Source organism: Streptomyces sp. SL06 (assembly GCF_058244745.1).
Map to the genome: position 1 here is coordinate 622,733 of NZ_JBSYOT010000002.1, position 922,746 is coordinate 1,545,478.

Below are 922,746 nucleotides of genomic sequence, written 5' to 3' on the forward strand. Positions count from 1 at the left end.
ACCTTGAGGTCAGGCGCGGCGTTGGCGACGCCCTTGGCGAGCAGGTCCAGATAGGCGGGGACGCGGGCGATGCCGTGGGACTCGACGCCGCGCTGCGCCGCCCAGACGAAGACGTCGGCGGTGGTGCGGGCGTGTTCGGCGCTCAGGCCGCCCTTCTCCAGGAGGGCGGCGGCGAAGGCGCGCAGGTCGTCGGCGGGGACGCGGACCTTCCCCGGCTTCGGGGTGGCGGTGTCGGTCATGGTGCGGGTCTCCTGGGTCAGCGGGTGACGAGGACGTCGACGACGGCGGTGGTGCCCTCCGCCACGGCCTTCAGCGCACGCTCCAGGGCGGGCGCGAGGGCGTCGGTGGTGTCGACGGTCTCGGTGTGCATGCCGAACGGCTCGGCGAAGGCCGCGAGGCGGGGCAGCCGGCGCAGGTCGGTGCCGAGCCACTCGCCGGTGTCGGCCGCCGCGCCCTCGGGGTAGAAGCGGCGGTGGTTGAGGTTCATCGACTTGTAGACGCGGTTGTTGAAGACCACGATCAGCAGCGGCAGATCGTAGGACCTGGCCGCGTCGTACGAGGGGATCACCGGGTTGTAGGTGAAGGCACCGTCGCCGATGGTGAGGACCACCGGGCGCTGTCTCGCGGCCAGTTTGACGCCGAGCGCGACCGCCATGCCCTGTCCGAGGCCGCCCTGGACGTAGAAGTACGAGTCGGGGGTGGCCGTCTTGAGGTGGCGCTTGACGACGCGGCTGTGCGTGATGGTCTCGTCGACGACGATGCCGTCCTGGCCGGCCAGCAGTGCGCGCAGTGTCGCGGCGACCAGTACCGGGTCGACGCCCTCGGACTGTCCGGCCTTCGCCTCGGCGGCGGCGATGGCCGTCTCCTCGGCGAGGTGGCGTTCCTCCTGTGCCGCCCGGCGGACGGCGACGGCGGCCTCGTCCAGGTCCTTCGCCCGCTTGGCGAGCTGGCGCAGGGTGTTGGCGACGTTGCCCTCCAGGTACACGTCCGCGAAGAGGGCCTGGTAGACGATGTGCGGGCGCTGCGGCACCTGGTCGATGACGACGATCTTCGCCTTCGACGGCTTCCGGCTCGGCGGATAGAAGGGGGCGCGGCAGTTGACCAGGAGGATCAGGTCGGCCTCGTCCATCCAGGGGCCGATGTCGCCGCCGGCGTGCAGCGGATGGGTGCGCGGGAAGTTGCCGCACACCGCCGAGTCGGGCTCGACGACCGGGATGTTCCAGGCCTCGGCGAAGGCGACCAGGGCCTCGAAGCCGCCGGCCTCGCGGCCCGCGGTCTCGGTGACGACGACCGGGTTCTTCGCCTCGCGGATCATCTGGGCGACCGGGTCGACCTCCTCGGGCGAGGAGTGCATCGAGCCCGGCGCCACGATGGGCTTGGCCTCGCGGCCGTCCCACTCCGCCAGGAGGGTCTCCACCGGGATGTTCAGATAGGCGGGGCCGCCCGGAGCCCGCCAGGCCAGTTCCGCGGACCGCGTGATCATCGTGGGCAGGGTGCTGATGTCGGCGGCCTCGTTGGCCCACTTGGTGAACGGCTGGGCCACGTGGTGCGGCCCGCCCACGATGGAGAGGTTGCGGTACCACTGGCCGCCCGGGTCCTGACCGGGGCCGTCGCCGTACGTGGTCGACTCCGAGGAGGCGACCAGCATCGGGACGCCGGCGAGGAGGGCGCCGTGCACCGCCATGGAGCCCTGGAGCAGGCCGGGCGCGGCGTGCAGGAGTACGCCCTGCGGGCGGCGCCTGACCAGTCCGTACCCGGTGGCCATGCCGACCGCCACCGTCTCGTGGGTGAGGTCCAGGTACTTCGGCGCGGGTTCCTGGTCGCGGTGGCGCCGGGCCAGGGATTCCCACACCGGGGCCCACTCGGACCCCGATGAGCAGAAGAGGTAGTCGGCGCCGACGGCATTGAGGGCGGAGACGACGGCGTCACCGCCGTCGGCGCCCCGCTGGTTCTTGCTGTCCGTCATCTCGTGTGTTTCCTCAGCCCTCGATCGGCCAGTTCAGGACCTCGGAGATACCGCGGCCCATGATCCATTCAAGCTCCTCGGGCGTGAAGTCCCAGTGCTTGGTGAACTGCTCGATCGTGTCGGTGTACGTGATGCCGTGGCCCAGCAGGCGGGTGATGTCGGTGCCGTAGAAGCAGCGCTGCGGCCCCATCTTGTCGACCATCTCGCGCACGTACTTCTGGATGTTGTTGTTCGGGAAGGGCTGCGTGGAGTAGCCGGGCAGCGCCGACACCTTCACGTAGATGTTCGGGTGGGCGGCCAGGTCGGCGGTCTCGGACACCCAGTAGCCGATGGCGTCGTCGACGCAGCGGGCCATGATGCCCATGTGGTCGATGATGATCTTCAGCTCGGGGTGCTTGGCGGCGATCTCGCCCAGCTCGCGCTTCCAGATCGGCGCGTGGACCATGGTGGGGATGCCGAGCTGCTCGGCGATCGGCCAGTACCAGTCGTTGGTGCCGTCGATCATCCAGTTGCGGTCCTGCGGGCGGTGGAAGGTGAGCCGGGTGCCCTTGATGTGCGGGTTCTGGGCGAAGTCCTTCAGCATCGCGGTGCCCTCGGCCTCGTTGTCCTGCGGGACGCGGGCCATGATGCCGAAGCGGTCCGGGTGGGCCTCGCAGGCCTCCAGGGCGTAGTCGATGCGGTTGCCCTCCCAGGACGGCGGAAGGATCAGCGCGCGGTTGACGCCGGCCTCGTCCATCAGCTCCAGGGCCTCCTCGTAGGAGAAGGGGTCCTCGCGGTGACCGTTGAGGCGGATGCGCTCGCGGGCGCCCGGGACCCAGGGGCGGTCCGGGGTCTCTTCCTTCCAGATGTGGATCTGGGTGTCGACGACGAACATGTCGTGGCCTCGCTCTCTCATGTGCTTCTGGAACGTTCCCGAAGAGGGGTGGTGAGGTGGTGCGACAAGAACGCTAGGCGGGCGCCGTGGCCTTGCCGAGACCCTGGGATGCAAGCTGTTGTTGCGCGGAAGTTCGCTCTGAACAGGGCGTTCTCGGCATGCGTCAGAGGTCGCCGAACACCTCGCCGACGATGTGCTCGGCGATCGCCATGGAGGCCGTGGCGGCCGGCGAGGGCGCGTTGCGCACGGCGGTGATCCGGCCCACCCGGTGGACGCGGAAGTCGTCCACGAGGGTGCCGTCCCGGTCCAGGGCCTGGGCGCGCACGCCCGCTCCGCCGCGCACCACGTCCCCGGCGCCGACGCCGGGCACATAGAGCCCCGCGTCCTTCATGAAGGCCGTCCTGGACAGGGCGCCGCGGTACTCCTTGATGCCGGTCCGCCAGTGCTGGGCCGCCATCTTCCAGGAGCCGGGGTAGGCGGCGAGGCCGAGCAGGTCGCGCGGGGAGATCCGGCCGAGTGTGTAGCCCTCCCTGGCCAGGGCCAGTACGGCGTTGGGGCCGACCTCCACCAAGCCGTCGACGCGGGGCGTGAAGTGGACGCCGAGGAACGGGTAGCGCGGGTCCGGCACGGGGTAGATCAGGCCGCGGACCAGATGCGTGCGGTCCGGCTTGAGCAGCATGTACTCGCCCCGGAACGGGATGATCCGCGGCTCGGTCCCGTCCTTGGCGAGCTTCGCGACCGAGTCGGAGTGGAGGCCGGCGCACAGGATCAGCCGGTCCACCTTCACGCGGTCCTGCCCGGACGCCACCTCGACGCCGCCGGGCACGGTGGTGATGCCGGTGACGGCGAAGCCGAGTCTGACCTCGCCGCCCGAGTCGGTGACGTCCTTGGCGAAGGCGCGGGCGATCGCCGGGTAGTCGGTGATCGCGGTGCGCGGGGAGTGCAGGGCGGCGATGCCGCCCGCGTGGGGCTCCAGTTCCCTGATCTCGTCCCCGGAGACCTTGCGCAGGTCGGGCACGTGGTTGTTCCTCGCCCGCTCGTAGAGGCTCTCCATGCGGCCCAGCTCGTCCTGCCGGACCGCCGTCACCAGCTTGCCGATCTCCCGGTAGGGCAGCTCGCGGTCCTGGCAGTACTCGCGCAGCAGCGACACCCCGCGCACACACAGGTCGGCCTTGAGGCTGCCCGGGGTGTAGTAGATGCCGGCGTGGACGACGCCCGAGTTGTGGCCGGTCTGGTGCAGCGAGACCCGCTGCTCCTTCTCGAAGACCACGACCCGGGTGCCGGGGCGCCCGAGCGCGATCTCGCGGGCCGTGGCCAGGCCCACGATGCCGGCGCCGACGATGCCGATCGTCTCGTCAGCCATCGGCGTCCTCCTTCCTGTTCTCGCCGCTCCCCCGCGTGCTCACGCGCCGAAGTGGACGGCGACGGTCTTGACGCGGGTGGAGAACCGCAGGACCTCGTCGCCCTGTTCCTTGTAGGCCGTGCCGGAGTCGCGGAAGCCGCCGAAGGGCAGGTGGACGTCCCAGCCGGTGGTGGTGGTGTTGACGGCGATCTGGCCGCACTCGGCCTCGTCGGCGAAACGGTAGGCGCGGGCGAGGTCGCGGGTGAACACGGCGGCGGCGAGCCCGAAGTCGGAGTCGTTGACCGCGTCGACGGCGGCGGTGAAGTCGTCCACGGCGCGCAGCGCGAGCACCGGGCCGAAGACCTCCTCGCGCCACAGGGCCGTCTCGGGCGTCACGTCGGCGAGGACGGTGGGCCGCACATAGCAGCCGTGCTCCCGCTCGCCCTCGGTGTCGGCCCGGCCGCCGGTCAGCACGGTGGCGCCCTGCTCGACGGCCCTGTCCACGTCGGCGAGGACGCTGTCGCGCTGCCGCGGGCTGGAGAGCGGGCACAGGGTGGTGGCGGGGTCGGTGCCGGGGCCGACCGTGAGGGTCTCGACCTCGGTGACCAGGAGGCGGGCGAACTCCTCGTACACCGGCCGCTCGACGACGACCCGGCTGGTGGCGGTGCAGCGCTGGCCGGCCTGGCCGAAGGAGGCGGCGACGACGCTCTTGGCGGCGGCGGCGAGGTCGGCGTCCCTCAGCACGACGGAGGCGTTCTTGCCGCCCAGCTCGCCCTGGAAGCGGACGTTGCGGTCGGCGAGGCGGCGGCGGATGCGGTTGCCGACGGCGTTGGAGCCGGTGAAGGTGATGCCGGTGATCCGGGGGTCGTCGAGGAGGGCCTCCTCCAGCTCGGCGGTGCGGCCGGTGACGACGTTCAGGACACCGGCGGGCAGGCCGGCGTCGTGCAGGGCGCGGGCGAGGTGCAGGCCCGACGCCGGGGTCTCGGTGGCCGGCTTGAAGACGGCCGCGTTGCCGGTCGCGAGCAGCGGGGCGAGCTTGCGGGCCGGGGTGATCAGCGGGTCGTTCCAGGGGCTGATCACCAGGATGACGCCGATGGGCTCGCGCTGGGTGTGCGTACGGGTGTCGGGGCGGGCGTCGTGCAGGAGGGTGCCGTAGCCCTGGCGGGCGAGTCCGGCGTAGTAGTCGAGGAAGTCGGCGGCCTTGCCGGCCTCGCCGCGCGCCTCGGCCAGGGTCTTGCCGTTCTCGGCGGTGACGTCGGCGGCGATCGTGTCGAGCCGCTCGCGGATCAGCCGGGCGGCGTCGGTGAAGACCCGGGCGCGCTCGAAGGGGCTGGTGCGCTTCCAGAGGGCGAAGCCCCGCTCGGCGTGGTCGTAGGCCCGGGTGACGTCCTTGGCCGACAGGGCCGGGACGCGGGCCACGGGGGTGCGGACGTCGGCCGGGTCGTGGACGTCGATCCACTCGCCGGTCGTCACCCACTCTCCGCCCAGGAGCGTTTCCAGAGTGCGCATCAGATCACTTCTTCCTTCGTCGCACCGCGGTGCGAATGACCGCGGCGCGGATGACCGTGGTCCCAGCAGTTCGGCCGTACGGGGCCGATGCGACAACACACCATGCGGGGGTCGGTTCACCAGCCCCGCGAAGGCAGGCAATGCTTGCACCGCGCGCAGGTCGGCGGGCGGTTGATCCATGCTGGAATCGGCGGGCGGACGGTGTGCACGACGCCGCCGGGAACCGAGGAGAGTCGAGACATGGCCTACGCAGTCGTCGCCCACTACCGCTGCGCCCCCGCCGACGAGGCCGCGGTGCGCGCCGCGCTGCTCGCGGCGCGGGAGGCGACCCGCGCGGAACCGGCGAACCAGCAGTACGAGGTGCACGCGGTGGCGCAGGAGCCCGGGGGCTTTCTGCTGTACGAGCGCTACGACGACGCCGCCGGGTTCGCGGCGCACAAGGCGGCGCCGCACTTCAAGGAGCAGATCGTCGAGACGGTGTGGCCGCGGCTGACGGAGCGGTCGGTGACGTTCGCCGAGGCGCTGTGAGCAGAGGGGGCCGGGGTGTCGCCCCGGCCCCCTCTCGTGTTCTCGTGCTCAGAACTCGTTGCCCCAGCAGTAGCGGGCGACCGTCTCGACCAGGACCAGCTTCCTGCGCTGGTCCTCGGCGCTCAGCAGCGGCCGGCTCGCGATGTCGGCGAAGCCGCGGGACGGGGCGACGGCGGCGTCCTCGATGTCCTTGAACTCGGCGACGGCGTCGACGCGGCTCATCACCGTGTCGATGTCCTCCGGCTCGGCCACGGTGGCGTCCACGACGCCCAGGCACACGTCGCGGTCCTCGGGCAGCGCCCGTACGAGGTCCAGTTCGGCGTCGGTGCCCTGGTCGAAGGGCAGCACCCAGCGGTCCGCCGCGATGGTGGTGTACAGGCGCTCGGCCCGCGCCCGGTCGACGGCGGCCGGGGCCCTCCAGCCGGGTGCCACGCCGAGGCGCACGCCCTCGGGGCGCTCGTCGAGGCGTACCGCCGCGGCGTCGACCGCGAGGGCGTCCTCGAAGGACAGCGCGCCCGCGGTGGCCGGTTCGGCGGCCACCTGGTCGAGCAGGAGCGGGTTGACGAGCTGGATGAGCCGTACGCCCTGGGAGACGAGCAGCGCGATCTCCGCCTGGACGATCTCGGCGAGGGCCTCGCCGAGTTCGCGGGCGGAGGCCGGCCCGAGACCGGCCTCGAAGGTGGTCGCGGCGAGATAGGCCGGGGACGGCAGCGTGGCCTTCGGGGCGATCACCGTCAGGCCGGTGAGCCGGGTGCCGTAGTCGGGCAGCAGCGGGCCGTTCGTCTTCGGCAGTGCCTCGGCGACCCAGCGGACCAGGCCGTCGGGGCCGCTCTCGCCGGTGCGCCGGAAGCCGGAGACGGTGTCGAGGACCGCGCCGCGGAAGTCCTCGCGGGGGAAGTCGCCGTCGGTGACGACGGTGGAGCGCAGCTTGCGCTGGAACACCACCGCTTCCTCGACGGCCTCGGTCGTGGCCTTGCGGAGCGCCTCGGGGTCGCCGGCGGCGCGGGCGGCGGTGAGTTCGGCGGGGCGGACGAGGCTGCCGTGGTGGTCGATGCGGTAGTTGAACGTATCCGCCATGGGTCAGTCCTTTCCGGAGTCGGAGCCGGACGGAGCGGGCGTGCCCGCGACACCCCAGGCGGCGAACTCCAGTTCGTAGCCGAGGGACGCGAGGACCTCGTCGGCGATCACCTGGTCCTCGTCGGCGGTGCCGCCGGCGATGCCGAGGCCGCCGATGATCTCGCCGTCCTTCTTGATGGTGACGCTGCCGTCGGCGGCCAGGATGGGCATCGAGGCGCCGGGCAGCTGGGAGAGCTGGGAGAAGAAGACGGGCTGGCTCTCCTGCCACTTCTTCAGCATCCTGCCGGGGCGCTGCATCACGGCGGCGGTGTACGCCTTGGCGCGGGCGATGTCGGGGGTGAGCGGGCGGGCGCCGTCCGGGCGCCGGACGGCGACGACGAAGCCGCCCGTGTCGACGACGGCGACGCTCACGGCCTTGCCGATCGACTGGGCGCGTTTGTGCGCGGCGGCGATGATCTCCTCGGCGGCGTCGAGGGTGATGTTGCTCATGCGGCTTCCTTCGGGGCGGTGAGGGTGCGGCGCAGGCGGGCGACGGCCGCGTTGTAGGGCTCGGGCGTCTCCCAGTACATGGAGTGCGGGGCGCCGGGGACGATCTCCAGGTGCGAGCCCGGCAGCAGTTCGTGGGCGCGGGTGACGGTCTTGACGCTCAGCACGGCGTCCTTCTCGCCGGCCAGGAAGGCGACCTTGACGCCGGAGGCCTGGATCTCCTCCAGGGAAGGGCCGTTGGTGTCGAGGTTGCGCAGGTCCTGCATCCTGGCGACGTTGAAGGTGCCCATCTGCTGGAACAGGAAGGTGAGGTCCGCGCGCTGGGTCTGGAAGGGCTTGGTCAGCAGGCGGTCGATGACCGGCAGCTTGACGGCCTCGGCGCGGTCGGCGGCGGCCAGTTCCGTCAGTTCGGGGTGGCTGATGCCGCCGAGGGAGTGGCCGAGGACGACGGAACTCACCCGCTCGGGCCGGGCCAGTCCGGCGCGCAGGGCGGCGACGGAGCCGATGGACTGGCCGACCAGCATGACGTCGGTGAGGTCCTCGGCCTCCAGGACCGCGACGACGTCGCCGGGGAAGTCCTGGCCGTCGAACTCGGGCATGGACGAGTCCGACTTGCCGAAGCCGCGCAGGTCGAGCGTGACGACGGTGAACTCGTCGCGCAGGGCGGCGACCTGCTGCCACCAGGCGGCGTGGTGTCCGCCGCTGCCGTGCACGAACAGGATCGCCGGGCCGCTGCCGTGGCGCTCGTAGTAGAGGGAGATGCCGTCGGAGTCGGCGAAGGGCATGGGGTGAACTCCTGAACTCCTGTGCGTGGCGGTCTAGTTGGGTCGCTTGGCGTGGTAGACCAGCTCGATCATGGTGTGGTCGGGGTCGTGGATGTAGCAGAACTTGGACTGGTTCTCGGGCCGCTGGATGGGCCGGGTGTGCCGGATGCCCAGCTCCCCCAGGTGGGCGAGGAAGTCGTCCCAGTCGTCGACCTCGACGGCGAAGTGGTAGGGCGCCATGCGCTCCATCTCCTCGACCGGTGTGAAGTGCAGGTCGAAGTTGCCCCGGGTCATCAGCACCACACGGGTGTTGGACTTGGGCATGATCCGCTTCATCCCGAAGACCTTGGTGTACCACTCGGCGGTCCGGTCGGGGTCGGTGGTGGGGAAGTTGACGTGGTGGATGTAGCGGGGTTCCGCGCTCATGACTGATTCCCTTCCAGAAGTACGGGGTTGGACAGCACACCGATGCCGCCGATCTCGACGTCCACGGTGTCGCCGGGTTCGAGCGCGCAGGTGGACTCGGCGCCCATCCAGAGCACGTCGCCGGGGTGCATGGTGATGTGCTTGGTGATCTCGACGATGTAGGCGTAGGGGTCGAAGACCATGTCGCCGGTCGGGAACTCGGCGCGCTTCTCGCCGTTGACCCTCAGCGTGGTCGTCTGGGCGAGGGCGTCAACGTCGGTCTCGATCCAGGGGCCCATCGGCTTGAACGTGTCGCTGTTCTTGCTGCGCCAGAAGGTGCGGTCCTGGTGCTGCCAGGTGCGGGCGCTGATGTCGTTGCCGATGGTCCAGCCGAAGACGGCCTTGCGGGCGTCGTCGTGGGTGGCGTGCCGCAGGGTGCGGCCGATGACGGCGACGAGTTCGGGCTCGGCCTCGAAGCGTCCGGTGACCTCGGCCGGTTTGACGACGGGCGAGAGGTGGCCGGTGAGGGCGTTGTTGGCGCGGTAGCCGACCTCGGGGCGCTCGGGTGTCTCGGCCCCCGCGTGGGCGATGTGGCGGGGGTAGTTCATGCCGACGGCGTAGAAGACGGGCGGGACGACGGGCGGCAGCCAGTGGGCGCCGGCCCGCGGGATCGCGCCGACGACATCGGGGCCGTCGGCTTCGAGCGGGGAGTGGGAGAGCAGTTCGATCTCCTCCTGCCCCACCCGGCCCCAGACGGCCCGGCCGCCGATCGAGATGCGCGCGTACCTCATGGCGCCAGCAGGTGGGAGACGCGCTTGGTGATCAGGTAGGCGTCCAGCGCCTCGGGGCCGCCCTCGCGGCCGTATCCGCTGTCCTTGACCCCGCCGGAGGGGGCCTCGTGGACGGAGCCGCCGCAGTGGTTCAGGGAGAGGATGCCGGCCTCCAGTTCGGCCGAAAGCCTCTCCGCGGTCGCGGCGGACGCGGTGAAGCCGTAGGCGGCCAGTCCGTAGGGCAGCGCGTTCGCGGTGGCGAGCGCCTCGTCGAGGTCGCCGAAGGGCACGATCGGCGCGAGCGGTCCGAAGGGTTCCTCGAAGAGGAGTTCCGCGTCCTCGGGTACGTCGGTCAGGACGGTCGGCGCGAAGAAGTAGCCCGGCCGGTCGAGGCGTTCGCCGCCGGTGAGGATCTTGGCGCCGCGGCCGGCGGCGTCGGCGGTGAGGCGCTCCATGGCCTTCAGCCGGCGTTCGTTGGCGAGCGGGCCCATGGTGGTGCCCTCGGCCAGTCCGTCGCCGACCGTCACCGCCTCGGCCGCCCTGACGAACTCGGCGGTGAACTCGTCCACGATCGACTCGTGGACGAGGAAGCGGCTCGGCGAGGTGCACACCTGGCCGGCGTTGGCCCACTTGGCCTGGGCCGCCCTGCGGGCCGCCGGCACGGGGTCGGCGTCGGCACAGACGATCACCGGGGCGTGGCCGCCCAGCTCCATCAGGGAGGGCTTCATGACCTCACCGGCCCTGGCCGCGAGGAGCTTGCCGACCGGCACGGAGCCGGTGAAGGCGACCAGGCGGACGGCCGGGGAGGAGATCAGGTGCTCGGAGACCTGGGCGGGCTCGCCGAAGACGAGGTTGAGGACACCGGCGGGCAGACCCGCGTCCGCGTAGCAGCGGACCAGTTCCATCGCGGTGGCCGGGGTCTCCTCGGAGGCCTTGATGACCAGGGAGCAGCCGGCCGAGAGCGCCGAGGAGATCTTGCGGTTGGGGCCGCCCACGGGGAAGTTCCAGGGGACGAAGGCGGCGACGGGGCCGACGGGTTCGCGGCGGACGGTCAGCACGGTGCCGGGGGCGGAGGGGATGATGCGGCCGTAGGCGCGGCGGGCGTCGTCGGCGTGCCAGCGCAGGGTCTCGGCGGTGCGCCGGGCCTCGCCGGTCGACTCGCGCAGGGGCTTGCCCTGCTCGCGGGTCATGACGCGGCCGATGTCGGCGGCGCGCTCCTCGATCAGGTCGGCGGCGGCGTGCAGGACGCGGGTGCGTTCGGCGACGGGGGTCGCGCGCCACACCTTGAAGCCCTCCGTGGCGGCGTCGAGCGCGCGGTCCAGGTCGGCGGGGGTGGCCAGGGTACCTCCCCGATCACCTTCTCGGTGGCCGGGTCGACGACGGGGGCGGTGTCTTTGGCGCCGCCCTGGCACCACTGGCCCGCGATGTACATGCGGACGGCGGGGTAGCCGTGATCGGTGGTCATGGGTGTATGCCCTCTCAGGTCAGGACGAGGCGGGGGCGTCCTGGTCGCGGTTGGTGCGCAGGGCCCAGATGTGGTGCGGCGGGGTGGTCTCGTGCACGCGGGTCTCGTAGCTGTCGTCGACCCGGTCCATGTCGGCGGCGTACTCGACGCGTCCGCCGCAGGGGGCGTGCAGGAAGCGGAAGACGTTGGAGCCGACGGTGTGGCGGCCGAGCCTGCGGGCCTCCCGCCAGCCCCGCTCGATCATGAAGTTGCCGCCCTCGATCACGTCGTCGAAGCCGGGGACCTCGTACGCGACGTGGTTGACGCCGACCTTGTCCGGGCGGTGGCACAGCAGCATGGTGTGCTGGTCGTCGTCGCCGGGGGCCTGCATGAAGACGCCCATCGGCTCGACCACGTCGGTGGGCCGGAAGCCGAGGCGGCCGGTGTAGAAGGCGACGGCCTCGTCCTTGCCGGCCTTGGCGATGTTGAGGGCGACGTGGCACATGCGCAGGGGGTGGGCGCGGGTGATCGGGTCCAGGGCGCGGTTCCAGCGGTCGACGCTGCCCAGGGTGTTGGCGGGGCGGGGTTCGACGGCCGCCGGCCTGGGCCGGGCGAGGGTGAGTCCGACGCCGAAGCCGCTCAGGTCGACGGTGTGGTGGACGCCGTCGGCGCTCTCCCGGACCTCGCGGTCACGGCCGGCCTCGGCCACCAGTCGCTCCAGTTCCTCGGCGGTGTCGACGCCCCAGACGACCTCGCGCAGGGTGGGCCCGCTCTCCACGGGGGGCGGCAGCAGCGGGCCTGGTGCGGTGTCGAGGTGGAGTGTCTGGCCGGTGAGCGTCTCGAACACGGCGTGTTCCTCGGTCCGCTCCACCTGGAAAAGACCGAAGTCCTCGAAGAACCGCACGCATGTGTCGAGGTCGTCGATGCCGTAGGTGACCGATTCGATTCTCTGGATTCCCATGGATTCCTCGTTTCCGTCTCGCCTGGTGAGCGTAGGTATACGAGTGCGGGCACCTCAATGGGCGGAGGTCCCCGGGGTTCGCAATCGTTTCTTGCGCCGTCGTCCCGCGGTCACCCGCGGCTGCCGGGCATCGGATTCTGGGCGAACCAGCCGGCGAGGAAGTCCAGGAAGACACTGACCTTGCGCGGGGTGTCCTGGCCGGGGCCGTAGATGGCGTACAGGGGCCGGTCCGGCACGGCAAGCTCCGGCAGGAGCACCTGGAGGGCCCCGGAGACGAGGTCGTCGTAGGCGGGGCGCTGGGGCAGCAGGGCGATGCCCCGGCCGTACAGGGCGGCCTTCTGCAGGGCGATGTAGGAGTTCGACGAGAAGGCGATGTTGCGGATCTTGTGCAGGGTGCTCGCGTGTCCGTGGCCGATCCGCCACACCGGGTCGTTGACGTGCACCAGGCAGTCGTGGGCGGCGAGGTCGTTGGGGTGGGAGAGGGCGCCGTGCTGCTTGACGTACTCCTCCGAGGCGCACAGCACGAAGGGCAGGGAGGAAATCTTCTTCAGCCGCACGCTGGAGTCCCGGAGGTCCCGGGTGTGGAAGGCGACGTCGAATCCGCTGTCCAGGAAATCGTAGGTACGGTCCGACATTCCGCCCAGTTCGAAACGGATCTGGATTTTCGGATGGGCGGCGGAAAACGCGGCGATGGCGTCGCCGAGATCGAGGCTGCCTATCCATTTGGGACAGATGACGCTGAGTGTGCCTTCGGCCCGGTCGTGGAGCTGGGCTATGCCGGCGTCCTCGGCCGCGATCTCGTCCAGGATGCGGGCGGCGAATTCCGCGTAGCGCTGGCCCGGCTCGGTCAGGCTCACCGAGCGGGCGGTGCGGTTTACCAGCCGGACACCCACCTGGCGTTCCAGTTCGGCGACGTGCCGGGACACCAGGGAGCCCGACGATCCCAGCTTCTTCGCGGCTCCGCTGAAGCTGCCGACCTGGGCGACGGTGACGAAGCTGTGCATGAGGAGCAAGCGGTCCATGTTTTCCTCCGAAGGCCGCCTCCCGCCCGACCGGCGTCGGTGGCGGGGAGGCAAGGGCCCCGCCGTGAGACGCGACCGTGTCCCGGCAGTGGCTCTGCCGGGGCACGGCCGGTGGTACGGCGGGATGTGCGGCTCGGACGCGGTGAGCCGGGCGCCGGTTCCCGGTGGGGGCCCTACTTCGGGCAGTACTGGGGAGCCTCGCTCAGGTTGTCCTTGGTGACCAAGACAAGAGGTATGTCGGAGATCTTGTCAACACCCTTCTTGTCGTCCAGCAGCGAGACCGTGTTCTTGACCGCGGTCTGGCCGATGGTCTCCGCCGAGTTCGCCACCGTGGCGGACAGCCGGCCCTCCTTGACCGCGGCGACGCCCTCCTCGGTGCCGTTGACGGTCACGATCTTGACGTCCTTGGCGCCGGCCGCGTCGAACGCCTTGCGCACGGCGAAGGCCATCTCCTCGTTGGCGACGAAGGCGTAGTCCAGGTCGGGGTGCGCCTGGATCATGTTCTCGGCCACGTCCTGGGCCTTGGCCGGGTTGAACATGCCGGGCTGGTTGGCGACCACCTTTGCGGTCTTCGGCAGGGCGTCCTTGAAGCCGCCGACCAGCAGGTCGGAGGCGGCGCCCGGGGCACCGGCGACGATGCCGACGCTCACGTTCTTGTCGGCCGCGTCCTTGGCGATCCACTCGGCGTCCAGGGCGCCGACCTTCTTGAGGTCGACCACGGCGGCGCCGAGCACGTCGTCCATGTCGGAGGTCGCCACGGAGGTGAGGTAGATGGGGATGCCGGCGTTCTTGGCCTTGGCTATGTCCCCCTCCAGCGCGTCGACGTTCACGGTCTGGACGATCAGGGCGTCCACGTTCCGGGCGATCATGTCCTCGATGTTGGACAGCTCGGTGCCGGCGTCCTGCTTGGAGTTGGCCGAGTAGACCTTGGCGTCCTGCGCCTTGGCCTCCTGCTCGACGGCGCGCAGCAGACAGGTGTGGAAGTGCGTGTTGGAGCCGTTGACGAAGCCGAGGGAGACGGAGCCGCCGGCGGCGCCACCGCTGTCGTTCTCGGAGCCGCATCCGGCGAGGACGAGGCCGGCCACGCCGACGAGTGCGGCCGCGGCGGTGCGACGGCGGGAACTGGCGATGGGCTTCATGGGGTCGGGCCTTTCCTGCATCGTTGAAGAGAAGGTGCTTGCGTGGGGGACGCGCGGCGAGGGGGGATGCGCGAAGGCGGGGGTGCGTGTGCTCGCGTGGCCCGCTAATGGCCCGGCGAGGACTTGCGCTGGAACTCGTTGATGATCGCCGCGACCAGCAGTACGCCGCCGGTGACGACGAGCTGGTAGTTGCTGTTGACCTGGAGCAGGTTCAGCGCGTTGGCGACCACCCCGAGCAGGATCACTCCGAAGACGGTCCCGATGATCGTGCCGCGGCCGCCGGCGAGCGACGTACCGCCGATGACCACCGCGGCGACGGCGGTCAACTGGGTCTGCAGGCCCGCGGTGTTGGGCGCGGCGGCGCCGAGCCGGGAGAGCAGCATCAGACCGGCGAGGCCGGCCAGCACCCCGGCGAGCGCGTACAGGGCGAGCTTGCGGGCGTTGACGTTGATGCCGCTGAGCCGGGCGACGTGCTCGTTGCCGCCCATCGCGAACGCGTCGCGGCCGAAGGTGGTGAAGCGCATGGTCACGCCGATCAGCGCGAGTACCAGCACCGCCACCACCGTCAGATACGGCACGCCGCCGAACTCGTCGTTGCCGAGCGAGGACATCTTGTCGCCGATGGTGACGCTCATGCCGTCGAGAACCAGCAGGGCGACGCCGTCAAGGAGCATCGCCGAGGCCAGGGTCGCGACGAACGGCGCGACCCGCGTGTATGTCACCACCAGCCCGTTGACCAGCCCGATCAGCGTGGCGAGGGCCAGACAGACGACCACGACGGCGGGCGTGGACCAGCCGCTGTGGAGCAGTTGGGCGCCGACGCACAGGGTGACGGCCGCGTTGCTGCCCATGGAGAAGTCCATGCCGCCCGCGGTCATCAGCAGGGTCAGGCCGGCCGCGATGACGGCGTTCACGCTGACCTGGCGCAGCACGTTGAGCAGGTTCTGCGAGGAGGTGAAGGCGTCGGCCTGGACGGCGGTGAACACGCACACCAGGATCAGGACGAGGACCAGTCCGCCGTGCGGGATGTGCAGCAGCCGCCCGGACCGGGAGGGTGCGCGGTGCTCGGACGGGCCGGTCGCGACGTCCGGGGAGGCGGAGGGGGTTTTGAGGCTCACTTCGGTTGACCTCCGAGTGCGGTCGCGACCAGCTCGTCGCGGGTAATGGTGGTGATGTCGTGCTCGGCGACCGTGCGGCCGGCGCTCACGACGACGACGCGGTCGGCCAGCCGCATGACCTCCTCGGCGGAGGAGGAGGCCAGCAGGACGGCGACACCGCGTGCGGCGAGGTCGTCGACGAGGGTGTGGATGTCGGCCATGGCGGCCACGTCCACGCCGTTGGTGGGGTCCTCCAGGAAGCAGGCGACCGGCTCGGTCTCCAGCCACTTGCCGAGCAGCACCTTCTGCTGGTTGCCGCCGGACAGGAGGCCGACCGGCGGGTTGCCGCTGAGGGCGACGACTCCGTAGGCGTCGCGCACGGGGGCCGCACGGCGGGCGAGGTCGGCGGCGCGGTGCAGCCTGCGCCGGGCGAAGCGGTCGCCCGCCAGCATCAGGTTCTCGTCCACGGTCATGTCCTGGACCAGGCCGAGGGAGCGGCGGTCCCCGGTGACGCAGCGCAGCCCGCCGGCGAGCGCGGCCGGTACCCGGCCGGGGGGTATCGGCCTGCCGTCGACCCGGACCTCGCCCGCGTCGGGGCGCTGCCGTCCGGAGAGCAGGTCGAAGAGCTGGGACTGCGCGTCTCCGGCGGGTCCGAGGACGGCGACGATCTCGCCCTTGCGCACCTCGACGGTGAAGTCGCGGATGGCGCGGCCGTGGCTCAGCCCGCGCACGACGAGTCCGTGCTCGTCCGCGGGCGCGGGGCGCTTCGGGCGCCGCGAGACGACGTCCCGGCCGACCATGTCGCGCACCAGCGAGGCCCGGTCCATGTCGGCGGCGGGGGCGCTGCGGACCAGGCCGCCGTCGCGCAGCACCGTGACGTGGTCGGCGATGGCCATGACCTCGTCGATGTAGTGCGAGATGTAGACGACGGCGACGCCCTCGTCGCGCAGCCGGCGCACCAGGGCGCGGACCTGGTCGGCGTCCCTGGCGCTCAGACAGGCGGTCGGCTCGTCGAGGATCAGCACCTTGCCGCCGCGGCGTACCTCCCGCGCCACCTCGACCATGGTCTGCTCGGCGACGGTGAGCGCGCCCGCGACCCGCTCGAACGTCGATGTCGATGCCGAGGCCGGACAGTGCCGCGCGGGCCTGGGCCCGTACGGCCTTCCAGTCGACGGCGCCGAAGCCCCGGGTCGGCAGGTCGCCCAGCATGACGTTCTCGGCGACGGTGAGGCCCATGGCCAGTTCGCGGCGCTGCGGCACCGAGCAGATGCCGAGTCTGCGGGCCTTGCGCACGTTCAGTCCGGCGTGCCGGTGCCCGCCCACCTCGATGGTGCCGGAGTCGGGCTGGTGCACCCCGCTCAGCACCTGGACGAGGGTGGACTTGCCCGCGCCGTTCATGCCCATCAGGGCGTGGATCTCGCCGGGGTACAGATCGAGGTCGACGCCTTTGAGCGCGGCCGCTCCGCCGAAGCTCTTGACGACGCCGTGCACGCGGACCACCGCCTCGGTGGCCTTGCCCGCCGATGTCACCGCTGTCCTGGGGCTCACCGCCGTACCTCCCTCGGGGGCCGGTTCCGTCAGGGAACTCACGGCCGTGGTCCGTCGGTCTCGGGGACGACCCGGCCGTAGCCGCGGATGTCGGGGAACGGGGGCTCCTTGTCGGCCTGGAGGTCCACCTGGAAGGTGTTCAGGCACATGCCGAGCATGGTGAAGTTGCCGAGCGCGCCGATGGTGTCGACCAGGCCCTTGGAGCCGAAGTGCTCCAGCGCGGCGGCGAAGGTCTCGTCCGAGACGAAGTGCTCCTCAAGGACCTCGCGGCAGAACCGGTAGAACGCCTGGTCCGCCGCGTCGTCGAAGACGGCCTCGCGCTTCTCGGCGATGGCCTTGACGGCGGACTCGGGGACGCCGGCCTCGATCGCCTGGTGCACGTGCGCGTTCCACGAGTACTGCGCGTCCCAGTTGCGGGCCGCCATCAGCAGCGTCAGCTCGCGCAGGTGCTTGGGCAGGCTGCAGTCGAACCGCGCGAACGCGCCGAGGGACTCGGCCCGCTCGCACATCTCCGCGCTGTGCAGCCACACCCGGAAGGGGCCGCGGACCGCACCGCGGCGGCCGGCGATGCGAGCGGCCAGTTCCTGCTGCCGCTGGTCCATTTCCTCTTCGGTGAGAACGGGGAGCCTCATCTGGCCGATACCTGCCTTTTCTTTCCGGCGTGTTTCCGCAACGAGACGAGAGCCGTGCGGTGACAGGTGACGGTACAGCCGGGCGGAAGATGCTCACCCCTCTCGGTCTGCAACGTAAACCTGCACACCGGAGGGCACCGTTCGACCGCGGGGCGACCTAACGTCGGTTCTCGCGACACGTTGGACTGGAGAGGAACCCCGGGATGACCACCATCATCAAGACCGCGTCCGTGCCCCTGCTGGACCGCGGCGGCGCCGTCATCTCGACGCCGCTGATCACCACGTCGGCGGCGGGCGGGGAGAACCGCATCACGAGCGGTATGAGCGTGTACCCGGTGGGCTCCGGGGCGCCGTTGCACTCGCACAACTGCGACGAGCACGTGACCATCCTCGAGGGCGAGGCGGAGGTGTGGGTGGACGGCGAGGTGACGAAGCTGGAGCAGTACGACACGACGTACGTGCCCTCCCCCGTCCCGCATCTGTTCCGCAATGTCGGCGACACCCCGCTGCGCATCCTGTGGGTGTACTCCTCCGGCTACGTGACGAGGACCTTCACCGAGACCGGCAAGACGGTGGAGCACCTGTCCGACGAGGACCAGATGGGCCGCGACTGACCCGACCCGGGGGCAGGGCCCCCGGTCACCGCCGCGAGCCGTCCCGATGATCACATCGCGAGACGGCTTTGCGTCGTGCCCTCCACCAGGCGTTGTCTCGCACGGTGCGAACAGAACGACCCCAAGAACTCAGCAACGACGCCACCGGCGACCGCTCCGCGCGACGCGCCGTGACCGTCTTCCCGATCCTCGTCCTCGTGGCCGGCGCCCTCGGCCTCCTGCTCCCCGGCCCCTTCTCCGGCCGGAGCGAGGCGGTGCCCTATCTGCTGGGCATCGTGATGTTCTGCATGGGCGTCACCATGACCCCCGAGGACTTCCGGGGGGTCGCGAAACGCCCCTGGGCGGTGGCCCTCGGGCTGGTCGCGCACTACGTCATCATGCCGGGGCTCGGCTGGGCCGTCGCCCACCTGCTCGGCCTCCCCCCGCAGCTCGCCGCCGGCGTGATCCTGGTCGGCTGCGCACCCAGCGGCACCGCCTCCAACGTGGTGACCTATCTGGCGCGGGGCGATGTCGCCCTGTCCGTCTCCGTCGCGACCGTCTCGACGCTGGTCGCTCCGCTGGTCACCCCGCCGCTGACGCTGCTGCTGGCCGGCGAGTACCTGCCGGTGGACGCGGGTTCCATGGTCACCGACATCCTCAAGACGGTGCTGCTGCCGGTCCTCGCGGGCCTCGTCGTACGGCTCGTCGCGGGCCGGCACGTGCAGCGGGCGCTGCCGGCGCTGCCCTGGCTGTCCGCGCTGACGATCTCCGTGATCGTGGCCGTCGTGGTGGCGGGCAGCGCGGACGCCATCAAGTCGGCCGCCGCCCTCGTGTTCGTCGCCGTCGTGCTGCACAACGGTCTCGGGCTGGCGCTCGGCTACGGCGCCGGACGGCTCGGCCGGCTCGGCGAGCCCGGCAGCCGTGCCATGGCCTTCGAGGTCGGCATGCAGAACTCCGGCCTCGCGGCCTCCCTGGCCACCGCCCACTTCAGCCCCCTGGCGGCACTGCCGGCCGCGGTCTTCTCCGTCTGGCACAACATCTCCGGCGCCCTGGTCGCCGCCTGGCTGTCCCGCCGGGGGCGGTGACGCGCGGGCGGGGGCCGGGCGAGGATCGGCCCCCGTCCGGCCCCCGCCCGGCCGCTGCGCCGTCCGTGTCGCGGCTTTGTCCTGTCAAACAGTTGACAGGCCGCGGCCCTCCGCCCAGGGTGTCCTGGACAGATCACGGACAGGTCCGAAGAGGTGCTCTCATGGTCGACGCACTCGGTGTCGCCGTCGTCGGTTTCGGCTGGATGGGCCGGGTGCACACCCAGGCGTACGCCCGCGTCCGGCATCACTATCCGCGCCTCGCGCTGCGCCCGGAGCTGGTGGCGGTCGCGGAGGAGGTGCCGGGGCGGGCCGAGGAGGCCGCCGAGCAGTTCGGGTTCGCCTCGACGACCCGGGACTGGCGCGAGGTGGCCGCCGATCCGCGCGTGCGGGCGGTCAGCATCACCGCGCCGAACTTCCTGCACCGCGAGATCGCCGTCGCGATGGCCGAGGCGGGCAAGCACATCTGGATCGAGAAGCCGGTCGGCCTGGGCGTCGAGGACGCGCGCACGGTCGCGGACGCGGTCGCCAAGGCCGGTGTGCACAGCGCGGTCGGCTTCAACTACCGCAACGCGCCCGCCGTCGAGGCCGCCCGCGACCTGATCGCAGGCGGCGGGATCGGCACCGTCACCCATGTCCGCATCCGCCTCTTCAGCGACTACGCCGCCCATCCCGAGTCCGCGCTGACCTGGCGCTACGAACGGGAACGCGGCGGCAGCGGGGTGCTCGGCGACCTGGCCTCGCACGGCGCCGACCTGGCCCGCTTCCTGCTCGGGGACATCGCGTCCCTGACCGCCGACACGGCGATCTTCCTGCCCGAGCGGGCCCGCCCCACCGCGGCCACGGCGGGACACGCACGGGCCGCGGGCGGCGAGCCAGGCGCCGTCGAGAACGAGGACTACGTCGGCTGCCTGCTCCGTTTCGCCTCCGGTGCCCGCGGTGTCCTGGAGGCCTGCCGGGTCTCGGTCGGGGAGCAGAACAACTACGGCTTCGAGGTGCACGGCACCAGGGGCGCGGTGCTCTGGGACTTCCGCCGCATGAACGAACTGGGCGTCAGCCGTGGCACGCAGTACCAGGACCAGCCGGTCAGCACGGTCTACGTCGGCCCCGGGCACGGCGAGTTCGCCGCCTTCCAGCCCGGTGCCGCCAACGCCATGGGCTACGACGACCTGAAGGTGGTGGAGGCCTACCGCTTTCTGCGCTCGATCGCGGAGGACACCCCGCACGGCGCCACCCTGGCGGACGCCGTGCGCAGCGCGGCCGTACTGGACGCGATGGCGCGCTCCGCGCAGAGCGGCGCCTGGGTCACCGTGGCGGGGGCGTAGCCGCCACGGGCGGGTCGCGGGGCGCGACCGGGCCCGCGTCAGGCCGCCGATGCCGGGCAGGGGCGGCCCATGACCGCCCGCCGGTTGTCCGCGGCGTTTGTCAGGACAACAATGACAGCGTCGCGTCGCCCCTCCCTGTCCCCGGAAAGGACGAGATGTCCGCCACTCCCGCCCCCGCCGCGTCCCGCCCTGCCCCGCCGTCCGAGGGGGACTGCGATCTCGACGCGTTCCGCGCCCTCGTCGAGCGGCCCACCGACCTCGCCGGCCACCCGCGGGCCGCCGCCGTCGAGCAGAACGTCCTCGTCTACGACGCCGGCCGGCTGCACGACGACCGCGAGACGGCGGCCGAACTGGTCCGTGCCCTCGCCGACGGCCCCGGCATCGTCGTCCTCAAGGGCGCCTTCCCCGACCCGGCGGTCGTCGACCGGACCACCGCGGTGTTCGACGCCCTGATCGCCGAGCAGCGCGCCTCCGGGGCCGGCGCCGGCGACCACTTCGCCGCGCCCGGCGCCAACGACCGGGTGTGGAACGCCCTGGAGAAGGCGGCCCTGCGCGATCCCGGGGCGTTCGCCGAGTACTACGCCAACGAGACGCTGGCCCTGGTCGCTCGGGCCTGGCTCGGCCCCGGCTACCAGGTCACCTCCCAGGTCAACGTGGTCAATCCGGGCGGCGCCGCCCAGACCGTCCACCGCGACTACCACCTCGGCTTCCTCTCCAACGAGGCCGCCGCTGCCTATCCGGCGCATGTGCACCGCCTCTCCCCCGTGCTCACGCTCCAGGGCGCGGTCGCGCACTGCGACATGCCCGTGGAGTCCGGGCCGACGATGTACCTGCCGCACTCCCAGAAGTACGAGCCGGGCTATCTCGCCTGGCGACTTCCGCGGTTCCAGGCCTACTTCGAGTCGCACCACGTCCAACTGCCGCTCGCCAAGGGCGACGCCGTGTTCTTCAACCCCGCGCTGTTCCACGCGGCCGGCGCCAACCGCTCCGCGGACATCCGCCGCATGGCCAACCTGTTGCAGATCTCCTCCCCGTTCGGCCGCGCCATGGAGACCGTGGACCGGGAGGCGGTGGCCAACGCCGTCTACCCGGTGCTGCTGAAGCGCCGGGCCGAGGGAGCGGACGAGCGCCGGCTCGACCATGTGATCGCCGCGAGCGCCGAGGGGTACCCCTTCCCCACCAACCTCGACAGCGACCCTCCGGTCGACGGGCCGGCCCCGCCCTCGCAGGCGGACCTCGTACGGCGCGCGCTGCGCGAGGAGTGGACGCCGAAGGCCCTGCGCGAGGCGCTGCGGGCCGGCCGCGAACGCCGGGAGAGCTGAGAGAAAAGCGGGCCCGGCGCGCAACGGCGCCGCACCCACCGCACCGCACCACATCGTCACCAAGGAGCAAGACCCGTATGCGTATCGGAATCCTCGGCCTCGGCCGCATCGGCGCCTTCCACGCCGAGACCCTCTTCGGACTCGACGCCGTCGACTCGCTGGTCTTCACCGATCCGTTCGCGGACGCGGCGAAGACCGCCGCCGAACGGTTCGGCGCCGAGGTCGCCGACTCGCCCGAGGCGGTGCTGTCCGCGGGGGTGGACGGCGTGGTGGTCGCGGCGGCGACCGACGCCCACCCGGACCTGATCCTGGCCGCCGTCGACGCCGGCGTGCCCGTCTTCTGCGAGAAGCCCGTCGCCCGCACCATGGCGGAGGGCGTCGCGGTGCTCAAGGCGGTCGCGGACCGTGACGTGCCGATCCAGATCGGCTACAACCGCCGCTTCGACGCCGGGTTCGCCGCAGCGCGGGCGGCCGTGCGCGGCGGCGAGCTGGGCAAGCTGCACACCGTACGGTCCACCACGCTGGACCCGGCGCCGCCGCCCGCCGCGTACGTCGCCGCGTCCGGGGGCATCTTCCGGGACTGCTCGGTGCACGACTTCGACATCATCCGCTGGGTGACCGGCCGCGAGGTGAGCGAGGTGTACGCCGTCGGCGGCAACCGGGGCGCCGACTACATCGAGGAGGCGGGCGACGCCGACACCACCGGCGCGCTCCTCACCCTGGACGACGGCACCATCGCCGTGGTCTCCAACAGCCGCCACAACGCGCGCGGTCACGACGTGCGCATGGAGCTGCACGGCTTCGCGGACTCCATCGCCGTCGGCCTGGAGGACAGGCTGCCGCTGCGTTCGGTCGAGCCGGGCGCGGTCTTTCCGGCCGGCACTCCGCACGACTTCTTCATGGACCGCTTCGCCGCCGCCTACCGCGCCGAACTCACCGCGTTCACCGAGGTGGTGGCCGGCACCCGGCCGTCTCCCTGCACGGTCGAGGACGCGCTGGAGGCGGGCTGGATCGCCGAGGCGTGCACCCTGTCGCTGCACGAGCACCGGCCGGTGACGCTCGCGGAGGTGCGGCGGGGGTGAACCCGCGGTGCGGGCCGGCGGGCCGCGCGGTCGGTCCGCCGGCCCGCCGCCGCGTGGCCGTGGTCCCCGGTCGTGCCCCGGCGGGGCGCCGAGGGTCCGGTCAGGCCCCGCAGGAGCGCAGGAACGCGCGGGTGCGTACCGCGATGGGCAGGGGCGTGTCCGGCTCGCAGGGGTACATGTCCTGCTCGACGATGGCGAACAGGTCGACGCCCAGCTTCTGGGCCGCCGTGAGAACCGGGCCCAACTCCGGTACGCCGCCCGGTGGTTCGCACATCACGCCGCGCTGCACGGCCGGCCCGAAGGGCACTTCGTCCGCCCGTACCCCGGCGAGGATCTCCGGGTCGACCTGCTTGAGGTGGAGGTAGCCGATGCGCTCGCCGTAGGTCTCGATCAGCTTGACGCTGTCGCCGCCGCAGTAGGCGTAGTGGCCGGTGTCCAGGCAGAGGTTGACGAGGTCGGAGTCGGTGGCGTCGAGGAAGCGCTCGACGTGCTCCTCGGTGTCGATGTGGGTGTCGGCGTGCGGGTGGACGACGATGTCCAGGCCGTAGGTCTCCCGCACCTCGCGGCCGAGCCGTTCCATGCCCCGGACCAGGTGGGCCCACTGCTCGCCGGTCAGCTCGGGCGGCTCCAGGATCTCGGCGGTCTTGTCGTCGCGCCAGAAGGACGGGATGACGACGAGGTGCTTCGCGTCCATGGCCCGGGTCAGGGCCGCCACGCGGCCGACCTGCTCCCAGGTGGCGTCCCACTCGGCGGGGCCGCGGTGCAGCCCGCAGAAGATGGTGCCCGCGGAGACCTTGAGGCCGCGCCGGGTCACCTCGTCGGTGAGCCGGGCCGGGTCGGTGGGGAGGTAGCCGTAGGGGCCCAGTTCGATCCAGTCGTAGCCGGACTCCGCGACCTCGTCCAGGAACCGTTCCCACGGCACCTGCCGGGGGTCGTCCGGGAACCAGACGCCCCAGGAGTCGGGGGCCGAGCCGACGCGGATGCGGTCCAGGGCGAAGGGCATGTCAGGTCTTCCCCTCGACGGATCCGGACGCGGCGGTGGCGGGTGCGGGGGACTTCGGCTCCTCGTCCGGGAGCGCCTCGACGTCGACCCCGCCGACCTGGGCCAGTTCGTGCTTGAGGGCGGTGAGTTCGGCGCCGCCCGCCATGTGGTTGGTGAGTTCCTCCAGGGTGATGTCGGCGCGGGCCGCGCTGAGTTCGAGGGTGCCCAGACGCAGCACGCTGAAGTGGTCGCCGACCATGTAGGCGTGGTGGGGGTTGTGGGTGATGAAGACGACGCCGAGGCCGCGTTCGCGGGCGGCGGCGACGTACTTGAGGACCACGCCGGACTGCTTGACGCCGAGGGCGGCGGTGGGCTCGTCCAGGATCAGGACGCGGGCGCCGAAGTAGACGGCGCGGGCGATGGCGACGCACTGGCGCTGGCCGCCGGAGAGGGTGCCGATGGGCTGTTCCAGGTCGTCCAGGACGATGCCCATGTTGCGCAGTTCCTCGTCGGCGGTCCGCTTCATGCGGGCGATGTCGAGGCGGCGCAGGGGCCAGGAGCCCTTGGTCATCTCGGAGCCGAGGAAGAAGTTGCGCCACACCGGCATCAGGGGCACGGTGGCGAGATCCTGGTAGACGGTGGCGATGCCGCGGGCCAGCGCGTCGCGCGGGGTGGTGAAGCGCACGGACTCGCCGTCGACGAGGAACTCGCCCTCGGTGTGCTGGTGCAGCCCGGAGATGATCTTGATGAGGGTGGACTTGCCCGCGCCGTTGTCGCCGAGCACGCAGGTCACCCGGCCGGGGTGGATGGCGAGGTCGACGCCGTGCAGGGCGCGGATGTTGCCGTAGGCCTTGCCCGCGCCGCGGAGTTGGACGATCGCCCGGTCCTGCTCCGGCTCGGTGTCCGGGAGGACGGCCCCGTGGGTGCCCGTTGTCTTGCCGGTCATTTCCGGGTCACCTCCGGGTCGCCGCGCGGCGCACGTACAGGTTGATGAGGACGGCGCCGAGGAGCATCACGCCGAGGAACGCCTTGAACCAGTCGGGGTTCCAGCCGGCGAAGACGATGCCCTGGTTCACCATGCCGAACATGAAGGCGCCGAACACCGGGCCGATGGCGGAGCCGTAGCCGCCGGTGAGCAGACAGCCGCCGATCACCGCCGCGGCGATGTAGATCAGCTCCTGGCCGACGCCCTCGCCCGACTGCACGGTGTTGTACGAGAACAGCTGGTGCATGCCGACGAACCAGGCGCCGAAGCCGACCAGCATGAACAGCGTGATCTTGGTGAAGGCGACGGGGACGCCGACCGCGCGGGCGGACTCCCGGCTGCCGCCGACCGCGAAGATCCAGTTGCCGTACTTGGTGCGCAGCAGCACCCAGGTGGCGAGGGCGGCGAAGACCAGCCACCACAGGACCGTGACCTTCACCTGGACGCCGCCGATGTCGAAGGACGAGGCGAACAGCGCGTGGGCCTGGTCGAAGCCGTCCATGTCGCTGATGTCGTCGGTGGCGACGTTGCCGGTGACCAGCTTGGTGACCGCGAGGTTGACGCCCTGGAGGATCAGGAAGGTGCCGAGCGTCACGAGGAAGCTGGGCAGACCGGTCTTCATCAGCACCCAGCCGTTGAACGCGCCGACGGCGAGGGAGACGACGAGGGCGACGACCACGCCCATCCAGACGTTCATGGTGAGCTGGTAGCTGAGCATGCCGGCGGTGAGCGCCGAGGTGATCACGGCGACGCCGGCCGACAGGTCGAACTCGCCGCCGATCATCAGCAGAGCCACCGGCAGCGCCATGATGCCGATGGTGGACGACTGGTACAGGACCGTCGCCATGGAGCCGCCGTCGCGCAGCGAGGGGGCGGCGATGAGGAAGAAGACGAACACGGCGACGGCGCCGAGGAAGACCCCGACCTCGGGGCGGGCGAGCAGCCGCAGCGTCAGGGAGCGCTCGCGGGTCCGCCCGTCGGACTGTTCCGGGCCGGGGGCCGGCGGTGTGGTCACCGCCGGCTCGGCCTGTTGGGTCGTGCTCATCACCGGGTGCCCTTCGAGGCGAACTCGGCGACGGCCTTCACGTTGGACTTGTCGACGAAGGCCGGGCCGGTCAGCACCGGCTGCTCGCCGCCGCCGCTGTAGTTGCCGTTGTTCTTGTAGAGCCACAGGCCGTCGACGGCGAGGTAGCCCTGGAGGTAGGGCTGCTGGTCGACGGCGAACTCGATGTCGCCCTTGTCGATGGCGCCGGTCAGTTCCTTGTTGAGGTCGAAGGTGGCGATCTTGACCTTGCCGCCGCCCTCGCCGACCGACTGCACCGCGGTCATGGCGAACGGGGCGCCGAGCGTGACGAGATGGTCGATGCCGCTGTCCTGCTTCAGCTTGGCGGTGATGGTCGACTTCACCGAGGGCATGTCGGTGCCGTTGACGTAGAGGTTCTCGACGGACCCCTCGAAGGTCTTCTTCATGCCGTCGCAGCGCTGCGTCAGGCCGACGTTGCCCTGCTCGTGGATCACGCAGACGACCTTCTTGGCGCCGTCCTCGTTGAGCCGGTTGCCGAGCGCCTCGCCGGCCACCGACTCGTCCTGGCCGAAGAACTCCATCAGGCCGAGCTTCTTCCAGTCCGCGAGGCCGGAGTTGAGCCCGACGACCGGTACGCCGGCCTTCTCGGCCTTGCCGAGGACGCTCCGCAGGGCGTCCGGCTTGGCGAGGGTGACGGCTATGCCGTCGACCTTCTGGTCGATCGCATTCTGCACCAGGTTGGCCTGGTTGCCGGCGTTCGGGTCGGCGGAGTAGACGAGCTTGATGTTGTCCTTGGCGGCGGCTGCCTCCGCGCCCTTGCGGACGATGTCCCAGAAGGTGTCGCCGGGCCCCTGGTGGGTGACCAGGGCGACGGTCATGCGGGGCGTGCTCGCCTTGCCCGCGGAGGCACCCGAGTCACCCTGTTCGTCGGCCTTCTTCCCGCCCGAGCTGCTGGAGCAGCCGGCGAGAGTCAGGGCCGCGGCGGCGGCGAGAGCCACGGCGGGGGCGAATCTGCGGGAGCGGGCGTGCGAAGAGCGGTCCATCTTTCCTGCACCTCACTGTGCGACTGTGCGACGGGGAAGCCGTGTGCCAGACCGGATGAGAACGGCTGTTGCGCTGGGACCGGAATACAAGTCCTTGCGGCGCCTGCTGTCAATACTTTGTTAAGACATCATTTCACTCGCAGGTCCGAATGTAAGTACAAACTATTGACACGGTCGCCTCGGAGTCATACACCTGGGAGGCGGCAGGCCCCCGCCCCAGCCCGAGGAGCGTCGCACATGGCAGAGCCAGTCCAGCATTTCGATCTGATCACGATGGGCCGCATCGGGGTCGATCTCTATCCCCTTCAGACGGGCGTGCCCCTGGCGGAGGTTGAGACCTTCGGCAAGTTTCTCGGCGGTTCGGCCTCCAACGTGGCGGTCGCGGCCGCCCGTCTCGGCCGTGCCACGGCCGTCGTCACGCGCACGGGCGACGACCCGTTCGGCGGCTATCTGCACCAGGCGCTCAAGGAGTTCGGCGTCGACGACCGCTGGGTCACGCCGGTCGCCGCCTACCCGACCCCCGTCACGTTCTGCGAGATCTTCCCGCCGGACGACTTCCCGCTGTACTTCTACCGCCGGCCCAAGGCGCCCGACCTGGAGATCCACCCGGACGAGCTGGACCTCGACGCGATCCGCGCGGCCTCGATCTTCTGGATGACCGGCACCGGACTGAGCGAGGAGCCGAGCCGTTCGGCGACGCTGGCCGCCCTCGCACACCGCGCCGGGTCCGGCACCACGGTCTTCGACCTGGACTGGCGCCCGATGTTCTGGACCGACCCCGACGAGGCCCGCCCGTACTACGCCGAGGCGCTGCGGCACACGACCGTCGCCGTCGGCAACCTCGACGAGTGCGAGATCGCCACGGGCGTGCGCGAACCGCGCGCCTGCGCCGAGGCGCTGCTGGCGGCCGGCGTGGAACTGGCGGTCGTCAAACAGGGCCCGAAGGGCGTCCTCGCCGTGCACCGCGACGGCCGGACGGCCGAGGTGGCACCGGTGCCGGTCGAGGTGGTCAACGGCCTCGGCGCGGGTGACGCGTTCGGCGGTTCCCTGTGCCACGGTCTGCTCGCCGGCTGGGAGCTGGAGCGGATCATGCGGTACGCCAACGCGGCCGGCGCCCTCGTCGCCTCCCGTCTCGCCTGTTCCTCCGCGATGCCCACCGAGGCGGAGGTCGACGACCTTCTCGCGCGAGCCACTCCCTGAACGGAGCTTCGTCTTGTCCCTCAGCATTCCCGACCTCACCGCGGTCCGAGCGCGCCGTCCGGAGGCCGTCGCGGAGGCCGCGGCCCGCCGCGCACGCCGGCCGTTGATCGGCGACTCCGGCCGTCTGATGATCGTGGCCGCCGACCATCCCGCGCGCGGCTCGCTCGGCGTCGGCGACCGCCGGCTCGCCATGGCCAACCGGGCCGACCTGCTGGAACGTCTGTGCACCGCGCTTTCCCGGCCCGGCGTCGACGGAGTTCTCGCCACCGCCGACATACTAGAGGACCTGCTGCTGCTGGGGGTGCTGGAGAACAAGGTCGTCATGGGTTCGATGAACCGCGGAGGTCTCGCGGGCGCCGCCTTCGAGATGGACGACCGCTTCACCGGCCACCGCGCCGAGGACATCGACCGGCTGCGCTTCGACGCGGGCAAGCTGCTGCTGCGCGTCGACTACGACGACCCCGGCTCCCTGACCACCCTGGAGGCGTGCGCCCGCGCGGTCGACGCCATGGCGGAGCGCAGGCTGCCGCTGTTCGTGGAGCCGTTCATCTCCCGCCGGGTCGAGGGCCGGGTCCGCAACGACCTGTCCGCCGAGGCGGTCACCCGGTCCATCGCCATCGCCTCGGGTCTCGGCGGCACCTCCGCCTACACATGGCTGAAACTGCCCGTCACCCAGGACCCGGACGACATGGGCGAGGTCCTGGAGACCTCCACGCTGCCCGCCGTCCTGCTCGGCGGCGACATAGGGGGCTCCCCCGCGGACCAGGCCGCCGCCTACGAGCGCTGGCGCAAGGCGCTCAGGCTGCCCACCGTGCAGGGCATGGTCGTCGGCCGCTCGCTGCTCTACCCGGCCGAGGGCAGCGTGGAACAGGCGGTGGACACGGCCGTCGGGCTGCTGTGAGCGCGGGAAGCGGAACCGAGGAGAGGAAGAGGACCCGGAGATGACGTATCACCTTCCCGCGGGCGAGGCGGCGAGCGGCCCGTACGTCGTGGACGTGACCCCGAAGAGCGCCGGCTGGGGCTTCTCCGGCCTGCGTGTGCTCCATCTGCCGCCCGGCGGCGCCCACACCTTCGACAGCGGCGACAGCGAGTGGATCGTGCTGCCGCTCAGCGGCGGCTGCACGGTCGCCATCGCCGACGACTTCGGTCAGGACACCTTCGAACTCACCGGCCGCGACAGTGTGTTCAGCGGCGTCAGCGACTTCGCGTATGTGCCGCGGGACGCCCGTACGACCGTGACGTCCACCGATGGTGGCCGGTTCGCGCTCACCGGCGCGCGCTGCACCCGCCGTCTGCCCAGCCGTTACGGCCCGGCGTCGGCGGTACCGGTGGAGCTGCGCGGTACGGGGAACTGCTCGCGGCAGGTCAACAACTTCGGTGCCGCCGGGGTGTTCGAGTGCGACCGGCTGATCGCGGTCGAGGTGATCACCCCGGGCGGCAACTGGTCCTCCTTCCCGCCGCACAAGCACGACGAGCACCTGCCGGGCGAGGAGTCGGTGCTGGAGGAGATCTACTACTTCGAGTTCACCGGCCACGAGGGCACCCCCGGCCTCGGCTACCAGCGGGTCTCGCCCTCCGGGCAGGGGCAGGGCACCGATGTGCTGGCCGAAGTGCGTGACGGGGACGTGGTGTTGATCCCGGACGGCTGGCACGGGCCGTCGATGGCGGTGCCCGGCCACCACATGTACTACCTCAACGTCATGGCGGGCCCGGAGACCGAACGCGCCTGGCTGATCCGCGACCACCCCGACCACGCCTGGATCCGGGACACCTGGACGGACCGGCCCATCGATGCCCGACTCCCCCTCTACACCGCACCGGAGAGGTCCGTATGAGCGCCGCCACCCGCCGGCTGACCACCGCCCAGGCACTGGTGCGCTTCCTGGCCGCGCAGTACTCGGAACGCGACGGCGTGCGCCACCGCCTGATCGCCGGCACCTGGGGCATCTTCGGCCACGGCAACGTCGCGGGCCTGGGCCAGGCGCTCGTCGAGTACGCCGACGCCATGCCGTACCACCAGGGGCGCAACGAACAGGCCATGGTGCACGCGGCCGTCGGGCACGCCCGCCAGCTCAACCGCCTGTCCGCGCAGGCGGTGACGACATCCATCGGTCCCGGCGCCACCAACCTGGTCACCGGCGCCGCCCTCGCCACGATCAACCGGCTGCCCGTCCTGCTGCTCCCCGGCGACTACTTCGCCTCGCACGCCGCGGACCCGCTGCTCCAGCAGTTGGAACACCCGGTCGAGGCCGACGTGTCCGTCAACGACACGCTGCGGCCCGTGTCCCGGTACTTCGACCGGATCACCCGCCCCGAGGCCCTGCTCGCCTCCGCGCTCCAGGCGATGCGCGTGCTCACCGACCCGGCCGAGACCGGCGCGGTAACCCTCGCGCTGCCCCAGGACGTGCAGGCGGAGGCGTACGACTGGCCCGAGGAGTTCTTCGCCGACCGCGTGTGGCGGGTAAGGCGTCCGGCGCCCGACCCGCTGGAACTGGCCGAGGCGGTCAGGGCGGTCCGCGCCGCCGGGCGCCCCCTGATCGTCGCGGGCGGCGGCATTCACCACAGCGAGGCCGAAGAGGCGCTGAAGGCGCTCGTGGACGCCACCGGCATCCCCGTCGCCTCCACCCAGGCCGGCAAGGGCGCGCTGCGCCACGACCACCCGGCCGACCTCGGCGGCATCGGCCACACCGGCACCGCGGTCAGCGACGATCTCGCCCGCACGGCCGACCTGGTGATCGGGGTCGGCACCCGCTACTCGGACTTCACCACCGCCTCCGGCACCCTCTTCCAGCACCCGGAACGTCCGCTTCCTGAACCTCAACATCACCGCCTTCGACGCCCACAAGCTCGCCGCCCGCACCCTGGTGTGCGACGCGCGGGCGGGGCTGACGGCGCTGGCGCAGGCACTGTCCGGGCACCGCGTGGACACGTCGTACGAGAGCGAGTACCGGGCCGGCAGGGCCCGTTGGGAGAAGACGGTCGAGGCCGCCTACCGCGCCGACGACGACAGTGCCGTGCCGACCCAGACGCAGGTGCTCGGCGCGCTGGACGCGGTCGTCGGGGACACGGACGTGGTGATCAACGCAGCCGGTTCGCTCCCGGGCGACCTGCACAAGCTGTGGCGGGCCCGCTCCCCCCGCCAGTACCACCTGGAGTACGGCTACTCCTGCATGGGCTACGAGATCCCGGCCGCGCTCGGCGTGCAGCAGGCCGCGCCCGGCACCGGCGTGTGGGCCCTGGTCGGCGACGGCACCTATCTGATGAACCCGACCGAGATCGTCACCGCCGTCCAGGAGAACCTGCCGGTCAGACTGGTCCTGATCCAGAACCACGGCTACGCCTCCATCGGCGGCCTCTCCGAGTCGGTGGGCGCCGAGCGCTTCGGCACCGACTACCGCCACCGCGCCGCCGACGGCACCTTCACCGGCGCCCCGCTCCCCGTCGACCTCGCCGCCAACGCGGCCAGCCTCGGCATGGACGTGCTGCGCGCCAAGACGGTGCGCGAGCTGCGCGAGGCGCTGACCACGGCCCGCGCGGCGACCCGCCCGACCTGCGTGTACGTCGAGACCGCCCCCGCGCGGGCCGTGCTCCCGGCCGAGGCCTGGTGGGACGTGCCGGTGGCCGAGGTGTCCGCGCGCGAGGCCGCCACCGAGGCCCGCGCCCAGTACGAACGCTCGGTCGCCGACCGGCGCCGCCACCTCTGACACACCGTCACCTACCGAACGGAGGCACGTCCATGGCGAAGTCCGGCGACCCCGCACGGGCCGAGACCGCCGCCGCGCTCAGCACCGTGGACTTCGCCCTGGACCGGAGCAGTCCGGTGCCGCTGTACTACCAGTTGGCCCGGCAGCTGGAGACGGCGATCGAACACGGTGTCCTCGCCCCGGGAAACCTCCTGGGCAACGAGGTCGACCTCTCCGTCCGCCTCGGTCTGTCCCGGCCGACCGTCCGCCAGGCCATCCAGTCCCTGGTCGACAAGGGGCTGCTGGTCCGGCGGCGCGGGGTCGGCACCCAGGTGGTGCACAGCCAGGTCAAGCGCCCGCTGGAGCTGAGCAGTCTCTACGACGACCTGGAGGCGGCCGGGCAGGGACCCTCCACCCGAGTGGTGCGCAACGAGGCGGTGCCGGCCCCCGCGGAGGTGGCGGCGGCCCTCGGCGTGGCGGAGGGCGTCGAGGTCGCGGTCCTGGAGCGGCTGCGCCTCACCCACGGGCAGCCGGTGGCGCTGCTGTGCAACTACCTGCCGGCCACCCTGCTGGACCTCGACAGCGCCCGGCTGGAGTCGACCGGCCTGTACCGGCTGATGCGCGCGTGCGGCATCACCCTGCACAGCGCCCGGCAGAGCGTCGGCGCCCGCATCGCATCCGGCGAGGAGGCCGCGCGCCTCGACGAGCAGGAGGGCGCCGCACTGCTGACCATGCAGCGCACGGCGTACGACGACACCGGGCGGCCGGTCGAGTACGGGACGCACCTCTACCGCGCGTCCCGGTACGCGTTCGACTTCCAGTTGCTGGTCAGGCCGTGACACCGGTCGGCGGGCCCGGTCCGGGCCCGCTCACAACGGCGTGCCGGGCAGCGTGCGGTAGGTCCGTGCGAGCCGGCTCAGGACGGGGTGGCCGGCGGGGAACTCCCGGTGGTCGATCCGGGTGACGGGCCGGACACCGGTGACGGCGTTGGTGGCGAACGCCGCCTCGCAGTCGTCGAGTTCGTCGACGGAGACCAGGTCGGTGGGGTCCGTTCCGGCGCGCCGTATCAGCTCCCTGGTGGTTCCGGCGAGGATGTCGCCGCCGGGCCACACCACCTCCCCGTCGCGCACCAGGCCGAGGTTCCAGGTGGCGCCCTCCAGGATCTCGCCGTCGGGTCCGGTGAGCAGCACGTCGTCCCAGCCTCCGCGTTGGGCGCCGCGCCGCAGGGCGAGAACGGCGGACAGGCCGACGGACTTCACCTCGGGCAGGCTCCTGCGGTGCACCACGGTCCGCACCCGCAGGGGGCCGGGGTCCGCGGCCGGGGCGGGCCGCGAGGTGACCAGGATCCGCGGTCTGGCGTCCCGGGCCAGGGCGCCGAGGTGCAGCGCGGGGTCGAACACCGTGACGCGGACGGTCCCGCGGCCCCGCTCCGGGGCGGCACGCCGGGCCAGGGCGCGTACCCGGGCGGGGTCGAGGGGGGCGTCGAAGAGTGTCCGGCAGTCGCGGATCAGCCGTTCCAGGTGGAGTTCGAGCCCCCTGACCCGGCCGTCCTCGACCAACAGGGTGGTGAAGTGGCCGTAGTTGGTCAGGGCGAGGGACATCAGGTCGTCGACACCCACCGGCTCTCCGTCCAGCTCGGCCGTGGCCGCGCCGGGAGGGGTGTCGTCGGAAGGGGTGTCGTACGTCGTGGTGCGCGCCCCGGGGAGCGGGGGGACGTGGCGCGGTGGTGCGGCGCCCGGATCTTCGGCGGACGGCGGGTAGGGGCAGCTCATTTGATGAAGTCCTCGACGACCTTCGGCGGCCAGGTGCCGACCTTGAGGACGCCCATCGAGTAGGCGCGGGAGACGAGCGCCGCGCGGTTGGGGACCTTCAGGGCGCGCAGCAGTCCGGTGACGTGGTATTCGACGCCCTGACGGCTGAGGTAGAGGCGCGAGGCGAGCGGGATGGTGGAGACGCCGGCGGCTATGCCCTCCAGGATGCGGGCGTCGATCTCGCTGAGGATCTTCTTGCGCGGTACGACGGCGGCGGCGCCCTCGGCCTTCTCGTCGGCGGCGGACATCATCACGAGGATGGCGGCCACCTCGGGGGTGTGGCTGTCGCGGACCGCCATGGCGCTGAGCGGGAGTATGGCGGCGTCTCCCGCCCGGCCGGTGGTGATCACCTCGGTGGCGAAGCGGTTCCGCTTGCCTTCCAGCATGCGTGCGAACTGCTGGCGCAGGGGCTGCTGGACGCTGGGGTGGACCAGGTCGCAGAAATCCCTGCCGCACAGACCGGCGGACGGACCTCCGAAGCGGCGGTCGAACTCCTGGTTGACCTGCTGGATCGTGAGGGTGGGATCGAGGCAGGCGACATACGCGTCGGGGCGGTCGAATCCGTCGGCGAGAGCGACGGATTCGGCCGGGGACCCGACGGGTACATCGGTCTGAGTGCGATCCATGAGCGTGGAGTGGGGGGTCGACCTCAAGGAACTCGGAACCCTTCTGCAATAGCACATACGGGAGGCGGGGATCGAACGTGCGTGGTAGCCCGTGCCTTGGCCTCATCGAAAGACGCGGCGGGGAAGCAGATGTTTCGGATGCTACGAACACGGTCTGCGGCCGGTCAACGCGAAAGCCCTCTGACCAGCCAATACTGTGGTATCCCCTACGGTGGGTTCGGTCCCGTACCGAAAGGGTTCGGTAGGGAGGGGTTCGGTCCTTCGAACCGCACCCCGCGCCCCGTCACCCCGGAAGAAACCCTCCTGGTCTCGGCGAAACCACCCATCGGCCCCTGTGGGAAAACGCTTGCGGTCGGCGAGAGCGGCGGGCCCCGAGGGAAAGAGCGGAAGAGGTCCGGGCATTCACGCTCCGGCGGGCACCGCACAGCGGTCGGCAGACGGGCCGTCACACATGGCGGAAGGACAAACAAAAACACCCGGGCAGCTCACCGAATATGCGTCGGACAACGCCCGGGTGTCGTGTTCGGGTACTACCGGGGGGACTTTCCGATTTCGGTGTCGGAGAGCATCAGTACGAGTTCCCGCCGACCGCCGATGGCCAGCTTCCGGTACATATGGGTGAGGTGTTTCTCCACGGCCCGGGAACTCACGCCGAGTTCGTCCGCGATCTCCTGATTGGTCAGTCCCCGGCACGCCAGTGCGGCCACCCTGCGTTCGCCCGAGGTGAGTACGTCCTCCGGCCGTCCCCCGGGCACGCCACGGCCCCGGGTGCCGCCCACGGCCCGTTCGGCGAGCAGCGGCGCCCCGCACGCGGTCGCCAGCGTCGCGGCCTCACGTCCCAGCGCGTCCGACTCCGGCCCGTCGCCCAGCCGTTCGGCGAGCGACAGCAGTGCGCGGGCCAGCTCCAGCTGGTTGGCCGAGCGCCGCAGCACGGCGACCGACTCGCGCAGCAGGGCGATGCCCCGGCCCCCGTCCTCCAGCCGGCCGAGCAGTCTCAGGGCCCGGCCGACCCCGACCGGCGCGCCCCACTGCTCGGCCCAGGTCAGCTCCTCCTCGGCGAGGGCGCGGGCGCTGCGGGTGTCGCCGAGGCGGCGGTGGACGCCGACCGCCCAGGAACGCCACGGGAAGAGCACCGGGTTGTGCCAGCCCGCCGCCTCCAGTTGGCGGCCGCAGGACCGCAGGGAGTCCAGGGCGGCGGTGTGGTCGCCCGCGGCTATCTCCCGGGTCGCCTCGAGCAGCCGGAGGATTCCGGTGAGGGTGAGCCCCTGCGGGCGGATCCGGCCGGCCCGGCGCAGCACGCGCTCGGCCAGCACGGGATCGCGTGACTCCAGGGCGACGATGGCGTGGGTCATCGCCGCCACGGTGCCCAGGGTGTGGTGGTCGGACTCGGTCATGCCCAGTGCCGTCTCGGAGCGTTCACGGGCCTGTGCCAGGCGACCGCGGCCCAGGTGGACCAGGGCCTGTTCGATGTGGGCCAGGGCGCCGACGGGCTCGGTGCGCGCCGTGTTGGCCCGGTGCTCCACGGCGAGCCAGGAGTCCACGGCCTCCACCGAGTCGGCGGCGATCATCGTGATGATCACCAGGGGCAGCGTGGAGTGCACCCGGGCGGAGGTGGCGGGTTCACGGTCGAGGACCTGCCCGGCGATCCTGACGACCTCGGCCGCGGGCTTCCGGCAGGCGAGGGTGACCGCGCTCAGCAGCGCGATGGTCAGTTCCCGCTCCGCCGCGGTGTCCAGCGGGGGTTTCGGGCCGAGTTCCTCAAGCCGGTCGGCGGCGGCGGCCAGCACCAGCGGATCCTCGTGGCCGCAGTGGCACAGCCGCGCCTCCAGGCACAGCGCGAGGTCCCGGTCGGCGCCGGCCAGCAGCGGGGCGGGGCCGAGTTCGTCGACGGCCTGGCGCAGCAGGTCCACGACTGTCGGCAGGACGGGACCGAGCGGTGTGGGTGAGATCCGCAGCGCGGCGACGGCCCGGTCCCGGGGTTCGGGCAGCAGGGTCATGGCCTGGGCGATGTGGCGTTCACAGGCGAGCGGGTCGAATCCCCGTTCCGCGGTGGCGAGTTCGACGAGCAGCCGGGCCCGGTCGACGCCGTCGGCCGGACTGCCGAGCAGCGCGCGCCGCAGGTAGCGTGCCGCGGCGTCGGGGGCCCCGCGGCGCAGTGCCGTGTCGGCGGCGGCCCGCAGGACGTCGGCGGCCCAGGGCTGGTGCCGGGTGACCACGGCCATCAGCTGGGCGGCGACCTGTTCCGCGGGCGCGCCCGCCGCGGACAGCAGGGCGGCGGCCTCCTCGTGCATCCGCTCGCGCCGCGCCATGGTGAGGCTGGACTCCGCGGCGTCGTTGACGGCGCGGTGCACGAAGCGTGGCTCGTCCGCGCCGGTGAGCATGCCGAGCGCGCCGAGGGCGCGCAGGGCGCCGGTGTAGCCGATGGAGTCGAGTCCGGCCAGCCGGGCCAGGGTCCGGGCGTCGCCCTGTTCGCCGAGGACGGCGATGGCGGCGGCCAGGTCGCGGACCGGCTCGGGCTGGGTGCGCAGGATGCCGGCGACCCGTTCGCGCAATTGCGGCGGGCACAACTGGCGTGCGATGTCGGAGTGTTCGGCGAACGGGCGGTGGTCGAGGATGCCGGTGCCGACGAGTGTCGACATCAGGAACAGCGGGTTGCCGCCGGAGACTTCGTGGCAGGCGGTGACGAACTCCTCGTCGCCGGGCTCGCCGAAGTGTTCCCGCACCAGGGTGTGGGCGGCGGACCGGCTCAGGGAGGCGGGCCGCAGGGTCTGGGTGGCGGCCTCCCTGATCTCGCGGATCAGGGTGTGCTGGGTGCGCGGGTCGCCGTCGCGCAGGGCGCAGACGATGACGGCCCGCAGGCCGTGCAGCCGCTTGGCCAGATAGGTGAGCCAGCGCAGGGAGGGTACGTCGGCCCACTGGAGGTCGTCGACGAGGATGAGCAGTCGGTTCTCCGTGCTCACGTTGGCGATCAGTGAGAACAGCCCGTACAGGACGGCCTCGGTGGCGGCGATGGCCTGGTCGGCGCCGGGCGAGACCGCGTCGTCGGCCAGCACGCTGCGGGCGAGGGAGGCGTGCGCGTCCATCCAGCGGCTCCGCGTGTCCGCGGGCGCGTCGCTCAGCAGCGTCTCGAAGAGCTGCCGTACGACCCCGAAGGCGAAGTCCTGCTCCATGGGGGCCGCGTTGGCGCGCAGCACGCGGATGTCGTCGTGTTCTTCGGCGTCGTCGGCGAGTGCGGACAGGCGTTGCAGCAGGGCCGAGCGGCCGATGCCGAACGGACCGGTGAGCAGGATCAGTGAGGACCGTCCGTCCGTCGCGGCGCCGAGCGCGGCGTCGACCAGAGCGATCTCGGTGTTGCGCTCCAGCAGCATGCGGTCAGCTGCCCTCCGTTTCTTGGGCCAGTGCGCGCAGTTCTTCCCGCCCCTGGATGTGGAGTTTGCGGTAGGCGCTGCTCAGACGCAGTTCGACGGTGCGGGTCGTCACCGAGAGGAGTTCGGCGATCTCCCGGTTGCCGAGGCCGCGGGCGGCGAGGTTCGCCGCCGCGCGTTCGGCCTCGTTCAGGGCCTGCCACACGCCCCGGGCCGGGGGGTTCGGACCGGGCTCGCGGTGCCCGGGTGGCTTGGCGCGGGGCGGGATCGGCTGCCCGGGGAGGTCGGCGAGCGGGGCCGGCGGGAGGTCGCCGTGGACGACCGTCCCCCGGAGACGAGGGTGACGACGGACCTGCGTTCGACCTCTTCCCGTTCGGCGGAGGCCAGTTCGAGCACGGCGCGGGTGTAGACGGTGCGGGCGGCGGCCTCGCTGAGGGTGGCGACGGCGGCGCGGAGGTGGTCGATGCGGTTCTCCGGTACGACCATGGCGAGGCCGAGTTCGGCGCGGCCCAGGGCGCTGACGGCGCCCCAGCGGTGGGCCAGGGCGAGTTCCTCGCGGGCCAGTCGCCGGGCCTCCTCGGCATCTCCGAGAGCGTGCGCGGACTCGGCGGCGAGGGAACGCCAGGGCAGTTCGGAGGGGTTGACGCAGCCGAAGCGCAGCAGCCAGCGTCCGGCGGCCCGGAAGTACTCCCGGGCCCGGTACGGGTCGTCCTCGACGCGGGCCAGGACTCCCTGGGCGAACAGCAGGTGGGCGGTGCTGGCGCACTCCTGGGCGAGGCGCGGCAGGGGGCGGGCGGCGGACTGCCGGGCCCGCGCGACCCGGCCGTTCTGCAGGTCGGTGACGATGCTGAGCGAGGTCCAGTAGGGCAGGAAGAGCGGGTGCCGGCAGGCGTGGGGCAGTTCCGCCTCGGCGGCGGCCAGGTCGCGGGCGGCGGCGTCGGGGCGGCCGCGCCGCAGGTTCAGGTCGGCGCGGACGGCGAGGACGTGGGCTGCGGCGATGGCGGAGCGCTCGCGGTGGGCCTCGGTGAGCATCGCCGCGAGGTACGTCTCGGCCTCGTCCGCGTCGTCGGTGACCAGCAGGGTGCGGCAGGCGAGCAGCCGGGGCGCGACGAGCGGGGGCCTGCCGTCGGGGTCGGGGGCGAGGCCGGACCGGGCGAACCGGCGGGCCTCGTCGATACGGGCGCCGGCGGCGGCGTACTCCCATCCGCGCAGGGCGGCGACCACGGGGCTGCGGGAGTGCTCTGGCAGGGCGGGCACAGGAAGTACGTCGAGTTCGGTCCCGTCGTGCCGCAGAAGATCGGCGATCCGCAACAACACGGTCAGCTCATGCCCCTCGGCAACACCGGCCCCCACACCACTCCCGGGTCCGCCGACCCCGCTCCCGGGTTCACCCGCCCGGATCCGGGGGTCACCCCGCCCGGCACCGAGAACGCCAGGACCGTCCCCGGGGTCGCCCGATCCGCCCCTGGACACACCCGAACCCTCCCCAGACACACCCAACCCGTCCCCGGGATCGCCCGATCCGGCGCCAAAGCCGCCCCGCCCAGCCTCGGACCCGCCCACTCCGGCCGCGGAAGCGGCCGATCCGGCGCCAACACCACCCGTGCCCATCCCGGAATCCCCCAACCCGGCGCCAAAGCCGCCCCGCCCGGCCCTGGGGCCACCCCGTCCAGCCCCGGATTCGCCCCGCCCCCCGGCCCTGGAGTCGCCCCGCTTGGCCCCCGGATCGCCCGGTCCAGCCCCGAAGTCGCCCGGCCCGCCCCCGGGATCACCCGATCCGACCCCCAAACCACCCCACCCAATCCCAGAACCACCCACTCCAGCCCCGGAGTCACCCCGTCCAGCCCCAAAATCGCCCCGCCCCACCCCGGAGCCGTCCCGCCCGGCGTCGGAATCCCCCCGCCCAGCCCTCGGGCCAGACGGCGGCGCGTGCGGTATGGGTGGGGTGGTGGCGGGTGGCTCCAAGGGTGTCGGTGGTTCGCCGTGGGCGGGATCGCAGGGGGTGAGGCGGACGGATCGGGTGAAGCCGCCGAGGAGGCACAGGTCGATGGCGCGGGTGCGCAGGCCGCCGGAGGACCTGATGAGGCCGTACAGCCGGCGCTCGGCGGCCGCGGGCACCGTGACCATCTCCACCGCGGCCAGTTGGAATTCGACGCGGGCCCGCTCCTCGGGGCCCAGGGGCTCGTCGAGGGCGCGTACGAGGAAGGCGATGGCACGTTCCCGGTCGCCGGTGCGAAACGCCTCGGTGAAGCTGCGGCACAGCGTCGCGACGACCCAGGCCTCGCCGACCGGGCGGGCCCGCAGCAGCAGATCCGCGATGCCCTGGTCGTCGGCCGCGACCAGTTGGGCCAGCCGGGCGGCGCGGGTGTACAGGTCGGCCCGTTCGGCGGCGGGCATCTCCTCCAGGACGCGGGCCGCGACCACGCTGTCGCGAATGGTGGGCCGGCCGTCGCGCAGGACGGTGAGGCCGGTGGCCCGGAGGTCGGCGCGCAGCCGCGCCTCGGGCACCGTGTGGGGGCCGACGAGCCCGCAGACCAGGGGGAATTCCAGCAGGTCCCCGCAGACGGCGAGGGCCCGCAGGGCGTCCACGGTCGCCGGGTGGCGCAGCTCGCTCAGTGCCTTGGCCGCGTGGTCGCCGACGACCTCGTCGGTGAGCGCGCGCAGCCGGTCGATCCGGTCGGCGCGGGGTTCGTGCCCGGCGCGGGTGAACCGTTCCAGCACGTCCTGGATCAGGCTCGGGACGCCTCGGGTGGCCTCGGCGAGGACCTCGGTGAACGCGGGGTCGCCCGGGGTGCCACAGACCGCGCGCACCGCCTCGGCGGCGCCGCTCACGGTGAGCGGCGGCAGCGCCAGCTCGACGGCTCCGACGACCCCGGACAGGGGGGTGCCGACGCTCCAGTCGGGCCGGGTGATCATGGTGCCGGTGCCGCCGGTGAGCAGGGCGAGCGGTATCTGGGGCAGTCGCCGGACGAGGGCCTCCAGCCAGCGCAGGGAGGCGGTGTCGAGCCACTGGACGTCGTGCACCACGAGCAGGGTGGGCCGGTCGCGGGCGGCGCCGACCAGCCCGCTCAAGCCGGGCAGGCCGCCGAACTCGCCCTGCCCGAGGAAGAGGCGCGGGGCGAGGTCCCGGTCCTCGGCGGCGAGGAGCTGGGCGACGACGCCGTAGCGCAGCTCGTGCTCGGCGGGGGTGGCGCGCGCCGTGAGGACCCGCAGTCCCGCCTCCGTGGCCCGAGCCGTGGCCCAGTGCAGGAGGGCGCTCTGTCCGAGGCCCGGTTCTCCCGTGACCGTGACGACGGAAGGGCGCGCGGACCGCAGCTCACCGATCATGGCCGAGAGCACAGCCTGTTCACGGTCGCGCTCCAGGAGCGGAAACTCGGGAGACGACATGGGGCGATCCTATATTTACGCCGTTGCGCGGGTGACGCATGTAACCGGATGTTCCCTTCGTCGGCTTTTGGGTTTCGCCTCGCCGGCCCGGCGTCGGCCGTCCGCGTCGTCAGCCGCCCGCGCGGGGCGGCACCGGGGGCGGCGGCCCGCCCGCGCGCAGCGCCTCCGTCAACTCGGCGCGCCGGGCGACCCCGAGCTTGCGGTAGACGCTGGTCAGGTGCAGTTCGATGGTGCGGACGGTCACGAACAGGGACTCGGCGACCTCGCGGTTGCCGGCCCCGCAGGCGACCAGCCCGGCGACGGTGCGCTCAGTGCCCGTCAGCATGTCCAGCGGGGACACGGTGATCTCCCGCATCCGCCCGCCGGCCGCGACCAGGTCCTGCCGGGCCTGCCGGGCAAGCGCCACGCAGCCGCAGCGCCGGGCGAGTTCGACGGCGGCGCGCAGATGCTCCCTGGCCTCCCGCACGGATCCGCCGGCCACAACGGCCCGCCCCAGCAGCAGCCGGGCCCGCGCCCGGTGGGCGCGGGCGGGCGAGTCGTCCAGCAGGGCGACCGCCTCCCGCAACAGGTCCGTCCCCGCGGGTCCCGGTGTCGCGGCGCCGCGTGCCAGGGCCACGTACCCGTGGGCGCGCGGGGTGCCCCAGCGCCCGGCCTGCCGCGCACCGTGCTCGGCGGCCTCGCGGGCCTCGTCGGTGCGGCCGAGTTCACCGAGCAGGCAGGCGCTCTCCAGCCACCAGGGGGCGAAGACGGGGTTGCGGAGCCCGGCCTCGGCGACTGAGTCGCCGCAGTCCCGGTAGATCTCCAGGGCGCCGCCGGTGTCGCCGCGGGCCGCCGCGACCCGGGCCCGCGCCATCAGGAACCAGTGGTACTCCCAGACGAAGCGGTCCGGACGCGGGCGTTCGACCGCGGCGAGCGCCTCCTGCGCCCGCGCCACCTCACCGCGTTCGACGAGGGCCGACGCGTAGGCGGTGTGGGCCATCGTGGTGTTGTCCGCCCCGCCTTCCTGGCCGAGGATCTCCAGCGCCGTCTGCGCGTCCGCGAAGGCGTCCGCGATCTCGCCGTTCTCCAGACGGAACAGCGATCTGCTGGACAGGGCGAGGACGTACGTCCACACCGCGGCGGTCTCGCCGCTGCCGCGCAGTACCGTCTCCAGGGCCTGCTGCGCGGCATCGTTGTCATCGGCCATCGACAGGGCGAGCGAGGCGGGCAGCAGCGACCACTCGCCCAGCGGGACTCCGGGGGCGCGCAGGGCGCGGTGGGCGTGCCGCACGGTGTCGGCGGCGGATCCGCCGCTGACCGCCGTGAGCACGCTCAGCATGGCGAGTTGCTGCCGCTGGGCGGGGGTGTCGCCGGGTGGCGGGGTGAGCCGGGCCGCCCGTTCGAGGGCCTGGGGCATGGTGGACTTCTCGTCGGCGCCGACGATCAGCAGGGCCGACTCGGCGAGGGTGCGCAGCTCGCGGTCGGCGGGCTCGGGGTCGGTCCCGAGCGCGGCGTCGAGGTCGCGCAGCGCCGCGGTCAGCACCCCGGTGCCCTCGGGCGCCCGCTGCACGCGCAGGCAGTTCAGGGCGAGTTGGACGGCCGTGGCGGCACGCTCCCGGACGTCGGTGGTGAGGGTGTACGCCCTGTGCAGCAGCTCGGTCGAGCGCTGCGGGTCGGCCGTCGTGAGGGCCTTGCCGAGCCGGATGAGCACGGAGGGGTCGTCGGGCTCGGCCTCCTGGACGCGTTCCAGGTAGCGGGCGGCGGCCTCGGGGGCCCTGCGCTGCTCGGCCTGGGCGGCGGCGGACCGCAGGACGGAGGTGGTCCAGGCGTCCGCGGGGCCGGGCACCAGCAGCAGGTGCGCGGCGATCTCCTCGGGGGGCCGCCCCACGTCGCTGAGCAGCCGGGCGGCCCGGATCCGCAGGTCGGCCACGCCGTCCGGGCCGAGCGTGTCGAGGACCGCGGCGCGGACCAGGTCGTGGACGGGTTCGCGGCGGCCGGTCTGGACGAGCCCGGCCTCGCGCAGCGTCTCCAGGGCCTTCTCGACGTGCAGGACGGACAGTCCGGCGAGGGCGGCGAGGTAGGCGGTGTCCTCGTCGCCGAGGACGGCCACGGCCTGGAGCACCTCCCCGACCCAGTCGGGCCGGCCGGCCAGCGCCCGCTGCACCGAGGCGGCGACGATCCGGCCCCCGGCCTCCTCGATCAGGCGGGTTCCCGCCTCGTTCGGGCCGGCCCCGGCGGCGCGCAGGTCGCGCAGCAGCCGTACGACTTCCAGCGGGCTTCCTCCGGTGACGGAGACCAGGCGGGCCACGAAGGACGGCAGGGGGTGCTGTCCCGGCAGGACCCGGCCGACCAGTTCGGTGACCTCGGCGGTGTCCAGCGGGCCGAGGCTCAGCAGTACCGGCAGATGGTGGGCGGCCAGGTCGGCGAGCGCGTCGCCCGCGGCCGGTCCGGTTCCGGTGCGGTGGGCGGCCACCACCAGCAGCGGCAGTCCGTCGGCCCGGCGCAGCAGGAAGTCCAGCCAGCGCAGGGACCGTTCGTCGCACCAGTGGGCGTCGTCGAGGACCAGCACGAGGGGGCCCCGCACCATGAGGTTGACGGCGAGCCAGTACAGGCCCTGGAGGACCGAGAAGGTGCCGTCGGGGGTGTCGTCCAGCTCGCCCGGGTCGGCGGCGAGGGCGGGCAGCGCACGCCGGGCACCGCCCTCCAGGAAGCGCGAGGCACGGCCCTTGCGGTGGGTGAGGCCGAGCCGGGCGCACAGGGCGCGCACCCCGCTGTAGCCGGTGCGGGCGTCGACGGCGCGGCACGCCCCGTGCAGCACGGTCATGCCCTCGAAGGGCCCGCCGTCGGCACAGGCCGCGCGGAGCAGGGCGGTCTTGCCGGCGCCGGAGGGGCCGCCGAGGAGCACCAGTCCGGCCCGGCCCGCGCGCGCCTCGGCGGCGTGCCGGGCCAGGACGCCCAGGTGGTGGGCCCGCCCGACCAGGGGCAGTGCGGAGGTCGTGGCGCGGGCCCGGTCGGTCACTTGCTCTCCCTCGCTTCGTACGGGGCCGGCGGCCCGGCGGCTCGCGGGGCACGCGTGGTGTGCGCGCCGATCACCGGCGCGTCCGCACGTCTGCCCCGCGGGTTCCACATCTACGCACACCGCCGGGGCTTTGCCGAGGGAACCGGCGGATGTCTAAGGAATTCCCCGGTCGCCGCCGTGAGATCAAGTGGTGGTGCGGTCGGCACCACCCGTGTCCGGCGCGGCCGGCGATCCGTGCCCGGCCCGGCCGAACAGGCCGCACACGGCACGAACTCCGCGTCCGGCCGCACCCCTGCGGCGGACCGCGGCGACCAACGGCAGTCACTTCGTGAAAGGGCCCCCATGGACTCCGCCGCCCGGCCGATCCTCTTCGTCAGCCTCCCCGAGAGTGGTCTGCTCAACCCCCTGCTGGTCCTCGCCGGCGAGCTGGCCCGCCGCGGCGTGCCCGGCCTGTGGTTCGCCACCGACGAGCACCGGCGGGCGGACGTGGAGGCGCTGGGCGCGGCGTCGCCGGTGTCGTTCGCCTCGCTGGGCGAGGTGGTCTCCGAGCTGTCCGCCGTGACCTGGGGCGACGACGTGTACCGGGAGGTCACCCAGTCGTCCCGGTTCAGGGCGCACCGCGCGGTGGTGCGGCAGTCGTACAAACCGGCCCTCCAGGCGCGCAAGTTCCGGGAGCTGGAGAAGGTCGTCGACGAGGTGCGGCCGGCGCTGATGGTGGTGGACTGCGTGGCCGGGTTCGCCGTGGACCTGGCACTGGCGCGGGGCATCCCGTACGTGCTCAATGTGCCGTTCGTGCCGAGCAATGTGCTCACCTCCCACAACCCCTTCGGCCGCTCGTACACCCCGAAGGACTTCCCGGTGCCCAACTCGGGCCTGCCCAGGGCGATGACCGGGCGGCAGAAGCTGGAGAACACGCTGTTCAAGTGGCGGACGCTCGCCATGTTCCTGGGCCCGGGGATGGGCCGGGCGCTGCGGGAGGACGCGGCGATCCGCAAGGAGCTGGGCATCGCGCCGCCCAACGCGCTGACCCGGGTCGACGAGGCCGCCGCCGTGGTGTGCTCCTCGATCGCCGAGCTGGACTACCCCTTCGACGTGCCGGAGAAGCTGACCCTGGTGGGGGCGGTGCTGCCGCCGCTGCCGGAGGCACCCGGGGACACCTCGGTGTCCGGGTGGCTCGACGGGCAGTCCTCGGTGGTCTACATGGGCTTCGGCACCATCACCCGGCTCACCCGCGAGGAGGTCGCGGCCCTGGTGGAGGTGGCCCGGCGGATGTCGGACACCCACCAGTTCCTGTGGAAGCTGCCGGCGGAGCAGCAGCATCTGCTGCCGCCCGCCGAGTCGCTGCCCGGCAATCTGCGGGTGGAGAGCTGGGTGCCCTCCCAACTGGACGTGCTGGCCCACCCGAAGGTGTCGGCGTTCTTCTCGCACGGCGGCGGCAACGCCTATCACGAGGGCGTCTACTTCGGAAAGCCGCAGGTCGTCAGGCCGTTGTGGGTGGACTGCTTCGACCAGGCGGTCCGCGGCCGGGACTTCGGCATCAGTCTGACCCTCGACCGGCCGCACACCGTCGACCCGGACGACGTGGTCGACAAACTGACCCGGGTCACCTCCGACCCGTCCTTCCGCGAGCGGGCCGAGCGGCTGGGCGACCTCCAGCGGGCGGCCGGGGGCCGCAAGGCCGCCGCCGACCTCGTACTCGGTCTGCTGCCGGCGGTGTGAACTCCGGCCCGCAGCCCCCCGGCACCTTCCCGCCTTTCCCGCCTTTCCCGCCACAGCCAAGCGACAGCAGCGAGGACCCCATGGCCTTCACCCACCCCGTCTCCCGGCCCTGTCTGGAGGGGCGGGAACTGGAGTACGTCACGGACGCCGTGTCCGGTGGCTGGATCTCCTCCCAGGGACCGTACGTCCGCCGGTTCGAGGAGGCGTTCGCCCGGTGGAACGGCGTGGAGCACGCCGTCGCCTGCTCCTCGGGCACCGCCGCCCTCACCCTAGCCCTGCGTGCGCTGGGCATCGGTCCGGGCGACGAGGTGATCGTGCCCGAGTTCACGATGGTGGCGTCCGCGTGGGCGGTCACCTACACCGGGGCCACCCCGGTCTTCGTGGACTGCGGCGACGACCTGAACATCAACGTCGGCCTGATCGAGGAGAAGATCACCCCGCGCACCAGGGCGATCATGCCGGTGCACATCTACGGGCGGCGCTGCGACATGGACGCGGTGATGGACCTCGCCCTCCAGTACAACCTCCGGGTGGTGGAGGACTCGGCGGAGGCGCACGGGGTGCGTCCGGTCGGGGACATCGCCTGCTTCTCGCTCTTCGCCAACAAGATCATCACGGCCGGTGAGGGCGGCGTCTGCCTCACCCGGGACCCCCGGCTCGCCGAGCAGCTGGCCCATCTGCGGGCCATGGCGTTCACCCGCGACCACAGCTTCCTGCACAAGAAGCTCGCCTACAACTACCGCATGACGGCCATGCAGGCCGCGGTGGCGCTGGCCCAGGTGGAGCGGCTGGACGACATCCTGACCGCGCGCCGGGAGATCGAGGCCCGTTACGACGCCGCGCTCAAGGACCTCCCCGGGATCACCCTGATGCCGCCGCGGGACGTGCTGTGGATGTACGACATCAGGGCGCGGCGGCGCGAGGAGCTGCGGGACCATCTGGCGGCGCGCGGGATCGAGACCCGGCTGTTCTTCAAGCCGATGAGCCGGCAGCCGGGCTATCTGGACCCGGTGTGGCCGACGCTCAGGGCCCACCGGTTCAGCGAGGACGGACTGTACCTGCCCACCCACACCGGTCTGACGCCCGCCGAACAGGACCACATCACCGACGCCGTGCGGGAGTTCTGCACCGCGTCGTGACCGGCGGGGCCCCCGTCCGGGCCCGGCGCGCCGACCGCAGGCAGACAACCGCAGGCAGAGAAATGAGGAGCGGACATGACGACCAGCACCGGCCCCACGGTGGTCGACTTCCCGCGGCGCACGCCCGAGGAGCCGCTGCCGCTGTCCCAGTACGCCCGGCACCGCGAACAGAACGGCCTGGTGCAGACGTACCTGCCGAACGGGCGGCCGGTCTGGCTGGTCACCCGGCACGAGGACGTGCGCACGGTGCTCACCCACCCGGGGATCAGCGCCAATCCCGACAACGAGGGCTTCCCCAACGTCGGCGAGACCATGGGCGTGCCCAAGCAGGACCAGATACCGGGCTGGTTCGTCGGCCTGGACTCCCCCGAGCACGACCGGTTCCGCAAGGTTCTCATCCCCGAGTTCACGGTGCGCCGGATCCGGGAGCTGCGCCCGGCGATCGAACGGACCGTGGACGAGCGGATCGACGCCATGCTGGCCCGAGGCAACACCGCCGACCTCATCGACGACTTCGCGCTGCCGGTGCCGTCCCTGGTCATCTCCTCCCTGCTCGGGGTGCCCTCCGCGGACCGCGACTTCTTCGAGTCCCGCACCCGCACCCTGGTCGCCATCCGCTCCTCCACCGACGAGGACCGCGCCGAGGCCACCCGGCAACTCCTGCGGTACATCAACCGGCTCGTCGTCGTGAAGAAGAAGTGGCGCGGCGAGGACCTGATCAGCAGGCTCCTGTCGACGGGGGAGCTGAGCGACGAGGAACTGTCGGGCGTGCTGCTGCTCCTGCTGATCGCGGGGCACGAGACGACCGCGAACAACATCGGCCTCGGCGTGGTGACCCTGCTCTCGCACCGCGAGTGGATCGGCAACGCCCGGCTGGTGGAGGAGCTGCTGCGGCTGCACTCGGTGGCCGACATGGTGGCGCTGCGGGTCGCCGTGGACGACGTGGAGATCGCCGGGCAGACCATCCGCAAGGGCGAGGGCATCGTGCCGCTGCTGGCCGCCGCCAACCACGACGCCCAGGCGTTCTCCTGCCCGCACGCCTTCGACCCGGACCGCTCCGAGCGGCGGCACATGGCCTTCGGGTACGGCATCCACCAGTGCCTGGGGCAGAACCTGGTCCGGGTCGAGATGGAGGTCGCCTACAGCAGACTGTTCGAACGCATCCCGACGCTGGAGCTGGCCGTTCCCGAGGACCGGCTCGCCTTCAAGTACGAGGGGATCCTGTTCGGACTCCATGAGCTGCCGGTGCGCTGGTAGCCACCGGCACGGGGTGCCGCCGGACGGTCCCGGCGGCACCCCTCACCCGCCCGCGGTCCCACCCCATCGAGGAGCCATCATGCGAGTCACCGTCGACACCGGGCAGTGCGTCGGAGCGGGCCAGTGCGTGCTGAACGCGCCGGACGTGTTCGACCAGGAGGAGGACGGCGTCGTCGTCCTGCTGCGCGAGGAGCCCGACGCGGGGGACCGGGACGCGGTGCGCGCCGCGGGCGACCTGTGCCCTTCGGGCTCGGTCACCGTCCACGAGGACTGACCGTGCGCGGTGCCGCGCCGCGCACACGAGCGTCCGTGCCGCCCGCCGGGTGTCACGGACCGGGTACGGCGGTGCTCCGGGCCTCCGCGACCGGCCCGGCCCCCGTATCTCGCACCGGGCGGGCCGCGGGGGGCCGTCCGGTGCGGGCCGCACCGGTCCCGCACGGCCCGCGGCGGGCGCCGACCACGCCCGCCGTACGGCCGTATCCGCCGTCTCACCACCCGCCGATCACCACCGAAGGGACACCCACCGTGACCACCGCCGACGAATCCGGGGCTCTCTGGCTGCGGCGCTACCACCCGGCCGACCCCGACGCGGTCCGGCTGGTGTGCTTCCCGCACGCCGGCGGTTCCGCGAGCTTCTACCACCCGGTCTCCGCACGCTTCGCGCCGGGCACCGAGGTGGTGTCGTTGCAGTACCCCGGGCGCCAGGACCGCCGCAAGGAGCCCTGCGTGGGCGACCTCGGCACGCTGGCCGACCTGATCACCGAGCAGTTGCTCGCCCTGGACGAGCGGCCCACCGTCTTCTTCGGGCACAGCATGGGCGCCGCGCTCGCCTTCGAGACGGCCTGGCGGCTGGAGCAGAAGGACGCCGGTCCGCGCACGGTGATCGCCTCCGGGCGGCGGGCGCCCTCCACGACCCGCTCCGAGGAGGTCCATCTGCGGGACGACGACGGCATCGTCGCGGAGATGAAGCGGCTGAACGGCACCGCCGCCGGGGTGCTCGGCGACGAGGAGATCCTGCGCATGGCGCTGCCCGCGCTGCGCGGCGACTACCGGGCCATCGAGACGTACACGTGCCCGGCCGACCGCCGGGTGCGCTGCGGCATCACCGTCCACACCGGTGAGGACGACCCGCTGACCACGGTCGCGGAGGCGGAGCGCTGGGCGGACCACACCACGGGGCCGTTCCGGCTGCGGGTGTTCGGGGGCGGCCACTTCTTCCTCACCCAGCACCTCCAGGCGGTCAACGGCGAGATCGAGGACGCCCTCCGCGCCGCCCGGACCGCACCCGCCGCCTGAGCGTCCGGCCCGGGTGGCGCACCGGCCGCCACCCGGGCAGGCGCTGGATCCCCGGCCGCGGCCCCGCCCTTCGCGGGGCGCCGTGGCCGGCACACCACCGGAGAGCCCGCACAGGCCGGACGCCGACCCCGTCCGTCGCCCCCCACGTCACTTTCCGCTCACGCGCCTTCTGGACAGGACACCATGCGCACACTTCTCGTCGACAACTACGACTCCTTCACCTACAACCTGTTCCACTATCTGTCACGGGTCAACGGCCAAAAGCCGGAGGTGATCCGCAACGACGACCCCGGCTGGCGTCCCGGCCTGCTGGACGCCTTCGACAACGTGGTGCTCTCCCCCGGCCCGGGGACCCCGCACCGGCCCGCCGACTTCGGGCTCTGCGCGCAGATAGCCGCGCAGGCGCCGCTGCCGGTGCTCGGGGTCTGCCTCGGCCACCAGGGCATGGCGCTCGCGCACGGGGCGCGGGTGGGCCGGGCCCCGGAGCCGCGGCACGGCCGCACCTCCGCCGTACGGCACGACGGCACCGGGCTGTTCGAAGGGCTGCCGCTCCCCCTGGAGGTGGTCCGCTACCACTCGCTCGCGGTCACCGACCTGCCGCCGGAGCTGGAGGCCACGGCGTGGTCGCCGGAGGGCGTGGTGATGGCTCTGCGCCACCGCACGCTGCCGCTGTGGGGCGTGCAGTTCCATCCCGAGTCGATCGGCACCCAGGAGGGGCACCGGCTGCTGGAGAACTTCCGCCGGCTCACCGAACGGCACCACGCCGCCCTCCGGTCCAGCGCGGGCGCAACGTCCGCGCAAGCGGTACGGGTTCCGGCGACGGCCGGTGCGGCGGACCGGGCCGGCGCCGTCGTCGGGGGCACCGGCGCCCGGGAGGTGTCCGGAGAGGTGCGGCGGCTGCGGGTGCTGTCCCGGCCGCTGCCCGTCGCCTGGGACCCCGAGGTCGCCTTCGACACCCTCTTCCGCACCGGCGACCATCCCTTCTGGCTGGACAGCAGCCGCCCCGGCGGACGGCTGGGCCGGCTGTCCGTGATGGGCGACGCCTCCGGCCCGCTGGCCCGCGTCGCCAAGGCCGATGTCCAGGCCGGTACCGTCACCGTCACCGACGCCTCGGGCAGCCGTACCGTCGAGAGCCCGTTCCTGGCGTGGCTGGAGGACGACCTGGCCCGGCTGCGCACCGAAGTGCCCGAGCTGCCCTTCGAGTTCGCCCTCGGCTGGGTCGGCTGCCTGGGCTATGAACTCAAGGCGGAGTGCGACGGCGACGCCGCCCACCGCTCCCCCGACCCGGACGCCGTGCTGGTCTTCACCGACCGGGCCCTGGTCGTGGACCACCGCACCGGCACCGGCCATCTGCTCGCCCTCGCCGAGGACGGCGACGAGCGCGCCGCCCTGGACTGGCTCGACCGGGCCGCCGCCGCGCTGGACGCGGTCGCGGGGCGGGAGCCGGCGCCCTGCCCACCGGTGCCCGAGGGCGTCACCCGGCCCGTGGAGCTGCGCCACGACCGCGACGCCTACCTGAAGCTGATCGACGTGTGCCAGCAGGAGATCGCCGCGGGCGAGAGCTACGAGGTGTGCCTGACCAACATGGCCGAGGCCGAGACCGACCTCGACCCGTGGCAGGCCTACCGGTCGCTGCGGCGGGTGAGCGCCGCGCCGTTCGCCGCGTTCCTGGACTTCGGCGAGATGGCGGTGCTCAGCAGCTCGCCCGAGCGGTTCCTGCGGATCGACCGGCACGGACGGATGGAGTCCAAGCCGATCAAGGGCACCCGGCCGCGCGGCGCCACCCCCGAGCAGGACGCGCGGCTCGCGCACTCCCTGGCGACCTGCGAGAAGGACCGGGCCGAGAACCTGATGATCGTCGACCTGGTCCGTCACGACCTGGGCCGCTGCGCCGAGGTCGGGTCGGTCGTCGCCGACCCGGTGTTCCAGGTGGAGACGTACGCGAGCGTGCACCAGCTGGTCAGCACCGTGCGGGCCCGGCTGCGCGCGGACAGCAGCCCGGTCGCCGCGGTGCGGGCCGCGTTCCCGGGCGGGTCGATGACCGGCGCCCCGAAGATCCGCACCATGCAGATCATCGACCGGCTGGAGGGCGGCCCGCGCGGCGTCTACTCGGGCGCCATCGGCTACTTCTCGCTGACCGGCGCGGTGGACCTGTCCATCGTGATCCGCACGGTCGTGCTCAGCGGCGGCCGGCTGCGCTACGGCGTCGGCGGCGCGATCATCGCCCTGTCCGACCCGGCCGCGGAGTTCGAGGAGACGGCGGTCAAGGCGACCCCGCTGCTGCGGCTGTTGGGCACCACCTTCCCGGGCCGTGCTGCGCCCGGCGACCAGGGGGACGCGCGGCCCGGGGACCTGTCGGAGGTGCCGCTGCCGGGCTGACCGGCACCCGCCACGGCTGTCCGGGGCCTCGTCGGCGGCGGGCGCCGGCGGGGCACCGGTCTCCCCCGCTGCGGCGGGTCCGATCTCTAGGGAAAACCCGGCCCGAGCGGCAAGAGCCTGGAGCGGTCCCCGTACGGCGGCGACGCTCGACTTCCCGGGAGTGATGGTGCCCGTCCACGCACACGACTACCTGACCGATCCGCCCGGCGCCACCGGCCGGTCCCTGGACGGGCTCACCCTGCCCGCGGTGTTCGCCGAGGCCGTACGGCGCGGCGGGGACGCCGTCGCCCTGGTCGAAGGGGACCACTCACTGACCTGGCACGAGTGGCGCGCCGAGGTGGACGCGCTGGCCCGCGGCCTCCAGGAGGCCGGCGTGGTCCCGGGCGACGTGGTGGCCCTCCATCTGCCCAACAGCCGCGCCTGTCTGAGCCTGCATCTGGCGGCGGCCACCGTCGGAGCGGTCACGATGCCCGTGCACCAGGGCAACGCCGCCTCCGACGTGAGGGCCCTCCTCGATCGGATCGGGCCGGCCGCCGTCGCGCTGCCCGCCCGCACCCAGGACGGCGAAGGCCCCCTCGGCGAAACGGCGTTGCGTGCGGCCCTGCCCGCACTGCGCGCGGTCCTGGTCACCGGGGACACCGCCGCCGGCACGGAGACCGTGGACGGGCTGCTCCAACGCTGGGCCGGGCGGCGCCCGGAGCCGGTGGACGTGCGGCCCGACTCCCCGTTCGTGCTGCTGCCGTCGTCGGGGACGACCTCCGCACGGCCCAAGGTCTGCCTGCACTCGCACGAGGGGCTGCTCACCAACTCCCGTGCCGCGTCACAGGACTCGGCCGGCGCCTTCGCCGGCACCGTGATCACGGCCTGTCCGCTGACGCACTGCTTCGGGTTGCAGTCGGCGTACTCGGCGCTGTTTAGGGCGGGCCGCCAAGTGCTGTTGTCCGGCTGGGACGTCGACCGGTTCCTGGAGCTGGCCCGGCGGGAGCGTCCGGACGTGGTCGTCGCGGTCCCCGCCCAACTGCACGACGTCGTCGCCCGGGTACGGGAGACGGGCGGCGCCGGGTTCCGTCCCGCGCGCGTGCTCACGGCCGGGGCCGCGCTGCCGCCGGCGCTGGTGCGCGAGGTGCGGGAGGCGCTGCGGACCACGCTGGTGGTGGTGTGGGGCATGTCGGAGGCCGGCAACGGCACGAGCAGCCTCGCCGCGGACCCGCACGAGGCGGTCTCCCGCACGGTGGGCCGCCCGACCCGGGACGCCGAGATGCGCGTCCTGGACGAGGAGGGCCGGCCCTGCCCGACCGGGGTGCCGGGCGAGCTGTACTACCGCAGCCCGAGCATGTTCCGCGGCTACTACGGGGAACCGGAGCTGACCCGGTCGGTGGTGTCCGAGGACGGCTGGCTGCGCACCGGGGACCTGGCGGCGGTCGACGCGGACGGGCGGATCGTCTTCCACGGCCGGTCCGCCGAGCTGATCAACGTGGGCGGCCGCAAGTTCAACGCGGTGGAGATCCAGGCCCTGTTGGCGGATCTGCCGGGTGTCGGACCGCTGGCCGTGGTCGCCAAGCCGGACCCGCGGCTCGGCGAGTTTCCGGTGCTGGTGGTCACCGAGCGGGGCGCCGACGCCCCCGCCGGGAGCGGCGCCGGGCGCGGCACGGTGAGCCTCGCGGAGGCCACCGCGTTCCTGCGCGGGCTGGGCACGGCCGAGTACAAGATCCCGCTGGAGCTTGTGGTGCTGCCCGCGCTGCCCCGTACCCCCGCCGGGAAGATCAACCGGCGTGCCCTGGAGGCCCTGCTCGCCGAGGACGCCGAGCGCCCCGTCGCCGTCCCCGAGGGAACTCCCCGGCCCGGACTCGCGGCCGCCCTGGAACTGGTGGTGGCATCGGTCGCCGAGGTCCTGACGGCGGTCGGCGACCGGGACGGGGCGGGGGCACGGGGAGCGGGCACGCAGGGGGCGGGGGCAGGTGGAGCAGGGACGGGCGGCGGCACGGAGACGGATGGCACCGGGGCGGAAGCCGGTCACGCGGGCGACGCCGAGACCAGCCTCGCCCCGGCGGGTACCCCCGGGACGGGCGGCGTCGTGGAGCCGATCGGACCGGACACCACGTTCCGCGCCCACGGGCTGGACTCCGTGGCCTCCGTGCGGTTGCGCAATCTGCTCGCCGAGGCGACCGGGTTGCCGCTGCCCGCCGGGGTGGCGTTCGACTTCCCCACCCCGTCCGCCCTGGCCCGTGAACTGGCCGGACTGAACCAGCCGTACGAGGAGCCCGGACCGGCATCCGCGGCGGCCGTGGACGGGGAGCCCGTGGCGATCGTGTCGATGGCCTGCCGGCTGCCGGGCGGCGCCGCCTCCCCCGAGGCCCTGTGGGAGCTGCTGCGCGAGGGCGTGGACGCCGTGGGCGCCTTCCCCGAGGACCGCGGCTGGGACCTGGACGCGCTGTTCGGCGACGACCCCGACGCGCCCGGCACCTCCGTGGCCCGCGAGGGCGGCTTCCTGCGGGGCGCCGCCCACTTCGACGCCGGGTTCTTCGGCATGTCCGCGCGGGAGGCCCTGGCCACGGACCCCCAGCAACGGTTGCTCCTGGAGGTCGCCTGGGAGGCCGTGGAGCGCGCCCGCGTCGATCCCGGCAGCCTCGCGGGCAGCCGCACCGGGGTGTTCACCGGCGCGATGTACCACGACTACGCGGCGGGCGCCTGCGACCCGTCCGGCGAGCTGGAGGGCCTGCTGCCGGTGGGCACCGCGGGCGGCGCGCTCTCCGGCCGGATCGCCTACACCCTCGGCCTGAGCGGCCCCGCGCTCACCGTCGACACCGCGTGCTCCTCCTCGCTGGTCGCCCTGCACCTGGCCTGCCGTTCCCTGCGGTCCGGCGAGTCGGACCTGGCGCTCGCGGGCGGGGTCGCCGTGATGTCCACCCCGGCCGCCTTCACGGGTTTCTCCCGGCTGCGGGGCCTGTCCCCCGACGGCCGCTGCAAGTCGTTCGGGGAGGGCGCCGACGGCGCCGCCTGGTCGGAGGGCGCGGGTCTGCTCGTACTGGAGCGGCTGTCCGACGCCCGTCGCCACGGTCACCCCGTCCTCGCGGTGATCCGCGGCTCGGCCGTCAACCAGGACGGCGCCTCCAACGGGCTGACCGCCCCCAACGGCCGCGCGCAGCGCCGGGTCGTGCGGCAGGCCCTCGCCGACGCCGGGATCGCCGCGTCGGAGGTCGACGTGGTGGAGGCGCACGGCACCGGGACCGCGCTCGGCGACCCCATCGAGGCCGAGGCGCTGCTCGACAGCTATGGACGGGACCGGCCGGAGGGCCGGCCGCTGTGGCTCGGCTCGGTGAAGTCGAACCTGGGCCACATCCAGGCCGCCGCCGGGGCCGCCGCCATGATCAAGACGGTGCTTGCGCTGGAGCACGGCCTGCTGCCGCGGACCCTGCACGCGGACACCCCGACCTCCCGGGTCGACTGGTCGGCGGGCACCGTGCGGCTGCTCACCGAGGCGCGGCCCTGGCCCCGTGAGGAGGGCCGCCCGCGCCGCGCCGGGGTCTCGTCGTTCGGCATCAGCGGCACCAACGCCCACCTGGTGCTGGAGGAGGCCCCGGCCGAGGACACCGCCCCGCGCCCCACCGCGGAGTCCGGCGCCCCCGTGCCCTGGCTGGTGTCCGCCCGCGACGACGACGCCCTGCGCGGTCAGGCCCGGCGGCTGGCCGCGCACGCGGCGGCGCATCCCGGGCTCTGCGCCCGCGACCTCGCGTACTCCCTGCTCACCACCCGCGCCCTGCACCCGCGTACGGCGGTGCTGACCGGCGGCGACCGGGACGCGCTGTGCGCGGCGGCCGAGGCGTTCGCCCGCGGGGAGAGCCCAGGCGCCGCCGGGCGCGGCCCGGTCGCGGCCGTCACCGGCCCGGCGTTCGTGTTCACCGGGCAGGGCAGCCAGCACCCGGGGATGGGCCGGGGCCTGGCCGCCGCCTTCCCGGTGTTCGACACCGCGCTGGGGGAGGTGTGCGCGGCCCTCGACCCGCTGCTGGAGCGGTCCCTGACCGAGGTCATGTGGGCCGCGGCCGGCAGCGACACGGCCGCTCTGCTCGACGGCACCGGGTACGCGCAGCCCGCGCTGTTCGCGTTCGAGGTGGCCCTGTACCGGCTGCTGGAGTCCTGGGGTGTCGTCCCCGCCCGTCTGGTGGGGCACTCGGTGGGCGAGATCGCCGCCGCCCATGTGGCGGGCGTGCTGTCGCTCGCCGACGCCTGCTCGCTGGTCGCCGCGCGCGGCCGGCTGATGCAGGCGTTGCCGCCCGGGGGCGCGATGGTCGCGGTCCGCTGCTCCGAGGCGGAGGTACTGCCGCTGCTCGCGGAGCACGCCGGCGCCGTCGAGGTGGCGGCCGTCAACGGGCCGCGCTCGGTGGTCCTCTCGGGTTCCGCGGAGCCGCTGGAGGCGCTCACCGCACGGCTGTCGGCCGCCGGGCACCGGACCCGCCGGCTCGCGGTCAGCCACGCCTTCCACTCGCCGCTGATGGAGCCGATGCTCGCGCAGTTCCGGGCCACGGTCGCCACCCTCGCGTTCGGGGCGCCCGCAATCGAGCTGGTCTCCGCGGTGACCGGCAGGCCCCTGACCGCGGAGCAGGCCGCCGACCCCGACCACTGGGTGCGGCACGCCAGGCACGCCGTGCGGTTCGCCGAGGCGGTCGGCCATCTGGCCGCCGAACAGACCGCCGTCTACGTGGAGTTGGGCCCGCAGGCGGCGCTCACCCCGATGGTCGAGGAGTGCGTGGGCGAGCCGGTGACGGGCACCGCGCCCGCCGTGGAACCGGTACTGCGCGGCGAGGACGACGAGGAGCGGGCGGCGCTCGCGGCGGCCGTACGGCTGCACGCGCGGGGTCTGCCGGTGGACTGGGCGGCGGTGCTGCCGGGGGCACGCGCGGTGCCGCTGCCGACGTACGCGTTCCGGCACGAGAGCTACTGGCTGGCCTCGGTGCCGACGGCGGCCGTGTCCGCCGGGCCCGCCGCCTCGGGCGCCGAACCCGACCGGGACGCGGGGCAGCGGCTCGCCCGGCGGCTGGCCGAACTGTCCGAGGACGAGGCGAAGGCCCTGGTCACCGAGTTGGTGCGGACGGAACTGGCGGCGGTGGCCGGGGCCGCGCTGCCGGCGGACGCCGCCGCCGACCTGTCGTTCACCGAACTCGGCGTCACCTCGGTCACCGCGGTCGAGCTGCGCAACCGGCTGACCGCCGCCACCGGGGTGCGGCTGCCCCCGACCCTGGTCTTCGACCATCCCTCCCCGGCCGCCGTGGCCCGGCTGGTGTGCGACACCCTGCGCGGCCTCGGCCCCGCGCGCCGCGCGGACGCCGCGTCCCTGGTGGACGAGCTGGAGGAGCTGCTGCTCGCCGGGGCCGCCGTCGACGCGGACACCGGAGCCCGGCTGCGCGCCCTGGCAGGCCGCTGGGCCCCGGCCGGCGGCGACGCCGCTTCCGGTGCCGTACCGCTGAACGTGGACGCCGCGTCCGACGAGGACCTGTTCCGTCTCCTGGACGGCGCCGACGGCGGCGCCCGGTGACCGCGGCGGCGGCCGTCGTGCCCGGCGCGGGCATCCGTCCGCGCCGCCCCCGTGCCGTCGTCCGGCGTTCCGGGCGGCACCCGTCGCCCGTCCCGGCCCCCCGCAACGCCCGTACCGCGGGCACCGGACGGGCCGTCCACCCCACGCAGACCCACCAGCGGGAGTACATCTGATGAGCGGGCTCGTCCTGCCCCCACTCGCCGAGCCGGACCCGGTGTCCGGCGCGTCCAGCGGCGACCCGATGATCGAGGCGCACGCCGTCACCAAGGCGTTCGGCCAGGTCCCCGCCCTGGACTCGGTGAGCCTGACCGTGCCGCGCGGCACGGTCCTGGGCCTCCTCGGGCACAACGGCGCCGGGAAGACCACCCTGGTCAACATCCTGACCACGGCGCTGCCACCGACCTCCGGACAGGCCCGGGTCGCCGGGTACGACGTGATGCGCGATCCCGTCGAGATCCGCCGCCGGATCGGGCTGACCGGACAGTTCGCGTCGGTCGACGGGCAGCTCAGCGGTCGCGAGAACATGATGCTGATCGCCCGGCTGCTGGGCGCGGGGCGCCGGTCCGCCCGGCGGCGCGCCGACGAACTGCTGGAGCTGTTCCGGCTGACGGATGTCGCCGACCGGCGGGCGAGCACCTACTCGGGCGGGCTCCGGCGCCGGCTCGACCTGGCGGTGTCGCTGGTCGGCACACCCGAGGTGATCTTCCTGGACGAGCCGACGACCGGGCTCGACCCGTCCAGCCGGCTCAACCTGTGGGAGATCGTCGAGGGGCTGGTCGCACAGGGCACGACCGTGCTGCTGACGACGCAGTACTTGGAGGAGGCCGACCGGCTGGCGGACTCCATCGTGCTGCTCTCCTCGGGCCGGGTGGTGGCCGCGGGGACCGCCGACGAGCTGAAGGCGACCGTCGGCCGCCGCACGGTCACGCTGACCCTGGCCGGCGCCGAGGACCGGGAGCGGGCGGGTGCGGCCCTGCGGACCGCGGGACTCGCCCCGGTGACCGGCGAGACCGCGACGGCGGACGGCCCCGGGCCGGGCGGGCGGGCGTGGACCCTCGTGGTGCCCATCGACGCCACCCGGCAGATCGCCGACGTCATCCGCGCCCTGGACCAGGTGGGGGTCGAGGCCACCGAGCTGACGTTCGGCGAACCCACCCTCGACGACGTGTATCTGACGCTCGCCGAGCAGTCCGCGTCCCGGACCTCCGCGTGAGGGTCCCGGACCGCACCGGGCCGGGAGCCCCGAGCACCGGCCGAACGTCTCTCCTGGAGGAACCCGTGACCACTCAGCTCACTCCTGCGCCCCGTCCGGCGGCGCCCCTCGCCGGGGCCGGCCGGGCGCCCGCGTTCGGGGGGAGTTCGCTGCTCACCCAGGTGCGGGTGCTGACCGGCCGGTCGCTGCGGGCCATGGTGACCGATCCGGGCATCGTGCTCTTCGGTCTGATCCAGCCGGTGGTCATCCTGTTCGTGCTGACCCAGGTGTTCAGCAAGATGGGCATGCCGCCGCACTTCCCCGACGGGGTCAGCTATCTGGACTACGTACTGCCCGCCGTCCTGGTGGACAACGCCGCCCAGTCGGCGATGCAGTCCGGGGTCGGTCTGGTCGAGGACCAGAAGAACGGCATGGTGGCCCGGCTGCGGTCGCTGCCGGTGCACCCGGGGGCGCTGCTGGCCGCCCGCAGCCTGGTCGGTCTGGTGCGCAGCGCCGTCCAAGTGCTGGTGATCATGGTGCTGGCGATGACCGTGCTCGGCTACTCGCCCAACGGCGGCCTGGCCGAACTGGCGCTGTCCGCGGGGCTGACGCTGTTCATCAGCTTCTCGCTCGGCTGGGCGTTCATCGCGGCCGGCGCCTGGCTGCGGCGGGCGGAGCCGCTGCAGAACCTCGCGCTGATCGTGATCTTCCCGCTGATGTTCGCCTCCAGCGCGTATGTCCCGGTCGAGGACCTGCCTGCCTGGCTGGCGGCGGTCGCGAGCGTCAATCCGCTGACGTACGCGATCGACGCGACGCGGGCGCTGGCGCTGGACGTGCCCGGCCTCGACCACGCGATCCCGGCCGTGGCGATCTGTGCGGTGATCGCCGTCGGCGGTGCCGTCGCCGCCCTGCGCGGCTTCCGCCGCCCCCTCTGACTCCCCGCACGACCACTCCCCCCAGAGTGCGGGGGGGGGACGAGGCCCGCGGACGCCCCACCCCGGCGTCCGCGGGCCCTTCCGTTTCCATGGCCTGTTCTACGGTCCGTGGTCTGTTTCTCCGGTCCGTTTCTGCGGTCCCGTTTCTGCGGTCCCGTTTCTGCGGTCCGTTTCTGGGGGCGGTGCCCGTCGCGGGCCGGTGCGTGGGGCGCGGGGGCGCGGGGCGGGGGCGGCGCGGCAGGGGCGTGGGCGGTTTCCGGTGTTCTGCGCGCGTAGCGGCCGGGCAGCGGCGCGTGGGGAAACGGGCACGGCAACCGCACGGCACCGCGCGGTGAGCGTACGGCGCGACGGCCGGCCCCGTGCGGTACGGGGCCGGCCGTCGCGACGGCCGTCGTCCGGCGGGAGGCAGTGGACCTCTCCTCGCCGGGCCGGGGGTCAGGACAGGCCCAGCTCGTTGTCGAGCAGGTCGAACATGTCCTCGTCGGAGGCGGAGTCGAAGTCGAAGGACTCCTTCTCGTCCTTCTTCGCGGCGTCGGAGTCGGCCCGCGTCTCCTGCCACTTGCCGCGCAGCACCTCCAGTCGGCCCGCGACCTGCTCGAACAGCTCAGGCCCGGCCTCGACCCCGGCCAACGCCCGTTCCAGCCTGTCCAGTTCGGCGAGGACTGCGGCGGGACCGCCGGCCGGCGCGGGCGCCACCCGGGTGTGCAGGTGGGCGACGAGTTCGCTGGGGGTCGGGTAGTCGAACAGCAGGGTGGCCGGCAGCCGGACGCCGGTGAGGGCGCCGAGCCGGTTGCGCAGTTCGACGGAGGTCAGCGAGTCGAAGCCGAGGTCCTGGAAGGCGCGGGTCGGTTCCACGTCGGCCAGGCCGGCATGGCCGAGCACGGTGGCGATCTGACCCCGCACCAGGTCGAGCAGGACCTCCTGGCCCTCGGCCGGGGTGAGTCCGCCGAGCCGCTGCGCGAGTCCGGCGGCAGCGGCGGCGCCCTGGGCCGTGGCGGACCGCCGGGCGGCCGGGGTCCGGATCAGTGACCGGAACAGCGGCGGCACCTCGCCCAGGGCACGCAGCGCGCCGAGGTCGAGCCGCACCGGCAGGACGGCCGGGGCGGTGTCGGGCGCCGCGGTCAGGGCGTCGAACAGCGCAAGGCCCTGTTCGGGCGCCATCGGGGGCATGCCCGCGCGGGTCATCCGGGCGATCTCCGCGTCGGTGAGTTCGCCGGTCATGCCGCTCCCTCGGGTCCATGGGCCCCAGGCCATCGACACCGCGGGCAGTCCGCGGTCCCCGCGGTGGCGGGCGAGGGCGTCGAGGAAGGCGTTGCCCGCCGCGTAGTTGGCCTGTCCGGCGCTGCCGAGGGTGCCCGCCACGGAGGAGAACAGCACGAACGCGTCGAGGTCCGCCTCGGCGGTGGCCTCGTGCAGATGCCAGGCGGCGTCCGCCTTGGGCCGCAGCACGCGGGCGAGCCGTTCCGGGGTGAGCGAGGGGAGCGTCCCGTCGTCCAGGACACCGGCCGCGTGGATCACGGCACGCAGCGGACGGTCGGCCGGCACGTCGGCGAGCAGGGCGTCGAGGGCCGCGCGGTCGCCCACGTCGCAGGCGGCGACGGTGACGGTGGCGCCCGCCTCCTCCAGGGCCGCGGCGAGGTCGCCGGCCCCCTCGGCGGCCGGACCGCGCCGGCTGACCAGGAGCAGGTTCCGTACACCGCGGTCGGTGACGAGGTGGCGTGCCACGGCGGCGCCGAGACCGCCGGTGCCGCCGGTGACCAGGACGGTGCCCCGCGGGTCCCAGCCGGCCGGTTCGTCGACGGCCGGCGGGGCCGTCCGGGTCAGCCGGGGCGCGAGCAGCCGTCCCTCGCGCACCGCGAGCTGCGGTTCGTCGCAGGCCAGGGCCTCCCGCGCCGGGGCGGCGTCCAGGGTGCCGGTCCCGGCCGCCAGGTCGAGCAGGACGAACCGGCCGGGGCTCTCGGCCTGGGCGGCCCGCACCAGGCCCCAGACCGCCGCGGCGGCGGGGTCGGCTCCGTCGGTGGCGCCGCGGGTGACGACGACCAGCCGGGAGTCGGCGTACCGTTCTTCGGCCGACCAGGCCCGCAAGGTCTCCAGGACCCGGGCGGTCACCGTGTGCGCGGCGGCCGCCCGGTCGCCGCCGTCGCCGGTGGCCACCGGAAGCAGCACCACGGGCGGGGCGGTGTCGCCCAGATCGGCGAGGCCGGGCGCGTGCGCGGCGTCGAGGTCCCCGACGTGGGCGGTGTCGGGACCGAGCACGGTGACCGGACCGCTCTGTGTGCCGCCCCGCGCGGCGCCGGCCGGGGCGGGCGTCCACTCCAGGGCGAAGAGCGCGTCGCTTCCGGCGGCGCCGGCCCGGCCGAGCTGTCCGGCGGCCAGCGGCCGGGTCACCAGGGAGCGGACCTCGGCGACGGGCGCCCCGGCGGTGTCGGCGACGGCGATCGCGAGGGTGCCGTCGTCGGCGCGGGACAGCCGCAGCCGTACCGCGGAGGCGCCCACGGCGTGCACGGACACCCCGTTCCAGGAGAACGGCACCTCGCCCGCCCCGGAGCCGTCCCCGTCGCCGCCCAGCGCGGTGGCGTGCAGGCCGGCGTCGAACAGGGCCGGGTGCAGGGTGAACGGGGCGCCGTCGGTGCCGTCGGGCAGGGCGGCCTCGGCGAAGATCTCGCCGTCGCGGCTCCAGGCGGCGCGCAGTCCGCGGAAGACGGGCCCGTAGGCGAACCCGGCGTCCTCGAAGCGCTCGTAGAGGCCGTCAACGTCGAGGGGTTCGGCGTTCCGCGGCGGCCACACCGTGGCGTCGAAGCCTGCGGTGGGGCTGTCCGCCGGGCCGGACGCCAGGAGGCCTTCGGCGTGGGTGGTCCAGGGGGCGCCGGAGTCGTCGGCGGGCCGGGAGTGGACGGCCAGGGTCCGCCGTCCGGACTCGTCGGCGGCGCCCACGCCGACCTGCACCTGTACGGTGCCCCGCTCGGGCAGGACCAGCGGTGCGGCGAGGGTCAGTTCCTCGACCCGGTCGCAGCCGAGGGCCGTACCGGCGTGGACGGCGAGTTCCAGCAGGGCGGTGCCGGGCACCAGGACGGCGCCCATGACCCGGTGGTCGGCGATCCAGCGGTGGGTGCCCTGGGAGAGGCGGCCGGTGAACAGGTGCCCGTCGGTGCCGGCGAGTTCCACCGCGCCGCCGAGCAGCGGGTGGTCGGCGGGGGCGAGCCCGGCGGCCTCGGCCCCGGCGCCGAGCGTCACCATGCCGTCGGGCCAGAAGCGGCGCCGCTGGAAGGCGTAGGTGGGGAGGTCGACGCGGTGGGCGCCGAGTCCGGCGAAGAACGCGGCCCAGTCGACGGCGACGCCGTGGCCGTGGAGCCGGGCGAGCGCGTCGACCAGTGTGTCCTCCCCGGCGGCGGTGCGGCGTTGGGCGGCGACGGTGACCGCGTCCTCGGGAAGGCTCTCGCGTGCCATGGCGCAGGCGACGCCGTCCGGGCCGAGTTCGAGGAAGCGGGTGGCCCCGGCCTCGTGCAGGGTGCGTACGCCGTCGGCGAAGCGGACGGCCTCGCGGACGTGGCGGACCCAGTAGTCGGCGGAGCACAGTTCCTCGGCGCTCGCGGTGGCCCCGGTGAGGTTGGAGACGACCGGGAGGGCGGGCGGCTGCGGGGAGAGGCCGGCGACGACCTTCCGGAACTCCTCCAGCATCGGTTCCATCAGCGGCGAGTGAAAGGCGTGCGACACGCGCAGGGCAGTCGTACGGCGGCCGAGACCGCGCAGGGCGTCGGTCGCCTTCTCGACGGCCTCGGCGGTGCCGGACACCACCACGGAATCGGGTCCGTTGACGGCGGCCACCGCGGCATCCTCCGTGAGGTGGGTCAGCACCTCCTCCTCGGTGGCCCGGACGGCGGCCATGGCGCCGCCCTCGGGCAGGGCCTGCATCAGCCGGCCGCGCGCGGCGACCAGGGCGCAGGCGTCGTCGAGGGAGAACACCCCGGCGACATGCGCGGCGGCGATCTCGCCGATCGAGTGCCCGGCCACCAGGTCGGGGACGACACCCCACGAGGCCAGCAGCCGGTGCAGGGCCACGCCCAGCGCGAAGAGCGCCGCCTGGGCGTACGCGGTGGCGTTCAGGGCGTCCTCGTCGTCGCCCCACATCACCTCGCGCAGCGGCCGTTCCAGGTGTTCGTCCAGTCCGGCGCACACCGCGTCGAAGGCCTCGGCGAACACCGGGAACCGGTGGTACAGGTCGCGGCCCATGCCGAGCCGCTGCGAGCCCTGGCCCGGGAACAGCACGGCGAGCAGGCCCTCGCCCGCCGTCGTCGCGGGCTCCTCGCCGCGGGCGACGGCGCCGAGCGCGGCGAGCAGTCCTGCGCGGTCCGTGCCGGTGACCGCGACGCGGTGCTCGAAGGCCGTGCGGGCGGTGGCGAGGGTGTACGCGGTGTCCAGGACCCGGGCGTCGGGGGTGGCCTCCAGGTGGGCGAGGAGGCGGGCGGCCTGGGCGCGCAGGGCGTCGTGGTCGCGGGCCGACAGCAGCCACGGGACGACGGGGGCCGAGTCCCCGGTACCGCCTGTGGCGCCGGTGGCCGGCTGCGCCGGTGCGGCCGGTGGGGCGGAGGCGGGCGCCTGCTCGACGATGACGTGCGCGTTGGTGCCGCTGAGCCCGAAGGAGGAGACACCGGCACGGCGGGGGCGGCCCGTGTCGTGCCAGGGGCGGGCCTCGGTGAGCAGTTCCACCGAGCCGGTGGTCCAGTCGACCTGGTCGCTGGGCGCGTCCACGTTGAGGGTGGCGGGCAGCAGCCCGTTGCGCAGGGCCATCACCATCTTGATGACGCCGGCGACACCGGCGGCGGCCTGGGTGTGTCCGATGTTCGACTTGACGGAGCCGAGCAGGAGCGGCCGTCCGGGCTCGCGGTCCCTGCCGTACGTCGCCAGCAACGCCTGTGCCTCGATGGGGTCGCCGAGCGTGGTTCCGGTGCCGTGTGCCTCGACCGCGTCGATCTGGTCGGCGGCGAGGCGGGCGTTGGCGAGGGCCTGCCGGATGACCCGGCGCTGGGAGGGGCCGTTGGGCGCGGTGAGGCCGTTGCTGGCGCCGTCCTGGTTGACGGCGGAGCCCCGGACCACGGCGAGGACCTCATGCCCGTTGCGCAGGGCGTCGGAGAGCCGTTCGACGACGAGGAAGCCGGCGCCCTCGGAGAAGCCGGTGCCGTCCGCCGCGGCGGCGAACGACTTGCAGCGGCCGTCGGGGGCGAGACCGCCCTGGCGTCCGAACTCGGCGAACACGGCGGGCGTCGACAGCACGGTGACACCGCCGGTGACCGCGAGCGAGCAGTCGCCCTGCCGGAGCGCCTGCACCGCGAGGTGCAGGGCGACGAGCGAGGAGGAGCAGGCGGTGTCGACGGAGACCGCGGGGCCCTCAAGTCCGAGCTTGTAGGCGACCCGTCCGGTGACGACGCTGCCGTTGCCGTCGCTGCCCGGGTAGTCGTGGTACATCACGCCGGCGAACACGCCGGTGCGGCTGCCCTTGAGGGACGTGGGGTCGATGCCCGCACGTTCCAGGGCCTCCCAGGAGGTCTCCAGCGCGAGGCGCTGCTGCGGGTCCATGCCGAGGGCCTCGCGCGGCGAGATGCCGAAGAAGCCGGGGTCGAAGTCGGCCGCCCCTTCGAGGAAGCCGCCCTCCCTGGCGTACAGGCCGTCGGGGTCGCGGTGTTCGGGGTCGCGCAGGATCGACAGGTCCCAGCCGCGGTCCTCGGGGAACGGCACGATGGCGTCCTGGCCGGAGGTGACCAGGCGCCACAGGTCCTCGGGCGAGCTGACCCCGCCCGGGTAGCGGCAGGCCATGCCGACGATGGCGATCGGCTCGTGCCGGGCCGCGGTGAGCCTGCGGTTGTCGCGGCGCAGCCGGGCGGTCTCGGCACGGGCGGCGGGTCCGGCGCCGTCGGGGAGGTCGTCTTCGAGGTCGGGTGCGTCCTGGTCGAGGGAGTCGAGGAGGGCGTCCCGGTCCGCGTCGCCGAACTCGCCGTTCTCTCCGGCGAGTTCGAGCAGGGTGTCCATCAGTCCGGCGTCGCGCAGCCGCCTGGCCGGGATCGAGGACAGGGCACGGCGTACGCCGTCCTCGGCGCCGTCGGCGCTGCCGTCCGCCCCGGCTTGCGGGAACGCGGCGGCGAGTTCCTCCTCGATGACCTCGGTGACGGCGAGGGCGTTGGGGTGGTCGAAGACGAGGGTGGCGGGGAGCCGCAGCCCGGTGAGGGTGTTGAGGTGGTTGCGCAGTTCGGTCGCGGCCAGCGAGTCGAAGCCCAACTCCTGGAACGCCCGGTCCGCACCGATCGCCTCCGCAGACCCATGCCCCAGCACCGCCGCGACCTGCGACCGCACCAGATGCAGGACGGTCCGGTGCCGCTCCGCCTCCGAAAGAGCGGCCAGCCGTTGCGCGGGCGACTCGTCCGAGGAGCCCCCGGTGACGGTTCCGGCGACGGCCGCGGTACGACGGGCCGGCGCCAGGGCGCGCAGCAGAGCGGGGATGTCGTCGGTGCGGGTGCGCAGGGCGGTGGTGTCGACCCGCAGGGGAACCACCGTCGCCTCCGACCGGTCCAACCCCGCCGCGAACAACGCCAGTCCCGCATCGCGCGACAACAACGGAAGACCCTGCGACGCCATCCGACGCCGGTCCACCTCCGACAAGAACTCACCCAACCCCCCACCCACATCCCAGAACCCGAACGCCATCGACGTACCCACCAGACCCTCGGCCCGACGACGCGCCGCCACCGCATCCAAAAACACATTCGCCGCCGCATAGTTGCCCTGACCAGCCGTCAGAACCAGACCACCCGCCGACGACACCAACACAAACGCCGCCAACTCCACACCCACCGTCGCCTCATGCAACCACCACGCCGCATCCGCCTTCGCACCCAACACCGAATCCAACCGCTCCCCCGACAACGCACCCACCAGAGCGTTGTCACCCACACCCGCCGCATGCACCACCCCCAACAGACCACGACCCGACACCAACGAACCCACCAACCCCACCAACGCCCCACGATCCGACACATCACACGCCACCACCTCCACCGCAGCACCCCACCCACGCAACTCCGCCACCAACGCCTCCGCACCCGGAGCACCCACACCCCGACGCGACACCAACACCAGATCACGCACACCACGCTCCACCACCAGATACCGCGCCATCACCGCACCCAGACCACCCGTACCACCCGTCACCAACACCGCACCCTCACCATCCAACGACGGCACCTCAACCCGCTCCCCCCCAAGACGACTCAGACGCGGGACCAACACCTCCCCCTCACGCACCGCGACCTCGGACTCACCCGAAACCACCACCGCCACCGCACGCCCCACCGCATCCACACCCGCACCCACCGCAACATCCGCCAACCCGAACCGACCCGGATTCTCCGCCAACGCCGCACGCACCAACCCCCACACAGGAGCCGACACCACATCACCCACACCACCACCCACCGGCACCGCACCCCGCGTCACCACCACCAGACGCGACGAACCAAACCGCTCATCACCCAACCACTCCTGCACCACCCCAAGAACACGCCCCAGAACCGACCGCACCCCCACCGGAACATCCACCCCAACCGGCGCCTCCACCTCCAGCACCACCACACCCGGCACCACACCCGAACCCGAAGCCGACACATCGGCCCACGAGGCCATGTCCACAACGGCGGTGGTGTCCACCGACACCGGCATCCAGTCGATGCCGTAGAGTGCGCCCGCGTCCGGAGACGCGGAGCCCAACTGGTCGGCGGAGACCGGGCGGCCGACCATGGAGCCCACGGTCAGGACAGGCGCCCCGGTCACATCGGCGACGCGGATGTCCATGCCGCCGTCCTCGGCGGTGGCGATCCGGACGCGGACCGCGGCGGCGCCCACGGCGTGCAGGGTGACTCGGTTCCAGGCGAAGGGGATCACCGTGTCGCCGTCACCCTGGTCCTGGACGTCGCCGGTGCTGTCGTTGAGGATCGCGGCGTGCATGGAGGCGTCCAGCAGCGCGGGGTGCAGTCCGTAGCGGCCCGCCTCCTCGGCGGCCTCCTCGGGCAGCGCGACTTCCGCGAACAGTTCCGCGCCCCTGCGCCAGGCCTTGTGAAGCCCCTGGAACACCGGCCCGTAGCCGTAACCACGGTCACGGAAGACGTCGTAGGCGTGCTCGACGGGCACCACCTCGGCGCCCGCCGGAGGCCACTGCGCCAGAGCGGTCCCCACCGCCGCGGGCCCGTCCGTGAGGAAGCCGGTGGCGTGGGTGGCCCAGTCCTGTTCGGTGCCCTCGGGGCGGGAGTAGACGGCGACGGTACGACGTTCCGAGGTGCGCGGTCCGACGACGACGCGGACCTGGGCGCCGCCCCGCTCGGGCAGTACCAGCGGCGCGGCGAGGGTCAGCTCGTCCAGTGTCGGGCAGTCCACGGACTCCCCGGCGGCGAGGGCGAGTTCGACGAGGACGGCGCCGGGCAGCAGTACGCGTCCGAGGACCACGTGGTCGGCCAGCCACGGCTGTGCCTCCACCGACAGCCGGCCCGTCAGTACCGCGCCGCCGGAGTCGGGCAGCGTCACCGCGGCGGCCAGCAGCGGATGGTCGAAGGTGTCGAGTCCGGCGCTTGCCGCGGCGGGGCCGCCGTCGGTCGCGGTCAGCCAGTAGCGCTGCCGCTGGAAGGCGTACGTCGGCAGCTCGACGGCACGTGCGCCGCTCCCGGTGAAGAAACCGGCCCAGTCGACCGTCGTGCCGGCGGTGTGCAGGTGGGCGAGGGCGCCGAGGACCGCCTCGGTCTCGGGGCGGTTCTTGCGGGCGGTCGGGACCAGCAGGACGGCGGTGTCCGCCTGGTCGTCCAGGCAGGTGCGGGCCATGCCGGTGAGGACGGCCTCGGGGCCGATCTCGACGCAGCGGTCCACGCCGGCGGTGCGCAGGGCGCGTATGCCGTCGGCGAAGCGGACGGCCTCGCGGACATGGGTCACCCAGTAGGCGGGGTCGGTCAGTTCGCCGGCCTCGGCGACACGGCCGGTCACGTTCGACACGACCGGCAGCCGGGGCGCACCGTAGGACAGCCGGTCGGCTGCCTCACGGAACTCGGCGAGCATGGGTTCCATCAGCGGGGAGTGGAACGCGTGCGAGACCCGGAGTGCGCTCACCCTCCGTCCCTGCGCACGGAAGTGGTCGGCGACAGCTCGGACCGCGTCCTCTCGTCCCGAGAGCACCACCGACGTGGGGCCGTTGACGGCGGCGAGGGACAACTCGTCGGTGAGGTGCGGCAGCAGTTCGTCCTCGGTGGCCTCGACGGCCGTCATCGCGCCACCCTCGGGCAACGCCTGCATCAGCCGGCCGCGCGCCGCCACCAGCGCGCAGGCGTCGGCGAGGGAGAACACCCCGGCGACATGCGCGGCAGCCACCTCGCCGATCGAGTGACCGGCCACCAGGTCGGGGACGACACCCCATGAGGTGAGCAGCCGGTGCAGGGCCACCTCGAAGGCGAACAGGGCGGGTTGGGCGTACGCGGTGGCGTTCAGGGCGTCCTCGTCGTCGCCCCACATCACCTCGCGCAGTGGCCGTTCCAGGTGCTCGTCGAGTCCGGCGCAGACCGCGTCGAAGGCCTCGGCGAACGCGGGGAAGGCGTCGTACAGGCTTCGGCCCATGCCGAGGCGCTGCGCGCCCTGTCCGGTGAAGAGGAACGCGGTGGTGCCCGTGGACCGGGCGGTGCCGGTCGTCACGGCGGGGCTCCGGTCGCCGGTGGCGAGGGCGCGCAGTCCGCCGAGGAGTTCCTGCCGGTCGGCGCCGAGCACGACCGCGCGGGACTCCAGCGCCGTACGGGCGGTGGCGAGGGTGTACGCCGTGTCCAGGGCGTTCGTGCCGGGCGCGGTCTCCAGGTGGGCCAGGAGGCGGGCGGCCTGGGCGCGCAGGGCCTCCGGGGTCGCGCCGCCGACCGTCCACGGCAGCAGCGCGGGCGCGCGGTCGGCCGGGGCGGGGCGCGGGGCGTCCTCGGCCGGGGCCGCGGGGCCCTGTTCCAGGACCACGTGCGCGTTGGTGCCGCTGAGGCCGAACGCCGAGACGCTGGCGCGGCGCGGATGGTCGGTGACCGGCCACGGGCGGTCCTCGGTGACCAGTTCGGCGCGGCCCTCGGTCCAGTCCACGTGTGGCGACGGACGGTCCACGTGAAGGGTGCGCGGCACCACGCCGTGCTCCATCGCCATGACCATCTTGATGACGCCGGCGACACCGGCGGCGGCCTGCGCGTGCCCGATGTTCGACTTGATCGAGCCGAGCAGGAGCGGCCGGTCCTCGGGCCGGTCCTGGCCGTAGGTGGCGAGGAGCGCCTGTGCCTCGATCGGGTCTCCCAGGCTGGTGCCGGTGCCGTGCGCCTCGACCACGTCGACCTCGGGTGCGGCGATCCCGGCGCCCTGGAGCGCCTGCCGGATGACCCGCTGCTGCGAGGGGCCGTTGGGCGCCGTGAAGCCGTTGGAGGCGCCGTCCTGGTTGACGGCCGTCCCCTTGACGACGGCGAGCACGCGGTGTCCGTTGCGTACGGCGTCCGACAGCCGCTCGACGAGGAGCACACCGACGCCCTCGGACCAGCCGACGCCGTCCGCGGCGCCCGCGAAGGCCTTGCAGCGGCCGTCGGCGGACAGCCCGCGCTGGCGGCTGAACTCGACGAACATGCCGGGCGTCGACATCACGGTGGCACCGCCGGCCACGGCGAGCGAGCACTCTCCGGAACGCAGCGCCTGCACCGCGAGGTGCAGCGCCACCAGGGAGGAGGAGCAGGCCGTGTCCACGGTGACGGCGGGGCCCTCCCAGCCGTAGGTGTAGGACAGCCGGCCGGAGACCACGCTGCCGCCCGCGGTGCCGGAGGGCGAGACGTTCAGTGCGTAGTCGTGGTACATCACGCCGGCGAACACTCCGGTGCGGCTGCCCTTGAGGGAGGTCGGGTCGATGCCCGCGCGCTCCAGGGCCTCCCAGGAGGTCTCCAGCAGCAACCGCTGTTGGGGGTCCATGTAGAGGGCCTCGCGGGGAGAAATCCCGAAGAAGCCGGGGTCGAACTGGGCGGCGTCGTGCAGGAAGCTGCCGCGCCGCGTGTAGCTCTTGCCCTCCTTGCCGGGCTCGGGGTCGTAGAGGTTCTCCACGTCCCAGCCGCGGTCGTCCGGGAGGTCGGAGACGGTGTCCACGCCGTCCATGACCAGGCGCCACAGGTCCTCGGGCGAGGTGACTCCGCCCGGGTAGCGGCAGGCCATGCCGACGATCGCGATCGGCTCGTCGTCGACGGCGGTCCCGCCGCCGGTGACGGGTGCGTCGGTCCGGTCGGTGCCGCCGCCGAGCCGCTTCACGATGTGTTCGGTGACGGCGAGGGCGTTGGGGTGGTCGAAGACGAGGGTGGCGGGGAGCCGCAGCCCGGTGAGGGTGTTCAGATGGTTGCGCAGTTCGGTCGCGGCCAACGAGTCGAAGCCCAACTCCTGGAACGCCCGGTCCGCACCGATCGCCTCCGCAGAGCCATGCCCCAGCACCGCCGCGACCTGCGACCGCACCAGATGCAGCACGGTCCGGTGCCGCTCCGCCTCCGGAAGAGCGGCCAGCCGGTCGGCAGTCGAGCCCTCGGTGTGCGCCGCCGTGACCACGGCCGCCGCCGAACGGCGCGTCGGGGCCAGCCCCTTCAGCAGCGCCGGCAGAGCATCGGTGCGGGTGCGCAGGGCGGTGGTGTCGACCCGCAGGGGAACCACCGTCGCCTCCGGCCGGTCCAACCCCGCCGCGAACAACGCCAGTCCCGCATCGCGCGACAACAACGGAAGACCCTGCGACGCCATCCGACGCCGGTCCACCTCCGACAAGAACTCACCCAACCCCCCACCCACATCCCAGAACCCGAACGCCATCGACGTACCCACCAGGCCCCCGGCCCGACGACGCGCCGCCACCGCATCCAAAAACACATTCGCCGCCGCATAGTTGCCCTGACCAGCCGTCAGAACCAGACCACCCGCCGACGACACCAGCACAAACGCCGCCAACTCCACACCAGCAGTCGCCTCATGCAACCACCACGCCGCATCCGCCTTCGCACCCAACACCGAATCCAACCGCTCCCCCGACAACGCACCCACCAGAGCGTTGTCACCCACACCCGCCGCATGCACCACCCCCAACAGACCACGACCCGACACCAACGAACCCACCAACCCCACCAACGCCCCACGATCCGACACATCACACGCCACCACCTCCACCGCAGCACCCCACCCACGCAACTCCGCCACCAACGCCTCCGCACCCGGAGCACCCACACCCCGACGCGACACCAACACCAGATCACGCACACCACGCTCCACCACCAGATACCGCGCCATCACCGCACCCAGACCACCCGTACCACCCGTCACCAACACCGCACCCTCACCATCCAACGACGGCACCTCAACCCGCTCCCCCCCAAGACGACTCAGACGGGGCACAAATACAACATCCTCACGCACCGCGACCTCGGACTCACCCGAAACCACCACCGCCACCGCACGCCCCACCGCATCCACACCCGCGCCCACCGCAACATCCGCCAACCCGAACCGACCCGGATTCTCCGCCAACGCCGCACGCACCAACCCCCACACAGGAGCCGACACCACATCACCAACACCACCCACCGGCACCGCACCCCGCGTCACCACCACCAGACGCGACGAACCAAACCGCTCATCACCCAACCACTCCTGCACCACCCCAAGAACACGCCCCAGAACCGACCGCACCCCCACCGGAACATCCACCCCAGCCGGCGCCTCCACCTCCAGCACCACCACACCAGGCACCACACCCGAACCCGACACCTCACCCCAGAAGGCCCAGGGCGTCGGGTCCGAAGCGGCAGAGGCCTCCACCGACACCGGCGTCCAGTCGATGCCGTAGAGCGCGCCCGCGTCCGGGGACGCGGAGCCCAACTGGTCGGCGGAGAGCGGCCGGCTCGCGATGGAGCCGACGGTCAGGACAGGCGCCCCGGTCACATCGGCGAGGGTGAGGGAGACGGCACGGCCGTCGAGGCGGCTGATCCGGACGCGGACCGCGGCGGCACCGACGGCGTGCAGGGTCACGTCGTTCCAGGCGAACGGGACGACCGTCTCGCCCTCCACCTCATTGAGGATGCCCGTGTGCATGGCTGCGTCGAGGATCGCCGGGTGCAGTCCGTAGCGGCCCGCCTCGCCGGCGGCGTCCTCGGGCAGCGCGACTTCCGCGAACAGTTCCTCGCCCCTGCGCCAGGCCTTGTGAAGCCCCTGGAACACCGGCCCGTAGCCGTAACCACGGTCACGGAAGACATCGTAGGCGTGCTCGACGGGCACCACCTCGGCGCCCGCCGGAGGCCACTGCGCCAGAGCGGTCCCCACCGCCGCGGGCCCGTCCGCGAGGAAGCCGGTGGCGTGGGTGGTCCACGGGGCGTCGCCCGCGTTCTCGGGACGGGAGTAGACGGTGACCGTACGGTGACCGTCCGCGTCCGGGCCCGCGACAACGCGGATCTGGACCGCGCCGTCCTCGGGCAGCACCAGGGGCGCGGCAAGGGTCAGTTCCTCCAGCGTGGCCGAGCCGACCGTCTCACCGGCGGCGAGGGCCAGCTCGACCAGGCCCGTGCCCGGGAGCAGTACGCGTCCGAGGACCACGTGGTCGGCAAGCCACGGCTGAGCGTCCACCGACAGCCGGCCCGTCAGTACCGCACCGTCGGAGTCGGGCAGCGTCACCACGGCGCCCAGCAGCGGATGGTCGGCCGCGTCGACGCCGGCGGACCGGGGGTCGGACGCGGCACGGACGGTGCCCTCGGGCCAGTAGCGCTGCCGCTGGAAGGCGTACGTCGGCAGCTCGACGGCACGTGCGCCGGTCCCGGCGAAGAATCCGGCCCAGTCGATGTCCACGCCCACGGTGTGGAGTCGGCCGAGCGCGGTGAACGCCGCCGCCACCTCCTCGCGGTCCTTGCGCAGCACCGGGACCAGGACCGCGTCCTCGCCCGCGCTCTCCCGCGCCATGCCACTCAGCACACCGTCGGGACCCAGCTCCACGAACCGCGACACACCCTCCGCGGCCAGAGCACGCACACCGTCGTCGAAACGCACCGCCTCACGGACATGCGTCACCCAGTAGTCCGGAGTGGCCAGTTCGCCCGCCCCGGCGATACGACCGGTCACATTCGATACCACCGGCACAACCGGCTCCGCGAACGACAACCCACCAAGGGCCGCACGGAAGTCGTCGAGCATGGGTTCCATCAGCGGGGAGTGGAACGCGTGCGAGACGCGGAGTGCGCTCACCCTCCGTCCCTGCGCACGGAAGTGGTCGGCGACGGCTCGGACCGCGTCCTCTCGTCCCGAGAGCACCACCGACGTGGGGCCATTGACGGCGGCGAGGGACAACTCGTCGGTGAGGTGCGGCAGCAGTTCGTCCTCGGTGGCCTCGACGGCCGTCATCGCGCCACCCTCGGGCAACGCCTGCATCAGCCGGCCACGCGCCGCCACCAGCGCGCAGGCGTCCTCAAGGGAGAACACCCCGGCGACATGCGCGGCAGCCACTTCGCCAATGGAGTGCCCGGCCACGAACTCAGGCCGCACACCCCACGACTCCACCAGCCGGAACAGCGCCACCTCCACAGCGAACAGCCCCGCCTGCGCGAACACCGTCCGGTTCAACAGCCCGGCGTCCTCACCCCACACCACATCCCGCACCGAACCATCCAGATGAGCATCCAACCCGGCACACACGGCGTCGAAGGACTCCGCGAACACCGGGAACCGGGCATACAACTCCCGCCCCATACCAAGCCGCTGAGACCCCTGACCGGAGAACAGGAACGCCGTACGACCGCCGGTAACCACACCCTCCACAACCCGGGCATCCGGCACACCCGACGCCAACGCACCAAGCGCCGCCAGCCGGTCACCACCACCCAGCACCACCGCACGATGATCGAAGGACGTACGACCCGACACCAACGAATACGCCACATCCAGCACACTCACCGAACCACCAGCCACAAACTCCCGCAGCCGCTCCGCCTGCCCCCGCAACGCCTCCCACGACCGACCCGACACAACCCACGGCACATCCCCCACCGACGACTCAACACGCCCCACCTCAGCAACCGGCTCGGCCTGTTCAAGAATCACGTGCGCATTGGTCCCACTGATACCGAAGGACGACACACCCGCCCGACGGACACGCCCCTCCCCCGGCCACGCCTGCTCACCGGTCAGCAACTCCACCGCACCCGCCGACCAGTCCACATGCGAACTGGGCGCATCCACGTGCAGAGTCCGCGGGAGTACACCGTGCCGCATCGCCATCACCATCTTGATGACACCCGCCACACCCGCAGCCGCCTGCGTATGCCCCAGATTCGACTTCACCGAACCCAGCCACAACGGACTCTCCACATCCCGGTCCCGGCCATACGTCGCCAGCAACGCCTGAGCCTCGATCGGATCACCCAGCGTCGTCCCCGTACCATGCGCCTCGACCACATCCACATCCCCGGCCGACAACCCACCACTCGCCAACGCCTGACGAATCACCCGCTGCTGCGACGGACCATTCGGCGCCGTCAACCCATTCGACGCACCATCCTGATTCACCGCCGAACCCCGCACCACCGCCAACACCCGATGCCCCAACCGACGAGCATCCGACAACCGCTCCAAGACGACCATGCCCACACCCTCCGACCAGCCGGCGCCGTCGGCGGAGTCGGAGAACGCCTTGCAGCGGCTGTCCGGGGAGAGGGCGCCCTGGCGGGAGAACTCGATGAAGGCGGTGGGCGTGGCCATGACGGTCACGCCACCGGCGACGGCGAGGGAGCACTCGCGCGACCGCAACGCCTGCGCCGCCCAGTGCATGGCGACGAGCGACGACGAGCACGCCGTGTCCACCGTCACCGCGGGACCCTCGAACCCGAACGTGTAGGAGACACGGCCGGACGCGATGCTGCCCGCGCTGCCGTTGCCTCGATAGCCCTCGTACTGCTCGTCGGCGAGGATGCTGCCGTAGTCGTTGTACATGACGCCGGCGAAGACGCCGGTCTGGCTGCCGCGCAGGGAGACCGGGTCCACACCCGCCCGCTCGATCGCCTCCCACGTCGTCTCCAACAGCAACCGCTGCTGCGCGTCCGTCGCCACCGCCTCACGCGGACTCATCCCGAAGAACTCCGGATCAAAACCCGCAGCCTCGTACAAGAACCCACCCGAACGCGTATACGTCGTACCCGGCACACCCCGGTCCTCGCTGTACAACGCATCCACATCCCAGCCACGGTCCGCCGGGAAATCACCCACCGCGTCCACACCCTCGGACACCACACGCCACAGGTCCTCCGGCGAAGACACCCCACCCGGATACCGGCACGCCATGCCGACGATCACCACCGGATCGTCCGCCACCGACGGCAACGACGCCACCGGTACGAGGGCGGCGGCCTCGGTGCCGAGGACGCTGTCGAGGAGGTGACCGGCGAGGAGGTCGGCGGTCGGGTAGTCGAAGACGACCGTGGCGGGCAGGCGCAGGCCGGTCGCCTTGCCGAGGCGGTTGCGCAGTTCCACCGCCGTCAGCGAGTCGAAGCCCAAGTCCTGGAAGGCGCGGTGGGGGTTCACGGTCTGGGCACCGGAGTGGCCCAGGACAACCGCGATCTGGCCGCGTACGAGGTCGAGCACGGTCTCGCGGCGTTCGGTCTCCGCGAGGCCGGCGAGACGCGCGGCGAGCCCGGCCGCGGTGGCGGAACCCGCCGCCGCGGCGGTGCGGCGCACCGGGGTACGGATCAGTCCGCTGAGCAGCGGGGGCACCTCGCCCTGGGCGCGCAGCGACGCGAGGTCGAGGTGGACGGGCAGGACGACGGGTTCACCGGAGGCGAGGGCCGCGTCGAACAGAGCCGTCCCCTGCTCCGCCGTCACCGGCGGCAGCCCCGAACGCGCGATACGACGACGATCCGTCTCCGACAGACCCTCCGTCATCCCTGCATCCTGAGCCCACGGACCCCACACCAACGACACAGCAGCAAGACCCAGACCCCGCCGATACTCCACCAACGCGTCCAGGAACACATTCCCCGCCGCATAAGCGGACTGCCCGGCACTCCCGAACACCCCCGCCACCGACGAGAAGACCACAAACGCCGCCAGATCCACACCCAACGTCGCCCGGTGCAGATTCCACGCCGCGTCCACCTTCGGACGCAACACACCCGACACCCGCTCACCCGACAACGACTCCAACAACCCGTCGTCCAACACACCCGCCGCATGCACCACCGCACACACCCCGTGCAGAGCGACCAGGTCGGCCACCGCGTCCGCGTCTGTCACGTCGCAGGCCTCGACGGACACCCGTGCGCCCGACTCCGACAGTTCGGCGACCAGTTCCGCCGCTCCCTCGGCGGCAGGACCGCGCCGGCTCACCAGCAGCAGGTCACGCACACCGTGCTCGAACACCAGATGCCGGGCCAGCACACGCCCGAGACCACCCGTCCCACCCGTCACCAGCACCGGGCCGGCGAGGTCGTCCCAGCTCGGCCCTGCGGCAGCCTCACCCGTGGTCACGCGGGCAAGCCGCGGCACCCGCACCTCGCCGTCGCGTACCGCCGCCTCCGGCTCGCCCGAGGCGAGGGCGGCCAGGACGACCGCAGCGTCGGCGTCGGCAGGGAGTTCCAGCAGGCCGAAACGGCCCGGGTGTTCAGAGATCGCGGACCTCACCAGGCCCCGGACGGGGGCGGCGGCGAGCCCCTCGGCCCCCTCGGCCGGGCGGGTGACGAACACCAGACGGGAGCCGGCGAACCGCTCCACGGCCAGCCACGACCGCACCAGGCCCAGGGCCCAGGAGGCGGCGGAGTGCGCGCTGTCCACCAGTTCGGCGTCGTCACCGGGCTCCGGGACGGCCACCAACACCGTGGTCGGCACCTCGTCCGCCACCGCCAGTTCCTCCAGCGTCGACAGGCCCACGGACCCGTCGCCGTCCGAATCCGACAGGCCCGCGATTCCGTGTCCGTCGCCGAGGTCCAGGGCGGTCACCGCTCCCGGCTCTACGGCGCCCTCCACGGTCCGCGCCGGTACCCATTCGACCTGGAACAGGGTGTCCCGCGCGGGGGTGTTGAGCTGCGCGGCCGTCAACGGCCGTACGGTCAGGGAGCGTACGGTCGCCACCGGCTCACCCGCCGGGTCGGCCAGGTCGAGGGCCATGGTGCCGTCGGTGTCGCGGGTGAGCCTGGCCCGCAGGGCGGACGCCCCGGAGGCGTGCAGACCGACTCCTCCCCAGGAGAACGGGACTCCGCCATGGCCCTCGTCGTCGAGCGCGAAGGCGTGCAGCGCGGCGTCGAAGAGTGCCGGGTGCAGGCCGAAGGCGCTGCCGTCGGTCCCGTCGTCCAGAGCGATCTCGGCGAACAGTTCGTCACCGCGCCGCCAGGCCGCGCGCAGCCCCCGGAAGGCGGGGCCGTAGCCGAATCCGGCCTCGGCGAGGCGGTCGTAGCAGTCGGACACGTCGACCGCGACGGCGTCCGCCGGCGGCCACTCGACGGCCCGGAAGTCGCTGGGGGCGACGGGCTCGGCGACGAGCGTGCCGGTGGCGTGAACCGTCCACGAGGCGCGGGTGTCGTCCTCGTCGCGCGTGTGCACGGCCAGGGAGCAGCGACCGTCCTCGTCGGCGGCGCCGACCCGCACCTGGACCTGCACGGCGCCCCGTTCGGGCAGCGTCAGCGGCGCGGACAGGGTCAGCTCCTCGACCTGGCCGCAGCCCACTTCGTCGGCGGCGCGGAGTGCCAGCTCCAGCAGCGCCGTTCCGGGCACCAGAACGACGCCCTGGACGGCGTGGTCGGCAAGCCAGGGGTGCGACTGGGTGGAGAGGCGTCCGGTGAACAACAGGCCGTCGGAACCGGCCAGTTCGACGGCCGCCCCGAGCAGCGGGTGCCCGGCGGCACCGAGTCCGGCGAAGCGCACGTCACCTGCGCGGGTGAGGGTGCCCTCGGGCCAGTAGCGTTGCCGCTGGAAGGCGTACGTCGGCAACTCGACGGCACGTGCGCCGGTCCCGGCGAGGAAGCCGGCCCAGTCGATGTCCACGCCCACGGTGTGGAGTCGGCCGAGCGCGGTGAACGCCGCCGCCACCTCCTCGCGGTCCTTGCGCAGCACCGGGACCAGGACCGCGTCCTCGCCCGCGCTCTCCCGCGCCATGCCGCTCAGCACACCGTCGGGACCCAGCTCCACGAACCGCGACACACCCTCCGCGGCCAGAGCACGCACACCGTCGTCGAACCGCACCGCCTCACGGACATGCCTCACCCAGTACTCGGGCTCCTCCACCTGTCCGGGCTCCGCGAGTGCGCCGCTGACGTTGGAGATCAGCGGAATCCGGGGCGCCTGGAAGGCCAGCCCCTCGACTACCTCGCGGAAGTCGCCGAGCATCGGCTCCATCAGCGGGGAGTGGAACGCGTGCGACACGCGGAGCCTGCTCACCCGACGCCCACGCTCACGGAAGGCATCGTCGATGGACTCGACGGTCTCCTCCAGCCCGGAAACCACCACTGAGGAAGGCCCGTTGACCGCAGCGATGGACACGTCGTCGGTGAGGTGCGGCAGCACCTCCCCCTCCGTCGCCTCCACCGCCACCATCGCGCCGCCCTCGGGAAGCGCCTGCATCAGCCGGCCACGCGCCGCGACCAGGGCACACGCGTCCTCAAGGGAGAACACCCCCGCGACATACGCGGCAGCCACCTCGCCAATGGAGTGACCGGCCACGAACTCAGGCCGCACACCCCACGACTCCACAAGCCGGAACAGCGCCACCTCCACCGCGAACAGCCCCGCCTGCGCGAACACCGTCCGGTTCAACAGCCCGGCGTCCTCACCCCACACCACATCCCGCACCGAACCATCCAGATGAGCATCCAACCCGGCACACACGGCGTCGAAGGACTCCGCGAACACCGGGAACCGGGCATACAACTCCCGCCCCATACCAAGCCGCTGAGACCCCTGACCGGAGAACAGGAACGCCGTACGACCGCCGGTAACCACACCCTCCACAACCCGGGCATCCGGCACACCCGACGCCAACGCACCAAGCGCCGCCAGCCGGTCACCACCACCCAGCACCACCGCACGATGATCGAAGGACGTACGACCCGACACCAACGAATACGCCACATCCAGCACACTCACCGAACCACCAGCCACAAACTCCCGCAGCCGCTCCGCCTGCCCCCGCAACGCCTCCCACGACCGACCCGACACAACCCACGGCACATCCCCCACCGACGACTCAACACGCCCCACCTCAGCAACCGGCTCGGCCTGTTCAAGAATCACGTGCGCATTGGTGCCGCTGATACCGAAGGACGACACACCCGCCCGACGGACACGCCCCTCCCCCGGCCACACCTGCTCCCCGGTCAGCAGCTCCACCGCACCCGCCGACCAGTCCACATGCGAACTGGGCGCATCCACGTGCAGAGTCCGCGGGAGTACACCGTGCCGCATCGCCATCACCATCTTGATGACACCCGCCACACCCGCAGCCGCCTGCGTATGCCCCAGATTCGACTTCACCGAACCCAGCCACAACGGACTCTCCACATCCCGGTCCCGGCCATACGTCGCCAGCAACGCCTGAGCCTCGATCGGATCACCCAGCGTCGTCCCCGTACCATGCGCCTCGACCACATCCACATCCCCGGCCGACAACCCACCACTCGCCAACGCCTGACGAATCACCCGCTGCTGCGACGGACCATTCGGCGCCGTCAACCCATTCGACGCACCATCCTGATTCACCGCCGAACCCCGCACCACCGCCAACACCCGATGCCCCAACCGACGAGCATCCGACAACCGCTCCAACACCACCACACCCACACCCTCGGACCAGCCCACCCCATCAGCCGCATCCGCGAACGAACGGCACCGCCCGTCCGACGACAGCCCACCCTGCCGCGAGAACTCCACAAACGTCGTCGGCGTCGACATCACCGTCACACCACCTGCGACGGCGAGGGAGCACTCACCCGACCGCAATGCCTGCGCCGCCCAGTGCAACGCCACCAACGACGACGAACACGCCGTGTCCACCGTCACCGCGGGACCCTCGAACCCGAACGTGTAGGACACCCGTCCCGAAGCCACGCTTCCGGCGCTGCCGCTGCCCTGGTAGCCCTCGTGCTCGGGGCCGGCCAGCAGGTTGGCGTAGTCGTGGTACATGACGCCGGCGAAGACGCCGGTCTGGCTGCCGCGCAGGGAGACCGGGTCCACACCCGCCCGCTCGATCGCCTCCCACGTCGTCTCCAACAGCAACCGCTGCTGCGCGTCCGTCGCCACCGCCTCACGCGGACTCATCCCGAAGAACTCCGGATCAAAACCCGCAGCCTCATACAAGAACCCACCCGAACGCGTATACGTCGTACCCGGCACACCCCGGTCCTCGCTGTACAACGCATCCACATCCCAGCCACGGTCCGCCGGGAAATCACCCACCGCGTCCACACCCTCGGACACCACACGCCACAGGTCCTCCGGCGAGGACACCCCACCCGGATACCGGCACGCCATGCCGACGATCACCACCGGATCGTCCGCCACCGACGGCAACGACGCGGCCGGAACCACCTCGGCCGACTCCACGACACCGAACAGCTCGTCCAGCAGATAACCCACCAGCGCGTGCGCCGTCGGATAGTCGAAAACAACCGTGGCAGGCAGCCGCAGACCCGTCGCCTTGCCCAGACGATTGCGCAGCTCCACCGCCGTCAGCGAATCGAAACCCAAGTCCTGGAATGCCCGCGCCGGATCCACCGTCTGCGCACCCGCATGACCCAACACCACAGCGATCTGCCCACGCACCAGATCGAGCAGCATCTCCCGCCGCTCCTCCACACCCAGCGAACCCAACCGCTGCACCAGACCCGCCGTCGCCGCCGAACCACCCGCAACCGAACGGCGCTTGCGTGTGCCGGTCAGGCCGCGGAGCAGGTTCGGGATGTCCTGTCGGCCGCGCAGCGACGCGAGGTCGAGGCGGACGGGCAGGACGACGGGTTCACCGGAGGCGAGGGCCGCGTCGAACAGAGCCGTCCCCTGCTCCGCCGTCACCGGCGGCAGCCCCGAACGCGCGATACGACGACGATCCGTCTCCGACAGACCCTCCGCCATCCCCGCATCCTGAGCCCACGGACCCCACACCAACGACACAGCAGCAAGACCCAGACCCCGCCGATACTCCACCAACGCGTCCAGGAACACATTCCCCGCCGCATAAGCGGACTGCCCGGCACTCCCGAACACCCCCGCCACCGACGAGAAGACCACAAACGCCGCCAGATCCACACCCAACGTCGCCCGGTGCAGATTCCACGCCGCATCCACCTTCGGACGCAACACACCCGACACCCGCTCACCCGACAACGACTCCAACAACCCGTCGTCCAACACACCCGCCGCATGCACCACCGCACGCAGTGGACGGTCGGTCGGTACTCCGGCGAGCAGGACGTCCACGGCGGTGCGGTCGGCCAGGTCGCAGGCGGCGATCGAGACGCGTGCCCCGGTCTGTGCCAGCTCCTCGACCAGTTCCTCGGCGCCCTCGGCCGCAGGGCCGCGCCGGCTCACCAGCAGCAGGTCACGCACACCGTGCTCGAACACCAGATGCCGGGCCAGCACACGCCCGAGACCACCCGTCCCACCCGTCACCAGGACGGTGCCCTCGTCCAGGCCGGAAAGGCCAGACAGGCCGGACAGGCCGGTGCGGGTCCCGTCGGCGTGAGTCGCGGCGCCCGCCGTCCGGGTCAGTCGCGGCGCCCACGCGCCGCCCTCGCGGACGGCGTACTCGGTCTCGTCCAGCGCGAGAGCCGCACGGAGGGCGGTGGCGTCCGCGCCGTCCTGCCGGTGCAGCAGTCCGAAGCGTCCGGGGTGCTCCAGTGCGGCGGAGCGCACCAGGCCCGTCACGGGCGCGGACGTGAGTCCGTCGGCGCCGCCCGTCACGAACACGAGCCGGGAGTCGGCGAATTGCTCCTCGGCCAGCCATGCCTGTGCGAGTTCCAGGGCCCAGACGGCGGCGAAGTGCGCGGAGTCCACGACCTCCGCGCTGTCGCCCACGTCCGGGACACCCACGAGCACCACGGACGGCACCTCGTCGGCGGCGGCCAGCTCCTCAAGCCCCGGGAAGGCCAGGAACCCGTCACCCGCGAGGGCCGGGGTTCCGAAGTCCTCGCCGGGAGCCAGCACCGCCACCGGACCGACCTCGTCGGCACCGTCCACCGCGCGCGCCCGGACCCAGTCCACCCGGTAGAGCGGCTCGGCCGCGGGCACGTCGCGCGCCCCGTCGGTGGCGGCGCGGACGGTCAGGCACTCGACCGAGGCGACCGGCGCTCCGGTGGGGTCGGCCAGTTGTACGGCCAGGGTGTCGTCGCCGGTCCGGGTCAGACGAACGCGCAGGGCGGAGGCACCGGAGGCGTGCAGCGAGACCCCCTCCCAGACGAACGGTACGCCCACCGGAGCGTCGCCGTCGCCGTAGGCGAAGGAGGAGTGCAGGGCCGCGTCGAAGAGCGCCGGGTGCAGGACGAACGCCGTACCGTCCACGCCGTCGGGCAGGGCGACCTCGGCGAACACGTCGTCGCCGCGCCGCCAGGCGGACCGCATGCCCTGGAAGACGGGGCCGTAGTGGAGTCCGGCCTCGGCGAGGCGGTCGTAGCAGTCGGACACGTCGACCGCGACGGCGTCCCGCGGCGGCCATTGCGCGACCTCGAAGTCGGAGGCCGTGGCGCCCGGGGCGAGGACGCCCTCCGCGTGCGGGGTCCACGGCCGGCCTTCTTCGGCGGCGTCGTCCCGCGAGTGCACGGCGACGGTACGCCGGCCCGCGTCGTCGGGTGCGCCGACGCTCACCTGGATGCGTACCGCGCCCCGCTCGGGCAGCACGAGGGGTGTGGCCAGGGTGAGTTGCTCGACGGTGTCGCAGCCCGCCTCGTCGGCGGCGCGGACGGCGAGTTCCAGCAGGGCCGTGCCGGGGACCAGGACGAGGCCCTGGACGGCGTGGTCGGCAAGCCAGGGGTGCGACTGGAGGGAGAGGCGGCCGGTGAACAACAGGCCGTCGGAACCGGCCAGTTCGACGGCTGCCCCGAGCAGCGGGTGTCCGGCAGCGCCCAGTCCGGCCTGTCGCATGTCACCGGTGCCCGCGACCGTCCCGGTGGGCCAGAAGTACTCGTGCTGGAAGGCGTACGTCGGCAGGTCCACCGGCTGGGCGCCCGTGCCGTCGAGCACGGTTGCCCAGTCGGCGGTCACACCGCGGACATGCAGTTGCGCCAACGCGGTGAGGACGACGGTGACTTCCTCGCGGTCCTTGCGGAGCAGCGGGACCAGGACCGCGTCCTCGCCCGCGCTCTCCCGCGCCATGCCGCTCAGCACACCGTCGGGACCCAGCTCCACAAACCGCGACACACCCTCGGCAGCCAGAGCACGCACACCGTCGTCGAACCGCACCGCCTCACGGACATGCCTCACCCAGTACTCCGGAGCGGCCAGTTCACCCGCCCCGGCGATACGACCGGACACATTCGACACCACCGGCACAACCGGCTCCGCAAACGACAACCCACCAAGGGCCTCACGGAAGTCGTCGAGCATCGGCTCCATCAACGGCGAATGGAACGCGTGCGACACACTCAGCCGAGACGTACGCCGTCCCAGCCCACGGAACACCTCCGCGACCGCCTCAACAGCCTCCGCCACACCCGAAACCACCACCGACGACGGCCCGTTGACCGCAGCGATGGACACCCCGCCGGAGAGATGCGGCAGCACCTCCGCCTCCGCCGCCTCCACCGCCACCATCGCGCCACCCTCCGGCAACGCCTGCATCAGCCGGCCACGCGCCGCAACCAGAGCACACGCATCCCCAAGGGAGAACACCCCCGCCACATGCGCGGCAGCCACCTCACCGATCGAGTGACCAGCCACGAACTCCGGCCGCACACCCCACGACTCCACCAGCCGGAACAGCGCCACCTCAACCGCGAACAGCCCCGCCTGCGCGAACACCGTCCGGTTCAACAGCCCGGCGTCCTCACCCCACACCACATCCCGCACCGAACCATCCAGATGAGCATCCAACCCGGCACACACGGCGTCGAAGGACTCCGCGAACACCGGGAACCGGGCATACAACTCCCGCCCCATACCAAGCCGCTGAGACCCCTGACCGGAGAACAGGAACGCCGTACGACCGCCGGCCTCCCTCTCGCCGACGACGGCGGCCGGGTCGGGTTCGCCGACGCATACGGCGGCAAGGCCCCGGACCGCGGTCGCGCGGTCGTCGGTCAGGACGACGGCACGGTGGTCGAACAGGGCACGCTGGGTGGCGAGGGAGAGCCCGATGTCCACGGGGCTCAGACCGGGGTCGGCCTCGACGAGGGCCAGCAGTCGGGCGGCCTGGGCGTGCAGCGACTCCTCCGTCCGGCCCGACAGGACCCATGGCACGACACCCGGGGCCAGGGAGGCGACTCCGTCTCCGGACGGCTCCGCCTCGGCGACGGGTTCGGCCTGTTCGAGGATGACGTGGGCGTTGGTGCCGCTGATGCCGAAGGACGACACACCCGCCCGACGGACACGCCCCTCCCCCGGCCACACCCGCTCCCCGGTCAGCAGCTCCACCGCACCCGCCGACCAGTCCACATGCGAACTGGGCGCATCCACATGCAACGTACGCGGGAGTACACCATGCCGCATCGCCATCACCATCTTGATGACACCGGCCACGCCCGCAGCCGCCTGCGTATGCCCGAGGTTCGACTTCACCGAACCCAGCCACAGCGGACCGTCCGCGTCCCGGTCCCGGTCCCGGCCATAGGTCGCCAGCAAGGCCTGAGCCTCGATCGGATCACCCAGCGTCGTCCCCGTACCATGCGCCTCGACCACATCCACATCCCCGGCCGACAACCCACCACTCGCCAACGCCTGACGAATCACCCGCTGCTGCGACGGACCATTCGGCGCCGTCAACCCATTCGACGCACCATCCTGATTCACCGCCGAACCCCGCACCACCGCCAACACCCGATGCCCCAACCGACGAGCATCCGACAGCCGCTCCAAGACGAGCATGCCCACGCCCTCGGACCAGCCCACCCCATCAGCCGCATCCGCGAACGAACGGCACCGCCCGTCCGACGACAGCCCACCCTGCCGCGAGAACTCCACAAACGTCGTCGGCGTCGACATCACCGTCACACCACCGGCGACGGCGAGGGAGCACTCACCCGACCGCAAAGCCTGCGCCGCCCAGTGCATGGCGACGAGCGACGACGAGCACGCCGTGTCCACCGTCACCGCGGGACCCTCGAACCCGAACGTGTAGGAGACACGGCCGGACGCGATGCTGGGGGCGCTGCCGTTGCTGCGGAAGCCTTCGTACTGCTCGTCGGCGAGCATGTTGCCGTAGTCGTTGTACATGACTCCGGCGAAGACGCCGGTCTGGCTGCCGCGCAGGGAGACCGGGTCCACACCCGCCCGCTCGATCGCCTCCCACGTCGTCTCCAACAGCAACCGCTGCTGCGCGTCCGTCGCCACCGCCTCACGCGGACTCATCCCGAAGAACTCGGCGTCGAAGGCGCCCGCTTCGTGGAGGAAGCCGCCGGCCTTGGTGTAGGTGGTGCCGGTGGCCTCGCGGTCGGGGTTGTAGAGGCCGTCGACGTCCCAGCCGCGGTTGGTGGGGAACTCCGAGACGGCGTCGACGCCTTCGGACACGACACGCCACAGGTCCTCGGGCGAGGACACCCCACCCGGATACCGGCACGCCATGCCGACGATCACCACCGGATCGTCCGCCACCGACGGCAGCACCGCGGCCGGAACCACCTCGGCCGACTCCACGACACCGAACAACTCGTCCAGCAGATAACCCACCAGCGCGTGCGCCGTCGGATAGTCGAAAACAACCGTGGCAGGCAGCCGCAGACCCGTCGCCTTGCCCAGACGATTGCGCAGCTCCACCGCCGTCAGCGAATCGAAACCCAAGTCCTGGAACGCCCGCGCCGGATCCACCGTCTGCGCACCCGCATGACCCAACACCACAGCGATCTGCCCACGCACCAGATCGAGCAGCATCTCCCGCCGCTCCTCCACACCCAGCGAACCCAACCGCTGCACCAGACCCGCCGTCGCCGCCGAACCACCCGCAGCCGAACGGCGGGTACGGCGTCGGACGAGCCCGTGCATCATCGGGTGGAGGTCGCCCTGCTCGCGAAGTGCGGTCGGGTCGAGGCGGACGGGGAGGACAAGGGGCGCGGCGGTGGTCAGCGCGGCGTCGAAGAGGGCGGTGCCCTGCTCGGCGGTCAGTTCGGGCATTCCGGCGCGGGCGATGCGCTGGACGGAGGTGTCGGAGAGGGCGCCGGTCATGCCGGTGTCCTGGGTCCACGGTCCCCAGGCGAGGGAGGTGGCGGGGAGTCCCTGGGCGCGGCGGTGGGCGGCGAGGGCGTCGAGGAAGGTGTTGCCCGCGGCGTAGTTGGCCTGGCCGGGTCCGCCGAGGATGCCGGACATGGAGGAGAAGACGACGAAGGCGGCGAGGTCGAGGTCCCGGGTGGCCCGGTGCAGGTGCCAGGCGGCGTCCGCCTTGGCCCGCAGCACGCGCGAGACGCGCTCCGGGGTCAGTGCTTCGACTGTGCCGTCGTCCAGCACGCCGGCCGAGTGGACCACTGCCCGTACCTCGTGCCGGGCGATCAGGGCGGCCACCGCGTCCACGTCGGACACGTCGCAGGCCTCGACGGTGATCCGGGCGCCCGACTCCGACAGTTCGGCGACCAGTTCCGCCGCTCCCTCGGCGGCCGTGCCGCGTCGGCTCACGAGGAGGAGGTCCCGTACGCCGTGCTCGGTCACCAGGTGCCGGGCGAGGGCCCGGCCCAGTCCGCTGGTCCCTCCGGTCACCAGTACCGGACCGGTGAGAGTGTCCCACTGCGGGCCCTCGGCCTCGCCCGTTGTCGCACGGGTCAGGCGCGGCACCCGTACCTTTCCGTCCCGGACGGCCGTCTCGGCCTCACCGGTGGCGAGGGCGGCGAGGACGGTGTTCTGGTCGGCGCCCGGTTCGATGTCCAACAGGCCGAAGCGGCCGGGGTGTTCGGACACGGCGGACCGGACAAGGCCCCATACGGCGGAGGCGGGCAGGTTCTCGCCGTTCGGGGCGCCGGAAGTGACGAACACCAGGCGCGAGTCGGCGGCCCGTTCCTCCGCCAGCCAGGCCTGGACCAGATCGAGCGCGTGTGCGGCGGCGGAGTGCGTGGACTCCACGAGGCCGGACTCCACGGAGTCGGCGCCGTCCGCGTGGGGCATGCCCACCAGGACCGTGGGGGGCACTTCGGCGGCGGAGGCCAGCTCCTCCAGCGTGGAGTACGTGGCGAACTTGTTCCCGGCCGGGAGGGCGAGGTCGCCGAGCGCCACCGGAGTGGTCCGGTCGGTGTCGTCCCCGGCGGGTGCCGGGGTCCACTCCACCTGGAAGAGGGCGTCGCGGGTGAGGGTGTCGGCGCCCGTGACCCCGGGGGCGACCGCGCGCAGTACCAGGTTCTCGATAGTGGCGACGGGGTCTCCGGCGGGGTCGACGACGGCGACCGTGGCGGACTCGTCACCGGTGCGGGTCAGGCGGACCCGGACTTCGCGGGCTCCGGAGGCGTGCAGGCAGACCCCCTCCCACGAGAAGGGGACGACGCCGTGGGCGAGGCCGCCGAGGGCGGAGATGTGCAGGGAGGCGTCGAGCAGCGCGGGGTGCAGGCCGTACTCGGCGCCGTCCACTCCGTCGGGCAGGGCGACTTCGGCGAACACGTCGTTGCCGCGCCGCCAGGCGGACCGCAGGCCTTGGAAGAGCGGCCCGTAGTGGTAACCGCCGTCGGCCATGCGCTCGTAGAGGCCGGTGAGGTCGAGTCGTTCGGCGTCGGCGGGCGGCCAGACCGTCGTGTCGAAGTCGGCGGTGCGCTCACCGGGGGCGAGGACGCCGGTGGCGTGCTCCGTCCAGGGCGTGCCCTCTGCGCCCTCGGCGCGGGAGCGGGCGGTGAGCGTACGGCGGCCTGCGGCGTCGGGCGGGCCGACGTGCAGGTGGAGTTGGATGCCGCCCTGGGCGGGGACGACGAGGGGGGCGGCGAGGGTCAGTTCCTCGACGCGTTCGCAGTCGACCTCGTCGCCTGCCCGGACGGCGAGTTCGACAAAGGCGGTGCCGGGCAGCAGGGCGTTGCCCATGACGACGTGTTCGCCGAGCCAGGGGTGGGTGCGCAGGGAGAGCCGGGTGGTGAGCAGCAGGCCGCCGGAGTCGGAGAGTTCGACGGCGGCGCTGAGCAGGGGGTGCCCGGCGGCGCGGAGGCCCGCGGACTCGACGTCCCCGGCGGTGGTGGGGCTGGGCTCGGGCCAGTAGCGCTCGTGCTGGAAGGCGTAGGTGGGCAGGTCGGTCAGCCGGGCGCCGGTGCCGTCGAGGACTGCGGCCCAGTCGACGGTCACGCCCACGGTGTGGAGTCGGCCGAGCGCGGCGAGGGCGGTGGTCTCCTCCTCGCGGTCCTTGCGCAGCAGCGGGACCAGGACCGCGTCCTCGCCCGCGCTCTCCCGCGCCATGCCGCTCAGCACACCGTCGGGACCCAGCTCCACAAACCGCGACACACCCTCCGCGGCCAGAGCACGCACACCGTCGTCGAAACGCACCGCCTCACGGACATGCCTCACCCAGTACTCCGGAGCGGCCAGTTCACCCGCCCCGGCGATACGACCGGACACATTCGACACCACCGGCACAACCGGCTCCGCAAACGACAACCCACCAAGAACCCCACGGAAATCGTCGAGCATCGGCTCCATCAACGGCGAATGGAACGCGTGCGACACACTCAGACGAGACGTACGCCGCCCCAGCCCACGGAACACCTCCGCGACCGCCTCAACAGCCTCCGCCACACCCGAAACCACCACCGACGACGGCCCGTTGACCGCAGCAATGGACACGTCGTCGGTGAGATTCGGCAGCACCTCCGCCTCCGCCGCCTCCACCGCCACCATCGCGCCACCCTCCGGCAACGCCTGCATCAGCCGGCCACGCGCCGCAACCAGAGCACAGGCGTCCTCAAGGGAGAACACCCCGGCAACATGCGCGGCAGCCACCTCGCCAATGGAGTGACCGGCCACGAACTCAGGCCGCACACCCCACGACTCCACAAGCCGAAACAGCGCCACCTCCACAGCGAACAGCCCCGCCTGCGCGAACACCGTCCGGTTCAACAGCCCGGCGTCCTCACCCCACACCACATCCCGCACCGAACCATCCAGATGAGCATCCAACCCCGCGCACACCGCGTCGAACGACTCCGCGAACACCGGGAACCGGGCATACAACTCCCGCCCCATACCAAGCCGCTGAGACCCCTGACCGGAGAACAGGAACGCGGTGAAGCCTTCGCGGGCGGTGTCCTCGTGGAGGTCGGGGTGGGGTGTGCCGGCGGCCAGGGCGGTGAGGGCGGCCTCGGTGGTGGCGGGGTCGGTGGCGAGGACGACCGCGCGGTGCGGGAGGGCGGCGCGGCTGGTGGCCAGGGAGAGGGCGATGTCGCGGGCTCGGTCGTCGGTGGCCGTGAGGTGGGTCAGGAGGCGGCCCGCCTGGGCGCGCAGGGCGTTCTCGGAGCGGGCGGAGAGCGGCCAGGGGGTGACGGCCGGATCGAGCGGGGCCGGGAGCCCGGCGGCGGTGTCGGGCACGGCCGGGGTGCCGGAGTCCGTGGGCTCGGCGGGTTCGGGCGTGGCCTGTTCCAGCAGGATGTGGGCGTTGGTGCCGCTGATGCCGAAGGCGGAGACACCGGCGCGGCGGGGGCGGTCGGCGGTGGGCCAGTCGACGGCCTCGGTGAGGAGGGCGACCGAACCGGTGGTCCAGTCGACGTGGGACGTGGGAGCGTCGACGTGGAGGGTGGCGGGCAGCACGCCGTGGCGCATCGCCATGACCGTCTTGATGACGCCGGCGACGCCCGCGGCGGCCTGGGCGTGGCCGATGTTCGACTTGACGGCGCCGAGGAACAGGGGCCGGCCGTCGGGGCGGTGCTGTCCGTAGGTGGCGAGGAGGGCCTGGGCCTCGATGGGGTCGCCGAGGGTGGTACCGGTGCCGTGCGCCTCGACGGCGTCGACCTGGTCGGGGGTGAGGCGGGCGTCGGCGAGGGCGGCGCGGATGACGCGCCGCTGGGAGGGGCCGTTGGGGGCGGTGAGGCGGCTGCTGGCGCCGTCCTGGTTGACGGCGGAGCCGCGGACCACGGCGAGGACGGGGTGGTTGTTGCGGCGGGCGTCGGAGAGCCGCTCGACGAGGAGGACGCCGACGCCCTCGCCCCAGGAGGTGCCGTCGGCGGCCTCGGCGAAGGGCTTGCAGCGGCCGTCGGCGGCGAGGCCGCGCTGCCGGGAGAACTCGGTGAAGAGTTCGGTGGTGGGCATCATGGCGACGCCGCCGGTCAGGGCGAGGGAGCATTCGCCGGCGCGCAGGGCGCGGACCGCGAGGTGCAGGGCGACGAGGGAGGAGGAGCAGGCCGTGTCGACGGTGACGGCGGGGCCCTCCAGGCCGAGGGTGTAGGAGATGCGGCCGGACAGGACGCTCATGGCGCCGCCGGTGAGGTTGTGTCCCTCGGTCTCCTCGGTGGTGCGGGCGAGGGAGCCGTAGTTGGTGTCGGCGCCGCCGACGAAGACGCCGGTGTCGGTGTTGCGCAGGGAGGCGGGGCTGATGCGGGCGCGTTCGACGGCCTCCCAGGCGGTCTCCAGCAGAAGGCGCTGCTGGGGGTCCATGGCGAGGGCCTCGCGGGGTGCGATGCCGAAGAGGTCGGCGTCGAAGTCGGCGGCGCCCTGGAGGAAGCCGCCCTCGCGGACGTAGCTCTTGCCGGGGGTGCCGGGGTCGGGGTCGTAGAGGTCGTCCACGTCCCAGCCGCGGTCGTCGGGGAGGGGGCCGACCGCGTCGGTGCCGTCGGCGACCAGCCGCCACAGGTCCTCCGGGGAACGGACCCCGCCGGGGAAGCGGCACGCCATGCCGATGACGGCGATGGGCTCGCTGTCCCGGGACTCGACAGACTCCAGCCGCAGCCGGGTGCGGCGCAGGTCGGCGGTGACCTTCTTGAGGTAGTCGCGGAGCTTGGCTTCGGAGCTTGCCATGGGGTGGTTCCTCTGAGGGGTCGAGAAGGACGCGGTGGCCGGGGCGGGGCGGGCGCGGTGCCCGTCGGCGTGCTCGTGGTCACACCGGCGGGCACCGCGGTCAGGCGAGCCCCAGCTCGTTGTCGATGAGGTCGAACATCTCGTCGTCCGTGGAGGTGTCGAGGTCGGAGTCGTCGCCGTCGCCGTCCTGGGTGGCGTCGAGCTTCCACTGGAGGGCCTTGAGGCGCTGGGCGAGGTGGGCGCGGTCCTGGTCGTCGAGGGCGGCGCCGCCGACGGCGGCTTCGAGATCGGCCAGTTCGGCGAAGACGGGCTGGTCCGGTTCCGCGGTGTGCGTGCCGAGTTCGGCGTGCAGGTGGCGTACGAGGGCGGCCGGGTCGGGGTGGTCGAAGATCAGGGTGGTGGGGAGGGTGAGTCCCGTGTCGGCGTTGAGCCGGTTGCGGAGTTCGACCGCGGTCAGGGAGGACATGCCGAGGTCGAGGAAGCCGCGGCCGGCGTCGAGGGAGTCGGCGGAGGCGTGGCCGAGGACGGCGGCGACGTGGCCGAGGACGGTTCGGTGCAGGAGCGCCCGCTGCTGGGGTGCGCTGAGGGCGGCGAGGCGTTCCCGGAAGTCCGCGGGGGTGCCGTGGTCCGGGTTGGTGGTGGCGGTGCGGCGGGTGGCCGGGCGGGCCAGGGCCCGCAGCAGCGGGGGTGCCTCGTCGGCGCGCAGGGCGCGGGTGTCGAGCCGTACGGGGACGAGGTGGGCGGTGTCGAGGAGGGTGGCGGCGTCGAGGAGGCCGAGTCCCTGGTCGGCGGTGAGGGGGCGGATGCCGTGGCGTTCCAGGCGGGCCAGGTCGGCGCGGTCGAGTTCGCCGGTGAGGTCGCTGCGGTCCTCCCAGAAGCCCCAGGCGAGGGAGTGCGCGGTGAGGCCGCGGGCGCGGCGGTGGGCGGCGAGGGCGTCGAGGAAGGCGTTGGCGGCGGCGTAGTTGGCCTGGCCGGGGGCGCCGGCGACGCCCGCGTAGGACGAGAACAGCACGAAGGCGGAGAGCTTGGTGTCGCGGGTGAGATCGTGCAGGTGCCAGGCGGCGTCGGCCTTGGGCCGCAGGACGTGGTCGAGGCGGTCGGGGGTGAGGCCGTCCAGCAGGGCGTCGTCGAGGACGCCGGCCGCGTGGACGACGGCGGTCAGGGGGTGTTCGTCGGGTATGGCGGCCAGGACCCGGGCCAGTCGGTCGCGGTCGGCGGCGTCGCAGGCCGCGAGGGTGACTTCGGCGCCCAGTCCGGTGAGTTCGGCGGCGAGTTCGCGGGCGCCGGGGGCGTCGGGTCCGCGGCGGCCGGTGAGCAGCAGGTGGCGTACGCCGTGCCGGGTGACGAGGTGGCGGGCGACGAGGGCGCCGAGGGCGCCGGTGCCGCCGGTGATCAGGACGGTGCCCGAGCCGGTTCCGTCGCCCCAGGGGGCGGTGACGGCGGGTGCGGGGGTGTGTTCGGGGTGGTCGGTGCGGACCAGGCGGGGCACGGTGACGGTGCCCGCGCGGACGGCGAACTGGTGCTCGCCGGTGCGTGCGGCGGTGGCCGCGGCGGTGAGGAGGGCGTCGGCGGAGTCGTCGGGTCCGTCGTCGGGTGCCGGGTCGAGGTCGGCGAGGAGGACGCGGCCGGGGTGTTCGTTCTGCGCGGAGCGCAGCAGGCCCCAGGCGGTGGCTTCGGGAAGGCCGGGCACGGTGTCCTCGGGTCCCGCGGCGACGGCGCCCTGCGTGACCACGAGGAGGCGGCTGCCGGTGAGGTGGGGTTCGCGGAGCCACTCGGTCGCCAGGGCGAGGGCCCGGTGGGCGCAGGTGTGGGCGGCGTCGGCGGGGTCGGTGCCGGTGGTGTGGCCGTGGTGGGCGACGACCACGGCGGGGGGTTCGTGGGTTTCGTCGGCGAGGGCGGCGGCGAGGGCGGCCGGGTCGGCGTAGTGCCGGACGGGGAGGCCGCGGCGTTCCAGGGCGGCGGTGAGTCGTCCGGGGGTGCCGAGTACCGCCCAAGTGCCGGTGTCGGGCGTGGTGGTGGCGGCCGGGTCGGTCAACGGGGTCCACACCAGGTGGTGCAGGGGGTGCGGGCCGGTGGCGGCGGGCAGCCGGTCGGGGCCTGCGGGGCGGGTCTCGGCGGTGCCGGTGAGGACGGGGGCGCCGCCGTCGTCGTGGGCGTCGATCCTCCAGGTGCCGTCCGTGGTGCGGGTGAGGCGGACGCGGAGGCGGGTGGCGCCGGTGGCGTGGACGGTGACGTGGTGCCAGGCGGTGGGCAGGTGGGGCAGCGGGTCGTGTTCGGTGGTCGCGGCGAGGGCGAGGGCGCCCTGGAGGAGCGCCGGGTGGAGGCGGAAGCGGGCGGCGTCGGCGTGGGCGGACTCGGGGAGCGCCACGTCGGCGAGGACGGTGTCGCCACAGCGCCGCAGGGACCGTACGGCGTGGAAGGGTCCGGTCAGGTCGAGTCCGTTGGCGTGCAGGCGGTCGTGTGCCTCGCCGGTGTCGACGGTCGTGTCCGCGGGGGCGGCGTCGGCCGGGGCGGCGGGGGCGGGTTCGGTGGTCGGGGTGGTGAGGGTGCCGGTGGCGTTGCGGGTCCAGAGTGCCGGGTCGTCGGCGGTGCCTGCGGGGCGGGAGTGGATGGTGAAGGGGCGTCCGTCGGGGCCGGGTTCGGCGGCGACGGTGAGCTGGATCTCGACGCGTCCCTCGTCGGGGACGGTGATCGGGAGGTGTTCGTCGAGGGCGGCCACCGTGGGCAGGCCGGTCTCGTCGCCGGCCCGGACCGCCCAGTCGAGGAGGGCGGTGGCGGGCACGAGGGCGATGCCGTGGGCGCGGTGGGCGTCGAGCCAGGGCTGTGCGGCGAGGGAGAGGGTGCCGCCGAGGACGGCTCCGCCGTCGGCGAGGGTGACGGCGGTGTCGAGGCCGGCGGGGTCGCCGTGGCCGGTGCCGGCCTCCAGCCAGTAGCGGTCGCGCTGGAAGGCGTACGTGGGCAGGTCGACGGGCCGGCCGTGGGAGACGGCGGGCCGCCAGTCGACGGGGACGCCGGCGACGTGGGCGGCGGCGAGCGCGGTCAGGACGCGGGCGGTGCCGCCGTCGTCGCGGCGCAGCGAGCCGAGGGCGACGGCGTCGGTGCCGGCGAGGGTGTCCTCGACGGGGACGGTGAGGACGGGGTGCGGGCTGCACTCGACGAACACGTCGTGGCCGTGGTCGGCGAGGGCGCGCAGGGACTCCTCCAGGCGGACGGTTCCGCGCAGGTTGCGGTGCCAGTAGGTGGCGTCGAGGCCGCTGCCCGGCTGCCAGTCGGCGGTGACGGTGGAGAAGAACGGGATGTCGCCTTCGCGGGGTTCGATGCCGTCGAGGGCGGCGGGCAGGGTCTCGGCGAGGCGGTCGACGTGCGCCGAGTGGGAGGCGTAGTCGACGGGGATGCGGCGGGCGCGCAGTCCGCGTTCCTTGCAGGCGGCGAGGAACGCGTCGAGGCCGTCGGTGGCGCCCGAGACGACCACGGAGGAGGGCCCGTTGACGGCGGCGACCGAGAACGTCGGGCAGGCCGTCGAGGAGGGTCGAGACCTCGTCGTGGGAGGCGGCGACGGCGGCCATGCCGCCGTCGCCGGAGAGTTCGCGGGCGATGGCCCGGCTGCGTACGGCGACGACGCGGGCGGCGTCGGCGAGGGAGAGGGCGCCGCTGACGGCGGCGGCGGCGATCTCGCCCTGGGAGTGGCCGAGTACGGCGGCGGGCCGCAGGCCGTGGGCGCGCCACACCTCGGCGAGGCAGACCATGACGGCCCAGGTGGCGGGCTGGACGACGTTGACGCGTTCGAGGTCGGGGGCGCCCTCCTGGCGGCGGAGCACGGCGGTGAGGGACCAGTCGACGTGGGGGGCGAGGGCCTCCTCGCAGGCGGCCATGCGATCGGCGAAGACCGGGGAGGTGTCGAGGAGTTCGGCGCCCATGCCGGCCCACTGCGAGCCCTGGCCGGGGAAGACGAGGACGGTCCTGCGGTCGCGTCCGGCGCCGCGTCCGCCGCTGGTGACGGCGGCGGAGGGGCTGCCGTCGGCGAGGGCGGCGAGGGCCGCGCGGAAGTCGCCGGCGGTCGTGCCGACGAGGACGGCCCGCTTCTCCAGCAGGGCCCTGCTGGTCACCAGGGAGTGGGCGATGTCGGCGGGGGCGGTGTCCGGGTGGGCGTCGAGGTGGGCGAGGAGCGCCTTGGCCTGGCCGCGCAGGGCGGCGTCGCCGCGGGCGGAGAGGATCCAGGGCAGCGGGCCGGCCTGGGTGTCGGGGGCGGGGGCGTCCTCGGTGGGGAGGGTGTCGGCGGGGGCCTGTTCCAGGATCACGTGGGCGTTGGTGCCGCTGATGCCGAAGGAGGACACGGCGGCGCGGCGGGGCCGTGGGGCGGAGGGTTCGGGCCAGGCGGTGTTCTCGGTGAGCAGGCGTACTCCGTCGCTCTCCCAGTCGACGTGCGGGGTGGGCGCGTCGATGTGGAGGCTCTTGGGCAGGAGGCCGTGGCGCAGCGCGAGGACCGTCTTCATCACACCGGCGACTCCGGCGGCGGCCTGGGTGTGGCCGAGGTTGGACTTCACGGAGCCGAGGAGCAGCGGGTGGCCGCCGTCGCGTTCGCGGCCGTAGGTGGCGAGGAGGGCCTGTGCCTCGATGGGGTCGCCGAGCCGGGTACCGGTGCCGTGCGCCTCCACGGCGTCGACCTCGGCGGGGGTGAGGCCCGCGTCGGCGAGGGCGGCGCGGATGACGCGTTGCTGTGCGGGCCCGTTGGGGGCGCTGAGGCCGTTGGAGGCGCCGTCCTGGTTGACGGCGGAGCCGCGGACCACGGCGAGGACCTGGTGACCGGAGCGGCGGGCGTCGCAGAGGCGCTCGACGAGGATCAGGCCGACGCCCTCGGCGAATCCTGTGCCGTCGGCGGCGGCGGCGAAGGGCTTGCAGCGGCCGTCGGCGGCCAGTCCGCGCTGCCGGGAGAAGTCGACGATGATCTCGGGCGAGGACATCACGGTGACGCCGCCCGCCAGGGCCATGGTGCACTCGCCGCGGCGCAGCGCCTGGAGCGCCATGTGCAGGGCGACCAGGGAGGAGGAGCAGGCGGTGTCGACGGTGACCGCGGGGCCTTCGAGTCCGAGGGTGTAGGCGACGCGGCCGGACAGGACGCTGTTGGCGTTGCCGTTGTTGACGTAGCCGACGATCTCCTCGGGGACGTGGGCGACCCGCTTGAGGTAGTCGCTGGAGGAGAGTCCGGCGAAGACGCCGGTGCGGCTGCCGCGCACGGAGCGGGGGTCGATGCCGGCGCGTTCGAAGGTCTCCCAGGCGGTCTCCAGCAGGAGGCGCTGCTGCGGGTCCATGGCGAGGGCCTCGCGGGGGGAGATCCCGAAGAAGTCGGCGTCGAAGTCGGCGACGCCGTGCAGGAAGCCGCCCTCGCGGGTGCGGGAGCTGCCCTGGTGTTCGGGTACGGCGTCGTAGAGGGAGTCGAGGTCCCAGCCGCGGTCGGCGGGGAAGGGGCCCACGGCGTCGGTGCCGTCGGCGAGCAGCCGCCACAGGTCCTGCGGGGAGCGGACCCCGCCGGGCAGCCGGCAGGCCATGCCGACGACGGCGAACAGTTCGTCGGCGCCGTGCGCGGCGGGTTCCGGGGCGGGTGCGGCGGGCTGCGGGGTGCCGTCGTCGAAGAGTTCGGCGTCGAGGAGGGCGGCGAGTTCGGCGACGGTCGGGTGGTCGAAGACGAGGGTGGCGGGCAGTCGCAGTCCGGTGGCGCCGCTCAGCCGGTTGCGCAGTTCGACGGCGGTCAGGGAGTCGAAGCCGAGGTCGCGGAAGGCGCGTTGGCCGTGCAGCCGGTCGGGTTCGGCATGGCCGAGTACGGCTGCCGCGTGGGTGACGACGAGGTCGCGCAGGGCGGCGAGGCGTTCCTCGGCGGAGAGCGTGGCCAGCCGCAGTCGCAGCCCGTCGGTGCCGTTCGCGGTGCCCGTGTCGGCGCTGCGGCGCACCGGGCCCCGGTACAGGGCGCGCAGCAGGTGCGGCACCTCGCCGCCGGTGGCGCGCAGTTGCCCGGTGTCGATGCGGATGGGGACGAGGTGGGGGCGCTGTTCGGCGAGCGCGGCGTCGAAGAGGGCCATGCCGTCGGCGGCGGACAGCGGCAGCACGCCGGAGCGGCGGACGCGGGCGAGGCCGGTGTCGTCGAGGGTGCCGGTGAGCGCGCTGGTGTCGGCCCACAGGCCCCAGGACAGTGAGGTGGTGGGCAGGCCTTCGGCGCGGCGGCGGTGGGCGAGGGCGTCGAGGTAGGTGTTGGCGGCGGCGTAGTTGGCCTGTCCGGCGTTGCCGAAGACGCCGGCGCCCGCGGAGAACAGCACCAGGTCGGCGAGGTCGAGGTCGCGGGTGAGGCGGTCGAGGTGGCGGGCGGCGTCGGCCTTGGGGGCAAGGACGGTGCGCAGCCGTTCGGGGGTGAGGGATTCGAGCGCGCCGTCGTCGGTGACGCCCGCGGCGTGCACGACCGCGGTGAGGGGGTGTTCGGCGGGTACGGCGGCAAGGGTCGCGGCGAGCGCTTCGGCGTCGGCCGCGTCGCAGGCGGCGAAGGTGACCTCGGCACCCGACTCATTGAGTTCGGCCGCGAGTTCGGCGGCGCCGGGGGTGTCGGGTCCGCGGCGGCCGGTGAGCAGCAGGTGGCGTATGCCGTGCCGGGCGACGAGGTGCCGGGCGAGCAGGGAGCCGAGGACGCCGGCGCCGCCGGTGATCAGGACGGTGCCGTCCGGGTCCCAGGCGCGCGGCAGGGTGAGGACGATCTTGCCGTAGTGCTTGGCCTGCGCCATGTGGCGGAAGGCCTCGCGGGCGTGGCGGATGTCCCAGGTGACGGTGGGCAGGGGCCGCAGGGCGCCGGTGGCGAAGAGTTCCCCGAGGTCGCGGAACATCTCCTGGATGCGGTCCTCGCCGGCCTCGCGCAGTTCGTACGCCTGGTAGAGGGCGACGCCCGGGTGGTCGTGGCGGACCTGCTCGGGGTCGCGGACATCTGTCTTGCCCATCTCGACGAGGCGTCCGCCGGGGGCGAGCAGGCGCAGGGAGGCGTCGACGAAGTCGCCGGCGAGGGAGTTGAGGACGACGTCCACGCCGCGTCCGCCGCTGGTGGCGCGGAAGGTGTCCTCGAAACCGGTGGTGCGGGAGGAGGCGAGGTGGTCGCCGTCGAAGCCGTCGGCGCGCAGCAGGGTGCGCTTGTGGTCGCCGGCGGTGCCGTAGACCTCGGCGCCCCAGTGCCGGGCGAGTTGGACGGCGGCCATGCCGACTCCGCCGGCGGCGGCGTGCACCAGGACCGATTCGCCCTCTCCGAGGTGGGCGAGGTCGCGCAGCCCGTAGTAGGCGGTGAGGAAGGCGACGGGCACGGAGGCGGCCTGGGTCCAGGTCCAGCCCTCGGGCACGGGGGCGACCATACGGGCGTCGGCGACGGCGTGGGTGGCGAAGCCGCCGGAGACCAGGCCCATGACACGGTCGCCGGGGGCGAATCCGGTGACATCCGCGGCGACGGCGGTGACGACGCCCGCGGCCTCGGCGCCGAGCAGGACGGCGGGGCCGGGGTACATGCCGAGGGTGTTGAGGACATCGCGGAAGTTGAGTCCGGCGGCGCGGACCTCGATCCGCAGGTGTCCGGCGGGGAGTTCGCCGGTGGCCTCGGGGGCGGGCACGAGGTCGAGCCGGTCGACGGAGCCCTTCTCGGGGATGTCCAGCCGCCAGGCGTCGGTGTCCTCGGGAGCGTTGAGGCGGTCGGCGGGGCGGGTGCGGGCCAGCCGCGGGGCGTGCAGGGTGCCCTGGCGGATCGCGGTCTGCGGTTCGCCGGTGGCGAGCGCGGCGGGCAGGGCCTGCCAGGAGTCGTCGTGGACGTCGAGGTCGACGAGGACGAGACGGCCGGGGTGCTGGGACTGGGCGGACCCGACCAGGCCCCGGACGGCGGCGCCGGTGAGGTCGGTGACGGGGTCGCCGGGTCCGGTGGCGGCGGCGCCGCGGGTGACGACGACGAGCGGAGCCGTGCCGGTGCGGTCGTCGGCGAGCCAGGCCTGCACGGTGGCGAGGGTGGCGTCCAGCACCGCGTCGGGCACGTCGGGGGTCGTGGCGGGGGCCGGGTCTGTGCCCGTGCTTGGGGCTGCGTCGGCCTCGGTGGTGAGGTCGGGCGGGGTGCCGGGGGCCGCGGCCGCTCCGGCGAACAGCAGCGTGGCCGCGGGTGTCCGTCCGGTGGCGTCGATGTGCTCGCCCAGCGCGGCCAGGTCGGGGAGGACCGGCAGGGCGGTGCCGTCGAGGGTGACGGTGTCGCCGGACGCGGCGGCCGGGGCGCCCAGGACGGCCCAGCCGGTCGCGGGCGGTACGGCGGCGGGCGGGGTGACGGTGGTCCAGTCGAGGTGGAACAGCCAGTCGCGGGCGGCCCGCGCGGACGGGTCGAGGGTCTCGGCGGCGACCTCGCGCACGGTGAGCGCCTCGATGACGGCGACGGGCGCACCGGTCGGGTCGGTCATGTGGACGGTGACGGTGTCCTGTCCGGTCCGGGTGACCCGGACGCGCAGCGCGGTGGCGCCGGTGGCGTGCAGGCGGACCCCGGTCCAGGCGAAGGGCACGACGGTACGGGCGTCGCTGCCGGGCACCAGGTTGGCGGCGTGCAGGGCGGCGTCGAGGAGCGCCGGGTGGATGCCGAAGCGGCCGGCGTCGCCGCGGACCTGTTCGGGCAGGCGGACCTCGGCGAACATGTCCTCGCCGCGGCTCCAGACGGCGCGTACGCCCTGGAAGACGGGCCCGAACTCGTAGCCGCGGCCGGCGAGTAGGTCGTAGAAGCCCTCGGCGGCGACGGGGGTGGCGCCGCGCGGCGGCCAGATCACGAAGTCCTCGGGCCCGTCCACCGAGGGGGCGCCGGGCTCGGTGAGGGTGCCCTGGGCGCGTGGTGTCCAGCCGTCCTCGGTGGCGCCGTCGGGGCCGGTGGCCCGGGTGTGGACGGTGACGGGGCGGCGTCCGGTCGGGTCGGGTTCGCCGAGTGCGATCTGTACCTGTACTTCGCCGCGTTCCTGGAGGACGACGGGCGCCTGGAGGGTGAGTTCGTCGATCTGGCCGCAGCCGAGGGCGTCACCGGCGCGGATGACGGACTCGACGAGCGCGGTGCCGGGCACGATGACGGTGCCGGAGACGGCGTGGTCGGCGAGCCAGGGGTGGGTGCGCAGGGACCAGCGTGCGGTGGCCACGAGGCCGTCGCCGGTGGCGAGTTCGACGGAGGCGCCGAGCAGCGGGTGCTCGGGCGAGTCGAGTCCGGCGGAGGTGACGTCGCCGCCGAGGTCGGCGAACCGCGGCCAGTAGCGCTGCCGTTGGAAGGGGTAGGTGGGGAGGTCGACGCGGGTGGGGCGGGTGCCCTCGTAGTACGCCGCCCAGTCCACCGCGCCGCCCAGCGCCCACACCTCACCCAGCGACAGCGTGAAACGCTCCACACCACCCTCGTCACGCCGCAGCGTGCCCACCACACCGGCCCGCACCCCCGCATCCTCAATGGTCTCCCGCACCCCCGTCGCCACCACCGGATGCGCACTCACCTCCACAAACACCCGGAACCCGTCATCCAGCAGAGCACGCGTACCCGCCTCGAACTCCACCGTCGACCGCAGATTCCGATACCAATACCCCCCGTCCAGCTCCGCCGTGTCCAACACCCCACCCGTCACCGTCGAATAGAACGGCACCTGCGCCGGCCGGCCCACCACCGACCCCAACAACCCACCCAACTCCTCCTCAATCCGCTCCACATGCACCGAATGCGACGCATAATCCACCGCCACCCGACGCGCCCGCACCCCCAACCCCTCACACCGCACCAACAACTCGTCCAACGCACCCACATCACCCGACACCACCACCGACGACGGCCCATTCACCGCCGCCACCCCCACCCGGCCCCCAAAACCATCCAACAAACCCCGCACCTCACCCACACCACACGAAACAGACACCATCCCACCCAGCCCCGACAACCCACGCAACGCCCGCGACCTCAACGCCACCACCCGCGCCCCGTCCTCCAACGACAAACCCCCCGCAACCACCGCCGCAGCAATCTCCCCCTGCGAATGACCCACCACCGCAGCCGGCACCACACCCCGCGAACGCCACACCTCCGCCAACGACACCATCACCGCCCACAACACCGGCTGCACCACATCCACCCGCTCCAACGAAGCAGCACCCTCCACACCCCCCACCACATCCAGCAAAGACCAGTCCGTAAACGGCTCCAACACCGCCGCACACTCAGCCATCCGCGACGCGAACACCCCCGACTCCGCCAACAACTCCACCGCCATACCCACCCACTGCGACCCCTGACCCGGGAAGACGAAGACGACTTCGCCGGAGCACTCGGCCGCGGTGCCCTCGATCAGTCGGGCGGAGGCCTCACCGGCGGCGAGCGCGTCGAGTCCGGCGAGGAAGTCCTCGGGGTCGCGGCCGACGACGACGGCACGCTCGTCCATCGCCACCCGCGACACAGCCAGAGAGTGCGCCACATCCAGCGCACCCGCACCGGAGGACCGGACGAACGCGGCCAGACGCGCCGCCTGCTCCCCCACCGCCACCCGCGACTTCCCCGACACCACCCACGGCAACCACCCCGCGTCGACGACCGAACCCTCGTCCGACACCTCCGACGGCTCGTCCGCCTCCGTGGGCTCCTCCACCGGGGCCTCTTCGAGGACGAGGTGGCCGTTGGTGCCGCTGATGCCGAAGGAGGAGACGCCGGCGCGACGGGGCCGGCCGGTCTCCGGCCAGGGCATGGCCTCGGTGACCAGGCGGACGGCGCCGCTGGACCAGTCGACGACGGAGGTCGGCCGCGTGATGTGCAGGCTGCGGGGGAGGACGCCGTGGCGCATCGCCAGGATCATCTTCATCATCCCGGCGACGCCCGCGGCGGCCTGGGTGTGGCCGATGTTGGACTTCAGGGAGCCGAGGAGCAGTGGCCGGTCGGCGGGGCGGTCCTGGCCGTAGGTGGCGAGGAGGGCCTGCGCCTCGATGGGGTCGCCGAGCGGGGTTCCGGTGCCGTGCGCCTCGACGGCGTCGACCTCGGCGGGGGTGAGGCCCGCGTTGGCGAGGGCCTGGCGGATGACGCGTTGCTGGGAGGGGCCGTTGGGCGCGGTGAGGCCGTTGGAGGCGCCGTCCTGGTTGAGCGCCGAGCCACGGACGACGGCGAGGACGGGGTGGCCGTTGCGGCGGGCGTCGGAGAGCCGCTCCAGCAGCACCAGGCCGACGCCCTCGGCGAAGCCCATGCCGTCGGCGCCGTCGGCGAAGGCCTTGCAGCGGCCGTCGGGGGCGAGTCCCCGCTGCCGGGAGAACTCGACGTAGGGCTCGGGGGTGGACATGACGGTGACACCGCCCGCGAGGGCCATGGTGCTCTCGCCGGTGCGCAGCGACTGGAGCGCCAGGTGCAGGGCGACCATGGACGAGGAGCAGCCGGTGTCCATGGTGACGGCGGGGCCCTCGAAGCCGTACGTGTAGGAGAGGCGGCCGGAGGCGATGCTGGAGGCGTTGCCGGTCATCAGGTGGCCGGCGAGCTGCTCCTGTGCGGCGGCGCCGCCCAGGCGGATCTGGTAGTCGGTGGTGATGCTGCCGACGTAGACGCCGGTGGCGGTGTTGCGCAGGGTCTCGGGGTCGATGCCGGCGCGTTCGAAGGTCTCCCAGGAGGTTTCCAGGAGCAGGCGCTGCTGCGGGTCCATGGCCAGGGCCTCGCGCGGGGAGATCCCGAAGAACGCGGGGTCGAAGCCGGCGGCGTCCTGGATGAAGCCGCCTTCCCGGCTGTACGTGGTGCCGTGCCGCTCGGGGTCGGGGTCGTACATCGAGTCGAGGTCCCAGCCGCGGTCCTCGGGCGCGGTGGAGACGGCGTCGACCTCTGCCGCCATCAGGTCCCACAGTGCCTCGGGGGTGGTGACGCCGCCGGGGAAGCGGCAGGCCATGGCGACGACGGCGATCGGTTCGTCGGTGACACCGGCGGCTACCACGACGGGAGCGGCGGCGGTCCTGTCCTCGCCGAGCAGTTCGGTGCGCAGACGGGCGGCGACGGCGGCGGTGTTGGGGTGGTCGAACAGGAGGGTGCTGGGCAGGCTGACGTCGGTGGCGGCGGCGATCCGGTTGCGCACCTCGACGGCGGTCAGCGAGTCGAAGCCGAGGTCCTTGAAGGCGCGGTTGACGTTGACGGCGTCGGGCGAGGAGTGCCGCAGGGCGGTGGCGACCTCGGCGCGGACCAGGTCGCTGAGTACGCGGTCCTGCTCGGCCGGGGTGAGGGAGCGCAGCCGGTCGCGCAGGGCATGGGTGTCGGGTGCCGCGGCGGCGGCCGTCTCCAGGGCGCGGCGCACCTCGGGCAGGTCGCCGAGGAAGGGGCTGGGCCGGGCGGCGGTCAGTACGGGGGCGTAGGCCTGCCAGTCCACGTCGAGGACGGCGGCGTGCGCGACGCCTTCGGCGACGGCGGCGCGCAGCGCGGTGACGGCGGTGGCCGGGTCCATGGGGGTGAGTCCGTCGTGGCTCATCCGGTCGGTGAGCACGTCGGCGGTGGCCATGCCCGCGTCGGCCCACGGTCCCCAGGCGACGCAGGTGACGGGCAGGCCCTCGGCACGGCGCCGCTCGGCGACGGCGTCCAGGTAGGCGTTGGCGGCGGCGTAGTTGGCCTGTCCGGCGTTGCCGAGGACGCCGACGATCGAGGAGAACAGCACGAACATGCGCGGCGCGTGAGGGCGCGTCAGTTCGTCGAGGTGGGCGGTGCCGAGGGTCTTCGGGCGCAGGACGGCCTCGAAGCGGTCCGGGGTGAGGGCGTCCAGGACGCCGTCGTCGAGGACGCCCGCGGCGTGCACCACGCCGGTGAGGGGGAGGTCGGCGGGGAGGGTGTCCAGGAGGTGGGCGAGCCGGTCGCGGTCGGCCACGTCGCAGTCGACGACGGTGACCTCGGCGCCCGAGTCACGGAGTTCGGCGGTGAGTTCGGCGACGCCCGGGGTGTGCGTTCCGCGCCGGCCGGTGAGGACCAGGTGGCGGGCGCCGGAGGCGGCGAGCGAGCGAGCGACCTGGGCGCCGAGGGCGCCGGTGCCGCCGGTGATCAGGACGGTGTCGTGGTCGCCCCAGCCGCCGAGCCCGTCGTCGTCGACGGCGGGGCGGGCCCCGGCCGTTCCGGTGCGGTCGGCCGGGTCCTCGGCGGGGGCGGGCTCGGGGAGCGGCAGGCGGGCCAGTCGGCGGGCGTACGCTCCCGAGGACCGTACGGCGAGCTGGTCCTCGGTGCCGTCGAGGAAGCCGGCGAGCCGGGCGAGGGCGCGGCCGTCGGGTTCGGCCGGCAGGTCGACGAGTCCGCCCCAGGCGTCGGGCAGTTCGAGGGCGACGGCGCGGCCGAAGCCCCAGGTCTCGGACTGGAGGGGCGCGGTGAGCCGGTCACGGCAGTCGACGGTGACGGCGCCGCGGGTCAGCGCCCAGACGCGGGCGCCGGTCCCGGTCAGGGCGTGGACGAGGTTCTTGGCCGCGGTGATCGCGCGCGGTACGGCCGGGTGGTCCGGGTGGGGGGTCTCGTCGAGGGCGAGCAGCGACAGGACGCCGACGATGTCCTGCGGCGCGCCGGTGCCGCCGGAGGCGGAGCCGGCCGTGCCGGTGCCGTCGGCGGTACCGACCGCGGCGGAGCCGGCCGGGGCGGAGCTGCCCGTGCCGGTGCCGGCCGCGGCGGAGCCGCCGGTGCCAGTACCGGCCATGGCGGAGCCGCCCGCACCAGTACCGCCCTCGTCAATGCCCCCCGCGGCGATCCCGTCCGTGCCGGTGAGGAGTGCCGTGAGTGCTGCGGTGTCCTCGTCGCCGTTGAGGTCGTGGCGTTCGACGCGCAGGCCGCGGGCGGTGAGTGCGCCGAGGACGGCCTCGACCCATGGGTCGTCGGTGTGTCCGGCCGGGACGAGGACGGGCCAGCGTCCGTCCGGGGTGGCGCCGTCGGCTCCGGTGAGGGGGGTCCAGGTGACGCGGTAACGCCAGGTGTCGAGGGTGGCGCGCAGGGTGCGGCGGCGGCGCCAGGAGGCGAGGGCGGGCAGCAGGGTGCCGAAGGCGTCGATGTCGTCGCCTGTGACCTCCAGGACGGAGGAGAGCCGGGTGATGTCGCCGCTCTCGACGGCCGACCAGAAGTCGCCGTCGGCGGCGTCGCCGGTGACCGCGGCGGCGGCCGACTCGGCGGGTGTCAGCCAGTACTGGTCACGGCGGAAGGGGTAGGTGGGGAGGTCGACGCGGGTGGGGCGGGTCCCGTCGTAGTACGCCGTCCAGTCCACCGCGCCGCCCAGCGCCCACACCTCACCCAGCGACAGCGTGAAACGCTCCACACCACCCTCGTCACGCCGCAGCGTGCCCACCACACCGGCCCGCACCCCCGCATCCTCAATGGTCTCCCGCACCCCCGTCGCCACCACCGGATGCGCACTCACCTCCACAAACACCCGGAACCCGTCATCCAGCAGAGCACGCGTACCCGCCTCGAACTCCACCGTCGACCGCAGATTCCGATACCAATACCCCCCGTCCAGCTCCGCCGTGTCCAACACCCCACCCGTCACCGTCGAATAGAACGGCACCTGCGCCGGCCGGCCCACCACCGACCCCAACAACCCACCCAACTCCTCCTCAATCCGCTCCACATGCACCGAATGCGACGCATAATCCACCGCCACCCGACGCGCCCGCACCCCCAACCCCTCACACCGCACCAACAACTCGTCCAACGCATCCACATCACCCGACACCACCACCGACGACGGCCCATTCACCGCCGCCACCCCCACCCGGCCCCCAAAACCATCCAACAAACCCCGTACCTCACCCACACCACACGAAACAGACACCATCCCACCCAGCCCCGACAACCCACGCAACGCCCGCGACCGCAACGCCACCACCCGCGCCCCATCCTCCAACGACAAACCCCCCGCAACCACCGCCGCAGCAATCTCCCCCTGCGAATGACCCACCACCGCAGCCGGCACCACACCCCGCGAACGCCACACCTCCGCCAACGACACCATCACCGCCCACAACACCGGCTGCACCACATCCACCCGCTCCAACGAAGCAGCACCCTCCACACCCCCCACCACATCCAGCAAAGACCAGTCCGTAAACGGCTCCAACACCGCCGCACACTCAGCCATCCGCGACGCGAACACCCCCGACTCCGCCAACAACTCCACCGCCATACCCACCCACTGCGACCCCTGACCCGGAAACACGAACACCGGACCGCTCACGCCGTCACCGGCGACACCCTGGACGACGTGCGGGTGGGGCCGCCCCGCGGCCAACGCGTCCAGCCCGGCCAGCAGTTCACCGGTGTCGCGGCCGACGACGACGGCACGCTCGTCCATCGCCACCCGCGACACAGCCAGAGAGTGCGCCACATCCAGCGCACCCGCACCGGAGGACCGCACCGACGCGGCCAGACGCCCCGCCTGCTCCCCCACCGCCACCCGCGACTTCCCCGACACCACCCACGGCAACCACCCCGCATCGACGACCGAACCCTCGTCCGACACCTCCGACGGCTCCTCCATCGGGGCCTGTTCCAGGACCAGGTGGGCGTTGGTGCCGCTCACGCCGAAGGAGGAGACGGCGGCGCGGCGCGGACGCCCGGTCTCCGGCCAGGGGGTGTTCTCGGTGAGGAGTTCGACTCCGCCGTCCGACCAGTCGGCGTGCGGGGTGGGCGCATCGATGTGGAGGCTCTTGGGCAGGACGCCGTGGCGCATGGCCTGCACCATCTTGATGACGCCGGCGACACCGGAGGCGGCCTGGGTGTGGCCGGTGTTCGACTTCAGGGAGCCGAGCAGCAGCGGGTGGGCGTCGCCGCGGTCCTTGCCGTAGGTGTTGAGGAGGGCCTGCGCCTCGATGGGGTCGCCGAGCGTGGTTCCGGTGCCGTGCGCCTCTACGGCGTCGACCTCGGTGGAGGTGAGGCCGGAGTCGATGAGGGCCTGGCGGATCAGACGTTGCTGAGAGGGGCCGTTGGGCGCGGTGAGGCCGTTGGAGGCGCCGTCCTGGTTGATGGCGGAACCGCGGATCACGGCGAGGACCTGGTGGCCGCTGCGGCGGGCGTCGGACAGCCGCTCCAGCAGGATCAGGCCGACGCCCTCGGCCCACCCGGTGCCGTCGGCGCCCTCGGCGAAGGCCTTGCAGCGGCCGTCGGCGGCGAGCCCCCGCTGCCGGGAGAACTCGGTGAACATCTTCGGCGTCGACATGACGGTGGCGCCGCCGGCCAGGGCGAGGGAGCACTCGCCCTGCCGCAGCGACCGTACGGCCAGGTGCAGCGCGACCAGGGACGACGAGCAGGCGGTGTCGACGGTGACGGCGGGGCCCTCGAAGCCGTACGTGTAGGAGAGGCGGCCGGAGGCGACGGCGACGGTGTTGCCGGTGAGCAGGTGCCCTGCGACCTCTTCCTGGCGGCCCCGGGAGGCGCCGTCGTAGTCGCCGTGGCCGGTGCCGACGAAGACGCCGGTGGCGCTGCCGGTGAGGGTGTCGGGGACGATGCCGGCGCGTTCCAGGGCCTCCCAGGAGGTTTCCAGGAGCAGGCGCTGCTGCGGGTCCATGGCCAGGGCCTCGCGCGGGGAGATCCCGAAGAACGCGGGGTCGAACTCGCCCGCCTCGTGCAGGAATCCGCCCTCGCGGGTGTACGTGGTGCCGTGGCGGTCGGGGTCGGGGTGGAAGAGGTGGTCGAGGTCCCAGCCGCGGTTGGCGGGGAACGCGGAGATGGCGTCCACGCCGTCGCGGGCCAGCTCCCACAGGTCGTCCGGGGTACGCACGCCGCCGGGGTAGCGGCAGGCCATGGAGACGACCGCGATCGGCTCGTGGTCGCGGTTCTCCGCCTCGCTGAGCTGCTGCCGTGCCTCCTGGAGGTCGGTGACGGCCCGCTTGAGGTACGCGCGGAGCTTGTCCTCGTTCGACATCAGGTGCCCACCTCTCACTCAGACTCCGGAAATCGCCGTGAGCGGCGAATTCCGAATTCCACGCCCCGACCCTGTTCGCTGTCCCGGCGGGAGTAAGCGCCCGGCACGGGAAAGGGGACCGGTGCCGTATGGCGGGTGCCGGTCCGGAAGCCAGTGTGGGCCGTCTTGGACTGCAGGTTTCCCTAGAGCATGGGGCGGTCGTGGGAGGTGGGGGCCTGTCGGTGAGGGGTCGGCGGGCAGATTACTGGGGAATTCCCTCGACCGTTTCCGATATCCGTGCGGTCGCCGTCGCCGGGTTTTCGCGGACACCTCGCGGGAGGTGTTTCCGACAGGTATTGCGTCGAGGGGCACAGGACCCGTGTCGCCCGGTGTGCGGCCCGGCGGTGCGAGAGCCCCGGTCCCGTGGGGCGGCCACGGGACCGGGGCTCGGGCCGGCGGGGAGCCCCGCCCGCGAGAGGGGGGCCGCCCGCCGGTGCGGGCTACCGCCGGGGCGCGGCGGTGGCGCCCTCCAGGGTGGTGAGCCAGTCCTCCATCAGGTCGGCCGCGGGCCCGGAGTCCTCGCGGATGAGGGACAGATGGTCGGAGTCCAGGGGCCGTACGGCCGCGTTGGGCACGACCGGGATCGGCAGCCGCTCGGGGTCGGGGGCGGGCATGCCCTCCATGAGGGCCCGCGTGCACTTGATCTCCAGGACGGGGGCGGTGGTGTGCTGTACGTCGAGCGCGTTGAGCAGCACCATCCAGCGGCCCATGGCGGACAGGCGGGAGTTGGTGAGGCGGACCGGGGAGTCGTCGACGGCAGTGAAGTTGAACCGCATCATGCCGTTGTAGTCGACGCCTTCGTCGCTGTTGTGCTGGATGCTGAGGGTGTCCAGGAGGACGACGGCCTCGGGCCTGATGCCCCAGGTGTGCTCCAGGACGCCGGCCGCCGCGTAGGCGAGGGAGCCGCCGGAGGAGTGCCCGACGAGTACGAAGGGCTTGCCGTCGGCGGCCTGGAGGGTGCAGTCGGCGATGATCCGGGCCGCGGCGTCGGGGTGGGCGGGCAGGGCCTCACCGGTGTTGAAGCCGATCAGCGGCAGGGCGGTGACGTCGCGTCGGCCGCGGAAGTGCCCGGAGAGGGTGGCGTACTGGTGGACTCCGCCGTTGGCGGTGGGGGCGCTGACGCAGATCAGCCGGGAGGGCGCGGGGCCTTCGGCGAGCGTCACCGGCCAGGGCAGGTCCTCCAGTTCGGCGGTCACCTCGAAGGAGGGGCGCAGTGCGGCGACGGTGGCGAGCATGCGCTGTGCCTCGCGGAGCTTGCCCTGGGAGAGGCCGTCGAGGAAGAGGCGTTCCATGGAGTCGTTCTCGGCGGGGCCCGCGGGTCCGGTCTGCGCGGCGGCGCCCTGGGCGCCGAGTTCGGTGCGTAGCCAGGCGGTGAGGCCGACCGGGGAGCCGCTGTCGTAGACGATGCTGGCGGGGAGCTGGAGGCCGGTGACCTCGCTGAGCCTGCGGCGCAGTTCGATGCCGATCAGCGAGTCGAAGCCGAGTTCGAGGAAGTCGCGTTCGGGGTCGACCTCGGAGGGGTCGGCGTGGCCGAGGAGTTCACCGGAGCAGGCGACGACCAGGTCAAGCAGGGCCTTCTCCTGCTCGGCGGCGCCGAGGGCGGCGAAGGTCTCGCGGAAGTTCGCCCGGTCCAGGACGGCGGCCGGGGCGGTGCCGGCCGCTGCGGCGGTGCGGCGCGGTCCGCGGACCAGGCCGCGCATGAGGTGCGGCACATCGCCGGTGCGGCTGGGCGGGGGCGCGGTCAGGGTGGTGGCGACGACCAGGGGTTCGCCGAGGGCGAGGGCGGTGTCCAGGAGGTCCAGGGCACGGTCGCCCGCGAGGGTGTCGATGCCACCGGTGCGGATGCGTTGCCGTCCGGCGTCGGTGAGGAGGTCGCCTGCCATGCCCTCGTCGAGGTCCCACGCGCCCCAGGCGACGGACAGGGCGGGCAGGCCCTGGGCGGCGCGGTGCTGGGCGAGGGTGTCGAGGACGAGGTTGGCGGCGACGTAGTTGGCCTGGCCGGCGCGGGCGGTGACGCCGGAGATGGAGGAGTAGAGGACGAACGCGTCGAGGTCGAGGTCGCGGGTCAGCTCGTGCAGGTGGAGGGCGCCGTCCGCCTTGGGCCGCAGGACGGCGGCGAGCCGTTGCGGGGTGAGGGAGGCGAGGACGGTGTCGTCGAGGGTTCCGGCGGCGTGCACGACGCCGGTGAGCGGGTGCTCGGCTGGGATGTCCGCGAGCAGCCGGGCCAGGGCCTCGCGGTCGGCAACGTCGCAGGCGGCGACGGTGACCTGGGCGCCGAGCCCTTCGAGTTCGGCCTTCAGTCCGGCGGCTCCGGGCGCGTCGGGGCCGCGGCGGCCGACCAGGAGCAGCCGCTCGACGCCGTGCCGGGTGACCAGGTGGCGGGCGGTGCGGGCGCCGAGGGTGCCGGTGCCACCGGTGACGAGGACCGTGCCGCCGCGGGCGCCGCCGAAGGCGTCCGGGCGGGCGGGGCCGTCCTGCTCGGCGGGGAGCGGGGGCAGTTGGGCGAGCCGGCCGACGAGGAGCCGGCCGTCCCGCACGGCGAGCTGCGGCTCGTCGGCGGCGAGGATCTCGGACAGGGGCAGTGGGGTGCCGGGTTCGAGGTCGACGAGGGTGACGGCGCCGGGGTGCTCGGCCTGTGCGGTGCGGGCCAGTCCCCGGACGGCGGCGCCGGCGAGGTCGGACACGGTGTCGCCGGAGCGGGCGGCGACCGCGCCCCGCGTGACGAGGACGAGGCGGGTGTCGGCGGGCCGGGGCGTGTCGAACCATTCGTGCAGCAGGGCGAGGGCGGCGCGGGTGGCCTCGTGGAGGGCGCCGGCAGACCCGTCGCCGCCGGTCACGGGGACGACGACCGCGGTGCCGGGCTCGGTGACCTCGTCGAGCGAGGTGATCGCGGTGCCGGTACCGAACGGGTCGGTGCCGAGGGAGACCAGGGGCCCCGCGACGGCGGGCGTGGCGGGGCCCGCGTCGATGGTGTCGGCGGGCACCCAGTCGAGCCGGAGCAGGGAGGCCCGGTCGGCGGTACCGGGGCCGAGGAGCCGGGCCGCGGAAGAGGGCCGCAGGGCGAGGGAGCCGACGGACAGCACGGGGCGCCCGGCGGTGTCGACGGCGGCCAGGGAGACGGTGTCCTCACCCTCCTTGGTGACACGGACCCGCAGCCGGGCCGCGCCGGAGGCGTGCAGGGTGACCCTGGCCCAGGAGAACGGCAGCAACCCCTGGTCGGCGTCCTTGAGGTCGACGTACTCAAGGGCCTGGAGGGCTGCCGTCAGGAGTGCGGGGTGCAGCCCGAAGAGGGCGGCGTCGTCGGCGCGGGCGGGCAGCTCCAGTTCGGCGAAGACGTGGTCGCCGCGGGTCCACACGGTGCGCAGGCCCTGGAAGACGGGACCGTACTCGGTGGGGTCGTAGAAGCCGGTGAGGTCGACGGGCCGCGCGTCGGCGGGCGGCCAGGTCTGTTCGGCGAACGGGACGTGCTGCTCGCCGGGGGTGAGGACACCGGTCGCGTGCTGGGTCCAGGGCTCGTCCTCTGCGGCGTCGGCGGGCCGTGAGTGGATGGTGAGTTCCCGGCCGCCGGAGGGGTCGGGGCCGCCGACGGCGACCTGGAGGTCGACGGCGCCTCTCGGGTCGAGGGCGAGGGGTGTGGTCAGGAGGAGTTCCTGCACCTGTCCGCAGCCGACCTGGTCACCGGCCCGGACCGCCAGTTCCAGGAAGGCGGTGGCGGGGAAGAGGAGCATGCCGCCCATGACATGGTCGGCGAGCCACGGATGGGTGCGCGGTCCGACCCGCCCGGTGAGGAGCACGTTCTCCCCACCGGCGAGGAAGACGGCGGCACCGAGCAGCGGATGCTCGGCCGGGACGAGTCCTGCGCCCGGGATGTCGGCGGCGTGGGCGAGCGGCCGGGGCCAGTAACGGCGGTGCTGCCAGGCGTAGGTGGGCAGTTCGACGCGGTGTGCGCCGGTGCCTTCGAATCCGGCGGCCCAGTCGACACCGACACCGGCGACATGGAGTTGGGCGAGCCCGGTCAGCAGGGCCGTCTCCTCGTCCCGGCCCCTGCGCAACGCCGGAACGACCACCGCCTCGGCCGGATCCAGGACTTCCTGGGCGAGGGCGGCCAACACACCGCCGGGCCCGACCTCCAGGAACGCGTTCGCACCCGCGGCGGCCAGGGCAGCCACTCCATCGGCGAAACGCACGGTCTCCCGCACATGCCGCACCCAGTACCCCGGGTCCGTCAACAGGCCCGGCTCCGCCACCGATCCGGTCACGTTCGAGACCACTGGGACACGCGGCTCGGCGTAGGCCAGCCCCTCGGCAACCCGCCGGAACTCATCCAGCATCGGCTCCATCAACGCCGAATGGAAGGCATGACTGACGGAAAGACGCCGGGCCTTACGCCCCTCAGCCACGAACTCGGTGGCGAGAGCGTCGACTTCACTCTCCCCACCGGCGACCACCACCGACTCCGGCCCGTTCACGGCGGCCAGCGACAACCCCTCCGTCAGACGCCCGGCAACCTCAGCCTCCGTCGCCTGCACCGCCACCATCGCACCACCAGCAGGAAGCTCCTGCATCAACCGGGCACGAGCAGCCACCAGCGCACACGCATCCTCCAGCGAGAACACCCCCGCCACATGCGCGGCAACAACCTCACCGATGGAGTGACCCGCCACGAACTCCGCCGTCACACCCCACGACTCGACAAGACGATAAAGAGCCACCTCCACCGCGAACAGCGCAGGCTGCGTAAACCCGGTGGCATCCAGACGCCCCGACTCCCCGTCCTCGAACAACACCTCACGCAGGACCGGCTCAAAACGCGCAAGGACGGCGTCCAAGGCCTCCGCGAACACCGGGAAACGACCGTACAGTTCACGGCCCATCCCCACCCGCTGCGAACCCTGACCCGAGAACAGCACCGCGGTCGAGCGCTCCCCCGCACGCCCCCGGGCCACCTCCACCGGCCCGCCCCCACCACCGGCCAGCAACACCGCACGATGCTCGAACACCGCACGACCCGACACCAACGAGAAACCCACATCCAGCGCCGAGGCATCCACGGAGGCGACACGGGCGAGCTGCGCGTCCAGCGCCTCCGGAGACTTCGCGGAGACCGGCCACGGCACCACGGACGGGGTGACCCTCGGCTCGGGCACCTGCTCGGCCGAGGTCTCGGACTCCTCGGCCTCGGGGGCCTGTTCGACGACGATGTGGGCGTTGGTGCCGCTGATCCCGAAGGAGGAGACGCCGGCGCGGCGGGGGCGGCCGGTCTCGGGCCAGGGGGTGTTCTCGGTGAGGAGGCGGACGTTGCCGGAGTCCCAGTCGACGTGCGTGGACGGCTGGTCGATGTGGAGGGACTTGGGCAGGATGCCGTGGCGCAGGGCGAGTACGGTCTTGATGACGCCCGCGACGCCCGCGGCGGCCTGGGAGTGGCCGATGTTGGACTTCACGGAGCCGAGCAGCAGGGGGCGGTCCTCGGGGCGGTCCTGGCCGTAGGTGTTGAGGATGGCCTGTGCCTCGATGGGGTCGCCGAGGGGTGTGCCGGTGCCGTGCGCCTCGACGGCGTCCACGTCGGCGCTGGACAGACCCGCGCCCGCGAGGGCCTGGCGGATCACCCGCTGCTGGGAGGGGCCGTTGGGCGCGGTGAGGCCGTTGCTCGCGCCGTCCTGGTTGACGGCCGAGCCGCGGATCACGGCGAGGATCTCGTGGCCGTTGCGGCGGGCGTCGGAGAGCCGCTCCAGGACGAGGGCGCCGGCGCCCTCGGACCAGCCGGTGCCGTCGGCGGAGTCCGCGAAGGCCTTGCAGCGACCGCTGGTGGAGATGCCGCCCTGCCGAGTGAAGCCGGAGAAGCCCATGGGGGTGGACATCACGGTGACGCCGCCGGCGAGGGCGAGACCGCACTCGCCGTTGCGCAGTGCCTGGGCGGCGAGGTGGATGGCGACGAGGGAGGAGGAGCAGGCGGTGTCGACGGTGACGGCCGGTCCCGCGAGGTCGAAGGCGTAGCTGAGGCGGCCGGAGACGACGCTGGCGGTGAGGCCGGTGGTGGCGTGGCCCTCGGCGTCCTCGCGGGAGTTCATGACGACGCCGACGTAGTCGACGCCCGCGGTGCCGACGAAGACGCCGGTGCGGCTGCCGCGCAGTGACACGGGGTCGATACCGGCGCGTTCGACGGCCTCCCAGGTGGTTTCCAGGAGCAGGCGTTGCTGGGGGTCCATGGCGACGGCCTCGCGGGGCGAGATGCCGAAGAACCCGGCGTCGAAGGCGGCGGCGTCGACGAACCCGCCCTCGGCCGCGGCGCTGCTGCCGGCGCCCTCGCCGCCCAGGGCGTCGAGGTCCCAGCCCCGGTCGGCGGGGAAGGGCGCGATGCCGTCGCGGCCCTCTTCGAGCAGCCGCCAGTAGTCCTCCGGGGTGTCGACCCCGCCGGGCAGCCGGCAGGCCATGCCGACGACGGCGACGGGTTCGGTGCGGCGGGACTCGGCCTCCTCCAGGCGGCGACGGGTCTTGTGGAGATCGGCCGTGACCCACTTGAGGTAGTCGACGAGCTTCTTGTCATCGGGCATGACGGGGAACCTTCCTGTGGTGGATCAAGCTCGTCTCAGTGGTCGCCGTTGCGGCCCAGCTCGTTGTCGATGAAGGCGAAGATGTCGTCGGTGCTGGCCGACTCGAAGCCTTCGTCGACGGCGGTGCCGGTCGTTTCGGGGGTGGTGCCGCGCACCGTGTCGAGCATCTGGCCGAGGCGGAGGGCGAGGCCTGCCCGGGTGATCTCATCGGGGGCGCCGGTGGCGAGGAGGGCTTCCAGCCGGTCGAGTTCGGCGAGGAGCGACGGTCCCTGCGGGGTGTCGTCGTCGCCGACCAGTTCGGAGACGAAGTGTTCGGCGAGCGCTGTGGGGGTCGGATAGTCGAAGACCAGGGTGGCCGGGAGGCGCAGGCCGGTCGCGGTGGACAGGTGGTTGCGCAGTTCGAGGGCGGTCAGGGAGTCGAAGCCCAGTTCGCGGAACTCTCGGGTGATGTCGACGGACTTCGGGGAGGCGTGGCCGAGTACTCGGGCGGCCTGTTCGCGGACCAGGTCGGTGACGTGCCGGGTGCGTTCGGCGGCGTCGAGTTCGGCGAGCTTGGCGCCGAGTGCGGCGGAGGCGCCGGCCGCGTCGGTTGCGGCGGCGGTGCGGCGGCCGCCGCGGACCATGGAGCGGAACAGCGGCGGCAGGTCCTCGGGGGCGGCGCCGCGCATCGCGCCGGGGGCGAGGCCGACCAGGACGAGGAAGGTCTCGTCGGAGCCGCGGGCGATGTCGAAGAGTTCCAGGCCTTGTTCGACGGCGAGCGGCGGCAGGCCGCCGGACTGCATGCGGCGCATGTCCGTGTCGGAGAGGGTGCTGGTCATGCCGCCGTCGTGGGCCCAGGGGCCCCAGGCCAGCGAGGTGCCGGCGAGGCCGAGTTCGCGGCGGTGCCGGGTGAGGGCGTCCAGGAACGAGTTGGCGGCGGCGTAGTTGCCCTGGCCGGGGCTGCCCATGACTCCCGCGATGGAGGAGAAGGGCAGGAAGGCGGCGAGGTCGAGGTCGCGGGTCAGTTCGTGCAGGTGCCAGGCGGCGTCGACCTTGGGCCGCAGTACGGCGGCGAGCCGTTCGGGGCTGAGCGAGGCGATCACGCCGTCGTCGAGGACACCGGCGGTGTGGACGACGGCGGTGAGCGGGTGCTCGGCCGGTACGGCGCCGATGAGGGCGGCGGTGGCGTCGCGGTCGGCGGTGTCGCAGGCGGCGAGGGTGACCTCGGCGCCCAGTTCCCGCAGTTCGGCGGCGAGTTCGGTGGCGCCGGGGGCGTCCGGGCCGCGCCTGCTGGTGAGGAGCAGGTGGCGCATGCCGGCGGCGGCGAAGCGGCGGGCGAGGTGTCCGCCGAGGGCGCCGGTGCCGCCGGTGATGAGGACGGTGCCGTCGGGGTTCCAGCGGGGCGGCATGGTCAGCACGATCTTGCCGATGTGCTTGGCCTGGCTCATGTACCGGAACGCCTCTCGGGCCCGGCGGACGTCCCAGGTGCGCACCGGGAGGGGCTTGAGGGCGCCGTCGGCGAACAGTTCGAGGAGTTCGCCGAGCAGGGCCCGGTTCCGCTCGGGTCCGGCTTCGCCGAGGTCGAAGGCGCGGTAGTGGACATCGCCCGTCGAGCGCGGGTCACGGATGTCGGTCTTGCCCATCTCCAGGAACCGGCCACCCGACGCCGTGATCCGCAACGACGCGTCCACGAACTCACCCGCGAGCGCGTTCAGCACCACATCCATCCCACGCCCGCCCGTGACCGAACGGAACTTCTCCTCGAACCCCAGATCACGCGACGACGCAATGTGATCGTCGTCCAGACCAAGACCCCGCAACGCCTCCCACTTGCCCTCACTCGCCGTCGCGAACACCTCGGCACCCAGATACCGCGCCAACTGAACGGCCGCCATACCCACACCACCCGCACCCGCGTGGATCAGCACCCGCTCCCCCGCCGACAGACCGGCCAGATCACGGAAGGCGTACAGCGCGGTCAGGAACACCAGCGGCACCGACGCCGCGTCCTGCTGGGTCCAGCCGTCGGGGACGCGGGCGACGTAGTGCTGGTCGGCGACGACGACGGGTCCGAAGCCGCCGGGGACGGTGCCGAGGACGCGGTCGCCGACCGCGAGTCCGGTGACGGCCTCGCCGACCGCGGTGATCACACCGGCGGCCTCGGTGCCCATCGGCCCGGACTCGCCGGGGTACATGCCGAGGGCGTTGAGCACGTCGCGGAAGTTGAGGCCGGCGGCGTCGACGTCGATGCGTACCTGGTCGGGGGCGAGCGGCTGGAGGACTTCGGGGCAGGGGGCGAGGACGAGGTTGTCGAGGCTGCCCTTGCCTGTGGTGTCCAGGCGCCAGGGCGCGCCGGCCGGCGCGGCGAGGCCGGGCGCGGTGGCGAGCCGTTCGAGGCGGCCGACCAGCGGGGTGCCCTGGCGGACCGCGAACTGGGCGTCGCCGGTGGCGAGCAGGGCGGGCAGGCCGGGCAGCAGGGCCCGCAGGGTGTCACCGGCGGTCCGGTCGTCGGTGGCACGGTCGTCGCCGGCCGGGGCGTCCAGGTCGAGCAGGACGAACCGGTCGGGGTTCTCCGACTGCGCGGAGCGCACCAGGCCCCAGGCGGCGCCGGCGGCGAGGTCGTGGACGGTCTCGGTGTCGGTGGCGGCGACCGCGCCGCGGGTGACGAACACCAGGCGGGTGCGGTCGAGCCGGTCCGCGGCCAGCCATCGCTGGACGAGGTCAAGGGTGTGGGTGGTCAGGGCGTGGACCGCGCCCGGTACGTCGGCTCCGGGGCCGTATGGATCGCCGTCGGCCGTGCCGTACGCCCCGGTGAGCGGGACGCAGACGAAGTCGGGCAGGTCGGCGGCGGGGTCGGCGAGTTCGGTGAGGCCGGTCAGGGCGCGGCCGGTGCCGAACACGTCCTCCCCGAGGGCGGCGAGGGTCAGGCCCTCGACGGGCTTGACCTCGGGTGCCGCGGTCCAGTCGAGGCGGAACACCGGTTCCTGACCGCCGGTCGGGGCGGCGGGGCGGGGCACGCTCGGGGCGCGCAGGACGAGGGACTCGGCGGAGAGGACGGGGGCGCCCTCGGCGTCGACGGCGGTGAGCCGGACCGACTCGTCGCCGAGCCGCACGATCCGGGCCCGCAGGGTGGTGGCGCCGGCGGCGTGCAGGGACACGCCGTTCCAGGTGAACGGCAGCAGCGGGTTGTCCTCGCTGCCGACGCCGAGGTAGCCGTTGGCGTGCTGGACGGCGTCCAGGAGGGCGGGGTGCAGCCCGAAGTACTGGGCGTCGCCCGCGATGTCCTCGGGGAGGGCGACCTCGGCGAACGCCTCCTCGCCGCGCACCCACACCTGGCGCAGTCCTTGGAAGGAGGGGCCGTACTCGGTGCGGCTGTAGTCGCCGTCGAAGTCGACGGAGACGGCGTCCGCCGGCGGCCACTGCGGGGTGTCGAAGGTGCTGGTGTGCTCCTCCTCGGCGATGAGGCCGTCGGCGTTGCGTGCCCAGGGGCCGTCCACGGCGTCGGAGGGCCGGGACCAGAAGGTGATGGTGCGGGTGCCGTGTTCGTCGGGGGCGCCGATGGCGACCTGGACCGAGGTGGGGGTGCGTTCGTCGAGGACCATCGGCGCGGTGAGGACGAGTTCCTCGACGCGGCCGCAGCCGACCTGGTCCGCGGCGCGCACGGCCATCTCCAGGTAGCCGGTGCCCGGCATGATGACGGTGCCGCCCACCTTGTGGTCCAGCAGCCAGGGGTGGACCTGGAGGGAGATCTGGCTGGTGAACAGGGCGCCCTCGGAGTCGGCCAGCGGGACGGCGGCGCCGAGCAGCGGGTGGTCGGCGGAGATCAGTCCGGCCGTGCTGATGTCGCCGGTGAGGGCGGCGGGGCGCGGCCAGTACCGCTCGCGCTGGAAGACGTAGGTGGGCAGGTCGACGCGGCGGGCGCCGGTGCCGGCGAACCAGGCGGTCCAGTCCACGCGGACGCCGTTGACGTGGAGTGCGGCGAGCGCGGTGAGCAGGGCCGTCTCCTCGTCGCGGTCCTTGCGCAGGGCGGGCAGGACGACGGCCTCGTCCCGGCCTTCGGCGTCGAGGGTCTGCTGGGCGAGCGCGGTGAGGACACCGCCGGGTCCGATCTCCAGGAAGGCGTTGGCCCCGGCGTCGGCCAGGGCGGTGACCCCGGCGGCGAAGCGGACGGTGCCCCGCACGTGCCGTACCCAGTACTCGGGGTCCGTCAGCTCGCCGGGACCGGCGACCGATCCGGTGACGTTGGAGACGACCGGGATACGGGGCTCGGTGTAGGCCAGGCCCGCGGCGACCGTGCGGAAGTCGTCCAGCATGGGTTCCATCAGCGCCGAGTGGAAGGCGTGACTGACCGAGAGGCGCTGGGTCTTGCGGCCTTCGGCGGCGAACTCGTCGGCCAGGGCGAGTACTTCGGTCTCGGCGCCGGCGAGGACGACGGACCGGGGTCCGTTGACGGCGGCGAGGGCGACGCCCTCGGTGAGGCGCGCGGTGATCTCGTCCTCGGTGGCCTGGACGGACACCATGGCGCCGCCGGACGGGAGTTCCTGCATGAGGCGGGCGCGGGCGGCGACCAGGGCGCAGGCGTCGTCCAGGGAGAACACCCCGGCGACATGCGCGGCGGCGATCTCCCCGACGGAGTGTCCCGCCACCTGGTCGGGCCGCACTCCCCAGGACTCGACGAGCCGGTACAGGGCGACCTCGACCGCGAACAGGGCGGGCTGGGTGAACCCGGTGGCGTCGAGCCGCCGCGTGTCGCCGTCCTCGAAGAGCACGTCCCGCAGGGCCGGTTCGAGGCGCGCGAGTACGGCGTCCAGGGCGTCGGCGAACACCGGGAAGCGGCCGTACAGTTCGCGGCCCATTCCGGCGCGCTGGCTGCCCTGCCCGGAGAACAGCACCGCCAGGGAGCGGTGGGCGGCGCGACCGCGCGCCACCTCGGCCGGGGCGGCGCCGGGTCCGGCCAGGAGCACGGCGCGGTGGTCGAAGCGGGCCCGGCCGGTGGCCAGGGAGTGGCCTACGTCGAGCGGGTCGGCGCCGGTGAGCGCGACCACCTGGGCGGCCTGTGCGTCGAGGGCCTGTTCCGACTTGGCGGAGACCGGCCAGGGCACGACGGACGGGGTGGCCTTCGGCCGGGCGGCCGGCTCCGGCTCGGCGGGGACCTCCGGGGCCTGCTCGATGATGGTGTGGGCGTTGGTGCCGCTGATGCCGAAGGAGGAGATGCCCGCGCGCCAGGGGCGTCCGGTCTCGGGCCAGGCGGTCTCTTCGGTGAGGAGCCGGACGGCACCCGTCTCCCAGTCGACGTGAGTGCTCGGCCGGTCCACGTGCAGGGTGCGCGGCAGGACGCCGTGGCGCATCGCCATGACGGTCTTGATGATGCCGGCGACACCGGCGGCGGCCTGGGTGTGGCCGATGTTCGACTTGATGGAGCCGAGCAGCAGCGGCCGGTCGGCGGGCCGCTCCCGGCCGTAGGTGGCCAGGAGCGCCTGGGCCTCGATGGGGTCGCCGAGCGGAGTGCCGGTGCCGTGGCCCTCGACGGCGTCCACGTCGGCGGGGGTGAGTCCGGCGCCGGCGAGGGCCTGCCGGATCACCCGCTGCTGGGAGGGGCCGTTGGGCGCGGTGAGGCCGTTGCTCGCGCCGTCCTGGTTGACGGCGGAGCCTCGGACCACGGCGAGGATCTCGTGCCCGTTGCGGCGGGCGTCGGAGAGGCGTTCGACGACGATCAGACCCACGCCCTCGGACCAGCCGGTGCCGTCGGCGGCGTCCGCGTACGCCTTGCACCGGCCGTCGGTGGCCAGGCCGTTCTGCAGGGTGAAACCGGAGAAGGCCGACGGGGTGCTCATCATGGTGACGCCGCCCGCGACGGCGAGGTCGCACTCCCCGGCGCGCAGTGCCTGCATCGCCCAGTGCAGGGCGACCAGGGACGACGAGCAGGCCGTGTCGACGGTGACCGCGGGGCCCTCAAGGCCGAACGTGTAGGCGAGGCGGCCGGAGACGACGCTGGCGGCGAGCCCGGTCCCGGCGTGCCCCTCCAGGTCCTCGCGGGAGTTCATGACGAGGGTGGAGTAGTCCTGGCCGTTGGTGCCGACGAAGACGCCGGTGCGGCTGCCGCGCAGCCCGTCGGGGTCGATGCCGGAGCGTTCGAACGCCTCCCAGGTGGTCTCCAGCAGAAGCCGCTGCTGCGGGTCCATGGCGAGGGCCTCGCGCGGAGAGATCCCGAAGAACGCGGCGTCGAACTCGGCGGCGCCGGGCACGAACCCGCCGCGCAAAGTGGCGCTGCGGCCACGGCCGTCGGCGCCGCCGGACATCAGGGTGGCGAGGTCCCAGCCGCGGTCCTCGGGGAAGGCCTCGATCCCGTCGCGGCCCTCGCTGAGCATCGTCCACAGGTCCTGCGGGGAGCGCACCCCGCCGGGCAGCCGGCAGGCCATGCCGACGATGACGACCGGATCCTCGGCCAGGGCGGCGACGGCGGCCGGGCCGGGGCCGTGGCTGTCCTGCTCGCCCAGCAGCGCGGTGACGATGTGCGCGGCGAGGGCCTGCGCGGTCGGGTAGTCGTACACCGTGGTGGCCGGCATGCGCAGGCCGGTGGCGACGGCGAGCCGGTTGGGCAGTTCGATCGCGGTGAGCGAGTCGAAGCCCAGATCGCGGAAGGCACGGTCGGGCGCCACCGCCTCCGGCCCGGGGTGGCCGAGGACGGCCGCCGCGTGGGTGCGCACGAGGTCGGTCACCAGCGCGATCCGCTCGTCGGCGGGGAGCGCGCGCAGCCGTCCGGTGAGCCCCGACGCGGCGCTGCGGGTCCGGTCGAGGGTGTCCTCGGCGTCGGCGAGTGCCTGCCGGGCCTCCGGCAGGTCGCGCAGCAGGGCGTTGCCGCGCAGGCCGATCAGACCGTCCAGTATGTGCGGCTGGCGGGGGTCGAACAGGACGGGCGCGGGTTCGGGCCGGGTGACCGCCTGCCGGAGCGCGGCAAGAGCCAGGTCGGGGTGGACGGCGGGGTGGGCGACGCCGGTGGGGCGCGGGCCGGTACCCGTGCCGGCGCCGCCGCCGTCGTCGCCGGTCCAGGCGCCCCAGGCGATCGAGACGCCGGGCAGCCCGTCGGCGTGGCGGCCCCGGGCCAGCGCGTCCAGCACCGCGGTGGCGGCGGCCAGGTTGGCGCGGCCCGCGGTGCCGACGGTGCCGGCGACGGAGGAGCACAGGACGAACGCGTCCAGGTCCAGGCCGCGGGTCAGTGCGTCGAGGTGGACGGCGGGCACCGTGCGGGCGTGGTGGAGGGCGGCGAACCGCTCGGGCGTGAGGTCGTCCAGTACCCCGTCGTCGACGACCGCGGCGGCGTGCACCACCGCGGAGAGCGGTGCGTCGGCCGGTACCGCGTCGAGGACGGCGGCCAGGGCCTCCCGGTCCGCCGCGTCGCAGGCGACCAGGGTGACCCGGGCGCCGAGGTCCTCCAGTTCGGCGCGCAGGTCGTCGGCGCCGGGGGCGTCGGGCCCGCGGCGGCCGAGCAGCACCAGGTGCTCGGCGCCCGCTCCGGCCAGCCAGCGCGCCACATGGGCGCCCCGGCCGCCGGTGCCGCCGGTGACGAGGACGGTACCGCGCGGCTGCCAGCCCGCGTCCGGTGCCGCCTCGGGGGCGGCCGTCAGACGGCGGCCGAAGGCGGCGGAGGAGCGTACGGCGGTCTGGTCCTCCCCGTTGTGTCCGGCGAGGACGGCGGCGAACCGGCGTGCGGCCCGCTCGTCCAGTTCGGCGGGCAGGTCGACGAGGCCGCCCCAGGCGTCGGGGTGTTCCAAGGCGGCGACCCGGCCGATGCCCCAGACCGCGGCCTGCGCGGGCGCGGTGACCGCCTCGGTGCCCGCCACGGCGACGGCACCTCGGGTCACACACCACAGCGGGGCGTTCACCCCGGCGTCCAGCAGCGCTTGGAAGAGCGTCGCGGACGACACGCCGGCGGACTCCGGGGAGTCGGCGAGCGCCAGCAGCGACACCACCCCGGCGAGCACGGCGCCGCCGTCGGCGAGGGCCCGCAACCGGGCGGCGAGGTCGTCCCGGCGGACGGAGTCCACGGTGAGGCGTACGACATCGGTGCCGAGGGCGTCGAGCACGGAAGACGGCCACGGGTCGTGGGCGTGCTCGGCGGGCAGTACGGCAAGCCAGGTGCCGGACGGGGTGGGGGCGCCCGCGGGCAGGGCGAGCGGCTTCCATGTCTCGTGATGCCGGTTGGAGTCGACCATCGCCTGGTCGAGCCGCCTGCGCCGCCAGTTGGAGAGCGCGGGCAGTACGGCGCCCAACGCCTCGGTGTCCACGGACAGATCGGCGGCGAGACTGGTCACGTCCTCGCCCTCGACCGCGCTCCAGAAGGCCGTGTCGAGCGGGTCGGTCCCACCGCCACGACCGGCAGGACGCCGGGTGTCGGGCCAGTAACGGGACCGCTGGAAGGCGTAGGTGGGCAGTTCGACGCGTCGGGCGCCGGTGCCTTCGAATCCGGCGGCCCAGTCGACACCGACTCCGGCGACATGGAGTTGGGCGAGCCCGCTCAGCAGGGCCGTCTCCTCGTCCCGGCCCTTGCGGAGAGCGGGGACGACGACCGCCTCGGCCGGGTCCAGGACTTGCTGGGCGAGGGCGGCCAGCACACCGCCGGGCCCGATCTCCAGGAACGCGTTCGCACCCGCGGCGGCCAGGGCAGCCACTCCATCGGCGAAACGCACGGTCTCCCGCACATGCCGCACCCAGTACTCCGGGTCCGTCAACAAGCCCGGCTCGGCAAGCGATCCGGTCACGTTCGAGACAATTGGGATGCGCGGCTCGGCGTAGGCCAGCCCCTCGGCAACCCGCCGGAAGTCGTCCAGCATCGGCTCCATCAGCGCCGAATGGAAGGCGTGACTGACGGAAAGACGCCGGGCCTTACGCCCCTCGGACGCCAACTCATCTGCGAAGGCGTCGACTTCGCTCTCGGCACCGGCGACCACCACAGAGTCCGGACCGTTCACGGCGGCCAGCGACAGCCCCTCCGTCAGACGCCCGGCAACCTCAGCCTCCGTCGCCTGCACCGCCACCATCGCACCACCAGCAGGAAGTTCCTGCATCAACCGGGCACGGGCAGCCACCAGCGCACACGCATCCTCCAGCGAGAACACCCCCGCCACATGCGCGGCGGCGATCTCACCGATCGAGTGACCCGCCACGAACTCCGCCGTCACACCCCACGACTCGACAAGACGATAAAGAGCCACCTCCACCGCGAACAACGCAGGCTGCGTAAACCCGGTGGCATCCAGACGCCCCGACTCCCCGTCCTCGAACAACACCTCACGCAGGACCGGCTCGAACCGCGCAAGGACGGCATCCAAGGCCTCCGCGAACACCGGGAAACGGCCGTACAGTTCACGGCCCATCCCCACCCGCTGCGAACCCTGACCCGAGAACAGCACCGCAGTCGAGCGCTCCCCCGCACGCCCCCGAGCCACCTCCACCGGCCCGCCCCCACCACCGGCCAGCAACACCGCACGATGCTCGAACACCGCACGACCCGACACCAACGAGAAACCCACATCCAGCGCCGAGGCATCCACGGAGGCGACACGGGCGAGCTGCGCGCCCAGCGCCTCCGGAGACTTCGCGGAGACCGGCCACGGCACCACGGACGGGGCGGCCTTCGGCTCGGGCACCTGCTCGGCCGAGGTCTCGGGGGCCTGCTCGATGATGGTGTGGGCGTTGGTGCCGCTGATGCCGAAGGACGACACGGCGGCGCGGCGCGGGCGCCCGGTCTCGGGCCAGTCCGTGGTCTCCGTCAGGAGGCGTACGTCGCCCTCGGCCCAGTCGACGTGCGTGGACGGCCGGTCGATGTGGAGGGACCTGGGCAGGACCCCGTGCCGAAGGGCCATGACGGTCTTGATGACACCGGCGACTCCGGCGGCGGCCTGCGCGTGACCGATGTTGGACTTGATGGAGCCCAGCAGCAACGGCCGCTCCGGGTCCCGGTCCTGGCCGTAGGTGGCGAGGAGGGCCTGCGCCTCGATCGGGTCGCCGAGGGTCGTACCGGTGCCGTGCGCCTCGACGGCGTCCACATCGGCGGTGGACAGACCGGCGCCCGCGAGGGCCTGCCGGATCACCCGCTGCTGGGACGGACCGTTGGGCGCGGTGAGCCCGTTGGAGGCGCCGTCCTGGTTGACTGCCGAGCCGCGCAGTACCGCAAGGACGGGGTGACCGTGGCGGCGGGCGTCGGAGAGCCGCTCGACGACGAGCATGCCCACGCCCTCGGACCAGCCGGTGCCGTCGGCGGAGTCCGCGAAGGCCTTGCAGCGCCCGTCGGAGGCCAGCCCGCCCTGCCGGGTGAAGCCGGCGTAGCCCATGGCGGTGGACATCACCGTGACACCGCCGGCGAGCGCCAGGTCGGCCTCGCCCGAGCGCAGCGCGTGCGCCGCCCAGTGCAGGGCGACCAGCGAGGAGGAGCAGGCGGTGTCGATGGTGACCGCGGGGCCCTCAAGTCCGAAGGTGTAGGAGAGCCGGCCCGAGATGACGCTCGTGGCGAGGCCGGTGGGGGCGTGGCCCTCGGCGTCCTCGCGGGAGTTCATGACGAGTGTGGTGTAGTCCTGGCCGCTGGTCCCGACGAACACCCCGGTACGGCTGCCCCGCATGGTCGCGGGGTCGATGCCGGCGCGCTCGAACGCCTCCCAGGAGGTCTCCAGGAGCAACCGCTGCTGCGGGTCCATCGCCAGGGCCTCGCGCGGGGAGATCCCGAAGAACCCGGCGTCGAAGTCGGCGACATCGTAGAGGAAGCCGCCCTCGGTGGTGGCGCTGCGGCCGTGACCGCCCTCGCCGCCTCGCTGGAGGGTGTCCAGGTCCCAGCCGCGGTCGGTCGGGAAGGCGGAGATGCCCTCGCCGCCGTCCAGGACGAGTTGCCACAGCTCCTCGGGGGAGCTGACGCCGCCGGGCATCCGGCAGGCCATGCCGACGATGACGACCGGGTCGTCGGCGAGCGCCGGGGTGACGGTCGTGGGGGTGGCGTCGCCGGTGGCGCGCCGCTCGTCGAGCAGGGCGGCGACCAGGTGGTCGGCGAGGACGGTGGGGGTCGGGTAGTCGAAGACCAGGGTGGCCGGGAGCCGCAGGCCGGTGGCCGCGGTGAGGCGGTTGCGGAGTTCGACGGCGGTCAGGGAGTCGAAGCCCAGGTCGTGGAAGTCGCGTTCGGCGTCGATGGCCTTGGCCGAGGAGTGGCCGAGGACCGAGGCGGCCTCGGTGCGGATCAGGTTGACGGCGAAGCGTCCGCGCTCTTCCTCGCGCAGGTCGAGGAGGCGGCGGGTGAGTTCGGCGGCGGTGCTCGCGCCACCGACGGCGGTCGCGGCGGCGCGCCGGGTGCCGCGTACGAGGTTGCGCAGCAGCGGCGGGACGACGCCGGGCATCCGGGTGTTGCCGGAGGCTCCGATGGGCACGAGGTACGGCTCGTCGGAGACCGTGGCGGCGTCCCACAGGGCGAGGCCCTGCTCGACGGTGAGCGGCGGGGCTGCGGAGGCCGCCATACGGCGCATGCCGGCTTCGGTGAGGGCGGCGGTCATGCCCCCGCTCTGCTCCCACGCGCCCCACGCGAGCGACTGGCCCACGAGCCCCTCGGCCGCACGCCGTTGCGCGAGCGCATCCATGAACACGTTCGCCGCCGCGTAGTTCGCCTGCCCCGCACTGCCCATCACCCCGGACACCGACGAGAACATCACAAACGCGGCCAGACCCAGATCCCGCGTCAACTCATGCAAATACCACGCCGCATCCACCTTCGGACGCAACACCGACGCCAGACGCTCCCCCGTCAACGACGTCACCACACCGTCATCCACCACACCCGCCGCATGCACCACCGCCGTCAACGGAGCCTCCACCGGCACCGACGCCAGCAGACCCGCCACCTCCGCACGCACCGTCACATCACAAGCCCGCACCACCACATCAGCACCCAACCCCTCCAACTCCCCGACAAACTCACCCACACCCTCCGCCCCAGCACCCCGACGCGACACCAACAACAACCGCCGCACACCACGCACCGCCACCAGATGACGAGCCACCTCACGACCCAGACCACCCGTACCACCCGTCACCAACACCGTGCCCGAACCCGACCACCGCACCGGCAACCGCAACACAATCTTCCCCACATGCAACGCCCGGCTCATGAACCGGAACGCCTCACGCGCACGACGCACATCCCAGACACGCACCGGCAACGGCCGCAGCACACCCTCCGCGAACAGCACCAGGAGTTCGGCCAGCATCTCCGCCGTCCGGTCGGGCCCCGCCTCGCCGAGGTCGAAGGCGCGGTAGTGGACATCGCCCGTCGAGCGCGGGTCACGGATGTCGGTCTTGCCCATCTCCAGGAACCGGCCACCCGGAGCCGTGATCCGCAACGACGCGTCCACGAACTCACCCGCGAGCGCGTTCAGCACCACATCCACACCACGCCCGCCCGTGACCGAACGGAACTTCTCCTCGAACCCCAGATCACGCGACGACGCAATGTGATCGTCGTCCAGACCAAGACCCCGCAACGCCTCCCACTTGCCCTCACCCGCCGTCGCGAACACCTCGGCACCCAGATACCGCGCCAACTGAGCGGCCGCCATACCCACACCACCCGCACCGGCATGGATCAGCACCCGCTCCCCCGCCGACAGACCGGCGAGTTCGGTGAGGCCGTAGTAGGCGGTGAGGAAGACCAGCGGTACGGAGGCCGCGTCCTCGTCGCTCCAGCCGTCGGGGACGCGGGCCAGGAAGCGTTCGTCGATCAGAACGTCGGTGGCGAGGCCGCCGGGGACCATGCCCATCACACGGTCGCCCACGGCGAGCCCCGTGACCTCCGGACCGACGGCGGTGACAACGCCCGCCGCCTCGGCGCCGAGCAGTCCGGCCTCGCCGGGGTACATGCCGAGCGCGTTGAGCACGTCACGGAAGTTCAGACCGGCGGCACGGACCTCGATACGGACCTGCCGGGCCTGCGGCTCCTCCAGTTCCTCGGGGCAGGGGCGCAGGGTGAGTGCGTCCAGGCTGCCGCGGGCGGTGGAGTCCAGGCGCCAGGGGCCGTCGGCGGGCGGCAGCAGGGACGGTCCGCTCACGGCCCGGTCGAGTCGGCCGACCAGGACCGCGCCGTCGCGGACGACGAACTGGGCGTCGCCGTCCGCGATCGGACCGGCGAGCCGGGGCAGGATGTCGGCGGCGACGGCGGTGTCTTCCAGGTCGAGCAGGGCGAACCGGGTCGGGTTCTCCGACTGGGCGGCGCGGACGAGACCCCAGACCGCGGCGGCCGGCAGGTCGTCGACCCGCTCGCCGGGGCGGGCGGCGAGCGCACCTCGGGTGACGAACAGCAGCCGGGCGTCGGCGAATCGCTCGTCGGCCAGCCACTCCTGCGTCAGGGCGAGGGCCTGCGCGGCCCTCTCATGGGTGGCGGCGGGCACGTCGGCGCCGTCGGCGAGGGCGGGTACCGGGACCAGCACCACGTCCTCCTCGCCGGTCAGTCCGGCGAGGGTTGCGACGGCACCGTCCGCGCCCAGGGGGCCGGCGGTGGCGTGCCGGACGGCGGGCGCGTCGCCCGTCTCGGGGGCGGCGGTCCACTCCAGGCGCAGCAGCGAGTCCAGCTCGGTACGGCGGGCGGTGGGAGCCTGCACTCCGGCGGGGACCCGCAGTACCAGCGACTCGGCGGAGAGCACCGGGGCGCCCTCGACGTCTACGGCGGCGATGGACACCGAGTCGTCGCCGGTGCGGGCGACGCGGAAGCGCACCATGGAGGCGCCCCCCGCGTGCAGCGACACGCCGGCCCACAGGAAGGGCAGCAGCTTGTGCTCGTCGTCCAGGCCCGCGAAGCCGACCGACTGGACGGCGGCGTCGAGCAGCGCGGGGTGCATGCCGTAGTACGCGGCGTCGTCGGCCTGGGACGGCAGCGCCGCCTCCACGAAGGCCTCGTCGCCGCGCTTCCACACGGCGCGGATGGTGCGGAAGACGGGGCCGTACTCGGTGCGGTCGTAGAAGTCCTCAAGGTCCACGGCGACGGCGCCCTTGGGGGGCCAGGCCGAGGTGTCGAGGGGGAGGGCGACGGCGCCCATGGTCAGGGTGCCGGAGGCGTGCTCGGTCCAGGCCTCGTCCGGCGCGTCGGCCGGCCTGGAGTACAGGCTGACCGTGCGCGAGCCGTTCTCGTCGGGCGATCCGACCCACACCTGGACGACTACGGCGGCGCCCTCGGGCAGCAGCAGCGGGGTCGCGAGGGTGAACTCCTCGACCCGGTCGCAGCCCACCTCGTCGGCGGCGCGGACTGCCAGCTCCAGGAAGCCGGTCGCGGGGAAGAGCACCATGCCGCCGCCCACGGTGTGGTCGGCGAGCCACGGGTGCGTGGTGAGGGAGAGGCGGCCGGTGAACAGCACCCCCTCGGAGGCGGCGAGCGCGGTCGCGGCGCCGAGCAGCGGATGCTCGGCCGGCCGGAGTCCGGCCCCGGTGACATCCCCGGTGTGGGTGGCGGGGCGCGGCCAGTACCGCTCGTGGTGGAAAGCGTAGGTGGGCAGTTCGAGGCGTCGGGCGCCGGTGCCTTCGAATCCGGCGGCCCAGTCGACACCGACTCCGGCGACATGGAGTTGGGCGAGCCCGGTCAGCAGGGCCGTCTCCTCGTCCCGGCCCCTGCGCAACGCCGGGACGACCACCGCCTCGGCCGGATCCAGGACTTGCTGGGCGAGGGCGGCCAGCACACCGCCGGGCCCGACCTCCAGGAAGGCGTTCGCACCCGCGGCGGCCAGGGCAGCCACTCCATCGGCGAAACGCACGGTCTCCCGCACATGCCGCACCCAGTACTCCGGGCTCGTCAACAGGCCTGGTTCCGCCACCGATCCGGTCACGTTGGAGACCACCGGGACACGCGGCTCGGCGTAGGCCAGCCCCTCGGCAACCCGCCGGAAGTCGTCCAGCATCGGCTCCATCAGCGCCGAATGGAAGGCATGACTGACGGAAAGACGCCGGGCCTTACGCCCCTCAGCGACGAACTCGGCAGCGAGAGCGTCAACTTCACTCTCCCCACCGGCGACCACCACCGACTCCGGCCCGTTCACGGCGGCCAGCGACAACCCTTCCGTCAGACGCCCGGCAACCTCAGCCTCCGTCGCCTGCACCGCCACCATCGCACCACCGGCAGGAAGTTCCTGCATCAACCGGGCACGGGCAGCCACCAGCGCGCACGCGTCCTCCAGCGAGAACACCCCGGCCACATGCGCGGCAGCAACCTCACCGATCGAGTGACCCGCCACGAACTCCGGCGTCACACCCCACGACTCGACAAGACGATAAAGCGCCACCTCCACCGCGAACAACGCGGGCTGCGTGAACCCGGTGGCATCCAGACGCCCCGACTCCCCGTCCTCGAACAACACCTCACGCAGGGCCGGCTCGAACCGCGCAAGGACGGCATCCAATGCCTCCGCGAACACCGGGAAACGGCCGTACAGTTCACGGCCCATCCCCACCCGCTGCGAACCCTGACCCGAGAACAGCACCGCGGTCGAGCGCTCCCCCGCACGCCCCCGAGCCACCTCCACCGGCCCGCCCCCACCACCGGCCAGCAACACCGCACGATGCTCGAACACCGCACGACCCGACACCAACGAGAAACCCACATCCAGCGCCGAGGCGTCCAGGGAAGTGACGCGTTCGAGCTGGCCCGGGAGTGCTTCTTCGGTGCGGGCGGAGACCGGCCACGGCACGACGGACGGGGTGATCGCCGGCTCCGCCGGTTCCCGCTCGGTCGTGTCGTCCTCGGCGGCCGGTTCGGGCTGTTCCAGGATGACGTGCGCGTTGGTGCCGCTGAGGCCGAACGAGGAGACACCGGCCCGCCAGGGGCGCCCGGTCTCGGGCCAGGCGGTCTCCTCGGTGAGGAGGCGGACCGCTCCGGCCGCCCAGTCGACGTGCGTGGACGGCTGGTCGATGTGGAGGGACCTGGGCAGGACGCCGTGGCGCAGGGCGAGCACCATCTTGATGACGCCCGCGACTCCGGCGGCGGCCTGGGTGTGGCCGATGTTGGACTTGATGGAGCCGAGCCACAGCGGTCGCTCCGGGTCGCGGTCGCGGCCGTAGGTGGCGAGGAGGGCCTGCGCCTCGATCGGGTCGCCGAGGGTCGTGCCGGTGCCGTGCGCCTCGACGGCGTCCACGTCGGCGGTGGACAGACCGGCACCCGCGAGGGCCTGCCGGATCACCCGCTGCTGGGAGGGGCCGTTGGGCGCGGTGAGGCCGTTGGAGGCGCCGTCCTGGTTGATGGCCGAGCCTCGGACGACGGCGAGGATCTCGTGGCCGTTGCGGCGGGCGTCGGACAGCCGCTCAAGGACGAGCATGCCCACGCCCTCGGACCAGCCGGTGCCGTCGGCGGCGTCCGCGAAGGCCTTGCACAGTCCGTCGCCCGCGAGGCCGCCCTGCCGGGTGAAGCCGGAGAAGTTCATCGGGGTCGACAGCACGGTCACCCCGCCCGCGAGGGCGAGGGAGCTTTCCCCGCTGCGTAGGGACTGGGCGGCGAGGTGCAGGGCGACCAGCGAGGAGGAACAGGCGGTGTCGACAGTGAGGGCCGGGCCCTCAAGGCCGAGGCTGTAGGAGACCCGGCCGGAGATGACACTGGTGGCCAGGCCCGTACTCGCGTGTCCCTCGACATCCTCGCGGGAGGTCATGACGAGGTTGGCGTAGTCCTGACCGGTGGTGCCTACGAACACGCCGGTGGCGCTGCCGCGCAGCCCGGTGGGGTCGATGCCGGCGCGTTCGAACGCCTCCCAGGAGGTCTCCAGGAGCAACCGCTGCTGCGGGTCCATCGCCAGGGCCTCGCGCGGGGAGATCCCGAAGAAGCCCGCGTCGAAACCGCCGACATCGTGCAGGAAGCCGCCCCGGCGGGTGGCGCTGACGCCGCGGTTGTCCTGCCCGCCGCCGAAGAGGGCGTCGAGGTCCCAGCCGCGGTCGGTCGGGAAGCCGGTGATGCGGTCCTCGCCGTCGGCGAGCATCCGCCACAGGGCGTCCGGGGTGTCGACGCCGCCGGGCATCCGGCAGGCCATGCCGACGATGACCACCGGGTCGTCGGCGACGTCGGCGGCCACGACGGGCAGGCCCAGGTCGCCGTGCTCGTCGAGGAGTTCGGCCACCAGGTGCTCGGCGAGGCCCTGCGGGGTCGGGTAGTCGAAGACGAGGGTGGCGGTCAGGCGGAGGCCGGTGACCGTGGTCAGGCGGTTGCGCAGTTCGACGGCGGTCAGTGAGTCGAAGCCGAGTTCGCGGAACTCGCGGCCGGTCTCGACGGCCTTGGCCGAGGAGTGGCCGAGGACGGCGGCGGCCTCGGTGCGGACGAGTTCGACGACGTGCCGGACCCGGTCCTCCGCGGGTAGGGCGAGCAGGTGCCGGGTGAGTTCGGCGGCGGTGCTCGCGCCGCCGATCGCGGTCGCGGCGGCGCGCCGGGTGCCGCGTACGAGGTTGCGCAGCAGCGGCGGTACGACGCCGAGGACGCGGGGGTCGCCGGTGGCGGAGCCGATGGGCACGACGAGGGGTTCGTCGGAGCCGGTGGCGAGGTCGAAGAGGGTGAGACCCTGCTGAACGGTGAGGGGGGTCGCGCCGGAGGCGGCGATGCGCTTCATGTCGGCTTCGGTGAGGGCGGCGGTCATGCCCCCGCTCTGCTCCCACGCGCCCCACGCGAGCGACTGGCCCACGAGCCCCTCGGCCGCACGCCGTTGCGCGAGCGCATCCATGAACACGTTCGCCGCCGCGTAGTTCGCCTGCCCCGCACTGCCCATCACCCCGGACACCGACGAGAACATCACAAACGCGGCCAGACCCAGATCCCGCGTCAACTCATGCAAATACCACGCCGCATCCACCTTCGGACGCAACACCGACGCCAGACGCTCCCCCGTCAACAACGTCACCACACCGTCATCCACCACACCCGCCGCATGCACCACCGCCGTCAACGGAGCCTCCACCGGCACCGACGCCAGCAGACCCGCCACCTCCGCACGCACCGTCACATCACAAGCCCGCACCACCACATCAGCACCCAACCCCTCCAACTCCCCGACAAACTCACCCACACCCTCCGCCCCAGCACCCCGACGCGACACCAACAACAACCGCCGCACACCACGCACCGCCACCAGATGACGAGCCACCTCACGACCCAGACCACCCGTACCACCCGTCACCAACACCGTGCCCGAACCCGACCACCGCACCGGCAACCGCAACACAATCTTCCCCACATGCAACGCCCGGCTCATGAACCGGAACGCCTCACGCGCACGACGCACATCCCAGACACGCACCGGCAACGGCCGCAGCACACCCTCCGCGAACAGCGCCAGGAGTTCACGGAGAAGGGACTGGATGCGCTCGGGTGCGGCTTCGCCGAGGTCGAAGGCGCGGTAGTGGACATCGCCCGTCGAGCGCGGGTCACGGATGTCGGTCTTGCCCATCTCCAGGAACCGGCCACCCGGAGCCGTGATCCGCAACGACGCGTCCACGAACTCACCCGCGAGCGCGTTCAGCACCACATCCATCCCGCGCCCGCCCGTGACCGAACGGAACTTCTCCTCGAACCCCAGATCACGCGACGACGCAATGTGATCGTCGTCCAGACCAAGACCCCGCAACGCCTCCCACTTGCCCTCACCCGCCGTCGCGAACACCTCGGCACCCAGATACCGCGCCAACTGAACGGCCGCCATACCCACACCACCCGCACCCGCGTGGATCAGCACCCGCTCCCCCGCCGACAGACCGGCCAGATCACGGAAGGCGTACAGCGCGGTCAGGAACACCAGCGGCACCGACGCCGCGTCCTCGGTGCTCCAGTCCTGGGGGACGGTGACGAGGTAGCGCTCGTCGACGAGCACGGTGTCGGCGAGGCCGCCGGGGACCATGCCCATCACACGGTCGCCCACGGCGAAGGCGGTGGCCTCCGGACCGACGGCGGTCACGACACCCGCCGCCTCCGAGCCGAGCAGTCCGGCCTCGCCGGGATACATGCCGAGCGCGTTGAGCACGTCACGGAAGTTCAGACCGGCGGCGCCGACCTCGATACGGACCTGCCGGCCCTGCGGCTCCTCCAGCGCCTCCGGTGCGGGGACGAGGGCGAGTGCGTCGATGCTGCCGGGCGCGGTGGAGTCCAGGCGCCAGGGCAGGCCGGGTACGGGCAGCAGGCCCGCACCGCTGGTGAGCCGGGCCAGGCGCGCCACCAGAAGGCTGTCGTCGCGCACGGTGAACTGGGTGTCGCCTGCGGCGAGGAGCGCGGGCAGCCGGGACAGGATCTCGCGGGAGGGAACCTCGGTTGCGGCGTCCAGGTCGAGCAGGGCGAACCGGCCGGGGTTCTCGGCCTCGGCGCTGCGGACCAGACCGTGCGCGGCGGCAGCGGCGAGGTCGGGCGCCGCCTCGTCGGTGCCGGTGGCGACGGCGCCTCGGGTGACGAACACGAGGCGGCCGGCGGAGCTGTCGAGGTCGAGCCACTCCCGTACCAGCCGGAGGGTGCGCGCGGTGAGGTCGTGGACGGCGGCGGGCGTGTCGCCGTCCGGGGTCGCCAGCGGGACCAGGACCAGGTCGGCGGCCGGGTCCACCGCGGCGGCAGCGGCGAGGTCGGCCACGGAGGCGGGCCAGGGCGCGGTGCCGCCTGCGGTGACCGCGTGGACCGGTGCGGTGCCGCTGTCGGGGGCGGCGACCCACTCCAGCCTGAGCAGGCCTTCCTGTTCGCGCTGGTGCAGGGCGGGCGCCCGGAGGGCGGAGGGGGCCCGCAGGACCAGGGACTCGGCGGAGAGCACCGGCTCGCCCTCAACGTCGACGGCGGCGATGGAGACGCAGTCCTCGCCGATACGGGCGACGCGGACGCGGACGACGGCGGCGCCGCCCGCGTGCAGGGACACCCCGGACCAGGAGAACGGGACGAGCTTCTTGCCGTCGCCGAGCCCGGCGAAGCCGACGGACTGCACGGCCGCGTCGAGCAGGGCGGGGTGCATGCCGTACGAGGCGGCGTCGTCGGCCTGGGGCGGCAGGGCGACCTCGACGAACGCCTCGTCGTCGCGGGTCCACACGGCGCGCAGTCCTTGGAAGACCGGGCCGTACTCGGTGCGTTCGTAGAATCCCTCCAGGTCGGCGGCGACGGCGCCGCGCGGCGGCCAGACGGAGGCGTCGAAGGCGGCGGTGCGTTCGCCGGTGGTGAGCAGGCCGGTGGCGTGCTCGGTCCAGCGCTGCTCGGGGTCGTCCACGGCCTGGGAGTAGACGGTGACGGGGCGGGCCCCGCTGTCGTCGGGGGCACCGATGGCGACCTGGACGACGGCGGCGGAGTCCCGGTCGAGGATGAGCGGCTTGGAGAGGGTGAGTTCCTCGACGCGGTCGCAGCCGACCTGGTCGCCTGAGCGGACGGCCAGCTCCAGGAACCCGGTGGCGGGGAAGGCGGCCATGCCGCCGACGGTGTGGTCCATCAGCCACGGGTGGGTCTGGGCGGAGAGGCGTCCGGTGAACAGGACGCCGTCGGTGCCGGCCAGGGAGACGGCGGCGCCGAGCAGGGGGTGCTCGGCGGAGACGAGTCCGGCGGCGCTCACGTCCCCGGCGGCGGCCATCAGGGTGGGCCAGTACCGCTTGTGCTGCCAGGCGTAGGTCGGCAGGTCGGTGCGCCGGGCGCCGGTACCGTCGAAGCAGACGGTCCAGTCGACATCGACGCCGGCGACGTGCAGCCGGGCCAGGGCGGTGAGCAGGGCGCGTTCCTCGGCGCGGTCCTTGCGGAGCGCGGCGACGGCGACGGCGGTGTCCGTGGTGACGCTCTGCTGGGCGAGGGCGGTGAGTACGCCGTCGGGGCCGAGTTCGAGGAAGGCGTCGGCGCCCGCTTCGGTGAGGGCGCGGATCCCGTCGGCGAAGCGGACGGTGGCGCGGACGTGGTCCACCCAGTAGTCGGGGGTGGTCAGGAGGTGGTCGTCGGCGAGGGCGCCGGTGACGTTGGAGACGACGGGGATCAGCGGTTCGTGGTAGGTCAGGTTCTCGGCGACGCGGCGGAACTCGGCGAGCATCGGTTCCATGAGCGGCGAGTGGAAGGCGTGACTGACCGAGAGGCGCTGGGTCTTGCGGCCCTCGGCGGCGAACGCGGCGGCGAGGGCGAGGACTTCGGTGGCGTCGCCGGACAGGACCACGGAGTCGGGGCCGTTGACGGCGGCGAGGGAGATCCCGGCGGTGAGCCGGGGGGCGGTCTCGGCCTCGGTGGCCTGGACGGCCACCATGGCGCCGCCCGTGGGGAGTTGGCTCATCAGGCGGGCGCGGGCGGCGACCAGGGCGCAGGCGTCGGCCAGGGAGAGGATTCCGGCGACGTGGGCGGCGGCGATCTCGCCGACGGAGTGGCCGCCGACGAACTCCGGGACGACGCCCCAGGATTCGACGAGCCGGTACAGGGCCACTTCGAGGGCGAAGAGGGCGGGCTGGGTCCAGCCGGTGGTGTCGAGGAGGTCGGCCTCGGGGGTGCGGCGCCCGGCGAAGACGATGTCGCGCAGGGGGCGCTCGAGGTGCGGGTCGAGCAGGGCGCACGTCTCGTCGAAGGCGGCGGCGAACACCGGGAAGCGGGCGTGCAGTTCCCGGCCCATGCCGGCGCGCTGGGAGCCCTGGCCGGAGAAGAGGACGGCGAGTGGGCGTTCGGTGGCCCGGCCGCGGGCGACTTCGGTGGGGACGCCGTCGAGGCCGGACAGGAGGACGGCTCGGTGTTCGAAGAGGGAGCGTCCGGTGGCCAGGGAGTAACCGATGTCGAGGCCGTCGGCGCCGGTGCGGGCGGTGACGCGGGTGATCTGCTCGTCGAGGGCGCCGTCGGTGCGGGCGGAGACGGGCCAGGGCACGACCGTGGGGACGGTCTTGGGCTGCGGGGCGGGCTCGGGCATGGTGGGCTCGGCCTGTTCCAGGACGACGTGGGCGTTGGTGCCGCTGATGCCGAAGGAGGAGACGCCGGCGCGGCGGGGTCGTCCGGTCTCCGGCCAGGTGGTGGGCTCGGTGAGCAGGCGGACGGCGCCGGAGGACCAGTCGACGTGCCGGGAGGGCGGGTCGGCGTGCAGGGTCGGCGGGAGGGTGCCGTGGCGCATCGCCATGACCATCTTGATGACGCCGGCGACACCGGCGGCGGCCTGGGCGTGACCGATGTTCGACTTGATGGAGCCGAGCAGGAGCGGCTGGTCGGCGGGGCGTTCCTGGCCGTAGGTGGCGAGGAGGGCCTGCGCCTCGATGGGGTCGCCCAGGGGGGTGCCGGTGCCGTGCGCCTCGACGGCGTCGACCTCGGCGGGGGTGAGTCCTGCGGTGCCGAGGGCCTGGTGGATGACGCGTTGCTGGGAGGGGCCGTTGGGGGCGGTGAAGCCGTTGGAGGCGCCGTCCTGGTTGACGGCGGAGCCGCGGATGACGGCGAGGACGGGGTGTCCGTTGCGGCGGGCGTCGGAGAGGCGTTCGAGCAGGAGCAGGCCGACGCCCTCGGACCAGCCGGTGCCGTCGGCGGTGTCGGAGAAGGCCTTGCAGCGGCCGTCGGAGGCGAGTCCGCCGGCCCGGGAGAACTCGATGAGGGAACCGGGCGCGGACATGACGTTGACGCCGCCGGCGAGGGCGAGGGTGCACTCCCCGGCGCGCAGGGCGTGGGCTGCGGCGTGCAGGGCGACGAGGGACGAGGAGCAGGCGGTGTCGACGGTGACGGCGGGGCCCTCTAGGCCGAGGCTGTAGGAGAGGCGGCCGGAGGTGGCGCTGGCGGCGATGCCGGTGCCTATGTCGCCGGTGGCGTCGGACAGGGAGCGGACCAGGAGGTAGGCGTAGTCCTGGCCGTTGGTGCCGACGAAGACGCCGGTGCGGCTGCCGCGCAGACTGCGGGGGTCGATGCCGGCGCGTTCGACGGCCTCCCAGGAGGTTTCCAGCAGGAGCCGCTGCTGCGGGTCCATGGAGACGGCCTCGCGCGGGGAGACGCCGAAGAAGGCGGCGTCGAAGTCGGCGACGGAGTCGAGGAAGCCGCCCTGCCGGCTGACGGAGTGGCCGCGGGCGTCGACCCCGGCGTCCTGGAGGGCGCCGAGGTCCCAGCCGCGGTCGGTGGGGAAGCCGGAGACGGCGTCGGCGCCGGAGGCGACGAGGTCCCACAGGTCCTCGGGCGAGGTGACGCCTCCGGGGTAGCGGCAGCTCATCGCGACGACGGCGACGGGTTCCGAGGCCGCGGCGGCGAGTTCGCGGTTGTGCCGCCGCAGACGCTCGGTCTCCTTGAGCGAGGCCCGGAGAGCTTCGACAACTTTTTCGCTGGGCGTGGTCATGATTGCTCCGTCAGTCCCGCTCTTCGTCAGGGTTGGCGTTGAGTGCCGTCCGCACCAGGTCGTCGAGGTCCATGGCGTCGATGGAGGCGTCGGTCGCCCCGTCGGCGCCCTCGGTGGCGGCGTCGGCCGCCGCGTCGGTGGCGGCCGTGGTGCCCGGGGCCGGGCCGGCCGGGTCGTGCCCGGCGAGGTCGAGCAGTTGGTCCAGGAGTCCGCTGTCGCGCAGGCGGTCCAGGGGGACGGCGGCGAGGGCGGCGCGCAGGGCGCTTTCCTCGTCGCCGACGGCTCCGGTGCCCGCTTCGTTGCCGGCGGGCAGGAGTTGTCCGAGGACGTGGGCGGCGAGGGCGGCGGGGGTGGGGTGGTCGAACACGAGGGTCGCGGACAGGGTGAGTCCAGTGGCGGTGCCGAGCTGGTTGCGCAGTTCGACGGCGCCGAGGGAGTCGAAGCCGAGGTCGCGGAAGGCCCGGTCGGGTCCGACCCGGTCGGGTCCGTCGAGGCCGAGCACGTCGGCGGCGCGTTCCCTGACCAGGGCGAGGACGGTCTGTGCGCGGCGGTTCTCGGGGAGCCGGGCGAGCCGGTCGCGCAGGTCGTGCCCGGAGCGTGCGGTCGCGCGCGGGTCCGCGGCGGCCGTGAGGACGGCGTGGGCGGGCATCTCGGCGAGGAGCGGGCTGGGCCGTATGCCGGTGAAGGCGCGGACGAACCGCTCGGGGTCCACGTCGGCGACCACGGCGACCGGATCGGTGCCGGTGACGACCTGGCGCAGGGCCAGGACGGCGAGGTCGGGGTCGAGGGGCCGGATGCCGGTGCGCCGGGCGAGGGCGGCGGCGCGGTCGCCGCCGGCCATGCCGTCGCCGCCCCAGGCGCCGTAGGCGACGGACGTGGCGGGCAGTCCCTCGCAGCGGCGCCGCTCGGCGAGGGCGTCGAGGACGGCGTTGGCGGCGGCGTAGGTGCCCTGGCCGGGGTTGCCGACGGCGGCGGACGCCGAGGAGAACAGGGCGAACACCTCCAGGTCCAGGTCGCGGGTCAGCTCGTCGAGGTGGAGCGCGGTGGTGACCTTGGCGTGGAACACGGTGGCGAACCGGTCGGTGGTGAGGCCGTCGAGGACACCGTCGTCGAGTACGCCCGCGGTGTGCACGACGCCGGTGAGCGGCGCGTCCTCGGGGATGGCGGCGAGGACGGCGGCGAGGGCGTCCCGGTCGGCGGTGTCGCAGGCGGTGATGACGGGTTCGGTGCCCAGCGAGCGCAGGTCCGCGGCGAGTTCGGCGGCGCCGGGGGCGTCGGGTCCGCGGCGGCTGAGGAGGACCAGGCGGCGGGCTCCGGCGCCGGCGAGGCGGCGGGCGGTGCGGGCGCCGAGGGCGCCGGTGCCGCCGGTGATCAGGACGGTGCCGGTGGGCTGCCAGTCGCGGCGGGCCTCGGGGCGTACGGCGGCGAGGCGCCGGCCGAAGACCGCGCCGGGCCGTACGGCGAGCTGGTCCTCGCCCTCGGGGTCGGCGAGGACGGCGGCGAGGCGCTGCGCGGTCCCCTCGTCGAGGGCGACGGGCAGATCGACGATGCCGCCCCAGCGCTGCGGGTGTTCCAGCGCGGCGACCCGGCCGAGTCCGTGCACGGCGGCCTGGAGCGGGGCGGTGACGGTCTCGGCGGGCGAGACGGCGACGGCGCCGCGGGTGAGGCACCACAGCGGGGCGTCGCAGTGGGCGTCGCCGAGGGCCTGGACGAGGAGGGTGGTCAGGGCGGCCCCGGCGGGTACCGCGTCGGTGAGGGCGGTGCCGTCCTGGTCGGCGAGGGCGAGCAGGGAGACCACGCCGGTGAACGGGCCGCCGTCGCGCAGTCGTTCGCGCAGGCCGGCGGCGAGGGCCGTGCGGTCCTGGCCGGTGACCTGGAGGACGTGCGCGCCGCTGCCGAGGGCACCGAGGACGGCGGCCGTCCAGGGGTGGTCGCCGTGGGTGGCGGGCACGACGGCGAGCCAGGTGCCGGCGGGGCGTGCGGAGCCGGTCCGGTTCAGGGGGCGCCAGGCGATGCGCTGGCGCCAGCCGTCGACGGTGGCCTGGTCGCCCTGGCGGCGCCGCCAGTCGCGCAGGGCGGGCAGGACCCGCTCCAGGGCGCTGCCGTCGACGCCGAGTTGACCGGCGAGGGAGTCGAACTCCTCGTCCTGGACGGCGCTCCAGAAGGCGGCGTCCCCGCTGTCCGTGCCGGTGTCCGCGGCGCCGGTGGCAGGGGCCTCGTCGGGCCAGAAGCGGCGGGTGCGGAAGGCGTAGGTGGGCAGGTCGACGCGGCGGGCGCCGGTGCCGTCGAGGAGTGCCGGCCAGTCGACGATCTGGCCGGCGGCGTGCAGCCGGGCCAGGGCGGTGATCACGGAGCGTTCCTCGTCGCGTCCGGTGCGCAGGGCGGGGGCGACGGCGGGGGCGGGGCGGTTGTCGTCGGCGAGGGTGTCGAGGGTGTCCTGGGCGAGGCCGCAGAGCACGCCGTCGGGGCCGAGTTCGAGGTAGCGGGTCGCGCCGCGGGCGGCGAGGGCGCGGACGCCGTCGCCGAAGCGGACGGCGCCGCGGACGTGCTCGACCCAGTACCCGGGGTCGCACACCTGCTCGTCGGTGACCGGTTCCCCGGTGAGGTTCGACACCAGGGGCAGCTTCGGCGGGGTGTACGACACGCTCCGGGTGACCTGTGCGAAGTCGTGAAGCATGGCGTCCATGTGCAGTGAGTGAAACGCATGGCTCACCCGCAAACGCCTAGTCTTGCGGCCGAGTGCGGCGAACTCGTCGGCGAGCGCGGTGACCGCGTCCTCGTCGCCGGAGACGACGACGGCCTCGGGTCCGTTGACGGCGGCGATGCAGACGGCGCCGGTCAGGTGCGGGGCGACGTTGTCCTCGGCGGCCTGGACGGCGAGCATGGCGCCGCCGGCCGGGAGTGCCTGCATGAGGCGGGCGCGGGCGGCGACGATCCGGCAGGCGTCGGCCAGGGAGAACACCCCGGCGACGTGGGCGGCGGCGATCTCGCCGACGGAGTGCCCGGCGAGCAGGTCGGGCCGCACGCCCCAGGACTCGAAGAGGCGGTGCAGGGCGACGCCGAGCGCGAACAGGGCGGGCTGGGTCCAGCCGGTGAGGTCGAGGAGGTCGGCCTCGGGGGTGCCCTCGGCGGCGAACATCACCTCGCGCAGCGGGCGTTCGAGTTCCTGGTCGAAGTGGGCGAGTACGTCGTCCAGGGCGCGGGCGAACACGGGGAAGCGCGCGTACAGGGCGCGGCCCGCCCCGGCCCGCTGGGAGCCCTGGCCGGGGAAGAGGAACGCGGTCCTGCCCCCGGGCGCGGCCCGGCCGCGCAGCACGGCGGGCCCGGAGCGGCCCTCGGCGAGGGCGGTGAGCGCGTCGAGGAGTTCGTCGCGTCCGGCGACGGCGAGGACGGCCCGGTGCTCGAAGGCGGAGCGCGTGGTGCCCAGGGACAGCGCCAGGTCGGCGACGGTGGGCCGGGTGGTGTCCGGGTCCGCGGCGACGAGCCGGTCGCGCAGGCGGGCGGCCTGGTCGGCGAGAGCGTCCGCGTCGGCCGCGGACAGCGGCACGGGCAGCGGTCGTACGAGGCCGGCGGCGGGGTCGGGACCGAGGGCCGGGCCGGACGCGGTCCCGGGGGCGGCGGGGGCCTGTTCGAGGATGACGTGGGCGTTGGTGCCGCTGGCGCCGAAGGCGGACACGGCGGCCCGGCGCGGCCGTCCGGTCTCGGGCCAGTCGGCCGCCTCGGTCAGCGGGCGTACGGCGTCGGGGTCCCAGGCGACGTGCCGGGACGGCTCGTCGAGGTGGAGGGTCCTCGGCAGGACGCCGTGGCGCATGGCGAGGACCATCTTGATGACGCCGGCGACTCCGGAAGCCGCCTGGGTGTGCCCGAGGTTGGACTTGACGGCGCCGACGAGCAGCGGCCGTCCCGCCTCGCGGTCCCGGCCGTAGGTGGCCAGGAGCGCCTGGGCCTCGATGGGGTCGCCCAGGGTGGTGCCGGTGCCGTGCGCCTCGACGGCGTCCACGTCGCGGGCGGTGAGCCCGGCGGCGGCCAGCGCCTTGCGGATGACGCGCTGCTGGGAGGGGCCGTTGGGGGCGGTGAGGCCGTTGGAGGCGCCGTCCTGGTTGATGGCGGAGCCGCGCAGTACGGCGAGGACCTCGTGCCCGTGGCGGCGGGCCGCGGAGAGGCGTTCCACGACGAGCATGCCCACGCCCTCGGACCAGGCGGTGCCGTTCGCGGCGTCCGAGAAGGGTTTGCAGCGGCCGTCCGGGGAGAGCGCGCCCATCTCGCCGAACTCGACGAACCCGACGGGCGTCGACATCACGGTGACGCCGCCGGCGAGGGCGAGGGAGCACTCGCCGGAGCGGATGGCCTGCGCCGCGAGGTGCAGGGCCGTCAGGGAGGAGGAGCAGGCGGTGTCGACGCTGACGGAGGGGCCTTCGAGGCCGAGGGTGTAGGAGAGCCGGCCGGAGAGCAGGCTCGCGGACTGGGCGGTCTCGACGTGGCCGGTCTGGCCGATCGCGGGCCGGTAGTCGCCGCTGCCGCCGCCGACGAAGACGCCGGTGTCGCCGCCGCGCAGGGCGGCGGGGTCGATGCCGGCCCGCTCCAGGGCCTCCCAGGCGGCCTGGAGGACGATCCGCTGCTGCGGGTCGATGACCAGGGCCTCGCGCGGGGAGATCCCGAAGAAGGCGGGGTCGAAGTCGGCGACGTCGTAGAGGAATCCGCCCTCGCGGGTGACGCTGCGGCCGCGGCCGTCGCGGTCGCCGTGCAGGAGCCGCTGGAGGTCCCAGCCGCGGTCGGTGGGGAAGCCGCCGATGGCGTCGGTGCCGGCGCCGAGCAGCTCCCACAGGTCCTCCGGGGAGCGGACCTCGCCGGGGTAGCGGCAGCTCATGCCGACGATGACGATCGGGTCGTCGGCGTCGGCGACACCGCCGGCCGGTCCGGCGGGAGCGGCGGCCGTGTCCTCACCACCGGGTCCGGCGAGTTCACCGAGGAGTTCGCCGAGGAGCGACGCGGCGAGCGCGGTGGGCGTCGGATGGTCGAACACCAGGGTCGCGGGCAGCGAGAGCCCGGTGACGCCGGCGAGCCGGTTGCGCAGGTCGACCGCCGTCAGCGAGTCGAACCCGAGGTCCTTGAAGGCGTGTTCGGCCGGTACGCCCGTGGCGTCGGCGTGGCCCAGCACCCCGGCGACCTCGGCGCACACCAGGTCGAGCAGGGCGCGGTCGCGCTCGGGCGGGTCGAGGGCGCGCAGCCGGTCGCGCAGTCCGGCCGCGGTGCCGGTGTCGCCGCCGGTGCCGTGGGCGGTGCGCAGGGCCTCGCGGGCCTCGGGCACCGCGGTGAACAGCCGGCCGGGGCGGGACCGGGTGAACGCGGGGGCGAACCGGTCCCACAGAACGTCGGCGACGGTCGCGCAGGCGGTGGCCGCCGGGTCGGCGGCGGCCTCGGCGACCACCGTGGCGAGCGCGGCGAGCGCCCGGCCGGGTGCCATGGGGGGCAGGCCGTTGGCGCGCAGATGGGCGGTGAGCCCCTCGGGTCCGGCGTCCTGCCAGGCGCTCCAGGCGACGTGGACGGCGGGGGTGCCGTGGGCGCGCTGCCGCTGCACGAGGGCGTCCAGGCAGGCGCCCGCGGCGGCGCCCTCGCCCTGTCCGGCGACTCCCCAGACGGCGGAGATGGAGCCGAAGACGACGAACGCCTCCAAAGTGCGGTCGCCGACGGCGCTCACCAGCGCCTCGTGCGCGGCACGGGCCCCTTCCGGGCCGTCGGCGGCGCCGGTGTCGCCGGTGTGGACGACGGCGAACGGCGAAGGGCCGTCGTCGTGCGCCGCCAGGGCCGCCGCGAGGGGCGCGGGGTCGGCGGGGTCCGGGTGGTGTACGGCGGTGAGGGCGGCGCCCGCCGCCTCGGCGTCGGCGCGCAGCGCGGTCATCGCCCCGGCGTCGGTGTCGGCGGGCCCGGCGAGCAGCACGTCGCGGGCGCCGTTGGCGGCGAGCCAGCGCACGACGTGCCCGCCGAAGCCCTCGGGGCGACCGGTGACCAGGACGGTGCCGGTGGGACGCCAAGTGGCGTCGGGGCGAGGGGATTCGACGCGGGCGAGGCGTCGGCCGAAGGCGCCGGAGGCGCGCAGTGCCACCTGGTCCTCGGCGGGCTCGGCGGCCGTGCCGGCGGCGGTCAGGACCGCGCGCAACCGTTCGGCGGTACGGGCGTCGGCGACGTGGTCGACATCGACGAGTCCGCCCCACCGGGCCGGCTCCTCCAGCGCGAGGACCCGGCCGAGCCCCCACAGGGCGGCCCGGTCGGGGTCGGCCGGGGTGTCGGCGCGCCCCACCCGGACCGCGCCCCGGGTGACGCACCACAGCGGGGCGTCGATCCCGGCGGCGCCCAGCCGGGCGAGCAGCACGTCGGGCCGCGGGGAGTCCGCGTCGGTGAGGGCGAGCACACCCGCGAACGCGCTGCCGTCCGCGGCCTCGGCGAGGGCGGCGGCGCAGGCCTCGGCGTCGTCGACCGCGGTCAGCCGTACGGCGTCCGTTCCGAGGGCACCGGCGAGGGCCTCGGCCCACGGGTCGCCGTCGAGGGCGGCCGGGGTCAGCACCAGCCAGGTGCCGGTGGTGGCGTCGGCGCGCGCGGTGCCAGTGAGGGGCTGCCAGGTCTCGCGGTAGCGCCACCCCTCCAGCAGGGAGCGCTCGGACCGGCCCCGGCGCCAGGCGGACAGGGCGGGCAGCACGCCCGACAGGACCGTGTCGTCGAGGTCGAGGGTGCCGGCGAGGGCCTCCAGGTCCTCCCGCTCGACGGCGGCCCAGAACGCGGCGTCCACCGGATCCGGGCCGGCGCCCGCGGCAGGCCCGGAGGCGGGCTCGGGCCAGTAGTGCTCGCGCTGGAAGGCGTACGTCGGCAGATCGACGCGGCGGGCGCCGGTGCCGTCGTACCAGGCGGCCCAGTCGACCTCCGCGCCGGCCGTGTGCAGCCGTGCCAGCGCCAGCAGCAGGGCCGTCTCCTCGTCGCGGTCCTTGCGCAGCGCGGGAACGACCACCGCCTCGGCCGGATCCAGGACTTGCTGGGCGAGGGCGGCCAGCACACCGCCGGGCCCGATCTCCAGGAAGGCGTTCGCACCCGCGGCGGCCAGGGCGGCGATCCCGTCGGCGAAGCGCACGGTCTCCCGCACATGCCGCACCCAGTACTCCGGGTCCGTCAACAGGCCTGGTTCCGCCACCGATCCGGTCACGTTGGAGACGACCGGGATGCGCGGCTCGGCGTAGGTCAGACTCTCGGCGACCGTGCGGAAGTCGTCCAGCATCGGTTCCATCAGCGCCGAGTGGAAGGCGTGACTGACGGAAAGACGCCGGGTTTTGCGGCCCTCGGACGCCAACTCATCTGCGAAGGCGTCGACTTCGCTCTCGGCACCGGCGACCACCACCGACTCCGGCCCGTTCACGGCGGCCAGCGACAGCCCCTCCGTCAGACGCCCGGCAACCTCAGCCTCCGTCGCCTGTACGGCCACCATCGCACCACCGGCAGGAAGTTCCTGCATCAGCCGGGCACGGGCGCTGACCAGAGCGCACGCGTCGTCCAGGGAGAACACCCCGGCCACATGCGCGGCGGCAATCTCACCGATGGAGTGACCCGCCACGGACTCCGGCGTCACACCCCACGACTCGACAAGACGGCAAAGCGCCACTTCCACCGCGAACAGCGCGGGCTGCGTAAACCCGGTGGCATCCAGACGCCCCGACTCCCCGTCCTCGAACAACACTTCACGCAACGACGGCTCGAACCGCGCGAGCACCGCGTCCAGGGCATCGGCGAACGCCGGGAAACGGCCGTACAGTTCACGGCCCATCCCCGCCCGCTGCGAACCCTGACCGGAGAAGAGGAAGGCGGTCCGGCGGTCGATGGCGTGGGCGCGGACGGTTTCCCGGGGCTCGCCGTCGGGGTTCACGAGCAGGACCGCGCGGTGCGCGAAGGTGCCGCGGCCGGTGGCGAGGCTGTAGGCCGTGTCGAGGGCGGAGGTCCCGGGGTGGGCGGCGGTGAACGCGGTCAGCCGCTCGGCCTGCGCGGTCAGCGCGGCCTCGGTGCGGGCGGAGACGAGCCACGGCAGGACCGCCGGGGCGGCCTCGGGCCCGGCAGGGGACGGCTCGGGGTCCGGCAGCGGCTCGGGCTGCTCCAGGATGACGTGGGCGTTGGTGCCGCTGACGCCGAAGGCGGAGACACCGGCGCGGCGCGGACGGCCCGTCTCGGGCCAGGCCCGGTGCTCGCGCAGCAGTTCCACCGTGCCGTCGGACCAGTCGACGTGGCGGGAGGGCTCGTCCACGTGCAGGGTGCGCGGCAGTTCACCGCGGCCGAGGGCGAGGACGGTCTTGATGACTCCGGCGGCGCCGGCGGCGGCCTGGGTGTGGCCCAGGTTGGACTTGACCGTGCCGAGCAGCAGTGGGCGCTCGGGGGTGCGGCCGTCGCCGTAGGTGGCGATCAGGGCGTGGGCCTCGATCGGGTCGCCGAGGGTCGTGCCGGTGCCGTGCGCCTCGACGGCGTCCACGTCGGCCGGGGTGAGCCTGGCGTCGGCGAGGGCCTGGCGGATGACGCGCTGCTGGGCGCGGCCGTTGGGGGCGGTGAGGCCGTTGCTCGCGCCGTCCTGGTTGACGGCGGAGCCGCGCAGGACCGCGCGGACGGGGTGGCCGTGGCGGCGGGCGTCGGACAGTCGCTCAAGGACGAGGACTCCGGCGCCCTCGGACCAGGCCGTGCCGTCGGCGGAGTCCGCGAAGGCCTTGCAGCGGCCGTCGCCCGCCAGGCCGCCCTGGGCGGTGAACTCCACGAAGGCGTCGGGGCTGGACATCACCGACACGCCGCCCGCGAGGACCAGGGAGCACTCCCCGGAGCGCAGGGCGCCCGCGGCCATGTGCAGGGCGACCAGCGCGGAGGAGCAGGCGGTGTCGACGGTGACGGCGGGACCCTCGATGCCGAGGGTGTAGGAGAGCCGGCCGGACATCACGCTGGCGGTGGTGCCGGTGGCGGCGTGGCCCTGTACGTCGGTGGTGCCGCGGCGCAGCATGGTGGCGTAGTCCTGGCCGTTGGTGCCGACGAAGACGCCGGTGGCGCTGCCGCGCAGGCCGGTGGGGTCGATGCCGGCGCGTTCCAGGGCCTCCCAGGAGGTCTCCAGGAGCAGGCGCTGCTGCGGGTCCATCGCCAGGGCCTCGCGCGGGGAGATCCCGAAGAAGGCGGCGTCGAACATGCCTGCGCCGTCGAGGAAGCCGCCCTCCAGGGTGGCGGATCCGCCGCGGGCGAGCGTGTCGAGGTCCCAGCCGCGGTCGGCGGGGAAGCCGGTGATGGCGTCGCGGCCCTCGTCGAGCAGGTGCCACAGGTCCTCGGGGCTCTCGACGCCGCCGGGGAAGCGGCAGCCCATGCCGACCACGACCACGGGGTCGTCGTCGGTGGCGCGGTTGGTGGAGTCGGCGGGGCCGTGCGCGGTCGCCGCGGCGGGCAGGTCGCCCAGGATCTCGGTGAGGAGGTGGGCGGCGAGGTCGCGGGTGGTCGGGTGGTCGTAGACGAGGGTGGCGGGCAGCCGCAGTCCGGTGGTGGCGTTGAGGGTGTTGCGCAGTTCGACCGTGGTGAGGGAGTCGAAGCCGAGGTCGGTGAAGGCGCGGTCGGCCTCCACGGCGTCCGGGTCGGGGTGGCCGAGGACGCCGGCGACCTGGGCGCGTACGAAGTCCAGTACGTACCGGTCGCGGGCCGGGCCGGTGAGGGCGGCGACCTGGCGGCGCAGGGCCGGTTCGGTGTCGCGGGCGGCGGGGGTTCCGGGGTCGAGGTCGTGGAGTTCGGGCAGGTCGGCGACGAGGGTCCGGTGGGGGGTGAACACGGTGGCCCAGCGCCGCCAGTCGATGTCGGCGACGAGGAGGGTGGTGTCGCCGTGGCCGACGGCGGTGTCGAGGGCGGTGAGGGCGTCCTCGGGGCTGGTCGGGGTGTAGCCGCCGCGGCGCACCCGGTCCTCGACTCCGGTGGCGTCGCCGGCCATGCCGGTGCCCGACCAGGGGCCCCAGGCCACGGAGAGGGCGGGCAGGTCCAGGTCGCGGCGGTGTTCGGCGAGGGCGTCGAGGTAGGCGTTGGCGGCGGCGTAGTTGGCCTGGCCGGCGGAGCCGAGGGCGCCGGCGGTCGAGGAGAACAGCACGAAGTCGGTGAGGCCGAGGTCGCGGGTCAGCTCGTGCAGGTGGGCGGCGGAGCGGGCCTTGGCGTCGAGTACGGCGGCGAACCGCTCGGGGGTGAGGGTGTCGAGGAGTCCGTCGTCGAGGACGCCGGCGGCGTGCACCACGGCGGTGAGCGGGTGCTGCTCGGGTATGGCGGCCAGGAGTGCGGCGAGGGCGTCCCGGTCGGCGGTGTCGCAGGCGGCCAGGGTCACCTCGGCGCCCAGTTCGCGCAGTTCGGCGGCGAGTTCGGCGGCGCCCGGGGCGTCAGGGCCGCGCCGGCCGGCGAGGAGCAGGTGGGGGGTGCCGCGTCCGGCGAGGCGGCGGGCGACGTGGGCGCCGAGGGCGCCGGTGCCGCCGGTGATCAGGACGGTGCCCTCGGGGGCGAAGGGGCGCGGATCGGAGGTGCCGGGGGCGGGGTGGTGGGCCAGGCGGCGGGCGTAGGTGGCGGAGGCGCGGACGGCGAGCTGGTTCTCGGTGCCGGGTGCGGCGAGGAGGTGGGCGAGGCGGCGGACGGTGCGCTCGTCGGTGTGCTCGGGCAGGTCGACGAGGGTGAGGCGGCGCTCGGGGTGTTCGAGGGCGGCGGTGCGGCCGAGGCCCCACAGGGCGGCCTGTCCGGGGTGTGCGAGGCGGTCGGCGCGTCCGGTGCTGACGGCCTGCCGGGTGAGGATCCACACGGGCGCGGTGATCCCGGCGTCGTCGAGGGCGCCGAGCGCGGCGGCGGTGGGCGCGACGGTGTTGGTGCCCGCCGGGTCGTCGCCGTCGCCGGGGGCGAGGGCGAGCAGGGCGAGGACGCCGGTGAACCCGGTTTCCGGGCGGGGCAGTTCGCGCAGGGCGTCGGCGAGGGCGGCGCGCTCCGCGGTGTCGGCGGTGAGGTGGGCGGTGTCCGGGCCGAGGGTGTCCAGGACGGCGGCGGTCGCGGGCGCGAGGGGGCCGGCCGGGCGCAGGACGAGCCAGGTTCCGTCGGGGCGTGCGGTGGGGGCGCCGTCGAGGGGCTTCCACACGGCGCGGTGTCGTCGGGCGTCGGCGGCGGCGCGTTCGGTGCGGCGGCGACGCCAGGAGGACAGGGCCGGTACGAGGGCGGACAGGGTGGTGTCGTCGAGGCCGAGGTCGGCGCCGAGCGCGGGCAGGTCGGCGCGCTCGACGGCGGCCCAGAACGCGGCGTCGGAGCCGGTGTCGGCGGCCGGTCCCGCGGGGGCGGCCGGCGGGAAGGTGGTGTCGGGCCAGTAGCGGCTGCGCTGGAAGGCGTAGGTGGGCAGGTCGATCCGGCGGGCGCCGGTGCCCTTGAGGCAGGCGGTCCAGTCGACGGGGACGCCGTGCACGTGGAGGCGGGCGAGGGCGGTGGCCAGGGACGCCGTCTCGTCGCGGTCGCGGCGCAGCGCGGGCACGGTGACGGCGGCGGGGGCGGCCGGAGTGGCGTCGGTGTCGTCCTGCGGGTCGAGGACGGCGCGGGCGGCGGCGCTGAGGGTGCCGTCGGGGCCGAGTTCGAGGCAGGTGGTGACGCCCTGGCGGGACAGGGTGCGCACCGCGTCGGCGAACCGGACGGTGGCGCGGACCTGGTGGACCCAGTAGTCGGGCGAGCGCAGTTCGTCGGCGGTGGCGAGGTCTCCGGTGACGGTGGAGACCAGCGGCAGTCGCGGTGTCTCGTAGGTGAGGCCGCGGGCGACGCGGGCGAAGTCGTCGAGCATGGCGTCCATGCGCGGTGAGTGGAAGGCGTGGCTGACCTTGAGGACGCGGGTGCGGCGGCCGTCCTCGGCGAGCCGGGCGGCGACGGCGGCGACGGGTTCCTCGTCGCCGGCGATCACGACGGCGCGGGGGCCGTTGACCGCGGCGACGGAGACCCGGTCCTCCAGTCCTTCGAGCAGCGGGAGCACCTCGTCCTCGCGGGCTTCGACGGCCACCATGGCGCCGCCGGTGGGGAGTTGCCCCATGAGTCGGCCGCGGGCGGCCACGAGGGCGCAGGCGTCGTCCAGGCAGAGCACGCCGGCGACGTGGGCGGCGGCGATCTCGCCGATGGAGTGTCCGGCGACGGTGTCGGGGTGGACGCCGAAGGACTCCACGAGCCGGAACAGGGCGACTTCGAGGGCGAACAGGGCGGGCTGGGTGAAGGCGGTGTCGTCGAGGAGGGCGGCCTCGGGGGTGCCCTCGTCGGCGAACAGGACCTCGCGCAGCGGCCGTTCGAGTTCCCGGTCGAAGCGGGTGAGTACGGCGTCCAGGGCGTCGGCGAACGCCGGGTGCCGCTCGTACAGTTCGCGGCCCATGGCGGCGCGCTGGCTGCCCTGGCCGGTGAAGAGGAAGGCGAGCCTGCCGCGGGCGGGGGCGCCGGTGAGCAGGGCGCCGTCGGGGGTGCCGTCGCGCAGCGCGGTGAGGGCGCGCAGCAGTCCGTCGCGGTCGGTGGTGAGGACGGCGGCGCGGTGTTCCAGGGCGCCGCGGGTGGCGGCCAGGGAGTGGGCGAGGTCCACGAGCGGCTGCTCGGGGTGGTGGGTGATGTGGTCGGCGAGCCGGGCGGCCTGGTCGCGCAGGGCGGGCGCGGTGCGCGCGGACAGGACCACGGGGACCCCGGCGGGCAGGGTGTCGGGTTCGGTGGAGGGACGGGCGGGTTCGGCGAGGTCGGCGGGGGCCTGCTCGACGATGGTGTGGACGTTGGTTCCGGACAGGCCGAAGGAGGACACGGCGGCCCGGTGGGGGCGGCCGGTCTCGGGCCACGGCACGGTCTCGGTGACCAGTTCGATGGCGCCGGAGGTCCAGTCGACGTGGCTGGAGGGCGTGTCGACGTGCAGGGTGCGCGGTACGGTGCCGTGCCGCATCGCCAGGACGGCCTTCATGACGCCGGCGATGCCGGAGGCCATCTGGGTGTGGCCGATGTTGGACTTCACCGAGCCGAGCAGCAGCGGCCGGTCGGCGGGCCGGTCCTGGCCGTAGGTGGCGAGCAGGGCCTGCGCCTCGATCGGGTCGCCGAGTGCGGTACCGGTGCCGTGGCCCTCGACCACGTCGATGTCGGCGGCGGTGAGTCCGGTGACCGCGAGCGCCTGGCGGATGACGCGGACCTGGGAGGGTCCGTTGGGCGCGGTGAGGCCGTTGGAGGCGCCGTCCTGGTTGATGGCGGAGCCGCGGATCACGGCGAGGACGGGGTGTCCGTTGCGGCGGGCGTCGGACAGCCGCTCGACGAGTACGAGGCCGACGCCCTCGGCGAGGCTCATTCCGTCGGCGCCCTCGGCGTAGGCCTTGCAGCGGCCGTCGGGGGCCATGGCGCGCTGGCGGCTGAAGCCGGTGAATGCCTGCGGGGTGGCCATGACGCTGACGCCGCCGGCGAGGGCGAGGGTGGACTCACCGTTGCGCAGGGACTGGCAGGCCAGGTGCAGGGCGACCAGGGAGGAGGAGCAGGCGGTGTCGAGGGTGACGGCCGGGCCCTCCAGGCCGAAGGTGTAGGCGAGCCGGCCGGACATGACGCTGGAGATGGTGCCGGTGATGAGGTGGCCCTCGGCGCCCTCGGTGGAGCCGCCGCCCGCGGTGTAGTCCTGGTAGCTGGCGCCGATGAAGGTGCCGGTGAGGCTGCCGCGCAGGGTGGCCGGGTCGATCCCGGCGCGTTCCATGGCCTCCCAGCCGGTCTCCAGCAGGAGCCGCTGCTGCGGGTCCATGGCGAGGGCCTCGCGCGGGGAGATCCCGAAGAAGGCGGCGTCGAAGTCGGCGACGTCGTGGAGGAATCCGCCCTGGGTGGAGTAGGTGGTGCCGGGGCGGTCCGGGTCGGGGTCGTAGAGGGCGTCGGCGTCCCAGCCGCGGTCGGCGGGGAAGCCGGTGATGGCGTCGCCGCCGGCCGCCATGAGGTCCCACAGGGCCTCGGGCGAGGTGACGCCGCCGGGGTAGCGGCAGCTCATGGCGACGACGGCGATCGGCTCGTCGGAGACGGCCGCGGCGGCGGGTACGGGTTCGCCGGACTCCGTGGCGGGGCCGCCGACCAGGCCGCGCAGATGACCGACGAGGGCGAGCGGGTCGGGGTGGTCGAAGACCAGGGTGCTGGGCAGGGTGAGGCCGGTGACGGCGGCCAGCCGGTTGCGCAGGTCGACGGCGGTGAGCGAGTCGAAGCCGATGTCGCGGAAGGCGCGCCGCTCGGAGAGCACCTCCGGGGAGGCGTGGCCGAGGACGGTGGCGGCCTCGGAGCGCACCAGGTCGAGCAGGAGGCGGTCCCGCTCGCCCGCGGGCAGGGCGCGCAGGCGGGCGGTGAACTCGCCGCCCTCGGCGGCGCGGGCCGCGTTCTCCTCGGTGATCCGGCGGACTTCGGGGACCTCCTCGAAGAGGTCGGTGGGCCGGGAGGAGGTGAACACCGGGTGGTAGCGGTCCCAGTCGACGTGGGCGACGGCGAGGGCGCCCTCGTCGCCGTCGAGGACCTGCCGGAGCCCGGCGAGGGCCGGCGCGGGGGCCATGAACTCCAGGCCGCTGCGGCGGATCTGGCCGGGGTCGACGCGGCCGAGCTTCTGGTCGTCGGCCCAGATGCCCCAGGAGACGGCGGTGCCGTGGGCGCCGCGGGCACGCCGGTGCTCGGCGAGTGCGTTGAGGTGGGCGTTGGCGGCGACGTAGGCGGCGTGCCGGCCGCTGCCCCACATGCCGGCGGTGGAGGAGTACAGCACGAACGCGTCGAGTTGCTCGTCGTCGAGGAGTTCGTCGAGGTGGCGCGCTCCCGCGGTCTTGGCGTGCACGACCTTGGCGAACGCGTCGAAGCTGGTCTCGTCGAGGGACTGCAGCTCGATGACGGCGGCGGTGTGGAAGACGCTGCGGACGGTGCGGCCCTCGGCGGCGAGGCCGTCGAGGAGGGCGGCGACGGCCTCGCGGTCGGCCACGTCGCAGGCGGCGACGGTGACCCGGCAGCCGCGGTCGGCGAGTTCGGCGGTGAGGTCGGCGGCGCCGGGGGCGTCCGGGCCGCGGCGGCTGGTGAGGACGAGGTCGCGGGCGCCCTGGTCGGCGAGCCAGCGTGCCAGGTGCGGGCCGAGGGTGCCGGTGCCTCCGGTGACCAGGACGGTGCCGCGCGGGGTCCAGGCGGAGGAGCCGGTCGGGGCGGGGGCGGGGGCGATCCGGCGGGCGAGGACGCCGGAGGCGCGCACGGCGAGCTGGTCCTCGCCGGTGTCGCCGGCGAGGACGGCGGCGAGCCGTCCGGCGGCGCGGTGGTCCAGGGTGTCGGGCAGGTCGACGGTGCCGCCCCAGCGTTCGGGGTGCTCCAGGGCCGCGGTCCAGCCCATGCCGTGGACCATGGCCTGGAGGGGCCGGGTGAGGTGGTCGGCGCGGCCGGTGGAGACGGCGCCGCGGGTCAGTGCCCACAGGGGGGCGGCGAACCCGGCGTCGCCGAGGGCCTGGACGAGGGTGACGCTCAGAGCGAGGCCGGTGGTGAGGACCGGGTGGGCGGTGCCGGTGTCCTCGGCGTCGGCGAGCAGGGAGACCACGCCCTGCGGCTGGGGCAGGGCGCGCAGCCGGTCAGTGAGGGCGGCGCGGTCGGTGTCGGCGGCGGTGAGGACGAGCGGCAGGGTCTCGGCGCCGTGCGTGGTGAGGGCGTCGGTGACGGCGGCGGTGTGGGCCGGGTCGGTGCCGTCGGCGGTGACGAGGAGCCAGGTGCCGTGCAGGGTGGCGGTGGGCAGGGCGGCCAGCGGCTTCCAGGTGGCGCGGTAGCGCCAGGAGCCGACGGTGGAGCGGTCGCGGTGCCCGCGGCGCCAGGTGGACAGGGCGGGCAGCAGCGGGGCGATGGCCTCGCGGTCGAGGTGGAGGCGGACGGCGAGGGAGTCGGCGTCCTCCTGTTCGACCTCGGACCAGAACTCGGCGTCGGCGGGGTCGCCGTCGGCGGCGCCCTGGGCGCGGGCGGCGATGGCCCAGAGGTGTTCGCGCTGGAAGGCGTAGGTGGGCAGGGGGGTCTTGCGGGCGCCGGTGCCGGCGTAGACGCTCGGCCAGTCGGCGCGGCCGCCGCGGACCCACTGTTCGGCCAGCGAGGTCAGGAAGCGGTCGGTGCCGCCCTGGTCGCGGCGCAGGGTGCCGACGGCGGCGACCGGGCGGCCGGTGGCCTCGGCGGTGGCCTGGACGGCCATGGTGAGCACGGGGTGCGGGCTGATCTCGACGAACACGGTGTGCTCGGAGTCGAGCAGCGCGCGCACGGTCTCCTCGAAGCGGACGGCCTGGCGCAGGTTGCGGTACCAGTACGCGGCGTCCGTGCCGGTGGCGTCCAGGGGCGCGGCGGTGACCGTGGAGTGGAAGGGGACGCGGGGGGCGCGCGGGGTCACCGGGGCGAGTACGTCGAGGAGTTCGGCCTCGATGCGTTCGACCTGCGGGGAGTGGGAGGCGTAGTCCACGGCGACGCGGCGGGCGCGGATGTCGCGGGCGGTGAACTCGGCGTGCAGGGCGTCCAGGGCCTCGGGCGTACCGGCGAGGACCACGGAGTGCGGGCCGTTGACGGCGGCGACGCAGACGGCGCCGTCGTGGGGGGCGAGGTGTTCCTCGGCCTCGGCGGCGGACATCTGTACGGACATCATGCCGCCCGCGCCGGCGAGGACGCGCCCGATGGCCTGCGAGCGCAGGGCGACGACGCGGGCGCCGTCGTCGAGGGAGAGCGCGCCGCAGACCACGGCGGCGGCGATCTCGCCCTGGGAGTGGCCGATCACGGCGTCGGGGGTGACGCCGTGCGCGCGCCACAGCTCGGCAAGGGAGACCATCACGGCCCAGGTGGCGGGCTGGACCACGTCGACGCGGTCCAGGGTGGGGGCGCCGTCGGTCCGGCGGAGCACGTCGAGGAGGTTCCAGTCGGTGTACGCGGCCAGCGCGGCGGCGCACTCGTGCAGGCGCTCGGCGAACACCGGTGAGGTGTCGAGGAGTTCGGCGCCCATGCCGGCCCACTGGGAGCCCTGGCCGGGGAAGACGAACACCGTGCGGCCGTCGGTGTCGGCGGTGCCGTGGACGACCCGGCTGGTGGACCGGCCCTCGCCGAACGCGCCGAGGGCCTCGGCGAGTTCGACGCCGCCGGTGCCGAGGGCGACGGCCCGGTACTCCAGTACGGAGCGGCCGGTGACCAGGGTGTGGCCGATGTCGGCGGGGTGGACCGCGGGTGCCTCGGTGACGTGGGCGGCGAGCCGGGTGGCCTGCTCGCGCAGGGCGGCGGGGGCGGCGGCGGACAGGATCCAGGGCAGGGTGGTGCCGGCGGGCAGCACGGGCGCGGGTGCCTCGGCCGGCGTGTCGGCGGGGGCCTGCTCCAGGACGGCGTGCGCGTTGGTGCCGCTGATGCCGAAGGAGGACACGGCGCAGCGCAGCGGACGCTCCTCGCGCCGCCAGGGGGTGTTCTCGGTGAGGAGGCGGACGGTGCCGTCGGACCAGTCGACGTGGCTGGAGGGTTCGTCGGTGTGCAGGGTGCGCGGGAGTTCGCCGTGGCGCATGGCCTGGACCATCTTGATGATGCCGGCGACGCCCGCGGCGGACTGGGTGTGGCCGATGTTCGACTTCACCGAGCCGAGCAGCAGGGGGCGTTCGGGGTCCCGGTCCTGGCCGTAGGTGGCGAGGAGCGCCTGCGCCTCGATGGGGTCGCCGAGGGCGGTGCCGGTGCCGTGCGCCTCCACGGCGTCGATGTCGTCGGTGGTGAGGCCGGAGGCGGCGAGGGCCTGGCGGATGACGCGGATCTGGGAGGGGCCGTTGGGGGCGGTGAGGCCGTTGCTGGCGCCGTCCTGGTTGATGGCGGAGCCGCGGACGACGGCGAGGACCTCGTGGCCGTTGCGGCGGGCGTCGCCGAGCCGTTCGAGTACGAGGATGCCGACGCCCTCGGCGAGGGTCATGCCGTCGGCGCCCTCGGCGAACGCCTTGCAGCGGCCGTCCCGGGCGAGGGCGCGCTGCCGGGAGAAGGCGATGAAGGGCATCGGGTTGGTCATGACGGTGGCGCCGCCTGCGAGGGCGAGGGTGGACTCGCCGTTGCGCAGGGACTGGCAGGCCAGGTGCAGGGCGACCAGGGAGGAGGAGCAGGCGGTGTCGACGGTGACCGCGGGCCCCTCCAGGCCGAAGGAGTAGGCGAGGCGGCCGGACAGGACGCTGGGGCTCGATCCGGTGACGACGTGGCCGGCGGAGCCGTCGGCCATGCCGACGCCGTAGTCCTGGTAGGTGGAGCCGATGAAGGTGCCGGTGGGCGTGGAGTGCACGGCGGCCGGGTCGATGCCGGCGTGCTCGAACGCCTCCCAGGTGGTCTCCAGCAGGAGCCGCTGCTGCGGGTCCATCGCGAGGGCCTCGCGCGGGGAGATCCCGAAGAACGCGGCGTCGAACTCACCCGCGTCGTGCAGGAATCCGCCCTGGGTGGAGTAGGTGGTGCCGGGGCGGTCCGGGTCGGGGTCGTAGAGGGCGTCGGCGTCCCAGCCGCGGTTGACGGGGAAGTCGGAGATGGTGTCGGTGTTGTCGGCGACGAGCCGCCAGAAGTCGTCGGCGGAGCGGGCGCCGCCGGGGAAGCGGCAGCTCATGCCGATGATGGCGATCGGTTCGTCGGCGGCGGCCACCGCGCCCGGCAGGGCGGCGTCCCGGCCGGTGCCGAGGAGTTCGTCGCGCAGATGGCGGGCGAGGGCGAGGGGGCTCGGGTAGTCGAAGACGAGGGTGGTGGGCAGGGCGAGGCCGGTCAGCGCGGCCAGCCGCCTGCGCAGGTCGACGGCGGTCAGCGAGTCGAACCCGGCGTCGCGGAAGGCCCGCTTGGCGGGGACGCCCTCGGCGGAGGTGTGGCCGAGGACGACGGCGGCCTCGGAGCGCACCAGGTCCAGCAGGAGGCGTTCCTGCTCGGCGGGGGTGAGGCCGGCGAGCCGCCCGGCGAGTTCCCCGGCGGTGCCGGAGGTGCCGGGGGCGGTGAGCGCGGCGACGGTGTCGACGGCGTCGAAGAGCCGGCCGGCGCGGGCGGCGGTGAAGACCGGGTGGTACTGCTCCCAGTCGACGTCGGCGACGGTGACGGTGCTCTCGCCGCGGACGACGGCGCGGCGCAGTTCGGTCATGGCGAGGGCCGGGTCAAGCAGCCGCAGGCCGGTGCGTTCGAAGCCCTCGGCGATGGAGCGGTGGGCGTCGGCCATGCCGGTGCCGGCCCAGGGGCCCCAGGCCACGGAGGTGGCGGCGAGGCCGCGGTCGCGCCGCTGCTCGGCGAGCGCGTCGAGGTAGGCGTTGGCGGCGGCGTAGGCGCTCTGGCCCGCGCTGCCCCAGGTGCCGGCGACGGAGGAGACCAGGACGAGGAAGTCGAGGTCGTAACCGTCGAGGAGGTCGTCGAGGTGGGCGGCGCCGAGGAGCTTGGCGGCCATGGTGGAGGCGATGTCGGCGAGGGGGGTGTCGGCGAGCGCGCTGGCCTGTCCGACGCCCGCGGCGTGCACGACACCGGTCAGGGGGGCGTCCTCGGGGACGCCGGCGAGGACGGCGGCCAGTGCGCCGCGGTCGGCGGCGTCGCAGGAGACGACGGTGACCCGGGCGCCGTACTCCTCCAGTTCGGTGCGGAGTTCGGCGGCGCCGGGGGCGTCGGGGCCGCGCCGGCCGGCGAGGATCAGGTGGTCGGCGCCGGCGCGGGCGAGCCAGCGGGCGGCCTCGGCGCCGAGGCCGCTGGTGCCGCCGGTGACCAGGACGGTGCCGGAGGCGGTGAAGGCGTCCTCGCGGGGCAGTTCGTCGCCGGGGTGGCGCACCACCCGGCGGGCGAGGGTGCCGCCGGCGCGGACGGCGAGCTGGTCCTCGCCGCCGCGTCCGGCCAGTACCCCGACCAGGCGCTGGACCGCGGGGGCGTCCAGCGTCGCGGGCAGGTCGACCAGACCGCTGAACTGCTCGGGGCGTTCCAGGGCGGTGACCCGGCCCAGGCCCCAGGCGGTGGCGCGGGCGGGGTGGGTGAGGGGGTCCCCGGGGCCGGTGGAGACGGCTCCGCGGGTGACGGTCCACAGGGGCGCGGTGACGGCGGCGTCGCCGAGGGCCTGGGCGAGGACGACCCCGAGGGCGAAGCCGGTGGGGAGCCCCGCGGTCGCGTCGTCGGCCGGGGCCGCGGTGGGCCGGGCGCCGTCGGCCAGCGGCAGCAGGGAGAGCACGCCGGTGACGCCGGGTCCGTCGGCGGCGGCGTCGGTGAGGGCGGCGCGCAGGGTGTCGGCGAGCCGGTCGCGGTCGAGGTGGGTGGTGTCCAGGGGGACGGGCAGCAGGACGGCGCCGTGGCCGCGCAGCGCGTCGAGGATCTCGGCGCCCGCCGCGCCGTCCGCGGTGGTGACGGCGAGCCAGGTTCCGTCCAGGACGGGCGCGTTCTCGGGGTCGGCGGGGTGCCAGGCGGTCCGGTAGCGGGCCGCGTCCAGGGCGGCGCGCTGGTGCCGGGCGCGGCGCCAGGAGGACAGCGAGGGCAGCAGGGTGTAGAGGGAGGCGTGCTCCTCGTCGCGCAGGCCGAGGAGGTCGGCGAGCAGGGCGGCGTCGCCGCTTTCGACGGCGGTCCACAGTTCGGCGTCGGCGGGGTCGGCGGAGCCGGCCGCGGTGCGGCGAGCGGTGGGCGCGGTGGTGTCCGGCCAGTACGTCTCGTGCTGGAAGGCGTAGGTGGGCAGTTCGACCGGGCGGGCGCCGGTGCCCCGGTGGACGGCGCTCCAGTCGACGCGGACGCCCCGCACGTGCAGCCGGGCCAGCGCGGTCAGGACGGACTCGTTCTCGGCGCGGTCGGTGCGCAGCAGCGGTACGGCGTCGGTGTCGCCGTCGGTGGTGGCCTCGGCGAGGGTGTCCTGGGCGGCGGCGGCCAGGGTTCCGCCGGGGCCGAGTTCGAGGTAGGTGGCGGCGCCTGCCGTGCGGGCGGCGCGTACCGCGTCGGCGAAGCGGACGGTGGAGCGGACGTGCCGCACCCAGTAGTCGGCGGTGCGCAGGTCGTCGCCCCCGGCGAGACGGCCGGTGAGGTCGGACACCACGGGCACGGTCGGCTCGTGGTAGGTCAGGCCCTCGGCGACCTCGCGGAAGGCGTCGAGCATGGCGTCCGTGCGGGGCGAGTGGAAGGCGTGGCTCACCCGCAGCCGGCGGGTGGTCCTGCCGAGGCCGGCGAAGTGGTCGGCGATCCGCCCGGCGGCCTCCTCGTCGCCGGAGACGACGACGGAGCCGGGGGTGTTGACGGCGGCCAGGCCGACCTGGTCCTCGACGCCCGCCAGGAGCGGGAGCACCTCGTCCTCGGATGCCTGCACCGACCACATGGCGCCGCCCTCGGGGAGGGCCTGCATCAGGCGGGCGCGGGCGGCGACCAGGGCGCAGGCGTCGTCCAGGGAGAGGACGCCCGCGGCGTGCGCGGCGCTGATCCCGCCGATGGAGTGGCCGAGGAGCACGCCGGGGCGTACTCCCCAGGAGCGGACGAGCCGGTAAAGGGCGGTCTCCAGGGCGAACAGCGCGGGCTGGGTCCAGCCGGTCTCGTACAGGGCGGCGGCGCCGGGTGTGCCGTCGGCGGCGAACAGCACGTCCCGCAGGGAGCCGTGGGGGGTGCCGGGGTGGGTGTCGAGGAGCAGCGGGTCGAGGCGGGCGATCACCTCGTCGAGCGCCTCGGCGAACACCGGGTGGCGCGCGTGGAGTTCGCGGCCGGTGCCGGGGCGCTGGCTGCCCTGGCCGGTGAAGATCAGGGCGGTGCGGCCCGCGCCGCCGGTCTCGCCGACCACGAGTGCCGGGTCGGACCGGTCGGCGGCGAGGGCGGCGAGGGCCCGTCGGGCGTCGTCGGCGGTGCCGACGACGACGGCGCGCTGTTCGAAGGCCGGGCGGGTGGTGGCCAGGGACAGGGTGAGGTCGGCGGGGGCGTCGTCCGGGTGGGTGCCGAGGTGGGTGAGCAGGCGGGCCGCCTGGGCGCGCAGGGCGCCACGGGTGCGGCCGGAGAGGGTCCAGGGCAGTACGGCGGGCGTGCCGTCGGCGGGCTCCTCGTGGGCGGGGGTGGGTTCGCCCTGTTCCAGGACGATGTGGGCGTTGGTGCCGCTGATGCCGAAGGAGGAGACGGCGGCGCGGCGGGGGCGGCCGGTCTCGGGCCAGGCGGTGTGCTCGTGGAGGAGGCGGACGTCGCCGCTCTCCCAGTCGACGTGCCGCGAGGGCCGGCCGGCGTGCAGGGTGGGCGGGAGTTCGCCGTGGCGCATCGCCTGGACCATCTTGATGACGCCCGCGACTCCGGCGGCGGCCTGGGTGTGGCCGATGTTGGACTTCACCGAGCCGAGCAGCAGCGGGCGTTCGGGGTCCCGGTCCTGGCCGTAGGTGGCGAGCAGGGCCTGCGCCTCGATGGGATCGCCGAGCGCGGTACCGGTGCCGTGCGCCTCCACGGCGTCGATGTCGTCGGTGGTGAGGCCGGAGGCGGCGAGGGCCTGGCGGATCACCCGCTGCTGGGAGGGGCCGTTGGGCGCGGTGAGCCCGTTGCTCGCGCCGTCCTGGTTGACGGCGGAGCCGCGCACCACGGCGAGGACGCGGTGGCCGTTGCGGCGGGCGTCGGAGAGCCGCTCAAGGACGACCACGCCGACGCCCTCGGACCAGCCCACTCCGTCGGCGTCGTCGGAGAACGCCTTGCAGCGGCCGTCGGGCGACAGACCGCGCTGGCGGGAGAACTCCACCAGGGAGGTCGGGGTGGACATCACGGTGACGCCGCCGGCCAGGGCGAGGGAGCACTCCCCCGCGCGCAGGGCCTGCATGGCCCAGTGCATGGCGACGAGGGAGGAGGAGCAGGCGGTGTCGACGGTGACCGCGGGCCCCTCCAGGCCGAGGGCGTAGGAGACGCGGCCGGAGGCGATGCTCGGGGCGGTGCCGCTGCCCTGGTGGCCCTCGAAGCGCTCGTCGGCGAGGGTGGCGGAGTAGTCGCTGTACATGACGCCTGCGAAGACGCCGGTCTGGCTGCCGCGCAGGGCCAGCGGGTCGATCCCGGCGTGTTCGACGGCGGTCCAGGACGCCTCCAGCAGCAGGCGTTGCTGGGAGTCGGTGGCGAGTGCCTCGCGGGGGCTCATGCCGAAGAAGCCGGCGTCGAACTCGCCCGCGTCGTGCAGGAATCCGCCGTGGCGGGTGTAGGAGGTGCCGGGGTGGTCCGGGTCGGGGTGGTAGAGGCGGTCGAGGTCCCAGCCGCGGTTGACGGGGAGTCCGCCGACCGCGTCGGTGCCCTCGGTGACCAGGCGCCACAGTTCGTCGGGCGAGGTGACGCCGCCGGGGTAGCGGCAGCTCATGCCGACGACGACGATCGGGTCGTCGGCGTCGACGGCGCGGGTGCGGGGGGCGGCGGGCGCGGCGGTGTCCGGGGTGTCGCCGAGTTCGTCGAGGAGGTGGGCGGCGAGGGCGGTGACGGTCGGGTAGTCGAAGATGACGGTCGCGGAGGTGCGCAGACCGGTGGCGGCGGCGAGCCGGTTGCGCAGCTCGACGGCGGTCAGCGAGTCGAACCCGAGATCCTGGAAGGGCCGTTCGGGGTCGATGTCGCCGGCGGAGGTGTGCCCGAGGACGCCGGCGACCTGGCCGCGCACCAGGTCGACGAGGGTCTCGGTACGGGCCTCCGCGTCGAGCCGGGACAGCCGTTGGGCGAGGCCGAGGGCGGCCTCGGAGCCGGTGCGCACGGTGCGCTGGGTCCGGCCGCGGACCAGGGAGCGCATGAGGTGCGGCACCTCGCCCCGGCCGCGCAGGACGGCGAGGTCGAGGCGGACGGGCAGGACGGCGGCGTCGGGCAGGGCGAGCGTGGCGTCGAAGAGGGCGAGGCCCTGTTCGACGGTGAGCGGGGGTGTGCCGGAGCGGGACATGCGCTCCAGGTCGCGGTCGCCGAGGCCGCCGGTCATGCCGCCGGTGGGCGCCCAGGGGCCCCAGCCGAGGGAGAGTGCGGGCAGTCCCGCGTCCCGGCGTACCCGGGCGACGGCGTCGAGTACGGCGTTGGCGGCGGCGTAGTTGGCCTGGCCGGGCGCGCCGGTGGTGCCGGCGAGGGAGGAGAAGACGACGAACGCGGCGAGGTCGAGGTCGCGGGTGGCGCGGTGCAGGTGCCACACCGCGTCGGCCTTGGGCCGCAGTACGGCGGCGAGGCGCTCCTCGCTGAGGGACTCCACGAGCCCGTCGTCGAGGACGCCCGCGGTGTGCACGACGGCGGTGACGGGGCGGTCGGCGGGGATGTCCGCGAAGAGGCGGTCGACGGCGCCGGCGTCGGACACGTCGCAGGCGGCGAGGGTGACCTCGGCGCCCGACTCGCGCAGTGCGCCGGCGAGTTCGGCGGCGCCGGGCGCGTCAGGGCCGCGCCGCCCGGCGAGCAGCAGGTGCCGTACGCCGTGCTCGGTGACGAGGTGGCGGGCGAGGACGGCGCCGAGGCCGCCGGTGCCGCCGGTGACGACGACGGTGCCTTCGGGGTTCCAGGGGGCGGCCGTACGGTCCTGGTCGGGGCGGACGCGGGTGAGGCGTGCGGTGCGCACGGCGCCGTCGCGCAGCGCGGTCTGCGGCTCGTCGTCGGCGAGGGCGGCGGCGAGGGCGTCCGGGTCGATGCCGGTCGCGGGGTCGAGGTCGAGCAGGGCGAAGCGGCCGGGGTGTTCGGCCTGGGCGGCGCGGACCAGGCCCCAGACGGCGGCGGCGGCCGGGTCGGTGAGGGTGCCGTCCCCGGTGGCGACGGCGCCGCGGGTGACGAACACCAGGCGGGAGTCGTGCGGGGTGCCGTCGGTGAGCCATCCGTGGATCTGGGCGAGGACCCGGGCGGTGGCCGTGTGGACGGCCGCGGGCAGTGCGTCGCCGCCGGTGCCGTTGACGGGGGCGAGCACCAGTGGGGGCGCGTCGGTGAGGTCGGTGACGGCGGTGGGGGTGGTCCCGGCGGCGGTGAGGGCGGCGCCGAGGCCGTAGGGGTCGTCGCCGAGGACGCCGGCCGCGGCGGGCGGGGCGGTGTCCGCCGGGGTGGCCGCCGGGGTCCAGGTGAGGGCGAACAGCGCGTCGCGTGCGGGGGCGGCGGGGCGGGCGTCGGGCGCGGAGCGCAGCACGAGGGAGCCGACGGAGGCGACGGGCGTGCCGGTGGTGTCGGCGACGGCGAGGGTGACCGCGTCGTCGCCGTGGGGGGTGATGCGGACGCGGGCCTCGGTGGCGCCGCTCGCGTGCAGGGTGACGTCCTGCCAGGCGAAGGGCAGCCCGCCGCGGGCGTCGTCGCCGAGCGGGGCGAGCGCGGTGGCGTGCAGGGCGGCGTCGAGCAGCGCGGGGTGCAGGCCGAAGGAGGCGGCGTTCTGGGCGGGCCCGGCGTCGAGGGCGACCTCGGCGAAGGTGTCCTCGCCGCGGCGCCAGAGGGCGCGCAGGCCCCGGAAGGCGGGGCCGTAGGCGAATCCGGCGGTGGCGAGGCCGTCGTAGAAGCCGTCGAGGCCGACGGGCTCGGCACCGTCGGGCGGCCAGACGGCGGCGTCGAAGTCGTCGGCGGGGCGGGCGGCGCCGGGGGCGAGGGTGCCGGCGGCGTGCCGGGTCCAGGGGGTGTCGTCGTCGCCGTCGGGGCGGGCGTACAGGCTCAGCGGGCGGCGGCCGGTCTCGTCGGGGCTGCCGATCCACACCTGGACCTGGACTCCGCCGTCCTCGGGCAGTGCGAGCGGCGCGGCGAGGGTGAGGTCCTCGACGCGCTCGCAGCCGACCTCGTCTCCCGCGCGGACGGCGAGTTCGAGGAAGGCGGTGCCCGCGAGGAGGACGGTGCCGCCGACGGCGTGGTCGGCGAGCCAGGGGTGGGTGCGCGTCGAGAGGCGGCCGGTGAGGAGGTGGCCGTCGGAGTTGGCGAGGCGGACGGCGGCGGCCAGCAGCGGGTGGTGGGCGGCGCCGAGCCCGGCGGAGCGCATGTCGCCGGTGAGCCCGGTGACGGCCCTGGGCCAGAACCGGCGGTGCTGGAAGGCGTAGGTGGGCAGGTCGGCGCGGCGGGCGCCGGTGCCCTCGAACCAGGCCTGCCAGCGCAGGGCGACGCCCCGCAGGTGGAGTCCGGTGGCGGTCTCGGTGAGGGTGGCGGTCTCGGGGCGGTCCTTGCGCAGGGCGGGCAGCACGGCGGCGCCGTCGTGTCCGCCGGCGTCGAGGACGGTACGGGTGAGGGCGGCGAGGGTGGCGTCGGGGCCCAGTTCGAGGAACAGTCCGGTGCCGTGGCCGGCGAGCCAGGAGACCGCGTCGGCGAAGCGCACGGCGCGGCGCACGTGGTCGGTCCAGTAGTCGGCGGAGGTCAACTGCTCGACGGTGGCGGGCGCGCCGGTGAGGTTGGAGATCACGGGCAGGGTGGGCGCCTGCGGGGAGAGCGCGGCGACGACGGCCCGGAACTCGTCGAGCATCGGCTCCATGAGCGGCGAGTGGAAGGCGTGCGAGACCCGCAGCCGCCGGGTGCGGCGGCCCAGTTCACCGACGCGGGCGGCGACGGACTCGACCGCGTCCGCCTCGCCCGCGACGACCACGGCGGACGGGCCGTTGACGGCGGCGACGGACACGCGTCCGGCGTGCTCGGCGACGAGCGGTGCCACCTCGTCCTCGGTCGCCTCCAGGGAGAACATCGCGCCGCCCTCGGGCAGCGCCTGCATGAGCCGGCCGCGGGCCAGCACCAGGGCGCAGGCGTCGGCGAGGGTGAACACGCCGGCCACGTGGGCGGCGGTGATCTCCCCGACGGAGTGGCCGGTGACGTGGTCCGGGGCGACGCCCCAGGACTCCACGAGCCGGTACAGGGCCACCTCAAGGGCGAACAGGGCGGGCTGCGCGTACCCGGTGCCGTCGAGCAGCGCGGCCTCGGCGCTGTCCGGGTCGGCGAACATCAGGGGCCGCAGCGGCCGGTCGAGTCCGGCGTCGAGATGCTCGACGACCTCGTCGAGGGCGCGCGCGAACACCGGGAAGCGCTCGTACAGTTCGCGGCCCATGCCGGGGCGCTGGGAGCCCTGGCCGGAGAAGAGCACGGCGAGCCTGGTACGGCCGCGCAGCTGGTGGGTGGTGAGGCCGGGGGCGTCCTCGCCCGCGGCGAGCGCGGTGAGGGCGGCGACAGCGGTGTCCCGGTCCGCGGCGGTCAGCGCGGCGCGGTGCTCCAGGGCGGAGCGGGTGGTGGCCAGGGCGTGGGACACGTCGAGGGCGGGCAGCGCGGGGTGGGCGGCCAGGTGGTCGAGGAGCCGGGCGGCCTGGGCGCGCAATGCCTCGGGGGTACGGCCGGACAGCAGCCAGGGCAGGGCGCCGGGCGCGACGGCGGGCGGGGCCGTGCCGGTGTCGTCGGCGCTGTGGGCGGGGGCCTCTTCGATGATGGTGTGCGCGTTGGTGCCGGACAGGCCGAAGGAGGAGACGCCGGCGCGGCGCGGGGCGCCGGCGCGGCGGGGCCAGGCGACGGGTTCGGTGAGGAGGCGGACGGCGCCCTCGCTCCAGTCGACGTGGCTGGAGGGCCGGTCCACGTGCAGGGTGCGGGGCAGCAGGTCGTGGCGCATCGCCATGACCATCTTGATGATGCCGGCGACGCCCGCGGCGGCCTGGGTGTGGCTGATGTTGGACTTCACCGAGCCGAGCAGCAGCGGGCGTTCGGGGTCGCGGCCCTGGCCGTAGGTGGCGAGCAGCGCCTGCGCCTCGACGGGGTCGCCGAGGGTCGTGCCGGTGCCGTGCGCCTCGACGGCGTCCACGTCGGCTGCGGTGAGGCGGGCGTTGACCAGCGCGGACTCGATGACACGTTGCTGGGAGGGGCCGTTGGGCGCGGTGAGCCCGTTGCTCGCGCCGTCCTGGTTGACGGCGGAGCCGCGGACCACGGCGAGGACCTCGTGCCCGTTGCGGCGGGCGTCCGAGAGGCGTTCCAGGACGAGGACGCCGACGCCCTCGGACCAGCCGGTGCCGTCGGCGGCGTCCGCGAAGGACTTGCAGCGGCCGTCGCCGGCCAGGCCGCCCTGCCGGGCGAACTCGACGAAGGTGGTGGGCGAGGCCATCACGGTGACGCCCGCGGCCAGGGCGAGGGAGCACTCCCCCGCGCGCAGCGACTGGGCGGCCAGGTGCAGCGCGACCAGGGAGGAGGAGCAGGCGGTGTCGACGGTGACGGCCGGGCCGACGGCGCCGAAGAAGTAGGAGAGCCGGCCGGACAGGATGCTGGTGGCGTTGCCGGTGAGCTGGAAGCCCTGGACGTCGTCGTCGGGGCCGACCCGGTAGTCCTGGGGCATGGCGCCGACGAACATGCCGGTACGGCTGCCGCGGATCCCGGCGGGGTCGACGCCGGCCCGCTCGAACGCCTCCCAGCCGGTCTCCAGCAGCAGGCGCTGCTGCGGGTCCATGGACAGCGCCTCGCGGGGCGAGATGCCGAAGAAGTCCGGGTCGAAGGCCGGTGCGTCGTGCAGGAAGCCGCCGGCGAAGTCCGCGGGGCCGTCGCCGAGGGCGGCCTCCCAGCCGCGGTCCCCGGGCATGCCGGTGATGCCGTCCTCACCGGCGACGAGCATCCGCCACAGGTCCTCCGGGCTGCCGACCCCGCCGGGGTAGCGGCAGCTCATGCCGACGATCGCGATGGGCTCGCCGGCCGCGGCCTCCAGTTCGCTCACCCGCTGCCGGGAACGCTTCAGGTCGGCGCTCGCCCGCTTGAGGTAGTCCCGAAGCTTCTGTTCCTTGTCCATATCAACGCAACCCATCTGGAAGACCGGAGGACGGCGGGCGGTCCGGTGTGGACACCGGGTGTCGGGGGCGGCCGCGGGGGATCCGGGCGGCTGCCGGGTCCGGGGCGGGCGGGCTCGGCCGGGCTCCATGTCCGCTGCCGCCGCGGCGGGCGGGGCGGGCCTCGGCCGCCCCGTCGGGGCACACCCCGCGGGCGCCCGCCGTGCACCCGATTCCGCAGATCATGGGCTCAGTGTGGTGCGGCCCGCTGCCGGAAATCCCTAGTGTGTGACGGCTTTGCGGCCCGCCCGGCGGGGGCGTGGACGAAGCCCGCGCGCGACGGCGCGCGGGCTTCACCCGGGGCGGTTCTCCGGCGCCCGCGACCGCCCCCGCGTTCGGGGCCCGCCGGCCGCCGGGCCCTCTCTCCCTACCAGGCGGCGCTGGAGAGCAGCCGGCTGTAGTCGCGCTCGCGGGAGGCCTGGCGCAGGTCCGACTCGACCATCATCCGCATCAGTTGGCCGAAGTCGACCTCGGGCTCCCAGCCCAGTTCCGCACGGGCCTTGGAGGAGTCGGCGCACAGCGTCTCGACCTCGGCGGGCCGCACCAGGCCGGGGTCGACCACCACGTGCTCCTCCCAGTCGAGTCCGACGTGCTCGAAGGCGATGCGGGCGGCGTCACGGACCTGGTGCATGGCGCCGGTGCCCACCACGTAGTCGCCGGGTGTCTCCTGCTGGAGCATCAGGTGCATGGCGCGCACATAGTCGCCGGCGAAGCCCCAGTCGCGCTCGGCGTCGAGGTTGCCGAGGCTGAGCTTGTCCATCATGCCGAGTTTGATCTGCGCGACGGCCAGGGAGATCTTGCGGGTCACGAACTCGGCGCCGCGGCGCGGGGACTCGTGGTTGAACAGGATCCCGGACACGGCGTACATGCCGTAGGACTCGCGGTAGTTGCGGGTCATGTAGTGCCCGAAGGCCTTGGCGACGCCGTACGGGCTGCGCGGGTGCAGGTAGGTGTTCTCCCGCTGCGGGCTCTCCGCGACCTTGCCGAACATCTCCGAGGAGGATGCCTGGTAGAGGCGGATCTGTCCGCCGGCCGCACCGCCGGAGGACTTGCTGAGACCGGAGACGATCCGGACCGCCTCCAGCATGCGCAGCACGCCGGTGCCGTTGATCTCGGTGACCAGCTCGGGCTGCTGCCAGGACATGGGCACGAAGGAGACGGCGCCCAGGTTGTAGACCTCGTCGGGCTGGACCAGGTCCACGGCCGACACCAGGCTGCCCTGGTCCATGAGGTCGCCGTCGACGAACGACAGCTCGGGGATCAGCTTGGCGATCCGGTCCTTACGGGGGTTGGCCTGGCCGCGGCAGAGCCCCCACACCTGGTAGCCCAGGCCGATGAGGTGTTCCGCCAGGTATGAGCCGTCCTGCCCGGTGATTCCGGTGATGAGTGCACGCTTGGACATCTTCCCTCTTTCCACCGCGACGGTGAGGACCGGTCGGGCGGAAGCCCGCACCTCACGGGGCGGACCGGTCGGTCCCCGGCGCGTGTCGTCACGACGCCTGGCTGCGCTCACGAGCCGTCCTCGTCGCGGCCATGCAAGCACGCGCAAAGCTAAGGAATTTGCGAGTCTTCGCGGCCTCGCGGATCCGGCGATCAATACTTGGCCGGCCACATGACGGAGGTCGACGCCCCCTCGAAGGAGACAGCAGGTCCGGGCCGTCGGGGTGAACCAGGCGGTGAGATCGCCGGCGTCGTCGACGAACTGGGCGAAGGGACCGAGGGTCTGAAGGCGGGTGACGAGGTTCCTACGCCCAGTACGCGCCGGCTTCGGCACCATCGCGGTACAACTCGCCGTCGCGCGCGGCGCCCGCCGGCCAGGAGTACGTCACCTCGCTCGGCGCCACGGCGCCGCTCTACGGCGACAACCTGGCCGAACGGGTGGCGGCACTCGCGCCGAACGGAATCGACACCGTGCTGGACACCGCCGGCAAGGGCCCATTGGAGGACTCGATCACCCTGCACGGCGACACGGCCCGGACCGTCACCACCGAGAGGACCCGCCCGTCACCCGACGGGCAGGGCCACCTGCTCACGCCCGGCATTCACAGCCCCGGGCAAGTCACCGGCCGACGCCGTACACACCGCCGGCGGACGCGTCGTCGTACAGCCGATGCACACGGGGCGTGTCGTCCACCCCGACAACACCCCGCAGCCGTCGCCGACGAGATCGGCGCCGGGCGCACCGGCACCGGCTGTCCCCGGGCACCCCTGCAACGACATCCGCGCGCCCGCCCCGCCGGACCTCGCCCACCTGCGTCTGGTCCACGCCGCCGACGAGCAACTCCTCACGGGGCTAAGGTCGTTGAGGCCAAGCACGCTGATCCTGAACCACCCGCGCCCGACCGGCCGCCTTCCACGGAGGTGGCACCGCCGGCAACACCGACCACCCCGTCCGAGGAGCAGCGATGACCGACCCCGCGCCGACGCCTCCGAGCACAGCGCGCGACGGCCGCCTCAGTTACGCCGTCTTCCTGCTCGCCCGTGCCCACCGCGGCCACGCGGCGGACATGCTGCGCGACATGAACCTGCACCCGGGGCAGGAACTCCTGCTGATGCGGCTCCTCGACCGCGACGGCCAGACCCAGTCCGAACTGCTGGAACCGGTCGGCCTCGACCACTCGACGGTGTCCAAGTCGCTGCGCCGCATGCAGGAGGCCGGACTGCTCACCCGCGAACCCGCCCCGCACGACCGACGCGTCATGATCGTCCGCCTCACCGACAGGGGCCGCGCCCTGCGAGAACCCATCGCGGCCATGTGGCGCACCCTGGAGCGCATCTCCGTACAACACCTGACGGCGGACCAGATCGAGGCCTTCACCACGACCGCGTACACCATCGAGCGGACGCTCAAGAGCGACGGCGAGTGACGTCTCATGCGTCCGCGGCGCCGGTCCGCAGAGGACGGGGCGGACGCCGGGGCCCGGTCAGCGGACGAACGCCCGCGCATCCAGTCCGTTGATGGTGGTGTTGCCCTGCTGGAACCCGACCATGTCGTTGATCAGGTTGTAGGGGTAGTCCAATGTCGGCTCGGTCAGCGCGTCCAGCTCACCTGTCTGCTTCTCGGAGAGCGTCACGTCGAGGGAGGCGAGGTTGGCGAGAAGCTGTTCGCGGGTGCGGGCGCCGACCAGGGTGGAGGTGACCTCGGAGCGCTGCCGGACCCAGGCCAGGGCCACCGCGGCGACCGTGGTCCCGAGTTCCTCCGCGATGCGGCCCAGGGCGTCGAGGAGCACGAAGGTGGACTCGGTCAGGTGCGGGGCGGCGTAGGCAGTACGGCCCGAACCGGCCACCTCGGTGACGGTGCGGGAGTACTTACCCGACAGCGCCCCGCTCGCCAGCGGACTCCAGGGGGTGATGCCCAGGCCGAACTGCCGGGCCACGCCGAAGATCTCACCCTCCACGCCGCGGGCCAGCAGGGAGTACTCGACCTGGAGCGCCGCGACCGGCTCGAAGTCGCGCAGTGCGGCGAGTGTGGCCGCCTGGGCGACCCACCAGGCGGGGACGTTGGACAGGCCGATGGCGTGGATCTTCCCGGCCCTCACCAGATCGGTGAGAGTGGAGAGGGTCTCCTCCACGGGGGTGTGCCGGTCCCACTGGTGCATCCAGTACAGGTCGATGAAGTCGGTCTGCAGCCTGCGCAGGGACGCGTCGAGCTGGGCCCGGATCGCCTTGCGGCCCGCGCCACCGGAGTTGGGGTCCTCGGGGGCCATGTTGCCGCCGAACTTGGTGGCCAGTACGACGCTGTCCCGGCGTCCGGGGCGCTGGGCGAAGTAGCGGCCCAGGGTCGCCTCGGAGGTGCCGCCGTTGTACATGTTGGCGGTGTCGATGAAGTTGCCGCCGGCGTCGAGGTAGTGGTCCAGCAGGGCGAACGAGGTGTCGGGTCCGGAGCCCCAGCTTCCGTCGTCGAAGTTCATGGCGCCGAACGCCAGCGGGCTCACGCGCAGACCCGAGCGGCCGAGGGTGCGGTAGGAGGTCAGGGACACGATGGTGATCCTTGGTCGTGGAGGGTGTTCAGGGGCGTACGGACAACGATGCCGGAGTACGCGCCGGACAGGGAGGCTGTGCGAGAGGGGGTGCGCCGCACCCAGGAACGCGGCGTTCCGGCCCGGGTACCGCACAGCCGGAAGCGCTCGGCAGGGGCACAGGGATCAAGGGCTGACCGCGGTGCGGCCGATCCGCTCGCACAGGGTCTCGACGGCGGTCGCACTGGCGCTGCCCGGTTCGGGCATGCCCACCAGGAGCTGCTGGCCCGGCGCGTCATGGACGTCGAAGCTCTGGTACGTCAGCTCGACGCGGCCCACCTCGGGCAGCACGAAGACCTTGTGCGCCCGCGCCAGGTTCCGCACCGTCCGGTCCTGCCACATGCTGACGAAGTCCGGGGAAACCTCGGCCAGTTCGCTCACCACGGATCTGATGCCGGGGTCGTCGGGGAAGCGGCCCGCGTGCAGCCGCAGCGCGTCCACGGTCGCCCGGGTCACGGCGTCCCACTCGGCGAAGACCTCGCGGGCGCGGGGGTGCCGGAACAGCACGCGCACCATGTTCGACATGCCCTCGAAAGGGGCGAGCAGGGCGGTGGCGGCGGTGTTCTTCGCCAGGACGTCGAACGACGGGCTGAGGACGTACGCGGCGGCCGAGGGAAAGGCATCCAGCATCCGCAGCAGGGACGGGTGGACCCGCTCATCACTGCCCGCCGAGGTCAGCGCCGGGTGCAGACCGGCCAGCCGGAAGAGATGCGTGCGCTCGTCGAGGGACAACCGCATCGCGCGCCCCACCGCGTCCACGACCTGCGACGAGGGGTTGCGCTCCCGCCCTTGCTCCAGGCGCGCGTAGTAGTCGGCGCTCACGCCCGCCAGGACGGCGATCTCCTCCCGGCGCAGCCCCTTCACCCGCCGGTTGCCCCCGCCGGCGGGAAAGCCCACATCGGCCGGTTCGGTGCGGGAGCGGTGGGCCCGCAGGAAGGCGCCGAACTCGTTCTGCGACTGCTGTGACTGCTCCTGCATGGGGGCACCGGCTCTCTGGCGGGAGGAACGACGGTCGGGTGACCGGGGCGGACGCGTCGTGGAACGCCAGTGTGTCCCGCAGGACATCCGCCACCGTGACGGCCGACAGGGAGCGGCACAGGGCCTCGGTCGCCTCCCGGTACACCTCCGACAAGATGTGCCGGATGCCGAAGCCGACGTAACACTCCGCGTCGGGGTAGGAGGCGTGCAGACCGAAGACCGGCTCCTCCGGGCCTGCGGGCACCCAGATATGTGAAACTGTAACAGTTACAGCGCAAATGGGTGTCCGCACAGCCGGCCGGACGGGCTGCTCCAGGTCGGCGGTCGACGCCCTTCCGGGAAGTGGCGCACCCAGGAAGCCGGTCCCTTCCCCGCCCGTCGCGCCCAGCGCGTCCTGGGCGAGTCCCGCCCCCCTCGTACAGGAGCGCAAACCTCGATGACCGAGGCCCTCGAAGTGACCACGCTGCGCCCCGCGCCGGGCCGCCGAGGACTTCGTCAAGGCGAACGCCGACATCGACGCCTACGACAGTCCCGCGCACGCCCGGGGCGGCGCCGCCGGGATCATGGGGGAGATGGCGGACTCGCCCGTGCACGGCACGATCGGCCACGAGTCGGTGGACCGGCAGATCACCACCATGCTCCACCGGCCCCGGCCGATCGGTTCGGCAGTCGTGCCGTCCGCCGAGGAACCGATCGGCCGGGGCCGCCGCGTGCCCCTGCCCCGCGCGCGAGGCAAGACGTGCTACGACAATCAGGACCGACCCTTCCATCCCGTCCCCCGCAGGAGCACCCCATGCTGGACCAGGGTCCGGCCGGCCCGGCCCGCGAGACCCGTTCCGCCTTCCCGGCCGCCCGGAGAGCCGAGGCGCCGCACGGGCCGAAGCGGTGGCCGCAGTACCCCGGCTGCCGCTACGCGGCATGATCGCCACCTCCGGCCGGCTGCTGCGGCTGCTGACCCTGCTGTCGAGCCGGCCCACCTGGTCCAACGCGGAGCTGGCACGCCGGCTGGAGGTCACCGAGCGCACCGTCCGCCGGGACGTTCGACCGGCTGCGCGAGCTGGGGTACGGCGTGGAGTCCGCCCCCGGTCCCGGCGGCGGCTACCGGCTGAGCGCCGGGACCCGGGTGCCGCCGCTGAGCCTGGACGACGACGAGGCGTTCGCGGTGGCCGTCGCCCTGCGCGAGGCGGCCCACGGCACCGTGCTCGGCGGCGACCATGCCTCCCTGTCGGCCCTGCTGAAGCTCCAACGGCTGCTGCCCAGACGGATGGCCGCGCGCCTGGCGGACCTCGACGCCGCGGTCGAGCACACACCTCGCGCACCGTCCCCCGAAGCCTCCCCGGCCGTACTGCTCACGCTCGCCTCGGTCTGCCGCGCGACCGAACGGACGGAGCTGACGTACCAGGACATGCACGGCCGGACCACCGTGCGGGAAGTGGACCCGCACCGCCTGGTCCACACCGGCGACCACTGGTACCTCGTCGCCCGTGACGTGGTCCGCGACGCGTGGCGCACCTTCCGGGCCGACCGGGTCACGGAGGCCCGGCCCACCGGCCGCACGGTCGAACTCGCCGATCCCCCCGACGCGGCCCGGCTCGTCGCCGACGTCATCACCCGCACCGGATACCCCTTCTACGCCCGCGTCCGGCTGCCCCTTCCCCCGGCGGACGCCCTGCGGCTGGTACCGCCGATCGTGGCGACCCACGAGCCCGAAGGACCGCGTTCCACGATCATCACCATCGGCGGCTCCGACCCCGGGGCGACCGCCGACTACCTGCTCGGCCTGCGGATCCCCGTGCAGGTCCTCTCCCCGGCCGAGGTCCGCGACGCGCTGCTCAGCCGCCTCGACGCGCTGTACCGCGCCAACGCGGACGACCGTACGCCGACGGTGTGACCGCGCCACCACCCCGGCGAGACCAGGACAGATCCCGTCCGGATCTGCTCCTAGCGTGGATCACGACCCGCAGGCCCCACCCGGGGCTGCCCTCTCCCCGCCTCCCACGGAGTACGCCATGACAGACCGCCGCCGCCTGCTGATATACGGGGCCACCGGTTACACGGGCCGCCTGGTCGCCGAGCACGCCCGGAACCTGGGCCTCGACCTCATGGTGGCCGGACGCGACCGGCGGCGCGTGGACGCCCTGGCCAAGGAGCTGGAAGTGGAAGGCCGCGTCTTCCCGGTCGACGACCCGGTGTCGCTGCGCAGGGGACTGGCCGGCGTCGCGGCCGTCCTGAACGTCGCCGGCCCCTTCCGGCTGACGGCCGAACCCCTCATGGACGCCTGCGTCGCGCAGGGGGTGCACTACCTCGACACCACCGCCGAGTACGGCGTCTTCGCCGCCGCCCGTACCCGTGACGCCGCCGCCCGTGACGCGGGGGTCATGATCATGTCCGGCACGGGGTGGGACGTCGTCCCCAGTGACTGCGTCGCCGCCCATGCCGCCGCCCGGGTCACCGATCCGGTCCGGCTGCGGATCGCCCTCAAACTGCTGAGCGCCTCACCGCAGGAGGCCGCCGGACTGAACCCCTTCTCCCGCGGCTCCGTGGCCAGCGCGACGGAGGGCCTCGGGCACGGCGTGGGCGCGCTGATACGGGCCGACGGCGAGATCGTGGCGCTCCCCGAGCCGAAGAGCGCCCGGTTCGACTTCGGCGACGACGGCCCGGAGGAGTGCGTGTCCGCCCCGATGGGCGACCTGATCACCAGCCACGTCTCCACGGGCGCGCCCTCCATCGAGGTGTACGTGCAGACCGGCCTGCCGCTCCCGATCGGCCTGGACCTCGACGCCCTGCCCGACGGACCCACGGCAGCGGAGCGCGAGGTGGGCCGCGGCAAGGTCGTCGCCGAGGCCGTGGGCCGCGACGGCACGGTGGCCCGCGCCCTCGTCGACACACCGACCGGCTACCGGTTCACCCAGCTCTCCGCCGTCGAGATCGCCCGCCGCGTCCTGTCGGGCGCGCACACCCCCGGCTTCCGGTCCCCGGCCTCCGCCTACGGCCCCGAACTCGCCCTGTCCATCGCCGACAGCCGCATCACGGACCTGTAACCCCCCACCCACTCCCCGGAGTTGTCATGACTAAGCAGAACGCCGCACCCGAGCCGACCCCGCTCGACACCGCACAGGCCCGCGCACTGCGGGTCCGCGCCCTGTACGAGCAGGTCGAGGAGCGGGTGCTCGGCCGGACCTGGACCCTGCCCGAACTGGCGCTCGGCTTCACCAACGACGCCGCCTACGTGGGCCGGCTGGTCCTGGCGGCCGAGGGCACGTGGGACATCGAGGGCGACAAGGACGCCGAACTCGAACACAAGCTGGCCGAATGCCTCTGGTGGAGCTTCGTACTCGCCGACCGGCTCGGCATCGACGCCCCGCACGCCTTCGAGAACACCATGGACCGGATCGAGACCGGGCTGACGCAGACCCTGCGCGGGATCGACACCTGACGGCCCGCCGGCACCCGACCTGCGCCCCGGGCCGAGGAGGGTCTGATCCGTTCCCTTCACACCTCGTCGAGGTGTGGGGGACGGGGAGCACCTTCGGTCCGCGATTTCGCACCGAGGGGAGGGCCGCCTCGGCAAGGTGCGCCGTGCCCGCGTGTCGGCCATGGCGTCGGCATGCTCGCCCTCAGCCCGCAGTGCGGATTCGCCTCGACGAGCCAGGGCAACCTGCTGACCGTCGACGACCAGCGCCGCAAACTGGAGCTGGTGGCCGAGACCGCCCGCCTCGTGTGGGGCTGACCGGCCTCACCGGACGGTGCCGGGTACCGACGGTGCGCGGTCCTCGGCCGTGCTCCGCGGGGAGCACGGCCCCGCCGTGGCCGGTCCGTTGGAGGCGATGGCCAGCAACCGGGCGGCCTTGAGTTCGGTCTCCTCCCACTCCCGCTCCGGGTCCGAACCCCAGGTGATGCCGGCGCCGGCCCCGAAGCTGAGTCGCCGCTCGTCCCGGTCCAGCCAGAAGGTGCGGATGCCGACGGCCAGTTCCCCCAGTGCGCGATCCGCGTCGACCCATCCGACACCGCCGCAGTACGGTCCGCGGGACACGGTCTCCAGGGCGCGGATGAGGCCGAGCGCGCGCTCCTTGGGCGCGCCGGTGACGGAGCCGGGCGGGAACGCGGCGGCCAGCAGTTCCGCCCAGCCGGTGCCGTCCGGCAGCTCTCCGCGGACGGTGGACACCAGGTGCACCAGGCCCGGGTGCTTCTCGACGGCGCACAGGTCCGGGACGGTGACGCTGCCGGTCGCGCAGACCCGGCCGAGGTCGTTGCGGACCAGGTCGACGATCATTACGTTCTCGGCGTAGTCCTTGTCGAGCAGATCCCGCTCGGTGCGTCCGGTGCCCTTGATGGGGCCGGACTCGACGACCCGGCCGGTGCGGCGCAGGAACAGTTCGGGCGAGGCCGAGACGACTTCCACGCCGTGGGCCGGCAGTCGGACCATGCCGGCGTACGGGGCACGGTGGTGGTCGGCCAGCCGGTCGGCCAGCGCCTCCATGTCCGGGTCGGCCGTCACCGGGGCGGACAGGACGCGGCACAGGTTGGCCTGGTAGACCTCGCCGGCGGCGATGCGCTCGCGGATGTGCCGTACACCGGCGGTGTAGGCGGCGCGGTCGAGTGACGTGCTCCACTGGTGCCGTCCCGGCCCGGCCCACCGGCGACCGCTGCCACGACGCCTCGGGAGCGGACGGACCTCGCGGAAACGTGCGCAGGTCAGCCGCCCCTCGAAGTCGGCCACGACGGCCCAGAAGCCCGATGAGTCGAGAGCCTCCGGGTCGTCGGTGACATCGAGCAGACCAGTGGCATGACGGTCGGCGAACCGGGCCGACGCGGAGAAGTCCTTCATGTCCGGCGCCTTTCCTCGGCACGGAATACGGACGGTGTCCGCAGGACATGGGCGGGGTGTCGCCCGGCGCCACCGGGCACCACGCGGGTACCCGGCGCCCCCGCTAGACGGGGACGGACTCGTGCTCGTCTGTCCACTCGGCGGCGCGGAGGGTGTTGACCAGGAGCATGGCGATGGTCATCGGGCCCACACCGCCGGGTACGGGGGTGATGCGACCGGCGACGCCGTCGAGTTCCGCGGCGCGGACATCACCGGTCAGGCCGTCGGAGGTGCGGTGGATGCCTACGTCGATGACGGTGGCCCCGGGTTTGATGTGTTCGGGGCCGATGAGGCCGCGGACGCCGGTGGCGACCACGACGACATCGGCCGGCCGGGTGACGGCGGCGAGGTCGGCGGTGAACTCGTGCGCAACCGTCACCGTCGCTCCCCGGCGCAGCAGGAGCTGGGTCAGGGGACGGCCGACGAGTTCTCCCCAGCCGACGACGGCGACGCACGTTCCTCTCAGTTCGATCCCTTCGGCGTCGAGGAGCTCGATGACACCGCTGGGTGTGCAGGGACGCAGTCCCCGTTCGTCACGGGAGAGACGGCCCGCGCTCGCGGTGGTCAGGCCGTCGAACGTCCTTGGTGACGGGGATGCGGTCGATCAGCGGAGCGGCGGCGAGCTGCGGCGGCAGCGGCAGTTGCAGCAGGATGCCGGAGACGGCCGGATCGGCGGCCAGTTCGTCGATGACCGCGGCGACCTCCGACCGCGTGGCGTGCTGGGGCAGCCGGCGATGGATGTCGCGCATGCCCGCCTCCCGGATGGCGCGGCGTTTGGCGGCGACGTACACGGCACTGGCCGGGTCATCGCCCACCAGGATGGTCGCCAACCCCGGCACCCGTCCGAACTGTGCTGCTTGGGCGACCCGTTCGGCGACCCGGGCCCGGATGTGCCGGGCGATCCGAGTGCCGTCGATCGTGGTGGTCATGGTGGCGAACCGCTTTCTGTGTCGATGAACGACCACCCGGGAAGAGGACTGCGTACGGGGCACGGCCTCGCGCGACCGCGGTGTGCGGCGTCGGGGACCGGGGCGGCGGCGATGGGCGGAGCGGACCGCGCGGTGTCCGCCGCGTCCGCCACCCCGGTGGGCCTGTTCGGCCTGTTCCGGCGCGTGACAAGACCACCGGTCCCTGTTCCGGGCGGCTTCCCTGTCGGGGTGGGGGCTGAACCGTTGACTCAGGCGAAGACGATGGTGTGGTTGCCGTTGCGGACGACCCGGTCCTCGGCGTGCCACAGCACCGCGCGGGAGAGGACGGCGCGTTCGACATCGGCGCCGCGGCGGGTGAGGTCGGCGGCGGTGTCGGCGTGGCTGACGCGGACAACGTCCTGCTCGATGATCGGGCCCTCGTCGAGGTCCTCGGTGACGTAGTGGGCGGTGGCGCCGACCAGTTTCACGCCGCGTTCCTTGGCCTTGGCGTAGGGACCGGCGCCGATGAAGGCGGGCAGGAAGGAGTGGTGGATGTTGATGACCGGGACGCCGACCCGCTCGATGAAGTCGCCGGTGAGGATCTGCATGTAGCGGGCGAGGACGATGAAGTCGACGTTGTCCTTCAGCAGCTTGAGGTGCTCGGCCTCGGCGGCGGACTTGTCGGCGCCCATGGACGGGACATGGAAGAACGGGATGCCGAAGTTCCGTACCTCCTCGGCGACATCGGGGTGGTTGGAGATCACCATCGGGATGCTGACCGGCAGTTGGCCCCGCCGGTGGCGCCAGAGCAGGTCGAGCAGGCAGTGGTCCGACTTGGAGGCGAAGACCGCCATCCGCTTCGGCACCGCCATGTCCCGCAGCGTGTACGTCAGGCCGTATTTCTCCACCAGAGCCGTGTCGAGGTCGGCACGCACCGCGGGCAGCGCGGCTTGGAGGCCGTCGAGTCCGAAGACGGTGCGCTGGAAGAAGGAGCCGCCCTGCGGGTCGTCCGAGTACTGGTCGAGCGAGACGATGTTCGCACCGTGGTCGCTCAGCACCGAGGTGACTGCCGCGACGATGCCGGTGGCGTCGGCGCCCTGGACGATCAGCGAGGCCTGGTGATCGGGTCCCTTGTTCTTCTTGGCGGCGGTGGGTGCGGCCTGGGTGACCGTCATGCGCGGGCTTCCTTCCTGAACTGGGCGATCCATTCGGAGGTGGCCTTGAGGCCGCCGAACGTATAGAAGTGGACCTTCACTTCTCCGTGCCGTTCCCGGTCGTAGCCCTGCGTGAGAGCGTGCAGGAACTTGTCCGGGCCGGCCGTGCCCATCAGGTTGGTGATGGACAGGCCGTACTTCTTGGCGATGGAGGCGCTGGTGCCCACGCCGAACCGGGCCGCGTACGACATCAGCCGCCGCACGCCGGCCGGGCCGGGGACGCCTATGCGGATCGGCAGCGTGACACCGTGTCCGCGTACCTGCTCGATCCAGGCGAGGACCGGGTCGACGTCGAAACCGAACTGGGTGATGACGCCGCCGTCCATGCCCTGGGCGGCGATGGCGGCGCTCTTGTCGCGCAGCGCGGCCCACAGTGCCTCGCCCGCGATGTCGGGGTGGCCCTCCGGGTAGCCGCTGATGCCGACGTGCCGGACGCCGTACTCCTCCAGCAGTCCCGACTCGATCAGGGCGAGGGAGTCCTCGTACGGCCCCTCGGGGCGGGCCGGGTCGCCGCCGACGGTGAAGACCTCCGCGCCGGTGCCGTCGCCCCGCAGCCCGGCGAGGAACTGCTCGAAGTCCGCCCGGGAACCGAGGCGTCGGGCCGAGATGTGCGGTACGGGGACGAAGCCGAGGCGCTTGACGGCGCGGGCGGCGTCCAGGCGCATCCGCAGGTCCTCGTTGCCGAGGAAGGTGACGTTGATACGGGTGCCCCGCGGGATGAGGCCGGCGGCCTCCTCCAGCTTGGGCACGTCCTTGCCGGTCATCTCCAGGGAGAAGTCCTCCAGCAGTGATGTGCTCACCGCCGGGGAGGATGTGCTGAGGGGGTTCATGATGCCTCCTGGGGAAGGGATCGCGACGGGGCCGGCCGGGGGCGGCGTCCGGCCGGCCCCGGACACCTGCTGCCGGTTCCGGTCAGGCGTCGCGGCGGTAGTCGGTGCGGGCGTGCCGGTCGAACGGGCTGGGCCGGACGGTGGCGCGGATGCGGGGGAACCCGAGGTCGGCCTCGGGGTCAGTACCTCGGCCGGGGTGCTCACCCCAGACCACGCTCACCTCGGTGCCGGGCGCGGCGTGCGCGGCGTCGATCAGGGTCAGGGACAGCACGGTGCCGACCGGGTCGATGGCCGCGGTCTGCATGGTGACGCCGGCCAGACCGGCGGAGGTCTCCACCCGGTGGCGGGCGTAGCTGAGGACGAAGCCGGGGTCCGCTCCCCCGCCGATCACCCGGCGCACGTCGTCCGCGTCGAAGACGAGGGTGACCTTCTTGCGCAGGTTCCCGCTTTCCTTGGCCGCGAGCAGGGCGTCCCGGCCGTGGAACTCGTGCCCGAAGTGGATCATCTTCCCGTAGCCCAGCTCGAACGGAGAGACGTAGTAGTCCTCGATGTTCTCGGAGTAGTAGCTGCCGTTGAGCGGGCGCTTGCCCTCGATGCCGAACAGCGGGAGCCAGGCGCGGTACTCGGCCAGCTCCGGGTCGGTGTAGACGCCGGGGACCGGCGAGGGAATCCAGCCGCTCTCCACGCTCGGCGTCGCGTAGGCCAGCGCGCCGACCTGAATCAGGCCGAGCGGCTCCCCGGCCTTCACGAACGCCTCGTGCACGTACGCGGCGTGCTCCCAGGGGCCGATGAACTCGTAGCCGGCCTGGCCCGCCATGCCGTGCCGCAGTGCCTTGAAGGCGCGGCCGTCCAGGGTGACCGGCGTGGAGTGGAAGAACTTGGTCTGCGGGATCGGACCGCCGAAGACCTTCGCTATGAGTTCCAGGGCGAGCGGTCCCTGGATCTGGTAGCGGAACAGCTTGGGGTCACCGCCGCCGGGCCGGAACGCGGAGGACGGGTCGGTGGCGAAGGAGACGTCGTAGCCGGCCTTCTCCGCGTGGTACTGCACCCAGTGCTGGGACGCCGGAACACCGCTGAGTACATAGGCGTTCTCGGCCTCCCGGGAAAGGATGCCGTCGGTGACGATGTGACCGTGGCGGGTCACCGGTACGTACTGCTTGGCCTGGCCGACGGCGAACTTCTCGAAGTTGTTGGCGCCGTACTCGGCCAACACCCGGGTGGCGTCCGGGCCTTCGATCCACAGGTCGAACATGTGGTGGGAGAGGTTCAGCAGCGCGACACCCTCGTGCCAGGCGCGCTGCTCCGTGCGCCAGCCCACGAACTCACGGTCCACCACCTCGGGCGTCCACGGTTCGGCACCGGGCTGCCACAGCAGATCGATGGGCGAGCCGGCCTTGTCAATGCCGTCCTGAAGGCTGGGGGTTGTCATGCGACTCCTACTTTCAAGGTGGTCAAGTCCCGGTTGGCTGCGACTCGGGGACTGCTTCGGCCCAGTGGCCACTTGCTCCGGCCCTCGCCCTCCGGACGAAGCCGGGGCGTGGGTCTCTCCTGGGCTAGAACGATCTAGCGCAAGCTAACAGAAGGGTGTAACCGCTGACCAGACTCGTGCGCCGACTACCGTGTTGAGGCGTCGGCGCTCACTTCGGGCGCCGCGGGGACGAGGCCCACACCGGTCCATGCCGCCGCCATGAGGACGGCGTGCAGGCTGGACCGGACGTCGTGCACCCGCACGCACACCGCCCCGGCCGCCGCCGCGAGCGCGGACACCGCGGCCGTCGCGGCGTCCCGACCGCCGGGCGCCGGGGGGCTGTTCGACCAGCCGCTCAGGGCGGCCCCGATGAAACGCTTCCTGGACGCGCCCACCAGCACCGGGAAGCCCGCCGACCGCACGGTGTGCAGACGGGCGAGGAGCTGCCAGTCGTGTTCGGCGTGCTTGGCGAAGCCGAGGCCCGGGTCGAGAACGATGCGCGAGGGATCGATCCCGGCAGCGGTGAGAACCGCCACCCGGTCCAGGAGTTCGGCGGTGACCTCGCCGGCCACGTCCCGGTAGACGGCGTGCCGTTCCATCTCACGGCTGGGCGCACGCCAGTGCGTGACGACATAGGGGACGCCGGCCGCGGCGACGGTGGCCGCCATCCCGGGGTCGGCCAGGCCACCGCTGACATCGTTGACCAGGCACGCCCCCGCTTCGACCGCGGCCTGCGCGACCTCGGCGTGCATGGTGTCGACACTGACGGGCACCCCCGCGCCCGCCAGTTCCCGCACCACGGGTACAACCCTGGCCAACTCCTCCCCGACGCCGACCGGTTCGGCTCCCGGCCGAGTGGATTCGCCACCCACGTCGACGAGGTCGGCACCTTCCGCCGCCATCCGCAGACCGTGCCGGACGGCATGGCCGGGGTCGGAGTACCGGCCGCCGTCGGAGAAGGAGTCGGGTGTCACGTTGAGAATGCCCATCACCAGGCATCGGCCGGGCTGCGGGAGACCGTCGGGCAATCGCGGGAACGGCCGCACGACGGCCGGGGAAACCGTGTCGATCATGGCGCGAGAGACCCCCTCCGCCCGCAGGCCACGGGCCGGCGCGCTGGGAAAGCTAAATCGATGTGGCAGACACGTTACAACGCCATGCTAAATCGTTCTAGTCCTCGCCGTCATCTCTTCGCGGGCCGCCAGGGAGGTGGTGCCGCGGACGTGCCGCCGTCGGTCGAACGTACGCCGTGCGGTGGCCGGTGCACCGGGCGCGGCCGGGGATCCTAGAATGGCGGTGCGTCGGCCCGCAGGGGCGGACGGTGCGCCGACCGCATCGGAGCAGGGGTGATGGGCAGTTCCGGAAGAGTCACGCTGAATGACGTGGCAGCGGCCAGCGGTGTGTCCCGCGCCACGGTGAGCTTCGTCCTGAACGACGACCCCCACCAGACGATCTCCGCCGCGACCCGGGACCGGGTCAAGCAGACCGCCCGGGAACTGGGCTACGTACCGCACGGAGTCGCCCGCGCCCTGCGCGAGGGCTCCTCCCGTGTCGTCGTGCTGAACATCAACGTCGGCATGGAGGGCCACTACTCCCGAAGCTACATCCAGGGCCTGGACGCCGAACTCGCCGCCCACGACCATGTGCTGCTCGTCCGGCACGGCCGGCACACCCCGCAGTCCACCCAGCAGGTCCTGGACGTCATAGCGCCCCGCGCGGTCATCCGCTTCGGCGAGACCTACCTCACCGGCCGCGAGCTGGACGACCTCGGCGGCGGCTGGCGCGACGGCCTCGCCGCCCACGCGGCGATGCAGCTGCGCCACCTGGTGGAGCACGGTCACACCGTCGTCGCCATGGCCCTGCCCGACACCGAGTCCCCGCTGGCCGCGACCCGGCTGAAGTTCACCGGGCACGCCGCACACAATCTCGGCATCCAGGTCCCCCGGACCTTCGTCACACCGCCTGAGCGCTCCGCCTGCGCCGAAGCCGTCCAGGCGTTCCTGACCGGCGCTCCCGAGGTGACCGCCATCGCCGGCTTCAACGACAACGTCGCCCTGCGCATCCTCCTGGCCCTGCTCGACCTCGGCCACCGCGTGCCGGACGACGTGGCCGTCATCGGCTTCGACGACAATGGCTACGGCGCCTACACGACCCCCGGACTGACCACCGTCCACGTCGACGCCGAGGCCCACGGCCGGCTCAGCGCCCGCCTCTCCCTGAACCTCGACACGGACGGCCTGCGCCCGCCGCCCGCGCGGGTGGTCGTCCGCGAATCGGTCTGACCGGTTCCTTCACCGCGCGTCGCCGTCCCGGTGACCGCTGTTCCCGGTACGCGTTCCGGTTCCGCGGCCACGTCCGTCCGCCGGGCGGCGTCGAGCAGCGCTTGTGCGGCGACGGCCGCGGGTTCGCGGCGCAGCACGGCCCGCATCCCCGGCGGCACCCCGAACACATACGGCCAGGCGTGTGGCACCGCACTGGCGAAGTGCCCCTGTCCTGACGTGGGCGAACAGGGAGGCCACGGAGTCGGTCTCCACCCGGGGCCGCACCGGATCGCCCACCCGCTCGAACACCGCGTCCAGCTCGTAGGCCCGCAGCCGGGCAGGATGTCGGTGGTCCGGAGGTCGGCGGGGACCTCCGCGCTCGCCAAGGGATTCTCCGCGCAGAACGCGTGGGTGAGCAGCGAGACGGCGGTGGCCCCCCTCGGCACCGGGCCGAGCCGCAGTCGCCCGGTCATGCCGCTGCGCAGCGCGCGCACCTCGTCCCGCATCGCCTCGCGGTCGGCGAGGACGCGCCTGGCCCACTGACCGGGGCCGGCCACCGGGGGGTGGCGCTACGGGCAGTAGGGCGGCGCCTCGTCTAGGAGACCACCGGGCCGCCGCCGAACAGTACGCGCTGGCCGCCACGGCCCGCCCCGCAGACACCTACGCGCGGATCGTCGCCCTGGACCTGGTCGCGGGCGCGGAGATGCACCTCAAGCGCGGCAGCATCGAGCAGGCGTGCGCCACCTGGCACCGAGCCATCGACCACATGGACGGTGTCCGCTCCGTCCGCACCCGCAAGGCGGTCTCCCGCATGCGCGGCGACCTCGCACGCTTCCGGGCCCGCAGCCTGCGGTGCGTGGCCGACCTCGACGAACGGGGACGCGATTTCCTCGCCGGGGCCTGACCTCAGCGGCACCCGGCGAAGCGGCGAACGATCGGTTCCAGATAGTCCGCGTGCGGCCCCGTCAGAGCGGCCAGTTCGTCCGGTGAACGCACCAGGACGATGTCGTCGAGCTCAGGTACACGTCCCTGAACACGCTCGGCTGCCGATACGGCGGTGAAGTCCGCACGCAACGTCGCTTCGGGAAGAGCCGGGGCGAGGTAGGTCAGGCCGACACTGCCGTTCTCGCCACGGGTGACGGCCCACAGCCTCAGCTCCTCCGCAGCCGCGCTGATCCCCAGCTCCTCGGCAAGCTCCCGCGCGGCCTGGCCGGCCAGCGCCGACTCGTCCAGCACCGCCCCGTCCTCGGGCTGCTCCACAGATCCCCCCGGCAGCTGCCAGCGGCCCGGGGCGGCCTTCAGACGGTGAGACGTGTCCACTTCGGAGGTCATGCCGCACACCAGGCCTTCGGCCTCGGCCTCCCGCTGACCCTGATCAACAGCGTTTGTGAGAAATTGTGAGACGGCGCCTCCGGAAACGATCGAGAGGGGCCCCGAAGGACCCCTCTGATCTGCGACGTTTCCGTCGGGACGACAGGATTTGAACCTGCGACCCCTTGACCCCCAGTCAAGTGCGCTACCAAGCTGCGCCACGTCCCGATGTGCTCACACGCGGTGAACCGCGCGATCACGCGGAACGTACTTTACCCCACACACCGGGCCACGCCTAAGCGGGCACGGGCGAGGGACAATCGGGCCCATGGACACCCCTGCCGACAGCCCCCTGGACAGCACCGCCCCGGACGGCCCGGTGGACGCGCGGGACCGTGACGACGAGGGGCGGGCGCGCAACGCCCGGCCCCGGGACGGGCTCGGGCGCCCGTTGCCGTACGGCGCCGACGGCGTCCCCCGCCAGCCGGAGGGGGTCGTGCGGGCGCCCGAGGCGACGGTCGTCGAGGCGCAACGGCTGCTGGACGAGGGGAAGCCGTTCCACGCGCACGAGGTCTTCGAGGACGCCTGGAAGTCGGGCCCCGAGGAGGAGCGGCAGCTGTGGCGGGGCATGGCCCAGCTGGCCGTGGGGCTCACGCACGCGGCCCGCGGCAATGCCACCGGCGGGGCCAGGCTGCTGCGGCGCGGGGCGGGGGCCGTGACGGAGTGGGCGGCGTCGCAGGCGGGGCGGGGGCGGCCGTACGGGATGGATCTCCGCTCGGTCGCCGGGTGGGCCGGGGAGCTGGCGGCGGACGTGGCGGGCGGCGCCTCCGTGGACGCGGGGGCGCGGGCGCCGCGGCTGCGCGGCTGAGCCCGCGGGCCGCGAAGGGCCCGGCCGGGGCGTTGTCAGTGGCGTACGGCAGACTCGTGGTGTGCGGACAATTCATGTGATCGGTATCGGCGCGGGCGACCCCGAGCAGCTGACCCTGCAAGCGGTCCGGGCGCTGCGGAGCACGGACGTGTTCTTCGTCCTGGACAAGGGCGAGGCGAAGGCCGACCTGGTGCGGCTGCGCCGGGACATGCTGGAGACGCACATACCGCGGGGGACGTACCGGATCGTGGCGGCGCGGGACCCCGAGCGGGACCGGAGCGCGGGCGGCGCCGCCTACTCCCCCGCCGTCGGGGACTGGCGCAGCGCCCGAGCCGGCGTCTACGAGCGGCTGATCGCCGAGGAGCTGGGCGAGGACGAGAGCGGCGCGTTCCTGGTGTGGGGCGACCCCGCGTTGTACGACAGCACGCTGGGCATCCTGGAGGAGATCCTGGAGCGCGGCGAGGTGCTCTTCGAGTACGACGTCGTGCCGGGCATCAGCAGCGTCTCCTCACTCGTCGCCCGGCACCGGACCGGGCTGAACCGGGTGGCGCGGCCCGTGCAGATCACCACCGGGCGGCGGCTCGCCGAGGGCTTCCCCGAGGGCGTGGACGACGTGGTGGTGATGCTCGACGCCCACCAGGCCTTCTCGCGGTACGCCGACCAGGACATCGACATCTACTGGGGCGCCTACCTGGGCACCCCGGACGAGATCCTCGCCTCCGGGCCGATAGCCGAGGCCGCGCCCCGCATCGAGCGGCTGCGTGCCGAGGCCCGGGAGCGCAAGGGCTGGATCATGGACACGTACCTGCTGCGCCGCAACCCCGGCGACGCCTAGCCTGACGCCCGCCCCAGGCGGACCGCCCCCGCATGCGTGGCGTCTGCGCCGGTGTGATCGTGACCGGGTGACAGTCGCCGAGGAAGCGCCACGGACCGCCGCCGCCCAGCCGCCCGTGCTGGACCGGCGGCGCCGCAACGTCGTCTTCGTCACGATCATGCTCGGGATGCTGCTGGCGGCCCTCGACCAGACGATCGTCGGCACCGCGCTGCCGACGATCGTGTCGGACCTGGGCGGCGGCGAGCACATGTCCTGGGTGGTGACCTCGTACCTGCTCGCGGAGACCGTGGCGACGGTGCTGGTCGGCAAGTTCGGCGACCTCTTCGGCCGCAAGGTGGTCTTCCAGGTCTCGGCGGTCGTGTTCATCACGGGGTCGTTCCTGTGCGGTCTGGCGACGAACATGCCGTTGCTGATCACCTGGCGGGCGATGCAGGGCGTCGGCGCGGGCGGCCTGATGGTGACCGCCATGGCGCTCATCGCCGATGTCATCCCCCTGCGGGAGCGCGGCAAGTACCAGGGCGCCATCGGCGCGGTGTTCGGGGTGTCGACGGTCGTCGGACCGCTGCTGGGCGGGCTGTTCACCGACCATCTGTCCTGGCGCTGGGCGTTCTACGTCAACGTGCCCATCGCGATCGTCGTCGTGATCGCCGCCGCCCGCACCATCCCGGTGGTGAAGCCGGCCGTCCGGCCCGTCATCGACTACCTGGGCATCGCGCTGGTCACGGTGGGCGCCGGCGCGCTGATCCTGGCGACCAGTTGGGGCGGCAACCAGTACGCGTGGGGCTCGGCCGTGATCATCGGCCTGTTCGCGGGCGGGCTGGTCGCGCTCGCCCTGTTCTGCCGGGTGGAGATCCGGGCGGCCGAACCGATGCTGCCGATGCGGCTGTTCGCCAACCCGGTGTTCACGGTCTGCTCCGTCCTCAGCTTCATCGTCGGCTTCGCGATGCTCGGCGCGCTGACGTACCTGCCGACCTATCTGCAGTACGTCGACGGCGACTCGGCCACCGTCTCCGGCGTGCGGATGCTGCCGATGGTGGCCGGACTGCTGATCGCCTCCGTCTTCAGCGGCAACGTGGTCAGCAAGACCGGCCGGTACCGGCTGTTCCCGATCGCGGGCACGCTGGTGATGGGCGTCGGCCTGTATCTGATGTCCCTGATGGATCCGGCCACCGGCGCCGGCCTTGAGTCGCTGTACATGTTCGTGCTGGGCACGGGCATCGGGCTGTCCATGCAGGTGCTCACCATCGCCGTGCAGAACACCGTCGACTACTCCGACCTGGGCACCGCGACCTCCGGCGTGACCTTCTTCCGCACCCTGGGCAGCGCCTTCGGAACCGCCGTGTTCGGCACCATCTACGCCAACGCCCTCGGTCCCCACCTGCGCGACGGCATCGCCGCCGCCTCGGCGACCGGCGCCGCCGACCCGTCGGTCATCGGCAGGGCGGCGACCAGTCCGGAGGGCCTGCACCGGCTGCCGCCGGACGCGGCGGCGCCGATCGTCGGCGCGTACGCGGACACCATCCAGACGGTGTTCCTGTGGACGGTGCCGGTCGCGGTCCTCGGCTTCCTCGTCGCCCTGTTCCTCAAGCAGGTCCAACTGCGCGACAGCGCCCGCGCGGGCTCCACCGACATGGGCGAGGGCTTCGCCTCGCCGCACGACGCCAGCAGCAGGCGGACACTGGAGGCCACCCTCGGAAAGATCATCGGCAGTACGGAGCTGGACACCGCCCGCCGGATCATCACGGACAGCGACACCCGGCTCGATGTCGCCGGCGCGTGGGCCGTCATGCAGGTCGAGCTGTTCACGCGGCTGGTCGGACACGCCGGCCTCGGACTGATCGCCGCCCGCCGCCGGTTGCCGCCGGAGGTGCTGCTGCCGGTGTTCGACCGCATGGTCGAGGAAGGGTTCCTGACCCGCCACGGCTCCCTGCTCACCCACACCGACGCGGGCGCCCGCGAGGCGACGGTGATCGGCCGGGCCTGGGCGTCCTGGCTGGAGGACCGGGTGGAGCGGGACATCGGCCGCCCCTCGGACGCGGACCTGCGCGCCGCCCTCGACTCCATCGCCAGGCGTCTGCTGGTGGAGGACCTGAGCAACGGCCTCCCCGACCACGTACGGCAGCCGGTCACGGACCGCTGAACCCCAGCCGTTCCAGGACCGCCGCCACCTCGGACACCACGTCCACGCCCTGCGGGAGCGCAGGCCTGCGGACCACCACGACCGGCAGGCTCAGCTCCCGGGCCGCCGTGAGCTTGGCGGCGGTGGCCGCGCCCCCGCTGTCCTTGGTGACCAGTACGTCGATGCGGTGGTCGCGCAGCAGGGTCCTCTCGTCGTCCGCCGTGAAGGGGCCGCGCGCCGTCAGGACATGGGTGTCCGGCGGGAGGGGCGGCTCGGGTGGTTCCACCGAGCGGGCCACGAAGTGCAGGCCGGACAGGTGGGCGAAGGCCGCCAGGCCCAGCCGGCCGGTGGTCAGGAACACCCGGCGGCCGAGGCCCGGCAGCAGGTCGGCCGCCTCGGCGAGGGAGGCGACCGGGTGCCACCGGTCGCCGGGGCCGGGCCGCCAGCCGGGGCGGCGCAGGATCACCGCCGGGATACCGGTGGCCGCGGTGGCGCGGGCCGCGTTCGCGGTGATCGTCGCGGCAAAGGGGTGGGTCGCGTCGACGAGGGCGTCCACGCGCTGCTCGCGCAGCCAGGCGGCCAGCCCCTCGGGCCCGCCGAAGCCGCCGGTGCGTACCCGCCCGGCGAGGGTGCCCGGCCGGGTCACGCGTCCCGCGAGGGAGGTGGTGACGCGGACGCCGGGTCGGGCCGCCAGGTCGGCGGCCAGGCGGCGGGCCTCGGTGGTGCCGCCGAGGATCAGCACGTGCGGGGACATGAGGTCGACCCTACGGACAGGCAGCGGTCGGCGGTCGGGGCGGTCAGGCCACGAGGAGCTGGAGGGCGCCCACCACCGTCGCCGCGATCACCAGGCGCTCGAACAGCAGTTGGTCGATCCGGTTCACGGCCCATCTGCCGATGAACGCCCCGGGCACCACGAACACCACGAGCGCGGCGTCGAGGAGCAGCGAGCGGCCGTCGATCAGTCCGAGGCCGGCGCTGAAGGGCAGCTTGGAGACGTTGACGATCAGGAAGAAGAAGGCCGAGGTGCCCAGGAAGCCGAGCTTGCGAAAGCCCGCCGAGAGCAGGTACATCGACATCACCGGGCCGCCCGCGTTGGCGACCATCGTGGTGAAGCCGCCGAGGACGCCGTAGGAACGGGCCTTCATGCGGCCGGTGCGCGAGGCGACCCCCTCCGGCTGCTCGGCCGCGTCGGGCCGGCGCCGGCGCCACACCGTCACCCCGGCCATGAGCAGCAGGATCGCGCCGATCAACGTCCGGACGACGGCGTCGTCCGCCCACACCAGGAACAGGGTGCCCGCGACCACGCCCACGCCGACCGCCGGGAACAGCCGCCACAGCGTGGGCCAGTGCGCGTGGCGCCGGTAGGTGAGGACGGCCAGGACGTCGCCGGCGATCAGGACCGGCAGCAGGATCCCGGTGGAGGCGCGGGCGGGCAGGACCGCCGCGAAGACCGCGAGGCTGACCGTGTTGGCCCCGCTCACCGCGGTCTTGGAGAAGCCGACGAGGAGGGCGGCGAAGGCGAGCGCGGAGAATTCCCAGCCGGTGAGGTGCCAGAGTGTCATGGTGTCCATTGCGGACACCGATGCTATGCGCACCCACCGGTACCCGTAAGCACCGTCTCGCCAGATGGTCCTGAGCGGCCGGGCGGTTCCTCAGCGGTCGGTGTACCGGCCCCGCAGCTCCCGCTCGGACCACTCGGTGACCCCGGCGGCGTCCGGCGCGCGGCGACCACGGCGCACACCTCCTCGCCGTGCAACTCGTCCGGGAGGCCGACGAGGGCGACATGCGCGATGCCGGGGTGGCGCATCAGCACCTCCGTAGGTCACGGCGGAAGCAGGAGCCCGCCCCGTCTCCGCGGCCCCGACCGGAGACGCTGACCTCGGCCTGGACTGCGAGCCGAAAGGTGTCGTCGAGCAGCGTGTACGTACGCTTTTCGCTGTCGAAGGCGGCAAACGCGTGCGCTTCGACCAGGCCCCAGGGACGGGGGCGTGAGGGATACGCGGGTCGCCGCGTGCGCCCTCCATGGCCCACGGGCTCAATCGGCCCGGCCTCCCACTCGCGGGTCGACCGGTGTGAGAACTCCGAGCCGGTCCTCGATCGCCTGGGCCGCGTCCAGGCACAGGTCCTCCCGGAACGCGCGCCCGACGATCTGTACTCCGCAGGGGAGCCCGTCGGCCATCCCGGTCGGTATGGCCACACCGGGTACGCCCACGAAGCTGGTCACGGTGCACAGGCGCATTCCCGACCCGACACGGTCCCTGCCCGACCTGTCACGCGACTCCAGCCCCGGCTCGACCGGTGGCTCGGTGAAGACCGGGCCGAGCAACAGGGGGTATTCGTCGAGGAATTCGGCCCATGAGCGGCGGATGTTCATCCAGGTGCCCGTCAAGTTCATGAACTCCTCCACGCCTACGGGCGGGGTCTGCTCCATCGCCATCTCGACATAGCGGTCCCCGCCCTTGCCGAGCAGCCCGCGCACCACCGGCCAGGTCGGGGCGAACTCGGTCACGGTGATCCGGCCGTACGCCTCAAGGGCCTCGTCCATCCGCGGTACGTCCTGCTCCTCGCGCACGTCGTATCCGGCGTCGCGGAGCGCGTCGGCCGCGGACGCGACGGCTCCGCGAATCGTGGGGTGGACGCCGTGCCCACCGGGGTCCGCCACGACCGCGACCTTCACGCGTCCGGGGAGCGGTTCGCCGTAGGCGGGCACCGGCACGGCCCGCGGGTCTCGCGGATCGGTCCCGGCCAGCACCTCGAAAGCCAGCCGCAGGTCGCCCACGCTCCGGGCCAACGGGCCGTCGGTGACCAGCATCTGGGACGCCGGCCCCGGGTCGTCCGGGCCGAGAACCCGGTGGTCGGCGGGGAACCGGCCCGTGGACGGCTTCAGCCCGGCCACACCGCAGAACTGGGCCGGGATGCGCACCGACCCGCCGGAATCGTTGCCGAGCCCGAGCGCTGCCATGCCCGTGGCAACGGCCACCGCGTCGCCTCCGCTGGAGCCGCCCGGGGTCCGGCTGCTGTCCCACGGGTTGACCGTGTCGCCGAACAGCTCGCTGCGCGTGTGCATCCCCGCCAGGATCAGGGTGGGGATGTTGCTGTGCCCGATGGGGATGGCTCCGGCCGCGCGCAGACGTGCCACCGGGAGTGCGTCGGCCGACGCCACCAGATCGCGGAAGCGCTCCGTGCCGAACGTAGTCGGCACGCCTTCGACGGCCGTGCTCTCCTTCACCGTGAAGGGCACCCCCGCGAGGGGCCCCAGCACTTCACCGGCGGCCCGCCGACGGTCCGTCTGTGCCGCGGCCTCACGTGCCCGCTCCGCCAGGAGCTGCGTGACCGCGTTCACCCGCGGGTTGACCTCGGCGATGCGATCCAGGTGGCTGTCGACCAGTTCGACGGCCGAGACCGCCGCGCCGCGCACAGCCTCCGCCTGCGCGGCGGCCGGCATCTTCCACAGGGCGTCCTGCATGGCTCCACCTTCCTCATCCACGTACCAATGCGCTTGCATCGGAACGGTACCCGGGAACCGATACGTACGCATCGAATAAACTGCGGTGGAAAGCGGAGCGCTGTGGGATTGAGAGGCGATCGGACATGCCCAGGCAGGTGGATCACGTGAGCAGACGCCGCCTCATCGCCGAGGCCGTATGCCACCTCGCCGACGAACGCGGACTGGAGGGCGTGACCCTTCGCGATGTCGCCGCCCGCGCGCAGGTGTCGATGGGCGCGGTTCAGCGGTGCTTCCGCAACAAGGAAGAGATGCTCGTGTTCGCTCTCGGGCACATCGGCGAGCGGGTCGGCGAGCGCGTACAGGCCCGCCTTCTCAGGAGCCCGGCCCAGTCGGCCGGCACCGCCCTGGGCCACGCGGCCACCGAGATCTCACTGCTCCGGGAAGAGCAGCGCGCCGAGGCCAGGGTCTGGCTCGCCTTCGTCGCGCAGGCGGCTGTGAACAAGGCGCTCGCCAGGACGCTGACCGCGAACTACGCGACCTTGCAGGAGGCGTTCACCCGCCTGATCTCGGAGGCCGGCGAGGGCGCCGACCGCGCCGAGCGCCTCGATCCGCAACTTGAGGCCCGCACCCTCCTCGCCCTCGCGGACGGCCTCACCGCGCACGTCCTCGTCGGCCACCTCACCCCGCTCGAAGCACACGACGCCCTCCACGCGCACCTGGCCCGCCTCTGGGAGCAACCGGTCACACGCACCCCCTTCCCGGACTCCCCACTTCCATGAACCGGACCAGGTGAGGCGGGAAGCGACAGGCGGATGGGGCTGGATGTCGTCGGCGTCGCGGGTGACGTACGAGGCAGGGCTCGGCGTCCGCGGCGAGCGTGCCGAACCCGTCGCCGGGCGTTCCCGGCGAGGACGGCGGCGACGTGACGGGCGGGCGGGCTAGCGTTCGACGAGCACCGCGCTGCCCTGTCCCACGCCGACGCACATCGTGGCGAGCCCGCGGGCCGCTCCCGTGCGGCGCATGCGGTGCAGCAGGGTGGTGAGGATGCGGGCGCCGGAGCAGCCGAGCGGGTGGCCCAGCGCGATGGCGCCGCCGGTGGGGTTGACCAGGGCGGGGTCGATGCCTAGGAGGTCCACGCAGGCGAGGGCCTGGGCGGCGAACGCCTCGTTGAACTCGGCCGTCGCGAGGTCGTCCACGCTCCAGCCGGCGCGGGCGAGGACCTTGCGGGTGGCGGGGACCGGGCCGATGCCCATGACGTTCCGGGTGGACGCCGGCCGAGCCGCCGGCGACGTAGCGGCCGAGGGACTTGAGGCCGAGGTCGTCCAGGGCCTCCTCGCTGACCAGCAGGAGTCCGGCGGCGCCGTCGTTCATCGGGGAGGCGTTGCCCGCGGTGACCGTGCCGCCGGGGCGGAAGACCGGCTTGAGACGGGCCAGCTTCTCGACGGAGGTGTCCTCGCGGACGCACTCGTCGGTGTCGACGACCACGCCGTCGGGCCGCTCGACGGGGAGCAGTTCGTCGTCGAAGTGGCCGTTCTTGCGGGCCTCGGCGGCGAGGCGGTGGCTGCGCAGGGCGAACTCGTCCTGGCGTTCGCGCGGGACGCCGTACCGCTCGGCGACCTCCTCGGCAGTCTCACCCATGGCCAGCAGGCCGTGCAGGTCCTTCATCGCGGGGTTGACCAGGCGCCAGCCGAGCCGGGTGTCGGCGGTCTCGATGCGGTGGGGCAGGGCCTCGTCGGGGCGGGGCAGTACGAAGGGGGCGCGGCTCATCGACTCCGAGCCGCCCGCGAGCACGATGTCGGCCTCGCCCGCGGCGATGGTGCGGGCCGCGCCGGTGACGGCTTCGAGGCCGGAGGCGCACAGCCGGTTCACGGTGGCGCCGGGCACGGTCTCGGGGAGGCCGGCGAGCAGGGCGGCCATGCGGGCGACGTTGCGGTTGTCCTCGCCCGCCTGGTTGGCGGCGCCCCAGTACACGTCGTCGACGCGGGCGGGGTCGAGCGCGGGCACGCCGGCGACCAGGCCCCGGATCACGGTGGCGGCGAGGTCGTCGGGCCGTACGGCGGACAGCGCGCCGCGGAGCCTGCCGATCGGGGTGCGGCGGGCGGCCGCGAAGTGGACGGGACGCACGAGGGGACTCCTGACCGTGGCCGCCCGGTCGCCGGGCGGCACACCGCCGTCGGCCGACCGCCACGGACCCTGACGCCGCGGCTGCGAGCGGACACTTTAATTAGCACTGCTAGTTTTGGACTATAGACCGCCGGGCGACTCCCTGGGAAGATCCCCGGTGACCTTCACCGAAGCAGCCGGAGGAGACGCGTGGCCGAGGCCCGCGAGCATGTCCTGAACGGCACCCGGGGACGGATCGCCGGGCGCGAGTGGCCCGCCGGGCGGCCCCGCTGCGTGGCCCTGCTGGTGCACGGCTACGGCGAGCACATCGGCCGCTACGAGGAGGTGGCCGGCGTCCTGGCCGGGCACGGCGCGGCCGTGTACGGCGACGACCACACCGGGCACGGGCGTTCGGACGGCGAGCGGGTGCTGATCGAGGACTTCGAGGACGTGGTCACCGACCTGCGCACGACGGCCGAGCTGGCCGGGACCGCCCACCCGGGCCTGCCGGTCGTGATGATCGGCCACTCCATGGGCGGCCTCGTCGCCGCCCGCTACGCCCAGCGCCACCCCGGCGAACTGGCCGCGCTGGTACTGTCCGGGCCGGTCATCGGCGACTGGGAGCTGCCGGGCCGGCTGCTCGCCCTGGAGGAGATCCCCGACACCCCGATCAGCCCGGCCGCGCTCTCCCGGGACCCCGCGGTCGGCGCGGCGTACGCGGCGGATCCGCTGGTGTGGCACGGCCCCATGAAGCGGCCGACCCTGGAGGCGTTCGCAGTGACGCCGGCGGCGGTGGCCGAGGGCGGCGACGTGGGCCGGCTCCCGTTGCTGTGGGTGCACGGCGGCGACGACCGGCTGGTGCCGCTGCCCGGCAGCCGGGTCGGCGTCGAGCGGCTGAGCGGCGGCGAGCCGACCGAGCGGATCCACCCCGGCGCCCGGCACGAGCTGTTCAACGAGACCCACCGGACGCAGGTGTTCGCGCAGGTCACGGGCTTCCTGGACGACGTGCTCGGCCGCTGAGGCGCCCGGCGTTTGCCCCGGAGCCCCACGGGCACCCGCGCCCCCATGGAGTGGTCGCGCCGCCTTGCTCCGTCCGACCAGGCCACATGCACGTACGCACGACGAAATGAGGGACACCTCATGGCCGACGCCCTCGAACTCGACCCGCTGTGGGAGGACTTCCACCGCGTGGTGAACATGACCTCCGCGGAACTCGCGGACTGGCTGCGGGTACGCGACTCCGGTGAGCTGACCGAGCCGCTGCCGGACGACGCCGGCTCGCCACTGGGCCGCCGCGTCCTGTCGATCCTGCAGAAACGGCGCACGGACCTGACGGAGGACGACCTGCGGGCGATGCGCAAGGTCGTGGACACCGTGACCTCGCAGACCGACGTGGAGAACGAGCCCCAGGCCGACGACATGCGGCTCAGGCACCGGCTGATGACCGTCGGCCACGACCCGCTGAAGCCGTGAGCCGCGACCAGCGGCGCGTCGTGCACGCGCTCGTCGACGCGCACGGGCAGACGTACGCCGAGGAGGCGGGCATCCGGCTGAGGGACACCCCGCAGCCGCTGTACCGGCTGCTGGTCCTCGCCCATCTGCTGAGCGCCCGCATCCGGGGCTCGATCGCCGTGGCCACCTCCCGCGCCCTGCACGAGGCGGGGCTCCGGAGCCCCCGCCGCATGGCCGGCGCAGGCTGGCAGGAGCGGGTGGACGCGCTCGGCCGGGGCGGTTACCGGCGCTACGACGAGCGCACCGCCACGCAGCTCGGCCAGGCGGCGGAGCTGCTGACCGAGCGGTGGGGCGGGGATCTGCGCCGGCTGCGGAAGGAGGCGGACGGCGATGTCGGCGAACTGCGCCGGCTGCTCCAGGAGTTCCCCGGGATGGGCCCGGCCGGCGCGGACATCTTCCTGCGCGAGGTCCAGCGCGTCTGGCCCGAGGCGGCACCCCGCCTCGACCGCAAGGCCCTCCAGGGCGCCGGGCACCTCGGCCTGCCGGAGAACCCGGACCGGCTGCTCGACCTCGCCGGGCCGACGGAACCGGCCGTCCTCGCGGCCGCGCTGGTGCGCGCGGCGGTGGACAAGGAGGTCGCCCGGGACACCCTGGACCGCGCCGCGTGAGCCGTCCCCGGCGGGGCCGGTCACCCGAACGGTCCCGTGCGCTGGTGCGCGCGCGGGTGCGGTGATGCGCTGAGGACACTGTCACGTCCCAGGAGGCACCGCGATGAGCCGTCGTCCCTTCCGTCCCGCCCGTGTCATGGCCTGTGCCCTGGCGGCGGGCGCGCTGCTGACCACCGCGGCCTGCTCGGACGAGGGCGGGTCCTCGGCGGCCTCGGACACCGCCGCCGAACAGGCTCGGGCCGCCGAGCAGGAGGCGGTGGAGCAGACGCCCACGGGATCGCCCACCGGGTCTCCCACAGGTTCGCCCAGCGCCTCCCCCTCCGCGCTCACCGAGTCCGGCGCGCAGGCCGCCCTGCTCACGGAGGCCGACCTGGAGGGCGACTGGAAGCAGGTCCAGGACGCGGACAAGTGGCGCGACCGGCTGGTGGTCGGCAAGGTCGACGTGGCCGACTTCCTCACCATCAAGGCCGACGCCGCCGACTGCCAGCACCTGCTCGACACGCTCTACCGGGACGACCTGCTGGCCAAGCCGTCCGGACCGTCGGCGCTCACCGGCTTCGAGCAGGGCCGCTCCCGCCTCTTCGAACAGGTCGCCGGCTACGACCGCGCCGGCCTGGACGACCGCATGAAGTGGCTGAACTCCCTGCCGGACGCGTGCGACCAGTTCACCGCGACCGACTCCGAGGGCGGCAAGCGCACGGTCCAGGTGGTCAGGGCGCCGATGCCCGACGTGGGCGACGCCCGGCAGGGGCTGCACGTGACCGTGCGGGGCACCGCCGGCGGCGACGCCACGACGCTCACCCTGGACCTCGCCGCCGTACGCGTCGGCACCTCCGCCGTCACCGTCATGGGCGGCGGCCTGGACGGCGGCGTGACCGACACCGTGGAGCGGGCGGCACGGCTGGGCACCGAGCGCCTGCAAACCGTCCTGTCCGGCGGGACCCCTTCGGCGCAGCCCAGCACCCTGGACTGACCGACCGCCGCCCTCCGCGTCCGACCCGGGACAGCGGCTCTTCGCGCGCACATCCGGCGAAACCCGGACAGCGTGATCACCGAACGGCACAATGGTGCCCGACGGACGGCGTACGCGTGAAGGAGCCGACGGGGACGGGCGCGTTCCCCGGGCCGGCCGGGGCCGCTTGAACACGGCGTGGGACCCGTCACAGTCCCGGAGCGGCCCTCCGAAAGCAGGAACGGCTGAAAGTATGATCAAGCGATGTCTGACATGACCGAAACCACGCCGGGCTGGCTGACGACCGACGAACTCGAGATGGCACGCGCCCGCATGCCGATCCTGTACGTCGAGGCGGTGCCCGTGCGCGTCGACGACAGCGGCGAAGTCACCAGCGTCGGCCTGCTCCTGCGCATAGGACCCGACGGGACGGTCAGCCGGACGCTGGTCTCCGGCCGGGTGCTGCACCACGAGCGGGTCCGGGACGCCCTGCTGCGTCACCTGGAGAAGGACCTCGGCCCGGTGGCGCTGCCCCGGGTCCCGTCCTCGCTCCAGCCGTTCACGGTGGCCGAGTACTTCCCCACGCACGGTGTCACCCCGTACCACGATCCCCGTCAGCACGCGGTCTCCCTCGCCTACGTCGTGCCGGTGACGGGTGACTGCCGCCCCCGGCAGGACGCCCTGGACCTGGTCTGGTTCAGTCCGCGGGAGGCCCTGTCACCGGCGGTGCAGAGCGAGATGCCGGGCGGGCACGGGGTACTGCTGAAGCAGGCGCTGGCGCATGTGGGCTGCGTGGTCTGAGGACGCCCGCGCGCGCGAGCCGGTGCCCCGGCTCAGTCGTTCCAGTGTTTGCGTACGACCGCGGCCGGTCCGGTCACCAGGGTGTTGGGGGGAACGTCCTTGGTGACGACGGCTCCCGCGCCGACCACGGCACCGTGTCCGATCGTGACACCGGGAAGAACCGTCACCGTGGCGCCGAGCCATGCGTTGGCCTCGATGGTGATGGGTGCCCGGGTGATGAATTCGCTGCGTTCGGAGGCCGGGAGGGGGTGGTCGGAGGAGATGAGGTTGGTCTTCGGACCGATCAGGACGCCGTCGCCCAGGCGGATGCCGCCCTGGTCCAGGAAAGTGCAGCCCTGGTTGACGAATACGTGCTCGCCGAACTCTATGCCGAGTCCGTGGTCGGTGTAGAAGGGCGGACAGAGGGTGACGGAGTCGGGGACGGGCCTGCCGATGATCTCCGACAGCAGATCCGCGCGGGCGGCCTTGTCGTCGAAGGGCAGGACGTTGAGCCGTGACGTCAGCGTGGTGACGTACTCGATCCGCTCGGCCACCCGCGCGAATTCGGCGGTGCGAACGTAGAGACGGTCTCGATCAGGCATGAGGATTCCTCACGATCGATACGACATCGATCAACGAGAGGTTGACATGAGGTTGGCCTCAACCATCAAAGCGAACCGAGCACGCGGTTATCAAACAACGGCCGGGGCAGTCGAGATCAACCTCCGGTTGTCTGCCTAGGATGCGTGCATGGACGTCATGGCCATGCGCACCTTCGTCGCCGTCGCGGACGCGGGACAGTTCCAGGAGGCCGCCGCCGGTCTGTCGATCACGCCGCAGGCCGTGTCCAAACGCGTCGCGGCGCTGGAGAAGGAGCTTGGCGTCCAGCTCTTCACCCGCGATGCCCGCGGGGCCCGGCTCACCATCGACGGGCAGGCGTTCCTGCCCCACGCCAGGACCTTCCTGCACTCAGCCGAGCGCGCCGTCGCATCCGTGCGGCCGGGCCGGCGGGCGCTGCGGGTCGACGTGATCGGCCGCCAGCTCTCCCTGACCGGGCTGCTGCGCGGCTTCCACCGCGCCCATCCCGGGATCGAGCTGGACGTGGTGACGTTGTTCGACTACGACGCCGCCATCGCCGCCGTCCGGGACGGGACCATCGACGCGACGTTCCGTGCCGTGACCATGCCGGGGCGGCAACTGCCCTGCGGGGTGGAGGCCAGTCCCGTATTCGACGAACCGCTGCACGTGTTCACCGGACCGCGTCACGAGTTCGCGGACGCGCCCGCGCTCACTCCCGCCCAGCTCGTCGGAGAACGGATCTGGATGCCCGGCAACCTGCCCGGCACCGAGTGGACCGCCTACTACGACGAACTCGCCGCCGCCTTCGGCCTCACCATCGACTCGCTCGGCCCGGACTTCGGCATCGAGCCCCTGCTCGACACCATCGCCGGCTCCGCGACGCTGACCACCTTCGTCAGCGAACAGACCCCGCTGGTGTGGCCCGCCGGCTACGACCTGCGCCGCATCCCCCTTGAGGACCCGACCCCCCTCTACCCCCACTCCCTGATCCGGCGCACCGACAACCCCCACCCCGCCCTGGCCTCGCTGCACCGCCACCTCGCCGCCGCGTACCCCGGCCGCCCCGCCGCCGGCACCTGGACACCGGTGTGGAGCCGACCCGGGCAGCAGCGGGAACCCGCCTGACGGCACACCGGGGAAAGACCCCTCTCACCGGAAGGCCGTCGCACCACGCGCCGGACGGGCGAAGGCGGTCGGCCCGCTGGTGTGCGGGCCGACCGCCGGGACGCGGAGGGGTGGGCCGACCGGGGGGGATGTCCGCCGCCGGCCGACCGTGTTCCGATGCCGTCAGGCCCTGGCCGCGGCCTCGATCTTGGCACCGTCGCCTTCGCCGCTCGACTCCTCGCCGATGGACGAGGGGCGGACCGCCGGAATGAAGGCGGCGATCAGCGCGGCGACGAGGGCGACACCACAGCCGATCATGAGGGCGGCGCGGAAGCCGCTCTCCGACGTGATGGCGAAGCCGCCCATCGTGGTGGTCATCTGGGCGAGCACCACGCCGACCACCGCCGAGCCGATCGACGTGCCCAGCGAACGCATGAGGGTGTTGAAGGCATTGGCCGAGCCGGTCTCGGACCTGGGCACGGAACTCATGATCAGCGCGGGCATCGCGCCGTACGCCAGGCCCACGCCACTGTTGATGACCATGCTGACGAGCATGCAGCCCCAGGCCTCGGACATCAGCCCCAGGGACAGGCCGTAGCCCAGCGCGATCACCAGGACACCGGAGATCAGGGTGAACTTGGGTCCGCGGGCATTGGTGAGCTTCCCGCCGAGGGGAGAGACGATCATCATCATGATGCCGCCCGGCGCCATCCACATACCCGCGGCCAGCATCGACTGGCCGAGTCCGTAGCCGGTCTCCTCGGGGAACTGCAGCAACTGCGGAAGGACCAGCATGCCGGCGTACATGCCGAAGCCCACGAAGATGGAGGCCAGGTTCGTGACCAGTACGCGGGGCCGTGCCGTGGTCCGCAGGTCGACCAGCGGGTCCTTCGTACGGGTCTCCCAGTAGCCCCACAGCACCAGCAGGACGACGGCGGTCGTCAGCAACCCGAGCGTGGTTCCGGAACCCCAGCCCCAGTCGGCCCCCTTGGACACCCCGAGGAGCAGGCAGACGAGGCCCGCGGCGAATCCCAACGCGCCGGGCAGGTCGAACCGCTGGTGAGGAGCGTCGGCGGGGGTGTCGGGCACAAGGATCCAGATCAGAACCGCGATGACGAGCGCCAGGGCCGCGGAGCCCCAGAACAGCGCCCGCCACGAGGCGTACTGGGCGACCGCCGAGGCGATCGGCAGCCCCAGGCCACCGCCGATACCCATGGACGCGCTGACCAGGGCGATGGAAGAGCTGAGCTTCTCCTTCGGCACCACGTCACGGAGCAGTGCGACCCCCAGCGGGACCATGCCCATGCCCATGCCCTGCATGCCCCGTCCGATGATCATGGGGATCACCGAGGTGGCCAGCGCACACACCACCGAACCCGCGATGAGGGGAAGGGTGCAGATGAGGATCATGCGGCGCTTGCCGACCATGTCGCCGAGCCGGCCGATGACCGGCGTACACACGGCCGCCACCAGCAGCGTCACGGTGATGACCCACGCCGCGTTCGACGACGAGGTGTGCAGGAGTTGCGGCAACTCCGCGATCAGGGGCGTCACGAGCGTCTGCATGATCGCCGCCACTGTGCCGGCGAAGGCCAGCACGGCGACCACGCCGCCTGTGCGGCTCACCGGCTTGGGGTTTTCCATCCGAAGACTCCTAGATCAGATTTCTATGCATCATACACATTCTATGTATCAGGCATTCGACATGTACGATGCACCCATGTGGCCTGACGCACATAGCGGGAGGATCTTGCGCAAACCGGACGCCGGACTCCACCAGGCCACCGAAGGAGGTGTCCCCCGCAGATGAGCGGGCCCACGTACAACGTTGAGTACGAGCAGATGCTGCTCAGCCGTCACGGTCTACGCCGTCGGGGCGGACGCCGTCAAGGCGGACTTCTGGAGTTCAGCGCCTACATCATCCTCAGCCGGCTCCAAGTCCAGGGACCCATGTCGATCGGGGAACTGAGCGACGCGTTCGGCCTCGACACCTCGACGCTCAACCGTCAGACCGCCTCCGCACTTCGGGCGGGACTCGTCGAGCGGATTCCCGACCCGGACGGCGGCATGGCCCGCAAGTTCCGGCTCACCGACATGGGTGCACAACTCCTCGACGAGGAGCGGGAGTCGATCGTCGGTTCCCTTGAGCAGATCATGGAGAACTGGACGGCTTCGGACATCGCCGCGTTCGCCGCGTATCTGAGGCGCTTCAACACGGACATCGAGCGGCTCGACGGACGCCCCTGGCCGCGCGAGCGTCCGTCCGACCAGACGCTCGACTCCCGGTCGCCCGTCTCCTGACGAGGCCGGCACGGCACGGGAAGCCGGGCCCGGCGGGAGCGGAAGACGCTCCACGGCCGGGCCCGGCCGGGCGCCGCTCCCCCGTCCCCACGGGGTGCGACGCGGTCGGAGCCGCCACCGCTCGTCGCGGCCCCGACCGGCGGGCCGTCACCATGCCAGGAACGGCCCACCGTCTTCGGTCCGCGATGTCAGCGGAGTGGGACGGGCTCCCGAGCGGGGTCCGCGGGGACCGATTCGGGTGTGGGTACCTTCTGGCTGAGCTTCTCTCCCTCGATGTCGATCCTGGGCAGGATTCGATCGAGCCAGCCGGGCAGTCGCCATCCCCTGTCTCCGAGGAGGGAGAGCGCGGCCGGCACGAGGCCCATGCGCACGACGAACGCGTCGAAGAACACGGCGATCGCCAGTCCGAAGCCGATCATCTTGACCATGGACTCCCCCGCGCCGATGAAGCCGGAGAAGACCGCCATCATGATCGCGGCAGCGGCCACGACAACTCTGGCGCTGTGGCGGAAGCCGGACACGACCGCCTCTCGCGGGCCGTCGCCGTGCACGTACGCCTCGCGGATCCTGGAGACCAGGAACACCTCGTAATCCATGGCCAGGCCGAAGACGATGCCCACCAGGAAGATCGGCATCATGCTCATGATCGGCCCGGTCTGCTCCACCCCGAGGAGATCGGCGGCATGTCCCTCCTGGAAGACGAGGACGACGGAGCCGAGGGCGGCCAGTACGGACAGGAGGAAGCCGACGGCCGCCTTGACCGGTACCAGCAGCGACCGGAACACCAGGAGCAGGAGCACGAACGCCAGGCCGACCACGACGACGAGGTAGGGAACCAGAGCCGCCTGGACCTTCTCGGCGACGTTGATGTTGAGGGCCGTAGTGCCGGTGACCTCGAAGCTCACCCCTTCGGCCTCGGCCTCGATGTCCGCGCGTTCGCCGCGGATCGTCCTGACGAGTTCCTTCGTCTTCTCGTCGGTGGGACTGCTCGACGGGACGGCCGAGAGCAGGGCGGTGTCGCCCGATTCGTTGAAGCGGGGCGGCGACACGGAAACCACGCCCGGCGTGCCCTCGACCTCTCGCGCGACGGTGGCCACGGCCTCGTCCGGGTCTTCGGCCTTCGTCGCGTCCACCACCACCGTAAGCGGACCGTTGAAGCCGGGTCCGAATCCCTCGGCCAGGGCGTCGTACGCCCGGCGCTCGGTCGTGGAGGTGGACTTCGCCTCGTCGCCGGGCATACCCAGTTGCAGGTTCAGGGCCGGGACGGCGATCGCGCCGAGACCGACCACGCCGAGGAGCAGCACGGGCAGCGGATGCCGTACGACGACGCCGGCCCACCGACTGCCTCCGTTGTGCTTCGCGCGTTGCCTGCGCCTGGCGCGCTCGGAGCCCTTGCGTACTCCCCTCGGCAGTACGGCGTTGGGCCAGAAGCCGAGCAGCGCGGGCACCGCCGTGAGGCATATGAGCACGGCGATGAGCACGCCTCCGGCCGCCGCGAGGCCCATCTTGGTCAGGGTGGGAATGCCCACGACCGAAAGGCCGGCCAGTGCGATGACGACCGTGAGGCCGGCGAAGACCACGGACGATCCGGCCGTACCGACCGCCAGCCCGGCGGCCTCCCGCGGTACGTGGCCCTTCGTCCGTTCTTCCCGGTACCGCGAGACCACGAAGAGCGCGTAGTCGATGCCGCAGGCCAGGCCGAGCATGGTGGCCAGCGTGCCGGTCGTGCTGGTGAGCCCGAAGGCACTCGACAGCGCGGTGATCGCCGTCATGCTGATGCCGACCCCGAGGATCGCGGTGAGCAGCGGCAGCCCGGCCGCCGCCATCGACCCGAAGGTGATCAGCAGCACGACGGCCGCTATCGCGATGCCGATGACCTCGGCCGAGCCGCCGGCTTCGGTGGGGGTGGCCAGAGCGTCCCCGCCGACCTCGACGCTCAGGCCCGCGTTCTGGGCCTGCTCGATGGCGTCTCGCAGGTGGTCCTTGCTCGTGTCACTGAGGTCGTCCGCCTTCACCGTGAAACCGACCGTCGCGTACGCGGTGGTCACGTCCTCGCTCACGGCCTTCGCCTGGAAGGGATCGACGACGCCGGCGACCTGCGCCCCGTCGGCGGCCTCGTCGACCAGCGATTCGACGGCCGCCTTGTTCTGCACAGCCGTGATCTTCTCGCCACCGGGTGCCACGAAGACGATACGCGCGGTGGCGCCGTCTGCCGCGGTCCCCGGAAAGCGCTGCTCCATCAGGTCGAAGGCTCTCTGGGACTCGATGCCCGGCATCGTGAAGCCGTCGTCTCCCGCCGCGGGGGCCTTGGTCGCGGCGAACCCGACGACACCCAGTACGGCCACCCAGAAGAGGGCGAAGAACCAGCGCCACCGGAAGGCCACTCGGCCCAGGTGATACAGGACAGTTGCCATGGCGGAAGAAGCCTCCACGAGGTGCGAGGAAAGGGGGTCGGAGACGGCCGCTTTCGCGGAGGCCCTGGGGCCCGCACGGCGTTTCTGTCTCTGCCCCAAACGATCCCGTCATCCGTCCGCGGGCACGAGGGAGCGTTCTCCCGAACCCATGGTGTAGCGGGCTACACCATGACGGTTCCGCTGCACTCGCCGGCACCGGACATCGCGTGCCTCAAAGGGGCGGCTGCCCCGCACGGGCCGGCTCAGGACCAGGTGCAGGGCAGTTCCACGGTGATCGACGTGGGTCCGCCCACGGGGCTGTCCACGGTCACCGACCCGTCCAGGGCCGCGACCCGCCGTCGGATCCCCATCAGCCCCGATCCGCCGCCCTCGTCGACGCCGCCCCGGCCCTCGTCGCGCACGACGGCCCGGAGTCCGGTGGGTGGACGCTCCAGGATCACCGTCGCCCGATTCGCGCCGCTGTGTTTGGTCACGTTGGTCAATGCCTCGGCCACGGCGAAATAGGCGGCTGCCTCGATGGCGGCAGGCGCCCGGAGTCCGTCGTCGATGCCTTCCGCGTCCACCATGGCGTCCAGGCCGCTGCTCGCCGCGAGGGCCCGCACCGCGCCGGCGAGACCGCGGTCCGTGAGAATGGGCGGGTGGATGCCGCGCACCACGTGCCGCAGATCGGTGAGCGCCTCCTCGGCTTGTCCCTGGGCGTCGGCCAGAAGCCTGCGCGCCGCCTCGGGATCACGGTCGTAGGCGCGCATCGCCAGCCCAAGACGCATGGAGAGCGCCACCAGATGAGCCTGCGCGCCGTCGTGCAAGTCACGCTCGATGCGCCTCAGTTCGGCGCCATGAGCCGTCACCGCGTCGGCACGGGTCTCCGTGAGCTGCGCCACCCGCACCGCGAGCAGGGCTTCCGGGGCCGGGCGCAGCATGGCTGCCGACCAGGCGGCCTCGCGGTCGGCGAGCCGGGTGATGACGGGCAGGACGACAGGACGGCGGCGCAGCGCACCGCTCCAGAGCCCGTCGACCACCAGTGCCGGCAGCCACAGTACGAGCGCCGCCAGTGGCAGCAGCGCGCCGTACGCGAAGTGGGTGACGAGCCATCGCAGGTCACGGTATGTGCCGGGGTCCCTGATCACTGAGCGCACCCGTGCTCGTACGGGACCCCGCAGGGGTGCGTAGGCCTCGGGCACGGCCTCGCCCGTCCATGCCGCCACCTGCTGCCGTTTCGCCCCCGCCACCCGGCGCAGCAGCAGCGTCGCCTCCGGCAGCAAACCGGCGGCCACCACGGTGAGGAGCGCGACGACCGCGATGATGACGACGGTGCTGAAGAGGTACGTGGCGAAAGTGAAGACGGCCGTCACGATCAGATGGCGCGTGGCGCGGACCGCTTCTTTCAGCGCGTGTCTCATGTCGTGTCCGAGTGCTCTTCTGTTGCGGCGCGCCGAGGCACGCGACCGTCGGTTCTTGACACTTGCGTCCCTCGATTCCGGGGTGCGGCCCGGGACTGCGGTGGTGTCCGCCCCGAGGGCTCAGACACGGGACAGGTGCCTGGCACGCGAGTCGGGTGACTCGTCCGCGTCGAGGCCCGCGCCCGCCGGGTCATCACGCTTCCGGCGCTTCCAGAGGAGTCCGATCCCAGCCTTGACGGCAACCAGCCCCATTCCGATCGTGGCCACGACTCCCTGCGAGCCTTCCACAACAAAGGGGATGATCACGGCAACCACCGCGTTGAACAGGAACAGGAACCACAGAACCGGCCCGGACAGCAGAAATGCATTCATGAAAATCTACCCGCTCTCGTCATCCGACTGGAAATCTCGTCACATCGAGCTTTCCGGGAGAGACCGGTCGGAGGCGATGGACTCTGCTCCCCGGCCGGGGTGTAGCCGGCTACACCCCGGCCGGGGTCACAGCGGCCCCGTGCGAAGATGATCGAGTCCGAGCCCGTCCGTCGACCGTGCCGGGTCCCAGAGCGCCCTTGAAAGCAGTGGAGCTGTCGTGCGAGTGGTGATCGCCGAGGACAACGCCCTCCTCAGAGAGGGCCTGGTCCTGCTGCTGACGTCCGCCGGAAACGAGGTCGCGGCCGTGGCCGACAGTGGGCCGGAGATCCTTCCCGCACTGCTGGAACACCGCCCTGACGTGGCGGTCCTGGACGTGCGGATGCCGCCCACCTTCCGTGACGAGGGCCTGCGTGCCGCGTTGGAGGCCCGCGCGAGGATCCCCCGGCTGCCCGTACTCGTGCTGTCCCAGTACGTGGAGGAGTCCTACGCCACGGAGCTTCTCGGTGTCGGGGCGAGCGGCGTCGGCTACCTCCTCAAGGACCGGATCGGCAGGGTGGACGAGTTCCTCGACGCGCTGCAACGGGTCGCCGGCGGAGGCACGGCCCTGGACCCGGAAGTGGTCACGCAGCTCATGACCCGACGCCGGGACTCACCGCTGGACACCCTGACGCCGCGCGAACGTGAAGTCCTCAAACTGATGGCCGAGGGGCACGACAACGCGACCATCGCACAGACGCTCTTCGTCACGGAACGGTCCGTCAGCAAGCACATCGGCAACGTCTTCCTGAAACTGGACCTGCCTCCCAGCGACAGCGGCCATCGTCGCGTACTGGCGGTACTCGCCTATCTGAACCGCCAACAGCGGCCACACCACGGGTGACATGGCGTCCGCCGATGCCGAGTAGATGTCGTTGCCCGATTCTGCGCCGAGCAGCCGGTCGACACCCCACTCATCATCGCGCCGCACCGCCAGTAGTGTCGGATCTGTCCGCGATATTACGCTGAATCAAGTCGGTGATGCGGCCGCTCGGCTCGATTTGAATATCCAGTCGCATTGGCATCAGAACTGAACCATTCCAGCGGCGCCAGCTCACCAGCCATCCGATATTGGTATTCTGGTCAAGAGCGGTGACAGTCACCTTTGAGCTGCTCAGGGCCCAAGCGGCGTGACGCTCCGCGTAGGCGGTTGCTATGTCGAGCGCCTGCTGTTCCGTGTCCGCTTTTCCTGCCGTGCCGGGCACAGCGAGGGAAAGCCCACTCTCAATTCTGCTGGGCACCAGGTTCACGGTGAACTGCTCCTTGTCCGGCCAGTTCAGTTCGGCTGCGCCTGCCCCCTTGCCCTGGTGCGATTTCAGCGACGCCATGCCTGATCCCCGTCCGCCCTCGCCAGGAGTGAACCTGACCGAATCAACCGAGTACTCCGTGCCGAGGGCCTCACGCACAGCGTCAGTGACAGCCCGACGCTGCACAGACGAGGCGGCCGTATCGCTTACGGTGCGTTCCACGACGCGTGGAGTGATCCATCCTATCCATGGCACACAGATGAGCAGTCCGCCGACCAGCGCCGCGGCGCGCATTCGTCGACTACCGGCTGCCGATAGGGGGTTCGGTGCGGATGTCCAGCGCGCGATGACCATCCCCAGGCCTACGCCGACTGCTACGCCCAGGGAGTTGGCGGCGAGATCCGAGGTGTCACAGATCCGGGACACAACAGATGTCAGGCTCTGTACCGTTTCAACGCCTGCCGAAAGGAGAAACCCCAACGTCAAGACGAGGAGGGGACGCCGCATAGCCATGACACCAAGAAGGCCGAACGGCACGAACATCCCGGCATTCAGCCTCCCTTGCACCGTTCCAAAAGGTTCTAGGACATCCTTGTTGACCACGCACTCGATACCTTTGTCGCCGGCCCCTCCGTGCGACCACATGGTCAGTACGACAATGGCCAGGGCGGCAGACACCCATGCGGCGTATATGCCCGGGTTAGGGACTCGTCCGCGCCCTATTCGCCAGGCTGCGAACCAGGCGGAAGCCACTAGAGTCACGGCCAGGGCCACGAATCCTGAGTGCCCGTTGAAAACCGCCTCAAGCACAGAGGGAACCTTTCTCACAGGTAGGGGGCAAGTGTCGCCACCGCTGGTTTTGAGCTTTCCGGTCACCGGAGAACTGGTCGGCTCACGCCTTCGCTTTCTCGCCGCCCGTATCCGCGAAGGCCAACAGGTCGTGAATCGCTCGCAGGCCAGGCCCCGGACCCTGGTCGAACCCGTCGTCGCCGCGTTCAAGACCTGGCGGCTCCTGCGTAAGCTCCGGTGCTCGACCACCACCCAGCGACGCCCGCACCCCGGCGCAACAAGATAAGGGCGCCGGTTCCCAACTGGTCCCCAAGAATGATCAAGGGCCGGTCTCGGATGGCTCCGATACCGGCCCTGGACTACGACTGCTTCCAGTCGGGACGACAGGATTTGAACCTGCGACCCCTTGACCCCCAGTCAAGTGCGCTACCAAGCTGCGCCACGTCCCGTTGCCCGTCTGACCTGGGGTTTCCCCCGGTTGAACGTGCAGGGAAACCATACCGCACTCGGGCCTGTGGTCGCGCATCGCTTTTCGGGGGCGTGGCGGCCGGTCAGCGCTCATGGGCGCCGGAAGGGGCCGGTGCGGTCGTCGGCCGTGCCGAGGCGGCCGTGGTCGCGTCGACCCGTACCAGTCCGCGTACCGCCGGTATCAGGAGCAGGGCGGCGCACACCGCGAAGCTCGTCGCCCCGGCGACGAACAGCACGTGGTCGGCGCCGAGGGCCGAGGCGGCCGGTCCGGCGAGGGCCTGGCCGACGGGCATCATCGCGAGCGAGCCCGCCACGTCGTAGGCGTGGATGCGGTTGAGGACGTCGGGCGGGACCTGGGTCTGCACGCTGGTCGCCCACATCACGCCCCAGAAGGACATCCCGGCCCCGGCGACGGCGGCTCCGGTCGCCATGGCCGGTACCCCGAGCCCGGCCCCGACGCTCAAGGGGAAGGCGGCGAAGCCGACGAGGGCGATGGCGCCGGCCCGGAGCATACGGCGGGGCCGCAGCCGCAGCGCGAGGAGTCCGCCGACGACGGTGCCGGCGCCCAGTGCCGAGTTGACCAGGCCGTAGGCGCGCGGACCGTGCCCCTGCACGACCTCGGTGGCCACCAGCGGGACCGTCGGACCCCAGACGGCGATCATGTAGACGCACCAGACGGCGATCACGCTCCACAGCCACCGTCTGGAACGGAACTCCCGCCACCCCACGACCAGGTCGGCGCGGAAGGCCTTCGTGCCCCGGCCGGTCACCGCCCGGCTCCCCGGCGCGAGCGGGGGCAGCCGGAGCAGCAGCAGGCACGCCGCGCTGACCCCGTACGTCGCGGCGTGGGCGGCGAACACCCCGCCGGGCGAGGCGAGGCCGACCAGGAGGCCGGCCACGGCGGGGCCCGCGAGCTGGGCGGCGGACTCGGCGACGCGTATCGCGCCGTTCGCGCCCTGGATGTCGGAGGCGAGCCGGGGCACGGTGCTGGCGACGCCGGGCTGGAAGACGGCACTCGCGACGCCGTTGACGAACCCGATCGCGCAGATCTGCCAGAGCACGACATGGCCGGAGAAGAAGAGCGCGGCGGCCAGCGCCTGGGTGCCGAGCCGCACCAGGTCGGCGCCGATCATCAGCCCGCGGGTGCTGAAGCGGTCGGCGAGGACGCCGCCGAAGACGACCAGGCCGGCGAAGGCGGCGGCCGTCGCGGCCATGGCGAGGCCGACCGCGCCCGCCCCGTACCCGTGCTGGAGCAGGCCGGCGGCGAGCGCCACGGGCAGCATGGTGTCGCCCAGCCGGGCGACGGACCGGGCGGCGAAGAACAGGGCGAAGTCCCGCGACCAGACGGCACGCGGCGCCCGCGCACCCGCCGTCTCCCCGTGTGCGGTCTGCGACGACGCCGTCCCGGCCATGACGCGCTCCCCCTCCCCCGAACCGGCCCCCGCCGGCCCTCCCCATCCGCTGCCGTCCCCTTGCCATTCCCTGCTCAGCTGTGCGTCTGGCAGCCGGAGCCCCCCTCCGGCCCCGGCTGCCACGCTTGTCTCCGGATCATGCCACGGGCCACTGACAACGCCCGAGGAGTTTCACCCCCGGGCCGGCAACCCCAGCCGGGGATACGCCTCCAGCAGCCTGGTCGGGGCCGCCTGGCGCCAGGAGTCGGCGAGGATGTCGCGCAGCTCCTCCTCGCCCTCCAGGGCGGCGAGCCTGACCCGCACCCAGGCGAACAGCGCCTCGTGCCCGGCGATCCAGAACTTCTCCGGCTCGGCGAGCACCAACTCGTCGCGCTCCTCCTTCGGGCAGCGCACCGCGATGGAGGTCTCCTCCTCGGGCAGCGTGGCGAACATCTTCCCCGCGACCCGGAACGTGGGCATGCTCCAGGCGGTCTTCTCCGTCGTGTCCGGCAGTGACAGGGCGACACGGCGTACGTCTTCTGCGTCCGGCATGTCAGGCACCGTAGCGTCCGCCACTGACAATCGCCGGTGAAGGACCGGTGGCCGACGCCTCACGCCCGTGCGGCCTCGCCGAGTGCGTCGAGCACCGGACGGATCAGTGGATGCCCCTCGGCCCCCCGGCGTACGGCCGCGAAGACGCGTCGGGTGGGCGCCACCCCGTCGACCGGGCGGACGACCACGCCCGTGAGGTCGGTGCCGTGCAGCGCCGAGCGCGGGACGAGCGCCACGCCTGCGTCGGCCGCGGCGAGCGAGACGACGGCGCGGAAGTCGTCAGACGAGTGCTCCAGGCGGGGCTGGAAGCCGGCGTTCTCGCAGGCCAGTACCACCACGTCGTGGCAGGGATTGCCCGGGTAGGGGCCGATCCACGCGTCCTTGGCCAGCTCCGCGAGCGGCACCTCGTCGGCGTCGGCGAGCCGGTGGGTGACCGGGACGACCGCGTCGAAGGGCTCGGCGTACAGCGGGACATGGGTCAGGCGCGGGTCGTCGGAGGGCGGCGCCCCCCGGTACTCGACGGCGACGGCCACGTCGACCTGCCGGTCGAGGACCATCGGCAGGCTGGCGTCGCCCTCGGCGTCCTGGACGCGCAGGCGGATACCGGGCGCGGAGGCGGCGAGGCGGGCCACGGCGGGCGCGACGACGAGGGCGATGCCGGTCGCGAAGGCGGCGACCGTGACGGTGCCCGCCTCGCCCGAGCTGTACGCGGCGAGTTCCGCCTCGGCCCGCTCCAACTGGGCGAGGACGGCGTTGGTGTGGCTGAGCAGGATCTCGCCTGCCGGGGTCAGCCGTACGCCCCTGGCGCCGCGCTCGACCAGGCGGTGGCCGGTCTCCTGCTCCAGGGCGGCGAGTTGCTGGGAGACCGCGGACGGCGTGAGGTAGAGCGCGGCGGCGGCAGCCGTCACGGTGCGGTGGTCCGCCACCGCCCGGAGGATGTGCAGCCGCCGCGCTTCGATCACGGCGTCGATTCTCTCACCCGAAGGAGCAGGTCAGGCGGCCAGCTCCGCCCGCGCAGCCACGAAGGCGTCCACCGCGCGGTCCACGTCCTGGGTGGAGTGGGCGGCGGACAGCTGGACGCGGATACGGGCCTGGTCCTGCGGGACGACCGGGTAGGAGAAGCCGATCACGTACACGCCGCGCTCCAGCAGCAGCTCGGCCATGCGGCCCGCCCTCGACGCGTCGCCGATCATCACCGGCGCGATGGCGTGGTCGCCGGGGAGGATGTCGAAGCCCTCCTCGGTCATCCGGCGGCGGAAGCGGGCGGTGTTCTCGGCGAGCCGGACGCGCAGGTCGTCGGCGGACTCCAGCAGGTCGAGCACCTTGAGGGAGGCGGCGGCGATCACCGGGGCCAGCGTGTTGGAGAACAGGTACGGCCGGGACCGCTGGCGCAGCAGGGCGACGATCTCGGCGCGGGCGGCGACGTAGCCGCCGGAGGCGCCGCCGAGGGCCTTGCCGAGGGTGCCGGTGACGATGTCGACGCGGTCCATGACGCCGTGCAGTTCGGGGGTGCCGCGTCCGCCGGGGCCGACGAAGCCGACGGCGTGCGAGTCGTCGACCATGACCATGGCGCCGTGGCGGTCGGCGAGGTCGCAGATCTCGCGGAGCGGGGCGACGTAGCCGTCCATGGAGAAGACGCCGTCGGTGACGATCAGCTTGCGGCGGGCGTCGCCCGCGGCCTTGAGCCGTGTCTCCAGGTCGGCCATGTCGCGGTTGGCGTAGCGCAGGCGCCTGGCCTTGGAGAGGCGGATGCCGTCGATGATCGAGGCGTGGTTGAGGGCGTCGGAGATCACCGCGTCCTCGGGGCCGAGGAGGGTCTCGAAGACTCCTCCGTTGGCGTCGAAGCAGGAGGAGTAGAGGATCGTGTCCTGCTGGCCGAGGAACGCGGAGAGCCGGGCCTCGAGTTGCTTGTGCACCTCCTGGGTGCCGCAGATGAAGCGGACGGAGGCCATGCCGTAGCCCCAGCGGTCCAGCGCCTCGTGGGCGGCGGCGACGACCTCGGGGTGGTCGGCGAGACCGAGGTAGTTGTTGGCGCAGAAGTTGAGGACCTCGCCGGGCCGGCCGCCGGCGGTGACCTCGACGGTCGCGGACTGCGGGGTGCCGATGACGCGCTCGGGCTTGTGCAGGCCGGCGGCGCGGATCTCGTCGAGGGTGGCGCGCAGGTCGTCGCGCACGGAGTCGAACATCTCACAAGCTCCTGGAGAAGGGCGGTTGGCTTACGCGGTCCAGTCGAGGATGACCTTGCCGCCCCTGCCGCCGGCCGCGTCGGCGAACGCGGCCTCGAAGTCGCGGTGGGAGTACCGGCCGGTGATCACGGGGGTGAGGTCGAGGCCGCCTTCGAGCAGCACCGACATGGCGTACCAGGTCTCGAACATCTCCCGGCCGTAGATGCCCTTGACGGTGAGCATCGAGGTGACGATCCGGGCCCAGTCGACCGGGAACTCCTCGGCGGGCAGGCCGAGCATGGCGATCCGGCCGCCGTGCGTCATGTTGGCGATCATGTCGCGCAGGGCCTCGGGGCGGCCGGACATCTCCAGGCCGATGTCGAAGCCCTCGCGCAGGCCGAGTTCGCGCTGTCCGTCGGCGATGGTGGCCTTCGAGACGTTCAGGGCGAGGCTCACGCCGACCTTGAGCGCCAGGTCCAGACGGTCTTCGCTCACGTCGGTGATCACGACGTTGCGCGCCCCGGCGTGCCGGGCGACCGCGGCGGCCATCAGGCCGATCGGCCCGGCGCCGGTGACGAGGACGTCCTCGCCGACCAGCGGGAAGGACAGGGCGGTGTGCACGGCGTTGCCGAACGGGTCGAAGATCGCGGCGACATCGAGGTCGACGGGGACGCGGTGCACCCAGACGTTGCCTGCGGGCAGGGCGACGTACTCGGCGAACGCCCCGTCCCGGCCCACCCCGAGGCCGACCGTGGCGCGGCACAGGTGGCGCCGTCCGGCCAGGCAGTTGCGGCACTTGCCGCACACCAGGTGCCCTTCGCCGCCGACCCGGTCGCCGGTCTTGATGTCGGTGACCTCCCGGCCGGTGTCGACGACCTCGCCGACGAACTCGTGCCCGAGGACCAGCGGGGTGCGGACGGCCTGCCGCGCCCAGCCGTCCCAGGCCCGGATGTGCAGGTCGGTGCCGCAGATGCCGGTGCGCAGCACCTTGATCAGTACGTCACCGGGTCCCACATCGGGCTCGGGGACGTCCGCGAGCCGGAGTCCTGGCTCCGCCTTCTCCTTGACCAGCGCCTTCAACGCAACGGCTCCTGACGGGTGGGCCCCGGCGCCAGGCATGCCGAGGCGGCCCGCTTCCGGGGAGGGCGGTGGAATCGCACTGAAATCTGCCGTACGACACCGCCCCGGGTCCATCGAGCCTTTCTTAAGCCCCGCCGCAGCTTTCCTTCACGCCCCGCGCGCCGGCGTCCGGCCGCTCACAGCGGGAGCCCGTCCTCCGCGCTGCGCTCGATGCGCCGTACGAGGTCGGCCGCCGTCGACTTGATCGTCGCCAGGCCCTCCGTGCCCCAGGTCCGGGGCCGTACGTCGGCGGCGGCGACCGTGCCGAGCACTGTTCCCGTGCTGTCGATGAGGGGGGCACCGAGGTAGGAGCGGATGCCGAACCCGTCGACGACCGGGTTGCCGGCGAAGCGTGGGTAGTCGCGCACGTCCTCCAGGACCAGGGCCTTGCGCCGGACCACCACATGGGGGCAGAAGCCGTGGTCGCGGGGCTGGACCCGGCCGAACTCCGGGCCGGTGCCGTCCGCGCGCGTCACCGGCGGGCTCTCGGGGACCCGCAGGCCCGCGAAGAACTGCCCGCCCTCGACCAGGAAGTTGACCATCGCGTACGGCGCCTCGACGAGACGTGCGAGGTGCGCGGCAAAGGCGTCCAGGGCCGGATCGGGCCGCTGCGCCAGACCGAGCCGGCGCAGCCGTCGTACCCGGGCGGGGGCCTCCCGGTCCTCGGGGGTGAGCAGCAGACGTCCGGCCGGGCGCGGCGGGTCGTAGCTCATGGGCGGGCTCCGGCGCCGAACTCCGTGGCGGGGGCCGGGGTATGGGCGATGAGGTGGCGTACGAGGGTGAGCAGGGTCTGTACGCCGGAACTGGAGATCCGGGCGTCGCAGCGCACGATGGGGATCCCGGGGTGGAGGTCCATGGCGGCGCGCACCTCCTCGGGGTCGTAGCGGTGGGCGCCGTCGAACTCGTTGATCGCGACGACGAATCCGAGTCCGCGCTCCTCGAAGAAGTCGACGGCTGCGAAGGATTCCTCCAGGCGGCGGGTGTCGGCGATGATCACCGCTCCGAGGGCGCCCTCGCACAACTCGTCCCACATGAACCAGAAGCGTTCCTGGCCGGGTGTTCCGAACAGGTACAGGACGTGTTCGGCGTCGAGGGTGAGGCGGCCGAAGTCCATGGCCACGGTTGTTTCGAGTTTGTTCTCGATTCCGTCGAGGTTGTCGGTCGCGGCGCTGACCGTGGTGAGCAGTTCCTCCGTGCTCAGCGGCGCGATCTCGCTGACCGCCCCGACGAAGGTCGTCTTGCCGACGCCGAATCCGCCCGCCACGAGGATCTTCAGGGCGGTGGGGAACGGGTCGGCGCCTTCGCCGTGGCCGTAGTCAGAGCTGTCGTCGTAGTCCATCGAGCACTGCCTCCAGAAGGGCCCGGTCCGTGGGGTGGTGGTGGAACGCGGCGGGGGGTTTGGTGGTCAGCGCGCCGCAGTCGACGAGGTCCGAGAGCAGCACTTTGGTGACCGCCACCGGAAGCCGCAGGTGGGCGGCGAGTTCGGCGACCGGGAGGGGCGCCCGGCACAGGCCGAGTGCCTGTGTGTGCTCGGGTCCGAGGTAGCCGAGGGGGGTCGACCCCGTGGCCATCACCTGGGACATCAGGTCGAGCGCGACGGTGGGCCGGGTACGGCCGTTGCTGACGGTGAAGGGGCGCACCAGCCGTCCGGCGGCGTCGTCGAGCCAGGGCCCGTCGCCGGCCGCGGCCACCCTCAAGGCCTCATCGCCGGGGGTTCGACGGCGTGCTGCCTGGGCGCGGTGACCAGGTAGGGGCGGACGCTCTTGACCAGCATCGCCATCTCGTAGCCGAGCACGGCCGCGTCGGCCTCGCGGCCGGCCAGCACGGCGAGGCAGGTGCCGGATCCTGCGGTGGTGACGAACAGCAGGGTCGAGTCGAGTTCGACGACGACCTGTCTCACGTCCCCGCCGTCGCCGAAGCGGACGCCGGTGCTGCGGCCGAGGGAGTACAGCCCGGAGGCCAGCGCCGCCATGTGGTCGGCGCTGTCGGCGTCCAGGCCGTGGACGGACTTCACCAGTCCGTCGCAGGACAGCAGCACCGCGCTGCTCGTGTGCGGTACGCGCTGCACGAGGCCGCTCATCAGCCAGTCGAGGTCGGAAACTTGGCCGGTCGGCGCATCGCTCGCCATGGTGGATCGACTCCTTGGGGTACGAAGGTCTGCGGGAGCGCGGGTCGTGACGGTGGGGGTGGGTGTGTGGGGGAAGTCGGGGGTGGCGGGGGCGGTCATCCGGCCGGGTCCCCGAGGGTCGGCTCCACCGGCACCGGCTCCATGGGCGTCGGCTCAACGGGCGCCGGTTCCACGGGTGTCGAGTCCCTGTGCTGCTGGGCCTGTGCGAGTCCGATGCCGCGTTGGAAGGCCGCCATCAGGCCGGGGTCGTGGCCGACGTGCTGCTCCGGTTCCTGACGGGGCGCGGGGCCGCCGCGCAGTTGGGGCACGATGTGCTCCTGGGCACGGCGGCGGGGCAGTTGGGGTCTGTCCATGGTGCCGCGCACCGCGCTGTGCCGTGGGACGGGCGGGATGGCCGCGTGTTCGGCGAGGACGCCCCGGTCGTCGGGCCGTACACCGGGCACGGCCGCGGCCGGGTTGGGCCGCTTGCGGTGCGTGCCGCGCACGGGCAACGGCACGGGTTCGCCGTCGGCCCCGCGCAGGCGGGCCGGGGTGGGTGCGGCCCCGTCGGGAACCGGAGCGGACACGGGGGGCGCCGGGGCGGCCGGAGCCGGTGCGCCGGGCGGCGGTGCGGCCGAGGCGGGCGATACGTAAGTCGGCGTGGCGTCAGCCGGGTTGACCGGTGCAGGCTCGGGGGAGACCGGTTCGGCGGGGGCCGGGGCCGCCGTGAGTCGCGGCTGCTGCCGGGGCGGCGGTACGGGCACCGGCTCGGCCCCGCCGACCACCGCCGGACGGTCCGCTCCCCCGGGCAGCGCGGCCGGTTCCATGCCCAACAGGGCTTGCGGTACGACCAGTACGGCCTGGACGCCCCCGTAGATGTTGCTCTGCAGCCGGACGGTGATGCCATGCCGCTTGGCGAGCTGGGAGACGACGAACAGCCCGATGCGGCCGTCCGCGAGCAGGCGGGCGACGTTCACCTGGTCGGGGTCGGCGAGCAGGGCGTTCATCCGGCTCTGTTCGCCGGCGGGCATGCCGAGGCCGCGGTCCTCGACCTCCACGGCCAGGCCCGAGGTGACGAGGCCGGCCCGCATCAGCACTTGGGTCTGCGGGGCGGAGAACAGGGTGGCGTTCTCGACGAGTTCGGCCAGCAGGTGGATGACGTCGGCGACGGCGTGGCCGCGCAGGGTGCCGTCGATCGGCGGGACCAGCCGGACCCGGGAGTACTGCTCGACCTCGGCGATGGCGGAGCGGAGCACCTCGGTCATGTCCACCGGGTTGCTCCACTGCCGGCGGGAGACGGCGCCGCCGAGCACGGCGAGGTTCTCGGCGTGGCGGCGGATGCGGGTGGCGAGGTGGTCGACGTGGAAGAGGCCCTTGAGGAGGTCGGGATCCTCGATCTCGTTCTCCAGCTCGTCCAGGATGGAGATCTCGCGGTGCACCAACGACTGAAGGCGCCGGGCGAGGTTGACGAAGACCTCCAGCTTCTGTTCGCTGCCGGCCTGGCTGGAGAGCTGGGCGGCCCGGACGACGGCGGCGACGGCGCCGTCGTGGGCGCGGGACAGGTCGGCGGCGAGCAGTTCGAAGTCGTCGGCGTCGGCGGGCGGTCCGCCGCGCGGTTTGCGCGGGGCCGGGGTCTCGCCGCGGCGCAACGCCTCGACCACGGCGCGCAGTTCGCCTTCTCCGCGCGCGGTGCTGCGGCGCAGGGCGCCGACGCGGTCGTACACGGACCGCGCGGCACGGTCGGCCGCGACGGCGGCGATGACGAGGGCGGCGAGCGCCACCGAGGACGCCCCGGCGAGCACCGCCCACAGGGCGGGGCCGGGCCGGGCGCCGGTGGACCGGACGGTGAACAGGACGACCGCGCAGGCGCTGAGGGCGACCGCGACCGGCGGCAGCACGGCGAGACGCAGAAGCTGAGGCCGTATGTGGGTCTCGGGCAGTGCGGGGCCGGTGCGTGGGGTCGGCCGGCCGTGCCGCCCGCCCTCACGGCGGTCTGCTCGCGCGGACGGGGCGCGGAGGTGAGACATCGGTGTCCTCGTACTGGTCCGTCGGTCGTGGGGCTCGCGCGTGGTGGCGGAGGGCCACGCGGACACGCGACGCCACGCGGGCACGCGCCATCGCGGTGTCGACCGAGCGGACCGGGGGATCCGGCCCTGCGTCGCCCGACGGACACTGACAGTAGTCGCCTGCCGCTCATGTGCGGTGGGCAGTTGGCAAAGTACCCCGGGCAACGTCCTGCTCTGGTATGAGGCCTCGTACGACAGACCGATAAGCCGGTGAAGCACCCGTTCCCGAAGGGTCGGGACCGGTCGGATCCGATCAAAAACGGTCACCGTCGGTGACCGTTGACCTCGGTCGGCTCGTCAGTTCGTCAGCTCCATGAGCCGCCCCATGAGGTTCCGCTCCTCCTCGGCGGCCTCGTGCACCACCTTCGCCGCGCCGTGCAGGCATTCCCGCGACGACGCGGCCTCCGCCTCGTGCAGCAGCCCGGCCACCTCGGTCCACTTCCGCGACACCTCGCGATAGGCGTCCGACACCTCCCGCAACCCGCCGGTCCCGGTGAGGTCGGCGGCCTCCGCCAGGAACTCCGCCCACATCGTGCGGAACAGTCCCCCGCCGGTTCCCGCGTCTTCCATGATCGTGCCGATCTCGGGGAGAGCGACCGCGGGCGACTCCAGGTCGTCGAGCCACCGCGGCATCAGGTCCGCGACCTTGTGCATGCCCCGGAACCCGAAGTTGGAGATCGGCGGGTTCAGAAATCGCTCCGCCGCCGCTCTGATGCCTTCGCGAGCGGCCTCCCCCAGATCGGGAAGGCCGTCCTTCGGGCCGTCGAGGGTGAAGGCGCGGTTGCGTGAACTCATGGGGCCGCGCGCGTTCCGCGCGGTCGCGAGGGATTCGCCGGAGGCCCATCGCAGACCGAGCGGCCGGGTTTCCACCAGGGCGAAACGATCGTCGTCATACCCGACGCAGGCGACATAGTGGGCCGCGAACCGGAAGTCGTCGGTGGAGTAGTCGAGGAAGTAGCGGTCGAGCTTGAGCCCGACGACGGCCCCGGAATCAAGCTCTTCCAGCAGGTATTCCCTGGCCCGTTTCACCGAGGACGTTCTCGTGGACGGAAAGCCGCAGGCCCAGCGCGCTCGCCAGGTTCTCGGACAGCAGATCCGGCTTGACACGGCCCCCGACGAACGGCGTCGGCATCTGCTTCGTCCGCCAGTAGATGAACGAAAGACCACCGGCGAGCCCGAAGACGAGCGACTCCGACAAGTCGATCTCTCTTCGCCGCAGCAGATTCACGAGGGTGGTCGACTCGCAGTGATGACCGACGAACGGGTCCGTCTCCAAGAGCGGCACTTTTCCCCTCTCCCTTCCTTCGCCCAGAGCGTAGCGCAACCGTCGGAAGTTCCCTTGCGGGCACCCGAATCGGAAAGGCGTTCACTCACTCACATCGCGACACCAGGAAGTTTCCGAGAAACAGATGATCCATCTCCGTCTTGAGGAAGCAGGACAGGGCGTCCACGGGTGAGCAGACGATGGGTTCACCGGCGACATTGAACGAGGTATTGATCAGGCAGGGGACCCCGGTCAGCTCCGTGAACCGGTGCAGCAGCTCGGCGAGCAGCGGATTGCTCTGCTCGGTGACCGTCTGGATCCGCGAGGTGCCGTCGACGTGGCAGGCGCCCTGGATCAGGTCCTGGTACTCGGGTCGCACCGGAACCACGAAGGTCATGTACGGCGAGGACTTCTTCTTGCCCAGTTCGAAGACTTCGGGCGCGAGACGTTCGAGGACCACGGGCGCGAAGGGCCGGAACTGCTCGCGGTGCTTGATGCGCTCGTTGATGATGTCCTTGATGTCGGGGAACCGCGGATTGGCCAGGATGCTGCGATTGCCCAGGGCGCGCGGCCCGTATTCGAGATGCCCCTGGAACCACCCGATGACGCAGCGCTCCCTCATCAGGGTCGCGGCCTCCAGCGGCACGTCCGCGGGGTCCAGTTCCCGCCAGGTGACCCGGTCGGTGTACTGGTGGAGGGCCGCCTGGACCTCCTGGCGGTCGTAGCCGGGGCCCAGGTACGGCGACCCGCTCACCCGGGGCGGCGCTCCGGCCTGCCGACTGGCGAACAGAGCCGCCCCGATGGCCACGCCCACGTCGCTGGCGCCGAAGCTGACGTCCATCTCGGTGAAGCGTGAACGCTCCAGCAGTTTGCTGTTGTTGACGCAGTTCAGGGCGAGTCCGCCCTCGAAAATCACGCGGGGAAGGTCGCTGCGGGCCTCCAGTGTGCGCATCTGTTCCGCGGTCACCGTCTCGAGCATGTGCTGTGCCGCACTGGCCACACGTACCCGGTAGTCGAAGTCCTCCCGGCATTTCGCGTCACCGTCGAAGATGCGGTCGAAGAGTTCGTAGTAGGCGGGTACGGCGTTCGCCGGATAGGGAATCCGGTAGGTGCCGTCGGGGCACATTTCGATCACGTGCGCGAGGAAAGGGTTCGGATCCGGTGGCGGGCCATAGCCGGCCAGTCCCATCACCTTGTACTCGTCGTTGTTCGGGACGAATCCGAGGTAGCGCGTCACCACGGAGAAGAGCATCGCCAGGGAGTTCCGCGAGTCGATGGTGACGTCGTCGAAGATCTTCACCTCGCCCTGGCGCACCTCTCCCATGATCGACGACAGCCATTCGGCACGGCCGTCGCTGACCAGGAATGCCGCGTCTTTGCCGCCCGACAGGTGGTATCCCGTCATCAGGTGCGCGATGTGGTGCGGAATGCGGGCCAGTTGCTGCGGGCCCAGCCGGTGCCCCGTGTACTCGAGGAAGTCGGACCGGGTCGCCTCCTCGCTGAACATCGCCGCATGGGTTTCCGCCAGGCGCTCCAGACGGGCGAACTTCTGCTCGACAGTCGCCGCTCCGTCCTCGGTGATCTCGGCGATCATCCTGTTCACCACGTCCTGGGAGAACTGCCAGGAGAAGGCGAAGGTGTCGACGTCGTCGAAGGTGATCCCGGCCGATTCCAGGCACCAGCGCATCGCGTTGAGCGGGAAACGCGAAGTCTTCTTCTCCCGGTTGAGCCGCTCCTCCTCGACGGCTGCGACCAGCCTGCCGTCGATGACCAGGGCTGCGGACGAGTCGTGCCCGTACAGCAGGTGACGGTCGATACCGGTGGCGCGGAAAAGGCGCCCGAAGATTTCCGCGGACTTGCCGAATCCGTTGTAGCCCAGAACGATCATGAGGGACTCCTTTCGCTAGGGCCAGATCGTGAGGTAGTCCGAGATCACGGTCGATCGCCGGAAGCTCGCGTCCAGCACCGCGCCGGTGAGGTCGGCTCCACTGAGGTCCGCGCCTTCCAGGTTGGCGGCCACGAGCCGGCAGTCGTTCAGCTCGGCCAGGATGAGGTACGCCTCGCGCAGGTTGGCGCCTTCGAGATCCGCGCCGCGCAGGTCGGCGGAGATCAGGTACGACTCGGTCAGCACGGCGTCGGTGAGGTCCGCGCCGGCGAGTTCGGCACCCTGCAGATCGGCGCCGTGCAGCACCGCCTTGCGCAGGTCGGGCCGGAACGGGCCCTGCGCGCGGCGCCGACGGGCGTGCTCGTTCCAGCGTTCGGGGCCCTGGAGCAGTACGGACTCGTCCTCGGTGGGCATGTCTCGACCTCGCGTCTACACGGTGGTGAGCGCGGTGAGCGCCCGCTTCTCAACGTCCATCGCGGACCGCGCCGTGTCGGCCACGGCGTCCACGAGCGTCTTGAGATCGTCACGTGTCGTGGCGGTTGCCCCGACTCCCAGCAGTGCGGATCCCAGTTCCGACCACAGCCGGCCGCTGGCGTGGAACTGCTCGGCCGTGTCGGCGTAGCGCGTGTCGCCGGTACTGTCGGCCATCCTGGTCAGATAGCGGCCGATCATCGGGCGGAACAGCCCGCCGCCGGTACCGAAGGACTCGATCTGCCGTCCCAGGTGCAGCAGTTGACTCGCCAGCGCGTCGGTGCGCATCACGTGACCGGCCAGGTCCACGTCCTCGACCTCGCCCTGCTTGGACCGCGGCCAGGACGCCGCCGTCCTGGCCAGCAGCTTCATTCCGGGGATGCCCAGGTTCCGGCTGCCCGGTCTGAGGACCTCTCGGCACAGATTCCGGACGGCCACCGGACCGACACGGTTCAACTGCGGCGTTCTGCGCGGCGCGCCGAAGACGTAGGCCTTCCAGTCCGGGTTCAGCGGCGGCGAGTTGCGGCTGGACCGGGCCGCCTGCAGCTCGGCCGCGCTCACGGACACGGGTTCGTCGAACGCCGGATCAGACACCTCGAAGGCATCGGCCCCGAGTGGGCGGACCACGTTGACGAAGTACCCGCCGAAGGAGGAACGCCCGTCCAGACCCCAGTACGGAAGCAGTCCGAGGTCCACCCGGGTCATGACGGCCGGCGCCGACTTGAGCAGCTTGGCCAGGCCCGCGGCGGACTTCGGCGTGTGCGTGGCGACCTCGACGCCCATCAGCCGGGCTGCCCGCAGCGGCATGACCGCCTGCTTGCCGACGGCGATGTCCGGCGCGTTGCCGTTCGCCGGAAAGAACGAGAAGCCGAAGCCTCCGTCCAGTCCGAACACCGTCTCCTCGTCCACCTCGTATCGGCCTGCGGCGAGGAGGGCGGTCTGGCAGGCCGACTCGCAGTGGACGCCCCGCCGGTGGACGTAGCGGCCGGTCCCGTTCATCGCGTCACCCCTGTCCCAGTGCCATCAGGGACCGCCTCAGCCGCGGGTCCAACTTCTCCACCGCGTACCGGAACGTGTCGCGGGGCATCTCGGTGTGCCAGGTGCGCAGGAACTCGGCCACCTCGTCGGGATGGACCTCGGCGGTGACCTTGAGCAGCCAGCCGCTGCCCTTCTGCACGTAGACGTGGTCGTCGTGCATCAGCCGGACGCAGTTGTCGAAGACGTGCGACAGCGGCAGCTCGAAGACCGTCCGGCCCACCTTGCGCCGGACGAACTTCACGACTGCCACGTTGGCGGCACGCCTGGCCCACGGGGAGGTGGACTCGATCCAACGGCGTGTCCGGGGGATCAGCTCCAGATGCCCGAGGAAGAACGGGTACAGCAGCTTCAGGCACATGTCGTCGCACTGCGCCCAGTTGGACACGTACGTCTCCAGCCAGTGCTCGCAGCGGTCCAGCAGCTCGTCACCGAGCCCGGTCCTGGCGACCTTGTGCAGGACCGCGAAGCCGAGGAGTACCTCCTCGTGGTACTCGGCACGGGCCAGCACTGCCTCCGCCAGCAGCAGCCGCGTCGGCGCGTCGATGTCGCGCCGGTCGCGGAAGTAGTCCATGGCGATCGAGGCGACTGCCGCATTGCCGACGCCGAGTGCCCGGATCTCGTGTGGGAAGTACCGCTGCATTCTCTTCGCGAAGTCCGGATCCGCGCGGGCCGCAAGCGTCTTCAGCAGTTCGTCGGCGGCCGCTGGAACGCTCATCGGACGGTACCGGCGGTGAGCGTGAGCGGCTGTGCGGTCACCGGCCTCGGTGCGCGTTCCAGGCGTGGCTTGTCCTGCATGACGTACTCGTACTCCTGTTGCATCTCGACCACGGCCCGGATGGTGTCCTTCGAGCGGTCTGCCAGGTTCTGTCCGCCCAGGCCCCACCAGAGGTACCAGTTCTTGTGGCTCAGATAGGCATCGCGGACGAAGTCGAGCGTGTCCCGGTCGGCGAGGATCGCCGGCTCCACGTAGAAGGCGGGGACGAAGGTGCCCTGCCCCTCACGCAGGATCCCGGCCTTGACGGCCTGGCGCTGCAGCTTGGTGCCGCTGAGGATCCGGATGCCCAGATTGGCGTAGATCTGGGCCGGGTTCAGGAACCGCTCGGTGAACCGGATCGACTCCCTCAGCGCATGCGGGGTCTCCCCCGGCCCGCCGAGGAAGATGCAGTGGGTGTGCTCGATCGGGCTGGCCGTGAAGAGCCGGTCGATCTCGAGGACCCGCGCCATGTCGAAGCCCTTCATCAGGTCCGACAGGGCCTCGTCGGTGAGCGCGTCGGTGCCGAGGTCCACCCGGATGCAGCCGGCCGCGTGCAGCAGTTTCACGAACTCCGGCGTGACCGCGTTCGGCGTCAGCTGGCAGTACCACGGCACGTCGAGCTTGGCGCGGATCATCTCCTCGCACACCTCGGCCGCGTACTCCATCGGGTAGTTGAAGGTCGCGTCGACGATCTCGAACTCCCGCACGGCCGGGTTCTCCCTCATGGCCCGCTGGATCTCGCCGACGACCTCGGCCGGATCCTTGAACCGGTCGCCCTTGCCCTCGGTCTTGCGGATGATGCAGTACGAACAGAACAGCTTGCAGCCCCGCTTGGTCTGCAGGGTCTCGATGGCCGGCTGGTGATCGCGGGTGAGGTCGGAGGCCGCCGAGACGCCCTCCTCGAAGTAGCGGGGGTCGTAGACGGACCGGTCGGGCTCCAGAGTGCCGAGGTCGAAGGCGGAGTTCGACTGGTTCTGGTGGAACTTCCCGTTCTCGTCGAGGTAGCAGAGCCCCGAGATCGACTCCAGTCGCCCGCCGGACTGGAGGTGGTCGAGCAGTTGGACGATGCCGGCCTCGCCCTCACCGGCGATGCCGTAGTCCGGCTGGGCGTACTCGAAGAACGACAGCGGCTCGACCGAGAAGCCGGACCCGCCGAGTACGACCGTGGCGGTGGTGTACTTGCGTACGCACTGGACGATCTTCTCGGTCATCGGGCCGAAGAAGACCGGGTCGATGAACGTCAGGTTGTCCAGGTTCCGCACGGCGACGCCGACCACGTCGTAGGTGCCGGCCGTCAGCTTCTCCCGGACCGCCTTGAGTTCCCGTGACTCCCAGAGCAGATCCAGGACGTCGACCTCGTGTCCGGCGTGCTTGAGCGCGGCACTGATGTAGGCCATGCCGATCGGCAGCGCCGGCCGCGGCACCCTGATCTTGTTGGTGGAGATGAGCAGAACTCGCATGGGCCTTCACTCTCGTTCGAGCTGCCAGTACGTCGTCGGCTGCAGGTCGCCGCGCAGGGTGGCCTTCGTGCGGTAGCGGCGCATCCGGTCCAGGTCGATTTCCACGACGCCGACCCCCGCCTCCTTGCCGAGGTCCACCATCCGTTCGTCGCCGTCGACGAAGTCGAATCGTTCGGCTTCGAGGAACAGCGGGTCCGCCAGGATCTGGCTGCACCCCATGTAGCCGAAGCCCGCGTACAGATTGGTGCCGATCCCGGACGCGAACGCCACGACGCACTCGGCGTCCACCGCCCGGACCGGCAGTCGCATGTTCGCCACGTACGCGAACATCTCGGGCACCAGCGCGGAGCACACAATGAGGTCGACTCCACGGCGGCAGTACTCCCGCGCGACCTCGGGGAAGTTGATGTCGTAGCCCTGCATCAGACCGACGCGCCCGAACTCGACGTCGAAGACCGGGTACTCCGATCCGCTGGAGAGGTAGCGGGCCTCCAGTTCGTGGCAGTGCACGCGCCGGTACCGGCCGAGCAGGGTTCCCTCCGGGCCGCACAGCACCGATGTGCTGTAGTACCTGCCGTCGTCGCCGCGCTCCAGCAATCCGGCCACGATGTGGATGCCGGCCCGCTTCGCCTGCTCGCAGAGGAAGTCGGTCTCCGGTCCCGGTACGGGCACCGACACGTCGGCGACCTCGAGGATGTTGCCGGAGGTGGAGAAGGCCTCGGGCAGGCAGACCAGGTTCGCCTTCTGCTCGACGGCCTGCTGGATGTATCGCTCGGCCCGGCGCAGGTTCTGGGCCGGCTTGCCGAGTTTCGACTCCATCTGGACGACGGCGATCGATGTACCGGCCATCAGTTGCTCACCGGCTCGATCGGACGCGAGGAGATCACAAGGCCGAGATCCTCCTCGACCACCTGCCAGTCCGTCAGACCGGCCTCCCGGAGCAGCTCGACCGCCTCCTCCCGGGTGTACGCGGCCTGCAACGACCGCATGAACTCGTCACCGCCCTCCTTCACGAACTGCAGGATGAAGGTGATGTGACCCTCCTCGGCGTACCTGTTCATGTCCTCGATGATCACGACACCGTCGGGTTTGCAGATGCGGGCACACTCCTTCAGCGTCTCGACCGGCCGGCGCCAGCGGTGCAGCGAGGAGAACGAGAACACGATGTCCGCGGAAGCGTCCGGGAAGGGCATCCGGTTCAGCTTGGCCATCTCCAGCTCAACGTCGCCCGCGGTGTTCGCCCACACGGCCAGCGTCAGGTTGTCCTCGGCGACATCGACGAGATTCTGGTTCTCCTCCACCCCGGAGACGGCCAGGTCCGGCAGTCGGCCGGCCACGTGCAGCGACAGCAGGCCGGTGTTGAAGCCGACCTCGACGAGGTCGGTCATCCCGTCGCGGACGTTGGCCAGGATGCGGTCGCTCGGCCGCTTGTACGCCATCAGCGCGGATCGGCGCATGCCGAGGTCGTAGGAGCGCACCTTCTCGATGTCGTCGTGGGGTGACGGCTGCGGCACGCGGTCGGTCAGGTTGAGCAGTCGGGTCTCAGTGGTCATGACCGACCTCCTCGGCCTTCGGCCGGGGGGTGATCTGGACGGGAACCGGCTGCTGCGAGATGAAGTTGGAGATGTCCGCCCCCAGATGCTGCGGGTAGCGCCGGTACTCCGGCGAGTAGAACGCCTTGGAGACGTTGTCCAGGTAGTACCAGCCCTTCGGGCCGGTCACCTCGATGCCGTCTTCATTGGCGGTGACCAGGCCCTTGTGGACCAGGTCGTCGATCTCGGCGCGGAACATCTCCATGAAGTCGACGCCGTGGATCCGGCGGAAACGGTCCCGGTCGACCCGCCCGGCCTTGACGCCGAGGACCATCGACCGCCGGATCGCCTCCGACCTGGTGATGTGCTTGCCCATGGAGATCGGCAGCCGGCCCTCCATCACCGTCTGGATGTAGCGGCCGATGTCGGGCTCGTTGAAGTACCAGTGGTCGCGCAGGTGCCCGGTCGCGGTGGGGCCGAGCGGGATGATGGGGACATCCTCGCTCCACGAGGTCTCGCCGTACTTCGGCTGGTAGCCGGGCTTGGCGAAGCAGTCACCGTAGTAGCCCAGGAAGCCGCTCCTGGTGAGCTTTTCCGCGGCGAACAGGAACATGTCGTCGACCACAGCCTTCTCCGGGACCGGCGGCAGCTTCCTGCGCTTGGTGGAGATCTGCGCGAACTCCATGTACGTGTAGAACGAGATGCAGGTGACACCCAGTTCGATGGCGACGTCGAGGCTGTGTTCCCAGCTCTCCATCGTCTGCCCGTTGATGCCGTGCATCAGGTCAATGTTGATGTTCTCGAACCCGCACCGGCGCAGCAGCCGGATGCTCTCCTTGAGCATCTCCGGGTCGTTCGGACGGCCGATGTCCCTCAGTTCGTCCGCCACGAAGGTCTGCACGCCGAGGCTGATGCGCCGCACTTCCCGTTCCAGCAGGACGGTGGCCTTGCGCTCGGTGATGTCGACCGGGGTGGTCTCGATGGAGAAGTCCGCGCCCTCGTCGACGTTCAGGCTGCCGAACAGATGGCCCAGCAGGTCGTCGAGCTGCGGGGCGGTCAGCGCGGTCGGGGTTCCGCCGCCGATGTAGCCGAGGGTAATGACGTGGTCCTGGACGTACGGCCGGTCGGCGTAGTTGGTGATCTCCGTCTTCAGCGCTTCCAGGTAGGTGCGGGTCAAGTCCCGGTCGGTCTGGTGCTTGATGTACGGGCAGCTGAAGCAGAGCCGGTTGCAGAACGGGATGTGGACGTACACTCCCATCGGTTTGCGGGCGAACACCTCCTCCTCGTTCACCGGCACGTGCTTCGTGGGGTATTGCCGCACCCACTCGCTGTCGCGCTCCGGGTACTCCTTCCAGAACGGCATGCTCGTGGTCGTGGTGCTGATGCTCATGCGAGGTCCTCCGGTTCGACTGGGTCGACGATGGAACGGACGACGTCCGCCAGGGTGGGCTGGAAGTAGGACGCGGAGCGCAGTGCGAGACCGGCGGCGTGGGCACGGGCGACCAGCTCGGCCAGCGTGCCTCGGTGATCACCGTCGGACAGGTTGAGCCTCACGCCGTGATCGACGTCGTGGACGGAACGGATCAGGCCGCAGGTCGTCGCCTGCCGGCCCCAGGAGCGCAGTTGCTCGAGTTGCGCGTCGGTGAAGGCCTCCAGGATCAGACTGGACCGCTCACCCCACCGGGTGACGGCCTGGAGCGAGGCGTCCTTGACCTGGCGGCCCTGGTGCAGGACCACGACCGAGTCGGCCAGCGCGACCAGTTCGTCGCGGTGATGACTGGCGAACAGCACGCCGACGCCGTCCTTCTTCAGGTTCCGCAGCAGCTCCAGCAGCGTCTCGCGTGCCGTGGGGTCGAGGCCCGTGGTCGGCTCGTCGAGAATCAGCAGGTCGGGCCGGTGCGCGACGGCGCAGATGACGTGCAGCTTGCGCTGGCTGCCGCCGGAGAGACTGCGGACGTACCGGTGGCGGTACTGCTCGATGTCCGCCAGTGCGATCAGTTCCTCGTACCGGCCGGGGTTCGCCCGCCGCAGCTTGAGCTGATGCTTGACGTACGTCTCCACGGAGACGCCGTCCGGCAGGTCCTTGGCCTGCTGGACGTACCCGATGTGGCGGCCGGCCTGCCCCCAGCGGCGGGGCGGGGTGCCGCAGACTCGCACGACGCCGGCCGCCGGCCGCAGCAGGCCGGCGACGATCCGGATCAGCGTGGTCTTCCCGGCGCCGTTGGTGCCGATGACGGCCACGCCCTCGCCGGCCTGCACCGAGAACTCGATGGAGCGCAGGGCGAAATCGCGGCTCACCCGGTGGTCGAGCCGGGAGACCGACAGCACCGGCGTTGCGGTGTCCGTGGTGTCAGCCATGGCCGACCCTCCTGCGGAAGGCCCATGACGCAAGGCCGACGGCCAGGATCGAGTAGGCCACCACGAGGGCCGACGACACCCCGGAGGCCGAGAAGTCCGGCGAGGTCGCGGCGCGGAACAGCTCGACGTGCACCGCGAGCGGGAGCTTGTCGAAGACATCGCCCAGCGTCCCGAGGTTGTCGAGGGGGAAGAAGATCCCGGCGAAGTACATGAGCGGGATGACGACGATGTTCACGACCGCGGGGAAGGAGATCTCTCCGGTGTACGTCGCGACGAGGATCCCCAGCCCGGCGAAGGCCGTGCACGCGGTGAAGAAGCCCAGCACGAGCAGCGGCACCGACTCGATGCGGGCACCGAAGGCGCCGACGCCGAGCACGAGCACCAGGATGAACTGGAACAGGCACTTGAGCACGACGCCGACGATCCGGGCGAGCAGGAACCCCGAGTACGACAGGGGCGACAGGATCAGGTCCTCGATGGTCCGGCGGTTGCGGTCGACGATGACCGTGTAGCCGACGGTGTAGGTGCAGCTGAACATGATGCCGGCGCCGATGATGCCGGGGAAGACGAACCCGAAATAGCTGGCGGCCGTCGGTGCGGGGCTCACCATCTGATCGGTCGCCGCCCCGAAGGCGAGCACCATCGACACCAACGTCAGCAGCGTCGAGACCGCGAACAGCCGGTTGTCGAAGAACTGCCGCATGTCGATGGCGACAAGCCCGAGCACGTCGCCGAGCCAACCGGATTCGGGCCGCGCACGCATGGTCTTCATCAGCTGCCGCTCTCGTGGATCGTGGTCCAGGTCGAGCGCAGGTCGTCGTGGAACGGCAGGCCGGCGCGGGCCTTCCGCCGCTGCCGCCAGTGCAGCTGCGCGTCGATCACCGTTTCGCGGGGCCCCCATGCCGCCTCGGCGAGGACGTCCGCCTCCGGGTCCTCCCGGGCGTCCTGCACCAGACCGTCGACGATCATGCTGCGCCCGAGGTAGCTCATGTTCGCGAAGCGGTTCTCCCCGACCCCGCTGGCGAACAGCAGCACGCACTCGTTGTCGGCGGCCCGCGCGCGGCAGATGGAGCGCAGCGGGTGCGAGAACGGTCCGAAGAGGTTCGCCACGCAGACGATGAGGTCGGCGTCCTGGTCCAGGTAGTGCCGGCTCGCCTCCGGGAACCGCAGGTCGTAGCTGACCAGCAGGCCGATCCGGCCGACCGGTGTATCGATCGCCTCGCCCGGCGAGCCGGTGGACACGTACGCGGACTCGCCGGCCCACACGCAGGCGCGGCGGTACCAGCCGAGAGGGTCGCCGCCGGGGCCGACGAGCACGGCGGCGTCGAAGACGTCACGCCCGGCCGACAGCAGCACGCCCGCGGCGATGTGCATGCCGAGGGTACGGGCCTGCTCGGCGAGGAACTGGACGACCGGACCGTCCTCGGCGGTCGCGTCGGTGCGCAGCGTGGGGAAGTTCAGGCCGGTGGCGAACGTCGCCGGCAGGCAGGCCAGGTCGGCCTCGCGTTCTCGTGCGGTGGACAGCAGCTTGGCGGCCCGCGCCAGGTTCTCGTCCCGCTCCCCGGGCTCGGTCCGCATCTGCACGGCGGCGAGCCGGGTAGCGGGGCCACGGAAGAGGCTCATCGCAGCGCCACCTCGGCCGTGACTTCCCGACATGCCCGTTCCAGCACCGGAAGGAACTCGTCCACCATCTCGGCCGTCACGTGCCGGGCGACCACCAGCCGGAGAGTCTCGCCGAATCGCTTCGAGGTGGAGACGACCCAGCCCCAGGATTCCAGCAGCTGGGAGATCCGGGCCGCGTGCTCCATCCTGACCACCACGATGTTCAGCTGCGGCTCGGCGAACAACTCGTGCCCGGCCGCGCGCAATCCGGCCACCAGGTGCTTCGTCACTTCGAAGTTGGTCCGGGTGACGGCCAGGAAGCCGTCGCGCCCGAGGTGCTCCATGACCGCGTAGGTCGACACCGCGGCGGAGCCGGGGCGGGTGCCGAGGAGTGTGTTGTGCACCGGTGTGTCGATGAAGAACGAGTCGAACGCGAAGCGTCCGGCGTCCTGCGCGCCCCGGAACAGGATCGCGCCGGCCGGGACGTTGGCCAGTCCGTACTTGTGCGGGTCGATGGTGATCGAGTCGACGCCGTCGACGGTGAAGTCGAACTGGGGCAGGTCGTGGCCGAGTTCGCGGGCGAACGGGATGACGAAGCCGCCGGTGGCCGCGTCCACGTGCAGGTGTACGTCCCGTCCGGCGACCGCGGGGCCGATCTCGTCGACCGCGTCGACCACCCCGAACTCGCTGCTGCCGGCGGTCGCGACGATCGCGACGGTGTGCTCACCGATGTGCCGGGCCACCTCGTCGGCCGGCAGTCGCAGGGAGGCGTCGATCGGCACGACGACCGGGGTCAGCCCCAGCAACCCGAAGATCTTGGTGAAGGAGAAGTGCACGGTGCTGCTGACGACGACTTCGGGCCGGTCGGTCAGCCGTCCCCGGGCGCGCGCCGACTCGCGGGCCACCAGCATCGCGATCAGGTTCGCCTCGGTCCCTCCGGACACCAGGTTCCCCGACCCGCCGGGATTGCCCAGCAGATCGAGCAGCAGTTGGACGACTCTGCGCTCGATCCGCTTGGTGCCGCGGAAGATGCGCACGTCGCCGAGGTTGGTGTGCGCCGCGGCGGCCGCCGTCTCCACACCCAGCGGATGCGGTTCGGTGCAGATGGAGTTGAGTACGCGCTGCCACGGCACGTCGTCTGCTCGTTCGGCCGCGATCCGTCGTCGGACGTCGGAGGCGGGAACGCCGGTGCTCCGCATCTCAGCCCACCCGCGCAGTCAGATCGGTGTACAGCTCCGTGCGGCGCGCCCACAGCCCGAACCAGAGCGTCTGCTGGAAGCGCAGATCGGGTTGGCGCAGATGCCTGATCCTCTCGGCGTCCCAGGCCGCCTCGACAACGTCCTCCCGGTCGCCCGCCTCGGCGACGAATCCCTCGGGCATCGCCACGGCGCTGCCCCCGCCGCGGTGCTCGCCCAGCGAACCGGCGAAGGCGACCGCGACGGTGTTGAGGGTCGCGATGCCCCACACCGCAGCGCGCTGTGCGGCCTGCTGCGTGCCGTCGAGGGAGCCGGCCACCAGCAGCAGTTCCGCGCCGGCCAGGCATGCGATGCGCGGCGGTTCGATCAGCCAGAAGTCGGGGCCGAGGAGCACCCCGACGTGGCCGAAGGGCGTCTCGACGACCGGGAAGTCGCCGCCGGTTCCGGTGGTGCCGTCGGGCAGGACGGCCCGCTCCACCTGGGCGCACACCGACCCGCCGGGGTCAAGGAGCCGGGTCACCTGTGTCAGCCCGCCGCCCGGCCGTTCCTCCGGCCAGGAGCCGGTGAGTACATAGGCCCCACGGGTCCGCGCCAGTGTCGCCAGGCGGTCCAGGCACCGCTCGCGCAGCCGCCGGGGCAGCGCCGAGACGTCGTCGCCGGTGGTGAACACATTCTCGGGGAGGACGACGAACGACGCCTCGTGGGGCACCCGGCTGTCGAGGTCGTCGAGCACGGCGGCGGCGGTCGCCTCGGGGTTCGCCCGGCGGGTGTGCTGCGCTACGAAGATGGTCACGGCCGGTTCCCTTCACTGGCACTGGTCGCGGCGGCGGGTCGGTCCCGGTCCGGGCCGCCGCCCCCGGTCAGGCTCGCGCGCAGTTCGGCGGCCAGATCGCGGTCGGCTCCGACGTACGGGGTGAGCAGCGCCCGGTAGTCGTCGGGCCTGCGCAGTTGCTGCCAGCGGCGGCCGTCACCGGCCGGCGGCTCGTCGAGGTCGACGACGAGCGCCTCCGGTTTGTCGCTGCCGGCCTGCGCGATCACGCCCTCGGGGCGGGCGACCAGGCTGGTGCCGGCGAAGTGGATCTCCACAAGCCGGTCCCCGCGTTTGCCGCGGACCACGCCGACCGAACTCGCATAGACGATGTTGACGTCGTTCAGGTACGCCGCCGTGCGCAACGCGTTCACCATCAGCGGCTGGTTCTGTCCCAGCGTCCCGCCCGGCACGAAGATGGTTCGCGCGCCGGCCAGCGCGAGCAGCCGGATGACCTCCGGGATCCAGAAGTCCGAGCACACGGCGATGCCGATCCGACCGAACTCGGTCGACATGACGCCGAGCGAGTCCGCCTGGCGGCACACCACCATCTCGTTGCCGAAGGCGTGCGCCTTGACGGCCCGCCCGGTGATGGCGCCCTGCCGGCCGATCAGCAGGGACGTGTTGCGGTACATGCCGTCCTGCATGTCCTCAACAATCGAACCCAGCAGGATGTGTGTGCCGAGCTTGCGGGCCAGAGACTGGAAGCCCTCGACAACCGGCCCCGGGATCGGTGTGTCGGTCCGCCCTTTCAGGCCGTCCTGTCCCGGCATGTACCACGGCGGGCCGAGCAGGAACTCGGGAAAGCACACCAGGTCGACGTCGCCGTCCGCGCAGACTTCCTCGATCGCCCCGTGCGCGTTGCGCAGGCCGTCCTCGTGATCGTCGACCCACTGGGTCTGTACTACCGCTACCCTCATACGTCTCGTCTCCTCGAGAAGCCACCGGTGAACCGGCCCGGCGACTGCTCGCCGCGGCCGGGGTGCAGGTCATGACGTGGCGGTACTCCAGTCCTTCGCGTCGACGACCGTGACCTCGGCCCCGACCCCGAGCGCGTCGGCGATGCCGCTGCGGATCAGCCCCCGCAGCGCGCCGTCGGCAGCGAACTCCGGGTCGGCCACGGCACAGGTCACACGGAAGGCGCCGTCCCGGACGTCGCAGGCGAAGTGCGGGGCGAGCCCGGCGTGGCGGAGCACGATCCGCTCCACGTCCACCGTCGAGATCAGGCCGGCGGGGCCGGGCACCGCAGCGGCCACGCTTCCGAGCGGAACCAGAATCCGGTTCACGGCACCGCAGTCGCATCCGCGGTCCGGCGGCCACAGCTCGACGAGTTCGCCGGTCGGTGAACCGTCCAGGAGCAGCTCACCGCGAGGACCGTCGGGGACCTCCGCCCGCAGCCGGTGGTCGCACAGGTGCAGTGCGCCGTACTCGCAGGCGACGGCCACGGTCGGTGTCGCCTGCGTCCCGTAGACCGCGCAGGCCGACGCCGCCCAGGCCGCGCCGATGCGATCGAGGCGTTCGGGGGAACAGGCCTGCGCGACGCAGATGATCGTCCGGATCGTCGAATCCTGCGGTCGTCGCCCGAGCGAGGCCGAGAGGCTCGCCAGCTCCGCGGCGAAGTCGGGCGAGCACACCAGGGCCGTCGCCTCGTACTGCTCGATCAGCCCGAGCAGCCGCGGCATCGGGCAGATGGTGTTGCTCCTCCCGACACTGATCACCGAGGCGCCCACCATCTCGATCGCGCGGTCCGTCTGGGCGCCGACGAACGACAGTTCGTACGGCACGGCCGCGACCACAACGTCGTCCTCGGTCAGCAGCCGGCCCAGCGCCGTCGTCAGGTCGATCTGGTTCAGGATCCACTCGTCGCGGGTCATCACGATCGGCCGCGATCCGCCGGAGGAGTCGAGCTGCTCGCCGTAACGCGCGCCGGTCGTGTCGCGGCCAACGGCCGTGTCACCGTTGTCCCGGGTCAGCAGTTCGAGGAACTGCTCGTAGTGCGTCGCCATGGACGTGGTCGTCGTCACCTGGCCTCCGTTTCCCGGGCGAACCGGCGCCACCCGTAGTCGTCCAGGGCGCCGTCGCGCCGCTCGGCCCGCAGCAGCGGCCGGCGATCGGTGCCGGACTCGATGTCGACGTGGTCGGCCGTCCCCAGGACGAACTGGTGGTCGCCGATCGGGTAGGTCGCCTTCAGAGTGCAGTCGATGGTGCCGACGGCACCGGAGAGCCGGGGGCAGCCGTTGGCGGACGGCGTCCAGGAGAGGGCGTCGAAGCGGCTGTCCGGCCTGCCCTGCGAGAACGCGTCCGACACGTCATTCTGGTCCTCGCCGAGGATGTTGACGCAGAACCGGCCGGTGTCCGCGATGGCGCCCCAGCTGGTGCTGCGTGAACGCACCAGAAAGCCGATCAGGGCGAGTTCGTCCGATACGACGGTGAGCGAGCCGATGACGAGTCCGTACGGTGTCGGCCCGTTCCGTTCGGACTGCCGCGCCGTGCCGGCGACCACCGTGACGGCGCGCGGCAGGAGTTCGCCGATGATGCCGAGGTCCAACGACGTACTCGCCTGTCCGTTCCCGGCGGGTTCGGGCACGGGCGTGCTCGCGCCCGGTTCGTCGCGGACTCGGCGGACGAACCGGCCGGTCACGCTGGCGGGGTTGTCTGCGAGTGCCTCCGGGGTTCCGCTGTGCACCACCCGGCCACCGTCGCGGCCGGGACCGGGCCCGAGGTCGATCACCCAGTCGGCGATGGCGATCACCTTCACGTTGTGCTCGATGACCACGACGGTGTTGCCGGTGGAGATCAACCGCTCGAACAGGGCCAGGAGGTGGCGGATGTCGGCGGTGTGCAGGCCGCGCGTCGGCTCGTCGAAGATGAACAATGTGCGGTTCCGGCGCTGCTTGAGCAGTTCGCCGGCCAGGTTGAGCCGCTGCGCCTCACCACCGGAGAGGGTGGTCGTCGAGCAGCCGAGCTGCAGGTAGCCCAGTCCGAACTCGTTCAGTACGCCGAGCGCCTGGGCGACCTTGGGGTGGCCCTTCGCGTCGAACCACTGGAGTGCGTCCTCGACGGTCATCGACAGCACGTCGTGGATGTTCTCGCCGTCCAGCCTCACCTCCAGGACATGCTCCTGGAACCGCCGTCCGTCGCACTCCGGGCAGACGATGAACTCGCTCTTGAACAGGGTCATCCCGATCTCGGCCAGCCCGAGTCCCTTGCAGGACTCACACCGCCCGCCGGCGACGTTCGGACTGAACTCGGCGCGGCCGAGGCCGCGTTCGACGGCGTCGGCGCCGGCCGCGAAGGCGTCGCGGATGTGGTCGCTGATGCCGATGTAGGTGACGAGTGTGCTCCGGCTCGACCGGCCGATCGGGCGCTGCTCGACGTGGATGACATCGTCCAGGGCTTCGGCTCCCTCGACACCGGTGCTTTCGGCCGCCGTGCCCGTCGACCGCTGGGCAAGGGCCCGGGAGACCGCGGCGTGGATGCCCGACACCAGTGAACTCTTGCCCGCGCCGGACACGCCGGAGACACAGGTCAGTGCGCCGAGCGGGAGCTTCGCGGTCTGGTCCACGACGTTGTTGCGGGTGATGCCGCCTACTTCGAGCCAGCGTGCACCAGTGAGATCGGTCTTCGTCCTCGACGGCCCGGCCGACAGCAGCGCGGCGGCCGTCGGCGAGTCGCCGGAGTTCAGCAGGTCGGCGAACCGGCCCTCGAACACGACTTCGCCACCGCGGGACCCTGCTCCGGGACCCAGCTCCACGATCCAGTCGGCGGCGCGGATCACCGACTCGTCGTGCTCGACGACGATGACCGTGTTTCCGAGATCGCGCAGCCTTCGCAGCGAGTTGAGGATCTTCCCGGTGTCGGCCTCGTGCAGTCCTGTGGTCGGTTCGTCCAGGACGTACATCACCCCGGTCAGATCACTGGCCAGGTGCTGCGCCAGCAGCAGCCGTTGCAGCTCGCCACCGGAGAGGGTGGTGACCGGCCGCCGCAGTCGCAGGTGCCCGAGGCCGACCTCCTCGATGTTCGTGCTCTGCTTGACGATCGCGGAGGCGAGTTCGCGCACCTGCGCCGGCACGTCACCGGACGAGAGTCCGTCGCGCAATCGGAGGATCGAACGCGAGAGTTCATCGCTCTGGAAATCGTGGAAGGTGTGCCCGGCCACCGTCGCCCTGAGCGACTCGGGGCGCAGCCGCCCTCCGTCGCACGCGGGGCAGACCTCTCGTCCGAGGTAGTTGGTGAACGCGTTCTTGCGGGCGGCCGACGACGCGTTCTTGTACGCGCGTTCGAGGAAGCCCAGGATGCCCTCGAAGCGGAAGTCGTTGGTGACCTTTCGGATCTTGAGTGTGTAGATCGTGTCCGAGCCGTGCAGCACCCGCTCGGTCTGCTCCGGGCTCAGTTTCTCGAACGGCAGGCCGAGGTCCAGGCCGATGTCCGCGGCCATGGCTTCGAAGGCCTTGCGCACGTTGGGGACGGCGAACGTTCCGGGGTCGGCGCCGTCCCAGATCTCGGTGAGCGTCCTCGACCGGTTCGGGATGATTCTGTCCAGCGAGAAGCCGACGAGTTCGCCGATGCCGTCGCACCGGAGGCACTTGCCCTCCTTGCGGTTCGGACTGAAGTGCTTCGCGGAGTGCGGCTCGGCGAAGCAGCCGCACTCGTCGCAGAACAGGTCGGGACCGGTCGGGCCGAGGCAGGCCGGACAGACCGGCCGCGCGCCGGCGCCGAACAGCAGCCGGTACAGGCCGTCGAGTCCGGTGAGGGTCCCCACGGTCGAGCGGGGGTTGGAGGAGCCGCCGTCGCGCTGGCGCAGTGCCACCGGCGGCTGTGTCCCCGCGATCCGGTCGAAGTGGTAGTCGCCGTCGCCCATGTCGAGGGACTTGCTGGACAGGGCCCCCAGGTAGAGGGTCTTCGAGTGTTCGAAGAGGGTGTCGATGACCAGGGACGACTTGCCCGAGCCCGAGACGCCCGCGGCGACGACCAGCTTGCCCTTGGGGAAGGAGACGTCGACCGATCTGAGATTGTGGGTCGTGACTCCCTCTAGTCGAATGCTGTCGAGACTCATGTGTTGTCGTCCCGCCCTTCAGCCAGCTTTCGGGCCTGGGCCTCGCAGCGCCCCAGGTCGGGATACCGGGCGTAGAGCATCGAGCGGACCCGGGCGGGATCACCGCGGTTCCACGTCTCGTACAGCTCCTGGCGCATCCCGAAGCGGTCGACGGCCAGATCGGCGGCGAGCCGGAAGAGCCTGGCCTTCACGTCCACACGCGTCTCGCGCCCGCACATGTAGGTGTCCAGCACCACGCGCAGCTCGGGCGTTCCCAGGTCGGCGTCCGAGGGCTGCATGATCAGACCCGACGCGCCTATCTGCCGGATGATCTCCGAGGCCCGCGTCGAGAAGCGTCCGGCGACGGCGTCGAGCGCGGCCGTCGAACCGGGGGCGAGCAGGCCCGAGGCGGTGGGCCGGCACTCGGCGTCGATCGCGGCCAGGCCGAGCCGCACGATCTCGACGTACGAGGTGAGTTCGCCGAGCATGTCTGTGACCTGGCGGAATTTGTCGACACCGATCGACTGGGCGAGCAGGGACGCGACACCGAGCATGGTGCGCAGCCGGTGGTAGTAGCGCAGTTGTCCGGTGTAGAGCGACCACTTGTTCAGCTCGCCGAATCCGCGGACGGAGGCTTGGGAGTCGTCGAGCAGGAAGACCCGCTCCATCGGGACGAACACATTGTCGAAGACGAGCATGGCGTCCTGCTCGTCGTAGCGAGCGGACAGGCCGCCGGAGCCGTCGGCGTACGGCCCCCGGCACAGAACGCGAAGGCCCGGCGTCGCCAGTGGAGCGGCGAACCAGCAGACGTAGCTGGGGTCCTCGCGCAGGTAGTTCGCGGGCGAGAGGTAGATGAGCACCTCGTGGGCGTACGGTGCCAGGGTGGCGATCTGTTTGGCTCCCCTCACGACGATGCCGTCGGTACCGCGCCGCACCACCCTCAGTCCCAGTTCCGGCCGGTCGGTGGGGGTCGAGGAACGGTCGATCTGCGGGTCGCCCAGGCCATGGGTCAGCGTGAGGTCGTTCTCGCGGCAGTAGTGGTAGTAGTTTTCCGCGTTGCGCCCGAACTCCGGGTCGACCTCGGCCAGTTGGTACCGGTAGTCGTACAGGCCGACCACGACGTTCGACATGAAGTCGGGCACACGGGAGAGCTGGCCGTAGGAGGCCTCCGCCCATCGGTGGGTGTTGGCCCACTTGCGGCTGAGGTCGTCCCGGTCGGTCGGCGCCAGGTACGAGAGGCTGACCATGTTGCCGGAGGTGTCCGAACGGTAGAGCATCTCGTCCGCCCGGCCGGGCAGATGCTGGGCGTCGTAGAGGCCGGCGAGCGTGGACAGCATCGGCCGGAAGTCCGGGTCACCGGTCACGTCGACCCGGCGCCCGTCGCACCAGACTTCCCGGTCGTCCTTGATGCTGGCCACGTACTCGGACCCTCGCCAGGCCCCGCCGGACGAGCCCGGCAGAAGGGCGATCTCGTCAGTGGGCCTGGTGCTGTCGGAGGAAGGGGGTTCTGCGGTGGTCACCGTCCGCGCTCCTACGGGTTCCGCTCAGCCGCACCGGAACGGAACGGCTGATAACTCTGCTCTTGCACCTGGGGGAAGTACTCGCGTGTCGCCTCGCCCACGAGCCGCATCAGCTCGGAGTCGAGCGAACTGGGATCGGTGCTGAGCTTGGCCAGTGGTGAGTCCGGCACGGCATTCGTCAGGCTCGTCCGGCGGGCCCGGTGGATCGCCGCCAGTGAGTGCTGTGCGTTGGCCGCGTCCCGCATCTTGTAGACCGCCTGGGGACCGTCCGGAATGCCGATCATGGACTTGGTGCCGCCACTGCCCAGGCAGTTGCGGGGCATGTGCAGATGCTCGTGCCGCCACTGCTGGTAGGCGCAGTGCAACCGGAACGCCTGGTCAAGCAGGGTGTGCCGCAGCCAGGCCGCCGGGTCCTCGTGCCGGCGCGCGTCGATGTCCCGGACGGTCTCCTCGAGCGACGCCCCGCCCAGCGAGCACAACCAGGTCTCGAGGTCGTTCCACATGTGCTTGAACAGGTCCCGGAACATGTGCTGCTTGATCGACAGCGAGTGCGTACCGCTCGCGGGACCCAGGTTGGTCCGGAACTCGTGGTACTCGCCGGTCGCCAGGTTCTCGGCCATCACCCGCTGCGCCTCGACGACCGGATCGAGCAGTCCCCGGCAGACCGTCAGGTGCTGCGCGGCCCGGCTCAGAGCCGAGGCCCGGAGCGCCCGGATGGCGGCTTCGAGGTGGTCGTTCGCCTCGGCGCAGAGGATCTCCGGGACCTGGTGCAGGGCGACGAACTCGCCGTGGAGGGTCTCCGGGTTCAGCTCGGTCGCGGCGACCGCACGGGCCAGCGTCTCGGCGGAGATCAGTTCGTCGGTGCTCCGGCACACCCCGACGGGTACGGCGGTGAGGTCGCTCTCCCACTTGGTCGCGTCGTGGCAGCCGAGCCGGATGCCGTGCAGCACGCGATACAGCGGGTTGTCGATGCTCTTGGTGGCGATGGTGGAGCGGGTCACCCCGGCCGCGCCGGCCAGCAGCGAGCCCTTGGCCGCGTCCTCCAGTCCCCGGAGCGCGTCGACGTAGGACGCGTAGCCGGCGGACTCGGAGACGCTCAGGGCCGTGGTCTCGGCGGAGGCACCCGTACCGAAGGTGCTGCGGACGTCGAACACCAGCGTGCCGAGCTTGCGCAGCAACCGGTGGAAGCCCATGGCCCACTGCACGTGGCGGGAGGCGGCCGGGATGTCGTCGGCCAGCACGCGCACCTGCGTCTTGCGTGCCAGCCGGGCCAGGTTGAGCAGGCACACCTCCGACGCCTGGAAGACCGCGCACACCGTCGAGTCGTAGGTGCCCTCCGGCACCGCGCGTGCGGTCCTCGCCTCGCCCAGCAGGTCGATGCGGTGGAGTTGGTCGTAGCTCTCGGCCACCGGGCCCAGTTCGGTCGTCTGCCGCGAGCCGGCGCAGGTGTCGGCCGTTGCCGGATCGTCCAGGCTTGACATTGCGCCATCACTCCTCAGTAGGCCCGGCCGAGTAGCGGATCGATTCGGTGGGGCAGGATTCGAACGCGTCGAGGACCCGCTCGAGTTCATCGGGTGTCTGGGGCTGTTTGCACACGTAGTGGACGTCGTTGTCCAGGTCCGCCTCGAAGTTCTCGGGCGCCAGGTCGTTGCAGAGCTTGCAGTCGATGCACGTGTCGTCGATCTCGAAGCGCCCGTCGATCGGAATGCGTGTGGGAAGCGGCAGTTCGATCCTCATCGCGGGCCCCTCCCTCCCCCGTAGGCACTGAAGTTGCGCATCGTCGGTTTGGCCGAGGTGCGCAGCGCCGTCTCGAACCGGTCGGTGTCCAGTCGGCGGTATCTTGTGGACGCGCCGAGGCGGTCGCGGACGCGTGCCGCGATCGATGCCCGGGTCACGTCGTCGGCGCTCGACGGCGGCAGGGCGATCTCCAGCGCGTCCCCGTCGATGTCGAAGGCGAAGTAATAGGGCGCGGTGGTCATGGCGCTCAGGACGATGTCCTCGATCTCCAACTGGGAGGTCCAGCGTTCGCCCACCGGGATCCGGTCACCGATGCGGCCGCGATGCTGCAGCCGGCGCAACGGGGAGCCGCAGCCGCACGGCGCCGCCTCGATCCGGCAAACGTCACCGGTCCGGTAGCGCAGCAGCGGCATGGCCCGGCTCGCCAGGGTCGTCACGGCCAGCTCGCCGACGGAGCCGTCCGGCAGCCGCTCACCTGATCCCGGGTCCACCACCTCGAAGAACGATCGTGTCTCCACCAGGTGCAGCTCGCGGTCGGGGCAGAACATGGCCAGCGTGTTGGTCTCGGTCATGCCGAACATCGAGTAGGTGACGGCGTCCCACTGATCGGCCAAGCGCCGCTTCTTGGCCGGTGACGCTCCCTCGCCCGCCATGAGGATCTTCGAGACCGCGAGGTCGCGGCGCGGGTCGATGCCGCGGCGGCGAGCGATCTCGCCGAGGAACAGAGCGCGCGTTCCGGAGCACACCAGCGTGGTCGCGCCCGAACGCAGCAGGGCGTCGACCATCCGGTCCGGAGTGCAGGAAGGGGAGGCCGCGCCGAGCGGCACGATGGTGCATCCGAGGATCTCGATGGCGCGGTCGAGGTCCTGGCCCACCCCGGCCAGCTCGTAGGGGACGGCGATGGCCGCGACGTCCCGCCGGTCCAGCACCGCGGCGAGCAGGCCGGCGACGGTGAGGTTGTTCTCCAGCCAGTCCGCCATCGTGAAGAACGCCGCGATCGGGCGCCCGTTGCCGGTGCCGGAACTCTCGTCGAATCGGATGACCTCACGCCGCGGCACGGCGAGCATGCCCAGCGGGTAGGCTGCGGAGAGATGTTCGCGGGTCGTGAAGGGGATGGCCTCGAACGCGTGCGGACGGCCCCGCGCTGCCGCTCCGGCGACCTCGGCCGGAACGAAGCCGGTGTAGAACGGTGAGTTGCGACAGGCGTGCTCGACGGTCGCGGTGAGCGCCTCAGCCGCCCAGGCGTCGAGTGCCTGTCGGTCCAGTGACGTCACCGCGGCGACCTTCCGTGCGATGTCGATGCGGGTGACGAGGGTGTCGTGCAGTCGGCTGCGCGGGTCGTGGCCGGTCTGCCGGGCGAGCGTGGTCATCGGGACGCCTCCTCCAGCCGCTTCATCGCCGTACGCTCGTCGTCCGCGAGAGCTGCCACGATCGACGCCGCCTCGTCGAGTGACCGCCGGTCACCGGCGTCGTCGGCGTGGCGCAGCAGGTCAGCCGCTTGCGTCCAGCGCTTGGAGATCCGCCGGTACTCGACCGCCAACTCGTCGTAGGCCTCGATGCCGGTCAGCTCGTGGGCCTCTTCCAGGAATTGGGCCCACAGCGTGCGGAAGAGCCCGCCGCCCGTGCCGCCTTCCTCCATGCTGGTGCCGACGGCTCTCATCGCCTCGACGGGACGGTCGAGCCGGTCGTGCCATCCGCGCATGAGCGAACCGGCCTTCGCGATCCCCTTGAACCCCATGTTGGTGATCGGCGGGCTCAGGAACTCCTGCGCGGTGGCGAGGACGGCGGACTGACAGGCCTTCGCGAGGACGGTCTCGTCGTACCCGCGCGGGTCCACTCGGACCGACAGGCTGCGCGAGGACATCGGCCCCCTGGCCGAACGGGCCCGGGTCAGGCTCTCCCGCGATGTCGACTGAACGCCGAGCGATCGGGTCTCGACGAGGACGAACCTGTCGTCCTCGTAGCCGATGCAGGCGACGTAGTGCGCGGCGAAGTGGTGGTTCTCGTGCGCGTAGTCGAGGTGGTAGCGGTCGAGCTTGAGCCCGACCACGTCGCCCTCGTCGAGAGCCCCGAGCAGGGTCGCCTCGGCCTTCGCCGGGGACGATGTCTCCTGCGCAAGGAGTTCGAGGTGGAGGGCGTCCGCCGCGTTGCGTATGAGCTGGTCCGGCTTGACCCGGCCGGCGAGGAACGGGTTCGGCATCTGCTTGGAGTGCCAGTACAGGAACGACAGGCCCTGCCCCAGCCCGAAGATCAGCGGTTCGCTCAGCTCGACATCGTGGTTGCGGAGCATGTTGAGCAGCGCGGTGGATTCGCAGTGGTCACCGGAGTACGGCGAGATCTCAATGACTGCCATCGCCGTGCCCCGTCCGGCCGCGCGGCGCCTCGTACACGATCTCCAGCACACTGCTGCTGTTGTTGTTGCGCAGGTGCCCGTAGGTGTGACCGAGTTCGTCCGCCTCGGTGAACGCGATGTTCTCGAGGTGGTCGACGTTGCGGTCGAGGGCCTCCAGGACGTAGCGGACGTCGGCGTCGGTGTGTACGTCGATGGCGACGTGCGACATGAGCCGTCCCCGCTCTTCTGCGGAGCGGTCCGCCCAGGGCCCGAATCGCCGGCACGCGAACATCTCGATGGCACGTCCGTCGGAGAGGACGATCGAGTTCCACCATCCCGGCGTGCCGTACTGCCGGGGCGAGATGTACGACGGGCCCATCTCGATGCCGGCGATCCGACCGGATGCCCGGAGGTCGTTCAGGAAGGCGTTCCAGCCGAACACCTCGTCGTCGCTGTCGTAGTCACCCATGTAGATGCCGACATGGTTGACCCCGGCGAACTTCTCGACGACGTGGTCCGGCGCGTATCCGCCCCAGGCCGACAGGTACGTCCGGCAGTCGAGGTCCTGCCACGTGTTCGAACGTCTCGAGGATCTCCTCCCAGGACCGCCTGAAGTCCGGGCGGTCGGGAAAGCGCCCCGCACGAGTGGCGGTAATGGCCGGCGGGCTTCCCGCGAGTGCGTTCATGCCATGTCCTTCCTGCCCGTGATGACGATTCCCATCTGCACTTGCGTCACGACGGCCGTCTCGAGTGGGGTGCCTTTGAGGAGTTCCTCGACCTCGCCCCTGGTGTACGAGGACTGGATCGAGGTCCGGAAGCCCGGACGCATGTCGGCCGCGATGTTCGCCTTCATGAACTGAAAGGTCGTCCGGTCGATGTCTCTGCGCAGATCGGAGACGCAGTACCGTCCGCCCGGCCGCAGCACGCGGCGCATTTCCAACAGGGCGGTCACCGGGTCCGCCCATTCGTGCAGCGAGGACGCGCTAATTGCGTGATCGAAGCGGTGGTCCTCGAAGGGCAGGGCCAGCACGGTGCCGCACTGGTAGCCGCATCGTCCGCCGACGCCGTACCCGTCCGCGTTGGCGCTCGCCCGTCGCAGCATCGCCGGTGAGATGTCCAGGCCGACGAGCCGGGCGGAGCCGTCGGCCCGGGTGATCCACTCCAGGCCCAGGAGACCGGGACCGCAGCCGAGTTCCAGGACCTCCCCGGAGTCGATCCCCGCCTTCAGGATGTCGTCAATCTTCTCCTGGAGCCAGCCGTTGTCCCGAATGTGCCGTTGCATCTCGTCGTACTTGAGCGCCAGTTCGTCGCCCTGAAGGCCTTCGTCGGTTTCCGGCACGCGGGCGGCGACGGTGGCTCGCGCCCTAGTCACGGCCGGGCCCCAGCCGCCGGATGCCCACTGCTACGCCTCTCATCGTCGCGCTCCCCATATGCACGTCGGAACGATCGTTGTTGGTCACGAGATTGACCGAGGATCTGAGCGACTCGTCGACCGAGGATTCGCCCGGATACCACCAGAGGGCATCCGCCACTACGACATTCGGTGCGACGGAATCGGAGATCTTGACCGCCATGCGCACACCGCGCGCGCCCGGTCGCGAAACGAGTTCCACTTCTTCGCCGTCCGCCAGCCCCTCCCGCTCCGCGGTGCTCGGACTGACGGTCACCCGCGCCGTCTTCTGACCGCGCGAGGTGGTCGGCAGCTGGTGGAACTCGCTGTTGTAGAACTGGCGCGGGTGGGCGCTGGTCATGATGTACGGCAGCTCCGGGTCGGCCTCCGGCGGAGGCCGGAAGGCGGGAAACGGCTCGTAGCCCATCGCACGCAGTCCGTTGTTCATCAGGTTGACGAGCCCGGACCTGGTGCAAAATCCGCCGTCGCGATACTTGCGGTACCGCTTCTCGTTCCGGATGTAGCCGATCTTCTTGAACTGTTCCCAGGTGAGTTCCATGCCTGCCAGCTTGGCGTCTAGGGCGGCCTCCAGAGAGGGGAAGAAGTGCCGGCTGAGCCCGAGCCGCTCGGCGAGGCCGAGGATGATCTCCTCGTCCGAGCGGCAGCCGTCGACCGTGGCGATCTTCTGCCGGGCCGCAATGTAGGAGTTGAACTCGACGATCTGGTCCCGCTCGAGCCAGCTCGAGGTCGGCAGAACGACATCGGCGTGCCTGGCGGTCGGCGTCATGAACAGGTCGCACACGACGAGCAGGTCCAGCTTGGCGATCGCTTCGCGGACCAACTCGGTGTTCTCGTGCGAGGCCAGGATGTTGCTGCCGAAGATCACCATGGAGGTGATCGGGTACGGCGACCCGCTCACAACGGCCTCGTGCAGGTCTCCCGGCGCAACCCAGCCGGACATCGAAAGGATCTTGTGCTTGTCTCCGCCGATCCTCTTCTTCGCCTGCTCCTCGGAGAGCAGGTCCGAGCGTGGAAAGGCACGTCGGCCCTCGATCGGCATCGGATCCCAGATCACGTCGCCGCCGGGAACGTCGATGTTTCCGCAGATCGCGGCGAGGATGGCGATCGCCCGGTGTGTGTCGAAGGAGTTCTCGTTCTGCGACAGACCGGTTCCCGCCTCTGTGCACGCACGTGCCGCGAGGGCGTAGGAGCGGGTCGCGTCACGGATGAGCCGTGGCGCGAGGCCGGTGATCCGCGCGACGCGCTCGATGTCGTACGCCCGCACGTGCTCGGCGAGTTCGTCGAACCCGACGGTGTGCGCGGCGACGAAATCGCGGTCGTACCAGCCCTCGTCGATGACGATCTTGATCATGCCGAGTGCCAGTGCGCAGTCGGTTCCCGGCTGGACCGCGAGATGCAGGCTCGACCGGGCCGCGGTCTGGGTCCGTCGCGGATCGACGGTGATGACACGGCTGCCCCGCTCCATGGCGCGCAGCAGCTTGACCCCGATCACGCCGTCGGAGTGGGTGCTCGGCTTGTTGCTGCCCCAGAGCAGGACCACCTCGGGATCGCCGTCGTAGTCGCAGAAGGTGAATCCGCCGTACGTCATGATCGAGGCCATGACCCGCGGATAGAAGCACACGTGGGCCGGGCCGACCACGTTCGGCGTCCCGATCGCGTTCGCGAGCCGGAACACCCATTCCTGGTAGTTGCGGTCGGTCCCCTGGCCGAGGACGACCGACTCGGGTCCGTGCCGCTGGATGGTCTCGGTCAGCTCGCCGCCGATCCGGTCCAGGGCGGCTTCCCAGCCGACCGGCTCGAACATTCCCGAACCGCGCGGACCGGTCCGGACCAGCGGGGTAGTCAGCCGGTCCGGGCTGCGCAGCAGGTCGAGTGAGGCCTTGCCCTTGATGCAGAAGTAGCCCTCGCTCGTCGGGTTGTCCGGGTCCCCGTGGATGTCGGTGGGGACCCCGTCCACGAGTTCGACGATGGCGCCGCATCCGCCGTGGCACATGCGGCAGACGGACTTCATCCGGGTAGTGGTCAAGCCGGCTCCCCCGCCCGTTCGGTCGCTGCCACGAGCAGCCTTTCGAAGACGGACTGTTCGGCGTCGGCGATCGCGTTCAGCCGGGCCGCGACGGCTTCCAGCCGGCCGCGTCCGTCGTCCGCGCCGCGATAGCCCATCAGCATGTCGATCGCCTGGTCCCACTGCCGCTGCACGTCGCAGAGGTCGTCGACGAACGGGTCGAGTCCCGGGTCGCCGTACCGCTGCCGCGCCTCGATCAGGAACTCGCGGTAGAGCTTGCGGAAATTCGCTCCCCCGGTTCCCGCGTAGCGCCAGAAGCGGCCGACACCCGGCACCGCCTCGTCCGCGCAGGCGAGTGTGTCGCTCCATTCGGCGATCTCGGACGCGGCACGCCGCAGTGCCCCGATGCCGAACCGCGGCCCTCGCTCGGCGGTCATCCTCTGTGCGGTCAGCCCGATGGCCCTCCAGATCTGCTCGCGCAGGACCGCGTCGGTGTCGGTGATCAGCCGCGTCGGCAGCCGCTCCACGTACATCTGCAGATTCGGCGACGGCATGAACCCTTCGTCGGAACCGCGGGCACGGCGCAGCGACTCCTCCGGGAGCGTCTGCGCCCCGCCCTGCTGATCGGTGTCGACCACGTGGGCCGTGGAGTCGTCGAGCCCGTACAGCGCGATGTAGTGCGACGCGAAGTGGCTTCGGGACGAGAAGTAGTCGAGGTAGAAGATGTCGACGGACATTCCCACCACATGCCCCGCGTCCAGCAGCTCCGCCGCGGCGGCACGGGCCGACTCCGAGTCGGGGGCTCGCGATTCGCTCAGCTCCACACCCAGCGCCGAGCAGGCGTTGCGGGACAGCAGGGCAGGCCCGATCCGGCCGGTGAGCATCGGTGTGCCACGACCGGGCGCGGGGGCGTCCCAGTACTGGAAGTCGATCCCCTGGCCGAGGCCGAACAGCATGGGTTCGGATATGCCGGCACCGGCGTGGTGGATCATGTTCCGAAGGGTGGTCGTCTCGCAGTGAACGCCGAACTGGGGCTGAAATGTCGCCAAGCGCATGTGGCTTCCCAATCGCACGGTGCGAAGATGCCGATGAACGGTGCCGCGGCTATGCGTCGAGCAGAACTTCGTCGTAGCCCCGCAGGTCGAGGAAACCGGAGCCGCTGGCCAGGATCACGACCACCGGTTCGAGGTGCTCCGCGTCGGCCTTGGCCACGACGTCCAGGGCCGCGGCGACCGCGTGGCCCGCCTCGGGGGCGAGCAGCAGCCCCTCGGTCTGCAGCAGCGTCCGGCCTGCTTCGAGCGCCGTCCGCTGGTCGAAGGCGACGGCGTCGAGCACTCCCTCGTGTCGCAGCAGGCTGACCAGGGCGGAGCTGTGATGGTTGCGCAGGCCGCCGACGTGGTTGGGCGCCGGGACGAAGCTCTCCCCCATCGTGTAGCCCAGTACCTCGGGCGTGAATCCGCCAAGGTCGGTGCGGCCGTACGCGTAGACACCCCGGGTCAGCCGGGGCGCCGCGGTGGATTCCGCGGCGAGGAGGCGGAGGTCGGCTCCGTCGGCCCTGGCCCGCAGGTGAGGTCCGATGAGACCGCAGAGGTTGCTTCCGCCCCCCGCGCACGCGATGAGGTGATCGCCGCGTCCGTCGACACCGAGTTCCTCGCCGTGTACCGCCTCGAGTTGCGCCGCAACCTCGAGGCCGAGCAGCGTCTGGTGGAGGTAGACGTGGGGCATCCCGCTGCCGGCGAGATACGCGGCGGACGGGTCGCCGAGAGCATGCTCGATGGCGTCACTGATCGCGGTGCCGAGGCTGCCGGGGTGGTCCGGTGCCTCCTTGAGGATCTTCCGTCCGATCGCCGTGTGGACCGACGGCGACGGCCGCACCCTGGCTCCCAGGAGTTCCATGTAGTGACGCCGGTAGGGCTTCTGTTCGAGCGAGCAGCCGACCATGAAGATCTCGGCCCGCAGACCGAACATCTTCGCCGCCAGCGCGACGCTCATACCCCATTGGCCGGCCCCGGTCTCGGTGACGAGGGTGGTTCGCCCCTCCTCCGCCGCGTAGTAGGCCTGGGCTATCGCGGTGTTCAGCTTGAAGCTGCCGCTGGGAAGGACGTCTTCACGCTTGAGATAGATTTTCGCGCCCGTACCGAGATGTTTCTCGAGCCGGTGCGCGCGGTGCAGCGGTGTCGGCCGACCGCATTGCCGCAGCCGCTCCGCGACCGGTTCGGGAATCGCGATCCATTGCTCGCTCGAACCATTCTGTTCAATGAGGACCCGCGGCCGGACTTTCGCGGAAATCTCCGCGGCGGTGGGGCTTCCGGAGTCCCGCACCTCGGGCATGGGGCCGGGCAGGTCTGCCAGGAAGTTGTACCAGTGTGTGGGCATCCCCGGTAACGGCGGACCGTTACGAGTAGTGGGTCGAGGCGCGGGCGATTTCTCATGCCGAACCTCGCTCGGGCTGTACGCAGTCACGTTCCCCCGCTTCGAAATCGTGAAAGTCACCGCACAAGTCGCCAATGAGAACTTCTGGCGATCAACCGAAATTCTATGCGCCAGTCTCTCGGGAATTGATCCGCCTCGTCAATGATTCCGCCAGGAGCTGCCAGCTCTCGGCGTGATGCCGCGCCAGCTCGGCGATCATCGGCGCGCAGTGCATGGGTAGGCTGCTCGCCATCGCCGCCCAGTCGTGCGGCTGCGTGACCGAGGGATCCAGTGTCCGCAGCAGCTTCCGGCCTACCTCGGTGAACCGGAGCGAGGGGTCGGCCCGCAACCGCTGCACCGCCTGTGCCAGATCCGCGCAGCCCGGGTGCGCCCCGGGGCGCTTCACGATCGCGGGGTGGCCGGCTCCACCTCCCGGGGCCGGCCCGTCGTGCGGCCGTTCCGCCGGCGGCGGTTCGCCCTGGACGGCGTGGGCCCGCTTCCGCGCCTCCTTCGCCGAGGTGAGCGAGATGCCCGCGGCGCGTGCCACCTCCCTCGGGGACGCGTCGGGATGCTCGGCGAGGTACGCAAGCGCGCGGCTGCGGCCTTCGGCCGCAGCGACCGGATAGGCCACCCCGTCGCGCCCGAGTCGCACGGTGGTCGGGTGCGGAAGTTCCGCACCCGACCGCCGCCTGAGCGCCGCGACGGTCTTGTCCGACAGGCCGGCCACCCCCGCCAGCCTTCGGTTGGACCACTCCGGGAAATCGGCAAGCATGTGCAGGGCCGCGGCCTTGCGGTCGGCCAAGGAGAGCGGCAGTCCGTGGTTGCTGTTCAGCTTGACCGCGAGCACGAAGGCTTCTCGCTCGTCACCGTTGAAGAACAGCGCGCTGATGTGCGTGGCGCCGTTCTTCTCCACCGCCCTGAGCCGGTGCACACCGTCGACGACGGTCATCGTCTTCCGGTGGATCACGATCGGCGGCAGTTCGGAGAATACTTCGGCGAGCGCGTTGATGTGCTGCGGGTCTTCCCCGCCCCTGCGGGGTGAACTCGCGACCCGGATGCGGCAAACCGGTACCCGGGTGATCTCCGACAGGAGTCCACCGAGGTAGGGATCCGGACAATGAAAGTGGTGTTGTACGGACTTCTCTGCGGATGGAGAGATGTGCTCCATCACTCTCCCTCCCTGGCATTCTTCCAGCGGACCCGCGGCTGTCGGACGACGCATCCGGTTGCGGATGCGGTCATGCAGCGCGGCGGACCACGGAACAAGGAGGGGAAGAGCTGTCGCGGGTAATCGAAAAGGCGTAGAACATCGGGTCTCCCCCATGACGCAATGTCTAGAACCGGCTCCAAACACTGCCAGGGGGATCGAGCCGATGCAAGGCCTCCGTCTTGCATTCCTGCCGAGAAATTCGGTCACATCTTGATCGCCTGTCCGGGGCAGGCCCAAGTGAAAAGATCACCACAGGGGAAAAGAATACCGCCGTCACCCACTCGCCTCACTTCGGCCACGGGAATCATCCCCCACCGGATCCAGGCGACGCGTCGTCTTCTGCGCGATCTCGGGTACGGGCCACTCGTGGGGGTCGCGGGCGCGTTGGGCCACGTCGCGCCACCAGGGGTGCGCGGGCAGGTCTCCGGCCGGCTCGAAGGGCTGTCCGGGGGTGGGCAGGGCGAGGGCCTGTCCCACGGCCTCGGCGGCGGCCGTCGTCCACTCCCCGGGCTCGTCCCAGGCGTGCGGGGCAAGGTTGAAGGTGCCCCAGTGGATCGGCAGCAGCGCACCGCCAGGACCGCCCTGCTGGAGGTCGAGGTGGGCCCGTACCCCCTCCTCGGGGGTCATGTGGATGTCCGGCCAGAATTCGGCGTACGCGCCGAGCTGGATCATCGTGGCGTCGAACGGACCGTGTACGGCGCCGATGTCGCGGAAGCCGTCGAAGTAGCCCGTGTCCCCGCTGTGGTAGACGCGGTGCTCCTCACCGGCGACGACCCAGGACGCCCAGAGGGTGTGCTGGGTGTTGCGCAGGCCGCGTCCGCAGAAGTGCCGGGCCGGGGTCGCGGTCAGCAGAAGGCCGCCGACGCGCGTCGACTCGTGCCAGTCCAGCTCGCGCAGCCGGTCGGCGGACACGCCCCAGCGTTCGAGGTGGCCACCCACCCCGAGCGGCACGGCGAACAGGGTGTCCGTGTCGGCCAGTGCCTTGATCGTGGGCATGTCCAGGTGGTCGTAGTGGTCGTGGGAGATGACGACGACGTCGACGCGGCCAAGGGCCGCCAGGGGCAGCGGCACCGGATGCAGCCGCTTGGGGCCGGCGAAGGGGAACGGGGAGCAGCGCTCGCCCCACACCGGGTCGAAGAGCACCCTCTGCCCGTCGATCTCGGCGAGCACGCTGGAGTGCCCCATCCAGGTCAGCCGCAGCCCGGTGGCGGGCGGCCGGGCGAGGTCGGCGAGCGTGGTCGCGTGCACCGGGACCGTACCGCGCGGGGCCCGGCGCAGCCGCGACTCCTTGTCGAAGTAGATCTTCGCGAACTCGCGGACGGATCCGGAGGGCCTGGTCCGGGCGGTCCCCCCGGGGTTCTGGAAGACACCGTCGCGGAAGTGCGGCGACCTGCGGATGCGCGCCATGCGCTCACCGCTCGGGTCCGCGCCGAAGGCCGCGGGCCTCATCGCGCGAAGCCCGGACCTCGGGGAAGGGGAACCGGCCACGGTACCTCCAGGTGGAATAGGCGAGGCTCCGACGGTGGTCGCCTCGGTCAACATCATCTCGAACGACCGATGTCACATCCGCGTTCCCTCGATCCGTCGTACCGAAAGAGGGCACTCCGACCGGAGCGCCCGCAACGAAACGGCACGACCGACGGACAGGAAGGTGGCCGCCATGGCCCGCGTATCCCTCACCCCGCCCCGGACGTTTTTCCTGCGTGCGATGGAGTGGTACTCCCGCCGCGTCTACGGCAAGGTCCTCGACCCCGGCAAGGCGCTCGCGCACAACCCGCGCGTGCTCCGGGGCTACCTGCGGTTCGAGCGTTCGGTGGCCGGGTGGAACCGGCTGGACTCCGAGCTGAAGGCGCTCGCCGTGATGGCCTCGGCGGCCTCGATCGGCTGCTCCTGGTGCATGGACTTCGGCTACTGGGAGAGCGCCGAGCGCGGCATGGACCCGCGCAGGCTCCGTGACGTGCCGGTGTGGCGGGAGAGCGACGTCTACACGCCGCTGGAGCGGGACGTCATGGAGTACGCCGAGGCGATGACGGCGACTCCGCCCACCGTGGGCGACGATCTCGCCGAACGGCTGCGTGCCCGGCTCGGCGAGCCCGCGTTCGTGGAGCTGACGGCCATGGTCGCCGTGGAGAACCTGCGCTCCCGCATGAACTCGGCGCTCGGCCTGACCAGCCAGGGCTTCAAGGACTCCTGCGACCTGCCCGCGGCGGGGCGCGCGGGCGCGGCCGGCGCCACGACGGACTGAGCCGCGCCCGCCACCGGTGTTCCGCACCCCGCGTCCCGCGGCGGCCGTCAGGCCACCGCCTCGATCCGGGTCCTGATGTCGTCCGGCGACAGCGTCCCCTTGGCGATCACATGGTCGCCCGAGGACTCGCCGCGCAGCCGGCGTCCGATCCACGGCACCAGGTACTCGCGTGCCCAGTGCACGTCGTCGCGCCGCACGTCCAGCGTGCCGCGGGGCGGCAGGGGCGGCCAGGGCTGGTCCGGGTCGGCCGGGACGCGCAGGCCGAGGGCCTGGCCGGCGCGCAGCGCCACGCGCGTGTGGCCCTCCGGCGACAGGTGCAGCCGGTCGGCGTCCCACGCCCTGCGGTCCTGGACGCTCCTGAGCGACCACAGGTCGAGCACCGGGCAGCCGTAGCGGTCGGCGATCGCGCGGACATGCCCGTTGTACGTGGCGATCTTGCCGCGCAGACGCTTGAGGACGGGCACTCCGCGGGTGTCGAACCCGGTCGTCACGAGGACCGTGCCGGCGGCGGAGTCCAGCGCGGCCACCGCCCGTTCGAACCGCTCGGCCACTTCGTCGGGGTCGGTGCCGGGGCGCAGGATGTCGTTGCCGCCGGCGGCGAAGGAGACCAGGTCCGGCGCGAGTTCGGCGACCCGCGGGATCTGTTCCGTCACGATCTGGTCGAGGAGCCTGCCGCGCACGGCGAGGTTCGTGTAGGTGAAATCGCCCTCGGGGCGCCGGTCCGCGAGCAGTACGGCGAACCGGTCGGCCCAGCCGACGTACGCCCCGTCGGGTCCGGGGTCGCCGACGCCTTCGGTGAAGCTGTCCCCCACCGCCACGTACGACCCGATCACTGCTCTGCTGCCACTCTTCGAATCGTCTGCCACATCGGCCCATGATTCACCCTGGAATGTGACCTACGCGACCGTAGGAAGGGATTGACGTGCGGTGATAAAGGCCACTCCTAAAGTGTTCGTCAATTCAGGAATAACGCCGAAGGCCGGACCCGGGGATCGGGGTCCGGCCTTCGGTGGTGCGCGGGCGGCGCCGCGATCTCCGTCAGACGGAGACGCCGTGCGAGCGCAGGTAGGCCAGCGGGTCCACGTCCGAGCCGTAGTTCGGCGTGGTGCGGATCTCGAAGTGCAGGTGCGGGCCGGTCACGTTGCCGGTGGCACCCGAGAGGCCGACCTGCTGGCCCACCGTCACCGTCTGGCCGGCCGAGACGGAGAGCGAGGAGAGGTGGGCGTACTGGGCGTAGTAGCCGTCGGCGAGCTGGATGACGACCTGGTTGCCGTACGCGCCGCCCCAGCCCGCGGAGACGACCGTGCCCGCGCCGACGGCCTTCAGCGAGGTGCCGGTCGGGACGACGAAGTCCGTGCCGGTGTGGTAGCCGCTGGACCACATGCTGCCGGACTGGTGGTAGGGGGTACCGACGCTGCCGCTGACCACGGGCTTGGTGTAGCCGCTGGTGGTGGCGGCGGACTGGGCGGTCGTGTTGGAGGACTCGGACGACTCGGACGCCTTGGACGACTTGGATGTCTCGGACGTTCTCGGAGGCGGGCTTCTCCTCCTCGGCCGGCTTCGCGGTCGCCGGCTTCTGCGACGTGGCGGCCCCGCCGTCGATCGAGAGCTTCAGGCCCGGGTGGATCAGCGAGGGGTCCGATCCGACGGCCTCGCGGTTGTCCGAGTAGAGCTTCTTCCAGCCGCCGTCGACATGCTGCTCGTTGGCTATCTTCGCAAGGTAGTCACCGCTGCGCACGGTGTACGTGCGTGCGGCGGACTTCTTCTCGGCGCTGTTCGCGGCGGCCTGCTTCGCCGTCGTCGGAGCCGTCGTCGAAATGGACCGCGCGGCCTGCTCGGAAACCGAGTGGGCGGGAGCGGCGTGGGCACCGGCGGCGCCCATCAGCGGAAGAGCGAGCGCGGCGCCACCGGTTCCGGCGACGGCGATGGTGCGGGTCAGGCGCATGGCCCTGGTACGGCGGTGCTTACCCTTCGCGGGCATGGTGAATTCCTCTCCGGCGCCTGCGAGGTGAGCTGTCGGGTGCGAGCTGGAGATGCCCGGCCGCGCCGAAACGCGGCTTTACCCCAAGCCGTTCCGGGAACCGGAACAGGCAGTTGTACCTGTGGGTCCCCCGCTCCTGCCGTATACGGGTGGTGGACGAGTAGATGCTCCGGTCGGCGGCAGGATTAGGCGTCCGTCCGGATCGGTGGTGAACGTAAGCGACCAGGACGCACAGGGACAAGCGAAAGGTTCCACGGGCGGCTGTTCCGGTTGATCCTTTATGGGAATCGCCGGTCACACTCCGTCGATTCGGGGAATGGCGTTTCATGTGAACAGCCTTGAAAACCGGCAGAATTACGTGAGCATGACGGGCAACGCACGGTCACGGATATGACGCTGCTCACGCGCTGCTTCCCCACCCCCTCTCATTCCAGGGCCAGTTATCACTAAAGCGCCAATTCGGGCAGAAGTCCGCTTACCCTCCCCAATGCCCTGTGGACAACCGGCTGCCGGGCACAGCCCATGCCGTATCGTCGGGTGGTGCCCGTCGGCGAACAGCGCTGGTGGGGCTGAGTGGGAGGAGTCCCCGTGACGCAGCAGGTCCCGTCGACCGAACCCGAGCTGGCCGGGGTGCGCAACTTCCGCGATGTGGGCGGACTGCCGACCGTGGACGGGCGGCGGGTGCGCGAAGGGGTGCTGTTCCGCAGCGGTCACCTGGCGCACGCCACGGGAGAGGACGCCGCGTTCCTGTCCTCGCTGGGCCTGCACACGATCTTCGACTTCCGCAACGCGGCCGACCAGAAGCTGGAGGGCCCGGACGTCGGGCTGCGGGGCGTGCGCAATGTGAACCTGCCGCTGAGCGACCCGGCCGACGGCGCGGAGTTCTGGAAGATGGTCCGCGACGGCGACCTCGACCAGCTGCGCGAGATCCTGGCGGGCAGCAAGGGTGCCGACCGGATGATCGGCTCCTACCGCACGATCATCAAGGAGCGTACGGCGGAGCACTCCCTGGTGCTGCACTCGCTCGCCGAGGACAGCGTCCCCGCGCTGATGCACTGCGCGGCCGGCAAGGACCGCGCGGGCCTGTCGATCGCCATCACCCTGCTTGCCCTGGGCGTCGAGCGCGATGCGGTCGTCGACGACTACCTGAAGTCGAACGCCACGCACCGCCGCTACAAGGTGCGCCGCAGCGGCTCCGCCGCCTCCGCCTACTCCCCCGAGGTCATGGAGCTGCTCAGTCCGCTGTTCGACGCGCGCGCCGAGTACCTGACGGCGGCCCTCGACACCGTCGAGGAGACCTGGGGCGGGGTGGACGCCTACCTGGAGCGGGGTCTGCGGCTCGCACCGCAGACCCGGGAGCGGCTGCGCGAGCGGCTGCTCGACTGAACCACCCGCTGGCGGGCGGCCGCTATTTGGCCCCGACCTCGAACAGCAGGTAGAGGAAGGCGCCGAAGACGTGCCCCAGGGCGATGTAGACGATGAGGCGCACCCACAGGGCGCGTGGGAACTTCTCCTGCATGGCGCTCATGGCATCTCTCCGGCGGTGAGGTGGTTCGGCGTGGTGGCGGGTCCCAGACACAGGGCCGCCGTCGGGCTCTGCAGCAGGGTGTGGACGAAGAGAAGCTGGACCCCGTCGGCGTCCTGGGCGGCGATCCGGTGCGGGGTCAGCGAGTCGAAGTGCGCGCTGTCACCCGGATCCAGCCGGTGCACGGTGTCCCCGAGCCGGAGCCGCAGCCGGCCCCGCAGCACGTGGAGCCACTCCTCACCGGGGTGCACCCGCACGATGTCGCCCTGGGAGCCGTGCGGTACGTGGACGCGCAGGGCCTGCATCCCGCGGCCGGCCCCGCCGGCCTGCCAGTACGTCCAGCCGCCCGCGACCGTCGGCTCCATGGCACCGGCACGCACCACGGCGTCCCCGCCCCCGGCCGTCTCGCCGAGCAGCTCCGAGACCGTCGTACCGTAGACCCGGGCGAGGGAGAGCAGCACCGGAAGCGAGGGCTGGCGCTGCCCGGTCTCCAGCCGGGAGAGGTGGGCGGGCGACAGCCCGACGGCACGGGCCGCCGCCTCCAGGGTGAGGGCGGCCCTGCGCCGCAGGGCACGCAGCCGCGGTGCCACGGCGGACACCGCGCCCGCCGCCGCGTCCGGCGGCGGCGGTTCGGCTTCGTGGGAGGTCATGCCTCCATTCAGCCCGAAACTTGCCCGTGAGGCAATTTTCTTACCTCAGAGGCAAAAGGGTCAGCGGTGGGCCACCGCCTGCCTGACCAGGGTCTTGCCGAAGTCCCACATCAGGCCGCCGCCGTTGTGCGCGTCCTCCATCACCTCGGTGAAGGCGTCCACGAACCGGTCCGCGTCCTCCATGTCGACGATCAGCGGGGGAATCAGCTTGATCACCTCCAGGTGGTCGCCGGAGACCTGGGTGAGCACCCGGTGCCGTTGCAGCAGGGGCACCACCACCATCTGCGCGAACAGTCCCTTGCGCGCGGCCTGGAGCATCGTCCAGCGGCTGCGCAGTTTGAGCGAGGTGGGCCGGCCGAACTCGATGCCGATCATCAGCCCCCGGCCCCGCACGTCGGCGAGCAGCTCGTAGCGGTCCACCAGTTCCGTCAGCCGGGACTTCAGCCGCTCGCCCACCGCGGCGGCGTTCGCCACGATCTCCTCGTTCTCCATCACCGAGAGCACGGCGAGCCCGGCCGCCATGGCCTGCGCGTTGGCACCGAAGCTCGCCGAGTGGACCAGCACCCGGTCCATCGAGGAGTACACCTTCTTGAAGATCCAGTCCCGGCCGAGCGTGGCCCCCACCGGCACATATCCGCCGGACAGCGCCTTGGCCACGCACACCAGGTCGGGCTCGACACCGTCCTCGTGCTGGAAGGCGTAGAACTTCCCGGTCCGGCCCAGGCCCGTCTGCACCTCGTCGGCGATCAGCAGTGCCTTGTGCCGGCGCAGCAGTTCCTGCGCGCCGCGCAGATAGCCGGGCGGGGCCTCGTGCACGCCCTTGCCCTGGATCGGCTCCACGATGAGGGCGGCCACGTCACCCCGTTTCAGCTCCCGCTCCAGGGCGGCCAGGTCGCCCAGCGGGACGGCGGTGTCGGGCAGCAGCGGGGCGAAGCCGTCGCGGAAGCCGTCCTCGCCGTTGACGGAGAGCGATCCGGTGGTCAGCCCGTGGAAGGAGTGCGAGCAGTACAGGATCCTCGGCCTGCCGGTCGCGTAGCGGGCGAACTTCAGCGCGGTCTCGACCGCCTCCGTGCCGCTGTTGCCGAAGAAGACGCGGTCCAGGTGGGGGCTGTAGGAGAGCAGCTTCTCGGCCAGCAGTCCGGGCAGCGGCGGGCAGTCGAAACGGGTCAGGTCGGGCAGCGAGGCGTCGAGTACGTCGTGCAGCGCCTTGCGGACGACGGGGTGGTGGCGCCCGAGGCCCATCACCCCGAATCCGGCGAGCATGTCCAGGTAGTCGTTGCCGTCCGCGTCCCAGAAGTGCGCGCCCTCGGCCCGCTCGTAGACCTTGTCGAAGCCGATGGTACGCAGCATGCGCGGCAGTTGGTGGTTGAGGTGCCTGGCGTGCAGCTCGTACCGCTCGGCTCCGCGCTCGGCCAACAGCGCGGTGAGGTCGAACTCCTTGGTCATTCAGTTCTCTCCTTGCACTGGCATGGCGACCCGTCCGTCCTCGGACTGTGCCACGGTCTGCTCTCCGACGGCCAGGCTCGCGCTGATCCGGCCCGCGATCTCGACCGGCGTGAGGCCGATGTCGGCGAGCACCTCGGCCCGTTTGGCGTGCGCGAGGAACTGCTCGGGGATGCCGAAGCGGCGTACCGGTACGTCGATGTCGGCGTCGCCCAGCGCCAGCGCCACCGCGGAACCGACCCCGGCCGCGCGGCTGTTGTCCTCGACGACGGCCACCAGGCGGTGCCGTGCGGCCAGCGGCGGGAGCGCCGGGTCGACGGGTTTGACCCAGCGCGGGTCGACGACGGTGCACGCGATGCCGCGCGCCTCCAGCAGCTCGGCGGCCCGCAGGCAGACCGGGGCCATCACGCCGACGGCCACGAGCAGCACCTCGGGCCGGCCGGCGGCGTGCAGGACGTCCATGCCGCCGACCCGGTCGACGGCCGGGACGGACTCTCCGACGGACTCCTTGGGGAAGCGCAGCAGAGTCGGCGCGTCGTCGACGGCGACCGCCTCGCGCAGTTGGACCCGCAGTTGGTCGGCGTCGCGGGGTGCCCCGATGCGCAGGCCCGGGACGACCTGGAGGACGGACATGTCCCACATGCCGTTGTGCGAGGGCCCGTCGACGCCGGTGACGCCGGCCCGGTCAAGCACGAAGGTGACCCCGCAGCGGTGCAGGGCCACGTCCATCAGAAGCTGGTCGAAGGCACGGTTGAGGAAGGTGGCGTAGACGGCGACGACCGGGTGGAGGCCGCCGGTCGCCAGGCCGGCCGCGGACACGGCGGCGTGCTGTTCGGCGATGCCAACGTCCCAGACCCGGTCGGGGAACCGCTCGGCGAAGGCGGCGAGGCCGACCGGGTGGAGCATGGCCGCGGTGATCGCCACCACGTCGTCGCGCTCCTCACCGATCCGGACGATCTCCTCGCCGAACACGGAGGTCCAGGACGGCCCGTTCGAGGGGCTGAGCGGCGCGCAGGTGAGCGGGTCCATCACGCCGACGGTGTGGAAGTGGTCCTCCTCGTCGCGCAGGGCCGGTTCGTAGCCCCGGCCCTTCTCGGTGAGGCAGTGCACCAGCACCGGTCCGTGGAAGCGTTTCGCGCGTCTGAGCGCCGACTCGACGGCCCCGATGTCGTGCCCGTCGATCGGCCCGAGGTACTTCAGTCCCAGGTCCTCGAAGAGCCCCTGCGGGGCGAAGGCGTCCTTGAAGCCCTTCTTGGCGCCGTGCAGGGCCTCGTAGACGGTGTTCCCGACCACGGGCGTGCGCTGGAGGAACTCCTTGCCCCAGGCCAGCATCCGCTCGTAGCCGTCGGTCGTACGGAGCGCCGCGAGGTGGTTGGCGAGCCCGCCTATGGTGGGCGCGTACGAGCGTTCGTTGTCGTTGACGACGATGATCAGCGGCCGGTCCCTGGCCGCCGCGATGTTGTTGAGCGCCTCCCAGGCCATGCCGCCGGTGAGCGCGCCGTCACCGATGACGGCGACGACATGGCTGCGTTCCCCCTGCACCTGACGGGCCTTGGCGAGCCCGTCGGCCCAGCCGAGCACGGTGGAGGCGTGGCTGTTCTCGATCACGTCGTGCTCGGACTCCGCGCGCGACGGATAGCCCGACAGCCCTCCCTTGCCGCGCAGTTTGGAGAAGTCCTGACGGCCTGTCAGGAGTTTGTGCACATAGCTCTGGTGGCCGGTGTCCCACAGGATGCGGTCGGCCGGTGACTCGAAGACCCGGTGCAGGGCGACGGTGAGTTCCACCACGCCGAGGTTGGGTCCCAGGTGTCCTCCGGTGCGGGCGACCGCGTGCACCAGGAAGTCACGTATCTCGCCGGACAGTTCACCGAGTTCCGCCTCGGTCAGCGCCTTCAGGTCGCGTGGTCCCCGGATGCTCTCCAGAATCGTCACGCTCGGGCCCCCTTCGGTCCGTGGTGTTCAGCTCACGGTGACGGCGGGCTCCCCCGACGCGCCGTCCTTCTCCATCTGCTCGGCGATCTTCATGGCCTCGTCGATGAGGGTCTCCACGATCTTCGACTCGGGGACGGTCTTGATGACCTCGCCCTTGACGAAGATCTGGCCCTTGCCGTTGCCGGAGGCCACACCGAGGTCGGCCTCGCGGGCCTCGCCGGGACCGTTGACCACACAGCCCATGACGGCGACGCGCAACGGCACCTCCATGCCCTCAAGCCCCGCCGTGACCTCCTCGGCCAGCTTGTAGACATCGACCTGGGCGCGCCCGCAGGACGGGCAGGAGACGATCTCCAGCCTGCGTTCCCTGAGCCCCAGCGACTGGAGGATCTGGATGCCGACCTTGATCTCCTCGACCGGCGGAGCCGACAGGGAGACCCGGATGGTGTCGCCGATGCCCTGGGAGAGCAGCGCGCCGAAGGCGACGGCCGACTTGACCGTGCCCTGGAACGCGGGACCGGCCTCGGTGACCCCGAGGTGCAGCGGATAGTCGCACTGGGCGGCGAGCTGCCGGTAGGCCTCGACCATCACCACCGGATCGTTGTGCTTCACCGAGATCTTGATGTCCCGGAAACCGTGCTCCTCGAACAGCGACGCCTCCCACAACGCCGACTCCGCCAGCGCCTCGGGCGTCGCCTTCCCGTACTTCTGCAGCAGCCGCCGGTCCAGCGAACCCGCGTTCACACCGATACGGACCGGCGTCCCGTGGTCACGCGCCGCCCCGGCGATCTCCCTGACCTTGTCGTCGAACTGCTTGATGTTGCCCGGATTCACCCGGACCGCCGCACACCCCGCCTCGATCGCCGCGAACACATACTTCGGCTGGAAATGAATGTCCGCGATCACCGGAATCTGCGACTTCTTCGCGATCACCGCCAGCGCGTCCGCGTCGTCCTGCGTCGGACACGCCACCCGCACAATCTGGCAGCCCGACGCCGTCAGCTCCGCGATCTGCTGAAGCGTCGCCCCGATGTCGGACGTACGCGTCGTCGTCATGGACTGCACCGACACCGGGGCCCCGCCCCCGACGGGCACCGGCCCGACCTGGATCCGCCGCGACTCACGTCGCTCGGCGATCGGCCGGACCGGTACCTCGGGGACGCCCAGGGAGATGGCCGTCACGATGTCACTCCCGGTTTCCCGAGACCGTCTCCCGCATGGCGCGCAGGGACTCCTTGAGGGAACCCATGGTGGCCAGGACGGCGGTGGGCTCGTAGCCGCAGTGCGCCATGCAGTTGGCGCAGCGCGGGTCCTTGCCGCGGCCGTACTTGTCCCAGTCGGTCTCCTCGATCAGCTCCCGGTACGTGGGCACGTATCCGTCGCTCATCAGGTAGCAGGGGCGCTGCCAGCCGAAGAGGGAGTAGTTCGGGATCGCCCAGGCCGTGCAGGGGAAGTCGACCTTGCCCTCCAGGAAGTCGAGGAACAGCGGCGAGTGGTTGAGCCGCCACCGGAGGCGGTTGCCGCCCGAGAAGGCCTTCTTGAACAGCTCGCGGGTCTGCTCCACGCCCAGGAAGTGCTCCTGGTCGGGTGCCTTCTCGTAGGCGTAGGCGGGCGAGATCATCATCTCGTCGACCTTGAGGTCGTCGTTGAGGAAGTTGAGGACCTCGACGATGGTCTGCGGGGTGTCGGTGTTGAAGAAGGTCGAGTTGGTGGTGACCCGGAAGCCGCGCCGCTTGGCCTCCTTGATGGCCGCCACGGCCTCGTCGAACACGCCCTCCTTCGCCACGGACTCGTCGTGCCGCTCGCGCAGCCCGTCGATGTGGACCGCGAAGGCGAAGTACGGCGAAGGCGTGAACTTCTCCATCTTCTTGCGCATGAGCATGGCGTTGGTGCACAGGAAGACGTACTTCCGCTTGGCCACCAACTGGCGCACGATCTCATCGATCTGCGGGTGCATCAGCGGCTCGCCGCCGGCGATGGAGACCATCGGCGCGCCCGATTCGAGCACCGCCCCGACGGCCTGCGCGACCGGCATGCGCTGCTTGAGCACCCCGGCCGGGTGCTGGATTTTGCCGCACCCCTCGCATTTCAGGTTGCAGGCGAAGAGCGGCTCGAGCTCGACGATGAGCGGGAACTTGTCCCGTCGGCGAATCTTCTGTTCGGCCAGGTATGTAGCGACCTTGATGGACTGGCGCAGCGGCATGGCCATCTGGGCTCACCTCCGGGGAAGCATCAAAGAACGGTGCCATTCGAAAAATGCGGGAAGAACGGATCGAAGAACGCGGAAAGCCGATATTCCACCGCGCACGGTGCCGATCCGGACGAGTTCGTGCTCTGGAGCGTCCACGACCACACGGACGGCCGCAACCGGGCGCTCGCCCGCCCCTACGGCGCTCAGGAGCGTGGCCGCGGATTCCATGTCGACGGCGATCGCGCCGGTTGCGAGCAGATCGGCGCGTTCGAGACCGCGGACGACATGGTCCGAGCCGGTCAGCGGCCCGGTGTGGACGGTGCGCCCGGGGACGGCTCGCGAGAGTTCCTTGACGAGCCGCTGGGTCCCGACGCACGCGACGGTGCCGCGCCGCTCCCGGGTCTCCTCGGCGACGACCAGGTCGCCGGGGTGCATGCCGGGGGCGAGTCCCGCGCAGAAGCCGGTGGCGAGCACGGCGGCGCCGGCGAGCGCCGGGTCGGCCAGGACCCGGGTGACCGAGCGCTCGGCCGCCTTGGGACCCATGCCGGTGCGCAGGACGGTGACCGGCCCGCCGGCGCCACCGCGGTCGCCGGTGCGCAGGGCGAGGTGCTCGATGCCGAGCGCGCAGGCGATCAGCAGCGAGGACGGGCCGGTCCGCGGGTTCATCAGTTGCCTCTCACCTCGGCCGCGGGCCGGTCGGCCGGCGGCTGTCCGGCGGAGGTCTGCTCCGCGCGGGAGGTGCCGGCGAAGGGTTCTCCGTGGACGTACCGGCCGAGCGCGGTGAGGGGGAAGACCTGCCGGTACAGGTGGTAGTTGATGGAGAAGTCCCAGGGGAAGCCGGTCCCGGTGAAGTAGGGCTCGTCCCAGGAGCCGTCCTCGCGCTGGGTGGCGGCGAGCCACTCGACGCCGCGCTCCACGGCCTTGGACTCCCGCTCCCCCGCCGCCAGCAGGGCCATCAGCGCCCAGCCGGTCTGCGAGGCGGTCGAGGCGCCGCGGCCGCTCCACTCCTTGGCGTACCGGTAGGAGCGCAGGTCCTCGCCCCAGCCGCCGTCCTCGTTCTGGACGGACTCCAGCCAGCGCACCGCGCGGCGGACGGCCGGGTGCGAGACGGGCAGTCCGGCGGCGGTCAGGGCGGGGATCACCGACCCGGTGCCGTAGATGTAGTTGACGCCCCAGCGGCCGAACCACGAGCCGTCCGCCTCCTGTTCGTCCAGCAGCCACTGGATGCCGCGCCGGGTGCGCGGGTCGTCGGCGAGGCCCTCGACGGCGAGCATCTCGACGACGTGCGCGGTCACGTCGGCCGACGGCGGGTCGACGACCTCGCCGAAGTCGCAGAACGGCAGCCGGTTGGGGAAGGGGCTGGTGTTGTCGACGTCGAACGCGCCCCAGGCGCCGTTCTTCGACTGCATGCCGAGGTTCCAGCGCACCCCGCGGCCGATCGCCCTCTCCAGCCGCTCCGGGTCGTGGTGCCGGACCCGGCGCAGCGCGAGGACCACCTCGGCGGTGTCGTCGATGTCCGGGTAGTTGTCGTTGTGGAACTCGAACGCCCAGCCGCCGGGCGGGAGTCCGGGCCGCTTCACGGACCAGTCGCCGGGGCGCACGATCTGCTCGCCGAGCATCCAGTCCGCGGCCTTCACCAGTTGCGGGTGGTCCTCGGGGACTCCGGCGTCGGCGAGCGCGATGGTGGCCAGGCAGGTGTCCCACACCGGGGACTGGCAGGCCTCGATCATCCGGGCCCCGTCCTCGCGCCAGACGGCGAAGCGGTCCAGCGACTCCAGTCCGGCCCGCATCACGGGGTGTTCGAGGTCGTAGCCGATCAGGTACAGCGCAATGACCGAGTACACGGCCGGCGGCTGGATGCCGCCCCAGCAGCCGTCGTTCTCCTGCCGTTCGATGATCCAGCGGGCGGCGCTGTTCACCGCGGCCCGGCGCAGCCGGCGCGGGGCGATCTTGCGGTAGGCGTGCAGGGCCTTGTCGATGCGCTGGAAGGCACCGTCCCAGCTCGCCGCCGGTGCCAGGGGTCTCGGCGGGTTGGGCCGGGCCGGGTCGGTGTGCAGTTCGTCCAGCGGGAAGGGCGCGGGGCGCACCGGCCGCTTCGCCGAGACGATGGTCAGCGGCACGATGGTCTGCCGGGCCCAGCAGCCGAAGTCGTAGATGTTGAGAGGTGCCCAGGTGGGGAAGTAGATGAGTTCCGGTGGGAGTTCGGGCAGGTCGTCCCACTTCCACCAGCCGAACAGGGCGAGCCAGATCCGGGTGAAGACGCGGGAGGCCGCGATGCCGCCCCGGGAGCGGATCCACTCCGAGGCCCGCGCCATGTGCGGGGCGTCGGGCGTGTCACCGGCCAGGCGGAGGGCGACGTAGGCCTCGATGGTCGTGGACAGCTCGCCGGGACCGCCGTAGAAGGTGGCCCAGGTGCCGTCCTCGCGCTGCTCGCCGCGGATGAACAGAGCGGCGGCCCGCGTGGTCTCCTCGTCCTGGATGCCGAGGAACTGACGCAGGAGCAGGTCTTCGGCGTCCATCGTGACGTTGGTCTCGAGGTCGCCCTTCCACCAGCCCTGGGCATCCTGCCGGGAGAGCAGGAACTCGGTGGCGCGCCGGGTGGCGCGTACGGCGGCTTCTGGTACCCCGGCCGCCGCGGCGGGGATCGTGATGTCGGTGTCGCTGGCCGCGGCTGCCAGGGGCCGCAGGGTGGCCCCGGTGCTTCCGTCGGTCGTCGCTGTCATGGCTTCCCCTTCGTGCAGTGTGCATACGGTGCTCTGCTGTGGGTCCGCCGTCGGCCGGTGCTCGTCCACCTGGAGTCCCGCTCGATCGGAGTCGAGAGCGGGAAGGCACCGGCCGGCGACTACGCGAGGGCTATTCGACCGATAATGATCATCTCTTTCGTACGACGACGAAGTCCGCGAGCGCCGTGAACCGGTCCCGCACCCGGTCGGGCATGTCGACGGCGTCGAGAGCTTCGATGGCGATGGTGTGCTGGCGGCGCGCCTCGTCGGCGGTCCACTCCCGGCCGCCCGCTTCCTCGATGAGGGCGGCGCGGGCCGCGAACTCCTCCTCGGAGAAGTTCGCGAAGTCACTGGTCTTGGCGTCGGCGGTGAGGATCTCGCCGAGCCGCTCGGAGGCGGGACCGCCCTCGGCGAGGGCGGCCACGACCGGGAGGGACTTCTTGCGCTGGCGCAGGTCGCTCCAGGTCTGCTTGCCGGTGGCCCCGGGATCGCCCCAGATGCCGAGGAGGTCGTCGACGGCCTGGAAGGCCAGGCCGAGGTGGTAGCCGTACTTCTCCAGCGTGTCCGCGGTGTGCTCGTCGGCGCCGCCGAGCACGGCGCCGACGGAGCTGGCGGTGGCGAGCAGGGCGCCGGTCTTGTTGCCCTCCATCTCCAGGCACTCCTCGACGCTGACCCGGTCGCGGTGCTCGTAGGAGATGTCCTGGGCCTGACCGTCGATCAGGGCCCGGGTGGCGTTGGTCAGCCGGCGGGTGGCGCGGCCGGCCTCGACGGTGTCCAGCTCCAGGAGCACCTCGTTGGCCAGCGCGAACAGGGCGTCGCCGACGAGGATGGCCTGGGCGGGGCCGTGCACCTTCCAGACGGTGTCGCGGTGGCGGCGCTGCTCGTCCCCGTCCATCAGGTCGTCGTGCAGGAGGGAGAAGTTGTGCACCAGTTCCACGGCCACCGCGCCGGGCACGCCGACCTCGGGCGCGGCACCGGTGACCTCGGCGGAGAGCACGGCGAGCGCGGGGCGGACGGCCTTGCCGCCGTCGCCGTCGGCCGGCCTGCCATGGGCGTCGATCCAGCCGAAGTGGTAGGCGGCGACGGTGTCCATGGGAGGTGCCAGGCGGTCGACGGCCGCCCGCAGCACCGGCGTGGCCAGGGTCCGGCCGCGCTCGAGAAGCGCGGTCACGTCCACCGTGGTCCGTCGGTCGGCCTTCGGGGCCGGGGGCACAGTGGGCACAGTCTCTCCTCCAGTTGCGGTACCGGGAGTGCGGGAGTCGCTTCCCCGCGGATCGGCTTTCACGCCGCCTCCTCGAAGAAGTCGGGAAGGAGGCCGCGGGACCGGCCCGGGGCGCCGAGCGCGGCGCCCGCCGCCCCGACACCGCTGCGAACCGCACTCTCCATGGTCGCGGGCCACCCGGTGGCGGTCCACGCTCCGGCCAGGTAGAGGCCGGGTGCCTTGGTGCGGGCGCCGGGCCGCAGCCGGCCGACGCCGGGAGCGGGAACGAACGTCGCGGTGCGCTCCCTGGTCACGAAGAAGTCCTTCACCTCGGCACCCCTGGTGCGGGGCAGCAGCCGCTCCAGTTCGGGCAGGTACCGCTCGCGCAGCGCGGACACGGGTTCGTCGATCTCGTCCTGCGCGGTCGACTGGGACAGCGCCAGGTACTGCCCCTCCTTCAGCCCGGAGGCCTCGGTACGGTCGAACACCCACTGCACCGGGGTGCCGAGCGCGGCGAGGAACGGCGCGGCGAGCACCTTGCGGTCGTAGAGCACATGGATGTTGAGGATCGGCGCGGTGCCGATCTCCAGAAGATGTCCGGGGGCGTCGAGGGCGCCGGCGGGCAGCAGGTCGTGCGCCTCGCGCTGGGGTACGGCGAGGACGACCGCGTCGGCTTCGAGCGTCTCGTCGGGAACCTGAACGCTCCAGCCGCCGTTCTCGTTAACACAGACGGAGGTGACGCGTGTACGGACCTCGGTACGGACGCCCGCGGAGTCGAGCGCCTTGCGGGCCAGCCTGTCGTGCAGTTCGCCCAGCGGGACGCGGGCCCAGCCGATGTCGGCCGCGCCCGGGTCGGACAGCAGACCGGTCTTGAACACCATCGCGGCGAGCCCGAGGGAGGCGTCGCCCGCGACCGCGTTGAGGGTGGCGACCCCGACCAGGTCCCACAGGGCCTCGACGGCACGCGCCGACTGACCGTGCGCGGTCAGCCAGCTGCCGAAGTCCTGGGTGTCCAGGGTCGGATCGGCGAGGTCGAGCCCCTTGAGCGCGAGCGCGGCCCGCCCGACCGCGGCACGCTCGGCGAGGGACAGGTGCGGGTACGTCGCCAGACTGCGCCCCAGATGCAGGGGCACGGGCAGCGCGTCGCGCCGCAGTCTGCCGAGCCGCCGCCCCTTCGGCCGGTCCAGGTCGAGGACGGGCACGTCGAGACGGTCCTGCACCGGGGCGAGTGCCGTCCCGCCGATCCGGTCGAGGAACCAGCGGTAGGCGGTGCAGCAGCGCAGGTACACGTGCTGGCCGTTGTCGACGGTGAGGTCGCCGCGCTGGAAGGAGAAGGCGAGCCCGCCCAGCCGCGGCCTTCCTTCGAGCAGGGTGACGCGCACCCCGGCGTCGGCAAGCGCGAGCGCGGCGGTGACACCGGCGAGTCCGCCGCCGACCACGACGGCGTGTCCGCCGGGGCGCAGGGCGGACACGTCCGCGAGCCGCCCACCGCCACCCGTGGCGTTGCCGTGCGTCATGCTGCGCCTTTCTCTGTCCGGTCACCGTGCTGTGTGAACGGCGTACGGCCGACCGTCTCAGTCAGGGACGCCGACCGCGGGCCGAGGGTTGCCCGCCGTTCTTCGCCGGTGCTCCGCTCCCGGTCCGGTGTGTCGAGTTTGCCGGGTGTATCCATCAGGCGCGCCTCCTGACGGCCCGCCGGGTGACATGCCGGGCGTCCAGCCCGGACAGACCGCGCACGGCGACGTACGCCTTCTCGCGTCCTGGCAGCGAGACCCGGCCGCGCAGCACGGCCTGCGGGTCGCGCTCGATGCGGTCCAGGAGGCGTCGGTAGATGCCGGCCATGGCGGCCACGCAGGCACCGCTGCGCCGGTCCAGCATGGGCAGGAGCCGGTAGCCCTCGGCGAAAAGGGCACGGGCCCGGCGCACTTCGAAGTGCACGAGGCCCGCGAAGTCGGAGCCCTCGGGTGGTGTCGGCCCGTTGAACCCGGCCGAGCAGCCGAACTTGGCGAGGTCGTCGGCGGGCAGGTAGGTCCGCCCGTCCTCGGCGTCCTCGCGGACGTCCCGCAGGATGTTGGTGAGCTGGAGCGCGAGCCCGAGCGTGTCGGCGTACTCGGCGGCGCGCTCGGCGCCGCGCGCTCCCGGTTCCGTGCCGAACACGCCGAGCGAGAGGCGTCCGATGGCGCCCGCCACGCAGCGGCAGTAGGTCTTCAGGTCGTCCCAGGTCTCGTAGGTCTCGCCGCGCACGTCCATCTGGACGCCGTCGATCAGCTCGTCGAGGCCGTCGAGCGGGATGGGAAACCGCCGGGCCGCGTGGGCGAGGGCGACGGCGACCGGGTCGGTGTCGTCCTCGTCGACCGCGCCCTCGTGGATCCGGGTGAGCAGTCCCCGGGTCTCCTCCAGCCGCGCGACCTTGACGTCGTCCGGCAGTCCCCCGTCGCCGATGTCGTCGACGCGGCGCGAGAACGCGTACAGCGCCGACATCGCCCGGCGCTTGGGCGTCGGCAGAAGCCGGATGCCGTAGGCGAAGTTACGTGCTTGCTGACCGGTGACGGCCTCGCAGTAGCTGTAGGCGGCGAGCACCGGCGCCGGCATGTTCGCTGACGACTCCACGGTCCCGATCACCCCTCTCCTCGAAGGATCACGCCCACCTCGCGCAGCAACTGCGGCTTGCCGGGCTTGGGCGGGCCGGGAAGTACGTCGTGATCCGCGGCGGCGATCGCCCGGACCGCCGCCCTCCCTCCTCCCACGAACCCCGCGAGCAGCAGGCGCAGTCTGCCGTGGACGCTACCCACCAGAGGGGCGCCTTCACTCAGCAGGTCGCGGGCGCGTTGCGCCTCGTACGCGATCAGGGCGCGCACCGAGGCGTTCGCGGTGGGGGCGGCGAGGTCCGTCTCCCGGACGTGGAAGCGCGACATGTCCTCGGCGGGCAGATACACGCGGTCCCGGCCCAGGTCCTCGGTGACGTCCTGGAGGTGCTCGACGATCTGGAGGGCGGTGCAGACCGCGTCGGAGCGGCGGATCCGTTCGGGTGTCGCGGTGCCGGTGACGGCGAGGACGAGGCGGCCGACCGGGTTGGCCGAAAGCTCGCAGTAGGCGAGGAGGTCGTCGTAGGTCTCGTACCGCCGCACGAGTTGGTCCTGGCGGTTGGCGGCGATCAGTGCGAGGAAGGGCTCGGGGGTCAGCGAGCGGCGGCGCACGGTGGGTTTCAGACGGCGCAGCAGCGGGTGGCGGGGCGTGCCGTCGAAGACCCTGCGCAGGTCCTCCTCGAAGGCGTCCAGCATCACCAGCCGGTCCTCGGCCCGGTCGTCGGGGACGCCGAGGAGGCGGGCGTCGGCGCCGCCTGGGGCCAGGTCGCCGTCGCCGATGTCGTCGACGAGGCGGGCAAAGCCGTACACGGCCATGAGGTCGGCGCGCCAGGCGCGGGGCAGGAAGAAGGGAGCCACGGGGAAGTTCTCGCCCGCGGCCTTGGCGAGGGTGCCGCGCTCCGCGTCGGCGGCGTGCGCCGAGTCGGTGACCGTCATCGCGGGCTGCCCTGGCCGGGGACGGCGCACGCTTGGCGGAGCCGGGGAGTTTCCGTAGCCATTGCCGTCACATCTCCCGTTCTACACTGCCGACCCAACACACACTATTTCGGACACGCCGCCCGGCCGTCCGCACGGCAGGCCCGCCCAGGGGTGCCGGGCATTATCGCCCCATGTGCCGCGTTCAGGACCGGTACAGCTTACGTTGTACAACTCACAGAAGTCCGTCGGGGTGCACAGCGCATCACAAGAACACACCGATTCACTTCAAGATTCCTGAGTAGGCCAGGAGTTGACGCTTCCTTTGCACACGCGGGGCCCCGCCGGAACAGTTTCGGCGAGGCCGTGGCGTGTCGGGCTACTTGCCTGTGAACTTCTCGTACTCCCTGAGTACCTCGTCGGTGGGGCCGTCCATGCGCAGTTCGCCGCGCTCCAGCCACAGGACGCGGTCGCAGGTGTCCCGGATGGACTTGTTGTTGTGGCTGACCAGGAAGACGGTGCCGGCCTCCTTGCGCAGTTCCCGGATGCGCGCCTCGGAACGTGTCTGGAACTTGCGGTCGCCGGTGGCCAGTGCCTCGTCGATCATCAGCACGTCGTGGTCCTTGGCGGCGGCGATGGAGAACCGCAGCCGGGCTGCCATGCCGGAGGAGTAGGTGCGCATCGGCAGGGTGATGAAGTCGCCCTTCTCGTTTATGCCGGAGAAGTCGACGATGTCCTGGTAGCGCTCCTTGATCTGTTCGCGGGACATCCCCATGGCCAGGCCGCCGAGGATGACGTTCCGTTCGCCGGTCAGGTCGTTCATCAGGGCCGCGTTCACCCCGAGCAGGGAGGGCTGGCCGTCGGTGTAGACCTTGCCGCGCTCGGCGGGCAGCAGGCCGGCGACGGCCCGCAGCAGGGTGGACTTGCCGGATCCGTTGGACCCGATCAGGCCGATGGCCTCGCCCCGGTAGGCGATGAAGGAGACGCCCCGCACCGCGTGCACCTTGCGCACGCCCCGTGCCGTGTCGTCGGAGCCGCGCCCGATCATGCGGCTCAGGGCCGCCGTCGCGCTGCCCTTGCCGGTCTTGGCGCCGTTGACGCGGTAGACGATGTGCAGCTCGTCCGCGATGACCGTCGGCACCCGCTCGTCCTGCAGTCGCTCAGCCACGGCCGTACCTCTCCTCCGCCTTCCAGAAGTACACGAAGCCGCCGGTGGCCAGGAGCACCGCCCAGCCGAGCGCGACCGCCCACACGTGCGGGGGCAGGTTCTGCGAGCCGTAGCCGTCGATCAGCGCGAAGCGGATCAGGTCCATGTAGACGGCGGCCGGGTTCCACTGGAGCACGTCCGCGAGCCAGCCCGGCTTGTCCTTCAGCATGATCGGGATGGAGAACATGACGCCCGACGCGTACATCCAGGTCCGCATGACGAACGGCATCAGCTGGGCCAGGTCCGGCGTCTTCGCGCCCATCCGGGCCACGATCAGCGCCAGACCCACGTTGAAGAGGAACTGCAGGAGGAGCGCCGGGACGACCAGCAGCCAGGACAGGCCGGGGAAGCTGCCGAAGCCCATCACCACCGCGAACATCACGATCATCGAGGCCAGCAACTGCTGGAGCTGCTGGAGCGCGAACGAGATCGGGAGCGAGGCGCGCGGGAAGTGCAGCGCCCGCACCAGCCCGAGGTTGCCGGCGATCGCGCGCACGCCCGCCATCACCGAGGACTGGGTGAAGGTGAACACGAACACGCCCGTCACCAGGAACGGGATGTACACGTCCTTCGGCATGCCGCGGCCGGCGTTGAGGATCAGGCCGAAGATCAGGAAGTAGACGAGCGCGTTCAGCAGCGGCGTGGCCACCTGCCACACCTGGCCGAGTTTGGCCTGGCTGTACTGGGCGGTCAGCTTCGCCTGGGAGAAGGCGAGGATGAAGTGCCGCCGTCCCCACAGCTGACGGACGTACTCCGAGAGGGACGGCCGGGCCCCGCTCACGGACAGTCCGTACTTGGCGGCGAGCCGGGCCGGTGTGAGGCCCTCGTCGGGCGACACGGGCTTGGCCATGGCGACCGTGCCGTCGTGCGTTGTCTCACTCACTGGTGGAAACTTTCGTCTTCGGAATGCTCGGCCGCGCGGGCCTGGCATGGACCTGGTCGCCCCGGACGGGCCGGGACGCTCTCGGGGGACGAGCTTGTCAGATCACGGGAGGCCGGCCCAGCCGGGTCAGCCGCCACACCGTACGCCACCTCATGGGCCGTCGGGGACCGCAGGCGGTGGACCAGCCCTCGCGGAAGCCGCCGAACCAGGCCTTCAGTGCCGGTCGCGAGGGGCGGCGCAGCAGGGTGAGCAGCATCCACACGCCGAGGTAGACGGGGATCAGGAGCGCGGGAAGGTTGCGGCGGGCGAGCCAGACCCGGTTGCGGGCGACCATGCGGTGGTAGACCGCGTGCCGCGAGGGCGCGGTCGTGGGGTGGTTCAGCACCATGTCGGCGCGGTAGTCGATCATCCAGCCCGCGTCGAGGGCCCGCCAGGCCAGGTCGGTCTCCTCGTGGGCGTAGAAGAAGGCGTCGGGCAGTCCGCCGACCTCGGCCAGGACGCGGGTGCGCACGGCGTTGGCGCCGCCGAGGAAGGTGGTCACCCGGGAGGAGCGCATCGGGTCGGAGGCCCGCAGCCGCGGTACGTGCCGGCGCTGGGTCTCGCCGGTGTCCGGGTCGGCGATGCGGAAGCTGATGATGCCGAGCCGGTCGTCGGCCGCGAAGGCCTCGCGGCACAGTTCGGCGGTGTCGTTGCGGGCGAGCAGGCCGTCGTCGTCGAGGAAGAGCAGAATGTCGAACGTCCTGGCCGCTGGGCCCGAAGGCCTCGATGCCGACATTGCGGCCGCCAGGGATGCCCAGGTTCTCCGGCAGCTCGACGGTGCGCACGCCGTCGGGCACCTCCGGGACGGGCGAGCCGTTGCCGACGACGACCACCTCTACCGGGTCGCCGTCCTGCTTCGCGACCGAGTCGAGCAGGGCGCGCAGTTCCTCGGGGCGGTTGCCCATGGTGATGACGACCGCGCCGACCTTCGTGGCCCCGCTCATCGCAGCCTGCTGGAGGCGAGGATGGACACCAGGTGCAGCAGGGTCTGCACCAGAGCGATGCCGGCGAGTACGGCGGTGCCGAGGCGGGTGAAGAAGAGGTCGCCGCGGCTCGCGTCCACGATGGCGAGGAGGAGGATCAGCAGGGACGCTTCTATGCCGAGGATCAGCCGGTGGAATCTGAGCGCCCCGGCGGCGCGGCGGGCCAGCGCCATGCCGGAGGAGCGCGGCTCGGACGCGGCCTCCTCGACCGGCGCCTTGCCGGTCTGGTGCCGGGCGACGCCCACGAGGTCGGTCTCGGCCTTGATCAGGATGGCGCCGAGGGCGGCCAGGGTGCCGAGGAAGGCCCACAGCCAGTCGATCCGCCCGGTGCCGAACACGTCGGCCGCGCGCAGGCCGAGGCCGACCAGGACCGCGGCGTCGGTGAGGTAGGCACCGACCCGGTCGAGGTAGACGCCGCCGAGCGAGTACTGCTTCTTCCAGCGCGCGACCTCGCCGTCGACGCAGTCGAGCAGCAGGTACAGCTGGACCGCCACGACCCCGAGCACGGCGCCCGTGATGCCCGGCACCAGCAGGGCCGGGGCCGCGAGCACGCCGCAGACGGTCATCAGGTACGTGAGCTGGTTGGGCGTGATCCTGGTGTTCACCAGGTAGCGGTCGATCCGCAGCGAGACCTCGCGCATGTAGAGGCGTCCCGCCCAGTGTTCGCCGCTGCGCCGGTCCTTGACGCCCGCGGGGTGGACGACCGGACGTAGTTCAGCTACCGATGGCCTTGACATAGTCGGCGTACATGTCCTTGATCTGGTCGGTTTTGAGGTCGAGGTGCTCGAGGATCGTGTAGCGGCCGGGCCGCGTGCGGGGGGCGAACTCCACGACGCGGAAGAACTCCTGCGGCGTGAACCCGATCTCCTCCGGCAGTACCGGCAGTCCGTGCCGGCGCAGTACCCGGGCCATGTGGGCGGACTCCTCGTGGGCTCCGCGCAGATACATCGCGAAGGCCGCGCCCAGCCCGCACTGCTCGCCGTGGGCCGCCGCGCGCTGGGGGAAGAGCAGGTCGAAGGCGTGGTTGATCTCGTGGCAGGCGCCGGAGGCGGGCCGCGAGTCGCCGGAGACCGACATGGCGATGCCGGTCAGGACCAGGCCCTCGGCGAGCACCTGGAGGAAGTCGTTGTCGCCGACGCCGCCGGGGTGCCGGAGCACGGCCTCACCGGCCTGGCGGGCCATGGCGGCGGCCAGGCCGTCGATCCGCTCGCCCTTGACGCGGTTGGCCAGCTCCCAGTCCGCGATCGCGGAGACGTTGGAGACGGCGTCGCCGATGCCGGCGCGCACGAACCGCACCGGGGCCTGGCGGATGACGTCCAGGTCGATGACGACGGCGATCGGGTTCGGGACGCCGTAGGAGCCGCGGCCCGCGTCGTTGTCGAGGGTGGCGACCGGCGAGCACAGTCCGTCGTGCGCGAGGTTCGTGGGCACGGCGACCAGCGGCAGGCCGATGCGCGCCGCGGCGAACTTGGCACAGTCGATGATCTTGCCGCCGCCGAGGCCGACGACCGCGTCGTAGTGGCCGCCCTTCATGGCGCCGGCCAGCTTGATCGCGGCGTCCAGGGTGCCGCCGCCGACCTCGAACCAGTCGGCGCCGGGCAGCGAGGGGGCGACGCGCTCGCGCAGCCGGGCACCGGAGCCGCCGCTGACGGCGACGGCGAGCTTGCCCGAGTGGGAGATGCGCTCGTCGGCGAGCACACATCCCAGGTCGTCGAGGGCACCCGCGCGGATGTCCACGACGACCGGCGACGGGATGAGCCTCGTCAGTACTGGCACGCGATCTCCCTGCCCCTGGCGAGATCCTCGTGGTTGTCGATCTCGACCCACTTGACGTCGCCGATCGGCTCCACGTCGACCTTGAAGCCGCGGTTGACCAGCTCCTGGTAGCCGTCCTCGTAGTAGAGCTGCGGGTCGCGCTCGAAGGTGGTGCGCAAGGCGTCGGCGAGGTCTGCGGCGGCCTCGCCCTCGATGAGGGTGACGCCGATGTACTCGCCGGTCGCCTCGGCCGGGTCCATCAGCTTGGTGATGCGCCGCACGCCCTTGCCGGGGTCGACGACGACCTTCATCTCCTCCTCGGCGAGCTTCTTCACCGCGTCGAGCGCGAGGATGATCTTCTTGCCGTCGCCGCGGGCGGCGAGCAGGGTCCGCTCGACGGAGACCGGGTGCACGGTGTCGCCGTTGGCGAGGATCACGCCGTCCTTGAGGGCGTCGCGGCCGCACCACAGGGAGTAGGCGTTGTTCCACTCCTCGGCCTTGTCGTTGTCGATGAGGGTGAGCTTGACGCCGTACTTCCGCTCCAGCGCCTCCCGGCGCTCGTACACGGCCTCCTTGCGGTAGCCGACGATGATCCCGGCCTCGGTCAGGCCGACCTCGGCGAAGTTCGCCAGCGTGAGGTCCAGGACCGTGATGCCGTCCTCCGCGCCCTCGGGGCCGACCGGGACCAGTGCCTTGGGCAGGGTGTCGGTGTAGGGGCGCAGACGGCGTCCGGCGCCGGCCGCCAGCACGAGGCCGATCATGCGGGTTCTCCTTCGTCGTGTATGGCGGGTGCGTCGCCCAGGTGGGCGGCGACCCAGAAGCGGGTGCTCTCCACGAGCACCACGAGAGCCACGGCCACGGCGAGGACCGTGAGCGCGACCTTGAACTGTGCGGCGGTGAGCAGCACGGCCAGCACGGTGATCAACAGCGTGCGCCCCTCGTGGCCCCCGGCCGTCCGTACCAGCCACCGCGGTGGCGCGCCCACGCCGCCGCGGATGCGGTAGACCGTGTCGTAGTGATGGTAGGCGACCGCGGCAACCAGCCCGAAGCCCGCCGGAAGTGCCCCGTTCACCCCGGCTTTCGTCGCCAGTACCAGGACGGTGCCGTACTCGGCGGCCCGCAGGACGGGCGGGACCAGCCAGTCGAGGACGCCCTTGAGGGGGCGGGCGACGGCGAGGCCGGACGTGAACACGTAGAGGATCGCGGCGACGGCCGGCCCGGGGCCGCCGAAGCCGGTGAGCGTGGCCGTCGCGACGAGGGCGAGGCCGCCGAGAAGAGCGACGGCGGGCGCGGCGGGGCCGGGCAGTCCGCGGGCCCTCTCCCCGAGCCGGCCGGCGGCGGCCTCGGCGAGCGGCCCCGAGTCGGTGAGGTCGGCCAGGGCCTTCGCCGCCCGGTCGGTGCGCGGCGCCCTGCGGGTGAGTGAGCGCAGGATCCGGCCGGCGGTGGTGTAGGCCCCGGCGAACGCGCAGCCGATGAGCAGCGCGTACAGGGTGATCCGGGGCGTGGTGAACGCGGTCAGCAGGGCGATCATGGCCCAGCGTTCGCCGATGGGCAGGATGATCATGCGACGGGCCCAGACCGTCCAGCCCACGCTGTCGAGCCGGTCGGAGAGGGTGGGGGCGGGGCCGGGGGCGGCGACGGCGTCGTGGGTGGCCTCGTTGAAGGAGAAGTCCACGAGGTGCCGGCAGGTCTGCAGGATCATCGCGCCGAGGGCGAGGGCCCATACGTCGTCGCCGCCACGGGCGGCTCCGACGGCGAGGCCCGCGTAGTACGCGTACTCCTTGACCCGGTCGAAGGTGGCGTCCAGCCAGGCGCCGAGCGTGGAGTAGCGCAGGGTGTAGCGGGCGAGCTGTCCGTCGGTGCAGTCGAGGACGAAGGACGCGACGAGCAGCAGGCCGGCGGCGACGAAGCCGCCGCGGGTGCCGGTGGCCGCGCAGCCCGCCGCCACCAGCGCGGTGAGCAGCGAGGCGGTGGTGACCTGGTTGGGGGTCAGTCCGCGCCCGGCGCACCAGCGGGCGAGGTAGCGGGAGTAGGGGCTGACGCAGAAGGTGGTGAAGAAGCCGTCGCGGGCCTTGACCACCGACTTCAGGCGTACGGCCTCGTCGTCGACGGCGGCGACGGCCTGCCGTGCCTCGTTGCGGGCCTGCGGGTCGGTGGGGACGGCGGCGACCAGGCTGCCCAGCTCGGGGCGGTGCACGTCGGCGCCGTCGGCGTCGAGGGCGGCGGCGATCCGGTCGGCGAGGCTGTCGACGGCCACCGCCGTACCGCCGCCGGCGGAGTTCTGGCGGGCCATCGCGCGGGTCAGGGCCTGGCGCGCGGCCGGCTGGGCGGTGACGGCGCCGGGGATCGCGGCGAGCGGGAAGCGGGGGTCGGTGAGTGCGAGGCGCAGGGCGTGCGGGTGGCCCACGAAACGGGCGTCGACCACGGCGACCCGCTCACCGGCCGGCACCCGGGCCAGCAGGGTCTCGGTCTCGTCCGTGCCGGAGGCGGGGCGGACGTCGAAGCCCAGGGACCGCAGTTCGCTCTCGACCGAGGAACCGGGGACCGGCTGACCGGTGAGGATGGCGGTCGACAACCGAACTCACTCCCTGGTGCCGGCGCCTGGGCGCCGGCCTGTGCATGGTGGGACACCCGTGCCTGCGGCACCCGGGCGACATGTCGGCAGAGGTTATCGGATGCTGGGAACGCCGTGTTCACCGACCGTTTCACAGTCGGTCGGCGTCGCGTGCGCCCGCCTTTGCCGCGATCATCATCGTGGATTCGGGGCCCGCCCCACAAACCGCGCTCCCAGAGCGGACATCGCGGACACCGAGCGCGGCGGGCAGGGGTTCGCGAGGAGCCGGGGCCGGCCCTCGCCCGTCCGGTCGCCGTCCGGGGGGCCAGCTGCCCGCAGGCCCTCGCAGCGCTCTGACCTGCATAGCGTTTCCGCAGGTCAGAGCATATGACAACGGTGTTCAGTGCCGCGTTGCCGGATACCCCCTACCCGTAGTTGACTGTGACCCGGACGCCGGGCGCCGGACGCCGGACACGCAGGGAGGCGGCTTTCTCATGGGGGCTGGGCACGATCACGGGCACGCGCACGGGGCGCACGCCGGTGGGACGGCGACCGCCGCGTACCGTGGCAGGCTTCGGGTGGCACTGGGGATCACCCTCGCCGTCATGGTCGTCGAGATCGTCGGTGGTGTGCTCGCCGACTCGCTCGCGCTGATCGCGGACGCGGCGCACATGGCGACGGACGCGCTGGGGCTCGGCATGGCGCTGCTGGCCGTCCGCTTCGCGAACCTGCCGCCGAGCGACCGGCGCACGTTCGGCTACGCCCGCGCCGAGATCCTCGCCGCCCTGGCCAACTGCCTGCTGCTGCTCGGGGTCGGCGGTTATGTGCTGTACGAGGCGGTCGAGCGGTTCGTCACCCCCGCGGACACCGCGGGCGGGACGACGGTCGTCTTCGGCGCGATCGGCCTGGTGGCGAACATGGTGTCGCTGACGCTGCTGATGCGGGGGCAGCGGGAGAGCCTGAACGTGCGGGGCGCCTTCCTGGAGGTGGCGGCGGACGCGCTGGGCTCCCTCGCGGTGATCGTGTCGGCGCTGGTGATCCTGGCCACGGGCTGGCAGCCGGCCGACCCGATCGCCTCGCTGGTCATCGGTCTGATGATCGTGCCCCGCACCTGGCGGCTGCTGCGCGAGACCCTGGAGGTGCTGCTTGAGGCGGCGCCCAAGGGTGTGGACATCGCCGAGGTGCGCGCCCATCTGCTGGCGCTGGACGGGGTCAAGGACGTGCATGATCTGCACGCCTGGACGATCACCTCGGGGATGCCGGTGCTGTCGGCGCACGTGGTGGTGAACGGCGAGGCGTTGAGCGCGATCGGCCACGAGAAGATGCTGCACGAGTTGCAGGGCTGCCTGGGCGACCACTTCGACGTGGAGCACTGCACCTTCCAGTTGGAGCCGAGCGGTCACGCGGAGCACGAGGCGCGGTTGTGCCGCTGACCGCCGCGCCGCGCCGGGCCGGCGAACCGTCCCGAGGGGGCGCGCAGGCACGGGAGGGCGCCGTGGGGCGCGGCCGTCCGCCGCGCGTCCGCGTCCCGCGCCCGGCGGCACTCCCCGCGGTGGCGCCCCGGACGGTTCCCGGGCCGCGGCGCCGGGCACGATCATCAATCGGACCCCTCCTCGGTGTCCGACCGGCGACGACCGCCGCCCGCGCCGGGGCGTGGGACATGCGGGCGCGCCGGGAAGTGCCGAGAGTGCCGGATTCGTACGGCACACTTGGGGCGCGAGGACCGATGTGAAGGATGGGTATGCCGATCACTCCTGCCACCGCGACGCACAGTTCGTCGAACGGCACCGCAGACGCCATTTTGCTGGAACTGGTCGACGAGAACGGCGTGACGATCGGCACCGCGGAGAAGCTCTCCGCGCATCAGCCGCCGGGGCGGCTGCACCGCGCCTTCTCGGTGTTCCTCTTCGACGAGCGCGGCCGGCTGCTGATCCAGCAGCGGGCGCTGGGCAAGTACCACTCCCCCGGTGTGTGGTCCAACACCTGCTGCGGCCACCCCTACCCCGGCGAGGCCCCCTTCGCGGCGGCGGCCCGGCGGACGTACGAGGAGCTGGGCGTGTCCCCGTCGCTGCTCGCCGAGGCGGGCACGGTGCGCTACAACCACCCCGACCCGGCCTCGGGGCTGGTCGAGCAGGAGTACAACCACCTGTTCGTCGGCCTGGTGCAGGCCGAGCCGCGGCCCGACCCGGAGGAAGTGGCCGCGACGGCCTACGTGTCCCCGGCCGAGCTGACCGAGCGGCACGGGAAGGACACCTTCTCGGCGTGGTTCATGACGGTGCTGGACTCGGCCAGGCCGGCCGTCCGCGAGCTGACGGGCCCGTCCGCCGGCTGGTGAGCGGCCGGCCTAGCGCGGGGTGAGCTTGAGCGGCAGGGCGGCCCAGATCACCTTGCCGCCGCTCGTCGTGTGGGCCACGTCGCAGGCCCCGCCCGCCTCCCGGGTGGTCTCCCGGACCAGGAGCAGCCCGCGCCCGCCCGTCCGCCCGTGGTCGGTCTCCAGGGCGGTCGGGCGGTAGGGGTGGCTGTCCTCCACGGACACCCGCACCCACTCGGGCCCGACGGCGACCTCCACGGCGAGCACCGGCGAGAGCACCGCCGCGTGCCGGACCGCGTTCGTGACCAGCTCCGAGACGATCAGCAGCAGGGACTGCGTCACGTCGTCGCAGACCGGTACGCCCTGGCGCACCAGCAGGTCCCGCACGGCGTGCCGGGCCTGCGGTACCGACGCGTCCACGGCGGGGGCGGTGAACCGCCAGACGCCTTCGTACGGCAGCGGCCCGGCGGTCCCGCTCTCGTCCATCGTCCGGTCGCCATCCTTGGGCTCGATTGTCACCACACCCCTGAGTGTTGGTAACGCATCGCTCCCCTCCGGAGGACTGAACACAAGTCAGCGGATATCGAGCGGTTCTGATCGTTGGCGTATGACACGGTCGGTTGTGGGACCACTCCTGTCCTGCCTGCCCGGTCCGCGCGACCCCATCATCGGCCGATAACATCCGCCGCATGGAGCCGCAGCTGCTGCACCGGGTCGCCGACTCGGTCGCCACCGTCGTCGTCCACCACCCGGCCAAGCGCAACGCCATGACGGCAGGGATGTGGCGGGCGCTGCCCCGGCTGCTCGACGAGCTGGCCCGGGACCCGGCGGTACGGGCCCTGGTGCTCACCGGTGAGGGCGGGACGTTCTGCGCCGGGGCCGACATCTCGACGCTGCGGGACTCGGCCGACCAGGCGCAGCGGCTCGCCGTCCGTGCCGAGGAGGCGCTCGCCGCGTTCCCCAAGCCGACGCTCGCGGCGGTCCGCGGGCACTGCGTGGGCGGCGGGGCGCAACTGGCGGCCGCCTGCGACCTGCGGTTCGCCGAGGCGTCGGCGCTGTTCGGGGTGACCCCGGCCCGGCTTGGGGTGGTGTATCCGGCGTCCGCGACCCGGCGGCTGGTGGCGCTGACCGGGCCGGCCACCACGAAGTACCTGCTGTTCAGCGGGGAGCTGATCGACGCCGAACGGGCGCTGCGCACCGGCCTGGTCGACGAGGTGCTGCCGGACGGCGAACTCGGCAAGCGGGTCGCGGAGTTCACCCGGGTACTGGCGTGCCGCTCGCAGCTGACGCAGGCCGCGGCGAAGGAGTACGCCAACGGACGCACCGACCGGGACGGCCACTGGGCGGCGCAGGCACGCGGCAGCGACGACACCGCGGAGGGGGTCGCCGCCTTCCTGGAGCGCAGGCAGCCGCGCTTCACCTGGAGCGTGCCCACGCCGGGATGAACCGGCGGCCGCGGGCCGTGCTCCTTGCCTCCGGGTCGGTCCCGACCTGCCCGGAGGGCGGCCTGATCCCCGATTGTCGGCGCCACCTGCCACAATTGCCGCGCAACCTCTGTGAGAAGGCGGTACGGGATCGTGACCACACCCGGGTCCAGCGCGTCCGGCGCGCTTTTCGACGTAGGGTCCATCGAAGGAAGGATCGCCGAGGAACTCGGCGTGCGGGAGCGGCAGGTGAAGGCCGCGGTCGAGCTGCTCGACGGCGGCTCGACGGTTCCCTTCATCGCCCGCTACCGCAAGGAAGCGACCGAGATGCTCGACGACGCGCAACTGCGCACGCTCGAGGAACGGCTGCGCTATCTGCGGGAGCTGGAGGAGCGGCGTACGGCGATCCTCGACTCGGTGCGCGAGCAGGGCAGGCTCACCGAGGAACTAGAGGCGCGCATCCGCACCGCGCAGACCAAGGCGCGCCTGGAGGACATCTACCTGCCGTTCAAGCCCAAGCGGCGCACGAAGGCGCAGATCGCGCGCGAGGCGGGTCTGGAGCCGCTGGCCGAGGGCCTGCTCGGCGACCCGTCGGTCGATCCGCACGCCGCGGCCGCCGCGTTCGTCGACGCCGGCAAGGGGGTGGCGGACACCCAGGCCGCCCTGGACGGAGCGCGGTCGATCCTCACGGAGAAGTTCTCGGAGGACGCCGACCTGATCGGTGAGCTGCGGGAGCGGATGTGGGTGCGCGGGCGGCTCGCCGCCAGGGTGAAGGAGGGCAAGGAGGAGGCCGGCGCGAAGTTCGCCGACTACTTCGACTTCGCCGAGCCGTTCACCGAGCTGCCCTCGCACCGGATCCTCGCGATGCTGCGCGGCGAGAAGGAGGACGTGCTCGACCTCGTCCTGGAGCCCGAGGAGGCCACCGAGGGGCCCTCGTCGTACGAGGGGATCGTGGCGAGCCGGTTCGGGATCGCCGACCGCGGCCGGCCCGGGGACAAGTGGCTGGGCGACACCGTCCGCTGGGCCTGGCGCACCCGCATCCTGGTGCACCTCGGCATCGACCTGCGGCTGCGGCTGCGCACGGCCGCCGAGGACGAGGCGGTGAACGTGTTCGCGGCGAACCTGCGCGACCTGCTGCTGGCCGCCCCGGCGGGCACCCGCGCGACGCTCGGCCTGGACCCGGGCTTCCGTACGGGCGTGAAGGTCGCCGTGGTCGACGCGACCGGCAAGGTCGTGGCCACGGACGTGATCCACCCGCACGTCCCGGCCAACCGGTGGGACGAGGCAATCGCCAAGCTGGCGCGGCTCGCCAAGGAGCACGCGGTCGAACTGATCGCGATCGGCAATGGCACGGCCTCCCGCGAGACCGACAAGCTCGCCGGGGAACTCATCGCCAAGCAACCGGAGTTGAAGCTGACCAAGGTGATGGTGTCCGAGGCGGGCGCCTCCGTGTACTCCGCCTCCGCCTTCGCCTCCCAGGAACTCCCGGACATGGACGTTCTCGTTGCGCGGCGCGGTGTCGATCGCCCGTCGGCTCCAGGACCCGCTGGCCGAGCTGGTGAAGATCGACCCGAAGTCGATCGGCGTCGGCCAGTACCAGCACGACCTGTCCGAGCTGAAGCTGTCGCGCTCGCTGGACGCGGTGGTCGAGGACTGTGTGAACGGCGTGGGCGTGGACGTCAACACCGCGTCGGCGCCGCTGCTTTCGCGCGTGTCCGGCATCACCTCCGGACTCGCCGAGAACATCGTCGCGCACCGTGACTCGAACGGGCCGTTCACGTCCCGGACCGAGCTGAAGAAGGTGTCGCGGCTCGGACCCAAGGCGTACGAGCAGTGCGCGGGCTTCCTGCGGATCCGGGGCGGCAGCGACCCGCTGGACGCGTCCAGCGTGCACCCCGAGGCGTATCCGGTGGTGCGCCGGATGGTGAAGACCACCGGGCAGGAGGTGGCCGGTCTGATCGGCAACACCTCGGTGCTGCGGTCGTTGAGGCCGACGGACTTCGTGGACGAGACGTTCGGTCTGCCGACGGTCGGCGACATCCTGAAGGAGCTGGAGAAACCCGGGCGCGACCCGCGGCCCGCGTTCAGGACGGCCACCTTCAAGGAGGGCGTGGAGAAGATCTCCGACCTGTCCTCCGGGATGGTTCTGGAGGGCGTCGTCACGAACGTCGCCGCCTTCGGGGCGTTCGTCGATGTCGGTGTGCATCAGGACGGGCTGGTGCATGTGTCGGCGATGTCGAAGACGTTCGTGAAGGATCCGCGGGATGTGGTGAAGCCCGGGGACATCGTGAAGGTCAAGGTGATGGACGTCGACATTCCGCGGAAGCGGATCTCGTTGACGCTGCGGCTGGACGACGAGGCCGCGCCGCGCGGCGCGCAGGGGGAGCAGAAGCGGGAGCGGGGCGGGAAGCCGCCTCGGCAGCGCCAGCAGCGGCAGGGCGGCGGAAAGGGGCGGTCCTCGGCGGCCGCCGCTCCGTCGAACGGGGCGATGGCCGACGCGCTGCGGCGGGCCGGGCTGGCGTAGGCGCGGGGCGCTGGGGCCGGCCTGGGTGGGTGCGCGAACCGGCGCTTGCCGGGTGCCGCCGCGCCCGCCCGTGCCGGCCCGGCGGCCCGACTGCCCGCAGCCGGGCGGCGGTCATGACGCCTCCGTCACCCTGCCGTCCGTCACCTCCAGGCGGCGGGTCACCCTGACCGCGTCCAGCATGCGGCGGTCGTGGGTGATCAGGAGGAGTGTGCCCTCGTAGGCGTCCAGGGCCGATTCGAGTTGCTCGATGGCCGGCAGGTCGAGGTGGTTGGTCGGCTCGTCCAGGACGAGGAGGTTGACGCCCCTGCCCTGGAGGAGGGCGAGGGCGGCCCTCGTGCGTTCGCCCGGGGAGAGGGTCGACGCCGGGCGCACGACGTGCTCCGCCTTGAGGCCGAACTTGGCCAGCAGGGTGCGGATCTCCGCCGGTTCCGTCTCCGGGACGGCGGCGTGGAAGGCGTCCAGCAGGGCCTCGGAGCCGTAGAACAACCGCCGGGCCTGGTCGACCTCGCCCAGCAGGACGCCGGAGCCGAGCGCCGCGTGCCCGGTGTCGAGCGGGACCCGGCCGAGGAGGGCGCCGAGCAGCGTCGACTTGCCCGCGCCGTTGGCTCCCGTCACCGCCACCCGGTCCGCCCAGTCGATCTGGAGGGACACCGGGCCGAGCACGAAGTCACCGCGCCGGACCTCGGCGTCGCGCAGGGTGGCGACGACCGCGCCCGAGCGTGGCGCCGAGGCGATCTCCATGCGCAGGTCCCACTCCTTGCGCGGTTCCTCGACGACCTCCAGGCGTTCGATCATGCGCTGGGTCTGGCGGGCCTTGGCGGCCTGCTTCTCGCTTGCCTCGCTGCGGAACTTGCGGCCGATCTTGTCGTTGTCGTTGCCCGCCTTGCGCCGGGCGTTCTTGACGCCCTTGTCCATCCAGGAGCGCTGCGTCTGGGCCCGGTCCTGGAGGGACGCCCGCCTGCCGGCGTACTCCTCGTACTCGTCGCGGGCGTGCCTGCGGGCCACCTCACGTTCCTCCAGGTACGCCGCGTAGCCACCGCCGTAGAGGTTGATCCGCCGCTGGGCGAGGTCGAGTTCGAGGACCTTGGTGACGGTGCGGGTGAGGAACTCGCGGTCGTGGCTGACGACGACGGTGCCGGCGCGCAGGCCGGTCACGAAGCGTTCCAGGCGCTCCAGGCCGTCCAGGTCGAGGTCGTTGGTCGGCTCGTCGAGCAGGAAGACGTCGTAGCGGGACAGGAGCAGCGAGGCGAGTCCGGCCCGCGCGGCCTGGCCGCCGGACAGGGAGGTCATCGGCTGGTCCAGGTCCACGGTCAGGCCCAGTGCGCCGGCACTCTCCCCGGCGCGGTCGTCGAGGTCGGCGCCGCCGAGGGAGAGCCAGCGCTCCAGGGCCGTCGCGTAGGCGTCGTCGGCACCCGGGGCGCCGTCGACCAGGGCCTGGGTGGCCTCGTCCATGGCGCGCTGGGCCTCGGTGACGCCGGTGCGGCGGGCCAGGAAGGCCCGGACGGTCTCGCCGGGCCTGCGCTCCGGCTCCTGCGGGAGGTGTCCGACGGTGGCGGTCGGCGGGGACAGGCGCAGCTCGCCCTCCTCCGCGGCGCTCAGCCCGGCGAGCATCCGCAGGAGGGTGGACTTGCCCGCGCCGTTGGCCCCGACGAGCCCGATCACGTCGCCGGGCGCGACGACGAGGTCGAGCCCGGAGTACAGGGAGCGGTCGCCGTGGCCGGCGGCGAGGTTCTTGGCGACGAGGGTGGCAGTCATCAGACCGTCGATCCTAACGGCGCCGCGCCGCCCGTTCAGCCGGATACCGTCCGCGCCACCGCCGTCACCAGCACGCTTCCCGACGCCCGCGCCACCACGAAGGACTCGCCCCTCACCGCCCCCGCGTCCAGGGCGACGCGGTGGCCGCCCGCTTCGAGGACGCCGTCGAAGGCCTCGTGCGCGTGGACGCGGCGCAGGCGGTCGAGGCGGTACACGGTGAGCCGTACCCGGCAGGGCGAGGTGACCTCGATGTCCGCCCGGGGGCCGGCCGCGGTGAGGCGGGTCAGCCGGCGCCGTTCGGCCGGGCCGCGGTCCAGGGCGTGTTCGATCTGGGCGACGAGCAGCGGGACGATCGGGGCGAGGCCGTCGACGTGGGCCACCTCCACCCCGGCGTCCGCGAAGGCGCGGCGTACGGCCGCCCGCTCCTCCTCGGTGACCGCGCGGCCGAAGGCGACGGCGCCGTAGGACCGCAGTTCGTCGGCCGGCACGGCACCGGCGTCCTGGGTGATGTCGGCGCCGATGCCGATGGTGCGCAGCGCGGCGGCGAGCCTGGCGAGCAGGGCGACGCGGGCGCCGATCAGCAGGACCCGGTGGCGGGGGTGCGCCGTGCCGTCGAGCAGGGGGGCGAGGGCCGTGCGGTACTCGGCGCCGGAGAAGCGGTACGGGCCGATGCCGCGGTAGGCGTTGAACTCCAGGTCCGCGTGTTGGCCGGTCTGCCAGGCGAAGTCCCGCCAGACGAAGTCGTCGCCCTCGCGCCGGATCACGGCGGTCACCGCGCCGCAGGCCAGGTCCTCGCACTCGGGGCAGCCGTAGATGACGTACCGGCCGCCGGGCAGGGGCGCGTCGGTCTCCAGGAGCAGGCTGCGGACCTGCGCGGCGAAGATCGCGGGCGGCACGTCGGAGGCGAGCGGGGAGACGGCGTCCAGGTCGCAGAGGCGGAACAGCAGGGGTCGTCCGTCGACGATGAAGTCCAGGAAGTCGCGGTGGACCTGGAAGTCACCGTCGGCGCGGACACCACCGGCGCGCATCGCCGGTGCCAGACCGAAGGTCGCGTACTCGGCAGCCATGCGCCGAGTATTCCCGGGGCGGGACGGCTCGGAGAACGGCCCGGGGCGCTCCGCTACGGTTCTGGTGTGGAAACCGAACTGGAAAACGATGTCGTCGTGGTCGGCGGCGGGGTGATCGGGCTGACGACGGCCGTCGTTCTCGCCGAGGCCGGCAGGCGGGTGCGGCTGTGGACGCGGGAGCCCGTCGAGCGGACCACCTCGGTGGTCGCGGGTGGACTGTGGTGGCCGTACCGCATCGAGCCGGTCGTGCTGGCGCGTACGTGGGCGCTGCGTTCGCTCGACGTGTACGAGGATCTGGCGACGCGGCCCGAGGAGAGCGGCGTACGCATGGTCGAAGGGGTGCTCGGCGAGACCGGACTGGACGAGGTGGGCGGGTGGGCGGCCACCAGGCTGCCGGGGCTGCGCGCGTCCACCGCCGCGGAGTACGCCGGGTCGGGGCTGTGGGCGCGGCTGCCGCTCATCGACATGTCGACTCATCTGCCGTGGCTGCGGGATCGGCTGCTGGCGGCGGGCGGGGTGGTGGAGACGCGCGCCGTGGCCGATCTGGCCGAGGTCCGGGCACCGGTCGTGGTCAACTGCACGGGGCTGGGCGCCCGGGACCTGGTGCCGGACGCGGCGGTGGGTCCGGTGCGCGGGCAACTGGTCGTCGTGGAGAACCCCGGCATCCGCGACTGGCTGGTCTCCACCGATCCCGTCTCCGGGGAGGTGACGTACTTCCTCCCGCAGCCCGGCCGGCTGCTGCTGGGCGGGACGGCCGAGGAGGACGCCTGGTCCACCGAGCCGGACCCGAAGACCGCGGAGGCGATCCTGCGGCGGTGTACGGCGCTGCGGCCCGAGATCGCCGGAGCGCGCGTGCTCGCGCACCTGGTGGGCCTGCGGCCGGCGCGGGACGCGGTACGGCTGGAGCGCGAGACGCTGCCGGACGGACGGCTGCTCGTGCACAACTACGGGCACGGCGGTGCGGGCGTGACGGTGGCCTGGGGCTGCGCCCAGGAGGCGGCCGGCCTCGCCGCACCCTGACGGGGACGCCGGCCCGGCGGGAGTGCCGGGCCGGCGCGCCGGTCAGTCGTGCTTGCCGATCGGGTCGCCCTCCACCTCCGTGCCGGCGCCCGGTCCGATGCGGATCTCGAACTCGCCCTCGTACTGCTTGTGCCCCTCGATGACGGCCAGTCCGACGGCTTCGGAGGCCATCTCGCCGCGCACGATGAGGGGGTCGCGGCGCAGATCCCGCATGAGGGCGACGCACATGAAGACCATCACGACGACGAAGGGCGCCGCCGCGAGGATCGTGAGGTTCTGCAGACCGGTGAGCGCGTCCGCCTTCCCGCTGCCGATCAGGAGCATGACGGCGCCGACCGCGCCGGTCACCACGCCCCAGAACACCACCACCCAGCGGCTGGGTTCGAGCGCGCCCTTCTGCGAGAGGGTGCCCATCACGATGGAGGCCGCGTCGGCGCCGGAGACGAAGAAGATGCCGACGAGGATCATCACCAGCAGGCTGGTGGCGGTGGCGATCGGGAACTCCTGGAGCACGGCGAAGAGCCGGCCCTCGGGGGTGGTGTCGTCGCCCAGGCGGCCCTGCTCCTGGAGCCTCATCGCCGAGCCGCCGAAGATCGCGAACCAGATCAGGCTGACCGTGCTCGGGACCAGGATGACGCCGCCGATGAACTGGCGGATGGTCCGGCCCCGGCTGATGCGGGCGATGAACATGCCGACGAAGGGCGTCCAGGAGATCCACCACGCCCAGTAGAAGACGGTCCAGCTGCTCAGCCAGTCCGCGACGCCCTCGCCGCCGCTGATCTCGGTGCGGCCGGCCAGTTCGGGCAGGTCGCCGAGGTAGCCGAAGACCGAGGTCGGCAGCAGGTCGAGCATGAGGATGGTCGGGCCCGCCACGAACACGAACACGACGAGGAGCAGGGCCAGCACCATGTTGGTGTTGGACAGCCACTGGATGCCCTTTTCGACGCCGGAGACCGCGGAGGCCACGAACGCCACGGTCAGCACCGCGATGATGCCGACCAGCAGCCCGGTACTGACCTTGTCCATCCAGTCGAGCTTCTCCACGCCCGAGCCGATCTGCAGGGCGCCGAGGCCGAGCGAGGCCGCGGACCCGAAGATCGTCGCGATGATGGCGAGGATGTCGATGACCCGGCCGCTGACGCCGTTGGCGTGCTTCTCGCCGATGAGCGGGGTGAACACCGCGCTCATGGTCTGCCGGCGGCGCCTGCGGAAGGTGCTGTAGGCGATACCGAGGCCGACCACCGCGTAGATCGCCCACGGGTGGAGCGTCCAGTGGAACAAGGTGGTGGCCATGGCCGTCTCCATGCGGTCGCCGGAGTCGGCCGGGTTGGTGCCCGGCGGGGGCGTGGTGTAGTGCGCCAGCGGCTCGCTCACGCCCCAGAACATCAGACCGATGCCCATGCCCGCGCTGAACATCATGGCGACCCAGGACACCGTGCGGAACTCGGGTTTCTCGCCCTCGACGCCGAGGTGGATACGGCCGTAGCGGCTCGCCGCCAGCCAGAGGGCGAAGACCACGAACCCGGAGGCGGCCAGGGTGAAGGCCCAGCCGCCGTTGTGCATGAGCCCGCCGAGCAGGGTGTTGGAGGCGTCCTCCAGCGAGTCGGTGGCGACGGCGCCCCAGACGACGAAGGCGACGGTCAGCGCGGCCGTGACACCGAACACGACGCGGTCGGTGCGAGGCTTCGTCTCCTGTCCGGTCAGGCCCGCTTCCGAACCCGGCAGCGTGCCCCTTTCGTGGTGTTCGCTCTCGCTTGGTCGATCCTGCGTCACAGGCGGCACCTTTCACGTCGGTCGGGCCGAAAACAGTGCTCCGCCGCGCCTTTGCCGCACGCGGCGCGGAACCCGCCCCTCAGCAGCGGGTGTCGGGCTCGCCCACCGCCAGGTGGTGCGTCGCGCGCTCGTCCAGGAGCAACGGCACCAGCGCGCGCAGTGGCTGGCGCAGTGGTACGTAGGCGCCCTCCCCGGTCCGGCGGACCTCTACACCGTGCAGGGCCAGTTCGTCGCCGATCTCCGTGTACTGGGCGGAGGTGAGCCGGTAGCCGCAGGGCGGGTCCTGGATCACCTCGGAGGGCTCGGCCGGGTCGTCGTCCGCGCCGCCGAGGTACACCGGCCCGCTGTCGGTCAGGCCCGCCCGGCGGGCGGCGGCGGTGGCCGCCTCGATCGGTCCGCGCCGTCGGTCGGCGAAGCCGAACAGGCCGTGCAGGGCGGCGAGCTGGGAGTTCACCCGGCGCCGGTTGTTCAGGGCCGGGTCCCGCCGCTCGGCGTCCGTGCGGGGGTCGATGCGGGTTTCGACGAGCAGGCCGACCGCGTGTTTCACGCCGGACATGTTCCGCAGGATGCGTTCCTGGCCGGTTCCGGCGATCCGTCCGACCGGCTCGCCGGTGGCGGGGTCGGTCGGGATGCCGTAGGTGCCGGTCGAGTAGCCGGCCCGCTCGGCGGCGGGGCGGACGTACGCCCCGGACAGGGTCCGGGCCTCGTCGTGGATCCGCGGGTGCGTGTTGAGGTTGCGGGGCCAGAGGTCGAACAGGTCCCTGTCGTAGTACGGGGGTTCGGCGGCGTACTCGTGCAGGTCGTAGATGACGCCGGGATGCCGGTCGCGGATGACGGCGGCCAGGGCGCGTGCCTCGGCCGTGCGCAGGGCGAGGTGGTCGCGGTTGACGTCCACGCCGTCGCCGTTTCCGCGGGTGCCCGCGGCCCTGCCGTCGGGGTTGGCGGTGGGGACGACCAGCACGGTGGTGCGGTCGAGGAAGCGCCGGGTGCGGGGGTCCGTGGTGTACGCCAGGTCGCGGACGGTGGACAGGCAGGCCTCGCGGCCGGAGGGCTCGTCGCCGTGCTGGCCGCACACGAGGAGCACCTTGTCCGGGGCGGAGCGCCTGCCGATCGTCACGAGCCGCAGCGGGCGGTGCCGCTTCGTGGTGCCGACGCGCTCGACGGTGACGTGGCCGCTCGCCCGGTCGGCGGCGGCCAGGAGTGCCCGCTCCTCGGACTGGGTGGTCCAGCGGGCGCCGTGCGTCTTCTCGAAGCCGGTGCGGGGCGGCGGTGCGGCGGCGGAGTGGGCCGGTGCGACGAGGAGGGAGGCGGCGAGGGCCGCGGTGGTCACGGCGAGGGTGCGCGGGCTGTTCATCGGCCTCCCTTCGGGACACGGCGGGTCGTGCGCGGCGCGGCGGTACCGCCGACGAACGGTACGCGCGGTGGAGTTCGGAAGCGGCCCACGTCCGGTGTCGGCGTGTCGGCGGGCGGACCGACGAGGTGCCCGCCGGCCCGGCGGGGGGCGGGTCCGGGCCGCCGCGGCCCGGGGTTCGCCGTCGCGACGGGGGAGGTTGCCGTGGGGGCGGGCGTGGCCGCGAGCGGTCCGCGGGTCCTGGCGCGCGTGCGGGTCGGCATGGGCGGGACGGTACAGGGGCGGGCTGCCGGGCGGAAACGGCAACGGGGGCCGCGTGACGGCCGAATGGCGATCGTGTGACAGGAGGGGTCACGCGCACGACCGCTCGCACAAGGACTGCCTAGGCTCCGAACAGACTTCGTGCCCCTACGACTTGGAGCTCTCGTGCACCGCAGAATCCTCGTGCCGGGCGCGCTGGGCGCCGCCTGCCTCATGCTGGCGGTCCCGGCGTCGGCGGCCACCCACTCCCCCGGCGCCCCGGGCATCGGCGACCCCTACTACCCGGCGTACGGCAACGGCGGATACGACGTCTCCCACTACGACCTGCGCCTGAAGTACCAGCCGGCCACGGACCTGCTGGAGGGGACGGCGACGATCCTGGCCCGCACCACCGAGGACCTGTCGCGGTTCAACCTGGACTTCCTGCTGGACGTCGAGGAGGTACGGGTGAACGGCGCCCCGGCGTCGTACAGCACCTCGGGCGAGCACGAGCTGGAGATCACCCCGAGGAGCCCGCTCGACAAGGGCACACCCGTCACCGTCGTCGTCCGCTACAGCGGCGTACCGTCCTCGAAGCAGGCGTACGGCTTCACCAGTTGGCACCGCACCCCGGACGGCGGCGTGGGCGCGAACGAGCCCGAGGCCGCGGCCTGGTGGTTCCCCAGCAACGACCACCCGCTCGACAAGGCCACCTACGACGTGTCGGTGCAGGTGCCCGACGGTACCCAGGCCATCTCCAACGGCACGCTCCAGTCCACGAGTTCGCGGCTCGGCTGGACCCGGTACAACTGGCGGTCGGAGCAGCCGCAGGCCACCTACCTCGCCACGCTCGCGGTGGGCAGGTTCGACCTCACGACCGGCACGACCGAGAGCGGCATTCCGGTGATCAACGCCTACAGCAGGGACCTGGGCGCGAACGACGGTGCCGCCCGAGCCGGCGTGGAGCGCACCGGTGAGATCGCCGACTGGCTCAGTGAGTACTTCGGGCCCTACCCCTACGACGCGCTCGGCGGGTACGTGCCGAACACCGACACCGGGTACGCGCTGGAGACGCAGACCCGGCCGTTCTACAGCCCGCGGCAGTTCGCGAACGGCTCGAACGTGTCCGTCGTCGTCCACGAGCTGGCCCACCAGTGGTACGGCGACCTGGTCTCCGTGCGCGGCTGGAAGGACATCTGGATCAACGAGGGCTTCGCGCGCTACGCCCAGTGGCTGTGGTCCGAGCACGAGGGCGAGGGCACGGCGCGGGAACTGGCCGACTACACGTACGCCTCGTATCCGGCGGACGACCCCTTCTGGACGGTGCGGCCGGGTGACCCCGGGCCGGAGAACCAGTTCGACGCCGCGGTCTACGACCGGGGCGCGCTGGCCGTGCAGGCGCTGCGGAACGAGATCGGGGACGCGGACTTCTTCACCGTCCTGAAGGGCTGGCCGCAGAGGTACGCCCACGGCAACGCGTCCGTCGCCGACTTCCGGCGGTACGCCGAGGAGGTCTCCAGCAGGCCGCTGGCCGCGCTGTTCGACACCTGGCTGTTCCAGCCGTCGAAGCCGGACGCGCCTGCGGCCCGCGCCGGGTCGCCCGCGAAGGCCTCGGGCGCGCCCGCGCAGCCCCGGTCGTGGCGGAAGATCGCCGCGACGAACGACGTGCACGAGCACTGAGCGTGACTCCACACAGGGTCCTTCGGCCGTCTCCACCCGGTGCCCGGGAGGTTTCACAGCACTGGTGAGACAGCGATACTGCTTCGCATGACGACGACCGACACCGAGGAGCCGGGCCTCACGATCGACGAGCTGGCCGCGCGGGCCGGTGTCACGGTGCGCACGGTCCGCTTCTACGGCACCAGGGGACTGCTGCCGCCGCCCGTGATCGGCCCGCGCCGGGTGGGGCACTACGGCCGGGTGCATCTGGCCCGGCTGGCGCTGATCGAGGAGTTGCGGCACCAGGGCATGACGCTGGCCGCGATCGAGCGCCATCTCGGGCGGTTGCCGCGGGATCTGAGCGCCCACGACCTCGCGCTGCACCGGGCGGTGGTGGCCTCCTGGGCGCCGGAGACGGTGGAGAGCGTGACGCGCGAGGAGCTGGACCGGCGCGCGGGCCGGGCGCTGACCGACGCGGAGGTGGAGCGGCTGACGGCGATGGACATCGTCGTCAGGGACGCGGACGCCCCGGAAGGCGACGCCCACCGCGTCGACACCGGGCTGCTCGGGCTCGGCGTCGAGCTGCTCGACGTGCCCTTCTCCCCCGAGACGCTCCGCGCCGCCCGCACGGCCCTCCTGGAGCACTCCCGCGCCGCCGCGCGCGACCTGTCGCGGCTGCTGCGTGACGCGGTCGCCGAGCGCGACGCGCGGGACGTGCGCTCCCTGTCCGCCCATATGCATCCCCTCGTGGTGCAGGCGCTGCTGACCACGTTCCAGCGGTCGTTGCGCGAGGAGTTGCGGGAATGGCTCGACAAGGACCCTGCCGAGGGAACCGGGTGATCCGGGTGAACCGACGGCTCAGCGGGCGTCGGTGAAGACCTCCCCCCTGTCCGCCTTCTCCACCAGCGGCGCGGGCGGCGTGAAGCGCTCGCCGTAGCGGTCGGCCAGCTCGCGCGCGCGGGCGACGAAGCCCGGCAGGCCCCCCTCGTAGCCGTTGATGTACTGAAGGACGCCGCCGGTCCAGCCCGGGAAGCCGATGCCGAGGAGCGAGCCGATGTTGGCGTCGGCGACGGAGGTGAGCACCCCCTCGTCCAGCAGCCTGACGGTGTCCAGGGCCTCGGAGAAGAGCATCCGCTCCTGCATGTCCCGGAACGGGATCTCGTGGCCGGGCCCGGTGCTGTCCCGGCCCGGGGTGCCGCTCCCGGAACCCCCGAAGTGCTCGCGCAGCCCCGGCCACAGACCGGCCCGCCTGCCGTCCTGCCCGTACTCGTAGAACCCGGCGCCACCGCTGCGCCCGGGGCGGCCGAACTCGTCCACCATCCGGTCGACGACGGCGTCGGCGGGGTGCTCGGTCCAGGTGCCGCCCGCCTCCCGCACGGCCCGCCTCGTCTCGTCGCGGATCTTCCGCGGGAGCGTGAGCGTCAGCTCGTCCATCAGGGCGAGCACCTTGGCCGGGTAGCCCGCCTGGGCCGCCGCCTGTTCGACGGACGCGGGCTCGACGCCCTCGCCGACCATCGCCACGCCCTCGTTGATGAAGTGGCCGATGACCCGGGAGGTGAAGAAGCCGCGCGAGTCGTTGACGACGATCGGCGTCTTGTTGATCTGCCGGACCAGGTCGAAGGCGCGGGCCAGCGCCTCGTCGCCGGTCCGCTCGCCCTTGATGATCTCGACGAGCGGCATCTTGTCGACCGGTGAGAAGAAGTGCAGCCCGATGAAGTCGGACTGGCGCTCGACGCCCTCGGCCAGCGCGGTGATGGGCAGCGTGGAGGTGTTGGAGCACAGCAGCGCGTCGGGGGCGACGACGTGCTGCACCTCCTGGAAGACCTTGTGCTTGAGGGAGGTGTCCTCGAAGACGGCCTCGATCACCGCGTCGCAGCCCGCGAGGTCGGCGGTCTCGGCGGTCGGCGTGATGCGGGCGAGCAGGGCGTCGGCCTTGTCCTGGGTCGTACGGCCCTTGGCGACGGCCTTGGCGCACAGCTTCTCGGAGTAGCCCTTGCCCTTGAGCGCCGACTCCAGGGAGATGTCCTTGAGGACGACGTCGATGCCCGCGCGGGCGCACGAGTAGGCGATGCCGGCGCCCATCATGCCGGCGCCGAGGACGGCGACCTTGGCGACCCGGCGCGGCTCGATGTCCTTCGGGCGGTTGGCGCCGGAGTTGACGGCCTGGAGGTCGAAGAAGAACGCCTGGATCATGTTCTTCGAGATCTGCCCGGCGGCCAGCTCGACGAAGTAGCGGGCCTCGATGACCTGGGCGGTCTCGAAGTCGACCTGCGAGCCCTCGACGGCGGCGGCCATGATGTTGCGCGGCGCCGGGTAGGGGGCGCCGTTCGTCTGCTTGCGCAGGCCCGCGGGGAAGGCGGGCAGGTTGGCGGCGAACTTGGGGTGGGCGGGGGTGCCGCCGGGGATGCGGTAGCCCGGCCTGTCCCAGGGCTGGGCGGAGCGCGGGTTGGCGTCGATGAAGGCGCGGGCCCTGGCGAGCATGTCCTCGCGGGTGTCGGCGACCTCGTCGACCAGGCCGTTGTCCAGGGCGCGGCGCGGGTTGTACTGGGTGCCCTGGAGGAGCACCTTCAGCAGCGCGTCGGTGATGCCGAGCAGCCGGACGGTGCGGACGACGCCGCCGCCTCCGGGGAGCAGGCCGAGGGTGACCTCGGGGCAGCCGATCTTGGAGCCGGGCGCGTCGAGGGCCACGCGGTGGTGGCAGGCGAGGGCGATCTCGTAACCGCCGCCGAGGGCCGCGCCGTTGAGCGCGGCGACGACGGGCTTGCCGAGGGTCTCGATGCGGCGCAGGTCGCGCTTGATCGCCATGCCGCCGTCGAAGAGGTCCTGGGCGGTCTCGGGGGTGACGCGGATGAGGTCGCGCAGGTCGCCGCCGGCGAAGAAGGTCTTCTTGGCCGAGGTGACGACGACGCCGCGGATCGAGTCCTTCTCGGCCTCCAGGCGGTCGGTGACCGCGGCGAGGGACGCGCGGAACGCCTGGTTCATGGTGTTCGCGGACTGGTCGGGGTCGTCGAGCACGAGGGTGACGATCCCGGTGTCGTCCTGTTCCCAGCGGATGGTGGTGGGCTCGGTGGTCATGAGGGTGTGCTCCTGGTGATCCGTCGGGAGGGAGGTCAGACGCGCTCGACGATGGTGGCGATGCCCATGCCGCCGCCCACGCACAGGGTGGCGAGTCCGTAGCGCTTGTCCTGGCGCTCCAGTTCGTCGACGAGGGTGCCGAGGATCATCGCGCCGGTGGCGCCGAGGGGGTGGCCGAGCGCGATCGCGCCGCCGTTGACGTTGACCTTGTCCAGGGACAGGCCCATGTCCCTGGCGAAGCGCAGGACGACGGCGGCGAACGCCTCGTTGATCTCGACGAGGTCGATGTCGTCGATGGTCAGCCCGGCCTTGGCGAGCGCCTTGCGGGTGGCCGGGGCGGGCCCTGTGAGCATGATGGTGGGCTCGGAGCCGGACACGGCGGCGGAGACGATCCGGGCGCGCGGGGTGAGGCCGTGGCGCTCGCCGACCTCCCTGGATCCGATGGCGACCAGGGCTGCGCCGTCCACGATGCCCGAGGAGTTGCCCGCGTGGTGGACGTGGTCGATCTTCTCGACCCAGTGGTACTTCTGCAGCGCCACGGCGTCGAAGCCGCCCAGCTCGCCGATGTCGGCGAAGGACGGCTTGAGGCCCGCGAGTGAGTCGGCGGTGGTGCCGGGGCGCGGGTGCTCGTCGTGGTCGAGGACGGTGAGGCCGGCGCGGTCCCTGACGGGTACGACGGAGCGCTCGAAGCGGTTCTGCTTCCAGGCGGTGGCCGCGCGCTCCTGGGAGAGGGCCGCGTACTCGTCGACGTCCCGGCGCGAGAAGCCCTCGATGGTGGCGATCAGGTCGGCGCCGATGCCCTGCGGGACGAAGTTGGTGGCGAGGTTGGTCATCGGGTCGTTGAACCAGGCGCCGCCGTCCGAGGCCATCGGCACCCGGGACATGGACTCGACGCCGCCGGCGAGGACCAGGTCCTCCCAGCCGGAACGCACCTTGGCGGCGGCCAGGTTCACGGCCTCGAGGCCCGAGGCGCAGAAGCGGTTCTCCTGGACGCCCGCCACGGTGTCCGGCAGTCCGGCCGCGATGGCGGCGATGCGGGCGATGTCGGAGCCCTGGTCGCCGACGGGGCCGACGACGCCGAGCACGATGTCGTCGACGGCGGCCGGGTCCAGGCCGGGGAAGCGGGCGCGGATCTCGTGGATGAGGCCGACGACCAGGTCGACGGGCTTCGTGCCGTGCAGGGCGCCGTTCGCCTTGCCGCGTCCGCGCGGGGTGCGGATCGCGTCGTACACGTACGCTTCGGTGGTCACTGGCAGGCCTTTCACTGAGGGTTGTTCACGGAGGCGTTCGGCTCGGGGCCGTCCGGCCGAGTGGTCTTCACGGGGCCGTCCGGCAGGGGGTCGCGGGGCAGGTCCCAGTCGCGGGTCACGGCCTCGGAGCCGGCGCCCGGGAGGGCGGGCCCGGTGCGGACGGCGGTGGGGGTCGCGGAGAAGCGGGGCGCGGGGGCGGGCTGGGTGATGCCGCCGTGGTCGGTGAAGGTGCCGCGGGCGGCGAGGTGCGGGTGGTGCGGGGCCTCGCGGAGCGAGAGCACGGGGGCCACACAGGCGTCGGAGTCCGCGAACACGGCCGTCCACTCGTCCCGGGTACGGGACTTGAAGCGGGCGGCGATGGCCTCGCGCAGCTCGGTCCAGCGGGCCGGGTCGTCGCGGGCGGACGCCCGGTCGGGGATGCCGAGCAGGTCCGTGAACTCGGCGTAGAACCGGGGTTCCAGGGCCCCGACCGCCATGTACCGGCCGTCGGCGGTCTCGTAGGAGCCGTAGAACGGGCAGCCGCCGTCGAGGAGGTTGGCGCCGCGGCGGTCCTGCCAGCCGCCGGCGGCGAGCATGCCGTGGATCATCGTGGAGAGGTGGGCGGTGCCGTCGACGATGGCGGCGTCGACGACCTGTCCGGTGCCGGTGGCGCGGGCGTGGTGCAGGGCGGCGAGGAGGCCGACGACCAGGTACAGGGAGCCGCCCGCGTAGTCGCCGACCAGGTTGGCGGGGACGGCCGGCGGGCCGTCGGGGGCGCCGATCATGCCGAGGGTGCCGGTGAGCGCGATGTATCCGATGTCGTGTCCGGCGCGCCGGGCGAGGGGTCCGTCCTGGCCCCAGCCGGTCATGCGGCCGTAGACGAGGCGCGGGTTGCGGGCGTGGCAGGGGCCGGGGCCGACGCCGAGCCGTTCGGCGACGCCGGGGCGGTAGCCCTCGATCAGGAGGTCGGCGCGTTCGGCGAGGTCGAGGACGCGGGCCGGGCCGTCGGACGCCTTCAGGTCGACGATCACGGAACGCTTGTTGCGGTTGGTGATGTCGTGGGCGGGGTCGATCGCGGGGCCGGAGCCGCCGGGACGGTCGACGCGGACGACATCGGCGCCCAGGTCGGCCAGGAGCATGGCGGCGAAGGGCCCGGGGCCGATACCGGCCAGTTCGACCACGCGCACGCCGGCGAGCGGGCCCTGAGCCGGCGTCTTCGTCTGCGGCATCGCATCCCCAAGCTCTGTGACACAACTGCTGTAACACCAGTGATGCTAAGAACGTGTTCCACTCGGCACAAGCCCCGGGCGAGCAAGCGCTTAGCCCATTGTGGCGCACTCCCGGCTCCGGGCGACGCGTTCCTCACGCTAGCCTCAGCCACCGGCAACGGCGCGTGCTGCGGACCCAGGGGTTGCCGGAGGGTGACGGAGGGATGTCATGAACGGGCTGAAGAGGGCCGATCGGCCGTACGACATCGTGCTCTTCGGGGCGACGGGTTTCGTCGGCGAACTCACCGCGCAGCACCTCGCCGCACACGCGCCCCGGGGGCTGCGCTGGGCGATCGCCGGGCGCGACGAGGAGAAGCTGCGGCGGCTGCGCGAGCGGCTGCCCGGCGCGGCGGATGTCGGCGTGCTGCGCGCGGACGTGTCCGACCCGGCCTCGCTGCGCGAACTCGCCGAGCAGGCGCGCGTGGTGGCGACGACGGTCGGCCCGTACGTCCGCCACGGCGACGCGCTCGCCGCCGCCTGCGCCGACTCCGGCGCGGACTGTCTCGACCTCTGCGGCGAGCCCGAGTTCGTGGACCTGACGTACGTCCGTCATGACGCACGCGCGCGGGAGACCGGTGCGCGACTGGTGCACGCCTGCGGTTTCGAGTCCCTGCCTGCGGATCTCGGCGTGTACTTCACGGTGCGCCGGCTGCCGCGGGGCGTGCCGCTGACCGTGGACGGCTTCGTCAGCGCCGACGCCACCTTCTCGGGCGGTACGTTCGCCTCCGCGCTCGGTCAGTTCGCGCGCGGCCGGCAGCAGCGGGCCGCGGCGCTGGAACGCCGGCGGCACGAGCCGCGGCTGGTGGGCCGCCGGGTGGTGACGCCGCTGGGCGGGCCGCGGTTCGCCGGGGAGGTGGGGGCCTGGGCGCTGCCGCTGCCGACCGTCGACGCGCGGGTCGTGGGGCGCTCCGCGAAGGCCCTGGACCGCTACGGCCCCGACTTCCGCTACCGCCACTACGCGGCCGTGCGGCGGCTGCCCGTCGCGGTGGGCGGGGTGGCGGCCGCGGGCGCGCTGGTGGCGGCGGCCCAGGTGCCGCCCGTGCGGCGCCGGCTGTCCGAGCGGCTGAGGCCGGGTGACGGGCCGGGGCCCGAGCGGCGGGCGAGGAGCTGGTTCTCGGTGCGCTTCGTGGGCGAGGGCGGTGGCCGGAAGGTGTTCACCGAGGTCGCGGGCGGCGACCCCGGTTACGGGGAGACGGCGAAGATGTTCGCCGAGGCGGCGCTGTGTCTCGCCCTCGACGATCTGCCGGCGACGGCCGGACAGGTCACGCCGGCCGTGGCGATGGGCGACGCGCTGATCGAGCGGCTGCGGGCGGTGGGCATCCGCTTCCGGGTGGCCGCGACCCGCTGACGGACCCGCCGCCGACCCGCCCTACCCCGACCACACGGCGATCGTGTAGATCATCCCGCCGATCCAGGCCAGCCCCGCCCCCACGGCGAGCACCAGCCCCGCGACCACCGCCCGCTCGACGGGCCGGGTGGAGCGGGCGGGGCGGCGGGGCGCGCGGCGTGAGGTCATGGGGCCAGCCTGCCGCCGCCGGCGGTGGGGCACATCCGCTCGGACACTCAGATGATCCGAACGGTCCCGCCCTTGGAGACTTCCACCGCCTCCCACGTCCCACCACCAGGGCTCCAGCGCGCGGAGGTACGGCAAAGTCCCAAGGGGAAGTTCAGTGAAACCCTTGAGGGTATGAAGTTCCTTCTCGAAGTCACCATGGACGAGGGCGCACTCGCCGAGGACCCCACGGCCGAGTTGCAGCGGATCCTGCGCTACTGGGGCGGCAACCTGCACCACTACGCGCTGCGCCCCGGCGACGGTTCGACGGTCTACGACTCGGCGTACCGGGAGGTGGGGCGCTGGAGCGTCGAGGTGTAGGTACGCGGTCTCCGAACCGCCCGCCGCGCCGAGCACGCCCCGTTGGGCACGCGCGGCCGGCGGTCTATTCTCCGCGCCCGGCGACGAACTGCGTGGCGGCGGTGAACACGGCGAGGATCACCGCGGAGATCGCCAGCATGACGCCGGCGGGGGCGAGCAGTTGCGCGGCGTCGGGGGTCGAGGCCATCAGGGTGAACAGGCGGTTGACCGGAGGCATGCCCTTGGCGAAGAGGGCTCCCGTCACCAGCGCGAGGGCGGCGACCAGCGCGTACCCCTGCCGTTTGAAGACCAGCCGCGAGCACAGCACGCCGATGGCGATGCCGGCGAGGGCGCAGGTGAGCTGTGCCTCGATGCCCAGCAGAAGATCGGCCGCGGTGACCACGTGGTCGCCCATCCACAACGGGAAGAGCAGCCCGAAGACCATCAGGACGAGACAGCTCAGCAGGGCCGTGCCGATCGCCGCGAGCAGCACCGTGAGCGAGCGGCCGCCCGCGGTGACGACGACGATCGCCCGCTGCGGCGGGTCGTCCAGGCTCATCAGGGCGATGGTCAGCCAGGTCGAGCAGACGAACAGCGCGCCGGCGCAGGAGGCGTAGGCGGGTGGCAGCGGGCCGCCGCCGTTGACGGTCAGCACGCCCATCAGGCCCATGAACAGGAGCAGCGGGGCGAGATAGCGCTGGGTGTGCAGCACGGTGGCGAAGGTGTAGCGGACGAGCGCGATCACCGCACGTCTGCGTTCATCGCGGCGTCCGGCGTCCGGTGGTGGTCCGTGGTCGTCCCGGTGACGCGCTCGACGGACCAGCCGTGCCGGAGCGCGGTGCACAGCAGGGCGTCGGTGGACTCGCGTGCCACGCGCATCCTGATGCCCGTGGCGTCCCGGTCCACCGTGAGTACGCCGTCCAGTTGCTCCCAGGCGACGTCCTGCGGTGCGCGGCCGTCCCGGAGCGCGGTCAGGACGACGTCGGACGCGGGTCGCCGCTCGGTGGCCCGCGGCTCCGGTCCCCGCAACGACACGCGGCCCTCGCCGACCGTGTAGGTCCGGGTGGCGCGGGCCCGGGTGACCGACTCGCGGTGGTCGGTGAACAGGACGGTGCCGCCAAAGGCCGCGACCTCGGTCATGATCTCGGCGAGCACGTCATGGGCGTCGGCGTCCAGGCCGGACCACGGCTCGTCCAGGACGAGCAGCCCGGGTTCCACCAGGAGGGCCTGGGCCAGTGCGACCTTCTGCGCGTTGCCCTTCGACAGGCTCCGCAGGGGGGCGTGCCTGCCGCCCACCAGGGCGAGTCGGTCCAGCAGCCGGCCGGCCCGCTCCGAGGCGACCGGGGTGGTCAGCCCGCGGACGCGGCCCATGTGCGTCAGGTAGGCCGCGGCCGACATGCGTTCGTTGGGTGAGAACCGGTCCGGTACGTACCCGACGACGGGCGGCCGGGCGGCCACCGTGCCGCAGGTCGGCCGGGACAGGCCCACCGCGATCCGCAGCAGCGTCGACTTCCCCGATCCGTTCCCGCCCGCGAATGCCACGACCTCACCGGCCGGGGCCTGCACATCCACGTCTCTCAGGATCCAGTCGCCACGGCCATAGCGCTTGCCCACTGCTCGAAGACGTAGCAACCGTTCTCCTTCGTCCGGTACGACACCTCCCAGATACTCGCAGATCACGGGGGCGGCGCGAACCGGCACGAGGGTCAGGCCGGGCGGGTGGCCCGTCGCAGGGTCGTGCGGCACAGGGCGTCGGCCCTGCGGGTGGTTTCCGGCTGTCGGTGGGCGGGGGTCAGTGCCAGGGTGTGGGCGCAGGCGTTGTCGAGGCTCACTCGGTGGCCGACCGAGACGAAGACCGGCTTCACGGCGTCGCGTGTGCGGACGGCGCGCCCGACCTCCTCGGCGCCGGCGAGCAGCGGTGACGTACTGCCGCGCGGGGTGTCCGGGGCCTCGTAGGCGAAGGTGAACGGGTTCTTGGCCACGCCGATGGTGGGCAGGCCGGTGAGTACGCCGAGGTGGGCGGCGAGGCCGAAGCGGCGGGGGTGGGCCAGTCCGTAGCCGTCGCAGACGACCAGGCCGGGCGGGCAGGGCAGGGCGTCCAGGGCGGCGAGGACGGTCGGGATCTCCCGGAAGGCGAGCAGGCCGGGCACGTAGGGGAAGGAGATCCGTCCCACGGCCGTGGCCTCGGCGACGACGGCGAGGGTCGCGGCGTCGAGCACGACGGCCGCCGCCGCGACCACGTCGCGCTCGTCGTCGTAGGCGACGTCCACTCCGGTCACCCGGCCCGTGCCGGGCGGCGGGCCCGTCTCGTCGAGCACCACGCGCGTGCGCAGTTCGTCCTGGACGGCGCGGGCCCGCTCCTCGGTCGCGGGCCAGTCGGCGGGAATCTGCGCGGTCACGGTCGTCATGGTGACCGCAAGCCTACGGGGGCGTACGCGGGGGCCGGTCAGGGGCTCCGAACGGCTCACTTGCCGAGGGCGCGCCGCAGCTCGTCCTTGTTCATGCCCGAACGGCCGCTGACATGACGGCGCTTGGCCTCCTGGTACAGCTGGTCGTAGGTGGGCCCCTGCGGGCCCTGCCGCTTCCCGGCCCGCTGTCCGCCGCGCCTGGCCGGCGACATGTCCCGAGTCGACGTGCGGCTGGCGGTCTCCGACTCGCCGGACCGGGCGCGTTCCTTGTTCACCGTCCGCGCGGCGATCTCCTCGGCGCGGCCGGTGCTCTCGCCGCGGTTCCTGGCGCTGTCCTTAATGTGCTCGTACTGCCGCTCCCGTTTGGGGCTCGACCCGCTCGGCATGATCCGCTCACTTCCTCTCGCGTCCGGCGGACGGGTACCCACGTCGCGGAGGAACACCCACGTGCCGCGCGAGGCCCCAAGTGCCTTGTGGAGCGCGCGGGGAGAGCCGTGTCACTCCCGTGCATGAACGCGGTGACAGAGGTCACTCGGTCCTCGTGTGCACGGATCAGCTGATTCCAACGTCTCTTCCAGTGCCCGGCCCCGCACCATCCCCAGAGCCCGTCCTGCCGTCACGAGGGAGCAAGGCGTTGTCCACCGTCATTGAGCAGCCCGTCGAGGCGCGCCTCGTCGCCGCCGCACCGCGCATGCCGAGCATTCCCGCCACCCTGCGCTACGACCGCGACGACCCCTTCGCCGTGCGCATGACCTTCCCCGCCCCCGCCACCCTCGAAGGCGTGGAGGTCTGCTGGACCTTCTCCCGCGAGCTGCTCATCGCCGGTATGCGGGAGCCGGACGGCCGCGGCGACGTGCGGGTGCGCCCGTACGGATACGACCGCACCGTCCTGGAGTTCCACGCGCCCGAGGGCACCGCGGTCATCCATGTGCGCTCGGGCGAGCTGCGCCGGTTCCTGCACGCCGCCGGCGAGCTGGTGCCCGTCGGCCTGGAGCACCTCCAGCTGGACCTCGACCACGACCTGGCGGAGCTGATGCGCGGAAGCCACTGACCCCTGCGGCTCCGCCCCCGGCGCCGACGCGTCGCCTCAGCCGCCCGGGGACGCCACGGCCCGCGCGGTCTCGTCACTCACCGCGCCCCGCAGCTCCGCGACAACCCTCCGCAGCCCGGGGGCCGCCGCCCCGACGCGCCCGGTCAGCTCCGCGATCCGCCGCTCCCGACGCGCCCGGTCCCCCGCGCCGTCACCCGCCCGCGTGCCCGGTTCCGCGGCGGCCGCGAGCACGGCCACGGCCGCGTCCCGCTCGCAGACCTCCCCGGCCGGTACCGGACCCTCCAGGACCTCCCGCGTCTCCTCGCGCAGCGCCCGCGCCACGGCGGGCCGCGCCAGGACGTACTCCACGGAGGTGAACACTGCGAGGACACGCTTTCTGTCGGCACGCAGATGTCCCTCGGCGACCAGTTGCTCCCGTACGGCGTCGTAGGTGACCCGCGCGTGCAGGCGCACCCACGTCCGCCACGGGTGCGGCAGCGACTCTCGGACGAGGTCCAGCAGCCCGTCGAGGACGGCGTCCCCGGTGCGGGAGTCCAGGTCGACGGGGGTGGCGATGCCGCCGTCGTCGGTGAGCAGGCCGCGCTGGGCCAGCTCGGTGAGCGCGCCGGCCCGCACCAGGTGGTGGACCCGGGCGGTGTCGGCGGTCCCGGGCCGCGCGGGGGCCCAGGCCAGCAGGCAGAGCCGGGCCGGCAGTGAGAGCGGGCCGTTGGGCACGGGGCCTCCTCGGGGCCGTGGGACCGGGGCCGCGTTAATCCGTTGACAGCCCACCCGGTCCCTCCTAGCGTTTACGGCGTATCTGCTGCCGCCGATCGGAGAAGGACGTTGCTCGTCTGAGGTTCTGAGACACCGCGTCACACACCACACGTGTGTGTACGCCGCGTGCGACCTCGGCGTTCGAGCCGTCCTTGCGGAGCAGGGCTCTTCTCAGGCCTGGCCCCTGCGTGCGGCTCCTCCTTCCCCGCCGGACGACGCTCGCCGCCCCGGTGTCTCGATACGCGTGTGCCCCCGACCGCATCGAGCAACCGCGGAGATCCCGTATGTCCAGTACGTCTACTTCCCTCACCTGTACATCACTGTCCTTCGCCTGGCCCGACGGCACCTCCGTCTTCGAAGGGCTCGACACCACCTTCGGCCCCGGCAGGACCGGCCTCGTCGGTGTCAACGGAGCCGGGAAATCCACCCTGTTGAAGCTGCTCGCCGGACTGCTCACCCCGTCCGGCGGCACTGTCCGCGTGACCGGCGAGGTCGGCCATCTGCCGCAGAACATCACGCTCGACACCGCGCTGCGGGTCGACGGCGCACTCGGCATCGCCGCCCGGCGGGCCGCGCTGCACGCCATCGAGGCGGGCGACGCGGCCGAGGAGCACTTCGAGACCCTCGGCGACGACTGGGACGTGGAGGAGCGCGCCCTCGCCACGCTCGGCGAACTCGGTCTCGGCCACATCGGGCTCGACCGCACCGTCGGCGAGGTCTCGGGCGGCGAGTCGGTGCTGCTGCGGCTGGCCGCGCTGCTGCTGCGGCGGCCCGACGTACTGCTCCTCGACGAGCCCACCAACAACCTCGACCTGTACGCGCGCAGGCGGCTGTACGCGGCGGTCGAGTCCTGGCCCGGCGTGATGGTCGTGGTCAGCCACGACCGCGAGCTGCTGGAACGGGTCGACCAGATCGCCGACCTGCGCTCCGGCGGGATCACCTGGTACGGCGGCAATCTCTCGGCGTACGAGGAGGCGCTCGCCGTCGAGCAGGAGGCCGCCGAACGCATGGTGCGGGTCGCCGAGTCGGACCTGCGCAAGCAGAAGCGCGAACTGGCCGACGCCCAGGTCAAGCTGGCCCGCCGCAAGCGGTACGGCCAGAAGATGTGGGACCAGAAGCGCGAGCCGAAGATCGTCATGGGGGCGCGCAAGCGGGCGGCGCAGGAGTCCGCGGGCAAGCACCGCATCATGCACGAGGAGAGACTCGCCGAGGCCAAGGAGCGGCTCGACGACGCGGTGGTGGCCGTGCGGGACGACGACGAGATCCGGGTCGACCTGCCGTTCACGGCCGTGCCGCCGGGCCGGGCCGTGCTCACACTGCGCGCGCTGGAACTGGTGTACGGCGCCCGGGTGGAGGGCGGCCTCGACCTGCACGGCCCCGAGCGGATCGCCCTCATCGGGCGCAACGGCGCGGGCAAGACCACGCTGCTGCGCACGATCGCCGGGGAGCTGGAACCGGTGGCCGGCGAGGCGACGGCGCATGTGCCGCTGCGGTTCCTGCCGCAGCGCCTCGACGTACTCGACGACGAGCTGAGCGTCGCCGAGAACGTGGCCCGGTTCGCGCCGGGCGCCACCAACAACCGGATCCGGGCGCGGCTCGCGCGCTTCCTGTTCCGCGGCGCCCGCGCCGACCAGCGGGTGGCGACGCTGTCCGGCGGCGAACGCTTCCGGGCGGCGCTGGCCGCCCTGATGCTGGCCGAGCCCGCGCCGCAACTGCTGATGCTGGACGAGCCGACGAACAACCTGGACATGGCCAGCGTGCGCCGGCTCACCAGCGCGCTGGACTCCTACGAGGGGGCGCTGATCGTGGCCGGCCACGACGTGCCGTTCCTGGAGTCGCTCGGCATCACGCGGTGGCTGCTGATGGAGGAGGGAGAGCTGAGGGAGACCACGCCGGAAGCCGTCGGGAATCCCGCGTAGCGTGCCGGCCTCCCGCGGCGGAGCGTCTCAGGAGGGCCACGAGGGGCCGACGGGGCTTCCGCCCACCCGTGTCCCCGCTGCATGATGGCGGACCGGCGTCGCGCCACGGGCGCCGGACAGCCCAGCGCCCATACGAAAGGCCCGTCGTGCCCAGCAAGAAGGCCCTCGTCCGCCGCCCCAGTCCCCGGCTCGCCGAGGGGCTGGTGACCCACATCGAACGGGAGAGTGTCGATCACGCCCTCGCGGTCGAGCAGTGGGACGCCTACGTCGAGGCCATGCGGGCGCACGGCTGGGAGACGCTGGAGGTGGACCCGGCCGCCGACTGCCCCGACTCGGTCTTCGTCGAGGACACGGTCGTCGTGTACCGGAACGTCGCGCTGATCACGCGGCCCGGCGCCGAGTCCCGGCGCGCGGAGACGGCCGGCGTCGAGGAGGCCGTGGCGCGGCTGGGCTGCTCGGTCAACTGGGTCTGGGAGCCGGGCACCCTGGACGGCGGCGACGTTCTGAAGATCGGTGACACGATCTACGTCGGGCGCGGCGGGCGGACCAACGCGGCCGGCATCCAGCAGTTGCGGGCGGCCTTCGAACCGCTGGGCGCCCGGATCGTCGCGGTGCCCGTGAGCAAGGTGCTGCACCTGAAGTCGGCGGTCACGGCGCTGCCGGACGGGACGGTGATCGGGCACATCCCGCAGACGGACGTGCCGTCGCTGTTCCCCCGTTTCCTTCCGGTGCCGGAGGAGTCCGGGGCGCATGTGGTGCTGCTCGGCGGCGACAAGCTGCTGATGGCGGCGAGCGCGCCCAAGACGGCGGAGCTGCTCGCCGATCTCGGCCACGAGCCGGTGGTCGTCGACATCGGCGAGTTCGAGAAGCTGGAGGGCTGTGTGACGTGCCTCTCGGTGCGGCTGCGGGAGCTGTACACCTGAGCCCTCGCGCCCTTCACCCTTTCGGCCCCGGGACCTGCGTGTCCCGGGGCCTCGGCGTTTCCCGGGCGACCGCGGCTGATCAGCGGCCTTTACGGCACGCTTAACCTACGGTCTCGTAACCTACGGTTTCGTAGCTTACGATTCCGTAGGTTCCCGGCACCGCTCGCCGGGCCGCTTTCCGCTCTGTCGCACGTCCCCTGGAGTTCTCTGTGACGACCGTCTCCCCGCCCCTTGGAAGTTCCGCCGACTGGACCGACGCCCGACTGCTGTACGCGCTGGAGGAAGTGGTCGAGAAAGAACTCAACCGGCATCTCAAGGTCGCCAAGGACTGGATGCCGCACGAGTACGTGCCGTGGACCGACGGCCGGAACTTCCCGGGGATCTTCGAGGACGGCGAGGCCTGGGAGAAGGACCAGTCCAAGGTCACCGAGATCGGCCGGATCGCCCTGGTGGTGAACCTGCTGACCGAGGACAACCTCCCCAGCTACCACCACGAGATCGCGAGCCTCTTCGGCCGCGACGGCGCCTGGGGCACCTGGGTGCACCGCTGGACCGCGGAGGAGGGCCGGCACGGCATCGTGATGCGCGACTACCTGCTCGCCTCGCGCGCGGTCGACCCGGACAAGCTGGAGCAGTTCCGCATGGCCCACATGAGCGAGGGCTTCGAGTCGGACAACCGGCACTCGATGCTGCACTCGGTGGCCTACGTCGCCTTCCAGGAGCTGGCCACCCGCATCTCGCACCGCAACACGGGCCACCAGTCGGGCGACCCCGTCTGCGACCGCATGCTGGCCCGCATCGCGACCGACGAGAACCTGCACATGATCTTCTACCGGAACCTGCTCAAGGCGGCCTTCGAGCTGGCGCCCGACCTGACGATGCGGGCGGTGCGGGACGTGGTCGTGAACTTCCGGATGCCCGGTCACGGCATGCCCGGCTTCGAGCGGGCCGCCGCGCAGATGGCGATCGGCGAGGTCTACAACCTGCGTATCCACCACGACGACGTGATCCAGCCCGTGCTGCGCTACCTGAAGATCATGGAAATCGGCGGACTCGGTCCCGAGGGGCAGGCGGCCCAGGAGGAACTGGGGCTCTACATGGGCGGACTGGACTCCGAGGCCGCCAAGTTCGACGAGAAGCTCGCGGCACGCAAGGCCCGGATGGCGGCCCGAGCAGCGGGCTGACCTCTCGCTCCGGGGCCTCGGCCGGCGTCACTCGTGGGCCGTCGTCTCCTGCAGCGCCGCGTCGCGCACGTCCGGTACCGGGTGGCGGCGGATGCGGGCGGCGAGGGCCCGCGGGCCGTCCTCAGTGCGTGGTGCGTCGCAGGGCCAGCCGTTCCTTCTCCGACAGCCCGCCCCAGACGCCGAAGCGCTCGTCGTTGCTCAGCGCGTACTCCAGGCAGGCCGAGCGGATCGGGCACAGGGCGCAGATCCGCTTCGCTTCCCGTACGGAACTGCCGGGCTCGGGGAAGAAGAAGTCTCCCCCGGTCTGTGCGCACAACGCCTCCTCCTGCCAGGCGAGGTCGGGCGTCGGGATCGTCTCGGTGTGCATGGTCAGGAGCGTGCCGGAGCACGAAAAACGTTCGATCAACGCGGGATCAACGCAAGGGTGCGGGCCGGGCCCGCGGCCGACCCGATGGTCCCCCGCCGCGCGCGGTACCGCACGGCGGCGCGCGGAGGCGACCGCCGGCGGTGCGGGCACCGGGGCCCCTTCCGAGGCGGGCGATCACGCCCACCCCTGCCGCCGGCGGATCCGGGCGCACGGGGCAGGTCCTCGCCGACCCGCTCGGGACGCCGTTCGGCATCCAGCAGCGTGCGCGGCGGGGACGTTCCGCTCGCCGACGGCCCGACGGGGACGGACGCCGTGGTCGACCGGGCCCGGGAGTTGGGCGGCGCGGTGGGGATGCCCGCGACGGACATCGGGGGCGTCGGGCGCGTGGTCCGGCTCGCCGGTCCGTGCGGTGCGCGGTGTCCAGGCCGCTGCCCCGTCAGGTGCGGGGCCGCGTCCGCGGTCAGGCGGTGGCGCGGCGTACCAGGGTGGTCGGCAGGACCACGCCGGAGGGTGTGTCCGCCGCGGCCCGCGGTTCCCCGGCGTCGGTCGGCGGGCCGTCGTCGGCGGGGCCCCGTTCCAGGCCGCGCAGCAGCAGACGGGCCATCAACCGGCCCATCTCCTCGATGTCCTGGCGGACCGTGGTCAGCGGCGGGTCGGTCTGCTCGGCGACGGGCAGCATGTCGTCGAAGCCCACCACGGCCACGTCGTCCGGCACCCGGCGCCCGCGCTCGCGCAGCACCCGCAGCGCCCCGGCCGCGGTGAGGTCGTTGGCCGCGAACACGGCGTCCAGGTCGGGGCACCGGTCGAGCAGTTCCCGCATCGCCCGCTCCCCGCCGCCCGAGGTGAAGTCCCCGTGCGCGACCAGCCCCGCCCCGGCGTCCGCCCGGAACGTCGTGGAAGCCCGCGAGCCGGTCGGCCGCGGAGGTCTGGTCGAGCGGTCCTGCGATGTGTGCCACGCGGGTGCGGCCGAGGCCGGCCAGGTGGCGGACGGCCTCGCGGGCGCCGCCTCGGTTGTCGCTGTCGACGTAGACCACGTCGTCGAGGCCGTCGTCCCAGTCGGGGCGCCCGCCGAACACGGTCGGCACACCCGCGCGGCGTACCAGGCCGGGCAGCGGGTCGTCGAGGTGCAGGGAGAAGACGAGGGCTCCGTCGACATGCCCACCGGCCAGATAGCGGCCGACCCGGGCGTGGTCCTCGCGGCCCTCGGTGAGCAGCAGCACGAGCTGGCTGTCGTGGGCGGTCAGCTCCTTGCTGATGCCGCGGAGCTGCTGGGCGAAGTAGGGGTCGGCGAAGACCCGGGTCTCCGGTTCGGCGGCGACGACGGCGACGGCGTCATGGCGTCTGGTCACCAGACTGCGGGCGGCCTGGTTGGGCACGTATCCGAGTTCCTCCACCGCGCGCCGCACTCGCTCGGCGAGCGCGTCCCGTACCCCGTGGGCCCCGTTGACCACCCGGGACACGGTGGCCCGCGAGACCCCGGCGCGTTCGGCCACGGCCTCCAACGTGGGGCGCGGGGCTGGCTCGCTCACTTCGGGACTCCTCGTCGGCGTGGTGCCGATCAGGATAGACCCGGGGTGGCGCGGAGATTGAGAGCGCTCCCGCCGGGCGGTGAACGCCGGTACGGCGCGGCCCCCACGCTCCGGCGCGTGAGCCGTCCGGCGCCTGGGCCGTCCGGCGCCTGGGCCGTCCGACGCGTGAGCCGTCCGGTCAAGCGCGCGTCAGTGCTCGTGCCCGGCGGCCTCCCCGGCGTCCTCGCCGGTCCCCGCGCCGTGGGCGTGCTCGTGCGGGTCGTAGCCGGGAATCGTGCCGTCCGGCTTCTTCACCAGGAACAGGCCCACCATCCCCATGTCGGAGTGGCTCTGGACGTGGCAGTGGTACATCCACGCCCCGGCGCCCACCCCCTCCCCCGCGATGATCTGGAAGCCGAAGGAGTCCGCCGGGCCGGTGATCTTGTTGTCGACGACCCGGCTCGGGTCGTCGGGGCCGGTGAGCATGCCGGTGCGGTTGTCCGCCCAGCGGTGACCGTGCATGTGGAAGGTGTGGTAGTACTCGCCGTGCGTGATCATGACAATCTCGACGCGGTCGCCGACGGTGGCCTCGAAGTCGGGGCCCGTGTGCGGCGCCCGGTTGTTGATGAGCATGTCGTTGAAGACGATCGTGTGCGTGGCGTCCGGCAGCACGTCGCCCTTGCGGCGCACGATCACGGGACCGTACAGGCCCTTGCGGATGCCGCCGGTGCCGTGCTCGGTGCCGACGACGTGGTCGTGGTAGTGCCAGTAACCCGCGCTGCCCGCCTGCCAGGTGCCGTCCGCCCGGCGGCCGGGCGCATGGGTGCGCCAGGTGTAGGTGCGGGTGCCGCCGGGTTCGACCGCGCTGCGGTTCATGGCGGTGCCGTCGCTGGAGATCTCGTAGTCGAGGCCGTGGACGTGCAGGCTCGCGGTCACGTCCATGGTGTTCTCGAACTCGATGTGCAGCGTGTCGCCCTCGTTGATCTCGATCAGCGGGCCGGGGACGGACGCCTTGCCCTTCTCGAAGCCGTAGCCCATCTGACCGTCGGGCAGTTGCTCGGCGTACATCTTGAGGTGTCTCACCTCGCCCCCGGCCGGTGCCGTCCTCGCGGCGACCCCCTTCGCCGCGGCGCCGGCGTTCTCCGGAGCGATGGACAACGATGTCGCGACGGCCGCGCCGCCCAGCAGTACCCGCCGGTTGAAGCCTCGCCTGTCCATGCCGAACTCCCCACGCTGGTACGGAATTTGCGGAGACGTAGCCGATATCGGCCGTGCTGAACCTGTGGGACCGTACCGGTTGCCGCTCGGTTTATCCACACTCAGGACAAAGTTCGTTCCATCCCGGTCATACCTATTGGCGAACCACGCAAAGAGGTCTAGCTTCCTTGGCGCTGCTGCCGCGACCGAGGAGGGGTGGGTGACCACGTGCGGTTCACCTCGCATCACAAGCCCATGGACTTACGAGGGTTGAGCGCCAAGGGCACCAGGAGACGCGTCTGGGCGGCGTCCCTGACCGCCGGTTTCGTCGCCGCGGGCCTGCTGTCGGGCCCCGCCGCCAGCGCGCGCCCGGCGCCGGACCCGTCTGTGACAACGATGTCGATCACGTCGCCTCCCGGCGGCTCGAACGTACGAGTGCTGATCTTCTACGGTTCCGCCGCGGCCGGGGAGGAGTCGCCGGTCGTCAACGCCGGGATCGCGGCCATCGAGCGCATCGGGCTGTCCGGCCCGGAGAACGAGCGCTTCGCCGTCGAGGCCACGGGCAACGCCTCGGTCTTCACCGACGAGGAGCGACTGAGCCGCTTCAACGCGATCGTGTTCCTGACCGGCGGGGGCGATGTCCTCGATCCGGCGCAGGAGGCGGGTCTCGAGGCGTACATGGAGGCCGGCGGCGGGTTCCTCGGCATCCACGACGCGGCCCGTGCGGAGCCGTACTCGGACTGGTTCACCGGTCTGGTCGGCGCCCGGCCTGCCGCCAACAGCCCGACGCAGGCCCAGCGGGCCACCGTCGAGGTCGGCGACCGGCGCCATCCGGCGACCAAGGACCTCCCGGCAGAGTGGAAGCACCTCGACCAGTGGCCCAACTGGCAGCAGAACCCGTCCGGCGACGTGCACACCGTGGCCCGGGTGCGCGAGTCGACGTACCAGCCCGGAGCAAGCGCCAACGGCTGGGACCACCCGGTCAGTTGGTGCCGGGACTACGACGGCGGCCGGTCCTTCTACACCGCCATGGGCGGCACGGTGTCCTCGTACGACGAGACCGACTTCCGGGCCCATCTGCGCGGCGCCCTGATGTGGACGACGCGGCTGGCGCGGGCCGACTGCAAGGCGACCATCACCGGCAACTACAAGGCCGAGCGGCTCACCGAGCCCAACCAGCCCGGCCTTAACGACCAGATCGGCGAACCGCACGGCCTGGTCACCGCGCCCGACGGCCGCGTGTTCTACATCGGCCGGGGCGGCACCGACTCCTCGCTGCCCGTGGTCACCGACTGGGACGACCCGGACATCGGCAAGGGCACGGGCGAGATCCACGTCTACGACCCGAAGACAGGGAAGGCCACCCTCGCCGGTGCGCTGACCGTCTTCGGCAACAAGGGCGGCGGCGAGGAACTGGTCAAGGTCGAGGAGGGCTTGCTCGGCATCGAGCTGGACCCGGGGTTCGAGCGGAACGGCTGGGTGTACCTGCACTACACGCCGCACTCCGGGATCGACCGCGACACGCACATGGCCGAGCGCCGCGTCTCGCGCTTCACCTTCGACCAGGCGACCGACAAGCTCGACCTGGCCAGCGAGAAGGTGCTGCTGAAGTGGCCGGTGCAGATCCACAGTTGCTGCCACGCGGGCGGCGGGCTGGCCTGGGACTCCAAGGACAACCTGTACATCGCGACCGGTGACAACAACTCCAGTGGCTTCAGCGACGGTTACTCGGGCAACAACCCGCAGCCCAACTTCAAGGGCGTCTCCTTCGCCGACGCGCGCCGCACCGCCGGCAACACCAACAACCTCAACGGCAAGATCCTGCGCATCCACCCGGAGCCGGACGGCACGTACACCCTGCCCGAGGGCAACCTGTTCACCGGCAAGGAGACCGCCGAGGGCGGCGGCAAGACGCGCGGCGAGATCTATGTGATGGGCGTGCGCAATCCGGCGCGCATCTCCGTCGACAAGGCGACCGACACCCTGTATGCGGGCTGGGTCGGCCCGGACGCCGGCGCTCCGTCGACGACGTGGGGTCCGGCCAAGTACGACACCTTCGCCGCGATCACCGAGGCGGGCAACCGGGGCTGGCCGTACTGCATGGGCAACAAGCAGCCGTACCGGGACCGGAACCTGCCGGACCCGACGAAGCCGCTGGGCTGGTACGACTGCGACCACCCGAAGAACGAGTCGCCGAACAACGACGGCCTGGTCAACCTGCCGCCGGTGACCGGCAACAACATCTGGTACTCGCCGCAGGGCGGCGGACCCGACTTCCCGCGCGACGAGAACGGCGTCCCGTCCTACAAGCAGGACGAGTCCGTCTACCGGCTGCCCTGGCTCAAGGGCGGCGGCCAGGCCGCGATGAACGGCCCGGTCTACCGCTACGACGCCGACAACGCCAGCGAGACCAAGTGGCCGGCGTACTGGGACGGCAAGTGGTTCGTCGGCGACTTCTACGACGCCGACCAGCCGCGCAACGCGGTGCTGATGGATCCGAGGACACAGGGCGACGGCGGACTGCCGGTGCACTCGGAGTCCCTGAAGAAGATCGTGCCGATCGGCGACGACGGCATCAAGAACCTGATGGGCTGGACCTTCGGCCCGGACGGCGCGCTGTACGTCCTCGACTACGGCCGCGGCTTCTTCACCTCGGACTCCAAGTCGGCCCTGTGGCGGGTCACCTACGAGGGCGGTGGGCCGACGCCGGCCGCCGGGCAACTGGCGAGGGGGACACAGTGACACGGCAACGAAGAATGTGGGCCGCCCTGTTGGCCGGCCTGCTGATGGTGCTCGGTCTGCAGGCGACCTCCGCCTCCGGGCAGCCCACCGTCGCGGCCGAGGCCGACCAGGTGCTGACCTGGACCGCGGGCGACGACATCACCAAGTACACGTCGGCGCCGGAGACGGCGGTGGCGGGTCCGGCCACGATCGTCTTCGAGAACAGCGCGGCGACCGGCAACACCACCGGCATGCCGCACACGTTGACGTTCATGACCGGCGACCCCGAGTACAACAACGACGTCCAGCTGAACATCCTGGCCAATCCGGGCGACGACCAGGGCGGCAAGCACACCGCCGAGGTCACCCTCTCCCCCGGCCGGTACATGTACCACTGCACGATCCCCGGCCACGCGGAGATGAAGGGCGTCCTCGTGGTGACCGAGGGCGGCGGTGGCGAGGACACCACGGCGCCCGAGACCTCGGCCGAGGTGGGCGGTACGCAGAACTCCGACGGCGCGTACGTCGGTTCCGCGACCGTGACGATCGGCGCCACCGACGAGGGCGGCTCCGGTGTGGACCGCGTCGAGTACGCCCTCGGCGCCGACGGTGCCTGGCAGCCGTACACCACGCCGGTCGTCGTCGACCAGGTCGGCGAACACACGCTGCGCTACCGGGCGTTCGACAAGGCGGGCAACGCCGCCGAGGAGAAGAGCATCACGTTCACCGTCGCCGCCCCGGACACCGACGACACGACCCCGCCGGAGACCTCGGCGACGGTCAGCGGTGAACAGAACCCGGACGGTGCCTACATCGACATGGCGACGGTGACCGTCACCGCCTCCGACACCGGTTCCGGGGTCAACACCATCGAGTACGCGGTCGGCGACGGCGCCTGGCAGGCGTACACGGCGCCGGTGATGGTGCACGAGGTCGGCGAGCACACCGTGCGCTACCGGGCCACCGACAAGGCGGGCAACGTCGCGGCGGAGAAGAGCGTCGCCTTCACCGTCGTCGCCGCTCCTCCGCAGGACACCACCCCGCCGGTGACCGGCGCCACCGTGGAGGGCACGAAGAACTCCGACGGCGCCTACGTCGGCAGCGCCAAGGTGACGGTCAACGCCACCGACGAGGGCGGCTCAGGCGTGGCGGGCGTGGAGTACTCGATCGACGCCGGTCCCTACCTGGCGTACACGGACCCCGTGGTCGTGGACCGCGTGGGCCGGCACACCGTGGCCTACCGGGCGAGCGACCGGGCGGGCAACACCTCCGAGCCGCTGACGGTGAGCTTCACGGTGGTGGCGGGCGGGGTTCCGGCGCCGCCCTGCCCGGAGTACGACGAACGGCTGACGGTGATCGTCGGCACGGTCGACACGGGTGTGCCGAACCGGATCACCAACAGCCGTTGCCGGATCAACGAGTTGATCGAGGACGAGAAGGAGTGGTCGTCCCAGGCCCTGTTCCTCAAGCACGTACGGGAGGTCACGGACCGGCTCCTGACCGAGGGCGTCGTCGACGAGCGGGAGAACCGGGCGATCAACGAGGCCGCCCGCCAGTCGGAGATCGGCAGGCCCGGACAGACCGAGGGCTACCGCGCGATCCTCGACGGCACCCCGGAGTCGTTCGCGCGGTGGGAGCAGGTGGGCGGCGGTTCGTTCGGGCTGAACCCGGACGGGTCGATCACCTCCGGCACCACGAGGGACGGCCTGGGCATGCTGTGGTTCCCGGAGCGCAAGTACGGCGACTTCTCGCTGAAGCTCCAGTGGCGTGACGACGCACCGGGCACCGCGAACACCAACGGCGGCGTCTTCGTGCGCTTCCCGCAGATCCACGACCACCCGGAGGAACCCCGGCCGGAGTGGGCGGCCATCAAGTACGGGCACGAGATACAGGTGTTCGACAGCCCGACCGGCGACATGTACAAGTCCGGTTCCGTGTACGGCTTCGACCGGGTCGGCCTCGCCGGGGCCGGTGTCACGGAGAAGGGCACCTGGAACGACTACGAGATCCGGGTGGTGGACCAGCACTACTCGGTCTTCCGCAACGGCGTGCTGATCAACGAGTTCGACAACATCGGCGGCCAGGACTTCTACCCCGAGCGCTCGGACGACCCGGGCACCGACGGGCGGCGGTTCGCCTCCGGCTACATCGGACTCCAGGTACACAGCACGGCGGACGTGGTCTCGTACCGGGACGTCCGGATCAAGGAGTTGTAGCTCACCGGGCCCCGGGGCCCGGCCTCCTGGCGCGGCTCGGCTGTACCCGACTGGGTTCCCCCGGCATCTTCGGATACTCGGGCGGGTACGGCAGATCACCGAGCCCGTGGTCGTGCTCGTCCCTCGTCGCCAGTTCGAGCAGGGCGTCGAGGGAGTGCCTACGGTCGTCCATGCCCGCGTGCACGTCGCCGAGTTCGGCGAAGCGCGCGGGCATGGTCGTGATGTCGAAGTCCCGCGGGTGTGCGACGCCCACCTCGTCCCAGGTCAGCGGTGCGGAGACGGGGGCGTTCGGGCGGGGGCGCACGGAGTAGGCGGAGGCGATGGTGCGGTCGCGGGCGGTCTGGTTGTAGTCGACGAAGATGCGCTCGCCGCGCTCCTCCTTCCACCACTTGATGGTCACGTGCTCGGGCATCCGCCGTTCCATCTCGCGTCCGACGGCGATGGCCGCGCGGCGCACCTGGGTGAAGGTCCAGCGCGGCTCGATCGGCACGAAGACGTGGATGCCGCGCCCGCCGGAGGTCTTGGGCCAGCCCCGCAGCCCGCCGAACTCCTCCAGGACCGCCCGTAGTTCGTGGGCGGCGCGGGCGGCGGCCCGATAGTCGGTGCCGGGCTGCGGGTCGAGGTCGAGGCGCAGTTCGTCGGGGTGGTCGACATCCTCGCGGCGGACCGGCCAGGGGTGGAAGGTGAGGGTGCTGTGCTGGGCCGCCCACAGGACGGCAGCCTCCTCGGTGGGGCACATCTCGTCGGCGCTGCGTCCGCTCGGGAAGGTGATGTGCGCGGTCGGGATCCAGTCGGGCATCCCCTTGGGTGCGCGCTTCTGGTAGAACCACTCGCCGGTGACGCCGTCCGGGTAGCGCTGCAAGGTGGTGGGCCGGTCGCGCAGCGCACGCAGGATGCCGGGCGCGACCGCCTGGTAGTACCGGGCCACGTCGAGCTTGGTATAGCCGTACTCCGGAAAGAACACCTTCCCCGGACTGGACAACCGCACCGCCCGCCCACCCACCTCCAACTCCACCGCTTCCGCCATGCGAGCCACGGTAGGCGCAGCGGGCGTTCTTCGCATATCAGGCGTTCGGTACGGATGCCCTCGCGGAGCGTGCGTAGGATCACCGGCATGCCGCTGCGACCCGTCCTCGTGAACATGAAGGCCCTCGACGACTCGGCGGTCGGCCGGTTCTGGGGGGAGGCCCTCGGCTGGCGCGTCTCCAGCGTGCAGCCCGGCACGACCACCGTCAGCCCCACCGGCTTCGACTGGCTGGACCCGGCCGGCGTCTGCGTGGATGTCATCGCGGTGCCGGAGCCCAAGACGGCGAGGAAGAACCGTGTGCGCCTCGATCTCGCGACGACCTCCGCGGCCCATCAGTCCGAGTTGGTCGCACACCTGCGGTCCCTCGGCGCGACGCCCGCCCACGTGGGCCAGGGCGACGTGCCCTGGACGGTCCTCGCCGACCCAAACACACGTGACTACCAGTTCTGTGCAGCATAGCCGCAGGTCAGCGGCATCGACAGATGCCCTGCCCGGCACTTGGCCAAACGGCGCGTTTTGCTGTCTGCGGGGCCACTACGGGGCGCGTAGCTCGTCCTCGGGGGTCGGGCCCGCACCGAGCGCCACGGCGTGACTCGGGCAGGCGTACAGGGTCACCCCGGGGCCGCTCGCGCGCTCGATGTACCGGATCGGGATCGGAGCCTACGTCCATACCGGCAGATTGCTGCCGACCTGATCGCGGGGATTGGGCGAGGCGACTTGGCCCCAGGAAAGCCACGCCCGTCCGAGAAAGAGCTAACGGAGCGGTACGGGGTCGCGCGCAATACGGGCCGGTCGGCGCTTGGTGTGCTGCGGGAACGCGGGCTCGTCTACACCGTTCCGGGCCGTGGGACCCATGTAGCGAAACCGGAGCCCGCCGGCGAGGGCGAGAGCGCCGAATCGAGAGGGTCAGCGGTCATTCCCGATCATGGTTAGCCGACCGACTGTCTGTATAGGCACCCCAAGACGCGCCTTAGCCTGGTGACACCCTGTCAGGCTCGGAGAGTTGGTCACCGTGGTTCAGTACCTCGTCGGCTCGCGCGCAAGCAATCTTGCCAAAGCCCAAGTGCGGGAATATCTGCGCCCGCTCCGCGAGCGTTTCCCGGACACCACGTTCACGCATCGCGTGATCTTGGAAGGGGGCGACAGGGACCGTAAGTCGCTCTTGTCGAACGTGTCCGCGGTCAGTGGCGGGTCGGCGTTCAGCAGCGAGCAGGAAGCAGCGTTGTCCCGCGGCGACGTGGACGTTGTTGTCCACTCCCTGAAAGACCTTCCTACGTCTAACCCGACCGGCCTTACGCTGCTGCCCCCGCCCGGTCGCGAGGACGTGCGGGATGCGTTGTGCGGCTCGACCCTCGCCGGACTGCGGAAGGGCGCACGAGTCGGGACGGGGGCCCCTCGGCGGATCGCGCAGCTACTCGCGGTGCGTCCCGATCTTGAAATCGTCCCGATCCGAGGGAACGTCCCGCCCCGATTGAAGAAGATCGAGGCCGAGGGACTTGACGCGGTGGTCCTTGCTGCCGCGGGACTGTACCGACTCGGCCTAGACGACGCAATCGGCGAACTGCTGCCGCTCGACCAGTTCCCGCCGAGCCCCGGTCAGGGCGCGTTGGGGATTCAGGTCCGGACGGACGAGTCCTCGGCCCCCTTGCGCGAGATCCTTTCCACGGTTGGCGACGTTGCCGTTGATGCGGAGATCAGGGCGGAACGCGCGCTACTCGCCGAACTACACGGCGGGTGCAGTGTGCCCATGGGCGCGTACGGCGAGACCCTGCCGGACGGGGAACTCAGGCTGTTCGGTCAGGTCAGTTCACTGGACGGTACCGAGCAGATTTCGGGGACGCTGACCGGGCGGTCCGCGGAGCCGGAAAAGCTCGGTGCGGCCCTGGCCGCGTCGCTCATTGACCAAGGCGCGCATTCGATCCTTGACGCCGTACGGGCCGCTCTCGCGGCTAGGTGAGCTGCCGGGCAATGTCGAGCGCCGCGTACGTGACGCTGCCGCTCGCCCCCGCCCTCTTGAGCATCGTGAACAGCTCGACCAGTAGACGCACGTCGCGCCGTCCCGAGTCGGGGTCCATCCGGGTCAGTGACGTGTACTCGCCGGACACCGAGAACGGGAACAGGGGCGCTCGGGTGACCCCCCGGAGCGTGGTGAGCACGTCCGCCGTGAACTGCGCGGGCTCCAACAGGATCATGTCGGCGCCCGCAGCTTCCATCCGTAAGGCCGTTTCAACAAACTGGTCGGCCTTCCCGGGGTTGATCTGAAACTCACGGTTGATGCCCGCTTTCGGGGTGGCGCCCATCGTGAGCCGGAATCCGTCGTACAGGCTCGACCAGAAGATGACGTGCGGCATGACGGACACCCCCTCATGACCCGACTGGTCGAGTGCCTTCCGGGCGCCCCCGACCGTACCGAGCACCATGGAAGCGGGGCCCACGATGTCCGCGCCCGCTTCCGCGTGAGCGACAGCCTGACGGGACGTGACCTCGATGGTGCCCCGTACGTCGGGCTTCCCGTCGTGGTTGGTCAGGTAGCAGGCGCCATCGGCGGTGTACGAGCACAGGCACGTTTCCGTCATGACCGCGAGATCCGGCGCGGCGTTCTTGCACTCGCTGACAACGCGAGCCATGAGCGAATCGGGGTACACCGAGACTTCCCCCGTGGCGTCCCGTTCGGCCGATTCGGCGAACAGCTTCACGGAGGGGACACCGAGCCGTACGGCCTCGCGAGCCACCGCGGGAATCTCGGCGAGCGTCACCGTGGGCATGGGGCGGTCGGCGGACTCCTCGGTGACGAGCAGCGCCATGGACAGATCAGCAGGTGTGAGCGTCTGCGGTTCCAGCAGCCGTCGGACCGCCGGTCGGCTCCGGAGTGGACTCGTCGCCCTGGTCGTCGTTCGTGGGCGGTGCTCGGTGGTAACGGTCAAGGGTCGTCCCTCGTTTCAAGTGGTCGCGGCATGAACGGACCCGAGCGGTGGGGCGTGCTGGTCATCGCTCGGGGCCGCTGGTGCTGGTGCTGCTCCTCACCGTCCTAGCGGCATCCCGTCGGAGCGGGCGGGGCGGGGCTCGCGTCGTTTTCTGTGCACGTCCGCCGCAGAGTCGAGCGAGCGGGCGTGATCCCCGCCGGGGACACTGGTCACACGGTTCGGTGCACTCCGAATTGCCCGAACAACCTGCCGCGGGGAAAGGGTTATCCGGCTGCTGTTCTACGCGGCGAGCAGCGAGTACGCGCCGAGCGGTTCGGCGTCGTCGTCCGTCCTGCCCTCGTCCGGGCTGGTCGGCTCGTCGGGCTCGGTGGTCTCGGCGTCACTCCCGATGGTCTCGGGCTCGTCCGTGGTCAGCTCGGTGGTCGCGGGCATTCCGCGCCCCCCCCTTTCTCTCTGGTGACCCCGGCCCGGTTGGGCTCGGGGTGCTCGACTCCGCCCATGCAGTCACGCGGAGTCGTGCGGTCCGTTCTCGGTTGGGCTACCGGCCGTGATGGGTTCTACGGGGAACCCACGACGGTTACGCCTCGCAACTCGCGCCAGAGACGGGACGCAAGCATTCCCCGTTGCTGCGGCAGGCTGTACGAGCGGAGCGTGTCAACCTCGCGAGCGATCCACCCTTGATCCGTGTACTGATACAGCGTTCCCGACACGCCCCACAGATTGGCCTTACGTGCTCGCACGATGACGTGTTCGCTGTCGCGCAGGAACGGACAGAGCTTCACCGCGAGCCGTGCACACCCCGTGCACAGCGGAGGTTGGGAGATCACGGATCGCTCGGGCCACGTCGCGGGCGACCCCGGCCGTCGCCAGTCGATGAACAACCAGCCCTGCTTGTTGCGGTCCGCAGGCTCTCGGCAGACCTGACACAGCATCTGCCCCATACATTCGCGCTGCCGGTCCGAGTGCATCGAGTCGAACTGAACTTGCGCCGACCCCGGAGCGGTGTAGACGCGAACCCACAGGTTCCCGTGTTTGTCCCGGTCTTCCGGGCGGGTGTCCTTGTACGCGATACGGGGTCCACCAGACATAAACTCAACCGTTAGCTCTGACTCGCGCGGGCCCACGTCATTGCTGCGGCTGGTGATGTAGGGGACGACGGTAGGCACGGCTCAAACTCCTTGTGCGTTGGGGCTGTTGGCGTCGTCGGGCCACAGGTGGCCCCCCGCGTGCGTGGCGAACAACAGGCAGAGGTCACCCGAAGACGCGTCCCGTTCCGGGCACGGGTCCATGAGCTGTACGCAGGACTCTGCCTCGCGCCAGAACACCCACACCGCGCGTCCGGTCGAGTCCTCGGCGAACAGCACGTGTGCCGCGTGGTCGCCGTCCATGTGCTCGTCTAGCTCACAGTGCGTGAACTGCTCCACTTCATCGGCGGTGGCGCTGTTCGATACACGTTCGACAGCGGTAGCTATGAGCCCCGGCGGAACGAACAGGGGCGCGCTGCAACGGATCATCGGGGGCGTCCTCGCTCGGTCGGCTCCCCGCCCTGGTCACAAAAAGGGGATGCGCCCACCCGCCTTGCGGCGGGTCTTCCTGTGGCTCGTCTGACCAGGGCCGGAGTAGGGGGTTGTCCGTCGTCGACGAGCAGCACGGCGCGGGCTCGGGGGGAGGTACGGCCACGGGCCAGACACTCAGGGTGTAGCGGCACCCGTTGTCAGCAATCACGACAGACAGGGGTGCGCCTTCCCGGAGCTGGTCACAAGCGGCCCGGTACTCCTCGGCGCCCCCGGCCCAGACGCGCAGTTCCGCGGGGCAGTCGGGAACGGGCACTGCCCTCGTGCGCATCGTCCGTTGCACCCACGGGGAACGCTCCGGGTCCGGGTCGAGCTGTTCCGCGATGTGCCGAGCCTGCCCCTGTAACCATCGCAGCCCGAGCCGGATGGACGGAGCCGGATAGGTGCCGAGAACGTATGCGACTGTTTCGCCCGTGCCGTACACCTCTCCTTCCGCGAGCACTTCGCACCAGTACACCCGGACGGGCTCGGTCGCGGACTCAGGGCGGGCGGGGGTCACAGTCGGTGCGCCCGCCGCGCGGCGTTCTCCTCGGCAGTTCGGGCGCGTACGTGGTCGTACGTGCCCGCCGGCCCGACCCGATCGGGGGAGACTTCCCACTCGGTCCCGCCACCCGGAGGGCGGAGCGTCCAGCGGTTGCCAGCCTCGCCGCGGAACTCGCCCACGCGGTCAGACTCGGTGTCGTGCAACAGGGTGCCCACAACGGGCGTCGGGTCCGTGCCATGGGTGGACATTCGCCGCCCCCTTTCGCTCGGTGAGTTGCTTGACAAGCCAACTGCCAACCGAGGTATCCGGGTAGCTTGATGGGGGGTGGCAAACCCTGGCACTTCAACCCACGTCGAGAGGACGGGCGGGATGCGAGCACCGAACCACCAGTTGGCGGACCATCTCGCCCGGTCGCTCATGAGTCAGGGCGAGTTGGCGCGACGCGTCCATGCCCGAGCAACGAGCGTCGGGCACCCGCACATTTGCCCGGATGCTACGGCGGTTCGCCGATGGTTGGGCGGGCAGGAACCGCGCCCCCGTTGCCGGGGCTCATCGCTGATGTGTTCTCGGCGCACTTTGGCAGACGCGTGACAACGTACGACCTAGGTCTAGGGGAAGAACCCGACCTTGACCGGCCGCTGACCTACAGCTCATCTTGGGCCGTGACGGTCGAGTCAGTGACCGAGCTTGGGAGAGCGGACATGGATCGCAGGAAATTCCTGGCGGCGGCCCCCTTCGCCGCTGCTGCGGGAATCGGCCCCTCGCGGGACTGGCTACTCAACACCCTTGATCAAGAACCGGACCCGGGCCCCCGCGTGCGGCTCGAAGACGTCGTGCACGTGCGGAACATGTTCAGTGCCTTTCAGGACACTGACGTGATGCAGGGGGGCGGTACGGGCCGACTGCTCCTGACGCAGTACATGAACGAACACGTCTATCCGCTGTTGCGGCGTACGTACTCAGACACCGTGCGGCGGGCGCTGTGCGCCGCATCGGCTGAACAGACGTACCTGTTGGGTTGGATGGCGTACGACGATGGCGAGCACGGGACCGCCCAACGGTTCCTGATTCAAGCCCTGCGGCTCGCCGAGGAATCGAAAGACGCTGCCCTCGGCGCTCACGTTCTGGCGGGCATGGCTGATCAAGCCACGCTGACAGGAAGCCCCGAGGAAGGGCGCCGACTCGCACAGGCGGGGCGGCACGGCCTCGCGAGGGTGGATTCCCCCGCGTGCCTGGCAGACCTTTGGGCACTGGAAGCGCGAGCCCTCGCGGTGCTCGGAGACAAGACCGCCACGGCTCACGCGGTCGTACAGTCCGAATTGGCATTCGGCCGTGTGGATCACGCCAACGAACCGGCATGGGCCAAGTTCATTGATGCGGCCTACTTGCACGGCGAACACGCGAACGCCTTCCGGGACTTGGGGCAGGCAGACAACGCGGCGGAGCACGCCCGGCAGTCCATCCAGCACGCACGCGACCAAAACAGGGCGCGTCGTGGCGCTATGTCGCAAGCGGCACTTGCGGTGTCCCACTTGCAGAATCGGGACCTTGAAGCGGCCCACTCGGCGAGCGTCCGAACGCTCGATCTTGCCCGCCGAGTCAAGTCGTCTCGCGCCGTCGAAGCGGTGCAAGACGTACAACGGCGCATGATCCCGTTCGGGGCTCACCCCCTGGTCGCCGACTTCAACGAGCGGGCCCGCGTCCTGGTCGCCGCGTAGAACGTGACCGCCCGAGCCCCGTCACTCCCCCGGGAGCGGCGGGGTTCTCGCGTGTCGGGCCGCGAGCCCGATCGGGCCGTGCTGCGCTCCGCCAAAGGGGTCGGCCCGTGTCTCGAGTTCGTCCGCAAGGGTGTCAAGACGGTGCCCGACCGCGTCCATCTCGACCTGGTGCCGGGCCCCGGTGACGACAAGGCGGCGGAGGTCGCCCGGTTGCGGACCCTCGGCGCCACCGACCTCGACATCGGCCAGGGCGACGTCCCGTGGACCTGCCTGACCGATCCGAAGGGCAACAGGGGACGCCGATCATACAGAAACAGCACGGCGCTACGTAGAATCTAACAATCCACCCCCTCGGAAGGTCGCTATGAGCGGTGAGGAACTCGGCGCGGAACGGATCCGCGAAATCGTTGGTTTCGTCGACATCGAGGCATCACCGCCTCGGGATGAACCAACCGCTCACTTCATCTTCGGGACGAACCAGAATCAGCCGGCCGAAATCGCGGCAGAGCGATACCATAAAGGGCTGGCGCCACTGATCATCGTAAGCGGCGGAATCAATCGCCACACCGGCATTGTAGAAGCGCATGAGTTCCGCAAGCTTCTTGTTGAGCGCGGCGTTCCTGATTCTGCAATTCGTTGGGAGGATCAGGCTGCCAACACGTGGCAGAACGTGGAGTTCTCTCTTCCATATTTGCGGGAAGCCGTGGAATCCGGATTGAGGGTCACGGCCATCAGCAAGTGGTACCATCGCCGTACTCTTCACTGCCTGGCAACTCTGGTTCCAGAAATCGGCCCATTTTACGCTACCTCCTGGGAACCTGTATATGCAGGAAAAGCGGTCAGCCGTATCGACTGGCCCTATATTTCAGATGGAAGACGTTGAGTGATCCGAGAATGGGAAGAAGTGCGCAGACGGGTCAAAGGGGGAAGCTTCAAAAACGTGAACCTTGTTGATGGTGTTTGGCGAATCTGATTTGAGTTCCCGTCGCCTACTTGCACCCATCGAAAGCATCACGCCGTCCAGGAGTCGTCCCGAGAGCGCATTGCAGCGCATGTCGCTCTTCAGATGCCTACCTCACAGACTGATGGCAGCGATGCCAGCCAGGACAAGCAACGCCCCGGTGATCCGGCAGGATGCCGGGGGCGAGAAACACGCTTGAGCCAGGAGAGTTCCGGCGCCGACGACAACCAGCTGGGCCAGGCGGCTTCCCGCAGCTGCCCTCTGCGTCCTCAGAGCTGCTCCTCACCGTGGCGACGGAACACGCCGACACCGGTACCGTGCTGCGTCAGCGGAGCCTGGGCGCGCGTTCGAGCGCGTGGCGCGAAGTATCGTCGGCCGGTGTGTACACGGTGATCCGGACATCGGAGTCCTTGGTGATCCACAGCGGGATGCTGTCGAACGTCAGCGGCCCCGCCTCGGGATGAAGGTATCTCTTGACCAGCCCGGTACGGGGTTCCACGTCGTGGCGTGCCCACAGCTCGTCAAACAACGGGATGCCTTCCAGCCGGCTGATGAGATCCTTCCACGCAGGCTCGCCGACGTGTCGGGCGTAGGCGGCACGGAAGTTCGCGACCGTCGTGGCGATCGTGTCCATCTCGGGGTCGATCCTTGCCTGCCAGTCCGGGTTCGTGAAGCGCAGCAGCAGGGCGTTGTGGTCCTGCTGGGGGTAGAGGTCCATGCCCATCAGCCACCGGTAGGCCTTGTTGAACGCGAGGATGTCCAGGCGGGCGTTGTAGACCGCAGCCGGAAGCGGATTGAGCTCGCGCAGGACAGTCTCGACAGTGTGCGGGAGTTCTATTCGTGATCCGGTCTCCCCGGGTGGGAGTCGGCCGGCGAGGGTGAACAGGTAGTCGAGCTCGTGGTGATCGAGCATCAGGGCGCGTCCGACGGCGAGCAGCACCTGTTCGGAGACGTTGATGTCCCGGCCCTGCTCAAGCCAGGTGTACCAGGTCGTGCTCACCCCGGCGAGGTCGGCGACCTCCTCCCGCCGCAGGCCCGGCGACCGGCGGCGCTTACGGATCACCAGCCCCCACTGCTCAGGGTTGATCCGTGCCCGCCGCTCCCGAAGGAACTCGCCAAGCTCACGATGACGATCCGTGTTCCTGCTGTGTGTCGCTTCACCCACTACCGGGCTCCCTCGTGAACCGGGTGCTTCGAGTACTGGCACAACTGCCGCCAGCCTCAAAGCTAGTACCACCTTCGTGCATGACCAATACTAGTGTGCGTAGGCATTCAGCCTGGATTGTCCAGGAAGGGAGCACAGCATGTTGATCTGGTTCATCACGGGAGCCTCGCGCGGGTTCGGCCGCGTCTGGGCAGAGGCGGCGCTCGATCGCGGCGACCGGGTCGCGGCGACGGCCCGCGACACTTCGGCGTTGTCCGCGCTTGTCGACACCTATGGCGACGCGGTACTGCCGGTTCGGCTCGACGTGACCGACCGCGACGCGGCGTTCGCTGCCGTCAACACTGCGCACGAGCATTTCGGTCGCCTCGATGTGGTCGTCAACAATGCCGGGTACGGACACTTCGGCTTCGTCGAAGAACTCACCGAGACCGAGGTCCGCGGCCAGTTGGAGACAAATCTCTTCGGTGCGCTCTGGGTGACCCAGGCGGCGCTGCCGCACCTGCGGGAGCAGGGATCGGGGCACATCCTGCAAGTTTCCTCGATGGGTGGGGTCACCGTGTACCCGCGCCTCGGTGCTTACCATGCGTCGAAGTGGGCGCTGGAGGGGCTGAGCCAGACACTGGCGGACGAAGTCGCCGACTTCGGGATCAAGGTCACGCTCGTCGAGCCCGGACCCTTCGGCACCGACTGGAGCGGACCCTCCGCGGTCCACTCCAAGGACCTCGACGCATACGACGAGGTCCGTGACAAGGTCCAGCGAGCACGTGCCGCACGTACGAGTGTCGTATCCGCTCCGCCGGAGACGACGACGGAGGCGATCCTGACGCTCGTCGACTCGCCGGAACCGCCGCTGCGCCTCTTCCTCGGCAAGACCCCGTTCCCCGCCGCGGTCGCCGACTACGGCAAGCGTCTGCAGGAATGGGCAACCTGGCAGCCGGTCGCGGATACTGCCCGCCTTTGATTCGGCTGATCAGCGCGGCGTGAATCCGAACGTCGACGGCAGATGCCGCCGGGCACGGCCGCCGGTCAGCACGTACACCACTGCGGTGACCACGGTCCGGCCGATCCGGCGGCCTGCTCGATACACGGCCCGTGTGGGCGTCCCGCTCGGCAGGCGGGTGTCGTTGGGCGCTCATAGGGTCGGCTTCATGGATCTTCCCGTCATGCCGCCCGTCAAGCCGATGCTCGCCAAGTCCGTGGCGCGGATTCCGCCGGGTATGCACTACGAGGCGAAGTGGGACGGGTTTCGGGCGATCGTGTTCCGGGACGGGGACGAGGTCGAGCTGGGGAGTCGCACGGGGAAGCCGCTGACCAGGTACTTTCCGGAGTTGGTGGCGGCCGTGCGGGAGCGGTTGCCGAAGCGGTGCGTGGTGGACGGGGAGATCGTGATCGCGCGGGAGGGGCATCTGGACTTCGACGCGCTCACCGAGCGGATCCATCCGGCGGACTCCCGGGTGCGGATGCTGGCCGGGCGGACCCCGTCCTCGCTGGTGGTCTTCGACCTGCTGGCGCTGGGCGACGAGTCCCTGCTCGGCGTGGAGCTGGCCGACCGGCGGGCGCTGCTGGTCCGGGCGCTGGCCGGGGCCGGCGCACCGGTGCACGTGGCTCCGGCGACGGACGACATCGAGGTGGCCCGGCGGTGGTTCGAGCAGTACGAGGGTGCGGGGCTCGACGGTGTCGTCGCCAAGCCGCTCGACCTGCGCTACCGGCCGGACGAGCGGGCCATGTACAAGATCAAGCACGAGCGTACGGCGGACGTGGTCGTCGCCGGTTACCGCCTCCACAAGAGCGGTCCCGTGATCGGCTCGCTGCTGCTCGGCCTCTACGACGACCGGGGGGTCCTTCAGCACGTGGGGGTGAGCGCCGCCTTCACGATGAAGCGGCGGGCCGAACTGGTGGCGGAGCTGGCGCCGCTGCGGATGGACGACGTGAGCGGCCATCCGTGGGCCGCCTGGGCCGAGGAGTCGGCCCACGAGTCGGCCCGGCTGCCCGGCGCCCCCAGCCGCTGGTCGGGCAAGAAGGATCTGTCCTGGGTGCCGCTCAGACCCGAGCTGGTCGCCGAGGTGGCGTACGACCACCTGGAGAACGGGGCGCGTTTTCGGCACACGGCCCGCTTCCGCCGGTGGCGTCCCGACCGGACGCCGCAGAGCTGCAACTTCGCCCAGCTGGAGGAGCCGGTCCGCTACGACCTGGCGGAGATCCTCGGCGGGCCGTGACGCCCGCCCGGAGGGCTACGGCTTCATCAGCACCTTGACCGCGCCGTCCTGCTTCCGCTGGAACATCTCGTACGCGTGCGGCGCGTCCATGAGCGGCACCCGGTGGGTGGCGAAGGCGTCCACGCCGAGGGGGTCCTCGTCGGTCAGATACGGGATGATCTCGTCGCTCCAGCGGCGCACGTTGGCCTGGCCCATCCGCAACTGGACCTGCTTGTCGAACAGGGTCAGCATCGGCATCGGGTCGGCCATGCCGCCGTACACGCCGGACAGCGAGATCGTGCCGCCGCGGCGCACCAGGTCGACGGCGGTGTACAGGGCGGCGAGCCGGTCGATGCCGAACCGCTCCGCCAGGGGTCCGCCGACGGCCCGGGGCATCACCGCGGCGGTCTGCTGGACCAGCTTGGCCACGATCCCGCCGTGCGCCTCGGTGCCGACCGCGTCGATCACGGCGTCGGGACCGCGACCGCCGGTCCGGTCCTGGATCGCGGCGACGAGTTCCTTCTCGTTGCCGAAGGCCCGCAGGTCGTACGTGTCCACGCCCTGTTCGCGGGCCCGCCGCAGCCGCTCCGGCACGAGGTCCACGCCGAACACCTGCTCGACCCCCTTGGCCCGTGCGATCCGGCAGGCCATGTCGCCGATCGGACCGAGGCCGAGCACGGCGACGCTGCCGCCCCGCGGGACGGCGGCGTACTCGACCGCCTGCCAGGCGGTGGGCAGGACGTCGGAGAGGTAGACGAACCGGTCGTCGGGCGGCCCCTCGGGCACCTTGATCGGGCCGTACTGCGCCTGCGGCACGCGCAGGTACTCGGCCTGGCCGCCGGGCACCGCGCCGTACAGCCGGGTGTATCCGAACAGCTGGGCGCCCATGCCCTCGCCGGTGACCTGGGTGGTCTCGCACTGGGTCGGCAGTCCGTGACCGCACATGTAACAGTGCCCGCACGCGATCTGGAAGGGCACCACGACCCGGTCACCCGGTTCGAGGCCGGTCACCTCCGGGCCGACCTCCTCCACGATGCCCATCGGCTCGTGGCCGAGGGTGTCGCCCGGCGTCATGAACGGCGTGAGCACCTCGTAGAGATGCAGGTCGGAGCCGCACAGCCCGGAGGAGGTGACGCGGACGACCGCGTCCGTCGGCTCCTCGATCCTCGGGTCCGGCACCTCCTCGACCCGCACGTCCCGCTTGCCCTGCCAGGTCACTGCCTTCATCGCCCCGCGCTCCCTCCGCCGCCGTGCGGGTCGGTCCCGTGCGGCGGCCGGGTACCCGGGGCCGTCGCCACCGAACCGTCCACCGGTTTCGGCTGAACAGCGGATTATGTGACGCATTCAGCCGCGCTCCGTGTGCCGTATCACATTCAATCAGCTATGGCGCTAAATGCTATTAGAAGCACACAATCATTGACATGAACTGAGTGGACGGGTGGTCGGAATGCGACGAGGGACGCACAGGCGGCGCGCCGGCGCGCTGCTGACCGCGGCGGTGGCGGTCTCGCTGGCCGCGGGCTGCACGGCGGGGTCCGGCGGGACGAACGACGGGCGTGCGCCGGAACCGGAGCCGTCGCACAGCGCGGCGCCCGCCTCCGGACCGGTGCTCGCCGTGAAGGTCGACAACGTGCCCGCGGCCCGGCCGCAGACGGGCCTGGAGGCCGCGGACATCGTCTACGCGGAGCCGGTGGAGGGCGGGCTGAGCCGCCTGATGGCGATCTACGCGACCAAGCTGCCCGAGGCGGTGGGTCCGGTGCGCAGCGCCCGGGAATCCGACCTGGAGCTGCTGCGCCAGTTCGACCGGCCGACGCTGGCGTTCTCCGGCGCGCAGAGCAAGCTGCTGCCGCTCATCGACGAGGCGCCCCTGCGCGCGGCGGATCCGGGCGACGCGTCCGAGGCCTACGTCCGTGACGACGGCCGGAGCGCCCCGCACAACCTCTATCTGCGGCCCGGCCGCCTGCTGCCGAAGCCCGCCGGCGACGCCGCGCTGACCACGGGCTTCCACTACGGCAAGGCCCCGGAGGGCGGCCGGGCGGAGTCCTCCCGCACGGTGCGCCATCCCTCGTCCAGCTTCACCTTCACCTGGTCCCAGAGCCGGCACCGGTGGCTGGTCTCGATGGACGGCTCGCCGGCCCGCACGGCCGACGGCGGCCGGCTGGCACCGGCCACGGTCGTCGTGCAGCACGTGCACGTGCGCGAGTCCGCCTTCCACGACTTCCGGGGCAGCAACTCGCCCTATGTCGAGTCGGTGGGCTCCGGGCGGGCGGAGGTGCTGCGCGACGGCCGGGCGTACGACGCGGCCTGGAAGCGCGGCGCGGCCTCGGACGGCACGGCCTTCACCACCGGGGACGGCGCCGCGCTGAACTTCGCCGAGGGCCAGGTGTGGGTGGTCTTCGCCGAGGACTCCTGAGCCACCGTTGGCGCCGGACCGGCAGGACCGGCGTTCCCCGGCCGCCCCGCGCCGGCGCCCCGCGCTCAGCCCGGTGCCACCGTCGGCTCGGCCGGGTTGCGCAGCCCCTCCGCGGCGTCCGAGACCCGGCGGATGAGGTCGAAGAACACGGCCTGCTCGGCCGCGGAGAGCGGGGCGAGGAAGACCTGGTTCATACGGGCGGTGCGCACGCTCAGCTTGCGGTGGGCGCGCAGCCCCTCGTCGGTCAGGTGCAGCAGGAAGCGGCGGCCGTCCTGCGGGTCGCGGACCTTGTCCAGCAGTCCGCGGCGGCCGAGCCGGCTGATCACCTCCGCGATGGTGGACCGGTCGAGGCCGACCCGCTCCCCCACCGTGCGCTGGTCCAGGCCCGGCTCGGCGACGAGGGCGTTCAGGACCGCGAACTGCGGCGAGGTGGTCTCCTCGGAGACCATCGTGTGCCACAGCAGGTAGTGCGCCTGCTGGAGCCGCCGGGCCAGGTGTCCGGGATGGGTGGTCAGGTCGACCGCTGCCATGCGCGCTCCTGTGGTCACTTTCGTAGGTGTACTGACGATACATCGGGGGACGGCCTTCTCACTCGCCACCATGTCAAGGGATCCACCTCGTACTTTGGCGGGTCTTGACGGCCCGGCCCGCCGATGGCAGCGTGTGGGACATCTCGCCGAAATACTCAGTGCCCTGACTATCTCGTGATCGGTTCACCTTCACCCGATCCGCGCTCCGGGGCCGCATGGAAGAGATGGGGCTTCTTCGATGGACAAGGTGGTGGCCACGGCCGCCGAGGCAGTGGCCGACGTGCCGGACGGCGCGTCGCTCGCGGTGGGCGGTTTCGGGCTGAGCGGTGTGCCGAACGTGCTGATCCGGGCGCTGTACGAGCGCGGGACCGGCGGCCTGTCGGTGGTCTCCAACAACTGCGGGGCGATGGACTCGGGGCTGGCCGTCCTGCTGGCCGCCGGCCGCATCGCCCGCGTGACCGGGTCCTACATCGGCGCGAACAAGGAGTTTGCGCGGCAGTATCTGGGCGGGGAGCTGGAGGTGGAGCTGATCCCGCAGGGCACCCTGGCCGAACGGCTGCGGGCCGGCGGCGCCGGGATCCCCGCCTTCTACACCCCCGCCGGGGTCGGCACCCAGGTCGCCGAGGGCGGGCTGCCGTGGCGCTACGACGGCTCCGGCGGGGTCGCGCTGGCCTCGCCGCCGAAGGAGGTCCGCGAGTTCGACGGGACGAAGTACGTGCTGGAGCACGGCATCCGCACCGACTTCGCGCTGGTCAGGGCCGCGAAGGGGGACCGGCACGGGAATCTGGTGTTCGCCAAGTCCGCCCGCAACTTCAACCCGCTCGCCGCGACGGCCGGCCGCGTGACGGTCGCCGAGGTGGAGCAACTGGTCGAGCCGGGCGAGATCGACCCGGACGCGGTGCACCTGCCGGGGATCTTCGTGCAGCGGGTGGTGGCGCTGACCCCGGAGCAGGCGGCCGACAAGAGGATCGAGCAGCGGACGGTGAGTTCCTGATGGCCTGGACACGTGAAGAGATGGCCGCGCGGGCGGCCCGGGAACTGGAGGACGGCCAGTACGTCAACCTCGGCATCGGTCTGCCGACGCTGATCCCCAACCACCTCCCCGAGGGTGTCGAGGTCGTCCTGGAGTCGGAGAACGGCATCCTGGGCACCGGCCGGTATCCCACCGAGGCCGAGGTGGACCCCGACCTGATCAACGCCGGCAAGGAGACCGTCACCGTCCTGCCCGGCGCCTCCTTCTTCGACTCCGCCCTGTCCTTCGGCATGATCCGCGGCGGACACATCGACGTGGCCGTCCTCGGCGCCATGCAGGTGTCGGCGCGCGGCGACCTCGCCAACTGGGCCGTCCCCGGCAAGATGATCACCGGGATCGGCGGTGCGATGGACCTCGTCCACGGCGCCCGTACCGTCATCGTGGTCATGGCCCACACCGCCAAGGACGGTTCCCCCAAGATCCGCGAGGAGTGCACGCTGCCGCTCACCGGCAAGGCATGCGTGAACCGGATCATCACCGACCTCGGGGTTCTCGACATCACCGACGACGGTCTGGCCCTGGTGGAGACCGCACCGGGCGTGAGCGTCGACGAGATCACCGCGAAGACCGACGCGAAGCTCGTCGGCACGGAGGCACACGCATGAAGGACGTTCTACGTCGTCGACGCGGTCCGCACCCCGTTCGGCAAGTACAACGGCTCCCTGGCGGGCGTACGCCCCGACGACCTGGCCGCCCACGCGATCCGCGGCCTCCTCGACCGCACCCCCGCCCTTGACCCGTCCCGCGTCGAGGACGTGTACTTCGGCAACGCCAACGGCGCCGGCGAGGAGAACCGCAACGTCGCCCGCATGGCCGCCCTGCTCGCGGGCCTGCCCACCACCGTCCCCGGCGTCACGGTGAACCGGCTGTGCGCCTCCGGCCTGGAGGCGGTGATCCAGGCCGCCCGTGCCATCGCCGTGGGCGACGCGTCGATCGCGCTCGCGGGCGGCGTGGAGTCGATGACCCGGGCACCGTACGTGCTGCCCAAGTCGGAGCGGCCCTTCCCGGCCGGGCACACCGAGCTGTACTCCACCACCCTGGGCTGGCGCATGGTCAACCCGAGGATGGACCCGCAGTGGACCGTCCCCCTCGGGGAGTCGGCCGAACTGATCGCCGACAAGCACGGAATCGACCGGGAGCGGCAGGACGAGTTCGCCCTCGCCTCGCACCACAGGGCCGCGCGGGCCCAGGCGGACGGCCTGTTCGACGCCGAACTCGTCCCCGTCCCGGTGCCGCGGCGCAAGGACGGACCCGTCGACTTCGCCGCCGACGAGTGCGTACGGCCGACCACCTCGACCGAGGCGCTGGCAAGGCTCAGGCCGTCCTTCCGGACCACCGGCGGCACGGTCACCGCGGGCAACGCCTCACCGCTCAACGACGGCGCCGCGGCCCTCCTCCTCGTCGACGAGGAGGGCCTGAAGGCCACCGGCCGTGAGCCGCTCGCCCGGATCTCCGCCACCGGCGTCTCGGCGACCGACCCGCACTACTTCGGCCTCGCCCCCGTCGAGGCGGTGCACCGCGCCCTCGCCAAGGCCGGCAGGACCTTCGCCGACCTCGACGTCCTCGAACTCAACGAGGCCTTCGCCGCCCAAGTCCTGGGCTGCGTCGCCGAGTGGCCCGAGTTCGACCCCGCGATCCTCAACCCGCAGGGCGGGGCCATCGCCCTCGGCCACCCGCTCGGCGCCTCCGGCGCCCGACTCGCCGGCACCGTCGCCCACCAGCTCGCCCGCAAGGGCGGCGGCACCGGCGTCGCCACCCTCTGCATCGGCGTCGGCCAGGGCCTCGCCCTGGTCCTCGACCGCTAGTCACCCACGGGAACTCCCATGACTCTCACGCAAGCCGACATCGACGCGGAGATCGCCGCCGAACACGCCGCCTACGAGAAGCGGGTCGCCGACGGCGCGCCCGTCGAGCACCATCCGCGCCGCGACTACGCCCCGTACCGCTCCTCGCTGCTGCGCCACCCGAAGCAGCCGCCGGTCCCCATCGACGTGACCAAGGACCCGGAGCTGGTGGAGCTGTCCTCGCCCGCCTTCGGGGAACGGGACATCACCGAGATCGACAACGACCTGACCCGGCAGCACACCGGAGAGCCGATCGGGGAGCGCATCACCGTCTCGGGACGGCTGCTCGACCGGAACGGGAAACCCGTGCGCGGGCAGCTCGTGGAGATCTGGCAGGCCAACTCGGCCGGGCGGTACGCGCATCAGCGCGAGCAGCACGACGCGCCGCTGGACCCGAACTTCACCGGCGTGGGCCGCGCCCTCTCCGACGACGAGGGCTTCTACCGCTTCACCACCGTCCAGCCGGGCCCGTACCCGTGGCGCAACCACCTCAACGCCTGGCGCCCGGCCCACATCCACTTCTCCCTGTTCGGCTCGGCGTTCACGCAGCGGCTCGTGACGCAGATGTACTTCCCGAACGACCCGCTGTTCCCGTACGACCCGATCCTGCAGTCCGTGACCGACGACGCGGCCCGGCAGCGGCTGGTCGCGACGTACGACCACAGCCTGTCCGTGCCGGAGTTCTCGCTCGGCTACCACTGGGACATCGTGCTCGACGGCCCGCATGCCACCTGGATCGAAGAAGGACGCTGACCCCGCCATGACGAAGACCGACACCAGCAGGCCGGAGAACGTGCTGCCCACGCCGTCGCACACGGTCGGCCCGTTCTACGGGTACGCGCTGCCCTTCCGCGGCGGCGAGGACATAGCGCCCGCCGGGCATCCGGACACGATCACCGTGCACGGGTACGTGTACGACGGCGAGGGCCGTCCGCTGCCGGACGCGCTCCTGGAGCTGTGGGGACCGGACACCGAGGGCAACCTGGCGACGGCCGACGGCTCGATGCGCCGCGACCCGGCCTCCGGCGACTTCCTCGGCCGCAACGGCGTGGAGTTCACCGGCTTCGGCCGCATCCAGACCGACGCGAACGGCCACTGGTACGCGCGGACGCTGCGCCCCGGGGCCCGCGGGCGGAACGCCCCGTACGTCAGTGTGTGCGTGTTCGCGCGCGGGCTGCTCGTGCACCTGTTCACCCGGATCTACCTGCCCGACGACCCGGCCGTGCTCGCCGCCGATCCGCTGCTGTCCCGGGTGGACACGGAGCGCCGCGACACGCTGATCGCCGAGGACGAGGGCAGGGGGACGTACCGTTTCGACATCCGCCTTCAGGGCGAGGGCGAGACGGTCTTCCTGGAGTTCCAGTGACATCACCTGCCGACGCCGACGCCGACGCCGATACGAGCCTGCTCGCCCCCGGTTGGGCGGGCTCGCCTGCCGCGTCCGCGACCGGTGACCGCGCCTGGCTGCGGGCCCTGCTCGACGCGGAGGCGGCGCTGACCCGGGCCCAGGCCGGGCTGGGGCTGGCCCCCGCCGGGGCGGCGGCAGCGGTGACCGAGGCAGCCGACCCGGACCGTTTCGACCCGCGTTCCCTGGCCGAGCGCGCCCGCGGCGGCGGGAATCCGGTGATCCCACTGGTGGCCGACCTGACGAGGGCGGTCGGCGAGGAGTACGGGCCGTACGTGCACCGGGGGGCGACCAGCCAGGACATCATGGACACGGCGTCGATGCTGGTGGCCGTCCGCACCCTGGACCTGCTGCTCGCCGATCTGGCCCGTACGCAGCGGGCGCTGGCCCTGCTGGCCGCCGAGCACCGGGACACGGCGATGCCGGGCCGGACCCTCACCCAGCACGCCGTGCCGACGACCTTCGGGCTCAAGGCGGCCGGCTGGCGCTCGCTGGTGCTCGACGCGCGCGACCGGGTCATCGCCGTACGCGACACGCTGCCCGCCCAACTCGGCGGCGCGGCGGGCACCCTGGCCGCCTTCGGGGCCTGGGGCGCGACGGACCCCACCGAACTGCCGGCGGCGTATGCCCGTGAACTGGGGCTGCGGGAGCCGGTGTTGCCCTGGCACACGCTGCGCACTCCGGTCGCCGACCTGGCCGGCTGCCTCGCCCTCACCGCCGGGGCGCTCGGCAAGCTCGCCGCGGACGTGCTGACGCTGTCGCGCACCGAGATCGCCGAGGTCGCCGAGGGCAGCGGCGGCGGCTCCTCGGCGATGCCGCACAAGGCCAATCCCGTACGGTCCACGCTGATCGCGGCGGCCGCCCTGCGCGCGCCGCAGCTCGCGGCCACCCTGTACGGCTCGCTGGTCGCGCAGGACGAGCGGCCGGCCGGGGCCTGGCACGCCGAGTGGGAACCGCTGCGGGACCTGCTGCGGCTGACCGCCGGCGCGGCGCGTGACGCCGCCGGACTGGCCGAGGGGCTGCGGGTGCGTCCGGAGGCGATGCGCGCGCACCTCGGCCTCACCCACGGGCTGATCGTGTCCGAGCGGCTCTCCGTGGAACTGGCGCCGGTGCTCGGGCGGGCCCGCGCCGGGGCGCTGCTCACCGAACTGGCGGAGCGCGCCTACGCCGAGGACCGGAGTCTTCGCGAACTGCTGGCCGAAGTACCGGAGTTGCGTGATGTCGACCTCGGTCCGCCCACCGACCCGGCCCGCTACACCGGCTCCGCGGGAGCCCTGACCGACCGAGCCCTGGAGCGACCTTGACCATCCTCAACCACCTGACCGAAGGCCCCGGCTCCGCTCCCCCGCTGCTGCTCGGGCCCTCGCTGGGCACCTCGTACGCCCTGTGGGACCCGGTGGCGCCCGAACTGTCCATCGGGCACCGGGTGATCCGCTGGGACCTGCCGGGGCACGGCGGTTCGGCGGCGGAACTCGTCGGGCCTGGCGCCACCGTCGCCGATCTCGCCGGCCTGGTGCTCGGGCTCGCCGACTACCTCGGGGTGGAGCGGTTCGCCTACGCCGGGGTGTCGCTGGGCGGCGCGGTGGGCCTGCATCTGGCCGTGCACCATCCGCGGCGGGTGTCGTCCCTGGCCGTCATCTGCTCGTCGGCGCACTTCGACGGTGCGGGGCCCTGGGAGCAACGGGCGGCGCTGGTACGGGCGGAGGGGCTGGCGACGCTGGCCGAGAGCGCCGACGAGCGCTGGTTCACACCGGGGTTCACCGTGCCCCGGCTGGTCCGGGACCACCGGGAGGCCGATCCCGGTGCGTACGCGGCCTGTTGCGACGCCCTCGCCGCCTTCGACCTGCGGGACCGGCTCGGCGGGATCTCCGTGCCGACACTCCTGATCGCCGGTCGCGAGGATCCGGCGACGCCTCCCGCGCATCTGCGGGAGATCGCCGACGCGGTGCCGGGCTCGACGCTGACCGAGATCCCGGGTGCGTCGCATCTGGCGCCGGCCGAGCGCCCGGAGGCGGTGCTGACGGCTCTGCGGGCGCACTTCGACGGGGGCGCCAAGCGGGGCATGGCGGTGCGGCGCGAGGTGCTGGGCGACGCGCACGTGGACCGGGCGCAGGGGCGGCAGTCCCCGTTCACCGCCCGGTTCCAGGACTTCATCTCGCGCTACGCGTGGGGCGAGATCTGGACCGACGAGACGCTCTCGCGCCGCGAGCGCAGCATGGTCACGCTGACGGCGCTGGTCGCGCACGGCCACTACGAGGAGTTGGCCATGCATGTGCGGGCGGCGCGGCGCAACGGGCTGACGCCGGACGAGATCGGCGCCGTACTGCTGCAGACGGCCGTGTACTTGGGGGTGCCAGCGGCCAACTCGGCGTTCGCGGCGGCCCAGCGGGTGCTGGCCGAGGAGGACGGCACCGCGGGGTGAGCGGGCTGCGGCGGGCCGGGGCGGTCTCAGCCCAGGTGTCCCACCGCCAGTGCCTCGCGGGCGCGGGCCACCAGTCCGTCGGCGCCGCACGAGTCGGCCAGCGCCAGGCCCCGGTTCAGCTCGGCCGCCGAGCGGGCCGCGATGCCGTACTCCACACGGGCGGCGGCGTGTTCGTACTGGCAGGGTGAGGCCTCCAGATAGGCGACGGCCTGGGCGGCGAGCCGGACCGCGCGCTGGCCGGTCTCCAGCGCGGCGGCGCAGCGCAGGGCCTCTCCTATCGCCGTGTCCGTGCCGAAGCGCTCGGCCTGGCGGCGGGCGTCGGAGGCGAGTCGCGCGGCGCGGCCGGGGTCCTCGCCTGCGAGGGCACGGGCGAGGTCGGTCGCGCAGGGCACCACCACCGGGTTGTGCCGGCCCCGCGCGGCCGCTGCCTTCTCGGCGGCCTCCAGCTCGTTGACGCCCTCCTTGGTGCGGCCGGTCGCGAGCAGCAACCGCCCGCGTACGGAGCGGGGGTCGGGCAGCACGATCGTCGACGGGTAGGGCGGGGCGAAGCCGTACTGGTCGGCGAGGCGACGGGCTTCCTCGGCGTGGCCGCGGGCGAGCAGGGTGTCGATCAGATTGCAGGTCGCGGACCAGTACAGCGGAAGTCCGCGGCCGACGCGCTCGGCGATGCGCAGTGACTCACGCAGGGACTCCTCGGCCTCCCTGAGCCGACCCCGCCTGCGGTGGCCGAGACCGACGTAGGCGTGCGCGAGGGCGAGGTGGCCGCCGTTCCAGCCCGCGGTCTCGTAGGCGCGCAGGGCCTCGGTGAACAGTGCCTCCGCGCGGTCGAGCCGGTCGGTGTAGGCGTAGGAACTGGCCAGCATCATCGGCAGTTCCAGGCCCCACTCGGTGTCGGTCCAGCCGAGTCCCGGTGCGAGGCGGCCGTTGACGAGGGCCCGGTCGCACAGCTCGACGACCTCCTCGGCGCTCTCGCCGTGGGTCATGGCGTCGAAGCCGCGCAGGATGAGCAGGGCGCGCTCGGCGTTGTCGCGGCCGGTGCAGGTGCGGGCGAGTTCGGCGAGGCGCGCGGAGCGGCGGGGCGAGGAGGTCTCGCCGGCGTGGATGCCCTCCCACATGTACTGGGCGGCCTGGAGCCGCAGCCGCGCGGACGGCTCCGGGTTCCGTGCGGCCTCCGCCTCGACGGTGCGCACGGCCTCTTCCAACTGGTCGTTGTGGAGCAGTGCCTGGGAGAGCCGGAAGACGGCGTCGACGCGCTGCTCGCCGTCCAGGCCCGGCATGACGAGCGCGGTGCGCAGATGGCCGATGGTCGTGGCGGGCGCGGTCAGGAGGGTGGCGCAGCCCAGCTCGAACAGCACCCGCGCGTGGGTGTCGGGCAACGGCGGTTCCTGGAGCGCGCGTTCGAGGCAGCGGCGGGCGGCGTCCGGGGCTCCGACGGCGAGGTGCTCGCGGGCCGCCTCGCGCAGTTGGTCCACGACCTCCTGGTCGTCGTCGGGATAGACCCGGAGCAGATGGCGGGAGGCCGCCGCGGCGCCGAGTCCGGAGTCGGTGACCAGTTGGGCCGCTATGCCGTGCATCGCCGTGCGCAGCGCGTCGGGGATGGAGTTGTACACGGCGGTGGCGATCAGCGGGTGCACGAACTCGAAGTCGTCCCGGGCCGGTTGCCCGGCCGGGAGGTCGGGCGCGGAGAGGATGCGGGCGTTGCACAGCAACTCGGCGCAGCGGGCGGCGTCGTCGCGGTCGAGGGTGGCGAGCCGGGCCACCATGTCGACGGTGATGCCGCCGCCGAGGATGGCGGCGGCCCAGGCGAACCGGGTGGAGTCCACGCCGAGTTGCTCCAGGCGGGCGACGAGGCCGCCGCCGCGGGCCGAGCGGTTCAGCGCGCGTAGTTCGGCGGCCTGCGACTCGACCGGTTCCAGCTCGCTGTCCTGGACCCTGGCGAGGAGTTCGACGGTCTCGTAGGGGTTGCCGCCGGTGACGGCCCACACCTCGCGGCAGAACGGGGCGTCGGCGTGGCCGCCCAGCGTGGCGCGGGTGAGCCCGGCCGTCGCGTCGGGGCTGAGGGCCTTGAGCGGGGCGAGGGGCCGGCCCACGGCGGCGGCCGCGTCCAGGTGGCGGGCGCTGTCGCCGCTGATGTCGCCGGGGCGGCGGGCGATCACGACCAGGACGGAGGTCTCATCGAGGCGTTCGGCGAGCGCGGCGAGCCAGCGCAGGGTCTCCTGGTCGGCCCAGTGCGCGTCGTCGATCAGCAGCACCAGCGGCCATTCCCGGCGGGCGAGCCTGCGCACGGCGGCGACCAGGCCGTCGCACACGCCCTGCGGGTCGGCCTGCCGTTCGCCGGGGTCCGCGATGCCGAGGGCGGGGCCCGCGATGCCGTACCAGTCGCCGAGGTACTCGCGGGCCTCCTCCGGGAGCATGGACACCAGTGCCGGCTGGAGGAGTTGGCGTACGACGTTGAAGGGAACGGAGCGCAGGGTCTCGCCGCCGCGGGCCGACCAGACGGTGCAGCCCCGGGCCTCGGCGATGCGGCGGGTCTCGGCGAGCAGGGCGGTCTTGCCGACTCCGGCCTCGCCGCGGGCCTCCAGCAGGCTGCCGGGGGACGAGCGGTCGGCGCACAGGGTGTCGACCGCCCGTGTGATGGTGGCGACTTCCTCGTCACGCTCCCAGAGGGAGGCCGAGGCGGCGGCCGTCCGCCGTACCTCCGTCATCCCGCTACCTCCCCAAGTCGCCCGAATGACGTACAGGTGTTGAGCCTAGCCCTCCGGTCCCGAGAGTGGTGTGCGGTCCGCCGAGCAGTTGCCGTGGCGGGTGACATGCGGTAAAACGCGGATCGACGCGGCGGATCCGTCGGCGGCGGTGGCGTCGGCCGGTGCCCGCCGGTTCGTCGTGCCCGCGGGCCGTCCGGGTGGGCGCGTTCCGGCCAGGCCTCTCATCCGGCTTTCACCGAGGCCTCATACGGTGGGCACATGACGCAGGCGACTCCTCCCGGGTGGTACCCGGACCCCGGACAGAAGAATGACGGTCCCGCCACCGAGCGCTGGTGGGACGGCGGGACATGGACGGACCAGGTCCGCTCCGCGGGGCCGGCCGCCGCGTGGGGTCCTCCCGCGCAGCCGCCGGCGTACGACGCCGCGCCCGGGGCGTATCCCGTGCACCCGGGTTATCCGGGGCTTCCCGGCGATCCGCCGTCCGCGCGGCGGCGCCGGCTGCGTACCGGCATAGCCGTGGCGGCGGCCGTGGCCGTGCTGGCCGGCATAGGTGTCGGCGTGTACGTGCTGGCCGACGACGGCTCGGGCGGCGACAGCGCGGGCGCCTCGCAGCAGGACCGGCGCTCTCCCGGCGGGCAGAGCGACCCCTTCGGCGCGCCGGGCGGCGGCGAGGGCGGCGAGTCGCCGGCACCGGACGCGCCGGACTCCCCGGGCGAGTCGGAACCGCCCACGATCGACAGCGGATCGGTGCCGGACCCCGTCGCCGGGATCAGCCTGCCCATCCCGGACGGCTGGTCCGGGCAGCAGTTGACGATCGGCGCCTCGGTGACCTCCGACGACACCTACAAGTGTCCGGGCGACACCTCCAAGTCCTGCACCAAGGGCGGCGCGTACTCGGCGCCCGCGGTGGTGCTGGGCACCAGGGGCGACACCGCCGAGGAGGTCGCGAAGGCCGACATCGGGGCGAACGCCGAGGAGTCGTACGGCGGCGAGGCCTACGGCGAGATCAGCTCGCACGAGGAACTGGCCTCCAAGGCGGTCACCGTCGCCGGGCAGAAGGGCTATCTGGTCCGCTGGAAGGCGGTCACCGCCGAGGGTTCCGACGGCTATGTCGAGTCGCTCGCCTTCCCGTCGCCCGCGGATCCCGAGCAGATCGTCGTCGTCCGCTTCGGCGTCGACGCCGACCAGCGGCAGTCGGTGATAGACGAGATCACCGAGGGCATCGAGGTGAGTTCCGGCGGGGGCGGCAGCGGGCAGGACGTTCTGAGCGGCCCGGACAGCAGTCGGCCGGATGAGGCGCCCTTCCGCTCAAAGGGTGCCCCACCCGGCCGGTGGTGCGCGCCGCCCCCGTCCCCACGGTGCGGCGCGGGCAGGCCACCGTCCAGTCATCCCGTGGACGGCGGCCTGAGTCTCAGGGGAGGCCGAGGGCCGGCAGCACGACGGCCTCCACGAACCGGACGAGGTACTCCGCGTCGGCGTACTCGCCCTCGACGACGGGCCGCATCCGCAGCACGCCGAACATCTGCGCCGGTACGTACTCCAGCGCCGGATGGTCCTCGGCGACCTCGCCGCGCTCGACGCCGCGGCGCAGGATCTCGCGCAGCGCGGCGATCTCCGGGTCGACGAGCGCCTCGCGCAACGCGCCCTGGAGTTCCGGGTCCTGCATGACCGCGTGTCCGAGCGCCTGGAGCAGGGTGTCCTTGCCGGACCACTCCCCCGCTATCCGGGCCGCCTGGCGCAGGTCCTCGGCGAGCGAGCCGGAGTCGATGCCGGAGAACCGCACCCGGCGGTGGGAGCGCAGGGCCGCGGCCACGAACTGCGGCTTGGTCTTCCACTGCCGGTAGAGCGTGGACTTGCTGCACCTGGTGCTGGCGGCGATGCCCTCCATGGTGACGGCGTCGTATCCGCAGGCCCGGATCTGTTCGAGCACGGCGTCGAAGAACTCCTGCTCACGCTCGGGCGTGATCTTGGAGCGGCGCGGGGTGCCGACCGGTTCCGGTCGGTCCGCGGCCTGCAACGTCATCGGCTCCGCTCTCCTTCTGCTCGTCCCCATGGGGTCCGGGGTGGGGTGCGGGCATTCGCTCGGTCCCGCACCACCAGTGTGGCGTATGTCTATCGATACGGCAGTGTACCGGTACTCAAGCGTATCGGTACACTGCCGTATCGGAACGAGGCCGTATCGATGACAACCGTCACACGCCCCCGTACCTGTGAGCCGCACGCACCACTTTCAGCGAAGGGGCCGGGGGATGAATGCCCGCAGCGAGCCTGCACCACATGCGCGAGCGAGGCCCGACACGCCCGCGCGCCCACCGCTCGTCCGTGAGCTGCTGCTCGTGGCCGGACTGTTCCTCGTCTACAAGTTCGGCCGGCAACTGGCGACGGGGCACACCGCCGAGGCATTCCGCAACGCCCACCACGTGTGGGACTGGGAGCGCGGGCTCCGGCTGCCCGACGAGGGCTCGGTGCAGTCCCTGCTCCTGCACGGCGACACGCTGATACACGTGGCGAACACCTACTACGCCACCGTCCACTTCCCGGCCACCCTGGCCTTCCTGGCCTGGCTCTACCTGCGCCGCCCGGCGCACTACGTCTGGGCCCGCCGGGTGCTGGCGGCGGTCACCGGCGCCGCGCTGGTACTGCACCTGCTCTATCCGCTCGCCCCGCCGCGCATGCTGGGCGGCACCGGCCTGATCGACACGGCCCGCGTGTTCGGCCCCTCGGTGTACGGACCGCCGCGCACCGACCAGTTGTCCAACCAGTTCGCGGCGATGCCCTCCCTGCACTTCGGCTGGGCCCTGATGCTGGCGATCGGCCTGATCGTCGCGACCCGGTCGCGCCTGCGGTGGCTGTGGCTGCTGCATCCGCTCGCGACGCTGCTGGTGATCGTCGGCACCGCCAACCACTACTGGCTGGACGTGATCGTGGCCGCGGCCCTGCTCGGCCTCGCCCTCGCGGTGATCCGCCCGCCGCACGGGCCGCGGTGCGCCGTGGTCCGGCGCCGGCCGGACCTCCGGCGGCGGGCGGCGGCGGAGCGGCACGCGCTGGTCGGGGCGGGCCGGTGAGCGCCGCCCTCGTCGCCGTCCTGCTCTCCCTGGTCTCCGCCTGCGCGTACGCCGCCGCGGCCGTCGCCCAGGAACGGCTGGCCGCCCGGCGTTCCGGCGCGAGCGCGCTGCGGCTGCTGGCCGCCGGCGCCTGGTGGGGGTCGGTCGCGCTCAACGCCTCGGCCGCGCTGCTGCACGTCGTCGCCCTCAAGTACGGTCCGCTCACCCTGGTCCAGCCGCTCGGCGCGTTCACCCTCGTCGCGGCGGTGCCCCTGGGGGCGCGGCTGGCGGGCCGGCGGGTGAGCGCGGTGGAGTGGCGGGGCACCGGTCTGACGCTGCTGGGGCTGGGCGCGCTGCTCCTCACCGCGTCCGGGCCCGCGCCCGACGACGTGCTGAGCGTGCCCGAGGCGCTGGCGGTGTCCGGCGCGACGGCGGCGCTGATCGGCATGCTGTCGTGGCCCGGCGCCCGGCCGGGGCTGCGGCACGCGACGGCGTCCGGCATCGCCTCCGGGGTCGCCTCGGCGCTCACCCAGACCGTCACGGTCGCCGCCACGGACCGCTCGGGCCCGCTGCTCAGCGCCCAGGTGATCGGGGTGGCCGTGCTGGTGGCGGCCTTCGCGGCGGGCGGGCTGCTGCTGTCGCAGACGGCCTACCGAGGCGGTCTCGGCGCCCCGCTCGCGGTGGTCACGCTGGCCAATCCGGTGGCCGCGGCGCTGATAGGGCTCTCCCTGCTCGGCGAACGCCTGCGGGGCGGCCCGTCCGGCGTCCTCCTCGCCCTCCTCGGCGCGGCACTGGCCGCCTGGGGCGTGATCCAACTCAGCCGCCAAACACCGCGGCCCCCGGCCCCGGAAGCGGGGTCGCAGGGCAGGACGGGCCCGTTACTTGCTCCGGAGCAGCCGGGGCGGGGGCAGCTCACACGGCTGTAGACGCGGCGGGGCGACCGCACCGTGCGGGAAAACTCCTCGCGCCGCTCAAGTGGCGTCCCTACGCCGGCCGGAGCGGGACCGCGCGGTACCCGAGGCTGCGGGGCCGTGGCAGAGCGGCCCCTTGCGACCGGCGTGGGCGAGGCCCCGTCCACGCCGGCTGACGGGAACCGGGCGGGCCCTGCCCCTCCTGTCCACGGCTTCGAATCCCGTCGGCCCCGCCGCCGCCCGAGGTCTGCGACGCTCACTCGGCGGTGGGGACCACCCGCAGGTGGGAGTGGGCGGTGCGGAGTGGTGCAACGACCGGCGCGGATCCAGTGCGGCGGGCCCTGGGCACCGGTAACAGCGACCCCGCTTCTCCTCCGTCATGTCCGGGAGTCAGGCCCGCCGCGCCCCGACGGCGCTCGTGTAGGTCTCGCGTGTCAAATCCTCCGGGGCGATCCCGAGGTCGGCGAACAGCGACCGGACATCGCTCAGGGCCGCGTCCACGTCGGCCTCATCAACGAGGGTCTCGATCTCCAGGAAGGTGCCGTCGATCTCCGGGACTCGAACGAGGGTGGCGAGCATCCGTCGGCCGCGCGCCTCGAACTCGTAGTTGCGGCACCGCTTCTCGAACGCGATCACTTTGACGTGGCCGAGCCCCTGAATGATCGCGTGCGCCGCCTGCGCGTCGGCGACGGCCGTCTCGTACTCCGGCTTCGACCCGGACGCCTCGTCGACCGCCGCGTCCTTGTACGTCAACAGCGTGCGGGTGCTGTCCGCGCCGTGCACCGTACGGATGCGCAACTCCTGGCCCGCCTCGTCCAGCCCGCGGTCCGGCCGGTCGTAGTACGTGTCCTGATACACCTCGACACGGGCGGTCGCCCGCTCACCGAGCCGCCGCACGACCTCCTCGGGCGCGTGCACCCGAGCCTTCAGCTCCGCCTCGATCACGCCGTTCCCTTCCCTTTCAGACCGTGCGCTCGGCCTCGTCGGCGATCGCGTCGAACATGCGCCTGAACCCTCTGAAGAGGGGCCCGTGCGGCGTCTCCATCACCTTGTAGGTGGCGGACTCGTGCCCCTCCCATCCGGCGTCGAACGCGCTGACGAACAAGGTGGAGTCCATGCGGATCAAGCGCCAGGTGGGCAGCATCCTGTACCGGTACACGCTGACGGCGCAGGTGCTGGCCAATTCCCTCAGCCGTGCCTCGGCCAGGCGGATACCGCTTGCGAGGGACTCCGCGGATTCTCCGATTTCGGCTGCGCGGTGGGCGAGTGCCGACGAGTCGGGGTCCAGCAGCAGAACTCTCACGTGCAGCCCTTTGCCACCCCGCTCACGCGGGAGGCATGCCCGCAGGAGACTGTCGTTGAGGCCGATCAGCCCGAGCCCCCGCACGGCCAGCACGTCCAGTTCGCGGGCCTCGCGCGCCTGCTGCTTGATCTCCTCTGCTGCCGCCCGCTGGGCGGCGTACACCCGCACCACCTCGGGGAAGGCCGCGAGGTCGAAGGCCGGGCCGCCGGAGCGCTTCTCCCGGGACGCCACCAGACCGAGCAGATGCCTGGCATCGTCGGGCATGCGCAGGCCATCGGCGATCCGCTCGTACACATCGAGCCGGGAGACTTCACGGCGACCATTGATGATTTCGTTGACCCGGGCCTGGGTCATTCCGGCGGCCGTGGCGATACGGGCCTGGCTGGCGCCGGCGTACTGCTGGACGTGGCGGAACACCGCTCCCATGTCTCGCGCTCGCAGGGCCCGGCGCACCTCGGCGCGTTCCCAGGCCCAGTCGGGAAGGTCGATCGGTAACAACGCGGTCGACGACATGGCGCATCCCCCGGCATCACGACGAGATGGGAAATCATCCCACCGTGAGATTACCGCTGGGGGATCGTACGAAAGGGCTCGACGCAGGAAGCTGGCTTGATCATGAAAACCCCGGCGACCGCGCGAGCGCCCCGGGGCGTGGCCACCGCTGACAGGAGCGTCGACATGGCAAACGCCACAACTCCGGCCGCAGCCCGGACGGGGAGATCGTCTGCCCCGCCGGACATCGCCACGGTGCGCGCCACGGCCCGCCGGCTCCTCGCCACCGGCACCCAACCGCCCGCGCGCGAGGAACTCGCGGCAATGACCGCAACGCTGCGCGAGACCATCGCCGGCCTCATTCCTGCCGTGGAGGCCCTCGCCGAGACGCTGCCCGTGAACGACGTGCCCCGGGCGTGCGCGCCGGCGTGCCTCGGTGAGGCCCGGATGAGGCTCCGCCTCGGCGACGGGGACACCGACGTCCTGCGCCTGTCCGTCGCCGTCCGCATGGCCCGCACCGCGAACGCCCTCGCGGACCACCACCAGGCTCTCAGGAGGACCCCGTGACGATCTGTGCACGCTGCGATGAGCCCATCGAGGGCAAGCCCGAGCGGGTGGTGCCCGACTCACCGACGGGCGCGGGCGAGGTTCTCATCCATCCCGGCTACTGCAAAACGTCCCCGAGGCAGACGTACCCGGCGGGGAGCGAGGACTGAGGCTCCCCGCCGGTGCGGGGTTTGGAGACGTTGCGCACCCGTGGGCGGGCGACCGCCCACACCGGACGGGTCACCGGCGTGTGCTGTTCGCCGATCGGGCCGGTGGCTCGCGGTCGGCCGCCACGTTCCGTACGCCGTCGTGAGGCAGGTCTCGCATCCGACACGCGGTGAAGTGATCAAGGTCTGGCGACCTCGCGTCCCGGGCTCGTCGGCGCAGGTCGCGCGGCACCCCTGGTCACATCGGGGATGCCGCTCCGCGGTGGCCCCGCGGTCCCAACCGCTCGCGGCCGACGCTCACTCGGCGGTGGGGACCACCCGCAGGTGGGAGTGGGCGTGCCGGGCGCGGGGTGGGCGGTGCGGGGGGCGGCGCGGTTCGCGCAGGACCAGTGTCAGGCGTGTGTAGCCCAGTTCCTCCAGCGCCCTCGGGGTTTCCACGACGACCCGGCACTCGGTGGTGCCCCGGCGCGGGTCGGGGTGGTGCAACGACCGTACGGCACCGTCGTGTTCGACGGCTCGGACGCCGACGGCGCGGATCCAGTGCGGCAGGCCCTGGCGGTAGGCGGCCTCCATGATCGGGTCCTGGGCGATGTCACGGCGGACGGCCTGCAGTCCTGGATCGTGACCGGCCCGCTCCAGGGCCGCGGCGAAGTGCGCCAGCATGGGCAGGCACCAGCTCGACTCGTGCTCCCCGAGGACGGCGGACGCGTCCGGGTGGAACAGGACGAAGCGCAGGAAGTTGTCGTCCGGCATGGCGGTCGGATGGGGACCTGCGCCCCGGAAGAGCGTCCGGAAGGCGGCGTTGGCCAGCACCACGTCCCAGCGGTGGTCGACGACGAGAGAGGGAAAGGGGACTGCCTCCAGGAGCGCGGTGTAGTCCTGGAGATACGCCTGGGCCTCGGGGGTCGCGGGGGCGGGCCGCGGCACCGGCCGCCGCCCTCCTGCCTGAAATGCCATCGGGAGGTCACCCCTCTTGCCCTATGCGGCCTTCTCGCGGCGTCCCGATCCTGGTGCCCCGACGCGAGGTGTGTCAACTATCGTGGCATTTCGTGCCTGTTGACGGCTGAAATAGGCCACAGTTGTGGCGAGACCTGGATGTGAGTTCGAGCGGCAGGCTACTCTCCGGGAAGTTCACGGCGACCGCTTGTGAGAAGCCTGTGAGGCCTGTGAGAGACGTAGGAGAGCTTTCGGTGACGGGTGGCTTCGAGGATCCGGGTGCCATGCCGAACGCCGTGCTGCCCGCCGTCGTCGCCCGGGTGACCGCCCTCGCGGACCGGCTCGACGTGCCGCACTGCGAGGTCTTCGACGTGTGCCGTCTGTCCGCCGCCTCCGGCGTCCCCGAGTCCGTCGTCGGGGCCCTGCTGGGCGGCCGGCCGGCGGGTGAGCCCGATGTGCAGAACCGGTTCGTGCAACGCCTCGACCTGCTGCGCCGCACCCGGCTGAAGCCGAACGGCCGCAAGTACACCCAGCAGGAGATCGCCGACGGCGCCGGCATGTCGCGGCAGCAGGCGGGCGCCCTCATCAACGGCGACCGGCGGCCCACCATGGAGCACTGCGACGCCATCCAGCGCTTCTTCCGGGTGCACGCCGGATTCCTCACCGCGGAGGACTCCGAGGCCCTCGCGGGCGCTCTGCAGCACACCGAGCAGGAGTTGCTCCAGCAGCTCGCCGACCGGGAGCGGGCCGCGGCGGCGCCCGCCGACGACCCGCTGGAGCGGCTGCTGCAGGACCACGGCGTGCGCGGCATCGCCTGGCGTGCCGCTCAACTCCCCACCGACCAGCACCGCGACAAGGTCGCCGAGTGGCTGGACATGCTCCTGGAAGGCGTCAAACGGCCCGAGTCGTGACGCGGCTCGGCCGGATTGTCAGTGGTGGGCGGCAAGCTGGGAAGGTGCCGCCGCCGTGCGGGGGCGCGTGACCGCTGACGTCGTTGTGGGGAGAGCCGACCGATGACCACCGCCGTGCTGACCGATCACGAGCGCACCGCCGTTCAGGCCTATCTGCGGCTCCTGCACACCGTGCGGGCCGGTTTCGACACCGCGCCCGACGCCGCTCGCCCGCCCGTCGTCCCGCCCTCCGTCCTGGCCGAGGCGGACCGGGCGCTGGAGACCGCGGGCCTCGCGGGGAACGAGGAGGTCTTCTTCCGGATGCTGGGAAGCCGGTCCCCACGTCCGTGAGGCCGTGGGGCCCTGCCGGGTGTCAGGTCCGGTGTCAGGAGCGTGGCACTGTGAAGGCCGTGGTGACCAGGCCCTTCTGGGCGGTCCAGTGGCCCTCGAAGTGGGTCACGCGCCTGCCGCCCACCGTCGGGCCCGGCACCAGCAGGGCGGCGTGCAGGGTGCCGCGGCGGGGGTCGCCCGGGTCCACGGAGACCTGGATGTCCGCCTCCATGAAGTCGAGCCACTTTCCGGTGAGGGGGAACCATGCCTTGTAGACCGACTCCTTCGCGCTGAACAGCAGCCGGTCCCAGTGGACGCCGGGCCACTGCCCTGCCAGCCGGCGCAGCCGCTCCGCCTCGGCGGGCAGGGACACGCTGGGCAGGACACCGTCCGGCAGCGGTCCGTCGGGTTCGGCGTCGATGCCGAGGGAGGCCAGGTCGGTGAGCCGGACCAGGGCGGCGGCGCAGTAGCCGTCGCAGTGGGTCATGCTGCCCGCCAGCCCTGCCGGCCAGCGCGGCGCCCCGCGCTCGCCGGTCAGCACGGGCTGCGCGGACACGCCGAGTTTCTCCATGGCCCGGCGGGCGCAGGACCGTACGACGGTGAACTCCCGGCGGCGCTTGGCGACCGCCCGCGCCACGAGTGCCTCCTCCTCGGGGTAGAGCGGCAGGTGTCCGGCGTCGTCGTGGCCGTGTGCCTCCACGGCGGCGACGGTGTCGGGCAGCAGTTCCTCGATCAACGGGCCACCTTCTCGCGCGAGGCCGACGGCAGGATGCGGCGCAGTTGTCCCGGCGGCCCGGTCCGCTTGCGCCACTCACGGGGATAGCCCACCGACACCTCCTCGAAACGCACTCCCTCGTGCCAGGTGGTCCGCGGGATGTGCAGATGCCCGTAGACCATGGTGTCGACCCGGAACCTGCGGTGCCAGTCCGCGGTCAGGCGGGTGCCGCACCACATGGCGAACTCGGGGTACCACAGGACGTCGGTGGGGTGCCGGTCCAGGGGGTAGTGGTTGACGAGGATCGTCGGCAGGTCCGCCGGGAGCGCGGCGAGCCTGCGCTCGGTCTCGGCGACCCGCGCCCGGCACCAGTCCTCGCGGCTCGGGTAGGGGTCGGGGTGCAGCAGGAACTCGTCGTTGCACACGACGCCGGTGCCGTGCGCGTACGTCAGCCCCTCGTCCTTGGTCGCGCAGCCGGCCGGCAGGAACGAGTAGTCGTAGAGCAGGAACAGCGGTGCGACGACCGCCGGGCCGCCCGCTCCCTCCCACACCGGGTAGGGGTCCTCGGGTGTCGTCACGCCCAGCTCGCGGCACATCTCGACGAGGTGCTCGTAGCGGGCGGCCCCGCGGAGGGTGACCTCGTCCTTGGGGTGTGTCCACAGTTCGTGGTTGCCGGGGGTCCAGACGACCTTCCGGAAGCGGCCCGCGAGCAGGCCGAGGGCCCAGCGGATGTCGGAGACGGTCTCCGCCACGTCACCGGCCACCAGGAGCCAGTCGTCCTCGGACTCGGGGTGTGTCTTCTCGATCAGGGCGCGGTTCTCCGCGTATCCGATGTGCAAGTCGCTGATGGCCCACAGCTGCCCCCGAGTACCGGCCGTCGAACGTCATTCTCCACCTCTTCCGGACACGCGTCCGCCGCCACGAGATCACATCCCCGCCCCGGTCTCAAGGGCGCTCCGGCACCGCCTGACCAGCATGCCGGGGCCACACCGGCGCCGTCCCCGCGGATCCGTAACGTGCTCGTTGCACTCGGAGGCGCGGGTACCCCTATGATCGCCCCAACACCACCGCCACGATTCTCCCTTCGCGCAGAGCGGCCAGGTGTCCCTCGATCCCCCTGGCCGGGCACGGCCCGCTCCGCCCTGCCCGCGAACCCCGAAAGGCGGCTTGCATGGTGTCTCCCGTACGCGTCTGGCTCAACCGCACGTACGCGGAGAACGTCTTCTTCATGGATCAGCTGCGGAGGAATCCCGCGGACCGGGCCGTGGAGATCCATGCCACGCACGGCGACCCGGACTCCCCCGTGCTGGCCGCCGCGGACACCGCCGACCTGGAACCGGAGGGCCTGTCACCGGCCGGTTACGTCGAGTACGCCCTGGACCAGTGCGTGCGGCGCGGCATCGACGTGTTCGTGCCCCGGCTGTACCAGGCGGCGATCGTGGCCCACCGCGCGGAGTTCGAGGCGGTGGGTACGGCGCTGCTCGCACCGCCGCCGGAGGCGGTGGCCGTCTTCCACGACAAGGTGATCGCCTACGAGGCGGTACGGGCGATCGGGGTGCCGGTGCCGCCGTGGTGGCGGGTCCGCACGGCCGACGAACTCGTCCTCGCGGTCGAGGAGTTGGAGGCGAACGGACACCGGGCGTGCTTCAAGCCGGCGTCCGGTGCGGGTGGCGTGGGCTTCCGGATGGTCACCCGGGACCCCTTCTCGCTCGCGCACCTGAGCGGCTTTCCGAGCCCCTCCGTGCCGCTGCCCCTGGTCGTCGACGCGCTGCGGGCGGCCGAGGAGCCGGTCGACTGGCTGGTGATGCCGCGCCTTGAGCAGCCGGAGGTGTCGGTGGACTGCCTCACCGGGCCGGACAACCGGGTGCGGCTGGCCGTGGGCCGCACCAAGCACGGCCGGCGCCGGGGCTTCACGCTCCACGAGCAGTGGCTCGCGCCGGCGCGGCGGATCGCCGAGGCCTTCGGGCTGCACCACCTGTCCAACGTGCAGTTCCGGATGTACGGCGACCGGCCCGTCCTGATGGACGTGAACACCCGCCCGGCCGGCGGCCTGCACCAGCTGGCGCTGTGCGGGCTCAACATGCCGTGGGCGGCCGTCCGGCTGGCCCTCGGCGACGACCCGGGCGAGCTGGAGCCGCCGTTCCTGGGGCAGGACTACACGGTGGTGTCGGGCCCGCGTCCCCTGCGACCGGTGCCCCTGCCCCACCAGCGCACGGACCTCGCCCCGATGCCGACGCCGCCCGCGTCCCTGCCTGCGTCCCCGGCGTCCCCTTCTGCGTGCCCGTCCCCGTCCCCGGCCATGTCCCCGGCGGGCCCGCTCACCGCGTCGGCCGTCCGTCCGCTGGGCGTCCCCGCACCCGACCCGGCCACGGGGGCTCCCGCGTAGGGCGGCCGCGGGCCTACCTCAGATAGGCCAGGCCCGGGTGGACCGCCGTATAGCCGTCGACGAGGCGCTGGGCGACATGGACCGAGTCGACGAGAGGGTGCAGGGCGAAGGCGCGCACCGCACTCGCGCGGGAGCCCGTCCCGGCCGCCGCCAGTACCTCCCGCTCGACGGCCTTGACCGCGCAGACCAGGCCGGTCGCGTGCCCCGGCAGCGGGTCCACGGACACCGGGTGGGCGCCGTCCGCGTCGACCAGGCACGGGACCTCGATCACGGCGTCGGCGTCGAGGACCGACAGCATGCCGCGGTTGCGGACGTTGAGGATCAGGGTGGTGCGTTCGTTGCGCGCGACGGCCCGCATCAGCGCCAGCGCCACCTTCTCGTACCCGCCGGACAGATCCTCGGCCTCGCGTTCGCCCGCGCCCGCGCTCTCCCGGTTCTCGGCCATGTAGGTGGCCTCGCGTTCGGTACGGGTACGGTCCCAGGCCGCCAGCGCCGGCGCGTCGGGGCTGCGCAGCTCCTCGTAGAAGCGGGCCTGCTGGTCGCGCAGGAACGCGCCGCGGGTCCGGTCGGCCTCCTGGTGGGCGCGGACCGTCTCCCGGTTGAAGTAGTAGTAGTGCAGGTACTCGTTGGGGATCGCGCCCAGCATGCGCAGCCACTCGGGGCCGAAGAGCCGGCCCTCCTCGAAGGAACCGAGCAGCGCCGGGTCGGCGAGCAGCCGCGGAAGCTCGTCGCGGCCGGCCACGCGCAGGCCGCGGACCCAGCCGAGGTGGTTGAGGCCCACGTAGTCGACCCAGGCCCGGTCCGGGTCGGCGCCCAGCACGCGCGCGATGCGGCGGCCGAGGCCGACCGGCGAGTCGCAGATGCCGATGACGCGGTCGCCGAGGTGCCGGGACATGGCCTCGGTGACCAGGCCCGCCGGGTTGGTGAAGTTGATGACCCAGGCGTCCGGCGCCAGTCGGGCCGCACGGCGCGCGATGTCGACGGCGACCGGGACCGTCCGCAGTCCGTACGCGATGCCGCCAGCTCCGACCGTCTCCTGCCCGAGGACGCCCTCGGCGAGCGCCACCCGTTCGTCGTCGGCCCGCCCCTCCAGGCCGCCGACGCGGATCGCGGAGAACACGAAGTCGGCGCCGCGCAGCGCCTCGTCCAGATCGGTCGTCGCGGTCACCTCGGGGGCGTCCGGCACCCCGGCGGCCTGCTCGGCCAGCACCCGGGTCACCGCCGACAGCCGGGCCGCATCCAGGTCGTGGAGCACGACGTGGGTCACGCGTCCCTCGGCGCGGTCCCCGAGGAGCGCCCCGTACACGAGCGGCACCCGGAACCCGCCGCCGCCCAGAATCGTCAGCCTCACGCCCACACCCTTCCCTCGCCCGGCCGCACCCCCGCCTCCCGCCGATCATGACACGCCCGCCACGGCGACTCACCGAACACCTCACCGGCCGGCTGCCGCCGCGCCGGGCGCAGCCACGCGGTGGCGAGTGGCCGAAGGACCGGCGGCTCATGACCCCGTGACGGCCGCACACTTCGGCACATTCGCATCCTTCGCGGGGTGAACTCCCTTGTGACGCAAGGAGTTTCTCGGCTTCACCTCTTGACGGCCGGTGCGTCCGGGAGCACATTGGCCGCATTCTGAGAGCGCTCTCAGAGACGTGACCACGCTTCCCACCCCCGCATTCGAGAGGCGACCCCACATGAGAGAGACCTCCGGCAACCCGCCCAGACGCCGGCCGCTGCGCCGGGCCCTGGTGGCCGTCGTCGGCACGCTCGGCCTCGCCGCCGCCGCGGCCGTGACCGGGCCGTCCGCGAACGCCACCGTTCCCCCGCCCCCCTCCGGCTGGACGCAGGTCTTCGCCGACGACTTCGACGGGCCGGCCGGATCCGGGGTGAACACCTCCAACTGGCAGTACGCGACCGGTACTTCGTACCCCGGCGGACCTGCCAACTGGGGCACGGGCGAGATCGAGACGATGACGTCGTCCACCAACAACGTCTCGCTCGACGGCAGCGGCAACCTCCGCATCACCCCGCAGCGCGACGGCGCCGGCAACTGGACGTCGGGCCGCATCGAGACCAGGCGCGCCGACTTCGAGCCCCCGGCCGGCGGCAAGCTGCGCGTGGAGGCCCGCGTCCAGGCTCCGAACGTCACCGGGGCCGCGGCCAAGGGCTACTGGCCGGCGTTCTGGATGCTCGGCTCCCCCTACCGCGGCAACTACTGGAACTGGCCCGGTGTCGGCGAGATCGACATCATGGAGAACACCCAGGGCCTCAACACCGTCTGGGCCACGATGCACTGCGGCACCTCGCCGGGCGGCCCCTGCAACGAGACCAGCGGCATCGGCGGCAGCACCGCGTGTCCCGGTGCCACCTGCCAGGCGGGCTTCCACACCTACGGGGTGGAGTGGGACCGCTCGACGAGCGTCGAGGAGATCCGCTTCTACGTCGACGGCAACAACTTCCACACCGTGCGGGCCAACCAGGTCGACGCGGCGACGTGGGCGAACGCCACCAACCACGGTTACTTCATCATCCTCAACGTGGCGATGGGCGGCGGCTTCCCGGACGCCTTCGGCGGCGGCCCGGACGGCGGCACCCAGCCCGGCCACTCGATGCTCGTGGACTACGTCCAGGTGCTGACCGCCGGTGGGAGCGGTACCACACCGCCGCCGGCCGGCGGCAACCGCGACGCGTACGGCGTCATCGAGGCCGAGTCGTACGACGCCCAGTCCGGCACCGTCACCGAGGCCACCTCCGACTCGGGCGGCGGCCAGAACCTCGGCGCCGTCGGGAACGGCGACTGGGCCCAGTACAAGGGCGTGAACTTCGGTTCGAGCCCTGCGACGCAGTTCAGTGCCCGGGTGGCCAGCGGTGCGCCCACCGGCGTCAGCGGTCTGGTGGAAGTACGCCTGGACAGCCGCGGCGCCACGCCGGTCGGCAGCTTCGCCGTGGGCAACACGGGCGGCTGGCAGTCGTGGCGCACGATCCCGGCGAACATCGGCCAGGTCACGGGCACCCACGACGTGTACCTGACCTTCAGCAGCGGCCAGCCGGCCGACTTCGTGAACGTGAACTGGTTCAGCTTCGGCCGCTGAGCGGCAACCGGCCCCCCGCAGGAGGGCGAAAGGGGTCCCACTCACACGTGTGGGGCCCCTTCGTCATGGCCTCGTCGCAGCGGAGCGGAAACGGCAGGTCGCAGCGGTGGGGGTGGGTGGCCTCCACGGTGGCGCGGGGCCGGAAGCCGGGCCGCATGGCCCGCACCGTTCCGCGGTACTCGCTCTGCGGCGGGAAGCGGTGGACCTGTCCGGGGCGGATCCACGGCAGATCGCCGGCCGTCGCCCCGTACCCGGCGCTCGCCGGGGCCGGCAGAAAGCGAAGATGATCACAGTGACCGAAGCAACCGAGACCGCGGCAGCACTCCGGCGCCCGACCGCGCCGGGCGGGGCCCGCACCGCTCCCCCGCGCCCCGGTGGGCGTCCGCCCGGGGTGAAGGACTCGGCATTCCGCGACACCCTGTACATGGAGGACCTGGACGCCGCCGCCGATCACGGCGGTGCGCGGGGCGGCACGCTCACCGGCGGGTACGCGCCGACCCGGGCCGGCCCCGCGGCCGTGGAGCCGCTCGGCGCCGTGACGAAGTCCCTCGACAGCAAGGGAGTTGACGGGGAATGAGCGAGGAGCTTCCCACTACGACGGTCTACGAGACCAAGGCGACGAAGGAAGCCAAGGAGGCCCGCACGGCCCAGGAGGCCGCGGGACCGCTGCACGCCGAGCAGGCCGAGGAGGCCCGCGCGGCGCGGGTGGCAGGGGCGGCCGGGGCGTCGGAGGCCCCCCGGGCCGCGGGGACGACCGGGACGGCCGGCGCCGCCGAGGGGACGCAGGCCGAGGGCTCGGGCGGACCGGCCGTCGAGCCGGCGGCACCGCTCGACTGGAGCAACCCCCTGCGCGATCCGCAGGACCGCCGCCTGCCCCGGATCGCGGGCCCCTCCGGGCTGGTCATCTTCGGCGTCACCGGCGACCTCTCCCGCAAGAAGCTGATGCCCGCCGTGTACGACCTGGCCAACCGCGGCATGCTGCCGCCGGGCTTCTCACTGGTCGGCTTCGCCCGCCGGGACTGGGAGGACCAGGACTTCGCCGAGGTCGTGCACGACGCGGTCGAGGAGTACGCCCGTACGCCGTTCCGCGAGGAGGTCTGGCAGCAGCTCTCCGAGGGCATGCGGTTCGTCCCGGGCGACTTCGACGACGACACCGCTTTCGAGCACCTGCGCAAGGCCGTGGAGGAGCTGGACGCCTCCCGCGGCACCAGCGGAAACTACGCCTTCTATCTCTCCGTACCGCCGAAGTTCTTCCCGAAGGTCGTCCGGCAGCTCAAGAGGCACGGGCTGACCGACCCGCCCGACGGCTCCTGGCGCCGTGCGGTGATCGAGAAGCCGTTCGGCCGCGACCTGGACAGCGCCCGCGAGCTGAACGCGCTGGTGCACGAGGTCTTCGCCCCCGATCAGGTCTTCCGCATCGACCACTACCTGGGCAAGGAGACCGTCCAGAACATCCTGGCGCTGCGCTTCGCCAACCAGATGTACGAGCCGATCTGGAACCGCTCCTACGTCGACCATGTGCAGATCACCATGGCCGAGGACATCGGCATCGGCGGCCGGGCCGGCTACTACGACGGCATCGGTGCCGCCCGTGACGTCATCCAGAACCACCTGCTCCAGCTGATGGCCCTGACCGCCATGGAGGAGCCCGCCTCCTTCGACGCGGCGTCGCTGCTCACCGAGAAGCTGAAGGTGCTGCGGGCGGTGCGGCTGCCCGACGACCTCGGCCGGCACACCGTGCGCGGCCAGTACGCGGACGGCTGGCAGGGCGGCGCGCGGGTGCCCGGCTACCTGGAGGAGGAGGGCATCGACCCGGTCTCCACCACCGACACCTACGCGGCGGTCAAGCTGTGCGTCGACAACCGCCGCTGGGCGGGCGTCCCCTTCTACCTGCGCACCGGCAAGCGGCTGGGCCGCCGGGTCACCGAGATCGCGGTCGTCTTCCAGCGGGCCCCGCACTCCCCCTTCGACTGCACCGCGGCGGAGGAACTGGGCGAGAACGCGATCGTCATCCGCGTCCAGCCCGACGAGGGCATGACGGTGCGGTTCGGCTCCAAGGTACCGGGCACCTCGATGGAGATCCGGGACGTGTCCATGGACTTCGCGTACGGCGAGTCCTTCACGGAGTCCAGCCCGGAGGCGTACGAACGGCTGATCCTGGACGTCCTTCTGGGCGACGCCAACCTGTTCCCGCGCCACCAGGAGGTGGAGGAGTCCTGGCGGATCCTCGACCCGATCGAACAGTACTGGGCCACGCACGGGAGGCCCACGCGGTACGCCTCGGGCGGCTGGGGACCGCGGGAAGCCGACGAGATGCTCGCACAAGACGGACGGAGCTGGCGCAGGCCATGAGGATCGATCTGACCGACACCACGGCAAGCGAGGTCAACAAGGCGCTGGTGCGGGGCCGCCACGCCATCGGGACCCCGGCCGTGGGCATGGTCCTGACGATGGTGATCGTCACGGACGAGGAGAACGCCTACGACGCGACCAAGGCGGCCGAGGACGCCTCGCACGAGCACCCCTCGCGCACCCTGGTCGTCATCAAGCGGCACGCCCGCAATCTGCGCGACCGCACCGGCACGCACCTCGACGCCGAGGTCCGCGTCGGCTCCGAGGCCGGCACCGGCGAGACGGTCGTGCTGCGCATGTACGGCGAGGTGTCCGAGCACGCCGACTCGGTCGTGCTGCCGCTGCTGCTGGCGGACGCGCCGGTCGTCGTGTGGTGGCCGGTGGAGGCGCCCGACAACCCCGCGAAGGACCCGCTGGGCACGCTGGCCCAGCGCAGGATCACCGACCTGTACTCGGTCGAGCGGCCGATGGAGGCCCTGGAGCGCCGGGTCCACACCTACGCGCCGGGCGACACCGATCTCGCCTGGACCCGGCTGACGCTGTGGCGCTCCATGCTGGCCGCGGCGCTGGACCAGGCCCGGGTGCCGGTGACCTCGGCGGCCGTGGAGGCCGAGGCGGACAACCCGTCGGCGGAGCTGCTGGCCCGCTGGCTGGAGGCCCGCCTGGACGTCCGGGTCGACCGCCTGGTCAGCGACGGTCCTGTCGTCACGGCCGTCCGCCTGGGCACCGCGGCCGGCGAGATCGTCATCGCCCGGCCGGACGGTCCGCTCGCCACGATGTCCCTGCCCGGTCAGCCCCCGCGCTCCCTCGCGCTGATGGTGCGCCCCACCTCCGAACTGATCGCCGAGGAGCTGCGGCGCCTGGACGCGGACGAGATGTACGCCGTCGCCCTGCGCGGCGCGGCCGTCAAGGAGACCCCTGTTCATGTCTGACTCCCCGAGGCTCACCCGGCGGCCCGAGTGGACCGCGCTGGCCGACTACCGCAAGGACACGCTGCCGCGGCCGGACCTGCGCGAGCTGTTCGCCGCGGACCCCGGCCGGGCGGAGCGGTATGTCGTGCGCGTCGGCGATCTGCGCATCGACTACTCCAAGAACCTGGTCACCGAGGAGACGCTGGCCCTGCTGCGTGAACTGGCCGTCGCCACCGGCGTGTTCGACCTGCGCGACGCCATGTTCCGCGGCGAGCGGATCAACACCACCGAGGACCGCGCCGTGCTGCACACCGCGCTGCGCGCCCCGCGGGACGCGGTGATCGAGGTCGACGGCGAGAACGTCGTGCCCCAGGTGCACGCCGTGCTCGACAGGATGGCCGGCTTCGCCGACCGGATCCGCTCCGGCGAGTGGACCGGCCACACCGGCAAGCGCATCCGCAATGTCGTCAACATCGGCATCGGCGGCTCCGACCTCGGCCCCGCCATGGCCTACGAGGCACTGCGCGCCTTCACCGACCGCGAGCTGACCGTCCGCTTCGTCTCCAACGTCGACGGCGCCGACCTGCACGAGGCCACCCGCGACCTGGACCCGGCCGAGACGCTGTTCGTCATCGCCTCCAAGACGTTCACCACCATCGAGACGGTCACCAACGCCACCTCCGCCCGTACCTGGCTGCTGCACGCGCTCGGTGACGAGAGCGCCGTGGCCAAGCACTTCGTCGCGCTGTCGACGAACGCCGGCAAGGTCGCGGAGTTCGGCATCGACACGGCCAACATGTTCGAGTTCTGGGACTGGGTCGGCGGCCGGTACTCCTACGACTCGGCGATCGGCCTCTCCCTGATGATCGCCATCGGCCCGGACCGCTTCCGGGAGATGCTCGACGGCTTCCGCATCGTCGACGAGCACTTCCGCAACGCCGAGGCCCCGGCCAACGCCCCGCTGATCCTCGGTCTGCTGGGTGTCTGGTACGGCGACTTCCTCGACGCGCAGTCGCACGCGGTACTGCCGTACAGCCACTACCTGTCGAAGTTCACGGCCTACCTCCAGCAGCTCGACATGGAGTCCAACGGCAAGTCCGTCGACCGCGCGGGGAACCCCGTGGAGTGGCAGACGGGGCCCGTGGTCTGGGGCACGCCGGGCACCAACGGGCAGCACGCGTACTACCAGTTGCTCCACCAGGGCACCAAGCTGATCCCGGCGGACTTCATCGGCTTCGCCCGGCCCGTGGCCGAACTGAGCGACGGGCTGAAGGCCCAGCACGACCTGCTGATGGCCAACTTCTTCGCACAGACCCAGGCGCTCGCCTTCGGCAGGACGCCGGACGAGGTGCGGGCCGAGGGCGTGCCGGAGGAACTGGTCCCGCACAAGACGTTCCGCGGCAACCGTCCCACCACGACCGTCCTCGCCACTGAGCTGACCCCCTCCGTACTCGGCCAACTCGTCGCGCTCTACGAGCACAAGGTGTTCGTCCAGGGCGCGATCTGGGACATCGACTCCTTCGACCAGTGGGGCGTCGAACTCGGCAAGGTGCTCGCCAAGCGCGTCGAACCCGCCCTCTCCGAAGGCGCCGACGTGCCCGGCCTCGATCCGTCCACGGCCGCGCTGGTGGCCGCCTACCGTGAACTGAAGGAAGTGCACTGACATGCAGATCGGTCTTGTGGGTCTCGGCAAGATGGGCGGCAACATGCGCGCGCGCCTGCGCAACGCCGGTCACACCGTCGTCGGATACGACACCAATCCCGAGCGGGCCGACGTCGGCAGCCTGGTCGACCTCGTGGAGAGCCTGGAACGGCCGCGCGCGGTCTGGGTGATGGTCCCGGCCGGCGGCACCACCCAGTACGTCATCGACCAGTTGGCGACGCTGCTCAAGCCCGGCGACACCGTCGTCGACGGCGGCAACTCCCGCTGGACGGACGACGAGAGGCACGCCGAGGAGCTGGGCAAGCGCGGCATCAACTTCGTCGACGCGGGTGTCTCCGGCGGTGTGTGGGGACTTGAGAACGGCTACGCCCTGATGGTCGGCGGCGAGCAGGAGACCGTCGAGGACCTCAAGCCGATCTTCGACGCCCTCAAGCCCGACGGCCCGTACGGCTTCGTCCACGCGGGGAAGGTCGGCGCCGGGCACTTCTCCAAGATGGTCCACAACGGCATCGAGTACGCCATGATGCAGGCGTACGCCGAGGGTTGGGAGCTGCTGGAGAAGGTCGACTCCGTGGAGAACGTCCGCGAGGTCTTCCGGTCCTGGCAGGAGGGCACCGTCATCCGCTCCTGGCTCCTCGACCTGGCCGTCCACGCCCTCGACGACGACCACCACCTGGAGAAGCTGCGCGGGTACGCGGAGGACTCCGGCGAGGGCCGCTGGACCGTCGAGGCGGCCGTCGACAACGCCGTGCCGCTGCCCACGATCACCGCCTCGCTCTTCGCCCGGTTCGCGTCCCGGCAGGACGACTCGCCGCAGATGAAGATGGTCGCCGCGCTGCGCAGCCAGTTCGGCGGGCACGCGGTGGAGGCCGCGAAGAAGTAGGCGGCCCGGCCCGGGTTGACCTTGACACGTTGGCAAGGTCTTCACTGTGGCCGAGGAGGTGGTCCCGATGACCATGCCGAAGGACGACCCGAACACACCGCGTGTTCTCCGGGCCCTGGAGGACGACAGCGCGTCGGTCCGGCTGCGGGCGGCGCTGGCGGCCGGTACCGCGCCGGACCCCGGGCACCTCGGCGAACTCGTCGAGCGATGCGCGGTCGAACCCGATTTCTCCGTGCGCGAGATGCTGACCTGGGCACTCACCCGCCACGCGGCGTCGTCGGCGGTACCGCTCCTGGTGGACGAGGTCCGCTCCGGGCGTGCGCGGGCGCGGAGCCAGGCGTTGCACACACTGTCCAAGATCGGGGACCGGCGGGCGTGGCCGGCGATCACACCGGCACTGCTGTCCGATCCCGACGACGAGGTGGCCCGGAGCGCCTGGCGGGCAGCGGTCGTCCTGGTGCCCGAGGCCGAGAAGCACGGGCTGGCCGTAGTGTTGGCGACACAGCTCGGGCGCGGCGGGCACGAGACGCGGCTGAGCCTGAGCCGGGCGCTGATCGCGCTCGGGGAGGCGATGTCGCCGGCCCTGGACGCCGCTGCGACGGATCCCGACCCCGGGGTGCGCGCCCACGCGATCGCCACGGAACGGCTGTGGCGCGACCCCGAGGCCGGATTCGGGTTCGCGATCGAGGAGGCGAAGCGCGTCGTGGCCCTGGGCGGGGCCGGCCGGGAGGGACGGTAGGCGGTGTTGATCGGCGATGTCGCGCGACGGTCCGGGGTCAGCGCCCGCATGCTCAGGCATTACGAGTCGCTCGGCCTGGTGCGGCCGACCGGCCGTACCGGCTCCGGCTACCGGGAGTACTCCGGCGAGAACATCCGGCGGATCTTCCACATCGAGAGCCTGCGGTCTCTGGGACTGTCGCTGCACGATGTCGGGCGGGCGCTCGACGACCCCGGCTTCGCGCCCGCGGAACTCGTCGACGACCTGGTCCGCCGGACCCGGGAGCGCATCGCCGCGGAGACGGAGCTGCTGACGCGGCTGCGCCGGATCGGTGCCGCGGAACCCTCCGACTGGGAGGGTGTCCTGCGGACGGTCGCGCTCCTGCACGCCCTGGGTTCGAAGAACGCGGGGGCGCGGCAGCGCGCGGCCCTGTCGGCGGTCGAGGATGTCCCCCTTCCGGTGGAGGCGCTGGTCGAGGCCGTGCTGCGGGAGCGGGACCCGAATGTCGCCGGAGCCCTCCGCTGGGCCCTGGCGCAGTCCGGCGAGGAGGCGTCGGCGCTGCTGGCGGAGGGCCTCGGCTCCCCCGCCGCCGAGGTGCGCGAGCGTGCCGTACGCTCCCTCGCCGAGATTCCGGGCGACGCGGCGACCGCGCTGCTGCGGGGCGCCCTCGCGGACCATCGCGACGACGTGGTCCGCGGGTGCGCGGCCCTGGCGCTCGGGGAGCGAGGCGTGGCCGACGCGGTCCCGACGCTCGTCGACATGATCGTCGAGGAGCGGAACGACGCCGACGCGGCCGACGCCCTGAGCGCGCTGGCCGGCGATCCCGTCTCGGCGGACCGGATCGCCGCCGGGCTCGTCGGCCGCCTCGCCGACGGCGCCGCCGGACCCGCCGTACGCCGGCGGCTGGCCCAGGCGCTCGCGGACATCCCGGGGCCCGCGGCGTCACATGCCCTGGTGGATCTGTCCCACGACGAGGACCGCGGCGTCGCGCTGACCGCGGCGTACATCCTCAAGCTGCGCGACGCCCGCCGGCTGTACTGACCCGTGGCGAGCCGGCTGGTCCCTTGCGTGTGCGGCCTGCCGGGCGGCCATCTTCTTGCCGATACGGAAAGATGTCGTGCCGTTCGCGCATGACCGTTCTAGCGTGGCCTTATGACCCACGCACCCACGCACACCGTTCCCGACGGGGCACACCGCGGCCCCGAGCACGTCGTCGACTCCGCCGGGCAGGCGGAGATCCTGGACCTGGACGCGGAAGTCCTCGCCGAGCACACCGCCGCCATCACCGCGTGGCTGCCCGTCGGGGCGGCCCCGCGCAGGATCGTGGACCTGGGCAGCGGGCCGGGCGCGGGCACCTTCGCCCTCCTCGACCGCTTCCCCGAGGCGCACGTCACCGCCGTCGACTCCTCGGACGAGCACCTGCGCCGCCTGCGCGAGAAGGCGTGCGCCAAGGGAGTGCTGGAGCGGGTGCGCACCGTGCGGGCCGACCTCGACGCGGCCCACTGGCCCGACCTCGGCACACCCGACCTGGTGTGGGCCTCCGCCTCGATGCACCACATGGCCGACCCCGGCCACGCGCTGCGCTCGGTCCACGGCCTGCTCGCGCCCGGCGGGCTGTTCGCCGTCGTCGAACTGGCCGGCTTCCCCCGCTTCCTGCCCGAGGACGCTCCGGAGGACCGGCCCGGCCTGGAGGAACGCTGCCACGCCGCGAGCGAGCGCCACCACGCCGAACACGTGTCCCACCGCGGCGCCGACTGGGGCCCCATGCTGACCGCGGCCGGCTTCACGATCGAGGGCGAGCGCACCGTCGGCGTCGACATCGCGGGCTCCGGCAACGCCACGGTCGGCCGCTACGCGGTCGGTGTGCTGCGCCGCATGCGCCCCACCGCGGTCGACGCGCTGTCGCCCGACGACGTGGCCGCGCTGGACCGGCTGCTGGACACCGACGGGCCGCACAGCATCCTGCGCCGCGACGACCTCGCGGTCCGCACCGAACGCACCGTCTGGGCCGCACGCCCCCAAAGCTGAACCACCGGTGTGTTTCCGCACGCTTCCCAGGCCTGAGTGCGCGTACGCGGGGTAGGCCGGACCCACCTCGATGAACGACCAAGGAGGGCGATGGGGATGGCACCGCTGCGACAGGAGGTCGACGCGGAAGCGGCCGGGCTGGACGTGAAGGCGTTGGACCGGCTCGACCGGCACTTCATCCAGGAGGTCGACGAAGGGCGGCTGCCGGGGTTCCTGGTGTCCGTCGCCCGCGGCGGACGCGTCGCCCATCTGACCGCGCACGGCCGGCGGGACATGGCCGCGGGACTGCCGGTGACCCCCGACACGCTGTGGCGGATCTACTCCATGACCAAGCCGGTCACCTCCGTGGCCGCGCTGATGCTGGCGGAGGAGGGGCTGCTGTCGCTCGGGGACCCGGTGGACCGGTATCTGCCGGCCTTCGCCGAGCCTCGGGTGTATGTCGAGGGGGCCGCGGACGGCGTCGTGACCCGGCCGGCCGACGGTCCGGTCCTGGTCCGGCATCTGCTGACCCACACCGCCGGTCTGACCTTCGGTTTCTACCACTCCCACCCCGTCGACGGGCTGTACCGCGCGGCGGGGCTCGATTCGTCCGCGCCACCGGACGCGGACCTGGCCGAGACGGTCGACCTGTACGCGAGTCTGCCCCTGCAGTTCGAGCCCGGCACACGGTGGAACTACTCGGTGGCCACCAACGTGCTCGGCCGGCTCGTGGAGGTGGTGTCCGGGCAGCCGCTCGACGTGTTCTGCGCCGAGCGGATCTTCCGGCCCCTCGGCATGACGGACACCGGCTTCCAGGTCACCGACGAACAGGCCGCCCGGCTGGCCGAGTTGTACGGCGAGACGGACGACGGCGGCATCGAGCCGGTCCCCGGGCTGCCGTTGCGGGGCAGGCCGCGGTTCCTCTCGGGCAGCGGCGGCCTGGTCTCGTCCGCGTACGACATGCACCGCTTCGCGGAACTGCTGCGGCTGCGCGGCGAACTCGACGGAGTCCGCCTGCTCGCCCCCGGGACGGTGGACCTCATGACCCGCAACCACCTGCCCGGCGACGCCGACTTGCGCGCCTTCGGCAGCCGCCCGGCACACGACGGGCCCTGCAACGACGGCATCGGCTTCGGCCTCGGCGTCTCCGTGGTGATCGACCCGAGCCGGACGCGGTCGCCCTCCGGGCTCGGCGCATACGGCTGGAGCGGAGTGGCGACGACCACCTTCTGGGTGGACCCGGGCCGTGATCTGACGGTGCAGTTCATGACCCAGGTGCGCCCCAGGTCCTCGCACACGGTCTACCCGGACCTCAAGCGGCTCGTGCACGAGGCCCTGACGGGCTGAGCGAGGACCGTCCCGGACCGGTCCGGGACGCTCACGACGTCAGGTGCGCCAGCGCGTCCAGGTGGGGCAGGTGGTGGTCCAGCCGCTCCCGCTTGGTCCGCAGATAGGTGATGTTGCTCTCGCACGGCGGTATCAGCAGCGGCACCTGCTCGGCGACCTGGATGCCGTGCCGTACCAACGCCTCCCGTTTGCGCGGGTTGTTGGACATCAGGCGCACCGACCGCACCCCGAGATCCTCCAGGATGCGGGCGGCCACACCGTAGTCCCGGGCGTCCACCGGCAGGCCGAGGGCGAGGTTCGCCTCCACCGTGTCCAGGCCCTCCGCCTGCAAGGCCATCGCGCGCAGCTTGGCGAGCAGCCCGATGCCGCGCCCCTCGTGCCCGCGAAGATAGACGACCACGCCGCTGCCCGCGGCGACCACCGACCGCAGAGCGGAGGCCAGTTGGTCGCCGCACTCGCAGTGCTGGGAGCCGAAGGCGTCGCCCGTCAGGCACTCCGAGTGCAGCCGGGTGAGCACGCCTTCGGCGCCCAGATCGCCGTGCACGAGCGCCACTTGCTCGTCACCGCGTTCGTGGTCGAGATAGCCGTACGCCCGGAATTCCCCGTACACGGTGGGCAGGGGCGTCACCACGACGCGTTCCACGTCCGTGCGCTGCGATGCTTTCTTGCCGAGTACACCGATATTTTCTGTCATGATTCTCGCGTTCCTCAACAGATCCCTCGACGGATCCCTGTGCGGATCCCTCAACCGATTGCTCAACCGAGACGAAAGGCCGTGCGGGAATGGACGTTTCACTTGTGCCGGCGGACACCACGCAGGATGTGCGCGAGCGGGGCGCCGGAGTTCCGCGACAGGTCGCGGTGCTGCCGGTCGGCAGTTTCGAGCAGCACGGCGCGTATCTGCCGCTGGCGACCGACACGCTCGTCGCCTGCGCCATCGCCGCGGAGTTGGCCGCCGCGTACCCGGTGCACCGGCTCCCGCCGGTGACGATCGGCTGCTCGCACGAGCACGCGGACTGGCCGGGGACCGTCAGCATCTCCTCGGTGACCCTTCACGCCGTGATACGGGACATCGCCGACTCGCTGCGCCGCTCGGGCGTGGACGCCCTGGTGGTGGTCAACGGGCACGGCGGAAACTACGTACTGGGCAACGTCGTTCAGGAGTCCTCCGCGCGCGGTGAGCGGATGGCGCTGTTCCCGGCCGCGGAGGACTGGGAGACGGCGCGGGAACGGGCGGGGGTGGCCACCTCGTTGCTCACCGACATGCACGCGGGGGAAATCGAGACCTCCATTCTTCTGCACACGCGTCCCGAATCGGTCCGGCCCGGTTACGAGGCCGCCGATTTCGTCGCTGACGACCGGCGTCATCTGCTCTCCCTCGGTATGTCCGCCTATACCGATTCCGGTGTCATCGGGCGTCCTTCGCTGGCTTCGGCGGAAAAGGGGAAGGAACTGCTGGCGAGTCTCGTGGATTCCTTCGGGGCGTATTTCGCACTGCTGACGCCGGAGACGGCCACGGTGCGCGACGGCGAGGACGGATAGGGTCCGCGCGGCGCGTGCCGCGGCTCCGGACCCGGTACGGCGGCGCGCTCGGCGGTGCCCTCGGCCGTCCCGGGGCCGGCGCGCAGACCCGCGTACCAGCGGACGACGAGCACGACGACGCCGGGCAGGCTCGCCACGAAGCTGAGCACCCCGTACACCACGGCCACGCCGAGCCCGGTGCCCGCGCCCAGTCCGGCCGCGCCGAACGCCCAGGCGGTGACGCCCTCCCGGGGGCCCCAGCCGCCCACGTTCAGCGGCAGGCCCATGGCGAGCAGCGCCAGTACGGCCAGCGGCGTCAGCGCGGCGAGGGAGGCGCCGCTGCCGGCCACCCGGGCGGCAAGGACGAACATCGCGAGATGTCCGGCGAGCACGACGGCCGAGGACACCGCGACTCCGGGCCAGTTCCGCCGGGACAGCAGCCCCTCGCGCGCCTCGCCGAGCGTCGTGCGCAGCGCCCGCGCCGCCCGGCCCCGGCGTGCGGGTGCCCGGTTCATGCGCAGGGCGAGGACGACGGCGAGCGCGCCCAGTACGGCCAGGACCACGAGCGGGGTGACGCGCCGGGTCTCGGCCAGCACCGGGGACGGCATCGTGAACAGCACCACGGCTCCGGCGCCGATCAGCACGAGCTGTCCCGCGGCCCGTTCGAGGACGACGGTCCGCACGCCCCGCCCCAGGTCGCCGGTGCTGCGCCCGTGCCGTACCGCGCGGTGCACGTCGCCCAGGACGCCGCCGGGCAGGGCCGCGTTGAGGAACAGGGCGCGGTAGTAGTCGGCGACGGCCGGCCCGAGGGGCAGCCGGATGCGCAGTCCCCGGGCCACCAGGGCCCAACGCCAGGCGCTGCACACCGTGGTGACGAGCCCGATCCCGAGCGCCACCAGCAACGCGGGTCCGTCGATCCGCCGCAGCCCGTCCAGGAAGACACCGGTGCCCATCCGCCACAGGAGCACGGCGAGGATGGCGGTGCCGGCGAGGGTGCCGAGGTGGGTACGCAGGGCGCGGCGGGGGCGCGGGCCGGCGGCGGCCGGGGGGTCCTGGGGTACGGCTGTCGGCAGGTCCCCCGCCGCCGGTGCGCTCACGAGACCCCGCCCGTCGGCCGGCACAGGGCCAGCAGGTCGGTGTGGTGCACGACGACGCGCAACTCCCCGGCCGAGCAGGCCGCGAGACGCTCCTCCAGATACCGGTCGGCGCGCTCGCGCAGCTCCGGGCGCTGTTCGACGGCCGCGCCGACCCAGCCCGGCAGCCACTGGGCGGTGAGTTCGGCCTCGTCGGGGCCGAGCCGCCAGGAGCTGGGGTGCGCCCGTACGGTGGCGCCGTGCTCCGCGAAGGCCTCGGCCGCGGCGGTGACCGCGTCCGGACCGAGCATGCCGCTACGCCGCTGGTGGTCGTTGAACGCCTCGGAGATCTCCGGGTCCAGCGGGTGCGCGGGGGTGAGGTCGACGCGCCCGGCGACGGAGAGGGTCAGCAGGGCCGGGCAGCCGGCCGTGGCACAGGCGGCGGCGAGGGTGCCTATCTCCTCGGTGGTGAGGACGTCGAGCAGCGCGGACGCGGTTACGAGCGCGGCGCCGGTCAGCGCGTCGGGGGTGAGCCGGGCGAGGTCTCCGCGGCGGGTCTCGACGGTGACACGGCTGCCGTCGGCGGCCGAGCGCGGGGCGGCGACGGCGGCGAAGTGCAGGAGATAGGGGTCGCGGTCGTGCAGCACCCAGTGCTGGGCTCCGTCGAGCAGCGGAGCGAGCCAGCGCCCCATGGAACCGGTGCCGCAGCCCACGTCGTGCACGACCAGTCCGCCGCCGCGCCGCGGCAGGTTGGCGAGGCGGATCCGCAGCGGGTCGAGCAGGTCGTGGGCCCGCGCGGCGGCGTCGGCGCTCTCGCGCAGCCGCAGCCACTCGGGCGCGTAGCGCGGCGGGGCGTCGGGCTGGCCCTGCTCCTGGTCCTGGCCCTGTCCCGGGGCCTCACGGAGGCGCAGGGTGGCCCGCTCGGCGATCTGCCCCGCGAGTCCCTCCGGCCGCCCGTCCTGACGCGGGTCCAGGCGGTGGTCGTAAGGGCGCTCACCGGGCCGGCCGACCGGACCCGCGCCGGGTATCACGGCGTTCGCGGCCCCGGGGGCGTCCCGCGGGCCGGGCTGGGCCGGGATGACCGCTTCGGTGGGTGTCGGGGTCTTCCTCATACCGCCCTCCCGGGTTCGCTCGGCAGCCGGTGCAGTACCCCGGCCAGGCTCTGGGCCGTGCTCGCCCAGCCGTTCAGGGCGGCGCGCCGCCCGCGTGCCGCGGCCTTCAGCCGGCGTCGTACGTCCGCCTCGCCGAACCAGCCGCGCAGCTCGGCCGCGAGTGCCGCGGGGGCCTCCGGCGGGACGAGGATGCCGGGCACCCCGCCGTCGGGCGCGCGCCCGACCGCCTCGGGGACCCCGCCGACATCCGTGGCCAGCACGGGGATGCCGCGCGCGAGGGCCTCGGTCACCGCCATGCCGTACGTCTCGGCGTACGAGGTGAGGACCATCAGGTCGGCGGTGGAGTAGGTGGCGTCCAGCTCGGCGCCGGCCCGCGGTCCCGCCAGCACCAGCCGGTCCTCAAGACCGTGCCGCGCGATCAGCGCGCGCAGCCGCTCGACGTACACGGGATCCTGGCCGAGCCCGCCCACGCACACGCAGCTCCACGGCAGTTCGGTGACCGCGGCCAGCGCCTCCACCAGCCGGTGCTGGCCCTTGCGCGGGGTGACGGCGGCGACGCACACCAGCCGGGAGACGCCGTCGGTGCCGGGCGCGAGGGGCGCGATGTCGGCGCCGGGGACGGCGACATGGACGCGGGCCGGGTCGAGTCCGTGGTGGGAGACGAGGCGGCGGACCGCCCAGTCACTGGTGGCGACGACGGCCGGGACCGCCCGCAGCACCGCGCGTTCACGGGCGTCCAGTTCGGCGGCCACGGCGGGGTCGAGGCCGGTCTCGTCGCCGAGCGGGAGGTGCACGAGGACGGCCATGCGCAGCCGCTCGGCCTCCGGTACGACGATCTCGGGCACCCCGCAGGCGACAAGACCGTCGAGGAGGACGACCGCGCCGTCCGGCAACCGCCGCAGGGCGCGGGCGAGTTCGGCGCGGGCGGTGTCGTCGGGCCGGGGCCAGTCGCCGGCCACGGGCAGACTCCGCACCCGCCAGCCGAAGCCGGGCAGGTCCAGCCGTACCCGGCGGTCGTAGGCGTTGCCGCCGCTCGGCGCGGCCGGGTCGTCGACCGCGCCGGGCATGACGAAGTGCACGGAGCGCAGGGACATGGGGATGATCCCCTCGTTCCTCGGGGCCGAGGCCTTCGCGGAGGTCTGCGCGGGGACGTAGGCGAGGCGGGTGCGCGCGGCCGTCGTTTCGATGGAGGTGTCGGTCACAGCGCACGCTCGTAACTCGCCCAGGCGACGTGGGACTCGTGCAGGGTCACGGTGAGGCCGGCCAGGCCCTTGGCGCCCTCGCCGAGCGCGCCCTTGTGCACGCGCTCGGCGAGCCGGTCGGCGATGACCTTGGCCAGGAACTCCGTGGAGGTGTTGACACCGGCGAAGTCGGGCTCGTTGTCGAGGTTGCGATAGTTCAGCTCACTGACGACGGCCCCCAGTTCCTGGGTGGCGAGGCCGATGTCGACGACGATGTTGTCCTGGTCCAGCTGCTCGCGCCGGAAGGTGGCGTCCACCAGGAACGTCGCTCCGTGCAGGCGCTGCGCGGGCCCGAAGACGTCGCCGCGGAAGCTGTGGGCGATCATGATGTGATCGCGGACGGTGATGCTGAACAACGGACGACCCTCCAGGTGTGGCACGTCTGATCCCCCGCCGATCGCTGCGCGGGGTGCCGTCTATTACGGGTGGTTGCCTTCCCTTGTTCAGCGGCCCGTACGTCTTTTCGCAAGGTCAGGCGCCGGTGTTCTGCCGGTCGTACCGGATCCGGTGGCACAGTGCGGGGATCTCGCCACCGGCCAGCCCCGGCAGCACGTCCGGCAGTTCGTCGAAGGCGGACTCGCCGGTGACGAGCGCGTCGAGCGCCGGGTCGGCGAGCAGGTCGAGGGCGAGGGCGAGCCGGTCGGCGTAGCCGCGGGTGGCGGCGCGTGCCGGGGAGACGGTGCCGACCTGGCTGCTGCGCAGGGTCAGGCGCCGCGAGTGGAAGGCCTCGCCGAGCGGGAGGGCGACGCGGCGGTCTCCGTACCAGCTCAGTTCGAGGACCGTGCCCTCGGGGCGGAGCAGTTCCAGTGACCGGGCGAGCCCTTGTTCCGTTGCACTGGCATGGACGACGAGGTCGCGCTCGCCGAGGGCGTCGGCGGGGGACGCGAAGCCGACGCCGAGTGCCTCGGCCACCTTCGCGCGGGCCGGGTCGGCGTCGACCAACTGGACACGGACGCCCGGGAAGCGGGCCAGCAGGGCGGCCACGGAGCAGCCGACCATGCCGCCGCCGACCACGGCGATCCGGTCGCCGAGCAGTGGCGCCGCGTCCCACAGGGCGTTGACGGCGGTCTCCACTGTGCCGGCGAGCACGGCCCGTTCGGCGGGGACCCCGGGGGGCACCGGGGTGACGGCGGCGGCCGGGACGACGTAGCGGGTCTGGTGCGGGTAGAGGCAGAAGACGGTACGCCCCACCAGGTCCCGCGGGCCCTCCTCGACCAGGCCGACGTTGAGGTAGCCGTACTTCACCGGGCCGGGGAACTCGCCCTCCTGGAACGGCGCGCGCATGGCGGCGTACTGGTTCTCGGGCACCCGGCCGCAAAAGACGAGGGTCTCGGTGCCGCGGCTCACGCCGGTGTGGAGCGTCCGCACGAGCACCTCGTCCGCCCCGGGTTCGGGCAGCTCCACGTCCCGGATCGTGCCCCGGCCCGGGGAGTCGATCCAGAAGGCGCGTGCGGTGCGCCTCGTCTCCGCCGTCCGCGTCGTCCGCGTCGTCCGCGTCATCGATGTCCTCCTGAACGATCGGGAAGCCGCCCACGTACCGAGGGATGCACAGGCCGCGCACAAGGTAGCGGCGTTGATCGACTCTGTCACACGGCCGGAGGGTGTTCGGTGGCCCTGAACAACACGTACGACGCGTACGACGCGAGGCCCGTTCAGCAGGAGACGGCGGTGGGAGCGGGTGCGCAGATCCTGCTTCTGTCACTGCTCGGCACGCTGATCGGCATGGGCACGGCGGGCTGGCTGACCGGCCTCGCCTTCGCGTTCGCGACCTGGGCGGTGCTCTCCCGGGCCCTGCACCGCTCCAGGCCGGCGTCGTTCGGCCCGGCCAACCGGGTCACCCTCGGCCGGGCCGTCCTGGTCGGCGGGGTCACCGCGCTGGTCGCGGACTCCTTCCGCAGCGCGCCGCCCGCCTCCCTCCTCGTCGGGCTGACGGCCGTGGCCCTGATCCTGGACGGGGTGGACGGCAAGGTCGCCCGCCGCACCGGTACGTCCTCGCCGCTGGGCGCCCGCTTCGACATGGAGGTCGACGCGTTCCTCATCCTGGTGCTCAGCGTGTATGTCGCGATGGACCTGGGACCGTGGGTCCTGCTGATCGGCGGCATGCGGTACGTGTTCGTCGCCGCGGCCCGGGTGTGGCCGTGGCTGACCGCCCCGCTGCCGCCGAGCACGGCCCGCAAGACGGTGGCCGCGCTCCAGGGCGTGTTGCTCCTGCTGGCGGGCGCGGGCCTGTTGCCGCACGCGGCGAACGCCGGGGTGGCACTGCTCGCGCTGGGGCTGCTGGTGTGGTCGTTCGGACGGGACGTGCTGTGGCTGTGGCGGACGTTGCGGGTGCGGGAGACCCCGGGCACGGTGGTGCGGGAACTGGTCGCCCAGTGAGCCGCGCCGGTGGAGTCCGGTCGGGTTCGTTCGGGTTCTGTTCGGGCTAGGCCGCCGCCGTCGTGGCTTCCGCTCCCGAGGACCGCTCCGAGACCCGTCCGCTGAGCAGGACGGCACGCCGGCGGGTGAAGAGGCGGGGCAGGCCCACCATGAGCGCGTTCAGCCGGCCCGACTGCACGCTCGGCCGCCGGCCGCGGTCGAGGACGCGCATCGCGGTCGCGACCACCTGCTCGGGGGTCTGGTAACTGCCCCGGTAGGCCCCGCCGTTCAGGCCGTCGAAGAACTCGGTGCGGGTCAGGCCCGGGGCGAGCGAGAGCACCCGCAGGCCGGTGCCGCGCGACTCGTACCAGAGCGCCTCGGTGAAGCTGAGGACGAAGGCCTTGCAGGCGCCGTAGACCGCCATCGCGGGGCTGGGTGTGTAGGCCGCCGCGCTCGCGACGTTGACGAGGATGCCCCGGCCGGAGTCGCGGAGCGGTTCGATGAACGCGCGGGTGAGGTCGACCAGGTTGGCCACGTCCACGTTGATCTCATCGGTGAGACGGTCGGGATCCTCCTGGTGGAAGGCGCCGTTGGTGCCGAATCCGGCGTTGTTCACCAGGCCGTCGGCCCGGATGCCCCGATGGTCCAGATCGGCGGCCAGCCGCCGGCCGGCGCCCGGCTCGCTCAGGTCGAGCGGCACTGCCGTGGCCCGTACGCCGTGCCGCGCCCGCAGTTCGGAGGCGAGCGCCTCCAGGCGGTCGAGCCGCCGTGCGACGAGGACCACGTCGGAGCCGCGGCGGGCCAGTTCACGGGCGAACGCGGTACCGATGCCGGAGCTGGCGCCGGTGACGATGGTGGTCTGTCCGGAGTAGTCGATCGGTGTCATACCTGCACTGTAGGCAGCATCTTGCACTCGGTGCAATGTGTGCACTCGGCCCGCCGTGCTGCTCTCGATGCACGATGTGCGCTCGATACGAAGTTATAGGCTGGGTGCATGGCCGACACCCCCACGCTCCGAGAGCGCGCACGCCGCGCGGCCCGCGAGGAGATCGCCGCCACCGCCATACAGCTCTTCGCGGAGAAGGGCTTCGAGGCGACGACCGTCGACCAGATCACCAGCGCCGTCGGCATCTCGCGCCGCTCCTTCTTCCACTACTTCGGCAGCAAGGAGGACCTGGTCCTCGGCGACACCGAGGCCCTGGGCGAGTCGGTACGGGCCGCGCTGGAGGCCCGCCCGGACGACGAGTCGGCCTGGACGGCCGTCCGGGCGGCCTTTCTGACCCTCCGGCCGGCCGGGTCGACCCCGGAGGAGCAGTTCACCCTCGCCCGCATCCACCACGAGGCACCCTCCCTGCGCGCCCGCCACCTGGAGAAGCACCTGCGCTGGCAGACCCTGCTGGCCCCCGGCGTCCAGCGCCGCCTCGGCCTCCCGCCGACCCCGGACCCCGATCCACGGGCCCTGGCGTTCGTCGCCGCCGCGCTGGCCTGCTTCGACGCGGCCGTCGACGCGTGGTACCGCTCCGGTGGCACCGACGATCCCGTACGCCTCTTCGACGAGGCGGTCGCGACGCTGCGCGGCTGACGACCGCCGGGCGCCGGCCCGAGGCGACAGATGTCAGGCCGGCTTGAGGTCGGTGCGCGGGTCGATGACCCAGTGGTTGCTCCGCGGGACGCGGTCCGCGAACGTGACGTTCTGCTCGGCGACGAGGCGGAATCCGAGGGACCGGCAGATGCCGTTCGAGGCGGCGTTGCCCGTCGCCGGGAACGCGTGGACGATGCCCCGGCGGTCCTCGTCCCGGGCCTGTTCGAGAAGGCTCCGGGCCGCACGTCTGCCGAGGCCGCGGCCCTGGAACCGCGGCAGGATCATCCACCCGATCTCCGAGACGGGTCCTTCGCCGGTGTCATGGGACCATAGGGTCACCGACCCGGCCACCACGTCGGGCGCGGCCGGATCGGGGATGATCATCTTGATCCAGTGGACGTCCTCCGCCGCCGCGACGGCGTCCCGGCGCACCTTGTCGGACATGCCCTCACGCGGCAGCGGCCCGCCGAGGTCGGCCGTCATGACGGGGTCGCACCGCATCCGGACGTAGGCGTCGACATCGCCGGGTGTGACGTTGCGCAACCGCACGCAGACCTCCTCGTACTGGGCATGGTCACATGATCGGAGGCGCGGATCGTCGGCGGTCCGGATCCCGTTGCCCCGGCCCGAACCGCGCCTTCCGCCGGCGACAGGCAACAGACGCGCAAGGCTGCCGCCCACCGGCTACCGCCCCGCAGGACTCAGTGCCGCCGGGGCAGCAGACCCGCCGCCGCCAGTGGTACGGCCGCCAGGACCAGCCACGGCACGGCGGCCGGCAGTCCGCTGTCCAGCAGCAGGCCGGTCGCGGAGCTGCCGGCCAGCACGACGAGCCCGGACACCGAGGACAGCGCCCCGGTGTACAGCCCGAGCCGCCCGTCCTCGGCGAGGTCCGGCACCCAGGCGCGGGCGACGGGCGCGACGAGCATCTGCCCGAGGGTGAGCAGTACGACGAACCCGGCGGCGGGCACCAGCCCACCCGCCCCGGTCCACCCGGCGGGCCGCGCGAGCGCGACGACGGCGAACCCGGCCGCGATCAGAGCGAGCCCCGCCACCATCGACCGGCGCGGCGCCAGCCGCTCCCCCGCCCACCGGGTCACCGGCAACTGCGCGGCCACCACCAGCAGCGAGGACAGCGCGAACAGCCAGGCCAGCGGCGCCTGCGAACCGGCGGCCCGCTCGACCTCGGCGGGCAGGGCCAGGTAGAGCTGGTTGTAGGCGAGCAGATAGGCGCCGTACGCGCAACACAGCGCGAGGAAGCGGCGGTTGCGCAGGGCCAGCCGCGCCCCGCCGCCGACCCGGACGCGGGTCCGCCCGGGGATGTGCTGCGGCAGCAGCCACCCGTGCCCGGCGAGGACGAGGACGAAGACACCGGCCCCCGCGAGACACGCCGTACGGAAGTCGACGGCCAGCAGAAGGGCGCCGAGCAGCGGCCCGACGAACGCCCCGGCCTGCCCGGCGACGGTGAAGAGCGCGAGCACCCGCGTCCGGTCCCCGCCACCGTCCGCCTCCCGGGCGACCGCCTGCCGGGCGACCTCGGACTCCACCGCCGGGGAGAACAGCGCGGCGGCGAAGCCGATGAGCAGGACGGCACCGACGACCGCCCAGGTCCGCTCGGCGAACCCGAGCCACCCGAACCCGGCGATCCGCAGCACGCACCCGGCGAGCACGACGGGCCGGACGCCGTACCGGTCGGTCAGCGCACCGCCGACCACGAACAGCCCCTGCTGGCTGAAGGTCCGCAGCCCGAGCACGAACCCGACCAGCCACCCCGCCATGCCGATGGACTGCCCCAGATGCTGGGAGAGGAAGGGCAGGACGGCGAAGAAGCCGATGTTGAAGGCGAGTTGGGTGAGGATGAGCAGCCGGAGCAGCGGGGAGAGCGGGGCGCCGCGGCCGGGAGCCCTGGTGAGCCGGCGGGTCGAGGTGGAGGTCATCGGGCCGCGGCCGGTTCCTTCGCCGCGGCGGGCCGCCGGTCGGCCGCCGCAGAGACGCGCGGTGTCCGCCGCCGGGGCCGGCGCAGTCCGCCCGCGGCGGTGACCGCCAGCGCGCCGAGCAGGGCGAGTACGGCGGCGGGTGCGAGTACGGCCCAGGGGGCGCGTTCGGCGTAGGGCTGGTTCTCGGCGAGGAGCAGGCCCCACTCGGGGGACGGCGGCTGGGCGCCCAGTCCGAGGAAGCCGAGCGCGGCGAGCGCGAGGGCGACGCCGGGCAGCCGCAGCAGGGCGTGCCGGAGGACGGGCGGCAGGACCGCGGGCAGCAGTTCACGGCGCAGCAGGTACCGGCGTCCGGCGCCCAGGCCCCGGGTGGCGGTGATGTGGAGGGTGGCGCGTTCCTGGCGCAGCAGCGAGGAGGTGTGCGCGGCGAGCGGCGCCCAGGCGACGGCGCCCACGGCGAGGGCGGGGGTGGCCGCACCGCTCCCCGCGACGGCGGTGACGAGGAGGGCGACGAGTACGGGCGGTACGGCGTTGACGGTGTCGACGAGCGGCGCGGACACCCGGGGTACGAGACCGAGGAGTACGCCCGTGAGCAGCGCGGCGACGCTGATGGCGGCGGCGAGGAGCAGCGTGTCCAGCGCCCCGTGGCCGACGCGGGCGAGCAGGTCACGGCCGAGGGCGTCGGTGCCGAAGGGGTGCTCGGGGGAGGGTGCCCGCAACCGCTGCCCGGTGTCGAGGGCGAGCGGGTCACGGGCCAGCCCGAGCCCGACAACGGCGAGCAGGACGGCGCCGTAGAGGAGGGGCGGCAGCGTACGGGCGGGCGGCGCGGGCCGGTGCAGGGAGGACAGGGCGCCGTCCCGCAGCGCGGGCCCGGTCAGCAGGCGGGCCGCGAGTCGTGCGGCACCGGTGGCGAGCGCGGCGAGGAGGACGAGGGCGAGGGTGCCGGCCTGGAGGACGGGCAAATCCTGGGCGAGGGCGGCCTGGAGGGTGAGGCGGCCGAGACCGGGGATGTCGAAGACCTGCTCGACGGCGACGGCCCCGCCGGTCAGTCCCACGACGAACAGCCCGAGGTTGGGCAGCAGGGCGGGCACGCAGCGCCGTACGGCCTGCTGTGCGACGCGCCGCCCGGTCAGCCCGCGCGCCGCGGCGGCGAGGGCCCACGGCTCACCGAACGCGCCGGGCAGCAGATCGTCGAGCAGCCGCCCGAGCACGGCCCCGGCGGGCAGCCCGAGGGCGAGCGCGGGCAGCACGGTCCACTGGGGCCCGTACCAGCCGAGCGCGGGCAGCCACCCCAGCTGCACCCCGACGACGGTGGCGAGCACGGAGGCGACGAGGAACTCGGGCAGGGCGGCGACCACGGCGGAGGCGCTGCCGCTCGGGCGCCGTCCGCCGAGCCGCCGCCGGGCGCCGAGCCGGAGCGTACGGGCGCAGACGAGCGCGGCGGTGACGGCGGCGACGAGGAGCGCGACCGCCATGAGCAGCAGGGAGACACCGAGCGCGCGGAGCAGGTCGGGCAGGACGTTGGCGCCGGAGATCCAGGACTCGCCCGCGTCCGCGCGTACCAGGCGCCCGAGCCATCGGCCGAGGACGTGCGAGGGTCCTCCGTCGATCCCGAGCTGTTCGCGGATGTCGGCGAGCACCTCGGGCGTCGGCTCCCGCTCGGCGGAGCGCGCCTTGAGGACGGTGTGGGCCGGGTCGGTGTGCGTGAGCCACGGCAGCAGCCCGATCCCGCAGACGAGCCCGCCCGCGAGAACGACCCGCCACACCATGGTGGCCACCCGCTGCCACATGGTTCAGCGCCGGGTGCCGGTGCCGACGAGGGTGCGCTCGTACGGGTCGAGGACGACGCCCTGCACGGAGTCGGCGACGCCGGTGATGATCCGCTGGTGCACGAGCGGTACGACGGCGTCGGTGCCGAGGACGCGGGCCTCGGCGGCCATGGCGGCGTCCTGCCGCTTCGCGGTGTCGGCGCTCTTCTCGGCCTCGGCGACGGCGCGGTCGACGCCCTTGTCGCAGAGCTGGGCGATGTTGTAACCGCCGTCGCAGCTGTAGTCACTTGCCAGGACGGCGACGGGGTCGCCGGTGTCGAGCAGGGTGTTCCTGGCCAGCACGAAGGCGTCGAACTTCCCGTCGAGGGCGTCCTCTTCGAGCCGCGAGTACTCGCGCACGGTGAGCTTGACCTTGAAACCGGCCTTCTCCAACTGCTGTTTGACGACCTGGGCGACCTCGGGCAGCTCGGGCCGGTTGTCGTAGGTGGCGAGGCTGATGGTGTCGCCGCCGGGCTTCGTGGCCGCCGCACGTCCGACGGGCGCGGTCCGCTTCCCCTCGGCCCAGGTGACGGCGGGCCCGTAGACCCCCGCTCCGGGATCGGCGTACCCCTCGTACACGTCCTTGGCGAACACGGAGGTGTCGACGGCGGCGCGGGCGGCGGCCCGCAGCCCGGCGTCCTCGAAGGTTCCGGCCGAGGCGTTGAGGAGGAGGCTGGTGGTGCGGGTGGTGGCGGTGTCGCGCCGCGTGTCCTTGTCGAGGGTCGCGGCCTGGGCGACGGGAACGGCCTCGGCCACGTCCAGTTCGCCGGTCCGCAGGGCGTTGGCGCGGGCGGTGCCGTCGGCGATGAAGCGGGCGTCGATGCCGGAGGCCTGGGCGCGGCCGCCCCAGTAGTCGTCGTACCGGTCGAGGGAGGCGGAGGTGGCGCCGTTGACCTTGGTCAGCGCGAAGGGCCCGGTGGCGTGACCGGTGGGGTCGACGCGGCCGCTCTTGCCGTAGGCCGCCTTGGACAGGATGGCGAGGCTGGGGCTGGAGAGCCGCAGCGGCAGTACGGGGTCGGGCTCGGCGGTGGTGATACGGACGACCCGGTCGCCGCTCGGCCTGGCGGTGAGGGTGACACCGGCGAGGGCGGCGGGGGCGGGCTTGGCGCCGGTGGCGTGGCCGAGGGAGTCGGCGACGGCGGCGGGCGTGACATCGGCGCCGTCCTGGAAGGTGGCGTCGCGGAGGGTGAACTCCCAGGCCTTGTCGCCGTCTTGCCGCCAGGACTCGGCGAGCGCGGGGGCGGCGGAGCCGTTGGCGTCGAGCGCGGTGAGGCCCTCGGTGACGCCGAGACGGCTGAGGAGGGTGGCGTCGGCGCCGTACGGGGAGAGGCTCTCGGCGGGCGGGAAGGCGAGGGCGACGCGGAGCCGGGAGCCGCCCCCGTCCTTGCCGTCACCGTCGCCGGAGCCGCCGCCTCCGGAGGCGAAGCAGCCGGCTGTCAGCGGGAGGAGCAGAAGCGGGGCGAGCAGCCGGGGGCGGCGGTGGGAGCGCATGGTCCTCGGATCGATCAGAGGGGGCGGGGGAACGCGACAGGGGAGGGCAGCCGGAGGCAGGAGGAGGCGGACATCAGCGACGCGGAGCCTACATGAAAACGATTTTCACGCGAACCTCGCCCCGGCCCCGGTCAGTCCGTCCAGGGGAACACCGAAGTGCACGATTCCCTGCCCCCCGCCCACATCCTCCCGCTCATCGTGCACGACCTTGGCGAGCGACCGCCAGAACGGCTCGGCACCGGTGACGGCGGGGTCGGTGTGCAGATACACGGCCCGATATCCCCCGTCGGCGACGGCGAACGCCAGCAGCTCGCCGACGAGCCGCCGGGCGATCCCCCGCCTCCGGTGCGCGGGCCGCACGTAGACGCGCCGCAACTGCGCGGTGACACCGGAGGGATACCGCTCGGCGACATGCCGGGGGTTCGGGGGATGCGCGGGCCCCCGGGAGTCGAGAGCACCGGTGGCGACGACCTCGCCGCCCCCGTCTACCGCGACGAGCAGAGTGTGCCGCGCGGGAGCCAGATACGCACCGTCCAGATCGACGACATCACCGTGCCAGCGCGGCACGTACCCCGTGCCGAAGTCCCGGTAGACGGTGTCGAGCATGACGGCTCGGGCGCCGTCCAGGTCGGCGGGGGTTGCGGGTCTGATGCTGTAGTTGTTGGTGCGCACTTGCACATGGTACGCATTAGGGGGTCCCGCCCTGGTGCGGGCCCACCCGCACCAGGGGAAGGCCTCAGCCCGTCTGCCGGTCCGTCCCGCCGTCCTGCCCGCGCCTCACACGGGCAGCGCGTGCAACTTCCTGCCGTGCAGGGCGAAGAGGTGCTTGCCGTCGGTTGCGACCAGCCAGGCGTGGTAGTCGCCGCTCCCGTCGTTGAACGTCCAGCGCACCTCGCCGGTCTTCGCGTCCATGGCGATGACGCCGCCGTCCTGGTCCAGGTCCGTGGCGCCGTAGAGGGTGTCGGCCACCTTGACGTACTGCCGCGGCACCTGGAGCCCCGCGTCCGCGAGGGCGTTGGACGTCCAGAGCTGCTTGCCGGTCTGGAGGTCGACGGCCCGCAACGTGCTGGCGCTGTCGGCCGTTCGCCGCACCCCCGTGATTCGTCGGTGCAAGAACATGATCAGGAGGGACTCGTGCGCGGTCGGCACCGGATCGAGCGAGGTGCGGGCACGAGTGACCGGGCCTCCGCCAAGCAGCGAGCGCGTACAGCACGGCCACGAAGTGTGGCTCACCGGAACCGAACGAGCCGTGCGGGTAGGCCGCCTTGGAGCGGTGCCCGTCGAGCGGGGACTTGACGAGCTAGCACCCGTGCTCCCGTCGCCCCGACCGGTGCGCGTCCAAAAGTTGCCGACCCGCGACCGTGAAGGGGTGCTCCGGGCCCAGGCCTCGTTCCCGTCGTGCGACGACGTCGGCCATCAGCTCGACCGCCTCCTCCACGTGTCCGAGCGCGGCCCGCGTCCGGGAGAGGAGCTGCCGGGCGGCGAGCACGAGCGGGTGCTCGGGCCCGAAGCGCCGCGCATACGTCTCGGCGACCCGCCGGATCTCCCGGTCGGCCTCGTCGTATCGGCCCAGGAGGTACAGCGCCCACGCGTGGTTGTGCCGGGCGCCCAGTGTCACGGTGTGGTCGGGGCCGAGGAACCGGTCGCATTCCGACGGCAGCGTGAGCAGGGTGCCGCCCTCCTCGGTGACCACTTCGGCGGCGGGGAGCATCTCCAGCAGGCTGGCACGGGCCCGCAGGGTCAGCGGATGCGTGGGGCCCAGTGCCGAGCGGCGTCCGGCGACGGTGTCGCGGAGCAGTGCGACGGATTCCTCGCGTCTGCCGAGGTTCGCCAGCACGAGCTGGAGGCCGTAGCCGCTGTCCGTGGTGTCGGGGTCGTCGGCGCCGAACAGGCGCTCCTGCGCGTCCCGGACCGCGCGGAGCGCCTCCTCCGCTTCGGCGTACCTGCCCAGCCGGAACAGTGCCCGTCCCGCCCTGGAGCGGGCGGCAAGGACCATGCGGTGGTCCGCGCCGAGGAGTCTCCGTGCGAGGTCCGCCGCGGTGTGGGCGGTCTCCCGGGCGGAGAGGTAGTCACCGGTCCGGTGCAGGGCGACCGACAGGCGCGTCGCGACGGCCAGGGCGTCGGCGGCGGACGGCTCGCCGACGTGCCTGAGCAGGGCCAGCGCGTGCGGCACCAGCAGGCGCAGTCGCGGATCGTACGGACCCGCGTCGGGTGCGCCGGGCACCGCCGCGTCGAGCAGCCGGACGGCCGTCGTGTCGAGGGCGGGCACCAGGTCCGCGGGGGTCGCCGCCGAGACGCTGTCGAGCAGGATTCCGTGACTCTGTACGCAGCGCGCGCCGGCGGCGTCGACCAGTTCGGACAGCGACTGGTCGAGAAGGGCTCTGAGCGCCGTCTCGGTTCGGGCACGCGGCAGTACGGCCGCGATGTCGGCGTGGTTGAGCAGGGCCAGCGGCAGCGGCTCGGCGGCGAACCGGGCCAGCAGCCTGAGCAGGGCCGCGGCTTCGGGCAGCCCACGCGCCTCGAACGCGTCGAGGGTCAACTGCCAGGTCAGGCCGACGAGGTGCCGAGGGTCCGCTTCGGACAGCACGTCGGCTCCCCGGTCGATCAACTGGACCCGTTCGTCCCCGTCGAGCTGGTCGCCGTAGGCGTCCATCGTCCAGGGGTCGATGACCTGGTGGGAGAGGAAGCCGCCCGCCAGGGTGAGGGCGAGGGGCAGCCGCCCGAGCCGGTCCGCGACCCGCGCCGCCTGCTCCGTCGTACCGCTGTGCGGGGCGAGATCGCGCAGCACGAGCGCGGCGTCCTCGCGGGGCAGTACACCGATGTACTGCAACTCGGCGCCCGGCCACCACCGGGCCGCCGCTCGCCGTGTGGTCACCAGGACCGTGCCGCGCGGGCTGGTGCGCAGCCAGTCGCCGTCCCGCAGGATCTCCGGCTCGTCGGTGTTGTCCAGGACCAGTAACCAGGGTTCGGCGGAACGGTCGAGATATGTCCAGACGAGATCGGCGGCGGGTCTGAGGCCGTTGCGCGCGGCGAGCAGCTCGTCGTCGCCCGCCCCTCGGTCGGCGGCTACGGCGAGCATGCCGGCACGCAGGCTCGCTCGGTCGGAGGCGTTGACCCACAGACCCACCCGGCCCTGTTCTCCGGTGATCTCCTGGAAGAGGGCGCAGGCGACGACCGTCTTGCCCGAGCCGCCCATGCCGTACAGCACGTAGACCTGGCCGCCGTGCTCCGCCTCGACGCTCGCCCGCAGGCGTTGCATCACCTCGCCGCGGTCGCGCAGCGCGACAGGGGGCCGACCGACCGCCGGGCGGCGCACCGAGTCGGGTCCGCCGTGCTCCGGCCCGTCGCCGCCGTAGTGGTGGTGTTCGGTGATGTGCTGGTCGCCCCGCGACTGGTAGACACGTCCGTGGTCCTCGGCGCGGCCGTCCGTCCCGCCCGTCATCGCTCGGCGACGCTCTGGTCACGTCCCGCTCGGTATATCCGGGCCTGGGCTGACGCGATGGCGTGCCGGGCCACGCACAGCCGCCGCGCCGGCCCCTGCCACTGGATGCGTTGTTCGTCCAAGGTCTCCCGGCCGTCCGCCGCCACGGCGGACGGCACGTCCTCGCGGCCGGTCTCCCGCTCGGCGATGGCGGGCTCAGTCCGTAAGGTCGCTTCTGGGTCCACAGCCACCCCTCCGTTCACCCGATTATCCGACAGCACAGATGGAAAGTGCCACCAGTCGGGCGTCTGGCATGATTTTCTTTCCGGTCAATATCATTCCATCCATGAGCGACACGGGACAAGGAGGAATCAATCCTCGCCATTGTCTCTGCGGGCGGGCCCGACACATGGCCGGGCAGGCGAGATGCACGCTACAGTGGGACATCCCGTTTGATCGAGGGGGCGAGGGAAATGGCCAGGCCATGGGAAGCAGATCCGAGCACGAGTTTCAAACAGCGACTGGGAAAATCACCCCAGGAACTCGGAAACACAACCGGAACTCCTGACTGCCCGGACATCTGGGAACTCACCAACGGCGACATCGCTGTCATCGGCCGGGACCTCACCCGGTCACTCGGCGGGAATCTGCCCGACGGGGTCTCGATCGGGTCGGACGAACGCCTCGTGGTCATCCCCAGGAACATGCTCATCGCAGCGAAGCCGGACATCCCCAGTGTTTGATTCCTTCCCGCACGGCACCTCCGAACGCCTGGACCGCCCCACCTACCACGCGGACTTGGGCCGGATCTACACGAGCGGGATCGGCTTCCTCAACAAGCTCGAGCGCGGCCAGCACTTCAAGGAGCGCGGCTTCCCGAGCTGGGAGGCCTTCGCCGACGGCGACTGGGATCGGGCCCTGTCCCTGGCCGACGAGAGACGCGCTGACTACGCCGAGGAACTCGGCCGGGCATCGCGACTGGGCGTCAGACATCGCCGCCTTCGCGTCGTGGAATTTCCGGTGACGCCGTATGTGCAGTGGGAGTTGTTCGTCTTACGCGTACGCGTGGACGCGGGCGACGACATCAAGGTTCTCGACGCTCGCGATATTTCGAACATCGAGCGGACTCGCCCGGTTCCGGAAGTGGTAATTCTCGGTGATCTGGTCATGTATGAGGTCGTTTACGACAAGGACGGAAACGCGGACGGAGCCAACCGCTATACCGACGGCTCACTGATCCGGGAAACGAACGCCGGGTTCGATGCGCTGTATGAGCACAGTGAGGCATTCCCCGACTTCTTCGACCGGGAGATCGCCCCCCTGGCCCCGCCGCGGGTGTCCGGCACTCCGACGGGCCTTCGCGGGTCACGGTGACTCTGCGAGGCGGAGTGACGAGCGAACCCTCATGCCAACGGATCACCGCCCCAGTGGCGATGACGAGAACGCCCGCTGCGCCGGTCGCCGCTCTCGCGGTGTCAGGACTGAGGTGCCTCCAGCTTGACGGCAGTGACGCCCGCGCCCCGCTGTCCATCGTGCGCTGCGGCGAAAGGCTCGTGGTCTTCGACTACTTCGCCTTCCACGACTTCCCCGCCCGTCAATCGGCCTGACGGGCTCGCCAGCGGCAGGCTGGAGAGGTGCTTCTTGAGCCTCTTGGCCATCGGAAGGTAGGTCGCAAGCGTGAGCCCGCCAGAGACAGCAGCTCCCACGAGAGGGATGGCCTTCGAGACGCTCTTCGCGAAGGACTGCTTTGTCATCTCGACGCCGAGGTAAGTCGCGACCTTTTTCACTATCGGGTAGATGACACCCTTGGTGAGTGCCTTCTGGGGCAACTTCTTGGCGACCTGCTTCGACATCATCCCGGCGACCTTCCCCACGGCGGCGTTCGCCGACTGGGTTCCGAACATCACGCCGAAGAACAGCGTGAGCACCCCCATGGTCGCGTCGTCAACGTCGTCGCCCTCGTCGGAGAACAGATCGGGCCAGCTGTAGAGGTACGCGAGCTTCTGCGCGATACGCACCATGTGGCCGAAGTACTGGGCCACATCGGCCGGCACCGTGGCGGGAAGGGCGAAGATGCCGGGAACACCGGCAGCGGCGGAGAGAGCGCTGACTTTGGCGGTTTCGTAGCGGATTGAGTCGTTGGCCGCCTTGTCGAGAACGTCGACAGGGATGCCCGCGGCTGCGGGGTTCTCCTCTACCGCTCTTCGGATCTCGCCCTCGGAGCAATGACGAGACAGCGCACTTCGAAGGTAGGCCTCCCTGTTGATACGCACGCCCGGAAGCTTCGCCGCGCTCACCAGCACCGCAGAGAAGCGCGACTCGGGGTTCTCGACCCCTTTACCCTGTTTCATGGCAGGAACCTACAGTAGTTCCGACCGCCAAGGGCCGTGTTGTGTCAGCTCCTCACGATGTCGATCGTCATCCGAGAAGGCGACCGCCGTCGCGAACCGAGCATCTCTGGACGAACGTTGATCGCCATGGCAGCGTGCGCCGGCGAGCAGGGCGCGAGGTCTGGTGAAGGTGCTCTGCGAAGACGGAGACGCGCGGGGCCTTCCGGCAAGCACATGCCTGCCGGAAGGCCCTGCGATCGGTGCCACATCAGTCAGGCTGCCGCGAACTCGACGAACGCAGCCCACACCGTGGGTTCTACGGTGAGTGCGGCGCGAGCTGGTGGCGACCTCGACACATTCGTCACCAACCCCGCTGCCGTAACTGCTCCTGAACCAGGCCGGAGTGAGCGCTTGGGGCCGGCCCGAAAGAGTCGGTACTGCTCCTCGGTCCCCCGAACTGACTTCCGCGCCGTATAGAGCCTCGTCGGCGACCCTCTTCTGCCGGCCGCGCAGGATGAACACCGTGTCCTCCCCACGGGAGCGGATCATGGCATCGAGCAGGGGCGTCTTGCGCAGGCCCATGTTCTGCAGCAGCAGCTCGGCTGCGGAAGCTCCCCCTTCGGGGGCGAAGTACTGACGGTGCCGGAGTTTGACCACCGACCAGCGCTTCAGCTCGACCAACCGAACGGATACGCATCCTACTTCGGGGTGATGACCCACGAGCACGACGTCAATGAGGCGAGGGTCTCCCGGCCGGTCGGCATCGTCGACGGTGGCCGCGCACTCGACGATCATCTCCACGTTTCCGCGACCGGCGGCGACAAGATCCGGGGCAAGGCTGACGAGACTCTCGGCCCACGCGGAACGTTCCGACAACGATGCGTCGGCACCTCAGAACTGCCGCCGCCTGGCGGCGAGGTGGGGCACCACACGGTACCTTGAGTTCAAGGTCAGCAGATCCTGCGCTGCCAACGTCAGCAGGCGCCAGCCGGATCCGGCGCCGGTTCGAGGGCCCTCCCCAGGAGACTCACCAGGTGCACCAGCTCCTCCTCCGACAAGTGGGCGAAAGGGCTCAGGGCCAGCGTCGTCTCGATGACCGCGGATCGCACCCTGCGGCCCTCCTCCGTCAGTGCCGCGACGCGTGAACGGCGGTCCGACGGGTCGGGGGAGCGTTCGACGAGGCCCCGGTCGGTGAGCTGGTTCATGACGAAGCTGAGGTTGGGGGCGTTGCAGTACAGGCGGGCGGCCAGTTCCTTCATCGAGGGGGGCGCCGTGGCCGGGTCGATCGCCCAGAGTGCGTGAGCGGTGGCCTGGGTCAGGCCGTGTTCGGCCAGGACGGTCTCTATCCGGTCGTTGGTCCGCATGAACAGCTCGTGGTTCGCCACCACCGCCGCCTCGAGGGTGCTTCGCGTCATGGCCTCATCCTAGCCTTTTTACTTCGAGCCTCGAAGTGTATATTTGATTCGAGACTCGAAGCATCGGGTCGCGTCGCCGATCCGTTCCCGCCGCGGGCCGCCCGGGGCCGCCGATGCCTGCCCGCCGCGACGCGGCCCGGCCCCCGGCTCCGGTCGCCGAACAGGAAGCACTCACTCATGTACGACTACACGAACACCACCGCCCTGGTCACCGGCGCCTCGAAGGGCCTGGGCAAGGACTACGCACGGGAACTCGCCTCCCGAGGCGCCCACTTGATACTCGTCGCGCGCTCGGCCGACGCACTCCACACCCTTGCCGGGCAGATCCGGACGACGCATTCCGTCCGGGTCGACGTGATCGCCACTGACCTCTCCGACCGGCGCTCCCCGGAGACGGTGGTCGAGAGGATCGACGAACTCGGCCTGGACGTGGACCTCTTGGTCAACAACGCCGGGCTGGGCGCCGTGGGACCCTTCCTCGGCCGACCCCTCGAACCCAACCTCCGGTCCATCGACGTGAACGTCACCACGCTGATCGGCCTCGTCCATCTGCTGGGCGCCCGCATGGTCGAGCGCGGCCACGGCGGCATCATCAACGTCGGCTCCACCGCGGCCTTCCAGCCCATGCCGTACCAGGCCGGTTACGCCGCGACCAAGGCGTTCGTGCTCTCGTTCACCGAGGCGCTCGCCGAGGAGGTCCGAGGTACCGGCGTACGTGTGATGGCGGCCCACCCGGGAGCCACCGACACCGGGTTCTTCGACGGTACGACCGCGTCCATGGACCCGAAGGCCACGGACTCCCCCGCCGACGTGGCCGCCAAGACCCTCGACGACTTCGCACGCGGCCGGGCCCGCTCCTTCCCGGGGCGTGCCTCCCAGCGCGCCGGAGCCCTGGTACCGCGCCTGCTGACCCGCACCGCGGTCACCCGGCTCACCGGCAGCCTCAACCGCAAGGCCGGATTCGACCATGTCAGCGACCTCAAGCCCACCGGGGAGAAGCGATGACCGCGCTGAGCGAGCCGCTGCGCCTCGGCAGCGGTGCCGTGCTGCCCAACAGGATCGCGAAGGCCGCGATGGAGGAGTTGCTCGCCGCGCCGGGGCAACTGCCCGGTGACGCCCTCCTCACGCTCTACCGCCGATGGGCCGCGGGCGGCGCCGGACTCCTGATCACCGGACATGTCATGATCGACCGCAGGGCGGTCGCCCAGCCCGGCGATGTCGTCCTGGAGCAGGACACCCCGCTGGAACCCTTCCGGCGCTGGGCGGCGGCCGGCCGATCGGCGGGCGGGCGGGTCTGGATGCAGATCAACCACCCCGGACGCGTCGTTCCCAAGGACCTCGCCCACACCACCTGGGCCCCATCCGCGGTACCGATCGACATCGGCGGCCTGTCCGGCATGTATCCGACTCCCCGGCCGATGACCGCCCGGGACATCGAGGAGACGGTGGAGCGCTTCGCGGTGACCGCGCAGCGGGCCCGGGAGGCCGGCTTCGACGGAGTCGAGATCCACGCCGCCCACGGCTATCTCCTCTCCCAGTTCCTCTCGCCCCTGGTGAACCGGCGCGAGGACCGCTGGGGCGGCAGCCTGCCCGACCGCGCCCGTCTGCTGCTCGATGTCGTGGGCGCGGTCCGCGAGCGCGTCGGTACGGGTTTCGCCGTGGGGGTGAAGCTGAACTCGGCCGATTTCCAGCGCGGCGGTTTCGACACCGACGACGCACGGGACGTCATCAAGATGCTCGCCGATGTGGGGGCGGACCTGGTCGAGTTGTCCGGCGGCAGCATCGAGAGCCTGGCCACGGCCGGCTCCCCCGCCGACGGCCGCACCCTCGCCCGCGAGGCGTACTTCCTCGCGCTCGCGGGGCAACTCGTCGCCACCTCGCCGCTGCCACTGCTGCTGACCGGAGGGATCCGGCGACGCGCCGTCGCCCAGCAGGTGATCGACTCCGGAGTCGCGATGGCGGGCATGGCCACGGCGCTGGCGGTCGACCCCACGCTGCCGGGGCAATGGCTCGCCGGCAGTGAGGCGCGGGTCGACCCACCCCGCACCCGGTTCCGGAACAAGACGCTGGCCGCCGCGGCCGTCCAGTCCGTCACCTCGCGCCAGCTCTCCCGCCTCGGCAGGGGCAAGCCGTCCAGGACGCCCTACTCCCCCGCCGTCGCCCTCCTCCTCGAACGGCTCGTCCGCGCCCGGCGCCGACGCGGCTATCTGAAATGGCGTACGCCGGCATGAGGTTGGAACGGATCGGGCCCGTCCGGACGGCGGGGTGCGGGTGTTGACCTCAAGTCCGGTTGAGTTTCTAGGCTCGGGTGCGCCGATGTCGACGTACCGGAGAGGAACGGCCATGAAGACGCTCGTGCTGGGAAGGCTGCCCGCCAGGGTGACGGAGGTGCTGAACACGCTGCACGCGGACGGTTTCGAGGCGGAAGGGGTGAGCACCGACGAGGCGGCCCGGAAACTGTTGGAGACCAAGGAGTTCGGTGTGCTGATCATCGGCGGGGGTGTGGAGCCGGACTCACGCGCGGCCATCACGGGGTTCGCGGCGGAGCAGGGGGTGCGGCGGGTGATCGACGGGGCGCTGACGGAGCCGTTCGACGCCTACGTACGGAGGGAGTTCGAGCCGCTGATCCGGGAGGCCGCGCGCGAGGGGTGACGGCCGCGGCACATCCCGGACCGGGTACCGGCTTCAGTCACCGACCCCCAACGCCTCCAGCAGCATCGGCAACGACGCGTGCAACTCCCGTTGCCAGTAGGGCCAGCTGTGCGTCCCCGGGCCGTAGAAGTTGGTGGTCACGTGTCTCGCGCCCACGCGGTGGAGCTGCGCGGCCAGGGCGTGGTTCTGGCGGTTGAAGTCGGTCTCGACGGCGCTGGTGGCGCCGGGTTGGTCCAGGGGGCCGGTGGTGCCGTCGCCGCAGGACAGGTAGACGGGGAGGGACCGGAGGCGGTTGGCGAGGTGGAAGGGGTCATGGGCCTGCCAGACCCGGCGTTGGGCGACCGGATCGCCCCAGACCCGGAGGGGGTCGTCGCCCTGGCCGGCGAAGTAGCCCAAAATGCGCTCTGCCGACTCGTCGTTGAGGAGGGGGTGGACCGAACCCGAGTACGCGGCCACCGCCTTGAACATTCCGGGATGTCTGGCGGCGTAGAGGAGGGCCCCCTGGCCGCCCATCGACAGGCCGGCCACGACGCGGTTGGCGCCGGCGCCCCAGTCGCGTTCCAGGAGTTGGCGCAACTCCACCGTGTGGAAGGTCTCCCAGGCCGGGTCGCCGCCCCGGCCGTGGTTCCACCAGTCGCTGTACCAGCCGTTCCAGCCGGCCTCCGGCATGACGACGAGGAGGTCGCGCAGGCTGTCGGTGTCCGCGACATCGGTCATGGCCGTCCACGCGGTGTAGTCGCCGCAGCAGCCGTGCAGCAGCCACAGGGTGGGCCAGTGCTGCCGGTGCCGTCGGTCGTGCGGGTTCCAGCCGTCCGGGGTGAGGAGGCGGACCTTGGCCGTCCTGCCGCCCAGGGCCGCCGAGCGCACCGACAGGTCGACCTGGCGGTCGGCGACCTGCGTGACATCGACGACCTGCGCGCCGCCCGTCGACGAGGCCCGCGAGGTCGTCTCCGCCGGCTCGCTCGGACCGGTCGCCGCGGCCCCGGTCGGGGCGGTCGGGACGAAGAGGGCGAGGAGTACGGCGAGGAGGAGCAGGACGCGGGCTCTGCGGGTCAGGACGGTGGTCGTGGTCGCGATCACGGCGGCTCCCTGTGGGGCGGTTTGTCGCTGTGGCTCGGCCGGCCGGCCGTTAGGTGGGCCGGGCCGACGTTACGGCTTCCGGGGCAGGATCAACAGAGCGTCTCCGACGGGGCGTTCACCCGCCGCGTCGGAGGGGGCGTTGATCACGTCGCCCTGCGCCACCATCGTCGTGGAGCCGCCGCCGTCGAGGTTGACCGCGTCGCGCAGGCCCAGTGACCTGGCGACGGCCGCGCTCTCGGCGATGCTGAGTCCGAGGGCCTCGGTGCTGCGTCCGTCGGCGGTGACGAGCACCGTGCGGCCCGCCGCGTCGACTCCGGCCAGCGTGCGCGGATTGCGCTTGTGCGCCCAGCCGTAGTAGAAGCTCGGGTCGTCCGGGTGCACCATGCCGTCGGTGGCGGGGGTGACGTGGAGCCGTCCGTCGCGGACGAGTTCGGGGCCGGCGTTGACGATGCCCGTTCCGGCGGCGGGCGTGACTCGCTCTCCGCGGTCGTTCAGCAGGGTGGTCGTGAGCCGCAGGCGCTCGCCGGCTTGTGCCAGGGAGGTCAGTTCGGCGACGTGGGTGCCGGTCGCCTGGAGGGAGCTGCCGCCGGCCGGCAGTGCGCCACCGCGCGGGGTGCGCAGTTCGACGACTCGCCCCTGGGCGTCCAGTACGGCCTCCACGCCCTCGCCCCGTGGTGTGTTCCGGCCGTACTCGGGTGTGAAGGCGACCAGTTGGTCGGGGTTGGTGCAGGTCACGTCGTGCAGGGGCAGGGCGGTCGGGCTGTCGCCCTCGCCGCCGCCGCAGTTCCTGATCAGGCCCGGTACCCGGTTGACGCCGTTCAGGTCGAGGGAGGTGTGCCCGCCGGTCACCCGTCCCTGCCAGGTGAGGCGGGTGACTTCCGTCCGGCGGGCGTTGTCGTGGACGACCAGGCCGGGGCGTGCGCCGACCGGTTCGCTCAGCAGGCGTCCGTCGTACATGCCCACGCCGGCCGGGTCCCCGGGCGCGCCCGAGTTGGGGTCGAGGACGAAGAAGCCCGCGTTGACCGCGGCGACGGCGCCGGCCGCGCTCGACAGCTCGCTGGTCGTCTCGCGCCGCTCCAGGTCCGGGCCGTACGACGCCGCCAGCTCCCCGCGGAATGTGCGCGGGTCGACGGTGAGTACGTCGACGCGCCACGGGCCGCGGTCCGTGGTTTCGCCGTCCCAGCCGGTGTAGGTGACCGAGCCCGTGAATCCGGCCGCCGTGAGCCGTGTGCGCTGTGCCGTCGCGGCGGACTGGGCGTCGAAGGAGCCGATGCGGACCCGCCAACCCAGCGTGCCGCCCGCGTAGTCGGCCGTACTCGGCGTCGCCACCGCTTCCACCCGGGCCTGGAAACCGGCGCCTTGCAACTCGGCGGCCAGTTCGTCGGCGCTCGCCCTGTCCTTCAGGGCCGTGGGCGGTGCGTCGGGGTCAGGTGAGGTCTCGCCGCCGGGGATGGTCGCCTCCACGGTCCAGTGCTGCGCCGGGTCCTGTGCACCGCGCACGATGCGGGTGAGTGTCACGCCCGGCTGCAGGGTCCGCGTCGTGCGGGTCTCGATCAGGTCGGACGGGCCGAGCGGCAGGGCGGGCCTGCCGGGCCAGGGTTCGGCGGAAGCGTGGGGCGGCAGTCCGGTCACCGCCAGGACGACGCCGAGGACAGCACCCGCACCGCACAGTCTCTTCTTCATCTGCACCGCCTGGTGGGAAGGGCATCAGGGTGCGGCCCCGGGGCGCGTCACAGGGCGTGACGTCTCCGGGGCCGGAAGGCACCGGCGGTCCCCGCCCCTCGCTCACGCGCGTCGAGCCTGCTCGCGGCGCTCACGAAACGAAGTCCTGGTGCGAACATCTGTCACTCTCTCGCCTCGTGCTGACATAGCTACGAACAGTTACTTAACGCACGCTGGACAAGTATCGACCGGTTCTGACACTCGTCAAGATTGCCGAGCGGTGACGGGGCTGGTACGCGGGGGTCCGGCCGCACGCCCCTCGGCATGCCAAGATGATGTTCCGACAGTCACTCGCCACGGATGTGCCGTGGGTGGCCCGCGAGTTGAGGACGGAGTCAGGCAGCATGACCTCCCTGAGCGACGGCGAGAACGCCGCCCACCCGAACAGGATCGACACCAGCAGGCCCCACCCGGCCCGTATGTACGACTACTTCCTCGGCGGGAAGGACAACTACGAGGTCGACCAGCAGGCCGCCGAGCGGTTCATGAAGGCGGCGCCCGAGGTGCGGGCCGGGGTCCTCGCCAACCGGCACTTCATGCACCGCGCCGTCCGGCACGTGGTGGCCGAGGGCGGCGTCCGCCAGATACTCGACGTGGGCACGGGCCTGCCCACCGAACCCAACGTGCACCAGATCGCGCGGTCCGTCGCCCCGGAGACCCGGGTCGCCTACGTCGACAACGACCCCATCGTCAGCACCCATTCCAGGGCCCTGTCGGACGACGCGGACACCGCCGTCGTCCTGGCCGACCTGCGCGAGCCGCAGGCGATCCTCGACCATCCCGAGGTGCGCGAGGTCATCGACTTCGACCGGCCGGTGGCGGTACTGCTGGTGGCCGTCCTGCACTTCGTCTCCGACGCGGAGGACCCGGCGGGCGTCGTCGCCACCCTGCGCGACGCGCTGCCCGCCGGCTCGTACCTCGTGCTGTCGCACGCGACCGGCGATGTCCACGCGGACCGGCGCGCGGACGCGGCGGCCGTCTACAACAGCGCCACCGCGTCCATGAACCTGCGCTCGCACGACAGAGTCCTCGACTTCTTCGGCGACTTCGCGATGGTCGAGCCGGGCCTGGTCCGGGTCACCGACTGGCGCCCCGACGAGCCGCCCCGCCGCGACACCCCGCCGATCGGCATCTACGGCGGAGTGGCCCGCAAGGACGCCTGACGCGGGAGGAGAGGGCGAGGGGGCGGCCGTGGAGTGCACGCCGCCCGGTGCGAGGTCGAGGATCACGTACGGGTCGTGGACTCCACCGCCCCCGTGCGCCACTCGCCGGCGCGGCCGCCTCCGGAGTGCGCCTGGCGCTCCCCCGCCCGCTCCCGTGCCTCGCGGATGATGTCCGCGTACCGCCGTCCGCTGCCCTTGACGGTGCGGGCCTGCGTCGCGTAGTCGACGTGGACCAGGCCGAAGCGCTTGTCGTAGCCGTACGCCCACTCGAAGTTGTCCAGCAGCGACCAGGCGAAGTAGCCCGCCAGCGGGGCGCCTCGGCGGGCCGCGGAGGCGCAGGCCGCGAGGTGGGCCGTCAGGTACTCCTGGCGCTCCGGGTCGTCGATCGTGCCGTCGGGGCGGACGGTGTCGGGGAAGGCCGAGCCGTTCTCCGTGACGTACAGCCTGCGCGCCCCGTAGTCGTCGGTCAGGCGCAGCAGCAGCTCCTCGATGCCGCCGGCGTCGATCTCCCAGTCCATGCCGGTGCGCGGTACGCCGACGCGGCGGACGGTGCGGACCCGGGGGGCCGGTCCCGTGGGGTCGGCGGCGACGGTCTGGGGGAAGTAGTAGTTCAGGCCCAGCCAGTCCAGTTGACCGCCGATCAGCTCCATGTCGCCGGGCCGCTCGGGGAGTTCGACGCCGTAGACCTCGCGCATGTCCTGCGGGAAGCCCCGGCCGTGGATCGGGTCCAGCCACCAGCGGTTGGTGTGGCCGTCCATGCGGCGGGCGGCGGCCAGGTCCTCCTCGCGGTCGGTGGCGGCGTGGATGGTGGAGAGGTTGTTGACGATGCCCACCTGGGCGTTCGGGGCTGCCGCGCGGATGGCCCGCATCGCCAGGCCGTGGCCGAGGAGCAGGTGGTAGGAGGCGCGGACGGCGGCCGTCAGGTCGGTCCAGCCGGGGGCCATCTTGCCCTCCAGGTGTCCGATCCACGCCGAGCACAGCGGCTCGTTGAGGGTGGCCCAGTGGCCGACGCGGTCGCCGAGGCGTTCGGCGACGACGGAGGCGTACGACGCGAAGTGCTCGGCGGTCGCCCGCTCGGGCCAGCCGCCCCGGTCCTGGAGCACCTGCGGCAGGTCCCAGTGGTAGAGGGTGACGGAGGGGGTGATGCCCGCCTCCAGCAGCTCGTCGACCAGCCTGTCGTAGAAGGCCAGGCCCTTCTCGTTGACGGGTCCATCGCCGCCCGGCAGGACGCGCGGCCAGGCAATGGAGAGGCGGTAGGCGTTGGTGCCGAGGCGCCGCATCAGCTCGATGTCCTCGCGCGTGCGGTGGTAGTGGTCGCAGGCGACGTCGCCGTGGTCGTTGTTGTCGATCTTCCCGGGGGTGTGCGAGAAGGTGTCCCAGATCGACGGCGAACGTCCGTCCTCCGCCACGGCCCCTTCGATCTGGTACGCCGATGTGGCCGTGCCCCACAGGAAGTCGTCCGGGAGTGCGGCGAAGTCGATGGTCACGAAGGTCCTTTCGGGTTGGGGGGTGCCGGTCACTTGACGGCTCCGGCGGTCAGGCCCGCCACGAGGTAGCGCTGGAGGAGCAGGAAGCCCGCGACCACGGGGATGCTCACCACCAGTGAGGCGGCCATGATCTGGTTCCAGTACACGTCGTTCTGCGTGGAGTAGCCCTGGAGTCCGACCGCGAGGGTGCGGGTGGCGTCGTTGGTCATGACGGAGGCGAACAGCACCTCGCCCCAGGCGGTCATGAAGGCGTAGACGGCGACCGCGACGATGCCGGGGATCGCGGCGGGCACCACGACCTGGAACAGGGCGCGCAGTGGTCCGCAGCCGTCCACGAGGGCCGCCTCGTCCAGGTCGCGCGGCACCGAGTCGAAGTAGCCGATCAGCATCCAGATGGAGAAGGGCAGGGAGAAGGTCAGATAGGTGAGGATGAGGCCGCCGCGGGAGCCGAACAGGGCGATGCCGGTGGCGTTGCCGATGTTCACGTAGATCAGGAACAGGGGCAGCAGGAAGAGGATGCCGGGGAACATCTGCGTCGACAGGACGGTCACCGAGAAGACGCGCCTGCCGCGGAACTCGTAGCGGCTGACCGCGTAGGCGGCGAAGACCGCGATCACGACGGAGCAGACGGTCGCCGCGCCCGCCACGATCAGCGAGTTCATGAAGTACTTCGCCAGCGGGACCGTGGACCAGATGTCGATGTACGGGCGGATGGTCAGGTCGCTGGGCAGCCAGCGGAACCGGCTCGAGACGTCCTGAAGCGGTTTCAGCGAGCTGGAGACCATGACGTACACCGGCAGCAGGACGAAGCCGGTGAGCAGGGTGAGGAAGACGCGGCGGGTCCACAGGAAGGAGCGCGGCGTCGCCATCGGGGACCGGGGCGCCGGGGGCGCGGACAGCGGGGGCCTAGACATGGGCGGACCTCCGTCGCCGCGAGGTCAGGAACAGGTACAGGCCCGTCACCAGGAGCAGGAAGAGCAGCAGCAGGACCGACATGGCGGAGCCGGCGCCGAAGTTCCAGGTGACGAACGACGACTGGTAGATGTGGATGGAGATCAGGTCGGCGGCCTCCGGTGCCGCCTTGCCGAACAGCACGAACGGTGTGTTGAAGTCGTTGAACGTCCACAGGAAGAGCACCAGGACGAGCACCTGGTTGACCGGGCGCAGCGACGGCAGGGTGATGCGGCGGATCTGCTGCCAGACGCCGGCGCCGTCCAGTGCGGCGGCCTCGTACAGCTCCTTGGGGATGTTCTGCAGGCCTGCCATGACGATGAGGAAGGCGAACGGCCAGCCCTTCCACACCGACACGACGAGCAGCGCGACGAAGCTGTTGTCGCCGATCAGCCAGAAGGAGGGCTTGTCGGTGAGGCCGAGCTGGTCGTGCAGGACGTGGTTCACCAGGCCGTTGTCGTGCTGGAACATGAACGCCCAGGTGATGACGGCCGCGTAGACCGGCAGGGCGTAGGGGACCAGGAAGACGGCGCGGAGCAGGCCCCGGCCGCGGAAGGTGTCCTGCATGCAGATGGCCGCCGCGGTGCCGAGGAACCAGCACAGGCTGACGGAGAGGACCGTGAAGGCGCAGGTGACCAGGAAGGAGTGGAGCAGGGCCTCGCCGACGGGGGCGTCGAAGTCCACCGACAGGCTGTAGTTGTCGAGGCCGGTCCACGGGGCGACGGTCCAGTCGCGGATGTAGAACTGGGTGAGTTCCTTGAAGCTCATCATGATGCCGATGACCATCGGCACCAGGTGGACGAGGAGTTCGAGGAGCAGGGCCGGCAGGAGCAGCAGGTAGGGCAGGCCGATGCGGCGGATCCGCCCGGGACGGCGGCGGGGTCCGCGCGCCGTCCCGGGGGAACTTTTGCCGACCGTCCGCTCGCCGGGCTGCGCCGAGGCGGTCGTGGTGGTCATGGCGAGGTCCGTGTCCGTGTCGGAGTCGGTGGGGGTGGCGTCGGGGCCGGGGTGCTCACTTGTTCGGCATCTGCTGCTGGGCCTTGGCGAGCTTCGCCTTCACGGACTCGGTGGTCACCGCCCGGCCGGCCGCGGCGTCGGCGAACAGTTCCTTGACGGCGGTGCCGACGGCGGTCTCGAACTGCGACTCGTCGGGCACCTGGGGCAGCGCGGCGGCGCTGGAGGCGAGGGTCTCGCGCAGGACGGTGGTGTCCTGGGTGTTGAAGGCGGGGTCGGACTGGGCGGCCTTGACCGGCGGGATGGAGCCATACGCCTCGTTGAGGATCTTCTGCTCGGCGTCGCTGGTCATGAAGTTCACGAACTTGGTGGCGCCGTCGATGTTGTCGGTGTTCTTGAAGACGGCCATGTTGATGCCGGCCACCATGGAGTTGGTGGCGGTTCCGGTGCCGGGCTTGCCGGAGGGGACGGGCGCGGGAGCGACGCCCCACTCGCCGTCCTTCATGCCCATGGTCTTGAAGGTGGCGGTGGCGGTCTGCCACAGGACCATCGCCGTCCTGCCCTTGGCGAAGTCGCTGAGGGACTGGTTCTGCGCGTACTCGGCGTTGCCGGGGGCGACGACCTTGTCCTTGGCCATCAGGTCGACGTACTGCTTGACGGCCGCGACGGCGCCCTCGGAGGTGAAGTCGGGCTTGCCGTCCTCGGTGAAGAAGTCGGCGCCGTGCTGCTTGCCGAGGACGAAGACCTGGTGGATGTTGTTCGACAGGTTGGAACCCTCGGCGCCCAGGCCCCACTTGCCGTCCTTGGAGATCTTCTTGCCGGTCGCCACCAACTCGTCCCAGGTGGCCGGGGGCTCGGTGATGCCCGCGTCGGCGAACATCTGCTTGTTGTAGTAGAGCGCGTACGCCATCGAGTACAGCGGCACCGCGGCCGGGTCCTGTCCCTGGACGCCGGTCGAGCCCAGCGCGGAGTCGACGAAGCGGTCCCTGCCGCCGATCCTGTCGAAATTCTTCGCGTCCCAGGGCAGCAGCGCGCCGGTGGCCTGGAGCGAGGCGCTCCAGGTGTTGCCGATGTTCAGGACGTTCGGGGCCCTGACCGGAGGTGGTGGCGGTGAGGATCCGGTTGAGCAGGTCGGACCAGGGCACGACCTCCAACTTCACCTTGATGCCGGTCTCCTTCTCGAACTTGTCGAGTTCGGGCTGGAGGACCTTCTTGTCGACCTCGATGCTGGCGCCCTGGTTGGAGGCCCAGTAGGTCAGTTCCTTCGGCGAGTCGTTGGATCCGCCGCCCGACGAGGAGCCCCCTCCGCAGGCCGAGGCGGCGAGAGCGAGAGAGATGGTGACGGCGCCTACGGCCGCGGCTCGGATGCTGCGCATGGCTCCTGGGTCCTTCCGGGAGTCGGTCGGGAAGTCCCGACGGCGGCTTCGGCTGTGTCCCCTCCGAAGCCCCTCATGGCTTAATTTAGGACGTGAGTTAAACCCCGAGAGAAAGACTCGTCAAGGTCTCGCGCACGGTCGACCGGTGAGCGAGGGCGCCTAGGGAAGGAGCCTGATGGCCAGGAAGAGCGGGCGGACGGTGCGTGACCTGCGGCGGGAGAGCCGCACCAGCGTTCTGCAACGGTTGTATTTCGACGGGCCGATGAGCCGGCTCGCGCTGGGCTCCGCGGCCGGGTTGAGTTCGGGCTCCGTCAGCAATGTCGTCGCCGAACTGATGGCCGACGGACTCGTGGAGGAGGCGGGCAGCCTCGGCGCGGACGGCGGCCGGCCGCGCACCCTCGTCCGTGTCGCGGCGGACCGGGGACGCCTCGTCGGGGTCGACGTCGGCGAGACCCGGGTCCGCGTCGAGCTGTTCGACCTGTCGATGACCGAACTGGCGCGGGCGGAGCGGGCGTTGCCCGGACACCGAACACGGTCCTACGAGGTCGGCGTCGCCGCCGGGCACATCCTCGACGGCATCGCGGAGGTCCTCGCCGCCGACGGTCCCGCGCAGGGGCCCGGCGAGCTGCTTGGCGTCGGCGTCGGTGTCCCCGGCATCGTCGAGCACACCGCCGACGGCACCCTCGTGCACGGCCAGACCATCGGCTGGGACGCGGTGCCGCTGGAGGCCCTGCTGCGCGGCTCGGGCCGACTGCCCGTCGGCGTACCGCTGTTCATCGACAACGGCGCCAAGACGCTGGGGCAGGCGGAGATGTGGTTCGGCGGCGGACGCGGGGCGCACAACGCCGTGGTCGTCCTCTTCGGCTCCGGGGTCGGCGCGTGCGTCGTCACCGACGAGGTGGAGCACGGCCGCGCCGTGGAGTGGGGGCATCTGACGGTACGGGTGCGGGGGCGGCGGTGCCGGTGCGGGGCCCGGGGGTGCCTGGAGGCGTACGCCGGTGCGGAGGCGTTGCTCGAGCGCTGGCGCGAGGCGGGCGGGCAGCCGCCGCCGGACGCCGGCGAGGAGGCCGCGCTGACCGCCCTGCTGTCCGCCGCGCGCCCCGAGGACGGTGGCACACCGGATCCGGTGGCGGTGGAGGTGCTGGCCGAGACCGCCGAGTACCTGGGCGCGGGACTGTCCGACCTGATCAATCTCTTCCAGCCCGAGCGCGTCCTCGTGGGCGGCTGGGCCGGGCTCCAACTCGGCGCGGAGTTCCTGGAGTCGGTGCGCACACACGCGCTGGCCCACGCCCTGCGGCACCCCGCGGGGCGGGTCGGCATCGCCCTCGGCAGGCTCGGCCCGGACGCGGTGACCGTCGGCGCGGCCGTCCTCCCGCTCGCGGCGTTCTTCGCCCGCGGCGGCCACCGCGCCCCGGTCGACTCCCCCGCCCCGGTGCCCGCGTGGCGGGCGTCGCTGGGGGGCCGGCTGGCGGGGTCCGCGGGACAGCGGGGCGAGGAGTGACCCCGGCCGGGGGCGGGTCTCCGGACGTCCGGAGACCAAGGGCGGCTACGCGGAGTCCCGTATCACCAGTTCCGGGGCGAAGATCACCGAAGTCGGTTCCGTGCGGGCGCCCTTGATGTGCTCGTCGAGGAGCCGGGCCATGGTCGCCGCCATCTCCTCCACCGGCTGCCGGACGGTGGTCAGCCGGGGGCGGCAGGTGACGGCCACACTGGAGTCGTCGAAGCCGATGACCGCCACGTCCTGCGGGACCCGGCGCCCGTGGTCGCGCAATACCTGGACGGCACCCTGGGCCATCAGGTCGTTCGCGGTGAACACGCCATCCAGGTCGGGGTGTTCGGCGAGCAGCCCGGCCATCGCGGCCATGCCGCTGTCGACCGTGAAGCCGCCCTCGGCCACCGGGACGTGGGGGTGACCGTGGCGGGCCAGGGTGTCCCGGAACCCGGCCAGGCGCTCCTGGCTCGCCGCGACGGCCAACGGGCCCGAGACGGTGGCGATCCGCCGGCAGCCCCGTTCCAGCAGGCGCTCGGCCGCGAGCCGGCCGCCGTCGCGGTGGGCGAGGTCGACGTGGCTGAGCGGTACCGGGCGTCCGGGCCGGGCGAACAGCACCGCCGGCAGCCCGGCGCCGGCGAGCAGCGCGGGCAGCGGGTCGTCGGGGTGGGTGGACACGACGAGCGCGCCGTCCGCGCCGCCCTGTCTGAGGTATGCCACGACCTCCTGGCGGGCCTGGGGTGTCTCGGCGAACATGAGCACCGGATGCATCGAGCGCGGTCGCAGATGCCCCACGACGCCACCGACGACGCGGCCGAAGAACGGGTCGGCGAACACGCGTGTGGCGAAGGCGTTCTGCTCCGAGTCCGAGGCGTCGCCGGCGCCCGAGACGACCAGGGCGACGGTCGTGGTGCGCCGGGTGACCAGTTGTCTGGCGGCCTGGTTGGGCGCGTACCCGGTGCGTTCTATGGCCAGGCGGACCAGGTCCTGGATGGCCGGGTCCACATTGCGGACGCCGTTGACGACCCGCGAGACGGTGGCCCGGGAGACGCCGGCCTCCCGGGCCACGTCCTCCAGGGTCGGGGCCTGTCTGCTCATGCCCGCACCTTAACCGGCGGGGTCGGGCGCGTGGTAGAGCGCTCTCCTGCGCCGTCAGACCGGGTCCGGGTGGACGACCTCCAGGTCCGCGACCAGCGGCACCTCCCCCGCCGAGCGCCCCGCCAGCACCCGCCAGTGCCCCGCCTCCGTACGCCAGGCGTGCTCCTGCTCCGACCAGTGGCGCAGCGCCCTCGCCGGAACCCGTACCGTCGCCGTCACCGACTCGCCCGGCCGGGCGTGGACGGCCGCGTACCCGGCGAGCCACCGCACGGGCCGGTCGACCGCCGACCGGGGCCGGGCGAGGTACACCTGCACGACCTCCCGGCCCGCACGCGCCCCGGTGTTGCGCACCCGCACGCGCACGGCGAGGCCGTCCCCCGCCCGTGTCACCGGCGGGACGGCCAACTCCTCGTACGCCCAGGTGGTGTACCCCAGTCCGTGGCCGAACCAGTAGGCGGGCATGCGGTGTTCGCGCAGCCAGCCCCGGTGGCCGATGTGCAGGCCCTCCTCGTAGTCGAGGCGGCCGTCGGTCGGGCGGGTGCAAGTGACCGGGGCGTCGGCGAGCACGGCCGGCCAGGTGGTGGGCAGCCGTCCGCCGGGCTCGGCACGCCCGAAGAGCACGTCGGCCAGCCCTCCGCCGCCCTCCTGGCCGGGGAACCAGGCAAGGAGCACGGCGCCCGCCTCGTCGCGCCAGGGCAGTTCCACCGGGCCGCCGCTGTTGACCACGGCCACGGTGCGCGGGTTGGCGGCGGTGACGGCCCGGACCAGTGCGTCCTGGGTGCCGCCGAGCGCCAGACTCGTACGGTCGTAGCCCTCCGACTCGCCGTGCTCGGTGGTCCCCACGACCACGATCGCCGCGTCCGCCGCACCGGCGGCGCGGGCCGCTTCGGCGAGTGACGCGGCGATGTCCGGGGCCGGCGGCGCCGCGCTGACGACGGTCGCCCGGCCGGTACCGGGGGCCAGTTCGCGGCGGGCCACCAGCAGGGCGTCCTGTCCGACGGCGAGTTCGGCCGTGGCGTACCGGGCGGGCGGATTGACGTGGACCACCGCGGGATCGTCGGTCGTCGGCGGGAAGTCGCCGTCGAGCAGGGTCCGTTCGTCCAGGCGCAGACTCATCCGGCCGAAGCCGGCCACGCCCAGGGTCCAGCGGCCCGCGGTACGGGGGCGCAGCCGGGCGCCGATCTCGACGGTGTGCGCGCCGGGCACCAGGCGGGGCTCCAACAGGCGTGCGCCGCGCCGCCGTTCGGCGTACAGCTCGCGGCCGTCCGCGTCGAGCATCCGCAGCAGGACACCGGGCAGTCCCGAGCGGGGGTCGGTGCACGCGTCCTGGTCGAGCGGGGGTGCCGGGCCGTCCGGGCGAGGGCCGGGGACGTGGACGACGCGGGCCCGGCCGCGCAGGGCGGACCGGATGCCGTCCAGGACGGACACCTCGTCCTGGGGGAAGACGCCCGCGCTGCCGCCGCCCTGGGTACGGGTCCGCGATGCGTGGGCGCCGATCACGGCGACGGTCCCGAGGCGGTCGGGGTCGAGCGGCAGGACATCCCGGTTGGCCAGCAGCACGCTGCCGGCGGCCACCGCACGGCGTGCCAGGGCACGGACGGCGCGGGTGCGCAGAGGTGGCGGGGCGGGCGGGTGCTGCTCGGCCCCCACAACCCCCGCAGACCACCCGTGCCCCCCGAATCCCCCGTACCCCCCACGCATCCCCCGCTCCCCCAACGCCCCCACCCACGCCGCGAGCCGCAGCAGGCGCCGTGTCTTGTCGTCGACGGCCGGCTCGGGTACGTCGCCGTCGGTCACCGCCCGTGCCAGCGCCTCGCCCCAGGGGCCGTCGGGGCCGGGCATGGCGAGGTCGAGACCGGCGCACGCGGTGGACACGGTGTCGCGCACCGCGCCCCAGTCGGAGACGACCACGCCGTCGAAGCCCCACTCGCTCTTCAGCGGGTCGGTGAGCAGACCGCTCGCGGTCATGGTGGTGCCGTTGACCGCGTTGTACCCCGCCATGACGAGCCGGACCCCGGCGGCCACCGCCGCCTCGAAGGGCGCGAGGTAGACCTCCCGCAGCGCCCGCTCGCCCACGCGTACGTCGACGGTGAGGCGCTCGGTCTCGGAGTCGTTGGCCACGTAGTGCTTGGCGGTGGCGGCCACCCCGTGGGCCTGGACGCCCCGGACGAGCGCGGCGCCGATCCGGCCGGTCAGCTCGGGGTCCTCGGAGAAGCACTCGAAGTGGCGGCCGCCGAGCGGGCTGCGGTGCAGGTTGAGGTTGGGGGCGAGGAGGATGTCCACGCCCTTGCGCCGGGCCTCGGCGGCGAGGAGGCCGCCGAGGCGTTCGACGAGCGGTTCGTCCCAGGTGGCGGCGAGTGCCGAGGCCGAGGGCAGCAGGACGGCGGTGTTCCGCTCGTCCCACGACTGTCCACGGACCCCCGCCGGGCCGTCCGACATCACCAACTCCCGTAGTCCCACGGCTGGTTCCGCCCGGGTGCGCCAGGTCGTGGCGCCGCCGGGCAGCAGTGCGCGGGCGCGCGGTGTCAACTTGCCGAGCAGCCGGCCGATCTCTTCGTCACTCGTCCCCACCCGGATCTCCCCTCCCCTGTGTGCGCCGCCGCGGCGTCAGCTGTAGACGCCGAACTCGTACAGCGAGTAGCCGTATCCGGTGCCGCGCTCGGTGCCGTTGACCCGGACGTAGCGGCCGGTGCCGGTCACGTCGAGGGTGTCGACGCCGCCGTTGCCGTCGGTCACCGTGTGCACGGTCTGCCAGTTCTCCCCGTCCTCGGAGGTCTGCACGGTGTAGGCCTTGGCGTAGGAGGCCTCCCAGTACAGCTGCACGTGGTGGAAGGTGGTACTCGCGCCGAGGTCCACCCGGAGCCACTGCGGATCGCTCCAGTCGCTGGCCCAACGGGAGTTCGGGTCGCCGTCCACGGCGTTGGCCGCGGGGCACGGGCAGTCGCCGTAGCTGGGCTGGAACGAGGAGGCGGAGGCCGGCCTGCCGAGGGCGACGTTGGTGCCGTCCACGGCCGGCGGCACGACACGCACCGAGAGGGTCTCGACGCCGACATTGCCCTTGCCGTCGGTGGCCTTGACGTACAGCTTCCAGACGCCGGGCCGGTCGGGTGCGGTGACCTTCAGTCGCCCGCCGCCGAGGTCGGTGGCGGGAAGCGGGACCAACTGCTTGTTCTCGTCGATGTAGTTGCTGTTGGACAGCACCTCGTACGCGATCGGGTCGCCGTCTGGGTCGGTGGCGCTGACGGTCAGTTCGAGGTCCTTGCCCGCCTGCACGCTGCCCGCGTCGCCCTCGACGCCGAAGCCGGAGATGACGGGCGGGGTGTTGTCCCCGGAGGTGTCACCCCCGTAGGCCCGCTTCACCGCGTAGTACGACAGCCGCTTCTCACCGGCGGGCAGCAGGTTGAACCAGATGCCGCCGAAGTCGTACTCGGTGCCGTAGTGGAACAGGGTGGCGCCCAGGGCGACCCCGCGGTGCCCGGTGACGCAGTCCCAGGCCTTGGTGTAACCCTCCGCCTTGGCCTGGTCGGTGGGTTCCCTCGGTACGCCGTTGGCGTCGTCCGGGACCTCCCACTCGCCGGCCGGACCGGACTCGGTGACGATGTACGGCTTGGTGTAACCGCCCTGCTCCCAGGCGGCCCTGACGTCGCACACGGCGTCGTAGGAGTTGACGGCGTACAGGTCCAGGTCGGGGGCGTTCTTCTGGTAGTACGGCCAGGCGCCGACCCAGGCGTCGGTGGAGGTGACCGGGTGGTTCGGGTCGATGTCGTGGATCTTCTTCGCGACATCGTTGACAAAGGTGGTGTAGGCGTCGCGCTGACGCTCCAACTCGTCGCCGCCGTAGCAGTTCTGGAGGCCGAGCACCGACTCGTTGCCGACGTTCCACATCAGGACGCCCGGGTGGTCCTTGTACTCCTGGACCCAGCGGGGGAACTCGGCCAGCATCTGGTCCTTGTACCCGGTGTCGGTCAGGTAGTCGACGCAGCCGCCGCTGCCGGGGCCGCCGCCGGGCTGGAGCCAGAAGCCGGCGATGACCTTGACACCGTGCGCGGCGGCGGAGTCGAGCAGGGGTCTGCTGCTCGCGTCGGTGCCCCAGGTGCGGATCGTGTTGACGCCCATGGACTTGACGTCGGGCAGGTAGCGGTCGGCGTCGGCGACGGAGGGGCCCCAGGTCAGTCCCTTGACCTGGTACGGGCTGCCGTCGACGGTCAGTTGCCAGTCGCCCTGCCCTCCGGTGACCTCGACGACGCTCCCGGCGGCGTGCGCCGGTGCCGCGGGCAGTGCGGTGAGGGCTCCGACGGCGAGCAGGCCGGCGGTGAGCGGGGCGGTGAGCCTGCGGACCGGGGGCAGTCCGCGGGCCTGGGCGAGTCTGCGGGCGGGAGTGAGTCCGCGGGCGGGTGTGCGGGGTCGGCTCATGGTGGTGGGTCTCCGGTCTACGGGGTGGGGGGGCGGCCCGGCCGTCGCGGGGCGTGGACGGCCGGGCCGGTCTCGCGGGTCGGGTCAGGGCAGCTCGTACTGGTCGTTCAGCGCCGCTCCGGCCTCCGGGTGGGTCTGGTCGTAACCGCGCGCGTCGCACTGAAGGCCGCCGACGATGCAGTGGCCGACCAGCGCGTCGAGGGTCGGCTCGTCCCACGCGTTGAAGAAGTCGTAGTGGAACGAGTAGCTCGCGCCGCTGGCCAGTCGTACCCGGGAGAGGTCACCGTTGACCGGGAAGGCCATCTTGAACTCGATCATCGGCAGGGCGACCGGGTGGTCGGCCGGGCAGACGTTGTTGTTGGTCCCCGGGTTGACCACCGGATAGGCCATGTGGCTCTTGTGGTCCGGCGTGTCCAGGTTCGCCCCGTCCCAGCAACTCGGGGCCTGGAAGCGAATGTTGACCTGGACGTCCGGGCGGTCGGGGCAGTCGGTCGGGAAGTCGACGTTGAAGAAGCTGTCGCCGCACTCCCAGCCCTCGACGAAGCCGGGGTGGTCGCGGAACTCCTGGGCGCTCTGCATCGGGTTGGCGACGACGTAGCGCAGCCCCTTCGGGAAGGGACGCACACTGGTGTAGTCGGTGACGCCGGCCTTGTAGTAGATGGTCTGCGGACCGACCGGCAGCACCGGCTCGTCGCCGTCGTACATGGTCGGCACCCAGTACCCGGAGCGGTCGCCGGGTGCGAGACAGGTGGTGCTCCCGGCGTCGAGCGAGGCCGTGGTGCTGTTCGCGTTGGTCGTCGTGTTGCCCATGAACGTGTGGTCGTGGGACATGCCGGGCTGCTGCGGATAGACGATCGGGTCGTCGGGGGCGGTGTGGGTGACCGAGCAGTTGGCCTGGAACTCGTGGAAGTAGCGGTGCGGCGGCTCGTCCATGGACGGACCGACGCCGGTGACCGGCGGGTTCGCGGGGATGTACCCGTCGCCGTCCGGGTCCTCGGGTGAGAAGGCGGTCGAGGCCGCCATGGTGTGTCCGGCGTGCGCGGCAGGGGTCGCGGCGCCCGCGTTCGCGGCGAGGGTGCCGACGCCGATCGAGGTCAGCAGCAGCGCACTTGCGACGAGGGTGCCGGACAGGACTTTCGATCTCCGTGGCATGGAGACCTCCTGAGAAGGTCGGGGGGAAATTCTCGGAGAGCGCTCTCCCACGTCGGAGTGTTGGGCCGCGGCAAGAAGGTGTCAAGGGATCGGACAGAAGGACCAACGCGCTGAATGCCCCCACTTGTTGAACGCTGCGCACAAGAAGCGGTCGCAACTCTTGACGTGTCGTGGAGGACGGATGAAGCATGCACATCCAGAGAGCGCTCCCCCACCCCCACATCGTTCACTTTCCGAACAAGGAGAGCCGCCCCCCATGCCCTCTTCCCCCACCCACTCCTCTTCCCCCGGGCCCTCCGGCGTGCGGCGACGCGCCCTGCTCGGAGCGGCCGCCGCGGCGCCCGTCCTGGCCGGACTGGCCGGCAACGCGTCGGCGGCGCCGTCCACTTCCGCCGCCACGGCCGCCGGTTCGCGCAACAGCCCCCGCGCCCTCCCGGGCGGCGGTGACCTGGGGCCGAACGTCATCGTCTTCGACCCGTCCAGCGCCGACATCCAGGGCCGGCTGGACGAGATATTCCGGCAGCAGGAGTCGGCGCAGTTCGGCACCGGCCGCTACGCGCTGCTGTTCAAGCCCGGTACGTACAACGGCCTCAACGCCCAGCTCGGCTTCTACACCTCCATCGCGGGCCTCGGCCTGTCGCCCGACGACACCACCATCAACGGCGATGTCACGGTGGACGCCGGCTGGTTCGACGGCAACGCCACACAGAACTTCTGGCGTTCGGCGGAGAACCTCGCCCTGGTCCCGGTCAGCGGCACCAACCGTTGGGCGGTGTCCCAGGCGGCGCCCTTCAGGCGCATGCACATCCGCGGCGGCCTCAACCTCGCCCCGGACGGCTACGGTTGGGCGAGCGGCGGCTACATCGCCGACACCCGGGTGGACGGCGAGGTCGGTCCGTACTCGCAGCAGCAGTGGTACACCCGGGACAGCTCGGTCGGCGGCTGGCTCAACGCCGTGTGGAACATGGTGTTCTCCGGCGTGGAGGGCGCGCCGGGGCAGAGCTTCCCCGACCCGCCGTACACCACGCTGGACACGACGCCCGTCTCCCGGGAGAAGCCCTTCCTGTATCTCGAGGGCGACGAGTACCGGGTGTTCCTGCCGGAGAAGCGCACCGACGCCCGCGGCGTCTCCTGGGGCAACGGCACCCCGCGCGGCACCTCGCTGCCGCTGTCGCAGTTCTACGTCGCCAGGCCCGACGACTCGGCGGCCACGCTCAACCAGGCGTTGGAGGAGGGCCTCCACCTGCTGCTGACGCCGGGGATCTACCACCTGGACGCGACCGTCAACGTCGACCGCGCGGGCACGGTCGTGCTGGGCCTCGGCTATGCCACGCTCATCCCCGACAACGGGGTCACCGCGCTGAAGGTCGCCGACGTCGACGGCGTACGGCTGGCCGGGTTCCTCCTGGACGCCGGCACCGTCAACTCCCCGACGCTGCTTGAGGTCGGGCCCGAGGGCGCGTCGCAGGACCACTCGGCCAACCCGATCACCGTGCAGGACGTGTTCATCCGGATCGGCGGGGCGGGCCCCGGCAAGGCCACCACCAGCATCGTGGTCAACAGCCGGCACACCATCGTGGACCACACGTGGGTGTGGCGCGCCGACCACGGCGAAGGCGTCGGCTGGGAGACCAACCGGGCCGACTACGGCGTGGTGGTGAACGGCGACGACGTGCTGATCACCGGCCTGTTCGTGGAGCACTTCAACAAGTACGACGTGCAGTGGAACGGCGAGCGGGGCCGCACGATCTTCTACCAGAACGAGAAGGCGTACGACGCCCCCGACCAGGCCGCCATCCAGAACGGTCCGCTCAAGGGCTACGCCGCCTACAAGGTCGGCGACGACGTCACCGACCACGAGGGCTGGGGCCTGGGCAGCTACTGCTACTTCAACGTCGACCCGTCCATCGTGCAGCACCACGGCTTCGCCGCGCCGGAGCGGTCCGGGGTGCGCTTCCACGGGCTGCTCGTCGTGTCGCTGGGCGGCCAGGGGCAGTACGAGTGCGTCATCAACGACACGGGCTCGCCCACGTCGGGGACGGACACCGTGCCGTCGACGGTGGTCTCCTACCCCTGACCGGGAGGCCGTCACGGCGCGTACGGGCCGCCCCCTCCCAGGCTCGGGAGGGGGCGGCCCGGCATGTCACCGCGCCGGTGTCGCGGCCGGTGCCGGAGCGTAGCCGGTGGGCCGGGCGGTGAAGGTGCCGCGGCCCTGGGTGCGGCTGCGCAACCGGGTCGCGTAGCCGAAGAGTTCGGCCAGCGGCACGGTGGCCGTGACGACCGCCGCGCCGCCCCGCGTGTCGGAGCCGGTGACCCGGCCGCGGCGGGCGGCCAGGTCACCGAGTACGCCGCCGACCGCGTCCTCGGGCACGGTCACCGTGACCTCCACGACCGGTTCCAGCAGGACCATCGCGGAGGCGCGCAGGGCGTCCCGGAGGCCGAGCCGGCCCGCGGTGCGGAAGGCCGTGTCCGAAGAGTCCTTCACATGGGTCTGCCCGTCGGTGAGCGTGACCCTCAGACCGGTCACCGGATGCCCGCCGAGCGGTCCCTCGGCCAGCGCGTCCCGGCAGCCCGCCTCGACGGCGCGGACGAACTCCTGCGGCACGCGCCCGCCGACGACGGCGGAACGGAACACGAAGCCGCCGTCCCGCCCGTCCTCCTCCCAGGGCTCCACGTCGAGGACGACATGCGCGAACTGGCCCGCGCCGCCGTCCTGTTTGACGTGCCGGAAGACGAAGCCGGTGACACCCTCGCCGACGGTCTCGCGGTACGCCACGCCCGGACGGCCGACGGCGACCTCGATGCCGTGCTCGCGCCGGACGCGCTCCACCGCGACCTCCAGGTGCAGTTCGCCCATACCCGACAGGAGGGTCTGCCCGGTCTCCGGGTCGGTCCGCACGGCCAGCGAGGGGTCCTCCTCGGTCAGCCGGGCGAGCGCGCCGGCCAGCCGGTCGGTGTCGGTGGAGCGGCGGGCCTCCACGGCCACGTGCACGACCGGTTCGGCCACGCCCGGAGGCTCCAGGACCAGCGGGGCACCGGGCGTGCACAGGGTCGAGCCGGCGCGGGCCGACTTCAGTCCGACCACGGCGACGATGTCCCCGGCGACGGCCCGGTCCAGCGGGTCGTGGCGGTCGGCCCGTACCCGCAGGATGCGGCCGACGCGCTCGGTGCGGCGCGTGCCTGCGTCCCACACGGTGTCTCCCTTCTCGATCGTGCCCGAGTACACCCGCAGGTAGGTAAGCCGTCCCGTCGGGGTGGCGTTCACCTTGAACGCCAGTGCCGCCATCGGTGCCGCCGGGTCGGCGGGCCGCTCCCGCTCGGCGCCGTCGTGGGTGCCGCGTACCGGGGGTACGTCCAGCGGCGAGGGCAGGTAGGCCACCACGGCGTCCAGCAGCGGTTCGACACCGCGGTTGCGGTAGGCCGAGCCGCACAGCACCACCACGCCGTCGCCGGTGCGGGTCAGGTCGCGCAGCGCGCCGGCGAGGGTGGCGGCGGTGAGTGTCTCCCGGTCACAGAACTCCTCCAGCGCGGCCGGGTGGCGTTCCGCGACGGCCTCCTCCAGCAGCCGCCGCCGGTGTGCCGCCTCCTCGCGCAGGGCGTCCGGCACCGGCCGTTCCTCGGCCCGGTCCGCGCCGTCCGCCCACACCAGGGCGCGCATGCGCAGCAGGTCGACTACGCCGGTGAAGCCGTCCTCCGCGCCGATGGGCAACTGCACCACCAGCGGCACCGGGTGGAGCCGCTCGCGGATCGAGGCGACGGCCGTGTCGAGGTCGGCGCCCGCCCGGTCCATCTTGTTGACGAAGGCGATCCTCGGCACGCCGTGCCGGTCGGCCTGCCGCCACACGGACTCGCTCTGCGGTTCCACGCCCGCGACCGCGTCGAACACGGCGACGGCGCCGTCCAGCACCCGCAGGGAGCGCTCGACCTCGTCGGCGAAGTCGATGTGCCCCGGGGTGTCGATCAGATTGATCCGGTGGCCGTCCCAGGAGCAACTGACGGCCGCGGCGAAGATGGTGATGCCGCGATCGCGCTCCTGCGGGTCGAAGTCGGTGACGGTCGTGCCGTCGTGCACCTCGCCCCGCTTGTAGGTGGTACCGGTGGTGTAGAGGATCCGCTCGGTGACGGTGGTCTTTCCGGCGTCGACGTGGGCGAGGATGCCCAGGTTTCGGACGGTGGTGAGCGGGTTGGTGTTGCTGCGCACGGCCGGTGGCCTTTCGCTGGTCTGCGAACGGGGGCGGCGCGATTGCCGGGACGAGGTCGCAACGGCCCACCGTGGGACGGCGGGCGGTGCGGACTGCTCAGATGCTCGTCCCGGGCATCCGGTACCGGCCGCGCAGCGGGCACCGGACGGCCGAAGACACCAGGATCACCTCGTACCGGGAGGGGGCAACGACGGCAGCGGTACGGATACGCACGGCCCTGCTCCCCTCACTCGGTGTCGGTGTTGTGGTGAGTGTAGGGAAGCGGGGCCTACGACGCACGGCATTTTGTACGCCCCGTGCGCGTACGGAACTGCCCCGCCCCACCGGCAACGCCGGCGGACCCGACTGTGCCGACGACGACTGCCCGAACGTCTCCGGGCCAAGAGCGGTTCGATCAACGTCCAGAGCGACGTGTCCGACGCGTTCCCCCCCCCCCCTTCCGGCGAGGGACTGCTGCCCAGAAATACGCCCTGTTCCGGTTGAGTGGCCTCCGCCTAGCACTGCTGCCAAAGGGCCGGTGTAGCGGATGGCGGACGCCCAGGGCGGCGGCGCGATCCTCAAACGCGACGAGCCGACCCATCCCCTTGATCACGGCTCCCGAGTGGGGCCGTCCTGGGTGCCCACCCCACCGCCGGGCCGACAGCGGCTGCTTCTTGCGGGCCCCTGTGCCCGTAACAGGCGCCGTGAGAACATGCCGACGTGATGGCGGCAGGCAGCAAGAGCAGCTATGACGGTGCCGCCCTCGTGCTTTGGAATGTGGACCACACCCTCGTCAACGCCGGGGGCGTCGGCCGGATCTTCTACGCCCGTGCCTTTGAGGGCGTGACGGGGCGAGCACTTACCGAAATTGCGCGATGACCGGTCGCACAGAACGGGCCATCATCACCGACACCTTGAAACTCAACGGGATCAGCGACCCCGACACGTTGTTCGACAATTTCTATAGCGCCCTCGGCGTTGCGGCCGAGGGCGCTATAGATCAGATTCGCGAATACGGCCGAGCCCTACCAGGCGCGGCCGAGGCTATGGCCTCTTTTGACGGCGGTCACGCGGTTCAGTCACGAGGCCGATGTAGCCATAGTCCCCGTGGGACGGGTGAATAGTGCGAGTGTCCGAGGGGGGACTTGAACTCTCCACTCGGGCACCAGCCTATTAGTTCGCTGACCTGCGAAAAAGCGCCCTTCTGAGTCCCTTCGAGGCTGTGGGCGTTGGTCATGCTTACCTGCTGTTTCTGTCCGTTCCCGGCCGCCTTTGGTCATGCGTTGGTCACGTGACCAACCCGCTGCGGCACCCTGCCACCCCCGCCGCTTCGCATGGCCGATAGTCGCCCCTCCTAGCACGTATGACCATCCGCTCACCCTTGACGCTGATGAGCCGTCGCGGCGAAGCTCGTGCAAGTTGGCGTAAGCCCCTCGACACCGAAGGCAGGCACGGCGCTACGGTTCATCGGGATTGATCCAGACAGCAGGGCAGCAGGGCTCTCCCACCATCTGGGTGGACGAGGAGAAACAAGAACTGGTGCTCCAAGGCTGGAAGCCAGACGAGGAGCTACGCGCGGAGTGCGCAGCGTTCGAGGCACCCGGACACGCGCCGGGGATCCCTGCGCATGAGGTTGTAGTCCGGATTCCGGCCCGCATGGTGCCGATGCTCAGGGAGGCGTGCGATGTCGCAGAACGAACCGGGTTTTAACGAGCTGCTGGCGGCGGCCAGGCACTCGGCCGTGCACCTGGAGATGCGCGATTCGTACGGCGTGGGGGACGAAGCCGAGGACTTCGAGCACTGGAAGCGCACGGCAGAACGCGACGTGGACCCCAGCTCTGCTTACTGGACACCTTGGGTTGAATTGATTCGTGGCACCGTCGCCCGGGGTGTTGTCGTGCGTCGCGCCCGTATCGTCTCCGAGCCTGTCACCGACTACATCCGGTACGAGCACGCGGGGACGGTCGTCAACATCCACGCAGGGGAACAGGTCCGTTGGCTGCCGAGGCGCGAGGCGTCCGACATCGCGCTTCCCGGTAACGACCGCTGGGTGTTCGACAATGAGACGGTGCTCTTCAACCACTTCTCTGGGGCCGGTGACTGGTCCGAGCCCGGCTGGGAAGTACGCACCGAACCGGCCGTAGCGCGGCTGGCATCGTCAGCGTTCGAGGTTGTCTGGGAGCGTGGCATCCCGCACGAGAAGTACACGGTCTGATCCAGCGAAACACCGAAGAGCCAACTCATGCCTGCGTCTCCCTCCTCAAGCGCTCAGGCCGCCCGCGAAGTCATCGCCGCTCGACTCGGGGAGCTACGCAAAGACGCGGAGCTGACTGGTCATGAGCTGGCGCTTCGGTGTGGCTGGAGTCCCGCGAAGTCGTCGCGCATCGAACGCGCCAAGACACCTGCCTCTGATGCCGATATCCGTGCATGGTGCAAGGCATGCGGCGCGGAAGGTCAGACGGCTGATCTGATCGCCGCGAACCGTCAAGCCGATCAAATGTACGTGCACTGGAAGAAGCTGCACAGGCACGGAATGCGCCGGGCGCAAGAGGAAGTCGTCCCCCTGTACGAGGGCACGCGACACTTCCGCGTCTACTGCTCCAACGTGATTCCCGGCATGCTTCAGACGGAGGCTTACGCAACTGCGCTGCTCTCCACGATCGCCACCTTCCAAGGCACCCCGGATGACTCGCCCGAGGCCGCAGCATCGCGGGTCGAGCGCTCGCACGTGCTCCATGAAGGCGGCCACTGCTTCGCGTTGCTCATGGAAGAGACCGTGCTCCGGTACCGCATTGGAGACGCGGACACGATGGCCGGCCAGCTCGGCTACCTGCTGGCAGTGATGGCACTCCCGAACGTCAGCCTCGGCGTCATCCCGTTCACTGCTGAGCGGCGCGTGTGGCCCCTGGAAGCGTTCTATTTGTTCGACGACCACCGCGCGAGCGTCGAACTGCTGACAGCCGCCGTGAACGTGTCCGCACCCAGTGAGATCGCTGTCTACGCCAAGGCGTTCGCCCAACTGGCAGAAATGGCCGTCTATGGCTCGGACGCCCGCGCCCTCATCACGGAAGCGATTAGCTCGCTCGGGTAATCCGTATGCAAGCTCGTGCAAGAACGTGGACCAGCACCTTTCCGCCTCCCTACCGTCCTTGACATAGCGGAGTCACCGGAGAGGGTGGGCCATGGCGAGCGACAGCAGAGCGCACGGGACCGAATCGGCTGATCATCTGGGCAGCAGCGAAGCCCGACAGTTCCTCTCCCGTCTCTCCGGAGCGTTCGGCATAGACGGCGTGCTCATGGTGCAGAGGACCAGCCCTGGCCCCGAAGGGGCGGACCTTGCGCCCAACTCGGCCTTGCGCTGGCCCCGCTGCGAGTGCGGCAGCCCGAAGTGTCCTGACTACAACGCCCCGCCGCCGACCGGGGATTTGAGCAGCAGGGTTTCTGAGGCCAACGCGCGGAGCCGCAGGGGCGGGCTGTGAGCGTTCAGACAGCAACACGTCCGGCCCGGAAGTGTGAACGCAGGACTTCACCGAAGCCAGCGGTCGAAGCACCGACGCCCCCGCAGACCTACTGCGGAGTGTGCATCGGTCACCGCTCAATCTGGTGTCCCGACTGCTGCGGGTTCGCTGGCTGTCTCACCTGCCATCACACGTTCAAGGTCCCCTGCCCGGTCTGTGCTGGCGGGGAGCTGGAACCGATCAGGTGGTGACCTGACCCGCATGTTCCGTCCCTGCCGGATGTGGCCGAACTGGACTCCCCCCGTGTCCAATCGGGATTCCCGGCAGGGGCGGCGTAAGCCCCCGCCCGGTTGCTTAGCCAACCCCGTGAAGAAGGACAGGTAGGCAGCCGGGCGGGTCGTAAGTGCAGTGCACCACTCCCACAGAGAGAGGCACCCGCATGACCGCAGCCCCCGCGTTCGAGTTCCGCACGTCCAGTGCGTGCCAGTACAACAACAACGACCCCCGCTGTGTCGAGGTCGCTACCAACATCCCCGGCAAGGTGGCGGTCCGTAGCACCGTGTCCGGCCAGGTGGTCGAGTTCACGGCCGACGAGTGGACCGACTTCCTGAGCGGTGCCAAGCTGGGTGAGTTCGACGTAGCCGCATAGGGGAGCCACCATGCAGCAGTGTCCACAGTGCGGCGGCAGTGCGCAGTCCGACCCGGAACACTCCGGCGTGATGCGCTGCATGGCGTGCTGGGAAGTGTGGACGCTGCCGACTGAGCGGAACTGTCCCGGTTTCCGGCCGACGTACATGTCTGCACTGCGGGTGCTGGACTCATACCGGGAACTGCGACGCTGACCAAGCAAACGAACGCCCCCACCGATTCCTTGAGTTCTAGTGGTCGTTGCAACACCCCAGCTCAGGGGATGCAATGGACTTCGAGATCCGGGAGAACCGGAGGCCCGGAGGCGGGCGAAGGATGACCCGCGAGCGGGCCGCATACTTCCAGCTCATGGAGCAGGGGTACAGCACGCGGGAAGCCGCCCGGATAGTTGGTATCAACCTGCGCACCGGCAAGCGGTGGCGCAACGGCTGGCACTCACCGCCAGGCGGCCGGAAGGCAGTTCCTCCGATCTACCCGGTCCCGGGGCAGGTCCAGGCAGCGGGCTCGGAGGAACTGCCTCCCGCGCCGTCGCGGTATCTCCAGGAGCGCGACCGCATCCACATCGCCGACCGGCTGCGCGAGAAGGCGTCCGTCCGGCAGATCGCCGCCGAGCTGGGCCGCAGCCCCTCCACCATCAGCCGCGAGATACGCCGCAACCGGCGGCCCATGCCCAAGGGCGGCTTCACCTACCAGCCCTTCCACGCCCACCGCCGGGCCGAATGTCGCCGCCCCCGGCCCAAGGTGGGCAAGATCGGCCAGAACCCCGAACTGCGCGACTTCATCCAGGAACATCTGGCGATGCGCTGGAGCCCCGAGCAGATCTGCCACGCTCTGCGGGCACGCTTCCCCGACCGGCCGGAGACGCACGTGACCCACGAGACGATCTACCAGGCGCTCTACGTCCAAGGCCGCGGAGAGCTCCGCCGGGAACTGACCCGCTCGCTACGGACCGGCCGCGCCATGCGCCGCCCGCACCGCCACGCCTACAAGCGCCAGCCGGGCCCCATCAAGAACATGGTCATGATCAGCCAGCGGCCCGCCGAGGCGGCCGACCGAGCCGTCCCGGGCCACTGGGAGGGCGACCTGATCATCGGCAAGAACGGCAAGTCGGCGATCGGCACCCTGGTCGAACGCTCCACCCGCTACCTGATGCTCGTCCACCTGCCCACCGGTCACAGCTCCATGGCCACCCGCAACGCGCTCGCAGCGAGCATCGAGTCCCTCCCGCGCCACCTCTGGCGGTCCCTGACCTGGGATCAGGGCTCCGAGATGACCGCGCACCGGTCCTTCAGCGTCGCCACGGGCATCCCGGTCTTCTTCTGCGATCCGGCCAGTCCCTGGCAGCGCGGCTCCAACGAGAACACGAACGGGCTGCTGCGGCAGTACTTCCCCAAGGGCACCGATCTGGCCGCACACACCGCCCAGGACCTCGCGGCCGTCGCCGCCGAACTGAACAGCCGGCCACGCAAAACGCTCGGCTGGGAAACCCCAGCCGAGCGTCTCGCTAGGCTCCTGGCCACAGCCAGTTGATCACTGTGTTGCAACGACCCCTGGAATTCGCCTTCGGTGGGGGCGTTCTTGGGTTTGTGGCGGCACAGCAAGGTCACGAACGATCTGGAGGCCGGGGGGAACCCCGTAGAGGTCTCCGCCAACGTCCGGCACCACTCGCCGGGCTACACGATGGCCCGGTACGGCCACTCTCGTAAGGACGGAGCGCGCCGACTGGCCGCCTCCGGTGCGGGCCGACTCGGCCTGTCATCCCTGGTCTGACCTGGGAAGTCTCCAGGCTGTTGGTCACGTGGTTGGTCACGCCACAGCCGGAGAAACAGAAAAACCCCAGATGAACTGGGGTCTCTGCTGGTGTCCGAGGGGGGACTTGAACCCCCACGCCCGATAAAGGGCACTAGCACCTCAAGCTAGCGCGTCTGCCATTCCGCCACCCGGACGAGGTGTCTGTCGCGGTGCGGGGGTGTCCCCCGCAGCGACATGAACCACCATACCAAGGTTTCGCAGTGCCTTTCACCTGCGTTTCCTTCCCCTGAGCGGCAGTCCGGGACGGGCAGCGACGCACCACTGGTGACTTGACGGTTACCCGGAGTCCGCTTCCGCGGCGCCGGGCCGGGCGGCCGTTGCCGGGCGCGTCCCGGGAACGGCCGCCGGGCCGGGGGTGCGTCGTCCTAGCGGCGCCGCTCGCGCAGGGCCGCCAGGTTGTCGTAGCTGATCTTGGCCTCCCGCAGCGACTGCGACGGGTCGGTGTCGCTGGGCGAGTTGTCGTCCTCGATCATCGGGTGGTGGTAGTCGCGCTGCCCCACCCGGGAGAAGAACGTCGTGTAGTCGATGACACCGGTACCGAAGGGCACCATGTCGTAGCCCATGCCGTTGGTGGTGCTGACGACGCCGTCCTTGGCGTGGAACAGCGGGTAGCGCCTGTTGTGGCGGACGACCAGGCCGGCCGGGTCGAAGACGTTCTTCCGGCTGGAGCCGTCGTGGGCGGTGTACGTGTGGAACTTGTACTGGGCGACGTGCGCCCAGAAGATGTCCATCTCCAGCCAGACCACCCTCGGGTCGGTGACCTTGAGGAAGTACTCCAGCTTCCGGATGCCCGAGCTGCGGGTCGGCCGGCCCTGGTCGTCCAGGGGGCCGCCGTCGAGCAGGAAGTCGTAGGCGCCGTCGTGGTTGTGGGTGTAGAGCTTGATGCCCTCGCGGTGGGCGATGGCTCCAAGCGCGTTCCACTTGTCGGCGGCCACGTCCCAGTCGGCGCGGTAGGAGCTGCCGGTGGGGTCGCCGCCGGTGCCCATGTGGTCCATGCCGAGGATGTTGGCGATCTCCAGGTGCTTCTTGAAGGTGTCCTTGTCCTCGGCGGTCAGCGGCCAGGAGGCCGGTATGAAGCCGTGGCTGCCCTGGGCGCGCAGGCCGTAGTCGTCGAGCCAGGAGCGCAGCAGCCGGGCGCCCTCGACGGACTCCAGACTCGCGCCGCCGGGTGCGTTGGCGTGCTGGTTGTAGCCGGCGAACTCCACCTGGCGGTAGCCGTGGCGGGCGAGCTGCTTGAACACCTCGCGGAAGCCGGAGGGCAGGTCGGAGGCGAGGGGGTCGCGGGCGGTGGCGTCGCGGACGGTGTAGAGGATGATGCCGCGCTTGTCGGCCGGGACGAGGAGCTGCCCGCCGTGGCCGTGTCCGTGCCCGTGTCCCTTTCCGTGGCCGTGGTCTCTGCCCTGGTCGTGGGCGAGGGCGGGGGACGCTCCGAAGACGGGGGCGGCGACGGCCGCGGCCGTCACGGCGGTGCAGGTGCTGAGGAAACGGCGCCGTCCCACACCGAGGCTGCGGCGCAGGCTCTCGTCCGGGCCGTCGGCGGCCGGGTCCGTGCCGGTGTCGGTGTGCGAGGGGTCGGTGAACGGGGTCACGGGTGCCTGCCTTCCGGGTCGTGGCCTGCCCCGATGCGGCTCGGGCGGGCCATTGTCAGTGCTGTGTGTTTCACTCTCGGTAGCTGGAATTCGGCGGTCGTAGCGGTGGTGCGTCAGCCGAGTCCGGCGAGCCGGAGCAGGAGTTGTTTCACATCGGTGGCCGCGACGCGGTCTCCGACGGCACGGGGGGTGGAGCAGATGAGGAGCGGACCGTCGTCGTCGCTCGCGGGGAGGCGGCCGTGGCTGCCTCGAATAGGTGAGGGGTCCAGGGGCACGACCGCCATGCGGTAGCGCATGCCGAGCTTCTTGCGGGCCAGGGCGGTGGCGGCCTTCACCTTGACGTAGGGGTCGAGCGGGTCCATGAACAGCTCGACCGGGTCGTAGCCGGGTTTGCGGTGGATCTCGACGAGCTGTGCGAAGTCGGGCGCGCGGTCGTCGTCGAGCCAGTAGTAGTACGTGAACCAGGCGTCCGGCTCCGCGACGGCGACGAGTTCACCGGCGCGCGGGTGGTCGAGGTGCTGGGCCTTCTTGCCCTCGTCGTCGAGGAGCCGCTCGATGCCGGGCAGTCCTTCGAGGGCGGTGCGGGCGGCGTCGAGGTCCTCCGGGCGGCGGACGTACACGTGGGCGATCTGGTGGTCGGCGACCGCGAAGGCGCGGGAGGCCATCGGGTCGAGGTACTCCATGCCGTCCTGGGTGTGCACCTCCAGCAGTCCGGCGCGGCGCAGGGCGCGGTTGATGTCCACGGGCCGGTTCACGGGGGTGATGCCGTACTCGGACAGCGCGACGACGGTACGGCCCTCGGCGCGGGCGTCGTCGAGCAGCGGGGCCAGCGCCGTGTCCAGGTCGGTGGCGGCCTTCAGGGAGCGTGGGTCGTCGGGGCCGAAGCGCTGGAGGTCGTAGTCGAGGTGAGGGAGGTAGCACAGCGTCAGGTCGGGATGCCGGGTGGCCGTGATGTGCCGGGTGGCGTCGATGATCCACTGGCTGGAGACCAGGTCCGCGCCGGGGCCCCAGAAGTGGAAGAGCGGGAAGGTGCCGAGTCTGTCGGTGAGTTCGTCGTGCAGGGCCGGGGGCCGGGTGTAGCAGTCGGGTTCCTTGCGGCCGTCGGCGTAGTAGACGGGACGGGGGGTGACGGTGATGTCGGTGTCGGCGCCCATGGCGTACCACCAGCAGATGTTGGCGACGGTGTAGCCGGGGTGCGCGCGGCGGGCGGCGTCCCAGAGCTTGTCGCCTGCGACGAGTCCGTTGTGCTGGCGCCACAGCAGGACGTCGCCGAGTTCGCGGAAGTACCAGCCGTTGCCCACGATGCCGTGCTCGGACGGGTGGGCGCCGGTGAGGAAGGTGGACTGGGCGGCGCAGGTGACGGCGGGCAGCACGGTGCCGAGCGGGGCAAGGGAGCCGGACCGGCCGAGCTTCTTGAGGTGGGGCATGTGGTCGAGAAGACGGGGGGTGAGACCGACAACGTCCAGGACGAGGAGGGGGGTCGGTCCGTCGGAGCGGGTGGGCCGGGTCATGGCAGTTCCTTGAGGCCGAGGTCCGTCAACAGGTCGCGGGCGAGGGTCAGCTCGGCGGCGATGCCGTCGGTGAGCTGGGCGCGGGCGCGGGGCCGCAGCTCGGGCGGGAGGGCCTGCCAGGTGTAGGTCTCGACCTCCAGATGGCGGGTGAGGGGGTGCGGGCCGCCGACGAGCCGGGTCAGTGCGGCCTTCAGTACGGAGAGCGTGGAGGTGAGGGGCGCGGCGGGGGCCGCGTGCAGGGGGACGTGGAAGTGGGCGCGCCAGGGCGCGGTGTCGGGCAGAAGTCCGCCGTCCGCGAGTGCCTCGTCGAGGTCGTCGGTGCCATGCAGGCCGGCGGTCGCGGTGGTGGTGCGGGTCTGGTGCAGGAAGCGGGGTTCGGCGAAGGCGGCGAGCGCTTCGCGGACCGCCGGGTCACGGGGGTGTTCGGCGTGCAGGGCGGCGGAGAGCTGGGACTTGACGACGGGGACACGGGCGGCGGTGAGGGCGTCCAGCGCGGTGTGCGGATCTTCGAAGGAGGTGGCAAGGTGGCAGGTGTCGACGCAGATGCCGATGCGTTCGTGGGCGATCGCGGTCAGCGGGGCGATGGCGTCGTGGGTGGTCTCGACGACGCAGCCGGGTTCCGGTTCCAGTCCGATGCGGATGGAGCGGCCGGTCAGTTCGTGGAGCGCGTCGAGGCGTTCGGCGAGGGTGACAAGTGCGGTGCGCGCCTTGTCGGCGCGGGTCTCGTCGTAGGCGGTGCGCCAGGCGAGCGGCAGGGTGGAGATGGTGCCGTCCGTGACGTCGTCGGGCAGCAGTCCGGCGAGGAGGCGGGCCAGGGAGGTGGTGTGGTCCAGGCGTTCGGGGTCGGCCCAGTCCGGTTTGTAGACGCGGTACTTGACCTCCTCGGCGCCGAAGCCCTCGTAGGGGAAGCCGTTGAGGGTGACGACCTCGAGGCCGCGCCGGTCGAGTTCGCCGCGCAGCCCGCGCAGCGCGGCGGGGTCGGTGACGAGGGCGTGGGCGGCGTCCCGGGCGAGCCACAGCCCGATGCCGAGGCGGTCGCGGCCCAGCCGCCGGCGGACCGGCTCGCAGTGGTCGCGGAGTTGGGCGAGGACGCCGTCGAGGGTCTCGGCCGGGTGGACGTTGGTGCAGTAGGCGAGGTGGACGGTGGAGCCGTCGGGATGCCGGAAGCGCATGGCTCACTCCCCGCCGCGCAGGATGGAGTTGCCCTCGTGCGTGGCGTCGGACTCGGTCACGTCGAGGTCCAGCCGCCCGCTGAGCCCGTAGAAGGCGACGGGGTTGCGCCACAGGACCCGGTCCACGTCGTCCTCCGTGAAGCCCTCGGCGAGCATCAGATCGCCCACCTTGCGGGTCTTGAGGGGATCACTTCTGCCCCAGTCGGCGGCGGAGTTGACCAGGATCTGTTCCGGGCCGTACTCGCGCAGGAGGGCGACCATGCGGGTCTCGTCCATCTTGGTGTCCGGATAGACGGAGAAGCCGAGCCAGGCGCCGCTGTCCTTGGCCTCCTTGACGGTGGTCTCGTTGAGATGGTCGACGAGCACCCGCTCGGTCTCCAGCGCGGACTCGCGGACCACGTCCAGGGTGCGGCGCAGCCCGGCGAGCTTGTCGCGGTGCGGGGTGTGCACGAGGGCGGGCAGTCCGTGGTCGGCGGCGAGCTGGAGCTGGGTGGACAGGGCCGTGTCCTCGGCGGGCGTCATCGAGTCGTAGCCGATCTCGCCGACGGCCACCACCCGGTCCTTGACGAGATAGCGGGGCAGTTCGTCGAGGACGGGCAGGCACCGGGGGTCGTTCGCCTCCTTGGGGTTGAGGGCGATCGTGCAGTGGTGGGCGATGCCGTACTGGGCGGCGCGGAAGGGCTCCCAGCCGAGCAGGGCGTCGAAGTAGTCGCGGAAGGAGGTGGGAGAGGTGCGGGGCTGGCCGAGCCAGAAGGAGGGCTCGACGACGGCGCGGACGCCGGAGGCGTGCATGGCCTCGTAGTCGTCGGTGGTCCGGGAGGTCATGTGGATGTGGGGGTCGAAGATGCGCATCAGGACTCCTTGCCGTGGGGGTCGGCCGTGCCGGGCGCGCAGGGCTCGGACTCGGTCAGGGCCAGGACGCGGTGGAGGTCTTCGGGGACGGTGCGGCCCGCGGCGGTGCGTTCGGCGGCGTAGTCGGCGAGCATGCGGGCGAGTTCGCCGTCGCCGCCGGCCCGGCGGGCGAGGTCCGCCACGCGGTCGACGGGGACGCCGGTGAACAGGCACTTGAGCACGGCGTGCCGCCACTGGTGGGCGTCGAGGTGCCGGCCGGCGTACGGGCCGAGGGCGGCGGCCACCAGCCGGGTGTCGTTGGTGCGCAGGGCGTCCTCGACGAGCGGGAGGGCGTGCGGGCCGGGCACGAGGTGGGGCAGCGCGTGCAGGACGGCGCGGCGTTCGTCGGCGGTGCCCTGGGAGTAGACCCGGGTCAGCGCGTCCGTGTCGGCGCGGGCGGCGTGCAGGACGAGGACGCGGGCGGCGTCGGCGTGGGCGGGGCCGCAGCGGCGGCCGGCCTCGGCGAGGCGCAGCTCCCACACGGAGATGGGGCCGTGGGTGCCGGGGTGGGCGGCGGCCTCGTCCAGGGCCTGGTCCAGCCAGGCGCGGGCGGCTCCGCCGAGTCGGGCGGTGAGGGCGGCGCGCAGTTCGGCGGGCGGGACGTGGGCGGGGGTGGTGCCCTGGGCGTCCTGCCCGGCGGGGGTGCCGTCCACGTCCTGGGGGTCGGGGGTGACGTGGGTGGCGGATGGCTGCGTCATGGGTGGCTCCCTTCAACGGGTGGCGCAGGGCTCGCCCGAGCGGTTCGTGAGGGGGGACGTTGCCGCGGCCCGGCGCAGGAAGGGGAGGGAGTGTGCGGCGAAGTGGGGGCCCGCGTGGGAGTGGCGGGGCAGTTCGACGACGGCCAGGCCCTGGTAGCCGGTGGCGGCGAGGGCCTTGAGGACGGGCGGGAAGTCGATCTCGCCGTCACCGAAGGGGAGGTGTTCGTGGACGCCGCGGCGCATGTCCTCGATCTGTACGTGGCGCAGCCAGGGGGCGGCGGCGCGTACGCAGTCGGCGGGAGGGAGGGGTTCGAGGCACTGGCAGTGGCCGATGTCCAGGGTGAGGCCGAGGTTGTCGGGGTCGCCGAGGGCACGGCGCAGGGTGTGGAAGTCGGCGAGGGTGGCGAGGAGGTGCCCGGGTTCGGGTTCCACGGCGAGGGGGACACCCGCGGTGGCGGCGGCCTCCAGGACCGGGGCGAGGGACTCGGCCAGCCGCTTCCAGGCCGTGTCCTCGTCCGTGCCCGCGGGGGTGATGCCGCTGAAGCAGTGCACGGCGTGGGCGCCCAGGTCCCCGGCGACGCGCACGGCGCGGACCAGGAGGTCGGCGCGGCGGGCGCGGTCCCGGGGGTCCGGGTCGAGCAGGGAGGGGCCGTGCTTGCGGCGCGGGTCGAGCACATAGCGGGCCCCCGTCTCCACCGTGACGCCCAGACCGAGCGCTGCCAGCCGGTGCGCGACCCGGCGGGTGCGGGCGGCCAGGTCGTCGGCGAGGGGGTCGAGGTGCATGTGGTCGAGGGTCAGCCCGACGCCGTCGTAGCCCAGGTCGGCGAGGAGGGCGAGGGCGTCGTCGAGACGGAGGTCGGCGAGGCCGTTGGTGCCGTAGCCGAAGCGGAGGGGGACGGGGGGCGGTGTCTGGGGGGTCATGTGATGCTCACCTTCCTCGCGAACTTCCGGCCCAGCGGGGCGAGGGCCGCGATCAGCACGGCGGTGGCCGGGCCGCCGGCACGGGCGGTGAGGGCGGCCTGTAGGGGGATGGTGGCGCGGATGCCGCCGCCGACGGCGCGTTGGGTGAGCGGGGGTGAGGGGTTGAGGGCGGCGTGGAGGTAGGGGCGGCCGGCGGTGGCGGCGTAGGCCGCGGCGAGGGCGGCCGTGAGTGCCGCGGTGGTCCGGTCGGGCGTGGGTCGGTGGGCCGCTCCGGGGAGCCCGTGTCCGGAAGCCTTCCGGGGGGCGGCGGTGGGGCCCGGCAGGGCGGGGGTGGCTGCTTCCCCCCGGCCTGCCGGGAGTCGGGTGGGGATGCGGAGCGCCTGGCGGGCCAGGAGGGCGGTCGTGGCGAGGGCCGCCAGGGGGGCCAGGGACGAGCCGCCCCGGGTCTCCTCGCGGGAGACGGCGGTGACCGCGAGGGTGTGGGTGCCGAGCAGCGCAGCGGACGGCACCGCCGCGCGGAGGTCGCCGCCGGTCGCCGCGGCACCCAGCAGCAGGTCGAGGCCTCGGGCGGCGGCCATCGCCGGGGGCCCGGCGGGCGTGTGCTTCAGGGTGAGGTCGTACGCCCATACGGTCGCCGCCAGCGGTACGGCGACGGCCACGGCGGGGCGTCCGGCGCGGGCCGCGAGGGCAAGGCCGGCCGCGGTCAGCCCGCAGGCCGCGGCGAGGGCGGCGGCCGGGCGGACGCGGCCGGACGGGATGGGCCGGTGCGGGCGTTCGGCGGCGTCCTCCGCGCGGTCCGCCCAGTCGTTGAGCGCCATACCGGCCTCGTACAGGCAGACGGAGGAACCGACGGCGAACAGCGCGCCGGGCCCGGCCCGTCCCCCGGCCACCGCCGCACCGGCGAGAACGTCGCCGGGGACGGTGAACAGGGCGGGCAGCCGGAGGAGTTCGCCCCAGGCACCGACGCGGGCGCGGATACGCGGACGACGCCCGCCCGCGCGGCAACCGTCCCGGTCCCGGGCCTCCACGTCCCCGTCCCGGGCTTCTCTGTCTGCGGACCGGCCCTCCACGTCCCGGTCTCGGCCCTCGCTGCCCCTGGACCAGGCCTCAGCGCCCCGGTCCAATGTCTCCACGTCCCCGTCCCGGGCCACCTCGCCCCGAGGCCGGCTCTCCCTGTCCCGGTCGCGGACCTTCGCGCCCCCGTCGAGCGCCTCCACGTCCCCGTCCCGGGCCTCTGCGCCTCGATCCTCCGCGCCCCGGTCCCTGGCCTCCGCCTCCCGGGACCCCGAGGCGGCGGACCCGGGCATGGCCGGACGGGGCGGTGGGGGCGTGTTCGGTGGGCGGTTCATGGGTGGGTCCCGGGGGTGGGGGTGGACGCTTGGTGGTCGGTTCGGGTGTCGGGCTTCGGGTGGGGTGCCGGGGCCGAGCCCCGCAGTTCCTCGGCGAAGCGCAGCAGTTCCGTGTGCTGTTCCGTGAGGCCCGACGGGCCGTCTCCCACCGGGTCCTTGAAGTAGAAGCCCAGTTCGCGCAGTGGGCCGGACCGGCCCGTCTCGTGGGCGCGGGCGGTCAGGCGGGCCAGGTCGAGCACGAGGGGCGCGGCGAGGGCGGAGTCGCAGCCCTGCCAGGTGGTCTGGAGGTACATCCGGGCGCCGAGGAAGCCGTCGAAGGCGATGTGGTCCCAGGCGGTCTTCCAGTCGCCGAGGGCGGGCACGTCGTCGATGTGGACCTCGCCCTCGACGGGCGCGCCGAGGGTGTCGGCGAGGACGCGTTCCTTGCCGGCGTTCTTCGCCGCCGCCGCGGCCGGGTCGGCGAGGGCGGCGCCGTCGCCGCCGCCCAGGAGGTTCGTCCCCGACCAGGCCCGCACCGCCAGCGCCCGCTGCGTGAACATCGGGCCCAGCACGGAGCGCAGCAGCGTCTGGCCGGTCTTGCCGTCGCGGCCGGCGTAGGGGAGGCCGCTCCGCGCGGCCCGTGCGGCCAGTGCCGGGTGGTGCAGACCGGTGGACGGGGTGAAGTTGACGTAGGGGCACCCGGCGCGCAGGGCCGCGGCCGCGTACAGCGAGCTGGCCGGGAGGGTGCGGCCGGTCGGCGCGGGCTCGGTGGAGGCCACGTTCACCACCACGGCCCGGTCGGCTCCCGAGCGCCGTACGAAGTCGGTGATGTCCGCGGCGAAGGCGGCGATCAGCTCCTCCTCGTCGCGGGTGTCGCCGGGCAGTGGGCCGCCGGGGCGGATCTCGCGGTCGGCGGCGGCCAGTTCGGCGTGCACGGCGGAGGGCAGGCCGGGCGGCAGCACGCCGCCCGCGGCCAGGGCCTCGGCCCGCTTGGGCAGGGGGCAGTCCACGGTGTCGTGGCCGCCGAAGACGAGGGACGACAGAGCGGGCAGGCCGGTGCCGGCGAAGTCGGGGGTCTCGGTGGCCATGCCGGTCGGCGGGTGCAGCCCCGCCGTCATGGCGGCGCAGCCCGCCACCACCGTGGTGGCGACGGAGCCGCGGGCTCCGATCAGCCAGACGCCGGTGCGCGGGCCATGGGAACCAGAGGGGGACGCGGACATGGGCAGCCTCCTTGTCGAGCGCGTCGAACACACACAAGCAGTCGTGCGTACAGCGGTCGTGCGTACAGCGGTCGTGCGTGCAGCAGCCCGCGCACGGCGGCCGTGCGCTCAGCAGTCGCGCACGGCAGCCGCACCCAAGCGGTCGAACTGCCGGAGGGGTTGGTGCGAGGTGACGGCGGGCGGAGGTCCGGCGTCCTCCGCCCGCCGCCGTTCTGGTCGCCCTAGGAGGGCAGTTCCTTGAGCTGGATGTTGCGGAAGGAGACATGGTCGTCGGGGCCGTGGTTCTGGAGACCGATGTGACCGTCGGTCAGGCTCCGCTCGGGGTCCCGGTTGGTGAAGTCGTTGATCTTGACTCCGTTGAGGAACACCTGGAGGCGTTCGCCCTGGACCTTGATCTCGTAGGAGTTCCACTGGCCGGGCGGACGCAGGACCTGGTCACGGGCCTTGATGTTCGCCGCCTGGAACGTGTAGATCGAACCCGTGGTACGGTCCGCCGCGTCGGTGGCGTCGATCTGGACCTCGTAGCCCCTGTCCACCGCGGACCAGGGGTCGTCGGAGGCCGGGAAGCCCACGAAGACACCGGAGTTGTCGTCGCCCCGCATCTTCCAGTCGAGCTTGAGGGAGTACGACTTCAGCTCCTTGGCCTGGTACCAGAGCAGGCCCATGCCGCCCTGGGTCTCCAGGGTGCCGTCCTTGATGTCGAACCCGCCGGGGCCGGCCTGCTTCCAGCCCTCAAGGGTCCGGCCGTTGAAGATGTCCCGGTAGCCCTTGGCCGGCTTGCAGTCCGCCTTGACCTGGCCGGTGGCGTACTGCATGCCGCCGAGCAGATGGCCGCGGAAGGCCTCGTCGGCGTAGGACTCCTTGGTGTGGCCGAGGCCCGTGTAGAAGGAGCGTCCGCCCTCGTAGGTCTGGCACCAGGCGATCGGGTGGTCGCCCTTCATGGTGCCGCCCTCGTAGGTGGTCTCGTCGAGGGTGGCGAGGACCTTGGCCTGCTCGCGCGGGTTGGTGCGGTAGTTGTACAGCTCGTCGGTGTGCTCCCAGGCGTCGTCGAGGTGCGCGGTGGCCGGGTGCTCGTGGTCCTCGACGCGCACGGTGGCCTTCTGGATGTCCGGGTGCGAGTCGAAGTAGGCGCCGACGAGGCCGCCGTAGAACTCCCAGTCGTACTCGGTGTCGGCGGCGGCGTGGATTCCCATGTAGCCGCCGCCGTTCTTGACGTAGTTCTCGAACGCCTGCTGCTGGTCGGTGTTGAGGACGTCACCGGTGGTGGACAGGAAGGCCACCGCGTCGTACTTGGCGAGGTTGGTGGTGGTGAACTGTCCGGCCTCCTCGGTGGCGTCGACGCTGATGCCGGCCGGGGCGCCCAGTTCCTTGAGGGCGGCGATGCCCTCCGGTATGGAGTCGTGCCGGAAGCCGGCCGTCTTGGAGAAGACCAGGACGCGCTTGCCGGCCTTGAACGGCTCGCTGGAGAACTCGAAGTCGTCCACGTCGTACAGCGCGCCCTCGCCGCCCCTGAAGACCAGGTAGATGTCGGTGGTCTTCTTCGGCAGCGCCCGCAGCGGCACGTCGACGTTCTGGAACGTCTCCCAGCTGCCGGTCGGCGGGATGTACGCCGAGCCGTGCAGTGTGCCGTCGGGCGAGCCGGTGCGCAGCTCGATGTAGCCGCCGGCGCCGCCGGAGGAGGCCCGCACCGTCAGCTTCTTCTGGCCGTCGAACCGGTAGGGGCTGAAGGAGATCCAGTCGCCGTCCTCGATGTCGCCGACGGTCTTGCCGCCGTTGGCGCCGTCCTTGTCGTACGTCTTCACGCCCGACTGGGTGGTGAAGTGCTCGGCCTGGCGGTGCAGCGGCTGGAGAACGGTGCGCGCGGTACCGGTCAGGGCCTCCTGTCCGTTGGCCCCGCCGTCGGTGTAACTGGCTCCGACGACACCGTAGATGTTGGCGTTGGGGTCGTGACCGCCGTCCCCGGCGGGCGGCTTGAGGGTGCCCTCACAGCCGGTCTCGCTGGTCAGCTCGTGGGCGTGGGAGTCGTGGCCGAGGCTGTAGACGACCTTGACCCTGGAGCAGTCGACGCTCTCCTCGGGGTCGGTGACGGTCACCTTGAACGGCACGGGTTCGCCGAAGGCGGCCAGGGTGCCGTTGCCCGGGACGTCGATCTTCACCGTGGGCTCGGTGTTGCCGACGACGATCCGGACACTGGCGTTGCCGGTGTTGCCCTCGGGGTCCGTCGCGGTGAAGGTCGCGGTGTAGGTGCCGATCTTCTTGTACTGGTGGGTGGGGGTGAGGCCCTCGCCCGTGGTGCCGTCGCCGAAGTCCCAGGCGTAGGTGAGGTCCGGGGAGTCGGCGTCCTTGGCGGAGCCGGTGAAGGCGACCTTCAGACCGGCCGCGCCGGATGTCTTGTCCGCGCTCACTCCGACGATCGGGGAGAAGCCGTCCTGGGCGTTCTCGATCCGGTACAGCCCGGAGTTCTCGTCGCCCTGGAACCAGGACAGGCCGTAGTCGAGGACGTAGAGCGCGCCGTCGGGGCCGAACTCCATGTCCATGATCTGGGTGCCGGTCCACGGGAATTCGTTGATCTTCGTGACCGCCCCGTCCTCGGTCTGCTCGATCCGCTTGATCCACTGGCGGCCGAACTCGCCGGCGAAGAAGTCGCCGTCGTACTCCTCGGGGAACTTCACCTTGGAGTCGAGGTCGGGGTCGTAGCGGTAGACCGGGCCGCCCATCGGGGACTCGGAGCCGCTGCCGAACTCCGGTACGGAGCCGCCGTCGTAGGGGATCCAGGCGGGCTGGGCGGGCGGCAGGTCGGTGAGTCCGGTGTTGTGCCGGGACGTGTTCTTCGGGGCGTCGCAGTCGAAGGTCTCGCCGGAGGCACCGGTGGCGAAGTCGTAGTCGACGTACGGGTCGTTGTCGCCGGTGCAGAACGGCCAGCCGAAGTTGCCGGCCTCGGTGACCCTGGCGAACTCGACCTGTCCGGCCGGGCCCCGCTTCGGGTCGGCGGCGCCGGCGTCGGGGCCGTAGTCGCCGACGTAGACGATGCCGGTCTGCTGGTCGACGCTGATGCGGAAGGGGTTGCGGAAGCCCATCGCGTAGATCTCGGGACGGGTCTTGTCGGTGCCGGGCTCGAAGAGGTTGCCCTCGGGGATGGTGTACGAGCCGTCCTCGGCGACCTTGATGCGCAGGATCTTGCCGCGCAGGTCGTTGGTGTTGCCGGAGCTGCGGCGGGCGTCGAAGGCCGGGTTGCGGTCCGGGCGTTCGTCGATCGGCGTGTAGCCGTCGGAGGCGAAGGGGTTGGAGTCGTCGCCGGTGGAGAGGTAGAGGTTGCCCTCGGCGTCGAAGGCGATGTCGCCGCCGACGTGGCAGCAGGTGCCGCGGGAGGCCGCGACGTCCAGGACCTTCTTCTCGCTGGCCGTGTCCAGCGTGCCGTCGGTGCCCAGGACGAAGCGGGAGAGCCGGTTGACGCCGTCGAACTCGGCGAAGTCCTCGGCGGTGCCGTTCTCCGGGGCGTCGCCCGCGGGGGTGTCGAGCGGCGGGGCGTAGTAGAGGTAGATCGCCCGGTTGTTCTCGAAGTCCGGGTCGATGCCGACGCCCTGGAGGCCCTCCTCGTCGTGGTTGTAGACGGGGATGCGGCCGGCGACCTTGGTGACGCCGCCCTCGTCGGTGAGGCGCAGTGTGCCGTCGCGTGCGGTGTGCAGGACGCTGCGGTCCGGGAGGACGGCGAGGGACATCGGCTCGCCGGTCTCGGGCTCGCCCTTGGCGAGCGGTACCTGCTGGAACTGCCCTTCGGCCGCGGCCGGTGCGTCGTCGTGCTCCGGGTGGCCGGGGTGGGCGCCGGCGACGGTCGCCGGGGTGCCCACGGCCAGCATCAGGCCGGTGAACAGGGCGAGGGCGGTGCGAATTCTGGGACGCCTCGTGGTGCCGGTGCTCTTGAGTCTGGTTCTGTGCACGAGTCCCTCCGGGAACGGGGATGGGCCGTACTTGGGTGGGTGCGAAGACGTGCGGTGCGGGCGCCGGGGTGCGCCGTCACCCCGGAGGCGTGAGTGTCCTGAACACTTCAGGGACGGTAACTGCGTTCTTCCTGGACCAACACCCCTTGCGTCAGGATTTGTTGAACTTCTTCCCAACTCGGGACAAAGCGGGATTCGGGCAGGCCGGACCGGGGACCGGCAAAGGTTCCGGTCCCCGTTCCGGCCTGCGGCCGGGTGCGCGGGTCAGCTGTTGAACGCGGCGTCGAAGGACGCGGTGGGCGGCTCGAAGTCGAAGGCCTTGAGCCGGGTGAGGGCCTCGGGGGCGCCTTGCAGCCGGTCCATTCCGGCGTCCTCCCACTCGACGGAGACGGGCCCCTGGTAGTCGATGGAGCGCAGCATGCGGAAGACGTCCTCCCAGGGGACGTCGCCGTGGCCGGCCGACACGAAGTCCCAGCCGCGGCGCGGGTCGCCCCACGGAAGGTGGGAGCCGAGCCGCCCGTTGCGTCCGTCGAGGCGCTTGCGGGCCTCCTTGCAGTCGACGTGGTAGATCCGCTCGCGGAAGTCCCACAGGAAGCCGACCGGGTCGAGGTCCTGCCACACGAAGTGCGAGGGGTCGAAGTTCAGGCCGAAGGCGGGCCGGTGTCCGACCGCCTCCAGGGCGCGCCGGGTGGTCCAGTAGTCGTAGGCGATCTCGCTGGGGTGGACCTCGTGGGCGAACCGGACGCCCTCGGCGTCGAAGACGTCGAGGATCGGGTTCCAGCGGTCGGCGAAGTCCTGGTAGCCGCGCTCGATCATCGACTCGGGGGCGGGCGGGAACATGGCGACCAGGTGCCAGATGGCCGACCCGGTGAAGCCGACGACGGTGTCGACGCCGAGCCGGGCCGCGGCCCGTGCGGTGTCCTCGATCTCGGCCGCGGCGCGCTGCCTCACGCCCTCGGGGTCGCCGTCCTGCCAGATGCGGGCGGGCAGGATCGCCTCGTGGCGTTCGTCGATGATGGCGTCGCAGACCGCCTGGCCGACCAGGTGGTTGGAGATGGCCCAGCACTTGAGGCCGTACTTGTCGAGCAGTTGGTGGCGGGAGTCCACGTAGGAGGGGTCGGCGAGGGCCTTGTCGACCTCGAAGTGGTCGCCCCAGCAGGCGAGTTCGAGGCCGTCGTAGCCGAAGTCGCGGGCGAGGCGGCAGACCTCCTCCAGCGGCAGGTCCGCCCACTGGCCGGTGAAGAGCGTGAAGTTGCGCGGCATGTCGCTGCCAGCCTCCTCGTCAGGGGGTGATCGGGGTGTAGACGGAGTTCTTCTCGGCGCTCTCCTCCACCGCCGCCAGGACGCGCTGCACCTGCAGTCCGTCGGCGAAGGAGGGGTCGGGCACGGTGCCCTCGGCCACGGCGTGGACGAGGTCGCGCGCCTGGTGCACGAAGGTGTGCTCGTAGCCCAGTCCGTGGCCCGGCGGCCACCATGCCTCCAGGTAGGGGTGTTCGGGTTCGGTGACGAGGATCCGCCGGAAGCCGGCGTGCTCCCCCGGCTCCGTGGCGTCGTGGTACGACAGCTCGTTGAGCCGCTCCAGGTCGAAGGCGAGCGAGCCGCGCTCGCCGTTGAGTTCGATGCGCAGGGCGTTCTTGCGGCCGGTGGCGTACCGGGTGGCCTCGAAGGAGACCAGGGCGCCGGAGGCGAGGCGGCCGGTGAACACGGCGGCGTCGTCCACGGTGACCCGGCCGGTGACGCCGTCCGCCGAGTCCGCGGAAAGGCCCCGGGGGGCACCGGCGGGCAGCGGTCGTTCGCGTACGAAGGTCTCGGTGAGGGCGCAGACGCCCGCGATCCGCTCCCCCGTCAGGTACTGCGCGAGGTCGACGATGTGCGCGCCGAGGTCGCCGAGGGCTCCGGAGCCGGCCAGTTCCCTGCGCAGCCGCCAGGTCAGCGGGGCCTTCGGGTCCGCGAGCCAGTCCTGGAGGTAGGTCACGCGCACGTGCCGCAGCCGGCCGACCCGGCCCTCGGCGACCATGCGCCGGGCCAGCGCGGTGGCCGGCACCCGGCGGTAGTTGAACCCGACCATCGCCAACTGGCCGCGCTCCGCCGCTTCTTCGGCGGCCCGGGTCATCGCCTCCGCCTCTTCGACGGTGTTGGCGAGGGGCTTCTCGCACAGGACGTGCTTGCCCGCGGCGAGCGCGGCCAGGGCGATCTCGGCATGGCTGTCGCCGGGCGTGCAGACGTCGACGAGGTCGATGTCGTCCCGTTCGACCAGGGCCCGCCAGTCGGTCTCGGTGCTCGCCCAGCCGTGCCGGTCGGCCGCGGCCCGGACGGCGTCGGCGTCGCGGCCGCAGATCGCGGCCAGTACCGGGTTGAGCGGCAGGTCGAAGACCCGGCCGGCGGTGCGCCAGCCCTGGGAGTGTGCGGCACCCATGAAGGCGTAGCCGACCATGCCGACGCGCAGTGGCTCTCTGGTCGCGGATGCCCCCGTCGCCCCGGTCCCGGCGGCTGTCTCCCCGGCCCCGGACCCGGCGTCCCCGGCCTCCCCGGGCTGCTGCGGCTGTCCCATGCGGATGTCCTCCTCGTCGTGGTGGCGCGGTGGGGTCGGGCCCCGCCCCGGCCCGGCTGGTCAGGCCGTTCGCGGGGCGAGGGCCCTCACTTGAAGCCCGTGGACATGTACTGGTCGACGTTCTCCCTGTCGACCACGGCCGAGTAGCAGGTGACGGTCGAGGGGATCTCGAACTCGGCGAGCCCGGCGATGCCCTTGCCCTGGCCGAGGGCGCGGGCCAGGTCGATCGCGGAGGCGGCCATGGTCGGCGGGTAGAGCACGGTCGCCTTCAGTACGCCGCTGTCCGCCTTGATGGCCTGGAAGGCGGAGAGCGCGCCCGCGCCGCCGACCATCAGGAAGTCGTCGCGCCCGGCCTGCTCGATGGCGCGCAGGGCGCCCACGCCCTGGTCGTCGTCGTGGTTCCACAGGGCGTCGAAGTTCGACTGGGCCTGGAGCAGTTGGGCCATCTTGGCCTGGCCGGACTCGACCGTGAACTCGGCGGCCTGGCGGGCCACCTTCTTGATGTTCGGGTAGTTCTTCAGGCCGTCGTCGAAGCCCTGGCTGCGCTGCTTGGTCAGTTCGAGGTTGTCGAGGCCGGCCAGCTCGATGACCCGGGCGTCGGGCTTGTCCTTGAGCTTCTCGCCGATGTAGTGGGCGGCGTTGAGGCCCATGCCGTAGTTGTCGCCGCCGACCCAGCAGCGGTAGGCCTGCGGGCTGTTGAAGATGCGGTCGAGGTTGACGACCGGGATGCCGGCCCGCATCGCCTTCAGGCCGACCTGGGTGAGCGCCTTGCCGTCGGCGGGCAGCACCACGAGGACGTCGACCTTCTTGTTGATGAGGGTCTCGATCTGGCCGATCTGCTGCGCGGTGTCGTTGGAGCCCTCGGTGACCTCCAGGGTGACGTTCCGAGTACTTCTCGGCGCGCTTCTTGGCGTTGTCGTTGATGGCGTTGAGCCAGCCGTGGTCGGCCTGCGGGCCGGCGTAGCCGACGGTGACCTGCTTGCCGGGCTTGTCGTCGGCGACCGGCCGGTCGTTCGCGGCGGCCTTGTCCTCGCCGTCGTCGGAGTCGTTGCTCGTGCATCCCGTGAGGACGGCACCGGCGGACACGGCGGCGGCTCCGAAGAGCAGCCCTCTGCGACTCGTGAGCTTCGTCATGACGGTGAACCCTTTCCTCAGTGCGTGCTTGCGGTACGGCGCTGGACCAGCACGGCGGCGACGATGATCGCGCCCTTGGCGATCTGCTGGACGTCGCTCTGCAGGTTGTTGAGGGCGAAGATGTTGGTGATGGTGGTGAAGATCAGGACGCCGAGCACGGAGCCGAGGATGTGGCCCCGGCCGCCGGTCAGCAGGGTGCCGCCGATGATCGCGGCGGCGATGGCGTCGAGTTCGTAGAGGTTGCCGTTGGTGTTCTGGCCGGAGCCGGCCAGGACGATCAGCAGGAAGGCGGCGATGCCGCAGCACAGCCCGGACAGCAGGTAGAGGTAGAGGCGTTGGCGGCGTACGTCGATGCCGGCCAGCCGGGCGGCCTCCGCGTTGCCGCCGACGGCGACGGTGCGGCGTCCGAAGGTGGTCCGGTTGAGCACCAGCCAGCCGATGACGGTGACGGCCGCGAACACCAGGACCAGCGGCGGGATGCCGAGGAGGTAGGAGTCGCGCTCGCCGAGGTCCAGGACGCTGGGGATGGTGACGACCTGGGTCCGGCCGTCGGTGATCTGGAGCGCGAGGCCGCGCGCCGAGGCCAGCATGGCGAGGGTGGCGATGAACGGGACCATCCCGCCGAACGCGATGAGCACCCCGTTGACCAGTCCGCAGCCCACCCCGACCACGATCGCCGTGAAGAGGATGCCCAGGAAGCCGTACTCCTGGGTGGCGACCGTGGTCGCCCACACCGAGGCCAGGGCGACGATGGCGCCGACGGACAGGTCGATGCCGCCGGAGACGATGACGAAGGTCATGCCGACGGTGACGACGCCGATCACCGAGGCCTGGGTGAGCACCAGTTGGAGGTTGCGGGTGTCGAGGAACGCGTCGGGCTGGGTGATGCCGCCGATGAGGACCAGCACGGCGAGCACGCCGAGCAGGGTGAGGGTGCGGACGTCGGCTCGGGCGGTCAGGCTCCGCCAGGCGGGCGGTTCCTCGACCGGTGCCGCCTTGCCGGTGCCGCCCCGTGGCGGGGACACGTGCTGCGTCATGACGCCGGGCTTCCTTCCATCACGAGGTCGAGTACGCGGTGTTCGTCGAGGTCGCGGGCGGGGGCCTCGTGCACGACGCGGCCCTCGCGCAGCACCAGCACGCGGTCGGCGAGGCCCAGTACCTCGGGCACCTCGCTGGAGACCAGCAGGACGGCGAGGCCCTCGTCGGCGAGGCGGCGGATGACCGCGTACAACTCGGCGCGGGCGCCCACGTCGACGCCGCGGGTGGGTTCGTCGAGCAGCAGGACCCGGCAGCCGCGCAGCAGCCAGCGGGCCAGGACCGCCTTTTGCTGGTTGCCGCCGGAGAGGGTGCGCACCGGCACGGAGGGGTTGTCGGGCCGCAGCGAGAGTTCGCGGGTCGCCGCGCGGGCGGCACCCAGTTCGGCGCCGCGGTCGATCCAGCCTCCGCGTGAGAAGCGGGACATGGCGGAGACCGACACATTGCGGGTGACGGACTCCAGCATCAGCAGGGCCTGCGCCTTGCGCTCCTCGGGGGCGAGTCCGAGCCCGGCGCGCACGGCGGCGCGCACACTGCCCGGCCTCAGTGGGCGCCCGTCGACGAGGACCTGGCCACCGGTCGCCTTGCGGGCGCCGTAGACCGTCTCCAGGATCTCGGAGCGGCCGGAGCCGACGAGACCGGCGAGCCCGACGATCTCCCCGGGGCGGATCTCCAGGTCCAGGGAGGCGAACTCGCCCTCCCTGCTGAGTCCTTGGACGCTCAGCACGGGCTGGCCCGCAGGCGGTGCGGCCGGCCGGTCCGGGAAGACGTACTCGACGTTGCGGCCGGTCATCAGCGCCACCACCTCGCGGGTCGGCGTCGACTCGGCGGGCAGCCCGCCGGCGACGGCCCGGCCGTCCTTGAGGACGGTGACCCGGTCGCCGATGCGGCGGATCTCCTCCAGGCGGTGCGAGATGTAGACGACGGCGACACCGTCGGCGGTGAGGTCGGCGACGATGCGGAAGAGGTTGTCGACCTCGTCCGGGTCGAGCGCGGCGGACGGCTCGTCCATCACGATCAGCCGTACGTCGTGCGAGAGCGCCCGCGCCATGGACACGATCTGCTGCTGCGCCGCCGAGAGGTCCCCGACCAGCCGTCCGGGATGGACCTCGGGATGCCCGAGTCGCTTGAGCAGCCGGGCCGTCGACGCTCGCGCCGCCCTGCCCCGTACGACGAAGCCGGCGGCGGTCGGTTCGTGGCCCAGGTGGACGTTCTCGGCGACCGACAGGTGCTCGACGAGGTCGAGTTCCTGGTAGATGGTGGCGATGCCGAGGCGCATGGCGGCAATGGGCGAGCGCAGGGTGACCTCCTCGCCGCGCCAGCGGATGGTGCCGGTGTCGGGCTGGTGGGCGCCGGCCAGCACCTTGATGAGGGTGGACTTCCCGGCTCCGTTCTGGCCGAGCAGGCAGTGCACCTCGCCGGCCTGGACGTCGAGGTCGACGCCGTCCAGGGCCCGGACTCCGGGGAACGACTTGGTGATGCCGGACATACTGAGCAGCGGTGGTTCTGGTGCCATGTGAGGTCCCCTCGGCGGGCGGGCGGGCCGGTGTCAGGGCAGAGCGGGGCAGGGCGCCGTACTTGTGAGGCCGGAACCGGGTGGTTCCTACGCGGGTGAGAACAGGTGGTCGCTGATCAGCCGGGCCGCGCCGATGACTCCGGCGGTGGGACCCAACTCCCCCAGGACGATGGGCAGGTTGCCGGTCGCCAGCGGCAGCGACTGGCGGTAGACCTGGGTACGGATCGCGGCGAGCAGGTTGTGGCCGAGGCCGGTCACCCCGCCGCCGATCACCACCAGGCCCGGGTTGAAGAAGCTGACCAGGCCGGCGATGACCTGGCCGGTGCTGCGGCCGCCCTCCCGGATCAGGTCGAGCGCGGTGGCGTCGCCCGCGGCGGCCGCGGCGGCGACATCGGCGGCGCTGAGGCCCCCGTTCGCCTCCAGCCGGTTCGCGAGTTCGGCCGACAGGCCCTGCTGGGCGGCCTCGGTGGCGTCGCGGGCCAGGGCCGCGCCGCTGAAGTGGGCTTCAAGGCAGCCCCGGTTGCCGCAGGCGCACGGGCGGCCGTCGGGCACGGCCTGGATGTGTCCGATGTCGCCCGCGCTGCCGGTGGTGCCGCGGTAGACGTCACCGCCGACGACGATGCCGCAGCCGATGCCGGTGCCGATCTTGACGACGAGAAAGTCGTGCTGGGTGCGGGCGACGCCCGCGTGCTGCTCCCCCAGCGCCATCAGGTTCACGTCGTTGTCGACCATGACCGGGCAGCCGAGTTCCTGGCTGAGCGCCTCCCGTACGGGGAAGCCGTCCCAGCCCGGCATGATCGGCGGAGCCACCGGCACACCCTCCGGGAAGCGGACCGGCCCCGGGACGCCGATGCCGGCGCCGTCGAAGCCCTCCGCGAGCCCCGAGGCCCGCAACTTGGCGGCCATGGACAGTACTTGCTCGAAGACCGCGACCGGTCCCTCACGTACGTCCATGGGCTGGTTGATGTGCCCGAGGATCTCCAGCTCGGCGTTGGTGACGGCGACGTCGACCGAGGTCGCGCCGATGTCGACGCCGAGGAAGCGCAGTTCGGGGTTGAGGCGGATGTTGTGGCTGCGGCGTCCGCCGCGCGAGGCGGCGAGCCCGTCGGCCACGACAAGGCCCGTCTCCAGCAGCCGGTCCACCTCCACGGCCAGTTTGGACCGGGAGAGGTCGACCTGGTCGCCGAGCTGAGCACGGGAGTTGGGCCCTGCGTCACGCAACAGCCGGAGCAGTCGCGCCTGGTGGGCGTTGGCGGGGCGCGCGGTCATGCGTCTCACGAACCCCTCCCCGCCTCAATCGGCCTTGAGTGTGCCGGTTTCCGGCCACGTCCCTGGCTTGCTTTCGGAGGGAACGTAGCAGTGGGCGCCGGGTGTGGGAAGAAGTCACGCATGAATTGCTGCGAACTTTCTCCACTGAGTGGACAAAGAAGCGCACGGCGTTCGCGGGACCGGGACGCGACGAGGCCGCCCGGCCGTGGCGCCGGGCGGCCTCTGGACCCGCCTTTGACCTTACGATTCTTACGATTCCTCGCGCTCGTGGCAGCAGTGGCGGGTGTGCTCGGTGCTCTCGTGCATCAGCCGCGCCGGCTGCCTGGACACCCCGGGGTGACCGGCGAGTTCGCTCTCGGCGGGCCGCGTCACATCGCGGGGTGGGCCGGGGCGTTCAGGGGCAGCGGACGACCTGTCCGGCGTAGGAGAGGTTGCCGCCGAAGCCGAAGAGCAGCACCGGGTCGCCGGTGGCGATCTCGCCCCGCTCCACCAGCTTGGACAGGGCCAGGGGGATGCTCGCCGCGGAGGTGTTGCCGGACTCGACGACATCGCGGGCGACGACGGCGTTGACGGCGCCGATCTTCGCGGCGAGGGGTTCGATGATGCGCAGGTTCGCCTGGTGCAGGACGACCGCGGCGAGGTCGGCCGGTTCCAGCCCGGAGCGCTCGCAGGCCTGGCGCGCGATGGCGGGCAGCCGCGTGGTCGCCCAGCGGTAGACGCTCTGCCCCTCCTGCGCGAACCTCGGCGGCGTGCCCTCGATGCGGACCGCGTTGCCCATCTCGGGCACCGAGCCCCACAGCACGGGCCCGATGCCCGCCTCCTCGCCCGGCGCGCAGGCCTCCACGACGGCGGCCCCCGCCCCGTCGCCGACCAGCACGCAGGTGGTGCGGTCGGTCCAGTCGGTGACCTCGGACATCTTGTCCGCGCCGATGACCAGTGCCCGGCCCGACGAGCCGGCCCGCACGGCGTGGTCGGCGGTGGCCAGGGCGTGGGTGAAGCCCGCGCAGACGACGTTGACGTCCAGTGCGGCGGGTCCGGGGATGCCGAGGCGGGCCGCGACGCGGGCGGCGGTGTTCGGGGAGCGGTCGATCGCGGTGGAGGTGGCGACCAGCACCAGGTCCACGTCGGCGGGTGTCAGCCCGGCCGCCGCGAGCGCCTTGGCGGCGGCGTGGCCGGCCAGCTCGTCGACCGGCTCGTCGGGGCCGGCGATCCGGCGGGACCGGATGCCCACCCGGCTCCTGATCCACTCGTCGCTGGTGTCGACCATGCCGGCCAGGTCCTCGTTGGTGAGAGTCCCGGCGGGCTGGTAGTGGCCGACGGCGGTGATGCGGGAACCGTGCATGGGTGGAGTCCTCGCTGCCTCGGGTACGGGATCCACCAGTGTGATCAGTGACCGACGGGTACGACGGCAGGTGATGTGACAGGAAACGGGCGCCCGCCTTGTCGGCTTCGGTCAGCACCGGGCGCCCGCCCCCTCCCTCGTCCCTCAGCCGGTGAAGAGCTGGGTCGCCTTGCGGACGAGTTCGTACAGCCCGTAGGCGAGCGGTGCGCCCACCCAGAGCCAGGTGAAGGCGATCAGTGGCCGCCGGTCGGGCGAGTCAGGCGGACTCTGGCTGCTGTCGTCGGACATCGTTGCCCTCCTTCGGTGCGGGGGCCGCGGGAATGTGGTGGCGGTCGTGGACGGGACGGATGAGTTCGTTGGCGACGAAGCCGACCACGAGCAGCCCGATCATGATGAGGAAGGACGTGCCGTACAGGGCCGAGCCGTGCCGTCCGGCCTCCTCCTGCCGGTCGGCGATCCAGTTCACGATCAGCGGCCCGAGGACGCCGGCGAGGGACCAGGCGGTGAGCAGCCGCCCGTGGATCGCGCCGACCTGGTAGGTGCCGAAGAGGTCCTTGAGGTAGGCGGGCGCCGTGGCGAAACCGCCGCCGTAGAAGGACAGGACGACCAGGGCGCACAGGACGAACAACGGTTTGGAGGAGTCGCCGAACAGGGCGATCAGCGTGTACATCACCGCGCCGACGCCGAGGTAGACGCGGTAGATGTTCTTGCGTCCGATCAGGTCGGAGGTGGAGGACCAGCCGATCCGGCCCGCCATGTTGGCCGCCGACAGCAGGGCGACGAAGCCCGCGGCGGCGGTCACCGACACCGGCGTGGAGGTGTCGGCGAAGAAGTCCGTGATCATCGGCGCGGCCTTCTCCAGGATGCCGATGCCGGCCGTGACGTTCATGCAGAGCACGATCCACAGCAGCCAGAACTGCGGGGTGCGCAGGGCGCCGCGCGCCGAGACCTGGACGCCTTCGAGGGGCACGGGTCTGCCGTCCGCCCGTTCCCTGGGGCGGGGCACCCGCACGAGCAGCACGCCCAGCAGCATGAAGACGGCGTACGTCAGCCCGTGCACGAGGAAGGCGAGCGCGATCCCCGAGTTGTCGGTGCCGAAGGACTCCAGCATCTGGGCCGACCAGGGCGAGGCGATGAGCGCGCCGCCGCCGAAACCCATGATGGCGATTCCGGTGGCCATGCCCGGCCGGTCCGGGAACCACTTGATCAGTGTGGAGACGGGCGAGATGTAGCCGATGCCGAGGCCGATCCCGCCGACGAAGCCGTAGCCGAAGACGATCAGCCAGTACTGCTCCACGGCGGCGCCGAGCGCGGAGAGCAGGAAGCCGGACGAGAAGCAGATGAGGGCGACGGTCATCGCCCAGCGCGGCCCGTGCCGTTCCACGAGCGTGCCGCCGAACGCGGCCGACAGCCCGAGCATGACGATGCCGAGCTGGAAGGGGAGCGCGCTCTGCGTGCCGCTGAGGCCGAGCGCGGACTCGAGGGGCGGTTTGAACACGGACCAGGCGTAGGCCTGGCCGATGGAGAGGTGGACCGAGAGTGCGGCCGGGGGAACGAGCCAGCGGCTCCAGCCCGGGGGTGCGACGGGGGGACTCATGGGTCCCCAACCGTAGGGATCAGGACAGCGCTTGAGAAGACTGTTGAGCAGACAACTACGGGCGTCGCACAAAGCCTTACCGCCTGCGAGCCCGGCCGCGGGGTCCCGGCACGGTGTCCGGGGCTCGGCGAGGCGGTGCGGTCGGGCGGTGCGGCGGGACCTCGGGCGCGGTGGGCCGGGGCCTCGTGCTCCGCGTGCGGGACAATGGGGGCGGCCACCGGTACGTACAGGACGGGACGGACATGGGACGAGTCACGGAACGACGCAAGGTGATCCGCGTACGGGACGGCGCGGTCTCCACCCGCCCGGACACGCTCGTCGCCGAGGAGCCGCTGGAGATCCGGCTGAACGGCAAGCCGCTCGCGATCACGATGCGCACCCCGGGCGACGACTTCGCGCTGGCGGCCGGTTTCCTGGTCAGCGAGGGGGTGCTCGCCGAGGGGACAGACCTCCAGAGCATCGTGTACTGCGCCGGCGCCACCGTCGACGGCTCCAACTCCTACAACGTGGTCGACGTGCGGACCGCCCCCGGCGTGCGGATCCCGGACATCACCCTGGAGCGGAACGTCTACACCACCTCGTCCTGCGGCCTGTGCGGCAAGGCGAGCCTGGACGCGGTGCGTACGACGGCCCGCTGGCCCATCGCCGACACTCCCCCGGTCCGGGTCGCCCCGGAGCTGCTGGCAGTCCTGCCCGACCGGCTGCGCGCCGCCCAGCGGGTCTTCGACCGCACCGGCGGCCTGCACGCGGCGGCGCTGTTCACCGAGGACGGCGAGCTGGTCGACGTACGGGAGGACGTGGGCCGGCACAACGCGGTCGACAAGCTGGTGGGCCGCGCCGTGCAGCAGGGGAACCTGCCGCTGTCCCGGTCCGTCCTGCTGGTGTCGGGCCGGGCCTCCTTCGAGCTGGCGCAGAAGGCCGTGATGGCGGGCATTCCGGTGCTGGCCGCGGTGTCGGCGCCGTCCTCCCTCGCGGTGGACCTGGCCGCCGAGACCGGGCTGACGCTGGTGGGCTTCCTGCGCGGCAGCTCCATGAACGTGTACGCGGGCGAGGACCGCGTCGCCCTGCGCGCCCCGGCCACCCGGGGCTGACCCGCCCTCCCGGGGCACGGCGGCGGGTCCCGCCCGGGGCTCAGCCGGCGCGCGGCGCGGTGCGGGCGGCCGTGTGTGGCGTGGCGGCCGGTTCGGGCGGCCCGGGGTCGTGGGCCCGGCGTTTGGCGATGACCGCGCAGACCATGAGCTGCATCTGGTGGAAGAGCATCAGCGGCAGCACGGCCAGCGAGGCGTGGGCGCCGAACAGGACGCTCGCCATCGGCAGTCCGGCGGCCAGGGACTTCTTCGACCCGGCGAACTGGATCGCGATCCGGTCCTCCCGGCCGAAGCCGAGGCCCTTGGCCCCGTACCAGGTCAGCAGCAGCATCACGGCGAGCAGCACGGCCTCCACGGCCAGCAGGCCGGCCAGCCGCAGCGGGCCGACCTGGTGCCAGATGCCCCGCACCATGCCCTCGCTGAACGCGGTGTAGACGACGAGGAGGATCGAGCCGCGGTCGACGAGCCCGAGCACCTTCCTGTGCCGGACGAGGAACCCTCCGATCCAGCGGCGCAACACCTGCCCGGCGACGAACGGCACCAGCAGTTGCAGCACGATCTTCAGCACCGAGTCGGCGGAGAAGCCGCCCCCGCTGTTGCCCAGCAGGGCGGCGCCCAGCAGCGGTGTGACGACGATCCCCACCAGTGAGGAGAAGGAGCCGGCGCAGATCGCGGCGGGCACGTTGCCGCGGGCGATGGAGGTGAAGGCGATCGAGGACTGGATGGTCGAGGGGACCAGGGTGAGGAAGAGCAGCCCTTGGTAGAGCGGGTCGGTCAGCAGGACCGGGACGAGTCCGCGCGACGCCAGCCCGAGCAGCGGGAAGGCAACGAAGGTGCAGGCCAGCACGGTGACATGGAGCCGCCAGTGGCGCAGTCCGTCCATCGCCTCCCGGGTGGAGAGCCGGGCGCCGTAAAGGAAGAAGAGGAACGCGATCGCGGTGGTGGAGGCGCCGGAGGCGATGTCCGCGCCCGTGCCGCGGGCCGGCAGCAGCGCCGCGAGGCCCACCGTCCCGAGCAGCAGCAGGATGTACGGATCGATCGGTGTCCGGCGCGGCCGTCGCAGGCGTTTCACGGTGCTCCACATGCTCGTTCACTCTTGAGGGGACACGGTTCCCGGCTCCATGCTGCTCCCTGACCGAGCGATCGGGAATCCGGTATACCGCTCTGACTGTCATCACGTTTCGTGATGGAACCGGGTAGCGTGGGGCGCGTGTACGACCCCTCTCATCTGCGTACGTTCCTGTCGGTGGCCCAGACGCTCAGCTTCACGCAGGCCGCCCGGCGCCTCGGGCTGCGCCAGTCGACGGTGAGCCAGCACGTGCGGCGCCTGGAGGACGCCACCGGACGGCAGCTGTTCAGCCGCGACACGCACTCCGTGCAGCTGACCGAGGACGGGGAGGCCATGCTCGGGTTCGCGCGCCGGATCCTGGAGGTGCACGAGCAGGCCACGGCCTTCTTCGCCGGCACCCGGCTGCGCGGGCGGCTGCGGTTCGGGGCGTCCGAGGACTTCGTGCTGACCCGGCTGCCGGAGATCCTGGAGGGTTTCCGGCACGACCATCCCGAGGTCGACCTGGAGCTGACGGTGGAGCTTTCGGGCACCCTGCACGAGCAGTTGGCCGCCGGGAAGCTCGACCTGGTGCTGGCCAAGCGGCGGCCGCAGGACCCGCGGGGCGAGCCGGTGTGGCGCGACCGGCTGGTGTGGATCGGCGCGGAGCGGCTGCGTGTCGAGCCGGACCGTCCGGTGCCGCTCATCGTCTACCCGCCCCCGGGCATCAGCCGTGCGCTGGCGCTGGACGCCTTGCAGCGGCAGGGCCGCGAGTGGCGCATCGCGTGCACCAGCGGCAGCCTCAACGGTCTGATCGCCGCCGCCCGCGCGGGCCTGGGCGTGATGGCGCACTCACGGGGACTCGTCCCGCCCGGCCTGGTACGGGTGCCGGACCGGGCCGGGCTGCCCGAGCTGGGCCGGGTCGACTTCGTGCTGGTGCACGGCCGGCGCCACCCCGGCGCGCAGGGCGCCGCGGACGCGCTGGCCTCGGCGATCCTGGCGGGCGGCGACCGGCTGCACCGGCCTCAGCGCACGGGCGTCGGATAGGCGGGCTGCTCGACCCCGCGCGGGAACGGGGACATCTCCACGTGCCGGACACCCTCCGGCCGGCCGGACCGAACGCTCCGGGACGCCCGGACCGAAGGCGGACACGACGGCTCCGACCACCGCGTACCGGCGGTAAGCGGGTCGTACAGATTCGGTGGAGATTACGCCACCGAACCTTGCCCAACCCTCGGGAAACTGTCCGACCCTGCCCCATGTGAGCGCATTTCCTCTCGCTGACCAGCGCGAACACACACGCCGCGCGCTCTTGGCGCCGCTGCCGTCCCCGCTCTGGGTGGGGTAGCTTTCACCGCGCTGTACGGGGGTGTCATCGGAAGCGGGGAGCGGGGTTTGCGCGAGTTCACCAGTCCTCCGTTGGCGTCGGCACCCCCGGTGGGCGGTCTGGCCGACGTGGTCTTCCAGCACGCCCAGGACGATCCGCGGCACATCGCACTCGGCCGCAAGGACGACGCCGGTCAGTGGCGGGACGTCACCGCGGGCGCCTTCCGCGACGAGGTGCTGGCCCTCGCCAAGGGGCTGCTGGCCCAGGGCGTCCGCTTCGGCGACCGGGTCGCCGTCATGTCCCGCACCCGCTACGAGTGGACGCTCTTCGACTTCGCCCTGTGGACGATCGGCGCCCAGGTGGTGCCCGTCTACCCGACCTCCTCGGCCGAGCAGTGCCTGTGGATGCTGTACGACGCCGAGGTGAGCGCCGCGGTCGTCGAGCACGAGGACCACGCGATGACGATCGCCACCGTCATCGACCGGCTGCCGCACCTGCGCGGCCTGTGGCAGCTCGACTCCGGCGCCGTACAGGAGCTGTACGAAGCGGGCGCCCACCTCGACGACGAGGTGGTGCACCGGCACCGCGAGGCGGTCACGCCCGACTCGGTCGCCACGATCATCTACACCTCGGGCACCACGGGACGGCCCAAGGGCTGCGTGCTGACGCACGGCAACTTCATGTACGAGGCGGACACCGTCATCGAGCGCTGGGAGCCGGTGTTCCACTCCAAGCGGGGCGACGAGGCGGCGACCCTGCTGTTCCTGCCGCTGGCGCACGTCTTCGGCCGGATGGTGGAGGTCGCGGCGATCCGCGGCCGGGTCCGCTTCGGCCACCAGCCGCAGCTGAACGCCGGCGCGCTGCTGCCCGATCTGGCCGCCTTCCGGCCGACGTTCATCCTGGCCGTGCCGTACATCTTCGAGAAGGTGTTCAACGCGGCCCGGCGCAAGGCCGAGAAGGAGGGCAAGGCCGGTCCCTTCGAAAAGGCCGTCGACCTGGCCGTGAAGTACGCGGAGGCGGGAGAGGCGAAGGCCTGGGGCATCGGGCCCGGCCCGTCGGCGGCGCTGCGCATGCAGCACCAGTTCTTCGACAAGGTCGTCTACGCCAAGGTGCGGGCCGCGATGGGCGGGCGCATCCGCAACGCCATGTCGGGCGGCTCCGCGATGGACCGGCGGCTGGGGCTGTTCTTCGCGGGCGCGGGCGTGCAGATCTACGAGGGCTACGGACTGACCGAGTCCACGGCGGCGGCCACCGCCAATCCGCCCGAGCACACCCGCTACGGCACCGTGGGCCGGCCCGTGCCGGGCGTCACCGTGCACATCGCGGACGACGGCGAGATCTGGCTGAAGGGCGACAACGTCTTCCAGGGCTACCTCAACAACCCCAAGGCGACCGACGAGACCCTGCACGACGGCTGGCTGGCCACCGGCGACCTGGGCGCGCTGGACGAGGACGGCTACCTCACCATCACCGGCCGCAAGAAGGAGATCCTGGTCACCTCCGGCGGCAAGAGCGTCTCCCCGGGGCTCCTGGAGGAGCGCGTGCGCGACCATCCGCTGGTCAACCAGTGCATCGTCGTCGGCAACGACCGCCCCTACGTCGCCGCGCTCATCACCCTCGACCAGGAGGCGGTCGAGCACTGGCTGACGATGCGCGACAAGCCGCGGATGCCCTCGGCCCAACTGGTGCACGACGCCGATCTGGAGACGGAGGTGCGGCGCGCGGTCGTCGCGGCCAACACGCTCGTCTCGCAGGCCGAGTCGATCCGGACCTTCCGCATCCTGGCCCAGCCGTTCACCGAGGAGCACGGGCTGCTCACGCCCTCGCTGAAACTGAAGCGCAAGGCCATAGAGAACGCCTACGGTACTGAGGTCGCCGCGCTGTACACGGCGTGAGTTCGACGGTCAGGAATGCAAGACGGCTCGTGATCGTTGACGATATGCGTACCACCTGACCACAACCGAAGGATCACAAGCTCGTGAGCAGCAAGGTCCCCCCGATCATCCTGAACAACGGCGTCGAGATGCCCCAGCTGGGCTTCGGCGTCTGGCAGGTGCCGGACGACGAGGCCGCCACGGCCGTCGGCCAGGCACTGGAGGCCGGGTACCGCAGCATCGACACAGCGGCGATCTACGGCAATGAAGAGGGCACCGGCAGGGCGCTCGCCGCATCCGGCGTGCCCCGCGAGGAACTCTTCGTCACCACCAAGCTCTGGAACCGGGACCAGGGGTACGACTCGACCCTCCGCGCCTTCGACACCTCGCTGGCGAAGCTGGGCCTTGAGTACCTGGACCTCTACCTGATCCACTGGCCCATGCCGGCCAAGGAGCGGTATGTCGACACGTACAGGGCGTTCGAGAAGCTGTACGCCGACGGCCGGGTCCGGGCGATCGGTGTGTCCAACTTCCTGCCGGAGCACCTGGAGCGGCTGATCGCCGAGACCTCGGTGATCCCGGCCGTCAACCAGATCGAGCTGCACCCGCACCTTCAGCAGCTCGCCGCCCGCGAATACCACGCGGAGCAGGGCATCGCCACCGAGGCCTGGTCCCCGCTCGGCTCCGGCAAGGGCATCCTGGAGATCCCGGCGATCGTCGCGATTGCCCAGAAGCACGGGCGCACCCCGGCCCAGGTCGTGCTGCGCTGGCACCTCCAGCTGGGCAACGTGGTGATCCCGAAGTCCGTGACGCCGTCCCGGATCGAGGAGAACATCGACGTGTTCGGCTTCGCCCTGGACATCGAGGACCTCGCGGCGATCAGCGCGCTGAACGAGGACCGGCGGCTGGGGTCCGACCCCGCCGAGGTCAACAGCGAGTGACACGCCGTTGGCGTGCGGGGCCCGGTCGGCAGGCCGGGCCCCGACGGCGTCACCGACGCGGAATCCCGCTCACGACAGCGGCGGGTAGGCGTTCCTCATCAGCTCCTGGAACTGGGCGGAGAACCAGTGCCCGGACACCGGGGCGTTGGCCAGGGCGCCCGAAGGGCTGTTGCCGTTGCGCGCGTTGCCCTCGTAGGTGGGGTCGCACATCCGGTCGAAGCCCTTGCCCTCGTCGTTGTCGATCGCCTCGCTCGCCCCGTCGGACTCGCCCGGCGGCTTCATCCACACGTAGGCGTCGATCCCCGCGGCGGGGCCGGCCTGCGGACGCTCGCCGAGGCCGGCTCCCGACTGGTTGCACCAGTTGCCGAGGTGGATACGGCGGTCGTAGCGTCCGCCGTCCACGTAGGCGTCGACGCTGGTCTGCGGGCCGGGACCGGCGGGCCGTGCCGTGCCGCCCCAGCCGTTGCGGGAGGTGTCGATCAGCATGCCGATGCCCGGGTCGAAGCCCTTGGCGACCAGCTCGCCGCGGAAGGCCTGGGCGAAGGACAGCTCGTCCACGTACCGGTTCCAGTCGACCCACTTCGACTGGCGCACGGACGTGCCGTTGACATTGTCGTCGATGCCGAAGTTGTTCTCCTTGAGGGCGCTGTAGTTGGCGGTGTTGGTGATGAAGCCCTGCACGTCGCCGACGGTGGCGCCCTCGGCGGTCGCGGCCTGCTTGATCACGTCGGCGCTGGCGCCGAAGTTGTCGTCCCAGCCGATCCAGCCGTGGTGGCCGGCGTCGACGTAGTTGTAGACGTTGGGCACGTCGCCCAGTTGGCCCAGGGCGTAGCCGACGCCCTTCACGTAGTTGCCGTTGGCCTTCATCGTGTCGCACTCGGGGGTGGCCGTCTCACGGCTGCCGGTGTTGGTGACGAGGTTGGGCAGCGAGTCGATCTCGATGGTGGTGACGATCCGCAGCGAGGCGTACTTGGAGTCGCCGAGGATCTCCTTGATCGGGTCGATGTACTCGGTCTTGTACCGGTCGATCTCCGTCGGGCCCAGTTCGCCGTTGGAGGCGAGGGCGGAGCAGTCGCGTCCGGGCAGGTTGTAGACGACGAGCTGGATCACCATCTCGCCGGAGCCCTTCTGGGCCAGCGCCGCGTCCAGGTGGTCGCGCAGGCCCATGCCGCCGTTGACGCCCTCGATGGCGGCGGTCCGGTCGAGCCACACACCGGTGGGCTGGTCGGCGATGCGTGCGCCGCCGGGCTCGGCGGCGGCCCTCGCGGACCACTCGGGGTTCACGTAGACCTTGGCGCCGTCGTAGGGGTTGTCCACCCGGGCGGTGGGCCCGGTGGGGTCGTTCGGCTCCGTCGGGTCGGTGGGGTCGGTGGGGCCGCCGTCGACGTTGCAGGTCACGCCGTTGAGGGTGAAGGCGGCCGGGATCGCGTTGGTGCCGCTGTAGGTGGCCTGGAAGCCGAAGCTCGCCGAACCGCCCGTGGACAGGGTGCCGTTGTGCGACTCGTTGGCCGCGGTGACGGCGGCACCGCTCTGGGTGATCCGGGCGTTCCAGCCGCCGGTGACCTTCTGGTCGCCGGCGTACGTCCAGCCGAGCGACCACACGGAGGTGGCCGCCGCGTTGTTGGTGACGGTCACGGCCGCGGTGAATCCGCTGCCCCAGTCGTTCTGCACCTCGTAGTCGACGGTGCAGGGGGCGGCCGCCGCGCCGGCGTCCGCGGACGGGGCGGCGAAGGCCGTGCCGGAGGCCCCGGCGACCAGTGCCAGGGCGGCGAGCATCGCGATTCTGCTACGGGTCATGAGTGCGGGTTCCTTCTTTCGTGGGGGTGCGGGTGCTGTCGTCCGGGGCCGCGCCCATCGGGTGCGGCCCGCTGCCGGACGGCATGGGGGTGCCGTCCGTACGGAGGTCAGGAACGGCCCGCGGGCACGGGGGAATCACCCGGGGGAGGTGCGGACCGGCACGCCGGCCGACGACGCGTCGGACGGGCCGCGACTGCGGCCGGGAGTCCTGAACGCGGAAGGTGGAGCGGGGGGTGTCGCATGAGCGACTCCTTGCAGTCCGGGCGCGTCGCGAGGGACACGCCGACTGATGGAACCGCTCCCACTGGTCCAGCGAAAGTAGCGCCAAGTGACCGAGAAGAACAGAGGAGTTACCGACTTTCCTCCGGCTCGCACTGTCGAATCTTTTCGACTCTTCACACATCTTGACCGCCCCGGACCCGCTCTCCACTATGGGAGCGCTCCCACTGGTTCAAGGCTTGCCGCCCCTCCCCCACACCTCCCCGAGCCGCAAGGAGTCCCCGCAGGTGGTCCACTTCCGACCGAAGTCCCCGGCGCCGTGATATCCGGCGACCCGGCCGACACGCGAGGCGCATAGAATCCGGTCCCATGTCGAAGCCTGACGAGCTGATCGTTGACATCGCCGCCCTTGTGGAGTCCGGGCGGAGCAGTCAGATGTCCCTGACCGTGGTCACCGGAGGTGCGGTCATCACCGGCCGCCTGGCTCCCGAAGCCGTGTGGCGGCAGCGGGTGTCGGAGGTACTGACGGGTTCCTCCCGCCTCGGGGAGTTCTCCGCCGTCTTCAACACCCCCGACTCCGCGCTCTCCGACGGGAACGAGCCCGAGAAGCCCGAGAAGCCCGAGAAGCAGGACGGCCCGCCCACGCATCTGCACTTCCATGTCGCCCGCATCCTGCAAGGTCCGGTGGGGATCCCGGAGACGGGGGGCATGTACCGCGTGGCGATCGAGGACGTGAGCGCCTGGACCGTGGGCGACTTCAGCTACTCCGACCACTGACCCGCTGCCGCGCCGGGATGCCCTGCGGCACCCCGGCGCGGCTGCGGCCGTTCCGGACGGTCCGGCGGTCAGCGGCTCACGGTGTGTAGACCGTCGGCCTCGGTGCCGTCGCCATGCCGCCACCGAGGAAGAAGCTCGGGTGCGGCGGCTGGTTGTAGGCGGTGTTCTGCCAGGCCAGGGCCGTGCGGTACTGGGTGTCGTGCAGGAGGGTCGTGATGCGGGTGTCCGTGTCGTACGGGGTGGAGTAGATCCGCAGGGCCGTGTTGTTGGTGGTGCGCCAGACGACCTCCTCGCGCCAGTCGCCGAGGATGTCGCCCGCCAGGACCGGAGTGGCCTTGGTGCCGTTGTTGGAGGCGACGCCCGAGCCGGTGAGCAGGCGGGTGTCGCCGGAGGTGCCGTACTTGTCGATGTGGGTGTCGTCGAGGAGTTCGCGGACCGGGTCGCCGTCCCACCAGGACAGGAAGTTGGCGCTTGAGGGCTTGCGGGCGGCGACGACCGTGCCCCTGGGGTCGCGGATGCCGCTGTCGGCCGACGACCAGGACTCGGCGCCCGCGCTGCCCGCCCAGATGTCGCCGGAGACGCCCCGGCCGTTGTCGCCGTTCGCGGGGGTGGACCAGATGATCTGGCCCGTGCGCGCGTCCGCCATCCACGACGAGGGCTTGGAGCCGTCCTCGTCGACCTTGAACTCCTCCAGACCCGCGCGGGACAGGTCGAGGTCGCCGACGTGCATGGCGTCGCCGTGGCCGTTCCTCGTGGTCCACAGGGCGTTGCCGTTGTCGTCGACGGCCATCGCACCGTAGACGATCTCGTCCCTGCCGTCGCCGTCGACGTCCGCGACGGAGAGCTGGTGGTTGCCCTGGCCGTCGTAGCCCCTGCCGGTGTTGGTGGAGGAGTTGGTGTCGAAGGTCCACCGGTGGGTGAAGGCGCCGCCCCGCCAGTCCCAGGCGGCGATCACCGTACGGGTGTAGTAGCCGCGCGCCATGATCAGGGAGGGGCGTGAGCCGTCCAGGTACGCCGTGCCCGCCAGGAAGCGGTCGACGCGGTTGCCGTAGGAGTCGCCCCAGGAGGAGACCGTGCCCCGGGCGGGGACGTAGTCGACGGTGCCCATCGCCCTGCCGGTCCGGCCGTTGAACATCGTCAGGTACTCGGGGCCGGACAGCACGTAGCCGGAGGGGTCTCGGTAGTCGGCCGAGGAGCTGCCGATCACCGCGCCGGTGCCGTCCGTGCTGCCGTCGGCGGTCTTCATGGCGACCTCGGCCCTGCCGTCGCCGTCGTAGTCGTACACCTGGAACTGCGTGTAGTGGGCGCCCGAGCGGATGTTGCGGCCCAGGTCGACGCGCCACAGCCGGGTGCCGTCGAGCCTGACGCCGTCGACGATCGTGTTGCCCGTGTATCCGGACTGCGCGTTGTCCTTGGCGTTGGTGGGCTGCCACTTGAGGACGATGTCGAGGGCGCCGTCGCCGTCGAGGTCGCCGACGGAGGCGTCGTTGGCCTCGTAGGTGTAGGAGACGCCGTCGGGTGTGGTGCCGCCGGACGGCGGGCTGACGGGCACGTCCTTGTAGCCGGCCCGGAACTGGATCGCGTGGACCGAGTCGCCCTGCTCGGTGCCGGCCACGACCGCGCGGACGGTGTAGTCGGCCGTGGCCGGTGCGTCGGAGTGGAAGTAGGTGGTGGAGCCGGTGACGGGACTGGCGTTGACCTTGGTGCCGGCCCGGTAGACGTTGAACGAGACGTTGTCCGGGTCGGTGCCCAGCCAGCGCCAGCTGACCAGGTTGCCGTCGTCGGTGTGGACGCTGACCACGCCCCGGTCGAGGGCCTCGGCCTGCCGTGTGGTGGCGGCCTCGGCGGTGTCGGGTGCGAGCGTCGTCAGACCCGCGCCGACCAGGGCCGCGGCGGCGAGGGTGGCGGCCAGGACGAGCGGGCGTCTGCGGTGCGTGCGGGGATGCCTCACGGGACGAACCTCCTGGAGGACGGATGGGTTCCGCCCCTCAGTCGCCGCCCGGGACGGGCGGGTTGCCGCCCCCGGCCCGCTGCTTCGTGAACGCCCGCAGGGAGAAGACGGGGTCGGGCCGGGGCCGGTCCTGGTCCGGCAGTGCCATGAGCCGGGTGGCGAAGTGGTCCGCGCGCGGGTCGCCGGGCGGCAGCGCGGCGAACCAGCCGCGTCGCAGGTCGGCGACGGTGCGGCGAGGGCTGCGGCCCTGGCCGTGGCCGGTGAAGCGGGCCCGGCCCGCCGGGACCAGGCCGTGCGCGCGGGCGTAGGACTCGACGAGGTCGGCGGTGTCGTGGACGGTGCTGGGCGGCCGGGAGGCGAGCACGGCGTCGATGTCGCTGCCCACATTGTGCGAGGCGCCCTTGTCGACCGTGGTCACATACACCCCGCCGGGCCGCAGCACGCGGGCGCACTCGCCGACGATCGCCCGCGCGGTCTCCGCGCTGCCCGCCAGATGCAGCAGCCAGACACTGCTGACGGCGTCGAACTCCCCGTCCCGGAAAGGCAGTCGGCGGCTGTCGGCGAGCACGACCGCGCCGGGCAGCCGGGCGACGGCGCGCCGTGCCATGCCGGGGGACAGGTCGACGCCGGTCACGCGCAGGCCGTCCCGCGCGGCGGCGAGCCGCCTGGTGACGATGCCGGTGCCGCAGGCGACGTCGAGCAGGCTGCCCGTCCGCGGGGGGACGAGGCTCAGCACGGCCTGTGCGGCGGCGACGGCCCGGGGCTCGCCGCCGCGGTGTGCGTCGTACCCTTCCGCTTCCCTGTCGTAGTCGAGCACCCTTTCAGTGTGCCCCGTGACCGGCGGCCAGATCCTCCACTCTGCGGGCCAGTTCGAAGTCCTTCTCGGTGACGGCACCGCCGGCGCTGTGGGTGTGCACGGCCAGGGAGACCGTGTCGTACCCGAGGGTGAGGTCCGAGTGGTGGCCGAGTTCCTCCTGCACCTGGGCGATGTGCACGACCATCGCGGTCGCCGCGAAGTGCGAGCCGAGCCGGTAGGAGCGGGTGAGGCGGCCGGCGTCCAGGGACCAGCCGGGCAGCTCGGTCAGCCGTTCCTCGCTCTCCTGGTGCGGCAGCGGTTCGACGGGCATGGGCGGCGCTCCTTCGCTGGGCGTCGGGTATCTCCTCAGCCTGCCACGGCGCGGCCGGCGCGGGCCTTCGTCGACTACCGTTCGGCGTATGACCGCACTCATGTCCGCCACCGCCTCCAGTGCCCCGGGCGTGGGCCCGCTGCTGCGGGCCTGGCGGGAGCGGCGGCGGGTCAGCCAGCTGGAGCTGGCGCTGCGCGCCGACTCCTCCGCCCGGCACATCAGCTTCGTCGAGACGGGCCGCTCCCGGCCGAGCGAGGAGATGGTGCTGCGCCTCGCCGAGCACCTGGACATCCCCGTACGGGAGCGCAACGCGCTGCTGCTCGCGGCCGGTTACGCCCCGCGCTACCCACAGACCCCGCTGGACGACCCCGCGCTGGAGGCCGTGCGCGAGGGCGTGGAGCGGCTGATCCGGGGCTACGAGCCCTATCCGGCGCTCGTCGTCGACGCGTCGTACCAGGTGCTGGCGGCCAACCGGGGCATCACGACGCTGCTGGACGGCCTCCCGGCGCGTCTGCTCGCCCCACCCCTGAACGCGATGCGGCTGACCCTGCACCCGGAGGGCCTGGCGCCGCGCATCCGCAATCTGCGCGAGTGGCGCGGGCACCTGCTGGCGCAGATGGAACGGCAGATCGCCCTGCACCGCTCGGAGCCGCTGCGGGCGCTGTACGAGGAGGTCGCGGCCTATCCCGCGCCGGACACCGCGCCGCACGAGGAGCCGGACGAACCGGTGCCGCACTTCGCGCTGCCGATGCGGATCGAGCACGGGGGCCGGACCCTGTCGTTCGTCTCGTCCATCTCCACCTTCAACACACCGATGGACGTGACCGTCGCCGAGCTGGCCATCGAGACGCTGCTCCCGGCCGATCCCGCCACGGCCGAGCATCTGCACACACTGCTGTCCTGACGCCAGATCGATTCCGGCCGAACGGGTGGCTGATGAGGTTGATCCACGACCACCCCTGTGAGACTGACAGAGGAACATGACAGACTGCGGTGTGACTTGGGCGCGTTGGGGAGGCGTGGCGTGAGCGAGCGGCGGGCCGCACCCACCGTGGGCCAGGTGGTCCTCGGCAGGCGGTTGCAGGAATTGCGGGAGCGGGCGGGCCTCAGACGCGAGGAGGCCGCCAAGGTGCTGCGGGTGGCCCCGGCGACCGTGCGGCGCATGGAGACGGCCGAGGTCGCGTTGAAGATCCCGTACGTCCAGATCCTGCTGACGACGTACGGGGTCGCCTCGGACGAGGTCTCGGCGTTCGTCGCGCTCGCCGAGGAGGCGAACCAGCCGGGCTGGTGGCAGCGGTACCACGACGTGCTGCCGGACTGGTTCAGCATGTACGTGAGCCTGGAGGGCGCCGCGCGCATCGTCCGCTCCTACGAGCCGCACTTCGTCCCCGGGCTGTTGCAGACCGAGGACTACGCGCGCTCGGTCCTGGCGGCCGGGACGATCGGGAACGCCGGTCAGGACGCGGTCGAGCGCCATGTCTCCCTGCGCATGGAGCGCCAGCGGCTGCTGGAGCGCCCTGACCCGCCCCATCTGTGGGTGGTGATGGACGAGACGGTGCTGCGCCGCCCGGTGAGCATCCACGGCCGGGTGATGCGCGAACAGCTCGACAAGCTGCTGGAGTTCGCGTCCCGGGACCGGGTGACGTTGCAGGTCGCCGAGTTCGAGGACGGGCCGCATCCCGGGACGTACGCGCCCTTCACGCTGTTCCGGTTCGCGGAGCCCGAGCTGCCCGACATGGTCTTCACGGAGTATCTGACGGGTGCCTTGTACCTGGACTCCCGTGAGGAGGTCTCCGCGCACCTGGAGGTCCTGGACCACATGACGGCGCGTGCCGCCTCGACCCAGCGCACCGAGAAGGTCCTGCGCGAGTACCGCGAGAACTACTGATCCGGCGGCGGTGCGGGCGGGGCAGCCCTGTGTCCTGACCCGTACGGGCGCGGCGAGCGGGTGCGTTCCCGTGCCCGCGCCTGGGTTCGAAGGCCGGGGCGAGCAAGGGAGCGCACGTGACCGGCACGCGGACACCCGCGGGCCGTCCGATGCGGGTCCTCGAGAACTTCCGCGTCCCGCGCCGCCGACGAGAGGGAGGCCTGATCCCATGCCCGGGTTCGAGGTGCTGTACCAGGCGGCGGCGCTCTGTCTGACCTACCCCGACGAGGACTTCCGCGCCCGGCTGCCGCTGCTGCGCGAGGCGGCGCCGCAGTTGCGTCCCTTCACCGACCACGCGGCCGTGACCCGTCAGGACGCACTCCAGGCGCACTACGTGGAGGTCTTCGACCGCGGGAACCGGCACAGCCTGTACCTGAGCCGGTGGAGCGACGGCGACACCAGCGACCGCGGGATGTCGCCGGCCCGCTTCGGGGAGCTGTACCGCGCGCACGGCCTGGAGTTCACCGGCGAGGAGGTGCCGGACTTCCTGCCTGCGGTGCTGGAGTTCGCCTCGCGCACCGGGGAGACCGGCATGCTCACCGAGCACCGCGACGCCCTCGGCCGGCTCCGCTCCCGGCTCACCGCCTTCGGCACGCCCTACGCGGGCGTCCTGGACGCGGTGTGCGCGACCCTGCCGCCCGCGCCCTCGGGAACCCGCCGCTGACCGTCGCGCGCGGGCTCCCGAGCAGGCGCGGCCCTAGCCCGCGAGCTTCGCCGTCAGGGTGATGCTGGTGCCGGAGAGCGCCTGGCTGACCGGGCAGTTCTTCTTGGCGTCCTCGGCGGCGGCGGTGAACGCGTCCTCGTCGAGGCCGGGGACGGTGCCCTCCACGGTGAGGTGGATGCCCTTGATGCCCTCACCGGGCTGGAAGGTGACGTCGGCGGAGGTGACGAGCTTGGTGGGCGGGGTGCCGGCGCCGGTGAGGCCGTGCGACAGCGCCATGGAGAAGCAGCTGGAGTGGGCGGCGGCGATCAGCTCCTCCGGGCTGGTCCTGCCGTTCGCCTCCTCGGCGCGCGACGGCCACGACACGGGCTGCTCGCCGATGCCGGACGAGTCGAAGGTGACGACACCGTTGCCCTTGAGCAGGTTGCCTTCCCAGACGGTGTGTGCGGAGCGCGTGGTTGCCACGGCGAATCCTTTCGAATTCTCTTGCTGTACTGGGGCGGTGGGAGTCCGTGTCCGGGTTCCCGCCCCCCATCCGATCACACTCCGGCTCAGCTCACCCGGAAGACCGGCCCCCGGGCGGTGAACGGCAGCCGTGCGCCCGGCGGGATCAGATAGGCGTGCTCGCGCCGCACCCGCAGTACGTCGCACCAGCCGTCGGTGATGACCAGGACCGGCGCGGCGGGCGGGAAGTCGTCGGCGCGCAGCAGCAGATCGACACCGGGCTGCAGGGCGGTGCCGCCGCGGCCGTGCACCCGCACCCGGCCGGCGATGTCCGTCACCGGCAGGTAGCCGGCGTCGTGCGCCGCCGCGTCGCAGAAGACGACGCGGGCGGCGGGCACGTCGCGGGCCTCGGCGTAGGAGGCGATCGCACCGAGGGCCTTGCCGAGCAGGGTGCTGTCCATGGAGCCGGAGGTGTCCAGGACGACGCCGAAGGTGCAGCGGGCGACCTCCTCGGGCGGGAAGTACCGCCCGGCGCGCGGGATCTCGGGGGTGGCCGCCTGGCGCCGGGAGGGACGCGCGTAGGACCGTACGGGCTCGGGGCGGGGCACGAACTCGTCGAACCAGCGGGCGAGCCGGGCGTCCCAGGGCAGCGGTGGATGGCTGAGGGTGCGGATCTCCTGGACGAGGCCGCCGGGCAGATGGCCGCGCTCCTGGCGCCGGTGCAGGTCGAGGCCCTGCACGAGGCTCCGGCGGTAGAAGCCGTCGAGGTCGGCGTGGTCGCAGGGCGGGCCGAGCGGGCCGCCGAGGACGTCGCCGACGCCCTTGCCACGCGGGGTGGACAGGCGGCGCACGCGGCGCGGGTCGGCGGCGATGCGGTCGTAGACCTCCTCGGCGGACAGAGCGGCCAGCCCCGGGTCGTACAGCAGTCCCTCGGGCATGGTGCCGACGTCCATCTCGACGAGCCAGCCGTTGATGACGTAGTCGCAGGCGACGTTGAAGAGGTACGGGTCGCGGGTGCCGCGGCGCTCGCCGTGGCGCAGGGCGGCGTGCAGCATCTCGTGGGCCAGGATGAAACGCCATTCCTCGTCGTCGAAGCGGCGCAGCGGGTTGACGTAGATCTCGCCGGCCTCGGGGTTGACGGCGGCGACGGAGATGCCGTGGGCGCGGGCCAGTTCGGCGTCGGCGACGAGGGTGATGCCGGAGGCGACAGCGCCGAGGAGCGGGTAGGAGGAGACGAACCAGCTGAGGGCCTGCTGCCAGGGGCGCAGACGGGTGGGGCCGCCGTGCATGCCGTCGCGCCGGCCGCCCGCGAGGTCGAGCGCGGTGGACATGGTGCGGGTCAGCGCGGTGGCGAAGGCGAGCTGCCAGTCGGGGGCCTGTCCGTTCCAGCGGTCCCAGGGCACGAGGAGCTGGTCGGGCTCGCCGCCGGCGGTGCCGCAGTGCTCGTACGCGGTCGGGATGCCGCCCGCGCGGCGCCAGGCGGCGGCGATCTGCTCCTCGTCGCCGTCCGGGTAGGCCGGCGGCAGGCCGTCGGGGGTGCGGCCGACGGGGAAGGTCTGCAAGAAGCGGTTGACGACGACGCAGCGGGCGGCGAGGTCGTACCGGTCGGGCTGGACGCGCTCACCGGTCGCGGCGGGTACGTGGCCGAAGCCGAGGTGGATGAGGGCGTGCGCGACGGCCCAGGCCCATTCGACGGGCTCGGCGTGGCGGGTGGGGTGCAGATGGATCCCGCCGTCGGAGGTGACGCGGACGAGTCCCTGCCGGGGCGCGACCGCGCACTCCTCCTCCCGGCACGGCCTGACCTCCATGGCGGCGAGCGCCGGGTTGGCCCAGGCCAGCCGCACGCCCTCGGCGCAGTCCTCGGCGGCCGGGTCCTTCTTGCGCTGTCTCTTGTGCTGCTGTCCGCGGGCGCGGCTCATCGGCGGGCCTCCACCAGCCGGGGCATGTCGCGGGCGGCCTCGACGAGGAACCAGGCGGGCAGCACCGGATTGCCGTCGTCGTCGGAGGCGATGACGCTCTGGGCGACCTCGACGGATATCTCGGCGAGCTGTACGAGCAGCGACTTGGCGCGGTAGGCGGTCTGGCGGCCGTTCGCCGACATGTGCTCCTTGCTCGCGGGCAGTTCCTTGACCAGCCGGCCGCGGAAGGACTCGGCGAGGTAGTAGAGCAGGTCGCGGTCCTGGAGGCGGTGGGGCCAGCGGGCCTCTCCCTTGAGGATCGCCTCGATGCCGAACCGGCTGCGGACGATCTTGACGTAGCCGCAGAAGGCGGTGGCGTGCGCGGGGGTCAGCGTGCCGTGCGCGAGGACGTCCAGGGTCTTCTCGTCGAGGTCCTGCCCGAAGGAGTGCAGGGCGTCGGAGAGCATGTGCCAGGAGCGCGGGGTGGAGAAGGGCTCCTCGGTCTTGGGCGGCTTGGACCACAGGTGGTCGGGGCGGTCGGTGAGGTGGTCCGTGATCCAGGGGTGGATGCCGTTCTCCCCGGCCCAGACCAGCCAGTCCTTCGCGGAGGCGTCCAGGTGGACGTGGGTGAGGCGGTTGACCAGCGCGGAGGCGATGGGGCGGGCGAGGGCGTTGTCGGTGGCGCGGTTGCCGGCGCCGATGACGATGGAGCCCTCGGGCAGCTCGTAGTTGCCGATGCGGCGGTCCAGGATGAGCGAGTAGAACGCCTTCTGCACGTCCGGGGTGGCCGCGTTCAGCTCGTCGAGGAACAGGCAGTACGGCTCGTCGCGGGCGATGGCCTCGGGCGGGCAGAACACCGAGCGCCCGTCGCGGATCTGCGGTACGCCGATCAGGTCCTCGGGCGCCAGCTGGGTGCCGAGCAGGCTCACACACTCCAGGCCCAGCGAGTCGGCGAACTTCCTGACCAGGGAGGACTTGCCGATGCCGGGTGCGCCCCACAGGAAGACCGGCCGCACGGTGGCGAGGCCGAGCAGCAGTTCCGGGAGGCGGGCGGGAGTGACGGTGACGGCTGCCTGCACGCAGGGGCTCCTTGGGAGGTTCTCAGGAGGTGGCTGGCCCCAGTGTGGGCGCCCCGGTCCCGGCGCGCAGCCGAATTTCGGTGCGGCCGGCCGGGGGTCAGGCGGTCTTGTCCGGTACGAACCCGTCCGCCACCGGAAGGGGCACGCTGTCGGCGACGCCGGGCCGGGCGTCTTCCACGGGTACCTGCGGGCCGTTCGACTCGCGCAGCCAGCGGCGCAGCACCCGGTGGACGTGTTCGGCGCCGACGATCTCCGCGTTCTCCGCGGCCGGCGCGGACAGGACCACCGGTGACAGCAGGAAGGCGCGCGACTGGGCGCCGCCGAGTCCGCCGTGGGAGCCGATCTGCTCCTCGAAGGCGAGGACCTCGCCGTCGGCCGGGTCGTGGAAGGAGTTGACCATGATGTCGGCGGTGTGCGGGAAGGAGTGTGTGCGGCGGACCGCGTCGGCGGCGCCCGGTCCGAAGGGCGCGAGCGGTCCGGGATCCTCGTCGAGCCGGTCCAGGGGCACCTCGGCGCCGCGCGCTCCGAGCACGACTCCGCCGTGCTTCTCGCTGCGGACCAGCAGGAAGCCGATGCCGGGGTGGTTGGCCAGGGTCGGCAGCAGGGCGGGGTGGCGGGCGTCGATCTCCTCCCTGGTCATCCGGTGCGGAACGTTCGGGAAGGAGACCAGGCCCAGGTTGCCGGAGGCCAGCACGATCGGCTCGGAGCGGCGGCCGGTGGGGGTGTCGGCGGGCCGCTGCTGCTCGGCGCCCTCCTCGACGGGGCGGTGCAGGGCGGCGCGTACGGCGTTGCGGGCCTCGGCGCCGCTGCGGGTGTGCCGCGCCCGGCGCGGCACGGGCAGTCCGCAGCCGGCCCGCACCAGGTCGCCGAGGGTGAGGCCGTAGCGGGTGCGGAAGGTCTCGCCGGGGCTCTGGCCGTGGTCGGACAGGAGGACGATCCGGTACTTGCGGGGGGCGTGCTCGGCGATCTTCTCGATCAGCGCGAGGGACCGGTCGAGCCGCCGGAGCACCTTCGCGGCGTCCCGGCCGCCCGGCCCGGAGTGGTGCGCCACCTCGTCGTACGCCACCAGGTCGGCGTAGACGGCGGTGCGTCCGGCGAGCATGTCGCCCATCACGGCGGAGACCACCACGTCGCGTTCGACGACGGTCGCGAAGGCGCGGACGAAGGGGTAGAGGCCGCCGCGGGAGACGCGCGGGCGGACCTTGTGGACGCGGGCGCGGGTGGACTGGCCGATCTCCCGGCACACCTCGGCGACGAAGGACATGGCGGTGCGGACGGCGTTGGCCGGGTCGGAGAAGTAGGCGAAGTAGCCGGCCCGCGACCGGGTCTCCCGGCTGCGGCGGCGGGCGGCGATGGACAGGACGAGGGCCTGTTCGTCGGCGCCGCCGCCGAAGAGGTTGCCGCGGCTGGCGCCGTCGAGGCTGAGCAGTCCGCCGTCGCCGGTGCGCCGCACGGCGCGGTTCTGGAGTTCGGCGGCGCTGGTGGGGCGGTTGCAGACCATGACCTCGCCGCTGTCCTTCTCGTACCAGCGGAAGGCGGGGACGTCGTAGTTGCTGCCGTGCAGGATGCCGAGCTGGCTGGCGCCGGTCTGGCTGGACCAGTCGGTGCGCCACAGGACGAGCCGGTGGGTCGCGCAGGCGCCGTCGCGGCCGAGCCAGCGGGCGACGGTGGGCATGGCGCCGCGGTCGACGGCGTCCACGAGCACGTCGTGGCCCACGCCGTCCAGTTGCAGGAAGACGGTGCCGGGGCCGGCCGGGCAGAGCGGGCCGGATCTGCGGCGGCGGTCGGCGAGGCGGTAGAGCCTGCGCCGGTAGGCGTCGTCGTCGCGCACGGCCAGGGCACCGCCGGTGGCGGAGGCGACGGCGGACATGACGGCGGCCACCACGACCGCGGTCTCCGGAGCGACCCCGCCGCGCCCGGCCGGGTTCACATCGATCGCGAGCAGCAGCAGACCGCCGTTGAGGAAGAAGACGAGGATCCCGAGGACGAGCGCCGGGACCAGCAGGAGCAGACGGACGAGCAGCGGCCACACCAGCGCGGACAGCACTCCGAAGGCGCCGGCGCCGAACGCGGCGGTGACGGCGATGTCGGTGGCACTGTCACCGTCGGGCGACTGGAGCCGGAAGTCCGGCAGGATGCCGGCGAGCACCAGCATGGTCACGGTGGAGACGGCCCACACCGTGACACTCCGCCCGATCTGACTGGCGACCCGGCGCCAACGGCCTCCACCCACGCTCCGCACACCTCACGTCCCGGCCCGTCGTCCGCGCGGGCCCTCCCACCCTGCCACAACGGTCGGGAGCGCCTGTTTGTCCCCCCGGGTCCGGTTCCACCCCCGGCGGCGGTCAGCGGCCGTCGTACCCGGCCGTCGGCATCGACAGTCTGCGGTGCACGCACGCCTTCATCCGGGCGTCGTAGGAGGGCTCCGCGTGCCCGACCGTCTCGACGCGGACCCCGCGCCGCGCGCACTCCGCGGTGAACTCCGCCACGGAGGACAGCGCGCTCTCCAGCACCCGGCGGCTGGGCGCCACGAACAGGTCGTGCCCCGGGCGGACGCCGTCCCACAGCGCGGCGTGGTCGGGTCGCAGACCGCGCACCAGCAGTTCCCGGGCGACGACGTAGCCGTGCTCCGCGGCCCAGCGGGCGCACATGGCGTGCTGACTGCGGGAGTCCACCAGGAAGGGATCGTCGTCCAGCCGCTCCAGCGGTGTCAGACTCGCGATCGCCGTCACCCTCACCGGCCCCATGGTGTCCCCCTCACCTCCCGTTTCGCCGCCGACCCTACTCCTGGACGTAGGCTTCGGGGAGTCGCGCGAAGGAGGCAAAGGGGTGCCGGTGGAGCTCACGTGGTGGGGTCACGCCACCTGCACGGTCGAGGACTCGGACATCCGTGTGCTCACCGATCCCCTGTTCGCCCGCAGGCTCGCCCACCTGCGCCGCAGGCGGGGCGCGGTGCCGCCGCCGGACGCCTGGCGCGCGGACGTGGCGCTGGTGTCCCATCTGCACGCCGACCATCTGCATGTGCCGTCGCTCGCGCGGCTCGCGCCGGGCACGCGCCTGCTCGTGCCCCGGGGCGCGCACGGGGCGGTGCCCGGACTGCGCCGGCTCGGGCACCTGGAGGTGACCGAGATGGCGCCCGGCGACGAGACGAGCGTCGGTGACCTGCGGATCCGGGCGGTGCCCGCGCGGCACGACGGGCGGCGGCTGCCGGTGGGACGGCACCGCTCCCCCGCGCTCGGCTTTGTCGTCGAGGGCGAGGCACGGACGTACTTCGCCGGGGACACCGGCCTGTTCGACGGCATGGAGAAGGAGGTCGGGCCGGTCGACGCGGCGCTGTTGCCGGTGGGCGGCTGGGGGCCGTACCTGGGATCCGAGCACCTGGACGCGGGGCGCGCGGCCGAGGCGCTGGCCCGGCTGGCACCGCACACGGCGGTACCGGTGCACTACGGCACGTACTGGCCCATCGGGATGGACGCCGTGCGCCCCCACGAGTTCCACACGCCGGGCGACGAGTTCGTGCGCCTGTCGGCGCTGCGCGCGCCGGGGGTGGCGGTGCACCGGCTGGGGCACGGCGAGGCCGTTCGGGTGGAGGTCGCGCGGTGAGCTGGCTGGCTGCCGTCACGACGAGCATTCCGGCCGAGCCGGCCCAGCAGGCGTTCGGCTATCCGTCGCTGTTCCTGCTGGTGCTGATCGGGGCGCTGGTGCCGGTGGTGCCGACGGGGGCGCTGGTGAGTTCGGCGGCCGTGGTGGCGATGCACCAGGCGTTGCCGTTCGCCATGCTGATGGTCTTCGCGACGGCGTCGCTGGCGGCGTTCTGCGGGGACATGGCGCTGTACTGGCTGGGCCGGCGCGGGGTCGGTTCGAAGAACGGCTCGCGCTGGCTGGAGACGATCCGGTCCCGGGCGCCCGAGGACCGGCTGGAGCAGGCGCAGGGCAAGCTCGCCGAGCACGATGTCGCGGTGCTGGTGCTGTCCCGGCTGGTGCCGGCCGGACGCATACCCGTGATGCTGGCCTGCCTGCTGGCCGCGTGGCCAATGCGCCGGTTCGCCCGGGGCAATCTGCCGGCCTGTCTGGCCTGGGCGGTGACGTACCAGCTGATCGGGATCCTGAGCGGCGCGCTGTTCAGCAAGCCGTGGGAGGGCGTGGTCGCGGCGATCGCCCTGACCGTACTCATCAGCACGGCACCCGGAGTGTGGCGCCGGGTCCGACGACCGGCGAAGGCGTAGGCCTCCGGCGGGGCGCGGGTCGGGGGGCGGCGCTGTGGCGGGCCTTGCCGGGAAGATGGCGAGTTCCGCCGGGAAAGCAGCGGGCGGCGAGACCCGCCGGACGGGCGGCACGGGTCGGATCCCGCCCAGGGGGACACCATGGCGGTGGGGCCCGCCGAGAAGGCAACACCGAAGCGAACCTCGCCGAAAAGGCAGCGCGGTGACGGTTCCCGCCGGACGGGCGGCAAGGGTCGGCTTCCGCCAGGGAGACGGCACGGCAGCGAACCCCACCGAGGAAGCAGCGGGGCGGCGAGACCCGCCGGACGGACGGCAAGAGTCGGATCCCGCCGGGAAGACACCACAGCAGCGCCCCCGGGAGAGCAGCACCGCGGCGAGACCCGCCGAGGAAGCAGCGGGGTGGCACGTCCCGCCGGACGGGCAGCAGGAGTCGGATCCCCGCGGGAAGCCTCCACGGCGGCGGACCCCGCCGGGGAGGGCGGCACGGCGGTGGACCCCGCCGGAAGGGCAGCACCGCGGCGAACCCCGTCGGACGGGCTGCGTCGTTGCGGGCCTCGGTGGGAAAGCGCGGGGAGGGGTGGGGGTGGTTATTCCAGTACGCGGGAGGCGCCGATCGGGAGGTCCCAGAGGTGTTCCCGGGGCAGGCCCGCGCTCTGCCAGGCTGCGCGTACGCGGGTGAGCGGTTCCAGTACCGGTTCGGCGGAGAGCAGGAACGTGCCCCAGTGCATCGGCGCCATCCGGCGGGCGCCGACGTCCTGGGCGGCCCGCACCGCCTCCTCCGGGTCGCAGTGCACGTCGCTGAGCCACCAGCGGGGGTCGTAGGCGCCGATGGGGAGCAGGGCCAGGTCGATGCCGGGGTAGCGGCGGCCGATGCGGGCGAACCAGTGGCCGTACCCCGTGTCGCCCGCGAAGTACACGCGCCGGCCCTCGGGGTCGGTGAGGACCCAGCCGCCCCACAGGCTGCGGCACGTGTCGGTGAGGCTGCGCTTGGACCAGTGGTGGGCCGGTACGAAGTCGAACCGGACGCCCTTCAGCTCGGTCGCCTCCCACCAGTCCAGCTCGGTGACACGGGTGAAGCGCCGGCGGTGGAACCAGCGGCCGAGCCCGGCGGGGACGAAGACCGGGGTGTCGCGCGGGAGCCTGCGCAGGGTGGGGGCGTCCAGGTGGTCGTAGTGGTTGTGGCTGATGACCACCGCGTCGACGGGGGGCAGCGCGCTCCAGGGGACGCCGACGGGGGTGACACGGGGCGGAGTGCCGAGGATGCGGCGGGACCAGACCGGGTCGGTGAGCACGGTGAGGCCGCCGGTCCGCACCACCCAGCTGGCGTGTCCCGCCCAGGTGACGGCGATGGTGCGGGCGTCCACCCGGGGCAGCGGGGCGGGGGCGTGGGGCAGCCGGGGGATGTCGGCGAGACCCGCGGGGCCGGGTCTGACCGCGCCCTCCCGGGCGAATCTGGCGAGGGCCCGCAGACCGGGCAGCGGCGCGGTCAGCCGGTCGTGGAACGCCCTCGGCCACACCCGGTGCTCGGCCGGCGGCCGGGGATCGGCGAGCGGCGGATACGCGGGGACCGCGGAGGACGAGGACGTGGCCGGCGGCGCGTCGGTGGACATCGGGGTGCTCGTGGTCGACCGGGGCTGCTGCGTCATCGAGGAGGCTCCCATCGCTGAGCGTCGCGGAGATCGTCGAAGACCGACTTCAGACCGATCAACGCGCGTTGCACGTGCGGCAGTTCCAACGGGTCGGAGGACGTCAGGCATTCCGCGCGCCGCTCGTCGGTGCCCGTGCCGAGCAGGGGGCCGGTGGCGAGCCTGACACGCAGGGCGGGCAGGTCGTCGCCGAAGCGGTGGCCGCCGGGGGCGGGCATGCCGAGCCGGGCGGTGAGGAAGTCCTCCAGTTCCTGGGCGTCGCCCACGCCCTCGGCGCCGAGGGCGTCGCGCAGCGGGCCGAGGTCGGCGTACAGGTGGCGGCCGGCCTGCGGGGGCCGGGCGGTGGCGCCCGCGGCGACGACGGTCGCGTGCGCGGCGGCGGCCACGCGCGCGTGCAGCCGTACGGCGGCCGAGCGGCGGGCGGTGACGGGCTCGGGTTCGTCGAGCGCGTACCCGGCCGCGGCGGCGACGGGGGCGGCGATGTCCGCGCCGAGGGCGGTGAGCACGTCGAGCACGCGCGCGTGCAGGCCGGTTCCGGCGGCGGAGGCGGGGAAGCGGGCGACGGCTGCGGGCCAGCCCGGCGGCAGCAGCGAACCGGCCAGGTCGGTGACGACGGTGACCTGCTCGGGCAGCATCTCGGCGGGACTGAGCAGCACGGTGGCGTGCGGGTCGTGCAGGGTGTCGCGCCAGGTCTCGTCGCTGACCAGGTGCAGTCCCTCGGCGGCGGCGGCCTCGACGGTCTCGTGCAGCAGTTCCGGCGGCGCGACGGTGCCGGTGGGGTCGTCGGCGACGGACAGCACGAGCAGCCGGGGGTCGCCGCCCTCGGCGCGGACCCGGCGGACGGTTTCCAGGAGGGCGTACGAGTCGGGGACGCCGCCGGACTCGGCCGGCGTCGGGACGTGGAAGACGGGTCTGCCCAGCAGCCGTGCGTACGGTGCCCACCAGGCGGCGCAGGGGCGCGGCACCAGGACGTCACCGCCGAGCGCGGCGGTCAGCGCGAGCAGCAGGGCGTTGGCGCCGGGCGCGGCGGCCAGGTGACCGGGCTCGGTGGGCAGGCCGCGCCGGTCCCAGTAACCGCTCGCGGCCTCCAGCAGGGCGGGCGCGCCCCCGACCGGCCCACCGTGCGCCCGCCCCGCGGCGGCGGCGAGCACGGCGACCAACTCGGGCAGCACCGGCAGCCCGTCACCGGGAAGCAACGGCCCGTAACGCACGGGACCGTGTCCTACGGGATCACGCCCCGGGGAGGGCCGCCCTTCGGGACCAAGTCGCGGGGAGCCCTGCCCTGCGGGACCCGGCCCCGGAGGGCCCTGCCTTGCGGGACCTCGCTCCGGAGGGCCCTGCCTCACGGACACCTGACCCACGGGACCCTGCCCAACGGGCCCCTCACCGGGAGAACCGCGCCCTGCGGAGGTCCGCCCCGCAGAACCATCCCCAGCAGGACCCACCCCGGGAGAACCACGCCCCACGGGACTTCGCTCGGAAGAGCCGTAGCCCCCGGGACCCTGCGCCGCGGCATCACTCCCAACAGGACCCACCCCCGCCGAACCGCACCCCACGGGGGCCTGCCCCACACAACCGTCCCCAACAGAACCCGTGCCCGAAGAGCCGCGCCCCGCGGAACCCTGCACCGCAGAGCCGTGCACCACAGAGCCGCGTCCCGCGGAACCCTGCGTCGCAGAGCCGCAGCCCCCGAACCCCTGCCCTACAGGCCCCGCCCCGGGATGGCCGCGGTCCACGGACCCCGCGGAGCCGAGGCCCGCGGAGGTGTGGTCTTCGGGGTCCGTGCGTCGCATGCGTACCTCCGCGCGGTCCGTGGTGTCGTGCTCGCCGTCGGTCCGGGTGCCCCTGCCCCGGTCCTTGATCCCAGTACCCACCGTGGCGCCCCGCCATGGCTCCGGACCGGGTCAGCGCTCCCCGTCCGCCCCGCGCAGCCGCAGCCGCAGCCGGTGCGCGGCCGCGCCGCACGCGCCCGCGATGAGGACACCGCCGGCGACCAGGGCGGGCACCGAGTCGCTGAAGGCTCCGCCCGTACCGGCCCGCACCCCGTGCTCCGCCGTCGCACCGTCGCAGGGCTTCCCGTGCCCGGCGGGCTCGGGGCAGGGCGGCTTGCTCGGGCAGGACGTACCGTGCGGGTCGGCGTGTTCGGGGCACGCGGGCTTGGTGGCGCAGGAGGAACCGCGTCCCTGGCTCCCGCCGCGCTCCTTGCACGCCGGCTCGTGGGCGGCGCAGGGCTCACCCGGCGCGGCGGGCTCGGGACACGAGGGTTTGGCGGTGCCGCCTCCCCCTGGCCCGGTCATCGTCGCGCTCCACCGGTCGCCCTCCTCGCCGGAGGCGGTCGGACAGGCGCCGTCGACGCTCCAGTCCTCCCCGGCGCCCTCCGTGTCCGGGTCGTCCTCGAATTCCTCGGCGGCGGCTATCCGGGCGGTTCCCCGGTACGTCCCCGCGTCGCCCGTCACCCTGCGCAGCACGACGGTGCCCTTGTCGAAGGCCGGTGAGGTGGCGTCGAGCGTCGCGGGCGCGGAACCGTCGGCCGGGTCGCAGGAGACCGAGACGGTGACGGTGCCGCCCGGAACGACATCGGCCGGGCTCACCTCGGCGGCGGGTCCGGCGGCAGACGGCGGCGCGGGCTCCCCGGCACCTGCGGGCGGCGGAGGTACGCCCGGGTCGGCCGCGCCGGGGCCCGCGAAGACGCCGAGGGCGGCGCCGGCCAGAACGGCGACGGACAGGACGTGGGCGGTGCGGCGCATGGGGCGGGCTCCTTCGAGCGACGGCTGCGGGGGCACGGCACTCGCGCCCCTCGGCCATCACAGCCCGCCCGGCACGGGCACGCGCGCCACCGTGCGCCGTTCGCAGGAACGCGCCGCCCGAGCGGGTGAGCCCCGGTTTCCGCCCCGCTCCCCCGGACTTGAGTCCGCAGAACCCCCACTCACGGGCCCTGGGCCCGCGAAGCAGGACGCCCCCTCAACCCCCCGCGTCCCGCAACACCTGCTCCCGCACCTGGTTGCAGCACCGGCTGATCAGGCGGGAGACGTGCATCTGGGAGATGCCGAGTTGTTCGGCGATGTTGCTCTGGGTCATGTCGTCGAAGAAGCGCATGTAGAGGATGGCGCGTTCCCGTGCGGGCAGCGCGGCCAGGCGGTCCTTGACGGCCTCCCGGTCGACGACGGTGTCGAGCGCCGGGTCGGTGGCGCCGAGGGCGTCGCCGAGCGAGTAGCCGTCCTCGCTGCCGGGGAGTTCGGCGTCCAGGGACAGGGCCGTGAAGCTCTCCAGGGCCTCCAGCCCCACCCGGACGTCCTCCTCGCTCAGGTCGGCGTGCTCGGCGATCTCGGCGACGGTGGGCCGGCGGCCCGGGATGGTCTGGGACAGGTCCTGGCCTGCGAAGCGCACGCGATTGCGCAGTTCCTGGACCCGGCGCGGCACGTGCAGGGTCCACATGTGGTCGCGGAAGTGGCGCTTGACCTCGCCGGTGATGGTCGGCACGGCGTAGCTCTCGAAGGCGTTGCCGCGCTCGGGGTCGTACCGGTCGACGGCCTTGACCAGGCCGAGGGCGGCGACCTGGCGCAGGTCCTCGTAGCTCTCGCCGCGGCTGCGGAAACGTCCCGCGAGCCGTTCGGCCATGGGCAGCCAGGCCTCGACGATCCGGTCGCGGACCGCGTCGCGTTCCGGGCCGTCGGCGAGGGTGGCCAGCCGGCGGAAGGCGTCGGCGGTGTCGGGGGCGTCGTCGTGCGGGTGCTTCACACTGGCGTGGATCGGCATGGTGCGTCGCAACTCCCTCGGAGTGCGGGATCCTGTCGTCGCACCGGGCGGCAACCCGGCGAACGCGGCCGGTCACGGACGGCGGCCGGGGCTCCGTGGAACCTCCGGCGCGCGAGGGGCACCGCCGGTACGACGACACGGCCCTGGGTTCGGGCGGTCACCGTGGGAGGGCGTCCAGCCCGGACGGACGCATCCGTGGCGGCACGGCGCCGCTCCCACGGACGTGCCTCCTGTCCGAAGCACTGCATTGCACCTGCCCCCTGCTCCCCACGGTAAACACCCGCGTGTTTTCCCGCCGGTCCGTGGTGACCGCCACCCGGGCGACGGCATCAACGGGCCGCTCGCCGCCTGGGGCCGCACCGACGACCACCCGCGTCTCGTGCAGTCGCGGCACGAGGAGATGTCCGCGTTCCAGGCCGTCGGGTACGCCAGGTTCAGCGGCCGGCTCGGCGTGTGCGCCGCGACCTCGGGGCCCGGCGCGATCCACCTGCTCAACGGGCTGTACGACGCCAAGCTCGACCACGTCCCGGTGCCGGCGATCGTCGGGCAGACCCACCGGAGCGCGATGGGCGGCTCGTACCAGCAGGAGGTGGACCTGCATTCGCCGTACAAGGACGTGGCCTCCGAGTTCGTGGAGACGGTGACGGTCCCGGAGCAGTTGCCCCGGCGACGTGCAGGAGCTCGAATACTCGCCGCCCACGCACGGGTTCAAGATGGTGCCGGAGGTGCTCAACTCGGGTGACAAGGCGGCGATCTTGGTCGGTCAGGGCGCGTGCGTCGTACGAGCTGATGCGGGACTGCGACACCCTGCCGACCATCGGGTCGTCGTTCCCCTACTCGCAGTTCCTGCCGGAGTTCGGCAGGGCGCGGGGTGTGCAGATCGACATCGACCCGCACATGATCGGGATGCGCCACCCGTACGAGGTGACTCTCCTATGGAGGGCGCGCCGTCCTTCCTGCCCTCGCAGTCGCTCCCGGACGTGCGCTACGCCGACTTCGCCCGCTCGCTGGGCCTGACCGGGATCCGGGTGGAGAAGCCGCAGGAGGTCGAGCCGGCCTGGCGGGCGGGGCTCGCGGCGGAGGGTCCCGCGGTGCTGAAGGGCGACGCGGACCGGGGGTCCGTGGTCAGGCGGGGTCTCGAGGCGGAGATGCAGGAGTTCCTGCCGGGCCGGGGAAGGGACCGGGGAGGGGACCGGGAGAGGGAATAGCGGTGCTCGAAGGTGGCGCCGATGTCGTCGACGGCGATGAGGCACCGCGAGAGCGTGATGTCCGTGTCCGTCACGCCACGGGCGGCGGCGTGGGTCCGGCCTCTCCGTTCCTGACCGGCCTGGTGTGGATCTTGGCGACGCAGGCCGGGATGGCGGCGCCCGCCGCGTGGTCGCGTTCGCGGTACGCGCTCGGGCTCTCGCCGACCAGTTCGGTGAACCGCGAGCTGAAGGATCCCAGCGAGGTGCAGCCGACCGCGAAGCAGACCTCGGTGACGGTCAGGTCGCCCCTTCGCAGCAGCGCCTTGGCGCGCTCGATCCGGCGCGTCATCAGATAGCTGTACGGCGTCTCCCCGTAGGCGGCGCGGAAGCTGCGGGAGAAGTGGCCCGCCGACATGTGGGCGACGCGCGCCAGCGCCGGGACGTCGAGCGGCTCGGCGTACTCGCGGTCCATCAGGTCGCGGACCCGGCGCAGCCGGGCCAGGTCCTCAAGCGTCGTCACCCCGTCACGATCCCACAGCGCCGGGCCCGCCCGGTACCGGTGGCGGCGCCGTGGGAGCCGGGCCGCGCTCAGGCGCCGGCGTACGCCGCGAGGTGCTCGCCGGTCGGGGTGGAGCGGTCGGCGACGAGGTCGGCCGGGGTGCCCTCGAAGACGACGCGGCCACCGTCGTATCCCGCGCCGGGGCCGAGGTCGATGATCCAGTCGGCGTGTGCCATGACGGCCTGGTGGTGCTCGACGACGATGACGGACTTGCCGGCGTCGACGAGGCGGTCGAGCAGGCCGAGCAACTGCTCGACATCGGCGAGGTGCAGGCCGGTGGTGGGCTCGTCGAGTACGTACACGCCGCCCTTCTCCCCCAGGTGGGTGGCCAGCTTGAGCCGCTGCCGTTCGCCGCCGGAGAGTGTGGTGAGCGGCCGGCCGAGGGTGAGGTAGCCGAGGCCGACTTCGGTGCGCCGCTGGAGAATCCTGTGCGCGGCCGGAGTGCGTGCCTCGCCGCCGGCGAAGAACTCCTCGGCCTGGGCGACCGGCATCGCGAGCACCTCGCTGATGTCCCGGCCGCCGAAGCGGTACTCCAGGACCGCGGGCTGGAACCGCTTGCCCTCGCAGTCCTCGCTGGGGATGGCGACGCCGGCCATCACGGCCAGGTCGGTGTAGACGACACCGGCGCCGCCGCAGGTGGGGCAGGCGCCCTCGGAGTTGGCGCTGAACAGGGCCGGCTTCACGCCGTTGGCCTTGGCGAAGGCCTTGCGGATCGGGTCGAGCAGCCCGGTGTACGTCGCCGGGTTGCTGCGGCGCGAGCCCTTGATGGGGCTCTGAACACCAGGGAACTCTTGCCCGAGCCGGAGACACCGGTGAAGACCGTCAGCCGGCGCTTGGGGATCTCGATGCCGATGTCCTTGAGGTTGTTCTCGCGGGCGCCGTGCACGCGGATCAAGTCGTGGCCGTCGGCGGCGTGGGGCTCGGACGCCCGCCGGTCCCCCCTCTTGGCGCTGCTCATCGTCTCTCCATCCGGCCGGGTGCTCGGGTGCGGGGTGATGTCCCTGGTCACGACACGCTGGACCGCGCGTGGCGACCCGGGCTTCTCGATTACTGATCGGTCCGGCCGGCTTGTACCGCGCCGGCCCGTCCCGAAAAAACGGAACAGACCCATTCGGGTGAATCCGTGTCGGTCCGCGGTGTCCGGGTACGCGGTCGGCACCCCGAAGGTCTGGAGGGAGACATGCAGCGAGGCAGCGACCGGATGAGTGTCCACCGCGACGACGAGATGAAGCATGAACTGCAGGGTCTGCTCCGGTCCGGGCACTCCACCCGCACCGAGGAGTGGAACGACCCGGAACCGGCCGCCGAGGACGATCCGGATGTCGCCCAAGGACCGGTGACGCCGGGCCGCGGACCGACGTACATGGAGACTCTCCGGCTCGAACTGGCCCGGAACCTGACCCGGGGCGCCTTCCCCGCGGGTCCGCGTGAGCTGACCCGCGCACTGCGCCGCGGCAACGCGCCGGACGCCCTCGTCGAGGGACTGGACCGGCTGCCGAACAAGGCGCGCTACGACAACGTCCAGGAACTCGCGGTGGCCCTGAGCGAGGACGGCGGGTCGGGACCGGCCGAGCCGCAGGGCGCGTAGCCGCAGGGAAGGACGGGACCTCGATGGCCGAGTACGTGAGGGACGTGATGACCCCGGGTGTGGCCGCCGTCCGGCCGGGGGCCTCTCTTGTCGAGGCGGCGCAGATGATGCGGACGCAGAACATCGGCGACGTGGTGGTCGCGGACGGGCAGGACGTGGTGGGGCTGCTCACCGACCGTGACATCACGGTGCGGGCGGTGGCCCAGGGGCTGGACCCGATGGCCGTGAGTGTCGAGGCGGTCTGCAGCCACGAACCGCTGCTGGTCTCCCCGCACGATCCGGTGACGGACGTGGTGGCGCTGATGCGCGAGCACGCGGTGCGCCGGGTGCCGGTCGTGGAGGACGGACTGCCGGTCGGGCTGGTGAGCCTCGGCGATCTGGCCGAGGCCCAGGACCCCTCTTCGGCGCTGGCCGACATCAGCCGCGCGGAACCGGATACCCGGGACGGCGGCTGAGCCGAACGACACACGCGCGCCGGGCGGCGACACCGGCCGGCGCGCCAGGAAAGGAATCCGATCCTCATGCGCATCGCATTTCTGACCGCGCCCGAGGGCGTGGAACAGGTCGAGCTGACCGAGCCCTGGAAGGCGGCGAAGGACGCGGGCCACGAACCCGTGCTCGTCTCCACCTCCTCCGGGCGGGTCCAGGGCTTCGACCACCTCGACAGGGCGGACACGTTCCCGGTGGACGAGGTGGTCGGTGACACCTCGGCCGACTCGTTCGACGGGCTGGTCCTGCCCGGGGGCGTGGCCAATCCCGACTACCTGCGCACCGACGGGAAGGCCGTGGCGTTCGTCGGGGACTTCTTCGCGCAGGGCCGGCCGGTGGCCGCCATCTGTCACGCGCCGTGGACGCTCATCGAGGCGGACGTGGTACGCGACCGGGTGGTGACCTCCTGGCCCAGCCTGCGGACCGATCTGCGCAACGCCGGCGCCACCTGGGTGGACGAACAGGTGAAGGTCTGCGACCACGGCGACAACGTCCTGATCACCAGCCGCAAGCCGGACGACCTCAAGGCGTTCTGCGAGACCTTCCTCGCGGAATTCGCCGAGGCCGGCCGCTGAGCCGCGGCCCGCGCGTGCCCGCCGGGCCGCGCGGGTCGTCCGGGCAGGACGCCACGCCCGTCAGGTGCCGGGCGTGGCGTCCTGCCCGGAGCCGCGTTCCCGGGCACCCGCGCGGGTGCGGCCCGCGGTGACACTGCGCCGCGGATTGCGGCGCAGCCACTCGCCCTCGAGCCGCGCCATGCGGTCGTTGTGGGCCCGCAGGGCGTCGTTCGACCCGTGCAGGAGGGTGTCGTGGCGCGTGCGGTGGATGGTCTCCAGCTCCTTCATGAGCTGTTGGTCGTCCAGGCGGCCCGGGTCCACTCCGGTCATGGTGTCGTCCCGCCTCTCGTGTTCGTTCATGCGGTCCGGGTACCCGCCCCCGGAGCACTACCACCCCCGAGCGGCACCCCGGGAGCAAGCCATGGATCTCGCGTTTCTGCATCCTCTCTACGAACATCAGGGGCCCTGGGCCTCCGTCTACCTCGATCTCTCCCGGAACACGGAGGACACCCCCCACGAACGTGAGCTGACGGCCGCCGCGGTGGCCCGGGAGCTGGCGGAGCAGGGCGCGGACGACGCGACCTGCCGGGCCGTGCGGGAGGCGGTGGAGGCGCTGCGCCACGCCACCGACCCGCACGGCCGGGCGCTGTTCGCGTGTGCCGGTCGGGTGGTCCTCGATCCGCCGCTGGCCCGCCCCCCGTACGGCGGGACCACCGCCGACTGGGCCCCGCTGCCGCATGTCTCGCCGCTGCTGGAGCTGGCCGGGGAGGATCCGGTGTGCGTGGTGGCGTACGTCGACCGCAAGGGCGCCGACTTCGAGCTGCGCAGCGCGCTGGGCAGCTCGGACGCGGGTGGTGTGACCGGCCGGCAGTGGCCGATGCACCGCACGAGCAGCGCCGACTGGTCGGCGCGCCACTTCCAGTTGCGGGTGGAGAACACCTGGGAGCACAACGCGGCCGAGATCGCGGACGCGCTCGCGGTGTGCCGAGCAGGAGACGGGCGCCGATCTGCTGATCCTGGTGGGTGACGACCGGGAGCGGCGGTCCGTGCACGAGCGGCTGCCCAAGCGGCTCCAGGAGCGGATCGCCGAGTCCTCGCGCGGCGCGGGCAGCCGGCTGCTGGACGACGAGGTGGAGCGGCTGCGCGACGACCATGTGCGCGCGTGCGCGCGCAACGACCTGGACCGGTTCCTGGCCGCCCGCTCCGCGGACGACGAGGGCCGGGCGGGCGCGGCCGAGGGGGTGCCCGCGCTGGTCGAGGCCGCCCGGGAGCACCGTATCGACGAGCTGCTGATCATCCCGGACGGTCCCGACACCCACCGCGAGGTGTGGATCGGCGAGGACGCCGACCAGCTGGCGGTGCGCCGTACGGAGCTGAAGACGCTCGGCGAGCAGAACTCCTGGTCGGCACGGGCGGACGACGCCCTGCTGCGTTCGGCGGTGATGACCGACGCCCCGGCGGTCTCGGTGACGCCGGCGCTGCCCTCGGAGGCCGCCGACAAGGCGCCGGTGGGCGGTCTGGGGGCGCTGCTGCGCTGGAGGTGACGCGCCTGTGCCGGTCCTCCGTCCCCTAGCGGGCCCGCTCCACCCGCCGTTCGTCCCAGACCGGCTCCGGACTCTCGCGGACGCGTCCGTCGCTGCCGAAGACGAGGTAGCGGTCGAAGGAGCGGGCGAACCAGCGGTCGTGGGTGACCGCGACGACGGTGCCCTCGAAGCCCTCCAGGCCTTCCTGGAGGGCTTCGGCCGATTCCAGGTCGAGGTTGTCGGTCGGCTCGTCGAGCAGCAGGGCGGTGACGCCCCGGAGTTCCAGCAACAGGATCTGGAAGCGGGCCTGCTGGCCGCCGGAGAGCCGGTCGAAGGGCTGCTCGGCCTGCTGGGTCAGCTCGTAGCGGCGCAGTCGGGACATGGCGGCGCCCCGGTCCTGGGAGTGCTCGGTCCACAGGATGTCCAGGAGCGCGCGGCCCAGGAGTTCGGGGTGGGCGTGGGTCTGCGCGAAGTGTCCGGGCACCACGCGCGCGCCGAGTTTCCAGTTCCCGGTGTGCGTCACGTCGTCACCGGCGAGCAGCCGCAGGAAGTGCGACTTGCCGGAGCCGTTGGAGCCGAGGACCGCGACCCGTTCGCCGTAGAAGACCTCCAGGTCGAAGGGTTTCATCAGGCCGGTCAGTTCCAGTTGTTGGCAGGTGACGGCGCGGACGCCGGTGCGGCCTCCCTTCAGGCGCATCCTGATGTCCTGCTCGCGCGGCGGCTCGGGCGGCGGTCCGGCCTCCTCGAACTTGCGCAGGCGGGTCTGGGCGGCGGCGTAGCGGGAGGCCATGTCGTGCGAGACGGCGGCGGCCTGACGCAGCGTCAGTACCAGCTTCCGCAACTGCGCGTGCTTCTCGTCCCAGCGGCGGCGCAGCTCCTCGAAGCGGGCGAAGCGCTCCCGCCGGGCCGTGTGGAAGGTGGCGAAGCCGGCGCCGTGCACCCAGGCGTCGGCGCCCGCGGGGCCGGGCTCCAGGGAGACGATCTTCTGGGCGGCGCGGGCCAGGAGTTCCCGGTCGTGGGAGACGAACAGCACGGTCTTGCGGGTCTCGGCGAGCCGCTCCTCCAGCCAGCGCTTGCCGGGCACGTCGAGGTAGTTGTCCGGCTCGTCGAGCAGCAGCACCTCGTCGGGGCCGCGCAGCAGCGCCTCCAGGACGAGGCGTTTCTGCTCACCGCCGGACAGGGTGCCCACCTGCCGCCACTGGGCGCGCTCGTAGGGGACGCCGAGCGCGGCCGTGGTGCAGATGTCCCACAGGGTCTCGGCCTCGTAGCCCTGCGCCTCGGCCCAGTCGGCGAGGGCCTGCGCATAGCGCATCTGGGCGGCCTCGTCGTCGACGGTCATGATCGCGTGCTCGGCGGTGTCGACGGCGCGCGCGGCCTCACGGATCCGGGGCGGCGCCACGGACACGAGCAGGTCGCGCACAGTCGTCTCGTCCCGGACCGAGCCCACGAACTGGCGCATCACCCCGAGGCCGCCGCCGACGGTGACGGTCCCGCCGTGCGGTCTCAGCTCACCGGCCAGCAGGCGGAGCAGGGTGGTCTTGCCCGCGCCGTTCGGTCCGACGAGGGCCACGACGGCGCCCTCCCCCACCCGGAAGGAGGCGTCGCCGAGCAGCGCCCTCCCGTCGGGGAGGTAGTACTCCAGGTGCGCGGCTTCGAGATGACCCATGGGACCGGATTCTCCTGCTCGGCACGCGCCCCGGGCAAACCCTTTGTCCCCCGCCGCCGACGGTGCGCCCGCACACACGGCGCGCCGCCCGCAGGAAACGGCGCCCGCCGGGTAGGCGGAAGCCATGAGCCCCGACGTAGACCTCACCGCCCCGACGCCCGGCCCGCATCCTGTCCGCGACGGTTTCCTGCGACTCGACCAGCGTGTGTTCGAGGCCGTCGCCGCCCGTACCTGGCCCGGCGCCGATCCGCTGCTGCCCCGGTTGAGCCGCGGCGCCAACCACGGTGTGCTGTGGTTCGCGGCGGGCGCCGCGCTGGCCGCGTCCCGCACGCCGAGGGCGCGGCGGGCCGCCGTGCGCGGTCTCGCCTCGCTGGGTCTGGCCTCGCTGACGATCAACACCCTGGGCAAGCGCTCGGTCCGCCGTCCCCGTCCCGCCCTCGACCCGGTGCCGCTGATCCGGCGGCTGAAGCGACAGCCGATCACCACGTCCTTCCCCTCGGGGCATGCCGCGTCGGCCGCCGCGTTCGCGACCGGTGTGGCGCTGGAGTCCCCGGCGTGGGGCGCGGCGGTGGCCCCGGTGGCCGCCGCGGTCGTCCTCTCCCGGGTCTACACGGGCGTCCACTTCCCGAGCGACGTGCTGGCCGGTGCGGCGCTCGGGGCGGGGGCCGCGTTCGCCGTGCGGGGCATGGTGCCGACGCGCGCCCAGCTCACCCCGCCGGCCCGGCCGCGCGCCGACGTGCCCGCGCTGCCCGGGGGCGAGGGGCTCGTCATGGTGGCCAACATCGGCTCGGGCACCTCGGACCGGGTGCGGGCGCTGTGCGACGCGCTGCCCGCGGCCGAGGTCGTCGAGTGCGAGCCGGCCGAGGTCCGCGCGGAACTGGAGAAGGCCGCGGACCACGCCCGGGTGCTCGGCGTGTGCGGCGGCGACGGCACCGTGAACGCCGGGGCCGAGACAGCGCTCCGCCACGGGCTCCCGCTCGCGGTACTGCCCGGCGGCACGCTCAACCACTTCGCCTACGACCTGGGCGTGGAGGACGTACGGGATCTGTGCGGGGCACTGGAGCGTGGCGAGGGGGTGCGGGTGGACGTGGGCCGGTTCGCCTCCGGCGGGCGGCACGGCGTCTTCCTGAACACCTTCAGCCTGGGGGTGTACCCGGAGCTGGTGCGCGAGCGGGAGCGCTGGTCGTCCCGGATCGGCGGGTGGCCGGCCGGGGTGGTGGCCGCCGTGCGGGTGCTGCGCGCCGACCGGCATCCGCTGGAGGCCGAGGTCGGGGGCCGCCGGCGCCCGCTGTGGATGCTGTTCGCGGGCAACGGCACGTACCACCGCAGGGGCCTCGCCTCGGGCCGCCGGCTCGACCTGGCGGACGGGCAGTTGGACGTGCGGGTGGTGCACGGTGGCCGCCGGCCGGCCCTGCGGCTGCTGTCCGCGGCCCTCGCGGGTCCCCTGACCCGCTCCCCCGCCCACGCGGCGGTGCAGGTGCCCCGGCTGCGTCTGTCGGGTGTCGCGCCGGGGACGCTGATGGCCTACGACGGCGAACTGACCGAGACCGAGGGCGATCTGACGCTGGAGAAGCTGCCCGAGGCGCTCACGGTCTACCGGCCGCTGCCCGGTGACGGTCTGCTCCCCGCGCGCCTGTCGAAACCCTGAACCGACAGCCCGTCAGTCCGCATCTTGAAACGCGAGTCTCACGATACGGCGGTCGAGCGTACGGTGATCCCACGGTCGGGAGCCGTCGGGAACTGCCGGGAACTTGTCGGGAGAGGGAATCCACCATGCCGAAGCCGCGTGAGACCGCCGTCTACACCCACGGGCACCACGAGTCCGTACTCCGCTCGCACACCTGGCGCACCGCCGCCAACTCCGCCGCCTACCTGCTCGACTCCCTGCGGCCCGACATGCGGATCCTGGACATCGGCTGCGGTCCCGGCACCATCACCGCCGACCTGGCCGAACTGGTCCCCGACGGCCATGTCACCGGCGTGGACCGGGCGCCGGAGATCGTGGAGCGGGCCCGCGCGGCGGCGGCCGGACGCGGGCTTGGCAACACCGACTTCGCGGTCGCGGACGTGCACGCGCTGGACTTCCCCGACGACACGTTCTGCATGGTCCACGCCCACCAGGTGCTCCAGCACGTGGGCGACCCCGTGCAGGCGCTGCGCGAGATGAGTCGGGTCGCGCGGCCGGGCGGGATCGTCGCCGTCCGGGACGCGGACTACGGCGCCATGACCTGGTACCCCGCCTCCCCGGGGCTGGACGACTGGCTGGACCTGTACCGCCGGGTGGCCCGCGCCAACGGCGGTGAGCCGGACGCCGGACGCCGGCTGAAGGCCTGGGCGCTGGAGGCGGGGTTCACCGACATCACGGCAACCTCCGCCACCTGGACCTTCGCCGCCCCCGAGGAGCGGGAGTGGTGGAGCGGCCTGTGGGCCGACCGCACCCTCGCCCCGTCGTACGCCGAGCGCGCCACCGGGGGCGGCCATGCGACGCAGGAGCGGCTGCGGGCCGTCTCGGCGGCCTGGCGGGAGTGGGGGAAGCGGCCGGAGAGCTGGTTCGGCGTCCTGCACGGAGAGATTCTCTGCCGAAAGGATGCCTGAAGGACGCCTGTTCCGCGGATTCCGGGCAACCAGTACGTCAGGAGGTTCTACATTATGGTTCCGCTTTTGCTCGTACTGCTTCTCGCAATCATCCTTTTCGGCGCGGGATTCGCCGTGAAGATTCTGTGGTGGATCGCTCTGGTGGTCCTGGTCCTGTGGGTGCTTGGATTCCTGGCCCGCGGGACGACGGCCGGTGGCGGCAGGGGCCGCTGGTACAGGTGGTGAACCGCAGACGGTGACCGCGGGCGGGGTACCTCCCGCGGTTGACCGGCGGCGACGAGGCCGCTGCCCCGGGAGGCTCACTCCCGGGGCAGCGGCGGCTCTTCGGCGCCCGCCGTTTCCCCGCCCGCGAAGGAATAGGCGGCCCAGGGTCCGGTGAGTTCCACGCGAATTCCCGGGGCGTCGCCCTTCGCGCGGTCCACGATTTCCACGAATTCCTCGGAGGCGTCGCGCCGCACCAAATAGGCGGCATTGAACACGTTCCGTCCGGTGGCACCGGAAAGGCGGGGATTTCGCGGGGCGCGCGGTCGCGCGTCGTCCGCGCGTGAGGACAGCCTCGTGTGCAGGCCCGTCGCGAACTTCTCGGCCCCGGTCCGCGGGTCCTCGCCGGCCTGCTCGGGCTCCGTCCCGGCGTACACCTCGACGCCCCACTCCACGCGGCCCTCCAACCGGTCGAGCGTGCGCCGCAAGGACGCGCCGCGCTCCTCCATCATCTGGCGTACGCCGCTGTCGTCCCGGAAGACGGTGGCCGGCCGCAGCGGCAGCGGGCTGGTGACGGCGGTGAGCGCGTCGACGACCCGCCGATGCGCGCGGGTGATGCCGGCCGGCCAGCGGGGGTCCTCCAGATGGGCGCGCAGCGCCTCCTCGCAGAAGTTGTCCTCGGGCACATGGCTGACGACGGCGACCAGATCGCCGTGGGCCAGCATCCGGGGCGGGTCGCCCGCCACCCCCGCGAGCTGCATCTGAAGGGCCGCGTCGAAGGGGCGGCAGACGGCGTAGACGTACCGCAGTCCGGTCACAATGCCTCCCTCCGTACGCGGCCCGGCTCAGGGACGCAGGGCGTTCAGCCGCCGCCGGGCGGGGCCCAGGGCCCTGGGACGGCTCATGATTCCGTCCCAGGGCCGGGTGCGCGCCTGCTCCACGGCGTCCACGATCGTCCAGCGGCGGGCGTGCAGGGCGGGGTCCTTCAGCTGGTCCCAGGTGACGGGGGTGGCCACGGGCGCGCCGGGCCGGGCGCGGACGGTGAAGGGGGCCACCGCGGTCTGCGCGTAGGCGTTGCGCTGGATGTCCAGGTAGAGCCGGTCGCCCCGGTCCTTCTTGCGGGCCGCGGTGGTCAGCCGGTCGGGATGGCCGGCGGCCAGTACCTCGGCGACATCCCGCGCGAACTCCCGTACCTCGTCGAAGTCCTGACGGGGAATCAGCGGTACGACCACGTGCACGCCCCGGGACCCGGTGGTCATCGGCGCCGAGGGCAGCCGCAGTTCGTCGAGCAGCTCGCCCAGCAGCCGGGCCGCATCACGGACCGACTCGAAGTCGCCGTCGGCCGGGTCGAGGTCGAAGACCAGCCGGTCCGGCCGGTCGACCTGTCCGACCCGGGACAGCCAGCGGTGCAGGGTCAAGGTCGCCTGGTCGGCGAGGTAGACGAGGGTGGCGGTGTCGTCGCAGACGGTGTGACGGACGGTGCCGCCCTCCTTGCCGACCTCCACACGGCGGATCCAGTCCGGGTAGTACTCCGGGGTGTTCTTCTGCATGAACCGCGGCCCGTCCACGCCGTCCGGGTGCCGCTCCAGCATCAGGGGGCGCCCCCGCAGGTGGGGCAGCATGAACGGGGCGACGGCCCGGTGGTAGTCGACGAGATCGCCCTTGGTGTACTCCGCCGCGCCGCCGTCGCCCTTGGGGAACAGCACCTTGTCGGGCCGGTGGACCTCCACCGTGTGCCGGCCGGCCCGCACGGTGCGCACGCCGTCGCCGCTCACGGCACGATCGCCTGCTCCACCAGCATGCGCCCGGCCGCCTCGATGGACTCGGCGTCGATCCCCGCGCCGTGCAGCTCCTCCTCCGGGGTGGCGGAGCCGGGCATCGTCCCGACGGCGAGCCGGACCAGGCGCGGCACGGGCCGCCCGTCGGTGAACGCGTCGAGGACGGCGTCGCCGATGCCGCCCTCCCGGCGGTGGTCCTCCACGGTCAGCAGGCAGCCGGTGTCCTCGGCGGCCTGTCGCAGGGTGGCCCGGTCGACGGGCTTGACCGAGTACAGGTCGATCACCCGGACCGGAATGCCGTCCCGGCCGAGGGCGTCGGCCGCGGCGAGCGCCTCGTACAGGGTGACGCCGGCCGCGACGACGGTGAGCCGGTCGCTGTCGGAGGAGCGCAGCACCTTGCTGCCGCCGACGGGGAACTCCTCGTCGGGGCCGTAGATGACCTCGCTCTCGCCGCGCGAGGTGCGCAGGTAGCGGATGCCCTCAAGGCCGGCCGTCTCGGCGACCAGGCGCGCGGTCTGGTTGGCGTCGCACGGATACAGCACGGTCGAGCCGTGGATGGCCCGCATCATCGCGAGGTCCTCCAGACCCATCTGGCTGGGACCGTCCTGGCCGATGGCCACGCCCGCGTGGGAGCCGACCAGGTTGACGCCGGAACCGCTGACCGCGGCCATGCGCACGAAGTCGTGGGCCCGGGTCAGGAAGGCGGCGAACGTGGTGGCGTACGGCACCCAGCCGCGGGCCGCCATGCCGACCGCGGCGGCGACCATCTGCTGCTCGGCGATGTAGCACTCGAAGTAGCGCTCGGGGTGCGCCTTGGCGAAGAACTCGGCGCGCGTGGAGTCTCCGACCTCGCCGTCGAGGGCGACGACATCGCCGCGGGCGGTGCCGAGCGCGGCGAGCGCCTCGCCGAAGGCGTTGCGGGTGGCGACCTCCTCGCCCTTGTCGTAGCGGGGCGGTTCGGCATGTCCGATGCCGGCGGTGCGCGGCGCGCGGGCCGGCTCGGGTTCCCGTACCTGGATGTGGAGGTCGCGCGGACCGCCGAGTTCGGCGACGGCCTCCTCCGTGTCGGGCAGCGGCTTGCCGTGCTGCCCCTCGCGGTCCTCCACGGCCTTGACGCCCTTGCCCTTGAGGGTGCGGGCGATGATCACCGTGGGCTCGCCCTTGGTGGACGCGGCCTCGCCGTAGGCGCGGTCGATGGCGTCCACGTCGTGGCCGTCGATCTCGATGGTGTGCCAGTCGAAGGCCCGGAAGCGGCGGGCGTACGCGTCGAGGTCGTGGCCGTGCCGGGTGGGGCCGCGCTGGCCGAGCCGGTTGACGTCGACGATCACGGTGAGGTTGTCGAGGTGCTCGTGGCCGGCGTGCTCGGCGGCCTCCCACACCGAGCCCTCGGCCATCTCGCTGTCGCCGCACAGCACCCATACGCGGTAGTCGTTGTGGTCCAGCCGTTTGCCGGACAGCGCGATGCCGACGCCGACGGGCAGGCCCTGGCCGAGCGAACCGGTGGCCGTCTCGACCCACGGCAGGCGCTGCGGGGTGGGGTGCCCCTCCAGGCGGCTGCCCTGCTTGCGGAAGGTGAGCAGTTCTTCGTCGTCGATGGCGCCGGCCGCCTTGAAGGCGGAGTACAGCAGGGGCGAGGCGTGCCCCTTGGAGAGGACGAAGCGGTCGTTGCCGGGGTGGGCGGGGCGCTCGAAGTCGTAGCGGAGGTGGTTGGCCAGCAGTACGGCCATCAGGTCCGCGGCGGACATCGAGGACGTTGGGTGCCCGGAGCCCGCGGCGGCGGACGCCCGCACGCTGTCCACGCGCAACTGCTGTCCGAGGTCGATGAGTTCACCGGTGTTCATGAGTCTCCTTCCACGGCACGACCGTCGGAGCGCTTGACGGGGCCGGGGGCGATGTGGGATCCGGGCCTGGGCCTTGCGGCTGGGCCGGGACCGGGCTTGTTGGGGCCGTCCGGGGTGGGAGGGTCCTCGTCGGGGCGGTCCCCGGTGGGTTCTCGTCGTGGGGCGGCGCCCCCCGGTATCCGGGCCAGCTCGGGTGACGACGACTCCAGGGGTACGGACCAGGACCGTACGAGGCCCAGTTGGACGGCCTGGCGGGGCAGCACCGCGTCCAGCAGCCAGTCCGCGGCCACCCGGACGCGGTTGCCGGGCATCGCCGCGAGGTGGTAGCCGCGGGTGACCGCGCCCGCGACCGGTCCCGACATCGGCAGGCCGAACGGATTGGCGGCGGCCTTGGCGCCGCCCAGGTCCACGACGAACCCCATGTCACGGTGGCGGTAGGCCCGCCGCTCGCCGATGCCGAGCGAGGCGGCGACGTTCTGGGCGCAGACCTTGCCGTGCCCCCAGGCGTGCTGCGCGGTCATCGGCGTGAACCGGCCGGGCTGGTTCACGTCGGGCACCGCGGCCACGTCACCGCAGGCGAACAGCTCGGGCCGCCCCGGCACCCGGAGGCAGGGGTCGACGAGCAGCCGGCCGCGTTCCAGGGGCAGCTCCAGGGACTCGACCAGCGGGTCGGGCCGTACCCCCACGCACCACACCAGCGTGCGCGTGTCGACGGTCGTGCCGTCGGTCAGCAGGACCCCGTCGTGCGTGGCCTCCTTCACGGAGATCCCCATCCGCACGTCGACGCCCCGCTGCCGCAGCACCCGCTCGGCGGTGCGGGAGAGCCGTTCGTCCATCTCGGGCAGCACCCGCGGCGCCACGTCGAGCAGCATCCAGCGGGGCCGCATGCCGGTGCGCATCGGGTGCCTGCGGACCTGCGCGTCGGTGTACATCTGGCCGTGCGCGGCGACCTCGGTGCCGGTGTATCCCGCGCCGACCACGACGAACGTGCAGCGTGCGGCGCACTCCGCGCGGTCGTCGGCCGCGGCGGCCAGCTCCACCTGCCGGGTCACGTGGTCGCGCAGGTACAGCGCCTCCGGCAGCCCCCGGAAGCCGTGCGCGTGCTCGGCGACGCCGGGGATGGGCAGCAGCTTGTTGACGCTGCCCGCGGCGAGCACCAGCCGGTCGAAGCCCAGGGTGCCCTCGCCGCCCTCCGGGCCGGTGTAGCGCACGGTGCGCCCGTCGAGGTCGACGCCGTCGGCCTCGCCCAGCACCAGCCGTACGTGCGGCAGCGTGCCCGACAGGGACACGCTGACCCGGCGCGGTTCCAGGATCCCGGCGGCGACCTGGGGCAGCAGCGGCAGATAGAGGAAGTAGTCGGTCGGATTGAGCAGGGTGATGTCGGCCTGGTGCCGGGTGAGCCTGGACAGGGTGCGGGCCGTCCGGTACCCGGCGAAGCCGGCACCGACGATCACGATGCGGGGTCGGCTCACGGTTCGCCTCCGGGCTGTCGCGTACCTCGTGAGCCTTCCGCGTCCCCTTGAGCAGGGCGGCCAAACGTCCGCGAGGAAGCCGCCGGGCAGCCGGTTTTCCCCCGTATGTCCGGGTACCCGGCCCCGGACCCACCCGCTCCCTGTCCGGAGGCAACCTCCCATGCCCGAATACGGATACTTCCTGTCGAGCGAGCAGTACGGTCCCGCGGAGCTGATCGAGCAGGCGCGGATGGCCGAGCAGGCCGGTTTCCAGGCCCTGTGGATCTCGGACCACTACCACCCCTGGAACGGCGAACAGGGACAGAGCCCCTTCGTGTGGTCGGTGATCGGCGCGCTCTCCGACGCGGTGTCCCTGCCGATCCAGACCGCGGTGACCTGCCCGACCCTGCGCATCCACCCGGCGGTGGTGGCCCAGGCCGCGGCGACCAGCGCGGTGATGACCAACGGCCGCTTCCGGCTCGGCGTCGGCACCGGCGAGGCGCTGAACGAGCACATCTTCGGCGACGCCTGGCCCGCCGCGCACATCCGTCTGGAGATGCTGGAGGAGGCCGTCCTGATCATGCGCCAGCTGTTCACCGGCAAGGAGGTCAATCACTACGGCACGCACTACACGGTGGAGAACGCCCGTCTGTACACCGTCCCGGACGAGCCCGTCCTGATCGACATCTCCGGCTTCGGCCCGACGGCGACCAGCCTGGCGGCCCGGGTGGGCGACGGCTACATCACGGTGATGCCGGACGCCTCGATGGTGGAGCAGTACCGCAAGGGCGGGGGCGGGGGAAAGCTGGTCAGCGGGGGCACCAAGGTCTGCTACGACGTGGACCGGGACGAGGCGGTACGGACCGTGCACCGGCTGTGGGCGAACGAGCAACTGCCGGGCGAGCTGAGTCAGGTGCTGCCCTCGCCGAAGCACTTCGAGCAGGCGCAGGCCCTGGTCACCGAGGACATGGTCCGGGACAACCGGGTGTGCGGCGACGACGTGGACGAGCACGTCGCGGAGCTGAAGCAGTTCGCCGACGCCGGCTTCGACCGCGTCTACGTCAGCCAGATCGGCCCCGACCTGCGCGGCTTCTTCGACTTCTACCGCACGAAGGTGCTGCCGCAGTTGGAGCAGAGCGCCTGACCCACGCGGTTCGGGCACTCGTCGGCAGAACTTCCGCGGCCGACGGGCGAGTCCGCGCGCGCCCGACCCAACTAGGCTCGTCCGCATGGACATTCTGGGAGCCACACTGCGTATCTACGTCGACGACCTGGACAAGGCGATCCCCTTCTACGAAGGTCTGGCCGGCGGCCAGGCCCTGCGTTTCGAGCGCGGCGGAGTCGAGGTCGCCGCGGTCGGCTGCTTCCTGCTGATGAGCGGGCCCGAGTCCCAGCTCGAGGTGTTGCGCAAGGTCACCGCGACGATCGCCGTGACGGACGTGGAGGAGACCCATCGGGTCCTCACCTCATTGGGCGCCAACGTCATCGCCGGACCGGTCCCGACGCCCGCCGGGCGCAATCTGATCGCCCGGCACCCGGACGGGGTGATCTACGAGTACGTGGACCGGCGGGCATAGCGGCGGGCCGGGCGGGGTCACTCCCCGTCCGGCCGCATCCGGAAGTCGTAGCGGGCCGGGAGCGGTTCGGCGCCGAGCCGCGCCCACAGCAGGCCGATGCCCTCCGCGCCCTCCCTGAGATCGGCGACCTCGAAGCCCTCGTCGAAGACGGCCCGCGCCTCCTCGCGCCGCCCCTCGGCGGCCAGCAACTCCGCCTCGGCCAGCCGGAACCGGCCGCGGGCCCGGGTCGCGGGAGCCAGCCGCTCCCACACGCCACGGGCGTCCGCGGTGCGTCCGGCCGCGAGCAGCGCCCCGATCGCCTCCCGGCCGAGCGCGGCGGCGACGGCCGTCCACCCCTCCCGCCGGTCCGGACCGTCGGCCGAGCACAGGTCGTCGAAGGCCTCGGCGTACCGGTCGGCGGCCCGCTCGTGGTGGCCGTCCTCCTGGTCGGCGACGGCGAGGCAGCGCAGCAGCGGCCAGCGTTCGGCCGCGCTCATCAGGCCGCGTTCCCAACTGCGCACCGCCTGGGCCCGGTCGTCGCCGTGCCACTGGGCGACACCGAGGTGGTACTCGGCGATCGGTGTGGCGGCCGTGGTCTCCAGCATGTCCCGCCAGGGCCGGGCGACCAGCGTGCCGCCGGGCGGTTCGCGGTGCTCCGGCTCGGGGAGGGTGCCGGTCCGCAACAGGTGCAGCCAGGGCCGCTGTTCGTCGCCGAGGGTGTGCTCGTCGAAGGGCGTGCCGGGCAGCTTCCAGCCCGCGCGAAGCACTTCGAGCGCGCCCCAGCCCGAGCCGGTGGCCAGGCGCTCGCCGGGTTCGACGTCGGCGTACGGCTGCCAGGCCGCGTACGCCGCGTCCACGTCGGCGCGCGGCAGGGCGCTCTCCAGCCGGTCCTCCGCCTCGCGCAGCACGGTGTGCCACTCGCCCTCGGGCGGGGCGTCGAGCGGCCCGTAGGCCTCCAGCCAGGAGAACTCGCTCTCCGCCGCCAGTTCGACGTGTTCCAACTGGGTGCGGACGAGGCCGGCCTGGATCTCGCAGTAGCCGCCGGTGCCGGGCTCGGTGAGCCACTCCTGCCAGCGCCGGCCGCCGGGTCCCGTGCCCCACACGAAGAGCTTGCGGCCGCGCAGCAGGTCGGTCGAGGTCTGCACCAGTCCGTGGCCGTGCTCGTCGAGCGCGGCGATCCAGCGGCGCCGGGCGTCGGGCAGCTCGTAGAAGTAGTCGGCGGCGTATGTGCTGTTGAGCGGGTAGGTGCGGTCGGCGCCGTCGTACGCCGGGACGGGGACGCGGCGCAGCCGGCGCTCGTAGCCGAAGTGCCAGGCCTCGTCGGCGGGGACGAGGACGCGGCGCTCCTCGGGGACGGCGATGTTGGACCACCAGTACGTCGGCACGGGCCGCTCGTGCGGGTTGCGTATCCGGACGCCGACGTACAGGAAGTCCGAGTCCTCGGGCAGCCACAGGTCGACCTGGAAGGGCAGGTCGCGCAGCCGCTCCCACTCCCAAAGGCGCAGCATCTCCCCGCCGTCGGGGGCGGGGACGCGGGCGGAGTGCAGGGGTGAGCAGGAGAGGGTGGTGTGGCCGGTGGCGCCGATGTTCCACTCGACGCCGCCGGAGAACCAGGCCCCGTTGAGGGCGAAGTTGGCGGGCTGGAGGACGGGGTTGACGTAGAGGAGTTCGCGGTCGGTCGGTTTGTGGTGCAGGGAGGCGATCCGGCCGCCGAGGCCGGGCAGGACGGTGGCCCTGAGCCGGTCGTTCTCGATGACCAGGGCGTCGACCCGCCGGGCCTCGCGGGTCCGGTCGTAGCCGTCGCGGACCCCAGCGGGCAGCAGGCTGCGCAGTGGCTCGTAGTCGACCTGGCGGGCCATGTCGCGCGGCAGGTCCGCCCGGTCCCGGTCGTCGATGCGGTGGGCCTCGTCCAGGGGGCGCAGCGGCGGCAGCGGGTTGTCGGGTCCCAGTGGGGCCGCGGGCAGGGTCAGTACCTCACGTCGGATCGTCGTCACGGTTCCCCATGGAAGCCGCTGGGCGGCGCGGTGAACAGGGGCGCCGCCGGTCGCGTTCGCGCGATGTCGCTCACGTTTGAAACGGCGGGGTGCCGTGCGGGCACCGGAGGGGGGCGGGCGCGCGGTTCAGCGCGGAGGGCCGGAGGTCACCGTCTCGGCGGTGATCGCCCAGCGCTGGTGGTCGCGCCAGGCGCCGTCGATGTGGAGCATCCTCGGCGAGAAGCCCTCCAGGTGGAAGCCGCAGGCGCGGGCCAGCGCGATCGAGGCGGTGTTGCCCGGCTGCACGTTGATCTCCAGGCGGTGCAGCCGCATCGGTCCGAAGGCGTAGCGCACCACGAGGTCCAGCCCTTCGCGCATCAGCCCGCGGCCCGCCGCGTGCGCGAAGGCGCCGTAGCCGAGCGCGCCGCTGAGGAAGGCGCCCTCGACGATGTTGTTGATGTTGACGAAGCCGGCGATGGAGCCGCCGTCCGCCTGGTCCGCGGCCTTCTCGCACACCAGGAACCCGGCCTTGGTGGGGTCCTCGATGAGCCGGGACGCGTAGGCCTCGTACGCGCGGGCGTTGTCCGGCGGGAAGAGCCAGGGATGGTGCAGGTCCTTGCTCTGCCGGGCGCGGGCGGTGAACTCCGCGCCGTCCTGCCGGGTGAAGTGCCGTAGCCCCACGCGAGGGCCCTCGGTGAGATGACGGGACGGGGTGTGCGGCATGGGGCCAGCCTACGACGCGTCGGCGCCGCACGCGGGGACGGTCAGCGCAGTGCGGGCCGGTCGAGCGTCAAGGTGCCCGCGTCCGCGTCGAGTTGCGCCGTCACGCCGAACGGCATGGTCAGCGCCCCCGCGCAGTGCCCGAACCCGAAGTCCTCGACGACCGGTACGCCGAGGCCGCCGAGCCGGTCGGCCAGCATGGGCCGCAGCCGCTCGTAGGGCTCGCACTGGTGCCAGGACCCGAGCAGTACGCCGCCCACCCCGTCGAGCCACCCGGCGCGCAGGAGTTGGGTGAGGTAGCGGTCGAGGCGGTACGTCTCCTCCCCCACGTCCTCCAGGCACAGCAGGCCGCCGCGGGCGCCGGCGCGGGCGTGCGGGGTGCCCAGTTCGGCGGCGAGCAGGGCGAGGCAGCCGCCGAGGGTGACGCCCCGCGCCCGGCCGGGCACCAGCGGCGTGCCGCGGGAGGCGATCACGCGGACCGTCTCCCGGGCGAACAGGGTGGCCCGCAGGTGTTCCTGCGCCCGCGTGTTCTTGACGAAGTCGATCCCCGCGGCCATCGGCCCGTGCAGGGTGACCAGGCCGAGCCGGGTGGCGAACGCCTCGTGCAGCGCGGTCAAGTCGCTGAACCCGACGAACACCTTCGGCCCGGCCGCGCGCATCGCCGCCCAGTCGAGCAGGTCGGTCATGCGCTGGACGCCGTACCCGCCGCGTGCGCACAGCACCGCGTCCACGGACGGGTCGCACCAGGCGGCCTGGAGGTCGGCGGCCCGGTCGGCGTCGGTGCCCGCGAGGTAGTCGAAGGTGCCGTGCCGGTCCAGGACGTGCGGTGCCACGACCGGGTCGAGGTCCCAGCCGCGCAGCACGTCCAGGCCCGCCCGGAGCCGCTCCTCGGGCACGGGGCCGCTGGGTGCGACGACGGCCACCCGGGCGCCGGGGGCGAGCCGGGCCGGCCGGGTCCGCTCTCTCACCCGGTCAGCTCCAGGGTCGCCACGCCGTGCCGGTCCAGTCCGAAGACCTGTGCGTAGAGGGAGAGTTCGGACTCCAGGGCGCGCACCATGGTCTCCGCCCGGCGGAATCCGTGGCCCTCGCCCTCGAAGGTGAGATAGGCGTGCGGCACTCCCCGGCCCGCCATGCGGGCGAGGAACCGTTCGCACTGCACGGGCGGGCAGATCACGTCGTCGAGTCCCTGGAGCAGCAGGAACGGCACGGTGACGCGGTCGGCGTGCGTGGTGGGCGACCGCTCGGCGTAGCGGGCGGGCACCTCGGCGTACGGGCCGATCAGGCTCTCCAGGTACCGCGACTCGAAGTCGTGGGTCTCGCCCGTGCCCCAGCCGGTCAGGTCGAGGATCGGGTAGATCACCGTGCCGCAGGCGTAGACATCGGTGCCGGCCAGCGAGGCGGCGGCGGTCCAGCCGCCCGCGCTGCCGCCGCGGACGGCGAGCCGCTCCCGGTCGGCGGTGCCCTCCTCGGCCAGGGCGAGGGCGACGGCCGCGCAGTCCTCGACGTCGACCACGCCCCACTGTTCGCGCAGCCGGTTGCGGTACTCCCGGCCGTATCCGCTGGAGCCGCCGTAGTTGACCTCCGCGACACCGATGCCGCGGGAGGTGAAGTAGGCGATCTCCAGGTCGAGGACCAGCGGGGAGCGGTTGGTGGGGCCGCCGTGCGCCCAGATCACGTACGGCGCACGCTCGCCGTCCGGCGCGACGCAGCCGGGGTTGTGCGGAGGGTAGAGGTGGGCGTGGATCTCGCGTCCGTCCGGTCCCGTGAAGGTGCGGATCCGCGGCCTCGGGTAGTACGCCGGGTCCACGGCGTCCTCGTGCGGGGCGCCGATCACCCGGGCGCGGCCGGTCCCGGCGTCCAGCTCGACGACCTCGTAGCCGCCGACCGGTCCGGCGCCGACGCCCACCACCCGGTCGCCGTGGACGGCGAGGGTGGCCGCGAACTCGGTCCAGGGGCCGGGCGCGTCGACGACCTCGCCGCTCGCGGGGTCGAGGATCCCGAGGGCGGTGGCGCCACGGCCGTGCACGACCGCGATCAGGCCGCTGTCGAGCGGGGCGAACCAGCGCTGTCCGAGCTTCCACAGCGGCCCGCCGAACTCCTCCTCGCGGGCGCACAACGGCTGCCCCTCGCGGTAGAGGTTCCACCAGCCGGTGCGGTCGGAGGCGTACAGCAGGGCGCCGTCGGGTGCCCAGTCGGCCTGCGCGATCGACTCCTCGGGTCCGCCGGCGACCGTCCGGGCGTCCCCGAGCGTGCCCTCGGGCCCGACCTCGGCGACGACCAGCTCGGTGCCGTCCCAGGGCATGCGCGGGTGGTCCCAGGCGAGCCAGGCCGCGCGCCGCCCGTCCGGCGAGATCCGCGGTCCGGTGACGAACCGGTGCCGGTCGTCGGTGAGTTCGCGCACCGCGTCCCGGTCGTCGGCCGCCGAGCCGTCCAGCGGCACCGCGGCGACGACCCGGCGCACGTCGGTGGGTCCTTCGCCGGTGAACTCCTCCAGGACGCACCACACTTCGCCGCGTTCGGGACGCGGCTGCGGCTCGGCCCAGCGCAGCCCGCCGCCCACCGGGGAGAGCGGCGTGAGCGGACGCGGCTCCCCGTCGCCCGGCCGGTGGACGTAGAGCCGCTGGTCGGCGAAGTCCACGAAGAACACCAGCGGCCCGGCGTCGGTCATGAGCCCGGCCCAGGGCCGGCCGCCGTACTCCATGACGCGGCTGCGCACGTTCCACGGCGCGGGCAGCAGCGGCTCCTCGGTGCCGTCGGGGCGGCGCCGCACCAGCGTGCGCCGGCCGGCCTCGGTGGGCCGGGGCGCGGTCCACCACACCTCGTCCCCGACGAAGCCCACGTCCTCGGGGCGTCCGTCGTGCGCGGCGGCCAGGGCCGCGTCGACGGGCGAGGGCCACGATCCGTACGCAAGGGTCCGCACTGACTCCCCCAATTCTCCTTCTCCTCCAGCTCCGTGTCGGGCAGGTCGGCCTAGGCCGTACGCAGGAATCGGTCGAGGACGCGGACGCCGAAGTGCAGCGCCTCGACGGGGACGCGTTCGTCGACGCCGTGGAAGAGGGCCTGGTAGTCGAAGCCCTCGGGCAGCTTCAGCGGTGCGAAGCCGTAGCCGGTGATGCCGAGCCGCGAGAACTGCTTGGCGTCCGTGCCGCCGGACATGCAGTACGGCACCACGTGCCCCTCGGGGGCGAACTCCTCGACGGCGGCGCGCATCCGGGCGTACGTCGGCGAGTCGACCGGCGCCTGGAGGGCGACCTCGTGATGGGCGAACTCCCAGTCCACGTCAGGTCCGGTGAGCAGGTCGAGGGTGTCGCGGAACTCGTCCTCGCCGCCCGGCAGGAAGCGCCCGTCGACATAGGCGACGGCCTGGCCGGGGATGACGTTGACCTTGTAACCGGCGTCCAGCATGGTCGGGTTGCTGCTGTTGCGGACGGTGGCCTCGACGAGCTTGGCGGCGGGGCCCAGCTTCTCCAGCAGCGCGTCGAACGTCGTCCAGGTCGGCCTCGATGCCGTAGACGGCGGCGATCTCGGTCAGGGCGGCACGCACGGTCGGGGTGGGGCGCAGCGGCCACTGGTGATCGCCTATCCGGGTGATCGCCGCCGCGAGCCGGGTGACCGCGTTCTCCGGGTTGACCTTGGAGCCGTGTCCCGCCCGCCCGCGCGCGGTGAGCCTGAGCCAGCCGGTGCCGCGCTCGCCCGCCGCGATCGGGTAGAACTGGCGGCCGAACCCGTCGTGGAAGGTGTACGCGCCGGACTCGCTGACGCCCTCGGTGCACCCCTCGAACAGCGCGGCGTGCCGGTCGGCGAGGAATCCCGAGCCGTCCGCGGCGCTGTCCTCCTCGTCCGCGGTGAAGGCGATCACGATGTCCCGCCGGGGCCGTACTCCCCGCCGGGCCCAGTCGCGGGCGACGGCCAGGATCATCGCGTCCATGTTCTTCATGTCGACCGCGCCGCGCCCCCAGACGACTCCGTCCCGGATCTCCCCGGAGAACGGGTGCACGCTCCAGTCGGCGGCCTCGGCGGGCACCACGTCCAGGTGGCCGTGCACGAGCAGCGCGTCGGCCGAGGGGTCGGTGCCCGCGACGCGGGCGACGACGTTGGTCCGGCCCTCGGTCCGCTCCAGCAGCGTGGGCTCGATCCCGGCCTCGGCGAGCCGTGCCGCGGCGTACTCGGCGGCCGGGCGCTCCAGGCAGTCGCCGCCGCCCCGGTTGGTGGTGTCGATCCGGATCAGCTCGGAGGTGAACCGGACCACCTCGTCGAGCGCCTGGGGGCCGGTCGTCGGGTGCTCAGCCATACTGCTCCTCCACCGCGGCCGAGGCGATCGTGGTGACCGCCTTGAAGGTGCGGATCGCCTCGAACATCGTGTCGTGGGTGTACGCCACCTTCCGCTCCCCGGTCCGGGCGACGCCCGGCACCACGGTGGAGGCCGCCGCCAGGTGTTCGGCGTCGAACTCGACGGCCACGGTGAACGGCCCGCCGCGCACCGGCTCGTACCGCACCGCGAGCGCCGCCGCCTCCCGGGCCGCCGCCCGGATGTCGGCGGCGGTCCTGGCCGGCGTACGGCACACGGCCGCGTAGCGCGACACATGGTCCTTGACCGCGACCTTCAGCGCCTCGGGCGCGTATCCGAGGGCGTCCTCGCAGGCCACGTCGTCCCCGGTGACCAGCACCACCGGTACGCCGTACTCGGCGACGACGTGCGCGTTGAGCAGACCCTCGCTGGCCCGTGCGTCGTTGAGCCACACACCGGTGATCTGGTTGGCGAGGTAGGTGTGCGCGAGGACGCCCTCCATGCCGGCGCCCGCGTGGTATCCGACGAAGGCGATGCCGTCCACGTCCCCGTGCTGGACGCCCTCCACCATGGACAGCGCCTTGTGCCGCCCGGTGAGCATCTGGGTGCGCTCGTCGAGCCGCTCCAGGAGGAGGTTGCGCATCGTCCAGTGGGCCTCGTTGACGAGGACCTCGTCGGCGCCGCCGTCGAGGAAGCCGAGCACGGCGGCGTTCACGTCCGAGGTGAACATCGACCGGCACCGCTCCCACTGCGGCGTACCCGGCAGCACGTCGGCAGGCCAGGTCACACCGGTGGCGCCCTCCATGTCGGCGCTGATGAGGATCTTCATACGGACGACGCTACATGCCGCCGATCACGCCTGCCAGGGGCGTCCCATCAGCCACAGGTCCATACCACTGACACCGTGTCCTTCTCGTCCTCCTCCGCCGCCGTCACGCGTCCCGTCCCGCCACCACCCACGTCGCGGGCAGCTCGATCCGGGTGCCCCGCGGGGTGTACTCCGTGGTGACGAGCGGGAGTTCGCCGCTCGCCAGGACGGTGAGTCCGGCGGTGCGCAGATACTCCGGCACCGCCTCGTCGGGGACCGGCCCGGGGGCCAGGCCGTGGCGGAGGACGGGGGCGAGCTTCGGGGACGGCCCCTCGGGGCCCTCGGACAGGGTCGCGAGGACGGCCCCGGCGGCCTGGGAGGGCTCCACGAGGAAGGCGCGGCCGGTCTCGCCGAGCAGTGCGGCGAGGGCGTCGGCCAGCGGCTGCCGGTCGTCGGGCGCGCTCTGGTGCAGGACGCCGCGCACATAGACGTTGGCGTCGCCCAGCTCCGCGTGCAGCGTCTGCGCCTCGGCGGGGTCGGCGGCGTCCAGTTGCCGGTAGACGGCCTGCCCGGCGGGGTCGGCGTGCCGGGCGTGGTCGAGGGCGGCGTCGGACAGGTCGGCGCCGACGACGTGCGGGAAGCGGTCGGCCAGGTAGCGGGTCTGGGTGCCGTTGCCGCAGCCGAGGTCGATCAGCGGCAGGGCGGGGTCGGTCAGGTGCGGCTCGAAGTGGGCGAGGTGACGGCCGGCGGTCAGCATCGGCTCCGCGTCCCAGAACACCGCCCCCTGATCCTCCGGCGCCTCGCTCCAGAAGCTCTCCCAGGCGTCCCGGTACCGATTCGTCACGCTCATGCCCGTCTCCCCAGGTGCGATGACGTACGGCCCGCCGAAGGCGACGGGTCCGTACGGTGTATCGCGCCCCGCGCACGCTCACAAGCGCCCGGCGCATTCCTTCACCAGACGTGCGAAGAGCGCGCGCCCCCCGGGCTGCGAGGCGGCTCGGGGGGCGCCGGCGCGCCGGTGACCGGTCGTCTCAGTCCTCGTGGCCGAGCTGGAGGTCGCGTTCCGTACGGCCGCCGCCGGCCACCTGGAGCACGGTGGCGACGGGCGGGTAACCGGCCGCGATCACGGTGTACTCGCCGGACGACAGGTCGACGAACCGGAAGGTGCCGTCCGGCCCGGTGGTGAGGGTGTCCACCACGTTGCCCGCCGCGTCGAGCAGGGTCACCCGCGCGTCCTCCACGATCCGTCCGCCGCCGGCCCGCACCGTGCCGCGCAGCACGGCGCCCCCGGCCAGTTCCACGTCCTGCCGGGTCTCCCGGGCCGCCTGGACGCTGACCGGCAGGGCCGCCGGGCGGAAGGCGGGGGCGCTGGCGGCGAGGGTGTACTCGCCGGCCACCAGCTCGGTGATGACGTAGCCGCCCTCCCGGCCGCTGCGGGTGGTGGCGACGACCTCGCCGTGGACGTTGGTGAGGGTGACGGTCGCGTCGCGTACGGGGCTGCCGTCGGCGGTGAGCACACTGCCGGCGAGGCGCCCTGCGCCGCCGAGCACCACGTCCAGTTCCACCGGGCGTTCGCCGACGGTCACGGAGACCGCCTGCGGCTGGTGGCCGCCGGCCGCGGCGATCAGGACGTACGAACCGGCGCCGGGCGTGGCCAGCGCGTACCGTCCGTCGCCGCCGCTGGCACCGCGGCCGATCTGCTGTCCGCCGACGTTGATGAGGGTGAGCGCGGCGCGGGGCACGACGGTGCCGTCGGGGTGCTGCACCGTGCCGCAGACCGGGATGCCGGCGGCGTACGGCGAGCGGGCCTGCGGGACCTGGGCGGTGGGCTGCGCGGTCTCGGGCTCGGTGACGGGGACGTTGTGGGACACCAGTGGTTTCTCCTTGAGGAAGAGGGCGATGAGCAGCCCGAGGACGAGCACCGGCACCAGGTAGAGGAAGATCCGCGGCATGGCGTCGGCGTATGCCCCGATGTAGGCGTCGCGCAGCGCCGGGGGCAGGGAGTGGACGAGCTGGGGGGTGATGGCCTCGGCGTCGGGCACCTCGGCGCCGGCCTCGGCGGGGAGCCGGTCGGCCAGGGCGTCGGTGAGCCGGCCGGCGAAGAGGGTGCCGAAGATCGCCGCGCCGACGCTGCCGCCGATCTGCCGGAAGTAGTTGTTGGCGCTGGTGGCGGTGCCCAGGTCGGCGGGGCGTACGGAGTTCTGCACGGCGAGGACGAGGACGGGCATCACCATGCCGATGCCGGCGCCGAGGACGGCCATCCAGATGCTGTAGTGCAGCCGGGGCGTGTCGACGTCGAGTCGGGAGAGCAGCCACATGCCGGCGACGGACAGCGCCCCGCCGAGGATCGGGTGGACGCGGTAGCGCCCGGTGCGGCTGATGAGCTGCCCGGAGATGATCGAGGCGCCGACGATGCCGCCCATCATCGGCAGCATCAGCAGGCCGGACTCGGTGGCGGTGGCGCCGTCGACCATCTGCAGGAAGGTCGGCAGATAGCTGGCGGCGCCGAACAGGGCGACGCCGATGACCAGGCCGACCAGGGCGGTGACGTTGAAGACGGAGTCCCGGAACAGCCGCAGCGGGATCAGGGGTTCGGGCGCGAAGTGCTCGGCGACGAGGAAGAGGACGGTGGCTCCGGCCGCGCCGGCGCCGAGGCCGAGGATGACCTCCGAGTCCCAGGCGTACTCGGTGCCGCCCCAGCTGGTGAGCAGTACCAGGCAGGTGGAGGCGGCGGCCAGCAGCAGGGCGCCGGGGATGTCGAGGCGCGCCTTGGTCCGCGGCCTGGGCAGCTTCAGGACGACGGCGACGACGGCCATGGTGAGCAGGCCGAAGGGCACGTTGATGTAGAAGCACCAGCGCCAGGTGAGGTGGTCGGTGAAGTAGCCGCCCAGCAGGGGGCCCGCGACGGAGGCGAGTCCGAAGGCGGCGCCGATCAGGCCCATGAAGCGACCGCGCTCGCGGGGCGGCACGATGTCCGCGATGATCGCCTGCACGCCGATCATCAGGCCGCCCGCGCCGACGCCCTGCACGGCGCGGAAGGCGATGAGCTGGTCCATGGTCTGCGCCCGGCCGGCCAGCGCCGAGCCGACGACGAAGACCAGGATGGCGAACTGGAAGACGCCCTTGCGGCCGAAGAGGTCGCCGAGCTTGCCGTAGATCGGCAGGCCGACGGTGGAGGTGAGCAGGTAGGCGGTGATCGCCCAGGACATCTTGTCCAGGCCGTGCAGCTCGCCGACGATCTTCGGGAGCGCCGTGGCGACGATCATCTGCTCCAGGGCGGCGAGCAGCAGCGCCAGCATCAGTCCGACGAAGACCAGCCGCACCCGGCGCGGGCTCAGCCCGGCGCCCGGCCCGGGTTCGGGAGCGGGGGGCTCGGGGGGCGCCTGGGGTGCGGTGACCGGTTCGTCCCGCACCGGATCCTGCACCAGGGTGATCCCGCCCATGTACCGCTCCTCTCGTCACACCTGCTCACAATTGCCACCTGGGGCGACAACTGCGAACAGATGCGAAGAGTTACGGCGAACAGCGGTGATTCGTGTAGATCACTCGAACCGGTGAGGCGGCCAACGACCGCCCCCGGCTTGCCCTTTGACTACTTCTCGACCTCGGCGGCGAGCTTGGTGAGCATCGCGTCGTAGATCCGGGCGAGCCCCTTGGGCGCGAAGGTCTTCTCGAAGAAGCCGCCGACGCCGCCGGCGCCCTGCCACGTGGTGACGACGACCACCCGGGCCTTGCCCTCCCCGGCCGGGGTGACCCGCCAGGTGGTGACCATGGAGGAGTTGCGGTCCTTCTCGACCAGTTCGCCGTCGGTCGGCTCGGTGACCTCCAGCAGGCAGTCCCGGACGCGCTTGCTGGTGGCCTGGAGCTTCCAGTGCACGAGGGTGCCCTCGCCGTCGCCGCCCTCGCGGACCTCGTACTCGCTGAAGTGCTCGGGGAGCAGCTTCTCTCGGGTGCCGCTGTAGTCGGCGAGGGTGTCGAACACCGTCTCCGCGTCCGCTGCGACGATCCGCTCCGCCGTCGCCTCGACCTGCGCCATCGGGTTCCTCCAGGGCCTGGTTCTCGAATTGGGGGCAAGCCAACCACCCCGCCGCCCGGCCACCAAATCGGGGGGCGTGAAGCGGCCCCGCGCGACTCACCCGCACGATCAAGGGAACAAGTGTTCTATTGTGTGGGCCGCAGCACTACCGAGGAGGCGCCATGCGCTGGGAGAACCTCACGGACTCCGACCACGCCCGAGCCGCCGACCCCGCGCTGTTCGGCGCGGACGCGGTCACCACCCGCACCTTCGACACGCCCGAGTTCCGCGGCATCACCTTCCACGAGGTGCGCGCCCGCTCGATCCTCAACCGGGTGCCGGGGGCCTCGCGCATGCCGTTCGAGTGGACGGTGAACCCGTACCGGGGCTGCACGCACGCGTGCGTGTACTGCTTCGCCCGCAAGACGCACAGCTATCTGGACCTCGACACCGGACTCGGCTTCGACTCCCAGATCGTCGTCAAGGTGAACGCGCCCGAGGTGCTGCGCCGCCAGCTGGCCTCGCGCCGCTGGCAGGGCGAGCACGTCGCGATGGGCACCAACGTCGACTGCTATCAGCGCGCCGAGGGCCGCTACCGGCTGATGCCGGGCATCATCTCGGCACTCGCCGACCGGGCGAACCCCTTCTCCATCCTCACCAAGGGCACGCTCGTCCTGCGCGACCTGGACCTGCTGACGCGGGCCGCGCGGGTGACGGACGTGGGCATCTCGGTCTCGGTCGGCTTCACCGACCCGGAGCTGTGGCGCACCGTGGAGCCGGGCACCCCCGCACCGGAACGCCGCCTGGAGGTCGTACGGACCCTCGGCGCGCACGGCATCGGCTGCGGTGTGCTCATGGCGCCGGTCATCCCCTTCCTGAGCGACGAGCCCGCCCAGCTCCGGGCCACCGTCCGCGCCATCGCCGCCGCGGGCGCCACCTCGGTGACTCCCCTGGTCCTGCACCTGCGGCCGGGCGCCCGGGAGTGGTTCATGGCCTGGCTCGCCCGGCACCACCCCCACCTGGTCCGCCGCTACGAACGGCTGTACGCGGACGGCGCCTACGCCCCCAAGTGGTACCAGCGCCGGATCACCCGCCAGGTGCACGACCTGGCCCGGGAGTACGGCATCGGCCCCACGCGCGCGGGCATGCCCCGAAGGACCGGGGCACCGGAGCCGGCCGCGCCGGCCGGACCGACGCCGACCGATCCGGTTCAGCTTTCGCTGCTCTGACCCGCCGCGCGGCGACCCGCGCTGGCCGATGGGTGTCCCCGGCTCGCCGAACCGCAGTGTCTCCTGGAAGCGGACCGTTGCGGACTTGGCGGCGGTGAGACGGAGTCGGCAGTTGTCACCGGGTGCGCCGCCGATGTCGATCCGCAGGTTGCGGGAGCCGCCGATCGGGACCGCCTGCCGCACCGAGCCGGTCCGTGCGACGCTGCCGTCCGCCGCGAGCAGGGTCCAGTCGACGGTGATCTCTTCGGAGTCGTCGTCGAGATCACTGTTGAAGAGGTGGAGCAGGCGCGAACTGTTGTATGCGTACGTCAGGTTGTCGCGCTTCATGGCGTAGTCCACCCAGCCCTTGTCGAAGACGGCCACGGGTGCGTACGTCTGCTTCCACAGGTCCATCGGGGTCGGGGAGAACTCGGTGATCGCGTTGTCCGTCGCCGGCCGGGTGTACGGGTTCATGATGCCGCGCCACATGTGGTCGGCGTGGTATCCGGGTCCGGCGATCTCGTCGGCGGTCCAGGGCAGGTCGACCGTCTCCGCCTGGGCGGGGTTCGCCTGGGCGGGCAGGGCGAACACCTTCTGGAAGCTGTAGAAGGCCAGTTGCACCTTGGCGTCGTGGTCCAGGCTCATCCGCTGCTGCCTGAAGATCCGCATCGATTTGATCACCGAGTGGTACCGGTCGATGTTCTCCGGCTGGATGCAGGAGGCGTTCTCCTCGCAGGTGAACCAGGTCTTCACGGTGGGGTTGTTGATGTACGTGCCCATGTAGCCGCGTGAGCAGACCGTGTCGTCTCCGCGTTCGTGGAGACGAGCTGGATGTCGGGGTTGACCGCCGGGTGTCCGGCGTAGCCGGACTTCATGCCGGTGGTCAGGTCGTCGTTGTAGACGGGGTTCTCGTTGGAGATCGACCACAAACGATCGAGGGGTGGTTGCGGTAGGCGCGGGCGATGCCGAGGACCTTCGCCACCCCGTTCTCCCAGTGCTCGCCGGTCAGCGGATACTCCCAGGTGCTGATCACGACCGGGTTCTCGGCCATCAGCATCATGCCCTTCTCGTCGCAGATCTCGACGAGTTCCTTGCTCAGGCCCCAACCGCGGTGGATGCGGAAGATGTTGATGTTCATCGACTTGGCGACGTCGATGACGTGCGAGAAGTACGAACGGGTCAGCGCCCAGTGGCCGTTGAAGGTCAGCCCGTCCGCCGAGACGTTGTCGACCCCCTGCCCCGCTATGTTGTACTCGATCGACTCGCCCCGCAGGCCGGTGCGGACGCCGTTGAGGTGGATGCCGCGGACATCGGGGGCGTCGTCGGCGACCGCGCGCACGTCGCGCACCCCGAAGCGTTCGACATGGGTGTCGAGCGTGTTCCCGGAGCCGTCGAGCAGCGAGCTGTTCAGGTTGTACAGGACCGGGTTGTCCGGCCACCACAGGTCGTAGCCGTCTCGTCCAGGGACATCACTCCGCCGTCGCAGCGCATCACCATCAGCGGTGCGGTGATCCCCGCCGCGTCGATGCTGGACTGCACGAGGTCCACGGTCTCGAACATCCTCGGCAGGATGACCGCGTTCAGGACGGCGGTACGGGTGCGCTTGTTCAGGCCGTACCGCCCGGTGATCTCGTGTGTCGCGGTGACCAGGAAGCCCCGTGCCCGCGCCGCTTCGGCGATGCGCGCCTCCCCCAGGTCGTCGTCGACCGAGAGCGGTTCGCTGACCACGACGGACCGGATGCCCGCCGCCGCGAACCGGTCGAGGATCCGGTCCAGCCCGGCGTCGTCGGTGGGCTCGCGCAGGTGCTCGTACCGGATCGGGATGCGCTTGCCGTCGGTGATCTCGATCTTCCCCAGGCCGCGCAGCCGCTTGACGAAGAAGCCGGACAGGACCTTCCTCCGGCCGCACGCGCGGAACGCCCGGTACGGAGAGCAACGGCCAGCATTCGAGGGCACCTACCGGCCCAATCGGGTCAAGTATCGACAGAACGTGTTCTTCCGACGGCGCTCCCCGGGACGATGCGGCGAGGACCGCGGCTCGCGCGGGCCGTCGCCTCTTCGTCCTGGGAGTCCTGGGAGGACGCCATGAGACAACGCGCAGCCGTGCTGTGCTCAGCCGCCGTCATCGTCGCCGGGAGTGTCGCGGCCGGCCCCGCCGGGGCGAGCGCGGCGGGGCCCGCGCCCGTCGCCCCCGCCGCCGACCTGCACTGGACGAAGTGCGGCACGGACGACTACCCGACGCTCCAGTGCGCCTCGCTCCAGGTGCCGCTCGACCACGCGCGTCCGCAGGGGAGGCGGATCACGCTGGCGCTGTCCCGCGTGCCGCACACCTCCGCGACGTATCAGGGTCCGCTGCTGGTCAACCCCGGTGGTCCCGGCGGCAGCGGGCTGAGGCTCGCCGGGTTCGTGGCGTCCTCGCTGCCCGCGGAGGTGGCCGCCCAGTACGACGTCATCGGCTTCGACCCGCGCGGGGTGGGAAGGAGCAGCCCCGCGCTGGACTGCCGTCCGGGGCACTTCGACCCGGTGCGCCCCGACTCCCTGCCGGCCACCCCGGCCGTCGAGAAGGCCAACCTCGCACGCGCGAAGTCCTTCGCCGACGCCTGCGGCGAGAAGTACGCGGACGTACTGCCGTACATCGACACGGTCGGCGCCGCGCGGGACATGGACCTGATCCGGGCGGCGCTCGGCTCGGAGAAGATCAACTACTTCGGGTACTCGTACGGCACCTACCTGGGCGCCGTCTACGCCAAGCTCCACCCGGACCGGGTGCGCCGGCTGGTCCTCGACTCCGTCGTCGACCCGACCGGCGTCTGGTACGACGCCAACCTCAACCAGGACCTCGCCTTCAACGACCGCCACCGGGCGTTCCTGGCCTGGGTCGCCGAGCACGACGCGGCGTACCGGCTGGGCACCGACCCGGAGCGGGTGGAGGCCGCCTGGTACGCCATGCGGGCCGAGGTGGCGAAGCAGCCGGCGGGCGGGCGGGTCGGCGCCTCGGAGCTGGAGGACACCTTCCTGCCCGGCGGCTACTACAACGGTTACTGGCCCCGCCTCGCGAAGGCGTTCGCCGCGTACGTGAACGACCGGGACACCGCGCCGCTCGTCGAGGCGTACGAGGACTTCGGGGCCGAGGACGCCTCCGGCGACAACGGTTACAGCGTCTACACCGCGGTGGAGTGCCGCGACGCCGGCTGGCCGCGCGACTGGGACGAGTGGCGCGAGGACAACTGGGACGTGTACGAGAAGGCGCCCTTCATGGCATGGAACAACGCCTGGTACAACGCACCCTGCGCGTTCTGGCCCACGGACTCCCGGCGGCCGGTCGACATCGGCAACCGCGAACTGCCCCCGGCGCTGCTGTTCCAGGCGACCGGTGACGCGGCCACCCCGTACGAGGGCGGCGTCACCGTGCACCGTGCGCTGCGCGGCTCCGGCCTGGTGGTCGAGGAGGGCGGCGGGAACCACGGCATCACGCTGAGCGGAAACGCCTGTCTGGACCGGCATCTGACGGCGTATCTGACCGACGGCACCGTGCCGCGCGGCACCGGCGAGGCGGACGCGGTGTGCCCGGCGCTGCCCGACCCGAAGCCGCCGGCGTCCAAGGCGGCGTCGGCCTCCTCACCCGGCTCGGCCCTGCACGGGCTGCTCGGCTTCCGCGGCTGACCGGCGCGAGGCGTTGTCAGTGCCGTGGTCCAGGATGGACGCATGAGTGAGCTGACGAGGATTGCCGCCCCGGAGGGTGTCGCGCCCGCCCCCCAGTACACCCATGTCGTGCTCGGCACCGGACGGTTCGTGGCCGTCGCCGGACAGCTCGCGCTGGACGAGGACGGCGGGCTCGTGGGCGAGGGGGACGCCGGGGCGCAGGCCCGCCAGGTCTTCGAGAATCTGCGGCGCTGTCTGGCCGCGGCCGGCGCGACCTTCGACGACGTGGTGAAACTGACGTTCTTCGTCACGGACATGGCGCACATGGCCGCGATCCGCGCGGCGCGCGCCGAGCACATACCCGACGACCGGCTGCCGGCCGCCTCGGCGGTGCAGGTGGCCGCCCTGGTCCGGCCGGAGTTCCTCATGGAGATCGAGGCCTTCGCGGTCGTGGCCCCGTGACCGGCTCCCGGGTACGGGAGATGACACTCGCCGACTGCGCCCGGGTCGCCGAGATCCGCGTCCACGGCTGGCAGACCGCCTACCGGGGCCTGGTCCCGCAGACGTATCTCGACGCGATGGACATCGCCGACGACGCCGAGCGGCGCCGCGCCCACTTCACCCGGGCCCCGGCCGGTGTGGTGAACCTGGTCGCCGAGGACGGCGGCGGCGAGGTCGTCGGCTGGTCCTGCCACGGCCCCTGCCGGGACGGCGGACCTCACGCCGGCGACGCCGAGTTGTACGCCCTCTACGTCGACACCGGGCGTCTCGGGACCGGTGTCGGGCGGGCCCTGGTCCGGGAGTCGGCGCGCCGGTGCGCGGGCGCCGGGCACGCGCGCATGCTCCTGTGGGTGCTGAAGGGCAACGCCCGCGCCCGGCGTTTCTACGAACGGGCGGGATTTCACGCGGACGGTGCCGAGGAGCCCTTCGAGGTGGCAGGGGTCGCGGTGCCCGAGGTGCGGTACGCGGCGGAGTTGGCCGCCTGACCCTGCGGAGCCACGGGGTTCACCGCTGCCCGGGGATGCGTGCCAGCGCCCGTACGGCCGCCTGCGCGAGCGCCGGATGGGCCAGGGCGTCGTTCAGCACGGGGCCTGCCCGGTCGTCGCCGAGTGCGCCCAGGCCCTCCACGCAGGCGAGCGCCACGCGCCGGTACGGGTCGAGCGGGCGCAGCCGCCGCTCCAGGGTGGTGATCAGCGCGGGCACGGCCTCGGGCGCCCGCAGCTCGACCAGCAGCCGCACCGGGTGCAGGGCGTAGGCGACCCGCCGTTCGTTGGTGGCGAGGGTGGCGGCGGCGCGGGCGGTGCGGGGGTCGCCGAGCCGGGCGAGGGCGTGGGCGGCGGAGGCGCAGCGCGGCGGGTCGCGGTGGTTCAGCAGCAGTACGAGGGACTCGAAGGCCCGCCGGTCCCCCGCCATGCCGAGCCGGAAGGCGGCCAGTTCCCGGGCCCAGAGCGGGTGTCCGGGCTCGGTGAGCACGGCGGCCAGCTCGTCGTGGTCCTCGGTCGCCACGAGACGGTCGTACTCCGCCGGGGCCTCGGGCGCGTTCGACGCACTGGCCTCCGCCCGTAAGCGCTCCGTGAGCGATCGCAACTCTTCGTTCATGTCACCGAGGTTAGAGGCGCCGTCCGCCGCGTGGGACGTACATCACGAACACGGGGGGCTGGCGCGCTCGTTACCCGCGAGTTAGTCTCAAACGAGCGAGTCACCCACTCGTAGCAACCCTCACGGCGGTCTGGTGACGCGGCCACCGTGGGAGCAGAGCAGTCCGTTCGGTGCCTCGGGTACCGCAGTACGGCTCGGCCTCGGGACAGGGCCGGTCGGAGACCGCCGCCCGGCGGGCGTGTGCACGCCCTCCGCGACGGCACCGGGCGTGTGCGCCGGTCGGCCCGGCAACACCCGCACTCCTTCCTCACGCACCCGGTACGCCTCTTCGGCGACCGGACGTGTTCCCGTCGTCACCCTCATTCCTGGAGTCCCGCGATGGCCGCTCCCCTGTCCGACACCCCTCTGTCCCCGCTCCGGACCGTCGCCGTGGTCGGCCTCGGCACGATGGGCACCGGCATCGCCGAGGTCCTCGCCGGGGCCGGCCGCGATGTCGTCGGCATCGACATCAGCGAGGCGCAGGCCGCGAAGGCCCTCGCCGCGCTGGAGTCCTCCACCGCCCGCGCCGTCGAGCGCGGCCGCCTCACCGGGCAGGAGCGCGCCGGCGTTCTCGCCCGCGTCCGCGTCTCCACCGACCTGTCCGATGCGGCCGGCGCCGACCTGGTGATCGAGGTCGTCCCGGAGTCGTACGAGATCAAGCAGCGGGTCTTCCGCGAGCTGGACGGGATCGTGCGTGCGGAGGCGGTCCTGGCGACCGGCACCAACGCGCTGTCCGTCACGCGGCTGGCCGCCGACTCGGCCCGCCCCGAGCGGGTGCTCGGCCTGCACTTCTTCAACCCGGCCCCCGCGATGAAGCTGGTGGAGGTCGTCTCCTCGGTGCTGACGGCACCGGCCGCCGTCACGGCGGTCACCGACCTCGCCCTGGACCTCGGCAAGGAGCCCGTCGCGGTCGGCGACCGGCCCGGGTTCGTCGCGGACGGGCTGCTGTTCGGCTACCTCAACCAGGCCGCGGCGATGTACGAGGCGAACTACGCCTCCCGCGAGGACATCGACGCCGCCATGCGGCTCGGCTGCGGGCTGCCGATGGGCCCGCTGGCCCTGCTCGACCTGGTCGGCGTGGACACGGCGCGTACGGTCCTGGAAGCCATGTACGCCGCCTCCCGCGACCGTCTGCACGCCCCCGCCCCGATCCTCCGGCAGCTCAGCGAGGCCGGTCTGACCGGCCGCAAGGCGGGGCGCGGCTTCTACACCTACGAGGCGCCCGGCAGCGCGGTCGTCGTGCCGGACGCCCTGACCCCGCGGGAGAGCGGGGCGCCGGTCGCCGGCCGTCCGGTGCGCGCGGCGGGTGTGGCCGGTTCGGGCACCATGGCGTCCGGCATCGCCGAGGTGTTCGCCAAGGCCGGGTACGAGGTGGTGCTCGCCGCCCGCAGCGCGGAGAAGGCGCAGGCCGCCAAGGCCCGGGTCGGCAAGTCGCTGGCGCGCGGCGTCGACAGGGGCAGGCTGACCGCCGAGGCGGCGGCGCTGGCCCTGGAGCGGATCACCCCGACGGGCACCTACGACGACCTCGCCGGCGTGGATCTGGCCGTGGAGGCGGTCGCCGAGGACCTGGAGGTCAAGCGGCAGTTGTTCGCCACGCTGGACAAGGTCTGCAGGCCCGGCGCGGTGCTGGCCACCACCACGTCCTCCCTGCCCGTCGTCGCCTGCGCCCGCGCCACCTCGCGCCCGCAGGACGTGATCGGCATGCACTTCTTCAACCCGGCCCCCGCGATGAAGCTGGTCGAGGTGGTCCGCACGGTGCTGACGGCGGACGACGTGCACGCCACCGTCCGCGAGGTCTGCGCCAAGGTGCGCAAGCACGCCGTGGACTGCGGTGACCGGGCCGGGTTCATCGTGAACGCGCTGCTGTTCCCGTATCTGAACAACGCGGTCAAGATGGTGCAGGAGCACTACGCGACGCTCGACGACATCGACGCGGCGATGAAGCTGGGCGGCGGGTATCCGATGGGTCCGTTCGAGCTGCTGGACGTGGTCGGGCTGGATGTCTCGCTGGCCATCGAGAAGGTGCTGCACCGCGAGTTCCGGGACCCGGGGCTGGCCCCTGCGCCGTTGCTGGAGCATCTGGTGGCCGCGGGCTGCCTCGGCCGCAAGACGGGCCGCGGTTTTCGCGAACATGCCCGCCGCTGAGCGACCGGGCGGCCGTCCCCGGCCCGGGGAGGACCGGCGCGACCCTCCGCCGCCCTCCCCGGCCGGGGCACCCCACGGATCTTCTCCGCCCGCGCCGGGCGGAGGAATCCCCGGTCACGCGCATCGGTCCGGGCGGATGCAGTACGTTCGGGTCATGTCCCAGCCCGCCAGGTCCTCACGTACACCAGCCACGCCCGACGCGCCGGAGAGCGCGGCCGGCGGCCGGGCCGCCGCCCAGCGGCTCAAAATGCGCCGGGAACTGGCGGCGGCGGCCATGGAACTGTTCGCGGCCAAGGGGTACGAGGCGACCACCGTCGACGAGATCGCGGCCCAGGCGGGGGTGGCCCGGCGCACCTTCTTCCGGCACTTCCGCTCCAAGGAAGAGGCGATCTTCCCGGACCACGACGACACCCTGGTGCGCGCCGAGGCGGTGCTCAACGCGGCGCCCGCGCACGAGTATCCGCTGGACACGGTGTGCCGGGGCATCAAGGAAGTCATGAAGATGTACGCGGCCCAGCCGGAGATCTCGGTCGCCCGCTACAAGCTGACGCGCGAGGTGCCGACCCTGCGCGAGGCGGAGATCGCGTCGGTGGCCCGCTACGAGCGCCTGTTCACCCGCTATCTGCTCGGCCACTTCGACGAGCACGCGCACAACGGCGACAACGACGACCCGCTGCTGGCCGAGGTCGCCGCGTCCGCCGTGGTCACCGCGCACAACCACGTGCTGCGGCGCTGGCTGCGGGCGGACGGGCAGGGCGACGTGGAGGCGCAGCTCGACCGCGCCTTCGCGATCGTGCGCAAGACGTTCGGCACGGGCATCGGCGCCGGGCGCGCCACGTCCCCCGCCGCACCGCCGGCCGCGTCCTCGGCCGCCGTGCGGGGCGAGGTGCTGGTGACCCTCGCGCGTACCGACGCGCCGCTGCACGAGGTCATGCGCACCATCGAGCAGGCCCTCAAGGAGCGCTGAACCGCCCGGTCCGCCCGGTGCGAACGGCCACCCCCCGGGTGGCCGTTTTTGCATGTCAGTGCCCCTTTTCAACCACTCACTCACCCCCATTCGATCGATCATCGCTCATTTGTTACGTAAAGATTTCATCTGAGAGCATTTTCTGGCACTCAGTGCCTTGCGGGGTGACACGCGGTGTCATACGTTGAAGGTGTTCGGGCTGTCCCCGCACCCATCCCCCGCGCGCCCCGAACGCCTGCGTCACAGGCACTTTCACCATCCCTCTGCAGCACCGACGCAACCATCGGCGCTCCTCCCCCGGGGCGCTCACCGCCGGAGGCAACACCGTGACCGTGAAGGACATCCTGGACGCGATCCAGTCACCCGAATCCACGCCTGCCGACATCGCCGCGCTGCCGCTCCCCGAGTCGTACCGCGCGATCACCGTGCACAAGGACGAGACGGAGATGTTCGCGGGCATGACGACCCGCGAGAAGGACCCGCGCAAGTCGCTCCACCTGGACGAGGTGCCGGTGCCCGAGCTGGGACCCGGCGAGGCCCTGGTGGCCGTCATGGCCTCCTCGGTCAACTACAACTCGGTGTGGACGTCGATCTTCGAGCCGCTGTCGACCTTCGGCTTCCTGGAGCGCTACGGCAGGGTCAGCGAACTCACCCGGCGCCACGACCTGCCCTACCACGTCATCGGCTCCGACCTTGCGGGCGTCGTCCTGCGCACCGGCCCGGGGGTCAACGCCTGGCGGCCCGGCGACGAGGTGGTCGCGCACTGCCTCTCCGTCGAGCTGGAGTCCTCCGACGGCCACAACGACACGATGCTCGACCCCGAGCAGCGCATCTGGGGCTTCGAGACCAACTTCGGCGGCCTCGCCCAGATCGCCCTCGTCAAGTCCAACCAGCTGATGCCCAAGCCGGGCCACCTCAGCTGGGAGGAGGCCGCCGCCCCCGGCCTGGTCAACTCCACCGCGTACCGCCAGCTCGTCTCCCGCAACGGCGCCCAGATGAAACAGGGCGACAACGTGCTCGTCTGGGGCGCGAGCGGCGGCCTCGGCTCGTACGCGACCCAGTTCGCGCTGGCCGGCGGCGCCACCCCGGTCTGCGTCGTCTCCAGCGAGCGGAAGGCCGAGATCTGCCGGCGCATGGGTGCCGAACACATCATCGACCGCAGCGCCGAGGACTACCGGTTCTGGAAGGACGAGCACACCCAGGACCCCAAGGAGTGGAAGCGCTTCGGCAAGCGCATCCGCGAACTCACCGGCGGCGAGGACGTCGACATCGTCTTCGAGCACCCGGGCCGCGAGACCTTCGGCGCCTCCGTCTACGTCACGCGCAAGGGCGGCACGATCGCCACCTGCGCCTCCACCTCCGGGTACGACCACAGTTACGACAACCGCTACCTGTGGATGTCCCTGAAGCGGATCATCGGCTCGCACTTCGCCAACTACCGTGAGGCCTGGGAGGCCAACCGGCTCATCGCCAAGGGGAAGATCCACCCGACGCTGTCGAAGGTCTACTCCCTGGAGGAGACCGGCCAGGCCGCCCACGACGTGCACCGCAACCTCCACCAGGGCAAGGTCGGAGTGCTGTGCCTGGCGCCCGAGGAGGGCCTGGGCGTGCGCGACGAGGAGATGCGCGCCGAGCACATCGACGCCATCAACCGCTTCCGGAACGTCTGAGGGGCGCCGTATGACCGATCGTCACAAGGACCGGCCGTGGTTGATGCGGACCTATGCCGGTCACTCCACGGCCGAGGCGTCCAACGAGCTGTACCGGCGCAACCTCGCCAAGGGCCAGACGGGTCTGTCGGTCGCCTTCGACCTGCCGACCCAGACCGGCTACGACTCGGACCACGTCCTCGCCCGCGGCGAGGTGGGCCGGGTCGGGGTGCCCGTCGCACACGTCGGTGACATGCGCCGGCTGTTCCAGGACATCCCCCTGGAGCAGACGAACACCTCGATGACCATCAACGCCACGGCCATGTGGCTGCTGGCGCTCTACCAGGTGGTCGCCGAGGAGCAGGGCGCGGAACGTCACCAGGCTCCAGGGCACGACGCAGAACGACATCGTCAAGGAGTACCTGTCCCGGGGCACCCACGTCTTCCCGCCGGGACCCTCGCTCCGCCTGACGACCGACATGATCGCCTACACGGTCTCCCACCTCCCCAGGTGGAACCCGATCAACATCTGCAGCTACCACCTCCAGGAGGCGGGCGCCACTCCGGTGCAGGAGATCGCGTACGCGATGTCCACCGCGGTCGCCGTGCTGGACGCCGTGCGCGACGGCGGCCAGGTGCCGCGGGAGCGCATGGGCGACGTGGTCGGCCGCATCTCCTTCTTCGTCAACGCGGGCGTCCGCTTCGTCGAGGAGATGTGCAAGATGCGCGCGTTCGGCCGCATCTGGGACCGCGTCACCCGCGAGCGGTACGGCATCGAGAACCCCAAGCACCGCCGCTTCCGCTACGGCGTCCAGGTCAACTCCCTCGGCCTGACCGAGGCGCAGCCGGAGAACAACGTCCAGCGGATCGTCCTGGAGATGCTGGCCGTCACCCTCTCCAAGGACGCCCGCGCGCGTGCCGTGCAACTGCCCGCCTGGAACGAGGCGCTGGGCCTGCCCAGGCCGTGGGACCAGCAGTGGTCGCTGCGCATCCAGCAGGTGCTGGCCTACGAGAGCGACCTGCTGGAGTACGGCGACCTCTTCGAGGGCTCGAAGGTGGTCGAGGCGAAGGTGGACGAGCTGGTCGCCGAGTCCCTCGCCGAGATGGGGCGCATCGAGGAGATGGGCGGCGCGATGGCCGCCGTCGAGTCCGGCTACCTCAAGTCGCAACTGGTCGCCTCGCACGCCGAGCGCCGGGCCAGGATCGAGTCGGGCGAGGAGAAGATCATCGGTGTCAACGCCTTCGAGGGCACCGAGCCCAACCCGCTGACCGCCGACCTGGACACCGCGATCCAGACGGTCGACCCGGCGGTGGAGGCCCGCGTCGTCGCCTCGCTGGAGAACTGGCGGGACACCCGCTACCAGCCGCCCTTCAACCACCCCCGCCCCTGCAAGGCGCTGGAGAGGCTGAAGGAGGCCGCCAAGAGCACCGACAACCTCATGGAGGCCACCCTGGAGTGCGCCCGCGCCGGTGTCACGACCGGGGAGTGGGCCGGGGCGCTGCGCGAGGTGTTCGGCGAGTTCCGCGCGCCGACCGGCGTGTCGTCGGCGCCGGTGGCGGTCGCGGCCGAGGCGGGTTCGGCACTCGGCGAGGTCCGCCGCAGGGTCGACGCGACGGCGAAGGAACTCGGGGTCGGCAAGCTGCGCTTCCTGGTCGGCAAGCCCGGTCTTGACGGCCACTCCAACGGCGCCGAGCAGATCGCGGTGCGGGCCCGCGACGCCGGGTTCGAGGTGGTCTACCAGGGCATCCGGCTCACCCCGGAGCAGATCGTGGACGCCGCCCTCGCCGAGGACGTGCACGCGGTGGGCCTGTCCATCCTCTCCGGATCGCACGCCCAACTGGTGCCTGACGTGCTGGAACGGCTGCATGTGGCCGGTGCCACAGATATACCCGTGATCGCCGGTGGCATCATCCCCAAGGGTGACGCCGAACAACTGCGGGCAGCCGGAGTGGCCGCGGTCTTCACCCCGAAGGATTTCGACATCACCGGAATCATCGGCCGCATCGTCGACGAGATCCGGCACGCGAACAAGCTCGACCCCCTGGAGGTCCCCGCATGACGACAGTCAACCGCCTTCGCCCCCGGCGCTCCTGCCTCGCGGTGCCGGGTTCGAACCCACGGTTCCTGGAGAAGGCCCAGGGCCTCCCGGCGGACCAGGTCTTCCTCGACCTGGAGGACGCCTGCGCACCGCTCGCCAAGCCGGAGGCACGGCACACCGTCGTCAAGTTCCTCAACGAGGGCGACTGGACCGGCAAGACCCGCGTGGTGCGCGTGAACGACTGGACGACCGAGTGGACGTACCGCAACGTCGTGACGGTCGTCGAGGGCGCCGGGCCGAACCTTGACTGCATCATGCTGCCGAAGGTCCAGGACGCGCAGCAGATCGCCGCGCTCGACCTGCTGCTCACCCAGATCGAGAAGACGATGGGATTCGAGGTCGGCCGGATCGGCATCGAGGCGCAGATCGAGAACGCGCGGGGCCTGAACAACGTCAACGAGATCGCGCAGGCCTCCCCGCGTGTCGAGACCATCATCTTCGGCCCGGCCGACTTCATGGCCTCCATCAACATGAAGACCCTCGTCGTGGGCGAGCAGCCGCCCGGCTACCCGGCGGACGCCTACCACTACATCCTGATGAGGATCCTGATGGCCGCCCGCGCCAACGACCTCCAGGCGATCGACGGACCCTACCTCCAGATCCGCAACGTCGACGGCTACCGCGAGGTCGCGCGGCGCGCCGCCGCCCTCGGTTTCGACGGCAAGTGGGTGCTGCACCCCGGCCAGGTCGAGGCGTCCAACGAGATCTTCTCGCCGTCGCAGGAGGACTACGACCACGCCGAGCTGATCCTGGACGCGTACGACTACTACACCTCCGAGGCGGGTGGCAAGAAGGGCTCCGCGATGCTCGGCGACGAGATGATCGACGAGGCCAGCCGCAAGATGGCCCTGGTCGTCTCCGGCAAGGGGCGCGCCGCCGGCCTGCGCCGCACCAGCGAGTTCGAGATCCCGGAGGGCTGAGGGCGATGCAGTTCGGACGCACCTACGAGGAGTTCGAGGTCGGGGCGACGTACAAGCACTGGCCCGGGAAGACGGTCACCGAGTACGACGACCACCTGTTCTGTCTGCTCACCATGAACCACCACCCGCTCCACATGGACGCCAACTACGCGGAGAAGACAACCGACTTCGGCAAGAACGTCGTCGTGGGGAACTACGTCTACTCGCTCCTGCTCGGCATGTCCGTCCCGGACGTCTCCGGCAAGGCGATCGCCAACCTGGAGATCGAGTCGCTCAGGCACGTGGCGCCGACCTTCCACGGCGACACGGTCTACGGCCAGACGACGGTGCTGGACAAGTGGCCCTCCAAGTCGAAGAACGACCGGGGCATCGTGCACGTCGAGACCAAGGGCTACAAGCAGGACGGCACGCTCGTGTGCGTCTTCCGCCGCAAGGTGATGGTGCCGACCGAGACGTACATCAAGGAGCGCGGCGGCGAGCAGCCGGGCCGGCCCGAGCCGAAGGAACAGGGGAAGTAGATGAGCCGTCTCGCCCAGACCCACGGCCTCACGGACGTCCAGCGGGAGATCCTCTCCACCGTCCGGGACTTCGTGGACAAGGAGATCATCCCGGTCGCCACCGAACTGGAGCACCGGGACGAGTACCCGCAGGACATCGTCGACGGGCTGAAGGAGCTGGGCCTGTTCGGCCTGATGATTCCCGAGGAGTACGGAGGGCTGGGCGAGTCGCTCCTGACGTACGCCCTGTGCGTGGAGGAGATCGCGCGCGGCTGGATGTCGGTGTCCGGCATCATCAACACGCACTTCATCGTGGCGTACATGCTCAAGCAGCACGGCACGCGGGACCAGAAGGACCACTTCCTGCCCCGGATGGCCGCGGGCGACATCCGGGGCGCCTTCTCGATGTCCGAGCCGGCCCTGGGCTCCGACGTGTCCGCCATCTCCTCGAAGGCGGTGCAGGACGGCGAGGAGTACGTCCTGAACGGGCAGAAGATGTGGCTGACCAACGGCGGCACGGCGTCGCTGGTGGCCGTGCTGGTCAAGAGTGACGAGGGTCACCCCGAGGGGACCGCTCCGCACAAGTCGATGACGACCTTCCTGGTGGAGAAGGAGCCCGGGTTCGGCGAGGTCCGCCCCGGACTGACCATCCCCGGCAAGATCGACAAGATGGGCTACAAGGGCGTCGACACCACCGAGCTGATCATGGACGGCCTGCGCATTCCGGCCAATCGGGTGCTCGGGGGCGTCACCGGCCGAGGTTTTTACCAAATGATGGACGGTGTCGAGGTCGGCCGCGTCAACGTGGCGGCCCGCGGTTGCGGTGTCGCTCGGCGCGCCTTCGAACTCGGCGTCCAGTACGCCCAGCAGCGCCACACCTTCGGCAAGCAGATCGCCCAGCACCAGGCCATTCAGTTCAAGCTCGCGGAGATGGCTACCAAGGTGGAGGCGGCGCATGCGATGATGGTGAACGCTGCACGCAAAAAGGACTCGGGCGAACGAAACGACCTGGAAGCGGGGATGGCCAAGTATCTGGCCTCCGAGTACTGCAAGGAGGTCGTGGAGGACGCCTTCCGGATCCACGGCGGGTACGGCTTCTCCAAGGAGTACGAGATCGAGCGCCTCTACCGCGAGGCCCCGATGCTGCTCATCGGCGAAGGCACCGCCGAGATCCAGAAAATGATCATCGGCCGCCGGCTGCTCGAAGAGTATCGATTCCAGGGTTAGATGTCCGGATACGGGGTGTTTTCTTGGAGAAGAAGGTCACACCCCGTAGGCAGTGTTCGGCCGCCGACTCGGCTTCCTGGCTTACCCAGTTGTGGCGGAGAGCCGCTACGATCGCCGGAAAGCCGCCGTCCCCCGTCAGAGCGCGGCATCATCCGCTACGAAGGTCATCCATGCCCCACAGCCAAACCTCTGCATCTCGCGACAGCCTGGCCGGCGTACGCCTCGCGCGCGGAGCATCGCCGTGGCTTCTGCCGACCGTCGCCACCGCAGCCGTCAGCCTTCTCCGTGCCCGCCGCTCCGGTGCCGCCAAGGCCGTGGCCGTCCCCGCCACCGCGCTCGCGGCGGGGATGCTGTGGTTCTTCCGCGACCCCGAGCGCGAGATCACCCGGGGCCGGGTCATCTCGCCCGCCGACGGTGTGGTGCAGAGCATCATGCCGTGGAAGGACGGCCGTACCCGCGTCGCGATCTTCATGAGCCCGCTCAACGTCCACGTGAACCGGGCCCCGCTCTCCGGCACGGTGACGTCGGTCGAGCACGTCCCCGGTGGTTTCGTTCCCGCCTTCAACAAGGAGAGCGAGAACAACGAGCGGGTGGTGTGGCACTTCGACACCGAGCTGGGCGACATCGAGATGATCCAGATCGCCGGCGCCGTGGCCCGCCGCATCGTTCCCTACGTGCCCAGCGGCACGAAGGTCGAGCAGGGCGAGCGGGTCGGTCTGATCCGCTTCGGCTCGCGCGTCGACCTGTACCTGCCGGAGGGCGTCGAGATCGCGGTCGAGGTGGGTCAGAAGACGGTGGCTGGGGTGACTCGAATTGACCGTGATTGATCCACAGACCCAGACCGGGTGGGTGCCCGAGGCGGACGAGATGGACGAGATGGACGAGGAGATGCCCCTCTCGCTCCGCCTCTCGATAGCGGACACACTCACCCTCGGCAACGCCACGTGCGGCTTCATGGCGGTGTACTTCACCACCACGGGCATCCTCATCCCGCACCTCATGGGCAGCGACGAGTCGGGCATGGCCCGGCACAGCGCGGCCACCGCGGTCATCCTGATGCTGTGCGCGGCGATCTTCGACCTGTTCGACGGCCTGGTGGCGCGCAAGCTGCGCAGCTCACCCATGGGCGCCGAGCTGGACAACCTCTCCGACCTGATCAGCTTCGGGCTGGCACCGGCGTACTTCGTCCTCGTCTACGGCATGGTCGCGGACGACGCGCACCAGCGGGTGGCGGCGGTGGGGGCGATCGTGGTCCTGCTGGCGGTGGTGCTGCGGCTCGCGCGGTTCTCCTGCGTCACCGTCAAGGACGGCACGTTCCAGGGCATGCCCTCGCCGTTCGGCGCGCTGACGGTGGTGTCGATCGTGCTGCTCGAACTGCCCTTCGTGGCGACGCTCCTCGCGATCATCGGCACGGCCTGGCTGATGGTGAGCCGGGTGGAGTACCCGAAGCCGCGGGGGCGCCTGGCGGTGGCGATGCTGTCGTGGATCGTCCTGTCGATGGGTCTGCTGGCCGGCTGGGCCTTCGACGCGCCGAGCGCGCAGTTGCTCCTTCAGACGGGGTGCGCGCTTCAGCTGGTGATGGGGGCGGTGATCCCCCTGTTCGCCACCGCTCGCAGGGTGAACAACTTCCGTGACAATCGGCGGGAGGCGCGGGCGGCTCAGTTGCCGTAGCGCTCCGCTGGGTGGGGCCCCGGACCCGGGTGGGTTCGGGGCCCTTCGCTTTCCGGGGGGGGCCGGGGTTTGTGCGGGCCCCACTGGGGGCTCCGCCCCCAGACCCCCGGCCTTGCCCACCCACCGGCCGACTCGGTGGGCTTGAAAGGGGCCGCAGGGCCGTTCAGGCCGAAGCGAGGCTCTGAGGACCCGGGGCTCAGAGCAGGAAGTCCCGGGCGATGCCCTCGGCCACCCGTTCCAGGATCGGCCCCGCCTCCGCGACGCACCTCGCCACGTCCGGCTCGGCATCCGTCAGCGGATACGCCCGCCGGATCCCCGCCCGCCCCAGCGCCGCCGGCGGCAGCGCCAGCCGCCCGCACACCGCGACGACCTCCTTGCCCGCGGCCCGCGCCGCCGCGGCGACCCCCGCCGGGGCCTTGCCGTGCAGGGTCTGCTCGTCCAGCGAGCCCTCCCCCGTGATCACCAGGTCCGCCCGCTCCAGCGCCGGCGCGAAGCCGAGCACGTCCAGCATGACCTCGATGCCGGGCCGGAACCGCGCCCCGAGCAGCAGCGCGCCGTACCCGATGCCGCCCGCCGCACCGGCCCCCGGCGACGCGGCGAACCGGGCGGCCCGCGGGCCCACGCTCTCCTCCAGCACCTTCGCGAAGTGCGCGAGGGCCGCGTCGAGGCTCGTCACGTCGTCCGGTGAGGCGCCCTTCTGCGGCCCGTAGACCGCGGCGGCGCCCTTCGGACCGGTCAGGGGATTGTCGACGTCGCTCGCGAGCACCAGCTCGACGCCGGACAGCCGCGGGTCCAGGCCCGACAGATCGGCCGAGGCCAGCCCGGCGAGGCCGCCGCCGCCCGGCCCGACCGGAGTGCCGTCCTCGTCCAGAAACCGCGCGCCCAGCGCGGCCAGCATCCCCGCGCCGCCGTCGGTGGTGGCGCTGCCGCCGACCCCGAACACGATCGTCCGCGCCCCCGCGTCCAGCGCGGCCCGCAGCAGCTCGCCCGAGCCGTACGTGGACGCGGTCAGCGGTGCGAGGACACCGGCCGGCAGCCGCTGCAACCCGCTGGCCTCGGCCATCTCCACGACCGCGGTGCCCTCGCGCAGCGCGAACGCGGCCGTCACCTCGTCGCCGAGGGGCCCGGCGACCCGTATCTCCCGGCGCTCGAACCCGGCCGCGACCGCCGCGGCCACGGTGCCGTCGCCGCCGTCGGCCACGGGCAGCGCCTCGACCCGGACGTCCGGCACGGCGCGGCGCAGTCCGGCCGTCACGCGCTCGGCGACCTCGACGGCCGTCAGCGATCCCTTGAACTTGTCCGCGGCGACGAGTACCCGCCGGCCCCCGCGCACTTCAGCGTCAGCCACCTTGATCTCCTCTTGCTCATCGAGCCTTGCGCACGTCAAGGCAGTCGCGCCGCTGCGACCCTAACCGGAGGAGGCGCACGTCGTCATGCCCCTCCCACAGGGTGGAACCGGCGGGGCGTACGGGATGGTTACGCTTTCGGGATGACCACCTCTGACTACGCCACCTACATCGCCGGTCTCCCTCGCGTCCTCGCCGGTGCCGCCGCGCTCTTCCGGGACGCCGAGGGGCGGGTGCTGCTCGTCGAGCCCAACTACCGCGAGGGGTGGGCGCTGCCCGGCGGAACGATCGAGTCCGACGCCGGGGAGACCCCGCGCCAGGGCGCCTGGCGGGAGACCGTCGAGGAGATCGGGCTGGACGTACGGCTCGGCCGGCTGCTCGCGGTGGACTGGGTGCAGGGGCCGGGCCGGCCGCCGATCGTGGCGTACCTGTACGACGGCGGGATCCTGTCCGAGGACGACCTCAAGGCGATCCGGCTGCAGGAGGAGGAGCTGCTGTCCTGGCGGCTGGTGCCGCGCGAGGAACTGGGCACTCACCTCCTCGGCGCGCTGCACGGCCGGGTCCTGTCCGCGCTCGACGTACTGGCCGGGGGCTCGGGAACGGCGGAGCTGGAGAACGGCGTCCGGGTCGACCGATAACCGTTCGCCGGGCGCGCACCCGCGCCCCTACCCTCGACCGCATGACCAGCAAGCCCCTCGTCGCCATCCTGAGCGGGGCCGGCGTCTCGACCGACTCCGGCATCCCGGACTACCGCGGCCCCGACGGGCTGTGGCGACGCGACCCGGAGGCCGAGAAGCTCGTCACCCACGAGTACTACATGGGCGATCCGGAGATCCGGCGCCGCTCCTGGCTGATGCGGCGCGACACCGCGAGGCTGGGGGCCGAACCGAACGCGGCGCACCGCGCGGTCGCCGAGCTGGAGCGGTCGGGGGTACCGGTCCGGGTGATCACGCAGAATGTGGACGGCCTGCACCAGCTCGCCGGGCTGGCCGCCCGCAAGGTCCTCGAACTGCACGGCACCGCCCGCAGCTATGTGTGCACCCGCTGCCACGTCCGGGGGCCGATGGAGGACGCGCTCGCCCGGGTCGCGGCCGGCGAGGACGACCCGCCGTGCCTGGAGTGCGGCGGCATCCTGAAGTCGGCGACCGTGATGTTCGGCGAGCGCCTCGACCCGGTGGTACTGAGCGAGGCGACCGCCATCAGCAGGGCGTGCCAGGTGTTCATCGCCGTCGGCACCAGCCTCCAGGTGCAGCCCGCCGCCGGGCTGGCCGGCGTGGCCGCCGACCACGGCGCCCGCCTCGTCGTCGTCAACGCCGAACCGACCCCGTACGACGACCTGGCCGACGAGGTGGTCCGGGAGCCGATCGGCACCGCCCTGCCCGCACTGCTGCGGCGGCTGGCGGCGGGGAGTCACCCGGCGGGCGCCTGATCGCCGGGGAGCGGTCAGCCGCCCGGGAGCGGTCGGAAGAGCGCCGCTCCCCGTTCGAAGTCCAGCAGCCGCCGCTTGCGTTCCAGGCCGCCGCCGTAGCCGGTGAGGCCGCCGCTCGCGCCGATGACGCGGTGGCAGGGGACGATGATGCCGATCGGGTTGCGGCCGTTGGCGAGGCCGACGGCGCGCGAGGCGGTGGGGTTGCCGAGCGCGTCGGCGAGTTCGCCGTAGGTGCGGGTCTCGCCGTACGGGATCTCGCGGAGCCGGTCCCAGACCGCGCGCTGGAACGGGGTGCCGTTCAGGCGCAGTTCGAGGGTGAACTCCTTCAGGTCGCCGGCGAAGTAGGCCGCCAGTTGCTCCTCGGCCCCGGCGAAGGGCTGCTCGTCGGGGTCGCCGAAGGTCTCCTGCGGCGGGCGGTGGCGCTGGTCGGTCATGTAGAGGCCGCACAGGGTGCCGTCCTCGGCGACCAGGGTGAGCGGGCCGTACGGGCTGTCGACGACGGTGTGCTGTTTCACGGGTCTCCTCCGGCGGGCGTGCACGGGCTCATACGGGCAGGAAGTTGATCGGGTGGCTGTCGGTCGCCCACAAGTACTGGACCGCGTACGCCCGCCAGGGCCGCCAGGCCGCCGCGCGGGCGGTGAGGGCGGCCGGGGTCGAGGGCAGGCCCAGTGCGCCGGCGGCGCGGCGGACGCCGAGGTCGGTGGGGAGGAAGGCGTCGGGGTCGCCGAGGGCGCGCATCGCGATCACGTCGGCGGTCCAGGGGCCGAAGCCGGGCAGGGCGAGGAGCCGGGCGCGGGTCTCGGTCCAGTCGCACTCGACGCCCAGGCTGAGCGAGCCGTCGGCCAGGTGCGCCACGAGGGTCGTCAGGGTCGTGCGGCGGGTGCGGGGCATCGCGAGGGTGTGCGGGTCCACCGCCGCGAGGGCGGTCGCCGTGGGGAACAGGTGGGTCAGCCCGCCCCCGGGGTCGTCGACCGGGTCGCCGTGCGCGGTGACCAGGCGTGCCGCGTGGGTACGGGCGGCGGCGGTGGACACCTGCTGGCCGAGTACGGCCCGCACCGCGAACTCGGCCTCGTCCACCGTGCGCGGTACGCGTCGGCCGGGCGCCTTGTCGACGAGCGGCGCGAGCAGCGGATCGGCGCGCAGTTGACCGTCGACGGCCGCCGGGTCGGCGTCCAGGTCGAGCAGCCGCCGGCAGCGGCTGATGGCGACGGTCAGGTCGCGCAGGTCACTGAGGGTGAGGCGGCAGGCGATGTGGTCGGGGCGCGGGGCGAGGGCCACGGTGCCGTGGCCGTGGGGCAGGCGCAGGGTCCGCCGGTAGGCGCCGTCCCGCCACTCCTCGACGCCGGGTACGGCGGTGGCGGCGAGGTGGCCGAAGAGGTTGTCGGGGTTGAGGGGGCTGCGGAAGGGGAGGCGCAGGGACAGGGCGCCCGGGGTGGTGCCGGCGGGCGCGCGGCGCTTCGGCGCACGGGCGCGCAGCTCGCTCGGGCTGAGGGCGAAGACCTCGCGGACGGTGTCGTTGAAGGTGCGCACGGAGGAGAAGCCGGCGGCGAAGGCGATGTCGGCCATCGGCAGCGGGGTGGTCTCGACGAGCAGCCGGGCGGTCTGGGCGCGCTGCGCGCGGGCGAGTGCGAGCGGGCCCGCGCCCAGTTCCGCGAGGAGCTGGCGCTCGACCTGGCGGGAGCTGTAGCCGAGCCGCGCGGCGAGGCCGGGCACGCCCTCACGGTCCACGACGCCGTCGGCGATCAGCCGCATGGCGCGGGCCGTGAGGTCGGCCCGCCGGTTCCACTGCGGGGAGCCGGGGCCGGTGTCCGGACGGCAGCGTTTGCAGGCCCGGAACCCGGCCTGCCGGCAGGCCGCCGCGCTCGGGTAGAAGGCCATGTTCCCGGGCTTGGGCGGCACCACCGGACAGCTGGGCCGGCAGTAGATACCGGTGGTCAGGACGGCCGTGAAGAACCAGCCGTCGAACCGCGCGTCCCTGGACCGGACGGCGCGCACGCAGCGCTCGGTGTCGGTGTGGATTCCCGTCTGCATACGTCCAGGATGGTCCACCCGGCGGGCCGGGGCTGGCGGGAATCCGACATCGAGGCCGGGCGTCCCGGTCCTCCCCCGTCCCCCGGTTACCCGGTCGCCGTGGGCCGCCGTGAGGCCGCCGTCGCGTCACGGACGTCGGTGAGCGGGCGCAGCCGGTAGGTGTACGCGTAGTCCCGGTCGGCGAGGAGCTTGAACTCGTCGTGGGTGTGCGCGCCCCAGCTGTTGTCGCCGCCGACCCCCATCTGACGGTGGTTCAGCCGCAGGACGACCTCGTCCCTCGGCGTCAGCTGGTAGTCGTGCCGTACGCCGGCCGACAGGTCCTCCGGCGTGAAGTACGAGGCGTTGGCCTCCAGCAGGGGTTCGCCCGAGGCGAGCAGGCCCACGCCGTGGCGGTCGGTGAGGGCGATCCAGCGGACGTCGGTCTTGTTGCCGTTCTCCTGCGGCCGCATGTACGGGGTCCACTGCTCGGCGACGGTCCCGGAGTGGATGCCCACGTCGGTGCCGGTGTTGCGGTCCCAGTGGTTCTCCTCGGGGCCGCGCCCGTAGTAGTGCAGCCGGTCCAGGCGGCCCGGCACGAGGAGCAGGGTGCCGACCTCGGGGATGTAGGGCAGGTTCGCGGCGCCCGGGTGCAGGGTGTTGTCGACCTTGATCTCACCGTTGCCGAACACCGTGTACGTCGTGGTGTACGCCGATTCCGCGGTGGTGGACAGCGTGCCGGTGACCTTGATCTCGACGGCCCGGTCGCCGAGGGCGCGCACGGCCACGTCGGTGACCTCGCGGCGGCGGCCCGCGTCGCGCCAGGTCTGGTTGCGGGTGTGCTGGCCGTTGCCCTTGTCGTTGTCGGTGGGCGCCCGCCAGAAGTTGGGCACGGGACCGGAGGTGATCAGCCGGTTGCCCCGCGCCTCGAAGGAGGTGATGGTGCCGGTGCTCTTGTCGACGGTGACCGAGAAGTCCCTGCCGGTGACCCTGACCTCCTTGTCGCCGTCGTCGTGGCGCAGGGCCGGGACGCTCGTCAGGGGCAGCGGGGTCACCGCGGGGGCCGCGGCGTCGAGGGGGAGTTGCTGCCGGGCCACCTCGAAGCCCGCCTCGGCCCACGGCGTGGACTCCTTGGTGGTGAAGGAGAGTTGGAGGAAGTACTCGGTGCCGGGCTTCGGGTCGTCCGGCAGCCGGACGGGGAGGCTGATGTCCTTGCTGGACCGCGGCGCCACGTCCAACTGGTCCCGGGTCAGCTTTCCGTGCCGTACGGATTCACCGTCGGCTACGAGTTCCCACCGGCCCTCGAACTCGCGCAGGTCGGTGAAGAGGTACTCGTTGGTGAGGGTGACGGCTCCGGGGTCGCCGCCGGGGCCACGGACGGCGTTGACCGCCTGGTAGACGCGCTTGACCTCGGCGGCCTTGCCGGTGTGCCGGCGGTCGGCGGTGACGATGCCGTCCGCGACGAAGATGCCGTCGTTGGGGTTGTCGCCCCAGTCGCCGCCGTAGGCGAGGAACGTCTTGTCCGCGGGCCGCTGCTCCGCGGTCTGCACGGTCGCGGCGTCGAACCAGAACCGCACGCCGTCGTCACCGGGACCGCGGCCGTCGAGGGCCAGTTCGCCGGCGTCGAGCGCGCGGGCGTAGACGCGGGCGCGGCGGATGGTGCCGCTGAACTCCCGGTTCTGGGCGTCGGCGTCGGTGGCGAGCGCGAGGGGCGCGGTGTTGCTGCTGGGCCGCCGGTCGGTGGTGCGGGTGGCCAGTACCACGCCGTCCACGTAGAGGGTCAGCGTTCCGGCGTCGGCGTCGAAGACGCCCGCGAGGTGGTGCTCGCGGCCGGTCCAGTCGTCGGGCACGGGCCGGCTCGCGGTGATCCACTGGCCTTCGGAGTGGATGAAGAACTCAAGGTTCCGGTCGGTCTGCTTCAGCGCGTACTGGGTGTCGCCCTTGGCGAGGACGGGCTGGTGGTAGCCGGTCACGTGCGGGGTGATCCAGGCCTCCAGGGTCAGCGAGCCCGTGAGGTCGAGGCTGTCGTCGCGCTCGAAGACCGTGATGCCGGACAGGCCCTTGTCCCGGTCGAGCGTGCCGCGGGTGGCGAGGATCTCGCCGCGCAGTCCGGCAGGCCCCGACTCGGTCAGCAGGGTGCGGACGGGGACCGGCGTGTACAGGGACTGGTCGACGAAGTCCCAGATCCAGCCGCCCTGGAGCACGTCGTGGGCGCGCACCACGTCCCAGTACTTCTTGAAGTTGCCGGTGGAGTTCCCCATCGAGTGGGCGTACTCGATCATGACGTAGGGCCGGGTGTCGGAGGTGTCCGCCGCGCGCTGCTCGACGCGCTGCGGGGACTCGTACATCGCCGAGCGGATGTCGCTGATGCCGGGGCGGTCGTCGCCCTCGTACTGGATGACACGGGTGTCGTCGTAGGAGCGGATCCAGTCGTGCATGGCGGTGAAGGTGCTGCCGCCGCCGGCCTCGTTGCCGAGCGACCAGATGACGACCGAGGGGTGGTTCTTGTCGCGGTGCACCATGTTCTGGGCGCGGGCCACGCAGGCCTCGGTCCAGTCGGGGTGGTCGCCGGGGTACTCGTCGCGGATGGCGTGGGTTTCGAGGTTGGTCTCGTCGACGAGGTAGAGGCCGTACTCGTCGGCGAGTTCCAGCCAGTACGGGTTGTTCGGGTAGTGCGAGGTGCGGACGCTGTTCATGTTCATCCGCTTGATGATCCCGATGTCCCGGACCATGTCCTCGCGGGTGAGGGCCGTGCCGCGGGCGGGGTGCATCTCGTGGCGGTTGGTGCCGCGGAGGGACACGGGTGCGCCGTTGACGCGCATCAGCCCGTCCTTGAGCGCGAACTCGCGGAAGCCGACGCGGTGGGAGAGGGTCTCGACCACCCGGCCCGCCGGGTCCCGCAGGCACAGGACGGCGGTGTAGAGGTTCGGGTGCTCGGCCGACCACAGCCTGGGCTTCGGTACGGCCTTGGCGGCGCGTACGGTGACGTCCTCGCCGGCGCCGGCCGTGCCCATGTCGGCCGTCCGCGCCAGCGGCCTGGACCAGACGGCCCGGCCGCGCGCGTCGTACAGCTGGGTCTCGACGGTGTAGCGGCCGGTGCCGCCCTCGCCGTAGGCGCGCACGGCGGCGGTGACGGCGAGTTCGGCGGCGGTGTAGGTGTCGTTCAGCGGGGTGTCCAGCTTGAAGTCGCGCAGGTGGACGGCCGGGGTGGAGTAGAGGTGGACCGAGCGGAAGATGCCGCTCAGCCGGATCATGTCCTGGTCCTCCAGCCAGTCGCCGTCGCCGTAGCGGTACACCTCCACGGCGATCTGGTTGGTGCCGGGCCTCAGATGGTCGGTGACCTCGTACTCGGAGGGGGTGTAGGAGTCCTCGTCGTAGCCGACCAGTTGGCCGTTGATCCACACGTAGTGCGCGGACTTGACGCCCTCGAAGTGGAGGAAGGTGCGGCGGCCCGTCCAGTCGCGGGGGACGGTGAAGGTGCGCCGGTACTGGCCGACGGGGTTGTAGCGGGTCGGCGCGGTGGGCGGCCGGGGGTCCTCGCCGAGGCCGTTGGGGCCGGAGTACGGGTAGGTGATGTTCAGGTAGATGGGGAAGTCGTGGCCGTGCAGTTGCCACACGGACGGCACCGGGATGGTCTCCCAGTCGCCGTCGTCCACGTCGGTGCGGTGGAAGCCGGTGTCCCGGTCCTCGGGGCGGTCGGCGTAGGCGAACTTCCAGGTGCCGTCGAGGCTCAGCCGGTAGGGCGAGCTGTCGCGGTCGCCGGTGAGGGCCTGCTCCACATCCGCGTACGGGGTGAGCGTGGTGTGGGGTGGTTCGGTGCCGAGCCGGAAGACGCCGAAGTCGTTCCACTCCGGGGGCTCGTGGGCCGCCGCCCGCCGCCCGGCCGCTCGCGCCGTGCCGGACGGCGCGGACAGGGTGAGCGCGCCGAGCACGGCGGCACCGCCTTCCAGGAGACGCCGGCGGCTGACGACCGGGCGGGGCGGGGATCCGGCGGGTGACACGGGCGAGTGCGACATGAACCGTGGCCTTCCGTGGGCTTCCGTGGGCTTCGGGGGCAGCTCAACGCACGGTGCTGTGACGGCAGTCGACGTGCAGGGCGGAACACACGGAACGCAACTGCCGGTGAGGCGGTGACTGTCGGGTCAGGGTCACCCTAGGACCCGAACACAACCGAATCAATTATCCCGTCGGACTTTGTTCGTTCCTGGTGAGCAGGGGGTGACCTCCCGCCGGCTCGACGGATGACCAGGCCTTTCCGGCCAGCCGAACCTGCCTCCTCGGCTCCGGCCCGGATCCCGGTCCTCCCGTGTCGTCGTCTCGCCGACAGGCGCGCGGACGCCAGGGCCGGAACAGGTACGGGTTCCGGCACTCCCGGAATGCTCCGGTCGGCCCTTGGAGATGGAAACGGGAAACAGCGCCGATCGCCTTGTCCGTCCCAGAGAGGTTGCCGCAGTCTTTCTGCAGCACCACCTCGGCTGAAGCGGATGGGCTTGGGAGGATCCCGTGCCACAGCCGTCCACCGAGTTCGGTCAGGAGCTGAGAGAGCGTCGCCTGAACGCCGGGCTGAGCTTGACGGCCCTGTCTCGCACCGTGCATTACAGCAAAGCACAGCTGAGCAAGGTCGAACGGGGGCTCAAGGCACCCAGCCGTGACCTCGCTCGGTTGTGCGACGCCGCGCTCAACGCCGACGGAGCACTGATCGCCCTGGTCATTCAGGCCGCTGGTGACCCACCTACGAAGCCAGTACCCGGGCAAGTCGACGAGGAGGACTGGGTGATGCAGTTGTCGCCGGACGGTCCGAACCGGTTCCAGCCCATGGGCCGACGAGAAGTGATGGGTGTCGGCGTCGCCTCGTTGATGACGTGGCGATCGGACGGCACCGGTCGGGCCTCTCCGGCCGCCGGGGCCGGCATGCTGGACGCCTCACGTTCGCTCTTCACGCACTACCGGAAGCTCGGCCAGACCGTGGAGCCCGGGGTCCTCCTGCCCGTTCTGATCGCACAGACGCACACATTGCGGGAACTCTCCGCTCAGAGTGACGCGCACACCCGTGGGCAACTGCTCGCGCTCGGCTCCCGGTACGCCGAGTACGTCGGCTGGCTGGTGCAGGAAACCGGAGACGAACGTGCGGCGCTGTGGTGGACACAGCGCGCGGTCGACTTGGCAGCGGCCGGCGGTGACCGGGCTCTGGCGGGTTACGCACTGGTGCGCAGGGCCCTGATCACGCTGTACCGGGAGGATGCCGAGACAACGGTGGCCCTGGCGCGTCGTGCGCAGAGCGGGGCGCTGCCACCTCGGATTCGCGGGCTGGCCGCCCAGCGTGAAGCGCAGGGGCACGCGCTGGCGGGCGATCTGCGTGCCTGTATGGGCGCCCTGGACCGAGCCCGTACGCTCCTCGGCCTCGATGCCGGCGGCTCCGACGAGCCAGTGATCGGCACCATGCATCTTCCCGACCCGGTTGGGATGGTCACCGGCTGGTGCCTGGTCGATCTCGGCCGACCGCGCGAAGCGAGCGAAGAACTCGATCGGCAACTCTCTCTTGTTGGCGAGGACGCGGTGCGTACCCAGGTTCGGTATGGCGTGCGCCGTGCGCTCGCCTACGCATCGGCCGGCGAGATCGACCACGCCTGTGCGCTCGTCACGCTCCTGCTCGACGGTGTGGAGGCAGTGCGTTCCGCAACCGTCGCCACCGATCTCAGGCGCCTCGCCCGAGTACTGGCTCGCTATTCGGATCACTCATCGGTTCGACAGTTGGGTCCGCGGCTCGGCACTTTATGGCGACCGCCCACTTCATGAGGGGACACCACCCGTGATCGAGGTCTTCATCAACTACCGCACCGGCGACGGGGAAAAGACCGCCGCCCTGATCGACCAGGAATTGTCCCGTCGCTTCGGCGGAAACCGCATCTTTCGCGCGTCCAAATCCATCGCACCCGGTGACGTTTATCCCGAAACCCTGGCGGCCGCACTGCGACGCAGTTCCCTCATGCTGACCGTCATCGGACCGGACTGGACGAACTTCCGGAACCGGCTGCACGACCGGGAGGACTGGGTGCGCAAGGAGATCGAGGAGGCGTTCGCCTACGCACTGCCGGTTGTTCCGATCCTGGACGGCCGCAAGACGGAACGGCTGAGCAAGGCCGACCTGCCCCCCGAACTGGCGCGGCTGGCGGACCTCCAGTCCATCCCGTTCGACACACACGACACGGAGAACGGCATCAGGCGCATCGGCGACGTGGTGGCCGAGATGGTTCCCGGGCTGACGGACCTGAGCCAGGCAGCCGGTGAGAGTACGCCCGCACCGGAGGCCGTGACCAATTCTATCGGTGAGGTGGCCGGAACAGCGGTACAGAGCCGTGACTTCACCGGCGATGTGGGCGGCACCGTCGTGAAGGGCTCAGGTGGCCCTGTCCACACGGGCAACGGTCACATTTACCAGAACTCGCGTCATGTGTCGGGGGACCGGAACTTCTCGGGGAACGGGATGACCCTCTTCGAGGGTGACAACCACGGCAACGTCCAGCATCGGTTCGGCGATCCGGACAGCCACGAGGACGACGGCCGGTGAACCAGCACAACCGCACACGCGTCGACAACCCTCAAGGCAGCTTTCTGCACACCGGCCTTGGTGACATGCACATCAATATTGGGCCCGTTCCGCAGAACGGGGACAAGCCGGCCTTCCGAGGCGTGGCCGAAGACCAACTCATTCGGCTGCGACGCGTACTGGTCGCCCCTCCCGGCATGGGCGAGGCCCGTGACGTTCTCGGTGCCACGGGCACCGTCATCCTGCACGGTGAGCCGGGCACCGGCCGTAACGCCACGGCCCGGGTCCTTCTGCGCGAACACCACTCGGACACCGGCGTTCTTCATGTGCTCCTGCCTGGTGAGGAGGACGAACTTTCCCTCCACAACCCGGCCCTGGTCGGGGACGGCGACCAGTTGTTGCTGGATCTGTCCGCTGCCGACGACCGCACGTGGTCCGTGGCACAGGCCGACCTCCCCACGCTTCGCAGGGCCGTCCAGGAACACCACGCCCATCTGGTCGTCGTCATGCCGCACGACGGCGTTCTCGATCCCGATCTCCAGTACTGCCGGGTCGAATTGAGGCGCCCTCCCGAGCTGGAGGTATTCAGGCGACATCTCCGCGTGCAGGGCGTACCACACGAGCAATATGTCCAGCCCGACCCCACGGCCGACGCATTCCTGTCCGCGGGCAGGCCGATGCGGGAGATCGCCGTGTTCGCCGATCTGGTGCGCCGCGCCCGGCAAACCGCTGGACCCGACGCGGGATTCGCACAGTGGTGCACGGCAGCCGGAAAGGCCCGCAACGACCGGACGAAGGAGGTCGCAACACTCGTCGCCCGGCTGAGCGAAGCCCCGCAGCGGGCGCTGCTGATCGTCGTCGCCATGCTGCACGGGGCGCACGCCGATCTCGTCCACCGTGCGACCGGCCTTCTGCTGCGCACCGTCGACTCCCCGTCCGACAACATCCCGCTGCTCCAGCACAAGGATCTTGCCGAGCGGCTCAGGGAAATCTCCTGCGAACCTGGGCCGGGCGGACGGGTCCGGTTCACTGAGCTGGACTACGACGCCGCTGTCCGCGCCCACTTCTGGGACCACATGCCCGACCTGCGCTCCCATCTGGGCACCTGGGCAGCGGCAGTGGCGGAACTGAACGACCCGCACGTCGTGCCCGCCGTCCTCGACGGCATGGTGACACGGCTGGCCGAGCAGTACTTGCGCACCGATCGCGAGGACGGTCTGGCCGCTCTCGCCGAGCAATGGGGATCCGAGCCAGCAAGCCGGGCACGCCCGGCAGCCGCCGTCCACGCGCTCGCCCATGCCCTCGACGACCCGGTGCACGCCAGGTACTTCCGCCGACGTATCTACGACTGGTGTGCTCACCGGCGTCTCCCAGGACAGTTCGCGCACGTACTCGTCCGGGTCTGCGCCGAAGTCCTCGCGGCCGGTCATCCCGACCAGGCCCTCGTCAGGCTGTACCACCTGGCTCGACGCGAACACGGCTCGGTCCACGCCCTGCAAGCGTTGTGCGACCTACTGACGCACAGTCACCGGTTGCGCCGAAGGCTGATCGACCGCCTCGCACGGTCCGAACTCTCTCCGGCCGACCTCGACATTTTCCTGCACACCTGTGGTCCCGGACCGCTGACGGAATCTTCCGGCACCATCCGCCCACTGGTGGAGGAACCCGCCGTACAACGCTCGTTGACCACTTGCTGGCACGCGGTACTGGCGAAACTGCCGCGGCCCACCTGGCAGCCGCATGCCCGACGGTGGCTCTGCCGGGCAGCCGACACCCCCGGCCACCAGGGCGAACTCCTGGTCCATCTCCTCGTCAGCGCGGCCGAACAGTGCGAGGAGTCGCGCGGTGAGGTCTTCGCCGCGCTGTACGCATGCGGCCGCGCAGCCGAGCGCATCGCACCGGCGGGCCTCACGCGGTCCGAGGGGGTCACCGAATTACTGCTTCAAAGAATCAACACGGCTCAGGGCGTCACCCCTGTCAACGCGTCGCCCACTTCGGCCGGGGGAGCCCGATCATGACCACCACGCGCAAGACGACAACCGCCTTTCTCACCGTGCTGTGCGGCTTGCTGCTCGCCATTGCCGGCCTGACACAGGGATGGCCCATGTGGGCATGGCTCACGATCGCCGTACTCGTCCTCTCCATCCCGGCGGCGGCGTTCCGGATCGCCTTGCTGCGCCGCGGTGGCTCCATTCCGGTGACCTTCGAGGAACAGCTCACGGCTCCGCCCGTGGAACGTACGGAACACCGCGTCAGCCATGTGGCCCTTCCGAGCCTTTGGGACGACTACCACTTCGTCCTCTCGGCGACCGTGCGGTGGTATCTCACCGAATCGTCCGCCGGCACGCCCGTCCTCAATCCCGCCGGACTCGCCGTCGACGCCGTCCTCAACCGTGCTCGCGCCGTCACCGAGAAGCGGGAGCCTGGTCAGGTGTCGCTCGTTCAGCATCAGCTCAGCGGTGCCCTGAGTCGTATGTGTCCGGAACCGACAGGACATCTTTACGCGATGGCGGAAGACATCACACTCGCGTTGCCCGAGCAGGACCAGGAGCGTTTGGACAGACTGGCCGGCGTACGCAAGGACACAGCAGTCTGGGAGCACCAACGCAAGTACGAGCAGAGCAAGCGCCAGTATCTGGGCGAGGACGTACTCAAGGACACCGGCAGTGCGGTGGTCTGGTGGCTCGCCAAGAACGAGGAGCACGTGGAGAGGACAGTGGCCGACTTGCCCCTCCTTGCCCAGCTCGCTTCAGCGGCGAACGACGCCGACATACCCGAACGCCTGCAAGGCCTCCTGCCACCGCAGAACGGCGAACACATCTCCCAGGAGCGCCCGGAGGAGGACAACGAGTACGGCCCACCGGAGCGAACGGCCACGGATCACCTTTCGGGCTTCTTCAACGCCATTGGCTTCGCAGAGGGTGACGATCGGCGGCGGTTCCTGGCCAGACAGTTCTCCGACATCATCAAGCAGCAGAACCGCCACGAGACAGCCGAGGCTCTGCTGCACCGATTCGATCCGTCGGCGGACTTCACCCCGGACGACCAAGACAAGCCGCAGTCCGATGCTGACGCGCCCGACGAGACATCCCGGTCCTCCTCCCTCGCCCAGGAGGAGACATGATCCCGGAGTTGACAGTTCTCGCGGCTTCGGGCGCGAGCACACTTGTCTCCCTCATGGTCACCGACACCTGGACGCACGCCCGTGAGCTTGTCGCGCGCGTACTGACCCGTACAGGTGCGGGTACTGCCGCACTCGCCGACTTGGACGATGCGAGGAGTCAGCTGCTCGCCTCCGACGCCGCCGAGAGCGACCGAGCCGCCTCCGAGGCCACGGCTCACTCCCGTGACCTCCTGCAACAGGTCGTGGAAGCCGGGGATGTCACCGCCGGCGATCTGCGTGCCCTGCTCTCCTCACTGCGACAGCTGGCCGCCACCGAGACGCCGCACCGGAACACCGTGCACAACAACGTCACCGGAGGCGTGCAGCAAGGCCCTGTCGTTCAATCCGGCCGCGTCACCGGACTCACCTTCCACGTCCAGCAGCCGCCCGAACACGACCGGGCCGAGGACTGAACCAGCGGCGCGAAGAAGGACACCGGTCCGTCAGCCGACTCTCGCCGCGAACGCCCCGTACGACCGGTCGTCGAAGAGGACGAACCGGACCTCCGTCACCAACGTCTCGGTGGTCCGCACCGTCTCGACGGCGATGCGGGCCGCGTCCTCCACGGGCCAGCGGTAGACGCCGGTGGAGATCGCCGGGAAGGCGACCGTGTGCGCGCCCAGTTCGTCGGCGAGGCGGAGGGACTCACGGTGGCAGGAGGCGAGGAGGTCGGAGTGGTCCTCGGTGGCCGACCAGACAGGCCCGACCGTGTGGATCACCCAACGCGCGTCCAGGGCACCCGCGGTGGTGACGACCGCTCGGCCGGTGGGGAGGCCCTTGCCGTAGTACGAGGCACGGAGCTTGCGACACTCGTCCAGGATCGCCGGGCCGCCGCGCCGGTGGATCGCGCCGTCGACGCCTCCTCCGCCGAGCAAGGAGGAGTTGGCCGCGTTGACGATCGCGTCGGCATTCTCGCGGGTGATGTCGCCCTGGACGAGGCCGATGGTGGGCATGGCGGGTCCTCGCTCAGCTCAGTTGGGTTCCGGCGTCAGGTCTGGCGCAGGCGGCGCCAGACCGCGCGGGCCGCGTTGTGGCCCGGCATGCCGTGTACTCCGGGGCCGGGTGGGGTGGCCGAGGAGCAGATGAAGACGGCCGGGTGCGGGGTCGAGTAGGGGGACAGGGACAGCTTGGGGCGCAGCAGGAGCTGGAGGCCGGAGACCGCGCCGGAGGCGATGTCGCCGCCGACGTAGTTGGCGTTGCGGGCGGCGAGTTCGGGCGGGCCCGCGGTGGCGCGGGCGAGGACGCGGTCGCGGAAGCCCGGTGCGAAGCGCTCCAGTTGGCGTTCGACGGCGTCGGTGAGGTCGCCGGTCCAGCCGTTGGGGACGTGTCCGTACGCCCAGAAGACGTGCTTGCCCGCCGGGGCCCGGGTGGGGTCGACGACGCTGGGCTGCGTCGTGATGAGGAACGGCACGTCGGGCGCGCGGCCCTGGCGGGAGGCCGCGTCGAGGGCGGCGCCGATCTCCGCACTGTCGGCGCCGATCTGCACGGTGCCGGCGGTGCGGGGCTCCTGGGCGGTCCACGGGACCGGGCCGTCCAGCGCGTAGTCGATCTTGAAGACGCCGGGGCCGTACCGGTAGTTCGCGTAGTGGTTGCCGAAGCCGGCGATGCGGGCCAGGGCGGTGGGCGAGGTGTCGAAGACGTAGGCGCGCGCGGGCGGCAGGTCGTCGAGGCGCTTGACCTCGTAGTCCGGGTGCAGGGTGCCGCCTAGTTCCTTCAGGTAGGCGGCGAGGGCGTCGGAGATGGCCTGGGAGCCGCCGCGGGCCACGGGCCAGCCGCGGGCGTGCGCGGCCAGGGCGAAGACCAGCCCCATGGCGCTGGTGGCGAAGCCGCCCAGCGGGGCCATGGCGTGGGCGACGAGCCCGGCGAAGAGGGTCTTGGCCCTGTCGTCGCGGAAGCGGCGCATCAGCCACGTCGACGGGGGCAGGCCGACCAGTCCGAACCGGGCGAGGGTGACCGGGTCGCGGGGCAGCGCGGTGAGCGGCAGGGACATGAAGTCCCGGGCCAGGGTGTCCCACCTGGGCAAAAAGTGCTCGACCAGCCTGCGGTACGCGCCCGCGTCGCGCGCCCCGAAGGAGGCGGCCGTCTCGGCGACGGACCGGGACAGCACGGCGGCCGAGCCGTCCGGGAACGGATGCGCCATGGGCAGCCCGGCATGCAGCCACTCAAGACCGTACCGGTCCAGGGGCAGGTCGCGGAAGGCGGGCGAGTTGATGCCCAGCGGGTGCGCGGCGGAGCACGGGTCGTGCCGGAAGCCCGGCAGGGTCAGCTCCTCCGTGCGCGCGCCGCCGCCCACGGTGTCGCGGGCCTCGAACACGGCGACCGAGAAGCCCCGGCGGGCCAGCTCCACGGCAGCGGTCAGTCCGTTCGGCCCCGCACCCACTACGACGGCATCGAGCATCGACGGCACCTTCGGACTCCTTCGTCAGCCGACGGCCACTGCGGGTCAGGATATGCCCGCGAAGGGCCGGTCCGTGGTCGTGGGACCCCGCGCGCACCCTGCGGTACGGATCACGCCTCGCCCGACAGCAGCCCCACCACCCGGCGGGCCGTGGTCGCGTCGCGGGCCGCGGTGAACGGCAGGTCGTTGGCCCCGGTGATGCGGAAGGGCTCACCTGTACGGGTCAGGTGGACGCCGCCCGCCTCCTCGACCAGGAGCAGACCGGCCGCGTGATCCCAGGCCGCCTCCCACGAGAACGCCGTGGCGTCGGACTCGCCGAGAGCGACGGCGAGGTATTCGAGGCCGGCCGAGCCGCAGGCGCGGGGGGCCACACCGGGGGTGCGCAGGGCGAGCAGGGCGCGCTTTTGCTCGTCCGTCGTGTAGTCCGGGTGGGACGTGGCGACCCGCAGGTCCCGGCCGGGCTCGGGCGGGCCGGGGTACAGCCGCTCACCGTCCAGGAAGGCGCCCCGGCCCCGGACGGCCGTGGCGAGCCGGTCGTCGGCGGGGGCGTAGGTCCAGGAGGCGTGGACGAATCCGCGGTGGGCGAGCGCGACCAGGGTGCAAAAGCCCGGGTCGCCGTGGACGAACTGCCGGGTGCCGTCGACGGGGTCGACGATCCACACCGGCGCCTCGCCGTGTATCGCCTCGTACGACGCGGGGTTGTCGTGCACCGCCTCCTCGCCGACCACGACCGAGCCGGGCAGCAGGCGGGACAGGGCCTCGGTCAGATACAGCTCGGCCTTGCGGTCGGCGTCCGTCACCAGGTCGTGCGGGCCGGTCTTCTGGTCGACCTCGTGTGCCGCGAGCCTGCGCCAGCGCGGCATGATCTCCTGCGCGGCCGCCTTGCGGACGGCCTCTTCCACCTCGTCGGCGTGCCCGGCGAGAAACTCGTCGATGGTTTCGTTGTCCTCGATCATGGCTCCATGAGAGCACGCGCCACTGACAATCCCCACCCGGGTGGTGTACTCCGGGCGGAATCGGCATGAACACCGGGTTCGGGGTCAGCGGCCGACCGCGTAGCCCTGCATGCCGCGCGGGTTCGCCGCGGCCGAGAGCACGCCGGTCTCCGGGTTCCGTGCGACGGCGCACAGCCGGCCCTCCGACCACGCCTCGCCGACCGTCACGTCGTGCCCGCGGCGCCGCAGCCCCTCGACGACCTCCGCCGGCATGCGGGACTCGACGGTGACGGAGCCCGCCCGCGTGCCGCGCGGGAAGAAGGAGCCGGGGAAGCTGTCGTTGTGCCAGTTCGGGGCGTCGATCGCGCCCTGGAGGTCGAGTCCGCCGCGTACGGGTGCGCGCAGGGCGACCGCCAGGAAGAAGTGCAGCTGCCACTGGTCCTGCTGGTCGCCGCCCGGCGTGCCGAACGCCATGACGGGCACCCCGTCGCGCAGGGCGACGGAGGGGGTGAGCGTGGTGCGCGGGCGGCGGTGCGGCGTGAGCGAGTTGGGCAGGCCCTCCTCCAGCCAGGTCATCTGGAGCCGGGTGCCGAGCGGGAAGCCCAGTTCGGGCACGACGGGGTTGGACTGGAGCCAGCCGCCGCTGGGTGTGGCCGAGACCATGTTGCCCCAGCGGTCCACTATGTCGAGGTGGCAGGTGTCGCCGCGGGTGACTCCGTCGGCGGTGACCTCCGGTTCGCCCGGGACCGGGGACGTGGGGCTCTTGGCTGCCGTCGTCGGCTCGCCGACTCCCAGGGCGTCGAAGCCGTCCGCCTCCACGGCCGCCCCGCGCGCGTGGGCGCTGAGCCGGGGGGTGCGTCCGCCCGGAGTGCCGGGCCGCAGTTCGAAGGAGGCCCGGTCGCCGACGAGCGCCCGCCGTGCCGCGTTGTACCCGGGTGACAGCAGGTCGTCGAGGGGCACCGAGGCCGCGCCGTCGGCGTCGCCGTACCAGGCCTCGCGGTCGGCCATGGCGAGCTTGCAGCCCTCGACGAGCAGATGGACGTAGTCGGCCGATCCCTGGGCCGGGAGCCGGGGCGGGAGCAGCGCCAACTGCTGGAGCAGGACGGGGCCCTGGCTCCAGGGGCCGGCCTTGCACACGGTCCAGCCGTTCCAGTCGTACGTCGCGGGTGCCTCGTAGGTCGCGGACCAGCCGGCGAGGTCGGCGGCCGTCAGCGTGCCGGTGTGGTGTTCGCCGCTGGTGTCGACGGTGGGCCGCGCGGCCTGCCGTACGAGGGCCTCGGCGACGAATCCGGTGCGCCAGATCTCCCGCGCGGCGTCGATCTGCGCCTCCCGGTCCCCCGCGCCGGCCGCCTCGGCGAGCAGCCGTTTCCAGGTGGCGGCGAGGGCGGGGTTGCGGAACAGCTCGCCGGGGCGGGGCGGTTGGCCGTGCGGCAGGTAGACCTCGGCCGAGGATGTCCAACGGGTCTCGAAGAGTTCCCGGACGGTCTCGACGGTCTCCGTGAAGCGTTCCACGGGAGCGTGCCCGTGTTCGGCGTAGCCGATGGCGTACTTCAGCACGTCGGCCGGGGACTTGGTGCCGTGGTCGCGCAGCAGGAGCAGCCAGGCGTCGAAGGCACCGGGCACGGCGGCGGCGAGCGGTCCGGTGCCGGGGACGAGGTCGAGACCGAGCCCCTTGTAGTGCGCGACCGTCGCCCCGGCCGGCGCCACGCCCTGCCCGCACAGCACCCGCGCCTCGCCGCCGGCCGGCGCGAGCAGGATCGGCACCTCTCCGGCGGGCCCGTTGAGATGCGGCTCGACGACATGCAGCACGAAGGCACCGGCCACGGCGGCGTCGTAGGCGTTGCCACCGTCCTCCAACACCGCCATGGCCGACTGCGAGGCCAGCCAGTGGGTGGAGGAGACCATGCCGAAGGTGCCCTGGAGGGTGGGGCGGGTGGTGAACTGCATCTCTCACCTCGGTGTCGGCGCGCGTCGGTCCGCCCATCCAACATCAACGTGTCCGGCCCTGAACAGGCCTGTGGGAGCCGCGGCACCGGTCCGGCCGCCGCAGTGCCCGGGGACGACGGGTCAGGCCCCCTCGGCCCGCACGGTCTCCGGCTCCTGTGCCGCGCGGGCGTCCGTGGTGTCCGAGTCGTCGGTGCGCAGTGCCCGGTCGACCGCCTCGCGGACGCGTTCGTCCTCGCGGCGGCGGTTGCGGCGGCGGGTGCGGCGGACGAGAAGGACGGTGCCGGCCGCGATGGCCAGGAGGAGGAGCAGCAGGGCGAGCAGGGTCCACGGCACCGCCCAGGTGGTGGCGGTGCCGGTCACGGTGGCGAGGGACGTGGTGGAGCCCGCGTCGTCGGTGAGCGCGGGGGTGATGCTCGCCGTGGCGGTGAGCCGGAAGGCCGGGGCTGCGTCGTGCACCTTCACCGAGACCTTCCAGCGTTCGCCGGGCAGCAGTTGCGGCGGGTCGGCGATCTCGGCCGCGTCGGTGCCCAGCGTGCCGAACGGGCCCTCGACGCGCACCTTCTGGTGGCCGGAGAGCATGGCGTTGCCGGTGTTGTGCACCGTGTAGGTGACCGTGGCGTCGCCCCGGGCGAACGGCTGGGCCGTGCCGCCGTAGTCGACGCTCAGGTCCTCCAGGGTGAGCGCGGGCTTCAGCGGCCCGCTGACCCGGAGCTTGACGCGTATGCCGAGGCGGCGGTCGACGTTGACGCCCTCGGTGGTGTCGGGTTGCCGCAGGGAGGTGAGGAGGGCGCCGACGTGGTCGCCCGGGGTGGCGTTCTTCGGCGGCCGGATGGTGAAGGGGATGTTGGCGCTCTTGCCGGGTTTGATGGTCACGCTCTCGCGCGCGGGCTTGAGCCAGGCGCCGACGCCGGTGGACTTCTTGTCCTGGGTCAGGACGTTCGAGCCCGCCCTTGTCGGTGGTGAAGCCGTCGGCGGCGTAGAGGGACAGGGTCAGCGGCTTCGTTCCCTTGTTGGCGACGACCATCGCGTCCTCGACCTCGCCGCCGGGGTTGACGGTGTGGCTGAAGCTGGAGCGGCCGTCGCCGAACTCGTTCGAGGCGGTGCGGACCGTCCAGGTGACATCGCCGGCGGCGTGCGCCGGTGTGGTGGACGCGTACAGGCACGCGACACAGGCCAGGAGGGCCGACAGCAGCGTGCGGGCCCGGCTCAGGAGTTGGGGGCGGGCGCCGGTTCGGGGGCGCGGGAGTGCGAGGTGCATGTCAGGGTTCTCCTGGACGGGCTGGACGAGCTGAACGGGCCGAGCGAGTGGGCCGGGCCGAACGGACCGGACAAGCCGAACGGACCGAACGGGCGGGGCGGGGCGGGCCACCGGAAGCGGGCCGCGACGGGCTCGTGGTCCGGTGACCCGCCCCGCGGACGGGACGGAGTCGATCAGCTGCTCAGCGCGGTGATCGTGAGAGTGGCCCGGTAGGCGCCCTTGTCGACGCTGTCCGGGATCTTGAGGGCGAGGTCCGCGCCCAGCTTGGCGGAGCCGCGCTCGTGGCCCTGGCCCGCGGAGGCGAGGCTGCGGGAGATGGACAGACCCTGGTCCTTGCCCGCGTAACCGGCGTCGACGGCGGAGCCCGCCTTGGCACCGGCGCCCGCCTGCGAGACGCGCGGCGTCCAGCCGAGGTAGGAGCCGGAGAACGTCTTGCCCGCGTCCCTGAAGTCGTTCACGCTGGCCGAGACCGACCACGGGGCGAGGGTGCGGCGGGTGTCCTTGACGGTGATCGGATTGATCTTGCCGGAGGCGACGAAGTCGAACGTGTCCGTCTCCTGCGCGGTGCCGAGGTCGACCAGGCCGTTGTAGCCGTCGATGGTCCAGCCGAACTCGCCGGGGGCGGCGTTCGGCACGTCGACCTGGAGGGACTGGCCGTCACCGTTGTAGGGGTGGACGGTCACCTTGTCGACGATGGAGCCGACCGGCTGGGCCGCGCTGGTGTTGTTGCACCAGGAACCGTGCTCCACCTCGGAGTTCGGCGCCTCGCAGGTGCCGCTGCGGACGTTCTCGACGACCAGCTTGTCGTTGCGCACCTGCACCTTGACGTAGGTGCGCACGTGCTCCTGGTTCTGGACCGAGTTGTACCAGTAGTTGCCGGGGTTCTGCGGGTCGGCGCCGTTGCCGGCACCGCTGGTGCCGCTGTTGTCGGGCGCGGTGATGTCGTAGTACTTCGACCCGGACGCCGAGTTGGCGGTGACGTACAGGACGCCGCCGGGACCCGGGTACACGTCCGACGCGGCCGGCTTCTCCGCCTCGTCCGCCTTCTGCCCGTTCTTGATCAGGTAGCTGCGGGAGTAGCTGTGGTCGTGACCCTGGAGGACCAGGTCGATGCCCAGCTTCGAGAAGGTGGTCGGGAAGTCGGTGCGCCGCGCCTTGTTGTCGCCGTCCTTGGCGTGGGAGGCCGGCGAGTAGATGGAGTGGTGGTAGACGAGCACCTTCCACTTGGCCTCGGCACCGTGCGCGTTGACGACGTCCGTGACGTACTTGGTGTGCGCCTCGTCGCCGCCACCGCCCGTGGAGGTGGTGTAACTGTTGCTGTTGAGGTCGATGAACAGCACATCCTTGTAGATGTACCAGTAGTTGCCGCCCGACGTGTTCGAGGTGGGGCTGCCGTTGGCGTAGTACGCGCCCGACCGGTCGGTGTTGGGCGTCGCGAAGTGCTGCTCGTACGCCTTGCCGCCGACATCGTGGTTGCCGATGGTCGCGGCCCACGGGTACTGCCGCAACTGGTCGGGAGCGAGGAACGAGTTCCACTGGTTCTCGTCGTTGGCGCTCTCGACCTGGTCGCCGCCGGAGACGAGGAGTTCGGCGCCCGGGTTGGCCTTGGTGGCCACGTCGAGCGTGTCCTTCCAGCCGGCCCCGTCCTGCGCGACATCGCCGGAGGAGCCGATCTGCGGGTCCCCGAGGAACAGGAAGTCGTAGTCGCCCTCGAAGTCCTGCGTCTTGAAGGAGTAGGTCGGCGACCAGTTGCCCTCGGCGCCCACCCGGTAGGAGTAACCGGTGTTCTCCTTGAGGCCGCTCACCGTGGCGTGACGGTTGTAGCCGCCGCTGCTCGCGATGTTGGCGCCGCCCAGGGCGTTGAAGGTGGCCGCGTCGGCGGGGAACTCTCCCGCGTCGAGCCGCGCCGTGGGCACGAGTTGGACGACCTGCTCGGTGTCGGTCGAGGAGTACCAGCTCAGGGTGCGCTGGGACTCGTTCGCGCCGACGCCCAGGACGACGCCGGAGACGCTGGTGGAGCCGGCCGCGGCGGCCGGGGAGGACAGGGATGCCCCGAGGGCCATGGTCAGGCCGAGGACGGTCGTGGTGGCGACGGCTGCCGCGCGGTGCCGCAGCGGTCCGCCCGGTCTGCTGGAGTGCTTGGGTCTCATTGCGTTGTCATTTCCTCTGTGCACGTGTGGTGTGCAAGTAGGTGGAGGACTCAACATTTCGACGGGAGATGAACGACGGGCCAATGCGATCTTGGGGATGGCTGAACACCCCTGGTCGTCAAAGGCCCGACACACGCTGGACGAACCAGATCAGGCCCATGACGGCCACCCCGGCGGCAATCGTCCCGGTCGCCGCGGTCCGGGCCCGTGGGTGCCGGCGGCCCAGCAGCATCAGCAGCGGGAACACCACCGCGATGATGCCGAGTTGCACCGCTTCGATGCCGATGTTGAAGACCAGCAGGGACCACAGCAGCGTCCAGGACCAGGCGGCGTCGATGCCGAGCGCGCCGGCGAAGCCCAGACCGTGCACCAGCCCGAAGCAGAACACGACGCCCAGGCGCAGCCAACCGGCCCGGTCGAGTGTCCGACGGCTGCCGCCGGGTGGCGTGTCGAGGTCGCCGGCGTGTGTGCCCAGGGTGCGCAGCCGCCACAGGTGCCAGGCGGCGACGACGGCGATGGAGAGCGCGATGACCGGTTCCACGATGTCCGCGGGGACATCCACCAGGCCGAGCGCGGCCAGCAGGAACGTCACCGAGTGGGCGAGCGTGAACGCGGTCGCCGCGAGCACGATCTCCCGGGGGCGCCGCGAGCCGGCGATGAGCGCGAGCAGGAACAGGATGTGGTCGACGCCCGTCAGCAGGTGTTCGGCGCCGAGCCTGAAGAACTCCCAGAAGCGCGAGGTCCAGTCCTGGCCGACGGAGAACGAGGGGCCGGCGGAGTCGAGCGCGGCGCTGCCGTCGTGCCCGCCGACCGAGTAGTCGACGATGGTCTTGGTGCCCTTGACGTACCCCTCCGAGTCCGGGAACAGCCCGCTGCGGATCACCGGGGCGTCGAGAGCGTGCTCCGGGCACTTCCAGTCCAGCGTCAGCAGGGCGTACGGCACACCCTCCGCGGTCCCCATGCGGAACCCGCCCCGCCGGGCCGGGGCGCAGTCCTGGCCGCCCGCGGTGACCGAGAAGCGGTGGGTGACGTAGGAGACGACGGCGCCCGAGTGCGCGTCGAGTGCCGCGGCCTCGGCCGCGGGGTCCGCCGCCTCGAACGCCTCCGTTCCGGCCCGGAACAGGGCGTCCTCGTGCTCGGCGTCGGCCGCGGAGACGACGAGGAGGTCGTACTCCAGCTTGAGTTCGGTCCGCAGCGCACCCGCCCCGTCACCGGTGACGTGCGCGTACACGGTCGACGAGAAGCCGTGCGCGGAGGCGGGCCGGGCCAGGCCGGCGAAGACGAGTACCGCTGCTGCGCAGGCGAGCAGGAGACGGCGGACACGGTATGACATGGGGCTCCTTCATGTGGCCCGTGAACCGTGCTGGCCGTAGGTGAACCGCAGTCGGCGATCGGGCGAACCCGACCGGAACAAGTGATCGAAGCGGTGGTGCGCGATGGAGAAACCATGTGCGGACGAAGCAGGATGGGGGCGACGGGGCTCCTGCCTCGCGGCGGTGCTCCCGCCCGTGGGGCACCCCTGCCCGTGGGGGCACTCCTGCCCGCAGTGGCACCACCGCCCGCGGCGGCGGACCGCCTCGCACAGGGGCGGGCCGGCTTCCACCGGTGCCGCCGCCGGCCCTGTCGCCACGACCGTCATCGCCCGCCCGCCGAACTCCCGGCGCCCCAACCCCCCGGAGGACGACCTTGCGCCGCCATCTGTCCGCCCTGGCCCTCGTCGCCACGGCCGTCGCGTTCCTGGGCGGATGCGCGAGCCCCGACCCCTGGGCCCGGCCGGGTCCGCGGCCGTCCGCCGTCGGGCGGTTGGCGGCGGGCTTCACCCCTGCGTCCGGCACCCCCGCGCCGGAGTCCACGCTCACCCCCGCGCCCGGATCGTGGTCCGGGGTCCGGCCCTCGAAGGGCTACCGCGTGGTGCTGCTGAGCGCCGGGGACGACCCGACGGTGAAGACGCTCGTGACGGCCGTCGAGGAGTGGGCCGACGACGAGGACGTGGACCTGCGCACCGAGCGGGCGGCCGACGACCACGACCTGGTCCCCGCCATCGACAGGGCACTCGAACTGCGCCCCGACCTCGTCGTCGCGGTGGGCAACGACCTCGTCGACCCGCTGGCCATGGTGACCCCCAATCACCTCGCGCAGCCGTTCCTGGTCGTCGGCGCCGAGCTGGCCGAACCCACGCACAATGTCACCGCCGTCGACTGGACCGGCGCGTCCTTCCGCGGTGAGGGACTCGGCGCGTCCTCCACCTACGACGCCGCCACGTTCACCCCCGCCCGCACCGCCGCCGCGGTCCGCGCGGGCACCGCGGCGGTCCTCAGCGGACTCACGGGCATCGTGCTGTGGATGGACGACTACGCGTGACCGCGCGCGGCGTCAACGGCCGTCGGCGCAGGGGGGTGTTCGCCGTTCACGAGGAGAGCCCACACTCTGTACGAACCCTGTTTCCCCGTTGTATGACTTCTCCCTATGTGATGGCGGAGGCGTTCACCTCGGGGCGCTTGCCTCGAATATCGGTTGACAACGTTGTCCACAGGGAGAGGGACCGTGCTGGTCATGCCTGACAGATCCAAGAGACCGCAGATACGGCCGGCCGGACCACGCGCCCTGCGCGCCGCGGTCGCCGCGCTGCTCGCCGGGGCGCTGGGCCTCACCGCGCTGACGGCCGGCGGCACCGCGGCGGCCGTGCCCGTCCCCACCGCGTCCTCGTCCTCGTCCTCGGCCGGGACCGACTACACCAAGCTCGTCGACCCGTTCGTGTCGACCGCGGGCGACGACGGCAACGACCTGCCCGGGGCCCAGGCACCGCACAGCCTGGCCAAGGTCAACCCGATGACCACGCCGGGCCGCAACCACTCCGGGTACGACTACAACGAGGACCACATCGCCGGGTTCACCGCCACGAACCTCGACGGCGTGGGCGGTTCGGGCGGCGGCGGAGACCTGCTGGTCGTCCCGACCTCCGAGCAGTACGACAGCCGCCCGGCGACCGGCACGTACGCCCACCCCTACAGTCACGACGACGAGGCCGCGACGCCCGGCTCCTACCGGGTGGGGCTCGGCTCCCCCGCCGGAACCATCGACGCGGAGATGACCGCGACCACGCGCACGGCACTGGAGCGGTACCGCTTCCCCGCCGGATCGCGGCCCCAGCTCGTCCTCGACCTCGCGAACAACTTCACCAGCCGCACCCGCGCGACCCTGGACGCGACGACGCTGAAGGACGGCACCACCGCGATCAGCGGGCTCGTCGCGGGGTCGTTCAACGGCGCCTCGTACCGCCTCTATTACCACGCCACCACGAACGTCCCCGTGACCTCCCTGCGGAGCTGGGGCGACGACGGCGGGCTGAGCGACGCGAGCGCGCAGGACGGCCATGACACCGGCGCCGTCCTCGGGTTCGACGAGGCCGCCGGCGACGACATCGAACTGCGCGTCACGCTCTCGCCGGTCAGCGCCGAACAGGCCGCGACCGACCAGCGGGTGGAGGTGGCGGGGCGGACCTTCGACGAGGTGCGCGCGCGGACGAAGGCGGAGTGGAACCGCACGCTCGGCACCGTCGACGTGCGGGCGTCCGGGAAGGCCGACCCCGACTCGACGCTCACCAGGCAGTTCTACACGCACCTGTACCGCATGTACGCGCTGCCGGTGAACGCCACCAGCACCAGCGGGACCTACCGCGGCGTCGACGGCGCGGTGCACCGGGCGAACGGCTTCACGTACTACGACGGCTGGTCCACCTGGGACGACTTCCGCAAGTACTCCGTCGAGGCCTACATCGACCCGGCCGGCTACCGGGACATGGTGCAGTCCGCCGTCATCCTCTTCGCCGACGCGCAGGCCGCCGGCAAGAGCCTGGGCAGCCTCACCCACTCGGTGCCGACCGTGCGCTGGGAGCGCTCGGCCGTGGTGATCGCCGACGCGCTGTCGAAGGGGTACAAGAACTTCGACCGGCTGGACGAGGCGTACCCGGCGCTGAAGTCGTACACCGGGTACTACACGGGGGCGCAACTGCGGCAGGGGTACGTCACGGGTGATCCCGGTACGACGGTCCAGCGCGGCTACGACCAGTGGGCGCTCTCCGTCGTCGCCGACGCGCTCGGCGAGGACGCGGACGCGAAGAAGCTGCGCGCCCAGGCGACGATGGCGATCGACAACCTGGTCAAGCCCGGTGCCTGGAAGGCGGCCGACGGCACCGAGGTGGGTCTGCTCACCCCGCGCGACGCCGACGGCGGCTGGCAGTCCGCCGACCACGAGAAGTTCGAGGAGGCCAGGCTCTACCAGGGCACGCTCTGGCAGTACCACTGGTACGACGCCTACGACATGGGCGGCCTCATCGAGGCCATGGGCGGCGAGAAGGCCGGCAGGGCCGCGATCAGGCACATGTTCGGCGAGGACTCCGACGCCGACGACGGCTCGACCATGCTGCACTCCAACGCCAACGAGATCGACCTCCAGGCCCCCTACCTCTTCAACTACGTCGGCGAGCCGAGCCTGACGCAGAAGTGGGTGCGCGCCATCTACACCGACGAGACCTGGAACCGGTACCTCGCGACGGGCTCCACGAACGAAGCCCCCAGCTCCGGCGGCGAGTTCACGCCGCCGGTGAAGACCAAGGTCTACAAGCTCGCGCCGGACGGCTTCCTGCCGACCATGGACAACGACGCCGGCACCATGTCGACCATGTTCGTCGCCGCCGCCCTGGGGCTGTTCCCGGTGACCGCGGGCTCCAGCCAGTTCCAGATCGGCAGCCCGTTCTTCGACTCCACGACGATCAGCTACCCGGGCGGCGCCACCTTCACGGTGCAGGCCGACGGGGTGTCGCCGAACGCGTACTACGTGCAGGACGCGACCTACGACGGCAAGCGGTTCGCGAACACGTGGCTCGACTACTCGCGGATCGTCTCCGGCGGAACCCTGAAGTTCACCATGGGCTCCAAGCCCTCCTCCTGGGGCGCCGGCACCGAGCCCGCGTACTCGCTGAACACCGACCCGGGCGACGGCAGTGGTGGCGGCACCGGACCGGACAAGGGCGGGAGCGTCGTCTCCGCCCGCCCGGCCACCGTCGCCACCGCCGCGGACGGCACCCTCGACGGGAGTGTCAAGCTCACCCTGTCCGGGAAGGCGTCCTTCGCCGCGCGCAAGGGAACCAGCCTCACCCGCGACGGGACGGCGAGCGTCACCGGCCTCCCGGAAGGCGTCACGGCCGATCTGCGGGTCACCGGCTCGCGCACCGCGTCACTGAGGCTCACCGGCGCCACGAAGACCGACGCGCGCCTCGGCCTCACCTTCCGGGACCGGGCCTTCGCCCACGGCGTACCGGCCTCGTCGGTGACCGGCACCGGCGTGTCCGTGACCGACCCGCTCGTCGTCTCCGCCGCGGCGGTGCACCGGCGCGGCCTCGGCGCCCTCGTCGACCAGGCCCTGCTGGTGCGCGAGGGCAACTACTCCAGCGGCTCCTACGGCCTGTTCCGGGCGGCGCTGGAACGCGCCAGGACCGCTCTCGCGGACAGCGCCTCCGCGACCGGCACGCTCATGGCCGCGCACGACGCGCTGCGCTCCGCCGCCGACGCGCTCACCCTCGACGAGGGCGGTTACGCCGTCCTCCAGGCCGAGGACCCCGACCGGATGGAGGGCCCCAGCCTGGTGAAGGAGGCGTACTACTCGGACGGCGACCTCGGCGGTGTCACCGAGGGGGCGTGGGAGCAGTACACCGGTCTCGACTTCGGCGGGATCGCCCCGCGAAGCGTCTCCGTCCGCTACGCCAACTCGCAGGCCGCGACGGCCGAACCGAGCAGCGTCGACATCCACGCCGGAGACGCCGACGGCCCCCTCGTGGCCACCGTCCAGCTGCCCGGAACCGGCGGCTGGCAGTACTACACCACCGTACGGGCGGCCGTCACCGACCCGGAGGCCCTGCTGAACGCGTCGGCCGCGACCTTTGTGTTCCACGCTCCGTCCGGTCAGCAGTGGGTGTCGAACTTCGACTGGTACCAGTTCTCGCCCGAGGCGCTCCCCTCGTCCGGCTCGACGACGACGCTCGCCACGCTGACCACGGCCAACGCCACGGCGACCGGCGACGGTTCGCTGCCGCTGAAGCTCTCCGGCGGTGTCTTCGAGAACGTGACGAACGGCGCGTGGGCCGAGTGGCGGGACACCGGCCTCGGTGACGGCGCCGACGCCGTCACGGTCAGCTACGACAAGCCCCGTTCGCGTGCGGCGTCGGACTCGCACATCGAACTGCGGCTCGGTTCGAAGGACGCGACCGACGGCGCGCCGGGCGTCGACATCCCCCTCGACTACACCGGTTCGGGCTGGGGAACCGTCGCCACCACGACCGTGCCGCTCGACCCGGGTGTCTTCAAGGGCGGCCGGCCGGTGTACGCCGTCTTCGTCTCCAGTACGCAGACCGACGAGCAGCCCTACGTGGCCAACGTCCACTCGATCACCCTGACCCGGGATGCGGACGCCCCGGTGGCCTTCGACGCCACGGCGTTCGGGGCGAACAGCGGCGGCGACCTCAAGAGCGAGCCGGCCACCTGGAGCGACGCGGGGTCCGCCACCAGCCTCGGCGGCACCTACGACGGGGCGTGGCTCGACTACGGGGACATCGACTTCGGCGACCTGCCGAAGAACACCGTCACGCTCACCTACGTCAACAACTCCGCCCGCTGCGGCACCGGTTCCACCGTCCAGCTCTACCTGGACTCCTTCGACCCGGACCACCCCGGTACGCCGTACGCGAGCGTCCCGCTGCCGGTCACCGGGACCTCGTGGTCGTCGGGCGGCACCACCAGTGTGACGCTGCCGGAGACGGTCACCGGCAGGCACTCCGTCCATCTGCGGCTGACGACGCAGGCCGACGCCTCGCACCCGTACGTCGCCAACCTGGGCCGGGTCACCTTCGCTCACGTCGAGGCGCCCGCCGCCACGGACCCGTCCGCCCTGCGCGAGGCGGTCGAGCGGTACGCGGCTGTCTCCGACGCGGCGGACCGGTACAGCCCGATCGACTTCCAGGTGTTCCTGCGCGAACTGGCCGCCGCCCGCGACCTGCTCGGCGCCGAGGACGCCACCCAGCTCGAAGTCGACCTGCGGACCCGGAGCCTCACCCTCGCCGCCAACCAACTGGTCCCGCTGCCGAGACTGAAGCTGGAGAACCTGGTCACCACCGCGTCGGCCCTCGACAACGAGCGCTACACGGACGCCTCCTGGTCGGCGTTCACCACCGCGCTCACCCGCGCCGAGGCCGCCCTCGCGGACGACGCCGCGACGGACGGCACCCTCACCGCGCGCCACACCGCCCTCCACCGCGCGCTGTCCGCGCTCACCACGAAGCGCAAGACCGTACCGAGCGCGCCCGACGCGGTGTCGGCGACCGCGTCCGGCACGAGTGTGACGGTCGCCTGGTCCGCTCCCGAGGACGACGGCGGCTCGCCCGTCACCGGCTATGTGGTCACCCTCGGCGGCGGTCACCAGGTCGAGATCCACGACCCGGACAGCCGCGGCACGGTGTTCACCCGGCTGAAGTCCGCAACGTCGTACACGGCGCGGGTCCGGGCGGTGAACGCCCTCGGCGACTCGGCCCCGAGCAACGCCACCCGGCCCGTCGTCGCGGGCGACAACAGGCCCCAGGCACCGGAACGTCTCGGGCGTGGTCACCGACGGCAAGCACGTCCGGGTGACATGGCGTCCGGCCGGCGACGGCGGATTCCCGGTCATCGGCTACACCGTCGCCCTGGACGACGGAACCACCGCGCACGTACCCGCGACCACCGGTACGGCGCTGCTCACGACCGCGAGCAGGGCGAAGACCCACACCGCCACCGTGAGCGCGGTCACCCTGGCCGGCGCCTCGGACGACACCGGCACGTCGGCCTCCGCACCCACGACCAGGGCCGCCACCGGCTCCGACCCGGCGGACTACGAGCCGTCCCCCTTCCCCGAGGAGGCGCTCAACGCCACCTACGCGTCGGACGCGTGGCCCGCGACCGAGGACGGGAGCGACTACTTCAACAACCTCCTCAGCGGCTTCGACGCCCTCGGCTCCGGCACCCTCGGCGCCAACAAGGTGCTGCCCGAGGGCACTTCGCTCACCGCGGAGAACGACAAGGCCATCGTGAGCATCAACAACGCGGCGACGCAGAAGGAGGTGGACCGGGCCGTGGTGGACGCCTCGAACAGCGCCACCGTCACGATGGCCGACGGCCTGGGCTCGCGGCTCGGACCGATCTACAGCGACGCCCTCAAGTCGGGCCAACTGCCCAAGACCAACGCGCTGTTCTCCCGCGTCACCAAGAACCTCGACACCCACGACGCGGCGAAGAACCACTACATGTACCTGCGGCCGTACGTACGGCTCGGATTCGTCGGCGACGGCGGCGCCATCTACGAGTCGCAGGACGGCTCGTACCCGGGCCTCGCCACCAGCGGCTCGTACCCGAGCGGCCACACCTACGGCGGCTACGAGGCCGGGACCATCCTCGCCACGCTGCTGCCGGAGCTGGCGCCGTCGATCCTCGCGCGCACCTCGGAGTACGGGAACAACCGCATCGTCCTCGGGTTCCACTACCCGCTCAACGTCATGGGCGGCCGCATCACCGCCCAGGCCACGGTCGCGCACCGCTGGGCGGACCCCGGCTTCGAGAAGCTGCTGACCCAGGCCCACACCGAGATGGAGAACGTGCTGCTCGCGCGGTGCGTGAAGGAGGGGTACGGCGACACGCTCACGGCCTGCGCGGGCGAGCCCTACGCCGGTCTGAGCACGGCCCAGCACGTCGACCAGTACACCCGGCGCCTGACCTACGGGTTCTCCCGTACCGGCGGGGCCGGGCAGGCTCTGGACGCTCCGTCCGACGCGGCGGCGCTGCTGATCACGGCCTTCCCGGAGCTGAGCACCGAGCAGCGCACCCAGATCCTGGAGCAGACCGCCACCGACTCCGGGTACCCGCTCGACCTCACCGGGACCGGCGGGCCGAGCTGGCAGCGGATCAACCTGGCGGCGGCGATGGCGGCGGACGTGGTCGTGGGCGCCGACGGGTCGGTCACGGTGACCAACTCCTCGGACGCGACGAGGGCCAGCGTCGCCGACGCCTCCGCGATCACCGTGGGGGGCGTCGCGCTTGACGGCTTCGCCCCGGAGGTGTCCACGTACGTCGTGGACTGGCCGAAGAGCGGCGCGCTCCCGGCCGTCGGTGCCGTGGCGGCCGCGTCCGGCGCACGGGTGAAGGTCACCAACGGCAGTTCCACCGTCTCCTCGTCCCGGCCCGGGTTCACCACCCGCACCATCACGGTGACCTCGGCGAACGGTTCGTTCACCCGGACCTACACGGTCGGGTTCCAGCGGACCGACCACACCGACCGCTCGGCCGTCCTCCACGCCGGCGGCGGTGGCGTCGGCGCCGGTGGTCACGGTGGCGTCGGCGGCGAGGGACTCTGGTCGCCGGCCCGGGAGTGGGAGGCGACGTGGGGCCTGCCCCGGGCGCAGGGCGTGGGGTGACCCCGGCGGGTCGCCGCTGATCCCCGAAGGGCGGACCGCCGCCGTCACGGCACATCCGTGGCGGCGGCGGTCCGCCCTTGTCTCATGTCGGGGCCTGCGCCTCGTTCCGGGGCCCGTTGCCCTCCTCGGCGCGGCGGCGGGCGTCCTCGTCGGTCCGGGCGTCGTAACCGAGCAGCTTGGGCAGCGCGGCGGCCAGCAGGCCCACCGTGGCGACGCAGGCGAGGCCGCCGCTCCAGATCGCCGGGCGGGCGCCGGTCCAGCCGGCCGTCGCCCCGGCGCGGACCTGGCCGAGCTGGGGACCGATGCTGTAGGAGAGCACCTCGATGCCGGCGAGCCGGCCGCGCAGCCGGTCGGGGATGGTCTGGTTCCAGATGGTCGTGCGGCCCAGCCCGCTGAGCATGTCCCCGGAACCGGCCAGCGCGAGGCACATCAGCACCAGCCAGATGTTCGAACGTCCAGCCCGCCGCCGCGATGGCCAGGCCCCAGCCCGCGGCGCCGAACACCACCAGCAGACCGTGCCGCCGGGTCCGGGACACCCAGCCACTGGTCAGGCTGACCAGCAGCGACCCGACGGCGCCCGCCGAGTACATCAGTCCCAGCGACCAGTCGGCGCCGAGTTCGTCGGCGAGGAAGGGGAAGATCGTGTTCGGGAAGGCGAAGAACATCGCCGCCAGGTCGACCGCGTACGTGCCCAGCAGCACCGGCCGGGACCAGGCGTAGCGGGCGCCTTCGGCGATGCCGCGCAGCGACGGTTTGGCCGCGTGCTCCACGGGCGGCACGGGCGAGAGCCGACGGCACATCAGCACCGACACGCCGAAGGAGACCACCGTGGTGGCGTACGCCGGGACGTTGCCCGCGTACGCCACGACGAGCCCCGCCAGGGCGGGCCCGGCGATCGCGCCGGCCTGCCAGCGCAGGGCGTTCAGGGCGGCGGCCGCGGCGAGCTGCTCGTGCGGGACGATCCGGGCCAGCAGCGAGTCCAGGGCGGGCCGTTGGAGTCCGGCGAGTGCCGCGACCCCGGCCGCCACCACGTACAGCGGCCACAGCATCGGCCGCGGCAGCAGCGCGTTCACCAGCAGGACGACCGCGAGCACGCCCAGTCCCGCCTCGGTCAGCACGATGACCCTGCGCCGGTCCACCGCGTCGGCGAGTGCGCCGCCGTACAGTCCGAAGACCACCAGGGGGACGAGTTCGACGGCTCCCATCACGCCCACCGCGAGCGGCGAGCCGGTCAGTTCCTTGATCTGGAGCGGCAGCGCGATCAGCGCCATCACGCTGCCGAGGTAGGTGATCAGGCCCTGCACCCACAGGAGGCGGAAGTCTCGGGAGGAGCGCCAGGGCGCGAGATCGGGCAGCAGCGCGGTGAGCTTGCGGGTCATGGCCCTACTTCGTGTTCCTGGCACCGGAGTTGCCGGACGCGGTGCTCCGGGTGACGGGTGCGGCGGCCGTCGTGTGGTGGCGTCCGATCGGCAGGACGAGGGGCTTGCCGGAGACCGGGTCCTCGATGACGCGGCTCTCCATGCCGTACACGGACCGGACCGTGGCCTCGGTCATCACCTCCTCGGTGGTTCCGGCGGCGTGCAGCCGGCCGGACGCGAGGGCGATGAGCCGGTCCGCGTAGCGGGCGGCGAGGTTGAGGTCGTGCAGGACCATGACGATCGTGGTGCCGCGGGTCCGGTTCAGGTCGGTCAGCAGGTCGAGGACCTCGATCTGGTGGCTGATGTCGAGGAACGTGGTGGGCTCGTCGAGCAGCAGCAGGTCGGTCTGCTGGGCCAGCGCCATCGCGATCCACACGCGCTGGCGCTGGCCTCCGGAGAGTTCGTCGACCGCCCGGTCCGCGAGGTCGGTCGTCCGGGTGGCCTCCAGCGCGTCGGCGACCGCGGCGTCGTCCTTGGCCGTCCAGCGGGAGAAGGCCCGCTGGTGGGGGTGGCGGCCCCGGCCGACCAGGTCCAGCACCGCGATGCCCTCGGGGGTGACCGGCGACTGGGGCAACAGGCCCAGGGTGCGGGCGAGTTCCTTGGCGGGGGTGCGGTGGACCTCCTTGCCGTCCAGGACGACGCGGCCCGCGCGCGGCACGAGCAGCCGGGACATCGAGCGCAGCAGCGTCGACTTGCCGCACGCGTTGGCGCCGACGATCACGGTGATCCGCCCGGCCGCGAGGTCCAGGTCCAGGCCCTCGATGACGACGCGGTCGCCGTAGCCGAGTGTGAGGTCCTCGGTGGCGAGGGTGTGGGACGCGGTCACAGTGAGCCTCCGGCCCGGTTGGTGCGGACGATCAGGTAGACGAGGTAGGGCGCGCCGAGCACTCCGGTGACGACGCCCACGGGGTAGCGGGTGTCGAAGGCGTACTGGCCGGTGAAGTCGGCGACCAGGACGAGCAGGGCGCCGACCAGTCCGGCGGGGACCAGCAGCGATCCTCCGGTTCCCGTCAGCCGGGCGGCGATCGGCCCGGAGAGGAAGGCGACGAAGGCGATCGGTCCGGCGGCTGCCGTCGCGAACGCGATCAGCCCGACGGCCGCGACGATCACGACGACGCGGGTGCGTTCGACGCGGACGCCGAGTGCGGACGCCGTGTCGTCCCCGAGGCTCAGCGCGCTCAGGTTGCGGGCCTGGGACAGCAGTACCGGGCCGAGCACGAGCACGGCGAGGACGGTGGGCGCGGTCTGCCGCCAGGAGGTGCCGTTGAGGCTGCCCGTGAGCCAGCGCATCGCCTCCTGGAGGTCCCATTCGGCGGCCTGCGACAGGACGTAGGAGGTGACGCTGTCGAGCAGGGCGGAGATGCCGATGCCGATGAGGATGAGCCGGGTGCCGGCGACCCCGTCGCGGAACGCGAGGGTGTACACGAGCAGGGCCACCCCGAGCGCGGCGGCTATCGCGAGGGCCGACACCTGGGTCTCGCCCAGCGAGAAGGTCACGATGGCGACGGCCGCCGCCGCGCTCGCTCCGGAGCTGATGCCGATGATGTCGGGGCTGGCGAGCGGGTTGCGGAGCATCGTCTGGAAGGTGACACCGGCGATGCCGAAGCTGAATCCGGCGGTCAGGGCGAGCACGGCCCGCGGCAGCCGGAGCCTGCCGACGGTGAAGGACGCGCCCGGCACGTCCTCGCCCATGATCACGCGCAGCACGTCGTGGGCCGGGTAGAAGGTGTGTCCGGCCATCAGGGTGGTGGCGAACGCGGCGACGACGAGGACCAGCAGCGTCAGGGCGATGAGCCGCCGCCGGTACGCGCCGCGCACCCGTGCGCGGGTGACGGCCCGCAGCGTGGACGAGCCGCTGACGGCGGGGGCGTTCACAGGGACCTGACCTTCTGCCGGCGGACGATGTGGATGAAGAAGGGGGCGCCGACCAGCGCGGTGACGATCCCCACGTCGATCTCGGACGGCCGTGCCACGACCCGGCCCACGACATCCGCGGCCGTCAGCAGGACGGCGCCGCTCAGCGCGGCGAACGGCAGCAGCCAGCGGTGGTCGACACCGACCAGGAGCCGGCAGGCGTGCGGTACGACGAGACCGACGAAGCCGATCGGTCCGGCGACCGCGGTGGACGCGCCGCACAGCACGACCGCGCCGAGCGCCGAGGTGGCCCGGACGAGGGCCACCCGCTCACCGAGTCCGGCGGCCAGATCGTCGCCCAGTGCCAGCGAGTCCAGGGCGCGGGCGGAGGCCAGGCAGATCACGAACCCGGCGCCGAGGAAGGGCACGACGCTGCCGAGCTGGGCGTAGGAGGCGCCTCCCACGCCGCCGATCTGCCACAGCCGGAAGGTGTCGGAGATGTCGTTGCGGGGCAGTACGACGGCGCTGACCAGCGAGGCGAGCGCGGCCGAGATGGCGGCGCCAGCCAGGGCCAGCTTCAGCGGGGTGGCCCCGCCGCGCCCCAGGGAGCCGACGGCGTAGACGAACCCCGCGGTCAGCGCCGCCCCGGTCATCGCCACCCAGATGTACCCGGACGCCGACGAGAGGCCGAAGTGGGCGATGGCGGTGACCACGGCCAGGGAGGCGCCCATGTTGACGCCGAGGATGCCGGGGTCGGCCAGCGGGTTGCGGGTGACGCCCTGCATGACCGCGCCGGAGAGCCCCAGGGCGCCGCCCACGACGACGGCGAGGAGCGTGCGCGGCACCCGTTTGGCGACGGCCGCCTCCTCCAGGGTGTGCTGCGCCCCGCCGAGCGCCGACCACACGTCGGACCAGGCGACGTTGCGGGAGCCGAGGGCGAGGGAGGCCGTCATGACGGCGAGCAGGACCGCGGCGAGCACGAGGAGCCAGATCACGCGGACGCGCGCCGAACGCCGTACCGGGAGGGGGGCGTTCGGCGCGCGCAGGGTCTGGGTGGCGCTCACGCGGCCTTGTCCGCGGCCTGGGCGAGTGCCTTCACGTAGTCGTCCAGGACGTACGGGATCGACAGCGGGGTCGGGTTCGCGGCGGTCGCGAGGGGGGTGCTGCCGGGCAGCAGGTAGACGGAGTCCTGCTTGACGGCGGTCAGCTTCGAGGTGAGCGGGTCGCTCTTGAGGGCCTTGAGGAGTTCGCCCTTGTCGTCGCCGTAGCCGGTGACGATGTCGACGTTGTTGAAGTCGTCGATGCGCTCGGCGCTCTTGGTGAGGACGAACTTCTTGGTGTCCTTGGACGGTTCGGAGATGCTGGCCGGGATCTTCATCCCGAGGTCGGTGAAGAACTGGGTGCGGGTGTCGTGGGTGGTGTAGAAGCCGACCTCACTGACGTTCCTTGGAGGACACGTGGGTCATGAACATCGCCGACTTGCCCTTGATCTGGGGGTACTTGGCGACGGTCTTGGTGATCTGCCCCTCCAGGTCGCCGATCAGCGCGTCGCCCTCGTCGGCGAGGCCGATGGCCTTGCTGTTCAGGCGGATGATGTCGCGCCACGGGGTCGCCCAGGCGGCCTCGGGGTAGGCCACCACGGGGGCGATCCGGCTGAGCGTCTCGTAGTCCTGCTCGGTCAGCCCGGAGTACGAGGCGAGGATGACGTCCGGCTTGGTGTCGGCGACGGCCTCGAAGTCGATGCCGTCGGTCTCGTCGAACAACACCGGTGTTTTGGCGCCGAGTTCCTTGAGCCGGTCCTCGGTCCAGGGCAGTACGCCGTCTCCGTCGTCGTCGCCGAAGTTGGCCTTGGCCATGCCGACGGGGACGACGCCGAGGGCGAGCGGCACTTCGTCGTTGGCCCAGTTCACGGTGGCGACGCGCTGGGGCTTGGACTTGATGACGGTGGTCCCGAGCGCGTGCTTGATCGTCACGGGGAACCGGCCGGAGCCGTCGGTGGCGGCGCCACCGGCGGCGGTGCTGTCGTTCGTGTCGTCGTCCTGGCCGCCGCAGGCGGTGAGGCCGAGCAGGAGGGCCGCCGCGAGGGCGAGCACGCGAAGGCGGGGTGTTCTCATCGACCCGGGTTTCACTCTCGGTCCGGGGTGCCGGGCTCGCACGTCCGGACAGCGGACTCGGCGTCGTGGAGCGGGCACCGCACTTGCACAGGGGAAGTTAGGTAAGGCTTGCCTGCACAGCGTAGAGAGTCGGTGCGCGCGCATCAATCGAGCCTTTTCGACAGAGCTTGTAGCGATCGGGACAGCGGGACGGTCCGGCCGCGGCGGGCCGCCTCAGCGCGCCCGGAACCTGCCCGGTGTCGTGCCCGTCGTCCGCCGGAAGGCCGCCCCGAACGCGCTCGCCGAGCGATAGCCGACCGCGTCGGCCACCACGTCCACCTCGAACCCCCGGGAGAGCAGCTGCACGGCGTGCTGGGCCCGGACCGTGGCCACCCAGCGGGCGAAGCTCGTGCCCGTCTCGGTCCGGAACGCCCGGGTCAGGGTGCGCGCGCTGCACCCGAGGACGGTGGCCCAGCCGGTCAGCGTGCGCTGGTGGGCGGGGTCGGCCCGGACCGCGTCCACGATCGGCCGCAGCAGCGCGGAGGTGGGCAGTTGCACCAGCAGCGCTTGGGTGGAGGGCCGCATGACGTCGAGCACCATGGCCTCCGTGACGGCCCGGGAGCGCGGCGGCAGGTCCGCCTGCCCGAGCCGCTCCAGCAGCAGCCGGAGCAGGGGGGTGATGTCGACGGCCACCGGCACGTCGGGCAGCGCGGACACCGTGCCGTGCCGGAAGAAGTGGGCGCGGTAGGAGGTGCCGGCGACCGCGGAGGCGGAGTGCAGTTGTCCCGCGGGCATCCACAGGCCCAGCGCCGGGGTGATGCACCACACCTGGGAGCCCACCACGGCCGTGGACGCGCCGTGTTCGTTCCAGAGCAGTTCGTGCCACGGGTGCGAGTGCTCGTTCCAGGCCGTGTCGGCGGCGACGACCTCCTCGTACCCCTTGATGACGAAGGGCACGTCCACCTCGCCGGCGGCGAGTGCCGGCAACTCCCTGGTGACACGCATGCGGTCAGGCTAACCGGCACCGGGCAGGTGCCGGATCGCTCGTGCTCGTGCCCGTGCTCACGCTCACGCGAGGGCGAAGTAGCGCAGCCAGATGTACGCCGCCGCCAGCACGACGGTGACCGCGGTGACGACGAGCCCGTAGCGGCTGAACTGCCAGAAGGTGATGTGATGGCCCTCCCGCTCGGCGATGCCGACGACCACGACGTTGGCCGAGGAGGCGATGATCGTGGCGTTACCGCCGAGGTCCGCGCCGAGGGCGAAGGCCCACCACAGCATCCCCGCCTCACCGGCGCCGCCCGACGCGTCGACGATCTCGGAGACGATCGGGCTGACCGTGGCGACGAACGGGATGTTGTCGATGATCGCGGACGGCACGACGGAGCCGAAGATCAGGGCCGCCGCGGTCCCGGGGAGATTGCCGCCCGCCAGCTGGGCCGCCGCCTCGCCCAGCTCGCCGATCACCCCGGTGTGCACCATCGCGCCGACCATGACGAACAGTCCGGAGAAGAAGGCCAGCGTCTGCCACTCCACGTCCTTGACCACGTCGGCGGGGCGCAGCCGGGAGACGGCGAGCAGGATCAGGCCGCCGCTGACGGCCACCACCGAGGGTTCGAGGTGGAGCACGGTGTGCAGGACGAAGCAGACCATCACGGCGACGATCACCACAGCGCTGACGGCGAGCAGCCGGGCGTCCTTGATGGCCTCGCGGGGCTCGAGTTCGAGGACGGACGCCGCGCGCTCGGGGTCGTAGCGGAACGCGTCGCGGAACATCACCCGGCTCATCAGGATGAAGGTGATCAGCAGCACCATGACGATCGGGGTCATGTGGAACAGGAAGTCGTTGAAGGACAGCCCGGCACGTGACCCGATCATGATGTTGGGCGGGTCCCCGATCAGGGTGGCGGCCCCGCCGATGTTGCAGGCCATCACCTCGGCGATGAGGTAGGGGACGACGGGCAGCGCGAGGCGCCGGCACACCAGGATGGTGACCGGCGCGATCAGCAGCACGGTGGTGACGTTGTCCAGCCAGGCCGACATGAGGCCGGTGGCCATGGTCAGCAGGACCATGAGCCGGTACGGTCTGCCGCGGGCCCGCCGCGCGGCCCACAGCGCGACGAACTCGAAGACCCCGGTCCGTTTCAGCACGGCGACGATCAGCATCATGCCGAGCAGCAGGAAGATGACGTTCCAGTCGATCCCCGCGTGTTCGGAGAAGAAGGCGTGCTCGGCGTCGGTCGCGCCGATCAGCAGCATCACCACCGCGCCGCCCAGCGCGGCGGCGACCCGGTTCACCCACTCCGTGGCGATCAGCACGTAGACGACGACGAACACCGCCACGGCCGACCACGTCGTGAGACTCACCGGCCCTCCCGCGCGCGGTGGCGGGCCATCTCCGGCGCGGGCGGCGGCATGGGCGGGCCGAGGTCGGTGGCCTCCTCGTCCTCGCACTGCTTCGGCGGCACTGCCTTCATGGCTGCCGGCTCCTCTCGCGTCCCGGACGGCAGGTGTGCCGCAGGACGCCCGCTGGGCCGGGATGGGCGCCTTACACCCTCGTCCCGGTGACCGGCGCCCGCAATCGGGGACGGCACCCAGATACGGGAGGGCGCGGCCTGTAGTCATGGCCGAAAAGGGCGGGAAATGGGTGTCGGCACCGATGGACAGCGGGGCTGCCGTCACCGACGCTGTTGCTGATGACTGCCCGGACGCGGCCGCCGCCGGCGGACCCGGCGGGGCAGGTCGTCGACGGACACGGAAGACGACGGTCGGAGCAGGGGCGGCGTCGGAGAGGCGGTACGGGGTGCCCTTGTTCTGGAGGATCTCGCTGTTCAACGCCGTGGTGCTGGTCGCCGCCACCGCGCTGCTGCTGGGACCGGTCACCGTGTCGACGCCGGTGCTGCTCACCGAGGCCGCGATCCTCACGGTGGGCCTGGCGGTGATACTGGTGGCCAACGTCCTGCTGCTGCGCGTCGGGCTGGGACCGCTGCGCCATCTCGCGCGCGCCATGACCACGACCGATCTGCTGCGGCCGCGGGTGCGTACACAGGTCGACGGCGACAGCGAGATCGCCGAGCTGATCACCACCTTCAACACCATGCTCGACCGGCTGGAGGCCGAGCGCGCCCTGAGTGCCGCCCGCGCGTTGAGCGCGCAGGAGTCGGAACGCCACCGGGTGGCCCAGGAGTTGCACGACGAGGTGGGGCAGACCCTCGCCGCCGTGCTGCTCGACCTCAAACGGGTCGCGGACCGGGCGCCGGACTCCGTACGCGAGCAGCTCTCACAGGTGCAGGAGACCACCCGGGCCGGCCTGGACGAGATCCGCCGCATCGCCCGCCGGCTGCTCCCGGGCGTCCTGGAGGAGCTGGGTCTGACCAGCGCCCTCAAGTCCCTCGCGGACGAGTTCACCGGGCCCTCGCTCACCGTGCGCCACGACATCGCCTGCGGCCTGCCCGACCTCGGCGACAACGCGAACCTCGTCGTGTACCGCGTCGCCCAGGAGAGCCTGACCAACGTGGCCCGGCACGCCGACGCCCGCCTGGTGGTCCTCACCCTGGCGCGGGCCGGTGACGCCGTCGAACTCCGGTTGCGCGACGACGGCCGCGGGTTCGACGGCTCCGCCGAGGTCGAGGGGGCCGGTATCCGCGGCATGCGGGAACGGGCCCTGCTGATCGGCGCCGACCTGTCCGTCGGACCGGCGCCGGAGGGCGGCACCGAGGTACGGCTGACCGTGCCCGCCGGCGACCGCGGCGCGGGAGCGGGCGGGAACACACCGGCGGGCGCCGCTGTTGTGCCCGAAGGCTGAAACGGAGGCACAACGGTGCACGGTGAATACAAGATCCCCGGCGGCAAGCTGGTCGTGGTGGACATGGAGGCCGAGGGCGGCGTGCTGCGGCACGTGCGCGTGGCGGGCGACTTCTTCCTGGAACCGGACGAGGCCCTGGACGCCATGAACCGCGCGCTGGAGGGAGCCCCGGCGGACACCGACGCGGCGGGACTCGCCGCGCGGATCGACGCGGCACTGCCCGCGGGCACCGTGATGTACGGGCTGACCTCGCAGGGCGTCGCCGTCGCCGTGCGCCGCGCCCTCGCGCACGCCACCGACTGGACGGACTACGACTGGCAGTTGATCCACGAGAGCCCGCAGTCCCCGGCCCTGCACATGGCGCTGGACGAGGTGCTGACGGCCGAGGTCGCCGCGGGCCTGCGTCCCCCGACGCTGCGGGTGTGGGAGTGGGGCGCCCCCGCGGTCATCATCGGCAGCTTCCAGTCACTGCGCAACGAGGTGGACGCCGAGGGCGCCGCGCGCCACGGCATCGAGGTGGTGCGCCGGATCTCCGGCGGCGGCGCCATGTTCGTGGAGCCCGGCAACACGATCACCTACTCCCTGTCCGTGCCGGAGGCGCTGGTGCACGGGCTCTCCTTCCAGGACAGCTACGCCTACCTCGACGACTGGGTGCTCGGCGCGCTCGGCGAGATGGGGATCCGCGCCTGGTACCAGCCGCTGAACGACATCGCCACCGACCAGGGCAAGATCGCGGGCGCCGCCCAGAAGCGGGTCGTGGGGCCCGGGGGCGGCCCCGGCGCCGTGCTGCACCACGTGACCATGTCGTACGACATCGACGCCGACAAGATGCTTCAAGTGCTGCGCATCGGGCGGGAGAAGCTGTCCGACAAGGGCATCAAGAGCGCGAAGAAGCGGGTGGACCCGCTGCGCCGGCAGACCGGACTGGCCCGCGAGGCCGTGATCGACCGGATGATCTCCTCCTTCGGCGCCCGCTACGGGCTGACCCGGGGAAAGGTGACCGACGACGAGCTGACGCGCGCACACGAGCTGGCCCGTACGAAGTTCTCCTCCCCCGAGTGGACCGCGAGGGTGCCCTGACCACCCGCCCCCGCCCCCCGGCGCCCGGCATTCCGGTTCGTCTGAGTCACCGCGCGGCCACGCACCGAGTTCGCTCTTCCGCCCCACGGGGACTCGTGTGAGACTGACGTCCCCGTCCGCTGTGCGGGCCCCTCCGCACCATCCCCCACGAGAAGTGCGCCGTGCGTCCTCTTCCCCTGCCGCTCGCCCTGACCGCGCGTCTGGCGCCGGTCGCCGTGCTCGCCACGGCGGGCTGGGCGCTGTCGTCCGGGCCGGCCACGCCGTCGGCCGCGAAGGAGCCGACGCCGCCCGAGACCGCCGAGCCCTCCGCCTCCGCGCCGGCGACGCAGGCGGTGACGAAGACGTACGCCGCCGCCCCGGCTCCCTGCGAGAGCCTGGCCACGAAGACGGTCACCTCGCTGGTGCCGGGCGCCAAGACGGCCGGCAAGGAGATCCCGTCCACCGACACCACGGTGCGCCGCACCTGCTCCTGGAACGCGCTCAAGGGATACGACTACCGCTGGCTCGAACGTCTCCTACGAGCTGATGCGCTCGGACGAGGCGGCGCAGGAGTCCTACCGGGGCCGGGTCGCCGACCGCAGCGGCGGCGGCGAGGTCCCCGGGCTCGGCGACGAGGCCTACTCGGTCGTGAACCTCACCACCGAGGACAAGCAGCAGACACGCGAGGGCACCGTGCTGGTCCGCGCGGCCAACGCCCTGGTGATGATCACGTACAACGGCAGCGACTTCGAAACGAAGAAGGCACCCGGCACCACCGAGATCAACAAGGGTGCCATCAAGGCGGCCAAGGAAGCCCTGGCCGCCCTGACCAACGATCAGGTCTGAGCCGGTACGGCCGCCGGCCGGCGAGATGAGAATGCCCGCCACCGTGGGAAGATCAGCACGGCGAGCACGCAGGTGACGAGCGCGCCGGTGCGGAAACTCACCTTGCGCGGCGCGACGTTGGAGAAGTCGAAGGCCGGTGAGACCAGGTTGGCCGCGATGTTGACCGAGAGGGTCGCCACCAGGACGGTGACAAGGGCGAAGAGCAGCCCCACCACGTTGTCCGTCTTGGCGGCGAGCTGTACCGGGTCCCAGATGGCCTCGCCGCAACGCGCTTGCTGTGAGACCCAGTGTGGTACCGCTGGGCGGGACATGAGGTAAGCCCCGGTCGAGGCTCCCTCCTCGGAGCGTCGACCGGGGCTTCGGGTGCTGCTGGTTACGACTTGGGCGGGGTAACGAATCCCCGGACGGGCCGCGGTTCCTGCGGGTTACGCGATTCTGGTCGCTGCGTGCGCTTCCACGCCGCGACCAGGTCTGCGTAGCGCGGGTCGATCCATTCGGACACAGTGCCTCCCTTCACGGGCAGGCTACGCCGCCCCGGGCTTCGGCTTGGGCGTGATGATGATGGTGCACTCCGGTGCGTGCTGACACTTCGCCGCCACCGACACGAGGGTCTCGTCGGACGGCGGCCCCCACAGCTCCGGGTCCGCCTCCCAGCCGAGCGCCGCGATCGTCTCGCGGGTCCGGTCCAGGATCGGCGGGTCGTAGCTGGTGGGGTCGTGGCCCGGGGAGTGATGCACGAACGTGCCCTCGCCGCCGAGCCGCTCGCACAGCTCGGCATACATGTGGGTGTGCAGGATCAGGGCGTGCCAGCCCTCGTCGACGATCCGCGACGGAGCCAGGCCCACGCCCGGGTTCGTCGCGCAGGCCGCCACGAACTTGAGGCCCTCGTCGACGATCCGGCCGGCCATCTCCTCGGCCATGCCCGGGTTGGCGTCCATGACGGTGCCGCGGACGCCGGCGAACTGGGCGTCGGTGATGAGCATGCGCACGAGGGCGGGCAGCGCCACAGCGGGCGGCGGTGTGGGGCCCGGAGGTATGGTCACGGAATCTCCTTCGCTGGGTGCGGATGGGGATGACCCGCCCGGGTCGGGGCAACTTGTCCGGCTGCCCGGCCTGGGCGGGAGTTGAGGGCGGCGTGGTCAGCAGCCGCAGGAGACGATGCCCCAGACCAGCAGTCCGGCCAGCACCGCCAGGACGCCGAGGTAGACGTACAGACGGGGGTCCCGCTTCACGCCGGCGCCTCCTCGTCCGCGCCCTGCTCGGCCAGTTGGTGCCGCCCGGCGGCGATGAGCCGCGCGACCGCGAGCGGTGCGCACAGCATCGCGGCCGAGGCCACCGGCACCGACCAGTACGACGCCGCGGGGATGCTCCGGTCGTACGCGACCAGGTCGACGCGCGGGACACCAAGGAGGGTGTCGCGGCCGAGACAGTCGACATCCATCGCGCGCCATTCGTCGGCCGCCTGGTGCCACGTCACAGGCATGCTCCCCGGGACGAGAGCGTAGTACCGCTCCCAGCGCGGGTCGCAGATGACCGGGCCGCCCTCCAGCGCCTCGTCGAGGAACACGTCGACGTGGCGCGACGGGCCCCGCCCGCCGGCGACGGCGAGGACCAGGCACAGCGGCAGCCGCACGGCTGAGAAAAGGGTCCCAAGGGGCAGCATCGCGAGCCCCTGCTGCTCCCACTCCAGCATGGCGCGGCGCGGATCACGCACCGTTGACGCCAGCCAGTGGGCGGTCGCACGCTGCCGGTCGGCAACAGGGCGCACAAGCACGCCTGGTGAGGGCTGAACGGGACGAAGAGCGCGCAGGCTATCGTCGGTCATGGTCGGGCCTCCACGGTCACAGTGATCCGTCTCACACCCGTGACCGTAGAAGCGGGCCACCACCGGCAGGGGCACAGTTTGTACCCCCTCGATTACGCAGCGAGCAGGCCGAGCTTGACCGCGAGGTCTGAGGCACGGCGCCGGCGGGCCGGGCTCTTCGCCTCGGTCTCCTCCAAGACGATGCGCTTCGCGTAGCCGTTGTACCGGATCGTTTCGGGCGCGGCCTCGTGTGCCTGTGCCAGCGTCGCCAGGGCTACGTCCGGCTGTCCATCGAGCTGGTAGCCGCGGGCCTCCTCGATCCAGTGCCGGGCCCTGCGCGGCCGCGACGGGATCACCACGGCGTCCGCGGCCGCGGCCTGTCGTACCGACTCCCCGCCCTGGTGGAGTTCCACCGCGATCGTGACCGCGTGCGCGCCCATGATGGCCTGGGAGAACGAGGTGACCGGGTGGTAGTAGCCCTCGGGCAGGCGCGCGGCCATCTCGCGGGCCTGGTCCCAGTACCGCCAGGCCGTGCCCGTGGCCCCGCGCCGGGCCGCCGTGTAGCCGGCCTCGAACGTCAAGGCTCCTGCGATCGCGAGGACGTTGGCCGGCGCGTCCGGGAGCAGCGGTTCAAGGTAGGCCAGCGTTTGCAGGTTGACCTCGTCAGCCGCGTCGAAGTGCGCGGGCCCGCTGTCGCGGTGCGCTTGCGCGGCGAGCCAGGCGGCGACGCCGATCGCGTGTGGGTCCTCCGACTCCTGTGCCGCGATCAGGCCACGCTCGGAGACCCGCCACAACAGGGCAGCGTCCGGCTGGTAGGACACGAAGAACTGCGACAGCGAGTAGACCTCGGCGAGGACCGCGTGCGCTGCCCGCCGGTCCACCACCGTCTCGGCCTGCCGCACCGCGGCCTGCGCGTCGCGGATCAGATCCGGCAGCAGGGCACCGATGACGTCGCGGTGATTCGGCGCGGAGTGCCGGGCGGACCACGCCCGGGTAAGGCGGGCGCGGAGGTGCGCTGCTGACGGTGCCTCGTGGCGGGCGCCGAGCGGGAAGGCGTCAACAGCCGCCTTCACCTCGGGCAGGCGGGCATGGCCGGGGCCGGTGAAGAGATCGACGTGCACGGACTGGTTCCCTGTGAGGTCGGATAGGTCCCGTACGCGCAGGATCTCGGCGAGCCGCAGCATCATCTCCAGCTTCGGCGTCTTCAGCCGGCCGGTCTCAACGCCTTTCACCCACGAGCCGCTACGGCCGGCGAGTCCACCGAGCTGCTCGCGAGTGAGCCCACGGCGGGTGCGGAGGATCTGCAGTCTTTGGCCGAACACCAGTGGGTCGGCGTATGGGTCCGGGGTAGGCCCAAAAGGCACGCTCTCGCCCCTCTCTGAACAGGTCGCACTGCCAGAGTATGGGGCGGGACCTTCCTTGTGGGCCCACCATCGGTACAAATGCCATCGCGGCCCCGTCCTCCCAGGGGGAGGAGCCGCGATGGTGCTATTGGATCAGGAACTGCATCAGGTGTCCGGCGGCCACGCCGACGGCGCCGGCCGCTCCGGTCGCCGCCCACATCTTCCGCTCGATGCCGGTGACACGGATCTCGACGGTAGGGATACGACTACCGCTGGCTCGAACGTCTCCTACGAGCTGATGCGCTCGGACGAGGCGGCGCAGGAGTCCTACCGGGGCCGGGTCGCCGACCGCAGCGGCGGCGGCGAGGTCCCCGGGCTCGGCGACGAGGCCTACTCGGTCGTGAACCTCACCACCGAGGACAAGCAGCAGACACGCGAGGGCACCGTGCTGGTCCGCGCGGCCAACGCCCTGGTGATGATCACGTACAACGGCAGCGACTTCGAAACGAAGAAGGCACCCGGCACCACCGAGATCAACAAGGGTGCCATCAAGGCGGCCAAGGAAGCCCTGGCCGCCCTGACCAACGATCAGGTCTGAGCCGGTACGGCCGCCGTACGGGGCCGGGTGGCGGGAAGCAGCATCAGCGCCAGGTACAGCACCAGGGACGTGCTCAGGCCCACCGCCCAGCCGTAGTCGGCCAGCGACCGCAGGAACGGCACCGGACGGCCGTCGAACAGCGGGTGGAAGTCGGCGCCGCCGACCGCCAGGACACCGCCGACGACGAAAGCGACGACGGCCCGCCAGTTCCAGCCCTTGTCGTACCAGTAGCGTCCGCCCGCCCGGTACAGGTCGGCGAGGTCGAGACGCGCACGGCGCAGAATCCAGTAGTCGGCGATGAGAATGCCCGCCACCGTGCCGAGCAGCCCGCCGACCAGACCGAGCCAGGTGAAGATGTAGCCCTGCGGGTCGGAGTACAGCTTCCACGGGAAGATCAGCACGGCGAGCACGCAGGTGACGAGCGCGCCGGTGCGGAAACTCACCTTGCGCGGCGCGACGTTGGAGAAGTCGAAGGCCGGTGAGACCAGGTTGGCCGCGATGTTGACCGAGAGGGTCGCCACCAGGACGGTGACGAGGGCGAAGAGCAGCCCCACCACGTTGTCCGTCTTGGCGGCGAGCTGTACCGGGTCCCAGATGGCCTCGCCGTACACCGCTTGTGAACCGGAGGTGACCATCACCGACAGGAAGGCGAACAGCGTCATGGTGGTGGGCAGCCCGAGGGCCTGGCCGCGGGTCTGGGCCTTCTGGCTCTTCCCGTAGCGGGTGAAGTCCGGGATGTTGAGGGACAGCGTGGACCAGAAGCCGATCATGCCCATCAGGGAGGGCCAGAACAGCTTCCAGAAGTCGCCGCCCCAGCCCAGCTTCGAGGGCTGGTCGAAGAGCGGGCCGAAGCCGCCCGCCTTGTCGCTCATCCACCACAGCATCACGAACGCGCCGACGAGGACGAAGGGCGCCGCCCAGTTCTCGAAGCGGCGGATGGTCTCCATCCCGCGGTAGATGATGGCGACCTGGATGGCCCAGAAGATCGCGAACGACAGCCACATCGTCCAGGCGTAGCCGCCGACCGTGCCGGCGTTCGCCCAGCTGTCGCCGATCAGCTTGCCGGCCAGGAAGTAGATGGCCTCGCCGCCGATCCAGGTCTGGATGCCGAACCAGCCGCACGCCACCAACGCCCGTACGACGGCGGGCAGGTTGGCGCCGCGGACGCCGAAGGAGGCGCGGGCGAACACCGGGAAGGGGATGCCGTACCTCGGTCCGGCGTGCCCGGTGAGCAGCATCGGGACGAGCACGATCACATTGGCCAGGGCGATGGTGAGGACCGCCTGCTTCCAGTCCATGCCGACGGCGATCAGACCGGAGGCCAGGGTCCAGGAGGCGGTGTTGTGGGCCATGCCCACCCACAGGGCGGAGAAGTTGTACGTGGTCCAGGTGCGCTTGCCGACGGGGACCGGCAGCAGGTCGTCGTTGGCGTAGCGGCCACTCGGCGGCGGGGAGCCCGGGGCGAGTTCCACCCGCCCGTCGGGGAGGGTGCGTTGGGCGGACGGCGGTATGGCCGTGGGCGCGGTGTCGGTCATGGGCAGGCCAATCGTGCGAGGGGTCGGGAGAGGCCGTGCGGGCGGTGCCGAGAGGGGGGTGCGCGGGGTGCGCCCTGGCCCCTTCCCGCCGGGGCGGGAAGGGGGTGTTCGGGGAGGCCGGCCGTCGACGACCGTTCGGGGAGTCAGCCGTTGACGGCCGGGATCACCTTGGTCCCGTATGCGTCGATCACGGCTTCCTGCGCGTCGTGCATGTCGTAGAGCGCGAACTGGTCGACGCCGAGGGCACGCAGGGCGGTCAGCTTCTCGATGTGCTTCTCGGCCGGTCCGATCAGGCAGAACCGGTCGACGATCTCGTCCGGCACGAACTGGGTGTCGGGGTTGCCGCTGCGCCCGTGGTGGGCGTAGTCGTAGCCCTCACGGGCCTTGATGTAGTCGGTGAGTTCGTCGGGGACGGCACCGGTGCCGGACCCGTACTTGGCGACCAGGTCGGCGACGTGGTTGCCGACCATGCCGCCGAACCAGCGGCACTCCTCGCGGGCGTGGGCGAGCGCCTCGGGCGAGTCGTCGTCGGTGACATAGGCCGGGGCGGCGACGCAGATCGTCACCTCGGAGGGGTCGCGGCCGGCGGCCACCGCGGCGTCCTTGACGGCCTTGACCATGTATTCGGTGAGGTAGAGGTCGGCGAGCTGGAGGATGAAGCCGTCGGCCTCCTCGCCGGTCATCTTCAGCGCCTTGGGCCCGTACGCCGCCATCCACACCGGGAGTTCGGCGTCCGGCTTGGTCCAGGGGAACCTGACGACGGTGCCGCCGCCCAGGTCGGCCTCCTCTCCCCGGCCCAGCGCCCGGATGACGCGCATGGCCTCGCTGATGCGGGCCAGGGTGTTGGGCCTGCGGCCGGCCACCCGCATCGCGGAGTCGCCGCGGCCGATGCCGCAGACGGTGCGGTTGCCGAACATGTCGTTGAGGGTGGCGAAGGTGGAGGCGGTCACCTCCCAGGTGCGGGTGCCCGGGTTGGTGACCATCGGGCCGACCTTCAGCTCCGTGGTGTTGGCCAGGATCTGGCTGTAGATCACAAACGGCTCCTGCCACAGCACGGCGGAGTCGAAGGTCCAGCCGTAGCGGAACCCGTTGTGCTCGGCCCGCTTCATCAGGCTGACGACGCGGGAGGCCGGCGGGTCGGTCTGCAGGACGAGTCCGAAGTCCATGAGCGGGGCTCCTAGCTGAGGTACTGACAGGTGGAGCGCGGGGTGTAGACGCCGTGGCCCTTGCGCCCGGTGTACTCCCGTTCGGTGACGACGGGTTCGCCGCGCGAGAGCACGGTCTCGACCCGGCCGGTGATCCGTTTGCCCTCGTACGCCGAGTAGTCGACGTTCATGTGGTGGGTCTCGGCGGAGATGACCTGCTCGGCGTGCGGGTCGTAGACGACCACGTCGGCGTCGGCGCCGGGCGCGATGGTGCCCTTCTTCGGGTAGAGGCCGAACATGCGGGCCGGGGTGGCGCAGGCGATCTCGATCCAGCGGCGGCGGCTGATGTGCCCGTCGACGACGGCCTGGTGGAGCAGGTCCATGCGGTTCTCGACGCCCGGCATCCCGTTGGGGATCTTGGAGAAGTCGCCGCGGCCCAGCTCCTTTTGGCCGCTGAAGCAGAAGGGGCAGTGGTCGGTGGAGACCACCTGGAGGTCGTTGGTGCGCAGCCCCCGCCACAGGGCCGCCTGGTGCTCCCTCGGCCGCAGGGGCGTGCTGCACACGTACTTGGCGCCCTCGAAGTCGGGCTCGGCGAGGTTGTCGGTGGACAGGAACAGGTACTGCGGGCAGGTCTCGCCGAAGACGTTCAGGCCCTCGTCGCGGGCCCGGGTCAGCTCGGCGACCGCCTCCGTGGCGGAGACGTGCACGACGTACAGGGGCGCGCCGGCCACCTGGGCGAGCCTGATGGCGCGGTGGGTCGCCTCGGCCTCCAGGAGGGCCTTGCGGACCTCGCCGTGGTAGCGGGGGTCCCGCTCGCCGCGGGCGAGGGCCTGCTCGACCAGGACGTCGATCGCGATGCCGTTCTCGGCGTGCATCATGATCAGGCCGCCGTTCTCGGCGGCGCGCTGCATGGCCCGCAGGATCTGGCCGTCGTCGGAGTAGAAGACGCCCGGGTAGGCCATGAACTGCTTGAAGGAGGTCACCCCCTCCTCCACCAGCAGGTCCATCTCCTTGAGCGTCCCCTGGTCCACATCGGAGACGATCATGTGGAAGCCGTAGTCGATGGCGCAGTTGCCCTCGGCCTTGGCGTGCCAGGCGTCCAGGCCCTCGCGCAGTGAGTGCCCGACGCTCTGGATGGCGAAGTCGACGATGGTGGTCGTACCGCCCCAGGCGGCGGCCCGGGTGCCGGTCTCGAAGGTGTCGGCGGCGTAGGTGCCGCCGAAGGGCATCTCCATGTGGGTGTGGCCGTCGACGCCGCCCGGGATGACGTACTTGCCGCTCGCGTCGATGACCTGCTCGGCCGTGAAGGCCTCGGCGGCCGGGGTGCCGGTCGCGGCGAGGGCGGCGATGCGGCCGTCCTCGACGAGGACGTCGGCGTGGATCTCGTCGGACGCGGTGATGACGAGGCCGCCGCGGATGACGGTACGGCTGCTCATGCTGCTGTTCCCTCCTGTCAGGGGCCCCGGCGGGTCAGGGCGCGGTCAGCGGGGAGTACGCGCCGGGCGCCCGGTCGCGGTAGAACTGCCAGCGGTCGCGGACCTCGCGCAGCTTGCCCATGTCGAGGTCGCGGACGAGGAGTTCGCTCTCCTTGTCGCTGGCGACCTCGCCGACGAACTTCGCCTCGGGGTCCACGAAGTACGAGGTGCCGTAGAAGTCGTTGGCGCCCAGCTCCTCGACGCCCACGCGGTTGATGGCGCCGACGAAGTACTCGTTGGCGACGGCCGCCGCCGGCTGCTCCAACTGCCACAGGTAGCCGGACAGGCCGCGCGAGGTGGCCGACGGGTTGAAGACGATCTCGGCGCCTTCGAGGCCGAGCGCCCGCCAGCCCTCGGGGAAGTGCCGGTCGTAGCAGATGTACACGCCGACCTTGCCCACGGCGGTGTCGAAAACCGGCCAGCCGGAGTTGCCGGGGCGGAAGTAGAACTTCTCCCAGAAACCCTCGACCTGCGGGATGTGCGTCTTGCGGTACTTGCCGAGGTAGGAGCCGTCGGCGTCGATCACGGCGGCGGTGTTGTAGAGGACGCCGGGCTGCTCCTCCTCGTACATCGGCAGGACCAGGACGATGCCGTGCTCGCGGGCGAGCCGCTGGAAGCGCTCGACGATCGGGCCGTCGGGGACGCGCTCGGCGTAGGCGTAGAACTCGGGGTCCTGGACCTGGCAGAAGTACGGCCCGTAGAACAGCTCCTGGAAGCACAGGACCTGTGCGCCCTGGGCGGCGGCGTCGCGCACCGCCTGCTCGTGGACCTGGATCATCGATTCCTTGTCGCCCGTCCAGGTGGTCTGGAAGAGCGCGGCGCGGATCACTCGGCTCATCTTCTGCCTCCACTCGCTCGGTGTGCTGAGAGCCTAGGAACGGCGGATGGCCGGATTGAGTGGCACGGTGTCACGTCTGCAGGGGTCGGGCATTGCACGGTGTCACCCCTGTTGTGCGTCGTGGGCGAGGAGCGCGATGTGGACGGAGGCGGCCTGTTCGAAGTCGTCGAGGTCCACGCCGAGGCGGCCCTGTATGGCCTCGAGCCGGCGGTAGAGGGCGGGCCGGGAGACGTGGTGGAGCTGGGCGGTGCGGGACTTGTTGCGGCCGGTGGCGAAGTAGGTGCGCAGCACGGACAGCAGGTCCTCCTCGGGGCCGCCCAGCAGTCCGTCCAGCTCCCGCTCGGCGAAGGACTGCACGTGCGGGTCGTCGCGCAGCAGCCGGACCAGGCCGCGCAGGTGGATGTCCCGCAGGCGTACGACGGGCGGCAGGTCGAGGGCGGCGGCGGAGTCGGCGACGGCGTCGGCGACGTGCTGGGCCTCGCGCAGGCCAGCGGGCACGTCGTCCCAGTCGGTGCGGGCGTCGGCCGCCGCGACCACGGCGTGCGAGGAGTCGGGTTCCGAGCGCAGCCGGGCCGCGAAGTGGGCGGTCAGCGCCCTGGCGTCCTGGTCGGGGGCGAGACTGAGCAGGACGGCGACGCGCTCGTCGGCGAGCCCGGCGGCGATGCCCGGCAGTCCCAGCAGCCGCAGTACCCGGTCGAGTCGGGCCGGCTCCCGGTCGCGGACGACCAGCGGGACGAACAGCCGCCGGTTGACCGGCAGTCCGGCGGCGCGCGCCCGGGGCAGCAGTTGCCGCGCCGGTACGGCGCCGCTGACCAGGTCGGTGAGCAGGCTCCGCGCGGACTGCTCCTCCCAGGAGTCCCAGGAGCCGCCGGGCTGCGCGCCGTGGCCGGCGAGCATGCGGTGCAGGACGAGGGCCTCGGCGGCCCGGTCGGCGAGCAGTCGTCCGGCGGCCCGGTCACCGTGGTAGCCGCACAGCACCAGCCGGCCCCAGCGCTCCCCGCGGCAGCTCAGCTCGGCGCGGATCCAGCCGTCGGCCGTGCCCGCGCCGGCCTGGCGGGCGATGCGCTCCCAGTCCCGGAGCACGTCGTCGACGGCGGACCGCTCCCCCGCCGTGGCGAGGACGCGGTGGGCGAGGTTGGTGACGACGACCGGACAGCCGCCGTGCCGTGCCACCTCGTCGAGGAGGCGCTGCATCGGGGCGCCGGCGGTGATCAGACCGGTCAGTTCGGTGCGTACGACCTCGGAGAGGCTGACGGCGGCGAACTTGCGGCGCAGCAGCCGGGACTGCACCTCCTCGGTCAGTTCCGCGAAGGGGAAGGGGCGGTGCAGGACGACCATGGGCAGCCCGCACCGCTCGGCCGCCCGCCGCATCACCTCCGGCGCGGCGGGGAAGGCGCGGCCGAGGCCGAGCACGACGGCCGAGGCCTCCGCGCGGTGCAGGGAGCGGATGTACTCGCCCTGCTTGTCCTCGTCACCGGCGAGCAGCACGCCGGTGGTGAGCACCATCTCGCCGCCGCTGAGCATCACGCCGACATCGGCGGCCTCGGCGACATGCACCCAGCGCACGGGCCGGTCGAGTCGGTGTGCGCCGGCCACCACCTCGGGCTGTCCGGCGAGCACCCGTTCCAGGCCGAGGATCTGACGGACCGACAGGGCGGGTTCCCAGGGCTGCTGGTCCAGGGGCTCCAGGGTGGAGGTCATGTCGGCGGTTCCTCTGCTCGGGACGCTGCTGTTCAGATGCTCCGCAGGGCGCGGTCGAGGATCGCGGCGCCCTCCTCGGCCTCCGCGACGGTGAGGGACATCGGCGGGGCGATGCGCAGGACGCTGGTGCTGTGGCCGCCGCCCTTGCCGATGAGCAGCCCGCCCGCGCGCGCCTCCTCCAGCACGGTGGACGCCGCCTCGGGGGCGGCCTCGTCGGTGCCGGGCCGGGTCAGCTCGATGCCGATCATCAGGCCGCGCCCGCGCACCTCGCGTACGTGCGGCACCTGGGCGGCGACGGCCCGCAGCCGCTCGATGAGCAGTCCGCCGACGCGCCGGGCGTTGCCCTGGAGGTCGTGTTCCAGCAGGTACGTGAGGTTGGCGAGGCCGGCCGCCATGGTGACCTGGGTGCCGCCGAAGGTGGAGATGCTGTTGGCCTCCAGGCAGTTCATGATCTCGGCGCGGGCGATGACGCCGCCGATCGACATGCCGTTGCCGATTCCCTTGGCGAAGGTCACGATGTCCGGCGGGCCGCCGCGGCCGTGCGCCTGCCAGCCCCAGAAGTGCTCGCCGGTGCGGCCCCAGCCGGTCTGCACCTCGTCGGCGATCCACAGGATGCCCCGCTCGCGCAGCACCTCGCGGAAGGCCGCGTACAGGCCGTCGGGCGGGGAGGTGAAGCCGCCGACCCCCTGGACCGGCTCGGCGATCAGCGCGGCCGGGGCGCGGGTGTGGCCGAGCAGGTCCTTCAGGTCGGCGACGCAGGCGTCGATGAAGTCCCGGTCGTCCAGGTGCGCGTAGGGGCCGCGGGTGCGGACACCGCCGTGGACGTAGAGGGTCTGGAGCGGGGAGAGGGAGGTCGGGGACCAGCCGCGGTTGCCGGTGACGCCGACGGCGCTGAAGGAGCGGCCGTGGTAGCTGTTGCGCATTGCCAGGATCGTGTTGCTGCGCCGGTAGGTGGTGGCGAGCAGCAGGGCGGTGTCGTTGGCCTCGGTGCCGGAGGTGGTGAAGAAGACCCGGGCGTCCGGGATGCCGGACAGGTGGGCGACGCGCTCGGCGAGGTCGACCATCGGCCGGTTGAGGTAGAGGGTCGAGGTGTGCAGGATCCGCCCGGCCTGTTCGGCGACGGCCTTGGTCACCTCGGGCAGGGCGTGCGCGGTCATCGTGGTGAGGATGCCGCCGAAGAAGTCGAGGTACCTGTTGCCGTCGGCGTCCCAGACGTGCCGGCCCTCGCCGTGGGTGATCTCCAGCGGGTCCTCGTAGTACAGGGTGAGCCAGTCGGGCAGCACGGCGCGGTGGCGGCCGGGCAGGTCTCGGGTCATGGCCGCACCAGTCCCTCGTAGGCGTCGGGGCGGCGGTCGCGGTAGAAGGCCCACTGCCGGCGTACTTCGTCGACGAGGTCGAGGTCCAGGTCGCGGACGAGGAGTTCCTCCTCGGTGTCGTCGGCCGGCTCGCCGACGAACTGTCCGCGCGGGTCGACGAAGTACGACGTCCCGTAGAAGTCGTTGTCCCCGTACTCCTCCTGTCCGACCCGGTTGATCGCGGCGACGAAGTACTCGTTGGCGACGGCCGCCGCCGGCTGTTCGAGACGCCACAGGTGGGCGGAGAGGCCGCGGTGGGTGGCGGACGGGTTGTATACCAGCTGCGCTCCGTTGAGGCCGAGTTGCCGCCAGCCCTCCGGGAAGTGCCGGTCGTAGCAGATGTAGACGCCGACCTTGCCCACGGCGGTGTCGAAGACGGGCCAGCCGAGGTTGCCGGGGCGGAAGTAGAACTTCTCCCAGAATCCCTCGACCTGCGGGATGTGGTGCTTGCGGTACGTCCCGAGGACGGTGCCGTCGGCGTCGATCACGGCCGCGGTGTTGTAGTAGAAGCCGGACTGCTCGACCTCGAAGAGGGGGGCGACGATCACCATGCCGGTCTCGCGCGCGAGCGCCTGCATACGGCGGGTGGTCGGGCCGTCGGGCACGGGTTCGGCCCAGCGGTAGTGCCCGGGGTCCTGGACCTGGCAGAAGTAGGGGGCGTTGAAGACCTCCTGGAATCCGATGATCCGCGCGCCCTGCCGGGCCGCCTCGCGGGCGTGCTCCTCGTGTTTCGCCACCATGGACTCGGTGTCGCCGGTCCAGGTGGCCTGGACGAGAGCGGCACGTACGACATTGGCCATGAGCTGCTCCTTCGACACGACGTCAGAGCCTCTACGCCCGTAGAGCAGGCCGTAGAGGGACGAACGTAAGCCTGGCCGGACGGGCTTGCCAAGACCATCGTCGTCAAGCCGCGGTGTCGATCGCGTTTCGCACTCCTGTGGGTGAGTGGTGGGACGGACGGGGCGGGCGGGGCGGCGGTCAGGTGGCGAGTCCGGCGACGCGCAGGGCGTGCAGGAGGTCCCAGTGGCAGCCGTCGGAGACGCCGTGCGCGGCCTCCAGCAGCAGCGGTACGAGGACCGGCGGGTCGGGTTCGGCGCCGCGGGCCGCCTCCTGCGGGGTGCGGGCCCGGACGCAGGCGTCGAGGAGCGCGCGGGCCGCGCGGTGCCGGCCCTCGGCGACCAGGTCCAGGACGGCCGCGCCGATCTGGGCGGCCGGGCGGGCGACGCCCTGTCGCAGGACCTGTTCCGCGTCGTCCCCGCGTCCGGCTCCGGCCAGCGCGTCGGCGGCGGCGACCAGCGGGCCGGCGGGCAGGGAGGCCATCTCCCACAGCAGGGTCGTCCAGTCGGCGCCGAGGCCTGCGTCCGCCAGCCGCTCGGCGAGCACCGGGAAGCGGGCGGCGGGCCCGTGCGCCGCCTCGGCGAGGAGGGCGTGCGCCTCCCCGCTGCGGCCCTCGGCGCGCAGCCGAGCCAGCGACTCGACGAGGCGGTCGACCGCACGCCGGTCGGCCTCCGCCACCTCCGGCACGGGCCGCGGTGCCGCCGCCTCCCCGCCCTCCGCGGCCCCGGCGAACCGCGCCCCGCGCGGCCCCTCCGGCGCGGCGGGTGCCGCCGGTACACGGAGGGACATCGCGGCGACGGGAGCCACCTCCACGTCGTCGACGACCCCGGCGAACCGAGCACTGCCACGGCGGCGCTTACGCCGTTTGGGGACGGGGGGTGGGTCGGCGGCGGGGATTTCGGCAGCGGTGGGGCCTGCGTCGGCGGCGGGGGCGCCCCGGGCGGGGTGCCTGCCGGGGTCGCGAGGCGCGTGGCGGGGCCCGGGGGCGGCGGGAGCGGACCCCGGGGCAGCAGGATCGGGCCCGTAGGCGGCGCGCGCGGGGGCGTGGGACACCGGGCCGGAGGCGTAGGAGGTGGAGGAACTCGGCTCGCCGAACTCGGAGCCCGGCCCTCCGGCGGCGGGCCCGCGCCACGCCGCGCCGGTCCCGTCAGGGGCGGGCTCCGGCTCCCACGGGGCCGGGCCGGGGACATGGGGCGCCGAGCCGGACCCCTGAGCCGTGAACACCGGCTCGCCCTGCGTGGGTCGGGCGGGTGCCGGAGGGTTCGGCCCGCCGTGGGACAGGGGGCCGGGTTCCGTGGGGAACCGTCCGGCGGCGCCCGTGTGCCGGTCCAGTTCCGCCATCCGGGACTGGATCTCGGCGCAGCGGGCGGTTGCGCGGGCGTGGTCGTCTCGGGCCCAGGCGAGGTCGAGGCGGAGGAGGTCGGCGGTCTCCGGGGCGGGGGACGAGGAGAGCTGCCGCGCCAGTTCGGCCTGGCGTGCGGCGGCGTAGCGCTGTTCGCGGAGCATGACGTTGAGCCGGTCGCCGAGGGCGTCCCGGGCGCCCGGCAGGGAGTCGTAGGCGGTGAGCGCGGCGGCGTGCAGGGCGCGGGCCCGTTCCGTCTCGGTCGCGGCGGCCGGGGCACCGTACCGGCCGGCGAGATCCTGGAGCAGCGCCTCCACCACGTCCCACGGCGGGACCTCGCGTCCGTCGAGACAGGCCCGCATGCCGTCGGGATCCCGCCGCCAGAACACCCCGCACCAGCCGTCGCCCTGGTCAAGGCGCGTCAGCAGATCGGTCAGGTAGCGGGCGAACTGCCCGACCCGGCCCGGCAGATGATCCACGGCCATCGCTCGACTCCCACCCGGCCGGAGGATTCCGGCCCGGTCCTTCCGACCCATCCGGTCCGTCCGGTCACGTAGGCAACACCCTCTGTGTTACAACGCCGCTACGGGGAGTTTCGGGAAGTGTGTCGTCACACCTCTCTCACACCCCCACCGGCACGCACCGCCCGGCCAGCTCGTCCATCGACAGACCCAGTGCGCGGGCCAGCGCGGCCACCGTGAAGAACGCCGGGGTGGGCGCCCGGCCGGTCTCGATCTTGCGCAGGGTCTCGGCGGAGATGCCGGCCTCGGCCGCGACCTCCACCATGCTCCGTTCGCCGCGTGCCGCGCGGATGAGGCGCCCGAGCCGCTCGCCGCGCTCGTGCTCTTCCGGGGTCAGTGGGGTGCGTACCATTCCGTCATTCTAATACCGGCCCCCTCGGCGTGACCCCAATTCAAATACCGGTATAGTAATTGGCATGGTGGAACTCAAGACAGACGCGTCCATCGACGCCATGCACGAGGCGGGACAGGTCGTCGCGCGCGCCCTGACCGCCGTACGACAGGCCGCCGACGTGGGTGTGTCCCTGCTGGAACTCGACGAGGTGGCACACGGGGTGCTGAAGGAGGCGGGGGCCGGCTCACCGTTCCTCGGTTACCGGCCCTCCTTCGCACCGACCCCGTTCCCGGCCGTCGTCTGCGCCTCGGTGAACGACGCGATCGTGCACGGCATCCCGGACGGCTACCGGCTGCGCGACGGCGACCTCGTCTCCATCGACTGCGGGGCCACGCTGAACGGCTGGGCGGGCGACTCGGCGCTCAGCTTCATCGTGGGCACCCCACGCCCGGCGGACGTCACGCTGGTGGAGACCGCGGAGCGGGCCCTCGCGGCGGGCATCGAGGCCGCCGTCGTCGGCAATCGCGTCGGCGACATCTCGCACGCGATCGGCACGGTGTGCCGGGCCGGCGGCTACGGGATCATGGACGACTTCGGCGGCCACGGCATCGGCCGCCGTATGCACGAGGACCCGGGGGTGCCCAACGAGGGCAGGCCGGGACGGGGACTGCCCCTGCGGCACGGCATGGTCATCGCCATCGAGCCCATGCTGATCGCCGGCGGCCGGGACGACTACCACGCGGCGGCGGACGGCTGGACCCTGCGCTCGAACGACGGCTCCCGGGCGGCCCACGTGGAGCACACCGTGGCGATCACGGAGAGCGGTCCGCGCGTGCTGACATCGAGGGACGGCGGCTGAGCCGGGCGGCTGGTGCCCGGCACGGCTCAGGACCGGGCCGCCGCACCCGCTCCCCCGCCGGCCGGGAGGCCGCGGGCCGGCCGGCCCGCGGCCTCCCGGCATGCCCGCCGGAACAGATCGTGCCATGTTGGGCATGAGCGCACCCCGACCGGGTTACCCGGCCCCGGCACGCCGATCAGCGAAGCAGCGGAGGACCGGACACGATGACCAGCGGCTTCATGGGCCCGGAGGGCGACCCGTTCGCGGAATTCCTGGCACGCTTCTTCGGCGGACCGCGACCGAGGCAGATCGACATCGGGCGGCTGCTCAGCCAGCCCGCCCGGGAACTGGTGCGCGGTGCCGCCCAGTACGCGGCCGAGCACGGCAGCCGGGACCTGGACACCGAGCACCTGCTGCGGGCCGCGCTCACCACCGAGCCGACCCGGGGCCTGCTCAGCCGGGCCGGCGCCGACCCCGACTCGCTGGCGTCGCAGATCGACGAGCGGACCGGCCCGGTGCAGCACCCGCCGGGCGAGGTGCCGCCGCCCACGTCGCTCTCGCTGACCCCGGCCGTCAAGCGCGCCCTGCTGGACGCGCACGAGCTGGCCCGGTCCTCCGGCACCGGCTACATCGGCCCGGAGCACGTGCTCAGCGCCCTGGCCGCCAACCCGGACTCGGCCGCGGGGCACATCCTGAACGCGGCCCGGTTCGCTCCCCCGAGCCTGCCCACGGAGGCGCCGGACGCCGCGAAGGCCCGCACCGAGAACGCACGGGCCACGAACACGCCGACCCTGGACAAGTACGGACGCGACCTCACCGAGCTGGCCCAGCAGGGCCGGATCGACCCGGTGATCGGGCGCGAGGAGGAGATCGAGCAGACCGTCGAGGTGCTCTCCCGCCGCGGCAAGAACAACCCGGTGCTGATCGGTGACGCGGGCGTCGGCAAGACCGCCATCGTGGAGGGACTCGCCCAGCGCATCACCGACGGCGACGTGCCCGACGTGCTGGTCGGCCGCCGCGTCGTCGCGCTTGACCTGACCGGCGTGGTCGCCGGCACCCGCTACCGGGGCGACTTCGAGGAGCGGATGAACAACATCGTGGGCGAGATCCGCGCCCACTCCGAGCGGCTGATCATCTTCATCGACGAGCTGCACACCGTCGTCGGCGCCGGTGGCGGCGGCGAGAGCGGCTCGATGGACGCCGGGAACATCCTCAAGCCGGCGCTGGCCCGCGGCGAGCTGCACATCGTGGGCGCCACCACGCTGGAGGAGTACCGCCGGATCGAGAAGGACACGGCCCTCGCCCGCAGGTTCCAGCCCATCCTGGTGCCGGAGCCCACCACCGTGGACGCGATCGAGATCCTGCGCGGCCTGCGCGACCGCTACGAGGCCCATCACCAGGTCCGCTACACCGACGAGGCGCTGGTCGCGGCCGTGGAGATGTCGGACCGCTATCTCACCGACCGGCGGCTGCCGGACAAGGCGATCGACCTCATCGACCAGGCGGGCGCCCGCGTGCGGCTCCGGGCGCGCACCAAGGGCACGGACGTACGGGCCATGGAGCGCGAGGTCGACCAGTTGATCCGGGACAAGGACCAGGCGGTCGCGGACGAGCAGTACGAGCAGGCCACGCGGCTGCGCGACCGGATCACCGAGCTGAAGCAGCGGATCACCGAGGCGGACGGCGGCGACGAGGCCGACGAGGGCCTGAACCTGGTCGTGGGCACCGAGTCCATCGCCGAGGTGGTGTCCCGGCAGACCGGCATCCCGGTGAGCAGCCTCACCCAGGAGGAGAAGGACCGCCTGCTGGGCCTGGAGTCCCATCTGCACGAGCGGGTGGTCGGCCAGGACGAGGCGGTACGGGTCGTCTCGGACGCCGTGCTGCGCTCCCGCGCCGGGCTCGCCAGCCCCGACCGGCCCATCGGCAGCTTCCTCTTCCTCGGCCCGACCGGCGTGGGCAAGACCGAGCTGGCACGGGCGCTGGCCGAGGCGCTGTTCGGCAGCGAGGACCGGATGGTCCGGCTCGACATGAGCGAGTACCAGGAACGGCACACGGTCTCCCGCCTGGTCGGCGCCCCGCCCGGCTATGTCGGGCACGAGGAGGCCGGTCAGCTCACCGAGGTGGTGCGCCGGCACCCGTACTCGCTGCTCCTGCTGGACGAGGTGGAGAAGGCGCACCCGGATGTCTTCAACATCCTCCTCCAGCTCCTGGACGACGGCCGGCTGACCGACTCGCAGGGCCGCACCGTGGACTTCACCAACGCGGTCGTCGTGATGACCAGCAATCTGGGCTCCGACGTGATCACCCGGCGCGGCGCCGGCATCGGCTTCGGCGCGGGCGGCTCCGACGCGGACGAGGAGGCCCGGCGCGAGCAGGTGCTGCGCCCGCTGCGCGAGCACTTCCGGCCGGAGTTCCTCAACCGCATCGACGAGATCGTCGTCTTCCGCCAGCTCAGCGGCGAACAACTGCGGCGGATCACCAGCCTGCTCCTCGACCAGACCCGCCGCATGGTGCACGCGCAGGGCATCACGGTGGACTTCACCGACGCGGCCGTGGACTGGCTCGCCGAGCGCGGCTACCAGCCCGAGTACGGTGCCCGGCCGCTGCGCCGCACCATCCAGCGCGAGGTCGACAACGAGCTGTCCCGGCTGCTCCTGGACGGCCGGATCACGGAGGGCGGCCGGGTGACGGTCGACGTCGAGGACGGGCGGCTGGCGTTCCGTACGCCCGAGCCGCCCGTCACCGAGGCGTGAGCAGCGCCTACTTCACCGGCCTGACCACCATGGCCGAGCCGCCGCCGCGTCGTTCCTTCTCGGCGGCGGCCAGCCATGTGCCGTCCGGCAGTCGCTGCACGCCGGTCGCGGCGCCGATCTCGGGGTTGGCCGTGAAGGAGTGCCCGAGCGCCTCCAACTCGCCGCGCGACGCGCTGTCGTAGAGGCCCGGTTCCAGCTCCGTGGCGGCGGCGTTGCGCTGGCTGGCGCGCGGCGCGGCGATCGCGTCGACGAGCGGGAGGCCGCGGTCGATGAAGCCGGTGAGCGTCTGGAGCACGGTGGTGATGATGGTGGCGCCGCCGGGTGAACCGACCGCCACGACCGGCTTGTTGTGCTGGTCCAGGACGATCGTCGGCGCGATGGAGGAGCGCGGGCGCTTGCCGGGTCCGGGCAGGTTCGGGTCGTGGACGGCCGGGTCGGCCGGGGCGAAGGAGAAGTCCGTCAGCTCGTTGTTGAGCAGGAAGCCCCGGCCGGGCACGGTGATGCCGCTGCCGCCGGTCTGCTCGATGGTGAGCGTGTAGGCGACGACGTTCCCCCACTTGTCCGCCACGGTCAGGTGCGTGGTGTTCTCGCCCTCGTACGTCGTCGGCGCCGCGGTTCCGCCGTCGGCGCAGGGGGCCGGGTGCCGCGGGTCGCCGGGCGCCAGGGGGCTGGTGAGTACCGCGTCGTCCTTGATCAGGCACGCGCGCGAGTCGGCGTACCGCTGCGAGAGCAGTTCCCTCGCCGGTACGTCCTCGAAGGCGGGGTCGCCGACCCAGCGTCCGCGGTCGGCGAACGCGATACGGCTCGCCTCGATGAAGCGGTGCAGGTAGCGGGCCTTGCTCGCCTTGGAGAGGTCGGTGCGCTCCAGGATGTTGAGGGCCTCGCCGACGGTGGTGCCGCCGGAGGAGGAGGGCGCGATGGAGTAGACGTTCAGGCCGCGGTAGGAGGTCTTCGTGGGGGTCTGGAGCTTGGCGCGGTAGGCCGCGAGGTCCTTGGCGGACAGGTCGCCGGGGCGGGCGTTCCAGCCGGAGTCCGGGTCGACGGGCGGCTTGTTGACGGTGGCGACGATGTCCTGGCCCAGTGTGCCGCGGTAGATCGCGCCGACGCCCTCGCGGCCCAGCTGACGGTAGGTGCGCGCCAGGTCCGGGTTCTTGAACGTGGAGCCCACGGCCGGGAGTTCGCCGCCCGGCAGGAACAGCGCTGCGGTGTCGGGGAAGTGGCGGAACCGCTCTTCGTTCGCGGCGGTCTGGGAGCGGAAGGTGTCGTCGACGGTGAAGCCCTGCCGGGCGAGGCGCTCGGCGGGCTCCAGCACGGAGCCGAGCTTTCGGCTGCCCCAGTTGTCGAGGGCGGTCTGCCAGGTGGCCGGGGTGCCCGGGGTGCCGACGGCGAGGCCGCTGGTGACGGCGGCGGCGAAGTCGAGGGGCTTGCCGTTCTCCGTGAAGAGGTTCTCGTCAGCGCTCAGGGGCGCGGTCTCGCGGCCGTCGATGGTGCGCACGGTACGGGACTTGGCGTCGTAGTAGACGAAGTAGCCGCCTCCGCCGACGCCGGCGGAGTAGGGCTCGGTGACGCCGAGGGCGGCGGCGGTGGCCACGGCGGCGTCGACGGCGTTGCCGCCCTTGCGCAGGACCTCGATGCCGGCGGCGGAGGCGTCCTGGTCGACGCTGGCGACCGCGCCGCCGTACCCGACGGCGACCGGGGTCTTGGGGGCGGCCGGTCTGCTCTGCGCGGCGGGCGGGGCCGCCGCCCCCACCGACACCACGGCCGCCGAGACCGCGAGGACCGCCAGTTTCCGTGCGACAGGGCGCCGCATCCGCACCTCCAGGGAAGAGCCGTCCGGGCAGCTTAATTCATCGTCATGGCCGCGTCAGGACTGTTTCGGCGCCGCCCGGTCGAACACCGGTACGTCGAGGACCGCTAGCATGCGCGCCCATGAGCGACGACGTACGCAACATCGTCCTGGGCGTGGTGGCGGCCGGCATCAGTGCCGCGCTTGGCTGGTTCGCCCGTACGTACCTGTGGAAGCGGAAACTCCGCCGCAAGCAGGCCTTCTTCGGGCTGCCGGAGAGTTCCGAGTCGCTGCTCGTCGTCAACCGGGACCCCGCCGCCTCCGAGCCGGCGGTGCACCGCTTCGACGTGTTCGCGCTGCTGGAGCTGTCGGCACTGGTCAAGGACTGCGGCGCGCACGTCCAGGTGGTCACGCAGGACATGGTCCACCAGGGCTTCGGCGAGCGCACGGAGTTCTGCGTGGGCGGGCCCGGGTCGAACCGGCGGATGGCCGCCCACATGGCGGCCATGCTGCCCGGGGTGCGGGTCAACGTCGATCCGGAGCCCGGTCCGGACCGCGGCGCCTTCCAGATCGGCGGCGAGCGGTACCGCATGGACGCGGGCATCACGGAGTATGTGCTGCTGGCCCGTCTCACCGCCGGGGACCGGCGGGAGGCCCGGCCCGCGTTCCTGTTCTGCGGCCAGCGCGCGATCACCAATCAGGCGGCGACCCGCTATCTTGCCCGGCACCACGAGAAACTGGCCCGCAAGCACGGCGGCAACTCCTTCGTGCTGCTGCTGAAGGTGGTCAACTCGCAGGCGTACGGCCCGGATGTCGTCGAACTCGTCGGAGACGTGACCCGGGCGGCCACCGCTCCCCTGCCGACCCCGGCACCCACGTCACCCGGCTCCCACCGGGCCTAGGGGGTGTCTGACAAATGGTCTTGGCGCGGTTCGCGGAGCCAGAGGATGAGTGCTGCGAGGTGGAGTCCGGCCCGGTAGCGGGCGGCGAGTTTGTCGAAGCGGGTCGCGATGGCCCGGAACTGCTTGAGCCGGTTGAAGCAGCGTTCGACGACGTTGCGAGCTTTGTAGAGACCACGGTCGAAGGCCGGTGGCCTGCCGCCGGCCCGGCCGCGCCGCATCCGGTTGGCCTTCTGGTCAGCCCTTTCCGGGATCACCGCCCGGATGCCCCGGCGACGCAGCGTCCGGCGGATCGCCCGTGACGAATACGCCTTGTCGGCGATGACCGCGTCGGGTCTGCGACGCGGCCGCCCGACGCCGGTCCGGGGCACTCTCACCGCGTCCAGGACCGCCTCGAAGGCTGTCGAGTCGTTGACGTTGCCGGGTGTGACGAGGACGGCCAGAGGCAGGCCCCGGCCGTCGCAGGCGAGGTGAACCTTGGTGGTCAGCCCACCGCGGGACCGACCGAGCGCCTGACGATCCGCCTCGCGTTCCGGATCTTCCAGTTCGTCCCCCGCCGACGCCCCTTTTTGCGGGCGCCGGCTGCATGCTGGTGGGCCCGACTGATCGTGGAGTCGACCGAGACCGTCCATTCCACGGCCCCGACCGAGTCGTCGCGGACCTGGACCTCTTCGAGCAGGCGCGCCCAGGTCCCGTCCGCCTCCCAGCGGGCGAACCGTTCATAGACCGTCTGCCACGGCCCGAAGCGCTCTGGCAGGTCACGCCACGGACCACCCGTCCGCAACCGCCACAACACCCCGTTGATCACCTGCCGATGATCCCGCCACGGACGCCCCCGCCCGTCAACACCCGGCAACAGCGGCGCTATCCGCTCCCACGCCACATCCGTCAGCTCACCACGACCCACCACAAGACCAATTATCAGACACGACCTAGGGCCGGGGCGCGGGCGCGTCGCCTGGGCGGGGTCCCGGCGACCCGGCCGCACCCCGGTCCGACAACCGCTCCGCGCGGGTGACTCGACCCGCCCCACCCTCGCCGCACCACCGCCAACGGGCCCGGCACGGCCAGGTCACCGGCATTGGTCCTGGGCCCGGTGCGCAGCTGACCTTCTCCTCGCCCGCGGACGCCCTGTCGTGGTGTCCGCCCCGCCGCGCGAGCAGTGATCTCCGGCTGCACCCTGCGTGTGCCCCCTGTGCGTTCGTGTGCGCTGACGACTGCAACGTATCTAGACAAAAGGTAGGTATGTCAACGACACGCACTTTACGGGCATTAGCCCTATTTACGACCTTCCTGGGGTCAAAGGATCACGCTTCGGCGACTTCGCCGTACAGTTGCGAGAGTTCGGGCGCCCCGTCCGCCGCCCACGCGTGACCGGACGCCACCACGTCGAACTCCCGGCCGGAGGCGAGCCGGACGACGGGCTGACCGTCGGTCCGGATGCTCCAGACGGCGCCGGGCACGGTGCGCACGATCACGGTGCCGAGGTACAGACCGGCGTCGTTGCCGAGCCAGGCGAGGATCTCCTCGTCGCCGCGCCATCGCGGGAGCACCTGGTCCAACTGCTCCAACGAGACGGCGGAGTCGTCGAGTCGGACCCCATCCCGCGAGGCCTGCGAGCGCAGCAGATCACAGTCGGCGAGCAGCTCACCGATGCCCTCGGCGTCGTGGACCCGGGACCCCACGCGCCGCTTGCCCAGGAAGGGGAAGTTCATACCTCCACACTGTCATTCGTACCGCCATGTGCACCACAGGGCACGCGGCGGGAGACGGCGGCGGGGCGGCCGGCGCCTACACGTCCAGGTCCACCACGACCGGCGCGTGGTCCGAGGCGCCCTTGCCCTTGCGCTCCTCGCGGTCGACGTAGGAGTCGGTGACCGCCTTGGCGAAGGGCTCGTTGCCATACACCAGGTCGATGCGCATGCCGCGGTTCTTGGGGAAGCAGAGCTGGCGGTAGTCCCAGTACGTGAAGGGGTGGTCGTACTTCAGCGGACGCGGCACCACGTCGGACAGGCCCGCCCCGCGCAGGGAGGCGAGGGCGGCGCGCTCGGCGGGGGTGACATGGGTGGCGCCCTCGAAGGCGGCGGGGTCGTACACGTCGTCGTCCGTCGGGGCGACGTTGTAGTCCCCCAGCACCGCGAACGGACGGCTGCCCTTCGCGTCGCCCTCGACGGCGGCGCGCAGCGCCTCGAACCACTGGAGCTTGTAGGCGTAGTGCGGGTGTTCCACCTCGCGGCCGTTTGGCACGTACACCGACCAGACGCGGACCGGGCCGCAGGTGGCGGAGACGGCGCGGGGCTCCTGGACGCCTTCGTAGCCCGGGTCGCCGGGGAGGCCCTTGACCACGTCCGCCAGGCCCAGGCGGGAGAGCACCGCCACCCCGTTCCACCGGCCGGTGGCGTGCACGGCCGCCTCGTAGCCCGCCGCGCGCAGCTCGTCGGAGGGGAACTGCGCCTCGGCGACCTTGGCCTCCTGGAGGCACAGCACGTCGGTGCCGCTGCTCTCCAGCCAGGCGAGCAGCCTCGGCAGGCGGGCGGTGATCGAGTTCACGTTCCAGGTCGCGATGCGCATGTCCCACAACCTACCGGGCGGGACCGACAGCCCGGTCCCGCCCGGGGCGGCGCCCGGGAGGGCCGGGGACCGGGGTGTCACACCTGTGCGGAGCCGCCGGGGGTCAGCCGCAGGTGCTCGGAGCCGCCCAGGTCGCCGATCTGGCGGTCGTAGACCGGCCGGGCGAGGTCGGTGAGCAGGGCGTCGTGGATGTCGTAGGCGCGCCGCGGCCTGACCTCGCGGACGTACTCGATCACCTCGGCGATCTTGTTCCAGGGCGCCATGACGGGGAGCATCAGCGTCTCGACCGGCCGGTCGGGGACGGTGAAGGCGTCGCCGGGGTGGAAGACCTTCCCGTCGTCCACGAGGAAGCCGATGTTGGTGACGCGCGGGATGTCCGGGTGGATCACCGCGTGCAGTTCGCCGTGGACCTGTACGTCGAAACCGGCGGCGGTGAAGGTGTCGCCGTGGCCGACGGTGTGCACACGGCCCGGGAACGCGGCCGAGACCTTCTCCGCGACCGACTTCAGGGTCCAGATCTCGGCGGCCGGGTTGTCCTCCAGCGCTGCGCGCAGCCGCGGCTCGTTGAAGTGGTCGGGGTGCTCATGGGTGACGAGGACGGCGTCCGCGCCGAGGGCGGCGTCCTCCTCGCTGAACCCGCCGGGGTCCAGGACGAGCGTCTGCCCGTCCTTCTCCAGGCGGACGCAGGCGTGCGACTTCTTGGTGAGCTTCATGACCCCATCCTGCCGCCGCGCGTCGGCGCACGGGCGGCAGGGCTCACTCCGGCGGTGTCGTCTCCTCGCGGATGACCTGCTGGGCCACCCGGAAGGCGCTGCTCGCGGCCGGTACGCCGCAGTAGACGGCCGCCTGGAGCAGTACTTCCCTGATCTCGCCCGGGGTGAGGCCGTTGCGCAGGGCGGCCCTGAGATGCGGCGCGAGCTGGTCCGCGTGGCCGCCGGCGACGAGGGCGGTGAGGGTGACGCAGCTGCGGGCGCGCCGGTCCAGGCCCGGCCGGTCCCAGATCTCGCCCCACACGTACCGGGTGAGGAACTCCTGGAAGTCGCCCGAGAAGTCGTCCGCGTGCGCGAGCACATGGTCGACATGCGCGTCGCCGAGCACCTCTCGGCGCACCTTGAGCCCCGCGTCGTACGGGTCGGGCCGGCCCTGCCCGTGCGCGCGCTGCGGTACGACGGCCGGGGCGATCTCGGCGATGGGCGCGGCCTGCGGCGGCGAGGCGAAGGCCGGCTGGACGGGTGCGGGGGCCGGGGCCGCGGGGGCGGGGACCCCTGGTGCGTGGGTCGCGGGCCCGGTCGCACCGGGGGCCGGGGCGTGGGCGGCGGCCGGGAACGCGATCTGGCCGGTGGAGGCGTCCGGGGCGGGCTGCCAGGCGGTGGTGAAGTGCCGTACCAGCAGGTCGGTGACGGCCGCGGGCTGCTCGACCGGGACCAGGTGGGAGGCGCCGGGGACGACCGCGAGGCGGGCGTCGGGAATGCCGGCGACCAGGGTGCGGGCCTCGGCGGGGCCGGTGACCTGGTCGTCGGAGCCGACGAGCACCAGGGTCGGGACGCCGACCCGGCCGAGTTCGCCACGCACGTCGAACGCGGCGAGCGCCTCGCAGGCGGAGATGTAGCAGCCGGGGTCGGTGGTCCGCACCATCTGCACGGCCCACTCGGTGATCGCGGGCTGGGCGGCGGCGTACCCGCCGGTGAACCATCGCTCCGGCGAGCTGCGGGCGATGGGGTCGAGCCCGTTGGTGCGGACGATCACTCCGCGCTGACGGAACTCGTCGGCCGTGCCGAAGCGGGGCGACGCGGCGATCATCGCGAGGGAGGCGACGCGTTCGGGGTGGCGCAGGGCCAGTTCGATGCCGATGGCACCGCCGAACGCGCAGCCCGCGTAGCCGAAGCGCTGTACGCCGAGTCCGTCGAGGGTGGCCAGCAGCCGCGTGGTGAGTTCGGCGACGGAACCCGCCGGGTGGGCGGGGGCGCCGCCGTGGCCGGGCAGGTCGAAACGGAAGACCCGCCACTGCTGCGCCAGCTCGGGCACCTGACGGTCCCACATGTGCCATGTGGTGCCCAGTGAGGGACCCAGGATCAGGACAGGAGCGTCTTCTGGCCCGTCAAAGCGGTACTGCAGGGTGTTCTTCGGCGTCTCACTCACCTGCCCGACCCTCTCATCTGTCACGAGATGTCACTTCGCCGGGGTGAACCTACCGAGGCTTGCCCCGCCTCAGCGCTGCCGGATCTGCCAACGAGAGTCCAGGCATACGCTCCCCGACGCGCGCGCGTGGCCGTGCCGATGGTGGGCCCTCTGGGCGCACGCCCTCCCTCAGTCCCCCCCGTGCAGGCTCTCGTCCTCAGCGGCAGAGAAGGTGCTGTCACTGGACAACACGTACAACGGCTTGCTGCCGCCGAAGCGGGCGCCGGGAACGTGCGGCAGGCTCCAGGACTGCTCGGTGTGCGCGCCGCCGCGCCTGTGCATGGTGTTGAGGTGGGTGCGCTCGTCCAGGAGGTAGCCGCAGACGAAGGCGACCGAGTCCGGGGCGCCGCCCCGGTCGGCGCGCCCGGGAAGCCAGGGTGAGCGCGGCGCTCAGCGGTTCGGCGGCCCACTCCAGCGGAAACAGCATCGGTGCCAGCTCCAGCACCGCGACCCCTCCGCCGAGCAACTGCACCCGGGGCGTGCCGCCCAGCGAGGTGTCGAAGTCCCGGCGCATGGCTTCCCGGGTGGCGGCCCCCTGTTCCGGGGAGACCGGGTCGGCGTGGTGCTTGAGTCTGAGGTGTCGGTCGCCGTTGGCGGACTGCAGGTCCGGCGGTGACCAGACGGGCGAACTCCTCGGCGTCGGCAACGTCGTAGACGCCCTCGGCGAGGCGTCGTCGCAACAGTCCGGCGAGCTGTTCGGCCATCTCGGGGAAAACGTATTGCTCGGTCAGGAGTCGGGCTGTCTCGTCGAGGATCGGGGCAGGCTGGAGCCTCGTCACAGTCGTCATGGCAGGGGATAAAGCACTGCCCCCGCGAAAGCTCCGCGGTTTCGCACCCCGTGTTCTTCTGCGCACCGAGGCCGACAGTTTTCGCAGGTCACCCCTCGCGCAATCTATGAGTCTATGCATTGATCCGGTGGAAGTCTGCGACGGAGCCCTGATCTCAAAAAAGTCGAGCGCGGTCCCCTCGGTGGGCTTCAGGTCGGTGGCGCGGAGGAAGCCGGCGACCCTGCCGGGCATGTCGAGGGAGACCAGTGGCTTCGGGTGGGGCCGGGTGCGGAGTCGTTCGTCCGGGCGGATCGTCTCCTGGCCGCCGTGTCCAAGGAGGGCCGCAGCCCGCGGCGGACGGCACCGGCCTGTACGCCGTGTCCCGGCGCTTCTTCTCGCGCTACCATCGCGCATCTCAGTCGTTGCTGATGATGTGGATCATTCAACCCGGGCGCCCGCAGGTGCTCTTCTGCGTCTCCATGACGTCCGTAAGGCTTATGGCCGGCGCCCGGTACTGCGCGGGGTAAGCCTGGACGTGCCGCGGGGCTGTCTGCTGGGCATCGTTGGCGCGAACGGCGCCGGCAAGAGCACACTGCTGCGCATTTTGGCGGGTCAGGCCGCGGCCGACAGCGGGACGGTCCAGTGCCGAGGGCGGATCGGGTACTGCCCGCAGAACACCGTGCTGCACCCGGCATTCACGGTCGCCGAGCACGTGCGGTCCTTCCGGGCGGCCTACCGGCTCGAAAGCTGTGCGCGCGTGTGGGAGCTGCTGGAGGAGCTGGGCTTCGACGAGAGCCCTCGCAGCCGCATGCACACGCTCAGCGGCGGGACGCGGCAGAAGCTGAACCTGGCCCTGGGTTTGATGCACGACCCCGAGGTGCTGCTCCTGGATGAGCCGTATCAGGGCTTCGACTGGGAGACCTACTTGCGGTTTTGGGACATCGCCCAGGGACTGCGGGAGCGGGGCCGCGCGGTCGTGGTCGTCTCCCACCTCGCCTACGACCGCGAGCGCCTGGATGTGCTGCACCGGCTCCAGGACGGCGTTCTGGCCGCCGACCACAGCAGCGCCGCGGGAAGGGTCGCATGAGCCGACCGCAGTCTCCGGTCACCGCAGTGCGCGACGACACCTCCAGTTCCATGTCCGCGCTGCCGCGGCCTGCCCGCTCCGTGGGCTCCGGCGCAGGCCGGCTGGACCTGGACCGGATCGTTCGCAGCATCGAGGAGGTGCTGACCGTGTCCGTGGCCGACAAGGTCAGCGGCAGCCGTGCCGAGGAGCCTGGTCTGGAAGCGCTGCCGGATGCGGTGGGAGACTTCATCTCCGCGCCGGGCAAGCGCATCCGGCCCTCGATGTGCGTGCTGGGCTGGTACGCGGCCGGAGGCACAAGCCCCGTACCGCCGGTCCCGGTCCTGCGGGTGGCTGCCTGCCTGGAGATCTTCCACGCGTTCGCGCTCATGCACGACGACGTCATGGACGGCAGCGATCACCGTCGGGGCCGGCCGTCCCTGCACCGGACTCTGGCGGCGCACCACCCCAGCCGTCCCGGGGCTGACCGGCTGGGCGTGAACGCGGCCATCCTCGCCGGCGACCTGGTGCTGGTGTGGTCCGATGAACTCCTCACCAGCACGCCCATGACTGACGCGCAGACCAAGGCCGTGCTGCCGGTGGTCTACCGCATGCGCCGCGAAATCGTCACCGGCCAGTACCTGGACCTAGTGACCGCAGGCCGCCCCACCGACTCCCTGAGCACCGCCTTGCGCATCGCCCGGTACAAGACCGCCCAGTACACCGTGGAACGCCCGCTGCAGATCGGCGCCGCGCTCGCCGGCGCGGATCAGTCGCTCCTGCACGTGCTCAGCACCATCGCCTTGCCGTTGGGTAGGCGTTCCAGCTGCGCGATGACCTGCTGGGCACCTTCGGCAACCCCCGCCGTACGGGCAAGCCCACCCTGGACGACCTCCGCGAAGGCAAACACACCGCCCTGCTCGCCTGCGCCCTGCGCCGGGCGGACCGGGCCGGTCAGGAACTGCTTCTCCGCACGGTCGGCGCTGCGGATCTGGACGCCCGTACGGCAGCCCGCAGCCAGGGGCTGCTGGAGGAGTGCGGCGCCCGCCAAGCGGTGGAGGACCTCATCCAAGAGCGCCACCACCAAGCGCTGGAACGCCTGAACCACGCCCATCTGCCTGCCACGGCGGCATACGCGCTGCGCGACCTGATCCAGGCCGTGCACAACCGAACCGCATGACCGGCGCCGCTCTCGCAGTGACCCTGTCCTGTCACCTGTGCGCACCCCGGGGGCCAGAGCCGGCTTCCCACCGAATTCGTGGAGTGAAAGTGTCAACGAACCAGCACCACCCTGGCCACCTGCACCGGTCGCAGGACGGCGTCCCGACCGCCGGCCGACGCGGCGTCACCGGACGTGCCGCATGAGGTGGTGGGGGCGGTGTCTGGGGACAGCGGTGCGCCACGCTGTGCTGGAGCAGGCCCGCAACCGGCTCGCGCTGGTCCTGGTGCTCTTCTTCGTTCCGCTGTGGCTGACGCTCGCCTACCAGGTCCTGCCCAGCGCCCCGGTCCGGTTCTTCCTGCGCGCGGCCGACCAGCCCGTGGCACTGGGCGCCAACACGGTCAGCCAGCTGTCCGGTGGGCTGCACTCCCTCGCCCTGATCGTCGGGTTCATGATGTTCCTCGCTGCCAGCCGCTCCGCGGAATTCGACCACCGCATGGTGCTCGCCGGCTACCCGCGCATCTGCCTGCTGCTGGCTCGCAGCACCGTACTGCTCCTCACCGCGGCACTGACCGCCTCGTATGCCACGGCATGGGTGTGCTTCTTCTACCGGCCCGAGCGCCTGGGCGTCATGGCCGCGGCGTTCATGGTGGGGGCCCTGACGTACGGGGGCGTCGGGATCCTCCTGGCCGCGCTGCTGCGCAGTGAGCTGGCAGGGATGTTCGCCGTCATCATGCTCAGCTTCGTCGATCTGACGCTGCAGAACCCCGTCGCCAACCCTTCTGCGGACAGTCCGCTGCTGAAGTGGCTGCCCGCCTACGGGGCGATGCAGTCCGCCGTGTCCGCCGTCGACTTCACCGACACTCCCTGGCGGCACCTGTTGCTCGGCCTGTGCTGGTCGGCCGGGCTGACCACCGCCGGACTGGCTGCTTTCACCGCCCGCACCAGCGCGCGCACGCTCGCACAAAGGCTCCTGGGTCCGAGCACGACCAGGCCCTCCGCCCGCCTGGTCACCCTGCGTCTGCTGCATCCGGTGCGCGCCCACACCTACCGTCAGGCCCGTATCCGCGACACCACGGTCATCACCGGCTACGAGATCTGCCGCCGCCTGATGTGCCGGTCGGGTCCGGTGGAAGCGGCTCTCACCAAGCTCCTGCCCGCCCGTCTGCGGCCGTTGTTCTGGGCCATGTACGGATATGCCCGCTACATCGATGACCTTTCCGACACCCAGCACCTCGACCGGCAGGCACGTGGCGAGCGGGTCAGCCGGTTCAGTGAATCACTGGAGGGCGATCTGCGGGCAGGCCACAGCGAAGACCCCCTGCGTGCGGCCTTCGTACACGCCGTATGGACCTGGGACCTGCCCAGCGACGGAGTAATGGCATCCAACGCCCTCTACCGCCAGGACGCCAAGGGCCAGAGCACCATCGCCACCTGGGACGACTGGCACCGCTACTGGCAGACCCTCACCTTCCCCTTCGGCGTGAGGCGCCTGATGACCCTGCTCACCCCCGGCTTGGCCTTCACGCCCGACGACGCCCAGGCACTGCGCGCGTGGACCGACACGCTCAACCTCATCGACGCCCTGCGCGACCTACGGGAAGACGCCGCGGAGGGCTTCATCAAGCTGCCCTCCGCCGTGCTCGACGAGCACGACGTCAGCCATGAGGACCTCGCCCACGGCCGGGCGGACGGCCGGTATGCCGACATGGTCCATGCCATGACCACCCAGGCCCGCCAGTGGCTGGCTCAGGCCGCGACCGCCGGCGCCCAGCACCCACCCATGGCCGCAGCCCTGCAGACCATCATCGACCTGCACCTGCTCGAACTGGACCGCATCGACCGCAACCCCCGCGCACTGCTGCAGCGCAACTCCCGGGCCAACCCCGTCCGCTTCCACCTCACGCTGGCCCGCGGCCGACTCCGCACGGCCAGGGCCCGGCACCGCCACACCCAGACCGCTGCCACCACTCCTGCCACCATCCACCTGCCGCACCCCGCAGAAGGCGACCACGACACAACGCGCACGACCCCTCCGCTACCACCGGGGCCCCACCCCAGCGGGGTCCGGCCGCCCCAACTGCCCGCCCACCTGGTCCCCCAACACGTGGGGATCATCATGGACGGCAACGGACGATGGGCCACCCGCCAAGGACAGCCGCGCACCGCCGGCCACAAAGCCGGCCGGCTCGCGATGCGGGACGTCATCTACGGCGCCCTCGAAATCGGCCTGCCCCACCTCAGCCTGTACTGCCTGTCCTCGGAGAACTGGGCACGCCCCGCCGCTGAGATCCAGGCCATCCTGCGCCTGGTCCAGGACGGCCTCGTCATGGAAACCGAGGAAGTCTGGCGACGCAACGTCCAGCTGCGCTGGTCCGGCCTCCCCGAAGGTCTGCCACCGGACCTGGTGCGCGCACTGCGCCAGACCGAGCACCTCACACGCCACCGCACCGGCCTGACCGTGAACATGTGCATCAACTACGGCGGTCACAGCGAAATCACCCAAGCCGCACGCCAACTCGCCCGTCAAGCGGCCGCCGGGACCATCCAGCCCGACGACATCACCCCCCGCCACCTCGCCGCCCACCTCCACCACCCCGACCTGCCGGACGTGGATCTACTCATCCGCACCGGTGGCGAACAGCGCACCTCGAACTTCCTGCCCTGGCAGTCGACCTACGCCGAACTCGTCTTCCTCGACACCCTGTGGCCGGACACCGACCGCACCCACCTGTGGCAAGCCATCGACACCTACACCCGCCGCGACCGTCGCTTCGGCACCACCCCTTCCCCGACCAACCGTGACGAACAAGCGTTCGCCGGGTGATCCAACGTGGCCCGAGCCGGTTGAATGACTCCACCGGCTGGGCCGTAGGACGAGACAGGCACGCACGGGCCGGACGGCTTGCGGGCAGCTGCGACTGTCCGGGTTGGTTCCGCAGCACCTGCGGCGATCAGCCGGCTGTTCTCAACCATCAGCCGCTGGTTGACGTTGCGGAGTGCCTGTATGGCGGTCTCTGCCTGACGGCCGGCTGCGAGCGCCGCGTCTCGTTGCTCGCGCGGTTCCTCCATCTCGGTGTCGCGCAGCGAGCGGGCATTCAGGCCGTCGCGGAGGCGGGTGCCCAATTCGTCGGCGCGTAGCGTGCGCAGCTCCTTCTGGACTTCGTGCAGGGTCCGTTGCAGGGCGGCGTTCTGTTCCAGGAGCATGCGGTTCTCGACTTCGAGGGCAGCCTCCTTGCGGGCCGTCGCTGCTGCTGCCGCCCGCGGCCCGTCTCGAACGAGGTGGGCGCGGATGGTCTCGGCTTCCGCTTTGAGGTCGCGGCGGCGTTGAAGGTACTGGGGGTTGACGGCGGCGCGCCGGGCGATCTCCGCATCGGAGAGAGCCTGGCGGCTCTTGCGCATCGCGGCGAGGACAGCAAGAACCCGCTGTCGGCACGGCGCCGCCGAACGGCAGCCTCCCCCTGCCGGCATCAAGGACCTCGACCCGGCTGGCGCGGATCGTCGCTTGGCCTGGCTGCTTGCGCGGGGCGGCCGGGCGCGTCATCCGATCGTCCCTTCGGTGACGATCGGATCGACGGTCGGCTGGTCCAGACGCTGCCGTCCGGCAAGAACCGCCGCAACGGGGATGACGGTGAGGAACCGGTCCCTGGTGTGGAGCCAGGACTCCACCGTGACCCGTTCCTCGGGGGTGAGGGATCCGATGTCGGCCTCGCAAGCAGCGGTTGTACACCGGGCAGCCGTGCCCGTCGGCGCGGACGTTGTTCATCTCGTGGCAGCGCCCCGCGGGGACGGGCACCGAGCCGACGCCGGCGCGGATCCGGTCGGCGAGGTCGTCGTGGGGGTTGCGGGCGCGGATCCGGCCGCCGGTGAGGTCGAACTGGTACTTGGCGGCGACGGCGCGCACCGCTTCCACCCTCCGGGGGTGCGAGGGCCGGTAGTAGACCGGCCTCGGGGAACATCGGTACAGCGGTTATCGGTGAGAACGATCATGGTCGTCCAGCATGTGATCCACTTCGCCGCCGGGGTTCGGTGAAACGCCTCCGGGCCCGGTCCGGGGCTGGCTACAGTCCAGCTCGTGCCAGCGGAATTTCTGAGCGATGAGCAGGCCGAGGGCGTACGGAACATTCGCCGAGGAGCCGACGAGGCCCGAGCTGGAGCGGTTCTTCTTCCTGGACGACGTGGACCTGGACCTGATCGCCCTGCGGTCGCCCCGCGCGCCGCCGTGATGAGTGCGGCGGCCACGGTGGTCTCGCTGGTGCCCGAGGACGAGAACTCGGCCGAGGTCGCCATGCGGGCCGCGCTCGCGAACCGGTACGCGACGGTGCGGCCGTTCCTGTCGTTGCTGGGTGAGTCGAAGGCGTTGGACGCGGCGAGCGCAGGGAAGCGGGTCCTGGCCGTGGTGCGCGGCCTTCCGGCGCTGGCGCGGCGGAAGGTGGGGGCAAGCCGCTGCTGCCGCGCGAGGTGGACGACAAGCTCGTGCCGCCGGCGTGGCGCAAGGCGGTGTACGCCAACCCCGATCTGCCACAGGGTGCGGTGGACCGGGACGCGTACGTGGTGTGCGTGCTGGAGCATCTGCACCGGGCCCTGAACAACCGCGACATGTTCGCCGCACCGTCGCACCGCTGGTCCAACCCGCGGGCCCGACTGCTGGACGGGCCCGACTGGGACGCGGTCGAGGAGGACGTCCTGGCGGCCCTGAGCCTGGACATGCCGTCACCGAGCACCTGGCGGAGCTGGTGCGGGGCCTGGACGCCGGGTGGAAGCAGCTCGCCGAGCCTTTGGAGGAGGCGGGGCCGACGGCGAAGGTCTCCATCGAAGTGCAGGACGACGGGCGGGTGAAGCTGAACGTCGCGGGGCTCGGCGCGCTCGCCGAGCCGAAGTCCCTGACCTGGCTGCGCCAGCGGGTCGAGAAGATGCTCCCGAAGATCGACCTGCCGGACCTGCTGTTCGAGGTGAACGCCTGGACCGGGTTCCTCGACGCCTTCGTGCACCTCGGCGACGGCACGACCCGGATGAAGGACCTGCCCACCTCGGTGGTTGCGCTGCTGGTGTCCGAGGCGTGCGACATCGGCCTGACCCCGGTGGTGAACCCCGGCTACGAGGCCCTGACCCGGGCCCGGCTCGTACACGTCGACCAGTACGACCTGCGCGCCGACACCATCGCCGCGGCGAACGCCGCGCTGCTCGCCTCCGTGGACGGGCTGCGCTTCCAGGTGCCGGTGCGCACCATCAACGCCGCCCCGTCGCCGAAGTACTTCGGGTTCAAGCGGGGGATTACCTGGCTCAACGCCGTGAACGACCAGGTCGCGGGCATCGGGCAGATGGTCGTGCCCGGCACGCCGCGCGACTCCCTGCACATCCTGGACGCGCTGCTGAACCTGGACGGCGGGGTGAAGCCGGAGATGGTGGCGACCGACAACGCCTCGTACTCCGACATGGTGTTCGGCCTGTTCAAGATCCTCGGCCACAACTTCAGCCCGCGCTTTCGCGACCTGGACGACCAGCGGTTCTGGCGGGCCACGATGCCCGGCGTCGAGACCGGCACCTACGGCGCGGTGGAGGACCTGGCCCGCAACCGGGTCAACCCGAACAAGGTGATCACGCACTGCCGGACATGCTGAAGGTCGCCGGTTCCCTGGTCACCAACCAGGTCCGCGCCTACGACCTGCTGCGCGTGGTCGACCCGGTGGACGACACCTACCGACGGCAGATGAACCGGCAGCTCACCGTGCAGGAATCCCGCCACAAGCTGGCCCGGGACGTGTGCCACGGCAAGCGCGGCACCATCCACCAGGCGTACCGCGACGGGATGGAGGACCAGCCCGGCGCGCTCGGCCTGGTCCTCAACGCCATCGTGCCCTGGATCACCCGCTACATCGACGCCGCCGTCGTCCAGCTCCGCGCCGAGGGCCACGAGCTGCGGGACGAGGACATCGCCCTGCTCTCCCCGCTCAAGCACCGCAACCTGAACCTGCTTGGCCGCTACGGCTTCACCGTCAGTGTCCCTGCCGCCGGCGCCCTGCGCCCGCTGCGCGACCCGGACGCGACCGAGCTGGATGAAGACGAGACCGGCGCGGATGAATCCGGCGTGCCGTTGCCTGTGGCCCGGGACAGGCTCGCCCGGTCGGTCAGAGGAGGGCGCCGCCGGAGACCTCGATGCGCTGGGCGGTCATCCAGCGCAGGCCCTCGGACGCCAGCGTGGCGATGGCGTCGCCGATCTCCTCGGGTTCGCCGACGCGGCCGAGCGCGGTCTGCCCGGCCAGACCCTGGCGCATACCGGCGTCATCCCGCATGGCACCGCCGTTGAAGTCGGTGGCGGTCGGCCCCGGGGCAATGCTGTTGACCCGGATACCTCGGGGGCCCAGTTCTGCGGCCAGAGTGCGGCTCAGAGCCTCGACGGCGGCCTTCGAGGCGGAGTAGACCGAGGTCGCGGGACTGGTGTGGCGAGTCAATGACGACGAGACGTTGATGACCCGGGCGCCCTGCGCCAGCATCGGCACAAGCGACTGGATGAGGAAGAACGTGCCCCGCACGTTCGTGCCGAACACCGTGTCGAAGTCGTCGGCCGTGACAGCTTCCAGCGGACCGAAGACACCAACCCCCGCGTTGTTGACCACGATATCGAGCCGCGAAGCCCCCCAGCGCTCAAGCAGTCCGCTCAGCTCGGAAGTGAAGGCTCCGAAAGAGGAGACGTCGCTGATGTCGAGACGCACGACAGCGGCGGTCCCGCCCGCAGCCTGCACGTGCTGCGCCGTCTCCTCGGCCCCGGCCACATCAGCGCGATGAGCGACCACGACCCGCACCCCGCGCGCCGCCAGCGCAATAGCTGTACTCCGGCCCAGACCACGGTTCGCACCGGTCACCAAAGCGATCCTGTCGGCTGTCATCGGCTACTCCCTCATCACACGGCACCAGAGAGACATCGGGCACCGCCCTCAGATGCGAGTCGCTCGACTCGCCTGTCCATTGCAGCGTAGGCACGCCAAAAGAGGCGAGTCAAGTGACTCGCCTCATGTCTGGGGCATACTGCACGCATGGCAGCAGAGCTCTCCGCGCATCACCGCCGTCTCGCCCAGCAAAAGCGTGAGGCGATAATCTCCGCGGCCACGGACCTCTTCCTGAACCACGGTTATGACGGCACGTCCCTCGCCCGCATTGCCGAAGGGGCGGCAGTCTCGAAGTCCACCCTGTTCAAGCAGTTCCCAACCAAGGCAGCCCTCTTCGAGGCCATCGTCGCCGAGTCCTGGCAGCGTGATGCCACAGGCGCCGTCGCGCGACCTCAGGCCGGAGACCTGCGCTCCGGCCTGACCTCCATCGGTCACCGCTACGCCGACCTGATCGGCCGGCCCGGTATGGCAGCCCTGTTCCGCATCGTCATCGCCGAGCTGCCCCGCTTCCCCGAACTGGGGCGGATGCAGTTCCAGCTCGGCAAGCTGCCCTACTTCACCTCGGTCCAGTACTACCTGGAGTCGGAGCACGAGGCCGGTAACGCCGACGTTCCGGACGCCGAGAGCGCTGCCAACCAGTTCCTCGGGATGATCGCCAACTACGTCCTGTGGCCCCGCATGCTGCTGACCGACTGGAACCCTGCTGCCTCTGACATCCGCTACGCCGTCGAGCAGGCGGTAGAGACCACGCTCGCCCGCTACGCCTCCGATCGACCAGCCTGATCCAAGGCTGGAATTCGTACGCCGCCCCAGCATTGGAGGGGGCTCGCGGAGCCGCGACCGTGCGGGCCGTAGCTGTCGTCGAACGATCGAATGACGACAGTCGCAGCGGGCGTCCAACGAACCCGTGCAATCCAGGGGTTCACGGCGGCCCGGCTCCGCACGGAAAGGGCCCCGAGTGGCGAACCTGGTCCACAAGCGGGTCTCGACCGACCAGCAGTCCACCGCCCGGCAGAACCTCGTCCTGGACGAGGCCGGCATCGAGGACCCGGTCGCGTTCGAGGAGGACCCGGGCACCTCCAGCCGCCTCCACCCACTCCAGCGCCCGAAGTTCAGCGAGCTGCTCACGTACGCGCGGCCGGGCGACACCGTGCACATCTCCGAGATGTGCCGCCTCGTACGCGGCACCGGGCACATCCTCGACGTGCTCAACGTCCTCCACCGCGACCAGGTCGCCCTGCGCATCCACGACGGCGCGTTCTCCGCGATGGACCTCACCGCCCGCCACCCGCGCACCGGCGAGCTGCTGTCCACCGTGAAGTTCATGGTGCAGACCCTCGCCGCCGCCGGCGAACTCCAGCGCGACCTCCAGCGAGAGCTGACGTACGACGGGCTGCGCGCGGCCGAGACATACGCGGCCTGCTCACCCAGTTCCACCCCAGCCTGGAACGTGTCCTGGGACCCCGCCTGGACCACCAGGCCGTCACCTGGCTCCTGGAGCGCTACGGCTCCCCGGCCGCCCTGCGCGTCGGCAGTGAGCTGTGCTTGACGGTCCGCCTCTCGAGGAGGTCTGATCATGGACCAGTACACCGCCGCGCGGGACGACCGGGCAGAAGCCAACATCGATGTCGTACTCACCGCCATGCGGGAGTTGTTCGCCGACAAGGACCTCACCGCGATCGACCGGTACTGGGCCGAGCCCTACATTCAGCACAGCCCGCGGATGCCCAACGGACTTGCCACCCTGCGTGACGCCGTCACCGGGCTGAAGGGCTTCTCCTGGGAGCCGCAGCGGATCGCCGCCCAGGGCGACCTGGTCTTCACCCACAGCGTCGTCCACGGCTGGGCCCCGAACCCCGTGGCCATCGTCGACATCTTCCGGCTGGACGACGGACGCATCGTGGAGCACTGGGACGTCGTCCAGGACATCGTCTCCCCCGGGGAATCCGCCAACGGCAACGCGATGGTGTAGTCCCCGGCGGCGCCGCCCGGCGCGGGGTTGCCGTCGTGTCCGGCTTGCCGGTCAGTCGGGTTGCTTCTCCATGTGGTCCAGGACGCGCTGGGAGAGCCGGCCGAATGTCTTGAGCTGGTTCGGGGTCAGGGCGTCGATGAAGAGGCGGCGGACGTGCTCGACGTGCTGGGGTGCGGCTTCCTCGATCGCCTTGTAGCCGGCCGGGGTGGCGACGATGAACGCTCCGCGTCCGTCGTCGGGGCACTCCTCCCTGGCCACGAGTCCGCGTTTCGCCATCCGGGTGACCTGGTGGGACATGCGGCTCTTCTCCCACTCGGCGAGTTTGGCCAGGTCCAGGAAGCGCATCCGCCCGTTGCCTCTCTCGGTGAGGTTGACGAGCACGATGTAGTCGGAGGCGGACATGCCGGATTCGGCCTGGACATGCCGGGACAGCCGTCCGATGAGTATCTCCTGCATGCGGATGAAGCCGTCCCAGGCGGCCTGCTGTTCCGGGCCGAGCCAGCGCGGTGGTGCGTCCATGGTGGCAGTCTACGAAATTGTTGACATCTCATCTACCGACGGTGGCGGGATCACACCCCTTCTCAGTCGTCGGGCTTGGTGTGGTGTCTGTTCAGGTCTGGTTCTCGCCGCCGTCGACGTAGACGTTCGAGCCGACGACGTAACTGCTCTGCTCCGAGGCCAGGAAGGCCACGACCGCGGCGGCCTCCTCGGGACGGCCGAAGCGGCCCTTGGGCACGGTCGCGGCGACCTGTTCCCTGACGGCCCGAGCGGTCTCCTCGTCACCGAAGGCGGCGGTGCCCCCGGGCGTCTCGATCCAGGCCGGCGAGACCACGTTGACCCGGATGCCGCGGCCCTTGAGTTCGGTGGACCACGTCCGCGCGAAGGACCGGACGGCCGCCTTCGACGCCGCGTACGCACCGAACGCCTCCACTCCGCGGTCCGCGGCCGTCGAACCGACCAGCACGACCGAGGCTCCGTCGTTGAGCAGCGGCAACGCCTTCCGCACCGTGAACAGCGTGCCCCGGACATTGACCCCGAAAATCTGGTCGAAGTGCTCCTCGGCGGTCTGCTCCAGCGTCACGAACGCACCACCGGGTCGTCCGCGAGGGGCTGGCCACCATCCTCGGCGTCAGTTGATGTGACAACTCCACCAGAAGGAGGACCATGCCCCTTCGCATCGCGCTCATCCTCGGAAGCACCCGCCCCGGACGCCGCGGCGACCAGATCGCCGCCTGGGCGCTGGAGGCCGCCCGTGCCCACGGCGGCGCCGACTACGAACTCGTCGACCTCGCCGACCACCATCTCGGCAACCTCGACGAGCCCGGCAATCCGAACCACCAGCAGTACCAGCACGACCACACCCGTGCCTGGGGCGCGCTCGTCGACGGCTTCGACGGCTACGTGTTCCTCGTCCCCGAGTACAACCACTCCTACCCCGGGGCCCTGAAGAACGCCCTCGACCACGTCTACCGGGAGTGGAACGACAAGGCCGCCGGGATCATCAGCTACGGCGGCTGGGTCGCCGGGGCACGGGCCGCCGAGGCGCTGCGGCTCGTCCTCGCCGAACTCCAGGTGGCCACGGTCCGCGCGCAGCCGACCATCTCGACCCACCCCTCGTTCCACACCGGCGTCTTCGTCCCCCAGCCGGGCCTCGACACCGCCGTGGGCGGCATGCTCGACCAGGTGATCGCCTGGTCCGGCGCCCTGCGCGGGGTGCGCGAGGGCAGGGCACGGGCAGCCACGGCCGCGTGAGGACGGGTTCGCGGCCGATCACGTGGCGAGCCGTCGGACGCGGGCCGTCAGTTCTTGCGTGACACCTCGAGTCCTCCGTTCCCGGGGACGGTGACCGAGGTGAACGGCCCCTTGGGGGCGCGGACATGGGTGAGGTAATCGGCGTACCTGCGGCGACCGGAGACCACGTTGTCGCAGACGACGAGTGCGCCGGGGCGCAGCACGGGCGTGATGAGTTCGAGAGCGGGCAGTGCCATCGGGATCCAGATGTCGACGAGTACGAAGTCGACGGGGCCGGTCACGTCGCGCAGCGTCTCGCGCAGGTCGCCCGCGAGGATCTCGACCTGGTCGGACAGTCCCGCGGCGGTGAGGTTCGCGCGGGCCTCGGCGACCTTGGCGGGCTCGTGCTCCGTGCCGAACACCCTGGCCTCCACGGGGGCGTCGTCCCGGCCCTGCGGAGGCGGACCGCCGGCGGCGAGGTTGTCGCGGACGGCGGCGGCGAGGTAGATCGTGGACAGGCCGTAGGAGGTGCCGACCTCGACCACGCGGCGGGCACCGATGGCGCGGCACATCTGGTAGCACAGCGCGGCCTTGTGCGGGTCGAGGGCGACGAGCTTGTCGGCCAGCAGTGCCTTGCCCTCGGAGGACTGGCTGATGTCCCACGAGCCGTGGCGGAGCCGGCCCACGGCGGCGTGGGCGAGCATCGGTGCGAGCTTGGCGCGGATCTGGCGCCGGCTGCGGGTGCTCAACCGGTCGGCCACGGCGCGTGCGCGGTCGTCCAGCGGCGACGGCGCGTACTCGGTGACCTTCGGTGTCCGGCCGTTCATATGGTGCCTCCGGTGCGCGGTCGGCGGTTCGGCTCGCCGCTCGGGGCTGTTCTCCCGGCGGCGCGGGCTCTTGGGGACGCGACGTACGGACGTGTACGGCGGCGCGCCCCGGGCGACTCTGAGGTTAGGGTAGCCTAACCCGTCAGAGCCCGCGCCGACGCGGCACGACTCCGGGCCGGTTCGCGCTGATCAGTCCCAGCTCTGGTTGGCGGACCTCGGGTCCGTTCCGGGCCAGCAGGTCCAGGTGCGGAACCCGGCACTGCTGTCATCCGCGCAGCGGCTCGTGACCTGGTTCTTGAACTGGATGGTGCCGTCGTTCCACCGGTGCACGTACCAGCTCTGGTTGGCGGACCTCGGGTCCGATCCGGGCCAGCAGGTCCAGGTGCGGAACCCGGCGCCGCTGTCGTCGATACAGCGGCCGGTCGCGAGGTTCTTGAGCTGGCGGGTACCGTCGTTCCACACGGTCACCGTCCACTGCTGGTTCGCGCCGCTGTTGCAGGTCCAGGTGCGGAACCCGGCGCTGCTGTCGTCGATGCAACGGCCTGTGACCTGGTTCTTGAACGTCTGGGTGGCGAGCGTGGTGACTTCTCCCGTGTCCGCCGCGGCGGCCTGCGTGCTCAGCGCGCCGCTCAGTGCGAGCGCGCCGCCCGCCGCCGTGAGTACCAGCCTGTTTCGCCTCATGTGATCTGTCCTCCCAGTTCGCGAACGGGGCCGGCGGGTCTTGTCCCGCCGTCGCGCCGATCGCGTTCGGCACCTCCACATGGTTGGTCTTGCGCGCCGCCTGCGACCACACGCTTGGACGGTGCTCGAACAGGGCTGGTGGCGGGCCTGCGTGATGTCCGGCCGCGGCGGCACGTGCGCCTTCAGGAGGGGGGCGCCTGCTCGCCGTTCACGAGCCGGGTCCCGAGCGGGGTGGGGATGTGGTGGGCGCTGGGACCGGTCCGGTGGGTGGTGATGAGTCCGGCTTCACGCAGCACGGTGGTGTGGTGGGAGACGGTGGCCGGGGAGATGCCGGTGTGGTGGGCGAGGTCGGTGGTGGTGATGCCGTGCCCGACGGTGATGGTGTGCAGCACGGTCGCGCGGGTGTGGCCGAGGAGCGCCGCCAGGCCGCTGCGGCGGGACACCGGAACGGCGTCGGTCGCCGGGGTCCAGATGGTGTCGTGGGAGACGGGGAACGCCACGACGGGTGGCCGGTGGGAGGGAATGATGACGGGCGTGCGACCGCAGAACAGGGACGGGATCAGGCGCAGACCGCGCCCTTCCAGATGGAGGTCCGTATCGAGTTCGGGACGGGCGAGTTCGAGTACGGGGGGTGTCCAGCGGATGGTGGGGTGCAGACGGGCCAGCATCGCGTCCAGTCCCCCGGTCAGCAGGGTGCGCGCCGCGGACAGTCGAGCCGCCTCGGTTTGGGCGTGCAGGTGCTGTCCCATGGGGGCGATCGCCGTCCGGTGATAGTCGCGCAGCGCGTGGCCGACGGTCTCCAGGGACCGTGGGGAGCCGTCGGCGAGCGAGTCGGCCCAGGTCGGCAGTGACGTGCTCGTGAAGTCGGCGAACTCCTCCAACTCCCGGCGCAGGGTGGACTTCGGTGTGTGCAGCAGCGCGTCCAGGCCGGCGTCGAAGCTGGTGGTGATCGGCGGGGTCAGAAAGTCCGGGAAGCCTCCACGGGAGGGCACCAGCGAGCCCAAAAGATGGACGGAGCGGGGGATTTGCCGGCGGGCCCAGCGCTGCCAAGGGCCGAAAACAGCGCCCGGTCTGCGTCGTTGCAGAATTCGCAGGCTGATGACCGTCTCGTGCAACGGGTCCGGTCCCGGAGCGAGGGACACTCGCAGAAGGTCGTCCCGTGTGAAGTGAATGCGGAGCGCCATCTCTTCCCCTTTGAAGCCGCGGAAAGCCAAGACCAGGTCAGCAGAGGGGAAACGTGGCGGCAAGCGGTCGCGCCGGATCCAACTCGTACGCGCCGAAGCCGAGCTGACCAAGCATCATCCATGCCGTCGGCACAGGGGCGCGGGGGCATCCGGACGGGGAAAGCGCAACTTCGACAGGGCTCACGCGGGCCGCTACCTTCACCGGGTCTTCGGCGATCGAGAACGGTCGCACCGGAGTTCCGTCGGGCCGAGTGGCCCGCCCCCGAAAAAACCAGGAGGAGACGCATGTCCCGTCTTGCTCTGTACACGTTCGGCGTCCTGAAGTCACCGCTCGCCGATCCCGCACCTCTCACACGCGAGTTCCACGACCGCAGTGGGCTCATCTACCGGAAGATCAGCGAGCACCCCGGATACCTCGCCCACGCGGAAGCGGCGGACGGCGGACGGGGCACGCACTTCGACTTGGACTGGGGCCCATGGGGGGAGTTCGCCGTACCGGCCTGGTACGACAAGGGCCGCACCGTGGAGACCATCGCCCTGGCCACGACCCTCTCGCTCTGGACCGACCTGCGCCCCGCCTTCGACGCCGTCCACACCGGCCCGCACCGTGAGGCGCTCAGCAGGCGTTACGACTGGTTCGAGAGGACGGAGCACCCGAGTTACGTGTTCTGGCGGGTCCCCGACGGCGTGACACCCACCTGGCAGGAGGGGGTGTCCAGGCTGGAGCACCTCCACGCGCACGGCTCCGCGTGACCCCGGCCGGCGAGCCCGGCGTACCGCTCACCGCGCGTCGGTCTCGGTGTCGTCGGCGCCGGTGTCCTTGTGGTGGCCGCGGCGGGCGTCCCGGTCGAAGATGCCCAGGATCTCGCACGGTCCGCTCTCGGTGCCGATGGCGTGCGGCATCATGGTGGGAAACTCCGCGGCCTGGTTGGTCTCGACGCGAAAGCGCCGGTGACCGAGCATCAGGACGGCGGTGCCGGACAGTACGACGAGCCATTCGCGGCCCGGGTGGGCGCGCATGCGGGCCGGGTTGTCGGGCGGCGGTTCGGTCATCCGCCTGCGCATCACGCTCATGCCGGGGTCGCCCTTGATGGGCCAGCGCATCAGACCGTGGGCACTGTCGATCATCGGGCTGATGACGACATCGTCGGCGGCGTTCTCCACGAGCTGGTCCAAGGTGGTGTCCAGAGCGCGGGCCAGGGTGACCAACTGATCCAGGGCGAGGCGTCGTCGGCCGTTCTCGATGCGGCTCAGTGAGGACTGGCTGAGGTTGGCCCGGGTGGCCAGTTCCTCCAGGGACCAGCCCTGCGCGACCCGCAGGGCGCGGATCCGTTTGCGTACGAGGCTGTCCAACTGCCCATCTTCTTGCGTCATGGGCAGCATGCTATGCCCATGACGCAAACGGGCCTCGTCAACCACGATCCTCAACGCTCACTCGTGGCCGGCAGCCGCTTGCGGATGTCCTGGTGGAGGTTGCGCATCTCCACGTGGAAGATCTCCTCCTGGTGGACGCCGATGAACGAGGTGTGCCCGAACACCTCCAGTGCGACGAGACCGTGCATGATAATTCATCACGGCATCCGTTTCTCCGTCAGGTCCGAGGTCCCGGACGAGGAGGTGGCGGCGGTACTCCAGACCACGCGGGATGCCCCGGACTCGGTCCCGTTCCTCAGGTCGTTCGTCCTGGGCCGGGACTTCGGCGGAGAGTACGAGAGTACGGCGCCGTCTCCGTCGTCGAGGACCTCGCGGCCCACGAGCGGCTCATGAACCACCCGCCCCACCTTGAGGTCCACCGGCTCGGCCTGCCGCTGGTCGACAAGTTAGTGTCGTTCGACATCTCCGCCGACCCGGACCCGGAACTGGGCGCGAAGATCGCCGAGATTCACCGGCGCAGGTACGCCGACAACCCCGATGTCTCCGAACTGGTCTCCGGTCTCGGCGAGTACAGCGGCAGCGCCGCGCCCGGCGAGCGCGGGACCGGCGACCGACGGCTCCACGCCTGGGACTCACCACCGCACACCCGCGTCCCCGCGTCGACGCCCCGCACCGGGCCAGGGTCAGCAGGCCGAGGGAGCCCACGGTCACGATCACGACGTGGGGCGGCAGGAACTCCGCTACCGCGCCGGCGGCGGCGAACCCCAGCCCTTGGGTGATCATCAGCCCCGCCAGCGTGATGGTCAGCGCCCGTCCGCGCAGTTCCTCCGGAGTCGCGTCGAGGACCCGCTGGTCCAGCCCCATGGCGTAGGTGAAACCGAGACCGCACACCGTCAGCAGAGCCACCGAGGTCCACAGACCGGGGCGGAACGCGAACCCGAGCAGCGGGAGGAACATCAGCACGGCGGCCGGCAGCACCATCCGCACCCGGGTTCGCGCGGTGAGCAAGGTGCCGGCCAGCAACTCGCCGGCCACCGAGCCCGCCGGTGCGGCACACAACAGCAGCCCCACGGCGGCCGGGCCGCCACCGAGATCGTCCGCGTACGGGGCGGCCAGAGCCTCGGGCGCGACGGCGAAGGCCGGCGGCAGCCAGGTCAGCAACAGCAGCGGACGGAGCCCGGGGACAGCCAGCACCTGCCGTACGCCCGACAGGGACGCACGGGCCACCGAACCCCGCGTACCGCCTTCCGGCTCGCGGGCCGCCCGACGCCGGGTTCCCGACCGGAGGAGCGAGGCCGCCAGACCGAAGCCCGCCGCCGCCGCGAGCAGGGCCTGCGAGGAGGTCGTCACGAGGAGCAGCAGCCCGCCGACCGCGAAGCCGATGATCTGGGTGCTCTGCGAGACGAGCCGCAGCAGGGACCGGGCGAGCGCGTACCCCGGGCCGGACAGCAGGTCCGGCAGGCTCGCCGCACGGGCCCCCTGGAAGACCGGCGCGACCGTGCCGAGCACCAGCAGCAGGACGAGCAGGACGGGAATGGGCACACCGGGAAGGGCCATGGCGCCGACCACCACGCAACTGACCGCCTGGCAGGCCACCATGACGTCCCGGGCGGGACGCCGGTCGGCCACGGCCGACAGCAGCGCCGCCCCGAAGACATAGGGGGCGAAGCCCAGCGCGAACGTCAGCGAGGACAGCAGTGGTGACTGCGTCCGCTGGTACACCATGATCGAGAGCGTGATCTGCGCGACGACGTTGCCCAGCGTCGCGATGACCTGCGCGAGGAAGATCACGCGGAACTCGGGCACTGCCAGGACCGTACGGTACGTCGCGGAGGCGGGGGGTGCGGCGGGGTCGCTCTGCCGGGGGACGCGGGAGTTGTGCGGGGACATGGAACGCAGCATCCGCAGCGCCCCGGCCGCGGTTCAATGGATTCGGGAACAGCCGAATCCACGGGCCTGTCGCGGCCATGGGAGACAAGGTGCGGTGATGGCGGTGCTGTTGCTCGTGGAGACGGCGGACCTGATGAAATGCCGCTTCGCGCTCTCCCCCCTGTGGGAGACCGTCGCCGCCGTGCGCACCCTCGCCGATCCCCGGCGCCAGGCCTACCACCTGCCCTGGCTGAGAAGGCTCCGCCCCGAACTCGACGAGCGACAGCTCTCCCCGCTCCTGGCCCTCCTCCCGCGCACCGGGTACACACCGGACTTCCTCACCCCGCCCCCGGCCGGCCCCCTCTCGGAGATCGAGGACGAACTGGCCCGGGTCGCGGGCACCCCCCTCATCCAGGTGAGGCGGGAGCTTCACCGCTGTCTCCACGGGTCCGAACGGAAGACGCCCGCGCCCCCCGAAGTCACCGACCGCCTCCTCGCCGACCCCGAGCGCACCCTCATCCGGCTCGTCACCCTGATCCGTACCTGCTGGAACTGGCTCGTCGCCCCGCAATGGCCCCGGCTGCGGGACCTGCTCGACGCCGACATCGCCGTCAGATCACGCCAGCTGGCCGAGGGCGGGCTCCAGCGCATGCTCACCGCACTGCACCCCGCCGTCACCTGGCACGAACGCGGCGCACTCCACATCGCCGCTCCCCACCGGACCCGGCACCCCCTCAACGGGCAAGGACTCCTGCTCCTGCCGAGTGCCTTCGTGTGGCCGGCGCTCACCGTGGTGACCGAGGCACCCTGGCAGCCGACCCTGATCTACCCCGCGCGCGGAGTCGGTGACCTCTGGCAGCCCCCACCCGCGCCCTCGGCCCCCCAAAGCCTTCAGCGCCTCATCGGGCGTACCCGCGCCAGGGTGCTGACCAGCCTGCACAAACCCGCCTCGACCGGCGCCCTGGCCCGAAACCTCGGCCTGAGCCCCGCCACCGTCTCCGAACACCTCACCGCGCTCCGTGACGCGGAACTGGTCACCCGCCACCGCGTCGGCCGCACGGTCTACTACGCGCCCACCGCCCTGGGCACCGCACTGGCCGGAATCCCCGTGCCGGACGGGACGGTCTGACGGGGCGTCTCAGTCCTCCGGTACGACGATCACCGGGCAGTGGGCGTGGAGGAGTGCGCGGGTGGTCCGGCGCCTGCGGCGGGAGCGGCTGCCGTGGCGGCGGACGCCGATCACGACGAGGGTCGTCCGGACAGGGGCGGCTTCCGGCAGTTCCCGTGCGGGTGCGCGCCGTACCGTGGGGGCGTCGACGGCCGTGCCCGGGGAGGACTCCCCCGTCGCCGCGGTGTCGAAGCGCCATACGGCGTCCTCGGTGGGGGCTCCCCGGTCGGCGGGGCACAGTCCCCGCGCCCGGCCCGGCGCCGACGTGGGAGGTTCGGTGCGGATGTACCGCTGGAGGAAGGAGCGCACGATCCGCAACCGGGTGCCTCGCCGGTCCGCCTCCCGGAAGGCGCAGACGACCGCGGTCATGTTCCCGTCGTCCTCCAGGGCGAGCAGCACCTCGCCCCGCCCGGCACGCGCGCGTTGCGGCTGTACGACGAGCAGCGGGCCGCGTGTCCGCGCGGCCAGCCGCCGGCTGGTCGATCCGAACAGCAGCCCGGCGGTGCGGCCAAGACCCCTGGCACCCACCACGGTGAGAGCCGCCGTGGCGCTTGCGCGGGTGAGCACCTGAACGGCACGGCCCTCCACGGCTTCGGACACCACGGGCAGTCCGGGGTGCCTCTTGTGCACGCGGGCGACGGCCGAGGAGAGCACCGGGGCCGCCTCGTCGCGATCCCGTACGGCGTACACGACGCGAAGGACGCCCCCGTCGCGGCCGGACGCCTCCTGCGCGGCGCGGTCCAGGGCCCGTACGGAGGCGATCGAGCCGTCCACACCGACGACCACGTCCTGGTTGTCCATCCGTTCCTCCCGAAATCCGGCCGCCCGGTGGGACTCGTGACGGTGCCCGCGGGGACGGAGGCTCGCCCGTCCCGTGAACCGTGGGGGCTCACATGGACGATGCTCGTCGTATCCCGGTGCCGTGGGCAGGGGCCGGTAGGACTGCGCGGACCGGCCGAAGGGCCCCGTTCTGGGGCCGTACGGCCGTGTGCAGGAAGGGAGTTGGGGGATTCGGCGGCCGTGCGCGACGGTTCAGGCCGACAGGTCGACTCCGTAGAGGGTGCGCCCGCCGACCAGCTCCCGGCCGGTGACCAGTTCCGGCTCGATGCGCACGAAGACCTCGACGGGCCAGGGCACCCAGGACCGGGGCCCGGTGCGGACCAGGTGCTCGTGCTCCTCGGGGTCGGTCACCACCGAGGCGGGGCCGGTGACGACGACGCTCCAGCCGGAATGGGCCACGGCGTCCACCTCGTCGGCCTCGAAGGCGACCACGGCGCCGTCGATGGCGCGGACCAGCTCCGAGGAGGCCGATGTGCGCACCAGCACCGCGCCGCTCTCCTCCAGGAGGAAGTTGACCGGCAGGACGGCGGGCAGCGCGTCGCGCGTGTGCACGATGCGGCCCACGGCCGCCGTGGCCAGCCGCCGCAGGCTCTCCTGCCGGTTCAGTTCGCGAAATCCGTCGTTGCGGTACATCAGCCGGTCGTCTTTCCGTGTGTCGTCCGGTGCGGCCCTCCCGGCCCGCGCCTGTCCCCCGCTCACCCGTGCCGCTCTCAGGCCGCGCGCACCTCGACGATCTCGCGCTGCGGTCCGCCCAGCACGACCTTCAGCGCGCCGGTGTCGGCGGCGCGGGCGAACACGTCGTACGCCTCCTCCATGCGGTCGAGCGGGAAGGTGTGGGTGACCAGTTGGTCGGTGGGCAGCCGGCCGCCGGCCGCCATCCGCAGCAGGGTGGGCGTGGAGTGGGTGTCGACCAGGCCCGTGGTGATGGTGAGGTTCTTGATCCAGAGGTCTTCGAGGTGCAGCGTCACGGGACTTCCGTGGACGCCGACGTTGGCGACGTGTCCTCCGGGGCGCACCATGCGGGTGCACATCTCGAAGGTCTCGGGCACTCCCACGGCCTCGATGACGACATCGGCGCCGAGCCCCGCGGTGAGGTCGGCGATCAGTTGCTCGGGGTTCTCCCGGGCGGAGACCACGGCGTCGGCCCCGGCCTTCCGGGCGGCCTCCAGCCGGGTGGCGGCCATGTCCACGGCGACGATCCGCTCGGGCGTGAGGAGCCGGGCGGTGGCGATGGCGGCCAGCCCCACGGGGCCCGCGCCGACCACCACGACGGTGTCGCCCGGCCGGACCTTCCCCTTGAGCACCCCCACCTCGTAGCCGGTCGGGAAGATGTCGGCCAGCATCACGGCGTCCTGGTCGCTGATCGTCGCGGGCAGGGGGTGCACGGAGAAGTCGGCGTGGGGGACGCGTACGTACTCGGCCTGGGTGCCGTCGACGAGGTGGCCGAGGACCCAGCCCCCGCCGCCCAGGCACTGCCCGTACATGGCCTCCCGGCAGTAGCGGCACCGGCCGCACGCGCTGATGCAGGAGACCAGCACCCGGTCCCCCGGCCGCACCGACCGTACGTCCCGGCCGGCCTCGACGATCTCCCCGACCGCCTCGTGGCCGAGCACCGTCCCCGGCCTGACCTCGGGCACGTCGCCCTTCAGGATGTGCAGGTCCGTCCCGCACACGGTGACGGCGTCGACCCGCACGATCACGTCCGTGGTCTCGCGCAGGACCGGATCGGCGGTCTCTTCCCAGGCGGACTGTCCGGGTCCGTGGAAGACATGGGCCTTCATAGGTTTCCTCACCCTCTCGCTGTCCGCGGCGGGAGCCGAGGGACCCGCGGACGGCCGCCCGCGGGAACGAGCCGGATTCCCGTCGCCACACGTGATCGACTCATGCTTCCACCGTGCCCCGCTTCCCTCGCCCTGGCTTGGGCCGGACGGCCCCATCGCCCCGCCGCCCGGTCCCCGCCGTCCACCGGCGCCGATCCGGTCCGGGTGCCCGCCCTCGCCCGTGGTGGGGAGGGTTTCCCCGCGGTGGGAGGCGGGTCCGGTCGGTCTCGGGAGGTTCCCTGTCGGCCCAAGACACCGGCAGGTCCCGGGTGTCAGGTTCCAAGGAGCAGTGGACGAGGAGGGCGGGGCCCATGAGCGGTGACAGGACTCGGCGCAGGCGGCTGTGGCGCTGGCACGGCAACCCCCTGCGACGGCGTGAGGACATCGTCGAAGCCTGGGTGCTGCTGGTGATGTGGGCGGTCGTCGTGGTCGGAGGCGCTGCCGCCGGACTGGTGACGGCTCGGGCCGCCCAGGACGCCTTCACCCGGGAGCGCGCCGAACTGCGCTCCGTGCGGGCCGTCGTGCTGAAGAACGCCGCGCAGAACCCCTCGTCGGCCGAGAGCACGGCCTATCGGACCACGGCGACCGTCCGCTGGGAGAACCCGGACGGCACCCACCGCACCGGACAGACCCTGGTGACCACCGATGTGCGCTCCGGGGCGCGCGTCACGGTCTGGCTGGACGCCCACGGCAGGCTCGCCGCCCCGCCGACCGGGCCTGTCGACGCCGCCGTGGAGTCGGCGCTCCTCGGCATCGGCTCCGCGTCCGTCCTCTCCGGCGCCGCCTTCGGCGCGGCGTCCCTGGCCCGCCGGCGCCTCGACCGGCGGCGCCTGGCGCGATGGGACGCGCAGTGGCGGCTGGTCGGCCCGCGCTGGAGCCAGCGGGCGGGCTGACCCGCGGGCTCCTTCTCACCGGCTCCTTCTCGGAGACGGTGCCTTCTCGGCGCGCCGGTGCCTTCTCAGCGCAGTCGGCGCAGATAGGGGTCCTGCGGCCGGCGGGGCAGCAGGCGTATCCGCGCGTCGAGGACGGTGACCCCGTCGGGTGTGGCGAGGACCGGGTTGAAGTCGGCCTCGGCGAGCTGCGGGAGGTCCATGGTCATCCGTGACAGCCGGTGGAGTATCCGCTCCAGCCCCTCCAGGTCGACGGGGCCGCCGCCCCGCGTGCCGAAGAGCAGGGGGGCGCAGCGCGGGGCGGTGATCAGGTCGTGCACCTCGTTGCCGGTGAGCGGGGCGAGGCGGGCGGCGTGGTCGGCCAGCACCTCCGTCGCCGTGCCGCCGAGCCCGAAGACGACGAGGGGGCCGAAGACGCCGTCCTGGACGACGCCGGCGAACAGTTCGGTGCCCCGGGGTGCGAGCGGCTGGACGACGACTCCGGTCATGAGCCCTTCGAAGCGGGTCCGCAGGTCCCGGAAGGCGGCGCGTATCCGGGCCTCGTCCCTCAGATCCAGGTGGACGGCGTGTTGCAGGCTCTTGTGCACGAGTCCGGGCCAGTGGGCCTTGAGCACCACCCGGCCGTCGGCGCCCCGCAGCCGTTCGGCGGCGCGTACGGCGTCGTCGTCGGTCTCGGCCCAGGCCCAGGGCTGCTGGGGGATGCCGTAGCAGGACAGCAGCGCGGCGCAGGTGTGCGGGTCCAGCCAGCCGCCGTCCGGCCGGCCGGCGAGGAAGTCGTTGGCCAGCGTTCGCGCGCGGTCCCGGTCGATGCCGTCCAGGTCCGGCACGGTGCCGGCGGGCCGGGCGAGCCAGGCCGCCCGGCGTGCGGCGTGGGCCAGCGCCCGTGCCGCCGCCCGGGGTTCGGCGTACGAGGGGATCGCCTCGCCGTCGGCCACGGGCAGGAGGGTGACCGGAAGGTCCTGTTCCAGGCGTACGACGAGGACGGGCTTGGCCCGGCGGCCGGGTCCCCGGGTGAGGGCCCGGACCGGGTCGTCGCCGGTCGCGGCGGCGGCCGCGGTGGGGACGAGGGCCAGCAGCACGGCGTCGACGGCCGGGTGGTTCACGAGCCGCTCCACGCAGGCGCGCAGCGCGTTCTCGGTGACGGCGGCGGTGGCGTCCACGGGGTTTGCCGCGATCGCCGCGCCGGGCAGTACGGCGAGCAGGGCGTCGGCCAGTTCGGGGCCGGGCGGGTTGAGGGTGAGTCCGGCCTCGGCGCAGGCGTCGGCGGCGAGGACTCCGACACCGCGGGCGTTGGTGATCACGGCGACGCGGCGGCCGGCCGGCAGCGGTTGGGAGTGCAGCAGGGCAGCGGTCTCCAGCAGTTCGCCGACGGAGCGGGTCGCGGTGATGCCGGCCTGGGTGAACAGCGCCTGGCGGGTCATCGTGCCGGTGGCCGCGGCGGCGGTGTGCGAGGCGGCGGCGCGGCGGCCGGCGTCGGTGCGTCCGGCGTCGACGGTCAGCACCGGCATCCGCCGGGCGACGCGCCGGGCGGTGCGGGAGAAGGCCCGCGGGTTGCCGAAGGACTCCAGGTGCAGCAGGGCGAGGCGGGTGTGTTCGTCGCTCTCCCACCACTGGAGCATGTCGTTGCCGCTGACGTCGTACTTGTCGCCGAGCGAGGCGAACGTCGACACCCCGATGCCCAGCCGCGACAGTCCCTGCAGCAGGGCGATGCCGACGCCGCCGGACTGCACGGCGACCCCCGCCGTCCCGGTGCGCGGGTGCGCGGCGGCGAATGTGGCGTCGAAGCGGTGTCCGGGCGCGGTGTTGGCGACACCGAGGCAGTCGGGGCCGACCAGGCGCATGCCGTGGGAGCGGCAGGTGGTGAGCAGGGCCTCGGCCTGCTCGGCGTCGAGTCCGGCGCAAAGCACGACGAGGGCTCGTACGCCCGCCTTGCCGCACTCCTCGGCGACGGCCGGCAGGGTCTCGGCCGGGCTTGCCACGACGACGAGGTCGGGGGTCAGGGGGAGGGCGTCGACGGAGGGGTACGACGGTATGCCGAGGACCGCTTTGACGGCCGGGTTCACGGCGAACAGGTGGCCGGTGAAGCCTCCTGCGTGCAGGTGGCGCAGCAGGGCGCGGCCCGTCGAGCCGGGCCGGCGGCCGGCCCCGACGACGGCGATGGAACGCGGTCGCAGCAGCGGTTCCAGGCTGGCCACGTCGGCGGTGCGGCCCCGGGCCTCCGTCGCCGTCAGATAGGTCTCGTCCTCGCGGAGGTCGATGGCGCAGTGGACCTCGGGGCCGTCGAACCGCCGGGTCGCGGTGAGGCCGAGGTCGGCGAAGAGCCGCAGCACCTCGTGGTTCTCGCTGAGGGCGTCGGCGGTGAAGGCGGTGATGCCGTCGGCGCGGGCGGCCGAGACGAGGTGCTCGACGAGCAGGGTCCCCACGCCCCGGTGGTGCAGGCCGTCGGCGACCGCGACGGCGAGTTCGGCGGTGTGCGGGGCGTCGGCGGCGGCGTGGTACTCGACGAGACCGAGGATCTGTCCCGCGCGTTCGGCGAGCAGGGCCCGGTGTCCGCGCCGGGCCGGCGCGCACACGTTGTCGGCGGCGGGGCCGGCCGAGCGGGGGCCGGCGGAGAAGAAGCGCAGGCGGAGGTTGTCCGGGGACATCTCCGTGTAGAGCCCCTCCAGTTGGTCGTGGTCCCCGGGCTCGACGGCGCGGATGCGGACGGTGGTGCCGTCCGTGAGCAGCGCGTGGACCGCGGGGCGGTGCGGCATGTCGTCCTTCATGGCGGTTCTCCTCCGAGCCGCTCGGGTCCTTCGACGGGTCGGGTGTCCACCGCGCCGCGCTCGCGCCCGGGAGCCTTCCACGGGGGTGCCCGCAGGGGCGGTCGGCCCCCGCCCGGCGCCGGTCGCCCCGCGCGGCGCGGGCCCGGGGCCCTCACGCCGTGTCGGGTACGACGGCGATCGGGCAGACGGCGTGGTGCAGGAGGGTGTGGGCGCTGCGGCCGAGGCGGTGCCCGAACTGTCCGGGCCGGCGTCGGCCGACGACCAGCAGGTCCGCGTCCTGCGAGGCGGCGAGGAGCACCCGGCGGGCGGGGCCCTCCAGCGTGTGCCGGTGCAGTTTCACGTCCGGCGGGGCGTCGGCGAGCGCGGCCTCCAGCTGTTCGGCCGCCCGTTCCTCGTGCAGGCGCTCGGGCGTGCCCGTGAGCAGCGGGTAGTCCACGGTGTCGTGGGTGGGGCAGCGCCAGGCCCGTATGGCGTCCAGGTCGGCGCCGCGCCGCCGGGCCTCCTCGTAGGCGAAGCGCACCGCCGCCGTCGGCGCGCCGGCCACGCCGACGACCACGCGGCCGTGCCGGCCGGCGGCCCGGTTGTCGTGGTCGCCGCGGATCACGACGACCGGGCAGTCCGCCGCGGTGGCCACGCTCAGGCTGACGGAGCCGAGCAGCAGGCCGGCCAGTCCGCCGCGCCCGCGGGTGCCCACGATCACGGCCGAGGCGTCGCGGGCCTCGCGCAGCAGGACGTACTCCGGTTCCTCGGGCACCGCCTCGGTGCTGACGGAGAGGTCCGGGTGGTGACGGCGGGCGCGCCGGGTGGCGACGGTGAGGATGTCGGCGGGGGTCACGTGCGCGGACTGCTTGCCGAGTTCCGCCGAGAGCGCGGCCCCCTCGTAGCGTTCCCAGCGGTAGGCGTGGACGATCCGCAGGGGAACCGCGTGCAGGGCGGCTTCGTCGGCCGCCCAGTCGACGGCCCGCAGGCTCGGCTCGGAACCGTCGACTCCGACGACCAGGGGCAGGTACATCCTTCTTCAGCCTTCCGGGTTGAAATCGAACACGATCCGCGCCTTGACCTGGCCGTCGAGGACCTCGGCGATGCCGTCGTTGACGGCGGCGAGCGGGCGGGTCTCCCGGATGACCTTCGTGCGGCCCTCCGCGTGGAGCTGGAAGACCTCGGCGAGGTCCTGCCGGGTGCCGACGATGGAGCCGATCACCGAGGTTCCGTTGAGGACGGTGTCGAAGATCGGGACCTCCAGGGTGCCGTGCGCGGGCAGGGCCACCATGACGAGCTTCCCGCCGCGCCTGAGACCGGAGTTGACGGCCTTGAAGGCGGCAGGGTTCACCGCGAGGGCGATGGCCGCGTGCGCGCCGCCGAGCCGCTGCAGCTCCGCGCCGACGTCCTGGGTGCGGGCGTCGATGACGATGTCGGCGCCGAGTTCGCGGGCGAGCCGCAGCTTGTCGTCGGTGACGTCGATCGCGGCGACCCGCGCCCCGGCGATCTTCGCGTACTGCACCGCGAGGTGGCCCAGTCCGCCCACGCCGGAGACCGCGACGAGCTGGGCGGGCCTGACGCCCGCGACCTTCAGCGCCTTGTAGGTGGTGACGCCCGCGCAGGTCAGCGGGGCGGCGTCCAGGGCGCTGACGCCGTCGGGCACCGGCTGGGCGAAGTCGGCCCAGGCCAGCATCTTCTCGGCGTATCCGCCGTCGCAGCCGTACCCGGTGTTGATCTGGCTCTCGCAGAGGGTCTCCCAGCCGGAGAGACAGTGCTCGCACCGTCCGCAGGCCTTGCCGAGCCAGGGCACGGCGACGCGCTGTCCGACGGACAGGTGGGTCACGCCGTCGCCGAGCTTCTCGACGAGGCCGACGGCCTCGTGGCCGGGCACGAACGGCGGCGTGGGCTTGACCGGCCAGTCGCCGTGCGCGGCGTGGATGTCGGTGTGGCACAGGCCGGACGCCTCGACTCGCACCCGGACCTGGCCCGGACCGGGCTCGGGGTCGGGGCGCTCCTCGATGACCAGAGGTGCGCCGAACTCCTGGACGACCGCTGCTTTCATGGTGCTGCTCCTTCGGTCTTCCTCCGGCCGGCGGCGTCAGTCGTGCGGGACGACGGCGACGGGGGTGGTGGCGTGGTGCATGACCGCGTGGGCGACGGCTCCGACGTGCGGGCCGAACGGGCGCCGGCGCACCCGGCGGCCGATGACGACGAGGGAGGCGTCGTCGGCCGCGTCGATGAGCTGGTTGGCGGGGCTGCCGAGCCGGCACACCTCGTTCACCTCGACGTCCGGGAACTTCTCCCGCCAGGGCAGCAGCGTTTCGGCGAGGGTCTCGGCCTGCTCGCGGGCGAGGTCCTCGCGGGGGTCGAAGCCGGCGGCCATCGTGTAGACGTAGTAGGAGGGCAGGTTCCAGCCCTTGACGACGCTCAGCACGGCCCCGCGGCGCCGTGCCTCCTCGAACGCGAAGGCGATCACCGTCTCGTCGGGGCTGTCGGTGTCCAGGCCGAGGACCACGGGCCGGAAGTCGGTGGCGGCGGACGGTATGCCGGCGGGGTCCTTGACGTGTTCGTCGGCGGCCTGTTCGCCCGCCCGGACGAGGATCACGGGCACTTCGGCGCGGGCGACCACCGACTGGCCGACGGAGCCGATCAGGAAGCCCGTGAGGCCGCTCAGGGCGCGCGAGCCCAGCACCAGCAGTTCCGCGTCGCGGGCGGCGTCGAGCAGGGCCTCGGCCGGCGACCCGGTCCGCTGCTCGATGATCACCTCGGCCTCGGGGTGCAGCTTCCGCAGCCCCTCGGCAGCCTCCCGGGGGATCCGCTCGGTCCAGTGCTGGTGCGTCTCGGCGTCGAGGTGCGAGGCCTTGGCGAAAGACTTCGGAACCGGCTGCCACACGTGCAGCAGCCGTACCGGCACCTTGCGCAGCACGGCTTCGCGGGCCGCCCAATCTGCGGCTGCCCGGCTCTCCAACGAGCCGTCGAGTCCAACGGTGATCGTGCGGACCACTGCGCCCACCTCCTGTGTCGTTCGTTCTGTTCTGAGTGTCTCGTGCGGCGGGTTCACCGGGCAGGGGCCGCTGGTCCCGGGTTGGGGCCGACCGTCCCGGCCGGCAGGCCGGTGGGGCGGGTCCGGCTGTGGACCCGCCCCACCGCTCGCGTTCAGCGCAGCCACCGGTGGTCGCGGACCAGCGGGAGCCTGGCCCACAGCCGGCCCAGTCCGAACGTGTTGCCGGCCGAGGCGAGGGCCAGGGCTATCAGCACCACCGCGTAGATCAGGTGGTAGTCGACGAAGGGGTTCGCCGAGCCGCTAGCCGAGCCGTCCGACAGGTGCTTCGCGGGCGGCCATTCCGCCACCCACATCAGCGCCATCATCACCGTCCCGGCCACCGCCGTCAGCCGCAGCGCCACCCCGGCGATCAGCGCGACCCCGATCCCGAGCAGGCCCAGCATGAACAGCCAGTCCGCCCAGGCCGCGCCGGCCCACGAGTGGAACGTCGACTCCATCGGACCGACCGCGACATGCCCGAGGAAGCCCTCGGTCGGCGAGCCGCCGTCGATCCAGCCCCTGCCGGAGGGGGTCGCGTAGCCGAAGCCGAAGGTCTTGTCGAGGAACGCCCACAGGAAGACGAACCCCAGCAGCACGCGGGCCGCGGCGAAGGCGTAGGCCCGTGCGGCAAGCGTGCCGGCGTCCGCCGACTCGGCCGACCCCGGGGCGGAGGCGGTGTGGTTCCTGCGGAACGACGGCAGACGGAAACCCGAACTGCGTTGGGTGGGCTCGTGCACGGCCATGGCGTTGATCCCTTCAATACGTCCGGCTGGTTCCTGACACCCCTTACCTTCCCGGCCCCGGCCGCCCCACGCCCGACGCCGAAGGTCCGCACCCGGGGACTCAACAGCCCCAAAACACCGGGACCTTCGGCCACCACCCGCGGGCAGGGCCGAACGGCTCCCGACGTGGCCCGCACGGCCCCTCACGCCCGCGAGGGCGCGGACCGAGGCTGACAAGGGTCATCCATCAGCCCAGCCGGCCTCGGACGTGGGCGGGAAGGAGTCACGATGAGTTCTACGACCCTCGACGCGCCGGTCCTGGAGCGGCTGGTCGCGGCGGCCGTGGCCGCACCCTCCCTGCACAACACCCAGCCCTGGCGGTTCCGGCTCGACGCCGACACCCGCACCGTGCGGATCGACGCCGCCGCGGACCGGGGGCTGCGCCACACCGATCCGGTGGGCCGCGCGGTGCATCTGTCCGTGGGCTGCGCGGTCCTCAACCTGCGCGTCGCCGCCGCCCACTTCGGCTGGGAGCCGGTGACCCGGCTGCTCCCCTGCCCGGACCGGCCCGCCCTGCTCGCCACGGTCCGGCTCGCCGAATCGGCGCGCGGCGCGCAGTCGACCGGTCTGTACGAGGCGGTGTGGCGCAGGCACAGCAGCCGTTTCCCGTTCTCCGGGCGACCGCTGCCCTCGGACCTGCTCGCCGAACTGGCCGAGGCGGCCCATCTGGAGGGTGCGACCCTGCGCTTTCCGGGGCGCGCGGGCACCGACCGGGTGCTGTGCGCCACGTGGGAGGCGGAGAGCCGCAACAGGGCGGATGCCGACCGGGCCGCCGAGAGCCGCCGGATGGTCGGCGGACCGCACCCGCGGTCGCTGGGGCTTCCGTCGGTGGCCCTCGGGCCGCAGGACGCCCTGGACCGCATGCCGATGCGGGACTTCGGCGCCCACCGGCACCCCGACGTGCTGCCCGCCCGCGCCTTCGAGACCCGTCCCACGCTCGCGCTGCTGTCCACGGCGCACGACCGGCGCGCGGACTGGCTGCGGGCCGGCCAGGCCCTGGAACGCGTGCTGCTGCTGGCCACCCGGCGCGGGGTGCGGGCCTCGCTCCTGCACCAGGCCATGGAGTGGCCCGATCTGCGCAGGATCCTGGACGGTGTCCCGGTCGACGGTCCGCGTGCGCACACGCAGATGGTGATCCGGCTCGGGTACGGCCCCGAGGGCCTCACCTCGCCCCGCCGCCCGGTCGAGGAGGTCGTGGCGGACGAGCTGTGATCACCCGGGTGGTCAGGGGGCGGGCGGGGACTGCTCCAGCGGCGCGTGCCACACGAGCCGGGCCCCCTTTCCTCCCGGGCTCTCCAGCTCCATGTCGCCGCCGAGCTTTCGCGCCCGCTCGGCCATGTTGGCCAGGCCGCTGCGGCGGCCCCCGGCCGGGATGCCGACGCCGTTGTCCGTGACCGTCAGGCGGACCTGCTTGCCGTCCGTCTCCAGCACGACATCGGCGCGGTCGGCGCGGGCGTGCCGGGCGACGTTGGTGAGGGACTCGGTGAGGACGGCCATGACGTGGTCGGCGGTCTGGGCGGGCACATGCGTGTCGAGCAGGCCCTCCATGCGGACGCTGGGGGCGAAGCCGAGAAGCGGGGCCGCCTCGCCGATCGCGCGCACGGCGCGCGAGCGCAGGCCGGGCGCCGCGTCGTCGTCGCGGGTGCGCAGCCCGAAGATCGTCGATCTGATGATCTTGATGGTTTCGTCGAGGTCGTCCACCGCCCGCAGGATCCGTTCGGACGCCATGTCGTCCTGGACGCGGCGACCGGCGCTCTGCAGCGTCATGCCGGTGGCGAAGAGCCGTTGGATGGCCAGGTCGTGCAGGTCGCGGGCGATCCGGTCGCGGTCCTCCAGCAGGGCGATCTGTTCGGCGTCCTGGCGGCGTTCCGCCAGCTCCATCGCGACGGCGGCCTGCGCGGCGAAGACCTGGAGCGGCTCGGTCTCCTTCTCGGAGAACTCCCGGCCGCCGGCCTGCCGGACCAGCAGCACCACACCGCGGATCTCCTCGGCCGAGCCGATCGGCACGGCGACGGCCGGCCCGAGTCCCTCGAAGCGCGGCGGTCCGGCCGAGACCCGGGAGTCGCGCGAGAACGTCCGGGCTGCTCACAGGGGCCCGCCGTACGAAGGCCTGCCCGACGAGGCTGCCCTCCAGGGGCAGTATGACCCCGCGCCACACGTCGGCCTCCTGGCCGATGGCGAGTTCCACGGCGAGGGTGTCGGTCCCGGTCACCGGCATGGCCACCATGCTCAGGGCGGAGGCGGTGATCTCCCTGGCCCGTTCGGCGATCAGCGGCAGCACTCCGCCCTGGTCCCCGCCGGACATCAGCGTGTGGGTGATCTCCGCGTTCACCTGGAGCCAGCGCTCGCGCAGCCGGGACTCCTCGTAGAGGCGGGCGTTGTCGATCGCCACACCGGCCGCCACGGCCAGCGTCGCCAGCACCGACTCGTCGTCCTCGTCGAACTGCTGTCCGCCGCGCTTCTCCGTGAGGTAGAGGTTGCCGAAGACGTGGTCACGCACCCGGATGGGAACGCCGAGGAAGGTGTTCATCGGCGGGTGGTGGGCCGGGAAGCCGTAGGAGGACTCGTGGTCGGAGAGCTTGGCCAGGCGCAGCGGCTCGGGGTGGCGGATCAGCTCGCCGAGGATGCCGTGGCCCTCGGGGTAGGGGCCGATGCGCGCGATCTGCTCCGCGTCGACGCCCACCGTGTGGAAGGCGGACAGCCGTTTGCCGTCCGGACCGATCACACCGAGCGCCGCGTACTCCGCGTCGACCAGGGCCGCCGCGGCCTCGACGATGCTGCGCAGGGCCTGTTCGAGGTCCAGCTCGCGGCCGACCGACAGCACGGCCTCCAGGAGACTGTGCACCCGGTCGCGGGTGCCGCGGGCCGCGTCCAGCCGGGCCTGCAGTTCTTCCAACAACTCGTCCAGCCGAAGTTGCGGAAGTCGTACGCGCGCATCGCGGACTCCTTCGGCGTTCTCCACCGCTGCTCCTCAACGCCTCATCCGCCTGCCGGCAGCCGTACCGTTCAACTGCCACGGTAGCGGCTCCGGCACGGGGCCGATAAGGGATCAGCGCAGCTGTACGGGCCGACTGGCCGGAATCCTCAATTCCGCAAGAGTCGGCCCGAACGCCTACTGGCCCTCGGGCCGGTTGCGGTCACGCGCCTGGGTCGCGATGACGGCGGCCTGGATACGGCGTTCCACACCGAGCTTGGCGAGCAGCCGGGAGATGTGGTTCTTGACCGTCTTCTCGGCGAGATACAACCGCTGGCCGATCTGCCGGTTGGTGAGCCCCTCGCCGATCAGGTCCAGGATCTCGCGTTCCCGGTCGGTGAGGCCCGGCAGCACCTCCGGCTCCTCGGCGGGCTGCTGGCCGCCGCGCAGCCGCGCCATCAGCTTGGTCGTGGCGCTGGCGTCGAGCAACGACTGCCCGCGGGCGACCGTCCGCACGGCCGAGACCAGGTCCGAGCCCTGGATCTGCTTCAGTACGTATCCGGCGGCGCCCGCCATGATCGAGTCCAGCAGGGCCTCCTCGTCGTCGAAGGAGGTCAGCATGAGGCAGGCCAAATCCGGCATCTTGGACCGCAGCTCCCGGCAGACGGTCACTCCGTCCCCGTCGGGCAGGCGTACGTCGAGGACGGCCACGTCGGGGCGGAGGGCGGGGACCCGGACCAGCGCCTGTTCCACGGTCGCCGCCTCTCCGACGACGGTGATGTCCGGTTCGTCGTCCAGCAGGTCGTGCACTCCTCGCCGTACCACCTCGTGGTCGTCCAGCAGGAAGACCTTGATCGGACTTCCCGTGCTGTCGCCCTGCTCGCTGTGCGCCATCGGATGCTCCTCGTGATGCCTCGGCCTTGGTCAGGATCCTTTCCCCCAAGGATGACCGAGGTCCAGGGCCTGTCGGCCCCGTTTTCGCGCAGCGTCAGTGGGCCGCGAGGCCACGCCTGCGGAATTGTCCCCGTACCCGTTCCACCAGGGCCGCGTCCGGCACCGGTGTGTCCCGCAGCGGAAAGGGCAGGTCGAGGGCGTCGTACTTGGCGGCGCCGAGCTTGTGGAACGGCAGGATGTCGACCCGTTCCACACAGCTCAGGCCGGCGAGGAAGCCGGCGAGTCCGTCGACGGCCTCCTCGTCGTCGGTCCAGCCGGGCACCAGGACGTATCTGATCCACACCCGCTGGCCCAGCCGGTCGAGCCGGGTGGCGAAGTTCAGGGTGGGGGCGAGCGCGCCGCCGGTCAGCTTCCGGTAGGCCGTGACGTCGAAGGACTTGACGTCCAGCAGGACCAGGTCGGTGTCGGCCAGCAGCGCGTCCGTGGCGCGGGCGCCCAGGAAACCCGAGGTGTCCAGGGCGGTGTGGAGGCCGGCCTCCTTGCAGCGGCGCAGCACCGCTCCGGTGAAGGCCGGCTGGAGCAGGGGCTCGCCGCCGGTGAGGGTCACGCCTCCGCCGGCGGTGGTGAGGAAGCCGCGGTACCGGTCGATCTCCGCCATCGTCTCGTCGACGGTGGTCTCCTTGCCGTCGCGCATGTGCCAGGTGTCCGGGTTGGCACAGTAGAGGCAGCGCAGGGGGCAGCCGCTGGTGAAGAGGACGAACCGGGTCCCGGGACCGTCCACGCCGGTGGACAGGTCCCAGGAGTGGATCCGGCCGGTGACCGAGCCCGTGGTCATGGTCCTCACAGCGATCCGTGGAAGGTGCGGCTGATCACGTCGAGCTGCTGCTCGCGGGTGAGGCGGACGAAGTTCACGGCGTATCCGGAGACCCGGATCGTCAGCTCCGGGTACTTCTCCGGGTGCTCCATGGCGTCCTTGAGGACGGCCCGGTCCAGCACGTTGACGTTCATGTGGAAGCCGCCCGCGGACATGTAGGCGTCGAGGATGCCGGCCAGGTGACCGGCGCGCTCCTCGGGGACGTGGCCCAGTCCCTCCGGGGTGATGGTCGTGGTCAGGGAGATGCCGTCCCGCGCCGCCTCGTAGGGGAGCTTGGCCACCGAGAGGGCGGAGGCGGCCACCCCGTGGCGGTCGCGGCCGTTCATCGGGTTGGCGCCGGGGGCGAAGGGCAGTCCCGCGCGGCGGCCGTCGGGGGTGTTGCCGGTGTGCTTGCCGTAGACCACGTTGGAGGTGATGGTCAGCACGGACTGGGTGTGCTCGGCGTCTCGGTAGGTGGGGTGCTCGCGCACCTTCGCCATGAACGACTCGACCAGGTCGACGGCGAGGGCGTCGGCGCGGTCGTCGTTGTTCCCGTACGTCGGGAAGTCGCCCTCGGTGTGGAAGTCCACGGCCAGTCCGCTCGCGTCCCGGATGATCCTCACCCGGGCGTGCTTGACGGCGGAGAGGCTGTCCACGGCGACCGAGAGTCCGGCGATGCCGCAGGCCATGAACCGGTGCACGGGGTGGTCGTGCAGGGCCATCTCGATGCGCTCGTAGGCGTACTTGTCGTGCATGTAGTGGATGACGTTGAGCGCGTCGACGTAGGTCTGGGCGAGCCAGTCCAGCACATGGTCGTACGCGGCCGACAGCTCGTCGTAGTCCAGGTACTCGCCGGCCAGCGGCGGGCTCGCGGGGGTGATCTGGTCGCCGGTCATCTCGTCCCGGCCGCCGTTGACGGCGTAGAGCAGCGCCTTGGCGAGGTTGACGCGGGCGCCGAAGAACTGCATCTGCTTGCCCACCGCCATCGCGGAGACGCAGCAGGCGATGGCGGTGTCGTCGCCGGTGCGCGGGCGCATCAGGTCGTCGGACTCGTACTGGACGGCGCTGGTGTCGATGGACACCTGGGTGCAGAACCTCTTGAAGCCGTCCGGGAGCCGGGGCGACCACAGGACGGTCAGGTTCGGCTCCGGGGCGGGGCCGAGGTTGTAGAGGGTCTGCAGGAAACGGAAGGAGGTGCGGGTGACCAGCGGCCTGCCGTCGGCGCCGATGCCGCCGATGGACTCCGTCACCCAGGTCGGGTCGCCGGAGAACAGCGCGTCGTACTCGGGGGTGCGCAGGAAGCGCACGATGCGGAGCTTGATGACGAAGTCGTCGATCAGCTCCTGGGCGCGCCGCTCGTCGAGGATCCCCTCGTCCAGGTCGCGCTGGAGGTAGACGTCCAGGAAGGTGGAGGTGCGGCCCAGGGACATGGCCGCGCCGTTCTGCTCCTTGACCGCGGCGAGGAAGCCGAGGTAGAGCCACTGGACGGCCTCGTGCCCGGTGGTCGCGGGCCGGGTGACGTCGCAGCCGTAGGTCGCGGCCATCTCGGCCAGCTCGCCCAGTGCCCGGATCTGCTCGGCCAGTTCCTCGCGGTCGCGGACGACCTCGGCGGTGGACGGCCGGGCGTCCAGCAGGGCGCGCTCGGCGCGCTTGGCCTCGATGAGCCGGTCGGTGCCGTAGAGGGCGACACGGCGGTAGTCGCCGATGATCCGGCCGCGGCCGTAGGCGTCCGGCAGGCCGGTGATGATGCCGACCCTGCGGGCGGCGCGCATGGCGGGGGTGTAGGCGTCGAAGACACCGGCGTTGTGGGTCTTGCGGTAGGTGTCGAACACCCTCGTCACGAACGGGTCGGGCTCGTAGCCGTACGCCTTCAGTCCGTTCGTCACCATGCGCAGGCCGCCGTTGGGCATGATCGCCCGCTTGAGCGGGGCGTCGGTCTGCAGGCCGACGATCAGCTCGCGGTCGCGGTCGATGTAGCCGGGGGCGTGCGAGGTGATGGTGGAGGGGGTGGCGGTGTCGACGTCGAGGATGCCCCTGCGCCGCTCCTCGGGGAAGAGCGCGCTGACCCTGTCCCAGACCGCGCGGGTGCGGTCCGTGGCGCCGGCCAGGAAGGCGCCGTCGCCTTCGTAGGGCGTGTAGTTGGCCTGGATGAAGTCGCGCACGTCGATGCGCTCACGCCACCCGCTCCCGGTGAACTGCCGCCAGGCGTCGGCGGTCCGGGAGCCGGCTGTCACCGTCGCGGTCATCGCGGGTCCTCTCGTCGTACGGTCGTGGCACTGTCGATGTTCGTCGCGCGGACCGGCGCCGGGGAGTGCCGGACAGGTCACCGGGCGAGTGACGTGCGGCCCCGGTCCGCCGGGACCTTCGGCCCCCGCCCCGGCCGTCGGGGCCGGCGCGGGGTGCGCGGGGTCAGTCGTGCGGTACGACCGCGACCGGGCACTGCACGTGGTGCAGGGCGGCGTGCGTGACCGGGCCCGTGTGGGCGCCGATCCGGCGGTCGGTGTTGCGGCGGCCCACCACGAGGAGGCCGGCGTCCCGGCCGGCCCGCACCAGTGCGGCGGCGGCACGCTGCTCGGTGACCGTCTCGGTCACGGGGACGCTCGGGTACTTCTCCCGCCAGGGCCGCAGCACCGCCGCCAGCGTGCGCTCCTCGTCAGCGAGCGCCTGGGCCTGCGGCCACGGGGCGGGCGCCGGGCCCTCCGCGGCCGCGGAGACCAGCGGAACGGACGCGACGGGGGCGGGCCGCGGCGGCTTGCGGTAGGAGTGGACCACGCGCAGGCCGGTGTCGCGGCGGTGGGCGGCCTCGAAGGCGAACTCGATCAGTTCGTCGCAGGGACGGTCCGTCTGCACTCCCAGGACCACCTGCCGGCAGGGCGTGGCCGGGATCTCCTCCGGGGCGACGCCGTCCGTGGCCGGCAGGTGCTCGTCGGCGGCGCTGCGGCCGGCCCGGACCAGGACGACCGGGCGGGTTGCCCGGCCGACGACGCGCTGGGAGACGGAGCCGGTCACGAAACCGCCCAGGGCCCCGAGACCGAGCGAGCCGAGGACCAGCAGTTCGGCGTCTTCCGAGGCGGCGAGCAGGGCGGGGACCGTCGAGTCGCACACGAGCCGGTCGGTGATCCGCAGACCGGGATGGGCGGCACGGACACTGCGCACGGCCTCGCGCAGCAGCCGCTCGGCCCAGAGGTGCTCGCCGCCGTCCACGGGGATGTACGGCGCGGGGCGGGCGTGGCGGTGCCAGGCGTGCACCACGCCGAGCCCGGTCCCCCGCCGCTCGGCCTCCCGGGCCGCCCAGTGCGCGGCGGCGAGGCTCGCGGCCGATCCGTCGACCCCCACCACGATGTCGTGGGCCATGACGTGTGTCCCCCTCCGAGTCGATGCCTTCCGGTGTCCTGGCGGACTTCCGGCGCCTTCGAGCCTCCTCCCGGCCGGGCCGCCGGTCGACGGGCCGTACGGCCCCGGCCGGGTCCCCATGGTCCTTCCGCCGGTCCTTCCGCCGGTCCTTCCGCGCGGACGGCGGGCGCCGGGGCCGACCGGTCCCCCGGGCGGGACACCCGGCACCTCGCGCACGGCGCGCCGGCGTCCGACGCTGGAAACGTCACGTCCCCGACGTTCGAGGAGCGCTGCGTCATGGTCCGTTACGTCTACGACTTCACCGAGGGCCGCCGTGACATGGCCGCTCTCCTCGGCGGCAAGGGATCGAACCTGGCCGAGATGACCCGGCTCGGGCTCCCCGTGCCACCGGGCTTCACCCTCACCACCAAGGCGTGCCGCGCCTTCCTGGCCACGGGCAGCGAACCCGCGGGCCTGTGGGACGAGGTCTCCGCGCACCTGTCGGCCCTTGAGGCGTCCGCCGGGCGTTCGCTGGGGCAGCCGGACGACCCGCTGCTGCTGTCCGTGCGCTCCGGCGCGAAGTTCTCGATGCCCGGCATGATGGAGACGATCCTCGACATCGGGCTCAACGACGACTCCGTCCTCGGGCTGGCCAAGGTCTCCGGCAGCGAACGCTTCGCCTGGGACTCCTACCGCCGCCTCGTCCAGATGTTCGGCAGCACCGTCATGGGCGTCGACTCCTCCCTCTTCGAACGCTCCCTCGCCCTCCTCAAGGACCTGCGCGGCGTCGCGGACGACGTGCACCTGACGGCGTCCGACCTGGCCGAACTGGTCGAGACGTACAAGGACCTGATCCGCCTGGAGACCGGCGACCACTTCCCGCAGAGCCCCGCCGAGCAGTTGCGCCGGGCGGTCCTGGCCGTCTTCGAGTCCTGGAACGGGGAACGCGCCCGCCTGTACCGGCGCCGCGAGCACATCGCCGACGACCTGGGCACCGCCGTCAACGTGCAGCGCATGGTCTTCGGCAACCTGGGCTCCGACTCCGGCAGCGGCGTCGCCTTCACCCGCGACCCGGCCACCGGACGCCCCGGCCTGTACGGCGACTACCTGCCCGACGCGCAGGGCGAGGACGTGGTCGCCGGCGTCCGCAACACCGTGCCGCTGGCCGAGCTGAAGCGCCTGGACGCCGAGTCCTACGAGCGGCTGCGCACCCACATGGGGGTCCTGGAGCGGCACTACCGGGACCTGTGCGACATCGAGTTCACCATCGAACGCGGCACCCTGTGGATGCTCCAGACCCGGGTCGGCAAGCGCACCGCCGAGGCCGCCTTCGTCCTCGCCGCCGAGCTGTCCGACGAGGGGCTCATCACGCCGGACGAGGCACTGGCCCGGGTGAGCGGCGAAGGCCTGGCCCGGCTGATGTTCCCGCGCTTCGACTCCTCGGCGACCGGCGCCGTGCTGGCCCACGGTGTCCCGGCCTCCCCCGGCGCCGCGGTCGGCGCCGTGGTCTTCGACTCCGCGCAGGCCCGACGCCGCGCCGCGGCCGGCGAGCGGGTGGTCCTGGTCCGCCAGGAGACCAACCCCGACGACCTGCCCGGCATGATCGCCGCCCAGGCGGTCCTCACCAGCCGCGGCGGCAAGACCAGCCACGCGGCCGTCGTCGCCCGCGGTATGGGCAAGGTCTGCGTGTGCGGCGCCGAGGAACTCACCGTGGACACCGAGGCCCGGCGCCTCACCACCGCGGACGGCACCGTGGTCCGCGAGGGCACCGTCGTCTCGGTGGACGGCACCGCCGGTGCCGTGTACGCGGGAGCGGTGCCGCTGGTGGACTCGGCGGTCATCCGGTACCTGGAGGACGGCAGGGGCGACGAGGACACGCGGGGCGCGGTCGACGCGGTGGCCCGCGCGCTGGCCCGCGCGGACACCGTGCGGCGCCTGGAGGTGCGGGCCAACGCCGACACCCCGCAGGACGCCGCCCGAGCCCGGCGGTTCGGGGCGCAGGGCATCGGGCTCTGCCGCACCGAGCACATGTTCCTCGGTGAGCGCCGCAAGCTGGTCGAGCAGATGATCCTGGCCACCTCGGACGCCGAGCGCGACCGGGCGCTCGCGGGCCTGCTGCCCCTCCAGCGGGAGGACTTCGTCGGCATCCTGGAGGCCATGGACGGCCTGCCGGTCACCATCCGGCTGCTGGACCCGCCCCTGCACGAGTTCCTGCCCGACCACACCGAACTGGCGGTGCGGATCGCCGCCGCCGAGGCCCGCGGCGACGATCCCGACCCGCGCGAAGTCGAGCTGCTGGCCGCCGTGAACCGCATGCACGAGGAGAACCCGATGCTCGGGCTGCGCGGTGTGCGCCTGGGGCTGCTCGTTCCCGGCCTGGTCGCCATGCAGGTCCGGGCGATCGGTGAGGCCGTCGCCGAGCGCCTCCTGGCCGGTGGCGCCCCCAGGGCGGAGATCATGGTCCCGCTCGTCGGTGACGTGCGTGAACTGCGCCTCGTACGCGAGGAGGTGCGGCGGGTGCTGGCCGAGGTCTCGCGGGCGTACGAGGTCACCGTCGACTGCCCCGTCGGCACCATGATCGAGCTGCCCAGGGCGGCCCTGACGGCGGGCCGGATCGCCGAGGAGGCCGAGTTCTTCTCCTTCGGCACCAACGACCTGACCCAGACCACCTGGGGCTTCTCCCGCGACGACGTCGAGGCGGAGTTCTTCTCCGCCTACCTCGACAAGGGCGTCTTCCCCACTTCGCCGTTCGAGACGCTCGACCGCGAGGGGGTCGGCCGGCTGGTGGGCATCGGCGTCGCCGAGGGCCGGGCCGCCCGTCCGGACCTCAAGATCGGGGTGTGCGGCGAGCACGGCGGGGACCCCGACTCGGTGCACTTCTTCCACGCCGCCGGACTGGACTACGTCTCCTGCTCGCCGTTCCGGGTGCCGGTGGCGCGGCTGGAGGCGGGCCGGGCGGCGCTGGAAGGGACCGAGGGCAGCGACAGCCGGTGAGACACGGGGCCGCTCGGCACCGGGGTCAGGGGCCGAGCGCCCCTCCCACCGGGGCCGGCCGCCCCCTGGGACCCGGAGGCAAAGCGCAGCAGCCTTGAGTTCTCGCAGAAGGACCACAGGGAGTGGAGCACATGAGTGCCAAGGACATCAGGGCCCGTGAGACCACCGTCACCGTGCGGGTGCGCGCCGACGGCGAGGTGGACGAGGAGTCTCTCGCCCACCTCCGCGAGAAGGTCGCCACCGCCCTGGACCGGCCGGGCCTGCCGCCCGTGAGCGGTGAGGTGCGGGTCCGGCGGGCGTCGGCCCACCACGCCGAACTGCCCTGGGACGCCCGCACCGACATCCAGGTCGGAAGCGATCTGGTCGTCGTCCACGCCCGCGAGGCGAGCGCCCGCGAACTCGCCGACCGGCTCCACGACCTGCTGCGCTCCCGCGTCGAACGCGTCGCCCACCGTGGCGACACCACCCGCCGGACGGCCGCGCCGCCCCCGTGGCGCGGCGGCCCGCAGGAGTAGGCCGTCGGCGGCCGCCCGACCCGGCAGGGGTGAGCCGGAGCCGCGCACCGGCTCCGGCTCCTCACCCGTCCCGTCAGCGTTCGTCTGTGTTCGTCTGTGTTCGTCTGTGTTCGTCAGTCTTCAGTGTTCGTCCGTACTTGTTCGTGCTTGCGAAGGAGAATCCGCCATGACCGTTCACACCGTCGGTGAGGTAATGGCCCGGGACGTTGTGCAGGCACGCCGGACGACACCGTTCAAGGAGGTCGTGCGGCTGCTCGAACGCCACCGGATCAGCGGGCTGCCCGTGGTCGACGCCGACGACAAGGTCCTCGGCGTCCTCTCCGGGAGCGACCTGGTACGTACCCAGGCGCACCGCAACGGCCGCGTTCCGCCGTCCGCCGTGACGGCGGGCGACGTGATGTCGAGCCCCGCGATCACCGTGCACCCCGAGCAGACCGTGCCGGACGCCGCCCGGCTCATGGAGCGCCGCGGCGTCGAGCGGCTCCCCGTGGTCGACGAGGCCGACCGCCTCATCGGCATCGCCACCCGGCGCGACCTGCTCCGGGTCTTCCTGCGCGCGGACGACGACATCCGCCGCCAGGTGACGCAGGAGATCGTCGTCGGCGCGCTGCACCTGCCGCCCGAGGCGGTCCTCGTCTCCGTGCGCGACGGTGTCGTCACCCTCGACGGCCGGGCGGAACTGCGCAGTCAGGTGCCGGAGATCATTCACGCCGCCTGGCGCCTGGACGGCGTGGTCGGCGTGGTGAACGGCCTCGGCTTCCGCGTCGACGACTGCGCGGCGCCCGGCCCGCCGGCCCGGATCGGGAACTCCTGAGCGAGGGACGGTCAGGCGGCGAAGTCCTCGCCGCCCCGCCCGGCGAGCACTACCAGCTGGGCCGCCCTCTTCGGGGTCCGGCGCCGCCCTGCCCGTGGGGGCAGGCAGCGCACCCGCACGTCGGGGTACCGCTCCCTGAGTCCGGGCAGCGCCGCGGCGAGGGACGTTCCGCGGGCCCGGCGGCGCCACGGAGCGCGCGGACGCACGGCCAGCAGGGCACGCCCCGCGCCGAGGCCTCGGCGAAGGCGCACTCCAGGGCCGCCACCGCCTCCGCGGCCGAAGCGGACGCGTCCGGGGCCACCAGCACGGGAGCGGTGGGTCCTGCCGCGGCGTCGATCACCAGTACCGGGCAGCCGCTGTGCCGGACCAGCCTGCGCACGCCGCTGTCCCGGCGTGGATCGCCCGACCCCGGCAGGGGGCCGGCGAGTACGAGGAGCGACGCGTCGCGCGCGGCGGACTCCAGCACGCCCGCGGTGTCGCCGAGGAGGACCTCGTGGCTGATCTCGGCCTGCGGCGCGAACGCGCGGGCCCGTTCCGTCGCCGCCGCCGGCACGCCGTCCCGCTCCCGCGGTCCCGGCCCGTCGGGGTCCCAGGGCGGCACGCCGGGCGGCACCGGGCCGGTGGGCCATGCGACGGCCCGTACGAAGCGCAGGGCCACCCCCCGCCGGTCCGCCTCGCGCGCCGCGCACTCCACCATCGCGAGACACTCCCGCGAGCCGTCGAACGCCATCACGACCGGGCCGCCCATGACGGTCCCTCCCCTCACTCGCACGTCCGGGACCGCGCCCGCGGGTCCGGCCCCGCTTGTCAACGCCAGGCTGCTGCGGGGCGGCGCCCCGGCACAGAGGCCGGACGGCCCGGCCCCGCGCCGTACGGCCCCGGGTCGTGGGAGCCGGGGCACCGCCCCCGCAGCAGCCGGCCGGTGTCAGCCGAGTACGTCGGTGAGGGCGCGGCGGGGCAGGGCCCGTACGCAGGGCGGGTGTCCGAGGCGGAGTACCGCCTGCGGGTACTGCCCGGCGGTGAGGGTCCGCCGGACACGGGTGCGCAGGCGGGGCACTTCGAGGGGCCGGGTGTGGAAGGCGGCCATGACTCCGTACCCGGCCGCGTGCAGCAGCATCCGCTGAAGCGCCTGGCCGGACCGCAGCCAGGTCCGCGGGTCGTCCCGGTCCGTGGCGAGGAGCGTCACAAGACCGGTCCTGGCGGGCCATCGCCGAGGAGGCGTGGGGAACACGTCGGTGGCTGCCGTGGGGTCCCGCCCGGCGAGGACGGTGGAGTCGGGGTGGCGGAGACCGGCGCCGGCGGGCGTCGGGTCGGCGCCGGTCTCCTCGGCGGCGTGGATCAGTTCGGCCAGCAGCCGGCGCTCCGCCGTGCCGTCGACGACGTGCAGTTCGGCGCCCTCCCGGCGCGTGTGCTCACGCATCTCCCCGACGAGCCGCGGGGGCGGCGGCTCCGGCAGGAAGGGCCCGCGTACGGTGTGCCGCCGGCCCAGGGCAGCGTACAGACGCTGTTCCTCGGGGGTGGGCCGGGTGTAGGCGCCCCACCTGACGGTGGCGAGGTGTGCGGGGTCCTGCGGGTCGGGGAACGTGTGGACGACGGGCCGGAAGCCGAGGTGCAGCATGGCCAGCCGCATGTTGAACAGGGCGGCCCCGCAACCGAGCAGGAGTTCTCGTCCGTGCGGGTCGGCGAGCGGCAGCCCGCGCCCGGTGTCCGCGTGCAGCTCGACCTCCGCGTCGCCGTCCGCGACGAAGCGCCAGGGCTGGGTGTTCATGAGCGACGGCGCGGTCACCGCCGCCCGGATCAGGTAGGCGGACGCGTGCGAGGGACGTGCGCTGACGACGGACATGACGGGGTCACCCTTCCACCCGGTCGGGATGCGTGGGGGCGTCGGCCGCGCGGGCGGCCGTGCCCGCCTCAAGGGTCCCTCCGCGCGGCGGCGCCGGGCAGGGGCGATCGGGCAGTGCCGCGGGGCCCACCGGCCCTGTACGGCCCGGGGACCTGCGGCACCGGCGCGGCACGTGGAACGCCGGTGTCCGCGGAACCCGGCGGCCGTGTCGGGAACAGCCGGTCCGGCCCGCGCGGTTGCATGGACCGAGGCGGCACGCCCGCCGCGCACCCGAGACGTATTCCGCAGGAGGACTGTCCCATGGCACACCGGCCCCTGACGCTCATGGCAGTGCACGCCCACCCCGACGACGAGGCCACCGGAACCGGGGGGATCCTGGCGCGGTACGCGGCGGAAGGCGTCCGCACGGTTCTCGTGACGTGTACCGACGGCGCCTGCGGTGACGGACCGGGGGGTGTCAAGCCGGGCGACCCCGGGCACGATCCGGCGGCGGTCGCCTCGATGCGCCGCGGGGAACTCGAGGCGAGCTGCGGCATCCTGAAGGTCGGCGAGCTGGAGATGCTGGGCTACGCCGACTCCGGGATGGCGGGCTGGCCGAGCAACGACGCCCCCGGATCCTTCTGGCGGACCCCCGTGGCGGAAGGCGCGGCCCGGCTCGCGGAACTCATGCGGCACCACCGGCCCGACGTGGTCGTCACCTATGACGAGAACGGCTTCTACGGCCACCCCGACCACATCCAGGCCCACCGCGTCACGATGGCGGCGCTGGAGCTGACCGCGCCGGTCCCGAAGGTGTACTGGACCACGATGCCCCGCTCGGGGGTGCGGCGGTTCGGCGAGATCATGCGCGAGTTCCAGGAGGACATGCCGGAGCCGGATCCCGCCGAGGCCGCCGCCCTGGCCGGGATCGGCCTGCCCGACGACGAGGTCACCACCTGGGTGGACACCACCGCGTTCAGCGGCCAGAAGTTCGACGCGCTGGCCGCGCACGCCAGTCAGAGCGAGAACATCTTCTTTCTCAGGATGGGCAGGGAGCGGTTCGGCGAGCTGATGGGCATGGAGACCTTCCTGCGGGTCCGGGACACCACCGGCGCGGCCCTGCCCGAGAACGACCTCTTCGCCGGCCTGCGCTGACCACGAGCCCGGTTCAGTCGGCGCGGAACCGCAGATACGGGGCGACGCTGCGGAGCTTCTCGCAGGTCTCCTCGGTCTCCCGTTCGGGGCTGGACTGGCCGGTGACGCCGGCGCCCGCCCGCAGCCACGCCTCGTTCCCCGCGCCGATGAGGGTACGCAGCACGAGGGCGGCGTCCAGGGCGCCGCCGGTGTCGCCGCGGAACACCGCGCCGCCGTACAGGCCCCGTGGCCCCTCCTCGTGGCGGGCCAGGGCCTGGAGCGCGGCGCGTTTGGAGACGCCGGTGGCGGTGATCGCCGGGAAGAGCGAGGCGAAGGCGTCCCAGGGCCCGGCGCCCGGCCGCAGCCGGCCCGTCACCCGCGAGGCCAGGTGCTGCACCGACCCTCGCGGGCGGACCGCCATGAACTCCTCGACCGCGACGGAGCCGGCGGCGCACACGGCCGCCATCTCGTCCCAGGCCAGGCGTACGGACACGGCGTGTTCGTGTATCTCCTTGGGGTCGCTGAGCAGTTCCGCGCGGCTGCGCTCGTTCTCCGCCGGGTCGGCCACCAGGGCGCGGGTGCCGGCGAGCGGCTGGGTGCTGACGCGGCCGTCCTCCCCGACCTCGAGCACGGTCTCGGGGCTGAACCCGGCCGCCCGGTAGCCGCCGAGGTCCAGCAGGTAGGAACGTGCGGGTGTGTTGGCCCGGCGGCCCGCGAGATAGGTCGCGGGGAAGTCCGGGCGGGGCTCGGCGGGCAGCGGGACCTTCCGGGAGACCACCGCCTTCTCCAGGAGCCCCGCGCGGATGTCCCCGACCGTGCGGGAGACCGCCCGGCCGTAGGCGGCGGTGCCGGCGGCGATCACCTCCTCGGTCCTCCCGCGCGCCGGCGCGCCGGGGCCGGCCGGCTCCGCCGGGGCCTCCGCGAGCAGGTCGCCGACCTTGCGTGCCCAGGCCTCGTCCACCGCGCGGACCACCGTCCGGTCGCCGGTGAGGGTCACCTCGACGGACGGCACCAGCGCGTGCAGCAGGGGCCGGTCGCCCGCCGTCGCGGGGTCCGCGTGGAGGAGGTGGGCCAGTTCGAAGGCCGCCCAGCCGTAGAAGGCGCGCCCTTCGCCGCGGTTGTCGTGCAGCGCGGACAGAGCGCCGGCGAACGCCGTCAGCGGTTTCCACTCGGTGCGCGAGGTCCAGGTGCGCCCGGCGGCGCGCGCGGTGATGCCGGTGGCGTCGGCGGTGACGCTGACGGCGGAGCCCGCCGCGAAGTGCCAGACGCCGCCCTCCGCCTCGTACACCACGTACTGGTCGGCGAGGCGGGCCCGAGCGAGGCGGGTGGCGGTGGCCGCCGGGTCGGGGCAGGGCTCCCGGGTGCTCGCGCAGGCGAGCGGCGGGACGTACCGCGCCCATGTCTCCCAGGGGTTCCGGGATTTGGTGCTCATCGTGGCGTGCCTTCTCTCTGCCGCTGGGTCCGGTCGGTCGCGGGTGCCGGGTGCGGGGTCACGACGGTGCCGCCTCCAGTCGCCAGCCGTGGGCCCGAGCGCGCCGTTCCCAGAAGGAGGCGTATGTGCCGTCGGCGGTCACCAGGTCGTCGTGCGTGCCCCGTTCGGTGATCGCGCCGTCCTCCAGGACGAGGATCTGGTCGGCGCTCACGACGGTGCTCAGCCGATGGGCGATGACCAACAGGGTCTTGCGGTCGGCCAGGGCGCGTACGGTCTCGGCGAACAGCGCCTCGTTCTCCTGGTCGAGGGCGGCGGTGGCCTCGTCGAGCACGAGGACGGGGGCGTCCTTGAGCAGGGCGCGGGCGATGGACACGCGCTGGCGCTGCCCGCCGGACAGCCGTGCGCCGCCCTCGCCCACCTTCGTGGCCCATCCGTCGGGCAGTTCCTCGATCACGCGGTCGAGGCCGGACAGGGCTGCGGCCGTGGCCAGTTCACCGGGGTCCGCGTCGGGTGCGGCGATGCGGACGTTCTCCTCGATCGTGCCGTCGAAGAGGTAGACGTCCTGGAACACGAGGGAGACGTGGGCCGCCAGGTCGTCGGCGGCGATCTCGCGGACGTTGACGCCGCCGACCCGGACGGTGCCCTCGGTGGGGTCACGGAAGCGTGCGAGCAGCCCGGCGATGGTGGTCTTGCCCGCTCCGGAGGGTCCGACCAGGGCCGTCATGCTGCGCTCGGGCAGCCGGAAGGTCACGTCGTCGAGGACCGGGCGGGCGGCCGTGCCGTCCGCCGGGGAGGTGTCGTGGCGCAGGCCGACCCCGGTGAACTCCACGCTCGCGTCGCGGGGTGCTTTCGGCTCGGCGGGCTGCGGGAACGGCGGTTCGTCGAGGACCGCGCCGAGCCGTTCCAGGGTGTTGCGGGCGATGCGCATGCCCGCGCCGGCCTCGGCGGCGGACGACACGGCGTCGATCAGGCGGACCAGCAGCACCAGGAGCGCCAGCAGGGTGGGCACGGTGAGCGATCCGTCGAGCTGCCAGGACACGCCCAGGGCGAGCAGCAGGGCGAACACGAGCCGGGTGGCGAAGGAGAAGGAGACCAGTCCGGGCAGCCCCCGCGCGATGAGCCGCCGGTCCGCGCGGGCCTCGGCCACCAGGGCGTCGTCCAGCGCCCCGTAGCCCTGCGCGGTCCGGCCGAACGCCCGCAGCACCGGCTGGTTGCGCGCGTACTCCAGGACCCGGTCGGCGGACTCGCCGATCGCGGCGTCACGGCCGAGGTCGAGCCGGCGCATCACCGCCGTGCTGGCCGCCTGGACGGCGAACAGCAGGGGCGCGCAGACCAGCAGCACCAGGGCGGTGCGGACGTTGAAGAAGAAGGTGGCGGCCACCAGTGTCGCCGGGGTGAGCAGGGAGGTGATGAAGGGGCGCAGCAGATGGGCCGGTGTGCTCATCACCTGGATGACGTTCTGTCCCGCCAGCCTGCTGAACTCGGCCGTGCGGCCGGCCGTGAACCAGCCGAGGGGCAGCCGCAGGGCCTGGTCCGCCATACGGCGGTGGAGCACCCGGGAGAGCCGGGAGCCGACGGTGAACCCGCCGCTGATGGCCGCGCCCTGGAGTACGGCGTACGCGAGCACGCAGACGGCGAACGCCGCGAGCCAGGGCCACACGTCGTCGGGGTCGGTGCCGAGCAGGGCCCGCAGGACGGGTACCAGCAGTGCGAAGGCGACGCCCTGGAGGACGGCGGCGCCGCACTGGAGGGCGAGCAGCCGGTTCAGCGGGCGGGATCCCTCGGGGCCCAGGACGCGGTAGAGCTGACGGATCATCGTGCGCTTCCCTCTCGGATGTCGTCCGCCGCCCGGTCGGGCCGTGCGGCGCTCTGGGCCCGCCACAGCGCGGCGTAGCGGCCCCGGGCGGCCAGCAGTTCGTCGTGGCGGCCCTGTTCGGTGACGCGTCCGTCCTCCAGCACCACGATCCGGTCGGCGGAGCGGATGGTCGACAGCCGGTGGGCGATGACGAGCAGGGTGCGACCGGCCGCGAGCGCGGACAGCGCGTCCTGGATCAGTGCTTCGGAGTGCGGGTCGGCGTACGCGGTCGCCTCGTCGAGCACGAGGACGGGGGCGTCGGCGAGCAACGCCCTTGCGATGGAAAGGCGTTGTGCCTCACCGCCGGACAGGGTGACGGCCGTGCCGAGTTCGGTGGCGTAGCCGTCGGGCAGGGCCGTGACGCGGTCGTGGATGCGGGCGGCGCGGGCGCACCGCTCGACCTCCTCGTCGGTGGCGTCGGGGCGGCCCAGGCGGATGTTGTCGGCGACGCTCGCGCGCAGCAGCCGTACGTCCTGGAGGACGAAGCCGACCCGGCGGTACAGCTCGGTCGCGGGGATGTCGCGCAGGTCGGTGCCGCCGAGGGTCACCGTGCCGGCCGTGACGTCGTGGAAGCGGGGCAGCAGCGAGGCCAGGGTGGACTTGCCCGAGCCGGAGGGCCCGACCAGCGCGGTGACCGTGCCGGGCACGAGGTCGAGGTCGACATCGCGCAGCACGTCGGTGCGGCCGTCGTAGGAGAAGGACACCCCGCGCATCGACACGTGGTGGCCGTCGGGCAGGGCGGGGTTCGCGGGCTCGGGGAGCGTGGGAGCGCGCAGCAGTTCCGTGATGCGTACGGCGGCGGCCTGGCCGGCCCGGATCTGCTGGATGCGGGGGCCGACCACGCCCATGGGGGCGGCGACCGCGGGGCCGAGCAGCAGGAACGGGACGAGTTCCGCGCCGGTCGTCCAGCCCTGGGTGACGAACACCGCGCCCACCGCGGACAGGAGCAGCAGGACCACGGCCGGGGCGACCACCAGCACGGCGGCGGTGGAGGTGACCAGGGTGGCTCTGACCCAGCGGGAGAAGAAGTCGGCAAAGCCCTCGGTCGCGTCGACGAAACGCTCGTGGGCCCTGCGTCCCCGCCCGAAGCTCTTGAACACGGCGATGCCGGCCGCGAACTCCACGGCGGCGGCGGAGATCCGCCCCAGCGCGGCGCCGAACTCGGCCATCTGTGCCGCCGCGCCCGCCATGGCCCGGCCGAACAGGAACACGCCGAGTGCCAGGGGCACGACGGCGACCAGGGCGAGGCGCCAGTCGACGGTGAGGAGGTAGCCGAGGGCGAGCACCGGGGCGGTGAGTACGGCGACAACGTCCAGCAGGGTGTGGGCGAACAGCGTGTGCAGCGCGCTCACGTCGTCCTGCACCGCCTGCTTGACCTCGCCGGTGCCCCGGTCGGTGAGCCGGCCGAGCGGCAGCCGCCCGATGTGCCGGGCGAGGCGGCGGCGCAGGGTGAGCTGGAGGTCGTTGTCGGCGACATGGGCGAGGGCGCCGGCGGCGGTGGCGCACACCAGGGCGAGCAGGCCCGCCGCGCAGGCCAGGGTGACCAGCGGCCACAGGGCGTCGCCGTCGGCGGGCGCATCCCCGGTGAGACGGTCGGCGATCTTGGAGACGGCGATGAAGGGCACCACTCCGGCCAGTGCCGCGACGGCCTGGAGGGCGACGGCGACGGCCAGTCGGGCGCGGACGGGCCCGGCCAGTTCACGCAGCGGGCGCGGGGGCGTCCCGGTGCCCGCGCCGGGGTCTGCCGGCTCCCGGGACACCGGGTCGGTGCCGGGCCCGGACGGTTGTGACTTCACTTGACGAGTACTCCGATTTCGGGAATGGGCCGGCCGCCCGCCTCGGTGATGCGGCGGCTGGTCATGCCTGCCTCGCGGGCCAGCCGGGCAACGTCGAAGGTGTGCCAGTCGTAGCTGTCGGCGACCTCGCGCACGGTGCGGCCCTCGCGCAGGACCTTCCAGGTCGTGGTGAACCGCATGGCGTCGCCCTCGGTGGGTTCGCCGCCGATCCACCACTCGTAGGTCTGGCGTCCGAGGGTCTCCCGCAGGGACATCACCGGTGGGATGACGCGGGGTGCGGAGACCCCCATCAGCTCCACGACGATGGGTGCCCCGTCCGGCAGGCGGGCCGCGAGCCGCTTCCACAGGGCGACGCGTTCGGGGACGGTGAGATGACCGGCGACGCCGAAGATGACGACGGCGCTGAGCCGTTCGGGCAGGACGAGGTCCTGGGCGGCGCCGTCGACCACCGTCACCCGGCGCCGCAGGTCGGGGTCGCGGGCGACCCGGGAGGTGAGCATGGCCCGCATGGTGGCCGACGGCTCGGCGGCGAGGATCTCCGCCTCGGGCAGCGCGCGGGCGATGACCTCGGTCACGCGTCCGGTGCCCGCGCCGATCTCCAGGACGGGGCCGTGCGACACGTCCAGGCCGGTGAGGACGCGGGTCAGCGGCGGGCCGCTGCTGGCGGTGTGCCGGGTGGCGACCAGCTCGTAGAACTCGGCCGAGGTCGAGTAGTAGTCGATCACGACAGTCTCCAGTCGGGGGCGGCCGGGCGGTGCGGGCTCACGGGGTGCTCGGCCAGGTGCGCCGGCCGCCCGTGGTCAGCGAGGGATCCATCCGCCGCAGGACGGTGGCGACCACCTCGCGGCGGCGCGGGGTGAGGTAGAAGTGGTCGCCGGGGAAGACGCGTACCTCGGTGCGGGCGGTGGTGAGGTCCGCCCAGCCGCCGGCCCGCTCCCGGCAGCGTTCCTCGCCGAGTTCCGGGTCCGCGCCGCCGGTCAGCACATGGACCGGGCAGGACAGCGGCGGCCGGGGGGCCGGCCGGTACGTCTCGATGATCCGGTAGTCGTGGCGCACGGTGCGCAGGATCAGGGCGCGCAGCCCGGGGTCGTCGAGGACCTCACGGCTGGTGCCGCCGAGCCGGCCCAGTTCCGCGCACAGTACGTCGTCGTCCTGGCGGTGCAGTTGCCCGGTCACCGCGGTGCCGGGTGCGGCCCGGCCGGACGCGAAGAGCCGGCGCGGGGCGGGGGCGCCGCGGCGGCCCAGCTCGTGGGCCAGTTCCCAGGCCACGGCGGAGCCCATGCTGTGCCCGAAGAGGGCGTACGGCCGGTCGAGCAGCGGCAGGACGGCGTCCGCCACCGCGGTCACCAGCTCGTCCATGTCCGCGATCTCCGGGGCGTCGAGGCGGTCCTCGCGACCCGGGTACTGGATGCCGACGAGTTCGACCTCGGGGGGCATCAGCGCCGCCCAGGGCCGGTAGAAGCCGGCGCTGCCGCCCGCGTGCGGCAGGCAGACCAGTCTGAGGCGGGGCGCCGTACCCTCGTGCCACCGCCTGACCCACGGGTCGTCGGCGCGGGCGGCGCGGGCGGGGGTGCCGGGCGGGAAGGGGGCGGTCACCAGGTCACCATCAGCTCTTCGAGGCCGAAGGTGGCCGAGTCGTGCTTGAAGGCGACCTGGTCGCGGTCTCCCGCGAGGCGGAGGGAGGGGACGCGGCGGATGAGCGTCTCCAGGGCGACCTCCAGCTCCAGCCGCGCCAGGTGCTGTCCGACGCACTGGTGCACGCCGTGGCCGAAGGCGACGTGGTGGTTGTCCGTGCGGTGGAAGTCGACCCGCTCCGGGTCGTCGAACTGCTCGGGGTCGTGGTTGGCCCCGGCGAGGAGCGCGATGACACCGTCGTCGGCGGGGACGGTCCGGCCGGACAGCTCGATGTCCTCGGCGGCGACGCGCAGCGGGATGGAGTCGGCGACGGACAGGACGCGCAGGAGTTCGTCGACGGCGGCGGGCATCAGCGAGGGGTCGCGGCGCAGCTCCTCCAACAGCTCGGGCCGGTCCAGCAGGAGCAGGGTGCTCAGGGCGATCATGCTGGTGGTGGTCTCACGGCCGGCGTTGATCGTGATGCCGAGGGTGGACAGGAGCTGGTCCGTCGTCACGTTGCCGGTGACCAGGTGGTCGGTGACGAGCTGGGAGATCAGGTCGTCGCGGGGTTCGCTCCGGCGCTCGGCCACCAGCTCGGCGAGCAGCCCGAAGAGGCCGCCGAGGGCTTCGGCCACCTGTTCGGCGGTGCTGTGCCGGGAGCCGGAGATCCGGGTGACGTCCCGGAAGAACTCCAGGTTCTCCGGGGGGATGCCGAGCAGTTCGCAGATCACCGAGGTGGACACGGCGTTGGCGTACGCGGAGACGAAGTCCACCGGGCCGCCGGCGGCGAGCACGCCGTCCAGGATCTCGTCCACGCGTGCCTGTACGGCGGGCCGCATCGCGCGCACCCGGCGCACCGTGAACACCGGCAGGAGCATCCGCCGGTACTTGGTGTGCTCGGGGGCGTCGGTGCGGATGAAGGGCCGGAACCTGGCCCCGGCCTCCTGTTCGCCCTCGCCGAGGGCGGGGAAGTTGGGGCGGCGGATGTCGGCGCTGACGCGTGGGTCGGAGAGCAGTTCGCGTACGTCGTCGTAGCGGCTCACCACCCAGGCTTCCCGCCGGGTCGGCAGGGTGACGCGGGCGACCGGGTCCTCGGTGCGCAGTGTCCCGTACTCCGCGGGCGCGGCGAACGGGCAGCCGCGCCGCATCGGGAAGTCGCGGGGCACCGGGGCGGCGGGGTGCGGTGCGGCACCGGGGACGGACTCGTCGCAGGCGTCGGACGCCGTCGGGGATACGGGGCTTTTCATGGATGGTCCTCAGCCGTCGGTGGAGGAAGAGACGAGGGGCGTGGTGGGGGTGGAGGTGTGCGGGGCGTCCGGCGGGTCGGGGGCCCGGGCGAGTACGGCCAGTGGGGGCGCTCCGGGGCGGGTGGGCAGGGGTCGTGCGGTCATGCCGGACTCGGCCGCCACGTCCTTGAGTCCGAAGGGCGTCCAGCGGTAGGAGTCGTGGACTTCGCGCGTCGCCTCCGTGGCGTCGTCCCGGTAGACGCGCCAGGTGGAGTGCAGGCGCATCACGCCGTCCGCCGTCTCGTCCGGTGCTCCGCGGAACGACCACTCGTAGCGGTGCCGTCCGGCGGTGGCGGTGCCGAGCCTGGTCTCGGGAAGGGTCAACGGCTCCTCGAACTGCATGAGTTCGACGACCACGAGCCCGCCGGGGGCCAGCCGCCCGGACAGCCGGCGCCACAGCCGGGCCCGTCCGCCGGCGTCGAGGTGACCGAGGACCCCGCAGAGCAGCACGACACTGACCCGGTCCGGGAGGTCCAGGTCGGGAGCGGCGTCCGCGGTGACGGTGACCCGGGAGCGCAGGTCCGGGTCGCTGAAGACCCGGCTGGTGAGTACGGCGCGCATGCCGACCGCCGGTTCACAGGCGAGGATCTCGGCGTCCGGCCGGGCTCGGGCGACGGCCTCGGTCACCAGGCCGGTGCCGGCGCCGATGTCGACCACCGGCCCGCTGCTCAGATCGGCGTCGGCCAGCAGCGCCGCGATCGCGGGCGCGCTCGCGGTCGCCGTGTGCTCGGCGGCGACGAGATCGAAGAACTCCGCCGACGGGGTGTAGGACGCGCCGTCCACGAGACCGGGCGCGCTTTCGGGACGGCCCGGGTCCGCGCCGGGGCCGTGCGCACCGGTGTCGGGACGGCTCGGTTCGGCGGGGGCCTCGGGGGCGGGGAAGATGTCGCTCACCGCCAGGGGCCGTGGGGTGGCCGGCCGGACGATCTCGGGTGGTCCGAGCCGGGCCGCGAGGTCGGTCCAGATGCGGCACACGGCCAGGTCGTACTGGCCCGAGCGCAGCGCGTCGCCGCCCTGTTCGACGGCCGCGCGGAGCCCGTCGAGGGCGCTGCCGATCGCCTGCGGCCACAGGTCGGAGAAGACGGTGCGGAAGGTTCCCGTGTTCCCGACGACGGCCGTGGTGCCGAGGCCCAGCCGGCCGGTGCCTGGACCGTCGAGGACGAAGCGCCGCTCGGCGTCGCGCCCGATGTGCAGACGGGGGCTCCACAGCACCGGACCGTGGGTGTCGGCCAGGGTGAGGACCCCGCCCTCCGTGCCGAGGGAGATCCGGTGCCAGTGCAGGGCGTGGTTGTCCCGGTCGGAGGGGTCGAGCTGGTGGTGCACCCGCAGCGTGAGGGGCACGCCGGCGAAGACGCCGTGCAGCGAGCGGAACGGCTGCGGACCGATCTCGGCGGGCAGCGGTGCCGGGTCCGCGAAGCGCCAGGGCCGCAGGGTGCCCATCGCCTGTCCGAGGATGTCCACCAGGGGGTGCATGAGGTGGACCGGGGTGGCGGCGTCCACGAAGAGCGGTCGCTGCTGTGCGACGAGACGCCGGGCCGCCTCGACGAAGGCGCGGACCGGGGCGACGTGCGGGTAGTGGGTGTTGAGCCGGTACTGCACGCCCCGGCGGCGTGCGTGTCTGAGGTTGTCGGTCAACTCGGTGAGGTGTACGGGGTGTTCCTGGAGGACATGGATGCCCCGGTCCATGAGCGCACGGGCCAGCCCGGTGCCCTCGCCGCCCGATATGGAGGAACTCACCGCCACACAGGCCGCGTCGAGGCCGGCCGGGAGGTCGTCCACGTCCGTGTGGTGGGGGACGCCCAGGCTTTCCGCGTACGCCCGGGACGCGGCCGAGCCCCGGCTCAGGATGCCGGCCAGCGCGAATCCGGGGCGCCGGCGTGCCGCCTCGGCGTAGAAGCGGCCGAAGTTGGTGCCGCAGACCAGTACCCGCAGGGGCCTCGGAGTGCTCACAGCGCGCCCTCCTCGACCTGCTCGGCGCCGGCCGCCACTCCGGTGAGCCGCAGGTCCGCGACGCCCCGGGACCGCAGGTGCCGCACCACGGTGTCGGGGTCCAGCACGTCGCAGGCGAAGTGCACGCCCGCCGGTACGCGGGCCCGCAGCACCGCGTCCGCCGCGAGCGCGCCCACGGCCGCGGTGAGCCGGTAGCTGCTGGCCGCGCGCACGGTCAGTCCCGCCGTGGCCGGCCGGCCGGACGCGGTGCCCGACAGCGCGAAGTCCATGACGTAGTAGGGCCTGCGTCCGGCGAGGTCGAGTTCGGCGGCGAGGATCAGCCGGTCCGCCAGCGCCGCCGGGTCGTCTCCGGCGCCGAGCCGGCCGGGCAGGAGGTTGAGCAGCGCGCGCACGGCGGCGCCGGGGTGGACGTTGTACCAGTCGAGCCGGTCCAGACCCAGGACGGTGGCGAGCCGTTCGCTCTCCCCGCTCAGATAGGGCTGCAGGGCCACCCGGCCGGGGAAACCGGGGTGTTCGGTGTCCTCGGCCGTGCGCAGGGCGCGCGGGACGCGCCGGCCGCCGCGGACCGCCGCCAGCGCCTCGCCGTAGGCCGCGCCGTCCGCGCCTCCGGAGGTCAGGGAGAGCATGAGGTCGCGTGCCACCGTCGGCGAGCAGGTCTCCAGGCCGCCGCAGTGCGCGGTCAGCGCGGCGGCGCTGTCCAGGCCCTGCCCGGCCAGCCAGCGGGGCAGGAGGCTGGACAGGCCGGGCAGGGCTCCCGCCGACAGGACGACCGTGCGGCCGTCGCGGGCCGGGTCGCCCTGCGCGCGCAGGTCCTCGGCGGCCGGGTCGTCCCCGGCCACGTCGACGCAGTGCGCGCCGGCGGCGAGTGCCGCCGAGGCCACCGTGGCACGGAGCCGGTAGGTGGGGCCGACGCAGTTGAGGACGAGGTCGCAGCCCTCGGTGAAGGCGCGCAGGCCCTCGGGTGCGGTGGCGTCCGCCCACACGGTCTCGTCGTGGCCGCCGGGATCCTCCTCGGCGACCGCGCACAGGGCCGACGCGGTGCGCCCGCCCAGGCGGAGCCCGGTGTGTCCGAGGGCGCGCAGTTCCCGTACGGCGGCCCGGCCGACCGCTCCGGAGGCGCCCAGGACGCCGACGAGGGGCCTGTTCCCGGTCGTCGTGTTCCGGCTCATCGGGTGATCGCCCCCCGGGTCAGCTCACCGAGGGTCTTGAGGATGCCGGGCGCGTGTTCGACGGACAGGCAGCTGTAGTGGTCCCCGCCGATGTCGACGATGTCCAGGTCGCCCAGGGTGAGTTCCTCCCAGTACGCGGTGACGGCGTCCTTGCTGCCGGGGAAGGGGTAGGCGCCGTCGTGCCGCAGGAAGGTGATGTCGCCGGCGTACGGCTCGGCGGTGTACCGGGTGATGGCGAAGACGCTCTGCCGGAAGGCGAGGAAGAGCCGTGTCATGTGGTCGGGTTGGTAGCTGCCGGCCGACGCGGGCACCGCCTCGCACATCCGGGCGATACGGGTGGCGCGGGGGAGGTCGGTGAGCCGCCGGAAGCGGCTCGCGACATCCTCGAACTCCTCGGGCAGCGCGGCGAGTCCGCCGTCCGGCAGTACGGCGGGGTCGGCGGCGAGGACGGCGTCGGCCGCGGCGGCCACCCGGTACTGGTCGTCGGGGAAACCGAGTTCGGCGGGGTCGATGCCCATCATGACGGCGAAGGAGTACTCGGCGAGCAGTTCGTCGTCCAGCCGGAAGCGGGGGCTGTGGCTGCTGATGACGGTGAGGCTCTCCACCTCGGCCCCGGACTCGGCGAGGTTGCGGGCCACCTCGGTGGCTATCAGGCCGCCCAGGCAGTAGCCGACGACGTGGAAGCGGCTGCGCCCGCCGGCCGTCAGGGCCCGCGCGTAGTCGGCCGCCAACTGCTCGATGAGCCCTTCCGGTTCGGCGGCGAGGAACCCGTCGAGGTCCGGCACCTCCACGCCGACCACCTCGGCGAGTCCCGGTGAGCGGCGCCTGATCTCGGTGATCAGCGCCCGGTACGGCATGATCGTCGCCGTTCCGGCGTGCACCAGCACGGTCGTCGGCTCGTCGTCCGAGCGGGTGCCGTGCAGGTGGATCACCGGGTCCGTGCGCACGGCGTCCGAGGCGGGCGCGTCCTGCGGACCGGCCAGGCCGCGCAGGAAGCCGGCGAGACCGGCGACGGTGGGGCGGCGCAGCATGTGGCGCAGGACGACCTCCCACTCCAGGTCGGCCGCCCGCGGTACGCGCTCGCGCAGCCGCCCCACCATCCGGGCCACCAGGAGCGAGTCGCCGCCGAGGTCGAAGAAGTCGTCGTCGCGGGTGATGTGTTCGACCGCGAGCAGCTCCGACCACAGGTCGGCGAGGGCGCTCTCCAGCTCGTCCCTCGGCTGCTCCTCCACGACGGCCGGCGCGCTCTCCCGGGGCAGCCAGGCGCGCAGCCGGGCGCGGTCGGTCTTGCCGTTGGCCGTGCGGGGCAGGGTGTCGACGACCTGCCACACCGAGGGGAGCATGTACTCCGGGAGCCGGGTGGCCGCCGTGCGGGCCAGTTCGCCCACCGGTACGTGGTGCCGGTCGTCCTTGAGGGTGGCGATGAACACCTCCTGCCCGGTGAGGGCCAGCGCGTCCTGGGCGGCGGGCAGCGAGGTGATCTCGGACGCGCCGTGTGCGTCGAGGAGTTCACGCCACTGCGCGTGGGTGAGGAAGGACTGTCCGGTGTGCTCGCGCACGTCGGTCCAGGTGCGGCCGGCGACCTCCAGGAACTCCATGGAGACCAGCAGCGGGAGGTTCTCGTCGCGGGTGTTCTCCACGAACACGAGCTGTCCGCCCGGCACGAGCAGTTCCCCGAGCCTGCCCACGGCCGCGTCGGCGTCGGCCGCGGCGTGCAGTGTGTTGGCGCAGACCACGACGTTGAAGGTGTTGGGCGGCAGGTGCTGGGCGCGCGGGTCCTCGTCGACGTCGAAGCGCTGGTAGCGGACCCAGGAGTGGTCGGCGAAGCGCTCGCGGGCCTCGCCGAGGAAGAACGCCGAGGAGTCGGTGAACAGGTAGTCGACGCCGAACTCGGCGAGTACGGGGACCAGTTCGCCGGTGGTGCCGCCGACACCGCCGCCGACCTCCAGCACCCGCAGCCGCTCCTCGCCGGTGTGGCTCGCGGCGATCTCGCGCAACGCGGCGACCACCGCCCGGTTGAGGTGCCGGATGGCGAGGTTGTCGCGGTAGGCGGCGTCCGCGGCCTCCGTCGCCGCGCCCGGGAAGAGCAGCTCCCGGATGCCGTCCTCCCCCGAGACCAGCCCGGACAGCCGCTCGGCGCAGGTGCGCATGACGGTGAGCAGTTCGCTGCTCCACCCGATCTCGTGCTCCAGTTCGGCGGCCGTGCGCCAGTGGCGCTCCGCCTCGGGCGCGGAGACGGGGACGAGACCGGTGTAGGTGTCGTCGGCGTCGTGGTGGGTGAGCCGGTCCCGGGCGGCGAGGGCGTGCAGCCAGCGCCGCACGATGTGCCGGTGGCGGGGCGTGGCGCGCAGCGCCGTGCCCACTTCGTGCGCCGTGCGCGCGGCTCCCCCGTCGAACACTCCGCAGGCCGCGAGGACGCGGGTCATCTCGGCGAGCGCCACCTCGTCGAGGGCGGCCAGGAAGTCCTCCAGCCGTGCGGCGTCGACGGCCGCGGAGGCTTCGCGTACGGCGTCGGCGGCGGCCTCGCGTGCCTGTCGCCGGCTGGTCACGGCGGGCTCGCCGCCGTCCTTGCGTGCCGTCTCCACGAACGCGGCCAGGCGTCGCCCGCCCGCCGCCGAGTCGTCGACGACGACCGCGCCGGCCGCCACCGCCGGGTGGGCCTGTACGGCGGCCTCCACCTCGGCGAGTTCGACCCGGTAGCCGCGGATCTTGATCTGGGCGTCCTCCCGGCCCAGGAACTCGATGGTCCCGTCGGGCAGGTACCGCCCGAGGTCGCCCGTGCGGTAGAGCCGCTCTCCCGTTTCGGGGTGGGTGGGGAACCGCTGTGCGGTGCGCTCCTCGTCGCCGAGGTAGCCGAGGGCGACGCCGGCGCCGCCGATGTACAGCTCGCCCGGGACCCATTCGGGCCGTGGCCGCAGGTGCCGGTCGAGGACGGCGAACGTCTGGTTCGTCAGGGGCTTGCCGTACGGGATGCTCGGGCGGGCGGTGTCGACCCGGCCGACCGGGTGGGCGATGGACCAGATGGAGCCTTCGGTGGCTCCGCCGAGCGAGACGATCTCCAGTTTCGGCAGGAGTGCGCGGGCCTGGTCGGGCAGGGCGACCGGTATCCAGTCGCCGGAGATCAGCGCGAGCCGCGGCGTGCTCTCGGCGGCGGGGGGCTCGGAGCGGAGCCAGTCGCACAGCATGTGGAGCTGGCCGGGCACGGAGTTCCACACCGTGACGCCGAAGTCGCGGACGAGTTCGGCCCAGTGGGAGGGGTCGCCGCGCCGGTCGGCCTGGGGCAGGACGAGGGTGGCGCCCACGGCGAGCGGTCCGAACAGGTCGTAGACGGACAGGTCGAAGCCGAGTCCCGCGATGCCGAGGACGCGGTCGCGTTCGGTGACGGCGAAGCGGCGGTTGATGTCCTCGACGGTGTTGAGGGCGGCCCGGTGGCTGATCATCACGCCCTTGGGGGTGCCGGTGGAGCCCGAGGTGTAGATGACGTAGGCGAGGTCGTCGGGGTCCCGGCGGACGGCGGCGGCCGCGCCGTCCGCGGCGGCTTCCCCGACGAGGTCGGCGGCGACGGCCGACACCCCTGCCGGGAGGTCTTCCAGCTCGGCGAGCCAGGACTGGGTGAGGACGGTGCGGACACCCGCGTCCGTGATGATCGTGTCCCGGCGTGCGGGCGGCTGGGCGGTGTCGACGGGCAGGTAGGCGCCGCCCGCCATGAGGGTGCCGAGGACGGCGACGACCTGTTCCCAGCCCTTGTCCATCCAGATGGCCACCGGCTCCCCGGGGCGCAGCCCGGACGCGGTCAGCGCCTCGGCGAGAGCGCTCGCTCGGGCGACGAGCCTGCGGTAGGAGAGGGCCAGTTCGGGGGTGCGGACCGCGATCGCGTCCGGTGTGGCCCGTGCCTGGGCGAGTACGGGTTCGTGGAGCAGGGCGTCGGGCAGGGGCCCTTCGGTCGCGTTGACCGCGCGCCGGCGCGCCGCCTGTGCCGCGGGCAGGGCGATGCGGGCCGGCGTGTCCCAGGCGGTCTCACCGGCCTCGCCCTCGGCGGACAGCGAGCGCACGAGGGCCGTGTACGCCTCGAACATGGCGTCGGCCACCCCCTGGGCGAGGGCGCCCTCCCGGATGTCCCAGGACAGGCTCAGCGTGTCCCCGCGGTGCATGACCTGGCAGTCGAGCCACACCTGCGGGGTCCGGGTGACGGCGTACGTCACCTCGGGGGGTATGCCCTCGGAGGTCGCGCCGGTGCCGAGGGCGCTGGTGAAGACGACCGGCATCAGCACCGGGGCGCCGGCCCTGCGGGAGAGTTCGGCGAGCACCTCCGAGCCGGTGAACAGCGGGTGGGCCAGGTCTTCGAGGAGTCGCTGTCCGACGGCCCCGGTCCGTTCGGCGAAGGTGGCGGGGGCGTCGAGGTCGACGGCCAGCAGTTCGAGCGAGGTGAAGTCGCCGATGACGCGGTCGATGTCCTCGTGCAGGGCGGGCCGGTCGACCGTGGGCACGTTGAGGGTGAACCGGCCGGTGCGCGACCAGGCGCCGACCGTCTCGGCGTACGCCGTGAGCAGGGCGGTCGACACGGTCAGTCCGCGCCGCGCGGCGCGTTCGGTGAGCCGGTCCCGGTCGGGTGCGGGCAGCAGGACCTCCAGCCGGCGGAACGTCACCGCGTCGCCGGGAGCCGGGGCGTGTCCGGTCTGCCCGGGGTCGCTCACGGCGGCCTCCCAGGCCTCGGCGAGGGGCAGTTCGGGGGCGGGCGGCAGGGTGTCGAGCCGTTCGGTCCAGTAGGCGCGGTCGCGGGCGTGGCCTTCGGTGCCGGTGAGGGCGCGGCGGGCCAGGACGTAGTCGCGGAAGGTGATCCGCGGTGCCTCGGAGAGTTCGGCTCCGCCGTGGCGGCGGCGGAACTCGGCGAGCAGGAGGCGCAGTCCGGCGTGGTCGACGACGAGCATGTCGAAGGAGAGGTGGAGCACGGCCCGCCCGGCGGTGCGGCTCACGTGCACGTCGAAGAGCGGCCACTGGTCGGTGGGTGTCTCGCGCGTCGACATCCGCTCGCGGGTGCGCTCGACGCGGGCCCGCGCGGTGGCCGCCGGGAGTGCGGTCAGGTCGTCGGCCCCGATGTCGAGGTCGGGTACGTCGGGCAGGACCCGCTGGTGGCCGTCGTGGTGGACGACGGCGCGGAGCATGTCGTGCCGCTGGACCAGTTCCCGCCACACGGCGGTGACGCGGTCCACGTCCAGGTCGGGGTATTCCAGTTCGACGTAGGCGTGGCAGCCGACGCCCCCGTAGGCGTAGGCGTCGGTGCGGCCGATGAGGTAGGCGGCCTGGATGTCCGTCAGCGGGAAGGGTTCGTGGCGGCTCTCCGGGTCGCCGCGCAACTCCGGTTCGCCGGCCAGGAGATGGCGCAGGATGGCTTCCTTGTGCGTGCGCAGTTCGGCTCGGTGGGTGTCGGTGAGCCGGCCCTTGGGGGCCCGGAAACGCAGTTGTCCGTCCTGGGCCCACAGCACCACGCCCTCGTCGGCGTAACGGGCCAGCAGTTCAGCGATGTTCACAGCTCTCCGGTCTCGTAGGCGGTCTCGTGGGCCGCGAGCGTTCGGGTGATGTCCGCGGCGAGCGCGGCGACGGTCGGGGCGGCGAAGAAGCGGCGGACGGGCACGGCGGCCCCGAAGCGGCGCTCGATCGCGGTGAGCAGGCGCAGCGCGGTGAGGCTGTCGCCGCCCGCGGTGAAGAAGTTGGCGTGGCGGTCCGGCGCCCAGTGCGGCAGGTGCTCGTGCCAGAGCGCGGCCAGTGCCGTCTCGGTCGCGCCGCGTGGCGGTTCGCCGCCGGCGGTCACCGGCTCCGGTCCCGTCAGGCCGGCCAGGGCCGCGCGGTCGACCTTGCCGTTCGCGGTGAGGGGCAGGGCGGGCAGGAGGAGTACGCGGGAGGGGACCGCGTGGGCCGGCACCCGCTCGGCGAGCAGGTCGAGCAGCTCGTCGGTGAGTTCAGGGTTGTGGGCGGGCGTGGCGGGCTCGGTGGGGGCCGGCTCGCCGGCGGGTGTGCCGGCGGTGGGCTCGTGCGGTACGGCGAAGGCGACCAGGCGTTTGGCGGTGCGCTCCCCCACGGCCACGACGGCGGCCCGCGCGACGGCCGGGTGTGCCTCGATCGCGGCCTCGATCTCGCCGGCCTCGATGCGGTGGCCGGCGATCTTCAGCTGGCTGTCGAGCCGGCCGAGGAACTCCAGCAGTCCGTCGCCCCTGAACCGGCCGAGGTCGCCCGTCCGGTACCAGCGTCGGCCGTTTTGTTCGACGAACTTCTCGGCGGTGCGGGCCGGGTCGGCCAGGTAGCCGCGGGCCAGTCCCGCGCCGCCGATCCACAGTTCGCCGGGCGTCCAGTCGGGGCAGTCCCGCCCGTCCCGGTCGACGACGCGGTAGCGCTGCCCGGTGAGGGGCCGTCCGTAGGGGATGGACACCCACCGGGGGTCCGGCTCGGTGACGGTGAGGGTGTTGGACCAGATGGCGGCTTCCGTGGCCCCGCCCATGGCGACGAAGGCGCAGGGCCGGGCGGTGCGGGCCCGCAGCCGGGCGGGCAGGTCGAGGCCGATCCAGTCGCCGGAGACCAGGGCGATCCGCAGGTCTGCTGTCCGGCCGCCTTCCCCCGCGCCCTGTTCACAGGCGTCGAGGAGCAGGTCGAGCAGGGCGGGGACGGTGTTCCAGACGGTCACGCCGTACTGGTTGAGCAGGTCCGGCCAGCGGGCCGGTTCCCGGCGCTGGTCCTCGGTGGGCAGCAGGAGGGAGCCGCCCGCGGCGAGAGGGCCGAAGATGTCGTACACGGACAGGTCGAAGTCCAGTGCCGACAGGGCGAAGACGCGGTCGTCCCGGCCGACGCCGTGCCGGGTGTTGATGTCCGCGATCGTGTTCCAGGCGGCGGCGTGGGAGATCTCGACGCCCTTGGGCTCGCCCGTGGAACCCGATGTGAAGATCACGTAGGCGAGCGCCCGTGGGGCGGTGTCGCACGGTGCGGGCAGCGGCTCGTGGTCCTGCGTGTCCGCGAAGGACAGGGTGCGGGGGCCGGTTCCCTCCGGGGCCGGCCAGCCTCCCACGACGGTGTCGAATCCGGCGGCGGCGTGCATCCGCCCGAGCCGTGCGGCGGGCTGTTCGAGGCTCAGCGGAACGTAGGCGGCGCCGGCCGCGAGGACGCCGAGGACCGCCGCGATCTGCCGCGGTCCCTTGGGCAGGGTGACGGCGACCAGGTCGCCCGGCCGCACACCCGCCGCGCCGAGCGCCGCGGCGGTGCGCAGCGCCTGTCCGGCGAGGGCCCCGTAGGTCACCTCCTCCCCGGCCGTCGTGACAAGTGCGGTGCGGTCGGGCGTCGCCTTCGCGTGGGTGAAGAACGCCTCGTGCAACGGGCGCGGCACCACCGGTTCCAGCGCGGACTCCCGTGCCGCGGCGGCCCGTTGCTCGTACTGGCGGGCGGGCAGCAGGTCGGGCAGCGGTGCGTCCCAGTCGCCCGTGACGAGGTGGCGCAGCAGCCGTTCGTAGGCGGCGGACATCGCGTCAAGGACGCCCTCGGCGAACAGTTCTTCGACGGCGTCCCAGGTGACGACCAGGTTCCCGGACTCCTCGGTGACCTGGTTGTCCAGGCAGACCTGCGGGGACTGGGAGATGCCCCAGACCTTCGCGGGGAAGCCGGTGCCCGGTCCGGCCAGCGTCGCGTCGCCCACGCCGATGGCGCTGGTGAAGACCACGGGTGCGGCGGCGTCCACGGTGCCCGTGCGGCGGCCGAACTCCCGCAGCAGCCAGTCGATCGGCACGTCGGCGTGGTCGAGGTCCCGCGCCTGCCGGCCCTGCAGCGCGACGGCCGCCGCCCGCCATGAGGTCCCCTCGCGCCGGTACCCGGCGAGGGACAGGGAGGTGAAGTCGCCCAGTACCCGGTGGATGTGGGGGTGGACGTCACGCCGGTTGAAGAGGGTGAGCGTGACGGTCACGGCGTCGGTGCCGCTCCAGGCCGCCAGGACTTCCGCGTACAGGGCCAGGAGCACGGTGGAGGGTGTCAGGCCGTGCCGGGCCGCGTTCCGCTTGACCGCCCGCCAGTCCGCCGCGGGCAGGCCCAGCCGGCGCCGGGTGAAGACGGGCGCGTCGAGCGTCGCCGGGTCCCGGTCGAAGGGCAGGGCGGGCGGGGGCGGCAGTTCGGCGAGCCTCGCCCGCCAGTGCGCGCGGGCCCGCTCGGCCGACTCCGCGTCCGCCGGGAGCCGGGTCAGGTAGTCGCGGAACGACACGTCCACGGGGGGCAGTTCGTGGTCCGGGTCGGCGTAGAGCGCGTTGAGTTCGGCGTAGAGGGTGGTGATGGAGAGCGCGTCGAGCACGAGGTAGTCCAGGCCCACGCCGACACGGGTCCGCACCGCGCCGCCGTCCTCGCGGTAGCGCACGGCCCCGACCGCGAAGAGCGGCCACCGGGCGGGGTCGCGGACCTGGTGGGACAGGCGGGCGCGCAGGCCGGCCAGGGCCTCGCGGGCGCCTTCGGCGGGGGCCTCCTGCACCGCTATACGCACCCGCGGTACGTCGGGCAGGACGCGCTGGTGCCCGTCCTCGACGACCGCGCGGAGCATGCCGTGCCGGCGCACGAGGGTGTTCCAGGCGCCCTCCAGCCGGTCCAGGTCGACATCCGTGCCGTCGAACTCCGTGTAGTGCCAGGTGCCGACGCCGCCGAGGGTGAACCGGGGGTCGCGGCCGGTGTGGTAGGCGGCCTGGACGTCCGTCAGCGGGAAGGGCTCGTGGGCGTGGTCCGGGTCGGGCACCAGGACGGCAGCGGTGGCGGACGCCGGCTCGTCGGCCGCGGTCGTCGCGGGGCGCAGCGTCCGGCAGAAGTGCCGGAGCACGGGGCGGGCGAAGAGGTCGGCCACGCGGGCGCCGGGGAAGCCGGCGGCGCGCAGCCGGCCGATCATGCGGGTCGCGACGAGCGAGTCGCCGCCCAGCAGGAAGAAGCTGCTCTCGCGTCCCACGTCGGGCACGGCGAGCAGTTCGGCCCACTCGGCCGCCACCGCGCTCTCCACCGGGCCGACCGGCGCCGACGCGCGGGGTCCGTCCTGGCCGGCGGCCTCGGAGAGCGCCCGGCGGACCGCGGCCCGGTCGAGCTTGCCGTTGGCGGTCAGCGGCAGGTCGGGCAGGACGAGGACGCGCTCGGGGACCATGTGGGCGGGCAGGCGTTCGGCCGCCCGGAGGCGGATCTCGTCCGGGTCGGGTGCCTGGCCTCGGGACGCGGACACGGCCGCGGCGAGGTGGCGCACCGGTGTGTCGAGGACGGCGGCGACCGCGTGCGGGACGGCGGGGTCCTCCTCCAACGCGGCCTCGACCTCGCCCAGTTCGATGCGGTGACCGCCGATCTTCACCTGGTGGTCGGCGCGGCCGAGGAACTCCAGCACGCCGTCGGGCCGGTAGCGGGCCAGGTCACCGCTGCGGTACCAGCGTTCGCCGTCGTGCCCGACGAAGCGTTCCGCCGTGCGCTCGGGGTCCCCCCGGTAGCCGTCGGCCACACCGGGGCCGCCGATCCACAGCTCTCCGGGGACGAGGTCGGGGCAGTCGCGTCCCCGTCCGTCCACGACACGGGCCCGCATGTTGCGCAGCGGAACGCCGTAGGGGACGGACTTCCAGGCCGGGTCGGTCTCCCGTACCTCGAACACCGTGGAGTGGATCGCCGCCTCCGTCATGCCGCCGAGCGCGACGAAACGGCAGCCGGGCACGAGGGCGCGCAGTGCGCGGGGCTGGTCGAGCCCGACCCAGTCCCCGCCGAGCAGCACCATGCGCAGGGAGTTCCCGAGGCCCTCGTCCTCTGCCGCGGCCATCAGCAGGTCCAGCAGGGCGGGCACGCACTGCACCAGCGTCACGCCGTGGGTACGCACCAGGCGCGCCCAGTGGTGGGCGTCCCGGCGGTGCTCCTGTCCTACGGCGACCACCTGTCCACCGAGGGACAGCGGGGTGAAGATGTCCCAGGTGGCGAGGTCGAAGTCCAGCGCGGAGATCGCGAGGGTGCGGTCCGAGGGACCGAGCCCGAGCTGGTCCGCCATCGCCTCGACGGTGTTGACGACCGCCCGGTGCGACACCTCGACGCCCTTGGGCAGTCCGGTCGAGCCGGACGTGAACAGCACATAGGCGGGCAGCGCGGGGTCCGTCTCGACGACCGGTGCGGGCCGGGCCGTCGACGCGTTCTCCAGGAGCAGCACGGGGGCCGGGGACACGTCCGCGCACAGCTGGGCGTGGTCCCGGTCGGTCAGGACGGCGCATGCTCCGGCCACGGAGTGGATGCGTGCGCGGCGCACGGCGGGCTGTTCCACGCCGACGGGGGCGTAGGCGGCGCCCGCGGCCAGGATGCCGAGGACCGCGGTGATCTGGTCGGCGCCCTTGGGCAGGGTCACCGCGACGGTGTCGCCCTCCCGGACGCCGTGGTCGCGCAGCAGCGCGGCGATCCGCCGTGCGTCGCGGGCGAGTTCGCCGTAGGTGAGGGGGTCGCCGGTGGTGCGGACGACCGCGGTGCGGTCCGGCTCGGTCTCGGCGATCCGGAAGAAGCGGGTGTGCAGGGCGCGGTCCGGCACGGGCGCGGGGGGCAGCGCGGCCACCGCGCGCCGGGGCGGGACCTCGGGTGCGAGCAGGCCGTCCACCGGCCGGGCCCAGGCGCCGGGGTCCGACACGAGGCGGGTGATGAGGCGGCGGTAGGCGTCGAACGCGGCGTCGGGGACCCCGTCCTCGAACACGCCGTCCCGCACGTCCCAGTTGAGGAGGAGGCCGCCGTCGAGTTCGGTGACCTGGGCGTCCAGATAGACCTGCGGGCCCTGCGAGATGATCCAGGAGGGGCGGCCGAAGGACTTCTGGACGTCCTGCTCGAAGATCTCGCCCAGTCCGATGGCGCTGGTGTAGACGACGGGGGCCAGCACCGGGGCCCCCTCGGCGCGGGCGAGGTCGCGCAGCACCTCGACACCGCCGTACGCGCCGTGCGAGATGCCCTCCTGCAAGCGCTGCTGGAGGCGGCCGGCCTGCCGGGAGAAGGGAAGGGCCGCGCTCATGTCCGCGTCGAGCAGGACCGAGCTGCTGAAGTCCCCCACCAGGCGGTCGACTTCGTGGGTGAACAGCTCCCGGGCGAACAGGGGGAGGTTGAGCAGGAAGCGCCGGCTGTCGCTCCAGGCGGCGACGACCTCGGCGAAGGCGGTGGCGAGGGCGGCGGCGGGGGTGAGGCCGTGCCGGCGCGCGGCGCTGACGAGCGCGGCCTTGTCGGCGGGGTCCAGCCAGTGGTGCAGGCGGCGGGAGTGGGTGAGCGTGGTGTCCCGCGCGCCGACGGGGGTGAGCGGGTCGACGGTCGTCGGCAGCCGTGGGGCGCGCGGCAGCTCCGGCAGGCGCTCCCGCCACCAGGCGGCGTGCTCCTCGCGCTCCGCCCGGCGCCGGGCCTCGTGCTCGGCGAGGTAGCGGCGGTAGTCGAGGGCGAGTTCGCGCGGCGGGTCGTCGGGACACTCGTAGAAGCGGCGCAGGTCGGACAGGAGGACCCGCAGGCTCAGCGCGTCGCCGGCCATCATGTCCAGGTCGATCTGGAGGCGGGTGCCGCCGCCCGGCAGGAGGCACAGGGCGGCGCGGAAGACCTGTCCCGCGGTGATGTCCGGGCGGGCGTGCGTATTGCGCTCGCGCAGCAGCTCCAGCTCGGAATCGGCCTCGTCGGGGGTCCGTTCACGCAGATCGTGGACGGTGAGCGACGCGTCCGGAGTGCCGAAGCGCTGGCGGCCCTCCTCGTCGAAGACGGCCCTGAGCATGCCGTGCCGGCGCACGAGTGCGCGCAGGGCGGCATCGAGCCGGGCCGGGTCGACCTCGTGGCCGTCGAGTTCGACGTAGAAGTGCGCGGCGACGCCGCCGAGGGGCTGTCCGTCCTGGCGTCCGATCCAGTAGGCGTGCTGCATCGTGGCCAGCGGGAAGGAGTCCGGCTCCGCCTCGTTCGTGGCCGCGGCGACCGGTGCGGGGCGCGCGGTGGCGGGTGTGTCGACGGTCCGTTCCCGGCCGAGCAGGGCCGTCCAGGCGCCCAGGGTCGGAGTGCGGGTGAGGTCCTGGAAGGTGACCGTGCTGCCCGCCCGGCGCCAGGCGCCGACCAGGGACATCAACGCCAGTGAGTCGAGACCGAGTTCGAAGAGGTCCCGGTCGTCGTCCAGTTCGTGCGGCGCCATCTCCAGTGCGCGTGCCACCACTTCACGCACCGCCGTGGGCGAGTGAAGGTCACGGCCGACCGGACCACCTTCCGCCGTCCGCGCCTGCACGACTGCTTCATCGCTCACTGGTGGGGCCTTCCGGTTGGCTGGACGCTAGATAGAAATGATTATCATTTCTATAGTTCACATCGTAAACACACGACGGGACTCGGCGCCAGGGCCCGAGACCCGGCAATGAGAGGCGGAGCCGGATGACCGAGACCCAACACACGTGGCCCGAGGCCGAGTCGGCGCGCTACCGGGCCGCCGGCCACTGGCAGGGCGTGACCTTCGGCACCCGGCTGCGCCGGAGCGCGGCCGACCACGCAGAACGCGTCGCCCTGGTCGACGGGGACCGGCGGTGGACCTACGCGGAGCTGGACGCCGAGGCCGACCGGATCGCCCGCGGACTGCTCGGTCTCGGCATCGCACGAGGTGACCGCGTGGTGGTCCAGCTCCCCAACCGCGCCGAGTTCGTGCTCGTCTGGTTCGGACTTCAGCGGCTCGGTGCCGTACCGGTGCACGCCATGCCCGGCCACCGGCGCCGGGAGATCGGCCATCTGGTGCGCGTGGCGGACGCCGTGGCCTGCGTGATCCCCGACCGGCACGCCGGGTTCGACCACCGGCGGCTGCTGCGCGAGGTGCGGGCGGAGCAGCAGCCGGGCGGCTCGCTGCGGCACGTCGTCGTGGTCGGCGACCCCGGCCCCGACGACGGCTTCGTCCCGTTCGAGGCGCTGCGGGCGGACCCGCCGTCCGCGCTCGGTCCCGGCCGCGACGACGGCGGAGCGGATCCCGCCGGCACCGCCCTCCTGCTGCTGTCCGGCGGCACCACGGGGCTTCCCAAGCTCATCCCGCGCACGCACGACGACTACGCCTACAACGCGCGTGCCTGCGCGGAGGTCTGCGCGCTCGACGCACGGAGCGTGTATCTGGCGGTGCTGCCGATCGGCTTCAACTTCACCTTCTCCTGCCCCGGTGTGCTGGGCACGCTGATGGCCGGGGGAACCGTCGTGGTCGCGCCGGACCCGAGCCCCCAGACGGCGTTCGCCCTCGTCGAGCGGGAGGGCGTGACCCTGACCTCCCTCACCCCGCCGCTCGTCGCCCACTGGATGGACGAGGCCGCGTCCGGGTCCTGGGACCTCGGGAGCCTCTCCGTGGTGCAGGTCGGCGGGGCGCGGCTGCCGGAGGACCACGCCCGCAGGCTCGGACCGGCGCTCGCGGTGACCGTGCAGCAGGTCTTCGGCATGGCGGAGGGCCTGATCAACCTCACGCGCCTCGACGACCCCGAGGACCTCGTCTGCACCACCCAGGGCCGGCCCGTCTCGCCGGACGACGAGGTACTCGTGGTGGACACCGACGGCAGGCCCGTGCCGGACGGTACGGCGGGTGAACTGCTCACCCGGGGCCCCTACACGCTGCGCGGCTACTACCGCGCCGAGGAGCACAACCGCACGGCGTTCACCCCGGACGGCCACTACCGCTCCGGCGACGTGGTGCGGCGCCTGCCGACCGGGCACCTCGTGGTGGTGGGGCGGATCAAGGACCAGATCAACCGGGGCGGCGAGAAGATCGCCGCGGTCGAGGTGGAGGAGGAGTTGCTGACGCATCCGGCGATCACGGCGGCGGCGCTGGTCGCGATGCCGGACGAGCGGTGGGGCGAGCGGTCCGTCGCCTTCGTCGTCTGCGCGGGCACGGCGCCCGGCACCCGGGAGGTCGCCGCCCATCTCAGGGAACGCGGCCTGGCCGCCCACAAGTCCCCGGACGAGATCGTCCAGGTGCCCGTCCTTCCGCTGACCGCGGTGGGCAAGGTCGACAAGGCGACGCTGGCGGGGGAGTTGCTCCGACGGTGAGGCGGGGCGGGGGGAGCACAGCCCGAGCACGCCTCTTGCCGCCGCCGAGCCGCGCCCCTTGCCGAGGGGGCGCTGCGGGCCGGCCACCGCGAGGCGGGCCGGTAAGACACTCCTCCCGCCCACCGCGAGGCCCCCGCCCCTACTCCGGTACGGCAAGGGCGGGGACGTCGGCGAGGGCGAGCAGGTTCCTGGTGACGGGGTGTTCCGGGGTCACCAGTACCCGGTCGGTCGGGCCGGTCTCGATCACGCGTCCCGCGTCCAGGACGACGACCCGTTGGGCGCGACGGCCGGCGGCTGCCAGGTCGTGTGTCACCATCACGACCGTCAGCCCCAGTGTCCGCCGCAGCGAGTCCAACAGGTCCAGGACACCGCTCGCCGTCTCCGGGTCCAGCGCCGAGGTGATCTCGTCACAGACCAGGGCCCGTGGCTCCGCGGCCAACGTCCGTGCCAGTGCCACGCGTTGACGCTGACCGCCCGACAACTCCCCCGGCCGCCGCGCCAGTACCCCCGCGTCCAGCCCGACCAGACCGAGCAGCCGTACGGCCTCACGGGACGCCTCCTCGGCGGACCGCCGCCCCCGGCCCCTGAGCGGGCGGGTGAGCGCACCGCTCACGGATTCCCGTGGGTTGAGCGCGCCGCGGGCGTCCTGCGCGACGAGTTGCACGGGCGCGCCGCGTCCTCGCCCCGCGCCGTCCTCCCGCCACTCGACACTCCCCCGCGTCGGCCGGTGCAGCCCCGCGAGACACCGGGCGAGGGTGGTCTTCCCCGACCCCGAGGGCCCCACCACGGCGGTGCAGGAGCCCGCCGGGACGGTGAGGCGTACGTCGTGCAGCACCGGAACACGCCCGTGAACGGCATGCAGCCCGCGCGCGGACAGCACGCCGGAGGAACCCGCGGACGGCGGCTCGGGCATCGGCGTCCTCGGCGACTTCGGTGACTTCGGCGTCATCGGCGTCATCGGCGTCATCGGCGTCCCGGCCGCGACCATCCGGCCTTCTTCCAGGCGGATCACGTCGTCCGCCACGGACGCGATCCACCCCGGGTCGTGGCTGACGAGCAACGCGGCGCGGTCCCCGTCGGACAGTACGTCGGCCAGCAGGCCCCGCATCCCGTCCGCGAGGACCGTGTCCAGGCCGCTGGTCGGCTCGTCGAGGACCAGCAGACGGGGCGTGCCCGCCAACGCGACCGCGAGGGCCACGCGTTGGGCCTGCCCTCCCGACAACTGCCGTGGCAGGCGCCGCCGGAACGCCCGGTCGGCGGGCAACCGCACGGACAGCAGCAGTTCCTCGACCCGCGCACGAACGTCACCCGCACGCCTCGCGGACGAGCGCAGCCGCACCGCCTCGGCGATCTGCGCGCCGATCCGCAGCGCGGGGTTGAGCGACGAGGCGGGGTCCTGCCCCAGGAACGACACCACGCGCCCGCGCAGCCGACGGGCGTGCGCCCGGTCGAAGGGGTCGAGGCCGGCCACCCGGACGGTTCCGGCCCGGATCTCAAGGCCGGGGCGGACATGGCCGAGCAGGCTGTGGGCGAGGCTGCTCTTGCCGGATCCCGACCTGCCCACGACCCCCAGCACCCGCCCGCGCGGCAGCGACAGAGAGGCGTCGTGCAGGACGGGCGGACCGCCGGCCGCCGGGCCGAGCGACAGCCCGCTGACGACGGCGAGCGGCTCGGCCCCCGACGGGCGGGCGCTCACCTGGCCGGTCACGCGGCCCCCCGTCCCACCGCGTCCGCGAGACGCCCGGCCAGCAGACCGACGCAGACGGACAGCACTACGAGCAGCAGGGCCGGGGCGAGGAACGGCGCGGCGGCCAGTGTCGCCCCGGGGACGTTCTCGCCCACCATGCGCCCCCAGTCGGGCGCCGCTCCGCCCTGGCCGAGGCCGAGGAAGCCCGCGGTGGCGGTGAGGTGCAGCGAGGCGACCAGCCGCAGCGCGGTGTCCGTCAGTGCCGGTCCGGCGATGTTGGGCAGCACGTCGTGGCGCAGTACGGACCGCCGGGTGTCGCCCCTTGCCAGGGCGGCCTCGACGTACCCGCTGTTCAGGACGGTGTCCGCCGCGGCGCGCAGGACCCGGGTGGAGAAGGGCGCGGTGGCCAGGGCGACGGCCGCCACGAGGGCCGCGTCGCTGCCGGGGAATCCGGCGGCCAGGACGAGGACGACCAGGAGGGCGGGCAGCACGGCGAGGGCGTCCACGCAGCGGACCAGCAGGCCGCCCAGCCGGCGGGAGACCATGGCCGCAAGGACGCCGGCGGTCATCCCGACGGCTCCGGCCGCCGCCGTACCCGCCAGCGCGATGAGCACGATGGTCCGGCCCCCGCTGAGCACCCGGCTCGCCACGTCCCTGCCCAGCACGTCGGTGCCGAGCAGGAAGCGCCCGCTCGGCGGCTGGAAGGGCGCCGCGAGCTGCGCGGTGGGGCTGTGCGGCGCGGCCAGCGGGCCCAGCAGCGCGAGCAGGAGTAGGCACACGGTGGCCGCCGCGATGAGCAGCGGCGGTCGGCCTCGCCCGGGGCTGCCGGGAGGGACGGCCGTACGGATCCGCCGCCGCGGCGGTGTCAGTACCGTCGTCATCGGCTGCGCCCCTCCTGCGCGCCCAGCAGACGCGCGCAGATGTCGCCCAGCAGCAGCACCGCGAGCATCACCGCGACCAGGGCGGTGGCGATGCCCTGCACCATCGGTACGTCCCGTGCCGCGACGGCCAGTTGCAGCTCCCGGCCGATGCCGGGGTAGTCGAAGACGTTCTCCACCACCACCGCCGAGCCGACCAGCGCACCCGTGGTGAGGGTGAGCGCCTGCACGGCCGGTCCGGCGGCGTTGGGCAGGACGTGCCGCACCGCGAGCCGCACGCCGCGGACCCCGTTGAGCCGTGCCGCCTCGCAGTACGGTGTGGCCGCGGTGTCCGCGACGGAGGCCCGCAGCAGTCTGGTGGCCACCGCGAGACCGACGGCGCTGAGCGTCAGTACGGGCAGGACCAGCGCGCGCGGTACGTCGAGCGGTGTGCCTCCCAGCGGGATGACGGAGACGCGCGGGAGAAGCCGGAGCCATACCGCCAGTACCGCGACGAGCAGCGCGGCGATGACGAACTCGGGTACGGCGGCCAGGACTTGGGCGGAGGTCGAGACCACGCGGTCGGCGCCGCCCCCGCGCAGCCCCGTCCACAGGCCGAGCAGCGCGGCGAGCGGCGCGGTGACCGCGAGCGTCAGTCCGGCCAGGAGCAGGCTGTTGGGCAGGCGGGTCGCGAGGACCTCGGTGACCGGCCGCTCACCCACGAAGCCATGGCCCAGGTCCCCCCGGAGCGCGCCGGCCGCCCAGTGCGCGTACCGCTCGGCGGCGGGCCGGTCGAGGCCGAGTCCGGCACGGACCTCGGCCCGCTGCGCCTCGGAGGCGTCCACACCGGCGACGGTGCTGACGGCGTCTCCCGGCAGGACCGCGGTGGCCGCGAACACCGCGGCCGACAGCAGCACCAGCAGGACGGCGGCCCCGGCGAGGCGACGGACGGCGAACGCGAGCAGGCTCACGCCAGCGACGCCCGGGAGAAGCCGGGGAACTGCTCGAAGAGGTCGTCCCGTATCCCGTCGACCCCCTTGGCCTGGGCGTTCAGGTTCGGCTTGAAGACCGGCAGCACCTGGTTGCCCTCCTCCCAGCGGGTTCGCTGCGCCCGCGTGCCCAGTTCCTTGGCCCGGGTCGGGTCGCTCTCGGCGCGGGCCTTCGCCACGAGGGCGTCGGTCCCGGTCTCCTTCCAGCCGAACGCCGACGGCGATCCGCCCGCCGTGCTCATCTGGTACGTCGACAGCGCGGGGATGGGCATCTGGTACGAACCGGCGAGCGGCAGTGCCGCGTACGCGGGGAAGTCGGCGTAGAGCTGTCCCGCGGGCAGTTCGCGGACCGTCGCCCGCACACCGGCCTTCTTCAGGTCCTCGGCGAAGAGGGTGGCCATCTCCACCATGCCCGGCGTCTCGGGCCCGGTGGTCAGCCGGACCTCCATCCCGTCGGCGCCGGCCTTCTTGAGGAGTTCGCGGGCCCGCTGCGGGTCGTGGGCGCGCTGGGGGAGGCTCTCCGCGTAGTCGGGGAAGCCCATGGCGGGCAGGTCGTTGCCGACCTGGGCGTTGCCGTAGAACACGGTCTTCACCATGGCCTCCCGGTCGACCGCGAGCTTGAACGCCTCCCGTACCCGGGGGTCGTCGAAGGGCTTGACGCTCATGTTCATCTGGAAGGAGAGGCCGACCAGGTAGGGGCTCTTCGTGGGGACGAGTTCGACCTTGGCGTCGTCCGCGAGCGTGCGCGCGGTGACGGGCGAGAGGTCGTGGGCGAAGTCGACCCCGCCGCTCGTGAGCGCGCCCGCCCTGGCGGTCGAGTCCGCGATCGACCGCAGCTCCAGGCCGTCCAGGTGGGGCACGTGGCCGTAGTGGTCGTCGTAGCGCTCGAAGGCCGATCCCTGGCCGGCCGTGAACTCGGTGAGCCGGAAGGGGCCGCAGCTGGGCATGCCCTTGCGGAAGGCCTTGGTGCCGTCCTTGACGACGAGGAAGTTGCCCTGGCAGAGGATCATGCGGCCGTCTGCGATGGGCCGCAGGGTGGGCAGTACGACCTTGAGGTCGCCGTCGGCCCTGGCGTGCGCGAGGTCGAAGTTGGCGGCGGCGAGGCGGTACACGGGCAGGTTGCTGCGGGCCGCGAGGGCGCCGAGCGAGTGCAGGATGTCGGCGGAGGTCAGCCGGGAGCCGTCGGTGAAGCGCACCCCGGGGCGCACGTGCAGCGTGTAGGCCGACAGGTCGTCGGAGATGTCGATGCCCTTGAGCACGCCGTAGCGCACCCCGTCGGGGCCGCTGGGGTCCAGGTTGCCCAGGGTGCCGTGCCAGGCCCGAGCGCGCACGAGGTCCAGTGCGGAGGGGCCGTTGAAGAAGTCGAGCGTCTCGGAGGCGCCGCCGCCGGTGAAGGCGGCCCGCAGCGTGCCGCCCGAGCGGGGCGAGGCACCGGATCCCGGTTTCCGGTCGGAGCCGGGTTCGTCGGTGGAGCACGCCGCCAGCAGGCCGGGGCCCACCGCCACGGCCGCGGCACCCGCCGCGCCGCGGCGGAGGAAGGCACGGCGATCGATCTGTCTGGACATGCTTCTCCTTGACGTTCTGCTGAGCTGGACCGGACGCCGGGAGAGATCCGCGGCGCGTGAAGTGATGCCGGAGTGCGGACCGGTGGCGGGCTACCGCAGGGTGAGGGCCCCGGACGGACAGGCCCACACGGCGTGGCGTACGGCGTTTGCCCAGGACTCCGACGGCCGTTCGACGAGGACGCGCACGAGCCCGTCCTGCTCGTCCTGGTCGAAGACGAACGGCGCGGCGAGCACGCACTGCCCCGCACCCACGCACCGATCCCGCTCGGCGCCGACTCTTCCGGCTCCGGAAGCCTGGCCTGCCAAGGTCATGAGGACCCCTCCCCTGCGACCGCACACGCGGTCGCCCATGCGGCAGTCAGACAGTAGTCGATAATGACTTCCATATTCAATAACTGTCCGCGGCCCTCCTCCGGCGGTCGAGGATGTCCGAAAGCCGATTCGGTCAGGTGGACCCCGTGCCCGTGCGGGTGTGCGAGGACGCCTCGGGGCCCTCGTCCGGCGGCGGGCCGGCCGGGCCGGGCAGTACGCCGGGACCGGCGCCCGGGGCCGGCTCGGCGCTCTCGCCGAGGAAGCCGCCCGACTGGTGCTGCCACAGCTTGGCGTAGGCGCCGTTCGCCGCGAGCAACCCCTCGTGGGTGCCCTGCTCGACGACGCTTCCGCGGTCGAGGACGACGAGGCGGTCCATGCCGGCGACGGTGCTCAGACGGTGGGCGACCACGAGGGCCGTACGTCCGTCCATCAACCGCCACAGGGCGTCCTGGACGAGGAGTTCGCTCTCCGAGTCCAGCGCGCTGGTCGCCTCGTCGAGCAGCAGGATCGGGGCGTCGCGCAGGATGGCCCTGGCGAGGGCGACGCGCTGGCGCTGGCCGCCGGAGAGTTTGACTCCCCGCTCCCCCACCAGGGTGGCGAAGCCGTCGGGGAGTTGGTCGGCGAACTCCGTGACGTGCGCCGCTCCGGCCGCCGCGCGGATCTCGTCGTCGGTGGCGCCGGGCCGGGCGAAGGCGATGTTGTCCCGCAGGCTGCGGTGGAACATGGCGGGTTCCTGCGGGACGTAGGCGATCAGTGAGCGCAGGTCGGTCTGGCGCAGCCGGCTGATGTCCTGGCCCCCGATCAGGACGCGTCCTTCGTCGATGTCCGACATCCGCAGCAGGAGCCGGGTGAGTGTGGTCTTGCCGCCGCCGGACCTGCCGACCAGACCGATCCGCGCGCCCGCGGGCACGTCCAGGTCGAGTCCCCGGAAGATCGGCTTCGCACCCGCGTGCGCGAAGGTCACCGCCTCGAAGCGGACACCGGTGTCCCGCGGTGCGAGCGGTTCGGGTTCGGGCGGGTCGAGCACGGTGGGCGGGTCGAGCAGCAGTTCCGTGAACTGCGCGGCCTCGGTCATCGAGCTTTCCAGCCGCCGGTAGATCTGGTTGAACTCGAACATGATCTGGGTGGCGTTGGAGTAGTAGGTGAAGGCGACGACGACCTCCTCCACTCCCCGTCCCGAGCCGCCGAGGGCGATGGCCACCAACAGCCCCAGCACGTTGGTCAGCACGGCCATGGGGGCGATCAGGGTGTCGACGCGCAGATTGGCGTAGTCCCAGGACCGCAGGGTCAGGCGCCGGGAGTCCGCGACCCGGCTGCGGTGTTCGGCGGCCTCCCGCCGCTCGGCCGCGAACGCCCGGATGGTCTCCATGTTCGCGAGGCTGTCGGCGACATGGCCGGAGACCCGGGCGATCGCCGCCTCGCGGTCGTTGACGAGCCGCTGCCGGCGGCGGATCACAGGCGTCGCGGCCGTCACGGTCAGCGCGATCATCACCAGAAGGCCGACGACGAGCATCGGTTCGTAGCTCCACAGCACCACGGCACCGAAGGCCAGGGGGACGAGGCTGCCCACGATCCGGTACGTCATCGTGTCGACGAAGTCCTCGAAGCGCCTGCCGAAGCTGAGCACCCGCTTGGTCAGCGAGCCGGCGAAGTTGTCGTGGAAGAACGCCGCGTCCTTGGCGAGGAGTTCGTCCATGCCGCGCACGTACAGGTGCTCCGCGCCGAGGGCGTCCACACGGTTCAGGCAGTGCTGCCCGACCCGCCACACGGCCTCGGCGAGCAGCAGCGTCACCCCGAAGCCCAGTACGTACGGCAGCGCCGAGGCGAGGGTGAGACCGCCGTCCCCGGCGGCCTGCCCCGCCAGTTTGGCGATCAGCAGGGGGGCGACGTAGCGGGTGCCGATGTTGCCCACGGCCGGCAGCAGCAGCGCGGGCAGGGCCGGCCGCCGCAGTCGCAGCAGTTCCCGGCCGTAGCGGCGCAGCGCCAGAACGACCGCGCTCCTGCCCGGCGTTCGCTCGGGCATATCTGTGGTCCCCATCACACTCCCGGAGGTTCGGAAGTCGGAAGTTTCCCGTCGGGGGACGTTCTCGGTCCACGCATTTACGGCGGACTGGCGAGAATCGGACACCGCCGGTGACGAACCCGTGGACACGCCGGGACCAGGTGCGGACGCGGATTCCGGCCGCTGGAAAGGTCGTCCGTGACGGGCCGGCTTCGAGGACGGGGACGCATCGCGTGGCACGGGGAATCGGGGACGAGCGGGACCGCGCCTGGGTCGGCCGGGCGATCGAGCTGCTGCTGGCCGACCGGGCGGACGAACCACCCACGCCCCTGCGGGCGTTCCCGCTCGCCGGGCCGCCGGGCACGGCACTGTATCTGAAGGACGAGTCGCGGCGGCCGACCGGGAGTCTGAAGCACGGGCCCGCCCGTGATCTGCTGCTCGACGCCCTGCGCGCCGGTGGGATCGGGCCCTCCACCCCGCTGTTCGAGGCCACCAGCGGCAACATGGCCGTGGCGCGGGCGTACTTCGCGCGGCTCCTCGCGCTGCCGTACACCGCGGTCGTGCCGGGCAGGACCGGGGTGGCCAAGCGGCGGCGGATCGAGGCGCGGGGCGGGCGGTGCCATCCCTTCGACCCGGCGCTCGCGGTCCACGGGAAGGCGCGCTCCCTCGCCGAGGAGGCCGGCGGTCACTGTCTGGACCATCTGGAGCGGGTGGGGGACGCGGTCGGCCGGAGCGGTCCCGAGAGTCTCGGGGCGCAGATCCTGGGCGACTTGGAGAAGGCCGGGGAGTCGGCGCCGGCGTGGATCGTCGTGGGGGTCGGCAGCGGCGCCACGTCGGCCGCCGTCGGGCGGTATCTGAGGATGCGCGGGGTGGGGACCAGGCTCGCCGTGGTCGATCCGGAGAACTCGGCCTACTTCGCCGGCTGGGCCGCGGACTTCCCCGGGTACTCCACCGGCATGCCCTCCCGCATCGAGGGGATCGGACGGCCGCGCATGGAGCCCGCCTTCGATCCGTCCGTGGTCGATCCGGTGATCCCGGTCCCCGACGCGGCGAGCGTGGCGGCGATGCGGCATCTGCACGCGGTCACCGGGCTGATGGCAGGACCCTCCTCCGGAAGCTGTCTGTGGGGGTCCTTCAAGGTGCTGGACCGCATGCGCCGGGAGGGCGTCCGGGGACCGGTCGTGATGGTCGTCGGGGACGGCGGTGAGACCTACCGGGACACCTACTACGACGGCTCCTGGACCTCGGCCAAGGGGTGGCGACTGCCCGGCCCGCTCTCCGACCTGGAGCGCTTCACCGCCACCGGGAGCCGGGGTGTCGCCCCGGGCGGGTGAACGCGGGCGACCCGCGGCACGCCGAGGCCCTCGGCCTGGCGGACCGGCACCGCCCGCGATGTCCAACTCCGGTCGGGGCGGGTCGCGGTGGCCCGTGACGGCCGTCGGTCAGAGGTCGCCGGCTGCGCCGAGGCCCGTGAGCGCGCCCACCGGGTCGAGGTCGGGGGTGCCGCGCGGCCACCAGTCCTCGTGGCCGGGCTCCGACTCGTAGGCGTACCAGAGTCCCGACCGGCCGAGCCGGAGCTGGATGTGGCCCTGGGGGTGGGTGAGGCGGTTGCGCCAGGGGCGGAAGGCGGGGAGGTCGGCGGCGAGCAGCAGCGGGCGGGCGCGGTCGAAGCGGCCGGCCGGCGGGTCCCAGGGCTCCTCCAGGACCTCCAGGCCGTCCGGTCCGCCCTGCCGCCAGGCGGCCACCGCGCGCGCCAGCTCCGCCGTACCGCGGCCGGCGGCCCCGGCGAGGGACGCGTAGAGCGCGCGGGTGCCGGCGGTGAGGCCGGAGCCTGGGCGGGCCGCGGCGAGCCGGACGGCGTCCTGCCACAGCGTCAGCCCGCCGACCGGGTCACGGCCCGTGGTGAGCAGGGCGTGGGCGCGGGCGGCGGCGTCGGTGGCCAACTGGTCCAGCGCGAAGGGGTCGGGACCGCCCGGTGCCGCCGGACAGGACGGGGGCTGCTCGGGGTGCGGGGGTGCGGGCAGCGGCGCCGGGAGGGGTGGCAGGCTTCGCGCGGCCAGCGCCTTGCCGGCCCGGACGCCGGGCAGGGGCGCCGGTCCCCGGTCCTGGGCGGCGCGGGCAGCGCGGGCCGCGTTCAGCCGGGACAGGGCGTCGAGCAGTTCCCGTTCGCCCCGGCCGCGGAGCAGGAGCAGGACGAAGGGGTCGGCGTCGAGCAGCCGTGCCGTCTGGTAGCAGAGGGCGGCGGCGTGTTTGCAGGGGTGCCCGGAGTCGGGGCAGTTGCACTGCGGGGCCAGGTCGCCGGGCCCGGGGAGCAGGGGGACGCCGCAGTCGGCCAGGGAGTGCGGCAGCTCCTTGTCCAGGAGGGCGGCGATGTGTCCGGGCCGCTCGGCGGCCGCGTCCAGGAACCGCCGCCAGTCGTCGTCGCCCAGTGTGCGCAGGCGCACCTGCACGCGGTACGGCCGCGGCCGGCTGCCCTGTACATAGGCGAGCACCAGACCCGGCGTCACCGTGATGGCGTCCACGCGCCCCCGCTCGGCGTAGCGGCGTCCCCGCGCCAGCCGCGCCGCGTCCAGAGCGCCCTCCTCCAGCGCGGTCACCCACGCGTCTCCCCACCATGTCCCGGCGAAGCCCTCCTTCACCGCCCGGGGCGGGAGGGCGGGGAAGGTGCGACGCAGCTCGCCGTCGCGGTCGGGGGCGGCCATGGAACGGGGGGCGCGAGGGGTTGCGGGGGCCCGGGAGGGCGTCGCCCGGCGCGGGGGCCCGTCGGGCGCCGCCGGGGTGTGCTTCGGGGGCGGTACCGCCGCCTGTTGCGACGGGTGCGGCCGGGAGTGCGGCGGCTCGTCGAGGGGTGCCGGGGGTTCGGTGCGGGGCCGATCCGGGTCGGGCGGCGTCGGCTCCGTCCGGGTGGTCACCCCGCTCTCGGCGGCGGGAACACCGTCGGGCTCAACCGGGGGCGGCGGCTCTCCCGTCGGGTCCGCCTCCGGGGGCAGCCGGAACGCGTCCGCGACGAAGTCCCGTACGGCACGGACGCGGGCGTCGGCGGTGGGCGAATCGCCCGAGCCGTGCGCACGAGGGGCCGTGCCGGGCAGCCGCCGTGTGCCCGCGGCGCCCCTGGCCTTCGAACTCCCGGCGTCCTTCGCCGCTTCGGCCTTCGCCCGCCGACGGGCCGCCCGCAACGCCTCGCGCGCCACGTCCGCGGGGCGGCTGTCGCCTCCGTCCGCGGAGCCGGGGCGGGTCGCGGGGTTCGCGTCGGCGGGAGTGGGCGTCGGGGTGGGGGTGGTCACGTCGGTGGGAGGGTCCGTCGCCGCATCGTCGGCGGATTCGGCCGGGGGTGCGGCTGCGGCTGTTGCTCCGTCGGGGCCGGTCGGCCCGGCCGCCGCCTCGTCCGGTTCCCGGGTGCCGGATGCGGCCTGCGGGTCGGCCGCGGTCGTATCCGGCCGGTCCACATCCCCTTGTGCGGTGCGGGAGCGGTCCGAGCGCTCTGCGAGGGGTGCTCCCTCCCCCACCTGCCGTGCGATCCGCGCGCTGCGCAGTGCCGCGCGTGCGATGTCCGCCGGGCGCGGGCCGGTGCGCTCCTCCTGGTCCGGGTTCCCTTCTTGACCCGGGTCCGGGTTCCCGTCCTGGGCCGGGGTCCGGTCCTGGGTTCGGTCGTGCTCCCGGTCCCGGTCCGGGCCCACCCCCCGCGCCGGTCCCCCGGCCCCGGCGAGGGACTGGGCCCCGGCAGGGGACTGGGCCCCGCCCGCGTCCTCGGCGGCGGGGTCCGCGGCGGCATCGGCGGCGGGGTGCGCTGCCGGCTCGCCGCGGCGGCGGGCCTCGTGCAGGGCGCGGCGGACCTCGTCGGCCGGTCGGGGGGTCATGACGGCCTCCGCAGGGACACCAGGTCGGACAGCTCGCGGGCGGTCAGCTCGGTGAGGGCCGCCTCGCCGGAGCCGAGGACCGCGTCGGCCAGCGCCCGCTTGGACTGGAGCATCTCGGCGATGCGGTCCTCGACCGTGCCCTCGGTGATGAGGCGGTGGACCTGGACGGGCTGGGTCTGGCCGATGCGGTAGGCGCGGTCGGTGGCCTGTTCCTCCACGGCCGGGTTCCACCAGCGGTCGAAGTGCACGACGTGGCCCGCGCGGGTGAGGTTCAGACCGGTGCCCGCGGCCTTCAGGGACAGGACGAGGACGGGGGTCGCCCCGCTCTGGAAGCGGTCCACCATGCGCTCGCGCTCCGGCACCGGCGTACCGCCGTGGAGCAGGTCGGCGGGGACCGCGCGAGCGGCCAGGTGGGAGGTGATGAGGCGGGCCATGCCGACGTACTGGGTGAAGACGAGCGCCGAGCCGTCCTCCGCGAGGAGGGTGTCCAACAGCTCGTCCAGCAGGGCGAGTTTGCCCGAGCGCGCGGTCATCCGGTCCGCGCCGCCCGACGGCTGCTCCTCCTTCAGGAACAGCGCGGGGTGGTCGCAGATCTGCTTCAGCGAGGTCAGGAGCTTGAGGACGAGTCCCCTGCGGCCGATGCCCTCGGCCGTCTCGATGGCGAGCATCGACTCGCGCACCACCGCCTCGTACAGCGCGGCCTGTTCACGGGTGAGGGGGACGGGATGGTCCGTCTCGGTCTTCGGCGGCAGCTCGGGGACGATGCCCGGGTCGGACTTCTTGCGCCGCAGCAGGAAGGGGCGGATCAGCCGGGCGAGGCGCTCCACCGCCTGCTCGTCCTCGCCGTTCTCCACCGCGCGCGCGTGCCGGGCGCGGAAGGACTTCAGGGGGCCCAGCAGTCCGGGGGTGGTCCAGTCGAGCAGCGCCCACAGCTCGGAGAGGTTGTTCTCCACCGGTGTGCCGGTCAGCGCCACGCGGGCCGGGGACCGAATCGTGCGCAGGGCCTTCGCCGTCGCCGAGTACGGGTTCTTGACGTGCTGTGCCTCGTCCGCGACGACCATGCCCCAGGGCTGTTCGGCCAGGGTCGGGGCGGCGGACCGCATCGTGCCGTACGTGGTGAGGACGAAGCCGCCGGTCCGGTCCAGGCCGTCCAGGGTGCGGTCGGGGCCGTGGAAGCGGCGGACGGGGACGCCGGGCGCGAACCGGGTGATCTCCCGCTGCCAGTTGCCCAGCAGCGAGGCCGGGCAGACCACCAGCGTCGGTTCGGTGCGGGCCCGCTTGAGGTGCAGGGCGATGACGGTGATCGTCTTGCCGAGGCCCATGTCGTCGGCGAGACAGCCGCCGAGGCCGAGCGAGGTCATGAGGTCGAGCCAGGCCAGGCCGCGGAGCTGGTAGTCGCGGAGGGTGGCGTGCAGGCCGGGCGGCGGTTCGGCGGGGCGAACCCCCGTGGTGAGCCGGTCGCGCAGGGCGGCCAGCGCACCGACGGGCACCACGTCGACCGTCTCGCCGTCGGCCTCCGCGCTGCCGGTGAGGGAGACGGAGAGGGCGTCGACCGGGTCGAGCAGACCCAGGTCCCGCTTGCGGGCCCGGCGGACGAGTGCCGGGTCGACCAGCACCCACTGGTCGCGCAGCCGGACGACGGGGCGGTGCGCCTCCGCCAGGGTGTCCATCTCGGCCTCGGTGAGCGGGTCGCCGCCGAGCGCCAGTTGCCAGCGGAACTGGAGGAGGTCCTCGCTCTCGAAGAAGCCCGTGCCGTCGGTCGCCGAGCCGGGGGCGGGGCGGACCACGGCCGTCGCCGTGAGGTCCTGGGCCAGGTCGCGGGGCCAGTGCACGGCGACGCCCGCGGCGGCGAGCCGGCCGGACGCGACCCCCAGCAGGTCGGTGACCTCCTCCTCGGACAGGCCGAGGACATCGGGCACGTCCTGCTCGGTGAGCCGGTCGAGCGGCGGCCAGACCCGCGCGGCGCGCCGCACCGCGAGGGCGGCGTCCACCCGTGTGCGGGGACCGAACGCCGCGTCGGCCGCCCCCGACCACAGGTCCGCCGCGTCGGCCACGAGGGTGGGGTCGGCGAGGCTGTGCACCTGGACGATCGCCGCCCCCGCCCTGCGCACACCGCCGCCGTCCCCGGCCGCGGTGCCGTCGGCGTCGAACAGGTCGTACGCCGACAGGTCCAGCCGCAGCGAGATCCGCACGCCCGCGTCCATGCCTGCGGCGACCTCGGCGGCCCACTCGTGGGCGTCGGGCAGGCGCTGGGCTCCGCGGGCGGCGAAGGGGCGGCCCGAGGCGTGGGGCGCGGCAGGGGTGCGGGGCAGGGTGTCGGCGACGGCGTCCAGGAAGGCGCGGATCAGTGCTTCCGGTTCGGGCAGCCGGATCGGGCCGGGGCCCTCCAGCGGGACCGCGTGTCCCTCCGGGGGCAGGGCGGCGGCCACCGCCCGCAGGTGGGCGATGTCGTCGGGGTCGAGCGGGCCGGCCCGCCAGGCGTCGTGTCCGGTCGCGGTCAGGCCGGGCAGCAGCCGGCCGCGCGCGGTGAGCCGCAGGGCGTGCAGGGCCGCCGCGCCCCAGCACGCGGTGGCCGGGTGGGCCGCCGGGTCGTGCCGGGCGCGCACCAGGAGGGGCAGTGCCTCGTCGAGCGGCAAGGACAGCGCGGGCGTCGTCCTGCGCCGCGCCCCGGCACCGTGCCGTCGTACGACGGTCAGCTCCGTGAGCCCGGCCGGTCGGTCTCCGTCACCGGGCGCGGCGGAGGCGGCGAGAGGCGGGGCGTCTGGGTGCGCGACGCCGGCGACGCCGTCCTCGGAAGACCCGCCCTCCGGGTCCCAGAAGGCGATCCGGCCGTCGCGCGGGAGCGGCGCGGGCAGGAAGACGGCCGCGAGCCGGGCGGGAACGGACGGCGCGGACGGCGCGGACGCCTCCGGCCGCCTCGCCTCGCCCCGCTCCCCCGCGCCACCCGCGCCACCCGCGCCACCCGCGCCACCCGCGCCACCCGCGCCACCCGGGGCCATCGTGCCCACCACAGCCCTGTCGTCCATACGTCCTGTCACCTCCCGCCCGTGTGCCGGATCAGATGTCTTTGACTCTACGGGCGGGGTCCGACAATCGGCTCCGGCGGCCTGCCGGGGCCCGGTCGGCGCGGGTGCGCGGTCAGGGGACCGTGCGGGAGACGACGTACACCATGGGATATTCCGGGTACTTCATGTCCACGACTATGTCCTGGTTCGGCGCCGGGTTCGGCTGCTCGTTGACGACGCCCCACCAGGAGCCGGACGGGCCGAACTCCCAGCCGGTGACGCGCTGGGCGCGGTCGCTGATGGCGATCTTGTCCTTCGTCAGCGCGCCCCGGTCGAGGCCCAGTCCGGCCAGGAACGCGTCCAGACCGGCCCCGGAGGTCTGGAACTGGACGTAGAGGCGGCTGGTCCTCCAGTTGTTCGTCTCGTAGTACGCGATCTTGCCGGCCGGGAGCGGGACGGGCACCTCGTAGATGCGACGCTGCAGTTTGGACGGCCAGCCCTCGGTCATGCCGGTCGCCGCGTACCTCGCCTCCTTCTCCCTGCCGCTGTCGCGGCTCTGGTTGGCGGAGATCACGAGGTAGCCGGCCGGGACGCCGATGAGCAGCACGATGATGAGCAGGGTGAGCGACCGGCGGCGGATCATGTGCCGGTGGTCCTCCGCGGGAGGCCGGGGCTCTTTTGGGGTCCCGGCCTGCTGGGGCAGGGTTTCCGTCACGGCGACTCCTGGGACGTACGGCGGGCCTCGGCGTACCGTTCGTAGCGCTCGTACCGCTCCACCCGGCGCCGCTTGGCCCGGCGGAACCGGCGGGCGACCAGCCGGGCGAGGTCGGCGGCGCCGACCATGCCGGCCTCGGGGCCGAGCTGAGCGCGGACGATGCGGGCCTCGGGGCGGTAGCCGCGGCCGGTGAGCTGGCGCCTGAAGGCGTCGCGCGCGGGGCCGATCAGCAGGTCGTCGGCGGCGCTGACCCCGCCGCCGATCACGAAGCAGGACGGGTCGAGCGCCGCCGCCAGGTTGGCGATGCCGACCCCGAGCCACTGGCCGATGTCCTGGAGCAGCTCGATGCACATGGCGTCGCCGTCGCGGGCCAGCTCGGTGATCATCGGGCCGGTGATGTCGCCGATGCTCCCCTTGACGTGCTCGATGATCCCGTACGCCACCGGCGAGTCGGCGGCGGCCAGCTCCCGGGCCTCTCTGACCAGGGCGTTGCCCGAGCTGTACTGCTCCCAGCAGCCGCGGTTGCCGCACGGGCAGCGGTGGCCGCCGGGCACGACCTGCATATGGCCGAACTCCCCGGCGACCCCGTACTTGCCGCGCTTGACCTGGCCGTCCTCCAGGATGGCGCCGCCGATGCCGGTGCCGAGCGTGATCATGACGAGGTGGTCCTCGCCGCGGCCGGCGCCGAAGCGCCACTCGGCCCAGGCGGCGGAGTTGGCGTCGTTGTCCACCAGGACCGGGACGGCCAGGCGGCCGGCGAGACGGTCGCGCAGGGGTTCGTTGCGCCAGGACAGGTGGGGCGCGAACAGGACGCGGTTGCGGTCGGCGTCGACCCAGCCGGCCGCGCCGATGCCGACGGCGTGCACGTCGTGCCGGTCGGAGAGGTCGAGGACCAGTTCGACGATGGTGTCCTCGACGACCCTGGGGCTCTTGGACTTGTCGGGAGTCTCCGTGCGGAGCTTCTCCAGGATGTTGCCGTCGGCGTCGACGACGCCCGCCATGACTTTCGTACCGCCGATGTCGATGCCGACCGTGGGCACACGGGGTGCCGTGAGGTGCGAGCGGCGTTCCCTCGTGCCCACGGTGCGCAGGACCGGGGCGCGGCGGGAGCCGATGGGGGCGGTGAAGTCGCGGTAGGTGCTCATCGGGTGCGATTGTGCCGCACGGGTGTGCGCCGTGCCGAATGGGCCGGGCAGGGGCGGCGGGACCGGTCGCCGGGCGCGGGTGCGTCCGGGCCGGCCGCGCCCCCGCGGCCGAGCCGCGCCTCGCCCGGTCCCGCGCCTGTCATCAGGGGCGTCGCAGTTCGTGGCGCAGGTCGTCCAGCTCGTTTCCGCCCGCCATCTGCCGCGTCAGCTCGTCCAGCGTGATGTCGTCGCGTTCGTGGCTGCCCACCGTCGTGCCGCGCTTCAGCAGGACGAATCTGTCACCCACCAGGTACGCGTGGTGCGGGTTGTGGGTGATGAGGACGACACCGAGACCCTGGTCGCGGGCGGCCGCCACGTACTTCAGGACGACGCCGGACTGCTTGACGCCGAGTGCCGCCGTCGGCTCGTCGAGCACCAGCACCTTCGCGCCGAAGTGCACCGCGCGGGCGATCGCCACGCACTGGCGCTCGCCGCCGGAGAGGGTGCCGATGGGCTGGTCCACGTCGCGCAGGTCGATGCCCATGCGCAGGAGTTCGGCGCGGGTCGTGCGGCGCATCAGGTCGAACGTCCATGCGCTTGAAGGGGGCGACGCCCCTGCGCGGCTCGGAGCCGAGGAAGAAGTTGCGCCAGACCGGCATGAGCGGGACCACGGCAAGGTCCTGGTAGACGGTGGCGATGCCGCGGTCGAGGGCCTCGCGCGGGGAGGAGAGGCGGGTCTCCTCCCCGTCGAGGCTCAGGGTGCCGCCGTCGTGCTGGTGCAGACCGGCGATGATCTTGATGAGCGTCGACTTGCCGGCGCCGTTGTCGCCGAGCACGCAGGTGATCTCGCCCGCGTGCACCTTGAGGGAGACCCCTTCGAGGGCGCGGACGTTCCCGTAGTTCTTGCTGACGCCGGACAGCTCCACGAGCGCCGTACGGTTTTCGGTCCGCGTCACTTGGTGGCCTCCGCCCGCTTGCGCACCCAGGCGTTGAGCAGGGTCGCGAGGAGCAGCATGGCTCCGAGGAAGAACTTGAACCAGTCGGGGTTCCACTCGGCGAAGACGATGCCCTTGCTGGTCATGCCGAAGATGAGGGCGCCGACCGCCGAGCCGACGGCGCTGCCGTGGCCGCCGGTGATCAGACAGCCGCCGATGACGGCCGCGATGATGTAGATCAGCTCTTGGCCCACGCCCTCGCCCGACTGGACAACGTCGTACGAGAAGAGCAGGTGCTGGCCGGAGATCCAGGCGCCGAATCCCACGCCCATGTACAGGCCGATCCTGGTCCTGGCGACCGGGACGCCGACCGCGCGGGCGGCCTCCTTGTTGCCGCCCACCGCGAAGATCCAGTTGCCGGCGCGGGTGCGCAGCAGGATCCAGCTGGCGACGGCGACCAGGGCGAGCCACCACAGGATGGTCACCTTGAAGCCGACCCCGCCGACGGTGAGGGTGGCCGCGAACACGTCGCGGGCGGAGGCGAAGCCCTCCATGTCGGCGATCGTCTTGGTGGAGACGGTGCCGTCGATCAGCTTGGTGAAGCCCAGGTTCAGGCCGGTCAGCATGAGGAAGGTGCCGAGCGTGATGATGAAGCTGGGCAGTTTGGTGCGGGTGAGCATGAAGCCGTTGAAGGCGCCGATCGCCAGGGTGACCAGCAGGGAGACGCCGACGCCGACCCAGACGTTGGCGGTCATCTGGTAGCTGAACATCGAGGAGACCAGCGCCGACGAGGTGACCAGGACGCCCGCGGACAGGTCGAACTCGCCGCCGATCATCAGCAGCGCCACCGGCACGGCCATGATGCCGATCGTGGAGGCGGCGTAGAGGACCGTGCTGAGGCTGGAGGCGCGCAGGAAGCTGTCGGCGAAGAACGCGAAGAAGACGAAGACGGCGATCGCGCCGACGACCGAGCCCAGCTCGGGGCGGCCGAGCAGCTTCCGCAGCCGAGAGCTGTGCAGAATCCTTTCGTCAGCGCGAATCTCCGAGGCGGCGCTCATCGGGTGCCCCGCTCCGTGTAGTCGGCCAGCGCGGCGGCGTCGTCCTTGGTGATGATCTGCGGCCCGGTGAGCACCGGCCGGCCGCCGCCGAGCACGTCGGCGTTGTACTTGTACAGCCACAGCAGGTCGACGGCCTCGTAGCCCTGGAGGTAGGGCTGCTGGTCCACGGCGAAGCCGAGGGAGCCGTCCTTGAGCCCGGCGGCCACCTTGGCGTTGAGGTCGAAGGTGTCGACCTCGGCCCCGCTGCCCGCGCCCTGCCCGGCCTTCACGGCGGTGGCCGCGTAGGGGGCGCCGAGGGTGACCACGGCGTCGACGGCCTTGTCGGTCTGCAGCTTGGCCTCGATGGCGGACTGCACGTCCGGCATGCTGGTGCCGTTGACGTAGAGCCGCTGGAGCTTGCCGTCGAAGGTCTTCGCCACGCCGTCGCAGCGCTGCTCGTGACCGACGTTGCCCTGCTCGTGCAGGACGCAGACGGCCCGCTTGCGGCCCCGCCGGTTCAGCTCGTCGCCGACGGCCTCGCCGGCGACCGTCTCGTCCTGGCCGACGTGGGTGAGGGCGCCGAACCGCTCGGACACCTCGGAGCCGGAGTTCACGGTGATCACCGGGATGCCCGCCTTCCGGGCGCGGGCGAGGGCCGACTTCATGGCGTCGGGCTTGGCGAGCGTGACGACGATCCCGTCGACCTTCTTGTCCACGGCCGCGTCCACGAGCTGCGCCTGCTGCTGGGCCTCGTCGTCGTGGGAGTAGGTGAAGTTGATGTTGTCCTTCATGGCGGCCTGCTCGGCGCCGCTCTGGACGATGTCCCAGAAGGTGTCGCCGTCGCCCGAGTGAGTGATCATGGCGAAGGTCCAGCGGGGCGTGTCCACCGCCGCCCTCCCCTGGGCCGACGCGGCCTTGCGGGCGTCCTCGGCGCGCTTGCCGCCGGTGCTGCTGCAACCGGCCAGGGACACCGACAGTGCCCCTGCCAGCGCCATGCCTACCCAGGTCCGAAACCGTGCCACGAGGCCGTGCCCTTCTCGCTGTGCCGTGCTGTGCGTGCCGGGTTCCGCGGAGCCCGGCGGGGTTTCTTCCGCAAACCCCAAACGCCCCATTGTCCGACACACAAGCGGAGCGCATTCCTCCGGGGAGCGGACGACGGTCACATTGTCCGGACATTACGACGAACCCGCGCGGCGGAGGCGGTCGCCGGGCGGGGCCGCTCAGGACCGTACGAGCAGCTGGAACTCGAAGGAGTAGCGGGACGGCCGGTAGGTGTGGGTGCCGAACTCGACCGCCCGGCCCGTGTCGTCGAAGGTCGTGCGCTCCATGGTGAGCAGCGGGGCGCCCTCGGCCTCGCCGAGCCGCTCGGCCTCACCCGCGGTGGCGGCGCGGGCGCCGATGGACTGGCGGGCGCTGTGCAGGGTGATCCCTACGGCGCGCATCAGCCGGTACAGGCCGGTGGCCTCCAGCTGTCCGGTGTCCAGGTCGAGGAGGCCGGGCGGCAGGTGGTTGCAGAGGTACGCCATCGGCTCCCCGTGCGTCAGCCGCAGCCGTTCGATGCGGTGCACTTCGCTGTGCTCGGCCACGCCGAGGGCGGCGGCCACCTCGGCCGTCGCCGGGACGACGGTGTTGACCAGGACCTTCGTGGCCGGGCGCTGTCCCGCCGCCTCCAGGTCGTCGTAGAGGCTGCTGAGTTCCAGCGGGCGTTTGACCTTGCTGTGCACGACCTGGGTGCCGACGCCGCGGCGGCGCACGAGCAGGCCCTTGTCGACGAGCGACTGGATGGCCTGGCGGACGGTGGGCCGGGACAGACCGAGCCGCGCGGCCAGCTCGATCTCGTTGCCCAGCAGGCTGCCGGGGGTCAGCACACCGTGCTCGATCGCCGCCTCCAGCTGCTGCGACAGCTGGAAGTACAGCGGCACGGGGCTGCTGCGGTCCACGCTGAGGTCGAGCGACACGGTGGGGTCCACTCCTGGTTTCGGCACGGGCCGAGCGTAGCTCCGCACGTTGTTGACGGGAAGTTGTGCAGTTCGATTGTCCGGACATACGCATTGACAGGGCGTGGGCTGTGAGCCCACTTTGATTCCATGCGCATCGGGGTCATCGGTACGGGCCGCATCGGCACCGTTCACACCAACACACTCAGCCGCCATCGCAACGTCGGATCCCTGATCCTCACGGACGCCGACTTAGCACGTGCCCAGGACCTGGCCCACCGGCTGGGCGAGACGGCGGCACCGGGAGTGGACGAGATCTTCCACTGGGGGGTGGACGCCGTGGTGATCACCACGGCGACCCCGGCCCACGCCGAACTGATCGGGCGGGCGGCGCGCTCGGGGCTGCCGGTGTTCTGCGAGAAGCCCATAGCGCTTGACCTGCCCGGCACGCTCCAGGCCATCGCCGAGGTGGAGGCCGCCGGGACCATCCTCCAGATGGGTTTCCAGCGCCGCTTCGACGCCGGCTACACGGGCGCCCGGGACGCGGTGCGGTCCGGGCGGCTCGGCCGGCTGCACACCGTCCGGGCGGTGACCAGCGACCAGACGCCGCCGCCGGCCGCGTATCTGCCGCAGTCCGGCGGGCTCTTCCGGGACACGCTGATCCACGACTTCGACGCCCTGCGCTGGGTGACCGGGCGGGAGGTCGTCGACGTGTACGCCGCCGGGTCCGACGCCGGTCCGGCGATGTTCCGCGCGGCCGACGACGTGGACACGGGCGCCGCGCTGCTCACCCTGGACGACGGCACGCTGGCCACGACGACCGCGACACGGCTGAACGGCGCGGGGTACGACGTGCGCATGGAGCTGGCCGGGGAGCTGGACCAGATCGTCGTCGGCCTGGACGACCGCACGCCGATCGCGTCCACCGAGCCGACCGGCCCACCGGCCGCGGACAAGCCGTGGACGGGCTTCGTGGAGCGCTTCGGCCCCGCCTACGAGGCGGAGCTGACCACGTTCGTCCAGGTGGTGCGCGGCGAACGCGCCAACCCGTGCGACGGACGCGAGGCCCTCCAGGCCCTGCGGATCGCCGAGGCCTGCGAACTCTCCCGCCGCGAGCGCAGACCCGTGGGGCTGGCGGAGGTGCCCGGAGCCACGACCTCCATGGCGGGGTGACCGGCCCGCCCCCGGACCACTGCCCGTCCGGCGGCCGTCGGCCCGGTGGTGGACGCGGACGGGGCTCGCCCCGCGGCCGATGTGAGTGGGGGGTCCGCGGGGCGAGAGTACGGGGCACGGGCCGGGTGCGCGGGGTCGGTCTCCTCGACGTGGGACGAGGAGTCCGGACCCTACGAATCCGGCCTCAGCAGCTGTAGTTGACCAGGGCGAACGACACGTAGTGGTCGGCCGTGTAGTAGTCCTCCCGGTTCTTCTGGCCGGTGACGATGCGACGGGCGCCCCGGGTGCTGGAGCCCGGCGTGATCACCGTGTACTCGTGGTAGTAGCCGGTGGACTGCCCCGGCAGGATGCCCTCCCGGTTCTGGAAGACGGTCCCGTCCTGAGAGAACGGATAAGGACCGCCCCGTGCTATCAGGTTGAGCGTGTCGTGCGCCTGGGAGGGCAGGGCGCCGTAGCAGATGCTGCCGACCGCCGCGGGAGCGGCGCCCGCCGTGGTCGCGGAGACGGAGCCGCCCACCAGGAGGGCGGACAGGACTGCGGCTGCTGCGCCGAGCCGAGCGGCGCGTGGGGGGAATCTCATGGCTTCATGATGACGCGCGTAGACCATGGCATGTCAATGACAAGTACGGAGATTTTCCCGGGAAGTCATATGAGTTTTCAGCGCGTTCACCTGCCACCGCCGTCGGTGCGCTCGCGCGCGGGGCGCACCGGTGCTGTCCGGCCGGTGCGCCCCGCGCGGGTTCGTGAGCGGGGGTCAGCCGCCCAGTTCCTGGTGGCGGGCGGCGAGGTGCGCGGCGCCGTCCTCGGTGAGGGAGCCGAACAGGCGCAGCCGGGAGATGCCGCCGTCGGGGAAGATGTCCACGCGCGCGTGGGTGCCGACGGCCGCCTCGGGCAGGACGAAACGGTGGTCGGTGTCGGGCTGGAGGCGGGTGCGCGGCAGCACCTCGCGCCAGTCGCCGTCCTCGCCGTCCCGTACGGACACCGACGCCCAGCCGGCCGAGTTGCCCTTCAGATACGCCGTGTCGATCTCGATCGCGCGGATCCGCGAGCGGTCCACCAGGCGGTAGCGGATCCAGTCGTGGCCCCGGTCGCGGCGGCGCCGGGTCTCCCAGCCGTCGTCCATCTTGCGGGAGCGGCCCGGACGGACGGTGTTGGCGGCCGGCGAGTAGAAGAGGTCGGAGGCGTCCTCCACCCGGCCGCCGTTCTCCAGGGCGACCGTGTCGAAGGTGCCGAGTGCCGCGAGCCAGGCCGGGTCCGGCACGACCTCGCCGTACGCCCGCAGGCGGGCGATGCCGCCGTCGGGGTGCTGCTTGAGGCGCAGGTGGGTGAAGCGCTGCTCGGCGGTGACGGCGAAGCCGTTGGCGGCGTGGCCGCCGACCGGGGTGCGCGGGATGAGGGTCGTCCACTTCACGTCGGCGGCGAGCAGCTCCTCCGGCGACGGGGAGCCTTCGAGCGCGGCGCCCTCGACGGAGACGGCCTGCGGGTAGTTGCCGCGGAAGTGGGCCGTGTCGACGACGATTCCGCGGATCACGCCGGGGGCGCCGAGGCGGATCAGCGCCCAGTCGTGGTCGTCCTCGGTGGGCCAGGGGTGCCCGGCCGAGGCGCCGCGGCGCCTGCGGGTCTCCCAGCCGTCCATGACCTTGCCCTTGTGCCCGAAGTGCTCGGGGTCGAACTCGGCGCGCTCGGGCACCAGCAGGTTCTCGCGCTGGGCGAAGAACTCGTCGTTGGCGGCGACGACACCGGCGCCCAGCCGCCGGTCGGCGAGGTCGGTGTACCGGGTGAAGGGGAGGTCGGCGCTGCGGTAGTCCGCGTACGGGTCACCGCCCGCGTAGGGGTTCGCGTCGCCGGTGAAGCCGGCCAACGAGGCACTCTGCCGGTCCGTCACGGTGATCAGGTGCTCCTTTCGGGGTTGTTCGGGGTGATCCGGTTCAGGAGTTGCGGGCGGGCCGGGCCGCGCGGTCGAGGAGCTGCCCCTTGGGCTCGGTGAACGCGCCGTCCGCCATGACGCGCCGTCCGCGCAGCCAGGTGGACTTCACGACGCCGTACAGGGTTCTGCCCGCGTACGCGGTGACGCGGTTGCGGTGCTGGAGGGCGGCCGGGTCGACGGTGAACGTCTCGTCGGGGGCGAGGACGGCGAAGTCGGCGTCGTGGCCCGCCGCGATGGCGCCCTTGCGTGCGTCGAGGCCCACCAGGCGTGCGGTGCGCGCCGACATCCAGCGCACGATGTCCTCCAGGCCCAGGCCGCGCTCGCGGGCCGCGGTCCACATGACCGGCAGGCTGAGCTGGAGGCCCGCGATGCCGCCCCAGGCGGTGGCGAAGTCGTCGGTCTTGAGGTCGGCGGTGGACGGCGAGTGGTCGGTGACCACGCAGTCGATCGTGCCGTCCGCGAGCGCCCGCCACAGCAGGTCCTGGTTGGCGGCCTCCCGGATGGGCGGGCAGCACTTGAACTCGCTGGCCCCGTCCGGCACTTCCTCGGCGGTGAGGGTGAGGTAGTGCGGGCAGGTCTCGACGCTCACCCGGACGCCCTCGGCGCGGGCCCCGGCGATCAGCGGCAGGGCGTCACCGGACGACAGGTGGAGCACGTGCACGCGCGCGTCGAGCCGTTTCGCCTGGGCGAGCAGGGCGGCGATGGCGCTGTCCTCGGCCTCGCGCGGGCGGCTGGCGAGGAAGTGGGCGTATTCGGGGCCGCCGTGCTGCGGGGCGGCGGCCAGTCGGCGCGGGTCCTCGGCGTGCACGATCAGCAGGCCGTCGAAGGCGGCGATCTCCGCCAGCGAACGGGCGAGCTGCTCCTGGTCGAGGTGCGGGAACTCGTCCACGCCGGACGGCGACAGGAACGCCTTGAAGCCGAGGACGCCGGCCTCGTGCAGCGGGCGCAGGTCCTTGACGTTGTCCGGCAGGGCGCCGCCCCAGAAGCCGATGTCGACGTGGGCCTTGTCGGCCGCGACCTCCCGCTTGGTGCGCAGGTGGCCGACGGTCGTGGTCGGCGGGACGGAGTTGAGCGGCATGTCGACGAGGGTGGTGATGCCGCCGGCCGCCGCGGCGCGCGTGGCGGTCCAGAAGCCCTCCCACTCGGTGCGCCCGGGGTCGTTCACATGCACATGGGTGTCGACCAGGCCGGGCAGGACGACGTGGTCGCCGACATCCTCCAGCCGTGCGCCCGCCGGGAGCGGGGCGTCGTACGGCAGGACGGCCGTGATCCGCTCTCCGCCCACCGCGATCGACGCGGCGCGGGTCCCCTCGGGCGTGACGACACGCGTCGAGCGCAGCACCAGTTCGGTTTCGGACACCCGAGCCCCTCTCTCCACCGCCGGTTTCAACGTTCTGTTGAAGGAGTCTTCATCCCGGTTCCGCGCCCGTCAAGAGGCACCCTTTGGGTGGGCATGTACGGCGAGACCGTCTGGACGTTTCCACAAAGCGGAATTATGCTTCCGGCAAGCAGAACGTAGCTACGCACAAGCCGGGAGTCAACCGGCCGCCGGGTACGCTTCTTCCTCCCGCCAGCCCCGAAAGGAACGTGCCGTGCCGACGTCCAGCGCCAGCACCACCGACTCCGCCAGGTCCGCCAGGTCCGCCACAGGTGGCGTCCAGTCCCTGGAGCGCGCCTTCGACCTGCTCGAACGGATGGCGGACGCGGGCGGCGAGGTCGGCCTCAGCGAACTCTCGGCGAGCAGCGGACTGCCGCTGCCGACCATCCACCGTCTGATGCGCACGCTCGTGGCCTGCGGATATGTACGCCAGCAGCCCAACCGCCGCTATGCGCTCGGCCCGCGTCTGATCCGGCTCGGCGAGTCCGCGTCCCGGCTGCTCGGCACCTGGGCCCGTCCGCATCTGGCCCGTCTGGTCGAGGAGACCGGCGAGACCGCGAACATGGCGCTGCTCGACGGGGACGAGATCGTGTACGTCGCACAGGTGCCCTCCAAGCACTCCATGCGCATGTTCACCGAGGTCGGCCGGCGTGTCCTGCCGCACTCCACCGGGGTCGGCAAGGCGCTGCTCGCGGACTTCCCCGCGGACGAGGTGCGGGCCCTGCTGGGCCGCACCGGCATGCCGGCCGCGACCGACAGGACCATCACCACCCCGGACGGCTTCATCGCGGCCCTGGAGGACGTGCGGCGCCAGGGCTACGCGATCGACGACAACGAGCAGGAGATCGGCGTGCGCTGCCTGGCCGTCTCCGTGCCCGACTCCCCCGCCCCGGCGGCCATCTCGATCTCCGGCCCGGCCGAGCGGGTCACGGAGGCGGCGACCGACCGGATCGTGCCGCTGCTCCAGCAGGTGGCGGCGGAGCTGTCCCAGGCCCTGCTGGCCTCGAACGGCACTCCGGCCGCCTGAGCCGCGCCCTCCCGTCGGGGCTCAGCGGCGCGGCGGGCCCCCGAAGTGCTCCACGGCGTGACGGACCTCCGTCAGCCCCGGCCGCAGCGCGCTGACGGAGCCGATCGCACCGGCTATCAGCAGCAGGGAGCGGTGCAGCCGCGGCGCCTCGGGGATCCCGCGGCTCGTCATCGCGGCGAGGTCGGCCAGCTCGTCCTCGGCTATGGCCCGGTCCGGGAAGTCGGCGGGCAGCAGGGCGAGTTGGCGGCGCAGCCGGAACACCGCGGTCCGCAGTTCCGCCACCCGTACATCCTCGTCACCGACGGTCACCCGACTCTGCCCCAAGCTCCGCAACACAGCCCTCCCCCTCGCAACCCCGTCGTACTCCCCCACGCGATGAACCTCCCCGTGGCGCGGGTCGGGCGCCGGGGACGCGGGCCAGTAAACGCCACCCCGCGCCGTGCGCGCCACCACGCGGACCGAAATTCAGCCTCCGAGAACCTCGCGCGCGCCGGAGCGTTCGGCGGGCCGTCAGGTATGCAGGACACATGACGGACAACGAAGACCAGGTGGCGGGGCTGCTCCTCGCCGCCGGGGGCGGCCGGCGCCTCGGCGGACGCCCCAAGGCGCTGCTCGAACACCGGGGACATCCGCTCGTCGAACACGCGGTCGCCGCCTTGCGCGCGGCCGGTTGCGCCCGCGTGCACGTCGTACTGGGGGCGCGCGCCGGGGATGTGCGCGCGGGGGCGGCGCTCGACGGGTGCGTCCTCGTGGACAACCCCGGCTGGGAGCGGGGCATGGGTTCGTCGCTGCGGGCCGGGCTCGGCTCGCTGACCGGGACCGGGGCGCGGGCGGCGCTGGTCTCGCTGGTGGACCAGCCCGGCATCGGGGCGGAGGCGATGGCCCGGGTGCGCGCCGGGTACCGGGACGGGACCTCGCTCGTCTCGGCGGCGTACGCGGGCGCGCGCGGGCATCCCGTCCTGCTCGGCGCCGCCCACTGGGCGGGGGTCGCGGCGACTGCCACCGGGGACCGCGGGGCACGCGCCTATCTGAGGGAGCACGAGGCCGAGATCGCGCTCGTGGAGTGCGGGGACGTGGCGCGGCCGTACGACATCGACACCGAGGCCGACCTGGTCCACCTCGAGTGAGGGGCGTGGCACCGGGCGCCGGCTTCCCTCGACCCGGAGAATCTCGACATCAACAAACCATTGAAGTTCCACAATGAGGAAACTACTATCCACTGACCAGAAGCACCCGTCCGCACTCCGAGTACGCCACGTCCCCCACGTGCCCCTTGGCACCCGGTGCCACCGCTGAAGGAAGTGACAACTCATGTCCGCACCAGCGCCGTCCCCGCTGGCCGTCGTCGACGCCGAGCCCCTGCCCCGGCAGGAGGAGGTCCTCACCGACGCGGCGCTCGCCTTCGTGGCCGAGCTGCACCGGCGGTTCACGCCCCGGCGTGACGAACTCCTCGCCCGCCGTGCGGAGCGACGCGCCGAGATCGCCCGCACCTCCACGCTCGACTTCCTCCCGGAGACCGCCGCCGTCCGCGCCGACGACTCCTGGCAGGTGGCCCCCGCCCCGGACGCGCTCCAGGACCGCCGGGTCGAGATCACCGGTCCCACCGACCGCAAGATGACCATCAACGCCCTCAACTCGGGTGCAAAGGTCTGGCTCGCGGACTTCGAGGACGCCTCGGCCCCGACCTGGGAGAACGTGATCCTCGGCCAGCTCAACCTGATCTCGGCGTACACCCGCGCCATCGACTTCACCGACGGGCGCACCGGCAAGTCGTACGCCCTGCGCCCGGCCGAGGAGCTGGCGACGGTCGTCGTGCGCCCGCGCGGATGGCACCTCGACGAGCGCCACATCCTGGTCGACGGCCGCCCGGTGCCCGGCGCCCTGGTCGACTTCGGCCTGTACTTCTTCCACAACGCCCGGCGCCTGCTGGACCTCGGCAAGGGACCGTACTTCTACCTCCCCAAAACGGAGTCCCACCTGGAGGCGCGTCTGTGGAACGAGGTCTTCGTCTTCGCCCAGGACCACGTCGGCGTCCCGCAGGGCACCGTCCGCGCCACCGTCCTGATCGAGACCATCACGGCCGCGTACGAGATGGAGGAGATCCTCTACGAACTGCGCGACCACGCCTCCGGGTTGAACGCGGGCCGCTGGGACTACCTGTTCTCCATCGTCAAGAACTTCCGGGACGGCGGCGCCAAGTTCGTGCTGCCGGACCGCAACGCGGTGACGATGACCGCCCCTTTCATGCGGGCGTACACCGAACTCCTCGTCCGCACCTGCCACAAGCGGGGCGCGCACGCGATCGGCGGCATGGCGGCGTTCATCCCGTCCCGCCGGGACGCCGAGGTCAACAAGGTGGCCTTCGAGAAGGTCCGCGCCGACAAGGACCGCGAGGCCGCCGACGGCTTCGACGGCTCCTGGGTCGCTCACCCGGACCTGGTGCCGATCGCCATGGAGTCCTTCGACAAGGTCCTCGGCGACCGGCCGCACCAGAAGGACCGGCTGCGCGAGGACGTGCGCGTGGAGGCGGCCGACCTGATCGCCGTCGACTCGCTGGACGCCAGGCCGACCTACGCGGGCCTGGTCAACGCCGTGCAGGTCGGCATCCGTTACATCGAGGCGTGGCTGCGCGGCCTGGGCGCGGTCGCCATCTTCAACCTGATGGAGGACGCGGCCACCGCCGAGATCTCCCGCTCGCAGATCTGGCAGTGGATCAACGCGGAGGTCGTCCTCGACAACGGCGAGCAGGTCACCGCCGAACTCGCCCGCAAGGTCGCCGCCGAGGAACTGGCGAACATCCGCGCCGAGATCGGCGACGAGGCCTTCGCGGCGGGCAACTGGCAGCAGGCCCACGACCTGCTGCTGACGGTCTCGCTCGACGAGGACTACGCCGACTTCCTCACGCTGCCCGCGTACGAGCAGCTCAAGGGCTGACCGCGCGGCCCCTGTGCGACCCGCGGGTCACTCGACGTGCGCGGTCCAGTCCTGTTCGGCGGGCGGTTCGCCGTGCAGGTCGGGCACCTGCTTGAGCCAGTCGGGGCGGGCCCGCCGGGTCCGTGCCGCTCGGGCGGCGTTCTCGGCGGCGAGTTCCTCGCGGGTCGGGAAGCCGGTGGGCAGCCACTCGCGGGAGGCCCGTACGCGCGCGTGGAGATAGGCGACGTACGCCGCCCTGACCTCGGCCGGCGTGTCGAAGCCGGCCTCGCGGGTCAGCCAGGCCTCCGGCACCCGGCCCACCACCTCGCGCAGCAGTTCCTCGGTCACCTTCGGAGCCAGGTCGGCGTCGGCGGCCCGGACGTCGGGCGCGCAGTGGCCGAGGGCGTGGTGGCGGAAGTCGTACGCCTTCTGCGGCGCGGCGGCACCCCAGCGGTGGTGGAAGACGAGGGCCGCTCCGTGGTCGATCAGCCACAGGCGCGGGGGCACGGTGCCGAGGGTGGGCCAGACCATCAGGTTGGAGCTGTGCACCGTGCGGTCCACGTTCACGGTGAGGGCGTCCAGCCAGACGACGCGCCCGGCCTCCCCCGGATCCACCGGGAACACCTCGGCGACCTCGGGCGTGAAGTCGACGCCGCCCGACAGGTAGTCCATGCCGAGGTTGAGCCCCGCGCTGGCGTTCAGCAGGTCCCGCACCTCCTGGTGCGGTTCGCCCTCGGCGAGCGCCGGGTCGAAGTGCGCGAGGACCAGCTCCGGCACCCGCAGCCCCAGCTCCCGCCCCAGCTCCCCCACGATCACCTCGGCGACCAGCGCCTTGCGGCCCTGCGCGGAGCCGGTGAACTTCAGGACATAGGTACCGAGGTCGTCGGCCTCGACGACACCGGGGACGGAGCCGCCGGTGCGCAGGGGTTCGAGGTAGCGGGTGGCGGTGACGTGTCGCAGCATCTCCGAAGCTGACCTGTTCCTTTGGGTCTTGCGAATCCGGGGGTTTCGGCCCGCATGCTGGTGCATCGTAACGAAGGGTGATTGCCGGCGAGGAGTGCGGTGAGGTCGCCTTTGCCGTCGTGTTGGGCGGCGGTGTCGTTGTCCGGGGTGACGGTGACGGTTGTCAGGTCGCCGGTGTGAGGGTCGCGTACGACGCCTTTGGCGCCGTCGTCGCGAAGGGGCGCAGGCGCTGCCCGCGCAGCGCGAGCCGGACGAAGTCGGTGACGCCGGACAGCGGCCAAGGGGCGGAAGTGGTCATCAGGTGTCTCCAGCGGTCGTCCGGCCGGACGGCCGGGGCGGCGAAGAAGAAGACCGGCTCCGGCCGGACCCCCGCGCACCCGGGAGTGCGCCGCGGTGCGGTCCTGCGGAGCCGGTCTCGGCCCTGCGGTGACCCGGTCGCGGGACGTCCTCACACCAGGACGCCGCCGAGCACCGCCTTGATCATGTCCTGTACCTGCTCGTCGGTCAGCGGTTTGCCGTGCCCCAGGAACAGGCGCAGGATCACCACGCCGGCGAGCATGTCGACGACGTTGACGAGGTCGACGTCGCCACGGACGAGTCCGGCCTCCCGGCCCTGGCGGAACACCGCCTCGACGGCGTCCCGCCACGGACACACCCAGGTGTCCATGTGGCTGGACGGGAAGTTCGGATCGCTGACCGCCTGCGCCGCCAGGTGCGGCAGCAGCCGTCCCTCGGGGGCGTTGAGCAGCCCGTCCCGGAGCCAGCACGTCATGGCGAAGAGATCGTCGTGAAGGTCGCCGGTCGGCTCGACGTCGAAGTCCGCCATCAACGTGTCGAGTGCGCTGATGACCATTTCCTCCTTCGAGTGCCAGCGCCGGTAGACGGTGGCCCTTCCCACTCCGGCGCGGCGGGCGACCTGATCCATGGTCAGCCCCTGGAATCCCGATTCGCCCAGCACCGTCACCGTCGCCCGGAGGATGGCGGCCTCGGCGCGATCGCTGCGCGGCCGCCCGACGGGCCGGGACACTGTCTGTCGGCCTTCACGCGTCTCGTGCATCTATCCCCTCAGCCTCTCGGTATACGTGTCGCGGACCCTTTGCACCCGGTGGCAATCATCCCACGCGCTCCTTCAGCTCAGGGCGGGGTTCGGCCGGGTCCCCGGCATCAGCCGGGCCTCGCCGGGGCATCCAGGCCAGCACCACGGCGGCGAGGGCGAAGACGAGTACGGCTCCGCCGACCAGAGCGGTGTCCATGCTGTCGACATAGGCCCGCCGGGCGGCGTCGGCGAGCGCCTGTCCCTGCGGACCCAGTTGCCGCGCTACCTCCAGTGCGGCGCCCACGGTGTCTCCGGCCGCGTCGGCGGCCCTCGCGGGCAGGCCCGCGACGGCCGGTTTCATGTCGTCCCGGTAACCCGTGCTGAGCACGCTTCCCAGCACCGCCACGCCGATGACACCGCCGACCTGCCGGAAGGCGCTGGTGACGCCGGAGGCCTCGCCGGACTTCTCGTCGGAGACGGTGGCCAGCGCGGTGTGCATCGCGATGGCGAGGGTCAGCCCGATGCCGATGCCGAGCGGCACCTGGCACAGGGCCACGGTGAGTTCCTTGGAGTCGGTACCGGTCGCGGAGAAGGTCAGCAGGCCGGTGGCCATCAGCACCAGTCCGGTCACCACCGGGCCGCGTGGTCCCACCCTGGGGGCGAGCCGCTCCGCCGTCCCCGCTCCGATCATGACGGCGAGGACCACCGGCAGCATCCGTACGCCCGTGCCGAAGGAGGAGTTGCCGAGCACGGCCTGCAGATAGGGACTGAGCATGAACAGGAAGCCGGTCATGGCGAAGTGCACCAGCAGCAGAGCCGCGACGGAGGCACCGAAGTGCCGGTTGCCGAAGGCCCGGAACGTCCAGCAGCGGATGCGTGGTGCTGCGCTCGCGAAGGACGAACAGGAGCAGCAGTACGACACCGCCGGCAGCACTGCCCAGGGTCCTGCCGCTCAGCCAGCCTTCCTCCGGCGCCTGGGTGAGGGCGTAGGTGAGGGCACCGAGACCGAGGGCCGACAGGACGGCGCCCTGCCAGTCGAAGGACCGCTCGCGCACGCCCTTGTGCTCCGGGAAGAGGAAGACACCCGCCACCATGGCCGCGACCAGGATCGGGATGTTGATCAGGAAGACGGACCCCCACCAGAAGTGTTCCAGCAGCCAGCCGCCGGCCAGAGGACCGATCGGCAGTCCGAGAGCGACCCCCGCCGACCAGATGGCCAGCGCGCGCGCCCGTTCCTTCGGGGCGAACAGCAGGGGCAGCATGGCAAGCGACACCGGTGTGACGATGGCGGCTCCCAGTCCCATCAGCGCCCGGCCGAGGATGAGTTCACTGGAGCTGTCGACCAGCGTCGCGTAGGCGGAGGCCAGTCCGAAGACCGCGAGGCCGGCGAGCAGTAGCCGCTTGCGCCCGACGCGGTCGGCGAGCACGCCGAAGGGCAGCATGAGACTCGCGAAGACCAGTAGATAGGCGTTGTGGAACCACTGCAGGTCGGAGTTGGACGCTCCCAGCGCATCGACCAGCTCGGGCATCGCCACGTACAGGATCGTCGCGTCCAGTCCGTTGACCAGCACGCACATCACGAGGACGACCAGGGCCCACCAGCGTTTGGGGCTGTTCCACACAGCGGCTGCAGACACAGCTGCCCCCTTCACAGTTTTGATACGAGACTGGCTCGTATCAAAACACGCATCGAAGGGAGCGGCACCCCCTGAAACCGGTCCAGGGGGTGGAATTCAGCCGGTCGTGTGAAGGGGCTGGACCGGACAGGACTCGTCGGGGTCCGCCGCTTCGCGGTCACGCACGGCACGCGCCCACCGGCGCGGCGGGGAGAGCCGTTCGGCGTGCCCCACCTCCGCACACTCGCCCGCGAAGGTGCGGGTCAAGTCGTCCAAGCGGTAGCTGCCGGCCCCGATACGGTGCAACAGCCCCAGATCCGCCAGCAGTTCCAGGTGCCCCGCCACCTGGGAGCGGTTCACTCCCGGCAAGTGACCGGATTCGGGTACGTCCACCAGGTCCCAGTCGTCCACGCGGTCGGTGCGCGCCAGACAGAAGTCCACCGGCGTCCTCCGCTCGTCGTGGACCCGGCCGCGCAGCAGCGCGTCCACCTCGCCCGGCGTCAACTCGCGGTACTTGCACGCGAGCCGGCCGACCGCCGGCGTGCCCCCCCTCACGCCCCGCGCAGCGGATTGGGCACCGCACAGTAGCGGGCGTCCGCTCCGTCCGCGCCTGTCCAGCGCAGCAGGAGGTTGGTCTTGCCCGGGAGGGTGGGTGAGGCCAGCAGGGCGGGGATTTCGGGCAGGTCGTGGCGGGACAGGGCGCGGCGGACGGGGGGCCAGGGGTCGAACCCGGGGTGGTGTTCGGCCAGGGCGGCGGCGATCTCGCAGAGGTGGTTGACGACCAGGCAGTACACCAGCCGTTCCCAGCCGGCGGCGCGGGAGGTGTCCGGCAGGAGCTTGACGCCCTCCGCGTCGCGGAAGAGGGCCTGCACCGGTGTGCCGTCGGCGTCCACCGCGACCAGGGTGTTCTGGAGGTGCGCCTCCAGGACCACTCCGTCGTCGGCGAAGGCGGTCAGGACCGGCGGGACCACGGCGGCGAGGTACGCCTCCCACCACGTCTCCGGCTCCCCGGCGCGGGACAGCGGGCTGTCCGGGAGGTCTTCCACGAGCGCGGCGGCCAGAAGCGGGGTCGCGCCGGGGACGAGGTGGGCGCGCAGTCCGTCGCGGACGACCACGGCCAGTTCCTCGAAGGCGAAGTCCACGGTGCGGTGGCCGCGGTCGCCGAGCCAGGCCGCCGGGGGCCCGAGCGCGGCGAAGGCCTCGGTGACGGCCGTGTCGGTGCGGCGCAGCTTCATCAGGTCGTGGCGCCACAGGCGGCGGATGTCGTTGGTGATGCGCACGTCGAGGCTGAACTTCAGGAAGAGATCGGGCTCGGGGGCGTACACCGTGCGGATCGCCGCCGTGGGCCACACCGGGCCGCTTGTGCCCAGGCGCAGGAGGCGGCCGTCGGCGAAGGCGGGGGCGAGGGCCGTCTCCGTCAGGTCCAGTTGCCAGGGGTGGGCGGGCAGCAGCCGGTAGCCGGGCGGGACTTCGCCGAGGGCGTCCAGGACCGCGGTGTCGCCCTCGTCGACGACGGTGTCCTCGCGCGCGGCGAGCAGCGTCAGCGGGAAGCGGGCGTGCGCCTCGGGGGCGTACGGCAGCCAGCCGGAGTGCGGGCCGCCGCCGCGCGCCTTGGGGGCGGGGTGGTGGGAGTGGCCGGTGAGGAGCGCCTGTTCGGAGCGGAGGTAGAGGTCCTCGGGCGGGGTGGCACGTGCGCGTGCCGTCAGCAGCGCGGCCACCGCGTCGCGGCTGTCGGTCATCTCGGTGGGCAGCTCGTGGTTGGGCAGGCCGGTGTGTTCGCGCAGTTCCTCGGCGACGAGTTTCACCAGTTCGGGGTGGCCGATCCGGTGCCAGCCGTCGGCCGCGCGGACCTCCGGTTCGGCGGGCCTGCGGCCCGCGCGCACGCGCAGCAGTCTGCCGCCCGGCAGCCGGTACACCGGCCGCTCGCCGGGGTCGGGCAGCGCTTCGGCCACTTCGCGCAGCAGGCAGTTCAGCAGCGGTACGGCCGCGTAGGCGTCGGCGCGTTCGGCGACGTCGGCGCGGGATGCGGCGTCGGCGCCGGTGGGCGGGGGCAGGAGATCCACGCGTTCCACTCGTTCCCTACGGTCTGTCCATGGCGGAGAGGGCGGAGACGATCAGTATGTCCGCCGTCGCCCTTCGTCGTGACGCCCTACTCGTACCCGAGGAGCCCGCCCGTGCATCGTCCCCGCAGCGCAGAGGCCGAAATCGCCGACGAGCTGGCGGCCGTGCGTCCCGCTCTGGTCGCCCGGTTCACGGCCGAACTGCCCGGCGCCCGCGCGGCCGTGCTGTCCCGGCTGTGGCGTGCGCTGGCCCATGAACCGCTGCCGTGGATCGCGGGGCGGGAGCCCGCCGCCGACGGGCTCGTCCTGCGCCTGCGGGACGGCCGCCTGCTGAGCGGTCCGGCCGCCGACCCGTACCGCACGGACGCGTATGTCCGCGTCGTACGGCTGGACGAGGTCGCGTACGACGACCCGGGACGGCTGGTGACGGACCTCGCCGTACCGCACTCGGCGTCTTTCGCCGCCGAACTCGGGCACAGCGCGGCGTCGTTGGCGCTGTCGCGGGCGGCACAGCCGGAGGAGGCTGCGCAGGATCACCCGGACGAGTGGCCGGAGAGCGACTGGGGCTGGGAGCGGCGGGTGGTCGACGGGCACCCGTACCACCCCGGCTGCCGTTCGCGGCCGGGCTTCTCGGTGGCGGAGCAGCTCGCGTACGGGCCCGAGCACGGGCCGGTGGTGGGGCTGAGTCTGGTGCCGGTCCCGGCGACCGAGTGCCTGGTGACGGGGGTGTGGCCGCCGGAACTGCGGGACGGGGCGCGGGTGTTGGTCCCGGTGCATCCGTGGCAGGCCGCGCATGTCCTCAAGCGGCCCTGCGAGGAGGGGCTCGCCGCGCACCCGCTGATGTCGCTGCGCACGCTCGCCGTGCCGGGCGGGCCGCATGTGAAGACCGCGCTGAGCGCCCGGCTGACCTCCTCGGTGCGGGACATCTCGGTCGCCTCGATCGCCGCGTCGGCGGAGGTGTCCGACTTCGGGCACGCGCTGGCGGAGCGCCTGGACGGGCTGCTGCACGTCACCCGCACCCTGGGCGCGGTGGCCGCAGGCTCCCCCGACCTGGCCGCCGTGCTGCGCGAGTCGCCGCAGGTGTACGCGGCCCCCGGCGAACACGTCGTGCCGGTCGCCGCGTTGGCGAGCACCGGGCTGCCGGAGTCCCCCGCGTGGCGGGCGGCCTTCGCGCGCCTCGCGCTCACCGTGGGCCTGCGCCTGCTGGAGCTGGGCGTGGCCCTGGAGGCGCACGGACAGAACCTTCTGGTAGTGCTGTCCCCGGCGGGCGATCCGCTGCGCCTGGTCTACCGCGACCTGGCCGACATCCGGGTCGGCCCGGCGCGCCTGGCGCGGCACGGCATCGGCGTTCCGGCCCTGCCCGCCAGGATGCTCACCGACGATCCGGTGGCGCTGCGCCGCAAGTTGTTCGGGTCGCTGGTGGGGGGCGCGCTGGCGGCGACCACGGGCTCGGGTCCGGCGCTGCGTCAGGCGTTGGAGGCGAGCGTGCGCGAACTGCCGTGCACACCCGACATGGTGGCCCTGTGCGAGGAACCGCTTCCGGTCAAGGCGCTGACGCTGATGCGCACTTCGCCGGGGAGCGGGGGCGACCTGTGGACGCGGCTGCCCAATCCGCTGCACTGGCGGTGAAGTCGGGGCATCCTCGCGGTCTCGTTTTGGCCCCCGGCACCCCCGGTCAATAGGATCCGCCGATGATCACAAGAACACGGTTGGCGGCGGGTGCCTGTGCCCTGCTCGCCGCGCTGACGGCCGGGCTCGCGTTCCCGGCCGGTGCGGCCGCCGGTGAACCCACGGGTGAGGACGCGCCGAAGGTCGATCTCGTGCTCGACGTCAGCGGTTCCATGCGGACGCGGGACATCGACGGCGGTACGCGCATGGCCGCGGCCAAGCAGGCGTTCAACGAGGTGCTCGACGCGACGCCGGAGGAGGTGCAGCTCGGGATCCGGACCCTGGGCGCCGACTATCCGGGGGACGACCGCAAGACGGGCTGCAAGGACACCGCGCAGCTCTACCCGGTCGGCCCGCTGGACCGCACCGAGGCCAAGACGGCGGTGGCGACGCTGTCGCCCACCGGCTGGACGCCGATCGGCCCCGCGCTGCTCAAGGCCGCCGACGACCTCGACGGCGGCAACGGCTCCAAGCGCATCGTGCTGATCAGCGACGGCGAGGACACCTGCGCTCCGCTCGACCCGTGCGAGGTGGCCCGCGAGATCGCCGCGCGGGGCATCGGCGTGACCATCGACACGCTGGGCCTGGTGCCCAGCGCCAAGCTGCGGCGGCAGCTCAGCTGCATCGCCGAGGCGACCGGCGGCACCTACACCTCGGTCGAGCACGCCGACGAACTCACCGACAAGGTGAACCAGTTGGTGGACCGGGCGGCGGACCCGGTGGTGACGCCGGTCGCCGCCGAGGGCGCGGACGCGTGCGCGAAGGCGCCGACGCTGAAGTCGGGTCTGTACACCGACCGCGAGGAGTTCGGGCAGCAGCGCTGGTACCGGGTGGACGTGGCGCCGGGCCAGGAGTTGCGCGCCTCGGTGAGCGTGGGTGCCGACCGGGCGGTGAACCCGTCCTACGGGGTGCTGCTGCGCGCCGTGACGGTGCACGGCCGGGAGATCGTGCGGGGCGAGGCCGCGGGCAACGGCCGTACCGACGTGCTCTCGACGGGGCTGCGGTACCCGAAGGCGGAGAGCGACGAGGACGACGCCCCCGCCGAGGCCGTGTGCCTCCAGGTCACCAACTCCTTCTCCGTGGCCTCCGGCGTGAAGACCACGCCGGGACTGCCGCTGGAGCTGACGGTCGATGTCGTGGACGGCCCGAGCGACTCCTCCGACGTGGCCTCCTTCGGCCTCGGGCGCGGCTGGTGGCTGCTCGGTGTGCTGGTGCTCGTCGGTTTCGTCGCCGGTCTGCTGTGGGGCTGGCTCTCACGCTGGCGGTTCGCGGTCTGGAGGACCAACTGATGCGTTTCACCCGGACATTGAGTGCAGCGGTACTGCTGCTCGGCCTGGCCGCGGCTCCCGCGGCGGCCGACTCCTCGCCCTCCGCGAGCCCGTCGGACGACGACGGCGCGCCGACCCGGGCCGGTACGTCCTTCCGTACGGCGACCGAGATCGAGCAGGGGCAGCGGGCCACGGCTGACGGCTCCGCGGGCGACTACCTGTACTGGTCGTTCCCCGCCGACGCCGGGCAGCGGCCCACGGTCAAGGCCACGGTGAAGCTGCCCGAGACGCACGCCGCCGAGACCTGGCGGATCGACGTGTACGACGGTCTGCGCCGCCGCCAGGCCTGCCAGTACGGCGCGCAGACCCGCACCGCTGCGGCGGGCACCCCCTCTCTCGAACTGGCCTGCGTCCTGCGCACCGTGCGCGCCTGGTCCGAGCCGTGGGCCAACGACCCGCTGCCGGGGACGTATTACATCCGGCTGACGGTGGAGAATCTGCCGAACGTCCGATCTCGGCGTCCCGGTGGGCACCGAGGTCCAGGTGGACTCCAAGGACATCGGCGGCGCCGCGGCGGTGGACGGTTCGCTCGCCGAACCGCTGGTGCCGGGCGTGGCGATGACATCCGACGCCGACTCCGACGCGGACGGCGGCGACTCGGACCGCGGTGCCGTGCTTTCCGCGATCGAGCCCGAGGACGGCTGGTCGTCGGGCTGGTGGTCCGACCGGTGGGTGTGGACCGGGATGGGCGGCGTGCTGGCCGCGCTGGCGGGCATCGGCGGGTACGCGCTGACCCGCGGTTCGGGCCGGCCCTCACGGGTGCCGCCGGGCGCCTGACACACCCTGCGGAAGGCCCGCCGCCCGGCGGGCCTTCCGTCGTCTCAGCCCTCCCGCAGCGCCTTGGCCGCGGTGCCGTCGCCGGTCACCTGGACGCGGCCGTCCCGCACCGCGTCCCGCAGGCCGATCTCCCCGCGGCCGAGCGCCGCGCAGGTCCCGGCGTCCAGCACGAGCCGGGCGTCGGGCTCCCCGGGCGCGGCCCCGTCGCCGTACGCCGGGCCCGCGCCGTCTTCCGTACCGGCGTACAGGTGGAAGTCGCCCTCGTCCAGCCGGACTTCGACGAGGCCCTCGTCCGCCCCGGCCTCCCGCAGGGCCCGCAGCAGGGGCAGCGCGAACCAGTGCGCGCGTACCGCGTCCGTGGGCCGCCGCTCCCCCAGCTCGGCGGCACCCCACGCGCCGAGCGCCTCCAGTACGGGCAGCAACCCGCGTCCGCGCACGGTGAGTTCGTAGACGTAGGCGGCTCCGGGCGGCGGCAGCCTGCGCCGGGTCGTCAGCCCGTCGCGCTCCATGTCCTTCAGCCGCGAGGCGAGTACGTCCGTGCTGACGCCGGGCAGGTCGGCGTGCAGGTCGGTGTAGCGCCGCGGACCGGCGAGCAGCTCCCGGACGATCAGCAGGGTCCAGCGGTCGCCGACGGCGTCGAGGGCGCGGGCGGCGGAACAGTACTGGTCGTAGCTTCGGCGAGGTGACATGCGACGCAGTGTAGACAAGATGTTGGACTTTCCAAGCTCCTACTTGGTAAAACCAAGCAACACCAGATACCGGAGGGGAAGCGCCGCCATGGAGTTCCGGCAGTCGAACAAGCTCAGCGAGGTCTGTTACGAGATCCGCGGTCCGGTCATCGAGCACGCCGACGCGCTGGAGGAGGCGGGGCACAGCGTGCTGCGCCTGAACACCGGCAACCCGGCGCTCTTCGGCTTCGAGGCGCCGGAGGAGATCCTCCAGGACATGATCCGCATGCTCCCGCGCGCGCACGGCTACACGGACTCGCGCGGCATCCTCTCCGCCCGCCGCGCCGTCGCCCAGCGCTACCAGGCGCTCGGCCTGGAGGTCGACGTGGACGACGTCTTCCTCGGCAACGGCGTCTCCGAGCTGGTCTCCATGGCCGTGCAGGCCCTCCTGGAGGACGGCGACGAGGTCCTGATCCCCGCCCCCGACTTCCCCCTCTGGACGGCGGTGACCACCCTCGCCGGCGGCAAGGCGGTCCACTACCTGTGCGACGAACAGGCGGACTGGTACCCGGATCTGGCCGATCTGGAGTCCAAGGTCACCGGCCGCACCAAGGCGGTCGTCATCATCAACCCCAACAACCCCACCGGCGCCGTCTATCCGAAGGAGATCGTCGAGGGCATCCTCGACCTCGCCCGCCGGCACGGCCTGATGGTCTTCGCCGACGAGATCTACGACCAGATCCTCTACGACGACGCCGTCCACCACACGGCCGCCGCGCTCGCCCCCGACCTGGTGGTCCTGACCTTCTGCGGCCTGTCCAAGACGTACCGGGTGGCGGGCTTCCGCTCCGGGTGGCTGGTGGTGACCGGCCCGAAGCAGCACGCGAAGGACTACCTGGAGGGCCTGACCATGCTGGCCTCCATGCGCCTGTGCGCCAACGCGCCCGCCCAGTACGCCATCCAGGCCGCGCTCGGCGGCCGGCAGTCCATCCGCGAGCTGACCGCCCCGGGCGGGCGGCTGCGCCAACAGCGCGACGTGGCCTGGGAGAAGCTGAACGAGATCCCCGGCGTCTCGTGTGTGAAGCCCAAGGGCGCGCTGTACGCGTTCCCCCGCATCGATCCGGCCGTCCACAAGATCCACGACGACGAGCGCTTCGTCCTGGACCTGCTGCTGCGGGAGAAGATCCAGGTCGTCCAGGGCACCGGCTTCAACTGGCCCTCCCCCGACCACTTCCGCATCCTGACGCTGCCGCACGCGGAGGACCTGGAGGCGGCGATCGGCCGGATCGGGCGGTTCCTGAGCGGGTACCGACAGTAGCGGGTACCGCCAGCAGGGGCCGCCGCACCCGCGCGCCGCAATCGCGCCCCGCGCCCCGCACCCCGCGTCCCGCACCCACGACCGGAAGGCCGGGCCGATCATGGCCCGGCCTTCCGCATGCCCTGGGCGTTTCGCGTGCCCAGCCTTTTCCGTGCACGACCATTGACTATGGACATCCCTGTACCTACGCTCTCGCTTGTTCATGGTTGTCCATACACAAAGTGGTGTGTCGATGAAGATCGCGGTTGTCGGAAGTTATGGCGCCGGTCTCACCATGCGGGTGCCCAAAGCGCCTGCTGCGGGCGAGACCGTCTCGGGCGGTCGGTTCGACTCGGGCGCCGGCGGAAAAGGCAGCAACCAGGCCATCGGCGCCGCCCGGCTGGGGGCGGAGGTCTCACTCCTGACCGCCGTGGGCGACGACGAGTTCGGCCGCTCCGCGCGGGAACTGTGGCAGCGCGAGGGGGTCGGCGCCGGGCACGTGGTGACCGCCGAGGCCCCCACCATGGTCGGGTTCATCCTGGTCGAGCCGTCCGGGGAGAACCGCATCGCCATCGCCCCGGGCGCCCTGGACGAACTGGACGCCGCCGCCGTCGGCTCCTTCGGCGCCGAGATCGCCGCCGCCGACATCCTGGTCGTCTCCATGGAGATCCCCGAGGAAGCCGTCGTCGCCGCGCTGCGCGCCGGCCGCGAGGCCGGCACCCGGACCCTGCTCAACCCCGCGCCCGCCCGGCCGCTGCCCGACGAGTGCTGGCCCCTCATCGACGTGCTCACGCCCAACCAGACGGAGGCCCCCGTCCTGCTCGGTCTCGACGAGGGGCACGGGCTCGGTGACGAGGACCTGGCCCGCGCGCTGCACGAGCGGACCGAGGGCGTCGTCGTCATCACCCGGGGCGGCGAGGGCGCGCTGATCGCCCAGTCCTCCGGCGTCACCGTCGTGCCCCCGCGCCCGGCCCGGACCGTCGTCGACACCACGGGCGCGGGCGACTCCTTCACCGCCGCCTTCGCCGTCGCCCTGGCCGAGGGCCAACCGGTGGGCCCGGCCGTGGAGTTCGCCGCCGCCGCGGGCTCCCACACCGTGTCGATCGCGGGCGTCGTGCCCGCCCTGCCCACCAGAGCCCAGCTGAACGCCCTGATTGGAAACGCCTCGTGACCACGACCACCTCCAAGCCGCCGACCGCAGCGGCGCCGTCGTCCGACGAGAGCACCCGGCGGATCCCCCTCGCGCTGAGCAGGCTGCTGCACGCGCGGGAGGCCGGTGTGTTCGCCGCGCTCGTCCTGCTCTTCCTGCTGGGCACCGTGCTCTCGCCGACGTTCGCCCAGTCCGACAACCTGCTCTCGGTGGGCCAGCAGATCGCGCAGATCGGCATCATGGCCGTCGGGGCGACCTTCGTCATCCTCAACGGCGAGATCGACCTCTCGGTCGGCTCCACCTACGCCCTGTCGGCGATCTCCACCGGCATGCTCATCTCCGACGGCTGGAGCTGGCCCGCGGCCATGTTCGTCGGACTGGCCGTGGGTGTCCTCGCCGGGCTGCTCAACGGGCTGGCCGTGGTGGTGCTGGGCGTGCCGTCCTTCATCGTCACCCTGGGCACGCTCAGCGTCTTCCGCGGCGTCGCCCTGCTCATCTCCGACGGTGCCCCGATCTCGCTCAGCTCCTCCCAGCCCGGTGTCTCCGACTTCAACCTCCTCGGCCAGGGGCGGCTGTTCGGCCTCGTGCCCATGCAGTTCGTCTTCTTCGCCGTCGTCGCCGCCATCGGCGTGGTCCTGCTGGCGCGCTCCCGCTTCGGCTTCAACACCTACGCGGTCGGCGGCAACCCGGAGGCCGCCCGGCTCGTCGGCGTCAACGTCAAGCGGGTCAAGCTCACCGCCTTCGTCCTCTCCGGCTTCGCCGCGGGCCTGGCCGGTGTCCTCGGCCTGTCCTTCCTGTCCTATGTGCAGGGTGTGACCGGGCAGGGCCTGGAACTGACCGTCATCTCGGCCGTCATCATCGGCGGCGCCGCCCTCTTCGGCGGCTCGGGCACGATGTGGGGCACCGTCATCGGCGTCGCCTTCATCGGCCTGCTCCAGAACATCCTCAACATCAAGGGCATCTCGTCCTTCTGGCAGACCGTCGTCACCGGTCTCGTCATCGTCGCCGCCGTCGCGGCCGACACCTGGCAGCGCAAGCGCAAGACCCGCGCCTGACCGCCGCCCACGAGCCCGCGCCCGCCCACGCACCACCGGCGGCCCGGACCACCCCGCCCCGCACGACGCCGCCCCACCGGCTCCTCCTTACTTCCTCTCCTCCTCTCCTCCTCTCCTCACCTCCCGCCACCCGCATGGCCCACGGACTCGCCGAAGGAGCCCCGATGTCCCCTCGTACCCTGCTCAGATCACTCACCGCCGCCGCTGCCGCCACCGCCGCGCTCTCCCTCACCGCGTGCGGCGCCGTCACCGCCGACAACGCCGGCGGCGGCTCCGACGACGGCTCCTTCAAGCTCGCCTCGTACATCCAGCAGCGGATCGACGACGACAAGCCGATGCGCATCAAGCTGAGCTACCACGACCCGTCGCTCGCCTTCGCGACGCCGATCGCCTCGGGCATGAAGCGGGCCGGCAAGGAACTGGGCGCCAACGTCTCCCTCATCGGCCCCACCGGCGGCGACGCCGCCAAGCAGGTCTCCGAGATACAGACGCTCATCCAGCAGAAGGCCGTGGACGGCCTCGCCGTCTCCTCCGCCTCCAGCGACGCCCTCAAGCCCGTCATCAGCCAGGCCTACAAGGCGGGCATCCCGATCATCTCCTTCAACACCGACAACCCCGACTCCCAGCAGATGGGCTTCGTCGGCCAGGACCTCAAGGGCTCCGGAAAGGCCCAGGCCGAGCAGTTGCGCAAGGACATGAAGGGCGACCTCAACGGCAAGTCCGTCGTGGTCTTCTCCGTCGACACCGGCGCCGGCTGGTCGCACGACCGCTTCAGCGGCTTCAAGGAGGGCCTGGACGGCAGCGGCCTGAAGATCGTCGGACCGGTCAACGTCGGCAACGAGCCCAACAGCGCCTACAACACCGTCGAGTCCACCATGTCCGGCCAGTCCAACGTGGCCGCCGTGGCCGGCCTGGACTGCTGCTCGACCACGGCCGCCGCCAAGTGGGTGGCCCAGTCCGGGAAGGCCGACACCATCACGATGGGCGGCTTCGACCTGCTGACCCAGACGGCCGAGTACATCGACCGCGGCGTCCTGGACTTCACCATCAGCCAGAACCCGGCCGAGCAGGGCTACCAGGCGGTCAAGGTGCTGTACGACTTCCTCACCAAGGGCACCAAGATCACCGGCGTGGACACCGGCGCGGAGTTCATCACCAGCGACAACCTCGCCGACGCGACCGTGGAGGACTGATGACCCCCGCACCGCACGACGCCTCCTCCGGCGCCCCGGCCGTCCAAATACGCGGCCTCACCCGCAACTTCGGTCCGGTCCGCGCCCTGCGCAACGTCTCCTTCAACGTCCCCGCGGGCGAGATCACGGCCCTGCTGGGCGAGAACGGCGCCGGAAAGTCGACCCTGCTCAAGATCCTGGCCGGCCTCCAGCCGCCCAGCGAGGGCAGCGTCACCGTCTTCGGGGAGGAGGTCGCCTCCTTCGAACCGGCCACCATGCTCGACCGGCACGGCGTGGCGATCGTCCCCCAGGAACTGTCGCTGCTGCCCGACCGCACCGTCGCGGAGAACGTGCTCAGCGGCGTCGAACCGGGCAACCGCTGGTTCCCCTCCCGCCGCCGGATGCTGGAACGCACCACCGAACTCCTCGGCGAACTCGACCTCCACCTGGACCCGAACGCCTCCGTACGGACCCTGGACCTGGCCACCCAGCAGCTCATCGTGGTGGCCCGCTCCATCGCCCGGGGCTGCCGGGTGCTGATCCTCGACGAACCGACGGCGATGCTCACCCCCGCCGAGGCCGACCGGCTGTTCGCCCTCATGGACAGGCTCAAGACGGCCGGCACGACCATGCTCTACGTCTCCCACCGCATGCCCGAGGTCTTCCGCCTGGCCGACCACATCCAGGTGCTGCGCGACGGCGGCCACGTCGCCTCCTGGCGCAGCGCGGAGACCACCCCCGACCAGGCCGTCGCCGCCATGGTCGGCCGCGAACTGAACCGGCTCGCCCCGCGCGCCGGCAGCGGGGGCGAACCGAGCGCCGAACCGGCCCTGAAGGTACGGGAGCTGAGCGGCAGACGGCACCGGGACGTCTCCTTCGACCTGCGCCCGGGAGAGATCCTCGGAGTGGCCGGACTGCCCGACTCCGGCCGGGTCGAACTGCTCCACAACCTCTTCGGCGGGACCCCCGGCACCGGCGGCTCCGTGGAACTGCTCGGCAAGCCCTACGACCGGCGCAACCCGATCGCCAGCGTCGAACGCCGGCTGGCGTTCGTCCCCGGCGAGCGCCGCGCCCAGGGCCTGCTGACCACCATGAGCGTCGGTGAGAACATCGGCGCCCTCACCACGAAGACCTTCAGCCGGCTGGGCCTCGTCCGCCGCCGCGCCTTCGACGCGGCCGCCACCGAGCAGGCGCGGCGGCTGCGGGTGAAGACGGCCACCATGAGCCAGCCCATCACCAGCCTGTCCGGCGGCAACCAGCAAAAGGCCGTACTCGGACGCTGGCTGGCGATCAACCCGGGGGTGCTGATCCTCGACGAGCCCACCCGCGGCGTGGACGTCGGTGCCAAGGCCGAGATCTACGCGCAGTTGTCCGCGCTCGCGGACGAGGGGCTCGCCATCCTCTGCTCCTCCTCCGACCTGCCCGAACTGCTCACCCTGACCGACCGCATCGCGGTGATGAGCGAGGGCCGCCTGGTGGCCGTCGTCGACACCGCCGAGGCCACCGAGGAGTCCGTGATGACCCTCGCCACCGGAGCGGTGCCGGCCGCGGCCTGACACCGGCCGTCCGGCTCGCACCGGACCACCACGGCCCCACCCGAAAGGAACCCCCATGAAACGCTCCGGCATCCTCAACGCCGAACTGAGCGGAGTCCTGGCCACACTCGGCCACACCGACCTGCTGCTCGTCGTCGACGCGGGCTTCCCCGTGCCGCGCGACGCGCACCGCGTCGACCTCGCCCTCGCGGAGAACCTGCCCGACCTGCGCACGGTCCTCGGCCTGATCGCCGACGAACTGGTCGTCGAGGGCGTGGTCCGCGCCGAGGACGTCCCCACCCACAACCCCCGCCTGGACTCGTGGCTGCACGAGCGCTTCACCGGCGCCGAGTTCACCACCCGCCCGCACGCCGAGGTGCTCGGCGACCTGGCCCGGCAGGCCAAGGCCGTGGTACGCACCGGGGCCTTCGAGCCCTGGGGCAACATCGGCCTCTACTGCGGTGTGGACGCCCCCCGGTGGTTCGGCGGCGAGGGCGTGGTCGTACCGGAGCAGTACGCGTCCAAGGTCTGAGCCCCCGGCCGGGTGCCGGAACCGCCGGCTCCCGTCATCTCGTCGCGGCCCCTCATGGAACACCCGCCGGCCGATCCGCCGGGTTTCCGCCGCTTTTTATCCCAGGGAGATCACCCCGTGTCCGAAGTTACCGTCAAGCCCGCCGAACTCACCCTCACCCCGGCTGAGTTGGCGCCCTACATTCAGCACACCAGGATCGATGCGGACGCGACGCGCGACGACATGATCACCCACGCTCGGGAGGCCGTCACGCACGGCTTCAACGCGGCGATGGTGTCCGCCTCCTGGCTGCCCGTCGTGGTCGCCGAACTGGAGGGCACCGGCGTCGAGGTCGCCTCCGCCCTCGACTTCCCGACCGTCGGCGTCATGACCAGCGCCGGGAAGGCCGCCGAGGCCGCCGAGATCGCCCGGCTCGGCGCCACCCAGCTCGACATGGGCGTGCAGGTCGGCTGGCTCAAGAGCGGCCGCTACGACGACTTCCGCGAGGACATCGCCGGCGTCGTGCGGGCCTGCGGCCTGCCGGTCAAGGTCATGCTCGAACTGCCGCTGCTGACCGACGCCGAGAAGGAGGCCGCCGTCGAACTCGCCATGGAGGCGGGCGCGTCCTACCTGAAGAATGCCAGCAGCGGTCAGATCGAGACTGCGAATCCGACCAGCGTTCGTTACCTTGTTGACCGGGCGCGGGAAGGGGTCCGGGTGAAGGCGTCCGGCTCGATCAAGAGCTACCGGCAGGGTCTGGAACTCCTGCGCGCGGGCGCCTCCCTGCTCGGGACCAGCGCCGGTGTGGCGATCATCACCGACAGCGGCGACGAGTCCACCGCGAGCTACTGACCGGAAGACCACCGCCGTACCCCGGCCGCCCCACGCGGCCGGGGTACGGCTGCCACGTCCGGAGCGACACCCGTCCTCCGGTGAGAGCGGAAAAGGAGATGCGACCACGGTGACGGCCGACAAGGGCGGGCTCCCGGGCATCAAACGGGACGTCCCCACGGCGATCCACGTCCAGATCTCGGAACACATCCGACTGCGTATCGCCGGCGGTGAGTGGCCGCCGCACTACCGCCTCAAGAGCGAGCCGGAACTGGCCAAGGAGTTCGGGGTCAGCCGCGGCACCCTGCGCCGGGCCCTGACCACGCTCATCGAGGAGGGCCTGCTGCGCCAGGTGCGCGGGCGCGGCACCTTCGTCACCTCGACGACGATCGAACCCGCCATCGCCCAGAAACTGAGCACCCTCTCCGAGGACTTCGCCAGCCAGGGCATCGTCACCACCACCTCGGTGCGCGAGTGCTCGCTGATCCTGCCGCCCCGCCCCGTCGCCGCCCTGCTGGAACGTCACCCCCGGCACGCGTGTCCTGCGCCTGGTGCGTGTCCGCAGGACCGAGCAGGGCCCGGTCGCCCTGCTCGTCAACTTCGTCCGCACCGACCTCGCGCCCGGCATCGAGGAGGTCGACTTCACCTCCTCCAGTCTCTTCGGCGTCCTGGAGGGCACCTACGGGCTGAAGATCGCCACGGCCCGCCGCACCTTCGGCGCCGAGGCCGCCACCGCCGAGGTCGCCACCGCCCTCGACCTCACCGAGAGCGCCCCCGTCCAGTACCTCCAGCAGGTCACCTATCTCGCCGACGACCGGCCGGTGGAGTACTCCGACGTGTGGATCCACAGCGGCCGTCTGCGCGTCACGTCGCTGCTGCTGCGCCGCTGACCGGCCGGAACCGTAGCCTGGCGGCATGGGTGATCTTTTTCTGGTGCGGCACGGGGAGACCGAGTGGTCGCGGTCCGGGCGGCACACCGGGCTCACGGACGTGCCGCTGACCGAGTACGGACGGGAGCAGGCGCGGGGGCTGGTGCCGCTGATCCGGTCGCACCGGATCGGGGCCGCCTTCGTGAGCCCGTCCGAGCGGGCCCGGGAGACCGCCGAGCTGATCGGGCTGCGCGAGATGCGGATCGACTCCGACCTGCACGAGTGGGACTACGGCGGGTACGAGGGGATCACCTCGGTCGAGATCCACCGCGACCGGCCGGACTGGTTCCTGTTCACCGACGGGGTCGCCCCCGGCCCGCCGGAGCATCCCGGGGAGACGCCGGAGCAGGTCGGGGCGCGGGCCGACCGGGTGCTGGCCCGGGTGGAGGCCGCGTTCGCCAACACCGAGGGGTGTGTGGTGCTGGTGGCGCACGGACACTTCCTGCGGGTGCTGACCGCGCGGCATCTGGGCCTCGCCTCGTCGCACGGGGCGCTGTTCCAGCTGGGCACGGGGACGCTGTGCCGGCTGGGCACGGAGTACGGGCGCCCGGTGATCGCCACCTGGAATGTCAGACCCCCGTCGTAGTCTTCGAGGACGTCACCGGTGAATGTCGGGTGGACGTCACCGGTGGCCGTCACCGGTGAAGGGGAGGAGGAGGCCGTGGCACTGTCGCCCACCGCCGCGCAGCGGCGTGTCATCGCCGCCGCCGACCCTGCCACCGGGCGTCTGAGGGGTACCCGGGCACAGCTCGCGGCGCTGGTCGGGCGAGGGCTCGCCTTCCGGCATCCCCGCCCGCCGCACGACCACTTCCTGACCCCGGCCGGCCACCGGATACGGGAGCTGCCGGACGAGCCCGACACAGTGGACGCCCCGGCGGCCCCCGCACCGGCCGCAGGCGATGTGTTCGCCGCTCGGGTGGGCGGGGAGGAGCCCGTGCCCGACGGGTCGGGGCCCGCCCGGCTGCGTGAGGTGCGCGGCGCCTGGCAGGGATTGCTCGAACTGCGCCGGATGACCCATCCCGACGGGAGCACGGACCGGCCCTGCGGCTGGGAGCGGACCCATCTGGTGCGGGCCGCCGCGCTCGCCCTGGAGGCGGCCGGGCATCGTCCGGCGGGTCCGGCCGGTGACGACGGGTACCGGGTGCGGGCGACGCCGCAGCCCGAGGCCGTCGCCGTGTACGCGGCGGACGGCACCGCGCTGCGGGCCTGCGCTCGGACGCTGGAGGGGGCGGGATGGCAGGCCGGGGAGCACACCGAGCCGCGCACCCGGGCCCGTTACCTGCTGGCCTCGCCTCGGAAGGTGTGACACCCCCGTGCCAGGATCGACCGGTCAGTACGTCCACGACGAGAGGCGGCAGCGGTGAGCGAGCCCTTTTCCGTGTCCGTGACGGTCCGCGGGTACGAGACCGACACCCAGGGCCATCTGAACCAGTCCGTGTACCTGAACTACGCCGAGCACGCCCGCTGGTCGCTGCTCCAGGCGGCCGGCATCCGGCAGGCCGACCTGGTGGCCCGGGGTGTGGGGCCCGTGGCCCTGGAGACGACCATCCGCTTCCGGCGGGAGCTGCTCGCCGGTGACGAGACCACGGTGACCTGCGCGTTCGAGTGGGGCGAGGGCAAGACCTTCCGGATCCGGCAGGTCATCCGCAAGGCGGACGGCACGGTCGCGGCCGAGGTCGAGGGCGTCGGCGGGCTGATGGACCTGACCGCCCGCAGGCTGATGGCCGATCCGCGGCAGCGGTTCAAGGAGCTGGCGGCGCGGCCGGAGCTGTTCGGTCTGTGAGGCCGGGCTCCCGCACGTCCAGCAGCTCCGGGCGGTGCTCGGTGTCGTAGGCGGCGCGGGCCTCGGCGACGTACATCCGGTTGCGCTCGGCCCAGTCCGTCAACTGCTGCAAGGACTCGTGCAGTTCGCGGGCCACCGGGGTGAGGGCGTACTCCACCTTCGGCGGCACCGTGGCGTGGACGGTGCGGGTGACGAGGCCGTCGCGCTCCAGGTTGCGCAGGGTCAGGGTCAGCATGCGGCGGCTGATGCCCTCGATGCCGCGCTCCAGTTCGGTGAACCGGATCGGGCCGTGCGCCGCCGCCACCAGGATCTGCACGCTCCATTTGCCGGCGACCCTGTCAAGAACCTCGCGCACCGGGCACGCGTGCGCGTTCACGACCTGGGAGGTAACACCGGTGTTCCTTCGGGACATCGAACTGCCTCCTTATGCCGGCCCCCATGGTTACCCACCATGTTCTCCGTTACAAGTCGTGCACCCTCGTGCACGCGGAGCCCATGGAGAGTGGAGGCGGCGTCGCCATGACGACCGGTGTCGAGTCCCCGGCACGACCACGGGTGAGACCGTACTCACGCTGGGCGGCCCTCGTCGTCCTGTGCGCGGGGACCCTTATGACGATCCTGGACGGCAGCATCGTCACGGTCGCCATGCCGGCCGTCCAGAGCGACCTCGGTTTCACCGGGCCGGGGCCGGCCTGGGTGGTCAACGCCTATCTCATCCCCTTCGGCGGGCTGCTGTTGCTGGCGGGCCGGCTCGGCGACCTGGTCGGGCGCAGGCGGATGTTCACCACGGGGCTCGCGCTGTTCACGGCGGCGTCCGTGCTGTGCGGGGTGGCCACCGGCCGGGGAGCGCTGATCGCGGCGCGCGCCGTGCAGGGGGTCGGCGGGGCGATGACCATGGCCGTGGTGCTCGGCATGGTGGTCGCGCTCTTCCCCGAGCCCCGCGAACGGGCGCGGGCGATCGCCGTGTTCAGCGCGGTCGGCGCGGCGGGCGGAGCGCTCGGCACGTTCCTCGGCGGGGCCCTGACCGAGGCGTTCGGCTGGCACTGGATCTTCCTGATCAACCTGCCGATCGGGCTCGTCGCCTGGCTCGCGGCGGTCCGGGTCCTGGCCCCGGACGAGGGCGCGGGGCTCGGCCGGGGCGCCGACTGTCCGGGGGCGGCACTCGTCACCGGCGCGCTGATGCTGACGGTGTACACGATCATCGGTTCCGATGGGCTGGGGGTGTCCACCACGGCCGTGCTCGCCGTGCTCGCCCTCGGCCTGTTCGCCGGGTTCGCCGTCCGGCAGGCGCGTGCCGCGCGTCCGCTGGTGCGGCTGCGGCTGTTGCGCTCACGGCTGCTGGCCGGGGCCAACGCGGTGCAGATACTGATGGTCGCGACGATGTACGGCTTCCAGTTCATCGGCGCGCTGTATCTGCAACGCGTCCTCGGCTACGGCGAGTTGGCCACGGGCACGGCGTTCCTGCCGGCGCCGGTGGCGATCGGGGTGCTGATGCTGGGGCTGTCGGCGCGTACGGTCGGCCGGTTCGGGGCGTACCGGGTGCTGCTGGCCGGGCTGGTGCTGATCGCCGGTGGGATGGCGCTGCTCGGCCGCGCTCCGGTCGACGGCCGGTACGTCACCGACGTACTGCCGCCGATGCTGCTGCTCGCGACCGGGTTCGCCGCCGCGATGCCCGCGCTGACCGGGCTGGCGATGGCGGGGGCCCGCGAGGAGGACGCGGGTCTGGCGTCCGGGTTGTTCAACACCACGCAGGTGGTGGGTGGTTCGCTGGGCCTGGCGGTGCTGTCGACACTGGCGGCGGCCCGTACGGAGACACTGACCGGCACGGGCGCCACGCAGGTGGAGGCCACGGCCGCCGGACACCGGCTGGCCTTCCAGGTGGCGGCCGTACTGGCAACAGCGGCCCTGGCACTGGCCGCGGCAACCCTGCGCGGGCCGCGCGGGAAGGGCGCCTCGGGGGAAGGCGGCGGGTGAGCGCAGCCGGCGAACGGGGCCCGTGGGCGCCGGCCGTGGGCGCGGGCGGGGACGTTCGGTGGGGCGGGTGCCGGGGTCATCGTGTGGTGGGGGTGCGGGAGGACTCGGAGATTTCGGTTCCCGCCTCCATCGGGTGGGTCACGTCCTCCGCGTCGCGTTCCCGGCCGCCGATGTGGTTGAAGACCAGGTTGAGCAGAACGGCGGCCACACAGCCGGTCGAGATGCCGGAGTCGAGGATGATCCTCGCGTTCTGCGGGAACGAGTGGTAGAAGTCCGGCGCCGCGATCGGGATGATGCCGACGGCGAGGGAGACCGCCACGATCAGGACGTTGTTGTCCTTGTCGAGGCTCGCCCGCACCAGGGTCTGGATGCCGCTGGCCGCGACCGAGCCGAACAGCACGACCCCGGCGCCGCCGAGCACCGGGCGGGGGACGACGGCGATCAGCGAGGCGGCCATCGGGCACAGGCCCATCAGCACCAGGAAGCCGCCGCCCGCGGCGACGACGAAGCGGCTGCGGATCCTCGTCATCGCGACCAGGCCGATGTTCTGGGCGAAGGCGCTGCACATGAAGCCGTTGAAGACCGGGCTGAGTGCCGAGCCGAGGGTGTCGGCGCGCAGGCCGGCCGCGATGGTCCTCTCGTCGGCCGGGCGGTCCACGATCTCGCCGAGGGCGAGCATGTCGGCGGTGGACTCGGTCATCGAGACCACCATCACGACGCACATGGACAGGATCGCGGCGACCTGGAACTGCGGTGCGCCGAAGTGGAACGGGGTCGGGAAGCCGACGACGTCCGCGTCGACGACCGGGCCGAAGTCCGTGGCGCCGAACGGGATCGCGAGGAGCGTGCCGGCGACCAGGCCGAGCAGCACCGCGATCTGCTTGACGAAGCCGCGCGTGAAGCGGCGCAGGAGGAGCACGACGACGAGGGTGATCGCGGCCAGGCCCAGGTTGGTCGAGGATCCGTAGTCGTCCGCCGTCGGGCTGGGGCCCTGCGCCCAGCCGAAGGCCACGGGCAGCAGGGATATGCCGATGAGGGTGATCACCGTGCCGGTGACGACCGGCGGGAAGAAGCGGATCGCCTTGCAGAAGACGGGGGCGGCCAGAAAGCCGAGGAGCCCGGCGACGATGACCGCGCCGAAGATGATCGGCAGCGCGTCCGACTTGTCGCCGGTGGACGCGACGATCGCGGTCATGGGGGCGACGCCGGCGAAGGTGACGCCGTTGACGAACGGCAGCCGGGCGCCGATCTTCCAGATGCCGAGGGTCTGCAGGAAGGTGGCGAGGCCCGCGGTGAACAGGCAGGCGCCGGTGAGGAAGGTGAGTTCGGTGGCGGTCAGGCCGATGGCCGCGCCGACGATCAGGGGCGGGGCGACGACTCCGGCGTACATGGCGGCCACGTGTTGCAGGCCGGTCGTCGCCATCTTGAGTGGCGGGAGTTTTTCGTCAACAGGGTGGTCGGCCACGGCGGTGTTCCTCCGGTCGGTTACACGTCTGACTCTGACGCGGGTGTCAGGGAGGTGGTGCGGATGGTCGTGCGGGACCGGGACGGACCGTTCGCGAAAACGGGGACCGCTCCCGGGGCGTGCGCGGTACGCACGCCCCGGAGTCGGCCACCGTGGGCCCCGCCGGGGTCCACGGCCACCGGCCGGGAGCCGTCCCTCCCGGCCGGAGATCACAAGGTGTTCGGCCGCCCGTGCTTCAGGCCTGTGCCGCGATGCCCGCCAGCCGGCGCGCCTCGTCCCGGGTGGAGCGGGCGATCGCGTCCTCGTCGACCGTGAGCAGCCGGCCGTTCTCGACGATCTGGCGGCCGTTCACGAACGACGCGGTGACCGGGGCCGCCGCGCCGAGGACCAGCGCCGTCACCGGGTCGGCGATCGAGGAGTGGGCGAGGGTGTCCATCCGCCACAGCACGAGGTCGGCGAGCTTGCCGGCCTCCAGGGAGCCGGTCTCGGCGGCCCGGCCGAGGACCCGGGCGCCGCCGTGGGTGCCGAGGCGCAGCGCCTGGCGGGCGGTCAGGGCGGCCTCCCGGTGGGCGCCGAGGCGGTTGACGAGGAGGGCGTTGCGCAGTTCGGTGTGGAGTTCGCCGGACTCGTTGGACGCGGTGCCGTCGACGCCGAGGCCGACCGGGACGCCGGCGGCGAGCAGGTCGGGGACGCGGGCGATGCCGGCGGCGAGGCGGGCGTTGGAGGAGGGGCAGTGGGCGACGCCGGTCGCGGTGCGGGCGAAGGCGGCGATGTCGGAGTCGTTCATGTGGACGCAGTGCGCCATCCACACGTCCTCGCCGAGCCAGCCGGTGGACTCGAAGTAGTCGGTCGGGCCCATGCCGAACAACTCGTGGCAGAACTTCTCCTCCTCCACGGTCTCCGAGCCGTGGGTGTGCAGCCGTACCCCGAGGCGGCGTGCCAACTCGGCGCCCTGGCGCATCAGTTCGGTGGATACGGAGAACGGGGAGCAGGGTGCCACGGCAACCTGGGTCATCGCGTCGAAGGAGGCGTCGTGGTGCTCCCGGACGGTGGCCTCGGTGGCGGCGAGCGCGTCGTCCAGGCTCTCCACCGCGAAGTCCGGGGGCAGCCCGCCGGCGGACTCGCCGCGGTCCATGGAGCCGCGGGCGAGGGTGAGGCGGACGCCCGTTTCGCGGGCGGCGCGGATGATCGCGCCGGACAGGTCGCCGGAGCCGCGCGGGAAGACGTAGTGGTGGTCCATGGCGGTGGTGACGCCGCCGCGGGCCATCATGGCGAGGGAGCCCTGGGCGGCGGCGTACACCATCGGCTCGTCGATGCGCGCCCAGGTCGGGTACAGCGCGACCAGCCAGTCGAAGAGGTTGTGGTCGGTGGCCAGGCCCCGGGTGATCCACTGGTAGAAGTGGTGGTGGGTGTTGACCAGGCCGGGCGTGACCAGGTGGCCGGTCGCGTCGATCCGGCGTACGACGTTCTCCAGGTCCGGCGCCGCCGGTCCCGCGCCGACGGACTCGATCCTGTTGCCGGCGATCACCACGTGGCCCGAGGCGTACTCGGTGTCGTCCGCGTCCACGGTGGCGATCGCGCAGTTCTCGATGACCAGGCGCTCGGCTGCCGATGCTGCTGCCATGCTGCTTCCTTGTCTTTCAGTGGGGCCCGTGGGCGGGGAGTCGGGTACCCACGGGGAGGGCACGGCAGGACCCTGGAGGATTTGAGTGCCGGAACCGTGCTGCGGCTCCGGGTGCCGAGGTGGTGGAGGAACAGGGCCCTTTGGCGGACGGGGCTTTCACGGGCGGGGCTTTCGCGGGCGGGGCCATTGCGTTCCCTCCGGTGTGGCGCGCCACCGGCCCGGCCGGTGGCGCGCGTTCCGCGTCAGAGGTTGGTCATGTCGACCGGGATGAGCTGCTCGGCGCCGTCGCGCAGGATGGTGGCCTCGATCAGGCCGTAGGGGCGGTCGGCGGCGTAGTAGACGGCGCCGTCCTTGGCGTCGTTGTCGATCCCGAAGGGGGACAGGTCGGAGCGGAAGTGGTGCTTGTTGGGCATCGAGAAGCGGATCTCGTCGACCTCGTCACGGGAGTTGAGCACCCGTACGCCCATCTCGAAGAGGGTCTGCTGGAGCGAGTACGAGTAGGTCTCGGCGAAGGCCTGGAGCGCGTGCTTGCGCACCCCGCCGTAGGAGCGGTCCCAGTCGGGGGCGTGCGAGTCGACGCCGTCCCAGTTGTGCCGCCACCAGGTGGAGACGGTGGTGGCGAGGATGCGGTCGTGGTCCTCCTGGAGGGTGGTGTACTTGTCCTTGAGGAAGCCGGAGAACTCGGAGTTGGTCGAGTTCAGGACGGTCAGGTCCTTGAACCCGGAGAGCACCTGGATGCCGTGGCCGTCGTAGGTGATCTGCGCGACGCGGGTCTCCTGGCCCTTGCGGACGAAGGAGTGGGCGATCTCGTCCGAGCCGACGAAGCGGGCCCCGGTCCGTGAGGTCTCGATCCGCTCCCAGGCGTACTCCTCGACGCGGATGCGGGCCCGGTGGATGGGCTCGTTGTCGTCGACGAAGTGGCGGGCGAGCTTGATCGCGAGGTCCTCGGCGCTGTCGATCCCGTGTTCCTTGGCGAAGGCGAACACCGTGTTCTTGGTGGTGTCGGTCGGCAGGACGTTCGTGTTGGAGCCGCTGCGGTGGACCTCCTCCATGTCGCCGGAGAGGGCGACGGAGACGTTCAGGTCCTTGATGTGGTGTGTGTCGCCGTTACGCGTGATCTTGACAACGCGGTTCTCCGCCTTGCCGTACTGGTTCTGTCCCAGGACGAAACGGGTCATGTGTCGGTCAGCTCCCTCGGTAAACGGAGTAGCCGAACGGGTTGAGCAGCAGCGGAACGTGGTAGTGCTCGCCGGGCACCACCGCGAAGGTGATGGTGACCTCGGGGAAGAACACGGGCCGGCCGTTCTCGCTGTCCCGGAGCGCGGGGGCGTCCTGCTGGGCCGCGGCTTGTTTCCTGGCGAAGTACGTCTCGGTGTCGAAGCCGAGCCGTACGTGGGTGGTGCCCTCCGGCAGGGCCGGCAGGTCCTTGCACCGTCCGTCCGCGTCGGTCGCGGAGCCGCCGAGCGCCTGCCAGTGCGCCCCGGGCCCGCCGCGGGCGTCGAGGCGGACGGGGACACCCTCGGCGGGGCGGCCGGCGCTGGTGTCCAGGATGTGCGTGGACACGGAGGCGGTGGTGCTGGTGCTCATGGTCGGGCGTCCTGTTCGACGAGTCGGGTCAGGCGGATGCGGTTGATCCTTCCCAGTTCGGTGCGGATGATCTCCCGCTCCCGCTCGGGCGGGTTGCCGATCCGCTCCCGGACCGCGTCCCGCATCTGCTCGCCGGTTTGGCCGGTGGCGCAGATGAGGAAGACATGGCCGAACTTCTCCTGGTAGGCCAGGTTGAGTTCGAGCATCTCCGCCTTGAGTTGCTCGGTGGCGCCGGCCATCCCCGCCTGCTCGCGGGAGGAGGTGGGATCGCCGGGCTCGGGGCGGCCGATCGGCGGATGCCCCGCCATCGCCTCCGCGAGGTCCGCGGCCGTCAGCGCGGCCGTCGCGGCGTCACTGGCGGCGTACAGATCCCCGCCGGTGGCGTAGGGGCGGGCGGCGAGCAGTCGCCGGCCCCATGCCGTGGCGGCGCACACCTCGTGGAGTTCGGCGAGTGCCTCGGACTCCGCGAGGGTGTTGAATCGGGCCAGGCCCGACGCGGAAGTGGACGTCACGGGAGCCTCCGTGGCCTTGTGCTGAACGGGCGTGCCGACAGCTAACGCCCTCGAAAACAGGCCGTCAACACTTTGTTGAAAATTCTGGGCAACAAAAGCCGCCGCCCGGTCACCGGGCGGCGGCTCGCCGTTCAGCGGATCATGCCTGGTCAGGCACCCTTCTCGCGGTTGAGGTAGTTGTAGACGGTGAAGCGGCTGACGCCCAGGGCACCCGCGACGGTCTCCACCCCATGGCGTACGGAGAAGGCGCCGCGCGCCTCCAGCATCCGTACGACCTCCTGCTTGGCCCTGCGGTCCAGGTCGGCGAGCGGTCTGCCCTGCCTGCGCTCCAGGGCGACGAGGATGTGGTCCAGGGAGTCGGCGAGCTGCGGCAGGCGTACGGCGACGGCCTCGGCGCCCTGCCAGGAGAGCACGACATCGTCCTGGCCCGCCTCGTCCGGCGGGAGCAGCTCGCCGCCGATGGCGTCGACGAGTGGCTTCACGGCCGCGATGAAGGGCTCCTCCCCCGGGCCGGTCACCGCTCGTCCTCCGCGACCACGTTGACCTGGAGGGAGATCCGGGTGGCGCCGACCTCCAGGGACCTGCGCAGCAGCGCGTCCACGGCGGCGAGCACCTCGTCGGCGCCGCCCACGGCGGTGTTGCCGAACGGGCCGACGTCGACCGCGTCCAGCCCGCCGGCCTCGACGACCTCCCGGGCCACCACCGCGTGCGCGGGCGCCTCGTCGAGGTCGAAGGGCTCGGTCGTGAACTCCACTCTCAATCGCACCCGGTCAACCTAACGCGCGGTGACCGCTTTGCGCCGCCCCCCTCTTGACAAGGCCGGAACCCCGGCGGCAATCTTCCAGTAAGCAGAAATGAACTTCCGTAATGCGGAATTAAGGACACCTCGGAAGGGAGCGCGGCGTCCGATGCCAGGTTTCGAGTGGAGCACAGCCGCAGACCAGCGCTTCAACGTCAACCTGTCGATCCTCTTCACCGAACTCCCGCTGCTGGAGCGCCCGGCGGCCGCCGCCGCGGCCGGCTTCACCGCGGTCGAGCTGTGGTGGCCCTGGATCGACTCGCCCGCCCCGGGGCAGCGCGAACTCGACGCCCTGAAGAAGGCGATCGAGGACGCGGGCGTCCGGCTGACCGGGCTGAACCTCTACGCCGGGCGGCTGCCGGGCCCCGACCGCGGCGCCCTGTCGATCCCCGGCGAGGAGTCGGACCGCTTCCGCGCCAACGTCGACGTGGCCGCCGGCTTCGCCGGGTCGCTGGGCTGCGCGGCCCTCAACGCCCTGTACGGCAACCGCGTCGAGGGCGTGGACCCGGCCGAGCAGGACGAACTCGCCCTGGAGAACCTGGCCCTCGCCGCCCGCGCGGCCGACCGGATCGGGGCGGTCCTGCTGATCGAGGCGCTCAACGAACCCGAGTCGCCGCGGTACCCGCTGGTGTCGGCGCCGGCCGCCGTGGCGGTCGTCGACAAGGTCAACGAGGCCACCGGGCTCGGCAACGCCAGATTCCTCATGGACCTCTACCACCTGTCCATGAACGGCGAGGACCTGCCGAGGGTGATCGACGCGTACGCCGCGAGGACCGGCCATGTGCAGATCGCCGACAACCCCGGCCGCGGCGCCCCCGGCACGGGCTCCCTCCCGCTGGCGGACCTGCTCGGCCGGCTGCGGAAGGCCGGTTACGAGGGCTGGGTCGGCCTGGAGTACAAGCCGGGCGACAGGCCCGGCGCCGAGGCCTTCGACTGGCTGCCCCGCGAGGCCCGCGCCGCCCGCTGACCACCCCCCAGTACCGAGAGGCACCCTCACATGAGCAACAACCTTCCCTCCGTCGCCTGGATCGGCCTCGGCATCATGGGCTCCCCCATGTCGGAGAACCTGATCAAGGCGGGTTACCGGGTCACCGGCTTCACGCTGGAGCGGGAGAAGCTGGACCGCCTGGCCGCCGCGGGCGGCACCGCGGCCGGCTCGATCGCCGAGGCCGTGCGCGACGCCGACGTGATCGTCACCATGGTGCCCGCGTCGCCGCAGGTCGAGGCCATCGCCTACGGACCCGACGGCATCCTGGACAACGCCGGGCCCGGCGCACTGCTGATCGACATGTCCTCGATCACCCCGCAGACCTCCCTCGACCTGGCGAGGGCCGCGAAGGACCGGGGCGTCCGCGTGCTGGACGCCCCGGTGTCCGGCGGCGAGGCCGGCGCCGTCGAGGCCGTGCTGTCCATCATGGTGGGCGGCGAACAGGCCGACTTCGACGCAGCCCGGCCGCTGTTCGAGGCGCTCGGCAGGACCATCGTGCTGTGCGGCCCGCACGGTTCGGGCCAGACGGTGAAGGCCGCCAACCAGCTGATCGTCGCCGTGAACATCCAGGCGTGCGCCGAGGCCGTGGTCTTCCTGGAGAAGTCGGGCGTGGACCTGACGGCCGCGCTCGACGTGCTCGGCGGCGGCCTGGCCGGCTCCACCGTGCTGGCCCGGAAGAAGGACAACTTCCTGGCCCGCGACTTCAGGCCGGGCTTCCGCGTCGACCTGCACCACAAGGACATGGGCATCGTCACCGACGCCGCCCGCGCCGTTGGCGCCGCGCTGCCGGTCGGCGCCGTGGTCGCGCAGCTGATCGCGTCGCTGCGCGCCCAGGGCGACGGCGGCCTGGACCACTCGGCCCTGCTGCGGGCCGTGGAGCGGCTCTCGGGCGCCCAGGTCTGACCCGGAGCCCCTTCAACAAACTGTTGACGCGCTCTCGGCCCAAATCTAGGCTCCACGAAGCGGAAACCAGTTTCCGCCGACTCCTCGTACGGAAGGTCCACGATGTCGCAGCGCGTGCCCACGGCGCGGACTCTCACCACGGAGTCCGGCGCCCCGGTCGCGGACAACCAGAACTCCGCCTCCGCCGGCATCGGCGGCCCCCTGCTGATCCAGGACCAGCACCTGCTGGAGAAGCTCGCCCGCTTCCACCGCGAGCGCATCCCGGAGCGCGTGGTGCACGCCCGCGGCTCCGGCGCCGACGGCCACTTCGAGGTCACCGACAACGTCACCGGCTTCACGCGCGCCGGCTTCCTGAGCGCCGTCGGCAGGCGCACCGAGGTGTTCCTGCGCTTCTCCACGGTGGCCGGCCCGGAGTACGGCAGGCGCGTGGAGGAGGCGGTCCGCGCCCTGCGCGAGGACTGACCCACCGGCTCGCACACGGCACGCCCGGCGGGGAGGCCGGGGCCGTGTGCGCGGCCCGCGGGGCATCGCAGCGGCCCGGAGGACGGTGACCGCACGGTGCCTGCGCGGGCAGGGCGAGGACCGCGGCGGCCTGCGAGCCAGTGCGGTGGTGAAGGGCCCGGAAGCCTCTCCCCCGACCCGAGAGGGGAGGGCGCTCCGGCCCCGTCGCACCGCCGCGGTCCCCGGCCACCCCGAAGACTCCGTCCGGCGGCGCGAACGACCTGTCGCGCCCGGCCTCGCGCCGCCGGACGGACTCCATGTGAGGAATCCTCACCGCCCTGCGTGTGCGCGCCGGGGTGCGGATTCGGCCCGTCCGCAGCAGCCTGAAGTCATGGCATCTCCCGCGACACCTCCGCCCGGACTCCCGCACATCGTGGTCCACCCCCCGGCCCTCGACGGGTCCCGCCGGGTCACGTCAGGCGACGAGACGCTCGGCGTCGCCTCGCACGTCGACGACGTGACCGAACTGCTGCGGCGGGCCGATCTGTACGTGACCGACGTCGAGAAGAGCGGGCTGGTCGAGTGGGAGGGCGGCGGCCCGGACGACTGGCCTGGGCTGCACGAGCACCACGAGCACACCTGAGCACCGCGAGGACGGAACGCGCGTAAGTGTCCCCGGCAGCGGGAACAACCCGGGCAACACGGGGCACGCGGGGGTGGCGTCATGGGCGACGGCAGCACGATCCGGCTCGAACCGCACGAGGTGGCGCTGCTGCGCGGCGGCCCCCGCGCCGCAGTGACGGTCGCCGTCGTGGACCTGTATCTGCGGGGCGCCGTCGAGGCCGGCCCGCCGGGCACCGTACGGGCCCTGCCGGCGGAGCCGGGGACGGCGGGGATTCCGCTCCCGCCGCTCGCGGAGACGGTGTGGTGGGCTCTCGACAGGCCCCTGCCCGTACGAAGGCTGGCCCGGGACGCGGAGGTCCGCCTGGCGGTGGCCCTGATGCGGGCGCCCCTGGCGGAGGCCGGCCTCCTGCGCCGCCCGCTGCCCGGCCCGACCCGCGCCGCCCGCCGCCGGGTGCGCAGCCTGCGGCGACTGCACCCGCCGCCCACCGGCCGACGCGGTCTGACGGCCCACGACAGACTGCTCGCCGTCGCCCTGCACGACGAGGCCGCCCTGCGCGTCCTCCTCCCCCGCTTCGCGCTGCGGGCCGGGCTCGCCGCACGGGTGGAGGCGGGCGAAGAGGGATTCCCGGACCGGGCGCCACGCGACCGCGACGCCGGTCCGGGAGGCGGGATGGCGTACTACCGCGGCAGCGGGGGCGACGGCCCGGACTGAACGTCGGCCACGGCTCGGTGTTCCGCGTCAGACCTTCAGTGTCCGGATCGCGGTCGGGGCGTGCCCCGGCTCGGTCGCGATCTCCTCGAACTCCACCACGTCGCCGATGTCGTTGGTGCCGGACATGGAGATGTTGGTGACGCGCTCCAGGATCGCCTCGACCACGACCGGCACCCGGTGCTCCGCGGCGAGCTTCTTGGCCCGCTCGAAGGCCGCGCCCAGTTCGTTCGGGTCGGTCACCCGGATCGCCTTGCAGCCCAGGCCCTCGGCGACCTTGACGTGGTCGACGCCGTAGACGCCCAGCTCGGGCGAGTTGATGTTCTCGAACTCCAGCTTGACCTGGAAGTCGATGTCGAGGGCCCGCTGCGCCTGGCGGATCAGGCCCAGATAGGAGTTGTTGACCAGGACGTGGACGTAGGGGATCCGGTGCTGCGCGCCGACGGCCAGTTCCTCCATCATGAACTGGAAGTCGTAGTCGCCGGAGAGCGCCACGACCGGGGCCTCGGGGTCGGCCCTGGCCACGCCGAGGGCGGCCGGGACGGTCCAGCCGAGCGGGCCCGCCTGGCCGCAGTTGATCCAGTGCCGCGGACGGTAGACGTGCAGCATCTGGGCGCCGGCGATCTGGGAGAGGCCGATGGTGGAGACGTACCGGGTCTCCGGTCCGAAGGCCTTGTTCATCTCCTCGTAGACGCGCTGCGGCTTGATCGGGATGTCGTCGAAGTGCGTACGGCGCTGGAGAGCGGCCCTGCGCTCCTGCGCGGCGGCGGCCCAGGTGGAGCGGTCGGGGAGCCGGCCCGCGGCCTTCAGTTCCCGGGCCGCCTCGACGAAGAGTGACAGCGCGGCGCCGGCGTCGGAGGCGATGCCGTAGTCCGGGGCGAAGATCCTGCCGATCTGGGTCGGTTCAACGTCGACGTGCACGAAGGTGCGCCCGGCGGTGTAGACGTCGAGCCGGCCGGTGTGGCGGTTGGCCCAGCGGTTGCCGATGCCGAGGACGAAGTCGGACTCCAGGAAGGTCGCGTTGCCGTAGCGGTGCGAGGTCTGCAGGCCGACCATGCCGGCGTTCAGCTCGTGGTCGTCGGGCAGCAGGCCCCAGCCCATCAGGGTCGGCACGACCGGGGTGCCGGTCAGCTCGGCGAACTCCACGAGGAGATCGGCGGCGTCGGCGTTGACCACCCCGCCGCCGGCCACGATCAGCGGGCGCTCTGCGGCGTTGAGCATGCCGAGCGCCTTGTCGATCTGGGCGCGGGTCGCGGCGGGCCGGTAGACCGGGAGCGGCTCGTAGGTCTCCGGGTCGAACTCGATCTCCGTCGTCTGCACGTCGATCGGCAGGTCGATCAGGACCGGTCCCGGGCGCCCGGAGCGCATGAGGTGGAAGGCCTGCTGGACGACGCCGGGGACCTGCGCGGCCTCCAGGACGGTGACGGCCGTCTTGGTGACCGGGCCCGCGATGGAGGCGATGTCGACGGCCTGGAAGTCCTCCTTGTGGATCACGGCGGTGGGTGCCTGTCCGGTGATGCACAGGATCGGGACGGAGTCGCCGGTCGCCGAGTACAGGCCGGTGATCATGTCGGTGCCCGCCGGTCCCGAGGTGCCGACGCAGACGCCGATGTTGCCGGGACGGGCGCGGGTGTAGCCCTCGGCCATGTGCGAGGCGCCCTCGACATGGCGGGCGAGGGTGTGCCGGATGCCGCCGGCCGCCTTGAGCGCCGCGTAGAAGGGGTTGATCGCCGCGCCCGGCACACCGAACGCGTCGGTGACGCCCTCGCGCTTGAGAATCTCAACTGCCGCTCGGGCAGCGGTCATACGAGCCATCGAGTACTCCTGCTCCGGCCAGCAATTTCCGTATAGTGGAATTTGTTTTCTACGATCTGGAAGTAATGTAAGGGGGTGGCCAAGGGGCGTCAAGGGAGGACCATGGGGGCCATGTCCGAGACCATCTCGGTGTGCTGCACCGCCTGCGGGCGCCGGCACCGGTACACGGCACCGTCGTATCCCTGCGCGTGCGGGGCGCCCGTCGCCCCGGCGCTCGACCCGCGCGGGACCGCGACCGCGGTCACCCACCGGGCGTGGGACGAGGAGTGGATCGGCGTGCGCTGCGCGGTCTGCGGCAACGAGAGCCGGTGGCCGCGGCCGGAGCTGGGCTGCCCGTGCGGGACGGTGCTGTGCGTACCGGTGGACCGCGCGGCCACGGGCCGCTCAGGGCGCGCTCCCGGATCACGGGTACCGGCCCACCGCGCCGTCCCGATCCGCACCGCCCGCGACGCGGTCACCGCCGCCGTCCTGTATCTGCGCGGGCTGGGCCACCGTGACGTGCGCCGCGCCGATCAGCGTCCGCTGACCGGCATCGGACTGGCCGCGCCCGGCATCGTGGTCCAGGTGGACCCGACGGCGGACCCGGCCTCGGTGCGGGACGTGGAGTGCCTGTGGCTGACGGCCATGGCGGAGTCGGCGCGGTGCGTCCACTTCTCGGTCGCCGGGTACGCCGAGGACGCCCGCGCCCGCGCCGATCTGCTGGGCGTCCCGCTCTTCGTCCTCGGCCCGACGGGCGTGCCGCGCCCGGTCAACGCGTCGGCCGTGACGCTGGACGCCACGGCCGACTGAACGCACACACCGGCCCGGCTCTTGCGAGCGGTGCTCCCCGGGACCGGTCGGGGCACCGCCGTCGCGGGTCAGGCGCTGTAGCGCTCCCGCAGTTCGATCTTGCGGACCTTGCCCGAGACGGTCATCGGGAAGGAGTCGACGTTCTCCAGGCGGCTGGGGATCTTGTAGTGGGCCAGTTGGCCGTCGCAGTACGCCCGCAGTTCCTCCGGCGTGAGCGGGTCGGCCGTATCGCGTGGGACGACGCAGGCGAGGACCTCCTCGCCGTAGCGCTCGTGCGGTACGCCGACCACCTGGACGTCCGCGATCTTCGGATGGCCGTAGAGGAACTCCTCGACCTCCCGCGGGTAGATGTTCTCGCCGCCCCGGATGATCATGTCCTTGATGCGGCCGACGATCTCCACGTAGCCGTCCTCGCGCATCGTCGCGAGGTCCCCGGTGCGCATCCAGCGGGCCCGGTCGATCGCCTCGGCGGTCTTCTCGGGCTCCTCCCAGTAGCCGAGCATCACGCTGTAGCCGCGGGTGCGCAGTTCACCGGTGTCGCCGCGTGGCACGGTCACGCCGGTGACCGGGTCGACGACCTTGACCTCGAGGTGCGGCAGGACGCGGCCGACGGTGCCGGTGCGGTGTTCGAGGTCGTCGTCCATGCGGGTCTGCAGGGAGACCGGGGAGGTCTCGGTCATGCCGTAGCAGATGGAGACCTCCTCCATGTGCATCTCGGCGACCACCCGTTTCATGACCTCCACCGGGCAGGGCGAGCCCGCCATGATGCCGGTGCGCAGCGAGGTGAGGTCGTAGGAGGCGAAGTCGGGGAGGTTCAACTCCGCGATGAACATGGTCGGGACGCCGTACAGGGACGTGCACCGCTCCCGGCGCACCGCGTCCAGCGTCGCCCTCGGGTCGAAGGACGGGGCGGGGATGACCATGCAGGCGGCGTGCGAGGTGACGGCCAGGTTGCCCATGACCATGCCGAAGCAGTGGTAGAAGGGGACCGGCAGACACACCCGGTCCTGCTCCGTGTAGCCGACCGTACGGCCCACCCAGTAGCCGTTGTTGAGGATGTTGTGGTGGGAGAGGGTGGCGCCCTTCGGGAAGCCGGTCGTGCCGGAGGTGTACTGGATGTTCACCGGGTCGTCGCAGCTCAGCTCGGCGGCGATCAGATCCACCCGCTCCCGGGGGACCGAGGCCGCCCCCGCCGTCAGCGCGTCCCAGGACGGGTCGCCGATGTAGACCGTCTCGCGCAGCGCGGGGCACCTGCCGCGGACCTGCTCCACGATCGCCCGGTAGTCACTGCTCTTGTGGGCGAGGGAGGCGACCAGCACCGTGATGCCGGACTGCCGCAGCACGTACTCCAACTCATGCGCCCGGTAGGCCGGGTTGACGTTCACCATGATGACGCCGATGCGGGCGGTGGCGTACTGGACGAGGACCCACTCGGGGCAGTTGACCGCCCAGATGCCCACCCGGTCGCCCTTGGTGACGCCCTTCGCCAGCAGTCCGCGCGCCACCTCGTCGACGGCGGCGCCGAACTCGGCGTACGTCCAGCGCCGTCCGGAGGGCACATCGACCAGGGCCTCGCGGCCCGGGTGGGCGGCGATCGCGCGGTCGAGGTTGGCGCCGATGGTGTCGCCGAGGAGCGGGGTGGTGCTGGTGCCGTGGGCATACGAGGGCGGGGCCGGCCGCGCCGGTTGTGCGGTCACCGGAAGTCCTCCTCGCGGTACTCGTCGGCGGAACCGGCCGCGGTGGCCTCGCGCAGCTCGATGCGGCGGATCTTGCCGGAGACGGTCTTGGGCAGCTCGCCGAACTCCAGGCGGCGCAGGCGCTTGTAGGGGGCGAGCGTCTCGCGGGAGTGCTCGAAGAGCACCTTCGCCGTGTCCGGGCCCGGCTCCCAGCCCGCCGCCAGCACGATGTACGCCTTCGGTACGGCCAGCCGCAGTTCGTCGGGGGCCGGCACGACCGCCGCCTCGGCCACCGCCTCGTGCTCCAGCAGGACGCTCTCCAGCTCGAACGGGGAGATCTTGTAGTCGGAGGCCTTGAACACGTCGTCGGCGCGGCCCACGTAGGTGAGGTAGCCGTCCTCGTCGCGGGCGCCGATGTCGCCGGTGCGGTAGTAGCCGCCGGCCATCGCCTCGGCGGTGCGGTCGGGGTCGCCGTGGTAGCCGGTCATCAGGCCGACGGGGCGGTGCGACAGGTCCAGGGCGATCTCGCCCTCGTCGGCGCCGGGGGCGCCGGTGACCGGGTCGAGGAGTTCGACGCGGTAGCCGGGGCTGGGGCGGCCCATGGAGCCGGTCTTGAGGATCTGGCCGGGGCTGTTGGAGACCTGGACGGCGGTCTCGGTCTGGCCGAAGCCGTCCCGGACCCTCACGCCCCACAGGCGGCGCACCTGCTCGATCACCTCGGGGTTGAGCGGCTCACCGGCGGCGACGGCCTCGCGCGGCGGGGTGGCCAGCCGCGTCAGGTCGGCCTGGATGAGCATGCGCCACACGGTCGGCGGGGCGCAGAACGTGGTCACGCCGGCCCGGTCCATCTCGGCCATCAGCCGGGTCGCGTCGAACCGCTTGTAGTTGTGCAGGAAGACGGTCGCCTCGGCGTTCCACGGCGCGAACAGGTTCGACCAGGCGTGCTTGGCCCAGCCGGGCGAGGAGATGTTCAGATGGACGTCGCCGGGCTTCAGCCCGATCCAGTACATGGTCGCCAGGTGCCCGATCGGGTACGAGACGTGGGTGTGCTCGACCAGCTTGGGGCGGGCGGTCGTGCCCGAGGTGAAGTACAGCATCAGCGGGTCGTCGGCGGCGGTGGGGCCGTCCGGGGTGAAGACGTCGGAGGCGGCGTGCACGTCCTCGTACGCCAGCCAGCCGGGCGCGGTGGTGCCGCCGACCGCGATGCGCGTGTAGCGCCCGGGTACGTCGGCGAACTTGCCGGTGTCCTCGGCGCGGACGATCACGTGCCGCACCCGGCCGCGGTCGACGCGGTCGCGCAGGTCGGCGGGGCCGAGGAGCGGGGTGGCCGGGATGACGACCGCGCGGAGCTTCATCGCCGCGAGCGCCGTCTCCCAGAGTTCGGCCTGGTTGCCGAGCATGACGAGGATGCGGTCCTCGGGGCCGACGCCCCATGCTCGCAGCCGGTTCGCCACCCGGTCGGAGCGGGCGGACATCTCGGCGAAGGAGACCCGGACCTCGGACCCGTCCTCCTCGACGAGGTGCAGTGCGGTGCGCTCGTTGCCCTCGGCGATGACGTCGAACCAGTCCAGCGCCCAGTTGAAGTGCGCGGGGCGGGGCCAGGTGAAGCCCTCGTAGGCGGTGGTGTAGTCGTCGCGGTGTTCCAGCAGAAAGTCCCGTGCGCTGCGGAACAGCTCCGTGGCCGTCGTCATCCGTCCTCCTCTGTGCCGGACCTTGCCGGGCGGCTCTCATCCATCGTGTAATCCGTGATGCAGGTCTCACTACCCCCGAAAGGGGGTGTGCGTCCCGGGACGGGCGCGAGAGAGGGCGGAACGAGTGGTGATGGTGGACGGGGCCGATGTGGTGGAGATACGCAGCGCGCTGCTGCGGCTGCGGCGCGGGACCGGGCTGCCGGTCGCCTTCGGCGGGCTGGTGGAGTCCGGGCGGCGCCATGTGCGCATCAGTGAGCTGAGCGGCACGTCCACGGCGGCGCTCAGCGCCCTCGCGGTGACCTCGGGCAACGGCCTGGGCGGCAAGACGGTGGCGCTGTCGCGGCCGTGCGCGGTGACGGACTACTCGGTCTCCCGGCAGATCAGCCACGAGTACGACCTGCCCGTGGCCGCCGAGGGCCTGCGTTCGGTGGTGGCGGTGCCGGTGGTGGTACGGCGCCGGGTGCGCGGCGTGCTCTACGGCGCCCTGCGCACGGCCCAGCCGCTGGGCGACCGCACGCTGAGCGCGGCCGTGGAGGCGGCGCGGGACGTGGAGCAGGCGTTGCTGCTGCGCGAGGAGGCGGGTGAGCTGCTGGCGTCGGCCCGGCCCCGTCCGTCGCCCGTCCCGGCGGACGCCGCGGCCTGGGAGCAGGTGCGGGAGGCACACGCGGCGCTGCGGGCGCTGGCGCCCAGGATCGCGGACCCCGCGCTGCGGGAGGAGTTGCTGTGCGCGTGCGGACTGCTGGCGGCGCGCGGCGGCCCCGGCCAGGGACCCCGGCTGGCTCCGCGCGAGGTGGACGTGCTGGCCTGCGTGGCCGCGGGCGCGACGAACGGGGCCGCCGCCGAGCGGCTCGGGGTGGGCGCGGAGACCGTCAAGAGCTATCTGCGCTCGGCCATGCGCAAGCTCGGCGCCCGCACCCGCGGCGAGGCGGTCGCGGCGGCCCGCCGGACGGGGTGGCTGCCGTAGCCCGCGCCGGATCCGGTGATTTTCCGGAGGACTTTGTATTCGGCGCCGTCCTTTTGTTATTTCCCTCACTTCGGCGTACCTCCGTTATTCAATGGGCCGTTGCCTAATATTGGCCGGGACACGACATCGGAGGGGAGCGGTCCGTGCGACGGGACTTCGCGGAGTCTGCCGGGTGCCGCTCCGACCTGGTCATCGGGCGGGAGGAGTCGTTCCGGGCGGCGCGTGAGCAGCTCACCAGGGGCGGGAGTGTGCTGCTGCACGGGCCCGCCGGAATTGGAAAGTCGACCGTCCTGCGGACGCTCGCCGCGGAATACGCCCCCACGGCGCACACCGTGTTGCGCTGCTCGGCCACCGAGTCCGAATCGCATCTTCCGTTCCTCGCCCTGGCCGACCTGATGGGCCTGGTCGTGGACGAGGTGTCGCAGGCGCTGCCCGCCGCCCAGCGCACCGCGCTGGAGTCGGCGCTCACCGGCCGCGGCGAGTCCACGCTCCAGCGCGACGGGCTGGCGCTGCGCCTGGCCGTGCTGTCCGCCCTGCGCGCCCTCGCCGCCCGGGGGCCCGTGCTCGTCGTCGCCGACGACCTCCAGTGGCTCGATCCGGCCAGCGCCGAACTCCTCGGCTTCGCCGCCCGCCGGCTGGGCGACATCCCGGTACGGCTGCTGTGCGCGGTGCGGACCGACGGGCCGGAAACGGAGGGCGCTCGATACGACCGTCATCTACGCGCGTCCCCTCCCGACACCCGCGCGATCCGCCTCGGCCCGCTGACCCGTGCCCAGGTGTCGACGCTGCTCGACGAACGCGGCTACCCGGGCCTGTCCCGGGCCACGGTCCGCGACATCCACCGCACCAGCGGCGGCAATCCGCTGTTCGCCCTGGAGCTGGGCCGGGCCCTGGCCGAGAGCCCCGCCGCACCGCGGCCGGGCGAGCCGCTGCCGGTGCCGACCTCGTTGCGCGCCCTGGTCCTGTCCCGTCTGGAGATGCTGTCGGACGAGGCGCGCCGCACCCTCCTGGTGGCCAGCGCGGGCGCCCGCCCCACCCCGGCCCTGCTGCACGCGGCCGGCCGGGAGAACGCCGAGGCGCAGACCGCCCAGGCGGCCCGGCTGGGGCTGCTGGCGACCGACCCGGAGGGCCCGACCGTTCGGTTCGCGCATCCGCTGATCTCGGCCGCGCTGTACGCCGAGGCCCCCGCGCCGGAGCGGCGGGCCGCGCACGCCGCGCTGTCCACGGCGGCCTCCGACCCGATCGAACGCGCCCGGCACCTGGCCCTGGCGACCACCGGCACCGACCCGCGGGTGGCGGCCCGGCTGGCGGAGGCCGCCGCGCTGGCCCGGGACCGCGGCGCCCCGTCGGTGGCCGCCTCGCTCGGGCTGCTCGCCGCCCGGCACACCCCCGCCGACAGCGCGCCCGGTCCCGACGAGCGCCGGCTGACGGCCGCCGAGGACGCGATCACCGCGGGTGAGCCCGACCTCGCCCGGGACATCGCCCACGAGGTGCTGACCCGGGCCACCGCGCCCGGCGAGCGGGTACGGGCCTGGATGGTGGTGATCGAGGCGGCCGGGCAGGCCATCGGCGAGGTCGACGCCGTCTTCCCGCAGGCCCTGGCCGACGCCGGGGAAGACCCCCGGCTGCTCGCCCTGGTCCACTATCAGCTGGCCTGGCGCGGCCTGGTGGTGCAGGGCGACTTCGCGCAGGGCCGGGAGGAGGCCGCGCACGCGGCCCGGCTGGCGGCACGGGCCGGGGACCGGCGCAGCGAGCTGCTCGCGCTCGCCTTCCAGGCGCAGGCGGAGACCCTGATGGGGCATCCGGACGCCCCGGCGACCATCCGGCGGGCGCTGGAGGAGCCGCAGGACCCGCGGGTGGCGTGCCATCACAACGGGGCCGGCTCGTCCCGGTTCCGGTGGCTGGTGATGAGCGACCGGCTGGCCGAGGCGCGGACCGCCGTCACCGGGCTGCTGCGCGAGGTGCGCCGGCGCGGCATGGCCGAGAGCGAGGTGCACTATCTGCGTTTCCTCGCCGAGACCGAGCTGCACTCCGGGCACTGCGGCCGGGCCCTTGAGCTGTCCCGGGAGAGCCTGACCCTGGCGCGCGACGCGGGCCTCGGCGAGGGCGCGGGCGCGATGCAGGCCGCGCTCGCCGAGGCCGCGGGCGGTGACCGGCGGCGGGCGCTGGAGCTGGCGCGGGAGGCGGTGCGGCGGGCCGAGGGGGACGGCGACGCCGTGTACCTGTCGCGGGCGCTGGCCGCGCTCGGCCACGCGAGCCTGGTGTCGGGCGACGCGGAGGCGGCCGTGCGGGCGCTGCGCCGGGTGCGGGAGCTGGAGGCCGGGGCGGGCATCACCGATCCGGCGCGCGGCAGGTGGCAGGGCGACCTCGCGGAGGCGCTGGTGCGGGTCGGCGAGCCGGCCGAGGCCCAGGACGTGATCGAGGCGACCCGCGCGCACGCGTTGCGGCTCGGGCGCGAGAGCGTGCTCGCGGTGCTGGACCGGGCCGAGGCCCAGATGCGGGCGGCGCGCGGTGAACACCGGTCGGCCGTCGCCCGGTTGACGTCGGCGCGGGAGCGGCTCGCCGGGCTGGGCTACGGCCTGGAGGAGGCGCGGACGGCCTTCGCGCTGGCCACGCTGCACGCCGGCCGCCCGGGGCGGGCGCCGGGGGCGGCGTCGTACGACGAGGCGGCGCGGCTGTTCCGGCGCTGCCGGGCGCTGCCCTGGCTGCGGCAGGTGGAGGCGGCGGTGGCGGCGCAGGCGGCCGGGCCGCCACCGGCACCGGCGGCCGTGCCGGACGTGCTGGCGGGGCTCGCCTCGATGGAGCGTCAGGTGGCGGCGCTCGTCATGGAGGGCGCGACCAACCGGGAGATCGCCGCCCGGCTGTTCGTCAGCGTCAAGACGGTCGAGGCGACGTTGACTCGTGTCTACCGCAAACTCGGGATCCGCTCCCGGGTCGACATCGTCCGGCTGGCGGCGGGCGGGCGCGGCGAGTGAGGCGGGGCGGATCCACCGGCCGGGCGCGGCAGGGGTTTGCCGGTGCGGGACCGAGGGTTATCCCTGCCCGACTCCCCTAGGGGGTTCCCTCATTGGGCGGTCCGTGGCGCCGGTTCTAGCGTGAGCACGTGCCGCTCGCACGGGCATACGGGGGTCTGTCCCGAGACCCCCGTGTACCCCCCACGCCCGTGCGCCCCCCACCGGCAACCTCTTGAGGAGGCTCATGTTCGGGCTCAACCGCGCCAGGTCGGCCGTCGTCGCGCTGGCCGCCGCCGGCGCCGCCGCGACCGCGCTGCTTGCCGCTCCCTCCGCCGTGGCCGCGCCGCAGCCGATCGTCGGCGGTTCGACCACCACGGCGAGCGCGTATCCGTTCGTCATGCAGATCACGGACGCCTCGCAGAACCAGTTCTGCGGCGGCACCCTGGTCTCCCCCACCAAGGTCGTCACGGCCGCGCACTGCATGGCCGGCGAGAGCGCCGGCAGTGTGCGCGTGGTCGGCGGGCGCACCTATCTCAACGGCACCGACGGCACGGTCGCGCAGGTCAGCCGGATCTGGGTGAACCCCGGCTACTCCAACGTCACCTACGGCGCCGACGTGGCCGTCCTGACCCTGTCGACGCCGATGCCGTACACGCCCGCCCCGTACGTCTCCGCCTCGGACTCCTCCGTCTACGCGGCCGGCGCCACCGCCCGCGTCCTCGGCTGGGGCACCACCCGGGAGGGCGGCAGCTCCTCCAACCAGCTGCGGACCGCGACCGTGCCGGTCGTCTCGGACACGAGCTGCCGCGGCTCCTACGGCTCCGACTTCGTCGCGAGCGACATGGTGTGCGCCGGATACACCTCCGGCGGTGTGGACGCCTGCCAGGGCGACAGCGGCGGTCCCCTGCTCATCGGGGGCGTCCTGGCAGGGATCACTTCCTGGGGCGAGGGCTGCGCCCGAGCCGGTTATCCCGGGGTCTACTCCCGGCTGACCGCGTTCTCGGACCTGGTGACCGCGCAGGTCTCCTCGTAGCCCCGCCCCAGCGGCTCTCCTGATCTCCTGAGTACCACTCAGGTGCAAGACCAGGGGGCGTTGCGAGCCTCCACGAGCGGCCCGCAACGCCCCCTCTCCATGGGTCAGCCGCGTACCGTCCCGAAGCGGACGGCGTACGCGGCCCCGGCGTGCATCGTCCTGAGCATCCGCTCTCCCTCGGCCACGACCTCGTCCCGCCGCCGCTCGGTGAGGAGGTCGAAGGGCTCTACGACGAGGGTGTCGTCCAGGAGCTTCCACAGGCCGGCCGCGAACCCGTCCACGAGCAGCACGCGGTGGGCGACGTTCTTCGTCCAGGTGCGGCCCTTGTGCTCGGGCGGTACGACGCGGGTGCGGTCGGCGTGCGAGAGGAGCACGTTGTCGAACTCGGGCAGGAAGCGCGGCGGGGCCGGGGTGTCCGGGTCGGGGCGCGGGGCGTCGGGGAGGTCGAAGAGTTCGGTGCCGCCCGGGTCCCGGAAGGTGAGGAGGCGGGGGCGCAGCCGCTCGAAGGCGTCCCGGAGTCTGGTCAGCCCCGCCCAGGTCTGCATGTCCTTCACGGAGGCGGGTCCGAAGGCGGCGAGGTAGCGCAGCACGGTGTCGTCCGGGGCCGGGGCCGGGGCCGCGGGCGCGGGGCGTCCGAGCCAGTGCTCGGCGGTGGTGAGCGTGACCTGGCCGCTGCGTCCCCACAGTCCGCGCGGGGTCACCTGGACGAGCGGGAGCAGGCAAAGGGCGGCGACGGACAGGGCCTGCGGGTCGGCGTCGGGCCACTGGGCGAGCAGGGCCTCGCGCAACTGCCGCATGGTACGCGGCTCTTCCTCGACCAGTTCGCGGGCGAGGACAGTGAGCCGGTCGAGGTCGACGCCCGCCAGGCCCTTGCGGAAGGTGCCCAACTCCCGGTCCCGGGCGGGCTGTACCAGCGGACGCAGGGTCAGGCAGTCGTCGGCGGTGTGGGTGTGGATGGTCGAGCGCATGGTGACGAGGCGGGCGACCCGGCGGTCGGCCATCGGCGCGGACAGGTCCTCGGGCGCGAAGCCTTCGAGCCGGGCGGCGAGCGCGTAGTACGGGGGTCTCACATTCTGGGCCTGCAACCCGACCAGGTGCGCGACGGCGTCCTCGGCGGACATCGACGCACGGCTCAGCAACAACTGCCGGGCGAGGGTGGCGCGGTTGAGGGCGCGGGTGCCGAGCACGGGGGCCGTCGTGGCTGCCTTGGTCGTCATGCGGTGCACGGTAGCGGTGCATGCGGACGGATTCTGTCCGCAATCGTCCTGGCGGGGAGGTGTTCCGGGTATCGGGCCATTGAGCGCGCCGACGCGGACGTGGGTCTCCGGCGGGTGCGCTAGCAGTGCTCGCGGACCGTCCCGGGCCGGGCGTATTCCGGGGGCCGGTCAACGCGCGCGGCGGGACCGTACGCCGAGAGCGACGCGGGGCTCCAGCCGTGCGCGGAGGGAATCCGACCGGAGGCGGTCCCGGTGGGCGGTCATCGCGCGCGGCGTTCGCGGCGGGAGCGCAGGCCCATGCGGACACGGGTTTCCAGCGAGCAGCGGGCACCGTAGCGGTGCACGCGGACGGGACCTGACCGCAGGCCATCCCGGCCCGACACGCTCCGAGGACCCGGTCACCGCACGCGGCGGGAGTAGGTCTCCGGCGGGTGCGGCAGCGGTGCTCGCGGACCGTCCCGGGCCGGGCGTATTCCGGGGGCCGGTCAACGCGCGCGGCGGGACCGTACGCCGAGAGCGACGCGGGGCTCCAGCCGTGCGCGGAGGGAATCCGACCGGAGGCGGTCCCGGTGGGCGGTCATCGCGCGCGGCGTTCGCGGCGGGAGCGCAGGCCCATGCGGACACGGGTTTCCAGCGAGCAGCGGGCACCGTAGCGGTGCACGCGGACGGGACCTGACCGCAGGCCATCCCGGCCCGACACGCTCCGAGGACCCGGTCACCGCACGCGGCGGGAGTAGGTCTCCGGCGGGTGCGGCAGCGGTGCTCGCGGACCGTCCCGGGCCGGACGCATTCCGGGGGCCCGGTCAACGCGCGCGGCGGGACCGTACGCCGAGAGCGACGCGGGGCTCCAGCCGTGCGCGGAGGGAATCCGACCGGAGGCGGTCCCGGTGGGCGGTCATCGCGCGCGGCGTTCGCGACGGGAGCGCAGGCCCATGCGGACACGGGTTTCCAGGGGGTGCGGGGCCAGTGAGTGGCGGGCCTCGTCGAAGGCTCCGTGGGTGAGGCGGTCCAGGACCGGGCCGGGTTCGGCGCCGGGTTCCAGTACCAGTCGGACGCGGGCCCGCGACCGCTTCCGGCGGACGGTCAGCCGGACGTGGGCGCGTGCGACGCCGGGTGTGGCTCCGGCCCGCCGGGCGACGATGTCGGCCAGCGCGCGGGAGCGCAGGGTGAGGGACTGGCCGGCCAGCGGCAGCCGACGGCGTCCGCCGGAGCGCGGCTGGGCGAGCGCCCAGGCGAGGCAGAGCAGCAGGGCGCAGACCGCGGCGGCCACGACGGCGGGGGTCCACCACTCGTGGCCGCGCAGTTCGGCGAGGCCGGGGCGGTCGAGGAGCACCGCGTCGGAGTCCGGGGCGGGCCACCCTCCGGGCAGCCACTCGGCGACGGGACGGCCACCGCTGACAAGCCATCCACCGCCGCCCAGCAGAAGCATCCCGGTCAGCGCGAGCAGCGTCCGGTTGACCGTGGCACGCAACGGTTTCACGAGGCGGTCTCCTTCGGGGCGTCGAGACCCGCGGGCGGTTGCCGGCCGGCCGGGAGGTCCGCTTCGCCCGGGTCGTCCGCGGCCGGCGGTCCGGGTGGGCGCCAGTGGGGTTCGGTGCGCAGGGTGATGCGGGCTTTCGGGGTGCGGGTGAGGTCGAGGGCGGCGAGGGCGGACTCGGTCGTGGCGTGGAGGGCGGCGCGGGCCGTGCTCCGGTCGCCGAACCCGAGGCGGGCCCGCAGCCGTACGCGCCGCCTGCCGAAACGCACCCGGACGGCCGTCACACCGGGTACGGCAGCGGCGGCGTCCCGGAGCAGCTCGGCCGCGGCCGAGCGTTCCAGCACCGCCCGCTGCCGGCGCTGACCGGGCACCGGCGCCATCGGGAGCACGCTCCGCAGACCGGGGGTGAACGCCAGCCACATCAGCCAGACGCCCAGGACGGCGGCGACGGCACCGCCCGCGACGACCGGGGCGTCGCCGGGGCCGTGCGTGGCCAGCCAGTCGACCGTCCCGGTGCGCCAGGCTGCCGGACGCCGGCCGCCGAGGTGGACGGACAGGACCTCGTACAGGAGGACGGCGCACGCCGCCGCCACCGTCAGCGCGACCAGTACGGCCGGCACCCCGCGCGCCGACCAGGGCCGCCGGGAGGGACCGGCCGGCGGTTCCCGGCCGGCCGGGGGCGGCGGCGGGGCCGCCAGGTCCGCGGTCAACGACTGGACGCGGACGGTCGCGGTCCGCACGGAGAGCCCGCTCAGCTCGGCGACCCGCCGCGCCATCCGCCCCCTGACCCGCTCCCCCGCGTCACCGAGCACCGCCGGGTACGGCAGCCGCACGTCGACGCGCACGTCCGCCCGGCTGCCGTGCACCGTCGCCGCGCCCTGCACGGCGTGCGCGTGGCGCCCGGCGAGGTCGGCCTCGGTCGCGGCGCGTTCCGCGATCCGGCGCACGGCCCGGTCGGCGACGACGGTCCTGCCCCGGTCGGCCGGCGCCGTACCGTCGCGGCTGCCGGGCTCCGGCATCCCGGTCATCGTGGCCTCCGGTCCCGGGGGGTCAGGAACTCGCGCCAGTCCGTGCCGTCGTCCATCAGACGCCCCAGGATCCCGCCGACCGCGCCCAGCGCGGCCACCAGCAGGAACGCCCCGAATCCGCCGAACCAGCCGGCGAAGGCCAGGGCCATGCCCACCAGCATGCCGATCACCGATCTGCTCATCAGACACCTCCGCCGCAGGAAACCACTCGTCACTGCACGCGCGTTTCCACCGGGCGCTCCGGGTCCTCGTCGTCCGGCAGGTGGACGTCGTTGACGGTGATGTTGACCTCGACGACCTCCAGGCCGGAGATGCGCTCGACGGCGTCGATCACGTTCTCCCGCACGTCCCGGGCGAGGTCGGCGATGGGTACGCCGTACTCGACGACCAGGTCCACGTCGATCGCGGTCTGCCGCTCGCCGACCTCGACCTTCACGCCGCGGCCCACGTTGGGCCGGCCGCCGGGCACCCGGTCGCGGACGGCGCCGATGGTGCGGGACAGGCCGCCGCCCATGTCGTACACGCCGGGGATCTCCCGTGCCGCGGTGCCCGCGATCTTGACGACCACCACATCGGCGATGGAGGTGCGTCCCCGGGTGCCGGCCGGTTCACCGGCCCCGGTGGCGCCGCCGCTCACGGTGGTCGCGCCGTCCTGCGTGCTCCGGGGGGCGCCGCCCGCCGCGCCGGTCGGCCCGTGCTTCTCGATGGTGGCTGCCTGGGGTGTGGTAGTCGTCGTCATGCTGTCCTCCGTCGGCCGTAATCGGTTGTGTTCGCTGCTTGTTGGACACCCGGGACCGGTGCGGCGTTACGCGGACGGGCGGCTTTTTCTTTTTCCGGTTCCGCCCGTAACACCGCGCGTGGTCGGCGTGTCCAACAAGGGAACCCCTGCGGGGACTGTGGGAACGACGGAAGGGAGCGCCCGTGCCGGGCGACGACGGACTGCTCGCGGTGCGGGCCGCCGAGGGCGACGAGGACGCCTTCGAGGCGCTCGTACGCCGGCACGCACCCGGCCTGCTGCGGCTCGCCGCGCGCATGCTGGGGAGCCCGTCCGACGCGGAGGACGCCGTGCAGGACGCGTTCGTCGGCGCCTGGCGCAGGCTCCCGGAGTTCCGCGGCCAGTCGGCGTTCGCGACCTGGATGCACCGCATCGTCGTCAACCGGTGCCTGAACATGCTGCGCGCCCGCCGTCCGGTGACGGACCTCGACAGCGTGCCCGAGCCCGTCGCACCCGACCACGCGGCCTCCCCCTCCCGGGCCGCCGAGTCGCACGCCGCCGCGGCGGCCCTGGGCCGGTCGCTGTCCACGCTCTCCGCCGAGCAGCGGGTCTGCTGGGTGCTGAGAGAGCTGGAGGGCCTGCCCTACGAGACGATCGCGGAGACGGTCGGGATCAGCCAACAGGCTGCCCGCGGCAGGGTGTTCCGCGCACGACGCTGCCTGACGGAGGCGATGACCGCATGGCGATGAATCCCGGCTCGGCGGACGACACCGCCGACGACGAGCGGTTGGCCTGCGGACGGATGCTGTCCGAGGTGTGGCGGGCCCGGGAGGAGGACGCCGGCGACCCGCACCTGCGCGCCTGCCCGTACTGCGCGGCGGCCGTGGGCCAGTTGGACCTGCTCGGCGCGGCGGTGCACGCGGCGCGGGGAGAGCGGGAGCCGGACTGGGACGCGGCGGCGCTGACCGAGCGGGTCATGGAGGTGGTCCGGCTGGAGCTGCGACCGGGGCGGCCGTTGCCGCTGGGGGAACGGGACGAGGATCTGTGGGTGCGCGAGGCGATGGCCGCCAAGTCGCTGCGGGCCGCCGCCGAGACCGTCCCCGGCGTGCGTGCGGGATCCTGCCGGATCCGGCCCGCGAAGGCCGCCGACGGCGGTCCCTCGCGCGGTCCGGTACGGGTGCGGCTCGAGGTCGTCGTACCGCTCGCGCCCGGACTCCACCAGCTCGCGGAGGAGATCCGCCGGCGGGTGCGGGGGGCCGCGGACGAGGCACTGGGGATGCCGGTGGAGGGCGTGGACGTACGGATCACCGATGTGACGGAGCCGGCCGGAGCGGACGCGGACGTGGCCGAGGGAGACCGGCGATGACCGCCGCCACGGGCCGTGACGCCCTCGCCGACACCGTCGCGCGGGTCACCGCCGAGGTGCCCGGCGTCGCCTTCCTGCGGCCGGGGGTCGCGGACCTGTTCCGCGGCTCCGCCCGCACCGGCCCACCCCGGACGCCCGCGGGGGTACGGGTGACCCGGGCCTCCGGGGCGGCGCCGTGGGAGGTGGACGTCCGCATCGTCGTGCGCCGCGACCACCGCGCCCTGACCGTCGCCCGCGCCGTGCACGAGTCGGTGACCACCGCCCTGACGGGACCGGCGCCGGGCGCGCGGGTGACGGTGACCGTCACCAACACGGTGTGAGCCGAACGTGGCTCGTGTGCGACGGCGTCATGAGCGAGGCCGCCGTCAAGCGTCTCCTGGACCGCGCCCTCGGGTCGTTGACGACCACCGCTGTTCCCACTCGGTCCGGATGAGTCCGTACTCGACCTCACCGTGTTCGGAGCCCTCGATCGCCTCCGGCCAGTCCCCGGTGAAGTCCCGGACGAAGGACAGGCCCGACTTCTCCATGACGCGGCGGGAACGGGTGTTGACGGTCATCGTGTTCGCCGTGATCCGCTCGACCTCCAGGTCCGTGAACCCCTTGTGGATCAGGGCCCGGGAACCCTCGGTGGCGAGGCCGAGCCCCCATGCCGCCCGGTTCAACCGGTAGCCGAGTTCGACCACGGCGGGGCTGTGCTCGTCCAGCGGCCGGAACTCGAACCAACCCAGAAAGGTGCCGGTGGACTTCTCCCGCGCGGCCCAGTAACCGCGGGTCTTCCAGCACGGGTAGTCGTGCATCAGCCGCGGCAGGACCCTCGTCTCGATCGCCTCGCGGCCGGTGGGGCGGCCTCCGTTGACGAAGCGCATGACCTCGGGGTCGTTGTCCAGGGCGAGCAGGTGGTTGGTGTCGGCCGTCGTGACCGCGCGCAGGACGAGCCGGTCGGTTTCCAGGAATTTGGACATGCCGGGATCTTCACCACGGGCCGGCCGGACCCGCCAACGGTTTTCCGGCCGACGGATGTCGATGGTGTTCATGCCGCGCGGTCGCCGGATCGCTCGATATCGATGTGCCTGTCGTCGCCTTCGGCTCAGATGTGGCGGCCGGCATCCGCTTCGCGTCCTCCCGGAGCCGATCCACCGGCCAGGGGTATCTCGCCGTCTTCCGGGACGACTTGATACGGCCGTGCTGTGACCGATTCCTTGGTCCGGAAAGGGTGCCGGACGGACGGGCGGCTCCCCGCCGGTCGCCGGGGCCCGGTGGAGCCGGACGTGTGCGTGGGGTCGTCGTCCTCGGGGTCCCTCACCGTCACGTGCGGGTCGGCTGAGCAGAACCGGCGGACGCCTCGGACTCGCGTTCGATCTGCCGTGACGGCCCCGTGGCCTGCTCCGTGGGACCGGCCCGGTTGCCTACGATCGTCGCGTGGCCACCTTCTCGCTCGAACGCACCGCCCCGCTCCCCCTGGACGAGGCGTGGCGCCGGCTCACCGCATGGCAGCGCCACGGTGACTCCGTGCCGCTGACCCGGGTGACCGTCACCACGCCGGGGCCCACGCGGCAGGGCACGGTGGTCGTGGCCCGTACGGGAGCCGGCCCGCTCTCCTTCACCGACCCGATGGAGGTGACCGTCTGGCGGCCACCGCTGGAGGACGGCACCCCCGGTCTGTGCCGGCTGGACAAGCGCGGCCGGCTGGTGAGGGGCTGGGCCGAGATCGAGGTCCACCCGGGCCCCGGCGGCCGGACCCGTGTGGTGTGGCGCGAGGAACTCGGGGTCCGCCTCCTGCCGTCCGTGTTCGACGGTGTCCTCGCCCGCGCGGGGCGCCATGTCTTCGGCCGCGCGGTCAACCGGCTGCTGCGGCAACCGTGAACCGCCGGTTGCGTACGGGGCAACGGTCGCGGTCGGGGCCGCGCCGCACGGCACGCCGCGGCCGTTTCCCGCGTACCGTGCCGGCATGTCTTTCGGAGCGCGTACCTTCATCCGACTGTCCGTGAGCGGCGCCCTGTTGGCCGTGGCCGTGGCGGCGCCGCCCGCTCTCGCCGGGCCGGGGCACCCGGTCCCGCTGCGTATCGCCACGTACAACATCCACGCGGGGACGGGATCGGACGGCGTCTTCGATCTCGACCGGCAGGCGGCGGCGCTGCGCGCCCTCGACGCCGATGTGATCGGCCTCCAGGAGGTCGACGTGCACTGGGACGCACGCAGTCAGGGACTCGACGTGGCCGGGGAGTTGGCGCGGCGGCTCGGCATGCGGGTGTCGTTCGCGCCGATCTACAGCCTCGACCCGGTGGAGGCCGGGGGCCCGCGGCGCGAGTACGGCGTGGCGGTGCTGTCCCGCTTCCCGATCCGTTCCGCGGCGAACCACGAGATCACACGCCTGTCCACGCAGGACGAGAACCCGGTCCCGGCCCCCGCGCCCGGGTTCGGCGAGGTGACACTCGATGTCCGCGGAGTGCCGGTGCAGGTGTTCGTGACCCACCTCGACTACCGGGCCGACCCGGCGGTCCGGGCGGCGCAGGTCGCCGACACACGGCGCATCATGACCGCGGAGCGGGCAACCCGGCCCGGTGCGCGGCAGTTGCTGCTCGGCGACTTCAACGCCGAGCCCACGGCACCCGAACTCCGGCCCCTGTGGTCCGACTTGCGCGACACCGGCCCGGCCACCGGCGGCACCTATCCGGCCGAGGCCCCCGTGAACCGGATCGACTACGTGACGGCGGGCAAAGGCATACGCGTACACGGCGCCCAAGTCCCCAACGAGCCCCTGGCCTCGGACCACCGCCCCGTGGTCGCGAACGTGACCCTGACCCGATAGCGCGGGTGCCGGGCCACGGGGAGAAGTGGCGGGAGGGCACGAGACGCGGACGACCACCAGAACCCGAGGAGCGATACCGGCATGACAGAGATCCGGCTCGCCGACGCGGCAGACGCGGCGGTGATCGCCCGCATCCACATGGCCTCTCGGGTCACGACGATGCCGTACCTGCCCCCGCAGAAGCGCAGCCACGACCAGGTCACCCGGTGGGTCGGGAACGTGCTGCTCAGGACGTGCCGCACCTGGGTGGCGGTGCGCGGCACGGAGGTCGTCGGCTACGCCGCCCTCGAAGGCGACATGCTCGGACACCTCTATCTGAGACCGGACGTCCGCCGCCAGGGCATCGGCACACTACTGCTCGACGAGGCCAGACGGCACAGCCCTGACGGCTTGTCCCTGCACGTCTTCGAGCAGAACACCGACGCCCGCGCCTTCTACGAACATCACGGCTTCACCGTGCGCGACACCAGTGACGGCCGCCGGAACATGGAGAATCTGCCCGACATGACCCTTCGCTGGACACCGGACAACACCCTGACCGCACCCGGCGGATGGGCTTCCTCATGGACATACGACTTCAAGATTCCCGACTCGGCAACACCGGAGGGCGAGAGCGAGTGATCTCGGTGCGGGACTGGGACGATGCTCAGCGGCTGTGGGACTTTCAGCGGATGGGGCACGAGATGCGGCCGTGCTCCGTCGGGATCGGGCTCGGCAGTCATGATCTCGGAGTCGCGGAGACGAGCGCCGGTCTCTACCACCGGGGGATGATGCCGCTGATCGTCTTCACCGGGGCGACCAGCCGCACCACCCGTGACCGGATGCCGCGCGGAGAGGCCGAGCACTACCGTGAGCGGGCGACGGAGCTGGGGGTGCCGGCCGGGGCGATCCTCGTCGAGCCGCGGGCCCGGAACACGGGTGAGAACATCGCCCTCTCCCGCGCACTGCTGGAAGAGCATGGAGTCGACGTGGCTTCCGTGCTCCTCGTCAGCAAGCCGTACGAGGAGCGCCGCGCCTACGCGACGGCCCGAAAGCTGTGGCCGGAGGCCGAGTTCGTCAGCGCGTCGACGCCCGTGGCGCTCCCCGAGTACGTCGACTCGGTCCAGGACGCACGGCTGGTCGTCGACATGCTCGTCGGATCGCTGCAACGCCTGCTGGTCTATCCCGCTCAGGGGTTCATGATCCCGCAGGAGGTGCCGGACGGAGTCGTCCGGGCGTACGAGCGGCTCGTGGCGAGTGGCTTCACGAGCCGCCTCGTTCCGGGGGCGTTCGCAGGAGACTGACCCGTCGGTGGCGGGCGGCGCCGGTGTCAGGCCACCGAGCCGATGCGCCGCGCCGGTGTCGTGGGGCCGTCGTGGTGGATCGGGGTGTGGGCGCCGGTCAGGGAGGCGCCCGTGCCGCCGCGGCGGGCGGCGACGATCTCGGCGGCGATGGACAGGGCCGTCTCCTCCGGGGTGCGGGCGCCGAGGTCGAGCCCGATGGGGGACCTGAGCCGCGCCAGCTCCAGGTCGCTCACGCCGACCTCGCGCAGGCGTGCGTTGCGGTCCAGGTGGGTGCGCCGGGAGCCCATCGCGCCGACGTACGCCACCGGCAGCCGCAGCGCCAGCTTCAGCAGCGGTACGTCGAACTTGGCGTCGTGGGTCAGCACGCACAGCACGGTGCGCGCGTCGACCTCCGTGCGCCGCAGGTACTCGTGCGGCCACTCCACGACGATCTCGTCCGCGTCCGGGAAGCGGACCTGCGTGGCGAAGACGGGGCGGGCGTCGCACACCGTCACGTGGTAGCCGAGGAACTTGCCGGCCCGGACCAGCGCCGAGGCGAAGTCGATCGCACCGAAGACGATCATCCGCGGCGCAGGGACCGACGACTCGACCAGAAGCGTGAGCGGTGCTCCGCAACGCGAGCCCTGCTCTCCGATCTCCAGCGTGCCGGTGCGGCCCGCGTCCAGGAAGGCCGCCGCCTCGGCGGCCACCGTGCGGTCCAGCCCGGGATGCGCGCCGAAACCGCCGGTGCGTGAGCCGTCCGCGCGGACGGTGAGCGCGCGGCCCATCAGTTCCGCGGGACCGCTCACGATCCGGGCCACCGCCGCCGCCTCCCCGCGGGCGGCGGCGGCCAGCGCGCCCGCGAGCACCGGGCGGGCGGGGTCCCCCGCCCGCACCGGCACGACCAGGATGTCGATGACCCCGCCGCAGGTCAGCCCCACCGCGAAGGCGTCCTCGTCGCTGTAGCCGAAGCGCTCCACGACGGTCTCGCCGTCGTCCAGCGCCTGCCGGCACAGCTCGTAGACGGCCCCCTCCACACAGCCGCCGGAGACCGAGCCGATCGCCGTGCCCCCGGCGTCCACCGCGAGGGCGGCACCGGGCAGTCGTGGGGCGCTGCCGCCGACCGCCACCACGGTGGCCACGGCGAAGTCGCGTCCCTGCCCGACCCACCGGTGCAGCTCTTCGGCGATGTCCAGCATGTCTCGGTCCTCCTGGGACAAAAGGGGTGGCTGACGGGTTCCCGCGACGGCGGCTAGGGGGTGTCTGACAAATGGTCTTGGCGCGGTTCGCGGAGCCAGAGGATGAGTGCTGCGAGGTGGAGTCCGGCCCGGTAGCGGGCGGCGAGTTTGTCGAAGCGGGTCGCGATGGCCCGGAACTGCTTGAGCCGGTTGAAGCAGCGTTCGACGACGTTGCGAGCTTTGTAGAGACCACGGTCGAAGGCCGGTGGCCTGCCGCCGGCCCGGCCGCGCCGCATCCGGTTGGCCTTCTGGTCAGCCCTTTCCGGGATCACCGCCCGGATGCCCCGGCGACGCAGCGTCCGGCGGATCGCCCGTGACGAATACGCCTTGTCGGCGATGACCGCGTCGGGTCTGCGACGCGGCCGCCCGACGCCGGTCCGGGGCACTCTCACCGCGTCCAGGACCGCCTCGAAGGCTGTCGAGTCGTTGACGTTGCCGGGTGTGACGAGGACGGCCAGAGGCAGGCCCCGGCCGTCGCAGGCGAGGTGAACCTTGGTGGTCAGCCCACCGCGGGACCGACCGAGCGCCTGACGATCCGCCTCGCGTTCCGGATCTTCCAGTTCGTCCCCCGCCGACGCCCCTTTTTGCGGGCGCCGGCTGCATGCTGGTGGGCCCGACTGATCGTGGAGTCGACCGAGACCGTCCATTCCACGGCCCCGACCGAGTCGTCGCGGACCTGGACCTCTTCGAGCAGGCGCGCCCAGGTCCCGTCCGCCTCCCAGCGGGCGAACCGTTCATAGACCGTCTGCCACGGCCCGAAGCGCTCTGGCAGGTCACGCCACGGACCACCCGTCCGCAACCGCCACAACACCCCGTTGATCACCTGCCGATGATCCCGCCACGGACGCCCCCGCCCGTCAACACCCGGCAACAGCGGCGCTATCCGCTCCCACGCCACATCCGTCAGCTCACCACGACCCACCACAAGACCAATTATCAGACACGACCTAGTGCACGCCCAGCCAGCTCTCGATCGGGTTGAGGGCGAAGTAGACGAGGAAGATCGCCGCCATGGCCCACATGAAGGGGCCGATCTCCCGGGCCCTGCCCCGGGCGGCCTTGATGCCGACGTGGGAGACGACTCCGGCGGCGACGCCCGCGGTGATGGAGTACGTGTACGGCATGACGACGACGGTCAGGAAGACCGGGATCGCGGTGGCCCGGTCGGACCAGTCCACGTGCCGGGCGTTCATCATCATCATGGCGCCGATGACCACCAGCGCGGCGGACGCGACCTCCTGCGGCACGATCGCCGTGAGCGGGGTGAAGAACAGGCACAGGGCGAAGAAGGCGCCGGTGACGACCGAGGCCAGGCCGGTGCGGGCGCCCTCGCCGACGCCGGTGGCGGACTCGATGAAGACGGTCTGGCCCGAGCCGCCCGCCACACCGCCGACCGCACCGCCGGCGCCGTCGATGAACAGCGCCTTGGACAGGCCCGGCATCCGGCCCTTGTCGTCGGCGAGCCCGGCCTCGGTGCCGACGCCGATGATCGTCGCCATCGCGTCGAAGAACCCGGCGAGGACCAGCGTGAAGACGATCATGCCGACCGTCATCGCGCCGACCTCGCCCCAGCCGCCGAACTCCACCTTTCCGAAGAGCGAGAAGTCCGGCATGGACACCGCGCCGCCGTGCAGCTCGGGGGCGCCGTTGGCCCACTGCTTGGGATCGACGACCCCGGCGGCGTTCAGCAGCGCGGCGACGGCGGTGCCGGCGACGATGCCGATCAGGATGGCGCCGGGGACGTTGCGGGCCTGCAGCATGAAGATCAGCAGCAGGGTGCCGGCGAAGAGGAGCACGGGCCAGCCGGCGAGTTCGCCCGCCGGGCCGAGGGTGAGCGGGGTGGACTCGCCCTGGTGGACGAAGCCGCCCTTGGAGAAGCCGATGAGGGCGATGAACAGGCCGATGCCCATCGTGATGGCGTGTTTGAGCGCGAGCGGTATCGCGTTCATGATCATCTCGCGCAGGCCGGTGACGACCAGCAGCATGATGACCACGCCGTACATCACGCACATGCCCATGGCCTGCGGCCAGGTCATGACGGGCGCGACCTGCGAGGCGAGGACGCCGGACACGGACAGGCCCGCGGCGAGCGCGAGCGGCACCTTGCCGACGAAGCCCATCAGCAGCGTGGTGAGGGCCGCCGCGAACGCGGTCGCGGTGATCAGCGCCTGGGCGGCGAGCGTGTTCCCGGCCGCGTCCTTGCCGGACAGGATCAGGGGGTTGAGCAGGAGGATGTACGCCATCGCCATGAAGGTCGTGACGCCGCCGCGCACTTCGCGCGCGACGGTGGATCCCCGGTGGGTGATGTGAAAGTACCGGTCGAGCCAGGACCGGCCGGCCGGGACGCGGGAACCCGCGCCCGCGTCCTCGGCGGTGGTCCGTGGCTCCACTGACTGCTGGGTCATGGTGCCGTCTCCCAAGGTTCACAGGTGCCCCCGCGGTCGCGCTCGGCGAGACGCGGGATTTGGGAGGTGACAGCTCGGGGGACGGCCCGGTACTGCACCTGGATGGTCGCCGGCGCCGGGCGGGACATGCGTCCGGCGCCGAGGGGTCACGCCGTGCCGGTCAGGTGCTCCGGGCGTACCGGCGTGCGGTCGAGCGCCAGCCCGGTCGCGTTCCGGATGGCCGCGAGGACCGCCGGTGTCGACGACAGGGTGGGGGCCTCGCCGATGCCGCGCAGCCCGTACGGGGCGTGGTCGTCGGCGAGTTCGAGCACGTCGACCGGGATGGTCGGCGTGTCGAGGATGGTGGGGAGCAGATAGTCCGTGAAGGAGGGGTTGCGGACCTTCGCCGTCTTCGGGTCGACGACGATCTCCTCCATGATGGCGATGCCGAGGCCCTGGGTGGTACCGCCCTGGATCTGCCCGATGACGGACAGCGGGTTGAGGGCCTTGCCGACATCCTGGGCGCAGGCCAGCTCGACGACCTTGACCAGGCCGAGTTCGGTGTCGACCTCGACGACGGCGCGGTGCGCGGCGAAGGAGTACTGGACATGGCCGTTGCCCTGGCCGGTGCGCAGGTCGAAGGCCTCGGTCGGGCGGTGCCGCCACTCCTCCTCGACCTCGACGGCCTCGCCCTCCAGGACGTCCACGAGGTCGCGGAGGACCTCTCCGCCGTCGGTGACGACCTTGCCGCCCTCCAGGAGGAGTTCGGCCGTCGCCCACGCCGGGTGGTAGGAGCCGAACTTGCGGCGCCCGATCTCCAGTACCCTCTCGCGCACGATCTCGCAGGCGTTCTTCACCGCGCCGCCGGTGACATAGGTCTGCCGGGAGGCGGAGGTGGAGCCGGCCGAGCCGACCTGTGTGTCCGCCGGCTGGATGGTCACCTGGGTGACGCCCAGTTCGGTGCGGGCGATCTGCGCGTGGACGGTGACGCCGCCCTGGCCGACCTCCGCCATGGCGGTGTGCACGGTGGCCACCGGCACGCCGCCGACGACCTCCATGCGGACCTTGGCGGTGGAGTAGTCGTCGAAGCCCTCGGAGAAGCCGACGTTCTTGATGCCGACCGCGTAGCCGACGCCCCGCACGACGCCCTCGCCGTGCGTGGTGTTGGACAGACCGCCGGGCAGTTGCCGTACGTCGGCGCCCTCGCTGGACTCCCACTGGCGCTCGGGCGGCATGGGCATCGCCTTGACGCGGCGCAGGAGTTCGGCGACCGGCGCCGGGGAGTCGACCCGCTGTCCCGTGGGCATGAGCGTGCCCTGCTCCATGGCGTTGAGCCGGCGGAACTCCACCGGGTCCATGCCGAGTTCCCGGGCCACCTTGTCCATCTGCGCCTCGTAGGCGAAGCACGCCTGGACCGCGCCGAAGCCGCGCATCGCGCCGCAGGGCGGGTTGTTGGAGTAGAGGGCGACGGCCTCGATGTCCACGTCGTCGACGACGTACGGCCCGACGGCGAGCGAGGAGGCGTTGCCGACGACCGCCGGGGAGGCGGAGGCGTAGGCGCCGCCGTCCAGGACGATGCGGCACTTCAGGTGGGTGAGCCTGCCGTCCCTGGTCGCGCCGTGCTCGTACGACAGGCGGGCCGGGTGGCGGTGGACGTGGCCGAAGAAGGACTCGAAGCGGTTGTAGACGATCTTGACGGGCTTGCCGGTGCGCAGGGCCAGCAGACAGGCGTGGATCTGCATCGACAGGTCCTCGCGTCCGCCGAACGCGCCGCCGACGCCGGACAGCGTCATGCGCACCTTGTCCTCGGGCAGTCCGAGCACCGGCGCGATCTGGCGCAGGTCGGAGTGGAGCCACTGGGTGGCGACGTACAGCTCGACACCGCCGTCCTCGCAGGGCACCGCGAGCCCGGACTCGGGGCCGAGGAAGGCCTGGTCCTGCATGCCGAAGCAGTACTCGCCCCGGACGATCACGTCGGCCCGCCGCGCGGCCTCGTCGGCGTTTCCGCGCACGATCGGCTGGCGGTGCACGATGTTGGGGTGCGGGACGTGGCCGATGTGGTGGTCGTCGCGGTTCTCGTGGACGAGGACCGCGTCGGGGGCGGTCGCGGAGGCCTCGTCGGTGATGACGGGCAGTTCCCGGTACTCGACCTTGATCTTGGCGGCGGCGCGGCGCGCGGTCTCCGGGTGGTCGGCGGCGACGATGGCGACCGGCTCGCCGTGGTGGCGGACCTTGCCGTGGGCGAGGACCGGGGTGTCCTGGATCTCCAGGCCGTAGTTGCGCACGTCGGTCGGCAGGTCGTCGTAGGTCATGACGGCGTACACGCCGGGCGTCGCGAGGGCCTCGCCGGTGTCGATGGAGACGATCTCGGCGTGCGCGACGGTGGAGCGCAGGATCTGGCCCCAGAGCATGTCCTCGTGCCACATGTCGGAGGAGTACGCGAACTCGCCGGTGACCTTGAGGATGCCGTCCGGGCGGAGCGTGGACTCGCCGATGCCGCCCCTGGTCCGGGATCCCTGGGTGATGTCGGTGGGCGCGCCGTTGGCAGCCATGCTCAGACCCCCTCGCACTGGCGGGCGGCGGCCAGCCGGACCGCGTCCATGATCTTCTCGTAGCCCGTGCAGCGGCACAGGTTGCCCGACAGCGCCTCGCGGATGTCCGCGTCGCTGGGGTTGGGGTTGCGCTCCAGCATCTCGTCGGCGGCGACCAGCAGCCCGGGGGTGCAGAAACCGCACTGGACGGCGCCGGCGTCGATGAACGCCTGCTGGACGGGCGAGAGCGCGGTGCGCGGGGCCGGGCCGTCGCCCTCGCCGGCCCGGGAGCCGTCGCCCTTGGCCGCCCACCGCCTGGCCTCGTCCGGCGAGGTGCCGCCGCGGGCGCCGGTCGGGCAGGAGCGCTCCTTGGCGAAGTCCGCCAGGCCCTCCACGGTGACGACCTCGCGGCCCTGCGCCTGACCGGCCGCGACCAGGCAGGAACAGACCGGCACGCCGTCGAGGCGGACCGTGCAGGAGCCGCACTCGCCCTGCTCGCAGGCGTTCTTGGAGCCGGGCAGGCCCATCCGCTCGCGCAGCACGTACAGCAGGGACTCGCCCTCCCACACGTCGTCGGCTTCCTGCGGGCGTCCGTTGACAGTGAAGTTGACGCGCATTACGCGGCTCCCTCCGTTGTGTGACGGGTGCCGCGGTACGACTCCCAGGTCCAGGTGAGCGTGCGGCGGGCCATCACGCCGACCGCGTGGCGGCGGTAGCTCGCGGTGCCCCGGACGTCGTCGATCGGGTTGCACGCGGCGGCGCACAGGTCCGCGAACTGCTTGGCGGCGGACGGGGTGATGATCTTCCCGCTGTCCCAGAAGCCGCCCTCCTCCAGCGCGGCGTTCAGGAAGTCCTCGGCGGCCCTGGCCCGCACGGGCGTGGGCGCGGCCGAGCCGATGCCGGTGCGCACGGTGCGGGTCGCGGGGTGCAGCGCGAGGCCGAAGGCGCACACGGCGATGACCATGGCGTTGCGGGTGCCGACCTTGGAGAACTGCTGCGGCCCCCGGGCCTTGTCGACGTGCACGGCGCGGATCAGTTCGTCGGGCTCCAGGGCGTTGCGCTTGACGCCCCGGTAGAAGTCGTCGATCGGGATGCGGCGCGCGCCGCGCACCGACTCGACCTCGACCTCGGCGCCCGCGGCGAGCAGCGCGGGGTGGGCGTCGCCCGCCGGGGAGGCGGTGCCGAGGTTGCCGCCCACGCCGCCGCGGTTGCGGATCTGCGGGGAGGCGACCGTGTGCGAGGCGAGGGCGAGGCCCGGCAGCTCGGTGCGCAGGTTCTCCATGATCCTGGTGTAGGGCACGGAGGCGCCGAGCCGCACGGAGTCCTCGCCGACCTCCCACTCCGAGAGGTCGGCGACGCGGTTCAGGTCCATGAGGTACTCGGGCCGGCGGTGGTCGAAGTTGATCTCGACCATCACATCGGTGCCACCCGCAATCGGCACAGCGGTGGGGTGCTCGGCCTTCGCGGCGAGCGCCTCCTCCCAGCTGGCGGGGCGAAGGAAGTCCATGACCGGCTCTCTTCTCCGTCTTGGTCCGGTGGATCGTGCCAATTGAGCCAATCCGTGTGCGGCGGGCCCGGCTCGTTCATGTGGTGTTCACGGGGAGTGGACCCAGTACACCGTCCGTTGCTCCACCAGGGTCAGTAGCAGAAACCATGAAGGAGTTGGCTGGCCAGGGCGGGCATCTTGTAGATTCGTATGAAAGGGGGCCCGTGGTTACCTCCTTGTATTCCTCCGGAAACGGGCGGCCCGGCCGCGTGACCTGGAACACTTCGAGACAAGGAACGGCGGCGACGAGAATGCGGCTGCGCGCACTGCTGGAGACCGACGCGCTGGGCCTCAAGCTGCTCGGCGGCGAGGACGAGCTGGACCGCTCGGTCCTGGGTGTGATGACCACCGACCTGCGGGACCCCAGCCGCTACCTCTCGGGCGGTGAGCTGGTGCTCACCGGTCTGGCCTGGCGCCGCAACGCCGCCGACTCCGAGCCCTTCGTACGCCTGCTGGTGCACTCCGGGGTGACCGCGCTGGCGGCCGGCGAGGCGGAGCTGGGGAGCGTGCCGGAGGACCTGGTGGTGGCGTGCGTACGGCACCGGCTGCCGCTGTTCGCGGTGCACGAGTCGGTGGCGTTCGCGACCATCACCGAGCATGTCGTCCGGCAGGTCTCCGGCGAGCGGGCCGGGGACCTCGCGGCCGTGGTGGACCGGCACCGCCGGATGATGACCTCGGGTCCGGCGGGCGGCGGCCCCGACGTGGTCCTCGACCTGCTCGGCTCCGACCTGGACCTGCGGGCCTGGGTGCTGTCCCCGACCGGGCGGCCGGTCGCGGGGCCGAAGGCCGCGGGGTCCGTACTGTCCGCCGACGTACGCGCGCGACTGGCTGCGGAGCATCTCGCGGCCACCCGTGCGGGCCGGCGCGCGCCGCACCGGGTGGCCGTGGACGGCACGACGTACAGCCTCTTCCCGGTGCGCGGCAGCGGCGGCGGGCACCTCCCGCGGGAGGCGGGCGCGGCCCGGGACGTGCGCGAGTCGGTGCTGTCGGACTGGCTGCTGGTGGTGGAGGCGGACGCCGGTGACTGGGCCGGGGAGCGGCTCGACCTGCTGTACGGCGTCACCCAGCTGATCGCGGTCGAGCGGGACCGGCGGGACGCGGCGCGCACGGTGCGGCGGCGGCTCGCCCAGGAGGTCCTTGAGCTGGTGCAGACGGGTGCCGCGCCCGCCGAGATCGCGGCCCGGCTGCGGGTGGCGGCGCCGGTGCTGCTGCCGGGCCTGGGCGCGGCCCCGCACTGGCAGGTCGTGGTGGCCCGCGTCGAGTGGGCGGACGGCGCGGCGGAGACCGGCCGGGTCGCCCAGAGTCTGCTGGAGGAGATCCTCGTCGACCCGCTCGCCACCGGCCCCGAGCACTCGGACCGCATCGCCGTGGCGCACACCGGTGACGAGGCCGTCGCCCTCGTACCGCTGCCGGCGGTCTCCAGCGAGCACGACGGCTCCGAGACCGGCGTCCTCGCGGAGGCGCTGCTGGAGTCCGTACGGGACCCGCTGTCCGCGGGGCTGGACGGCGACGGGCGGGTCACCCTCGGCGTCAGCGCGGCCGTGCACTCGGCGGAGGGGCTGCGCGGCGCGCTGGAGGAGGCCCGGCACGCGCGGCGCGTGGCCGCGGCGCGCCCCGGCCGGGTGTGCGCGGCCGGCCACCAGGAACTCGCCTCGCACGTGCTGCTCCTGCCCTTCGTCCCCGACAACGTCCGCCAGGCCTTCACCGCCCGGCTGCTGGATCCGCTGCGGGACTACGACCGCCGCCACCGCGCCGAGCTGATCCCGACGCTGGAGGCCTTCCTCGACAGCGACGGCTCCTGGACGCGTTGCGCGAACCGGCTCCACCTGCACGTCAACACACTGCGCTACCGCGTCGGGCGGATCGAGCAGTTGACGGGCCGTGACCTGTCGCGCCTGGAGGACAAGCTGGATTTCTTCCTCGCACTGCGGATGAGCTGAGGCGCGGGGAGCGGGCGGGCGCCGGGCCGTTCCAAACCTCGGAACGTTCAAGTCCCACGACTTTGTGAAATTTTTCACCCATCCTCTTGGCCGGGCCGCCGGATTCATGCTGAGATGCGGCCACCACTCGAGTGCTCGATGGCGTGCCAATGGGAGGGCGACGTGGCGCATTCCGCCATGGCTGGTTCTGGTTGGGGAACGACCGACGGTGACGATCCGCTCCAGACCGCGGTGTGGCGGTTGCGCTCGCGCGCCTGCTGGACCGACGCGGCGGCCCTCCTGGAGCCGGTCACCGCGGCCGCCGCCGTGCAGCGGACCGCGCTGCTGGTGGAGCGGTGCCTCTACACCGAGCAGGGCTGGGCGGAGGCCGAGGACGCGCTGCGCACCGCAGAGGCGCTGGCCCACACCGACGAGGAGCGCGGGGCCGCCGCCTGCGAACGCGGGCAGCTCGCCTACGCGGCCACCGTGCACGGGGTGCGCGACCGGGCCGACGAGGCGCGGGCCGCGCTGGGCCGGGCGGCGGCGCTGATCGCGCCGGGGGCCGGGGGGCGGGCGCTGCTGGACTTCCGGCGCGGGCTGGTCGCGGAGAACCTGACCCGTTCCCCGCAGGCCGCGCGCGCGGCGTACCGGCGGGCCCACGCCGGCGCCACCGCGCACGCCGATCCGCTGCTGCTGTCCTTCACCTGGCGGCATCTGGCCGGACTCGCCCTGCGGGAAGGGGAGCTGGCCGAGGCGCGGCACGGTTTCGCCGAGTCGCTGCGCATCCGCGAGGAGCTGGGGTACCTGGTCGGTACGGCACCGGCGCTGGCGTCGCTCGCGGACGCGGAGACGGAACCGGAGGCGTCGCGGTTGCGGGAGGAGGCGCGGCGGCTGTTCCGGCTGCTCGGCGGCGTACCGACATGGCTGGCACAGCAGTTGGCACCGCCGGCCACGGGCGCGGCGACGGCGTGACGGTCCGGCACCTCTCACCCGCCCCGGCGCGGCACCCGGGCCGTGATCGCGCGGGCCGCGCCGTGGGCGACGCCCGGGACGGCGGGGACCGCCCAGCCCCTCGCGCGGCGACTCGATGGTCCCGCCCTCCGGGTGGCCCGGGTGGGGCGGGTGCTTCCGCCGGCGGCCCGGGGACTGTGCCCGGGGGCGGGCGTGTTCACCGGACGAGGCGGGGCCGGGATGCCTCCGGTCTGCGCCGGTCAGTGGGGGGCCGTGCCTGTGGGGGACGGGCGGGAGCGTGCCGTTTCCAGGAGTTTGGCGGCGCCGCGTACGGCGGCCGTGTGCGGGGACGGTACGGCGCGCAGCGGTGTGCGCAGCCCGCCGGTGAGGTGGCCGGTGATCTCGGGCCGCAGCGCGCCCCCGCCCGCCAGCAGCGGGCCCCTGTCCAGCGCGTCGGCGGTGAGGGACGTACGGTCCTGCCGCAGCATCGAGTCCGTCATGTCGACCACCGCCTCGGCGATCCGCGCGGCCGGGGTCGACTCGTCGATGTCCCCCGTGCCCAGCGCGGTGCGGCGCGCGTCGAAGACGGCGCCGTCCACCAGGAGCACCACCTCGCACAGATGCGCGCCGATGTCCATCACGAGCAGCGGCCGGGTCAGGTCGGCGCCCGCCGCGAGGGCCACGGCCCAGGCGCCCGGCACGGTCAGCACACCGCGCGGGCGCAGCACCTCCACCGCCGTACGCGCCTTCGTCCGGTACGCGAACCCGTCCCCGTCCAGCACCGGCGCGGTCACCACGATCAGCGGACGGGCGAAGCGGGGCAGCCGGTGCCCCAGCAGCCGGTCCAGCATCCGCGCCGTGCCCTCGGTGTCGACGATGGAGCCGCGCTGGATGGGGTACACCGCGCCGGCCCCGGGGAAGGTCACCGTCGGCACGTCGAGGATCATTCCGCGCCCGGAGATCCAGACCCGGGTGCGGGCGCTGCCCATGTCGAGGGCGAGGGCGGCACGGGGCCGCCGGATCACGGTCATCGTCCCGCCTCCCGCACCTGCTGGCAGCGAGCGCAGTAGCGGGCCTGCGGCACGATCGCCAGGCGCTCGCGGTCGACGGGGCGCCGGCACAGATGGCAGGAGCCGTAACGGCCCTCGGCCATCCGCTCAAGAGCCGCTTCCACGTCGGCGAGGACCATGCGTGCGCAGGCCTCGATCTTGAGCCGCACCTCGGTCCGCGCGTCGCCACGCCGCCGGGCCGGGGCGGCCTCGATCTGCCGCAGTTGCTCCGCGCGGAACAGCCGCTGCTCCTGGAGGTTCTTCCGGAGCGCGGCGAGGTCCTCGGCCGACAGGCGCGGGTCGTGACCGATGATCTGGTTGTTCACCACTTCACCCCTCGGGCAGGGCGGTCAGGCGGCGGCACGGCGCTGGCAGGCGACGCAGTACCGCGTGTAGGGGAGGATTTCCAGGCGCTCCCCCGGGACGGGCTTGCCGCACCCCACGCAGTTGCCGTAGGTGCCCTCGTCGACCCGGGCGAAGGCCTCCTCGATCTCCTTCAGCACCCGCTCGATGGCCGCCTTCTGGGCGGACATCAGCCGGTCGTCCGCCTGGCCGCTCTCTTCGAGGGCCCGCAGCTGGGTCACGCGGGTGCCGCGGGCGTGTTCGAGGCGCAGGCGTGCCTCGTGGGCGGTCAGCCGCTCGGGGCGGGGTTCGAGACGGGAGGAGGCGTCGAGCGACACGATGAGTCCTTCTCTCGGCAGGGGTGCGGATACGACGAACGCCGGGCCGACGGGCCCGGTCCTCTCCACCATGGCCGCGCCGGCGAGGGGAAACCCATCGGGCGCAGGCCCCATTTGTCCGGGGCCGCGGGTCCCACTCGGCGGCGCGTGGAGGCGGCCGTATGGGTAGGCCGCGACCCCGAAATGGGGGTCCGGCCCCATCGACCCGGCGGGGAGGCGACAGGCACGCTGGTCGCTTGCTGGGTCGCGTTCTGGGCCGCAGTTCCCACCGAGGGTGCGCGATGACCGACAGTAGAGGCGTACCAGTCGACGCGTCGCAGAAGGAGGCGTACCCCCCGGTGTCCCTGTTCTGGCGGATCTTCGGGCTCAACGCGGTGGTGCTGGGCTCTGCCACGGCCCTGCTGCTGTGGGCACCCGTGACCGTCTCCGTGCCGGTCCTGCTGACCGAGGCCGTCATCCTGGTGGTCGGCATGAGCGTCATGCTGGTGGCCAACGGCGCCCTGCTGCGCTGGGGACTGGCACCGCTGGACCGGCTCACCAAGCTGATGACCACCGTCGACCTGCTGCGCCCCGGCCAGCGGCTGCCGGTGTCCGGCGGCGGTGAGGTCCCGGAGCTGATCCGCACGTTCAACGCCATGCTGGAGCGCCTGGAGAGCGAGCGGGCCACGAGCAGCGCCCGGGTCCTGCTCGCCCAGGAGGCGGAGCGCCGCCGTATCGCCCAGGAGCTGCACGACGAGGTCGGGCAGAGCATGACCGCGATCCTGCTGGTGCTGGGGCGGGCCGCGGACGACGCCGACGAGCCGCTGCGCGAGGAACTGCACCAGGCGCAGGAGATCACCCGGGAGAGCCTGGACGAGGTACGCCGCCTGGTGCGCCGGCTGCGGCCCGGTGTCCTGGACGATCTGGGTCTGATCAGCGCGCTGTCCTCGCTCACGCACGACTTCGCCACCCACACCGGGCTGCGGGTGGTGCGCCGCTTCGAGGCCGACCTGCCCGTACTGGACCACGAGACCGAGCTGGTCCTCTACCGCGTGGCCCAGGAGAGCCTGACCAACGCCGCCCGCCACTCGGACGCCGAGCGCCTGGAGGTGGGCCTCGGCCGGGCCGAGGGCGCGGTGACGCTCACCATCGCCGACGACGGCCGCGGCATCGAGGCGGCGTGCGAGGGCGCCGGCATCCGCGGCATGCGTGAACGGGCCCTGCTCATCGGGGCCGCCCTCGACATCACCTCGGCACCCGGCGCCGGCACCCGCGTCCGGCTCACCGCACCCGTCATCAGGAAGCAGCTCTGACCATGTCCGACCCGTCCCTGCCCGAGCCGTCCGCGTCCGACCCGTCCCCGGGGTCCGCGCCCGGCCCCGCGAAGATCCGCATCCTGCTCGCCGACGACCACGCGCTGGTACGCCGGGGCGTGCGGCTCATCCTCGACCGGGAGCCGGATCTCCAGGTGGTCGCCGAGGCCGGGGACGGCGCGGAGGCCATCGAGATGGCCCGGAGCCACGACGCCGACCTCGCGGTCCTGGACATCGCGATGCCCCGTCTCACCGGCCTCCAGGCGGCGCGCGAGCTGGCCGCGCTGAAACCGGGGCTGCGCATCCTGATGCTGACGATGCACGACAACGAGCAGTACCTCTTCCAGGCGCTGAAGTCGGGGGCCTGCGGATATGTGCTGAAGTCGGTCGCCGACCGGGATCTGGTCGCCGCCTGCCGGGCCGCGATGCGGGACGAGCCCTTCCTGTACCCGGGCGCGGTGACCGCGCTGATCCGCAACTACCTCGACCGGGTGCGGCACGGCGAGGAGACCGGGGACCACGTGCTGACGCCCCGTGAGGAGGAGGTCCTCAAGCTCGTCGCCGAGGGCCACTCCTCGAAGGAGATCGCCGAGATCCTCTTCATCAGCATCAAGACCGTCCAGCGGCACCGGGCCAACCTCCTGCAGAAGCTCGGCCTGCGCGACCGCCTGGAGCTGACCCGGTACGCCATCCGCGCCGGTCTCATCGAGCCCTGACGGCCGGGGCCCCGGCCGCCCACTCCCCGGCCGGAGCCCCGGGCTTTCCCCCCACCCGACCGCCCCCGAAAGGGAGACGGTGCATGCACCCCACCCACAGCACCGCCCCCACCGGCCGGCACCGGTTCGCGGCCGTGCTCGTCGGGCTGCTGGTCGGGCTGCTGGCGCTGGTGCCGGTCGGGACGGTGGACGGTGGGCAGGCCGGGGCCGGCGGTGGGCCCCCGGCGCACTCCGTCGGGGCCGTACCGCACCCGGCCTTCGACCACCGCGCGGACGACGGCTGTTCGCCCGGGTGCGCCGCGCAGGCCAGGGCCGTACACGACCGGCTCGGTGAGCGGCCGACGGCGCCGGAGCAGCACTGGGCCGCTGTCACGCACGGCACGGACGCCGCCCCGGCCGCCCAGGCGCGGACCGAGGCTCGGCCGGGTGCCGTGCCGGCCTCCCCCGGCCGCACGGGTCACGACCGCGGGCGGGCGCCTCCCGTGACCTCCGGCATCTGAGACACCCCCGACCCTTCACCTTCCTCGCCGCGGCCGCGCTGGGCCGCCGCCGCGGCATGCCCGCCGGAGGCCCGTGTTGAAACGCTCCCGACCCCGCTCCCGACCCCCGAAGATCCGCGCGCTCGTCGCGCTCGCCGTACTGGCCGCGTCGGTGGCCATCGCCCTGACCGTGCCGGTGCGCCTCGGACTCGACCTGCGCGGCGGCACCCAGATCGTCCTGGAGACCAGGTCCACCGCCACCACGAAGGCGGACCGCGAGGCCACCGACCGCACCGTGGAGGTGCTGCGGGGCCGCGTCGACGCGCTCGGCGTCGCCGAGCCGACCATCGTCCGCTCGGGTGAGAACCGCGTGGTCGTCGAGCTGCCGGGCGTGCAGGACCCGGAGAAGGCCGCCGCCGTACTGGGCCGCACCGCGCAGCTCACCGTCCACGCGGTCCTCGGCGCGGACGGCGGAGACGGCGGGGACGGCTCGGACGGCGGGCGGGTCCTGCCGGACGAGTCCGGGCTGCCCCTGCGGCTCGCGGACGCCGCCCTGACCGGGCAGGACGTCAAGGGCGCCGACGCCCGCTTCGACCAGCAAAGCGGCGCCGGCTGGCACGTCACCGTCGACTTCAAGGACGCGGGCGGCGACCGGTGGGCCGAGGTGACCGGCGAGGCGGCCTGCCATCCGGCCGGCGATCCCCGGCGCCGGGTCGCCATCGTGCTCGACGACAAGGTCATCTCCTCACCACAGGTCGACCCCTCCGTGGCCTGCGGGACGGGCATCGCCGGCGGCGCCACGCAGATCACCGGCTCCTTCGACGACGCCGAGGCCCGCGAACTGGCCCTGCTCGTCAAGGGCGGCGCCCTGCCCGTGCCGGTCGAGACCGTCGAGCAGCGCACCATCGGCGCCACCCTGGGCGAGGAGGCCATCGAAGCGGGCGCCTGGGCCGCCGTCATCGGCACCGCGCTGACCGGGCTGTTCATCGTCTTCGTCTACCGGCTCATGGGGGCCCTGGCGACCGTGGCCCTGCTCTGCTACGGCCTGATCTCCTACGCCGCCCTGGCCGCGATCGGAGCGACCCTGACCCTGCCGGGACTCGCGGGTTTCGTCCTCGCGATCGGCATGGCCGTGGACGCCAACGTCCTGGTGTTCGAACGGGCCCGCGAGGAACAGGCGGCCCGTGCCCGGCCGAGTACGCGCTCGGCGCTGACCGCCGGGTTCCGCGGCGCCTTCAGCGCGATCGCCGACTCCAACATCACCACGCTGATCGCCGCCGCCCTGCTGTTCTTCCTGGCCTCCGGCCCGGTGAAGGGCTTCGGCGTCACCCTCGGCATCGGCGTCCTGGCCTCCATGGTCAGCGCCCTGGTGATCACCCGGGTGCTCGCCGAGTTCGCCGCGGGCCGTCCCTCGGTCTTCCGCCGCCCCCGCGTCACCGGCATCTCCGACACCGGCCCGGTCCGCGACGCCCTGCTGCGCCGCGACCCCTTCCTGATGCGCCGCCCGCGCCGCTGGCTGGCCGTCTCCCTGGCCGTCCTCGTGGTGGCCGGGTCCGGCATCCTGGTGCGCGGCCTGAACTTCGGCATCGAGTTCACCGGCGGACGGCTCATCGAGTACTCCACCGCCGAACGGGTCGACCCCGACCGGGCCCGGGACGCCCTCGCCGACGCGGGCTTCCCGCGCGCCGTCGTGCAGTCCTCCGGCGACGCCGGCCTCACGGTGCGCACCGAGGAGCTGACCGACGAGCGGGCGGCGGCCGTCACGAAGACCGTCGGCGAGCTGGGCGGCGAGACGGAGAAGGTCCGCGACGAGCTGATCGGCCCGAGCCTCGGCGAGGAGCTGCGGCGCGACGCCCTGATCGCTCTCGGCCTGACCCTCGGCGCCCAATTGCTCTACCTCGCCGCCCGTTTCCGCTGGCTGTTCGGCACCGCGGTGGTCGGCGCGCTCGCCCAGGACGTGGTCGTGCTGGTCGGCGTGTTCGCCTGGCTGGGCAAGCCGGTCGACGGGGTGTTCCTGGCGGCGCTGCTGACCGTGATCGGCTACTCGGTCAACGACTCGGTCGTCCTCTTCGACCGGATCCGGGAACTGCTCGGCCGGGACCGCGGAACGCCGTTCGCCCGGCTCACCAACCAGGCGATCCTCCAGACCCTGCCGCGCACGGTCAACACCGGCATGGGCGCGGTGCTCATCCTCGCCTCGCTGGCCGTCCTCGCCGACGACTCGCTCACCGACTTCGCCCTCGCCCTGCTGATCGGGGTCGCGGTCGGCACGTACTCCTCGGTGTTCACGGCCTCGCCGCTCGCCGTCGAACTGCACGGCCGCGGCTCCGGACCCCGCCCGCGGCGCCGAAAGGCCCGGACCACGGGGCCGAGGGTGCCGGCGAGCCGCACGGAAGCGCAGGAGGTGCCGTAGGGCCTGTTGCTCAGCGCGTCCTGGTGAAGTGCTCCTCCACCAGGGCGCGCACCCCGGCCGGGTCGCCGGCGATCAGCGCGTCCAGCAGGGCGGTGTGCTCGTGCGCGTCGGCGATCAGGCCGGCCCGCCCCCGTGCCGCGGGGGTGCCGGCCGGCGGCCACTGGGCGCGGCGGTGCAGGTCACCGGCGATCCGTACGAGCTGTTCGTTGCCGGCCAGTGCGAGCAGCGCGCGGTGGAAGGCGCGGTCGGCCTCGGCGTACGTCGCGGAGCAGCCGCCGGACGCGGCCCGGACGGTGGCCTCGGCGAGGGGCCGCAGCTCCGCCCAGCGCTCGGCGGGCACCGTGCGGGCCAGCCGGAGCAGCACCGGGACCTCGATCAGGGCCCGGACCTCCGCCAGCTCGGCCAGTTCGCGGTCGTCGCGCTCGACGACGCGGAAGCCGCGGTTGGGCACGACCTCGACGGCGCCCTCCAGGGCGAGCTGCTGCATGGCCTCGCGCACGGGGGTGGCGGAGACCCCGAACCGCTCGCCGAGCACCGGCGCGGAGTACACCTCGCCGGGCCGCAGCTCGCCGGTGGCGAGGGCGGAGCGCAGCGCGTCGAGGATCTGCCCGCGCACGGAGGAGCGCTGGACGAGGGGGCGCGGGCGGGGCGCGGGAGGTTCGCTGTGCGTGTGCTCGCCGCGCACGGCGCCGACCGGTTCCCCGGCGCACCGGGCCCGGTCACCGTCGGCGTCCCGGTCCAGGCCGCGGGCCGCGCCCCGGCTGATGTCCGCGGCCCCGGGCTGCGCCGGGACCCGCACCCGTTCGGCCGGTTCCCCGGGGGTGCGGGCCCTCCCGGTCCCTGCTGCGGCGGAACCCTGCGCGCTGGGCCTCACGGGTCCTCCTGCGGGACGTGTCGGTACTTGGGGTCATTACGGCGGGTTGTCACCTGCTCGTCAAGCACCATAAGGGCATGGGCCGCCAGTTCAAATCCCAAGGATCTTGGGTAAGGTAAGGCTCACCTCCCGAAGCCTGCCGTTCCGGCGTGAACCGGCGGCTCCGGGTGCGTGCCGCGCGGCACGTGCCGGAGCCGCTGCCGCCGGGCACGCCGCGAGGACATCCACGCCGCCCGCCCACGCACCCGCGCCGCGCACCCGCACCGCGGGCCGCGTCAACAGGTGGCTCACCGCGGTGGGTTGAGCCCACCCCCGGGCACACTCACGCGCGGCGGTCGGCTAAGATCGCCCGCCAGGTTCACAAATTCCTCACCCGTCGCGGGAACTTTCCGCGGAACCACTCGTACGGGTAGTCTTATTCGAACTCAACTCCCGCCCCTCATGCGGCAGTTCGAGCAGAACGCCGCCCTGGGCGCGCTCTCTCACCCCCTTGGCGGCCTCTTGCCCCGAAACCCTCTGAGGGCCGCCGGGTTTGGGCCACCATGGCGGGCGTTACGCCCTATCCCACTGCAAGGGACCCCAGATGAGATTGACCGACATATCGCTGAACTGGCTCCTTCCGGGCGCCGTGCTGCTCCTGGGCATGCTGGCGGCGGTGGCGGTGCTCGCGCGCGGCAAGCGTGCCCCGGGGAAGGACGCGGGCGCGGACGACTCGTGGGAGCGGATGGAGGAGCGCCGCAGGCGCAAGGAGGCCCTCTACGGCACCTTCTCCTACATCCTGCTCTTCTGCTGTGCCGCGGTCGCCGCGGCGCTCTCCTTCCACGGTCTGGTCGGCTTCGGCGAGCAGAACCTCGGCCTGAGCGACGGCTGGCAGTACCTGGTGCCGTTCGGGCTCGACGGAGCGGCGATGTTCTGCTCCGTCCTCGCGGTGCGCGAGGCCAGCCACGGTGACGCGGCGCTCGGCTCGCGCATACTCGTGTGGACCTTCGCCTTCGCGGCGGCCTGGTTCAACTGGGTGCACGCGCCCCGCGGCCTGAATCACGCCGGTGCCCCGCACTTCTTCGCGGGCATGTCCCTGTCGGCGGCCGTGCTGTTCGACCGGGCCCTGAAGCAGACCCGCCGGGCCGCCCTGCGCGAGCAGGGCCTCGTGCCGCGTCCGCTGCCGCAGATCCGCATGGTCCGCTGGCTGCGCGCTCCCCGGGAGACCTACCGCGCCTGGTCGCTGATGCTCCTGGAGGGCGTGCGCAGCCTGGACGAGGCGGTCGAAGAGGTGCGCGACGACCGGCGCCAGAAGGAGGAGAAGAAGCTGCGGCGGCGCGAGCAGGAGCGCCTGGAGCGTGCGCAGCTCAAGGCGATCAGCCGGGGCCACGGACCCCGGGGCTTCCCCGGCCGCGGCGGCCGGCAGGTCGAGGTGGAGGTGCAGGTGGAGCGGGACACCGAACGCGCCACCGCGGAGCCTGCCATATCGGCCCCCGAGCAACTGCCCGTACGGCAGCGTCCCTCCCTCCAGCCCGTACGGCACGGGACTGACCCGATCACCGTCGACCTCACCGCCGAGGACGACACCCAGGCGCTGCCGCGCCTGGACTCCCTGGAGCGCAAGCTCAAGGATCTCGAGCAGCAGTTCGGCTAGAGGTTCCACGGACGACGAGGACGGGTGAGGCGCCGGGATTCCGGCGCCTCACCCGTCACGCGGCCTCGGCGTCCAGTTCGAACCAGACCGACTTGCCGACCTCGCAGGGCCGTACGCCCCAGTCGTCGGCGAGGGACCGCAGCAGGACCAGTCCTCTGCCGTCCGTTCGCTCCTCCGGCTCCGGGGCGCGCGGCCTGGGTAACCGGTCGACGAAGTCCCTCACCTCCACCCGCAGTACGCGCGGGCCGAGCGTCGCGGTCAGGACGGCGCCCTCGTCGGTGTGGACGAGCGCGTTGGTGACCAGCTCGCTGGTGAGCAGCTCCGCGATCTCCGAGCGTCCTGGCCCGCCCCAGCGCAGCAGCAGCTCACGCAGGGCCCGCCGGGCCTCGGGCACCGCCCGCAGGTCCGCCCGGCCGAGCCGCCGCCTGAGCTGTGGCGCCGTCTGCTCCTTCATGTCCCCCGTGTGCGTGTTGATGTCGTTCCCCCTCCTGCTCGAACATCCTCACGGGGGAAGCCTTGCCCGTTCGGGCCCCGGCCAGTCATGCCGATTCACGACGGCCGCCCGCCGGGGCCGCCCGCCGGGTCACGGGCGGGGCACGTTGCGCAGGTTGGAGCGGGCCAACTGGACCATGCGTCCCACTCCGCCGTCCAGGACGATCTTCGAGGCGGACAGCGCGAAGCCGGTGACCATGTCGGCGCTGATCTTCGGCGGGATGGACAGCGCGTTGGGGTCGGTGACGACGTTGACGAGGGCGGGCCCCTTGTGCTTGAAGGCGGCCTTCAGCGCCCCGGCCAGCTCCTTGGGCTTCTCCACCCGCACCCCGAAGGCGCCGCAGGCCTCGGCGACGGCGGCGAAGTCCGGGTTGGTGTTGGTCACCCCGTGCGAGGGCAGGCCCGCGACCAGCATCTCCAACTCGACCATGCCGAGGGAGGAGTTGTTGAAGAGGATCACCTTCACCGGCAGGTCGTGCTGGACGAGGGTGAGGAAGTCGCCCATCAGCATGGTGAATCCGCCGTCCCCGGACATCGAGACGACCTGCCGGCGCCGGTCGGTGAACTGGGCGCCGATCGCCATCGGCAGCGCGTTGGCCATCGAGCCGTGCGAGAAGGAACCGATGATGCGGCGGCGGCCGTTGGGCGAGATGTAGCGGGCGGCCCAGACGTTGCACATCCCGGTGTCGACGGTGAACACCGCGTCGTCGTCGGCCAGGTCGTCCAGCACGGCCGCCACGTACTCGGGATGGATCGGGACGTGCTTGTCGACCTTGCGGGTGTACGCCTTGACGACGCCCTCCAGCGCGTCGGCGTGCTTCTTCAGCATCCGGTCGAGGAAGCGGCGGCTCTTCTTCTCCCTCACCCGCGGGATCAGACAGCGCAGGGTCTCCCGGGCGTCGCCCCACACCGCGAGGTCCAGCTTGGAACGCCGGCCGAGGTGCTCGGGCCGCACGTCGATCTGGGCGATCTTGACGTTGTCGGGCAGGAAGGCGTTGTACGGGAAGTCGGTGCCGATCAGGAGCAGCAGGTCGCACTCGTGGGTGGCCTCGTAGGCGGCGCCGTAGCCGAGGAGTCCGCTCATCCCCACGTCGTAGGGGTTGTCGTACTGGATCCACTCCTTGCCCCGCAGGGCGTGGCCCACCGGGGACTTGATCCTGCCGGCGAACTCCATGACCTCGGCGTGCGCGCCGGCCGTGCCGCTGCCGCAGAACAGGGTGACCTTGTCGGCGTCGTCGATCAGCCGGACCAGCCGGTCGAGTTCCTCGTCGCCGGGGCGGACGGTGGGCCGGGAGGTGACCAGGGCCGTCTCGGCGGCCTTCTCGGGGGCGGGTTCCCCGGCGATGTCCCCGGGCAGGGAGACGACGCTGACGCCGCCCTGGCCGACGGCGTGCTGGATGGCGGTCTGCAGCAGCCTGGGCATCTGCTTCGGGCTGGAGATCAGCTCGCTGTAGTGGCTGCACTCGCGGAACAGCCGGTCGGGGTGGGTCTCCTGGAAGTATCCGAGGCCGATCTCGCTGGAGGGGATCTGCGAGGCGAGGGCGAGTACGGGGGCCATGGAACGGTGGGCGTCGTAGAGCCCGTTGATGAGGTGGAGGTTGCCGGGACCGCAGGAGCCGGCGCAGGCGGCCAGCTTGCCGGTGATCTGGGCCTCCGCCCCGGCGGCGAAGGCGGCGGTCTCCTCGTGCCTGACGTGCACCCATTCGATGCCGGAGTGGCGGCGGACGGCGTCCACGACCGGGTTGAGGCTGTCGCCGACGACCCCGTAGAGGCGTTCGACTCCGGCGCGGGTGAGGATGTCGACGAACTGTTCCGCGACGTTCTGTTTGGCCATGGCTCTACGTATGCCCCTTCGGTCGCCGATCCGCGCCCGGACGGCTCCCCCGGGCGCGGCGTGTGGATCTCCTGGCTCCATGGAGGCACAGCGGACGGCCTCACGCCTCCCAAACGGCGGCGGCGGTGCGGTCGTCGGCGTAGCCCTTGACCCGGACCCGGCTGTCGGCGAGGAACTCCGCCAGTCCTGGCGGGGTCTGGTGCGTCCACCGGCGCGCGAGGTGTTCGCCCAGCCGGGGCTCGCTGAGCAGTGGTTCGGCCAGGCCTGCGGTGCACATCAGGAGCACATCACCCGGGCGGGCTACGGAGGCGCGGAAGCGGAAGGGTGCGCGGGGCGGCCCGGCGGGGGGTTCCTCGTACGGGCCCGGTGGTGTGGTGACGCCCAGGTCCATGGTGAGCCGGTCGTCCCCGGGCGCCCCGCCGGGCACTTCCCCGGGCCGGCCGCCGGGTGCCGAGCCGTGTCCGGCGTCGGGCTCGCCGCCGAGGTCACCCGGGCGCGGTTCCATGTCCCGCCAGGTGCCGTCGCGCAGCCGGAACAGACCGCCGGCGCCGACGCCGAAGAAGACCCGCGTACGGCACCCGGGGTCGGCGGGCAGCAGCAGACAGCGCAGCGTGGCGGTGTACTCGTCGGGGGCCAGGCCCTGTTCGGCGGCGTCGGCGCGGAGCCGGCCGAGGCTGCGGTCGGTGAGGCGGTGCAGGCCGGACTTCAGGTCGCCGCGCCGGCCGGCCCGCAGGTCCTCGGCGAGCCGGGCGTGGCTGCGGCCCACGGCCCGGCCGATCCACCGGCAGACGTCGGCCGCCGCACGGTGCGCACCGGCGGTCGCGCGGGCGCCGGTCGCCATCGCCACCAGGACCAGCGCCTGTTCGCCGGCGCCGAAGCGGGCGACGAGCTGCGCGTCGCGGCGCGGCTCGCCCCGGTACCGCGCGGAGTCCCCGCGCACGGAGACGGCCCGCAGCGTGCAGGCCCCGTACCGGGCGCCGTCCAGCACGGTGTCCGGCACCAGTGCGTCGAGCCCGTCGGGGTCCGCGGGCGGCAGCGCGGTGGGCTCGGCGTCGTAGGTGGGCGGCCCCGATCCGACGTAGTCCGGTGCGTCCGCCTCCACAGGCGACGAGGGCACGAACGGGGGCGGCAGCGGGGGCAGTCCGGAGGGCACCCCCGGCGAGGGCGGCGCCGGGGCGTCCGGCTCCCGCAGATCCCCGCCCCCGACGCCCGAAACGGTGATCCCGCGCGGCCCTCGCGGGGGCGGGACGGGCGACCCCGTCGGACGCGGTGCGGAACCGGGCGGCCCGGCGCCGGGCGGCACCGGTTCTGACCACCCGGCCGCGGACGACGGCGAACCGGGCCGGTCGTCCACCGGGGGCACGGGGCCGGGCCGCTCGGCCGCGGGCCGCGCGGGGCCAGGACCCGCGGACGCGGGTGGTGGGGCGGGCCGGTCCGCCGCGTCGTGCGGGGCGGCGGGGCGGTCCGGGACGCCGGGTGGGAAGGTCACCGGGCCGGTGGGGGTGGCGGGCGGTGGTTCCCAGGGGGCCCGTGGTGGGGGCGGGCCGCCGCCCGGAGGGGCTTCGCCGGTCCGTCGGGGGTCCGCCGTGCGGGGGTCGGGGACGCCGGGACGCCCCGGCGCCGCCCGCCGGGGAGGCCGGTCCTCGGCCGCGGGAGGCTGCCGCCCGGCGGAGGGGGCGTGCGCCGCGGGCCCAGTGCGGTCCGTCGGCGGCGGCTCCACCCCGTCACGGTCCCCCGCGTCCGGCCGGCCGGCCACCGTGTCCGTCGCCGAGGCGTAGCGGTCGTCGAGGGAATCGGGGGCCGCCGTGGGGCCGGTGTCGTCGGTGGAGGCGTCGTAGAGCTGTCCCCACCAGTCGTCCTCGTCAGGACCGATGGGCCTTCCCCCCTGCTGACTCATGCTCTTGATTGTCCACCGTGAGAGCCGAATGGAAACGGGGCATCGGAAAATTCCGGCCGGACCCCCGCGCGCCGGACGGCGTGTCGGGGGACTTGTCGAACAGTGTTGCGAAGTGACGTTGCCGAGCGGTCCCACCCCCCACGGGAGAACCGCCCGGCGACGCCACCTTGGCAGAGTGACCCGCGATACGGCGATGATGTCCCGAGGCGGGTTTACGCCGTGGCCGTTTCCCGCCACGGGGAGTCCGCCCAGGTGGTGAAGAGTCCGGTTCTCGGGGAGGAACGACGCGTGGTGCTGGGAGTGCTGGGGCTGGAGGACACGCACGAGTCGGCGTACCGCGCGCTGGTGTCCGTGGGCGCGGCCGACGTACCGGATCTGGCCCGGCGGCTGGCGCTCGGTGAGCGGGACACCGAACGCGCGCTGCGCCGGCTGGAGCAGAACGGGCTCGCCGCCCAGTCCTCGGCCCGCCCCGGCCGCTGGGTCGCCGCCCCGCCGGGCGTCGCGCTGGGCGCCCTGCTCACCCGGCAGCGGCACGAGCTGGAGAAGGCGGAGCTGGCGGCGGCGCTGCTGGCCGAGGAGTACCGGGCGGCGGCGGCCGAGCCCGCGGTGCACGACCTGGTGGAGGTGGTGACCGGGGCCGCGGCGGTCGCCCAGCGCTTCTTCCAGCTCCAGCTGGGCGCGAACGAGGAGGTGTGCGCCCTGGTCACCGGCCACCCGGCCGTCGTCACCGGCCCGGAGAACGACGCCGAGGAGCAGGCCGCGGGACGCGGCGTCCACTACCGCGTGGTGGTGGAGCGCTCGGTGCTTGACCAGCCGACCGGCGTCCCCGAGCTGACCGCCGCGCTGGGCCGCGACGAACAGGTCCGGGTGGTGGACCGGGTGCCGACCAAGCTGGTGGTCGCCGACCGGTCCCTCGCCCTGGTGCCGCTCACCACGCACTCCTCGGAGCCGGCCGCGCTGGTCGTGCACGCCAGCGACCTGCTGGAGCTGCTGTCGGGCCTGTTCGAGTCGGTGTGGCGGGACGCCCTCCCGCTGCGCCTCGGCGCGTCCGGCGTCACCGAGCACGGCCCGGACGCGCCCGACGGCACCGACCTGGAGATCCTCTCCCTGCTGCTGGCCGGCCTGACCGACGCGAGCGTCGCCAAACAGCTCGACCTGGGGCTGCGGACCGTACAGCGGCGGGTGAAGCGCCTGATGGAGCTGACCGGGGTCACAACCCGCCTCCAGCTGGGCTGGCACGCGTACGAACGGAACTGGGTGTCCCGCAAACCCTGAGCCGCCCCCGGCCCGCCGGACTTCTGCGGACCGGGCCCGGCTCCTGCACCCTGGACGGATGGGAGCGTCCGACCTCCTGCTGAGCGGCCTGGTCATCCTGCTCGGGCTGTGCGGCGTCCTGCTCCCCGGCATGCCCGGGTCGTGGCTGGTGTGGGCCGGGGTCCTGTGGTGGGCGCTGAAGGATCCGCGACCGGTCGCGTGGGCCGTGCTCGTCGGGGCCACCGCCGTCCTGCTGCTGTCCCACGCGGTGCGCTGGGCGCTGCCCTCCCGCGCCCGCGCCCGCGTACGCCGGGACGGCGCCGCGCGCCGCGTCACGGCGTACGCGGGCGCGGGCGCCCTCCTCGGCTTCGTCCTGGTCCCGGTCCTCGGCGCGATCCCCGGCTTCCTCGGCGGCGGCTACCTCGCCGAGCGGCTGCGCCTGGGCCGCCACGGCGAGGCGATGGCCGCCCTGCGGACGGCCATGCGCTCGGGCGGCACCGGCATCCTCGTCGAACTCTTCGCCTGCCTGCTGATCACCGGCGCGTGGCTGGGGGCGGTGCTGGCCGGCTAGTACTCCCACCGGGCAGCACTCCGGGCAGTGCTCCCTCCAGGCCGAGCAGCCGCATCTTGCGTTCCAGGCCGCCCGCGTACCCGGTCAGGGAGCCGTCGGCGCCGATCACCCGGTGGCAGGGGCGCAGGATCAGCAGCGGGTTGGCGCCGATCGCGCCGCCGACGGCGCGGACCGCGGGCCGGGAGGCACCGATGCCCGCGGCGATCCGGCCGTACGTCGTGGTCTGCCCGTAGGGCACGTCGTCCAGGGCGGCCCACACGCGCTCCCGGAAGGCGGTGCCCTCGGCGCGCAGCGGCAGCCGGAACTCCCTCAGCTCCCCGGCGAAGTACGCGGCGAGCTGCTCCTCGGCGGCCCGGAAGGGCCCGGCGTCGTGCCGCCCGCCGTCCTGGACGCTCCGGCCGCCCTTCTGCCCGGGTACGGACAGGGAGGTCAGCGCGCCGTCGGAAGCGGCGGTGAGGAGCAGCCGGCCCATCGGGCTCTCGATCTCGCTCCAGTACGTGGTGGTCGTGGTGGTCGTGGTGGTCATCGGTCTTGCTCCCACTCTCCTGCTGCGCGCAGGTGGTTCAGGGCGTACGAGCGCCAGGGGCGCCAGGTGTCGGGCACGCTCGGGCCGGGCGGGGCGGCGTCCGGGTCGCCGAGGGCGCGGGTGCGGATGACGGCGGCGGTGCGGGCGTCCAGGCCGGGCACGGCGAGCAGGGCGCGCTCGGCGTCCTCCCGGTCGGCGCCCGGGTCCAGGCGTACGGCGCCGTCGGCGAGGGCGGCGGCGAGCGCCCCCGGGGTGCCGTCGGGCTCGGCACCGGCGAGGACGGCCGGTTCGGGGAAGAGGTGGGTGAGGGTGCCGCAGGGGGCGTCGAGCGCCCTGCCGTACCGCCGGACCAGCCGCTCGGCCTCCGCCCGCCCGACCAGGGCGCGTACGGCGAGTTCGTCCGGGTCGGCGGTGCCCGGTGAGCGCAGCCCGGGGCGGGCGGCGACCAGCGGGGCCAGCCGGGGGTCGGCACCGAGCCGCTCGTCCACGGCGTACGGGTCGGCGTCGAGGTCGAACAGCCGGCGCAACCGCTGCACGGAGGTGGTCAGGTCGCGCGGGTCGGTGAGGCGGAGGCGGGCGTCGAGCCAGCCGCCGCTGCCGGTCCTCGGCAGGCCCGGCCGTTCCCGTACGGCGACGATCCCGGTGCCGTGGGGCAGGCGCAGGGTGCGCCGGTACACGCGGCGGCCGGGTGCGCCGCTCACCTCCTCGACCCCGGCGACGGCCTCCCGCTGGAGCAGGTCGAAGACGGGTCCCGCCGGGTAGGGGCCGCGGTGGGCGAGCCGCAGCGGGATTCCGGCGGACGGGGTGGCCGCCCGGTCGCGTGCGGGGGCGGCGGCGCGCAGGGCGCTCGGAGTGGCCGCGTACACGGCCCGGATCGTGTCGTTGAACTGCCGCACGCTGGCGAACCCGGACGCGAAGGCGATCTCGGTGACCGGCAGGCCGGTGGTCTGCAGCAGGACGCGCGCGGTGTGGGCCCGCTGGGCGCGGGCCAGCGCCACGGGCCCGGCGCCCAGCTCGGCGGTGAGCTGCCGCTGCACCTGGCGGGCGCTGTAGCCGAGCCGGCCGGCGAGTCCCGCGACACCCTCGCGGTCGACGACGCCGTCGCCGATCAGCCGCATGGCCCGGCCGACCAGGTCGGCGCGCACGTTCCAGTCGGCGGAGCCCGGCACGGCGTCGGGACGGCACCGCCGGCAGGCCCGGAAGCCCGAGCGCTGCGCGGCGGCGGCCGTCGCGAAGAACCGCACGTTGTGCCGCTTCGGCGTGACCGCGGGGCAGCTGGGCCGGCAGTAGATGCCGGTCGTCTCGACGGCGAAGAAGAACGCGCCGTCGAACCGGGCGTCCCGGCTGCGTACGGCCGCGTACCTGCCGTCCTCGGGCTGGTTCTCGTACTGCGCGGTCTGTGTCACGCCGTCCAGTCTCCGCCGGACCGGCGGACCGGGCTGGCGGAAATCGGACATGGCATTGCGGGGGCGGCTACCGCCGGCCGCCCCGCTTGGCCTCCATCGCCGCCCTGCCGACGGCGCTCCGGCGCTTCCACTCCTTGCGCATCTCGGCGCGCAGCCGGGCGTCGGTCTTGGCGACGATGTGCTGGTTCTCCCGCAGCAGCTTGCGGTAGCTGTGCAGCCGGCGCTCGGGCAGCTCGCCGCTGTCGACGGCGGCGAGGACGGCGCAGCCCGGTTCGCTCTCGTGGGCGCAGTCGTGGAACCGGCAGCCGCGGGCCAGCTCCTCGATCTCGGCGAACACCCGGCCGACCCCGCCGCCCGCGTCCCAGAGCCCGACGCCCCGCAGTCCGGGGGTGTCGATCAGTACTCCCCCGCCGGGCAGGACGAGGAGGTTGCGGGTGGTCGTGGTGTGCCGGCCCTTGCCGTCGGTCTCCCGGGTGGCCCGGACATCCATGACGTGCTCGCCGAGCAGCGCGTTGGCGAGGGTGGACTTGCCGGTGCCGGACTGCCCGAGCAGCACCGCCGTACCGCTGGAGACGACGGCGGCGAGAACGTCGAGCCCCTCCGCGCGCACGGCGCTGACGGAGAGCACCGGCACGCCGGGCGCGGCGGTCTCGACATCCTGGACGAGGTACGCCCGGGTCGCCGGGTCGGGGACCAGGTCGGCCTTGGTGAGCACGACCACGGGCTGCGCCCCGGACTCCCAGGCGAGCGCGAGGAACCGCTCGATCCGGGCGAGGTCCAGCTCGGCCGCGAGCGACACGGCGACGACGGCGTGGTCGACGTTGGCCGCGAGGATCTGCCCCTCGGACCGCTTGGAGGAGGTGGAGCGCACGAAGGACGTACGGCGTGGCAGACACGTCCGTACGTAGCGCGGGTTGCCGCCCGGTTCGACGGCGACCCAGTCGCCGGTACAGACGACGCGCAGCGGGTCGTGCGGGGTGACGGACGCGGTGTCGGCCCGCAGGACCCCGTCGGCGGTGACGACGTTGCACTGCCCGCGGTCCACCCGGACGACCCGGCCGGGCAGCAGTCCTTCGGCGGCGTACGGGATGAACGCGTCGGCCCAGTGCTCGTCCCAGCCGTAGGGGGTCAGGGCGCGGTGGGCGGTGAAAACGGTGGAAGACAAGGGTGGCCCTTCAGGGGGCGGCCCCGGCGGCGCGTGTGCGCGCGGAAGTTACGAGGCGTCAGCCGGTGGCCGCGGAGGTGGACTTGACGGATTCCCGGATGCGGGCAGCGCCCGCCACGACGACAGCCATCGGTCGACACCTCCTCACGCCTGCCTCGGTCCTGCGTGCCTCGCCCGCGGCGTTCGCCGGGGCGTGCCGTCAGAGTAGTCCGTGGGCGCCCCGGGCCGTCAACGTGTTTTCCGGGCCCGCCCGTCAAGCCCGTTCGCACGCGTGGGCGTTGAGTGTGAAGTCGCTCGGTGGGGAGTTCTTGCCGCGCCAGGAGGCGAGGAAGCCGAAGGTGACGTGGCCGCCTGCGGGGACGGACTTGTTGTAGTCGGCGGCGGTGGCGGTGGTGCGGGCGCCGTTCTGGCCGTGGACCGCGTCCCACATCTGGCCGATGCGCTGGCCGTCGGGGAAGGTCCAGGCGAGCTGCCAGGTGTCGAGGGCGTCGGCGGTGGTGACGGTGACGGTCGCCTGGAAGCCGTCGGGCCACTGGTTGTCGAGGGCGTAGTGGACGCGGCAGGGGGCGGGCGCGGCCGGGGGCGGGTCGCTGCCGGGGGCGTCCTCGGCGGGGGCGGCCGGTGTGGCGGTGCCCTGGGGCTCCGGGTCGGGGTCCTGGTGCCGCGAGGTGTCGTCCGGGGTGGGAGTCGTCGCGTCGGCCGGCGGCGGGGGCGCCTGCGAGGACGGGGGCGGCTCGGACGGCGTCCGGGTGGCCGTCGGCGGCGAGGGGTCCGGGACGGCGACCGGGCGGCGGTCCACGGTGTCGGCGGGCGCCGCGCCGTCCTCGGCGGCGCCGCCGAGCGGCATCAGGGAGACGGTGAGCGCCAGCAGGGACACCAGGACGGCCGTGGCCAGGAGGCCGCCGCTGACCATGCGGGCCTTGTGCCCGCGCCCGTCCCGGGGCTCGTCGGCCTCGGCCGGTGCCGGGCGCCCGGCACCGAGCCGCACCTCGGCGGCGCGCCGGCGGCGTTCCAGGTAGGCGAGGCCGCCCCAGCCGATCACCCCGCCGGCCAGGGCCGTGGGCAGTCCGGTGCCGTGCGGGCGCAGACAGGCGGCGGCCTCGGCGCAGTCCGGGCAGCCGGCGAGGTGGCGGGAGAGGTCGTCGGGGAGGTCGGCGGCGGGCGACCGGGTGACCGCGTCCAGCAGCCGGGCGTAGCCGCGGCACTCCGCGGCCGGCGGTGCGTCGAGGTGGCCGCGCCGGCAGCGGTCCCGGAACAGCTCGCGCACCTGGGCGAGTTCGTCGGAGGCGGTGGCCGGGTCGAGGCCGAGTCTGCGGGCCACCACGGACAGCGGCAGGGCCTCCACCTCGGCCAGCCACAGCAGTTCGGCGTCCTGGGCCTGCATGTCCTTGAGGCCGCGCAGCGCGAGCGGGCGGCGCGGCGGCGGTCCGCAGTAGCGGGCGTGCCCGGCGGAGCCCAGCCACCGCCGCAGGTCGGCGTCGAGTTCGGCGCCCTGCCCGGCGTCCTCCCAGGCCGCCGCGGTGGTGCGGACGGCGGTCAGGAGCAGCGGGATGCGCGGCAGCCGGGACGGGCGGCGGGCGGTGCTGCGGGCCGCCGCCGCGTCGGCGGCGCGCACCTCGCGCATGCCGTGCTCGAACGCCTCGGTGGCCAGCCGGACGGCCGCCTCGGACCCCGCCGCGCACAGGTCGGCGTAGGAGAGCACCGTGTCCCAGCTCTCGGCGAGCAGCGCGGCCTCGGCGGCGTCCTGGGGGCTCGGCAGGTCGGGCATCGGACTCCTGCATCCTCTGCGTCCACGGGGGAGGCCAACTCCTCGCGCGGACGCGGAGTTGGGCAGGGACTCACGGCAGGCGCAGAGCTTCGCACGTCTTCGCCGCGGCTGACAAGCGCCGGGTGCGCGACCAGCGGCTCACACCTCGACGGGTTCGTCCTCCGGCAGGCTGTCCATGAAGGAGCTGACCGAGAAGACGGCGCGGCCGGCGCCGGGCAGGCCGTAGCCGGGGGGCGAGGCGAGGCCGAACTCGTCCATCGTGGCGCGGTAGGCCTCCAGCAGCCGGATGTGGTACTCCAGCGGCGCGCCCTGCGGGTTGGCCTTGCCGAGCGGGGTGGTGGGCTCGGGGCACCAGGTGGTGAACCGGGGCGTGATGCCGTGCGACATGAAGAAGCGCAGGCCCTCGGTGGTGGACGCGATGGCCTCGTCGACCGTCTTGAAGCCGAAGGGTTCGGCCATCTCCACGCCGGCCACGAAGTTGGGGATGACGTTGCGCGCGCCGAAGACGTTGGTGGAGTCGAGGATGCGCTTGTGCCACTCGTCGCGGCCGACGTAGCGCTCCTTGCCGGGGCAGTACATCTTGAACAGGTACTCGTCCCACACCTCGAAGTTGGGGTGGTAGATCTGCACGCCGTGGTCCTTGAACCGCTGCACGTCCGGCTTGGGCAGCGCCTGGGCGACGACCTTGCCGATCCAGCGGCCGGGGAAGCGCTCCTCGATGGCCTTGGCGTAGTGCCCGTAGAAGTCGGCCTCGTCGCGTCCGGAGACCGTCTTGGTGATGGCGCCGCCGGTGAGTGTGTAGGCGGTGGAGGCCTTCTGGGTGTCGTACCGGTCGATGATCTCCAGGGCCTCCAGCACCTCCTCGACGTCCTTGACGCCCGTGTAGGGGCGGCCGGCCGCCTTGTGCTGGCGCCAGTTGTGGTTGATGTCGCAGTACTGGCACTCCTCCTTGGCGCCGAAGTACTGGCAGACCCGGAAGACGGTCAGGTAGATCAGGTAGCCCCACTGGATGGTGGGGGCCACCTCCATGACCGACTTCCCGTTGGACAGGGTGTGCCGGTAGTACTCGGGCATCGGCGGCACGCCCACGTCGGAGATCCGCCTGCCGTCGAGGTAGAGGCCGAGCTGACCGTGCTCGTCGGCGGCGACCCGGTAGGGGGACGCCGGGTTCACGCGGACCGAGACGACGGTGCGGCGCAGGTCGTAGGGGCCGCCGGTGAGGATGATCTCCTCGGGCGGGCGGCGCAGCGCGGCCTCGCCCAGTTCCGGCAGGGTGCCGTGGTCGAAGGAGAAGATGAAGTACGACTTCGGCTTGACCTCGCCGTCCTCGTTGTCGCTGAGTGCGGAAGGGTCGAAGGCCACCCCGCCGCGGAGCAGGTCCTCCTTGACGACCGCTTCCCGCGGTACATGCGGAAAGCGCTCCATCAGGTCCTCGACCAGCGCGGTACGGCTGCCCATCCGTGTCTCCTCCCGGCTCGCGTTCGACTTCTCACGGTATGCCCCCGCCCGTACGACTTCCCGGGCGGGGGCCCCGACACCACTCGATGTAGGTTCCAGCGAGGAGACCGGTTCACGGATTCCTCGGTTCTCGGACTTTTTTCAGGGAGGCGGCCGGATGACCGACACCGTGACCAACTGGGCGGGCAACATCACCTACACGGCCAAGGAGTTGCTCGGGCCGCGCTCGCTGGACGCGCTGCGGGCCCTGGTGGCGGACAGCGCGAAGGTGCGGGTGCTGGGCAGCGGGCACTCGTTCAACGAGATCGCCGAGCCGGGCGCCGAGGGCGTCCTGCTGTCGCTGGCCGGGCTGCCGGCCGAGGTGGATGTCGACACGGCCGGGCGTACGGTGCGGGTCGGCGGCGGTGTCCGGTACGCGCGGCTGGCCCGGCTGACGCACGCGCGGGGGCTGGCGCTGGCGAACATGGCGTCGCTGCCGCACATCTCGGTCGCCGGCTCCGTGGCCACCGGAACGCACGGTTCCGGGGTGGGCAACGGCTCGCTGGCGTCGGCGGTGCGCGAGGTGGAGCTGGTCACGGCCGACGGCTCGACGGTGACCGTGGGGCGGGGCGACGAGCGGTTCGGCGGTGCGGTGACCTCGCTGGGCGCGCTCGGGGTGGTGACCGCGCTCACCCTCGACCTGGAGCCGGCCTACGAGGTCGAGCAGCACGTCTTCACCGAGCTGCCGCTCGCCGGACTGGACACGGCGGCCTTCGAGACGGTGATGTCGGCGGCGTACAGCGTGAGCCTGTTCACCGACTGGCGGGCGCCGGGCTTCCGGCAGGTGTGGCTCAAGCGGCGCACCGACCAGCCGCTGCCCGCGTTCCCGTACGCCGCGCCGGCCGCCGAGAAGACGCATCCGGTCCCCGGCATGCCCGCGGTGAACTGCACCGAGCAGTTCGGGGTGCCGGGGCCCTGGCACGAGCGGCTGCCGCACTTCCGCGCCGAGTTCGTGCCCAGCAGCGGCGCGGAGCTGCAGTCGGAGTACCTGATGCCGCGCGAGCACGCGCTGGACGCCCTGCACGCGATGGACGCGATACGGCAGACCCTCGCGCCGGTGGTGCAGACCTGCGAGGTGCGCACGGTCGCCGCCGACGCGCAGTGGCTCGGCCCGGCCCACGGACGGGACACGGTGGCCGCGCACTTCACCTGGGTCGAGGACACGGCGGCGGTGGTGCCGGTGGTGCGGCGGCTGGAGGAGGCCCTGGCCCCCTTCGCGGCCCGCCCGCACTGGGGGAAGGTGTTCACGACACCGGCGGACGTGCTGCGCGGGCTGTACCCCCGGCTGGACGACTTCCGCGCGCTGGCCGGGGCGCTGGACCCGGCGGGGAAGTTCACCAACGCGTTCGTACGCGGGGTACTGGCGGCCTGAGCGCCCCGGCGCCCGGGTCTCAGTGGTCCGCGCAGCAGGGTGTGGGGTCGGGGTGTTCGAACGGCACCAGGGCGCCGCCCGCGGCGGGCATCGCGGCCAGCACGAGGCGGCCCCGCTGCCACTGCGGGCGGACGTGGTCCCGGGTGACCAGCCGGGTGTCCGGGGCCGGCCGGTCCGGCGTGCCCAGCACGGTCACCCCGTCGATCGCGGAGCGGGCGAAGAGGTCCGCGAGCGTCAGCGTGCCGGTGAGGGTGCTCACGCCCGGGTAGAGGACGGCGCGGCCCACCTGGTCCGGTGCGCCGTCGCGGACCTCGTACCCCTGGGCGGTGAGCCGGTCCCGGGCGGTGCGCAGGACCGGCTCCGCCGCCGCGGCGCTCCCGTCCGCGGTGGGCGCGGCGAGGGAGAGCGCGATGCGCGGGCGGCCGTCCCGCACCAGGTGCGTGCAGCCGAGGACGCCCTCGGGAAGGGCGAGTTCGGCTGCCAGCCGGTGGAGCAGGCGGTCGGCCTCGCGCAGCGTCGTCGCTTCGGTGTCGACGCCGATGGCGTACGGCGCGCGGGGCGGCGTCATGACGGCAGGACCCACACGGGGTTGGAGTAGAACCACAGGTCGCGCCACGGGTCGGCGTCCCCGACGACATCGATGGCCGGGCCCGCCGGGTCGACCTTGGCGCCCAGCGGGCCGACGGCGGACCGGTTGCCGTCCGTGCCGCGGGTGCGGACGTACACGGGGTGGTCGACGCGGCCGAGGTCGTGGGTGAGCCGGAGGGTGCCGCGGTCCTTGTCCACCTCGTACGACTTGACGACCCGGGCCGTCGGCGCGGTGAAGGTGTCCTTGTCGGCGACCGGACCGGTGACGTCGCCCTGGATGACGTCCACGCGGGCCAGCTTCGGGGCGAATCCGGCCCAGTTGGGGCCGCCGGCCAGGGCCACGTCCACGGACAGGGTGACGCGCGTGCCCTTGCGGACGTGCAGGGCGCCGCCGAGGGTGGCCCAGCGTCCGCCGCCCGAGACGCGTACGTCGAGTCCGCCGATGAGTTGGCCGTGGTCGACCCAGACGCGGCCGGCGCGGATGCCGTCCATCACGGCGGCGTAGGAGAAGCCGTCGGAGCCGACGTGGGTGCGGCTGTACTGGCCGGGCCAGAAGTCGCCCTGGGTGATGTCGATCTGTCCGGCGTAGACCGGGTCGTCGTAGCGGCCGTTGCCCTCGAAGTCGCCGCCGCCCCGGGCGCCGGTGTCGGCGTACACCTGGTGGGAGTCGGAGTTGGCGGTGATCCACCAGGGGCGGCCCTCGGCGAGGAGGCTGTCCCACAGGCCGCCGACGGTGGCGGTCATCCAGTCGAAGCCGCCCCAGGTGCGGTAGCTCTCCAGCGGGTAGCCGGCGAAGGAGTTGGCGTCCGGGCTGCCGTCGTAGATGCCGCGTGCCCCGCCGGCGCCGAGGGGCCTCGGCAGGCCGGCGGCCTGGTGGCCGGGGGCGCCCTCGAAGCCGACGGCGATCCGGTGGTCCGAGGAGGTGGCGTCGCGCCAGGCGCGGATCTCGTGCGGGGAGTCGAGGCCCTTGCGCGCCGGGTGGTTGGCGAGCATCAGGGCGTCCTTGACCTTGCGGCGCTTGACCTGGTCGGCGAGGAAGGACAGGCCGGCGACGGCGAGGGCCTCGTTGGCGGGTGTGGAGCCGGTGGCGTTCTTGACGCTGCCGTCGTAGTCGGTCTCGAACTGCTTGAGGACGGAGACCTCGCCCCGGCCCGGGTGGACGAAGACCGTGCCGTGCTCGGCGGCCGGGATGTTCCACTCCAGTCCCTGGAAGACGAGGGTGTCCTTGTGGGCGTCCCGGGCCTCGCGGATGTCCGGGTTGACCTTGTCCACCCCGATCCTGGCGTGGGTGACGCTGCCGTGGTCGGTGATGACCAGCCAGTCCATGCCGTTGCGGGCGCCCTGGCGTACCTGGTCGACGACGCGGTACTTGCCGTCGCTGCTGTACTGGGTGTGGATGTGGTGGTCGCCGGCCAGCCAGAGGAAGCCCTTCTTGCCGGGGCTCTTGGCGGCGGCCTGCCCGGGGGCGGCGGACGCGGTGGGGGCGAGGACGCTGCCGGCGGCGAGACCGGCGCCGAGCAGGCCCGCGCGGCGCAGCAGGCCGCGGCGCGACTGCTGTTCGGGGCTCAGCGCCTCGTCGGGCACGCTTGTGTCGAAGGCGGCGGGCAGGGCCGACGCGCTCTCGTGGTCGTGGTCGTGCGTGTGCCCGTGTCCATCGTGGTGATGGCCGTGTGTGTGCCCGTGTCCGTGCCCCATGAAGGTCCTCCCGGATACCACCGCCGTGCGCGGCTCCGAGGAGAATCGAGGCAGAAGATGAACGGTGGGGGCCCGCAGGTGAACCCTGCCCGGAACCCTGTCCGACCTAGCATGGAACCCGCGAATCCCGGGAAGCCAGGAAGGTGGCCCATGCCCCGAGCCGGTCTCACGGCCGACCGCGTCGTCGCGGCCGCCGCCGACCTCGCCGACGAGTCCGGGTTCGAGAGCCTGAGCGTCTCCGCGCTGGCCCGGCGCTTGGGCGTGAAGGACGCGAGCCTGTACACACACGTCAGGAGCCTGCGCGACCTGCGCGTCCGGGTCGCGCTGCTGGCCGGCGGCGAACTGATCGACGAGATCGCCGACGCGGTGGCGGGCCGGGCCGGCAAGGAGGCGCTGGCCGCCTTCGCGGGCGCCTACCGCGGGTACGCCCTGCGCCGCCCCGGCCGTTACGCGGCGACGCAGATCCGCGTCGACCAGTCCTTGATCGCCGACTCCCCCGCCCTGCGCCGCACCGCCGAGATCACCTACGGCATGCTGCGCGCCTACCGCCTCACCGAACCCGATCTCACCGACGCGGTACGGCTGTTGCGCAGCACCTTCCACGGCTACTGCGTCCTGGAGGCCGCCGGTGGTTTCGGCGCACCGCGCGATCTCCAGGCGTCCTGGGACAAGGCGGTCGACGCCCTGCACGTGGCGCTGGAGAACTGGCCGCGCGAGCGGGACGGCGGGGCCGAGGGGTAGTCAGCCCAGCGCCTGCACCTCGTCGTACGTCGGTACCGCCCCGCGCGGCCCGCGGCCCGCGCCGATGTCGGCCGCCGTCTCCAGGGCCGCGCCCAGCGCCCGCCGGTACAGCAGCGAGCCGAGGCTGACCCGGCGCACACCGAGGTCGGCGAGGTGCGGGAGGGTGGGCCCGGCGGGCGAGTAGAGGACGTTGAGGGGGACGTCGAAGTGGGCGGCGAGGGCCGCGATCCGGCCGGGGTCGGTGAGGCCGGGCACGAAGACGCCGTCGGCGCCGGCCTCCCGGTACGCCTCCAGGCGCCGCATCGTCTGTGTGGTGGAGCCCTCCCCCGACCAGTAGGTGTCCGTACGGGCGTTGACGAACAGGCCGGGGGCCGCCGACCGCACGGCGGCGATCTTCGCGGCGTGCCGGTCGGCGGGCCCCAGCCCGTCCTCCAGGTTGATCCCGACGGCACCGACCGCGGCCAGTTGCCGCGCGAACTCCCCCACCTCGTCGGGGTCGTCGCTGAAGCCGTCCCCCGCGTCGACGGACAGGAGGAAGGGCCGCGAGCCGAGTGTGAGCGCCAGCCGCAGTGTCTCGTCGCGGGTCGCCGGTGCCCCGTCGGGCAGCCCGGCCGCCGCCGCGACGCCCAGGCTGGTCGTGCCGATCGCCCGGAAGCCCTGCCCGGCGAGGGCCTGCGCGGAGGCGTGGTCCCAGGCGCACGGCAGCAGCAGGGGTTCGGCGGCGCGGTGGAGTGCGGCGAAGGCGGTCATGTCCCGCACGTTACGGGCCGGTTGTTTCGGCGCCGGCCGAAGTGTTCCCGGCGGGTCAGGTCACCAGGCCGTGGCGGTAGGCGTAGACGACCGCCTGGACGCGGTCGCGCAGATTGAGCTTGGTGAGGATGCGGGACACGAAGGTCTTGACGGTCTCGTGGCTGATCACCAGGGCCGCGGCGATCTCGCTGTTGGAGAGGCCGTCCGCGATGAGGCGGAGGACCTCCGTCTCGCGCGGGGTCAGCGGGATGTCCCGGACGGTGCCCTCGGTGGGCCGGATCCGGGCGGCGTACCGGCCCACGAGCCGACGCGTCACGTCCGGGTCGAGCAGCGCGGCGCCCAGGGCCACCGTCCGGATGCCGTGCAGCAGCCGGTCGGGCGGGGCGTCCTTGAGCAGGAAGCCGCTCGCGCCCGCGCGCAGCGCCTCGTAGACGTACTCGTCGAGGTTGAACGTCGTCACCACGAGCACCTTGACGGGCTGCGCGACCCCGGCGCCTGCCAGCAGGCGGGTGGCCTCGATGCCGTCGAGCACGGGCATGCGTATGTCCATCACCACGACGTCCGGGCGCAGTCGGGCGGCCAGGTCGACCGCGGCCTGCCCGTCCCCGCACTCGCCGGCCACCTCCAGGTCGGGCTGGGCGTCGATGATCGTCGCCAGCCCGGTGCGGATCAGCACCTGGTCGTCGCAGACGAGGACCCGGACCGGTGCGCTCATGACGGGCTCTTCCCGGGTATCCGGGCCCGGACGACGAAGCCGCCGCCGGTCTGCGTGTCGGCGCTGAAGTCGCCGCCGAGGACGTCGACGCGTTCCCGCAGGCCGGCCAGTCCCCGTCCGCTTCCGCCTGGGGACCCGGCCCGCGTACCCGAGCCGTCCGTGCCGACCTCCACAGTGATCTCCCTTTCGCAGTGGCGCACCAGGACCGAGGTCTTGCCGCCGTGGTCGTACTTGAGGGCGTTCGTCAGGGCTTCCTGCACGACGCGGTAGGCCACGAGGTCGGCGCTGCCGGTCGAGGTGGCCGGTGTGCCCTCCTCGGTGAACTCCACCGGCTGTCCGGCCCGGCGGGTCTGCTCGACGAGCGTGAGCAGCCGGCCGACGGGCGGGGTCCTGGGCTCGGTGCCGTGGTCGGGGTTGAGCAGGTCGAGCAGATGCCGCAGATCGGTGATGGCGCGTCGGCCGGTGTCGCTGACGGCGGTCAGGGTCTGGTCGAGGCGCTCGGGCGCGGCGGTCAGATAGCGGGCCGCCTCGGACTGTACGACCATCGCCGTCACGTGGTGGGTCACCACGTCGTGCAACTCGCGGGCGATGCGGGTGCGTTCGGCGTTGCGGGCGTCCTCGGCGACGCGCCTGCGGCGTTCGGCCTCCGCGGCTCTGGCGGAGCGCATCCAGGTGCCGATGCCCCAGGCGAGGGCCAGCGCCAGGTAGAACGTCACGAACTCGGCCACCGGCTCGCCCGGTCCGATCCGGCTGAGCGCCACGGACAGGGCCGCGAAGACCGCGGAGGAGGCCACCACGGTCGCGCGCCGGTACCGCTCCAGATACGAGCCGGCGCTCAGCAGTGCGATGGGCAGCGCGGTGCCGCCGAACAGGTGGTAGCCGCGAAGCTGGTCGAGGGCGAAGCCCGCCGACACCAGGGCGAGGCAGACCAGGGGCCAGCGGCGGCGCAGGGCGAGCGGAAGGCACTGGAGGACGGCGGCCACACCGGCCAGCGCGTCGTAGGGGGCGGTCGGCACTCCGCCGACCTCCGTCCCGTTGCCCTGGAACGACGGGACGAGCGAGGCGACGAGGAGCAGTACCCCGAGCGGGAGGTCCCGGACCGTGACGTCGAGGCGGCGCCACTGCTCCGGAATCCGTCGGCGACTGATCACCGGGGAAGTGTAGCGGCGGAGTTGGCGCGTGCGGCACGCCGAGCGCCGAACGGCACGATGTTGCCGCGGCGGTGGGCCAGCCACAGGAACACGAGCGTCAGCAGGGCCCCGAAGCCGACGGCGTACACGCTGCCCTCGGGGCCGAAGTCACCGCCGGTGAGCAGCTTCGGGCCGGACATGGCGGCGTCCAGGAGTCCCTGGTTGCCGCCGTTGCCGGAGACCTCGGTGCTGAAGATTCCGGCGGCGGCGAAGTTCCAGCCGAAGTGCACGCCGATCGTCAGCCAGAGGCTTCGGGTGGCGGCGTAGGCGGCGGCGAGCATGAAGCCGGCCTCGATGGCGATGGCGAGCCCGCCCCACAGCGTCGCGTCCTCGTTGAGCAGGTGCGAGAGGCCGAACAGCAGGCCGGTCAGCGCCAGCGCGATGTAGGTGCCGATGTGTTCCTCGACGATCCGGAACAGGACACCGCGGTACACGATCTCCTCCGTCGTGGCGGCGGCGGCCATGAAGCCGGCCAGTCCGACGGCGCCCTTCACCGAGCCCAGGCCGTCGACCTCGTAGTACCCGGAGGAAGAGAGGTTCACGATGACGGCCCCGAACATCCCGGCGCCGATCAGCACTCCCCAGCCGGTCTTGGCCGCCGCGCCCTTCCGGGCCAGGTCGGCGGCCTGCCGGTGCTCGGTCCGGCGCACCACCCACGCGTAGCCGAGCAGCGCCAGCGCCGCCGCCGTGAGGCCGAGGGCGAAGGTGAGCCAGTCGTTGTCCTTCACCGCGGTGACGGCGGTGCCGCCGATGGCGTACATCGCCACGGCTGCCAGAAACTGCCACACGAACCTCACGGGGACCCCTCCTTGGTCGGGCCCGCGGACCGGAGTGCCGTGGGCTGCAAGGGACGCTACGGATCCGGCGGCCGGAGATCGTCACCTCACGGTGGACACCTGGCCGTAGCTCGCACGGGGGACAAGCGCTCGGGCCGCCCTGCGCGGTGGCTAACCTCGTGCCATGACCAGCGACTTCGCCGACGCGCTCGCCCGCGGTCCGCTCGTGCTCGACGGCGGGATGTCCAACCGGCTGGAGTCGGCCGGGTACGACCTGGGCGGCGGCCTGTGGTCGGCGCGGCTGCTCGCCGAGGACCCCGAGGCGATCGTCGAGGCGCATCTCGACTACTCCGAGGCGGGCGCCGACGTGGCGATCACGTCCAGTTACCAGGCCACGTTCGAGGGCTTCGCCCGGTACGGCATCGGCCGGGAGCGGGGTGCCGAACTGCTGGCGCGGAGCGTGGAGTTGGCGCGCGAGGCCGGGCGTCGGGCGCGGACGTCCCGTCGGTTGTGGGTGGCGGCGTCGGCCGGACCCTACGGGGCGATGCTCGCGGACGGCTCCGAGTACCGGGGGCGGTACGGGCTGGGCGTGGGCGAGTTGGAGCGTTTCCACCGGCCCCGTCTGGAGGTGCTGGCCGCGGCGCGGCCCGATGTCCTCGCGCTGGAGACGGTCCCCGACGCGGAGGAGGCCGCGGCGCTGTTGCGGGCCGTGCGGGGGCTGGGGGTGCCGGCCTGGCTGTCGTACACCGTCGTGGGCGACCGGACGCGGGCCGGTCAGCCGTTGGAGGAGGCCTTCGGGCTGGCCGCCGACGTGGACGAGGTGATCGCGGTGGGGGTGAACTGCTGTGCCCCCGAGGACGTGGCGGGTGCGGTCGCGACCGCCGCGCGCGTCACGGGCAAACCGGTCGTCGCCTATCCCAACAGTGGTGAGGTCTGGGACGCGGAGTCCCGTTCTTGGAGGGGGAGTTCGTCGTTTTCCCCTGCGCGGGTGCGGGGGTGGCGGGAGGCCGGGGGGATGCTGATCGGTGGGTGTTGTCGGGTGGGGGTGGGGACGGTCGCGTCGATTGCGGGGGTGTTGAGGGAGCCGCCCGCTGGATGAGTGGCCGTGGGGCCGCCCGCTTCCTTGTCAGTGTCGTGCCTCCGCGATCCGCGTCAAGGGCGCTCCCTGCGGTCGCGTCGCCTTCGGCGATCGGCCTGCGGCCGACCCTTGACCCGGATCACTCCAGCACGGGGAAGAAGCGAGCGGGCGGCCCGGAGGAACGGGTGGCCAACCTGCAACGGCCCCTTCCGCCAGCTACCCAGCCACCCGGCATACGGGGACGCGTCAGCACCTCGCAAGCACGCCGCGCGGGCTAAGCGGCTTGCGGCGGGTGGGGGGACACACCCCTTGAAAAGCGTGAACACTTCGGGCCGAAGTGTTCACGCTTTTCAGGACCACCCCCCAGGGTTGGCCGCCGAGACGGCCCGGCGTGCTTGCGAGGCGCGGATGCGCACCGTCGGCGCCGGAGGCGATGTAGCGGACGGCTGATCGCGAACCCCGGTCGGCCACCCGTTCCCCCGGGCCGCCCGCACGCTTCTCACCCGTGCTGGAGCGAGCCGGGTCAAGGGTGGCCCGCAGGGCCATCGCCGAAGGCGACGCGCAGCGCCAGCGGAGCGCCCTTGACGCGGATCGCGGAAGCACGACACTGACCAAGAAGCGGGCGGCCCCACGGCCACTACTACCCAAGTCACTCACCAAAGGCCGCGCGCCTCGATGGCATAGACGGCAGCCTGCGCCGCCCGGAGCCGCCGTCGCCCCTCGCACGGCCGGTCTCGACGGTGTCGGGGCGGTCGATGAGGCCGTCGCGTTGCAGACCGCGCAGGACCACGTTCATCGACTGGGGGGGGTGACGAACGTGGCGCGGGCGAGATCGGTGTTGGACAGTCCCGGCCTGAGCGTGGCCCTGTGGTTCTCCACGCCCGTCGGCGACAGCCCGTTCGGCCCGGTGTTCTCCTTCGTCGGCCCCGAGGGGTACATCCTGACCGCCCACGGAGCCTGACCTGCGCGGACTTCTAAGGTGCCTCCCGGGGATCACCCAGCTCGCACCAAACCACCTTGCCCGGATCCCGCTCCCCCACGCCCCACTTGTCCGCCAGCTCCGACACCAGCAGCAGCCCGCGCCCGCCCTCGCCGACGTTCTCGTACGTTCGTCTGCGGTACGGCCGGTACGCCGTCGCCGCTGTCGTGCACCTCGACGCGGACGCCGTACTCGCAGAGCAGTAACCGCAGCAGGAAGCCCCGGCCGGGCGGTACGCCGTGGACCAGGGCGTTGGTCGCCAGTTCGCTGACACACAGCGCCACGTCGTCCGCCCGCTCACGAACGCCCCACGCCTTGAGCACCTCGCGGGCGAACGCGCGTGCGGCGGGCACGGACTGGCGTTCACGGCGGTAGAAGCGCTCACGTGGAGACAGGGGTTGAGTTTCCTTGTTCACGTGACGAGTGTCACGCTCCGTGCTCATTATGAGACAGAGCGCGCGCCCGTACGGCTGGACTGTACGGGTGCGCAACGGTGAACGTACGCACGCGGATGGGGAGTCCGACCTCATGGGCACGACGACACGGAGGAACGCCTCCGCGATGAAGATGGTGGGGGCGCTGCTCGCCCTCTATCGCCAGGCCGCCGGGCACACACAGAGGTCACTCGGCGAACGGTTCGTCATCGGCGAACAGCAGATCGCCTCGATCGAGCAGGGCAGACGCCCCCTCAAACCCGACCTCGCGGAACAACTCGACGAACTCCTCGACACCAAGGGCGCCCTCGCCGTCGCCCTGAGCAGAATGCCAGAGATCGACCTCGTCCCCCTATGGGCCGAGGAGTACCTGGACAGGGAGCGCGAGGCCATCGTCATCTCCTCCTATGAGAACCAGGTGCTCCCCGGACTGTTGCAGACGAACGCGTATGCACGGGCGGTCTTCCACAGCCGCATTCCCATGCTCAGCGACGCCGAGACGGAGCGGCACGTCACGACACGTACGGAGCGTCAGACGATCTTCCGTCGCCAGGAGCCGCCGATCGCATGCTTCGTCGTCTGGGAGGCAGTACTGCGCGATCGACTGGGCGGGGACCGAGTGTACTTCGAACAGCTGAGGCACTTGCGAGAGCACTCGGAACTCCCCGGCCTCACCTTGCAGATCCTGCCACTCGGACGCGTCGCTCATGCCGCCCTCGACGGGCCCTTCGTCCTCCTGGAAACTCCCGAACACCAGCGACTCGCTTACACGGAAACCCAGCGCGGAAGCCAACTGATCGCGGATGCCGATGAGGTGGCGATCCTCACTCAGAGGTGTGCGATGCTGCGGTCACAGGCCCTCAACCCTGAAGATACGAGAGCCCTGCTGGACCGTCTACTAGGAGACCAATGAGCAGCACCGCACTTCGATGGTTCAAGTCGAGCTACAGCGGCAGCGACGGCGGCAACTGCATCGAAGTCGCCTACGACTGGCGCAAGTCCAGCTACAGCGGCAGCGAAGGCGGCAACTGCCTCGAAGTCGCCTACGGCTGGCGCAAGTCGACCCACAGCGGCGACGAGGGCGGCAACTGCGTAGAAGTCGCCTCCCACCCCACCGCCATCCACATCCGCGACTCCAAGACCACCGCCCCGCACATCACCGTCGCACCAGCCGCCTGGACCGCGTTCCTCGCCTGGTGACGTTGGCCTTCCACAGGTCGAACTGGGCGTCGCGAGGGCCGTGGGCCGTGTGGGGCGGGCCGTCGCCGAAGACGTGTACGGGGTGCGTGGCGTCCCACGCCGGCCAGCCGGGGTTGCCGGACTCGGCGAACCGGACCCACGCCCCGTGCATCGCGTCGGCCAGCTCTTGCGGAGCCCCCTCGCCCGCGAGCCTGCGGGCGTCCGGGCCGTCGCCGGAGTCGAAGACGAAGCCGAGTTCCAGGGCGTGGCAGGCGCCGAGGTCGGGCAGGTTGGACGGCCAGGCGAACTCGTAGACGTACGAGGAGCCGGGGCGCGCGTCGGCCACTCGGTGCACCGGGATGCGGAGCAGGTGGTCGGTGACGAGCTGGCCGACGGTCTCGGCGGTGCCCGCGTCGGCGTGCAGGGTGCGGTAGCCGCGCAGGACCTCGTTGCCGCAGCGGCAACGGGCCCGCGCGCCGGTCAGGGCGACCGTGCCGAGGCGGTCGACGCGTTCGAGGAGTCCGCCGGGTACCAGCCACAGCCGGTACTCGTCGCGGGTCCAGCCCATCATGAGGTCGACGCCGGAGGCCGCGGCGCCCTCGGTGAGCGCCTCCAGCGGATCGTGGGGGACCACGTCGCCGTCGACGACGATGCCGAAGGCGGGCCCGCCGAGTACGGGGCTGCTGAATCTGCCCACCTCGGCCTGGGCGCCGAGCAGCTGGTCGCGGTCGGCGGCGGCGAAGGCCTCGGCGGTGGCGGGGATCTTCAGGCGGGAGGCCATGCGGCGGACCATGCGCCGTACCTTGTCGCGGTCGGCGGCCTCCGGTGCCCCGCTCTGCAGCACGGCCCGCCGGAACAGGCCCCGGGCCTGCGGGGCGGCGAGGAGGGCGCCGGTGCTGATGGCACCGGCGGACTGTCCTGCGAGGGTGACCCGGTCGGGGTCGCCGCCGAAGGCCCTGATTGATTCGTGCACCCAGGTCAGGGCGGCGAGCTGGTCGCGCAGGCCGGCGTTGGCGGGGGCGTCCGGGAACAGTCCGTAGCCCTCGACACCCAGCCGGTAGTTGACCGACACGCAGACCACGCCGTCCCGGGCGAAGGTGCGGCCGTCGTAGACGGGTACCGCGGAGGATCCCCTGGTCAGGGCGCCGCCGTGCAGCCAGACGAGGACGGGCAGGCGGGCGCCGGGCCCCGGCTCGGGGGTCCAGACGTTGAGGTTGAGGCAGTCGTCGCCGGGGATCGCCGGGTCGGAGAGGTACTGGGCGAAGGCCTCGGAGTAGGGCGGTTTCGGTGCCGTCGGGCCGAAGGAGACCGCGTCGCGCACGCCGTCCCAGGGCTCCGGGGGCACGGGCGGCCGGAACCGGCGGGGTCCGAAGGGGGGCGCCGCGTAGGGAATGCCCCGGAACACCGCGACGCCGTGCTCGTACCTGCCGCGTACGGTCCCGTGCGGGGTGTCGACCACAGGGGTTCTGTGACCTGCCATCGTGCGCTCACCAGCCCTTCGGTGTGCTCCCTCGTGTCGCTGTGTCGCCGAGTTGTTCACATCAGAGCGCCGGATCGTCCGTGCGTATTCCGGGTGCCCGCTGAGACAATGGAAGCCAGACCCGTTCCGTGCCGAGGAGGCTGTCGTGTCCTTCGACCCTCACCACCCCGGCCGGTCCGCGCCCGTGAGGATCGCCGAGGCCGGTGGACAGCACGTGGTCCTGGCCTTCTCCGGCGATCTGGACGCCCCCGCACTGCGGGTGCTGGAGGAACTCCTCCTCGACGAGCGGCTGCGGCGGCCGGGGGCCTGGACCCTTGAGATGAGCGACCTGGAGCACATCGATCTGGCCTGCGCCTACGGGCTGCTGCGCGGGGTCACCCGGGCACCGGAACCGGCGGCCGTCACGGTGCGCGGGGCCCGCCCGGCCGTTCAGCGCACCCTGCGGCAGGCGGGCCTCGACGCCGTGGCGGTCTTCGAGGCGTAGGCGGGGGGCCGTGTCCGTTTTCTTCAAGACCCGGTTCTCGGGTGCTGCCTACAGTGGCGCCATGACCGCACGATTCAACGCCATCGCTCTCGTCGTCTCCGACATGGCCGCCTCCGTGGCCTTCTACCGGCGGCTCGGTTTCGCCTTCCCCGAGGGCTGTGAGGGGCAGCCGCACGCCGAGGCCGGGCTGCCGGGCGGGATCCGGCTGCTGCTCGACACCGAGGAGTCGGTCCGTTCCTTCACGCCCGGGTGGCAGCCACCGGCCGGCGGCGGGCGGCATTCGCTCGCACTGCTGTGCGATTCACCGGCCGAGGTCGACGCGTACTACGCGGAGCTGACCGGCGCCGGCTGCCACGGCGAGCACAAGCCCTGGGACGCCCCCTGGGGTCAGCGCTACGCCGTGCTGAACGACCCGGACGGCCACGGCGTGGACCTGTTCGCGCCGCTAGCCGTCCCGGGCCAGTAGCTCGCGGGGCGCAAGGCCCGCCAGCTCGCGCACGTCCCGCGTCAGATGTGCCTGGTCCGCGTAACCGGTCCGGGCGGCCGTCTCGGCGAGGGGCGTGCCGTCGCGGGCCAGGGCGAGGGCGCGTTGCAGCCGCAGTACGCGGGCCAGCGTCTTGGGGCCGTAGCCGAAGGCGGCCAGTGAGCGGCGGTGCAGCCTGCGGGCTCCGATGCCGAGCGCGTCGGCGGTGGCGGCGACCGGGCGGCCCGCGTCGAGGGCGGCCACGATCCGGCGCAGCAGCGGGTCGGGGGGCTCGGAGTCGGCCGCCCGGGACAGCGCGGCCTCCTCCAGGCCGCTCGCCGGGTCGGGGGCCGCGTTGACCAGCGCGGTCAGACGACGTGTCCGGGTGGCCGGCCAGAGGTCGGCGAGGGCGACGCGCCGGTCGCGCAGCGCGTCGGCGGGCACCCCGAGGAGGGCGGGGGCGGTGCCGGGGCAGAAGCGGACGCCCGCCCAGGGGCCCGAGCCGCCCTCGGTGACCTGGGCGCGGGTGTCGGGGCCGGCGACCAGGAGCCGGCCGTCGTACCAGAGCAGGTCCATGCAGCCGTCGGGCAGGACGCGACCGGGGCCGGCCGGGGTGTCGGTCCATACCACCGCGCCGGTCAGCCGGGACGCCCGTTGCGCGTACACGCGTGCCAGGCTACGCCTCGCGCTACGAGGCGTCGGGCTTGTTGTGGTTGGTCGGCGGTGTGTTCTTCACCTGGGTGCGCAGGCGGGCCGTGACGTTCCTCGGGGGGCAGGAAGCGCGACCAGCGTTCGGGGAACTCGGAGGGCATGTCGGGGTCGCTGTCGCCGTTCGCTGAGGCGCGGGCCACGTACTCGGCGACCTGGGCCTGGCGCAGCCGCTCGTTGGCCTCGCGGGCGGCCGCGGTGGCGGCGGCCGGCCAGACCCGGTCGATGGCGGCGTTGACCGCGGCCCCGACGAGCACCGCGAACGCGGACACACCGATCCACAGCAGTACGGCGACCGGCGCGGCCAGGGAGCCGTAGATGGTGGGGCCCTCGACGGTGTTGGTCAGGTAGATGCGCAGCAGGAAGCTGCCGAACACCCACATGGCGAGGGCGACCAGCGCGCCGGGCACGTCCTCGATCCACGGGGAGCGCACGGGCACGGACACGTGGTACAGCGTGGTCAGGAACGCGACGGACAGGACGATGACGACCGGCCAGTACAGCACTTGGACGACGGTCGTGGACCAGGGCACGACCCGCACCACGGCGTCCGGTCCCGCCACCATCAGCGGCAGCGCGATCGAGCCGATCAGCAGGGCCACGATGAACAGCAGGAACGCCAGCAGGCGGGTCCTGACGATCCCCCGGACGCCGTCGAGGCCGTACATGACGGTGATGGTCTCGATGAAGACGTTCACCGCGCGGGAGCCCGACCACAGGGCGAACAGGAAGCCGATGGAGATGACATCGGGCCGGCCGCCCTTGGTCACGTCGTCCAGGATCGGCTCGGTGATCTGTTTGACGCCGCGCTCGGAGAGCACCGCGCGGGAGGCGTCCAGGAGGCTGGTGCGCAGGCTCTCGGTGGTGTCGGCGCCGATCCACAGGTCGACGTAGCCGATCAGTCCGAGGACGCTCAGCAGCAGGGGCGGCACCGACAGCAGCGTGAAGAACGCGGCCTCGGCGGCCAGCCCGAGGATGCGGTACTCCATGCACGAGTTGACCGTGTCCTTGAGCAACAGCCAGGCGGTCTTGCGTTTCGAGACGTTCCGGTACAGAACCCGGGCACGGTGGAGCCGGCCGGGGGGCCGTTCGGGGGATTCACTTGCTGGCTGCACGGTCTAAAGGTATCCGCCGCCGGGGGCGCGTTCGTCCGCGGACACCCGTGGGGCCTGCCCGGACTCGCCGCCGGAGCCGGGCACGGTAGGTTCACGGTCATGGCAGGCAGTACCCACACCGTGACGAATCAGGCCCCGCCGCTGACCGGCTACGACGTCTTCACCGCCGACCGGGCCCTGACGGCCGCCGTCGAACGGCATCTGGCACCCGAACTGCGCGAGCAGGCACGGGCGGAGCTGTCGGGCCTCGGCCTCGGCTGCGGGTCGCTCCAGGCCCGGGAATGGGGTGCGCAGGCCAACGAGAACCCGCCGGTGGTGCGCACCCACGACCGGTACGGCCACCGGATCGACGAGGTCGACTTCCATCCGGCCTGGCACCGGCTGCTGGGCAAGGGCGTGGCGGCGGGCCTGACCGCGGCCTGGTCCCGGCCGGGCGGACATGTGCGGCGCGCCGCCGGGTTCCTCATGTGGAATCAGGTGGAGGCGGGCAACTGCTGCCCGCTGTCGATGACCCACGCGGCGGTGCCGGCCCTGCGTGCCGATCCCGGCCTGGCCGCCGAGTGGGAGCCGCGGCTGACCTCCCGGGTGTACGAGCGCGGGCTGCGGCCGGCCGGCCGCAAGGCCGGGGCGCTGTTCGGGATGGGGATGACCGAGAAGCAGGGCGGCAGCGACGTCCGGGCCAACACCAGCGCGGCACGGCCGCTGGCCGAGGACGGCGCGTACGAGCTGACCGGGCACAAGTGGTTCTGCTCGGCGCCGATGTCGGACGGTTTCCTGGTGCTGGCGCAGGCGCCGGGCGGACTGACCTGTTTTCTGGTGCCGCGTGTGCTGGCGGACGGCAGCCGCAACGTGTTCCTGATCCAGCGGCTCAAGGACAAGCTGGGCAACCGGTCCAACGCCTCGGCCGAGGTGGAGTTCGCCGGGACCTGGGCGCGCCGGGTCGGCGAGGAGGGGCGCGGGGTGCGCACCGTCATCGGCATGGTGGCGGCGACCCGGCTCGACTGCGTGCTGGGCTCGGCGGGTCTGATGCGGCAGGCCGTGGCGCAGGCGGTGCACCACTGTTCGTACCGGGAGGCGTTCGGCTCGAAGCTGGTCGACAAGCCGCTGATGCGCAACGTCCTCGCGGACCTCGCGATCGAGTCGGAGGCGGCCACCACGCTCGGGCTGCGGCTGGCGGCGGCGTACGACGCCGCCGAGGGCGGGGACGAGCGGGAGCGGGCGCTGCTGCGGCTGGCGGTGCCGGCGGCGAAGTACTGGGTGACCAAGCGGTGTGCGCCGGTGGCGGTGGAGGCCGCCGAGTGCCTGGGCGGCAACGGGTATGTCGAGGAGTCCGGGATGCCCCGGCTGGTGCGCGAGTCGCCGCTGAACTCGGTCTGGGAGGGCGCGGGCAATGTGCAGGCGCTCGATGTGCTGCGGGCGCTCGGGCGGGAGCCGCTGGCGGTGGACGCGTATCTGACGGAGGTGGGTCTGGCGCGCGGCGCCGATCACCGCCTGGACGGGGCGATCCGCGAACTGCTGACGGAACTGGCCGATCTGGAGGCCGCCGAGGGGCGGGCGCGGCGGCTGGCGGAGCGCCTTGCGCTGGTGCTCCAGGGGGCGCTGCTGGTCCGGTACGCGCCGCCGGAGGTCGCCGACGCGTTCTGCGCCGCGCGGCTGGGCGGTGACGGGGGCGCGGCCTTCGGCACGCTGCCGGCCACGCTGGATCTGGCGTCGGTGGTGGAGCGGGCCCGGCCGGTGGCCTGATCCGGCCGCGCGGCGCGGGGGTGGTGCTGCGCCGACACGGCACCACCCCCGCCACACGGGCCCGTTGAGGCCGCGTACGCCGCTCTGGGCGGCGTGGTTCAAGTTTGGACATGGGTACGGCCGTCCACCAGGGTTGCAGGGGGTTGCAACTTGCTGTCGGCTGTGCGCGGAGTGTGCTCCGGGGTCATGGGCAAGTGGTCGGTACGGGACGGGAATTCGGCTTCGGGGAGGACGGGGACCAGTGGCGCTCTCACCGATGGACGTGCCGCGGTTCGCGGCGGGCGACGCGGCAGGTGCGGCGCGGATGCTCAGCGAGGTCCGCTCGGCCAGGCTCTCGGGCGGGCGGGCTCCCGGGGGGCTGCGTCCGGTGATCGAGCAGTCCTGGGAGCGGATGCTGCGCGGCGGCGTCGATCCGGAGCAGGACGTGCGCTCCGGGCTGCTGTCCTTGGAGGAGGTGCGGCGGCGGCGGGAGACCTCGCCGTTGCGGCACGTGCTGCCGGTGCTGCGGGAGGGGCTGTTGTCGGTCGCGGATGTCGCCCACCACATCATGGTGGTCGCCGACGACGAGGGCCGGGTGCTGTGGCGGGAGGGCAGCGCGCCGGTGCTGCGGCGGGCCGACAGGATGGGTTTCCAACTCGGGGCGGACTGGCGGGAGGAGGTGGTGGGCACCAACGGGCTGGGGACCGCGGCGGTCGCCCGGCGGCCCGTACAGGTCTTCGCCTCCGAGCACTTCGTACGGTCCCAGGCGGCCTGGACCTGTGCCGGGGCGCCCATCACCGATCCGCGCAGCGGCCGGCTGCTCGGGGTGGTGGACGTGAGCGGGCCGCTGGAGACGATGCACCCGGCCACGCTGGCCTGGGTCGACTCGGTGGCCCGGCTCGCGGAGGCCCGGCTGCGCGAGTTGCACGTGCACTCGCTCGAACGGCTGCGGGCGGTGGCGGCGCCGGTGCTGGCCCGGCTGGAGGGGCGGGCGCTGGTGGCGGACCGGGAGGGCTGGACGGCGGCGGTGACGGGGATGCCGTTCCTGGAGCGGGTGGCGCTGCCCAAGTCCCCTGCGGCGGAGGTGCGGTGGCTGCCGGCGTTCGGGGCGTGCAGCGTGGAGCCGCTGGCCGAGGGCTGGCTGATACGGGCCACCGAGCGGCCGGTGCCACAGGGGGTCACCCGGATCGTGCTGGACCTCGGGCAGCCGCGCCGCTGGTCGGTGCGGGTGCTGGGCGGCGCGGAGGACTGGGCGCGGGAACTGAGTCCCCGGCACGCGGAGTTGCTGTATCTGCTGGCGGTGCACCGGGCCGGGCGCAGTGCCGCGGGGCTGGCCGAGGACATGTTCGGCGACCCGGCGCGCACGGTGACGGTGCGGGCCGAGATGTCGCGGGTGCGCAGGTATCTCGGGGCGTATCTGGAACACCGGCCGTATCGTTTTTGCGAGGCCGCCGAGGTGGAGGTCCTGCTCCCGGGCGACCCCCGCGACCTGCTCCCCCACTCGACGGCGCCCGCGGTGACGGCCGCCCGGGTGTCGACGCCCGCGCCCTGAACGCGCGGCGCCGCCGCGGGGCCGGCGGTTCCCCGCCGCGGCCCGTCTCACACCGGGGGCGCCCCGGTTGGCTCTAAAGAGGGGGTGTTTTCGCATATTTGCATCGTCCGCGTCCACGGACCCGCCCGTCTGCCGTAGCATCCATCACGGACCGCCTCAACCGCTCCTCGGTCAACGCGTCCACCGTCGAGCACAGTTGGTCCGGTGCCCGTGGAGGTTGTATGAAGCATCGCGGCAGACATCGCCGCCGCAGGCGGGGCAGAGCGCTGCGCGCGGCCCTGACCGGGGCGGCCCTCGCCCTGACCGGCGCCGCCACGCTGATCAGCGCCTCGCAGGCCACGGTCGCCGACGACCCCGGCGCCCTCAAGCCCCTCGCCTCCACCGCGCAGACCAAGGCGCTGCGCCTGACGGAGCACCGGGTGCCGCGGCCCTGGCTCGACCGGCTCTCCGCCGCGATGGGCAAACCGGTGGGCGTCGACGCCGTCCTCGCCTCCGCCGACCGCACGCTGCGCGACGCCGCCCACTGCACCGCGGAGGAACGGGAGGCGCTGCCGGTGTCCCCCGCCGCCACCCGCGCCTACTGCTGGGACGACGGCGACACCGAGGGCTGGCGCCCCGGCGCGGTCACCACCTCGGGGGACGCCGACGAGGACGGCCGCTGGGGCGCCCACCGCGTCATCCTCTCCGCCTGGTCCCGCGACGACGGCACGCCCGAGGGCGGCCTCGCGCGGGTCTCCTTCGTCGACGCCGACGACCCCGGGCACCTCAGCTACACCTCGGCACTGCTCGCCGTCCCCGTCGACGGCGGCCACGACTACCGGGGGCTCGACTCCCCCGTCTCCGGAATGGTCTGGTACCAGGACAAGCTGCTGGTCACCACCGCCGCCGGGGACCGCGACGCGCTGTACGTGTACGACGTGGACCGGGTCCAGCGAGCCACCACCACGGCGAACACGGTCGGCCGGGTGCCCGGCGGCTGGGCGGCGGACGGCCACCGCTACGTGCTGCCCGCCGTCGCCTCCTACCGGCTCCCGGACACCGGCGACGCCGCGCGTCCCGGCGCGATCTCCCTGGACCGCGGCACGGCCCCCGACAGCCTGGTGGCCAGCGAGCGGGTGCCCGCGGGCGACGACCGCCCCACCCGGCTGTGGCGCTACGCGCTCAGCACGGACCCGGCGCGCTCCGGCCTGCCGGCCACCGACCGCGCGGGGCACGTCGACGCGGTCGAGGCGTACGAGACCGGGGCCGCCGATGTCGGGGGCGTGCTGTCGCACCGCCCGTCCGGCGAGGCGGTGTCCGACTGGTATCTGGGCCGCGCGGCCGGCGGACAGGACGGGCGCGGCACCCTGTGGCGGCAGGACACGGACGGCGCCCGCGCCACGGAGTGCGGGGCGGACCAGTCGCAGCGCTGCTGGAGCGGACGGGCGGGCTCCCTGTCGTACTGGGCGCAGACAGGTGAGGTCTGGTCCCAGTCGGGGAGCATGCTGTTCGCGCTGCCGCTGGCCTCGATCGAGGACGCCCTGGGCTGACGGGGATCGACACGGGCGCGCGGCGGATGATTTTCTGACCGGCATGACCGACATCGTCGTGACCACCTGGTCCCTGGAGCAGACCGCGCCCTCCGATCTGCGGCCGGCCGCCGCGCCGCCGGGGGACGTGCGGATCGTCCGCAGCGAGGTGCCCTCCCCCGAGTTCAGCCGCTATCTGTACGCCTCGGTCGGCCAGGACGTCCGCTGGACCGACCGGCTCGGCTGGGACCACGCGCGGTGGCGCGAGCACCTGGAGCGGCCGGGCGTGGAGACCTGGGTCGCGCACGACCGCGGCACCCCGGCCGGGTACATGGAGCTGACGCCCGGGGCCGACGGGGCCGTGGAGATCGAGTACTTCGGCCTGATCCCGGCCTTCCGCGGCCGGCGCATCGGCGGCCACCTCCTGTCGTACGGCACCGCCCGCGCCTGGGACCTGGCGGAACGCTGGCCGGGGCTGGCGACGACCGGGCGGGTGTGGCTGCACACGTGCAGCAAGGACGGCGAGCACGCGATGGACAACTACCGGCGCCGCGGCTTCCGGCTGTTCGACACCCAGGTCGAGAAGGAGGCGGAGGTGGCCGCTCCGGGCCCATGGCCGGGGGCTTTCCCCTCCTGACCTGCGCCGACACCTCCGTTTTCGGTTCATGTGACCAAGGACACCCATGTCTCGCAGAGTGAGACAAGGGTGTCCGCATCCTGGATATTGCTGGACTGTGTCCAGATCGCCGTGCCAGGCTTCCGCCATGTCCGGAACTGGAATTGCCTTGGTGAGTCGGCGGCACGTCGACCTCGGCCGCATGTCCAGCGCCATCTGTCCGGCCCGCTGAGAGCACCCTCCAGCACCTCCGGATTCCCCGCACCCGCCTGATCCGCCGTGCCATGACGCGCCCGTATGCCCCACATACGCCCTGTGCCCGCGCGCGCAGGTCAGAGCCGCTCTCCGTCTGTCCCGAAGGACGTGTCACACCATGACCGCCACCCCGCCGAAGCCCGCTGCCGCGACCCCCCGCCGCAAGGTGAGCCGTCACCGCGGCGAGGGTCAGTGGGCAGCGGGTCACTTCACCCCGCTCAACGGCAACGAGCAGACCAAGAAGGACGACGACGGTCTCAACGTACGGACACGGATTGAGACGATCTACTCCAAGCGGGGCTTCGACTCGATCGACCCCGGCGATCTGCGCGGACGGATGCGCTGGTGGGGGCTGTACACCCAGCGCAAGCAGGGCATCGACGGCGGGAAGACGGCCGTCCTGGAGCCCGAGGAACTGGACGACCGCTACTTCATGCTGCGCGTGCGCATCGACGGCGGCGCGCTGACCACCCGGCAGTTGCGGGTCATCGGCGAGATCTCGCAGGAGTTCGCGCGCGGCACGGCCGACCTCACCGACCGGCAGAACGTCCAGTACCACTGGATCCGGATCGAGGACGTGCCCGAGATCTGGCAGCGCCTGGAGGGCGTCGGCCTGTCCACGGTGACCGCCTGCGGCGACACGCCCCGCGTGATGCTCGGCTCCCCGGTGGCGGGCATCGCCGAGGACGAGATCATCGACGGCACCCCGGCGCTGGAGGAGATGAAGCGCCGCGTCCTGAACAACCCGGCGTACTCGAACCTGCCCCGCAAGTTCAAGACCGCGATCTCCGGATCGCCGGTCCTCGACGTGGTGCACGAGATCAACGACGTGGCCTTCGTCGGCGTCGAGCACCCCGAGCACGGGCCGGGCTTCGACCTGTGGGTCGGCGGCGGCCTGTCCACCAACCCCAAGCTGGGGGTCCGCCTGAACGCCTGGGTGCCCATCGAGGACGTGCCGGACGTCCACGAGGGCGTCATCTCCATCTTCCGCGACTACGGCTACCGGCGGCTGCGCAACCGCGCCCGGCTGAAGTTCCTGGTCGCCGACTGGGGCGCGGAGAAGTTCCGCCAGGTGCTGGAGGACGAGTACCTGAAGCGGAAGCTGACCGACGGCCCGGCGCCCGCCGAGCCCGTCAGCCGCTGGCGCGACCACGTCGGTGTGCACCGGCAGCGCGACGGCCGCTACTACGTCGGCTTCGCCCCGCGCGTGGGCCGCGTCGACGGCACGGTCCTGACCAAGATCGCCGACCTGGCGGAGGCGCACGGCTCGGGCCGCGTCCGTACCACGGTCGAGCAGAAGATGATCATCCTGGATGTCGCGGAGGGCCAGGTCGACTCCCTGGTGGAGTCCCTGGAGACGCTCGACCTGACCGCCCGGCCCTCCACCTTCCGGCGCGGCACCATGGCCTGCACCGGCATCGAGTTCTGCAAGCTGGCCATCGTCGAGACCAAGGCGCGCGGCGCCTCGCTGATCGACGAACTGGAGCGCCGCCTGCCGGACTTCGACGAGCCCCTCACCATCAACGTCAACGGCTGCCCCAACGCCTGCGCCCGCATCCAGACCGCGGACATCGGCCTCAAGGGTCAGCTGGTCCTGAACGACCGGGGCGAGCAGGTCGAGGGCTACCAGGTGCACCTGGGCGGCGCGCTCGGCCTGGAGCCCGGCTTCGGCCGCAAGGTGCGCGGCCTGAAGGTCACGGCGCAGGAGCTGCCGGACTACGTGGAGCGCGTCCTCAAGCGCTACCGCGCCGAACGCGAGGACGGCGAGCGCTTCGCCACCTGGGCGGCCCGCGCCTCCGAGGAGGCCCTGTCGTGAGCGAGCGTGCCGCTCCCTTCTACTGCCCCTACTGCGGCGACGAGGACCTGCGTCCCCACGAGGAAGGCCACGGCGCCTGGGAATGCGCGGCATGCAACCGCGCATTCCAACTGAAGTTCCTCGGGCTGCTCGCCCGGGGTCTTCAGCCCGACTCCACGGGAGGGGAACCGATATGACGGCGGTCCGGGAAGAGCGTACGACCGAGGAACTCAAGGCACTCGCCGAGCGGGCGGGCCGTGAGCTGGAGGACGCCTCCGCGCTGGACATCCTGCGATGGGCCGCCGACACCTTCGGCAGCCGCTTCTGCGTGACCTCCTCCATGGAGGACGCGGTCGTCGCCCACCTCGCCTCCCGCGCCCGGCCCGGCGTGGACGTGGTGTTCCTCGACACCGGCTACCACTTCCCCGAGACCATCGGCACCCGGGACGCGGTCGAGGCCGTGATGGACGTGCGCGTCATCACGCTCACCCCGCGCCGGACGGTCGCCGAGCAGGACGCCGAGTACGGCCCGGGGCTGCACGACCGCGACCCCGACCTGTGCTGCGCGCTGCGCAAGGTGCGGCCGCTGGAGGAGGGCCTGGAGGGCTACCAGGCCTGGGCGACCGGGCTGCGCCGCGACGAGTCGCCGACGCGGGCGAACACCCCGGTGGTCGGCTGGGACGACAAGCGGCGCAAGGTGAAGATCTCCCCCATCGCGCGATGGTCGCAGGACGATGTGCAGGCGTACGTCACCGAGCACGGCGTCCTGACCAATCCGCTGCTCATGGACGGCTACGCCTCCGTGGGCTGCGCGCCGTGCACCCGCCGTGTGCTGGAGGGCGAGGACGCCCGCGCCGGCCGCTGGGCGGGCCGCTCCAAGACCGAGTGCGGGCTGCATGGCTGACACGGCGACGACCACCGGACCATCGACCTCCAGGGAGCACCACGTGACGACCGGAGCCACCGTCTGGCTCACGGGTCTGCCCAGCGCCGGCAAGACCACCATCGCCCACGAGCTGGCCGGCCGGCTCCGCGAGGAGGGCCGCCGCGTCGAACTGCTCGACGGCGACGAGATCCGCGAGTTCCTCTCGGCGGGCCTCGGCTTCGGCCGCGCGGACCGGCACACCAATGTGCAGCGCATCGGCTTCGTCGCCGAACTCCTCGCCCGCAACGGCGTCGTGGCGCTGGTCCCGGTGATCGCGCCGTACGCGGACAGCCGGGACGCGGTCCGCGCGCGGCACGAGGCGAACGGCACGGCGTACGTGGAGGTGCACGTGGCCACCCCGGTCGAGGTGTGCTCGGTGCGCGACGTGAAGGGCCTGTACGCGAGGCAGGCCGCCGGTGAACTGACGGGACTCACCGGGGTGGACGACCCCTACGAGGAGCCCGTCAAGCCCGACCTGCGCATCGACTCGCAGGACCAGACCGTCCAGGAGTCCGCCGCGGCGGTCCACACGCTGCTCACCGAAAGGGGACTGGCATGACAACGTCCATGACGTCCGCCGCGGTGGAGGAGGGCAGGGGCAGCCCGTACGCCCTCTCCCACCTCGACGCCCTGGAGTCCGAGGCGGTGCACATCTTCCGTGAGGTGGCGGGCGAGTTCGAGCGGCCGGTGATCCTGTTCTCCGGCGGCAAGGACTCCATCGTCATGCTGCACCTGGCGCTGAAGGCGTTCGCGCCGGCCGCCGTGCCGTTCTCGCTGCTGCACGTGGACACCGGGCACAACTTCCCCGAGGTCCTGGACTACCGCGACCGCACGGTCCGCGAGCACGGGCTGCGGCTGCATGTCGCCTCCGTGCAGGACTACATCGACCGGGGCGTGCTCAAGGAGCGCCCGGACGGTACCCGCAACCCGCTGCAGACGCTGCCGCTGACGGAGAAGATCCAGACGGAGAGGTTCGACGCGGTCTTCGGCGGCGGGCGCCGTGATGAGGAGAAGGCGCGGGCCAAGGAGCGGGTGTTCTCGCTGCGCGACGAGTTCTCCCAGTGGGACCCGCGCCGCCAGCGCCCCGAGCTGTGGAACCTGTACAACGGCCGGCACGCCCCCGGTGAGCACGTCCGCGTCTTCCCGCTGTCCAACTGGACCGAGCTGGACGTGTGGCAGTACATCGCCCGCGAGGGCATCGAACTGCCGCCGATCTACTACGCGCACGAGCGCGAGGTCTTCGCCCGCGCCGGGATGTGGCTGACGGCCGGCGAGTGGGGCGGTGCGAAGGACGGCGAGAGGGTGGTCAGGCGGCGGGTGCGCTACCGCACCGTCGGCGACATGTCCTGCACCGGCGCCGTCGACTCCGACGCCGACAGCATCGAGAAGGTGATCGCCGAGATCGCCGCCTCCCGGCTCACCGAGCGCGGCGCGACGCGTGCCGACGACAAGATGTCCGAGGCCGCGATGGAAGACCGCAAACGCGAGGGGTACTTCTAGCCATGACCAGCCCCACCGAACCCGTCGAACCCCTGTCGGTCGAGCAGGCGACGGAGACCACCCTGCTGCGGTTCGCCACCGCCGGGTCCGTCGACGACGGCAAGTCCACCCTGGTGGGCCGGCTGCTGCACGACTCCAAGTCGGTCCTCGTCGACCAGCTGGAGGCCGTGGAGCGGGTCTCCGCGAGCCGCGGCCAGCAGGCCCCCGACCTCGCGCTGCTCACCGACGGCCTGCGGGCCGAGCGCGAGCAGGGCATCACCATCGACGTGGCCTACCGCTACTTCGCCACCCCGCGCCGCCGGTTCATCCTGGCGGACACCCCCGGGCACGTGCAGTACACCCGGAACATGGTCACCGGTGCCTCCACCGCCGAGCTGACGGTGATCCTGGTCGACGCCCGCAACGGCGTCGTCGAGCAGACCCGCAGGCACGCCGCGATCGCCGCCCTGCTGCGCGTCCCGCACGCCGTCCTGGCCGTCAACAAGATGGACCTGGTCGACTACAGGGAACCCGTGTTCGCCGCCATCGCCGAGGAGTTCACGGCGTACGCCACCGAGCTGGGCGTGCCCGAGGTCACCGCCATCCCGATCTCGGCGCTCGCCGGGGACAACGTGGTGGAGCCCTCGGCGGTCATGGACTGGTACGGCGGCCCGACCGTGCTCGAACACCTGGAGACGGTCCCGGTCAGCCACGACCTGGCGCACTGCCACGCCCGGCTGCCCGTGCAGTACGTGATCCGGCCGCAGACCGCCGAGCACCCCGACTACCGCGGCTACGCGGGCCAGATCGCCGCCGGCACCTTCCGCGTCGGTGACGAGGTGAAGGTGCTGCCCTCGGGCCGCACCTCGAAGGTGTCCGGCATCGACCTGCTCGGCACCCCGGTCGACGCCGCCTGGACACCGCAGTCGGTCACCCTGCTGCTGGAGGACGACATCGACGTCTCGCGCGGCGACCTGATCGTGCCCCGCCAGGACGCGCCGGCCACCAGCCAGGATGTCGAGGCCACCGTCTGCCACGTCGCCGACGCGCCGCTCACCGTCGGCCACCGGGTGCTGCTCAAGCACGGCACCCGCACCGTCAAGGCGATCGTCAGGGACATCCCGGCCCGGCTCACGCTGGACGACCTGTCCCTGCACCCGCACCCCGGACAGCTCGTCGCCAACGACATAGGCCGGGTGAAGATCCGCACCGCGGAGCCGCTGCCCGCCGACTCCTACGCCGACTCCCGCCGCACGGGTTCCTTCATCCTGATCGACCCCGGCGACGGCACCACGCTCACCGCCGGCATGGTCGGCGAGTCCTTCGCCGCCCCGGAGCCCGTCAAGGACGCGGCGGACGACGAGGGGTGGGACTTCTGAGCATGCACTCTCCCGACTTCTACTCCACGTTCGCGAAAGAGGGCGGCCGCGTCGGCAGCGGTGCTCTCGGCAGCGGGCAGGGCGGAGTGGCGCGATGTGCGCGCTGACGTACGCGCACTGCCCGCGCGCCCTCACCCCCCACCCGCACAGCCGAAGACCAGCCGACCTCCCGGCCACGACCTGACGACTCGGACGAACCGAACAGGTGTGACCGCCGGGCCAACGAGAGGAACACCTCCCGTGCCTGCCACCACCGCTCTGCGCCGCTCGCTTGCGGTCATAGCCGCCCTTCCCCTGCTCACCCTCGCCGCCTGCGGGTACGGCTCGGAGTCCGAGGGCGACGACACGTCCAAGGTCGCCGAGGGTGCCGAGAAGATCGACGGTCTCGACTCCGTCCGCATCGGCTACTTCGGCAACGTCACCCACGCCACCGCCCTGGTCGGCAACCAGAAGGGCTTCTTCCAGAAGGAGCTGGGCGCGACCAAGGCCAAGTACGCGACCTTCAACGCGGGCCCCTCCGAGATCGAGGCGCTGAACTCCGGCTCCATCGACATCGGCTGGATCGGCCCCTCCCCCTCGATCAACGGCTACACCAAGTCGAACGGCAAGAGCCTGCGCATCATCGGCGGTTCGGCCTCCGGCGGGGTGAAGCTGGTGGTGAACCCGGACAAGATCAAGTCGCTGGACGACCTCAAGGGCAAGCGGATCGCCACCCCGCAGCTCGGCAACACGCAGGACGTGGCGTTCCTCAACTGGATCGCCGAGCAGGGCTGGAAGGTCGACGCGCAGAGCGGCAAGGGTGACGTGACGGTCGTGCGCAGCGACAACAAGGTCACCCCGGACGCCTACAAGGCCGGTTCCCTGGACGGTGCCTGGGTGCCCGAGCCGACCGCGTCCAAGCTGGTCTCCGAGGGCGGCAAGGTGCTGCTGGACGAGTCGACGCTGTGGCCGGACAAGAAGTTCGTGATCACGAACATCATCGTGTCGCAGAAGTTCCTCAAGGAGCACCCCAAGGCCGTCGAGGCGGTGCTGAAGGCCTCCGTCGACACCAACGAGTGGATCAAGGCCAACCCGGACGAGGCCAAGGCCGCGGCCAACAAGCAGCTGGAGAAGGACACCGGCAAGGCGCTGCCGGACGATGTCCTGGACCCGGCGTGGAAGTCGATCGAGATCACCGACGACCCGCTGGCCGCCACCCTCGACGCCCAGGCCGAGCACGCCGTCAAGGCCGGTCTCCTGGACAAGCCGAACCTCCAGGGCATCTACGACCTCGCGCCGCTCAACAAGATCCTCAAGGCCAAGGGCGAGCCCGCGGTCGACGACGCCGGGCTCGGCGTCAAGTAGGCCCGGATCCCGACCGTCCCCAGGAGGTGACGACCATGGCCACGACCACGACGCCCGCCAAGGCCGCCGACGGCGTCGAGCCGGCCGCGCACGCCGCCCGGCTCGCACACGTATCGAAGTCCTTCACGGGCCCCGCCGGGCAGCAGCTCGTGCTGGACGACATCACCCTCGATGTGGCGCCGGGTGAGTTCGTCACCCTCCTGGGGGCCTCCGGCTGCGGCAAGTCCACGCTGCTCAACCTGGTGGCGGGCCTCGACAGGCCCAGCGCCGGCGAGATCAGCACGGACGGGCGGCCGGCCCTGATGTTCCAGGAACACGCCCTGTTCCCGTGGCTGACCGCGGGCAAGAACATCGAACTCGCCCTGAAACTGCGGGGCGTGTCCAAGCCCGAGCGGCGCGCGAAGGCGGAGGAACTGCTCGAACTCGTCCGGCTGAGCGGCGCGTACGGCAAGCGGGTGCACGAGCTGTCGGGCGGGATGCGCCAGCGGGTGGCACTGGCGCGGGCGCTGGCCCAGGAGAGCAGGCTGCTGCTGATGGACGAGCCGTTCGCGGCGCTGGACGCCATCACGCGGGACGTGCTGCACGACGAGCTGACCCGCATCTGGCGGGAGACGCGGGTGTCCGTGCTGTTCGTCACGCACAATGTGCGCGAGGCCGTGCGGCTCGCGGAGCGCGTGGTGCTGCTGTCCTCCCGCCCCGGGCGCATCGCCCGCGAGTGGGAGGTCGGCATCCCGCAGCCGCGCCGCATCGAGGACACCGCCGTGGCGGAGCTGTCCGTCGAGATCACCGAAGAACTGCGTGGGGAGATCCGCCGCCATGGCCAGCACTGACACGACGCACCCGGCCGAAGGCGCGGACCCGGACGCCACCGCGAAGGACGCCGACGCGCGAGACGCCGACGCGAAGGACACCGGCGCCCCGGACGGCGGCGATCTCGCCGGTCTGGAGGCGGGCCTGGACGCGCTGGAGACGGTGCAGCAGGGCCGCAAGCCCTTCCGGCAGACCTTCGTGGAGAAGATCCTGCCGCCGGTCGTCGCCGTGCTGCTGGTGGTGGCGGTGTGGCAGGCACTCGTCTCCTTCAAGGTCGTCGACGACCCGACCAAGCTGCCCGCGCCGTCCGCCGTGTGGGACGTCGTCCAGGACGCCTGGCTCCGGGGCGACCTGCTCGGCTACATCTGGACCAGCGTCTCGCGCGGCCTGCTCGGCTTCTGCTTCGCCCTGCTGATCGGCACCCCGCTGGGGCTGCTGGTGGCACGGGTGAAGCTCGTGCGCGCGGCGATCGGCCCGATCCTGTCCGGCCTCCAGTCGCTGCCGTCGGTGGCCTGGGTGCCGCCGGCCGTGATCTGGCTGGGCCTGAACAACTCGATGATGTACGCCGTCATCCTGCTCGGCGCGGTGCCGTCCATCGCCAACGGGCTGGTGTCCGGCGTCGACCAGGTGCCCCCGCTGTTCCTGCGGGCCGGCCGCACGCTGGGGGCCACGGGGCTCAAGGGCACCTGGCACATCGTGCTGCCGGCCGCGCTGCCCGGCTATGTGGCCGGTCTCAAGCAGGGCTGGGCGTTCTCCTGGCGCTCGCTGATGGCCGCCGAGATCATCGCGTCCTTCCCCGACCTCGGGGTGGGTCTCGGCCAACTGCTGGAGAACGGCCGCAACGCCAGCGACATGGCCATGGTGTTCGAGGCCATCCTGCTGATCCTGATCGTCGGCGTCGCCATCGACCTGCTGTTCTTCAGCCCGCTGGAGCGGTGGGTGCTGCGCAGCCGCGGTCTGCTGGTGAAGAGCTGAGGCACCCCATGCACCCCACGCACCCCGTGCACCGTCACGCCCGGCCGGTCCGCCGGAGCCACCCGGCCCGGCCGGTCCTGCTGGTCGTCGCCCACGGCAGCCGCGACCCGCGGCACGCCGCGGCCGTGCACGCCCTGGTCCGCCGGGTCAGGTCGCTGCGCCCGGAGGTGCGGGTGGAGACGGGGTTCCTGGACTTCAACGTCCCCTCGGTCGCGGGGGTGCTGGAGTCCCTGGACACGGCGGGGGTGCGGGACGTGGTGGCGCTGCCGCTGCTGCTGACCCGCGCCTTCCACGCCAAGTCGGACATCCCGGCGGTCCTGGCGGACGCGCCGCCGCGGCTGCGCATCCGGCAGGCCGAGGTGCTCGGTCCCTCGCCGCTGCTGCTGGCGGCGCTGGAGCGGCGGCTGTACGAGGCGGGTCTGACGCCCGCCGACAAGTCCTCGACCGGGGTCGTGCTGGCCTCGGCGGGGTCGTCCGACCCGGAGGCCATCGCGGTCGTCGCGGACCTCGCGCGGCAGTGGCGGCACACCGGCTGGTGCGCCGTGCGGCCCGCGTTCGCCTCCGCGTCGCTGCCGCGCACCGAGGACGCGGTGCGGCAGCTGCGCGAACTGGGCTGCGCGCGCGTGGCCGTCGCCCCCTACGTGCTGGCCCCCGGCTTCCTGCCGGACCGCATCGCGCGGGGCGCCGCCGGGGCGGACGTACTCGCGGGCGTACTCGGCCCCTGCGCCGAGGTGGCCCGGGTGCTGCTGGAGCGCTACGACGAGGCCCGGGTGCCGGCGCCGGCGGCGGTGGGGGCCTGACAGCGCCGCGCCGCGCCGCGCGGCTACGGGGCGGTCAGCTCGGCGAGTTTGACGACGGTGTTCCAGTTGCGGGTGGTGGCGATCAGCCCCTTGTTCACGCGGGGCCTGGCGAGGGCCTCGGCGAGCTTGGAGCGGCCGAGGCCGTCCGGCACGTACAGATACAGGGCGCGGTCGCCGAGGCGGAACTCCTCGGGCAGGAAGCCCTGCCGGTCGAGCGGGGCGAAGCGCTCCTCGTCGACCGGCGCGGAGAAGTAGGTGACGTGCAGTTGCCTGGCCTCCAGGTCGGCGGCCGGGAAGGGGCACCGCTCGGCGACCGCCTCGAGATAGGCGTGGTCGCGCACGATCACGTCGGCCGTGAAGCCGAAGCGCTTCTCGATCGCCTGCGCCAACTCGGCGGCCAGAGACTCCTCGTCGCCGCGCCCGGAGGCGAAGACGGCCTGGCCGCTCTGGAGGTGGGTGCTCACGGTGTCGTGGCCGAGGTCCCCGAGGAGCGCGCGCAGCTCGGACATCGGAAGTCTCTTCGCGCCGCCCACATTGACCCCGCGCAGCAGCGCCGCGTACATCGTCGTCATGCCCACACCCTAAGCGGCCGTCGTGCCCCGTGGGGGTGGGCACGACGGCCGCGTGCGCCCGCGCGGCGAACGTGCGCGCCACTCTCGCCGATGGGCGTGGCCGCTTCAACCACTACGCGCTCCTGTGACTCAATCAACAACGGTGCGCGAGGGCCCTGATGCGGCGGGCACACCCTGATCGGCTCCCGTGCGGGCCCGGACAGATGTAAGGGTCGGCGTCATCCTCAGCGGTGAGAGGGCGCGGTACGGGGGGATGAGCCGGGCCGTGCGCACGTCACCGGGGAGCACGACGAGACGGCCTTGTCCGGGCCATACCTTCGAGAGGAAAGGTGGCGGCAGGGGGCTGCCACCGCGCACGAGGGGGCAGGCCCGTCATGGGGAACGGAGATTCACGGGTGCGGGGCGTAGCCGCCCGAGCCGGCGGCTGGAGTGCCCGGCACCGATGGGCCGCCGTCGGTATCTGGGTACTGTTCGTCGTCCTGGCCGTGGGACTGGGCTCGGCGGCCGGCCGGGTCGATGTCAGGGACAGCGACCAGATAAGCGGCGAGACCCGCACCGCCGCCAGGATCGTGGAGGACGCCGGGATCGAGGAGCCGGCCGGTGAGAGCGTCCTGATCCAGGCGAAGGACGACGGACTCACGGCCACGGACGCCGAGTTCCGCTCCGCCGTCGGCGCCGTCGTCACGGCGGTGCAGGGCACCGGGGAGGTCTCGGGGGTGACCACCCCGTACGAGGCGAAGACGATCTCGGAGGACGGCCGCAGCGCGCTGGTGCAGTTCGACATGCGCGGCGAGGCGGACACCGCGGGCGAGCGGGTCGAACCGGTGCTGAAGGCCGTCGAGGGCGTCCAGAAGGACCACGAGTCGCTGCGGATCGAGGAGATCGGCGGCGCCAGCATGATGAAGACGTTCGACGACGCGTTCGGCGACGACTTCAAGAAGGCCGAGTACTCCGCGGTCCCGGTCGCCCTCGGCATCCTGCTCATCGCCTTCGGCGCGCTGGTGGCGGCACTGGTCCCGGTGGCGCTGGCGATCACCGCGATCGTCGCGACGATGGGGCTGATGGGTCTGGTCAGCCACCTCCAGCCGATGAGCGACACCGCCAACTCCGTGATGCTGCTGGTCGGTCTGGCCGTGGGCGTCGACTACTGCCTGTTCTATCTGCGCCGGGAGCGCGAGGAGCGGGCCGCGGGCCGGGACGCGCAGACGGCGCTCAGGATCGCCGCCGCCACCAGTGGCCGGGCGATCGTCGTCTCCGGTGTCACGGTGTGCGTGGCGATGGCGGGCATGCTGTTCACGGGGATCGCCGAGTTCGAGGCGATGGGGCTGGCCTCGCTGATGGTCGTCGCGGTCGCCATGGTCGGCTCGGTGACGGTGCTGCCGGCCCTGCTGTCCCTGCTGGGCGAGCGGGTGGAGAAGGGGCGGGTGCCGTTCTTGCGCCGGCGCCGGCGCACCGGCGGCACCGAGGGCAGCCGGTTCTGGACGGCCGTCCTGAACCGCGTTCTCGCCAAGCCGCTGCTGGCCGCCGCGGTGGCGACCGGGGCGCTGCTGGCCGTCGCCGCGCCCGCCCTCGGCATGAAGACGCAGAACCTCACGCTGGACCAGGAGTTCGGCGACTCGCTGCCGATCGTGCAGACGTACGACCGGGTCAACGAGGCCTTCCCCGGCGGGTCCGACCCGGCCGAGGTGGTCGTGAAGGCCGACGACATCAACGCGCCCGAGGTGCGGGCGGCACTCGCCGACTTCCGGGAGCAGGCGGTCAGTTCGGGTGCCTCGCGCGGGCCGGTCGACATCACGCTGCACGCGGAGCACGACATCGCCCTGATCCACGTCCCGCTGGTCGGCGGCTCCGACCTGGACCGGGCGGGCGAGAGCCTGAGCAGGCTGCGTGACGACGTACGGCCGGCCACGCTCGGCAAGGTCGACGGCGTGCAGGCGCCGATCACCGGGCAGGTCGCCGGGTCGAAGGACTTCAACGACCAGCTCGTCGGGTCCGTCCTGCCGGTCTTCGTGTTCGTGGTGCTGTTCGCCTTCGCGCTGATGCTGCTTTCGTTCCGTTCGCTGACCATCGCGCTCACCTCGATCGTGCTGAACCTGCTGTCGGTGGGCGCGGCGTACGGCATCCTGGTCGCCGTCTTCCAGCACGGCTGGGGCGCTTCGCTGGTGGGTGCGGAGGGCGTGGGCGCCATCATCACGTGGCTGCCGCTGTTCCTCTTCGTGATCCTGTTCGGCCTGTCGATGGACTACCACGTGTTCGTGGTCTCGCGGATCCGTGAGGCGCGGCTGCGCGGGCGGACCACGCGGGACGCGATCCAGCACGGGGTGGTGACCACGGCGGGGGTCGTCACCAGTGCCGCCGTCATCATGGTCGCGGTGTTCGCCATCTTCGGCACGCTGTCCATGCAGTCCATGAAGCAGATGGGCGTGGGCCTGGCGGCGGCGGTGCTGATCGACGCGACGGTCATCCGGGGTGTGCTGCTGCCGGCCGTGATGTCCCTGCTGGGCGAGCGCAACTGGTACCTGCCGAAGTGGCTGCACCGGCTGCCGGACCTCACCCACGACGAGGCGCCCGGGGCGATCGCCCCGGCGGCCCGGGACGGCGAGGGCGAGCGCGGGGAGCGGGGTGAGCGGGTCGGGATCTGAGCGGCTCGAAGGGCCCGCCGGTTCCGGGGGAACCGGCGGGCCCTTCGGCGTCCTGTCCTCGCCCGCCCCGCAGCGGTCAGGCCCTCGCCGCGGTCAGGCCCTCGCCGCGGTCAGTTCCGCCTCGATCAGGTCGGCCGCCCGTCGGGTGCCGCCCTCCTCGGCCATGCCGGCCCGGATCCGGCTCAGGCGCCCCGCCACCTCCGGGTCGCCGACCAGGGCGAGGGCCGCGGTGCGCAGCGCCTCGGCGGTCGCCTGCCCGGCGGGCAGGTGCCGGGCCACACCGAGGCCCTGGAGGAGGTCCGCGTTGGTGAACTGGTCCGCGGCCTGCGGTACGGCGATCATCGGGGTGGCGGTCGCCAGGCCCTCCTGGCTGCCGCCCGCGCCCGCGTGGGTGACGAACAGGTCGGCCTGCTGGAGGATCGCCGACTGGGGCACCCAGCTCCGTACTTCCACGCTGTCCGGCACGTCGCCCAGCTCGGCGGGGTCGACGTGCCTGCCGACCTGGAGCACGGTGTGCCAGCCGGGCAGCTCACCGAAGGCCCTGACGCACTCCTGGTAGAACCGCGGCTGCTTGGTGAAGGTGGACCCGAGGGAGACGAGGACGACCTTCTCGGCCCCCTCGGGGCGCTGCCAGCCGCCGTCGGCGGTGCGATCGCCCTGGCAGGCGCCGACGAAGGTGTACGTCTTCTCGTCCACCCGGTCGGCGTTGGGCTGGAGCGCCTTCGGGATCAGCACCAGGGAGCGGTCGGGGCCGCCGGTGAACGCATCGGGGTGCAGGGTGATCCCGTTCTCCTCCAGCCAGGCCCGGAAGCGGGCGTAGTAGGCCTGGCCGCGCGCGGTCTTCAGCGGCTCCTCCCACATCGGCTCGCCGACCTCCCGCTCGTATCCCTCCCAGGCGACCATGCACGGGGACAGGGAGATCACGGGGACGTCCCAGCGGTGGCCGAGGACGCGGGCCGGGTAGGCGGAGATGTCGTGCAGGACGAGATCGGGTTCGTCCCCCTCGTAGGCCTCGACGAGCTGCGGGAGGGCCTGGATCGCGTCGTCGAGGAACGGCTCGACGTTGTCCAGCAGGGTGGTCCCCCACGCCCGCGGGTCGGCGTCGGGGCCGGGCAGCGTACTGTTCCACAACCTGGGCTCCGCGCCCGCCTCGGCGACCCTGTCCGCCAGGAGCGGCGGGATCGCGTACGTCACCCGGTGCCCCCGCGCGACAAGCTCGCGGATCACCTCCAGGCTGGGGTTCACGTGGCCGTACGCCGCGATGGAGAACATGGCGATGTGAGCGGGACTGCTCGGACTGGTCATTCGGCGAACGTATTCGAGACGATACGTCTCGTGCAACTTCCTTTTCGTCACGGTGCCAGCTCCTCGTGCAGCCGCAGCCACCGGCGGGGCGCCACCTCTCCGACGAGCACACCGGGTTCGAGCCGCGCGGCCCGGAACGCCGCGTCCACCCGCCGCCGGGGGTGGACGCGGCGCAGGGACGCGTGCAGGCTGCCGCCGACGCCCGAGAAGCCCAGCTCCACCATGTCCGCCCAGCCGCGGCGGGCGGCGGCGTCGGTGAGCAGCGGGGTGCGGCGGCGTTCGAGGCGCAGCACACCGGCGTCGACGCGCGGCGCGGGCCGGAAGCGGTGCCGGCCCACCCGGCCCACCAGCCGCCACTCGTGGTCCGGCCAGGTCAGGACCGTCAGCAGGGTCCAGCGGCCATAGTCGCCGGTGCGTTTGCGGGCGTACTCGATCTGGGTGAGGAGTGTGGCGTCGGTGAGACCCGGTGCGGTGAGGCACCAGTGGACGATGTCCGCGGTGCGCGAGAAGGGCACGTTCCCGGCGACGGAGAACGGCGTGCGCGGGGGCCGCGCGGCGAGGAAGTCACCGGCGACGACGCGGACGTGCGGGGCGGATGCGAAACGGGCGCGGAGCCCGGTCAGGAGCCCGGGGTCGATCTCGTAGGCGCGCAGCTCCCGGCTGCGACGGGCGAGCGGCTCGGTGAGGGCGCCCCTGCCTGCGCCCACTTCGAGCAGGAGGGGCGGGTGCCGGCGGTCGGGGACGGCGAGCCGCGCGATGTGTTCGGCGGTGGCGGGGTCGGCGAGGAAGTTCTGCGAGAGCGTGCGGGCACGCTGGGTGGCGCGGGCCATGGCCTGGTCCTTGTCTTCCGTGAAAGGGAGCGGAGAAGGGCAGCCGAGGGCCCTGACCGGAAGAGAAGGCGAAAAGGAGATGCGGAGGCTCAGCCCCGCCGCACATGTGCCACGTGTGCCACGTGTGTCAGCGGCGGGGGGACCCCGGGCCGGTCAGGGCTCCGGGGCCGCGACGCATCCTGATGGAGTACGTGCAGCCCCGGCCGAGACCGGAGTTGAAGATCGCGTTGAAAGCTGCCACGGAGGGGACGCTAGGCGGCCGGACACGGGACGGGCAACGGGTTTTCCCGGGGGCCGCCGCCGACGCCGGGCGGATATGGGGCTGCCGTCCTCCTCCGGGCCTCGCGGGGTCGTGCCCGTCATGGCACCGGGCACCCGCCTCCACCTGTGCGAATGCGACACTGGCCGACGGGTGGCGGCACGACCGGCACGGTACGACGGCGGACACGGAGGCACGCGAGGATGGACGAGGCACGGGCGCGGGAGGTGCTGGCCGAGGCGGGGGTGCTGCCCGGCCCGGCGCGGGAGGCGCGGCTGCTGGCCCTCGGCGAGAACGCGGTGTTCGCCGCGGGCAGGCTGGCCGTCAAGGTGGGGCGCGACGCCGAACTCCTCGACCGGGCGCGCCGGGAACTGGCCGTCGCGGTGTGGCTGGAGGAGGCCGGTGTGCCCGCGGTGCGGGCCGCCGACCCGACGGCCCTGTTCGTCGACGGGCACCCGGTGACCGTGTGGCGGCGGCTGCCCGAGCCGGTGCGGCCCGCCGAGCCCCGGGACGTGGCCGCGCTGCTGCGGCTGGTCCACGCGCTGGACTCCCCTCCCTTCGAACTGCCGCCCCGCGAGCTGCTGGGCGGTGTGGAACGCTGGCTGCGGCTCGCGGGTGACGTGATCGACCCGGCGGACGCCGCGTATCTGCGGGAGCGGCGCGACGGCTTCGCGACGGCCGCCGCCGCGCTCGTCCCGCATCTGCCGCCGGGCCCGATCCACGGCGACGCGCTGCCCCGCAATGTGCACGTGGGCCCGGACGGTCCGGTCCTGGTCGACCTGGAGACCTTCTCCGCCGACCTGCGTGAGCACGACCTGGTGGTGATGGCGCTCAGCCGGGACCGCTACGGGCTGTCCGCCGAGGCCTACGAGGCCTTCACCGCGACCTACGGCTGGGACGTGCGCGAGTGGGACGGCTGTGCGGTGCTGCGCGGGGCCCGGGAGACGGCCAGCTGCGCGTGGGTGGCCCAGCACGCGCCGAGCAGTCCGAGTGCGCTGGCCGAGTTCGAGCGCCGGGTGGCGTCGCTGCGGGACGGGGATCCGGCGGTGCGGTGGTATCCCTTCTGACCCGGCGTCCTGTGCCGGGCCCGGGTCAGACCCGCTCGTCGGCCGGCTCGCGCACCGGCCAGGTCCCGTCGACGACGGCCGTGGCGTCGCCCTTGCGGCGCAGGAAGCTCTGGAAGTCCGCCGCCCACTCGGCATACCACTCGATCTGACGGTGGTGCAGCTCCGCCGGTCCGAGGGCCGCGACCTTGGGGTGGCGGCCGGCTATCGCGCGGGCCAGCCGGGCCGCGGCGAGGGCGTCGGCCGCGGCGTCGTGGGCGGCGTCGAGCGGGACGCCGTACTCCCGGCAGACGGCCTCCAGATTCCGCTTGCCGCGGCGGTAGCGGTCGACGGAGCGGTCGATGGTGTACGGGTCGATGACCGGGGCGGGGTCCGCGCCGCCCAGGCGCTCGCGCAGCGACGGCAGTGCGTGGCGCCGCAGTTCGGCGGAGAGCAGGGTGAGGTCGAAGGCGGCGTTGTAGGCGACCACCGGGACGCCCGCCCGCCACTGGTCCACGAGCACGGTGGCGATGGCGTCCGCGACCCGGTCGGCGAGGTGGCCCTCGCCGGCCGCGCGTTCGTTGGTGATGCCGTGCACCGCCACCGCGTCCGGCGGGATCTCCACGCCCGGGTCGGCCAGCCACTCCCGGCGGCCCAGCGGCTCCCCGTCCCTGACCTCGATCACGGCGCCCGTCACGATGCGCGCCTCGCGCGGATCGGTGCCCGTCGTCTCCAGGTCGAAGCCGATCAGCAGCTCCCGGTGCCAGCCCATGGGCGGTCCCCCTTCTCGGTGGTGCGTTCCCCCAGTGGTCCCCACCTTCGCACGGGCCACCGACAGTCAGAGGATCGCATTCCGCTTATCCCCGCTCCGGTCCCGGGCCGACGTTCACGACACCGGCCGGGAGTCGGCCCACATCAGCTCGAACTCCTCGCGGTAGGTGGGGAAGAGTCCGCCCTCCTCGGGCTGGCCGGACTTGACGACCTTGCCGCCGTTGCGGCCGTTGCGCAGGACGAGGACCGGCGCCTCCATCCCGCGCGTCCGGCGCAGATAGGACTGGACGACCGCTATGCCGTCGGCCCCGTCCCCGTCGACGAGGTAGGCCGTGAAGCGGGGGGTCTCGTCGAAGACCTGGATCTCGAACGCGCCGGGGTCCCGCAGCCGCGCGCGCACCCGGCGCATGTGCAGAATGTTCATCTCCACGGCACGGCTCAGCTCGCCCCGCTTGATGCCGAGTTCACGCTCGCGGCGCTTGATCGCGCTGGAGGCCGGGTTCAGGAAGAGCAGCCGCACCCGGCCGCCGGACTCGGCCAGGCGCAGCAGGCGGCGGCCGGAGAAGTTCTGCACCAGCAGATTGAGGCCGATGCCGAGAGCGTCCACCCGGCGGGCGCTGCCGAAGAGGTCCTCGGCCGGGAACTGGCGCAGCAGCCGCACCCGGTCGGAGTGCACCGCGACCACGTCGGCGTAGCGGTCGCCGACCAGGTCCTCCACCGCGTCGACCGGCAGCCGGCGCGCGGACGGCACGTCGCTGCCCGCGCCGAGGACTTCAAGGAGTCGCGCGGAGGCGCGCTCGGCCTGGTTCAGCACCGCCTCGGACAGGGCCCGGTTTCGGGAGACGACGTTGCGGGTGACCTCCAGCTCGTCCAGGGCGAGTTCCACGTCCCGGCGCTCGTCCATGTAGGGCTCGAAGCACGGCCAGTGCTGCACCATCAGCTCACGCAACTGCGGCAGGGTGAGGAAGCTGAGGACATTGTCGTCGGCCGGATCGAGCAGGTAGCCCTTGCGGCGGCTGACCTCGCGGACGGCGACGGCGCGCTGCACCCACTCCTGCCCCGCGGGTCCGGCCGCGGCGACCACCCAGTCGTCGCCGTGCACGGGTTCGTAGACCGGCCGCAGCACGGCGGCCACGACCGCGCGCAGCCGCTGCTCGACGAGGTTGAGCCAGATGTAGGCCCGGCCCGCCCGCTGCGCCCGTGTGCGCACCTCGTGCCAGGCGTCGGAGTCCCAGTCCAGTTCCGGACCGATCGCGCCCGTGTTCATCGGCCGCGCCAGGGACACCGCACCGGGCGGGAACGTCCGTGGAGTTCTCCTGGTGACCGTCGTCACCAGGAGGCAGCTCCAGCCCTCCCGAGCCCACCCGTGCACCGCCTTCCGCTCCCCCGGACACTGCCGGGGACACCCCGTCCCAACGATCAAGGAAGGGTACTCCGGGAGCGGTGCGCGGTGCAGCCCGATGGACGGGCCGGTTTTCCCAACATCCTTGATCCACAAGTGCGTTCCCGACGACCGGACACCGGGGAGTGAGCGGATTCATAGCGGTGACGTGGCCGGGCACGGGGAAGGATCCCCCGCGCCCGCTCCGGTGCGGGCGCGCAGCACAACGCCGAAGGGTGGGTAGGAGGACGTACGTGCTACGCCCTGTCGTCGCATTCCCCCGGGCAGGTCCTGGGTGGTCGCCTCACTTTCGGGGAGACTCGGAGCCAAGGCGTCCGCACCGGCGCCCCACACCTGAAAGAGTCGAGTTCATGCAGGTCTGGCCTGGAGAGGCGTATCCACTCGGTGCCACGTACGACGGCGCCGGCACCAACTTCGCGGTCTTCACGGAGGCCGCCGACCGAGTAGAGCTGTGTCTGCTGCACGACGACGGCTCGGAGACCGCGGTCGAGCTGCGGGAGAGCGACGCCTTCGTGCGGCACGCGTATGTGCCGGGCGTGATGCCGGGGCAGCGGTACGGGTATCGCGCGCACGGCCCGTACGCCCCCGAGCGCGGGCTGCGCTGCAACTCGGCGAAGCTGCTCCTGGATCCGTACGCGCGCGCGATCAGCGGGTCGATCCAGTGGGGCGAGGAGGTGTACGGCTACCACTTCGGCGACCCCGAACGGCGCAACGACCTGGACTCGGCGCCGCACACGATGACGTCGGTGGTGGTCAATCCGTACTTCGACTGGGGCGACGACCGGCGCCCCCGGACGGAGTACCACCACACGGTGATCTACGAGGCCCATGTGAAGGGCCTGACCATGCGCCATCCGGGCCTGCCCGAGGAGCTGCGCGGCACCTACGCGGCGCTCGCGCACCCGGCGGTCATCGAGCACCTCACCGAGCTGGGGGTGACCGCGCTGGAGCTGATGCCGGTGCATCAGTTCGTCAACGACCACCGCCTGGTCGACATGGGCCTGAACAACTACTGGGGCTACAACACGATCGGCTTCTTCGCCCCGCACAACGCGTACGCCTCCTGGGGCGACCGCGGGCAGCAGGTGCTGGAGTTCAAGTCGGCGGTCAAGGCGCTGCACGAGGCGGGCATCGAGGTCATCCTCGACGTGGTCTACAACCACACCGCCGAGGGCAACCACCTGGGCCCGACGCTGTCCTTCAAGGGCCTCGACAACCCCTCGTACTACCGGCTCGCCGACGATCCCCGGTACTACACGGACACCACGGGGACCGGGAACTCCCTGCTCATGCGGTCCCCGCACGTCCTTCAGATGATCATGGACTCGCTGCGGTACTGGGTCACCGAGATGCATGTCGACGGGTTCCGCTTCGACCTCGCCGCCACGCTGGCCCGGCAGTTCCACGAGGTGGACCGGCTGTCGTCCTTCTTCGACCTGGTGCAGCAGGACCCCGTGGTCTCCCAGGTGAAGCTGATCGCCGAGCCGTGGGACGTGGGCGAGGGCGGCTACCAGGTGGGCAACTTCCCGCCGCTGTGGACCGAGTGGAACGGCAAGTACCGGGACACGGTGCGGGACCTGTGGCGCGGCGAGCAGCGCACGCTGGCGGAGTTCGCGTCCCGGCTGACCGGGTCCTCCGACCTCTACCAGGACGACGGCCGCCGCCCGCTGGCCTCGATCAACTTCGTGACCTGCCACGACGGCTTCACCCTGCACGACATGGTGTCCTACAACAACAAGCACAACGCGGCCAACGGCGAGGACAACCGGGACGGCGAGAACCACAACCGGTCCTGGAACTGCGGCGTCGAGGGCGACACCGACGATCCCGCGGTGCTGGAGCTGCGGGCGCGGCAGATGCGCAACCTGATGGCCACCCTGCTGCTCTCCCAGGGCGTCCCGATGATCAGCCACGGCGACGAGTTCGCCCGCACCCAGCGGGGCAACAACAACGCCTACTGCCAGGACAACGAACTGGCGTGGCCGGCCTGGCCCGACGGCACGCGGGCCGACCCGACGATGCTGGAGTTCACCCGCGCGATGGTGTGGCTGCGCAAGGACCACCCGGTCTTCCGCCGACGCCGCTTCTTCCACGGGCGCCCCGTGCAGGGCACGCACGACGAGCTGTCCGACATCGCCTGGTTCACCCCGGAGGGCACGGAGATGACCCAGCGGGACTGGCACTCGGCGCGGGCGTCGGCGCTCACGGTGTTCCTGAACGGCAACGCGATCTCCGAGCCCGGCGCGCGCGGGGAGCGCATCGCCGACGACTCGTTCCTGCTGCTGTTCAACGCCTCGCCGAAGACGCTGGACTTCGTGGTGCCGGTCGACCACGGCCGGCAGTGGGAGGTGGTCGTCGACACCGCCCGCACGGAGGCGGTGCCCTCGGGGGCGGGCCCGAAGGTGCAGGCCGGGGACCGGCTGACCCTGGTGGACCGCAGCCTGACGGTGCTCCAGCGGCCCGTGTAGGGCGTGCGGCGCGCCCCGCCAGGGCCGTGCGCCCCTGCACCCGTGCAGCGGGCACGGTGACAGGAAAGGCGGCGAGGCGGGTACGTAGGTTCCCATGACACCTGAGCGACCCGACCCGGTGCTGTCCACGGGCTCCACCGCCCCCTCGGCCACCTACCGGCTGCAACTGCAGCCCGACTTCCCCTTCGCGGCAGCGGCGGCGGCCGTGCCGTACCTGGCCTCGCTCGGCGTGTCGCATCTGCACCTGTCCCCGGTGCTCGAAGCGGTCCCCGGCTCGCCGCACGGCTACGACGTTGTCGACCCCACCCGCGTGCGCGGGGAACTGGGCGGCGAGGAGGGGCTGCGGGCGCTGGCGAGCACCGCGCGGGAGCACGGTCTCGGCCTGGTCGTGGACATCGTGCCCAACCACATGGCGATGTCCCCCCGCCACAACCGCGCCCTGTGGGAGGTGCTGCGCCGGGGACCGGCGTCGCCGTACGCGCGGTGGTTCGACATCGACTGGGAGGCGCAGGGCGGCCAGGTGCTGCTGCCGGTGCTCGGCGCCCCGGTCGGCGAGGTGCTCGACCGGCTCCGGGTCGACGGGGACGTACTGCGCTACCACGAGCACGCCTTCCCCCTGCGGGAGGGCACCGCGGACCTGCCGCTGCCGCAGCTCCTGGACGCCCAGTGGTACCGCCCGGTGTGGTGGCGGCTGGCCCGGACCGAGCTGAACTACCGGCGCTTCTTCAGCATCTCGGAACTCATCGGCGTCCGCGTGGAGGACCCGGAGGTGTTCGAGGCCACGCACGCCACGATCCTGCGGCTCCTGCGCGAGGGGGTGGTCGACGGACTGCGCGTCGACCACCCCGACGGACTCGCCGACCCCGGCGCGTACCTGCGGCGGCTGGACGAGGCGGGTGGCGGCCGGTGGACGGTGGTGGAGAAGATCCTCGCGGACGGGGAGCGGCTGCCCGCGGCCTGGCCCGTCGCGGGCACGACCGGCTACGACGCGCTGCGGCACGTCGACGGGCTCTTCACGGACCCGGCCGGATACGGGGAACTGCTCGGCCGGTACCGCGGGTTCGCCGCCCCGCGGACGGACCGGGGCGGCGACTGGGCGGCGACGGTGCGGCGGGCGGCGTACAAGGTGCTCACGCACGAGCTGGCCGCCGAGATGGACCGGCTGACCCGGGTGGCGCACCGCCTGTGCGTCGCCTCGCCGGAGCCCGCGCTGCGCGACCGGGCGCCGTGGACGCTGCGCACGGCGGCGCGGGAGCTGCTGGTCCGGCTGGAGGTGTACCGGCCGTACACGACGGCCGACGCGGCGTCGGTCGTCACCGAGCAGGCGGCGGCCGGCGCCCGGCGCGCGTTCGCGGTGCCGGAGGAGGCCGGCGCGGTGGACGTTGTACGGGACCTGCTGCTGGGGCGGTACGGGGACGGCCCCGACCACGTGGAGTTCCGGACGCGGTTCGCGCAGACCGCGTCGGCGCTGCGGGCCAAGTCCGTCGAGGACACGGCCTTCTACCGCTACGTGCCGCTGCTGTCGGCGACCGAGGTGGGCGGGAACCCGGGCGGCCCTGCCCTGGCGCCGGAGGAGTTCCACGCCCACTGCGCGCGCGTGCAGCGCGACTGGCCCGCGACGGGCACGGTCGTCTCGACCCACGACACCAAGCGCAGCGCCGACGTGCGGGCCGCGCTGGCGGTGCTCACGCAGTGCCCCGAGCGGTGGGCGGACATCCTGACGGAGGTCACCCGCACGGGCGAGGGCGCGCCGGACGCGCAACTGGCGTGGGCGGCTTGGCAGACGGTGTTCGGGCTGGGCCCGGCGGACGGGGAGCGCGTGCGGGAGGCGCTGCTGAAGCATGTGCGCGAGTCGGGGATGCACACCAGCTGGACGGAGCAGAACCCGTCGTACGAGAAGGCCGTGGACCGGTTCGTGGCGGCGGGGCCGTGCGGCGCGCCGGGTGAGCGGGTGACGGCCCTGCGCGCCGCCCTGGAGCCGCACATCCGCGCCAATGTGCTCGGGACGGCCCTGACCCATCTGACGATGCCGGGGGTGCCGGACCTCTACCAGGGCACCGAGCACGAGTATCTGGCCCTGGTGGACCCGGACAACCGCCGGCCGGCCGCCTTCCCGTCCGACGGGGCCGACGGGGCCGACGGGGCCGACGGGCCCGCGGGGGCCGGGGGCGGGGCGAAGGAAGCGGTGACCCGGGCGGCGCTGGCGCTGCGCGCGCGGCGGCCCGGCGCCTTCGGTGACACGGCGACGTACGAGCCGCTGACCGCCGACGGCCCCGCGGCGGCGCACTGCGTGGCGTTCGCCCGCACGGGGGAGGTCGTGACCGCCGTGACCCGCCTTTCGCTGCGGCTGGCCGAGGCGGGCGGCTGGCGCGGTACGACGCTGCCGCTGCCGCCGGGCCGGTGGGCCGACGCGCTGACACCCGGACGGGAGTTCGCGGGGCACGCGCGCGTGGAGGAACTGTTCGCGGACACGCCGGTGGCGCTGCTGGAGCGGTTGGGGCCGGTGGGTCCCGCGGAGGGGGACCGCGACTGACCGTCGGCGCGTGACGGGCGCCGATGTCCCGACGCGGTTCGCCCGGGTCATTCCCGGCGCATCGGTACCGCGGCCTCGGAACCCCAGCCCGGCTCGCCGGAGCGGGAGCCCACCGCGGGGTGCCGGCCGGCCAGTTCGAAGGCGGCGAGGACGACCCGGGTCTGGTACTCCACCTGCCGCGCGACCGGTATCCAGCGGGCCGCGCAGCCGTCGCGGTAGTCGGCGCAGCCCTCGTCGACGAGCCGGTCCAGTTCGGGCAGTACGCCGGCCGGGTCGCCCCCGGCACGTGTCACCAGCTGGTGCAGCAGCCCCGCGGTCCGCAGGGCGAGGCGCCGTCCGGCCAGGCGCAGCGCGGCCAGGTGGGCGGTGCTCATCGGCGGAAGGGAGTGGCCCGTGCCGTCGTCGGTGTCGGGGTCCCAGGTGTCGGCGAGCCTGGGGCTGACCAGCAGGTAGTCGTCGACCGGCGCGAGCAGGTGCGCCGCCTCCGGCACGGCGGCGAGGTGGGGCCGCAGCCGGGCGAGGACGCGGTGCAGGCGCCGGGCGTCGTGGCGCAGGGTGCGGCTCACCGAGCGCAGTACCGCGTCCCGGTCGGCCGGCGGCGAGCCGTCCGCCACGGCGGGCACGCCCCACATGGGGGCCTCGACGACCGCGGTGACCGTGCCGTACCGCCGAGGGTGGCACCAGGTCGAGTCGACGGCGGCCTCGGTGATGGCCGCGGTGAGGTCGCCGCGGCGGGGCGGCGGTATGCGGTAGACGGCGGGGCCGAGGTCGGGCCAGTACAGGGTGTCGTAGGCGCCCAGTTCGCGCGGGACGCCGAGCCGGGCGGCGGTGTGGGCGAGGCGCTGGGCGAGGCCGGGCAGCTCGTCGGTCAGCTCGACGAAGCCGCCGCCGACGTCCACGCCGTGCAGGGAGCACTGAAGGAAGGGCCGCAGCTCCTCCTGGAGTCCGAGCAGTGTGCGGGTCTCCGGCAGCGCGACGCGGTCCGGGCCGTCGGGCAGCCACTCGGGCTGTTCGAGGAAGCCGGGGCGGAAGAAATTGCGGGCGTAGCGGCCGAGGGTGTACGGGCCGGACAGCCAGCCCTCGTTGCGGCGCAGGCCGTCGGGGTCGACGCACAGCAGCAGGTTCCAGGTGGCGTCGGCGTCGTCGGTGAGCCGGGAGTCGGCGGCGGCCCGCTCGGCCAGCCGCAGGGCGGTGGCGCCGCCCACGGGCTCGTTGGCGTGCGGTCCGGCGACGACGAGGACCTGGCGGTCGCCGTGGCCGACGGAGAGCAGCAGCAGGGGGTTGCCCGCGCGGGAGGTGCCGACGCGGCGCAGCCGGGCCTGTCGGGGGTGGCGGGCGACGAGTGCGGCGGCCCGGACGCCCAGCTCGTCCACGGTCGGATAGCGCAGGAGGGGCGGCAGGGCACACCTCCACGTTGCGGGGCGTCGATTCACCTGGTGTGCGCGGTGTACGCACAGTCAGTCATGACTTGTCGGGTACGTCAACACCACCAAAAGCAAAGGGGTTCACCCCCGCCGAGAAGCCACGACACCAAGTGAGGCCCAGGCCAGAGCTGTGCTTCGGCCCGCTTCGGGGCGCTTCGGGGAGCTAGTGGGCCGCGAGCCGGAAGCTCATCCGGCCGAAGCCGATCTGGTCGCCCTCGCGGACGAGGGCCGCGCCGACGACCCGCCGTCCGTTGACGGTGGTGCCGTTGGTGGAGCCCAGGTCGCGCAGCACCCACATGCCGCCCTGGCGGCTCAGTTCCGCGTGCACCCGGGAGACCGTCTCGTGGCTCAGCCGCAGCCCGTTGGCCGGGGCGCGCCCTATGCGCAGCGGATGACCGGCGCCGGGGTGGGGCAGCAGCAGTTTGGGCAGCCGTTCGGCCTGCCAGGCCCTGCGCAGCCGGACGCCGAATCCGGACACCGCCTCCACCGTCCCGAACACCAGCCGCGACAGTCTGCTCTCGGTGGGCAGGTCGGCGGTGAGCACGGCCAGCTCCTCCGAGCGGCGGGCGGTGAGCGCGAGGTCCATCCTGCGGATGAACGTGTCGTGCGACAGACGCCCCATGGCGACGCCGTCCCGGAGCACCTTCAGCGCCTTGTCCCGCTCCGCGTCGGACAACCGCGCGGGATACGTGTTGAACTCGAAGGGCGACGTCACGCAGGTGATTGTCGGTCAAGCCCGGCCGCGGTGTCCAGAAGACGGGGAAACGGCGGCCACGCGCGCGGGGGGCGGCACGACACCGGTCGCGAACGGGGACATTCCCCAGCGGACTGATCACTTTTGCAGGACCATGGACGGGCTACATCACGGTGAGCAGACGAAGGGGAACCGTCCGTGCAGTTCGAGGTGTGGGCACCGCAGGCCGGCCGCGTGACACTGATGTGCGACGGCGTCACGCGCGCGTTGGAGCGCGATCCCGAGCGGCCGGGGTGGTGGTGCGGGGAGAGCGAGGCGCGGGACGGCTCGCGGTACGGCTTCGCGGTGGACGACGGACCGGTGCTGCCGGACCCGCGCTCGCGCCGGCAGCCGGAGGGACCGGACGGACTCAGCGCGGTCGTCGACCACACGCGGTACGCGTGGCAGGCCGCGTGGACCGGGCGCCCGCTGCCCGGTGGCGTCCTGTACGAGCTGCACGTGGGCACGTATACGCCCGGGGGCACGCTCGACGCCGCCGCCGAGCGCCTCGGCCACCTGGCCGAACTGGGCGTGACGCACGTCGAGTTGATGCCGCTGTGCCCGTTTCCCGGCCGGCACGGCTGGGGGTACGAGGGGGTCTCGCCGTGGGCGGTGCACGAGCCCTACGGCGGGCCCGAGGCACTGAAGCGCTTCGTCGACCGGGCCCATGGACTCGGCCTGGGCGTGGTGCTGGACGTGGTGCACAACCATCTGGGCCCGTCCGGCAATTACCTGCCCGCCTTCGGCCCGTACTTCACCGAAACCCATCACACGCCCTGGGGCGCCGCCGTCAACCTGGACGCCCCCGGCTCGGACGAGGTCCGGGCGTATCTGGTGGACAGCGCGCTGGCGTGGCTGCGGGACTACCGGATCGACGGGCTGCGCCTGGACGCGGTGCACGCCCTGGTCGACACGCGCGCGTGCCACTTCCTGGAGCAGTTGTCGACCGCCGTGGACGACCTCGCGGCCGATCTGAACCGCCCGCTGTTCCTGATCGCCGAGTCCGACCTCAACGACCCGCGGATCATCACCCCGCGCGCGGAGGGCGGCCTGGGCGTGCACGCGCAGTGGAACGACGACTTCCACCACGCCCAGCACACCGCGCTGACCGGGGAGTCGACGGGGTACTACGCCGACTTCGCGCGCGACCCGCTGGCGGCGCTCGCCAAGACGCTGACCCGGGGCTACTTCCACGACGGCACCTACTCCAGCTTCCGGGGCCGCTCGCACGGCCGCCCGCTGGACCGCGCCCGTGTGGCCGCGCACCGGCTGACCGGCTACAGCCAGACCCACGACCAGGTCGGCAACCGGGCCCAGGGCGACCGTCTGGCCTCCCTGGTCTCCCCCGGCCTCGCGGCCTGCGCGGCCACGCTGACACTGACCGCGCCGTTCACGCCGATGCTGTTCATGGGCGAGGAGTGGGCGGCCGGCACGCCGTGGCAGTTCTTCACCGACCACACCGACCCGGAACTCGCGGAGGCGGTACGGCGCGGCAGGCGGCGCGAGTTCGCCGCGCACGGCTGGAGGGAGGAGGACGTGCCCGACCCGCAGGACCCGGCGACGCGCGAGCGCTCCTGCCTCGACTGGTCCGAGCCGGAACGCGAGCCGCACGCGCGCGTCCTGGACTGGTACCGGCGGCTGATCGCCCTGCGCCGCGAGCAGCCGGACCTGACCGCCCCGGACCTCGCCGACACCAGGGTGGCCTACGACGGTGCGGCGCGCTGGCTGGCCTTCCGGCGCGGCGACATCCGGGTGGCCGTCAACCTGGGCACGGAACCGGCGGCGATCCCCCTGGGCAACCGCCCCGCACGCGTGCTCGCCGCGTGGGAGCCCGTCGAGCCCCCGGGCACGGACGGCGTACTGCGGGTGCCGGGCGAGTCGAGCGTGGTACTGACCCAGGAGTGAGCCGGGGCACGCACGGGGGGGTGCGCCCCACGTCGCACCGGCGCCGGGCGGGCCCCGTACGGGCGCCGGGCAAGCGCCCGCGCAGCGGCGCCACGCGGGCCCCCCGCACCAGCACCAGGCCCCCGCACACCGGCGCCACACGGACCCCCATACCAGCGCCGGGCGCCCTGGCACACCGGCATCACGCCGACCGCCGCACCAGCACCGGGCGCCGCGCACCGGCATTGCGCGGACCCCATACCCCCGTACCGGCGCCGGGCGCCCCCGCGCGCCGAGGCGGAGTGGGAGCGGTCGCTCAGGCCGTGTCGCGTGTGTCGGTCCCGCGCAGTTCCGTCACCCGTTCCAGGAGGATCGGCTCCCAGGCGCGTCGCAGTCGGGTCCTGAGCAGGGGCAGGGGCGTGTCCGACGGGCCGGTGAGCGCGCCCGCGAGGTGGACGACGGCGTCGCAGCGGGCCAGCCACAGGCCGCGCAGGCAGGGCCGGGCGCCGTAACCGGCGAGGGTGGCGGCGCGGACGGCGGCCGGGGAGCCGACGGAGAGCGCGAGCCCGGCGATGTCCTCGGCCGGGTCGCCCAGTACCGCGTCGGTCCAGCCGAGGACGCCGCGCACCCGCCCGTCGACGCCGACCACGAGGTGTTCGCCGGTCAGTCCGTGGTGGACGAGGCTCACCGCCCCCTGCTGGACGCCGAGCTGGGCCGCCGCCTCCCGGGTGAGCCGCTCCGGGCGCGCGGCGTCGAACTCGTCGGCCTCGACGAGCCGCCGGACGGCCCGCTCGGCGGCCCGCCGCAGGGTCTCCAGGGAACGCGGGGCGACCCGCGGCACGCCGAGGCTCTCGGCCTGGCGGACCGGCACCTCGCGCACCCCGGTGAGCAGGGCCGCGAGGTCCGCCTCGCCGAGCGCGGACACGTCGTGGTCCTCGCCCGAACCGCCGGGCACCTTGGCGTCCAGCGTGTAGGTCAGACCCGGCTCCCACTCGCCGTGCGCCACGCTCGTGGGCACCGCGACGTGGACGTGGGGGCGGACCAGTTCGCGCAGGCGCAGTTCGCGGCGCTGGCGCACCGCGGCCTCGCGGTCAGGGGCCAGCCGCAGCACGTACCGGGAGCCGACCCACCAGGTGGCGGGCCCGTCGCCCTCGGCGACGGGCCGCACGTCGGGGTCCGTGCTGCCGCCCAGCAGGGAACTGACCAGTCGGCGGACGGTGTCCGCGGTGGGTGTCGGTGCCTGGGTCATGGTCGCGCCGTCGTCCTCCGGATCTGCCGAGGCGTTCGCGGTCCTTGTGCCGCCGGTCGCCGGTCACTCCACCACGACCAGCTCCCGGGTGGTGTCGTTGAGGCGCCGGCCGCCGTCCTCGGTGACGGCGACGATGTCCTCGATGCGTACCCCGAACCGGCCGGGCAGATAGACGCCTGGCTCGACGGAGAAGCACATGCCGGGCACCAAGGGCTGCTCCTCGCCCTCGATCATGTACGGCGGCTCGTGCGTGGTGACGCCGATGCCGTGCCCGGTGCGGTGGATGAAGTACTCGCCGTACCCGGCGCCGGCGATGACCGCGCGGGCGGCCCGGTCGACCTCCTGGCAGGCGGCGCCGGGCCGTACCGCCCCGAAGCCGGCCTCCTGCGCCTCGCGGACGAGGTCGTGCACCCGGCGCTCCTCGTCGGTCGGCTCGCCCACGTGGACGGTGCGGGAGGTGTCGGAGCCGTAGCCGTCCTTCAGGCCGCCGAAGTCGAGGACGATCATGTCGCCGTCCTCGATGACGCGGTCGCCGACGTTGTGGTGCGGGTTGGCGCCGTTCGGTCCGGAGGCGACGATGGTGAAGTCGACCCGGGAGTGGCCGAACCGCCGCAGCAGCCCGGCGAGGTCGGCGGCGACCTCGGTCTCCCGGCGCCCGCCGAAGCGGACCTTCCGGATCTCCTCGAAGGCGGCGTCCGCGGCCGCGCCCGCGGCCGCCAGCAGCTCCAGCTCCGCCGCGTCCTTGACGGCGCGCAGCATGGGCAGCGCCTCGGTGAGGGAGGCGTAGGAGGTGCCGGGCAGCGTTCGCTGGAGGGCCAGCAGGTGCATGGCCCAGGCGTTGTCGCTGATGCCGAACCGTCCGGAGCCGTCGAGGAGTGCGGCGGTCGCGGCGTAGGGGTCCTTGCCGTCGGTCCAGTCGCGCAGGGTCAGCGCGGGTGCGCCTGCCGCCTTCTCGGCGTCGGGGGCCTCCAGCGTCGGGACGACGAGGACGGGTTCACGGCCGGGGGCGAGCACCAGCACGGTGAGCCGTTCGGTGTCCGCGGTGGGCGCGTATCCGGTGAGCCAGACGAGGTCGGGGCCCGGCGCCACCAGGAGCCCGGCGAGCCCGGCGTCGGCGGCGGCGCGCGCGGCGCGCCGCATCCGGGCCCGGTAGTCGTCGGCGGTGAAGGAAACGGCGGGCGTGCTGCCGGTCATCCGGGCCTCCCTGGGCGAAAGCGTGAAGGGACCACGGGCAGCATCCTGCCCTCGGCGTGGGGGCGGCGCGAGCCGATTGGCATTGATCCGTCGTCGCGGCGGGTGGTCGGGTACGACTTGAGCATGAGGGATGGGGGCGTGCCGTTCGGGTGACGCCGGGAGGGGCGCCGAACGGGTCCGCGACGTGCTGTGGCGGCTGCCCCGGGAGGGCGAGCAGGTCGCGGACCGTGCCGCCCCGGCCGGGCCCGCCCCTCACGTGCTGGACGGCACCGGACGCCTCCCGAGCCGCTTCCCTACGGTGGCGGGACGCCGGGCGGGTCAGGTGACGACCCCCGGTACGGCCGTCAACTGCTGGTAGCCGCCGCTCTCGTGGCGCACGGTGACCTTGATCTCCTCGCCCGGCCGGGCGCGGGCCACGGCGTGCGCGAGGTCGGCGGCCGAGTCGATGCGGGTGGTGCCGAGCGCCAGGAGTACGTCGCCCCGCACCAGGCCCGCCGCATACCCGGGACCGGGCACATGGACGCCGACGACCAGGGCCCCCCCGGCTTCTCGTCGTCCACGGCCTCCACACCGAGGGTCGCGCCGGCCGGCGCCGGGGCGGGGGACGCGTCGGCCGACGGCGCCGAGGCGGCCCGGGTGCCCGACGGCACCCCCGCTGCGTGGCCCGGTGCCCCCGCCTGCCGTTGCAGTTCGGCGAGTCGGCTCATGCCGATCACCGTGGCCCCCACCGTGCCGAGTCCCACGCCCGCCAGGAGCAGGACGGTCGCGGCGAACACGCCGAGCAGCACGGTGGTGAACCGTCGCCGGCGCCGGCGCCCGGGATGCGGGCTCCGGGCCGGGTCCGAGTCGCTGCCGGCCGCCGGTTCCCGGCCGGGCATCGGTTTGGGACGCAACGCTGTCTGTTCCATGGATCGCCTCCGGCAGATGCCCTACCCGCCGCACCGGCGCGTGACGAGCCACGAAAGAGTGAGACTGAACGGCGATCAGGGGGTCGGGACGGGGACGGTGGCCGGCGCGAGCGCGGGTGCGGTCGGGATCCGGTCCGGGAGGAAGCCGTGGGTGCGCCCGGCCAGGTAGTCGGCCTGGTACCGGGGGACTTTCCGGTGCCAGTTGAGGATGCCCGCCATCCAGTTCTGCAGGTCGGTCACATACCCCCGCATGATGCCCCGCGCCTCGTCGGACAACTGGAAGTCGTCGTAGACGATGGGCAGTTCGTGCGCGACGACATGCTCGAACTGGCGCATGCGCTGGTTCATGAGGTCCTGCACCACGCCGAGCGCGGCCGGATAGCCGACGCCGAAGAAATTCTGCACGACGAAGACCGCGTTGTGGATCTCGCCCTCGTACTCGATCTCCTTCTGGTACGAGAAGACGTCGTTGAGCAGGCAGGCGTAGTCGATCGCCGCGTTCTCCAGGGAGCGGACGGGACCGCTGCGGTAGACCTCGGGCGGCACCGCGGGGCCGTGTCCGGCGCGGCACAGGCCCAGGGTCAGGTCGGAGCCGAAGGTGGCGCGCCGCATCTCCAGGTAGTCCACCGGGTCGGGGACGCGGTTCTGGATCTGGTTGGACAGCTCCCACACCCAGGCCCCGGTCATCGTGTCGACGGCCGCCTTCAGGGGGCGCCGCTCCTCGGGGGTCATGCCTGCGGTGGTGCGCGCCCACAGGTCGATCAGGGAGCGTTCCATGGCGTTGGCGGGCGGCGGGACCGGCTCCCCGTCGAGCGGCATGCAGGCCGACAGGCGGGCCGTGGTCAGCCGGGCGGCGGCCAGGTCCCGGCGATGGCCGTAGACCAGCGGGTAGTAGTCGTCGCCGTAGGTGCCGAAGGCCAGCCAGCCGGAGGCGAGGTCGAGCTGGTCCTGGGTGGCGTCCGGGTCGAGTCCCGCGGCGCACAGCGGAAGGTCGCAGCTCGCGAGCTTGTCCTCGTCCCAGACCCCCTCGGCGAGCATGCCCATCCGGTGCGACCACTCGAACAGGTGCCGCCGGGCGCCCTCCAGGGCGGGGCTCAGCTCCAGCGGGTAGGGCATGCGGATGTCGGGGATGATCGACGGGCCGACCTTCTGGAAGGGCAGATAGGTGTAGGGGCGGGCCCGCTCGGCCACCGCGGCGGCGAGCAGCGCGCCGACATCCGCGGCGGAGGTGCCGGGTCCGGTCGGCGTCTGCCACGGGGAGGCGGGCCGCGCGCCCTTGTTCATGTAGCGGCTGGAGCGCATGTGCCATTCGTGGCCGCCGGACTGCCAGTCCTGGAGGCCCTTCGCATACGCCCCGACGGCGGCGACCTCGGCCGGGGTCAGGCCGTTCTCCAGGACGGCGGCGGGCACTTCGGTGAACGCGGTGTGCTCGAACTGGTGCAGCCGGGAGGTGAGTACGTCGTTGACCAGTTCGGCGGCCTCCTGGGTGGTGCAGCCGAAGAAGGTCTCCAGGACCAGGACGCCGTTGCTCAGCTCGCCCTCGTCCTCGACCTCCCGCTGGTAGGAGAAGAGGTCGTTGCGCAGGTGCACGGCGTCGGAGAACGTCTCCATCAGCACCCTGAGCGGCCTGGACCCGGCGACGGCGGCGGGCACCTCCGCGGTCGCGTACTCCACGAGGCCGGCCGACCAGGGGGCGCCGCCGACCTTGCGGCGCATCTCGATGTACTCGACGGGGTTGGCGACCCGCCCCTCGTTGATGTTGGACAGCTCCCACAGGGACTCGTTGAGCAGGTGCTCGGTGGAGACGGCGAAGCGGCGGCGCCAGTCGGCCGACATGGCCGGCACCGTGCGCGCCCACAGGTCGGCGAGGCCGGCCTCGACCGGGTTCTCCGGCTCGGGTGTTTCGGTGGCGGGGTCGGGCGGCATGAACAGGGGGAGCCGGTCCAGGTGGGCCTTGCCGCCGACCCGGTCCTGGGTGCGCTTGTACTTCTCCAGGAAGTGGTCGTCGAAGAAGAAGACCCACACGTACCAGTCGGTGACGAGGGAGAGGGCCGGCCCGTCGCAGTCGGGGTGGGTGTAGGCGCAGAGCAGGCCGTAGTCGTGCGCGTCGAGGTCGGACTGCTCCCAGACCCCGGAGCCCTCCAGCATGCCCATCTCGCGCGCCCACTGCGTCGAGTGGGCGCGGGCCTCGTCGAGATGCGGATTGAGCCGCGCGGGATGCGGCATGTAGAAGTGCGGGAGTTCGAAGGGCTGTTGCGTCATGGCCGGGCACTACCCATGGCCCTTCGGACACATCCCCCGGGCAGGACATGATCACACCATCGCGTGAACCGGGGCGGAACGCGGGAACTTTCGCCGGTTCGTCCCTCCGGGGCGCGGGCGGGTCCGCCGGGTTTGGTTCGTGCGCGCCGGGCTCCGGCCGCTCAGCGCCTGACCTGGATCAGGGCGTGTGTCCCGCTCGTCCGCCAGCGCCGCTCGCCGCCCGCCTCCAGCGCCGCCTGTGTGTCCGCGGTCAGTCCGGTGATCACGTCGGACTTGAGGGTGCGCAGCGCGGCGACCGGGCCCGGGAAGTAGGCGGTGACCTCCGCGAAGGGCGTGGTCGGGGGCCACCACCGGTCGCCCACCAGGCGGCGGTAGTTCAGGTCGCCCTTGAGGACGGTGACCGTGGCCGCGGCGAAGTCCTCGCGCAGGTCGCCGGGCATGTCCGCGTACGGCAGCGGGGCGCAGGAGAAGGGGTGGGCGCGGACGGTGACGCGGCCGTCGGTCAGCGCGGTCCACAGCCGCTCGCCGTACGCGGCGGCCGCGCCGCCCGCCGCGAGGAGCCGCCGCAGCGCGTCGAGTACGTCGGTGGGCGTGGCGTCGGAGACGTAGTACGGGTGCGGCTTGACGTGCAGGACCGCCCGGTCGACACGGCCCTCGGCGAGCAGGTGTGCGACGAGGAGCAGGTCGGGGACGAGTTCGCGGCCGGCGTTGTCGGCGACGAGGCACAGGGTGGTCGGGCCGGAGGTGCCGGTCGCGGGGGGCGGCAGCAGGGACCAGAGCGTGTCGCTGTCGTCGGCGACGAGTGGCCGCGCCTCGTCCTCGGTGCCGGGGCCGCTCCCGGAGAGGCGGAAGCCGAGGTCGGCGCGGTTGCCCCAGAGCGAGCCGTGCAGCAGGGCCCGGGTCCGCCCGTCGGGGGACAGATCGGCGAGGCCGTCGAGGGCGGCGAGTTCCGCGTCCGTCTCCGGGGCGTCGAGTTCGGCGAGCTTGGCGGGCCGGAAGGGGTCGACGCCCTGCCAGACGCCGGGTCCGAAGTGGCCGACGGCGTCGAGGAGCCGGCGGTAGAAGTGGCTCTCGGCCCACAGCCAGGGCACGTCGAACCAGGAGCGGCCGGCGTACGCGTCCATGCCCCACCGCGCCCAGCGCTTCCGGTCCCGGTCGTCGGCGTCGGCGGGCAGTGGCTCGATCACGCCGTCGGTGCAGCTCGCGAGCAGCGCGTCGAGGGCGTGCCGCCGTTCGGGACCGTGGGGGAAGGCCTCCCGCACCTGGCGGACGATGGCGGGGTGCCGCTCGGCCAGCACGCCGTACGGGAACAACCCGGGCTCGCTGCCGACGACGACGGGGGCGGACTCGGCCGGGGTCTCGGGCATGCGCCTCACCGTACCGCGCACCCCGACCGGAGCGGCGGCGACGCCGACGGGCCCCTGCTCTTCCCACGAGGCCGGCCCCGCCGAGGGGCAGACCGCCGAGGAGGACAGCCGGCCCCCACCCCACCGGGCCACGAACCGGGCGCCGGACGGTCAGGCCGTGGCCGTCTCGCGTTCCAGGCGGGCCGCGAGGGTGAGGTAGCGGGCCCGGCGGGTGACCGGGACCATGCCGCGGATGAGGATGTGCCACAGCTGGGCCAGGCGGCGGGGGTGGCGTCCGGCCGGTTCCAGGGTGCCGCTCACCAGGCGGGTGCCGACGATGGAGCAGACGAGGGTGTGGGCGACGGAGTCAACGTCGATGTCCGGGTGCACGTCGGCCTGCCGGACGGCGTCCAGCAGCCGGGACGTGGCGATCTCCCGCCACTCGGTGAAGGGGTGCCGCAGCGGTGGCCGCACGGGCACTCCCCCGGCGGCGAGCCGCATCCCGGCCCGCAGCACCGGACCCTCCTCGCACAGCCGGGCCATGCAGAAGGTGAGGCGCATCAGCGCCTCCAGGGAGGTGTAGCCCCGGCCGTCCAGTTCCGTCGCCAGTCGGCGCGAGGTTCTGGACTGGAGTTCCATGATGGCGTGGGCGAGGTCCTCCTTTGCCGCGAAGTGGAAGTACAGGGCGCCCTTGGTGACACCGGCGTGGGCCACGATCTCGCTCAGGCTGGTCGACTCGTAGCCGTGACGGTCGAACAGGTCGGCGGCGGCCACGAGGATCGTCGCGCGGGTCTGCTCGGCGCGTAGCTGCCTCGCCATCGGCTGAACTCTCCTGGGCTGGAACACAACAGGCCGTGCCGCCTGCCTTTACCCCCTGTACACGATAACTCACCGTCAGGTCAGTCCTCTTGCTGCCCCGAGAACAGCGGCCCGGCCCACCCGCGCACGGGCGGGCCGGGCCGGGCGGGTCAGTTGACGAACACCGTCGCGCTCCCGTCGGTCACCGGGGCGTAGGTGGCGGTGAAGTACCCGTCGGCGAAGCAGAGTCCGGAGCCGGAGACGCGGGTGAAGTGCTGGCCGGAGAAGGCGATCGAGTTGGTGCCGTTGCTCGCCGTGCCGGACAGGGCGGGTGCCTCGTAGACGCAGTCGATGCTGCCGAGCAGGGTCCGCAGGCTGACGGTGGTGCGGACGGCGGAGCCGCTCGGCGGGGTGACGGCGACGGCGCCGTCGGAGGACACGGTGGTGGTGTAGGGCAGGTTGGCGACCTGGATGCCGGTGACACCCGTGACACCGATGACGTTGCTGGTGCAGCCGGCCCCGTCGAAGGTGTGGGCGGTGAGCGACTCGGTGGCCGTGCCCGGCGCGGTGGGGTTGCCGGTGACGGTGACCGTGAACTGCGAGGACGTGCACGAGACGCCGCTGCTGCCGGACGCGCTGGAGTAGAACGTGGCGCTGGTGCCGCTTGCCAGGGAGGCGGTGAGGGTGTCCCCGACCTCGACGGGCGTACCGCCTGCGGCGCCGGTGGTGAGGACGGGCGTGTCGGCCGCGGTGCCCGCGGCGGCGGGCACCGCCGCGGGGAGGGTGAGCGCGGCGACGGCTGCGGTGAGGGTGAGGAGAGTACGAGTACGCATGCGGCTACCTCTTGTCTGAAGTGGGGTTCGGTGAGGCGCGGGCCGGGCCGGCACCGGCCGCGGGGAGGCGGCCGGTGCGACGCGTCGGGGTCACGGACCGGGTCCGTCGGATGAAAGGGCTTGCCCGATGAGCGCGGGTACGGCCCGCGAGGTGCGGCGGTGCCCCCGTGGGGAACGGGGCCGGGGTCCGTCCGGCGGACGGGCCCGGGGCCGGGAACGCGGCAGTCGCCGCGGGACCGGATCCGGCGCCACGGATCCGGGAAACTGGGGAAGTTGTAAACCTGACCGTCAGTCAACGTCAAGCATTTGCGCAGGAGTTGACGCCTGCCCTGTCAACCTCCGGGCCGGTCGGGCGGCAGGTGGCACACAATCCCCACTCTTTACTCACAACTTGCTTGACCCTGCGGTGTAACCACCGGTAACTTCCCGACTGGCTACTGGTGCGTAACGTGAAAGCCCTTGCAACCGTCGGGAGTTGCCGGGAGGTGTACGCACCGGCCGCTGTCCGCGCCAGGACAACGTGCCACCGAGAGCCCGACCCGCATTCACTACGCCTCTGGGAGCAGACATGGCCTCCTCCTCGGACGTCACACCGTCCGCCGGCAGTACCCCCGAAAGACGCGGCAGGGTCCGGTTTCGCCGGGCCGCGGTGCTGGCGGTGCCGGCCGCCGCCGTCACCGCGGCCCTGGCGATCCTCACCGCCCAGGGCGCCCTCGGCGTGCAGTTCGCGATCTCCGGCATGCCCTTCACGGTCACCGCGACGGAACTCGACGGCACCGGGTTCGCCCAGTTCGGCGGACTCGACAGCATGGCCGAGGGCAGTCCGAACGCGGGGGACACCGGCGGCCAGGTCCTGGTCGTCACCTCGGTGATCAAGGAAGCGAAACTCACCAAGCTGTGCCAGAGCGTCGACCTGGGCGGCACCAACCTGCTCATCACCGCGGGCGAGGGGAACACCAGGGTCTCCGCGAGCGATCTGACCACCGACTCGACGCTCCTGTCGGGTGACGCCGCGTTCAACAACATCGAGATAGGCAACGACGCCAGCACTCTGAACAAGGCCGGCTCCAAGGGCCGCGGACCGATCGGCGTCTTCAGCCAGCAGGCCGACACCGTGCAGATCAAGAACCTGCGGCAGACCAACTACGCCACCACGGCGGCCGTGTTCAAACTGCCCGGTCTGAAACTGCGCTTCAGCGGGTCGGGCTGCTGATGCCCGGCGGGCCGCGCAAGGGTTTTCGGGCCGGCTTTCGCGACTGGCGGTCCGCCAGGCCCTTCTGGGGCGGAGTGCTGCTCGCCCTGGGCGGGGCCGAGGTCCTGCTCACCATGAAGGCCTCGCTGGAGGTCGTCGTGCACGTCGGCATGCAGGGCGTGGCCGGCTACCTCCTGCCGGCCGTGATGCTGCTGTGCGGACTGCTGGCGCTGGCCAACCCCGGCCAGCGCCTCTTCTACTCCCTCGTCGGCGTCCTGGCCTCCCTGGGCACCTGGGTGACCTCGAACCTGGGCGGGTTCCTCGTCGGGCTGCCCCTCGGCTGCGTCGGCAGTTGCCTGGTCTTCGGCTGGCTGCCGGACCAGGAGTCGCGCGGCGAGCGCCGGCGCCGCAGGAAGGCCGCCCGCGCCGCGCGGGCGACCCCGACGCCCCTGGAACAGCGGGCCGGCGGCCCCGCCTGAAGTCCGGCCCCCAGGCCCCCCGTGTCCGCGCCCGGCACGCACCCGGAGCGCGGACGCGGGGATTCCGCTTCCGCCGCGCGGTGCCGCCCCGTTCATCACGATGCGGCACCGACAACTCACACCTGGTCGCGGATCACTTGACTACCAGCCGTCACACACGATTGGCTCCGGCCAGGCGAGATTCACCCGGACGGCGCACAGACACACGCGGCTCCGGGTGGTCTCCCATTCCTCCTGCTCGGCTGCACAGCGAGGTGCCCCAACCCCCATGAGTACTACTCACCCACCCACCCACTCCCCCAGACCTCTGCGCGCCGTGGCCCTCGCCGCGGCCGTCTGTCTGCTGGCGGTCGGCTGCTCCGCCCTCGGCGACGACAAGGACGACTCGGCCGCGAACGGGTCCGGCGGCGAACGGCTGAAGATCGTCATGGTCACCCACGGCGGCGAGGGCGACGCCTTCTGGGACCGGGTCCGCAAGGGAGCCGAGGCCGCGGCCGCCAAGGACGGCATCGACCTGACGTACGCCGGCGACGCCGACACCGACGACCAGGTCGACCTGGTCCGGGACGCGATCCGCGACAAGGTCGACGGCATCGCCCTGACCCTGGCCAAACCGCAGGCGATGAAGGCACCGGTGGCCGAGGCCAAGGCGGCCGGCATCCCGGTGGTCGGCCTCAACTCCGGCATCGACGCCTGGCGTTCCACCGGGCTCATGGAGTACTTCGGTCAGGACGAGAGCGTCGCGGGCCGGTCCGTCGGCGACAAGCTGACCTCCCTCAAGGCCAAGCACGCCCTGTGCGTCATCCACGAGCGCGGCAACGTCGCCCTGGAGGCCCGCTGCGCCGGCGTGAAGAAGACCTTCGAGGGCCAGACCGACATGCTCTACGTCGAGGGCACCGACATGAAGGCGGTCGGCGCGGCCGTCACCGCACGGCTGCGGCAGGACACGAGCATCGACGAAGTCGTCATGAACGGCGCGGCGTTCGCCCTCGCCGCGGTCAAGTCGGTCGACGAGGCGGGCAGCAGCGCCCACATCGCCACCTTCGACCTCGACAAGGACCTGGTCGCCGCCGTCAAGCGCGGGGACGTGCAGTTCGCGGTGGACCAGCAGCCGTATCTGCAGGGCTATCTCGCGGTGGACGCGCTCTGGCTGTACCGCACCAACGGCAACATCAGCGGTGGCGGAGTGTCGCCCGTCCTGACCGGCCCCGCGTTCGTGACCCGGACCAACGCCGACGCGGTCGCCCGGTACGCCGCGGGCGGCACCCGGTGACCGGGCCCCGCGGCACCCGGTGCCCGCGCCCACCCGCCCACTCACACCCACTGATCGCCTAGGACGACGATGTCTGCACGGACAGGTGCCCGGCGCCGCCTCGGGTCCATACGTCTCTCCCTGATCCTCCTGGCTCTGGTTCCCGGCGTCACCCTCGCCGCCGTCTGGGGGGTGACGACGATCCAGATGTTCTCGGAGGGGCTGCGGCTGCGCTCGCAGACGGAGTTGAGCCGCGACACCGGCGCCATGGGCACCGAGGCGGCGCTCGCCCTGCAGAAGGAGCGCAGTCTGTCGGCGGCCTGGCTCGCCGAACCCGACGGCAGCCGGGCGCTGCTGGAGGACCAGCGCAAGAAGACCGACAAGGCGGTCGCGCAACTGGTCGGCCAGTCCGACGCGATCGAGCACGCACCCTCCCGGATCTCGGACCGGCTGTACTCGGTGCTCGGTTCGGTGGGCAGCCTGGAGTACTACCGCGACCAGGTGGACGACCCCAAGGACATCACCCCCGAGCAGGCGCTCGACCAGTACACCTCGATCATCGACGAGCAGATCCACGCCTTCCAGGAACTCTCCCAGGTCGACGACGGCGACCTCACCTCGCAGGCCGGACCGCTGGTCGCGCTGGAGCACGCGGCGGAGCTGACCTCCCAGGAGGACGCCCGGCTCACCCTGGCCTGGCCGTCCGGCCGGATGGACGAGAAGCAGTGGACGCAGTTCGCCCAACTGGTCAGCACCCGGCGCTGGCTCGTCCAGGACCAGATCGTGCCCTCGCTGAGCGGCAGCGCGAAGATACAGACCGAACGGATCCTCGCGAGCCCCGAGTGGCGAGCCCTGCAGATCGTCGAGGACCAGGTGCTCTCGGTCCGCATGGCGGGCGAGGACGGCCGGGTCGACCTGCCGGACTCGCAACGGCGGTGGACCAACGCCATGGAGAAGGTCTCCGCCTCCTACGCGCAGCTGATCCGGCAGCAGACGGACGGGCTACTCGACCGCAGCGCCGACGAGGCACGCGGGCTGCTGATCAAGGCCGCCTCCCTCAGCGCGGCCGGCCTGCTCGGACTGCTCGTGTGCGTCGTCATGTCCTGGCGGATCACCCGCTCGCTGTCCCGGCGGCTGCGCGGCCTGCGGCTGGCGACCCTCAGCCTGGCCGAGGAGCGGCTGCCCGACGTGGTGGCCCGGCTGGAGCGGGGCGAGAAGGTCGACGTGGAGTCGGCGACCCCGCCGCTGGACTACGGCCATGACGAACTCGGCCAGGTGGCCCAGGCGTTCAACACGGCACAGCGCACCGCCGTGTACACCGCCGTCGAACTCGCCGACACCCGGCGCGGCTTCCAGAAGGTGATCCTGGGCATCGCCCGGCAGAGCCAGAACCTCGTCAACATGCAGCTCGGCAAGCTGGACGCCCTGGAGCGCGAGCACACCGACCCGGAGATCCTCAAGGGACTGTACGAACTGGACTCCACGGCCAGCCAGTTGCGCCGCTACGAGGAGAACCTCGTCATCATCAGCGGCGAGCAGCCCCGGCGCACCTGGCGCGAACCCGTCTCCCTGGTCGACATCCTGCGCAGCGCCGTCGGCGAGGTCGCCGAGTACCAGCGGGTGGAACTGCACGCCGACGAGGAGGTGGCCCTCGCCCCGCCCGCCGTGGCCGACGTGATCCACCTGCTGGCCGAGCTGATCGACAACGCCACCGCGTACTCCCCCGCCCCCAACCCGGTCGGCGTGCGGGCCGCGCTGGTGGCCAAGGGCCTCGCCATCGAGATCGAGGACCGCGGACTGGGCATGTCGGAGGAGGACTACGCCACGTTCAACGCCCAACTGGCGGTGGCCCCGCAGTTCGACGTGGTCGCGCTCGCCGACGACCTGCGGCTCGGCATGTTCGTCGTGGCCCGCCTCGCGCACCGGCACGGCATCACCGTCACGCTGCGCTCCTCGCCGTACGGCGGCACCACGGCGATCGTGCTGGTCCCGCACGACATCGTGGTGCGCGAGCCGTTCGGCGCCGGCGACAGCGGCGGCCGGGGCGCGGGCAGCGCGGTGCCGCTCCTCGCGGGCTCGGCGTCCGCCGCGCCTCCCCGGTCCTCCGGGTCCGCCGTCCCCTCCGCGTCCGCCGTGTCGGCCGCGTCCCCTCGTGCTTCGGGGTCCGCCATCTCCTCCGATTCCTCTGCTTCCTCCGATTCCTCTGCTTCCTCCGGATCCGCCGCGCCTCCTCGTGCCAATGGGTCCTCCGTCTCCTCCGGGTCCTCCGGGACCGCCGGTTCCACCGGGCCCGACGCGGAGCCCGCCGACGCGAATCCGTCCCGGTGGCCGGCGCACCCCGCACCCGACGCCTCCTTCGGCGAGCCGAACGGGCTGATTCCGCTGCCCCGCCGGGTGCCGCAGACCAGCCTGGCCGCCGAGCTGCGCGAAGAGGACGCCGGCGGCCGGGACGACACGGCCGACGACTACGCCGACTTCACGGCCGAGCGCGCCGCCTCGTCCCTCGCCGGTTTCCAGCGCGGCACGCTGCGGGCGCAGACCGGCGACGAAGGTGACACCGCCGGCGACGAGGCCGGCGACGACACCGGGACCGACGAGCACCTGCTCCCCTCCGCCGCCCCCTCGACTCCGACCGCCGACCGCAGAACGCCGACGAAGGACACGCGATGACCCGACCTTCTCCCGCCACGCACACCGAGCTGGATCAGTTGCTCACCGGACTAGTGGAGCGGGTCGCCGACGTGAACCAGGCCGTGGTGCTCTCCGAGGACGGACTGGTCGTCAGCAAGTCCACCGGCTTCCTGCGCGACGACGCCGAGCGGCTGGCGGCGACCGCGTCGGGTCTGATGAGCCTCAGCAAGGGCGTCAGCATGGACTTCCGCGGCGGCCCGGTGCGCCAGGCGCTCATCGAGATGGCCAACAGCTTTCTGATACTCAGCTCCGCGGGCCCCGGCGCGCACCTCGTCGTGCTCACCGGGCCCAACGCCGATGTCGGCGTGGTGGCGTACCAGATGAACATGCTGGTGAAGAAGATCGGCGAGCACCTGAGCGCGGCACCGCGGGCCACCGTCGGCCCCGGCGAGTGACGTGACCGAAGGCGACTCGGGTGGCCGCCTCGTGCGGCCGTTCACCCTGACCGGCGGCCGGACCCGGCCGAGCCGCGCCGACTTCACCCTCATCACGACGGTGGCCGCGGTCGACCCCCAGCCCAGCCGGGCCGCGCGGCCGGAGCCCGAACACCTGCGGATTCTGCGGCTGTGCGCCGAGCCGCTCGCCGTGGCGGAGGTCGCGGCCCGCCTCGACCTGCCGGTGAGCGTGGTCGTCATCCTGCTGTCGGACCTGGTGGAGGCCGGCCGGATCACCGCCCGGCCGCCGCACCCCGTTTCCCGTGTCACCCCGGATTTGGACCTGCTGCAGAAAGTGAGGGACGGCCTTGGCCGGCTCTGACCGCGCCGCTCCGGCGCCCACGGCACCCGCACCCGAGGCCGTGAAGATCCTGATCGCCGGCGGTTTCGGCGTCGGCAAGACCACCATGGTCGGGTCGGTCAGCGAGATCGCCCCGCTGCGTACCGAGGAACCGCTCACCGCGGCGGGACTCGGCGTCGACGACCTCGCCGGCATCGAGGAGAAGCGGGCCACCACCGTGGCCCTGGACTTCGGGCGGATCAGCATCGGCCGGGACCTGGTGCTGTACCTGTTCGGTACGCCCGGTCAGCAGCGGTTCTGGTTCATGTGGAACGACCTGGCGATCGGGGCCCTCGGGGCGGTGGTCCTGGTCGACGTGCGCAGGCCCGAGTCGAGCTTCGCGGCCATCGACTTCTTCGAGCGGCGGGGCATCCCCTTCGTCGTCGCCGTCAACGGCTTCCACGGACGCCATCCGTACCCGACCGCGGAGATCCGGGAGGCCCTCGCGCTGCCGGAGCACGTTCAGGTGCTGCTGTGCGACGCGCGGGAGCGGACCTCCAGCCGGGACATCCTCATCGCCCTGATCGACCAGTTGATCGACGCCGCGACCGGGGCCGCGGCGTCGTGACGGCTTCGTCCGTCAGGCGAGACCGGCCGACTTGAGCCACTCCTTGGCCACGTCCAGCGGGTCCTTCTTGTCCAACTGGACCTGGGCGTCCAGGTCGAGGAGCGTCTCGGTGTCCAGCTTGGCGGAGACCGCGTCGAGCGCGTCGACGCCCTCCTCGGGGAGCCCCTCCTTGTGGACCAGCGGTGTCACGTTGGCGAATCCGAAGAGGTTCTCCGGGTCCTTCAGGACGACGAACTTCTCCTTGACGATCGTCGGGTCGGTGGTGAAGATGTCCGCCGCCTGCACGGTGTTCTTGGTCAGCGCCGTCTGGGTCAGCGGGCCGCCCGCGTCGAGCGCCTTGAAGGACTTGAACTCCAGCCCGTAGACGGACTTCAGGCCCTCCAGGCCCTGCTGCCTGGTCTGGAACTCGGGCGAACCGCCGATCGCCAACTGCGGTGCAACGTCCTTGAGGTCGGCGAGCGTGGACTCGGCGGTCAGCTTGTACTTCTTGGCGGTCTCGGCGTTGACGCTCACCGAGTCCTTGTCCTCGGCCGGCGAGGACTCCAGCAGTGTCAGCGTCGAGTCGAGCTTGGCCTTCACCGCCTCGTTGACCGCCTCGGCGGACTTCTGCTCGGCCTTGGGGTCGAGGTAGGCCAGCAGTGAGCCGTTGTACTCCGGCAGCACCGTGACCGAGCCGTTCTTCATCAGGCCGTAGGTCGTCTCACGGCTGCCTATGTTGTGTTTGTAGGTGACCTTGAGGCCCTTGGCCTTGAGCGCCTCGCCGTAGATGTCGGCGAGCAGCGTGCTCTCGGCGAAGTTGTTCGAGCCGACGACGACGGTACCGGCCTTCGCCTTCTCCCCCGCCAGGGGGTTGTCGGACGTGTCGTCGGAGGACGAACAGCCCGCGAGCAGCGCCGCGGCGGCGGTGAGCGCGACGGCCGCCGCGCCGGTGTGCCTTGTCCTGGACCAGCTGCTCTTCGCGGTAGAAGTCATCCACCGATCCAAACGAGCCACTTGTCCCTCAGTCAAGAACGCCCTGGTTACGGTTTCCCCAGGACCGTGTGCGCGGCGGCCCGGCCTCGCTTCTCAGCGCCTGCGCACCCCCGGCGACACCGCGAGCCGTCCCGCGCCCCAGAACACCGCGAGCGTGACGAGCGCCAGCAGGGCCACCAGGGTGGCGCCGCCGACCACCTTCTCGTAGTCCCGCTGGTAGAGCCCGTCGATGATGTACCGCCCGAGCCCGCCGAGGCTGACGTAGGCGGCGATGGTCGCCGTCGACACGACCTGGATGGCGGCCGACCGCAGTCCGCTGAGGACCAGCGGCAGGGCGACGGGCAGTTCGACCCGGAACAGGATGCGGGATTCGTGCATGCCCATGCCGCGTGCCGCGTCCACCGGGGAGGGGTCGACCGAGCGGACCGCCTCGTAGGTGGTGACCAGGATCGGCGGGATGGCGAGCACCACGAGCGGGATCATCACGGGCAGCAGGCCGATGCCGACCACGACGGCGATCAGCACCAGCAGCCCGAAGCTGGGCAGCGCGCGGGCGGCGGTGGCGACGAAGGCGACGGCGTTCCCGCCGCGCCCGGTGTGGCCGGTCAGCAGCCCGACGGGCAGGCCGATCGCGGCGGCGAGGCCGAGCGCCATCAGCGTGTACTCGACGTGCTCCAGGAGGCGTTGCGGGATGCCGTCGTAGCCGTGCCAGTGGGCGCTTTCGCTGAAGAAGGCGTTGGCGAAGTCGAGTACGTTCACCGGGCCGCCGCCTCCTGCGGCTCGGGCTGCTCCTGGCGCACGGCGGTCTCCTTCGGGCGTCGCCCCTTGCCGCGCGGCATCCAGGGCGTCAGCAGATTGCGGACCAGCACGAGCAGCGCGTCGCACAGGACGGCCAGTACGGCGGTCGTCAGGACGGAGTTGACGGCCAGTTCGGGCCGGCCGTACTTCTGGGCGTCCGCGAGGAGGTTGCCGAGGGCGCCCTGGTTGCCGATGAGGGCGCCGACGCTGACCAGGGAGATGCTCGCCGACACGGCCACCCGCAGTCCGGCGAGTATCGCGGGCACGGCGATGGGCAACTGCACCTGGAGGTAGCGCCGTACGGGCCCGAAGCCCATGGCCGTGGCGGCGGCCAGGGTCTCCTGGGGCACCGACCGCACGCCGTCGACGATCGCCGGGACGAGTACGACCAGGCTGTACACGGCCAGCGGGATCATCACCGTCAGTTCGGTCTGGCCGGTGTAGTCGATGAGGACGACGAAGACGGCCAGCGACGGGATGGCGTAGAAGACGGTCGTCACGCCGAGCACGGGCGGGTACAGCCAGCGGAACCGCGCGCACAGCTGGGCGACGGGCAGCGCGGCGAGCAGGCCGGCCAGGACCGGCAGCAGTGCCTCGCGCAGGTGCAGGCCGATCAGGCCGAGATAGGTGTTGTCGAGGTCGCTCGGGATGTCGAAGAAGCCGTTCACGGGGCGACCTTGGCGATGTCGGCGCTCCCGGCGCCGTGGGCGGTGCGGATCGCCTCGGCGATGCTCTGCTGGGAGACGACTCCCCTCACCCGGCCGTCGGCGTCCACGGCGACGGCCCAGCCGGTGGGCGAGAGCACGGCGCAGTCGAGGGCGGCGCGCAGCGAGTCGGTGCCGGGCACGAACGGCCGCCCGTGGGACAGCAGCCGCCCCGGCTCGATGTCCCCGGCGGCCAGGTCGCCCGGCTCGGCCCAGCCCAGCGGCCTGCCGTCCGCGTCGGTGACCAGCAGGTGGGCGGCGTCGGGAGCGGCGAGTTGCTCGGCGGTGGCGTCGGCGCGCACGACGGGGCCGGTCGTCAGCTCCAGGCCGGCGGAGGGGAAGAAGGACAGCCGCCGGATGCCGCGGTCGGCGCCGAGGAAGTCCTCGACGAAGTCGTCCGCGGGGTCGGAGAGCAGTTCGGCGGGGGGCGCGAACTGGGCGAGCAGGCCGCCGGTACGCATCACCGCGACCATGGTGCCCAGTTTGATGGCCTCGTCGATGTCGTGCGTGACGAAGACGATGGTCTTGCCCAGTTCGTCCTGGATGCGCAGAAGTTCGTCCTGGAGGCCCTTGCGGACCACGGGGTCGACGGCGGAGAAGGGCTCGTCCATCAGGAGCACCGGCGGATCGGCGGCGAGCGCCCTGGCCACGCCCACGCGCTGCTGCTGGCCGCCGGAGAGCTGGTACGGGTACCGCTTGCCGAGCGAGGCGTCCAGTCCCACCCGTTCCATCAGCTCGGCCGCCCGCTCGCGGGACTTCTGCCTGCCCCAGCCGATCATGCGGGGCACGGTGGCTATGTTGTCGAGGATCGTCCGGTGCTGGAAGAGCCCGGCGTTCTGGATGACGTACCCCATCGACCGGCGCAGTGCGGTGACCGGCTGCCGCTGGAGGTCGGCGCCGTCGAGGAGGATGGTGCCCTCGGTGGGCTCGACCATCCTGTTGATCATTCGCAGGGTCGTGGTCTTGCCGCAGCCCGAGGGTCCGACGAGGACCGTGATCCCGCGGTCGGGTATCTCCAGCGACAGCCGGTCGACCGCCACGGTCCCGTCCGGGTACCGCTTGGTGACTGATTCCATCCGTATCAAAGCGCCGAATGCCCTTCGGGTCTGGCAGAAGCTGCCCGCTCCGGCCGCGTTCGGTGGGGCCGTCGCCGGTCGAGTGTAGACGGCGGATCCGCGGGGCCCGTTGGTCCGGGGCGACTCCTTCCCGCTGTCCGGGCGTTCACACCGGTGTTCTTCCGGGTCCCTTTCCGGCCACGGCGACCGGCAGTCCCGGGGTCCGCAGCACCCGGCGTTCCGCGTCCACGGCGAACACCTCGCAGCCCTCGCGCGCGGCGGCCCAGGCGACGCCCTCGGCGCCCATCGCGAACGCGGCCGTGGCGACCGCGTCCGCCTCGGTGAGGGTCGGCGCCAGGACCGTCACGGAGAGCAGTCCGGTCGCCGGGCGCCCGGTGCGCGCGTCGACGATGTGGTCGCCGCGCTCGTAGCGGGCGGAGGTGGCGACCGCGCCGTCGGTGAGCCGCAGGGTCGTGCACAGCCGGTCGGCGCGCTCGGGGTGCCGTACGCCGACCCGCCAGGGGCCGCCGGCGGCGATCACGTCGCCGCCGGCGTTGAGGCAGAACCGGCGGGCCCCGGCCGCCCGCAGCAGCCCGGCCGCCCGCTGCACCGACCAGCCCTTGACCACCGCGCAGGGATCGAGGCGCCGGCCGGGCGGGCGTATGTCGAAGGCGCCGCCGGTCGCGACCCGGTACTCCTCGCCCAGGTCGAGCACCTCCCGCAGCTCGGCGCTGACCCGGGCGGCCTCGCCGCGCTCCAGGCGGCACACCTCGCTGTCGGGCCGGAACGGGCTGAAGCGGGCGTCAACCTCCCGCAGCCAGGCGAAGACGGCGTCCGCGGCCTCCTCGGGCACGTCCGGGTCGTCCACGCGCAGCGAGACCGGGAAGCCCATGACGTGTTCGACGCGCCGCACGTCAGGCGCCCCGGGCGTCGAGGGCCGCCTGGAGGGACTCCCGGTAGCCGTCGCTGGTGATCGTGGCCCCGGACACGGTGTCGATGTCGGCGCTCTGCTCCTGGAGCGTCTCCTCGATCAGCCGGGGCACCGCGGCCGTGGTCTGCGGGTGGTCGGGCTGCTGGAGCAGGCGTACGGCGGTGATCCGCCGGTCCTCGAAGGTCACCTCCACCTGCACGGGGCCCTTCTCGGTGTGGACGGTGCTGCCCGCGACGACGGCGGCGTCGGCGGCCGTCTCGGAGGGATCGGAGGGATCGGAGGGGACGGAGGGGACGGAGGGGACGGAGGGAGCGGTGACGGGGGCGGGCGTGGCCTCGGTCGCCGTCTCGTGGGACGGGGCGTAGCGCCAGACCGGGACGAGGCCGGCGATGCTCAGGACCAGGACGGGCAGGGCGCGCTTCACGGTGCGGGGGTTCCTCTCGTCACGCCGGGGTCATCCGGCCAGGCTGAAGCGTTCGGCGTGGATCTGCGGCCCGGGGACGCCCAGTTCGCGCAGGGTGCGCAGGACGGCGGTGGTCATGCCGGGCGGTCCGCAGACGTAGACGTCCCGTTCGGCGACGTCGGGGACGAGCGCGGCGAGATCGCGCGGGCCCAGCCTGTCGGGGACGGCGGGCCCGGTGATCAGGTGGAGTTCGGCGCCCCTGGCGTGGGCGAGTTCGCGCAGTTCGTCGTGGAGTACGGCGTCGCGGTCGGTGGCCACCCGGTACACGAGCACCGTGTGGCCGGACAGTTCCTCCAGCAGGGCCCGGATCGGGGTGACGCCGACGCCGCCGGCGATCAGCAGGGTGTCCGGGCGGGTGCGGTGCAAGGTGGTGAAGGCGCCGTAGGGGCCCTCGGCGAAGACGCGGGTGCCGGGTTTGAGGTGGCGCAGGGCGGCGGTGCCGTCGCCCGCGGTCTTGGCGGTGAGCCGCAGCCGCAGGCCGTCGGGTGCCATGGAGAGCGAGAAGGGGTTGGCCTGCCACCAGCGGTCCGGGGTGAGGAACCGCCACAGGAAGAACTGGCCGGCCCGCGCGGGCAGCCGGTCCAGGTCGCGTCCGGTGATGTGGACGGAGACGACGTGGTCGCTCTCGGGGACGACGGCGCTGACGCGCAGCCGGTGGCGCAGGTTCCGCCGCAGCGGCAGCACCACCCGGCCCGCCAGGACCGCGCCGAGCGCCGCGCCCCACACCCCGTACCAGTAGGCCCTCGCGAGGGGCGAGGCGGTGAAGGTCGTACCGGCGGCGACCTGGTGGGTGAAGGCGAGGACCACCGCGACGTAGGTGTACAGGTGGACGAAGTGCCAGGTCTCGTACGCCATCCTGCGCCGGGCGGCGCGCGCGGAGACGGCGCCGACGACGACGAGGATCGCCAGGGCGGTGAGGGCGCGCAGCACGCCCTCGACGGTCTCGGCGAGGTCGACGAGCTGGTTCAGCGGGTCCATGCCGGACGGCCCGGCGTAGCCGAAGGTGATGAGGACGACATGGGCGAGGAGCGTCCACAGGACGGCGAATCCGGTCCAGCGGTGCCAGGAGGTCAGCCGGTCCATGCCGATGCGCCGGTCGAACCAGGGCAGCCGGGCCACCAGGACCAGTTGGAAGGCCATGAGCAGGGCGCCGTACAGGCCGGTGAGGCGGCCGAGGACGACGAGCGCGTTGGCGGCGAAGCCGGCCCGGACGAAGAGGACGGCCACGACGGCCGCGTTGGCGGCGAGCAGCGCGTACAGGCCGGTGCGGGCCGCGGTCCCGGGGCGCAGGACCGGCGCGGGGGGCCGTCGGCTTTGGTGGGTGCTCGAAGCAGTGGTCACGGCATCGAGCTTCACCCGCCCGACCTGTCGTTTTCCTGTCACGCGACTTACAAGTGCCTGTCGATCCCGCGGTGGCGGTCGGCGCGCTATGGGGTGCGGGCGGGCCGTGGCGCAGTATGGGCGGGTGGAAAAAGTGCGACTGCTCGTGGTGGACGACGATCCGCCCATCGCCGATCTGGTGGCCACCGTCGCCCGCTACGAGGGCTGGGAGGCGGTCACCGCGAACTCCGGCGAGCAGGCGCTGCGGCTGGCCGCCGGGTTCCGTCCGGACATCGTGGTGCTGGACCTGATGCTGCCGGACCTCGACGGCTTCGGTGTCCTGGACCGGCTGCGCCGCTCGGGCACGATGGTGCCGGTGGTGTTCCTCACCGCGCGCGACGGGGTGGCCGACCGGGTGGCGGGGCTGACCCGGGGCGGTGACGACTACCTGGTCAAGCCGTTCGCGGTGGAGGAGCTGATGGCCCGGCTGCGGACCGTGCTGCGGCGCAGTGCCGGGCCGGGCTTCCAGCGGTCGGTGCTGAGGGTGGCGGACCTGACGATGGACGAGGACACCCGGGAGGTGCGCCGCGGGGAGCGGCGGCTGTCGCTGACCCCCACCGAGTACGAGGTGCTGCGCTATCTGATGCGCAAGTCGCCGACCGTGCTGACCAAGGCGCAGATCCTCGACCACGTGTGGGAGTACGGCTTCGGCGGCCGGTCCAACGTCGTGGAGCTGGTGGTCAGCCGGCTGCGCCGCAAGCTCGGCGACACGGGCGATCCGCTGATCCGCACGGTGCGCGGCTTCGGGTACGTGATCCGGCAGGCGGCCCCGTGATACGGCGGCTGTGGCGGGCCTACCGGGGGCTGCGGCTCGGGACCCGGCTGACGCTGGGCCTGGGGGTGCTGTCGCTGGTGGTGTTCGCCGTGGTCGGCACGGTGCTGACCGCGTACATGCGGGACTATCTGGAGCGGCAGCTCGCCGACCAGATGAAGCTGGTGCAGGTCGTGCAGTCCAAGGACGCGGCGGTGCACGGCACGGTCGAGCGCAAGCCGTACTACGGCTGGTACACGGCGGTGTACGACGTCTCCGGCGGCTCGGCGCACTTGCGCACTCCGGCCGAGGTGCCGGCGGACAGCCGTGCGCTGACCGCTCTGGCGCAGACCATGGAGCGCTCCCGGCGGGACCTCACCCGCACCGTGCGGATCGGCGGGCACGGCCCCTATCTGCTGCGGGCCTGCGCGGTCGAGCCCGGGGTGGTGCTGGTCAGCGCCGCGCCCATGGGGGACGTCGAGGACACCGTGGACCAGTTGATCACGGTGCAGGTCGTCGTCTTCGGGCTGGCGCTGCTGGCGCTCGTGGTGTTCGGGCGGCGGATGCTGCGGCGCGGGCTGAAGCCGCTGAGCGACATGGCGAGCACGGCGCACGGCATCGCCTCGCACGACCTGACCGAGTCGGCGGCCCGGCTGCCGCTGCGGGCCGACGGGCGGGACGGCGGCCAGGAGGTGGCGGAGCTGCGGACCGCGTTCAACACGATGCTGGAGCACATCGACGCCTCGCTCGCGGTGCGCGCGGAGGCCGAGCAGCGGCTGCGCAGGTTCGTCGCGGACGCCTCGCACGAGCTGCGCACCCCGCTGATGTCCGTACGGGGGTACGCCGACCTGTTCCAGTACGCGCCGGCCAACGCGCCCGGGGAGCGGGAGCGGCATCTGGGCCGGCTGCGCGCCGAGGCGGCCCGGATGGGTGTGCTCCTGGACGATCTGCTGCTGCTCGCCCGGCTGGACGCGGCCGAGGTGGAGACGCCGCTGCGGTGGGAGGAGGCCGGCCTGGACGACCTGGCGGAGCTGGTGCGGCAGGCGGCCGACGCCTTCCGCGCCGGTCACCCGGAGCATCCGCTGACGGTGACGACCGGGTCCGCGGCGGTGCGGCTGCGGCTGGACCCGCAGCGGATCCGGCAGGTCCTCGACAATCTGCTCACCAACGCGGCGATGCACACCCCGCCGGGCACGAGGGTGTCGGTCACGCTCCGCGGCACGCCGGACGCGGCGCGGGTGTCGGTCGCCGACACGGGTCCGGGCATCCCGGCGGCCGACCGGGAGAGGATCTTCGACCGCTTCTACCGCGTCGACAAGGCCCGCAGCCGCGACCGCGGCGGCAGCGGCCTCGGCCTCTCCGTTGCCGGCTCGCTGGTGCGGGCGCACGGCGGCACGATCGAACTGTCCGGCGGACCGGGCAGGACGGTGTTCACCCTGACCCTGCCGGCCGCCGCCCCCTGACCTGCCCGGCTCACGGGGAGTGCCGCCCGTCCGCAGACGGGTCGCCGGACTCGGGAGGGCCGGGCTCCGCCGCGTGGAAGTGCAGCCCCGAGAACCGCCCGCCCTGGAGCACCGGACCGTGCTGCACGCCCCCGCTGATGGTGTTGTGCACCGCGCCGGGCGGCTCCCCGCTCCGGTCGTCCGGGGCGATCTCCGCCAGCAGCGACCGCAGTTCCTCCGCCGCCGCGGGGTCGGCCCGCAGCGCGCTTCGCAGCCGGGCCCGCCAACCCGCCTCGATGTCCGCGGCGGCCTGCGCGTCCTCCGCCTCGCGGGCCGCCACCAGATCGCTCCGCGACGCGCACAGGTCCTCGTCGACGGCACGCTCGTCGCGGCCGCGGGCGAAAAACCGCGTCAGCCGCTCCCGTGCCTGGTCCCAGGTCTCCGACACCATGAGCCCCACCAGTGTGGTGGCCCCGGACGCCGCCAGCGCCGCCAGCTCGGCTTCCACCGCTGCCCCCCGTTCGCCCGTGCCCCGTCGAATCCGTGACCACCCACGGTAGACACCGGGCGCGCCGCGCGCAGCGGATCCGCGTCAGCCCCCGGCCGGCGTCAGCCGCAGCGAGATGCTGTTGATGCAGTACCGCTGGTCGGTCGGGGTCGGGTAGCCCTCGCCCTTGAAGACATGACCGAGGTGCGAGCCGCACCGGGCGCAGCGCACCTCGGTGCGCAGCATGCCGTGGGAGCGGTCCTCGATCAGCTCGACCGCGTCGGTGTCCTTCGGGTCGAAGAAGGACGGCCAGCCGCAGTGCGACTCGAACTTGGTGGTGGAGGTGAACAGCTCCGCGCCGCAGGCACGGCAGGAGTAGACGCCCTCGGTCTTGGTGTCGGTGTACTCACCGGTGAAGGCGGGCTCCGTGCCGGCCTGGCGCAGGACGGCGTACTCGGCCGGGGCCAGCTCCGCGCGCCACTGCTCCTCCGGCTTCTCGACGTCGTACGACATGAGTCATCAGCCCCTTACTTCGCCTTGCTCGACAGCTCGTCCAGGATGCGCGGTCCGAGGTCGGTGACATCGCCCGCGCCCATGGTGAGAACGAGATCACCGGCCTTCGCCATTCCCGCGACCAGCGCGGGCGCCGCGTCCTTGTCGTGGACCGGTGCGACATCGGCGCCCGCGACCCGGGCCGCCTCGATGATCAGGTGGCTGGTGACGCCCGGGATCGGGTCCTCGCGGGCGGGGTAGATGTCGAGGACGACCGAGGCGTCGGCGAGGGAGAGGGCCTGGCCCATCTCCTTGCCCAGCTCCTGGGTGCGGGAGAAGAGGTGCGGCTGGAAGAGGACCAGGATGCGGGCGTCGCCCACCGCGGCGCGCATGGCCTCCAGGTCGGCGGTCATCTCGGTGGGGTGGTGCGCGTAGGAGTCGACGACCTGGACGCCGGCCGCCTCGCCCTTGAGCTGGAGGCGCCGCTTGACGCCGGTGTAGGCGGCCAGCGCGGGGGCCAGTTCGGCGGCGGGGACGCCGAGGGCCGCGCCCGCGACGAGGGCGGCGACCGCGTTGTGGGCGTAGTGGCGGCCGGGGACGGAGACCGCGAAGGTGAGTTCCGTGCCGTCGATCACCACCGTGACCTCGCTCTTGAGGCCCTGCGGGACGACCGACAGGATGCGTACGTCGGCGTCCTCGGACTCGCCGTACGTCACCGTGCGCACCGATCCGTCCAGCCGCCGGGTCAGCTCCCTCGCGCCCTCGTGGTCGGCCGTGATCACCAGGGTGCCGCCGGGCACGATCCGGCCGGCGAAGGTCTCGAAGGACTCGTAGATCTCGTCCATCGAGGCGTAGTTGGCGTGGTGGTCGAGTTCGACGTTGAGGACGACGGCGACCTCGGGGGCGTACTTGTGGAAGCTGCGGTCGCTCTCGTCCGCCTCGGCGACGAAGATCTCGCCGTCGCCGTGCAGGGCGTTGGAGCCGGGCGCGTCCAGGTCGCCGCCGATCGCGTACGACGGGTCGAGGCCCAGCTCGGACAGGGAGACCGCCAGCATGGAGGTCGTGGTGGTCTTGCCGTGGGTGCCGGCGACGGCGATCGGGCGCAGCCCGTTCATCAGGGCGGCGAGGGCGTCGGAGCGGTGCACGACCGGGATGCCCAGCTCGGCGGCGCGGGCCAGTTCCGGGTTGTCCTCGCGGATCGCCGAGGAGACGACCACGCAGCTCGCGTCGTCGGCGAGGTGCTCCGCCGCGTGCCCGATGTGCACGGTGACCCCCAGCGCCCGCAACGCCTCGGCGGTCGCGGACTCCTTGGCGTCGCTGCCCGCGACCGCGGCGCCCCGCTGCGCGAGGATCTTGGCGATGCCCGACATTCCGGCGCCGCCGATGCCGATGAAGTGCGGTCGGTCCATGGCGGTAGGAAGGCCGGGTGCCATGCGCTGTTCTCCCCAGAGGTGCGACGGGTGGTGGGCCGGCGCGGCGATGCGCCGGCGGCCGGTACGGCGGTGGGCGCGCCCCCGGGCGAGAGCGCGGCCCCAGCCTATGCCTTGCTGTGGGAGAACAGTTTCAGGACCGGTACGCCGACCTTGTGCCGGGCCTGGGAGGCCCAGTCCCGGTGGAAGAACTCCTCCACGTAGTGCGGATCGGTCAGCACGATCACCTCGTCGGCGGCGATCTCCGCGACCAGGGACTTCAGCTCGTCCAGCGGGTGGTCCTCGATCAGCCGGCCCTCGGCCTGCGCGCCGGACGCGCGCAGGGCGGTGAGCGAGACCTCAAGGGCCCGCTGCCCCACGCTCTGCGCCGCGTCGCCCTCGGGGGTCTCCCCCTCCCGCACGGCGTCGTCCAGCTCGCCGAGCGCGACGTCGTCGATGGCTCTCAGCAGCCGGTCCGCCTGATCGCCGCGCGGCTGGAGCAGCACGTGGAAGGCGACCGTCTCCTCGCCGTGCAAGGTGGTGACGAACTCCACGTCGGCGGACGTCAGGGCCTTCTCAATCATCAAAACGCTTGTGAACACCAGGCGCCCCTTCTCCTTCGAGGGCCCGTGGGCCCACCCTCCGTAGGCCGTACGAGACCCTGCGGAAACCATCCTGCCCCGTGATCGCACGGGTACTGCCGGATTCAGTGTGCCCGGCGCGAACTAAACGGAACGAAAGATTCCGTTGATTCCCGGCAGCGCGGTAACGACCGAACCCCTGTCCGGTGCCGCAGCCGGCCGGGCCGGGGTTCGGCCTAGTCACGCCGGTACCGGCTGAAGAGGAAACCTTCCTCCTCCAGCAGGGACACCAGGGCGAACCGTCGCGGCACCTCCATGGGGGGCCCGCCCGCGATCCGCTGCGCGTCGCCCGCGGTGAGCATCGGGGAGACGGTCAGGCACAGCTCGTCGAGCACGCCGGCCGTGACGAACTGCCCCAGCAGCCGCGGACCGCCCTCGGTCAGCAGCCGGGTGTGTCCGAGCCCGGCGAGCGCCCGGACGGCACGGGCGGGATCCACCCCGGCGCCGTCACCGGCCACCACCACCCGGGCGCCCGCCTTCTCGGCCGCCGCGATCCGGTCCTGGGCCGCGGCGGCTCCGGTCAGGATCAGGGTGGGCACGAGCGGCGCGGTGAACAGCGGCAGGGAGAAGTCCAGGTCAAGACTCGCGCTGACCACCGCGACCGCCGGCACCGGGCCCTGCCCGGCCGCCCGCCGGGGCTCCGCGAACTCCGCACGCGCGCGTGCCGGGCGGTATCCCTCCCGCCGTACGGTCTCCGCTCCGGCGATCACCACGTCCGCCAGCGCGCGCAGGGTGCCGAAGACACGCATGTCGGCCGCGCTGGACAGGGGCTGGGAGCGGCCGTCGTGCTGGGCGGCCCCGTCGAGGCTGGAGACCATGTTGGCCCGCAGCCACGCCTGCGGCCGGCCGGCCGGCCCGGGGTAGGCGTAGGCGGCGGCCAGCTCGGCCGGGCTCCACTCCCGGTCGGCACCGTCGGAACCCGCTCCGGCTGTCTGATCGGTCACAGGGAACAGACGTCGCATTCGTGCAGTGTTCCATGCGGCCACGACCCGTCCCACGCCGGCCGCCGCCTGCGCGCGGCGCCGGTGTCCCGTCCTCGCCGTGGACCCGGTGCGATGTCGCGCCCCGCCCCGGACAGGCGCACGAGCAGGCGCCGGGCACACCCGCACGGCCGCCCCCCTGACAGGCCCTACCATGGACCATCGTGTCGTCCTCCACCCCCGCGTCCTCCACCCCCGCGTCCTCCGGCCCCACCCCGATAACGGGGGCGGCCCCGCCGTCCCTGTGCGCCCGCGAGCCCCATGTGCCCGCGGACCGCCTGGTCGCCGAGATGGTGCCCCCGCCCCGCTTCGACTCGGTCCGCTTCAGCACCTACATCCCGGACCCGGGCCGGCCCAGCCAGCACGAGGCCGTCCGGGTCCTTGAGGACTTCGCGACCGGCCTTGGCGAGGCACCCGGCGCGAACGCCCGGCGCGGCTTCCTCGGCCTCGGCCGGAGCAGGGCCCCGAAGACCCCCGCCGGCCCCCGCGGCGTCTACCTCGACGGCGGCTACGGCGTCGGCAAGACCCACCTGCTGGCCTCCCTGTGGCACGCCACCCCCGCCGAACCCTCCCTCAAGGCCTTCGGCACCTTCGTGGAGCTGACCAACCTCGTCGGCGCCCTCGGCTTCCAGCAGACCGTGCGGACCCTGTCCGGGCACCGCCTCCTGTGCATCGACGAGTTCGAGCTGGACGACCCCGGCGACACCGTCCTGGTCTCCAGCCTGCTGGCCCGGCTCGTGGAGGCGGGCGTCGCGCTCGCCGCCACCTCCAACACGCTGCCGGGCAGGCTCGGCGAGGGCCGGTTCGCGGCGGCCGACTTCCTGCGCGAGATCCAGGGCCTGTCCGCCCACTTCCGCGCCCTGCGCATCGACGGCGAGGACTACCGCCACCGCGGTCTGCCCGAGGCGCCGGCGCCGTACTCCGACGAACAGGTGAGCCGCGCGGCGCGGGCCACCGAGGGCGCCAGCCTGGACGGCTTCTCCGCGCTCCTCGACCACCTCGCCCGCGTCCACCCCAGCCGCTACGGCGCCCTGACCGACGGCCTCTCGGCCGTGTGCCTCACCGGGGTGCGCCCGGTGCCCGACCAGTCGACGGCGCTGCGCCTCGTGGTGCTCGCGGACCGGCTCTACGACCGCGAGGTGCCCGTCCTCGCCTCCGGACTGCCCTTCGACCGGCTCTTCGGCGAGGAGATGCTCAAGGGCGGGTACCGCAAGAAGTACTTCCGGGCCATCTCCCGGCTCACCGCGCTGGCCCGGGACGCGGCGCGGCTCGTCGACACGCCCTGAGCGCCGAAACGCCCCGAAAACGCTCTGATCGCGCCAACCGAACCGCGATTTTCAGGCTCTCTTCGACCCGTAACGCTGCGTTAACCCTGCAAAGCCTCTCACAGGGTTAACGTGTTTCTTGACCACGCATTGACCATGCGTTGACCAATCGATGGCCGTGCACCGACCATGCACCGGCACACATCGTGGGCGTGAACTGCCTGGAGGGGGGGCATATGTTCGACGGCGCGACGGCTCGAACGCGGATTCCACTCCTCGCCGCCGTCCTGGTTGCCCTCCACCTCTTCGCCCCCACCGCGTCGTTCGCATTCGCGCATACAGGCCGTGATGTCATGGCCAATACTCAACCCGCGGTCACCCTTTCCGGCCCGGCCTCGCAGGAGGAGCGGATCGTCTGCCGCGACAGGGGCCGGTCCGGGAATCCGCACGGTCCCGCCCCCGCGCGGCACCGCACCCTCACCGCATCCCGGTCCGAGGCGTGCGAGCGCCCGCTGCCGCGGCAGTGCGCCGCTGTCGAGCCCGCGCCGCTCACGTCCGGCACACCGGCCGACCACGGGTCCAGAACCCCGACGGACCGCTCCCCGGCGGCACTTCAGATATTTCGCTGCTGAGGGACGGCAGGCACCTCCCCCACCTGTGCCCCACCCCTGCCCTGCCCGTCCGACGCGCCCCCACTGCGCGCCAGGAGGAATCACCGCATGCAGCCCCTCATCGACAACGCCCGTATGTTCGGACAACGCCCTGAGGAGTTCGCCGGACTCGCCGAAGGCCAGTCGCCCGAAGTCCTGTTCATCACCTGCTCCGACTCCCGGGTCGTACCGGCCCTGATCACGGGCGCCCGGCCCGGCCAGCTCTTCGAGCTGCGCACCGCGGGCAACATCGTCCCGCCGTACGCCGGCGAGCGCCCCTCCGGCGAGGCGGCCACCGTCGAGTACGCCGTCCAGGTCCTCGGCGTCACGGACATCGTGGTCTGCGGCCACTCCCACTGCGGGGCCGTCGGCGCGCTGGTGCGCGGGGACGACCTGACCGCCGTACCCGCCGTGCGCGACTGGCTGGCGCACGCCGCGGACGAGCCCAAGCCGTGCGACCCGGCCGACCCCACGGTCGCCGCCGCCGTACAGCACCACGTCCTGGCGCAACTGCTGCGGCTGCGCTCCTACCCCTGCGTCCTGGCACGGCTGACCGAGGGCCGGCTGCGGATGCGCGGCTGGTACTACGAGGTCCACACCGGAGTCGTGCGCGAACACCACGCGGACACCGACGCGTTCGAGTCGCTGTGAGCGCCGGCATGACCCAGGTCACCGAGGAGGGCCGCCGGTTCCCGCACTGGCGGCAGGACCTGACCGCCTCGCTCGTCGTGTTCCTGGTCGCGCTCCCGCTGTGCGTGGGCGTCGCCGTGGCCTCCGGTGTACCGGCCGAACTCGGCCTGATCACCGGCATCGTGGGCGGCCTGGTCACCGGGTTCCTGCCGGGCAGCAGCCTCCAGGTCTCCGGCCCGGCCGCCGGTCTGACCGTGCTGGTCTTCGGCGCGGTCGACGCGTACGGGCTGCCCGCGCTCGGTGTGATCGTGCTGGCCGCAGGTCTCGTCCAGCTCGTGATGGGCGCCCTGAAGCTGGGGCGCTGGTTCAGGGCGATCTCCCTGTCGGTCGTCGAGGGCATGCTGGCGGGCATCGGCCTCGTGCTCATCGCCGGCCAGTTGTACTCGGCCGCCGGACTGGAGGCGCCCGCCTCCGGCCTCGGCAAACTCGCCGGGCTGCCCGGGGCCGCCGCCGACGTGCTGGGCAGCACCGGGGCACTCACCTCGCTCGCCCTGGGCGCGGGCACCATCGCGGTGATGGTGCTGTGGAAGCGGCTGCCGAAACGGGTACGGACCGTGCCGGGCGCGCTGGCCGCGGTGGGACTCGCCACGGCGGTCACCGCCCTCTTCGGACTGTCGGTCGCGACGGTCGAGGTGAACGGCCTGCTGGATTCGGTCCAGCCGCCCGGCGCCGACGCCTTCGGCCGGCTGGCGAACGTGTCCGTCCTCGGCACGATCGTCGCCTTCACCCTGATCGCCTCCGCGGAGAGCCTGTTCAGCGCCGCCGCGGTGGACCGGCTGCACAACGGCCCGCGCACCCAGTACGACAAGGAGCTGATGGCGCAGGGCGCCGGCAACTCCCTGTGCGGCCTGCTCGGCGCGCTGCCGATGACCGCGGTCATCGTGCGCAGCTCGGCCAACGTCGACGCGGGCGCGCGGACCAAGGCGTCCCGGGTGCTGCACGGCGTGTGGCTGCTGCTGTTCGCCGCGCTGCTGCCGTCCACGCTGGCGCTGATCCCGCTGCCCGCCCTGGCCGGCGTCCTGGTCCACGCGGGCTGGAAGCTGATCCCGTTCCGCGGCATCGTGGCGCTGTGGCGCGGTCACCGGGGCGAGGTGCTGATCCTGGTGGTCACGGCCGTGTCGATCGTCGCGGTGAACATGTTCGAGGGCGTGCTGATCGGTCTGGGGCTCTCCGTGGCCAAGACCGCCTGGGAGGCGTCCCATCTCAGGCTGGAGGTCGTCGACAAGGGCGCCGGTCCCGTCCAGGCGCATCTGTCGGGCAACGCGACCTTCCTGCGGCTGCCGAAGATCCTGGACAGCCTGGAGTCGCTGCCCCAGGACCGCCCGGTCGAGCTGGACCTGTCCGGGCTGCACCACCTGGACCACGCCTGCCGCACCGCCCTGGAGAACTGGGCCGAACGGCACAGTGCCACCGGTACCGGGCCGGTGAAGGTCACCGCGCCGACGACGCGGGCACCCATATAGCCGCTCGTCCGGGGACGGCCGGGAGAAGGCGCGGGTGCGGGTCCGCCGGGCGGTGACACGGGCCGCGCGCGTGGTTCCCGGGGCTCCCGGCAGGTGATAGACACGGCGGGGTCGCAATCCTGTCCGCCAGCAGGAAGGTCACCCCCCATGTCCGCAACCCGACGCCAGGTACTCGCCCGCACCGGAGCCCTGGGCGCAGGCATCGCCTTCACCGGAGCGCTCTCCGAACTCTTCGTCGGCACCTCCGCGGCGCAGACCCTGGGCCGCACCGGCTACGGCCCGCTCGTTCCCGACCCGGACGGCCTGCTCGACCTGCCCGAGGGCTTCCGCTACCGGGTCCTGTCCCGCGAGGGCGACCGGCTCCGCTCCGGCGAGGGCCCGGTCCCCTCCAACCACGACGGCATGTCGGCCTTCCCCGCCAGTTCGCGGGGAGGCCGGGCCCGCGTCCATCTCGTCCGCAACCACGAGAACCGCGCCGACGCCCGTGTCCCGGTCCCCACCGTCGAGGGCCTGACCTACGACCCGCAGGGCAAGGGCGGCTGTACGGCGCTTGCGCTGGACTCCGACGACCGGGTCCTCGATGAGCGGGTCGCGATCGCCGGTACGGCCGTCAACTGCGCGGGCGGGCCCACCCCCTGGCACACCTGGCTGACCTGCGAGGAGACCGAGGAGAGGGCCGGCACCAGCGGCTACACCAAGGACCACGGCTTCATCTTCGAGGTCGACCCGGTCGACCCGCACCGCACCGGGGCGGTGCCGCTGACCGCGATGGGCCGCTTCCAGCACGAGGCGATCGCCGTGGACCCGCGCCGGGGCGTCGTCTACGAGACCGAGGACGCGTTCGATCACCCGTTCGGGCTCTTCTACCGGTTCCTGCCGCGGAAGCCGCTGGGCGGCACCGGCTCGCTGCGGGCCGGCGGCAGCCTCCAGGCGATGCGCGTGCCCGGGGTGCCCGACCTGTCCTCGATCCAGGAGACGGGCGCCGAGTTCGACGGCATCGAGTGGGTGGACGTACCCGATCCGCTGGCCGACGGGACGCCCATCCGCCTCCAGGACTTCGGCCGGGGCGGCATCACCCACGCGCAGAAGCTGGAGGGCTGCTACTGGGGCGGGCGGTGCGTGTACTTCGTGTCGTCCTTCGCCCACAGCGCCGAGGGCTCGGCGGCCGACCACTACGGCCAGATCTGGCGCTACGACCCCGAGCGGCGCCGGCTCACCCTGGTGATCGTCTTCGGCCCGGACACCGATGTGCGGCTGCCGGGCGAGTCCCCGGACAACATCTGCCTCGCCCCCAGCGGCGGCCTCATGGTCTGCGAGGACGGCGAGGGCGCCCAGCACGTCTTCGGCGTGACCCGGCGCGGCGAGGTGTACGCGATGGCCCGCGGCGCCCAGAACATCGGGACGGCGGACGACCCGGCGTGGGGCGAGTTCGCGGGCGTCACCTTCTCCCCCGACGGCGACACGATGTACGTCAACTGCTACACGCCCGGCACGACGTTCGCGGTGACCGGCCCCTGGCGCGGATAGCGGGGGACGCGCCCGGCGGGAGGGGCGCACCGCCCGGTCACTGAAGCCGCGGCACCGGGTACTCGGGGCCGCATGACGGAGATTCCGCAGGTCAACGGCTCGTATTGGCTTCAGACCGCACCGGGCGGCGCGCCACGCCCCGCGCTCGCGAAGGACCTCGGCGGGCTCAGCGCGGCCCGGCCCGATCGTTGGGCCACACCTCGACGCGGCGAATCAGGTTGCCGGGCACCCCGGCAGTAGCCCTCGGTGGCGGTCTGCTCGCCGGCCGCGCCGGTCGGCGTGGTCCTTCTCATCGCCTCGCTGATGCGCGCGGCTGCGGGCTTGGCGGCAGGAGGCGGGCGCCGCACCCCCGAGGGGAAGGTGTGGCGCCCGGACGGGGCGAGGGTGCGGCCCAAGAGGCCGTCGCCTGCTGTGGCTACTTGGTGTAGCGGGTGGCGAGGGCCGGGGACTGGCCGCCGAAGGCGGCGAGGTCGGCGGTGAACACGTCCTTCAGGAGCTGGGGGTCCTCGACGCCCGGGGCGCTGACGGTCTCACCGAGTCCCAGTCCGCGCAGGGCGCCGGTGACGAGGTCGTCGGCGCTCATGCGGGGTACGGCGCTCATGTCCAGGCCCTGGGAGGAGTGGAACTCGGTGGCCACCACGCCGGGGCAGACCACGCCGACCGTGACGCCGGAGTCCGCGACCTCGGCGGCCAGGGTCTGGGTCATGGCGACCAGGTAGGCCAGGGTTCCCGCGTACACGGCCCGGCGCGGCATGACCTCGGGTCCCGCCGGTCCGGAGAAGGCGATCATGCCGGCGACATTGAGGATGGTGCCCGTTCCGCGCTGCTGCATGGGGCCCACCGCGGCGCGCATGAGCTGGGTGGGGGCGAGGACCTTGACGTTGATGAGTTCGCGGGCCTTGGCGGCGGGCAGGTCGGCCAGCGGCATGTAATGGGAGACGCCGGCGTTGTTGACGAGCATGTCCAGCGGCTCGGTGGCGCAGATCGCCGCGAGGGTGTCGATGCCCTCTTCGGTGGAGAGGTCGGCGGTGACGGTGCGGACCTTGACCTCGGGGTGGGCGGAGGCGAACTCGGCGAGGCGTTCCCGGCGGCGGCCGACGATGATCAGGTCGTAGCCGTCGGCGGCGAAGCGCTCGGCGAACGCCTTGCCGATGCCGGAGGTCGCGCCGGTGACGAGAGCAAGCTTGCTCATGGGGGGTGTTTCCTTTCGAGGGGGCCGGCTCAGCTCAGGCGGCCGGGTCGGTGGGGGTGCGGTGCAGCCGGGCGAACTCGCTGCGGTACTGCTCGGCGACGTGTCCAGGCCGGTCGTCGCCCAGGTCGTCGCCCGTGAGGGGGTAGCCCTGGCGGTTGAGGAACCAGGACAGGAACCGGTGGGAGGGCCGGAAGGCGGCCGGCTCCGCGGTGTCCAGGTCCAGGGTCGTGCCGGGAAGGACGGGGGTGAGGGTGTCCTTCCCGTAGACGGAGGTGATGGCGACGATGCGCCACACCCCGTCCACCTCGCGGCGGGCGCGGTATTGGGAGCGGCAGGAGGAGGCGAGGTCGGCCTCGACTCCGTTCACGTCGATGCGCCACTCGATGATCAGCGGCAGTTCGGCCGGCGCCCGGTCGCCGGCCACGTGGACGGTGGGCGGGCCCAGCCGGTGCACGGCGATGTCGCCGCGGTCGGCCATCGCGCGGGTCCGGGCGGTGAACCCGGCGCCGCTGCCGGTGAACCAGCTCATCTCGATGTGGCTGTCGGCGCTGTAGGAAGCGGCCATCTGCTCGTACCGGCCGCGGTCCCGGCTCTGGCGTTCACGCAGGACCAGCTGGGTGACCTCGGAGATGCTCGTGTCCATGTCCGGGTCAGCCGTTCAGGCGGGACAGCAGTGCGGGCAGGGCGCGGGCCCCGGACAGGCCCCGCTCGGTGACCTCGCCCGGGTCGGTACCGGCGTCGCGCACAGCCCGGTCGAACAGCTCCATGTCCAGGGCCTCGACCTGGGAGAGGTACTCGACGTTGTCGGGGCGGACCATCGTGTTCAGCAGGCTCAGCGCGGCGCTGGAGGCACTGCCGACCTTGAGGATCTCCACCAGCGGGCCGAGTTGGACATCCATCCGGGCGGCCAAGGCCACGATGTCGGCGATGGACCGCTGGTTGAGCATCAGCAGCGCGTTGTTGAACAGCTTCGCCGTCTGCCCCGCACCGGACGGCCCGAGGTGCACGACGTGCGCGGAGAATGCCTCGAACACCGGCCGGCACCGCTCGGCAGCGGAATGCGGACCACCGACCATGCAGGTCAGGCGCTTCTCCTCGGCCGCCGGGCGTCCACCGCTGACCGGGGCGTCCAGTACCGCGACACCCCTGGCCGAGCACCGCTCGGCCAGACGGATGGCGGTGGCCGGGACGCCGGTGCCGTGGTTGACGACGACCGCGCCTTCCCGCAGGTGTGGCAGCATCTGCCCGACCAGCCGCTCGACGTCCTCGTCCGTGCCCACGCACAGCGCGACGACGTCGCACACGGCCGCCAGCGCCTCGACCGAGCCCGCCGCCTCGTGCGGCACCCCGGCCAGCGCTTCGAGGGAGGCGGGGCGGCGGGCCCACACACGCAGGGGAAACCCGGCTCCGGCGATCGCCCAGGCCATCGGCAGGCCCTGATCGCCCAGCCCGATGAACCCGACAACGGGAGTGCCCCGGGATGCTCGTGTTTCGCTCATGCAGCCAGCATGCGCACCGTTCCGATCATTAGGCAGTAGACCCGCCATCCTGGGACCATCAGTACCAGGAAAGGCAAAGACCACCTTTGCCACAATGGCGGCATGTCCTCAACCGACCTCGGCGAAGCCCTGCACGCCTGGCGCGACCGCGTCACCCCCGACCAGGCCGGCCTTCCCGCCGGTGGCCGCAGACGCGCCCCGGGGCTGCGGCGCGAAGAACTCTCGCACCTCGCCGGGATCTCCGCCGACTACATCGTCCGCCTCGAACAGGGGCGCGCCACCAACCCCTCGCCCCAGATCATCGAGGCCCTCGCCCGCGCCCTGCGCCTGGAAAGCGGCGAACGCGAGCACCTCTTCCGCCTCGCCGGACTCGCCGCGCCCGGCCCCGGCACGGTCCCCCGCCACATCACCCCCGGCGTCCACCGCATCCTCGACCGCCTGCGCGACACCCCCGTCGCCGTCTACGACGCCACCTGGACCCAGCTCCTCGCCAACCCCCTCCACACCGCCCTCATGGGAGAGTGGACCGGCCCCGACCTCAACGCCGCCTGGCGCGCCTTCGTCACCTCCACCACCCGCGTACGCCACACCCCTGAATCCAACGGCGCCCTCCAGCAGCTCCTCGCCTCCGACCTCCGCCGCACCAGCGCCCTCTACCCGGACGACGCCGTGCTCACCGACCTGATCACCCAGCTCCGACGGCGAAGCGCCCGCTTCGCCGACCTCTGGGACACCGGCACCACCGCCGAGCACCAGTCGAGCCGCAAAACCATCGACCATCCCACCGTCGGCGCCCTCACCCTGGACTGCGACGTCCTCCACGTCGCCGGCAACCACCTGCGCATCATGGTCTACACGGCCAGACCCGCCACCGAAGACGCCCAACGCCTCGCCCTGCTCTCCGTCCTGGGAACCCAGACACTGCGTCCGATGAACCCAGGTCTTCGGGGTCCTGACGGCGGCACAGATCCAATCAGATTGGATACCGGCTACTGACGGGATTTGCCGGCAGCTGGGGTCCGATGCGAGCCGGACTGCTCGCGTGCGCGCGGCCGGGCGACACCGTCCACATCTCCGAGATGTTCCGCCCGGTGCGCGGCACCGGGCACCTTCTCGACGTGCTCAACGTCCTCCACCACGACCGCCTCGCCCAGCGCGACGCGCGTCGCGCGTATGAGAGCCGGGTCAACCCGCATGCCCCGCTACGGACCTCGCAAATCAGTCACGCTCCGCCACATGACGGGTAACGGCAGCTTCGCGAGCACAGGGCCGAGCGGCGCGGCATCCGACGCCGTCTGGCCCGGGAGGGTGACCCCCCGGGCACGTCACCCCACATAGTCATACAAACCGAACATCACACTCATACGTTCGTGCGGTGACTACTCTCGTACGACGCGCCACCGCACTGTGCGCCACGGCCACCGCCTCCGTCGTCCTCGCCGCCTGCGGGAGCACCGAGGCCCGGCAGGAACCCCGTCCGGCGCCGAGCGCGAGCCCGGCGGCCCCCTCGAAGCCGGCCCCGTCCGGGCCGCCGACACTCGCGCCCGGCCCCGCCGGTCTGACGCCCGTCTTCGAGCACGGTCCCCGCGCCGACGGAAAGACGGTCGCCCTCACCTTCGATGCCGACATGACCGCCGACCAGGGACCGCGCGCGGCGGCCGGCGAACGGTTCGACAACCCGCAGCTGATCGCGACGCTGCGCCGGCTGAAGGTGCCAGCCACGGTGTTCATGACCGGCCGCTGGGCCGAGGAGTACCCGGACGAGGCCCGGTCCATCGGCCGGGACCCCGGGTTCGAGATCGCCAACCACTCCTACAGCCACTACGCCTACACCGACGACTGCTACGGCCTGCCCACCGTGCCCAGGGAGCGGATGCGGGCGGACCTGGAGCGGGCGTACACGGCGTTCGAGAAGGCCGGGGTGGCGAACCCGATGCCGTACTTCCGCTTCCCCGGCGGCTGTTACGACAAGGCGGTCCTCAAGGAACTGACCGCCACCGGGGTCACCGCCGTGCAGTGGGACGTGGTGAGCGGCGACGCGTTCGCGACCGACGCCGACGCGGTGGCCCGGCAGGTGCTCGACGGGGTGCGGCCGGGCTCGGTCGTCGTCATGCACTGCACCCGCAGCGCCGCCCCGGTGACCGAACAGGCGGTGCGGCAGGTCGTGCCCGAACTGCGCCGCCAGGGCTACCGCTTCGTGAAGGTCTCGGACCTGGTCGGCGCCGCGAACGGCCGGGCCTGACGGCTTGGCACACTGGTGGGTGTGAGCAACGATCCGACGGCGTCCGTCACCGACAGCCCCTTCCGTCCCGAGCCAGGCGACCGCGACCTCGCGCCGCAGTTCGTCCTGCCGCTGGTCGTCCGCGTCGAGCGGGCGGCGCCCCCGCACCGCACCGACGCGCTGGAGAGCGCGGCCCGCGCGGTGCTGGTGCTGCTCGGCGACGAGCGCTCCCGCGGCGACGGCGAGTGGGCAGGGGCCGTGCGGGACTGGCAGGACGCGCGCATCCGCAAGGTCGTACGGCGGGCCCGCGGCGCCGAGTGGCGGCGGGCCGAGGCGCTGCCCGGCATCACCGTCACCGGCGGGACGGCCGAGGTGCGGGTCTTCCCGCCGGTCCCGCTGGACGGCTGGCCCAGGGACCTGGCCCGCCTCCAGGTCTCCGGCACCGACCTCGACGACCCGGAGCCCCCGCGCGACGCCGACCCCTCGGCACCGGTGCTCTGGCTCAACCCCGACCTGGACATGTCGGCGGGCAAGGCGATGGCGCAGGCCGGCCACGGTGCGCAGCTCGCCTGGTGGGGTCTGGACGACACGGCGCGGGCCGCCTGGCGCGAGGCGGGCTTCCCGCTGGCGGTGCGCACCGCGGACCCGGCCCGCTGGGGCGGCCTCACCACGAGCGGTCTGCCGGTCGTGCGCGACGCCGGGTTCACGGAGATCGCGCCGGGCTCGTGCACGGTGGTGGCGGACCACCCGGCGCTGCGGCGGGGAACCCCGTAGCCGGCCGCTGCCGCCCGCGAACCTCAGATGTAGCTCTGAAGACGCCCTCCCCGGGGTTCGGGACGGGCCGGGCGGGCGATATCTCCGGCATGTGCGCGTGAGGGGGGACTAAACCATGGAGCGACTGGGGACCGGTATCGGCTGGCGTCCGGAGATCGCCGATGTCGTCGAGCGGATGCCCGGCATCGACTGGGTGGAGGCCGTGGCGGAGAACCTCTGCCCCGGCCATCTGCCCGACTCGCTGCTGCGGCTGCGCGAGCGCGGGGTGACCGTCGTGCCGCACGGGGTCTCGCTCGGGCTCGGCGGTGCCGGGCGGCCGGACGCCGGGCGGCTGGCGGCGCTCGCCGAACGGGCCGGGGCACTGGGGTCGCCGCTGGTCACCGAGCACATCGCGTTCGTCCGGGCGGGCGGGTCGCTGACCGCCTCCCCGGTCCTGGAGGCCGGTCACCTGCTGCCCGTGCCACGCACCCGCGACGCCCTCGACGTGCTGTGCGAGAACGTCCGCGTCGCGCAGGACGCGCTGCCCGTGCCGCTCGCCGTGGAGAACATCGCGGCGCTCATCTCCTGGCCGGGCGAGGAGATGACGGAGGGCCAGTTCCTGTACGAGCTGGCCGACCGGACGGGGGTGCGGCTGCTGATCGACGTGGCCAATCTGCACACCAACCACGTCAACCGCGGCGAGGACCCGGCCGCGGCGCTCGCCGAACTGCCCCTGGAGGCCATCGCCTACGTCCATGTCGCGGGCGGCTTCGAGCGGGACGGCGTCTGGCACGACAGCCACGCCCACCCGGTCCCGCGGCCGGTGCTCGACATCCTCACCGACCTCGCCTCGCGCGTGGCACCGCCGGGCGTCCTGCTGGAGCGCGACGAGAACTTCCCCACGGCCGAGGAGCTGGCCGGCGAGGTGGAGGCGATCCGGGTCGCCGTCGCGCGAGGACGGTCGGGCCGGGCGCCCGCGCAGGCGGACCCGGCGGCCTCGCGGCGGGCCGTGCCCGAGCGGTCCGGCGCCGGTGACGCCGTACGGCAGCGGCTCGGCCTCGCGCAGACCGCGCTGCTGTCCGCGCTGGTCGCCCGGACGCCCGTGCCCGAGGGGTTCGACCGGGTGCGGCTGGGGGTGCAGGCGCGGGCGCTCGCCGGGAAGCGGGCGGACGTGGTCGCCAAGGTCGCGCCCGAACTGCCGGTGATCCTCGGTGCGCAGTACCGGCCGGCCTTCCTCGCCCACGCCCAAACGTCCCCGCTGACCGGCGGCCACCGGCGGGACGCCCTCGACTTCGTGGAGCACCTGCTGCGCGGCGGCCGTCCGCTGGAGGCCCGGGTGCGGCGGGAGCTGCGGCAGTGGTGGCTGGAGCGGTCCGGGCCCGTTCCGCCCTCGCGGCGCCCCGCGGTCCGGCTGGCCCGTGCGACCCGGCGGGTACTGCTGCGCCGCTGAACCGGGCACGGCGGCACCGCCGTACGGCACGAGCGGAACGTCACGCGCTCACACACCGTGTCCCGGAATGTGAACAGGGCATGGCGCCGGAGAAGGCCCTTGGCATAGAAGTACGGCATGTTCTGGGTCGTCCTGCTCGTGCCCGCCTGGGCCGTCGCCGGCCTGGCGTGCACGCGGCTGTGCCTGGCCGCCGTGCGCGCGGCGGCCGTCGACCGGCACACCGTCGGCCGTGAGCACGCGCTGACGCTGTACGAGGCGGCGTTCCTGTCCGGCGGCCCCCGGCGGGTCGCCGACCTGACGCTGGTCTCCATGGCGCGCCGGCGCCGGCTGCTGCTCGCGCACACCGGCTGGGCGACCGTCGTCGATCCGTGCGGGCGGGACGAGATGGAGCGGTCGGTCATAGGGGCGATAGGGCCCAAGGGACAGTCCCGGATCGCGCCCGTACGGGCCGCCGCGGCCACCGCCGACGCGGTACGGGGCCTGGCCGACCGGCTGGTCGGGGCGGGTCTCGCCGTACCGGACGGCGGCGCCGGTGGCATCGCGGCCGGGGTCCGCCGGGTGCGGTGCGCCGCGGTGGCCGTGTGCGCGCTGGGCGCCGCCGCACTGGCGCTGCCCCTGCCCGCCGGCCAGCCGCGCCCGCTGATCGCCCTGTGGTTCGCGCTGCCGCTCGCCCTGACCCTGGGGTGCCTGGCCATCTCGCGGATGGAGGTCCACCCGTACTCGCGCTGGGCCTCCCCCGCCGGGCAGCGGCTGATCGGCACCCTCGTCCGGCAGGCCGACGGCACGGCGGACGACCGTGCCTACCTCACCTCGGTCGCCGTGCGCGGCGTCCACGCGGTCGGCGAACCGGATCTGCGGGCGGCCTTCGCCCATCGCGAGGAGTACGCCGAGGAGCACCGCGGGCGCCGGTCCTGACGCACCGGCGCCGACGCGCCGGGGGGCGTGCGGAGGCACTCGGCGCCGACACCCGCGGGCGGTGCTTGCCCCGCCCGGCCGCCGGACGAAACATCCCTGGTGTCACGCCGTGCACCGAAGGGATACGCGATGCGAGCTGCCGCCCTCTACTCGGCCGCCGGGTCCTTGCTGCTGTCCACCCTCACCGCCGCCCCGGCGCAGGCGACCGCGGGGACCCCCGGAGCCGCCGAGGCGCACGGCACCGCCGTGGCCGCCGAGCGCGCGGCGGCGGCCGGCATCACCTTCGGCCCATGTCCCGAGGCGGAGGACCTGCCGGCCGCCGTGCGCTGCGGCACGGTCGCCGTGCCCCTGGACTACGCGCACCCCGGCGGGGAGCAGCTCCGGCTCACCGTCAGCCGGGTGCCGGCCACGCACAAGGACCCGGACAACGACAAGCACAAGGTGCCCCGCCAGGGCGCCCTCCTCTTCAACCCGGGCGGTCCGGGCGGCTCGGGGCTGTACTTCCCGCTGGTCGGCATGGTGCCCGAGTGGAAGCGGATCGCTGCCGCCTACGACCTCGTCGGATACGCCCCGCGCGGCGTCGCGCCCTCCGCGCCGCTCTCCTGCCAGGACCCCGGGGACTTCTTCAAGGGGCCCCGGCCGGCCCCGACACAGCCCTCGGACGCGTACAAGAAGGAGCGCGCGAGCGAGGCCGAGGCCTACGCGCGCGGCTGCGCGCAGCGGGCCGGGGACGCGCTGCGGCACTACCACTCCCTCAACAACGCCCGTGACCTGGAGGTCGTGCGGGCCGCGCTGGGCGAGCGGCGGCTCACCTTCATGGGCGCGTCGTACGGCACCTACCTGGGGACGCTGTACGCCGGGCTGTTCCCGTCCCATGTGCGGCGGATGGTGTTCGACTCGGCCGTGAACCCGGACCCCGGGCGGGTCTGGTACCGCAACAACCTCGGCCAGTCGGAGGCCTTCGAGGACCGCTGGGACGACTTCAAGGAGTGGATCGCCGAGCACGACGACGTGTACGCGCTCGGGGACACGCCGGGGAAGGTGCAGCGCGGCTACGAGGAGGCGAGCGCCCGGCTGGCGGCGGAGCCCGCGGGCGGCACCGTGGGGCCGGCCCAGTTGCAGGGCGCCTTCCTGCGGGCCGGGTACTACGACGACTACTGGCCGCACCGCGCCGAGGCGCTGTCGGCGTATCTGAAGGGGGATCCGCGGCCGCTGGTCGACCAGGTGGGGACGCGCACCGAGGAGGACGCCGTCGGGGCGGAGAACTCCAACGCCGTGTACACGGCCGTCGAGTGCAACGACGCGCCCTGGCCGACCGACTTCGGGGTCTGGGACCGGGACAACACGCGGCTGGCCCGCCGGGCGCCGTTCGAGACCTGGGACAACGTGTGGACGAACCTGCCGTGCGCCTTCTGGCGGGCGCCCCGGCAGCGGCCCCTCGACGTGCGCACCGGCCCAGGCGAGCTGCCGCCGACGCTGATCCTGGCCGCCGAGCGGGACGCGGCCACTCCCTACGACGGCGCGCTTGAGCTGCGCCGGCGGCTTTCGGGTTCGGTGCTGGTGACCGAGCGGGACGCCGGTACGCACGGCATCGGCGGCGGTCCGAACGCCTGCGTCAACGGCCACCTGGAGGCGTACCTGCTGGAGGGCCGCCTCCCGGCGCGGGACGCGTCCTGCGCCGGGAGGGCGGCACCGAGGCCGAGGGCCGCGACCGCGCCGGGGGCCTGACCGGGCCGGCCGGGCGAGCGCCCGCGCCGGTCAGGCCAGCCCGGCCACCAGCTCCGCGATGTCCTTGCGGCGTCCCGTGTAGAACGGGATCTCCTCGCGGACGTGCAGCCGGGCCTCGGAGCCGCGCAGGTGGCGCATGAGGTCGACGATGCGGTGCAGTTCGTCGGCCTCGAAGGCGAGGATCCACTCGTAGTCGCCGAGGGAGAACGAGGGCACCGTGTTGGCGCGCACGTCCGGGAAGCCGCGGGCCATCTTGCCGTGGTCGGCGAGCATGCGGCGGCGGTCCTCGTCGGGCAGCAGGTACCAGTCGTAGGAGCGCACGAACGGGTAGACGCTGACGTAGGCGCGGGGCTGCTCGTCGGCGAGGAAGGCCGGGATGTGCGAGCGGTTGAACTCGGCGGGGCGGTGCAGCGCCATGTTCGACCAGACCGGCTCCAGCGCGCGGCCCAGCCGGGTGCGGCGGAAGAGGTTGTACGCCTCCTGGAGCTGTTCGGCGGTCTCGGCGTGCCACCAGATCATGAGGTCGGCGTCGGCGCGCAGGCCGGACACGTCGTAGGTGCCGCGGATCGTCACGCCCTTGGCCGTGAGCTGGTCGAACAGCTCCCGGACCTCGTCGGCGTGGCCCGCGCGGTCCTCGGGCAGCACGTCCTTGAGTTTGAAGACGGACCAGAGGGTGTAGCGGATGACCTCGTTGAGGTCCTTGGCCAGCTTGCCCTTGTTGGGGATCCGGTCGGCGGCGGGGGTGGTGTCGTCGTCACTCATGGCCCTATTCTCCCGCTCCCCGCTGGAGGCTCCGCACCGGGTCGCCGGTGAGTTCCTGCACACCTTCCAGGTCCCCGTGGAGCCGGTCCACGGCCGCGTACGCGCTCGCGATGCTCGCCGGGATGCCCACGCCGTCGTACGCGGCGCCGCACACCGCGAGGCCCGGGAGTTTGGCGACCTGCTCGCGTACCCGGGCCACGCGCGCGTGATGGCCGACGGGGTACTGCGGCAGGCCGTCACGCCAGCGGGTGACGCGGGTGGCGACGGGCTCGGCGGCCAGTCCCGTGGCCTGCTCCAGGTCGTGCCGGGAGACACCGACGAGGGCCTCGTCGTCGCGGCCGAGGACCTCCGTCTCGCCGTACCGGCCGACGGAGGTGCGCAGGACGACCAGGTCCGGGTCCTCGTCGGCGATCCAGCCCCACTTGAGGGAGGCGAAGGTGGCCGCCTTGATGGTGTGCCCGTCGACCGGCGGCACGAGGAAGCCGCTGCCCCCGGGGAGCGCGGCGGCGTCCGAGCGGCGGTAGGCGAGGGTGATCAGGGCCATGGAGGCGTACTCCACGGCGGTCAGCTCGGCCGCGGCGGCCGGCGCCTCGGCGCGCAGCAGATGCGCGGCGGGGCCGGCGGGGACGGCGACGACGACCGCGCCGGCGTGCAGCACCCGGTCGCCCGCGACGATCCGCCAGCCGTCCGGGGCCGTGCGGCGCAGCTCCGTGACGGGCGCCCCGGTGAGGATCTCGCCGCCCCGCGCGCGCACCGACCGCGCCACGGCGGGCGGCAGGGTGCCGACGCCGCCCTCGATTCCCATGAACACCGGGCCGCTCGGCGGGGAGGTGGCCGTGCGGCCCTGGAGGTGGCGGACCGCCTCGGTGAGGGAGGCGCGGGTGCGGGCGGCCTCGAAGAGCCGGGGTACGGCCGAGCGCAGGGAGATGCGGTACGCGTCGCCCGCGTAGACGCCGCCCAGCAGCGGTTCGACGAGGCGGTCGACGACCTCGCGGCCCAGGCGCGCCGCGACGTACTCCCCCACCGCCACGTCGTCGCCGATCTCCGTGCGGGGCAGCTCGGCGTCGCGCTCGACGCGGGCGAGGCCCTCCTCGGAGAGGACGCCGGCCACCGCGGCGGCGGTGCCGGGGACGCCCATGACGTGGCCCTTGGGCATGGGACGCAGGGCGCCGCGGGTCCACAGGGCGGCCGACGCGGTGGCCGGCGGCAGCAGGCGCTCGGCGAGGCCCACCTCGCGGGCCAGGCCGACGGCCTCGGGGCGGCGGGCGAGCAGGGACTCGGCGCCGAGGTCGACACGCACTCCGGCGATCTCGCCGGACAGCAGCTTGCCGCCGACCCGGTCCGACGCCTCCAGTACGGTCACCCGGGCGCCGCGCTCCAGCAGTCGGTGGGCGGCGGCCAGTCCGGCGATGCCGGCTCCGACGACGACGACATGTCCCGTGTCCACGCGGATCTCGCCCGCGGGACTCTCGCTTGCGCACATGGCCCCAGCGTCTCAGATCCCGTCGGCAAAACCCGGGGGCCGGGTGGCCCCGCGGCCGGGTACACAGGTCCCGGGCGGTGCGCGAGTCCGGACCGTGATCTCTTCGGAACCGTTCCGCGCCGTCGTCCGCGCCCCTTCGCGCGTCGTAGAAGCGTCAGCTGTCACGACTCCCGGGGGGATCCACGATGCAGGCACGACGAGCAGCACCACGGCGTTCGGCGCCACGACGGTCCGCGCCTTCCGCCCACGCCCTGGCCGGCCTGCTGCTGGCCGCGGCGCTCGCCCTGACCGGGTGCAGCGGGGCGGGCGGCGGAGACGACGCGGCCCGCGGCGCCGCCCAGGACGCCGCGTCCGGGGCGGACTCCCAGGCGGACTCCCCGGCGGACGGCCGGCCCGGGGCGGCCGGTGAGAGCCGGGCCGACGGCACCGCGGCGAGCGCGCCGCCGAAGCTCGCCCCCGCCCACATCATCCGCACCGTCTCCCTGAGCGTGCGGGTCGAGGACACCGCCAAGGCGCTCGGCACGGCCCGCACCGCGACCGAGAGCGCCGGCGGCTACGTCGGCGACGAGACCACCACCCGGGACGCGGCGGGCCACGAGCGGACCGAGGTGGTGCTGCGCGTGCCCGTGGAGCGCTACGACGACGTGCTCGCCGAGCTGGAGGGCGCCGGAAAACTGCTCCAGCGCAGCGCGAAGGCCGAGGACGTCACCGACCAGGTGGTGGACGTGGACAGCCGCGTCAAGTCGCAGCGCGCCAGCGTGGCCCGCGTCCGCGCGCTGATGGACCGGGCGACGCAGCTGAGCGACGTGGTGGCCCTGGAGGGCGAACTGAGCACCCGCCAGGCGGAGCTGGAGTCGCTGCTCGCCCGGCAGGCGGCCCTGAAGGACCGTACGAGCCTGGCCACCATCACCCTGTCCCTGTCCCAGCCCTCGGCGGTGCGGGCGGAGCAGGAGGAGGACGGCGGCCCCGGGTTCACGGACGCGCTGTCCGGCGGCTGGCACGCCTTCGTGACGATGCTGCGCTGGGTGGCCGTGGTGCTCGGCGCGGTACTGCCGTTCGCCGTGGTGGCGGCGCTGCTGGCACTGCTGTGGCTGCGGGTCGTACGGCCGCGGCTGCCGCGCCGCCCCGCACAACACGGGGCACAGCACGGGGAGCCCGGCGCGCGGGACCGAAATGCCCCGCCCGCGTAGCGTGTTCGCATGAGCATGAGTGCGAGGGAGCGACTGGTCGTCATCGGCGGCGACGCCGCGGGAATGTCCGCGGCGTCGCAGGCACGGCGGCTGAAGGACCCGGCCGAGCTGGAGATCGTGGCCTTCGAGCGCGGTCACTTCAGCTCGTACTCGGCGTGCGGCATCCCGTACTGGGTCGGCGGTGACGTGGCCGACCGGGACCAGCTGATCGCCAGGACGCCCGAGGAGCACCGCGCACGCGGCATCGACCTGCGGACGCGGACCGAGGTCACGGAGATCGACGTGGCCGGCGGGCGGGTGCGCGCGCGGGACGTCGATTCGGGGGCGCAGTCCTGGACTTCGTACGACAAGCTCGTGATCGCGACCGGTGCCCGCCCGGTCCGTCCGCGGCTGCCGGGAATCGACGCGCCCGGCGTGCACGGGGTGCAGACGCTGGACGACGGGCAGGCGCTGATCGACACGCTGACGCGCACGCGCGGGCGGCACGCGGTGGTCGTCGGCGCCGGGTACATCGGCGTGGAGATGGCCGAGGCGCTGATCAACCGCGGCTACGGGGTGACGGTCGTCAACCGCGGCCGGGAGCCGATGTCGACGCTCGATCCGGACATGGGCCGCCTGGTGCACGAGGCCATGACGGGCCTGGGCATCACCATGGTGAACGGTGCCGAGGTCACCGAGGTGCTGACTGGCGACGACGGCCGGGTCCGGGCGGTGGCCACCGAGGACGCCGAGTTCCCCGCGGACGTGGTGGTGCTCGGCATCGGCGTACGCCCCGAGACCGGGCTCGCCGGGGCCGCCGGTCTGCCGCTCGGCGCGCACGGCGGACTGCTGACCGACCGGGCCATGCGGGTGCGCGGCCACGAGGACATCTGGGCCGGCGGCGACTGCGTGGAGGTGCTCGACCTGGTCTCAGGACAGCAGCGGCACATCCCGCTCGGCACGCACGCCAACAAGCACGGGCAGGTCATCGGCACCAACGCGGGCGGCGGCTACGCCACGTTCCCGGGCGTGGTCGGCACGGCGGTCAGCAAGGTGTGCGACCTGGAGATCGCGCGGACCGGACTGCGCGAGAAGGACGCGCTGCGGGCGGGGCTGCGCTTCGTGACGGCCACCATCGAGTCCACCAGCCGCGCCGGCTACTACCCGAACGCCTCCCCGATGACGGTGAAGATGCTGGCCGAGCGGCGCACCGGCCGTCTGCTCGGTGTGCAGATCGTCGGCCGTGAGGGCGCGGGCAAGCGGGTCGACATCGCCGCGGTGGCCCTCACGGCCGGGATGACGGTGGACCGGATGACGGCCCTCGACCTCGGCTACGCGCCGCCCTTCTCACCGGTGTGGGACCCGGTACTGGTGGCCGCGCGCAAGGCGGCGAAGGCGGTGGAGCAGCGGGGCTGAGGGCGCCGACTACGCGGTCCCGTTGATCCGGTCGATGGCCTGCCGTGCCTGCTCGGCCGGGGGCCGCGACGGCAGGGACGAGACCGACCCCGGGCTGGACACCGACGCGGGCGCGGACACCGGCGCCGGGGCGGTCACGGGGGCCGGAGGACTCGCCGCGCCCGGCTGCTCACCGGCCGGCCTTGCGTGCGCGGCACCCCGCGTGGAGCGCAGCCGGTGGCTGACCGCCTCGTCCAGCGTCACCGGCCGCTGCATCTGCGCGGCCAGCCGCCCGGCCTCCTGGCCGAGCCTGGCCACGTCCTCCCAGGGCAGGTGCAGCACGAGAGCGACCTCGGCCTCGCCGTCGGGCAGGGCGTGCATCGCCGGTGCCGGTGTGACCCGTTCGTTCATCGCCTGATCCTCACGTCGTGTCCGCGCCCCGCCTTCCCCGGGCAGCGGGCGGTCGAGAGGGCATACGTACACACGGACGGCGGCGTTCAAGGGGCGAACCGGTTCACGGGCCGTCAGGTGGGCAGTAGTGTCTCGTGGTCATCCCCGTCCATGACGTGAACCCGGCGCGGCGCACCGCGTGGGTGACGTACGCCCTGATCCTCGCGAACGTCCTGGTCTTCCTGTTCACCCCGGGCATGGCGGGGTCCGCGACGGGCGACGGTTCTCTCGCGCAGCTGTGTCATCTCCAGGCCTTCCTGGACCGCTACGCGGCGGTGCCGCAGGAGTTGCTCCAGCACCGGATGCCCCGGCTGGTGCCGACCGGCGACACCGGGATCGGCCCGCAGGGGCCGGGCTGCGTGGTCGGCCCGCCGGACTACGACAAGTCCCCGGAGCTGAGCGTCCTGACGGCGATGTTCCTGCACGGCGGCTGGCTGCACCTGCTGGGCAACATGCTCTTCCTGTGGATCTTCGGCAACAACGTCGAGGACCGGATGGGCCACGTGCGCTACCTGCTCTTCTACGGCGTCTGCGGCTATGCGGCAACCTATGGCTTCGCCCTCCTCAACGCCGGCTCGAACGACCCGCTGATCGGCGCGTCCGGCGCGATCGCCGGGGTGCTCGGCGCCTATCTGGTGCTGTATCCGAGAGCCCGCGTGTGGGTCCTCGTCCCCTTCCTCGTCTTCCTGCCGCTGCGCCTGCCGGCCTGGATCGTGCTGGGCTCCTGGTTCGGCCTCCAGGCGGTCTACTCGTACGGCGGGGCGGTCTCCGACGCGGGCACCGTGGCGTACGTGGCCCATGTCGTCGGCTTCGTCGTCGGCATGCTGATCGCCTGGCCGCTGCGGCGGGGCACCCCTCCCCCGCCGCAGCCGCGCGGGCTGCTGTTCGGCCGGCGGGCCCGCCCGGGGTGGTGAGCGCCGGCCGGGGCACGCTCAGGCGGGTGAGGCCGCCTCGTCCGGGACGGCGGGCACCGGGGTCCAGCGGATGCGGGTGCTGCACAGTGCGACGGCGATCGCCGACGCGGCCACGGCGCCCATGCCCCACGACAGGTCGCTCGCGCCCGCGACGAACCCGATGAGCGGCGGGCCGGCCAGCAGGCCGGTGGTGCCCATGGCGGCGACCAGGGTCAGCGCGTCCGAGCCCTGCCGGGCCGCGGCGGCGTAGACGCAGGGGGTCACGGCCGCGATGCCGAGGCCCATGCAGGCGAAGCCGGCGAGGGCCGGGGCGACGCCGCCGCCGACCAGGGCGGCGGCGAGACCGGTACCGGCCACCGCGCTGCCCAGGAGGACGACGCGTCCGTCGCCCCAGCGGGCCCGCCAGTTGTCGGCGAAGAGGCGGGCCACGACCATCATGGAGGACACCACGGCGATGCCCAGCGGCGCGAGTTCCGCGGACGCCTCGGCGATGTCCTTCAGATAGAGGGCGGACCAGTCGTTCATGGCTCCCTCGGCGACCGTGCCGAAGACCATGGCGCAGCACATCCACAGGGTCGGGCGGGCGGGGACATTCCAGCGGCGGCGCGGCTTCGGCTCGGCCGGGGCGCCGGGGCCGGCCCCGGCGGCCGGTGTGTCGTCGTCGAGCAGGCCCGTCCGCGCGGACGCGCCCAGTACGGCGAGCAGGGCGACCGCCACGGCGAAGTGCGCGGCCACCGAGCCGGTCGCGGCGGTCATGCCGGAGGCGAGCAGGGCCGCGAGCAGGGAGCCGGCGCTGAAGGTGGCGTGCAGCCTCGCCATGGTGTTGCGCTCGTAGCGGGTCTCCAGGGCCGCGCCCTGCGCGTTCATGGCCACGTTCAGACAGCCGACGAGGACCCCGTCGGCGCACATCACCAGCAGGGCCGTCGGATAGTCCGGGGCCGCCGCCAGGGCGAACAGCAGCAGGGCAAGGCCCAGTTGGGACAGCAGGGCGAGGCGCCGCGAACCCAGGCGCCGCATCAGCCAGGCCACCAGGGGAAAGGACACCGCGGCGCCGACGCCCGCGGCCATCAGGAGCACCCCCACCTCGGCCGCGGTCAGGTCCAGGTCGGTCTTGATGGCCGGGATCCGCGCGGCCCAGGTGGCGTACTGGAAGCCGAGCGACAGGAACAGCGCGGCGATCGCCAACTGGCCGCGGCGGAAGGGGTCGTGGAGGCGGGGCACGCGCATCAGCTCACTTCGCGCAGGGAGCGGGGAGGGGACGGGGCGGTCCGGTGGTGCGGCACCGGCCTGGACATGTAGAGGGCCTGCCCGCCGTACGCGCCGGGGGGCACGGTCCCCGGGTGCGGCACGAAGCCGCGCGCCGACCAGAAGGGCTCGGTGCCCGCCACGGCGACCAGGGAGATCCGCTCGTCCCCGCGCGCTCGGGCGGTGCCGGCGAGGTGGTGCAGGAGGTGCCGGGCCAGCCCCCTGCGGCGCAGGTCGGGCGCCACGACGAGGTCGTGCAGATGGAGGTTCCCGGGCGGGAACGCGGTCGCGGCGTCCTCCGCCCGCCCCAGGTCCGGGTAGCGGTGGGGCGGGTAGGGCAGCGCCAGTACGTAGCCGGCGGTGCGGGGGCCGAGGTCGACGACGAAGCAGGTGTCCGGCGACGCCGCCGCCCGGGACCGCAGCGCGGTGCGGCCCTCCGACAGGCCGAGGCCGGCGTAGGCGTCCCGCTCCAGTGCCACCACGGCGTCCCAGTCCCGGTCGGCGAGGGGGCGTACGCGCACGGTCTCAGCCATCGGCGCCGGTCCCCTCCGGGCGGTCGGCCCAGGCGTACGGGAGCGGGGCGAAGCCGTTGAAGCCCTGGGTGGTGTAGCTGGTGGCGTACGCGCCGCAGGACAGCACCCAGACCGGGTCGCCCGAGGTCAGCGCCTCGGGCACCGGGACCAGTCCCTCCCGGTGGGAATAGGCGTCGTCGCTGTCGCAGGTGGGTCCCGCGACGACGGCCGGGACCCGGGGGCCTTCGGTGTGGCCGGGGAAGACCAGCGGGTACTGCAGCGCGTCCATCTCGTACAGCCCGTTGAACTTGCCGCAGCTCAGGTACAGCCAGTACCGCCGCTCGCCGTTCGGGCCGCGGCGTTCGGCGAGGCGGGCGACGTGGGCGCGGATCGCCCCGTGGTCGGCGACGAGGTGCCGGCCGGGTTCGATGACGAACTCCAGGGGGCCGCCGTGGATCCGGCGCAGCGCGTCGGTCCCCTCCCGGATCACCGCGAAGATCTTGTCAAGCGGCGGGTCGAGGGGCGTGCCGTGCCGGTCGCGGTAGCCGAGCGCGGGCAGCCCGCCGCCGAGGTTGACGTGGTCGACGCGGATGCCGCGCCGGCCCAGTGCGCGCAGCACGTCGCCGAGGACTTCCAGGGCGCCGTGCCACGCCTCGCCCGTCATCTGCTGGGAGCCGACGTGCACGGACAGGCCGGCCGGCACCAGTGAGGCGTCGCGGGCCCGTTCCATGACACGGACGGCGTCGCCGGGCGGGCAGCCGAACTTGTTGCTCAGCCCCCACACGGCACCCGCCCCGCCGGTCGCCACCCGGCAGAAGACCCGGGAGCCGGGGGCGTGGGCGGCCAGGGCGGCCACGTCCTGGAGGCTGTCGGTCGCGAAGGTGCGGACGCCCAGCCGGTACGCCTCGGCGATGTTCCGGTCGGACTTGACGGTGTTGCCGTAGTGCACGCGCCCGGCCGGCACCCCGGCCCGCAGCGCCTGCTCCACCTCGCCGGGGCTCGCCGCGTCGACGCCGGCGCCGCGGCGCGCCAGGGCGCCGAGGATCTCGTCGAGCGGGCAGGCTTTCATCGCGAACCGCACCTCGACGCCGGGTAGTTCGCGGCGCAGGGTGTCGTGGCGCCGCTCGATGCCGGCCAGGTCGTAGACGATCCGGTCCTCGGTGGCGGCGGCGAGGGCGGCGGCCAGGGGCTCGCTGAGCCCCGCGCTCGGCGCCGCGTTCACCCCGGCCGCCCGGACACGGGGGCCAGGGGTGTGGCCCTGGCCGCGCCGACCAGTCCCGCCCACGCCTCGGTCAGCAGCGCGAAGTCCGCCATGTCGCCGCGTGCCTCGTCGAGGAGGCGCTCGCGCCGGGTGGCCAGGAGGTCGGCGAACTCGGCGTACCGGCCGCCCAGTCGCCGGTAGGCGGCGTCGAGGGTGTCGAGCCGGCGGACGTTCTCCGCCGGGTCGAGGCCGGTGCTCTCGCGGGCCAGCGCCGCCACGGCCGAGGGGCGGGCCCGGCCGTGTTCGTCCAGCAGCCCGTCGCCCGCCTCGGCCATCCGGTCGTAGACGAAGTGGAAGTAGAGCATCGACAGGAGGAACTTGGCGAAGCGGGTCTGGTAGGCGAGGAAGCCGGGTCCCGTCCTGCGTTCGCCGGTGTGGTAGTTGACGATGTTCCGGTTGTGCAGCACTCCGGGCAGCCGGGCGTCGTGCACCAGGTGGATCAGGAAGTAGTCGCTGCCGATGGTGTCGCGGGCGGGCGGCAGCGGCACCCGTTCGCAGACGGTGTCCCCGTGGAAGGCGATGTTGCACATGTCCACGCGCATCGGGTCGACGACCGTCAGCAGCGAGTGGTCGGCCGCGAAGGGTTCGGTGCCCGCGCCGAGGAAGGACTCCTCGACCAGTTCCCGTTTGCGTTCGGCGGACCAGTGCTCGGGCGCCCACAGCGAGACGACCTGGTGGTAGACGGCGGGGTCGGCGTCGCGTATCCCGGCTATGTCCACGGAGAGTTCGCCCACGAAGGAGCCGCCCGCCATGGCGACCCGCCGCTCCAGGAGAGTCGCGGGCAGGTCCGACTCGGTGACGCGGGGCACGGCGTCGGCGGCGCGTCTGCCGAGGGAGAGCAGTTCGTGGTGGACGGGGAAGACGGTACGGCCGTCGACGCTCTGGTAGCGGCTGTCGGAGTCCCTGCGGTGGACGGACTCGCAGCCGAGGGCGGCCGCGATCAGGAAGGCGCGGTTGGTGCAGGCGCCGTAGGACAGGCCGTCCGGGAGCATCAGGTCCAGCAGCAGGTCGGGCTTGGCGCCGCCCGAGTGTGCCGTCACCCGTCGCAGGAAGTCGCGCTGGGCGGCCTCGTCGAGGTGGTGCGCGGTGACCCGGGGGTGTGCGGGCAGGCGGCGCAGGGCCTCGGCGTGGGCGGCGCGGTCCGGTGGCGGGCAGGAGTCGAGGACCAGGAGATGGACATCGGTGCCGAAGTGGTCGGCTGCGTACGCCGCTTCCCCGCCGACGGCCGCGATGGTGTCCGGGCAGTGCCGGTTGGTGGGCAGGGTCAGGCAGATGCTGCGCATGCGGCGTCCCCGGTGGCCTCGTCCTGGTCGGTGCGGGAGTCCGGGTGCCAGGACTTCAGGCCCAGCAGTCTGGCGCCCAGTTCGGTCAGTTCGGCCGGTCCGTAGCGCTCGGACTCGGGCCGGCGGGCGTCGCCGAGGAGGGTGGCGTTCCAGTCGGGGGTGGCGAGGGTGCGCCAGGAGTCGACGCGGGAGTCGCGCAGCGTCCGGTGGGTCTCCAGGGCGGGCATCATCGACAGGTACTGGACGGCGCGCACGCCGTCGCCCGAGACGTTGGGCGCGACGCCGTGGGCCAGCAGGCCGTTCCAGATGAGCAGGTCGCCGGCCTCCAGGTCGGGCCGTACGACGGGCATGTCGTCGCGGTCGATCGCGGGCCGGATCGGGTCCCGGTCGTCCGGCTGGAGGGCCCTCCAGCGGTCGAAGCGGCGGAACAGCTCGGGGCAGCACTGGAAGCCGCCGTGGTCCGGCTTGGTGTCGTTGAGCGCGATGATGCCCTGCACCCGCTGGGGCAGCACGCCGAGGGAGGTGTCCACGTCCCAGTGCAGCTCGATGTCGAAGCCGCGGTCCGGCTTGTCGATGAGCGCGCGGTCGCGGTTGCCGGTGTTGGGCGGGTTGAGGTTGAGCCGGTCCAGGGTGACCCACAGCTCCTCGCAGTCCCACACGTCGACGAAGGCGTCGTAGACGCGCCGCGCCTGGCGGCTGTCCCAGATGAGCTGGTGGTGGTACGCCTCGACGAAGCCGTAGATGTGCAGTTCCCGGTCGAGGTCGCTGCGGTACTCCCGCTCCTCGTACCAGGTGTCGGGGCGGTCCGGGTCGAGGCCCTGGAACTCCCAGGCGAAGTCGAGCAGTCGGCGCGCAGAGTCGGCGGGTACCGCCTGTCTGACGACGACGTAGCCGTACGTCTGCCAGTGGGCGAAGTCCTCCTCGGACAGCACCCGCAGCGGTCGTGTCTTGTCGAGGTCGCGCAGTTGCGTGCGGGCCAGGTAGGTGTCGGCGTCCGCGCTGAAGTAGGGCAGGTCCGACGGGGCTCGGTAGAGGTGGGGTTCGGGCGTCACCATGTGGTGCTCCAGATCCTCGCCGTCGCCCGGTGCGGGCAACGGCGGTGTGTACGACGGGGGTCGGGCCGTCGCACATGAGGTCGATGGGGGCAGCGGGGGCCCGCTCGCGTCCGGGGCGGGAGCGGGGCGACGAGGGCGGCTCGGAGGGACGGGGTTCTCCCGGCTCCGGGGTCGCCCGGTCCGCGCACTCATCCGGAATGGTCGTCTCGTCCGGGGCGGTCGTCACGGAAGTCGTCGTACGGAAGTCGTCGCCGCGGGAGCGGTCTTCGCAGCCCGGCGGCGGCAGGCGTCCGGCGCGGAAACTGGTGTCGCATGCGTCCCTCGCCGAACTTGCGCCTCACAATGGACTAGACCAAGTGGCGGTGTCAACACCCCTCCCGCACTGCCGAGTTACCGCTCCCCGGCGCCGCTTCCCCCTCTTGACAGGCCTGGTTAACCTGAACACGCGAGGGCTTGGTCTATACCAAAAAATGTCATCCGAAAGGCGCGTACGCCGATGACGGGACGGGTTGCCGGGGTGGAGTTGACGGCCGCGAAGAGCACGACGGAGGCCGGTCCGTCGCCGCCGGGGTGGACGCCGGCGAGCTGCCGGCGGACCGGCCGGCCGAAGCCGCGGGCCGGGTACGGGAGTTCACCGGCTGGTCGGCGGGGCTGCGGGTGGCCGGGTCCGCCGGGGAGCCGGCCGGGCACGGCATCGGCCCGGTCGCCGCGCGCCGCGCCGCACGTGGTCGGCCCGGGGCCGCCCCTGCTCGGCCGCGACCCGGCAACGGGGCTGCGGGGGTTCAGATCTGACGGGCCCTCAGTGCGCGGTCCGCGTGTGCACGTACTCCACGAGGCGGGTCAGCGCGTCCGGGTCGGTGGTGGGCAGGACGCCGTGGCCGAGGTTGAAGACATGGCCCTCCAGGTCCGCCGCCGCGTCCAGAACCTCACGGGCCTTGGCCTCGACCGCCTGCGGGCCGGCGAACAGGACGGCCGGGTCCAGATTCCCCTGGAGCGCCTTGCCGGGGCCGACCCGGCGGGCGGCCTCGTCCAGCGGGACGCGCCAGTCGACGCCGACGACATCCGCGCCGGCCTCGCCCAGGAGCCCGAGCAGTTCGCCGGTGCCCACGCCGAAGTGGACGCGCGGCACGCCGTACCCGGCGACGGCCTCGAAGACCTTGCGGGAGGCCGGCATCACCGAGCGGCGGTAGTCCGCGGGCGACAGGGCTCCGACCCAGGAGTCGAAGAGCTGGACCGCGCTCGCGCCCGCCTCGATCTGCACCTTGAGGAAGGCGGCCGTGATGTCGGCCAGCCGGTCCAGGAGGTCGGCCCACAGTCGCGGGTCGCCGTACATGAGGGCCTTGGTGTGCTCGTGGTTGCGGGACGGACCGCCCTCCACGAGGTAGCTCGCGAGGGTGAACGGCGCGCCCGCGAAGCCGATCAGCGGGGTGGCGCCCAGCTCCCGGGTGAGCAGGCCGAAGGCCTCGGTGACGTAGGAGACGTCCTCGGGGGTGAGGTCGCGCAGCCGGGCCAGGTCCGCGCGGGTGCGGATCGGCTTCTCGACGACCGGGCCGACGCCCGGCCTGATGTCGAGGTCGACGCCGATGGCCTTGAGCGGGACCACGATGTCGCTGAAGTAGATCGCGGCGTCCACCCCGTGCCGGCGCACCGGCTGGAGGGTGATCTCGGCGACCAGTTCCGGGCGGGTGCAGGACTCCAGCATCGGGATGCCCTCGCGCACCTTGCGGTACTCCGGCAGTGAGCGCCCGGCCTGCCGCATGAACCACACGGGGGTGTGCTGCACCGGCTCACGCCTGCACGCGCGGAGGAACGCGGAGTCGTACGTGGCGGTCGGCTGCTTGCCCGCGGGGCTCTGGTTGGCACTCACACCGGCAAGTCTCGCATGCCCCCGGGACGGCGCCCGACCACGGGTGGGGCGGCCCCCGCACGCCCTCACGGGACCGCGTGATCCGGACATCGCGCCCGCACGCGGGTGTCCCTCCCTGCGCCGAGCCGTCGTTCCGCTTAATGTTCCCCGCATGGCTGCGGCTCAGGGACGACTGTCGGACGGCGCTGGCGGAATGGACGAACCGAAGGGTACCGAGGAGGACGCCCGGCATACGGGAGATACGGCACCGCCGCCCTTCGCGGCCGCCGTCGAGGCGCTGAGGGCCGCGCGACTGCGGCCGCAGATCGAGGTGGAGGCGACGCGCGCGCCACAGCGGCTCGCCCCGTACGCGTACGCGCTGGAGGCCGCGGTCGTCGACGGCGAGGAGGACCTCGCGGACGGCCGGCTGGTGCTGCTGCACGACCCGGCCGGTCACGACGCCTGGCGGGGCACCTTCCGGCTGGTGACGCTGGTGCGGGCCGAGCTGGAACCGGAGATGGCCGCGGATCCGCTGCTGCCGGACGTGTGCTGGTCCTGGCTCACCGGCGCGCTCCAGGCGCGCGGGCTGACGTACGGCGAGCCCAGCGGCACCGTCACGCGGGCGAGTTCCCACTACTTCGGAGGGCTCTCGGCGCGCCCGTCGGCCTCGCAGATCGAGATCCGGGCGTCCTGGACTCCGCGCGAGGGCCTGGGCGGTGTCCCGGACACCGGGGCGCATCTCATCGCGTGGTGCGACCTGCTGGCCCAGGTCGCGGGTCTGCCGCCGGCCGCGCCGGGCGACGCGTCGATCGTCACGCTGCCGCAGCGGCGGGGCCCGCAGTCCCGCTGAGCCCTGCCCGCTTCCCCCGCTTCCTCTCCTCCCGTTCCCTCTTCCCACCTGTCTCTTCCCTCCTGTCTCGTCACCCGGGCTCGTCCGGCCCGGGAAACGTTCCGTCACTTTGTCGACACAGCCACTTTCGGTCTCGTATCGACAAAGTGCGGACCCGTTCGATCTTCGAATGATCGACCGCGTGTCCGATTTGCTCGGATTGTTACTCACCAGATCGTGATCTTTCTCTAAAGGAGGACGGGTTCGGTGCCGAAGACGACTGTGACCTTGAAAGCACGGTTCGTCCCGGCTTCACCCCCACGAGCCGGCCCCGTCCCGAACCCCAGGAGGCCTGGTGTCCGTTCTCCTCGAGCAGCCTGCAAGCCTGGTCGCCTACCGCCCGAACAAGCCGACCGCCATGGTGGTCGTGGCCGATCAGCGCGTCCGTTCCACCGTCACCCGCCATCTGTGGGCGCTCGGTGTGCGCGACGTGATCGAGGCCTCGTCCGTCGCGGAGGCTCGTCCCCGCATCGGCAACCCCCGCGACATCTGCGTCGCAGAAGTGCATCTCCCCGACGGCTCCGGTCTGACCCTGCTGTCGGAGACCCGCGCCGCGGGCTGGCCCAACGGCCTCGCCCTGTCCGCCGCCGACGACATCGGCGCCGTGCGCAACGCCCTGGCCGGCGGCGTCAAGGGCTACGTCGTCACCGGCACCCGTACCAACGTCGGGCTCCCCACCCGGCCGGGCGCCGCCCCCATCGGAGCCGCGGCGGCCCGCCTGCACCACCGCCGTCCCCCGGGTGCCCCGAGCCACCCGGGCGGTTACCGCGAGCTGTCCGGCCGCGAGGTGGAGGTGCTGCGGCTGGTCGCGGAGGGCCAGTCGAACAAGGCGATCGGCGTCTCCATGGGCCTGTCCGCCCTGACCGTCAAGAGTCACCTGGCCCGCATCGCGCGCAAGCTCGGCACGGGCGACCGCGCCGGGATGGTCGCGGTGGCGCTGCGCACCGGCATCATCCACTGACCGTCCCGACCCCGCCCCTTCCCCTCCCCCTCTCCTTTCCCTCTCCTCCCCCTCTCCTCCGTTTCCCCTCCATGGAGCCGGTCTCCCACCGGCCTGACTGGTTTACGACCCCCCGGCGCCCGCCGACGGAACGTTCCGTCGGCGGGCGCCGTCGATCCACCGATACCCTTGACAGGTGACCGACGCCCACGAAACCGCAGCAGACCGTTCACTGCGAACCACCGGAGGCGCCCCTCCGGACGACGCCGGATCTTCTGCGAGTCAGGCGCCGACCCCCTTGCTCGAACCACGCGAGGGTGTGCCACCGGTGATCGCCGACGCGACCGCCCTCGCAGAGGTGACCGCCGCCTTCGCCGCCGGCAGCGGCCCCGTCGCCGTCGACGCCGAGCGCGCCTCCGGCTACCGCTACGGCCAGCGCGCGTACCTGGTGCAGTTGCGCCGCGCGGGCGCCGGGACCGCACTGATCGACCCGGCGGCCTGTCCCGACCTGTCCGGGCTGGGCGCGGCGATCTCCGACGCGGAGTGGGTACTGCACGCGGCCACCCAGGACCTGCCGTGTCTGCGGGAAATAGGGATGGTGCCCACCCGGATCTTCGACACCGAGCTGGCCGGGCGACTGGCCGGTTTCCCGCGCGTCGGCCTGGGCGCGATGGTGGAGAACGTCCTGGGCTTCGTCCTGGAGAAGGGCCACTCGGCCGTCGACTGGTCGACCCGCCCGCTGCCCGAGCCCTGGCTGCGCTACGCCGCGCTCGATGTCGAGCTGCTGGTCGACCTGCGCGACGCGCTGGAGAAGGAGCTGGACCGGCAGGGCAAGCTGGAGTGGGCCAGGCAGGAGTTCGACGCGATCGCCTCCGCCCCGCCGGCCGAGCCCCGCAAGGACCCCTGGCGCCGCACCTCCGGCATGCACAAGGTGCGCCGGCGCCGCCAGCTCGCCGTCGTGCGGGAGCTGTGGCAGACCAGGGACCGGATCGCGCAGCGCCGGGACGTCTCCCCGGCAAGGTGCTCGGGGACGCCGCCATCGTCGAGGCCGCACTCGCGCTGCCGCCCAACGCGCACGCGCTGGCCGCGCTGCACGGGTTCGGGCGGGTGAACCGCCGGCAACTGGAGCAGTGGCAGGTGGCGGTGGACCGGGCCAGGGCGCTGTCCGAGTCGCAGTTGCCGCAGCCCGGCCAGGCGGTGACCGGTCCCCCGCCGCCGCGGGCGTGGGCCGACAAGGACCCGGCCGCCGCGGCCCGGCTGTCCGCCGCGCGGGCGGCGGTGACCGCGCTGGCCGAGCGGCTGAACATGCCGCAGGAGAACCTGATCACGCCCGACACGGTGCGCCGGGTCTGCTGGGAGCCGCCCGCGATCGTCGACGCGGAGTCCGTGAGCGCGGCGCTCACCGGACACGGGGCCCGGCCCTGGCAGGTGGCACAGGTGACGCCGGTACTGGTGACGGCGCTGAACCAGAAGGAGCCCCAGGAGGAGTCCTAGGCTCCGGGAGTCCTGGGCGCGCGCGGCGGCGAGTTCCGGCCAAGAACCAGGAGGGAACGGTGGGCCGACGGTGTGACGTTCGCCGCTCCCGCCGGGGGGACTGGGCAGCTACGTTACCCACAAGTAGCATGGGGCTGAGCGCGCGCTCAGTGCATGCGTGCCGCAGCAGTGCCATCCCGCACCCTGGAGGAGAGCCATCGTGCCTCGTACCGTCAGGGACGTCGTCTTCGTAGACGGCGTCCGCACCCCGTTCGGCAAGGCGGGCCCGAAGGGCATCTACCACGAGACCCGCGCCGACGACCTGGTCGTGAAGGCGATCCGGGAGCTGCTGCGCCGCAATCCCGGTCTCGACCCCAAGAAGATCGACGAGGTCGCCGTCGCCGCGACCACGCAGATCGGCGACCAGGGCCTGACCATCGGCCGCACCGCCGGCATCCTGGCGGGCCTGCCCACCTCGGTCCCCGGCTACTCGATCGACCGCATGTGCGCGGGCGCCCTGACCGCCGTCACCTCGGTGGCCGGCTCCGTCGCGTTCGGCGCGTACGACATCGCCGTCGCGGGCGGTGTCGAGCACATGGGCCGGCACCCGATGGGCGAGGGCGTGGACCCGAACCCGCGGTTCGTCAGCGAGAAGCTGGTCGACGAGTCCGCCCTGTTCATGGGCATGACCGCGGAGAACCTGCACGACCGCTACCCGAGCATCACCAAGCGGCGCGCCGACGAGTACGCCGTGCGCTCGCAGGAGAAGGCCGCCAAGGCGTACGCCAACGGCCGGATCCAGGCCGACCTGGTGCCGATCTCGGTGCGCCGCACCAACGAGGAGGCCGGCGAGACGGGCTGGGGCCTGGTCACCGCCGACGAGCCGATGCGTCCGGGCACCACGCTGGAGAACCTGGCCGGTCTGAAGACGCCGTTCCGGGTGCACGGCCGGGTCACCGCGGGCAACGCGGCCGGTCTGAACGACGGCGCGACCGCCTCCCTCATCGCAAGCGAGGACTTCGCCCGCGAGAACGGCCTGCCGGTCAAGATGCGCCTCGTCTCCTACGCCTTCGCGGGCGTCGAGCCGGAGGTCATGGGCTACGGCCCGATCCCGGCCACCGAGAAGGCCCTCGCCAAGGCGGGCCTGTCCATCTCCGACATCGGTCTGTTCGAGATCAACGAGGCCTTCGCCGTCCAGGTCCTCGCCTTCCTGGAGCACTACGGCATCGCCGACGACGACACGCGCGTCAATCAGTACGGCGGCGCCATCGCCTTCGGCCACCCGCTGGCCTCCTCCGGCGTCCGGCTGATGACGCAGCTGGCCCGCCAGTTCGAGGAGCAGCCGAACGTCCGCTACGGCCTGACCACCATGTGCGTCGGCTTCGGCATGGGCGCGACGGTCGTCTGGGAGAACCCGCACTTCGAGGGGGACAAGTGAGCACCACCGCAGAGCTTTTGAAGGGTGCGGCCGAGCTGTTCCCCGGCGAGGTCGTCACCCAGGCGCACGTACGCCACTTCGACCTGCCCCAGGGAGCCGGCCGCTTCGCGCTGATCACCCTGGACAACGGCCACGACCACACCAGGCCGACCACGCTCGGCCCGCAGTCGCTGGCGAACATCGACGCCGCGATCGACCGGGTCGAGAAGGAGGCCGCGGCCGGCGAGATCGTCGGTGTCGGCGTCACCGGCAAGCCGTTCGTCTTCGCGGTCGGCGCCGACCTCAAGGGCGTCGAGCTGCTGAAGCGGCACGAGGACGCGCTGGCCATCGGCAAGGGCGGCCACGACGTACTCAAGCGCCTCTCCAAGCTGGCCGTGCCGTCCTTCGCGTACTACAACGGCGCCGCCATGGGCGGCGGCGTGGAGATCGGCCTGCACTGCACCTACCGCACGGTGTCGGCGGCCATCCCGGCGTTCTCGCTCCCCGAGGTCTTCCTGGGCCTCGTGCCCGGCTGGGGCGGCTGCACGCTGCTGCCGAACCTGATCGGCGCGGACAAGGCCGTCTCGGTCATCATCGAGAACAGCCTGAACCAGAACAGGCAGCTCAAGGGCGGGCAGGTCTACGAACTCGGCATCGCGGACGCGATCTTCGAGGGCGCCGACTTCCTTGAGCAGTCGCTGCTGTGGACCACGTCCGTCCTCAAGGGCGAGATCGCCGTCGAGCGTCCGGCGATCGACCGCGGCGAGGCCTGGGACCAGGCCGTCGCGAAGGGCCGCCTCATCGCGGACGGCAAGGTGCACGGCGCCGCCCCGGCCGCCTACCGCGCCCTGGACATCATCGCCGCCGCCAAGAACGGCGACCTCCAGCAGGGCTACGACGCCGAGGACCGGGCCCTCGCCGACCTGATCATGGGCGGCGAACTGCGGGCCGGCATCTACGCCTTCAACCTGGTGCAAAAGCGCGGCAAGCGCCCCGCCGGCGCCCCGGACAAGTCGCTGGCCCGCCCGGTCACCAAGGTGGGCGTGGTCGGCGCCGGCCTGATGGCCTCCCAGCTCGCGCTGCTCTTCCTGCGCCGCCTGGAGGTCCCGGTCGTCCTCACGGACATCGACCAGGAGCGCGTCGACAAGGGGGTCGGCTACGTCCACGCCGAGATCGACAAGCTGCTCGGCAAGGGCCGCGTCGACCAGGACAAGGCCAACCGCCTCAAGGCCCTGGTGACCGGCGTCCTGGACAAGGCCGAGGGCTTCGCGGACGCCGACTTCGTCATCGAAGCGGTCTTCGAGGAGATGGGCGTCAAGCAGAAGGTGTTCGCCGAGGTCGAGGCGGTCGCCCCGGCGCACGCGATCCTCGCCACCAACACCTCCTCCCTCTCCGTCTCGGAGATGGCGTCGAAGCTCAAGCACCCCGAGCGGGTCGTCGGCTTCCACTTCTTCAACCCGGTCGCGGTCCTCCCGCTCCTGGAGATCGTCCGCGGCGAGCAGACCGACGACGCCGCGCTGGCCACGGCGTTCGGCGTCGCCAAGAAGCTGCGGAAGACCGCGGTACTGGTCAAGGACGCCCCGGCGTTCGTGGTCAACCGCATCCTGACCCGCTTCATGGGCGAGATCCAGAACGTCATCGACGAGGGCACCCCGGTCGCCGTCGCGGAGAAGGCGGTGGAGCCGCTCGGCCTCCCGATGTCTCCGCTGGTCCTGCTGGAGCTGGTCGGCCCGGCGATCGGCCTGCACGTCTCGGAGACCCTCAACGGGGCCTTCCCCGAGCGCTTCACGGTCTCCCCGAACCTCAAGGCGGTCGTCGAGGCGGGCAAGCGCGGCTTCTACGTCTACGACAGCGGCAGGCCCGAGCTGGACCCGGAGGTCGCCGCGCTCCTCAAGCAGGGCGACACCGTCCTGACGGAGGAGCAGGTACGGGCGCGTGTCCTGGACGCGGTCGCCCAGGAGATCGGCCTCATGCTCGACGAGCACGTCGTCGCCGAGGCCCAGGACATCGACCTGTGCCTGATCACCGGCGCCGGCTGGCCCTTCCACCTGGGCGGCATCACGCCGTACCTGGACCGCGAGGGCGTCTCCGAGCGCGCCGCCGGAAGGCGGTTCCTGGCCCCGGGGGTCGCCTCGGTCCCGGCGTAGCCGCGCCGGACTCCGACCCGTGCGAAGAGGGCTCCCGCGGTGTGCGGGGGCCCTCTTTCCGGGTCAGGCGGGGTGTCAGGCGGGTCCCGCCGCGGGCCGCCACTCACCGAAGGCGAGCCCGCTCTCGTCACCGGTACGGCGGCTCACGCTCAGGAGCGTCCCGGGCGCCCGGGACGCCACGGCAAGGTGCCCGGACCGGCTCACCGCGGCGGACGCCGCGCCGTGCGCGGAGCCGCACCCCAGGTCCTGCCACCGCACCCCGTCCTCCGGCCGGCCCTCCGGATAGGCGCCCACCGAGCAGGTGCCGCCGGGTCCCGGGCGGACGAGCAGGGAGTGCGGCGAGCCGTCCACGCGCACTCCCCGCACCGCGGCGAGCGGGCCCGTCCCGTCGGTGTCGCCGAGCGGACAGGCCGCCCGCGCGCCCGGACGCCACAGATGCGCCCGGCCGGAGTGCAGGTCGCGGAAGAGGACGGCGCCCGGTTCGGGGGCGGGCGCGAGCGTGCCCGGGAGCGGGGTGAACGGCGGTGTCCCGGCCTCGGCCCAGCCCTCGTCCCCCTCGGAGCACCAGCGGACCACCGAAGCGCTGTCACGGGCCCGTGCGTAGACCTCGACGCCGCCGTCCGACGCGGTCACCGCGACGAGGTCGTCGGCGACCCGGGTGCCGCCCAGGTGCTGCCACTTCGACCACGCGCCGTCGGTGGAGCGGGAGCGGCAACTGATGCTGTGCCCGAAGTTGCGGGCGAAGACGAACAGGTTGCCGGACGCGTCGAACGCGGCGGCGGGGAAGCCGACCTCCCGCCCCTTGCGCCACGCGCCGAAGTTCGGTCCGCCCAGCGTGTGCCACGGTGTGACCTGCCCGGTGCGGTACTGGGCGGCGTGCACGATCTCGACCGTCACCTCGCCGCCACCGCCCACGCTGCGGCGCAGGCCGAACAGGTGCGGCAGCCCGTAGGGGTCCGGCACCACGGTGAGACCCGGCACCAGGCCGCCGCCCTCCACGGTCCACGGCCCGGCCCACGGGCCGCCGGGCGTCTCCTCCCACCAGGTGACCACGCCGGCGGCCGTCGGCAGGAACGCGGTCAGCCGGCCGTCGAAGCCGGCGGACAGCCAGTTCGCGGGCGCCGGATACCGCCGGGCAGCGCCGGCGCCGGATCCCGGGCCGGTTCGCGCGCGGTGGCACTCGACGTACAGCGGCAGCCCGCTCTCCCGCTGCCACGCACCGGCCGCGGCGAGCGCGGCGGCGGCGAACTCCGCGTGGCCCGGGGGCTCGTCGTACACCGGCATGCCCTTCGCCTCGTCGACCGAGACGTGTACGGGGTCGGGGTCCAGCGTGTGCAGCCGCTCGGGAGCGATGTCCCGCAGTTCGCCGAGGAGGGCCGCCACCGGGTCCGCGGCGCTCTCCCTGAGCACCCTGACGCCGCCGGACGTGTCGCAGCCGCGCGCGGCGGCCCCGGCCAGGGCCCGGTCGGCCGCGCCGCGGGCGTCCTTGCTGCCGTGGCGCCGGCAGACGAGCACGATCCGCGCCCCGGGCGGCTGCCGCTCGACGAGGGGCACGGCGTCCGCCGGTTCGGGGACGACGACGGCGACCGTGTGGGCCGGTGGCCGGCCCGGTGCGGCGGCGGCCGACGGGATGCGGTCGGACCTTGGTGTCATGCCCTCACGTTCCTCGGCGCGGGGGCTGGTCCCCGGCACGGTCATAGCTTGGTCCAGTCGCTCAGCGTCAGCCCCGGGCCGTCCTCCTGGCGGGCCAGGCCGAGGGAGCCGTCCGGGGAGGCGACGAGCACGACGACCCGCCCGTCCGCGTCGCGGGCGAGGACGGGGTCGCCCAGGCAGGGGACGCCGGTGTCGGTCCACCACACGCCGTCCCGCTCCTCCTCGGCGACACACACGCCCAGCACGACCCGGCCCGCGGCGTCGCGGTGGGCCAGCACCGTGCAGAGGCGGCCGTCGAGGGTGGCGGTGAGCGCCGCGTGCCGTCCGTCGCCGGGTGTGCCGCCGACGGGCACCGGCGGCTCACCGGCCCGTGCGGCGACGATCCGGCCGCTTCGCAGGTCGGTCAGGTAGTGGGTGACCCTTCCCGGGGAGGTCTCCACACCGGTCACGGAACCGGGCAGTGGGACGGCTTCGAGGTCGGGGCCGCGCTCCAGGGCCGCGCCCGGCTCCGGCTGGAACCAGGTCAGGGCGCCGGTGCAGGTGGGCGCGAGCAGTTCCACGTGTCCCGTGGAGGTGGCCGTCGCGGCGGGGGTGTCCAGCACGGCGGTGACCTTGAGGTCGCGCCACGGCTCCCAGGCGCCCTTGGCGTTCTCGCGTCTGAGGGCGACGTGCCCCTCCATCGTGGGCACGAAGGCGTACAGCGTGCCCGCGGTGTTCACGGCGGCGGCCGGCGCTCCCATCTGCGCCGTGCGCTCCCGCTTGGCCTGCGGATTGCCGACGGTCCGCCACTCGCTCATCGGGCGGCCGCTCTGGTACTGGATCGCGTAGACGAGGTCAACGTCGAGGGGGTGACCGGCGCCCCTGGACCTGCGGCCCAGCAGGTGGGCATAGCGGTTGCGGCCCTGGACGACGGTGAGGTGGGTGATCCCGGGCGCGGACAGCGCGTCCGGGCCCAGCCACGTGGTGCCGCCGGGCCGGCTCTCGGTCCAGCGCAGGACCTCGCCGCCCACGTGCGCGTACACGATGAGCCGGCCGTCGTGCCCGAGGAGCAGCCAGGGTCCGGACCGGACGGCGGGCAGCCGGCCGGCGACACCGCCCGTCCCGGGGTCGGCGGGCTGCCGTGGCCCGCTGTCGCGCACGGTGCTGGCCCGCATGATCCGCCCTCGTCCTTCCTTGTCGTCGGCCGGGCCGGAACCCGGGCCCCGACGCCGCGTCACAGGTCGGCCGGCGACGCGTCCCGGGGTGCCGGGCGCCCGTGCCGGGCGCACCCTCCGCCGTGACCACGCATCTCATCGGCCAACCGGATCTTCCCACATACCGAAACGCGCGTGCGACCCTGGCACCATGAGCGACAGCGGATCTCTTCTCCTGGTCGTCGATGCCGCGAACGTCGTCGGGTCGGTGCCCGACGGGTGGTGGCGGGACCGGCGCGGGGCGGCGGAGCGGCTGCGGGACCGGCTGGCGGCGGACGGGGTGGCCGGGCGGGACGGGCCGGTGGAGATCGTTCTCGTCGTCGAGGGCGCGGCCCGCGGGGTGGAGTCCGTGCCCGGCGTACGGGTGGAGTCGGCGCCCGGCAGCGGCGACGACCACATGGTCGAACTGGTCGCCCGTGCCGCCGGCGACCGCCCCGTCCTGGTCGTCACGGCCGACCGCGAACTGCGCCGCCGGGTGACGGAACTGGGCGCGGAGGTGGCCGGCCCCCGGACGGTACGACCCCTGTGACACGCCCCGGCGCCGGCCGCGCTTATGGGCCCCCGTTACGGCGTGTCCCCGCCGGACGGCTTCGGTGAGGTCGCCGCCGGTTCGTCCCCGCCGTGGGCCAGGCGGCTGTGGGTGCGGCCGTAGAGGAAGTACACGACGAAGCCGATCGCCATCCAGACGGCGAACCGGACCCAGGTCTCGGCGGGCAGGTTCAGCATCAGCCACAGCGACGCGGCCACCGACACGATGGGCAGCAGCGGGACCAGCGGGGTGCGGAAGGCGCGGGGCAGGTCGGGGCGGGTACGGCGCAGGATGATCACGCTCATCGCGACGACGACGAACGCGAACAGGGTGCCGATATTGACCAGTTCGGCCAGCTCGCTCAGGCTGGTGAAGCCGGCGACGACGGCGATGACCGCGCCCAGCAGGAGGGTCGGCCGGTACGGCGTCCGGAACTTCGGGTGGACGCGCGAGAAGAAGCGCGGCAGCAGTCCGTCACGGCTCATCGCGAAGAACACCCGGGTCTGCCCGAGCAGCAGGATCATGCACACCGTGGTCAGGCCCACCGCGGCGCCGAAGCTGATCACACCGGAGAAGAAGGGATGCCCGGTGGCCTTGAACGCGTCGGCGAGCGGGGCGTCGACGGACAGCTGGGAGTAGTGCTGCATGCCGGTGACGACAATGGAGACGGCGACGTACAGGACGGTGCAGATGACCAGGGAGCCGAGAATGCCGCGCGGCATGTCGCGCTGCGGGTTCTTGGTCTCCTCGGCGGCCGTGGCGACGATGTCGAAGCCGATGAAGGCGAAGAAGACGACCGAGGCGGCCGTGAAGATGCCCATCACCCCGAAGTTGGACGGCGCCCAGCCGAACATCAGCTGGATCAGCGGGGAGTGCAGTCCCCCGCCCGCCTCCACCGTCTGCGCCTTTGGGATGAACGGGTCGTAGTTGGCACCCTTGATGAAGAAGGCGCCCGCGATGATCACGACGAGGACGACGGCGACCTTGATGGCGACGACGACCGAGGTGACCCGCGCCGACAGCTTCATGCCGAGCACCAGGATCCCGGTGAGCACCAGCACCAGGGCGGCGGCGAGGATGTCGAAGCCGAATCCCTCGGCACCGTCCCTGCCGCCCAGCTCCGCGGGCATGTGCCAGCCCGCGTTGTCCAGCAGCGAGCGGATGTAGCCCGACCAGCCGACGGCCACCACCGCCGTGCCGAGGGCGAACTCCAGGACCAGGTCCCAGCCGATGATCCAGGCGGGCAGTTCACCGAGCGAGGCGTAGGAGAAGGTGTACGCGGAGCCGGCCACCGGGACGGTGGAGGCGAACTCGGCGTAGCACAGGGCGGCCAGCGCGCAGACCACACCGGCGACCACGAAGGCCAGGGCCACGGCGGGCCCGGCGTTGTTCTTGGCGACCGTGCCGGTCAGTACGAAGATGCCGGTGCCGATGATGACGCCGACGCCGAAGACGGTCAGGTCGAGCGCCGACAGGGATTTCTTGAGCGCGTGCTCCGGTTCCTCCGTGTCACGGATGGACTGTTCGATCTTCTTCGTCCTGAAGAGGGTGTTGCTCACGGGGACCTCCCACGCTTGTCGTCCTCGACATGATCGAGAGGGGGCGTACTGCGTATGCCCCGGCGTGGGCGTTTTCACGCGGATGGGCCGCTTCCACGACTGCAACGAGTGGTGGAGGCGGCCCATCCGGCGGAACGTCAGTCGCGCGCGGCCTCCACCGGGTCGGCCTCGGCGCCCGTGCGCTCGTAGCGGCCGTCGAGCCGTGCGACCAGGCCGGTGACCTGGCGGGCGATGTCGGGGGCGGTGAGCCCGATCTCGGCCAGGACCTCGCCGCGCGAGGCGTGGTCGAGGAAGCGCGGCGGGATGCCGAAGTCACGCAGCGGCACGTCGACGCCGGCGTCCCGCAGGGCCTGGGCGACGGCGGAGCCGACCCCGCCCACGCGGGAGTTGTCCTCGACGGTGACGACCACACGGTGCCGTTCGGCGAGCGGGGCCATGGCCTCGTCGACGGGCTTGACCCAGCGCGGGTCGATCACGGTGGTGGAGATGCCCTGCTTGTTCAGCAGGTCCGCCACCTCAAGGCACATCGGCGCGAGCGCGCCGACGGAGACCAGCAGGACGTCCGGGGTCTCGGTGCCGGGGGCGCGCAGCACGTCCATGCCGCCGACCCGGCCCACGGCGGGTACCGCGGGGCCGACGGCGCCCTTGGAGAAGCGGACCACGGTCGGCGCGTCGTCCACCTCGACGGCCTCGCGCAACTGGGCGCGGACCTGGTCGGCGTCGCGCGGCGCGGCCAGCCGCAGTCCGGGGACCACCTGGAGGATCGACATGTCCCACATGCCGTTGTGGGAGGCGCCGTCGGTGCCGGTGACACCGGCGCGGTCCAGCACGAACGTCACCCCGCACTTGTGCAGGGCCACGTCCATCAGCACCTGGTCGAAGGCGCGGTTGAGGAAGGTGGCGTACACGGCGAAGACCGGGTGCACCCCGCCGTGCGCGAGGCCGGCCGCGGAGACGGCGCCGTGCTGCTCGGCGATGCCGACGTCGTAGACGCGGTCGGGGAAGGCCTTGGCGAACTTGTCGAGGCCGACCGGCTGGAGCATGGCGGCGGTGATGGCGACGAGGTCCTCGCGCTCCTCGCCGAGCTTCACCATCTCCTCGCCGAAGACGCTCGTCCAGTCGGCGCCGGAGGTGGCGAGGGGCAGGCCGGTGTCGGGGTGGATCTTACCGACGGCGTGGAAGCGGTCGGCCTCGTCCTGGAGGGCGGGCTGGTAGCCGCGGCCCTTCTCGGTGAGGCAGTGCACGATGACCGGGCCGCCGAAGCGTTTGGCCCGGGTGAGGGCGGACTCCAGGGCCTCCAGGTCGTGTCCGTCGATGGGACCGACGTACTTGAGGCCGAGGTCCTCGAACATGCCCTGGGGGGCGATGAAGTCCTTCAGGCCCTTCTTGGCGCCGTGCAGGGTGTCGTAGAGCGGGCGGCCGACGACCGGGGTGCGCTCCAGGACCTCCTTGGTGCGGGCCAGGAAGCGCTCGTAGCCGTCGGTGGTGCGCAGGGTCGCCAGGTGGTTGGCGAGGCCGCCGATGGTGGGGGCGTAGGAGCGCTCGTTGTCGTTGACGACGATGACGAGGGGGCGGTCCTTGGCGGCGGCGATGTTGTTGAGCGCCTCCCAGGCCATGCCGCCGGTGAGGGCGCCGTCGCCGATGACGGCGACGACGTGGTCGTCGCGCCGCAGGACCTGGTTGGCCTTGGCGATGCCGTCGGCCCAGCCGAGGACCGTGGAGGCGTGGCTGTTCTCGATGACGTCGTGCTCGGACTCGGCCCGCGAGGGGTAGCCGGACAGGCCGCCCTTCATCTTCAGCCTCGAGAAGTCCTGGCGGCCGGTGAGCAGCTTGTGCACATAGGACTGGTGGCCGGTGTCCCAGAGCACCTTGTCCTTCGGCGAGTCGAAGACCCGGTGCAGGGCGAGGGTCAGTTCCACCACCCCGAGGTTGGGGCCGAGGTGGCCGCCGGTCTTGGAAACGGCGTCGACGAGGAAGGTACGGATCTCCTCCGCCAGCCGGCCCAGCTCTTCCAGGCTGAGCCGGTCCAGATCGCGCGGTCCCGTGATGCGGGTCAGCAGCGGCACCCGTGCCTCCTTGCAGTAGAGCTGTTGCCGGGCTTGTCGAGTCTAGTGTTCCGCCCTGGCGGAACATGTCCGGGCGGTGCGTCGTACGTCACGCGTTCGGCCTTACCCACCACCGGACCCTTCTACGACTTCCCCGCGGCGGGCACCCGAGTCGGGTGCGGGCGGACAGCGCACCGCCCGCCCGAGCACTCGGCTCGGGCGGGCGGTGGTGGTGCGGGTGCGGGTCCGGCGCGCGCGGCGTCAGGCGCGGCCGGCCGTCTTCTGGGTCTTGCGGGTGATCGCGTCGATGACGACGGTCGCCAGCAGCACACCGCCGGTGATCATGTACTGGACCGGCGAGGCGATGCCCTCCAGGGCGAGGCCGTACTGGATCGAGACGATGACCATCACACCGAGCAGCGCGTTCCACGTGCGGCCGCGGCCGCCGAAGAGGGACGTGCCGCCGATCACGGCCGCGGCGATGACGTTCATCAGGAACTCACCGGTGCCCGCGCCCTGGTTGGCGGAGGCGATCTTCGAGGCCACGAAGAGACCGCCGATCGCGGCGAACCCGCCGGCGATCGCGAAGACCGAGATCCGGACCAGTTCCACGTTGATACCGGCGCGGCGGGAGGCCTCGACGCTGCCGCCGAGCGCGAAGATCTTGCGGCCGTAGGCGGTGCGGCGCAGCACGAAGTCCGTGAGCAGCAGGAACGCGAGGAAGATCACCACGGCCAGCGGCAGGCCCTTGTACTGGTTGAAGACGATCGCCACGACGAAGGCCAGCACGGCGAGCAGCACCGTGCGCACGATGATCTCGTTCAGCGGCCGGGACGGCACCCCGGCGGCCTCGCGGCGGCGGTTGTCGAAGAACGCGGTGAGGAAGTACCCCGCGGTCACCACGATCGCCAGACCGTAGGCGGCGGCCACGTCGCTGAAGTAGTAGCTGGTCAGCTTGACGACCACGCCCTCGGAGTCGAGGTTGATCGTGCCGTTGTCGCCCAGGATCTGCAGCATGAAGCCCTGCCAGAACAGCAGTCCGGCCAGCGTCACGGCGAAGGCCGGGACACCGATGCGGGCGAAGACGAAGCCGTGGATGGCGCCGGCCGCCGTGCCGGTGAGGATGGCCAGCACCAGGGCCAGCACCTCGTTCATGCCGTGCGTGACGCTCAGCACCGCGAAGGTGGCGCCCGCGACGCCGCTGACCGAGCCGACCGACAGGTCGATCTCGCCGAGCAGCAGCACGAAGACGATACCGACGGCGATCATGCCGGTGCCGACCATGGCGACCGACATGTCGGAGAAGTTGCCGGCGGTGAGGAAGTTGGAGTTCAGGCCGGTGAAGATGGCCCAGATGATCAGCAGGCCGACGACGACCGGTATCGACCCGAGGTCACCGGCCTTCATCTTCCGCTTGAACTCGCCGATGTAGCCGGCGAAACCCTGCTCGCGCACCAGCAGCCGGGGGTCGACGACGGTGACCGCGGCGGCAGCGGCGTCGGGGTTGTCCACCGCGGTGCTCTCGGCGGGGGTGGAGGTCTTGTCGATGCTCACTTCTTGATCTCCCCATTGGTGCGCGCCGCACGACGGGTCACGGCGTTCTCCGTGGCGCCCGTGATGGCGGAGATGATCTCTTCCTGCGAGGTCGACTTGACCTCGAAGATGCCGTTGTTGCGCCCGAGGCGCAGTACGGCGACCTTGTCGGCGACCGCCTTCACATCGGCCATGTTGTGGCTGATGAGGATGACGGCGTGGCCGCGCTCGCGCAGTCGCTCCACGAGGTCGAGGACCTGCGCGGTCTGCTCGACACCGAGGGCGGCGGTGGGCTCGTCGAGGATGACCAGCTTGGGCTCGCCGAGCATGGAACGGGCGATCGCCACGACCTGGCGCTGACCGCCGGAGAGCGAGGCGATCGGGATGCGGACGCTGGGTATGCGGATGGACAGCGTGTCCAGCAGTTCCCGGGAGCGGCGCTCCATCTCCACCTCGTCCAGGATTCCGCGCTTGCGCAGCTCCCGGCCCAGGTAGAGGTTGCCGACCACGTCGATGTTGTCGCACAGCGCGAGGTCCTGGTAGACGGTCGCGATGCCCAGGTTCTGGGCGTCGTGCGGCTTGTTGATCGAGACGGACCTGCCGTCCCACTCGATGACGCCCTCATCGATGGGGTGCACGCCGGCGATCGTCTTGACCAGCGTGGACTTTCCGGCTCCGTTGTCGCCCACCAGGGCGACCACCTCACCGGCGTGGACCTCAAGCTCGACGTCGGTGAGCGCCTGGACGGCACCGAATCGCTTGGAGACCCCGCGCAACGCCAGCACGGGCGTAGCGGACACGTGAACCATCTCCTTCGCCGCCTGACCCGGCGGGAGGTTGTGCAGAAGTTTTCTGGGGGGGTCCGTCCGGCGCCCCGCGTAGCTTGCGGGGCTGATGAGTGCGGGGCGCCGGAGGAGTTGGGGCGGCCGGTCCCGGGCGGCTCGGTCGGCTCGGGACGCGGGTCCGCTTACTTGAGGCCGATCTTGTCGCAGGCGGTCTTGTACTTGCCGCCGCAGATCTCGTCGATCGTGTAGAAGCCGTCCTTGATGACGGTCTCCTTGATGTTGTCCTTGGTCAGCGAGACGACCGGGACGATGACCGACGGGACGCCCTTGGCGCTGTCGCTGTCGACCTTGTCGTTGGCGATGGAGTCGAGCGACTCGCCCTTGGCCAGCTTGACGGCCATCTCGGCCGCGACCTCGGCCTCCCTCGGGTACGACTTGAAGACGCTCATGTACTGCTCACCGGTGACGATGCGCTGCACTCCCGCCAGTTCGGCGTCCTGGCCGGTGACCGGGACGTTGGAGATGCCGGCGGCCTTCAGGGCGGTGATGATGCCGCCCGCCATGCCGTCGTTGGCGGAGTAGACGCCGACGATGTTGTTCTTGCCGAGGGCGGAGATGGCGCCCTCCATGTTGGCGTTGGCGTTCTCCGGCTTCCACTCCTTGGTGTCGTACTCGCGGCCGACCTTCACCTTGCCGTCGAGGGCGGAGTGGGCGCCCTGCTTGAACTGGGCGGCGTTCGGGTCCGTGGAGGAACCGTTCATCATGACGATCTGGCCGTCCTTGGCCTTGTCGCCCAGCGCCTCCAGGAGGGCCTCGCCCTGCGTCTTGCCGACGGTGACGTTGTCGAACGAGGTGTAGGCGTCGATCGGGCCCTCGGCGAGGCGGTCGAAGGCGACGACCTTGATGCCGGCGTCCTTGGCCTTCTTCACCGAACCGGCGATGGACTTGTAGTCCACCGCGTCCACGATCAGCACGTCGACCTTGTTGGTCACCATCGTGTCGACCTGCTGGTTCTGCAGGCTGGCGTCCTGCTTGGCGTTGGCGTAGATGACCTCGCCCTTGTTGTTCGTCAGCTCCTTGACCTTCTTCTCGATCATGGGCTTGTCGAACTTCTCGTACCGCGCGGTCTGATTCTCCGGCAGGAGCAGACCGACCTTGATGTCGTCGCCCTTCTTGGCGGCCGAGTCGGACGAGTCGCTCTTGTCGCTGGACTCCTTGGCGCTGCCACAGGCTGCGAGAGAGACGGCCATCGCGGTGGCGGCAACGGCGACGGCGGCACGACGCATACGCGTGTTCACTTCAGAAACCTCCCTGACGCGGCCGCGTCGTTGCGGCCGAGGTGGCTGGAAGTCAACTCGGCCGCAGGTGCGGCGTCAAGAAGTAAATCCTTAACGAGATGACAACGGTGCCATACGTGCTCTAAGTGAAGGCAGGCGTGGCCGCCGGCAGAGCGCCGGTCACACTTCCATCCAAAAGGGCTGAATCACCCATCTCACTCAGGGCGAGGGCGAGCGCCCCGAGCACCTCCGCCCGACCCCCAAGTGCCCCGGGAAGAACGGAGAGTTGGCGCGCCGCGCTGGGGATGGCGTAGCGCCCGACGGATTCCCTTATCGGCCCGAGCACCAGCTCGCCGGCCTCGGCGAGATCGCCGCCGAGGACCACCCGGCTCGGGTTGAGCAGATTGCAGAGGTTCGCCACCCCACTGCCGATGTGGCGGCCGACGTCGGCGATCACCCGACGGCAGCCCGGGTCGCCGTCCCGTGCCAGCCGCACGACACCCTCCATCGTGAGATCGGTGCCGTGGCCCGGCTGGAGGAGCGGGAGCACATAGCGTGCGGCCGCGAAGGTCTCCAGGCAACCCCGGTTGCCGCAGCGGCAGACGGGGCCGCCTTCATCGAGAGTGATATGCCCGATTTCACCCGCTGTGCCGCCGGGTCCCCGGTAGATCTTGCCGTCGATCACCAGGCCCGAGCCGACGCCGCTCGCGACCTTGATGTACGCCAGGTCCCGCACCCCGCGGCCACTGCCCCAGACCAGCTCGCCCAGGGCGCCGAGGTTGGCGTCGTTGTCCACGTGCACCGGCACGCCGAGCCGCCCCCGCAGCTCCTCGGCGGGCCGGGTGCCGCCCCAGCCGGGCAGTATGGCGGTGGAGCCCAGCGTCCCGGACTTCACGTCGATCGGACCGGGGACGCCGAGGCCCACTCCGGCGACCTTGGCGCGGTCGACGCCGGTCGCCTCGATCAGCCGGTTGACCAGCTGTTCCGCCCGGTCGAAGCCCTGCGCGGCGGACGCGTCGACATCCAGCGGCTCGGACTCCTCGGCGAGTACCTGGTGAGCGAGGTTGCCGACCGCGACGCGCAGATGCGTGTGCCCGAAGTCCACCCCGATGACGATGCCGGCCTCCCCGCTCAGCGAGACGCTGCGGGCCCGCCGGCCGCCGGCCGAGGTGGGGGTGACCTCGACGGTTCCGCCGTCCTTCAGTTCCCGGACGATGTTCGAGACCGTGGCCGCGGACAGACCCGTCGTCCTCGCGATCTCCGCCTGCGTGAGCGACCCGGCGAGCCGTACCGCTCGTACGACCCGTTCCAGGTTGGCTCGGTGCAGCGACGACTGCGACCCGGGAGTCTCCACGACGACCTCCTGCGCGCGGGACCGCTTCGATGAGGCCCCGTCCATGTCCAACTAGTGAACTCTAAGCTGAGCCGTTCGGGTCGCCTTCCGTCAAGAGGTTGAACCACATCCGGGCTTCCTCGCACACGCGTGCGTGCCGCTCCCGGGGTCCCGGGAGCGGCACGCACGGCGGCGGGCGGGCGCTACTTCAGCGCACCCGCGGTGAGGCCCTGGACCACCTGGCGCTGGAAGACGATGTACGCGGCCAGCACCGGCAGCATCGCCATGACCAGGCCCGCGAACAGGCCCGACCAGTCGCCCTTGTACCCCTGGCTGACCGCGAGCTGCACCAGGCCCTGGGTGAGGACGTGCTTGTCCGGGTCCGTGTTCAGCACGGTCGGCAGCATGTACTGGTTCCACTGCCCGAGGAAGTTGAAGATCCCCACACTGATCAGGCCCGGCTTGGCCATCGGCAGCATGACCTGGAAGAAGGTCCGGGTGTGCGAGGCCCCGTCCACGAACGCGGCCTCCGCCACCGAACTGGGCAGGGTGCGGAAGAACGCCGTCAGGAAGAACACCGTGAAAGGCAGCGAATACGCGATGTAGACCAGGATCAGCCCGTGAATGGTGTTGAGCAGTCCCATGTTGTCCGCCACGTAGAACAACGGGACCAGCGCCAGCATGATCGGGAAACTCATGCCGCCGATGAACAAGTAATAGATGAACCGGTTGCCCGGAAAGTCGAACCGCGCCAGCACATAGGCCGCCATGGAACCCAGCACGAGGGTGCCGACGAGCGAACCGCCCACCACGAGAATGGTGTTGAGGAAGTAGTCGCCCATGTGCGCCTGGGACCAGGCCCGCGACCAGTTGTCGAAGTGCAGCCTGTCGGGCAGCGACCAGGGCGAGGCGAAGATGGCGGCGTCGTCCTTGAAGGAGGTCATCACCGCCCACACCAGCGGCAGACCGACCATGATCGCCCAGATGACGAGGACGCCGTGGGAGAAGACGTTGAGGACGGTGCCCTCCTTCTTCCCCTCCTTCGGTCCGCCGGGGGCGGCCTCGGTCTTCAGGACGGGCGTGCCCGGCTCGGCCGGCACGGGGGCGGGGGTCTCGGTCGTCTTCATTGATCAGTACTCCAGCCGCTCGCGCCGGCCCAGCCGCATCACGACGGCGGCGAAGGCCAGCGTGACGACGAGCAGGGCGACGCCGATGGTGGTGGCGTAGGCGGCCTGACCGTCACGGAACGCCTTCTGGTACACGTACAGGACCATGACGGTGGTCGAGTAGTCGGGTCCGCCGGGCCCGGTCGTCATGATCTGCACGACCGCGAACGACTCGGCGCCGAGGGCGAGGATGCCCATGTAGACCCAGCCGGACTGCACGGTGTCCCACAGCAGCGGCAGGGTCACCCTGAAGAAGGTGGTGAAGCGGCTCGCCCCGTCCAGCAGCGCGGCCTCGTACAGCTCCGCCGGGATGGAGGCCATGCCCGCGGAGAAGAGGACCACGAAGAAGCCGACCGTGGACCAGACGAGCACCGCCATCACGCACCACAGCGCGAGGTTCGGGTCGCCGAGCCACAGCGGCTGGAGGGAGCCGAGGCCGATCCCGCGCAGCAGCGAGTTGATCGCGCCGCTGTCCGGGTTGTACGCGAACGCGAACAGCAGGGCGACGATCGCGATGGAGAGCACCTGCGGGAAGAAGTAGACGATCTTGTAGAAGCCGGAGCCGCGCACCCCGGTGATCGCGGGGCCCCCGCGGCGCCGGCGTCCGCCCACATTGATCATGAAGGAGAAGAAGAGCGCCAGGCCGAGCGTCACCACCGGCACCAGCAGGGCGAACATGACGCTGTGCTGCAACGACTTCCAGAAGATGTCGTCGTGGAGCATCCGTTCGTAGTTGGCGAAGCCGACCATCTTGAACTCGGGGCTCAGTCCCGTCCAGTCCGTGAACGAGTAGTAGATGGACTGGACGAACGGCCAGACGACGAAGAGCGCGTACAGCCCCAGGGGGACCGCCAGGAACCCCACGATGAACCGGTACTTGCCGTGCTGCATTGCTACCGACCCCGATCTGCGCGCGGGTGCGGCCGCCGGGGTCCGTCCGGCGCGTGGGCGCCGGACGGGCCCCGGTGACGCGTCCTCACTGGTGCTTGTAGTGCTTGATCGACGTGTCCTTGGCCGCGTCGTCGGCGTAGCCCTGGATCTTCTTGATGGTCTCGGCCGGGGTGAGCCGGCCCGCCATCATCTCGCCGAGACAGGAGACGCCGATCTTCTCCTTCTGGAGCTGCACGTACCAGTCCTGCATGCGCGGGTTCACCACGTTGTCGCCGGCCAGCTCCAGCGCCGCGACACCGGACTTGAGGCCCGGGGTCAGCTCGATGCCGTCGGTGCCGCCGTTGTAGGCGCTCAGCGACTTCACCTTGCTGGTGAAGTTCTTCGAGGAGGCCTCGCTGAGCATGATCCGCAACTGCTCCATGCCGCCTGCGCCGTTGGCCGCCTTGGCCGGGACGATGAAGGGCTCGCCGCCGGAGGCCCAGATGGTGCCGAAGGGCATCTTGTCGGAGTCGTCGATGCCGGGCGGGGCGGAGACGGCGAGGCCGAAGTCGGCGGGGATGACGTTGGCCGACTCGTTCTCCACCCAGGAGCCGTTGGGGATGAACAGGGCGTCGCCCTTGGCCCAGGCGGTCTGCGACTGGATGTGGTCCAGGCCCGGGGTGCCCTTGAGGACGTAGCCCTTTCGGTACAGCTCGTACCAGGCCTCGAAGACCGCCTTGACCGCCGGGTGCTTCCAGGCGTTCGGCTCCAGGTTGTCGATGGCGTCCAGCACCTCGACACCGCCGACCTTGGCGATCATCGGGGACATCGAGAAGGGGATGTAGTACGGGTACTTGCCGGCGTACGTCCAGCCGGCCACGCCCTTCTTCTTGGCCTTGGCGCAGACCGCGAGCATCTCGTCCCAGGTCTTCGGGTACTCCGCGTCCAGGGAGTCCAGGGCCTTTTGCGAGTACCAGTTCCCGTACACCGTGTAGGCGTAGTACAGGATCCAGACCGGCTCCCCGTCGAACTGGCCCATCTCCACGATGCCGGGCCGCAGCGTGTCGCGGACCTTCTTGTCCGGGTCGTCGTAGGACGGGGCGTCGAGCAGCGGGGTGAGGTCGGCGAGCTGCTTCTTGCCGACCAGGACACCCATGTCCATCTGCTCTGCGCCGGAGTTGTCGACGAGGTCGGGCGGGTTGCCGCCGTTGAAGCGCGGCTGCAGGGTGGACTGGATCTTCTGGGTGGCGGAGAACTTCACCTTGGCCTTGGGGTAGGCCTCCTTGTACAGCTTCACGGCGTCCTCGGCGTACTCCTTGCCGAAGCCTCCGTCGAAGAGGACGAACTCCATCTGGGCGCTGTCGTTGACCGCGAGCGGGTTCTTGTCGGACTTCTCGCCCGCCTCGGCCTTCTTCTGGTCGCCCCCGCCGCCGCTCGCGCAGGCGGACAGGAAGCCCATCGTGGGTACGGAGATCAGGCCGAGCGCGGCGGACCGCTTGATCAGATCGCGGCGGCCGACGCCCCTACCGTTGTTCTCGGCGGAAGTGGATCCCATGCTCAAGTCCTCGCCTTCTCCAGGACTCAGGCGGTGAACCGGATCCTCCCCGGCACCGCGATCGGGTCACGCTGGGTCGTGCAGGAAGTGCGGGTGACGCTGGGTGCTGCCTTGTACCGACCATCCTGATCGGGCGCTACGGCGGTTCCTTTCCGCGGTCCCTCCCGGATGCCCCGGTGGCCGACAGGTATAGTCCACTTCCCGCCAACTGAGCAAGATCGAAAGCAGGGTTGGCGGTACGTCTTTTCCGAGTTGAGACCTCCCGGAAATATGAGTGGCCTGTGTGCGACTTGCCGGAAGAATCCCCTGCATAGGCCCCGAACGCCGCATCCAACACCCTTGACATCACATGCCACTTGACCCCTACTGGTCCTTGCGCAGTTGAGTTGACAACGTTGTCCCCAGCGCAGGGAGGGTGGCCAGGGCATGCAGTACAGAGCGCGGCACAGATGGGGTCCGGCGGTCGTGATGACGACCGCTTTCGCTTTGGCGGTGGGTTCACAGGGGGCGGCGGTCGCACTGCCCGCCGCGCCCGCCGGCGCGGACCGGGAGTTCGCGTCCTCGTTCGAGGCGGACGACCCGGTTCCGGACTGGCTCAATACCGTGGACACCGGCCCGGACGGCGCCAAGCGGTCCGCGGGCGTGGACGGCGGCTACAGCACCGGCATACCGGGCAGTGTCACCGACCACGTCACCGGGGTGCGGGCGAGCGCCGAGAACACGAGCGGCGGCGAGGTGAAGGAGAACCTCGTCGACAGCGAGCCGAGCACCAAGTGGCTGACCTTCGACAAGACCGGCTGGGTCGAGTTCGACCTGGACGAACCGGCGAGGATCACCAACTACGCGCTCACCTCGGCCAACGACCACGACGAACGCGACCCCGCGGACTGGACGCTGAAGGGCTCGGCGGACGGCGAGAACTGGCAGACGCTCGACACCCGTTCCGGGGAGTCCTTCGGCGAACGGTTCCAGACGAAGACGTACGAACTCGCCGAGGCCGCCGAGTTCCAGCACTTCCGGCTGGAGATCACGAGGAACAACGGGGCGGGCGACGCGCTCCAGCTCGCCGACGTCCAACTGTCCACCGGCGGCACCGACACCCCCGTGCCCGAGGACATGCTCTCCCTGGTCGACCGGGGCCCGAGCGGCTCGCCGACCGCGAAGGCGGGGGCCGGCTACACCGGCAACCGGGCCCTCAAGTACGCGGGCCGGCACACCGCGGACGGCCGCGCGTACTCGTACAACAAGATCTTCGACGTCCATGTGAAGGTCGACCGGCGCACCGAGCTGTCGTACAAGATCTTCCCCTCGATGGCGGACACCGACCTCGACTACGACGCCACGAACGTCTCCGTCGACCTGGCCTTCACCGACGGCACCCATCTGAGCGACCTCAAGGCCACCGACCAGCACGGGTTCCCGCTGACGCCGCGCGGTCAGGGCGACGCCAAGATCCTCTACGTCAACCAGTGGAACAGCGTCGAGTCGGGCATCGGCTCGGTCGCGGCCGGCAAGACGGTCGACCGGATCCTGGTGGCGTACGACTCGCCGAAGGGCCCGGCGAAGTTCCGGGGCTGGCTGGACGACGTGAAGATCGGGCGGGCCGCCGCCGAGCGGCCCGCGGCCCATCCGTCCGACTACGCGCTGACCACCCGCGGCACCAACTCCAGCGGCAGCTTCTCGCGCGGCAACACCTTCCCCGCCACCGCCGTGCCGCACGGCTTCAACTTCTGGACGCCGGTGACCAACGCCGGCTCGCAAAGCTGGCTGTACGACTACGCGCGCGGCAACAACGCGGACAACCTGCCCACCCTCCAGGCGTTCGGCGCGAGCCACGAGCCGAGCCCGTGGATGGGCGACCGGCAGACCTTCCAGGTGATGCCCTCGGCCGCCTCCGGCACCCCGGACACCGGCCGTGAGCAGCGCGGGCTGGCCTTCCGGCACGAGAACGAGACCGCCCGGCCGTACTACTACGGGGTGCGGTTCGAGAACGGTCTGAAGGCCGAGATGGCGCCGACCGACCACGCGGCGATGATGCGCTTCACCTACCCCGGTGACGACGCGAGCGTGATCTTCGACAACGTCACCGACCAGGCCGGCCTGACCCTGGACAAGGAGAACGGCACCTTCACCGGCTACTCGGACGTCAAGTCCGGGCTGTCCACGGGCGCCACCCGGCTCTTCGTCTACGGCGAGTTCGACAGCAGGGTCACCGGCGGCGACTCCAGCGGCGTCAAGGGCCACCTGAGCTTCGACGCGGGCAAGGACCGCACCGTGACGCTGCGCATCGCCACCTCGCTGATCGGCGTCGACCAGGCGAAGGACAACCTGCGCCAGGAGATCCCGAAGCGCGCCTCCTTCGACAAGGTCAGGAGCGACGCCCAGAAGCAGTGGGACAAGATCCTCGGCAGGGTCGAGGTGGAGGGCGCCACGCGGGACCAGCTGACCACCCTGTACTCCAGCCTCTACCGGCTGTACCTGTACCCGAACGCGGGCCACGAGAAGGTCGGCGGGACGTACAAGTACGCCTCCCCGTTCTCGAAGGCGGTCAAGGAGGACACCCCCACCGAGACCGGCGCCAAGGTCGTGGACGGCAAGGTGTACGTCAACAACGGCTTCTGGGACACCTATCGGACCACCTGGCCCGCGTACTCCTTCCTGACCCCGTCCAAGGCCGGTGAGCTGGTCGACGGCTTCGTGCAGCACTACAAGGACGGCGGCTGGACCTCCCGCTGGTCCTCCCCCGGCTACGCGGACCTGATGACCGGCACCTCCTCGGACGTGGCCTTCGCGGACGCGTACGTCAAGGGCGTCGGCTTCGACGCGAGGGCGGCGTACGACGCGGCCGTCAAGAACGCCACCGTCGTGCCCCCGTCCTCGGGCGTGGGCCGCAAGGGCATGGAGACCTCGCCGTTCCTCGGGTACACGAGTTCCGAGACGCACGAGGGCCTGTCGTGGGCGCTGGAGGGCTACCTCAACGACTACGGCATCGCGAAGATGGGCGAGAAGCTCTACAAGGAGACCGGCGAGAAGCGGTACAAGGACGAGTCCGCGTACTTCCTCAACCGCGCCCAGGACTACGTCAACCTCTTCGACGCGAAGGCCGGCTTCTTCCAGGGCAAGGACGCCAAGGGCGACTGGCGCGTCGACTCCGCGAAGTACGACCCGCGCGTGTGGGGCTACGACTACACGGAGACCAACGGCTGGGGCTACGCCTTCACCGCCCCGCAGGACAGCCGGGGCCTGGCCAACCTCTACGGCGGCCGCGCCGGCCTCGGCGACAAGCTCGACGAGTACCTCGCCACCCCGGAGACCGCCTCCCCCGAGTTCAAGGGCTCCTACGGCGGTGTCATCCACGAGATGACCGAGGCGCGGGACGTCCGCATGGGCATGTACGGGCACTCCAACCAGGTCGCCCACCACGCCCTGTACATGTACGACGCGGCCGGGCAGCCGTACAAGACGCAGAAGAACGTCCGCGAGGTGCTCCAGCGCCTGTACACCGGCAGCGACATCGGCCAGGGCTACCACGGCGACGAGGACAACGGCGAGCAGTCGGCCTGGTTCCTCTTCTCCGCGCTGGGCTTCTACCCGCTGGTGATGGGCAGCGGCGAGTACGCCATCGGCTCCCCGCTGTTCACCAAGGCGACCGTCCATCTGGAGAACGGCCGCGAGCTGGTCGTCAAGGCGCCGAGGAACAGCACGAAGAACGTCTACGTGCAGGGCGTGAAGGTCGACGGCAAGCGCTGGAACTCCACCTCGCTCCCCCACTCGCTGATCGCGAAGGGCGGCGTCCTGGAGTTCGACATGGGCCCGAAGCCCTCCTCGTGGGGCACCGGCGCGGGCGCGGCGCCGCCGTCGATCGCCGAGGACGACGAGGTGCCGACGCCGCGCGCGGACGCCCTCGCGGGCCAGGGCGCCCTGTTCGACAACACGTCGGCGACGGAGGCGAGCGTGACCTCGGTGGACCTGCCGGTGTCCGGCGAGGGCGTCAAGGCGGTGCAGTACACCCTGACTTCGTCGGCGGACCACGCGAAGGCACCGGCCGGCTGGAAGCTCCAGGGCTCGGCCGACGGCACCACGTGGCGGACGCTGGACCAGCGCTCGGGCGAGTCCTTCGCCTGGGACCGGCAGACGCGGGCGTTCTCGGTGAAGTCGCCGGGCGCGTACGCGAAGTACCGGCTGGTCCTGGACGGCGAGCACACGCTGGCGGAGGTGGAACTGCTGGCGTAGGCGGCCGAGACGCGGACGGCGGGTCCGGGCGGGTGCCCGGACCCGCCGTCCGGTCGTTTCGGACCGGTCTGCGGGCCTCGGCGCGACGCGGCGGGGGCGCGGCAAGGGCACGGCGAGGGCCGCACCCCCGGTCGCCGGGGATGCGGCCCTGAACCGCCGTGCCGTACCGCCTACTTGCGAATCAGGCTGCGCAGCACGTACTGCAGGATGCCGCCGTTGCGGTAGTAGTCCGCCTCACCGGGGGTGTCGATGCGGACGACCGCGTCGAACTCGACACCGGTGTCGGTGGTGACCTTCACCGTGCGCGGCGTGGTGCCGTCGTTGAGCGCGGTGACGCCGGAGACGGAGAAGGACTCCTCGCCGGTCAGGCCGAGGGACTCGGCGGTGTGGCCCTCCGGGAACTGCAGCGGCAGGACGCCCATGCCGATGAGGTTCGAGCGGTGGATGCGCTCGTACGACTCGGCGATGACGGCCTTGACGCCGAGGAGCGCGGTGCCCTTGGCGGCCCAGTCGCGGGACGAGCCGGAGCCGTACTCCTTGCCGGCCAGGACGACGAGCGGGATGCCCTGCTCGATGTAGTTGCGGGAGGCGTCGTAGATGAACGACACCGGAGCACCTTCGGCGGACCGGGTGAAGTCGCGGGTGTAGCCGCCCTCGGTGCCCGGCGCGATCTGGTTGCGCAGGCGGATGTTGGCGAACGTGCCGCGGATCATGACCTCGTGGTTGCCGCGGCGCGAGCCGTAGCTGTTGAAGTCGCGGCGCTCGATGCCGTGCTCCGTGAGGTACTTGCCGGCCGGGGTGTCGGCCTTGATGGCGCCGGCCGGGGAGATGTGGTCGGTGGTGACCGAGTCGCCCAGCTTGGCGAGCACACGGGCGCCGGAGATGTCCTCGACGGGGGCCGGCTCCATGCCCATGCCCTCGAAGTACGGGGGCTTGCGCACGTAGGTGGACTCGGCGTCCCACTCGAAGGTGTCACCGGTCGGGATCGGCAGCGCCTGCCACTGGGCGTCGCCGGCGAAGACGTCGCTGTAGGACTTGGAGAACATGTCCTCGCCGATGGCGTTGGCGACGACGTCGTTGACCTCGGACTCGGCGGGCCAGATGTCCCGCAGGAAGACCGGGTTGTTGTCCTGGTCGTACCCGAGGGCCTCGCGGGTGATGTCCACCTTCATGGAGCCGGCCAGCGCGTAGGCGACCACCAGCGGCGGGGACGCCAGGTAGTTCATCTTGACGTCCGGGTTGATCCGGCCCTCGAAGTTGCGGTTGCCGGAGAGCACGGAGGTGACGGCGAGGTCGTGCTCGTTGACGGCCCTGGAGACCTCGTCGGGCAGCGGACCGGAGTTGCCGATGCAGGTGGTGCAGCCGTAGCCGACGAGGTTGAAGCCGACCTTGTCGAGGTACGGGGTCAGGCCCGCCTTGTCGAAGTAGTCGGTGACGACCTTGGAGCCCGGGGCGAGGGTGGTCTTGACCCACGGCTTGCGGGTCAGGCCCTTCTCCACCGCCTTCTTGGCCACCAGCGCGGCGGCGACCATGACGTACGGGTTGGAGGTGTTGGTGCACGAGGTGATGGCGGCGACGGTGACCGCGCCGTGGTCCAGCTCGTACTCCGTGCCGTCGGGGGCGGTGACCTTCACCTTGTGGGAGGGGGCGCCGTTGGAGATGGCCGGCGAGTCGGAGGCCGGGAAGGACTCCTTGCTGGCCTCGTCGACGTCGCCGCCGTCCTTGACGTAGTTGCGCACGTCCTGGGTGAACTGGGTCTTCGCGTCGGCGAGAACGATGCGGTCCTGCGGGCGCTTCGGGCCGGCGATGGAGGGCACGACCGTCGACAGGTCGAGTTCCAGCTTCTCGGAGAAGTCCGGCTCGGCCTTCGGGTCCAGCCAGAGGCCCTGCTCCTTGGCGTAGGCCTCGACGAGCGCGACCTGCTGGCCGCTGCGGCCGGTCAGGCGCAGGTAGTTCAGCGTCTCGTCGTCGATCGGGAAGATCGCGGCGGTGGAGCCGAACTCCGGCGACATGTTGCCGATGGTGGCGCGGTTGGCCAGCGACGTGGCGGCGACGCCCTCGCCGTAGAACTCGACGAACTTGCCAACGACGCCGTGCTTGCGCAGCATCTCGGTGATCGTCAGCACCAGGTCGGTGGCGGTGGTGCCGGGCGTCAGCTCGCCGGTCAGCTTGAAGCCGACGACGCGCGGGATCAGCATGGACACCGGCTGGCCGAGCATCGCGGCCTCGGCCTCGATGCCGCCGACGCCCCAGCCGAGGACGCCGAGGCCGTTGACCATGGTGGTGTGCGAGTCGGTGCCGACCAGGGTGTCGGGGTAGGCCTTGCCGTCACGGATCATGACGACGCGGGCCAGGTGCTCGATGTTCACCTGGTGGACGATGCCGGTGCCGGGCGGGACGACCTTGAACTCGTCGAAGGCGGTCTGGCCCCAGCGCAGGAACTGGTAGCGCTCCCTGTTGCGGCCGTACTCCAGGTCGACGTTCTGTTTGAACGCCTCGTTGGTGCCGAACTTGTCGGCGATGACGGAGTGGTCGATGACCAGTTCGGCCGGCGCCAGCGGGTTGATCTTCGCCGCGTCGCCGCCCAGCTCCTTGACGGCCTCACGCATGGTGGCGAGGTCGACGACGCAGGGCACGCCGGTGAAGTCCTGCATGATCACGCGGGCCGGCGTGAACTGGATCTCCTGCGACGGCTGGGCCTGCGAGTCCCAGCCCCCGAGGGCGCGGATGTGGTCGGCGGTGATGTTCGCGCCGTCCTCGGTACGGAGCAGGTTCTCCAGCAGCACCTTCAGGCTGTAGGGAAGGCGCGCGGAGCCCTCGACCTTGTCCAGCCGGAAGATCTCGTACGACTCGTCGCCCACCTGCAGCGTGCTGCGGGCGTCGAAGCTGTTCGCCGACACGACAGTCTCCTTCATTCATGTGCGCGTACCACCGCATCCTGCCGCCACGCCGCCCTGGCCAATCCGCTAAGGTGGGGCTAAGTTAGGTAACCCTTACCAGGGTGGCGGCTGCGGTGCGCCTCGGCAGATATCTCGATGTCGAGATAACTCTAGTACATGGGGGCGGCCCGGTCATGTCCGGGCGCGGTGTGGCGTGCGCCCCACCCCCGGGTGACCCATGCCGCCATCAGTACGCCGAACGGGGGTATCCGATGTGTGCCGGGAGCAACCGGCACGACTCGGAAGGAGGCACGATGCCCCTCACGTTCCGCAAGAGTTTCCGCATCCTCCCCGGAGTACGGCTGAACATCAACAAACGTTCGTGGTCCCTCACCACCGGTGGCCGCAACGGCCCGCGCCACACCCGCAGCAGCACCGGACGCCGTACGACGTCGATGGACCTGCCCGGCCCCTTCGGCTGGCGCCGCACCAGCACGGGCAAGCGCCACTGAGGCCTCACCAGGCGTCTTCTGACGTCGCGCCACCCGAATGGACCCCCCGAGAGGCGCGATCTCATATCTGAGATAGCCTCAACCTCATGGCAGACGACTACCTCGTACGCATCGGCAGGCTCATCCGTGACGCCCGGCAGCACCGCGGCTGGACGCAGTCACAACTCGCGGAGGCGCTCGGCACCAGTCAGAGTGCCGTCAACCGCATCGAGCGCGGCAACCAGAACATCAGCCTTGAGATGATCGCCCGCATCGGCGAGGCACTGGACAGCGAGATCGTCTCCCTGGGGTACGCGGGTCCGATGCACCTGCGCGTGGTCGGCGGCCGTCGCCTCTCCGGTGCCATCGACGTCAAGACCAGCAAGAACGCCTGCGTGGCCCTGCTGTGCGCCTCGCTGCTCAACAAGGGGCGCACGGTGCTGCGCCGGGTCGCCCGCATCGAGGAGGTCTACCGCCTCCTGGAGGTGCTCAACTCCATCGGCGTACGCACCCGCTGGATCAACGACGGCACCGACCTGGAGATCGCGCCGCCGACCGAGCTGGACATGGAGGCCATCGACGCGGAGGCCGCCGTCCGCACCCGCTCCATCATCATGTTCCTCGGCCCGCTGCTGCACCGCATGGACCGCTTCAGGCTGCCCTACGCCGGTGGCTGCGACCTCGGCACCCGGACCATCGAGCCGCACATGATCGCGCTGCGCCGGTTCGGCCTGGAGGTCGCCGCGACCGAGGGCCACTACCACGCGGTGGTCGACCGTCAGGTGCGCCCGGACCGCCCGATCGTGCTGACCGAGCGGGGCGACACGGTCACGGAGAACGCGCTCCTCGCCGCCGCCCGCCACGACGGCGTGACCGTCATCCGCAATGCCTCCTCGAACTACATGGTCCAGGACCTGTGCTTCTTCCTCGAGGCGCTCGGCGTCCGGGTCGAGGGCATCGGCACCACCACCCTCACCGTGCACGGCATGCCGGTCATCGACGCCGACGTGGACTACTCCCCCTCCGAGGACCCGGTGGAGGCGATGAGCCTGCTGGCCGCCGCCGTGGTGACGGAGTCCGAACTGACGGTCCGCCGCGTCCCGATCGAGTTCCTGGAGATCGAGCTGGCGGTCCTGGAGGAGATGGGCCTCGACCACGACCGCACGCCGGAGTACTTCGCGGACAACGGCCGCACGCGCCTGGTGGACCTGACCGTGCGCCCCTCCAAGCTGGAGGCGCCGATCGACAAGATCCACCCGATGCCGTTCCCGGGTCTGAACATCGACAACGTCCCGTTCTTCGCGGCCATCGCCGCCTCCGCCCAGGGCCAGACCCTCATCCACGACTGGGTCTACGACAACCGCGCCATCTATCTGACCGACCTCAACCGCCTGGGCGGCCGCCTCCAACTCCTGGACCCCCACCGCGTCCTGGTCGAGGGCCCCACCCGCTGGCGCGCCGCCGAAATGATGTGCCCCCCGGCCCTGCGCCCCGCCGTGGTGGTCCTCCTGGCCATGATGGCCGCCGAGGGCACGTCGGTACTGCGCAACGTGTACGTCATCAACCGCGGCTACGAGGACCTGGCCGAGCGGCTGAACTCGATCGGGGCGCAGATCGAGATCTTCCGGGACATTTGAGAAACAGCGCAAATCGTCAAAATTGCCACATGCGGCGATAGCCGCTGAACTTGCCCGTTGACCTGGGAAAACACCCTCCGGCACCTTCCCTCGGCTTCCCGTAGTTTCCGGCATCTTGTGCAGTCGATGTGCAAGATGATCAAGGATTGCTGACGGTGCGTCAGGGACGATTTTCGCGCGACCGAGACCCCGTCACTCTTTACGGAGAGTAGCGGGGCCTCGATGTGTTCCCAGGTCAGAGCCATGAAGGCTCTCCAGGCTAGCAACTCTCTGTGCTAATTTCGCTTGACTGTCAGCGCGACACGTACAGCCAATCCGCGACCCCCTACCAGGCTGGACCGCCGTCATGCAGATACACCGGCCGCCCTTCGTCCAAGCTCCTGATCGCGGCGTCGAGTCGGTTCCGTAGCCGTTCCCTCAACAACTCCCGCGCCTTGTCCGGAGCAACGAACGCAGCCTCAGACAGCTCTTCGTCGTGAGGGCGCATCCCCTGCGCCTGACGGGCGTCCAGCGTGCCGCCGTCGAAGATGAAGGCTATTTGATCGTCCCAAGGCCCGTGCGGGGCAACCCAATCGACCACCAGGAGCCCGCGCAAGGTGATGTCCAACCCCAGCTCTTCACCCAGCTCCCGCGTCACCGCCCTCTCCGGCGGTTCGTTCGCTTCGGCCATTCCCCCGGGCAGATCCCAGCCCGGTTTGTACGTCGGGTTCACCAGGAGCACGCGTCCAGCCGCGTCGCGCAGCAGCACATCGGCCGCGACACGCTTGCGGGCCTGCGTGGCGTTGCCCTCGGCGAGATAGGCATTCCATGCTTCCGGGTCGGCGGGTGTGGGCCTCATGTGGGGGTGCCTCCCCTTGGCGTGATGATGTCGGCCAGTAGCAGCATTCTGGCCCTGCGGGCGTCATCGAATCTCGCCAGGTACTCCCGCAGTGGACCGTAGCCCTTGTGGCGGTCCAGGAGACGACGCAGGTCGTCAAGCTGGTGCACAACACGGATCGATCCGAGCGTTGGGCTCGTGCTGAGCAACTCGTGGCCGATGCTCACCGCGGCATCGAGGTCTCCACGCCGGACATGGATGTCCACAAGGACAATGCGGCTCAGTGCAAGGGACCTGGTTCGCCCCGACTCCCGAAGTGTCACCGCCTGCTCGGCCTGCGTAAGCGCCTGATCATGCTGCTCCAGGTCGCGCAGGATCAGTGCGGATTCACTCGCGAGGGCAGCGGCGTCAAAGGGACTCAGCCAGGGATGAGCGGCATCCGCAGATCCATCGGGCATGTCATGGGCCGCTTCGAGAGCGCGCATCGCTGGCGTGCGCTGTGCCCCTGCGGCCAAAGCTCGGGCCTGCATCGTTTGGAGCCGTGCAGTGAGCGAGGGAATCCGCGGACCACGGCCGGCGAGGTCGAGCCCGGTCTGAGCCCAGCGGGCGGCACCCGCTGTGTCACCCGTCTGAAGGGCGAGGTGGCTGTTGCTCGCGGCGACGTTCGCGGCAAGCGGTAAGTCCCCGGAGGTGCGGGCCAGCGGCAAAGCTCGGCTGAAATGGCGGGCGGCGAGATCGTCTTGACCGGAGTCATGGGCCATCCACCCGGCCATCTCCGTCAAGGCCGCAGCGACGGCGAATACTTGTGAGCCACTCCCGGTGTCGACCAGACGCGGGGCAACTCGGTCCGCGAGATGCCGTACGACAGCGCCGTACAGACGTCCTCCACCGGTCTGCCGGTCTGCCGAGCGGAAGGCATCCATGGCCGCCAGGTCGTCACCGTCCGGCGGCAACTCCGGCTCGTGCTTGGTCGGTTCGGCCGCAGCGGGTTCCCAGGCGCGGCGGGCAAGCCCGAGCAGGCGACCAGGGATGTGGAACGCGTCCGCGATCTGCTCGAACAGGGCCAGCTTTTCGACCCGGCTCTTGCCGTTCATGTAGTCGTAGAGCCGCCCTTGGGTGATGTCCACGGCCGCAGCGATCCGACGCGTACTGACACCTCGCGCATTGAGCAGTCGGAACACGACTCCCAAGTCCCGCGCGGCGCAGGCATTGAGCAGTCGTTCATCGCCAAGCAGTCCGGCAACGACATCGCGCGGATCTGGTGGCTGACGACTCATCGGCGGCTCCCCCGGCTCGTGTCCTCCGATGCTACGACCGCGCACACACCCCTGACTCCATGTTGGAGTCACCCCTTGGAGTCTCCCTACTACGAGGAGGTGCCGTTGACTGATCACCAGTCGCCCAGGATTCGGGGTGGGGACGCATCAGCTCTGCGCCCTCCTCGGGAACAACAGCCTCGGGCTGCGCCGACAGACCGGCGGCTCGGTCCCCGTGTCCCCCGTCAGGGACGGGGCCGCCATTCCAATTGCAGAGGAGCAGTCCTCATGACCCGCCGAGCCCGGATTGCCGTAGCCGGTGCCCCGTCCGCTGTCGCCTTCGCAAGAGACCGTGTCATGACGCAGATTCATGCGTGGGGTGTACCACTCGGCGAGGACAGCCTGAACGCGGTCAAGCTCGTCGCCTCGGAACTGATCACGAACGCCGTGGTCCACGCCGAGGGCTTGATCACCATCGGCCTCTACCTCGATGAAGACCGGCTGCTCCTGGTCGTCCACGACAGCAGCCCCGAGCCGCCCAGTCGTCAGATCACCACGGAGGACGACGAAGGGGGGCGCGGCCTGGTCCTCGTGGAGTTCCTTTCCGCACGGCACGGCTGGGAGCCGACGTGCCACGGCAAGAAGGTCTGGGCCGAGTTTGTCGTACCCGTGTCGGTGCCGGCCGCACGCGGTGGACTGCTTCACCAGCGCCTACGGGCCGCAGCCCCGCAGGCATTTGTCCACGTCATGCCGGAGCGCTTCGCCTTGGCACCCGGACTGTGAGCGCGGTACGGCACGCGGCGAACAGTTAGCCCGCGGTGTCCGCGCATTCGGCTGCACAGCCCAAGTGGCAGCCGAATGCGGGGGTCCCGCGCTCCCCACGTCCGCGTAGCGCGGATGGTACCGATCACTACTTCGGAGGTACTGGGATGGCCATCCCGACGACCGAGACGACGCCGATCCCTGACGACGAGTGGCAGTTCGACATCTCCATCACCGACTCGCCGCGGCCGGTGGTCAGCAACTGCGACACAAGCGACGGGTGCAAGTCCTCCTGCGCTTCCTCCTGCATCAGCTGACCTCCACGCCGAAGCCTGTGCCGGGCTGGGCACGTCCCCCGCCCGGCACAGGGCCAGCAGAACAGGACCAACGATGACGCGGACCAGTCTTCTCCAGCGCGGCAGCGTGCTCCTCCTGCGGGCCGCTGTGCTCCCTCTGAATGCCCAGCACACTCGATGGCCATCGGTGGACGACTCTGTCGACTGTCTCCGGTGGCTGAGCGGTATCTGGGCCGATCCCGCCTTCGCCGAGGCGGTATGCGTCGCCTCTCCGCAGCTCGCCGCTACCGTCGCCCAGGCCCTCGACGACCACGACGTTCTCACACAGGCGGGTGCGCAAGGCGACAATGGCGACCGCCCGCTATCTCCTGCGAGCTGCTGGACGCCCCACGCCTTTCGGTCTGTTTGCCGGAGTGGTCGGTGCGGAGTGCGGCCCTGCCCTCGTGCAGATCGGTACCGAGCACCGCCCCGTCGCCCGCCCTGACACCCTGTGGCTCGACTACGTTCGCCGGAACCTCCAGTGCCGCCGCGACGTTCTGCCCCATCTGACCCTCCAGGGCAGTGACTTGACCGTGCGGCGCGGTGACATGCTGGAGATGCCGCTTCCCGGAGGCCGTACCGCGAGCGTCCGCGTAACCCGGCCGCTCGCTGCGATTCTTGAGATGGCCGCCCTCCCCATTCCATGCCAGGAGGTCACTGACCGGCTCGTCACGCTGGGTGCCACCACGGAGCAGGCTTCACGGCTTCTCACCGGCGCTTTGGAGGCGGGCATTCTTACCAGTGGCCTGGCAGCTCCCATGACCGAGCATGATCCCCTCGGCCACATCCTGAGCACCCTCCGGCCTCTCACGGCCCAACTGGATTCCGGAACCGTCGGCTGTCTCGACGAGCTGGTCGACGTGCACCAGCTCCTCATCGAACACGATGAGGCTGATAGCCAGGCAGCGGCGCAGGAACTTCGGGGTACGGCCGAGAAGCGCATGAGCAGCATCACCGATCAAGGCCGAGTGCGGCTCAGCGTGGACCTGCGTCTCAACGCCACCGTACGCGTCCCTGGACCAGTCCTGGAGGAGGCCGAGCACGCCGCCAACGCGCTGCTGCGCTTGACCCGGAACCAGGGCGAGAAACCTGTGTGGGCCGCGTACCACAGCCTTTTCTGGGAACGGTACGGCGCTGGCTGTCTGGTGCCCGTTCGCGATGCCGCGGACCTTGCCGCCGGGGTCGGGCTGCCTGCCGATTTCCCGACGTCCCTGTGGGAGGAACGGCCTACGAAGATCCTCCCGCGCGACGAGCTGCTTATGGCCAAGGCGTGGCAGGCAGGGGTCAGCGGCGCCCCGGAGATCCGCCTCACGGACGCGGATCTCGATGAGCTGTGCACTGGCCCGGCGCTCGACGACGCGGCGACCGCTGCTCACGTAGAGATGGGCGTGCGGGTGTACGCGCCGACTCTTCAGGCCGTGGATCGTGGCGAGTTCACTGTGTCCGTCCGCCCCGCCTGGAGCACTGGAACTCTCACCGGCCGGTTCGCCGCCACTCTCCGGGACAGCGGTCTCGCCGACGCGTACAAAGGGCTGCCCACTCTGGTCGACGGCGCGCTGTCGGCTCAGCTCTCCTTCACTCCGGTCTATCCGCACGCCGAGAACGTGGCGCGCACCCCCGCCTTCTTGCCGTATGTGATCCCGGTCGACGAGCACCGGGCCCCGGCCGCCAACCTCATTCCGCTCGACGATCTCGCCGTACTGTCCACCAGCACGCGTCTGTACCTGGTCAGCCTTTCGCAGCGCCGCGTGGTCGAGCCGGTCGTCCTGCACCCCCTCGCCCTGGAGAAGCAGGCCCCGCCGATCGCCCGGTTTCTCGCGCTCCTGGGGCGCGGGTTCGCGACGGCATGGACGCAATTCGACTGGGGACCGCTCGCGGCCGGGATGCCGTATCTGCCCCGTGTGCGCTACCGCAAGGCCATTCTGTCCCCGGCTCGCTGGCATCTCACGACCTCTGATCTGCCCACCGGGTCCTTCCGGCCCTCCTGGCACGAGGCCCTGGCGGAGTGGGCGCGGACCTGGAGGTGCCCGCAGTACTTGGAGCTGCGCGACGACGACCGCACCCTGCTCCTGGACCTGGTCGAGCCATTGCATGCGCGGCTGTTGCACGCCCACCTTCAGCGCCACGGCGACGCTGATCTACTCGAAGCCCCGGACGAGCGCGATCTCGGCTGGATCGGGCACGCGCACGAGATCGCCCTGCCCCTCACCTCCACCCGGCCGCCTCTGCCCCACCCCGACGTGGCGACTGCCCCTGTCGTCACCAACCGGATGCTGCCGAACCCCGGCGACGGGCGGCAGCGCTGGGTACAGGCCAAACTGTTCACGCACCCGACGGCCATGGACCAGATCATCACCCGCCGCCTCCCCAGTCTCCTCGATGAACTCGGCGGCCTTGACAGCTGGTTCGTCCGCTACCGCACCCCGCAGGAAGAGGATCACCTGCGAGTGCGGATCGCCACGCACGGCCCGGACGGGCATGCCGCGGTGACGCAGGCCATCGCGCGCTGGGTCGAACACCTGCAAGGTGACGCACTCGCCTCCCGGCTAGTTCTCGATGGCTACCGGCCCGAATTCGGCCGCTACGGTACCGGGTCCGTTCTGGAAGCCGCCGAGAACGTGTTCGTCGCCGACAGCGACACCGCCCGGTACGCGCTCACTGACCTGGCGAGTGTGGACCGACGAGTCCTATGTGCACTCGGCATGATCGACATTGCCCGCGGGCTCATGGGCGAGGAAGACGGCACACGCTGGATGGCCACCACTCCCGCCCGCGGCAGGGGTCTGCTCGACATCACCCGCGAGACGCTCCAGCGCGCCCACACCGACGCCCTGCCGCAACACCCTGGCTGGACATCCCGGCTCGCCGACGCGTACGAGCGGCGCCGCGCGGCTCTGGCCGTTTACCGGACCCACCTCGCCGACGAGCAGACTGCTCCGGTGCTGGAGTCGCTGCTGCACATGCACCACAACCGAGTGATGGGCCCGGACCGTGAAGCCGAGGCCGCTTGCCGACATGCGGCCCGGCAGGCATGCCGCTCGTTTCAGGTACGGGCGGCAAGCAAGTGAACGACCTCACACATGACTTGGGCCGAGGACTCGCCGGAACCGTCATGTACCAAGCTGCTCTCGCCCAGGACAGCGGCAAGTGGGAAGGAGTACACGCCGCTGCGCGAACTATGGCCGGGCAGCCGGCCGCCGCGCATCCCGCGAGCGCGAGCCTGTACCGCGGGGCACCTGCCGTGGCCTACGCGCTGCACACAGCGCGCCACCGCGCCTACAATTCCGCACTCGACGGCCTGGACGATGCGCTCGCCACGCTCGTGACCACGCGGCTCTCGGACGCCCACCACCGCATGGATTCCGGTCTGCCGCCGCGCATGCGGGAGTACGACCTGATCGGTGGTCTGACCGGGCTCGGCGCGTATCTCCTGCGCCGCGGGACCCGCCCCGACTTGCTCGAGGGCGTCCTGCACTACTTGATGCAGCTCTTCCAGCAGCCCGTCATCGTCCACGGTGAACAGGTGCCGGGCTGGTGGACTTCGGAAAGCCCTGGCGGCCAACCCGATTCCGCCTGGCCGGACGGGCATGGCAACTTCGGCACGGCGCACGGCGTCACCGTTATCTAGGGTTGTCAAGGCCCTCAGCAGATCACAACGCTCTATCGGTAGCAGGCACGTAAGTCACGTTGTGCTGTGTTCCCAAGACGTTGCCGCTGCTGAGGGGTAGGACTTGGCTGGTGCCGTGACCCGGTTGGCTGATCAGCGATGGGTAGAGTCGCCGATCATGAGTGATGGCTGGCGGAAGGACCGGATCGGCAGCGCGCTGCGGGGCGAGAATCCCACGGTGCTGCGGAGGTTGGAAGCGGGATTCGCAGTGATCGGGGACGTTCAGTTCCTGCCGGGGTACTCGGTGCTCCTCGTGGACGATGCTGCGGTGCAGCGTCTGTCGGGACTTCCCAGGGGCAAGCGGCTGGCGTTCCTGTCCGACATGGACAGACTGGGCGAGGCCGTCGAACGTGCCTGCAAGCGGTTGGATCCAAGGTTCCGGAGGGTCAATTTGGAGATCCTGGGAAACACGGAGCCGTTCCTGCATGCGCATGTGTGGCCGCGGTTCGAGTGGGAGCCGACCGATCTTGTGGGCGGGCCGGTGTGGCTGTATCCGCGCGAGCAGTGGAGCGACGAGCGGTATGCGCTCGGCTCACGGCACGATGTTCTGCGAGAGGCGATCGGCGAGGAACTGGACCAACTCGCATCCTGATGTGCCCGAGTCGCCGCCCCGCCGATCGGCGACCTGGATCTTCGACCAGCGGGGATTGCCTGGTGGTCAGGGAGTTCTCCGAAGTGGGGGCGGTGTCCGGTCCGGTGGGCATGGCGGGACGGGCGGCTTGCAGGGCACGGTCATTCGCCTGGGCGGTTTTGATCGCGCATCATGTTCCGCAGGGCCTGTCGGGCGGAGATCAGGTCGTCCTGGGCCTCGGTGAGCGCGGACTGCAGGCCGTCCCGGTCGGCTTCGGCGCGGGTCAGCTTGTCGGTAAGTGCCTGGTTGACCGCGGTGAGTTCGTTGATGCGGGAGACGAGTTCAGCGTGGCCTGCTTGTCCGACTTGCTGTCCAAGGCCGCGCCGAACGGCGGCCTTGAGCCGGTCTCGCTCCTCCCGCAGTGCCCGGAGTTCGGCGCGAGCCAGTTCCAGGTCGGTCGCCATGCTCGCCGGGCTGGCGACGGCACCGGTCGTCTGTTCCCGGGTCTTGCTGCGGGCTTGACTCTTGCGGGCGGCCTCGATGTGCTCGCGCACGCCCTCGGCATAGACGAGCCAGTTCGACACCTGGGCGGCCTTGGCGACGCCGAGGAACGTGATCGGCTCGCCCTTGGCCTTCATGTCGTCCACGACGGCGAGGACTTTCGCCCGTTTGGCCAGACTGTCCTTCTTCCTGGCCTCGCGGAGCACGTCGGCGGGGGTGCGCTTGGCGGTCACGCCCCGGCCTCGTCGGCAGGGCGGACGACGGGCATGGGCAGGGCGACCGGCCCGGAGCCGGCGGCGCCTGCGCGCAGGCGCCGCAAGATCTTGCTGGCCTCTTCGACCTCGTGGCGTTCCTCGTCGGGCATGGACTCCATCTTCGTCTTCATCTTCTTGATCACGTTCAGGTAGTCCGCGATCTCGCCTTCCATGCCCTTGATCGTGTAGTCGGCCGCGCCCATCGCGCGGGCCAGCTCCAGATTGGCCTTCAAGCTGCGGACCTGGTCTTCGATGGCGGGCAGGTGCGACGGGTCGGGGCGGTAGGAGCCGCAACCGGAGCACTGGAAGCGGATCGGGCAGGCATTGCCTCCGGCCTTCACGTTGGACGGCTCGACGCAGTTGCCCCAGGGCACGGCGACCGACCGCACCTCGTAGGCTGTCGCCGAGCCCATGGGCGCGGAGTTGCCCTGCCGGTCGATCGCGAGGACCCGCAGGGTGTCCACCGCCTCGCGCTTCATCTTCTTCGACACCTGGTAGTACGCGGCCGTGGTGTCTGCCGATCTGTGGTCCATGAGCGCTTGCAGGACGTGAAGGGGGACTCCAGCGTCCGCGTAGCGCTGGCAGAAAGTGTGCCGGAAGGCGTGGGGGAAGATCTTGGTCCGGTCGAACGGCAACGGTGTGCCCTCACGCCCTAGTTCCTCGGAGTCCAGCACCGGAATCGAGTCGGCCCACGACCGGATGAACCGCGAGAGGTATCCCGTGTCGAGGTGATGGTAGCGATTGGTGATGGCCGGGAAGAGATGCTCCGCGCTGTTGTCCGGCAGGTCCAGCCCGGCTCGGATCTCCTGCCAGTCCTTGATGGCGCCCACGGTCTGCTGGTGGACCGGCAGGCGCCGTCGCCGTCGCCGACCTTTCATGTTGTGCCAGACCAGCTGGTACTCGCCGTTGTCGAACTCCAGGCAGCCCAGGTCGAGTCCGGCGACCTCGGCGGGGCGCCGGCCGGTGTCCCGCAGGACCACATATGCCGTGCGAAGCATCGCGTTGACGGCCTCGGGAGGAAGCTCCCCGTAGGGGAAGTCCTTGCCCAGCAGGTGGACGTGCTGGTCAAGCTGGCGGATCACGAGTTCGGGGATCGCCTTGCCGATCTCCTCGTCGTTCTCGTCGACTCTCTTGATCGTGTGATGGTCCGGATGACGGACAAAGCGCGAGGACAGATCGTCCAGCACCCCCTCGCGGCGTCCGAAGTCCAGGAGGTCGAAGAACTCGGCCGCCCTCTTGATCAGGGCGGTGGATGCGTAGACGTTGCCCCGCCGGCCCCGGGCCGTCCGGAACGCGTCGACGACGGCGGTCACGTCCGAGAACTGGAGCTTGCTCGGATCGTCACCGCCACCAGGCCGCAGTTCCAGAGCCCGTGAGGCGATGACACACGCCCAGTGGTACTCACGGAGCTCCTTACTGTTCGGATTCGTGGTGCGGGCCCAGTGCATCACCAGCTCCCGCAGCCATCCCTGCCGGACCTCGCCGAAGTCGAGGGAGCTGGGATTGCGAAGAGCGCTCTGCGTCTTCTTCAAGGAGGGGATTGCCTGGCTGACGGTCCGTAGATCCCAGACCAGTTTGCGGGCAGGATCAACCCCCCGGAACTGGTCGAAGCCGGTCGTGATGTCCCACCGCACTCCACCCAGGAGCGACACGGTCCCCTCGTAGCCCGCTTGGGAGGGATCCGGGAACGCATCTCCTGCCAGAGCGATGCTCGGCAGGCCGGCCAGCAAGCCGACGATGCCCCGTACCGCCTGGGGAGAGAGGTTCTGCCCGCGCGCGTCACGCTGCTGGAGAACGTAGAGCATCTCCAGCCGCGCCACCGCAGACAGCGGAGCGAGCGAGAACATGTGGGCGGCCAGAAACGGCGACTGACGCTCGGCCCACCGTGCGACAGGAGCGCTCCCGTCTCCGACGAGGTCGGCCGGGTCGACCTGGAGCCGCCACTTCCTGTGGTGTGTGCGACACAGGCCGTTGTTCTGCGACTTTTCCCTTGAGCGTCCCGGAACCCGGCACCCATCTGCGGCGCTCAGCGGCTTCTGTCGCGCCACCCACGCCGCCATGTCGGATCCGGACCGTTTCTTGGCCTTCGCCCATCCGCGGTAGTGGGTCAGGCACAGTTCCAGGGAGAACGCGTCCCTGGGACACGCGGATACCGCACAAGTGGCGAGACGGCGATGCGCGGCGACGCGACGGAACTTCCGTGTGTAGGTGGCCTCGAACTCCTCCCTGGTCATGCCGCTCTCGCGGTAGGCGTCGCGGCAGGGCTTGCAATAGCCCGGATTCATCATGGTCGCCCCGCAGCCGGCGATCCGGCAGAGCGAGACACTGGTCCGCGGATTGTGCGGGTCGCCGACGAACAGCAGCAGGTCCGCGTTCCATTCGCCGGGCCGCCACGCGGGGTTGAGTTGTCCACGGAGCCACTCGGTCCACTCGGCAAGGATCTGGGCGTCGTCGGGACGGCGGTCCAGTTTCCGGGGCTGGGCCGGAACGACGGCGACGGTCACGGGCGAGCCTTTCCGCGGGTGGCGACGTGGTTCACGGCGTCGCGCTTCTCCTGGTCGCTGGCGTGCGTGTACTGGTCCATGGACTGCCGCGACACGTGCCCGGCCATATCCATGATCAGGTAGTCGGGCTTGCCCTCGCGGCGCCAGCGGGTGATGGCGGAGTGGCGGAGCATGTGGGGGCGGGCGGTGAACCCGGCCTTCTTCGCCAGGCGCTGGAACAGCTCGTAGGTGCTGGGGTACTTCATCGGCTGCCCGAGCGGCGCGGCGAAGAGGTTGACGAACACCATGTCGCAGTCAGCCGCTTCCGGCACGCGGTCGCGTTCCCACTGGTAGTCCGCATACAGACCGGCGATGTCCTCACCCACCGGGATCCAGCGGGGCTTTCGGGTCTTGGCCAGGGCCCCGTTGGCGTTCTGCCGGCGCCGGACATGGATGTGCGGCCCGGCGACCGGGCAGCCCAGCAGCTTGGAACTGGACAGCAGATGCATGTCCTCCCGGCGCAGTCCCAGGGCCTCGCCGATGCGGATGCCGGTGACAGCCAAGAGCGCGACCAGCAGGCGGTCGCGGACGTGCACCGTGTAGTCCAGCACCTGCCGGATCTCGTCATCCGTCAGGTACTCGTAGCCGGGGACCACGATCTTGAACTTGATCGTCTTGACGTTGACGGTGGAGAACTGGCCCTCCTCGCCCCGGTCGTACCCGGGCGGCGCGTACCGCAGCTGCTTCGGCTCGTACAACTTCGTGGCCAGGTCAGCGGACACTGGACTGTCATCGAGCAGTGTGCAGTACCGAAGGAAGCGGAACACCGTACCGACGATGGCGTTGGCAGTGCCCTTGGACCGGTACTTGGGCTCCACGCGTACCCCACGGCCCCTGGGCGGCAGCGGCTCATCCACCAGCCAGTTCAGGAAGCCAGCAAGCTGCCGCATCGAAGGGGCAGCCCAGTCGATGCCCTGATCCACGCAGTAGCAGAGGTACAGGGCAATGCGGCCGGCGTAGGTCCGCTCGGTGTTCACCGACGCGTCCTCCGCACTGCGGAGGGAAGCCAGGTACGCCGACGAGTACTGGTGCAACTCATAGGCGGCGTCCACCACGACCCACATAGGGGAGCCGTCGGCGGGAGACAGCGCCCTCTCCGAACGGAACGGCGGAGGGAGCGGACTTACAGCGCCATACGTCACTTGAACCCCGATGATATCTGTGAGGCACGTTGGTTCTCAACCTACATGCCTCATGTGCCAGAGATGCTTACAAGCACCCAAGATAATCACCGGGCCCATCGCGCTCCTCGCCCTGTGCGCCCGTGCGGGACACACGGTGCAAGGCCAGCGCGAAACCTTGGAACACGCTTGCAGCCTTCTGGAGGAATGGGCGCAATGCCTTCCGGGCGGTGGTGCCGCCTGGCCGGAGACCGTCACCCTGGACAGTTGGCTCAGCGGACCGCGACCACTGGCACACCCGGGCAGGCCCTCATGGTGCTATGGCACCCCGGGGGTCGCCCGCGCGCTTCAACTCGCCGCGCTCGCCTGCGACCGCACGGACACCCAGCGTCACGCCGAAGACATCCTCACATCATGTGCCGCCGACCCCGAGCAGCTGGCGCGTATCACCGACGCGACGGTGTGCCACGGCTGGGCGGGACTCTGTCTCACTGTTGACCGGGCCGCGGCCGAAACCACTCCCGGGAGCGCGCTCTCCCGCCTTCTGCCGTCCCTGCGGTCCCGCTTTGCCACCCACCTGGCACAGCACGCGCTACCCGATTCCGCCGGACTCCTTACCGGGTCCGACGGCATCCTGCTCACGCTGCACACCCTCAACCCCGCCCGCTCCGTTGCGCCAGGGTGGGAGACCTGCCTCCTTCTCAACTGAAAGAGATCTCTGTGAACAACACCCCCGCCGTCGACGACCTGCGCAACCAGCTCGTCGACGAGATCATTGCTGAGAGGCCACTGCCGTCCGCGGTCGAGCTTGCTCTTCGCACGGTCCGCCGCGAACTGCACCTACCAGGGCTCGACCCGGCCGAGGCGTACGCGGACAGGGCTGTCTCGATCAAGGAGAACCCCAACGGGCCTCTCCCTCTCTCCTGCGCTTCCGTGCCGACCACCGTCGCGATGATGCTCGCCCAGCTCGACGTGCAGCCCGGTGACCACGTCCTGGAGATCGGCGCCGGCACCGGCTACAACGCCGCGCTCCTCGCCGAACTCGTCGGACCAGACGGGCGGGTCACCACGATCGACATTGACTCCGATGTCGCCCTGCACGCCCGCGATGCGCTGAACCGGGCGGGCTACGAGCACGTCAGGGTGATGGAACGCGACGGCCTGAAGGGAGCACCCGAGCACGCTCCTTACGACCGGATCGTTGCGACGGTGGGCGTCTGGGACGTACCTGCCACCTGGTGGCAGCAGCTCGACGACGGTGGCCGACTCGTGCTCCCGCTGCGCTGGCGCGGGCAGACCCGCTCCGTCGCGCTGACCCGCCACGGCAACACGCTCGTCTCCGACGACATGGAGCTGTGCGGATTCGTTCCCATCATCGGCCAGGAAGGAGGGCGGACCATCGAGCTGGCCAACGGCACTGTCCGCCTCCACCATGACCGGGACCAGCCCGTTGACCCCGATCTCCTCGGGGACGTTTTCTCCACGCCGCTCACCGAACTGTGGTCGGACGCCCACGTTGGCAGCCAGGAGACGTTCGACGGGATCTGGCTACGCTCCACCGCCTCCGATGACACTGTCTGCCGCATCGAAGTCACCGGGCTGGCCCTGGAGGACGGCGTACGGCGCCCCGCGATTCCCGGGCGCAGCCCCGCCCTTGTGTCCGGCAACTCCCTCGCCTACCTGATCGCCGAACGCGACAACGCCGATCCCGTGCGGCCCGCGCGGCTCGGGGCGGCCGGTTATGGCCCCGACGGGCCAGTTCTGGCCCGCAGCCTGGTCGCCCACATCTCCACTTGGAGCGCCGAACGTACCGCCGTGCCTCGCATGACGATCCACCCGGCAGACACGCTCCTCGACGACCTGCCCACAGGGCACGACATCCTCAAGGAGGACAGCCGCATCGTCCTTGCCTACGAGCAAAAATCTGAATGACCTGGGTATCGCCATAGGCTGAGACCCCAAATCAACTCCGGGGCCTCAGCAAGTTCCACCTTGGCACCAGCTGAACCAAGGAACGGCCGCTGGTCTGTGGCTTACCCATGCGCTCCGCCCCACGAGCACCGCAGGGCGGAGCGCTTCGCTCTATCGGTCCACAGCCTCGGCTGAAGGCTGCACACTCACAGCATCAGAACCGGTCGATCTTTGCGTCCCTACATGAACTACAAAGCGAGAAGCCATCGTTCACTGCAACAGGGTTCCCGCAACTGTCGCACGAACCAAGGGGGCCGTGCTGCGTCCCGCACTGGAAGCAGAAGTATTCGACATTGAGCCGTTTCCAACCTGACGGGAGGTTGGGCGGATGACCCCGGCGGCGGGCAGGAAGAAAGCTCCTGGTAGACGGGTTCACGACCAAGATCACCAGTCCGCCAGGAGCTTTCGCGTGCTTGTCTACCCGTCCGGTATCGATCTGTCCAGCCGAGCCCTGCAACACCTCTCCGGTCTCCTCGCAGGTCACCGCCGTCGGACCGGCTCCCGGTGGCGTCGCCTGACCTGCGGTCGGCAGGCCCTGCCCGTCCTGGCCCACCTGCGCTGCGGCGACACCTGCGCTCGCCTCGCAGCGGGTTTCCGCGTCGGGGTCGCGACGGTCTACCGGTATATACGCGAGGCCGTCGATCTCCTGGCCGCTCTGGCGCCCACGCTGGAGCAGGCGATGCAGACCGTGCGGAAGAAGGCGTACGTGATCCTCGACGGCACCGTGCTGCCGATCGACCGCGTTGCCGCCGACCAGCCGTACTACTCGGGGAAGAAGAAGCACCACGGGATGAACGTGCAGGCCCTCGCGGATCCAGCCGGCCGTCTGACCTGGGCCTCGGACGCGCTGCCCGGAGCCGTGCACGACCTGACCGCGGCCCGGACCCACGGCATTCCCGCCGGTCTCGCTGCCGACGACATCAAGTGCTGGGCGGACAAGGCGTATCAGGGTGCAGGCCCTGCTGTCCGCGTCCCGTTCCGGGGCAAGAATCTGCGCGGCTGGCGCCGGCGTCACAACCGCGATCACGCCAAGATCCGCAGCCTCGGCGAACGCGCCATGGCCACCCTCAAATGCTGGCGGCTCCTGCGGAAGCTCCGCTGCAGCACCACCCGGATCACCGCCGTCGTCCGTGCCGTCGTCGCCCTCGAACTCACCACCTGATCAAGATGGAAAAGGCTCAGTGGCTACGCTGAAAGAGCTCGCGGGCACGCCTTCTTGATGTGGTAGCCGTACGTCGTGGCCGTGAGCATGGCCATGGCACCCCCGCCTTGTTCGCGCGGAGCGAAGAACACGTCGACCGTCCCTTGCCCGCCTTATCCTTGGAAGACCATCGAGCTCAAGGCCCACTACTCCACGTAGGCGCATTTCTACTCCGCAGTAAGGGGAAGAGCTCAGCAATGTCCCCTTCGCCCGGATGAACAGAGGTGAATCTGAACGGCAGTTGACAATGGAGACTCTTGCATGCCATGAGACATCGCTGTAGGGTGCAACGTACGCCGTACAGGAGGTAAGCGTGTGACCAATCCAGCTCCTCATCTACGGCGCTGGCAGGTTGTTGGCATGTCGAGCTTCCTCAGGTTGACTGGCGTACCAGATGATACAACGTCACCATGCGTGGGCGCGGACTTACATGCCAGCAGCGCCAACCATGGATGGTCGGCGAAATCATTAGCGACCCGGACAGGCCCATCACGGGCCATCCGAAATGATCCAGACCGATACATCCGGAAATGCGCATTATCCGCGATGCTCGCGACTTTCAATCTTGGGTCACTTTGCATCAAAAACGCGTACATGCAGGCTCAAATTGTGGCTACCTGCCCCCACACTGAAGCCGACTCCACATTTCTGCTGACTACCACGTCGGCTTGCGCCTGCGACTTGCTAGGTTCGGAGCGCCTTGCAGATACCCGCGTGTCCGCTGATGTAATTTCTCTCCGGCCCCTTGCGGGCCCCACGGTTGAGGGATTCACGCTGGAACACGCGCGGCAAGGATATACCTTCCTTATTAATTTTCCCGTCGCAGCCGCTCGCCTTGCTGCAGCCGTCATTTTTTTCACGCCGTTACGGAAGTCTCCATGGCTTGAATCGGCGACCTTGGAGGCGGTCAATTTCCTTGAACCAACCCCCGATGGACCCAGCACAGCTACAACTTGCGCTCTCCCTTGGGATTTCCCAACCACGTGGCCCATCAATCGAGATGTCAATGACCTCCTCTCCTGAATACTTCCCTACCACGCCAAGCAGATTTCCCAGAGGACGGAATCAAGCATACCGACCTCCGATAAATCAAAGTCGCAGTACCCACCACCGGCCGCGAGTAGCAGAACAATAGGAGTTGCAGTGAAGGAAACCAGGGAACTGACGGGTCGCACCCTCGGCGCATCGCGATGGAACCTGAACGACCAGGTAATGCATCGCCTCATGGACGAGCGTATCATTATGCTTGGTCGAGAGGTTGATGACGCCGGAAGTAATGCGATTTGCTCGCAACTGCTTCTGTTGGCAGGAGATTCCTCTCGCGACATCAGCCTGTATATCAACTCGCCGGGTGGGTCCGTCACCGCGGGAATGGCCATCTACGACACCATGAACTACATCGAAAACGATGTAGTAACCGTAGCCATGGGGACCGCAGCCTCGATGGGCCAATTCCTCCTGACTGCGGGTACTCCAGGTAAGCGGATCGTTCTGCCACATGCGGAAATCCTCATGCATCAGCCGTCCGCCGGACTCGGCGGCTCTGCCAGCGACATCAAGATTCACGCCGAGCGGCTCATTCGTGTCAAAAAGCGCATGATTGACATCACAGCTCAGCACACCGGACGGACCATCGAGGAGATTAAGCGGGATTCAGACCGCGACAGGTGGTTCTCCGCCGAAGAAGCAGTCGAGTATGGCCTCGCCGACAGGGTTGAGCATGTTGCCGCTACCGTTCCAGGCAGCATCGGGGCAGCGAAGTAGTCTGGAGTTGTCGCCTACTGACTGACACTCCGTTGCTCCGAATGTCATAACGGTCACGTCGGTTCACCGGCAGTATCTATCGGCTACGGCCAAACACGGACGGGTCGGCAGGTAACATCGCAGTAGTGCACGACAAGATTTCGGGCACGAGCCCCGCAATTCAATAGTGCCAGGTGCCTAAGAGCCCAGTACTGCAGCCTCAGATCATGTGACTGGTGATCAGCACTGATCATTATCCGGTCATGCTGATCGATGTGAGTACGGAGCACATCGGGAACTAAGCAGAGGGACTGGCTGTCCCGACAGGTGAGTTGGGACAGCCGTTCACCCGTCCGGAGCCCCGGGCGGGATCCGAACGTCCATTGGCGAGGCGTCCTGGAGCGCGGACGTGCTGTTGACCGAGCTGCAGACGTACATAGCCTCAAGGATCTGTTGGAAGCCGTACCTGATGTAGCACTGGTCCAGCCACGGCGAACCCGGATTCAGGAAGTGCTGTGGCCGTCCACCTCGCTGGCGCTTCAAGCCCACCGCCAGACCATCGAAATCTATGACGCGCTGTTGGATCTCCGACTGTACGTACATCCAGGGGCCTACGATCATGCGCGTCAGCACGCCCAACGCACTGGTGTTCCAGGTGATCGCCACATGGCGGCCACGCTCGCTGGCGCTCTGGGGCAAGCACGACGCGCCAAACTTGCCGCAATGCCTTCGTCCAGCCCCAGCCAGCTTCCCGGCTTTGACATCGGCGACCTGCCCCAACTCCTCGATGTAGCTCGGCTGTGGCCCCTGATGGCCGATGCTGCTCCCGACCCCAGCCAGCTCGCCAACTCCCACTTGCCAGCCCTGACCCACGAAGCCAATCCACCGGCACCAGGAGTCGAAGGCC

683 protein-coding genes, 3 tRNA genes, 47 pseudogenes and 1 riboswitch (2 of these 734 only partly in view) are annotated in these 922,746 nt (G+C 72.4%); of the genes and pseudogenes, 297 read left to right on the forward strand and 436 right to left on the reverse strand.

The window, feature by feature from the left end; all coding sequences use genetic code 11:
* The 5 genes from AC4IHM_RS03155 to AC4IHM_RS03175 all read right to left on the reverse strand — a co-directional run.
* A protein-coding gene (locus AC4IHM_RS03155) for an Ldh family oxidoreductase (protein ID WP_490865547.1) crosses the window boundary here: on the reverse strand, positions 1-239 show its 5' portion. 835 nt of this gene lie to the left of the window's left edge; only the first 239 of its 1,074 coding nucleotides appear in the window; it begins with the start codon at positions 237-239; the stop codon falls past the left edge of the window.
* Positions 240-256: 17 nt separating this feature from the next.
* Positions 257-1,966: a thiamine pyrophosphate-dependent enzyme gene (locus AC4IHM_RS03160; protein ID WP_490865548.1), complete on the reverse strand. Its 1,710-nt coding sequence runs from the start codon at positions 1,964-1,966 to the stop codon at positions 257-259.
* A gap of 13 nt (positions 1,967-1,979) precedes the next feature.
* Positions 1,980-2,861, reverse strand: coding sequence for an amidohydrolase family protein (locus AC4IHM_RS03165; RefSeq protein WP_490865549.1), 882 nt, complete (start codon positions 2,859-2,861; stop codon positions 1,980-1,982).
* A 142-nt stretch (positions 2,862-3,003) separates the two neighbouring features.
* Positions 3,004-4,203, reverse strand: a complete 1,200-nt coding sequence (gene lhgO, locus AC4IHM_RS03170) for an L-2-hydroxyglutarate oxidase (RefSeq protein ID WP_490865550.1) — start codon at positions 4,201-4,203, stop codon at positions 3,004-3,006.
* 39 nt (positions 4,204-4,242) lie between these two features.
* The gene (locus tag AC4IHM_RS03175) at positions 4,243-5,691 is read right to left on the reverse strand and encodes an aldehyde dehydrogenase family protein (protein ID WP_490865551.1); all 1,449 of its coding nucleotides are present in this window, start codon (positions 5,689-5,691) and stop codon (positions 4,243-4,245) included.
* A 240-nt stretch (positions 5,692-5,931) separates the two neighbouring features.
* On the opposite strand from AC4IHM_RS03175, the gene AC4IHM_RS03180 reads away from it, so the two are divergent.
* A complete protein-coding gene (locus tag AC4IHM_RS03180; RefSeq protein WP_490865552.1) occupies positions 5,932-6,219 on the forward strand; it encodes a putative quinol monooxygenase in 288 nt (95 codons plus the stop codon).
* A gap of 48 nt (positions 6,220-6,267) precedes the next feature.
* On the opposite strand, the gene AC4IHM_RS03185 is transcribed toward AC4IHM_RS03180, so the two are convergent.
* The 13 genes and pseudogenes from AC4IHM_RS03185 to AC4IHM_RS03245 form a co-directional block, all read right to left on the reverse strand.
* Positions 6,268-7,296, reverse strand: coding sequence for a uroporphyrinogen decarboxylase/cobalamine-independent methonine synthase family protein (locus AC4IHM_RS03185; RefSeq protein WP_490865553.1), 1,029 nt, complete (start codon positions 7,294-7,296; stop codon positions 6,268-6,270).
* Positions 7,297-7,299: 3 nt separating this feature from the next.
* The gene (locus tag AC4IHM_RS03190) at positions 7,300-7,785 is read right to left on the reverse strand and encodes a GlcG/HbpS family heme-binding protein (RefSeq protein WP_490865554.1); all 486 of its coding nucleotides are present in this window, start codon (positions 7,783-7,785) and stop codon (positions 7,300-7,302) included.
* Positions 7,782-8,567: an alpha/beta fold hydrolase gene (locus tag AC4IHM_RS03195; RefSeq protein WP_490865555.1), complete on the reverse strand. Its 786-nt coding sequence runs from the start codon at positions 8,565-8,567 to the stop codon at positions 7,782-7,784. The genes AC4IHM_RS03190 and AC4IHM_RS03195 overlap by 4 nt, the downstream gene beginning before the upstream one ends.
* Positions 8,568-8,600: 33 nt before the next feature.
* Positions 8,601-8,972: a VOC family protein gene (locus AC4IHM_RS03200; RefSeq protein WP_490865556.1), complete on the reverse strand. Its 372-nt coding sequence runs from the start codon at positions 8,970-8,972 to the stop codon at positions 8,601-8,603.
* The gene (locus tag AC4IHM_RS03205) at positions 8,969-9,742 is read right to left on the reverse strand and encodes a fumarylacetoacetate hydrolase family protein (RefSeq protein WP_490865557.1); all 774 of its coding nucleotides are present in this window, start codon (positions 9,740-9,742) and stop codon (positions 8,969-8,971) included. Before AC4IHM_RS03205 ends, AC4IHM_RS03200 begins: the two co-directional genes overlap by 4 nt.
* Complete coding sequence (locus tag AC4IHM_RS03210; RefSeq protein ID WP_490865558.1) at positions 9,739-11,004, reverse strand: NAD-dependent succinate-semialdehyde dehydrogenase; 1,266 nt, start codon at positions 11,002-11,004, stop codon at positions 9,739-9,741. The genes AC4IHM_RS03205 and AC4IHM_RS03210 overlap by 4 nt, the downstream gene beginning before the upstream one ends.
* A 201-nt stretch (positions 11,005-11,205) precedes the next feature.
* Entirely contained in the window at positions 11,206-12,126 is a 921-nt protein-coding gene (locus AC4IHM_RS03215; protein ID WP_490865559.1) for a VOC family protein, read from the reverse strand.
* 110 nt (positions 12,127-12,236) lie between these two features.
* Complete coding sequence (locus AC4IHM_RS03220) at positions 12,237-13,148, reverse strand: LysR family transcriptional regulator (protein WP_490865560.1); 912 nt, start codon at positions 13,146-13,148, stop codon at positions 12,237-12,239.
* Between the two features lie 173 nt (positions 13,149-13,321).
* A complete protein-coding gene (locus AC4IHM_RS03225; RefSeq protein WP_490865561.1) occupies positions 13,322-14,308 on the reverse strand; it encodes a sugar ABC transporter substrate-binding protein in 987 nt (328 codons plus the stop codon).
* An 83-nt stretch (positions 14,309-14,391) separates the two neighbouring features.
* Positions 14,392-15,405 (reverse strand): ABC transporter permease, encoded by a 1,014-nt coding sequence (locus AC4IHM_RS03230; protein WP_490870749.1) that lies wholly within the window; start codon positions 15,403-15,405, stop codon positions 14,392-14,394.
* Complete coding sequence (locus tag AC4IHM_RS03235) at positions 15,402-16,448, reverse strand: ATP-binding cassette domain-containing protein (protein ID WP_490865562.1); 1,047 nt, start codon at positions 16,446-16,448, stop codon at positions 15,402-15,404. Before AC4IHM_RS03235 ends, AC4IHM_RS03230 begins: the two co-directional genes overlap by 4 nt.
* Before the next feature lie 109 nt (positions 16,449-16,557).
* Positions 16,558-16,788, reverse strand: a pseudogene (locus AC4IHM_RS03240) (ATP-binding cassette domain-containing protein); the annotation flags it as partial.
* Positions 16,789-16,970: 182 nt separating this feature from the next.
* Positions 16,971-17,534, reverse strand: coding sequence for a carboxymuconolactone decarboxylase family protein (locus AC4IHM_RS03245; protein WP_490870750.1), 564 nt, complete (start codon positions 17,532-17,534; stop codon positions 16,971-16,973).
* A gap of 233 nt (positions 17,535-17,767) precedes the next feature.
* Between AC4IHM_RS03245 and AC4IHM_RS03250 the strand changes: the two genes are divergently transcribed.
* The 5 genes from AC4IHM_RS03250 (at position 17,768) to AC4IHM_RS03270 (ending at position 22,968) form a co-directional block, all read left to right on the forward strand.
* Positions 17,768-18,178: a cupin domain-containing protein gene (locus AC4IHM_RS03250; RefSeq protein WP_490865563.1), complete on the forward strand. Its 411-nt coding sequence runs from the start codon at positions 17,768-17,770 to the stop codon at positions 18,176-18,178.
* Between the two features lie 104 nt (positions 18,179-18,282).
* Positions 18,283-19,242, forward strand: a complete 960-nt coding sequence (locus AC4IHM_RS03255) for a bile acid:sodium symporter family protein (RefSeq protein WP_490865564.1) — start codon at positions 18,283-18,285, stop codon at positions 19,240-19,242.
* 161 nt (positions 19,243-19,403) lie between these two features.
* Positions 19,404-20,564 carry a Gfo/Idh/MocA family protein gene (locus tag AC4IHM_RS03260; RefSeq protein WP_490865565.1) on the forward strand — a complete coding sequence of 387 codons (1,161 nt, stop codon included), beginning with the start codon at positions 19,404-19,406 and terminating at the stop codon, positions 20,562-20,564.
* Positions 20,565-20,719: 155 nt separating this feature from the next.
* A complete protein-coding gene (locus AC4IHM_RS03265) occupies positions 20,720-21,886 on the forward strand; it encodes a phytanoyl-CoA dioxygenase family protein (RefSeq protein WP_490865566.1) in 1,167 nt (388 codons plus the stop codon).
* 77 nt (positions 21,887-21,963) lie between these two features.
* Positions 21,964-22,968 (forward strand): Gfo/Idh/MocA family protein, encoded by a 1,005-nt coding sequence (locus tag AC4IHM_RS03270; RefSeq protein WP_490865567.1) that lies wholly within the window; start codon positions 21,964-21,966, stop codon positions 22,966-22,968.
* A 100-nt stretch (positions 22,969-23,068) separates the two neighbouring features.
* Here the strand turns inward: AC4IHM_RS03270 and AC4IHM_RS03275 are convergent, their stop codons facing one another.
* The 4 genes from AC4IHM_RS03275 to AC4IHM_RS03290 are packed head-to-tail and all read right to left on the reverse strand — an operon-like array spanning position 23,069 to position 27,002.
* Positions 23,069-23,971 carry a sugar phosphate isomerase/epimerase family protein gene (locus AC4IHM_RS03275; RefSeq protein WP_490865568.1) on the reverse strand — a complete coding sequence of 301 codons (903 nt, stop codon included), beginning with the start codon at positions 23,969-23,971 and terminating at the stop codon, positions 23,069-23,071.
* Position 23,972: 1 nt separating this feature from the next.
* Positions 23,973-24,896 (reverse strand): ATP-binding cassette domain-containing protein, encoded by a 924-nt coding sequence (locus tag AC4IHM_RS03280; protein ID WP_490865569.1) that lies wholly within the window; start codon positions 24,894-24,896, stop codon positions 23,973-23,975.
* A gap of 7 nt (positions 24,897-24,903) precedes the next feature.
* Positions 24,904-25,980, reverse strand: coding sequence for an ABC transporter permease (locus tag AC4IHM_RS03285; RefSeq protein WP_490865570.1), 1,077 nt, complete (start codon positions 25,978-25,980; stop codon positions 24,904-24,906).
* Positions 25,980-27,002, reverse strand: coding sequence for a sugar ABC transporter substrate-binding protein (locus AC4IHM_RS03290; protein WP_490865571.1), 1,023 nt, complete (start codon positions 27,000-27,002; stop codon positions 25,980-25,982). The genes AC4IHM_RS03285 and AC4IHM_RS03290 overlap by 1 nt, the downstream gene beginning before the upstream one ends.
* A 237-nt stretch (positions 27,003-27,239) precedes the next feature.
* Between AC4IHM_RS03290 and iolC the strand changes: the two genes are divergently transcribed.
* The 5 genes and pseudogenes from iolC (at position 27,240) to AC4IHM_RS03315 (ending at position 32,724) form a co-directional block, all read left to right on the forward strand.
* Positions 27,240-28,202 carry a 5-dehydro-2-deoxygluconokinase gene (gene iolC, locus AC4IHM_RS03295; RefSeq protein WP_490865572.1) on the forward strand — a complete coding sequence of 321 codons (963 nt, stop codon included), beginning with the start codon at positions 27,240-27,242 and terminating at the stop codon, positions 28,200-28,202.
* Positions 28,203-28,215: 13 nt separating this feature from the next.
* On the forward strand, positions 28,216-29,103 hold the full coding sequence (locus AC4IHM_RS03300) for a Cgl0159 family (beta/alpha)8-fold protein (protein WP_490865573.1): 888 nt from the start codon (positions 28,216-28,218) through the stop codon (positions 29,101-29,103).
* A gap of 40 nt (positions 29,104-29,143) precedes the next feature.
* The gene (gene iolB / locus AC4IHM_RS03305; protein ID WP_490865574.1) at positions 29,144-30,037 is read left to right on the forward strand and encodes a 5-deoxy-glucuronate isomerase; all 894 of its coding nucleotides are present in this window, start codon (positions 29,144-29,146) and stop codon (positions 30,035-30,037) included.
* A pseudogene (gene iolD / locus AC4IHM_RS03310) lies at positions 30,034-31,906 on the forward strand (3D-(3,5/4)-trihydroxycyclohexane-1,2-dione acylhydrolase (decyclizing)). The gene iolB and the pseudogene iolD overlap by 4 nt, the downstream one beginning before the upstream one ends.
* 32 nt (positions 31,907-31,938) lie before the next feature.
* On the forward strand, positions 31,939-32,724 hold the full coding sequence (locus tag AC4IHM_RS03315) for a GntR family transcriptional regulator (RefSeq protein ID WP_490865575.1): 786 nt from the start codon (positions 31,939-31,941) through the stop codon (positions 32,722-32,724).
* Positions 32,725-32,754: 30 nt separating this feature from the next.
* On the opposite strand, the gene AC4IHM_RS03320 is transcribed toward AC4IHM_RS03315, so the two are convergent.
* From AC4IHM_RS03320 to AC4IHM_RS03345, 6 genes are all read right to left on the reverse strand, one after another.
* Positions 32,755-33,657 carry an aminotransferase class IV gene (locus tag AC4IHM_RS03320; RefSeq protein ID WP_490865576.1) on the reverse strand — a complete coding sequence of 301 codons (903 nt, stop codon included), beginning with the start codon at positions 33,655-33,657 and terminating at the stop codon, positions 32,755-32,757.
* Positions 33,654-34,322 (reverse strand): PAS domain-containing protein, encoded by a 669-nt coding sequence (locus AC4IHM_RS03325; protein WP_490865577.1) that lies wholly within the window; start codon positions 34,320-34,322, stop codon positions 33,654-33,656. The genes AC4IHM_RS03320 and AC4IHM_RS03325 overlap by 4 nt, the downstream gene beginning before the upstream one ends.
* Before the next feature lie 530 nt (positions 34,323-34,852).
* Positions 34,853-37,690, reverse strand: a complete 2,838-nt coding sequence (locus AC4IHM_RS03330) for an ATP-binding protein (RefSeq protein ID WP_490865578.1) — start codon at positions 37,688-37,690, stop codon at positions 34,853-34,855.
* A gap of 4 nt (positions 37,691-37,694) precedes the next feature.
* Positions 37,695-37,892, reverse strand: coding sequence for a LuxR C-terminal-related transcriptional regulator (locus AC4IHM_RS03335; RefSeq protein ID WP_490865579.1), 198 nt, complete (start codon positions 37,890-37,892; stop codon positions 37,695-37,697).
* Positions 37,877-41,074, reverse strand: a complete 3,198-nt coding sequence (locus tag AC4IHM_RS03340; protein WP_490865580.1) for an AAA family ATPase — start codon at positions 41,072-41,074, stop codon at positions 37,877-37,879. The genes AC4IHM_RS03335 and AC4IHM_RS03340 overlap by 16 nt, the downstream gene beginning before the upstream one ends.
* 109 nt (positions 41,075-41,183) lie before the next feature.
* Positions 41,184-44,072, reverse strand: a complete 2,889-nt coding sequence (locus tag AC4IHM_RS03345) for an ATP-binding protein (RefSeq protein WP_490865581.1) — start codon at positions 44,070-44,072, stop codon at positions 41,184-41,186.
* Between the two features lie 342 nt (positions 44,073-44,414).
* Between AC4IHM_RS03345 and AC4IHM_RS03350 the strand changes: the two genes are divergently transcribed.
* From AC4IHM_RS03350 to AC4IHM_RS03395, 10 genes are all read left to right on the forward strand, one after another.
* Positions 44,415-45,791 carry a glycosyltransferase gene (locus AC4IHM_RS03350; RefSeq protein ID WP_490865582.1) on the forward strand — a complete coding sequence of 459 codons (1,377 nt, stop codon included), beginning with the start codon at positions 44,415-44,417 and terminating at the stop codon, positions 45,789-45,791.
* An 80-nt stretch (positions 45,792-45,871) separates the two neighbouring features.
* Positions 45,872-46,930, forward strand: coding sequence for a DegT/DnrJ/EryC1/StrS family aminotransferase (locus AC4IHM_RS03355; RefSeq protein WP_490865583.1), 1,059 nt, complete (start codon positions 45,872-45,874; stop codon positions 46,928-46,930).
* A gap of 75 nt (positions 46,931-47,005) precedes the next feature.
* Positions 47,006-48,187, forward strand: a complete 1,182-nt coding sequence (locus AC4IHM_RS03360) for a cytochrome P450 (protein ID WP_490865584.1) — start codon at positions 47,006-47,008, stop codon at positions 48,185-48,187.
* A 79-nt stretch (positions 48,188-48,266) separates the two neighbouring features.
* On the forward strand, positions 48,267-48,461 hold the full coding sequence (locus AC4IHM_RS03365; protein WP_490865585.1) for a ferredoxin: 195 nt from the start codon (positions 48,267-48,269) through the stop codon (positions 48,459-48,461).
* A 251-nt stretch (positions 48,462-48,712) separates the two neighbouring features.
* Positions 48,713-49,483 carry a thioesterase II family protein gene (locus tag AC4IHM_RS03370; protein WP_490865586.1) on the forward strand — a complete coding sequence of 257 codons (771 nt, stop codon included), beginning with the start codon at positions 48,713-48,715 and terminating at the stop codon, positions 49,481-49,483.
* A gap of 183 nt (positions 49,484-49,666) precedes the next feature.
* The gene (gene pabB / locus AC4IHM_RS03375) at positions 49,667-51,862 is read left to right on the forward strand and encodes an aminodeoxychorismate synthase component I (RefSeq protein WP_490865587.1); all 2,196 of its coding nucleotides are present in this window, start codon (positions 49,667-49,669) and stop codon (positions 51,860-51,862) included.
* 163 nt (positions 51,863-52,025) lie between these two features.
* Complete coding sequence (locus tag AC4IHM_RS03380; protein WP_490865588.1) at positions 52,026-57,392, forward strand: type I polyketide synthase; 5,367 nt, start codon at positions 52,026-52,028, stop codon at positions 57,390-57,392.
* Positions 57,389-57,565, forward strand: coding sequence for a hypothetical protein (locus AC4IHM_RS03385; RefSeq protein ID WP_490865589.1), 177 nt, complete (start codon positions 57,389-57,391; stop codon positions 57,563-57,565). The genes AC4IHM_RS03380 and AC4IHM_RS03385 overlap by 4 nt, the downstream gene beginning before the upstream one ends.
* On the forward strand, positions 57,565-58,605 hold the full coding sequence (locus AC4IHM_RS03390; RefSeq protein ID WP_490865590.1) for an ATP-binding cassette domain-containing protein: 1,041 nt from the start codon (positions 57,565-57,567) through the stop codon (positions 58,603-58,605). The genes AC4IHM_RS03385 and AC4IHM_RS03390 overlap by 1 nt, the downstream gene beginning before the upstream one ends.
* A gap of 65 nt (positions 58,606-58,670) precedes the next feature.
* Positions 58,671-59,519, forward strand: a complete 849-nt coding sequence (locus AC4IHM_RS03395) for an ABC transporter permease (protein WP_490865591.1) — start codon at positions 58,671-58,673, stop codon at positions 59,517-59,519.
* Between the two features lie 435 nt (positions 59,520-59,954).
* Here AC4IHM_RS03395 and AC4IHM_RS03400 read toward each other — a convergent pair whose 3' ends face one another.
* The 7 genes and pseudogenes from AC4IHM_RS03400 to AC4IHM_RS03430 all read right to left on the reverse strand — a co-directional run bounded on the left by AC4IHM_RS03400 (position 59,955) and on the right by AC4IHM_RS03430 (position 168,410).
* Complete coding sequence (locus AC4IHM_RS03400; protein ID WP_490865592.1) at positions 59,955-91,628, reverse strand: SDR family NAD(P)-dependent oxidoreductase; 31,674 nt, start codon at positions 91,626-91,628, stop codon at positions 59,955-59,957.
* A 100-nt stretch (positions 91,629-91,728) separates the two neighbouring features.
* Complete coding sequence (locus AC4IHM_RS03405) at positions 91,729-95,100, reverse strand: type I polyketide synthase (protein ID WP_490870751.1); 3,372 nt, start codon at positions 95,098-95,100, stop codon at positions 91,729-91,731.
* Between the two features lie 91 nt (positions 95,101-95,191).
* Positions 95,192-108,520 (reverse strand): annotated as a pseudogene (locus AC4IHM_RS03410) (SDR family NAD(P)-dependent oxidoreductase); the annotation flags it as partial.
* 479 nt (positions 108,521-108,999) lie between these two features.
* Positions 109,000-115,110: a type I polyketide synthase gene (locus AC4IHM_RS03415; RefSeq protein ID WP_490865593.1), complete on the reverse strand. Its 6,111-nt coding sequence runs from the start codon at positions 115,108-115,110 to the stop codon at positions 109,000-109,002.
* A 35-nt stretch (positions 115,111-115,145) separates the two neighbouring features.
* Positions 115,146-138,344, reverse strand: coding sequence for a type I polyketide synthase (locus tag AC4IHM_RS03420; RefSeq protein ID WP_490865594.1), 23,199 nt, complete (start codon positions 138,342-138,344; stop codon positions 115,146-115,148).
* 10 nt (positions 138,345-138,354) lie between these two features.
* Positions 138,355-166,971 (reverse strand): type I polyketide synthase, encoded by a 28,617-nt coding sequence (locus AC4IHM_RS03425; RefSeq protein ID WP_490865595.1) that lies wholly within the window; start codon positions 166,969-166,971, stop codon positions 138,355-138,357.
* Between the two features lie 404 nt (positions 166,972-167,375).
* Positions 167,376-168,410, reverse strand: a complete 1,035-nt coding sequence (locus AC4IHM_RS03430) for a GDP-mannose 4,6-dehydratase (protein WP_490865596.1) — start codon at positions 168,408-168,410, stop codon at positions 167,376-167,378.
* Positions 168,411-169,413: 1,003 nt separating this feature from the next.
* Here AC4IHM_RS03430 and AC4IHM_RS03435 point away from each other — a divergent pair.
* Positions 169,414-169,875, forward strand: a complete 462-nt coding sequence (locus AC4IHM_RS03435) for a MarR family winged helix-turn-helix transcriptional regulator (protein ID WP_490865597.1) — start codon at positions 169,414-169,416, stop codon at positions 169,873-169,875.
* A 57-nt stretch (positions 169,876-169,932) separates the two neighbouring features.
* Here AC4IHM_RS03435 and AC4IHM_RS03440 read toward each other — a convergent pair whose 3' ends face one another.
* Both AC4IHM_RS03440 and AC4IHM_RS03445 read right to left on the reverse strand, forming a co-directional pair.
* On the reverse strand, positions 169,933-170,988 hold the full coding sequence (locus AC4IHM_RS03440) for an aldo/keto reductase (RefSeq protein WP_490865598.1): 1,056 nt from the start codon (positions 170,986-170,988) through the stop codon (positions 169,933-169,935).
* Positions 170,989-171,153: 165 nt separating this feature from the next.
* A complete protein-coding gene (locus AC4IHM_RS03445; RefSeq protein WP_490865599.1) occupies positions 171,154-172,005 on the reverse strand; it encodes a helix-turn-helix transcriptional regulator in 852 nt (283 codons plus the stop codon).
* Between the two features lie 793 nt (positions 172,006-172,798).
* Between AC4IHM_RS03445 and AC4IHM_RS03450 the strand changes: the two genes are divergently transcribed.
* The 5 genes and pseudogenes from AC4IHM_RS03450 to AC4IHM_RS03470 all read left to right on the forward strand — a co-directional run bounded on the left by AC4IHM_RS03450 (position 172,799) and on the right by AC4IHM_RS03470 (position 175,735).
* Positions 172,799-172,927 (forward strand): hypothetical protein, encoded by a 129-nt coding sequence (locus tag AC4IHM_RS03450; RefSeq protein ID WP_490865600.1) that lies wholly within the window; start codon positions 172,799-172,801, stop codon positions 172,925-172,927.
* A pseudogene (locus AC4IHM_RS03455) lies at positions 172,924-174,018 on the forward strand (helix-turn-helix transcriptional regulator). The gene AC4IHM_RS03450 and the pseudogene AC4IHM_RS03455 overlap by 4 nt, the downstream one beginning before the upstream one ends.
* Positions 174,015-175,046: a saccharopine dehydrogenase family protein gene (locus AC4IHM_RS03460; protein ID WP_490865601.1), complete on the forward strand. Its 1,032-nt coding sequence runs from the start codon at positions 174,015-174,017 to the stop codon at positions 175,044-175,046. The pseudogene AC4IHM_RS03455 and the gene AC4IHM_RS03460 overlap by 4 nt, the downstream one beginning before the upstream one ends.
* A 26-nt stretch (positions 175,047-175,072) precedes the next feature.
* Positions 175,073-175,441, forward strand: coding sequence for a nucleoside triphosphate pyrophosphohydrolase family protein (locus AC4IHM_RS03465; protein ID WP_490865602.1), 369 nt, complete (start codon positions 175,073-175,075; stop codon positions 175,439-175,441).
* Positions 175,442-175,612: 171 nt separating this feature from the next.
* Positions 175,613-175,735 (forward strand): hypothetical protein, encoded by a 123-nt coding sequence (locus AC4IHM_RS03470; protein WP_490865603.1) that lies wholly within the window; start codon positions 175,613-175,615, stop codon positions 175,733-175,735.
* A 6-nt stretch (positions 175,736-175,741) separates the two neighbouring features.
* On the opposite strand, the gene AC4IHM_RS03475 is transcribed toward AC4IHM_RS03470, so the two are convergent.
* The 7 genes from AC4IHM_RS03475 to folP all read right to left on the reverse strand — a co-directional run bounded on the left by AC4IHM_RS03475 (position 175,742) and on the right by folP (position 182,365).
* Positions 175,742-176,833, reverse strand: coding sequence for a chorismate-binding protein (locus tag AC4IHM_RS03475; RefSeq protein WP_490865604.1), 1,092 nt, complete (start codon positions 176,831-176,833; stop codon positions 175,742-175,744).
* Positions 176,834-176,936: 103 nt separating this feature from the next.
* The gene (locus tag AC4IHM_RS03480; RefSeq protein WP_490870752.1) at positions 176,937-177,440 is read right to left on the reverse strand and encodes a hypothetical protein; all 504 of its coding nucleotides are present in this window, start codon (positions 177,438-177,440) and stop codon (positions 176,937-176,939) included.
* Positions 177,406-177,801 (reverse strand): tetrahydrofolate dehydrogenase/cyclohydrolase catalytic domain-containing protein, encoded by a 396-nt coding sequence (locus AC4IHM_RS03485; protein ID WP_490865605.1) that lies wholly within the window; start codon positions 177,799-177,801, stop codon positions 177,406-177,408. The genes AC4IHM_RS03480 and AC4IHM_RS03485 overlap by 35 nt, the downstream gene beginning before the upstream one ends.
* Positions 177,802-178,049: 248 nt before the next feature.
* Positions 178,050-178,955: a formyltetrahydrofolate deformylase gene (gene purU, locus AC4IHM_RS03490; RefSeq protein ID WP_490865606.1), complete on the reverse strand. Its 906-nt coding sequence runs from the start codon at positions 178,953-178,955 to the stop codon at positions 178,050-178,052.
* Positions 178,952-179,824 (reverse strand): methylenetetrahydrofolate reductase, encoded by an 873-nt coding sequence (locus AC4IHM_RS03495; protein WP_490865607.1) that lies wholly within the window; start codon positions 179,822-179,824, stop codon positions 178,952-178,954. Before AC4IHM_RS03495 ends, purU begins: the two co-directional genes overlap by 4 nt.
* A gap of 82 nt (positions 179,825-179,906) precedes the next feature.
* Positions 179,907-181,253: an aminomethyl transferase family protein gene (locus AC4IHM_RS03500; RefSeq protein WP_490865608.1), complete on the reverse strand. Its 1,347-nt coding sequence runs from the start codon at positions 181,251-181,253 to the stop codon at positions 179,907-179,909.
* Positions 181,254-181,438: 185 nt separating this feature from the next.
* Positions 181,439-182,365, reverse strand: coding sequence for a dihydropteroate synthase (gene folP, locus AC4IHM_RS03505; protein WP_490865609.1), 927 nt, complete (start codon positions 182,363-182,365; stop codon positions 181,439-181,441).
* 309 nt (positions 182,366-182,674) lie between these two features.
* Here folP and AC4IHM_RS03510 point away from each other — a divergent pair, with 309 nt between their 5' ends.
* From AC4IHM_RS03510 to AC4IHM_RS03520, 3 genes are all read left to right on the forward strand, one after another.
* Positions 182,675-183,574 carry a LacI family DNA-binding transcriptional regulator gene (locus tag AC4IHM_RS03510; protein ID WP_490865610.1) on the forward strand — a complete coding sequence of 300 codons (900 nt, stop codon included), beginning with the start codon at positions 182,675-182,677 and terminating at the stop codon, positions 183,572-183,574.
* A 216-nt stretch (positions 183,575-183,790) separates the two neighbouring features.
* Positions 183,791-184,096, forward strand: a complete 306-nt coding sequence (locus AC4IHM_RS03515) for a hypothetical protein (protein WP_490865611.1) — start codon at positions 183,791-183,793, stop codon at positions 184,094-184,096.
* A 160-nt stretch (positions 184,097-184,256) separates the two neighbouring features.
* Positions 184,257-184,457, forward strand: a complete 201-nt coding sequence (locus AC4IHM_RS03520) for a hypothetical protein (RefSeq protein WP_490865612.1) — start codon at positions 184,257-184,259, stop codon at positions 184,455-184,457.
* Positions 184,458-184,459: 2 nt separating this feature from the next.
* Here AC4IHM_RS03520 and AC4IHM_RS03525 read toward each other — a convergent pair whose 3' ends face one another.
* Both AC4IHM_RS03525 and AC4IHM_RS03530 read right to left on the reverse strand, forming a co-directional pair.
* Positions 184,460-184,885: an NUDIX hydrolase gene (locus AC4IHM_RS03525; protein ID WP_490865613.1), complete on the reverse strand. Its 426-nt coding sequence runs from the start codon at positions 184,883-184,885 to the stop codon at positions 184,460-184,462.
* Positions 184,886-185,018: 133 nt separating this feature from the next.
* Positions 185,019-185,092: transfer RNA gene (locus tag AC4IHM_RS03530), tRNA-Pro, on the reverse strand.
* A 100-nt stretch (positions 185,093-185,192) separates the two neighbouring features.
* Here AC4IHM_RS03530 and AC4IHM_RS03535 point away from each other — a divergent pair.
* From AC4IHM_RS03535 to AC4IHM_RS03545, 3 genes are all read left to right on the forward strand, one after another.
* Complete coding sequence (locus AC4IHM_RS03535) at positions 185,193-185,732, forward strand: DUF309 domain-containing protein (RefSeq protein ID WP_490865614.1); 540 nt, start codon at positions 185,193-185,195, stop codon at positions 185,730-185,732.
* 61 nt (positions 185,733-185,793) lie between these two features.
* A complete protein-coding gene (gene cobF / locus AC4IHM_RS03540; protein WP_490865615.1) occupies positions 185,794-186,567 on the forward strand; it encodes a precorrin-6A synthase (deacetylating) in 774 nt (257 codons plus the stop codon).
* Between the two features lie 67 nt (positions 186,568-186,634).
* The gene (locus AC4IHM_RS03545; RefSeq protein WP_490865616.1) at positions 186,635-188,707 is read left to right on the forward strand and encodes an MDR family MFS transporter; all 2,073 of its coding nucleotides are present in this window, start codon (positions 186,635-186,637) and stop codon (positions 188,705-188,707) included.
* Here AC4IHM_RS03545 and AC4IHM_RS03550 read toward each other — a convergent pair.
* The 4 genes and pseudogenes from AC4IHM_RS03550 to AC4IHM_RS03565 form a co-directional block, all read right to left on the reverse strand.
* On the reverse strand, positions 188,694-189,440 hold the full coding sequence (locus AC4IHM_RS03550; protein WP_490865617.1) for a cobalt-precorrin-6A reductase: 747 nt from the start codon (positions 189,438-189,440) through the stop codon (positions 188,694-188,696). The genes AC4IHM_RS03545 and AC4IHM_RS03550 overlap by 14 nt on opposite strands.
* A gap of 43 nt (positions 189,441-189,483) precedes the next feature.
* Positions 189,484-190,257, reverse strand: a complete 774-nt coding sequence (locus AC4IHM_RS03555; RefSeq protein ID WP_490865618.1) for a sulfite exporter TauE/SafE family protein — start codon at positions 190,255-190,257, stop codon at positions 189,484-189,486.
* Positions 190,258-190,341: 84 nt separating this feature from the next.
* Positions 190,342-190,502: pseudogene (locus AC4IHM_RS03560) on the reverse strand (AMP-binding enzyme); the annotation flags it as partial.
* A 219-nt stretch (positions 190,503-190,721) separates the two neighbouring features.
* Positions 190,722-192,152 carry an amidase gene (locus AC4IHM_RS03565; RefSeq protein ID WP_490865619.1) on the reverse strand — a complete coding sequence of 477 codons (1,431 nt, stop codon included), beginning with the start codon at positions 192,150-192,152 and terminating at the stop codon, positions 190,722-190,724.
* A 125-nt stretch (positions 192,153-192,277) separates the two neighbouring features.
* Here AC4IHM_RS03565 and AC4IHM_RS03570 point away from each other — a divergent pair, with 125 nt between their 5' ends.
* The gene (locus tag AC4IHM_RS03570) at positions 192,278-192,913 is read left to right on the forward strand and encodes a TetR/AcrR family transcriptional regulator (protein ID WP_490865620.1); all 636 of its coding nucleotides are present in this window, start codon (positions 192,278-192,280) and stop codon (positions 192,911-192,913) included.
* 159 nt (positions 192,914-193,072) lie between these two features.
* Here the strand turns inward: AC4IHM_RS03570 and AC4IHM_RS03575 are convergent.
* Positions 193,073-194,258, reverse strand: a pseudogene (locus AC4IHM_RS03575) (thiolase family protein).
* 189 nt (positions 194,259-194,447) lie between these two features.
* Here AC4IHM_RS03575 and AC4IHM_RS03580 point away from each other — a divergent pair.
* The 5 genes from AC4IHM_RS03580 (at position 194,448) to AC4IHM_RS03600 (ending at position 198,110) form a co-directional block, all read left to right on the forward strand.
* Entirely contained in the window at positions 194,448-195,257 is an 810-nt protein-coding gene (locus AC4IHM_RS03580; protein ID WP_490865621.1) for an alpha/beta hydrolase, read from the forward strand.
* Between the two features lie 120 nt (positions 195,258-195,377).
* On the forward strand, positions 195,378-195,710 hold the full coding sequence (locus AC4IHM_RS03585; protein WP_490865622.1) for a DUF3140 domain-containing protein: 333 nt from the start codon (positions 195,378-195,380) through the stop codon (positions 195,708-195,710).
* Positions 195,707-196,357, forward strand: coding sequence for an HhH-GDP family DNA glycosylase (locus tag AC4IHM_RS03590; protein ID WP_490865623.1), 651 nt, complete (start codon positions 195,707-195,709; stop codon positions 196,355-196,357). The genes AC4IHM_RS03585 and AC4IHM_RS03590 overlap by 4 nt, the downstream gene beginning before the upstream one ends.
* 103 nt (positions 196,358-196,460) lie before the next feature.
* The gene (locus AC4IHM_RS03595; protein WP_490865624.1) at positions 196,461-197,330 is read left to right on the forward strand and encodes a hypothetical protein; all 870 of its coding nucleotides are present in this window, start codon (positions 196,461-196,463) and stop codon (positions 197,328-197,330) included.
* A 252-nt stretch (positions 197,331-197,582) separates the two neighbouring features.
* Positions 197,583-198,110, forward strand: a complete 528-nt coding sequence (locus AC4IHM_RS03600; RefSeq protein WP_490870753.1) for an NUDIX hydrolase family protein — start codon at positions 197,583-197,585, stop codon at positions 198,108-198,110.
* A gap of 32 nt (positions 198,111-198,142) precedes the next feature.
* Here the strand turns inward: AC4IHM_RS03600 and AC4IHM_RS03605 are convergent, their stop codons facing one another.
* Complete coding sequence (locus AC4IHM_RS03605; protein ID WP_490865625.1) at positions 198,143-198,691, reverse strand: DapH/DapD/GlmU-related protein; 549 nt, start codon at positions 198,689-198,691, stop codon at positions 198,143-198,145.
* A 148-nt stretch (positions 198,692-198,839) separates the two neighbouring features.
* Between AC4IHM_RS03605 and AC4IHM_RS03610 the strand changes: the two genes are divergently transcribed.
* Positions 198,840-199,793, forward strand: a complete 954-nt coding sequence (locus AC4IHM_RS03610; protein ID WP_490865626.1) for a LysR family transcriptional regulator — start codon at positions 198,840-198,842, stop codon at positions 199,791-199,793.
* Positions 199,794-199,955: 162 nt separating this feature from the next.
* Here the strand turns inward: AC4IHM_RS03610 and AC4IHM_RS03615 are convergent, their stop codons facing one another.
* On the reverse strand, positions 199,956-201,416 hold the full coding sequence (locus tag AC4IHM_RS03615; RefSeq protein WP_490865627.1) for an MFS transporter: 1,461 nt from the start codon (positions 201,414-201,416) through the stop codon (positions 199,956-199,958).
* A 162-nt stretch (positions 201,417-201,578) separates the two neighbouring features.
* On the opposite strand from AC4IHM_RS03615, the gene AC4IHM_RS03620 reads away from it, so the two are divergent.
* Positions 201,579-202,073 carry a MarR family winged helix-turn-helix transcriptional regulator gene (locus AC4IHM_RS03620; RefSeq protein ID WP_490865628.1) on the forward strand — a complete coding sequence of 165 codons (495 nt, stop codon included), beginning with the start codon at positions 201,579-201,581 and terminating at the stop codon, positions 202,071-202,073.
* Between the two features lie 188 nt (positions 202,074-202,261).
* On the opposite strand, the gene AC4IHM_RS03625 is transcribed toward AC4IHM_RS03620, so the two are convergent.
* The 3 genes from AC4IHM_RS03625 to AC4IHM_RS03635 all read right to left on the reverse strand — a co-directional run bounded on the left by AC4IHM_RS03625 (position 202,262) and on the right by AC4IHM_RS03635 (position 206,259).
* Positions 202,262-204,487 (reverse strand): MMPL family transporter, encoded by a 2,226-nt coding sequence (locus AC4IHM_RS03625; RefSeq protein WP_490865629.1) that lies wholly within the window; start codon positions 204,485-204,487, stop codon positions 202,262-202,264.
* A gap of 242 nt (positions 204,488-204,729) precedes the next feature.
* A complete protein-coding gene (locus tag AC4IHM_RS03630) occupies positions 204,730-205,887 on the reverse strand; it encodes a sensor histidine kinase (protein ID WP_490865630.1) in 1,158 nt (385 codons plus the stop codon).
* A gap of 120 nt (positions 205,888-206,007) precedes the next feature.
* The gene (locus AC4IHM_RS03635) at positions 206,008-206,259 is read right to left on the reverse strand and encodes a hypothetical protein (protein WP_490865631.1); all 252 of its coding nucleotides are present in this window, start codon (positions 206,257-206,259) and stop codon (positions 206,008-206,010) included.
* 217 nt (positions 206,260-206,476) lie between these two features.
* Between AC4IHM_RS03635 and AC4IHM_RS03640 the strand changes: the two genes are divergently transcribed.
* On the forward strand, positions 206,477-207,139 hold the full coding sequence (locus AC4IHM_RS03640; RefSeq protein WP_490865632.1) for a response regulator: 663 nt from the start codon (positions 206,477-206,479) through the stop codon (positions 207,137-207,139).
* A gap of 73 nt (positions 207,140-207,212) precedes the next feature.
* On the opposite strand, the gene AC4IHM_RS03645 is transcribed toward AC4IHM_RS03640, so the two are convergent.
* The 42 genes from AC4IHM_RS03645 to AC4IHM_RS03850 form a co-directional block, all read right to left on the reverse strand.
* On the reverse strand, positions 207,213-208,220 hold the full coding sequence (locus AC4IHM_RS03645) for a VanZ family protein (RefSeq protein WP_490865633.1): 1,008 nt from the start codon (positions 208,218-208,220) through the stop codon (positions 207,213-207,215).
* Positions 208,221-208,706: 486 nt separating this feature from the next.
* Positions 208,707-208,780 (reverse strand) — tRNA-Pro (locus AC4IHM_RS03650).
* Between the two features lie 102 nt (positions 208,781-208,882).
* Entirely contained in the window at positions 208,883-210,211 is a 1,329-nt protein-coding gene (locus AC4IHM_RS03655; protein WP_490865634.1) for an MFS transporter, read from the reverse strand.
* A gap of 171 nt (positions 210,212-210,382) precedes the next feature.
* Positions 210,383-210,742 carry an MmcQ/YjbR family DNA-binding protein gene (locus tag AC4IHM_RS03660; protein WP_490865635.1) on the reverse strand — a complete coding sequence of 120 codons (360 nt, stop codon included), beginning with the start codon at positions 210,740-210,742 and terminating at the stop codon, positions 210,383-210,385.
* Positions 210,743-210,801: 59 nt separating this feature from the next.
* Complete coding sequence (locus AC4IHM_RS03665; RefSeq protein WP_490865636.1) at positions 210,802-211,704, reverse strand: LysR family transcriptional regulator; 903 nt, start codon at positions 211,702-211,704, stop codon at positions 210,802-210,804.
* Positions 211,705-211,734: 30 nt separating this feature from the next.
* A complete protein-coding gene (locus tag AC4IHM_RS03670; protein WP_490865637.1) occupies positions 211,735-212,928 on the reverse strand; it encodes a glycine C-acetyltransferase in 1,194 nt (397 codons plus the stop codon).
* Between the two features lie 30 nt (positions 212,929-212,958).
* Complete coding sequence (tdh, locus tag AC4IHM_RS03675) at positions 212,959-213,987, reverse strand: L-threonine 3-dehydrogenase (protein ID WP_490865638.1); 1,029 nt, start codon at positions 213,985-213,987, stop codon at positions 212,959-212,961.
* A 176-nt stretch (positions 213,988-214,163) separates the two neighbouring features.
* Entirely contained in the window at positions 214,164-214,739 is a 576-nt protein-coding gene (locus tag AC4IHM_RS03680; RefSeq protein WP_490865639.1) for a GAF domain-containing protein, read from the reverse strand.
* Complete coding sequence (locus AC4IHM_RS03685) at positions 214,736-215,365, reverse strand: GTP-binding protein (protein WP_490865640.1); 630 nt, start codon at positions 215,363-215,365, stop codon at positions 214,736-214,738. The genes AC4IHM_RS03680 and AC4IHM_RS03685 overlap by 4 nt, the downstream gene beginning before the upstream one ends.
* Positions 215,343-215,717, reverse strand: a complete 375-nt coding sequence (locus AC4IHM_RS03690; protein WP_490865641.1) for a DUF742 domain-containing protein — start codon at positions 215,715-215,717, stop codon at positions 215,343-215,345. Before AC4IHM_RS03690 ends, AC4IHM_RS03685 begins: the two co-directional genes overlap by 23 nt.
* 2 nt (positions 215,718-215,719) lie before the next feature.
* Positions 215,720-216,154, reverse strand: coding sequence for a roadblock/LC7 domain-containing protein (locus tag AC4IHM_RS03695; RefSeq protein ID WP_490865642.1), 435 nt, complete (start codon positions 216,152-216,154; stop codon positions 215,720-215,722).
* Between the two features lie 95 nt (positions 216,155-216,249).
* Complete coding sequence (locus tag AC4IHM_RS03700) at positions 216,250-218,160, reverse strand: sensor histidine kinase (protein WP_490865643.1); 1,911 nt, start codon at positions 218,158-218,160, stop codon at positions 216,250-216,252.
* 336 nt (positions 218,161-218,496) lie between these two features.
* A complete protein-coding gene (locus AC4IHM_RS03705; protein ID WP_490865644.1) occupies positions 218,497-219,228 on the reverse strand; it encodes a DUF4872 domain-containing protein in 732 nt (243 codons plus the stop codon).
* Complete coding sequence (locus AC4IHM_RS03710; protein ID WP_490865645.1) at positions 219,191-219,523, reverse strand: BtrH N-terminal domain-containing protein; 333 nt, start codon at positions 219,521-219,523, stop codon at positions 219,191-219,193. The genes AC4IHM_RS03705 and AC4IHM_RS03710 overlap by 38 nt, the downstream gene beginning before the upstream one ends.
* A 46-nt stretch (positions 219,524-219,569) precedes the next feature.
* Positions 219,570-221,351, reverse strand: coding sequence for a carbamoyltransferase family protein (locus AC4IHM_RS03715; protein ID WP_490865646.1), 1,782 nt, complete (start codon positions 221,349-221,351; stop codon positions 219,570-219,572).
* Between the two features lie 15 nt (positions 221,352-221,366).
* Complete coding sequence (locus tag AC4IHM_RS03720; protein WP_490865647.1) at positions 221,367-221,762, reverse strand: pentapeptide repeat-containing protein; 396 nt, start codon at positions 221,760-221,762, stop codon at positions 221,367-221,369.
* 15 nt (positions 221,763-221,777) lie between these two features.
* The gene (locus tag AC4IHM_RS03725; RefSeq protein ID WP_490865648.1) at positions 221,778-222,818 is read right to left on the reverse strand and encodes a BtrH N-terminal domain-containing protein; all 1,041 of its coding nucleotides are present in this window, start codon (positions 222,816-222,818) and stop codon (positions 221,778-221,780) included.
* A 4-nt stretch (positions 222,819-222,822) separates the two neighbouring features.
* Positions 222,823-223,572: a DNA alkylation repair protein gene (locus tag AC4IHM_RS03730; RefSeq protein WP_490865649.1), complete on the reverse strand. Its 750-nt coding sequence runs from the start codon at positions 223,570-223,572 to the stop codon at positions 222,823-222,825.
* Positions 223,569-225,071 (reverse strand): B12-binding domain-containing radical SAM protein, encoded by a 1,503-nt coding sequence (locus tag AC4IHM_RS03735; RefSeq protein ID WP_490865650.1) that lies wholly within the window; start codon positions 225,069-225,071, stop codon positions 223,569-223,571. The genes AC4IHM_RS03730 and AC4IHM_RS03735 overlap by 4 nt, the downstream gene beginning before the upstream one ends.
* A gap of 6 nt (positions 225,072-225,077) precedes the next feature.
* Positions 225,078-225,920 (reverse strand): carbon-nitrogen hydrolase family protein, encoded by an 843-nt coding sequence (locus tag AC4IHM_RS03740; protein WP_490865651.1) that lies wholly within the window; start codon positions 225,918-225,920, stop codon positions 225,078-225,080.
* Positions 225,920-226,624, reverse strand: coding sequence for a class I SAM-dependent methyltransferase (locus AC4IHM_RS03745; protein ID WP_490865652.1), 705 nt, complete (start codon positions 226,622-226,624; stop codon positions 225,920-225,922). The genes AC4IHM_RS03740 and AC4IHM_RS03745 overlap by 1 nt, the downstream gene beginning before the upstream one ends.
* Positions 226,614-227,993, reverse strand: a complete 1,380-nt coding sequence (locus AC4IHM_RS03750) for a coproporphyrinogen-III oxidase family protein (protein ID WP_490865653.1) — start codon at positions 227,991-227,993, stop codon at positions 226,614-226,616. Before AC4IHM_RS03750 ends, AC4IHM_RS03745 begins: the two co-directional genes overlap by 11 nt.
* The gene (locus tag AC4IHM_RS03755) at positions 227,990-228,961 is read right to left on the reverse strand and encodes an ABC transporter ATP-binding protein (RefSeq protein WP_490865654.1); all 972 of its coding nucleotides are present in this window, start codon (positions 228,959-228,961) and stop codon (positions 227,990-227,992) included. Before AC4IHM_RS03755 ends, AC4IHM_RS03750 begins: the two co-directional genes overlap by 4 nt.
* Positions 228,954-229,733, reverse strand: coding sequence for an ABC transporter permease (locus tag AC4IHM_RS03760; RefSeq protein ID WP_490865655.1), 780 nt, complete (start codon positions 229,731-229,733; stop codon positions 228,954-228,956). Before AC4IHM_RS03760 ends, AC4IHM_RS03755 begins: the two co-directional genes overlap by 8 nt.
* A complete protein-coding gene (locus AC4IHM_RS03765) occupies positions 229,733-230,584 on the reverse strand; it encodes a carbon-nitrogen hydrolase family protein (RefSeq protein ID WP_490865656.1) in 852 nt (283 codons plus the stop codon). Before AC4IHM_RS03765 ends, AC4IHM_RS03760 begins: the two co-directional genes overlap by 1 nt.
* Positions 230,581-231,762: a tyrosine decarboxylase MfnA gene (gene mfnA / locus AC4IHM_RS03770; protein WP_490865657.1), complete on the reverse strand. Its 1,182-nt coding sequence runs from the start codon at positions 231,760-231,762 to the stop codon at positions 230,581-230,583. Before mfnA ends, AC4IHM_RS03765 begins: the two co-directional genes overlap by 4 nt.
* A 1-nt stretch (position 231,763) precedes the next feature.
* A complete protein-coding gene (locus AC4IHM_RS03775; protein WP_490865658.1) occupies positions 231,764-232,552 on the reverse strand; it encodes a carbon-nitrogen hydrolase family protein in 789 nt (262 codons plus the stop codon).
* Positions 232,549-233,487: a carbon-nitrogen hydrolase family protein gene (locus AC4IHM_RS03780; protein ID WP_490865659.1), complete on the reverse strand. Its 939-nt coding sequence runs from the start codon at positions 233,485-233,487 to the stop codon at positions 232,549-232,551. The genes AC4IHM_RS03775 and AC4IHM_RS03780 overlap by 4 nt, the downstream gene beginning before the upstream one ends.
* A 69-nt stretch (positions 233,488-233,556) precedes the next feature.
* Positions 233,557-234,591: a phenylacetate--CoA ligase family protein gene (locus AC4IHM_RS03785; RefSeq protein WP_490865660.1), complete on the reverse strand. Its 1,035-nt coding sequence runs from the start codon at positions 234,589-234,591 to the stop codon at positions 233,557-233,559.
* The gene (locus tag AC4IHM_RS03790) at positions 234,588-237,623 is read right to left on the reverse strand and encodes a flavin reductase (RefSeq protein WP_490865661.1); all 3,036 of its coding nucleotides are present in this window, start codon (positions 237,621-237,623) and stop codon (positions 234,588-234,590) included. The genes AC4IHM_RS03785 and AC4IHM_RS03790 overlap by 4 nt, the downstream gene beginning before the upstream one ends.
* Positions 237,620-239,122, reverse strand: a complete 1,503-nt coding sequence (locus tag AC4IHM_RS03795) for a 4-hydroxyphenylacetate 3-hydroxylase N-terminal domain-containing protein (RefSeq protein WP_490865662.1) — start codon at positions 239,120-239,122, stop codon at positions 237,620-237,622. Before AC4IHM_RS03795 ends, AC4IHM_RS03790 begins: the two co-directional genes overlap by 4 nt.
* Before the next feature lie 11 nt (positions 239,123-239,133).
* The gene (locus AC4IHM_RS03800) at positions 239,134-240,603 is read right to left on the reverse strand and encodes a hypothetical protein (RefSeq protein ID WP_490865663.1); all 1,470 of its coding nucleotides are present in this window, start codon (positions 240,601-240,603) and stop codon (positions 239,134-239,136) included.
* 7 nt (positions 240,604-240,610) lie between these two features.
* Entirely contained in the window at positions 240,611-240,859 is a 249-nt protein-coding gene (locus AC4IHM_RS03805) for a ferredoxin (RefSeq protein WP_490865664.1), read from the reverse strand.
* Positions 240,856-242,229 carry a phenylacetate--CoA ligase family protein gene (locus tag AC4IHM_RS03810; RefSeq protein ID WP_490865665.1) on the reverse strand — a complete coding sequence of 458 codons (1,374 nt, stop codon included), beginning with the start codon at positions 242,227-242,229 and terminating at the stop codon, positions 240,856-240,858. The genes AC4IHM_RS03805 and AC4IHM_RS03810 overlap by 4 nt, the downstream gene beginning before the upstream one ends.
* Entirely contained in the window at positions 242,226-243,212 is a 987-nt protein-coding gene (locus AC4IHM_RS03815) for a BtrH N-terminal domain-containing protein (RefSeq protein ID WP_490865666.1), read from the reverse strand. Before AC4IHM_RS03815 ends, AC4IHM_RS03810 begins: the two co-directional genes overlap by 4 nt.
* Positions 243,199-243,660: a hypothetical protein gene (locus tag AC4IHM_RS03820; protein WP_490865667.1), complete on the reverse strand. Its 462-nt coding sequence runs from the start codon at positions 243,658-243,660 to the stop codon at positions 243,199-243,201. Before AC4IHM_RS03820 ends, AC4IHM_RS03815 begins: the two co-directional genes overlap by 14 nt.
* 213 nt (positions 243,661-243,873) lie before the next feature.
* On the reverse strand, positions 243,874-244,530 hold the full coding sequence (locus AC4IHM_RS03825) for a class I SAM-dependent methyltransferase (protein ID WP_490865668.1): 657 nt from the start codon (positions 244,528-244,530) through the stop codon (positions 243,874-243,876).
* Positions 244,531-244,555: 25 nt separating this feature from the next.
* Positions 244,556-246,628: a molybdopterin-containing oxidoreductase family protein gene (locus AC4IHM_RS03830; protein ID WP_490865669.1), complete on the reverse strand. Its 2,073-nt coding sequence runs from the start codon at positions 246,626-246,628 to the stop codon at positions 244,556-244,558.
* A complete protein-coding gene (locus tag AC4IHM_RS03835) occupies positions 246,625-247,662 on the reverse strand; it encodes a BtrH N-terminal domain-containing protein (protein WP_490865670.1) in 1,038 nt (345 codons plus the stop codon). Before AC4IHM_RS03835 ends, AC4IHM_RS03830 begins: the two co-directional genes overlap by 4 nt.
* A 49-nt stretch (positions 247,663-247,711) precedes the next feature.
* Positions 247,712-248,983: a TrpB-like pyridoxal phosphate-dependent enzyme gene (locus AC4IHM_RS03840; protein WP_490870754.1), complete on the reverse strand. Its 1,272-nt coding sequence runs from the start codon at positions 248,981-248,983 to the stop codon at positions 247,712-247,714.
* Positions 248,984-249,143: 160 nt separating this feature from the next.
* Positions 249,144-250,187 (reverse strand): ParB/RepB/Spo0J family partition protein, encoded by a 1,044-nt coding sequence (locus tag AC4IHM_RS03845; RefSeq protein WP_490865671.1) that lies wholly within the window; start codon positions 250,185-250,187, stop codon positions 249,144-249,146.
* Between the two features lie 315 nt (positions 250,188-250,502).
* On the reverse strand, positions 250,503-251,678 hold the full coding sequence (locus AC4IHM_RS03850; RefSeq protein WP_490865672.1) for an MBL fold metallo-hydrolase: 1,176 nt from the start codon (positions 251,676-251,678) through the stop codon (positions 250,503-250,505).
* Positions 251,679-251,889: 211 nt separating this feature from the next.
* Here AC4IHM_RS03850 and AC4IHM_RS03855 point away from each other — a divergent pair, with 211 nt between their 5' ends.
* The gene (locus AC4IHM_RS03855) at positions 251,890-252,474 is read left to right on the forward strand and encodes a carboxymuconolactone decarboxylase family protein (protein ID WP_490865673.1); all 585 of its coding nucleotides are present in this window, start codon (positions 251,890-251,892) and stop codon (positions 252,472-252,474) included.
* 47 nt (positions 252,475-252,521) lie between these two features.
* On the opposite strand, the gene AC4IHM_RS03860 is transcribed toward AC4IHM_RS03855, so the two are convergent.
* On the reverse strand, positions 252,522-253,307 hold the full coding sequence (locus AC4IHM_RS03860; RefSeq protein WP_490870755.1) for an SGNH/GDSL hydrolase family protein: 786 nt from the start codon (positions 253,305-253,307) through the stop codon (positions 252,522-252,524).
* A 205-nt stretch (positions 253,308-253,512) separates the two neighbouring features.
* Positions 253,513-254,455 (reverse strand): annotated as a pseudogene (locus AC4IHM_RS03865) (M23 family metallopeptidase).
* Between the two features lie 2 nt (positions 254,456-254,457).
* A riboswitch (cyclic di-AMP (ydaO/yuaA leader) is annotated at positions 254,458-254,620 on the reverse strand.
* 423 nt (positions 254,621-255,043) lie between these two features.
* Here AC4IHM_RS03865 and AC4IHM_RS03870 point away from each other — a divergent pair.
* On the forward strand, positions 255,044-255,841 hold the full coding sequence (locus AC4IHM_RS03870) for a tyrosine-protein phosphatase (protein WP_490865674.1): 798 nt from the start codon (positions 255,044-255,046) through the stop codon (positions 255,839-255,841).
* Between the two features lie 22 nt (positions 255,842-255,863).
* Here AC4IHM_RS03870 and AC4IHM_RS03875 read toward each other — a convergent pair whose 3' ends face one another.
* The 20 genes and pseudogenes from AC4IHM_RS03875 to AC4IHM_RS03970 all read right to left on the reverse strand — a co-directional run bounded on the left by AC4IHM_RS03875 (position 255,864) and on the right by AC4IHM_RS03970 (position 277,062).
* Complete coding sequence (locus AC4IHM_RS03875; protein WP_490865675.1) at positions 255,864-255,983, reverse strand: DUF6126 family protein; 120 nt, start codon at positions 255,981-255,983, stop codon at positions 255,864-255,866.
* On the reverse strand, positions 255,980-256,630 hold the full coding sequence (locus tag AC4IHM_RS03880; protein ID WP_490865676.1) for a helix-turn-helix domain-containing protein: 651 nt from the start codon (positions 256,628-256,630) through the stop codon (positions 255,980-255,982). The genes AC4IHM_RS03875 and AC4IHM_RS03880 overlap by 4 nt, the downstream gene beginning before the upstream one ends.
* 60 nt (positions 256,631-256,690) lie before the next feature.
* The gene (locus tag AC4IHM_RS03885; protein WP_490865677.1) at positions 256,691-258,076 is read right to left on the reverse strand and encodes an aspartate aminotransferase family protein; all 1,386 of its coding nucleotides are present in this window, start codon (positions 258,074-258,076) and stop codon (positions 256,691-256,693) included.
* Positions 258,077-260,005, reverse strand: coding sequence for a 1-deoxy-D-xylulose-5-phosphate synthase (gene dxs / locus AC4IHM_RS03890; protein ID WP_490865678.1), 1,929 nt, complete (start codon positions 260,003-260,005; stop codon positions 258,077-258,079). It abuts the gene before it with no gap.
* A 27-nt stretch (positions 260,006-260,032) separates the two neighbouring features.
* Complete coding sequence (gene ispG / locus AC4IHM_RS03895; protein WP_490865679.1) at positions 260,033-261,187, reverse strand: flavodoxin-dependent (E)-4-hydroxy-3-methylbut-2-enyl-diphosphate synthase; 1,155 nt, start codon at positions 261,185-261,187, stop codon at positions 260,033-260,035.
* A gap of 4 nt (positions 261,188-261,191) precedes the next feature.
* Entirely contained in the window at positions 261,192-262,214 is a 1,023-nt protein-coding gene (gene hpnH, locus AC4IHM_RS03900) for an adenosyl-hopene transferase HpnH (RefSeq protein WP_490865680.1), read from the reverse strand.
* A 6-nt stretch (positions 262,215-262,220) separates the two neighbouring features.
* The gene (locus AC4IHM_RS03905; RefSeq protein ID WP_490865681.1) at positions 262,221-262,862 is read right to left on the reverse strand and encodes a phosphorylase family protein; all 642 of its coding nucleotides are present in this window, start codon (positions 262,860-262,862) and stop codon (positions 262,221-262,223) included.
* A complete protein-coding gene (shc, locus tag AC4IHM_RS03910; protein ID WP_490865682.1) occupies positions 262,862-264,919 on the reverse strand; it encodes a squalene--hopene cyclase in 2,058 nt (685 codons plus the stop codon). The genes AC4IHM_RS03905 and shc overlap by 1 nt, the downstream gene beginning before the upstream one ends.
* Positions 264,920-265,067: 148 nt before the next feature.
* Positions 265,068-266,132, reverse strand: a complete 1,065-nt coding sequence (locus AC4IHM_RS03915) for a polyprenyl synthetase family protein (protein WP_490870756.1) — start codon at positions 266,130-266,132, stop codon at positions 265,068-265,070.
* Between the two features lie 68 nt (positions 266,133-266,200).
* The gene (gene hpnE, locus AC4IHM_RS03920) at positions 266,201-267,637 is read right to left on the reverse strand and encodes a hydroxysqualene dehydroxylase HpnE (protein ID WP_490865683.1); all 1,437 of its coding nucleotides are present in this window, start codon (positions 267,635-267,637) and stop codon (positions 266,201-266,203) included.
* Positions 267,634-267,792 carry a DUF6380 family protein gene (locus tag AC4IHM_RS03925; protein WP_490865684.1) on the reverse strand — a complete coding sequence of 53 codons (159 nt, stop codon included), beginning with the start codon at positions 267,790-267,792 and terminating at the stop codon, positions 267,634-267,636. The genes hpnE and AC4IHM_RS03925 overlap by 4 nt, the downstream gene beginning before the upstream one ends.
* Positions 267,792-268,742, reverse strand: a complete 951-nt coding sequence (gene hpnD / locus AC4IHM_RS03930; protein ID WP_490865685.1) for a presqualene diphosphate synthase HpnD — start codon at positions 268,740-268,742, stop codon at positions 267,792-267,794. The genes AC4IHM_RS03925 and hpnD overlap by 1 nt, the downstream gene beginning before the upstream one ends.
* A complete protein-coding gene (hpnC, locus tag AC4IHM_RS03935; RefSeq protein WP_490865686.1) occupies positions 268,739-269,641 on the reverse strand; it encodes a squalene synthase HpnC in 903 nt (300 codons plus the stop codon). Before hpnC ends, hpnD begins: the two co-directional genes overlap by 4 nt.
* Before the next feature lie 358 nt (positions 269,642-269,999).
* Entirely contained in the window at positions 270,000-270,788 is a 789-nt protein-coding gene (locus AC4IHM_RS03940; RefSeq protein ID WP_490865687.1) for an ABC transporter ATP-binding protein, read from the reverse strand.
* On the reverse strand, positions 270,781-271,710 hold the full coding sequence (locus AC4IHM_RS03945) for an ABC transporter permease (RefSeq protein WP_490865688.1): 930 nt from the start codon (positions 271,708-271,710) through the stop codon (positions 270,781-270,783). The genes AC4IHM_RS03940 and AC4IHM_RS03945 overlap by 8 nt, the downstream gene beginning before the upstream one ends.
* 97 nt (positions 271,711-271,807) lie before the next feature.
* Positions 271,808-272,693, reverse strand: a pseudogene (locus tag AC4IHM_RS03950) (glycosyltransferase family 2 protein).
* On the reverse strand, positions 272,690-273,469 hold the full coding sequence (locus AC4IHM_RS03955; RefSeq protein WP_490865689.1) for a CDP-alcohol phosphatidyltransferase family protein: 780 nt from the start codon (positions 273,467-273,469) through the stop codon (positions 272,690-272,692). The pseudogene AC4IHM_RS03950 and the gene AC4IHM_RS03955 overlap by 4 nt, the downstream one beginning before the upstream one ends.
* Positions 273,447-274,508 carry an iron-containing alcohol dehydrogenase family protein gene (locus AC4IHM_RS03960; RefSeq protein ID WP_490865690.1) on the reverse strand — a complete coding sequence of 354 codons (1,062 nt, stop codon included), beginning with the start codon at positions 274,506-274,508 and terminating at the stop codon, positions 273,447-273,449. Before AC4IHM_RS03960 ends, AC4IHM_RS03955 begins: the two co-directional genes overlap by 23 nt.
* Positions 274,496-275,248 carry a phosphocholine cytidylyltransferase family protein gene (locus AC4IHM_RS03965; RefSeq protein WP_490865691.1) on the reverse strand — a complete coding sequence of 251 codons (753 nt, stop codon included), beginning with the start codon at positions 275,246-275,248 and terminating at the stop codon, positions 274,496-274,498. The genes AC4IHM_RS03960 and AC4IHM_RS03965 overlap by 13 nt, the downstream gene beginning before the upstream one ends.
* On the reverse strand, positions 275,245-277,062 hold the full coding sequence (locus AC4IHM_RS03970; protein WP_490865692.1) for a DUF5941 domain-containing protein: 1,818 nt from the start codon (positions 277,060-277,062) through the stop codon (positions 275,245-275,247). The genes AC4IHM_RS03965 and AC4IHM_RS03970 overlap by 4 nt, the downstream gene beginning before the upstream one ends.
* 473 nt (positions 277,063-277,535) lie before the next feature.
* Between AC4IHM_RS03970 and AC4IHM_RS03975 the strand changes: the two genes are divergently transcribed.
* Entirely contained in the window at positions 277,536-278,474 is a 939-nt protein-coding gene (locus AC4IHM_RS03975; protein ID WP_490865693.1) for a cation diffusion facilitator family transporter, read from the forward strand.
* A 308-nt stretch (positions 278,475-278,782) separates the two neighbouring features.
* Entirely contained in the window at positions 278,783-279,376 is a 594-nt protein-coding gene (gene idi, locus AC4IHM_RS03980; protein ID WP_490865694.1) for an isopentenyl-diphosphate Delta-isomerase, read from the forward strand.
* A gap of 9 nt (positions 279,377-279,385) precedes the next feature.
* Here idi and AC4IHM_RS03985 read toward each other — a convergent pair whose 3' ends face one another.
* The gene (locus tag AC4IHM_RS03985) at positions 279,386-279,838 is read right to left on the reverse strand and encodes an ATP-binding protein (protein ID WP_490865695.1); all 453 of its coding nucleotides are present in this window, start codon (positions 279,836-279,838) and stop codon (positions 279,386-279,388) included.
* A gap of 203 nt (positions 279,839-280,041) precedes the next feature.
* Here AC4IHM_RS03985 and AC4IHM_RS03990 point away from each other — a divergent pair, with 203 nt between their 5' ends.
* Together AC4IHM_RS03990 and AC4IHM_RS03995 are read left to right on the forward strand one after the other, a co-directional pair.
* Positions 280,042-280,797, forward strand: coding sequence for an enoyl-CoA hydratase/isomerase family protein (locus tag AC4IHM_RS03990; protein WP_490865696.1), 756 nt, complete (start codon positions 280,042-280,044; stop codon positions 280,795-280,797).
* Positions 280,798-280,929: 132 nt separating this feature from the next.
* A pseudogene (locus AC4IHM_RS03995) lies at positions 280,930-283,300 on the forward strand (Tex family protein).
* 111 nt (positions 283,301-283,411) lie between these two features.
* On the opposite strand, the gene AC4IHM_RS04000 reads toward AC4IHM_RS03995, so the two are convergent.
* Positions 283,412-285,055 carry an ABC-F family ATP-binding cassette domain-containing protein gene (locus AC4IHM_RS04000; RefSeq protein ID WP_490865697.1) on the reverse strand — a complete coding sequence of 548 codons (1,644 nt, stop codon included), beginning with the start codon at positions 285,053-285,055 and terminating at the stop codon, positions 283,412-283,414.
* A 35-nt stretch (positions 285,056-285,090) separates the two neighbouring features.
* Positions 285,091-286,122, reverse strand: a complete 1,032-nt coding sequence (locus tag AC4IHM_RS04005; protein ID WP_490865698.1) for an oxidoreductase — start codon at positions 286,120-286,122, stop codon at positions 285,091-285,093.
* 66 nt (positions 286,123-286,188) lie between these two features.
* On the opposite strand from AC4IHM_RS04005, the gene AC4IHM_RS04010 reads away from it, so the two are divergent.
* Positions 286,189-287,142: an FAD-dependent oxidoreductase gene (locus AC4IHM_RS04010; RefSeq protein WP_490865699.1), complete on the forward strand. Its 954-nt coding sequence runs from the start codon at positions 286,189-286,191 to the stop codon at positions 287,140-287,142.
* Positions 287,143-287,184: 42 nt separating this feature from the next.
* Here the strand turns inward: AC4IHM_RS04010 and AC4IHM_RS04015 are convergent, their stop codons facing one another.
* Both AC4IHM_RS04015 and AC4IHM_RS04020 read right to left on the reverse strand, forming a co-directional pair.
* Positions 287,185-288,915, reverse strand: coding sequence for a BCCT family transporter (locus AC4IHM_RS04015; RefSeq protein WP_490865700.1), 1,731 nt, complete (start codon positions 288,913-288,915; stop codon positions 287,185-287,187).
* Between the two features lie 79 nt (positions 288,916-288,994).
* Positions 288,995-290,269 carry a M14 family metallopeptidase gene (locus AC4IHM_RS04020; RefSeq protein ID WP_490865701.1) on the reverse strand — a complete coding sequence of 425 codons (1,275 nt, stop codon included), beginning with the start codon at positions 290,267-290,269 and terminating at the stop codon, positions 288,995-288,997.
* A 423-nt stretch (positions 290,270-290,692) separates the two neighbouring features.
* Here AC4IHM_RS04020 and AC4IHM_RS04025 point away from each other — a divergent pair, with 423 nt between their 5' ends.
* Both AC4IHM_RS04025 and AC4IHM_RS04030 read left to right on the forward strand, forming a co-directional pair.
* Positions 290,693-292,186 carry a M1 family metallopeptidase gene (locus AC4IHM_RS04025; RefSeq protein WP_490865702.1) on the forward strand — a complete coding sequence of 498 codons (1,494 nt, stop codon included), beginning with the start codon at positions 290,693-290,695 and terminating at the stop codon, positions 292,184-292,186.
* A gap of 87 nt (positions 292,187-292,273) precedes the next feature.
* Entirely contained in the window at positions 292,274-293,005 is a 732-nt protein-coding gene (locus AC4IHM_RS04030; RefSeq protein ID WP_490865703.1) for a MerR family transcriptional regulator, read from the forward strand.
* An 18-nt stretch (positions 293,006-293,023) separates the two neighbouring features.
* On the opposite strand, the gene AC4IHM_RS04035 is transcribed toward AC4IHM_RS04030, so the two are convergent.
* The 3 genes from AC4IHM_RS04035 to AC4IHM_RS04045 are packed head-to-tail and all read right to left on the reverse strand — an operon-like array spanning position 293,024 to position 297,698.
* A complete protein-coding gene (locus AC4IHM_RS04035; protein WP_490865704.1) occupies positions 293,024-295,240 on the reverse strand; it encodes a 3-hydroxyacyl-CoA dehydrogenase NAD-binding domain-containing protein in 2,217 nt (738 codons plus the stop codon).
* A 35-nt stretch (positions 295,241-295,275) separates the two neighbouring features.
* Complete coding sequence (locus tag AC4IHM_RS04040) at positions 295,276-296,490, reverse strand: acetyl-CoA C-acetyltransferase (RefSeq protein WP_490865705.1); 1,215 nt, start codon at positions 296,488-296,490, stop codon at positions 295,276-295,278.
* 11 nt (positions 296,491-296,501) lie between these two features.
* On the reverse strand, positions 296,502-297,698 hold the full coding sequence (locus tag AC4IHM_RS04045; RefSeq protein ID WP_490865706.1) for a CaiB/BaiF CoA transferase family protein: 1,197 nt from the start codon (positions 297,696-297,698) through the stop codon (positions 296,502-296,504).
* Positions 297,699-297,906: 208 nt separating this feature from the next.
* Here AC4IHM_RS04045 and AC4IHM_RS04050 point away from each other — a divergent pair, with 208 nt between their 5' ends.
* Entirely contained in the window at positions 297,907-299,085 is a 1,179-nt protein-coding gene (locus AC4IHM_RS04050; protein ID WP_490865707.1) for a saccharopine dehydrogenase family protein, read from the forward strand.
* 21 nt (positions 299,086-299,106) lie between these two features.
* On the opposite strand, the gene mmpA is transcribed toward AC4IHM_RS04050, so the two are convergent.
* Positions 299,107-299,253: a morphogenic membrane protein MmpA gene (mmpA, locus tag AC4IHM_RS04055; RefSeq protein WP_490865708.1), complete on the reverse strand. Its 147-nt coding sequence runs from the start codon at positions 299,251-299,253 to the stop codon at positions 299,107-299,109.
* A 171-nt stretch (positions 299,254-299,424) separates the two neighbouring features.
* Here mmpA and AC4IHM_RS04060 point away from each other — a divergent pair, with 171 nt between their 5' ends.
* Positions 299,425-299,610 carry a hypothetical protein gene (locus tag AC4IHM_RS04060; protein ID WP_490865709.1) on the forward strand — a complete coding sequence of 62 codons (186 nt, stop codon included), beginning with the start codon at positions 299,425-299,427 and terminating at the stop codon, positions 299,608-299,610.
* A 64-nt stretch (positions 299,611-299,674) separates the two neighbouring features.
* Here the strand turns inward: AC4IHM_RS04060 and AC4IHM_RS04065 are convergent, their stop codons facing one another.
* The 4 genes from AC4IHM_RS04065 to AC4IHM_RS04080 all read right to left on the reverse strand — a co-directional run bounded on the left by AC4IHM_RS04065 (position 299,675) and on the right by AC4IHM_RS04080 (position 302,383).
* A complete protein-coding gene (locus AC4IHM_RS04065; protein WP_490865710.1) occupies positions 299,675-300,334 on the reverse strand; it encodes a hypothetical protein in 660 nt (219 codons plus the stop codon).
* On the reverse strand, positions 300,331-301,161 hold the full coding sequence (locus AC4IHM_RS04070) for an ATP-binding cassette domain-containing protein (RefSeq protein WP_490865711.1): 831 nt from the start codon (positions 301,159-301,161) through the stop codon (positions 300,331-300,333). The genes AC4IHM_RS04065 and AC4IHM_RS04070 overlap by 4 nt, the downstream gene beginning before the upstream one ends.
* A 134-nt stretch (positions 301,162-301,295) precedes the next feature.
* Positions 301,296-301,997, reverse strand: coding sequence for an endonuclease V (locus AC4IHM_RS04075; RefSeq protein ID WP_490865712.1), 702 nt, complete (start codon positions 301,995-301,997; stop codon positions 301,296-301,298).
* 56 nt (positions 301,998-302,053) lie between these two features.
* Positions 302,054-302,383, reverse strand: a complete 330-nt coding sequence (locus tag AC4IHM_RS04080; RefSeq protein WP_490865713.1) for a plasmid stabilization protein — start codon at positions 302,381-302,383, stop codon at positions 302,054-302,056.
* 248 nt (positions 302,384-302,631) lie between these two features.
* Here AC4IHM_RS04080 and ssgD point away from each other — a divergent pair, with 248 nt between their 5' ends.
* On the forward strand, positions 302,632-303,048 hold the full coding sequence (gene ssgD, locus AC4IHM_RS04085; protein WP_490865714.1) for a spore wall synthesis regulator SsgD: 417 nt from the start codon (positions 302,632-302,634) through the stop codon (positions 303,046-303,048).
* Positions 303,049-303,084: 36 nt separating this feature from the next.
* Here ssgD and AC4IHM_RS04090 read toward each other — a convergent pair whose 3' ends face one another.
* A complete protein-coding gene (locus tag AC4IHM_RS04090; RefSeq protein ID WP_490865715.1) occupies positions 303,085-303,762 on the reverse strand; it encodes a GOLPH3/VPS74 family protein in 678 nt (225 codons plus the stop codon).
* Between the two features lie 410 nt (positions 303,763-304,172).
* On the opposite strand from AC4IHM_RS04090, the pseudogene AC4IHM_RS04095 reads away from it, so the two are divergent.
* The 4 genes and pseudogenes from AC4IHM_RS04095 to AC4IHM_RS04110 form a co-directional block, all read left to right on the forward strand.
* Positions 304,173-304,640: pseudogene (locus AC4IHM_RS04095) on the forward strand (ATP-binding cassette domain-containing protein); the annotation flags it as partial.
* A gap of 348 nt (positions 304,641-304,988) precedes the next feature.
* Complete coding sequence (locus AC4IHM_RS04100; RefSeq protein WP_490870757.1) at positions 304,989-305,720, forward strand: ATP-binding cassette domain-containing protein; 732 nt, start codon at positions 304,989-304,991, stop codon at positions 305,718-305,720.
* Between the two features lie 146 nt (positions 305,721-305,866).
* Positions 305,867-306,643 (forward strand): dimethylargininase, encoded by a 777-nt coding sequence (gene ddaH / locus AC4IHM_RS04105; protein ID WP_490865716.1) that lies wholly within the window; start codon positions 305,867-305,869, stop codon positions 306,641-306,643.
* Between the two features lie 209 nt (positions 306,644-306,852).
* On the forward strand, positions 306,853-307,827 hold the full coding sequence (locus tag AC4IHM_RS04110) for an acyl-ACP desaturase (protein ID WP_490865717.1): 975 nt from the start codon (positions 306,853-306,855) through the stop codon (positions 307,825-307,827).
* 121 nt (positions 307,828-307,948) lie between these two features.
* On the opposite strand, the gene AC4IHM_RS04115 is transcribed toward AC4IHM_RS04110, so the two are convergent.
* The 3 genes and pseudogenes from AC4IHM_RS04115 to AC4IHM_RS04125 form a co-directional block, all read right to left on the reverse strand.
* Positions 307,949-308,194: a WhiB family transcriptional regulator gene (locus AC4IHM_RS04115; protein WP_490865718.1), complete on the reverse strand. Its 246-nt coding sequence runs from the start codon at positions 308,192-308,194 to the stop codon at positions 307,949-307,951.
* A gap of 460 nt (positions 308,195-308,654) precedes the next feature.
* Positions 308,655-309,723, reverse strand: a pseudogene (locus AC4IHM_RS04120) (LacI family DNA-binding transcriptional regulator).
* A gap of 189 nt (positions 309,724-309,912) precedes the next feature.
* Entirely contained in the window at positions 309,913-310,920 is a 1,008-nt protein-coding gene (locus AC4IHM_RS04125; RefSeq protein WP_490865719.1) for a multicopper oxidase domain-containing protein, read from the reverse strand.
* Between the two features lie 234 nt (positions 310,921-311,154).
* Here AC4IHM_RS04125 and AC4IHM_RS04130 point away from each other — a divergent pair, with 234 nt between their 5' ends.
* Together AC4IHM_RS04130 and AC4IHM_RS04135 are read left to right on the forward strand one after the other, a co-directional pair.
* Positions 311,155-313,641, forward strand: a complete 2,487-nt coding sequence (locus tag AC4IHM_RS04130; RefSeq protein ID WP_490865720.1) for a ThuA domain-containing protein — start codon at positions 311,155-311,157, stop codon at positions 313,639-313,641.
* A 14-nt stretch (positions 313,642-313,655) separates the two neighbouring features.
* Positions 313,656-315,836, forward strand: coding sequence for an OmpL47-type beta-barrel domain-containing protein (locus AC4IHM_RS04135; RefSeq protein WP_490870758.1), 2,181 nt, complete (start codon positions 313,656-313,658; stop codon positions 315,834-315,836).
* 1 nt (position 315,837) lies between these two features.
* Here AC4IHM_RS04135 and ligD (AC4IHM_RS04140) read toward each other — a convergent pair whose 3' ends face one another.
* Complete coding sequence (ligD, locus tag AC4IHM_RS04140) at positions 315,838-316,863, reverse strand: non-homologous end-joining DNA ligase (RefSeq protein ID WP_490865721.1); 1,026 nt, start codon at positions 316,861-316,863, stop codon at positions 315,838-315,840.
* An 87-nt stretch (positions 316,864-316,950) separates the two neighbouring features.
* Here ligD (AC4IHM_RS04140) and AC4IHM_RS04145 point away from each other — a divergent pair.
* From AC4IHM_RS04145 to hemC, 3 genes and pseudogenes are all read left to right on the forward strand, one after another.
* Positions 316,951-317,304: pseudogene (locus tag AC4IHM_RS04145) on the forward strand (VOC family protein); the annotation flags it as partial.
* 147 nt (positions 317,305-317,451) lie between these two features.
* Positions 317,452-317,796, forward strand: coding sequence for a GntR family transcriptional regulator (locus AC4IHM_RS04150; protein WP_490865722.1), 345 nt, complete (start codon positions 317,452-317,454; stop codon positions 317,794-317,796).
* Between the two features lie 79 nt (positions 317,797-317,875).
* On the forward strand, positions 317,876-318,820 hold the full coding sequence (gene hemC / locus AC4IHM_RS04155; protein WP_490865723.1) for a hydroxymethylbilane synthase: 945 nt from the start codon (positions 317,876-317,878) through the stop codon (positions 318,818-318,820).
* On the opposite strand, the gene AC4IHM_RS04160 is transcribed toward hemC, so the two are convergent.
* The 4 genes from AC4IHM_RS04160 to AC4IHM_RS04175 form a co-directional block, all read right to left on the reverse strand.
* On the reverse strand, positions 318,813-319,787 hold the full coding sequence (locus AC4IHM_RS04160; protein WP_490865724.1) for a hypothetical protein: 975 nt from the start codon (positions 319,785-319,787) through the stop codon (positions 318,813-318,815). The genes hemC and AC4IHM_RS04160 overlap by 8 nt on opposite strands.
* Positions 319,788-320,066: 279 nt before the next feature.
* Positions 320,067-320,219: a hypothetical protein gene (locus AC4IHM_RS04165; RefSeq protein WP_490865725.1), complete on the reverse strand. Its 153-nt coding sequence runs from the start codon at positions 320,217-320,219 to the stop codon at positions 320,067-320,069.
* A gap of 125 nt (positions 320,220-320,344) precedes the next feature.
* Positions 320,345-320,953, reverse strand: coding sequence for a hypothetical protein (locus AC4IHM_RS04170; RefSeq protein WP_490865726.1), 609 nt, complete (start codon positions 320,951-320,953; stop codon positions 320,345-320,347).
* Positions 320,954-320,956: 3 nt separating this feature from the next.
* Positions 320,957-321,211: a hypothetical protein gene (locus AC4IHM_RS04175; RefSeq protein ID WP_490865727.1), complete on the reverse strand. Its 255-nt coding sequence runs from the start codon at positions 321,209-321,211 to the stop codon at positions 320,957-320,959.
* 1,051 nt (positions 321,212-322,262) lie between these two features.
* Between AC4IHM_RS04175 and AC4IHM_RS04180 the strand changes: the two genes are divergently transcribed.
* From AC4IHM_RS04180 to AC4IHM_RS04195, 4 genes and pseudogenes are all read left to right on the forward strand, one after another.
* Complete coding sequence (locus tag AC4IHM_RS04180) at positions 322,263-322,436, forward strand: hypothetical protein (RefSeq protein WP_490870759.1); 174 nt, start codon at positions 322,263-322,265, stop codon at positions 322,434-322,436.
* Complete coding sequence (locus AC4IHM_RS04185; RefSeq protein ID WP_490865728.1) at positions 322,355-323,563, forward strand: NsdA family TPR-like regulatory protein; 1,209 nt, start codon at positions 322,355-322,357, stop codon at positions 323,561-323,563. The genes AC4IHM_RS04180 and AC4IHM_RS04185 overlap by 82 nt, the downstream gene beginning before the upstream one ends.
* Before the next feature lie 69 nt (positions 323,564-323,632).
* Positions 323,633-323,902 (forward strand): annotated as a pseudogene (locus AC4IHM_RS04190) (VOC family protein); the annotation flags it as partial.
* 25 nt (positions 323,903-323,927) lie between these two features.
* Positions 323,928-324,446, forward strand: a complete 519-nt coding sequence (locus AC4IHM_RS04195; protein ID WP_490865729.1) for a YdcF family protein — start codon at positions 323,928-323,930, stop codon at positions 324,444-324,446.
* Positions 324,447-324,849: 403 nt separating this feature from the next.
* On the opposite strand, the gene AC4IHM_RS04200 is transcribed toward AC4IHM_RS04195, so the two are convergent.
* Positions 324,850-325,587 (reverse strand): helix-turn-helix transcriptional regulator, encoded by a 738-nt coding sequence (locus AC4IHM_RS04200; RefSeq protein WP_490865730.1) that lies wholly within the window; start codon positions 325,585-325,587, stop codon positions 324,850-324,852.
* Positions 325,588-325,828: 241 nt separating this feature from the next.
* Here AC4IHM_RS04200 and AC4IHM_RS04205 point away from each other — a divergent pair, with 241 nt between their 5' ends.
* Both AC4IHM_RS04205 and AC4IHM_RS04210 read left to right on the forward strand, forming a co-directional pair.
* Positions 325,829-326,650 (forward strand): SDR family oxidoreductase, encoded by an 822-nt coding sequence (locus AC4IHM_RS04205; RefSeq protein WP_490865731.1) that lies wholly within the window; start codon positions 325,829-325,831, stop codon positions 326,648-326,650.
* Between the two features lie 187 nt (positions 326,651-326,837).
* A complete protein-coding gene (locus AC4IHM_RS04210; protein ID WP_490865732.1) occupies positions 326,838-327,905 on the forward strand; it encodes an ATP-dependent DNA ligase in 1,068 nt (355 codons plus the stop codon).
* 15 nt (positions 327,906-327,920) lie between these two features.
* Here AC4IHM_RS04210 and AC4IHM_RS04215 read toward each other — a convergent pair whose 3' ends face one another.
* On the reverse strand, positions 327,921-329,111 hold the full coding sequence (locus AC4IHM_RS04215) for a zinc-dependent alcohol dehydrogenase (RefSeq protein WP_490865733.1): 1,191 nt from the start codon (positions 329,109-329,111) through the stop codon (positions 327,921-327,923).
* Between the two features lie 220 nt (positions 329,112-329,331).
* On the opposite strand from AC4IHM_RS04215, the gene AC4IHM_RS04220 reads away from it, so the two are divergent.
* Positions 329,332-330,297, forward strand: a complete 966-nt coding sequence (locus tag AC4IHM_RS04220) for a DUF3048 domain-containing protein (RefSeq protein ID WP_490865734.1) — start codon at positions 329,332-329,334, stop codon at positions 330,295-330,297.
* Between the two features lie 65 nt (positions 330,298-330,362).
* Here AC4IHM_RS04220 and AC4IHM_RS04225 read toward each other — a convergent pair whose 3' ends face one another.
* On the reverse strand, positions 330,363-330,827 hold the full coding sequence (locus AC4IHM_RS04225; protein ID WP_490865735.1) for a MarR family winged helix-turn-helix transcriptional regulator: 465 nt from the start codon (positions 330,825-330,827) through the stop codon (positions 330,363-330,365).
* 238 nt (positions 330,828-331,065) lie between these two features.
* Here AC4IHM_RS04225 and AC4IHM_RS04230 point away from each other — a divergent pair, with 238 nt between their 5' ends.
* From AC4IHM_RS04230 to pcaDC (AC4IHM_RS04260), 7 genes are read left to right on the forward strand one after another with little or no spacing between them, the layout of a single operon-like run.
* Positions 331,066-331,821: a CoA transferase subunit A gene (locus AC4IHM_RS04230; protein WP_490865736.1), complete on the forward strand. Its 756-nt coding sequence runs from the start codon at positions 331,066-331,068 to the stop codon at positions 331,819-331,821.
* Complete coding sequence (locus AC4IHM_RS04235; protein ID WP_490865737.1) at positions 331,821-332,465, forward strand: CoA transferase subunit B; 645 nt, start codon at positions 331,821-331,823, stop codon at positions 332,463-332,465. The genes AC4IHM_RS04230 and AC4IHM_RS04235 overlap by 1 nt, the downstream gene beginning before the upstream one ends.
* Positions 332,466-332,522: 57 nt before the next feature.
* The gene (locus tag AC4IHM_RS04240; protein WP_490870760.1) at positions 332,523-333,665 is read left to right on the forward strand and encodes a thiolase family protein; all 1,143 of its coding nucleotides are present in this window, start codon (positions 332,523-332,525) and stop codon (positions 333,663-333,665) included.
* 18 nt (positions 333,666-333,683) lie between these two features.
* A complete protein-coding gene (gene pcaH / locus AC4IHM_RS04245) occupies positions 333,684-334,457 on the forward strand; it encodes a protocatechuate 3,4-dioxygenase subunit beta (protein ID WP_490865738.1) in 774 nt (257 codons plus the stop codon).
* A 7-nt stretch (positions 334,458-334,464) separates the two neighbouring features.
* On the forward strand, positions 334,465-335,070 hold the full coding sequence (pcaG, locus tag AC4IHM_RS04250; protein ID WP_490865739.1) for a protocatechuate 3,4-dioxygenase subunit alpha: 606 nt from the start codon (positions 334,465-334,467) through the stop codon (positions 335,068-335,070).
* The gene (gene pcaB, locus AC4IHM_RS04255) at positions 335,067-336,413 is read left to right on the forward strand and encodes a 3-carboxy-cis,cis-muconate cycloisomerase (protein ID WP_490865740.1); all 1,347 of its coding nucleotides are present in this window, start codon (positions 335,067-335,069) and stop codon (positions 336,411-336,413) included. Before pcaG ends, pcaB begins: the two co-directional genes overlap by 4 nt.
* Positions 336,410-337,531, forward strand: coding sequence for a bifunctional 3-oxoadipate enol-lactonase/4-carboxymuconolactone decarboxylase PcaDC (gene pcaDC / locus AC4IHM_RS04260; RefSeq protein ID WP_490865741.1), 1,122 nt, complete (start codon positions 336,410-336,412; stop codon positions 337,529-337,531). Before pcaB ends, pcaDC (AC4IHM_RS04260) begins: the two co-directional genes overlap by 4 nt.
* A gap of 26 nt (positions 337,532-337,557) precedes the next feature.
* On the opposite strand, the gene AC4IHM_RS04265 is transcribed toward pcaDC (AC4IHM_RS04260), so the two are convergent.
* Entirely contained in the window at positions 337,558-340,236 is a 2,679-nt protein-coding gene (locus tag AC4IHM_RS04265; protein WP_490865742.1) for an ATP-binding protein, read from the reverse strand.
* Between the two features lie 258 nt (positions 340,237-340,494).
* Between AC4IHM_RS04265 and AC4IHM_RS04270 the strand changes: the two are divergent.
* Positions 340,495-341,499, forward strand: a pseudogene (locus tag AC4IHM_RS04270) (DUF2510 domain-containing protein); the annotation flags it as partial.
* 148 nt (positions 341,500-341,647) lie between these two features.
* Here the strand turns inward: AC4IHM_RS04270 and AC4IHM_RS04275 are convergent.
* Positions 341,648-342,259, reverse strand: a complete 612-nt coding sequence (locus tag AC4IHM_RS04275; RefSeq protein WP_490865743.1) for a TetR/AcrR family transcriptional regulator — start codon at positions 342,257-342,259, stop codon at positions 341,648-341,650.
* Positions 342,260-342,485: 226 nt separating this feature from the next.
* On the opposite strand from AC4IHM_RS04275, the gene AC4IHM_RS04280 reads away from it, so the two are divergent.
* Both AC4IHM_RS04280 and AC4IHM_RS04285 read left to right on the forward strand, forming a co-directional pair.
* Complete coding sequence (locus tag AC4IHM_RS04280; protein WP_490865744.1) at positions 342,486-343,301, forward strand: phosphatase PAP2 family protein; 816 nt, start codon at positions 342,486-342,488, stop codon at positions 343,299-343,301.
* A complete protein-coding gene (locus AC4IHM_RS04285; RefSeq protein ID WP_490865745.1) occupies positions 343,298-344,206 on the forward strand; it encodes a DMT family protein in 909 nt (302 codons plus the stop codon). Before AC4IHM_RS04280 ends, AC4IHM_RS04285 begins: the two co-directional genes overlap by 4 nt.
* 375 nt (positions 344,207-344,581) lie before the next feature.
* Here AC4IHM_RS04285 and cyaB read toward each other — a convergent pair whose 3' ends face one another.
* Both cyaB and AC4IHM_RS04295 read right to left on the reverse strand, forming a co-directional pair.
* The gene (gene cyaB, locus AC4IHM_RS04290; RefSeq protein ID WP_490865746.1) at positions 344,582-345,136 is read right to left on the reverse strand and encodes a class IV adenylate cyclase; all 555 of its coding nucleotides are present in this window, start codon (positions 345,134-345,136) and stop codon (positions 344,582-344,584) included.
* Positions 345,137-345,152: 16 nt separating this feature from the next.
* On the reverse strand, positions 345,153-346,007 hold the full coding sequence (locus AC4IHM_RS04295) for a helix-turn-helix domain-containing protein (RefSeq protein WP_490865747.1): 855 nt from the start codon (positions 346,005-346,007) through the stop codon (positions 345,153-345,155).
* Positions 346,008-346,172: 165 nt separating this feature from the next.
* On the opposite strand from AC4IHM_RS04295, the gene AC4IHM_RS04300 reads away from it, so the two are divergent.
* Both AC4IHM_RS04300 and AC4IHM_RS04305 read left to right on the forward strand, forming a co-directional pair.
* Positions 346,173-346,553, forward strand: coding sequence for a DUF6415 family natural product biosynthesis protein (locus AC4IHM_RS04300; RefSeq protein ID WP_490865748.1), 381 nt, complete (start codon positions 346,173-346,175; stop codon positions 346,551-346,553).
* Positions 346,550-346,702: a hypothetical protein gene (locus AC4IHM_RS04305; RefSeq protein ID WP_490865749.1), complete on the forward strand. Its 153-nt coding sequence runs from the start codon at positions 346,550-346,552 to the stop codon at positions 346,700-346,702. The genes AC4IHM_RS04300 and AC4IHM_RS04305 overlap by 4 nt, the downstream gene beginning before the upstream one ends.
* 294 nt (positions 346,703-346,996) lie before the next feature.
* Here the strand turns inward: AC4IHM_RS04305 and AC4IHM_RS04310 are convergent, their stop codons facing one another.
* The gene (locus AC4IHM_RS04310; RefSeq protein WP_490865750.1) at positions 346,997-347,656 is read right to left on the reverse strand and encodes an MmyB family transcriptional regulator; all 660 of its coding nucleotides are present in this window, start codon (positions 347,654-347,656) and stop codon (positions 346,997-346,999) included.
* Between the two features lie 233 nt (positions 347,657-347,889).
* Between AC4IHM_RS04310 and AC4IHM_RS04315 the strand changes: the two genes are divergently transcribed.
* Positions 347,890-348,546, forward strand: coding sequence for a helix-turn-helix domain-containing protein (locus AC4IHM_RS04315; protein ID WP_490865751.1), 657 nt, complete (start codon positions 347,890-347,892; stop codon positions 348,544-348,546).
* Between the two features lie 102 nt (positions 348,547-348,648).
* The gene (locus AC4IHM_RS04320; RefSeq protein WP_490865752.1) at positions 348,649-348,876 is read left to right on the forward strand and encodes a hypothetical protein; all 228 of its coding nucleotides are present in this window, start codon (positions 348,649-348,651) and stop codon (positions 348,874-348,876) included.
* Positions 348,877-348,910: 34 nt separating this feature from the next.
* Here AC4IHM_RS04320 and AC4IHM_RS04325 read toward each other — a convergent pair whose 3' ends face one another.
* Both AC4IHM_RS04325 and AC4IHM_RS04330 read right to left on the reverse strand, forming a co-directional pair.
* A complete protein-coding gene (locus tag AC4IHM_RS04325) occupies positions 348,911-349,591 on the reverse strand; it encodes a 4'-phosphopantetheinyl transferase family protein (RefSeq protein WP_490865753.1) in 681 nt (226 codons plus the stop codon).
* Complete coding sequence (locus AC4IHM_RS04330) at positions 349,588-350,409, reverse strand: metallophosphoesterase family protein (RefSeq protein WP_490865754.1); 822 nt, start codon at positions 350,407-350,409, stop codon at positions 349,588-349,590. The genes AC4IHM_RS04325 and AC4IHM_RS04330 overlap by 4 nt, the downstream gene beginning before the upstream one ends.
* 332 nt (positions 350,410-350,741) lie before the next feature.
* Here AC4IHM_RS04330 and AC4IHM_RS04335 point away from each other — a divergent pair, with 332 nt between their 5' ends.
* Complete coding sequence (locus tag AC4IHM_RS04335; protein WP_490865755.1) at positions 350,742-351,956, forward strand: ATP-grasp domain-containing protein; 1,215 nt, start codon at positions 350,742-350,744, stop codon at positions 351,954-351,956.
* Positions 351,957-351,969: 13 nt separating this feature from the next.
* Here AC4IHM_RS04335 and AC4IHM_RS04340 read toward each other — a convergent pair whose 3' ends face one another.
* Positions 351,970-353,307, reverse strand: a complete 1,338-nt coding sequence (locus AC4IHM_RS04340; protein WP_490865756.1) for a 6-phospho-beta-glucosidase — start codon at positions 353,305-353,307, stop codon at positions 351,970-351,972.
* 340 nt (positions 353,308-353,647) lie between these two features.
* On the opposite strand from AC4IHM_RS04340, the gene AC4IHM_RS04345 reads away from it, so the two are divergent.
* On the forward strand, positions 353,648-355,045 hold the full coding sequence (locus tag AC4IHM_RS04345; RefSeq protein ID WP_490865757.1) for a glycoside hydrolase family 16 protein: 1,398 nt from the start codon (positions 353,648-353,650) through the stop codon (positions 355,043-355,045).
* Positions 355,046-355,100: 55 nt separating this feature from the next.
* Here the strand turns inward: AC4IHM_RS04345 and AC4IHM_RS04350 are convergent.
* Positions 355,101-355,301 (reverse strand): annotated as a pseudogene (locus tag AC4IHM_RS04350) (AraC family ligand binding domain-containing protein); the annotation flags it as partial.
* Positions 355,302-355,337: 36 nt separating this feature from the next.
* Here AC4IHM_RS04350 and AC4IHM_RS04355 point away from each other — a divergent pair.
* The 9 genes from AC4IHM_RS04355 to AC4IHM_RS04395 all read left to right on the forward strand — a co-directional run bounded on the left by AC4IHM_RS04355 (position 355,338) and on the right by AC4IHM_RS04395 (position 364,926).
* A complete protein-coding gene (locus AC4IHM_RS04355) occupies positions 355,338-355,622 on the forward strand; it encodes a hypothetical protein (protein ID WP_490871013.1) in 285 nt (94 codons plus the stop codon).
* Positions 355,619-357,397: a glucose-6-phosphate dehydrogenase gene (gene zwf, locus AC4IHM_RS04360; RefSeq protein ID WP_490865758.1), complete on the forward strand. Its 1,779-nt coding sequence runs from the start codon at positions 355,619-355,621 to the stop codon at positions 357,395-357,397. Before AC4IHM_RS04355 ends, zwf begins: the two co-directional genes overlap by 4 nt.
* On the forward strand, positions 357,394-358,329 hold the full coding sequence (opcA, locus tag AC4IHM_RS04365) for a glucose-6-phosphate dehydrogenase assembly protein OpcA (RefSeq protein WP_490865759.1): 936 nt from the start codon (positions 357,394-357,396) through the stop codon (positions 358,327-358,329). The genes zwf and opcA overlap by 4 nt, the downstream gene beginning before the upstream one ends.
* Positions 358,322-359,971, forward strand: a complete 1,650-nt coding sequence (gene pgi, locus AC4IHM_RS04370) for a glucose-6-phosphate isomerase (protein ID WP_490865760.1) — start codon at positions 358,322-358,324, stop codon at positions 359,969-359,971. The genes opcA and pgi overlap by 8 nt, the downstream gene beginning before the upstream one ends.
* 1 nt (position 359,972) lies before the next feature.
* Positions 359,973-360,854 (forward strand): phosphogluconate dehydrogenase (NAD(+)-dependent, decarboxylating), encoded by an 882-nt coding sequence (gene gnd, locus AC4IHM_RS04375; protein WP_490865761.1) that lies wholly within the window; start codon positions 359,973-359,975, stop codon positions 360,852-360,854.
* A gap of 67 nt (positions 360,855-360,921) precedes the next feature.
* The gene (locus AC4IHM_RS04380) at positions 360,922-361,593 is read left to right on the forward strand and encodes a HEAT repeat domain-containing protein (RefSeq protein ID WP_490865762.1); all 672 of its coding nucleotides are present in this window, start codon (positions 360,922-360,924) and stop codon (positions 361,591-361,593) included.
* A gap of 3 nt (positions 361,594-361,596) precedes the next feature.
* Positions 361,597-362,613: a HEAT repeat domain-containing protein gene (locus AC4IHM_RS04385; RefSeq protein ID WP_490865763.1), complete on the forward strand. Its 1,017-nt coding sequence runs from the start codon at positions 361,597-361,599 to the stop codon at positions 362,611-362,613.
* Between the two features lie 111 nt (positions 362,614-362,724).
* Positions 362,725-363,600: a class I SAM-dependent methyltransferase gene (locus AC4IHM_RS04390; RefSeq protein WP_490865764.1), complete on the forward strand. Its 876-nt coding sequence runs from the start codon at positions 362,725-362,727 to the stop codon at positions 363,598-363,600.
* 96 nt (positions 363,601-363,696) lie between these two features.
* Positions 363,697-364,926, forward strand: a complete 1,230-nt coding sequence (locus AC4IHM_RS04395; RefSeq protein WP_490865765.1) for a serine hydrolase domain-containing protein — start codon at positions 363,697-363,699, stop codon at positions 364,924-364,926.
* 31 nt (positions 364,927-364,957) lie between these two features.
* On the opposite strand, the gene ribA is transcribed toward AC4IHM_RS04395, so the two are convergent.
* Complete coding sequence (gene ribA / locus AC4IHM_RS04400; protein ID WP_490865766.1) at positions 364,958-365,620, reverse strand: GTP cyclohydrolase II; 663 nt, start codon at positions 365,618-365,620, stop codon at positions 364,958-364,960.
* 89 nt (positions 365,621-365,709) lie between these two features.
* Between ribA and AC4IHM_RS04405 the strand changes: the two are divergent.
* Positions 365,710-366,435 (forward strand): annotated as a pseudogene (locus AC4IHM_RS04405) (creatininase family protein); the annotation flags it as partial.
* Here the strand turns inward: AC4IHM_RS04405 and AC4IHM_RS04410 are convergent.
* The 5 genes from AC4IHM_RS04410 to AC4IHM_RS04430 all read right to left on the reverse strand — a co-directional run bounded on the left by AC4IHM_RS04410 (position 366,318) and on the right by AC4IHM_RS04430 (position 371,373).
* Positions 366,318-367,544 (reverse strand): lysylphosphatidylglycerol synthase transmembrane domain-containing protein, encoded by a 1,227-nt coding sequence (locus tag AC4IHM_RS04410; RefSeq protein ID WP_490865767.1) that lies wholly within the window; start codon positions 367,542-367,544, stop codon positions 366,318-366,320. The pseudogene AC4IHM_RS04405 and the gene AC4IHM_RS04410 sit on opposite strands and share 118 nt — an antisense overlap.
* Positions 367,541-368,632: a trans-aconitate methyltransferase gene (locus AC4IHM_RS04415; RefSeq protein WP_490865768.1), complete on the reverse strand. Its 1,092-nt coding sequence runs from the start codon at positions 368,630-368,632 to the stop codon at positions 367,541-367,543. Before AC4IHM_RS04415 ends, AC4IHM_RS04410 begins: the two co-directional genes overlap by 4 nt.
* Positions 368,629-369,834 (reverse strand): glycosyltransferase family 4 protein, encoded by a 1,206-nt coding sequence (locus tag AC4IHM_RS04420; protein WP_490865769.1) that lies wholly within the window; start codon positions 369,832-369,834, stop codon positions 368,629-368,631. Before AC4IHM_RS04420 ends, AC4IHM_RS04415 begins: the two co-directional genes overlap by 4 nt.
* On the reverse strand, positions 369,831-370,229 hold the full coding sequence (locus AC4IHM_RS04425; RefSeq protein ID WP_490865770.1) for a 6-pyruvoyl trahydropterin synthase family protein: 399 nt from the start codon (positions 370,227-370,229) through the stop codon (positions 369,831-369,833). The genes AC4IHM_RS04420 and AC4IHM_RS04425 overlap by 4 nt, the downstream gene beginning before the upstream one ends.
* A 115-nt stretch (positions 370,230-370,344) precedes the next feature.
* Complete coding sequence (locus tag AC4IHM_RS04430) at positions 370,345-371,373, reverse strand: zinc-dependent alcohol dehydrogenase (protein ID WP_490865771.1); 1,029 nt, start codon at positions 371,371-371,373, stop codon at positions 370,345-370,347.
* Between the two features lie 108 nt (positions 371,374-371,481).
* Between AC4IHM_RS04430 and AC4IHM_RS04435 the strand changes: the two genes are divergently transcribed.
* Positions 371,482-372,249 carry a CDP-alcohol phosphatidyltransferase family protein gene (locus AC4IHM_RS04435; RefSeq protein ID WP_490865772.1) on the forward strand — a complete coding sequence of 256 codons (768 nt, stop codon included), beginning with the start codon at positions 371,482-371,484 and terminating at the stop codon, positions 372,247-372,249.
* Between the two features lie 46 nt (positions 372,250-372,295).
* Here the strand turns inward: AC4IHM_RS04435 and AC4IHM_RS04440 are convergent, their stop codons facing one another.
* Complete coding sequence (locus AC4IHM_RS04440; protein ID WP_490865773.1) at positions 372,296-373,114, reverse strand: SDR family NAD(P)-dependent oxidoreductase; 819 nt, start codon at positions 373,112-373,114, stop codon at positions 372,296-372,298.
* A 108-nt stretch (positions 373,115-373,222) separates the two neighbouring features.
* Between AC4IHM_RS04440 and AC4IHM_RS04445 the strand changes: the two genes are divergently transcribed.
* Positions 373,223-373,810, forward strand: a complete 588-nt coding sequence (locus AC4IHM_RS04445) for a TetR/AcrR family transcriptional regulator (RefSeq protein ID WP_490865774.1) — start codon at positions 373,223-373,225, stop codon at positions 373,808-373,810.
* Positions 373,811-373,843: 33 nt separating this feature from the next.
* Here the strand turns inward: AC4IHM_RS04445 and AC4IHM_RS04450 are convergent, their stop codons facing one another.
* From AC4IHM_RS04450 to AC4IHM_RS04485, 8 genes and pseudogenes are all read right to left on the reverse strand, one after another.
* Complete coding sequence (locus tag AC4IHM_RS04450; protein ID WP_490865775.1) at positions 373,844-374,359, reverse strand: GNAT family N-acetyltransferase; 516 nt, start codon at positions 374,357-374,359, stop codon at positions 373,844-373,846.
* 152 nt (positions 374,360-374,511) lie between these two features.
* Positions 374,512-375,744 carry an MDR family MFS transporter gene (locus tag AC4IHM_RS04455; RefSeq protein ID WP_490865776.1) on the reverse strand — a complete coding sequence of 411 codons (1,233 nt, stop codon included), beginning with the start codon at positions 375,742-375,744 and terminating at the stop codon, positions 374,512-374,514.
* Positions 375,741-377,531, reverse strand: coding sequence for an ABC transporter permease subunit (locus AC4IHM_RS04460; RefSeq protein ID WP_490865777.1), 1,791 nt, complete (start codon positions 377,529-377,531; stop codon positions 375,741-375,743). Before AC4IHM_RS04460 ends, AC4IHM_RS04455 begins: the two co-directional genes overlap by 4 nt.
* 3 nt (positions 377,532-377,534) lie before the next feature.
* Positions 377,535-379,040, reverse strand: coding sequence for an ABC transporter substrate-binding protein (locus tag AC4IHM_RS04465; RefSeq protein ID WP_490865778.1), 1,506 nt, complete (start codon positions 379,038-379,040; stop codon positions 377,535-377,537).
* Between the two features lie 105 nt (positions 379,041-379,145).
* Positions 379,146-379,712: a GNAT family N-acetyltransferase gene (locus AC4IHM_RS04470; protein ID WP_490865779.1), complete on the reverse strand. Its 567-nt coding sequence runs from the start codon at positions 379,710-379,712 to the stop codon at positions 379,146-379,148.
* Between the two features lie 105 nt (positions 379,713-379,817).
* A pseudogene (locus AC4IHM_RS04475) lies at positions 379,818-380,120 on the reverse strand (outer membrane protein assembly factor BamB family protein); the annotation flags it as partial.
* A 220-nt stretch (positions 380,121-380,340) separates the two neighbouring features.
* Complete coding sequence (locus AC4IHM_RS04480) at positions 380,341-382,482, reverse strand: tetratricopeptide repeat protein (protein WP_490865780.1); 2,142 nt, start codon at positions 382,480-382,482, stop codon at positions 380,341-380,343.
* Positions 382,479-382,706 carry a hypothetical protein gene (locus AC4IHM_RS04485; RefSeq protein ID WP_490865781.1) on the reverse strand — a complete coding sequence of 76 codons (228 nt, stop codon included), beginning with the start codon at positions 382,704-382,706 and terminating at the stop codon, positions 382,479-382,481. Before AC4IHM_RS04485 ends, AC4IHM_RS04480 begins: the two co-directional genes overlap by 4 nt.
* A 228-nt stretch (positions 382,707-382,934) precedes the next feature.
* Between AC4IHM_RS04485 and AC4IHM_RS04490 the strand changes: the two genes are divergently transcribed.
* A complete protein-coding gene (locus AC4IHM_RS04490; RefSeq protein WP_490870761.1) occupies positions 382,935-383,204 on the forward strand; it encodes a hypothetical protein in 270 nt (89 codons plus the stop codon).
* Positions 383,197-383,835, forward strand: a complete 639-nt coding sequence (locus AC4IHM_RS04495) for a DUF6879 family protein (RefSeq protein WP_490865782.1) — start codon at positions 383,197-383,199, stop codon at positions 383,833-383,835. The genes AC4IHM_RS04490 and AC4IHM_RS04495 overlap by 8 nt, the downstream gene beginning before the upstream one ends.
* A gap of 101 nt (positions 383,836-383,936) precedes the next feature.
* On the opposite strand, the gene AC4IHM_RS04500 is transcribed toward AC4IHM_RS04495, so the two are convergent.
* The 3 genes from AC4IHM_RS04500 to AC4IHM_RS04510 form a co-directional block, all read right to left on the reverse strand.
* Entirely contained in the window at positions 383,937-384,812 is an 876-nt protein-coding gene (locus tag AC4IHM_RS04500; RefSeq protein ID WP_490865783.1) for a hypothetical protein, read from the reverse strand.
* Positions 384,813-384,821: 9 nt separating this feature from the next.
* A complete protein-coding gene (locus tag AC4IHM_RS04505) occupies positions 384,822-385,667 on the reverse strand; it encodes a hypothetical protein (protein WP_490865784.1) in 846 nt (281 codons plus the stop codon).
* 98 nt (positions 385,668-385,765) lie between these two features.
* The gene (locus AC4IHM_RS04510) at positions 385,766-386,206 is read right to left on the reverse strand and encodes a MarR family winged helix-turn-helix transcriptional regulator (protein WP_490865785.1); all 441 of its coding nucleotides are present in this window, start codon (positions 386,204-386,206) and stop codon (positions 385,766-385,768) included.
* A 177-nt stretch (positions 386,207-386,383) separates the two neighbouring features.
* Between AC4IHM_RS04510 and AC4IHM_RS04515 the strand changes: the two genes are divergently transcribed.
* The 3 genes from AC4IHM_RS04515 to AC4IHM_RS04525 all read left to right on the forward strand — a co-directional run bounded on the left by AC4IHM_RS04515 (position 386,384) and on the right by AC4IHM_RS04525 (position 388,858).
* Positions 386,384-387,211, forward strand: coding sequence for an SDR family NAD(P)-dependent oxidoreductase (locus tag AC4IHM_RS04515; protein ID WP_490865786.1), 828 nt, complete (start codon positions 386,384-386,386; stop codon positions 387,209-387,211).
* Positions 387,208-388,437 (forward strand): NADH:flavin oxidoreductase/NADH oxidase family protein, encoded by a 1,230-nt coding sequence (locus tag AC4IHM_RS04520; RefSeq protein ID WP_490865787.1) that lies wholly within the window; start codon positions 387,208-387,210, stop codon positions 388,435-388,437. Before AC4IHM_RS04515 ends, AC4IHM_RS04520 begins: the two co-directional genes overlap by 4 nt.
* Before the next feature lie 112 nt (positions 388,438-388,549).
* A complete protein-coding gene (locus AC4IHM_RS04525; protein ID WP_490865788.1) occupies positions 388,550-388,858 on the forward strand; it encodes a hypothetical protein in 309 nt (102 codons plus the stop codon).
* A gap of 33 nt (positions 388,859-388,891) precedes the next feature.
* Here the strand turns inward: AC4IHM_RS04525 and AC4IHM_RS04530 are convergent, their stop codons facing one another.
* The gene (locus tag AC4IHM_RS04530) at positions 388,892-389,938 is read right to left on the reverse strand and encodes an alpha/beta hydrolase (protein WP_490865789.1); all 1,047 of its coding nucleotides are present in this window, start codon (positions 389,936-389,938) and stop codon (positions 388,892-388,894) included.
* A 69-nt stretch (positions 389,939-390,007) separates the two neighbouring features.
* Entirely contained in the window at positions 390,008-391,621 is a 1,614-nt protein-coding gene (locus AC4IHM_RS04535; protein WP_490865790.1) for a phosphodiester glycosidase family protein, read from the reverse strand.
* A gap of 383 nt (positions 391,622-392,004) precedes the next feature.
* On the opposite strand from AC4IHM_RS04535, the gene AC4IHM_RS04540 reads away from it, so the two are divergent.
* On the forward strand, positions 392,005-392,823 hold the full coding sequence (locus AC4IHM_RS04540; RefSeq protein WP_490865791.1) for an SAM-dependent methyltransferase: 819 nt from the start codon (positions 392,005-392,007) through the stop codon (positions 392,821-392,823).
* 128 nt (positions 392,824-392,951) lie between these two features.
* On the opposite strand, the pseudogene AC4IHM_RS04545 reads toward AC4IHM_RS04540, so the two are convergent.
* From AC4IHM_RS04545 to AC4IHM_RS04560, 4 genes and pseudogenes are all read right to left on the reverse strand, one after another.
* Positions 392,952-394,310 (reverse strand): annotated as a pseudogene (locus AC4IHM_RS04545) (GH1 family beta-glucosidase); the annotation flags it as partial.
* A gap of 29 nt (positions 394,311-394,339) precedes the next feature.
* On the reverse strand, positions 394,340-395,224 hold the full coding sequence (locus tag AC4IHM_RS04550; protein ID WP_490865792.1) for a carbohydrate ABC transporter permease: 885 nt from the start codon (positions 395,222-395,224) through the stop codon (positions 394,340-394,342).
* Positions 395,217-396,218, reverse strand: coding sequence for a carbohydrate ABC transporter permease (locus AC4IHM_RS04555; RefSeq protein WP_490865793.1), 1,002 nt, complete (start codon positions 396,216-396,218; stop codon positions 395,217-395,219). The genes AC4IHM_RS04550 and AC4IHM_RS04555 overlap by 8 nt, the downstream gene beginning before the upstream one ends.
* Before the next feature lie 55 nt (positions 396,219-396,273).
* A pseudogene (locus AC4IHM_RS04560) lies at positions 396,274-397,591 on the reverse strand (extracellular solute-binding protein).
* Positions 397,592-397,766: 175 nt separating this feature from the next.
* Between AC4IHM_RS04560 and AC4IHM_RS04565 the strand changes: the two are divergent.
* Complete coding sequence (locus tag AC4IHM_RS04565; protein WP_490865794.1) at positions 397,767-399,092, forward strand: ROK family protein; 1,326 nt, start codon at positions 397,767-397,769, stop codon at positions 399,090-399,092.
* 45 nt (positions 399,093-399,137) lie between these two features.
* Here AC4IHM_RS04565 and AC4IHM_RS04570 read toward each other — a convergent pair whose 3' ends face one another.
* From AC4IHM_RS04570 to AC4IHM_RS04585, 4 genes are all read right to left on the reverse strand, one after another.
* Positions 399,138-400,178: a LacI family DNA-binding transcriptional regulator gene (locus AC4IHM_RS04570; protein WP_490865795.1), complete on the reverse strand. Its 1,041-nt coding sequence runs from the start codon at positions 400,176-400,178 to the stop codon at positions 399,138-399,140.
* Between the two features lie 54 nt (positions 400,179-400,232).
* Entirely contained in the window at positions 400,233-402,749 is a 2,517-nt protein-coding gene (locus tag AC4IHM_RS04575) for a glycoside hydrolase family 3 C-terminal domain-containing protein (RefSeq protein ID WP_490865796.1), read from the reverse strand.
* A 36-nt stretch (positions 402,750-402,785) separates the two neighbouring features.
* A complete protein-coding gene (locus tag AC4IHM_RS04580) occupies positions 402,786-404,591 on the reverse strand; it encodes a discoidin domain-containing protein (protein ID WP_490865797.1) in 1,806 nt (601 codons plus the stop codon).
* 84 nt (positions 404,592-404,675) lie between these two features.
* A complete protein-coding gene (locus AC4IHM_RS04585; RefSeq protein WP_490865798.1) occupies positions 404,676-405,743 on the reverse strand; it encodes a DUF1996 domain-containing protein in 1,068 nt (355 codons plus the stop codon).
* Between the two features lie 256 nt (positions 405,744-405,999).
* On the opposite strand from AC4IHM_RS04585, the gene AC4IHM_RS04590 reads away from it, so the two are divergent.
* A complete protein-coding gene (locus AC4IHM_RS04590; RefSeq protein ID WP_490865799.1) occupies positions 406,000-407,820 on the forward strand; it encodes a pectate lyase-like domain-containing protein in 1,821 nt (606 codons plus the stop codon).
* 66 nt (positions 407,821-407,886) lie between these two features.
* Here the strand turns inward: AC4IHM_RS04590 and fusA are convergent, their stop codons facing one another.
* The gene (gene fusA, locus AC4IHM_RS04595) at positions 407,887-409,944 is read right to left on the reverse strand and encodes an elongation factor G (RefSeq protein WP_490865800.1); all 2,058 of its coding nucleotides are present in this window, start codon (positions 409,942-409,944) and stop codon (positions 407,887-407,889) included.
* 703 nt (positions 409,945-410,647) lie between these two features.
* Between fusA and AC4IHM_RS04600 the strand changes: the two genes are divergently transcribed.
* From AC4IHM_RS04600 to AC4IHM_RS04625, 6 genes and pseudogenes are all read left to right on the forward strand, one after another.
* Entirely contained in the window at positions 410,648-410,803 is a 156-nt protein-coding gene (locus AC4IHM_RS04600) for a hypothetical protein (RefSeq protein ID WP_490865801.1), read from the forward strand.
* Between the two features lie 587 nt (positions 410,804-411,390).
* Positions 411,391-411,634 (forward strand): annotated as a pseudogene (locus tag AC4IHM_RS04605) (hypothetical protein).
* Positions 411,609-412,139, forward strand: a complete 531-nt coding sequence (locus tag AC4IHM_RS04610) for a DUF6879 family protein (RefSeq protein WP_490865802.1) — start codon at positions 411,609-411,611, stop codon at positions 412,137-412,139. Before AC4IHM_RS04605 ends, AC4IHM_RS04610 begins: the two are co-directional and overlap by 26 nt.
* A gap of 27 nt (positions 412,140-412,166) precedes the next feature.
* Positions 412,167-413,015 carry a helix-turn-helix domain-containing protein gene (locus AC4IHM_RS04615; protein WP_490865803.1) on the forward strand — a complete coding sequence of 283 codons (849 nt, stop codon included), beginning with the start codon at positions 412,167-412,169 and terminating at the stop codon, positions 413,013-413,015.
* 806 nt (positions 413,016-413,821) lie between these two features.
* Positions 413,822-414,031: a DUF397 domain-containing protein gene (locus AC4IHM_RS04620; protein WP_404028951.1), complete on the forward strand. Its 210-nt coding sequence runs from the start codon at positions 413,822-413,824 to the stop codon at positions 414,029-414,031.
* A gap of 314 nt (positions 414,032-414,345) precedes the next feature.
* On the forward strand, positions 414,346-415,560 hold the full coding sequence (locus tag AC4IHM_RS04625; RefSeq protein WP_490865804.1) for an IS30 family transposase: 1,215 nt from the start codon (positions 414,346-414,348) through the stop codon (positions 415,558-415,560).
* A gap of 328 nt (positions 415,561-415,888) precedes the next feature.
* Here AC4IHM_RS04625 and AC4IHM_RS04630 read toward each other — a convergent pair.
* The 19 genes and pseudogenes from AC4IHM_RS04630 to AC4IHM_RS04720 form a co-directional block, all read right to left on the reverse strand.
* Positions 415,889-415,976: transfer RNA gene (locus AC4IHM_RS04630), tRNA-Leu, on the reverse strand.
* A 231-nt stretch (positions 415,977-416,207) separates the two neighbouring features.
* Positions 416,208-417,431 (reverse strand): sugar phosphate isomerase/epimerase family protein, encoded by a 1,224-nt coding sequence (locus tag AC4IHM_RS04635; protein WP_490865805.1) that lies wholly within the window; start codon positions 417,429-417,431, stop codon positions 416,208-416,210.
* Between the two features lie 113 nt (positions 417,432-417,544).
* Entirely contained in the window at positions 417,545-418,942 is a 1,398-nt protein-coding gene (locus AC4IHM_RS04640) for an alkaline phosphatase family protein (RefSeq protein ID WP_490865806.1), read from the reverse strand.
* Positions 418,939-420,114: a metabolite traffic protein EboE gene (gene eboE, locus AC4IHM_RS04645; protein WP_490865807.1), complete on the reverse strand. Its 1,176-nt coding sequence runs from the start codon at positions 420,112-420,114 to the stop codon at positions 418,939-418,941. The genes AC4IHM_RS04640 and eboE overlap by 4 nt, the downstream gene beginning before the upstream one ends.
* Before the next feature lie 3 nt (positions 420,115-420,117).
* Positions 420,118-420,966, reverse strand: coding sequence for a TatD family hydrolase (locus AC4IHM_RS04650; RefSeq protein ID WP_490865808.1), 849 nt, complete (start codon positions 420,964-420,966; stop codon positions 420,118-420,120).
* Positions 420,966-421,703, reverse strand: a complete 738-nt coding sequence (locus AC4IHM_RS04655; protein WP_490865809.1) for an EboA domain-containing protein — start codon at positions 421,701-421,703, stop codon at positions 420,966-420,968. The genes AC4IHM_RS04650 and AC4IHM_RS04655 overlap by 1 nt, the downstream gene beginning before the upstream one ends.
* A 12-nt stretch (positions 421,704-421,715) precedes the next feature.
* A complete protein-coding gene (locus AC4IHM_RS04660; protein ID WP_490865810.1) occupies positions 421,716-422,624 on the reverse strand; it encodes a sugar phosphate isomerase/epimerase family protein in 909 nt (302 codons plus the stop codon).
* Positions 422,621-423,601, reverse strand: a complete 981-nt coding sequence (locus AC4IHM_RS04665; RefSeq protein WP_490870762.1) for an SCO3242 family prenyltransferase — start codon at positions 423,599-423,601, stop codon at positions 422,621-422,623. Before AC4IHM_RS04665 ends, AC4IHM_RS04660 begins: the two co-directional genes overlap by 4 nt.
* Positions 423,602-423,969: 368 nt before the next feature.
* Positions 423,970-425,172: an inositol-3-phosphate synthase gene (locus tag AC4IHM_RS04670; RefSeq protein WP_490865811.1), complete on the reverse strand. Its 1,203-nt coding sequence runs from the start codon at positions 425,170-425,172 to the stop codon at positions 423,970-423,972.
* Between the two features lie 221 nt (positions 425,173-425,393).
* Positions 425,394-429,110 (reverse strand): ThuA domain-containing protein, encoded by a 3,717-nt coding sequence (locus AC4IHM_RS04675; protein WP_490865812.1) that lies wholly within the window; start codon positions 429,108-429,110, stop codon positions 425,394-425,396.
* Positions 429,111-429,374: 264 nt separating this feature from the next.
* Positions 429,375-430,373: a sugar phosphate isomerase/epimerase family protein gene (locus tag AC4IHM_RS04680; protein WP_490865813.1), complete on the reverse strand. Its 999-nt coding sequence runs from the start codon at positions 430,371-430,373 to the stop codon at positions 429,375-429,377.
* 19 nt (positions 430,374-430,392) lie between these two features.
* Positions 430,393-431,661: a Gfo/Idh/MocA family protein gene (locus AC4IHM_RS04685; protein WP_490865814.1), complete on the reverse strand. Its 1,269-nt coding sequence runs from the start codon at positions 431,659-431,661 to the stop codon at positions 430,393-430,395.
* Between the two features lie 86 nt (positions 431,662-431,747).
* A pseudogene (locus AC4IHM_RS04690) lies at positions 431,748-432,795 on the reverse strand (substrate-binding domain-containing protein).
* 17 nt (positions 432,796-432,812) lie between these two features.
* Positions 432,813-433,832, reverse strand: a complete 1,020-nt coding sequence (locus AC4IHM_RS04695) for an ABC transporter permease (RefSeq protein ID WP_490865815.1) — start codon at positions 433,830-433,832, stop codon at positions 432,813-432,815.
* Entirely contained in the window at positions 433,829-435,346 is a 1,518-nt protein-coding gene (locus tag AC4IHM_RS04700; protein ID WP_490865816.1) for a sugar ABC transporter ATP-binding protein, read from the reverse strand. Before AC4IHM_RS04700 ends, AC4IHM_RS04695 begins: the two co-directional genes overlap by 4 nt.
* Before the next feature lie 87 nt (positions 435,347-435,433).
* A complete protein-coding gene (locus AC4IHM_RS04705) occupies positions 435,434-436,615 on the reverse strand; it encodes an ROK family transcriptional regulator (protein ID WP_490870763.1) in 1,182 nt (393 codons plus the stop codon).
* Between the two features lie 394 nt (positions 436,616-437,009).
* Positions 437,010-437,957: a beta-ketoacyl-ACP synthase III gene (locus AC4IHM_RS04710; protein ID WP_490865817.1), complete on the reverse strand. Its 948-nt coding sequence runs from the start codon at positions 437,955-437,957 to the stop codon at positions 437,010-437,012.
* Positions 437,958-438,101: 144 nt separating this feature from the next.
* Positions 438,102-438,245, reverse strand: coding sequence for an MFS transporter small subunit (locus tag AC4IHM_RS04715; protein ID WP_490865818.1), 144 nt, complete (start codon positions 438,243-438,245; stop codon positions 438,102-438,104).
* A complete protein-coding gene (locus AC4IHM_RS04720; RefSeq protein ID WP_490865819.1) occupies positions 438,214-439,554 on the reverse strand; it encodes an OFA family MFS transporter in 1,341 nt (446 codons plus the stop codon). Before AC4IHM_RS04720 ends, AC4IHM_RS04715 begins: the two co-directional genes overlap by 32 nt.
* 242 nt (positions 439,555-439,796) lie before the next feature.
* Between AC4IHM_RS04720 and fdhD the strand changes: the two genes are divergently transcribed.
* The gene (fdhD, locus tag AC4IHM_RS04725; RefSeq protein ID WP_490865820.1) at positions 439,797-440,645 is read left to right on the forward strand and encodes a formate dehydrogenase accessory sulfurtransferase FdhD; all 849 of its coding nucleotides are present in this window, start codon (positions 439,797-439,799) and stop codon (positions 440,643-440,645) included.
* A gap of 40 nt (positions 440,646-440,685) precedes the next feature.
* On the opposite strand, the gene AC4IHM_RS04730 is transcribed toward fdhD, so the two are convergent.
* Complete coding sequence (locus AC4IHM_RS04730; RefSeq protein ID WP_490865821.1) at positions 440,686-441,714, reverse strand: bile acid:sodium symporter family protein; 1,029 nt, start codon at positions 441,712-441,714, stop codon at positions 440,686-440,688.
* A 138-nt stretch (positions 441,715-441,852) separates the two neighbouring features.
* Between AC4IHM_RS04730 and AC4IHM_RS04735 the strand changes: the two genes are divergently transcribed.
* The 3 genes from AC4IHM_RS04735 (at position 441,853) to AC4IHM_RS04745 (ending at position 445,829) form a co-directional block, all read left to right on the forward strand.
* Positions 441,853-442,734, forward strand: coding sequence for a LysR substrate-binding domain-containing protein (locus AC4IHM_RS04735; RefSeq protein ID WP_490865822.1), 882 nt, complete (start codon positions 441,853-441,855; stop codon positions 442,732-442,734).
* Positions 442,735-443,082: 348 nt separating this feature from the next.
* Positions 443,083-444,909 (forward strand): AMP-dependent synthetase/ligase, encoded by a 1,827-nt coding sequence (locus AC4IHM_RS04740; RefSeq protein WP_490865823.1) that lies wholly within the window; start codon positions 443,083-443,085, stop codon positions 444,907-444,909.
* Positions 444,910-444,992: 83 nt separating this feature from the next.
* Positions 444,993-445,829, forward strand: a complete 837-nt coding sequence (locus AC4IHM_RS04745) for an aldo/keto reductase (RefSeq protein WP_490865824.1) — start codon at positions 444,993-444,995, stop codon at positions 445,827-445,829.
* 69 nt (positions 445,830-445,898) lie between these two features.
* On the opposite strand, the gene AC4IHM_RS04750 is transcribed toward AC4IHM_RS04745, so the two are convergent.
* A complete protein-coding gene (locus tag AC4IHM_RS04750) occupies positions 445,899-447,626 on the reverse strand; it encodes a glycoside hydrolase family 6 protein (protein ID WP_490865825.1) in 1,728 nt (575 codons plus the stop codon).
* Between the two features lie 588 nt (positions 447,627-448,214).
* On the opposite strand from AC4IHM_RS04750, the gene AC4IHM_RS04755 reads away from it, so the two are divergent.
* A complete protein-coding gene (locus AC4IHM_RS04755) occupies positions 448,215-448,622 on the forward strand; it encodes a hypothetical protein (protein ID WP_490865826.1) in 408 nt (135 codons plus the stop codon).
* Positions 448,623-448,698: 76 nt separating this feature from the next.
* On the opposite strand, the gene AC4IHM_RS04760 is transcribed toward AC4IHM_RS04755, so the two are convergent.
* The 3 genes from AC4IHM_RS04760 to AC4IHM_RS04770 are packed head-to-tail and all read right to left on the reverse strand — an operon-like array spanning position 448,699 to position 451,700.
* Positions 448,699-450,573 (reverse strand): rhamnogalacturonan lyase, encoded by a 1,875-nt coding sequence (locus AC4IHM_RS04760; RefSeq protein ID WP_490865827.1) that lies wholly within the window; start codon positions 450,571-450,573, stop codon positions 448,699-448,701.
* Positions 450,574-450,610: 37 nt separating this feature from the next.
* Positions 450,611-451,390: a class I SAM-dependent methyltransferase gene (locus tag AC4IHM_RS04765; protein ID WP_490865828.1), complete on the reverse strand. Its 780-nt coding sequence runs from the start codon at positions 451,388-451,390 to the stop codon at positions 450,611-450,613.
* A 4-nt stretch (positions 451,391-451,394) separates the two neighbouring features.
* The gene (locus tag AC4IHM_RS04770; RefSeq protein ID WP_490865829.1) at positions 451,395-451,700 is read right to left on the reverse strand and encodes a 4a-hydroxytetrahydrobiopterin dehydratase; all 306 of its coding nucleotides are present in this window, start codon (positions 451,698-451,700) and stop codon (positions 451,395-451,397) included.
* 88 nt (positions 451,701-451,788) lie between these two features.
* On the opposite strand from AC4IHM_RS04770, the gene AC4IHM_RS04775 reads away from it, so the two are divergent.
* From AC4IHM_RS04775 to narJ, 3 genes are all read left to right on the forward strand, one after another.
* A complete protein-coding gene (locus tag AC4IHM_RS04775) occupies positions 451,789-452,604 on the forward strand; it encodes a helix-turn-helix domain-containing protein (RefSeq protein ID WP_490865830.1) in 816 nt (271 codons plus the stop codon).
* A 120-nt stretch (positions 452,605-452,724) separates the two neighbouring features.
* Positions 452,725-453,588 (forward strand): Sco1979 family transcriptional regulator, encoded by an 864-nt coding sequence (locus AC4IHM_RS04780; RefSeq protein WP_490865831.1) that lies wholly within the window; start codon positions 452,725-452,727, stop codon positions 453,586-453,588.
* Between the two features lie 208 nt (positions 453,589-453,796).
* Positions 453,797-454,291, forward strand: coding sequence for a nitrate reductase molybdenum cofactor assembly chaperone (gene narJ, locus AC4IHM_RS04785; protein WP_490865832.1), 495 nt, complete (start codon positions 453,797-453,799; stop codon positions 454,289-454,291).
* Between the two features lie 33 nt (positions 454,292-454,324).
* Here the strand turns inward: narJ and AC4IHM_RS04790 are convergent, their stop codons facing one another.
* The 5 genes from AC4IHM_RS04790 to AC4IHM_RS04810 all read right to left on the reverse strand — a co-directional run bounded on the left by AC4IHM_RS04790 (position 454,325) and on the right by AC4IHM_RS04810 (position 460,456).
* Positions 454,325-454,753 (reverse strand): OsmC family protein, encoded by a 429-nt coding sequence (locus AC4IHM_RS04790; RefSeq protein WP_490865833.1) that lies wholly within the window; start codon positions 454,751-454,753, stop codon positions 454,325-454,327.
* 86 nt (positions 454,754-454,839) lie between these two features.
* Positions 454,840-456,651, reverse strand: coding sequence for a vWA domain-containing protein (locus AC4IHM_RS04795; protein ID WP_490865834.1), 1,812 nt, complete (start codon positions 456,649-456,651; stop codon positions 454,840-454,842).
* Entirely contained in the window at positions 456,648-457,709 is a 1,062-nt protein-coding gene (locus tag AC4IHM_RS04800; RefSeq protein ID WP_490865835.1) for an ATP-binding protein, read from the reverse strand. The genes AC4IHM_RS04795 and AC4IHM_RS04800 overlap by 4 nt, the downstream gene beginning before the upstream one ends.
* A gap of 97 nt (positions 457,710-457,806) precedes the next feature.
* Positions 457,807-459,951 (reverse strand): phage holin family protein, encoded by a 2,145-nt coding sequence (locus AC4IHM_RS04805; RefSeq protein WP_490865836.1) that lies wholly within the window; start codon positions 459,949-459,951, stop codon positions 457,807-457,809.
* 103 nt (positions 459,952-460,054) lie between these two features.
* Positions 460,055-460,456: a hypothetical protein gene (locus AC4IHM_RS04810; protein WP_490865837.1), complete on the reverse strand. Its 402-nt coding sequence runs from the start codon at positions 460,454-460,456 to the stop codon at positions 460,055-460,057.
* Between the two features lie 82 nt (positions 460,457-460,538).
* Between AC4IHM_RS04810 and AC4IHM_RS04815 the strand changes: the two genes are divergently transcribed.
* Together AC4IHM_RS04815 and AC4IHM_RS04820 are read left to right on the forward strand one after the other, a co-directional pair.
* Entirely contained in the window at positions 460,539-461,312 is a 774-nt protein-coding gene (locus AC4IHM_RS04815) for an MBL fold metallo-hydrolase (protein WP_490865838.1), read from the forward strand.
* Entirely contained in the window at positions 461,309-461,935 is a 627-nt protein-coding gene (locus AC4IHM_RS04820; RefSeq protein ID WP_490865839.1) for a DedA family protein, read from the forward strand. Before AC4IHM_RS04815 ends, AC4IHM_RS04820 begins: the two co-directional genes overlap by 4 nt.
* Positions 461,936-462,519: 584 nt before the next feature.
* Here the strand turns inward: AC4IHM_RS04820 and AC4IHM_RS04825 are convergent.
* From AC4IHM_RS04825 to AC4IHM_RS04840, 4 genes are all read right to left on the reverse strand, one after another.
* The gene (locus tag AC4IHM_RS04825) at positions 462,520-463,578 is read right to left on the reverse strand and encodes an MBL fold metallo-hydrolase (protein WP_490865840.1); all 1,059 of its coding nucleotides are present in this window, start codon (positions 463,576-463,578) and stop codon (positions 462,520-462,522) included.
* On the reverse strand, positions 463,575-464,789 hold the full coding sequence (locus tag AC4IHM_RS04830; protein ID WP_490865841.1) for an aminotransferase class I/II-fold pyridoxal phosphate-dependent enzyme: 1,215 nt from the start codon (positions 464,787-464,789) through the stop codon (positions 463,575-463,577). The genes AC4IHM_RS04825 and AC4IHM_RS04830 overlap by 4 nt, the downstream gene beginning before the upstream one ends.
* A 693-nt stretch (positions 464,790-465,482) precedes the next feature.
* A complete protein-coding gene (locus AC4IHM_RS04835) occupies positions 465,483-466,325 on the reverse strand; it encodes a hypothetical protein (protein ID WP_490865842.1) in 843 nt (280 codons plus the stop codon).
* A 214-nt stretch (positions 466,326-466,539) separates the two neighbouring features.
* On the reverse strand, positions 466,540-467,334 hold the full coding sequence (locus AC4IHM_RS04840; RefSeq protein ID WP_490865843.1) for an RNA polymerase sigma factor SigF: 795 nt from the start codon (positions 467,332-467,334) through the stop codon (positions 466,540-466,542).
* A gap of 313 nt (positions 467,335-467,647) precedes the next feature.
* Between AC4IHM_RS04840 and AC4IHM_RS04845 the strand changes: the two are divergent.
* A pseudogene (locus tag AC4IHM_RS04845) lies at positions 467,648-468,542 on the forward strand (thiamine pyrophosphate-binding protein); the annotation flags it as partial.
* A 70-nt stretch (positions 468,543-468,612) separates the two neighbouring features.
* Here AC4IHM_RS04845 and AC4IHM_RS04850 read toward each other — a convergent pair.
* The gene (locus AC4IHM_RS04850; RefSeq protein WP_490865844.1) at positions 468,613-469,041 is read right to left on the reverse strand and encodes a helix-turn-helix transcriptional regulator; all 429 of its coding nucleotides are present in this window, start codon (positions 469,039-469,041) and stop codon (positions 468,613-468,615) included.
* Between the two features lie 68 nt (positions 469,042-469,109).
* Positions 469,110-469,948 (reverse strand): annotated as a pseudogene (locus AC4IHM_RS04855) (ATP-binding cassette domain-containing protein); the annotation flags it as partial.
* 312 nt (positions 469,949-470,260) lie between these two features.
* Between AC4IHM_RS04855 and AC4IHM_RS04860 the strand changes: the two are divergent.
* The 3 genes from AC4IHM_RS04860 (at position 470,261) to AC4IHM_RS04870 (ending at position 471,732) form a co-directional block, all read left to right on the forward strand.
* Positions 470,261-470,668 (forward strand): DUF2795 domain-containing protein, encoded by a 408-nt coding sequence (locus AC4IHM_RS04860; RefSeq protein ID WP_490865845.1) that lies wholly within the window; start codon positions 470,261-470,263, stop codon positions 470,666-470,668.
* Positions 470,669-470,691: 23 nt separating this feature from the next.
* A complete protein-coding gene (locus tag AC4IHM_RS04865) occupies positions 470,692-471,123 on the forward strand; it encodes a CBS domain-containing protein (protein WP_490865846.1) in 432 nt (143 codons plus the stop codon).
* 66 nt (positions 471,124-471,189) lie between these two features.
* The gene (locus AC4IHM_RS04870; protein WP_490865847.1) at positions 471,190-471,732 is read left to right on the forward strand and encodes a type 1 glutamine amidotransferase domain-containing protein; all 543 of its coding nucleotides are present in this window, start codon (positions 471,190-471,192) and stop codon (positions 471,730-471,732) included.
* 60 nt (positions 471,733-471,792) lie between these two features.
* Here the strand turns inward: AC4IHM_RS04870 and AC4IHM_RS04875 are convergent, their stop codons facing one another.
* On the reverse strand, positions 471,793-472,071 hold the full coding sequence (locus AC4IHM_RS04875) for a DUF6158 family protein (RefSeq protein ID WP_490865848.1): 279 nt from the start codon (positions 472,069-472,071) through the stop codon (positions 471,793-471,795).
* A gap of 61 nt (positions 472,072-472,132) precedes the next feature.
* On the opposite strand from AC4IHM_RS04875, the pseudogene AC4IHM_RS04880 reads away from it, so the two are divergent.
* Positions 472,133-473,255, forward strand: a pseudogene (locus tag AC4IHM_RS04880) (baeRF2 domain-containing protein).
* Positions 473,256-473,280: 25 nt separating this feature from the next.
* On the opposite strand, the gene AC4IHM_RS04885 reads toward AC4IHM_RS04880, so the two are convergent.
* Entirely contained in the window at positions 473,281-474,900 is a 1,620-nt protein-coding gene (locus tag AC4IHM_RS04885) for an ATP-binding cassette domain-containing protein (protein WP_490865849.1), read from the reverse strand.
* Positions 474,901-475,024: 124 nt separating this feature from the next.
* On the opposite strand from AC4IHM_RS04885, the gene AC4IHM_RS04890 reads away from it, so the two are divergent.
* From AC4IHM_RS04890 to AC4IHM_RS04900, 3 genes are all read left to right on the forward strand, one after another.
* Positions 475,025-476,548 (forward strand): bifunctional phosphatase PAP2/diacylglycerol kinase family protein, encoded by a 1,524-nt coding sequence (locus tag AC4IHM_RS04890; protein ID WP_490865850.1) that lies wholly within the window; start codon positions 475,025-475,027, stop codon positions 476,546-476,548.
* Positions 476,549-476,673: 125 nt separating this feature from the next.
* Positions 476,674-477,495: a class I SAM-dependent methyltransferase gene (locus AC4IHM_RS04895; protein WP_490865851.1), complete on the forward strand. Its 822-nt coding sequence runs from the start codon at positions 476,674-476,676 to the stop codon at positions 477,493-477,495.
* A 54-nt stretch (positions 477,496-477,549) separates the two neighbouring features.
* On the forward strand, positions 477,550-477,720 hold the full coding sequence (locus tag AC4IHM_RS04900) for a hydrophobic protein (RefSeq protein WP_490865852.1): 171 nt from the start codon (positions 477,550-477,552) through the stop codon (positions 477,718-477,720).
* A gap of 74 nt (positions 477,721-477,794) precedes the next feature.
* Here the strand turns inward: AC4IHM_RS04900 and AC4IHM_RS04905 are convergent, their stop codons facing one another.
* From AC4IHM_RS04905 to AC4IHM_RS04920, 4 genes are read right to left on the reverse strand one after another with little or no spacing between them, the layout of a single operon-like run.
* Positions 477,795-478,514, reverse strand: a complete 720-nt coding sequence (locus AC4IHM_RS04905) for a GvpL/GvpF family gas vesicle protein (RefSeq protein WP_490865853.1) — start codon at positions 478,512-478,514, stop codon at positions 477,795-477,797.
* Positions 478,515-478,541: 27 nt separating this feature from the next.
* Positions 478,542-479,471: a non-homologous end-joining DNA ligase gene (ligD, locus tag AC4IHM_RS04910; RefSeq protein ID WP_490865854.1), complete on the reverse strand. Its 930-nt coding sequence runs from the start codon at positions 479,469-479,471 to the stop codon at positions 478,542-478,544.
* Positions 479,468-481,315 carry a transketolase gene (locus AC4IHM_RS04915; RefSeq protein ID WP_490865855.1) on the reverse strand — a complete coding sequence of 616 codons (1,848 nt, stop codon included), beginning with the start codon at positions 481,313-481,315 and terminating at the stop codon, positions 479,468-479,470. Before AC4IHM_RS04915 ends, ligD (AC4IHM_RS04910) begins: the two co-directional genes overlap by 4 nt.
* Positions 481,312-482,787 (reverse strand): NAD(P)/FAD-dependent oxidoreductase, encoded by a 1,476-nt coding sequence (locus AC4IHM_RS04920; RefSeq protein ID WP_490865856.1) that lies wholly within the window; start codon positions 482,785-482,787, stop codon positions 481,312-481,314. Before AC4IHM_RS04920 ends, AC4IHM_RS04915 begins: the two co-directional genes overlap by 4 nt.
* Positions 482,788-482,947: 160 nt before the next feature.
* Between AC4IHM_RS04920 and AC4IHM_RS04925 the strand changes: the two genes are divergently transcribed.
* Together AC4IHM_RS04925 and AC4IHM_RS04930 are read left to right on the forward strand one after the other, a co-directional pair.
* The gene (locus AC4IHM_RS04925) at positions 482,948-483,910 is read left to right on the forward strand and encodes an LLM class F420-dependent oxidoreductase (RefSeq protein ID WP_490865857.1); all 963 of its coding nucleotides are present in this window, start codon (positions 482,948-482,950) and stop codon (positions 483,908-483,910) included.
* A gap of 85 nt (positions 483,911-483,995) precedes the next feature.
* Positions 483,996-484,343, forward strand: a complete 348-nt coding sequence (locus tag AC4IHM_RS04930; RefSeq protein WP_490865858.1) for a VOC family protein — start codon at positions 483,996-483,998, stop codon at positions 484,341-484,343.
* A gap of 17 nt (positions 484,344-484,360) precedes the next feature.
* Here AC4IHM_RS04930 and AC4IHM_RS04935 read toward each other — a convergent pair whose 3' ends face one another.
* The 9 genes and pseudogenes from AC4IHM_RS04935 to AC4IHM_RS04975 all read right to left on the reverse strand — a co-directional run bounded on the left by AC4IHM_RS04935 (position 484,361) and on the right by AC4IHM_RS04975 (position 496,147).
* On the reverse strand, positions 484,361-486,316 hold the full coding sequence (locus AC4IHM_RS04935) for a DUF5107 domain-containing protein (protein WP_490865859.1): 1,956 nt from the start codon (positions 486,314-486,316) through the stop codon (positions 484,361-484,363).
* Between the two features lie 126 nt (positions 486,317-486,442).
* The gene (locus tag AC4IHM_RS04940; RefSeq protein WP_490865860.1) at positions 486,443-487,018 is read right to left on the reverse strand and encodes a GNAT family N-acetyltransferase; all 576 of its coding nucleotides are present in this window, start codon (positions 487,016-487,018) and stop codon (positions 486,443-486,445) included.
* A gap of 41 nt (positions 487,019-487,059) precedes the next feature.
* A complete protein-coding gene (locus AC4IHM_RS04945; RefSeq protein WP_490865861.1) occupies positions 487,060-487,983 on the reverse strand; it encodes a S66 peptidase family protein in 924 nt (307 codons plus the stop codon).
* Complete coding sequence (locus tag AC4IHM_RS04950; protein ID WP_490865862.1) at positions 487,980-489,947, reverse strand: dipeptidyl-peptidase 5; 1,968 nt, start codon at positions 489,945-489,947, stop codon at positions 487,980-487,982. The genes AC4IHM_RS04945 and AC4IHM_RS04950 overlap by 4 nt, the downstream gene beginning before the upstream one ends.
* Before the next feature lie 38 nt (positions 489,948-489,985).
* Positions 489,986-491,306: pseudogene (locus tag AC4IHM_RS04955) on the reverse strand (M20/M25/M40 family metallo-hydrolase).
* The gene (locus AC4IHM_RS04960) at positions 491,299-492,132 is read right to left on the reverse strand and encodes a M55 family metallopeptidase (protein ID WP_490865863.1); all 834 of its coding nucleotides are present in this window, start codon (positions 492,130-492,132) and stop codon (positions 491,299-491,301) included. Before AC4IHM_RS04960 ends, AC4IHM_RS04955 begins: the two are co-directional and overlap by 8 nt.
* A gap of 103 nt (positions 492,133-492,235) precedes the next feature.
* Positions 492,236-492,961 (reverse strand): class I SAM-dependent methyltransferase, encoded by a 726-nt coding sequence (locus AC4IHM_RS04965; protein WP_490865864.1) that lies wholly within the window; start codon positions 492,959-492,961, stop codon positions 492,236-492,238.
* Between the two features lie 181 nt (positions 492,962-493,142).
* Entirely contained in the window at positions 493,143-495,554 is a 2,412-nt protein-coding gene (locus tag AC4IHM_RS04970) for an MFS transporter (RefSeq protein ID WP_490865865.1), read from the reverse strand.
* Between the two features lie 149 nt (positions 495,555-495,703).
* Entirely contained in the window at positions 495,704-496,147 is a 444-nt protein-coding gene (locus tag AC4IHM_RS04975; protein WP_490865866.1) for an SRPBCC family protein, read from the reverse strand.
* A 161-nt stretch (positions 496,148-496,308) separates the two neighbouring features.
* Here AC4IHM_RS04975 and AC4IHM_RS04980 point away from each other — a divergent pair, with 161 nt between their 5' ends.
* The 3 genes from AC4IHM_RS04980 to AC4IHM_RS04990 all read left to right on the forward strand — a co-directional run bounded on the left by AC4IHM_RS04980 (position 496,309) and on the right by AC4IHM_RS04990 (position 498,118).
* Positions 496,309-497,355 (forward strand): Rv2578c family radical SAM protein, encoded by a 1,047-nt coding sequence (locus AC4IHM_RS04980; RefSeq protein WP_490865867.1) that lies wholly within the window; start codon positions 496,309-496,311, stop codon positions 497,353-497,355.
* A gap of 412 nt (positions 497,356-497,767) precedes the next feature.
* Positions 497,768-497,941, forward strand: coding sequence for a hypothetical protein (locus tag AC4IHM_RS04985; RefSeq protein WP_490865868.1), 174 nt, complete (start codon positions 497,768-497,770; stop codon positions 497,939-497,941).
* A gap of 15 nt (positions 497,942-497,956) precedes the next feature.
* Entirely contained in the window at positions 497,957-498,118 is a 162-nt protein-coding gene (locus AC4IHM_RS04990) for a hypothetical protein (RefSeq protein ID WP_490865869.1), read from the forward strand.
* Positions 498,119-498,217: 99 nt separating this feature from the next.
* Here the strand turns inward: AC4IHM_RS04990 and AC4IHM_RS04995 are convergent, their stop codons facing one another.
* Together AC4IHM_RS04995 and AC4IHM_RS05000 are read right to left on the reverse strand one after the other, a co-directional pair.
* Entirely contained in the window at positions 498,218-498,682 is a 465-nt protein-coding gene (locus AC4IHM_RS04995) for a hypothetical protein (RefSeq protein ID WP_490871014.1), read from the reverse strand.
* A gap of 59 nt (positions 498,683-498,741) precedes the next feature.
* The gene (locus AC4IHM_RS05000) at positions 498,742-499,290 is read right to left on the reverse strand and encodes a hydantoinase/oxoprolinase family protein (RefSeq protein ID WP_490865870.1); all 549 of its coding nucleotides are present in this window, start codon (positions 499,288-499,290) and stop codon (positions 498,742-498,744) included.
* Between the two features lie 129 nt (positions 499,291-499,419).
* On the opposite strand from AC4IHM_RS05000, the gene AC4IHM_RS05005 reads away from it, so the two are divergent.
* The 3 genes from AC4IHM_RS05005 to AC4IHM_RS05015 are packed head-to-tail and all read left to right on the forward strand — an operon-like array spanning position 499,420 to position 501,962.
* On the forward strand, positions 499,420-500,997 hold the full coding sequence (locus tag AC4IHM_RS05005) for an alpha/beta hydrolase (protein ID WP_490865871.1): 1,578 nt from the start codon (positions 499,420-499,422) through the stop codon (positions 500,995-500,997).
* A gap of 42 nt (positions 500,998-501,039) precedes the next feature.
* The gene (locus tag AC4IHM_RS05010; protein ID WP_490865872.1) at positions 501,040-501,438 is read left to right on the forward strand and encodes a RidA family protein; all 399 of its coding nucleotides are present in this window, start codon (positions 501,040-501,042) and stop codon (positions 501,436-501,438) included.
* A 20-nt stretch (positions 501,439-501,458) separates the two neighbouring features.
* Positions 501,459-501,962 (forward strand): GNAT family N-acetyltransferase, encoded by a 504-nt coding sequence (locus tag AC4IHM_RS05015; protein WP_490870764.1) that lies wholly within the window; start codon positions 501,459-501,461, stop codon positions 501,960-501,962.
* A 19-nt stretch (positions 501,963-501,981) separates the two neighbouring features.
* On the opposite strand, the gene AC4IHM_RS05020 is transcribed toward AC4IHM_RS05015, so the two are convergent.
* Positions 501,982-502,575, reverse strand: coding sequence for an adenylosuccinate lyase (locus AC4IHM_RS05020; protein WP_490865873.1), 594 nt, complete (start codon positions 502,573-502,575; stop codon positions 501,982-501,984).
* Positions 502,576-502,953: 378 nt separating this feature from the next.
* Here AC4IHM_RS05020 and AC4IHM_RS05025 point away from each other — a divergent pair, with 378 nt between their 5' ends.
* From AC4IHM_RS05025 to pssA, 9 genes and pseudogenes are all read left to right on the forward strand, one after another.
* Positions 502,954-504,759, forward strand: a complete 1,806-nt coding sequence (locus AC4IHM_RS05025) for a 3-hydroxyacyl-CoA dehydrogenase family protein (protein ID WP_490865874.1) — start codon at positions 502,954-502,956, stop codon at positions 504,757-504,759.
* Between the two features lie 154 nt (positions 504,760-504,913).
* Positions 504,914-505,726 (forward strand): TetR family transcriptional regulator, encoded by an 813-nt coding sequence (locus AC4IHM_RS05030; RefSeq protein WP_490865875.1) that lies wholly within the window; start codon positions 504,914-504,916, stop codon positions 505,724-505,726.
* Positions 505,727-506,058: 332 nt separating this feature from the next.
* Positions 506,059-507,396: a crotonyl-CoA carboxylase/reductase gene (ccrA, locus tag AC4IHM_RS05035; RefSeq protein ID WP_490870765.1), complete on the forward strand. Its 1,338-nt coding sequence runs from the start codon at positions 506,059-506,061 to the stop codon at positions 507,394-507,396.
* Between the two features lie 10 nt (positions 507,397-507,406).
* A pseudogene (locus AC4IHM_RS05040) lies at positions 507,407-509,435 on the forward strand (protein meaA).
* Positions 509,432-510,394, forward strand: a complete 963-nt coding sequence (locus tag AC4IHM_RS05045) for an HpcH/HpaI aldolase/citrate lyase family protein (RefSeq protein WP_490865876.1) — start codon at positions 509,432-509,434, stop codon at positions 510,392-510,394. Before AC4IHM_RS05040 ends, AC4IHM_RS05045 begins: the two are co-directional and overlap by 4 nt.
* Positions 510,395-510,399: 5 nt before the next feature.
* Positions 510,400-510,912 carry a MaoC family dehydratase gene (locus AC4IHM_RS05050; protein WP_490865877.1) on the forward strand — a complete coding sequence of 171 codons (513 nt, stop codon included), beginning with the start codon at positions 510,400-510,402 and terminating at the stop codon, positions 510,910-510,912.
* Positions 510,913-512,118, forward strand: coding sequence for an acyl-CoA dehydrogenase family protein (locus AC4IHM_RS05055; RefSeq protein WP_490865878.1), 1,206 nt, complete (start codon positions 510,913-510,915; stop codon positions 512,116-512,118).
* A gap of 170 nt (positions 512,119-512,288) precedes the next feature.
* A complete protein-coding gene (locus tag AC4IHM_RS05060; RefSeq protein ID WP_490865879.1) occupies positions 512,289-512,945 on the forward strand; it encodes a phosphatidylserine decarboxylase in 657 nt (218 codons plus the stop codon).
* Between the two features lie 61 nt (positions 512,946-513,006).
* Positions 513,007-513,789, forward strand: coding sequence for a CDP-diacylglycerol--serine O-phosphatidyltransferase (gene pssA / locus AC4IHM_RS05065; RefSeq protein WP_490870766.1), 783 nt, complete (start codon positions 513,007-513,009; stop codon positions 513,787-513,789).
* A 196-nt stretch (positions 513,790-513,985) separates the two neighbouring features.
* Here pssA and AC4IHM_RS05070 read toward each other — a convergent pair whose 3' ends face one another.
* Positions 513,986-515,137, reverse strand: coding sequence for a glycerate kinase (locus AC4IHM_RS05070; RefSeq protein ID WP_490865880.1), 1,152 nt, complete (start codon positions 515,135-515,137; stop codon positions 513,986-513,988).
* Between the two features lie 141 nt (positions 515,138-515,278).
* On the opposite strand from AC4IHM_RS05070, the gene AC4IHM_RS05075 reads away from it, so the two are divergent.
* Both AC4IHM_RS05075 and AC4IHM_RS05080 read left to right on the forward strand, forming a co-directional pair.
* Complete coding sequence (locus tag AC4IHM_RS05075; RefSeq protein ID WP_490865881.1) at positions 515,279-515,773, forward strand: NUDIX domain-containing protein; 495 nt, start codon at positions 515,279-515,281, stop codon at positions 515,771-515,773.
* A gap of 41 nt (positions 515,774-515,814) precedes the next feature.
* Positions 515,815-516,564: an SIR2 family NAD-dependent protein deacylase gene (locus AC4IHM_RS05080; RefSeq protein ID WP_490865882.1), complete on the forward strand. Its 750-nt coding sequence runs from the start codon at positions 515,815-515,817 to the stop codon at positions 516,562-516,564.
* 14 nt (positions 516,565-516,578) lie between these two features.
* On the opposite strand, the gene AC4IHM_RS05085 is transcribed toward AC4IHM_RS05080, so the two are convergent.
* The 3 genes from AC4IHM_RS05085 to AC4IHM_RS05095 form a co-directional block, all read right to left on the reverse strand.
* Positions 516,579-517,079, reverse strand: coding sequence for a methylated-DNA--[protein]-cysteine S-methyltransferase (locus AC4IHM_RS05085; RefSeq protein WP_490865883.1), 501 nt, complete (start codon positions 517,077-517,079; stop codon positions 516,579-516,581).
* A gap of 28 nt (positions 517,080-517,107) precedes the next feature.
* Positions 517,108-518,595 (reverse strand): AlkA N-terminal domain-containing protein, encoded by a 1,488-nt coding sequence (locus tag AC4IHM_RS05090; protein ID WP_490865884.1) that lies wholly within the window; start codon positions 518,593-518,595, stop codon positions 517,108-517,110.
* Between the two features lie 86 nt (positions 518,596-518,681).
* Positions 518,682-522,587 (reverse strand): glycoside hydrolase family 2 TIM barrel-domain containing protein, encoded by a 3,906-nt coding sequence (locus AC4IHM_RS05095; RefSeq protein WP_490865885.1) that lies wholly within the window; start codon positions 522,585-522,587, stop codon positions 518,682-518,684.
* Between the two features lie 487 nt (positions 522,588-523,074).
* Between AC4IHM_RS05095 and AC4IHM_RS05100 the strand changes: the two genes are divergently transcribed.
* The 5 genes from AC4IHM_RS05100 to AC4IHM_RS05120 are packed head-to-tail and all read left to right on the forward strand — an operon-like array spanning position 523,075 to position 528,694.
* Entirely contained in the window at positions 523,075-524,367 is a 1,293-nt protein-coding gene (locus AC4IHM_RS05100; protein ID WP_490865886.1) for a helix-turn-helix domain-containing protein, read from the forward strand.
* Positions 524,368-524,380: 13 nt separating this feature from the next.
* Positions 524,381-525,139: a toll/interleukin-1 receptor domain-containing protein gene (locus AC4IHM_RS05105; protein ID WP_490865887.1), complete on the forward strand. Its 759-nt coding sequence runs from the start codon at positions 524,381-524,383 to the stop codon at positions 525,137-525,139.
* Positions 525,136-527,136: a hypothetical protein gene (locus AC4IHM_RS05110; RefSeq protein WP_490865888.1), complete on the forward strand. Its 2,001-nt coding sequence runs from the start codon at positions 525,136-525,138 to the stop codon at positions 527,134-527,136. Before AC4IHM_RS05105 ends, AC4IHM_RS05110 begins: the two co-directional genes overlap by 4 nt.
* Complete coding sequence (locus tag AC4IHM_RS05115) at positions 527,133-528,242, forward strand: hypothetical protein (RefSeq protein WP_490865889.1); 1,110 nt, start codon at positions 527,133-527,135, stop codon at positions 528,240-528,242. Before AC4IHM_RS05110 ends, AC4IHM_RS05115 begins: the two co-directional genes overlap by 4 nt.
* A complete protein-coding gene (locus tag AC4IHM_RS05120; protein WP_490865890.1) occupies positions 528,239-528,694 on the forward strand; it encodes a hypothetical protein in 456 nt (151 codons plus the stop codon). Before AC4IHM_RS05115 ends, AC4IHM_RS05120 begins: the two co-directional genes overlap by 4 nt.
* Positions 528,695-528,724: 30 nt before the next feature.
* Here the strand turns inward: AC4IHM_RS05120 and AC4IHM_RS05125 are convergent, their stop codons facing one another.
* From AC4IHM_RS05125 to AC4IHM_RS05155, 7 genes are all read right to left on the reverse strand, one after another.
* On the reverse strand, positions 528,725-529,234 hold the full coding sequence (locus AC4IHM_RS05125; RefSeq protein WP_490865891.1) for an O-acetyl-ADP-ribose deacetylase: 510 nt from the start codon (positions 529,232-529,234) through the stop codon (positions 528,725-528,727).
* 35 nt (positions 529,235-529,269) lie between these two features.
* On the reverse strand, positions 529,270-530,679 hold the full coding sequence (locus AC4IHM_RS05130) for a phytoene desaturase family protein (RefSeq protein ID WP_490865892.1): 1,410 nt from the start codon (positions 530,677-530,679) through the stop codon (positions 529,270-529,272).
* A gap of 110 nt (positions 530,680-530,789) precedes the next feature.
* The gene (locus tag AC4IHM_RS05135; RefSeq protein WP_490865893.1) at positions 530,790-531,635 is read right to left on the reverse strand and encodes an inositol monophosphatase family protein; all 846 of its coding nucleotides are present in this window, start codon (positions 531,633-531,635) and stop codon (positions 530,790-530,792) included.
* 84 nt (positions 531,636-531,719) lie between these two features.
* A complete protein-coding gene (locus AC4IHM_RS05140) occupies positions 531,720-533,561 on the reverse strand; it encodes a gamma-glutamyltransferase family protein (protein WP_490865894.1) in 1,842 nt (613 codons plus the stop codon).
* A gap of 120 nt (positions 533,562-533,681) precedes the next feature.
* Positions 533,682-534,434, reverse strand: a complete 753-nt coding sequence (locus tag AC4IHM_RS05145; RefSeq protein WP_490865895.1) for a COG1470 family protein — start codon at positions 534,432-534,434, stop codon at positions 533,682-533,684.
* A 558-nt stretch (positions 534,435-534,992) separates the two neighbouring features.
* The gene (locus tag AC4IHM_RS05150; protein ID WP_490865896.1) at positions 534,993-536,969 is read right to left on the reverse strand and encodes a purple acid phosphatase family protein; all 1,977 of its coding nucleotides are present in this window, start codon (positions 536,967-536,969) and stop codon (positions 534,993-534,995) included.
* A gap of 118 nt (positions 536,970-537,087) precedes the next feature.
* Positions 537,088-538,302 (reverse strand): HupE/UreJ family protein, encoded by a 1,215-nt coding sequence (locus AC4IHM_RS05155; protein WP_490865897.1) that lies wholly within the window; start codon positions 538,300-538,302, stop codon positions 537,088-537,090.
* A gap of 353 nt (positions 538,303-538,655) precedes the next feature.
* Here AC4IHM_RS05155 and AC4IHM_RS05160 point away from each other — a divergent pair, with 353 nt between their 5' ends.
* A complete protein-coding gene (locus AC4IHM_RS05160; protein WP_490865898.1) occupies positions 538,656-539,330 on the forward strand; it encodes a type 1 periplasmic-binding domain-containing protein in 675 nt (224 codons plus the stop codon).
* A gap of 192 nt (positions 539,331-539,522) precedes the next feature.
* Positions 539,523-546,462, forward strand: a pseudogene (locus tag AC4IHM_RS05165) (glycoside hydrolase domain-containing protein).
* An 82-nt stretch (positions 546,463-546,544) separates the two neighbouring features.
* On the opposite strand, the pseudogene AC4IHM_RS05170 reads toward AC4IHM_RS05165, so the two are convergent.
* The 7 genes and pseudogenes from AC4IHM_RS05170 to AC4IHM_RS05200 all read right to left on the reverse strand — a co-directional run bounded on the left by AC4IHM_RS05170 (position 546,545) and on the right by AC4IHM_RS05200 (position 554,194).
* Positions 546,545-547,841 (reverse strand): annotated as a pseudogene (locus AC4IHM_RS05170) (MFS transporter).
* A gap of 4 nt (positions 547,842-547,845) precedes the next feature.
* Entirely contained in the window at positions 547,846-548,706 is an 861-nt protein-coding gene (locus tag AC4IHM_RS05175) for an ABC transporter ATP-binding protein (protein ID WP_490865899.1), read from the reverse strand.
* The gene (locus tag AC4IHM_RS05180) at positions 548,703-549,755 is read right to left on the reverse strand and encodes a FecCD family ABC transporter permease (RefSeq protein WP_490865900.1); all 1,053 of its coding nucleotides are present in this window, start codon (positions 549,753-549,755) and stop codon (positions 548,703-548,705) included. The genes AC4IHM_RS05175 and AC4IHM_RS05180 overlap by 4 nt, the downstream gene beginning before the upstream one ends.
* Positions 549,752-550,798 (reverse strand): FecCD family ABC transporter permease, encoded by a 1,047-nt coding sequence (locus tag AC4IHM_RS05185; RefSeq protein ID WP_490865901.1) that lies wholly within the window; start codon positions 550,796-550,798, stop codon positions 549,752-549,754. Before AC4IHM_RS05185 ends, AC4IHM_RS05180 begins: the two co-directional genes overlap by 4 nt.
* Positions 550,795-551,848: pseudogene (locus AC4IHM_RS05190) on the reverse strand (iron-siderophore ABC transporter substrate-binding protein). Before AC4IHM_RS05190 ends, AC4IHM_RS05185 begins: the two are co-directional and overlap by 4 nt.
* 213 nt (positions 551,849-552,061) lie before the next feature.
* Positions 552,062-552,832, reverse strand: a complete 771-nt coding sequence (locus tag AC4IHM_RS05195) for a helix-turn-helix transcriptional regulator (protein ID WP_490865902.1) — start codon at positions 552,830-552,832, stop codon at positions 552,062-552,064.
* A gap of 63 nt (positions 552,833-552,895) precedes the next feature.
* Positions 552,896-554,194, reverse strand: coding sequence for an ArsB/NhaD family transporter (locus tag AC4IHM_RS05200; protein ID WP_490865903.1), 1,299 nt, complete (start codon positions 554,192-554,194; stop codon positions 552,896-552,898).
* Between the two features lie 436 nt (positions 554,195-554,630).
* Here AC4IHM_RS05200 and AC4IHM_RS05205 point away from each other — a divergent pair, with 436 nt between their 5' ends.
* From AC4IHM_RS05205 to AC4IHM_RS05215, 3 genes and pseudogenes are all read left to right on the forward strand, one after another.
* Complete coding sequence (locus tag AC4IHM_RS05205) at positions 554,631-555,632, forward strand: HAMP domain-containing sensor histidine kinase (protein WP_490865904.1); 1,002 nt, start codon at positions 554,631-554,633, stop codon at positions 555,630-555,632.
* A 15-nt stretch (positions 555,633-555,647) separates the two neighbouring features.
* Positions 555,648-556,712, forward strand: coding sequence for a lipoate-protein ligase LplAB (lplAB, locus tag AC4IHM_RS05210; protein ID WP_490865905.1), 1,065 nt, complete (start codon positions 555,648-555,650; stop codon positions 556,710-556,712).
* Positions 556,713-556,873: 161 nt separating this feature from the next.
* Positions 556,874-557,537: pseudogene (locus AC4IHM_RS05215) on the forward strand (hypothetical protein).
* Positions 557,538-557,563: 26 nt separating this feature from the next.
* Here AC4IHM_RS05215 and AC4IHM_RS05220 read toward each other — a convergent pair.
* The 4 genes and pseudogenes from AC4IHM_RS05220 to AC4IHM_RS05235 form a co-directional block, all read right to left on the reverse strand.
* Positions 557,564-557,812: pseudogene (locus tag AC4IHM_RS05220) on the reverse strand (cytosine permease); the annotation flags it as partial.
* A gap of 249 nt (positions 557,813-558,061) precedes the next feature.
* Positions 558,062-558,520 carry a glycine-rich domain-containing protein gene (locus AC4IHM_RS05225; protein ID WP_490870767.1) on the reverse strand — a complete coding sequence of 153 codons (459 nt, stop codon included), beginning with the start codon at positions 558,518-558,520 and terminating at the stop codon, positions 558,062-558,064.
* A gap of 245 nt (positions 558,521-558,765) precedes the next feature.
* A complete protein-coding gene (locus AC4IHM_RS05230) occupies positions 558,766-559,362 on the reverse strand; it encodes a hypothetical protein (protein ID WP_490865906.1) in 597 nt (198 codons plus the stop codon).
* Positions 559,363-559,454: 92 nt separating this feature from the next.
* The gene (locus AC4IHM_RS05235; RefSeq protein ID WP_490865907.1) at positions 559,455-560,705 is read right to left on the reverse strand and encodes a helix-turn-helix domain-containing protein; all 1,251 of its coding nucleotides are present in this window, start codon (positions 560,703-560,705) and stop codon (positions 559,455-559,457) included.
* Positions 560,706-560,942: 237 nt separating this feature from the next.
* Between AC4IHM_RS05235 and AC4IHM_RS05240 the strand changes: the two are divergent.
* Positions 560,943-561,282: pseudogene (locus tag AC4IHM_RS05240) on the forward strand (hypothetical protein); the annotation flags it as partial.
* Here the strand turns inward: AC4IHM_RS05240 and AC4IHM_RS05245 are convergent.
* From AC4IHM_RS05245 to AC4IHM_RS05285, 9 genes are all read right to left on the reverse strand, one after another.
* Positions 561,273-562,817 (reverse strand): NCS1 family nucleobase:cation symporter-1, encoded by a 1,545-nt coding sequence (locus tag AC4IHM_RS05245; protein ID WP_490865908.1) that lies wholly within the window; start codon positions 562,815-562,817, stop codon positions 561,273-561,275. The pseudogene AC4IHM_RS05240 and the gene AC4IHM_RS05245 overlap by 10 nt on opposite strands.
* Positions 562,818-562,960: 143 nt before the next feature.
* Positions 562,961-563,983 (reverse strand): TIGR03842 family LLM class F420-dependent oxidoreductase, encoded by a 1,023-nt coding sequence (locus tag AC4IHM_RS05250; protein WP_490865909.1) that lies wholly within the window; start codon positions 563,981-563,983, stop codon positions 562,961-562,963.
* An 11-nt stretch (positions 563,984-563,994) separates the two neighbouring features.
* Entirely contained in the window at positions 563,995-565,398 is a 1,404-nt protein-coding gene (gene hydA / locus AC4IHM_RS05255; RefSeq protein WP_490865910.1) for a dihydropyrimidinase, read from the reverse strand.
* Between the two features lie 34 nt (positions 565,399-565,432).
* On the reverse strand, positions 565,433-566,275 hold the full coding sequence (locus AC4IHM_RS05260; RefSeq protein ID WP_490865911.1) for a nitrilase-related carbon-nitrogen hydrolase: 843 nt from the start codon (positions 566,273-566,275) through the stop codon (positions 565,433-565,435).
* 102 nt (positions 566,276-566,377) lie between these two features.
* Positions 566,378-567,976: a PucR family transcriptional regulator gene (locus AC4IHM_RS05265; protein ID WP_490865912.1), complete on the reverse strand. Its 1,599-nt coding sequence runs from the start codon at positions 567,974-567,976 to the stop codon at positions 566,378-566,380.
* A 32-nt stretch (positions 567,977-568,008) separates the two neighbouring features.
* Complete coding sequence (locus AC4IHM_RS05270) at positions 568,009-569,292, reverse strand: aspartate aminotransferase family protein (RefSeq protein WP_490865913.1); 1,284 nt, start codon at positions 569,290-569,292, stop codon at positions 568,009-568,011.
* Positions 569,289-570,131 carry a nitrilase-related carbon-nitrogen hydrolase gene (locus AC4IHM_RS05275; RefSeq protein ID WP_490865914.1) on the reverse strand — a complete coding sequence of 281 codons (843 nt, stop codon included), beginning with the start codon at positions 570,129-570,131 and terminating at the stop codon, positions 569,289-569,291. Before AC4IHM_RS05275 ends, AC4IHM_RS05270 begins: the two co-directional genes overlap by 4 nt.
* Positions 570,132-570,309: 178 nt before the next feature.
* The gene (locus AC4IHM_RS05280) at positions 570,310-571,995 is read right to left on the reverse strand and encodes a hypothetical protein (protein ID WP_490865915.1); all 1,686 of its coding nucleotides are present in this window, start codon (positions 571,993-571,995) and stop codon (positions 570,310-570,312) included.
* A 136-nt stretch (positions 571,996-572,131) separates the two neighbouring features.
* The gene (locus AC4IHM_RS05285) at positions 572,132-572,383 is read right to left on the reverse strand and encodes a helix-turn-helix domain-containing protein (RefSeq protein ID WP_490865916.1); all 252 of its coding nucleotides are present in this window, start codon (positions 572,381-572,383) and stop codon (positions 572,132-572,134) included.
* A gap of 64 nt (positions 572,384-572,447) precedes the next feature.
* Here AC4IHM_RS05285 and map point away from each other — a divergent pair, with 64 nt between their 5' ends.
* A complete protein-coding gene (map, locus tag AC4IHM_RS05290; RefSeq protein ID WP_490865917.1) occupies positions 572,448-573,224 on the forward strand; it encodes a type I methionyl aminopeptidase in 777 nt (258 codons plus the stop codon).
* A gap of 203 nt (positions 573,225-573,427) precedes the next feature.
* Positions 573,428-575,956, forward strand: a complete 2,529-nt coding sequence (locus AC4IHM_RS05295) for an ATP-dependent Clp protease ATP-binding subunit (protein WP_490865918.1) — start codon at positions 573,428-573,430, stop codon at positions 575,954-575,956.
* A 7-nt stretch (positions 575,957-575,963) separates the two neighbouring features.
* Here the strand turns inward: AC4IHM_RS05295 and ggt are convergent, their stop codons facing one another.
* Positions 575,964-577,766, reverse strand: coding sequence for a gamma-glutamyltransferase (gene ggt / locus AC4IHM_RS05300; protein ID WP_490865919.1), 1,803 nt, complete (start codon positions 577,764-577,766; stop codon positions 575,964-575,966).
* A gap of 119 nt (positions 577,767-577,885) precedes the next feature.
* Here ggt and AC4IHM_RS05305 point away from each other — a divergent pair, with 119 nt between their 5' ends.
* Positions 577,886-578,644: a hypothetical protein gene (locus AC4IHM_RS05305; RefSeq protein WP_490865920.1), complete on the forward strand. Its 759-nt coding sequence runs from the start codon at positions 577,886-577,888 to the stop codon at positions 578,642-578,644.
* On the opposite strand, the gene AC4IHM_RS05310 is transcribed toward AC4IHM_RS05305, so the two are convergent.
* From AC4IHM_RS05310 to pcaDC (AC4IHM_RS05330), 5 genes are all read right to left on the reverse strand, one after another.
* Positions 578,641-579,548, reverse strand: a protein-coding gene (locus tag AC4IHM_RS05310; protein ID WP_490870743.1) for an IS5 family transposase whose coding sequence is annotated in 2 segments (ribosomal slippage) — positions 578,641-579,203 and positions 579,203-579,548 — 909 coding nt in all. Because the reading frame shifts where the segments join, the coding sequence is not laid out codon by codon here. The genes AC4IHM_RS05305 and AC4IHM_RS05310 overlap by 4 nt on opposite strands.
* 400 nt (positions 579,549-579,948) lie before the next feature.
* Positions 579,949-580,356, reverse strand: coding sequence for a DUF6278 family protein (locus AC4IHM_RS05315; protein WP_490865921.1), 408 nt, complete (start codon positions 580,354-580,356; stop codon positions 579,949-579,951).
* A 76-nt stretch (positions 580,357-580,432) separates the two neighbouring features.
* On the reverse strand, positions 580,433-581,212 hold the full coding sequence (locus AC4IHM_RS05320) for an exodeoxyribonuclease III (RefSeq protein WP_490865922.1): 780 nt from the start codon (positions 581,210-581,212) through the stop codon (positions 580,433-580,435).
* A 77-nt stretch (positions 581,213-581,289) separates the two neighbouring features.
* Positions 581,290-581,925, reverse strand: coding sequence for an MBL fold metallo-hydrolase (locus AC4IHM_RS05325; RefSeq protein ID WP_490865923.1), 636 nt, complete (start codon positions 581,923-581,925; stop codon positions 581,290-581,292).
* Positions 581,926-581,968: 43 nt separating this feature from the next.
* Positions 581,969-583,351: a bifunctional 3-oxoadipate enol-lactonase/4-carboxymuconolactone decarboxylase PcaDC gene (pcaDC, locus tag AC4IHM_RS05330; protein ID WP_490865924.1), complete on the reverse strand. Its 1,383-nt coding sequence runs from the start codon at positions 583,349-583,351 to the stop codon at positions 581,969-581,971.
* A 1,239-nt stretch (positions 583,352-584,590) separates the two neighbouring features.
* On the opposite strand from pcaDC (AC4IHM_RS05330), the gene AC4IHM_RS05335 reads away from it, so the two are divergent.
* The 4 genes and pseudogenes from AC4IHM_RS05335 (at position 584,591) to uppS (ending at position 589,206) form a co-directional block, all read left to right on the forward strand.
* Entirely contained in the window at positions 584,591-585,244 is a 654-nt protein-coding gene (locus tag AC4IHM_RS05335) for an ABC transporter ATP-binding protein (RefSeq protein WP_490865925.1), read from the forward strand.
* Between the two features lie 260 nt (positions 585,245-585,504).
* Positions 585,505-585,975, forward strand: a pseudogene (locus AC4IHM_RS05340) (polyprenyl synthetase family protein); the annotation flags it as partial.
* An 86-nt stretch (positions 585,976-586,061) separates the two neighbouring features.
* On the forward strand, positions 586,062-586,400 hold the full coding sequence (locus tag AC4IHM_RS05345) for a hypothetical protein (RefSeq protein WP_490870768.1): 339 nt from the start codon (positions 586,062-586,064) through the stop codon (positions 586,398-586,400).
* 214 nt (positions 586,401-586,614) lie between these two features.
* Positions 586,615-589,206: a polyprenyl diphosphate synthase gene (uppS, locus tag AC4IHM_RS05350; protein WP_490865926.1), complete on the forward strand. Its 2,592-nt coding sequence runs from the start codon at positions 586,615-586,617 to the stop codon at positions 589,204-589,206.
* Here the strand turns inward: uppS and AC4IHM_RS05355 are convergent.
* Positions 589,131-589,781, reverse strand: coding sequence for a hypothetical protein (locus AC4IHM_RS05355; RefSeq protein WP_490865927.1), 651 nt, complete (start codon positions 589,779-589,781; stop codon positions 589,131-589,133). The two genes, uppS and AC4IHM_RS05355, sit on opposite strands and share 76 nt — an antisense overlap.
* Positions 589,782-589,919: 138 nt before the next feature.
* Entirely contained in the window at positions 589,920-590,048 is a 129-nt protein-coding gene (locus AC4IHM_RS05360; protein ID WP_490865928.1) for a hypothetical protein, read from the reverse strand.
* Positions 590,049-590,476: 428 nt separating this feature from the next.
* Here AC4IHM_RS05360 and AC4IHM_RS05365 point away from each other — a divergent pair, with 428 nt between their 5' ends.
* Positions 590,477-590,605, forward strand: a complete 129-nt coding sequence (locus AC4IHM_RS05365; protein WP_490871015.1) for a hypothetical protein — start codon at positions 590,477-590,479, stop codon at positions 590,603-590,605.
* Positions 590,584-592,455, forward strand: a pseudogene (locus AC4IHM_RS05370) (Tn3 family transposase); the annotation flags it as partial. The gene AC4IHM_RS05365 and the pseudogene AC4IHM_RS05370, both read left to right, overlap by 22 nt.
* Before the next feature lie 52 nt (positions 592,456-592,507).
* Here the strand turns inward: AC4IHM_RS05370 and AC4IHM_RS05375 are convergent.
* Positions 592,508-593,266 (reverse strand): SDR family NAD(P)-dependent oxidoreductase, encoded by a 759-nt coding sequence (locus AC4IHM_RS05375; protein WP_490865929.1) that lies wholly within the window; start codon positions 593,264-593,266, stop codon positions 592,508-592,510.
* A gap of 147 nt (positions 593,267-593,413) precedes the next feature.
* On the opposite strand from AC4IHM_RS05375, the gene AC4IHM_RS05380 reads away from it, so the two are divergent.
* From AC4IHM_RS05380 to AC4IHM_RS05390, 3 genes and pseudogenes are all read left to right on the forward strand, one after another.
* A complete protein-coding gene (locus tag AC4IHM_RS05380; RefSeq protein WP_490865930.1) occupies positions 593,414-594,049 on the forward strand; it encodes a TetR/AcrR family transcriptional regulator in 636 nt (211 codons plus the stop codon).
* A 175-nt stretch (positions 594,050-594,224) separates the two neighbouring features.
* A pseudogene (locus tag AC4IHM_RS05385) lies at positions 594,225-594,662 on the forward strand (recombinase family protein); the annotation flags it as partial.
* A 180-nt stretch (positions 594,663-594,842) separates the two neighbouring features.
* A complete protein-coding gene (locus tag AC4IHM_RS05390; RefSeq protein WP_490865931.1) occupies positions 594,843-595,238 on the forward strand; it encodes a nuclear transport factor 2 family protein in 396 nt (131 codons plus the stop codon).
* A 51-nt stretch (positions 595,239-595,289) separates the two neighbouring features.
* Here the strand turns inward: AC4IHM_RS05390 and AC4IHM_RS05395 are convergent, their stop codons facing one another.
* Together AC4IHM_RS05395 and AC4IHM_RS05400 are read right to left on the reverse strand one after the other, a co-directional pair.
* Complete coding sequence (locus AC4IHM_RS05395) at positions 595,290-595,757, reverse strand: MarR family winged helix-turn-helix transcriptional regulator (RefSeq protein WP_490865932.1); 468 nt, start codon at positions 595,755-595,757, stop codon at positions 595,290-595,292.
* A gap of 91 nt (positions 595,758-595,848) precedes the next feature.
* Positions 595,849-596,328: pseudogene (locus AC4IHM_RS05400) on the reverse strand (SDR family oxidoreductase); the annotation flags it as partial.
* Positions 596,329-596,402: 74 nt separating this feature from the next.
* Here AC4IHM_RS05400 and AC4IHM_RS05405 point away from each other — a divergent pair.
* On the forward strand, positions 596,403-596,990 hold the full coding sequence (locus AC4IHM_RS05405; protein ID WP_490865933.1) for an NADPH-dependent FMN reductase: 588 nt from the start codon (positions 596,403-596,405) through the stop codon (positions 596,988-596,990).
* 47 nt (positions 596,991-597,037) lie between these two features.
* On the opposite strand, the gene AC4IHM_RS05410 is transcribed toward AC4IHM_RS05405, so the two are convergent.
* The 3 genes from AC4IHM_RS05410 to AC4IHM_RS05420 form a co-directional block, all read right to left on the reverse strand.
* Positions 597,038-597,796: an O-methyltransferase gene (locus AC4IHM_RS05410; protein WP_490865934.1), complete on the reverse strand. Its 759-nt coding sequence runs from the start codon at positions 597,794-597,796 to the stop codon at positions 597,038-597,040.
* 189 nt (positions 597,797-597,985) lie between these two features.
* Positions 597,986-598,477 carry an RICIN domain-containing protein gene (locus AC4IHM_RS05415; RefSeq protein ID WP_490865935.1) on the reverse strand — a complete coding sequence of 164 codons (492 nt, stop codon included), beginning with the start codon at positions 598,475-598,477 and terminating at the stop codon, positions 597,986-597,988.
* Positions 598,478-598,659: 182 nt separating this feature from the next.
* Positions 598,660-599,469, reverse strand: coding sequence for an ArsR/SmtB family transcription factor (locus tag AC4IHM_RS05420; protein WP_490865936.1), 810 nt, complete (start codon positions 599,467-599,469; stop codon positions 598,660-598,662).
* A gap of 477 nt (positions 599,470-599,946) precedes the next feature.
* Between AC4IHM_RS05420 and AC4IHM_RS05425 the strand changes: the two genes are divergently transcribed.
* Complete coding sequence (locus AC4IHM_RS05425) at positions 599,947-600,414, forward strand: DUF3291 domain-containing protein (RefSeq protein ID WP_490865937.1); 468 nt, start codon at positions 599,947-599,949, stop codon at positions 600,412-600,414.
* Positions 600,415-600,441: 27 nt separating this feature from the next.
* Here AC4IHM_RS05425 and AC4IHM_RS05430 read toward each other — a convergent pair whose 3' ends face one another.
* The 3 genes from AC4IHM_RS05430 to AC4IHM_RS05440 form a co-directional block, all read right to left on the reverse strand.
* Entirely contained in the window at positions 600,442-601,035 is a 594-nt protein-coding gene (locus AC4IHM_RS05430; protein WP_490865938.1) for a helix-turn-helix domain-containing protein, read from the reverse strand.
* Between the two features lie 50 nt (positions 601,036-601,085).
* A complete protein-coding gene (locus AC4IHM_RS05435) occupies positions 601,086-601,223 on the reverse strand; it encodes a hypothetical protein (protein WP_490865939.1) in 138 nt (45 codons plus the stop codon).
* A 199-nt stretch (positions 601,224-601,422) separates the two neighbouring features.
* Positions 601,423-602,925, reverse strand: coding sequence for an MFS transporter (locus AC4IHM_RS05440; RefSeq protein WP_490865940.1), 1,503 nt, complete (start codon positions 602,923-602,925; stop codon positions 601,423-601,425).
* 97 nt (positions 602,926-603,022) lie between these two features.
* On the opposite strand from AC4IHM_RS05440, the gene AC4IHM_RS05445 reads away from it, so the two are divergent.
* Complete coding sequence (locus AC4IHM_RS05445; RefSeq protein ID WP_490865941.1) at positions 603,023-604,033, forward strand: DUF5937 family protein; 1,011 nt, start codon at positions 603,023-603,025, stop codon at positions 604,031-604,033.
* A 9-nt stretch (positions 604,034-604,042) separates the two neighbouring features.
* Here the strand turns inward: AC4IHM_RS05445 and AC4IHM_RS05450 are convergent, their stop codons facing one another.
* From AC4IHM_RS05450 to AC4IHM_RS05460, 3 genes are all read right to left on the reverse strand, one after another.
* On the reverse strand, positions 604,043-604,873 hold the full coding sequence (locus AC4IHM_RS05450) for a universal stress protein (protein WP_490865942.1): 831 nt from the start codon (positions 604,871-604,873) through the stop codon (positions 604,043-604,045).
* A 231-nt stretch (positions 604,874-605,104) separates the two neighbouring features.
* Complete coding sequence (locus AC4IHM_RS05455; RefSeq protein WP_490865943.1) at positions 605,105-605,545, reverse strand: pyridoxamine 5'-phosphate oxidase family protein; 441 nt, start codon at positions 605,543-605,545, stop codon at positions 605,105-605,107.
* Positions 605,546-605,622: 77 nt separating this feature from the next.
* Positions 605,623-606,693, reverse strand: coding sequence for a zinc-dependent alcohol dehydrogenase family protein (locus AC4IHM_RS05460; protein ID WP_490865944.1), 1,071 nt, complete (start codon positions 606,691-606,693; stop codon positions 605,623-605,625).
* Positions 606,694-607,043: 350 nt separating this feature from the next.
* Here AC4IHM_RS05460 and AC4IHM_RS05465 point away from each other — a divergent pair, with 350 nt between their 5' ends.
* Positions 607,044-607,625, forward strand: a complete 582-nt coding sequence (locus AC4IHM_RS05465) for an Rv1733c family protein (RefSeq protein WP_490865945.1) — start codon at positions 607,044-607,046, stop codon at positions 607,623-607,625.
* Positions 607,626-607,690: 65 nt separating this feature from the next.
* Here AC4IHM_RS05465 and AC4IHM_RS05470 read toward each other — a convergent pair whose 3' ends face one another.
* The 5 genes from AC4IHM_RS05470 to AC4IHM_RS05490 form a co-directional block, all read right to left on the reverse strand.
* Positions 607,691-610,387, reverse strand: a complete 2,697-nt coding sequence (locus tag AC4IHM_RS05470) for a bifunctional acetate--CoA ligase family protein/GNAT family N-acetyltransferase (protein ID WP_490865946.1) — start codon at positions 610,385-610,387, stop codon at positions 607,691-607,693.
* Between the two features lie 151 nt (positions 610,388-610,538).
* A complete protein-coding gene (locus tag AC4IHM_RS05475; RefSeq protein ID WP_490865947.1) occupies positions 610,539-611,399 on the reverse strand; it encodes a universal stress protein in 861 nt (286 codons plus the stop codon).
* 6 nt (positions 611,400-611,405) lie between these two features.
* The gene (gene adhP, locus AC4IHM_RS05480) at positions 611,406-612,428 is read right to left on the reverse strand and encodes an alcohol dehydrogenase AdhP (RefSeq protein WP_490865948.1); all 1,023 of its coding nucleotides are present in this window, start codon (positions 612,426-612,428) and stop codon (positions 611,406-611,408) included.
* A 36-nt stretch (positions 612,429-612,464) separates the two neighbouring features.
* Positions 612,465-613,370, reverse strand: coding sequence for a universal stress protein (locus tag AC4IHM_RS05485; protein WP_490865949.1), 906 nt, complete (start codon positions 613,368-613,370; stop codon positions 612,465-612,467).
* Between the two features lie 152 nt (positions 613,371-613,522).
* Positions 613,523-614,152 carry a hypothetical protein gene (locus AC4IHM_RS05490; protein WP_490865950.1) on the reverse strand — a complete coding sequence of 210 codons (630 nt, stop codon included), beginning with the start codon at positions 614,150-614,152 and terminating at the stop codon, positions 613,523-613,525.
* Between the two features lie 267 nt (positions 614,153-614,419).
* On the opposite strand from AC4IHM_RS05490, the gene AC4IHM_RS05495 reads away from it, so the two are divergent.
* Positions 614,420-615,403 (forward strand): Acg family FMN-binding oxidoreductase, encoded by a 984-nt coding sequence (locus AC4IHM_RS05495; protein ID WP_490865951.1) that lies wholly within the window; start codon positions 614,420-614,422, stop codon positions 615,401-615,403.
* A gap of 12 nt (positions 615,404-615,415) precedes the next feature.
* On the opposite strand, the pseudogene AC4IHM_RS05500 reads toward AC4IHM_RS05495, so the two are convergent.
* The 5 genes and pseudogenes from AC4IHM_RS05500 to AC4IHM_RS05520 all read right to left on the reverse strand — a co-directional run bounded on the left by AC4IHM_RS05500 (position 615,416) and on the right by AC4IHM_RS05520 (position 622,206).
* Positions 615,416-617,153: pseudogene (locus tag AC4IHM_RS05500) on the reverse strand (GAF domain-containing sensor histidine kinase).
* Between the two features lie 150 nt (positions 617,154-617,303).
* Positions 617,304-617,999, reverse strand: a complete 696-nt coding sequence (locus AC4IHM_RS05505) for a response regulator (protein ID WP_490865952.1) — start codon at positions 617,997-617,999, stop codon at positions 617,304-617,306.
* Between the two features lie 94 nt (positions 618,000-618,093).
* Complete coding sequence (gene pflA / locus AC4IHM_RS05510; RefSeq protein ID WP_490865953.1) at positions 618,094-618,834, reverse strand: pyruvate formate-lyase-activating protein; 741 nt, start codon at positions 618,832-618,834, stop codon at positions 618,094-618,096.
* A gap of 5 nt (positions 618,835-618,839) precedes the next feature.
* On the reverse strand, positions 618,840-621,098 hold the full coding sequence (gene pflB / locus AC4IHM_RS05515) for a formate C-acetyltransferase (RefSeq protein WP_490865954.1): 2,259 nt from the start codon (positions 621,096-621,098) through the stop codon (positions 618,840-618,842).
* 163 nt (positions 621,099-621,261) lie between these two features.
* Complete coding sequence (locus AC4IHM_RS05520) at positions 621,262-622,206, reverse strand: universal stress protein (protein ID WP_490865955.1); 945 nt, start codon at positions 622,204-622,206, stop codon at positions 621,262-621,264.
* Between the two features lie 276 nt (positions 622,207-622,482).
* Between AC4IHM_RS05520 and ppdK the strand changes: the two genes are divergently transcribed.
* The 3 genes from ppdK to AC4IHM_RS05535 all read left to right on the forward strand — a co-directional run bounded on the left by ppdK (position 622,483) and on the right by AC4IHM_RS05535 (position 626,508).
* Positions 622,483-625,179 carry a pyruvate, phosphate dikinase gene (gene ppdK / locus AC4IHM_RS05525; RefSeq protein WP_490865956.1) on the forward strand — a complete coding sequence of 899 codons (2,697 nt, stop codon included), beginning with the start codon at positions 622,483-622,485 and terminating at the stop codon, positions 625,177-625,179.
* Positions 625,180-625,310: 131 nt separating this feature from the next.
* The gene (locus AC4IHM_RS05530; RefSeq protein WP_490865957.1) at positions 625,311-625,694 is read left to right on the forward strand and encodes a hypothetical protein; all 384 of its coding nucleotides are present in this window, start codon (positions 625,311-625,313) and stop codon (positions 625,692-625,694) included.
* 166 nt (positions 625,695-625,860) lie between these two features.
* Positions 625,861-626,508: a CBS domain-containing protein gene (locus tag AC4IHM_RS05535; protein WP_490865958.1), complete on the forward strand. Its 648-nt coding sequence runs from the start codon at positions 625,861-625,863 to the stop codon at positions 626,506-626,508.
* Positions 626,509-626,557: 49 nt separating this feature from the next.
* Here AC4IHM_RS05535 and AC4IHM_RS05540 read toward each other — a convergent pair whose 3' ends face one another.
* Together AC4IHM_RS05540 and AC4IHM_RS05545 are read right to left on the reverse strand one after the other, a co-directional pair.
* On the reverse strand, positions 626,558-627,256 hold the full coding sequence (locus tag AC4IHM_RS05540) for a universal stress protein (RefSeq protein WP_490865959.1): 699 nt from the start codon (positions 627,254-627,256) through the stop codon (positions 626,558-626,560).
* A 177-nt stretch (positions 627,257-627,433) separates the two neighbouring features.
* Positions 627,434-628,351, reverse strand: a complete 918-nt coding sequence (locus AC4IHM_RS05545) for a hypothetical protein (RefSeq protein WP_490865960.1) — start codon at positions 628,349-628,351, stop codon at positions 627,434-627,436.
* Positions 628,352-628,651: 300 nt separating this feature from the next.
* On the opposite strand from AC4IHM_RS05545, the gene AC4IHM_RS05550 reads away from it, so the two are divergent.
* On the forward strand, positions 628,652-629,485 hold the full coding sequence (locus tag AC4IHM_RS05550) for a PIG-L family deacetylase (protein WP_490865961.1): 834 nt from the start codon (positions 628,652-628,654) through the stop codon (positions 629,483-629,485).
* Between the two features lie 13 nt (positions 629,486-629,498).
* Here AC4IHM_RS05550 and AC4IHM_RS05555 read toward each other — a convergent pair whose 3' ends face one another.
* The 10 genes from AC4IHM_RS05555 to AC4IHM_RS05600 are packed head-to-tail and all read right to left on the reverse strand — an operon-like array spanning position 629,499 to position 652,714.
* A complete protein-coding gene (locus tag AC4IHM_RS05555) occupies positions 629,499-630,896 on the reverse strand; it encodes a salicylate synthase (RefSeq protein WP_490865962.1) in 1,398 nt (465 codons plus the stop codon).
* 58 nt (positions 630,897-630,954) lie between these two features.
* Positions 630,955-632,712, reverse strand: a complete 1,758-nt coding sequence (locus AC4IHM_RS05560; protein WP_490865963.1) for an ABC transporter ATP-binding protein — start codon at positions 632,710-632,712, stop codon at positions 630,955-630,957.
* The gene (locus tag AC4IHM_RS05565) at positions 632,709-634,547 is read right to left on the reverse strand and encodes an ABC transporter ATP-binding protein (protein WP_490865964.1); all 1,839 of its coding nucleotides are present in this window, start codon (positions 634,545-634,547) and stop codon (positions 632,709-632,711) included. Before AC4IHM_RS05565 ends, AC4IHM_RS05560 begins: the two co-directional genes overlap by 4 nt.
* On the reverse strand, positions 634,544-635,272 hold the full coding sequence (locus AC4IHM_RS05570; RefSeq protein ID WP_490865965.1) for a class I SAM-dependent methyltransferase: 729 nt from the start codon (positions 635,270-635,272) through the stop codon (positions 634,544-634,546). Before AC4IHM_RS05570 ends, AC4IHM_RS05565 begins: the two co-directional genes overlap by 4 nt.
* A gap of 37 nt (positions 635,273-635,309) precedes the next feature.
* The gene (locus tag AC4IHM_RS05575) at positions 635,310-636,143 is read right to left on the reverse strand and encodes a thioesterase II family protein (protein ID WP_490865966.1); all 834 of its coding nucleotides are present in this window, start codon (positions 636,141-636,143) and stop codon (positions 635,310-635,312) included.
* Positions 636,140-637,408 (reverse strand): cytochrome P450, encoded by a 1,269-nt coding sequence (locus AC4IHM_RS05580; protein ID WP_490865967.1) that lies wholly within the window; start codon positions 637,406-637,408, stop codon positions 636,140-636,142. Before AC4IHM_RS05580 ends, AC4IHM_RS05575 begins: the two co-directional genes overlap by 4 nt.
* Positions 637,409-637,417: 9 nt before the next feature.
* A complete protein-coding gene (locus AC4IHM_RS05585) occupies positions 637,418-639,397 on the reverse strand; it encodes a Gfo/Idh/MocA family oxidoreductase (protein WP_490865968.1) in 1,980 nt (659 codons plus the stop codon).
* Positions 639,394-640,566 (reverse strand): saccharopine dehydrogenase NADP-binding domain-containing protein, encoded by a 1,173-nt coding sequence (locus AC4IHM_RS05590; protein WP_490865969.1) that lies wholly within the window; start codon positions 640,564-640,566, stop codon positions 639,394-639,396. Before AC4IHM_RS05590 ends, AC4IHM_RS05585 begins: the two co-directional genes overlap by 4 nt.
* The gene (locus AC4IHM_RS05595) at positions 640,563-646,094 is read right to left on the reverse strand and encodes a non-ribosomal peptide synthetase (RefSeq protein WP_490865970.1); all 5,532 of its coding nucleotides are present in this window, start codon (positions 646,092-646,094) and stop codon (positions 640,563-640,565) included. Before AC4IHM_RS05595 ends, AC4IHM_RS05590 begins: the two co-directional genes overlap by 4 nt.
* Complete coding sequence (locus tag AC4IHM_RS05600; RefSeq protein ID WP_490870769.1) at positions 646,091-652,714, reverse strand: amino acid adenylation domain-containing protein; 6,624 nt, start codon at positions 652,712-652,714, stop codon at positions 646,091-646,093. Before AC4IHM_RS05600 ends, AC4IHM_RS05595 begins: the two co-directional genes overlap by 4 nt.
* Before the next feature lie 233 nt (positions 652,715-652,947).
* On the opposite strand from AC4IHM_RS05600, the gene AC4IHM_RS05605 reads away from it, so the two are divergent.
* On the forward strand, positions 652,948-654,585 hold the full coding sequence (locus AC4IHM_RS05605) for a (2,3-dihydroxybenzoyl)adenylate synthase (RefSeq protein WP_490865971.1): 1,638 nt from the start codon (positions 652,948-652,950) through the stop codon (positions 654,583-654,585).
* A gap of 139 nt (positions 654,586-654,724) precedes the next feature.
* On the opposite strand, the gene AC4IHM_RS05610 is transcribed toward AC4IHM_RS05605, so the two are convergent.
* The 6 genes from AC4IHM_RS05610 to AC4IHM_RS05635 form a co-directional block, all read right to left on the reverse strand.
* Positions 654,725-656,293, reverse strand: a complete 1,569-nt coding sequence (locus AC4IHM_RS05610) for an ABC transporter ATP-binding protein (protein WP_490865972.1) — start codon at positions 656,291-656,293, stop codon at positions 654,725-654,727.
* Positions 656,290-657,153: an ABC transporter permease subunit gene (locus tag AC4IHM_RS05615; RefSeq protein ID WP_490865973.1), complete on the reverse strand. Its 864-nt coding sequence runs from the start codon at positions 657,151-657,153 to the stop codon at positions 656,290-656,292. The genes AC4IHM_RS05610 and AC4IHM_RS05615 overlap by 4 nt, the downstream gene beginning before the upstream one ends.
* Entirely contained in the window at positions 657,150-658,100 is a 951-nt protein-coding gene (locus AC4IHM_RS05620) for an ABC transporter permease (protein WP_490865974.1), read from the reverse strand. Before AC4IHM_RS05620 ends, AC4IHM_RS05615 begins: the two co-directional genes overlap by 4 nt.
* Positions 658,097-659,683 (reverse strand): ABC transporter substrate-binding protein, encoded by a 1,587-nt coding sequence (locus AC4IHM_RS05625; protein ID WP_490865975.1) that lies wholly within the window; start codon positions 659,681-659,683, stop codon positions 658,097-658,099. Before AC4IHM_RS05625 ends, AC4IHM_RS05620 begins: the two co-directional genes overlap by 4 nt.
* Positions 659,684-659,773: 90 nt before the next feature.
* Positions 659,774-659,995: a ferredoxin gene (locus tag AC4IHM_RS05630; protein ID WP_490865976.1), complete on the reverse strand. Its 222-nt coding sequence runs from the start codon at positions 659,993-659,995 to the stop codon at positions 659,774-659,776.
* Positions 659,996-660,128: 133 nt separating this feature from the next.
* Positions 660,129-662,033: an ABC transporter ATP-binding protein gene (locus AC4IHM_RS05635; protein ID WP_490865977.1), complete on the reverse strand. Its 1,905-nt coding sequence runs from the start codon at positions 662,031-662,033 to the stop codon at positions 660,129-660,131.
* Positions 662,034-662,230: 197 nt separating this feature from the next.
* Between AC4IHM_RS05635 and AC4IHM_RS05640 the strand changes: the two genes are divergently transcribed.
* The gene (locus tag AC4IHM_RS05640; protein WP_490865978.1) at positions 662,231-663,331 is read left to right on the forward strand and encodes a PLP-dependent cysteine synthase family protein; all 1,101 of its coding nucleotides are present in this window, start codon (positions 662,231-662,233) and stop codon (positions 663,329-663,331) included.
* 108 nt (positions 663,332-663,439) lie between these two features.
* Here AC4IHM_RS05640 and AC4IHM_RS05645 read toward each other — a convergent pair whose 3' ends face one another.
* The 8 genes and pseudogenes from AC4IHM_RS05645 to AC4IHM_RS05680 form a co-directional block, all read right to left on the reverse strand.
* Positions 663,440-665,854 (reverse strand): SWIM zinc finger family protein, encoded by a 2,415-nt coding sequence (locus tag AC4IHM_RS05645; protein WP_490865979.1) that lies wholly within the window; start codon positions 665,852-665,854, stop codon positions 663,440-663,442.
* On the reverse strand, positions 665,851-668,880 hold the full coding sequence (locus tag AC4IHM_RS05650) for an SCO1167/SCO6262 family helicase (RefSeq protein ID WP_490865980.1): 3,030 nt from the start codon (positions 668,878-668,880) through the stop codon (positions 665,851-665,853). The genes AC4IHM_RS05645 and AC4IHM_RS05650 overlap by 4 nt, the downstream gene beginning before the upstream one ends.
* Before the next feature lie 112 nt (positions 668,881-668,992).
* Complete coding sequence (locus tag AC4IHM_RS05655) at positions 668,993-669,574, reverse strand: sugar kinase (protein WP_490865981.1); 582 nt, start codon at positions 669,572-669,574, stop codon at positions 668,993-668,995.
* Entirely contained in the window at positions 669,571-670,719 is a 1,149-nt protein-coding gene (locus AC4IHM_RS05660; protein WP_490865982.1) for an ROK family glucokinase, read from the reverse strand. Before AC4IHM_RS05660 ends, AC4IHM_RS05655 begins: the two co-directional genes overlap by 4 nt.
* A gap of 142 nt (positions 670,720-670,861) precedes the next feature.
* Positions 670,862-671,654: pseudogene (locus AC4IHM_RS05665) on the reverse strand (ATP-binding cassette domain-containing protein).
* Positions 671,651-672,691 (reverse strand): ABC transporter permease, encoded by a 1,041-nt coding sequence (locus AC4IHM_RS05670; RefSeq protein ID WP_490865983.1) that lies wholly within the window; start codon positions 672,689-672,691, stop codon positions 671,651-671,653. The pseudogene AC4IHM_RS05665 and the gene AC4IHM_RS05670 overlap by 4 nt, the downstream one beginning before the upstream one ends.
* The gene (locus AC4IHM_RS05675) at positions 672,688-673,692 is read right to left on the reverse strand and encodes a sugar ABC transporter substrate-binding protein (RefSeq protein ID WP_490865984.1); all 1,005 of its coding nucleotides are present in this window, start codon (positions 673,690-673,692) and stop codon (positions 672,688-672,690) included. Before AC4IHM_RS05675 ends, AC4IHM_RS05670 begins: the two co-directional genes overlap by 4 nt.
* A 198-nt stretch (positions 673,693-673,890) precedes the next feature.
* The gene (locus AC4IHM_RS05680; RefSeq protein WP_490870770.1) at positions 673,891-674,628 is read right to left on the reverse strand and encodes a myo-inositol degradation transcriptional regulator; all 738 of its coding nucleotides are present in this window, start codon (positions 674,626-674,628) and stop codon (positions 673,891-673,893) included.
* Positions 674,629-674,757: 129 nt separating this feature from the next.
* Here AC4IHM_RS05680 and AC4IHM_RS05685 point away from each other — a divergent pair, with 129 nt between their 5' ends.
* The gene (locus tag AC4IHM_RS05685; RefSeq protein WP_490865985.1) at positions 674,758-675,780 is read left to right on the forward strand and encodes a Gfo/Idh/MocA family protein; all 1,023 of its coding nucleotides are present in this window, start codon (positions 674,758-674,760) and stop codon (positions 675,778-675,780) included.
* A 184-nt stretch (positions 675,781-675,964) separates the two neighbouring features.
* On the opposite strand, the gene AC4IHM_RS05690 is transcribed toward AC4IHM_RS05685, so the two are convergent.
* From AC4IHM_RS05690 to allB, 3 genes are all read right to left on the reverse strand, one after another.
* Positions 675,965-676,360, reverse strand: a complete 396-nt coding sequence (locus AC4IHM_RS05690) for a ribonuclease domain-containing protein (protein ID WP_490865986.1) — start codon at positions 676,358-676,360, stop codon at positions 675,965-675,967.
* Between the two features lie 174 nt (positions 676,361-676,534).
* Positions 676,535-677,674, reverse strand: a complete 1,140-nt coding sequence (gene alc, locus AC4IHM_RS05695) for an allantoicase (protein WP_490870771.1) — start codon at positions 677,672-677,674, stop codon at positions 676,535-676,537.
* Between the two features lie 34 nt (positions 677,675-677,708).
* On the reverse strand, positions 677,709-679,067 hold the full coding sequence (gene allB, locus AC4IHM_RS05700; RefSeq protein WP_490865987.1) for an allantoinase AllB: 1,359 nt from the start codon (positions 679,065-679,067) through the stop codon (positions 677,709-677,711).
* A 232-nt stretch (positions 679,068-679,299) separates the two neighbouring features.
* On the opposite strand from allB, the gene allR reads away from it, so the two are divergent.
* Positions 679,300-680,112 carry an allantoin degradation transcriptional regulator AllR gene (gene allR, locus AC4IHM_RS05705; protein ID WP_490865988.1) on the forward strand — a complete coding sequence of 271 codons (813 nt, stop codon included), beginning with the start codon at positions 679,300-679,302 and terminating at the stop codon, positions 680,110-680,112.
* A gap of 21 nt (positions 680,113-680,133) precedes the next feature.
* On the opposite strand, the gene AC4IHM_RS05710 is transcribed toward allR, so the two are convergent.
* A complete protein-coding gene (locus AC4IHM_RS05710) occupies positions 680,134-680,448 on the reverse strand; it encodes a DUF5955 family protein (RefSeq protein ID WP_490865989.1) in 315 nt (104 codons plus the stop codon).
* A 191-nt stretch (positions 680,449-680,639) separates the two neighbouring features.
* Between AC4IHM_RS05710 and AC4IHM_RS05715 the strand changes: the two genes are divergently transcribed.
* Together AC4IHM_RS05715 and aceB are read left to right on the forward strand one after the other, a co-directional pair.
* A complete protein-coding gene (locus AC4IHM_RS05715) occupies positions 680,640-681,239 on the forward strand; it encodes a nucleotidyltransferase family protein (protein ID WP_490865990.1) in 600 nt (199 codons plus the stop codon).
* A gap of 184 nt (positions 681,240-681,423) precedes the next feature.
* A complete protein-coding gene (aceB, locus tag AC4IHM_RS05720) occupies positions 681,424-683,046 on the forward strand; it encodes a malate synthase A (protein ID WP_490865991.1) in 1,623 nt (540 codons plus the stop codon).
* 27 nt (positions 683,047-683,073) lie between these two features.
* On the opposite strand, the gene AC4IHM_RS05725 is transcribed toward aceB, so the two are convergent.
* From AC4IHM_RS05725 to AC4IHM_RS05755, 7 genes and pseudogenes are all read right to left on the reverse strand, one after another.
* Positions 683,074-683,988, reverse strand: coding sequence for a HipA family kinase (locus tag AC4IHM_RS05725; protein WP_490865992.1), 915 nt, complete (start codon positions 683,986-683,988; stop codon positions 683,074-683,076).
* 163 nt (positions 683,989-684,151) lie between these two features.
* Positions 684,152-684,286, reverse strand: coding sequence for a hypothetical protein (locus AC4IHM_RS05730; protein ID WP_490865993.1), 135 nt, complete (start codon positions 684,284-684,286; stop codon positions 684,152-684,154).
* Positions 684,287-684,436: 150 nt separating this feature from the next.
* The gene (locus AC4IHM_RS05735) at positions 684,437-685,015 is read right to left on the reverse strand and encodes a TetR/AcrR family transcriptional regulator (protein ID WP_490865994.1); all 579 of its coding nucleotides are present in this window, start codon (positions 685,013-685,015) and stop codon (positions 684,437-684,439) included.
* A gap of 85 nt (positions 685,016-685,100) precedes the next feature.
* Positions 685,101-685,958 (reverse strand): MFS transporter, encoded by an 858-nt coding sequence (locus tag AC4IHM_RS05740; RefSeq protein ID WP_490865995.1) that lies wholly within the window; start codon positions 685,956-685,958, stop codon positions 685,101-685,103.
* Between the two features lie 103 nt (positions 685,959-686,061).
* Positions 686,062-686,676: pseudogene (locus tag AC4IHM_RS05745) on the reverse strand (MFS transporter); the annotation flags it as partial.
* Between the two features lie 81 nt (positions 686,677-686,757).
* Complete coding sequence (locus AC4IHM_RS05750) at positions 686,758-687,195, reverse strand: hypothetical protein (RefSeq protein WP_490865996.1); 438 nt, start codon at positions 687,193-687,195, stop codon at positions 686,758-686,760.
* Positions 687,192-688,712 (reverse strand): IucA/IucC family protein, encoded by a 1,521-nt coding sequence (locus AC4IHM_RS05755; protein ID WP_490865997.1) that lies wholly within the window; start codon positions 688,710-688,712, stop codon positions 687,192-687,194. The genes AC4IHM_RS05750 and AC4IHM_RS05755 overlap by 4 nt, the downstream gene beginning before the upstream one ends.
* A gap of 102 nt (positions 688,713-688,814) precedes the next feature.
* On the opposite strand from AC4IHM_RS05755, the gene AC4IHM_RS05760 reads away from it, so the two are divergent.
* From AC4IHM_RS05760 to AC4IHM_RS05770, 3 genes and pseudogenes are all read left to right on the forward strand, one after another.
* On the forward strand, positions 688,815-690,329 hold the full coding sequence (locus AC4IHM_RS05760) for an IucA/IucC family protein (protein ID WP_490865998.1): 1,515 nt from the start codon (positions 688,815-688,817) through the stop codon (positions 690,327-690,329).
* Between the two features lie 62 nt (positions 690,330-690,391).
* The gene (locus tag AC4IHM_RS05765; RefSeq protein WP_490865999.1) at positions 690,392-691,657 is read left to right on the forward strand and encodes a VWA domain-containing protein; all 1,266 of its coding nucleotides are present in this window, start codon (positions 690,392-690,394) and stop codon (positions 691,655-691,657) included.
* Positions 691,657-692,473 (forward strand): annotated as a pseudogene (locus AC4IHM_RS05770) (hypothetical protein). Before AC4IHM_RS05765 ends, AC4IHM_RS05770 begins: the two are co-directional and overlap by 1 nt.
* Positions 692,474-692,517: 44 nt before the next feature.
* On the opposite strand, the gene AC4IHM_RS05775 reads toward AC4IHM_RS05770, so the two are convergent.
* Entirely contained in the window at positions 692,518-693,162 is a 645-nt protein-coding gene (locus tag AC4IHM_RS05775) for a winged helix-turn-helix transcriptional regulator (RefSeq protein ID WP_490866000.1), read from the reverse strand.
* A gap of 88 nt (positions 693,163-693,250) precedes the next feature.
* Between AC4IHM_RS05775 and AC4IHM_RS05780 the strand changes: the two genes are divergently transcribed.
* The 8 genes and pseudogenes from AC4IHM_RS05780 to AC4IHM_RS05815 all read left to right on the forward strand — a co-directional run.
* Positions 693,251-694,459, forward strand: coding sequence for a pyridoxal phosphate-dependent aminotransferase (locus tag AC4IHM_RS05780; protein ID WP_490866001.1), 1,209 nt, complete (start codon positions 693,251-693,253; stop codon positions 694,457-694,459).
* A gap of 232 nt (positions 694,460-694,691) precedes the next feature.
* Positions 694,692-695,609 carry a ribokinase gene (locus AC4IHM_RS05785; RefSeq protein WP_490866002.1) on the forward strand — a complete coding sequence of 306 codons (918 nt, stop codon included), beginning with the start codon at positions 694,692-694,694 and terminating at the stop codon, positions 695,607-695,609.
* A complete protein-coding gene (locus tag AC4IHM_RS05790; protein WP_490866003.1) occupies positions 695,606-696,643 on the forward strand; it encodes an ABC transporter permease in 1,038 nt (345 codons plus the stop codon). Before AC4IHM_RS05785 ends, AC4IHM_RS05790 begins: the two co-directional genes overlap by 4 nt.
* A gap of 164 nt (positions 696,644-696,807) precedes the next feature.
* Positions 696,808-697,836, forward strand: coding sequence for a sugar ABC transporter substrate-binding protein (locus tag AC4IHM_RS05795; RefSeq protein WP_490866004.1), 1,029 nt, complete (start codon positions 696,808-696,810; stop codon positions 697,834-697,836).
* Positions 697,836-699,371, forward strand: a complete 1,536-nt coding sequence (locus tag AC4IHM_RS05800; RefSeq protein ID WP_490866005.1) for a sugar ABC transporter ATP-binding protein — start codon at positions 697,836-697,838, stop codon at positions 699,369-699,371. Before AC4IHM_RS05795 ends, AC4IHM_RS05800 begins: the two co-directional genes overlap by 1 nt.
* Positions 699,372-699,426: 55 nt before the next feature.
* Positions 699,427-699,882 (forward strand): D-ribose pyranase, encoded by a 456-nt coding sequence (gene rbsD, locus AC4IHM_RS05805; protein ID WP_490866006.1) that lies wholly within the window; start codon positions 699,427-699,429, stop codon positions 699,880-699,882.
* Between the two features lie 117 nt (positions 699,883-699,999).
* Positions 700,000-700,713, forward strand: a complete 714-nt coding sequence (gene deoC, locus AC4IHM_RS05810) for a deoxyribose-phosphate aldolase (RefSeq protein WP_490866007.1) — start codon at positions 700,000-700,002, stop codon at positions 700,711-700,713.
* Positions 700,714-700,822: 109 nt separating this feature from the next.
* Positions 700,823-701,008 (forward strand): annotated as a pseudogene (locus tag AC4IHM_RS05815) (GntR family transcriptional regulator); the annotation flags it as partial.
* Here AC4IHM_RS05815 and AC4IHM_RS05820 read toward each other — a convergent pair.
* On the reverse strand, positions 700,939-701,142 hold the full coding sequence (locus AC4IHM_RS05820) for a hypothetical protein (RefSeq protein ID WP_490866008.1): 204 nt from the start codon (positions 701,140-701,142) through the stop codon (positions 700,939-700,941). The pseudogene AC4IHM_RS05815 and the gene AC4IHM_RS05820 overlap by 70 nt on opposite strands.
* 101 nt (positions 701,143-701,243) lie before the next feature.
* Here AC4IHM_RS05820 and AC4IHM_RS05825 point away from each other — a divergent pair, with 101 nt between their 5' ends.
* The 4 genes from AC4IHM_RS05825 to AC4IHM_RS05840 all read left to right on the forward strand — a co-directional run bounded on the left by AC4IHM_RS05825 (position 701,244) and on the right by AC4IHM_RS05840 (position 703,404).
* The gene (locus AC4IHM_RS05825) at positions 701,244-701,582 is read left to right on the forward strand and encodes a UTRA domain-containing protein (protein ID WP_490866009.1); all 339 of its coding nucleotides are present in this window, start codon (positions 701,244-701,246) and stop codon (positions 701,580-701,582) included.
* 25 nt (positions 701,583-701,607) lie between these two features.
* Positions 701,608-702,207, forward strand: a complete 600-nt coding sequence (locus AC4IHM_RS05830; RefSeq protein WP_490866010.1) for a histidine phosphatase family protein — start codon at positions 701,608-701,610, stop codon at positions 702,205-702,207.
* A gap of 75 nt (positions 702,208-702,282) precedes the next feature.
* Complete coding sequence (locus AC4IHM_RS05835; RefSeq protein ID WP_490866011.1) at positions 702,283-702,927, forward strand: hypothetical protein; 645 nt, start codon at positions 702,283-702,285, stop codon at positions 702,925-702,927.
* 54 nt (positions 702,928-702,981) lie between these two features.
* Positions 702,982-703,404, forward strand: coding sequence for an acyl-CoA thioesterase (locus tag AC4IHM_RS05840; protein ID WP_490866012.1), 423 nt, complete (start codon positions 702,982-702,984; stop codon positions 703,402-703,404).
* Here AC4IHM_RS05840 and AC4IHM_RS05845 read toward each other — a convergent pair.
* Positions 703,364-703,816 carry a winged helix-turn-helix transcriptional regulator gene (locus AC4IHM_RS05845; protein ID WP_490866013.1) on the reverse strand — a complete coding sequence of 151 codons (453 nt, stop codon included), beginning with the start codon at positions 703,814-703,816 and terminating at the stop codon, positions 703,364-703,366. The two genes, AC4IHM_RS05840 and AC4IHM_RS05845, sit on opposite strands and share 41 nt — an antisense overlap.
* Positions 703,817-703,923: 107 nt before the next feature.
* Between AC4IHM_RS05845 and AC4IHM_RS05850 the strand changes: the two genes are divergently transcribed.
* On the forward strand, positions 703,924-705,378 hold the full coding sequence (locus AC4IHM_RS05850) for an MFS transporter (protein ID WP_490866014.1): 1,455 nt from the start codon (positions 703,924-703,926) through the stop codon (positions 705,376-705,378).
* A gap of 76 nt (positions 705,379-705,454) precedes the next feature.
* Here the strand turns inward: AC4IHM_RS05850 and AC4IHM_RS05855 are convergent, their stop codons facing one another.
* From AC4IHM_RS05855 to AC4IHM_RS05885, 7 genes are all read right to left on the reverse strand, one after another.
* A complete protein-coding gene (locus AC4IHM_RS05855; RefSeq protein ID WP_490866015.1) occupies positions 705,455-706,843 on the reverse strand; it encodes a nucleobase:cation symporter-2 family protein in 1,389 nt (462 codons plus the stop codon).
* A gap of 235 nt (positions 706,844-707,078) precedes the next feature.
* Complete coding sequence (locus AC4IHM_RS05860; RefSeq protein WP_490866016.1) at positions 707,079-708,467, reverse strand: 8-oxoguanine deaminase; 1,389 nt, start codon at positions 708,465-708,467, stop codon at positions 707,079-707,081.
* Between the two features lie 242 nt (positions 708,468-708,709).
* A complete protein-coding gene (pucL, locus tag AC4IHM_RS05865; protein WP_490866017.1) occupies positions 708,710-709,645 on the reverse strand; it encodes a factor-independent urate hydroxylase in 936 nt (311 codons plus the stop codon).
* Between the two features lie 7 nt (positions 709,646-709,652).
* Positions 709,653-710,054: a hydroxyisourate hydrolase gene (uraH, locus tag AC4IHM_RS05870; protein ID WP_490866018.1), complete on the reverse strand. Its 402-nt coding sequence runs from the start codon at positions 710,052-710,054 to the stop codon at positions 709,653-709,655.
* The gene (gene uraD, locus AC4IHM_RS05875) at positions 710,051-710,566 is read right to left on the reverse strand and encodes a 2-oxo-4-hydroxy-4-carboxy-5-ureidoimidazoline decarboxylase (RefSeq protein WP_490866019.1); all 516 of its coding nucleotides are present in this window, start codon (positions 710,564-710,566) and stop codon (positions 710,051-710,053) included. Before uraD ends, uraH begins: the two co-directional genes overlap by 4 nt.
* Positions 710,567-710,715: 149 nt before the next feature.
* Complete coding sequence (locus tag AC4IHM_RS05880; RefSeq protein ID WP_490866020.1) at positions 710,716-711,084, reverse strand: helix-turn-helix domain-containing protein; 369 nt, start codon at positions 711,082-711,084, stop codon at positions 710,716-710,718.
* Positions 711,081-711,332, reverse strand: a complete 252-nt coding sequence (locus AC4IHM_RS05885; RefSeq protein WP_490866021.1) for a YkoF family thiamine-binding protein — start codon at positions 711,330-711,332, stop codon at positions 711,081-711,083. Before AC4IHM_RS05885 ends, AC4IHM_RS05880 begins: the two co-directional genes overlap by 4 nt.
* Before the next feature lie 142 nt (positions 711,333-711,474).
* On the opposite strand from AC4IHM_RS05885, the gene AC4IHM_RS05890 reads away from it, so the two are divergent.
* The 5 genes and pseudogenes from AC4IHM_RS05890 to AC4IHM_RS05910 all read left to right on the forward strand — a co-directional run bounded on the left by AC4IHM_RS05890 (position 711,475) and on the right by AC4IHM_RS05910 (position 715,033).
* The gene (locus AC4IHM_RS05890; RefSeq protein ID WP_490866022.1) at positions 711,475-712,332 is read left to right on the forward strand and encodes a TIM barrel protein; all 858 of its coding nucleotides are present in this window, start codon (positions 711,475-711,477) and stop codon (positions 712,330-712,332) included.
* A gap of 30 nt (positions 712,333-712,362) precedes the next feature.
* Positions 712,363-713,256 (forward strand): 2-hydroxy-3-oxopropionate reductase, encoded by an 894-nt coding sequence (locus AC4IHM_RS05895; RefSeq protein ID WP_490866023.1) that lies wholly within the window; start codon positions 712,363-712,365, stop codon positions 713,254-713,256.
* A gap of 102 nt (positions 713,257-713,358) precedes the next feature.
* Positions 713,359-713,661 (forward strand): annotated as a pseudogene (locus AC4IHM_RS05900) (catalase); the annotation flags it as partial.
* Between the two features lie 427 nt (positions 713,662-714,088).
* A complete protein-coding gene (locus AC4IHM_RS05905) occupies positions 714,089-714,340 on the forward strand; it encodes a hypothetical protein (protein WP_490866024.1) in 252 nt (83 codons plus the stop codon).
* Positions 714,341-714,421: 81 nt separating this feature from the next.
* Positions 714,422-715,033, forward strand: a complete 612-nt coding sequence (locus tag AC4IHM_RS05910; protein ID WP_490866025.1) for a TIGR04222 domain-containing membrane protein — start codon at positions 714,422-714,424, stop codon at positions 715,031-715,033.
* Positions 715,034-715,060: 27 nt separating this feature from the next.
* Here the strand turns inward: AC4IHM_RS05910 and gcl are convergent, their stop codons facing one another.
* Positions 715,061-716,845: a glyoxylate carboligase gene (gcl, locus tag AC4IHM_RS05915; RefSeq protein ID WP_490866026.1), complete on the reverse strand. Its 1,785-nt coding sequence runs from the start codon at positions 716,843-716,845 to the stop codon at positions 715,061-715,063.
* Positions 716,846-716,947: 102 nt separating this feature from the next.
* Here gcl and AC4IHM_RS05920 point away from each other — a divergent pair, with 102 nt between their 5' ends.
* On the forward strand, positions 716,948-717,634 hold the full coding sequence (locus AC4IHM_RS05920; protein WP_490866027.1) for a hypothetical protein: 687 nt from the start codon (positions 716,948-716,950) through the stop codon (positions 717,632-717,634).
* 68 nt (positions 717,635-717,702) lie between these two features.
* Here the strand turns inward: AC4IHM_RS05920 and AC4IHM_RS05925 are convergent, their stop codons facing one another.
* A complete protein-coding gene (locus AC4IHM_RS05925; protein WP_490866028.1) occupies positions 717,703-719,331 on the reverse strand; it encodes an AMP-binding protein in 1,629 nt (542 codons plus the stop codon).
* Positions 719,328-721,001: an AMP-binding protein gene (locus AC4IHM_RS05930; protein WP_490866029.1), complete on the reverse strand. Its 1,674-nt coding sequence runs from the start codon at positions 720,999-721,001 to the stop codon at positions 719,328-719,330. Before AC4IHM_RS05930 ends, AC4IHM_RS05925 begins: the two co-directional genes overlap by 4 nt.
* 130 nt (positions 721,002-721,131) lie before the next feature.
* On the opposite strand from AC4IHM_RS05930, the gene AC4IHM_RS05935 reads away from it, so the two are divergent.
* The 3 genes from AC4IHM_RS05935 to AC4IHM_RS05945 all read left to right on the forward strand — a co-directional run bounded on the left by AC4IHM_RS05935 (position 721,132) and on the right by AC4IHM_RS05945 (position 725,952).
* Positions 721,132-721,965 carry a helix-turn-helix transcriptional regulator gene (locus tag AC4IHM_RS05935; RefSeq protein ID WP_490866030.1) on the forward strand — a complete coding sequence of 278 codons (834 nt, stop codon included), beginning with the start codon at positions 721,132-721,134 and terminating at the stop codon, positions 721,963-721,965.
* A gap of 143 nt (positions 721,966-722,108) precedes the next feature.
* Positions 722,109-724,940, forward strand: a complete 2,832-nt coding sequence (locus tag AC4IHM_RS05940) for a helix-turn-helix transcriptional regulator (protein WP_490866031.1) — start codon at positions 722,109-722,111, stop codon at positions 724,938-724,940.
* 223 nt (positions 724,941-725,163) lie between these two features.
* Positions 725,164-725,952, forward strand: a complete 789-nt coding sequence (locus AC4IHM_RS05945; RefSeq protein WP_490866032.1) for a S1 family peptidase — start codon at positions 725,164-725,166, stop codon at positions 725,950-725,952.
* A gap of 104 nt (positions 725,953-726,056) precedes the next feature.
* Here the strand turns inward: AC4IHM_RS05945 and AC4IHM_RS05950 are convergent, their stop codons facing one another.
* The 5 genes from AC4IHM_RS05950 to AC4IHM_RS05970 all read right to left on the reverse strand — a co-directional run bounded on the left by AC4IHM_RS05950 (position 726,057) and on the right by AC4IHM_RS05970 (position 730,413).
* A complete protein-coding gene (locus tag AC4IHM_RS05950; RefSeq protein WP_490866033.1) occupies positions 726,057-727,169 on the reverse strand; it encodes a winged helix DNA-binding domain-containing protein in 1,113 nt (370 codons plus the stop codon).
* Between the two features lie 895 nt (positions 727,170-728,064).
* Positions 728,065-728,649 (reverse strand): hypothetical protein, encoded by a 585-nt coding sequence (locus tag AC4IHM_RS05955; protein WP_490866034.1) that lies wholly within the window; start codon positions 728,647-728,649, stop codon positions 728,065-728,067.
* Positions 728,646-729,674: a DUF6286 domain-containing Asp23/Gls24 family envelope stress response protein gene (locus tag AC4IHM_RS05960; protein ID WP_490866035.1), complete on the reverse strand. Its 1,029-nt coding sequence runs from the start codon at positions 729,672-729,674 to the stop codon at positions 728,646-728,648. The genes AC4IHM_RS05955 and AC4IHM_RS05960 overlap by 4 nt, the downstream gene beginning before the upstream one ends.
* Positions 729,671-729,856 carry a hypothetical protein gene (locus tag AC4IHM_RS05965; protein WP_490866036.1) on the reverse strand — a complete coding sequence of 62 codons (186 nt, stop codon included), beginning with the start codon at positions 729,854-729,856 and terminating at the stop codon, positions 729,671-729,673. The genes AC4IHM_RS05960 and AC4IHM_RS05965 overlap by 4 nt, the downstream gene beginning before the upstream one ends.
* 29 nt (positions 729,857-729,885) lie before the next feature.
* A complete protein-coding gene (locus AC4IHM_RS05970) occupies positions 729,886-730,413 on the reverse strand; it encodes an Asp23/Gls24 family envelope stress response protein (protein WP_490866037.1) in 528 nt (175 codons plus the stop codon).
* Positions 730,414-730,595: 182 nt separating this feature from the next.
* On the opposite strand from AC4IHM_RS05970, the gene AC4IHM_RS05975 reads away from it, so the two are divergent.
* From AC4IHM_RS05975 to AC4IHM_RS05985, 3 genes are read left to right on the forward strand one after another with little or no spacing between them, the layout of a single operon-like run.
* Entirely contained in the window at positions 730,596-731,138 is a 543-nt protein-coding gene (locus AC4IHM_RS05975) for an RNA polymerase sigma factor (RefSeq protein WP_490866038.1), read from the forward strand.
* Positions 731,129-731,755, forward strand: coding sequence for an Asp23/Gls24 family envelope stress response protein (locus AC4IHM_RS05980; protein ID WP_490866039.1), 627 nt, complete (start codon positions 731,129-731,131; stop codon positions 731,753-731,755). Before AC4IHM_RS05975 ends, AC4IHM_RS05980 begins: the two co-directional genes overlap by 10 nt.
* Positions 731,752-732,075 (forward strand): Asp23/Gls24 family envelope stress response protein, encoded by a 324-nt coding sequence (locus tag AC4IHM_RS05985; RefSeq protein WP_490866040.1) that lies wholly within the window; start codon positions 731,752-731,754, stop codon positions 732,073-732,075. Before AC4IHM_RS05980 ends, AC4IHM_RS05985 begins: the two co-directional genes overlap by 4 nt.
* Before the next feature lie 45 nt (positions 732,076-732,120).
* Here AC4IHM_RS05985 and AC4IHM_RS05990 read toward each other — a convergent pair whose 3' ends face one another.
* Positions 732,121-732,717 carry a GNAT family N-acetyltransferase gene (locus tag AC4IHM_RS05990; protein WP_490866041.1) on the reverse strand — a complete coding sequence of 199 codons (597 nt, stop codon included), beginning with the start codon at positions 732,715-732,717 and terminating at the stop codon, positions 732,121-732,123.
* Between the two features lie 457 nt (positions 732,718-733,174).
* On the opposite strand from AC4IHM_RS05990, the gene AC4IHM_RS05995 reads away from it, so the two are divergent.
* From AC4IHM_RS05995 to AC4IHM_RS06010, 4 genes are all read left to right on the forward strand, one after another.
* A complete protein-coding gene (locus AC4IHM_RS05995; RefSeq protein WP_490866042.1) occupies positions 733,175-733,618 on the forward strand; it encodes an SRPBCC family protein in 444 nt (147 codons plus the stop codon).
* Positions 733,619-733,703: 85 nt separating this feature from the next.
* Positions 733,704-734,564 (forward strand): endonuclease/exonuclease/phosphatase family protein, encoded by an 861-nt coding sequence (locus AC4IHM_RS06000; protein WP_490866043.1) that lies wholly within the window; start codon positions 733,704-733,706, stop codon positions 734,562-734,564.
* Positions 734,565-734,645: 81 nt separating this feature from the next.
* The gene (locus AC4IHM_RS06005) at positions 734,646-735,185 is read left to right on the forward strand and encodes a GNAT family N-acetyltransferase (RefSeq protein WP_490866044.1); all 540 of its coding nucleotides are present in this window, start codon (positions 734,646-734,648) and stop codon (positions 735,183-735,185) included.
* On the forward strand, positions 735,182-735,847 hold the full coding sequence (locus AC4IHM_RS06010; protein ID WP_490866045.1) for a YdcF family protein: 666 nt from the start codon (positions 735,182-735,184) through the stop codon (positions 735,845-735,847). The genes AC4IHM_RS06005 and AC4IHM_RS06010 overlap by 4 nt, the downstream gene beginning before the upstream one ends.
* Before the next feature lie 26 nt (positions 735,848-735,873).
* Here the strand turns inward: AC4IHM_RS06010 and AC4IHM_RS06015 are convergent, their stop codons facing one another.
* The 6 genes from AC4IHM_RS06015 to AC4IHM_RS06040 form a co-directional block, all read right to left on the reverse strand.
* Entirely contained in the window at positions 735,874-737,025 is a 1,152-nt protein-coding gene (locus AC4IHM_RS06015) for an XdhC family protein (protein ID WP_490866046.1), read from the reverse strand.
* A gap of 53 nt (positions 737,026-737,078) precedes the next feature.
* Positions 737,079-737,986, reverse strand: a protein-coding gene (locus AC4IHM_RS06020; protein WP_490870743.1) for an IS5 family transposase whose coding sequence is annotated in 2 segments (ribosomal slippage) — positions 737,079-737,641 and positions 737,641-737,986 — 909 coding nt in all. Because the reading frame shifts where the segments join, the coding sequence is not laid out codon by codon here.
* 25 nt (positions 737,987-738,011) lie between these two features.
* Positions 738,012-739,469 (reverse strand): NCS2 family permease, encoded by a 1,458-nt coding sequence (locus AC4IHM_RS06025; RefSeq protein ID WP_490866047.1) that lies wholly within the window; start codon positions 739,467-739,469, stop codon positions 738,012-738,014.
* A 146-nt stretch (positions 739,470-739,615) separates the two neighbouring features.
* Complete coding sequence (locus AC4IHM_RS06030) at positions 739,616-742,000, reverse strand: xanthine dehydrogenase family protein molybdopterin-binding subunit (protein ID WP_490866048.1); 2,385 nt, start codon at positions 741,998-742,000, stop codon at positions 739,616-739,618.
* Between the two features lie 2 nt (positions 742,001-742,002).
* Positions 742,003-742,596 carry a (2Fe-2S)-binding protein gene (locus AC4IHM_RS06035; protein WP_490866049.1) on the reverse strand — a complete coding sequence of 198 codons (594 nt, stop codon included), beginning with the start codon at positions 742,594-742,596 and terminating at the stop codon, positions 742,003-742,005.
* The gene (locus AC4IHM_RS06040) at positions 742,596-743,486 is read right to left on the reverse strand and encodes an FAD binding domain-containing protein (protein WP_490866050.1); all 891 of its coding nucleotides are present in this window, start codon (positions 743,484-743,486) and stop codon (positions 742,596-742,598) included. Before AC4IHM_RS06040 ends, AC4IHM_RS06035 begins: the two co-directional genes overlap by 1 nt.
* Positions 743,487-743,776: 290 nt before the next feature.
* Between AC4IHM_RS06040 and AC4IHM_RS06045 the strand changes: the two genes are divergently transcribed.
* Both AC4IHM_RS06045 and AC4IHM_RS06050 read left to right on the forward strand, forming a co-directional pair.
* Positions 743,777-745,465: a PucR family transcriptional regulator gene (locus AC4IHM_RS06045; protein WP_490866051.1), complete on the forward strand. Its 1,689-nt coding sequence runs from the start codon at positions 743,777-743,779 to the stop codon at positions 745,463-745,465.
* A gap of 162 nt (positions 745,466-745,627) precedes the next feature.
* On the forward strand, positions 745,628-746,416 hold the full coding sequence (locus AC4IHM_RS06050; protein ID WP_490866052.1) for a hypothetical protein: 789 nt from the start codon (positions 745,628-745,630) through the stop codon (positions 746,414-746,416).
* 239 nt (positions 746,417-746,655) lie between these two features.
* Here the strand turns inward: AC4IHM_RS06050 and AC4IHM_RS06055 are convergent, their stop codons facing one another.
* The 3 genes from AC4IHM_RS06055 to AC4IHM_RS06065 are packed head-to-tail and all read right to left on the reverse strand — an operon-like array spanning position 746,656 to position 748,124.
* Positions 746,656-747,426, reverse strand: coding sequence for a rod shape-determining protein (locus AC4IHM_RS06055; protein WP_490866053.1), 771 nt, complete (start codon positions 747,424-747,426; stop codon positions 746,656-746,658).
* Positions 747,423-747,773, reverse strand: a complete 351-nt coding sequence (locus tag AC4IHM_RS06060) for a TraR/DksA family transcriptional regulator (RefSeq protein ID WP_490866054.1) — start codon at positions 747,771-747,773, stop codon at positions 747,423-747,425. Before AC4IHM_RS06060 ends, AC4IHM_RS06055 begins: the two co-directional genes overlap by 4 nt.
* 21 nt (positions 747,774-747,794) lie before the next feature.
* Complete coding sequence (locus AC4IHM_RS06065) at positions 747,795-748,124, reverse strand: TraR/DksA C4-type zinc finger protein (protein ID WP_490866055.1); 330 nt, start codon at positions 748,122-748,124, stop codon at positions 747,795-747,797.
* 338 nt (positions 748,125-748,462) lie between these two features.
* Here AC4IHM_RS06065 and AC4IHM_RS06070 point away from each other — a divergent pair, with 338 nt between their 5' ends.
* From AC4IHM_RS06070 to secD, 4 genes are all read left to right on the forward strand, one after another.
* A complete protein-coding gene (locus AC4IHM_RS06070) occupies positions 748,463-749,416 on the forward strand; it encodes a HAMP domain-containing sensor histidine kinase (RefSeq protein WP_490870772.1) in 954 nt (317 codons plus the stop codon).
* 2 nt (positions 749,417-749,418) lie between these two features.
* Entirely contained in the window at positions 749,419-750,132 is a 714-nt protein-coding gene (locus tag AC4IHM_RS06075; protein WP_490866056.1) for a response regulator, read from the forward strand.
* Between the two features lie 83 nt (positions 750,133-750,215).
* Positions 750,216-750,632, forward strand: coding sequence for a hypothetical protein (locus tag AC4IHM_RS06080; RefSeq protein WP_490866057.1), 417 nt, complete (start codon positions 750,216-750,218; stop codon positions 750,630-750,632).
* Positions 750,633-750,708: 76 nt separating this feature from the next.
* Positions 750,709-753,024, forward strand: a complete 2,316-nt coding sequence (secD, locus tag AC4IHM_RS06085) for a protein translocase subunit SecD (RefSeq protein WP_490866058.1) — start codon at positions 750,709-750,711, stop codon at positions 753,022-753,024.
* A gap of 10 nt (positions 753,025-753,034) precedes the next feature.
* Here secD and AC4IHM_RS06090 read toward each other — a convergent pair whose 3' ends face one another.
* Complete coding sequence (locus AC4IHM_RS06090) at positions 753,035-753,898, reverse strand: GntR family transcriptional regulator (protein ID WP_490866059.1); 864 nt, start codon at positions 753,896-753,898, stop codon at positions 753,035-753,037.
* Between the two features lie 583 nt (positions 753,899-754,481).
* On the opposite strand from AC4IHM_RS06090, the gene AC4IHM_RS06095 reads away from it, so the two are divergent.
* On the forward strand, positions 754,482-755,531 hold the full coding sequence (locus AC4IHM_RS06095) for a DUF2637 domain-containing protein (protein ID WP_490866060.1): 1,050 nt from the start codon (positions 754,482-754,484) through the stop codon (positions 755,529-755,531).
* 55 nt (positions 755,532-755,586) lie between these two features.
* Here AC4IHM_RS06095 and AC4IHM_RS06100 read toward each other — a convergent pair whose 3' ends face one another.
* The 3 genes from AC4IHM_RS06100 to AC4IHM_RS06110 all read right to left on the reverse strand — a co-directional run bounded on the left by AC4IHM_RS06100 (position 755,587) and on the right by AC4IHM_RS06110 (position 759,754).
* The gene (locus AC4IHM_RS06100) at positions 755,587-755,985 is read right to left on the reverse strand and encodes an ATP-binding protein (RefSeq protein ID WP_490866061.1); all 399 of its coding nucleotides are present in this window, start codon (positions 755,983-755,985) and stop codon (positions 755,587-755,589) included.
* A gap of 129 nt (positions 755,986-756,114) precedes the next feature.
* Positions 756,115-757,857, reverse strand: coding sequence for a pyruvate dehydrogenase (locus AC4IHM_RS06105; protein WP_490866062.1), 1,743 nt, complete (start codon positions 757,855-757,857; stop codon positions 756,115-756,117).
* A 100-nt stretch (positions 757,858-757,957) separates the two neighbouring features.
* Entirely contained in the window at positions 757,958-759,754 is a 1,797-nt protein-coding gene (locus AC4IHM_RS06110; protein ID WP_490866063.1) for a protein phosphatase 2C domain-containing protein, read from the reverse strand.
* Between the two features lie 291 nt (positions 759,755-760,045).
* Between AC4IHM_RS06110 and AC4IHM_RS06115 the strand changes: the two genes are divergently transcribed.
* Together AC4IHM_RS06115 and AC4IHM_RS06120 are read left to right on the forward strand one after the other, a co-directional pair.
* Positions 760,046-761,029 (forward strand): helix-turn-helix domain-containing protein, encoded by a 984-nt coding sequence (locus tag AC4IHM_RS06115; RefSeq protein ID WP_490870773.1) that lies wholly within the window; start codon positions 760,046-760,048, stop codon positions 761,027-761,029.
* A gap of 58 nt (positions 761,030-761,087) precedes the next feature.
* The gene (locus AC4IHM_RS06120; protein ID WP_490866064.1) at positions 761,088-761,579 is read left to right on the forward strand and encodes a DUF456 domain-containing protein; all 492 of its coding nucleotides are present in this window, start codon (positions 761,088-761,090) and stop codon (positions 761,577-761,579) included.
* On the opposite strand, the gene AC4IHM_RS06125 is transcribed toward AC4IHM_RS06120, so the two are convergent.
* From AC4IHM_RS06125 to AC4IHM_RS06145, 5 genes are all read right to left on the reverse strand, one after another.
* Positions 761,542-762,105, reverse strand: coding sequence for a methylated-DNA--[protein]-cysteine S-methyltransferase (locus AC4IHM_RS06125; protein WP_490866065.1), 564 nt, complete (start codon positions 762,103-762,105; stop codon positions 761,542-761,544). The genes AC4IHM_RS06120 and AC4IHM_RS06125 overlap by 38 nt on opposite strands.
* Entirely contained in the window at positions 762,102-763,562 is a 1,461-nt protein-coding gene (locus AC4IHM_RS06130) for a bifunctional transcriptional activator/DNA repair enzyme AdaA (protein ID WP_490866066.1), read from the reverse strand. Before AC4IHM_RS06130 ends, AC4IHM_RS06125 begins: the two co-directional genes overlap by 4 nt.
* 16 nt (positions 763,563-763,578) lie before the next feature.
* A complete protein-coding gene (rsgA, locus tag AC4IHM_RS06135) occupies positions 763,579-764,676 on the reverse strand; it encodes a ribosome small subunit-dependent GTPase A (protein ID WP_490866067.1) in 1,098 nt (365 codons plus the stop codon).
* Positions 764,677-764,929: 253 nt separating this feature from the next.
* Positions 764,930-766,444, reverse strand: a complete 1,515-nt coding sequence (locus tag AC4IHM_RS06140) for a cellulose binding domain-containing protein (protein ID WP_490866068.1) — start codon at positions 766,442-766,444, stop codon at positions 764,930-764,932.
* Positions 766,445-766,582: 138 nt separating this feature from the next.
* Entirely contained in the window at positions 766,583-767,902 is a 1,320-nt protein-coding gene (locus tag AC4IHM_RS06145; RefSeq protein WP_490866069.1) for a radical SAM protein, read from the reverse strand.
* Between the two features lie 157 nt (positions 767,903-768,059).
* Here AC4IHM_RS06145 and AC4IHM_RS06150 point away from each other — a divergent pair, with 157 nt between their 5' ends.
* Entirely contained in the window at positions 768,060-769,313 is a 1,254-nt protein-coding gene (locus AC4IHM_RS06150) for an FAD-binding protein (RefSeq protein ID WP_490866070.1), read from the forward strand.
* Between the two features lie 19 nt (positions 769,314-769,332).
* On the opposite strand, the gene AC4IHM_RS06155 is transcribed toward AC4IHM_RS06150, so the two are convergent.
* Together AC4IHM_RS06155 and AC4IHM_RS06160 are read right to left on the reverse strand one after the other, a co-directional pair.
* Positions 769,333-769,881, reverse strand: coding sequence for a hypothetical protein (locus AC4IHM_RS06155; protein WP_490866071.1), 549 nt, complete (start codon positions 769,879-769,881; stop codon positions 769,333-769,335).
* Entirely contained in the window at positions 769,878-771,596 is a 1,719-nt protein-coding gene (locus AC4IHM_RS06160; RefSeq protein ID WP_490866072.1) for a PHP domain-containing protein, read from the reverse strand. The genes AC4IHM_RS06155 and AC4IHM_RS06160 overlap by 4 nt, the downstream gene beginning before the upstream one ends.
* A 150-nt stretch (positions 771,597-771,746) precedes the next feature.
* Between AC4IHM_RS06160 and AC4IHM_RS06165 the strand changes: the two genes are divergently transcribed.
* Positions 771,747-772,337 carry a TetR-like C-terminal domain-containing protein gene (locus tag AC4IHM_RS06165; protein WP_490866073.1) on the forward strand — a complete coding sequence of 197 codons (591 nt, stop codon included), beginning with the start codon at positions 771,747-771,749 and terminating at the stop codon, positions 772,335-772,337.
* On the opposite strand, the gene AC4IHM_RS06170 is transcribed toward AC4IHM_RS06165, so the two are convergent.
* Genes AC4IHM_RS06170 through AC4IHM_RS06185 form a run of 4 tightly spaced genes read right to left on the reverse strand, consistent with a single transcriptional unit; the run spans position 772,338 to position 775,789 of the window.
* Positions 772,338-773,087, reverse strand: coding sequence for an isocitrate lyase/PEP mutase family protein (locus AC4IHM_RS06170; protein WP_490866074.1), 750 nt, complete (start codon positions 773,085-773,087; stop codon positions 772,338-772,340).
* Between the two features lie 55 nt (positions 773,088-773,142).
* Complete coding sequence (locus tag AC4IHM_RS06175; protein WP_490866075.1) at positions 773,143-773,802, reverse strand: response regulator; 660 nt, start codon at positions 773,800-773,802, stop codon at positions 773,143-773,145.
* The gene (locus AC4IHM_RS06180; protein ID WP_490866076.1) at positions 773,799-774,953 is read right to left on the reverse strand and encodes a sensor histidine kinase; all 1,155 of its coding nucleotides are present in this window, start codon (positions 774,951-774,953) and stop codon (positions 773,799-773,801) included. The genes AC4IHM_RS06175 and AC4IHM_RS06180 overlap by 4 nt, the downstream gene beginning before the upstream one ends.
* Positions 774,950-775,789 carry a CPBP family intramembrane glutamic endopeptidase gene (locus tag AC4IHM_RS06185; protein WP_490866077.1) on the reverse strand — a complete coding sequence of 280 codons (840 nt, stop codon included), beginning with the start codon at positions 775,787-775,789 and terminating at the stop codon, positions 774,950-774,952. Before AC4IHM_RS06185 ends, AC4IHM_RS06180 begins: the two co-directional genes overlap by 4 nt.
* A 163-nt stretch (positions 775,790-775,952) precedes the next feature.
* Between AC4IHM_RS06185 and mmuM the strand changes: the two genes are divergently transcribed.
* Positions 775,953-776,867, forward strand: coding sequence for a homocysteine S-methyltransferase (mmuM, locus tag AC4IHM_RS06190; RefSeq protein WP_490866078.1), 915 nt, complete (start codon positions 775,953-775,955; stop codon positions 776,865-776,867).
* A gap of 787 nt (positions 776,868-777,654) precedes the next feature.
* The gene (locus AC4IHM_RS06195; RefSeq protein WP_490866079.1) at positions 777,655-777,807 is read left to right on the forward strand and encodes a hypothetical protein; all 153 of its coding nucleotides are present in this window, start codon (positions 777,655-777,657) and stop codon (positions 777,805-777,807) included.
* A 13-nt stretch (positions 777,808-777,820) separates the two neighbouring features.
* On the opposite strand, the pseudogene AC4IHM_RS06200 reads toward AC4IHM_RS06195, so the two are convergent.
* Positions 777,821-778,241, reverse strand: a pseudogene (locus AC4IHM_RS06200) (ATP-binding protein).
* Positions 778,242-778,353: 112 nt separating this feature from the next.
* Between AC4IHM_RS06200 and AC4IHM_RS06205 the strand changes: the two are divergent.
* Both AC4IHM_RS06205 and AC4IHM_RS06210 read left to right on the forward strand, forming a co-directional pair.
* Entirely contained in the window at positions 778,354-779,172 is an 819-nt protein-coding gene (locus AC4IHM_RS06205) for a helix-turn-helix domain-containing protein (RefSeq protein WP_490866080.1), read from the forward strand.
* Positions 779,169-779,459, forward strand: coding sequence for a DUF397 domain-containing protein (locus AC4IHM_RS06210; protein WP_490866081.1), 291 nt, complete (start codon positions 779,169-779,171; stop codon positions 779,457-779,459). Before AC4IHM_RS06205 ends, AC4IHM_RS06210 begins: the two co-directional genes overlap by 4 nt.
* Here the strand turns inward: AC4IHM_RS06210 and AC4IHM_RS06215 are convergent.
* Positions 779,416-780,918, reverse strand: a complete 1,503-nt coding sequence (locus tag AC4IHM_RS06215; protein ID WP_490866082.1) for a carboxylesterase/lipase family protein — start codon at positions 780,916-780,918, stop codon at positions 779,416-779,418. The two genes, AC4IHM_RS06210 and AC4IHM_RS06215, sit on opposite strands and share 44 nt — an antisense overlap.
* A 145-nt stretch (positions 780,919-781,063) precedes the next feature.
* Between AC4IHM_RS06215 and AC4IHM_RS06220 the strand changes: the two genes are divergently transcribed.
* Positions 781,064-781,402, forward strand: a complete 339-nt coding sequence (locus AC4IHM_RS06220; protein ID WP_490866083.1) for an STAS domain-containing protein — start codon at positions 781,064-781,066, stop codon at positions 781,400-781,402.
* A gap of 61 nt (positions 781,403-781,463) precedes the next feature.
* A complete protein-coding gene (locus AC4IHM_RS06225; protein WP_490866084.1) occupies positions 781,464-781,868 on the forward strand; it encodes a VOC family protein in 405 nt (134 codons plus the stop codon).
* Here AC4IHM_RS06225 and AC4IHM_RS06230 read toward each other — a convergent pair.
* Together AC4IHM_RS06230 and AC4IHM_RS06235 are read right to left on the reverse strand one after the other, a co-directional pair.
* On the reverse strand, positions 781,848-782,531 hold the full coding sequence (locus AC4IHM_RS06230; protein WP_490866085.1) for a helix-turn-helix domain-containing protein: 684 nt from the start codon (positions 782,529-782,531) through the stop codon (positions 781,848-781,850). The two genes, AC4IHM_RS06225 and AC4IHM_RS06230, sit on opposite strands and share 21 nt — an antisense overlap.
* Before the next feature lie 22 nt (positions 782,532-782,553).
* Positions 782,554-783,688 (reverse strand): annotated as a pseudogene (locus AC4IHM_RS06235) (YihY/virulence factor BrkB family protein).
* 99 nt (positions 783,689-783,787) lie between these two features.
* Here AC4IHM_RS06235 and AC4IHM_RS06240 point away from each other — a divergent pair.
* The 15 genes from AC4IHM_RS06240 (at position 783,788) to AC4IHM_RS06310 (ending at position 798,848) form a co-directional block, all read left to right on the forward strand.
* The gene (locus AC4IHM_RS06240) at positions 783,788-785,431 is read left to right on the forward strand and encodes an acyl-CoA dehydrogenase family protein (RefSeq protein ID WP_490866086.1); all 1,644 of its coding nucleotides are present in this window, start codon (positions 783,788-783,790) and stop codon (positions 785,429-785,431) included.
* A 241-nt stretch (positions 785,432-785,672) separates the two neighbouring features.
* Complete coding sequence (locus AC4IHM_RS06245; RefSeq protein WP_490866087.1) at positions 785,673-786,962, forward strand: GAF domain-containing protein; 1,290 nt, start codon at positions 785,673-785,675, stop codon at positions 786,960-786,962.
* A gap of 221 nt (positions 786,963-787,183) precedes the next feature.
* Positions 787,184-788,491 (forward strand): hypothetical protein, encoded by a 1,308-nt coding sequence (locus AC4IHM_RS06250; protein WP_490866088.1) that lies wholly within the window; start codon positions 787,184-787,186, stop codon positions 788,489-788,491.
* 43 nt (positions 788,492-788,534) lie between these two features.
* A complete protein-coding gene (locus AC4IHM_RS06255; protein WP_490866089.1) occupies positions 788,535-789,107 on the forward strand; it encodes a GNAT family N-acetyltransferase in 573 nt (190 codons plus the stop codon).
* Between the two features lie 127 nt (positions 789,108-789,234).
* Positions 789,235-789,318, forward strand: coding sequence for a putative leader peptide (locus AC4IHM_RS06260; RefSeq protein ID WP_310591794.1), 84 nt, complete (start codon positions 789,235-789,237; stop codon positions 789,316-789,318).
* 141 nt (positions 789,319-789,459) lie between these two features.
* Complete coding sequence (gene sirA, locus AC4IHM_RS06265; protein WP_490866090.1) at positions 789,460-791,157, forward strand: sulfite reductase SirA; 1,698 nt, start codon at positions 789,460-789,462, stop codon at positions 791,155-791,157.
* Positions 791,154-791,333, forward strand: coding sequence for a hypothetical protein (locus tag AC4IHM_RS06270; RefSeq protein WP_490866091.1), 180 nt, complete (start codon positions 791,154-791,156; stop codon positions 791,331-791,333). The genes sirA and AC4IHM_RS06270 overlap by 4 nt, the downstream gene beginning before the upstream one ends.
* Positions 791,330-792,040, forward strand: a complete 711-nt coding sequence (locus AC4IHM_RS06275; protein ID WP_490866092.1) for a phosphoadenylyl-sulfate reductase — start codon at positions 791,330-791,332, stop codon at positions 792,038-792,040. Before AC4IHM_RS06270 ends, AC4IHM_RS06275 begins: the two co-directional genes overlap by 4 nt.
* Before the next feature lie 43 nt (positions 792,041-792,083).
* Entirely contained in the window at positions 792,084-792,620 is a 537-nt protein-coding gene (cysC, locus tag AC4IHM_RS06280; protein WP_490866093.1) for an adenylyl-sulfate kinase, read from the forward strand.
* Positions 792,621-792,628: 8 nt separating this feature from the next.
* Entirely contained in the window at positions 792,629-793,561 is a 933-nt protein-coding gene (cysD, locus tag AC4IHM_RS06285; RefSeq protein ID WP_490870774.1) for a sulfate adenylyltransferase subunit CysD, read from the forward strand.
* Between the two features lie 2 nt (positions 793,562-793,563).
* Complete coding sequence (locus AC4IHM_RS06290) at positions 793,564-794,919, forward strand: sulfate adenylyltransferase subunit 1 (RefSeq protein WP_490866094.1); 1,356 nt, start codon at positions 793,564-793,566, stop codon at positions 794,917-794,919.
* A 240-nt stretch (positions 794,920-795,159) separates the two neighbouring features.
* The gene (locus AC4IHM_RS06295; RefSeq protein WP_490866095.1) at positions 795,160-796,263 is read left to right on the forward strand and encodes an aliphatic sulfonate ABC transporter substrate-binding protein; all 1,104 of its coding nucleotides are present in this window, start codon (positions 795,160-795,162) and stop codon (positions 796,261-796,263) included.
* A gap of 35 nt (positions 796,264-796,298) precedes the next feature.
* Positions 796,299-797,093, forward strand: a complete 795-nt coding sequence (locus tag AC4IHM_RS06300) for an ABC transporter ATP-binding protein (protein WP_490866096.1) — start codon at positions 796,299-796,301, stop codon at positions 797,091-797,093.
* On the forward strand, positions 797,080-798,048 hold the full coding sequence (locus AC4IHM_RS06305) for an ABC transporter permease (protein ID WP_490866097.1): 969 nt from the start codon (positions 797,080-797,082) through the stop codon (positions 798,046-798,048). Before AC4IHM_RS06300 ends, AC4IHM_RS06305 begins: the two co-directional genes overlap by 14 nt.
* Before the next feature lie 8 nt (positions 798,049-798,056).
* Positions 798,057-798,848, forward strand: a complete 792-nt coding sequence (locus AC4IHM_RS06310; protein WP_490866098.1) for a sirohydrochlorin chelatase — start codon at positions 798,057-798,059, stop codon at positions 798,846-798,848.
* A 23-nt stretch (positions 798,849-798,871) separates the two neighbouring features.
* Here AC4IHM_RS06310 and AC4IHM_RS06315 read toward each other — a convergent pair whose 3' ends face one another.
* Entirely contained in the window at positions 798,872-799,420 is a 549-nt protein-coding gene (locus AC4IHM_RS06315) for a DUF1697 domain-containing protein (RefSeq protein ID WP_490866099.1), read from the reverse strand.
* 374 nt (positions 799,421-799,794) lie between these two features.
* Between AC4IHM_RS06315 and AC4IHM_RS06320 the strand changes: the two genes are divergently transcribed.
* Positions 799,795-802,062: an MMPL family transporter gene (locus tag AC4IHM_RS06320; RefSeq protein ID WP_490866100.1), complete on the forward strand. Its 2,268-nt coding sequence runs from the start codon at positions 799,795-799,797 to the stop codon at positions 802,060-802,062.
* A 93-nt stretch (positions 802,063-802,155) separates the two neighbouring features.
* Here AC4IHM_RS06320 and mgt read toward each other — a convergent pair whose 3' ends face one another.
* Positions 802,156-803,367 (reverse strand): macrolide-inactivating glycosyltransferase, encoded by a 1,212-nt coding sequence (gene mgt, locus AC4IHM_RS06325; protein ID WP_490866101.1) that lies wholly within the window; start codon positions 803,365-803,367, stop codon positions 802,156-802,158.
* Between the two features lie 47 nt (positions 803,368-803,414).
* Positions 803,415-804,197: a 23S rRNA (adenine(2058)-N(6))-methyltransferase Erm(O) gene (gene erm(O), locus AC4IHM_RS06330; RefSeq protein ID WP_490866102.1), complete on the reverse strand. Its 783-nt coding sequence runs from the start codon at positions 804,195-804,197 to the stop codon at positions 803,415-803,417.
* Positions 804,198-804,659: 462 nt separating this feature from the next.
* On the opposite strand from erm(O), the gene AC4IHM_RS06335 reads away from it, so the two are divergent.
* Positions 804,660-805,523: a phosphotransferase enzyme family protein gene (locus tag AC4IHM_RS06335; RefSeq protein WP_490866103.1), complete on the forward strand. Its 864-nt coding sequence runs from the start codon at positions 804,660-804,662 to the stop codon at positions 805,521-805,523.
* Positions 805,524-805,548: 25 nt separating this feature from the next.
* On the opposite strand, the gene AC4IHM_RS06340 is transcribed toward AC4IHM_RS06335, so the two are convergent.
* Both AC4IHM_RS06340 and AC4IHM_RS06345 read right to left on the reverse strand, forming a co-directional pair.
* A complete protein-coding gene (locus AC4IHM_RS06340) occupies positions 805,549-806,271 on the reverse strand; it encodes a 3'-5' exonuclease (RefSeq protein WP_490866104.1) in 723 nt (240 codons plus the stop codon).
* A gap of 114 nt (positions 806,272-806,385) precedes the next feature.
* Positions 806,386-807,634: pseudogene (locus AC4IHM_RS06345) on the reverse strand (DUF5919 domain-containing protein).
* Positions 807,635-808,022: 388 nt separating this feature from the next.
* Here AC4IHM_RS06345 and glgX point away from each other — a divergent pair.
* The gene (gene glgX / locus AC4IHM_RS06350) at positions 808,023-810,140 is read left to right on the forward strand and encodes a glycogen debranching protein GlgX (RefSeq protein WP_490866105.1); all 2,118 of its coding nucleotides are present in this window, start codon (positions 808,023-808,025) and stop codon (positions 810,138-810,140) included.
* 94 nt (positions 810,141-810,234) lie between these two features.
* Complete coding sequence (treY, locus tag AC4IHM_RS06355) at positions 810,235-812,673, forward strand: malto-oligosyltrehalose synthase (protein WP_490866106.1); 2,439 nt, start codon at positions 810,235-810,237, stop codon at positions 812,671-812,673.
* A 47-nt stretch (positions 812,674-812,720) separates the two neighbouring features.
* On the opposite strand, the gene AC4IHM_RS06360 is transcribed toward treY, so the two are convergent.
* Complete coding sequence (locus AC4IHM_RS06360) at positions 812,721-814,046, reverse strand: M14 family zinc carboxypeptidase (RefSeq protein WP_490866107.1); 1,326 nt, start codon at positions 814,044-814,046, stop codon at positions 812,721-812,723.
* 214 nt (positions 814,047-814,260) lie between these two features.
* Positions 814,261-814,812, reverse strand: coding sequence for an FHA domain-containing protein (locus AC4IHM_RS06365; RefSeq protein ID WP_490866108.1), 552 nt, complete (start codon positions 814,810-814,812; stop codon positions 814,261-814,263).
* 177 nt (positions 814,813-814,989) lie between these two features.
* Between AC4IHM_RS06365 and treZ the strand changes: the two genes are divergently transcribed.
* A complete protein-coding gene (gene treZ, locus AC4IHM_RS06370) occupies positions 814,990-816,735 on the forward strand; it encodes a malto-oligosyltrehalose trehalohydrolase (RefSeq protein ID WP_490866109.1) in 1,746 nt (581 codons plus the stop codon).
* A 295-nt stretch (positions 816,736-817,030) separates the two neighbouring features.
* Here treZ and AC4IHM_RS06375 read toward each other — a convergent pair whose 3' ends face one another.
* From AC4IHM_RS06375 to AC4IHM_RS06405, 7 genes and pseudogenes are all read right to left on the reverse strand, one after another.
* Entirely contained in the window at positions 817,031-817,963 is a 933-nt protein-coding gene (locus tag AC4IHM_RS06375) for an aminoglycoside phosphotransferase family protein (protein WP_490866110.1), read from the reverse strand.
* Between the two features lie 63 nt (positions 817,964-818,026).
* The gene (locus tag AC4IHM_RS06380) at positions 818,027-819,157 is read right to left on the reverse strand and encodes an aminopeptidase P family protein (RefSeq protein WP_490866111.1); all 1,131 of its coding nucleotides are present in this window, start codon (positions 819,155-819,157) and stop codon (positions 818,027-818,029) included.
* Positions 819,158-819,475: 318 nt separating this feature from the next.
* Positions 819,476-820,065: pseudogene (locus tag AC4IHM_RS06385) on the reverse strand (PDZ domain-containing protein).
* Between the two features lie 75 nt (positions 820,066-820,140).
* A complete protein-coding gene (gene cyc2 / locus AC4IHM_RS06390; protein WP_490866112.1) occupies positions 820,141-822,327 on the reverse strand; it encodes a germacradienol/geosmin synthase Cyc2 in 2,187 nt (728 codons plus the stop codon).
* Positions 822,328-822,488: 161 nt separating this feature from the next.
* Positions 822,489-823,694, reverse strand: a complete 1,206-nt coding sequence (locus AC4IHM_RS06395; protein WP_490866113.1) for a damage-control phosphatase ARMT1 family protein — start codon at positions 823,692-823,694, stop codon at positions 822,489-822,491.
* Positions 823,695-823,844: 150 nt separating this feature from the next.
* Positions 823,845-824,492 (reverse strand): ScbR family autoregulator-binding transcription factor, encoded by a 648-nt coding sequence (locus AC4IHM_RS06400; RefSeq protein WP_490866114.1) that lies wholly within the window; start codon positions 824,490-824,492, stop codon positions 823,845-823,847.
* A 149-nt stretch (positions 824,493-824,641) separates the two neighbouring features.
* Complete coding sequence (locus AC4IHM_RS06405) at positions 824,642-825,304, reverse strand: Tat pathway signal sequence domain protein (RefSeq protein WP_490866115.1); 663 nt, start codon at positions 825,302-825,304, stop codon at positions 824,642-824,644.
* 568 nt (positions 825,305-825,872) lie between these two features.
* On the opposite strand from AC4IHM_RS06405, the gene AC4IHM_RS06410 reads away from it, so the two are divergent.
* From AC4IHM_RS06410 to AC4IHM_RS06440, 7 genes are all read left to right on the forward strand, one after another.
* On the forward strand, positions 825,873-826,517 hold the full coding sequence (locus AC4IHM_RS06410; protein WP_490866116.1) for a DUF6230 family protein: 645 nt from the start codon (positions 825,873-825,875) through the stop codon (positions 826,515-826,517).
* The gene (locus AC4IHM_RS06415) at positions 826,517-826,975 is read left to right on the forward strand and encodes a DUF6114 domain-containing protein (RefSeq protein WP_490866117.1); all 459 of its coding nucleotides are present in this window, start codon (positions 826,517-826,519) and stop codon (positions 826,973-826,975) included. Before AC4IHM_RS06410 ends, AC4IHM_RS06415 begins: the two co-directional genes overlap by 1 nt.
* A gap of 268 nt (positions 826,976-827,243) precedes the next feature.
* Complete coding sequence (locus tag AC4IHM_RS06420; RefSeq protein WP_490866118.1) at positions 827,244-828,248, forward strand: substrate-binding domain-containing protein; 1,005 nt, start codon at positions 827,244-827,246, stop codon at positions 828,246-828,248.
* A gap of 69 nt (positions 828,249-828,317) precedes the next feature.
* On the forward strand, positions 828,318-830,897 hold the full coding sequence (locus tag AC4IHM_RS06425) for a sensor histidine kinase (RefSeq protein ID WP_490866119.1): 2,580 nt from the start codon (positions 828,318-828,320) through the stop codon (positions 830,895-830,897).
* Positions 830,894-831,313 carry a roadblock/LC7 domain-containing protein gene (locus tag AC4IHM_RS06430; RefSeq protein ID WP_490866120.1) on the forward strand — a complete coding sequence of 140 codons (420 nt, stop codon included), beginning with the start codon at positions 830,894-830,896 and terminating at the stop codon, positions 831,311-831,313. Before AC4IHM_RS06425 ends, AC4IHM_RS06430 begins: the two co-directional genes overlap by 4 nt.
* A 1-nt stretch (position 831,314) precedes the next feature.
* Positions 831,315-831,674: a DUF742 domain-containing protein gene (locus AC4IHM_RS06435; protein WP_490866121.1), complete on the forward strand. Its 360-nt coding sequence runs from the start codon at positions 831,315-831,317 to the stop codon at positions 831,672-831,674.
* Positions 831,661-832,260, forward strand: a complete 600-nt coding sequence (locus AC4IHM_RS06440) for a GTP-binding protein (RefSeq protein WP_490866122.1) — start codon at positions 831,661-831,663, stop codon at positions 832,258-832,260. Before AC4IHM_RS06435 ends, AC4IHM_RS06440 begins: the two co-directional genes overlap by 14 nt.
* 12 nt (positions 832,261-832,272) lie before the next feature.
* Here AC4IHM_RS06440 and AC4IHM_RS06445 read toward each other — a convergent pair whose 3' ends face one another.
* The 7 genes from AC4IHM_RS06445 to AC4IHM_RS06475 form a co-directional block, all read right to left on the reverse strand.
* The gene (locus AC4IHM_RS06445; protein ID WP_490866123.1) at positions 832,273-833,232 is read right to left on the reverse strand and encodes an ABC transporter substrate-binding protein; all 960 of its coding nucleotides are present in this window, start codon (positions 833,230-833,232) and stop codon (positions 832,273-832,275) included.
* Between the two features lie 93 nt (positions 833,233-833,325).
* Entirely contained in the window at positions 833,326-833,991 is a 666-nt protein-coding gene (locus AC4IHM_RS06450; protein WP_490866124.1) for an ABC transporter permease, read from the reverse strand.
* Positions 833,988-834,698 carry an ABC transporter permease gene (locus AC4IHM_RS06455; protein WP_490866125.1) on the reverse strand — a complete coding sequence of 237 codons (711 nt, stop codon included), beginning with the start codon at positions 834,696-834,698 and terminating at the stop codon, positions 833,988-833,990. Before AC4IHM_RS06455 ends, AC4IHM_RS06450 begins: the two co-directional genes overlap by 4 nt.
* Positions 834,695-835,819: an ABC transporter ATP-binding protein gene (locus AC4IHM_RS06460; RefSeq protein WP_490866126.1), complete on the reverse strand. Its 1,125-nt coding sequence runs from the start codon at positions 835,817-835,819 to the stop codon at positions 834,695-834,697. Before AC4IHM_RS06460 ends, AC4IHM_RS06455 begins: the two co-directional genes overlap by 4 nt.
* Before the next feature lie 136 nt (positions 835,820-835,955).
* Positions 835,956-836,702 (reverse strand): FAD:protein FMN transferase, encoded by a 747-nt coding sequence (locus AC4IHM_RS06465; protein ID WP_490866127.1) that lies wholly within the window; start codon positions 836,700-836,702, stop codon positions 835,956-835,958.
* Between the two features lies 1 nt (position 836,703).
* Positions 836,704-837,144: an FMN-binding protein gene (locus AC4IHM_RS06470; protein ID WP_490866128.1), complete on the reverse strand. Its 441-nt coding sequence runs from the start codon at positions 837,142-837,144 to the stop codon at positions 836,704-836,706.
* Between the two features lie 30 nt (positions 837,145-837,174).
* Complete coding sequence (locus AC4IHM_RS06475; protein WP_490866129.1) at positions 837,175-838,524, reverse strand: ferredoxin reductase family protein; 1,350 nt, start codon at positions 838,522-838,524, stop codon at positions 837,175-837,177.
* A gap of 124 nt (positions 838,525-838,648) precedes the next feature.
* Here AC4IHM_RS06475 and AC4IHM_RS06480 point away from each other — a divergent pair, with 124 nt between their 5' ends.
* The gene (locus tag AC4IHM_RS06480) at positions 838,649-839,338 is read left to right on the forward strand and encodes a response regulator transcription factor (RefSeq protein WP_490866130.1); all 690 of its coding nucleotides are present in this window, start codon (positions 838,649-838,651) and stop codon (positions 839,336-839,338) included.
* Positions 839,335-840,777, forward strand: coding sequence for a sensor histidine kinase (locus tag AC4IHM_RS06485; protein WP_490866131.1), 1,443 nt, complete (start codon positions 839,335-839,337; stop codon positions 840,775-840,777). Before AC4IHM_RS06480 ends, AC4IHM_RS06485 begins: the two co-directional genes overlap by 4 nt.
* A 10-nt stretch (positions 840,778-840,787) precedes the next feature.
* Here AC4IHM_RS06485 and AC4IHM_RS06490 read toward each other — a convergent pair whose 3' ends face one another.
* The 5 genes from AC4IHM_RS06490 to AC4IHM_RS06510 form a co-directional block, all read right to left on the reverse strand.
* The gene (locus AC4IHM_RS06490) at positions 840,788-841,264 is read right to left on the reverse strand and encodes a hypothetical protein (protein WP_490866132.1); all 477 of its coding nucleotides are present in this window, start codon (positions 841,262-841,264) and stop codon (positions 840,788-840,790) included.
* Positions 841,265-841,348: 84 nt separating this feature from the next.
* Positions 841,349-841,756: a peptide-methionine (R)-S-oxide reductase MsrB gene (msrB, locus tag AC4IHM_RS06495; protein WP_490866133.1), complete on the reverse strand. Its 408-nt coding sequence runs from the start codon at positions 841,754-841,756 to the stop codon at positions 841,349-841,351.
* 14 nt (positions 841,757-841,770) lie between these two features.
* The gene (murC, locus tag AC4IHM_RS06500; RefSeq protein ID WP_490866134.1) at positions 841,771-843,168 is read right to left on the reverse strand and encodes a UDP-N-acetylmuramate--L-alanine ligase; all 1,398 of its coding nucleotides are present in this window, start codon (positions 843,166-843,168) and stop codon (positions 841,771-841,773) included.
* Between the two features lie 104 nt (positions 843,169-843,272).
* The gene (locus AC4IHM_RS06505) at positions 843,273-843,746 is read right to left on the reverse strand and encodes an indole-3-glycerol phosphate synthase (RefSeq protein ID WP_490866135.1); all 474 of its coding nucleotides are present in this window, start codon (positions 843,744-843,746) and stop codon (positions 843,273-843,275) included.
* 215 nt (positions 843,747-843,961) lie between these two features.
* Positions 843,962-844,747, reverse strand: coding sequence for a pyrimidine reductase family protein (locus tag AC4IHM_RS06510; protein WP_490866136.1), 786 nt, complete (start codon positions 844,745-844,747; stop codon positions 843,962-843,964).
* Between the two features lie 182 nt (positions 844,748-844,929).
* Here AC4IHM_RS06510 and zapE point away from each other — a divergent pair, with 182 nt between their 5' ends.
* From zapE to AC4IHM_RS06530, 4 genes are all read left to right on the forward strand, one after another.
* A complete protein-coding gene (gene zapE / locus AC4IHM_RS06515) occupies positions 844,930-846,051 on the forward strand; it encodes a cell division protein ZapE (protein WP_490866137.1) in 1,122 nt (373 codons plus the stop codon).
* A 698-nt stretch (positions 846,052-846,749) separates the two neighbouring features.
* Complete coding sequence (locus AC4IHM_RS06520; protein ID WP_490866138.1) at positions 846,750-847,331, forward strand: carbonic anhydrase; 582 nt, start codon at positions 846,750-846,752, stop codon at positions 847,329-847,331.
* A gap of 8 nt (positions 847,332-847,339) precedes the next feature.
* The gene (locus AC4IHM_RS06525) at positions 847,340-848,833 is read left to right on the forward strand and encodes a SulP family inorganic anion transporter (protein WP_490866139.1); all 1,494 of its coding nucleotides are present in this window, start codon (positions 847,340-847,342) and stop codon (positions 848,831-848,833) included.
* Between the two features lie 147 nt (positions 848,834-848,980).
* Positions 848,981-850,360: a PhoX family protein gene (locus AC4IHM_RS06530; protein WP_490866140.1), complete on the forward strand. Its 1,380-nt coding sequence runs from the start codon at positions 848,981-848,983 to the stop codon at positions 850,358-850,360.
* A gap of 415 nt (positions 850,361-850,775) precedes the next feature.
* Here AC4IHM_RS06530 and AC4IHM_RS06535 read toward each other — a convergent pair whose 3' ends face one another.
* The 3 genes from AC4IHM_RS06535 to AC4IHM_RS06545 are packed head-to-tail and all read right to left on the reverse strand — an operon-like array spanning position 850,776 to position 853,051.
* Complete coding sequence (locus AC4IHM_RS06535; RefSeq protein ID WP_490866141.1) at positions 850,776-851,552, reverse strand: SDR family NAD(P)-dependent oxidoreductase; 777 nt, start codon at positions 851,550-851,552, stop codon at positions 850,776-850,778.
* Positions 851,553-851,586: 34 nt separating this feature from the next.
* Entirely contained in the window at positions 851,587-852,195 is a 609-nt protein-coding gene (locus AC4IHM_RS06540) for a nuclear transport factor 2 family protein (RefSeq protein WP_490866142.1), read from the reverse strand.
* Between the two features lie 7 nt (positions 852,196-852,202).
* A complete protein-coding gene (locus AC4IHM_RS06545; RefSeq protein WP_490866143.1) occupies positions 852,203-853,051 on the reverse strand; it encodes an NAD(P)-dependent oxidoreductase in 849 nt (282 codons plus the stop codon).
* Between the two features lie 102 nt (positions 853,052-853,153).
* Between AC4IHM_RS06545 and AC4IHM_RS06550 the strand changes: the two genes are divergently transcribed.
* The 6 genes from AC4IHM_RS06550 (at position 853,154) to AC4IHM_RS06575 (ending at position 860,118) form a co-directional block, all read left to right on the forward strand.
* Complete coding sequence (locus tag AC4IHM_RS06550; protein WP_490866144.1) at positions 853,154-854,047, forward strand: helix-turn-helix transcriptional regulator; 894 nt, start codon at positions 853,154-853,156, stop codon at positions 854,045-854,047.
* A 379-nt stretch (positions 854,048-854,426) separates the two neighbouring features.
* Positions 854,427-855,293, forward strand: a complete 867-nt coding sequence (locus tag AC4IHM_RS06555; RefSeq protein ID WP_490866145.1) for a polysaccharide deacetylase family protein — start codon at positions 854,427-854,429, stop codon at positions 855,291-855,293.
* A gap of 21 nt (positions 855,294-855,314) precedes the next feature.
* Positions 855,315-856,046, forward strand: a complete 732-nt coding sequence (locus AC4IHM_RS06560; RefSeq protein ID WP_490866146.1) for a peptidyl-tRNA hydrolase — start codon at positions 855,315-855,317, stop codon at positions 856,044-856,046.
* A gap of 115 nt (positions 856,047-856,161) precedes the next feature.
* A complete protein-coding gene (locus AC4IHM_RS06565; RefSeq protein WP_490866147.1) occupies positions 856,162-857,475 on the forward strand; it encodes an MbnB/TglH/ChrH family RiPP precursor modification enzyme in 1,314 nt (437 codons plus the stop codon).
* A 117-nt stretch (positions 857,476-857,592) separates the two neighbouring features.
* Positions 857,593-858,390 carry a TIGR04222 domain-containing membrane protein gene (locus AC4IHM_RS06570; protein ID WP_490866148.1) on the forward strand — a complete coding sequence of 266 codons (798 nt, stop codon included), beginning with the start codon at positions 857,593-857,595 and terminating at the stop codon, positions 858,388-858,390.
* A 129-nt stretch (positions 858,391-858,519) separates the two neighbouring features.
* Positions 858,520-860,118, forward strand: a complete 1,599-nt coding sequence (locus AC4IHM_RS06575; protein WP_490866149.1) for an alpha/beta hydrolase — start codon at positions 858,520-858,522, stop codon at positions 860,116-860,118.
* 30 nt (positions 860,119-860,148) lie between these two features.
* On the opposite strand, the gene hemQ is transcribed toward AC4IHM_RS06575, so the two are convergent.
* Together hemQ and hemG are read right to left on the reverse strand one after the other, a co-directional pair.
* Positions 860,149-860,880, reverse strand: a complete 732-nt coding sequence (gene hemQ, locus AC4IHM_RS06580; protein WP_490866150.1) for a hydrogen peroxide-dependent heme synthase — start codon at positions 860,878-860,880, stop codon at positions 860,149-860,151.
* A gap of 4 nt (positions 860,881-860,884) precedes the next feature.
* Positions 860,885-862,363, reverse strand: a complete 1,479-nt coding sequence (hemG, locus tag AC4IHM_RS06585; RefSeq protein WP_490866151.1) for a protoporphyrinogen oxidase — start codon at positions 862,361-862,363, stop codon at positions 860,885-860,887.
* A gap of 185 nt (positions 862,364-862,548) precedes the next feature.
* Between hemG and AC4IHM_RS06590 the strand changes: the two genes are divergently transcribed.
* Together AC4IHM_RS06590 and AC4IHM_RS06595 are read left to right on the forward strand one after the other, a co-directional pair.
* Positions 862,549-863,553 carry a DUF4349 domain-containing protein gene (locus AC4IHM_RS06590; protein WP_490866152.1) on the forward strand — a complete coding sequence of 335 codons (1,005 nt, stop codon included), beginning with the start codon at positions 862,549-862,551 and terminating at the stop codon, positions 863,551-863,553.
* Positions 863,554-863,562: 9 nt separating this feature from the next.
* Positions 863,563-864,948: an FAD-dependent oxidoreductase gene (locus AC4IHM_RS06595; protein WP_490866153.1), complete on the forward strand. Its 1,386-nt coding sequence runs from the start codon at positions 863,563-863,565 to the stop codon at positions 864,946-864,948.
* Between the two features lie 9 nt (positions 864,949-864,957).
* Here AC4IHM_RS06595 and AC4IHM_RS06600 read toward each other — a convergent pair whose 3' ends face one another.
* Positions 864,958-865,338 carry a hypothetical protein gene (locus AC4IHM_RS06600; protein ID WP_490866154.1) on the reverse strand — a complete coding sequence of 127 codons (381 nt, stop codon included), beginning with the start codon at positions 865,336-865,338 and terminating at the stop codon, positions 864,958-864,960.
* 134 nt (positions 865,339-865,472) lie between these two features.
* Between AC4IHM_RS06600 and AC4IHM_RS06605 the strand changes: the two genes are divergently transcribed.
* Positions 865,473-866,291, forward strand: a complete 819-nt coding sequence (locus tag AC4IHM_RS06605; RefSeq protein WP_490866155.1) for a rhomboid family intramembrane serine protease — start codon at positions 865,473-865,475, stop codon at positions 866,289-866,291.
* Between the two features lie 18 nt (positions 866,292-866,309).
* On the opposite strand, the gene AC4IHM_RS06610 is transcribed toward AC4IHM_RS06605, so the two are convergent.
* The 6 genes from AC4IHM_RS06610 to hemE form a co-directional block, all read right to left on the reverse strand.
* Positions 866,310-867,518, reverse strand: a complete 1,209-nt coding sequence (locus AC4IHM_RS06610) for an MFS transporter (protein ID WP_490866156.1) — start codon at positions 867,516-867,518, stop codon at positions 866,310-866,312.
* Positions 867,518-868,069, reverse strand: coding sequence for a GNAT family N-acetyltransferase (locus tag AC4IHM_RS06615; RefSeq protein ID WP_490866157.1), 552 nt, complete (start codon positions 868,067-868,069; stop codon positions 867,518-867,520). Before AC4IHM_RS06615 ends, AC4IHM_RS06610 begins: the two co-directional genes overlap by 1 nt.
* Positions 868,062-869,270 carry a type III PLP-dependent enzyme gene (locus AC4IHM_RS06620; protein ID WP_490866158.1) on the reverse strand — a complete coding sequence of 403 codons (1,209 nt, stop codon included), beginning with the start codon at positions 869,268-869,270 and terminating at the stop codon, positions 868,062-868,064. The genes AC4IHM_RS06615 and AC4IHM_RS06620 overlap by 8 nt, the downstream gene beginning before the upstream one ends.
* Entirely contained in the window at positions 869,267-870,592 is a 1,326-nt protein-coding gene (locus tag AC4IHM_RS06625; RefSeq protein ID WP_490866159.1) for a DUF6271 family protein, read from the reverse strand. The genes AC4IHM_RS06620 and AC4IHM_RS06625 overlap by 4 nt, the downstream gene beginning before the upstream one ends.
* The gene (locus tag AC4IHM_RS06630; RefSeq protein WP_490870775.1) at positions 870,574-871,647 is read right to left on the reverse strand and encodes a phytanoyl-CoA dioxygenase family protein; all 1,074 of its coding nucleotides are present in this window, start codon (positions 871,645-871,647) and stop codon (positions 870,574-870,576) included. The genes AC4IHM_RS06625 and AC4IHM_RS06630 overlap by 19 nt, the downstream gene beginning before the upstream one ends.
* 799 nt (positions 871,648-872,446) lie before the next feature.
* Complete coding sequence (hemE, locus tag AC4IHM_RS06635; protein WP_490866160.1) at positions 872,447-873,514, reverse strand: uroporphyrinogen decarboxylase; 1,068 nt, start codon at positions 873,512-873,514, stop codon at positions 872,447-872,449.
* A 151-nt stretch (positions 873,515-873,665) separates the two neighbouring features.
* On the opposite strand from hemE, the gene AC4IHM_RS06640 reads away from it, so the two are divergent.
* From AC4IHM_RS06640 to AC4IHM_RS06660, 5 genes and pseudogenes are all read left to right on the forward strand, one after another.
* Positions 873,666-874,343: a DUF3000 domain-containing protein gene (locus tag AC4IHM_RS06640; protein WP_490866161.1), complete on the forward strand. Its 678-nt coding sequence runs from the start codon at positions 873,666-873,668 to the stop codon at positions 874,341-874,343.
* A gap of 334 nt (positions 874,344-874,677) precedes the next feature.
* The gene (locus AC4IHM_RS06645) at positions 874,678-875,343 is read left to right on the forward strand and encodes a helix-turn-helix transcriptional regulator (protein WP_490866162.1); all 666 of its coding nucleotides are present in this window, start codon (positions 874,678-874,680) and stop codon (positions 875,341-875,343) included.
* A 175-nt stretch (positions 875,344-875,518) separates the two neighbouring features.
* Positions 875,519-876,816, forward strand: a pseudogene (locus tag AC4IHM_RS06650) (HRDC domain-containing protein).
* 199 nt (positions 876,817-877,015) lie between these two features.
* Positions 877,016-878,233: a thiolase family protein gene (locus AC4IHM_RS06655; RefSeq protein ID WP_490866163.1), complete on the forward strand. Its 1,218-nt coding sequence runs from the start codon at positions 877,016-877,018 to the stop codon at positions 878,231-878,233.
* Positions 878,230-880,359: a 3-hydroxyacyl-CoA dehydrogenase NAD-binding domain-containing protein gene (locus AC4IHM_RS06660; RefSeq protein ID WP_490866164.1), complete on the forward strand. Its 2,130-nt coding sequence runs from the start codon at positions 878,230-878,232 to the stop codon at positions 880,357-880,359. The genes AC4IHM_RS06655 and AC4IHM_RS06660 overlap by 4 nt, the downstream gene beginning before the upstream one ends.
* A 75-nt stretch (positions 880,360-880,434) precedes the next feature.
* On the opposite strand, the gene AC4IHM_RS06665 is transcribed toward AC4IHM_RS06660, so the two are convergent.
* Positions 880,435-882,012 (reverse strand): PLL family lectin, encoded by a 1,578-nt coding sequence (locus AC4IHM_RS06665; protein ID WP_490866165.1) that lies wholly within the window; start codon positions 882,010-882,012, stop codon positions 880,435-880,437.
* A 41-nt stretch (positions 882,013-882,053) separates the two neighbouring features.
* Complete coding sequence (locus AC4IHM_RS06670) at positions 882,054-883,166, reverse strand: PLL family lectin (protein WP_490866166.1); 1,113 nt, start codon at positions 883,164-883,166, stop codon at positions 882,054-882,056.
* A gap of 190 nt (positions 883,167-883,356) precedes the next feature.
* Here AC4IHM_RS06670 and AC4IHM_RS06675 point away from each other — a divergent pair, with 190 nt between their 5' ends.
* A complete protein-coding gene (locus AC4IHM_RS06675; protein ID WP_490866167.1) occupies positions 883,357-883,734 on the forward strand; it encodes a PIN domain-containing protein in 378 nt (125 codons plus the stop codon).
* 35 nt (positions 883,735-883,769) lie between these two features.
* Here the strand turns inward: AC4IHM_RS06675 and AC4IHM_RS06680 are convergent, their stop codons facing one another.
* The 9 genes from AC4IHM_RS06680 to ngcE all read right to left on the reverse strand — a co-directional run bounded on the left by AC4IHM_RS06680 (position 883,770) and on the right by ngcE (position 895,857).
* Complete coding sequence (locus AC4IHM_RS06680) at positions 883,770-885,293, reverse strand: amino acid permease (RefSeq protein WP_490866168.1); 1,524 nt, start codon at positions 885,291-885,293, stop codon at positions 883,770-883,772.
* Positions 885,294-885,430: 137 nt separating this feature from the next.
* Positions 885,431-887,359 (reverse strand): 1-deoxy-D-xylulose-5-phosphate synthase, encoded by a 1,929-nt coding sequence (gene dxs / locus AC4IHM_RS06685; protein WP_490866169.1) that lies wholly within the window; start codon positions 887,357-887,359, stop codon positions 885,431-885,433.
* 240 nt (positions 887,360-887,599) lie between these two features.
* Positions 887,600-888,892, reverse strand: a complete 1,293-nt coding sequence (locus AC4IHM_RS06690) for a sugar ABC transporter permease (protein ID WP_490866170.1) — start codon at positions 888,890-888,892, stop codon at positions 887,600-887,602.
* Positions 888,889-889,680: an ATP-binding cassette domain-containing protein gene (locus AC4IHM_RS06695; RefSeq protein ID WP_490866171.1), complete on the reverse strand. Its 792-nt coding sequence runs from the start codon at positions 889,678-889,680 to the stop codon at positions 888,889-888,891. The genes AC4IHM_RS06690 and AC4IHM_RS06695 overlap by 4 nt, the downstream gene beginning before the upstream one ends.
* Positions 889,681-889,838: 158 nt before the next feature.
* On the reverse strand, positions 889,839-890,942 hold the full coding sequence (locus tag AC4IHM_RS06700) for an ABC transporter substrate-binding protein (RefSeq protein WP_490870776.1): 1,104 nt from the start codon (positions 890,940-890,942) through the stop codon (positions 889,839-889,841).
* Positions 890,943-891,075: 133 nt separating this feature from the next.
* The gene (locus AC4IHM_RS06705; protein ID WP_490870777.1) at positions 891,076-892,287 is read right to left on the reverse strand and encodes an ROK family transcriptional regulator; all 1,212 of its coding nucleotides are present in this window, start codon (positions 892,285-892,287) and stop codon (positions 891,076-891,078) included.
* Between the two features lie 182 nt (positions 892,288-892,469).
* Positions 892,470-893,393, reverse strand: a complete 924-nt coding sequence (locus AC4IHM_RS06710) for a carbohydrate ABC transporter permease (RefSeq protein WP_490866172.1) — start codon at positions 893,391-893,393, stop codon at positions 892,470-892,472.
* 3 nt (positions 893,394-893,396) lie between these two features.
* On the reverse strand, positions 893,397-894,323 hold the full coding sequence (locus AC4IHM_RS06715; protein ID WP_490866173.1) for a carbohydrate ABC transporter permease: 927 nt from the start codon (positions 894,321-894,323) through the stop codon (positions 893,397-893,399).
* 85 nt (positions 894,324-894,408) lie between these two features.
* Positions 894,409-895,857, reverse strand: coding sequence for an N-acetylglucosamine/diacetylchitobiose ABC transporter substrate-binding protein (gene ngcE / locus AC4IHM_RS06720; protein ID WP_490866174.1), 1,449 nt, complete (start codon positions 895,855-895,857; stop codon positions 894,409-894,411).
* Between the two features lie 426 nt (positions 895,858-896,283).
* On the opposite strand from ngcE, the gene AC4IHM_RS06725 reads away from it, so the two are divergent.
* Positions 896,284-900,090 (forward strand): GH92 family glycosyl hydrolase, encoded by a 3,807-nt coding sequence (locus AC4IHM_RS06725; protein WP_490866175.1) that lies wholly within the window; start codon positions 896,284-896,286, stop codon positions 900,088-900,090.
* A 170-nt stretch (positions 900,091-900,260) separates the two neighbouring features.
* Here AC4IHM_RS06725 and acnA read toward each other — a convergent pair whose 3' ends face one another.
* On the reverse strand, positions 900,261-902,990 hold the full coding sequence (gene acnA, locus AC4IHM_RS06730) for an aconitate hydratase AcnA (RefSeq protein ID WP_490866176.1): 2,730 nt from the start codon (positions 902,988-902,990) through the stop codon (positions 900,261-900,263).
* A 293-nt stretch (positions 902,991-903,283) separates the two neighbouring features.
* Between acnA and AC4IHM_RS06735 the strand changes: the two genes are divergently transcribed.
* Positions 903,284-903,481, forward strand: coding sequence for a DUF4236 domain-containing protein (locus tag AC4IHM_RS06735; protein WP_490866177.1), 198 nt, complete (start codon positions 903,284-903,286; stop codon positions 903,479-903,481).
* Between the two features lie 86 nt (positions 903,482-903,567).
* Entirely contained in the window at positions 903,568-905,097 is a 1,530-nt protein-coding gene (locus AC4IHM_RS06740) for a helix-turn-helix domain-containing protein (protein ID WP_490866178.1), read from the forward strand.
* A 325-nt stretch (positions 905,098-905,422) separates the two neighbouring features.
* Here the strand turns inward: AC4IHM_RS06740 and AC4IHM_RS06745 are convergent, their stop codons facing one another.
* Positions 905,423-905,935, reverse strand: coding sequence for an NUDIX domain-containing protein (locus tag AC4IHM_RS06745; protein WP_490866179.1), 513 nt, complete (start codon positions 905,933-905,935; stop codon positions 905,423-905,425).
* Positions 905,932-907,191, reverse strand: coding sequence for a helix-turn-helix domain-containing protein (locus AC4IHM_RS06750; RefSeq protein WP_490866180.1), 1,260 nt, complete (start codon positions 907,189-907,191; stop codon positions 905,932-905,934). The genes AC4IHM_RS06745 and AC4IHM_RS06750 overlap by 4 nt, the downstream gene beginning before the upstream one ends.
* A gap of 336 nt (positions 907,192-907,527) precedes the next feature.
* On the opposite strand from AC4IHM_RS06750, the gene AC4IHM_RS06755 reads away from it, so the two are divergent.
* The 5 genes from AC4IHM_RS06755 (at position 907,528) to AC4IHM_RS06775 (ending at position 912,526) form a co-directional block, all read left to right on the forward strand.
* Positions 907,528-907,953, forward strand: a complete 426-nt coding sequence (locus AC4IHM_RS06755; protein ID WP_490866181.1) for an ATP-binding protein — start codon at positions 907,528-907,530, stop codon at positions 907,951-907,953.
* A 146-nt stretch (positions 907,954-908,099) separates the two neighbouring features.
* Positions 908,100-908,249, forward strand: coding sequence for an FxLD family lanthipeptide (gene fxlA / locus AC4IHM_RS06760; protein ID WP_490866182.1), 150 nt, complete (start codon positions 908,100-908,102; stop codon positions 908,247-908,249).
* Positions 908,250-908,560: 311 nt separating this feature from the next.
* Positions 908,561-911,335, forward strand: coding sequence for a lantibiotic dehydratase (locus AC4IHM_RS06765; RefSeq protein ID WP_490866183.1), 2,775 nt, complete (start codon positions 908,561-908,563; stop codon positions 911,333-911,335).
* Entirely contained in the window at positions 911,299-911,895 is a 597-nt protein-coding gene (locus tag AC4IHM_RS06770) for a lanthionine synthetase LanC family protein (RefSeq protein WP_490866184.1), read from the forward strand. The genes AC4IHM_RS06765 and AC4IHM_RS06770 overlap by 37 nt, the downstream gene beginning before the upstream one ends.
* Positions 911,896-912,052: 157 nt before the next feature.
* Positions 912,053-912,526, forward strand: a complete 474-nt coding sequence (locus AC4IHM_RS06775) for an HIT family protein (RefSeq protein WP_490866185.1) — start codon at positions 912,053-912,055, stop codon at positions 912,524-912,526.
* A 140-nt stretch (positions 912,527-912,666) separates the two neighbouring features.
* Here the strand turns inward: AC4IHM_RS06775 and AC4IHM_RS06780 are convergent, their stop codons facing one another.
* Genes AC4IHM_RS06780 through AC4IHM_RS06790 form a run of 3 tightly spaced genes read right to left on the reverse strand, consistent with a single transcriptional unit; the run spans position 912,667 to position 916,867 of the window.
* The gene (locus AC4IHM_RS06780) at positions 912,667-913,239 is read right to left on the reverse strand and encodes a DUF6262 family protein (protein ID WP_490866186.1); all 573 of its coding nucleotides are present in this window, start codon (positions 913,237-913,239) and stop codon (positions 912,667-912,669) included.
* Positions 913,236-915,764, reverse strand: coding sequence for a tyrosine-type recombinase/integrase (locus tag AC4IHM_RS06785; RefSeq protein WP_490866187.1), 2,529 nt, complete (start codon positions 915,762-915,764; stop codon positions 913,236-913,238). The genes AC4IHM_RS06780 and AC4IHM_RS06785 overlap by 4 nt, the downstream gene beginning before the upstream one ends.
* Positions 915,761-916,867 carry a tyrosine-type recombinase/integrase gene (locus tag AC4IHM_RS06790; protein WP_490866188.1) on the reverse strand — a complete coding sequence of 369 codons (1,107 nt, stop codon included), beginning with the start codon at positions 916,865-916,867 and terminating at the stop codon, positions 915,761-915,763. The genes AC4IHM_RS06785 and AC4IHM_RS06790 overlap by 4 nt, the downstream gene beginning before the upstream one ends.
* A 130-nt stretch (positions 916,868-916,997) precedes the next feature.
* Between AC4IHM_RS06790 and AC4IHM_RS06795 the strand changes: the two genes are divergently transcribed.
* The 5 genes from AC4IHM_RS06795 to AC4IHM_RS06815 all read left to right on the forward strand — a co-directional run.
* A complete protein-coding gene (locus AC4IHM_RS06795) occupies positions 916,998-917,633 on the forward strand; it encodes a lanthionine synthetase LanC family protein (protein WP_490866189.1) in 636 nt (211 codons plus the stop codon).
* 11 nt (positions 917,634-917,644) lie between these two features.
* Positions 917,645-918,856 (forward strand): methyltransferase, FxLD system, encoded by a 1,212-nt coding sequence (gene fxlM, locus AC4IHM_RS06800; protein WP_490866190.1) that lies wholly within the window; start codon positions 917,645-917,647, stop codon positions 918,854-918,856.
* Positions 918,857-919,304: 448 nt separating this feature from the next.
* On the forward strand, positions 919,305-920,057 hold the full coding sequence (locus tag AC4IHM_RS06805; RefSeq protein WP_490866191.1) for a transposase family protein: 753 nt from the start codon (positions 919,305-919,307) through the stop codon (positions 920,055-920,057).
* A gap of 1,182 nt (positions 920,058-921,239) precedes the next feature.
* Positions 921,240-921,860: an ATP-dependent Clp protease proteolytic subunit gene (locus AC4IHM_RS06810; RefSeq protein ID WP_490866192.1), complete on the forward strand. Its 621-nt coding sequence runs from the start codon at positions 921,240-921,242 to the stop codon at positions 921,858-921,860.
* A 306-nt stretch (positions 921,861-922,166) separates the two neighbouring features.
* Positions 922,167-922,746: the 5' portion of a DUF6545 domain-containing protein gene (locus AC4IHM_RS06815; protein WP_490866193.1), read on the forward strand. The gene runs 11 nt beyond the window's last position; only the first 580 of its 591 coding nucleotides appear in the window; the start codon lies at positions 922,167-922,169; the stop codon falls past the right edge of the window.

Excerpts from the sequence above, each read along its gene's own strand:
- AC4IHM_RS03160 (WP_490865548.1), bottom strand. The coding sequence starts at position 1,966 with ATGACGGACAGCAAGAACCAGCGGGGCGCCGACGGCGGTGACGCCGTC.
- AC4IHM_RS03165 (WP_490865549.1), bottom strand. The coding sequence starts at position 2,861 with ATGAGAGAGCGAGGCCACGACATGTTCGTCGTCGACACCCAGATCCAC.
- lhgO (WP_490865550.1), bottom strand. The coding sequence starts at position 4,203 with ATGGCTGACGAGACGATCGGCATCGTCGGCGCCGGCATCGTGGGCCTG.
- AC4IHM_RS03175 (WP_490865551.1), bottom strand. The coding sequence starts at position 5,691 with ATGCGCACTCTGGAAACGCTCCTGGGCGGAGAGTGGGTGACGACCGGC.
- AC4IHM_RS03180 (WP_490865552.1), top strand. The coding sequence starts at position 5,932 with ATGGCCTACGCAGTCGTCGCCCACTACCGCTGCGCCCCCGCCGACGAG.
- AC4IHM_RS03185 (WP_490865553.1), bottom strand. The coding sequence starts at position 7,296 with ATGGCGGATACGTTCAACTACCGCATCGACCACCACGGCAGCCTCGTC.
- AC4IHM_RS03190 (WP_490865554.1), bottom strand. The coding sequence starts at position 7,785 with ATGAGCAACATCACCCTCGACGCCGCCGAGGAGATCATCGCCGCCGCG.
- AC4IHM_RS03195 (WP_490865555.1), bottom strand. The coding sequence starts at position 8,567 with ATGCCCTTCGCCGACTCCGACGGCATCTCCCTCTACTACGAGCGCCAC.
- AC4IHM_RS03200 (WP_490865556.1), bottom strand. The coding sequence starts at position 8,972 with ATGAGCGCGGAACCCCGCTACATCCACCACGTCAACTTCCCCACCACC.
- AC4IHM_RS03205 (WP_490865557.1), bottom strand. The coding sequence starts at position 9,742 with ATGAGGTACGCGCGCATCTCGATCGGCGGCCGGGCCGTCTGGGGCCGG.
- AC4IHM_RS03215 (WP_490865559.1), bottom strand. The coding sequence starts at position 12,126 with ATGGGAATCCAGAGAATCGAATCGGTCACCTACGGCATCGACGACCTC.
- AC4IHM_RS03220 (WP_490865560.1), bottom strand. The coding sequence starts at position 13,148 with ATGGACCGCTTGCTCCTCATGCACAGCTTCGTCACCGTCGCCCAGGTC.
- AC4IHM_RS03225 (WP_490865561.1), bottom strand. The coding sequence starts at position 14,308 with ATGCAGGAAAGGCCCGACCCCATGAAGCCCATCGCCAGTTCCCGCCGT.
- AC4IHM_RS03235 (WP_490865562.1), bottom strand. The coding sequence starts at position 16,448 with ATGGTCGAGGTGGCGCGGGAGGTACGCCGCGGCGGCAAGGTGCTGATC.
- AC4IHM_RS03245 (WP_490870750.1), bottom strand. The coding sequence starts at position 17,534 with ATGGACCAGCGGCAGCAGGAACTGGCCGCTCGCATCGCCGGCCGCCGC.
- AC4IHM_RS03250 (WP_490865563.1), top strand. The coding sequence starts at position 17,768 with ATGACCACCATCATCAAGACCGCGTCCGTGCCCCTGCTGGACCGCGGC.
- AC4IHM_RS03260 (WP_490865565.1), top strand. The coding sequence starts at position 19,404 with ATGGTCGACGCACTCGGTGTCGCCGTCGTCGGTTTCGGCTGGATGGGC.
- AC4IHM_RS03265 (WP_490865566.1), top strand. The coding sequence starts at position 20,720 with ATGTCCGCCACTCCCGCCCCCGCCGCGTCCCGCCCTGCCCCGCCGTCC.
- AC4IHM_RS03270 (WP_490865567.1), top strand. The coding sequence starts at position 21,964 with ATGCGTATCGGAATCCTCGGCCTCGGCCGCATCGGCGCCTTCCACGCC.
- AC4IHM_RS03275 (WP_490865568.1), bottom strand. The coding sequence starts at position 23,971 with ATGCCCTTCGCCCTGGACCGCATCCGCGTCGGCTCGGCCCCCGACTCC.
- AC4IHM_RS03280 (WP_490865569.1), bottom strand. The coding sequence starts at position 24,896 with ATGACCGGCAAGACAACGGGCACCCACGGGGCCGTCCTCCCGGACACC.
- AC4IHM_RS03285 (WP_490865570.1), bottom strand. The coding sequence starts at position 25,980 with ATGAGCACGACCCAACAGGCCGAGCCGGCGGTGACCACACCGCCGGCC.
- AC4IHM_RS03290 (WP_490865571.1), bottom strand. The coding sequence starts at position 27,002 with ATGGACCGCTCTTCGCACGCCCGCTCCCGCAGATTCGCCCCCGCCGTG.
- iolC (WP_490865572.1), top strand. The coding sequence starts at position 27,240 with ATGGCAGAGCCAGTCCAGCATTTCGATCTGATCACGATGGGCCGCATC.
- iolB (WP_490865574.1), top strand. The coding sequence starts at position 29,144 with ATGACGTATCACCTTCCCGCGGGCGAGGCGGCGAGCGGCCCGTACGTC.
- AC4IHM_RS03315 (WP_490865575.1), top strand. The coding sequence starts at position 31,939 with ATGGCGAAGTCCGGCGACCCCGCACGGGCCGAGACCGCCGCCGCGCTC.
- AC4IHM_RS03320 (WP_490865576.1), bottom strand. The coding sequence starts at position 33,657 with ATGAGCTGCCCCTACCCGCCGTCCGCCGAAGATCCGGGCGCCGCACCA.
- AC4IHM_RS03325 (WP_490865577.1), bottom strand. The coding sequence starts at position 34,322 with ATGGATCGCACTCAGACCGATGTACCCGTCGGGTCCCCGGCCGAATCC.
- AC4IHM_RS03330 (WP_490865578.1), bottom strand. The coding sequence starts at position 37,690 with ATGCTGCTGGAGCGCAACACCGAGATCGCTCTGGTCGACGCCGCGCTC.
- AC4IHM_RS03340 (WP_490865580.1), bottom strand. The coding sequence starts at position 41,074 with ATGTCGTCTCCCGAGTTTCCGCTCCTGGAGCGCGACCGTGAACAGGCT.
- AC4IHM_RS03350 (WP_490865582.1), top strand. The coding sequence starts at position 44,415 with ATGGACTCCGCCGCCCGGCCGATCCTCTTCGTCAGCCTCCCCGAGAGT.
- AC4IHM_RS03355 (WP_490865583.1), top strand. The coding sequence starts at position 45,872 with ATGGCCTTCACCCACCCCGTCTCCCGGCCCTGTCTGGAGGGGCGGGAA.
- AC4IHM_RS03360 (WP_490865584.1), top strand. The coding sequence starts at position 47,006 with ATGACGACCAGCACCGGCCCCACGGTGGTCGACTTCCCGCGGCGCACG.
- AC4IHM_RS03365 (WP_490865585.1), top strand. The coding sequence starts at position 48,267 with ATGCGAGTCACCGTCGACACCGGGCAGTGCGTCGGAGCGGGCCAGTGC.
- pabB (WP_490865587.1), top strand. The coding sequence starts at position 49,667 with ATGCGCACACTTCTCGTCGACAACTACGACTCCTTCACCTACAACCTG.
- AC4IHM_RS03380 (WP_490865588.1), top strand. The coding sequence starts at position 52,026 with ATGGTGCCCGTCCACGCACACGACTACCTGACCGATCCGCCCGGCGCC.
- AC4IHM_RS03390 (WP_490865590.1), top strand. The coding sequence starts at position 57,565 with ATGAGCGGGCTCGTCCTGCCCCCACTCGCCGAGCCGGACCCGGTGTCC.
- AC4IHM_RS03400 (WP_490865592.1), bottom strand. The coding sequence starts at position 91,628 with ATGGCAAGCTCCGAAGCCAAGCTCCGCGACTACCTCAAGAAGGTCACC.
- AC4IHM_RS03415 (WP_490865593.1), bottom strand. The coding sequence starts at position 115,110 with ATGCCCGATGACAAGAAGCTCGTCGACTACCTCAAGTGGGTCACGGCC.
- AC4IHM_RS03420 (WP_490865594.1), bottom strand. The coding sequence starts at position 138,344 with ATGACCACGCCCAGCGAAAAAGTTGTCGAAGCTCTCCGGGCCTCGCTC.
- AC4IHM_RS03425 (WP_490865595.1), bottom strand. The coding sequence starts at position 166,971 with ATGGACAAGGAACAGAAGCTTCGGGACTACCTCAAGCGGGCGAGCGCC.
- AC4IHM_RS03430 (WP_490865596.1), bottom strand. The coding sequence starts at position 168,410 with ATGTCCAAGCGTGCACTCATCACCGGAATCACCGGGCAGGACGGCTCA.
- AC4IHM_RS03435 (WP_490865597.1), top strand. The coding sequence starts at position 169,414 with ATGACCGACCCCGCGCCGACGCCTCCGAGCACAGCGCGCGACGGCCGC.
- AC4IHM_RS03445 (WP_490865599.1), bottom strand. The coding sequence starts at position 172,005 with ATGCAGGAGCAGTCACAGCAGTCGCAGAACGAGTTCGGCGCCTTCCTG.
- AC4IHM_RS03450 (WP_490865600.1), top strand. The coding sequence starts at position 172,799 with ATGCTGGACCAGGGTCCGGCCGGCCCGGCCCGCGAGACCCGTTCCGCC.
- AC4IHM_RS03460 (WP_490865601.1), top strand. The coding sequence starts at position 174,015 with ATGACAGACCGCCGCCGCCTGCTGATATACGGGGCCACCGGTTACACG.
- AC4IHM_RS03465 (WP_490865602.1), top strand. The coding sequence starts at position 175,073 with ATGACTAAGCAGAACGCCGCACCCGAGCCGACCCCGCTCGACACCGCA.
- AC4IHM_RS03470 (WP_490865603.1), top strand. The coding sequence starts at position 175,613 with ATGCTCGCCCTCAGCCCGCAGTGCGGATTCGCCTCGACGAGCCAGGGC.
- AC4IHM_RS03475 (WP_490865604.1), bottom strand. The coding sequence starts at position 176,833 with ATGAAGGACTTCTCCGCGTCGGCCCGGTTCGCCGACCGTCATGCCACT.
- AC4IHM_RS03485 (WP_490865605.1), bottom strand. The coding sequence starts at position 177,801 with ATGACCACCACGATCGACGGCACTCGGATCGCCCGGCACATCCGGGCC.
- purU (WP_490865606.1), bottom strand. The coding sequence starts at position 178,955 with ATGACGGTCACCCAGGCCGCACCCACCGCCGCCAAGAAGAACAAGGGA.
- AC4IHM_RS03495 (WP_490865607.1), bottom strand. The coding sequence starts at position 179,824 with ATGAACCCCCTCAGCACATCCTCCCCGGCGGTGAGCACATCACTGCTG.
- AC4IHM_RS03500 (WP_490865608.1), bottom strand. The coding sequence starts at position 181,253 with ATGACAACCCCCAGCCTTCAGGACGGCATTGACAAGGCCGGCTCGCCC.
- folP (WP_490865609.1), bottom strand. The coding sequence starts at position 182,365 with ATGATCGACACGGTTTCCCCGGCCGTCGTGCGGCCGTTCCCGCGATTG.
- AC4IHM_RS03520 (WP_490865612.1), top strand. The coding sequence starts at position 184,257 with ATGCACCTCAAGCGCGGCAGCATCGAGCAGGCGTGCGCCACCTGGCAC.
- AC4IHM_RS03525 (WP_490865613.1), bottom strand. The coding sequence starts at position 184,885 with ATGACCTCCGAAGTGGACACGTCTCACCGTCTGAAGGCCGCCCCGGGC.
- AC4IHM_RS03535 (WP_490865614.1), top strand. The coding sequence starts at position 185,193 with ATGGACACCCCTGCCGACAGCCCCCTGGACAGCACCGCCCCGGACGGC.
- AC4IHM_RS03550 (WP_490865617.1), bottom strand. The coding sequence starts at position 189,440 with ATGTCCCCGCACGTGCTGATCCTCGGCGGCACCACCGAGGCCCGCCGC.
- AC4IHM_RS03555 (WP_490865618.1), bottom strand. The coding sequence starts at position 190,257 with ATGGACACCATGACACTCTGGCACCTCACCGGCTGGGAATTCTCCGCG.
- AC4IHM_RS03565 (WP_490865619.1), bottom strand. The coding sequence starts at position 192,152 with ATGCAGGACGCCCTGTGGAAGATGCCGGCCGCCGCGCAGGCGGAGGCT.
- AC4IHM_RS03570 (WP_490865620.1), top strand. The coding sequence starts at position 192,278 with ATGCCCAGGCAGGTGGATCACGTGAGCAGACGCCGCCTCATCGCCGAG.
- AC4IHM_RS03585 (WP_490865622.1), top strand. The coding sequence starts at position 195,378 with ATGGCCGACGCCCTCGAACTCGACCCGCTGTGGGAGGACTTCCACCGC.
- AC4IHM_RS03595 (WP_490865624.1), top strand. The coding sequence starts at position 196,461 with ATGAGCCGTCGTCCCTTCCGTCCCGCCCGTGTCATGGCCTGTGCCCTG.
- AC4IHM_RS03600 (WP_490870753.1), top strand. The coding sequence starts at position 197,583 with ATGACCGAAACCACGCCGGGCTGGCTGACGACCGACGAACTCGAGATG.
- AC4IHM_RS03605 (WP_490865625.1), bottom strand. The coding sequence starts at position 198,691 with ATGCCTGATCGAGACCGTCTCTACGTTCGCACCGCCGAATTCGCGCGG.
- AC4IHM_RS03610 (WP_490865626.1), top strand. The coding sequence starts at position 198,840 with ATGGACGTCATGGCCATGCGCACCTTCGTCGCCGTCGCGGACGCGGGA.
- AC4IHM_RS03615 (WP_490865627.1), bottom strand. The coding sequence starts at position 201,416 with ATGGAAAACCCCAAGCCGGTGAGCCGCACAGGCGGCGTGGTCGCCGTG.
- AC4IHM_RS03620 (WP_490865628.1), top strand. The coding sequence starts at position 201,579 with ATGAGCGGGCCCACGTACAACGTTGAGTACGAGCAGATGCTGCTCAGC.
- AC4IHM_RS03625 (WP_490865629.1), bottom strand. The coding sequence starts at position 204,487 with ATGGCAACTGTCCTGTATCACCTGGGCCGAGTGGCCTTCCGGTGGCGC.
- AC4IHM_RS03630 (WP_490865630.1), bottom strand. The coding sequence starts at position 205,887 with ATGAGACACGCGCTGAAAGAAGCGGTCCGCGCCACGCGCCATCTGATC.
- AC4IHM_RS03635 (WP_490865631.1), bottom strand. The coding sequence starts at position 206,259 with ATGAATGCATTTCTGCTGTCCGGGCCGGTTCTGTGGTTCCTGTTCCTG.
- AC4IHM_RS03655 (WP_490865634.1), bottom strand. The coding sequence starts at position 210,211 with ATGGCCGGGACGGCGTCGTCGCAGACCGCACACGGGGAGACGGCGGGT.
- AC4IHM_RS03660 (WP_490865635.1), bottom strand. The coding sequence starts at position 210,742 with ATGCCGGACGCAGAAGACGTACGCCGTGTCGCCCTGTCACTGCCGGAC.
- AC4IHM_RS03670 (WP_490865637.1), bottom strand. The coding sequence starts at position 212,928 with ATGTTCGACTCCGTGCGCGACGACCTGCGCGCCACCCTCGACGAGATC.
- AC4IHM_RS03680 (WP_490865639.1), bottom strand. The coding sequence starts at position 214,739 with ATGAGCTACGACCCGCCGCGCCCGGCCGGACGTCTGCTGCTCACCCCC.
- AC4IHM_RS03685 (WP_490865640.1), bottom strand. The coding sequence starts at position 215,365 with ATGGACTACGACGACAGCTCTGACTACGGCCACGGCGAAGGCGCCGAC.
- AC4IHM_RS03695 (WP_490865642.1), bottom strand. The coding sequence starts at position 216,154 with ATGGCGAGCGATGCGCCGACCGGCCAAGTTTCCGACCTCGACTGGCTG.
- AC4IHM_RS03700 (WP_490865643.1), bottom strand. The coding sequence starts at position 218,160 with ATGTCTCACCTCCGCGCCCCGTCCGCGCGAGCAGACCGCCGTGAGGGC.
- AC4IHM_RS03715 (WP_490865646.1), bottom strand. The coding sequence starts at position 221,351 with ATGATCGTTCTGGGCTACAACGGATTCGGCAAGTCCGCGGAAATCTTC.
- AC4IHM_RS03720 (WP_490865647.1), bottom strand. The coding sequence starts at position 221,762 with ATGCCCACCGAGGACGAGTCCGTACTGCTCCAGGGCCCCGAACGCTGG.
- AC4IHM_RS03725 (WP_490865648.1), bottom strand. The coding sequence starts at position 222,818 with ATGAACGGGACCGGCCGCTACGTCCACCGGCGGGGCGTCCACTGCGAG.
- AC4IHM_RS03730 (WP_490865649.1), bottom strand. The coding sequence starts at position 223,572 with ATGAGCGTTCCAGCGGCCGCCGACGAACTGCTGAAGACGCTTGCGGCC.
- AC4IHM_RS03735 (WP_490865650.1), bottom strand. The coding sequence starts at position 225,071 with ATGCGAGTTCTGCTCATCTCCACCAACAAGATCAGGGTGCCGCGGCCG.
- AC4IHM_RS03740 (WP_490865651.1), bottom strand. The coding sequence starts at position 225,920 with ATGGCCGGTACATCGATCGCCGTCGTCCAGATGGAGTCGAAACTCGGC.
- AC4IHM_RS03745 (WP_490865652.1), bottom strand. The coding sequence starts at position 226,624 with ATGACCACTGAGACCCGACTGCTCAACCTGACCGACCGCGTGCCGCAG.
- AC4IHM_RS03750 (WP_490865653.1), bottom strand. The coding sequence starts at position 227,993 with ATGAGCATCAGCACCACGACCACGAGCATGCCGTTCTGGAAGGAGTAC.
- AC4IHM_RS03755 (WP_490865654.1), bottom strand. The coding sequence starts at position 228,961 with ATGGCTGACACCACGGACACCGCAACGCCGGTGCTGTCGGTCTCCCGG.
- AC4IHM_RS03760 (WP_490865655.1), bottom strand. The coding sequence starts at position 229,733 with ATGAAGACCATGCGTGCGCGGCCCGAATCCGGTTGGCTCGGCGACGTG.
- AC4IHM_RS03765 (WP_490865656.1), bottom strand. The coding sequence starts at position 230,584 with ATGAGCCTCTTCCGTGGCCCCGCTACCCGGCTCGCCGCCGTGCAGATG.
- mfnA (WP_490865657.1), bottom strand. The coding sequence starts at position 231,762 with ATGCGGAGCACCGGCGTTCCCGCCTCCGACGTCCGACGACGGATCGCG.
- AC4IHM_RS03780 (WP_490865659.1), bottom strand. The coding sequence starts at position 233,487 with ATGAGGGTAGCGGTAGTACAGACCCAGTGGGTCGACGATCACGAGGAC.
- AC4IHM_RS03790 (WP_490865661.1), bottom strand. The coding sequence starts at position 237,623 with ATGAGTCTCGACAGCATTCGACTAGAGGGAGTCACGACCCACAATCTC.
- AC4IHM_RS03800 (WP_490865663.1), bottom strand. The coding sequence starts at position 240,603 with ATGTCAAGCCTGGACGATCCGGCAACGGCCGACACCTGCGCCGGCTCG.
- AC4IHM_RS03805 (WP_490865664.1), bottom strand. The coding sequence starts at position 240,859 with ATGAGGATCGAACTGCCGCTTCCCACACGCATTCCGATCGACGGGCGC.
- AC4IHM_RS03810 (WP_490865665.1), bottom strand. The coding sequence starts at position 242,229 with ATGACCACGCTCGCCCGGCAGACCGGCCACGACCCGCGCAGCCGACTG.
- AC4IHM_RS03815 (WP_490865666.1), bottom strand. The coding sequence starts at position 243,212 with ATGGCAGTCATTGAGATCTCGCCGTACTCCGGTGACCACTGCGAATCC.
- AC4IHM_RS03820 (WP_490865667.1), bottom strand. The coding sequence starts at position 243,660 with ATGGGTGACTACGACAGCGACGACGAGGTGTTCGGCTGGAACGCCTTC.
- AC4IHM_RS03835 (WP_490865670.1), bottom strand. The coding sequence starts at position 247,662 with ATGCGCTTGGCGACATTTCAGCCCCAGTTCGGCGTTCACTGCGAGACG.
- AC4IHM_RS03840 (WP_490870754.1), bottom strand. The coding sequence starts at position 248,983 with ATGCCCACACACTGGTACAACTTCCTGGCAGACCTGCCCGGCCCCATG.
- AC4IHM_RS03845 (WP_490865671.1), bottom strand. The coding sequence starts at position 250,187 with ATGGAGCACATCTCTCCATCCGCAGAGAAGTCCGTACAACACCACTTT.
- AC4IHM_RS03850 (WP_490865672.1), bottom strand. The coding sequence starts at position 251,678 with ATGAGGCCCGCGGCCTTCGGCGCGGACCCGAGCGGTGAGCGCATGGCG.
- AC4IHM_RS03855 (WP_490865673.1), top strand. The coding sequence starts at position 251,890 with ATGGCCCGCGTATCCCTCACCCCGCCCCGGACGTTTTTCCTGCGTGCG.
- AC4IHM_RS03875 (WP_490865675.1), bottom strand. The coding sequence starts at position 255,983 with ATGAGCGCCATGCAGGAGAAGTTCCCACGCGCCCTGTGGGTGCGCCTC.
- AC4IHM_RS03880 (WP_490865676.1), bottom strand. The coding sequence starts at position 256,630 with ATGACCTCCCACGAAGCCGAACCGCCGCCGCCGGACGCGGCGGCGGGC.
- AC4IHM_RS03885 (WP_490865677.1), bottom strand. The coding sequence starts at position 258,076 with ATGACCAAGGAGTTCGACCTCACCGCGCTGTTGGCCGAGCGCGGAGCC.
- hpnH (WP_490865680.1), bottom strand. The coding sequence starts at position 262,214 with ATGGCCATGCCGCTGCGCCAGTCCATCAAGGTCGCTACATACCTGGCC.
- AC4IHM_RS03905 (WP_490865681.1), bottom strand. The coding sequence starts at position 262,862 with ATGAACCCGCGGACCGGCCCGTCCTCGCTGCTGATCGCCTGCGCGCTC.
- shc (WP_490865682.1), bottom strand. The coding sequence starts at position 264,919 with ATGACAGCGACGACCGACGGAAGCACCGGGGCCACCCTGCGGCCCCTG.
- hpnE (WP_490865683.1), bottom strand. The coding sequence starts at position 267,637 with ATGACGCACGGCAACGCCACGGGTGGCGGTGGGCGGCTCGCGGACGTG.
- AC4IHM_RS03925 (WP_490865684.1), bottom strand. The coding sequence starts at position 267,792 with ATGGATACACCCGGCAAACTCGACACACCGGACCGGGAGCGGAGCACC.
- hpnC (WP_490865686.1), bottom strand. The coding sequence starts at position 269,641 with ATGACGGTCACCGACTCGGCGCACGCCGCCGACGCGGAGCGCGGCACC.
- AC4IHM_RS03955 (WP_490865689.1), bottom strand. The coding sequence starts at position 273,469 with ATGTCAAGGCCATCGGTAGCTGAACTACGTCCGGTCGTCCACCCCGCG.
- AC4IHM_RS03965 (WP_490865691.1), bottom strand. The coding sequence starts at position 275,248 with ATGATCGGCCTCGTGCTGGCGGCCGGCGCCGGACGCCGTCTGCGCCCC.
- AC4IHM_RS03975 (WP_490865693.1), top strand. The coding sequence starts at position 277,536 with ATGGGGGCTGGGCACGATCACGGGCACGCGCACGGGGCGCACGCCGGT.
- idi (WP_490865694.1), top strand. The coding sequence starts at position 278,783 with ATGCCGATCACTCCTGCCACCGCGACGCACAGTTCGTCGAACGGCACC.
- AC4IHM_RS03985 (WP_490865695.1), bottom strand. The coding sequence starts at position 279,838 with ATGGACGAGAGCGGGACCGCCGGGCCGCTGCCGTACGAAGGCGTCTGG.
- AC4IHM_RS03990 (WP_490865696.1), top strand. The coding sequence starts at position 280,042 with ATGGAGCCGCAGCTGCTGCACCGGGTCGCCGACTCGGTCGCCACCGTC.
- AC4IHM_RS04000 (WP_490865697.1), bottom strand. The coding sequence starts at position 285,055 with ATGACTGCCACCCTCGTCGCCAAGAACCTCGCCGCCGGCCACGGCGAC.
- AC4IHM_RS04005 (WP_490865698.1), bottom strand. The coding sequence starts at position 286,122 with ATGGCTGCCGAGTACGCGACCTTCGGTCTGGCACCGGCGATGCGCGCC.
- AC4IHM_RS04020 (WP_490865701.1), bottom strand. The coding sequence starts at position 290,269 with ATGAACAGCCCGCGCACCCTCGCCGTGACCACCGCGGCCCTCGCCGCC.
- AC4IHM_RS04030 (WP_490865703.1), top strand. The coding sequence starts at position 292,274 with ATGACGACGACCGACACCGAGGAGCCGGGCCTCACGATCGACGAGCTG.
- AC4IHM_RS04035 (WP_490865704.1), bottom strand. The coding sequence starts at position 295,240 with ATGACCACCGAGCCCACCACCATCCGCTGGGAACAGGACGACACCGGG.
- AC4IHM_RS04045 (WP_490865706.1), bottom strand. The coding sequence starts at position 297,698 with ATGCCGCAGACGAAGACGCCGGCTCAGGGCCCGCTCGCCGGCGTGCGC.
- AC4IHM_RS04050 (WP_490865707.1), top strand. The coding sequence starts at position 297,907 with ATGAACGGGCTGAAGAGGGCCGATCGGCCGTACGACATCGTGCTCTTC.
- mmpA (WP_490865708.1), bottom strand. The coding sequence starts at position 299,253 with ATGACCTCACGCCGCGCGCCCCGCCGCCCCGCCCGCTCCACCCGGCCC.
- AC4IHM_RS04060 (WP_490865709.1), top strand. The coding sequence starts at position 299,425 with ATGAAGTTCCTTCTCGAAGTCACCATGGACGAGGGCGCACTCGCCGAG.
- AC4IHM_RS04075 (WP_490865712.1), bottom strand. The coding sequence starts at position 301,997 with ATGACGACCGTGACCGCGCAGATTCCCGCCGACTGGCCCGCGACCGAG.
- AC4IHM_RS04080 (WP_490865713.1), bottom strand. The coding sequence starts at position 302,383 with ATGCCGAGCGGGTCGAGCCCCAAACGGGAGCGGCAGTACGAGCACATT.
- AC4IHM_RS04100 (WP_490870757.1), top strand. The coding sequence starts at position 304,989 with ATGCACGAGGAGAGACTCGCCGAGGCCAAGGAGCGGCTCGACGACGCG.
- AC4IHM_RS04115 (WP_490865718.1), bottom strand. The coding sequence starts at position 308,194 with ATGCACACCGAGACGATCCCGACGCCCGACCTCGCCTGGCAGGAGGAG.
- AC4IHM_RS04125 (WP_490865719.1), bottom strand. The coding sequence starts at position 310,920 with ATGGACAGGCGAGGCTTCAACCGGCGGGTACTGCTGGGCGGCGCGGCC.
- AC4IHM_RS04130 (WP_490865720.1), top strand. The coding sequence starts at position 311,155 with ATGGACTTACGAGGGTTGAGCGCCAAGGGCACCAGGAGACGCGTCTGG.
- AC4IHM_RS04135 (WP_490870758.1), top strand. The coding sequence starts at position 313,656 with ATGTGGGCCGCCCTGTTGGCCGGCCTGCTGATGGTGCTCGGTCTGCAG.
- ligD (WP_490865721.1), bottom strand. The coding sequence starts at position 316,863 with ATGGCGGAAGCGGTGGAGTTGGAGGTGGGTGGGCGGGCGGTGCGGTTG.
- AC4IHM_RS04165 (WP_490865725.1), bottom strand. The coding sequence starts at position 320,219 with ATGCCCGCGACCACCGAGCTGACCACGGACGAGCCCGAGACCATCGGG.
- AC4IHM_RS04180 (WP_490870759.1), top strand. The coding sequence starts at position 322,263 with ATGAGTCAGGGCGAGTTGGCGCGACGCGTCCATGCCCGAGCAACGAGC.
- AC4IHM_RS04185 (WP_490865728.1), top strand. The coding sequence starts at position 322,355 with ATGGTTGGGCGGGCAGGAACCGCGCCCCCGTTGCCGGGGCTCATCGCT.
- AC4IHM_RS04195 (WP_490865729.1), top strand. The coding sequence starts at position 323,928 with ATGAGCGGTGAGGAACTCGGCGCGGAACGGATCCGCGAAATCGTTGGT.
- AC4IHM_RS04205 (WP_490865731.1), top strand. The coding sequence starts at position 325,829 with ATGTTGATCTGGTTCATCACGGGAGCCTCGCGCGGGTTCGGCCGCGTC.
- AC4IHM_RS04210 (WP_490865732.1), top strand. The coding sequence starts at position 326,838 with ATGGATCTTCCCGTCATGCCGCCCGTCAAGCCGATGCTCGCCAAGTCC.
- AC4IHM_RS04215 (WP_490865733.1), bottom strand. The coding sequence starts at position 329,111 with ATGAAGGCAGTGACCTGGCAGGGCAAGCGGGACGTGCGGGTCGAGGAG.
- AC4IHM_RS04220 (WP_490865734.1), top strand. The coding sequence starts at position 329,332 with ATGCGACGAGGGACGCACAGGCGGCGCGCCGGCGCGCTGCTGACCGCG.
- AC4IHM_RS04225 (WP_490865735.1), bottom strand. The coding sequence starts at position 330,827 with ATGGCAGCGGTCGACCTGACCACCCATCCCGGACACCTGGCCCGGCGG.
- AC4IHM_RS04230 (WP_490865736.1), top strand. The coding sequence starts at position 331,066 with ATGGACAAGGTGGTGGCCACGGCCGCCGAGGCAGTGGCCGACGTGCCG.
- AC4IHM_RS04235 (WP_490865737.1), top strand. The coding sequence starts at position 331,821 with ATGGCCTGGACACGTGAAGAGATGGCCGCGCGGGCGGCCCGGGAACTG.
- pcaH (WP_490865738.1), top strand. The coding sequence starts at position 333,684 with ATGACTCTCACGCAAGCCGACATCGACGCGGAGATCGCCGCCGAACAC.
- pcaG (WP_490865739.1), top strand. The coding sequence starts at position 334,465 with ATGACGAAGACCGACACCAGCAGGCCGGAGAACGTGCTGCCCACGCCG.
- AC4IHM_RS04265 (WP_490865742.1), bottom strand. The coding sequence starts at position 340,236 with ATGACGGAGGTACGGCGGACGGCCGCCGCCTCGGCCTCCCTCTGGGAG.
- AC4IHM_RS04275 (WP_490865743.1), bottom strand. The coding sequence starts at position 342,259 with ATGACGTTGCAGGCCGCGGACCGACCGGAACCGGTCGGCACCCCGCGC.
- AC4IHM_RS04280 (WP_490865744.1), top strand. The coding sequence starts at position 342,486 with ATGAATGCCCGCAGCGAGCCTGCACCACATGCGCGAGCGAGGCCCGAC.
- AC4IHM_RS04295 (WP_490865747.1), bottom strand. The coding sequence starts at position 346,007 with ATGTCGTCGACCGCGTTGTTACCGATCGACCTTCCCGACTGGGCCTGG.
- AC4IHM_RS04300 (WP_490865748.1), top strand. The coding sequence starts at position 346,173 with ATGGCAAACGCCACAACTCCGGCCGCAGCCCGGACGGGGAGATCGTCT.
- AC4IHM_RS04310 (WP_490865750.1), bottom strand. The coding sequence starts at position 347,656 with ATGGCATTTCAGGCAGGAGGGCGGCGGCCGGTGCCGCGGCCCGCCCCC.
- AC4IHM_RS04320 (WP_490865752.1), top strand. The coding sequence starts at position 348,649 with ATGACCACCGCCGTGCTGACCGATCACGAGCGCACCGCCGTTCAGGCC.
- AC4IHM_RS04335 (WP_490865755.1), top strand. The coding sequence starts at position 350,742 with ATGGTGTCTCCCGTACGCGTCTGGCTCAACCGCACGTACGCGGAGAAC.
- AC4IHM_RS04345 (WP_490865757.1), top strand. The coding sequence starts at position 353,648 with ATGAGAGAGACCTCCGGCAACCCGCCCAGACGCCGGCCGCTGCGCCGG.
- zwf (WP_490865758.1), top strand. The coding sequence starts at position 355,619 with ATGAGCGAGGAGCTTCCCACTACGACGGTCTACGAGACCAAGGCGACG.
- opcA (WP_490865759.1), top strand. The coding sequence starts at position 357,394 with ATGAGGATCGATCTGACCGACACCACGGCAAGCGAGGTCAACAAGGCG.
- pgi (WP_490865760.1), top strand. The coding sequence starts at position 358,322 with ATGTCTGACTCCCCGAGGCTCACCCGGCGGCCCGAGTGGACCGCGCTG.
- gnd (WP_490865761.1), top strand. The coding sequence starts at position 359,973 with ATGCAGATCGGTCTTGTGGGTCTCGGCAAGATGGGCGGCAACATGCGC.
- AC4IHM_RS04380 (WP_490865762.1), top strand. The coding sequence starts at position 360,922 with ATGACCATGCCGAAGGACGACCCGAACACACCGCGTGTTCTCCGGGCC.
- AC4IHM_RS04390 (WP_490865764.1), top strand. The coding sequence starts at position 362,725 with ATGACCCACGCACCCACGCACACCGTTCCCGACGGGGCACACCGCGGC.
- AC4IHM_RS04395 (WP_490865765.1), top strand. The coding sequence starts at position 363,697 with ATGGCACCGCTGCGACAGGAGGTCGACGCGGAAGCGGCCGGGCTGGAC.
- ribA (WP_490865766.1), bottom strand. The coding sequence starts at position 365,620 with ATGACAGAAAATATCGGTGTACTCGGCAAGAAAGCATCGCAGCGCACG.
- AC4IHM_RS04415 (WP_490865768.1), bottom strand. The coding sequence starts at position 368,632 with ATGAGGAAGACCCCGACACCCACCGAAGCGGTCATCCCGGCCCAGCCC.
- AC4IHM_RS04430 (WP_490865771.1), bottom strand. The coding sequence starts at position 371,373 with ATGACGCGGACGACGCGGACGACGCGGACGGCGGAGACGAGGCGCACC.
- AC4IHM_RS04440 (WP_490865773.1), bottom strand. The coding sequence starts at position 373,114 with ATGACACCGATCGACTACTCCGGACAGACCACCATCGTCACCGGCGCC.
- AC4IHM_RS04445 (WP_490865774.1), top strand. The coding sequence starts at position 373,223 with ATGGCCGACACCCCCACGCTCCGAGAGCGCGCACGCCGCGCGGCCCGC.
- AC4IHM_RS04455 (WP_490865776.1), bottom strand. The coding sequence starts at position 375,744 with ATGACCTCCACCTCGACCCGCCGGCTCACCAGGGCTCCCGGCCGCGGC.
- AC4IHM_RS04460 (WP_490865777.1), bottom strand. The coding sequence starts at position 377,531 with ATGTGGCAGCGGGTGGCCACCATGGTGTGGCGGGTCGTTCTCGCGGGC.
- AC4IHM_RS04465 (WP_490865778.1), bottom strand. The coding sequence starts at position 379,040 with ATGCGCTCCCACCGCCGCCCCCGGCTGCTCGCCCCGCTTCTGCTCCTC.
- AC4IHM_RS04480 (WP_490865780.1), bottom strand. The coding sequence starts at position 382,482 with ATGACGGGCGGGACGGACGGCCGCGCCGAGGACCACGGACGTGTCTAC.
- AC4IHM_RS04490 (WP_490870761.1), top strand. The coding sequence starts at position 382,935 with ATGGCCAGGCCATGGGAAGCAGATCCGAGCACGAGTTTCAAACAGCGA.
- AC4IHM_RS04500 (WP_490865783.1), bottom strand. The coding sequence starts at position 384,812 with ATGAAACAGGGTAAAGGGGTCGAGAACCCCGAGTCGCGCTTCTCTGCG.
- AC4IHM_RS04510 (WP_490865785.1), bottom strand. The coding sequence starts at position 386,206 with ATGACGCGAAGCACCCTCGAGGCGGCGGTGGTGGCGAACCACGAGCTG.
- AC4IHM_RS04515 (WP_490865786.1), top strand. The coding sequence starts at position 386,384 with ATGTACGACTACACGAACACCACCGCCCTGGTCACCGGCGCCTCGAAG.
- AC4IHM_RS04520 (WP_490865787.1), top strand. The coding sequence starts at position 387,208 with ATGACCGCGCTGAGCGAGCCGCTGCGCCTCGGCAGCGGTGCCGTGCTG.
- AC4IHM_RS04525 (WP_490865788.1), top strand. The coding sequence starts at position 388,550 with ATGAAGACGCTCGTGCTGGGAAGGCTGCCCGCCAGGGTGACGGAGGTG.
- AC4IHM_RS04535 (WP_490865790.1), bottom strand. The coding sequence starts at position 391,621 with ATGAAGAAGAGACTGTGCGGTGCGGGTGCTGTCCTCGGCGTCGTCCTG.
- AC4IHM_RS04540 (WP_490865791.1), top strand. The coding sequence starts at position 392,005 with ATGACCTCCCTGAGCGACGGCGAGAACGCCGCCCACCCGAACAGGATC.
- AC4IHM_RS04550 (WP_490865792.1), bottom strand. The coding sequence starts at position 395,224 with ATGTCTAGGCCCCCGCTGTCCGCGCCCCCGGCGCCCCGGTCCCCGATG.
- AC4IHM_RS04555 (WP_490865793.1), bottom strand. The coding sequence starts at position 396,218 with ATGACCACCACGACCGCCTCGGCGCAGCCCGGCGAGCGGACGGTCGGC.
- AC4IHM_RS04565 (WP_490865794.1), top strand. The coding sequence starts at position 397,767 with ATGGCCAGGAAGAGCGGGCGGACGGTGCGTGACCTGCGGCGGGAGAGC.
- AC4IHM_RS04570 (WP_490865795.1), bottom strand. The coding sequence starts at position 400,178 with ATGAGCAGACAGGCCCCGACCCTGGAGGACGTGGCCCGGGAGGCCGGC.
- AC4IHM_RS04580 (WP_490865797.1), bottom strand. The coding sequence starts at position 404,591 with ATGAGCCGACCCCGCACACCCGCCCGCGGACTCACTCCCGCCCGCAGA.
- AC4IHM_RS04585 (WP_490865798.1), bottom strand. The coding sequence starts at position 405,743 with ATGCCACGGAGATCGAAAGTCCTGTCCGGCACCCTCGTCGCAAGTGCG.
- AC4IHM_RS04590 (WP_490865799.1), top strand. The coding sequence starts at position 406,000 with ATGCCCTCTTCCCCCACCCACTCCTCTTCCCCCGGGCCCTCCGGCGTG.
- AC4IHM_RS04600 (WP_490865801.1), top strand. The coding sequence starts at position 410,648 with ATGGCGGCAGGCAGCAAGAGCAGCTATGACGGTGCCGCCCTCGTGCTT.
- AC4IHM_RS04610 (WP_490865802.1), top strand. The coding sequence starts at position 411,609 with ATGTCGCAGAACGAACCGGGTTTTAACGAGCTGCTGGCGGCGGCCAGG.
- AC4IHM_RS04615 (WP_490865803.1), top strand. The coding sequence starts at position 412,167 with ATGCCTGCGTCTCCCTCCTCAAGCGCTCAGGCCGCCCGCGAAGTCATC.
- AC4IHM_RS04620 (WP_404028951.1), top strand. The coding sequence starts at position 413,822 with ATGACCGCAGCCCCCGCGTTCGAGTTCCGCACGTCCAGTGCGTGCCAG.
- AC4IHM_RS04625 (WP_490865804.1), top strand. The coding sequence starts at position 414,346 with ATGACCCGCGAGCGGGCCGCATACTTCCAGCTCATGGAGCAGGGGTAC.
- AC4IHM_RS04640 (WP_490865806.1), bottom strand. The coding sequence starts at position 418,942 with ATGACCCGGCCCACCCGCTCCGACGGACCGACCCCCCTCCTCGTCCTG.
- eboE (WP_490865807.1), bottom strand. The coding sequence starts at position 420,114 with ATGCGCTTCCGGCATCCCGACGGCTCCACCGTCCACCTCGCCTACTGC.
- AC4IHM_RS04650 (WP_490865808.1), bottom strand. The coding sequence starts at position 420,966 with ATGCGCATCTTCGACCCCCACATCCACATGACCTCCCGGACCACCGAC.
- AC4IHM_RS04655 (WP_490865809.1), bottom strand. The coding sequence starts at position 421,703 with ATGACGCAGCCATCCGCCACCCACGTCACCCCCGACCCCCAGGACGTG.
- AC4IHM_RS04660 (WP_490865810.1), bottom strand. The coding sequence starts at position 422,624 with ATGACCCCCCAGACACCGCCCCCCGTCCCCCTCCGCTTCGGCTACGGC.
- AC4IHM_RS04670 (WP_490865811.1), bottom strand. The coding sequence starts at position 425,172 with ATGTCCGCGTCCCCCTCTGGTTCCCATGGCCCGCGCACCGGCGTCTGG.
- AC4IHM_RS04680 (WP_490865813.1), bottom strand. The coding sequence starts at position 430,373 with ATGCCGCGCAACTTCACGCTCTTCACCGGCCAGTGGGCGGACCTGCCG.
- AC4IHM_RS04685 (WP_490865814.1), bottom strand. The coding sequence starts at position 431,661 with ATGGGACAGCCGCAGCAGCCCGGGGAGGCCGGGGACGCCGGGTCCGGG.
- AC4IHM_RS04695 (WP_490865815.1), bottom strand. The coding sequence starts at position 433,832 with ATGACGCAGCACGTGTCCCCGCCACGGGGCGGCACCGGCAAGGCGGCA.
- AC4IHM_RS04700 (WP_490865816.1), bottom strand. The coding sequence starts at position 435,346 with ATGGCACCAGAACCACCGCTGCTCAGTATGTCCGGCATCACCAAGTCG.
- AC4IHM_RS04705 (WP_490870763.1), bottom strand. The coding sequence starts at position 436,615 with ATGACCGCGCGCCCCGCCAACGCCCACCAGGCGCGACTGCTCCGGCTG.
- AC4IHM_RS04710 (WP_490865817.1), bottom strand. The coding sequence starts at position 437,957 with ATGCACGGTTCCCGCATCACCGCCGTCGGCCACTACCAGCCCGCCGGG.
- AC4IHM_RS04715 (WP_490865818.1), bottom strand. The coding sequence starts at position 438,245 with ATGTCCGACGACAGCAGCCAGAGTCCGCCTGACTCGCCCGACCGGCGG.
- AC4IHM_RS04720 (WP_490865819.1), bottom strand. The coding sequence starts at position 439,554 with ATGAGTCCCCCCGTCGCACCCCCGGGCTGGAGCCGCTGGCTCGTTCCC.
- fdhD (WP_490865820.1), top strand. The coding sequence starts at position 439,797 with ATGGGACGAGTCACGGAACGACGCAAGGTGATCCGCGTACGGGACGGC.
- AC4IHM_RS04750 (WP_490865825.1), bottom strand. The coding sequence starts at position 447,626 with ATGACCCGTAGCAGAATCGCGATGCTCGCCGCCCTGGCACTGGTCGCC.
- AC4IHM_RS04755 (WP_490865826.1), top strand. The coding sequence starts at position 448,215 with ATGTCGAAGCCTGACGAGCTGATCGTTGACATCGCCGCCCTTGTGGAG.
- AC4IHM_RS04770 (WP_490865829.1), bottom strand. The coding sequence starts at position 451,700 with ATGCCCGTCGAACCGCTGCCGCACCAGGAGAGCGAGGAACGGCTGACC.
- AC4IHM_RS04775 (WP_490865830.1), top strand. The coding sequence starts at position 451,789 with ATGACCGCACTCATGTCCGCCACCGCCTCCAGTGCCCCGGGCGTGGGC.
- narJ (WP_490865832.1), top strand. The coding sequence starts at position 453,797 with ATGCCCGGGTTCGAGGTGCTGTACCAGGCGGCGGCGCTCTGTCTGACC.
- AC4IHM_RS04795 (WP_490865834.1), bottom strand. The coding sequence starts at position 456,651 with ATGAGCCGCGCCCGCGGACAGCAGCACAAGAGACAGCGCAAGAAGGAC.
- AC4IHM_RS04810 (WP_490865837.1), bottom strand. The coding sequence starts at position 460,456 with ATGGGGCCGGTGAGGGTGACGGCGATCGCGAGTCTGACACCGCTGGAG.
- AC4IHM_RS04825 (WP_490865840.1), bottom strand. The coding sequence starts at position 463,578 with ATGACGCAGCAGCCCCGGTCGACCACGAGCACCCCGATGTCCACCGAC.
- AC4IHM_RS04835 (WP_490865842.1), bottom strand. The coding sequence starts at position 466,325 with ATGCGCCGCACCGCCCACGTCCTGTCCGTCGCCGTTCTGGCCGGCGCC.
- AC4IHM_RS04840 (WP_490865843.1), bottom strand. The coding sequence starts at position 467,334 with ATGCCGATCCACGCCAGTGTGAAGCACCCGCACGACGACGCCCCCGAC.
- AC4IHM_RS04860 (WP_490865845.1), top strand. The coding sequence starts at position 470,261 with ATGCAGCGAGGCAGCGACCGGATGAGTGTCCACCGCGACGACGAGATG.
- AC4IHM_RS04865 (WP_490865846.1), top strand. The coding sequence starts at position 470,692 with ATGGCCGAGTACGTGAGGGACGTGATGACCCCGGGTGTGGCCGCCGTC.
- AC4IHM_RS04870 (WP_490865847.1), top strand. The coding sequence starts at position 471,190 with ATGCGCATCGCATTTCTGACCGCGCCCGAGGGCGTGGAACAGGTCGAG.
- AC4IHM_RS04875 (WP_490865848.1), bottom strand. The coding sequence starts at position 472,071 with ATGAACGAACACGAGAGGCGGGACGACACCATGACCGGAGTGGACCCG.
- AC4IHM_RS04885 (WP_490865849.1), bottom strand. The coding sequence starts at position 474,900 with ATGGGTCATCTCGAAGCCGCGCACCTGGAGTACTACCTCCCCGACGGG.
- AC4IHM_RS04890 (WP_490865850.1), top strand. The coding sequence starts at position 475,025 with ATGAGCCCCGACGTAGACCTCACCGCCCCGACGCCCGGCCCGCATCCT.
- AC4IHM_RS04895 (WP_490865851.1), top strand. The coding sequence starts at position 476,674 with ATGCCGAAGCCGCGTGAGACCGCCGTCTACACCCACGGGCACCACGAG.
- AC4IHM_RS04900 (WP_490865852.1), top strand. The coding sequence starts at position 477,550 with ATGGTTCCGCTTTTGCTCGTACTGCTTCTCGCAATCATCCTTTTCGGC.
- AC4IHM_RS04915 (WP_490865855.1), bottom strand. The coding sequence starts at position 481,315 with ATGAACACCGGTGAACTCATCGACCTCGGACAGCAGTTGCGCGTGGAC.
- AC4IHM_RS04925 (WP_490865857.1), top strand. The coding sequence starts at position 482,948 with ATGCCCGAATACGGATACTTCCTGTCGAGCGAGCAGTACGGTCCCGCG.
- AC4IHM_RS04930 (WP_490865858.1), top strand. The coding sequence starts at position 483,996 with ATGGACATTCTGGGAGCCACACTGCGTATCTACGTCGACGACCTGGAC.
- AC4IHM_RS04940 (WP_490865860.1), bottom strand. The coding sequence starts at position 487,018 with ATGCCGCACACCCCGTCCCGTCATCTCACCGAGGGCCCTCGCGTGGGG.
- AC4IHM_RS04960 (WP_490865863.1), bottom strand. The coding sequence starts at position 492,132 with ATGAAGATCCTCATCAGCGCCGACATGGAGGGCGCCACCGGTGTGACC.
- AC4IHM_RS04965 (WP_490865864.1), bottom strand. The coding sequence starts at position 492,961 with ATGAGCGTGACGAATCGGTACCGGGACGCCTGGGAGAGCTTCTGGAGC.
- AC4IHM_RS04970 (WP_490865865.1), bottom strand. The coding sequence starts at position 495,554 with ATGGGCGGGATCACCCTGGTGCAGGATCCGGTGCGGGACGAACCGGTC.
- AC4IHM_RS04975 (WP_490865866.1), bottom strand. The coding sequence starts at position 496,147 with ATGGCGCAGGTCGAGGCGACGGCGGAGCGGATCGTCGCAGCGGACGCG.
- AC4IHM_RS04980 (WP_490865867.1), top strand. The coding sequence starts at position 496,309 with ATGCGCTGGGAGAACCTCACGGACTCCGACCACGCCCGAGCCGCCGAC.
- AC4IHM_RS05005 (WP_490865871.1), top strand. The coding sequence starts at position 499,420 with ATGAGACAACGCGCAGCCGTGCTGTGCTCAGCCGCCGTCATCGTCGCC.
- AC4IHM_RS05010 (WP_490865872.1), top strand. The coding sequence starts at position 501,040 with ATGAGTGAGCTGACGAGGATTGCCGCCCCGGAGGGTGTCGCGCCCGCC.
- AC4IHM_RS05015 (WP_490870764.1), top strand. The coding sequence starts at position 501,459 with ATGACACTCGCCGACTGCGCCCGGGTCGCCGAGATCCGCGTCCACGGC.
- AC4IHM_RS05020 (WP_490865873.1), bottom strand. The coding sequence starts at position 502,575 with ATGAACGAAGAGTTGCGATCGCTCACGGAGCGCTTACGGGCGGAGGCC.
- AC4IHM_RS05025 (WP_490865874.1), top strand. The coding sequence starts at position 502,954 with ATGGCCGCTCCCCTGTCCGACACCCCTCTGTCCCCGCTCCGGACCGTC.
- AC4IHM_RS05030 (WP_490865875.1), top strand. The coding sequence starts at position 504,914 with ATGTCCCAGCCCGCCAGGTCCTCACGTACACCAGCCACGCCCGACGCG.
- AC4IHM_RS05045 (WP_490865876.1), top strand. The coding sequence starts at position 509,432 with ATGACGACAGTCAACCGCCTTCGCCCCCGGCGCTCCTGCCTCGCGGTG.
- AC4IHM_RS05050 (WP_490865877.1), top strand. The coding sequence starts at position 510,400 with ATGCAGTTCGGACGCACCTACGAGGAGTTCGAGGTCGGGGCGACGTAC.
- AC4IHM_RS05055 (WP_490865878.1), top strand. The coding sequence starts at position 510,913 with ATGAGCCGTCTCGCCCAGACCCACGGCCTCACGGACGTCCAGCGGGAG.
- AC4IHM_RS05060 (WP_490865879.1), top strand. The coding sequence starts at position 512,289 with ATGCCCCACAGCCAAACCTCTGCATCTCGCGACAGCCTGGCCGGCGTA.
- pssA (WP_490870766.1), top strand. The coding sequence starts at position 513,007 with ATGCCCCTCTCGCTCCGCCTCTCGATAGCGGACACACTCACCCTCGGC.
- AC4IHM_RS05075 (WP_490865881.1), top strand. The coding sequence starts at position 515,279 with ATGACCACCTCTGACTACGCCACCTACATCGCCGGTCTCCCTCGCGTC.
- AC4IHM_RS05080 (WP_490865882.1), top strand. The coding sequence starts at position 515,815 with ATGACCAGCAAGCCCCTCGTCGCCATCCTGAGCGGGGCCGGCGTCTCG.
- AC4IHM_RS05090 (WP_490865884.1), bottom strand. The coding sequence starts at position 518,595 with ATGCAGACGGGAATCCACACCGACACCGAGCGCTGCGTGCGCGCCGTC.
- AC4IHM_RS05095 (WP_490865885.1), bottom strand. The coding sequence starts at position 522,587 with ATGTCGCACTCGCCCGTGTCACCCGCCGGATCCCCGCCCCGCCCGGTC.
- AC4IHM_RS05115 (WP_490865889.1), top strand. The coding sequence starts at position 527,133 with ATGACCACCACGCGCAAGACGACAACCGCCTTTCTCACCGTGCTGTGC.
- AC4IHM_RS05120 (WP_490865890.1), top strand. The coding sequence starts at position 528,239 with ATGATCCCGGAGTTGACAGTTCTCGCGGCTTCGGGCGCGAGCACACTT.
- AC4IHM_RS05125 (WP_490865891.1), bottom strand. The coding sequence starts at position 529,234 with ATGCCCACCATCGGCCTCGTCCAGGGCGACATCACCCGCGAGAATGCC.
- AC4IHM_RS05130 (WP_490865892.1), bottom strand. The coding sequence starts at position 530,679 with ATGCTCGATGCCGTCGTAGTGGGTGCGGGGCCGAACGGACTGACCGCT.
- AC4IHM_RS05135 (WP_490865893.1), bottom strand. The coding sequence starts at position 531,635 with ATGATCGAGGACAACGAAACCATCGACGAGTTTCTCGCCGGGCACGCC.
- AC4IHM_RS05140 (WP_490865894.1), bottom strand. The coding sequence starts at position 533,561 with ATGCAGTTCACCACCCGCCCCACCCTCCAGGGCACCTTCGGCATGGTC.
- AC4IHM_RS05150 (WP_490865896.1), bottom strand. The coding sequence starts at position 536,969 with ATGAGACCCAAGCACTCCAGCAGACCGGGCGGACCGCTGCGGCACCGC.
- AC4IHM_RS05155 (WP_490865897.1), bottom strand. The coding sequence starts at position 538,302 with ATGTCATACCGTGTCCGCCGTCTCCTGCTCGCCTGCGCAGCAGCGGTA.
- AC4IHM_RS05195 (WP_490865902.1), bottom strand. The coding sequence starts at position 552,832 with ATGCGTGTCACCAGGGAGTTGCCGGCACTCGCCGCCGGCGAGGTGGAC.
- AC4IHM_RS05225 (WP_490870767.1), bottom strand. The coding sequence starts at position 558,520 with ATGCTCATCACCGACGCCCAGTTCGCCGGCGTCCGCGGCACCGTCATG.
- AC4IHM_RS05230 (WP_490865906.1), bottom strand. The coding sequence starts at position 559,362 with ATGACCGACGATAGCCTGCGCGCTCTTCGTCCCGTTCAGCCCTCACCA.
- AC4IHM_RS05245 (WP_490865908.1), bottom strand. The coding sequence starts at position 562,817 with ATGACCGACACCGCGCCCACGGCCATACCGCCGTCCGCCCAACGCACC.
- AC4IHM_RS05250 (WP_490865909.1), bottom strand. The coding sequence starts at position 563,983 with ATGGACTTCGGACTCGTCCTGCAGACCGACCCGCCGGCCTCCCGCGTC.
- hydA (WP_490865910.1), bottom strand. The coding sequence starts at position 565,398 with ATGAGCAGCCGTACCGTCATCCGCGGCGGCCTCGTCATCACCGCGTCC.
- AC4IHM_RS05260 (WP_490865911.1), bottom strand. The coding sequence starts at position 566,275 with ATGAGCCGAGTGATCCGCGCCGCGCTCTTCCAGACCACCTGGACGGGC.
- AC4IHM_RS05265 (WP_490865912.1), bottom strand. The coding sequence starts at position 567,976 with ATGACCTCCACCCTGGAGCCCCTGGACCAGCAGCCCTGGGAACCCGCC.
- AC4IHM_RS05270 (WP_490865913.1), bottom strand. The coding sequence starts at position 569,292 with ATGACCCGAGACCTGCCCGGCCGCCACCGCGCCGTGCTGCCCGACTGG.
- AC4IHM_RS05275 (WP_490865914.1), bottom strand. The coding sequence starts at position 570,131 with ATGGCCAATGTCGTACGTGCCGCTCTCGTCCAGGCCACCTGGACCGGC.
- AC4IHM_RS05280 (WP_490865915.1), bottom strand. The coding sequence starts at position 571,995 with ATGGCCGTGGATCATCTGCCGGGCCGGGTCGGGCAGTTCGCCCGCTAC.
- AC4IHM_RS05285 (WP_490865916.1), bottom strand. The coding sequence starts at position 572,383 with ATGGTACGCACCCCACTGACCCCGGAAGAGCACGAGCGCGGCGAGCGG.
- map (WP_490865917.1), top strand. The coding sequence starts at position 572,448 with ATGGTGGAACTCAAGACAGACGCGTCCATCGACGCCATGCACGAGGCG.
- AC4IHM_RS05295 (WP_490865918.1), top strand. The coding sequence starts at position 573,428 with ATGACCAGCGGCTTCATGGGCCCGGAGGGCGACCCGTTCGCGGAATTC.
- ggt (WP_490865919.1), bottom strand. The coding sequence starts at position 577,766 with ATGCGGCGCCCTGTCGCACGGAAACTGGCGGTCCTCGCGGTCTCGGCG.
- AC4IHM_RS05305 (WP_490865920.1), top strand. The coding sequence starts at position 577,886 with ATGAGCGACGACGTACGCAACATCGTCCTGGGCGTGGTGGCGGCCGGC.
- AC4IHM_RS05315 (WP_490865921.1), bottom strand. The coding sequence starts at position 580,356 with ATGAACTTCCCCTTCCTGGGCAAGCGGCGCGTGGGGTCCCGGGTCCAC.
- AC4IHM_RS05320 (WP_490865922.1), bottom strand. The coding sequence starts at position 581,212 with ATGCGCATCGCGACCTGGAACGTGAACTCGATCACCGCCCGCCTGCCG.
- AC4IHM_RS05325 (WP_490865923.1), bottom strand. The coding sequence starts at position 581,925 with ATGAAGCTCACCAAGAAGTCGCACGCCTGCGTCCGCCTGGAGAAGGAC.
- AC4IHM_RS05355 (WP_490865927.1), bottom strand. The coding sequence starts at position 589,781 with ATGCGCAAGAGCCGCCAGGCTCTCTCCGATGCGGAGATCGCCCGGCGC.
- AC4IHM_RS05365 (WP_490871015.1), top strand. The coding sequence starts at position 590,477 with ATGAGCAGGCCGAGGGCGTACGGAACATTCGCCGAGGAGCCGACGAGG.
- AC4IHM_RS05375 (WP_490865929.1), bottom strand. The coding sequence starts at position 593,266 with ATGACAGCCGACAGGATCGCTTTGGTGACCGGTGCGAACCGTGGTCTG.
- AC4IHM_RS05380 (WP_490865930.1), top strand. The coding sequence starts at position 593,414 with ATGGCAGCAGAGCTCTCCGCGCATCACCGCCGTCTCGCCCAGCAAAAG.
- AC4IHM_RS05390 (WP_490865931.1), top strand. The coding sequence starts at position 594,843 with ATGGACCAGTACACCGCCGCGCGGGACGACCGGGCAGAAGCCAACATC.
- AC4IHM_RS05395 (WP_490865932.1), bottom strand. The coding sequence starts at position 595,757 with ATGGACGCACCACCGCGCTGGCTCGGCCCGGAACAGCAGGCCGCCTGG.
- AC4IHM_RS05405 (WP_490865933.1), top strand. The coding sequence starts at position 596,403 with ATGCCCCTTCGCATCGCGCTCATCCTCGGAAGCACCCGCCCCGGACGC.
- AC4IHM_RS05410 (WP_490865934.1), bottom strand. The coding sequence starts at position 597,796 with ATGAACGGCCGGACACCGAAGGTCACCGAGTACGCGCCGTCGCCGCTG.
- AC4IHM_RS05415 (WP_490865935.1), bottom strand. The coding sequence starts at position 598,477 with ATGAGGCGAAACAGGCTGGTACTCACGGCGGCGGGCGGCGCGCTCGCA.
- AC4IHM_RS05425 (WP_490865937.1), top strand. The coding sequence starts at position 599,947 with ATGTCCCGTCTTGCTCTGTACACGTTCGGCGTCCTGAAGTCACCGCTC.
- AC4IHM_RS05430 (WP_490865938.1), bottom strand. The coding sequence starts at position 601,035 with ATGACGCAAGAAGATGGGCAGTTGGACAGCCTCGTACGCAAACGGATC.
- AC4IHM_RS05435 (WP_490865939.1), bottom strand. The coding sequence starts at position 601,223 with ATGCACGGTCTCGTCGCACTGGAGGTGTTCGGGCACACCTCGTTCATC.
- AC4IHM_RS05440 (WP_490865940.1), bottom strand. The coding sequence starts at position 602,925 with ATGTCCCCGCACAACTCCCGCGTCCCCCGGCAGAGCGACCCCGCCGCA.
- AC4IHM_RS05445 (WP_490865941.1), top strand. The coding sequence starts at position 603,023 with ATGGCGGTGCTGTTGCTCGTGGAGACGGCGGACCTGATGAAATGCCGC.
- AC4IHM_RS05450 (WP_490865942.1), bottom strand. The coding sequence starts at position 604,873 with ATGGACAACCAGGACGTGGTCGTCGGTGTGGACGGCTCGATCGCCTCC.
- AC4IHM_RS05455 (WP_490865943.1), bottom strand. The coding sequence starts at position 605,545 with ATGTACCGCAACGACGGATTTCGCGAACTGAACCGGCAGGAGAGCCTG.
- AC4IHM_RS05460 (WP_490865944.1), bottom strand. The coding sequence starts at position 606,693 with ATGAAGGCCCATGTCTTCCACGGACCCGGACAGTCCGCCTGGGAAGAG.
- AC4IHM_RS05465 (WP_490865945.1), top strand. The coding sequence starts at position 607,044 with ATGAGCGGTGACAGGACTCGGCGCAGGCGGCTGTGGCGCTGGCACGGC.
- AC4IHM_RS05470 (WP_490865946.1), bottom strand. The coding sequence starts at position 610,387 with ATGAAGGACGACATGCCGCACCGCCCCGCGGTCCACGCGCTGCTCACG.
- AC4IHM_RS05475 (WP_490865947.1), bottom strand. The coding sequence starts at position 611,399 with ATGTACCTGCCCCTGGTCGTCGGAGTCGACGGTTCCGAGCCGAGCCTG.
- adhP (WP_490865948.1), bottom strand. The coding sequence starts at position 612,428 with ATGAAAGCAGCGGTCGTCCAGGAGTTCGGCGCACCTCTGGTCATCGAG.
- AC4IHM_RS05490 (WP_490865950.1), bottom strand. The coding sequence starts at position 614,152 with ATGGCCGTGCACGAGCCCACCCAACGCAGTTCGGGTTTCCGTCTGCCG.
- AC4IHM_RS05495 (WP_490865951.1), top strand. The coding sequence starts at position 614,420 with ATGAGTTCTACGACCCTCGACGCGCCGGTCCTGGAGCGGCTGGTCGCG.
- AC4IHM_RS05505 (WP_490865952.1), bottom strand. The coding sequence starts at position 617,999 with ATGGCGCACAGCGAGCAGGGCGACAGCACGGGAAGTCCGATCAAGGTC.
- pflA (WP_490865953.1), bottom strand. The coding sequence starts at position 618,834 with ATGACCACGGGCTCGGTCACCGGCCGGATCCACTCCTGGGACCTGTCC.
- pflB (WP_490865954.1), bottom strand. The coding sequence starts at position 621,098 with ATGACCGCGACGGTGACAGCCGGCTCCCGGACCGCCGACGCCTGGCGG.
- AC4IHM_RS05520 (WP_490865955.1), bottom strand. The coding sequence starts at position 622,206 with ATGGCCCACGACATCGTGGTGGGGGTCGACGGATCGGCCGCGAGCCTC.
- ppdK (WP_490865956.1), top strand. The coding sequence starts at position 622,483 with ATGGTCCGTTACGTCTACGACTTCACCGAGGGCCGCCGTGACATGGCC.
- AC4IHM_RS05530 (WP_490865957.1), top strand. The coding sequence starts at position 625,311 with ATGAGTGCCAAGGACATCAGGGCCCGTGAGACCACCGTCACCGTGCGG.
- AC4IHM_RS05535 (WP_490865958.1), top strand. The coding sequence starts at position 625,861 with ATGACCGTTCACACCGTCGGTGAGGTAATGGCCCGGGACGTTGTGCAG.
- AC4IHM_RS05540 (WP_490865959.1), bottom strand. The coding sequence starts at position 627,256 with ATGGGCGGCCCGGTCGTGATGGCGTTCGACGGCTCGCGGGAGTGTCTC.
- AC4IHM_RS05545 (WP_490865960.1), bottom strand. The coding sequence starts at position 628,351 with ATGTCCGTCGTCAGCGCACGTCCCTCGCACGCGTCCGCCTACCTGATC.
- AC4IHM_RS05550 (WP_490865961.1), top strand. The coding sequence starts at position 628,652 with ATGGCACACCGGCCCCTGACGCTCATGGCAGTGCACGCCCACCCCGAC.
- AC4IHM_RS05555 (WP_490865962.1), bottom strand. The coding sequence starts at position 630,896 with ATGAGCACCAAATCCCGGAACCCCTGGGAGACATGGGCGCGGTACGTC.
- AC4IHM_RS05560 (WP_490865963.1), bottom strand. The coding sequence starts at position 632,712 with ATGATCCGTCAGCTCTACCGCGTCCTGGGCCCCGAGGGATCCCGCCCG.
- AC4IHM_RS05580 (WP_490865967.1), bottom strand. The coding sequence starts at position 637,408 with ATGAAAAGCCCCGTATCCCCGACGGCGTCCGACGCCTGCGACGAGTCC.
- AC4IHM_RS05590 (WP_490865969.1), bottom strand. The coding sequence starts at position 640,566 with ATGAGCCGGAACACGACGACCGGGAACAGGCCCCTCGTCGGCGTCCTG.
- AC4IHM_RS05600 (WP_490870769.1), bottom strand. The coding sequence starts at position 652,714 with ATGGCGCCGCACGAACTGGACGACGACCGGGACCTCTTCGAACTCGGT.
- AC4IHM_RS05605 (WP_490865971.1), top strand. The coding sequence starts at position 652,948 with ATGACCGAGACCCAACACACGTGGCCCGAGGCCGAGTCGGCGCGCTAC.
- AC4IHM_RS05615 (WP_490865973.1), bottom strand. The coding sequence starts at position 657,153 with ATGACGACGGTACTGACACCGCCGCGGCGGCGGATCCGTACGGCCGTC.
- AC4IHM_RS05625 (WP_490865975.1), bottom strand. The coding sequence starts at position 659,683 with ATGTCCAGACAGATCGATCGCCGTGCCTTCCTCCGCCGCGGCGCGGCG.
- AC4IHM_RS05630 (WP_490865976.1), bottom strand. The coding sequence starts at position 659,995 with ATGACCTTGGCAGGCCAGGCTTCCGGAGCCGGAAGAGTCGGCGCCGAG.
- AC4IHM_RS05635 (WP_490865977.1), bottom strand. The coding sequence starts at position 662,033 with ATGGGGACCACAGATATGCCCGAGCGAACGCCGGGCAGGAGCGCGGTC.
- AC4IHM_RS05645 (WP_490865979.1), bottom strand. The coding sequence starts at position 665,854 with ATGACCCCCCGACCGGCCGACGAGGTCCGCCGCGCCCTGCACGAGGCC.
- AC4IHM_RS05650 (WP_490865980.1), bottom strand. The coding sequence starts at position 668,880 with ATGGACGACAGGGCTGTGGTGGGCACGATGGCCCCGGGTGGCGCGGGT.
- AC4IHM_RS05660 (WP_490865982.1), bottom strand. The coding sequence starts at position 670,719 with ATGAGCACCTACCGCGACTTCACCGCCCCCATCGGCTCCCGCCGCGCC.
- AC4IHM_RS05670 (WP_490865983.1), bottom strand. The coding sequence starts at position 672,691 with ATGAGCGCCGCCTCGGAGATTCGCGCTGACGAAAGGATTCTGCACAGC.
- AC4IHM_RS05685 (WP_490865985.1), top strand. The coding sequence starts at position 674,758 with ATGCGCATCGGGGTCATCGGTACGGGCCGCATCGGCACCGTTCACACC.
- AC4IHM_RS05690 (WP_490865986.1), bottom strand. The coding sequence starts at position 676,360 with ATGAGATTCCCCCCACGCGCCGCTCGGCTCGGCGCAGCAGCCGCAGTC.
- AC4IHM_RS05715 (WP_490865990.1), top strand. The coding sequence starts at position 680,640 with ATGACGGACAACGAAGACCAGGTGGCGGGGCTGCTCCTCGCCGCCGGG.
- aceB (WP_490865991.1), top strand. The coding sequence starts at position 681,424 with ATGTCCGCACCAGCGCCGTCCCCGCTGGCCGTCGTCGACGCCGAGCCC.
- AC4IHM_RS05725 (WP_490865992.1), bottom strand. The coding sequence starts at position 683,988 with ATGCTGCGACACGTCACCGCCACCCGCTACCTCGAACCCCTGCGCACC.
- AC4IHM_RS05730 (WP_490865993.1), bottom strand. The coding sequence starts at position 684,286 with ATGACCACTTCCGCCCCTTGGCCGCTGTCCGGCGTCACCGACTTCGTC.
- AC4IHM_RS05765 (WP_490865999.1), top strand. The coding sequence starts at position 690,392 with ATGATCACAAGAACACGGTTGGCGGCGGGTGCCTGTGCCCTGCTCGCC.
- AC4IHM_RS05775 (WP_490866000.1), bottom strand. The coding sequence starts at position 693,162 with ATGTCACCTCGCCGAAGCTACGACCAGTACTGTTCCGCCGCCCGCGCC.
- AC4IHM_RS05780 (WP_490866001.1), top strand. The coding sequence starts at position 693,251 with ATGGAGTTCCGGCAGTCGAACAAGCTCAGCGAGGTCTGTTACGAGATC.
- AC4IHM_RS05785 (WP_490866002.1), top strand. The coding sequence starts at position 694,692 with ATGAAGATCGCGGTTGTCGGAAGTTATGGCGCCGGTCTCACCATGCGG.
- AC4IHM_RS05795 (WP_490866004.1), top strand. The coding sequence starts at position 696,808 with ATGTCCCCTCGTACCCTGCTCAGATCACTCACCGCCGCCGCTGCCGCC.
- AC4IHM_RS05800 (WP_490866005.1), top strand. The coding sequence starts at position 697,836 with ATGACCCCCGCACCGCACGACGCCTCCTCCGGCGCCCCGGCCGTCCAA.
- rbsD (WP_490866006.1), top strand. The coding sequence starts at position 699,427 with ATGAAACGCTCCGGCATCCTCAACGCCGAACTGAGCGGAGTCCTGGCC.
- AC4IHM_RS05820 (WP_490866008.1), bottom strand. The coding sequence starts at position 701,142 with ATGCCCTGGCTGGCGAAGTCCTCGGAGAGGGTGCTCAGTTTCTGGGCG.
- AC4IHM_RS05830 (WP_490866010.1), top strand. The coding sequence starts at position 701,608 with ATGGGTGATCTTTTTCTGGTGCGGCACGGGGAGACCGAGTGGTCGCGG.
- AC4IHM_RS05845 (WP_490866013.1), bottom strand. The coding sequence starts at position 703,816 with ATGTCCCGAAGGAACACCGGTGTTACCTCCCAGGTCGTGAACGCGCAC.
- AC4IHM_RS05850 (WP_490866014.1), top strand. The coding sequence starts at position 703,924 with ATGACGACCGGTGTCGAGTCCCCGGCACGACCACGGGTGAGACCGTAC.
- AC4IHM_RS05860 (WP_490866016.1), bottom strand. The coding sequence starts at position 708,467 with ATGGCAGCAGCATCGGCAGCCGAGCGCCTGGTCATCGAGAACTGCGCG.
- pucL (WP_490866017.1), bottom strand. The coding sequence starts at position 709,645 with ATGACCCGTTTCGTCCTGGGACAGAACCAGTACGGCAAGGCGGAGAAC.
- uraH (WP_490866018.1), bottom strand. The coding sequence starts at position 710,054 with ATGAGCACCAGCACCACCGCCTCCGTGTCCACGCACATCCTGGACACC.
- AC4IHM_RS05890 (WP_490866022.1), top strand. The coding sequence starts at position 711,475 with ATGCCAGGTTTCGAGTGGAGCACAGCCGCAGACCAGCGCTTCAACGTC.
- AC4IHM_RS05895 (WP_490866023.1), top strand. The coding sequence starts at position 712,363 with ATGAGCAACAACCTTCCCTCCGTCGCCTGGATCGGCCTCGGCATCATG.
- AC4IHM_RS05905 (WP_490866024.1), top strand. The coding sequence starts at position 714,089 with ATGGCATCTCCCGCGACACCTCCGCCCGGACTCCCGCACATCGTGGTC.
- AC4IHM_RS05910 (WP_490866025.1), top strand. The coding sequence starts at position 714,422 with ATGGGCGACGGCAGCACGATCCGGCTCGAACCGCACGAGGTGGCGCTG.
- gcl (WP_490866026.1), bottom strand. The coding sequence starts at position 716,845 with ATGGCTCGTATGACCGCTGCCCGAGCGGCAGTTGAGATTCTCAAGCGC.
- AC4IHM_RS05920 (WP_490866027.1), top strand. The coding sequence starts at position 716,948 with ATGGGGGCCATGTCCGAGACCATCTCGGTGTGCTGCACCGCCTGCGGG.
- AC4IHM_RS05930 (WP_490866029.1), bottom strand. The coding sequence starts at position 721,001 with ATGACGACGGCCACGGAGCTGTTCCGCAGCGCACGGGACTTTCTGCTG.
- AC4IHM_RS05935 (WP_490866030.1), top strand. The coding sequence starts at position 721,132 with ATGGTGGACGGGGCCGATGTGGTGGAGATACGCAGCGCGCTGCTGCGG.
- AC4IHM_RS05945 (WP_490866032.1), top strand. The coding sequence starts at position 725,164 with ATGTTCGGGCTCAACCGCGCCAGGTCGGCCGTCGTCGCGCTGGCCGCC.
- AC4IHM_RS05950 (WP_490866033.1), bottom strand. The coding sequence starts at position 727,169 with ATGACGACCAAGGCAGCCACGACGGCCCCCGTGCTCGGCACCCGCGCC.
- AC4IHM_RS05960 (WP_490866035.1), bottom strand. The coding sequence starts at position 729,674 with ATGACCGGGATGCCGGAGCCCGGCAGCCGCGACGGTACGGCGCCGGCC.
- AC4IHM_RS05965 (WP_490866036.1), bottom strand. The coding sequence starts at position 729,856 with ATGAGCAGATCGGTGATCGGCATGCTGGTGGGCATGGCCCTGGCCTTC.
- AC4IHM_RS05970 (WP_490866037.1), bottom strand. The coding sequence starts at position 730,413 with ATGACGACGACTACCACACCCCAGGCAGCCACCATCGAGAAGCACGGG.
- AC4IHM_RS05980 (WP_490866039.1), top strand. The coding sequence starts at position 731,129 with ATGGCGATGAATCCCGGCTCGGCGGACGACACCGCCGACGACGAGCGG.
- AC4IHM_RS05985 (WP_490866040.1), top strand. The coding sequence starts at position 731,752 with ATGACCGCCGCCACGGGCCGTGACGCCCTCGCCGACACCGTCGCGCGG.
- AC4IHM_RS05990 (WP_490866041.1), bottom strand. The coding sequence starts at position 732,717 with ATGTCCAAATTCCTGGAAACCGACCGGCTCGTCCTGCGCGCGGTCACG.
- AC4IHM_RS06000 (WP_490866043.1), top strand. The coding sequence starts at position 733,704 with ATGTCTTTCGGAGCGCGTACCTTCATCCGACTGTCCGTGAGCGGCGCC.
- AC4IHM_RS06005 (WP_490866044.1), top strand. The coding sequence starts at position 734,646 with ATGACAGAGATCCGGCTCGCCGACGCGGCAGACGCGGCGGTGATCGCC.
- AC4IHM_RS06015 (WP_490866046.1), bottom strand. The coding sequence starts at position 737,025 with ATGCTGGACATCGCCGAAGAGCTGCACCGGTGGGTCGGGCAGGGACGC.
- AC4IHM_RS06025 (WP_490866047.1), bottom strand. The coding sequence starts at position 739,469 with ATGACCCAGCAGTCAGTGGAGCCACGGACCACCGCCGAGGACGCGGGC.
- AC4IHM_RS06030 (WP_490866048.1), bottom strand. The coding sequence starts at position 742,000 with ATGGCTGCCAACGGCGCGCCCACCGACATCACCCAGGGATCCCGGACC.
- AC4IHM_RS06035 (WP_490866049.1), bottom strand. The coding sequence starts at position 742,596 with ATGCGCGTCAACTTCACTGTCAACGGACGCCCGCAGGAAGCCGACGAC.
- AC4IHM_RS06040 (WP_490866050.1), bottom strand. The coding sequence starts at position 743,486 with ATGGACTTCCTTCGCCCCGCCAGCTGGGAGGAGGCGCTCGCCGCGAAG.
- AC4IHM_RS06045 (WP_490866051.1), top strand. The coding sequence starts at position 743,777 with ATGCGGCTGCGCGCACTGCTGGAGACCGACGCGCTGGGCCTCAAGCTG.
- AC4IHM_RS06055 (WP_490866053.1), bottom strand. The coding sequence starts at position 747,426 with ATGACCGTGATCCGGCGGCCCCGTGCCGCCCTCGCCCTCGACATGGGC.
- AC4IHM_RS06075 (WP_490866056.1), top strand. The coding sequence starts at position 749,419 with ATGTCCGACCCGTCCCTGCCCGAGCCGTCCGCGTCCGACCCGTCCCCG.
- AC4IHM_RS06080 (WP_490866057.1), top strand. The coding sequence starts at position 750,216 with ATGCACCCCACCCACAGCACCGCCCCCACCGGCCGGCACCGGTTCGCG.
- AC4IHM_RS06095 (WP_490866060.1), top strand. The coding sequence starts at position 754,482 with ATGAGATTGACCGACATATCGCTGAACTGGCTCCTTCCGGGCGCCGTG.
- AC4IHM_RS06100 (WP_490866061.1), bottom strand. The coding sequence starts at position 755,985 with ATGAAGGAGCAGACGGCGCCACAGCTCAGGCGGCGGCTCGGCCGGGCG.
- AC4IHM_RS06105 (WP_490866062.1), bottom strand. The coding sequence starts at position 757,857 with ATGGCCAAACAGAACGTCGCGGAACAGTTCGTCGACATCCTCACCCGC.
- AC4IHM_RS06110 (WP_490866063.1), bottom strand. The coding sequence starts at position 759,754 with ATGAGTCAGCAGGGGGGAAGGCCCATCGGTCCTGACGAGGACGACTGG.
- AC4IHM_RS06120 (WP_490866064.1), top strand. The coding sequence starts at position 761,088 with ATGGGAGCGTCCGACCTCCTGCTGAGCGGCCTGGTCATCCTGCTCGGG.
- AC4IHM_RS06125 (WP_490866065.1), bottom strand. The coding sequence starts at position 762,105 with ATGACCACCACGACCACCACGACCACCACGTACTGGAGCGAGATCGAG.
- AC4IHM_RS06130 (WP_490866066.1), bottom strand. The coding sequence starts at position 763,562 with ATGTCCGATTTCCGCCAGCCCGGTCCGCCGGTCCGGCGGAGACTGGAC.
- AC4IHM_RS06140 (WP_490866068.1), bottom strand. The coding sequence starts at position 766,444 with ATGCCCGACCTGCCGAGCCCCCAGGACGCCGCCGAGGCCGCGCTGCTC.
- AC4IHM_RS06145 (WP_490866069.1), bottom strand. The coding sequence starts at position 767,902 with ATGGGCAGCCGTACCGCGCTGGTCGAGGACCTGATGGAGCGCTTTCCG.
- AC4IHM_RS06150 (WP_490866070.1), top strand. The coding sequence starts at position 768,060 with ATGACCGACACCGTGACCAACTGGGCGGGCAACATCACCTACACGGCC.
- AC4IHM_RS06155 (WP_490866071.1), bottom strand. The coding sequence starts at position 769,881 with ATGACGCCGCCCCGCGCGCCGTACGCCATCGGCGTCGACACCGAAGCG.
- AC4IHM_RS06160 (WP_490866072.1), bottom strand. The coding sequence starts at position 771,596 with ATGGGGCACGGACACGGGCACACACACGGCCATCACCACGATGGACAC.
- AC4IHM_RS06165 (WP_490866073.1), top strand. The coding sequence starts at position 771,747 with ATGCCCCGAGCCGGTCTCACGGCCGACCGCGTCGTCGCGGCCGCCGCC.
- AC4IHM_RS06170 (WP_490866074.1), bottom strand. The coding sequence starts at position 773,087 with ATGACCGCCTTCGCCGCACTCCACCGCGCCGCCGAACCCCTGCTGCTG.
- AC4IHM_RS06175 (WP_490866075.1), bottom strand. The coding sequence starts at position 773,802 with ATGAGCGCACCGGTCCGGGTCCTCGTCTGCGACGACCAGGTGCTGATC.
- mmuM (WP_490866078.1), top strand. The coding sequence starts at position 775,953 with ATGACCAGCGACTTCGCCGACGCGCTCGCCCGCGGTCCGCTCGTGCTC.
- AC4IHM_RS06205 (WP_490866080.1), top strand. The coding sequence starts at position 778,354 with ATGGGCACGACGACACGGAGGAACGCCTCCGCGATGAAGATGGTGGGG.
- AC4IHM_RS06210 (WP_490866081.1), top strand. The coding sequence starts at position 779,169 with ATGAGCAGCACCGCACTTCGATGGTTCAAGTCGAGCTACAGCGGCAGC.
- AC4IHM_RS06215 (WP_490866082.1), bottom strand. The coding sequence starts at position 780,918 with ATGGCAGGTCACAGAACCCCTGTGGTCGACACCCCGCACGGGACCGTA.
- AC4IHM_RS06225 (WP_490866084.1), top strand. The coding sequence starts at position 781,464 with ATGACCGCACGATTCAACGCCATCGCTCTCGTCGTCTCCGACATGGCC.
- AC4IHM_RS06240 (WP_490866086.1), top strand. The coding sequence starts at position 783,788 with ATGGCAGGCAGTACCCACACCGTGACGAATCAGGCCCCGCCGCTGACC.
- AC4IHM_RS06250 (WP_490866088.1), top strand. The coding sequence starts at position 787,184 with ATGAAGCATCGCGGCAGACATCGCCGCCGCAGGCGGGGCAGAGCGCTG.
- AC4IHM_RS06255 (WP_490866089.1), top strand. The coding sequence starts at position 788,535 with ATGACCGACATCGTCGTGACCACCTGGTCCCTGGAGCAGACCGCGCCC.
- AC4IHM_RS06260 (WP_310591794.1), top strand. The coding sequence starts at position 789,235 with ATGTCCGGAACTGGAATTGCCTTGGTGAGTCGGCGGCACGTCGACCTC.
- sirA (WP_490866090.1), top strand. The coding sequence starts at position 789,460 with ATGACCGCCACCCCGCCGAAGCCCGCTGCCGCGACCCCCCGCCGCAAG.
- AC4IHM_RS06275 (WP_490866092.1), top strand. The coding sequence starts at position 791,330 with ATGACGGCGGTCCGGGAAGAGCGTACGACCGAGGAACTCAAGGCACTC.
- cysD (WP_490870774.1), top strand. The coding sequence starts at position 792,629 with ATGACGTCCGCCGCGGTGGAGGAGGGCAGGGGCAGCCCGTACGCCCTC.
- AC4IHM_RS06290 (WP_490866094.1), top strand. The coding sequence starts at position 793,564 with ATGACCAGCCCCACCGAACCCGTCGAACCCCTGTCGGTCGAGCAGGCG.
- AC4IHM_RS06300 (WP_490866096.1), top strand. The coding sequence starts at position 796,299 with ATGGCCACGACCACGACGCCCGCCAAGGCCGCCGACGGCGTCGAGCCG.
- AC4IHM_RS06305 (WP_490866097.1), top strand. The coding sequence starts at position 797,080 with ATGGCCAGCACTGACACGACGCACCCGGCCGAAGGCGCGGACCCGGAC.
- AC4IHM_RS06310 (WP_490866098.1), top strand. The coding sequence starts at position 798,057 with ATGCACCCCACGCACCCCGTGCACCGTCACGCCCGGCCGGTCCGCCGG.
- AC4IHM_RS06315 (WP_490866099.1), bottom strand. The coding sequence starts at position 799,420 with ATGACGACGATGTACGCGGCGCTGCTGCGCGGGGTCAATGTGGGCGGC.
- AC4IHM_RS06320 (WP_490866100.1), top strand. The coding sequence starts at position 799,795 with ATGGGGAACGGAGATTCACGGGTGCGGGGCGTAGCCGCCCGAGCCGGC.
- mgt (WP_490866101.1), bottom strand. The coding sequence starts at position 803,367 with ATGACCAGTCCGAGCAGTCCCGCTCACATCGCCATGTTCTCCATCGCG.
- AC4IHM_RS06335 (WP_490866103.1), top strand. The coding sequence starts at position 804,660 with ATGGACGAGGCACGGGCGCGGGAGGTGCTGGCCGAGGCGGGGGTGCTG.
- AC4IHM_RS06340 (WP_490866104.1), bottom strand. The coding sequence starts at position 806,271 with ATGGGCTGGCACCGGGAGCTGCTGATCGGCTTCGACCTGGAGACGACG.
- glgX (WP_490866105.1), top strand. The coding sequence starts at position 808,023 with ATGCAGGTCTGGCCTGGAGAGGCGTATCCACTCGGTGCCACGTACGAC.
- treY (WP_490866106.1), top strand. The coding sequence starts at position 810,235 with ATGACACCTGAGCGACCCGACCCGGTGCTGTCCACGGGCTCCACCGCC.
- AC4IHM_RS06375 (WP_490866110.1), bottom strand. The coding sequence starts at position 817,963 with ATGACCCAGGCACCGACACCCACCGCGGACACCGTCCGCCGACTGGTC.
- AC4IHM_RS06380 (WP_490866111.1), bottom strand. The coding sequence starts at position 819,157 with ATGACCGGCAGCACGCCCGCCGTTTCCTTCACCGCCGACGACTACCGG.
- cyc2 (WP_490866112.1), bottom strand. The coding sequence starts at position 822,327 with ATGACGCAACAGCCCTTCGAACTCCCGCACTTCTACATGCCGCATCCC.
- AC4IHM_RS06395 (WP_490866113.1), bottom strand. The coding sequence starts at position 823,694 with ATGCCCGAGACCCCGGCCGAGTCCGCCCCCGTCGTCGTCGGCAGCGAG.
- AC4IHM_RS06400 (WP_490866114.1), bottom strand. The coding sequence starts at position 824,492 with ATGGCGAGGCAGCTACGCGCCGAGCAGACCCGCGCGACGATCCTCGTG.
- AC4IHM_RS06405 (WP_490866115.1), bottom strand. The coding sequence starts at position 825,304 with ATGCGTACTCGTACTCTCCTCACCCTCACCGCAGCCGTCGCCGCGCTC.
- AC4IHM_RS06410 (WP_490866116.1), top strand. The coding sequence starts at position 825,873 with ATGGCCTCCTCCTCGGACGTCACACCGTCCGCCGGCAGTACCCCCGAA.
- AC4IHM_RS06415 (WP_490866117.1), top strand. The coding sequence starts at position 826,517 with ATGCCCGGCGGGCCGCGCAAGGGTTTTCGGGCCGGCTTTCGCGACTGG.
- AC4IHM_RS06420 (WP_490866118.1), top strand. The coding sequence starts at position 827,244 with ATGAGTACTACTCACCCACCCACCCACTCCCCCAGACCTCTGCGCGCC.
- AC4IHM_RS06425 (WP_490866119.1), top strand. The coding sequence starts at position 828,318 with ATGTCTGCACGGACAGGTGCCCGGCGCCGCCTCGGGTCCATACGTCTC.
- AC4IHM_RS06430 (WP_490866120.1), top strand. The coding sequence starts at position 830,894 with ATGACCCGACCTTCTCCCGCCACGCACACCGAGCTGGATCAGTTGCTC.
- AC4IHM_RS06445 (WP_490866123.1), bottom strand. The coding sequence starts at position 833,232 with ATGACTTCTACCGCGAAGAGCAGCTGGTCCAGGACAAGGCACACCGGC.
- msrB (WP_490866133.1), bottom strand. The coding sequence starts at position 841,756 with ATGTCGTACGACGTCGAGAAGCCGGAGGAGCAGTGGCGCGCGGAGCTG.
- murC (WP_490866134.1), bottom strand. The coding sequence starts at position 843,168 with ATGGCACCCGGCCTTCCTACCGCCATGGACCGACCGCACTTCATCGGC.
- AC4IHM_RS06510 (WP_490866136.1), bottom strand. The coding sequence starts at position 844,747 with ATGCGACGTCTGTTCCCTGTGACCGATCAGACAGCCGGAGCGGGTTCC.
- AC4IHM_RS06520 (WP_490866138.1), top strand. The coding sequence starts at position 846,750 with ATGCAGCCCCTCATCGACAACGCCCGTATGTTCGGACAACGCCCTGAG.
- AC4IHM_RS06525 (WP_490866139.1), top strand. The coding sequence starts at position 847,340 with ATGACCCAGGTCACCGAGGAGGGCCGCCGGTTCCCGCACTGGCGGCAG.
- AC4IHM_RS06530 (WP_490866140.1), top strand. The coding sequence starts at position 848,981 with ATGTCCGCAACCCGACGCCAGGTACTCGCCCGCACCGGAGCCCTGGGC.
- AC4IHM_RS06535 (WP_490866141.1), bottom strand. The coding sequence starts at position 851,552 with ATGAGCAAGCTTGCTCTCGTCACCGGCGCGACCTCCGGCATCGGCAAG.
- AC4IHM_RS06540 (WP_490866142.1), bottom strand. The coding sequence starts at position 852,195 with ATGGACACGAGCATCTCCGAGGTCACCCAGCTGGTCCTGCGTGAACGC.
- AC4IHM_RS06545 (WP_490866143.1), bottom strand. The coding sequence starts at position 853,051 with ATGAGCGAAACACGAGCATCCCGGGGCACTCCCGTTGTCGGGTTCATC.
- AC4IHM_RS06550 (WP_490866144.1), top strand. The coding sequence starts at position 853,154 with ATGTCCTCAACCGACCTCGGCGAAGCCCTGCACGCCTGGCGCGACCGC.
- AC4IHM_RS06565 (WP_490866147.1), top strand. The coding sequence starts at position 856,162 with ATGGAGCGACTGGGGACCGGTATCGGCTGGCGTCCGGAGATCGCCGAT.
- AC4IHM_RS06570 (WP_490866148.1), top strand. The coding sequence starts at position 857,593 with ATGTTCTGGGTCGTCCTGCTCGTGCCCGCCTGGGCCGTCGCCGGCCTG.
- AC4IHM_RS06575 (WP_490866149.1), top strand. The coding sequence starts at position 858,520 with ATGCGAGCTGCCGCCCTCTACTCGGCCGCCGGGTCCTTGCTGCTGTCC.
- hemQ (WP_490866150.1), bottom strand. The coding sequence starts at position 860,880 with ATGAGTGACGACGACACCACCCCCGCCGCCGACCGGATCCCCAACAAG.
- hemG (WP_490866151.1), bottom strand. The coding sequence starts at position 862,363 with ATGTGCGCAAGCGAGAGTCCCGCGGGCGAGATCCGCGTGGACACGGGA.
- AC4IHM_RS06590 (WP_490866152.1), top strand. The coding sequence starts at position 862,549 with ATGCAGGCACGACGAGCAGCACCACGGCGTTCGGCGCCACGACGGTCC.
- AC4IHM_RS06595 (WP_490866153.1), top strand. The coding sequence starts at position 863,563 with ATGAGCATGAGTGCGAGGGAGCGACTGGTCGTCATCGGCGGCGACGCC.
- AC4IHM_RS06600 (WP_490866154.1), bottom strand. The coding sequence starts at position 865,338 with ATGAACGAACGGGTCACACCGGCACCGGCGATGCACGCCCTGCCCGAC.
- AC4IHM_RS06610 (WP_490866156.1), bottom strand. The coding sequence starts at position 867,518 with ATGCGCGTGCCCCGCCTCCACGACCCCTTCCGCCGCGGCCAGTTGGCG.
- AC4IHM_RS06615 (WP_490866157.1), bottom strand. The coding sequence starts at position 868,069 with ATGGCTGAGACCGTGCGCGTACGCCCCCTCGCCGACCGGGACTGGGAC.
- AC4IHM_RS06625 (WP_490866159.1), bottom strand. The coding sequence starts at position 870,592 with ATGCGCAGCATCTGCCTGACCCTGCCCACCAACCGGCACTGCCCGGAC.
- AC4IHM_RS06630 (WP_490870775.1), bottom strand. The coding sequence starts at position 871,647 with ATGGTGACGCCCGAACCCCACCTCTACCGAGCCCCGTCGGACCTGCCC.
- AC4IHM_RS06640 (WP_490866161.1), top strand. The coding sequence starts at position 873,666 with ATGGCTGCGGCTCAGGGACGACTGTCGGACGGCGCTGGCGGAATGGAC.
- AC4IHM_RS06665 (WP_490866165.1), bottom strand. The coding sequence starts at position 882,012 with ATGACACCAAGGTCCGACCGCATCCCGTCGGCCGCCGCCGCACCGGGC.
- AC4IHM_RS06670 (WP_490866166.1), bottom strand. The coding sequence starts at position 883,166 with ATGCGGGCCAGCACCGTGCGCGACAGCGGGCCACGGCAGCCCGCCGAC.
- AC4IHM_RS06675 (WP_490866167.1), top strand. The coding sequence starts at position 883,357 with ATGAGCGACAGCGGATCTCTTCTCCTGGTCGTCGATGCCGCGAACGTC.
- AC4IHM_RS06695 (WP_490866171.1), bottom strand. The coding sequence starts at position 889,680 with ATGGTTCACGTGTCCGCTACGCCCGTGCTGGCGTTGCGCGGGGTCTCC.
- AC4IHM_RS06700 (WP_490870776.1), bottom strand. The coding sequence starts at position 890,942 with ATGCGTCGTGCCGCCGTCGCCGTTGCCGCCACCGCGATGGCCGTCTCT.
- AC4IHM_RS06710 (WP_490866172.1), bottom strand. The coding sequence starts at position 893,393 with ATGAAGACGACCGAGACCCCCGCCCCCGTGCCGGCCGAGCCGGGCACG.
- AC4IHM_RS06715 (WP_490866173.1), bottom strand. The coding sequence starts at position 894,323 with ATGCAGCACGGCAAGTACCGGTTCATCGTGGGGTTCCTGGCGGTCCCC.
- ngcE (WP_490866174.1), bottom strand. The coding sequence starts at position 895,857 with ATGGGATCCACTTCCGCCGAGAACAACGGTAGGGGCGTCGGCCGCCGC.
- AC4IHM_RS06725 (WP_490866175.1), top strand. The coding sequence starts at position 896,284 with ATGCAGTACAGAGCGCGGCACAGATGGGGTCCGGCGGTCGTGATGACG.
- AC4IHM_RS06735 (WP_490866177.1), top strand. The coding sequence starts at position 903,284 with ATGCCCCTCACGTTCCGCAAGAGTTTCCGCATCCTCCCCGGAGTACGG.
- AC4IHM_RS06740 (WP_490866178.1), top strand. The coding sequence starts at position 903,568 with ATGGCAGACGACTACCTCGTACGCATCGGCAGGCTCATCCGTGACGCC.
- AC4IHM_RS06745 (WP_490866179.1), bottom strand. The coding sequence starts at position 905,935 with ATGAGGCCCACACCCGCCGACCCGGAAGCATGGAATGCCTATCTCGCC.
- AC4IHM_RS06750 (WP_490866180.1), bottom strand. The coding sequence starts at position 907,191 with ATGAGTCGTCAGCCACCAGATCCGCGCGATGTCGTTGCCGGACTGCTT.
- AC4IHM_RS06755 (WP_490866181.1), top strand. The coding sequence starts at position 907,528 with ATGACGCAGATTCATGCGTGGGGTGTACCACTCGGCGAGGACAGCCTG.
- fxlA (WP_490866182.1), top strand. The coding sequence starts at position 908,100 with ATGGCCATCCCGACGACCGAGACGACGCCGATCCCTGACGACGAGTGG.
- AC4IHM_RS06770 (WP_490866184.1), top strand. The coding sequence starts at position 911,299 with ATGCCGCTCGTTTCAGGTACGGGCGGCAAGCAAGTGAACGACCTCACA.
- AC4IHM_RS06775 (WP_490866185.1), top strand. The coding sequence starts at position 912,053 with ATGAGTGATGGCTGGCGGAAGGACCGGATCGGCAGCGCGCTGCGGGGC.
- AC4IHM_RS06790 (WP_490866188.1), bottom strand. The coding sequence starts at position 916,867 with ATGTGGGTCGTGGTGGACGCCGCCTATGAGTTGCACCAGTACTCGTCG.
- AC4IHM_RS06795 (WP_490866189.1), top strand. The coding sequence starts at position 916,998 with ATGTGCCAGAGATGCTTACAAGCACCCAAGATAATCACCGGGCCCATC.